General features: G+C 36.6%; 562 protein-coding genes and 3 pseudogenes (1 of these 565 only partly in view). 271 read left to right on the top strand and 294 right to left on the bottom strand.

Annotation, left to right across the window (positions count from 1 at the left end):
* Window positions 1-74: 74 nt before the first annotated feature.
* A complete protein-coding gene (locus ACN1CN_RS04215) occupies window positions 75-602 on the bottom strand; it encodes a hypothetical protein (protein ID WP_419134758.1) in 528 nt (175 codons plus the stop codon).
* A 346-nt stretch (window positions 603-948) separates the two neighbouring features.
* On the opposite strand from ACN1CN_RS04215, the gene ACN1CN_RS04210 reads away from it, so the two are divergent.
* On the top strand, window positions 949-1,605 hold the full coding sequence (locus ACN1CN_RS04210; protein ID WP_419134757.1) for a S24 family peptidase: 657 nt from the start codon (window positions 949-951) through the stop codon (window positions 1,603-1,605).
* Between the two features lie 11 nt (window positions 1,606-1,616).
* On the top strand, window positions 1,617-1,853 hold the full coding sequence (locus ACN1CN_RS04205; protein WP_419134756.1) for a hypothetical protein: 237 nt from the start codon (window positions 1,617-1,619) through the stop codon (window positions 1,851-1,853).
* Between the two features lie 857 nt (window positions 1,854-2,710).
* On the opposite strand, the gene ACN1CN_RS04200 is transcribed toward ACN1CN_RS04205, so the two are convergent.
* From ACN1CN_RS04200 to ACN1CN_RS04175, 6 genes are all read right to left on the bottom strand, one after another.
* Window positions 2,711-4,567 (bottom strand): glycoside hydrolase family 35 protein, encoded by a 1,857-nt coding sequence (locus tag ACN1CN_RS04200; RefSeq protein WP_419134755.1) that lies wholly within the window; start codon window positions 4,565-4,567, stop codon window positions 2,711-2,713.
* A gap of 86 nt (window positions 4,568-4,653) precedes the next feature.
* The gene (locus ACN1CN_RS04195; protein WP_264526387.1) at window positions 4,654-6,009 is read right to left on the bottom strand and encodes a Gfo/Idh/MocA family protein; all 1,356 of its coding nucleotides are present in this window, start codon (window positions 6,007-6,009) and stop codon (window positions 4,654-4,656) included.
* Window positions 6,010-6,308: 299 nt separating this feature from the next.
* Window positions 6,309-7,634 (bottom strand): DUF3472 domain-containing protein, encoded by a 1,326-nt coding sequence (locus ACN1CN_RS04190; protein WP_419134754.1) that lies wholly within the window; start codon window positions 7,632-7,634, stop codon window positions 6,309-6,311.
* 100 nt (window positions 7,635-7,734) lie between these two features.
* Window positions 7,735-9,432: a RagB/SusD family nutrient uptake outer membrane protein gene (locus ACN1CN_RS04185; RefSeq protein ID WP_419134753.1), complete on the bottom strand. Its 1,698-nt coding sequence runs from the start codon at window positions 9,430-9,432 to the stop codon at window positions 7,735-7,737.
* A 13-nt stretch (window positions 9,433-9,445) separates the two neighbouring features.
* Window positions 9,446-12,526, bottom strand: coding sequence for a SusC/RagA family TonB-linked outer membrane protein (locus tag ACN1CN_RS04180; protein WP_291285117.1), 3,081 nt, complete (start codon window positions 12,524-12,526; stop codon window positions 9,446-9,448).
* Window positions 12,527-13,355: 829 nt separating this feature from the next.
* Complete coding sequence (locus ACN1CN_RS04175) at window positions 13,356-13,682, bottom strand: helix-turn-helix transcriptional regulator (RefSeq protein ID WP_419134752.1); 327 nt, start codon at window positions 13,680-13,682, stop codon at window positions 13,356-13,358.
* A gap of 595 nt (window positions 13,683-14,277) precedes the next feature.
* Here ACN1CN_RS04175 and ACN1CN_RS04170 point away from each other — a divergent pair.
* Window positions 14,278-15,846: a S41 family peptidase gene (locus ACN1CN_RS04170; protein ID WP_419134751.1), complete on the top strand. Its 1,569-nt coding sequence runs from the start codon at window positions 14,278-14,280 to the stop codon at window positions 15,844-15,846.
* Between the two features lie 267 nt (window positions 15,847-16,113).
* Here ACN1CN_RS04170 and ACN1CN_RS04165 read toward each other — a convergent pair whose 3' ends face one another.
* The 7 genes from ACN1CN_RS04165 to ACN1CN_RS04135 all read right to left on the bottom strand — a co-directional run bounded on the left by ACN1CN_RS04165 (window position 16,114) and on the right by ACN1CN_RS04135 (window position 32,631).
* Window positions 16,114-18,294 (bottom strand): M1 family aminopeptidase, encoded by a 2,181-nt coding sequence (locus tag ACN1CN_RS04165; RefSeq protein WP_419134750.1) that lies wholly within the window; start codon window positions 18,292-18,294, stop codon window positions 16,114-16,116.
* A 299-nt stretch (window positions 18,295-18,593) separates the two neighbouring features.
* The gene (locus ACN1CN_RS04160) at window positions 18,594-21,689 is read right to left on the bottom strand and encodes a DUF5107 domain-containing protein (RefSeq protein WP_419134749.1); all 3,096 of its coding nucleotides are present in this window, start codon (window positions 21,687-21,689) and stop codon (window positions 18,594-18,596) included.
* A gap of 240 nt (window positions 21,690-21,929) precedes the next feature.
* On the bottom strand, window positions 21,930-24,935 hold the full coding sequence (locus ACN1CN_RS04155; RefSeq protein ID WP_419134748.1) for a glycoside hydrolase domain-containing protein: 3,006 nt from the start codon (window positions 24,933-24,935) through the stop codon (window positions 21,930-21,932).
* Window positions 24,936-25,084: 149 nt separating this feature from the next.
* The gene (locus ACN1CN_RS04150) at window positions 25,085-26,074 is read right to left on the bottom strand and encodes a c-type cytochrome (protein ID WP_264523373.1); all 990 of its coding nucleotides are present in this window, start codon (window positions 26,072-26,074) and stop codon (window positions 25,085-25,087) included.
* 395 nt (window positions 26,075-26,469) lie between these two features.
* Complete coding sequence (locus ACN1CN_RS04145) at window positions 26,470-27,882, bottom strand: aryl-sulfate sulfotransferase (RefSeq protein WP_419134747.1); 1,413 nt, start codon at window positions 27,880-27,882, stop codon at window positions 26,470-26,472.
* 102 nt (window positions 27,883-27,984) lie between these two features.
* On the bottom strand, window positions 27,985-29,496 hold the full coding sequence (locus ACN1CN_RS04140; protein ID WP_419134746.1) for a RagB/SusD family nutrient uptake outer membrane protein: 1,512 nt from the start codon (window positions 29,494-29,496) through the stop codon (window positions 27,985-27,987).
* Window positions 29,497-29,532: 36 nt separating this feature from the next.
* A complete protein-coding gene (locus ACN1CN_RS04135) occupies window positions 29,533-32,631 on the bottom strand; it encodes a SusC/RagA family TonB-linked outer membrane protein (RefSeq protein WP_419134745.1) in 3,099 nt (1,032 codons plus the stop codon).
* Between the two features lie 680 nt (window positions 32,632-33,311).
* Here ACN1CN_RS04135 and ACN1CN_RS04130 point away from each other — a divergent pair.
* Window positions 33,312-33,950: a sugar-binding protein gene (locus ACN1CN_RS04130; protein WP_419134744.1), complete on the top strand. Its 639-nt coding sequence runs from the start codon at window positions 33,312-33,314 to the stop codon at window positions 33,948-33,950.
* A 615-nt stretch (window positions 33,951-34,565) separates the two neighbouring features.
* On the opposite strand, the gene ACN1CN_RS04125 is transcribed toward ACN1CN_RS04130, so the two are convergent.
* The gene (locus ACN1CN_RS04125; protein WP_419134743.1) at window positions 34,566-35,606 is read right to left on the bottom strand and encodes a LacI family DNA-binding transcriptional regulator; all 1,041 of its coding nucleotides are present in this window, start codon (window positions 35,604-35,606) and stop codon (window positions 34,566-34,568) included.
* Between the two features lie 230 nt (window positions 35,607-35,836).
* On the opposite strand from ACN1CN_RS04125, the gene ACN1CN_RS04120 reads away from it, so the two are divergent.
* The 14 genes from ACN1CN_RS04120 to ACN1CN_RS04055 all read left to right on the top strand — a co-directional run bounded on the left by ACN1CN_RS04120 (window position 35,837) and on the right by ACN1CN_RS04055 (window position 51,941).
* Entirely contained in the window at window positions 35,837-36,928 is a 1,092-nt protein-coding gene (locus ACN1CN_RS04120) for a mevalonate kinase (RefSeq protein ID WP_291285105.1), read from the top strand.
* A gap of 138 nt (window positions 36,929-37,066) precedes the next feature.
* Window positions 37,067-37,942, top strand: a complete 876-nt coding sequence (locus ACN1CN_RS04115) for a sugar phosphate nucleotidyltransferase (protein ID WP_419134742.1) — start codon at window positions 37,067-37,069, stop codon at window positions 37,940-37,942.
* 184 nt (window positions 37,943-38,126) lie between these two features.
* Complete coding sequence (locus ACN1CN_RS04110; protein ID WP_419134741.1) at window positions 38,127-39,500, top strand: sugar MFS transporter; 1,374 nt, start codon at window positions 38,127-38,129, stop codon at window positions 39,498-39,500.
* 32 nt (window positions 39,501-39,532) lie between these two features.
* Entirely contained in the window at window positions 39,533-41,461 is a 1,929-nt protein-coding gene (gene nagB / locus ACN1CN_RS04105) for a glucosamine-6-phosphate deaminase (RefSeq protein ID WP_264523382.1), read from the top strand.
* Window positions 41,462-41,677: 216 nt separating this feature from the next.
* A complete protein-coding gene (locus tag ACN1CN_RS04100; protein WP_099711497.1) occupies window positions 41,678-41,914 on the top strand; it encodes a DUF3820 family protein in 237 nt (78 codons plus the stop codon).
* A 149-nt stretch (window positions 41,915-42,063) separates the two neighbouring features.
* Window positions 42,064-42,474, top strand: a complete 411-nt coding sequence (locus ACN1CN_RS04095) for a hypothetical protein (protein ID WP_419134740.1) — start codon at window positions 42,064-42,066, stop codon at window positions 42,472-42,474.
* 12 nt (window positions 42,475-42,486) lie between these two features.
* Window positions 42,487-42,876: a DUF2752 domain-containing protein gene (locus tag ACN1CN_RS04090; protein WP_419134739.1), complete on the top strand. Its 390-nt coding sequence runs from the start codon at window positions 42,487-42,489 to the stop codon at window positions 42,874-42,876.
* A 217-nt stretch (window positions 42,877-43,093) separates the two neighbouring features.
* Window positions 43,094-44,707 carry a CTP synthase gene (locus tag ACN1CN_RS04085; protein ID WP_291287579.1) on the top strand — a complete coding sequence of 538 codons (1,614 nt, stop codon included), beginning with the start codon at window positions 43,094-43,096 and terminating at the stop codon, window positions 44,705-44,707.
* Window positions 44,708-44,787: 80 nt separating this feature from the next.
* Window positions 44,788-46,701 (top strand): membrane protein insertase YidC, encoded by a 1,914-nt coding sequence (gene yidC / locus ACN1CN_RS04080; RefSeq protein WP_291287580.1) that lies wholly within the window; start codon window positions 44,788-44,790, stop codon window positions 46,699-46,701.
* 96 nt (window positions 46,702-46,797) lie between these two features.
* Window positions 46,798-47,514, top strand: a complete 717-nt coding sequence (locus ACN1CN_RS04075) for a toxin-antitoxin system YwqK family antitoxin (RefSeq protein WP_419134738.1) — start codon at window positions 46,798-46,800, stop codon at window positions 47,512-47,514.
* A gap of 204 nt (window positions 47,515-47,718) precedes the next feature.
* A complete protein-coding gene (gene mnmA / locus ACN1CN_RS04070; protein ID WP_419134737.1) occupies window positions 47,719-48,906 on the top strand; it encodes a tRNA 2-thiouridine(34) synthase MnmA in 1,188 nt (395 codons plus the stop codon).
* A gap of 43 nt (window positions 48,907-48,949) precedes the next feature.
* On the top strand, window positions 48,950-50,551 hold the full coding sequence (locus ACN1CN_RS04065; RefSeq protein ID WP_419134736.1) for a S8 family serine peptidase: 1,602 nt from the start codon (window positions 48,950-48,952) through the stop codon (window positions 50,549-50,551).
* Window positions 50,552-50,563: 12 nt separating this feature from the next.
* Window positions 50,564-51,508: an NAD(P)H-dependent flavin oxidoreductase gene (locus tag ACN1CN_RS04060; protein ID WP_419134735.1), complete on the top strand. Its 945-nt coding sequence runs from the start codon at window positions 50,564-50,566 to the stop codon at window positions 51,506-51,508.
* 22 nt (window positions 51,509-51,530) lie between these two features.
* A complete protein-coding gene (locus ACN1CN_RS04055) occupies window positions 51,531-51,941 on the top strand; it encodes a hypothetical protein (protein ID WP_291287585.1) in 411 nt (136 codons plus the stop codon).
* A 607-nt stretch (window positions 51,942-52,548) separates the two neighbouring features.
* On the opposite strand, the gene ACN1CN_RS04050 is transcribed toward ACN1CN_RS04055, so the two are convergent.
* Window positions 52,549-52,986 (bottom strand): DUF4268 domain-containing protein, encoded by a 438-nt coding sequence (locus ACN1CN_RS04050; RefSeq protein WP_264523392.1) that lies wholly within the window; start codon window positions 52,984-52,986, stop codon window positions 52,549-52,551.
* A gap of 90 nt (window positions 52,987-53,076) precedes the next feature.
* Between ACN1CN_RS04050 and ACN1CN_RS04045 the strand changes: the two genes are divergently transcribed.
* The gene (locus ACN1CN_RS04045) at window positions 53,077-53,727 is read left to right on the top strand and encodes an NUDIX hydrolase (RefSeq protein WP_419134734.1); all 651 of its coding nucleotides are present in this window, start codon (window positions 53,077-53,079) and stop codon (window positions 53,725-53,727) included.
* 125 nt (window positions 53,728-53,852) lie between these two features.
* On the top strand, window positions 53,853-54,662 hold the full coding sequence (locus ACN1CN_RS04040) for a lysophospholipid acyltransferase family protein (RefSeq protein ID WP_419134765.1): 810 nt from the start codon (window positions 53,853-53,855) through the stop codon (window positions 54,660-54,662).
* 119 nt (window positions 54,663-54,781) lie between these two features.
* On the opposite strand, the gene ACN1CN_RS04035 is transcribed toward ACN1CN_RS04040, so the two are convergent.
* The 3 genes from ACN1CN_RS04035 to ACN1CN_RS04025 all read right to left on the bottom strand — a co-directional run bounded on the left by ACN1CN_RS04035 (window position 54,782) and on the right by ACN1CN_RS04025 (window position 57,098).
* Entirely contained in the window at window positions 54,782-55,414 is a 633-nt protein-coding gene (locus tag ACN1CN_RS04035) for a hypothetical protein (RefSeq protein WP_264523395.1), read from the bottom strand.
* An 8-nt stretch (window positions 55,415-55,422) separates the two neighbouring features.
* On the bottom strand, window positions 55,423-55,917 hold the full coding sequence (locus ACN1CN_RS04030) for an RNA polymerase sigma factor (RefSeq protein ID WP_089481356.1): 495 nt from the start codon (window positions 55,915-55,917) through the stop codon (window positions 55,423-55,425).
* Window positions 55,918-56,036: 119 nt separating this feature from the next.
* Window positions 56,037-57,098, bottom strand: coding sequence for a DUF3810 domain-containing protein (locus ACN1CN_RS04025; protein ID WP_419134733.1), 1,062 nt, complete (start codon window positions 57,096-57,098; stop codon window positions 56,037-56,039).
* A 176-nt stretch (window positions 57,099-57,274) separates the two neighbouring features.
* Between ACN1CN_RS04025 and ACN1CN_RS04020 the strand changes: the two genes are divergently transcribed.
* Entirely contained in the window at window positions 57,275-58,735 is a 1,461-nt protein-coding gene (locus ACN1CN_RS04020; protein ID WP_419134732.1) for an aminoacyl-histidine dipeptidase, read from the top strand.
* A 223-nt stretch (window positions 58,736-58,958) separates the two neighbouring features.
* On the opposite strand, the gene ACN1CN_RS04015 is transcribed toward ACN1CN_RS04020, so the two are convergent.
* From ACN1CN_RS04015 to ACN1CN_RS03995, 5 genes are all read right to left on the bottom strand, one after another.
* Window positions 58,959-60,269 carry a DUF389 domain-containing protein gene (locus ACN1CN_RS04015; protein WP_419134764.1) on the bottom strand — a complete coding sequence of 437 codons (1,311 nt, stop codon included), beginning with the start codon at window positions 60,267-60,269 and terminating at the stop codon, window positions 58,959-58,961.
* A gap of 205 nt (window positions 60,270-60,474) precedes the next feature.
* Window positions 60,475-61,248, bottom strand: a complete 774-nt coding sequence (locus tag ACN1CN_RS04010; RefSeq protein WP_419134731.1) for a carboxypeptidase-like regulatory domain-containing protein — start codon at window positions 61,246-61,248, stop codon at window positions 60,475-60,477.
* A 206-nt stretch (window positions 61,249-61,454) separates the two neighbouring features.
* Complete coding sequence (locus tag ACN1CN_RS04005; protein ID WP_291287588.1) at window positions 61,455-63,365, bottom strand: DEAD/DEAH box helicase; 1,911 nt, start codon at window positions 63,363-63,365, stop codon at window positions 61,455-61,457.
* A gap of 204 nt (window positions 63,366-63,569) precedes the next feature.
* On the bottom strand, window positions 63,570-64,148 hold the full coding sequence (locus tag ACN1CN_RS04000) for a non-canonical purine NTP diphosphatase (protein ID WP_419134730.1): 579 nt from the start codon (window positions 64,146-64,148) through the stop codon (window positions 63,570-63,572).
* Window positions 64,114-64,518, bottom strand: coding sequence for a DUF2809 domain-containing protein (locus tag ACN1CN_RS03995; RefSeq protein ID WP_419134729.1), 405 nt, complete (start codon window positions 64,516-64,518; stop codon window positions 64,114-64,116). The genes ACN1CN_RS04000 and ACN1CN_RS03995 overlap by 35 nt, the downstream gene beginning before the upstream one ends.
* A 176-nt stretch (window positions 64,519-64,694) precedes the next feature.
* On the opposite strand from ACN1CN_RS03995, the gene ACN1CN_RS03990 reads away from it, so the two are divergent.
* Window positions 64,695-65,099, top strand: coding sequence for a hypothetical protein (locus ACN1CN_RS03990; protein WP_264523402.1), 405 nt, complete (start codon window positions 64,695-64,697; stop codon window positions 65,097-65,099).
* 41 nt (window positions 65,100-65,140) lie between these two features.
* Here ACN1CN_RS03990 and ACN1CN_RS03985 read toward each other — a convergent pair whose 3' ends face one another.
* From ACN1CN_RS03985 to ACN1CN_RS03975, 3 genes are all read right to left on the bottom strand, one after another.
* Window positions 65,141-65,614: a hypothetical protein gene (locus tag ACN1CN_RS03985; RefSeq protein ID WP_264523403.1), complete on the bottom strand. Its 474-nt coding sequence runs from the start codon at window positions 65,612-65,614 to the stop codon at window positions 65,141-65,143.
* A 119-nt stretch (window positions 65,615-65,733) separates the two neighbouring features.
* Window positions 65,734-67,245 (bottom strand): FMN-binding glutamate synthase family protein, encoded by a 1,512-nt coding sequence (locus tag ACN1CN_RS03980; RefSeq protein ID WP_264523404.1) that lies wholly within the window; start codon window positions 67,243-67,245, stop codon window positions 65,734-65,736.
* 33 nt (window positions 67,246-67,278) lie between these two features.
* Window positions 67,279-68,073 carry an NYN domain-containing protein gene (locus ACN1CN_RS03975; protein ID WP_291287594.1) on the bottom strand — a complete coding sequence of 265 codons (795 nt, stop codon included), beginning with the start codon at window positions 68,071-68,073 and terminating at the stop codon, window positions 67,279-67,281.
* A gap of 288 nt (window positions 68,074-68,361) precedes the next feature.
* On the opposite strand from ACN1CN_RS03975, the gene ACN1CN_RS03970 reads away from it, so the two are divergent.
* Both ACN1CN_RS03970 and ACN1CN_RS03965 read left to right on the top strand, forming a co-directional pair.
* Window positions 68,362-69,621, top strand: coding sequence for an aminotransferase class I/II-fold pyridoxal phosphate-dependent enzyme (locus ACN1CN_RS03970; RefSeq protein ID WP_264523406.1), 1,260 nt, complete (start codon window positions 68,362-68,364; stop codon window positions 69,619-69,621).
* 116 nt (window positions 69,622-69,737) lie between these two features.
* A complete protein-coding gene (locus ACN1CN_RS03965; protein ID WP_419134728.1) occupies window positions 69,738-70,220 on the top strand; it encodes a hypothetical protein in 483 nt (160 codons plus the stop codon).
* Between the two features lie 95 nt (window positions 70,221-70,315).
* Here the strand turns inward: ACN1CN_RS03965 and ACN1CN_RS03960 are convergent, their stop codons facing one another.
* The 3 genes from ACN1CN_RS03960 to ACN1CN_RS03950 form a co-directional block, all read right to left on the bottom strand.
* A complete protein-coding gene (locus tag ACN1CN_RS03960; RefSeq protein WP_419134727.1) occupies window positions 70,316-71,434 on the bottom strand; it encodes a GTP cyclohydrolase in 1,119 nt (372 codons plus the stop codon).
* A 126-nt stretch (window positions 71,435-71,560) separates the two neighbouring features.
* A complete protein-coding gene (locus ACN1CN_RS03955; RefSeq protein WP_419134726.1) occupies window positions 71,561-72,109 on the bottom strand; it encodes a hypothetical protein in 549 nt (182 codons plus the stop codon).
* 437 nt (window positions 72,110-72,546) lie between these two features.
* Window positions 72,547-73,524 carry a transporter gene (locus ACN1CN_RS03950; protein ID WP_419134725.1) on the bottom strand — a complete coding sequence of 326 codons (978 nt, stop codon included), beginning with the start codon at window positions 73,522-73,524 and terminating at the stop codon, window positions 72,547-72,549.
* 89 nt (window positions 73,525-73,613) lie between these two features.
* On the opposite strand from ACN1CN_RS03950, the gene ACN1CN_RS03945 reads away from it, so the two are divergent.
* The 6 genes from ACN1CN_RS03945 (at window position 73,614) to ACN1CN_RS03920 (ending at window position 81,927) form a co-directional block, all read left to right on the top strand.
* Window positions 73,614-73,934 (top strand): DUF4834 family protein, encoded by a 321-nt coding sequence (locus tag ACN1CN_RS03945; RefSeq protein WP_264523411.1) that lies wholly within the window; start codon window positions 73,614-73,616, stop codon window positions 73,932-73,934.
* A gap of 51 nt (window positions 73,935-73,985) precedes the next feature.
* Window positions 73,986-76,412, top strand: coding sequence for a YfhO family protein (locus ACN1CN_RS03940; RefSeq protein ID WP_419134724.1), 2,427 nt, complete (start codon window positions 73,986-73,988; stop codon window positions 76,410-76,412).
* Between the two features lie 363 nt (window positions 76,413-76,775).
* Window positions 76,776-78,065, top strand: coding sequence for a glycosyltransferase family 4 protein (locus ACN1CN_RS03935; protein WP_419134723.1), 1,290 nt, complete (start codon window positions 76,776-76,778; stop codon window positions 78,063-78,065).
* An 81-nt stretch (window positions 78,066-78,146) separates the two neighbouring features.
* Window positions 78,147-79,616, top strand: coding sequence for a lipopolysaccharide biosynthesis protein (locus tag ACN1CN_RS03930; RefSeq protein ID WP_419134722.1), 1,470 nt, complete (start codon window positions 78,147-78,149; stop codon window positions 79,614-79,616).
* Window positions 79,617-79,712: 96 nt separating this feature from the next.
* Window positions 79,713-81,365: a mechanosensitive ion channel family protein gene (locus tag ACN1CN_RS03925; protein WP_419134721.1), complete on the top strand. Its 1,653-nt coding sequence runs from the start codon at window positions 79,713-79,715 to the stop codon at window positions 81,363-81,365.
* 313 nt (window positions 81,366-81,678) lie between these two features.
* Window positions 81,679-81,927 carry a hypothetical protein gene (locus tag ACN1CN_RS03920; RefSeq protein ID WP_264523416.1) on the top strand — a complete coding sequence of 83 codons (249 nt, stop codon included), beginning with the start codon at window positions 81,679-81,681 and terminating at the stop codon, window positions 81,925-81,927.
* Window positions 81,928-82,015: 88 nt separating this feature from the next.
* On the opposite strand, the gene uvrA is transcribed toward ACN1CN_RS03920, so the two are convergent.
* Complete coding sequence (uvrA, locus tag ACN1CN_RS03915) at window positions 82,016-84,811, bottom strand: excinuclease ABC subunit UvrA (RefSeq protein ID WP_419134720.1); 2,796 nt, start codon at window positions 84,809-84,811, stop codon at window positions 82,016-82,018.
* A 508-nt stretch (window positions 84,812-85,319) separates the two neighbouring features.
* Between uvrA and ACN1CN_RS03910 the strand changes: the two genes are divergently transcribed.
* The 3 genes from ACN1CN_RS03910 to ACN1CN_RS03900 all read left to right on the top strand — a co-directional run bounded on the left by ACN1CN_RS03910 (window position 85,320) and on the right by ACN1CN_RS03900 (window position 87,758).
* Window positions 85,320-85,904: an RNA polymerase sigma factor gene (locus ACN1CN_RS03910; protein ID WP_264523418.1), complete on the top strand. Its 585-nt coding sequence runs from the start codon at window positions 85,320-85,322 to the stop codon at window positions 85,902-85,904.
* A 51-nt stretch (window positions 85,905-85,955) separates the two neighbouring features.
* Window positions 85,956-86,099: a hypothetical protein gene (locus ACN1CN_RS03905; protein ID WP_264523419.1), complete on the top strand. Its 144-nt coding sequence runs from the start codon at window positions 85,956-85,958 to the stop codon at window positions 86,097-86,099.
* Window positions 86,100-86,693: 594 nt separating this feature from the next.
* Entirely contained in the window at window positions 86,694-87,758 is a 1,065-nt protein-coding gene (locus ACN1CN_RS03900; RefSeq protein WP_264523420.1) for a hypothetical protein, read from the top strand.
* Between the two features lie 24 nt (window positions 87,759-87,782).
* Here ACN1CN_RS03900 and ACN1CN_RS03895 read toward each other — a convergent pair whose 3' ends face one another.
* Window positions 87,783-88,433: an endonuclease III domain-containing protein gene (locus ACN1CN_RS03895; RefSeq protein ID WP_419134719.1), complete on the bottom strand. Its 651-nt coding sequence runs from the start codon at window positions 88,431-88,433 to the stop codon at window positions 87,783-87,785.
* A 233-nt stretch (window positions 88,434-88,666) separates the two neighbouring features.
* Between ACN1CN_RS03895 and bcp the strand changes: the two genes are divergently transcribed.
* Window positions 88,667-89,119, top strand: a complete 453-nt coding sequence (bcp, locus tag ACN1CN_RS03890; protein ID WP_264523422.1) for a thioredoxin-dependent thiol peroxidase — start codon at window positions 88,667-88,669, stop codon at window positions 89,117-89,119.
* Between the two features lie 187 nt (window positions 89,120-89,306).
* Here bcp and ACN1CN_RS03885 read toward each other — a convergent pair whose 3' ends face one another.
* Window positions 89,307-90,767, bottom strand: a complete 1,461-nt coding sequence (locus ACN1CN_RS03885) for a TonB-dependent receptor (protein WP_291287647.1) — start codon at window positions 90,765-90,767, stop codon at window positions 89,307-89,309.
* 90 nt (window positions 90,768-90,857) lie between these two features.
* Here ACN1CN_RS03885 and ACN1CN_RS03880 point away from each other — a divergent pair, with 90 nt between their 5' ends.
* Genes ACN1CN_RS03880 through ACN1CN_RS03870 form a run of 3 tightly spaced genes read left to right on the top strand, consistent with a single transcriptional unit; the run spans window position 90,858 to window position 92,617 of the window.
* Window positions 90,858-91,622 carry an MBL fold metallo-hydrolase gene (locus ACN1CN_RS03880; RefSeq protein WP_291287646.1) on the top strand — a complete coding sequence of 255 codons (765 nt, stop codon included), beginning with the start codon at window positions 90,858-90,860 and terminating at the stop codon, window positions 91,620-91,622.
* 13 nt (window positions 91,623-91,635) lie between these two features.
* The gene (locus ACN1CN_RS03875) at window positions 91,636-92,139 is read left to right on the top strand and encodes a hypothetical protein (protein WP_263360397.1); all 504 of its coding nucleotides are present in this window, start codon (window positions 91,636-91,638) and stop codon (window positions 92,137-92,139) included.
* A gap of 46 nt (window positions 92,140-92,185) precedes the next feature.
* Window positions 92,186-92,617, top strand: coding sequence for a hypothetical protein (locus ACN1CN_RS03870; protein ID WP_419134718.1), 432 nt, complete (start codon window positions 92,186-92,188; stop codon window positions 92,615-92,617).
* Between the two features lie 95 nt (window positions 92,618-92,712).
* Here the strand turns inward: ACN1CN_RS03870 and ACN1CN_RS03865 are convergent, their stop codons facing one another.
* From ACN1CN_RS03865 to ACN1CN_RS03850, 4 genes are all read right to left on the bottom strand, one after another.
* The gene (locus ACN1CN_RS03865; protein ID WP_419134717.1) at window positions 92,713-93,357 is read right to left on the bottom strand and encodes an alpha/beta hydrolase; all 645 of its coding nucleotides are present in this window, start codon (window positions 93,355-93,357) and stop codon (window positions 92,713-92,715) included.
* Between the two features lie 194 nt (window positions 93,358-93,551).
* On the bottom strand, window positions 93,552-93,878 hold the full coding sequence (locus ACN1CN_RS03860) for a membrane protein (protein ID WP_017498824.1): 327 nt from the start codon (window positions 93,876-93,878) through the stop codon (window positions 93,552-93,554).
* 5 nt (window positions 93,879-93,883) lie between these two features.
* Entirely contained in the window at window positions 93,884-95,140 is a 1,257-nt protein-coding gene (locus ACN1CN_RS03855; protein WP_419134716.1) for a dihydroorotase, read from the bottom strand.
* A gap of 141 nt (window positions 95,141-95,281) precedes the next feature.
* A complete protein-coding gene (locus tag ACN1CN_RS03850; RefSeq protein WP_419134715.1) occupies window positions 95,282-97,210 on the bottom strand; it encodes a BatA domain-containing protein in 1,929 nt (642 codons plus the stop codon).
* A 273-nt stretch (window positions 97,211-97,483) separates the two neighbouring features.
* Here ACN1CN_RS03850 and ACN1CN_RS03845 point away from each other — a divergent pair, with 273 nt between their 5' ends.
* Window positions 97,484-98,596, top strand: coding sequence for a lactonase family protein (locus ACN1CN_RS03845; protein WP_419134714.1), 1,113 nt, complete (start codon window positions 97,484-97,486; stop codon window positions 98,594-98,596).
* A gap of 159 nt (window positions 98,597-98,755) precedes the next feature.
* Here the strand turns inward: ACN1CN_RS03845 and ACN1CN_RS03840 are convergent, their stop codons facing one another.
* From ACN1CN_RS03840 to ACN1CN_RS03800, 9 genes and pseudogenes are all read right to left on the bottom strand, one after another.
* Window positions 98,756-100,108, bottom strand: a complete 1,353-nt coding sequence (locus ACN1CN_RS03840; RefSeq protein ID WP_264523431.1) for a DEAD/DEAH box helicase — start codon at window positions 100,106-100,108, stop codon at window positions 98,756-98,758.
* A gap of 109 nt (window positions 100,109-100,217) precedes the next feature.
* The gene (locus ACN1CN_RS03835) at window positions 100,218-100,586 is read right to left on the bottom strand and encodes a response regulator transcription factor (RefSeq protein ID WP_291287640.1); all 369 of its coding nucleotides are present in this window, start codon (window positions 100,584-100,586) and stop codon (window positions 100,218-100,220) included.
* Window positions 100,587-100,594: 8 nt separating this feature from the next.
* Complete coding sequence (locus ACN1CN_RS03830; protein ID WP_419134713.1) at window positions 100,595-102,808, bottom strand: DUF4838 domain-containing protein; 2,214 nt, start codon at window positions 102,806-102,808, stop codon at window positions 100,595-100,597.
* A gap of 5 nt (window positions 102,809-102,813) precedes the next feature.
* Window positions 102,814-104,079, bottom strand: a complete 1,266-nt coding sequence (locus tag ACN1CN_RS03825; protein ID WP_419134712.1) for a YaiO family outer membrane beta-barrel protein — start codon at window positions 104,077-104,079, stop codon at window positions 102,814-102,816.
* A gap of 4 nt (window positions 104,080-104,083) precedes the next feature.
* Window positions 104,084-105,520 carry a glycosyltransferase gene (locus ACN1CN_RS03820; protein WP_419134711.1) on the bottom strand — a complete coding sequence of 479 codons (1,437 nt, stop codon included), beginning with the start codon at window positions 105,518-105,520 and terminating at the stop codon, window positions 104,084-104,086.
* Window positions 105,517-106,578 (bottom strand): HEAT repeat domain-containing protein, encoded by a 1,062-nt coding sequence (locus tag ACN1CN_RS03815; RefSeq protein WP_419134710.1) that lies wholly within the window; start codon window positions 106,576-106,578, stop codon window positions 105,517-105,519. Before ACN1CN_RS03815 ends, ACN1CN_RS03820 begins: the two co-directional genes overlap by 4 nt.
* Window positions 106,579-106,649: 71 nt before the next feature.
* A complete protein-coding gene (locus ACN1CN_RS03810; protein ID WP_419134709.1) occupies window positions 106,650-107,414 on the bottom strand; it encodes a TIGR02757 family protein in 765 nt (254 codons plus the stop codon).
* A 39-nt stretch (window positions 107,415-107,453) separates the two neighbouring features.
* Window positions 107,454-107,903 (bottom strand): annotated as a pseudogene (locus ACN1CN_RS03805) (ABC transporter ATP-binding protein); the annotation flags it as partial.
* Window positions 107,904-108,107: 204 nt separating this feature from the next.
* Window positions 108,108-108,332, bottom strand: a pseudogene (locus ACN1CN_RS03800) (ATP-binding cassette domain-containing protein); the annotation flags it as partial.
* Window positions 108,333-108,644: 312 nt separating this feature from the next.
* Here ACN1CN_RS03800 and ACN1CN_RS03795 point away from each other — a divergent pair.
* Window positions 108,645-108,944: a hypothetical protein gene (locus ACN1CN_RS03795; RefSeq protein ID WP_264523439.1), complete on the top strand. Its 300-nt coding sequence runs from the start codon at window positions 108,645-108,647 to the stop codon at window positions 108,942-108,944.
* A 131-nt stretch (window positions 108,945-109,075) separates the two neighbouring features.
* Here the strand turns inward: ACN1CN_RS03795 and ACN1CN_RS03790 are convergent, their stop codons facing one another.
* From ACN1CN_RS03790 to ACN1CN_RS03765, 6 genes are all read right to left on the bottom strand, one after another.
* Window positions 109,076-109,393 carry a DUF6787 family protein gene (locus ACN1CN_RS03790; RefSeq protein ID WP_264523440.1) on the bottom strand — a complete coding sequence of 106 codons (318 nt, stop codon included), beginning with the start codon at window positions 109,391-109,393 and terminating at the stop codon, window positions 109,076-109,078.
* A 33-nt stretch (window positions 109,394-109,426) separates the two neighbouring features.
* Window positions 109,427-109,867, bottom strand: a complete 441-nt coding sequence (locus ACN1CN_RS03785) for a DUF6146 family protein (RefSeq protein ID WP_419134708.1) — start codon at window positions 109,865-109,867, stop codon at window positions 109,427-109,429.
* A 286-nt stretch (window positions 109,868-110,153) separates the two neighbouring features.
* Entirely contained in the window at window positions 110,154-110,711 is a 558-nt protein-coding gene (locus tag ACN1CN_RS03780) for a hypothetical protein (protein WP_419134707.1), read from the bottom strand.
* 108 nt (window positions 110,712-110,819) lie between these two features.
* The gene (locus tag ACN1CN_RS03775; protein ID WP_419134706.1) at window positions 110,820-111,770 is read right to left on the bottom strand and encodes a D-2-hydroxyacid dehydrogenase; all 951 of its coding nucleotides are present in this window, start codon (window positions 111,768-111,770) and stop codon (window positions 110,820-110,822) included.
* A 218-nt stretch (window positions 111,771-111,988) separates the two neighbouring features.
* Complete coding sequence (gene serC / locus ACN1CN_RS03770; RefSeq protein ID WP_419134705.1) at window positions 111,989-113,059, bottom strand: 3-phosphoserine/phosphohydroxythreonine transaminase; 1,071 nt, start codon at window positions 113,057-113,059, stop codon at window positions 111,989-111,991.
* 93 nt (window positions 113,060-113,152) lie between these two features.
* Window positions 113,153-114,226 (bottom strand): acyl-CoA reductase, encoded by a 1,074-nt coding sequence (locus tag ACN1CN_RS03765; RefSeq protein ID WP_419134704.1) that lies wholly within the window; start codon window positions 114,224-114,226, stop codon window positions 113,153-113,155.
* Window positions 114,227-114,364: 138 nt separating this feature from the next.
* Here ACN1CN_RS03765 and ACN1CN_RS03760 point away from each other — a divergent pair, with 138 nt between their 5' ends.
* Window positions 114,365-114,715, top strand: a complete 351-nt coding sequence (locus ACN1CN_RS03760) for a 4Fe-4S dicluster domain-containing protein (RefSeq protein ID WP_263360410.1) — start codon at window positions 114,365-114,367, stop codon at window positions 114,713-114,715.
* Between the two features lie 147 nt (window positions 114,716-114,862).
* Here ACN1CN_RS03760 and ACN1CN_RS03755 read toward each other — a convergent pair whose 3' ends face one another.
* A complete protein-coding gene (locus ACN1CN_RS03755) occupies window positions 114,863-117,529 on the bottom strand; it encodes a TonB-dependent receptor (protein ID WP_419134703.1) in 2,667 nt (888 codons plus the stop codon).
* A 314-nt stretch (window positions 117,530-117,843) separates the two neighbouring features.
* Here ACN1CN_RS03755 and ychF point away from each other — a divergent pair, with 314 nt between their 5' ends.
* The 8 genes from ychF (at window position 117,844) to ACN1CN_RS03715 (ending at window position 128,995) form a co-directional block, all read left to right on the top strand.
* On the top strand, window positions 117,844-118,938 hold the full coding sequence (ychF, locus tag ACN1CN_RS03750) for a redox-regulated ATPase YchF (RefSeq protein ID WP_419134702.1): 1,095 nt from the start codon (window positions 117,844-117,846) through the stop codon (window positions 118,936-118,938).
* Window positions 118,939-119,315: 377 nt separating this feature from the next.
* Window positions 119,316-119,993 carry a TIGR02117 family protein gene (locus tag ACN1CN_RS03745; RefSeq protein WP_419134701.1) on the top strand — a complete coding sequence of 226 codons (678 nt, stop codon included), beginning with the start codon at window positions 119,316-119,318 and terminating at the stop codon, window positions 119,991-119,993.
* Window positions 119,994-120,307: 314 nt separating this feature from the next.
* A complete protein-coding gene (locus ACN1CN_RS03740; RefSeq protein WP_264523449.1) occupies window positions 120,308-121,222 on the top strand; it encodes a YihY/virulence factor BrkB family protein in 915 nt (304 codons plus the stop codon).
* 7 nt (window positions 121,223-121,229) lie between these two features.
* Window positions 121,230-121,754: an NADPH-dependent FMN reductase gene (locus tag ACN1CN_RS03735; protein ID WP_291286206.1), complete on the top strand. Its 525-nt coding sequence runs from the start codon at window positions 121,230-121,232 to the stop codon at window positions 121,752-121,754.
* 3 nt (window positions 121,755-121,757) lie between these two features.
* Window positions 121,758-122,735 (top strand): transglutaminase domain-containing protein, encoded by a 978-nt coding sequence (locus ACN1CN_RS03730; protein ID WP_419134700.1) that lies wholly within the window; start codon window positions 121,758-121,760, stop codon window positions 122,733-122,735.
* A gap of 97 nt (window positions 122,736-122,832) precedes the next feature.
* Window positions 122,833-124,008, top strand: a complete 1,176-nt coding sequence (pncB, locus tag ACN1CN_RS03725) for a nicotinate phosphoribosyltransferase (protein WP_419134699.1) — start codon at window positions 122,833-122,835, stop codon at window positions 124,006-124,008.
* Between the two features lie 163 nt (window positions 124,009-124,171).
* Entirely contained in the window at window positions 124,172-126,043 is a 1,872-nt protein-coding gene (locus tag ACN1CN_RS03720; protein WP_264523453.1) for a DNA topoisomerase IV subunit B, read from the top strand.
* Between the two features lie 231 nt (window positions 126,044-126,274).
* Entirely contained in the window at window positions 126,275-128,995 is a 2,721-nt protein-coding gene (locus tag ACN1CN_RS03715) for a DNA gyrase/topoisomerase IV subunit A (RefSeq protein ID WP_419134698.1), read from the top strand.
* Between the two features lie 100 nt (window positions 128,996-129,095).
* Here ACN1CN_RS03715 and ACN1CN_RS03710 read toward each other — a convergent pair whose 3' ends face one another.
* The 6 genes from ACN1CN_RS03710 to murQ all read right to left on the bottom strand — a co-directional run bounded on the left by ACN1CN_RS03710 (window position 129,096) and on the right by murQ (window position 133,051).
* Window positions 129,096-129,869: a TerC family protein gene (locus ACN1CN_RS03710; RefSeq protein ID WP_419134697.1), complete on the bottom strand. Its 774-nt coding sequence runs from the start codon at window positions 129,867-129,869 to the stop codon at window positions 129,096-129,098.
* 33 nt (window positions 129,870-129,902) lie between these two features.
* A complete protein-coding gene (locus tag ACN1CN_RS03705; protein WP_419134696.1) occupies window positions 129,903-130,274 on the bottom strand; it encodes a DNA topoisomerase IV in 372 nt (123 codons plus the stop codon).
* 170 nt (window positions 130,275-130,444) lie between these two features.
* On the bottom strand, window positions 130,445-131,017 hold the full coding sequence (locus tag ACN1CN_RS03700) for a DUF1572 domain-containing protein (protein WP_419134695.1): 573 nt from the start codon (window positions 131,015-131,017) through the stop codon (window positions 130,445-130,447).
* 107 nt (window positions 131,018-131,124) lie between these two features.
* The gene (locus tag ACN1CN_RS03695; protein ID WP_264523457.1) at window positions 131,125-131,697 is read right to left on the bottom strand and encodes a pentapeptide repeat-containing protein; all 573 of its coding nucleotides are present in this window, start codon (window positions 131,695-131,697) and stop codon (window positions 131,125-131,127) included.
* Window positions 131,698-131,780: 83 nt separating this feature from the next.
* On the bottom strand, window positions 131,781-132,002 hold the full coding sequence (locus ACN1CN_RS03690) for a DUF6095 family protein (RefSeq protein WP_017498392.1): 222 nt from the start codon (window positions 132,000-132,002) through the stop codon (window positions 131,781-131,783).
* 236 nt (window positions 132,003-132,238) lie between these two features.
* Window positions 132,239-133,051, bottom strand: coding sequence for an N-acetylmuramic acid 6-phosphate etherase (gene murQ / locus ACN1CN_RS03685; protein WP_419134694.1), 813 nt, complete (start codon window positions 133,049-133,051; stop codon window positions 132,239-132,241).
* A gap of 182 nt (window positions 133,052-133,233) precedes the next feature.
* Between murQ and ACN1CN_RS03680 the strand changes: the two genes are divergently transcribed.
* Together ACN1CN_RS03680 and ACN1CN_RS03675 are read left to right on the top strand one after the other, a co-directional pair.
* Window positions 133,234-134,382, top strand: a complete 1,149-nt coding sequence (locus tag ACN1CN_RS03680; protein ID WP_419134693.1) for a helix-turn-helix domain-containing protein — start codon at window positions 133,234-133,236, stop codon at window positions 134,380-134,382.
* 154 nt (window positions 134,383-134,536) lie between these two features.
* Window positions 134,537-136,924, top strand: a complete 2,388-nt coding sequence (locus ACN1CN_RS03675) for a TonB-dependent receptor domain-containing protein (RefSeq protein WP_419134692.1) — start codon at window positions 134,537-134,539, stop codon at window positions 136,922-136,924.
* A 741-nt stretch (window positions 136,925-137,665) separates the two neighbouring features.
* On the opposite strand, the gene ACN1CN_RS03670 is transcribed toward ACN1CN_RS03675, so the two are convergent.
* Window positions 137,666-138,334 (bottom strand): ZIP family metal transporter, encoded by a 669-nt coding sequence (locus tag ACN1CN_RS03670; protein ID WP_264523462.1) that lies wholly within the window; start codon window positions 138,332-138,334, stop codon window positions 137,666-137,668.
* A 91-nt stretch (window positions 138,335-138,425) separates the two neighbouring features.
* Window positions 138,426-139,190, bottom strand: coding sequence for a class I SAM-dependent methyltransferase (locus ACN1CN_RS03665; RefSeq protein ID WP_264523463.1), 765 nt, complete (start codon window positions 139,188-139,190; stop codon window positions 138,426-138,428).
* Between the two features lie 167 nt (window positions 139,191-139,357).
* Between ACN1CN_RS03665 and ACN1CN_RS03660 the strand changes: the two genes are divergently transcribed.
* The 3 genes from ACN1CN_RS03660 (at window position 139,358) to ACN1CN_RS03650 (ending at window position 141,554) form a co-directional block, all read left to right on the top strand.
* On the top strand, window positions 139,358-140,521 hold the full coding sequence (locus ACN1CN_RS03660) for a THUMP domain-containing class I SAM-dependent RNA methyltransferase (protein WP_264523464.1): 1,164 nt from the start codon (window positions 139,358-139,360) through the stop codon (window positions 140,519-140,521).
* Window positions 140,522-140,609: 88 nt separating this feature from the next.
* A complete protein-coding gene (locus tag ACN1CN_RS03655; RefSeq protein ID WP_017498385.1) occupies window positions 140,610-140,846 on the top strand; it encodes a hypothetical protein in 237 nt (78 codons plus the stop codon).
* Window positions 140,847-140,861: 15 nt separating this feature from the next.
* Window positions 140,862-141,554, top strand: a complete 693-nt coding sequence (locus ACN1CN_RS03650) for an aspartate/glutamate racemase family protein (protein WP_419134691.1) — start codon at window positions 140,862-140,864, stop codon at window positions 141,552-141,554.
* A 63-nt stretch (window positions 141,555-141,617) separates the two neighbouring features.
* Here the strand turns inward: ACN1CN_RS03650 and ACN1CN_RS03645 are convergent, their stop codons facing one another.
* From ACN1CN_RS03645 to rlmD, 3 genes are read right to left on the bottom strand one after another with little or no spacing between them, the layout of a single operon-like run.
* A complete protein-coding gene (locus ACN1CN_RS03645; RefSeq protein WP_419134690.1) occupies window positions 141,618-142,421 on the bottom strand; it encodes a DUF6048 family protein in 804 nt (267 codons plus the stop codon).
* Entirely contained in the window at window positions 142,393-142,944 is a 552-nt protein-coding gene (locus ACN1CN_RS03640; protein ID WP_291286218.1) for a DUF6452 family protein, read from the bottom strand. Before ACN1CN_RS03640 ends, ACN1CN_RS03645 begins: the two co-directional genes overlap by 29 nt.
* Before the next feature lie 10 nt (window positions 142,945-142,954).
* Window positions 142,955-144,367 (bottom strand): 23S rRNA (uracil(1939)-C(5))-methyltransferase RlmD, encoded by a 1,413-nt coding sequence (gene rlmD / locus ACN1CN_RS03635; protein WP_419134689.1) that lies wholly within the window; start codon window positions 144,365-144,367, stop codon window positions 142,955-142,957.
* Between the two features lie 159 nt (window positions 144,368-144,526).
* Here rlmD and ACN1CN_RS03630 point away from each other — a divergent pair, with 159 nt between their 5' ends.
* Both ACN1CN_RS03630 and ACN1CN_RS03625 read left to right on the top strand, forming a co-directional pair.
* Window positions 144,527-145,576, top strand: coding sequence for a sensor histidine kinase (locus ACN1CN_RS03630; protein WP_264523469.1), 1,050 nt, complete (start codon window positions 144,527-144,529; stop codon window positions 145,574-145,576).
* A gap of 500 nt (window positions 145,577-146,076) precedes the next feature.
* On the top strand, window positions 146,077-147,093 hold the full coding sequence (locus ACN1CN_RS03625) for a hypothetical protein (RefSeq protein WP_419134688.1): 1,017 nt from the start codon (window positions 146,077-146,079) through the stop codon (window positions 147,091-147,093).
* Between the two features lie 492 nt (window positions 147,094-147,585).
* Here the strand turns inward: ACN1CN_RS03625 and cysM are convergent, their stop codons facing one another.
* A complete protein-coding gene (cysM, locus tag ACN1CN_RS03620; RefSeq protein ID WP_291286221.1) occupies window positions 147,586-148,473 on the bottom strand; it encodes a cysteine synthase CysM in 888 nt (295 codons plus the stop codon).
* Between the two features lie 2 nt (window positions 148,474-148,475).
* Window positions 148,476-149,267, bottom strand: a complete 792-nt coding sequence (locus tag ACN1CN_RS03615) for a serine O-acetyltransferase (RefSeq protein WP_419134687.1) — start codon at window positions 149,265-149,267, stop codon at window positions 148,476-148,478.
* 190 nt (window positions 149,268-149,457) lie between these two features.
* Between ACN1CN_RS03615 and ACN1CN_RS03610 the strand changes: the two genes are divergently transcribed.
* The 3 genes from ACN1CN_RS03610 (at window position 149,458) to ACN1CN_RS03600 (ending at window position 151,272) form a co-directional block, all read left to right on the top strand.
* On the top strand, window positions 149,458-150,159 hold the full coding sequence (locus ACN1CN_RS03610) for a DUF1003 domain-containing protein (RefSeq protein ID WP_419134686.1): 702 nt from the start codon (window positions 149,458-149,460) through the stop codon (window positions 150,157-150,159).
* A gap of 386 nt (window positions 150,160-150,545) precedes the next feature.
* Window positions 150,546-150,731: a hypothetical protein gene (locus tag ACN1CN_RS03605; RefSeq protein WP_017498305.1), complete on the top strand. Its 186-nt coding sequence runs from the start codon at window positions 150,546-150,548 to the stop codon at window positions 150,729-150,731.
* Window positions 150,721-151,272 (top strand): Smr/MutS family protein, encoded by a 552-nt coding sequence (locus ACN1CN_RS03600; protein WP_419134685.1) that lies wholly within the window; start codon window positions 150,721-150,723, stop codon window positions 151,270-151,272. The genes ACN1CN_RS03605 and ACN1CN_RS03600 overlap by 11 nt, the downstream gene beginning before the upstream one ends.
* 145 nt (window positions 151,273-151,417) lie before the next feature.
* On the opposite strand, the gene ACN1CN_RS03595 is transcribed toward ACN1CN_RS03600, so the two are convergent.
* Entirely contained in the window at window positions 151,418-152,398 is a 981-nt protein-coding gene (locus tag ACN1CN_RS03595) for a hypothetical protein (protein ID WP_419134684.1), read from the bottom strand.
* An 87-nt stretch (window positions 152,399-152,485) separates the two neighbouring features.
* On the opposite strand from ACN1CN_RS03595, the gene ACN1CN_RS03590 reads away from it, so the two are divergent.
* Complete coding sequence (locus tag ACN1CN_RS03590) at window positions 152,486-153,610, top strand: cysteine desulfurase family protein (RefSeq protein WP_419134683.1); 1,125 nt, start codon at window positions 152,486-152,488, stop codon at window positions 153,608-153,610.
* A 204-nt stretch (window positions 153,611-153,814) separates the two neighbouring features.
* On the opposite strand, the gene ACN1CN_RS03585 is transcribed toward ACN1CN_RS03590, so the two are convergent.
* Genes ACN1CN_RS03585 through glf form a run of 3 tightly spaced genes read right to left on the bottom strand, consistent with a single transcriptional unit; the run spans window position 153,815 to window position 156,246 of the window.
* On the bottom strand, window positions 153,815-154,375 hold the full coding sequence (locus ACN1CN_RS03585; RefSeq protein WP_291286225.1) for an L-threonylcarbamoyladenylate synthase: 561 nt from the start codon (window positions 154,373-154,375) through the stop codon (window positions 153,815-153,817).
* A gap of 1 nt (window position 154,376) precedes the next feature.
* Window positions 154,377-155,141: a DUF4422 domain-containing protein gene (locus tag ACN1CN_RS03580; RefSeq protein ID WP_264523477.1), complete on the bottom strand. Its 765-nt coding sequence runs from the start codon at window positions 155,139-155,141 to the stop codon at window positions 154,377-154,379.
* Entirely contained in the window at window positions 155,134-156,246 is a 1,113-nt protein-coding gene (gene glf / locus ACN1CN_RS03575; protein ID WP_264523478.1) for a UDP-galactopyranose mutase, read from the bottom strand. Before glf ends, ACN1CN_RS03580 begins: the two co-directional genes overlap by 8 nt.
* Window positions 156,247-156,298: 52 nt before the next feature.
* Between glf and ACN1CN_RS03570 the strand changes: the two genes are divergently transcribed.
* Both ACN1CN_RS03570 and ACN1CN_RS03565 read left to right on the top strand, forming a co-directional pair.
* Window positions 156,299-157,177: a hypothetical protein gene (locus tag ACN1CN_RS03570; RefSeq protein ID WP_419134682.1), complete on the top strand. Its 879-nt coding sequence runs from the start codon at window positions 156,299-156,301 to the stop codon at window positions 157,175-157,177.
* A 170-nt stretch (window positions 157,178-157,347) separates the two neighbouring features.
* The gene (locus ACN1CN_RS03565) at window positions 157,348-158,115 is read left to right on the top strand and encodes a Kdo domain containing protein (RefSeq protein ID WP_419134681.1); all 768 of its coding nucleotides are present in this window, start codon (window positions 157,348-157,350) and stop codon (window positions 158,113-158,115) included.
* On the opposite strand, the gene ACN1CN_RS03560 is transcribed toward ACN1CN_RS03565, so the two are convergent.
* Together ACN1CN_RS03560 and ACN1CN_RS03555 are read right to left on the bottom strand one after the other, a co-directional pair.
* Entirely contained in the window at window positions 158,096-158,869 is a 774-nt protein-coding gene (locus ACN1CN_RS03560) for a glycosyltransferase family 2 protein (protein ID WP_419134680.1), read from the bottom strand. The two genes, ACN1CN_RS03565 and ACN1CN_RS03560, sit on opposite strands and share 20 nt — an antisense overlap.
* Window positions 158,870-158,874: 5 nt before the next feature.
* Window positions 158,875-159,939: a glycosyltransferase family 9 protein gene (locus ACN1CN_RS03555; protein WP_419134679.1), complete on the bottom strand. Its 1,065-nt coding sequence runs from the start codon at window positions 159,937-159,939 to the stop codon at window positions 158,875-158,877.
* Between the two features lie 126 nt (window positions 159,940-160,065).
* Here ACN1CN_RS03555 and ACN1CN_RS03550 point away from each other — a divergent pair.
* From ACN1CN_RS03550 to ACN1CN_RS03540, 3 genes and pseudogenes are all read left to right on the top strand, one after another.
* Window positions 160,066-160,816, top strand: a pseudogene (locus ACN1CN_RS03550) (glycosyltransferase family 2 protein).
* Between the two features lie 239 nt (window positions 160,817-161,055).
* Window positions 161,056-161,769 carry a polysaccharide deacetylase family protein gene (locus ACN1CN_RS03545; protein ID WP_419134678.1) on the top strand — a complete coding sequence of 238 codons (714 nt, stop codon included), beginning with the start codon at window positions 161,056-161,058 and terminating at the stop codon, window positions 161,767-161,769.
* Window positions 161,770-161,776: 7 nt separating this feature from the next.
* Complete coding sequence (locus tag ACN1CN_RS03540; RefSeq protein ID WP_291286232.1) at window positions 161,777-162,544, top strand: glycosyltransferase family 2 protein; 768 nt, start codon at window positions 161,777-161,779, stop codon at window positions 162,542-162,544.
* Window positions 162,545-162,599: 55 nt separating this feature from the next.
* Here ACN1CN_RS03540 and ACN1CN_RS03535 read toward each other — a convergent pair whose 3' ends face one another.
* Window positions 162,600-163,415, bottom strand: coding sequence for a 2,3,4,5-tetrahydropyridine-2,6-dicarboxylate N-succinyltransferase (locus ACN1CN_RS03535; RefSeq protein ID WP_264523484.1), 816 nt, complete (start codon window positions 163,413-163,415; stop codon window positions 162,600-162,602).
* A 286-nt stretch (window positions 163,416-163,701) separates the two neighbouring features.
* Between ACN1CN_RS03535 and ACN1CN_RS03530 the strand changes: the two genes are divergently transcribed.
* The 3 genes from ACN1CN_RS03530 to ACN1CN_RS03520 all read left to right on the top strand — a co-directional run bounded on the left by ACN1CN_RS03530 (window position 163,702) and on the right by ACN1CN_RS03520 (window position 166,581).
* The gene (locus ACN1CN_RS03530; RefSeq protein WP_291286234.1) at window positions 163,702-164,331 is read left to right on the top strand and encodes a PAS domain-containing protein; all 630 of its coding nucleotides are present in this window, start codon (window positions 163,702-163,704) and stop codon (window positions 164,329-164,331) included.
* A gap of 212 nt (window positions 164,332-164,543) precedes the next feature.
* On the top strand, window positions 164,544-164,960 hold the full coding sequence (gene ruvX / locus ACN1CN_RS03525; RefSeq protein ID WP_264523488.1) for a Holliday junction resolvase RuvX: 417 nt from the start codon (window positions 164,544-164,546) through the stop codon (window positions 164,958-164,960).
* 121 nt (window positions 164,961-165,081) lie between these two features.
* Window positions 165,082-166,581 (top strand): malate:quinone oxidoreductase, encoded by a 1,500-nt coding sequence (locus tag ACN1CN_RS03520; protein WP_419134677.1) that lies wholly within the window; start codon window positions 165,082-165,084, stop codon window positions 166,579-166,581.
* Between the two features lie 36 nt (window positions 166,582-166,617).
* Here the strand turns inward: ACN1CN_RS03520 and ACN1CN_RS03515 are convergent, their stop codons facing one another.
* A complete protein-coding gene (locus ACN1CN_RS03515) occupies window positions 166,618-168,840 on the bottom strand; it encodes an FUSC family membrane protein (RefSeq protein ID WP_419134676.1) in 2,223 nt (740 codons plus the stop codon).
* 201 nt (window positions 168,841-169,041) lie between these two features.
* Here ACN1CN_RS03515 and def point away from each other — a divergent pair, with 201 nt between their 5' ends.
* The 3 genes from def (at window position 169,042) to mazG (ending at window position 171,181) form a co-directional block, all read left to right on the top strand.
* Window positions 169,042-169,632: a peptide deformylase gene (gene def, locus ACN1CN_RS03510; RefSeq protein WP_264523492.1), complete on the top strand. Its 591-nt coding sequence runs from the start codon at window positions 169,042-169,044 to the stop codon at window positions 169,630-169,632.
* A gap of 70 nt (window positions 169,633-169,702) precedes the next feature.
* On the top strand, window positions 169,703-170,188 hold the full coding sequence (locus tag ACN1CN_RS03505) for a DUF5606 domain-containing protein (protein ID WP_419134675.1): 486 nt from the start codon (window positions 169,703-169,705) through the stop codon (window positions 170,186-170,188).
* A 222-nt stretch (window positions 170,189-170,410) separates the two neighbouring features.
* Window positions 170,411-171,181 (top strand): nucleoside triphosphate pyrophosphohydrolase, encoded by a 771-nt coding sequence (gene mazG, locus ACN1CN_RS03500; protein ID WP_419134674.1) that lies wholly within the window; start codon window positions 170,411-170,413, stop codon window positions 171,179-171,181.
* Here the strand turns inward: mazG and ACN1CN_RS03495 are convergent, their stop codons facing one another.
* Window positions 171,182-171,862 (bottom strand): Crp/Fnr family transcriptional regulator, encoded by a 681-nt coding sequence (locus ACN1CN_RS03495; protein WP_291286237.1) that lies wholly within the window; start codon window positions 171,860-171,862, stop codon window positions 171,182-171,184.
* A 203-nt stretch (window positions 171,863-172,065) separates the two neighbouring features.
* Here ACN1CN_RS03495 and ACN1CN_RS03490 point away from each other — a divergent pair, with 203 nt between their 5' ends.
* From ACN1CN_RS03490 to ACN1CN_RS03455, 8 genes are all read left to right on the top strand, one after another.
* The gene (locus tag ACN1CN_RS03490) at window positions 172,066-174,453 is read left to right on the top strand and encodes a heavy metal translocating P-type ATPase (protein ID WP_419134673.1); all 2,388 of its coding nucleotides are present in this window, start codon (window positions 172,066-172,068) and stop codon (window positions 174,451-174,453) included.
* A 116-nt stretch (window positions 174,454-174,569) separates the two neighbouring features.
* A complete protein-coding gene (gene ccoS, locus ACN1CN_RS03485; RefSeq protein WP_264523497.1) occupies window positions 174,570-174,761 on the top strand; it encodes a cbb3-type cytochrome oxidase assembly protein CcoS in 192 nt (63 codons plus the stop codon).
* 2 nt (window positions 174,762-174,763) lie between these two features.
* Window positions 174,764-176,950: a cytochrome-c oxidase, cbb3-type subunit I gene (gene ccoN / locus ACN1CN_RS03480; protein WP_264523498.1), complete on the top strand. Its 2,187-nt coding sequence runs from the start codon at window positions 174,764-174,766 to the stop codon at window positions 176,948-176,950.
* Between the two features lie 7 nt (window positions 176,951-176,957).
* Window positions 176,958-177,152, top strand: a complete 195-nt coding sequence (locus tag ACN1CN_RS03475; RefSeq protein WP_264523499.1) for a CcoQ/FixQ family Cbb3-type cytochrome c oxidase assembly chaperone — start codon at window positions 176,958-176,960, stop codon at window positions 177,150-177,152.
* A gap of 2 nt (window positions 177,153-177,154) precedes the next feature.
* The gene (locus tag ACN1CN_RS03470; RefSeq protein WP_264523500.1) at window positions 177,155-178,096 is read left to right on the top strand and encodes a cbb3-type cytochrome c oxidase N-terminal domain-containing protein; all 942 of its coding nucleotides are present in this window, start codon (window positions 177,155-177,157) and stop codon (window positions 178,094-178,096) included.
* 4 nt (window positions 178,097-178,100) lie between these two features.
* Window positions 178,101-179,519 carry a cytochrome c oxidase accessory protein CcoG gene (ccoG, locus tag ACN1CN_RS03465; RefSeq protein WP_419134672.1) on the top strand — a complete coding sequence of 473 codons (1,419 nt, stop codon included), beginning with the start codon at window positions 178,101-178,103 and terminating at the stop codon, window positions 179,517-179,519.
* A gap of 11 nt (window positions 179,520-179,530) precedes the next feature.
* Window positions 179,531-179,980, top strand: coding sequence for a FixH family protein (locus tag ACN1CN_RS03460; protein WP_264523502.1), 450 nt, complete (start codon window positions 179,531-179,533; stop codon window positions 179,978-179,980).
* 102 nt (window positions 179,981-180,082) lie between these two features.
* A complete protein-coding gene (locus ACN1CN_RS03455; protein WP_264523503.1) occupies window positions 180,083-180,784 on the top strand; it encodes a sulfite exporter TauE/SafE family protein in 702 nt (233 codons plus the stop codon).
* Here the strand turns inward: ACN1CN_RS03455 and hemN are convergent.
* The 8 genes from hemN to prfB all read right to left on the bottom strand — a co-directional run bounded on the left by hemN (window position 180,781) and on the right by prfB (window position 188,687).
* Window positions 180,781-182,145: an oxygen-independent coproporphyrinogen III oxidase gene (gene hemN, locus ACN1CN_RS03450; RefSeq protein ID WP_419134671.1), complete on the bottom strand. Its 1,365-nt coding sequence runs from the start codon at window positions 182,143-182,145 to the stop codon at window positions 180,781-180,783. The two genes, ACN1CN_RS03455 and hemN, sit on opposite strands and share 4 nt — an antisense overlap.
* A gap of 119 nt (window positions 182,146-182,264) precedes the next feature.
* Window positions 182,265-182,735 (bottom strand): hypothetical protein, encoded by a 471-nt coding sequence (locus tag ACN1CN_RS03445; RefSeq protein ID WP_419134670.1) that lies wholly within the window; start codon window positions 182,733-182,735, stop codon window positions 182,265-182,267.
* A gap of 113 nt (window positions 182,736-182,848) precedes the next feature.
* Window positions 182,849-183,196, bottom strand: a complete 348-nt coding sequence (locus tag ACN1CN_RS03440) for a hypothetical protein (RefSeq protein ID WP_419134669.1) — start codon at window positions 183,194-183,196, stop codon at window positions 182,849-182,851.
* A gap of 120 nt (window positions 183,197-183,316) precedes the next feature.
* Entirely contained in the window at window positions 183,317-183,739 is a 423-nt protein-coding gene (locus tag ACN1CN_RS03435; protein WP_264523507.1) for a DoxX family protein, read from the bottom strand.
* A 123-nt stretch (window positions 183,740-183,862) separates the two neighbouring features.
* A complete protein-coding gene (locus ACN1CN_RS03430; RefSeq protein WP_264523508.1) occupies window positions 183,863-185,491 on the bottom strand; it encodes an acyl-CoA carboxylase subunit beta in 1,629 nt (542 codons plus the stop codon).
* 210 nt (window positions 185,492-185,701) lie between these two features.
* Entirely contained in the window at window positions 185,702-186,700 is a 999-nt protein-coding gene (gene lpxD, locus ACN1CN_RS03425) for a UDP-3-O-(3-hydroxymyristoyl)glucosamine N-acyltransferase (RefSeq protein WP_264523509.1), read from the bottom strand.
* Between the two features lie 355 nt (window positions 186,701-187,055).
* Window positions 187,056-187,502 (bottom strand): peptide-methionine (R)-S-oxide reductase MsrB, encoded by a 447-nt coding sequence (gene msrB, locus ACN1CN_RS03420; protein WP_419134668.1) that lies wholly within the window; start codon window positions 187,500-187,502, stop codon window positions 187,056-187,058.
* Between the two features lie 86 nt (window positions 187,503-187,588).
* Window positions 187,589-188,687 (bottom strand): peptide chain release factor 2 gene (prfB, locus tag ACN1CN_RS03415; protein ID WP_173966704.1). Its coding sequence is split into 2 segments (ribosomal slippage): window positions 187,589-188,623 and window positions 188,625-188,687, totalling 1,098 coding nucleotides; the frame shifts between segments, so codons are not numbered across the junction.
* A gap of 151 nt (window positions 188,688-188,838) precedes the next feature.
* Between prfB and ACN1CN_RS03410 the strand changes: the two genes are divergently transcribed.
* Window positions 188,839-189,858, top strand: coding sequence for a threonine aldolase family protein (locus ACN1CN_RS03410; RefSeq protein WP_017498347.1), 1,020 nt, complete (start codon window positions 188,839-188,841; stop codon window positions 189,856-189,858).
* Window positions 189,859-190,016: 158 nt separating this feature from the next.
* On the opposite strand, the gene ACN1CN_RS03405 is transcribed toward ACN1CN_RS03410, so the two are convergent.
* On the bottom strand, window positions 190,017-190,337 hold the full coding sequence (locus ACN1CN_RS03405) for a YbaB/EbfC family nucleoid-associated protein (protein ID WP_291286246.1): 321 nt from the start codon (window positions 190,335-190,337) through the stop codon (window positions 190,017-190,019).
* Window positions 190,338-190,404: 67 nt separating this feature from the next.
* On the opposite strand from ACN1CN_RS03405, the gene ACN1CN_RS03400 reads away from it, so the two are divergent.
* The 3 genes from ACN1CN_RS03400 to ACN1CN_RS03390 all read left to right on the top strand — a co-directional run bounded on the left by ACN1CN_RS03400 (window position 190,405) and on the right by ACN1CN_RS03390 (window position 194,936).
* Complete coding sequence (locus ACN1CN_RS03400; protein WP_419134667.1) at window positions 190,405-192,540, top strand: S9 family peptidase; 2,136 nt, start codon at window positions 190,405-190,407, stop codon at window positions 192,538-192,540.
* Window positions 192,541-192,610: 70 nt separating this feature from the next.
* Window positions 192,611-193,651 carry a PLP-dependent cysteine synthase family protein gene (locus ACN1CN_RS03395; protein ID WP_264523513.1) on the top strand — a complete coding sequence of 347 codons (1,041 nt, stop codon included), beginning with the start codon at window positions 192,611-192,613 and terminating at the stop codon, window positions 193,649-193,651.
* Between the two features lie 382 nt (window positions 193,652-194,033).
* Window positions 194,034-194,936 (top strand): LamG domain-containing protein, encoded by a 903-nt coding sequence (locus tag ACN1CN_RS03390; protein ID WP_419134666.1) that lies wholly within the window; start codon window positions 194,034-194,036, stop codon window positions 194,934-194,936.
* Window positions 194,937-195,079: 143 nt separating this feature from the next.
* Here ACN1CN_RS03390 and ACN1CN_RS03385 read toward each other — a convergent pair whose 3' ends face one another.
* Window positions 195,080-195,277: a hypothetical protein gene (locus tag ACN1CN_RS03385; protein ID WP_264523515.1), complete on the bottom strand. Its 198-nt coding sequence runs from the start codon at window positions 195,275-195,277 to the stop codon at window positions 195,080-195,082.
* 173 nt (window positions 195,278-195,450) lie between these two features.
* Here ACN1CN_RS03385 and ACN1CN_RS03380 point away from each other — a divergent pair, with 173 nt between their 5' ends.
* Window positions 195,451-196,206, top strand: a complete 756-nt coding sequence (locus ACN1CN_RS03380) for a hypothetical protein (RefSeq protein WP_419134665.1) — start codon at window positions 195,451-195,453, stop codon at window positions 196,204-196,206.
* Window positions 196,207-196,306: 100 nt separating this feature from the next.
* Here the strand turns inward: ACN1CN_RS03380 and ACN1CN_RS03375 are convergent, their stop codons facing one another.
* The 17 genes from ACN1CN_RS03375 to gcvT all read right to left on the bottom strand — a co-directional run bounded on the left by ACN1CN_RS03375 (window position 196,307) and on the right by gcvT (window position 229,198).
* A complete protein-coding gene (locus ACN1CN_RS03375) occupies window positions 196,307-196,834 on the bottom strand; it encodes a hypothetical protein (protein ID WP_419134664.1) in 528 nt (175 codons plus the stop codon).
* A gap of 10 nt (window positions 196,835-196,844) precedes the next feature.
* The gene (locus tag ACN1CN_RS03370; RefSeq protein ID WP_419134663.1) at window positions 196,845-197,561 is read right to left on the bottom strand and encodes a hypothetical protein; all 717 of its coding nucleotides are present in this window, start codon (window positions 197,559-197,561) and stop codon (window positions 196,845-196,847) included.
* Window positions 197,545-198,030, bottom strand: coding sequence for a hypothetical protein (locus ACN1CN_RS03365; RefSeq protein WP_419134662.1), 486 nt, complete (start codon window positions 198,028-198,030; stop codon window positions 197,545-197,547). The genes ACN1CN_RS03370 and ACN1CN_RS03365 overlap by 17 nt, the downstream gene beginning before the upstream one ends.
* A 5-nt stretch (window positions 198,031-198,035) precedes the next feature.
* Window positions 198,036-201,185 (bottom strand): fibronectin type III domain-containing protein, encoded by a 3,150-nt coding sequence (locus ACN1CN_RS03360; protein ID WP_419134661.1) that lies wholly within the window; start codon window positions 201,183-201,185, stop codon window positions 198,036-198,038.
* Between the two features lie 32 nt (window positions 201,186-201,217).
* Window positions 201,218-203,668 (bottom strand): hypothetical protein, encoded by a 2,451-nt coding sequence (locus ACN1CN_RS03355; RefSeq protein WP_419134660.1) that lies wholly within the window; start codon window positions 203,666-203,668, stop codon window positions 201,218-201,220.
* Between the two features lie 90 nt (window positions 203,669-203,758).
* Window positions 203,759-210,337 (bottom strand): T9SS type A sorting domain-containing protein, encoded by a 6,579-nt coding sequence (locus ACN1CN_RS03350; RefSeq protein WP_419134659.1) that lies wholly within the window; start codon window positions 210,335-210,337, stop codon window positions 203,759-203,761.
* Between the two features lie 22 nt (window positions 210,338-210,359).
* On the bottom strand, window positions 210,360-211,568 hold the full coding sequence (locus ACN1CN_RS03345; protein WP_419134658.1) for a hypothetical protein: 1,209 nt from the start codon (window positions 211,566-211,568) through the stop codon (window positions 210,360-210,362).
* Between the two features lie 4 nt (window positions 211,569-211,572).
* Window positions 211,573-212,754, bottom strand: a complete 1,182-nt coding sequence (locus tag ACN1CN_RS03340; protein WP_419134657.1) for a hypothetical protein — start codon at window positions 212,752-212,754, stop codon at window positions 211,573-211,575.
* A 4-nt stretch (window positions 212,755-212,758) separates the two neighbouring features.
* Window positions 212,759-213,949, bottom strand: a complete 1,191-nt coding sequence (locus ACN1CN_RS03335; protein WP_419134656.1) for a hypothetical protein — start codon at window positions 213,947-213,949, stop codon at window positions 212,759-212,761.
* Between the two features lie 4 nt (window positions 213,950-213,953).
* The gene (locus ACN1CN_RS03330) at window positions 213,954-215,126 is read right to left on the bottom strand and encodes a hypothetical protein (RefSeq protein WP_419134655.1); all 1,173 of its coding nucleotides are present in this window, start codon (window positions 215,124-215,126) and stop codon (window positions 213,954-213,956) included.
* A 6-nt stretch (window positions 215,127-215,132) separates the two neighbouring features.
* Window positions 215,133-216,404, bottom strand: a complete 1,272-nt coding sequence (locus ACN1CN_RS03325) for a hypothetical protein (RefSeq protein ID WP_419134654.1) — start codon at window positions 216,402-216,404, stop codon at window positions 215,133-215,135.
* Between the two features lie 37 nt (window positions 216,405-216,441).
* Window positions 216,442-217,761 (bottom strand): hypothetical protein, encoded by a 1,320-nt coding sequence (locus ACN1CN_RS03320; protein WP_419134653.1) that lies wholly within the window; start codon window positions 217,759-217,761, stop codon window positions 216,442-216,444.
* 4 nt (window positions 217,762-217,765) lie between these two features.
* Window positions 217,766-219,847 (bottom strand): fibronectin type III domain-containing protein, encoded by a 2,082-nt coding sequence (locus tag ACN1CN_RS03315; RefSeq protein WP_419134652.1) that lies wholly within the window; start codon window positions 219,845-219,847, stop codon window positions 217,766-217,768.
* A gap of 1 nt (window position 219,848) precedes the next feature.
* Window positions 219,849-224,576 (bottom strand): hypothetical protein, encoded by a 4,728-nt coding sequence (locus ACN1CN_RS03310; protein ID WP_419134651.1) that lies wholly within the window; start codon window positions 224,574-224,576, stop codon window positions 219,849-219,851.
* Window positions 224,577-224,912: 336 nt separating this feature from the next.
* Window positions 224,913-225,626, bottom strand: coding sequence for a YebC/PmpR family DNA-binding transcriptional regulator (locus ACN1CN_RS03305; RefSeq protein ID WP_180909594.1), 714 nt, complete (start codon window positions 225,624-225,626; stop codon window positions 224,913-224,915).
* A gap of 225 nt (window positions 225,627-225,851) precedes the next feature.
* Complete coding sequence (locus ACN1CN_RS03300) at window positions 225,852-227,882, bottom strand: S41 family peptidase (RefSeq protein WP_419134650.1); 2,031 nt, start codon at window positions 227,880-227,882, stop codon at window positions 225,852-225,854.
* Window positions 227,883-228,115: 233 nt separating this feature from the next.
* A complete protein-coding gene (gene gcvT / locus ACN1CN_RS03295) occupies window positions 228,116-229,198 on the bottom strand; it encodes a glycine cleavage system aminomethyltransferase GcvT (RefSeq protein WP_419134649.1) in 1,083 nt (360 codons plus the stop codon).
* Window positions 229,199-229,456: 258 nt separating this feature from the next.
* Here gcvT and ACN1CN_RS03290 point away from each other — a divergent pair, with 258 nt between their 5' ends.
* The 3 genes from ACN1CN_RS03290 to ACN1CN_RS03280 all read left to right on the top strand — a co-directional run bounded on the left by ACN1CN_RS03290 (window position 229,457) and on the right by ACN1CN_RS03280 (window position 231,821).
* Entirely contained in the window at window positions 229,457-230,305 is an 849-nt protein-coding gene (locus ACN1CN_RS03290; protein WP_419134648.1) for an NAD(P)H-hydrate dehydratase, read from the top strand.
* Between the two features lie 360 nt (window positions 230,306-230,665).
* A complete protein-coding gene (locus tag ACN1CN_RS03285) occupies window positions 230,666-231,448 on the top strand; it encodes a HipA family kinase (protein WP_419134647.1) in 783 nt (260 codons plus the stop codon).
* Window positions 231,438-231,821, top strand: a complete 384-nt coding sequence (locus ACN1CN_RS03280) for a DUF3037 domain-containing protein (RefSeq protein ID WP_419134646.1) — start codon at window positions 231,438-231,440, stop codon at window positions 231,819-231,821. The genes ACN1CN_RS03285 and ACN1CN_RS03280 overlap by 11 nt, the downstream gene beginning before the upstream one ends.
* Before the next feature lie 174 nt (window positions 231,822-231,995).
* Here the strand turns inward: ACN1CN_RS03280 and ACN1CN_RS03275 are convergent, their stop codons facing one another.
* Window positions 231,996-233,108 carry a pectate lyase family protein gene (locus ACN1CN_RS03275; protein WP_419134645.1) on the bottom strand — a complete coding sequence of 371 codons (1,113 nt, stop codon included), beginning with the start codon at window positions 233,106-233,108 and terminating at the stop codon, window positions 231,996-231,998.
* 218 nt (window positions 233,109-233,326) lie between these two features.
* Here ACN1CN_RS03275 and ACN1CN_RS03270 point away from each other — a divergent pair, with 218 nt between their 5' ends.
* Window positions 233,327-233,896 (top strand): Crp/Fnr family transcriptional regulator, encoded by a 570-nt coding sequence (locus ACN1CN_RS03270; RefSeq protein WP_419134644.1) that lies wholly within the window; start codon window positions 233,327-233,329, stop codon window positions 233,894-233,896.
* 182 nt (window positions 233,897-234,078) lie between these two features.
* On the opposite strand, the gene ACN1CN_RS03265 is transcribed toward ACN1CN_RS03270, so the two are convergent.
* The 5 genes from ACN1CN_RS03265 to ACN1CN_RS03245 form a co-directional block, all read right to left on the bottom strand.
* Window positions 234,079-234,627, bottom strand: a complete 549-nt coding sequence (locus ACN1CN_RS03265; RefSeq protein WP_419134643.1) for a HutD family protein — start codon at window positions 234,625-234,627, stop codon at window positions 234,079-234,081.
* A gap of 151 nt (window positions 234,628-234,778) precedes the next feature.
* Window positions 234,779-235,285 (bottom strand): GNAT family N-acetyltransferase, encoded by a 507-nt coding sequence (locus ACN1CN_RS03260; protein ID WP_419134642.1) that lies wholly within the window; start codon window positions 235,283-235,285, stop codon window positions 234,779-234,781.
* A 105-nt stretch (window positions 235,286-235,390) separates the two neighbouring features.
* Window positions 235,391-236,923, bottom strand: coding sequence for a S10 family peptidase (locus ACN1CN_RS03255; RefSeq protein ID WP_419134641.1), 1,533 nt, complete (start codon window positions 236,921-236,923; stop codon window positions 235,391-235,393).
* 93 nt (window positions 236,924-237,016) lie between these two features.
* Window positions 237,017-237,583: a hypothetical protein gene (locus tag ACN1CN_RS03250; protein WP_419134640.1), complete on the bottom strand. Its 567-nt coding sequence runs from the start codon at window positions 237,581-237,583 to the stop codon at window positions 237,017-237,019.
* A gap of 22 nt (window positions 237,584-237,605) precedes the next feature.
* Window positions 237,606-237,797: a helix-turn-helix transcriptional regulator gene (locus ACN1CN_RS03245; protein WP_419134763.1), complete on the bottom strand. Its 192-nt coding sequence runs from the start codon at window positions 237,795-237,797 to the stop codon at window positions 237,606-237,608.
* Between the two features lie 195 nt (window positions 237,798-237,992).
* On the opposite strand from ACN1CN_RS03245, the gene ACN1CN_RS03240 reads away from it, so the two are divergent.
* The gene (locus tag ACN1CN_RS03240; protein ID WP_419134762.1) at window positions 237,993-238,430 is read left to right on the top strand and encodes a JAB domain-containing protein; all 438 of its coding nucleotides are present in this window, start codon (window positions 237,993-237,995) and stop codon (window positions 238,428-238,430) included.
* Between the two features lie 147 nt (window positions 238,431-238,577).
* On the opposite strand, the gene ACN1CN_RS03235 is transcribed toward ACN1CN_RS03240, so the two are convergent.
* The 4 genes from ACN1CN_RS03235 to thrA all read right to left on the bottom strand — a co-directional run bounded on the left by ACN1CN_RS03235 (window position 238,578) and on the right by thrA (window position 245,759).
* The gene (locus ACN1CN_RS03235) at window positions 238,578-240,440 is read right to left on the bottom strand and encodes an AAA family ATPase (RefSeq protein ID WP_419134639.1); all 1,863 of its coding nucleotides are present in this window, start codon (window positions 240,438-240,440) and stop codon (window positions 238,578-238,580) included.
* A gap of 135 nt (window positions 240,441-240,575) precedes the next feature.
* Window positions 240,576-241,865: a threonine synthase gene (thrC, locus tag ACN1CN_RS03230; protein ID WP_419134638.1), complete on the bottom strand. Its 1,290-nt coding sequence runs from the start codon at window positions 241,863-241,865 to the stop codon at window positions 240,576-240,578.
* A 349-nt stretch (window positions 241,866-242,214) separates the two neighbouring features.
* Window positions 242,215-243,138, bottom strand: coding sequence for a homoserine kinase (locus ACN1CN_RS03225; RefSeq protein WP_419134637.1), 924 nt, complete (start codon window positions 243,136-243,138; stop codon window positions 242,215-242,217).
* Between the two features lie 173 nt (window positions 243,139-243,311).
* Window positions 243,312-245,759 carry a bifunctional aspartate kinase/homoserine dehydrogenase I gene (gene thrA, locus ACN1CN_RS03220; protein WP_419134636.1) on the bottom strand — a complete coding sequence of 816 codons (2,448 nt, stop codon included), beginning with the start codon at window positions 245,757-245,759 and terminating at the stop codon, window positions 243,312-243,314.
* A 728-nt stretch (window positions 245,760-246,487) separates the two neighbouring features.
* Between thrA and hutH the strand changes: the two genes are divergently transcribed.
* From hutH to ACN1CN_RS03200, 4 genes are all read left to right on the top strand, one after another.
* On the top strand, window positions 246,488-248,002 hold the full coding sequence (gene hutH, locus ACN1CN_RS03215; protein WP_419134635.1) for a histidine ammonia-lyase: 1,515 nt from the start codon (window positions 246,488-246,490) through the stop codon (window positions 248,000-248,002).
* A 48-nt stretch (window positions 248,003-248,050) separates the two neighbouring features.
* On the top strand, window positions 248,051-248,695 hold the full coding sequence (locus ACN1CN_RS03210) for a DUF47 domain-containing protein (RefSeq protein WP_017496503.1): 645 nt from the start codon (window positions 248,051-248,053) through the stop codon (window positions 248,693-248,695).
* A 32-nt stretch (window positions 248,696-248,727) separates the two neighbouring features.
* Window positions 248,728-250,068, top strand: coding sequence for an inorganic phosphate transporter (locus tag ACN1CN_RS03205; protein WP_264523545.1), 1,341 nt, complete (start codon window positions 248,728-248,730; stop codon window positions 250,066-250,068).
* A gap of 171 nt (window positions 250,069-250,239) precedes the next feature.
* Window positions 250,240-251,634 carry an SMI1/KNR4 family protein gene (locus ACN1CN_RS03200; RefSeq protein ID WP_419134634.1) on the top strand — a complete coding sequence of 465 codons (1,395 nt, stop codon included), beginning with the start codon at window positions 250,240-250,242 and terminating at the stop codon, window positions 251,632-251,634.
* Between the two features lie 59 nt (window positions 251,635-251,693).
* Here the strand turns inward: ACN1CN_RS03200 and ACN1CN_RS03195 are convergent, their stop codons facing one another.
* The 6 genes from ACN1CN_RS03195 to ACN1CN_RS03170 all read right to left on the bottom strand — a co-directional run bounded on the left by ACN1CN_RS03195 (window position 251,694) and on the right by ACN1CN_RS03170 (window position 258,748).
* Window positions 251,694-253,010: a serine hydrolase domain-containing protein gene (locus ACN1CN_RS03195; RefSeq protein WP_419134633.1), complete on the bottom strand. Its 1,317-nt coding sequence runs from the start codon at window positions 253,008-253,010 to the stop codon at window positions 251,694-251,696.
* Window positions 253,007-253,624: a hypothetical protein gene (locus ACN1CN_RS03190; protein WP_419134632.1), complete on the bottom strand. Its 618-nt coding sequence runs from the start codon at window positions 253,622-253,624 to the stop codon at window positions 253,007-253,009. Before ACN1CN_RS03190 ends, ACN1CN_RS03195 begins: the two co-directional genes overlap by 4 nt.
* Complete coding sequence (locus ACN1CN_RS03185; protein WP_173966663.1) at window positions 253,621-253,956, bottom strand: PadR family transcriptional regulator; 336 nt, start codon at window positions 253,954-253,956, stop codon at window positions 253,621-253,623. The genes ACN1CN_RS03190 and ACN1CN_RS03185 overlap by 4 nt, the downstream gene beginning before the upstream one ends.
* Window positions 253,957-254,059: 103 nt before the next feature.
* The gene (locus tag ACN1CN_RS03180; RefSeq protein ID WP_264526392.1) at window positions 254,060-254,575 is read right to left on the bottom strand and encodes a DUF421 domain-containing protein; all 516 of its coding nucleotides are present in this window, start codon (window positions 254,573-254,575) and stop codon (window positions 254,060-254,062) included.
* A 118-nt stretch (window positions 254,576-254,693) separates the two neighbouring features.
* On the bottom strand, window positions 254,694-256,061 hold the full coding sequence (gene rimK / locus ACN1CN_RS03175; RefSeq protein ID WP_264523549.1) for a 30S ribosomal protein S6--L-glutamate ligase: 1,368 nt from the start codon (window positions 256,059-256,061) through the stop codon (window positions 254,694-254,696).
* Between the two features lie 140 nt (window positions 256,062-256,201).
* The gene (locus ACN1CN_RS03170; RefSeq protein WP_264523550.1) at window positions 256,202-258,748 is read right to left on the bottom strand and encodes an ATP-dependent Clp protease ATP-binding subunit; all 2,547 of its coding nucleotides are present in this window, start codon (window positions 258,746-258,748) and stop codon (window positions 256,202-256,204) included.
* A 257-nt stretch (window positions 258,749-259,005) separates the two neighbouring features.
* Between ACN1CN_RS03170 and gyrA the strand changes: the two genes are divergently transcribed.
* Window positions 259,006-261,651: a DNA gyrase subunit A gene (gene gyrA / locus ACN1CN_RS03165; protein WP_264523551.1), complete on the top strand. Its 2,646-nt coding sequence runs from the start codon at window positions 259,006-259,008 to the stop codon at window positions 261,649-261,651.
* Between the two features lie 43 nt (window positions 261,652-261,694).
* Window positions 261,695-262,966 carry a tetratricopeptide repeat protein gene (locus tag ACN1CN_RS03160; RefSeq protein ID WP_291286529.1) on the top strand — a complete coding sequence of 424 codons (1,272 nt, stop codon included), beginning with the start codon at window positions 261,695-261,697 and terminating at the stop codon, window positions 262,964-262,966.
* 265 nt (window positions 262,967-263,231) lie between these two features.
* On the opposite strand, the gene ACN1CN_RS03155 is transcribed toward ACN1CN_RS03160, so the two are convergent.
* The 6 genes from ACN1CN_RS03155 to ACN1CN_RS03130 all read right to left on the bottom strand — a co-directional run bounded on the left by ACN1CN_RS03155 (window position 263,232) and on the right by ACN1CN_RS03130 (window position 272,053).
* A complete protein-coding gene (locus tag ACN1CN_RS03155) occupies window positions 263,232-263,651 on the bottom strand; it encodes an OsmC family protein (protein WP_419134631.1) in 420 nt (139 codons plus the stop codon).
* Window positions 263,652-264,353: 702 nt separating this feature from the next.
* Window positions 264,354-266,345 carry a DUF349 domain-containing protein gene (locus ACN1CN_RS03150; protein ID WP_419134630.1) on the bottom strand — a complete coding sequence of 664 codons (1,992 nt, stop codon included), beginning with the start codon at window positions 266,343-266,345 and terminating at the stop codon, window positions 264,354-264,356.
* Window positions 266,346-266,704: 359 nt separating this feature from the next.
* On the bottom strand, window positions 266,705-267,454 hold the full coding sequence (locus ACN1CN_RS03145) for a shikimate dehydrogenase family protein (RefSeq protein ID WP_264523555.1): 750 nt from the start codon (window positions 267,452-267,454) through the stop codon (window positions 266,705-266,707).
* Window positions 267,455-267,456: 2 nt separating this feature from the next.
* Window positions 267,457-268,851: a tetratricopeptide repeat protein gene (locus ACN1CN_RS03140; protein ID WP_173966655.1), complete on the bottom strand. Its 1,395-nt coding sequence runs from the start codon at window positions 268,849-268,851 to the stop codon at window positions 267,457-267,459.
* 211 nt (window positions 268,852-269,062) lie between these two features.
* The gene (locus ACN1CN_RS03135) at window positions 269,063-270,259 is read right to left on the bottom strand and encodes an aspartate aminotransferase family protein (RefSeq protein WP_264523556.1); all 1,197 of its coding nucleotides are present in this window, start codon (window positions 270,257-270,259) and stop codon (window positions 269,063-269,065) included.
* A 129-nt stretch (window positions 270,260-270,388) separates the two neighbouring features.
* Window positions 270,389-272,053 (bottom strand): OstA-like protein, encoded by a 1,665-nt coding sequence (locus ACN1CN_RS03130; RefSeq protein WP_419134629.1) that lies wholly within the window; start codon window positions 272,051-272,053, stop codon window positions 270,389-270,391.
* Window positions 272,054-272,417: 364 nt separating this feature from the next.
* Between ACN1CN_RS03130 and ACN1CN_RS03125 the strand changes: the two genes are divergently transcribed.
* Window positions 272,418-274,289 (top strand): alpha-amylase family protein, encoded by a 1,872-nt coding sequence (locus ACN1CN_RS03125; protein ID WP_419134628.1) that lies wholly within the window; start codon window positions 272,418-272,420, stop codon window positions 274,287-274,289.
* Between the two features lie 77 nt (window positions 274,290-274,366).
* Here ACN1CN_RS03125 and ACN1CN_RS03120 read toward each other — a convergent pair whose 3' ends face one another.
* The 7 genes from ACN1CN_RS03120 to rsfS all read right to left on the bottom strand — a co-directional run bounded on the left by ACN1CN_RS03120 (window position 274,367) and on the right by rsfS (window position 279,988).
* On the bottom strand, window positions 274,367-275,146 hold the full coding sequence (locus ACN1CN_RS03120; RefSeq protein ID WP_419134627.1) for a superoxide dismutase: 780 nt from the start codon (window positions 275,144-275,146) through the stop codon (window positions 274,367-274,369).
* An 8-nt stretch (window positions 275,147-275,154) separates the two neighbouring features.
* Window positions 275,155-275,424 (bottom strand): acyl-CoA-binding protein, encoded by a 270-nt coding sequence (locus ACN1CN_RS03115; protein WP_264523560.1) that lies wholly within the window; start codon window positions 275,422-275,424, stop codon window positions 275,155-275,157.
* Complete coding sequence (locus ACN1CN_RS03110; protein WP_173966650.1) at window positions 275,424-276,077, bottom strand: phosphatidylserine decarboxylase family protein; 654 nt, start codon at window positions 276,075-276,077, stop codon at window positions 275,424-275,426. Before ACN1CN_RS03110 ends, ACN1CN_RS03115 begins: the two co-directional genes overlap by 1 nt.
* Complete coding sequence (locus ACN1CN_RS03105) at window positions 276,067-276,954, bottom strand: phosphatidate cytidylyltransferase (protein ID WP_419134626.1); 888 nt, start codon at window positions 276,952-276,954, stop codon at window positions 276,067-276,069. The genes ACN1CN_RS03110 and ACN1CN_RS03105 overlap by 11 nt, the downstream gene beginning before the upstream one ends.
* A gap of 1 nt (window position 276,955) precedes the next feature.
* A complete protein-coding gene (locus ACN1CN_RS03100) occupies window positions 276,956-277,561 on the bottom strand; it encodes a lactate utilization protein B/C (RefSeq protein WP_173966648.1) in 606 nt (201 codons plus the stop codon).
* Between the two features lie 114 nt (window positions 277,562-277,675).
* Window positions 277,676-279,601, bottom strand: coding sequence for an ATP-dependent zinc metalloprotease FtsH (gene ftsH / locus ACN1CN_RS03095; protein ID WP_291286524.1), 1,926 nt, complete (start codon window positions 279,599-279,601; stop codon window positions 277,676-277,678).
* Between the two features lie 15 nt (window positions 279,602-279,616).
* On the bottom strand, window positions 279,617-279,988 hold the full coding sequence (gene rsfS / locus ACN1CN_RS03090; protein WP_017496527.1) for a ribosome silencing factor: 372 nt from the start codon (window positions 279,986-279,988) through the stop codon (window positions 279,617-279,619).
* A gap of 93 nt (window positions 279,989-280,081) precedes the next feature.
* Here rsfS and ACN1CN_RS03085 point away from each other — a divergent pair, with 93 nt between their 5' ends.
* Window positions 280,082-280,810 carry a biotin--[acetyl-CoA-carboxylase] ligase gene (locus ACN1CN_RS03085; RefSeq protein WP_419134625.1) on the top strand — a complete coding sequence of 243 codons (729 nt, stop codon included), beginning with the start codon at window positions 280,082-280,084 and terminating at the stop codon, window positions 280,808-280,810.
* A gap of 98 nt (window positions 280,811-280,908) precedes the next feature.
* On the opposite strand, the gene ACN1CN_RS03080 is transcribed toward ACN1CN_RS03085, so the two are convergent.
* From ACN1CN_RS03080 to pyrE, 3 genes are all read right to left on the bottom strand, one after another.
* Window positions 280,909-281,562, bottom strand: a complete 654-nt coding sequence (locus tag ACN1CN_RS03080; protein WP_419134624.1) for a hypothetical protein — start codon at window positions 281,560-281,562, stop codon at window positions 280,909-280,911.
* 233 nt (window positions 281,563-281,795) lie between these two features.
* Window positions 281,796-282,188, bottom strand: a complete 393-nt coding sequence (locus ACN1CN_RS03075) for an SRPBCC family protein (protein ID WP_419134623.1) — start codon at window positions 282,186-282,188, stop codon at window positions 281,796-281,798.
* A 142-nt stretch (window positions 282,189-282,330) separates the two neighbouring features.
* On the bottom strand, window positions 282,331-282,981 hold the full coding sequence (gene pyrE, locus ACN1CN_RS03070) for an orotate phosphoribosyltransferase (protein ID WP_173966806.1): 651 nt from the start codon (window positions 282,979-282,981) through the stop codon (window positions 282,331-282,333).
* A 7-nt stretch (window positions 282,982-282,988) separates the two neighbouring features.
* Between pyrE and ACN1CN_RS03065 the strand changes: the two genes are divergently transcribed.
* Window positions 282,989-283,594, top strand: a complete 606-nt coding sequence (locus tag ACN1CN_RS03065) for an NUDIX hydrolase (protein WP_264523565.1) — start codon at window positions 282,989-282,991, stop codon at window positions 283,592-283,594.
* A gap of 223 nt (window positions 283,595-283,817) precedes the next feature.
* Window positions 283,818-284,048 carry a DUF4287 domain-containing protein gene (locus ACN1CN_RS03060; RefSeq protein WP_419134622.1) on the top strand — a complete coding sequence of 77 codons (231 nt, stop codon included), beginning with the start codon at window positions 283,818-283,820 and terminating at the stop codon, window positions 284,046-284,048.
* Between the two features lie 115 nt (window positions 284,049-284,163).
* Here ACN1CN_RS03060 and ACN1CN_RS03055 read toward each other — a convergent pair whose 3' ends face one another.
* The 3 genes from ACN1CN_RS03055 to ACN1CN_RS03045 all read right to left on the bottom strand — a co-directional run bounded on the left by ACN1CN_RS03055 (window position 284,164) and on the right by ACN1CN_RS03045 (window position 288,239).
* Window positions 284,164-284,667, bottom strand: a complete 504-nt coding sequence (locus tag ACN1CN_RS03055) for a hypothetical protein (protein WP_419134621.1) — start codon at window positions 284,665-284,667, stop codon at window positions 284,164-284,166.
* 200 nt (window positions 284,668-284,867) lie between these two features.
* Window positions 284,868-286,595: a M14 family metallopeptidase gene (locus ACN1CN_RS03050; protein WP_419134620.1), complete on the bottom strand. Its 1,728-nt coding sequence runs from the start codon at window positions 286,593-286,595 to the stop codon at window positions 284,868-284,870.
* Window positions 286,596-286,826: 231 nt separating this feature from the next.
* The gene (locus ACN1CN_RS03045; protein ID WP_419134619.1) at window positions 286,827-288,239 is read right to left on the bottom strand and encodes a PLP-dependent aminotransferase family protein; all 1,413 of its coding nucleotides are present in this window, start codon (window positions 288,237-288,239) and stop codon (window positions 286,827-286,829) included.
* A 99-nt stretch (window positions 288,240-288,338) separates the two neighbouring features.
* On the opposite strand from ACN1CN_RS03045, the gene ACN1CN_RS03040 reads away from it, so the two are divergent.
* From ACN1CN_RS03040 to ACN1CN_RS03025, 4 genes are all read left to right on the top strand, one after another.
* Window positions 288,339-288,797, top strand: a complete 459-nt coding sequence (locus ACN1CN_RS03040; protein WP_419134618.1) for a cupin domain-containing protein — start codon at window positions 288,339-288,341, stop codon at window positions 288,795-288,797.
* A gap of 17 nt (window positions 288,798-288,814) precedes the next feature.
* A complete protein-coding gene (locus ACN1CN_RS03035; protein ID WP_419134617.1) occupies window positions 288,815-289,696 on the top strand; it encodes a dihydrodipicolinate synthase family protein in 882 nt (293 codons plus the stop codon).
* 221 nt (window positions 289,697-289,917) lie between these two features.
* Complete coding sequence (locus ACN1CN_RS03030; protein WP_291286515.1) at window positions 289,918-291,267, top strand: DEAD/DEAH box helicase; 1,350 nt, start codon at window positions 289,918-289,920, stop codon at window positions 291,265-291,267.
* Window positions 291,268-291,611: 344 nt separating this feature from the next.
* Window positions 291,612-292,058: a hypothetical protein gene (locus tag ACN1CN_RS03025; protein ID WP_264523574.1), complete on the top strand. Its 447-nt coding sequence runs from the start codon at window positions 291,612-291,614 to the stop codon at window positions 292,056-292,058.
* Window positions 292,059-292,209: 151 nt separating this feature from the next.
* On the opposite strand, the gene ACN1CN_RS03020 is transcribed toward ACN1CN_RS03025, so the two are convergent.
* From ACN1CN_RS03020 to ACN1CN_RS03000, 5 genes are all read right to left on the bottom strand, one after another.
* Window positions 292,210-292,788 carry a PhnA domain-containing protein gene (locus ACN1CN_RS03020; protein WP_419134616.1) on the bottom strand — a complete coding sequence of 193 codons (579 nt, stop codon included), beginning with the start codon at window positions 292,786-292,788 and terminating at the stop codon, window positions 292,210-292,212.
* A gap of 95 nt (window positions 292,789-292,883) precedes the next feature.
* Window positions 292,884-293,603, bottom strand: coding sequence for a protein kinase domain-containing protein (locus ACN1CN_RS03015; RefSeq protein WP_419134615.1), 720 nt, complete (start codon window positions 293,601-293,603; stop codon window positions 292,884-292,886).
* A 32-nt stretch (window positions 293,604-293,635) separates the two neighbouring features.
* Entirely contained in the window at window positions 293,636-294,094 is a 459-nt protein-coding gene (gene coaD, locus ACN1CN_RS03010) for a pantetheine-phosphate adenylyltransferase (protein ID WP_173966820.1), read from the bottom strand.
* 22 nt (window positions 294,095-294,116) lie between these two features.
* Window positions 294,117-294,770, bottom strand: a complete 654-nt coding sequence (locus ACN1CN_RS03005) for a hypothetical protein (RefSeq protein WP_419134614.1) — start codon at window positions 294,768-294,770, stop codon at window positions 294,117-294,119.
* 139 nt (window positions 294,771-294,909) lie between these two features.
* Window positions 294,910-295,908 (bottom strand): D-alanine--D-alanine ligase, encoded by a 999-nt coding sequence (locus tag ACN1CN_RS03000; RefSeq protein WP_419134613.1) that lies wholly within the window; start codon window positions 295,906-295,908, stop codon window positions 294,910-294,912.
* A gap of 377 nt (window positions 295,909-296,285) precedes the next feature.
* Between ACN1CN_RS03000 and ACN1CN_RS02995 the strand changes: the two genes are divergently transcribed.
* Window positions 296,286-296,909 carry a PASTA domain-containing protein gene (locus tag ACN1CN_RS02995; RefSeq protein ID WP_264523578.1) on the top strand — a complete coding sequence of 208 codons (624 nt, stop codon included), beginning with the start codon at window positions 296,286-296,288 and terminating at the stop codon, window positions 296,907-296,909.
* Entirely contained in the window at window positions 296,899-297,942 is a 1,044-nt protein-coding gene (locus ACN1CN_RS02990) for an RluA family pseudouridine synthase (RefSeq protein WP_419134612.1), read from the top strand. Before ACN1CN_RS02995 ends, ACN1CN_RS02990 begins: the two co-directional genes overlap by 11 nt.
* Window positions 297,943-298,010: 68 nt before the next feature.
* On the opposite strand, the gene ACN1CN_RS02985 is transcribed toward ACN1CN_RS02990, so the two are convergent.
* The 5 genes from ACN1CN_RS02985 to ACN1CN_RS02965 form a co-directional block, all read right to left on the bottom strand.
* Complete coding sequence (locus tag ACN1CN_RS02985; protein WP_419134611.1) at window positions 298,011-298,625, bottom strand: hypothetical protein; 615 nt, start codon at window positions 298,623-298,625, stop codon at window positions 298,011-298,013.
* 9 nt (window positions 298,626-298,634) lie between these two features.
* The gene (locus ACN1CN_RS02980) at window positions 298,635-299,876 is read right to left on the bottom strand and encodes an ATP-binding cassette domain-containing protein (RefSeq protein ID WP_419134610.1); all 1,242 of its coding nucleotides are present in this window, start codon (window positions 299,874-299,876) and stop codon (window positions 298,635-298,637) included.
* Window positions 299,877-299,954: 78 nt separating this feature from the next.
* Window positions 299,955-300,812: a sulfurtransferase gene (locus tag ACN1CN_RS02975; RefSeq protein WP_419134609.1), complete on the bottom strand. Its 858-nt coding sequence runs from the start codon at window positions 300,810-300,812 to the stop codon at window positions 299,955-299,957.
* Between the two features lie 47 nt (window positions 300,813-300,859).
* A complete protein-coding gene (locus ACN1CN_RS02970) occupies window positions 300,860-301,657 on the bottom strand; it encodes a hypothetical protein (protein ID WP_419134608.1) in 798 nt (265 codons plus the stop codon).
* 66 nt (window positions 301,658-301,723) lie between these two features.
* Complete coding sequence (locus ACN1CN_RS02965; protein WP_419134607.1) at window positions 301,724-302,113, bottom strand: DUF1398 domain-containing protein; 390 nt, start codon at window positions 302,111-302,113, stop codon at window positions 301,724-301,726.
* A 348-nt stretch (window positions 302,114-302,461) separates the two neighbouring features.
* Between ACN1CN_RS02965 and ACN1CN_RS02960 the strand changes: the two genes are divergently transcribed.
* Complete coding sequence (locus ACN1CN_RS02960; RefSeq protein ID WP_419134606.1) at window positions 302,462-303,154, top strand: hypothetical protein; 693 nt, start codon at window positions 302,462-302,464, stop codon at window positions 303,152-303,154.
* 39 nt (window positions 303,155-303,193) lie between these two features.
* Here the strand turns inward: ACN1CN_RS02960 and ACN1CN_RS02955 are convergent, their stop codons facing one another.
* The 5 genes from ACN1CN_RS02955 to ACN1CN_RS02935 all read right to left on the bottom strand — a co-directional run bounded on the left by ACN1CN_RS02955 (window position 303,194) and on the right by ACN1CN_RS02935 (window position 307,585).
* A complete protein-coding gene (locus ACN1CN_RS02955) occupies window positions 303,194-304,030 on the bottom strand; it encodes a mechanosensitive ion channel family protein (RefSeq protein ID WP_419134605.1) in 837 nt (278 codons plus the stop codon).
* Between the two features lie 91 nt (window positions 304,031-304,121).
* Window positions 304,122-304,559 (bottom strand): acyl-CoA thioesterase, encoded by a 438-nt coding sequence (locus ACN1CN_RS02950; RefSeq protein ID WP_291286505.1) that lies wholly within the window; start codon window positions 304,557-304,559, stop codon window positions 304,122-304,124.
* 149 nt (window positions 304,560-304,708) lie between these two features.
* Complete coding sequence (locus tag ACN1CN_RS02945; RefSeq protein WP_419134604.1) at window positions 304,709-305,734, bottom strand: saccharopine dehydrogenase family protein; 1,026 nt, start codon at window positions 305,732-305,734, stop codon at window positions 304,709-304,711.
* Between the two features lie 78 nt (window positions 305,735-305,812).
* Window positions 305,813-307,075, bottom strand: a complete 1,263-nt coding sequence (locus ACN1CN_RS02940; RefSeq protein WP_419134603.1) for a Na+/H+ antiporter — start codon at window positions 307,073-307,075, stop codon at window positions 305,813-305,815.
* Window positions 307,076-307,105: 30 nt separating this feature from the next.
* Complete coding sequence (locus ACN1CN_RS02935) at window positions 307,106-307,585, bottom strand: YybH family protein (protein WP_419134602.1); 480 nt, start codon at window positions 307,583-307,585, stop codon at window positions 307,106-307,108.
* A 261-nt stretch (window positions 307,586-307,846) separates the two neighbouring features.
* Between ACN1CN_RS02935 and dnaK the strand changes: the two genes are divergently transcribed.
* Together dnaK and ACN1CN_RS02925 are read left to right on the top strand one after the other, a co-directional pair.
* The gene (gene dnaK / locus ACN1CN_RS02930) at window positions 307,847-309,730 is read left to right on the top strand and encodes a molecular chaperone DnaK (RefSeq protein ID WP_173966835.1); all 1,884 of its coding nucleotides are present in this window, start codon (window positions 307,847-307,849) and stop codon (window positions 309,728-309,730) included.
* Window positions 309,731-309,918: 188 nt separating this feature from the next.
* Window positions 309,919-310,464, top strand: coding sequence for a hypothetical protein (locus tag ACN1CN_RS02925; RefSeq protein ID WP_419134601.1), 546 nt, complete (start codon window positions 309,919-309,921; stop codon window positions 310,462-310,464).
* 198 nt (window positions 310,465-310,662) lie between these two features.
* Here the strand turns inward: ACN1CN_RS02925 and ACN1CN_RS02920 are convergent, their stop codons facing one another.
* Entirely contained in the window at window positions 310,663-311,265 is a 603-nt protein-coding gene (locus tag ACN1CN_RS02920; RefSeq protein ID WP_419134600.1) for a transposase, read from the bottom strand.
* Window positions 311,266-311,450: 185 nt separating this feature from the next.
* On the opposite strand from ACN1CN_RS02920, the gene corA reads away from it, so the two are divergent.
* From corA to bglX, 8 genes are all read left to right on the top strand, one after another.
* Complete coding sequence (corA, locus tag ACN1CN_RS02915) at window positions 311,451-312,524, top strand: magnesium/cobalt transporter CorA (protein ID WP_419134599.1); 1,074 nt, start codon at window positions 311,451-311,453, stop codon at window positions 312,522-312,524.
* A gap of 62 nt (window positions 312,525-312,586) precedes the next feature.
* Window positions 312,587-314,680, top strand: coding sequence for a phosphate acetyltransferase (pta, locus tag ACN1CN_RS02910; protein WP_264523592.1), 2,094 nt, complete (start codon window positions 312,587-312,589; stop codon window positions 314,678-314,680).
* 216 nt (window positions 314,681-314,896) lie between these two features.
* Window positions 314,897-316,081: an acetate/propionate family kinase gene (locus ACN1CN_RS02905; protein ID WP_419134598.1), complete on the top strand. Its 1,185-nt coding sequence runs from the start codon at window positions 314,897-314,899 to the stop codon at window positions 316,079-316,081.
* Window positions 316,082-316,182: 101 nt separating this feature from the next.
* Entirely contained in the window at window positions 316,183-318,927 is a 2,745-nt protein-coding gene (locus ACN1CN_RS02900; RefSeq protein WP_419134597.1) for a LuxR C-terminal-related transcriptional regulator, read from the top strand.
* 244 nt (window positions 318,928-319,171) lie between these two features.
* Entirely contained in the window at window positions 319,172-322,174 is a 3,003-nt protein-coding gene (locus tag ACN1CN_RS02895; RefSeq protein WP_419134596.1) for a SusC/RagA family TonB-linked outer membrane protein, read from the top strand.
* A 4-nt stretch (window positions 322,175-322,178) separates the two neighbouring features.
* Window positions 322,179-323,642 (top strand): RagB/SusD family nutrient uptake outer membrane protein, encoded by a 1,464-nt coding sequence (locus tag ACN1CN_RS02890; RefSeq protein ID WP_264523596.1) that lies wholly within the window; start codon window positions 322,179-322,181, stop codon window positions 323,640-323,642.
* Window positions 323,643-323,715: 73 nt separating this feature from the next.
* Window positions 323,716-325,083: a glucoamylase family protein gene (locus ACN1CN_RS02885; RefSeq protein ID WP_419134595.1), complete on the top strand. Its 1,368-nt coding sequence runs from the start codon at window positions 323,716-323,718 to the stop codon at window positions 325,081-325,083.
* A gap of 158 nt (window positions 325,084-325,241) precedes the next feature.
* Window positions 325,242-327,542, top strand: a complete 2,301-nt coding sequence (gene bglX / locus ACN1CN_RS02880) for a beta-glucosidase BglX (protein ID WP_419134594.1) — start codon at window positions 325,242-325,244, stop codon at window positions 327,540-327,542.
* Window positions 327,543-327,613: 71 nt separating this feature from the next.
* Here bglX and ACN1CN_RS02875 read toward each other — a convergent pair whose 3' ends face one another.
* Entirely contained in the window at window positions 327,614-327,931 is a 318-nt protein-coding gene (locus ACN1CN_RS02875; protein WP_419134593.1) for a hypothetical protein, read from the bottom strand.
* 226 nt (window positions 327,932-328,157) lie between these two features.
* Here ACN1CN_RS02875 and ACN1CN_RS02870 point away from each other — a divergent pair, with 226 nt between their 5' ends.
* The 3 genes from ACN1CN_RS02870 to ACN1CN_RS02860 all read left to right on the top strand — a co-directional run bounded on the left by ACN1CN_RS02870 (window position 328,158) and on the right by ACN1CN_RS02860 (window position 332,403).
* On the top strand, window positions 328,158-328,943 hold the full coding sequence (locus ACN1CN_RS02870; protein ID WP_419134592.1) for a glycerophosphodiester phosphodiesterase family protein: 786 nt from the start codon (window positions 328,158-328,160) through the stop codon (window positions 328,941-328,943).
* A gap of 56 nt (window positions 328,944-328,999) precedes the next feature.
* Window positions 329,000-330,922, top strand: a complete 1,923-nt coding sequence (locus ACN1CN_RS02865) for a family 43 glycosylhydrolase (RefSeq protein ID WP_419134591.1) — start codon at window positions 329,000-329,002, stop codon at window positions 330,920-330,922.
* A gap of 92 nt (window positions 330,923-331,014) precedes the next feature.
* Window positions 331,015-332,403 carry a M20/M25/M40 family metallo-hydrolase gene (locus ACN1CN_RS02860; RefSeq protein WP_264523603.1) on the top strand — a complete coding sequence of 463 codons (1,389 nt, stop codon included), beginning with the start codon at window positions 331,015-331,017 and terminating at the stop codon, window positions 332,401-332,403.
* A gap of 286 nt (window positions 332,404-332,689) precedes the next feature.
* Here the strand turns inward: ACN1CN_RS02860 and ACN1CN_RS02855 are convergent, their stop codons facing one another.
* The 10 genes from ACN1CN_RS02855 to prmA form a co-directional block, all read right to left on the bottom strand.
* Window positions 332,690-333,784: a PAS domain S-box protein gene (locus ACN1CN_RS02855; protein ID WP_419134590.1), complete on the bottom strand. Its 1,095-nt coding sequence runs from the start codon at window positions 333,782-333,784 to the stop codon at window positions 332,690-332,692.
* A 196-nt stretch (window positions 333,785-333,980) separates the two neighbouring features.
* Window positions 333,981-334,664, bottom strand: a complete 684-nt coding sequence (locus ACN1CN_RS02850) for a YiiX family permuted papain-like enzyme (RefSeq protein WP_419134589.1) — start codon at window positions 334,662-334,664, stop codon at window positions 333,981-333,983.
* A gap of 189 nt (window positions 334,665-334,853) precedes the next feature.
* Complete coding sequence (locus ACN1CN_RS02845; RefSeq protein ID WP_419134588.1) at window positions 334,854-335,756, bottom strand: hypothetical protein; 903 nt, start codon at window positions 335,754-335,756, stop codon at window positions 334,854-334,856.
* 18 nt (window positions 335,757-335,774) lie between these two features.
* Window positions 335,775-336,593 (bottom strand): 3-deoxy-8-phosphooctulonate synthase, encoded by an 819-nt coding sequence (gene kdsA, locus ACN1CN_RS02840; RefSeq protein WP_419134587.1) that lies wholly within the window; start codon window positions 336,591-336,593, stop codon window positions 335,775-335,777.
* 221 nt (window positions 336,594-336,814) lie between these two features.
* Window positions 336,815-337,135, bottom strand: a complete 321-nt coding sequence (locus tag ACN1CN_RS02835; protein ID WP_419134586.1) for a hypothetical protein — start codon at window positions 337,133-337,135, stop codon at window positions 336,815-336,817.
* A 40-nt stretch (window positions 337,136-337,175) separates the two neighbouring features.
* Complete coding sequence (locus tag ACN1CN_RS02830; protein WP_419134585.1) at window positions 337,176-337,628, bottom strand: 2-dehydro-3-deoxyphosphooctonate aldolase; 453 nt, start codon at window positions 337,626-337,628, stop codon at window positions 337,176-337,178.
* Window positions 337,629-337,729: 101 nt separating this feature from the next.
* Entirely contained in the window at window positions 337,730-338,407 is a 678-nt protein-coding gene (locus ACN1CN_RS02825; RefSeq protein ID WP_419134584.1) for a lysoplasmalogenase, read from the bottom strand.
* Between the two features lie 7 nt (window positions 338,408-338,414).
* Window positions 338,415-339,686 carry a sterol desaturase family protein gene (locus tag ACN1CN_RS02820; RefSeq protein ID WP_419134583.1) on the bottom strand — a complete coding sequence of 424 codons (1,272 nt, stop codon included), beginning with the start codon at window positions 339,684-339,686 and terminating at the stop codon, window positions 338,415-338,417.
* Window positions 339,687-339,750: 64 nt separating this feature from the next.
* Window positions 339,751-340,026 carry an ATP-dependent Clp protease adaptor ClpS gene (locus ACN1CN_RS02815; RefSeq protein WP_291286484.1) on the bottom strand — a complete coding sequence of 92 codons (276 nt, stop codon included), beginning with the start codon at window positions 340,024-340,026 and terminating at the stop codon, window positions 339,751-339,753.
* 120 nt (window positions 340,027-340,146) lie between these two features.
* A complete protein-coding gene (prmA, locus tag ACN1CN_RS02810) occupies window positions 340,147-340,980 on the bottom strand; it encodes a 50S ribosomal protein L11 methyltransferase (protein WP_264523610.1) in 834 nt (277 codons plus the stop codon).
* Window positions 340,981-341,093: 113 nt separating this feature from the next.
* Between prmA and ACN1CN_RS02805 the strand changes: the two genes are divergently transcribed.
* Together ACN1CN_RS02805 and ACN1CN_RS02800 are read left to right on the top strand one after the other, a co-directional pair.
* Entirely contained in the window at window positions 341,094-342,230 is a 1,137-nt protein-coding gene (locus ACN1CN_RS02805; RefSeq protein WP_419134582.1) for a hypothetical protein, read from the top strand.
* Window positions 342,190-344,529 (top strand): hypothetical protein, encoded by a 2,340-nt coding sequence (locus ACN1CN_RS02800; protein WP_419134581.1) that lies wholly within the window; start codon window positions 342,190-342,192, stop codon window positions 344,527-344,529. The genes ACN1CN_RS02805 and ACN1CN_RS02800 overlap by 41 nt, the downstream gene beginning before the upstream one ends.
* Window positions 344,530-344,682: 153 nt before the next feature.
* On the opposite strand, the gene tpiA is transcribed toward ACN1CN_RS02800, so the two are convergent.
* The 4 genes from tpiA to ACN1CN_RS02780 all read right to left on the bottom strand — a co-directional run bounded on the left by tpiA (window position 344,683) and on the right by ACN1CN_RS02780 (window position 348,112).
* Window positions 344,683-345,435: a triose-phosphate isomerase gene (tpiA, locus tag ACN1CN_RS02795; protein WP_264523613.1), complete on the bottom strand. Its 753-nt coding sequence runs from the start codon at window positions 345,433-345,435 to the stop codon at window positions 344,683-344,685.
* A 72-nt stretch (window positions 345,436-345,507) separates the two neighbouring features.
* Entirely contained in the window at window positions 345,508-346,002 is a 495-nt protein-coding gene (locus ACN1CN_RS02790) for a TlpA family protein disulfide reductase (protein ID WP_264523614.1), read from the bottom strand.
* Between the two features lie 375 nt (window positions 346,003-346,377).
* Window positions 346,378-347,478 (bottom strand): BT_3928 family protein, encoded by a 1,101-nt coding sequence (locus ACN1CN_RS02785; protein WP_419134580.1) that lies wholly within the window; start codon window positions 347,476-347,478, stop codon window positions 346,378-346,380.
* Window positions 347,479-347,569: 91 nt separating this feature from the next.
* Window positions 347,570-348,112, bottom strand: coding sequence for a DUF1599 domain-containing protein (locus ACN1CN_RS02780; protein ID WP_264523616.1), 543 nt, complete (start codon window positions 348,110-348,112; stop codon window positions 347,570-347,572).
* Between the two features lie 373 nt (window positions 348,113-348,485).
* Here ACN1CN_RS02780 and folP point away from each other — a divergent pair, with 373 nt between their 5' ends.
* Window positions 348,486-349,310, top strand: coding sequence for a dihydropteroate synthase (folP, locus tag ACN1CN_RS02775; RefSeq protein WP_419134579.1), 825 nt, complete (start codon window positions 348,486-348,488; stop codon window positions 349,308-349,310).
* A 186-nt stretch (window positions 349,311-349,496) separates the two neighbouring features.
* The gene (locus ACN1CN_RS02770) at window positions 349,497-350,144 is read left to right on the top strand and encodes a hypothetical protein (RefSeq protein WP_419134578.1); all 648 of its coding nucleotides are present in this window, start codon (window positions 349,497-349,499) and stop codon (window positions 350,142-350,144) included.
* A gap of 81 nt (window positions 350,145-350,225) precedes the next feature.
* Here the strand turns inward: ACN1CN_RS02770 and rlmH are convergent, their stop codons facing one another.
* The 7 genes from rlmH to ACN1CN_RS02735 form a co-directional block, all read right to left on the bottom strand.
* The gene (gene rlmH, locus ACN1CN_RS02765) at window positions 350,226-350,699 is read right to left on the bottom strand and encodes a 23S rRNA (pseudouridine(1915)-N(3))-methyltransferase RlmH (RefSeq protein WP_026982293.1); all 474 of its coding nucleotides are present in this window, start codon (window positions 350,697-350,699) and stop codon (window positions 350,226-350,228) included.
* A 71-nt stretch (window positions 350,700-350,770) separates the two neighbouring features.
* Window positions 350,771-351,085: an antibiotic biosynthesis monooxygenase family protein gene (locus ACN1CN_RS02760; RefSeq protein ID WP_419134577.1), complete on the bottom strand. Its 315-nt coding sequence runs from the start codon at window positions 351,083-351,085 to the stop codon at window positions 350,771-350,773.
* 20 nt (window positions 351,086-351,105) lie between these two features.
* Window positions 351,106-352,521: an adenosine deaminase gene (locus ACN1CN_RS02755; RefSeq protein WP_419134576.1), complete on the bottom strand. Its 1,416-nt coding sequence runs from the start codon at window positions 352,519-352,521 to the stop codon at window positions 351,106-351,108.
* Window positions 352,522-352,732: 211 nt separating this feature from the next.
* On the bottom strand, window positions 352,733-353,017 hold the full coding sequence (locus tag ACN1CN_RS02750) for a GNAT family N-acetyltransferase (RefSeq protein ID WP_419134575.1): 285 nt from the start codon (window positions 353,015-353,017) through the stop codon (window positions 352,733-352,735).
* Window positions 353,018-353,023: 6 nt separating this feature from the next.
* Entirely contained in the window at window positions 353,024-353,419 is a 396-nt protein-coding gene (locus ACN1CN_RS02745) for an OsmC family protein (protein WP_264523623.1), read from the bottom strand.
* A 2-nt stretch (window positions 353,420-353,421) separates the two neighbouring features.
* Window positions 353,422-354,303 (bottom strand): pirin family protein, encoded by an 882-nt coding sequence (locus ACN1CN_RS02740; RefSeq protein ID WP_419134574.1) that lies wholly within the window; start codon window positions 354,301-354,303, stop codon window positions 353,422-353,424.
* 268 nt (window positions 354,304-354,571) lie between these two features.
* Window positions 354,572-355,672, bottom strand: coding sequence for a DNA alkylation repair protein (locus tag ACN1CN_RS02735; RefSeq protein WP_419134573.1), 1,101 nt, complete (start codon window positions 355,670-355,672; stop codon window positions 354,572-354,574).
* 193 nt (window positions 355,673-355,865) lie between these two features.
* Here ACN1CN_RS02735 and nadC point away from each other — a divergent pair, with 193 nt between their 5' ends.
* The 5 genes from nadC to priA all read left to right on the top strand — a co-directional run bounded on the left by nadC (window position 355,866) and on the right by priA (window position 361,457).
* Window positions 355,866-356,723 carry a carboxylating nicotinate-nucleotide diphosphorylase gene (gene nadC / locus ACN1CN_RS02730; RefSeq protein ID WP_419134572.1) on the top strand — a complete coding sequence of 286 codons (858 nt, stop codon included), beginning with the start codon at window positions 355,866-355,868 and terminating at the stop codon, window positions 356,721-356,723.
* Between the two features lie 85 nt (window positions 356,724-356,808).
* A complete protein-coding gene (locus ACN1CN_RS02725) occupies window positions 356,809-357,726 on the top strand; it encodes a YihY/virulence factor BrkB family protein (RefSeq protein WP_419134571.1) in 918 nt (305 codons plus the stop codon).
* Window positions 357,727-357,731: 5 nt separating this feature from the next.
* Window positions 357,732-358,163: a DUF2147 domain-containing protein gene (locus tag ACN1CN_RS02720; protein ID WP_264523629.1), complete on the top strand. Its 432-nt coding sequence runs from the start codon at window positions 357,732-357,734 to the stop codon at window positions 358,161-358,163.
* Between the two features lie 20 nt (window positions 358,164-358,183).
* A complete protein-coding gene (gene bla-B1-FLAV, locus ACN1CN_RS02715) occupies window positions 358,184-358,927 on the top strand; it encodes a subclass B1 metallo-beta-lactamase (RefSeq protein ID WP_419134570.1) in 744 nt (247 codons plus the stop codon).
* Between the two features lie 79 nt (window positions 358,928-359,006).
* Window positions 359,007-361,457, top strand: a complete 2,451-nt coding sequence (gene priA, locus ACN1CN_RS02710) for a replication restart helicase PriA (RefSeq protein WP_419134569.1) — start codon at window positions 359,007-359,009, stop codon at window positions 361,455-361,457.
* Here the strand turns inward: priA and ACN1CN_RS02705 are convergent, their stop codons facing one another.
* Entirely contained in the window at window positions 361,458-362,156 is a 699-nt protein-coding gene (locus ACN1CN_RS02705; RefSeq protein WP_173966876.1) for a LytR/AlgR family response regulator transcription factor, read from the bottom strand.
* 177 nt (window positions 362,157-362,333) lie between these two features.
* Between ACN1CN_RS02705 and rpsF the strand changes: the two genes are divergently transcribed.
* The 10 genes from rpsF to ACN1CN_RS02655 all read left to right on the top strand — a co-directional run bounded on the left by rpsF (window position 362,334) and on the right by ACN1CN_RS02655 (window position 387,016).
* A complete protein-coding gene (gene rpsF, locus ACN1CN_RS02700; protein WP_041518692.1) occupies window positions 362,334-362,675 on the top strand; it encodes a 30S ribosomal protein S6 in 342 nt (113 codons plus the stop codon).
* Window positions 362,676-362,680: 5 nt separating this feature from the next.
* Window positions 362,681-362,977, top strand: a complete 297-nt coding sequence (rpsR, locus tag ACN1CN_RS02695; protein WP_002987043.1) for a 30S ribosomal protein S18 — start codon at window positions 362,681-362,683, stop codon at window positions 362,975-362,977.
* Window positions 362,978-363,043: 66 nt separating this feature from the next.
* Window positions 363,044-363,484: a 50S ribosomal protein L9 gene (gene rplI / locus ACN1CN_RS02690; RefSeq protein ID WP_173966877.1), complete on the top strand. Its 441-nt coding sequence runs from the start codon at window positions 363,044-363,046 to the stop codon at window positions 363,482-363,484.
* A gap of 100 nt (window positions 363,485-363,584) precedes the next feature.
* On the top strand, window positions 363,585-366,755 hold the full coding sequence (locus tag ACN1CN_RS02685; RefSeq protein ID WP_419134568.1) for a TonB-dependent receptor: 3,171 nt from the start codon (window positions 363,585-363,587) through the stop codon (window positions 366,753-366,755).
* A 118-nt stretch (window positions 366,756-366,873) separates the two neighbouring features.
* Window positions 366,874-367,347, top strand: coding sequence for a DUF6495 family protein (locus tag ACN1CN_RS02680; RefSeq protein ID WP_419134567.1), 474 nt, complete (start codon window positions 366,874-366,876; stop codon window positions 367,345-367,347).
* A 1,239-nt stretch (window positions 367,348-368,586) separates the two neighbouring features.
* Window positions 368,587-381,156, top strand: coding sequence for a gliding motility-associated C-terminal domain-containing protein (locus tag ACN1CN_RS02675; RefSeq protein WP_419134566.1), 12,570 nt, complete (start codon window positions 368,587-368,589; stop codon window positions 381,154-381,156).
* A 46-nt stretch (window positions 381,157-381,202) separates the two neighbouring features.
* Complete coding sequence (locus ACN1CN_RS02670) at window positions 381,203-382,135, top strand: type IX secretion system membrane protein PorP/SprF (protein ID WP_264523635.1); 933 nt, start codon at window positions 381,203-381,205, stop codon at window positions 382,133-382,135.
* Between the two features lie 12 nt (window positions 382,136-382,147).
* Complete coding sequence (locus ACN1CN_RS02665) at window positions 382,148-384,085, top strand: OmpA family protein (RefSeq protein ID WP_419134565.1); 1,938 nt, start codon at window positions 382,148-382,150, stop codon at window positions 384,083-384,085.
* Window positions 384,086-384,330: 245 nt separating this feature from the next.
* Window positions 384,331-386,337 carry an NAD-dependent DNA ligase LigA gene (gene ligA / locus ACN1CN_RS02660; protein WP_419134564.1) on the top strand — a complete coding sequence of 669 codons (2,007 nt, stop codon included), beginning with the start codon at window positions 384,331-384,333 and terminating at the stop codon, window positions 386,335-386,337.
* Window positions 386,324-387,016 carry a lysoplasmalogenase family protein gene (locus tag ACN1CN_RS02655; RefSeq protein WP_264523638.1) on the top strand — a complete coding sequence of 231 codons (693 nt, stop codon included), beginning with the start codon at window positions 386,324-386,326 and terminating at the stop codon, window positions 387,014-387,016. Before ligA ends, ACN1CN_RS02655 begins: the two co-directional genes overlap by 14 nt.
* Here the strand turns inward: ACN1CN_RS02655 and ACN1CN_RS02650 are convergent.
* Both ACN1CN_RS02650 and ACN1CN_RS02645 read right to left on the bottom strand, forming a co-directional pair.
* Entirely contained in the window at window positions 387,006-387,917 is a 912-nt protein-coding gene (locus tag ACN1CN_RS02650) for a bifunctional metallophosphatase/5'-nucleotidase (RefSeq protein ID WP_264523639.1), read from the bottom strand. The genes ACN1CN_RS02655 and ACN1CN_RS02650 overlap by 11 nt on opposite strands.
* 108 nt (window positions 387,918-388,025) lie before the next feature.
* Window positions 388,026-388,805: a 5'-nucleotidase C-terminal domain-containing protein gene (locus tag ACN1CN_RS02645; protein ID WP_291287711.1), complete on the bottom strand. Its 780-nt coding sequence runs from the start codon at window positions 388,803-388,805 to the stop codon at window positions 388,026-388,028.
* A gap of 47 nt (window positions 388,806-388,852) precedes the next feature.
* On the opposite strand from ACN1CN_RS02645, the gene ACN1CN_RS02640 reads away from it, so the two are divergent.
* The 17 genes from ACN1CN_RS02640 (at window position 388,853) to ACN1CN_RS02560 (ending at window position 405,717) form a co-directional block, all read left to right on the top strand.
* A complete protein-coding gene (locus tag ACN1CN_RS02640; protein ID WP_419134563.1) occupies window positions 388,853-389,365 on the top strand; it encodes a DUF6913 domain-containing protein in 513 nt (170 codons plus the stop codon).
* Between the two features lie 16 nt (window positions 389,366-389,381).
* On the top strand, window positions 389,382-390,263 hold the full coding sequence (dapA, locus tag ACN1CN_RS02635) for a 4-hydroxy-tetrahydrodipicolinate synthase (RefSeq protein WP_264523642.1): 882 nt from the start codon (window positions 389,382-389,384) through the stop codon (window positions 390,261-390,263).
* Between the two features lie 136 nt (window positions 390,264-390,399).
* Window positions 390,400-391,194, top strand: a complete 795-nt coding sequence (locus ACN1CN_RS02630) for an outer membrane protein assembly factor BamD (protein ID WP_264523643.1) — start codon at window positions 390,400-390,402, stop codon at window positions 391,192-391,194.
* 9 nt (window positions 391,195-391,203) lie between these two features.
* Window positions 391,204-391,521: a DNA-directed RNA polymerase subunit omega gene (locus ACN1CN_RS02625; RefSeq protein ID WP_209562297.1), complete on the top strand. Its 318-nt coding sequence runs from the start codon at window positions 391,204-391,206 to the stop codon at window positions 391,519-391,521.
* 9 nt (window positions 391,522-391,530) lie between these two features.
* Window positions 391,531-392,745, top strand: a complete 1,215-nt coding sequence (gene coaBC / locus ACN1CN_RS02620) for a bifunctional phosphopantothenoylcysteine decarboxylase/phosphopantothenate--cysteine ligase CoaBC (protein ID WP_419134562.1) — start codon at window positions 391,531-391,533, stop codon at window positions 392,743-392,745.
* A gap of 72 nt (window positions 392,746-392,817) precedes the next feature.
* Window positions 392,818-393,702 (top strand): DUF4835 family protein, encoded by an 885-nt coding sequence (locus tag ACN1CN_RS02615; RefSeq protein WP_419134561.1) that lies wholly within the window; start codon window positions 392,818-392,820, stop codon window positions 393,700-393,702.
* A gap of 49 nt (window positions 393,703-393,751) precedes the next feature.
* Window positions 393,752-395,404 carry a DNA repair protein RecN gene (gene recN, locus ACN1CN_RS02610; RefSeq protein WP_419134560.1) on the top strand — a complete coding sequence of 551 codons (1,653 nt, stop codon included), beginning with the start codon at window positions 393,752-393,754 and terminating at the stop codon, window positions 395,402-395,404.
* 107 nt (window positions 395,405-395,511) lie between these two features.
* Window positions 395,512-396,702 (top strand): enoyl-ACP reductase FabV, encoded by a 1,191-nt coding sequence (gene fabV, locus ACN1CN_RS02605; RefSeq protein WP_419134559.1) that lies wholly within the window; start codon window positions 395,512-395,514, stop codon window positions 396,700-396,702.
* Window positions 396,703-396,831: 129 nt separating this feature from the next.
* Complete coding sequence (locus tag ACN1CN_RS02600; RefSeq protein WP_264523648.1) at window positions 396,832-397,830, top strand: glycosyltransferase; 999 nt, start codon at window positions 396,832-396,834, stop codon at window positions 397,828-397,830.
* A 2-nt stretch (window positions 397,831-397,832) separates the two neighbouring features.
* On the top strand, window positions 397,833-398,429 hold the full coding sequence (coaE, locus tag ACN1CN_RS02595; RefSeq protein ID WP_419134558.1) for a dephospho-CoA kinase: 597 nt from the start codon (window positions 397,833-397,835) through the stop codon (window positions 398,427-398,429).
* 59 nt (window positions 398,430-398,488) lie between these two features.
* Complete coding sequence (locus tag ACN1CN_RS02590) at window positions 398,489-400,075, top strand: sensor histidine kinase (protein WP_264523650.1); 1,587 nt, start codon at window positions 398,489-398,491, stop codon at window positions 400,073-400,075.
* Window positions 400,076-400,078: 3 nt separating this feature from the next.
* A complete protein-coding gene (locus ACN1CN_RS02585; RefSeq protein ID WP_264523651.1) occupies window positions 400,079-400,795 on the top strand; it encodes a response regulator transcription factor in 717 nt (238 codons plus the stop codon).
* Window positions 400,796-401,659: 864 nt separating this feature from the next.
* Entirely contained in the window at window positions 401,660-402,406 is a 747-nt protein-coding gene (locus ACN1CN_RS02580; protein WP_419134557.1) for a hypothetical protein, read from the top strand.
* A 3-nt stretch (window positions 402,407-402,409) separates the two neighbouring features.
* Window positions 402,410-403,801, top strand: a complete 1,392-nt coding sequence (locus ACN1CN_RS02575) for an RtcB family protein (RefSeq protein WP_419134556.1) — start codon at window positions 402,410-402,412, stop codon at window positions 403,799-403,801.
* A 13-nt stretch (window positions 403,802-403,814) separates the two neighbouring features.
* Window positions 403,815-404,426 carry a hypothetical protein gene (locus tag ACN1CN_RS02570; protein ID WP_419134555.1) on the top strand — a complete coding sequence of 204 codons (612 nt, stop codon included), beginning with the start codon at window positions 403,815-403,817 and terminating at the stop codon, window positions 404,424-404,426.
* A complete protein-coding gene (gene prfH, locus ACN1CN_RS02565) occupies window positions 404,414-405,103 on the top strand; it encodes a peptide chain release factor H (RefSeq protein WP_419134554.1) in 690 nt (229 codons plus the stop codon). Before ACN1CN_RS02570 ends, prfH begins: the two co-directional genes overlap by 13 nt.
* Window positions 405,104-405,180: 77 nt before the next feature.
* Window positions 405,181-405,717, top strand: a complete 537-nt coding sequence (locus tag ACN1CN_RS02560) for a tetratricopeptide repeat protein (RefSeq protein WP_419134553.1) — start codon at window positions 405,181-405,183, stop codon at window positions 405,715-405,717.
* Window positions 405,718-405,819: 102 nt separating this feature from the next.
* On the opposite strand, the gene ACN1CN_RS02555 is transcribed toward ACN1CN_RS02560, so the two are convergent.
* From ACN1CN_RS02555 to ACN1CN_RS02510, 10 genes are all read right to left on the bottom strand, one after another.
* Window positions 405,820-406,566 carry an acyl-[acyl-carrier-protein] thioesterase gene (locus tag ACN1CN_RS02555; protein ID WP_419134552.1) on the bottom strand — a complete coding sequence of 249 codons (747 nt, stop codon included), beginning with the start codon at window positions 406,564-406,566 and terminating at the stop codon, window positions 405,820-405,822.
* A gap of 64 nt (window positions 406,567-406,630) precedes the next feature.
* Entirely contained in the window at window positions 406,631-407,551 is a 921-nt protein-coding gene (gene miaA / locus ACN1CN_RS02550) for a tRNA (adenosine(37)-N6)-dimethylallyltransferase MiaA (RefSeq protein ID WP_419134551.1), read from the bottom strand.
* An 80-nt stretch (window positions 407,552-407,631) separates the two neighbouring features.
* Window positions 407,632-408,471 (bottom strand): ion transporter, encoded by an 840-nt coding sequence (locus tag ACN1CN_RS02545; RefSeq protein ID WP_419134550.1) that lies wholly within the window; start codon window positions 408,469-408,471, stop codon window positions 407,632-407,634.
* Window positions 408,472-408,501: 30 nt separating this feature from the next.
* Complete coding sequence (locus ACN1CN_RS02540) at window positions 408,502-409,863, bottom strand: exonuclease domain-containing protein (RefSeq protein ID WP_419134549.1); 1,362 nt, start codon at window positions 409,861-409,863, stop codon at window positions 408,502-408,504.
* Window positions 409,864-409,936: 73 nt separating this feature from the next.
* Window positions 409,937-410,596, bottom strand: coding sequence for a YggS family pyridoxal phosphate-dependent enzyme (locus ACN1CN_RS02535; RefSeq protein WP_419134548.1), 660 nt, complete (start codon window positions 410,594-410,596; stop codon window positions 409,937-409,939).
* A 12-nt stretch (window positions 410,597-410,608) separates the two neighbouring features.
* Window positions 410,609-411,502, bottom strand: a complete 894-nt coding sequence (locus ACN1CN_RS02530; protein ID WP_017497120.1) for a 3-hydroxyacyl-CoA dehydrogenase family protein — start codon at window positions 411,500-411,502, stop codon at window positions 410,609-410,611.
* Window positions 411,503-411,593: 91 nt separating this feature from the next.
* Window positions 411,594-412,559: a Gfo/Idh/MocA family protein gene (locus ACN1CN_RS02525; RefSeq protein WP_264523661.1), complete on the bottom strand. Its 966-nt coding sequence runs from the start codon at window positions 412,557-412,559 to the stop codon at window positions 411,594-411,596.
* Window positions 412,560-412,653: 94 nt separating this feature from the next.
* Window positions 412,654-413,376: a LytR/AlgR family response regulator transcription factor gene (locus ACN1CN_RS02520; protein WP_291285408.1), complete on the bottom strand. Its 723-nt coding sequence runs from the start codon at window positions 413,374-413,376 to the stop codon at window positions 412,654-412,656.
* Window positions 413,377-413,378: 2 nt separating this feature from the next.
* A complete protein-coding gene (locus ACN1CN_RS02515) occupies window positions 413,379-414,452 on the bottom strand; it encodes a sensor histidine kinase (protein ID WP_419134547.1) in 1,074 nt (357 codons plus the stop codon).
* 250 nt (window positions 414,453-414,702) lie between these two features.
* Window positions 414,703-416,886 (bottom strand): prolyl oligopeptidase family serine peptidase, encoded by a 2,184-nt coding sequence (locus tag ACN1CN_RS02510; protein WP_419134546.1) that lies wholly within the window; start codon window positions 416,884-416,886, stop codon window positions 414,703-414,705.
* 610 nt (window positions 416,887-417,496) lie between these two features.
* Between ACN1CN_RS02510 and ACN1CN_RS02505 the strand changes: the two genes are divergently transcribed.
* On the top strand, window positions 417,497-418,138 hold the full coding sequence (locus ACN1CN_RS02505) for a protein-L-isoaspartate(D-aspartate) O-methyltransferase (RefSeq protein ID WP_017497113.1): 642 nt from the start codon (window positions 417,497-417,499) through the stop codon (window positions 418,136-418,138).
* Between the two features lie 32 nt (window positions 418,139-418,170).
* Here ACN1CN_RS02505 and ACN1CN_RS02500 read toward each other — a convergent pair whose 3' ends face one another.
* Both ACN1CN_RS02500 and smpB read right to left on the bottom strand, forming a co-directional pair.
* Window positions 418,171-419,220: a Fic family protein gene (locus tag ACN1CN_RS02500; RefSeq protein ID WP_419134545.1), complete on the bottom strand. Its 1,050-nt coding sequence runs from the start codon at window positions 419,218-419,220 to the stop codon at window positions 418,171-418,173.
* A 291-nt stretch (window positions 419,221-419,511) separates the two neighbouring features.
* Window positions 419,512-419,967: an SsrA-binding protein SmpB gene (gene smpB / locus ACN1CN_RS02495; RefSeq protein WP_419134544.1), complete on the bottom strand. Its 456-nt coding sequence runs from the start codon at window positions 419,965-419,967 to the stop codon at window positions 419,512-419,514.
* A 141-nt stretch (window positions 419,968-420,108) separates the two neighbouring features.
* Between smpB and ACN1CN_RS02490 the strand changes: the two genes are divergently transcribed.
* Both ACN1CN_RS02490 and ACN1CN_RS02485 read left to right on the top strand, forming a co-directional pair.
* Window positions 420,109-420,747, top strand: a complete 639-nt coding sequence (locus ACN1CN_RS02490) for a porin family protein (protein ID WP_264523667.1) — start codon at window positions 420,109-420,111, stop codon at window positions 420,745-420,747.
* A gap of 192 nt (window positions 420,748-420,939) precedes the next feature.
* Window positions 420,940-421,167, top strand: a complete 228-nt coding sequence (locus ACN1CN_RS02485; RefSeq protein WP_070908521.1) for a VF530 family DNA-binding protein — start codon at window positions 420,940-420,942, stop codon at window positions 421,165-421,167.
* A 1-nt stretch (window position 421,168) separates the two neighbouring features.
* On the opposite strand, the gene ACN1CN_RS02480 is transcribed toward ACN1CN_RS02485, so the two are convergent.
* The 3 genes from ACN1CN_RS02480 to ACN1CN_RS02470 all read right to left on the bottom strand — a co-directional run bounded on the left by ACN1CN_RS02480 (window position 421,169) and on the right by ACN1CN_RS02470 (window position 423,271).
* Complete coding sequence (locus ACN1CN_RS02480) at window positions 421,169-421,723, bottom strand: DUF3575 domain-containing protein (RefSeq protein ID WP_419134543.1); 555 nt, start codon at window positions 421,721-421,723, stop codon at window positions 421,169-421,171.
* A gap of 127 nt (window positions 421,724-421,850) precedes the next feature.
* Window positions 421,851-422,408: a GNAT family N-acetyltransferase gene (locus ACN1CN_RS02475; RefSeq protein ID WP_419134542.1), complete on the bottom strand. Its 558-nt coding sequence runs from the start codon at window positions 422,406-422,408 to the stop codon at window positions 421,851-421,853.
* Window positions 422,409-422,419: 11 nt separating this feature from the next.
* Window positions 422,420-423,271, bottom strand: a complete 852-nt coding sequence (locus ACN1CN_RS02470) for an aldose 1-epimerase family protein (protein WP_419134541.1) — start codon at window positions 423,269-423,271, stop codon at window positions 422,420-422,422.
* Window positions 423,272-423,446: 175 nt separating this feature from the next.
* Between ACN1CN_RS02470 and ACN1CN_RS02465 the strand changes: the two genes are divergently transcribed.
* The 14 genes from ACN1CN_RS02465 (at window position 423,447) to ACN1CN_RS02400 (ending at window position 440,269) form a co-directional block, all read left to right on the top strand.
* Window positions 423,447-425,717, top strand: a complete 2,271-nt coding sequence (locus ACN1CN_RS02465) for a M1 family metallopeptidase (RefSeq protein WP_419134540.1) — start codon at window positions 423,447-423,449, stop codon at window positions 425,715-425,717.
* Window positions 425,718-426,185: 468 nt separating this feature from the next.
* On the top strand, window positions 426,186-426,827 hold the full coding sequence (locus ACN1CN_RS02460) for a GNAT family N-acetyltransferase (RefSeq protein WP_264523673.1): 642 nt from the start codon (window positions 426,186-426,188) through the stop codon (window positions 426,825-426,827).
* Window positions 426,828-426,893: 66 nt separating this feature from the next.
* Complete coding sequence (locus ACN1CN_RS02455; RefSeq protein ID WP_017497102.1) at window positions 426,894-428,087, top strand: argininosuccinate synthase; 1,194 nt, start codon at window positions 426,894-426,896, stop codon at window positions 428,085-428,087.
* Window positions 428,080-429,057 carry an N-acetyl-gamma-glutamyl-phosphate reductase gene (gene argC, locus ACN1CN_RS02450; RefSeq protein WP_419134539.1) on the top strand — a complete coding sequence of 326 codons (978 nt, stop codon included), beginning with the start codon at window positions 428,080-428,082 and terminating at the stop codon, window positions 429,055-429,057. The genes ACN1CN_RS02455 and argC overlap by 8 nt, the downstream gene beginning before the upstream one ends.
* A gap of 145 nt (window positions 429,058-429,202) precedes the next feature.
* Window positions 429,203-430,342, top strand: a complete 1,140-nt coding sequence (locus tag ACN1CN_RS02445; RefSeq protein ID WP_419134761.1) for an aspartate aminotransferase family protein — start codon at window positions 429,203-429,205, stop codon at window positions 430,340-430,342.
* A gap of 127 nt (window positions 430,343-430,469) precedes the next feature.
* Window positions 430,470-431,663: a glutamate-5-semialdehyde dehydrogenase gene (locus ACN1CN_RS02440; RefSeq protein WP_419134538.1), complete on the top strand. Its 1,194-nt coding sequence runs from the start codon at window positions 430,470-430,472 to the stop codon at window positions 431,661-431,663.
* A gap of 144 nt (window positions 431,664-431,807) precedes the next feature.
* Window positions 431,808-432,569: a glutamate 5-kinase gene (gene proB / locus ACN1CN_RS02435; protein WP_419134537.1), complete on the top strand. Its 762-nt coding sequence runs from the start codon at window positions 431,808-431,810 to the stop codon at window positions 432,567-432,569.
* Window positions 432,570-432,673: 104 nt separating this feature from the next.
* The gene (locus ACN1CN_RS02430; RefSeq protein ID WP_419134536.1) at window positions 432,674-433,063 is read left to right on the top strand and encodes a GxxExxY protein; all 390 of its coding nucleotides are present in this window, start codon (window positions 432,674-432,676) and stop codon (window positions 433,061-433,063) included.
* A 165-nt stretch (window positions 433,064-433,228) separates the two neighbouring features.
* A complete protein-coding gene (locus ACN1CN_RS02425) occupies window positions 433,229-434,176 on the top strand; it encodes an N-acetylornithine carbamoyltransferase (RefSeq protein ID WP_264523680.1) in 948 nt (315 codons plus the stop codon).
* A gap of 94 nt (window positions 434,177-434,270) precedes the next feature.
* Entirely contained in the window at window positions 434,271-435,047 is a 777-nt protein-coding gene (argB, locus tag ACN1CN_RS02420; RefSeq protein ID WP_419134535.1) for an acetylglutamate kinase, read from the top strand.
* Window positions 435,048-435,236: 189 nt separating this feature from the next.
* Window positions 435,237-436,307 (top strand): M20 family metallo-hydrolase, encoded by a 1,071-nt coding sequence (locus ACN1CN_RS02415; protein WP_419134534.1) that lies wholly within the window; start codon window positions 435,237-435,239, stop codon window positions 436,305-436,307.
* Between the two features lie 192 nt (window positions 436,308-436,499).
* Window positions 436,500-437,780, top strand: coding sequence for an argininosuccinate lyase (gene argH, locus ACN1CN_RS02410; protein ID WP_264523683.1), 1,281 nt, complete (start codon window positions 436,500-436,502; stop codon window positions 437,778-437,780).
* Window positions 437,781-438,104: 324 nt separating this feature from the next.
* Window positions 438,105-439,106, top strand: a complete 1,002-nt coding sequence (locus tag ACN1CN_RS02405; protein ID WP_419134533.1) for a DUF2157 domain-containing protein — start codon at window positions 438,105-438,107, stop codon at window positions 439,104-439,106.
* A complete protein-coding gene (locus ACN1CN_RS02400; protein WP_419134532.1) occupies window positions 439,103-440,269 on the top strand; it encodes a hypothetical protein in 1,167 nt (388 codons plus the stop codon). Before ACN1CN_RS02405 ends, ACN1CN_RS02400 begins: the two co-directional genes overlap by 4 nt.
* 118 nt (window positions 440,270-440,387) lie before the next feature.
* Here the strand turns inward: ACN1CN_RS02400 and ytxJ are convergent, their stop codons facing one another.
* Window positions 440,388-440,777 carry a bacillithiol system redox-active protein YtxJ gene (gene ytxJ, locus ACN1CN_RS02395; RefSeq protein ID WP_291285426.1) on the bottom strand — a complete coding sequence of 130 codons (390 nt, stop codon included), beginning with the start codon at window positions 440,775-440,777 and terminating at the stop codon, window positions 440,388-440,390.
* 207 nt (window positions 440,778-440,984) lie between these two features.
* Between ytxJ and clpB the strand changes: the two genes are divergently transcribed.
* The 11 genes from clpB (at window position 440,985) to ACN1CN_RS02340 (ending at window position 456,345) form a co-directional block, all read left to right on the top strand.
* Window positions 440,985-443,588: an ATP-dependent chaperone ClpB gene (gene clpB / locus ACN1CN_RS02390; protein ID WP_291285427.1), complete on the top strand. Its 2,604-nt coding sequence runs from the start codon at window positions 440,985-440,987 to the stop codon at window positions 443,586-443,588.
* Between the two features lie 150 nt (window positions 443,589-443,738).
* On the top strand, window positions 443,739-444,233 hold the full coding sequence (locus tag ACN1CN_RS02385; protein ID WP_419134531.1) for a T9SS type A sorting domain-containing protein: 495 nt from the start codon (window positions 443,739-443,741) through the stop codon (window positions 444,231-444,233).
* A gap of 22 nt (window positions 444,234-444,255) precedes the next feature.
* A complete protein-coding gene (locus tag ACN1CN_RS02380; protein WP_419134530.1) occupies window positions 444,256-445,293 on the top strand; it encodes a hypothetical protein in 1,038 nt (345 codons plus the stop codon).
* A gap of 95 nt (window positions 445,294-445,388) precedes the next feature.
* Window positions 445,389-446,432 (top strand): hypothetical protein, encoded by a 1,044-nt coding sequence (locus ACN1CN_RS02375; protein ID WP_419134529.1) that lies wholly within the window; start codon window positions 445,389-445,391, stop codon window positions 446,430-446,432.
* Window positions 446,433-446,872: 440 nt separating this feature from the next.
* Window positions 446,873-447,763, top strand: a complete 891-nt coding sequence (locus ACN1CN_RS02370; protein ID WP_419134528.1) for a DUF808 domain-containing protein — start codon at window positions 446,873-446,875, stop codon at window positions 447,761-447,763.
* A 446-nt stretch (window positions 447,764-448,209) separates the two neighbouring features.
* Entirely contained in the window at window positions 448,210-448,845 is a 636-nt protein-coding gene (locus tag ACN1CN_RS02365) for an Ig-like domain-containing protein (protein ID WP_419134527.1), read from the top strand.
* Between the two features lie 16 nt (window positions 448,846-448,861).
* Entirely contained in the window at window positions 448,862-450,199 is a 1,338-nt protein-coding gene (locus ACN1CN_RS02360; protein ID WP_419134526.1) for a hypothetical protein, read from the top strand.
* A 35-nt stretch (window positions 450,200-450,234) separates the two neighbouring features.
* Window positions 450,235-451,332, top strand: coding sequence for a T9SS type B sorting domain-containing protein (locus ACN1CN_RS02355; protein WP_419134525.1), 1,098 nt, complete (start codon window positions 450,235-450,237; stop codon window positions 451,330-451,332).
* Window positions 451,333-451,664: 332 nt separating this feature from the next.
* Window positions 451,665-452,078: a hypothetical protein gene (locus ACN1CN_RS02350; RefSeq protein ID WP_419134524.1), complete on the top strand. Its 414-nt coding sequence runs from the start codon at window positions 451,665-451,667 to the stop codon at window positions 452,076-452,078.
* 244 nt (window positions 452,079-452,322) lie between these two features.
* Window positions 452,323-455,373, top strand: a complete 3,051-nt coding sequence (locus ACN1CN_RS02345) for a metallophosphoesterase (protein WP_419134523.1) — start codon at window positions 452,323-452,325, stop codon at window positions 455,371-455,373.
* An 84-nt stretch (window positions 455,374-455,457) separates the two neighbouring features.
* Window positions 455,458-456,345: a carbon-nitrogen hydrolase gene (locus ACN1CN_RS02340; RefSeq protein WP_291285436.1), complete on the top strand. Its 888-nt coding sequence runs from the start codon at window positions 455,458-455,460 to the stop codon at window positions 456,343-456,345.
* Window positions 456,346-456,685: 340 nt separating this feature from the next.
* On the opposite strand, the gene ACN1CN_RS02335 is transcribed toward ACN1CN_RS02340, so the two are convergent.
* The gene (locus tag ACN1CN_RS02335) at window positions 456,686-457,957 is read right to left on the bottom strand and encodes an OmpA family protein (protein ID WP_264523698.1); all 1,272 of its coding nucleotides are present in this window, start codon (window positions 457,955-457,957) and stop codon (window positions 456,686-456,688) included.
* 217 nt (window positions 457,958-458,174) lie between these two features.
* On the bottom strand, window positions 458,175-459,695 hold the full coding sequence (locus ACN1CN_RS02330) for a choice-of-anchor I family protein (protein ID WP_419134522.1): 1,521 nt from the start codon (window positions 459,693-459,695) through the stop codon (window positions 458,175-458,177).
* 180 nt (window positions 459,696-459,875) lie between these two features.
* On the opposite strand from ACN1CN_RS02330, the gene ACN1CN_RS02325 reads away from it, so the two are divergent.
* Window positions 459,876-460,916, top strand: coding sequence for an agmatine deiminase family protein (locus ACN1CN_RS02325; protein ID WP_419134521.1), 1,041 nt, complete (start codon window positions 459,876-459,878; stop codon window positions 460,914-460,916).
* A gap of 154 nt (window positions 460,917-461,070) precedes the next feature.
* Here ACN1CN_RS02325 and fahA read toward each other — a convergent pair whose 3' ends face one another.
* A complete protein-coding gene (gene fahA, locus ACN1CN_RS02320) occupies window positions 461,071-462,354 on the bottom strand; it encodes a fumarylacetoacetase (protein WP_419134520.1) in 1,284 nt (427 codons plus the stop codon).
* A gap of 108 nt (window positions 462,355-462,462) precedes the next feature.
* On the opposite strand from fahA, the gene glyA reads away from it, so the two are divergent.
* From glyA to ACN1CN_RS02300, 4 genes are all read left to right on the top strand, one after another.
* Window positions 462,463-463,737, top strand: a complete 1,275-nt coding sequence (gene glyA, locus ACN1CN_RS02315) for a serine hydroxymethyltransferase (RefSeq protein ID WP_291285438.1) — start codon at window positions 462,463-462,465, stop codon at window positions 463,735-463,737.
* A 283-nt stretch (window positions 463,738-464,020) separates the two neighbouring features.
* Window positions 464,021-464,614, top strand: coding sequence for a tRNA-(ms[2]io[6]A)-hydroxylase (locus ACN1CN_RS02310; protein ID WP_017497075.1), 594 nt, complete (start codon window positions 464,021-464,023; stop codon window positions 464,612-464,614).
* A gap of 263 nt (window positions 464,615-464,877) precedes the next feature.
* Window positions 464,878-465,918 (top strand): GMP reductase, encoded by a 1,041-nt coding sequence (locus tag ACN1CN_RS02305; RefSeq protein ID WP_419134519.1) that lies wholly within the window; start codon window positions 464,878-464,880, stop codon window positions 465,916-465,918.
* A 22-nt stretch (window positions 465,919-465,940) separates the two neighbouring features.
* Window positions 465,941-466,438 (top strand): GNAT family N-acetyltransferase, encoded by a 498-nt coding sequence (locus tag ACN1CN_RS02300; RefSeq protein ID WP_419134518.1) that lies wholly within the window; start codon window positions 465,941-465,943, stop codon window positions 466,436-466,438.
* A gap of 69 nt (window positions 466,439-466,507) precedes the next feature.
* On the opposite strand, the gene ACN1CN_RS02295 is transcribed toward ACN1CN_RS02300, so the two are convergent.
* A complete protein-coding gene (locus tag ACN1CN_RS02295) occupies window positions 466,508-467,086 on the bottom strand; it encodes a pentapeptide repeat-containing protein (RefSeq protein WP_419134517.1) in 579 nt (192 codons plus the stop codon).
* Between the two features lie 334 nt (window positions 467,087-467,420).
* Here ACN1CN_RS02295 and aspA point away from each other — a divergent pair, with 334 nt between their 5' ends.
* The 5 genes from aspA (at window position 467,421) to ACN1CN_RS02270 (ending at window position 472,998) form a co-directional block, all read left to right on the top strand.
* Window positions 467,421-468,830, top strand: a complete 1,410-nt coding sequence (gene aspA / locus ACN1CN_RS02290) for an aspartate ammonia-lyase (RefSeq protein WP_291285442.1) — start codon at window positions 467,421-467,423, stop codon at window positions 468,828-468,830.
* Window positions 468,831-469,122: 292 nt separating this feature from the next.
* On the top strand, window positions 469,123-469,797 hold the full coding sequence (locus ACN1CN_RS02285) for a response regulator transcription factor (protein ID WP_017497070.1): 675 nt from the start codon (window positions 469,123-469,125) through the stop codon (window positions 469,795-469,797).
* A 1-nt stretch (window position 469,798) separates the two neighbouring features.
* Complete coding sequence (locus ACN1CN_RS02280) at window positions 469,799-471,196, top strand: ATP-binding protein (RefSeq protein ID WP_419134516.1); 1,398 nt, start codon at window positions 469,799-469,801, stop codon at window positions 471,194-471,196.
* 83 nt (window positions 471,197-471,279) lie between these two features.
* The gene (locus ACN1CN_RS02275; protein ID WP_419134515.1) at window positions 471,280-472,002 is read left to right on the top strand and encodes a hypothetical protein; all 723 of its coding nucleotides are present in this window, start codon (window positions 471,280-471,282) and stop codon (window positions 472,000-472,002) included.
* A 48-nt stretch (window positions 472,003-472,050) separates the two neighbouring features.
* On the top strand, window positions 472,051-472,998 hold the full coding sequence (locus tag ACN1CN_RS02270; protein WP_264523709.1) for a bestrophin family protein: 948 nt from the start codon (window positions 472,051-472,053) through the stop codon (window positions 472,996-472,998).
* Window positions 472,999-473,198: 200 nt separating this feature from the next.
* Here the strand turns inward: ACN1CN_RS02270 and ACN1CN_RS02265 are convergent, their stop codons facing one another.
* Complete coding sequence (locus ACN1CN_RS02265; protein WP_419134514.1) at window positions 473,199-474,617, bottom strand: PLP-dependent aminotransferase family protein; 1,419 nt, start codon at window positions 474,615-474,617, stop codon at window positions 473,199-473,201.
* A gap of 100 nt (window positions 474,618-474,717) precedes the next feature.
* On the opposite strand from ACN1CN_RS02265, the gene ACN1CN_RS02260 reads away from it, so the two are divergent.
* From ACN1CN_RS02260 to ACN1CN_RS02250, 3 genes are all read left to right on the top strand, one after another.
* Window positions 474,718-475,635 carry an EamA family transporter gene (locus tag ACN1CN_RS02260; RefSeq protein ID WP_419134513.1) on the top strand — a complete coding sequence of 306 codons (918 nt, stop codon included), beginning with the start codon at window positions 474,718-474,720 and terminating at the stop codon, window positions 475,633-475,635.
* Between the two features lie 196 nt (window positions 475,636-475,831).
* Window positions 475,832-475,978, top strand: coding sequence for a hypothetical protein (locus ACN1CN_RS02255; RefSeq protein WP_419134512.1), 147 nt, complete (start codon window positions 475,832-475,834; stop codon window positions 475,976-475,978).
* A gap of 13 nt (window positions 475,979-475,991) precedes the next feature.
* The gene (locus ACN1CN_RS02250) at window positions 475,992-478,250 is read left to right on the top strand and encodes an acyl-CoA dehydrogenase (RefSeq protein WP_419134511.1); all 2,259 of its coding nucleotides are present in this window, start codon (window positions 475,992-475,994) and stop codon (window positions 478,248-478,250) included.
* Between the two features lie 229 nt (window positions 478,251-478,479).
* Here ACN1CN_RS02250 and ACN1CN_RS02245 read toward each other — a convergent pair whose 3' ends face one another.
* Complete coding sequence (locus ACN1CN_RS02245; RefSeq protein ID WP_395343089.1) at window positions 478,480-478,824, bottom strand: 5-carboxymethyl-2-hydroxymuconate Delta-isomerase; 345 nt, start codon at window positions 478,822-478,824, stop codon at window positions 478,480-478,482.
* 191 nt (window positions 478,825-479,015) lie between these two features.
* Between ACN1CN_RS02245 and ACN1CN_RS02240 the strand changes: the two genes are divergently transcribed.
* The 4 genes from ACN1CN_RS02240 (at window position 479,016) to ACN1CN_RS02225 (ending at window position 485,245) form a co-directional block, all read left to right on the top strand.
* Window positions 479,016-480,659 carry a DUF6377 domain-containing protein gene (locus ACN1CN_RS02240; RefSeq protein WP_419134510.1) on the top strand — a complete coding sequence of 548 codons (1,644 nt, stop codon included), beginning with the start codon at window positions 479,016-479,018 and terminating at the stop codon, window positions 480,657-480,659.
* Window positions 480,660-480,869: 210 nt separating this feature from the next.
* On the top strand, window positions 480,870-483,086 hold the full coding sequence (locus ACN1CN_RS02235; protein ID WP_419134509.1) for a glycoside hydrolase family 3 C-terminal domain-containing protein: 2,217 nt from the start codon (window positions 480,870-480,872) through the stop codon (window positions 483,084-483,086).
* Window positions 483,087-483,233: 147 nt separating this feature from the next.
* The gene (locus ACN1CN_RS02230; RefSeq protein WP_419134508.1) at window positions 483,234-483,884 is read left to right on the top strand and encodes a DUF1349 domain-containing protein; all 651 of its coding nucleotides are present in this window, start codon (window positions 483,234-483,236) and stop codon (window positions 483,882-483,884) included.
* A gap of 224 nt (window positions 483,885-484,108) precedes the next feature.
* Window positions 484,109-485,245, top strand: a complete 1,137-nt coding sequence (locus tag ACN1CN_RS02225; RefSeq protein ID WP_419134507.1) for an acyltransferase family protein — start codon at window positions 484,109-484,111, stop codon at window positions 485,243-485,245.
* A 216-nt stretch (window positions 485,246-485,461) separates the two neighbouring features.
* Here the strand turns inward: ACN1CN_RS02225 and ACN1CN_RS02220 are convergent, their stop codons facing one another.
* Both ACN1CN_RS02220 and ACN1CN_RS02215 read right to left on the bottom strand, forming a co-directional pair.
* The gene (locus tag ACN1CN_RS02220) at window positions 485,462-486,568 is read right to left on the bottom strand and encodes an NADH:flavin oxidoreductase (protein WP_419134506.1); all 1,107 of its coding nucleotides are present in this window, start codon (window positions 486,566-486,568) and stop codon (window positions 485,462-485,464) included.
* 6 nt (window positions 486,569-486,574) lie between these two features.
* The gene (locus ACN1CN_RS02215) at window positions 486,575-486,877 is read right to left on the bottom strand and encodes an ArsR/SmtB family transcription factor (RefSeq protein ID WP_264523717.1); all 303 of its coding nucleotides are present in this window, start codon (window positions 486,875-486,877) and stop codon (window positions 486,575-486,577) included.
* Between the two features lie 229 nt (window positions 486,878-487,106).
* Between ACN1CN_RS02215 and ACN1CN_RS02210 the strand changes: the two genes are divergently transcribed.
* Window positions 487,107-487,601, top strand: a complete 495-nt coding sequence (locus ACN1CN_RS02210; protein WP_419134505.1) for a TlpA family protein disulfide reductase — start codon at window positions 487,107-487,109, stop codon at window positions 487,599-487,601.
* A 67-nt stretch (window positions 487,602-487,668) separates the two neighbouring features.
* Entirely contained in the window at window positions 487,669-488,148 is a 480-nt protein-coding gene (locus ACN1CN_RS02205) for a hypothetical protein (RefSeq protein ID WP_419134504.1), read from the top strand.
* A gap of 94 nt (window positions 488,149-488,242) precedes the next feature.
* On the opposite strand, the gene ACN1CN_RS02200 is transcribed toward ACN1CN_RS02205, so the two are convergent.
* The 3 genes from ACN1CN_RS02200 to ACN1CN_RS02190 all read right to left on the bottom strand — a co-directional run bounded on the left by ACN1CN_RS02200 (window position 488,243) and on the right by ACN1CN_RS02190 (window position 490,979).
* The gene (locus tag ACN1CN_RS02200) at window positions 488,243-488,626 is read right to left on the bottom strand and encodes a hypothetical protein (RefSeq protein WP_264523720.1); all 384 of its coding nucleotides are present in this window, start codon (window positions 488,624-488,626) and stop codon (window positions 488,243-488,245) included.
* Window positions 488,627-488,772: 146 nt separating this feature from the next.
* Window positions 488,773-490,323 (bottom strand): DHA2 family efflux MFS transporter permease subunit, encoded by a 1,551-nt coding sequence (locus ACN1CN_RS02195; protein ID WP_419134503.1) that lies wholly within the window; start codon window positions 490,321-490,323, stop codon window positions 488,773-488,775.
* Window positions 490,324-490,388: 65 nt separating this feature from the next.
* Entirely contained in the window at window positions 490,389-490,979 is a 591-nt protein-coding gene (locus ACN1CN_RS02190; protein WP_419134502.1) for a TetR/AcrR family transcriptional regulator, read from the bottom strand.
* Between the two features lie 276 nt (window positions 490,980-491,255).
* Between ACN1CN_RS02190 and ACN1CN_RS02185 the strand changes: the two genes are divergently transcribed.
* The 8 genes from ACN1CN_RS02185 to ACN1CN_RS02150 all read left to right on the top strand — a co-directional run bounded on the left by ACN1CN_RS02185 (window position 491,256) and on the right by ACN1CN_RS02150 (window position 504,155).
* Window positions 491,256-492,128 carry a helix-turn-helix domain-containing protein gene (locus tag ACN1CN_RS02185; RefSeq protein WP_264523723.1) on the top strand — a complete coding sequence of 291 codons (873 nt, stop codon included), beginning with the start codon at window positions 491,256-491,258 and terminating at the stop codon, window positions 492,126-492,128.
* Window positions 492,129-492,488: 360 nt separating this feature from the next.
* Window positions 492,489-492,893 (top strand): cupin domain-containing protein, encoded by a 405-nt coding sequence (locus ACN1CN_RS02180; RefSeq protein WP_291285460.1) that lies wholly within the window; start codon window positions 492,489-492,491, stop codon window positions 492,891-492,893.
* Between the two features lie 132 nt (window positions 492,894-493,025).
* Entirely contained in the window at window positions 493,026-494,075 is a 1,050-nt protein-coding gene (locus ACN1CN_RS02175) for an NAD(P)-dependent alcohol dehydrogenase (protein ID WP_419134501.1), read from the top strand.
* A 1,658-nt stretch (window positions 494,076-495,733) separates the two neighbouring features.
* Window positions 495,734-496,057: a DUF6660 family protein gene (locus ACN1CN_RS02170; protein ID WP_419134500.1), complete on the top strand. Its 324-nt coding sequence runs from the start codon at window positions 495,734-495,736 to the stop codon at window positions 496,055-496,057.
* Between the two features lie 108 nt (window positions 496,058-496,165).
* Window positions 496,166-499,309, top strand: a complete 3,144-nt coding sequence (locus ACN1CN_RS02165; protein ID WP_419134499.1) for an efflux RND transporter permease subunit — start codon at window positions 496,166-496,168, stop codon at window positions 499,307-499,309.
* An 18-nt stretch (window positions 499,310-499,327) separates the two neighbouring features.
* A complete protein-coding gene (locus tag ACN1CN_RS02160) occupies window positions 499,328-500,584 on the top strand; it encodes a TolC family protein (protein WP_419134498.1) in 1,257 nt (418 codons plus the stop codon).
* A 1-nt stretch (window position 500,585) separates the two neighbouring features.
* Window positions 500,586-501,818 carry an efflux RND transporter periplasmic adaptor subunit gene (locus ACN1CN_RS02155; RefSeq protein ID WP_419134497.1) on the top strand — a complete coding sequence of 411 codons (1,233 nt, stop codon included), beginning with the start codon at window positions 500,586-500,588 and terminating at the stop codon, window positions 501,816-501,818.
* Between the two features lie 348 nt (window positions 501,819-502,166).
* Complete coding sequence (locus ACN1CN_RS02150) at window positions 502,167-504,155, top strand: heavy metal translocating P-type ATPase (RefSeq protein ID WP_419134496.1); 1,989 nt, start codon at window positions 502,167-502,169, stop codon at window positions 504,153-504,155.
* Between the two features lie 101 nt (window positions 504,156-504,256).
* Here ACN1CN_RS02150 and ACN1CN_RS02145 read toward each other — a convergent pair whose 3' ends face one another.
* The 10 genes from ACN1CN_RS02145 to ACN1CN_RS02100 form a co-directional block, all read right to left on the bottom strand.
* Entirely contained in the window at window positions 504,257-504,655 is a 399-nt protein-coding gene (locus ACN1CN_RS02145) for a tautomerase family protein (RefSeq protein WP_419134495.1), read from the bottom strand.
* A gap of 59 nt (window positions 504,656-504,714) precedes the next feature.
* On the bottom strand, window positions 504,715-505,368 hold the full coding sequence (locus ACN1CN_RS02140) for a VOC family protein (RefSeq protein WP_419134494.1): 654 nt from the start codon (window positions 505,366-505,368) through the stop codon (window positions 504,715-504,717).
* A 514-nt stretch (window positions 505,369-505,882) separates the two neighbouring features.
* Complete coding sequence (locus ACN1CN_RS02135; RefSeq protein WP_419134493.1) at window positions 505,883-506,308, bottom strand: arsenate reductase ArsC; 426 nt, start codon at window positions 506,306-506,308, stop codon at window positions 505,883-505,885.
* A gap of 133 nt (window positions 506,309-506,441) precedes the next feature.
* Complete coding sequence (locus ACN1CN_RS02130) at window positions 506,442-506,906, bottom strand: DUF6428 family protein (protein WP_419134492.1); 465 nt, start codon at window positions 506,904-506,906, stop codon at window positions 506,442-506,444.
* A gap of 57 nt (window positions 506,907-506,963) precedes the next feature.
* Window positions 506,964-507,290: an ArsR/SmtB family transcription factor gene (locus ACN1CN_RS02125; protein WP_419134491.1), complete on the bottom strand. Its 327-nt coding sequence runs from the start codon at window positions 507,288-507,290 to the stop codon at window positions 506,964-506,966.
* Between the two features lie 291 nt (window positions 507,291-507,581).
* A complete protein-coding gene (locus ACN1CN_RS02120; RefSeq protein ID WP_419134490.1) occupies window positions 507,582-508,937 on the bottom strand; it encodes a DUF3526 domain-containing protein in 1,356 nt (451 codons plus the stop codon).
* A gap of 1 nt (window position 508,938) precedes the next feature.
* Complete coding sequence (locus ACN1CN_RS02115; protein WP_419134489.1) at window positions 508,939-510,387, bottom strand: ABC transporter permease; 1,449 nt, start codon at window positions 510,385-510,387, stop codon at window positions 508,939-508,941.
* A gap of 8 nt (window positions 510,388-510,395) precedes the next feature.
* Window positions 510,396-512,696 carry a TonB-dependent siderophore receptor gene (locus ACN1CN_RS02110; protein WP_419134488.1) on the bottom strand — a complete coding sequence of 767 codons (2,301 nt, stop codon included), beginning with the start codon at window positions 512,694-512,696 and terminating at the stop codon, window positions 510,396-510,398.
* 39 nt (window positions 512,697-512,735) lie between these two features.
* Window positions 512,736-513,431: an ABC transporter ATP-binding protein gene (locus tag ACN1CN_RS02105; RefSeq protein WP_291285474.1), complete on the bottom strand. Its 696-nt coding sequence runs from the start codon at window positions 513,429-513,431 to the stop codon at window positions 512,736-512,738.
* Between the two features lie 299 nt (window positions 513,432-513,730).
* On the bottom strand, window positions 513,731-514,081 hold the full coding sequence (locus ACN1CN_RS02100; RefSeq protein ID WP_419134487.1) for a hypothetical protein: 351 nt from the start codon (window positions 514,079-514,081) through the stop codon (window positions 513,731-513,733).
* 420 nt (window positions 514,082-514,501) lie between these two features.
* Between ACN1CN_RS02100 and ACN1CN_RS02095 the strand changes: the two genes are divergently transcribed.
* A complete protein-coding gene (locus ACN1CN_RS02095; protein WP_419134486.1) occupies window positions 514,502-515,251 on the top strand; it encodes a 4-hydroxy-tetrahydrodipicolinate reductase in 750 nt (249 codons plus the stop codon).
* A gap of 216 nt (window positions 515,252-515,467) precedes the next feature.
* On the opposite strand, the gene ACN1CN_RS02090 is transcribed toward ACN1CN_RS02095, so the two are convergent.
* From ACN1CN_RS02090 to ACN1CN_RS02075, 4 genes are all read right to left on the bottom strand, one after another.
* Window positions 515,468-516,214, bottom strand: a complete 747-nt coding sequence (locus ACN1CN_RS02090) for a succinate dehydrogenase/fumarate reductase iron-sulfur subunit (protein ID WP_419134485.1) — start codon at window positions 516,212-516,214, stop codon at window positions 515,468-515,470.
* A 17-nt stretch (window positions 516,215-516,231) separates the two neighbouring features.
* Window positions 516,232-518,142 carry a fumarate reductase/succinate dehydrogenase flavoprotein subunit gene (locus ACN1CN_RS02085; protein WP_419134484.1) on the bottom strand — a complete coding sequence of 637 codons (1,911 nt, stop codon included), beginning with the start codon at window positions 518,140-518,142 and terminating at the stop codon, window positions 516,232-516,234.
* Window positions 518,143-518,523: 381 nt separating this feature from the next.
* Window positions 518,524-519,624 carry a hypothetical protein gene (locus ACN1CN_RS02080; RefSeq protein WP_419134483.1) on the bottom strand — a complete coding sequence of 367 codons (1,101 nt, stop codon included), beginning with the start codon at window positions 519,622-519,624 and terminating at the stop codon, window positions 518,524-518,526.
* Between the two features lie 141 nt (window positions 519,625-519,765).
* A complete protein-coding gene (locus ACN1CN_RS02075; RefSeq protein ID WP_419134482.1) occupies window positions 519,766-520,161 on the bottom strand; it encodes a winged helix-turn-helix transcriptional regulator in 396 nt (131 codons plus the stop codon).
* A gap of 109 nt (window positions 520,162-520,270) precedes the next feature.
* Here ACN1CN_RS02075 and ACN1CN_RS02070 point away from each other — a divergent pair, with 109 nt between their 5' ends.
* Window positions 520,271-520,882, top strand: coding sequence for an FMN-dependent NADH-azoreductase (locus ACN1CN_RS02070; protein WP_419134481.1), 612 nt, complete (start codon window positions 520,271-520,273; stop codon window positions 520,880-520,882).
* Between the two features lie 147 nt (window positions 520,883-521,029).
* Here the strand turns inward: ACN1CN_RS02070 and ACN1CN_RS02065 are convergent, their stop codons facing one another.
* On the bottom strand, window positions 521,030-522,310 hold the full coding sequence (locus ACN1CN_RS02065) for an acetyl-CoA C-acetyltransferase (RefSeq protein ID WP_419134480.1): 1,281 nt from the start codon (window positions 522,308-522,310) through the stop codon (window positions 521,030-521,032).
* A gap of 221 nt (window positions 522,311-522,531) precedes the next feature.
* Here ACN1CN_RS02065 and ACN1CN_RS02060 point away from each other — a divergent pair, with 221 nt between their 5' ends.
* Window positions 522,532-524,913 (top strand): TonB-dependent siderophore receptor, encoded by a 2,382-nt coding sequence (locus tag ACN1CN_RS02060; protein ID WP_419134479.1) that lies wholly within the window; start codon window positions 522,532-522,534, stop codon window positions 524,911-524,913.
* A gap of 135 nt (window positions 524,914-525,048) precedes the next feature.
* Here the strand turns inward: ACN1CN_RS02060 and ACN1CN_RS02055 are convergent, their stop codons facing one another.
* From ACN1CN_RS02055 to ACN1CN_RS02030, 6 genes are all read right to left on the bottom strand, one after another.
* The gene (locus tag ACN1CN_RS02055) at window positions 525,049-526,071 is read right to left on the bottom strand and encodes an LLM class flavin-dependent oxidoreductase (protein ID WP_419134478.1); all 1,023 of its coding nucleotides are present in this window, start codon (window positions 526,069-526,071) and stop codon (window positions 525,049-525,051) included.
* A 204-nt stretch (window positions 526,072-526,275) separates the two neighbouring features.
* A complete protein-coding gene (locus tag ACN1CN_RS02050) occupies window positions 526,276-526,665 on the bottom strand; it encodes a DUF1634 domain-containing protein (protein ID WP_419134477.1) in 390 nt (129 codons plus the stop codon).
* Between the two features lie 4 nt (window positions 526,666-526,669).
* Entirely contained in the window at window positions 526,670-527,506 is an 837-nt protein-coding gene (locus ACN1CN_RS02045) for a sulfite exporter TauE/SafE family protein (RefSeq protein ID WP_419134476.1), read from the bottom strand.
* Window positions 527,507-527,695: 189 nt separating this feature from the next.
* Entirely contained in the window at window positions 527,696-527,938 is a 243-nt protein-coding gene (locus tag ACN1CN_RS02040; RefSeq protein ID WP_419134475.1) for a hypothetical protein, read from the bottom strand.
* A 305-nt stretch (window positions 527,939-528,243) separates the two neighbouring features.
* On the bottom strand, window positions 528,244-528,681 hold the full coding sequence (locus tag ACN1CN_RS02035) for a DoxX family membrane protein (protein WP_419134474.1): 438 nt from the start codon (window positions 528,679-528,681) through the stop codon (window positions 528,244-528,246).
* A gap of 71 nt (window positions 528,682-528,752) precedes the next feature.
* Window positions 528,753-529,121, bottom strand: a complete 369-nt coding sequence (locus ACN1CN_RS02030; protein ID WP_173964215.1) for a winged helix-turn-helix transcriptional regulator — start codon at window positions 529,119-529,121, stop codon at window positions 528,753-528,755.
* A gap of 81 nt (window positions 529,122-529,202) precedes the next feature.
* Between ACN1CN_RS02030 and ACN1CN_RS02025 the strand changes: the two genes are divergently transcribed.
* Both ACN1CN_RS02025 and ACN1CN_RS02020 read left to right on the top strand, forming a co-directional pair.
* Complete coding sequence (locus tag ACN1CN_RS02025; protein WP_419134473.1) at window positions 529,203-530,081, top strand: NmrA family NAD(P)-binding protein; 879 nt, start codon at window positions 529,203-529,205, stop codon at window positions 530,079-530,081.
* Window positions 530,082-530,251: 170 nt separating this feature from the next.
* On the top strand, window positions 530,252-531,265 hold the full coding sequence (locus ACN1CN_RS02020; protein ID WP_419134472.1) for a zinc-binding alcohol dehydrogenase family protein: 1,014 nt from the start codon (window positions 530,252-530,254) through the stop codon (window positions 531,263-531,265).
* Between the two features lie 21 nt (window positions 531,266-531,286).
* Here the strand turns inward: ACN1CN_RS02020 and ACN1CN_RS02015 are convergent, their stop codons facing one another.
* Both ACN1CN_RS02015 and ACN1CN_RS02010 read right to left on the bottom strand, forming a co-directional pair.
* Window positions 531,287-531,991: a LytR/AlgR family response regulator transcription factor gene (locus ACN1CN_RS02015; RefSeq protein ID WP_419134471.1), complete on the bottom strand. Its 705-nt coding sequence runs from the start codon at window positions 531,989-531,991 to the stop codon at window positions 531,287-531,289.
* 10 nt (window positions 531,992-532,001) lie between these two features.
* Window positions 532,002-533,087 carry a sensor histidine kinase gene (locus ACN1CN_RS02010; protein WP_419134470.1) on the bottom strand — a complete coding sequence of 362 codons (1,086 nt, stop codon included), beginning with the start codon at window positions 533,085-533,087 and terminating at the stop codon, window positions 532,002-532,004.
* Window positions 533,088-533,297: 210 nt separating this feature from the next.
* On the opposite strand from ACN1CN_RS02010, the gene ACN1CN_RS02005 reads away from it, so the two are divergent.
* Entirely contained in the window at window positions 533,298-535,649 is a 2,352-nt protein-coding gene (locus tag ACN1CN_RS02005) for a TonB-dependent receptor domain-containing protein (RefSeq protein ID WP_419134469.1), read from the top strand.
* A gap of 39 nt (window positions 535,650-535,688) precedes the next feature.
* On the opposite strand, the gene ACN1CN_RS02000 is transcribed toward ACN1CN_RS02005, so the two are convergent.
* Entirely contained in the window at window positions 535,689-536,447 is a 759-nt protein-coding gene (locus tag ACN1CN_RS02000; RefSeq protein ID WP_419134468.1) for a LytR/AlgR family response regulator transcription factor, read from the bottom strand.
* Window positions 536,448-536,886: 439 nt separating this feature from the next.
* Between ACN1CN_RS02000 and ACN1CN_RS01995 the strand changes: the two genes are divergently transcribed.
* From ACN1CN_RS01995 to ACN1CN_RS01975, 5 genes are all read left to right on the top strand, one after another.
* A complete protein-coding gene (locus ACN1CN_RS01995) occupies window positions 536,887-541,176 on the top strand; it encodes a DUF5977 domain-containing protein (protein WP_419134467.1) in 4,290 nt (1,429 codons plus the stop codon).
* Window positions 541,177-541,211: 35 nt separating this feature from the next.
* Window positions 541,212-544,814: an RHS repeat domain-containing protein gene (locus ACN1CN_RS01990; RefSeq protein WP_419134466.1), complete on the top strand. Its 3,603-nt coding sequence runs from the start codon at window positions 541,212-541,214 to the stop codon at window positions 544,812-544,814.
* 164 nt (window positions 544,815-544,978) lie between these two features.
* Window positions 544,979-545,314, top strand: a complete 336-nt coding sequence (locus ACN1CN_RS01985) for a hypothetical protein (RefSeq protein WP_419134465.1) — start codon at window positions 544,979-544,981, stop codon at window positions 545,312-545,314.
* Between the two features lie 58 nt (window positions 545,315-545,372).
* Window positions 545,373-546,029: a hypothetical protein gene (locus ACN1CN_RS01980; RefSeq protein WP_419134464.1), complete on the top strand. Its 657-nt coding sequence runs from the start codon at window positions 545,373-545,375 to the stop codon at window positions 546,027-546,029.
* A 197-nt stretch (window positions 546,030-546,226) separates the two neighbouring features.
* Complete coding sequence (locus tag ACN1CN_RS01975) at window positions 546,227-546,619, top strand: hypothetical protein (protein ID WP_419134463.1); 393 nt, start codon at window positions 546,227-546,229, stop codon at window positions 546,617-546,619.
* Window positions 546,620-546,836: 217 nt separating this feature from the next.
* On the opposite strand, the gene ACN1CN_RS01970 is transcribed toward ACN1CN_RS01975, so the two are convergent.
* Window positions 546,837-547,865, bottom strand: coding sequence for an alpha/beta hydrolase (locus tag ACN1CN_RS01970; RefSeq protein ID WP_419134462.1), 1,029 nt, complete (start codon window positions 547,863-547,865; stop codon window positions 546,837-546,839).
* Between the two features lie 633 nt (window positions 547,866-548,498).
* On the opposite strand from ACN1CN_RS01970, the gene ACN1CN_RS01965 reads away from it, so the two are divergent.
* The 5 genes from ACN1CN_RS01965 (at window position 548,499) to ACN1CN_RS01945 (ending at window position 553,463) form a co-directional block, all read left to right on the top strand.
* On the top strand, window positions 548,499-549,110 hold the full coding sequence (locus tag ACN1CN_RS01965; RefSeq protein WP_419134461.1) for a LytR/AlgR family response regulator transcription factor: 612 nt from the start codon (window positions 548,499-548,501) through the stop codon (window positions 549,108-549,110).
* Window positions 549,111-549,180: 70 nt separating this feature from the next.
* Window positions 549,181-550,380: an intradiol ring-cleavage dioxygenase gene (locus tag ACN1CN_RS01960; RefSeq protein WP_419134460.1), complete on the top strand. Its 1,200-nt coding sequence runs from the start codon at window positions 549,181-549,183 to the stop codon at window positions 550,378-550,380.
* Between the two features lie 478 nt (window positions 550,381-550,858).
* Window positions 550,859-552,145 (top strand): sensor histidine kinase, encoded by a 1,287-nt coding sequence (locus ACN1CN_RS01955; protein ID WP_419134459.1) that lies wholly within the window; start codon window positions 550,859-550,861, stop codon window positions 552,143-552,145.
* Between the two features lie 12 nt (window positions 552,146-552,157).
* Window positions 552,158-552,589 (top strand): response regulator, encoded by a 432-nt coding sequence (locus tag ACN1CN_RS01950; protein WP_264523762.1) that lies wholly within the window; start codon window positions 552,158-552,160, stop codon window positions 552,587-552,589.
* 115 nt (window positions 552,590-552,704) lie between these two features.
* On the top strand, window positions 552,705-553,463 hold the full coding sequence (locus ACN1CN_RS01945; protein ID WP_419134458.1) for a HEAT repeat domain-containing protein: 759 nt from the start codon (window positions 552,705-552,707) through the stop codon (window positions 553,461-553,463).
* Window positions 553,464-553,599: 136 nt separating this feature from the next.
* Here ACN1CN_RS01945 and ACN1CN_RS01940 read toward each other — a convergent pair whose 3' ends face one another.
* The 5 genes from ACN1CN_RS01940 to ACN1CN_RS01920 all read right to left on the bottom strand — a co-directional run bounded on the left by ACN1CN_RS01940 (window position 553,600) and on the right by ACN1CN_RS01920 (window position 563,467).
* Window positions 553,600-554,919, bottom strand: coding sequence for a RagB/SusD family nutrient uptake outer membrane protein (locus ACN1CN_RS01940; protein ID WP_419134457.1), 1,320 nt, complete (start codon window positions 554,917-554,919; stop codon window positions 553,600-553,602).
* Window positions 554,920-554,930: 11 nt separating this feature from the next.
* Window positions 554,931-558,275: a SusC/RagA family TonB-linked outer membrane protein gene (locus ACN1CN_RS01935; protein ID WP_419134456.1), complete on the bottom strand. Its 3,345-nt coding sequence runs from the start codon at window positions 558,273-558,275 to the stop codon at window positions 554,931-554,933.
* Window positions 558,276-558,297: 22 nt separating this feature from the next.
* Window positions 558,298-560,898: a zinc-dependent metalloprotease gene (locus ACN1CN_RS01930; RefSeq protein ID WP_419134455.1), complete on the bottom strand. Its 2,601-nt coding sequence runs from the start codon at window positions 560,896-560,898 to the stop codon at window positions 558,298-558,300.
* Between the two features lie 105 nt (window positions 560,899-561,003).
* The gene (locus ACN1CN_RS01925; protein ID WP_419134454.1) at window positions 561,004-562,566 is read right to left on the bottom strand and encodes a histidine kinase; all 1,563 of its coding nucleotides are present in this window, start codon (window positions 562,564-562,566) and stop codon (window positions 561,004-561,006) included.
* Between the two features lie 346 nt (window positions 562,567-562,912).
* Window positions 562,913-563,467: an N-acetyltransferase family protein gene (locus tag ACN1CN_RS01920; RefSeq protein WP_419134453.1), complete on the bottom strand. Its 555-nt coding sequence runs from the start codon at window positions 563,465-563,467 to the stop codon at window positions 562,913-562,915.
* Window positions 563,468-564,069: 602 nt separating this feature from the next.
* Here ACN1CN_RS01920 and ACN1CN_RS01915 point away from each other — a divergent pair.
* Both ACN1CN_RS01915 and ACN1CN_RS01910 read left to right on the top strand, forming a co-directional pair.
* Window positions 564,070-565,044 carry a ribonucleotide-diphosphate reductase subunit beta gene (locus tag ACN1CN_RS01915; RefSeq protein WP_419134452.1) on the top strand — a complete coding sequence of 325 codons (975 nt, stop codon included), beginning with the start codon at window positions 564,070-564,072 and terminating at the stop codon, window positions 565,042-565,044.
* Window positions 565,045-565,060: 16 nt separating this feature from the next.
* The gene (locus ACN1CN_RS01910) at window positions 565,061-566,758 is read left to right on the top strand and encodes a ribonucleoside-diphosphate reductase subunit alpha (RefSeq protein ID WP_419134451.1); all 1,698 of its coding nucleotides are present in this window, start codon (window positions 565,061-565,063) and stop codon (window positions 566,756-566,758) included.
* A gap of 78 nt (window positions 566,759-566,836) precedes the next feature.
* On the opposite strand, the gene ACN1CN_RS01905 is transcribed toward ACN1CN_RS01910, so the two are convergent.
* From ACN1CN_RS01905 to ribB, 11 genes are all read right to left on the bottom strand, one after another.
* Window positions 566,837-567,673 (bottom strand): hypothetical protein, encoded by an 837-nt coding sequence (locus ACN1CN_RS01905; protein WP_419134450.1) that lies wholly within the window; start codon window positions 567,671-567,673, stop codon window positions 566,837-566,839.
* Window positions 567,674-567,677: 4 nt separating this feature from the next.
* The gene (locus ACN1CN_RS01900) at window positions 567,678-568,262 is read right to left on the bottom strand and encodes a hypothetical protein (RefSeq protein WP_419134449.1); all 585 of its coding nucleotides are present in this window, start codon (window positions 568,260-568,262) and stop codon (window positions 567,678-567,680) included.
* A 634-nt stretch (window positions 568,263-568,896) separates the two neighbouring features.
* On the bottom strand, window positions 568,897-570,111 hold the full coding sequence (locus tag ACN1CN_RS01895; protein ID WP_419134448.1) for a hypothetical protein: 1,215 nt from the start codon (window positions 570,109-570,111) through the stop codon (window positions 568,897-568,899).
* Between the two features lie 25 nt (window positions 570,112-570,136).
* Entirely contained in the window at window positions 570,137-571,039 is a 903-nt protein-coding gene (locus ACN1CN_RS01890) for a DUF4625 domain-containing protein (protein ID WP_419134447.1), read from the bottom strand.
* Between the two features lie 37 nt (window positions 571,040-571,076).
* Window positions 571,077-573,509 carry a TonB-dependent receptor gene (locus ACN1CN_RS01885; RefSeq protein WP_419134446.1) on the bottom strand — a complete coding sequence of 811 codons (2,433 nt, stop codon included), beginning with the start codon at window positions 573,507-573,509 and terminating at the stop codon, window positions 571,077-571,079.
* A 10-nt stretch (window positions 573,510-573,519) separates the two neighbouring features.
* Complete coding sequence (locus tag ACN1CN_RS01880; RefSeq protein ID WP_291287781.1) at window positions 573,520-573,993, bottom strand: DUF4625 domain-containing protein; 474 nt, start codon at window positions 573,991-573,993, stop codon at window positions 573,520-573,522.
* Window positions 573,994-574,437: 444 nt separating this feature from the next.
* The gene (locus ACN1CN_RS01875) at window positions 574,438-574,785 is read right to left on the bottom strand and encodes a hypothetical protein (protein ID WP_419134445.1); all 348 of its coding nucleotides are present in this window, start codon (window positions 574,783-574,785) and stop codon (window positions 574,438-574,440) included.
* A 290-nt stretch (window positions 574,786-575,075) separates the two neighbouring features.
* Window positions 575,076-575,402: a DMT family transporter gene (locus ACN1CN_RS01870; RefSeq protein WP_264523778.1), complete on the bottom strand. Its 327-nt coding sequence runs from the start codon at window positions 575,400-575,402 to the stop codon at window positions 575,076-575,078.
* Between the two features lie 74 nt (window positions 575,403-575,476).
* Window positions 575,477-576,040, bottom strand: coding sequence for a Crp/Fnr family transcriptional regulator (locus ACN1CN_RS01865; RefSeq protein WP_419134444.1), 564 nt, complete (start codon window positions 576,038-576,040; stop codon window positions 575,477-575,479).
* Between the two features lie 67 nt (window positions 576,041-576,107).
* Window positions 576,108-576,686 carry a Crp/Fnr family transcriptional regulator gene (locus ACN1CN_RS01860; RefSeq protein ID WP_291287778.1) on the bottom strand — a complete coding sequence of 193 codons (579 nt, stop codon included), beginning with the start codon at window positions 576,684-576,686 and terminating at the stop codon, window positions 576,108-576,110.
* A 58-nt stretch (window positions 576,687-576,744) separates the two neighbouring features.
* Window positions 576,745-577,407 (bottom strand): 3,4-dihydroxy-2-butanone-4-phosphate synthase, encoded by a 663-nt coding sequence (gene ribB, locus ACN1CN_RS01855; protein WP_291287777.1) that lies wholly within the window; start codon window positions 577,405-577,407, stop codon window positions 576,745-576,747.
* Window positions 577,408-577,879: 472 nt separating this feature from the next.
* On the opposite strand from ribB, the gene ACN1CN_RS01850 reads away from it, so the two are divergent.
* Window positions 577,880-578,647 carry a methyltransferase domain-containing protein gene (locus ACN1CN_RS01850; protein WP_419134443.1) on the top strand — a complete coding sequence of 256 codons (768 nt, stop codon included), beginning with the start codon at window positions 577,880-577,882 and terminating at the stop codon, window positions 578,645-578,647.
* A gap of 12 nt (window positions 578,648-578,659) precedes the next feature.
* Here ACN1CN_RS01850 and ACN1CN_RS01845 read toward each other — a convergent pair whose 3' ends face one another.
* Window positions 578,660-579,253, bottom strand: a complete 594-nt coding sequence (locus tag ACN1CN_RS01845; RefSeq protein ID WP_419134442.1) for a hypothetical protein — start codon at window positions 579,251-579,253, stop codon at window positions 578,660-578,662.
* A 466-nt stretch (window positions 579,254-579,719) separates the two neighbouring features.
* Between ACN1CN_RS01845 and ACN1CN_RS01840 the strand changes: the two genes are divergently transcribed.
* Window positions 579,720-580,139 carry an OsmC family protein gene (locus ACN1CN_RS01840; RefSeq protein ID WP_419134441.1) on the top strand — a complete coding sequence of 140 codons (420 nt, stop codon included), beginning with the start codon at window positions 579,720-579,722 and terminating at the stop codon, window positions 580,137-580,139.
* A 52-nt stretch (window positions 580,140-580,191) separates the two neighbouring features.
* Window positions 580,192-580,989: an alpha/beta hydrolase gene (locus tag ACN1CN_RS01835; protein WP_291287774.1), complete on the top strand. Its 798-nt coding sequence runs from the start codon at window positions 580,192-580,194 to the stop codon at window positions 580,987-580,989.
* Window positions 580,990-581,165: 176 nt separating this feature from the next.
* Here ACN1CN_RS01835 and ACN1CN_RS01830 read toward each other — a convergent pair whose 3' ends face one another.
* Complete coding sequence (locus ACN1CN_RS01830; RefSeq protein ID WP_419134440.1) at window positions 581,166-582,131, bottom strand: LysR substrate-binding domain-containing protein; 966 nt, start codon at window positions 582,129-582,131, stop codon at window positions 581,166-581,168.
* A gap of 208 nt (window positions 582,132-582,339) precedes the next feature.
* Between ACN1CN_RS01830 and ACN1CN_RS01825 the strand changes: the two genes are divergently transcribed.
* The 3 genes from ACN1CN_RS01825 to ACN1CN_RS01815 all read left to right on the top strand — a co-directional run bounded on the left by ACN1CN_RS01825 (window position 582,340) and on the right by ACN1CN_RS01815 (window position 586,747).
* Window positions 582,340-582,768 (top strand): DM13 domain-containing protein, encoded by a 429-nt coding sequence (locus ACN1CN_RS01825; protein WP_419134439.1) that lies wholly within the window; start codon window positions 582,340-582,342, stop codon window positions 582,766-582,768.
* Window positions 582,765-583,667, top strand: coding sequence for a hypothetical protein (locus ACN1CN_RS01820; protein ID WP_419134438.1), 903 nt, complete (start codon window positions 582,765-582,767; stop codon window positions 583,665-583,667). Before ACN1CN_RS01825 ends, ACN1CN_RS01820 begins: the two co-directional genes overlap by 4 nt.
* A 257-nt stretch (window positions 583,668-583,924) precedes the next feature.
* Window positions 583,925-586,747 (top strand): M16 family metallopeptidase, encoded by a 2,823-nt coding sequence (locus tag ACN1CN_RS01815; RefSeq protein WP_419134437.1) that lies wholly within the window; start codon window positions 583,925-583,927, stop codon window positions 586,745-586,747.
* A gap of 132 nt (window positions 586,748-586,879) precedes the next feature.
* Here ACN1CN_RS01815 and ACN1CN_RS01810 read toward each other — a convergent pair whose 3' ends face one another.
* A complete protein-coding gene (locus ACN1CN_RS01810) occupies window positions 586,880-587,680 on the bottom strand; it encodes a helix-turn-helix domain-containing protein (protein ID WP_419134436.1) in 801 nt (266 codons plus the stop codon).
* Between the two features lie 162 nt (window positions 587,681-587,842).
* On the bottom strand, window positions 587,843-588,841 hold the full coding sequence (locus ACN1CN_RS01805; RefSeq protein ID WP_419134435.1) for an SDR family NAD(P)-dependent oxidoreductase: 999 nt from the start codon (window positions 588,839-588,841) through the stop codon (window positions 587,843-587,845).
* Between the two features lie 564 nt (window positions 588,842-589,405).
* Here ACN1CN_RS01805 and ACN1CN_RS01800 point away from each other — a divergent pair.
* The 9 genes from ACN1CN_RS01800 (at window position 589,406) to ACN1CN_RS01760 (ending at window position 611,960) form a co-directional block, all read left to right on the top strand.
* Complete coding sequence (locus ACN1CN_RS01800) at window positions 589,406-591,142, top strand: sensor histidine kinase (RefSeq protein WP_291287767.1); 1,737 nt, start codon at window positions 589,406-589,408, stop codon at window positions 591,140-591,142.
* Between the two features lie 47 nt (window positions 591,143-591,189).
* The gene (locus ACN1CN_RS01795) at window positions 591,190-591,810 is read left to right on the top strand and encodes a response regulator (protein ID WP_264523793.1); all 621 of its coding nucleotides are present in this window, start codon (window positions 591,190-591,192) and stop codon (window positions 591,808-591,810) included.
* Between the two features lie 363 nt (window positions 591,811-592,173).
* Window positions 592,174-602,475: a DUF7507 domain-containing protein gene (locus ACN1CN_RS01790; protein WP_419134434.1), complete on the top strand. Its 10,302-nt coding sequence runs from the start codon at window positions 592,174-592,176 to the stop codon at window positions 602,473-602,475.
* Between the two features lie 61 nt (window positions 602,476-602,536).
* Window positions 602,537-603,445 (top strand): type IX secretion system membrane protein PorP/SprF, encoded by a 909-nt coding sequence (locus ACN1CN_RS01785; RefSeq protein WP_419134433.1) that lies wholly within the window; start codon window positions 602,537-602,539, stop codon window positions 603,443-603,445.
* A gap of 10 nt (window positions 603,446-603,455) precedes the next feature.
* Window positions 603,456-605,405 carry an OmpA family protein gene (locus tag ACN1CN_RS01780; protein ID WP_419134432.1) on the top strand — a complete coding sequence of 650 codons (1,950 nt, stop codon included), beginning with the start codon at window positions 603,456-603,458 and terminating at the stop codon, window positions 605,403-605,405.
* A gap of 284 nt (window positions 605,406-605,689) precedes the next feature.
* The gene (locus tag ACN1CN_RS01775) at window positions 605,690-606,112 is read left to right on the top strand and encodes an MgtC/SapB family protein (RefSeq protein ID WP_264523797.1); all 423 of its coding nucleotides are present in this window, start codon (window positions 605,690-605,692) and stop codon (window positions 606,110-606,112) included.
* A 343-nt stretch (window positions 606,113-606,455) separates the two neighbouring features.
* Entirely contained in the window at window positions 606,456-607,106 is a 651-nt protein-coding gene (locus tag ACN1CN_RS01770) for a hypothetical protein (RefSeq protein ID WP_419134431.1), read from the top strand.
* 309 nt (window positions 607,107-607,415) lie between these two features.
* Window positions 607,416-609,194, top strand: coding sequence for a 30S ribosomal protein S1 (gene rpsA, locus ACN1CN_RS01765; protein ID WP_264523799.1), 1,779 nt, complete (start codon window positions 607,416-607,418; stop codon window positions 609,192-609,194).
* A 138-nt stretch (window positions 609,195-609,332) separates the two neighbouring features.
* Window positions 609,333-611,960, top strand: a complete 2,628-nt coding sequence (locus ACN1CN_RS01760; protein WP_419134430.1) for a DUF7619 domain-containing protein — start codon at window positions 609,333-609,335, stop codon at window positions 611,958-611,960.
* Window positions 611,961-612,132: 172 nt separating this feature from the next.
* Here the strand turns inward: ACN1CN_RS01760 and ACN1CN_RS01755 are convergent, their stop codons facing one another.
* The 4 genes from ACN1CN_RS01755 to ACN1CN_RS01740 are packed head-to-tail and all read right to left on the bottom strand — an operon-like array spanning window position 612,133 to window position 614,280.
* Window positions 612,133-612,660, bottom strand: coding sequence for an ExbD/TolR family protein (locus ACN1CN_RS01755; RefSeq protein ID WP_291287940.1), 528 nt, complete (start codon window positions 612,658-612,660; stop codon window positions 612,133-612,135).
* A 13-nt stretch (window positions 612,661-612,673) separates the two neighbouring features.
* Entirely contained in the window at window positions 612,674-613,198 is a 525-nt protein-coding gene (locus ACN1CN_RS01750) for an ExbD/TolR family protein (protein WP_419134429.1), read from the bottom strand.
* A gap of 13 nt (window positions 613,199-613,211) precedes the next feature.
* The gene (locus ACN1CN_RS01745; RefSeq protein WP_419134428.1) at window positions 613,212-613,736 is read right to left on the bottom strand and encodes an ExbD/TolR family protein; all 525 of its coding nucleotides are present in this window, start codon (window positions 613,734-613,736) and stop codon (window positions 613,212-613,214) included.
* Between the two features lie 13 nt (window positions 613,737-613,749).
* Window positions 613,750-614,280, bottom strand: coding sequence for an ExbD/TolR family protein (locus tag ACN1CN_RS01740; protein ID WP_419134427.1), 531 nt, complete (start codon window positions 614,278-614,280; stop codon window positions 613,750-613,752).
* A gap of 210 nt (window positions 614,281-614,490) precedes the next feature.
* Between ACN1CN_RS01740 and ACN1CN_RS01735 the strand changes: the two genes are divergently transcribed.
* Complete coding sequence (locus ACN1CN_RS01735; RefSeq protein WP_264523803.1) at window positions 614,491-615,045, top strand: fasciclin domain-containing protein; 555 nt, start codon at window positions 614,491-614,493, stop codon at window positions 615,043-615,045.
* Window positions 615,046-615,131: 86 nt separating this feature from the next.
* Here ACN1CN_RS01735 and ACN1CN_RS01730 read toward each other — a convergent pair whose 3' ends face one another.
* From ACN1CN_RS01730 to ACN1CN_RS01700, 7 genes are all read right to left on the bottom strand, one after another.
* The gene (locus tag ACN1CN_RS01730) at window positions 615,132-615,977 is read right to left on the bottom strand and encodes an EamA family transporter (protein WP_419134426.1); all 846 of its coding nucleotides are present in this window, start codon (window positions 615,975-615,977) and stop codon (window positions 615,132-615,134) included.
* A gap of 94 nt (window positions 615,978-616,071) precedes the next feature.
* Window positions 616,072-616,212, bottom strand: coding sequence for an SsrA-binding protein (locus ACN1CN_RS01725; RefSeq protein WP_291287945.1), 141 nt, complete (start codon window positions 616,210-616,212; stop codon window positions 616,072-616,074).
* 105 nt (window positions 616,213-616,317) lie between these two features.
* On the bottom strand, window positions 616,318-618,123 hold the full coding sequence (locus ACN1CN_RS01720; RefSeq protein WP_419134425.1) for a M56 family metallopeptidase: 1,806 nt from the start codon (window positions 618,121-618,123) through the stop codon (window positions 616,318-616,320).
* A 7-nt stretch (window positions 618,124-618,130) separates the two neighbouring features.
* Window positions 618,131-618,499: a BlaI/MecI/CopY family transcriptional regulator gene (locus tag ACN1CN_RS01715; RefSeq protein WP_291287995.1), complete on the bottom strand. Its 369-nt coding sequence runs from the start codon at window positions 618,497-618,499 to the stop codon at window positions 618,131-618,133.
* Window positions 618,500-618,510: 11 nt separating this feature from the next.
* Window positions 618,511-620,106, bottom strand: coding sequence for a M56 family metallopeptidase (locus tag ACN1CN_RS01710; protein ID WP_419134424.1), 1,596 nt, complete (start codon window positions 620,104-620,106; stop codon window positions 618,511-618,513).
* Between the two features lie 6 nt (window positions 620,107-620,112).
* On the bottom strand, window positions 620,113-620,481 hold the full coding sequence (locus ACN1CN_RS01705) for a BlaI/MecI/CopY family transcriptional regulator (protein ID WP_419134423.1): 369 nt from the start codon (window positions 620,479-620,481) through the stop codon (window positions 620,113-620,115).
* Window positions 620,482-620,729: 248 nt separating this feature from the next.
* Window positions 620,730-621,947 carry an MDR family MFS transporter gene (locus ACN1CN_RS01700; RefSeq protein WP_419134422.1) on the bottom strand — a complete coding sequence of 406 codons (1,218 nt, stop codon included), beginning with the start codon at window positions 621,945-621,947 and terminating at the stop codon, window positions 620,730-620,732.
* Between the two features lie 97 nt (window positions 621,948-622,044).
* Here ACN1CN_RS01700 and ACN1CN_RS01695 point away from each other — a divergent pair, with 97 nt between their 5' ends.
* The 7 genes from ACN1CN_RS01695 to ACN1CN_RS01665 all read left to right on the top strand — a co-directional run bounded on the left by ACN1CN_RS01695 (window position 622,045) and on the right by ACN1CN_RS01665 (window position 626,885).
* Entirely contained in the window at window positions 622,045-622,644 is a 600-nt protein-coding gene (locus tag ACN1CN_RS01695) for a DUF1684 domain-containing protein (RefSeq protein ID WP_419134421.1), read from the top strand.
* On the top strand, window positions 622,644-623,291 hold the full coding sequence (locus ACN1CN_RS01690) for a TatD family hydrolase (RefSeq protein WP_419134420.1): 648 nt from the start codon (window positions 622,644-622,646) through the stop codon (window positions 623,289-623,291). Before ACN1CN_RS01695 ends, ACN1CN_RS01690 begins: the two co-directional genes overlap by 1 nt.
* 59 nt (window positions 623,292-623,350) lie before the next feature.
* On the top strand, window positions 623,351-624,067 hold the full coding sequence (locus ACN1CN_RS01685; protein WP_419134419.1) for a ThiF family adenylyltransferase: 717 nt from the start codon (window positions 623,351-623,353) through the stop codon (window positions 624,065-624,067).
* A gap of 100 nt (window positions 624,068-624,167) precedes the next feature.
* On the top strand, window positions 624,168-624,830 hold the full coding sequence (locus ACN1CN_RS01680) for an HAD family hydrolase (RefSeq protein ID WP_419134418.1): 663 nt from the start codon (window positions 624,168-624,170) through the stop codon (window positions 624,828-624,830).
* A 70-nt stretch (window positions 624,831-624,900) separates the two neighbouring features.
* A complete protein-coding gene (locus ACN1CN_RS01675) occupies window positions 624,901-625,743 on the top strand; it encodes a DUF2911 domain-containing protein (RefSeq protein ID WP_173967459.1) in 843 nt (280 codons plus the stop codon).
* Between the two features lie 201 nt (window positions 625,744-625,944).
* Entirely contained in the window at window positions 625,945-626,469 is a 525-nt protein-coding gene (locus tag ACN1CN_RS01670; RefSeq protein WP_419134417.1) for a TetR/AcrR family transcriptional regulator, read from the top strand.
* Between the two features lie 2 nt (window positions 626,470-626,471).
* Entirely contained in the window at window positions 626,472-626,885 is a 414-nt protein-coding gene (locus ACN1CN_RS01665; protein ID WP_419134416.1) for a DUF1348 family protein, read from the top strand.
* 311 nt (window positions 626,886-627,196) lie between these two features.
* Here the strand turns inward: ACN1CN_RS01665 and ACN1CN_RS01660 are convergent, their stop codons facing one another.
* The 13 genes from ACN1CN_RS01660 to ACN1CN_RS01600 all read right to left on the bottom strand — a co-directional run bounded on the left by ACN1CN_RS01660 (window position 627,197) and on the right by ACN1CN_RS01600 (window position 642,204).
* Window positions 627,197-627,826, bottom strand: coding sequence for an MCP four helix bundle domain-containing protein (locus ACN1CN_RS01660; protein WP_419134415.1), 630 nt, complete (start codon window positions 627,824-627,826; stop codon window positions 627,197-627,199).
* A gap of 256 nt (window positions 627,827-628,082) precedes the next feature.
* Window positions 628,083-628,460, bottom strand: a complete 378-nt coding sequence (locus ACN1CN_RS01655; protein WP_419134414.1) for a VOC family protein — start codon at window positions 628,458-628,460, stop codon at window positions 628,083-628,085.
* A 21-nt stretch (window positions 628,461-628,481) separates the two neighbouring features.
* Window positions 628,482-630,218 (bottom strand): sodium:solute symporter, encoded by a 1,737-nt coding sequence (locus ACN1CN_RS01650; RefSeq protein ID WP_419134413.1) that lies wholly within the window; start codon window positions 630,216-630,218, stop codon window positions 628,482-628,484.
* Window positions 630,219-630,341: 123 nt separating this feature from the next.
* A complete protein-coding gene (locus ACN1CN_RS01645; RefSeq protein ID WP_419134412.1) occupies window positions 630,342-632,870 on the bottom strand; it encodes a PIG-L family deacetylase in 2,529 nt (842 codons plus the stop codon).
* A 206-nt stretch (window positions 632,871-633,076) separates the two neighbouring features.
* Window positions 633,077-634,714 (bottom strand): hypothetical protein, encoded by a 1,638-nt coding sequence (locus tag ACN1CN_RS01640; RefSeq protein WP_419134411.1) that lies wholly within the window; start codon window positions 634,712-634,714, stop codon window positions 633,077-633,079.
* Window positions 634,715-634,932: 218 nt separating this feature from the next.
* Window positions 634,933-635,457 carry a hypothetical protein gene (locus ACN1CN_RS01635; protein ID WP_291287611.1) on the bottom strand — a complete coding sequence of 175 codons (525 nt, stop codon included), beginning with the start codon at window positions 635,455-635,457 and terminating at the stop codon, window positions 634,933-634,935.
* A 201-nt stretch (window positions 635,458-635,658) separates the two neighbouring features.
* Window positions 635,659-637,485: a hypothetical protein gene (locus tag ACN1CN_RS01630; RefSeq protein ID WP_419134410.1), complete on the bottom strand. Its 1,827-nt coding sequence runs from the start codon at window positions 637,483-637,485 to the stop codon at window positions 635,659-635,661.
* Window positions 637,486-637,570: 85 nt separating this feature from the next.
* On the bottom strand, window positions 637,571-638,671 hold the full coding sequence (locus ACN1CN_RS01625; RefSeq protein ID WP_419134409.1) for an AI-2E family transporter: 1,101 nt from the start codon (window positions 638,669-638,671) through the stop codon (window positions 637,571-637,573).
* Between the two features lie 110 nt (window positions 638,672-638,781).
* Window positions 638,782-639,312 (bottom strand): mechanosensitive ion channel domain-containing protein, encoded by a 531-nt coding sequence (locus ACN1CN_RS01620; RefSeq protein ID WP_419134408.1) that lies wholly within the window; start codon window positions 639,310-639,312, stop codon window positions 638,782-638,784.
* A 10-nt stretch (window positions 639,313-639,322) separates the two neighbouring features.
* Window positions 639,323-639,907 carry a Maf-like protein gene (locus ACN1CN_RS01615; RefSeq protein ID WP_291287614.1) on the bottom strand — a complete coding sequence of 195 codons (585 nt, stop codon included), beginning with the start codon at window positions 639,905-639,907 and terminating at the stop codon, window positions 639,323-639,325.
* On the bottom strand, window positions 639,900-640,826 hold the full coding sequence (locus ACN1CN_RS01610; protein WP_419134407.1) for a geranylgeranylglycerol-phosphate geranylgeranyltransferase: 927 nt from the start codon (window positions 640,824-640,826) through the stop codon (window positions 639,900-639,902). The genes ACN1CN_RS01615 and ACN1CN_RS01610 overlap by 8 nt, the downstream gene beginning before the upstream one ends.
* Before the next feature lie 105 nt (window positions 640,827-640,931).
* Window positions 640,932-641,459: a KdsC family phosphatase gene (locus ACN1CN_RS01605; RefSeq protein WP_419134406.1), complete on the bottom strand. Its 528-nt coding sequence runs from the start codon at window positions 641,457-641,459 to the stop codon at window positions 640,932-640,934.
* Entirely contained in the window at window positions 641,443-642,204 is a 762-nt protein-coding gene (locus ACN1CN_RS01600; protein ID WP_419134405.1) for a Rossmann-like and DUF2520 domain-containing protein, read from the bottom strand. Before ACN1CN_RS01600 ends, ACN1CN_RS01605 begins: the two co-directional genes overlap by 17 nt.
* A gap of 184 nt (window positions 642,205-642,388) precedes the next feature.
* On the opposite strand from ACN1CN_RS01600, the gene ACN1CN_RS01595 reads away from it, so the two are divergent.
* The 4 genes from ACN1CN_RS01595 to ccsA all read left to right on the top strand — a co-directional run bounded on the left by ACN1CN_RS01595 (window position 642,389) and on the right by ccsA (window position 649,038).
* Complete coding sequence (locus tag ACN1CN_RS01595) at window positions 642,389-643,336, top strand: hypothetical protein (protein WP_419134404.1); 948 nt, start codon at window positions 642,389-642,391, stop codon at window positions 643,334-643,336.
* A 14-nt stretch (window positions 643,337-643,350) separates the two neighbouring features.
* Window positions 643,351-644,541 carry a hypothetical protein gene (locus tag ACN1CN_RS01590; protein ID WP_419134403.1) on the top strand — a complete coding sequence of 397 codons (1,191 nt, stop codon included), beginning with the start codon at window positions 643,351-643,353 and terminating at the stop codon, window positions 644,539-644,541.
* A gap of 3 nt (window positions 644,542-644,544) precedes the next feature.
* Complete coding sequence (locus tag ACN1CN_RS01585) at window positions 644,545-645,543, top strand: cell wall anchor protein (RefSeq protein ID WP_419134402.1); 999 nt, start codon at window positions 644,545-644,547, stop codon at window positions 645,541-645,543.
* Between the two features lie 288 nt (window positions 645,544-645,831).
* A complete protein-coding gene (gene ccsA / locus ACN1CN_RS01580) occupies window positions 645,832-649,038 on the top strand; it encodes a cytochrome c biogenesis protein CcsA (RefSeq protein ID WP_419134401.1) in 3,207 nt (1,068 codons plus the stop codon).
* Window positions 649,039-649,111: 73 nt separating this feature from the next.
* Here ccsA and ACN1CN_RS01575 read toward each other — a convergent pair whose 3' ends face one another.
* The 3 genes from ACN1CN_RS01575 to ACN1CN_RS01565 form a co-directional block, all read right to left on the bottom strand.
* Complete coding sequence (locus tag ACN1CN_RS01575; RefSeq protein ID WP_264523832.1) at window positions 649,112-649,492, bottom strand: DoxX family protein; 381 nt, start codon at window positions 649,490-649,492, stop codon at window positions 649,112-649,114.
* A gap of 99 nt (window positions 649,493-649,591) precedes the next feature.
* On the bottom strand, window positions 649,592-650,380 hold the full coding sequence (locus tag ACN1CN_RS01570) for an anti-sigma factor (protein ID WP_419134400.1): 789 nt from the start codon (window positions 650,378-650,380) through the stop codon (window positions 649,592-649,594).
* On the bottom strand, window positions 650,380-650,910 hold the full coding sequence (locus ACN1CN_RS01565) for an RNA polymerase sigma factor (RefSeq protein WP_264523834.1): 531 nt from the start codon (window positions 650,908-650,910) through the stop codon (window positions 650,380-650,382). Before ACN1CN_RS01565 ends, ACN1CN_RS01570 begins: the two co-directional genes overlap by 1 nt.
* Before the next feature lie 856 nt (window positions 650,911-651,766).
* On the opposite strand from ACN1CN_RS01565, the gene ACN1CN_RS01560 reads away from it, so the two are divergent.
* Window positions 651,767-652,354, top strand: a complete 588-nt coding sequence (locus ACN1CN_RS01560; RefSeq protein ID WP_264523835.1) for a glutathione peroxidase — start codon at window positions 651,767-651,769, stop codon at window positions 652,352-652,354.
* A 74-nt stretch (window positions 652,355-652,428) separates the two neighbouring features.
* Here the strand turns inward: ACN1CN_RS01560 and ACN1CN_RS01555 are convergent, their stop codons facing one another.
* Together ACN1CN_RS01555 and ACN1CN_RS01550 are read right to left on the bottom strand one after the other, a co-directional pair.
* On the bottom strand, window positions 652,429-652,926 hold the full coding sequence (locus ACN1CN_RS01555) for an N-acetyltransferase family protein (protein WP_419134399.1): 498 nt from the start codon (window positions 652,924-652,926) through the stop codon (window positions 652,429-652,431).
* A 14-nt stretch (window positions 652,927-652,940) separates the two neighbouring features.
* A complete protein-coding gene (locus ACN1CN_RS01550; RefSeq protein WP_419134398.1) occupies window positions 652,941-654,119 on the bottom strand; it encodes a thioredoxin family protein in 1,179 nt (392 codons plus the stop codon).
* Window positions 654,120-654,296: 177 nt separating this feature from the next.
* Between ACN1CN_RS01550 and menD the strand changes: the two genes are divergently transcribed.
* Window positions 654,297-655,961 (top strand): 2-succinyl-5-enolpyruvyl-6-hydroxy-3-cyclohexene-1-carboxylic-acid synthase, encoded by a 1,665-nt coding sequence (gene menD, locus ACN1CN_RS01545; protein ID WP_419134397.1) that lies wholly within the window; start codon window positions 654,297-654,299, stop codon window positions 655,959-655,961.
* A gap of 75 nt (window positions 655,962-656,036) precedes the next feature.
* Here the strand turns inward: menD and ACN1CN_RS01540 are convergent, their stop codons facing one another.
* The gene (locus tag ACN1CN_RS01540; protein ID WP_419134396.1) at window positions 656,037-657,386 is read right to left on the bottom strand and encodes a M28 family metallopeptidase; all 1,350 of its coding nucleotides are present in this window, start codon (window positions 657,384-657,386) and stop codon (window positions 656,037-656,039) included.
* Window positions 657,387-657,552: 166 nt separating this feature from the next.
* Between ACN1CN_RS01540 and ACN1CN_RS01535 the strand changes: the two genes are divergently transcribed.
* From ACN1CN_RS01535 to ACN1CN_RS01505, 7 genes are all read left to right on the top strand, one after another.
* Complete coding sequence (locus ACN1CN_RS01535) at window positions 657,553-658,407, top strand: S1 RNA-binding domain-containing protein (protein ID WP_264523840.1); 855 nt, start codon at window positions 657,553-657,555, stop codon at window positions 658,405-658,407.
* 800 nt (window positions 658,408-659,207) lie between these two features.
* Complete coding sequence (locus ACN1CN_RS01530) at window positions 659,208-660,041, top strand: 1,4-dihydroxy-2-naphthoyl-CoA synthase (RefSeq protein WP_017498510.1); 834 nt, start codon at window positions 659,208-659,210, stop codon at window positions 660,039-660,041.
* 101 nt (window positions 660,042-660,142) lie between these two features.
* Window positions 660,143-661,105 (top strand): 1,4-dihydroxy-2-naphthoate octaprenyltransferase, encoded by a 963-nt coding sequence (menA, locus tag ACN1CN_RS01525; protein WP_264523841.1) that lies wholly within the window; start codon window positions 660,143-660,145, stop codon window positions 661,103-661,105.
* Between the two features lie 30 nt (window positions 661,106-661,135).
* Window positions 661,136-661,813, top strand: coding sequence for a metal-dependent hydrolase (locus tag ACN1CN_RS01520; protein WP_419134395.1), 678 nt, complete (start codon window positions 661,136-661,138; stop codon window positions 661,811-661,813).
* A 5-nt stretch (window positions 661,814-661,818) separates the two neighbouring features.
* Window positions 661,819-662,328, top strand: coding sequence for a DUF2199 domain-containing protein (locus ACN1CN_RS01515; RefSeq protein WP_419134394.1), 510 nt, complete (start codon window positions 661,819-661,821; stop codon window positions 662,326-662,328).
* Between the two features lie 41 nt (window positions 662,329-662,369).
* Entirely contained in the window at window positions 662,370-663,572 is a 1,203-nt protein-coding gene (locus ACN1CN_RS01510; protein WP_419134393.1) for a tetratricopeptide repeat protein, read from the top strand.
* Window positions 663,573-663,640: 68 nt separating this feature from the next.
* Window positions 663,641-664,687: an o-succinylbenzoate synthase gene (locus ACN1CN_RS01505; protein WP_419134392.1), complete on the top strand. Its 1,047-nt coding sequence runs from the start codon at window positions 663,641-663,643 to the stop codon at window positions 664,685-664,687.
* A 48-nt stretch (window positions 664,688-664,735) separates the two neighbouring features.
* Here the strand turns inward: ACN1CN_RS01505 and ACN1CN_RS01500 are convergent, their stop codons facing one another.
* Together ACN1CN_RS01500 and ACN1CN_RS01495 are read right to left on the bottom strand one after the other, a co-directional pair.
* The gene (locus tag ACN1CN_RS01500; RefSeq protein WP_264523846.1) at window positions 664,736-665,290 is read right to left on the bottom strand and encodes a hypothetical protein; all 555 of its coding nucleotides are present in this window, start codon (window positions 665,288-665,290) and stop codon (window positions 664,736-664,738) included.
* A 19-nt stretch (window positions 665,291-665,309) separates the two neighbouring features.
* The gene (locus ACN1CN_RS01495) at window positions 665,310-666,221 is read right to left on the bottom strand and encodes an OmpA family protein (protein WP_419134391.1); all 912 of its coding nucleotides are present in this window, start codon (window positions 666,219-666,221) and stop codon (window positions 665,310-665,312) included.
* A gap of 200 nt (window positions 666,222-666,421) precedes the next feature.
* Here ACN1CN_RS01495 and ACN1CN_RS01490 point away from each other — a divergent pair, with 200 nt between their 5' ends.
* On the top strand, window positions 666,422-666,895 hold the full coding sequence (locus ACN1CN_RS01490) for a CYTH domain-containing protein (protein WP_419134390.1): 474 nt from the start codon (window positions 666,422-666,424) through the stop codon (window positions 666,893-666,895).
* Window positions 666,883-667,866: a YpdA family putative bacillithiol disulfide reductase gene (locus tag ACN1CN_RS01485; RefSeq protein WP_419134389.1), complete on the top strand. Its 984-nt coding sequence runs from the start codon at window positions 666,883-666,885 to the stop codon at window positions 667,864-667,866. Before ACN1CN_RS01490 ends, ACN1CN_RS01485 begins: the two co-directional genes overlap by 13 nt.
* Before the next feature lie 176 nt (window positions 667,867-668,042).
* Here ACN1CN_RS01485 and ACN1CN_RS01480 read toward each other — a convergent pair whose 3' ends face one another.
* Together ACN1CN_RS01480 and msrA are read right to left on the bottom strand one after the other, a co-directional pair.
* Window positions 668,043-669,611 (bottom strand): protein adenylyltransferase SelO, encoded by a 1,569-nt coding sequence (locus ACN1CN_RS01480; RefSeq protein ID WP_419134388.1) that lies wholly within the window; start codon window positions 669,609-669,611, stop codon window positions 668,043-668,045.
* Window positions 669,612-669,716: 105 nt separating this feature from the next.
* Entirely contained in the window at window positions 669,717-670,250 is a 534-nt protein-coding gene (gene msrA, locus ACN1CN_RS01475; protein WP_419134387.1) for a peptide-methionine (S)-S-oxide reductase MsrA, read from the bottom strand.
* Window positions 670,251-670,431: 181 nt separating this feature from the next.
* Between msrA and ACN1CN_RS01470 the strand changes: the two genes are divergently transcribed.
* Entirely contained in the window at window positions 670,432-671,919 is a 1,488-nt protein-coding gene (locus tag ACN1CN_RS01470) for an aminotransferase class V-fold PLP-dependent enzyme (protein ID WP_419134386.1), read from the top strand.
* A 68-nt stretch (window positions 671,920-671,987) separates the two neighbouring features.
* On the opposite strand, the gene ACN1CN_RS01465 is transcribed toward ACN1CN_RS01470, so the two are convergent.
* The 6 genes from ACN1CN_RS01465 to ACN1CN_RS01440 form a co-directional block, all read right to left on the bottom strand.
* A complete protein-coding gene (locus ACN1CN_RS01465) occupies window positions 671,988-673,730 on the bottom strand; it encodes an APC family permease (RefSeq protein WP_419134385.1) in 1,743 nt (580 codons plus the stop codon).
* Between the two features lie 141 nt (window positions 673,731-673,871).
* A complete protein-coding gene (locus tag ACN1CN_RS01460; protein WP_419134384.1) occupies window positions 673,872-674,342 on the bottom strand; it encodes a nuclear transport factor 2 family protein in 471 nt (156 codons plus the stop codon).
* Window positions 674,343-674,527: 185 nt separating this feature from the next.
* Window positions 674,528-675,052: a hypothetical protein gene (locus ACN1CN_RS01455; protein WP_419134383.1), complete on the bottom strand. Its 525-nt coding sequence runs from the start codon at window positions 675,050-675,052 to the stop codon at window positions 674,528-674,530.
* A 10-nt stretch (window positions 675,053-675,062) separates the two neighbouring features.
* A complete protein-coding gene (locus ACN1CN_RS01450; protein ID WP_419134382.1) occupies window positions 675,063-675,539 on the bottom strand; it encodes a hypothetical protein in 477 nt (158 codons plus the stop codon).
* A gap of 6 nt (window positions 675,540-675,545) precedes the next feature.
* Window positions 675,546-676,223, bottom strand: a complete 678-nt coding sequence (locus ACN1CN_RS01445; RefSeq protein ID WP_264523857.1) for a peptidoglycan DD-metalloendopeptidase family protein — start codon at window positions 676,221-676,223, stop codon at window positions 675,546-675,548.
* A 4-nt stretch (window positions 676,224-676,227) separates the two neighbouring features.
* Window positions 676,228-676,893 carry a spermidine synthase gene (locus ACN1CN_RS01440; protein ID WP_419134381.1) on the bottom strand — a complete coding sequence of 222 codons (666 nt, stop codon included), beginning with the start codon at window positions 676,891-676,893 and terminating at the stop codon, window positions 676,228-676,230.
* 63 nt (window positions 676,894-676,956) lie between these two features.
* Here ACN1CN_RS01440 and ACN1CN_RS01435 point away from each other — a divergent pair, with 63 nt between their 5' ends.
* Window positions 676,957-677,508, top strand: coding sequence for a 1-acyl-sn-glycerol-3-phosphate acyltransferase (locus ACN1CN_RS01435; protein WP_264523859.1), 552 nt, complete (start codon window positions 676,957-676,959; stop codon window positions 677,506-677,508).
* Window positions 677,509-677,591: 83 nt separating this feature from the next.
* Here ACN1CN_RS01435 and ACN1CN_RS01430 read toward each other — a convergent pair whose 3' ends face one another.
* Complete coding sequence (locus ACN1CN_RS01430; protein WP_419134380.1) at window positions 677,592-678,038, bottom strand: helix-turn-helix transcriptional regulator; 447 nt, start codon at window positions 678,036-678,038, stop codon at window positions 677,592-677,594.
* Window positions 678,039-678,350: 312 nt separating this feature from the next.
* Here ACN1CN_RS01430 and ACN1CN_RS01425 point away from each other — a divergent pair, with 312 nt between their 5' ends.
* From ACN1CN_RS01425 to ACN1CN_RS01410, 4 genes are all read left to right on the top strand, one after another.
* Window positions 678,351-679,505 (top strand): M14 family metallopeptidase, encoded by a 1,155-nt coding sequence (locus ACN1CN_RS01425; protein WP_419134379.1) that lies wholly within the window; start codon window positions 678,351-678,353, stop codon window positions 679,503-679,505.
* A 77-nt stretch (window positions 679,506-679,582) separates the two neighbouring features.
* Window positions 679,583-680,062 (top strand): Lrp/AsnC family transcriptional regulator, encoded by a 480-nt coding sequence (locus ACN1CN_RS01420; RefSeq protein ID WP_008468989.1) that lies wholly within the window; start codon window positions 679,583-679,585, stop codon window positions 680,060-680,062.
* 90 nt (window positions 680,063-680,152) lie between these two features.
* The gene (locus ACN1CN_RS01415) at window positions 680,153-682,738 is read left to right on the top strand and encodes a phosphoenolpyruvate carboxylase (RefSeq protein ID WP_291287406.1); all 2,586 of its coding nucleotides are present in this window, start codon (window positions 680,153-680,155) and stop codon (window positions 682,736-682,738) included.
* Window positions 682,739-682,750: 12 nt separating this feature from the next.
* On the top strand, window positions 682,751-683,266 hold the full coding sequence (locus ACN1CN_RS01410) for a DinB family protein (RefSeq protein ID WP_291287405.1): 516 nt from the start codon (window positions 682,751-682,753) through the stop codon (window positions 683,264-683,266).
* Between the two features lie 303 nt (window positions 683,267-683,569).
* Here the strand turns inward: ACN1CN_RS01410 and recQ are convergent, their stop codons facing one another.
* The 3 genes from recQ to ACN1CN_RS01395 all read right to left on the bottom strand — a co-directional run.
* Complete coding sequence (gene recQ, locus ACN1CN_RS01405; protein ID WP_419134378.1) at window positions 683,570-685,678, bottom strand: DNA helicase RecQ; 2,109 nt, start codon at window positions 685,676-685,678, stop codon at window positions 683,570-683,572.
* Window positions 685,679-685,810: 132 nt separating this feature from the next.
* Window positions 685,811-686,215, bottom strand: coding sequence for a DNA primase (locus ACN1CN_RS01400; protein WP_264523865.1), 405 nt, complete (start codon window positions 686,213-686,215; stop codon window positions 685,811-685,813).
* Window positions 686,216-686,222: 7 nt separating this feature from the next.
* Window positions 686,223-686,663, bottom strand: the final stretch of a protein-coding gene (locus tag ACN1CN_RS01395; RefSeq protein WP_173966619.1) for a deoxyhypusine synthase family protein. The gene runs 528 nt beyond the window's last position; the window shows 441 of its 969 coding nt (coding positions 529-969); the start codon falls outside the window, past its right edge; the stop codon is at window positions 686,223-686,225.

Genomic DNA, 686,663 nt, shown 5'->3' with positions numbered 1-686,663 from the left:
GAAAAAATATAGTTTTTAATCAAAACGGAGGTGGTCATTTTGCTCCGGAATTAGGTGGTCATTTTGAACTGGAATCAGGTGCTCACTTTAAAACGGAATGGGGTGATCAATATAACCGGAATTTGCACATTAACGGCTTCACTGATGTTTTTCCAAATCTCTGTAGTTTTGCGCCCAAATATTTTAGATTTAACTAAACGATCATTAAGTACTGTTTGAATGGCGTTTAAAATGATAGCATTTGTCGCTTTTTCTCTTTGATCTTCCAGAGATAGTGGTTTGCCGCATGGCTTACGATGTTCTGCAAAAAACTTGATTGCTTTGGAATCCGGAAGTATATACTTCTCAAGATGATTACGTACAGCTACTTCTTTAGGATGTTTGAGTTTTTCAATGCATATTTTTTTAAAATCTACCCCTTGATGTACTGGTAAATCGTGAAAACTTATAAACGGTTCATTACCTGGTCCTCTTCCTTCTTTTGTACGGATCAACTTCCCTCTGTTACATAATTTTTGATAGTTGCCATACGAAATTAATCCCCAGTCTTCATAAAGAAGTTTGGCAGGTATAGAGAGTATGTTATTGTGATATTCGTACATTTTAATATGAATTTGTTCCCGTCGTGGTGTCGAAACCACGCAAGCCGTGACGGGTTTGTTTCTATAATCTTTGGATTGTTTTGTTGATCTCCTTTTCCATTAGTTTGTAATCCTCACAAATCTTAATGGAAGTATCACTTTGTCTATCTCCCCGGAGAGATGCGTTAATGAATTGAATAGTCAAACCGTACTTTTCTTTTAATTTTTTTATAATTACAGGGTTGTGACTTGCGTACTCTTTTTTTTGTTTACTTTTGTCCATTGTTCTAACTGTTTCAATTTGTTTTACAAATATAGAAGATAATTTTCAACACATCAAAATAATAGATGATAATTTTCACTTTTTATGAATAATATTTTAGACTCTTTTAGTAAAGTTGCTAAAAATGAAGGCGTTACAATAACAAAGCTTGAACACGTAATAGGTGCTAGTAAAGGAGTTTTATCACGCGCAATTGCAAATAATAGCGATATTCAAGCCAAATGGATCTTAAAATTAGTTGAAAATTATCCCCAATACAATTCAGAATGGTTGTTAACTGGTAAAGAACCGATGTTGAAAAGTAAGAATACACCAATAGCTATAAAAACAGGTAGTAGTAATGGATATCCTTTAGTTTCTGTGACTGCCATAGGAGGCTTTGGTAATAGTGCCTTCACTATTCTTCCACAAGACGTAAAAGAGTATTACAATATTCCGAAATTCAATAATAAAAAAATTGACTTTATGATAGAGGTAGAAGGCAGTAGTATGTATCCAAAATACAGTAGTGGAGACATTGTGGCTTGTACTGTCATAAAAGAAAGTCGTTTTATACAGTGGAACAAGACTCATGTAATAGCAACTAAAGAGCAAGGGATTATCATTAAGAGAGTAAAAAAGGGAGTGTCTGAGGATTCTCTTACTATGATTTCAGACAACGAAAATTACGACCCCTTTAGCGTTCCAAAGGAAGAAATAACCGGAATAGCTTTGGTTGTAGGTGTAATACGATTAGAATAAACAAGTTACTTATGGAAGATTTTATAAAAGAATTTAGCCGATTAAGATGTAATCCAATTTACTTTATTGAAAAATATTATAATGTAATAAATCAAAGTAAATTAGAGCTAACTGAGGAACAAAAACAAAAACTATTTGACAAGTACAAAATGATTCCTTTGTTTGAGGATTTTGAAAGCATTAATAAGTACAATGATAGAATAGATGAACTAAAAAAACAAGGTTATAAAGATTGGGAAATTCACTAGAAACACATGTTTTTCAGGTATTTACATGTGAAAAAAGTGTTTTTTTCATGTATTTACACCCCCATTCTCGCGTAGTTTCTAAATACTAAACACCATTTTTATGTATTTTGAACAAACCCTCATGATAACTTTATAGCGCTTTTTGTCTACCTATTTGTCTACCTATTTGTCCATGTAAAGCTTTTTTGTACAAATATTTATTTTTCTGTATTTTTTAGGTAATAGATACAAAAAAGCCCTCGTAGGTGAGGGCTTTTTGTGGGTAAAAATGGTGTATAAGCCTTTAAAATGGTGTATTTAGATGTATTTCCTCTGTAGAATGTGTTTTGTTGCTTAAAAGGGAAATTAATAGTTATTTCAATGGTAGTTAGGTGGTACTTTGTAGTAGTATAATGTACATTTCAAATTATTCCTTTTTCGGACTCTTTTTGTGTTAAGTCTTGATATTGTTGCCTTTTCGACCTTTTTTGTATTAGTTACTTTTGTACAATTCATTTAATAGCCCATAAAAGAAATTACTTTTAATAGGAGTAATTAGTTAAAGTGTTAAAACCGAAAGAGGCTGTCCGAAAAGTAAGGACAGCCTTTTTTTTATAAATAATCTAGATTGAATTATAATCCAAAAGCAGTTTATTTGGTCGGCAAAAATTATACGTCTTAATTCAACGCTGATTTGACAGATTCGCTATCGCGAAGACACTGATAAAAACGGATTCTAAAAATTAAAAAACTTTTAAATGAGGAAAAAAATCTGTTTTATCCGCGTCGAACTAAAATAGAGGTTTTAAACAATAACATAATAAGAGGAAGTTCATACTTTTCGGACAGCCCCTTTTTTATGGGAAAAAGAGAAGTGTTTATTGTCCGTTTTCAGGTTTTAGTTCTTCTAAAATTGGCGTAAGGATTGTTTTGATGTCCTTTTGCATTTTTCCGTTTTTCTGCTCAAAGATTAGTATGGTGTTTTTGCCTTTTTTAAGCCAGCAACCCGGTACATACAATGTTTGCTGTGGGCCAACACTCCAGTAACGCCCAATGTTGATTCCGTTTACAAAAACAATACCTTTGCCCCAGTCGCGCAGGTCCAGAAAGGTATCTCCAGTTTTACTCAAATTAAAACTTCCCTGATACAAGGTAGGACGGTTGATTTTTCCGGAGTTTTTGTAAGCCGTTAGATCCGGTTCCTGTGCCATTGGTAATTTATACATTTTCCAGTTTCCGGTAATGGTTTCGCCATTGATCAATACAGGACTGATAATGCCTTTGTTGTTGGCATTGATCTGAGAGCCGTAATTGATACGTCCCATATTCTCTACCAAAATATCCAATGTCGCGTTAAACGGAACTTCAATCTCGCAATCGTATTTTTTATAATAGCGGTTTAACTCGGCTACTTTTTTCCCGTTGACATACACCACAGCATAATCGCGTAATCCGTTTAGTTCCAGTTTTCCGCTAATTGGCTGGGTAAAACGTTTGCTGTACCAAACATAACCGTCTCCCTGATTCAGCTGTTCAAAGGTTAAAGGATTATCGGCAAGTACAGGCGTAATTTTAGCCTTTAAATCGGCTAAGTCAACAACTTTGGTTAAGGCTATATTCGGAATAGTGATGACAGGCATTTTTGCCGGAACAGCCGGCGTTTCAGTTGTTTTGAGCAGGGCTCTTAACGCATTGTATTTTGGAGTAGCCCAGCCAGCCTCACTAATTGGTGCATCGTAATCATAAGAAGTCATGTCGGGCTGAATGTCATGCTCTTTGTCATAATTGGCTCCCGAAGTAAAGCCAAAGTTAGTGCCTCCATGCACCATATAGTAGTTGAACGAAACCTGATTGTCCAGGTATTTTTGGGTTTGGCTTACGGTTTCCTCGGGAGTTTGTGTCGGGAAAGGTTCTGCCCAATGATCCAGCCAGCCCGGATAAAATTCGGCCACCATATACGGTCCCTGTCCATTATTGAACTGATTGACCACTTTTTTTAGTTTCGCAATATCACTTTCGCCATTTGCTGTTGGCAGCGCACCCGGTAAGGCTCCGCCTTCAAACAACCAGCTTCCGTCTGAAGTAAAAAACGGAACTTCGAAACCAATATCTTTTAGTTGCTGAAAAACGGCAGCACTGTATTTTTTATGCTCGTCAAGCGGAATGTCTTTGCGTTGTGCTACATACGACCCAAATTCATTCTCCCCCTGAACCATGATAATCGGGCCCCCTTTGGTGATTTGTAAATCCTTAACCTGATGGTACAGTTGGGTAAAATAAGCTTTGGTTGCGGCCAGATAGGCGGTGTTGTTTCCGCGAATGACCATATTGGGTACGTTTTGCAGGAACCACGGATAACCTCCAAATTCCCATTCGGCACACACATACGGGCCCGGGCGTAAAATGACGAATAAACCTTCTTCCTGAGCGGTTTTAATGTATTCGGCCAGGTTTTTATTTCCGGTTTTGAAGTCCCAGATTCCGGGTGCCGTTTCATGGTAGTTCCAAAATACGTAGGTGGCCACGGCATTTAAACCCATTGCTTTCATCATCTTTAAGCGATGACGCCAGTAGGGCTGAGGAATACGGGAGTAGTGCATTTCTCCCGAATGAATTTGTATGGGTTTTCCGTTGAGCAGGAAATTTCCATTGGCTATAGCAAAACTTTGTTTCTCCTGTGCCGATGCACCAAAGAAGACAAACAAAAACAACAATGTAAAATATATTTTTTTCATCTTTTTATTTTAATTAGTGTTGGCTATAATGAACAAGAGAGCACTATAAATCGTGCCCTCTTGTTTCTACTAACTAACCAATAAATTTATTCTGAAAACTCTAATTTTTTCAACTTGTTCCATCCGCCACGTGTAAAATCAGGAATTTCTACAGGAGCTGAACCGTTGTCAAGAGAAATCTCTGTTAAAGGCCCTAAACAAGACCACTCGGCTAAATCATAAACGTCCATGTCTAATGGAAGTCCTTTTTGCAGACAGTAAATCAAACGGTAATCCATTACGAAATCCATTCCACCGTGACCACCTACTTTTTTAGCCTGCTCTTCGATATTTTTTACGATTGGGTGCTTGTATTTTTCCATTAATGCTTTTTTCACATCTGCCGGAACAAAAGAGTGTGCGCTTAATTTTTCGTGATTTGGTTTTACGTCGTCACCTAGTTCTTTACCGTCTAAAGCGTATCCTTCTAACGGATATTTGTTAGCAAAACCTTTTGTACCGCTTAATTGGTACATTCTGCTGTACGGACGAGGAGAGGTAACATCGTGCTGAATCTGGATTGTTTTTCCGTTCTCCGTACGAATCATAGTCATCGTATGGTCACCATTTCTAAAATCTTTGATTTCTTTTCCGGATTTTTCTTTGATGTATGCCGGATTTCCAACTGCTTTAGTATCCATAGAAACTAAGAAGTTCATTTTATCTCCACGGTGAATGTTCAAAGCCTGACAAGCCGGGCCCATACCATGTGTTGCATAAATGTCGCCACGGTGTTTGATGTTGTAATCCATTCTCCAGTTGTTCCAGTATTCTCCCCAGAAAGGCTGAAGTCCGTGAATGTAAGATCCTTCTGCATGAAGAATTTCTCCAAATAAACCTTGTTGCGCCATGTTTAATGTCGTAAGCTCGAAGAAATCGTACACACAGTTTTCAAGTTGCATACAGTGTTTACGGGTTTTCTCAGAAGTATCAATAAGCTGCCAGATTTCTTCCATTGTCATTGCTCCGGGAACTTCTATGGCTACGTGTTTACCGTCTTTCATTGCCTGTACACCTATAATCGCGTGATGTTTCCAGTCGGTAGCAACATATACTAAATCAACATTTGGTAAAGCTGTCACTTTTCTCCAGGCATTTTCGTCACCGTAAAATTCCTGCGCTTTAGGAAATCCTGCTTTGGTTAAAGTTTCGTTTGCTTTAGAAGTGTTTTCCTGTGTCATATCGCACAAAGCGACAATTTCTACACCCGGAATATGTGTCATACGCTCTACTGCTCCAGGGCCACGCATTCCGAGACCTATAAAGGCAACACGAACGGTAGGTATTGGTGTTGTTGCCAAACGTAAAACGTCGGTTTGACCTTTTGCACGAGCTGGTGTTTTGGTTTTAATCATTTGTGCCGATGCGTTTGTTCCTCCAAACAGAATACAGGCGGCTAACATGAATTTTAAAATGCTAGTTTTCATAATAGTTTAATTTGATTTGAAATGATTGATAATCTAAAATCCGATTATCAGAGATTATTGTTATGATTTATCCGTTGGGTGGAATGGAACAAAGTCTAATTCTAACACATAGAAACATAGTTGCTGTTGTCTAAAAAGAAAGGCAAAAAAGAAAATTCTTTCTTTCACAAAGTTTGCTATGTACATTTTAACTAGTGAAACGCCTTTTTAAGCTTGTAAAGACTATATTTCTATGTGTTTAAAAAAATCATTCAACGGTTTTTAGTACTAATTTTTTATGGTAATGTATTAAAATTGATTTCGGGTTTTTTATTGGTTAAAGCTTTTGTAAAAATAGTTTTTGGCGTGGTATAATCATTAAAAAAACCTCCATTTTTTAGATAGAAGGAACCATTTTCGGTACCTCCGGCAAAATCCATTCTGTATTCTTTTGCACCGGTATTGTCGTTGGTGAATCGTGCCGAACCGATTTCAGACCAATTGCCTTTATCATCACAAACCCATTGGTTGTTGAAAAGCACTTTACGAGACAGATCGCCCTGTTCGGGAATAAAATTTTCCAGAAAAGAGTGGAATCTTTTTAAGTAGGTGTTGGTTTCCGGACGGTTAAAGCTGGCAATTAACAGCCATTTATTCAATTCCGGAGCATAAAAATAAGCGGTATAAGTGGTGGTGTTATTACCGGCTGGAAATCCGCGAAGTAAAAACTTGTAGGTGTTTCCGGCTTTCCAGTTGTATTTCAGATAGCTTTGTCCTCCCGAACCTTCATTTCCGAATTCGCCAGTGTGTACATTTTCTCCTTTTTTGAGCAGTTTAATTTTGTGCGTTTCGGGAATGCTGGCAGGATCATCAGTCGTAAACGGACTCCATACCGAAAATAAAATTCTTCTTTCGGTGGCTGAGTTGACCTGAATTCCAAAATAACCTTCTCCAAAACCATTTGCCATAAAGTAAGAACCAATTTTGTCTTCGTTTTGAGGAACGGTGATTTCGTTGTAGTACCACTCGGTGTTGGTGTTTTCAGGTACCTGATAGTTTAAATGAACAGAAGGTCCACGGCGTCCCCAGTGGTAAAAAGCTCCTTCGTTGTTAGGCACATAAGAGATTTTGCCATCAAAATCAGCACTTGCAATCGTTAAACGACTAATAGACGGAAAACGATCGCCGGTTTTACTGATTCCTTTTATTCTGACCGCAATGTATCCTTCTTTTTTAAGGTTCCAGGTTCCTGCTATAACAGCCTTTTTTGAAGTGGTGAAATTTACTTTTTTGGATTCGTTATTGATCGAAAATTCTAATTCCGATTTTCCATACACCTGAACAGATTCTTCTACTGTAATTTGAAATGTTCCGGGTTTAGAAATTCTGAAATAAGCGGTGAAAAACTCACCAGAGTCGGTCCAGTTCTCGATACCGTTGTCTGTAATGGTATTACTTCCGTCTAAGTGTTTCGAACTATATGCATTTCCTCCAAGGGGCAGGGAAATGGTTGTTTTTGGGTTTTCTATGACTTCACTTATCAGCGATGCATCATCGTTGCTGCCAGCGCAGGAAGTGGAGACCAGAAAAGAAGCAAAAAACAAGTACAGTATATTTTTCATTTTTTGAGATTAAGTGATGATACTTTAAGAGGGGATTTTTGAAATGCCTCTCTAATCGATCCAATTAGAGAGGCTTCAAAACAAACAATAAAATAAAAAACTATGGGTTTTGTGTTAAAGTCCCAGGGTAAGCATTAATTTCAGATTGCGGGATGTATTGTATCACACGCAAACTCGTAGCCGGAACGTCGTTCATTGGTAAATGAGGACCAGGGTAACGGCGTGTCATTGTTTGACCGTTTCTGTAAACGTCGTAACCACGATGTGCTTCAAAAGCCAATTCTAACTGACGCTCTTCATCGATGCGCTGTACGGCGTTTGTGCTGTTTAAAGAGGCATAACCTCCGCCAACAATTGATCTTTCACGAATGATGTTCAGGTTGGTCAAAGCATTGGTATAATCTCCTTTTTTAGCATAAGCTTCTGCCATGTTCAGGTACATTTCTGCTAATCTCGAGATGATAGGCGAGTGCAGGTGTGAATCATTATTTTGTAAAGAACATTTTGTAATGTAAAACATTGGATATACACGGTTTAAAAGCATCATATAATCTTTCTCTCCTGTATAGGTTTTGCCTTGGTATACAATAGAGTATTGGTTATCGGCTGCATTTACAGCGGTAAGGTTGTAATCTGTAGTTCCAATGGTGATAAAGTACGATCCATCCGCTTTTGTTTTTAAAGGCTGCTGCACATAATTGTATCCGGTTTGTGTACCGGCAGTATTGAAAACATCCACTACAAAACGGAAAGCTTCTGTTTTATTTCCACTCGCATCTTTGGTATATTGCGGATCAATAAAAGCCCAACGAGCATCTTTTTTCAATCCGGATTTTCTCAATAAGTCAAGGTATTCTCCACTAGCATACATTTCTCCCCATCCTTGTCCCTGAATATTGGCATACATTCCTCCAATACCATAGTAGTGATCAAATCCGGAATATTCTGAAGCAACTCTTTTTATAGCAAAAATAGTTTCTGTTTGTTCAGCAGAATCCGGCGCATAAGTGTTGTATTTCATAAAGTTCGCACGGCTTAATAAGCTGTATCTTCCGCTCATGATTACTTTTTTTGCATAATCAATAGAAAGCGTTGCATACTCCTGATTTGGCGTTTCATAGGTACCACTCATGTACAAATACACTCTTGAAAGCATGGCCTGAGCCGCTTCTTTGGTTGCATAAGTAGCTGCTTTTCCTACGCTCATCAGGGCTTCTGCTTTTTTCAAATCATTTACAGCCTGCTCGTAAGTTGCTTTTACAGTAGAACGGTCCGGAAGTCTCAGGTTAGCAATATCGGCCGGCAGACCCTTTACAAGCGGTACACCTAAATTGGTTTCAGGCGATTGTGCATAAGGTCTTCCGTAAGTACGGCACAGGTAAAAATAAATCATACCTCTTAAATAGTAAGCTTCTCCTAATTGCTGGTCAACAGCCGGGCTTTCTCCTTCAGGGATGATTTTGATCAAATCACTTGACTGTGAAACGATTTTATACCCATTGTTCCAAAAAGTAGATAATCGGCCATTATCAGGAATGTGCTGATAGGAAATAAAAGAGTAAAAAGAGTCCGTAGAGGTTCCTCTAATCATGATGTTGTCGCCCGGATATTCTCCTACGCGGTGCATGACATCCGACCAGCCTTTTAATTGTGCGTAACATCCGTTAAGTAAAACTTCGATTGAAGCTTCTTTATCCTGTTGTATTTTGTCTTGTGTATATGATCCAAATGGCTCTCTGTCTAACTCACATGAGGACAGTAAACTAATTGCGATACCTAATATTAATATCTTTTTCATGTTTTGTTTCTTTTTAAAGTGTTAGATTAAGTCCAAGAGTTATTCTTCTGGTTTGTGGATATACTTGTGTAGCCACTCCAGAAATTACGTATTGTCCGGTTGCACTGTTGTAATTTGGTGATAACTCAGGATTTACACCTGAAAAGTGTGAGATGGTAAATAAGTTTTCTCCTGCTACAAATAATCTTAAATTAGCGATGCTTATGTTTTTAAGCGGTAGGTTGTAACCGAAAGAAAGGCTTCTCATTTTTAAGTAGGTACCTGTTTCAAGATAACGGGAAGAAGCTTTATTAGATTGGCTGGTATTGTCATAGATAGCCTGCGGATGTGTTGCAATATCACCCGGTTTTTCCCAACGGCTCCATCCACTGTGCAGGTTCATTTGATTTCTGTCGGTATAAGCACCATCTGAATCAAACTCTGAACGGGCATAGTTGTAAATTTGTCCTCCAACAGAGTAGCTGAAAACAGCTGCAAAATCAAAGTTTCTATAGTTTAAACTAGTAGAGAATCCTCCAAAGAAGTCCGGAGTATAAGTTCCGATTGTTTTTCTGTTTTTTGAAGCATCTGCATAATCATTTGTTTTTACACGTTCTCCCGAAGCATTAGTCGTAAACCATTGTGGTTTTCCGTTTGTAGGGTCAACACCAGCCCATTCTGTTAAGTACCAGCTGTCTACATCAGTACCCGGTTTTAGTAATTTTGAAGCAGATCCTGCAGCACCACTACCGTCTCCTACAATAATTTCCTGACGATCACCGTAAAGTGCCGTTACTTTGTTTTTGTTTACGCCTATGTTAGCATCAAATGACCATCTTAGGTTTTCGGTTTTAATGATATCTACATTGATAGAAGTTTCAAAACCTCTATTGTTTACAGCTCCAACGTTTCTCCAGATACCCGTTACGCCAATAACTCCAGGAAGTGGTACGTAATACAATAAGTCGGATGTGTTTTTATTATAGTAATCAAATGTAATGTTTACTCTGTCGAAAATTCTCAAGTCTAAACCTACACCAGTAGTAAATGTTTTCTCCCAGCTTAAATCAGGATTCGCCAATTGCGAAATAAGAGCTCCCGGATTCTCGTCGTAACTTTGTGAGAAAGAATATAATGGGAGGTGTCCATATAAACTGTTTGGACGATTTCCTACTGAACCATAACTGGCTCTTAGTTTTAAGTTGTTGATCCAGTTTACTTTAAAGAAAGCTTCATTGTGAACATTCCATCCACCACTGATGGAGAAGAAGTTACCATATTGTGCATTTTTTCCAAAGTTAGAGGCTCCGTCACGACGGAAAGAGAATTGCGCTAAATACCTGTTGTCATAAGAATAGTTAACGTTTGACAGTAAAGATTGTACTGCCCACTCGGATCTGTTTCCTTCTACTTTTTCAGGTTTTGCAGCCGGATCTGTTACAATGATTCCCGGAGGCAATCCTGTAGCAGTAGCGTTACTGTATTTTGAACTGTATTCATTCCACTCATAACCGGCAATCGCGTTGATGTCGTGTTTGTCAATTTTGGTGTTGAATTTTAATAACTGGTTGGTATAAATTCTGTTAAACGTACTGAAGTTATCTGTAATTCTACCTTTCACGGCTAATCCTGATGAAGATCTTGGATCAGAATATGAAGTTGAATTGGCGTTACCAAAGATATAGTTGTTTACCGATGCAAAAGTCAGCCATTTAGTTAATTTAACATCGAAGTCAAGATTTGAACGTACATTGTAATCTTGAGATTCAGAAAAATTCCATTGCAAATCATACAGGTAGTTTGATCCGGTTGTGTTTACCCAGGTTGGGTTTGGTGCATTTCCTACCAATGTTCCGTCTGGCAAATAAGGGCTGTCCCATGGAAGATTACGGTAGATGTCTCCAACAGAATGCTGTTTGTCGTAAGTTGTTTCTTTTGTTAAGTTTATTTGTGGTCTTATGGTTAACCAGGTATTTGGTTTGTATTCAAATTTCATCAAACCATTGTATCTTTTGTAATCATAGCCAATGATAGCACCTGTTTCATCATAAACTCCTAAGGAAACATAACTTTTAAAGTTATCACCACCACCACTGATTGACAGGTTGTAATCCTGAGCAATACCGGTTTGAGTAGCATTTTTCCACCAATCGTAGTTTTTGTTTCTTAATTCAGGAGTCCACCAGGAAGCATTTTGAAAAATTTGTTTGTTTGGGAAAGAATCATATAAGTCATACAATTCAGATCCGTTCATGATTTTAAAATTCCCTGAATTTATAGTAGCCAAAGCTGTTTTTGCAGAGAAGTTTATAGTTGCCTTACCAGCTTTACCGCTTTTTGTAGTAACTACAACTACTCCATTGGCACCTTGCGAACCATAAACTGCCGTAGAAGCTGCATCTTTAAGAACGGTTAAAGTTTCGATATCAGAAGGGTTCATCGTTGGAGAACTGTTTCCAACTATAACACCGTCTACTACCCAAAGAGGGTCGGTGCTTCCGTTTACGGTACTTCTACCTCTGATAACTACTTTTGACGGAGCTCCAGGCTGACCACCACTTGTACTTACAAAAACTCCGGTTGCTTTTCCAGCCAGTAAGTTTTCGACATTAGGAGTGGTAACATCCAATAATTTTTTATTGTCTAAAGTTTGAAGAGATCCGGTTAAGCTCTCTTTTTTAACTTTGCTGTATCCTACCACAACAACTTCATCCATTTGTTGTCCGGCTTCTTTCATGACTACTTTAACAGTACCATTCCCGGCAGGGATTTCCTGATCCTGCATTCCTAAGAAAGAAAATACTAAAATCGTATTGGCATTGGGTACTTCAATAGCAAAGCTTCCATCGATATCGGTCTGAACACCGGTCTTAGATCCTTTTATAATAACGTTTACACCAGGAATTGGAATTCCTTTATCGTCTACAACTTTACCTTTCACCATTTTTTGAAAGGCAAGTAAGCTGGTTTTGTTTAACGAGATTTCTTTTGAGGGAGCTGCGGTCGTAATTTGAAAAGTCACGGACAACAATGAAAACAGTGTTGCCTTTATGCTTTTTTCAAGTACTGTCTGCAACCTTAAATTCTTAGGGTTTTTTGAGAGTGCATTTTTCATACTCTTGTTTTTGGGTTTGGTTAATGATTGTTTTTGTCAGGTTATTTTTTTTGTCGTAATCGGTATTTAAAGTGTTCTTTTTTATGGCTTAAGAATCGAATAAAAGAGGCTTAAAACATAGGATTATTCCCACTCAGTGTTTTTATTACTTGACGAAACTATCGATTATATTTTTATTAACCAAGAAAAAACACAAAAAATGTGCTCGAACACACAAAATTTGTGTTCTCGAGCACATAAAATTGCGTAAAACGTTTTTTTTACACTAAAAAAGTAGTGTTTTGTTAAAATAAAATGACCAAAAAAGAATAGTTCGATATTTATATTGTCAAAATGTAAATATTCTATTTTTAAGTTATTAAAAAGAGTTGTGTTTAATTTTGTGAATTTCGTAATCACTACCCCTTTATGTTGCTAATAAAGTAAGTTTTCTACTGTTATTCTGTAAGGGCGATCTCAGGGGAATTTTGTCTTTTGAGGATTAATTTCTGCGGAGAGAAGTTGTGTTTTTTGGGTAAAAAATGGCCTTTAGTTTACGGATAAAAAAGAGCCGGATAAAGAAGCGATTTTGAATGCGATTTTAGAAATTGAAAGGCGAATTTTTTCGAAGTCACAATTTCGAAAAACAGGAAGAAAAATGAATTCAATTTGGAGAGTAGTGGGGGATGCTTTTATACCTTTTTTGTGAAATGATTTGTGATTAAATTAAAGAAAAAAAAAGTATATTATACCATTGACAAATTCGTTACTAGAGTGCCATTTGGTAAAAGATCAAGGTGAGGTTTAATAAGTGGTATTTATTGATAGATTTTTTTTGCATTAAAGAAATTCAAAGCTCATATTTTTTTAACTTTTCTTCAAGCTGTTTATTCTTCTCTGTCAGCATTTCTATATGTTCGATGATAAATTTTGGAATTACGAACGATTCTGCTTTCAATGAATCGTTTGTCTCAATCGTATTTAGATTATCAGATTCGTAGATCTCTTCTTTTGCTACATCCAGGCATTTTGCAATTTTAGCCCACTCGATATTGGATATCTTTTTTAACCCCTTTTCTCGTCGGGAATAATTAGACTGGGATATTCCTATTATGTCTGCCAGTTCTTCTTGTGATAATCCTTTGTTTAATCTTGCTTGCAGTAATTTTTTTTTCATTGGATAAGATGACATTTTAGAGAACAAATTTGTTTTGATGATTTTAACGAAAGGATGTATTTTAAAGTAAAGTAATAACGAAAATACTGATGTGTTTTTTGTTTTGCAAGGAAATACATAAAAAATGTGTTCGAACACAAAGTTGTAAATAATAACAGTAAATTAACATAAATCGTATAAGATTTGCATAGATATGCATAAGAAGGGCTCTGAGATTGCCTTAAGTTTATGAAACCTTTTAGTGATACGAATTTAAAATCAAGTGCACGTGATTTAGTAAAGGAATATCGTTTATCAAGCTTTAATAAAGAAGCTCAAATTTCGAAGAAGTAAAATTACTTTTTTGGAAGGACTTGATGATCTTGATAAGGAGGTACTGACAAGATTAAATAAACAAATAGGATGTTGGCGGTTTTGGTGAAAATCAATCAGTAGGCTTAATTGTTTTATTTAAGAGGAAAAAAATTTAACCTGTTTTCAGGATATAAAACCCTGAATCTTATTAAAAATGAATATGTATAAAAGAATTATTATCATTTGTTGCTTTTTGAGTTTAAGTAATTTATCTGGTCAAAATTTAAAAAAGGAATCAGGTTTGGCACCCCTTAAAAACGAAGTTGTTTTTATTAAAGTTTGGGGCTTTTTAAAGTATTATCACCCAAATGTAGCAAGTGGAAAGTACAATTGGGACGAACAATTTTTGACGCAATTGCCTTTGATACAAAAGGCTAAGAATAAAGAAGAAATAGCGGCTGTTTATCTGAACTGGATTAAGGGGCTGGGTGAGGTGAAAAAAAAGAATATCCCCAAAGAGAAAGACGAATCAGCCTATTTTACTAAAAATATGGATTTGCTATGGCTTGAGGATGAGACCTATTTTGGTATGGCCGTTACAGAAAAATTAAAATGGATTAGAGACAACCGATATCAGGGAAAACCTTTTTATGTTAAGAAGGACAGGACTGGTAATGTTTTGATGATTAATGAAATTGAGTATCAAAAGGAATCATATCCTGATACTGCGATGAGAATTTTGAGCCTTTCCAGATTCTGGAACACAGTAGAATATTTTTTCCCGTACAAATATCAAACTGATCAAAATTGGGATGATGTATTATTAGAAATGACTGATAAATTTGTTTCAGCAAAAAATGAGCAGGAATATCATCTGGCGATGTTGGAAACGGCGGTAAAAACAGATGATGGACACGCCGTTTTCAAAACTCACAGTACAGTAAATTTCTTTGGCCCATTTTTTTTCCCGGCTGAGATAAAGATAGTTGAAGGAAAAGCCATAATAACAAATCTCCCTAATGATTCTCTGGCGAAAGTGAATGATTTAAAAGTAGGTGATATTATTGAAAAAGTAAATGGAGAAGATGTTTCTGCAATCATTGATAATAAATTAAAATATCTAAGCGGCTCTAATATCAATGGTAAATTAAGACCTACTTATATGTATTTGGCAAACGGTACAGAAAAGACTGTTGCTATAGTATTGTCCCGAAATTTGAATAGACTTCATAAAAGCATATCAAGATATCCTTATGACTCGATTTATAATAAGGAAATAGAAAAAGTAAAATATAAAGTTGTGGAGGATAACATTGGATATATCAATATGGCCCATTTGGAGATGAAGGATGTTGATCAAATGATGGAGCAATTCCAAAATTTGAAAGGATTAATTATTGATATACGCAATTATCCCAATTTTCTTCCTTACGTTTTGGCGGGAAGACTTGTAAAAGAAAATAAAGAGTTTGCTACTATTATGAAACCTGATTTTTCGTATCCGGGTAGATTTCAATACCAAAAAATGGGAGAGATTTCCCCGATGAAAAAGTACTTTAAAGGTAAAGCTGTTTTATTAGTTGACGAAAACACACAAAGTATGGCAGAGTTTAGTACGATGATCTTGCAAACTGGTGATCATGTAACTACAGTGGGAAGTCAGACAGCTGGAGCCGATGGAAATGCTTCTTATATTTCTTTTTTAAAGGAAAGATCAATGCTAACTGGAACCGGTGTTTTTTATCCGAACGGTTCACAAACACAAAGAAAAGGGGTAAAGGTAGATGTAGAAGTAAAACCTACGATAAAAGGAATTCAGGCAGGAGAAGACGAAGTTCTTCTTAAAGCAATAGAATTAATCAAAAATTAGTCGGATCAGTTTCCTTTACGTGGTGTGGAAGTATTTTCCCGTTGAAGTTCTGTGAGCAAGAGCATTTGGTAAAATTACACGCTTCACTAAAATAGTGTTTGATTCTAACAGTCTTCGAGAATCTATCATTTCTGATTTTGGTAACAAAAAAAAGCCTCTCTAATTAGATCAGAGAGGCTATTGGAAACAAAAATTTTTAAGTACTAATTATAAAACCTTGTTCCTTTGTTGTTTTTAGATAACACTGGTATTAAACCAGCCTGCTGTTTATTTTTGATTGTTGAATCGTTTAAGTAATGGCGTGATATGATTTTTAGTGTCTTCGTCTAAAGCTGCTAAGGTTTTATCTGCTTCGTCCGGAGCAAATTTCGACAAACCAGAGATTCCGGCAGCAGCCACGTTGTAAGATTGATTTTTAGCGCTTTCAATCATTAAACTTTTGTAAGTTGTATCTCCGGTTCCCGCAAGTTTTATAAGCGCTGTAGCTCTGGCATATGTCTTTTTATCGTTTTGAGCAATGTTCAGTAAGGCTTTAAGAGCAGCTTCTTTTATTTGACTGTCTCCCAGATCAATCCCTCTGATGCTAAGCGTTCTTAAGTCTTCCTGCTGATCTTGAAGTCCTGCTAAAAGAATTAGTTGTGCTTCGTGACTTTTGTCTTTTGCTGCAAATTTGATCGCTTCAATTCGGTTGTAGAAAGTAGGGACATTTTTGTACTGATATTGGTAATCGGATATCTTTTTATTGTCAATTACTTTACCTACCAGAATTTTGTCAGGATCCAGATCAATAAAATCAGGTTTTGAAGCAAGGTCAAAACTGAAATTTTGTTCTCTTTTTTCAATTAAAATATCTTTTCTGACTTTCGTTCCATTTACATAAAAATCTACTTTTAGCGGAAGGGTAAAAGTTTGTACACCGCTTTCCTGAACTTGTTTTACAGCAATTGTAGCTTTTCCATCGGCATAACCGTACTCGATATTCAGAATCGGATTTCCTCCCTGATAATACCATTGGTTAAAATACGGACTCCAGTCTTTTCCGGTTACTTCTTCCATTGCCAGACGCAATTGATGGGTTTCTCCTGTTTTGAAAGCATTTGTGGTCAGGTACTGGTTTAAAGATTTGAAAAACGCAGCATCACCCATTTGATTTTTTAAAGCATACAAGATGATCGAACCTTTGGAGTAGCTGATGTTGTCGAACATGTCTTCTTTATTTCCATAATGAAAACGTGCTAGTGGCGGACTAACTCCGTCTTTTGAAGAGCGCAGACAGTTTTGTAATTTTTCATAACGAGAGCGGTCTTCGGCATCCTGTCCTTCATCGTGACCGTGCCAAAGTACTTCACCAAAAGTGGCAAAAGACTCGTTCATCGTTAAGTTCGACCAGGATTCAGCAGTAACATAATCTCCAAACCATTGGTGAAAAAGTTCGTGGGCAATGGTACTTTCCTGATTATCGTCTAGTAATTCTCTTTCGGTTTTTTGTACGTGTTCACCGTGCAGTGTAGCCGAAGTGTTTTCCATGGCTCCCGAAACGTAGTCTCTGGCCACAACTTGAGCATATTTTCCCCAAGGATATTCAACGCCTAACATTTTGCCGTAAAACTTCATCATGTCCGGAGTTTTTCCAAAAATTTGTTTGGCGTATGGTGCATATTTCGGCTCCAGGTAATAACTTACCTCATTTCCGTTATAAGAATCTTTGTAGATTTTAAAATCGCCCACAGCCATCATAAACAAATAAGGAGAATGTGGTAATTCCATTTTCCAGGTATCGGTGCGGGTACCGTTTTTATTGTCTTTTTGAGCGATTAGTTTTCCGTTGGAGAGCGAAGTGTATTTGGCGTCAACGGTCATGGCAATCTCAGAAGTTGTTTTCTGATTGGGTTTATCAATGGTTGGGAACCATGCCGATGAGGCTTCCGTTTCGCCCTGTGTCCAGATTTGAGTTGGTTTGTTGTCTTTTCCGTCAGGGTTTATAAAATACAATCCTTTTGCATCGGTAATTGCGGCACTTCCTTTAACTTTTAACTCATCTGGTTTTGCCGTATAATCGATAAAAACGGTGTATTTTTCGGCGCTTTTATATTTTCTGTTTAAGGTTATAAGAAGCTGTTCGTTGTCGTAAGTATACTTTAACGGAATTGTTTTTTTACCATCAACAACAGCAATTGCTTTAAAATCCATTCCTTTGGCATCCAGTCTAAGCGAATCGGTTTCATAAAAGTGAGGCTTTAAAGTAAGCCATGCTTTTCCATAGAGATAACGTTTCCCATAATCAAAGGACACGTCGAGTTTGGTATGTACAAGGTCATTTACTTTTAAAGGGGTGACCTGATAAACGGATAACGGGTTTTTAGTCTGATCGCTATTTTGGGCCATTGCATTTTGACCCGCCACAAGGAAAAGACTGAAAAGAGAATACTTTAAAAAGTGTTTGTTCATTGTTTGGTTTTTAGAATGATTATTTTGATTGATTATTATTTATGATTGTCCTTAGTACGTATCAAGAATATTTTTTTGCCACTGATTTTGAAGATTCACACAGATTTTATACGCAATTATTAAAGCAATCTGTGGAAATCTTTCTAATCTGTGGCTAATGTTACCATCTTGGTATTAGCCACGGATAGCCCTATTATTGTTTTAAACTTGAAATGAAGTTGATAACGTTTTAAATTGGCATTTCAGTTGCTATAAAACTCGTATTTTTATTTCGAAAATACAATTTTCCCGAAAGTATTTTAAAGTTTCTCTATAATTCGGACTTCACCATCTTTTTCATCTTCGGTTAAAATATTGGATTGTTTTTTAGTGTACGTTTCAAGAGACCACTGCACAATTTTATTGTCAGGATAGGATTGGGCCTGTTTTTGCAGCCAGTCCTGCGCTTTTTGTGCCGAAGAAGTTTTCTCGATTGCCCAAGCCGAAATCAATTGATTGGCTGGTAGGAAATTCATAACCGTATTGTCAACCTTTGGGGTAAATGCTGTAATTTTTTGTAAAGCTGTTTGTGCTTTTTCAGGATCACCCAGATGGGTATAACATTGATAATTCAGCCAGTTTTCCAGTCTTTCATCAATATCTTCGTCATAGGGTTTTCCCACTCCTAAATTTTCCGGCCATAATTTGGCATCCGAAATAAATTGTAACGCTTTTTTGAATTGTTTGTTTTTCATTTCAGCCAAAGCCTGCATCAGTTTTGCCTCATGATACAATTGTCGTCCTGCTGTAGCACCCTCAAACGGAAGGATTTCGAGTTGGGTTAAGAATGCATCGGCAGCAGTGTACTTTTTGTTCAGCAGCAGCGTTTTGGCGTACAACATTCCCATCACATAATTAGAGGGATGTTTTTTATAGAAAGGAGCTGCGGTGGCCAGGGCTTTATCAAATTGTTTTTGAGCAATGTAATATTCGGTTAAAAGTTTAGGATACCTCCAACTCTGTTGATCCAGTTTGATGGCTTGCTGAAGACTGGATAAAATCACTTGGCTGTCATTTTTAAACAGCGAAGCTTTAGCCCCATAAAAAGCCGGATCGGCAGGCAGGTTGGCACATTGCAAAAACAAGTCTTTTGCTTTTGAGGTATTATCGCGATTCCATTCGATTAACGCCAAATGGTATTTCAACTGCCACTGAGAGTTGGTTTTGATGAGTTTTTCCAGAATTTCGGCTGTTTCTCCACGGAAAGGGAAACTATTGTCGGGTTGGAGTTTGCTTAAATCAACAGCTTTGTTTTCCAAATAAGCTTTCCAGTACTCCATTTCAGCATTTGGAACGGCAAGCGAAAGTACTTTTAAAGCTTCTTCTTTACGGCCAATTTGCTGATACCAGATTCCCAATTCAAGATAGGTTTGCTGCGGCATTTCGTTTTGAATTAGAGCCATAAACTGCTTTTTGGAAGCATCAGAAGACTCCCCGAGGTATTTTTCAAAACCAACAAAATGGTTGAGCGGATCTGCGGTATTGATTTTACTCAGCATTTCGGCTGCTTTGTCTCTGTTGTTTTGCAGACGGTACAAAACCGCGAGTATCTGCATAGCTTCTAAATTACCCTGATTGTTCAGTAGGCTTTTTTCTGCATATTCAGTTGCTTTTGCAAAATCATTTTCGGTAAAGTATATTTTGCTTAAAGCGGTATATGACGAACTTCTGAATTCAACACTAGCCGCAGCAAGATCAAAACCGTCTTTGGCATCTGTAGTATTGCCCAAATGCAGGTTGGCTAGTCCGTAATAATAATTGGCAGCGGGATGATAGGTGTCGATGGCTAAAGCTTTAGCGGCTGAATTGACCGCTTCACGGTATTGGAATTTACGAATTTGTACAATCGCCAAATCAGCCAGAGCGGGAGCATAGTGAGGATCTTTTTGAAGGCAGGCAGCTAGTTTTTCTTCCGCTTTTACATAATCTTTAAAACTAATGTAATTTTTTCCCTGAAGGTACAATCCGTATACCGAGTTGTGGTCAAAATCTTTTGGAGTTTCTAACGGACGATTCAGATTACCCTCTTCCGGAGCCGAATTCCAAACCAGCTTAGTACCGCCCAGTGTGAGTCGAAGTTTATTTTCGTCAACTGCAATCTGAATCGAATCTTTGAAGGACTGCAAAGTGTTTACGGAAATATTTTTCGAATAGATTTTTTTTCCATTGTCAAAAACTTCCAGTTTTTCATTCAGCTTTTGAAGCGGGGAAAAATAGATTTTCAACCAGCCGTTTTCATTTTTCACATTTAGAGCGCCATAATTATTGGCTTTTACAAACCCTTTGATTTGTTTTACCGGAAACCAGTATTCCGTCCACAAATCGGTTTGATAAGGAGCGAAGGAGCGTTGTTTGAATGGGGTTAAATTACTGCCTTCACTTGCCTGATTGAAGAGCCTTCCACTTTGAACTTCTACATATTGACCGTCGGTATCCGTCAGTAATTTTTCCCAGATCATTCCTTGCTGTGACAGTCCCCAAATCCATATTTTTTTACCGGGTTTGTCATCGTGATTGCCATATCGGCCCATTCCAAAATCTTCATCATGGTAATAACCGCCAAAGAAATCGTCGTATTTGCCAAATACATGATACGATTTGTAACCGCCAAAATCGTTGTTTTTATAGTACGACAGGTCTTTGCCGTTTTCCTTGTCAATGGGCCACGAATTGTGCTCGCCATTGTGTCCGATATAACTTTGTCCGGGGTAAATAAACTGCAAACTTTCAGAGGCTTTTATACCGGTATTCATCCAGGTATAATAAGGCTGCTCGGTTTCGGTGGAATTGAACCAGAAGGAATTTGTGGTAAAATAGGCTTTGTCTTTGGGCAAATTGATGTCCAGTTTCCATGACGTTCGCGTGAGCAGATCCAACACTCCAATCACACAGCTTACACTTCCGTCTGCACGGGTGAGGGTGACATAATCAACAGGGGTAGCACAGTTGGGAGTGTGTCCGATGATGCCATAATTGCCCTCAACACCACCGCTTGTCCAGGGGCCGCGCATGGCGATATCCCTGAATTTGATCACATGATTGTTGTAAATAAAGTCTTTCCCGGTTGATTTCTCCACAGCCGACCACACTTTTCCTCCAATTTCAGGAAGAATCATGAGTTTGATATAATCATTTTCGAGCTCGATTACTTTCCATTCTTTTTGTATTGGTTTATTGGTAAAACCGTCAAAACGAAAATACGGATACACTTTGGTATCCGGTTTCGGAATCGGATCAGGATCTGAAAAAGGGTAGGTGGTGAATACTTTTTTGTACTCTTTTATGGTGGGTTTATTTTGTGCATGGACAAACAGGCTTCCAAAAAGTAAAACGGATAGAAAGGGTTTAATTTTCATGTGGAGGGCTATTTATGGTTTATGGTTTGTTGTTTATGGTTTGTTGTTTATGGTTTGTTGTTTGTTGTTTGTTGTTTGTTGTTTGCGCAATCTTGTCATTTCGACCGAAGGGAGAAATCACATACGTGGAGCGACAACGATTGTCGACTTAGTTTGCGGAGTTTCTGGTGTGATTCCTCGTTCCTCGGAATGACAAATAGAGGGTAATCGTTATGAAATGGATGTTATTTCACATCTTACTTATTTCACAATCAACAGCCATCCTTTTCCTTTTGATACCGGTATTTCGTCTTTTGCTGTAAAGGTTTGTGCCGGTTGGAAATTCAATACTTCGGGAGCGGTTATGGTTGCTTTTGCGGGATTGATTCCTAATTTTTTCCAGTCGATAAGTAGTTTCACTTTTACATCAGTATCGGCCCAGCTTGCGATAGAGATTAAAGCAGTTCCGTTTTTTTTGTAAACCGTTGCCAGTACCTTATCGTTTGTTGTTTTTACCGGACAGTTTTCGCTCCAGTAGCCGATCATTTCCGAACCTTTAATACCAAAAGTATCCCATAATTTCCAAACTGGTCTTGGATCGGCATTGTGGCTCCATGGCATTCTGTTGGTCATTCCGTACACCATTCCTCTCCACGGATTTCCTCCGTCCTGTAGCATTTCACCCATCAATCCAAAAGGGATTCCGCTTACCTCTGTCAGGAAAAAGTCGGGATTGTTTTTTTCGTAGTCAAAATATTCTCCAAACCACAGTTTGTTGATGTACGGAAAATGCTCCATGTACAAATTGGCGCTGTTGTTAAATCCGTCACTTTTATTGTATTGATTGGCACTGTGCAGGTCAATGATTCCCGGATGTCCGTCTTTTGTAAGTACTCTTTTGATTCGTTTCATCGTAATTCTGTCAAAAGCCACATCATCAAGATAAACCCCGTCGATGCCCACATTTTGTGTCAGCCAGTTCATTCCTTCCACATAATAGTTGTGCCAACGGTTCATGCCGCTGTTTACGATAGCCGCATCTTTAATTTCAGGTACAAACCAGGCCGCAATATAATCGTCTCCCACATGTTCCTGCAACCAGGAGAATCCGCCTCCTTTACCCGGAGAGTAAATTTCATGTCCTAAACTTCTTAAAGCAAAAGTCTCGTAAGCTTTATTGGAAACCTCTCTGACGGTGTTGTAAATCTTCACTTTTAATCCTTTTTCATGGGCTTCATCGATATAACTTTTCATTTTTTTAAATTCAATGAAAGGATAATTGATGTACGGATTGATGGCGTTGGCATGGTGGATATTGATTACCGTTGCTCCGGTTTTTGCAATAGTATCGATATCGCTGTATTTGTGATAAAACTTAGTATCCCATTGAAAATCGGTGTTTAGGGTATGAAATGGAGTGATGAGTAAATTGAAATTATAGTACAAGACATCACCTTTTTTCATATTTCGGGCTCCGCTATAGGCATTGACCAAAACTGATTTTGGATTAGGGGTAATCGTGATTCCGCCTTTATTTTCATTGCCCCAGGAAGTTGGCAGCAATAGTGGTTTTTGTAAATAAAAGTTGGTGTTTAACGGACGACTGTATTTTTCATCACGCAAAGAAAATTGCAATCCCGAATTTACATTGCCAATCCATGCTCCATCCTGATTTTTATGGGCAACGTCCCATTTCCAGTCGAATGTAGCCGGACGATCGCCTCCTTTTTGACCCAATCCCATCATGTATTTTGCAGAAGTAGGCTGAAGAGGCATGTGGAAATTAATATCGCTAAAAGCCACATCTTCAAGGGCCGTGATTTTCACGGTATAGGATAAAAATCCGTCAAACTCTAAGGCAGCATTTACTTCCATTTGAAGCGATTTTGAAGTAGAAACACTTTCCCAGGAAACAGTTCCGCTTTCTTTTTTCAGAAATTTGAGACCAGTGTTTTTCCATTGCAGCGATTCTTTACCGGATGCATCCAGAAAATGAAAAGCTAGGGGACTGCTTAAAATATCATTGGCTTTTGTACCTACGCTTGTCATTTCGGGTGTAAAATAGGTTTGAATCTGTGCAGGAAAACCGTTTGAACCTAAAATTAATTTTCTGCCCAATAAAGAGATCTCCGAATCTTTAACCGTTAGTGGGGTATAAGGCGCAATGACTGTATTTTCCTGTGCTAATGTAGAATTCAACCATTTTAAACGGGTCATCTTTTCAGGAAAATCGATACCTCCGTTTTGCGTAATTTCATTTTTTACGGTGATCTGAAGTACAATTTCTTTCGACTTTCCGTCGGCAGTGACAATCGCTTTTCCACTGTATGTTCCGGCAGCGGCAGTTTGCGGAACATCGATTCCGCACCACATCGCCTGTACTTTTCCTTTTGAAACCGAAACCGTATTGGCAAAAACCGATCCGTCGTATTTAGTCCCATCCGTATTGATACAGTTGATGTATTTCGATTCGATGATGGCTCCTGTAGAACTGATGAGATTTGAAAAGGTAACTTTTAAGTTGTCGATATTTTGCAAAGCATAAACGCCCAATTGAAAGGCCAGGTATTCGCCTCTTAAAGCCGTGTCTGAAAAAGTGTTTTGAACTCCTTTTTGAATCCATCTTTGTGGTAAATCATTTTTCATTCGGATCGAATACAGTCGGTCTTCAGGGAATACGAGAAAGGAATTGCCGCTATTTTTCGCAATGAGATCTTTGGTTTCGGCCGCAGTTGCAATGACTTCCATCGGGTAAAAACTGTTGAAAGCATTTACACTCTGAATTTCGCTTACCGTACAATTATCGGCCAGATTGGGTTTGATTTTGGCAAGCCAGGTTGCAGCTGCTTTATCTTCGGCTTTGGCGTATACGCCTTTTGGGTAATTGGCATCGCCTTCGTCAATGTAGGGTAGATAATACACATAATAAGTTCCTTTTCCCGAAACAGGTTCAAAGAAAATAGTACCGCTTTCTCTGTTGATGTTGGTTGTTTTGATGTTTTCAATGGTTTTGCCTGAAGCATCCTGAACAATGATTTTTTTCAGTTCGGGTTTTTCGTCTCTTCTGCGCCATTCGATCGTGGTTTTGGCAACATCTCCGGTACCGGTAAAGATTACTGCAACACGATGGTTTCCTAATACGTTCGGGTTCCAGCTGTCGTTACCATGGGAATATTTTATTTGTGCAGTTAACGAAATACTGAAAACGAAAAGGCACAGTATCAATAGTCTACTCAAAATGGGTTTGTTTTTTAGGTTTGTTTTCATTGTCTTATTATGTGAGATGTTATCTGTGAAATGTGAAATGTTAGTTATGAGTTATGGTTATAGAGGATAAGCTACAAATGTTTTATGTTTTAGAGTTAGGGTTTCAAACCACAAACCACAAACAATTAAACGGTTAAACAATTAAACATCTAATATACCGCTTTCCAGCCATTTTTTTTCCAATAGGCAATAATGGGTTTGTAGGGGCCGTATTTGTGTTGTTGTTCCGAAAAATGATCGTTGAAGGGGCTGTGTGCATAATCAATAGGTTTGCCCATTTTATTGGGATAATCGAATGTTTTAGGATTGGGTCTGTCGTGTACGGAATCATCATTTACATAGGCCGCAATATCGAGCGCCTGTAAGTCTGTAAGATAAGGTTTTCCGGGAGTGACTTTGTCATAAGGCATATTGCTTTTTAGCCATTGTGCCTGTTTGATGACTCTGTGCATGCTTGAACCGGGCTGATAGCCGTATTCTCCCCATAGAGGCGGGTAGGTGTAGCCCGATTTGTCGGCATTGTATTGGCCCTCGCCATTGTTTCCGTGGCAGCGGGCGCAATTTTCAATAAAGAGTGCTTTTCCTCTTTCGGGGCTTGCTGCGACATCCGGAAATTCAATTTCGAGGTTTTTTGCTCCTTTGAAATCGCCATCTTTTGGAACAAATTTGCTGATCCATTTGAAGTACGATAAAAAAGCGACCATTTCTTTGCTGTCGAGCGGGAGCGGTTTCCCGGAATGTGGACGCATGATACAATTGTTGACTCTTTCGGCAAGCGTCAGGACTTTATTTTCACGGCCGCGGTACTGCGGATAATTGTCGTGAGAAGACATTAAATTGAAGGCGTAAGGTTTTGTTCCCGCATTTTGATGACAGTTGGTACAGTTCATCTTGTTGCCCAAATATTTTCCTTTGATCCCATTCGGACCAATGTAGTAAGCCGTTTTTAGCATTAATTCTCTTCCATAACGAACAGCTTCTCCAAATTGATCGTCTGGAATTTTTGAGGTGTCAATGGTAATATACGACTCATCATCAGCAGTTTTGTTTGCTAATGTCTGTGAATTTGATGTATTGCACGAATTGAAAACAACAATTGGCAATGCTGTAAACAGACCAATAAGAATTATTTTTTTCATGGCATAAATTTTTAATCTGTGTTGTATGCTGACAATCCCAAAGCCTTGAGATGAGCCTGTTCGTTTTTTTTTATTTTTAACCAGCTGGTTCCAATTATTTTAACACATAGAAACATAGCTTCTGTTTACTTAAAAAAGGCGTTTCACTTATTTAAAATGCACAAAGCCAGCTATGTGAAAGAAACGAGTTTCTAATTGTATTCTTTTTTACACATAAAATCTATGTCTCTATGTGTTTATAATTAGACCTCCTGTTTTGTCATTTCGACCGAAGGGAGAAATCGCAAAAGAAACTCACGTACAGTATAGCCAATCTTTGTCGATCTTCTTGTGTGATTTGCTTCGCCTGTTCGCTATCGCTCGAGTCTCCCTCCGTCGAAATGACAAGACTGCCTTTAATTCAATAGAAACGGTTTTAAGTTTTCTTCGGGAATGAATTGCACCCGATAAGGTGGAATTTCAGATTCTAATGCCCAGAGTAAAACTCCTTTTTTATTGGTTAGAACGGTGATATGTCTTTTAGAACAACAGGCCAAAATGGTTTCTTTATCAATCATATAGGCACTTCCCATTCGGTCGTTGTAAATGTCTTTTGGCAATTGTATGTGGAAGTCCAGTTTTACGGTTTTAGCTTTTTCATCTACTTTGAGGGCAAAAACAGAAGATTGTTTTTTGTCGACTCCATTATCAAAAAACATCAGACTGCCTTCGGGATTGATATGTGCGGCATGTGCCTGAGAGAAATCGCTGTCTTTGGACAGGTTTAGATTTCCACCTCTTCCTAGTTTCCAGATTACCTTTCCGGTTTTGGCATCTATTTTCCAAATTTGACCGTTGTTGTAAAAGGAGATCAGAAAATTTCCGTCTTTATCATAGTTTAAACTGTTGGCGTGCATCCAGTCTTTTTTGGTTTGGAGTAGTTTTTTGTCTTTCATTGGATCTAAATCATCAAAAACACTCCATTTCCAAAGTTGTTTTCCCTTTTTGTCCAAAATCAGAATCCCATCGCCATTAATCGTGTCTTTTTGTTTTCCCCCAATGGATCTTAAATCGGTTATTTTCGTATCTACAAATAAGGTCACAATTTCGTTGGCGGATTTTTTTATGATCTCGTGATGAATGACCTGTTTCAGATCGCCCTGTCCTTTTTTGATATGGGTTAGGGTATCGCCTTGCAAGTTGATTTCGAGTATCTCACTTCCATAACTAGTAGGTTCATCATTTTTCCCCAGGATAGCAATAATACTTTGCTCTTTGGTAAAATGAGTTACTTTAAAACCTGTTCCTTCAACGGTATGATACCATCTTAAATTGCCTTTATAATCTACAATATAAGCAACGCCCGGTGTTTCTCTTTTGGCCAAAAGCATAAATCCTTTTTTGAAATTTTCCGGTACCAGTTCAGGTTTCGGACAGTTGGCTTTGAATTGTTTCTGCAACCATTCCGGTAATTTTCGGGATTTAAAGGTATATACTTTGCTGCTGTCTTTTTCCTGTCCGTTTAGTGTTATCAATTGAAAACTATAATGGGTTTCAGGAGTAATGTTGCAAAGCACCAAAGAATGGGAGCTGCCTGCTTTTGAAATTGGAGAAGTTATTTTGTTTTTTATTCCTTTTTGATCCGACCAGTATTCTGCATAAACCTGAACATTTTCATTCGTAGTGACATCGATTTGAATTTTCAATTCGTTGTTGCCATGAGTGCCAATAGTGATATTTTTGATCGGATTGACCTGATTTTTAGAACAGCTTACCAGAATAAGCAGGATCCAAATAAAAACTCCTTTTGCTATTACATTTTTAATCATCTGAAAGGCTTCTTTTATGAAACAGATAAGTTCTACTGTTTATAGTTAAAAATCAGGAACAGACAGGTATTTCAAAACCTGCTGTTCCTGATCTGATTTCTATTATTGTCTGTCGGCGTTGCTCAGGTTAGGGTTTAAGTCCACCTGAGTTTGCGGATAGGTATAATATTTGTTTTTCGGCATAACGATTGGTGCTGTTTCTCCAACTCTTACATGATAGGCGTTTACCAGAACATCAAATTTATTCATTCGAATTAAGTCCTGACGGCGTTTTCCTTCATAAAATAATTCCCATCCTCTTTCCTGTAAAATAGCATCTCTCAAAGAAGATTTATTGTAATCGGATAGAACCAGCAGTTTGGCATGCGATCTTCCTTTTACCAGATTGATAAGGTCTATGGCTTCTGCAGTTGGACCGCTTATCTCGTTTAAGGCTTCGGCTCTGCTTAACAATACATCTGCATAACGCAATATGTTTACGCTGTGACCGTCATAATAAGTAGTGGTTTCATCGTCGGCATATTTTCTGGTCGATACATCGGGCATATAGAAAACTCCTTTTGGGGGCTGGGCTCCTAAAGAAGGCGCTTGTTTGTGCAGCAATTTATCAGTACCCATAAACTCCGGGAAGAAACATTTTTTTCGATCGTCTTCATCGCCAAAAGTGTTGTAAAAATCCCAGTTTACCGTATAGTACTGCCATCTGTTTTCGACAACCGGATGGTCTATCGGGCCAAAATGGTTCAATAGTTCGGTTCCGTTTACATTGGCATCACTAAGAGAAGAAAAGATGTTTTCACTGCACCATTTGTTACTTTCTTTAAACAATCCCAAATAGGAAGGAAAAAGACTGTATTCGTTGAGGTTCATGACTTGTTGTGTAAGGGTAGCTACTTTTTGCCAGTCGTGATTTCGTAAATACAATTTTGCTAATAAGGTTAAGGCAGCGCCTTTTGTAGCACGTCCTACGTCATTACTCTCATAGATTGCATTTTTCTTATAGTTCACCGGTAAAACGGCAGCGACATCGTTCAAATCTTTGATTAGAAGCGCTTCTATAGTTTCAACAGAGGAGGGTGGTGTTTGCTCCAAATAGTTTGGATTGTCTAAGTTGGCTTCTGTTACCAGAATAACTGGCCCCCATGCATCTGTTAAATCCATGTAAGCAGAAGCTCTTAAAAATTTGGCCTCGGCTATAAACTGGGTTCGTTCTGCGTCAGTGATCCCGCTCATTTTGGTAATATTAAAAATAGCAAAGTTAGCGTTGGCAACCAGTTTGTACATGGCATTCCAGTCTTCCAGAAGCAAACCATTGGCAGAATTCCAGAGTCCCAGAGACAATTGTCCCGGATCACCGCCGTATTGGCAATGCCCTAAATCTGTGGCAATATCGGTTAAAGCAAAATGTCGTGTTGCCCAATACGAAAAGTTATCTCCCACAGAAGGGCCTTTTAGTCTTCCGTAAATGGAATTAATAGAAGCAATAGCATCCGATTTGGTTTGAAATCCATTCGTATCGGTCAAGCTGCTATACACGGTAGGATCAAGATCCTCATTGCATGAAAATTGCAACCCGGCTGTCAGTAAGAGGAGTATAATTGTATATTTTTTCATTTTAATAAATTTTATGTTACTAAAAAAGCTTTGCGACTAATGAATGGCAACCTTAATACCCAGAATGATGGTTCGTGAAGCCGGGAATGAATTGAAATCAATTCCTCCTCCTAAGTTCTGTTTGGTAGTATCGTTAGTATAATGTCCGTTTACCTCAGGATCATTTCCGGAATATTTTGTAATCGTCAGCAGGTTCTGCCCAATAGCATACACCCTGATATTGTCTATGAATTTAACCGGTTTTAAAACACTTTCGGGAATAGAGTATCCGATCGAAAGATTTTTTAAACGCAGGTAAGAAGCCTCTTCGACAAATTTTGAATTGACATAACTTCCGTAAGTACTTTTGTAATAACCGTCTCTTGGAATATCCGTATTTTCATTGGTACCCGCCACCCATCTGTTTAAAGCATCGGTACTGGTGGTTGATTCTCCAACCATTTTGGTCATGTTGTAAACCGAATAATCAAAAGCGCCCTGAAAAAAGATGTTCAGATCGAAGTTTCCTATTTTAAAGTCATTATTGAAACCAACGGTATAATGTGGAGTAGAATTTCCTAAATAAGCTCTGTCTGCCGCTGTTATTGCACCATCGCCATCTAGATCCTCGTATTTTGGATCTCCTGGTTTAGACAGGGGCTGCGGAGCATATACTTCTCCCGTTTTGATAACTCCGGCATATTTAAATCCATAGAGTAACCCCATTTCTTTGCCCGGTTCCAGCCTTGTAAATTCTCGTCCAGAAACCGTTCCGCTTGGGTTAGAGGTGTTTTGGCTGATAATGGCAACATTATCGGCAAGTGAAACTACTTCCTGTTTGTTGTAAGCAACATTTAATGAGGTAGTCCACAAGAAATTATCGTTTCTGAAATTGGTACTGGTAATTCCTAGTTCAATACCTCTATTGTCAATAACTCCGGAGTTGATGGTCTGCGTACTAAAGCCCCACCAGCCACCAATTGGAACTCTAAGAAGCGCATCGGTAGTTCTTTTTTTATAAACATCAATTGTGGCTGTTATTCTGTCATTAAAAAGGCCCATATCTAAACCAATATCGGTTTGAGTAGTTTGTTCCCATTTTAAATCTTTGTTGGCTAAGTTGGCAGGCTCAGTACCATTAGAAAAATTTCCATCTCCAATCGTTACTCCCCAGGCTTTTAAGGTAGGCATGAAAGCATAATCTCCAATACCGTCTGCCCCCGTAACACCATAACTCACTCTTAATTTAAGATCGGAGATCGTTTTGGAGTTTTGCATAAAAGACTCGTTCGATATTTTCCACGCTACGGCTCCCGATGGGAAAGTACCATAGGAATTATTACTTCCAAAACGGGATGAGCCGTCCCTTCTTAAGGTGAAAGCAGCCAAGTATCGATCGTTAAAAGAATAATTTAGCCTTCCGAAATAAGAAGTTAGCTTTGTTTCGATTTTTTCTGTTTCGGGTTTCAAATAAACCGCTGCAGCGTCAAGGTTGTGATAGGTTAACACATCATTAGAAAAGCCTGTACCTGCCGCTTTTAAAAATTCATAAGTGTCTTTCTGATTAGAAGTTCCAATCATGGCACTGATAGAATGTTCGTTTATATTGAATTTATAAGTCAGATATTGATCGGTACTCCATCTAAAATAGGTTTTGTTTTCCTCAGAACCGGATCCCTTCAAAGCTGCTCCGGCCACCAGTGTTCTTGGGGTATATTTTCCCTCGATGTTTTCCTGCCACTCGGCACCGGCTCCAAAATGATAGGTCAGTCCTTTAATGATCTCGTAGTCCAAAAACATATTTCCGTTAACCAATCTGTTAATGATATGATCGGTTGGCTCTAATAAAAGGGCTAGGGCATTATCTTTTCCCTGAAATTTGTAATACGATCCATCAGGATTGTAAATCGGAATGGTTGGTGGAGCAGTCTGGATCGAAAACATTGGCGATAAAATGTTATCTCCAAAATCGCTGTTGTTTCCTTCGCTGGCAGCTCCGTAAATGTTAGTCCCTACATTCAAGCGGTCATTAAATCTTTTTTCGCCACCCATTCTCACACTGTATCTTTTAAAATCAGTATTTTCGATAGCTCCGGTTTGTTTGAGGTAGTTTCCGGAAAGAAAAAATTTAGACGTTTTATCACTTCCACTAAAGGTAATGGTTCTGTTTATTACTTCTCCGGGACGTGTTGCGGCCTTAAACCAGTTGGTATTGGCGACAGGGAAATCGGAAGAAAAAACGGGCGGTCGGCCATTTTCCTTTGCGATTGCATTTTGAATATCGGCATATTGTTGTCCGTTGATAAGTGAAGGCTCTTTGATGATGTTTTGAAAACCATCTGAGATTTCAGCTTCGATCTGCATTTTTCCTAACTTTCCTTTTTTGGTGGTAATAAGGATAACACCATTAGCACCTCTCGAACCATAAATAGCAGTAGAAGAAGCATCTTTTAAAATCTGAATGTTCTCAATATCATTTGGACTTATCGAGGCTCCGGTATTGGTGATGAAACCGTCTACCACATACAAAGGAGAATTAGAGTTGTTAAGGGAGTTTCCACCTCTAATCACAATAGATGGGCTTGTACCCGGGGCATAACTGTTTTGCTGTACCTGAACTCCTGAAGCACGACCTTGCAAGGCCTGGCCAACGTTGGTAATAGTTCCGCCTAAATTTAAATTGTCTTTGCCAATAGAACTTACAGAACCGGTAAGGTCTTTTTTCTTGGCTTTTCCATATCCTATAACTATTTCTTCTAATTTTTGGCCTACCTCTTTCATAACGACTTTTATAGGTGAGGTTCCAATAGTTATTTCCTGATCTTCCATACCAATGTAGGAAACGATTAGTTTGGTCACATTATCTGCAACAGTAATAGCAAAACTTCCGTCTGCATCTGTTTGTACTCCGGTACGACTTCCTTTTACAACAACATTTGCTCCGGCTATTGGAAGTCCGTTTTGATCTGTCACTTTACCCTTCACTGTTTTTTCAAAAACGAATGCAATATCATTTCTGCGATTTATTTTTACGGTTGAGGTCGCTGAAACCTGAACAGTAAAAACGAATACTAAAAAAAGTGTGAGTTTAATCTCTGTACCGGTAAGATCTTTTAGCCTAAAATCTCCGGGGCTTTTTTGGGTTAATAATTTCATACTTAAAAATTGGGTTTGGTTAATGTTTATTTGTTTTTTTTCGTTTGTAAGTTTTGGACTTCTTTTTTTATGAGATAACTTTTTTTGGGAGTAATTTATCTTCTGACGAAATGGCTAAAAAACAATTGCCGTTCTATTTTAATCTTTTTGTATGGGGCTATTTCTTTTGGTTTTTCTGTTTTTTCGAACAATTTAAAACCATTAAAAATCATATAATTAACTTGTTTTTAAGATTATTATGAAACGAAGCTATAGATTATATTTTTATAAAACAAGAAAAAACACTAAAAATGTGCTCGAACACACGCAATTAATGTTCTCGAGCACATTTTTTTGAGTAAAACACTTTTTTTTACTTAAATTCGTATGATTATTGTGGAATTAGTGAGAAGAAAAACGTTAGTTCTGTTTTGAAGTATTTTAGTGTTAAATAGAAAATAGTTGCGTTAATTATCGTATTTGTGTTAAAATTGATGAATAATTACTATTGATAGGTTTGATTTTTTAAAAGAGAGAAAGGCTGTTCTCATACATTATATTCAGAAAAGTATCCTGTTTTCTTTTATCCGATTTTAACCTATTTTCGTAATCCGAAAAAAAGCAAAAAATACCCTGCGTCTGAAGTGGTCTTCAGAATTTGAAATGTTAAAAAAATTAACAAATATATAAAGCCAAACATTGTGAAAGAATATCAGGTAGTTTTACGAAAAGAGAATCAGAAAAAAGCCATAGAAAATCCCGTTGCCTCATTTTGGGAAAAATCAAATGAGCTTACTGATTTTTGCTCGGCATGGAACAGTGAACCTTTTTCAAAAATAGAATTCAGTGCCTTTTGGGATCGCGAAAATCTTTTTTTTAAATTCAGAGTGTTTGATACTCATATTTATCTGGATCAGAAAGACGATAGTTTTGACAGTATCGGAAATTCTGACCGTGTAGAATTGTTTTTTAGAACCAATGCCTCTTTAGATCCGTATTATTGTTTGGAAATCGATACAGCAGGTCGTGTAATGGATTTTAAAGCCCGTCCCGGTAAGGACTTTGATTTTGATTGGAACTGGCCTAAAAATGATCTAGAGATCACGACGTCAAAAGATGAAACTTCTTTTACTGTTGAAGGACGAATCAGTATTCAATCGTTAAAAGAGTTGAATTTAATACACAACAACACTATTGAAGCGGGTGTTTTTAGAGCTAAGTTTGATAAGAATACAAATGACGAATATGAACCTACCTGGATTTCGTGGGTAAATCCCAATACCGAAACACCTAATTTTCATATTGCTTCTTCTTTTGGGAAATTTATTTTGATGGAGTGAAATGTTTCTTGTGAAATGTGAAATGTGGATTGTGAAATGTGGATTGTGGGCATTGGGCGTGTAAGCGATATGGGATTGGGCCACGGATGACGCTGATTCGCTTTGCGAAGACGCGGATTAACACGGATTTTTTTAGGTCGAAAAATATCTGCAAAATCTGCCAGATCTGCGAGAAAAAAAAACTACCTAAATTTGTGAAATGTGAAATGAGGATTGCGAGCATTGGGGCGTGTAAACGATGTGGGATAGGGGCCACGGATGACGCTGATTCGCTTTGCGAAGACACGGATTAACACGGATTTTTTTTAGGTTGAAAAATATCTGCGAAATCTGCCAGATCTGCGAGAAAAAAAATCCACCTAAATCTATGAAATGTGGATTGTGGGTATTGGGCGTGTAAGCGATGTAAAGCTTAATTTGAATTTTTAAGAAAAGGACCCTTTGTCATTTCGACCGAAGGGAGAAATCGCAAAAGAAACTCCGTTCCTAAAATCGCCAATCTTTGTCGAGCCTCATGTGTGATTCATCTCTTCAGTCGAAATGACAAAAAAAAAACAGGAAATCTTTGCGTTTTAGTGCCTTAGTGAAGCTCTGTGCAACGAAACGCTGCAAACTTTAGGAAACGTAAAAAGAAGCATTCTCTACGTTAATAATATCGATTGGCAGTAAAATGGTTTCCGGAATATCTTTTCGGAATAAAAAGTGCTCTACCAAAGTGCTAACACCCAAATAAGCCTGTCTTTTTTGATTCTGATGAATTAAAAAATGAACCAGTCCCTGATTTAAGAAATTGACATTTTTTGCTACTAAATCATAGCCAATGATTGCAATCTTTTTGTTGGGTACAGAAGACAAAATAGAGGCAATTTGATACGCTTTTGAGGTGGTGATGAAAATTCCTTTCAGATTTGGATTTTCGTCTAAAAAGGCTGAAAACTTAGTTTCAACATTCGGATGTTTTAATTTTAGAGTAGTCAGCGAAAAGCTGCGGATTTTTTTCTCGTCAAAATAACTTCTGAAACCCTTTTCCTTTTCCTGCATGTGCACGGCGTTTTTAAGGCTTTCGTCAATATGGATGATGGCAATCTGGCCTTCCGTTAAAATCAGATTCATTAAACTGGCAGCCACACGACCACTTTTATGCAAATCCTGTCCAACAAAACTTTTTATAGATTCGCCTTCGATCTGGTTGTTAAACGTATTCACCATGATGTTCAAATCGTCGTATTGTTTTACAATTCCCACTGTTTCTTTGTGGAATAATGGCGCAATCAAAACAGCATCAGGCGATTTTTTGATAATGGTTTCATTGGTATTTAAAAATGATTTGGTGCTTTCCGGATTAAAAAAGTGTGTTTCAATAATAACACTGTACGCTTTAAATTCGGTGATCGCATCCTGGATCCCGTTTACACAGGGAAGCCAGTAAGGATCAATTTCAGGATCGGGAAGTAAAACACAGATTCTGTAAACCTTGGTGTTTTTTAAATTTCGGGCAATTAAATTCGGCTCATAATTGATGACATTCAAAACTTCATTTATTTTGTCTAAGGCCGTAGGAGAAACTTTTCCTCTGTTGTGCAAAACCCTGTCGACAGTTCCTTTAGAAACTCCCGCCATTTTTGCTATATCCTTAATGGTGTACTTTTTATCCATATAGGCAAATATAGAAACTTTGATTTAATTTTTTTAAAATCCTGTAAGAATTAATTAGTGTGCTCGAGAACATTTTAACGGTGTGTTCGAGCACATTTTTCTTTTTTTTCTTGTTTTATAAAAATATAATCTCTAGTTTCGTAGAATCAAAATCAAAAGAATCAAATAAATCCTTAACCAATTTGCGTTGTAAATTATTGTTTTACAAGGCTTTATTATAAAATTTTTAAGTGAAAAAAATTACTTCATTAGCCCCGGGCAGAACCTGCCTCTTCGGAGACCATCAGGATTATTTAGGATTGCCGGTTATCGCCTGTGCAATCGATCGAAATATACAACTATCTGCCGAACAAAATCTAACCCAGACATTTGTTTTAAATATGATTGATATTAATGAGATTCGTATCATTGATATCGATGCTACTTTCGACAAATTAGAGCCCAGAGATTATTTTGCTTCGTCCTTAAGGGTATTGCGAAGATATGGCTGTGTGCCTAATGTTGGGTACGACATTACCATTACAGGAGATATTCCAATAAACTCCGGAACATCGAGTTCTTCTGCTTTATTGATGGCGTGGATTCGTTTTTTAATCGATGCCTTTGGAATTGATCGCGAAGTTACTCCCGAGTTTATTTCCAAATTAGGTTACGAATCGGAAGTTTTAGAACATGGAGAACCGGGCGGAATGATGGATCATTTTAGCATCGGAGTGGGGAATATCGTATACATTAATACCAAAGATCCTTTTTCGTATAAAATAATAGGAACGAACCTAAAAGGCCTTGTTACCGGAGTTTCGGGAGTTCCAAAAGAAACTATTGGTTTGCTGGGAGAGTTAAAAGGAAATGCTTTAATGTCAATTGATATTGTAAAGCAAAACTTCCCCGATTTTGATCTGAATGCTTCCGAAATAGAAGACCTGGACCGCTACCGAAATTGCCTGCCAGACCGATTGATTCCTTTCTTCGAAGCAGCCTTAAAAAATTACCATTATACCAAAGAAGCTTTAAAAGAGTTTGAAAAACCCGTTTTAGACCTTAAGAAAATTGGTGCACTGATGAATCTCCATCACGAAGTTTTGCGCGATTTATTAAAAGTTACCGTACCGCGAATTGACGCTATGATCAATGCGGCTTTGCGTGCTGGTGCCTACGGAGCAAAAATTGTAGGTTCTGGTGGTGGTGGAAGTATCGTGGTTATCGCAAATCCGGAGAAAGAAGATTTGGTTATTGAAGCCATTCTAAATGCGGGAGCTCAGGAAGCTTATGCGGTGTCTGTTGATCCTGGTGTTAGGGTTATTGAAAATGTTGAGATTTAGGTTGTAAGATGTGGGTTGTAAGATGTAAGATGTGAGTTGTGGGTTTTGGGAACCTGAAACCTGAAACCTGAAACTTGAAACTTGAAACAATTCTAAACCAATAGATTTAAGGAAATTCAAAATGAAAAATATATAAAAATGCATAACAATTTAGTTATTCTTGCGGGTGGAGCCTCTTCCCGTATGAAAAAAGAAGCCATTTCAGATAATTTAACTGCCGAAGAAATCGCGCAGGCAAATGAAAGAAGTAAAGGCTTAATAGGAGTTGGAGCAAGCGGAAGACCTTTGTTGGATTATCTTTTGCTCAACGCTAAAAAAGCAGGATATAAAAACATCTACATTATCATTGGAGAGCAGGGAGAGCTGTTTAAAGAGTTTTACGGAAGCCGTGACACCGATAATGATTTTCACGGACTCAACATTTCATTTGCGGTTCAGTACATTCCCGAAGGAAGAGTGAAGCCATTTGGTACTGCTGATGCTTTGTTTCAGGCGGTAGAGCAGTTTCCGGAATTAAACACACAGCAATATTCAGTTTGTAACAGTGATAACTTGTACTCAGCTGCTGCTTTATTGGCGCTTAGAGAAACCAATAGTCCAAACGCTTTTATTGCTTACGATCGTGAGGCTTTGGAATTTCCGTCTGAAAGAATTTCCCGATTTGCCATTGCTAAATTGGATCAGAACAATCAGTTGCTGGATATTTTGGAAAAACCTTCGACCGATGTTTTGGCGGATTATAAAGACGTTGAGGGAAAAATAAGAGTGAGTATGAATGCTTTTAAATTCAACGGAAGTACGTTATACACACACTTAAAAAATTGTCCTGTTCATCCTGAGCGCGACGAAAAAGAGTTGCCTACAGTATTATTAAATGCCGTAAAAGAAAACCCAAATACCACAATAGGGATCCCATTTTCAGAACATGTTCCGGATCTGACTGCAAAAGAAGATATTGCCGATGTAAAGGAATATTTAAAGCAGTATTATCCGGTTTTAGACTGGGAGGCTTAAAAAAAATTAACAAAAAATTGATATCTAATTTACAGATAAGTATAACTTATTAGACTACTTTTGTTTTAAAATTGCAAAAAATACGCACTGAAATGTGTTTAAATTGCAATATATTTGCAAAAAGTGTTGGTGTTATTTTAGATGGATAAAACAACTAATCTATTAACTATCAACCAATAAAATTATGTCAAAAATTGAGACTGCAATACCTATAGAAAAGAGGAGTTCGATCATTCCGATGATTATCCTGACCGCATTATTTTTTATATTGGGATTTGTCACCTGGTTAAACGGACCTTTAATTCCTTTTTTCGAATTAGCGTGCGAGTTGTCTTCTTCTCAGGCTTATTTTGTAACTTTTGCTTTTTATATTGCCTATTTTGTAATGGCAGTTCCATCGTCCTGGGTAATTGAAAAAGTAGGCTATAAAAATGGTATTTCTTTAGGATTACTAATAATTGCAGCCGGAGCATTTATGTTTTATCCGGCCGCCGAAAGCCGAACTTTTTTATTGTTTTTAATTGCCTTATTTATCATGGGAACGGGCTTGGCTATTTTGCAGACAGCTTCCAATCCGTATGTGGTAGTGATCGGTCCAAGAGAAAGTGCAGCAGCGAGAATTAGCGTACTGGGAATTGCAAATAAACTGGCAGGTTTTGTAGCACCATTGATCTTAACGGCTTTGGTATTGTCAAACATGCAGGAGTTTACAGCAGATAAAATTGCGCTTTTGGATAGTGTTTCCAAAACAAATGCTTTAAATTCTCTTGCATTACAATTGCAAAGACCCTATCTTTATATGGGATTGATTATAATGGTTTTAGCACTTTTGGTAAAACTGTCTCCGCTTCCGGAAATTGATCTGGATGAAGAAGGAAATGTGGCCCATTTGAGTATTTTTAAGCAAATTAGAAATGCCTTCAGACGCCCGCAGTTGGTTTTAGGAGTAATCACTTTGATGCTGTATTTAGCAGCCGAAGTTTTAGCCGGAGATTCTATTGGAGGATTCGGAAAACAACTGGGCGTATATGGAACCGAAGGGAATTTTTATTTAAAATTAACCTCGTTTACCATGTCGGCAATGGTTGTGGGATATATACTGGGGATTACATTAATTCCAAAATATATTTCGCAGGTAACAGCCTTGAAAGGGTCGGGAGTTCTGGGTATAATTTTAGTATTGGCAATCGTTTTGATTTCGCCAAAAATTATGATTCAGCTGCCTGGAATCCCAAGTCTGCCGGTGGTCATCCTTTTGGTAGCGTTGTTGGGTCTGGCAAATGCACTTTGCTGGCCGGCAATTTGGCCAATGGCATTAGAGGACTTAGGAGGTTATACCAAAATTGGAAGTGCAATATTGATTATGGGAATTATTGGAGGAGCAATTTTTCCTTTGTTCTATGGAATAATCACAGAAAATATAAATGCATCAAATATCGCAAATGGTACCGTTGGAGTTTCAAAAAGCGGGAATCAAATTGCGTATTTAATGCTGTTACCATCGTATGTAATGATTCTTTTTTATGCAGTAAAAGGACATAAGTATCGAAGCTGGTAAGGAGTAACGAGAAAAATTAAAAAGACTATATCATGTTAAAAAGTAAAATCGACAAAGCAACGGGGTTCGAGAAACGATTCGAAAACATCAATACAGTTGTTTTTGAAAATTCTGGCGATGCGTCAAAAGCAGTAGCTCAGGAAATTGCGGCTTTAATTCAATCCAAGCAAAAAGAAAATAAACCTTGTATTTTAGGTCTGGCAACAGGTTCTTCTCCAAAAGGATTATATGCTGAACTGGTACGTTTACATAAAGAAGAAGGCTTGAGTTTTAAAAACGTAATTAGTTTCAATTTGGATGAATATTATCCAATGGAGCCTAATTCAATCAACAGTTATGTTCGTTTTATGAATGAATTGCTGTTTGATCATGTCGATATTTTACCTGAAAATTACCACGTTCCGGACGGACTTTTAACAAAAGAGCAAATCGCGGATTATTGCCACGATTATGAAGCAAAAATCGAAGCACTTGGCGGAATCGATTTGCAGATTCTTGGAATTGGAGGTAACGGACATATTGGTTTTAATGAATCGGGATCGTTACAAAACTCTAAAACACGTTTGGTGGCTTTAGATCATATTACCAGAGTAGCAGCAAGTAAAGACTTTTTCGGATTGAGCAATACGCCAAGAACAGCGATTACACTTGGAGTAAAAAAGATCATGGAAGCCAAACAGGTAATTTTACTGGCTTGGGGAGAAGGAAAAGCGAACATTGTAAAAAAATCAGTCGAAGATGAAGTGACCAACCGCGTACCGGCTTCGTTTTTACAGGAACACAACAACGCTGTTTTTGTTTTAGACAAAGAGGCGTCTTCAAAACTAACCAGAATCAACAAACCTTGGTTGGTAGAAAAAGTAATCTGGACCGATAAATTGACCCGTAAAGCGGTTTTAGGATTAGCATTACAGCTTAAAAAGCCAATTTTAATGCTTACTGATGCCGATTATATCGAAAACGGAATGAGCGATTTATTGGCTGATTCAGGTCCGGCATACGACATCAATATCAAGATATTCAATAAATTACAAAATACAATTACAGGATGGCCGGGAGGTAAACCAAATGCCGATGATACCAATCGTCCTGAAAGAGCAGAACCTGCTAAAAAACGTGTATTGATTTTTAGTCCGCACCCGGATGACGATATCATCAGTATGGGAGGAACTTTCATGCGTTTGCAGGAGCAGGGACATGAGGTACACGTGGCGTATCAAACCTCCGGAAATATTGCTGTAGCCGATGATGAAGCTTTGCGTTTTGCAAGATTCGTAATTGATTACAATGAAAAATTCGGAATCAAAAGTGCCGAAGCAGACAATATTTACCAAAAAGCAGCGACTTTTTTAACCAATAAAAAGAACAGCGAAATTGATATTCCTGAAGTTCGTTACATCAAAGGATTAATCAGAAAAGGAGAGGCGAGAGCGACCAGTCATTTTGTAGGTTTAACCGATGATCAGATTCATTTTATGGAATTGCCATTCTATGAAACCGGAACAATTGAGAAAAAACCAATTGGAAAAGAAGATATTCAGTTAACGATGGACTTAATTGAAAAAATTAAGCCGCACCAAATTTATGCTGCAGGAGATTTAGCAGATCCGCACGGAACACATAAGGTTTGTTTGGACGCTATTTTCGAAGCGGTAAAAGCACTAAAACCAAAATCGTTTATGGATGATTGCTGGTTGTGGTTGTACCGAGGAGCATGGCAGGAATGGGGAATTGATGAAGTTGAAATGGCGGTACCAATGAGCCCGGATCAGGTATTGGCAAAACGTCACGGAATCTTCAAACACCAATCTCAAAAAGACGGTGTTGTTTTCCAGGGAACTGATGCCAGAGAATTTTGGCAAAGAGCTGAAGACAGAAATGCCGAAACAGCTGCTTTGTACCAACAGTTAGGTTTAGCGACTTACGCTGCAATGGAAGCTTTTGTAAGATGGCATTATTAAGAAGGGGCTAAGGTTCTGAGGTGCTAAGGTTTTAGTTATCAGTCGCAGTTTACAGTCTCAGTTTCAAACTTACTGTGACTGATAACCGAGACTGAAAACTATTTTTCAATCTGTGGCAAAAGAAAAAAAATAATAATAGCTTTGCGCAACAAGAAGCAAGAGAAGAGAATGAGTCTATATTCTTTCCTCTTGCTTCTTTTTTCTTTTAAAAAAAACATGGAACCAGACAAAAAACTGCTCATAAAATTAGCCCATACCAAAATGCCATTCGGAAAATACGAAGGCTGGTTTTTAATTGATTTACCCGAATATTATGTCGTTTGGTATCAGAATAAAGGATTTCCAAAAGGAGAGCTTGGACAGCAATTAGCGCTTGTTTACGAGTTAAAACTGAACGGACTCGAAGAATTGATCCGTAACATTAAAAAGCAATACCCAAAACCTTTGAAGTAGCAAGAAATATCTTTTTCTTTTAATTCAAATGTTGATTTCTCAAATTCAGAAAAAGAAGGTTAATTTAATTGTTGATAACTTAGACTGGGTAGTTATCGTTTGTGTAAGTCGTTTTCTATTTTTGTCAGAACTAACAAAAACAATTTTTTATGGAAAATAATTTACCTTCTTCAAATGCTGGCCAGTCATTAGGTATTATCGCTTTAATTTTTGGTATTATCGGTGTATTAGCAGCTTTTATTCCCTGCTTTGGTTTTATTGCAGTTTTATTTGGAATTCTTGCAATTGTATTTGGAGCGATTGGTTTAAATCAGGCAAAAAAAGAAAATGCATCGACTTCTTTACCAAAAGCTGGTTTGTATTTGGGAATCGCAGCAACAGTTTTTGTTATTATTTGGGTTGCTATTTTTGTTGGCTCAATAGGTTCTCTTGCTTTAGAACATAAGGATGAAATCGAAAGAGCTTTAGATTCGGTTAAGGTGGAACAAATAAAAACGGCTGATTCTTTAGATTTAGAGGTGCAGGTAGATACTACTACAATTGAAGATACTGTAAAATAATATATAGAGTAAATGTCAATTTATCAAGAAATTGATTCTTATAAAAAGATAAACGTAATTTTGATCTTCATCATTATGTTTGTCTTTTTTTATTGCTTTTTTCTTCCCTATTTAAATTTTGGTTTGCGTTCATCCTGCGACGGATTGCCGTTGATCTATTGCAAAAGCAGCGGACTTACAAGGGCTTTTTCTCAAATACTTAGATTTCATTTTCGGGAAGCAATTCTGTACAATCCATTTAGCATAAAAATTTTTAGTTTCTTTTTGTTTCAGCTTGTTGCGAGATTTTTTATCAATTGCATCATTTCTTTCCCCATATTTAAAAGAGTATTAATCTTTGATATTTCGCTAAGCGTAATTTCTTTTCTTTTCTGTTTTTATAATTTGATACTTCCTTACTAGAAATTAATTAGGCTGTATTTTTGAGTTTTACTTATCGATTTTTAGTTAATAGTGATAAAAAACATTCATTTTGATAATAGAATTGATTGCTAAAGCATTTAAAATAAAATGTGCTTAAAAATTTAAAAATTATCTCATTCTCTAATTAACAAATTATCTAATTAAATTTGTACTTTTGCCAAGTTTTTTACACAACTACAATACAAACAACAACAGAATGAATCAAACAAAATATATTTTTGTTACAGGCGGTGTGACTTCTTCATTAGGAAAAGGTATTATCGCGGCATCTTTAGCAAAATTGTTACAAGGAAGAGGATACCGTACAACTATTCAAAAATTTGATCCGTATATCAATGTGGATCCGGGTACGTTGAATCCATACGAGCACGGAGAATGTTATGTAACAGATGATGGTGCTGAAACAGATTTAGATTTAGGTCATTATGAGCGTTTTCTTAATGTTCCAACTTCTCAGGCGAATAACGTTACAACAGGAAGAGTTTATCTTTCGGTAATCGAAAAAGAAAGAAGAGGGGAGTTTTTAGGAAAAACAGTTCAGGTAGTTCCTCATATCACAAACGAAATCAAAGACAGAATGCAATTGTTGGGTAAATCCGGCGATTATGACATTGTAATTACTGAAATCGGTGGAACTGTTGGTGATATCGAATCCTTACCTTATATTGAATCTGTTCGTCAGTTAGTTTGGGAACTGGGTGAGAATAATGGAATTGTGATTCATTTGACATTAGTTCCTTATTTGGCTGCTGCGGGTGAGTTGAAAACAAAACCAACGCAACACTCTGTGAAAACTTTGATGGAAAGTGGTATCAAAGCAGATATTTTGGTTTGTAGAACCGAGCATGAATTGTCTCAGGAATTACGTCAGAAACTGGCCTTGTTTTGTAATGTTAAAAAAGAAGCGGTAATTCAGTCTATTGACGCTTCAACCATATACGAAGTTCCAAATTTAATGCTTGAAGAAGGATTAGATGTAGTAGCTTTGAAAAAATTAGATTTGCCTAAAAAAGCATTACCGGATCTTAAAAACTGGAATACTTTTTTACGCCGATTAAAAAATCCAAAACATACCGTAAACATTGGTCTGGTTGGAAAATATGTAGAAATGCAGGACTGTTACAAATCTATTTTAGAAGCGTTCATACATGCAGGTGCTGCAAATGAAACCAAAGTAAATGTGATTTCGATACATTCAGAACACATTAATGCTGAAAATATCAAAGAAAAATTAGAAGGCCTGGATGGCGTTTTAGTTGCTCCTGGATTTGGAGAAAGAGGTATTGAAGGAAAAATTGAAGCTGTTCGTTACGTACGTGAAAACAACATTCCGTTTTTCGGAATTTGTTTGGGAATGCAAATGTCTATAATCGAATATTCAAGAAATATTTTAGGTTACAAAGAGGCAAACTCTACGGAAATGAATGATAAAACGCCTCATCCGGTAGTGAACTTAATGGAAGAGCAAAAAACAGTGACCGACAAAGGTGGAACTATGCGTTTGGGAGCTTGGAAATGTGATATCAAACCAAATACGCTGGCGTATAAAATTTACGGAGAAAAAACAATTTCAGAGCGTCACCGTCACCGTTACGAATACAACAACAAATATGCTGACGAATTGCAAAATGCAGGTTTAAAAGCATCAGGGGTGAACCCGGATACAGGTTTGGTAGAAATTGTAGAACTAGAAAACCACCCGTTTTTCATTGGTGTACAATACCATCCTGAATACAAAAGTACAGTAGCAAATCCACATCCGATTTTTGTAAACTTTGTGGCTGCTGCAGTGAATGCGCATAAAAAATAATAATTAATATTCTGAAAAGTGTAACTTTTGAGTTCAACTCATTACTAATACCTTTTTAACGAATAACTTTTTAAACTATAATGGAAGAAAAAAAATTTGATCTTAATTCAATCATTGGTTTTGTATTGATATTTGGAATTTTGATTTGGATTATGTACCAAAATCAGCCTTCTGATAAAGAGATTGCTGCTGAAAAAGCAAAGAAAGAACTAGTTGCCAAACAAGAAGCACAAGCGAAAGCGGATAAAACAAAAACAGCTGTTTTACCGGTGGCTGCCGCAGCAACTCCTGGAGACACAGTTCAGCTGGCGCAATTGCAAAAAACATTAGGTGGTTTCGCTTATTCGGCTACACTTCCTTCTGCTAAAGAAGGTTTTACAACTATTGAAAACGAAAAGATTAAACTAAAAATCGCTAACAAAGGTGGTTATGTAGTTGAAGCTACTTTGAAAGAATTTAAAAGATTTGAGAAAAATTCCGGACAATTAGTAGAATTAATTAAAGACAATAATTCGAACCTAAACATTCAGTTACAAACGACTGATAACAGAACTTTAAATTCTAAAGATCTTTATTTTGAGCCAACGCTGACTAAAAACGGTGCGGATCAAATCTTGACGATGCGTTTGAAAGCGGGTGCGAATGAATTTTTGGAGTATAAATATGTATTAAAACCAAACGATTATTTAGTTGGTTTTGATATTCATTCTCAAGGATTGAATAAAGTTTTAAATTCTTCTAAACCATTAGATTTACAATGGAATTTGAGAACGTTCAGAAATGAGAAAAGTATTTCTTATGAAAACCGTTATGCTGAAATTTACTATAGCTATCAGGATGGTAAAGAAAGTTATGTAGGACAGGGGACTCTTAAAGAAGAAAATCCTGAAAAAGTGGATTATGTTGCTTTTAAACAGCACTTTTTTACTACAATTTTACAAACAAATACCTCTTTTGAAAAAGCGCATTTAGTTTCTGAAAATTTAGTAAAAGATGAAAAAATCGATACTATTTTCACAAAACAATTTAAAGCAAACGTTCCTTTAGCATTTACTAACGGAGAAGTTGATTATAAAATGAGTTGGTATTTTGGGCCGGCTGATTACAAAGTTTTAAAATCTTACGATAAAAACTTCGAAAAAATTATTCCATTAGGTTGGGGAATTTTTGGATGGATCAACAAATGGATTTTCATTCCATTGTTTGGATTCTTAAGCTCTACAATCGGATTGTCATTAGGAATTGCGATTATCATCTTTACGATCATTATCAAATTGGCCATGTCGCCAATTACGTATAAGTCATTCCTGTCACAGGCTAAAATGAAAGTTTTACGTCCGGAGATTACAGAATTGGGAGAAAAATTCAAAAAAGACCCAATGAAGAAACAACAGGAAACCATGAAACTGTACAACAAAGCAGGGGTAAACCCAATGGCAGGATGTATTCCGGCATTGATTCAGCTTCCGTTTATGTATGCGTCATTCCAGTTCTTCCCATCTGCCTTTGAGTTAAGACAAAAAGGATTCCTTTGGGCAGACGATTTGTCTTCTTTTGATGCGGTAGTGAAATTACCATTTAGCATTCCATTGTATGGAGATCATATCAGTTTGTTTCCAATCCTGGCAGCAATTGCGATTTTCTTCTATATGAAAATGACTTCAGGAGACCAGCAAATGGCAGCTCCTCAACAAGAAGGTATGCCAGATATGGCAAAAATGATGAAAATCATGATTTATGTTTCACCGTTAATGATGTTGATCTTCTTTAATAGTTATGGAGCAGGTTTGAGTTTGTACAACTTTATTTCGAACTTAATTACAATTGGAATTATGTTTGTCATTAAAAACTACATCGTGGATACAGATAAAATTCACGCTCAGATTCAAGAAAATAAATTAAAAGAGCCTAAAAAGCAAAGCAAGTTTCAACAACGTCTTCAGGAAGTAATGGAACAGCAGGAAGCTGCGAAAGCTCAGAATAAAAAGAAATAACAATACTAAAAAAATCTCGATTTATCGGGATTTTTTTATACCTCAGATATACTTTATCCAAGCCATTATCGTTAAAGTTAAAAATGAAATATAAATATGATTTTGAGAAAAATAATAATCGGATTACTTTTTTTAAATACCGTTTTTGTCGTAGCGCAAGAGGTTAATAAATCAGATGCCAGCGGGAAAAAAGACGGGATTTGGAAAGGAACTTATGAAGTTTCGAAACGACCTCGTTACGAAGGAACCTTCAATCACGGAAAAGAAACGGGTGTATTTAAATTTTTTGATGATACCAAAAAAGGAGACGTTATCGCAACCCGTGATTTTACGGCAAATGACGGAAGTTCGTACACCATCTTTTACGATCAGAACAAGAATAAAGTAAGCGAAGGAAAAGAAATCGGTAAATCGCGTGAAGGAGACTGGAAGTATTACCATAAAGCTTCGAAAGCCCTTATGACGCTTGAAAAATATAAAGGCGGAAAATTGGAAGGAGCAAGAACAGTTTATTATCCGGATGCTAAAATTGCCGAAGAGATGACGTATAAAGACGGTCTTAAAGAGGGGATTTATAAGAAGTACGGGCAAAACGGTATTCTTCTGGAGCAAAGTACATTTAAGAATAATGAATACAATGGCGATGCTGTTTTTTACGATTCTGATGGTGTCGTAGCTTCTAAAGGAAAATTTCTAAAAGGCAAAAAGGCCGGCATGTGGCAATTTTACCTAAAAGGAAAGCTGACCAAAGAAGTAAACATGAGTGATCCTAAAAGTAGTTATCAGGCAGATTCTAAACGTAAAACGGAATAAGTTTAGTTACCATAAATATTCTGAAAAAGATTTTTTTAATACAGTATCCCAGATTTCTAAGTGATCAGTTTATTCGCCTACAAAGCTTGTAAAAGGGACAATAAGTTTTATTTACAACGGCATTGTATAAACTAATCAAAACTGCTGCAATTTTCAAAAATAGGGCTTATCTTTGCACTCTTGTAAAAATATAAACGATTTAGAATGAAACGTGTAGTTGTTGGACTTTCCGGAGGAGTAGATTCAAGTGTTGCGGCTTATTTATTGCAGCAGCAAGGATATGAAGTTATTGGCCTTTTTATGAAGAACTGGCACGATGATTCGGTTACGATTTCTAATGAATGCCCATGGTTAGAAGACAGCAACGATGCATTGTTGGTAGCCGAAAAATTAGGTATACCGTTTCAAACCGTTGATTTAAGCGAAGAATACAAAGAAAAAATTGTTGATTATATGTTCAACGAATACGAAAAAGGGAGAACTCCAAATCCTGACGTACTTTGTAACCGCGAAATTAAATTCGATGTTTTTATGAAAATCGCTCTAAGCCTTGGAGCCGATTATGTTGCGACTGGGCATTACTGCCAGAAAAGTGAAATTGAAGTGAACGGAAAAACGGTTTATCAATTGATTGCCGGAAATGATGTTAACAAAGATCAGTCGTACTTTTTATGCCAGTTGTCTCAGGAACAACTATCAAAAGCTTTGTTCCCAATTGGAGCTTTGACAAAACCGGAAGTGCGTGAAATTGCTGCTGAAATGGAATTGGTTACTGCCGAAAAGAAAGATTCTCAAGGACTTTGTTTCATCGGAAAAGTACGTTTACCGGAATTTTTACAGCAAAAATTGCAGCCTAAAGAAGGTCTTATTGTTCAAATTGACAAAAATGATCCTATTTATACTATCAAAAAGCCGGAAGGAATTTCTCTGGAAGACGAATTAAAAATCGATTCTCAAAAACTGGATTATCTTCCAACAATGGGTAAAGTAATGGGCAAACATCAGGGAGCACATTATTTTACAAACGGTCAAAGAAAAGGATTAAATGTGGGCGGTACTACAGATCCGTTATTTGTAATTGCAACAGATGTTGATACCAATACCATTTATACCGGTTTAACAAGCAATCATCCTGGTTTGTTTAAAAAAGCATTGTTTGTTGGAAACTCCGAAGTACACTGGGTTCGTGAAGATTTGAAATTGAATGAAGGGGAGAAAATGGAAGTAATGGCAAGAATACGTTACCGTCAGCCGTTACAGAAAGCAATTCTGCATCAATTTGAAAACGGAATGTACGTAAGTTTCGAAGAACCTCAGTCTGCCATCACAGAAGGACAGTTTGTTGCCTGGTATTTAGAGAATGAATTAGTTGGTTCGGGAGTAATTTCTTAGCTTTATACTTTTTTACGGAGGTTTCACCTTTAAAAAAGTAATCATGAAGCATTATTTTGTGTTTTTATTGTTGATTTTATCTACTGCGATGTTTTCGCAGGAAGATGCATGGGTCTATTTTAAAAATAAACCAAATGCACAAGCGTCTTTAGATGCTCCTCTTTCAATCTTGACACAACGCGCACTAGATCGGAGAGCCAGTCAAAACATTGCCTTAGATGTCACCGATGCACCTGTAGAGGAGACTTATATCAATCAGATTAGATCGAGCGCCGGGATTACTATAATGGCAAAATCAAAATGGTTAAATGCACTTCATATCAGGGGAACTCAATCTGATATCTTAGCACTTAAATTGTTGTCATTTGTAGATAAGGTAACTTTTGCCAATAAAAATCTGAATACCACTTCTAAAAAAATTACAGAAAATCAGGTTACTCCCGTAAAAGACAAACGTAAATCGAAAACCGATTATGCCTACGGCTCTTCTGGAAATCAGATCGAGATGTTAAACGGAAAGGTTTTACATCAACAGAATAAAACAGGTTCCGGAAAAATAATTGCCGTTTTAGATGCCGGTTTTCCGGGCGTTAATACCGCTTTACCTTTTAAGAAACTAATCGATAACCATCAGATATTAGGAGGTTATGATTTCGTGAATAAAAATGCCAATTTTTATACAGGGGATAGTCATGGAACAATGGTACTTTCAACGATGGGCGGTTATAAAGAAAATTCCTTAGTGGGTACTGCTCCCGATGCTTCGTACTATTTATTCATTACAGAATATGATCCTACCGAAAACCCTGTTGAAGAATCCTATTGGGTAGAAGCAGCAGAAGAAGCGGATCGTGTAGGAGCTGATATTATAACAACTTCGCTGGGCTATTTTGAGTTTGATAATGCCAGTTATACTCATACTTATAGTGATATGAATGGTACAACTAATTTTATCTCCCGTGGTGCCGAACTGGCTTTTAGTAAAGGTATAATCGTTGTAGCTTCGGCAGGAAATGAAGGAGTTAGTTCAGAACCTCATATTGGCGGACCGGCAGATGCCGTTTCGGTAATTACTGTAGGATCTGTCACAGCTTCAAAAGTAAAATCCGGTTTTAGTTCGATCGGACCAAGTTATGACGGAAGGATTAAACCGGAAGTTATGGCGCAGGGAACTGCTGCTGTTGTGTCTGATACTGCAGGAAACATAATTACGATAGACGGTACTTCATTTTCCTGTCCAATAATGGCCGGGATGATTGCTTGTTTGTGGCAGGCTTTTCCATCCAAAACCAATAAAGAGATTCGACAAATGATTTTGCAGTCTTCCGATCGATATGCTGCACCCAATAACAATTATGGTTATGGTATTCCAAATTTTGGAGCCAGCTTAGGAGTAGAGAATTTCGAGTCTTTAGATACTGGGTTTTCTGTATTTCCAAATCCTACTCAAACAACACTTTCTTTTTTGTTTGAAAACAATACCGCTTTTGTTTCCATTTACTCGGTTTTAGGACAAAAGCTAATCGAAAAACAAATTACCAATCAAAATCCAATTCTTTCTGTTGAAGCGTTAAAAAGCGGGCTCTATTTTTATACTTTTGAGGCTAATGGACTTCATAAAACAGGAAAGATAATCAAACAATAATTACATTTTTGAATGAACAGAATTACACAACTTTTTGATATTAAATATCCAATTATTCAGGGAGGAATGATTTGGAACAGTGGTTATAAATTAGCAGCTGCAGTAAGTAATGCAGGAGGTTTGGGCTTAATTGGAGCAGGTTCGATGTATCCTGAAGTATTACGCCAGCACATTCAGAAATGTCAAAAAGCAACCAGTAAACCTTTTGGTGTTAACATTCCGATGCTGTATCCCAATATCGAAGAAATTATGAATATTGTGGTTGAAGAAGGGGTGAAAATTGTTTTCACTTCTGCCGGAAACCCAAAAACCTGGACCTCTTTTTTAAAAGAAAAAGGAATTACAGTAGTACATGTAGTCAGCAGCAGTATTTTTGCTTTAAAAGCCCAAGAGGCAGGAGTTGATGCTATTGTTGCTGAAGGATTTGAGGCAGGCGGGCACAATGGACGTGATGAAACGACAACGCTGACTTTAATCCCAATGGTTAAAGAAAAAATTCAGATACCAGTTATTGCCGCCGGAGGAATTGCAACAGGCAGAGGAATGCTGGCTACTATGATTCTGGGTGCCGATGGTGTTCAGGTGGGAAGCCGTTTTGCTGCTTCGGTAGAATCTTCGGCTCATGATAATTTCAAAGACACTATTCTTAAGGTTAAAGAAGGCGATACACAATTGACGCTAAAAGAACTGGCTCCGGTTCGATTGGTTAAAAACAAATTCTATCAGGATGTTCAGGAATTGTATGAGCAATGTCCTTCAAAAGAAGATTTGGTAGCGCTTTTAGGCAGAGCAAGAGCAAAAAAAGGAATGTTTGAAGGAGATCTTGAAGAGGGAGAACTCGAAATAGGGCAAGTCGCAGGATTAATTCATGAAATTTTGCCCGTCGAGAAAATTATTCAACAAATGATGTCCGATTTTGAAGCTGCCTGCGAGGAAAAGGTTAAATTTGAATTCTAAATTACCCCCCAAGAACTACAACATGAAACCTACACGCACTTTTATATTTTTACTTTTTTTCGGACTTGGTTTACAGCAAGCTTATAGTCAGTCTTATCAATTTAAAACTTCAGGTTTTAGTGTCTTAGAAAAGAATGAAAAAGGAAAATGGGGAGAGTGGTCTGATCTTGATTTGGTCAATTTGTCGGTGATTCTGGATACTAATAAACACAGAATTGTGGTTTATTCGCAGGAAATTCAGCTTTTTAGTATTTTAGATTATATCGAACGCGAAGAAAACGATACCGATATTGTGTATTCTTTTATGTGTAAAGACAATGATGGTACGGCCTGTAAGCTATCGATCATCACCCGAAAAAAACAGGATTTCCGTAAACAGCTTTATATCAACTACGACGACCGTATTATTGTTTATAATATTTTTAGCGTGTAGTTTTAAGGATGTAAATAACACGTTTTTTTCGAAATTACTATATTCAAACCCGACAGGTTTTAAAAACCTGTCGGGTTTAATTTTAGATGAATGGGCTGTAGTAGTACATTTGTTGGTAATATCCCGGATCATTAGTTGATGCACTTCTTAAATATTAATCAGTTTGCGTAATGTATTGATTGTCCTTTGTGTATGAGAAAAAGATGTATGAATTACCCGTTTTTTGGATAAGACAAATTTATGTAATGATATAAATTTGAGTTATGGAACAGTTCCATAGTAAAACAATATTAAAAGAGGGGAGGAACACATTATGATTTGGAGTAATTTGCTAATAGGGCTTTATGTGTTGATCTTAGTATACAATGGATATTTATGGTATAAATACAACCAAAATGCCTCTAAGGATCAAAAAAAGAAAGAAGGCTGGAACAATTATTACAGGCTTGTTATCATTTTTATTTTAATACTTCTTTTTCAGAAACTAGGGATATAGAAATCATCATAAAGGAAAGAAAATAATAAACCCGACTGACTTTAAAAACCTGTCGGGTTTATTATTTAAAAACCTTAGAACCTTAGCGTCTCAGCGCCTTAGTATCTTTCCTTAAGACTCAATATCTTTAATAAATTCGTCATACTCTAAGTAAAACATCTCAAGAGCATGCATGTTTTCGTTGAAGAAATCAAAAATGGCATCCCAGTTGTTTCGGTTGCTGAAACCTATACCTAATTTTTCGACCCAGATTCGGCTAATCGTTTTGCCGCTTTCGAGGGTGTAGTTTTGTTCGAAAACCAAATCTTTAATAAATTCTTCTTCCAAAATACTTTTCAACGCTTCAATTTTTTCAAAATAAGCATTTCGTTTTTCATCACTTCGGTGTTCAATATCGATTAAAACCTGTGCTTTTTTATTATCAACATAAAATTTAAAAGAGAAATCTTTAATTTTGGTATCATAAAGTACCCATTTACGAGGATATTTTTCAGCGAATGCTACCCAGAATTCTCTTTTTATCTTTTGTGATTCTTCTTTACTGTACATTTTTAGGTCTTGATTTTAGAAAACTTGTAGAACCGCGTTTTCTGGACTATATTTATATTTTATTTAAAAGTACAAAAATAAACTTTGCTTATGGATTTTCAAGATTTTTTGCAATATGTTCCTGATTTAATACCGGTAGTATTGCCGGCGGAGTCGGCACATAGTAAAATGGCTCCAAAAGAACGCCTCGAAGCCTTAAAGAATCTTGACTTAAAAGATAAAAATCCGCGTATTGCGGCCGTTATGATGTTGTTTTACCCCAAAAACGGAAAAACACATTTGGTACTGATCGTCCGAAATGCCTATAATGGAGTTCATTCGTCACAAATTGCATTCCCTGGAGGGAAATACGAATTGACTGATGCCGATTATGAAAAGACAGCTTTGCGGGAAACTCACGAAGAAGTAGGTGTTGTACCCGAAAAAATAAAGGTAATCAAACACTTTACGCCCATGTATATTCCGCCAAGTAATTTTTTGGTACATCCTTTTTTAGGGATTTCCGAAGAGGAACTTTTGTTTTATCCGGATATCAGAGAAGTAGCCGATATCATAGAATTACCACTATCGGTTTTTCTGAATGACGAAATTGTGATCGAAGTCACATTATCAACTTCTTATGCCAATGATGCTTTAGTTCCGGCATTTAACATCCAAAATCATATTGTTTGGGGAGCGACGGCCATGATATTGAGTGAACTGAGAGATGTTTTAAAAATGACTTTTGGAGACAAGACATAAAAAGTAAAAATTAACAATTTGATATTCATAGTTATAGCAGTTTATTTTCGAAATTGTATTATACTATCGCTAAAAGAATAAATTTTGTATGTTTGCGTCCTAACAAAAAAATACATTTGACAGCTATGGGATTGTTTAAACGAAATCCTTTTGGACATATATTATTCATCAAGAAATGGTTGATCCGTATTTTGGGTGCCATGACTCACCAAAGATATAGAGGTTTTAATGAATTGCAGATTGAAGGATCTGAAATCATTAAAACACTGCCAGATACAAATGTTTTGTTTATATCAAATCACCAAACCTATTTTGCCGATGTTGTAGCCATGTTTCATGTGTTTAACGCAAGTTTAAGCGGACGTCAGGATACCATTAAGAATATTGGTTATTTGTGGCAGCCGAAGATGAATATTTATTATGTTGCTGCCAAAGAAACCATGCAGGCGGGTTTATTGCCAAGAATTCTGGCTTATGTTGGGGCAATTACGGTCGAGAGAACCTGGCGTGCAAAAGGTGTTGATGTTACAGAAAAACGCGATGTTAATCCAAACGATACTGAAAACATCAAAATTGCACTTGAAGATGGCTGGGTAATTACATTTCCGCAGGGAACAACTAAATCGTTTAAACCTGTTCGTAAAGGGACAGCGCATATCATAAAACAACACAAACCTGTTGTAATTCCGATCGTTATAGATGGTTTCCGTCGTTCGTTTGATAAAAAAGGACTGCGAATGAAGAAGAAAGGAATCCTGCAATCGTTTATCATCAAAGAGCCTCTTGATATTGACTATGAAAACGATACCATCGAAGAAATCGTTGAAAAAGTAGAATATGCGATCGAACAACATCCTTCATTTTTAAAAGTTATTCCGGCTGAAGAAATTAAAGTAGAGGAAGAACTGAATAAAATGAGAAGATGGGACTACTAGTAATTTTAGATTTCTGATTTTAGATTGTTTTTTTTTTTGTTTCAGGTTTCAGGTTTCAAAATAAACTTAGTTTCTTAGAACCTTAGCGCCTTAGAATCTTAGCATCTCAGTACCTCTCGTTAAAAATCAATTTTCTTCAACTCCTTATAATTGGCGTACAACCTGCGCAATAAAGTTCCGTAAAGCAATCTGTAGATGCACCAGAACATTCCAAAAAGCACTACCGTAAGTAATACCATCGCGCCAATCGAAAACAGCATTGCTTTTCCGTTTAAGGCCAGTTTTTCTCTAATCAGTGCCATATCGGGGTTGTAAACATACCCGATGAAAAAGCTGAGTATAGACGAAACGACAAGCATGCCTAAATTGTACCAAACATAATATTGAACTGTTTTTCGGGTTTTCAATATACTGCTCATTAACAATTTAGTAGAAACCGTAGTGGTGATGGTTTTGTAGTTTTTATAGAAAAAGAAAATAAAAACAAAAATCACAACATAATTGAAATACATCAAAATATCCATAAAGAGAATAATCTCAGGATGATTCATTCGCTTTAAATCGGCGTCGACATTAGAGAAGTAGTTTGATAGCGTCCAGAACAGAACCTCCAAAATGCTAATAATTAAAATCCACTTCACGATCGAAGATGATTTTTTGTGAATCATTTTGTAGATTTCCTTTTCCGATATTTGTTCAAAAGAATCCGAGTTCTTTTGCCAGTCTTTTTTTAATAAATCCAGTTCTTTCATAATAATTTTTAAGGATTTAGTATTTTTTTAAGTTTCCCTTTAATTCGGTTCATTTTCACACGAGCATTCACTTCGCTGATTCCTAAGGTTTCTGCTATTTCTTGATAATCTTTGTCTTCTAAATACATAAAAACTAATGCTTTTTCGATGTCATTAAGCTGATAAACGGCTTTGTACATCAATTTAATCTGTTCTTCTTCTTCATAATTGTAATCGACATCTTTTATAAAATGCTGATGACTTTCATATTCTACGGTCGATACGGTTCGTTTCGTTTTTCGGTATAGGGTTATGGCAGTATTTAAGGCAACACGATACGTCCAGGTCGAAAACTTGCTGTCGCCTCTAAATTTTGGATATGCTTTCCAGAGCTGAATGGTGATTTCCTGAAACAAATCTTTGTGAGCATCTTCGCCGGCAGTATATAATCGACATATTTTGTGGATTATATTCTGATTTGCCTGCAGTTGCGCAACAAATGACTGTTCTAGATTTTCGCTCATAAAATGATTAGTAGTACTGAAAGCTATTTTGTTACAGCTTACGATTATTTTTTTTCTGCCACAGATTAAAAATCCGTGTAATTTATATCAGCAATTTTAACCTAATTCGCGATAAACGTTTATAACGCTCTGGTTTTATAGTAATTCACCATCAAATCTACAAATTTACTATACCCCTCCAAACCGTCTTTTTGATGGTTGATCTTTAAAAAATTGTCATAAAAAATATGAAATCCTTTATCTATAAAAGTATCGTATTGTTTCCAGAAATCCTGACTTTCCTGATAGTTTTTTAAAATTCCGGGATGGGTTTGTTTTTTTAACTGTTTAAAAATAGTTTCGTTTTTAACCTGCCAGATTCCTAAACAATACCGTAGTGCAAAGCTATAGCCGGAATATTGGTAATACAAATTATCGTTTTTAACAGAGGCCAGTACGCCAATAAAATTGCACTCACTCTCGCTTGCATAACCCATTTGATGTGCCATTTCATGACAAGTTGTTACCGGGAAATTATACATGGGCAGTAAATCATTTACCTGTGCTTCATTGGTGAATGGATTTAAATAACCTCCAAACCCCATATAAGTCAAAGGAAGACTAAAAAGCGATTTTTTGACACTGGGAATTTCGTATTTGAAATAAGAATGTTCTTTGGCCAGATTTTCATATCCGTTTAAATTCATTTTAAAAGCCTCCTTTTGAGAGTAGGGGAAGACAATCTTTGAATTGTTGTTTTTGGTAATCTGAAACTGAATTTCGTTTGTTTTTACAATTAGTCTTTTGGTAAAAGACAGTAATTCGGCATCGGTATATTCTTTTTGGATCTTCATTTTTTCGAAAAGAGGTTCCCTGTAATAATTCAGTGCCCAAAGCAGGTGGAAGAAAAAGTAAAATATCGAGAGTATACTTAAAGCCTTTAAAAGATGATCTTTCCATTGCTGTTTCCAGGTTTTACGGGTTTTCCAGATCCATTTCATCAAAAATAAAATCAAAATAGAGTAGATGATATCTCCAATAGAAAAAGGAATTTTGCCTAAAAGGATTCTCGAAAACGATGCGATTTTTAAATACAATCCGTTACTGTAAACCTCTTCAATAAATTTCGGAAAGCAGGAGAGAAGCTTTAAAAGAACAATCTGAACAAGTAGAAATAGAGGTAAGATGTATTTTGATTTCACAATTTTAAATTTGGATACGTAAATATAAATACAATATTAGAACTAAAAAAGAAGCGTTTTGCGCAATTTGTTTTTTACACATAAGATTACTGCTAATTTATGAAATTTGTGACGAAAAAAGCATTTAAACTTTGTAACTTTGGGACTCTTAATTGTTAAACTACAAACAAAATATAATGAGTCAGGAAATAAGAAATCTGGAACCAAAGGCACTATGGAATAAGTTTGCCGATTTAAATGCCGTTCCGCGTCCGTCAAAGAAAGAAGAGCGTGTAATTGAATTTATGAAAGACTTTGGAAACAGCTTAGGTTTAGAAACTTTTGAAGACGAAATTCGAAATGTAATCATCAGAAAACCGGCAACTCCGGGAATGGAAAACCGCAAGGCAATTGTAATGCAGGGGCATCTTGATATGGTGCACCAGAAAAATGCAGACACTGTTTTTGATTTCGATACACAAGGAATTGACATGTATGTGGATGGTGACTGGGTTCGTGCGCGCGGGACTACACTTGGTGCTGATAACGGACTTGGGGTAGCGACAATTATGGCGATTTTGGAAAGTAAAGATATTCCGCATCCGGCAATCGAAGCTTTGTTTACAATTGATGAAGAAACCGGAATGACTGGGGCTTTAAACCTTAAAGGAGGTATTTTGCAAGGGCAGATTCTTTTAAACTTAGATACAGAAGAGGATGATGAAATTGATATTGGTTGTGCAGGAGGAATTGATGTAACGGCTACAAGAACTTACAATGAAGAAGAAGTTCCTGAAGGATCGGTAGGTCATATCATTACGGTGAAAGGACTTAATGGAGGGCACTCGGGAATGGATATTCATAAAGGATTAGGTAATGCTAATAAAATTATGAATCGTTTGTTGTTTGATGCTTTTGAAAACTTCGGATTGCAGGTAGCTGAAATTAATGGAGGAAGTTTGAGAAATGCGATACCAAGAGAAAGTGTTGCAAAAGTAATCATTTCTGAAATGTTTGATGAAGCCTACATTTTTGATATGCAGGAAATCATCAATGATATTAAAGCCGAATATAAAACTACTGAACCTAACTTATCGATCGAAATCGTAAAATGCGATTTGCCTGAGAAAGTAATGGATTTAGGAGTTCAGGAAGGTATTATTCGTGCACTTTATGCAGCTCACAATGGTGTTTACAGAATGAGTGCTGATATGGAGGATTTAGTAGAAACGTCCAACAACATTGCGAGAGTAATTGTAAAAGATGGCGAAATAACAATTGGTTGTTTAACGCGTTCTTCTGTTGAAAGTTCAAAATTTGATTTGGCTAATGCTTTGCGTTCTGCTTTCGAATTGGTAGGTTGTGAAGTAGAACTTTCAGGTTCTTATCCTGGTTGGACTCCAAATGTTAATTCTGAAATCCTGGACACTTTGGTTGGGATCTATGAAAAACAAAATAATGAGAAACCAAAAGTAGTAGCTTGTCATGCAGGTTTAGAGTGCGGAATTTTAGGGACAAATTATCCGGACATGGATATGATTTCTTTTGGACCAACAATTCACGGTGCGCATTCTCCTGACGAAAGAGCAAGTATCTCATCAGCACAGAAATACTGGAAATTTGTTTTAGAAATTCTTTCGAATATTCCGGTTAAATAATAGTATTCAGTCGCAGTCGCAGTATTCAGTCTTAAAGAACTGAAAACTGCGACTGTACACTGAGACTGAAAACTGCGACTAAAAACTAATCTCTCTTAGGAGCATTTTTCTTCTCCCTCTTTTCTTCTTTTTTCTCTTTAGCCGTTTTTAACGGTTCTTTTTTTGTTGTTTTCTTAGAATCCTGACCTTTTGACATAATTTTTTTATTTTAATGATTTGTTTATTAGTTGTTTTGCTGATATACTTCAACAGAATCTTTTGCAAGTCGCTCTTTTAGCCATAATTTCATTTTTTGTTTGGTTTCTAAATCGACTTTTTTCTTGCTTTGAAATAAAATTACGGGGATTATCTTTGATTTATTAGATTCTCCTTCAATATTATAATTTCCAATTTTTAAGGAACTAATAGCGGGGAAAAGTATTTTAGCTTCGTTATTGATCTGCGTTGTGTTGAATTGGTATTGTTCTAATTGACTTCGAAGTGTATTAATTAAGATATCTTTCTGATCAACCACACTTTGATTGCTGTTAATTTGATTCATAATGTCTTTTCTTAAATTAACAGTATCCTGTCTGATAATCAATTCGGTGTTAGGCAGGTCGTAATTGCTCAGTTTTTTGTTTAAATCAATAATTTCTTCATCGTTGAATTTTTTGGCTAAAAAAGCCAGTTCAATTCTTTTGGGAGTAGTGTTGTATTTGATTTTCTTGTAAATAATAGGGTAGTCCTTATCGAGAAATTCGTTTTGTATAAAAATTTCGGTTCTGGAAGTATAGCTTTTTTGAACGTACAATTGATAGGCAAAATAGATGCTCGGTACAATTAATAGCAAGATAAGTAGTGTAATGCCATATTTTACTCTCTTCTGCAGGTGTAAATCCAATTGTTTGGTAACGGGATAGTTTAAGAATTTTACGATCACAAAAGTCGCAATACAAATAAATACGCAATTGATTGTATAAAGATAAAGCGCACCAAAAAAGTAGGTATAATTTCCCAGTGCCAGTCCGTAACCGGCTGTGCAAAGCGGCGGCATAAGCGCGGTTGCAATTGCTACCCCCGGAATCGGATTTCCTTTCTCGACTCTGGTAACGGCAATTACACCTACTAAACCGCCAAAAAAGGCAATTAAAATGTCGTAAATATTGGGAGAAGTTCGGGCTAATAACTCAGACTGGGCTTCTTTGAACGGACTGATGTAAAAATAAATCGCCGAGGTTGTTAAGCTCACTACTGTTGCAATCAACAGGTTTTTCATTGATTTTTTCAGAAGCTCAAAATCATACATCCCTAAACCAAAACCCGCACCCACAATAGGGCCCATTAAAGGAGAAATAAGCATAGCACCTATGATAACGGCCGTAGAGTTTACATTTAAGCCTACAGAGGCGATAATAATGGCGCAGGCAAGAATCCAGATGTTGGATCCTCTAAAGGATATGGCACTGGTTATGTTTTCTATTACCGATTTTTTATTTTCTTCTCCTTTTTGGAGATCAATAAAATTTAGGATTTTCTGTGTAATATCAGTCATGGTATTGGTGGTGTTATATTTTGGAAACTGAATTCTCAAGAGTAGTAAGCTGTCTAATTTAGTCAAAAAAAATGTCAAACGCTACATTTTATGCTAAGTATTGAAATGTAGAGTAGGGTTGCAACCTTGTTATTTCAAAAAAAGCGAAAAAAAATCCCCAACCTTTCGGATTGAGGATTTGTATATTTTGATTTAAAAGTAGAGTTTAATTCCTTTTTAGTACTTTATATTGTTCGTAACATCCGCTAATAGCGTCCATAATCTGTAAATCATTTGCGGTTTGTATAAAAGAGTCTGAATAGTTACAGCGTTGCAGGATTTCAGGGATTTCGTCTTTACTAATGCCTAAAAGTACAGAGACAGTTTCACGATCGTATTTTGATTCCAGTAAATTACGAACGGTATCGTCCTTTCGCATTTCTTTCAGTTTCTTGAGTTCTTTTCCATTTTTTCCAAAGAAATTGTAAAGCATATCGGCAGGGTTAAAAATAGAACCCAGGACTTTTCCAAAGGCATTTGGTGAGTATTCACCCGCTTCGTAACCTTGTGTAAGGCCTGAAATACTATAGCGATAATTTTCTTTGGTTGGAATTAATTTTGAATCGACCTCAAGATAGCCTGTCAGGTTAAAAGGAGCAATAATTACTTCTTCCAGTGCAATTGCTTTTTCGGTCAGCTGAATGCGGGTTACTTTGTTTTTAATCCAGTCATTGGTTACTCTGATTCTTAAAGATTGAAAACCTAAAATAGAGAAGTGAATGGTGTCATTAAGCTGAACATCGATTTCAAAATATCCTTTGGCATCAGACTTTGCACCGCGTACTTTGTTGGTGTTGATGATATTTACATTAGGAAGAGGCTGTTTGGTATTGTCGTTGATTACGTAACCTGAAACTCTCTGTGGTGCTGTAGACTCGGCGTCTTGTGCGAAACCAACGGCTGATAGTATTGTAAAAAAGAAAACTGCGAAATATTTCATATCCTGATTTAAAGCACTAAAAGTAGTGAATCGGGATTAAATATTTTGCAGTCTTTGAATATAATTATAAGAAAATTAACAAAGCAAAAAGGATTGCTTTTAGGATTTAACTAAAAAGAGCTAAGGAGAAAGATTCCTCGTATAAAAAAATCCCAAATTCCAATTATGTCTGGAATTTGGGATTTATATTTTAAGAAATCAAAGTATTAATCTCTTCTTGGTCTTCTTGGTCTTGGTGAATCACCAAAGCTTTCAGAACGTCTTGGAGCTCTGTCTGAGCTGCCTTCGTTTCTTGGAGCTGAGCTTCTGAAACCACCTTCTCTTCTTGGAGCAGAGTTTCTGTCGCTTCTGAAACCACCTTCTCTAGGAGCTGAGTTTCTGTCGCTTCTGAATCCACCGCCAGAACCTTCACGTCTTGGAGCAAAGCTTCCTTCTCTTCTTGGTCCGCCAGAGCTACGTCCGCCACCACTGCGTCCGTTATGGTCACGTCTTCCGCCACCATCATTTTTAGAAATTTCAACATTAATACGACGTCCTTCTAATTGTACGTTGTTTAATACTTCCATTACTTTATCTGTGTGCTCAGGGTCTGTGTTAAAGAAAGAGAAACCTTCTTTTACATCTACCTTGAAAACGTCATCACGACCTAAGTCTAATGTTTCTTTTAAGTAATCTTTAAGAGACATCCAATCGAAATTATCTCTTGAACCGATGTTTACAAAATAACGAACTGCTCCGTTGTTATTGAATTCTCTTGGTTCAGAATCGTTTCTGTCGCGTCTTTCTCCTGAAGCTTGAGAAGAAATATCTCTGTTCTTTTTGTAGTAAGCGATGAAACGGTTAAATTCAACTGAAACCATTTTCTTAATCAGTTCTTCTTTAGATAAACCTTCAAGAACATTGTTGATTGCTGGTAAATAGTTGTCAATTTCGTGATCAACTTCAGTATCTTTAATTTTGTTTGCTAAGTGCAACAATTGAATTTCGCAGATTTCAATTCCGGATGGAATAGATTTTTCTTCGAATTTTTGCTTGATGATTCTTTCGATAGAAGAAATTTTACGCAACTCACTTTTTGTAACAATTACAATAGAAGTTCCTAATTTTCCTGCTCTACCTGTACGACCTGAACGGTGGTTGTAGGTTTCGATTTCATCCGGCAATTGGTAGTTCACAACGTGTGTTACGTTGTCAACGTCAATACCACGTGCAGCAACGTCAGTAGCAACAAGCATCTGAATTTGTCTTCCACGGAAAGATTTCATTACACCATCACGTTGCGCCTGAGATAAATCTCCGTGTAAGGCAGCAGCGCTGTATCCATCTTCAATTAATTTTTCGGCTACAGCCTGAGTATCTCTTTTAGTACGACAGAAAACCACAGAGAAAATATCCGGGTTTGCATCGGCTAAACGTTTCAAAGCTTCATAACGGTCACGTGCATTTACTAAGTAAAATTCGTGAGAAACCGTTGCTGAACCTGAATTTTTTGTTCCAACTGTAATTTCTACAGGTTCGCTCATAAATTGTTTTGCAATTCTGGCAACCTCTTGTGGCATAGTTGCAGAGAACAACCATGTGCTTTTTTCATCTGGAGTATCTGATAAGATCGCGCAGATATCGTCATAAAATCCCATGTTTAACATTTCGTCAGCCTCATCAAGCACACAGTAATCTATGTTTTTAATGTTAACCAATCCTCTGTTAATCATGTCTTGCATTCTTCCCGGAGTAGCCACAATAATTTGTGCCCCTCTTTTTATTTCTCTGGCTTGCTCTGTAATACTAGCCCCGCCGTAAACTGCTACAACATTAATACCTTTCTCGTATTTTGCGTAGTTTTTAAGTTCGTTGGTAATCTGTAAACAAAGTTCTCGTGTTGGCGATAAAACTAATGCCTGTGTATTTCTGTTGTCAGCATCAATTTTTTGAATTAGCGGAAAACCGAAAGCTGCCGTTTTCCCTGTCCCTGTCTGAGCCAACGCAACCATATCTGTGTCTTTTTCCAATAATAGGGGAATCGCCTTTTCCTGTACCTCTGACGGATTTTCAAATCCTAGATCTAAAATCGCCTTCAGTAACGATTCATTCAATCCTAATTGTTCAAATTTATTCATATGTGTATTTAAAATAGGGTGCAAAATTACTGTTAATTATTCAGATAAACTAATGCTCTTTTAAGAATTATGTATTTGTTATGATTTGATTATCAAAAAGTTATGTTTAATGTAAAATCATTTTTATCGGAAATCGAAGAATTTTCAAAAAAAAAACGTCGTGAAATATCAATTTTGTACTCTAAAATGTTGTATTTTAAACAATTATTTGGCTGAACTCAGAAAATCAATTAGTTGCTGAGTTGCTTTTCCGCGATGACCTATTTTATTTTTGATTTCTAAGGGTAATTCGGCAAATGTCTGGGTATAATTTTCAGGCTGAAAAATCGGATCATAGCCAAAACCCTGATCTCCGGTTTTTTCCAAAGTAATAGTCCCTTTTACGATTCCGGTAAACAAATGCTGTTCTCCGTTTAAGTTTAAGGTAATAACGGTCTTGAACTGGGCGCTGCGGTCCGACTGGTCTTTTAAGGCATCTAATAGCTTATTCATATTGTCATCGGCATTGCGTTGTCTGCCGGCATATCGGGCAGAATATACGCCAGGTTCACCATTTAAAGCAGTAACCTCCAGACCCGAATCGTCTGCAAAACAATCGTAACCGTATTTTTGGGTTACGTAATTAGCTTTCAAAATGGCATTTCCTTCAATCGTATTTGCCGTTTCTTCTATTTCTTCAAAACAGCCAATATCTTCAAGGCTCACTATTTTTATGCTTTCAGGGAGAATACTTTGTATTTCTTTGATTTTATTTTTGTTGTTTGATGCGAAAACGAGTTTCATAAGTAGTATAATTTAAGGTAAATTTTTCGACAATAAAAGCAATTGCAATTCCTACGGTATAGGCAAGAAGATCACTCCATAAAAAACCTTGTCCCAGTACATATCTGCCAAAGAGTGTTTTTCTAAGCGCGATAATCCAATCTGCCTGATAAAGCTGAAAAAATTCTATGCTGTAGCAAATAGTCAATGAAAGAAGTACTGCAGTAGTGATTTTTTGGTTTAAAAACAGGATTCTGACTAATAAATACATCATTATGGCGTACAAGGCATCTCCGAAGCATAATGGAATTACTGCAATTTTCCTGGAGAGAATTCCACAGCAAACGACACAAAGAAACAGGAATAGGTAATGGATTCTTCGTTTTTTCAATTTTATTATTGCTTTTTTTAGTAAAACAAAGATAAGAATATGGAGTTCAAATAACAGCGATTTGATGCAATTGAAAGCTAAAAAGGGATTTTCTTTTCAGTTTTAAAAAATAAGAAGATTATTAGTATCTTGAGGCAGTTTTAGAATTTAAAGAATTGTAAAAAAGAAAGATTGTGATGAAAAAAATAATACCAACTTTGTTTGCTGTAGTTGTACTGATGTCATTGGTTAGTTGTAAAAATACCAAGCAAAAACTTCAGGAGTATGTGATTACCTATAATACTAGTACGGCTAAGAATTTTCATAAAGAAAACATAACGCTTACTACCGCAAGAGGTTATATGGAAGATGGTAAAATTGAATTAAGGTTTGAAACCAATCTGGAACAAAACGAATCTAATAAAGGAGCCGCCGCTGCATCGTTTCCAAAACTACTGAAAGAAATGATAAAGGAAAATCAGATTCCTCAGGAATTGGTAGAAGAAGGAGTAAAATTTGATACTTATTTCCTGGCCGATGATAATACGGTTTTGGCAAAAGAGGTTATAAATAAAGAAGCCCTTCCGAACTTGTTAAAATAATAACAATAAGGGATAGGGCTTTTTTTTGCTTTAGTACAATATTAAAGGTACATTAAATATACCCTGATTTTGCTATTGTCGTAGTTGTACGTACCGTCTTCATTTCTTGGGCCAAGAACAGCTGGAAGATTGACTTCAAAGGTCCAGCTTGCTCCAAGTGTTAATCCGTTAACGGCACGAATTTGCGTTCCTCCTGAGGATAAGGCAAAATGGAAGAAACCGCTTGAGTTTATGCGGTAAAAGCCAATGGCGGTTCCTGCAGGAATTATTTCGCCTGTCCACTCTCGCTGTGTGGTGAATTTCTCCACCCAATTTTTACCTGTAATGGTTTCCATCTCGCGGAGTGAAATTTTTGTGGGATTTAGTAAATACTGAACGTATGCAACGGTTTCGTAGCAAACACCATTAATGTATTCAGAAACATTTTTAAATCCATGAATAAGATCATTTGCCAGATTTGCTCTTTGATGGTGATCAAGCATTTCTATGCGATATCCTTTGGGTGTTAATAGCATGATTAAATTGTTTAGTTAGGTTAAAAGATTAGCGATTTATCTTAATGGTTAAATAAATCAATAACTATACAAATGTAATAAAAAAGCTATGTATTGGTTTTTATTTTATAGGTAAATTTTTAATGTTTTGTTACATTTGTTAAATTGTCCGGGAAATAGTTGTCGGATAAATTGCCAAATTCGTCACCACGCATGAAAATATTGATGTCGACCTCGCTGAAACTTTTTTTACCTGCTGCAGCTAAAAGTTCGTTGGCAGAGTGTAATGTGTTTTTGTGAAAATGGTACACACGATCAGATTTATCGGTGACAACCAAACCTTTCATCAGCATTTTGTTTTGAGTGGCTACTCCGGTTGGACATTCGTTATTATGACAACGCAATGCCTGAATACAGCCCAAAGAAAACATAAAGCCACGCGCGCTGTTACACATATCAGCACCCAGAGCCACCGCATGTAAAATAGAGTATCCCGAAATGATCTTTCCGCTTCCAATAATGCGAATCTTATCACGGATGTTTAAACCGATTAATGTTTTGTTTACAAATATCAGGGCAGGCTCAAACGGCATTCCTACACCATCGGCAAATTCCAGCGGAGCAGCTCCAGTACCGCCTTCGGCACCGTCTACTGTGATAAAATCAGGGAAAATATTTTCGGCGATCATTTCGTGACAGATGGCTTCAAATTCGGCTGTATTTCCGATACACAATTTAAAACCAATAGGTTTTCCATTGGATAACTCACGCAATTGGGCAATAAAATGAATAAGACCTTTGCTGTCTGAAAAAGCGTGGTGTCCGGGAGGAGACAGGATCATTGTGTGAGGTTCAACCCCTCTGATTTTGGCAATTTGCTCTGTGTTTTTTCTCGCTGGAAGTACTCCGCCATGACCTGGTTTTGCACCTTGTGAAAGTTTAATTTCGATCATTTTTACATTGGGAAGATTGGCTTTTTCTGAAAATTTTTCAGGACTAAAGTTACCTTCAGTATCCCGACAGCCAAAATACCCAGTACCAATTTGCCATGTAATGTCGCCACCTCCGGCAAGGTGAAATTCGGTTAAACCGCCTTCTCCGGTATTTTGATAGAAATTTCCTTTTTGAGCACCAATGTTTATGGCACGAACGGCATTTTCGCTTAGAGATCCAAAACTCATTGCCGATACATTAAATAAAGAGGCCAGATAAGGTTGCTTACAATCTTTGCCACCTACTAAAACACGAGGTAGCTCTTCGTTGACTTTTGCAGGAAAAATAGAATGTTTTATTCCTTCGTAACTGTCGTGATTGAGGTTTTGTTGTGTTCCAAAGGGAGTACTTGAGTCAATATTTTTGGCTCTTTGGTAGACTAAAGAACGCTGATTTCTGGAAAATGGTTTTCCATCCGTTGAGCGCTCAATGAAATACTGTTGGATTTCGGGTGCAATCATCTCAAATAAATACCTGAAATAACCCAAAACCGGAAAGTTTCTTAAAATGGCATGCTTCTTTTGGGTGGCATTGTAAACACCCACCACTAATAATATAGGTAAAATAATTACCAGTAAAAAACCTCGTTTCGTGTAAAGATAAATTGCTAAAACAATTAGAAACAATAAGAATCCATAGATGAAGAATTTTTTTCTCATGTTTACCAGTATTTAAAAAGTAATAATTTGTAGTTAATTGAAGCGCAGACGTACATAAACATGTTTAATGCCCTTTTTGTCCGATTCTCTTTCGTCGATTTCGAGAATATGCGTTAATGATTTTAACATAGGAGTAAGTTTAGAAAAACCGTAATTTCGGGGATCGAATTCAGGTTTTTTCTTTACAATAAGGTTTCCGACATCTCCTAAAAATGCCCAGCCATCATCGTCTTCAATATCTTCGATGGTAGCCTCGATAAGCTCGATTGTTTGTTCGTCAATTTTATGAAGTGCTTTTGCAGCAGGTTTTTCAACAGGCTTTTCGGCCGGTTTTTTAGTGTCGGTTGTAGCAGTAGCTTTGGGTTTCTTCTTCTGAATAGCGCCGTCCAGAACTTCAATGTAGATGAATCTGTCGCAGGCTACAATAAAAGAATTTGGCGTTTTCTTTTCTCCAATACCGATTACTTTCATTCCTGATTCTCGCAGGCGTATGGCGAGACGTGTAAAATCGCTGTCGCTGGAAACAATGCAAAAACCGTCTAGTTTTCCGGAATAAAGTAAATCCATCGCATCGATTATAAGAGCAGAATCAGAAGAGTTTTTTCCAACGGTATAACTGTATTGCTGTATAGGGGTGATGGCGTGTTCGAGTAAAACAGCTTTCCAGCCGTTAGAATTTGGTTTTGTCCAGTCAGCATAAATACGTTTAGTGGTTGGTGTTCCAAACTTTGCAATTTCTTCCATCATTCCTTTTACATTACTGTAAGGTACATTGTCGGCATCAATAAGAACGGCTAGTTTTAGATCTTTTGAAGTGCTTAAAGCCATTATTTTGGTTTTAGAATTTGTAATTCATTTTTTAAAATGCTCTTTAAAATTAGTAAAAATAAAATGATTTGGGCTTTTTTCGCTGAATTTATAACTGGTATAAATTGCAGTATTTTTGAATCACAGGCTTGTTTATTAGGAAAAGTAGTATGTGTTTGATAGTTTTGTGGTGAAAAATTGTCAAAGAACAATTTTGGTCATAATCATTTTTAAATTATTATGATAGCACAGAATAAATATTTATTTTTGCACCCTGTATAAAATAAAAATAGTACTACACAATATATTATGGTAAAAGATTTATTCGAAAGAATTCAGGACAATAAAGGACCATTAGGGAAATGGGCTTCTCAGGCAGAAGGTTATTATGTTTTCCCGAAGTTAGAAGGAGAGTTGGGACCAAGAATGACATTTCACGGAAAAAATATTCTAAACTGGAGTTTAAATGATTACCTGGGTTTAGCGAATCATCCAGAAGTTCGTCAGGCAGATACAGATGCTGCAATTCAGTTTGGAGCTGCTTACCCAATGGGAGCTCGTATGATGTCAGGACATACAAAATACCACGAACAGTTAGAAGAAGAATTGGCTGCTTTTGTAATGAAAGAATCAGCTTATTTATTGAATTTTGGATACCAGGGAATGGTTTCTATTATAGATGCATTGGTTACTAAAAACGACATCATTGTTTATGATGTTGATTCTCATGCCTGTATCATTGATGGTGTTCGTTTGCACATGGGGAAACGTTTTACTTACAAGCACAATGATCTTGAAAGTATGGAGAAAAACCTGCAACGTGCTACAAAAATGGCTGAGGAAACAGGTGGAGGTATTTTATTTATTACCGAAGGTGTTTTTGGAATGCGCGGGCAACAAGGAAAATTGAAAGAAATTGTTGCAATGAAACAAAAATACAATTTCCGTTTGTTAGTAGATGATGCACACGGTTTTGGTACACTTGGTAAAACAGGAGCCGGAGCAGGTGAGGAGCAAGGAGTTCAGGACGATATTGATGTTTACTTCTCGACTTTTGCAAAATCTATGGCTAATATCGGAGCTTTTGTAGCGGCAGATAAAACCGTAATTGATTACTTAAAATACAACTTGCGTTCGCAAATGTTTGCTAAAGCATTACCAATGATCCAGACAATTGGTTCATTGAAACGTTTGGAATTGTTACGTAATTCATCTGAAATCAAAGATAAACTTTGGGAGAATGTAAACGCATTGCAAAACGGTTTAAGAGAAAAAGGATTTAATATTGGAGATACCAATACCTGTATCACTCCGGTTTACCTGGAAGGAAGTATTCCTGAAGCTATGGTAATGGTGAATGATTTAAGAGAGAATTATGGTATTTTCCTTTCTATTGTGGTATATCCGGTAATTCCAAAAGGGATTATTTTGTTAAGAATGATTCCAACAGCTTCTCATACATTAGCAGATATCGATGAAACCTTAACTGCTTTTGAAGCGATTCGTGAGAAATTAGTTAACGGAACTTATAAAGAAATTGCGGAGCGTACTACAGTTGATGTTTCGTAAACTTTAAAGAAATAAATTCCTGATATGGGAATTATATAAAAAAATCCATTCGTTATACGAGTGGATTTTTTTTATTTGGGGTACTTTTATGATTCAAAATCAGTAAAATAAGAGTTATGAAAAAAGTAATAGTAATATCCATGATAATGTTCGCTGTTTTTATTTCCTGCAAGAAAACGACCGATACCGATCCGGTACAAATTGCACCAAGTCCGCCAAAAGAAGCTGAAGTTGTTGAACCGGCGGGAGATCAGTGTTATGCTTCAAGAACCCAAAATAGCGTTACCGAGATGAGTTTTAATGTAAATTCTCATCAGGAAGTAAATGGGAAATTGAGTTATAACCTATCAGGGAAAGATAAAAACGAAGGGACTTTGATTGGAAATATGAAAGGAGATACATTAATTGCAGATTATACCTTCATGTCTGAAGGCGTTTCCTCTGTCAGAGAAGTTGCGTTTTTGAAAAAGGACGGAACTTTTATAGAAGGCTACGGAGATGTAATGGAAGCAAATGGAAAGTTTTCTTTTAAAGATAAAAAACAATTAAAATTTGATCAGAAAAACGTCCTGACAAAAGTAGATTGTAAGGTAGAGTAAGTTCTACTAGCATTAATAAAAAAATCCATTCGTTATTGCGAATGGATTTTTTTATTGCGGTAAAACGGTTCGCTTTTGTAGAAGCGGAACGTTATTTAAAGATATTTTAAATACGTTTTTCTCTGGCAGTGCACTTTTGGGTCAAAGTTTTTCCAAAGTAAATGTATGGCTGTATTATCCGCTAGTTCAGGAGTTCTGATGCAGTTCTGAATTCCTTTTTCGGAAAAAGTTTTATAGTATTCGTCAAAAATAATAGCAGTAACTCCTTTGTTTTGATACTCCGGATGAACTCCGATCAGGTAAAAAACGACATCCTTGCTTTTTTTACGGGCTCTCAGTAAATGAATAAAACCAAACGGAAATAGTTTTCCTTTTGCTTTTTGTAAAGCCTGAGAGAAGCTAGGCATTACAATACTAAAGGCAACTAGATTATCTTCCTTGTCAACCACAAATTTGATGTACTCCGGGTTGATAAAACTGATGTATTTTTTTTTGAAGTATTCCTTCTGAACATCCGAAATCGCTACAAACGAAGCCAATTTGGCGTACGAATCATTAAACAAATCAAACATTTTGTCTACGTGCGGCATAATGTCTTTTGTTTTGGTAAAAGTCAGTGCGCGTAAACCATATCTTTTTTTGATGAGCTCCTGTGCTTTAAGGAAGAATTCAGGTTTTACGTTTGAAAAAGGAAAGATGCTTTCGAGGTACTCTTTTTCAACCTGAAAACCCAATTGTTCAAAATGTGTGACATAATAGGGGTGGTTGTACCAGGTAATCATGGTTCCCAACTGATCATAACCGTCCGTTAGGACTCCTACTTTGTCTAAATTCGAAAACCCCATTGGTCCTTCAACGTGTTCCAGATTATGTTGTCTCCCTAATTCATACACTTTATCAAGCAGGGCTTTTGTAACTTCAATATCATCGATTGCATCAAACCATCCAAAACGAACTTTTCTTTTCTGCTGGTCATTCACTTCCGACCAATTGATAATGGCAGTAACGCGTCCTACAATCTCATTGCCTTTATAAGCCAGATAAAAATAGGCTTCGGCGTTTTCAAAAGCAGGGTTTTTAGTTTTGTCAAAAGATTCCAGTTCATCTGCAATAATAGGCGGAACCCAATAAGGATTGTCTTTGTAGAGTGAAAACGGAAATTTGATATAGTCGGTTAGTTCCTTTTTGGTTATGGCTTCTTTAATTGTAATCATTAAGATTTTCTTTGTTAAGAATGTTGCTTTAAATTAGATCGTGTCATTTAAGAAACGAATATAGCCATCTTTGATTTAACAAAAAAGAATTGTGTGAAAAAAGCCCTGATTAATGGGTTTGGGAAGTCATTTGAAAGTGTAACCAATACGGAGGTGAAGGTCGGCAGCAGTGTCTGAAAAATTTTTATCCAGATAGAATCTACGCCCAATTCCAATGCCTAGTTCATAATTGAAATTACTATTTCCAATATTTCGCCTAATTCCCCATTTAGGGATTATAGCAACTTGGTTGGGAACAAAGACATTGTCATAATTTGAAATAACAAACCAATTAGGATGGTAGTCAATCCCTAAAGTAACGAAATTAGCGCTATTATTTGATTTTTTATTTTTAGCATTCCGTTTATTGATGTTGTAATACCATCTTGGTTCCAGAGTGATTGCGGGAGTTAATACATATTCTGTTTTGCAGCCGGAGCACGCGTAAAAACCACCATCAAAACCAATTTCGCTTCGTAAACTTATTTGATTGAGTAGTCGATGTTCATGATTGAACCATATTCCCAGAAAGCCGGTTTGTAGGTTATAAATGTCTTTTTCTACTCCTGTATTTTGCGACGCTACAGACAAACAGCTAATAAGCAGTACCAGTAAAGTGTAATTTATTTTCGTCATGATTATTTAAATATTATTCGCAACGAGATACCAAAACCAGTGAGCTTTGTAGTAGCTAATGCTAATGTAAACAGGGTAGATAAGAATTTTAATCTACCCCAATTGAGTGGCTTATAAGTTTTCATAGTGCAGATATTAATTCTGCTTCAAATATAATATTTTATTTACAATAAAATTATAAAATATACTTTTTTTCTTACTTTTTAATAATGTCCAGATTTTGTTTTAAAAAAATAGGCAAACGAGGTAAGTTCGGTATATAATAATTTACCTAAGCTAATAGGAGGAAGAGTTTGTTTGTAGTTTAGAAAGATGGTAGTATGCCAAAAGTGCTTAGGTCAACTATTTGATCTAAGCACTTTTGCTGTGGTAAAACTTGAAAATGGAATACTACAAAACTAAGGATAATTTTGTATCAATAACGACGCGAATTTGAATTATTCGTATTTCGATTTGCGTTTTCGTTCTTTCGCCTGGTAATCTATTTCTCTTTGCTCCATTTTGTTGTCTTTATTCTTTTTGGCTCTTTCCTCTCGTTTAGACTGCAGTTGATTTTCTTTATAACTTCCGTCATAACGCCAGGAAACACCAACTCCTCCATAAAATATAGAAGGTGTGTTCTTGAAATTGGTACTTACAGAGGCATCAACCTGAAGGTTCGGATTAATAAGGTAAGCTGCTCCGCCACGTACAATGGCGTCGCTGTAAAAATCACTTTTATAACCCTGATTTTCGACAAAACCGGACCATTTATCATTAAATCCGCGTGTAAGTGTCAATACATAGCCGTAGCTCGGGTAGTCTGTTGAAATATAATCGGCAATAATATTGGTTACAAAAACCCATTTTCCGCCACCAAAAAGATTTTGAGTGATCAACATCACTTTTGGAGAAATGCTCGATTGCGGAGAAAAAGAATAAGGATTGTCAGCACCCACAAAATTAGCTCCTGCAAAAACAGAAACGGCAGGGATTAACTCGTGCCAGTTAAAGCTGTGATTGGCTTTGTAACTGTAGATGTTGGCTTCTTTCTTATAATTTTTATAGGGATCGTAAATCAGATATTTGGCTCCTAAAACCGTTTGTCTGAAATTGTTTTTCTTGTAGCTCGTATAGGGAGTGTCAAAATTCTCCATTTGGTATTGCAAATCGACAATAAACTCCAGTTTCTCTAAAAAAGCCCCGTAACGAAGCGTCAGATCGGTACCAAAACCACTTGCATCATAATCGAGCAGATTGTGTTTTTCTTTGATGCCATATACACCAAGTTCTGCCTGTATAACTGATTTTCCAACCGCATAAGCAGACATCGTTTCACCCGGACGGTTTGAGTTGATGACGTCAGTATACTGCGCGAAAAATAATTGTGGGAATAAACAAAGAGCTGCAATAAAAAAGTTTTTATTTTTTAACATACACGTGTTTTTGAATTAAAAAGTAATAACGCATTTCAAATGTACTATATTTTATTATTTATTTAAGATTGATATTTTAATTTTAAACAATGGATTTATTAATTTTGGAAAAAAATTATATGATCATGCAAGAAGCATCTTTTGTAAATCTGTTTAAAACGATAATGTGGATCATTGCGTTTTATTATATTTTTAAATTTTTAGCACGAATCTTTTTACCGGTATTGGTGAAGAAAGCAGTGGAAAAAGCTGGGGAGAATTTTCAGAGACAACAACAATATAGTCAGGATAATACATGGCAAAAAACACGTACGAACAATGATGAAATTATTATCGATACAGCCAATGTAAAAAAATCCCGCGAAACCAAAAAGGTTGGCGACTATGTTGATTACGAAGAAATAGATTAAATTTGTGACCTAGATTTATAGGATTCATCATTTAACCCAAACCAGCCTAAATTGAAAATAGTAAATAAGTTCTATCCGCATGCCCTTGTTATCCTGGGCTTTATCCTCATTTCTTTAATTTATTTTTATCCAGTTTTACAAGGAAAACAAATTTTCCAGTCGGATATTGCTCAATATACCGGAATGGCTAAAGAGCAAAACGATTTTAGAGCAGCAGAACATGCTGAACCTTATTGGACCAATTCTGCGTTTGGAGGTATGCCAACCTATCAGTTAGGAGCTAATTATCCAAATGATTTTGTAGGGAAATTAGACGATGCTTTGCGTTTTCTGCCTCGTCCTGCCGATTACTTATTTCTGTATTTCTTAGGATTTTACGGTTTGCTGTTAGTTTTAAAAACAGATCCCTTAAAAGCATTTATCGGGGCGCTTGCCTTTGGTTTTTCGACTTATTTAATTATCATTCTTGGCGTTGGACATAATGCAAAAGCGCATGCTATTGCTTATATGCCGCTTGTTATTGCCGGATTTATAATGGTTTTTCAGAAAAAGTACATATGGGGAGGTTTGCTCACCATGTTTGCGGTTGCATTAGAAGTTAATGCCAACCACTTTCAAATGACTTATTATTTATTGATCTTCTTATTGATCCTTTCTGCTTATTTTGCGTTTACTTTCATTAAAGAAAAAGAATTTAAACCGCTTTTAACCGCAATGGGGGTTTTGGCTGTGGCCGGAATTTTTGCTATTGGTGCCAATGCCACTAATTTGTTGGCAACCAGCGAATATGCTAAGTTTAGTACCCGTAGTAACAGCGAATTGACCTTTAATCCTGACGGTTCTAAAAAGACTAATGAAAATGCTTTGAGCCGTGAATATATTACGGAGTACAGTTACGGAATTGCAGAGAGTTTCAACCTAATCGCGCCAAGACTTTTTGGTGGTTCTAATCATGAAAATGTAGGGACAGACAGCCGTATGTATTCGTTTATGATAGAGCAGGGAGTACCTTCTGAACAAGCACAGGATTTTGTGTCCGGAATGCCAACGTATTGGGGAGATCAGCCTATTGTTGCGGCACCTGCCTATATTGGAGTTGTGGTTTTCTTTTTGGCCGTTTTAGCGCTGTTTATTGATGATCGAAAAATAAAATACGTATTTCTTACCGGTGCATTATTTTCATTAGTACTTTCCTGGGGGAAAAACTTTTCGTTTTTGACAGACTTTTTTATCGATTACGTTCCAATGTATGATAAGTTTAGAGCAGTGTCATCTATTCAGGTTATTCTTGAGTTGTGTTTCCCTGTTTTGGCTGTTATGGGATTACAATCGTTTTTTAAAGCCAAAGAAGAGCCTAAATTGCAACAAAAAGCACTGGTACAAACGGGAGTTTTTGGATTAGGCGTTATTGTGATTTTAGTTTTCGCTAAAAGCATGTTTCATTTTACAGGAAGCAGTGATAATTATTTCTTAGAAAGTTACGGACCTGCTTTTGTAGATGCTTTGAAAGAAGACAGAAAGAGTTTGTATTCTGCCGATTTATTGAGATCAGGCTTTTTTATAGTAGTTACTTTTGGAATCTTGTGGTTGTTCATCAAGAATAAATTAGCTCAAAATACAACTTTGATTATCGTTGGTCTTTTAATGATTTTTGACTTGTTTTTTGTGGATAAAAAATATGTTTCGGCTAAAGATTTTGTGAGTCCGGTACAAATTGCAGCGCCATTTCAGGAAACACCATCTGATGCTCAGATTTTAAAAGATACGACACATTATAGGGTTTTTGAAGTAAACGGTAACATGTCTAGTGCACGTGCTTCTTACTTCCACCATTCGTTGGGAGGATATCATGCTGCAAAACCAAGAAGAATACAGCAGTTATTTGACTATCAGATTGCCAAAAACAATGTCGAAGTTTTAGACATGTTAAATGTAAAATATATCATTCAAACGGATAAAGAAGGAAAAGAATTCCCGACAATAAATCCAAACGCAAACGGAAATGCGTGGTTTGTAAGTACTGTAAAATTAGTAAACAAGCCGGATGATGTAATGAAAGCCCTGGATCATATTGATACTAAAACGGTGGCAGTTTTCAATGTTCACGAACATGAAAGTAAATTTGAAAATGCCCGAATGAAAAAGCAATGGGATACCACAGGAACCATTCAGGTAGTGCAGTACAAACCTAATTATATCAAGTATAAATCGAATAACGGAAAAGACGGTTTGGCTGTTTTTTCTGAGATCTATTACAAAAATGGGTGGAATGCCTATATTGATGGCCAATTGACCAATCACTTTCCGGTTGATTATGTTTTGAGAGCCATGGAAATTCCGGGTGGTCAACATACAATCGAATTTAAATTTGAACCTGAGGTTGTAAAAACAGGAAGCAGAATTGCATTGGCAAGTTCAATTGGAATCTTACTGCTTTTAATTGCAGGAATTTATTTCGAAAGAAAGAAGTCAAAGTAATCAGTACCTCATTTAAGAATGTTTTCGAAAACTACTAAAGTTATTGTTTTCATTTTATTAGATTTAGCGGTATTTGTTTTCTGCGGTATTTTTATGATGGGATATGATGACTTTTATGAGGAAAGTCAAGGTGAATACTTTAGTTTATCAAGTATGGAAACTAAATTTAAAGTAGTCTGGATTTTTTTAAGTTTTTGGCAAGTCTTAAATTGTTTTCTTTTGCTTTATATTTTATTTAAGGCATATAGGAATTTGTTTTAAGATAATCTTACTTTAATAACGGAGATACGCTAAAATAATTAAAAGATCTTTGTGAGACTTGGTGAAAACTTGGTGAAACTCTGTGAAACCGAAAAAAAATTAATGGAACAAAAAAAACTCTTAATCATTACTTATTATTTTCCACCGGCTGGAGGCCCTGGTGTACAGCGTTGGTTAAAATTTGTAAAGTACTTACCGGAATTTGGTGTTCAGCCAATTGTTTATGTTCCTGAAAATCCAACTTATCCAATTGTAGATGAAGGATTGGTAAGTCAGATTTCGGATAAAGTAATAGTTCTTAAAAATAAAATATGGGAGCCTTATCAACTGGCTTCTGTTTTTTCGAAGAATAAAACCAAGAAAATTAGTTCCGGAATCTTTCCGCACAAGAAAAAACAAACCTTCTTAGATAAAACCTTTCTTTGGGTAAGAGGGAATTTATTTATTCCGGATGCCCGTGTTTTCTGGGTAAAACCTTCTGTGGCTTATCTCGAAAAATACATCAAAGAAAATAATATAGATACCATTGTCACTTCGGGGCCACCGCACAGTTTGCATTTAATAGGTTTGGAATTGAAAGAAAAACTAAATGTAAAATGGTTTGCTGATTTCCGCGACCCCTGGACTACAATTGGATACCACAAGGCATTGCGCTTGTCTGATTATGCCGCTAAAAAACATAAAAATCTCGAGCATAAAGTGCTGAATAGTGCTGATAACATTATTGTTACCAGTAAAACTACGAAAACAGAGTTTGAAGCCATCACCAATAAGCCAATTTCGGTGATTACAAACGGTTATGATATCGAAAATGTGGAGAAACAGACTTTGGATGTCAAGTTTACTTTGGCACACATTGGATCTTTTCTATCCGATAGAAACCCTCGATTTTTATGGGAATGTCTGGTAGAATTGCTTCAGGAAATTCCGGATTTTAAAACACATTTAGAAATTAAACTGATCGGAGCAGTTAGTCAGGAAGTATTAGATGCTATTGGGGAGTTTAATTTGAATGCTTATCTGAATCTTTTGGGATATGTTTCGCATCATGAGGCAATTGCTCATCAAAAGAAATCACAGGTTTTGCTTTTAATCGAGATTAATTCGGAAGACACTAAAAGTATAATTCCGGGTAAATTATTCGAATATATGGTGTCTAACCGCCCAATAGTAGCCATAGGGCCTCAGGGTTCCGATTTTGCCGATATTATAAAAGAAACGAATACAGGAGTATTTTTTGACTATTCTGAAAAAGCGAAGTTAAAAAGTGTACTTTTGGACTTTTATAATCAGTTTCTGGAGGGTAAGTTACAGGCTAACGGTGTTGGTTTGCAACAATATTCCAGAAAAAATCTAACAAAACAGTTAGCGGAGCTGGTTAATAAGTTATAAATTATGTGTTGGTGGTTGTGAATTTGGGGCTAAATTTCGATAAACAATCCGCAATCTAAAATCTGCAATCAAAAATTTACAATGGGTATTGTTTTAAATCAGTCTTTTAAAAATACAATTATCACTTACATAGGTTTCGGTATTGGAGCCATTAATACACTTTATTTGTATCCTGTTTTTTTGGGTGCAACTTATTATGGCTTAACTAATTATGTGACTTCTTGTGCCAATGTGATTATGCCTTTATTTGCGATTGGAATGCAAAATACCTTGGTTAAATTTTATTCGCAATACCAAACGGAGGAAGAAAAATCCCGTTTTCTATCCTTTACGGTTTTGTTTCCTCTGCTATTAATAATTCCACTTTTACTGATAGGTCTTGTTTTTTATGATGAGATTCTGTTCTTTTTGTCAAAAAAGAATGCAATTGTAAGAAGTTATATTTGGTTAATACCTTTTATCGGATTGTGTATGGCCTATTTTGAAATTTTTTATGCCTGGTTGCGGGTAAACATGCATTCTGTTTTTGGAAACTTTGTAAAGGAAGTGGGCTTACGATTGTTTTCATTATTTCTATTAATAGGTGTTTATTACAATTGGCTTAGCGTGGAAGGTTTTGTGTATGCGACAGCAATTTTATATTTTTTAGCATTCCTGATAACCATGCTGTATGCATTTAGTATTCAGAAACCAACTTTTCAGTTTACAATACCAGCAAATACAAAAGATATATTGGTATATACTTTTTATATTATCTTATCCGGAAGTGTTGCCAATTTGCTTTTGGATGGCGATAAAATGATCTTAAATCAATATATGCAGATTGAAAACATTGCTTTCTATTCTGTTGCTACCTATATTGCTTTGGTTATTTCGGTTCCAAGCCGTGCCATGCATCAGATTGTATACCCCATTACGGCAAAATTAATGCATGATAACAAACATGATGAGTTGAATCAGCTTTACAAAAAAACGTCGATAAACCTGCAGATTGTGGGTGGTTTTGTAATGCTTTGCATATTTGTAAATATCGGTCAGTTATACGAGTTGGTTCCAAAAGAATACAGTGGTGGAATTGCAGTTGTATTTATGATAGGCTTGTCTAAATACTTTGATTTAATTTTAGGAAACAATAATGCGATTATTTTTAATACTAAATATTACCGTATGGTATTGTATTTAGGATTAATGCTGGTTGCGTTGACCGTAATTTTAAACATGATCTTTATTCCAATTTTTGGAATCTTCGGATCTGCTTTTGCGACTTTATTATCGATTACTTTATATAGTCTGGCAAAACTGCTTTTTGTGGTTAAAAGGCTTCATTTGTATCCTTTTACTATCCAGACAATATATTCGATGTTAATTACATTTGCATTATTTTTATTGTTTTACTTTTGGGAGTTTCCTTTTTATCAATTGATTAGTATTGCATTGAAATCAATTTTAGTAACCATTTTATATGTTTATTTAAATTATAAGTTTGCGATCTCTCCTGAGATCAATAAAGTAATCGATACTATTTTGAAAAAGATAGGAATAAAAATGTAATGTGATTTTTACAGAGAAAGCAAAAGTAATTTACAATTGAAGCTGTTTTGTTTTTATATTTGTTAGAAAGGTTAACCAACTTATTGCTGACAGTATATGAAAAATAAAATACTTTGTTTTTTAACAGTTTTTATTACTTTGTTTTCTTCACTGGCTTTTGCTCAGAAAGACAGTTCTCAAACCCCCAAAATAGCCGTTAAGGAAGTAAAACCGAAAGGTTATCCTGTAAAACCTTTTAAAGACACACTTTTTTATGTGTACAATAAAGTAGGTTCTTTTTCGCCCGAAAGCAGGGCAAATGCCATTACAGAGAAAATAAAGAAGCTGTACGAAGATTCTTTTTTTGTAGCAGATTCTATTGCCCTTGTGCCTTCAGATATTTCTCAGGATATCTTCTACAATAATGATTTTGTAATCATGTCTGTTTTAGATGTGGATGGAAAAGCTGAAAATCAAACAGCAGATTTTATCGCAAAGCGAAATTTAAATCTGATAAAAAGAGCTATTGTGTATCAGAACGACAATTATTCGATGCTTCCAAAAAGGCTTGGATATACGGCACTGCTGGTTTTGATTATTGGTTTTGTGTTGTACTTTGTCGGCAAAATCTTCAACAGAGTAAAACTGTACATTCTAAAAAATAGCGACCGGTATTTTAAAGGTTTCAAGTACAATAGTATCAGTATTCTTTCGCCTCAAAAGCAACAGTTTTTGCTGATGCGATTGTATGGTGTTATTAAAGCCATTACGCTGATTTTAATCGTATACCTTTCGTTGCCCTTATTGTTTAGTATTTTCCCCGCTACAGAAGCTTATACGACGACCTTGTTGCGTTGGATTCTTTCGCCGGCAAAACTTGCGGTTATGGGCTTTGTTGGCTTCCTGCCAAGTTTAGTTACCATTGTTGTTATTCTAATCATTTTTAAATATGCGATAAGAGTGATCAAATTCTTTTTTGATGAAATTAAAAAAGAGAATATTAAAATTGATGGTTTCTATAGTGACTGGGCAATGCCGACTTTTAATATCATTCGTTTTTTAATGCTGGCTTTTATGCTGGTTGTCATATTTCCGTATTTACCGGGTTCGGATTCTCCTATATTCAAAGGGGTTTCGGTTTTTGTGGGGATTTTATTTTCTTTGGGATCCTCCAATGCCATTGCCAATATGGTTGCAGGATTAGTGATTACCTATATGCGTCCGTTTAAAATTGGAGATTTTATTAAGATTGGTGATGTGAGTGGGGAAGTGATTGAGAAAACAGCTTTGGTCACCCGTGTCAGAACACCTAAATTTGAGGATATTACGATTCCTAATGCGACCGTTTTGTCGAGTACTTCTACCAACTTTTCGGCCAATACCAAAGAGGTAAATAACGGATTGTTAATTCATACAACCGTTACAATTGGTTATGATGTTCCGTGGAAAGACATTTACAAAGCACTGATCGAAGCGGCTTTAAAAACAGATATGACAGAGCAGACGCCGGCTCCTTTTGTCCTGCAAACCAGTCTGGACGATTTTTATGTTTCGTACCAGATTAATGTCTATACCAAAATGCCTACGAAACAACCTCTTATTTACTCCTCCCTGCATCAAAACATTCAGGACACCTTTAACGCTGCCGGAATCGAAATCATGTCTCCGCATTACAACGCACTCCGAGACGGGAATACCACAACAATTCCGGAGAGTTACCTGAAGAAGGATTATGAAACGCCCTCTTTTAAAGTTAAGAACGAAAAATAGAGAATATGGAGAGTTCGAGGTAAGAGATTGATACTCTGTGAGTAGTCTTAAAATTTTAACAGTTTTTCATTTTGTGGTTAATTTTATAAAATTTAACTTTAGCTAAGAATATGACAACACTTTGCGTTATAAGTTAATGATATCGGACTGATGACAATAAAAGTGTACTTTGCGGTGTTTAATAAATTAGAATGCTTTTTTGAGAATTTATAATTTGTGGAGTAATTGTAGTAGAATTTGGATTAATTTTTAACGGATTATTATGAAGAACGGTCGACTCAGCCAAGAACAAAGTTTGCAAGTATTTTCTAATATGATATCAAACAAAATTCATAATGGATTTACACTGGAAGAACGAAATGATGAATTGCTTTTTGCTGTTCTTACCAAAGGTGGAAAAGTGGTAAATCATAGTTTAAATTTTATGATCTTTTGCCTGACTCTGGGATTGTGGTCATTTGCATGGCTTTATCTGACAATAGAAGCCTCTAAGCAGAAAAAAGTACTGGTTGCCATCGATGAGGATGGTTTTCCTTTTGAAGAAAAATGTTTAGTGGCATAGTAACTTAAAACGAAATAAAAAAAATCCAAATCCCAATACAAGTAGCCGTATTGGGATTTGGATTTTTTTTATTGAAATTTCACCAGAGTTATAACTTGTCTTTCAGGTATATCCCGGTAACGGATTCTTTTACTTTTACAATGTCTTCGGGAGTTCCTACGGCTAGTAAATGTCCACCATTTTCACCACCTTCGGGCCCCAGATCGATAATCCAGTCGGCACATTTTATAAGGTCGAGATTGTGTTCGATTACAATAATGGAATGCCCTTTTTCGATTAGGGCATCAAAAGAAGCCATTAATTTTTTGATGTCATGAAAATGCAGACCGGTTGTAGGTTCGTCAAAAACAAATAAAGCCTTGTCTTTTGTAACCCCTTTTACCAAAAAGGAAGCAAGTTTAATACGCTGTGCTTCACCACCCGAAAGCGTAGAAGAGGATTGCCCCAATTGCACATAACCCAAACCTACGTCCTGTAAAGGCTGTAATTTTTGTGTGATTTTGGTTTGTTTGTTTTTGTCAAAAAATGCAATGGCATCATCAATAGTCATGGTTAGAATATCGTTGATGTTTTTCTCGTCGAAATTGATTTCTAGAATTTCTTTTTTGAAACGTTTACCGCCACAAGTTTCGCAGGGTAACGAAACATCGGCCATAAAGACCATCTCGACATTTATAGAGCCTTCTCCTTTACAGGTTTCGCATCGGCCACCGTCTACGTTAAAAGAAAAGTGTTTGGCCTGATACCCTCTTATTTTGGATAGTTTTTCTTTTGCATACAAATCACGAATATCATCGTACGCTTTGATGTACGTTACCGGATTGGATCTGGAACTTCTTCCAATTGGATTTTGATCGACGTATTCGATATGTTTGATTTGCGAAAAAGAACCTTTTAGTTCGCTAAACTGACCCGCTTTTTCAGCAGCACTGTCCAGCTTTTTTTGCATGGCCGGAAAGAGTATCTTTTTAATCAGTGTACTTTTTCCACTTCCTGAAACTCCGGTAACAACCGTTAAAACGTCTAAAGGAAAAGTAACATTGATATTTTTTAAGTTATTCTCTCTTGCTCCGACAATATCAATATGGTTTTTGAATTTTCGTCTTCTTTTTGGAACCGAAATTTCTAAATCGCCGTTCAGGTATTTGGCAGTAAGCGAATCCGATTGCAAGATCTCTTTATACGTGCCCTGGGCGACTAAGTTTCCACCAAAAGTTCCTGCTTCGGGACCAATATCAATAATCATATCGGCAGCTTTCATGATGTCTTCGTCGTGTTCCACTACGATTACCGTATTGCCTAAATCACGTAATGACAGTAAAACTTTAATCAATCTTTCGGAATCTTTAGGGTGCAAACCAATACTGGGTTCATCGAGGATGTACATCGATCCAACAAGGCTGCTCCCTAGCGAAGTGGCCAGATTGATACGTTGTGATTCTCCTCCCGAAAGTGTTGCCGAGTTTCGATTCAAAGTCAGGTAATCCAAGCCCACTTCGGTCAAAAAGGACAAACGATTGTTGATTTCAACCATTAATCGTTTCGCGATCTGCTGTTCGTAAACATTTAAATCAATGTTTTTGAAAAAAGTAACCAAATGTTTAATAGGCAGATCGACTAAATCTGAAACCGTTTTCCCGTTGATTTTTACATAAGAAGCCTCTTCGCGTAAACGTTTTCCACGGCAAACGTGACATTTTGTTTTTCCGCGGTAACGGGACAACATGACACGATTTTGAATTTTATAATTTTTCTCTTCAAGTTCTTTGAAAAAATCATTCAGACCTTGAAAATACTGGTTACCTTTCCATAATACCTCTTTTTGTTCTTCTGAGAGTTCGAAATAGGGTTTGTGAATCGGGAAATCAAATTTGTACGCATGTTTTACCAGTTCGTCTTTGTACCAGCTCATGCTTTCACCTCTCCAGGGATAAATAGCACTTTCGAAAACTGATAAGGAAGTATTTGGGACGACCAAATCGGAATCGATGCCGATAATGTTTCCGTAACCTTCACAAACAGGGCAGGCTCCATACGGATTATTGAAACTGAATAAATGAACGTTGGGCTCTAAAAAGGTAATGCCATCCAATTCAAAATTATTAGAATAGGAGAATCTTTTATCGGAGTTTAATTCCTGTAAATAACAAATGCCTTTTCCTTCAAAAAAAGCGGTCTGTACAGCATCAGCCAGACGGTTGTAGAATTCTTCTTCATCTTTAACCACGATACGGTCAATAATCAGCAGTATATCCTTATTGTCTAATTGATGAAGATCTGCCGGTGAAAAATCGTCCAGACGTACCATTTCATTGTTGACTAAAATACGGGCAAACCCTTGTTGCAGCAGTACTTTTAATTTGTCTTCCAATTGTCTGCCTTCCTCGAGATGAATAGGAGCAAGAAGCAGCCATTTGCTGTCAAGTTCCAAAGCTTTCACATCGGTAATGACATCGGTAACCGTATTTTTTTTCACTTCCTGCCCGGAAACTGGCGAATAGGTACGACCAATTCGGGCAAACAAAAGTTTGATATAATCGTATATTTCAGTAGAAGTTCCAACTGTAGAACGGGCATTGGTTGTATTTACCTTTTGCTCAATCGCAATAGCAGGAGCAATACCTTTAATGTATTCTACTTTCGGTTTGTCCAAACGTCCCAAAAACTGACGTGCATAGGAAGATAAACTTTCTACATAACGGCGCTGTCCTTCGGCATACAAGGTATCAAATGCCAAACTTGATTTACCAGATCCTGAAAGACCAGTAATAACAACAAGTTTATTTCGGGGTATTGCAACATCTACATTTTTTAAATTATGTACCTGCGCTCCTTTAATGATAATATTATGTTTTGGGTCGAGTGTCGAAAGATCAATTTGCATAAAAAAAGTCAATTTCTACAAAAGTAATCAATTTTGATCTGAGTTTTGTTAATCAGATTGTTCCAAATTCTAACAGAATTGAGATTGACAAAAAGAAGGTGAGAGCAAAAGAGCTGGGATTGAAAAAGTGTTAGCTCTACGTGAAAAGAATACAAATGCAACGGGTAAAAAAAATAGAGAAGGAAGTTTTCTTTGTAAAATTAAAACAGCAGCTAGGATAGGAGTTAAGGAGTTGTTTTTTAGCGGTTTGTATCTTATTTTATGTGTTAAAATGGCAACGATTTTGGATCGTTTTTATCAGGGATGAAGCAAAAAAAAAGTGTGTACTGCAAAAATTAACGATTTATTGTTAATTATTCTTCCTTTTGTTTGCTTTTTAAAATATTAATTTGTTAAATTTGGTCAAAATATTAACATAACTACATAACCCAAAAGCCACGCCTATACAAAAAAACTACTTTTTATAAAATTACTCCAAATTTTAAATAGAAACTAAAAAAGTAGTATTATGGCTGATGTGCATATTCCTGACGCTCTATTGGTAAAAAATTATGTCGAGGGCAACGAAAATGCTCTTGCGACATTAATTAAAAGGCACGAGTCTAAGATATATGGATTTATATATTCAAAGATTGCGGATAGAGATATTTCAAATGATATTTTTCAAGACACTTTTATTAAGGTGATCAAAACCTTAAAAAGTAATTCCTATAACGAAGAAGGTAAATTCCTGCCTTGGGTAATGCGTATTTCTCACAATCTGATTGTGGATCACTTTCGTAAAACCAAAAAAATGCCGATGTACCGGGAAACTGAAGAGTTTTCTATATTTTCAGTCATGTCGGATGATTCTTTAACCATCGAAAATAAATTGATTTTTGATCAGGTTGAAGTTGACTTAAAAAGAATAATCGAAGAGCTGCCTGAGGATCAAAAAGAAGTACTGGTGATGCGTATGTATCAGGACATGAGTTTTAAAGAAATTTCTGAACTTACAGATGTCAGTATCAATACGGCATTGGGAAGAATGCGTTATGCTTTGATGAATTTGAGAAAAATAATTGATAAACATCAAATTATTTTAACCAACTAATACTAATTCAGGTATTGCTTCGTTATACTATAATAAAAACGTTTTGACGGTATGGCGAAAATTTACTCTAAAAAGGCATTAGCTTCTAAAGATTTAAAACCTAAAAAAGAAGTCATTTCTTTTTTATTGAATTATTCACAAGCATTAACTGTTGTGAAAATTGAAGATAAAAGTTTTGAAATTATAGCTAATTAAACAGCCCACTCCATTTGTCGGATGTTTATTTCGAAAGAAAAACCAGATGGTCGTTCTGGTTAAAAGCTCACTATTTGCATGAAAATGCGGGTAGTGAGTTTTTTTTGTTTAAGGGTGTGAGCGGATTAGCGTTTTTAAGACCCTGAAATTTTCGTAAGCTTCTTCGTGGTATGGAGTAAGTTGTCTTTGAATTTTTGGAGCACAATTTGTTAAATTTCTATATTTTGTTTGAATTTCATTTATTTATTTTATATTTAGCTTTATTTTAGTTAAAAAGTGAACTTTTGTGTAATGAATTTGCTCTATGTTAACGATTTGTGTATTAAAAACCTTTCAATATATAGAAAAGCTCATTCAGGAATGCCGCTTTAAAATGTCTAACCAAAACCGGATAATTTATGAAGAAAAACTACCCACACTTTGTTTTGTTTGTTGTTCCTCTTAGTATTTTGTAAAAAATAGTAAGAATGGTGAGTTATCGCTTGATGCTCAAAGGGATTCAATAGCAATTTTGCTGTTTCCTTTTGAATGTTTGCCATCGTGTAGCTCATGAGATTACCCTAAAATCTATTAAACAACTAAACCAAACCAAAAATGAAAAAGAATCTTAAGATGTTATCGTTGTTACTAATGGTAAGTATTGGAGCATTTGCTCAAAAAGAAGAATTAAAATCAGCGCAGTCTTATTATGCTAAAGGAAAAAACCAGGAAGCTTTAGCCGTTTTAAAAAAAATAGACTATCTCATGTTAAATGCTCCGGACGAGGTAAAGACCGAATATTTTTTTACCAAAGGAAATATTTATAAGGATCTGGCTGCCAAAAATATAGATGCTGCAAGTAATTTTACCCAGGCATTGGCGGCATATCAGGACGTATTGTTGTATGAGAATGAGTCGCGTAATTATAAGTATGCCTTTAAAGCGAATTTGGCTTTAAAAGAAATGAAATCCAAATTGGTTGACGGCGCATACAATGACTATAAAGCAGAGAAATTCAAAGAAAGTGCTGATAAGAGTTACGAAGTGTATTTGTTTGATAAAAAAGATACTTTGAACCTGTTCAATGCAGCTTCTTCTTCCTTAGCCGGTAAAGATTATACGGCTGCCATTAAATACTTTGAAGAGCTTAAAAAGGTTAATTATTCCGGAAAAGGAATGCTTTTTTATGCCACAAATAAAAAAACAAAACAAGAAGAAGTTTTTGTTTCGATGAGTGCCAGAGAGTCAAGTATCAATGAAGGTTTTTATGAAAAGCCAAGAAATGTAAATCCGCCTTCAAGAAAAGAAGAGATTCTGGTTTCTTTGGCCTATTCGTATTTAGAGAGAAATGATTTTCGCAATGCTGAAAAATACTATGAAGAAGGATTGAAAATCAATCAAAATTGTATGACCTGTTACATTAATCTTGCTTATGTGAAAGTGCAGTTCAGAAAAGAAATTCAGGACCAGATGTCTTCATTAGGGACTAGTGCCAGTGAAATGAAGCAGTATGATAAATTAGAAGCACAGAAAGATGAAGTGGTAAAAAGTGCGATTCCGTATCTTCAAAAAGCATTGGCGATTGAACCCAAAAATGAAGGTGCAGCAAAATCACTTCTGGGTATTTACAGAACGTTGAATATGACAAAAGAATACAATGCGCTAAAAAGCAAACTGTAAAATTATATAGAGGAGCTGCTAAATTTACTTTTTGGCAGCTTCTTCTAATAAAGATTTTTTACCAACAGTTCGGGTAATAATATCTTTTTCGAGGCTCCATCCTCTGGCCGGCGAATATTCGCGTCCGTACCAAATAATCTGGAGGTGTAAATCATTCCATAATTCTCTTGGAAATAATCTTTTCGCATCTTTTTCGGTTTGTGCTACGTTTTTCCCGTTCGAAAGATTCCATCTGTACATCAATCTATGAATATGTGTATCGACCGGAAAAGCAGGAACCCCAAAAGCCTGTGACATCACTACACTTGCTGTTTTATGTCCAACTGCCGGTAATTCTTCCAAAGCCTCAAAACTCTGAGGTACTTCACCGTTGTGCTTGTCAATTAAAATATGTGATAATCCGTGAATTCCTTTAGATTTCATTGGAGATAAACCGCAAGGACGGATGATTTCTTTAATTTCTTCAACCGACATTTTAATCATGTCATACGGATTATCGGCTTTTGCAAAAAGTAAAGGGGTAATCTGGTTCACGCGAACATCGGTACATTGTGCCGAAAGTAAAACTGCAATTAACAAGGTGTACGGGTCTTTATGATCTAAAGGTACAGGTATAGTAGGGTAGAGTTCTTTTAACGTATTTATAACAAATGTAACGCGAGCTTCTTTATTCATTTCCGTAATTTTAATCCCGTAAAAATAGTATTATTTTAATTGTGAATTGTATAATGTACATTGTAAAATGTGAATTGTGAGATGTGAAATGGGAATGGTTCATTCTGGGGAGTGAATTATTTATAAGTTGTAATCTAAATAATCTAACGATCTAAGTAAGTCTAAGAAGTCTAAGCAAGTCTAAGCAAGTCTAAGAAGACTAAGAAAGTCTAACAATCTAAATATCTAAATAAATGGTAACATTACAAAAAGGCGATAAAGCACCAAATTTTTCGGGAACAGATCAGGATGGTAAGACACATAAACTGGCCGATTACGCTGGAAAAAAATTGGTCGTTTTCTTTTATCCAAAGGCAAGCACGCCAGGATGTACCGCTGAAGCTTGTGATTTAAGAGATAATTTTGAGCGTTTTAAAGCGAACAATTATGAGCTTTTAGGGGTAAGTGCCGACAGTCAGAAAGCACAGTTGAAATTCAAGGATAAATATGAGTTTCCTTTTCCGCTATTGGCAGATGAAGACAAATCGGTAATCAATGCATTTGGAGTTTGGGGACCTAAAAAGTTTATGGGAAGAGAGTATGACGGAATCCACAGAACTACTTTTGTTATAGACGAAAACGGAATTATCGAAGAAGTGATTGCTCAGGTGAAAACGAAAGAACACGCTGCGCAGATTTTGAAGTAAGGTTAGTCTTCTGTCTCAGTCTCGGTTTTCAGTCTCAGTCTCAATTCTCAGTCTCAATTCTCAGTCTCAGTATTCAGTCTCAGTATTCAGTCTCAGTTTTTAGTTTACAGTGTAGTAACTGAGACTGCGACTGTAAACTAAAAAAAAAGTCCCCAAAAGAAAACATTCTTGTTGGGGATTTTTTTTGCTATGTATTTTGCTCCAGTTCTTTCTGTGGATGGTATCCAAAAAGATGGTGTTCTTTGATGATTTCGGCAATACCGGTTGGAAGCATGTGTTCCCAGCCTGTTTTTCCCTGATTGATCATTTTTAGAACCTCACGGGAGAAAACTTCTAAATTATGTGGATCATAATCGGCGATATCAATTACTTTTCCGTTGAATTTAAAGAATTTGTACAATTCTTTCATTCTTGGATGTACTTTTAAGTTGTTTGAATTCATTAGAACGCCATTTTCGTCTAACATCGGATACAAGAAGACTTTCATATCTCTGTAGAACAATTTTCCGAAGGCTTCCAGGATTCCACCGCTTAAATGACGGTAGTATTTCTCATCAAAAATATCAACTAAATTGTTTACACCCATTGCTAGTCCCATACGGGCTTTGGTATAATTGGCGAAATATTCTACTACCTTATAATACTCCTGAAAGTTCGAAATCATTACAGTTTGACCCAGAGAGCAAAGCAGTTCGGCTCTGTCCATAAAGTCACGCTCATCAATTTCACCGTCTGAACGTAAGTTCGAAAGCGTGATCTCGAAAATCACCAGTGTATTGTCTTTTTCTACCTTATTTTCTTCAAGGAACATTTTAAGAGACTTCTCGTACATGTCCATGTTTACTTTTGTAACAGGACGGAAACTTCCTCTTAAGGCAAGAAGGTTCTTTTTGTATAAGATCGCTGCCGGCAAAATGTTTTTTCCTTCCGGATTAAACATTACGGCATCTGTCATTCCGTTTTTAACCAGCTGCAAACTCATCAAACGATTGTCAACATCTGCAAAACGTGGTCCTGAGAAGTTAATAGTATCGATTTCAAGTTGGTCTTTGTCTAAGTGATCGTATAAGTAACGAAGTAATCGTTTTGGATCGTTGTATTTGTAAAAAGCACCGTAAATTAGGTTTACCCCTAAAATCCCAAGTGTTTCCTGCTGTAGTCTGGCGTCGGTTTCTTTAAAACGAATGTGTAGAATAATTTCGTTGTAGGCTTCGTCCGGTTCAATTTGGTAGCGGATTCCTACCCAGCCATGGCCTTTAAATTGTTTAGCAAAATCTATGGTAGCAACAGTGTTGGCGTAACTAAAGAAAAGCTTTGTTGGATGTTTTTCTCTGCTTAATCGTTCTTCGATGATTTGTCCTTCAAGCGTAAGCATTTTTTTTAACCGTTCTTCGGTTACATAGCGACCATCACTTTCAACTCCATAAACGGCATCGCTAAAATCTTTGTCATAGGCAGACATTGCTTTTGCAATTGTTCCCGATGAACCTCCGGATCTGAAAAAATGTCTTACTGTTTCCTGCCCGGCACCAATTTCAGCAAATGTTCCGTAAATATTCTCGTTTAAATTAATGCGTAACGCTTTGTCTTTTATAGAAGGGATCTGTTCGATGACCTTGTCACCTTTGAGTTTTATTTCTGTACCCATTTTATTTTAAATAGATTTGTTACAAAGTTAGTAAATTAGGCTTCTAATGAAAGAGAAATAATCCTATTTTTGTAAAAAAATTAAGTTCAATTGAAGGTATATTTTTTAGGTACTGGTACTTCTCAGGGCATTCCGATAATCGGAGTGGATCATCCAGTTTGTAAAAGCACTGATGCTAAGGATAAAAGACTTCGTGTGTCCATTTGGATTACATGGGGCGAGCATTCGTATGTGATTGATTGCGGTCCTGATTTCAGACAGCAAATGCTTTCCTGCGGCTGCCGAAAACTCGATGCGATCTTATTTACACATGAACATGCCGATCATACAGCCGGTCTGGATGATATTCGTCCGTATAATTTCAGACAGGGCGAAATTCCCGTGTATGCACATCAGCGTGTAATCGACAACTTAAAACGTCGTTTTGATTATGTTTTTGAAACGGTAAACAAATATCCGGGAGCACCCAGCGTTAAAACGATCGAAGTAGTCAATAACATTCCTTTTGCGGTTGGTGACAAAACAGCGATTCCAATTAATGTGATGCATGGTGATTTGCAGGTTTTTGGGTATCGCATTGATGATTTTGCTTATTTGACGGATGTGAAAACGATTGATAAAGCGGAAGTTGAAAAGCTGAAGAACTTAAAAGTACTGGTGGTCAATGCGCTGCGCGTAGAGCCGCACGATACGCACTTTAATTTGCAGGAAGCACTTGATTTTATTGAGCTGGTGAAACCTGAAGTCGCTTATTTAACACATATCAGCCACGTTTTGGGCTTTCACGAAGAAGTGCAAAAACAATTGCCGGAAAATGTTTTTCTGGCCTATGACAATTTAGAAATTACAATTTAATTATACTACAAAAATGAAAAAATCCTTAATGCTTTACCTTTTTATCCTGGCGATATTAATGAATGTTTTTACTTATATGTTTTACAGCAGTGAAGTAAAATTTGAAAAGGAAAGATATGAGAAAACTACAAAGAAACTTAGAGATAGTATTAGTCTGGTATCCACAAAACTGGCTGAAGCGGATTATTTCTCTTTAGAACATAATGAAAATGCGCAAAATTACTTTGACAATGGCGCTAGTGGAGGAAAAGTAATTCTGTATGAAAAATTGATCCCGCTTGTAACAGAGAAATTATTGGACTTAAATGCAAATCCAAATGGGAATCCTTATACGGGGCAGGATAAAATTGGCCCAAACAAATTTATTATCAATAAAGTAAAAATTCTAAACCACAGATGGATCATTGCAGATTATAGTAATGGAGAATTATGGGGAGAAGTCTTATTAAAGTACTTTGTTAATGACGATGAAAGTATTACTTTTGAAGTAAACCAAACCTGGTTGTATCAAAAATAGAAATGCATTGTTTTGTTTTATAGAGTTTTAACTAAAAAATTGACGTATGAAAAAGATTTTTTTATTTGCGGTTGTGATGGGGCTTTCGTTCTCTTGTGGAAAGAAAATTGCTGAAGAAAATAAAACTCCTGAAAAGAAAGAGGAAGTAAGACCGGTTGTTGTTGGAGGTGATTCTGACGCTCATGGCTGTAAAGGTTCTGCGGGATATACCTGGTCAATTCTTAAAAATAAATGTATTCGTGTTTTTGAAGAAGGTACAAAATTAGCTCATGCCGAAGACGGAAAAACATACGCGACTGTGGCTTATGTTATTTTTGACGGAAATAAAGCAGAGCTTTTTCTGGATAGTCAGGATGACGTAATCATTTTAGAAAGAAAATCTGAAGGAGAGCCTTGGGTAAAGGGTGATTATCAATTAATTCCCTGGAAAGGTTATGTCCTGAAAAAGAAGGATAAAATTATCTATACAGGCGAATAAATAATAACGTTTAGGCTTTTATAGCTTTTGATGTGAGATGTAAAACTGATAAACAAATCATTTTTACATCTCACATTTTACTTTTTACTAAAAAACTATTCCGCCAGCCAATTCTTAAAGTCAAAGAAATTTTGCGGAGCAACACCATGTCCAACCGGATATTCTTTATACGTTATCGGGATGTTTAAATTTTCTAAAATTGCCGGAGTTTTTCTGGCCCACTCAACTGGTATAACCTGATCGACTGTTCCGTGAGAGGCAAATATTTTTAGATTTGTAAAGTTGTTGTTTTCGTAACCATCTTTGATGATTTCTTCGTTGAAATAACCGCTCATAGCCACTACACGTTGTACTTTTTCTGGATATGAAAGGGCTACGGCATAGCTTAAAATAGATCCCTGACTGAAACCAACCAAAGTTACATTGTTGACATCAATAGGATAATTTGCAGCCAATTCATCAATGAAAGAAGCAATTACATCGCGGGAAGTTTTTGCCTGTTCATTGTCTGAAAATTTATTCTGGTCGGCATCAAAATTAATGGCGTACCAGGCATAAGCGCCATATTGTATGTCGTAAGGAGCTCTGGCCGAGATAATGTAATAATGATCAGGAAGTTCGGTTGCAAACGAAAATAAATCGGCTTCGTTACTGCCATATCCGTGTAACAAAAGTAAAACAGGATTTTTGTCTAAGATAACTTTTGGTGCTTGTATTTTATATTCTAGAGATAGATTCATTTTTTTAGTTTTCAGCCGCAGTCTCAGTTTTTAAGCTGATTACGGACTTATTAGAATTTTTATTGTCTATATTCCAAATTAATACCCTGATGAAACAGATTTGCTAAAGCGAAAACGCAGCTTTTAACGGATTACTTTTTAGAATTTGGAATTTGGAATTTGGAATTTGAGTTTTGGAATTTGAAATTTAAAAATTACCCTATTTTTTGAAACCATTTTTGGAAAAGTTCTCCCACTAACGGAATTGGCTTTGTTTGCCCTTGAATAGCGGTAAAAATACCGTAAGTCCATAAAATAGAAATACAGATCCACATTGGAAAAGTAATAAAGAAGCTGTCAAAATTGCTGATGATGGCTCCGAATGAAATAAAGGTCAGGGAAAGCCCTAATGCTTGGCGGATGTGAAAAGAAGCAAAACTGTTTTTGTCTTCAGAGTTCATCGACATGGCAATTAATACCCCAATAATCAAAATATAACTGGTGATTGCGATTGGTTTTCCCTTTTCAATTGAATTGTTCATTGTAATTATTTAGAGGTAACAAGTTTATTTTGATTTAATATTCCGTACACAGTTCCTTTGATTTCTGCTCCTAAAAAAGCCGAGTTTTTAGATTTAGAAAGAATATTTTCTTTGGTAAAAGTTGATTTTCCTTCCGGATTAAAGAAAGTGAAGTTGGCTTTTGAACCTTCGGCAATAGTATTATTCTGAATTCCGAAAACAGATTTTCCTAAAATTAACTTTTCAATCACGGTTTCTAAAGGTAAAACGGTTAATAAAGCACCAAAAGCGCTTTCAAGACCAATTGTTCCGTTTTTAGCCGTATCAAATTCCATTTTCTTGAATTCGATATCGATTGGGTTGTGATCAGAAGTAATCATATCAATTGTCCCGTCTAAAACTGCATTTAAAAGAGCAGTTCTGTCCGTTTCGTTTCTAAGGGGAGGTGTGACTTTAAAACGGGTATCAAATTCCTCCAGTTTTTCATCGGTCAGCACAAGATGATGCACTGCAACACTGCAGCTTACTTGTAAACCGTTTGCTTTTGCTTCTTTAATTAGTGCTACCGTTTTTGCTGTAGAAACGGTCGGAATGTGTAATTTTCCGCCGGTGTATTCCAGTAAAAATAAATTTCTTGCCACCTGAAGTTCTTCTGCTAAAGCTGGAATTCCTTTAAGACCGAGTCTTGTTGAAACGATTCCTTCATTGGCAACTCCGTTTCCTTTTAGGTTAGGATCTTGCGCATAAGTGATTACCAAACCATCGAAATCCTGTACGTACTGCAAAGCAATTTTTAAAAGATTGGCATTGTCGATACTTTTGTTGTAATCTCCAAAAGCTACAGCTCCTGCTTTCTTCATATCAAATAATTCTGCCATGTCTTTTCCTTCGCTGGCTTTGGTTAAAGCTCCAATTGGGAAAAGTTCTGTTGCAAAACCGGCTGCTTTGTTTTTTACAAAATTTACCTGCGATTGGTTGTCAATAACAGGGTAGGAGTTGGGTTGCAGGGCAACGGCTGTAAAACCGCTTTTTGCAGCGACCTTTAATCCGTTAGCGATCGTTTCTCTGTCTTCATAACCTGGTTCTCCGAAGGAAACACTGCTGTCAAACCAACCTTGAGAAAGATGTAAATTATCAAATTTAACTTCGGTTGTGTCCTCGATATCAAGAATTGAAGTTCCTATTTTCTCAATTAAACCATCTGCAATTAAAAGATCAACAGTCTGATTGTGAAACGGACTTTTTGAATCGATAATTTTGGCGCTTCTGATGATTATTTTCATATGTAGAGTAATTTATTTTTTATTTACAAATTCTTTCTTGCCATTTCGACGAAGGAGAAATCGCATCCAATTATTCCGTGCAGTGCGTTCTCTGCTTATATGTCATTTCGACGAAGGAGAAATCACATACAAGCTGAGAAATTACTTTACAAATTTTATAATTGCCATTTCCAATGCTAAAAATAACAGTGCAAAGATAACAAACCATTTCCAAATTTGACTGTCTGTACGCTCAGTTTGTAAGGTGTTAAAAATGGTGGAAAGGGTATCGGCAGTTTTAAAATCTGAAACGACATTTGTGTTTACCTGACTCAAATCGCTTTCGCTTCTTTTGTAATTGAAACTCAGGTTTTCAACCCATTCTTTTCTGTCAAAAACACTATAGTTTCCGGCTGTTTCCGGGAAGTCGTTAAAAGTTAGTTTGACTTTGTTGTTCAGTACCTGCTGGATTGGAATAAAAGAATCATCGTTTCCTTTTACTTCCAGAATAGCATCTTTGGTCAATAAAATATCTACAAAATACGGTTGGTTACTGCCTATAATCAAAGCATTTACCCCGGTTTTCTGATTGTTTTGTCCCATTTTATAAAACAAAGGAACAATTAAGGGTGATTGCTGAAAGTTTGAATTTGTGGCATTAATAGGGGCTGAAAAAACCGTAATTCCGGAAACCGGATTCTGAATGGCTGTTACAAACACACTTTGATCTTCGTATGATAAAACGGCCGGATAAGGGCTTGAAATTCCGAAAGAACTGTTTGTTTTCGGATATTGAAAATTCGTGATTTTATTCTCGAAAACACCAGAGAATAACGGATGATCAAAATTGATTTTGGTGATTAACTTCACCTTGCTCTCAAGAGTCGTAAATTGAATTTTTCCGAAATTAGCTAAAAAGGAATTCAAATTTGAAATCGACGTTTTCTCAGACGGGATCACGACTAAATTACCTCCTTTACCCACAAAGGCCTTTAAAGTGGTTTGCAGTGCCTGAGGAACTTCGGCTAATTCATTTAAAATAATCGTATTTTGTTTGTCCAGGCTGTTGTAATCCAGACTGCTTATCGAATAATTGTGGTAGTTGAATTCGGCTGCCGTATAAATTCGGGACAAGAAATTGCTTTTTTCAGGTTCACCAATGCTGATGATATTCGTTTTCTTTGTTTTTAGAATACTAAAATAGAGTTTGTTGTCGTAGGTCAATCCGTTGTCTTCAATAACGACATAACCATGAAAAGCTTCTTTCGGAATGGTAAAGTTGATTTTCTTTTTCTTTGCATCAAAATTGATGATGGTTTTGGCAATTAGCTTGGTTTGATTGTATAACGCCATCGAAACAGGCTTGAAATCTTCACCATAAGCAGATAAACTAACGCCTATTTCGTAGAAGTTCTCTAAGGTTTGATTGATAAAAACACTGTCTATGGCGATGTTGTTTTTTTGCTCAGCTTCCGGGATAATAAAATAGGGTTTCTCTTCTGTATCGATATTTTTTACATCTTTTTCGGCTAAACCAACAGCATCAGTGATAACCACAATGTCTTTTTTATGCGCTGATTTATGCGCTTTGATCTTGGCCATTATCGATGGAAGTTCAAATGGAGTAGCGCTGTACTTTAGGTTTTGTAAAGCACTTTTAGATGATTTGATATCAGTATTCCAGTAGTTCTCGGTATTGGTCAGTAATGAAAAAGTGGTGTTTTCGGGCGTGTTTTCCAGCAGTTCCTGCACGGCACGTTTTAGTAATTCCCCTTTTTTGCCTTTGGCCTGCATGCTAAACGAGTTGTCGAGAATGATGTACATTTCGTTAGCGGCATTTTTGCTGTCTTTGGCTTGAAAAAAAGGCTGGGCAAAAGCGAGAATGATGCAGGTCAACAATAGCAGACGGGTAGCCAGCAACAATCGCTTTTTGATTTTAGAACTCTTTCGGGTCTGAATAACAAGTTCTTTCAGGAAACGAACATTGGTGAAAAAAGAGGTTTTAAAACGTCGTAATTGAAATAAATGAACCAAGATTGGAACAATTAACAAAAACAGAAAGTATAGAATTTCGGGATGTTTAAAATGCATTCTGGCTTCGATTTACTTCACTACGTTTTATTTTTCGCGAAGACACTGGTCAAAAATACAAATTTTTACTCAAAACAGCTGAGTTATGAGAGAGATTATAAGCAAAGGTTACAGAGGGGGAAAATTAATGTATTTATAGGGTTTGAGGGTTTTAGAAAAGCAAGCCGTATGGTTTGAAAAATGTAACTTTTGTAATCCGTTTTGTAACAAAAAAATGGGATCAGAAAAGATATTATTCCCTATTTTAGCGTATTCAACAAACAACTCAAAATTATGAAGAGATTATCTATATTGCTTTTTTCTGCTTTTTTCTGCGCAGGTTTGCAGGCTCAGAACAAATTCAATTTGCTGGTAGGGACTTATACGAATACCTGTCAGAGTAACGGAATCTATGTTTATGAATTTGATGCCGATTCGGGTGCTTTTAAATTGAAAAATTCTTCTGAAAGCGTTGTGAGTCCAAGTTATTTGTCGGTCTCGGCAGATAATAAGTTTGTTTATGCGGTAAACGAAAACGGACCTCAAAGTTCGGTGAGTGCTTTTGGTTACGATGCAGTAAGCGGAAAGCTTAGCTTTCTGAATAAAAATGATGCCTTGGGTGCTGATCCTTGTCATTTGATTAACGATGATAAAAATGTGCTTGTCGCGAATTATTCGGGAGGTAATATCGCTGTTTTCAAAAAGAATACGGATGGAAGTATTTCCGAAGTACAGCAGCTGGTTCAGCATGAAGGAAAAGGCACCAATGTGGCACGTCAGGAGAAAGCACACGTGCATATGCTTGCTTTTTCACCGGATAAGAAGTTTGTTTTAGCTAATGATTTAGGTCTCGATAAGGTTTTTATTTATAAGTACAATCCGACTTCTAAAAATGAGATCTTAACGTTAAAGGGAACTGTAGATGTAAAACCGGGAAGCGGACCACGACATTTAACGTTTAGCAAAGATGGTAAATTTGTATATCTGGTTCAGGAATTAGACGGTACGCTGACTACTTTTAGTCTGGATAAAAACGGAAACCTGAAAGCAGTTGCCGAAACGAGTATTTTGCCAAAAGGATTTAAAGGCGGAACAGGAGCTGCAGCCATTAAAATTTCACCTGACGGAGCATTTTTATATGTTACAGACCGCGTAGATGCCAATTCGATTGCCGTTTATAAAATCCAAAAAGAAGGTGGAATTGAACTGGTAGAGCAAATCAGTACTTTAGGGAAAGGCCCAAGAGATTTTGCAATTGATCCTACCGGGAATTATCTGTTAGTAGGCCACCAGTATACCAATGATATTATTATTTTTAAAAGAGACAAAACAACAGGAAAATTAACCGATACCGGAAAAAGAATCGGATTGTGTTCTCCGGTGGGGTTGGTTTTTACCAGAGTATAGGTACTAAGTTGCTAAGGCTCTGAGGGACTGAGGTTCTGAGTTTGAACAATAAAAAAAGCTCAAAATATTGAATTAAGTTATTCCTAATTCAATATTTTGAGCTTTTTGTTTAGTCCTTAGTCCCTCAGAATCTTAGCCCCTTAGTACCTTAAAAAAAAACTATTTATCCTTATCCTTTCTCTTCTTGTCTCTCGTTTTTAGCATGTTACGATTGACAGATCCGTGGGTTTTCTTTTTTGTTTTAGAAGGGCCTCCAAGGTTGACTTTTTTATTCTTTTTGGCTTTTTCGTGAAAGGCACCATCACCATCAAGTTTTTGTTTTTTCATTAAAAACTTAATCGGTTGTCTGTCTTTTTCAGGTTCAATTAGTTTGGTTGAAATTTCAACTTCTTCAGGGAAATCTGCAATTTCAAGTTCCTGATTCATTAATACTTCAACTTCAACTTTAAATTCTTCTTCACGTGGTGTGATGAAACTAATAGCGGTTCCTGTAGCATCGGCACGACCTGTACGACCAATTCTGTGCATGTACAGTTCAGGAAATTCAGGAAGTTCGAAGTTAATAACGTGAGAGATGTTCGAAATATCTAAACCTCTCGCCATAATGTCTGTAGTGATTAATCCGCGGAGATTTCCTTCCTGGAATTCTGCCATTGTACTCAAACGGTAATTTTGAGATTTGTTGGAGTGAATTACCCCAAACTGTCCTTCAAAATCCTCTTCGATTCGGGTATGAAGCATATCCGAAATCTTTTTATTGTTTACGAAAACCAAAACACGTTCCATGCTTTCGTTGGTTTCAAGTAAATGTTTTAGAAGATTTACTTTCGTATTGAAATTCGGAACATTATAAGTAATCTGTGTGATTTTTTCCAAAGGAGTTCCCGAAGCAGCAAGTGTTACTTCTTCCGGAAAGTCAAAAAAGTCATTTAGTACAGCATCAACTTCATCTGTCATAGTTGCTGAAAACAATATGTTCTGACGTTTGGTTTTCATCATGGCTAAAAGAGCCGTCAATTGTGTACGGAAACCTAAATTCAGCATTTCGTCAAACTCATCAATGACTAATTTTTGGGTTTCATCAAAACGTACTACAGCATCCAAGGCTAAATCCATGGTTCTACCCGGCGTTCCTACCAGGATATCAACACCCTCGTATACGGCCTTTTTTTGCGTATTAATGTTTACCCCACCAAAAATACCAAGTGTTTTAACCGACATGTATTTGGTTAATTTCTCTACTTCCTCTACAACCTGAACTACTAATTCACGCGTTGGAACCAGAATTACAATTTTAGGTGTATTGGTATTGGTAAATTTGTATAATTTTAAAAGTGGTAGTAAGTAAGCAAACGTTTTACCGGTACCGGTTTGCGCAATTCCCATCATGTCCCGGCCAGACATAATCACGGCAAAAGATTTTTCCTGAATAGGGGTAGGCGTAACAAAGCCTAATTCGTCGATTGCTTTTTGTACTGATTTTGGGAGATTGAATTTTTCGAAAGTGCTCATTTGCATTAAATTTTGTGCAAATATAGCTATAAATAGCTGAAAATTGATGTTTCTTAGAAATTACGATGGTTTAGGGTATTCGTATTTCTCAAAAAAGCAGTTTGAAATACTATAAAAATCGTTTTATTCGCAACAAAAGCTCATTTGGATTAAAGGGTTTTGCAATAAAATCGTCTACACCAAGTTCAAAAGCTTCTTCAACGGTGTTTTCCTCTTCTCCAAGTGAAGAAAGTGCGATAACACGAATGTTGCTGTAATTTTGTTTGATTTCATTAATAATTTCCAGACCGGATTTAAGCGGAATTGTAATCGTGGTAATGACCAAATCGGGCATAATAACCGGCAGGCGCTCCATGGCGCTGATACCATCTTTTGCAATACTAACTTTATATCCTTCTTTTTTAAGAATGAATTTTAGAATTTCAACAGTCATGTCATCATTGTCGATGATCATAATTTTTTTATCAGCAGTATCCATTTTGACTCTTATTTTTTAAACAATTCGATCTCGTCCAGCATTATCATAGCTTTTTTGTTTTTTCGTTTCCTCCAGACAGGCAGTTCTTTCTGGTTCTCTGCGACGATTTTAATTTTGGCAAAACTACTGAAGATAGGATTTCTAATCTCCCATGATTTTGTTGTAATTTCGTAGTCTTCTGTTAAAATGTCACAAATTTGTTCGTTTATAAGTTCCCATTTCTGATTTTTGAAACCGTATATTTTGATGCTTTTGGGTGTGAAAATCCAATGTCTCTGATCGCTTAGGAAATTTAATTTCAGAGTATTAAAAACAAGGTTTTTGGTTTCGATTTCAATTTCGGGATTAATGTCATACCATCCAATCCAGTTACAGTTAAAATCTTTGTAACCTCTGTTTCCGTCAACTAAACCGTAACTTCCTTTACCTTTAAATTCAGCTGAGGGGGATGTTATAAAGGTAACTTTTAAATCCTCACCCAAATGTGTGGTTGTGTTTTTGCAAATTTCAACCCATTCTTTATAATAATTATCCGGAGAAAGCCCGTCTTCACTCAATTCATAAATTCCGAATTGATTACAGGATTGGGAAAATTTTAAAACTCTTTCTGTTAAACCTTTTTTTACTTCTTTTTCTCCTTTGGCATTTACGATAAACATACCGTGTTGGTTTTTCCCATAAAATTTAGCCTGTTCAAAATAGACAAATTCTAAAGCCAGTCGTAATTTATGAACACGCGAACTTAAGATTGAATCACTTTCAACGGCCGCGTACGCCTGTTCGAGCAAGCGATCGTATTGGTCCATGGCCTCGGGAGTCAGGAAAGTATTTCGGGCCTGAACGGGGCCTGAATAGATGTCTAAGTAAGCGTTGCTTTTGTTTTGATTGGCTTGCAGCAGTTCGACATATTTTGCCACGAAAGGAGCTGCTTTTCCGTAAAAACCTCTAAAAAAGTCGGCTGTAACGGCTTTGAGATCAATATCCGTATTCCACATTAATTTGGCGAGAAGATATTGCCGCAATTCAGAAAAATCTCCGGGAACATCAGCATAGCCCTGTACAAATAACCCTTTTACTTTGTTTTTTTTAAAGAGCTTATAATTGTCCTGAAAAGAGTTAAAATTAGGAAAGGGTGACATGAAATTGGAGAACTGCACCGTATAATCCCATAAAAAGAGGTGTGGCGAAGCTGCACTCCAGTTTTCTAAATTTTTCACAAACGAAGGGGCACTCTGAGGGCTAACCGGCTTAGCACGGTCCAGTTCGATTGGGCATAAAATAGTATAAATGTTGGGGGCTATTTTCAAATTTACAGGAGGTTTGAAGGTATGAAGATAGGCCAGGGTCGTAATCTTTGTTTGAGGAAAGCGAGATGCAATTTTATTCAAAAAATAATAAAACGAACCCTGCGGGCCGCCATACTTGGTGTTCATGGCCCGGCATTCGGTACATTCGCAATACACGACATCATCGTTCTGACTTACGGAATAGAATTGAGCGTTGGGTGTTTTTGCAATAATTTCGGCCAGGTTTTTCTCGATCAAACGTACAACAGTATCATTGGTCATGCACAAAGATTCGGTATTTCGCTCGCCTTCGTACAAAGCAAAAAGCTTGGGGTTGCTTTTAAAATACTCTTTTGGCGGAACAAGCGTGCTAAAGGAATGTCCCCAAAGACCAAAATCGTCAAGCTGCCAGTCGAGTTTGTGCCAGTCTCTGAAATCTTCATCATAACAATCAGGGTAAAACAAGGCTCTGTAATCAAAGGCAGGCTGGTAGGTTTTGCTGGTGTTTTTTGCAAATGAAAATTGAGTTACTTTCGGAATGTAGGTTTCGGTGGCGGTGAATTTTCGAAACTCCCAGATTTCCAATAAGGAATAAACGGCATAACGCAGGTATTTTTGATTTGGAGCCGTTATATAAATGGATTTTGAATCACTTTTGATGGTGAACTCATTTGCTTTAAGTTTTTTATCGCTAGAAATTTCCAGAACGATTTCGGAGGTCGTATTTTCTTTTTTGCTTTCAGATGTAATTTGAAAGGGTTTTGAAATGGCTTTATCAAGATACGTTTTCAGGATTCCTGCTGCCGCCTGAGTATTTTCGGCTGTTGCAATAATCTTGTTTTGATCGGATATTATGATTTCAGATTGTGCCATCATCTTAAAGCTAAGCAGGGTGAAGAGAAAAATTAGGAGATAAGGAGGTTGCTTTTTTTTCATACGGTTTAGAATTTGTATTGTAGTATAAAAGCAAAATCAAGCTCGTTTTGAAATTTCTTTGCGGTATATTCCTGTTGATTGTCTGTGATTAATAGACCAAAAATATAGTGGTTTTTGATTAGTTTATAAAAGCCGGCACTCAATCGGTAGGAACTTAAAGAGGCTCTGTTTTGGTATTCTGCCGATCTGGTCTGGTCGTCCGGTGAAGTTCCGTACCCTGCAATTACAGTAACATAGTCAAATTTAGTTCCGTAATAATAACGTGAAGTCAGGGTAAACGAAGTACCGTCTTTTTGAATGTAGGACCGTAAATTGACCCAGTAAGAGCCGAAATATTTTCCGAGACCCACATTTAGTGTTTTTAAATTACTGTTGTCCTGCATTTCAATAAAACGAAACCCTAAATCGGCCTCCCAGCCTTTATTGAAATTATAGAAATAGGAATACCCCAGTCTCCATTCCGGAAAAGCACTGTCTTTGCTGTAGGCAACATCAATATAAGAATAATTGTTTTTCTTTCCTGAAAGATAAGATTCCACTTCAAACTGGAGTCCGCTGGCCATAACCAGATTCGAGGAAAGTCTTTTGGCATAACTAACTCTTCCTATTACACTTCCCCAGGTACGTTGCCGCATATAATCGGCACTTGCCAGATGCCAGGGGCCAACACCGTCACGATCAATTGTGGTGTAGTTGTAGTAAACACCTGCGCGGTCGATATTGGTTTTGGAGTATAAGGTAAAAAGACGCTGCTCGATGTCGGCATCATTAGGGTATTTTGCCCGAATCGATTTTAGCTCTTTTTCTTCATTTTTAGCATCATTTTGCAGAGAATAGATAGCGATTCTTTTAAGTCGGAAGGTTTTGTTGTCCGGAAACGATTCAATCGCTTTATCGGTTAATACCAAAGCATTGTCGTAATTTTTGACTTCCAGATCCATATTGATCAGATACAGATAGGCATCTTCGTATTTTGGGCTTTTATCAATCACATAGTTGTAGTAAAACCGGGCGCTGTCTTTTGCTTTTGTCAAATCATAGTTCCGACCCAGTACCAGATAAAAATCAAGATAATCCGGAGCCAGTTTTTTCCCTAACAAAGCTCTTTGAATATTGGTTTTATAATCCGGGCGAATGCTTTTCATGTCTTTGAGCACCACAGTCAGAAGGCTATCGGTGTCTACTTTTTGTCCTTTTATGGTTTGAAAGGTCAATAAAAAGAAACAAAGAAGCAGCTTTACAAGATATATAGTTCTGTTATGGTTCATCATCCTATTATTTTTTAGTTGGACTTGCATATCCTTTTCGAATCATTACGCCCCAGTTTTGTTCTTTTCTGCGGAAAAAGAGCCAGTACCCTTTTAACGAGGCATAAATGGTTACAGGATGGTAAACAAAAGGTTCAAGGGCGGCCATCCCGATAAGAATCATTAGTTCTTTATAATTGGCGTAACTTTTATAGAGTATTTCATCGATCAATATGGATATGATGGTGATGGAGAGGTAAAATAAATATACCAAAAGGCTTATAAGGAGCAAATACTGGTAATCGATAAGGCCAAATATAAAACTCGAAATCAGGGTGATAATACCAATAAATTCAACAATCGGAACCAAGAATTCGAAACTAAAAAAGTAAGGCAACACTAGAAATGCGGTTCGTCCGTACTTTGGGTTTAAAAACATTTTTCGATGCAGCTGTAAGGTTTGCACCAATCCTCGTGCCCAGCGAATGCGCTGCCGCAAGAATATTTTTCGGGTAGCCGGTACTTCGGTCCAGCAAAGCGATTCGGGAATGTATTTGATTAAAAATTTTTCTTTATTGTCGTGCATGTACCTGCGCATTCGGGTAACAAGCTCCATATCTTCGCCCAAAGACTGGTGCCAGTATCCGCCTGCTTTAATTACAATATCTTTGTCAAACATACCCAGACCTCCTGAAACCAGAAGCAAGCCGTTGAGCTGACTCCAGGCCATTCTTCCAAAGATAAAAGAACGCACGTATTCTAACTCCTGAAAACGTGGATACCATTCTTTGGGATAGTGAACTTTAAACAAAAAGCCTTCCTTAATATCGCAGGAGTTTGAGATCCTGATTCCGGCACCACATGCAATAACACGAGTTTCGTTTTCCATGAAGGGTTTGGCCAGTTTTAGAATAGTATCTCTTTTTAAAATACAATCCACATCCGTACATAAAAACAAGGGGTACTGCGAAGAGTTTATTCCGGCATTTGTGGCGTCGGCTTTACTTTTTCCGTTGATCTTGTCTACAATCAGTAGTTTTGAATACACGGGATTTTTTGATTTATAGTGTCCGCGAACGGGTTGTGTGGCTATTTTTTCCTGATAATAAAAATCAACTTGAACCAGATCAAATTCGGCAATAAGTTTTTCGAGTGTATCGTCAGAGCTTCCATCATTGACAATAATGATTTCGTATTTTGGATAGGTTAAAGAAAGCAGGGATTTGACATTGTAGACAATATTTACACCTTCGTTAAAAGCAGGTGCTACAATAGACACTCCTAGTATGTGATTGGAGCGAAGTAAAACGTCTTCGTCTAAATATTTCTGATATTTCAAATGTTTGATGATTGCCCAATAGGATAAAATAGAGAGGAATATGTAAAACAAAAGATACCCAACAGAAAAATAGGCGACAAAAATATCGTAGTAGCGAATCAGTTGAGATAGAAAATCAGGAATCATAGCTGTAATTTTCTAATGTGATTAATCATTTTTTGGGTATCTGCATCGGCTATTCCCATTTGATCCAAACGCACTGCATCAAGATTGTTTAAAGCAGTTACCATTTTTAATTTAAGGTCCTTGGTCTCTTCTTTTGGAATTTGAGTGTTTAAAAACGAAATTGTTTTTTCAGACCCTATAACGGCCAGCGCGTCTAGAATTTCTAATTGTATTTCGATATTCCCCTGTTCAAACTGCAGCAGTAAATCATCTTCGGCTTCGTACAGATACAGGTCCCGAATGGCAATGATAACATCGGTTCTCAGGCTTTTATTTTCATGTCGGAGCAATTTGATGATCTCCTGTGATTTGTTTCTGTAATTGTAAAAAACCATTGTCATTACCGCCAATTTTAAAATAGTTGGATTGTCGGATTCAATCCAATCGTCTATTTCCGGTGGGATTGGGATGTTTTGTGAATGCAGTACATCCATTATTTTTATGGTGGTGGTAATCGATACCTTTACGGGAATTTTATTCACGGCCTGCCAGTCGCCCTGGGTTAAAATCAGGTAAGCAACATTGGCATTTGACCGAATGATTTTGTTGGGATGGTACAGGTATTTTTTTAAAAGTGAAATTCCCGGTTTGTATCCCAAGGCCTGAAAATGATAAATACCATCACATTTTTTATACTTTCTAAAATCCCGAAGTAAACTTGCTGAATAATGATTTAAGTTCAGCTGTTTGTAGATAAGAAGAATGTTTTTGGCTGTTTTTCCTTTTAAATTGCTTTTCATCCGAATCATATCTTCGATCAGCATGTTTTTGCACCAGTTTTTATGAATGGGAATTTCGGATTTAAACTTGGCGATTTTATATTTTAGTATGCTTTTCTCCGGTTTTGAGAGTGTAATCTCAGTCAGGAAAATTTCAGATTTTCGGATAATATGATGTCTGTAAGGTAGCGTGTATTGATAATGAATTCTTTTGAGTATTAAGGCAAGTGCTAAAGTTAAACTTGTAAATACAAATAATGGGATGGCGTAGTGTTTTATATAACCTATAAAATGCTCCATAAATATTGCTTTATAGAGTGAAATTACGAAAAAAAAGAGAATAAAGCTAATGAAAGGTTGCTTTATCGGGCTTAGAATCCTTCAAAAACGCCCAATCCGAAAAGAGCAAAGTCGTATTTTACCGGATCGATTGGATCCATTTTTCGGAGCTTGAGGTCAAGTTCTGTTAAGGCCTTTCCGTCATTTTGTTTTCGGGTTAGGATTCCTAATTTTCGGGCTACGTTACCGGAGTGTACATCAAGAGGGCAGGACAATACAGCCGGAGAAATCGTTTTCCAGATTCCTAAATCGACGCCTTTGCTGTCCTGACGTACCATCCAGCGCAGGTACATGTTGATTCTTTTGGCAGCCGAGTTGTTTAACGGATCTGAAATGTGTTTTTGAGTGCGCGGTAAATGATCGATTTCGAAAAATATCTTTTTAAATTCGCTGATGCTTTTCTGTAAACTGTCGGCTTCCTGATTTTTGGCAAAAACCGCTTCCAGACCATTGTGGTTCTGGTAAATATGCTGTAATCCTTTTATAAAACCTGAAAAGTCTTTTCCGTTAAAAGTACGGTGTACAAAGTTTTCCAGACGTTCGAGATCCTCATCTGAATGTGACATCACAAAATCATAAGGCGTATTCCCCATCAATTCCATCATTTGATGTGAATTCTTGATAATCATTTTACGATTTCCCCAGGCGATAGTGGCGCTCAAAAAACCAGCAATCTCAATGTCTTCTTTCTGCGTAAATAAATGCGGAATCTGCACAGGATCACTGTCGATAAAATCGAGATTGTTGTATTGCGTTACTTTTTCGTCGAGAAATTCTTTGAGTTCTTTTTGTGTCATGATTAAAAGGAAAGAGGCTGCCGGATTGTTTTGGAATTCTTAATTGCTAATTAACCCGTCTACCATTACTAACTTTCTGTCGGCCATATTAGCCAATTCTTCATTGTGGGTTACAATTACGAAAGTCTGCCCAAATTCGTCGCGAAGTTGGAAGAATAACTGGTGTAAGTTTTCGGCCGAGTGGGTGTCGAGATTTCCTGAAGGTTCATCGGCAAAAATAACATCAGGTTTGTTGATTAGCGCTCTGGCGACAGCAACTCTTTGCTGTTCTCCTCCCGAAAGTTCATTTGGTTTATGATGTATGCGATGTGATAATCCCAAGTATTCTAAGATTTTTTTTGCTTCGTTTTCTGCTTCGGCTTTAGGTTTGTTGGCCATATAAGCCGGGATACAAACGTTTTCCAGCGCTGTAAATTCAGGTAATAATTGGTGAAACTGAAAGATAAAGCCCAAATTTAAATTTCGAAAATTAGACAATACCTTGTCTTTTTTGCTCTTCTTTTTAAAATAACGGTTCAAATAGATGAGTACCGATAAAATAGGTTGTGCGAAAGCGAAAAGTGTGACATATTCCATCAAATCATCCTCGTTTTTAGTTCTGAAGAAGACCAGATAAACGAATAATAAAATGGAATACACACCGCCGATCCACGATACAATTTTGAATCTTTTTTCTTCTTTTGAATTGTCGGTTTCAGCGTCCTGTAGTTTTAATACATTCTCTCCATTGATGGTCAGCGAAGATGCTGCGTTTCTCTCCGGTTTGTCTAAGGTGCCTAAAATTTGTAAAAGTGTTGTTTTTCCTGCACCTGATGCACCAACAATCGAAACAATTTCTCCTTTTTTAATGTGCAGATCGACTCCTTTTAAAACTTCTAATTTGTCGTAAAACTTATGTATATTTTTTGCGTGGATCATTTTGAAACTGTTTCTACAAAGAAACAAAGATTCTTCCGATATAAAAATGCCAGCTAACAGAATTTTAAGAACAAGTTTTTAAGGGCAATATCAATATCAATAGTATGACAATCTCAATTTTATGGAATTGGAAAAAGCTTAGAAGAGAGAAAAATACTGACTGCTGAATAATCGGTCTGGTTTTTGGTAGAAGATTGAAAAGCATGTTTTTTGTAAAGAAGGTGCTGGACAAGTGGGAATTAAGGAATAAATTGTGATCAAAAAATAAGTTTGTTTTAAAGAATTCTTTTTAAATTCGAATCTCTAAATACGATGAAAATGCAGGATGCCAAAGTAATGAATGACGACAGAACAAAGAAACTCCTTTTGGGGTTGGCTTTGGATGCGATAGGAATGCTAACATACAGTATACCGGGCTTTGCGGAGCCTGCGGATTTGATCTGGGCGCCAATAGCGGCTTTTATTATGACCCGAATGTATCAGGGAAGGGTAGGTAAAGTAGCGAGTGTGCTGACTTTTGTGGAAGAAATACTTCCGGGAACCGATATTATTCCTTCGTTTACAATAACCTGGATTTACACTTACTTTTTTCAAAAAGGGAGTAAGGAGTAGTAATATTTAAGATTGTTGATTAATGATTTTTGATCTGGTGTTGTTAAACAACGCAATAGTTGATTTTGTACTGCCATAATTATCTGAAATCAGCAATCGTTAATCAACAATCTTAGATCTTTTAGGGTAAATTAAGACTGAGGTTCTGAATCTTTAAACAAAAATCCAAGTCCCATATTTTTAAGCATTTTCTTTTCAAAATTCCAAAAGAAACGGAATTGACCGAACAGTGTACCAATAGCCACTAATAAAACCTGATAGATTGGAAAAATAATCAGCAATCGGATCAGCGTAAACCAGCCTCCAAAATCTTCTTTGGTGATGCCCAGTAAAACGCAAAAGGGTTTAGACAGCCATGCAGATGCCGATCCTGTGATGGCAAAAACAATCAGTATTATAATGGCTTGTACATTTGAGGTAATGCCCCAACGTTTTTTTAGTCTGTTCATTCTTTATTTGTAACGATTACAAATATAAGAACATTATCTTATAGGAACATAACCGGCGAGCTTTTGTTTGTATGTATTTTGAAAATAAATCATATAGTTATAAATCAAATAATTTACTTCATAGCCATAATGAATCGTTGGCTGGTAATCAATTCTCATTTCATATAAGTTTGGACTGTAACGCTGTGGTTGTAAAACACGGTTGTTCCATTCGGTTACGTACAAATTATTCTTGTTTTCGAGATACGTTAACGAATAATAATTTCGCGGAAGTGCCCTCGACGCCAGCCAGGTACTAAAACCATTATCAATGATAATAACTTCATACTCCAAAGAATCATTGGCAATGCGTACCGTATCGTTTACAGCAGTATTTGACTTAGAGGTAGTATTTGCCGCAACAGTTTTTTTCGAAGCCGTTGAGCAAGCTATTATCGTAAACAGTAGGACTAGTATAAAAAGATATTTTTTCATAATTTTTGTTTGAGCCTTAAATTTACGAATAAATGAGGAAAAGGTTTTGGTATTTAACAGTTTGTAAAGAAAGGTGCTGAGGTTCTGAGGTGCTAAGGGACTAAGGTTTTGATCTTGATGAATAAAAAAGGTTCTTAGGTGCTAAGGGACTAAGTTGCTAAGGCTTTGGCTTTAATGAACAAAAAAAGGCTGTTTGAGTTCAACAAACAGCCTTTGTGTTTTCATATTTAAAGCTTCAAGAACAGCTTAGCACCTCAGTACCTTAGCACCTCAGCACCTTAAAGAATCATTTTCCAAACAATTTCCCTAGTAAACCGCCTAGTCCTCCACTTTTGGTGAGTGCCATGGCATCGGATACGTCTACTTTTCCATCGTTGTTTTGGTCCAGGCCAAACTGCATTCCGTATTTATTAATGGTTTCCATGATGCCCGAAGCCTGTCCGCTATTTCCGGAGATGGAGCTTATGATATCGGAGATATTAAAACTACTGTCGTTCGGATCTTTTGCTTTGTTTACTAAAGAACTCAAAACCTGCGGAATCATACTTGAAGCGACACCAGCTGAATCGGCACTGCTTAATCCGAATTTTTCACCTAGACTACCGCTCAATTGCTGCGTTATTTGCTGTACAACAGGGTTAGAGCTGTCTAACTTCGAAGTTCCGTTGAATAAGCCTGCCAATTGTTCTGCACCTCCTTCTGAAGCAATTTTCTGCAATCCTGAAAATATTGAAGAGCTTGTTTCTTGTATAACCGCTTCATTATGCTCATTTGGGACAGCAGTATTGTTTACCACTGCATCTCCTCCGTATTGTTGTACTAATTGTGTTAATTGTTCAAACATGATTTAAAGAATTTAGGTTAGAATTTAAACTCAAATTTAATCAAAAAAAGAAAGGGATTTATTAAACGATGTTAATAAATCCCTTCTAAATAATTTATTTTTAAATCATTAGCTCAATAAAGTAATGATTTGTGAGGCTAATTCTGTACCAATTCTGTCTTGTGCTTCTCCTGTAGCAGCTCCAATGTGCGGAGTCAATGAAATTTTAGAGTGCATTAAAATAGCCATTTCCGGTTTTGGTTCGCTTTCAAAAACGTCCAATCCTGCAAACGCAACTGTTCCTGAATCCAATGCTTTTACCAAGGCAACTTCGTCGATAACACCACCACGGGCACAGTTAACGATTCCAACACCATCTTTCATAATCGCCAGTTCTTTCTCTCCAATGATGTATCCATCCTGAGCTGGAACGTGTAAAGTGATAAAATCAGCTTCTTTGAATAAAGATTCTAAAGATTGAGAAACGATAGTGGTAGTGATAGACTGACCGTCAAAAAATTCCACTTTAACGTCTACAGAAGGAATAAAGCTATCGGCAGCGATTACTTTCATCCCTAAACCAAGCGCCATTTTTGCAGTAGCCTGGCCAATACGTCCAATACCAACAATACCAAGAGTTTTTCCTCTTAATTCGGTACCGTTTGCGTAGGCTTTTTTCAAGCCGTCAAAGTTAGAATCCCCTTCAAGAGGCATATTTCTGTTAGAGTCATGTAAAAAACGAACACCAGAAAACAAGTGTCCAAATACCAATTCAGCGACAGATTCTGATGATGAAGCCGGTGTATTGATTACATGGATTCCTTTGCTTTTTGCATAATCAACATCGATGTTGTCCATACCAACACCACCACGACCAATAATTTTTAATCCCGGACAGGCATCGATAATATCTTTGCGAACTTTGGTAGCACTACGTACTAAAACCACTGCTACATTATTTTCGTTTACAAAGTTAGCTACCTGTTCCTGAGCTACTTTTGTAGTAATAACTTCAAAACCACCTTTCTCTAAAGCAAGAATTCCACTTTTTGAAATTCCGTCATTGGCTAATACTTTCATCTTAGTTTATGTGTTTATTTGTTTAATCGTACAGATTAGATTAAACATATATATTATAATTTTTTCTTTTTTGTTTAGGAGCTAATCCCGCTATCCGTTACAATCTTTTTTGTTTTTAAAGAAAAAACAAAAAAGGATTTCCACTTCTATCGGGGCTAGGAATCCTGTGTTTAATTCACATTTTTGGTAAACTGCAAACTAAAAACTGTGACTGTAAACTAAACTTTAGTTTCCAAAGCTTTCATTACGTCTACTAAAACCTGAACACTTTCGATAGACATCGCATTGTAGATTGAAGCTCTGTAACCACCAACGGAGCGGTGTCCCGGTAATCCCGAAATTCCGGCTTCTTTCCATAAAGCATCAAAAGTTGCAGTATGATCGGCATTGTTTAATAAGAAAGTAACGTTCATTTTAGAACGATCTTCAACTGCTGCAGTACCTTTAAACAATGGGTTTCTGTCAATTTCTGCATAAAGCAAGTCGGCTTTTGCATTGTTTAGTTTTTCAACAGCGGCAATTCCTCCTTTTTCTTTAACCCACTGTAAGGTTAATAACGAAACATACACGGCAAAAACAGGAGGTGTGTTGTACATACTTTCTGCTTTGATATGTTTGGCGTAATCTAATATACTTGGAATTGTTCTTCCGTTTTTCGCCAATATTTCTTCTTTAACCACTACCAAAGTAGTTCCTGCAGGTCCCATGTTCTTTTGAGCACCGGCATAGATTAAATCAAATTTAGAGAAATCCAGTTCACGTGAAAAAATATCAGAACTCATATCGCAAACCACAGGAATATTAGTTGCCGGGAATTCTTTCATCTGAGTTCCAAAAATAGTATTGTTGCTTGTACAGTGAAAGTAATCAGCATCAGTTGGTATTTCGTATCCTTTTGGAATGTGGCTGTAATTGTCTTCTTTTGAAGAACCAACGATAACAGTTTCTCCAAAAAACTTTGCTTCTTTTATAGCAGCAGTTGCCCAGGTTCCGGAGTCTAGATAAGCCGCTTTTCCGTTTTCTTTCATTAAGTTGTAAGGAGCCATCAGAAAAGCTGTGCTGGCACCGCCTTGCAAAAATAGGGCCTGGTATCCTTTCCCCTGAAGTCCTAACAATTCTAAAGCAAGGGATCGGGCTTCTTCCATAACAGCAACGAAATCTTTACTTCGGTGCGAAATTTCAAGAATAGAGAGTCCTGAATCATTAAAATCTAAAATTGCTTTTGAGGCTTTCTCAAAAACTTCCTGAGGTAAAATACTTGGTCCTGCGCTGTAGTTGTGTTTTTTCATGGTTGTTGTTAATAGTCGAAAAATTTAAAGACGCAAATTTCGGCAATAGGACCTGAAAAAGCGATAAATTATTCGAAATATTTGCACATATTTTTACTTTGTTGTTAACAAAAACGTTATAGTATCTATGTTATCTGCGTAATCCCACAATCGTGGTTTCTGGGTTTGCCCGAAAGTAGTGCTGTTTTGGATTAGATCATGGCTCACGATGCATTGAATTTGCTCAGAATCAGCTTCTAAACGAGCTTGCAGCTCTTCGATGTTTTCATAGAATTCATAAAATACGCTCGAAATAGGAGAGGCGTAACTTGGATCTTCCTTTAAAGTTAAAAAGCCATTGTCCAGAAGTTTAAAGTTGCTCATCAAAAATACGGCTTTGTTGTAGTCGTAATTGTTGGCGTATTTTTCATAATGGATGACGTCCTGATATTTAAAAATAGCCTGAAAAAAGGCATCAAAGGAATATCCTTTTGGAACAAAAAGCTTGGATACATTGCGGCATCCCAGACCGAAGTATCTGAAAATATCTTCGCCCAAAGCTTCTAATTCCTCATGAGTTTCTTTTCCGTTTAAAACCGCTACCGAATTTCTGTTTTTTCGAATGATTGAGGGTTTGTCTTTAAAGTAATATTCAAAGTAACGGGCAGTATTGTTGCTTCCGGTGGCAATTACGGCATCAAAATTTTCGAGTTTACCTTCCACGAAAATGATCTTGTCTTTTAGACTTTCATCAACAAAAATGAGGTATTTGGCCAAAAACGGCAATAAATGCTGATCGTTTGAAGAAGTTTTTATCAAGGCTTTATTTCCAGTGATTAAAACCGATAAAAAGTCATGAAATCCTACTAACGGAATATTTCCGGCAAGGATTAAAGCGACTGTTTTTTCTGTTTTTCCCGCTTTCTCAAATGCTTCGGTATAAGGAGAAAGCCATTTTTCAAGGTTCTCTTCTGTCAAAGCTTCAGCCCAGGAATTTATGGCAAAATGCACTTGTTCAGGAGTGTACCATCCGTTATGGGATTGTGAAAGGTCAATCAGTTTTATGAAAGCATCAAAAAACAGCTCATTACCTAAAACCGATTCATTTCGTGTGTTTTCTGCTTCAGAGAACTGACTTAAAAATCGACCTAGTGCTATAAAAGACTGTTTTTTTTCGTTTTGTAACATAAGTAATTTGTTTATGAAAGGTTTTGATTGTAATTTTGCACAAAAATAAGCTATATTAAGTTATAAGGCAAAGCAGAATAAAATGTTTGACGTTTTTAACGCAATTCTTATAACTTTTAACTCGTAACTAAGAACAAAATGGCAATAATTATAACTGACGAATGCATAAACTGTGGGGCTTGCGAACCAGAATGCCCAAATACAGCAATTTATGAAGGAGCTGACGATTGGAGATATAAAGACGGAACCAGTCTTTCAGGAAAAATAATTTTACCAGACGGAACTGAGGTTGATGCAGGTGATGCGCAAACACCAATTTCTGATGAGGTATATTATATCGTTCCGGGAAAATGTACTGAGTGTAAAGGTTTTCATGACGAACCTCAGTGTGCTGCTGTATGTCCGGTTGATTGTTGTGTGCCAGATGATAATCATGTTGAAGACGAAGAAACTTTGTTGAACAGACAAGCATTTTTACACGCTGAATAATAAAATAAGTATTTACTGTTTTAGATAAATAACAAAAAATCCTGAGTTCAACACTCAGGATTTTTTTTGCTTTCATTTGTCTAGCAGGCTAAAGTTGAATTTCTTTTTCGACTTCGCTCAGGAAGATATATGGAGTCATTAACTTCATTAAAAGTTAAAACCAAGTCTTGCATAGTAGTAAGCTCCGCTAAAACCCATTTGTACAGCATCCCAGTAACCACCAGCTTCAGTGTTACCTGTCTCATCTTGTTTGGTTGGGTAAACATTAAATAAGTTGTTGCTTCCAACGCTTAATTTCAGATTTTTGCTCAGTTTGTAACCCACCGTTACATCTGTAATTAATCTTGGGTTGTACACGTCATTTTCATCGGTATAGTCTACTAAAACAACTTTGCTGAATCGGGTAAATGCGATACCGGCATCAAATTTATTTTTAGCATAGTTTAGGTTTAAACCAAATTTGTTGTCCGGAGCCGAAGATAATAAGAATGCTTTTTCGCGTTTCCCAAAGAAAGTACCCTCGTCTAAAGTACCATTTTTTACATTGTTAATTTTCATATCATTGATGTTTCCAACCAAAGTTGCACTAAACAATGATTCTCCGAATCTTTTTTTCCAGGCCAGTACTAAATCTAAACCATGAGTGCTGGTATCTACACCGTTAACAAAAAACTGGGCTTTGTCGACACCAAGGTTTAAAGAAGTAGCATCAAAATATCCGGTAAGTACAATACGGTCTTTTACCTTAATATAATAACCATCAACCGTTGCGGTGAAATCGCCAAAAGAAGCGGTGAAACCCAAAGAAGCGTTTACTGCTTTTTCTTCGTTTAGTTTCTGAATTCCAAAAGCTTTGGTAACAGGGCTGTTGTTTGGCGCAAGTAAAACTTCGGTAGCTCCTCCAGCGTTAAAATTTGTAAAACGCAGGTTGTAGTAGATTTGTGCCAAAGATGGGGCGCGGAAACCGGTACTTACAGATCCTCTAAAGTTAATATGCTCTCCGGCTTTTACTCTTGCGGCTAATTTACCGTTTAAAGTACTTCCGAAATCACTGTAGTTTTCAAAGCGAACGGCTGCACTTAGTAAAAAAGCTTCTGTAATGTCCAGCTCGGCATCTGTATATAAAGATAAGTTGGTACGGCTTTTATCTACTGTATTCGATGGGCTGTATCCCGGAAAACCTTGTGAACCTCCCGGTCTCGAAATTGTTGGAGAAGAGGTTGGGTCAGTAGGATCGTAATCCGGATTTGGAATTGTTGGTGCACTTTGCGTTGTAGGGTCGGTTATAGGTCTGCCGTTCGTATCGTAAGTGGCATAAGAACCTTCTTCTCCTGAGAAAATGGTGAACTTTTCGGTTCTGTATTCCGCTCCAAAAGCAAGGTTTAAACCGTCTAATACAGTATCATAGTTTTTAGAAAGATCAAAGTTGGTTGTGTTTTGGGTCAAACTATGTCCTCCTGCATCAAATTCTGTTGGAGATTTTCCTTCCAGTGAAGCATTTATAGTTCCTTTGATGTAGTAGTGGAAAAGGTTTTTACCATACGTATTACTAAGATCGATATTCCATCCACTGGCTGTTTTAGTTCTGAAACCTGCTGCCAGAGAATTGTCTATAATATTAGACGTAATTCTCGGGGTGTATCCACCAGGGTAAACCGATTCAACAACTCTTTCTCCTCCGTTTCTGGTAAAAGCATAAGCATCAGTGTCTCTGTAATTTCGACCTCCAAAGGCATAAAATTGCGTTCTTTCGGAAACCGGAATGGCTAAATTTCCAAAAATATTAAAGCCCTGAATAGAGGCATCTCCAAAACCTTTTCTAAAATCGTAAGCAGGTCTTAGCGTTTTGTTTTTATTGATGTACTCCGTGGTGAAATTGGCAAATCCGCCTTTCTCGCCAATGGCTACTCCATAATTGGCAGCTACTTTTACAGATGCACCGTCAAAAGACTGATTTTTGCCATACGAATTTCCATTATCGTTTTGGTCCAGTCTGAAGTTTTTGGTGTTAGGAGTTCCGTCCACAAAATCACCTTTTGCATTGGTGTTAAACACACCATACGTTACAGATCCTGTTAACTCGTCTACATTGTCGTTTAACACAATATTAATAACACCGGCAATAGCGTCAGAACCGTATTGTGCTGCAGCACCATCTCTAAGAATCTCAATTCGTTTGATAGAGGTAGCAGGGATCGCATTTAAATCTGTTCCGGTATTTCCGCGTCCGCGTGTACCGAATAAGTTAATTAATGACGATTGATGTCTTCTTTTTCCGTTAATCAAAACCAATGTCTGATCTGGTCCTAAACCTCTCAAAGAAGCAGGGTCAACGTGGTCGGCACCATCAGAACCCGATTGTTTGTTAGCATTAAAAGAAGGGGCAACATATTGTAGTAATTGATTGATTTCGAGTTTACCACTTTGGGTCGTAACGTCCTGTACATTGATCACGTCAATCGGAACAGCCGAATTGACAACGGTTCTTTTGGTATTTCTTGATCCTACAATGACAACATCATTCAGTACCTGACCTCCGTTTTCGTCTAAAACAACGTCAGTTTTACTGTTTGAAGAGGGCTTTTCTACATTGGTATACCCTACGTAACTGAAAATTAAAACGGCACCTTCTTTTACTTTAATAAGGTAACCGCCTTCAAAATTGGTAGATGCGCCGTTGGTAGTTCCTTTTTCAAGAATATTAACCCCGGGCAGTGGATTACCCGACTTATCCCTTACAACTCCTGATATTTCTTTTTGGGCAAATAGAAATGCTGTGTTAAGCAGTATTATTAATAATGCAATCTTTTTCATAGTTAATTAAATTTGGTTTGGTTCTTCTTAGTTGGTTTGTTATAAAAGTAAGTATTTTTAACAAAAAATTAGTAAAAAGTTTAATTATTTTCAAGACAGGGTTATGAAAAACATTAATCGTCATTTTTACTTCACTTGCGAGCTATTAAATCTTATATTTGCAAAATTTTAAAGCCAAAAAATAATATTTTGGCAGAAATGCATAAGGAAAAACATAAATTATAAGCTGTTTAAAAGAGACTGCTGTATACCAATAAGGTAGGATAGGAGAAACTAAAAAACAGGTTCACATAAAAAACAAATAGAATCAACAGATGAAAGCAGGAATTGTAGGATTACCAAATGTTGGAAAATCAACATTATTTAATTGTTTGTCTAATGCAAAAGCGCAAAGTGCAAACTTTCCGTTTTGTACAATCGAACCTAATATTGGGGTTGTAAACGTTCCGGATCCAAGAATTAACAAACTGGAAGAATTAGTAAAACCAGAGCGTGTACAAATGGCAACCGTTGATATTGTTGATATCGCAGGTTTGGTAAAAGGTGCAAGTAAAGGAGAAGGTCTTGGAAACCAGTTTTTAGGAAACATTAGAGAGTGTAATGCTATTATTCACGTTTTGCGTTGTTTTGATAACGATAATATTGTTCACGTTGATGGAAATGTAAACCCAATCCGTGATAAAGAAACGATTGATATAGAGCTTCAATTGAAAGATTTAGAAACAATCGAAAAACGTCTGGAAAAAGTAAAACGTGCGGCTAAAACCGGAAATAAAGAAGCTCAGACAGAAGAAGCTTTGTTAAACCGAATCAGAGAAGCTTTGTTGCAGGCAAAATCGGCCAGAACTATTGTTCCTCAAGGCAATGACGAAGAAGTTTTAATGGAAGCTTTCCAGTTGATTACTGCAAAACCGGTGTTGTATGTTTGTAATGTTGACGAAAGCTCAGCAGTAAACGGAAATAAATATGTAGATCAGGTTCGTGAATTGGTAAAAGATGAAGATGCTGAAGTTATTGTTCTTTCAGTAGGAGCAGAAGCTGATATTACGGAGTTAGAAAGCTACGAAGAGCGTCAGGTTTTCCTTGAAGATATGGGATTAACGGAACCTGGAGCTTCGGTATTAATTCGTGCAGCTTACAAATTATTAAAACAACAAACTTACTTTACTGCTGGTGTAAAAGAAGTACGTGCCTGGACCATCAATATTGGAGCTACAGCACCACAGGCTGCAGGAGTTATCCATACTGATTTTGAAAAAGGATTCATCCGTGCAGAGGTAATCTCATACGAAGATTATGTGCAATACGGTTCTGAGGCCAAAGCAAAAGAAGCTGGAAAATTCAAAGTTGAAGGAAAAGAATATATCGTAAAAGATGGTGATGTAATGCATTTCCGTTTTAACGTTTAATCTTTTTAGATAGAATAAAGATTACCGAAAATAGAGAAAACTGCTGGAGAAATTCAGCAGTTTTTTTATGCACGAAAGTTATTGTTATCTGTATTTTGAGGTTGAAGAAAGCCATTGTCTTGTTGAGCGAAGTCGAAGCTTCATACAGTTTGTCATTTCGACGAAGGAGAAATCTCTGGAAGTAGCTCCACGAGGTAAATCGTCAATTTTGGTGTCGTTTTTAAGGCAGATTTACTTCATTTGCCCACTATAGCTCGGGGCTCTTTCTGATAAATCTGCAAAATCGGTCTAAAACAAATTGAACATTCAAAAATTTTGGCTTAAAAATTGGTTACAGAAAAAACAACCAATTACTAATCTAAAAACAACCAATCAAAATGCTAAAAAAAGCTTTCAAATTTTTGGGCTGGACTCTTTTCGGAATTTTCACTTTCCTTTTCTTGTATACCTCATTACTACTTATCGCTTCAAAAATCACGGTGAATTCTGATGTTGTGGAAGTCAATGAAAAAGATGGGATTCCAATTTATATACTTTCAAATGGAGTACATACCGATATAGTGGTTCCAATTGTTACTGAAGTCAAAGACTGGCGAAACGAAATTCAGTTCAGTCATACCCAAGCTAAGGATACACTGGCAACCTTTGTGGCTTTTGGTTGGGGCGATAAAGGTTTTTATCTGCACACACCGGAATGGTCGGATTTAAAGGCGAGTACAGCTTTAAAAGCGGTATTCGGAGTAAGTTCGTCAGCGATGCATACCACATTTTTCAAACCGTTAAAAGAAGGAGAAAATTGCAAACGCATACTTGTTTCAAAAGAAAACTACCAAAAGTTGGTCGCTTATATTTCAGAAAGCTTTAATAATCCCACAAACCCGGAGTGGATTCAGGGGTATAGTTATGGAGTCAAAGATGCTTTTTATGAGGCTAAAGGAAGTTATAGTCTTTTTTATACCTGCAACACCTGGGCGAATTGTGCTTTAAAAGCGGCCGATCAAAAAGCAAGCTTGTGGACGGTTTATGATAAAGGGATTTTTTGCCATTATCAGTAAAAAAAGAAAGCGGCGGTAAGATTGTTTAGTCCCTACGGGACAAAAAGTTTAGGATAATTATGGATGTTACCAGTATTGAATCTCTACAGAATAAACTCCGCCAGGAGTTAAATTTCGGTAGAAAAAAATAGCCGCCCCATCAAATGAATGCCCGTAGCGACAAGACGTATTTTTTTGTAATAAATTATAGATGTGAATTTGATTTCGACAGGTGGAGATGTGAAGATGGTAAAAATGTAAAAATTGTCTGTAATACAGGAATTTAATCGTTTAATTATTTTTTAAATTTGAAAGAATATCAAAAAACGAATCCTGTGGAAAAGCGAAATATTTTATCCAAAACCTGGTATTTACTGAAGACGACATTTTTAGAGTTCAATGACGACAATGCGATCAAGTTAAGTGCTGCGTTATCGTATTACACCATATTTGCATTGCCACCCTTATTGATTATCATTATAACGATTTGTGGTTTCTTTTTTGGAGAAGAGGCGGTAACAGGCGAGTTGTACGGACAAATAAATCGATTAGTAGGCAACGATGCTGCGATTCAGATTCAGGATGCCATCAAAAATGTGCAATTGACTGATAGTAATGTTTTTGTAACCATTTTTGGAGTTGTGATGCTTTTGATTGGGGCTTCGGGTGTTTTTGCTGAAATACAGAGCTCTATTAATTTTATCTGGGGGCTGCGTGCCAAACCTAATAAAGGGCTTAAAAAGTTCATTCAAAACCGAATCATGTCTTTCTCGATGATTGTTTCTGTTGGTTTTCTGATGCTGGTGAGTTTAATGTTAAATGCTGTTTTAGATCTCTTAAACTCCAGACTTAAAATATATTTAGAAGATAACACGGTGTATTTGTTTTATGTCATAAATTTGATAATCGTTTTGGTAAGCATCACATTGCTTTTTGCAATTATATTCCGAACTTTACCAGACGGTGTCATAAAATGGAAAGATGCTTTTATTGGCGCCGGATGTACAGCGGTTCTTTTTTTGATTGGCAAATTTGCGATTGGATTTTATTTAGGAAATTCAACAATAGCAAGTGTTTATGGTGCAGCCGGATCGGTAATAATTATTTTGGTCTGGGTGTATTATTCGGCCATCATTTTGTATTTTGGAGCTGAGTTTACCAAAGTGTATGCCAAATCATTTGGAGGGCAAATTGCTCCGAACGAATACGCTGTAGAAATAAAAAAAGAGATTTTTGAAATTAAAAAATAATACCACTATGAAAATTATAGCCTTTGGAGGAAGTAACAGTCAGCATTCAATAAACAAACATCTGGCGACTTATGCTGCCAGTTTATTTGACAATGCAACAGTTGAGGTTTTGGATCTCAATGATTTTGCCATGCCTTTATTTAGTGTTGATTTAGAAAAAGAAATTGGTCAGCATGAGCTGGCAAAAGCATTTTTGCAAAAGATTGAAAATGCAGATCTTTTAGTGGTTTCTTTGGCAGAAAACAACGGGAATTATTCTGCTGCTTTTAAAAACTTATTTGATTGGAGTTCCAGAATAATGAAAGAAATCTTTCAGCAGAAACCAATGTTGTTATTGGCGACTTCACCTGGACCAAGAGGAGGAGCTTCGGTTTTGGAAATTGCCAATAATGCTTTGCCGAGATTTGGTGCACAAATTAAAGCTACTTTCTCATTGCCTGCATTTAATGCAAATTTTGATTTGGAGGAAAATAAAATTTCGAATGCAGAGTTAAATAAGGAACTAAAAGACATTATTAAGTCTAGTTTTTAATTTATGATCCTAAAAAAGATTGCCTTTAGCATTTTACTTCTGAATTTTATCTTCCTGCATTCGGTACGCGCCCAAAAATATGATGCCATTGATAATATGGTACTCAGGTATCCTGCACATTTTAGTTCTGTAGAAAATCTGGCAGACAGAATTCAAAAAGATTTTACTTCAGATCGCGATAAAGCGAGAGCGATTTACAGCTGGATTGCTTTAAACTTAAAATACGATTACAAATCCTATCTGAACCCGCCAAAACCAGTTCGGTTTAGTTACAGAAATGAAGCTGAAAAACAAGCGCAGATCACACTTATAAAAGATAAAACATGGCAGAAAGCTTTTGCCTCTCAAAAAGCAGTTTGTGAGGGTTTTACATTGCTGTATCAGCAGCTGTCTACCTTAACTGGTTTGAAATGTGAAGTGATCAGAGGAGATTCTAAGCGATTGTTGAGTGATATCGGACGTGAGAATTCATTGTCGAATCATTCGTGGAATATCGTTCAGATAGAGGGGAAATGGATATTGGTTGATGTAACCTGGGGACAGGGCTATTACGACGGTAACAAGAAGGTGGCGGTAAGTCATTTTACATCCGCTTATTTTGATACCGATCCGAAGTACTTTTTTGCGAAACATTTTCCAGATTCTGGTACCTATCTCAATACAAAATTAAACAAAGAAGATTTCCTGAACGGGCCTTTGATTTTTGATGCTACAATTGAAGGGGATTATGAAATTTTGAAACCCAATTCGGGAATTATTCGTGCAAACGATGGAGACAAGATCACTTTTAGAGTAAAAAACATCTCAAAGTCAGATACATTGTATTATCTGAAAAATGGGAAACCTGTCAAAGTTGAAGCTCCTAAAGAAATAAGAGGGGCTTTGGAATTTGAAGTAACCTATGATAAAAAAATAGGCTCATTTATTACTTTTTTTCTCGATCGGAACGGTATAATGGCATTTAAAATCCTTCCGAAGTAAGCCAAATGGGCGATCTTTGTGCAAAGTACTTTCTTCTTTTACCGAATTGCCGTATCTTAGCGTATAAGGTTTTTGAAATTAACTTAGCAGCCAGATCATGGAAACAACTTTTCCGAAATCAATTTTAGATAATGATTTCTATAAATTCACAATGCAGCATGCTGTAATCAAACTTTTTCCGAAGTCTCAGGTCCGTTATGGCTTTATAAACAGGGGAAAACATGATTTTCCACCTGGTTTTGGAGATTTACTCCGAAAATCGGTAGATGCAATGGCAGATTTGCGGTTGACAAAAGAAGAAAAGCAATACTTATCCAGTCATTGTTCTTACTTAGATCCCACTTATTTTGATTTTTTGCAGGGCTATATTTTTGACCCGTCTGAAGTTCAAATTACTCAAACAGGTTCTGAGTTAAAAGTTACAGTTGAAGGATACTGGTACCGGACTATTTTGTGGGAAGTGCCCTTGATGGCTCTAATTTCGGAATTGTATTATAAAACCGGTAATTTACTTCGAGCAGACGATGCAACTTTAAGAAGTCTGACCAAAAGCAAAATAGACAATTACAATAAAATCGGAGTGTCGATTCTGGAGTTCGGAACGCGCCGCCGTCACTCGTATGATGTACAGGCTGTGGTAAATGAAACATTGAGGGAATTTGGCGCGGAGAGTTTTATAGGTACAAGCAATGTTCATTTTGCAATGACAAACAACATACGGCCTTTGGGTACGCACGCTCATGAGTGGTTTATGTTTCATGCTGCACAATATGGCTTTAAAATGGCCAATTCAATGGGGCTGGAACACTGGACACAGGTGTATGGCGGTGATCTTGGAATTGCCCTGACAGATACTTATACCACAGCGGTGTTTTTTGAACAGTTTGATAAAAAGTATTCCAAGCTTTTTGACGGAGTACGTCACGATAGTGGAGACCCGATTGAGTTTGCAGAAACAGTAATTTCGCACTATGTCAAAATGGGAATTGATCCGAAATCGAAAGTCATTGTGTTCTCCGATTCGCTGAATTACGAGAAGGTAAAAAACATCACCGATTTTTGTAAAGACAAAATCAAAATGTCATTTGGTATCGGAACTAATTTTACCAATGATGTTGGTTTACGGTCGATGAATATGGTTATAAAATTAACAGAAGTTAAGCTGAACGATACCCATTGGCAAGGCGTTGTAAAACTTTCTGATGAAAAAAACAAAAATACGGGAACGCCCGAAATGATTGCTTTGGCGAAAGAGGTACTGGGAATCAAATAGTATTTTTTTGTTCAAATTCTGTTTTTTTATATTTTTAGGAACGTTATTATTTTAAAATCAATGTAAATAGGATTTAAAGCTGTTATGATTCGTAACAAAAAGAAAAATACGCTTTCATTTTTTGACTATAAATGGTACATTAGCCAAAAATCCAATTCACTTTATGCTAGAGCAAAATCAATATACCGAAGATAACATCCGATCACTCGATTGGAAAGAACATATCCGTATGCGTCCCGGAATGTATATCGGGAAATTGGGAGACGGATCTTCGCCGGATGATGGTATTTATATTCTTTTAAAAGAGGTTTTAGACAACTGTATTGATGAGTTCGTAATGGGCTCAGGAAAAACTATCGAAGTGACTATCAGAGATAAAACGGTTTCGGTTCGTGATTACGGGCGTGGAATTCCGTTAGGAAAAGTTGTTGATGTAGTTTCGAAAATGAACACAGGAGGAAAGTACGATTCCAAAGCTTTCCAGAAATCGGTTGGTCTGAACGGTGTCGGAACAAAAGCGGTAAATGCATTATCCAATTTTTTTCGTGTAGAATCAGTTCGTGATGATAAACAAAAAGGAGCGGAATTTTCTGCGGGAAATTTGGTTCTGGAAGAAGATATAATCGAGACAACAAAGCGAAAAGGAACAAAAGTGACCTTTACGCCGGATGAAACGATCTTTAAAAACTATAAATTCCGTTTAGAATATGTAATTAAAATGGTCAAAAATTATTGTTATCTAAACAATGGTTTGACGATTATTTTCAACGGAGAAAAATATTATTCCGAAAATGGTCTTAGAGACTTATTGGAAGAAACGATTAATGAAGATGATTTAGAATATCCGATCATTCACCTGAAAGATCACGATATTGAAATTGCTTTGACACACAGTAAAACACAATACAGCGAAGAGTATCACTCTTTTGTTAACGGTCAGAACACCACGCAGGGAGGAACACACTTAGCCGCTTACAGAGAAGCCATTGTAAAAACCATTCGTGAGTTTTACAATAAAAACTTTGAAGCTTCTGATGTTCGTAAATCGATTGTGAGTGCGATTAGTATTAAAGTAATGGAGCCGGTTTTTGAGTCTCAGACTAAAACAAAATTAGGTTCTACTGATATGGGTTCTGATGACGGAACACCACCGGTATCAGTTCGTACTTTTGTAAACGATTTTATCAAAAATAAATTAGATAACTATTTACATAAAAATCCACCAACTGCCGAAGCTTTATTGCGTAAAATTCTACAGGCAGAAAGAGAGCGTAAAGAATTATCAGGAATTCGTAAACTGGCAACAGATCGTGCTAAAAAGGCAAATCTTCACAATAAAAAATTAAGAGATTGTCGTGCGCATCTTCCGGATACAAAGAATCCAAGAAACTTAGAAAGTACCCTTTTTATTACCGAGGGAGATTCGGCTTCCGGATCGATTACCAAATCGCGTGATGTAAATACACAGGCCGTTTTCAGTTTGCGTGGTAAGCCTTTGAACTCTTACGGAATGAGCAAGAAAATTGTGTATGAAAATGAAGAATTCAATTTATTGCAGGCAGCCCTGGATATCGAAGACGGATTGGAGAAATTGCGTTACAATAACATCGTAATTGCTACCGATGCCGATGTCGACGGTATGCACATTCGATTACTGCTGATTACTTTTTTCCTGCAGTTTTTCCCGGAATTAATCAAAGAAGGACATTTATACATTTTGCAAACGCCACTTTTCAGGGTTCGTAATAAAAAAGAAACCATCTATTGTTATTCTGAAGAAGAGCGAAGAGATGCGATTGAAAAGTTAAAACCAAAACCTGAAATCACCCGATTTAAAGGTTTGGGAGAGATTTCACCGGATGAGTTTAAGAATTTTATTGGAGAAACCATTCGTCTTGACCCAATTATGATGGACAAACATACTTCGATCGAGCAATTATTGTCTTTCTACATGGGTAAAAATACGCCGGACAGACAAGAGTTTATTATCAAGAACCTTAAAGTAGAGCTGGATGCGATTGAAGAGGAAGTTTAAGATTTAAATAAAAAATACTAGATGCTGTCTAGTATTTTTTAATTAAAAAAAAACGCAGTCAGTGTCTGCGATTTTCAAATTAACTTGGACTCATTATATTTTCTTAACGCGAATTGAGGGTGAAAAATAGGGAGGCTTTTAAGGAATCAAGGAGGGCAATGTATTGTCAATTATAGAGGTTTTAAAGGAACTTCTTGAAAACAAATAGAATTATAATAAGGATATAATTAGATGAAAGACGAAGAAGACGATAACATCATTCCGGACAACGACGAGAATAATTCAGAAGAGAACCTGGATAACATTCAGGAGGGCGATGACGATGAAATTATCGACGTAGATGCCAAACATTTTGAAGGGCAGCATTTTTACGAAAATCAGGAAGAGGAAGGCCAGGATACGATTACGAAAGTAACCGGAATGTACAAGGACTGGTTCCTGGATTATGCCTCGTATGTAATTTTAGAACGTGCCGTTCCGGCGATTGAAGATGGTTTTAAACCGGTTCAGCGTCGTATTATGCACTCTTTAAAAGAGCTGGATGACGGTCGTTATAATAAAGTTGCCAATGTTGTTGGTCACACCATGCAGTATCACCCTCACGGAGATGCGAGTATTGGTGATGCTATGGTACAAATTGGACAAAAAGATCTATTGATTGATTGCCAGGGAAACTGGGGAAATATTTTAACAGGTGACGGAGCAGCAGCTTCCCGTTACATCGAAGCACGTTTGTCAAAATTTGCTTTGGAGGTTTTGTATTCACCAAAAATTACCGATTGGGGTGTTTCGTACGATGGTCGTCGTGCAGAACCGAACAATCTTCCGGTAAAGTTTCCGTTGCTTTTGGCACAAGGAGCAGAGGGGATTGCGGTTGGACTTTCGACTAAAGTTTTACCTCACAACTTCAATGAATTAATTGATGCTTCGATCAAAATCTTAAAAGGAAGATCTTTTACCTTATATCCTGATTTCATGACACAAGGTATTGCCGATGTGTCAAATTACAATGACGGACTTCGTGGCGGACGTGTGCGTGTGCGTGCTAAAATTGCTCAGTTAGATAAAAATACACTGGTGATCACACAAATTCCGTTTTCGACCAATACTTCGAGTTTAATTGACAGTATTTTGAAAGCCAATGAAAAAGGTAAAATCAAAATCAAGAAAATTGAGGACAATACTGCGGCCGATGTTGAGATTTTAATCCATCTTTTTCCGGGTGTTTCTCCGGATAAAACCATCGATGCGTTGTTTGCTTTTACGGCTTGTGAGACTTCGGTAGCGCCTTTAGGCTGTGTGATTGAAGACAATAAACCCTTGTTTATAGGGGTTTCTGAAATGTTGAAAATATCAACGCACAGAACCGTTGATTTGCTTCGTCAGGAGTTGGAAATTCAATTAGAAGAATTAAAAAACAAATGGCATTTCTCTACTTTAGAAAAAATCTTCATTCGTGAAGAAATGTATATTGATTTCAAACTGTATTCTGACAGAGAATCACTTTACAAATATTTATACGATCGTTTTGAGCCGTTCAAAAAATCATTCGTCAGAGAAATCAATGATGAGGATTTACAACGACTGACTCAGATTCCGATGATTCGTATTACCCGTTTTGACTCTGATAAAGCCGATGATTTTATCGCGAAGTTAGAAGACGAAATGAAGGAGGTAGAGTACAATCTCGAGAACTTAACTGATTTTGCGATTGCGTATTTCACTAAGCTAAAAGAGAAATACGGAAAAGGCCGCGAACGTCAGACAGAGCTTCGTGTTTTTGATAATGTTGAAGCTACAAAAGTGGTTTTAAGAAACACCAAATTGTATGTAAATCGCGAAGAAGGTTTTGTCGGAACCAGTTTAAAGAAAGACGAATATGTAGCAGATTGTTCTGATATTGATGATGTTATTGTGTTTTTGCGTGATGGTAAGATGATGATTACGAAAGTGGACAGCAAAACATTCATCGGAAAAGACATTATACATGCTGCTGTTTTTGATAAAAACGATAAACGTACCATTTACAACATGATGTACCGCGATGGAAAATCAGGTCCTTCTTATATCAAACGTTTTAATGTTACCGGTGTAACGCGCGACAAACCGTATGATTTGACCAATGGTACCAATGGGTCGCAAGTGGTTTATTTTTCGCATAATCCGAATGGAGAGGCTGAGGTTGTTACCATCTTATTGCGTCAGATTGGAACGATCAAGAAATTGAAATTTGATATTGATTTTGCTAAATTAGCGATCAAAGGACGTGCTTCAAAAGGAAATCTGGTGACGAAATACCCAATTAAGAAAATTGAATTAAAAGAGAAAGGGATTTCGACTTTATTGCCAAGAAAAGTCTGGTTTGATGATACTGTGAAACGTTTGAATGTTGATGCCAGAGGAGAGTTGCTGGGTGAATTTAAACCAAGCGATAAAATCTTAATTATCAGCCAGAGCGGTAAACTAAAGGTTATTATACCTGAATTATCGACTCATTTTGATGAAGATATGATTGTTCTGGAAAAATGGAAACCTAAAAAGCCTATTTCAGCCATTTATTATGATGGAGAAAAAGAACGTTATTTCCTGAAACGTTTCCTTGTTGAAAATGAAGGAAAAGAAGAAAGTTTTATTACAGACCATCCAAATTCGCAATTAGAAATTGTATCTACAGATTACCGTCCGTTAGCCCAGTTGGTATTTACCAAGGTAAAAGGAGTTCAGAAAGAAGATTTGCATATTGATGTTGAGGATTTTATTGCGGTAAAAGGTTTTAAAGCTCTAGGGAATCAACTGACGGCTGATAAGCTGAAACAGGTTAATTTGCTAGATCCACTGCCTTATGAAGAACCGGTTGAAGAAGTTCCCGAAAGGAAACCAGTAGATTCTGAAGATGAATCTGTCGAAACTGAATTAGACGATGATGGCCAGATCGGTCTGGTCTTAGAATAATAAAAAAAACGCTAAGAATGTCTTAGCGTTTTTTTTTATAGCTCCAGGTTCGTACTGGATTTGTTGATGAAAAGCTCCCAAATGGAAACTTTTACTAGTTTTATGAATGTTTCTTTCGGATTCGCATATTGATAAATTCAACCGCTAGTGAAAACGAAATGGCAAAGTACAAATATCCTTTAGGGACAGCCCCAATATGCTCGCCGGCAAGTGCTGCATTCGATAAATGCATGCTTTCTGTAATTAGCATAAAACCAATCAGAATCAAAAACGAAAGACCTAGTATTTGTATGGACGGGTTTTTGTTGACAAAATTACCAACCGGAACCGCAAACAGCATCATGACCAGAACTGAAATAATCACAGCGGTAATCATGATCGTTAAAGCGCCATGAACACCATTTGTCATACCAACAGCCGTTAAAATCGAGTCGACCGAAAAGATCAGGTCGATCAATAAAATCTGTAGAATAACGTTTGAGAATGATTTTTTAGCGACAGCTTTAAGTGTTTTTTCTTCTTCGGCCTGATGATCCACCTTTTCGCTGATTTCTTTAGTACTCTTATAAATCAGAAACAAACCACCCAGGAATAAAATGACAGCCTGCCCGGTAAAATCTCCTTCAAACCAGCCCCAATGAATGCTAAAAAGGGTCGCTTTCATGGCAATGAGGTACGAAATTCCCATCAGCAGGGCGATACGCATAAACATTGCTAAAAACAGACCAATTCTGGTAGCTCGCTTTCGGTCTTCCTCCGGCAACTTTCCGGTAACAATCGATATAAAAATAATATTATCGATTCCTAGTACAATTTCCAGAAAAGTCAGTGTCAGTAAGGCGATCCATGCATCAGGATTTAAAAATACTTCCATGTTAAAAGTGTTTTAGAACATTTAATAGATTATTTACTCCACTCTTACCACCGTTCCGCGTTGCTTTTGATCAGAACCCACCATTCCAAATTCAAAAGTATAAGAATCTTTAGAAGTGGTTAGGATTTTCATGCTGATGGCTTTTTCTTCGGCCATGTTTTTGGGATGTTTTTTCTGCAAAATGTATTCGCAATCACTTACCCAACGTACGGTTGAAGTATCTGTTTTGCCTTCAAAAGTTTCGATTTCGATATTGTCTTTACGCTCAAAAAGCGTTGTTTTTTTAACACCATTTACTTCAAACTCAAATTTGAATTTTCCGTTTTTAAAATCTTTGCAGTTGTGTTCTGCATTATAACAGGAGAATAAAGTGATTAAGGGTAATAGGAATATAATTTTTTTCATTTTAAGGTTTAATTATTTTATGGGTAATAGTAGAGAGGGGGGCTTCGACTTCGCTCAGCCTGACACCGGCTTCGCTCAGCTTGTCTTTGACTTCACTTAGCCTGACATCGACTTCGCTCAGCTTGGCTTTGACTTCGTTCAGCCGGACATTGGGATTGTTAATCAAAATTCTAAGACCTCTTCAGTTCATCATCTGTAAAGTTCTTGATTTCTTTTTCTTTGGCAAACTTTTCGGCATTGTAATTTCCGGATTTATTTTTCGGAATGGATAAACTGTCCCAGTCACCTTTTTTTAGCTGTTTGGCATAAAAAACAATTTGTCCGATATGATAAGGATAATGCGCTAGTTGTCGATTGATGGCTTCAATTACGGTATGACCTTCGTTGCGGATGTAGATGATGTCGGAAAGCTGTTCCGGTTCTAAACTGTTTAAGGCATTAAAAAAGCAATCCCAGCCTTTGTTCCAGCTCATCATAACTTCTTCTTTGGATTGCAGGTCATTTTCAAACTCCGAATCACGATTGCGCCATTCTTTTTCGCCGTCAGAAGTCAGAAAATCTGTCCAGCGCGAAAGCATATTGCCCGAGACATGTTTGACAATGGTGGCAATGCTGTTGGTATCTTCATTTAGGGTAACAAAAAGCTGCTCAGGCTCTAATTGTGCGATCGCTTTTTCACCCAGCATTTTATAGTACAAAAACTGTTTTTTAACGCTTTCTAAATAGGAATCAGTTGCTTTCATAATGATACATTTGGTTTAGCAGAAATAGAATTTTATTCTTTGGCACAAATTTCCGAATGACATTACTTCTTTATCGTAAAAATTATTCGGGAATTCGCGACAGAAAACTATACAATTTTAATATCATATTTGTCTAATAACCCGGTAATTCCCTGAGTTGAAAATTGAGCTTTTCGCATTGGATTAAACTCAGGATCAATTTTATAATTGTAGGCGGTTCTGAAATCGGTACTTGCCAGTTGCGTATCGTTAAAAATAGCCCCTTCGAGATTACAATTGTCAAATAAAGAACTGGTCAGATTGCATCCGATAAAAGTCACTTCCCGCAAAGAGGAGTTGATGAATTTAGTTTTAGGCATCTTTTTGTTCGAAAAAGCAGCATAATCTAAAGTGCTGTCTTCAAAATAAACCTGAAATAAGAAATCATCACATTCGTTAAAAGCGATTCCCAGAAGTTTGCAATTTTTGAAAGTAACATTTTTCAGACTGGTACTAAACAGGCTTGTCATTGATAAATTGCAATCAATAAACTCACAGTCTAAAAAGGTATTGTAAGCAAAATTGCTGTTCGAGAAATCACAATTCTTAAAAACACAATCTTCAAACTCCCGATTGTTTATTTTCTTATCAATATAAGCGACTTTTTCGAAGGTTTTCTGAATGTGAATTAGACTTTCCATACAATTATATTGAATATTTTTTTGCAGATTAGTAGTTGAATTTCGGTTACAACTATTTGGGTTTAATGATAAGCAATAGTGCTTTAGTCATTAAACAAACCTTTCATAATGATTTTCAATCCGTAAAAGATCAAAAACATAGCGCTTAAACAAGCTACAATCCCAATCCCCAGAACCAGATAGTGCCAGTTGGTATGCTGATTCATAAAAGCATTGTAAATTAACGATGGCCCAATAAACAATAAAGGCAATGAACCCGATAAATATTTAATTCCTTTTCCCAGTAGTTCTTTATTTGTTGCCATTTTTTTGTTTCAGGTTTTTGAAAGTTTCAGGTTTCAGGTTTGAAGTTTCAGGTTTGAAGTTTCAGGTTTGAAGTTTCAGGTTTGAAGTTTCAGGTTTGAAGTTTCAGGTTTGAAGTTTCAGGTTTGAAGTTTGAAGTTTCAGGTTCGAAACCTTGCGAAATTTGCAGTCAGATAATCATTTCACATCTCACATTTGACATCTCACAAAAAAAACATTTCACCAAAAACCTCTCACTTTAAAGATTATAATTGTCAACAGCGTTTCTAACACTGCCGTATTTTTTTAATAATTCACTGGCTTCTTCGTAGGATACAGGGATTTCCCCCATAATCATTTTTACACCACGATCTACCAGTTTTACATTGCTCAATTGCATATCAACCATTTTGTTGCCTTTTACTTTTCCAAGCTGAATCATTGCGGCAGTCGAAATCATGTTGAGTACTAATTTTTGAGCTGTTCCGGCTTTCATACGGGAACTACCTGTGATAAATTCCGGGCCTACAACCACTTCAATTGGAAATTGAGCCGTAAGCGCCAAAGGACTTCCCGCATTGTTGGTGATACAGCCTGTAAGGATATTGTTTTGATTACAGCTTTCTAAACCACCTATAACATAAGGTGTGGTTCCTGAAGCAGCAATACCAATCACAACATCGTTTTTACCAATATTATGGGCCTGCAAGTCAATCCAGGCTTGTGTGGCGTTATCTTCGGCATTTTCAACAGCACGACGAATGGCAGTGTCACCACCGGCAATAATTCCGTTTACTAAATCAAAAGGAACGCCAAAGGTTGGGGGACATTCTGAAGCATCCACTACGCCTAAACGCCCTGATGTTCCGGCTCCGATATAAAATAAGCGGCCGCCCAATTTTAATTTGGAAACCACCTGCGTTATTAAAGTTTCAATTTGCGGAATCGCTTTTTCGACTGCATCCGGAACAGTTTTGTCTTCCTGATTGATGTTAACCAAAAGTTCATGAACTGACATTTCTTCTAAATGTTCGTATTTTGAGGCCTGTTCTGTGGTTTTTGTAAAGGTCATTTTTTCATGTTAATTGAACTGGGTCAAAATTAATCTTTTTTATTGCAATCCCGAAATTTAGAACGTAAACTCACAAAGATTTAGAATCGTATTGGCTGTAATTTTTGATAAAAGGATTGCTTTATTGGACTTCTGTTGCAACAACTAAAATATTATATTTGTTAAATAATTAAAAAATCGGAATGGATATAATTAGCTTTTTAACGAGTATCGCAAAAATATCAGTTTTTGTTTCATTATTACTCGCCTTCTTTTTACTCAATGTAAAAACGAAAAATAAACTGGCAAACCGGTTATTTGCGTTCTATTTAATCTTTTTTGCCATAGACAATAGCGGGATTTTTATCGATGATGAGTTTATTAAAGCTCATTTTAATTTAGAATTTTTCAGATGGTCGGTTTGTTCTTTAGTATTGCCACCGTTCTATCTGTATGTGTTATCGGTTTGTTTTGCAGATTTTCGATTAAAAGCAAAGCATTTGTTGCATGCAATTCCATTTGTACTCATCAATATTTTTTACCTGTCAAGACTTTACTTTTTAACAGATGAGGCTAAAATAGCGTTTTACAACCATCGTGATCAGTCGCCTGAAATGTCTTCTTTGTTTTTGGTTCTGGCGCTGCAAATTGTATTTTACAGTATAGGAGTGTTTTTGGTTTTAAAAAAATACAAAGCGATATATCAGGAAAATTATACGAATCCCAGAAGTTCTGTTTTTAAATGGCTGCTTCAAATAGCGATTATATTCTTTGTTTTGTACTACTTATGTATCGCCAAGAATTTTTTAAGATACGTTGACTTTGATTCGTTATGGATTTGGACCAACGTGATGTTACAGGGTATGGTTTTAGTAATAACCTGTTGGTTTGTATTAAAAGCCCTGAATCATCCCGAACTTTTCCGTGGGATAGATTCCAAACTGCAATTGGCCAAAGATATTCGTCCAAAAGAAAATGAAAGTACTACCGGGGTAAAAGAACATCAAAACGAGGCAATTGCAGATCAAATTTCGACCTTGAAGCTTTATATGACCGAAAAAGAACCTTTCCTTGATCCGTCGCTTACCATTCAGGAGCTTTCCAACCAAATTAATATTCCGGTGCGCGATTTATCAGTTTTGATTAACCATTATATCGACCAGCATTTTTTTGATTTTGTGAATGAATATCGCATTCAGAAAGCAATGAATATCTTGAAAGATCAGTCCAAGAGCGAGCTTACGGTACTGGAAATTTTGTATGAAGTAGGTTTTAATTCGAAATCTTCGTTTAATACCTCTTTCAAAAAATATACTAATTTAACACCTACAGCTTTTCGGAACGCCTCATAATAAAGGCTTTGCATAAAGTACTACTTTGTGCTGTAAAAAGTCGAACTCATTTTCTCAGAAGAAATGAGTTCGACTTTTTTTTGTCGGTCGAATTCTCAAAATTTCCAGGGCAACTTTGCTTCAAATTAATCGAACAAGTTTAAAACCAGAAATTATGAAAAAAGTTTGCCTCCTTATTATTTTAGCATTGCCAATGTTTGGTTTAGCACAAACAACTGCAAAATTAAAAGGAAAAATAGCCAGCGAAACAACTGCATTAGAATGGGCAGATGTTTCGGTATTCAATTCAGAAGGAAAAATTATAGAAGGAACGACAAGTAAACAGGACGGATCTTTTGAGATGAGTCTAAAAGAGGGTTCTTATAAAATAGGAATAAGTCTGTTGGGATTTGTTGATTACGAAAAACAGATTACGATTGAAAAAGATATCGATTTAAAGACCATAGTTTTGAAAGAGAACACCACCCAATTAGGCGAAGTTGTAATCAAAGCTCAAAAAAGTACGATCGAGCAAAAAACGGACCGTCTGGTTTATAATCTTGAAAACAATGTAACAACGGTTGGCGGTGATGCTTTGAGCGCCATCAATACAGCGCCGGGTGTTGTGGTGCAAAAAGACGTGATTAATATTTTAGGAAAAGGCGTTTCCCGCGTGATGATCGATGGACGTATCGTTGAATTAACCGGTGAGGAACTAAACAATTACTTAAAATCGATCTCGGCAGCGGATATCAAAAATATAGAGATTATCAGTAATCCTCCGGCAAAATACGAAGCCGAGGGAACAGGTGGACTCATTAATATTATACTGAAAAAAGGTGCCCGAAACTCCTGGAAAAATACGACCACTACTTCTTACGATCAAAATAAGTACGGGGCTCTGACCTTGAGAGACAATTTCTTTTACAACAAAAACAAGTTCCGATTCTCGGCCAGCATTAATGGAAAAACAGGACATAAATATGCCGATGAATTTCTGGACATGTATTTTCCTGACGGACTTTCTGAAATGATTATTAACACAAAATTTAAGGATCAGAACTTATCCGGAAAACTAGCCCTGGATTATGATTTTTCAGATCGTATTACAGTTGGTTTTCAGTTATTAAGCGATAGAAGTAACCCCGATTTTAATTCGGATATCAGAATCAATAATTACAATACTAAAAATGAACTGGATAATTTCATTTTGAACAATAGTTTTGTGGATAAGCAGTCCGGTAATCAGACGTATCACGGGCATGTGATTGCAAAACTGGATTCTTTGAACAGAAAGCTGTCTTTTGATGTGGATTACTTTAATTACGATTCGAAATTTGACAGAAGTTCTATTGCCAATAATTACAGACCAGACAACACCTTTGTGGGGATCAACCAGTCTGCCAGAAATATTTCGAAGCAGGATATTGATAACTGGAGTTTTAAGGCAGATATGGAGCATCCGCTTGAAGCGTTTAACTTGTCGTATGGTGCAAAAATGAGTTTTACAAACAGCAAAAGTTATATCCTTTATTACGATACAATTACGGGAGTACCGGTGCTGGATTCCAACCAGTCCAATCGATTTAGATATACCGAGAACAATCAGGCGGTTTACATTAACGGAGATAAAAAAATCAACGAACATTGGAATTTTCAATTGGGATTGCGTCTTGAAAATACCAAAACAAATGGTTTTTCGGAGACTTTAAATGAGGAGACCAAGAATAATTATCTGAGATTGTTTCCAACGGTCTATGTTTCGTACAAGAAAAATGAAAACAATAATTTCAGTTTGAATTATGGAAAACGAATCAGCAGACCTCAGTTTGATCTGATGAATCCGTTTCGCAACTACATTAACAGTAACAGTTATTCAGAGGGGAATCCGTTTTTAAGACCTTCTTTCAGTGATAATTTCGAATTTACCCATTCGTACAAAGGAGTCCTGAGAACCAGTGTATTCTTAAACGTTATCAATGATGGTTACGGGGTGATTTTTACTTCAATTCCGGAAACCAGTACACAGATTGTAACGAGAGAAAATTATTTCAGAGATCTTAAATATGGAGTAGGAGAGAGCTATTCGGCCAGTTTTGCAGCGTGGTGGCAAAGTGAAAATACGCTGTATTTCTTAGGGTCAAAGACAAAGTTTATAAAAGATATTCATGCCACGCCATCGAACAGTTTAGAAGTTAATTTTTCAACCAATAATACGTTCTCATTAGGGAAAACCTCCAAGCTGCAGATTGATTTTAATTACAATACACCTTCTAAAAGCGGTTTGTACAAAACAGGCTATATGTCGAGTCTTGATATTGGTTTCAAGCAGGAACTGTTGGGTAAATCAATGCAAATTGCCTTTTTGGCCAATGATATTTTTAATACCTCTTATTTAAAAGATCTGGTTTCGGTTGTAAATGGTGTAAAGCAGGTATACAGTCAAAATTTCTCCAACCGATTTTTGCGTTTGTCTGTTATTTATAATTTCGGGAATAAAAAGATAAACGTAAAACAGCGTAATTTCGGAAATCAGGAAGAGAAAAACAGAACCGGGAATTAAAAATAATAGATAAAATGATTGCTGATTTTTGATTAACGATTGTAGATTTCAGATTTGGTATTGCTTAATAATCATCATCTATTTTCCCAGATTTCATAAATCTGAAATTTACAATCTCTTAACTTAATGACATTGGTGCCGAGCCTACGGCTCTTTTTATTACGATGCCTATTTCTTACGACGGATTAAAATCCGTCGCTACAATATGGGGCGAACCGATGGTTCTTTTTATTATGATGTCTTTTTCTACGACGGATTTTAATCCGTCGTTACAATATTATTCGAGCCTATGGCTCTTTTGGAACGTTAACGCTTTATTTTATGGAAATCGAATTGTGCAGAACCTATTATGTTTTTATGGTTCTATTTAGCTTATATGAATGGATTATGTTCTGTTAACAACAAAAACAATCAAACAATCAAGTTCCGAAGGAACGATAAATTTGTAGCAACGGATTTTAATCCGTTGAAAATAAGATGTGTTCAAAATAAGTTCCAGCGGAACGACACATTCCGCAGCAATTTTAAGCCATGACAATGATTTTTGCTTCTTTTTGAGATTAAATTAACCTGAGTTAACAACAAAAACAATCAAATAATCAAGTTCCGAAGGAACGACAATTTTTGTAGCAACGGATTTTAATCCGTTGAAAATAAGATATGTTTAAAATAAGTTCCAGCGGAACGACACATCTCGCAACAACATTAAACCACGACAATGATTTTTACCTCTTTTTGAGATTACAGTATAAAGGCCAAAAGAACTCCAAGAACAATCATAGAGACTTTGGCAACATTAAATTTATGTCCTTCGCTGCTTTCGAAAATAATGGTTGAGGAGATGTGAAATAAAATTCCAATTACGATAGCAGTAATCTCGGTGTAATATTTGTTTAAAATAGGCAAATATTCAGAGGCAACCGTACCTAGCGGTGTCATCACTGCAAACGTAAGCATGAAAGCAAAGATGGCCTTTTTATTCAGGTCGGCATTGATGAAAAAGGTAGTCAAAATTACGGCGATTGGCAAATGATGAATGGCAATTCCAAGCGCCAGACCGTGATGGTGACTTACCGGAAAACCTTCCAGAAAAGCATGAATACACAAACTGGCAAACAGCAGCCACGGAATCTGCGACATCTTAGCGTGTCCGTGAACGTGACCGTGTTCGGCTCCTTTAGAGAAAAATTCAAGTATGATCTGGAATAAAATCCCAACCATAATGAAGATCCCAATATTGGCATTGTGTGTTTCGTAAACTTCCGGAAGCAAATGCATTACGGTTAATGACAATAAAAATGAACCGCTAAAAGCAAGCAATAGTTTTAGATTGGTTTTGCTTTTTGGTTTTAAAAACAAAGCCACCAGATAACCTAAAAGTACAGAAAATAAGGGTAATAGATAATTCATTTTTTATTGTTTAATCGTTGATTTGTTTAATCGGTTAATTGTTTTTTTGTTCAGCGATCAAACGGTTAAACAATTAAACGATTGCCCAATTTTATTTAAAAATCATGATTAATCGTTCGCTTTCGGTTTTGTGGAATTTTTTTAGTCTGTAATCTCCAAAAATATCCAACAGGAAAATACCGGCTTCGGCCATTAGATCTTCAAAATCTTTTAAAGTTAAGGCTTTTACTTTTTCGGTGAAATGGTACTTTCTTCCCTGATCCTCAAAATCGATTTCTTTAAAAATATGTCCGTCTTCAACATATCTTTTGATTTTAAAATCAATTCCATCCACATTTTTGACTTCTTCGGGTACCAATGTTTCGATTACCTGGGTAACATTCATGAAATCGATTACCGCAAAACCATATTCAGATAAACTTTCTTTAATGGCTTTAAGCGTTGTCAGATTGTCGTCGTCACTTTCGAAATATCCGAAACTGGTGAACAAGTTAAAAATAGCATCAAATTTTTCGTCAAAAGGCTCACGCATATCGTGTACCTTAAAATGAAGGGTGTCGTTACTGTTTTTAGTGGCTTCGGCGATACTGTTTTCAGACAAATCGGCTCCTAAAACATTAAATCCCAACTGATTTAAGTAGATGGAGTGACGGCCTTTTCCGCAGGCTAAATCCAGTACTTTTGCTTTTTCAGGAAGATTCAGATAATGGGTCAGATTGTCCATGAAAATCTGAGCTTCGCGATAATTTCGGTCTTTATAAAGGATATGATAATATGGAGTATCAAACCATGAAGTAAACCAATTTTCGGTATTACGTTCCTGATTTGGTGAGGATGAGTTTGCTGCTTCAGACATTTATTCTATTTCAATTAATTCAAAGTCCCGCAAATTTAGTGTATTTTTGCCGAAAAATAACTATTTCGCAACGATACCTCACGAATCATTGCAGAGATGCAGCAGGTGTACAGAGATGCAGATGCAGAGATGAACAGCAGTGCATTTGAAATAATTCAAAAATAAAGATGGAAGAAAATTTTAGAATGATAGCCAAATGTTTTTTTGGCTTTGAAGAAATATTAGAGAATGAATTGCGTGCTCTTGGTGCTCAGGATGTCGAAAAAGGAGTGCGAATGGTAAGTTTTAAAGGAGATAAGGGGTTTATGTACAAAGCTAATTTATCGCTTCGCACAGCGCTTAAAGTTTTAAAACCTATTTATTCGTTCAGAGCCAATAACGAACAGGCATTGTACAAAGGAATCTCGGGTGTAAATTGGTCAAAACTGTTAAATGCCAATCAGACTTTTGTGATCGATGCGACGGTACATTCAACTTATTTTAATCACTCTGAATTTGTTTCTCAAAAATGTAAAGATGCTATTGTAGATCAGTTTAGAGAAAGAACCGGACAGCGTCCGAGTATCGATAAAGCTTTTCCTGATTTAAGAATCAATGTGCATATCGATAAAGATCAGGTTTCAGTAGCACTGGATACTTCCGGGAATTCACTGCATCAGCGTGGTTACAGAACGGCTACGAATATTGCGCCAATCAACGAAGTTTTGGCAGCGGGAGTGTTATTATTGTCAGGATGGGAAGGGCAAAGTCACTTTTTAGACCCAATGTGTGGTTCGGGGACCTTTTTGGCTGAAGCTGCTATGATCGCCTGCAATATTCCAGCGAACATTAACCGTAAAGAATTTGCATTCGAAAAATGGAAAGACTGGGATAATGATCTTTTCGATCAGATTGTAAACAGTCTGATGAAAAAAACGAAGGAATTTCATTATACGATAAAAGGTTTTGACAAAGCGCCAAGTGCTGTAAGCAAAGCCAAAGACAATATCAGAAATGCCAATTTGGAGGATTATGTTACCATAAGTGAGGACAACTTTTTTGATACAGAAAAAGCTGTGGAAGGAAAGTTACACATGGTTTTCAACCCGCCTTACGATGAGCGTTTAGACATTCATATGGAGGAATTCTATAAAAGCATAGGAGATACTCTAAAGAAAAGCTATCCGGGAACAAATGCCTGGTTTATTACAGCAAATCTGGAAGCCCTGAAATTTGTGGGCCTAAAACCATCCCGAAAAATTAAACTTTTCAACGGAAGCCTTGAAGCACGTTTGGTAAAATACGAAATGTACGAGGGAAGTAAGAGAACGAAATTTCAAGTTAACGAATAGTTGCAAAGAGGCAAAGGTTCAGAGGTACAAAGAAAATACACTTTGTCGCTCTGAACCTTTGTACCTTTGAACCTTTAAAAAGAGAAAAATGACAAAACTACAAGTAAGAGCTTTTTTATACCAATTAGGGTGTTTCGCAATTCTATTTATTTTAGGAAGATTTTTGGTAGCTTCTTATACCGGATTAACTGGATTTTGGATTCCGATGACCGCTTTTATTGTGGCGACTTTGATTTCGCCTAAATTTCAGTCGGTGAAAACCAAAGACGGAGAAAAGCTTTTCATGAAATGGATTTTTATAAAAGGGATTAGAGAAATTGGATAATTAATTGATTTTTATATGAGGGTAATTGGACTTATAGGCGGAATTAGCTGGGTTTCTACAGCAGATTATTATAAACTTATAAACGAGGGAATCAATGATAAGCTGGGAGGGCTTAATTTCTCAGAGTGTCTGATTTATTCTTTCAATTATGCTGATATTAAAAAAAATAACGATGCCAACGACTGGGATTCGACTTTTAAGATGCTTTTAAAAGGATGTCAGTTTCTTGAGCAGGGTGGAGCCGAAGCTATTGTTTTGTGTGCTAATACCATGCATTTAATCGCTGACAGGCTGGAGGAAGCGATCGACATACCAATTATTCATATTGCAACGGCAACCGCAGTAGAAATTCAGAAGAAGGAAGTTAAAAAAGTAGGTTTGCTGGGAACTAAGTTCACTATGGAACTTGATTTTTTTAAAGATAAATTAGCAGCAAACGGAATTGAAACGATTATTCCGAAAAATGATGCCGACCGGGATTTCATGCACACCACAATTTTTGAAGAGTTGGGGAGAGGTTTGGTAACCGAGACAACTAAAAAACGCTATCTCGAAATTGCCAATCAATTGATTGAAGAGGGTGCTGAGGGAATTATTTTAGGTTGTACCGAAATTCCTTTAGTGATAAAACCCGAAGATGTTGCTGTACCCGTTTTTGATACCACATTAATTCACTCGTTGGCTGCAATTGAATTTCAATTGTCATAAAATTAAAAAATCCAAATTCTAATATAACTATTGGAATTTGGATTTTTTAATAAGTAAGGTTTGTTATTTTCTAATCGTTTCCTTTTTTATTAATTCAGGAATGATGGTCTTTTTCTTATAAAGCGGAATGAAGTAAGAAACGGTATAGTTAAAACCAATCCCAAAACTACCATCGTATGTTCTGTTGAAACCCGGGATATAAAGATTATCAAATCCGGAAGGTTTTTGGTTGGCAACTAAAAGTTTCAGTTGAACCCCAAAACCAACAAACACATTGTTAAAAACTTTTGCTTTTATTCCCAATGCAACTTCAGCCCAACCCGCTGTAAGGCCATTGTATTTTTCACCCGAAACAATTGCCGGCTGTTCTCCCCAATATGGATTTGGATTGTAAATCTTATACGTATTCAGTTGCTGACTAAAAGTACTGAAACCGCCTCGCAGACCTATTGTAATTAAATTCTCCATGTCCAGCCAGTTTTGATACAAATTGTAGTCAAAACCTCCTTTAATGTAAGTTCCGGTCGTGGTTGAATTTAATCGGTCGTCGTCTGTGGTTTTATCTTCAAAACCAAGCTCGGCAGCCAGATAGTATTTTTTTGTCAGACGAAAATCACCCGTAACCTCGATACCTTTATAATTTTTATCGTATAATCCGCGAGTTAATTTGTACAAATCAACTCCTACGCGAAGTCCGTAACGATCTGTTTTGATACTGTCTCGTTTGGTTTCCTGAATAGCAGGTTTGGCCGCTTGTGACTTCGGTTTTTCTTTTGTTACTGTTGTGGTTGATGTTTCCTGAGACTGACCCAAAAACATTGAAAACAATAAGCAAATACTAAAAATAGATCTCAATGTGTGTTTCATTTTCAAGTTCAACATTAAATTGCTTTACAAAAATCTGTTTGATCCATGCTCCGTCACCCGCCGGATCTGTTTTCACGAAAGGGTTTATTTCGGGAAGAGTAAAAGTGGTCTTAAAACCACAGGCTCTTGACACGTAAACATTTTGATGCGTGTAATTAAAAGTGATAACATCGGTGTTTTTAGCCGCCAGATTGGTGGTTAAAGAGTTATAAACGAAGCGATATGTTGTAGTATTCTGATCTGTTCTCAAGGGTATTGAAACAGTGTTTGAATTGGTTACATATCTTGTAAGATCTTTTTCGTCTGTTATGCTTTTATTAAAAACAATTCCTTTGTTATCTCCCTCTGCTCCTCCAATTACCATCAGATCTTTTACATTTTGTTTTTGAGTGGGTTCACTGTCTTTGTAAAATGTAATCACTAATCTTGGAGTAGTGGGAGTGTTGGCATCACAAATGTCATCTTTCTCACAACTGGACAGACCAAAAGTAAAGATTAATAAAAGAGAGATTATTTTTTTCATTTAAGTTTTATTATCGAAGTTCTAAAAGTACAACATTTTCGACATGATGCGTTTGCGGAAACATATCAACAGGTCTAACACGGGTTACCTTGTATTTCTCGTCCATTAATGCCAAATCACGTGCCTGAGTTGCCGAATTACAACTTACATAAACTACTTTTTTAGGAGCAATTTTTAAAATTTGATCAATAACGGCAGCGTGCATACCATCTCTTGGCGGATCTGTGATAATCACATCCGGTTTTCCGTGCTGTGCAATGAAAGCTTCGTTAAAAACGACTTTCATGTCACCTACAAAAAACTCACAATTGGTAATATTATTGCGTTCAGCATTGGCTTTAGCGTCTAAAATCGCTTCAGGAACACTTTCCACACCAATTACTTTTTTTGCTTTTTTGGAAACAAACTGTGCAATTGTTCCGGTTCCGGTGTACAAATCATAAACCGTTTCGTTGCCGGTAAGTCCTGCAAAATCACGGGTTATTTTGTACAATTCATATGCCTGATCCGAATTGGTCTGGTAGAAAGATTTAGCGTTGATGCTGAATTTTAAACCTTCCATTTCTTCCAGTATATAATCTCTTCCTTTGTACAGTTTAATATCCTGATCGTAAATAGTATCATTTTGCTTAGCATTTACCACATATTGCAAGGAAGTAATCTGTTGGAACTTTTCGTAAAGATGATCTAAAATCAATTCACGGTTTTTAGGGTCATTTTCAAAAAACTGAATCAGTACCATGATTTCACCGGTAGAAGCCGTACGAATCATTACCGTTCTTAATAAACCGGAATGTTCTCTCGGATTAAAGAAAGCCAGATTGTGATCGTTTGCAAAAGCTCTGATTTCATTTCTGATAGCATTTGACGGATCTTCCTGTAAATGACATTTTTGAATGTCCAGAATTTTGTCCCACATTTTCGGAATATGAAAACCTAAGGCATTTCGGTTGCCTAAGTCTTCTGTGCTTTCGATTTCCTTTTCGGTCAACCAACGGCTGTTAGAAAATGAAAATTCCATCTTATTTCTGTAGAAAAACTGTTTTTCAGAACCTAAGATATTTTCGAATTCAGGAAGTTCGACTTTCCCGATGCGCTGCAAATGATTTTTTACTTCGTTTTGTTTGTAATACAGCTGTTGGCTGTATTTCATATTTTGCCATTTACATCCTCCACAAACGCCAAAATGATCGCAGATTGGCTCAATACGATGTTCTGATAATTCGTGAAATTTTACGGCTTTGCCTTCATAATAGGCTTTTCTTTTCTTAAAGGTTTGTACGTCTACTACATCGCCAGGAACGACATTCGGAATAAAGATTACTTTTCCGTCAGGAGCCTTTGCTACTGATACTCCTTTTGCTCCTGCATCAAGAACCTGAATTTGATGAAAGACAACTTTGTCTGTATTTTTTCTTCCCATAGCGCAAAAATAAGGGTTTGTAAACTTTTATAAATTTAATTTTTAAAATATTTTATCAAATTCCCTAATTTAGTGGTTTAATCGAGTTTAAAAGTTAACTTTGTTTATAACAAACCCCCTGAATGCTGCGTTTTTAACCTATTACTATTGTTGTCTTTTATGAAGTTGTATCATAGTCTGTCTCAAATTGGCTTTTTGAAGAAAAGTTATGCGTTTAAATTTTTGTTTGTTGCTTTTATCGGTATTCACATTCCACTGATTGGAATCTTATTTTATGTGCTGTATTACAATCACAGCATTTCGGCTACCTCTATTTTAATTTTCTCTCTCGTCATGACTTTATTGGCGACATTGATCACATTATTAGTTTTAAACCACTTAATTAAACCTATTTCGATAGCTTCGAAAGCTCTGGACGATTACAGAAACAATAGAAGATTATCTATTTTACCTACGGAATATAGCGATGAGGCAGGTTTGTTGTTGTGCAACATTCAGGAATCTATTTATGAATCAGAAAGTTTTATCAATGAAAAACAGGATCTGATTTATATGCTTTCGCATGATTTGAAGAATTTTGCAGGAAATCCGCAAGGATTGGCGAGGTTGATTATAAGCGAAAATCCATCAGAATCCGTTCGTCAGTTGGCAGAATTGATTTGCGAATCCACTAATCTGCAATTCCGATACATTGAAAACTTCATTAAATTATTGCAGGAACAGGATAGAGTGGTCAAAGGGAATTTAGAGATGAGAATGATTTCATTTCCTAATATTTTGCCTTTTATCAACGAACAGGTCGAACAACGTTTGATCGATAAGAACATTAAATTGAGTCTGAACTTAGAACTGGTTGAAGCAAAACTACGAATTGACGAAGGTTTACTCGTTCAGGTTTTAGTGAATTTGATTAGCAATGCGGTTAAATTCTCTTATTTTGACAGTGAAGTTAAAGTCCGAATGTATACGGAAGATGGTAGATTTATCGTAACCGTTACCGACAACGGAATTGGCTTTGATAAAACTCAGATTGACGAGCTCTTTAAAAAATTCACAAAAATGAGCCGACTGGGCACTGCTAACGAATCCTCAACAGGTATTGGTTTGTATTTGTGCAAAAAAATAATCGAGAAGAACAAAGGAAAACTTACGGCGTCCAGCGAAGGTAAAAACAAAGGTGCCGAATTTAAAATTGAGTTTGATTTGTAGTCCATAGATATCTCCATTTTCCTGAATATATAAAAAGTATAAGATTGCTAAGACTAATATTGCAAGATATTTTTAGTGACTTTAGGGAATAATTTATCGTATTTATATCAAATTAGGAATTGGCGAAGTATAGTCAAAAGTACTAAAAGACATCAGAAATAGTCATCTTGGACGCATCGTAACCATATTCAGCATTATCATATTACCTCCCCCTCATCAATAAGTGCTAATATTTTTTTTAGGGAACATGTTCAAATTGTTCTACAGTATCTCCACATAATTAAGCTTGTATTAAATGTGGGAAAATGGTAGTGATGTATTAGAAATGGATACTAAAAATATTATAGAAAATTGAGGGATTAACAATTTACATCAGTAAGGAAAACAAAGGTAATTTAGATCTTAAACAAAAAATAGAAAAATTAGAAAAAGAAAACAACACATTTAAATTATTATCTAAAAAGCTCCCTAAGCTTGAGAATTAAATCAAATATTATATCATGAAAAAAACTATACTCAGTACTTTAATTTTAATATCTTCTGTATTTTCAATGAAAGCTCAGATATATGGAACAATAAAAGGAAACTCTACTAATGATAACGTAGGTATTGGAACTAAAACTCCTATTGAAAAGCTTGATATTAATGGTGGAACTGGAGATGGGGCTTCATTTGATGCAAGAATGGCATTAACAAAAGTTTCAAGTACGGGAAATGTTTTGAGCGCAAAATTAGTTTTAAACGATGCGGATACTAATTTTGGTAATCTAAGTTTTAAAGTAAAAACAACTCCTAGTGAATGGGAACTCGAAGAGTTCTATACTAATGCTCTGACTATAAAAGGATTTAATGCCTATGTAGGTATTGGTACCAATAATCCTATCGAAAAACTTAACATTAATGGTGGAACTGGGGATGGTGCTTCATTTGATGCAAAAATGGCATTAACAAAAGTTTCAAGTTCAGGAAATACTCTAGCTGCAAAAATAGTTTTAAGTGATGCAGATACTAATTTTGGTAATTTATCATTTAGAGTAAAAACAACTGCTAGTAAGTGGGAACTTGAAGATTTCTATACAGATGCTCTAACAATAAAAGGATCAAATGCAAATGTAGGAATCGGTACAACAAAACCAGATGAGAAACTTACTGTTAACGGAAAAATTCATGCTCAGGAAATTAGGATAGATCTTTCTAGTCCGATGACTAAGGTTCCTGACTATGTCTTTACTAATGATTACAAGTTAAAATCACTACAAGAAGTAGAAGAATTCATAAAACAAAATAGTCACTTACCAGAAATACCTTCTGCAAAAGAAATTGAGAAAAATGGTCTTATGCTTGCTGAAATGAACATGAGTTTATTGAAAAAAATTGAGGAACTTACACTTTACTCTATTGCTCAGGAAAAGAAAATAAATTCGCAAGCACAAGAAATTGAAACCTTAAAAGATTTTGCTCTTCGCATAGTGAAAATGGAAAATGAATTAGCTAATATAAAAAAAATAAAACAATAGAATTTCAAACTCTAAATTAGGCGTATTCAGAAGTAAGCTAACATTTGAGTAAAACAATAAAAAATGACCGATTTTGATTTTCAAAATCGGTCATTTTTGTGTTTCACGTTTTTTATGGATATTCTTAAGTTGAAAAATGATTTTTTGTTCTCAAAAAGACACCGGTATTCTGTCGGATTTTTGCTACGCCACTATTTTTAGTGATTTTTTTAAAATAATTTTTCCTGTTTCAAGTTCATTTGCGGTATACCGCTCCGCCTGAGCTATTTCGTTATAAGGAGATGATTGTGTTATATTTATTTAGCTCCTTCGGAGCTTACAAAAACTTTTGTTTAATATAAATCGGTGTCAATTCGTGTTTTCGCTTTAGCGAATCCGTTTCATCCGCGTACCATATTCGCAAAGTTCTTGTATCAAAATTTATAGTTTATGGTTCTGAATCAATCCTACTTTCGAATAAAAGCATTTCTAAATCAGAACCATAAAGTTTTTTTAGTCAAATAAATCAGAAGATAAATAACGGTCACCGCGGTCACAAATTACCGCAACGACAACCCCTGACTCCAGTTGCTCTGCAATTTTTAGGGCTACAGCTACAGATCCTCCGCTGCTCATTCCGGCAAAAACACCTTCTTCAAGAGCCAGTCTTTTGGTCATTTCTCTGGCTTCTTTTTCGCTGACGTCAATAACAGTATCTACTTTTGAGGCATCGAAAATTTTTGGTAAATATTCCTGAGGCCATTTTCGGATTCCCGGGATCTGAGAACCGTCGCTAGGCTGGGCCCCTATGATCTGAATGTTTTTGTTCTTTTCTTTTAAATAAGTCGATGTTCCTATAATGGTTCCCGTGGTTCCCATAGCCGAGACAAAATGAGTTACCGTTCCGTCAGTATCCCTCCAGATTTCAGGACCTGTTGTTTTGTAATGTGCTTTCCAGTTGTCGTCATTTGCAAACTGATTTAACATCAAATAACCGCCTTCAGCAACTTTTTTGTCGGCATAGTCTCTTGAACCGATAATTCCTTCGCTAGCGGGCGTTAAAATAACTGTAGCGCCATAAGCACGCATGGTTTGAGTTCGTTCTTTTGTAGAATCTTCCGGCAGCACCAATTCAATTTCAATTTGAAACAATTGTGCAATCATGGCCAAAGCGATTCCCGTATTTCCGCTGGTAGCCTCAATCAGCTTGTCGCCTTTTTTAATATCGCCTCTTTCGACAGCGGATGCAATCATGTTGTATGCCGCTCTGTCTTTTACACTTCCTCCGGGATTGTTCCCTTCGAGTTTCAGTAAAAGTTTTACGTTTTTATTTTTAACCAAATTGACAGTTTCCATCAAAGGAGTGTTTCCAATTAGGTTAAGCAATTTCTGTGGACCCATTTTTATCTTTTTTCTTTTATTTTGACTTCAGTAGTAGTGGTGTTTAAAACGATCGAATCTTCTGGAATCGATTTGGTAATCCATGCATTTCCGCCTACAACGCTGTTTTTTCCAATGGTAGTTTCACCTCCCAAAATAGTAGCGTTGGCATAAATGCACACATTTGCTTCTACAGTCGGGTGTCTTTTAGCATTTTTCATTTCTTTGCTTACGCTCAGAGCTCCCAAAGTAACACCCTGGTAGATTTTGACATGTTTTTTAATCACGGTAGTCTCGCCAATCACAATTCCGGTGGCGTGATCAATAAAAAAAGGAGAGGCGATATCGGCTCCGGCATGAATGTCGGTTCCTGTAATACGATGGGCATACTCGCTCATTAAACGCGAAAAAAGCAACAAATCCAAAAGATACAATTCATGACTTAGTCGATAAATGGCAATCGCGTAAAATCCGGGATAGCCCAGATATACTTCGTCGATGCTATTAGATGCAGGGTCATTTTCAAGGATGTATTCGGCATCCTGATTCAGTTTTTCCAAAACCCCAGGCAGTTTCTCCAGAAAACGCTCCCAAATGGATTCACACAGATTTTCCGATTTTTTGCACGCCAGAACAGCGATTTCCTTAAAACGAATTTCCAGTTCTTCGATGCTCTCGTCTAAAGCTGCATTGGAATCAAAAAGGGTGTAAAAAAGCTTTTCGGTAAAATCTTCTGTTTTGGTTTTGATACCGTAATTGATGTTAGAATGACTTTTTAAAGCTTTTATGTTTTGTATGATAGTGTCTTTTGTCACAATTGTAAAATTGAATGGATAATAAGAAACGCTAAAAGTAAGGTGTTTTTTGTAAATAAAGGCACGAATTATATAAAGAAATTTTCTTTTGAGAACTGTATTTGTGATAAATAAAAGAAATGCAAATGCTGGTGTTTTATGTAATTCTTAAGGAGTTAAATGCGTAAATTAGCAAGTAAAATTTATAAAAATGAAAAACAATTCGACTTTTAAAAGCGCTATCTCTGATATTTCCTTTCCTGAAACCGATAAAATTTACGGAAAATCGATACACGATCCCATATTAGGATTGATCATTAAAGACCATCCTTCTTTTAGTGATGAGGATTGTATTGCTGTAAAAGAATTGAATGAATACCGTCAGCGATACATTTCAAACTATTTGTCAACCGAAATAGGAGCACTTTCCGATCTTGAAAGAAATGTTATTTCCTCGCTAAAAGAAGACAAGTCGATTGTGAGTACGGTAGAAGATGAAGTAGAAACCCGAAATTTTGGGCAGAGAGTGGCGGATCAGGTGGCAGATTTTGGCGGAAGCTGGACGTTTATCATTTCGTTTCTGCTTTTCATTGTGGTTTGGATCGGCGCGAATGTTTATATTTTGGTCAACAAAGGTTTTGATCCGTACCCGTTTATTTTGCTGAATTTGATCTTATCGTGCATTGCGGCATTGCAGGCTCCGGTAATTATGATGAGTCAGAATCGTCAGGAAGAGAAGGATCGAAATCGTGCCAAAAAAGATTATATGATCAATCTGAAATCGGAATTGGAGATTAGAATGATTCATGATAAAATTGACCATTTGATTATGCATCAGCAACAGGAATTGATCGAAATTCAAAAAGTTCAAATCGAAATGATGAATGATATTTTGAATCAGATTAAAAAATAATTCTTACAAAAAAAACAAGAAGAAAGTAACTGATTCGAGATTGCGAAAGAATGTTTTTTTGGGTTTAAGAGTATGGACTGTTTTGAGCAATTGAATTTATTCTTTTGCTAAAAGAAGAACTTCATTTTTTGAAAATTGAAAAGCGGTATGGTGAATGAAATGCACTTTGGGTACTACTGAAAATTAGTGTAAAAAAGTAAGAATAAAGCAGGCCTTAAATCTACTGGATTGTACTTGTGAAAAAGGAAGGTTTTGAAGTGCTGGAAGTGTATTTGTTTTGCCGAAGTTAACGGCTTGTTTTTTTTAAAAAGAAGGAAAGTAGTTTCGGGAGGAGGGAGTTGCTATTTTAAAGTTTCATACTTTTGGACTTTCAATACTTATAAAAAATGAAAGCGTTTAAAATTTTAATAATGATTCTTGCTATTTCGGTAGCGTTATATGAGCAAGTATCAGCAGAAAAAAACATCTACATCATGGTTATTGCGATAGCGGTTTTCATGTATGGAATGATGCAGTTGAGTGCAAAAACACCAAGTAAAAATCAAGATAAAGAAGAGCAGGATGTTGACTAAAGGAGATAAGGTTTCGGTTTTAGACGAAGCCATAAATGGAACAGTGGTTTCAGTGAAAAACAATGAGGTTTTGATTGAAACTGAGGATGGATTTACGATGACATTTTTTGTCAACGAATTACTTAAAGTGCAAGATTCCAGTAATTTAATGAATTCTATTAAAAGAATTGATTTAGATGAGATTTCAAAGGAGAAAACCGAGCCAAAACCAAGAAGTTTTGTCAAAGAAAAGAAGGATAAGCGCGAAATTTCGGCTCCTGAATTTGATTTGCATATCGAAAAACTGGTACCAAACAAACGCGGAATGTCTAACTACGATATTCTCGCCTTACAGACAGAAACGGCAAAAAGACATATTGAATTTGCGATCAGAAACCGCATTCCGAAAATCGTTTTTATTCATGGTGTCGGCGAAGGAATTTTAAAAGCCGAACTTGACTTTTTATTGGGGCGTTACGACGGAATCGATTTTCAGGATGCCAACTATCAAAAATATGGCTTAGGTGCTACTGAGGTTTATTTTAGGCAAAACCAAAAATAAAGCTTTGTTTCGACGGGAAAATATTGAGAATAAAGCATAAAAAAACGTCCGTTTTTCTTTCTGAATTTGTAGTAAAATCAGACTTGAAAACGGACGTTTTTTTGTAGGAAATAAAGCGTCGGTCAAAAACCGCGTTTTAACTTTTTTATGGGGCAGCTACAACCTCAAGGGTTCCGTAGTTATAAGTGCTTGGTAATTTAAAGCTGCTGTTGCCTTTTGTGAATCTCACGCCTTTAAGAACAATAGTATGGAAGTAAGTAGTTCCAACAAGTGATGTGCTTACTTCAATAATTCCACTTACATTTTGTTCACCATTATCTGCGATCCAAACTTCGTTTACCGAAGGAGTACTTGGTAGTGGTGAAGAACAAAAATAATTCTGATCCAGAGAACCGTTGTTATAAGTACGTACAAAAACCCTGTTTGTAGTGGCATTGATTAAGCCTCTTTTAGGCTGATTTGTGGGTGTAACTACTTTTTCAAGTAAAGCGGTATCGATATTGTCAATGGTTAAAGCAGTCGAGGCGCTAAAGTTAAACAGCTGCTTTGTAGTAGGACATTGTCTGACAACACCTAAGAAAGTTGTAGTAGGAGAAGCGTAAGTGGTTTTGAACACTCCGAAAGAGTATTCGGCCTCTACCTGTGGTCCTGAAGGTTTAAGGAAAGTAATGTTTTGGAAAACAAGACTGTGGTTGTAGCCTGTAATTTTAGAACTTCCATCGGGACTGTCTGTTACTTCTGCGGTACTAATATCTATGATTTTTCCGGCTGTAGCCTGCCATTCCTCTGTTACGCTTGGTGTTGTTGGGGGGATAGCGCCACAGATATTTGCGGTGCCAACCAAACCATTATAGGCTCGGTATACCACGCGGGTTGTGGTGTTGTTGATGTCGAAAGATAAGGGTTTTCCTGGTGCTGTTGCATCATTTACAAGAGTGTTTTCAGGGAACTGAATCATTAACGACTCTTGTTTTTTAAGTTTGTATATAAGATTATTTGTTGTGGTATTACAGGTCTGAGCTGTAATAGTTGGGTCACTAAAATCAATTGTATCTACTGTTAGATCTCCATCATCGCAGCCGTTTAATAAAAGCGCAAAGAAGAGAAGGCTTGCATATTTTTTCATCGTAATTTTATTTGAGGTCAAAAATAGTGAAAAATTTGGCAAATGATATTCAACATTTGACAATTGATATTTCATAACTTTGCAGCAATGAAAAAAGTATACCTCGATAACGCCTCTACAACCGCCATGCGTCCTGAAGTAATTCAGGAAATGACAAAAGTAATGACAGAAGATTTTGGTAATCCGTCTTCTACACACAGTTTCGGAAGAAATGGAAGGACCATTTTGGAGCTCTCCAGAAAAAGTATTGCCAAGCACTTAAATTGTACCGCACAGGAGATTATTTTTACTTCTGGAGGTACTGAAGCCGATAATTGGATTCTTCGTTCTGCAATCGAAGATCTTAAGGTCGAACGCATCATTACAACCAGAATCGAGCATCATGCAGTGCTGCATACCGCAATGGTTTTAGAATCGGAGTACAAGGTTCAGGTTGATTATGTGAATATCAACGCTGACGGAAGTATCGATGTAACGCATTTATCAAATTTATTAGCCGAAGAGAAAAAGACAATTGTTAGTCTGATGCACGTAAACAATGAAACCGGGACTGTTTTAGATCTGGATAGAGTTGGTGTAATCTGTAAGCAATACAATGCTTTGTTTCATTCGGATACCGTTCAGTCTGTTGGAAAAACAGAGATCGATTTGCAAAAAATCCCTGTTGATTTTATTGTGGCAAGTGCACATAAATTTCACGGTCCGAAAGGAGTGGGGTTTGCCTTTGTTCGAAAAAACTCCGGATTGCAGCCTTTAATTTTTGGCGGAGAGCAGGAAAAAGGACTTCGTGCGGGTACGGAAGCGGTGCATCAGATTGCCGGAATGGCAAAAGCACTGTCGCTTTCGTACGAGAATTTAGAGCAAGAGAGAAGTTATATCACTGATTTGAAAATGTATTTGATTGATCAGCTCGAAATTCATTTCCCGGGTTTCAGAATCAACGGCAAAAAAGAGGATTTTTATAACATCATCAACATTATTTTACCTTTTTCGGCCGATAAAACGTCCATGTTGCTGTTTAGTCTGGATATGAAAGGAATTGCAGTTTCAAGAGGTAGTGCCTGCCAGTCCGGGAGCGTGAAACCATCACATGTTTTGAAAGAAATGCTTTCGGAGACGGATTTAAAATTGCCAAATCTCCGAATTTCATTTAGTCATTTCAATACCAAAGAAGATATCGATTGGTTGATTGAGAGTTTAAAAAGTGTTTAAAAGGTGCTAAGATGCTAAGGTTCTGAGGTTTTATAGTTGCAAAGGTGCAAAGGTGCAAAGGTGCAAAGGTACAAAGGTACAAAGGTACAAAGGGTTGTATTGCGATTGTTGTAGCCTGAAACCTGAAACTTGAAACTATTTACTCACGAGTCGCTATTTTTTTTGCATTTAGCGAATCAGCAATCTAAAATCTACAATCTAAAATTACTTACGTATCACTTTTACCTGTGAATCCTTTGTTAGTTTTATGATGGTGGATGGTTTTCCGGCAATTTTATCGTGATAAAGATTTACTACATAATCTACGCCTTTTACAATCTCGGGATTGATGTCTTTAAAGGCAATAGGAGTAGGTTGTCCTGAAATATTGGCTGAAGTAGAAACCAATGGCTTTTTCATTCGTTCTAATAATTTGAAACAGAATGGTTCTTTTACGAGGCGAACTGCAAGCGAATTGTCTGCTGCGATAATGTTTGGAGCAACATTACGCGGTTCGTCTAATATTAAAGTAGTTGGTTTTTCGGATAGATCTAAAATTTGCCAGGCTACTTCAGGGATGTCTTTAAATACATTGTACATCATTTTTTCCCCGTTCATCAATACAATCATGCTTTGTGTTTCAGCACGTTGCTTGAGTTTGTATATTTTGGCAACAGCCTCCGGATTTGTTGCGTCGCAGCCAATTCCCCACACCGTATCGGTAGGGTAGAGAATGATTCCGCCTTCTTTTATGACTTCGTACGCTTTGGTTATTTCTTCGTTCATATTACAAGTCAATTATTTTGTATGATGGGACTCCTTTGATTTTGAAGTTATGGTGATACATATAAAGATTGATTAATCTTTCGGATATAAAACCAAAAATTCGGGCCTGATAAGCATCTTCCGGAATTGTAATTCGGGATTCCAGTTCAAACAGTATGGAAAAAAGCCAGGTGTAGTAAGCATCAAATTTTTCTTTTGAACTAACCATCATATTTCCCATATGAAACAGAGTTCCTTCATCAAGAAACTGAGTAATACTGTTTTTGTATTCCGGGTATTTTTCCAGAATGATCTGTTTGGTTAAATCCCAGTCCTCTTTTCTGTGTTCTTCAACATAATTTTGGGTCAAAGATCCTTTTTTGAATTTATAAGGACGGCATAGAATTACATCATACTCTGAAAGAATAGAAGCTATTTTTTTCTCCAGTTTTTCAGAAGATACGTTGTACAGTTTAGTATTTTTGAAATCTTCGTTTTTGATTTTTTTCTGTGCCGAAGGTTTTAAGTTATACCAGTCGTTGTAAAAGTTAAGATATCTTCTGTAATGACAAATGCCTACATAGTCTGCTTCTTTTTCATTTTTCCAAATCCAGTATGCAGCTGTCAATTCACAATAATTACTGTTTTTGTTTCCAATATTGTCCTGCGTGTTATCTCTCAGGATAGTAGCAGTGATTGGTTCGTTTGTTCCAACCTGAATTGGAACGAGAATATCATTGGATAATACCGGGTTTTCTTTATGAGTTACGATAAAAATCTTAATCATTTGTCAATTCTGTTTTAGATCGTTTTAAAGCTATGGCGATGATCTGGTGCATGTCGTAATACTTGTATTCTGACAATCTTCCTCCAAATATTACATTCGTTTGTTCTAACGACAACTTTTTGTATTCTTCAAACAGTGTCTGGTTTTTAGCATCGTTTATCGGATAAAAAGCCTCATTAGAAGGATTCCATTCGCATGGATATTCCTTTGTGATAACCGTTTTCTTCTGTTTGCCAAATTCAAAATGTTTGTGCTCGATTATTCGGGTAAAAGGGTAGCTGGCATCGTTGTAATTAATGACCGCATTTCCTTGAAAATTGTCGGTGTCAAGCGTTTCGTTTTCAAAACGCAGCGATCTGTATTCAAGAACGCCTAACTTGTAATCAAAATATTCGTCAATTTTTCCAGTGTAGACAATTTTGTCGGCAAGTCCGTCAAATCTTGCTCTGTCTGAGAAATAATTGGTATTGGTTATTACTTCAATTCCGTCTAACAACTTTTCGATAAGTTTATTATAACCACCAATTGGGATTCCCTGATAGGTATCGTTAAAGTAATTGTTGTCAAAAGTAAATCGAACCGGAAGTCTTTTTATGATAAAAGCAGGTAATTCAGTAGCTTTTCTTCCCCACTGTTTTTCGGTATATTCCTTTATGAAATTATCATAGATATCTTTTCCAACAAGACTTAGCGCTTGTTCTTCCAGATTTTGAGGATTTTTTACACCATAAGCGGCTACTTGTTCATCAATTTTTGCTTTGGCCTCCTGAGGAGTTTTGGTTCCCCAAAGCTGATAAAAAGTATTCATGTTAAAAGGCAAATTGTACATTTTACCTTTTGAGAGTGACATTGGGGAATTTGTAAAGTTGTTGAATTCAACAAATTGATTTACATAATCCCATATCGCTTTATCGTTGGTATGAAATATATGTGCGCCGTATTTGTGAACATTAATTCCCTCGATATTTTCGCAATATACATTTCCTCCTATGTGTTCTCTTTTGTCAATTACCAGGCATTTTTTTCCTGCTTTTGTGGCTTCATGAGCGAACACACTACCATAGAGTCCTGATCCAATTATTAAATAGTCATATTGCTTTTTCATGATGCAAAAGTAGAGATTAATTAGTAAATTGCAACAAATTACAAAAGTAAAAATGACAGGAAAAATACAAGTAGGCTATCTGGTTTCGTATGATTATGAATTGTTAAAAACTTCACTTCCAACGGTGTATAATGAGGCAGATGCTGTTTTTATCGCCATTGATAAAAACAGAAATACTTGGAATGGCGGAAGCTTTACGATCGACGACTCTTTTTTTGAGTGGATTAAGACCTTTGATGTCGAAAAGAAAGTAGTGGTTTATGAGGATGATTTTTATGTTCCGACGCTGACAACAATGGAATGTGAAATTAGAGAGCGAAAAATGCTTGCCGAAAAAATGGGAATCGGAAATTGGATTGTTCAGGTGGATTGCGACGAGTATTTTGTTGATTTTAAAAAGTTCGTTTCAGATCTAAGACGATACGATTCTTATTTGATTAATCCCGAGAAAAATCCAATACAAATTTGTGCTTTTTGGGTGATGCTTTATAAGTATACCGATAAAGGAATTTTGTATGTAGATAAACCGTTAAAAGCAATTTTTGCTACGAACTATCCTAATTATAAAAGCGGACGCAGAATTAAGGAACGTCAGATTTATACCAACAACATTGTTTTGCATGAATCGTTGTCAAGAACCGAAGAAGACTTGCGTTTTAAGCTTGACAATTGGGGACATAATGTAGATGTAGACAAAGGGTTTTTGGACAAATGGCTCGTTGTGAATGAAAACAATTATAAAGACTATAAGGATTTCTACTATTTGCAGCCTAAAAGATGGAAGAAGCTGGGGTTCTTTTCAACCAAAAGTATTCCTCAGATAAAAGAGATTATTGAAAAGGAAAAAAGGCTAAACGTACCTAAGTTCACGCTTTATTTTAAGAATTTCGGACAGTGGCTGAAATACTCTCTAAAAAAGAAAAAGGCATAGGTTAAAAAGCAAATTTAATCTCAGAATAATTGATTTTTCTTAATTATAAGATTAATTTTGCCTGCTTGCATTTCGTGAGCAGTATGGCAGAAAATAAGCTACTTTTGGCCGTTCAGGCCGGAATAAGTCCTTTTGGAAACGGGTACTAATTAATATCAAAGATATATTTAATGATCTCAAAATTTAAATTTTCAACAGCAGTAAAAAGCTCCAGGGATATACTGTCTTTTATTAAAAACTTTAAGACTTCAGGCGAGTTGTTTGGAAATGGAGATCGCAATGTGATTAAACTGTTTGATCTTGATGGAAAAACAATCAACATCAAATCGTTCAAAATTCCGAATTTAATTAATAAAGTAGCCTATCGTTATTTTAGAAAATCAAAGGCAAGACGTTCGTATGAATATGCTACAATTTTATTGGAAAAAGGTATTGGGACTCCACAGCCAATGGCATTTTTAGAGAACTTTAATTTTATTGGCTTGAGAGACAGTTATTATGCGAGTGAGCATTTGGTAACGGATCTAACCTACAGAGAACTTGTAGAAATTCCCGATTACCCGGATCATGATAACATTCTGAGACAATTTACCAGATTTAGCTTTGAACTTCACGAAAAAGGGATAGAGTTTTTAGATCATTCCCCGGGAAATACTTTGATTAAAAAGAAACCAGACGGAAATTATGAATTCTTTTTGGTTGATTTAAACAGAATGGAATTTCACGAGTCCATGTCTTTTGAAATGCGAATGAAAAACTTGTGCCGTCTGACTCCCTTAAAAGAAATGGTGGCTGTTATGAGTAATGAGTATGCGAAGTTTTATAAAGAATCAGAACAAAAAACATTTGATACTTTATGGAAATACACAGCTGATTTTCAGGAGCAATTTTACAGAAAAAAGCGTTTGAAAAAGAAACTTAAGTTTTGGAAGAAGTAATTCGGGAAAGCTCTTTATAGCGAATAAAGACGCTGTAGGCGTTTAAATAACATATCGTGATTCCCTTTATTCCGTCTAAAAACCCCAGACGAATTAAAAACTGATATAAAAAAGTATAAACAGGATGGAAAATCATCAGTAAACGAGATGATTTCTGTCCTTTTTTTTGCTTTTCATTGGCCTTTAAAACCCCGTAACTGTACATCTTTGCTTTGTAATCGGCATAAGAGGTATAGGAGAAATGAATGATTTTGTTTTTTAAAGTAGCGATCTCTCCTTTTACAATCAGTTTTTCGTGCACCATTCTGTCCTGATTGTATCGGCAGTATGTTTTGTTAAAAAGCCTGAAAATTTTGTCGGTTTGCCAGCCGCTAAAACGCAGTTTTTTATTTTTGAACATAAATGTTCTGTAAATCAGATAAGCGCTTGCGGTGGTTTCCTGATTAATGGTGGCTGTAATTTCCGATTTCAGGTCCGGAGTTAATCTTTCGTCAGCATCAATAAATAAGATCCACGAATTTTTTGCCTGATCAATCGCAAAATTGCGTTGAGAGGTATAGTTGATGAATTGGTTCTGGATTACCCGTACGTTTTTAAAAGACTCAATTATACTAAGCGTACCATCAGTACTGTACGAATCGACCACAATGATTTCATCTGCAAAATCGATGTCTTGCAGCAGTGATTTGATGTGCTGTTCTTCGTTAAGCGTAATGATCAAAACGGATAACTTTTGCCTTTCAGTAGTATTCATCAGATTTAATTCTTGTACTCCTGAAAATACGTAGCTAACTTTTCAAGTATTAAAGTTAAGGGATACTCATCGTAGTATTGAAAAGTATGGTCTTTTATATATTGTTCAGTATGCTGTTGGTATATTTCCGGTTTTAAATCTTTTAAGTGAATGGAGAAGTTTTTGGCTTCATTTTCAAATATTTGCCAGGTTTCTTTTCTAACAGAGGGTGTGAAGATAGAGAAAGTTGGAACATCAAGCGCTTTGGCCATATTTACAGCTCCGCCTTCATTTCCAATTAACATTTCACATTGCGAAAGTAGCGCCAGAAAAGGTCTCAGTTCGGTGCAGTACAAATCAAAAACAATGTGTTTCTTGGTTTCGGCACTGCAATGGTTATATACTTCGAGGGCCTGTTCTTTCTGATCCGGGATATAATTGAAAATAATAGTAGCATTGGTTTTGGCAACTGTAAAATCGATTATTTTAGCCATTCCTTCCAACGGATAAGTTTTGTAAACTTCGCTTCCTAAAATTCCAAACATAATTAATGGTTTTTCGCTGTCGACCTTATAACTTTTCAAAAGGTTTTTGGCGTCATTAATTTCAGATTCTTTCAGGAATATCTTCGGTTTTACATCGGTAATCTTTTCAGAAATAAACGGTTTTAAAAGCATTAAACGATTTTCAATGGCTAATCCGTGTTCAGATTCTACAGCATCCAAACGCTCGTAGGTGTAATTGTAGCATATTTTGGTGTACCATTTGCGATACGAAACCTTATATTTTGCGCCCGAAAACAACGTAATTAAATTCGTTTCCAGCTTAGAGTATACGTCTATAACGGCATCGTATTTATTGCGTCGGATTTGAAAAATAAACTTAAACAGAGAAGGAGTTGATTTTCTAACCTTATTCGTCAAAGGAATAATGTTGTCAATATTCTTGTTTTCTTTTAGTACATCGACAGAATTTGGGTAACACATATAATCGATAACCGAATCCGGGTATTTGCTTTTTAGGTTGTTACAGATTATCGTACTTGTTAATACATCTCCAATTCTTTTTTGCTGAATGACTAATATTCTCATTTATCTAAAATTCAATTTGTGCGCTAAATTACTAATAAAATTATGAAGTGTGCAAACGCACGATTAAGATACAGTAACTAAAATAAAAAGCTGTATTTTTGCAAAAAACAAAATTACCCCCTCCAAATGCAAATTAGTGGTCTTATTATTACTTTCAATGAAGAAAAAAACATTGGTAAATGCATCGATGCTTTACTTAGAGTTTGTGACGAAGTGATCATAGTGGATTCATTTAGCAAGGATCGTACGGTAGAAATTGCGAAAGAAAAAGGCGCAATAGTTATCGAACAGGCCTTTTTAGGCGATGGTCCTCAACGTACACATGGTTTACCTTATTGCAAAAATGACTGGATCTTAAATCTCGATGCCGATGAATTTCTGGATCAGGATGCCGAGAAATTTATTGTAGAACAAAAGTATCTTGAAGGAAACTACGATGCTTTTAGTTTTAGAGTAAAAAACTTTCTGGCAGATAAACTCATCGATTTTTCGGGTTGGTATCCTGATCATAAAGTGCGTTTCTTCAACAAACAAACGGCACATCCTTCTGATTCAAAAGTGCATCAGAAAATAATAACTCAAAATGAGAAAAAAGTAGCGGTACACATCTTACACTACGGTTGGGATTCTCTGGATCAGATCATTGCGAAGAAAAACCAATACTCAGGCTGGCACGCACAACAATTGTTTGATCAGGGAAGAAGAATAAATGTCTTTAAACCCATTACAAACGGAGCTGTTGCTTTTATTAGATGTTATTTTTTTTAAGAAAGGGATCTTTAATGGTTTGGACGGCTTGACGATCGCAATGATTCAGAGCTTCTTTTCTTATATGAAATATGCCAAGCTTTTAAAACTTCAGAAGAAGTTAAAATAAATGTTTTATTACATTTTATAAAATGCACTAAATAGAGACTTATTTAGTGCATTTTTTATTGTAGGACGTTTCCTTAATTATGACCGTTTAACGGATATTTTATACATCTTGTCGTAAATAATAGTTGAATTTGATCTCCTCGTAAAGGAGGTTTTTTTTCTCTTTCTTTTTTTTTGCTTAAATCTAGTTTTTTTGTGAAATATAATACTATTAATTATAGCTTTGTCAAAAAAAGAGAGATGTCAAAGCTGCCAGTTTTAATGTATCATAATGTCGTTGTAGAGGAAGCGAAGTCTTTAAATTTGAGTGTGTCGGTATCTAAGTTAGAATCTCAGTTTAGATTTTTACAGGAGAACAATTACACCACATTTCATTTTAAGGATTTAGAAGGTTTAAAAGAGTTACCTCAAAAAAGTATCATCATCACTTTTGATGATGTTACCGAATGTCAGCTTCTGTATGCAGTGCCTTTGCTTGAAAAATACCAATTAAAAGCCTCTTTTTTTATACCGTTTTCTTTTGTTGGAAATTATGACTACTGGATTGAGGGAAAGGAAAAAATCATGAGTGTCGAGCAGCTAAAAGGTTTAGATACTACCTTGATTGAGCTGGGCTATCATTCTTTTGAACATAGAAAGTACAGTTCGTTATCTGAAGAAGAGTTAGAAGCTGATTTTAACAGGTCTAATAAATTTATACAGGAGAATCACTTAGATATAAAACCCGTTTTGGCTTACCCTTTTGGGAATTATGCGAAGAAGAAGGAGGAGTTTGCTGTTTTCGAGAAAATCATGCGCAAAAATGGCATAAAATATGGTTTGCGAATAGGGAACAGAGTGAATAAATTTCCTTTTAAAGATAACTATTTGGTAAAAAGGATTGACATAAAGGGGGAAGATAGTTTATTTAAATTTAAACTAAAATTGAAAATAGGTAAGCTTAAATTATTTTGAAAACAGTATGAAAATTAGTGGACTTGTAATAACGTACAATGAGGAGAAGAACATAGGTAAATGTATTGATGCGCTGTTTAGAATTTGTGACGAAGTAATTGTTGTAGACTCTTTCAGTAAAGACAATACCGTTAAAATTGCGGAAGAAAAAGGAGCTAAAGTGATTCTGCAGTGCTTTTTAGGTGACGGACCTCAGAGAATTCATGGTCTCTCTTATTGTAAAAATGATTGGATTTTAAATTTGGATGCCGATGAGATTTTGGCTGAAGATGCTGAGAAATTTATATTGTCAGGAAAATATGAAAATCAGGATTATGATGTCTATGCTTTTTGTTTGTACAATTATTTAGGGGATAAGTTGATAAATTTTGCCGGTTGGTACCCTGATAAAACTTCACGATTTTTTAACAAACAAACAGCTTCTCCGTCAAAAGATTTCGTACACCAGAAGGTTTCAGGAAATAAAAAAACATGTGTGAAAGTTCATATTAACCATTATGCCTGGGAAAATTTGGATCAGTTTATTGCTAAGAAAAACCTGTATTCGACCTGGCATGCCCAACAACTTTTTGACCGGAATAAAAGAGTCAACAGTTTTAAGCCTGTATTGAATGGTACAGTATCCTTTTTCAGATGCTATTTTTTTAAGAAAGGATTTTTAAACGGGTTGGATGGTCTTACGTTTTCGATGATTCAGGGGGCTTCTTCTTATATGAAATATGCTAAGCTTTTAAAACTGCAGGAAAAACATAAAAAAATAAAAGAATTAGAATAAAAAAAACGGAATGAGCTTTTACTCATTCCGTTTTTTATTATTTATAAGACGTCAATTAAACCGCAACATCGTATTCGCGAAGCGCATTGTTTAAAGATGTTTTCAGATCTGTTGATGGTTTACGCGTACCGATAATCAAGGCACATGGAACCTGAAACTCACCAGCAGCGAATTTTTTAGTATAACTTCCAGGAATCACAACCGAACGGGCAGGAACAAAACCTTTCATTTCAACAGGTTCGTCACCAGTCACATCGATAATTTTTGTTGAAGCAGTTAAACAAACATTAGCACCAAGAACAGCTTCTTTACCAACGTGAACACCTTCTACTACAATACAACGAGAACCAATAAAAGCACCGTCTTCAATAATAACCGGAGAAGCCTGAAGCGGCTCTAATACACCACCGATTCCAACACCACCACTTAAGTGAACGTTTTTACCAATTTGTGCACAGCTACCTACAGTCGCCCAAGTGTCAACCATTGTACCTTCGTCAACATAAGCACCGATATTTACATAACTTGGCATCAAAATTACACCGCTCGAAATATAAGCTCCATAGCGTGCTACAGCATTAGGTACTACACGAATTCCTTTTTCAGCATAACCTGTTTTTAGCAACATTTTATCGTGATATTCAAAAATACCTGATTCCCATGTTTCCATTTTCTGAATTGGGAAATACATTACTACCGCTTTCTTAACCCATTCGTTTACCTGCCACTTGTCACCAACCGGTTCAGCGCAACGTAATTTTCCTGCGTCAATCAATGCAATGACCTCTCTGATAGCGTCAGTTGTGGTTGTTTCTTGTAATAAAGCTCTGTTTTCCCAAGCTTGTTCTATTATAGTCTGTAAAGAATTCATAAGTTTTAATTTTTGGCAAAGATAAGGTATTTGCGGAAAAGCAGAAAAGTAAAACCCTTCTAAAATGTTACAGGTATAACTTTTTGTTTGTAATTTGATAAATAAATCAGCTGTCATAAAAATGTAAGAATGATATAGACTTATTAACGTTTTTTTAAAATAGAAAAACATGATAAATATCAGATTTTAGACTTTTCATTCTCTTTAATTTCGCGGTATAATTCCCGAAAGATTGGGGGGAACTACAAAATACCATTCCAAAAACAAATTATTAAATTAGTAAGAAATGAATCAAGAAAATCAAGTTCAGAACCGTGTCGCGGTTGTCGATAAAGAGGTCACGTGGGATAAAACACAGGTGATTATGAGTAAAACAAATGCCTTTGGGATTATTGAATATGCCAACGAAGTATTTGTAGATGTATGTGGTTACGAAGATTATGAATTAATGGGACAGCCACACAACATAATTCGCCATCCGGATATGCCAAGGGTTATTTTTAAAGTACTTTGGGAAAATCTTAAAAGCGGAAGAAATTTCCATGCTATTGTAAAAAACTTAGCCAAATCAGGGCGTTATTACTGGGTAATTACCGATTTTGAAATTGCAAAAGACGAGAACGGTGTTATTGTAAATTATTTTGGAAGACGACAAGCGGTTCCTCAGGAAGTTATTGCGCTGCACATCGAACCATTGTATAAAAAACTACTGCAAATTGAAGCAGCAAGCGGTATGGAGTTTAGTGAGAAGTACCTTATTGGGTTTCTGGAAGAAAAGAAAAGAACTTATGTTGAATATATTAAAGAGTTAATATACGAGCATGAGAAATCCCAAGCGAAGTTTGCGCAGTATGAAGTACAGGACAATGATGAAGAGGAGGAAAGAGGTTTTTTTAGGAGATTGTTTAATAGATAGAGTTATTTTTTTAGGTTTTGAATATTTGGGAAAAATCCGTTTTGAGCTTTCAAAACGGATTTTTTGAATTTAATTCGGAAGATCGTATGAATACGTGTCCGTTTATGAAGTAGATGAGGACAAGGATATGGTTTTTGTATTTGGTTTTATAAAATACAAAGATTCTCTTTAAATTTCTAGGTTTCCTTTCTATCTTTGTTAAAAAATCAAAAATGCCAAGAATTCTTTCTATAGACTACGGACAAAAACGTACCGGAATTGCGGTTACCGATGAAATGCAAATTATTGCTTCAGGTTTAACCACAATCCCGACCAATACCCTGATTGATTTTTTGAAAGATTATTTTGCCAAAGAAAAAGTTGAAGCTGTCTTAATTGGAGAGCCCAAGCAAATGAATGGGCAGCCATCAGAAAGTGCTTCGATAATTAAAGGATTCGTTACTCACTTCTCAAACATCTTCCCCGATATGAAAGTGGTTCGGGTAGACGAGCGTTTTACATCCAAAATGGCGTTTCAAACCATGATTGATAGCGGACTTAGTAAAAAGCAGCGTCAGAACAAAGGTTTAATCGATGAAATTTCGGCTACTATCATGCTTCAGGACTACCTTTCGGCAAAACGTTTTTAGATTTTTTCATACTCAGTCTTTAGACCTTTTATTTTTTAGAAAAACATAACTTTTATCATGCAATTTTAGTTTTTTTTTGCAATTATAAAAAGTACCTTTGCACTTTTAAAACAATACTGTTATGTCTAACGAAACAATACGTTCTAATAGTGAAGTAGTACTGATTGGAGCGGGAATTATGAGTGCCACTCTTGGAGTAATTTTGAAAGAATTACAACCGGATATAAAAATTGAAATTTACGAAAGATTAGATGTTGCTGCTGCCGAAAGTTCAGATGCCTGGAATAATGCAGGAACGGGACACTCAGCCTTCTGTGAACTAAATTACACTCCCGAAAAGGCTGACGGAAGTATTGATCCGAAAAAAGCAATAAGTATAGCAGAATCTTTTGAGATCTCACGCCAGTTCTGGTCTTATTTAGTAGAAGAGAAAAAGATACCCTCTCCAGATAATTTTATAAAAAGCGTTCCTCATATGAGTTTTGTATGGGGCGAAAAAAATGTGGAATATCTTAAAAAGAGATTTGAAGCATTACAGAGCAATCCAATTTTTTCTCAAATGGAATTCAGTTCTGATTTTGAGCAATTAAAAAAATGGATGCCGCTTGTGATGGAAGGCAGAGAAGCTAATGAAAAATTGGCTGCTACTCATATGGAAATAGGTACCGATGTGAATTTTGGGGCCTTAACCAGAAGCATGTTTAATTATTTAGCGACGCTTGATGGTGTTTCTTTGCACTTTAATCATGAAGTTAAAAAATTAAAACAGCGTGAAGATAAATCATGGCGTATTAAAATTACCGATCTTGCTACCGGTAATGTGAGAAAAGCCTATACCCAATTTGTATTTATTGGAGCTGGTGGAGGTTCGTTGCCTTTATTGGAAAAAGCAAATGTTCCGGAAGGAAATGGATACGGAGGTTTTCCGGTGAGCGGACAATGGTTAAAATGTACCAATCCGGAGGTAATTGCTAAACATCAGGCAAAAGTTTACGGAAAAGCAAGTGTTGGAGCACCTCCAATGTCTGTACCGCATATCGATACCCGTGTAATTGATGGCGAAAAAGCATTGCTTTTTGGTCCGTTTGCAGGATTTTCAACTCGTTTCTTAAAAAATGGTTCTTACTTAGACTTACCATTATCTATAAAACCGAACAATTTAATCCCAATGTTGTCTGCAGGATACCACAACATCCCTCTGACAAAATATTTGATTGAGCAGCTTCGTCAGTCTCCAAAAGACAGAATGAAAGCCTTACGCGAATATTTGCCTACAGCACGTTCTAAAGACTGGAAATTGGAAAGAGCCGGACAACGCGTTCAGGTGATTAAAAAAGATGAAAAAGAAGGTGGAGTTTTGGAGTTTGGAACAGAAGTAATCAATACACATGACGGAAGTCTTGCCGTATTGCTGGGAGCTTCTCCCGGAGCCTCAACTGCCGTTGGTATTATGGTCGATTTGATCAGCAGATGTTTTACCAATCAGGTGAAAACACCGGAATGGCAGGCAAAGATGAAAAATATGATTCCTTCATACGGTCAGACTTTAAATGACAAACCAGAGCTTTTAGCAGAACTTAGAAAACATACATCTGAAGTTTTAAAACTAAAAAATAGTTAAGCTCAGATCTTATAATAAATAACAAATCCAGATGAATTAATCTGGATTTGTTGCTTTAAATTCCTTTGTAATCTTTAAAATCTTTTCTGCCAGATTGCTCATCCAGATCAATTGCTCAATGACCATTTGGGCTTCTTGCATTTTGGCTTGTCGCGTTTCTTTATCCAAATCATCATCATCGGCCAGACGTTTAAAATTAACACGTTTAAGCTCTTCAAATTGCAAAGTCACATCTTCCTTGTCAAAATAAGTATCGTTTACGATCTTCTCATTTCTTAAAACAGCAATGGCATGGTCCAGATTCGAAAGAATTGTTTTTATAATGTAATTAAACGATTCCGAAGCCGAAGTGGTTTGATGAGACTGAATATAAGTCGATAAAGAGGCCAGAGCCGATAATATCGAATGGTTTAAAACCACCAGTTTGTTGACCAGCGGAAGTGTTTTTTGCTTTGATTTGGGCTCCTGCATCATGCGCTGAAAGGAAGTCATCAGGTTACCGACCTCAACAAAGGCATTTTTTCGGGACAATCGGTATGAGGTTGGAACTTCTCCTTTTTTATTGTAGAAATCGGCAATCTCTTTCAGGTAATTTCGATTGGCACGTATCGAATTTTCAATGTGTATCGGCGTATTGATAAATTCCCAGGCAGGCCATAAAAACTGATTGGCTAGAAACGCTAAAATAGCTCCGGCAAGTGAATCCAAAATTCGAAACTGAATTACCTGAACCACATCCGGGGTTAAAATTCCATAAATAAAAACGACATACATCGTAACGAAAGTGGCGCTTATTTTATAGTTAATCTGTGTAAACGAAATACCAAGAAGCATACAAACAATAGAGAAGATGCTTAGTATAACATGATTTTGAACCAAAGAAACGATTCCAAACGCTAACAATCCACCTAAAATAGTACCGAAAATTCGATTATAGGATCGTTCTTTTGTTAAGCCGTAACCCGGACGCATGATAACGACTATGGTAAGTAAAATCCAATAGACATTTTGAAACGGAAGAAATTTTCCAATCACAAAACCAATTAAGATAGTCGTTGTCAGTCGTATCGAATGTCGGAAAATAGAAGACGAATACGATAAATTCTCAGTCAGAGTACGCAACGGATAGTACTGGGGAGTAAGAAACTTTTCCAGCTCTTTGTCCTTGTCCTTTAATTTATAAGACTGCATGGCAAGCGAAAAAGCACGCTGGATGATTTTAATTTTTCCAACCTGATTTTTAGCATATTTCAGCATATTGGTTAACATTAAAACCCCTTCGGCCGCTTCTTCTTTGCCTAAGGTTTTTTCGTAATCAAAAATGGCAAATTCAAGAGCATCCAGTTCATTCTTTAAATCATTCTTGTCTACATATACACTGATATTGTGCACGTTTTTAGAAAGTTTTTTTAAAGTAGAAGCCAGTTTATAAGCCACATTCTGGTAGGTTCGAAGCACCTCGGGATGTGCGGCAAATTTTTCATGCAGTTTATCGTGGTCAAAAGAAGTGTATAAGGCCAGTTCCTGAATCTCCACCAGAGTAATAAAAACAAGTAGCATCTTTCGATTTTGACTTGTAGCTCCAGAGGTATTTTGATTGCCAATAAGCATTTTTCTTAAATCCTCATGAATCAGGTTTAGTTCTACCTGAACGCTTAATTGTTTCTCGATGATGGCTTTTCTGTTGGCTTCGGGATTCCATAAATCACCTCTTAGTTTTAAATATTTGGCGGTTAGTTTTATGCCTTCGGCAATTTGAAGCTCGACATATTTATACGGCTGTACAAAATGAAATACAAGGGATACAATGAGATACAGAATTCCTCCAATAAAAATAAAACCAGAATACTCAAAAGCTTCCCAGCCTTCATGTAAATGACCAAATGATAAGGAAATCGATAGTAAGGCAGAGAAAGAAACCAAAGTAGCACGCTGACCGTACACTGAAATCATGGAACAGAGAAACAGTAAAAAGCCTAAAAAAGGATAAAACAAAAAGGGATAAGGGTAGGCGAGATTTACTAGTAAGTTGACTCCCGAAACAATAAAGGAAGCCACAATTAGACCTTTTATTTTATGGCTTAACGAACTCGGAACATCACTTGGGTACGTATAAAATGCGCCTAACGCAATGGTAAAACCTATTTCGAAGTGTCCAATAAAATTTAAAATTAAGACGGGAACGACTGAAGCAATAGTTACTTTTGAGGCATTTAAAAAAGAAGTACTGTTGGTAAATTTCGAGATACGATCAAACATATATTGAGGTTTACAAACAAAGGTAAGAATTGTACGAATTAATTTGGCATAATTATGGATGAGTTTTTGGCGAGATTGCAAAAAATGATATATAATATAGCTTTCGAATTATTCATTGACTATTTTTTACTATTTTTGCCAGCTGAATTAAAGGAATTAAATTCAGTGTTTTTCAGTAGATAATACATTAAAATATTACAAATGATTTTACCAATTGTAGGATATGGTGATCCTGTTTTAAGAAAAGTGGGTGAGGCTATTACGCCGGATTATCCAAACTTAAAAGAAACAATAGCAAACATGTACGAAACCATGTACAACGCTTTAGGAGTTGGGCTTGCCGCGCCTCAGGTAGGTGTGCCTATTCGTTTGTTTGTTATTGATACGACTCCTTTTAGTGATGATGAGGATTTGCCGTTAAATGAGCAGGAAAATTTAAAAGGTTTCAAAAAAACTTTTATCAATGCTAAGATTCTGAAAGAAGAAGGCGAAGAATGGAGCTTTAACGAAGGCTGTCTGAGTATTCCGGATGTTCGCGAAGACGTTTACAGAAAACCAACCGTTACAATTGAATATTGTGAGGAAGATTTTGTAATGAAAACCGAAGTTTTTGATGGTTTAATTGCAAGAGTTATTCAGCATGAATACGACCATATTGAAGGAGTTCTGTTTACAGATAAAATTTCGTCTTTGAAGAAACGTCTGATCCAGAAAAAATTAAAAAACATTACAGAAGGTAAAACATTTCAGGAGTACAGAATGAAATTTTTTGCTGCCAAAAAAGGAAGATAGTATTCTAAAGTATGAATTTAGAATCAAAGAAATATAATAAATCAAATTCTTAATACTAATTTTAATAAACATGAATTTAGAGAAAATTTTAGCCATTTCTGGGAAACCAGGTTTATATGTATTGAAAGTACAAACCCGTACTGGTTTTGTGGCAGAATCATTAACAGATGGAAAAAAAATCACAGTAAACTTAAAAAGTAATGTAAGTTTATTATCAGAGATTTCAATTTATACTTACGAAGGCGAAAAACCATTAACAGAAGTAATGCAGCGTATTGCTACTAAAGAAAATAAAGGGCAAGCCATTTCACATAAAGAAGACAATGCTACATTAGCGGCTTATTTTAAAGAAATTTTACCTGAATACGACGAAGAAAGAGTGTATCCTTCTGATATTAAAAAAGTATTAAACTGGTACAATACACTTCAGGCTAAAGGTTTGGTAACAGATTTGGCTCCTGCTGCAGTTGAAGAGGTTGAAGAAGCTCCTGCTGTTGAAGAAAAACCAAAAAAAGCAGCTGCTCCTAAAAAAGCAAAAGCTAAAAAAGAAGAATAGTAGTTTACAGCATTCTTTTAAGGTTCTAAGGCACTAAGTTTTTAAGTGACTGAGTTCCATTTTAGATTGTTAAAAAAAGATTAGGCTCAGAGTCTTAGAAGTTCAGAATCTTGGAACCTCAGAACCTAAAAACTTAAAATATATTAATCCTGTTAAGATGTTTTCTTGACAGGATTTTTTACTTTTACAAACAATCGTCGCAACCTCGATAAAACTTCAAAAATGAGCAAAGAACTTCAACTAAAAGCCTTCGAAAGATTACTAATTATCATGGATGAACTTCGTGAGCAATGTCCGTGGGATAAAAAGCAAACCTTGCAAACGCTCAGACATCTTACCATTGAAGAAACCTATGAGTTAGGAGATGCCATTTTAGACAATGATTTAAATGAGGTGAAAAAAGAATTGGGTGATTTGCTGCTGCATATTGTTTTTTATGCAAAAATAGGCTCAGAAACCAATGATTTTGATATGGCAGATGTGTGTAACGAGATTTGCGATAAACTCATTCACCGTCATCCGCATATCTACAGCGATACCAAAGTTAAAGATGAAGAAGAAGTAAAGCAAAACTGGGAAAAACTAAAACTAAAAGAAGGCAAAAAATCAGTTCTGGAAGGAGTTCCAAGAAGTTTACCAGCATTGGTTAAAGCCAGCCGAATTCAGGACAAAGTAAAAGGAGTTGGTTTTGACTGGGAAGAACCGCATCAGGTTTGGGATAAAGTGCAGGAAGAACTCGGAGAATTGCAAATTGAAGTAAAAGTCGGAGACCAGGACAAAATAGAGGCCGAATTTGGTGATGTACTATTCTCCATGATCAATTATGCCCGATTTTTAAATATAAATCCTGAAGATGCCTTGGAGCGTACCAACAAAAAGTTTATCAAACGCTTTCAGTACCTTGAAAGTAAAGCAGGCGAATTGGGGAAACCTTTAATGGACATGACTTTGGCCGAAATGGATGTTTTTTGGAATGAAGCTAAAAAACTGTAATTATTCCGCCAGTCTTTTTAAAGCTTTGATATCTTGAAGTTTGATCTTTTTACCAGTCAGTTCAATTAATTTCAGCTTGTTGAAATCAGACAATAGGCGAATACAACTTTCTGTGGCTGTACCAATAATACCGGCCAGTTCTTCTCTTGTGAGCTGAACTTTAAGGGTTTTATCCGGGTTTTCACCAAAATCGTCGTGCAATTGCAGTAAAGTTTCTGCCAAACGTTGTTTTACCGTTTTCTGAACCAATGCAATTTTATCGTTTTCAGATTCTTTTAAATCTTCACATATCGACTGCATCAAATTCATAGAAAACTGATTGTTGTTATTAAAAAAGTGAAGAATTTCAGCTTTCGGAATAAAACAAACCTCCATATCAGCAACCGCTTTGGCCGATAAGTTGGCAGGTTCATTGCTAATCATAGAACGCTGACCTAAAAGTTCTCCTGATTTTACCAGTTTTACAATTTGATCTTTTCCGTTGGCACTTAATTTAGAGAGCTTTCCAACCCCGTCTTTTACACAAAAAACGCCATTAGTAACTTCGCCTTCCTCAAAAAGAGCATCTCCTTTTTTAATCGTATAGGTCGTCTTGCTATTGGCCAGCTTCACAACTTCATCTTTATTAAGCGCTTTTAGAGAAGAAAGCTGTCTTACGATACATTGGTCACATTTATTCATAGCAAAAGGATTTGCTGCAAAATTAACCAATATTCGCTTTCGCAGCTAGTGTTCGGACAGAAAAAACACATAAAAAATCGGATGTCGTTATTTGGCAGATTTATTTTATTAAATTAGAAATCGATTTCCGGGTAATATGATAAATGTCATATTAAAAGTCACCTCTTATTCTGAATATTTGTAGTATCAAAAAAAAACAAATTATGAGTGAGCAAAGTTGTTTTCATTGTGGTCTTACAATTCCTAAAAATGAAGAAATCAATTTTGATGAAAAAAAGTTTTGTTGTGCCGGTTGTAAAACCGTTTACGAAATTTTTAGTCTTCATGATTTAACCTGTTACTACGATTTTGAAAAGTCCCCGGGTGCCACTCCACAGGACATAAAAGGGAAGTATGACTTTTTAGACAATGAAGCTATCCTTTCAAAAGTACTGGAGTTTCAGGAAGGGAATACCGCAATTGCTTCTTTGAATATCCCCTACATTCATTGCAGTTCCTGTATCTGGATTCTCGAAAATCTAAACAGAATTCAGCCCGGAATAAGCCTCTCTCAGGTAAACTTCCCCGAAAAAAGAGTCCGAATTACATTTAATTCTGATACGGTTTCTTTAAAAACTATAGTTTATATGCTCAGCTCCATAGGCTATGAACCCTATATAAGCTTAGAAAATTACGAGTCCGGGAAAAATAATGTTGACAGAAGTCTGACCTATAAATTAGGCGTTGCCTTTTTTTGTTTCGGAAACATCATGTTACTTTCATTTCCGGAATACTTCGAAATAAAGGAATTTTGGCTGGACAATTATAAACCCTTTTTCAGAATCCTGATTTTTATACTTGCGCTGCCCAGCTTTTTATATTCAGCAAGCGGTTACTATGTTTCTGCTTACAAGAGTATCAAATCGGGGATGTTGAATATTGACATTCCAATTGCCTTGGGAATTATCGTAATGTTTGTTCGCAGTACTTTTGATATTGTAATGAATTACGGATCTGGTTTTTTTGATAGCTTAACTGGTTTGGTTTTCTTCATGCTGCTAGGAAAGATGTTTCAGATCAAAACCTATAGTTTTTTAAGTTTTGAAAGAGATTTTAAATCCTATTTCCCAATTGCAGTCACAAGAATCAATCCGGACACCTCCGAAGAAAGCGTTCCCGTTTATGATGTTTTAAAAGGAAACAGACTACTCATTCGAAATCAGGAACTTATTCCGGTTGACGGAATTCTGATTAGCGAAAAAGCAGAGATAGACTATAGTTTTGTAACAGGAGAAGCGGTTCCGATTACTAAAAAGTCAGGCGATAAAGTTTTTGCAGGAGGAAAACACATTGGTAAAGTGATCGAAATGGAAGTATTGCATTCGGTATCCCAAAGTTATCTGACGCAATTGTGGAGTAATGAAATCTTCCAGAAAAAGGTACTTCAAAAACACAAAACCATCACAGATACCATAAGTCGTTATTTTACGCCTTTACTATTATTAATTGCTTTTGCAGGTTTTGGATATTGGATTTCGATTGATGCCAATACCGCTTTTAATGTTTTTACCGCTGTTTTAATTGTGGCTTGTCCGTGTGCATTAGCCCTTACGGCACCGTTTACCTTTGGTAACATATTGCGAATCATGGGCAAACAAAAAATGTATTTGAAGAATGCTTTGGTTATCGAGCAACTCGCCAAAGTAGACACCATTGTTTTTGATAAAACCGGTACCCTTACCACCAATAAGAAATCGAATATTGTATATGAGGGAAATCCTCTTTCGGAAGAGAATTACAGATTGATTAAAAATGTGCTTCGTGCTTCGAATCACCCTTTGAGCCGAATGTTATATGATTTTCTGCCGGAAGCAGCCAAAATTAAAATTGATGATTTTCAGGAAATTACGGGTAAAGGAATTCAGGCAACCGCAGAAAATACCATCTTAAAAATTGGATCGGGAACCTTTGTTGATAGCCCTGGTACGGAATCTTCTGAAATTGAAAAAACAAGTCTCCACATCAGAATCAATGACACTTATTATGGAAAATTTACATTCCAGAATCAATATAGGGATGGTTTAGAAGCGCTTTTTTCGGCATTGAGTCAGGAATATCAAATAAAAGTGCTTTCGGGAGATAATGACGGAGAGCGTACGACTCTCGAAACCATTTTGCCCAAACATACCGAGCTGATCTTTAATCAAAAGCCGGAGCAGAAGTTGGAGTTTATCAAAAAGCTGCAGGAGGATGGCCGTAATGTTATGATGGTTGGCGACGGTTTAAACGATGCCGGTGCTTTGGCACAAAGTAATGTAGGAATTTCGATCTCTGAGAATGTCAATGTTTTTTCACCTGCCTGCGATGCAATTTTAGATGCAAGCGAGTTTTCAAGACTGAATTATTTTTTAAAATTATCGCACAAATCGATTGCGATTATTAAGATGAGTTTTGTTTTGTCACTGCTGTATAATGTTGTAGGACTTTTTTTCGCAATTACAGGAAATTTACTGCCTTTGGTGGCTGCTATTATTATGCCTTTGAGCACGATTACGATCGTAAGTTTTGTGACTTTGATGTCTAACTACTTCAGCAAGAGTAATTTAAAATAATTATAAATAATTCAATTGTTATTTTTTTATAAATTTAACATTTAGACTTAGTCAATGATAATTATCATATTTTACCTGCCAATAACCCAGTAATTTTGTTAATATAAACTTAAGGTATGAGTGTTATCTATCTATTAATTACAGTAAGTATTTTCGTAGCAATCGGGTTCTTCATTGCTTTTATTCTAGCTGTCAAATCAGGACAGTATGATGACGATTATACACCTTCAGTCAGAATGCTTTTTGATGATGAGACTAAAATTGCCCCAGAGAAGAACAATTTACCAATAAAAGAAAAACAAGTATAATTATGGAAATGGAACAGTTTTATTACGACAACAAAATTGTTAAAAAATTCATTTACGCCACTATCTTATTTGGGGTAGTGGGGATGTTAGTGGGGCTTACCTTAGCGGTAATGTACCTTTTTCCCAACATTACAGATGGGATCTCCTGGCTTAGTTATGGTCGATTACGACCTTTACACACCAATGCGGTTATTTTTGCCTTCGTTGGAAATGCCTTTTTTGCCGGAATGTATTATTCCTTGCAGCGTTTGTTAAAAGCCAGAATGTTTAGTGACTTTTTGAGTAATTTACATTTTTGGGGTTGGCAGCTTATTATTGTAGCGGCGGCTATTACATTGCCTTTAGGGTATACTTCTTCAAAGGAGTATGCGGAACTGGAATGGCCAATTGATATTGCCATTGCGCTTATCTGGGTCGTGATGGGGATCAATATGATTGGTACCATGCTGCGTCGTAGAGAACGTCATTTGTATGTAGCCATTTGGTTTTATCTCGCAACATTTGTTACCGTTGCGGTGCTGCACATTTTTAATAATATCGAGATTCCGGTTTCAGCTTTAAAAAGTTACTCGGTTTACGCAGGGGTTCAGGACGCTTTAGTACAATGGTGGTATGGCCACAATGCGGTTGCATTTTTCCTTACTACGCCCTTTTTAGGATTAATGTATTACTTCGTTCCAAAAGTAGCCAATCGTCCGGTATACTCTTATAGATTATCAATTATACACTTCTGGTCTCTGATCTTTATTTACATCTGGGCTGGTCCGCACCACTTATTGTATTCTGCTTTGCCAAACTGGGCTCAGAATTTAGGAGTTGCATTTTCAGTAATGCTTATTGCACCATCCTGGGGAGGTATGATCAACGGACTTTTAACTTTAAGAGGAGCGTGGGATAAAGTTCGTGAAGAACCGGTTTTGAAATTCTTTGTAGTAGCGATTACAGGTTACGGAATGGCCACTTTTGAAGGACCGATGCTTTCACTTAAAAATGTAAATGCTATCGCGCATTATACAGACTGGATCGTTGCACACGTACACGTAGGAGCTTTAGCCTGGAATGGTTTCATGTCATTCGGTATTATTTACTGGTTGATTCCCCGAATGACCAAATCGGAATTGTTTTCTAAAAAATTAGCCAACTTTCATTTCTGGATAGGAACCTTAGGGATCATTGTTTATACCATTCCGTTGTATGTAGCAGGTTTTCAACAAGCTTCTATGTGGAAACAATTTAATCCCGATGGAACTTTAGTTTACGGTAACTTCCTTGAAACTGTTACCGCTATTATGCCAATGTACTGGATGAGAGCCATTGGAGGTAGTTTGTATTTAATAGGAATGCTGACATTGGTTTACAATATTATTATGACCGTAAAAGCGGGTAATACCATTGAAGATGAACTGGCACAAGCTCCGGCTTTACAAAGAATCAGCAGTGGAAGACTTAATGGAGAGAAATTCCATACCTGGTTGGAGAGAAAACCAATTCAGTTAACCATTCTGGCAACAATTGCTATTTTAATTGGAGGTATCATTCAAATTGTACCTACGATTATGGTCAAATCTAATATTCCGACGATTTCAAGTGTAAAACCATACACCCCTTTAGAATTGGAAGGACGTGATTTGTATATCAGAGAAGGTTGTGTGGGATGTCATTCACAATCTGTTCGTCCGTTCAGAAGTGAAGTAGAGCGTTACGGACCGCAATCAAAAGCAGGAGAGTTTGTATACGATCATCCATTTTTATGGGGATCAAAACGTACAGGTCCCGATTTGTTAAGAGTAGGTGGAAAATACAATGACAACTGGCATTTTAACCATATGTGGAATCCACAAAGTACTTCAGCAGGTTCAATCATGCCGGGTTACAAATGGCTGTTTGACAATGAAGCGATGGACATTTCGCTGACGCAGAAGAAAATGAAAGCTATGGTGTCACTTGGAGTTCCTTATACCGAAGCAGAAATTGCAAATGCTCCTAAAACATTGAAGGCACAGGCCATGAAAATTGAAAAAAGCCTGGAGAATGATCCTGATTATGTAAAAAGTTATGAGGACAGTAAGAAAAAAGCAATTGCAAAAGGCGAAAAATTCGTTCCGATGAACGAGAGAGAAATTGTGGCTTTAATTGCTTACATACAAAGACTTGGAACGGATATTAAAGTAAAGCAACCTTCTAAATAACAGCATTATGTTTGAGCAAATAAAACACAATATGGAGAACATTTCGGGTATAGAGATTTACCCGATACTTTCTCTGTTGATATTCTTTTTCTTCTTTGTAGGCCTGGGAATTTGGGTGTTTTCCTATAAGAAAGAAAAAATTGAAGAAATGAGTGCGATACCTTTGAATGAAGGGCTTATTATAATTTCAAAAGATAAATAAAAATGAAAAGATTTTTCCCAGTATATGTAAGAGTGCCATTGATTTTCTTCATTGTCTTTGCTTTGATGGAGTACTTTATAGATTCGGGCGACAAACCAGCTTTTATCAAGTATCCGATGGTTTCTGTTTTTCTGCTTGTTTTTCTGTTTATTCTGATTGCCATCGAAATAACGCTGAGCGCTGTTAATAGGGTAATGTACCAATTGATGTCGCCTGAAGAAAAAGCAAAACTAGAACACGAAAAGAGTTTAAGCCTCACAGAAAGTACCTGGTACAAAGAGCTGATGCATAAACTTACCAAAACAGAGCCTATTGAAAAAGAAGGTGACTTGTTGATGGATCATGATTATGACGGTATTAAAGAGTTAGATAATAACTTACCGCCTTGGTGGGTGTACCTGTTTTATATCTGTATTGCATTTGGTGTAATCTATGTAGCACGTTACGATGTTTTTGGTGCTGATGATCAGGAAATGGAGCTGAAAAAAGAAATGGCTCAGGCCAAAATAGATGTAGAAGAATACCTGAAAACAGCTCCAGATTTGATGGACGAAAAAACAGTGGTGCTGTTAACAGACGATGCAAGTTTAGCGGCCGGTAAAGAAATCTTTATGACCAATTGCGCAGCTTGCCACAGAGCAGACGGTGGAGGACAAATTGGGCCCAACCTGACCGACGACCACTGGATTTTAGGGGGTGGTATCAAAGAGATTTTCCACACCATTACCAATGGAGGACGTGACGGAAAGGGAATGGTTTCCTGGAAAACCAACGGTATGAAACCTAAAGAAATTCAAAAAGTAGCAAGTTACATCTTGTCTTTACAAGGTAGTAACCCTAAAGATCCAAAAGAACCGGAAGGTGAGGTTTGGGTAGATAAAAGTGCTCCTAAAAAGGGCGATACAGCAGAAAAAACAAAAGATAGTACAGAAGTTAAAAAATAATACCATGTCAAATTTACCAGACGAAGCTTTTAGAGATACCATTGGAACTATTGATGAGGGCGGCAAGAGAAAATTTATTTTTCCTAAAAAACCGTCTGGTAAATTTTACGAATACCGGAAAATAGTCAGTTATATTTTGCTGGCCATTTTAATTGCGAATCCGTTTATCAAAATAAATGGAAACCAATTCATGATGTTCAATGTCATCGAACGACGTTTTAATATTTTCGGATTTCCATTTTGGCCTCAGGATTTTTATCTCTTTGTGATCTCAATGCTCGTCGGAATTGTATTCATCATCTTGTTTACAGTGGTTTTTGGAAGAATATTTTGCGGATGGATTTGTCCGCAGACCATTTTTCTGGAGATGGTTTTCAGACGAATTGAATACTGGATCGATGGAGACCGTGGTGCACAAATGCGATTGGCAAAACAGGAATGGAACGCCGAGAAAATTCGAAAAAGAGGAACCAAATGGACCATCTTTTTTCTGATCTCTTTTGGAATTGCCAATGTGTTTTTAGCCTATCTCGTTGGTAGCGATGAACTTTTTTTAATGGTAGAACAAGGACCAATTCAGCAGGCCAGTAATTTTATAGCCTTGCTTATTTTTACAGGAGTCTTCTATTTTGTATTTGTTTGGTTTCGGGAGCAGGTTTGTATCATTGCCTGTCCGTATGGGCGACTGCAAGGGGTACTTCTGGACAATAAATCGATCAATGTGGCGTATGATTTTGTACGCGGAGAGAAGGAGGAAGGCCGAGCTAAATTCAATAAAAAAGAAGACAGAGCCTTAACCGGAAAAGGAGATTGTATCGACTGTCACCAATGTGTACACGTTTGCCCGATGGGTATCGACATTAGAAACGGAACTCAGCTGGAATGTACCAATTGTACAGCGTGTATCGATGAATGTGACACTATTATGGAAAACGTTGGTTTGCCTAAAGGACTGATTCGTTACGCATCTGAAGATGAAATCGAGAAAAAAGCACCTTTTAAATTCACCACAAGAATGAAAGGTTATACCGCCGTTTTATTCATCTTGCTGAGTGTGTTTGTCGGAATGCTGTTTTTAAGAACCGATCTGCAGGCTGTTATTCTGCGTTTACCGGGACAGTTGTTTCAGCATAAAGGAGACAAAATCAGTAATGTGTATACCTATAAAATTGTCAATAAAACAGTAAAAGATTATAACGATATTCATTTTGAGCTCATCGATCAGAAAGGGGAGATTAAAAAGGTTGGAAAAACACATTTTAAAGTATCTAAAGAAGGCATTTCGCAAGGAACATTATTTATAGAAATAGACGAAGTGCTTTTGGAAAGCGATAAAACAAAAGTGAAAATTGGGGTTTACAATGGTAAAGAATTGCTGGAAACCACCACTACCAATTTTTTAGGACCGCGAAGTTTTAATTAAAAAATACGATTATGAAAATAAATTGGGGAACCGGGATTGTCATTGCATTTGCATTATTTATGACTTTTATTTTATATTTTGTTTTTGAAGTACAGTCCAACAGTAAATACGACAACGATTTGGTTGTAGAAGAATATTACAAGCACGATTCACATTTTCAGGAAGAAATGGCACGTGTTCAAAATGCTCAGGATTTACAGCAAAAACCGTCAATTGCCTATCACAAAGATGGAGTTGAAATTGTTTTTCCTGCCACTTTTGAAAATGATAAAGTCAAAGGGAACATCTTATTGTACCGCCCGTCAAATAAAAAGTTTGATTTTAATACCCGAATTGCTTTAACCAACTCAGCCTTGTTGATTCCAAAAAACAAATTGGTAAAAGGACGCTGGGATGTTAACATGGAATGGCAGTACGATGGCAAAAAATACCTGTCAAAAGAGGTAATCTATGTAAACTAATAGTATAAAATGACTTGTCAAAAGAAGAATTTTTCAATTGACAAGTCATTGTTTTTTAATCTTTATTAAGGATCTAATCTGTAGTAAAAAAAATAAAAAAAAATGTTGTACTCCGCTTTCATATTTGGATTAATCAGCAGCTTACACTGTATCGGAATGTGTGGTCCAATTGCAATGATGTTGCCTGTAGACCGTCAGAATGAAGCCAAAAAGGTAACTCAGATGATTACCTATCATTTAGGACGATTAACCGCTTACGCCACCATCGGGCTGATTTTTGGATTGTTGGGAAGAGGATTCTTTCTGGCAGGACTTCAGCAAAAAATGTCCATTTTTATTGGCCTGGCAATGATAGTCGTTGTTTTGGTTCCGGAAAAAATCTTCTCCAAATACAACTTTTCTAAACCAGTCTATAAAGTAATCTCCAGGATAAAATCAAGCTTGGGCAATCAATTTAAAGACCGTAGCTATAAATCTCTTTTTACGATAGGGTTATTGAATGGCTTTCTGCCTTGCGGAATGGTTTATGTAGCCTTGTTTGGAGCTATTGCCATGCAAAGCGCCAGTTTGGGAGTGCTGTACATGCTGTTGTTTGGATTGGGCACGGTACCGCTTATGACCCTTGTAGTATATGTAAATTCGTTGATCAAACTTCCCTTTAGAAATAAAATACAAAAAGCAATCCCTTATGTTGCTGTGGTCATTGGTGTTTTATTTATCCTTAGAGGCTTAGGTTTGGGGATTCCTTATATTTCCCCATCTAATATGAGTTTGTTTGTTCAGTCGACTCCTAACTGTCATTAAACAGTCATAGAAAACAGGTTGGTTTCGGGAGATTTTCTTTTTAAGTGCAAATCAAAAGCCATACAGATATTACGAACAAAAGGTCGACCAGCTTCGGTAATGCTAATTTTGTTTTCTTCAATTACAAGTAATACATCGCTTTCCATTTCTTTTAAATCTGATAAGACAGTTGGTATTTCTTTAAAATATAAAGAGGCATCAGCCCATGAAGTTTCAAATTCGCAGGTTAAATTTAAAATGTGTTTTCGAATTATTAAATCTTCATCATCCAGAATGTGACCTTTTACCACCGGTAATTTGCCGCATTCCAACAATTGATAATACTCTTCCAGAGTTTTGGTGTTTTGAGCAAAGCTATACCAGCTGTCGCTAATAGACGAAACACCCAGACCTATCATCAACTGTGTTTTTGAAGCACTGTAACCCATAAAGTTTCGATGCAATTCTTTATTTTGAGCGGCTTTGTACAAACTATCCGTTGCAAAAGCAAAATGATCCATACCAATTTCATGATAACCATTTTGAGCAAGCAATTGTTTGCCCACCTCATATAGTTTTCTTTTTTCTGCATCTTTTGGAATATTTTCATCATTAAATCCACGTTGACCATTTCCTTTGATCCACGGCACGTGCGCATAACTGTAAAAGGCCAGGCGATCCGGTTTTAACGAGTTTGTTTTCTCCACCGTATCAATAATATTTTCGACAGTCTGAAAAGGCAGGCCAAATATAATGTCGTGGCCAATAGAAGTATACCCTATCTCTTTTGCCCACAAGGTAACTTTGGCAACATTGTGAAAAGGCTGAATACGATGAATCGCCTTTTGAACTTTCGCTGCATAATCCTGAACGCCAAAACTAACCCTGCGAAAACCTAAATCGTATAATTTTTTAAGCTGTTCGTAGGTGGTATTGTTAGGATGGCCTTCAAAACTAAACTCATGATTTTCGGCTTTTTGAGCACTACTGAAAATACCATTAATGAGTTGTTCCAGGTTGTTTTTGGAGAAAAAGGTCGGAGTTCCTCCTCCTAAGTGAATCTCTTTTATAATTGGCTTTTCAGGAAGTAAAGTACAATAAAGGCTCCATTCTTTTAAAAGCGCTTTAATATAAGTTTCTTCCACAGCGTGATTTTTTGTAATTCGTTTGTTGCACCCGCAAAAAGTGCACAAGCTTTCACAAAAGGGTAAGTGAATGTATAAACTGATTCCGTTTTGTGAATTGCTTTCTGCAAAAGCCCTTTGTAATGACGTCACCCATTTTTGCCCGTTAAAATTACTTTCATTCCAATAAGGAACCGTTGGATAACTGGTATAACGCGGACCGGGAACATTGTATTTCTGTGTCAGTGAAATTTTCATAAAAAAGGATTTTTGGATACTCAAAATTAGAATACCGACACCAAAAATAAAATGACAAATATCATATATAAAAAAAGAGACCCATTTTGAGCCTCTTTTAGTGAATTAATTAACTAACATTAAATAGAATCCTGAATGATTTTAAGCCATTTTTTGGCAAACATATGATCCTGATAAGCGCTTATTTGTTTGATGCGGTCATCGTCGAAATCATAGAATGCAATTGTTATTTTTTTAGAAGTTTCTCTGTCCAGAAATTCAAAATCAATTTTTAATATAGTGTCTGAGTTTCCGTCAGTAGTCAGTATTAGTTTACAGGAAGAGACACTTCTTAGATCAACGTAAGTTGATTCTTCCTGATTTGGATTGAAGTTCATCAGGATAAATTTTCTGTTTTTCTGATCGATCGTCAGCGTTTTATTGCTTTGAGATTCTGTCAGATCAAAATCTTCCGGATGTGTTGGATTGAATTTCTTTTTTATGTTTAAGATTTTTGTTTTGCTGGCAGCACTTGATCTGGCTGAAAAATAAATAGGAATGGCTACTATGATGGCGATCACAATACCAATTATGGTTACACTCGTTTCCATTTTTGATGTAAAATTTGATAAATTAGTATGAAATAGTAAACTGTTTTCAGGATGAAAACGGCTTATGGATTTGGAAAAGAAAAGTCTTCTCCGCTAGAATTTCATAAAGTAATCTACCAGAAAAAATGGAAGGGATAGAGCATTAAAAGGACCTTTTTGCTCTGGGTATTGAATTGACTGGCAAAGTTTGAAGTTGTATGTGCAGCCTGATGCTGTGGAATAGCAACCAATAAAGAGTCAAACCACTTAAGTAAGGCTGGATGATTGGTTTTGATATTTCCTACCAGATTGTAACCCGTTTGTGGCTGTATAAAAGCCAAAGAATCGGTATAGTCGATGGAAAACGTAGTATCCGCTTTTTTGCTTTCCGTTTTTTCAATAGCAGATTCGTTTGCCTGAGCAGCAAAAAATGCGATGATCAAAAGTGATGCAAATATAATGGCCTTACGAATCCAATTCATGGTCGCGAATTTAACTCTTAAAAGACAATTAAAGAAATTTTAAAGGATTAATTAACTTTAAAAAAGGACTAATTATTTTATCCTCAACATTTAATTGGTGCAGTTGAGGATAAAACAAAGTTATTGTTGCATTTTGAAATAATAATCAGCTGAGTGTTTTCCGCTTCCGTAGAACAAAAAGAATACACAAACCAGCAAAACTACAATAGCAAGAATTAAGCTTTCGGAATGCATGTGTCCCATAAAATTAATCAGAATGGCCCCAAAAAGGATGGGTAACTGAGCAGCTATTGCCCAACGGGTGAGTAACCCAAAAACAATCATGATACCACCAATCATATGGGCTGGTGCTATATAATGTAATAAAAACATTCCGCCACCAAACTTGTCAATGGGAGAAATTAAATCATGCAGATATTGAACATTCGTTACAAATGAAACTCCTTTCATAAATAAAAAAATCCCCAATACAATACGTACTAAATCTACAGGTAAATAAGTGTGCGAATTCGCCCATTTATTTAAACTTTTTACATTTTCCATGATACTACGTGATTAAAAATTACCCACTAAAGTTACTGATTTTTAATGATATATTTATTTTTAAGTAACTGAAAATAAGTTTTTTACTTTTAATTTAACGTATTTATAAGAATGATTGAAAATCTAAACCTGTATCACACCCAAATTGAATGGTTTTTGAATCGGAGCATGGTTGGCCGCTTCAATTCCCATAGAAATCCAGGTACGGGTGTCTAAAGGGTCAATGATAGCATCAGTCCACAATCTTGAAGCCGCATAATACGGAGAAGTTTGTGCGTCGTAACGCGCTTTTATTTTGTTAAACAATTCGGTTTCTTTTTCTTCGTCTACGATTTCTCCTTTTGCTTTTAGTGAAGAAGCTTCGATTTGAGCAAGCACTTTTGCAGCCTGAGTTCCACCCATAACAGCAAGTTCTGCACTTGGCCAGGCAAAAATTAATCTCGGATCATAGGCTTTCCCACACATTGCGTAGTTTCCGGCTCCGTAAGAGTTTCCAACAATGACAGTGAATTTAGGAACAACCGAATTGCTCACCGCATTCACCATTTTAGCACCATCTTTGATGATTCCGCCATGTTCTGACTTTGATCCTACCATAAAACCGGTAACATCCTGTAAAAAGACTAAAGGTATTTTCTTCTGATTGCAATTGGCAATAAAACGAGTGGCTTTATCAGCACTATCCGAGTAAATTACGCCTCCAAACTGCATTTCTCCTTTCTTCGTTTTTACTACTTTTCTCTGGTTGGCTACAATTCCAACAGCCCAACCGTCAATTCTGGCATATCCAGTGATCAGCGATTGACCGTAACCTTCTTTGTAAGCTTCAAATTCTGAATTATCAACCAAACGATTGATGATCTCCATCATATCGTATTGCTCGTTTCTTGCTTTTGGCAAAATTCCGTAGATATCTTTAGGTTCCAAGGCAGGTTTTTCGGCTTTGATGCGGCTGTAACCGGCCTTGTCAAAATCACCAATTTTGTCTACGATGTTTTTTATTTTTTCAAGGGCATCTTTATCGTCTTTGGCTTTGTAATCGGTAACACCTGAGATTTCGCAGTGTGTTGTGGCACCACCTAAAGTTTCATTGTCGATGGTTTCTCCAATGGCAGCTTTAACCAAATAACTTCCTGCAAGGAAAATACTTCCGGTTTTGTCCACAATTAAAGCCTCGTCACTCATAATAGGCAGGTAGGCACCTCCGGCAACACAGCTTCCCATTACGGCAGCAATTTGGGTGATTCCCATGCTGCTCATTTGAGCATTGTTCCTGAAGATTCTTCCGAAGTGTTCTTTATCCGGGAAAATTTCATCCTGAAGTGGTAAATAAACACCGGCACTGTCTACTAAATAGATGATCGGTAATCTGTTTTCCATAGCAATTTCCTGTGCACGCAGGTTTTTCTTTCCGGTAATAGGAAACCAGGCACCGGCTTTTACAGTAGCATCATTGGCTACCACAATGCATTGTTTTCCTCTGATGTATCCTATTTTAATGACAACTCCTCCAGACGGACAGCCACCATGTTCCGCATACATTCCTTCTCCAACGAAACCTCCAATCTCAATGCTTTTCGAATTTTCATCCAGCAGGTAGTCAATACGTTCACGTGCGGTCATTTTACCTTCGGCATGTAGCTTTTCAATGCGTTTTTCGCCTCCGCCCAATTTTACTTTGGCAAATTTGTGTTTTAATTCAGAAAGTAGTAATTTATTGTGATCTTCGTTTTTATTGAAGTTTAAATCCATAATATTTTAATGTTTTAACAAAATAGTGTTGGCTAATTTACAAAATCAATTGAAACCCACATAATAAATATCATGCGGATATGAAATAAAATTGAGGTGCTGCTCTTCCGGATTTAAATGTCTTTTTAGAAGAAATAAAAGGTGTATTTATGAAGCGTGCATAAAAAAACCAGAAGCTGCCTTCTGGTTTTTTATCATATATTGTTTGGTTTATTTTTTAGAATCGCCAACCATTCGTTTTAGAATCGCCCATTGTTTCAAAGCGTCACGAGCTTCTACAGCAGGATAGCCTAACATGGTTTTTCCGGCAGCAACATCACAGATCACTCCTGAACCTGCTCCAACTACGGCACCATCGCCAATAGTGGTGTGGTCTTTTATAGAAGCACTTCCTCCAATGATAACACCGTTTCCTAAAGTTACAGATCCGGCAAGACCACTGTTTCCGGCCATGATACAAAATTTACCTAATTTACTATTATGCCCGATTTGTACTAAGTTGTCAATTTTACAGCCGTCTCCCACAATAGTTGAGCTGAATTTTCCACGGTCTACGCAGGTATTGGCACCAATCTCAACGCAGTTTCCAATAATTACATTTCCGATTTGCGGAATTTTTACCAATCCTTTTTCATTGCAGGGACGGAATCCAAAACCGTCTGCACCAATTGTTGCATTGGGATGAATGATGCAATCGTTACCTATATGACAACGTTCGCGTACCACTGTCCCTGACCAGATAATAGTGTTTTTTCCAACAGTCGATTCGTCAAGAATGGTCACGTTTGGATAAATAGTGGCATGAGCACCAATGGTTACTTTTGGACCAATGTAACAACCGGCACCAATTTTTGCGCCTTCACCAATAATGGCGGTCTCATCGACAGTAGCGGTTTTGTGAATATTAGTGTGAAATATTGGGGTAGGTGGGGCAAAAAGGGCTAAAATTTGTGACATGGCTAAATCGGCATTCTTTACTTTGATAAAGGCACGATTTTCCCCTGGCTCTATTGAAATATCTTCGTTAACTACTGCAATCGATGCATTTGAAGTTGACCAGTATTTTTCATATTTTTTATTTCCTATAAACGAAATTTCTGAAGTTGTCGCTTTTTCTAGTTGCTCTGTGGCTGTAATGCTTTGCGAAGTAGTGCCGTAGATTACGCCATTGATTACTTCGTTAATTTCTTGAATTGAATAGGATTTCATTTAATGAATGTAATAGATTATAGGGTTAATTTTCCCCAAATAAAATCAATTAGATTTTAATTACCTAATATTATTTTTGGGTTTATTGAAATATGTTTAAAATAATAGCTTAAATATTACAATATTAACATTTTAACAGACGATCTGTTAATGGTCTTTTAGTTTGTGTTAAGGTCGTACTGCTGGTTTTTTGATACGAATGTAGAGGGATTCGATTTGAATTTGGAACTTAAAAATAATAGTAAATTATTGGTAAGTAGTGGTTTACAAATATAATATAAATCTTTAAAAAAAAATACATGGGGTAAAAAAAAATCGATTCGCTTTGTTGAAAGGAATCGATTTTTACTTTTTTTTAATCTTTTATTTTAGAAAGAGAAATGGCGTTAATGCAATAGCGCAAACCACTGGGTTCCGGACCATCAGGAAAGACATGCCCTAATTGTGCATCACAGGTATTACAGACTACTTCAACGCGGATCATTCCGTACGATTTGTCGGCATGGTATCCAATCGCATTTTCTTTTAAAGGTTGTGTAAAGGAGGGCCAGCCTGTTCCGGATTCAAATTTCTCGGAAGCATCAAAAAGCAAAGTTCCACAACATTTACACTCATAGATTCCGGGGTCGAACAAACTGCAGAGCTCAGAACTGAAAGATCTTTCGGTGCCTTTCAATCGAGTTACCTGAAATTCTTCCGGTGTTAGAAGCTGTTTCCATTCTTCTTCTGTTTTTTCTATTCGTTTTTCCGGGATCGGATTCCCTTTATTGGTAAAACGAATTACATCTGCCCATTTTATCATAACTTTTTTTTTTAAAGTTTTCAGTCTCAGTCTCAGTCTCAGTTTTCAGTTTACTGCGACTGCATACTATGACTGAAAACTAAAAATTACTCTTCCTCTTTCTGTCCCATCATCATTAGGAATGCTTTCAGGAACGGATCGATATTACCGTTCATTACGCCGTCAACGTCACTGGTTTCATAGCCTGTACGAACGTCTTTTACAAGTTTATAAGGCTGCATTACATAGTTACGTATTTGCGAACCCCATTCGATTTTCATTTTTCCGGCTTCGATATCGGCACGTTGAGCCTGTTGCTTTTTCAGCTCGATTTCGTACAGCTGAGAACGTAACATTTGCATAGCACGTTGTCGGTTGTCTTGCTGAGATCGCGTTTCAGAACATTGAATCTGAATTCCGGTTGGCTTGTGCACCAATTGTACTTTAGTTTCAACTTTATTTACGTTTTGTCCTCCGGCACCACTTGAACGTGAAGTGGTAATTTCGATATCGGCAGGATTGATGTCAATCTCAATACTGTCGTCTACCAATGGGTATACATAAACAGAGGCAAATGAGGTATGACGTTTGGCATTACTGTCAAAAGGCGAGATTCGGACTAAACGATGTACTCCGTTTTCTCCTTTTAAATATCCAAAAGAATAATCGCCTTCAAATTCTAAGGTAACGGTTTTGATTCCGGCAACCTCACCAGCCTGAAAGTTCAGTTCTTTTATTTTGTAACCGTAACTTTCTCCCCACATCATGTACATTCGCATTAACATTCCGGCCCAGTCACAACTTTCAGTTCCACCTGCCCCGGCTGTAATTTGCACTACAGCGCTTAAACTGTCGCCTTCATCTGAAAGCATGTTTTTAAACTCAATGTTTTCAATATGTGCCTGAGTGGTGTTGTAATGTTCGTCTAATTCTTCTGCAGAAAGCTCACCTTCTTTGTAAAAATCATACGCCAGTTGCAATTCATCTGTCAGTTCGATTGCTTTGTTGTAGTCTTCGATCCATTTTTTCTTGTTTCGAAGGTTTTTTACAATAGCTTCGGCTTCTTTTGCATTGTTCCAGAAATCAGGCGCAAAGGTCTTTTCTTCCTCGTTTGCAATTTCGATTAGTTTGGCATCAACGTCAAAGATACCTCCTCAACGCACCAAGGCGCTCCACAATACCTTTTATTTGTTCGGTCGTTGTCATAAATTAATAGTAGTTTTATATGTTTTTTACAAATATTACGTTAATTTGGTTCTGTAGTAATAGGGAAGTTAAAATTTACTGAAACTTACCAAAATTAACTAACAGTAATACGTAATTTTGCTGTACAAAAATAAGATATAGTTTTTAGAATATGGAAATAAATTTAATTAGCGATACCATTACTAAACCAACATATGAAATGTTGCAGTATATGTTTAATGCTCATGTTGGCGATGACGTATACAGGCAGGATCCTACAGTTATCGAATTAGAGACTAGAGTAGCTGAGTTTTTTGGTATGGAAGCCGGGCTTTTTTTTCCGTCTGGAACTATGGCAAATCAAACCGCAATTAAATTACACACCCAACCCGGAGAACAATTGATCGCAGATAAATATGCCCACGTTTATCATTATGAAGGAGGAGGAGTTTCGTTTAACAGCGGGGTTTCCTGTTGTTTGTTAGACGGACATCGCGGGATGATCAATGCGAGTCAGGTTGCTGCGGCAATCAATGATCCCGAGTTTTATCACAGTCCGTTAACCAGTTTGGTTTGTGTGGAGAATACCACTAATAAAGGAGGTGGGGCTTGTTATGAATTAGAAGATTTAAGAGAGATAAAAAAAGTTTGCGATGCCAATAATCTGAAATTCCATTTAGACGGAGCCAGGATTTGGAATGCCTTGGTAGCAAAAAGACAAAACCCAAAAGAATTTGGGGCAATTTTCGATACCATTTCGGTTTGTTTGTCTAAAGGATTAGGTGCTCCAATAGGTTCTGTGTTGCTTGGAACCAAAGAAGATATCCGTAGAGCGTTGAGAATAAGGAAGATACTGGGTGGGGGAATGCGTCAGGTAGGTTATTTAGCCGCAGCAGGATTGTTTGCTTTGGCACATAATATTGAACGACTGGCAGAAGACCACAGAAGAGCCAAGGAAATTGCAGCTGTTTTAAGCACGAAGTCCTGGGTATCAGCAATAGAACCAGTGGAAACAAATATTTTGATTTTCTCTTTGGCAGAGGGATACAGCGATCAGTTGCTGATTGAAAAGTTAAAGCAAAAAAATATCCTCATCAGTTCAATGGGACATAATAAACTCAGAATTGTAACGCATTTAGATTATAAAGAGGTAATGCATACTTATGTGATTGAAACGTTGCAGAAGTTTTAGTTAAAGGTTCAGAGTTGCAAAGGCTCAAAGGGACAAAGATTAAACAAAAAAAGATACACAGATCTGTGTATCTTTTTTTGTTTATAGCATTCAAATTTGACAAAGTCAAAACCTTTGTACCTTTGCCACTCTGAGCCTTTGCACCTTAAGTTTTAACCTTATTTAAAAAGATTATCCATCCCTGGAATCATTGGCATATCCATTTTGGCAACGGCATCCAGTTCTCTTTCGTTTACGCTTGTTGCTTTTTCTATTGCTTTATTTAACGTTACAATAAGATAGTCTTCCAGTTGTTCTTTATCTTCCAGTAAAGAGTCGTCAATACTGATTGATGTTACTTTTCTATTTGCGGTTAATGTTACTTTTAATAATCCGTCAGCGCTTTGTTCATCAATCAAAACGGTGTCTAAACGCTTTTTTGTATCTTCAATTTTTTGTTGGGTTTCTTTAAGTTTACCCATCATTCCCATTAAATCCATTTTTGTTGATTTTTAAATTATTTCATACAAAATTAGTATATTGCTGTATGAAAGCAATAGATATTTTATGAAAAAATTAATTTGGTTCTGTTGTGTTTATAGTATTTTTGCTGCTTCGTATTTAAAAACTAATGCTCAATCAATGCAAAACGATATACTGGCTCCAAAAGCCAAAGAGGTTTCAAAATCATTAAAAAAACATAAAGAGACTAGAGTAGATAATTATTTTTGGTTAAATGACCGCGAAAATCCTGAGGTAATTGATTATCTGAATCAGGAAAATGCCTATTACCAAAATATGACTTCACATACAAAAGGACTTCAGGAAGATTTGTATGAGGAAATGAAGGGAAGAGTGAAAGAAGACGATTCCTCAGTTCCTTATTTTTATAATGGCTATTTTTACATCACCCGTTTTGAGACAGGACAGGACTATCCCATTTTTGCCAGAAAAAAAGGCAGCCTTTCAGCAGCCGAAGAAATTTTATTCAACTGCAATGAATTGGCAAAAGGACATGCTTACTTTAAATTAGGAGGGTTAAGCATTAGTCCGGATAATAAATTTGCAAGTTTTGGAGTGGATATTGTAGGAAGAAGAATTTACACCATTCAGTTTAAAAACTTAGAGACCGGAGAAATTTTATCGGATAAAATCGAAAATGCAACCGGAGGCTCTGTTTGGGCAAATGACAATAAAACCGTTTTTTATACCAAACAGGATGAAGTAACTTTAAGAGCGGATAAAATTTTCAGACACAAATTAAATACAGATTCGGCGAACGATGTTTTGGTTTTTAATGAAACCGACGACACATTTAATGTTTCGGTTAGTAAAGAAAAATCAAGAAAATACATTGTAATTGGTTCGGGAAGTACCCTAACAACGGAATACAGAATTTTAAATTCAGATAATCCTGACGGAGAGTTTGAAGTGTTTCAGACTCGTGTTCGCGGGTTGGAATACAGTATTTCACATTTTGAAGACTCCTTCTATATTTTAACGAATAAAGACAAGGCGACAAATTTCAAGCTGATGAAAACGCCTGAAAATAAAACAGGAAAAAGGAATTGGGTAGATCTTATTCCGCATCGTGAAGATGTTTTATTAGAAGATATTGAAATTTTTAAAAACTATTTGGTTGTAGAAGAACGCTCCAATGGTTTGAACCACATTCGCATTATGCCTTGGAATGATGAAGCGGATTATTACCTTCCTTTTGGAAGCGAAACCTATAATGCTTACACCACAACAAATGTTGATTTTGATACCGATGTTTTGCGCTACAGCTATCAATCGCTGGCAACACCATCTTCTGTAATCGACTTTAATATGAAGACTAAAGCGAAGGAGGTTTTAAAAGAACAACAGGTTTTAGGAGGAAAATTTGATAAAGAAAATTACATCGAAGAACGTGTGTGGGCAACAGCCAGAGACGGTGTTAAGGTGCCAATTTCGATGATTTATAGAAAAGGACTGGAGAAGAATGGTAAAAACCCATTACTTCTTTATGCTTATGGTTCGTATGGAATTACAATGGATACCTATTTTTCTTCTACAAGACTTTCATTGCTGGACCGTGGTTTTGTTTATGCAATTGCCCATATCAGAGGGGGAGAGGACCTGGGAAGACAATGGTATGAGGATGGAAAACTGTTAAAAAAGAAAAATACCTTTACAGATTTCATCGATTGCTCTAAATTTGTCATTAACGAAAAATACACTTCTTCTAAACATTTGTATGCAGAAGGAGGATCAGCCGGAGGACTTTTGATGGGCGTTATCGCAAATGAAGCACCTGAATTGTACAACGGAGTGATCGCTCAGGTGCCTTTTGTAGATGTTATTACCACAATGCTGGATGACAGTATTCCGTTGACAACAGGAGAATATGATGAATGGGGAAATCCCAACAATAAAAAATATTACGATTATATGTTGTCGTATTCACCGTACGATAATGTAAAAGCACAAAATTATCCAAATATGTACGTTTCAACCGGATTACATGATTCGCAGGTACAGTATTGGGAACCTGCCAAGTGGGTAGCCAAATTAAGAAACTTGAAAACAAATAACAATTTATTGTTTTTAGATACCAATATGGATGCCGGACATGGCGGAGCTTCAGGGCGCTTTGAAGCCCTAAAAGACTTAGCAAAAGAATTTAGTTTTTTATTAGATTTAGAAAAAATTAAAAGCTAATTAGAAATTTTTTGTTAAATTTGCAACCTATCAAGGTTATTTAAAAATGCCTTTGATTAACTATTTTTTTATGAAAGAAGAAATAAACGCTTATAATAATGTTTTAGAATTAATAGGTAATACCCCGCTTATTAAGCTAAATAAAATCACCGAAGAGTTAGAAGGAAATTTCTACGCAAAGGTAGAAGCTTTTAATCCAGGACATTCCTCAAAAGATAGAATAGCGTTATACATTATTGAAGAGGCTGAAAAAAGAGGGATTCTATCACCAGGTGATACCATCATCGAAACGACATCCGGTAACACAGGTTTTAGTTTAGCTATGGTAAGCATTATAAAAGGTTATAATTGTATTCTGGCCGTAAGTTCAAAATCATCCAAAGATAAAATTGACATGTTGAGAAGTTTAGGTGCCAAGGTATATGTTTGCCCGGCCCACGTTTCAGCAGATGACGAAAGATCTTATTATAATGTAGCAAAACGTTTACATGAAGAAACAAAAGGTTCTGTATACATCAATCAGTATTTTAACCAGTTGAATATTGATGCACATTATAACTCTACAGGTCCAGAAATCTGGGAACAGACAAAAGGAAAAATAACACATCTTATTGCCTGCAGTGGAACAGGAGGAACGATCTCAGGAACTGCAAAATTCTTAAAAGAACAAAATCCGAATATCAGAATTTTAGGTGTAGATGCTTTTGGATCGGTATTAAAGAAATACCATGAAACAAAAGAATTTGATAGCAAAGAAATTTATCCGTACCGTATCGAAGGTTTAGGTAAAAACTTAATCCCTTCGGCTACTGACTTTGATATCATCGATAAGTTCATGAAAGTGACAGATGAGGAAAGTGCTCACTCTGCCAGAGAGATCACCAGAAAAGAAGGTTTGTTTGTAGGATATACTTCAGGAGCAGTAATGCAGGCGATCAAACAATATGCAGAAGAAGGCGAGTTTACAAAAGACAGTAATATCATTGCTATCTTTCCGGATCACGGTTCTCGTTATATGAGTAAAGTATTCAGTGATGACTGGATGAATGAACAAGGTTTCTTTGACAGTGTCAATGAAGAAGAAGTTCAAAAAATTGAATTTGTAAAGTAGTACATTAAACTGCTTTCTTACTATAACAACTCCATTCGTTTTACGGATGGAGTTTTTTTATGCCTGAATTTGTTTTAAACGGCTGATTTTAACTTTTTTATCACTTTAGAAGTGTTTGCTTAGAATGTTGATTTTTCTTATTTTATTGTAAATGATTTTATTATTTGTAGTAATTGTATGATTTATTTGTAATAAGTTTATATTTTTAACAAAATAAATTAAAGTATAAACAAATGTAATTATAGGTTTTAAATCATCAATTTTGGTTATTTAACGGTTATTTTGGTCCGTTGTCGAATAAATTTCCGTCCATATGCATAATAATTTAGTTTAGAGGCATTAGAACGACACTTTGTTTTTTTAATCCCTAAACCTACCTATTATGAAAAAATTACTACTTACTTTGATGTTTGTTAGTTATTTGAATACTAATGCTCAGAATCCAATACAGGAATTTAATTTTAATGCTACTTTAAACAATACCGCCAATACTGCTTCTTTTGTCGGAGCTGCAAATTTTGTTGCAGATCGGGCAGGAGTGGCCAAAAGTGCGCAACGTCTCACCAATAAAGCTCTGGAAGCTGTTGTTGAGAATCTTCCTCAGGGCAATAGCGCCAGATCTGTAAGCATCTGGGTAAAACTAAACGATATTGCATCGGCAAATTATATATGGGGTTACGGAACAGCTTATAATGCGCAGTATTTCGGATTGTTGCAGCAAGGTACAGCTTCGTCTAATTCTGATTTAAGTTTAGCGGGCTGGGGCGCTTCTAACGATGTGATCGTTTCTACTCCGCTTGCCAAAGACAGCTGGTATCAATATACAATAACGTATGACGGAAAGACTGCTAAAATATACCGCAACGGTGTTTTGTTAAAAGCCGCAGAAGGGATTAACCGCTCTACAAAAGGAAATATTTTCAGACTAGGGGAAATAAACACCACCGTGGGTATCAATGCTGATATAGACGATTTAAAAATTTATGATGTTACCTTGACCAGCGAACAGGTTGAAGCTTCTTACGAGAGCTCAAAAGCAGTTACTCCTGTTGTAACGAATGCTGAAGCTGCTGCTGTTTCAAAAACAGTAAAAAGTACAGCGGTAAAAACTAAGGTTGTGCCAACTGCCAGTCCGGCAATGGGGGATTCGAATAAAGTTTTAAAAAATGTTGAGGTATTCTCACAAGGGCAAAAAATTCTGGGAAGCAGCAATACGATCAATATTAATGATCTGCCTGAAGGGACTTATTTGTTGAAAATTACCAATATGCCTCCAAAAAAATAACTTAAAATTAAAGACAAGGTTTTGGTTAATAGGAAATTGTCAATTAGTTTTTATTTTTTCACCGTTGCTTAACAGCAATAAATTTTTTGAATAGTGAGAGAGACTTCCGAAGTTTAACTAAAGAAGGCTTTTTGATTTTTTTACTATTGCTTTTTTTGTTGTCCCGGTGCATAAGCTTTGGCACTTTTGCTTCCTGACATTTTTTTGGCTTGTCCCGGAGGGATTTTCCCTGAACCAGAAGCAGTACTATGTGTATGAACTGTGCAGCTGATTACACTAAGAATTACAAATACAATAACCAAAAGTATTACTGCGTATTTGGTGTATTTTGATGTTTTCATTGTTTTATTTTTTTTGTAAATATAGCAGATAATTTGCACCAAAATTTATTTTTTGAAATCGATATGGAGGCAAAGAGCGAAATTTTTTTTGACTCTTCCCAACCTTTTGATGTAAAAAGTACTCTATAGAAGTATAATCATTGTTATATGATTTTAACTAAAAAGAGTATAGTATGAAAAAGAAATTCACTTTAGAAATAGCCAACCCTTGTTCTGAAAATTTTGACCAGATGATTCCTAATGCACAAGGTTCGTTTTGTAGTTCCTGTGCCAAGAATGTAATTGATTTAAGCAGAAAAACGAATGCTGAAGTGGCCCGATTCGTTGCCAATAATAAAGACCAGAATATTTGTGCCCGATTGAAAACAACGCAGCTGGAAGAAGAGTTTACACACCACGAAATTTCCAAAATCAATACATTGAAGTATGCGGCAGTTGCAGCTTCAATTCTGTTAGCATCAAATGTTACAGGACAGGAGAAAACACCGGTTCAAACCGAAGTAAATGTACCGGTACCCAATCATGCTATTATGGGGAAGATAGCCGTTAATCAAACTGCCGAGGAGGAAATTTTGATTACGATTAAAGGAAAGTTACTAGATGCAAAAACAAACAGGCCTTTAAGTGGTAAAACCTATCCGGGTTTGACGCTTAGTATCAATGATACAGAACCTGCTATGAAAATAAATCCAAAAACGGGTGAGTTTTCTATTTCGTCAATGGTTTCTAAAAATAGTGAAGCCCTTATGATCACAATCAAAAGTGGTGATTATTATTTATCCAAAACAATCCCCTTTGATATAAAAAATGTCAAAAAGAATGTTTTGCAGCAAAATATAATGATCAACACCGAAGAGCTCATTAAAGTGTACATTGCCGGAGGATTAGGGATTATTTATACAGAGAAAAAAGTGATTAAAGAGAATTGATTGATTTGTTGTTTTTTGAATAAAAAAAGCTCTGGATTTCCAGAGCTTTTTGTGTTTGTAGAAGAACTCGTTTTTTAAAGGTCTCTTATAGTTGCAAATGTTATTGATCGAGATATTTGGAAAGCGAAGCCTTGTTTTTCTCAATAATATCTGCAAGTTTAAATATATTTAAACTTCCATCTGGATCTTTAGCTAATGGTTTTAATTTATTTATTTCGACATATTTTGAATTATTTTCAGAACTGTAAAATTCGATAAGAAATTTGCCTTGGAGTTTTAAAATACTAGAATAAGGGTATGGCAACCCTACAGGAGTATTATTTTCAAAACATAGAAAATCTATTTTTTCATTTTGACCAATTTCTTTAAATTTTAAGACTAAATATTTTTTATTCTTAGAAGAGAATTCAATTTTTGATTTAATATTGACACTATCATTTTTTTTAGCATTTTCAATATTTATTTTAATGGAATTTCCGAAATCAGAGAGTTTTATTTTGTTATTTTCGTATTCTTCAAAATTAATTTCATCATAAAATTTATTTATGTATTTAAATGGAATTGAATTTTGAGATAAAATGATATTGTGAAAAAAGATAAATAATATTATAGGTATTAATTTTTTCATAGATTAGTTTTTAGAAAATAGAGAATTCATTATCGTAAATTAGTTGAACCAACGGATGGTTAATGTTCTTTTTCTTAAGATCATAAAAATCATTCATTAATCTGTTAAAATCAATTTTGTCATTTGTAATATAGGGCTGTATTATTTTATTGTCTAGTTGAGACTGTTTTCTTAATATAATTTGTTCCAATTTATTCCCTTTTATACTAGATAAAAAAATACCCAGCTCTAAATTATCTCCCAAATCTTTAATTATCCATTTATCGTTTATCAGTTCTAAATAAATAATGGATGCTATTGGTTTAGGAAATAATTCATTATGATTTATATACTTTATATAAGAGTATTGATTATTACCATCTTTAAATAATATCTTAAAATCCAACTCATAAAAGTTTTTTTCAGGTTTTTCTTTATACACATTCATTAAATTGAGGTAATCGTTTTTTGAATATGTTACAGGGATCTTATTATCGAAGAAAACTTTTAATTGTTCATTAGAATTAATATTAAAAAAATTGTAAAATATCTCTTCTGGACTATTTTTATCTAATACAATATTTTTGCCATATTGAAATTTTACAGCTTTGTTAAAGTTCATTAATAATGCATTATCATCAACTTGATTAGTTACAATTAACTTTGTTGCTTCAAAATTAACTTTTTGGCAAAAGCCAAATTGATGTAACATACTTAGTATTAGTAATAATTTAATTTTTCTTTTCATATTTTTTCTTTAAAATAAAAAATGTTAATAGTAAACCAAAACTTAAGATTTCTGTAAAAATCCAAGGGTATAGGTTTTTTTTAATTGCTTCCTCTTTGGTTTGTGCTTTTTTTATATATAATACAAATTTTGAAGTTCCGAATTTAACGACTGGTACATGCAACTTTAATGGAGTTAAATTATTGTAATCAATCGATTGTTCTGTTTTAGTATCCATGTATGACATAAAATCATATGCCTCATCATCATATGAACTAAAGTATACTTTTTGCCCCTCAATTTGCCCATAAATTGTGGTTGAAATACGCTTTGAACTTGAAGGATCTCGCGTAAGTTTTTCAACTCTCATCATTTTTTCAGAATTATTACCAATTATATAGCAATATTGACGATAAATTGTAAAAGCAAAAAAAGGAGTCAGCAAACAACAAATAAGTATGAGTATATAATAAATTCTTGTAATTTTCATGTTAATTATTTTAGATCGATTTTAAATGGAGGCACCTCAGCTTTGATATCCTCAAAGACTCTTTTAACTTCTCCAGACGGAACTATGGAATAACCTCCAACAGTTATTTCTCCTCTAATACCCACAAAAGGTTTACCGACCCCTACAGTGGAATTAATAACGTTTTCTGAACTATTATATTTAATTTCCCCCCAAGCAGAAACACCAGCAAAAGGTTCTGCTTTAATGTCTAATACTGATCCTGTTTTAATTCCAATTGTGCCTCCCGCTTCCAAATCAAATTTAGGACCAAAAGTTAGACTAGAAGAAGATTTAGTGTAGACAGTTTTATCATTTCTTTTTACATACACCGTTTTACCACCTACAGAGACTGAAACAATTGGTTTAAGATAAATGTATGCATCTACAAATCTTAAAGGTAGTCCGTACTTGACTCCTTTAAAACTAAAACCTATTTGTCCGGATATTCCTCCTTCTCTAATCGTATTATAAAATCTTGTTTTTTCGTCTTCTTCTATATATTGCTCACCTGTATATGAAATTTTAAATTCTAATTCTCCACTTGGGTCTAATTTATGGAAAACTGTTCCAATTCTGTTTACATAGTCGCTTAATATTTTTAAAGCATTTTTTGTTCCAACTGGAACAACTTCAGCTTCAATTTTATAAAAATCAACCCATTTGATATTGACATTTTTTTCTATAAAATTTGGAATACCGGTGGTTACATTTGCTTTTATGTCTCGATCAACATTTACGACTTTATCAAAATCTTTAACACCATCTTTCTTATCTATATCTATATCATTAAATTTCCATTTGATTTTATGCTTGGGAATTTGATCAATATCGATATTTGGATTAATTGTAATCTTAAATTTTGTGTTTTTAGGTTTTGTGATCCCATCAGTGTCTACGTAATACAATGTCTCATTAGTGTTAGCTATTCTATTTTTTTTATCTAAATCAATTGCTTGTAGGTTTGTGAAGTTAAATGGCTTTACTATTAGATTAATTTCATTAGACAAACTTGGAGATTTATCTATTTGGGCAGTTGATTTTAATTTATAATTTAAAGCGCCAGTATAACTAAAATCAAAATCAGCTTCAGTTTTAGATTCAATTACATTCAGATAGCTATTGTCTCCTACTTTTTGCGCTAATATACCTTTTTCACTTTGATAAGTTAGTTCATATTTTACATTTGTATCTTTTTCTAATTTGCCCATTTTAAATCTATTATGGGCTAATAGATTGCGATCGAAAGGTATCTTAATTTTACCATTATTATAATATTTTTGTCCTTTGTATTCTATATAGTAAGAATTATCCGGTCCATTATTATTACTTGGCGCTGATGTCGGATCTTCTTTAGGTTCATTTTTTGGAGGATTCTCATTTGAAACTGGTGGCGGTGTTGGCTCCGGTTCGTTTGTCTCTACAACGGTGATAGGATTGTACTCTGGTGTAGTTTCAGAAGGTATTGTTGGATTATTTGGTTCAACATTTTCTTGTTCGTCAGAAGCAGGGTTATCGGTCTTTTCTTTTTCTGGTTTTGGTCCAAAAATAGATTCCAAAATAGGATCATATTCATTAGCAATATCATCAGCCAATTTATCAACATCCAAAAATTTATCCCAGTTACTAGCGTCATAACCGGCTACGATTTCTCCTGAGATTAATTTAAAATCGGTATTGACACCAATGTTGTCAAAGGTGATTTTGATTCGGGTATTTTCGCTCAGGTTCCATTTTGAGTTGCCTTCTCCGTCTTTTGGACTTAAGGCTTCAGCAGCATCAATTAGTTTTCTGAACTTTTCTAAGAAAGGCAGCGTGACATAACCTTCTCCCGAAAAGTTACCGTTACTCCCGGTGGCTTTTATAACGACTATAGGGAAGTCTCCCGCTGCGATTACATCATTCGGGAAAAGTTCCGGAAGCGGAGTTTGATTTGCTAAATCTTTAGGGTCTGGTTTGATACCACAGCCTGTAAAGGCAATTTCGTCTTTGGCGATGGTGGTGAATTCAAATATCGTACTGTTAACGTATTTGCCCACGTCACAAGAGGATCCTACGGTATATTCGTAGGTGGTGTTGGGTTTTAAGTTACTTAGGGTAATATTTTCTCTCGGTGTTACGGCTTTATACCATTCCGAACCGGCGTTTTTCTCGCGATAGCTTACCTGATAATCAAAGTTGTCGATGTTACCGCTCCAGCTTATTTTGGCCTGATCCTGGCTGATGCCCGAAGTGGCAATAGCCAATGGCGAGGTACAAAATACTTCGTAAGTAAAAGCGAATATTTCGGTATAACCGTTGTTCTTGAACACTCCAATTTCTTCGGCTCCATAAATGGCTTTTGCCTTTATACGCCACGCATATTTTTTACCGGGAATCAGTTGAGGTTCGCTCATTCCATATTGCAGGGTGGTCATTTTGGTCGTCGTGGTGTACAACGGCGGCGAATAAGCAAAGGCGTTTTGAACCGGGGTATAATTGTCCCAGATTTCAACTAATGAAAATTCGTATTCTACATTACTAACATTGATGCTTCGCGGTGTCCAGCTAAAAACAATGTTCTGAATGTTTTGCTGCATGATCGAAGCATTGTTCAAAGGCAGGTTCAGGAAAGGGGGATCGTTTTGAAAAATAACAGTAGTGGAACCTGTTTTTTTAGATAGTTTTTTTCCTGTAGCAAAGTCATATACTTCTACATAAAGGTTGTAAATACCTTCGGGTAGGGGCTGCGCATATTGATTTGGATTTAATCCCAACAGGTTCTGGTACTGAAAGTATGGGGCCAGATCAACATTAGTAAGCTGTAGCGGAAATCCTCCTTCGAGATACAAGGGTCTGGATCCAACAACAAAGTCATTGGTGGTAAAAGAAATTCCATTGCCCTGAAGGTAAAGTTTTAATCGTACCTGACGGTTTGAGATGGTCAAATCGTTAAGTACCAATTGAATTTTTATGGGACTGTTTATGGTAGTCGCATCGGCATATTTACTCAGATAAATAGGCGAGGGCTGCGTAATTTGGGTGTTGACCGAAATTGGAAAGGTTTGTGCATAACTTTCGAAGCCCGTCAGGGAACACAGCAGCAACAGCAATAGGTATAGTTTTTTCAGCATTTTGGGTAATTGAGGTTTATCCATTTTTTGTCAGGTTAGTATTCGTATTGAATCCTTTATTTTTGAATATGATTAAGATCGATTTCATCAGTTTTTGCATTTTTAAGGGCGATTTCATGATAAAACGGGATCATTTTGACTTCGATATCAGCTATTATTTCAGGGCCGGATTTTTTTTCTTTTATTGCTTTAAAAGCTTCTCCCACTTGCTCTGCGCTAAAAACGACCGCGGTTGGATTTTGCTGTATCTCGGCAGCCGGCAATTTGGCCAATGCCGAAATTTCTTTTAGCATCCATCGGTGGCGGGTTAACTGATCGTGGTTGCTGTTGCTTCTTTCTACCAGTTTGAGATACGATTTGTGCGCCGTTTTGTCGGTAATAGCTGCTTCATCTACACCGTGTAGTTTGTGGCTGTTTACTCTTCCAATAGCGGCAACATAGGCGTTTTCAAGACTTTCGTCTTTGTTTTTCATTTCTGTTTCCAGTTTTTTGGCTGCTTCCGAAAGGTAGTTGTTGTATTTTTTTACGTTTTCGGCTTCTGTCTGGTAGGTTTCCAGATAATCTAAAACTTTTTCTTTAAACTGTTTGTCGTCGGATGCAAGGGTAGCCTGTGTGAGTAAATGCTCTAAATTTGTGCTTTCATCTTCCGGTAATGGGTTTAGAGCCAATTGCATTTCTTTGAGCTGGGCCGTAATTTGATCACGTGTTCCTTCCAAAGCTTTTCCGTTAAGGTTTATTTTCAGGATAGGACTAAGGTTCATGTCTTCCTCGGTTCTTGGCTCTCTTTTCGGACGCATTTTGATCTTGTCGAAAGAGTAGGTATACGAAAGGGTAGCCGTCAGATCGTTATTTTTGCCTGTGGCTGTTTTGTTGAATAAGGTGATGACACTCATGTTGAAATTGTGTTTTTCAAGATAAATGTAAGATCCGTTCAATCTGAAATTGAAGATATCGTTTTGCTTTTCGCCATTGTTATAACTGGTGTTGTAACTGGTCGAAGCAGTGGCATTTAGTTTTTTCTCCAAAAACAATTTGGAAGCTCCGATGGTTGGTCCGATAATAAAATTCTTCCCGCCATCCGTTTGTCCGTAAGTATTGTTTATGGAACCGTTGAAGCTTAAATCTTTTTGCGGATAACCAAGAGAATAGGTAAGGGCAGAGTTGTAATAGGTCGAAGCTCCGCCTGCAACTGCTTTTCCTTGTTGCTGGTTTACGGCATCCTGCATCGAGAAATTGGCGCTTATGGCTTTCTTTAGTTGTTTGTCGCTTCTTAATAAATAATTTACCGTCAGTCCCAGGTTTTGATTGACCTGTCTGAAATTCAAAGTATCTAAGTAATCATAATTGGAAACCTGATTGATGTAATCGAACTGATTACGACTGTTGGTGTACGATTGAAAGTTAGAGTAGTTCAGGTTAAAGTTTAATTTTTGGTTCGGTCTGAAATCGGCATTAACAGATGATACCAAACGTTTCATCTGGCTTTCTTTCTGTTTCTCTAAATTATCTTTCTGAAGACCCAAATTTAAGGCAAGCGACACTTTGTCTTTAAACAGATTTTGTGTGGCATTAACGGTAATGTTTTCTAAGTCATTGTTAAAATAGTATCCTCCAAAGGTTCTGTAGTTCGGATCAATACGTTCGTAACCTAACCCTAAAGTACCTTTTCCGGCCGGGTACGCCAGCTGTCCTTTGAAGGCGCTGTAACTTGTGGTAGTACTATTTCGGCCCAATAAGAAAGAGGAAACTCCTTTCGCTTTTCCAGCTTGTACCACTCTCAAATCTTCCGTAATACTACTGTTGGCGTATTCGGTAGAAACTTGTAGCTTTTTAAAAAGTTTAAAATTGGTTTCAAAACTAATGGCAGCATTTTCCTTTGGCGTGACATCCAGTTCAAATGGTACAGGATTGTTTAAAGAGTTGATTTGATCTCTGGCTTTAAACAAGGTAAGTCCAAGGGTGATTTTTTCTAAAGCATAAGCCGTTTTAAAACCATAACCGAATCTTTTGTAAGCTGGCAGTATATCCGGATAGGCAGAATCAAATTCGTTACTTTTTAACAGTCGTCCGTACATGGCGCTGATTTTAAATTTTCCCTGTGGTGTCAGATCCACTCCAAAACCGGAAAACTGATGACCGCTCAGGGTGTAAGGAGAGAAGTTCATGCTTACGTCTCCAATATGGGCTGTAATCCATTTGTAAGACGGATGTATGCTCAAACGATTCATTAAAACGGGTTTGTTGTACCCGAATTTTTGATTGGTATAGGAAAAAGAAAGCGGAATGTTGTACAGGTTCGCAATGTTGAAATTGATGTTTCCGTTCAAAAAGTAACTAAAGGGTTCTCTTGCTGCATTTCCGGAATAGAATACGGTATTGGCAGATGCACCACCACTCACATTTATTAGCTTGGCTTTGCCTAGTTCCTGCACATTAAAGTTTTGCGAAAAACCAAACGCAGCTGTAAAAAGCAGTAGTGTAATTAAAATTATTTTCTTTAAAATCATTCTTTATGGGTATGGAAATCAGGATTGTTCTTTCCTGATTTCCATTAATATTTGAAATTTATAATTTTTACTTGCTGGATAAAGTAAAGTTTACTGAATAATGATTTTTCTCAATTTACTTCCTTGCTGTGACTCGAATAACACAAAATATACTCCTGAAGGAAGTCCGTTAAGACTAAAGTTGAACAGGTAATTGTCTTTGCCCTCCTGAGTTTTTGAATCGATTAGCAAATTGTTGCTCAAATTATAAACCTTAACATGTGCAGGCATCACTTTATCAAGCAGTACATCTACAGTAAAAGCTCCTTTTGACGGGTTTGGATAAATTTTCAGATCAAATTTCTTCAAAGTCTCCTCGTCCGGATTGTTTTCTTCATATTCACCTTCCGTTACCAGCACCTGCTTGGTTTGAAAAGCGGTACAGTTTCCTTTTTTGGTGTTTAAGGTAATGTCATATTCTCCGGCCTGACTAAAACTGATTTCGGCAAAATCTTTGTTTTTCGAAATTACGGTTGCGTTTTCCGGGATTACCCATTCGATTTCGTCAGCATCCGGATTACTAATGTCAACTATGATGAATTTCTCGTTTTTGAATACCTGACTTGAAACTGCAAATTCGGCACTAATTGGAGTGTTCTGACTTGATATTTTGATGGTATCTGTAGCCTCACAACCCAATTTGTTGGTCACCACAACGGTATAATTGGCAGGTTCCGAAACGGTAACGATGGCTTTGTTGCTCTTGAAACCTTTGTCAGATGTCCAGGCGTACGTTGCTTTATCGTCATTGATCGTGGCGTTGATGGTTAAAGTCTGATCAAAACATAAGGTTACGTCTTCTCCAATATTGATAATGTCTTTTGGCGGATTAACGATGGTGTACGTATGGTTGATGATACAGCCTTTGATGTCGGTAACGGTCACGCTATAATTGCCTGCCGAAGCATTGCTCAATACGTTTGATGTTTCACCTGTATTCCATAAATAGGTATAAGGTGCTTTTCCTCCTGAAGCGGTCACGGTAATGGTAGCATCAGAACCGGCGTAACAGGTTGGTATTTTTATTTTTTCGGCAGCAGCCAAATGAACAGGCGCTGTGATGGTCATATTTTTTGTAATGCTACAACCGTGTTTGTCTGTTATTTTTACGGAATAATAACCCGGTGGTACATTTTTAATGGTAGCTGTCTGAGCACCCGTATTCCAGATGTAGGTGTACGGAAGTGTTCCTCCGGATGGAGTAGCGTTAATCGTCCAGTCGTTGAAATCACCGCAAAGGGTGTAATCAGCAGTAAGTACATTGTTTAGCACCTGAGGCTCGGTAACAACGAAAATCTGGCTGGTTGCCTTGTTTCCATTTGAATCGGTTGCGATGGTATAGTACGAACCTTTTCCGATACCCGTTAAAACAGTTGTTGTTGCCAATACGGCTGCATTACCTTGAGCAAACCATTGGTAGGTATAGCTTTCGCCTGGTTTTAAGAGTCCACCAACAGTAATTGGTTTTAAGCTTCCGTTTTGGTCTCCATTACATAAAACAACATTTTGTATAGCAACGCTGGTTTCTAAAAGTGGTGGTTCTGTTACTTCTATTAATGAAGAAGTTAAACTACAGCTTTTGGCGTCTTTGATCACAATATAGTAAGTTCCGGCAGCCAGGTTTACTGCGGTGGCAGTAGTTTGGTTTAGTGCTGTACCGTCTTTTTTGAACCAGTTGTAGGTATAACTGCCATTGGCTCCTTGTGCGGTTACCGCAATAGATCCGTTGCTTAATCCTTTTCCTGTGGCAGGAGTTGACATGATATTGCTGATGGTTAAAGCGGTTGGCGATGTAATTTTTACAGTCGCATCTGTACTTTTACATTGTTGGGTATCTTGTACCTGAACGGTATATGTACCATCGGCTAAACCGCTGATCACTGTTTTTGTTCCGTTAGTAAAATTCGTCCAGTCTCTAACCAGCGTTCCATTTTGGAAACAACGGGATCTGAATATTCCGTTTCCTCCGGCAGCGGTGATGGAAATCGTTCCGTTACTGTCGCCTAAACATTTTACAGGTTCAAGAACCGTTGTAAAGGTGATGTAATCAGGCTGGGTGATGGTTAATGGAGCAGTGGTTACTTCAATTGCTTTTAAATCTTTTACAACCGCATAGTAAGTACCAATTTTTACATTGGTTAATTCGGCTTTGTTTTCATTTGGCAATAACGTATTGTTTCTGTACCAGCTAATCTTTTTAGTTCCAAAACCTCCGGCTACGGTTGCTTTTATGATAGCATTGTTCGATTCAAAACAAGTCATGTCCTGAGTTTGCTGGATGGCGATGGTTAACGGATTATCGGTAAAGTCAAAATCAGTGTATTTGGTACAGCCGGTCGCGTCCTGAACGGATACGTAATAATGATCTTTTACAAGCCCGGTAAAGTCTACCATTTTAGCAGCTGTGTTTGAAATCGTTTTTAATACGGTTACGTTTCCTAGTGCATTTTTAGTGTAGAGTTTATACTCAAAATTTGGTTTTCCTCCTATAATTTCAAAATGCAGCGCACCGTCATTTCCATTTTGAGCAGTAGGGTTGATATAGGTAATTTTATCAATATCAAATCCAAAATCTGCCGGTTGTGTAATAATTATATTTTCGAAAATTCCAACACAATGTGTGGCATCACTTGAATTGTAATTGGCATCGCGAACTTCAACTGCATAATCACCTTCCGTAAGGGCATCTAATGCCGTTGGTGTAAAGTTTTCGTAAGAGTTGGTTGCGGTATTTCTTTTTTTCCATTGGTAGGTATAAACCGGAGCACCATTTACGATAAAAGGTGTTCCTCCGGTAACTGCAATTGCAATTGCTCCGTCCTGTCCGGCAAAACAGCTCACCGGGAGCTTAGAAGTTAAGCTTACGACAACGGCTGTTGGCTGTTTAAACGTTACGTCAATGGTATTCGAGTCTACATTACCGGCATCTGTAGCGGTAAGTGCGTAGTCCCCGTCTGGTATGTTTGTAAAACCGGCTGTGTTTTTGATAATGGTTACTACAGCTCCGGTTGTTTTATTTCTTAATTTATAGGTGTAAATTCTGTCCGCTTGATTTTGGTTGTAGACCGCTCCTCCAGTGGCAACAGCGTCTAATGAACCTAGTAAACCGTTACATTTTGCTTGTAAATGCGTTTCAGTCAGCTGTGGTTTTGTGGGTTGCTCAATCGTGTAACTGTTTGAGGTTGGACAAAGTTTTGCATCGGTTACCAAAACGGTATAAACACCGGCAGGGACATTGTTTAAAGTTGGGCTGTTGGTTCCTACAACAGCGTTCGAACTATTTCTCCATTGGTAGGTATATCCGGGAGTTCCACCGTCAACAGTAATTACAATTTTACCGGTAGACAGGCCATAACCTGTAGTAGGTGAGGCTACTCCGCTGTTAATAAATACAGCTTTTGCAGGTTCTGTAATGGTAGCAGTTTGTACAGGTGTTACACAGCCGTTGGCGTCACTTATGAATATGGTGTAACTTCCGTCAGACAATCCCGTAATAAGTCCGTTTTTAGCATCAACTGTTCCACCGCTTGCTATAATAGTGTACGGTTTTGCGATGTCGGCAAACTTAGTTCCTCCAACGATGTTTAACTGCACGGTACCATTATTTCCATTATAACAGGATACTTCTGTTTTGGTGAAGGTAAAGGCCAGTTTATCCGGTTGTGTAATGGTGAAAGTGTTTGTTCCGTAAAGAATATTGTTTTGCTGGTCTTTTACGGTAATGACATAATCTCCGGCTCCTAATTCTATAGCCTCCGAACTGGTTAAATCGTCTTTAGTACTTTCGGTATGTTTGTGTTTTACTCCGGTTGTGGTGTTCAACCATTCAAAAGTATACGCTTTTACACCGCCTCGTACGGCAGCAGTAAATATACCCGGTTTATCGCCATAACAGGCAACATTTGTATTTTGAGTCTGTGTGATACTAATGATCTCAAATTTGTCGGGCTGTGTAATTTTGTAATCTACCTGTGGAAGACTACAGCCATTTGCATCTCTTACGATCAAATGATACGTACCAATAGCTAAATTTCCGATGGAAGAAGTTGATCCAATTATAGTAACATCACCATCTTTTGTCCACTCATAGCTATAGTTAGGTTTTCCACCCGAAACGGTTACAGCTATGCTACCGTTTTTGGTTTCAAAACCGGTTAGGTCAATTAGGGTTGCACTTTCAATTTTTAAAGGTGCGGCAGGCTGTGTGATTACTACAGGCACATCAAGTGTTGCAATACAGCCATGATCGGTCTGATCTTTTACGGTAACGGTATAGGTTCCTATTGTAAGATTTGATAAATCATCCGCTGTGGAATAATTCACACCGTTTTTAGTCCATTGTTGTGTATAAGGTCCGGTTCCTCCTGAAATTGTAATGTCAATTGCAGCTGTTGCGGCACCAAAGCATAAAACATTTGTTTGCTTTGTTAGTTTTACTACTAATTCATCTGGTTCGTTGAGTTTATAGTTGAGTTGTTCTGCTTTTGCAAAAGGACCAGCTGGTTCAGGATTTGCCGTATCGGTTACGGTAACGCTGTATTGACCAACCCCAAGACCTGAGATTTCCGGTTTAGTTTCTGATGGAAGTACCACTCCATTTTTCTTCCACACATATTTGTAAGGTGCAATTCCGCCTTTAACAAGAGCAGTCAATTGTCCGTTAAAATTCCCATTACATTTAATAAATTGGGTTTCTTTAATTTCAACTTCCAATAAGTGCGATTCTTTTACGGTATAATCTTTTGTAACGATACAGCCTGTATTGTCGGCAACATTTGCATTAGCATCTCTAATTTCTAAGCGATAAGTTCCTGCTTTCAGCCCTGTAATATCTCTTGTCGTTCTTGGAAAAGTAGGATCACCGGCACGAGTCCAATTGTATTGGTAAGCCAAAGTACCTCCTGTTGGATCTGCAGGGAATGTTATTGAACCTGTGTTTTGACCAAAAATGGCCACATCTTTAATGGCTGGAGTCGGAACAACAATCGGATTAGGCTGTGTAATTACGATATTGTCTAATCGGGCAGGACAGCCATTTTCATCGCTAACGGCAACCCAATAGGTACCAACAGGAACATTGCTCAGTCTTGAAGCCGTACTTCCGTTACTCCATAAGTAACTGTAAGCTCCAGTTCCCCCAAAAACAGTAACGTCTATGGCTCCGTCAGTTCCACCATTACAGGAAACATTACGACGTTGTGCAGTTGAGTTTGTTATAGTAAGAACGTCTGCAGGTTCTGAGATGGTATAAACTATAGAGAAGATACTGTTATTAGCATCGGTTACTCTTACCGTATAATTTCCTTTAAGAATTCCGCTTAGTGTAGCCGATTCTTTGCCGGGCATTTCAGTTCCATTTAACAACCACTGAAATTTATAATTTGGGGTAGTAGTGTTTAGCGTTCCGCCACTTGCTACTACGGTTATACTACCAGTAGGCAGGCCTTTACATTTAATGTTGGTCTGATCTTGCAAGACTACGGCCAGCGCCTTTAATTCGACGATTCCGCTTGGGATAGTACATCCTTTTGCATCTCTAACTGTTACCTGGTACGTACCATTTCCTAAACCGGTAGTAAGTCCTGCACCATTGGTATTAGCGCCAAAAGGCTGACCATTTTTGGTCCATACATAGGTGTACGGAGCAGTTCCGCCTGTGGCTGTTACTGTAATAGTACCGTCGGTTGCAGCAGTCGATGTAGGCTGTGTTTGTGTTATGTTTGTAATGGCTAATGCCGTTGGCGGCTGCTCAATTTTGGTTATGATGCCGTTGGAAAAAGTACAATTATTCTCATCTTTTACGGTATACGTATAACCTATTGCTTTTAAACCCGTTCTGTTTGCACCAGTACCACCGTCACTCCAAAGGACGGTAAGCGTACCGGATCCTCCGCTCAGGCTTATCGTAATTTCTCCATCATTACCGCCAAAACAGCTAACGTCTTTTTTAGAAGTTACAGTAGATTGTATTTGAGGATTAGGCTCTAGTAAGACCACAGGGCCTGTAGCGGTATTATTGTTGCTATCGGTAACAACAACTTTATAATAACCGGCACTTTGTCCCGAAACAGTAGAAGTTGTACTTGGTCCCGAAACTTTACTAAGAATATTTCCGGCTGCATCACATTTATACCAGGTATAATTGTAAGTTCTGCTTATTGGTGTTGCGCTATACGGAAAACCTCCAATAGCTGATGCTGTCAGAGTACCTGTTCCTCCCGGACAAGGTATATTGGTTGGTTTTGGCGTACTAACGACTAATTTCCCAGGTTCGTAAATTATAAAAGGAACATTAGTACTTGTACAAACTTTATTTCTGTCTTTTGCATACATGACATAGCTTCCGGCTGGCAGTGAATTCCAGTTAGTCGGGGTATAAGGCTGCCCGTCTTTGGTAAAGAAATAAACGTAGTCGCCTGTACCGCCTTCAAATACAACAGAGAACGTACCATTGGGGGTGCCATTTTCTTTTGCATCCGCATAACTCAAAGTTCCAGCAGTAACTGTAATTGCTTTTGGCGTTGTGATTGTAATGGTTCTGGCTCCGTCAACTGCCGGCTGAGGGTCCGGAGTTTGAGAATATCCCAATAAACTCGTAAGAAACAGTAGTAGTAAGTAGATTTTTTTCATAATGGTATGGTTGTTCGGGAATTTATTGTTCTTCGCAATTGAATTTGTCAATGATTTTAACGGTATGGCCTCCATCAAGGGTTATGGGGATCTGGTGGGTACCGGAAAACTCATTTTTTTTGGGTACTGTCTGGCCGTTTATAACTTCAGTCTGATTGTCTAAAATGTAATAGTACGGAGTTGTTCCACCGGCAGCATGTATTTCTATGAAACCTCTGTTGCCACTGCATTCGGGTTGTATGGCCTTTGCCCAAAAGGTTAAAGGTGTTTTCTCGTCTATGGTAAAAGGATCCGTAACAATAGCACTTAAACCCACTTTTTCTCCACTATCAGAGGTGCTTTGGGCCTGGTATTTTATTTTATAGGTACCCGCCGCTATGCCTTTCCAGGTATAGGTTTTATTAGAAATTTCATTTTCTGAGGCATCAATACTCGTGATAAAGCCTGTATCCGGAGCAACCGGATTGGCATGGAAGAGATTAAGAAGAAGTTTGTTGCCTGCTTTTAGCCCCGTCTTAAATTTTAAAGTGGCACTGCCTGTGGCCGTATTGCTGCATTCAACAGCAGTTGCTGCTGGTTTTTTTTCTTCCAGTTCGGGCGAGCAGCCAATAATACTGTAAAAAACGGTATTTGTAAATTGTGTTTTATAACCCGCCTGAAAGAAAATTTGGGATTTACCATCGTAACCGCCAATGTCTTTGAGGCTAAAAGTAATGGCTCTTTTTCCCTGAAATTGAGAAGGCATGGGTTTCCATCCCGTCGCATCGTATTGGTATTGCCAGTTCCATCCATTGGTTAAAGTAACAACATCGTCGGCACAAAGGTTATTGGAGGAAGGTTGTTTAAGATGAATGGTCCAGGCTACCGAATTACCCACACAGCCCCCAAAGTTTTCCTGAGTGCTCACTGCCGGGTTGTACGGAATGGTATATTCCTTTGAACAGTTTACCTGACCGTTGGTTTTTTGTTCGAGCGCTAAGAAATACAATTCATTGATATCTTTAGTGTAAAAAAAGTCATATTGCACCATTTCCTGAGAAATTAGGGGCTGTATATTACGGGTACTAAAAACCAGTACTTCAGTTTTTCTTCCCTCAATGGTGTATCGGGTCGTCATAGTACCAGGTGTTTTGGAATTCATTGTGGATCGTATCAATAGTCCATACTCATTCTGCCCCTGAACGAACAGGCTTGTTAAAAAGAATAGGAATACGAGTAATTTTTTGTTCATTATGTTATTTTTCAATGCAATCAGAATTATCTACAACAATCACTTTGTGGCCGCCATCTGTAGTAATGGGAATCTTGTGGCCATTGGAAAATCCAATTTTTTTAGGCACAGTCTGGCCGTTTACAACTTCGGTTTCATCGTCTAAAATGTAGTAGTACGGACTTGTTCCACCGGCAGCATTTATTTCTATGAAACCCCTGTCGCCACTGCATTCGGGCTGTATTGCTGTTGCCCAAAAAGTTAAGGCTGTATTTTGTTTGATTTCGAATGTAGTTATAGTCGACGGAGTAGAGGGAGTATTGTTTCCAAACTGTGTCTGATACTTAAAATCATATCGGCCTACAGGTATATTGTTCCACTTGTAACTAAGGGCAGAAATTTTTTCTACTTCAGGATCATTTGAAGTTGCCGAACTCGGATTACCATTGCCTACAGGAACGCGATTGAAAAGGAATTTTTCTCCTTTTGCGGTTTCCAGTGGTCTGCTAAACGTAAAGGTTACGCTGCCATTGCTGTAACTGCAAGTGGTTAAGTTTGGGGCAGACGTATTATCTAATTTTGGAGAACAAGGTATGATGTTGTAAGTGACTATATTCGTAAACTGTGTTTGATAACCCGTTTGAAAACGAATTATCGATTGATTAGTGTAATTCGGTAAATCTTTTATTTTAAATGTAATTAATCCTTGCTCCTGAAATTGCGGAGGAAAATCGGTCCATTGACCATTGTCTAATTTATACTGCCAGTTCCAGCCATTTCTTAAGGTTATGGGATCTTCATTACACTTTAGATTGGTATCGGGTTGGGTTATATGGATTGGCATTATTTGCGAATTTGCCAGACATCCGCTAAAAAACCAGCCAGAAAAGGTATCTTTATTGTAAACTGAAGTTCGGCGTATTGATCCGCATATTTGAGAAGCACTCATAATTTCATTAAAGACCAATTCAGTTGGATTGCCGGTTATATAGAAAAAGCAGTATTTATAAGCATTATCATTTTGTCCATAAAAATCAATTGAGCACGAGTTTACTCCTGCCGAAATGTAATGATTCCCATCATTATCACCCGGTGGCCAAACAGAACGTGGATTGATTTTAGATCTTATTAATATTGCATACTCCGTCTGCCCCTGAACAAACAGGCTTCCAAGTAAGAATATAAATAAGAGTAATTTTTTGTTCATTATGTTATTTTTCAATGCAATCGGAATTATCTACAACAATCACTTTGTGGCCGCCATCTGTAGTAATGGGTATCTGGTGGTAACCGGAAAATCCAATTTTTTTAGGGACTGTCTGGCCATTTACAACTTCGGTTTGATCGTCTAAAATGTAGTAGTACGGACTTGTTCCACCGGTAGCATGTATTTCTATGAAACCCAGGTTGCCACTGCATTCGGGTTGTATCGCCGTTGCCCAAAAAGTTAAGGCTGTATTTTGTTTGATTTCGAATGTAGTTACAGTCGACGGAGTAGAGGGAGTACCGTTTCCAAACTGTGTTTGAAACTTAAAATTATAATTCCCCGGAGGTATGTTTTTCCATTTGTAACTAAGTGCCGAAATTTTTTCTACTTCAGAATCATTTGAAGTTGCCGAACTCGGATTACCATTGCCTACAGGAACGCGATTTAAAAGAAGTTTTTCTCCTTTTGCAGTTTCCAATGGTCTGCTAAACGTAAACGTTACGCTGCCATTGCTGTAACTGCAAGTGGTTAAGTTTGGGTCTGAGGTAGCAGCTAGTGTAGGAGAACACGGTATGATATAGTAAGTAACCACATTAGAATAAACATTTTCATCAGGTGCATTTGGGTCGGAGTCAATTAAAACCCTGAAAATTATAGTTCCCGTATAATCGTTTAGGGCCGGATAATTGGCTTTAACAAATTCAAAGCTTTGATTTGGGGTAGTAGTAATGTTCATTGGAGTGAAATTAATACCATTAGTACTGTATTCCCATGAAAAACGATAAGGTCCCGGGCAGCTTATCGCGGTAAGGGTTTTTTTATCGCAAAACAAGTTGGTATTTACGTTTGGTTCGGGTAAAACGGCATTGGTTATTCCCCAAAAACAATTATTCATGTCAATCGTACTTTGCTCATAACAGGCCATAGGGTCACGCCAGGCACAGCCAAAACTGGTATCGGCTATCGAAATAAGTTCCACATAGGTTGGAGGGAGATTAAATACATGATAATCTCCAAATTCCGCAACTGGTGCAATGTAGGTGTTGCCAGACATAAAAAAATAGGACTGTAAGGCTGCACATTCGTTGACACAGCTTCCCATACTATGACGGACGATGTACAGTTTTTGCGAATAACTCTTACTGCCGGATAAGAGCATTACAGTGAATAAAAAAAGATATATTATTTTCTTCATAATGTTATTTTTCTATGCAATCAGAGTCATCTACAACGATCACTTTATGAGCACCATCTATTGTTATTTTTATGGTATGAGGACTTGTAAAGGCATGTTTTTGTGCTAATGGCTCACCGTCTAAAAGGTAATAGTAAGAGTTCGATCCCCCGGTAGCTGTTATAAGTATACCTTTTTCGTCTGTACTGCAGACTGGCTGTACGGCTGTTGCCGTAAAAGTTAAGGCTGTACGTTGCTTGATTTCGAACTTCGTTACCGGTGACACTGTAGAAGGCGTATTGTTTCCAAATTGTGTCTGATATTTAAAATTATACACACCCGCAGGTATGTTTTTCCATTTGTAACTAAGCGCAGAAATTTTTTCTACTTCAGGTTCCTCTGAAGTTGCAGAACTCGGATTACCATTGCCAACAGGAACGCGATTGAAAAGGAATTTTTCTCCTTTTGCGGTTTCCAGTGGTCGGCTAAACGTAAAGGTTACACTGCCATTGCTGTAACTGCAAGTGGTATAGTTTGGATCAGAAGTATGGTCTAATCTTGGAGAACAGGGTATAATATTATAGGTGACGATTTTGGCAAATTGTTGTTGATATCCGGCTCTAAATCGCACATCACCTGAAGTTTTATAGTTTGGTAAATCTTTTAGCTGGAATGAAATGGATGCTTTTTCCTGAAATTGCGATGGAAACGGTGCCCAATTCAAACCATCAAATTGATACTGCCAATTCCAGCCATTTTTTAAAGTAATGACATCTTCAACACATTTTTGATTGGTTTCCGGATAAACAGGAATTGGGATGTTCAAACTTAGTACTTCAAAATCACCAATACAGCCTCCAAAACCGTCTCTGCTAAAAGTAGTGATATCAAAAGGAGTAGAGTCTTTAATCTGACAATCGGTACCGTTTTTGTTTCCGGCTGTTGCACTTCTGTAGTCTATTTTGGTAGGATTGTCGGTTACATAGAAAAAATCATATTCAATTTCCTCCTGATCGCCGGTATTACTGCTTTTATGTATGGAATGGTTTCCCAATGTCAGGCTTAAGCTGCCCGCATGACTGCCGTCCCATCCTCGTGAGGGTGATAAAGTAGAAATTACAAGAATTCCATAGTCCGTCTGTCCGTAAACAAACAGATTCCCTAACAAGAATATAAATAAGAGTAATTTTTTTATCATATAATATTATTTTTCTATACAGTTAAAGCTGTCTACGACTATTACTTTATGTTTTCCATCCGTTGTAATGGGTATTAAGTAAGAACCGCTAAACGGGATTCTTTTGGGTACTGTAATGTTGTTAACTATTTCCGTTTCATCGTCAAGTATGTAATAATATGGGGGCATTCCTCCTTCAGCAGAAATTAGAATTCCACCTTTATCGGTACTGCACTCAGGCTGCACGTCTGCTGCTTTAAAAGTTAATGCAGGCGTTCTTGAAGTGATTGTAAAATTGGTAACGGTTGACACTGTAGAAGGTGTATTGTTTCCAAATTGTGTCTGATATTTGAAATCGTATTTCCCTGGAGCAATATTTTTCCATTTATAACTAAGTGCAGAAATTTTTTCTACTTCAGAATCATCTGAAGTTGCCGAACTCGGATTACCATTGCCTACAGGAACGCGATTGAAAAGATATTTTTCTCCTGTTTCCAGCGGTCGGCTAAAAGTAAAGGTAACTTCACCGTTGCTGTAATTGCAGGCAGTAATGTTTGGATCGGATGTCGCCTCTAATTTTGGAGAGCAGGATATAATGTTATAGGTCGCAATATCCGACTCATAGATTTCAATTTTAGAAGTATTTAGATTTTCATAGTCAACAACAAATTTGATAAACAGGTTTCCTGTGTAATCTTTCAAATCGGGAACATCCTTGAAGTTAAAGTTTAGCCCATTTTCGGTATATTGGGTACCATAGTTAAAATACTTCCATTGAGTGTCGGTACTTTTTTTGTACTGCCACGAATAACCTGCACCCGACAATTGAACCTGTTTTTGTATGGTAAAATTGCCACAGTTGCCAATTAAGCCACTTGGTTCCGGCAGGTCTAAAAGCAGGAAGGTGGTACGGCCGTGACAAGCTCCCATAGCGACACTTTTTGGAGCTACTAAAGTCGCCTGATCTTTTTGATTGCATTCTGGTCCGCCTAATTGGGTTGGTTTAACAACATTAGAACCGTTGATAACAATTTTAAGAGGGTATTTCGTTTGATCGTACTGTACTAAATCATAGAAAATCTTTTCATCATCGTCGTTATTATTAATGTTATAGGCTTTACCAAAAGCAGGCGCTCCTGTAGCGGAAATGTTTACACTATACGTATTGGATTTGAGGTCAGGACCATATCTTGTTAACTTAGTTTCGATTAATATTTTACCCGTTTGGCCATAAATGACCGGAGCCGCAAAAAAGGCGGCCAGAGTCAAAATGTAAATGGTCTTTTGTAAAATATTCATTTTTTAATGTTTAAAACAGGTATCGTATTTTTTTAAATTAGTTTTCCATGCAATCAAAACGGTCCACGACAATCACCTGATGATCTCCATCGGTTGTAACACTTATGATGTCCGGATTGTTAGTGAGCTCTTTTTTCGTTTCATTATCGATAATGTAGTAGTAAGGAGGTGTGCCTCCTTTTACTGAAATTTCAACGCCGCCTTTATCAGTGCTGCATTGGGGTTGTATGGCTGTTGCTTTAAAAGTTAAGGCCTCTGTATTGTCTATTTTGAAAACCGGAGTTTCTACCGGACTGGAACCAAGTGTGGCGTTGGGATCAGAAACGTTTTGCGTTTGGTATTTTATGGTATATGAACCCGGAGCAAGCCCGTCCCAGGTATAAGCTCTATTGGAAACCTCTGTATCTTTTGCAAACCGGTGGCTTCTGTAAGCACCATTTTCATATAAGGTAAGAAGCAGTTTTTGGCCTGACGGAACGTCCGAAAGGAAATTTAACGTCACACCGCCATTCGGTTGATTGTAACATTTGACCTGAGCGGTTACCGGTGCACCATTCAGTTTAGGAGAACAAGGGATAAACCTGTAGGTTAAAATATCAGAGTAATCATTTGCGCCGCCGCTTCCGGTTCTGGTGTATCTCGCCCTCAATTGAAAGTTTTGATTCAATTGCAGGTTAGGGATGGAGGTAAACGTTATGGGGATGTATTGCGCCGATCTTGATGCATAAGGAAATAGCTCTTTCCAACCTGCACTGTTTGGATCATAATATTCAACGGCAAAAGTCATATAACCGCTTTCACCCACAACGGCTACCGTAAAATTGAAAGTTTCGCATTGTTTTAGTTCTGAATTGGAAACATTGTAATTGTTTACCTCCACAAGCGTTTGCAAATAGAAGAATTCGAACTGGGTATTGTGCGTAACTGTAATATTATCAAAGTTATAAGCAAAGTTAGATTGCCAATAACCGGAATACGGACCTGTCATAAAGGGTGCGTGTTTTTGAAAGAATCCCGAAGATCCGTTATCAACCGCTCCACTAAGACGTAATGGACTAGTCGAAACAACAACACCGTCCATCGGACTAACGCCTGAATTTTTTATAACATACGAAAATGAACTGCTTCCGGACGTCGCACTTGCATTGGCATAAGTTCCGTTGAAAGGGTAGGTATCGCCGGTATTTAAATAAAAGTAAACGTTACGGCCGCTGCTTGCCGATTTCCTTAAATCCCACTTCACTTTATACTTGTACGTTGTTTGTCCATTGATTAGCTGCATACCAAAAACAGTCAAAAACAGACAGGCTATTTTTAAGGTTTGGAATATGTTTTTGTATGTCATTAATGGTTTCATGTACTTAGAACTTTACAGTGAAAAAATCCATTTTAGAGGTTCTTCCATCTTTAAATGTTGCTCTGATACCGTATTGGTATGTGGTATTAATTGTAATAGTCGGGTCAGGTAAAAAACGGGTAGTACCGGTCACAATCTGAATCAGTTGTAACGCATCTTTATCTGAAGCTTTATAAATTTCAAAACCATCTACCTCATTGTTCGAGTAGTCCCATGATAAATCGATGGTATTTGTCGTTTTGTTGGGCTGAGCAAAGAAGCCTTTCACGGCTGGCATAACCGAGTATTTAGGCACAAATAGGGTTAATCCTGGTGAAGGATTAGAAACTAAATTGCTCTCATCTTTGGCAAAAATGGCGTAACGATAGGTATTACCTTCAACAGCTGTTTTATCCTGAAACTTCTCTTCCTTGTTCTTAGTTTCCAGAATCAGCGTCCAGTCCTTTTGGTCATTTTCTTTTCTGTACAATTGGTGTACCGCCACATCTTCGCTCTGGCTGTTTACCCATTCGAGAAAAATCGACCCTTCTTTAATTTTAAAACTGGTAAAAACAGGTGAAGTAGGAGGGATTACATCCGGTTTTTTAAGGATCAAAACATCTGAGAAATCAGACATATTGTAATGATAATCTACCGCAATAACTTTGTAGTATACTTTACTATTCAAACTTTTAACAAGCACTTTGTCCTGATAAGAGGTTGGCTCGCTCGGACTTACCGTTAACTGCGTAAGTTCTTCTTCGGCCGTGTTTCCTCTATAAATACGATAGCCCAGTAAATCTTTTTCTTTATTCGGATCCCATGTTAGTTTTACAACACCCAAACTGTCTATTACCCCTTTTAAACCAAGTGGTTTCGAAGGCGGGATAGAATCAACCGGCTGCACAAGCATAGCAAATGAAGTTCTGTTGTTGCCCTGTTTTCCAAGGGCCGTAATGGTAAAATAGTTGGTCGATAAGAGCTTGTTGTACGTCACTGTGCGGCTCTTGGCAGGGATGTTTTTTATCACCGTTTTATAACCATCATCATCCGTATCGGAACGATTTAATTCAAATCCTGTAATGTCATCCTCTCCTTCCTTCGGAAATTCCCAGGTTAAGGTAACGGTATTTTCATCCTTAAATTCCTTCACCGTAAGATGAGGAACATATTTTAAGATTTCGACACCTTTTCCGGTGACAACCTGCGAATAGGGACCTAACTCACCAAAAGGCGAAATTCCCTGAATTCTGTAGCTGTACGGTTTATTGTTGGCAATCGAATCCACATAGAAAATCTGACTGTTGTTGGTGTTTTGCTGATTTAAACTGGTATAAGGCTTATCTGTAATTCTTTCGAAAGTTTTTTTATCGGTCGAGCGCTCTACAAAATAATTGGCATAAGTATGCGACAGTATTTTAAAATTCCAGCTTAACATCGCACTGTTGTTCGTAAAGTGAGCAGTAAAATCCATCGGCTTTGGAAGGGGCTGATAATCCTCTAATCCCACAAAGATTCCGCCATACGAAATAGTGGCTTCCTTTTCAGGTACATTTGAAATTACGCGATAGGCATATTTTTCGTTTGGTTTAACCGTTTTATCTTCAAATCCAAGACCAGCTTTTTTGGCAATTTCATAATCCCTGTCAGCAGTTAGCAAGGCAAACGTAAACCTTTGCTCGTTCTCTTCTGAAAGGTTAACGATGTTCTCTAATTTGTCTGTTCCGGTAACCGAAAAGTTTTCCCCGTAAATGGCTTGTGCCACAATAGCGGCATTGTCATTCTTTTCAATTAGTTTTTCCCAGGTTTCCAGTGGTTCCGGTTTTAAGGCACTCACTAAAACCACCTTTTCGGGAGTTGGTAAAGTTTTGTTGCTTCGGGTAACGGTGTAACGCTCTACGGTGTACCCGTACGCATTCAGTTTTTTCCAGGCCATCGCATTGCTGACAGCCCATCGCAGCAGAATTCTGTCTTTTTGCACTCTGGCTATAACTTGTATTTCCGATTTTATTTCGTTTGGATTCGATTCTCCCGTGGCATTTTTCTCTTGTGCATAGTTCGTACCAGTGATGATAAAAGTAAGGAGAATTAAAAATTTAAGCTTCATGCTAATTTGTTTTATTGAATGTAAAAATTGAACTGGTTCCAGCCTGTCCGCCTGGCAGAATATAATTTAGTCTGACATTATAAGTACCGTCTTTTATCATCGGGAATCTTCCGGTTATGATATAGTTGTACTTGTCAATCATAGCCCTATTCTGACTGTTCACATATTTATTGACTACTTTATACTGAATTTTTATAAAATCATCCTTATAGTAAAAAGGCTGGTTGTAGCGATAAGGCAACCTGTCTCTTAAATAAGAACTTTTCGGATTATTGATTAAATCAGCCAGGTAAGAGGTGATGATTTCCATTCCTTTAACCGGAGGATTTCCTAGAATACTCGTGTTTCTGTTTAAAGTTAAATCGGCTTCTAAAGGATACCCCTTATAGATCAATGGATAAATATCATTTTTAAAATAACTGTCGTCTAATACGGCTTCAACACTTACCAATGGAATGTTCATTGATTGAGGTGTACCGGCGATTTCAATTTCATCAAAAGCTTCAGTCGCGGTGCTTTCTGCATGCAAGGCATGAATATCGGCCTCAATGATTTCGATGTGCGTTTTACGTGCTTTCTTAGCAGCCATTTTTTCCTGAAAAGTGTTGTATTGACTGGTATTGAAATTATACTGCAGCAATTCAATACCCTGACCACCTGTTAGCGTTTCAGCCAGTTTATTGCTTTTAACTTCTACATTGGCATTTGTACCAAGATCCTGTTTGTCAAAACTTTCACTCAGGTTCGCATTTGCGTCTTTTACCGTTTCAAGCGTCATTAAGGATAAATTATATGGTTTTACGTTTTCTAAAGCAGGCATACTAACGATTACCTTTTTTAACTCCGTATTGTAGCTTATAGCCCCATTTCCTGTTTTAGTTCCGGTTTTATAGTATGCTTTTTGAGATTGTCCCGGTTTCAGGTCAAATAAATAAGCCTGTCCTATTTTTAGCACTACATAAGCTTCTTTACTCTCGTTTTGATAAACATATTTTTGATCAAAAACAGGATAGCTGTAAGCAATATTAGTTACCGGAATATTGTTTGGCGCCACACCTGTGGTAAAAGTTCGGGTTTCTGTTTCCATTGCAACCTGACCCTGATCCATAATCGTTTTCCATGCACCATTGGTGTATTCCTGGAAACTTACTTTCACAGTTAAGGTTAATTCTGATTTCTCAGGTAATATTTCAAACGAATTAAAACTTACCAAATCACTTGTTTTGTTCCAGCTTAGCGAACCAATTACCGGAACTCCGGCTTTTTTGACGGTGTATTCTTCCAGTTTGAGTCGGTAGGTTTTAACCCCGTCATCTCCTTCAATGTTAAAGTTTTTATCGACCGGCATGTTAAATCCAACCTGAGGTACGGTAAAGACATCTACGTCTTTTGTTCCCTGAGCAGGAGTAATATCGGCAATAGATTTTAAGCCTTCTAACGGATTCGCTGATATGAATTCGCATTGTTCTCCAAATTCAAGTTTGAAACGGAAACTACCTCTCACAGCACCACCAAGCAGACTGAATTCACCCGCCATATAGCCTCGAATCCATACCGGATTAGGTAATTTGGCTTGTAATAAAACGGCACCTCCACCTTTTATAATGGATATTTTCTTTCGTATAAAAAACAGTTTAATATTAATTCCAAGTTCCCCTTGCATATAGGCATACGACTGACCGTTGGCATACCAACCGTTTATACCAATTTGCCCCGAACCTTTACATTGTGCTTCACCATAATCTTTCACCATGATGTCAAAACCAAATCCGGCCTGGAAATTAGCGTAAAACATTAAGAAACTCAAGTTTCCGGTTTTAATGCTGAAATCTGCACCAAAGGCAAATCCTTTTCCTGAAGCAATGCTGTTTTCGTCGCGCATATAATTCAGCTTGGCAACGTCAACTCTTAAAAGTTGGGCCACAATATCCGGTGGCGGCGGACTGCCCGGGATATCATCTCCAAGCATAAAATAACCTCCGGCTTCTACTTCGATAGATCCAATAGCTATTTTTATACCTAATCGGTCGGTCGGATTACCCGCACGGATATACCATTTGTCTGGTCCGAAGTGTAAAACGGCCCAACCGGCTCTGTTTCCTGAAGAACGTCCTTGTATGAAACCTCCCGGAGTGTCAATGTATAAATCGAATGTACCGTGTAATGTTTTGGCTCTAAAATCGTATTCTATCGCAGCAAAGGCGTTGATACCCATACTGTTTTTTACATCATTTGGATAAAGTTGTTCTGCAGCGGCCGATAAATTGGATGTTTTTAAGGCTTCTGTTGCGATCTGACCCATTATGGATTCATTTTCGGTAACTGTCTTTAAAGCTTTTGTTATCTCTTCCGCTCCCGGAATTTCAAATGGCTGCATGATATGACCTTCTCCGTAAATACTAATCCTGTTGATACCGGAATTATTATTAAAGGCAATTTCAAAACCGGCGCCTCCCCAAAATGCATTGGCTGTGGCAGTACCTGCAAACTTAATCATGGCTTTAACCCCTAATCCTGATTCGGCATCAGGAACATAATTTGATTTGGATGCCACAAAAGAAGAACTGAATCCGTCTTTTCTCATTCGGTAGTAAGCACCACCACCAAAACCTTTAAAAGTAATCGCTCCGGCAGGAATATTTAAATTGTCCACCATGGCATCCACATACCAGTATCTAAAAGTAGTAGATCCAAAAATAGCATTGGCTTCAACTTTGATACCTCCTGTAAAATCGGCCGATACACTTCCTTTGAAACCATTTCCATAAACCGGATCATTGTCCATTATGGTAATGCTTCCTTTGAATTTTACACCTCCTAAATCGGCGGCAACTTTTATTTCCTCAAACTTAATACGTTCGTATTTCCATTTTTGAATTCCTTTTTCTCTGTCGAACGATCCAATTACATAAAATTTGGTTTGACCGCTAAACTGATTTTGCATGATGTTAATGGCAACGTCTACTTTCAGACTTGCAGATACATCGGTAGCAACCAAAGAGATTTCGTTGATGGTTACAGGGAAATTACTAACCGCGGCATCTTTCTCCTGAATGTGTTTGTAACCAAAATAATCAGCCGTTAAGTAAGGCACGACTGTTTGTAAGGTTAAATTCTGGAAAATGATTCCTTTAAAATTAAGAGCTTCCTTTTTCTCACCATCAGCATTAGTGGTTTCAGAAGATTTAATTGGTGAGGCAGCCAGTTCGGCTGCAGTAGTATTTTTATTGCTGCCTTTTAAAGCTAAACTTCCGTAAAGAACAGCTTTAGGTAAAAACTTACCGTCTTTTACCCTTAATTCCAAATAAGAGTTTTTTTCTAAAGAAGCCGTTGATTTAAAAGCCTGGAAGCAAATATTGTTGGTTACATCAGCTTTAAGGATATATTCGTTGTCTACAGGGTTTATGATCGCATTGTAAGCTAATCTTCCTCTTGATTTAGGATCACACTGGGTGTTATCTTCCGAAGAAAGGGGTAAAACAATTTCACCATTGAAAGCAGCTGCTGTCAGGGAATTGGCGCGGAACTCCATTTCGATATGGTCTAACGAAAACTGCCAGCCCGAAGCACTCCCTTCTTTAAGGCTAAAAACATTATCACCGATGAATTTTCCGGAAACCCCCATTCTGTCAATTAAAAGATTGGCGGCTTCAAATTTGACCCTTTTGTTCTCGTCTCTTTTATTGAATTGTTCCGGTAATACAACTTTCAGAGATTTTACATAAAAACCTCTCCATAAATTTTCATTGCCCGGTACCAGATAATCTTTAACATAATCGGCATCGGGCCATTCGATTTTATCAGAGTTTCTAATGTCACTCAAATCGATTACGGCATTATTTAGTTCGAAGGCAGGTCCTTTGCCCTTATAAGACGTCAGTTGAAATTTGGGTAATGAAATTTCAATCAGTATATCATTCCAGTTGGATACTATTGTCTTGAAGGAACCTGTTACGCGGGTAGGAGCGGGAATAAGCTTGTACTGATCATCGACGGGTTCTAGATAATTTCTTGAAAACTCAACGTCTGCGGTAATTCCAAGTTCCTTGAAACCGTTACAGTCGATGGTTACATACGTCTTTTTTTCTACAAGTCCGGTAGACATTTCCATGCCTCCTTTTAAAATAAGTAACGAATTCGGACCATTGATGTTAAGTGGAACGTCTCCCAGTAAAACCAGGTTCGTAGCACCAACCAATCCGCCTTTGTGCGAAAGTTTAATACCGTTAGCCCCAAAGAATAACTCTTTTGGTCTGCCAAGCGAATCTTTTTGTGGAATTACGATTTTTACAAAAGCAGTAAGCTCCGTGTATTGCGGAGTAAATTTGGCACTGCTGATCCCTAACATGTACTGAATTCCTCCGATGGTTTTCTTTATACCAAGAGGCAGCATGGATAATTTTTTGGGCTCTAAAAAATCAGTAAGATTATCGTTTTTAGCAATCTCCTTAAAAACGGACATGGCCAGATCACGATCTTTATTGGTTTGCTGTGAAACCGGAAAGTTCTTTTTTAGAAACTCATTAGTGAATTCGCTTTCGGGAGCCTGGTAGTAACTCAGCGAATTGTTGAGAAGACCAACATCGTCTTTGGGAAAATTTTTAGAAATAAAAACCTTCTTTGAATTGGTAATGGTATCGGTATACGTATTAGAAAAGCAATTGATGCTGACTAAAAACAAAATAATACATACGATAAAAGGAAATAACTTAAGAGTAGTTTTTTTCAAGTCTTAGTAGGTTTGGTTGGTATTAAGCAATATAGTGACGCGTAAGCGGATCTAAAGCAACTTATTCAGAGGCACCCAAATAGAGGTGGTTTTAACAGAAAAGAAATCGTTTTGAGGCTGCAACTTTTCTTTTCATAACATTAGATTTCAGGGACAGAGCCGTAAAGTAAGAGGCTCCTTTTCTTTATGTTCATTAGATTATCAAATGTTAGTTTTGTTAAATTTTTGCCAAACATAAACAATCTCTGACTTTATTCTTTACGGGATTCCACATTATGGCAAAAAAAAACTCCTGATTGCTCAGGAGTTTGATTTATAGTATGAAAATGTAAGTTTTTACTCTTCTTTCATGGTGTGATAAACGTTCATCACATCGTCATCTTCTTCAATTTTTTCGATTAGTTTTTCAACATCCGCAATTTGAGCTTCAGTAAGCTCTTTTGTAATTTGAGGAATACGTTCAAAACCTGAAGATAAAATTTCAAGACCTCTGTTTTCCAGTTCTTTTTGTAAAGCTCCAAAGCTTCCAAAAGGAGCATAGATTAAGATTCCGTCTTCGTCTTCGAAAACTTCTTCAGCACCAAAATCAATTAATTCTAACTCTAATTCTTCGGCATCAATTTCACCTTTTGCAATTCTGAAATTACAAGTATGGTCAAACATAAACTCAACTGAACCCTGAGTTCCCATAGTTCCGTTGCATTTATTAAAATAGCTTCTGATGTTGGCTACTGTTCTGTTATTGTTGTCAGATGCTGTTTCAATTAAAATCGCAATTCCGTGAGGAGCGTATCCTTCAAACAGAATTTCTTTATAGTTGGCAGTATCTTTATTACTTGCATTTTTTATCGCACGCTCCACATTGTCCTTAGGCATGTTAGCGGCTTTTGCATTTTGTATTACAGCTCTTAATCTAGAATTGGCATCCGGGTTTGGGCCACCTTCTTTAACAGCCATAACGATATCTTTACCGATTCGGGTAAATGTTTTGGCCATTGCCGACCAACGTTTCATTTTTCTTCCTTTTCTAAATTCGAACGCTCTTCCCATTTCTAATTTTTAGTTTTGTGAGGCAAAAATACGGTTATTCCTTATTTTTCCAAAATCAATCGTATTCTTTTTTAGTGATCGTTAGGACTTAGAAGTTAAAAAAGTTTCAAGTTTCAGGTTTCAGGTGGTTAGTACCCATGAAACAATAGGGCTGCTCGTTTTACAAATTGGTCTTTTGCAAACCAAAAACCAAGAACTTGAAACTTGAAACCTGAAACAAAAAAGTTATTTAGAAGTATTAAACTCATTAATAACATTCACCGCTTCATTTAAGTACGGATTTGTTTTAAGGTTGTCAATCTGGTACTGGTTGATGGTTTTATCATTCGGATAAACCCCGAGTAAAAACTGGTTTACCGTTGAATTGTAAACATCTAACGGATTGTTTTCATCGTTGAAAGTATTGATCTCCTTCCAAAGAGAATTTACGATTTTCTTCTGTTTGAAAACAGCCTCTACTGTCATCGGAATTTCTGCTTTTGGTTTATTGACCAGCTGGTCAATTTTTTGATTGATTTCTTTTATATTATTAAAAAAGTAATTGTCGGCCAGTCTTGTTGTACTGTTTTTGGCCAGTTTGTCGATCAGCACCCGCTTTACATAAGGTTTGAATTTTAAGAACGGTGTGATACTATCATTTTTAATGGCTGTCGGGAAATCACTTTCTTTTTGATAAACATCTTCGTAAAATTCCGGAAGAACCACATCGGGTTTCACCCCTATATATTGGTGACTTTTACCTGTAACTCTGTAGAATTTATTAATGGTGATTTTTAAAAAGTCGGTATTTTTAGTTTCGTCAAGCGAAAGAATGGTTTGCATGGTAGCTTTTCCAAGCGTGTTACTTCCTAATAATAAAGCACGGTTGTAATCTTGTAAGATAGTGGAGAAAAATTCGCTTGCAGAAGCGGTGTTGCTGTTTACCAAAATGACAATTGGACCTTTATAAATCAATCCTTTATACGGGTCATTGATAACCGATTTTCCCTGATTGCGGTCTACAACAATAGAAAGCGGCCCGTAATCGATAAACATTCCTGCCAGTTTTATGGCTTCCTCCATCGATCCGCCACCGTTGTCAATCAGGTCGATTACCAGTCCTTTTATATCGTCTCTTTCCAGTTTTATAACCTCGCGTGCTACATCGTCGGCACAGCCTTTACGACTATTGCCTTCTAAATCGGCATAAAAACTTGGGATTTTGATGTACCCAATTTTACTGTCTTTCCCGATAATAAAACTGAAAACAGAGTTCTCCTCGTCTTTCATCACCTTTTTTTCGATATAAACATCAAAGCTTTTGCCTGAATTTCGTTTTAAGGTTAGTGTGATGCTTTTATTAGATTCCGATAAAATCAAAGTCGAAATGGATTCCAGCGAAGCACAGGAAACCTGTAAAGTTTCTTTTTGATTGGATATCGAAATGATCTGATCACCTTTTTTAATCTGCCCCGTCTGATAGGCAGGACCATTCGGATCAATTTCGGCTACAATGATTTCATTTTTTTCATTCAGATTCACTGTCATTCCCAAAGACAGATGTTCTTTTGAGAGTGAGGCCACAAAGCTCGTTTTAGAATCGTCACTAAAATAGGCCGTATGCGGATCAAAATAGGTACAGAAGAAATTATAGAACTTTTCCTCGTGTTTGGTATTCGTTTCCAGTAGCGTGTTAATTCGGCAGATCTCGTTCGTCAGAATTAGTTTTTTTGACTTGAGTTCGATAGATTGGAAATTGGCTTTGATCGAATCTAAATTGTCACTTGTTTCGGCTATCTCGTCCAAAATCTGATAGCGGATTTTTTTGAGCCATACTTTTTCGATATCTTCTTTTTTCAGGTAAAAAGGAAATGATTTTTTGTAAAACCGTATCGTATCGTTTTTGTTGTAATCAATAGGGGTGGCCTGAATTTTTTCGAGAACCTGTTTGGTTCTTAAAAGCCCGTCTTTGTATTTAGAAGTAATATCAGCCAGAAAGCTACAATCGTTACTTAGAATAAAGTCGTCTAAGTTGGTACGGTATTTTTCGGCCATTTTATCGTATTCCGTTTTGAAAAAAATATTTCGGGAGGGATCTAATTCATTGATCAGATTATCAAACACGAAAATCGACAAACTGTCATCTACCGGTTTAGGTCTGATATGTTCCTCCTGAATAACTGCATTTATTTTGTTGACTATTTCACAGGTTGGGTCACTACTTTGACTAAACAGAAAGTTTGTGGTTAACATCAATGCCAGTGCAATTTTTTTCATAGATGGAAATCTTCGTTCAGATTAAAATTACGCTTATTTTTTCATAAAAGGCTATACTTTTCTAAAAATTCTTACATTCATATGATTTTTATTCTACAGAGTTTTCGCCGCGAATTCCGGGTTCTATATACTTTTTTATATGCAATCATTCGTGGATTCGTGGCAGAAAAAAAAGCAATAAAAAAATGCATCACTTGTTAAGCAATGCATTTTTAGAATATTAGGATGAAATATTATTTCTTATAAAAAGGTAATTTAACCACTTTAGCAGCTACATCATTTTTTCTGATTCGGATAAAGATATCACTGTCAACAGCACTATTAGGTACGGTTACATATCCTAATCCAATACCTTTATTCATAGAAGGTGACATAGTTCCGGAAGTTACGATACCAATTACAGCACCCGAAGCGTCTACAATTTCGTAATCGTGTCTTGGTACTGCACGCTCCTGCATTTCAAAAGCAATTAGTTTGCGGGTAACACCTTCTTCTTTTTGTTTTTTCAGATTCTCTGAATTGGTAAAATCTTTAGTGAATTTAGTAATCCAGCCTAATCCTGCTTCTAGTGGTGAAGTGGTATCGTTGATATCGTTTCCGTACAAACAGAATCCCATTTCAAGACGTAAAGTATCACGTGCTGCCAGTCCGATAGGTTTAATTCCGAAAGCTGCACCAGCTTCGAAAACTTTCTTCCAAATAGCTTCGGCATCAGCATTTTTGCAGTAAATTTCAAATCCACCAGAACCGGTATAACCCGTTGCAGAAATGATTACATCACTAAAACCAGCAAAATCAGCCACTTCAAAATGGTAATAGGTAATAGCTCCAAGGTCTATAGAAGATAAAGGCTGCATAGCCTCAACTGCTTTTGGTCCCTGAATAGCCAGTAAAGAGTAGTCGTCAGAAAGGTTTTTCATTTCAACACCCAAATCATTGTGTGAAGAAATCCAGTTCCAGTCTTTTTCGATATTTGAAGCATTTACAACCAGTAAATACTCTTCTTCTTTCATTTTATATACAATCAAATCATCTACAATTCCACCTTCATTGTTTGGCAGACAAGAATATTGTGCTCTTCCAATAGTCAAAGTTGAAGCATCGTTTGAAGTTACTTTTTGAATCAAAGCCAAAGCATTTGGGCCTGTCAGTAAAAATTCTCCCATATGCGAAACGTCGAAAACGCCCACGCTGTTGCGAACTGTTTCGTGTTCAGCATTTACACCCTCATAGGTAATGGGCATATTATAACCGGCAAAAGGTAGCATTTTCGCTCCCAAACTCTCATGTATGTGCGTAAGCGCAGTATTTTTCATTGTGTTGTTTTATAAAATTGTGTCGCAAATTTATTTAAAAAATCCCGAAGATTTATATACTAAATTATTAAAATTCGCAATATTCTTGCCTAATTTATGCATACGTAGCAATATCCTTTAGTTGGAGTAGCTTGTTGTGTTTTTGTTTTTTAGGGATTAACAGAAACAGTAGAGTGGTAATACAATCTGAATTTTAGGACTGCATGAGGTGTCTCTTTCTTCATTTTTTATGTAACTTTAAGACATTAAATCAGTTCGATGAAAGATCCATTTTTAATCACAAAAGAAGAGATTCTGAAATTCTACAAACCGGTAAATCCGTTGACACATAAAGGACTTCAGGGGCATGCGGTTATAATTGCGGGAAGTTATGGCAAAATGGGAGCGGCGGTTTTGGCCTCAAAATCCTGCTTAAAATCGGGTTGTGGACTCGTAACTGCTTTTATACCCAAATGTGGTTATCAAATTCTGCAGATCTCGATTCCCGAAGTAATGGTGCTTACCGATGAAAATACCAATTTTATTACCAGTATTCATCTTCCGTTGCTGCCTCAGGCCATTGGAATAGGTCCCGGAATCGGGCAGGAGCTGGGTACGCAAAAAGCTTTGTTTGAATTTCTAAGAGTTAATAAATCTCCTTTAGTACTGGATGCCGACGCTTTGAATATTCTGGCGGAAAACCTGTCCTGGTTAGAACTGCTTCCCGAAAACACCATTCTCACACCACATCCCAAAGAACTGGAACGTTTAATTGGAAAGTGGAATTCGGAATCCGAAAAATTTCAAAAGACCATTGCTTTTTCAGAAAAATACAAAGTAATTATGGTCATGAAAGGAGCACCAACCTACATCATCATTAAAACTGAAATCTACGAAAACACAACCGGAAATGCGGCTTTAGCCACCGCCGGAAGCGGAGATACGCTCACCGGAATCATTACAGGTTTACTGGCTCAGGGCTATGAACCTAAGTATGCAGCAAAACTGGGTGTTTTCCTTCACGGATTAACCGCCGATATTACACTGCCAGAAACCGGTTACCAGTCGTTTATAGCATCAGATATCATCGAGAATCTCGGGAAAGCCTTTTTGTTTTTAGAGCATTAGGTTTTTAGATTGTCAACATCTAAACCCGACAGGTTTTTAAAACCTGTCGGGTTTGATTGCGGTTTGTTATGACGAGGATATTAGTTTTCAATTTTTTAAAATGTGCCGCCCCTACGGAGCTCTTTAAATTCGAGGTTCGTATCTGAACCGGATTAAAATCCGGTCTTACAATATCTAGTCGAGCCAATGGCTCTTTTCATCCAACTAAAGCAACACTCTAAACCCGACAGGTTTTTGAAACCTGTCGGGTTTGCTATATTATGGTATCAAACATTCCACATCAAACATTTCACATCTTACCCCTAAAATCTGCATTCTAAAATCTAAAATCTGCAATCAAAAATCAGTAAGTTTGTATCTATGAAAAATACTTTTGATCTGAGAACGGTAAATGTTACCCGTTACATCACGCCTTTGCGCGAAGGCGGCTCTTTACCCGCTTTGGCAGAAGCCGATGACGATTTTAAATACGTCTTAAAATTCAAAGGAGCCGGTCATGGCGTAAAAGCTTTGATCGCTGAATTGGTAGGCGGACAAATAGCAAAAGCTTTGAAACTGAAATTACCGGAGCTGGTTTTCGCCAATCTTGATGAAGCTTTTGGAAGAACGGAAGCCGACGAAGAAATTCAGGATTTACTGCAAGGAAGTCAGGGATTAAATTTGGCACTTCATTTTTTATCGGGAGCGATAACATTCGACCCTGTTGTTACAACTGTAGATGCTAAACTGGCTTCGCAAATTGTTTGGCTGGATGCTTATATTACAAACGTCGATCGTACCTTCAAAAATACAAATATGCTAATTTGGCATAAAGAATTATGGTTAATTGATCATGGGGCGTGTTTGTATTTTCATCATTCCTGGAACAATTGGGAACAGCATGCAAAAAGCCCGTTTGCTTTGATTAAAGACCACGTTTTATTGCCACAAGCGTCACTTTTAAAAGAAGTTGATGCCGAATTTAAAGCACTTTTATCACCGCAAATACTAGAAGAAATCGTAAACACCATTCCACTGGAATGGCTGCAATGGGAAGATACCGACGAAACGCCGGAGACCTTGCGCAACGTATATTTACAGTTTTTGCAGACCCGATTAAACCATTCAGAAATCTTTGTAAACCAGGCACAAAATGCAAGATAGTCACTTATATGAGTATGCCGTAATTCGCGTGGTGCCTAGGGTAGAACGTGAGGAGTTTCTGAATATCGGAATCATTTTGTTTTGCAAAAAAAGCAAATTTATAAAGGTTCTTTTTCATTTGAATAAAGAAAGAATACAAGCCCTTTCTGCCGATTTTGACATCGAACAGTTAGAATGTAATTTAACGTCGTTAGAAAAAATTGTTAGTGGTACTAAAGATGGAGGACCGATCGCTGCATTTGATATTCCGGAACGTTTTCGATGGCTGACTGCAATTCGAAGCTCGGCAATACAAACCTCAAGACCACATCCGGGTTTATGTCAGGATTTAGAAAAAACGATCCAAAGATTATTTGAAGAATTAGTTCTTTAGGAGAGGTTCAAAGGTTCAAAGGTTCAGAGTGGCAAAGGTTTTATGTTCTTTGTCTTTTCTTTACTGTTTCGCTAATAAAAAACAACCACATAAATAATTTAAGAATTTGTAAGGCTTGCGACCTGACAGGCTTAAAAAATTTATGTGGTAAAAAAAACTAAGTTGGATTTCTAATTAAAAGGACCCGCAGATATTGCCGCCTAAAGTTGCTCCTGCATTGGCAGAGATATCAGCTTTAACAGCAGTTTTGTTCAATTTTACGATCGAATAGGGTGGAGTAAAAGCAGTGCCGCTTCCGGCTTGATTTCCGGTTGTATTGGTGAAAACATTGTCCGTTGCTGTAACAGCAGTAAAACCGCTCATTAGATCGATTGGAGTTTTTACCCCTTCAAAAACGTTGCTTTCTACATTTAAATTAGCTTCAAAACCTGCCGCAATACATTTATTACTTACCGTGCTGTTAAAGAAGTTGTTTACCAGATGTACTTTTCCAAAACGAACTCTTGGCATTCTTTCTTTGCAACCAGGAGCCCACCAGCAGCGAGCGAAAGTGATTCTTAATTTTCCGCGATCGGCAGTTGCACCATCACTGGAACCAATCAAATTAGAATACCTGTGATCGTCAGAACCTCCGGGACCTCCGGCTCTGGGAGCTTTTAAATAACCGAATTTTGTATAAGATACCGTAATGTAATCTGATTTATTTTTGATGTCGAAGTTTCCGTCAACTCCATCTCTGAATTCACAATGGTCCACCCATACATTTTGACAATCATCTAAAATAGCATTGTCCCAGCCATCAGTATCATAAGCTCCTGGCCCTTCAAAAATAAGGTTTCTGATAATCAGATTCGTGCATCTTTTGATGTTGATGATACCCGAACCATCTTTCGTTTGATTGGTAGAAACCAGTTTTGCACCGCTTGCACCGTAAATGGTTTTACCGCTTTGGTCCTGTAGTGATAATCTTGTAGTAACCGTAATTGTACCACTAACTTTGATCACTTTTACAGCACTGTTTTCAATAGCCGATTTCAATTGAGCATAATTCGTTACTACTTCTTCGGTCGATGAACCTCCACCGGTCGTTCCTCCGTTTTTAGAGGCCCATCCGGGAACCTGAGCACAGTTTCCAACCTTAGCCGTTAAATTGCCTGAGGCTGTTGTGGTGGTTTCTAAAAGAGCATTTTCACTGCTTTGCGGTGTTGCAATTTCTTCGGTATTACAGGCTGCAAAACCGAGAACCAGCGTTAATAAAAACGCTGAGAATGTTGATTTAAATTTCATAATAATTAAGTTTGGTTAAATAGTTAATAGTGCAAATCTGCTTATAATTAGTATGAAAAAAGTTGAACTTGTTCAATGTTTTGAAAATATTTTACTATTAATTGTACCCGTAGTAACCTTTACATTACAAAAAAGTATATTTTTGCGTAATCGATTACATTATTTTTCATTCATTCACATACTTACGCCCCTGAGTAAGAATAAAAAGTAAAAACCACATGTATAAAAACCTACGATTGAGTATTGAGCGCAAGATTCCGCTAACGGACGAAGAATGGAATTTTGTGGTAGAAAAAGTAAAGTTTATTAAACTGAAGAAAAATGAATTTCTGCAGATTCAGGATTCAAACAGTTCTTATGAAGGCTTTATTTTAAAAGGTACTTTCAAAACGTATATTCTAAATGATAATGGTACCGAAAGTGTCATTTTCTTCTCTTTCGAAAACGAGTGGATCTGCGATCTCGAAAGTTTCTATCATCAAAAACCGACCACCTATAATATTAAAGCGATTGAAGACAGCGAGATTTTAGTGATTAGTAAAGCCAACAAAGCGCTTTTGTTTGAACAGGTGCCTAAGTTGATTCAGTTTCACATTTTAATGGTTGAAAGGGCCAATATTGCTATTCAGCAAAGACTTATCGATGTACTAAACAAAACTTCAAAGCAAAGATACCTCGAGTTTATAGCACGGTATTCGCACAAGGCGGAGAAAATCAATAATCGAAATTTATCTTCTTATCTTGGAGTTTCACATGAATTTTTATCGAAGATTAAGAGGAGTTGCTAAGGTTCTGAGGGGCTAAGTTTTTTTAGTAGTGTGGTTTTGAAAAATAGAGGCAAGAAGAAAGAAGCAAGAAGCATAAACTTTGCGACTTTGTGTCTTTGCGAGCATATGCTGTACCAGCTAAAAAAACTTTGCGAATCTTTGCGTAACCCTTCGCGAACGTTGCGGTTAAATTCATTCCGGAATTAAAAATCTAATATTCCAAACAGGCATTTATCAGAAAAGTGAAGTGTTATGTCATCCTTTTCCGTATTTTCAATCACCAACAAATCATAAGACTTTAGATCGTAGGATTTCTCATTAATTTTAATAACTGCTGTATGTAACGAAAATAAAAGTAGTACTTGAGCATTACAACTTTGATTGTCGTCTGTTACTTTCAGCTTGTGATGGGTTGTTTTTTCAGAAACCATCCAGTTAAAGTCAATGCCTTTTGTATAAGAAGTAACGTCATCATCCGAATTAAATTCCATGATTTCATATTGTTTGTATTCTTTTTTTTCTTTGTTTATCTCAACATGTAATTGGTTGTCAAGCATAACCAAGTATCGATGATAGCCCTTAAATTGGGTAAACTCTGAAGGCTCTTTCTCTATGGTGGCACTGCTTATTCTGAATGTAAAATCTCTATCGGCATAATTTGCTGTTTTCGGATAGATCATATATTCGTAGGTCAATCCACCACTCCAAACAGAGGCTTTACTATTTTCTTTAGGTAAAAGGTGTAGGTTCATTTTTTATTATTGGAGGTTCAGAGTGGGATAATAACAAAGGTTCAAAGGTTTTTATGAGGTACTAAGGTCCTAAGGTGCTGAGTTGCTAAGTTTTTTTTAGCTTTTACTCTCAAACCTGAAACCTGAAACTTGAAACTTGAAACAAATAAAACTAAATAATCTTCTCTAAGAAAATAAACTCCAGAGGATTCTCTGAAATAGTAACGTGAATCTCGCTTTCAGGAAAAGCTTCTCTTTCGCCTGTATCAACATAGCCATGACGTTTATACCAGGCAATAAGCTCTTCGCGAACCGATATCACCGTCATGATAATACTTGATAATCCCAAAGCTTTTGCATGATTTTCGGCTTCCGCCAGCATCTTTTTTCCGATACCGCTGTTTTGTAATTCTGGTGAAACCGTTAACATTCCCAAATACAATTGCTGTCCTTTTTCGACTAATAAAACCGAACCAATAACGGTATTATTCTCCGTATATTTCAGAATTGTGTTCTTCGGATTTTGAATTGTTTGGGTCAATTCTTCTTCGTTGGTTCTTTTTCCTTCTAATAAATTGGCTTCGGTCGTCCAGCCTTTTTTTGAGGTTTCACCTCGATATGCTGAATTGATTAAGATATTCAAAGCAGGAATATCGGCTAATGTTGCTTTTGAGATCATGAAATGTGTTCTGTAATTATAAAGTATATTTTAAAAAAAATTTCTTGCCTCCAGCTTTAGCCGGAGACAAGAAAATTGCATTAGAAGATGGCTTTAGCGTCATCTTTAGTATTTTGCAGGTTGCCCGGCTTTCGGTAAGGATTGTTTTATGAACGTTCTGATGTCTTCGTTTGCGGCTTCTAAGTCCGCTTTTCTCAAATACATCATATGACCGCTTCTATACCCTTTCCATGACATTCTACCGGTTAGTTTTCCGCTTGGATCCATTTGCCATAAATCGTATTTAGAATTAAAATAGTCACACGCACCATCATAGTACCCGGATTGCACCATTACATGCAAATATGGATTTTGTGCCATGGCTTGTCTCAGATTTTCTCCCGTTCTGTCATTAGACCTGTCCCAAGGATGTACAGAGCCAAACATATTGTATTTAAAGTCAGTTTTGTAATTCAGATTGTTGCGCAAGTACATGTTGATGGCAGGTGTAAACGAATGCAACCAGGAAGTAAGTTCGGCATTAAAATCAGGGCTTTCGCCTGAGTCTTTGCGGTCAATTCCTTTGTATCTGGAATCAAGTCTTCCTACCGTATACCCCTTATCTCTCAACAACTCTTTCCAAAAATAATCGTAAGGAACATCTAAATTGTTTTGCTGAATCACTTTCTCAGGAATACCCGAATAACGTGCTATTTTAGCGCCAATTTCTTTTCTTTTTTGTTCGTCCAAAGAGCCTCCTTTGGTCAAGGCAGGAAGAAGCTCATTTACGGTAAAATCTTCAACTTCGGGTAACATATCAGTTAAATCTTTGTTTTGGAGATCAGGAGGAAGCATCTTGTGATACCAGGCAGTAGCTGCAAAATAAGGCAATTTAAGAGCAGCATCAGAAACGACTCCGCGTGTTATTCCTAATTCAGTTGGAGAAACCAAAATCACTCCGTTAAGATACATCCATTGGTTGTTTTGCAATTGAAGCGCTAATCCCGAAACACGGGTAGTACCATAACTTTCGCCTATCAGGTATTTCGGTGAAGCCCAGCGATTGGAGCGGGTTACAAAACCATTGATCCAATCGGCCAGATATTTAATGTCGGCATTTACGCCAAAGAATTTTGTAGTAGGGATATCTTTGCTGGTAGGTCTTGAATAGGCTGTATTAACCGGGTTAACAAAAACAATATCAGCAACATCTAAAATCGAGTACGGATTTTCCTTTATTCCGTAAGGCTGTAGAGGGTAACCCTCGTCATCAATGTTCAACAAACTAGGCCCTGTATAAGCAATCTGCATCCAAACCGAAGCAGAACCCGGACCACCGTTAAATGAAATAACCAAAGGACGTGAAGCCTGATCTTTTACATCAGAACGCTCATAGTAGGTATAGAATAATCCGGCAATGGCTTTTCCGTCTTCGTCCCAAACCGGCATCGTACCTGTTGTGGCTTTGTAAGCAATTTTTTGTCCTTTTATGGTAGTCGTATGATTCGTGATAACATTAGAATCCGGATTGAAAGTAAGACTAGCAGCAGACGTTTCTTCTTTAGCAGCCGGAGATGCCGGGGCGGATTTTGGTTTTGATTCCTGAGCATAGGAAGTAAAAAATCCAGCCAGAAGGAATGTAATTAATGTTTTTTTCATAGAAATAGAGTGTTGTTTTAATGATGGGATTTCAATGCTCTAAACTGGTAAATATTTAGAGTTTTTAAAGATATAAAAAAATAAAAATTTTATTCATTCATTCTTTATTAGTTTTAGTGTCAATGTATCTGATACTATTTCTTTCGTCCAACCAAAATTCATATCCGGATTTCTTTCAACAACTATAAGTTTCATCTCTTGTGGGAGTCTTCTATATCTCAAAGTTTTTCTGCTATCTTCAATTCCACCATTTGTATTGTCCTTTATATTGTTAATGAGAGGAATGAAATCGAATAGAAATTCATCTGCTGATTTTTTAAAACCTACTACAATATTATAACCATGGTTATTAATTACTTTGATATTGTAGTCATCACTAAAACAATCATCAGTATTATAACGCCAAACTTTTTCGACCCAGATATTTCCGATTTCTATTTTTTCGGTATTGTATTTTAGATTAAAATCAGAAACATCACAAGTATAATACCCATAATAAAAATTATTTTCTTTTGATTCTTTTTCTGACTGAGAAGTTTGATCACAATCTTTGCATTTAACGCTAATTTCGCATAGAAATACGGTTCCATAATAATATACTAACCCTAATGAAGACACTATTATTAAAATAATAAAAAAGATTTTTAGCTTTTTGTTCATGCTGCTAAGCTGCTATTTTTGTCTATTTTGTTGAAACCAACAATTCTCTAACATCAACATCTAATACTTCTGCAATTTTTCTCAGAACTTCAACGCTTGGTTGAGTATTATTGTTGCAGTAATTCGTTACCACGACATAACTTTTTCCAATTTTTTCGGCCAACCATGTTTGTGTTCTTCCTTGTTCTTTAAGTACTTCTTTGATTCTGTTCATTTTGATATCAGCCATTAATCTATTGAGTATAATGTTATTTAACATAGAAAATTATTACCTATTGATAGTTTTTCTATTAGTGTGTTAAATTATAATATAAAAATGTATTGTGAAATATTATATTTTAGTATATATTTGTATTGAAATTTGATATATTTTTTATGAAAAACGAAGAAAGAAAAGGAAGATTGGAGAATTGCATCAGAAATTGAACTGATTTACAAAACCAAGGTAAAAGCCTCAGAACGACCTCATATCACTTCGTCCAAAGCAACTTATAAGTTGGCTTTGAAATCCTGGAATCCGGACAAAATAGAGTTTTTAGAGCAGTTTAAAATTCTTTTGCTCAACAAGGCAAATAGGGTGCTGGGAATTTATGAAATGTCTACAGGAGGCATAACCGCAACTACGGTCGATCTTAGATTATTGTTTACGGCAGCGCTTAAAGCAAAAGCAACCGCTCTTATTATGCTGCACAATCACCCGTCAGGCAAAGTATTTCCTTCTACTGCCGATAAACTAATTACTAGAAAAGTCAAAGAGGCAGGTACTATTCTGGACATTGAAGTAGTAGATCTTTTAATCATTACCCCGGAAGGTTATTACTCTTTAGCGGATAATGGTAATATGTAAACAGTCAGAAAGTTTCGTGTTTGAGTATAAAATTATCATTGTTATCGCTAGCGCGAGCGTCTTGCCCATAAACTCAAAGAAATTCAAAAGCCAATTGAAACGGACACGAGCGAGACGTTCGCGCTAGCAGAGGGCAAAAAAAGTTTTTTAGGCTTTAGTTTCTTCTTTAATAGGCAAAAAAACTAAAATTTTTTCAAAGATATGTCTAAAATTTTCCCAACTTTTATCAGAAATAGTTATGTCTCCATTGTAGACAGCTTGTGCAAATTTTTCTTTAGGTAAAGCAAGATTAACAGAATCTCTATTGTATACATTCGATTCTATAATGGTTCTTTTTCCCGCTTTATTTATATTTTGATTTTCCCCGCCTAAACTTAATGATGAATTGGTAAGGTTAATTTTGCTGTCTTTGTGAAATTCATCACCAATAAATAAGCTATAATCTCCGATTTTAGTTTTGATTTCTAATTCAGAAAATAAAAATTCAGTAGAAATATTATTAGGCTCAATTTTGAAAGAAAAAATATTTTTCTCTTTTTCATTTATAACAGTTATGCTATTGTTGTCTGAATCAAATATTCCAATTCTTACTTTAGAATTATTTACGTCAATGTTTCTTGTTTTACTCAAAGATTCGAGATAAGCTCTAAGCTTTGTATCACCGAGTTCATTTATTTCAGTTGTACTGCAAATTTTTTCCTTTACATCATTTTCTGTACCATAGCGATAAAAATAATCACTACTAATTTCTAAAAACTCTTTTTTTGAATGAAAATACTCTAAAGCTTTTAGAATATATTTCCAATCAGTTTTTCCTTCAGTAATTATTAATATATCTTTTTCTGATTCCACATAAGCTTCTAATTCTTTAATTCGCCCTGCTTGATCATCAATCTTGTCATAGAATTGTTTATTTATTTTTTTTAACTCAGAATATTCCTTTTTATTAATAGGCATAATTCTATTTGGATAAATATTTTTCTTATATACTTCATAATAAGAAGTGTTTTCTGGAGCAAGCGCTATCGTAGCCGGAGAGTGAGTTGTTAAAATAACAATAACTCCTTTATCAAGATAGTACTTTTTAATCACAATAAAGAAACTCTCTATCAAAGAAGGATTTAAAACTGCATCAAATTCATCTAATAATAATAATTTTATCTCGTCCAGATTATTTTTTTGTAAAGATGTAAAACATAATGATATTATAGTTTTTTCACCATCAGATAAATCTTTTAGAGGGCGACTTTCTGTTTCAATGATTTTCCCATTTGAATCGATTTGAAAAAGTAAAGGAGTTTCTGTTAGTTCAGCAAATTTCACTTCATAATTATTCTTGAATCGATAATCGAGCTTTAAAATCTCAAATAATTGATTTAATTCTGTCCATGGAGCTAGGCCAATTGTTAAAGGATCAAACGCAGGACCATCTACTTTTCCTGCATTTTTTTGACCTTCAGCTATTTCTATAGCATGAGTGTAAAATAGATGTCCAATAAAATCAGTAAATTGATCATCAGCTTTCCATACAATTTTATTATCTCGCATTACCATCTTGAATGCATCCTCAGATATATCTCTCTTACCTGGGGTGTATAATGCACCAAGTAATTTAATAAGTTGCTCACAAGAATCTTTGAAATTTGAATTATTGTGATTTGTGATTTCCAGACCACTAGTTTTATAGTGTTGAAATGCTTGGTCAATATTGCTGTTAATTATTGAAGATGAAGATTTTATAACTTCTGGGATGTTGATGTTGTCTTTAAATGATTTAAATTCGATCATTTTATAATTTATATCAATTCCATCAATTTTAGTAGTTTTTAAAATTTCTATTTTTCTACCTTTGTTTGGGTTGTCTTTTTTACCATGAATAATATTCATGATTTGTGATTTTCCAGAACCGTTGATGCCTGATAATATTATCAATTCTCCTTCTAATTCAGTTTCAAAACCTTCATCAAAAGATTTATATTTCTCATTTAGTTTAATGCAAATTTTTTTCATAAATAAGTTTTTGATGATGATATGTTTATGTCAAACATAACAAATTTTTTCTTATAAAAAGTTGATTAAAATAAAAAGCCAGAAATTATATATCAATATAATTTCTGGCTTTTAAAACTTTATAAAAAATATATTTTACCGTAAAAACGCCTTCAACTCCTCATAAGTTCCAATCTTCACACTAACCTTCTCCTCATTAATAACGCTCTCAATCTGAGCAGGAATCGGAAGTGTAATTCCTAATGCCGGTTCAACAACATCCAAAAATTTAATAGGATGTGCTGTTTCTAAGAAAATACCAATGGCGTTGGGGTGTTTTGCCAGTTCTTTTTTTAAACCTAAATAGCCAACAGCGCCATGTGGCTCTGCAATATAACCGTCTGTGTTATAAATATTTTTTAGAGCAACAAGTGTTTCTTCGTCGGTATAACTATAAGAAGAGAAGTCTTTTTCGAATGCTTTTAAGTCGTTATTGTACAATTCCTGAATTCGGATAAAGTTACTTGGATTTCCAACATCCATGGCATTGGAGATTGTCGCTTTAGAAGGTTTCGGATTGTATTTTCCGTTTTCTAAGAATCTGGGTACCGTATCATTTACGTTTGTTGAGGCTACAAAGTGTTCGATGGGTAATCCTAATCTTTTTGCCATAATTCCGGCGCAGATGTTTCCGAAATTCCCACTTGGGCAAGAGAAAACCAGCGGTTTGTTTTGATTTTTCAACGCTTTATAAGCAAAGAAAAAGTAAAACATTTGAGGCAGCCAGCGCGCAATATTAATCGAATTGGCCGAAGTCAGATTTTTGTGTGCCAAAGTTTCATCTAAAAACGCTTTTTTAACCATATCCTGACAATCGTCAAAAACTCCGTCAACTTCAAGTGCTTTAATGTTTTGTCCTAAAGTGGTTAATTGTTTTTCCTGAATGTCACTGACCTTGCCTGATGGATATAAAATGACAACATCGACACCGTCAACACCCAAGAAACCACTGGCAACGGCGCCCCCGGTATCTCCGGAAGTAGCCACAAGCACAGTGTTTTTACTATTTTTTTTGTCTTTGTTAAAATACGCCAGACAACGTGACATAAAACGCGCTCCAACATCTTTAAAAGCCATGGTAGGGCCGTGGAATAATTCTAGTGAATAAATATCCTTTTCGACTTTCACCACCGGAAAATCAAAGCATAAAGTCTCGGCAATAATTTCTTTTAGCGTCGAAGCAGGAATTTCATCTCCCACAAATTGCTGGATAGCTTCAAAAGCAATTTCTTCATTGCTTAAACTTTCGATTGTATCAAAAAATGACGGATCTAAAGCGGTGATATTTTCGGGGAAGTATAATCCTTTATCACTCGCAAGTCCTTGTATTACGGCTTCCTGAAACGAAACCTTTGGGGCATTATGATTTAAACTATAGTATTTCATTGTTTTTTTGCTTTAGGCTTTAGGCAGTAAGCTTTAAGCTTTTTTGCCTTGCATATAATTTATTCAATTCGTTTTAATCGTATTTTTTGTCAGACTGAGCGAAGTCGAAGTCTGGGCTAAATAGGTAATTCCACAATCTTGTCATTTCGACGAAGGAGAAATCACATTAGGAGCTCGCCAACAGTGCGTCATCACTTGTGTGATTTCTCCTTCGTCGAAATGACAAACTGGGTGTGCCATAATTGGGGGGACTTCGACTTCGCTTAGTCTGGCAAACTTTGTGTTTATGCTTGACTCTTCTTGCTTAATATATTTTACATTTCGCAAAGTACATCTCACATTTTACAAATTACAAAATGCGTACTCCATCAGGATTAATTTTTGAAACGTGGATTTCATAAGGTAAATTCATTTTTTCATAAACATCGCTCATGGCTTTGGCGATTTGATCGGCGGTATTTTTTCCTCTGCTTAAAGCGAAAATCGAAGGACCAGAACCTGAAATTCCTGAACCCAGAGCACCATTTTCAAGTGCCGTTTGTTTGATTTGATCAAATCCCGGAATCAAAACACTTCTTAAAGGTTCAACGATTTCGTCATGAAGAGATCTTCCAATCAAATCGTAATCTTTGGTGTATAAGCCTGCGACAAGCCCGCCTACATTTCCCCACTGCATGATGGCACTTTTGAGTGAGACGTTTTGTTTTAGTACCGAGCGTGCATCCGAAGTTTTCAATTCAATTTGAGGATGAACCACGGTAGCGAACAATTCTTCGGGGCTGTCAATTCGGATAATGTCTAAGGGCGCGTAACTTCTTACGAGCGTAAAACCGCCCAAAAGGGCAGGAGCAACATTATCGGCATGCGCGTTTCCGCTGGCTAATTTTTCGCCCTGCATAGCAAATTGCACCAAATCTTTACGGGAGTAAGGGCGTCCCAGAAGCTCATTGATTCCGAAAACCGCTCCGGCAGAACTGGCAGCACTGCTTCCGATTCCGCTTCCGGCTTTTATATGTTTATAAATTTCGATTTCGAAGCCAAAATCCAGTTCGCCTAAAGTTTCCAGCATTGCCAGAGCTGCAACCCCCGAAACGTTTTTATCAGTTTCTAAAGGCAAATTGGCTCCTTCAATTTTAGTAATTCGGACTCCTTTCTGAGCGACTTTTCGAACAATCATTTCGTCGCCCGCATTGTCTAAGCAAAGCCCAAGCACATCAAATCCACACGAAAGATTCGCGATAGTTGCCGGGCAAAATAGTTTTATTTCTTTCATTTTCTGTTGTTTCAGGTTTCAGGTTTAAAGTTTCAAGTTGCTAAACTTTGTGAGCTTAACCGCAAAGTTCGCAAGGTTTTTTCGCAAAGTTCACAAGAAAAAAACAAGGCTTTGCGAACTTTGCGTAATCCTTTGCGTGCTTTGCGGTTAAACTTCAAACCTGAAACAAAAAATTATATGTTTCCAATTCTAATTACATCCGCAAAAATTCCTGATGCGGTTACCGCGGCACCTGCTCCGGCGCCTTTGATCAGTAATGGCTGATCTACGTAGCGATCGGTGTAGAAAAGTACAATATTGTCTTTTCCTTCTAAATTGTAAAAAGGATGCTCTTTTGGAATGAATTGCAGACCAACACTTGCTTTTCCGTTTTCGAATTGTGCTACATATTTCAATCTGGAATCTTTGCTTACTGCTTCGTCATAGATTTTTGCAAAATGAGGAGCATGTTGCGTTAAAGAAGCAAAAAAGTCATCGTTGTTGGTTGTGGCAAGGCATTCAGCTGGCAGGAACGATTCGTTGGCGATTGCATCAATGTCCATTTCGTAACCGCTTTCGCGAATCAGGATCAGGATTTTACGGGCTACGTCGATTCCGCTTAAGTCAATTTTAGGATCCGGTTCTGTAAAACCTTGTACTCCGGCTTCTTTTACAACATCATGAAAAGAATTGTCTTTGTCGAAATTGTTGAATATGAAGTTCAGACTTCCGGACAGAACCGCCTGAATTTTATGTACTTTATCTCCCGAAGCGATTAAGTTTTTTACGGTATCTATAATTGGTAATCCAGCGCCAACATTGGTTTCAAATAAAAATGGAGCGTTGTATTGGCGGGATAAGTTCTTTAATTTTTTATAATTGTCATAAGCAGACGAACAGGCAATTTTGTTGCAAGTCACTACCGCAATACTCTGTTTTAAGAAATTTTCATAGGTTTCAGAAACACTCGCATTTGCAGTGATGTCGACAAAAATGCTGTTACGTAAATTCAGTTCTTTCGCACGGGCGATAAAGGCTTCTTTATTAGCGTTTTCACCTTTGTCCAGAGCCGATTGCCATTCTTTTAAGGAAATTCCGTCCTCGTCAAAAAGCATTTTTCGGGAATTAGACAAAGCGATGACGCGAACGTTAATCTTCAAATTGTCTTTTAAAAACCTTCTTTGATTGTGAATTTGCTCGATGAATTTTTCACCTACATTTCCAACACCCATCACAAATAAATTGAGCTGTTTGGTGTTTTCTTCGAAGAAGTTTTCGTGTAAAGTATTCAATGCTTTTTTAACGTCTCTTTCGTTGATTACCGTCGAGATATTACGCTCAGAAGCCCCCTGTGCAATGGCGCGGATGTTGACATTGTTTTTTCCTAAAGTGCTAAACATTCGACCACTTAAACCCTGATGGTTTTTCATGTTTTCGCCCACCAAGGCAATAATGCAAAGGTCTTTTTCGACAATACAAGGATCGATTTTATTTTGTGAAATCTCTACTTCAAAAGCTCTGTTGATCGCAGCCTCTGCATTTTCGGCATCCGAATTTAGAATTCCGATACAGATAGAATGTTCAGAAGAAGCCTGAGTAATAAAGATCACGTTGATTTTTTCCTGCGACAATACTTCAAACAAACGTTTTGATGAACCCGAAACTCCAATCATTCCAGGACCTTCAAGGGTTACTAATGAAATATTATCGATATGACTGATCCCTTTTACAACCGTATCTTTCGACGAAACCTGATCGGAAATTAGCGTTCCTTCGGCTTCCGGTTCAAAAGTATTTTTGATTAAAATGGGAATGTTTTTTCTTAAAACAGGCTGAATGGTTGGCGGGTACAGTACTTTGGCTCCAAAATGCGATAACTCCATCGCTTCCTGATACGAGATGGTTGCAATAGGGTGGGCCTGCTTCACAATTTTAGGATTGGCAGTAAACATTCCGTTAACGTCCGTCCAAATTTCCAATTGTTCTGCTTCAAGTGCTCCGGCAATAATAGCTGCAGTATAATCAGAGCCTCCACGACCCAAAGTAGTAGCGATTCCGTCAAGAGTTAAAGCAATAAACCCCGGAAGTATATTGATTTTGGATTGGTTTTCGGCAAAATATTCCCTGATCAGCTGGTTGGAAACTTCGAAATTAACAACTGCTTTTCCAAAATTGTTGTTGGTCTTAATCAGTTCACGGCTGTCCTTATAAACCGCATTTTTATCCGTTTGCTGGTACGCCTGTGCAATGATGTAAGACGAAAGCAGCTCTCCAAAACTTAAAATGGTATCTGAAGTTCGGGGAGATAATTCGCCCAGTAAAAAACAGCCGTCCAATAAAGTTTCTAAGTGATTGATGATTCTTTTTACGTGGCTTAACAAGCTGCTTTGCTCGCTAACCGGGATCAATTCTTTTAAAGTGTCTAGGTGTTTTTTCTCGATTTCGGCAACAATTTCTCTGAAACTTTCATCGTTAGCCGCCGCTTTTGCAGCTGCCAATTGCAGTAAATCAGTGACTTTGCTTAAAGCAGATACTATCACAACTAATTGATCCTGCTTAGATTTTTGATTTATAATTTCGAGAACTAGTTTTATATTTTGTGCATTGGCAACCGAAGTTCCGCCAAATTTTAATACTTTCATTTTTGATGTTTTTTAATAAGGTGCAAAGATTTTTAGTAACAAAGGTTCAAAGGTTATCAACTGTGAACTGAAACTGAAAACTGCGACTATTTTTTTTCTTTGTAAATGTTTTTTATGTATCCAATAACTCTCTTCTTCTTAGAAAAAAGTACTAGGTAACCTGGATGATATGTAAAATGTATACCCCTAAGGGGTAGTAGTTGTTGTAGTAGAAATGGTTGTAGCAGCAATTGCAACTCCGGTTTGAGTTGTTAGTGTAGAATGATATTTTGCGCTGTTACTTTTCATTTAGGTTTTTCAAAAGTACAGTTTTTTATAAAAGTTAAAAATCTTTCGGGCCTTTTTATGAATATTTTAAAAAATCAAATGGCATCAAATTAATATTGAGCTTTTGTCAGAATTGAGTCTGTTAAATTATTGGATTCGTATAAATATACGGGTTTATATTTGGTAGAGGCGGTGTTAACAAGTTGATTTTTAATCCCAAATAACACTGAAAAACGTCATTAGTCTATAAGTTTACTAGGAATTGAGTGCTTTTTTTAATTTTCTTGTTAAAATTCGAAGGGGCCATTTTGATACAGAAAAACGATCCCGATTTTGTATGATTACTATTGTGAAAAGAACAAAATCGGGGAATTTGTGAGAATCAAATTTTAATTATTAGGAATAAATGTTGCTTTTTAATATTGATTTGCTGAATTTTGAAGTCTTAAATTTAAAACAACATGAGAGAAATCCATTATATAAGTACGGAGACCTTAAGTTTAGAAGCTTTACAGGAAATTATTGTCAACCAGAAAACGCTTGAATTATCAGAAGAAGCAAAAGTAAACGTTCAGAAATGTCGTGATTATTTAGATAAAAAAATGGCTTCCCATTCAGAACCTATCTACGGAATCAATACTGGTTTTGGATCACTTTGTAATGTGAAAATTTCAAATGAAAACTTATCTCAGCTTCAGGAAAATCTAGTGAAATCACATGCTTGCGGAACCGGAGAAGAAGTTCCTGCTGAAATTGTAAAGTTGATGCTGTTGCTTAAAATTCAGTCTTTGAGCTACGGACATTCCGGAATTCAATTGCAGACCGTAGAGCGTTTGGTTGATTTTTATAATAATGATATTCTTCCTGTAATCTATACTCAGGGATCCTTGGGAGCTTCAGGAGATTTAGCGCCTTTAGCACATTTATCTTTGCCTTTATTAGGGGAGGGAGAGGTTTTATTTGAAGGAAAAAAAACAGCTGCTGCTGAAGTTTTAAAACATTTTGGCTGGGAACCTATCGTTTTACAGTCCAAAGAAGGTTTGGCTTTGCTAAACGGAACTCAGTTCATGAGTGCTTATGGAGCACATATTTTATTAAAAGCCTATAAAAATTCGTATTTGGCAGATTTAATCGGAACTATTTCATTAGAAGGTTTTGATGGAAGAATTGAGCCTTTTAACGAGTTGATTCATTTTATCCGTCCTCACAAAGGGCAAATTGTAACGGCACAACGCATTACTGAATTTTTAGACGGAAGCGAGATCATCGCTCAGGAGAAAAAACATGTACAGGATCCGTATTCTTTCCGTTGTATGCCACAGGTTCATGGTGCTTCAAAAGATGCCATTGATTATGTTAGAAAAGTATTTAAAACCGAGATCAATTCGGTTACAGATAATCCAAATATTTTTATAGAAGCCGATCAGATTATTTCGGGAGGAAATTTCCACGGACAGCCTTTGGCTTTGGCGTTGGATTTCATGGCAATTGCTTTGGCTGAATTGGGAAGTATTTCTGAAAGAAGAACTTATCAGTTGATTTCAGGATTGCGTAATCTTCCTGCGTTTTTAGTAGATAATCCGGGATTAAATTCAGGATTTATGATTCCGCAATATACTGCTGCCAGTATCGCAAGTCAGAACAAACAATTGGCAACTCCGTCAAGTATCGATAGTATCGTTTCAAGTAACGGACAGGAAGATCATGTGAGTATGGGAGCCAACGGAGCTACAAAAGCATTGCGTGTTATGGACAATCTGGAACGTATTTTGGCAATCGAATTGTTGAATGCTTCTCAGGCGATTGCTTACAGAGCGCCTTTAAAATCAAGCGATTTCATCGAAATGTTTTTGAACAGTTACAGAGAGGTCGTGCCGTTGGTTAAAGAAGACAGAATTCTGCATTATGATATTAAAAAAACAGTTGAATTCCTTGACAGTTTCCAAATTGAAAACGATTTGTTAACAATGGCTTAACATGACAAAATAATATTGAAGTAATTTTGCACTATCAAAAATATAAAAATGTCAATAAACAGTATTTTCCAATTTTTAGTGCCGAAAGACAAGAAATTCTTTCCACTTTTTGAAGAAGCTTCAAGCAATCTAATTGAGTTAGCTTCTAATTTACACGAAGCTGTAAACCTTCCATTAAAAGAAAGAGAAGTTCTTTTTCAAAAAATTGATGAGTTAGAGCAAAAAGGAGAAGACATTACACGTCAAACCAATCTTGAATTGAGTAGAAATTTTATCACTCCATTTGACAGAGAGGATATTCATACATTGATTACTTCAATTGATAACGTTGCCGATTACCTTCATGGTGCAGCAAGCAGAATGAAATTGTATCAGGTAGATAAGATTACAAAATCGATCAGAAAAATGACCGAAATCAATCTTGAAGCTTGTCAGAATATTGACAGCGCTGTAAAAGAGTTGAGTAACTTAAAAAACATGAACATTATTAAAGAAGCTTGTGCCAGAATTAATAAACTGGAGAATAAGTCGGATAATGTTTATAACAAAGCAGTTTTTGAAATTTTTGAAAACGAAACAGACGCTAAAAATATTATTAAATATAAAGAAGTGTTATCTGTTTTAGAATCAGCAACAGACAAATGTAAGAGTGTTGCGAACATACTGGAATCTATTTCTGTAAAACATTCTTAATTCAATTTATTTCATTCTGAAGTTATAATTTTATGACGCTACTTATAATTATTATAGTATTAGCTTTAATTTTTGATTACATCAATGGTTTTCATGATGCGGCAAATGCTATAGCTACCGTTGTTGCGACAAAGGTTTTGACGCCCTTTCAGGCCGTTCTTTGGGCAGCATTTTTTAACTTTCTGGCCTATTGGGTTTTTGGATTTGGTGTTGCCGATACTGTTGCTAAAACAGCGCACACCATGGAGATTAACCTGGTTGTAATTCTTGCCGGTGTTATTGCGGCTATTTGTTGGAACTTATTGACCTGGTGGTTGGGGATTCCTTCAAGTTCTTCGCATACTTTGATCGGTGGTTTTGCCGGAGCAGCAATTGCGCATGCGATTGCAGTGCACGGATTCTCAGGATATGTTGGTGAAGACGGAACAACACACTACTGGTACGAAATCGTAAGCTGGTACAAAGCAGGTAAAGATGGTGGAATGCCTTCGGGAGTTCTTATTATTATTGCTTTTATTGTCTTAGCACCATTATTGGGGGCTTTGGCTTCTTACTTAATTTCGATTTGGTTGTTAAATGCTTCTCGTAAAAGTATTGGTCCAAAGATCTTTACAGTAGCTTTGATGATAGCAACAATCTGGATGGTGAGCAGTTTAATGGTTCCTTATGAGGAGATTGTTAAGCATGGAAAACCACGTTTTGAATCTCATTTTTGGAGTGTAGCTTTTGATCCGCATAATATTAAATGGTTTTTAGTTGCTTTTATCATCTTAACGGTAAGTTTGTTTTGTTTGATATTCAGTAGTTTGAACCTTCATCAGGCAGACGCAGCGTTGAAAAAAATGCAATTGTTATCTTCTGCGGCTTTTAGTTTAGGTCACGGAGGAAATGATTCTCAAAAAGTAATGGGTATTATTGCAGCTGCAGTAGCAGTTTATATCAACACCAATCCGGGTGTACATATGGATTCCTGGTTAGATGTTGTTTTACCAAACGATGATTTAGGTGTAAAAGGAGTAATGCCGGGATGGATTCCTTTGGCTTGTTATTCTGCAATTGCAGCCGGAACTTTAAGTGGTGGATGGAAAATTGTGAAAACAATGGGTTCTAAAATCACAAAAGTAAGTTCGTTTGAAGGAGTTGCAGCTGAAACTGCGGGAGCTTTGACACTTTATTTTACAGAGCACTTAAAAATTCCGGTAAGTACTACACATACCATTACAGGTTCTATTATTGGAGTTGGATTAACAAAACGTGTTTCCGCTGTTCGTTGGGGAGTTACCGTAAGTTTAATCTGGGCCTGGATACTAACGATTCCTATTTCGGCTATATTAGCTGGTTTGGTTTACTTTGTATTGAGTGTATTTATGTAGTAAATGACTATTGTGAAATGTGAGAGGTAAATCACATTTTATCGAAATATTTTAAAGCCGATTTCAATTTGAAATCGGCTTTTTTGTTTGTTAAAACGGGTTATTTTGAAGTATAATGTATTTATATTTACTTAAAAATAAAGAAAGAAATACAGATTGAAAACAGACCTATTGAATCAGATAGAAAGAATAAAAAGAAAGTTGCTCCTGGCGAAAAATGCAGATAAAGGCTTAAAGGTTTTTGGGGCTGACAGTCATAAATATACCATTGGAAAAACGGTTAATGCCGATCAGATTATCCGTTTTGAAACCGAGTATAATCTCGAGCTTCCGGACGATTATAAAGCCTTTTTACTGCATATTGCCAATGGTGGAATATCTTATCAGGATTCAGCTGCAGGGCCGTCTTATGGAATATTTCCTTTGGGGAAAAATCTGGAGGAATTTGTTAATAGTAATCCTGAAAATTGCTTAAAGCAGGATTGTAGCATTTATCCAAAAATTAGTGATGAATTCTGGGCAGAACTAACGCAAAATATTGAAGAGAATGACGATATTTCTCAAGAAGATTTTGATGCGGAACTTGGTAAAATGTTTGGCGGAATACTGCCGATTGCCAGTCAGGGTTGTTCTTATTATTACGGACTTGTTTTAAATGGAGAATTTAAAGGACGGGTTGTAAATATTGATATCGACAGACAGAAACCCTATTTTGTTTTTGAGTCCGGTTTTTTAGATTGGTATGAAAGATGGCTTGATGAAATTATTCCTGAAAATACAATGATAGAAGAGCCTCATTTGTTTCGATATACATTAGGCGGATTGTCAGCTTACATTTTAGAAGTATATTTTTCTACAGAGGATGCTGAAACTAAGGAAGAATGTCTCAACGGAATCTTAAAAAAAGAGGTGTTAGATGTTGAAACTCTTAGTGTTTTGGAAGAACAATATAAAATAAGTTCAGGAGAAATTCAGAAAACAATACTTCAGCTGCTCACGAAGTTCGATTATGAACGCGCAAAACCGCATTTAATGGACTTTACAAAAGAGAGCCTGCTGACGGTATTTCAATTTGTATTTTGGTATGCAAAAAACAAAAGTACAGATTGGCTAGAGGTTATAAAAGCAAATGCTGATGCGATTGAAGAGGAGGAAACCTTCAGATTTTGCACGTATCTGTTGAAAGAAATGAAGCTGGATTATGGAGCTATTATTATTCCGTTTACGTCTAATAAAAGTGAGTCAATAAGAGTTAGTGCTTATTATTCGCTTGGGCAAATGAAGGATAAAAACAAGTATACTGCTGTTTTTATAGAAGGTCTTAAGGATAGTTCAAACAGAGTTATTCATACCACTTTGCAGGCATTGGATGGGGTTGAGGATAAAAGGCTTTTAAAACATTATAAAATGATTGCTGAAAAATTCCCTGTAGAAAAAGATTATATTCTGGTAAACCTCAATCATAGACTGAAAGCATATGGTTTGACCAATAAAACGATTAAGAAAGTGAATACAGATTTTGAAACCGATAATCAGGATACGAAATGGTATCAATTTTGGAAATAAAAAAAGCTGGTTTCAATCGCGAAATCAGCTTTTTTGTTTGTATTGGTATGCAGTAAATTTTATTCTTTTGTAAACAAATAATCTTTCCCGCCTTGTTTTAGTGTCATTTCTTTTTTCTCGGAGTTGAATTCCAGAACAATTCCGGCAGCATCAAATTTAAAGGCATTTGTGGCTGTAGCTTCTAAAGGAAAAGAAGGCTGACCTGTGGCCTGAGCAATTAAAGTATTGTCTTTTTGAGAAATGCTTATTTTTAACGGAATCTGTAAACTGCCATAAGTTCCGGAATAAGAATCCAGAATTGCAGGGGTAACCGCAACATTGCTAAAGACCGGCATTGTAAAGGGTTTGTTGAAATACGAATTCAAAGCGCATAACATGATGTTATTATTGTCGTAACCCATTCCGTTGGAAGTTAGAGCCAAGGCTAATTTTTCATTTGGGAAATAGCCTGCAACAGATCTGAAACCATCAATTCCGCCAGTGTGTCCGTAGCTTTTTCTTTCGTAATACGGAAATTCTAAAAGCCCCATTCCGAATTTGTCTTTAATGGTTTTCATCTGGTTTAAATGTTCTGTAGAAACTACTTTTCCGGCAAAAAGACTTTCATAAAATAGATTTAAATCAGTCGGATTAGAAACTACGGCTCCGGCTCCAAGTGGAATTGATGCATCCGTTTCGTTTTCTTTATTCCATTTCCCTTCAAGCGTATAAGAATAACATTCGTTGTTGTTCAGATTGATTTTACCGCCCAGATATGTGTTTTTTAGGTGTAAAGGTTTTGTGATCTTCAGACTTAAAATTTCGCCATAAGACTTCTTGTAAAGGTCTTCCAATATGTACGACAACAGTATGTAATTAGAATTGCTGTACTGGCCTTTTGTGCCAGGTTCAAAAACGATAGCACCGGCAGAAATGCGTTCGATCATTTTGGCTCTGGACTGGTACTGAGTGTTCCATTTTAAGTAATCGTCGTCATTGGTAAAGTCGTGTATGCCGCTTCTGTGGTTCAATAAGTTGCCAATGGTGATCGTTTTGGCGTTTTTTACCGTTGGAAAATACTTGTCGATCGTTTGGTTTAAGTTGATTTTATTTTCTTCTACCGCTTTAAGAATTAAGGATGCCGTAAAGGTTTTAGAGATCGAGCCAATTCTGTATTTGGTATTGAGGCTTGATTTTTTTTCGCTTGCAAGGTCATCAAAACCAATTGATTTGGTGTAAATTGTTTTCCCGTTTTCAGATATGGCAATACTTCCCATGTATTTGCTGTTTTTTTCTAAAAGCGCAAACAGGCTGTCGAGTTTTTTTGAATTGAAAGTTTGAGAAAAAGCGCTCGTCGTGATAAGAGCAATGCAGCAGCTGATGATGATTTTTTTCATGATGATGATTTTTGATTGATTGATTTTTTAAGTTTTAATAATAGGGTTATAAGTAAATAGGATAATACGGTTGATACTAGCATGACAGGAATAAACCAATTACCGAGAGCCTCGTAAGTGTGGTATTTGATTTGGTCCTCGGGATTCATTATTCCTAATGTGAAAACAGAAATAGAATCTTTATTGATATGAAGACCTACCTGAGAAGGATTCATGATTTTTGCAAAAATCAGGAATACAAAACCAAATAGGAAAAGGTATAAAATAGAGAAAAAGATGTACGAAATGCCATTGGTAATGTTTAATGCCAAAGCTTTGAAAACATGAACAGGATTGAATGTTTTGGTGGCTTGTTCCAGTTTTTTATCCGCAATAAGGGGTTTTAGAATCTCTTCTGGAGAACCAAGTTTTTCGATGCTGTCTAATAAAGAATCGAGTTCGTTTGTTTCGTTTCTATGTTGAATGGCTTCAAAAATATGGCTGTTAAACTCCATATAAATGTCGTCCTGATCTATTTTTGGTAGTGAAGCGGTTGTTTTTTTGATGCGCTTCATGTAGCTGTTGTAAACGCGTTGTGAAGCTTTTTGTTCGAATTTGATATCTTCTATTCTCATTGAATGATTTTTTTAATTGATTTTTCCAGATTTTCCCAGTAAATATTCATTTGGCTCAAAGTGGCGATGCCGGCTTCGGTTAAGGAATAGTATTTCCTTGGAATTCCGGTTTCCTGTTCGACCCATTTCGAATCTACCAGTTCTTCTGTTTTTAATCGGTTCATTAATGGGTATAGCGTTCCCTCTGCGATTTCTATTTCGGTATGTTTTCTTATTTGTTCGATAAGTTCATAACCATAGTACTCCTGATTTTTGAGCACATTAAGGATAATGAAAGTTAAAGTGCCTTTCTTTACCTGAGACTTCCAGTTTGTTACAAATGTTTCGTTCATGTGGCTAATGTATAACAAAATACATAGTATAACAAAGTATATAGTTAAGTTTTTTACTTTAAATGTTTAAAATGTTGATTTTTAAATATTTAAGTATGCTGTTTTATTTTTGCAGATTCTTGCGATTGTGTTTTCGCTTGTAGTGTGTTTGTTTGAGATTCTGCTTTTCTTTTGAAATAATGCTAATAGTACCGTCAATTTCCAGCATAGCAAGCTTGATATCGGTCAAATGTTCGAGACCGTGCTCACGTGCTGCTTCTTTTAATTCTTCGTGTGAAATGTCTAGTCTGCTTAAAGCTTTAAAGTCCAGTTCACCATCATGAATCAGGATTTCGGGCTTGTCGAGAAGTAAATTGCTGAGACCTTTGTATTTGTGAGTCAGTTTTTTGATGATGTAATTGATGATAAATAAGGCTAAAGCAGCAACCAAACCTCCCCAAAGACTGGTATCCGGACCAACCATTGCATTTTGAACGGAGTTGCTAATCAGTAAAATCAGAATAATATCGGCAGTGTTTAATTGCGAAAGTTCTTTTTTGCCGAAAATTCTCAAGGCAATAGTCATGAAAAAATAAACGGAAAGACTTCTTAAAATAATATCTAAATAGGGGGATAGCATCATTTCTTTTAGTGTTTGGATTAAAAAAAAACTTTGTCAAAGCATGACTTCAACAAAGTTCCTAAATTAATGTTTAGACATGAGGTCTAAATGAATATTTTTACTGAAAAAGAAGCGATTATAACTTAAAGTTCTTTTCGATGGCTTTAATCATTTCACCTGCAACATCTTTGTTGGTAGCGCCTTCAATTCCTTCAAGACCCGGAGATGAGTTTACTTCAAGCAACAAAGGCCCTTTTGAAGAACGGATAATGTCAACACCGGCTACTTTTAAATCCATAGCTTTTGCAGCTTTTATGGCGATTTTTTTCTCCTCGGCAGTCACTTTTATAACAGATGCTGTTCCACCTAAGTGAATATTGGCTCTGAATTCTCCAGGCATAGCTTCACGTTGTATTGCAGCTACCACTTTACCGTCGATCACAAAACAGCGAATGTCTTTTCCGTTGGCTTCCTTAATAAATTCCTGAACAAGGATGTTTGCATTTAAGCTTTTAAAAGCATTGATCACACTCTCTGCAGCTTTTTTGGTTTCTGCTAATACAACACCTTTTCCCTGAGTTCCTTCTAGTAATTTCACGATCAAAGGCGAGCCTCCAACCATTTTAATTAAATTGTCGGTATCCAGCGGTGAATTGGCAAATCCTGTAGTAGGGATGTCGATTCCGCTGTTTAAAAGCAGCTGTAACGAATAGAGTTTGTCACGCGATTGGGTGATGGCTGTTGCTGAATTCAGTACAAAAACCTTCAATGCTTCAAACTGACGTGTTAAAGCACAACCGTAAAAAGTAATACTTGGTCGGATTCGAGGGATGATAGCATCAAACTGGTTTAGTATTTTCCCGCCACGATAGTGAATTTCGGGAGTTTTGGCATCCAGTTTCATATAACATTCTTTGATATTCAAAAAATGCATTTCATGTCCGCGCATTTCACCCGCTTCCATGATTCTTTTATTGCTGTACAATTCGGGATTACTGGCTAAAAGACCAATTCTTAATCCTGAGCTTGCTTTTTCAGAGTTTTGGTACAATTCTTTTAAGGCTTCAGGGCTTGGCTGTCCTAAAAGGTATTTTTCTTCGGGATCAACCAATACACGTCCGCTCATAGCTTCACGGCCTAAAAGCATTCGGAAGCCCATAGAATCCCTGTTGGTCAGGGTCATTTCGATAGGCCATTTGATATCGCCAATTTTTAAATGGGTCTGAATCACGTAGCGGTGTTCTCTAAAACCACTTGAGCTTTTTACAATTCTTTTGTCAACCAGCGGTGCTTCACAATGAATGATGGTTTTAATATTATTCTGAATAGGATTAATATCGAATTTCACCCAATTGGCATCATTTTTTATAAAAGGAGCTATGTTTATAGCGTGCATTGCCGAAGTTTTGGCACCAGAATCCACACGAGCCTTGATTGTCGGGATCCCTAGTTCTGGAAATGAGCACCATTCTTCGCTACCTAAAATGACTTTGTTTTGAAGCATACGTTGTTTTTTATTATAGAATTTAATAGCCAAAAATAGCTATTTGCTTTTATTAAAGATAGCAAATTTTCCAAAAAAAATGCCCGTTATGTTATGAAAACGTAACGGGCATGTTATTCTTGTTATAAATTAAAACTAATTTATTGATTAGTCGGCTCTTCGGCTTTGTGGATTTCTACAGATAGTTCCTGAGAATCATCTTTCAGGTCCATTAAGATTTCATCACCTGAATGTATTTTTGAAGTGATGATTTCTTCTGCTAACAAATCTTCAACATATTTCTGAATCGCTCTTTTTAGAGGTCTTGCACCAAATTGTCTGTCAAATCCTTTTTCAGCAATAAACGCTTTCGCTTTATCGGTAAGACTTAAAGTGTATCCTAATTCTGAGATTCGGCTGTACAATTTTTTAAGTTCAATTTCGATAATCAAATCAATATCAGCTTTTTCTAAAGCATTGAATACGATTACGTCATCAATTCTGTTTAAGAACTCAGGAGCAAAGGTTTTCTTCAATGCATTTTCGATAATGCTTTTTGAGTTTTCATCGGCCTGAGCTACTTTTGCAGCAGTTCCGAATCCTACACCTTGTCCAAAATCTTTCAACTGACGCGCTCCAACATTAGAAGTCATGATGATAATCGTGTTTTTAAAGTCGATTTTGCGACCTAAACTATCCGTTAAGTATCCGTCATCTAAAACCTGAAGCATCATATTGAATACATCCGGATGTGCTTTTTCGATCTCATCTAAAAGAACTACACAATATGGTTTTCTGCGAACTTTTTCAGTCAACTGTCCACCTTCTTCGTATCCAACGTATCCCGGAGGCGCTCCAACTAAACGGGAGATTGCAAATTTCTCCATGTATTCACTCATGTCGATACGGATTAACGCATCTTCAGAATCGAATAATTCTTTTGCTAAAACTTTTGCCAATTGTGTTTTACCAACCCCAGTCTGACCCAGGAAGATAAACGAACCAATTGGTTTGTTCGGATCCTTAAGTCCGGCTCTGTTACGTTGAATAGAACGTGCAATTTTTAAAACAGCTTCATTTTGTCCGATTACTTTATTCTGAATCAATTCAGGTAATTGGGCTAATTTGTTGCTTTCTGTTTGTGCAATACGGTTAACAGGAATTCCGGTCATCATCGAAACAACATCGGCTACGTTATCTTCTGTAACTTCAATTCGGTTGTTTTTAGAGTCTTCTTCCCATTGTTCCTGAGCGACAGCCAGGTCTTTTTCGATACGTTTTTCGTCGTCGCGAAGTTTGGCAGCCTCTTCGTATTTTTGTTTTTTAACCACCATGTTTTTCATCTCGCGAACTTCTTCTAACTGACGTTCCAAGTCTAAAATTTGTTTCGGAACATCAATGTTAGTAATGTGAACGCGTGATCCTGCTTCGTCCAGAGCATCGATAGCTTTGTCCGGTAAGAAACGCTCAGACATATATCTGTTTGTTAATTTAACGCAGGCTTCAATAGCTTCCTGGGTATACGTAACATTGTGGTGATCTTCGTATTTGTCTTTTACATTGTTTAAGATGGCAATTGTTTCTTCAACAGAAGTTGGTTCTACAATTACTTTTTGAAAACGTCTTTCAAGAGCGCCGTCTTTTTCAATATATTGTCTGTACTCGTCAAGAGTAGTCGCTCCAATACATTGAATTTCGCCTCTTGCCAAAGCAGGTTTGAACATGTTTGAAGCATCAAGTGAACCTGTTGCTCCACCAGCGCCTACGATGGTGTGGATTTCGTCAATGAAAAGAATGATATCATCGTTTTTCTCCAGCTCGTTCATTACGGCTTTCATTCTTTCTTCAAACTGACCGCGGTATTTTGTTCCGGCTACTAAACTGGCCAGATCAAGGGTAACCACACGTTTGTGGAAAAGAATACGGGATACTTTTTTCTGAATAATGCGCAGAGCCAGTCCTTCCGCGATAGCAGATTTACCAACTCCCGGCTCTCCAATAAGAAGCGGGTTGTTCTTTTTTCTACGGCTTAGAATTTGAGAAACGCGTTCGATTTCTTTCTCGCGTCCTACAACCGGATCCAGTTTTCCTTCCTCTGCCATTTCTGTTAAATCTCTCCCAAAATTGTCCAGAACCGGAGTCTTGGATTTTTTGTTTGACTTATTGGCGGGATTGTTAAAACTACTTTCTTTAAGACTGTCATCTTGTCCTGAATCGTCATTATACGATTCGTTTCTTGGCAAGTTTTCTAAGAATTCTTCTTCGTTTGGAGTCATATTTAAATATTGTTCTTTAGCTATGTCATAATCTATTTTTAGTTTATTCAATAGCTTGGTTGTTGGATCGTTTTCGTTTCGTAAGATGCATAAAAGCAGGTGCGCCGTGCTAATCGACGAGCTTTGAAATACTTTTGCTTCCAGAAAGGTGGTCTTCAGGGCTCTTTCCGCCTGACGCGTGAGATGAAGGTTTTTCTTTTCGGCATTTACTTCAACGCTTTGATTGGCTGGACTAAGTATTTCTACCTTCCTGCGTAAATGATCTAAATCGACTGCAAGGTTATTAAGTATATGAATAGCTTTTCCGTTTCCATCTCTTAAAATGCCTAGCATTAGATGTTCAGTACCAATAAAGTCGTGGCCCAAACGCAAGGCTTCCTCTTTACTGTAGGTAATAACATCTTTTACTCTTGGTGAAAAATTATCATCCATAATATATAATTGGTATTGTAAATTTAGTGAATTACTGTTTGAAAAACAAAAACCGTACCCATCAGCATCTCCTGACAGCTAAGTGACAAAAAAAATAACAATAAAAGCGTTAAAATACGCTTAATTTATTAACTAAAACCTAAAATAAAGTTGTTAATAAATCATTGAAATAAGTGTAAGCAAATAGCTGAAAAAATTTCAAAAAAACGTATCTTGGCACGCTTTGAAACTAATATAATTATTTAATATAACAACTTATGTCTGAAGGAGAAAAGTTAATTCCTATTAACATAGAAGATGAAATGAAATCAGCTTACATCGATTATTCGATGTCAGTAATCGTATCGAGAGCACTTCCAGATGTTAGAGATGGCTTGAAACCAGTGCATCGAAGAGTTCTTTACGGAATGTATGACTTAGGAGTAACATCAAGATCTGCCCACAAAAAATCTGCAAGAATCGTAGGAGAGGTTCTGGGTAAGTATCACCCGCACGGAGATACCTCGGTATATGATGCGATGGTACGTATGGCTCAGGAATGGAGTATGCGATATTTATTAGTGGATGGTCAGGGTAACTTTGGTTCTGTTGATGGCGATAGCCCGGCAGCAATGCGTTATACCGAGGCCAGAATGCGTAAGATTTCTGAAGATATCATGGCAGATATCGAAAAAGAAACGGTTGACTTTCAGTTGAACTTTGACGATACTTTATATGAGCCAAAAGTAATGCCAACAAGAGTTCCTACTTTATTAGTAAACGGAGCTACAGGTATTGCCGTTGGTATGGCAACCAATATGCCGCCACACAATTTAACCGAAGTAATCAATGGTACCTTAGCGTATCTTGATAATAACGATATTGAAGTTGACGAATTAATGACGCATATTAAAGCTCCGGATTTTCCAACCGGTGGTGTAATATACGGTTATGAAGGAGTTCGTGAAGCTTTTAAAACCGGTAGAGGACGTATTGTAATGCGTGCTAAAGTAGGTTTTGAAGAAGTAGACGGAAGAGAATGTATCATTGTTACCGAGATTCCATATCAGGTAAACAAAGCCGAAATGATCAAACGTACGGCTGATTTGGTTAACGATAAAAAAATTGAAGGTATTGCGAATATTCGTGACGAGTCGGATAGAAACGGTATGCGTATCGTTTACATTCTGAAACGTGATGCTACGCCAAACGTAGTTTTGAATACCTTATATAAATATACTTCATTACAATCTTCTTTTAGTGTAAACAATATTGCACTGGTAAAAGGTCGCCCACAAATGTTGAATCTGAAAGATATGATTCATTATTTTATTGAGCACCGTCACGATGTAGTAGTAAGAAGAACGCGTTTTGAATTGCGTAAAGCTGAAGAAAGAGCACATATTTTAGAAGGTTTAATTATTGCTTCGGATAATATCGACGAAGTAATTGCGATCATCAGAGGGTCTAAAAATACCGAAGAAGCCCGTGAGAAATTAATCGAAAGATTCAATTTGTCAGACATTCAGGCCAGAGCAATTGTTGAGATGCGTTTGCGTCAGTTAACAGGTCTGGAGCAAGATAAGTTAAGAGCTGAATTTGACGAATTAATGAAGTTAATCGAACATTTGAAAGCCTTATTGGCAGATGTCGATTTAAGAACGAATTTAATTAAAGAAGAACTGGAAGAAATCCGTGAAAAATACGGAGATGAGCGTCGTTCTACTATCGAATATTCAGGTGGAGATGTTAGTATCGAAGATTTAATTGCCGATGAAAATGTGGTGATTACAATTTCACATGCCGGTTATATCAAACGTACCAACCTTACTGAATATAAAACTCAAAACAGAGGAGGAGTTGGACAAAAAAGTGCAGGAACAAGAGATCAGGATTTCCTTGAGCATATGTTCGTGGCAACCAACCACCAATATATGATGTTCTTTACACAAAAAGGAAAATGTTTCTGGATGCGTGTTTACGAAATTCCGGAAGGAAGCAAAACGGCAAAAGGTAGAGCCATCCAAAACCTGGTAAACATTGAGAGCGATGATAAAGTAAAAGCTTTCATTTGTACACAAGACTTAAAAGACAAAGATTATATCAACAGTCACAATCTTGTAATGGTAACCAAACAAGGACAGGTTAAGAAAACATCTTTAGAGAAGTATTCTAAACCAAGGGTAAATGGTGTTGCTGCTATTACGATTAAAGAAGGTGATGAGTTATTGGAAGCTAAATTAACCAACGGAGAGAGCCAAATTATTCTGGCAGTTAAATCAGGTAAACTGGTTCGTTTTGAGGAAACTAAAACGCGTCCGATGGGAAGAACTGCTTCAGGAGTTCGTGGAATTACTTTAAAAGACGATACCGATGAAGTAATTGGAATGGTAACCATTGATAAAGAGAATGTTAACGATTCGCAAATTTTGGTGGTAACAGAAAACGGATACGGAAAACGTACTAAATTAGTTGACGACGATGGTGAGGATGTTTACAGAATTACAAATCGTGGAGGAAAAGGAGTTAAAACCCTTAATATTACCGAGAAAACAGGAAAATTAATCTCTATCAATGCGGTAACAGATGCTGATGATTTAATGATTATCAACAAGTCTGGGTTAACGATTAGAATGGCTATTGAAGATTTACGTGTAATGGGGCGTGCCACTCAGGGAGTTCGATTGATTAACTTAAAAGGTAAAGATTCTATTGCTGCGGTAACAAAAGTAATGAAAGATGATGTTGCCGAAGTTGTTGTAGACGAAGACGGTAACGTGATTGAATCGGTTATTGAGAGAGTGAAACCAGACTTAGAAGTTCTTGAAGATGATGGTGTTGTTGAAGACGATGACGACGATGATGATTCAGAAGAAGAATTAGAGGATGAAGATGATTCTGAAGAAGAGGAATCTGAAGAATAGTAGAAAATAAACCACTTATAATTAAATACACAAATTGAATATTATGAAAAGTAAATATGTAATACTTGCGTCAGCATTATTGATTTCAGTAGCTACTTTTGCTCAGAAGGATCAGATTAAGAGTGCTGAAAAGGCATTAAAAAGCGGAGATGCTCAGGGAGCACTTACGATATTAAAAGATGCTGAAAATATGGTAGTAAATGCCAAAGATGTTGAACAAGCACAATACTATTTTGTAAAAGGTAATGCTTATTTAGATTTGGCAAATAAAAAAGTAGAAGAGGGGAAAAACCTTTCTCTTGCTGCTGAGACTTATAAAAAACTAATTGATGTTGAAAAAGCATCTGGAAAAGTTAAATACTCTACTCAGGCTGCAGCTTCTATTACTGAAATAAAAGGAAAATTGATTAACGCTGCAATTGCAGATTCTCAGGCAACCAAACATGCTGATGGAGCAAAAAAATTGTATGATGCTTATTTGTTAGACAAAAAAGATACAATCAACTTATACTATGCAGCTTCTACAGCTGTAAATGCTCAGGATTTTGATCTTGCTTTGCCAATGTACGAAGAGTTAAAAAAATTAAACTATTCAGGAAAAGGAACAAGCTTCACGGCTGTTAATAAAATTTCTGGTAACGAAGATGGTTTTAACAATGGTAAAGAAAGAGATTTAGCGGTAAAATTAGGAACTCACGAAAAACCTAAAACAGAAGCTATTCCTTCTAAAAGAGGTGAAATTTACAAAAACCTGGCTTTAATCTTGGTTCAAAAAGGACGTAGTGAAGATGCTAAGCAAGCTATTGCAGATGCAAGAAAAGCAAATCCGGAAGATTCTTCTTTGATTTTGACAGAAGCGAATTTGTATTTAGAGTCTAAAGATTACGAAACATACAAAAAGTTAGTAGGTGAGGCTTTGCAAAAAGATCCAAACAATGCTGATTTAGTTTTTAACTTAGGAGTTATCAGTGCTAATGCAAAAAATACTGCTGATGCTGAGAAATATTACCTAAAAGCAATCGAAATCAATCCAAACTATGCTAATGCTTACCTTAACCTTGCAGCATTAAAATTAGAAGCTGAAAAACCAATCATTGATGAAATGAACAAATTGGGAACTTCTGCTAAGGATATGAAACGTTACGATGTATTGAAAGCACAAAGAGAAGGTGTTTTCAAAGGAGTTATTCCTTTCCTTAAAAAAGCAAACGAGTTAGATCCTAAAAATGAGGATGTTGCTAAAACTTTATTAGGAGTTTACAAAGCGTTAGAAATGACTGCTGAAGCCAAAGCGTTGAAAGCTACAATGAATTAACGAGAGTTTATAAAACTCAATAGTTTTAAATTCCAAAATCCAAATTCCAATGATACCAAGTATTGTTGGAATTTGGATTTTTTTATTGCTAGGTTGAAATCTCAATAATTTAAAGTTTGGAATTTTTCTATTAGATAATAGCTCAATACTTAAAGAAAACAAATTCCAAATCCCAAAATCCAATGATACCAATTGTTATTGGAATTTGGGATTTTAGAGCTTGGAATTTGGATTTTGAGATTTGGAATTTATTTAAGCTTTAGTCTTAAGCGACTAGTGTAGCAGATAATGTGATAGTAGTATTTAAAAGTTTGGAAATCGGACAGATTTCTTTTGCTTTTGCTGCTGTTTTTTCGAATTCTTCTGCTGAAATACCAGGTACTTTTCCTTTTAGATCTAAATGAATCAAAGTGATGGAGCCGTCTTCAAATGTTACTGCGGCTTCTGTATTTAAGTCATCTGCTGTGTAACCGCCTTCGTTTAGTAAAAAGCTCAATTGCATCGTAAAACATCCGGAATGAGCTGCAGCAACAAGTTCCTCGGGATTTGTTCCAACGCCATCTGCAAATCTTGTTTTAAACGATAGTTGTGCGTTGTCTAAAGTGGTGCTTTGCGTACTGATTGTTCCTTTTCCTTCCATGCCTGTTCCTTTCCAGTTGGCATTTGCTTTTCTTGTAAATTTCATTGTAATGTAATTTGAATTAATAATTAATTTGATATTTTATGGATTGTCACTAGATAATGCGACTTTCAAATATAGTTAATTTTCTTACATAATTGCATTGCAAAGTTGAATAAAACGTTAAATTTTAGATTTTAGGTGGATGTGATTGAAGGTTTTACCGCAAAGTGCGCAAAGATTTTTTATCAGTTATGCCTGTATAACGCAAAGTTCGCAAAGCTTTCTGTTGCTATAACTTGGTGTGTTTTGCCTGCTTTGGTGTCAATAATGCGGATGTAGTTGTGAAGTCCCTACGGGACAGTTTTATATTAGGGAGAGCTGTGTGGTTACCAATGTGCAATCTCTACGAGATTTTTTTAGGCTTCTATTGTAGTAAAGTAAAGCGTTTAGTTTCAGCCAAAGTGCTCCTTTAGGAGCAAAATATTGTTAGTTTAGTTATTATGGTATTTTTCAGATACAATGCTCCTTTAAGAGCTAAATATTTATAGCGCTCCATTAGGAGCATGATATAGCTAAGCAGTCATCCCTAATAGAGAAATGTCCCGTAGGGACTACATGTCGGTGGCCGGAATAATTTACGTTAAGCTGCTTTCAAAGACAGTTCAAAAGTTTTGATGGAGATTTTAAAGCATAAAAAAAACTGCAGCGAATTTCTTCACTGCAGTCTTTGTATTTAAATGGCTTCGACTTTGATCGATCGGATAATTATTCCTGATTTAAGTTGCGCAATTGTTTTAGCTTTTCTTTCCAAACGTCAAGGCTTTCTTTGTGAATGGCAATGTTTTTACGAACTTCAAGTACAATCGAATTTTCTTTTTTGGCATTTTTTGTATTGGTAAAAAACTGGATGTTGTTTTCCAATTGGAAAATTTCATTTTGAACTTCTTCAATTTTGCGCATTAAGAAAATCTTTTCATTGTCTAATTTACGTGTATCGTTACTGTCAGACAAAGAATCAATTCGGTTGGAGAAACGCATCATTTCGGTTTCTTTTTTACTCAAACTTAGTTTTTCAAAAAGAGCATCTAAAATTTTATTGAACTTCCCTTCAATATGACGTCTTGCAAAAGGCACTTTTCCGTATCCTTTCCAGATTTCGATGTGCGCTTTAATCGCATCCAGATCTGTTTTGTGATCACCGGTTAGCTGGTAAGCTCTCAGAATGTCTAAATATGCTTTTTTGTTGTCGAAAGCAGCTACTTCATCAACGTTTTCTTCTGATTTGTGCTCTTTTAATTTATCAAAATAGTGATTGCAGGCATCTTTAAATTCTTTCCAGATTTTATCAGAATACTTTTTAGGAACGTGACCAATTTGTTTCCACTCTTCCTGAATTTGTTTCATGATAGGAGTAGTGGCAGTAAAGTCGGTGCTTTCCTGTAGTTCTTTGGCTTTTGCTACTAAAGCCATCTTTTTGTTTAAATTGTCGTTTTGATCTTTTTTAATGTCTTTGTAAAATGAATTTTTAAAAGAATTAAAGTTTCTAACGGCAGTTTTAAAAGCGGCCCAGGTTTCTTCATTTACTTCTGAAGGGACTTTTCCGGCAGCGAAAAACTCATTTCTAAGGCCTTCTACTTTTTGAATTTGTACCAGCCACTGTGAGTGAGAATTTACTTTTTCGGTTCCTAAAACCTCAATTTTTGCAATGATCTCTTTTTTAACGTCAAGGTTATTTTGTTCGTTTGCTCTTTGACTTTCAAACAAAACCTCTCTTTTGTCGTGAATTTTTTTAGTAAGCTCACTAAATCTGTTCCAGATCGTATCGCGGTGTTCTTTAGAAACCGGTCCGATATCTTCTTTCCAGATGCGGTGTAAGTCCTGTAATTCACGGAACGATTTGCTAATGTCGGTTTCGTTCACCAATTCTTCAACGCGAGCAATTATCTTTTGTTTTTGTTCCAGATTGTGTTTGAAGTCTAAATCTCTGGCTTCACGATCTAAATGCAGATAATCATAAAAATTTTCTACATGAAAATGATAATTGTTCCATACATGGTTGTATTTGTCTTTCGGAATTGCACCGGCATTCTTCCATCTTTCTCTTAAATCATTAAAATGTTTAAGTGTGTCTTTGATGTTTTCCTGCGGGTTGATTAGTTCTTTTAACTCTTCAACGATGGCAAGTCTGTTTTCTAAATTCGATTTCAGGTTGGTTTGTAAATGTTTAAAATGAGCATTTCTTTTCTCTCTGAAAACATTATAGTACTCGTCAAATTTAGATTTTAAAGGAGAGTGGTATTCGAATTCTTCATTCGGATCCTGTTTAGAAGCGTTGAATTCTTCTTTTTTCTCTTCTATAAGGTGGTTGTATTGTAATAAAAACGACTTTTTGATTTCTTCGATATGATCTTTAACCGACATTACTTTGTCAGTATTAATCAGTTTTTTCAATTCATCAACAAGCGCATCCAAAGAAAAAGTGTCATAATCCTGCATAGGAATCTCGTGGCGCTCTTTAAGCGTCTCGTCTTCACTTTCTTCGGCATTCGAATTTGTTATGGCATCTAATGCAGTTTGATGATTGACTTCTATAGCTTCAGCAGGGACTTCTGATTCAATTTCAGGGTCTGAAATTGTATTTTCAGTTACTGCATCGGCATCAGCTGTTTCAATTGCACTATTTTGAGTAGAATCGTTAGTATCGATTTCTAATTTTCCGTCTGCTTCTTGCAGGTTATCATTCTTTTCTTCTAACATTTTAAATGTATAAGGTTTTTATTTTAAACAGAGCGAAAGATAGTAAAGGTGTTTCTAACTACAAAATAATTCGTTTGTTTATACGTTATTTTACGATGAAATTCTTACTAATTGGTTTAATTTAAAGATATCATGCGGGTTTTTTTGTTGATTTTTTGAAGTTAATTTAAATTATAAATTGCCGGAATTTTTAGAAAATGAAAAAGAAAATGATAGTAGTAAGGCATCATAAGTCATTTTATTTCGATTAGAACAAAGAAAAAGCTGTTTTAGAGTATTAGGTATAAAAACAACAAACCCGACAGGTTTTTGAAAACTGTCGGGTTGAGATATTTGAAGTACTGTTCTGTTTTGATTTTTTATTTGTTCCAGATTTTCCATGCTTTTTCCGCCTGAAAAATAAGCATATCGTAGCCGTTTTTTATAATGGCACCCTTTTTCTTAGCTCTTTTTAAAAACTCGGTTTCTGCCGGATTATAAATTAAGTCGTAAGCGATATGTTTGTCGGTAAAAAACTCGTACGGAATATCAGGGCAAGCGTCGGTGTCAGGAATTGTTCCTACAGGTGTACAGTTAATAATGATCTGGAAATTATCAAAAGTAGTCGCATTGATTAAGTTATAATCAATGATGTTTTCTTTGGCTTCTCTCGAAACAAAAGTATAGAGGATACCTAACTCATCCAGCGCAAAAGCGACCCCTTTTGAGGCTCCGCCTGTTCCCAGAATCAATGCTTTTTTATGATGCGGTTCCAGTAAAGGTTCTAATGACTTTTTGAAACCGTAATAATCGGTGTTGTATCCTTTTAATTTTCCGCTTTTGGTAAACTTAATAGTGTTTACAGCACCAATTAAGGCTGCTTTTTTGGATAGCTTATCTAAGAATGGAATGACTTGTTCTTTGTATGGAATCGTAACATTTAAACCTTTTAAATCGGGATTGTTTTTCACTAATTCTGTGAAATAATTGATTTCAGAAATATCGAAATTTTCGTAGCTGTTGCCGGCAAAAACTTCATCGCTAAATTTTTCTGTAAAATATCCTTTTGAAAAAGAGTAACTAATATTACGGCCTAGCAAGCCAAAACGTCTTCTTAAAATATCAATCATTATTATTTTCTGTGTTTTTCAATGTAATTTTGAACCGTTTTTTTCGACCATACTACCGGAAATAAATCTTCGATTAAGATGTAATTATCAAAGTTTAAACGCAAACCGTTGCTCAAATGAAATTTAGCTTTGGTAGTGTCCTGAATCATGAAATACAATCCGGCCAATCGGTATTCGATTTCGTTTTCTTCCGGAAAATATTCAGTGGCCTGAAGCAGGGTCTGAATGGCACTTTCGAATTCGCCCAGAAATTGCAAAATGTCAACCCAGAATAACCAGGTATCCAAAGCATAATCTCCAAATTCAACCGCTTTTCGGTATCCAAATTCAGCTTCTTCAAAAAAGTTCATTTGTTTGTTGATCGTCGCATAACGTTTCCAGTACAAACGATTTTGATTGTCGATTGCTAGTGCTTTGTTGACAAAAAAGAGGGCTTTTTGAAAATTTTTCTGGCGTACATGAAAGTCAGTAATGGCGATCCATCCTTTGTCTAAAAGCGGATCCTCATGTACCGTTTGGTTGTAATATTGTAACGCCTTTGCTGAATTTCCAAGTTTCTCGTAGCATTTCCCAATACGCAATAAAGCATAGGAAGTGGCATCGTCAAGCTCGATAGTACGGTTGTAGCTTTCGATAGCTTCGTTGTATTTTTTTAAACGTTCGTAAGCTTTTGCTTTTTCCATGAAAGCGCCCAAAAACTCATCGTCAATCAGCGTTGCATAATCAAAAGCGCGAATGGCGTTTTCGTATTCTTTTACACCATAATGCAAACGTCCAAGCTGGTGCCAGGCAATTTCGCTATACGGGTTTTTATTGATATAATTGTTAAGATACACGATGGCTTCCTGGTTTTGATCTAAAAATTCAAAACAATACACCACGTTGTAAAGAGCAGACTGATCTTCTAAATCTTCTTCAAGACATTTGATGAAGCTGTCTTTTGCCATCTCGAGGTTATCCATAAAAAGATACTCCATTCCAATCAGGTTGTACACGTCGGCGTAATCATCTGTAAATTGCAGGGCAATCTTAAGTAATTCTACCGCTTTTTCGTGTTGATCTCTCTTAGAACAGATATTGGCTTTCTGGATGTAAATTTCCTCGTTATTCGGTTCAATTGCATACAACTCATTTAAGAGTTTTTCGGCGATTTCCAGTTTATCGTCGTAAACCAGCATTTCTACTTGTACTAATTTTAAGCCTGTAGATTTTGGGTGTTGGTCTAATGCAAGTTTTAAGGCCTTCTTTGCTAAATTAGCCTTACCTATGTCTAAATAATGAAGAATAATTTCTTCGAATTCTTCAGAATCAAAAAAGAGTACTTTGTTAGTTTTTAACATCGACTCAAATTTGGATAGGGATAGGTTATAATCTTCTTCTTCGTTGCTTAATTGCATACTCTCTTTATTTGAAATTAGCCTGTTATAAATTTAGGCAACCATATTATTGCTGTGGGGAAAGGAAATTAATTGTTTTGAACAATTTAATTAACAATATGGACAGAATTCCGATTCTGTTTTTAGTCATAATCTTCTGATTTATAAAAAGATTATTTGTTATTATTTTTAGATACCGATGGGAAACAAATCCCAGTTATCATGCGTTTTATTAAACTTGTTGTTTCTTTTTCAGGATTTCATCCATAACCTCTAAAATTATGGCACAGCCTTCTTTGATTTCTTCTTCAGAAATGGTTAATGGAGGTGTTATTCTTATGGCGCATCCTTCAAAAAGCAACCAGAATAATATAAGCCCTTTGTCCTGACAGTTTAAAATAACTTCATTGGTTATTTCGGCAGTTTCGGTCATCGCGGCAAGCATTAGTCCTTTTCCTCTAACTTCCTTTATCAAAGGATGTACCAAAAGCGATCTGAAGAGTTTTTCTTTTTCTAAAGCCTCCTGCATTATGTTTGTTTCAGTTAATTCCTGCAAAGTAGCCAGGCAGGCTGACGCAATGACAGGGTGGCCTCCAAAAGTGGTAATGTGTCCCAGTTTCGGATTTTCAGTCAAAAGATCCATTTTTTCTGCCGAAGCTGTAAAAGCACCTACCGGCATTCCGCCGCCCATTCCTTTTCCCATCACCACAATATCCGGAACGACATCGTAATTCTGAAAGCCAAATAGTTTTCCGGTTCGGCCAAAACCAGGCTGGATTTCGTCAACAATCATCAGGGCACCAACTTCGTCACAACGCTTTCTGACTTTTTGAAGAAAATTGTTGTGAGGTTCAATAAATCCGGCACCTCCCTGAATGGTTTCTAATAATATTGCAGCAGTTCTAGTTGTTATTTTTTGTAAATCTTCTTCGTTATTGAAGGTGATAAAGTCAACATCCGGTAGCAGGGGTCTGAAGGCTTGTTTGCGTTCTTCAAAGCCCATAACACTCATAGATCCCATAGTATTGCCATGATAGGCGTTGTGACAGGAAATCAGCTGGCTGCGGCCTGTTGTTCGCTTGGCTAGTTTTAAGGCTCCTTCAATCGCTTCTGTTCCGGAGTTAACCAAATACGTTTTGCTTAAAGATTCAGGCAGGAGCGAAGCCATTAGTTTGCAATATTGTACCGCCGGACTTTGAGAATATTCGCCATAAACCATCACATGCGAATACTTGTCAAGCTGATCTTTAATGGCCTGATTGACTCTCGGATGCTGATGTCCAAGCGTACAGGCAGAAACACCTGCTACAAAATCTAAGTATTTTTTATCGTTAGTATCGTAAATGTACGAGCCAATGGCGTGCGAAACCTCCATTCCCAATGGGTATGGTGAAGTTTGTGCCTGGTATTTTATAAAATCTGGATTCATTTCTTTAAGGTTCAAAGGAGCAAAGGGACTGAGGTACTAAGTTTATGAGTTTAGTCTCAGTTTTCAGTCTCGGTTTTCAGTTAGTGAAAACTGCGACTGCGACTGAATACTGCGACTGAAAACTGAAAACTATTTTTTACTCTTAGCGCTTGTAGTTTTCTTCACCGCGGGTTTCTTTTTGTCGTAATCCAGCGTTTCTTTTCTGACTTTTATCGGAGTGTCTTTATCTTTAGCCTCTTCGTCTTTTCCTTCCTGGATTAATTTATCGTTCATTTCATTGTCTTCAGCGGTAAAAATATCATCTTTCGATTTTATTCGTTCGTCGCCTCGCCAACGTAAGCCTTTTAATTTACGGGCATTTTCAGGCAAATCGGCTTCAGGATATACGTCACCGTCTACTTTGTTGAAAAAGGTAATGGTTTCAATATCATTGTTTTCTATGATCAGATTGATTTTACTGCTTACATTTTTGTTGATTCCGATTAATTCATTGTCATCATTGCGCATGTAATAGATCACCTCGGTGTTTTTGATCACATCGACATCGTGTAGTTTTCCTTCCTTGAATTTCCCAAACAAATTGAGTCCCTTGACCTGATTGTAGCCGGTTCCGAGGGTATCCCGCGAGACAATAAAGGTGTTGTTGAGGACTTTTAAGGAGTCCAGTTTTTTGGTGTTTTTATCGCCAATAAGATGCATTACATCTCCGGTAATCTGGCTTTCTCCGTTCCAGAGAATTGGATTTCCAATCAGTTTTGTCAAAGCAGTTTTGGAATTCGAATGAATAGAATCACATTTTCCACTCATGTCTATTTTGTAAAAACGCACGTTGTTGTAAGCTCTTAAAATACGTTCGCCTTCTTTTCCGGTCACCATCAATTTTTTTCCGTGAATATAAACCGAATCTTTTTCCACCAGATTTATAGCTACCGCTCTTTTGGTTACGAACATTGAATCTTTAAGTTTGTAAATTTCAGCATAATGGCCTTTTACAATTCCCCGATTGATGGAGTCTGTGATTTTTACATTTCGGGTGGCAGAGGCAAATTCGATATTTCGATTGTAGTACAAACTGTCGCCTTCTATGAGTCGGTCATCGTATTTGATGTAGGATTTCCGCAGAAAATGCGCCAAATTTTTCTTGGTGTCATAAAAGCCTCTTTCGGTATAAATGTAATTGGCTTTACTGGTAATAGTGGAAGGACCAAGTAAATAGGAGTGCCCCGAATTGCTATAATAATCCAAATGGTTCGATTTTATAACATATTTTGGATTGGTAATGGTTACGGAAGTTAAGAACTGAAATTTTTTCTCGGCCACATAATACCTTCCCGATTTACTCACCAGTGTATTGTCTTTGTTGATGATGGTACCTTTTGTATTGTAAAATACCTGCTGAATATTTCGGTCAAAGTTTATAGTATCGGTGCTTAAAGTGGCATCGGGAGAACTCATTACGGCATCTCCGGTTGCAAAGGCTTTTTTTACATTTCCGCTGTATTCGGCATATTTACTGTTTAGAAACAAGGTGTCACCCTGCACTAATTGTACGTTTCCAAAAGCTTTTAGATAGTTTTCTTTTTGAAAAAAGTAAGCGCGGTTACAGGTAAGCACAACACCATCGTGATTTACTTTTACGTTTCCAATTAATAGTAAAGCTCCCGGGATTTCGTTTTCGTTGATTTCTTGAAAATCAGCATTTTCAACAATTATTGTTTTAGGTTTTTGAGCAAAAAGGACTTGTACGCTTAAAAAAAGCAAACAATAGGATATGAAAAAGAGTAATTTCTTCAATGGATTAATTTTTTGTCAAATTTATGAAAAAGGTTAGAACCTTTATGGATATTAAGATTAATTTATCAACGCCAATTTATTTTTAGAGTGGCAAGAGCGCAAGAGCCGTAAAGCTTGATGGTTTCCGTAATTTTAAGTCATTTCAAGGGCCAACTTTGTACTATTTATCTCTGTAGTTTTGAATCTAATTTATCAACAAAACGTTGTACTCTTACGTTGTAGTTCGCAATTTTGAAGGTGTGGTCTAACAAAAATGTTTTTAGTTTTCTGATGAATTTAAAAATTAGCCTAAATTTAGGAAGTGATTTCCGGAATTAGAAGTATAATTTTTAGTCAGGAAACAAATCAGATTATTAAAGTAAATATGATAAATAAGAAAATTTTTGTTGCAGGAATGTCTGCCGTCCTGTTGTTTTCAGCATGTAAAACCAAAGATCTAAAAATGAACGCAAGTAAAGAAGAGGTTGCTAAAGAGAATAAGATTGTGGTGTATCAGGTCTTCACGCGTTTGTTCGGGAATAAAAATACCACCAATAAGCCCTGGGGGACTATTGAAGAGAACGGTGTTGGAAAATTTAATGATTTTACCGACAAAGCATTGCATGAAATCAAAGATTTAGGGGTAACCCATATTTGGTACACGGGTGTTCCGCATCATGCCTTGGTTGGGGATTATAAAGCCTATGGGATTTCGGATGATGATCCTGAAGTGGTAAAAGGCCGTGCCGGATCTCCGTATGCGGTAAAGGATTATTACAATGTAAATCCCGATTTAGCAGTGAATCCGGCAAACCGATTGCAGGAATTTGAAACTTTAATCAAACGTACACATCAGGCAGGATTAAAACTGATTATTGATATCGTGCCCAATCATATTGCGCGAAAATACGAAGGAAAAAGCAATCCGGCCGGAGCGAAGGATTTTGGTGCGGCTGATGATGTTCATATGGAGTACAGGCGCGATAATAACTTTTACTATATCCCAAACAATCATTTTGAAATTCCGGATGGAGATATTCCGTTAAACGGAGAGAAAAATGCACTGGTGGATGGTGTATTTGATGAGAATCCTGCAAAATGGACCGGAAATGGCTCGAGAAAAGTAAAACCGGATCAAAATGACTGGTATGAAACGGTGAAAGTAAATTACGGAATCCGTCCTGATGGTTCGAAGGATTTTCCGGAGCTGCCTGCCGGATTTGATCAAAAATCGTATCAGGAGCATTTTGCTTTTTGGCAGGACAAAGACGTTCCGGATTCCTGGAAGAAGTTCAGGTCGATCGCTTTGTATTGGATCGATAAAGGAGTAGATGGTTTTCGTTATGATATGGCCGAGATGGTTCCGTACGAATTTTGGAGTTATATGAATTCGGCGATCAAAATGAAAAATTCAAATGCTTTTTTATTGGCAGAAGTATACAATCCAAATGAGTATCGCAATTACATCCGCTTAGGAAAAATGGATTACCTGTATGATAAAGTAGAGACTTACGATAAACTGAAAGATGTTATTCGTGGAAAATCGTTGCCAGATGAATTGTCGGATATTCAAAAAAGAATGGCGGATATTGAGCATCATATGCTTCATTTTTTAGACAATCATGACGAACAGCGTTTAGCGAGCCTTGAATTTGCGGGAACTCCGGAACGCGGAAAACCTTTGATGGTAGTTTCGGCAACCATTAGTACGGCTCCAACGATGATTTATTTTGGACAGGAGGTAGGGGAGGCAGCAAATGAAAATGCTGGTTTCGGAACCCGCTCCCGAACTTCAATATTTGATTATATCGGTGTACCCAATCATCAACGCTGGATGAATAACGGAAAATTTGACGGAGGACAGCTTTCAGATTCAGAGAAAAACCTTCGCGATTTTTACAAGAGATTGTTAAACTTCTCGATTAAGAGCCCAGCTTTAATGGGGAGCTTTCAGGAAATCCAAACTATAAACCGTCAGAATACTTCTCATTACGATGATTTGATTTATTCGTATGTGCGTTGGTCAGCGAATCAAAAACTGATAATAGTGACTAATTTTTCTTCAGAAAAAACTAGTGAATTTGAGTTGAAGATTCCTTCGGATATTATTGCAAAATGGAATTTGAAGGAGGGAATCTACGAACTGAAAGATCAACTGTATGGAAAAGGTGTCGTGTCCTTAAAAGTGAATAATGGAGAAGGAGTGGTGAAAATTAAAATAGCGCCTTCAGAGTCCTTTATTTACAAGTTGAAGTAGATTTACACGAATTAGGTTTTATTTCATTTAAGCGCATAAAAAAAGCTGATACTTCGCGGTATCAGCTTTTTTATGATTTATACTTTTTTGACTTTTTTCAAAGCCTCGACGTAATATTCGTTTACTTTTTCCCAGTTAATATGCTGATAAAAAGCATCTACATAACTTCCTTTTCTATTTTGGTAATCCAGATAATAAGCATGTTCCCAAAGATCGATCCCTAAAATTGGCGTTCCTGGAATCAGGGCATTTTTCATCAAAGGATTGTCCTGGTTGTCCGTTGTAGTTACCTGAAGTTTTCCGGCCCTGTCGACTACCAGCCAAACCCATCCGGATCCGAACTGTTTTGTGGCCTGACCTTTAAACTGACTGGTAAGATTGCTCAAAGAGCCAAATTCCTTGTTAATCGAACCTGCCAAAGTATCTTTTGGTGTTGATTCTTTTGGTGTCAGGATATTAAAATACAACGTATGATTGTAATAGCCACCTGCATTTTGACGCAGCTTAGCATTGCTAAGATCCATTTTTTTAAGAATATCCTCGATAGGCATATTTTCAAACTCCGTATTTACAATTTCTCTATTAAAATTGTTGGTATAGGTCAAATAATGTTTTGAATAATGTGTCTCTAAAGTAAGTGTTCTGATTGCAGGAGCCAAAGCATCGTAGGCGAAAGGCAATTTTGTCATTTCAAACGAACCCGGGTCCGCTTTGACATCATTTGGCGATCCAATCGTAATTTTTTCTTCTTTTGTTGGTAAAGGAACTTCGACAACCTCGGTTAGCTTATTATCATTACAAGAAAATAATAGAAAAAATGAAGCTAAAATGCTGAAACGAACAATGTTATTCTTCATAATGTTAGTTATTTTGATGTTAATGCATTAATGATTGCGATATAATTTTCTTTAGCCTCATCAGCTGTCAAATGACTTATTTGCATCCAGGCATTTGTTTTGAAAGCATTTCGTAAATCAAAATTATCCGATTGATTGTACACCGCTGTTCCAAAAGTAGCCTGTTTGTAATAGGCATAAAGCCTTAACTGCACGTCTTGTGGCAGCGCGGCCTGAGTCATTTTTAAAGCGGTCTCAACAGCCTCTGAAAAACGAGTATCTAAATCTTTTTCGGTCATTAAGCTTTTGTAGCGATGATGGTTTTTCCACCAATTGCTTTTTGGTTTAATACTACATTGATTGGAGTACCTAAAGGTAAAAATAAATCTACTCTTGAACCAAATTTAATAAATCCTGCATCTGTTCCTTGTACAACCTGCATTCCTTCTTTAGCATAATTAACAATTCTGCGCGCCAAAGCACCAGCAATTTGTCTGTATAATACTTGTCCGAAAGTTTCGTTTTCAATTACAACTGTCGTTCTTTCGTTTTCTTCACTTGCTTTTGGATGCCAGGCTACCAAAAACTTTCCAGGGTGGTATTTACTGAATTTAATAATACCGTCCATTGCGTAACGGGTTACGTGTACGTTTATTGGCGACATAAAGATGGATACTTGCAGACGTTTGTCTTTGAAATATTCCCCTTCGTAAACTTCTTCAATAACAACCACTTTTCCGTCAACCGGAGCAAGAATGTGATCGCTGTTTCTGATTGCGATTCTTTTTGGATTTCTGAAAAATTGCAAAATGATAATTAAAACCAATACACCAGCTAGTTGAACTAGTATTCTTAGCCAATTGATATCAATGAATTTCTCAGCAATTAAAAGTACAGCTACTGCGAAAACAGTGCCTAATAAAATAGATGGGCCTCCTTCTTTATGAAACATAGTATAAAATTTGATAAAATAAAAATATAATTGGTGCTACAAATATAACACTATCTAGTCGATCTAATACACCTCCGTGACCCGGCATGATGGAACCGCTGTCTTTTACTCCGGCAACTCTTTTGAATTTAGATTCAATCAAATCACCAATCGTTCCGAAGACACTAACGATTAAAGCAATAATCATCCAGATTAAAATAGATTTAGTGCTAAAATCCGGTTTAGGTTGTATGTATAGTTTTGAGATTAAAAAACCGGCAAAGGCAGCAAAAACAACTCCTCCGAGAAAGCCTTCAATCGTTTTTTTAGGCGAAATACGTTCAAATAATTTATGTTTCCCCATTGATTTCCCCACTAAATAGGCAAACGTATCATTGGTCCAGATCAAAACGAATAATCCGATGATGATTTTTGGATTGTAATCTTTAATTCCGAATGAAATTTTAGTGATAAAAAGAAAAGGAAGCGTGACGTATCCCAGTAAATAGATGTATTTGGATGATTTGCTAATGATTTGCGTGTCATCAAACAAAAATACAATGCATTTTACAGATACAATCAGGGTGATAATAAGCAGTACAGAAAAGAGTTTTTCGGTATCAACCGTAATTTGAATGTTCTCTTTTATGGTTTTACTAATATAATTTTCTGTTTCGGCTTTGTAAAAACTAATCAAAGCGACAGTGCTGTAGAAAAGTGAAACAAATAAAATGGAAACTATTTTATTGATTCCAACTAAATTACAGAATTCGTAAGTGGCGATAATTAGAAAAATGCCAAAAAGAATAATAAAGCTTTCGGTAGAAAACAGAATAGAAGTTAATAATAAAGCGATATAAACAGCACCAGAAATGGTTCTCTTGAGTGTTTCGTTCATCTTAAAGGTCTTCTAAGAGCAATAAATACAGATTTTTGGCAACACTTCCGTATTGGGTAAAATCTTCTTCTTTCGCTTTTTCGAAATATTTTATTGTGGTAATGTTAGTAGGATAGTCTCTTTCGTATTTGCGTTTGATAGCGCTAAGTCCATCACTTTTGATCGAAAGTATCTGACTTGTTGTGGCAATTATGACAATATTTGCAGGTAATTCGTTTGGTTTATCCTGTCTGATTTGTTTGGATGAAAACAAAATAGAGCCTTCATCGGCAATTAGATTCTCGCAGGTGGCCAATAAAAATTTTGGATTTCGCGGAGAGATATAAAGTAGTTTGTTTTCTTCCAATAAACTAAAAAGGGCAGGTTCATAACACAGAACCTCATTTTCGAACCAGTCGTTTTCTTCCAGGATGTTTTCAAACTGTTCTGCAACTTCTTGTTTGTTTTCACAATACAAGAATTTACCGCCATTTTTCTTGAAATTGAAAATGAATCTTTCATCAATAGATAAATGACTGTCCGGAGCTTGATTCCCCCCGTATTCACTTTCATGTTCCTCGTCAGAAGCAGCGTCGCTGGAACCAAATATTTTTTTGAAAAAATTCATTTTATATGAAATACTTTACATGTTAATTGAAAACGTTCAAAGATAAAAAAATCTTAATTCAAAAGGCTATTTTGAATTAAGATTTTAAAAAATATTACATATTTAGTGAATTCTTTAGGAAACGACTTCTTCTAAATTTTTATCAAAACTACGTTTTCCGAAAATTGTTTCTAAGTCATCTTTAAAAATAACTTCTTTTTCAATTAATATGTCAGCCAATTGATTTAGCTTGTCTTTGTTTTCTTCAAGAATATGAATGGCTCTTTGGTATTGGCCTTCAATTAATTCTGAGATTTCTTTGTCAATGATTTTGGCAGTTTCGTCAGAATATGGTTTTGAAAAATTGTATTCACTCTGACCGCTTGAGTCATAATAAGTAACGTTTCCAATTTTATCATTCAATCCATAAATGGTTACCATAGCACGAGCCTGACGTGTAACTTTTTCAAGATCGCTTAATGCTCCTGTTGAAATGCGGTCGAAAGTTACTTTTTCAGCAGCTCTTCCACCCATAGTAGCACACATTTCGTCTAACATTTGATCTGTTCTAACGATTTGTCTTTCTTCCGGAAGGTACCAGGCAGCTCCTAAACTCTGTCCACGAGGAACAATAGTTACTTTGATTAGCGGTGCAGCATGCTCTAACATCCAGCTTACCGTTGCGTGACCAGCTTCGTGAATTGCGATTGCTCTTTTTTCTTCCGGTGTGATAATTTTATTTTTCTTTTCAAGTCCGCCAATGATTCTGTCAACAGCATCAAGGAAATCTTGTCTGTCTACCGCAGTTTTGTTGTTACGGGCAGCAATTAAGGCTGCTTCGTTACAAACATTTGCGATGTCAGCACCAGAGAATCCCGGAGTTTGTTTGGCTAAGAAATCAAGGTCAAGACCTTCTACTTTTTTAATAGGCGCTAAGTGAACTGCAAAAATTTCAGCTCTTTCACGGATGTCCGGTAAGTCAACAAAAATTTGTCTGTCAAAACGACCTGCACGCATTAACGCTTTGTCAAGAACATCAGCTCTGTTGGTAGCCGCCAGAACAATTACGTTAGAGTTTGTACCAAAACCATCCATTTCGGTTAGCAATTGGTTCAATGTATTTTCTCTTTCGTCATTTCCGCCTGACATATTGCTTTTTCCTCTCGCTCTACCCACTGCATCAATCTCGTCGATGAAGATAATAGCAGGAGATTTTTCTTTTGCTTGTTTGAATAAGTCACGAACACGTGAAGCACCAACTCCCACGAACATTTCTACGAAATCAGATCCTGATAAAGAGAAGAACGGAACCTGAGCTTCGCCCGCTACCGCTTTTGCAAGTAAGGTTTTACCAGTTCCCGGAGGTCCTACTAATAAAGCTCCTTTTGGAATTTTACCTCCCAGATTAGTGTATTTTTCAGGGTTTTTTAAGAATTCTACAATTTCTTGTATTTCTTCTTTTGCACCTTCTAAACCAGCAACATCTTTGAAAGTCGTTTTAATGTCGGTTTTCTCATCAAACAATTTAGCTTTCGATTTTCCAATGTTGAAAATTTGTCCGCCACCGCCACCGGCACCACCTGACATTTTACGCATGATGAAAATCCATACACCAATAATGATGATGATTGGAAGCAGACTGATTAAAATGTCGCTCCAATTGTTTTTCTGCAAGAAGTTGTAGTCTTTCAGTTTGTGTTCAACAACTGCTTTTTCCAGCTTCGTTTGAAAAATTTGATCGTTACCAATTTCTAAAGTATAGTGAGGACCTTTGTTAGGTCTGTCAAAAATATCTTTAGCTACTTTTTTATTAGCCGCGTCTTTAAGGGCCGCAGCGTTTAAATATACTTCAGCTTCAGCTTTATTATAAACGATTACTTTTTCAATTTGTCCTTTTTCTAATAAAGTGTTGAATTTAGAAGAAGTCAATTGAGCAGGCTCGCTTAAGTTTGATCCACCGGTTGCAAAACTTATAAATAAAAAAACCAGAAGTATTGCAGTGTATATTAACCAGGGACTTATTTTAAATTTACTCGGATTTGGATTATTATCTTTAGCCATTAGAAGAAATTTTCTTTAGTATTTGTTTTCGATTGTAGTTATTTTGGCGTCACCCCAAAGGCTCTCGATATTATAGTATTCTCGGATGTGTTTCTGGAAAACGTGTACTACGATATGCACATAATCCATCAGAACCCATTCAGCATTATCGGTTCCTTCTACGTGCCACGGTTTATCTTTTAAGTCTTTAGATACAGTTTTTTGAATTGAATTTACAATGGCATTAACTTGGGTATTTGAACTTCCGTTGCAAATGACAAAATAGTCACAAACTGCCGTGTCTATTTCTCTTAAGTCAAGAATATCGATATCATTTCCTTTTACTTCTTCAATCCCTTTGATTATGTTCGCCAATAGAACATCATTATTAACAGTCTTTTTCGCCATGAATTATTTTATATGAATTTGTAAAGTTACCAAATTTTGTTATTATTTTTGAACCTTAACAAAATATTAAATTAAGTTATTTAAATTACTTGAATGAAACTAATCAAACTCGATGCCATAGATTCTACAAATGATTTCCTAAAATCATTGTCAAGTCACGATGAGCCCGATAATTTTACCGTGGTAACGGCTGAAAATCAGACAAAAGGCAAGGGGCAGATGGGGGCAAAGTGGCAGTCTGAAGCGGGTAAAAACTTAATTATGAGTGTTTTGGTAAAAGATTTTGTCTTTAATAATGAACAAGTTTTTAACCTCAGCGTTATCGTTTCTTTGAGTGTACTTGAAGCCTTAAAATCGTTAAATATTCCTGATTTAAGTATAAAATGGCCAAACGACATTATGTCATACAATAAGAAAATTGGTGGCATACTTATCGAAAATACCCTTAAAAGTGATGGCAGAATCGTGTCAGTTGTTGGATTAGGCTTAAATGTAAACCAAACTAATTTTGACGAACTGCCAAATGCCTCTTCATTGGCAGTCCTTTCCGGGCATAGTTTTGATAAAGATATTTTGCCTCACTTAATTGTTGAAAAAATTAAGGAGAAAATAAACCTATGGGAAGCCAATTCTAAAGATTTATGGGACATTTATTTCAATTCATTATTCCGAAAAGGAGTTCCCATGCCATTTAAGAATCTCAAGAATCAAAATTTCATGGGAATCATTCAGGGAGTATCTCCTGTAGGTAAAATTCAAATTTTACTGGAAGATGATTCTGTCTCGGAGTTTGATATTAAAGAGATTCAGATGCTTTATTAGGCTCTGAGGCTCTGAGGTTCTGAGTTGCTAAGGTGCTAAGGTTTTGGCTGCACTGTACGAATGGTTGTAAAATCTGCTGAATCGGTTTGGAGTACTATTTAAACCTTTACTGCTTTAACTGTTTTTGGAGCTATTTTTTTGTTCCAATATAGTATATAAAATGTTCCGATGATAGAAGGTGTCATCCAGGCGATTATATTTCCAAGTCCAATTCCGGCAACAATAAAAGCGGTTACCGACGCAATGAGTGCTCCGATCATTTTTCCGATATGCTTGGACAGCCAATTATTGGTTTTGGATACGTTTTTAAAGAATATAAAATCTTTCACCGTCATATAAAGACCAAATCCGCCAAAGAAAGTAAATAAAATGCCGTTCTGAACAGAATTCAATTGGCAGTAGATTCCGATTGAAATCATGATTACCGAGAAAAACAGCATACTTCCCGAAATCAATTTGTCGTAAAAATCGGCTTTTGTTTTGTGTTTAAAGTTTAAAACCCTGTTTCCTGAAATTACCAGATAAATGGTGAATAGTCCAATTAAAAACAGAAAGATATTCTGATGCTTGGGCATCCAGCAAATTGGGAGGGAGAGGAGCGAACTAATAATCATTCCTATAGAGAATAAGTTGCCCATTCTTTTGTGAAGCACACTTCCTTTTTTGACTAAAACGCTCCCTATTCCGGTAAGAAGTCCGATTCCTCCAAAGAAAGCATGAATGTAAATTAAAATCTTGATTGTTGGTTCCATTTTTTTGTTTTTGTTTGGTTAATGGATCAAACTTCGATTAATAATTCAGGATGTAATAATTTATAGTGCTGAAGTGTTGTTTTTTGAGTATGAAGTGTTTTTTTAGGAGGTTCTAAGGTTCTGAGACTCTAAGATTCTGAGGCTTTTTTATATGTAAAAAAAAGCCCGATCGTTAAATCGGGCTTATGTTTATAATTCACAACTAAGAATTAATAATTAATAACTCATAATTATTAAAGCTTGGTCATACTGTTTGCTAAAGTTTCGATGAATTTGCTGATTGGTCCTTTGATCATCATGGCCATCATTGCATTAAATTCTCCTTCAAAGAATAGTTGAACGGCACTTTCTGAATCAGAAACACTATCAATATTCGAAGTTAAGGTAAACGGAAGTTTATCACTTGCTGCTCCCAAAACAATTTTGTTTGGCGCTGTTTTTTCTTTCATTTTAAGTTTTATTTCCGGCATACCTTTCAATCCAAAAATAAAAGCGTCTTCGCCGATTACTTCGAACTTTGCGATATTATCGGGCATTAATTTTTCAAAATTCTTTACATCAGTCAATAAATCAAATAAATCCTGAGCTGATTTCTGAACTGTAACTTTTGGACTTTCTAAGTTCATATATTTTTTGTTTTTTATTTTAACCGCAAAGGGCGCAAGGTTTTTTGTATTTCTTTTTCTTTATACACGCAAAGTTCGTAAAGCTGGATTTAATAAAAGAGCGAAGCAATTTTTTAGAAAATCTAAAATCTGCAATCTAAAATTACTCCTCTTCCTGTCCCCAGGTTGATGGACTCACGTTCCACTCTTGTAAAGTAGACTGTTGTTCTTCGCTAATGTATTGTTTTTGAACTGCTAAATCCAATAGGTTTTCGTAGTTACTTAAGGTATACAAATCGATATTGGCATTTTTAAAGTTTTCTTCGGCAACATTAAAACCATAAGTAAAAATGGCTGCCATTCCTTTGATATTGGCTCCTTCATTGCGTAAAGCTTCTACTGCCATCAAACTGCTGTTTCCGGTGCTGATTAAATCTTCAACAACCACAACATTTTGACCTTTTTGCAGAAAACCTTCTACCTGATTTTGTCTTCCGTGTTTTTTAGCTTCAGGACGCACATATACGAAGGGAAGTCCAAGGCTTTCGGCCACAAGGATTCCAACACCAATAGCTCCGGTAGCAACTCCGGCAATGACATCTGGTTTTCCAAATTGTTTTTCTATATTTTTCGCAAACTCATCACGAACATAATTTCGGATGCTTGGAAATGAAAGAATTAACCTATTATCACAATAAATAGGCGATTTCCAACCTGAAGCCCATGTAAAAGGATTTTCGGGATTCAATTTAATTGCATTTATTTGCAAAAGCAATTCGGCTGTTTTTTCGGCAGTATCTTTATTAAAAATCATAGTACAAATGTATAAAGTTTTTGTGAACGACAAACCACTTTTTTTGACAAATGAAATCTCAAGAGAGACTAATTTTCAATTATTCTTGTTAGAGAGCATTGATATCGAGCAGCTTATAGTGAAAATCTTTCAAAATAAAATTCAAAAGGCTTATCTATATCATCCTGATGAAAAGGAGATTATGAAGACTTTAAAAGCTAAAATTCCTGTAAATAAGGCAGGTGGGGGCTTCGTGTACAATAAAAAAGGCGAAGTTTTATTTATCTTCAGAAATGGAAAGTGGGATCTGCCAAAAGGCGGAATCGAGAAAGGAGAGGAAATTGAAGCTACAGCCATTCGGGAGGTCGAAGAGGAAACCGGGGTTAACCAACTTCGTATTACCAACAAACTTCAAAAAACGTATCACATTTTCAAACGCAACGGAAAGTACAAACTCAAAATCACACATTGGTTTGAAATGCATACCGATTTTGAAGGCACTCCGCAAGGTCAGCTCGAAGAGGGAATCGAAAAAGTGGCCTGGTTAAATCCGGAACAAATTAAAGAAGCCCTGAAAAACTCTTATGAAAACATCAAATTGTTGTTTGAAGAAGAGAATCAATTAAAGGAATAAAATTAAAAGTATAAAAGGCTAAATAAGTCAGCGGTGTTCTATCCGCTGGCTTTTTTGTTTTTGTTCTGTTTATGGTTTAAGTATCGGATTTACTGATGATTAGTGAAGAGGGAATGGAGTGTGTCTAAGGATCATAAAGGAGTATAAACTTCTTTAAACGAAATTAAAGTTTAATTTGTATTTTCGTTTATTGTAAGATTAATCAACTAACCCCCCATATTTTATGTCATTTCAAGCGTACTTAAAAACAATTAAAGAAAAGACTGGCAATGGTCCGGCTGAATTTAGAGCTTTAGCAGAGCAAAAAGAATTTACACAAGAGGGAAAACTCAAACCAGAAGTAAAAGCCGGAGATATTGTAAACTGGCTTAAAGCAGATTATGAGTTGGGGCAGGGGCATGCCATGGCTATTTATGCATTGCTAAAAGGCATAAAAGACGAGAATAGCCAGTAAAGAGGTCTTGAAAATCAGCTTTGATTTTTAGCCAAAGGATGAAAGTTTTGCTCGTGAAGATATTTGAATTGTCAGGGTTTGAAATTGATTCTGAATATGCTCACGAGCAGGATTTTTAGTTGTTTTTCTTAAATTGATCCAAAGTATCATCGATCAAATGCTCAATCGCTAAGAAGTTATAGGACAGTTTTAGGATTTCTTCCTGAATGTTTTCTAAATCAAGTTGTAACCAGCCCTCCATCAAAGTTAATGGGCCATGTTTTGTTGTTACATTGGGCCACTTATCTTCATAAGTTTTGAATGATTTTCTGAATATTTCTGCAAATTTTCGACTTTCTATGGTGTACACTTTGAATTTTCTAAGTTTTAAAGCATGGATATTGTACATCATTCTTTGTTTTTCAATGTCTGAAGCACTAACCCAAACCGAAAAGAAAATTCGAGATTCGGAAGTTAAGGCTTCATCAGTATTAGTAGACCAGGTTTTTTTATAAAGCTTTATAAAAACGGAATCTAAGTAAATACCAACCGCAACTTCAATTGATTTTTCGTTTAGAATTTTTTGATCGAGACGATCCGCTGCTTTTTGGAAATTTTCGAGATAAAAAGAGGTATTCATTTTGGTTTTTGGTTTAAAATGGTTTATTGGTTTGGTTATAGTTTTAATAAATTAAATTAACTTCCTGATAAATTTTGTTATTTGCCTCTCGTTCGAAATGACAAACTTTATCAAAGTTTTAAGTATAAAGCTTTGCGCTCTAAGCGTTTTTCAACTCACTCAAATTCAAAAAACTTTGCGCTCTTTGCGGTTAAAAAACTTTACAAAACCCTATAAACAGGATACTGCAAATGCGCCTTTTCATAATAGGCAGAATGTTTGTAAATCCAATCGAGTTGTGCGTCAGGGTTTTTGGCAAATTCAGGATCGCTTTGTTTTTTGGTTTCTAACTCGGCTTTTAAAGTTGGATTTTCTTTGAGCAGTTTTGCGGCTGTGTCTTCAAAAATGTATCCGGAGTAATGTTCTTTTTGCTGTAAAACGGTGTCGAAGAAATTCCAGTTAAAAAACGAATCAACACCTTCTGGTTCAAACGCTTCAATCAGGTATTTTACCCCTTTTTGGTTTGTAGGAATAAGATAATCTCCTTTGGCAAATGCCATTTTTACTGTTTTAGAATTTACGGTAGTGTTGTAATGCAAATAATGGCCTTCATAAGCATTGGAGACAGTCTTAAAATTGGCAATCTTATAGCTTTCGACCTCAATAATAGTGTCGTTTTTAAGGGGAGTGAACGAAATAGCATTGTTCTTCAAAAGGTCAATAATATTCCAATATCCACGCGGAATGATATAAGCAAAAGGGATAACAACGTCTTTTACTGATTTGAATTCTTTGATATAAGGGACCTCTTTTTTATACGGTTTGCTTCGGTCATAATACAATCGGTTTCCAGTTGTAGCTTCGCTTTTTTTATAACCGGCTTCGTAGCCTGAAAACAAAAACGTAGTGGCTTTTGTACTGTCCAGTGCCCATTTTAAGGTATAGTTTTTTCTAGGTTGGTATTGTTCCAGGTTTTTTACGCGAAGTTCTTTGATCTTTAGGTAATTGGCATCGGTAAAATCCAAAGTCGATTTGGTGTACTCGTAAGTCATTTTTACACGTTCGGCATATTTTTTCAGCATATGTGTTTCCACTACAAATCCGATGGTATTGAAGAGCGAAGTATAACCTGTAGTATATCTCGGACTGTCCACAAACTGTCCAAAACCTTTATCGGGAGTGTCTTTAAAAGAATCTACATAAGGCGTTGTTTCGATTTTCTTTTGCTGTAGGTCTTTGACTAGAGCAGGCATCATTTCGGTATTCATATAGTCCCCCAGAACCGTTCCTAACTTATTGTGCTGTGTCATGATGTAAGTGAGTTTGTACTGGTAATCGGAGCCATTGCTTACATGATTATCAATAAAAACATCAGGGTTTATTTGCTGAAAAATTTCGACAAAACTCTTTGTATTTCGGGTATCTGATTTCATTAAATCCCGATTCAGGTCGTAGTTGCGGGCATTTCCTCTAAAACCGTAAATTTCCGGCCCATCCTGATTGGCTCTTGTGGTTGAGTTCCGATTCAATGAGCCTCCAATATTGTAAACCGGAATACAAACCAGAACCGTATTTTTGGGAGCTTTAAGCTTTCCGGTTGCCAAATCTCTGTAAAACTGCATGGTAGCATCGATTCCGTCAGGCTCTCCGGCATGTATTCCATTATTGATAAAAAGTACCGCTTTGTTCTTTTGGATTTTCTCAAAGTCAAACTCTTTTTCGGGATTGTACGTGATCATGTGTAATGGTTCACCTGAATCTGTTAATCCCATTTCTTTCACCTGAATGGTTGGGAAATCATGAGCCAGTATTTTATAATAAGCAATAGTTTCCTGATAGGAAGCAGATTGATTTCCGTTTCCTTTTTCAAAATAAGTGTCGTATTTTTTATTGTGCTGAGCGAAAAGGGTTAAGGAGAAAAGTGAAATGATAAGGGTAAAAAGTTTCATGGTTTGGTTTTTTATAGCAAGAATCAAATATAATTAAATTTAGTTTTAAGTTTTGTTTGTTTCAAGTTTCAAGTTTCAGGCTTGATGTGTGATTGTGCTTTGCGTTGATTTTTACCGCAAAGTGCGCAAAGTTTTTTTGTATCGGATTGTGTTGATAAACGCAAAGTTCGCAAAGCTTTGTGTATATAACTTTGCGTACTTTGCGTAAATCTTTGCGGTTAAATTTAATAATTACAAATATTTCGCAAGTTCGATTATGCCGTCTTCGATTTGTTTTTCGGTTAAAGAGGCATAGCCGAGTCTGAATCCGGATATGGGTTGGTCAAAACTATATTTTTCAGGAGTCATTATCTTTATTCCTTTTAGCAGCAGCTGATGGGCAATTTCAAAAATATTGACTGCTGAATTGGGAACTATCCAAAAAGCGAGACCGCCCTCGGGTTTGATAAAGGTGGTTTTGTCTTTAAGGTATTTGTTGCAAATGGTTTCAAAATAATCGCGTTTTGTTTTATAGATAACGGTAGTTCTTTTTAGATGTCTTTTTATTTCGCCTTCGTTTATGAGTTGTAAAACCGCCTCTTCCATAATGTTATCTCCTTGTACATCAATTATTTTTCGATGTTTGCCTACTTTTAAAATAGTTTCCCGGTTACTTACCAGATAACCGATTCGTAATGCTGGTGCTACAATTTTGCTCAGGGTTCCGATGTATACCGTATTTTTAGCATTACTGTAACTTGAAATGGGCAGGATCGGGCGTTGTCCAAAATGAAATTCATTGTCATAATCGTCTTCAATAATCGTAAAACCGTACTGGTTGGACAGTTCGATGAGTTTTAATCTTCGCTTCAGACTTAAGGTGACTGTTGTTGGAAATTGATGATGCGGTGTTACATAGATTGCTTTTATGGTATCGAATTGCTTCAAATAGGCTTCGACCTCATCGACCAATAAGCCCTCTTTGTCAACATTTACAGGAAGCAGTTTAGCACCGCTGTTTTTAAATGTCTCCCAGGCGGGTTGATACCCCGGATTTTCGACCATTACATAATCGTCTTTAGAGAGTAAATGATTGGCGGTTAAATACATGGCCATTTGACTTCCGCGTGTAATACAAATTTCATCGGGAGTGATGTTCATGTCTCTTTTAAAATTGAGCATCTGCACAATTGCTTTTCTAAATTCTAAATTTCCATATTCTGTACTGTATCCCATGATTTGCCAGCGTGATTTTCGGTTAAAAATCTGTCTGTACGCTCTGGCGAGTTCATTCATCGGGGCAATTCGGCTGTCGGGGATTCCATCATCAAAAACAATTAACGGCTGTAGCTCTTCTACAGTAGAATTTGTTTTTTGCTTTTGACTGGTGCTTTCGGAAGTTATGGGCAGAATATCCGCTACGAAAGTTCCTTTTCTTTCGAGTGTAACCAACCAACCTTCAGCAATTAAAACGTCTAAAGCTTCAATTACAGTGTTTCGGTTGACTTTTAGCAATCCCGCGAGCTGTCGGCTTCCGGGCAGCGCATTTCCGCTATTGAGCATTCCTGTTTTGATTGTTTCAATTATAGCATCGGCGATTTGCAGATAAATTGCTTTTGCTGCATTTGTGTTTAATTGAATTTCTAATTGCCAAGGTCTTAACATCTGGACTATTTGTTTATGTGTAAACTGTGTCAGTTGGGTAGTCCAAAGTTAGGATAATTTTGTGGAGCAATACTGCAAAAAATAATAATTATTAAACTTATGGAAACTAAAAAACAATTTTCATCAAAAGATTTTCACGAAACCTTTGCCAGACCCACTTTTGTGATGCCTGAAAAATTAATTCACAGAAATGTAGAACAGGCCGGAGTTCACAATCAATTTTCTACAGAGCGAAAACACCCCGTTTTCTTTGTGGATCTCCCGAGTAAAAATGTAAGCATGACGATTGGCGGTTTATTACCGGATCAATTGACCAATAGACACCGTCATACTTATGAAACGGTTATTTACGTAATTGAAGGCCATGGGTATACCGAAATTGAAGATACAAAAGTAGAGTGGAAAGCAGGTGATGCTGTTTATATTCCGAGCTGGGCGTGGCACAGACATCAGAATTTAAGCAGTGTAGCATCGGCGAAATACATCGCCTGTGAGAATGCACCTCAGCTTCAGAATTTAGGTGTAGCATTGAGAGAAGAAGAAGGAAGGGATCTTTAAATTAAAACAGAAATAAAATGAAAAACGACCTATTTAAAGGCATTATTGCTTATCCGATTACCCCATTCGATAAAGACGAAAAAGTGGATATCAGTTTGTATAAAAAATTACTGGAACGTTTAATTGTTTCCGGTTGTCATGCCGTTGCTCCGCTGGGAAGTACCGGGGTAATGCCTTATTTGTCAGACGAAGAGAAGGAAGCGATTACCATTGCAACAATCGAGCAGGTTAAGGGCAGAGTTCCGGTTTTGGTTGGAGTGTCGAATCTGACTACAGAGAAAACCATTTACCATTCTAAATTTGCTGAGAAAGCGGGTGCAGCTGCGGTAATGATTATCCCGATGAGTTACTGGAAACTTACAGATGACGAAATTGTGCAGCATTTTGATGCGGTTGCCAAACAAATTTCAATTCCGATAATGGCTTACAACAATCCTGCAACAGGAGGAGTAGATATGTCTCCTGCTTTGTTAAAAAGGCTTCTTGAGATTGCCAATGTGACGATGATCAAAGAAAGTACCGGAGACGTTCAGAGAATGCATTATTTAAAGCGGGAATTGGGTGATGACGTAGCCTTTTTTAATGGTTCAAATCCTCTGGCACTGGCTGCATTTGCTGCAGGTGCAACCGGCTGGTGTACGGCTGCGCCAAATTTAATTCCGAAACTGAATCTGGAATTGTATGACGCAATTCAGAAAAATGATCTGCAGACCGCTCAAAAAGCATTTTACAGGCAATTGAATCTTTTGAAGTTTATAGTAAACAAAGGTTTGCCGAGAGCCATTAAAGCAGGTTTGGAAATTCAGGGAATCGAAGGTGGTTTTTTAAGAAGTCCTTTGAAACCGTTGACAGAAGCTGAAATTGCAGAGTTTAGTTTGATTTTGAAGGAAGTAGAATAGCAGTGTATTGAGGTTTTACCGCAAAGTACGCTAGGTTTTTTTCTAAGCTTGGTTTTATAAAAGCGCAAGGAACGCAAAGCTTTACGTTCCTTGCGCTTATCAACGTTTCTATTTTTTTTTAATCTTAGCGTGCTTTGCGGTTAAATTTTTAAGGAGTCCGGATTTAAAACCTGAAACAAACAAAACCTGAAACAAAAAACTATTTTGATTACTTTTGCAAAATGAATAAAAAACACCATTCCAATAACATACTTTCGAATTTAGGAATTGAGAGCCTGAATGAAATGCAAGAGGTAGCACAAGATGCTATTTTGAACGATACTAATGTTTTATTACTTTCTCCAACGGGATCAGGAAAGACATTAGCCTTTTTACTGCCGATTTTAGAATTGTTACAGCCTGAAATTCTTTCGGTTCAATGTTTAATTTTAGTGCCTTCGCGCGAATTAGGTTTGCAGATTGAGCAGGTTTGGAAAAAAATGGGGACTCCCTACAAAGTAAATATTTGTTACGGAGGTCACTCTATTGATACTGAAATCAAGAATTTAAGCAACCCGCCAGCAGTTCTTATCGGAACTCCAGGTAGAATTGCCGATCATATTGACAGGGATACTTTCCGCACGGATAAAATTCAGACTTTGATTCTGGACGAATTTGATAAGTCTTTGCAACTGGGTTTTCATGAGCAAATGTCATATATCATTGGGAAATTGACGAAACTGAACAAACGTGTTTTAGTTTCAGCGACTTCTGATATTGAGATTCCGAGATATACGAGAGTGGTGAATCCGACTGTTTTGGATTTTATACCGGAAGAGGAAGAAAAGACGAATCTTTCGATGAAAATGGTGGTTTCGCCAGCCAAGGATAAACTGGATAGTTTATTCAATTTGATTTGTTCGCTGAAATCACAGTCGGCGATTATTTTTTGTAATCATCGTGATGCGGCAGAACGTATTAGTGATACTTTAAACGAAAAAGGAATTTACGCGACCTATTATCATGGCGGAATGGATCAGGAGGAACGTGAACGTGCCTTGATTCAGTTTAGAAATGGCAGTATGAGTTACCTGATTACTACCGATCTGGCTGCCCGTGGATTGGATATTCCGGAAATGAAGCACGTAATTCATTACCATTTGCCTTTAAAAGAAGACGAATTTACGCATCGTAACGGTCGTACCGCACGTATGCAGGCTTCGGGAACGGCCTATATTATTGTTCACGAAAGTGAAAAAAAGCTGGACTATATTGATTACGGAATGGAGGTTTTAAAGGTCGAAAGCACGACAACTTTACCAAAACCACCGGAGTTTCAAACGATTTATATTAGCGGCGGAAAGAAAACAAAACTGAATAAAATTGATATCGTTGGTTTCTTTTCTCAAAAAGGAAAACTCGAAAAAGGGGATTTAGGTTTGATCGAAGTGAAGGATTTTATATCGTTTGCTGCCGTGAAGTACAATAAGGTAAAAGAGCTGCTTAAGAATATTAAAGATGAAAAGATGAAGGGCAAGAAGTTCAAGATCGAAGTTGCCCGTAAAGTAGTGAAGAAAGAGGAGGAGCGTTAGTCTTTTTGTTTTCGGTTTTCTCTATTTGATGTTTTTCGCAGATAACTTTATTGGAGACGGCAACTCACACAAAGTTTTAGGGGGGTATTTGTAGTAAAATATTACGAATTGAAGGCTGTTTTTGAGTTCTTTTATTCCTAAAACGGACTGTTTTTTACGGTTGATTTCTGTGTTTTGTTGTTTTAATTTATTGAATATTAGTGTGTTGGTTTGGAGTTTTATTATGCTTTAATCACGTTGAAACAGGGGACTAAAAGGATTGATAAAAAATTAAAGCTTAAGACTTTAATTTATCATATTTTCTGCGTTTCTTGTGCCCGTAAATAATAAACCCCAAATTAATTATGAAAAGAATTATTACGATTGCTATTTTGTTGTTTAGTGTTGTGTCTTTTGCACAAATTAAAGTTATTGAAACTGTACCGGTTGAAAAATTAGGAAAAGTAAATAACAACTACATTCAGAAAATTGGAGATGAGTACACTGTATATTATACAAGTATTCAAAACGATGACGAGTCGTCAAGCTTGAGAAAATTTACATTTAAAAATGTTAATAACGACTACGCAAGTCTTTACAACATTATCATGAATGGTTTCACAGCAAGCCCTTTGTATGATATTAAATTAGAATTACCGAACAACTATATCTGGTTGCACTACACAGGAAGTGTTGTTCCGGAAAAAGCTACGGTTCAGTTTATGGTTTCATCAAAAGAGGCTTCTGCTGCAACAAGCAGTGTTTCTGAGCCATTTGTAAAAGATCAGATCAATAAATTATTCCAAAAATAATTTACTTAAAGTATAAAACCAGAAAAGGCTATTCAGATTTTGAATAGCCTTTTTTTTATTTCAGGTTTCAGGTTGTTTTTGTTTCAGGTTTCAAGTTTCAAGTTTTGCAAATAAAAGAAAAACCTTAGAACCTCAGAACCTCAAAAGAAACCTATATTTTCTTCACGTATTGTGTGATAATCACGATTTGTTGACCGTCAACTTTTCCTTCGATGTACTCTGCATTTTCATGGTCTAAACGGATATTACGAACGGCCGTTCCTTGTTTGGCAACCATGCTTGATCCTTTTACTTTAAGATCTTTGATTAAAACTACAGAATCTCCGTGCTCTAAAATGACACCATTACTATCGCGGTGAATGATTTTGTTTTCGTCGTCTTCACCTTCTCCGGTTGCTTGCGCCCATGCCAGAGTATCTTCGTCCAAATACATCATATCAAGCAATTCCTGTGGCCAACCTGCTGCTCGCATTCGGCTTAACATTCTCCAGGCTACAACCTGTACGGCAATGTTTTCATTCCACATGCTGTCATTAAGACATCTCCAGTGGTTTAAATCAACATTATCCGGATTTTCTATTTGGTCGATACAGGTAGTACAGGCTAGAATGCTTTCGTCCAGACCGCCTTTTTGAGTTGGTAATACCTGATATACTTTAAGGTTTTCTTCGGCGCCACAAAGTTCGCATTTAGATCCGCTACGTTTGTTTAATTCTCTTTCGATGCTCATTATTTTGTTTTTATTTGAAAAGGCGAAATTACTTATAATTAAAGTAAGTAACAAGTTTGTGTTTTGTTCTATGAAGGTTGATCCAAATTAAAAGATCAATAATATGCTTTTTTAAAAATAGATGTTAGTTTATCTGGAATATCAAGTTTTTTTTCCAGATCTGTCAATCCATTTAAAAATCCATTACCTAATTTACTGTTTGTATTTTTGAGGTCTTCATTTATTCTTTTATTCTTGTCCTTGTAACAGTTTACTTTTTTACAATAGTGAAAATCCGGATGATGTAATTGCCCGTAATCGATCAATTTAATGCTATAACTACCATCGTTTTTGTAAGATATCATTACATTATCTAAGTGTGGGTCACCATGCGCAAATTCTGATGAATGCCAATTTTTTAGTTCCAGACCAAATTGTTCAATCGCATCGTTTACTTTGTTAAAATCTATTGGATGATTTTTTTGAATAAAGTATGATAAAGTACTTCCTTCAATATATTCTAAAATTATAAGCCATTTGTTTTTATGTTTTATCCGTTCAATATGTTTTAACAAAAAGGGATATTGGGTGTTTTTTTTCTGAATTTCATTAAAAACTCTATGGCTTCCGTCTCTTCTACGACCATAATGGTTGTGTTTGCTATATCCTATAAATGATACGGGTGTTTTGCTGTAAAAATGTTTTAAAATGTATTTAATATTTTTTTCATCTTCACAAACATAAATATTGGCATTTGGTCTGTCACCTTGACTTTTTAGTAACCTTTCGGTTACTACATATGTTTTTGAGTTTCCCCGAATATTTTCACCGATCATTTGAAATGTTTTAAGCTGAATATTGCTATTTTTTACTTCTTAACCCTAACTGCATCCGGAACCAACATTTCATATTCTCCGCCATGACGCAGTACATCGCGAACAATGCTTGAAGAAATAAACGAAGTACTTGCAGCCGTTAATAGAAATACGGTTTCGATTTTAGACAATTTCCTGTTGGTGTGGGCAATGGCTTTTTCGAATTCAAAATCGGCGGGATTGCGCAAACCTCTCAGGATGAAATTGGCTTTTTGTTTTTTGGCCAAATCGATCGTTAATCCTTCATAGGTAATAACCGAAACATTGGGTTCGTCTTTGAAGGTTTCTTCGATGAAACGTTTTCTTTCTTCGAGTGAAAACATATACTTTTTTTCGGCATTAACACCAATAGCGATTACAATTTCATCAAATAAGGGAATTCCTCTTTTGATAATGTCTTCATGTCCAAGTGTTATGGGATCAAATGATCCGGGGAATATAGCTTTTCGCATCTTTTTTGAGGTTCTGAGGTTTTTATTGTGTGAGTGGAATTTTATATTCTGGTTCTTGTAATTTTATTGGGTATTTACTCCGTCTTATTTTTATAATTTCATCATTTTTATAAAGATCCATTAGTTCTTTTTTAGAATAAGAAACTTCTCTATTTGAGTAATTTTCAGTTTTATCAAGATCATCTATTTCATTAGGCAAATATGCGTTAAAATCATTGTGAGTAGTATAAACACTATCCTTGGTAACTTTATCTATTTTCATAGTTGAGTAATAGCCATTTGAAAATTTTAAATTATATATATCGCCAACGGTTGGTGTTTTTATGAAAGTATCAGTCTCTTTTTGGTTGTTAGCATAATTGTTTATAGTATAAATTATTACTAAAAGTATTAGAATAGAACCAGAAAACATCCAAATTTTGTGATCTAGTTTTTCTTTTCTTAATTGTAATTGACTGTTTTCTGATAAATCTTCATAATCAAAGTTTTCTTCACAATAATTACATTGAATGGAAACTAATTTTCCAACTGGAAACAAAGGAATTTGAGTTATGTGAACATATTTTCTATAAATGCTAAAATCTAATGTGTTTTTTGTTCCGCATTTAAGACAATTTTCATTTGAAATTGTTCCATTTTTTATATTCGAATTCTGAGTTCCAACAAGAAATAACATATTTTTTTATTTGAGTTTCTAAGTTTTTTGTAGTGTTGAAAGATTCAGAGTGATAATGAACCAAAGGTTTTTTGAGGACTTCGACTTCACTCCGTCTGACCATAGTTGAAATTAAAAAAGGTTCTGAGATCTTAGTACCTTAGAATCTCAGAACCTTAGTCCCTTTTTTAGCAAGTGCCAACTCAATAGCATTGGTAAATAAATCTTCCAGAGATATTCCCGCTGCGTGTGCTTGCTGCGGAATCAGACTTTCGGTTGTTAAACCGGGAATGGTGTTCATCTCCAGCATATATGGTTCGTTGTCTACGATAATGAATTCGCTTCTCGAGAAACCTTTCATTTTTAAGACTTCGTAAGCGCGTTTTGCTACTTCGCTTACTTTTTGTGTGAGTTCGTCTGAAATTCTCGCAGGTGTAATTTCCTGTGATTTTCCTTCGTATTTGGCTTCGTAATCGAAGAAATCATTGTCGGATACAATTTCTGTAATCGGTAAAACCTTAATTTCACCCTGATAGTTGATTACCCCTACAGAAACTTCGGTTCCGTCAAGGAAGCTTTCGATGATGATTTCGTTGTCTTCTTTGTAGGCTACTTCAATCGCAATTGGAAGTTCGGCTTCTGTTTTTACTTTTGAGATTCCGAAGCTTGAACCGGCTTTGTTTGGTTTTACGAAACACGGTAAACCTACTTTTTTAACGATTTCGGCAGTATGGATTACATCCCCTTTATTTAGGTAATAAGAGATTGCTGTTTTGATTCCGTAAGGCTTTAAAACCGATAACAAATCACGTTTGTTAAAGGTTAATGCCGCCTGATAGTAATCGCAAGAGGATTGCGGAATGCCTAATAACTCAAAATAAGCCTGCATTAATCCGTCTTCACCCGGAGTTCCGTGAATGGCATTGAAAACACAGTCAAAAGTAATTTTTTGATCGTTTACGGTTACCGAAAAATCGTTTTTATCGATCGTAAATTCGGCGTTGTTTTCGTCTACATAAACCCATTTTTCTTTGAAAATATGAATACGGAATCCGTTGTATTTTGTTTTGTCAAGATATTGGTGTACCACGTTTCCGCTAATGAGCGAAATTTTATATTCGCTTGAATATCCGCCCATGATAATGGCTATGTTTTTCATTTTATGATGTTTATATGTTTAACCGTTTGTTTTTTTAATCGTCTAATTGTTTCAAGTTTCAGGTTTCAAGTTTCAGGTTTTGGGTTTTCTTTGTCAATTTGGTTGGAGCTTCTTTATTGCTTAGTGTGACAAATAGTTCCGAAAATGTTTTATGAAACCTAGAACCCTAGCCCTGATGGGAGCGGCATCCTTTTGTGTCCGCGAGAGCGGGCGCAAAAGATACAGCGGACAGCAGGAATTGGCTGCTGAAAATTAAAATTCCAAGGACCTTTGTTTTTAATACGAATGGCAATCGCATGACTTTCTTGTCTAAAACAAAATTATCATTTTTTTTGAAACGAAATAGCTTTATCTTTGCGACTAATAAAAATAAATTTATGAGTTTACGTAAGTATTTAACGAGCCGGGTATTTTTTGTGCAAGTATTAAGTGCGGCTGCTATAATTGCCGTTTTAGGTTATTTGTTTATGCATTGGTTGACTTTTACAACTGATCATGGTAATGAAGTTACTGTTCCAAATTTAGCTAAACTGACGGAAGAGCAGGTAGAGTCAAAACTGGACGAACTGGACCTGGATTATGTACTTTTGGATAGCGTTGATTACCGAAGTGAATTCCCAAAATACAGTGTTGTTGAGCAGGATCCGCTGCCGGGAACGAAAGTAAAAGTGGGAAGAAAAATATATATTAAAATAAATGCATCGGGATTCTCATCTGTTAGAATTCCTGATTTAATTGAGAAAACGTATCGTGAAGCAGTTCCTACCCTTAAAGCGTTAGGACTTGAGCCAGGTACGATTACTTATATTCCAAACCTTGGAAAAGACATGGTTTTGGAGATGCGTTATAAAGGAAGAAACTTAAAAGTAGGAGATCGTGTGTTGAAAGCGTCTAAAATCGACTTGGTTTTAGGAGATGGAAAAGCAACTTATGAAGATGAAGGGCAGGCCGTAGACAGTGTAGCTGCGCCAACTACTGAAACCCCAAAAGATGAGCAATAATATTGAAAATTTAGATCTGGAAGACGAGTTATTCGAACATTTTAGATTTGATGTCCCTAAAGGTCAGGCGCTTTTGCGTATTGACAAATATTTAATGAATTTGATTCAGAATGCGACGCGTAATAAAATTCAGAACGCCGCTACTGAAGGAAACATTTTTGTAAATGATATTCCGGTAAAATCAAATTATAAAGTTAAACCGTTTGATGTTGTAACAGTGATGTTATCGCATCCTCCGTTTGAAAACCATATTCTTCCGGAAGATCTTCCGCTGAATATTGTGTATGAAGATGATGCTTTGTTGTTGATTAACAAAGAGCCGGGAATGGTGGTGCATCCAGGGCACGGAAATTATACCGGGACTCTGGTAAATGCATTGGCACATCATTTTGATAATTTGCCAATGAACAGCAGCGAGCGACCAGGTTTGGTACACCGAATTGATAAGGATACGTCCGGACTTTTAGTGGTAGCCAAAACGGAAGCAGCAATGACCCATTTGGCCAAACAGTTTGAAGCCAAAACCTCAGAACGCGAGTATATTGCTCTTGTTTGGGGGAATGTTGCTGAAGAAGCGGGAACTATTGAAGGAAACCTTGCCAGACACCTGAAAGACCGTATGCAAATGGCCGTTTTTGCCGATCCTGAAATTGGAAAACCTGCCATTACACATTATAAAGTGTTGGAACGTTTTGGTTATGTGACTTTGATTTCCTGTAAATTGGAAACCGGAAGAACACACCAGATTCGTGCACACATGAAACATATCGGACATCCGTTGTTTAATGACGAACGTTACGGAGGTCATTTGATTTTGAAAGGAACTACGTTTACAAAATACAAGCAGTTTATCGAAAATTGCTTTAAAGCTTTACCACGTCAGGCGCTGCATGCGAAAACACTTGGTTTTGTGCATCCTGTAACGGGTGAAATGATGCGTTTTGATACGGAACTGCCTCAGGATTTTCAGGATTGTATCGAAAAGTGGCGCAATTATGTGAAGTCGCATAATGTTGATGAAGAGGAAAGTTAATTAGATAATTAGGCAATTAGAAAATTAGATAATTTGTTATAGAAAAAAAGCTCCTGATGGAGCTTTTTTTATGGAATTGTTTTAATGGTTAGCTGCGTTATTTTGGCTTGTCCGTTGGTTATAAACCCTAGTTGGCCTTGTTGATTTAGATTGCTTTTTTCGATGGAACATTCTAAGAAAGTTTGATTGTCGACAGCAAAGTACAACTGATTGTTGGAAACTCTGATTTTCACCGCATACCATTTGTTGTTTTCCAATGGTATTGGTTTTTTAAATAGGGTTGGCCCGCCACGTTTCGAGTATTCATCACTGTTTTTATTGTAGGCGCCTCTTCCAATCACGATATTCTGATCGATTGTGTACAAGTAGGTTCGGATGTACTTTTCCTGATCGATATGAAGCATGATTTCAAACAAAGATTCTTTGACGATGTTTACTTTAAAGTCGATTTCGTAATTTTTGGGAAGCTTCTTTTTTGATTCGATTACGCCCCAGTGCATTGGCCCTCCGGTTCCGGTTAAGGTATCGTTTTGGAACCTCCATTCGTTGGGATTAAAATGCCAATCGGATTTTAAGGCAGCTGTTTTTGCGATCTGGTACTCTCTTTTTGCAGTTGAAAGGGTACCTGAGCAGGAAATGAATACAAAAGCGGATAGTAGGAATGCGATATATTTAATTTTCATTTTTGTCTTTTAGTTGAGCTCTGAGTGGTATTTGATTTTACCAATAGATCCTGTTGGAGTTGGCAGAAGTTCGAATACCGAGGTAGGAGCGAGGCCATTTTCGATGCGGTGTGATACGTACAGGATACTAACATTTGTTTCTTGTTTGATGGTATTGATCAATTGAATGACCAAATCGACATTTTCATCGTCAAGACCTTCTACAGGTTCGTCCAGAATCAATAATGGTGGATGTTTTAAAACGGCACGAACAATTAGTGCCACTCTTTGCTGGCCAATTGAAAGGTCTATAAAACGTTTTTTTCGTAAATGACTCATTTCAATCACCTCGAGCCACTGTGTTACGGTTTGTTTTTGTAAAGTCGTAGGTTCGATATACAGTCCGATAGAATCAAAAAAACCGGAAAGAATCATTTCTTCCAGGCTGTGCCCTTTTTGAAACAGGTCGGTCATAGAGGTGGTGAAAATTCCAATTTGTTTTTTGATGTCCCAGACACTTTCTCCGCTTCCTTTTTTTCTTCCGAACAGATACAAATCCTGACCAAATCCTTTTGGATTATCACCGGTAATTAAAGACAGGAGGGTACTTTTTCCTGATCCATTCGGACCCACAAGCTGCCAGAATTCACCTTGTTTGATGGTCCATGAAATGTTATCGACAATTTTACGCTCCTCATAACTTACAGAAACCTTGTCCATTTTTATTAATACACTTTCGTGAAAGGAATGAGGTTCAATTGCTTTTGGAATTGCCGCCGTGTTTAACGTTTTAAAATGATTTTCGTTTTTTGAAATCGGGTGTAATTCAAACGAATTGTCTTTAATCAGGGCTTTATTCGGAACAAAATCGAGTACGTCAACGACGCGATTGACCAATTGAATGATAGCAATAGTATCGGTTAACTTTTCGAGAGATTTTGCTAAGGCTGCCCGGGAAGCCTGATCTAGATGATCGAAAGGATTATCGAAAATAATAAAATCAGGATTTTGATTGATGCAGTATTTCAGGAATTCTTTTTTGCGTTCGCCGGATGAAAAAGTTCTCAGTTGTCGGTGTGATTCAGGAGCGGCTTCGACGGTATCGTACTGGTATTCTTTTTCGATGAATTTCTCGATGGCAATGTCTGAGAACAAAATGCCTTTCTGCTGGTTAAAAACAGTGAGTTCTCCTTTGGCTTCTCCCAAAAGCAAAGTATCTATAAAAGCCTTTTTGTTGACCTGATTGGACAAAAGTATATCCCAATGCTGCATTTTAAAATATATTTAGTGATGATCTTTTCTACTTCGGATTCAAAAGGGTTAGCTTGTGAAATCTGTAGCAAAAAAAGTTTATTCGGTTTGTTTCGTAGCCATTTCACGATCATTGCGTGACCATTCGCTCCAGGAGCCTACATATAGTTTTGGAATGGGTATTCCGGCATAATCCATGGCCAACAAAGTATGGCAGGCGGTAACTCCTGAACCACAATGTACAATTATGTCCTCGGCTTTTTTGTCGCCAATGATGCGGGAATATTTTTCCTTTAACAATTGAGGTGACTGGTAAAAACCGTCGGTGTCTAAGTTTTCGCTAAACGGTACATTAATAGCGCCCGGAATATGTCCTGCAATCAAATCCAGCGGCTCTGTTAAACCATCAAACCGGTTTTTATCTCTTACATCGATTACCGTATTTTGGGCGTTATTTCGTGCCTTTTCGACCTCGTCGATAGCAGCGGTGTGAAGTTTCCAGTTAGAAACCGGATAGTGATCAGCGGCTTCAAAAATCTCCGTTTCGGAGCTTATTGGGTAACCACTTTCTATCGCTGCAGACAGTCCTCCGTTTAAAACCTGAACTTTTTCGTGACCAACTGCCCGAATCATCCACCAAAAACGGGCGGCTGCATTTGATCCGTTTTTATCATCGTAAATTATGATATGGCTTTCAGGGGTAATTCCGGTTTTAGAAAGCACCGCAGAGAATTTTTCTAAGGATGGTAAAGGATGTCTTCCTCCATTAGCCGGATCGGTTTCTACTGTTGCCAGATCTTTATTCAAATCAATATAACGGGCTCCTTTCAGGTGTTCGTTCTGGTAGTTTTGTGCGGCATTTGCTCCCGCTCTGGCATCAATGAGAATGATTTCAGCTGAATTGGAGAGTTGCATTAATTCTTTAGGGTTTATTATCGGGGAAAGTTTAGCTGCCATTTTGAGATAGTTTATTTTTTATGAATTCGCATACAAAAGCAGGGCATTTAATCGGCGAAAGCCTGAGAATAAAATAATATAAAAGTATGGTTTGTTTTGTCGTATCTAAAACAATCCCAATTGCTGTATACAGAGCTTGTAGCAACGCAAAGCGTATGGGCTAAATTTGTTTTTGAAACATTTTTTGCAAAGGTGCCGTGATCTAACACGAAATCTTCGTCTTTTGAGATGTCGGTAATTTTAAGATTGGAAGATTCTAAGTAAGTGTCGGTGCTTTTTTCAAGATAATCTTTGTTGTAAATTAAATGTTCATAGGCAAATTGATAATCGGACGTTCCGAACGAATAGTTGCCGGAATCTTCGTCTTTTACACCATTTACTACTTTTATGTCCTCGTATAATTTGGCATATTTAGAAGTTATTCCGTTATAAAGTACAATCGAAATTCGTACCTTTTTTTTGTCATAAACGATAAAAGCAAAGTCATTGCTGTTTTCGTCAAGCAAACTTCCTTTTGCTATAGATAGTAATTCGTAATCAGGATTGGTGCGGAAGAAAGATTGTTGTTCTTCGGGTAGTTTTTGAAGCAGTTTGCTATGAATGTCTAGGAACACTTTCTTTTCTGAAAGCTCCTTTAAGCTTTCTTTTTGCTCGCTCACCTGATCGGCAATTTTAGGATCGTCGTAGGCAGAGGTTTCGTAATCAACAGCGATTTTTTCACTCTTTTTTTCGGGAGTTTTTTCTGCTGTTGTTTCTTTTTGGATAGTGGCTATTTTAGGATCCTGTTGTTTGGAGTTGCAGGCGTATAAAACGGTTAAAAGGACTGGAATAAGTATTTTTTTCACAGGGAACAGGGGTTAAAAGAGGGCAAATAGTGGTTATTTACCCTTATGGATTGGTTGGATAAAAGATTAGCCCGGGATTTTTTCGATCAGGATTTCGTTTTCCTCTTTGTCAAAATAAGTGCAGGTCATTTCGATAATATCAACTCTCCATTTGGCTATGCCGCAATGGGCAGCGTGATTGCAAAAAGTAAGATAATCTGTTTGACCGTCCTGGTGCATCACCAAAAATTCAATAAAACGTTCTTTGTTAGGCGATGATGCTACTTGTATTTCGTCATATTTTTCATCAGAGGTTACATGGTAATTGTTTACACCAAAGTACTCGACATGTCCGTCATGTACAAAAGTATCGTAACCTTTTACGCCCAGAATGATTAAATCCTGAATGTAATTTGGGAAATCAGCACCGCTTTGTACTTTGGCATGTGCTTCTTTGATTTGCTCTATTGTAAACATATATTTTAGTTTTAAATGATGTGAAATTAAAAAGAATAATTATACTAATTTTTTTAGGTGTTTCCCTGAGTTATGCACTACCTAATCTTTGTTTTCTTTTTCGAAAACGTATAAAAAAGTGCTTAACAACTGATTTGGTTCTTTTGGGTTAGTAATTCAAAAATACAATTATGATTTTAAAATTGAATTGAAAATGCAATAAATAATAGAATAACAGGGGACAGAATTTTCATATATTTTTGAAATATTGTATTTTAACGAGTATTTTATCACTTCATGGGTTTTCTTTTTTAACGCATCGTTTTGTCAGTAATTTAGTAAAAGAATGTTGCTCCTAAATTTGACATCATGAAAAGAATACTACTTTTATTTCTGATTACTTCTCCTGTATTTGCACAGGAAATGAACACATTTGATTTTGCGGTCATCAATTCGACTGTTATTTCACCAAATATTGATCTGGACAAGGGGCGAAGTGTGGTTTCAGCCAACAAGGATCAGTACTCTGCTTATTTTCAGTACGCGCTTACCCTGTGTGAAGATGATATTATTTTTGGAGCAGGTATTAATAAAACGGAATCAGACCGGACCTATACGGGTTATATTGGTAAGATGTGTGATAAGTTTCGGGCAACCATCTCTGTAGGTTATGCAGAATCCCGAAGCGGATATGACGGAACCTATACAGGCTTTAGTGTATCCTGGCATTTTAGTGAGAATACTTTCATTGGAGGAAGTTTAGCAAACTTACATTCCTCCAGTATCCATAATGGCACCGATGAGGGCTTTAATTATTACAACAAACTGGCTCCGAAAATTTTTGGGAGCTATGAGATTATTCCCAAGCTTATTGTTTTTGGACAGTTGAACAGCAGGGTTAATGATATCGCCTTAAAGTATCAGACGGGTCGTTTCTCGGCAGGAGGATTTTATTCCGGTCATGGAGAAGAGGGGATTTTCGGAACTGTTAATGTAGGACGTTTTGCGATTTCCTGCAGTACGACTTTTGATAGAGTTAATTTTGGGCTGAAGTTTCAATAAAGGAGTTGAATTGCAGCCTAAAATCATTAAGCGAATAAATTATCTTTTCAGCGTTACTACCTGCTGTGGGTAAGGGATGTCAATGTCGGCTTCGTCAAAACGTTTTTTGATGCTTTGCAGTAAATCGCAATACATTACAAAACCATCCGTAGAGTTTTTGGCCCAGGCCCATGCTTTCAGGGTTACGCTTGAATCTGCCAGTGCTACTACACGCGCAACAACCAAAGGCACTTTTTGCTTTTTGTTTTCGGCCGTTCGGGTATCGACAAAAAGCGGATGTTTGGCAATTTCGTCCTGCATGATTTCTAAGGCCTTATCAATATCAGACTGATAACCAATGCCAACTTCAATGATTTTGCAGCATTTGGTGTCGTGCATGTTGGTGTTGACAATAATCTGATTGCTGATTACTGAATTTGGAATGATGATCCGGTTGTTTTCGGCATCTTTTAGAACGACCTGTCTTAAATTAATATCTTCGACTGTGCCCACAAAATTGTTGATCGTGATTTTATCGTTGATGCGGAAAGGTTTGAAAATGACCAGAAAGATTCCGCTCACAATATTGCTTAAGGCCTGTTGAGAAGCCAAACCGGCAACAATAGAGATTACTCCGGCTCCGGCCAGAACAGAATGACCTATTATTTTAAATTCGGGAATTTGTATTAAGGCAAAGGCAAAACCTAAAATATAAATTATGGTAATGATCAGGTGTTTTAAAAACTTAAATCCTGTAGCATCATAATCTTTATCAGCCTGTTTTCGATACAGTACATAACGAAGTACTTTGTCGGTAATGGCACTAAGGATTATAGTGGTAATCGCTATAATGGTAATAAAAATGCCTATTCTGAAGTCTTTTAAATAATCAATCATAGCTCTTAAGTTTGAAAAAAAATCCAAAAAACGATTTTTATTAAAATGTGCTTTTTGGATTTTTGTAATTTATAACCAATAGGATTTCGTTTTAAAGTCCAACAAAATCATCACTTTTTGGGAAGATGCTCAAGGCTTGAATAGCGATTTCGGGAGTTGGAGAAGCTAATTTGCGAAGTTTAGTATCCATCCACGCGCCATCCACTGTGATAACGGCACAAAGTGTATCGTCTTCTCTTCTAAATTCATGAATGATCGACCAGCGTGAGGCATCAGCTTTCATTTTTGAGGTTTTGGTATGAATGAAGATCTTATCAGAAAGTTTTAATTCTTTTCTGAAAATACACTCTTCTCTAAACAAAACAGGTCCAAAACCCTGTGTTTGCATTACTCTTAAAGTTAAACCCAGCTCTTCAAGGATTTCAATACGATGCTGTGCGCCAAAATCGTAATAAGCACTGTGACGAACGTGAAAATTAGGGTCAAGATCTGACCAGCGAAAAGAGATTTCTTTAATAAATGAAGCCATTTTGTAATTGTATTTTAATTGAATGAGATTGACAGCAGAACGTTACTTTCTTTGGAAAATCAATCTTTTTTTAGAAAATCGAAATTACGAATAAAAAATCAAACGATTTGTGGTAAGGAAGAACTATTGCTATTAAAAACAGAACTGTTTTAATTTAATTTCGATTCTTCAATCGCAGAGATTGTAATGTCATCTTCTTTTAAAGATTTAAGAAAATCTGTGGCATCAAATACTTCTCCAATAGTGGTGACTCCTGTTTTTTTGGCTTTTCCAGACAGTATTCTGTTCACTGTTTCTACAACAAGCGGCGCGGTAACGGCATAAATGTCCTGACCCTGAGCGATAATTGTTCTTTTGATGTTTTCTTTTGTTGCGGTAACTTCCAGACAAAAATGCTGTGACGACCTGTTCTTGTGATCGGTAGGTTTGGGTTCGGGTGTGGCAGCATTTCGAAGATCGTCGAGTGAATTTTGACTGAGGTAGGTATTGATGTTGCCGACTTTTAAATGACGGGAGATGGTGATGATTTCTGATAGAGGTAATGCAACTACTTCTTTAATTCCAATTGGATTCTTAAAGTCCCATTCTAAAGATGCACCGGGTTGAAGGTCTTGCAGAAGACCGTCTTTTAAGGTTAGTCGGGTATAGTGATTTCGGTCTCCTGTTAGTCTTGTTCCTTTTGTAGGATGCCAGGAATCCAGGCCGATGTAGAGGTTTATTTCGTCAATCTGATCCCAGTCCTGAGTGATTGCAGTACTTAATAAATCGCCTAATCCGCCATAAAAAGCAGCGGCAGGAATGACCAGAATTTCGGACAGTTTTGCCGGGTTAGAAAATTGCTCGAATATATCCAATACCGATTTTTGTTCGGCAGTCAGGTCAATATAGTGAATACCTAATCGTAAAGCCGATTGAATGATGGGATCGGCAGTGTCTAAAAACGGACCAGCACAGTTGATGACTATTTTTGCTTTGGAAAATGCCGCATCTAAGGATGCCGGATCCTGAATATCTGCCGCTTTTAGGATGGCTTTCGGGTAGTCCTGATTTAAAAGAGTCAGTTTTTCGTGGTCTCTTCCGGAAAGGATTAATGGGTAGCCCTGTTTGTAAAGTTCTGCTACAATAAATTTCCCGGTGTGCCCGTAAGCGCCATAGATGGCAATGGTATTTTCCATAAGTTAAAATTTTAATTATATTCGTTTAAGGAGTTGATAATTAGTTTAAACGAATATAATTAAAATTTCTGATGCAGCTTATTTTTCTTCCTGAACGCCTAATTTTTTGACAATCCACGGAAGTGTAAGTCCTTGTCCGACTATGGTTAAAAGTACCACAGCAACAGAAATGAATACTATGGCATTTCGCTGCGGAAAAGGAGTGCCGTCTTCCAGAAATTTAGGTAATCCCAGGGCTATGGCCAGAGAAACAATACCGCGCATTCCGGACCAGCTGATTATAAAACTGTTTTTGGAATCCAATAAGGAATGTTCACTGATTTTTCGTCTTTTTCGGTCATTTTTCTGAAACGCTTTCTGCAGGTTTATCTTTTGAAAAAAGACCCTCACCATTCGGGTTAATAGGGCCACAATAGTAATGATAACGGCATAACCTATGTAAGGTAAAATCATGTCGTCGTCGATATCTTTCAGGATGTATCGGAAATTAAGTCCGATCAGGATAAATATCAATCCGTTTAAGATAAAAATAATGACATCCCACAAGTTTTTCGAATTGTTTCGGAGGCTTTCCGGAAATATTTTCTTGCTGAAACGGGCGATAGCCAGACCTAAAAACACGACCGCAATTACTCCCGAGACATGCAAATGTTCTGCCACTAAATAAGTAAAAAAGGGCATCAGAAGCATAAAACTTAAGGTGACATTTGTGTTTTTACGGACTTTGGTGAGAATGAAAGCTAAAATTTTACCCATTATAAAACCTACTAGAAAACCGCCTCCTAATAAGAGTACAAATTGAAGCGTTGCTTTCCAGATGATAAACGCAGAACCCATGGCAGTCGCCACTGCAAACCGATAAGCAACCAGTGCAGAGGCATCATTGATTAGGCTTTCTCCTTCGAGTATGGTGATTGTTTTTTCGGGTATTCCCAGTCCTTTTGTGATGTTTACTGCCGCAACTGCATCGGTAGCCGAAAGTATTGCTCCCAGTACAAAAGACAGTGGCCAGGTCATGCCGGGAATCATATAATGTGAGACTACGGCGATCCAAAAGGTAGTGAGGAAAACTAATGGTATGGCCAGCGTACTTATGGTGCTAAGATTTGTTCTCAAATGTTTTGGAGAGATGTTAAACGAAGCATCATACAATAAAGGCGGTAAAAAAATCAGAAAGATAATTTCAGGATTAATTTCGATTTCACTCATTGACGGAATGAAACCAATAGCAACTCCAACAATAACCAACAATATGGGATAGGGGAGTTTCGCTTTATCGGCAAATGCAGAAAGCCCTATGACAATGGCAAGAATAAAAATGATGATGGTATAGTTTTCCATTCGTATAATTTAGAAAAAGACTACTGTAATTTATTTTTCTTTTGTTGGCGCTTCTTGTGCCATTTCTCTTAAGGTAATCCAGCCTGTAGGACTGGTTTTGTCCTGGATATAAACGACCATTGAACGGCCTCTGCTTATTACTGAAGCTCCTCCGTTTTTGGGAGTTGTTTTAAAGCCAAAAACAACAGTTTCTATAGCAGTTTCACCATTAAAAATGGTACTTTCAACAGTATTTTCTATAAATTCTACTTTCGAGTTTTGAAACCAGTCCTGTAATCCCTTTTTTAAGTTTTCTCTTCCAATCACAACATTATTTCCGCCAAAATATTTTTCAATATTCGGACTATGTAATTTTACAATCAGTTCTGCATCTCCTTTTTCAAATGCATTTCGTATTGTTAAAGTAGCCTTATCTAATGATTTTTTAAGTTGAGTTGTATCGTTTGTATTTTGTGAAAACAGATAAGGGGCGGTAATTAAAAAACAGATAAATGGAAGTATTGTTTTCATAATCATAATGAATTAATGTATTTCAAATATATTATAATTTAAGTAAAGAAGTAAATATTATGACGAATTGATATTGATAATGACATGTAAAGCACTGATATGCCACGTATGTCAGGTTTTAAAAATGTCATGTTGTCAGATAGTTTTAAATGTGTCGACAGTAAAACTGACAATTTTATTTGGTTTTTTATATTGGCATAAAGATTGACTTATGCCACCTGAGTTATTAAATTAGTATATCAAAAATTAAATATATAAAAAATGGGTAAAATAATCGGAATTGACTTAGGTACGACGAACTCTTGTGTTTCTGTAATGGAAGGTAACGAAGCAGTTGTTATCCCTAATGCAGAAGGAAAAAGAACTACTCCTTCTATTATCGCTTTTGTTGAAGGTGGAGAAATTAAAGTAGGTGATCCTGCAAAAAGACAAGCAGTAACGAATCCTACAAAAACGATTGCTTCTATTAAACGTTTTATGGGACACACTTTTGCTGAGACTACAAGCGAAGCAAAAAGAGTTTCTTACAAAGTAGTAAAAGGTGACAACAATACTCCACGTGTGGATATTGATGGTCGTTTATATACTGCTCAGGAATTGTCAGCAATGACTCTTCAAAAAATGAAAAAAACTGCTGAAGACTATTTAGGTCAAACAGTAACTGAAGCAGTTATTACTGTTCCTGCTTACTTTAACGATGCTCAACGTCAGGCTACTAAAGAAGCTGGTGAAATTGCTGGTCTTAAAGTTATGCGTATCATCAATGAGCCAACTGCTGCGGCACTTGCTTACGGATTGGATAAAAAAGGAACAGATCAAAAAATTGCTGTTTACGATTTAGGTGGAGGTACTTTTGATATCTCTGTTCTTGAATTAGGAGACGGTGTATTTGAAGTATTGTCTACAAATGGTGATACTCACTTAGGTGGTGATGATTTTGACCACGAAATTATTGACTGGTTGGCTAATGAATTTTTAGCTGAAGAAGGTATTGATTTACGTTTAGACCCAATGTCATTGCAACGTTTGAAAGAAGCTGCAGAGAAAGCAAAAATTGAATTGTCTTCTTCTTCAGAAACTGAAATCAACTTGCCATACGTTACAGCTACGGCTTCAGGACCAAAACACTTAGTTAAAAAATTATCCAGAGCTAAATTTGAGCAATTAACTGATTCATTAGTTAAACGTTCTATGGAGCCAGTTGCTAAAGCGTTAAAAGATGCAGGTTTATCTACATCTGATATCGACGAAGTAATCCTTGTTGGAGGTTCTACTCGTATGCCAAGAATCGCTGACGAAGTAGAGAAATTCTTTGGTAAAAAAGCATCTAAAGGAGTTAATCCTGATGAGGTTGTTGCTATTGGAGCAGCTATTCAAGGTGGAGTTTTATCTGGAGATGTAAAAGATGTATTGTTACTTGACGTTACACCTTTATCTTTAGGTATCGAAACTATGGGTGGTGTATTGACTAAATTAATCGAGTCTAACACAACTATTCCAACTAAAAAATCTCAAGTATTCTCTACTGCTGCTGATTCTCAACCATCTGTTGAAATCCACGTATTACAAGGAGAAAGAGCTATGGCTGCTGATAACAAAACTATCGGTCGTTTCCACTTAGATGGTATTCCACCAGCACCAAGAGGAGTTCCTCAAATCGAGGTTACTTTTGATATTGATGCAAATGGTATCATCAAAGTTTCTGCAACTGATAAAGGAACTGGAAAATCTCACGATATCCGTATCGAAGCTTCTTCTGGATTAACAGCTGAAGAAATCGAAAAAATGAAAAAAGATGCTGAAGCTAACGCTGACGCTGACAAAATAGCTAAAGAAAGAGCTGAGAAATTAAACGAAGCTGACAGCATGATTTTCCAAACAGAAAGTCAATTGAAAGAGTTAGGAAGCAAATTAGCTGACGACCACAAAGTTGCTGTAGAGTACGCTTTAACTGAATTGAGAATGGCTCACCAATCTCAAGACATTCCAGCTATTCAAACCGCTCTTGACAACATCAATGCAGCTTGGAAAACAGCTACAGAAGCTATGTATGCTCAAGGTGAACAAGGTCAACAAGCAGCTCCACAACAAGAGCAATCGCAAGGAGACAATGTTGAAGACGTTGAATTCGAAGAAGTAAAATAATTCTTCTTTAAACCATAATGAAACCGGATCAGAAATGATCCGGTTTTTTTATTTTATTTAAACCCGACAAGTTTTTGAAACCTATCGGGTTTGTTGAATTATTTATGCCGAATGTGGTTTTACGTAAGTTTATTAAGGTTTTTAGTCTTTAATTTGAAAAAAAATAATTAAAAATGAACCTTAAAATCATGAAGAAAATTCTAGGCATTGGACTATTGTCGTTATCTGTTTTGTTAACCGCTTGCAGCAGTGATGAAAACGATAAAAATGATAATAATAACGCTGTATCGGCTACTATTAATGGTGTGGAATGGAATGCAACCAAAATTAACAGCGTAACGTTAATCAAGGTAAAAAGCGAAAACCAGCAACGTTTCGATATTAATATTCAAGACAATGCCCAAATGTTGTCCTTAGCTTGTGTAAGCGAGCTTACAACTGCTGATGCAATGCCATTGAAAGCCTATAACTTTATTGAAGATATAGAGGATATGGACGCCCTATTTATTAATACTTATTTAGTTGATGGAAATACGTATACAGAGCATTTTGTTGAAACCGGAAAACTAACGATAACCTCTATGGATGCTGCCAAAAAAACAGTATCAGGAACTTTTAGCTTTACTTCTAAAAAAGTGGGTACACTACAGACTAAAGTAAAAACACCTGAAGTTTTTGAAGTAAAAAATGGAACTTTTACAAACTTATCCTATACTGTAGTAACACAACCATAAATAAAAGTAATTTATAAGGAAGAAACCGGGTTAGAAATGACTCGGTTTTTTTTATTTAAACCCGACAGGTTTTAAAAACCTGTCGGGTTTGTTTTGTGGAGTACTTTAGGGAATTAAGGTTTCGACTTTTTTATTCTAAGTTTGATATTTAAACCCGACAGGTTTCAAAAACCTGTCGGGTTTGTTTGTATTATAATATTATGAATTAAGAAAATCTTCCAGTGAAGTAAAATTTTCTTTTTGCTGATGAGAATTTTTTAGACCTTCAATGTTTTCAAATAATGAGATTACCTTTTCACGTTTTAATTTTGTTGGTTTTTCGGAGATACAGGTTTGATAAGAACTCCATGGATATTCAATTGGATGCTGACAGAAACCGTGATTGACAGGATTGTAATGAATGTATTTTATAAGTGTTTGCAAATAGGTTTCATTATCAATTAGTTTGCGTTTAAAAGGTCTTTCGAACAATGCCCCGTGTCTGTTGTACCCTTTATTAATTGCTTTTGTATAGGCATTGAATAAATTTCCAAAAGATTGATGAGGAGCGATAATTCGTTTAATTTCATAGTCTTTATGGGTATGGAGAATCTCTTCAAAAGTTTTAATTCTGACCAGTAAATGAAAGTGATTTTTGAGTAAACACCAGGCAAACGTTTCGGCAATGGGATCAATATGTTTGTTGTAAAGAGCCAGAAAGTAAGAATGGTTTCTGTTTTCCTTAAAAAGATTTTCATTATTAATTCCCCGGTTGTAGATATGGTAATATTTTCCAAATTCTAATGATTCTGTAAGCTGCATACTTATCGATTGTTTATCAGTATCTTATATTTTAAACCCGACAGGTTTCTAAAACCTGTCGGGTTTGATTAAAGTAAAAGTAATAAAAATACTACATATTAAGTACAGGTATTCTCCTCAAAATGACATTTGTCATTTCCCATTCAGATTCTTTTTCGTAATATTACTTTGTAAATCATTTTTGAATGAGAAAGATAAAATACAAGAAAGGTAGGAAGTTGCAACATACAAGTCTGGAGTACACAGGCACGCATAAAGATCATGAAACAGAAATGCAGCTTTTTGTTTATAATGAGACTGATATTGTCGAGTACGAGAAGTTTACGGTTTTGGCCTTAAATTCCTGTTTTGATTATACTAAAAATAATTGGTTGAATATTCACGGATTAAACGACATCGGTCTTATTAAAACAATAGGAGATCATTTTAAAGTAGATGATTTTTTACTGGCCGATATTTTAAATACGACTAAAAGAACCAAATTGGAGGAACAAAAAGATGTTTTGTTTTTCAACATAAAGTCATTGCTGCCTTCAGAATACTCAGACGGTCTTAAGGTAGAACAGCTCAGTTTTATATTAAAAGACGGCATTTTGATTTCTTTTCAGGAAAAAAGAAGTGACTTCTTTACACACGTACGCGAACGTCTGCGTACCCACGCCGGAATCGTAAGATCTAAAAAGGTGGATTATTTGCTTTATTTATTGCTCGATGCTGTAATGGAAAACTTTTACATTACGATCGAAGATGAAGAAGATAATATTGAAGAGCTTATCGATTTAACCAAAAAAGGAGCAGACCCAATTATTTTGGAAAAAATTGAAAATCACCGTGATAACTTTAATTTTTTAAAACGTTCGATTACCCCTCTTAGGGACTCGCTTTTTTATTTAAAAACCATTAAAGACGACGATGAAAATAATGGTCTGATACAGAAGGAGACCTTTAACTTTTTCATCAGACTGCATCAAAAGAGTTTAGAACTTCTGGAGCAAATAGAATCTGATATGAGTTCATTGGAAAGCGCTTCCAATTTCTATTTCTCGGAACAAAGCCGAAAAATGAATGAGATTATGAAAACCCTGACTATTATTTCGGCCATATTTATCCCGCTTACTTTTATTGTTGGGGTATATGGAATGAATTTTGAATATATGCCCGAACTGAAAGAGAGAAATGGCTATTTTATTGTAATGGGATGCATGTTTGTCTTGGTAATAGGCCTGATCATTTATTTCAAAAAAAGACGCTGGTTTTAACGTTTATTTCTCTATTTAAAATACGATTATATACGACATTTGTTGAGTTTAAAACATAAATTATGAGTAAAGCAATATATATAGCTACAAGCGATCAGAACAGCGGAAAATCAATTGTAACACTTGGTTTGATGAGTATTTTGATTGGTAAAACGGCCAAAGTGGGTTATTTTAGGCCCATAGTTGAGGATTTTGTGGATGGAGAGCTAGACAATCACATCGAGACCGTGCTGTCGCATTTTAATCTTGATATTAAATTTGAAGACGCCTTTGCCATCACCAAAAGCAAATTAATCAAGAAAAAAAACAAAGGAAAAATAGGAGAGGTTCTGGACCTTATTATCGAAAAATATAAAAAACTCGAAGAGCGTTTTGATTTTGTTCTGGTAGAAGGAACAAGCTTTACCGGAGAGGGAACTTCGATCGAACTGGATTTGAATGTTTTAATTGCTAAAAACCTCGGGATTCCGACCATCATTATCGGATCGGGAGTAGGTAAAACGCTGGAAGAACTAGTAGACAGTCTGTATTTGGTTTACGATTCCTTTAAAGTAAAAGAAGTTGAGGTATTATCAGTCATTGCCAATAAAGTACAGCCCGAAAACATCGAACTGGTGACACAGGGATTGCAAAAAAGTTTACCGGCCAATGTACTCATCAACACCATCCCGTTGATTTCAAGTTTGAACAATCCAACAATGCAGGAAATTGTCAACCAGCTTGATGCCAAAGTATTGTTTGGTGGCGCTTATTTAAACAATGAAATTGGACATTTTAGCGTTGGAGCAATGCAATTGCACAACTATCTGGTACATCTGCATGATAATGCACTGGTGATCACGCCAGGAGATCGTTCAGATATTATTTTAGGGGCTTTACAGGCCAATGAATCGGCCAATTATCCAACAATATCGGGAATTATCCTAACAGGAAATATCGTTCCGGAAGAAAGCATTCTCAAACTTATTGAAGGACTTTCGGCTGTCGTACCCATTATTGCAGTGGATGGTGGAACTTACGGGATCACCAACCGAATTGGATCGATCAGATCAGAGATTTACGCCAATAATACCCATAAAATAGAAACTTCGATCAGCACATTCGAAAAGTATGTTGCTATGGATGAGCTGTCTGAAAGGTTAATCACCTTTCAAGCAGAAGGAATGACACCAAAAATGTTTCAGTACAACATGGTAAAAAGAGCCAGACAGCACCGAAAACATATCGTTTTACCAGAAGGAAATGACGAGAGAATCATCATTGCAGCTTCAAGATTACTCGCTATGGATGTGGTCGACATTACCATCATCGGCGATAAAAAACAGATTGAAAGCAAAGTTAATGAACTCGGGATTACACTGGATTTTTCAAAAATTACCGTCATCAATCCAATAGAGTCGGAACTTTATGAGGATTATGCTAATACCTATTACGAACTGCGAAAAGCCAAGAATATAAGCATTACTACGGCAAGGGATTTAATGGAAGACGTTTCGTATTTTGGAACCATGATGGTATACAAAGGTCACGCTGACGGAATGGTTTCGGGTGCTGCACATACGACACAACATACCATTTTACCTGCTTTGCAATTCATTAAAACCAAACCGAATTCCTCGGTAGTTTCGTCCGTGTTTTTTATGTGTTTAGAAGACAGAGTTTCGGTTTTTGGAGACTGTGCCATCAATCCAAATCCAACGGCGGAACAATTGGCAGAAATTGCCATTTCGTCGGCAGAATCAAGTTCAGCTTTCGGAATTGAACCTAAAATTGCTATGCTTTCTTATTCTTCAGGAGCATCTGGAAAAGGGGATGAGGTAGATAAAGTAAGAGCCGCAACCGAAATTGTAAAACAAAAACGTCCCGATTTAAAAATTGAAGGACCAATTCAGTACGATGCCGCTGTCGATCGTGCTGTTGGGAAAAGCAAAATGCCCGATTCTGAAGTAGCAGGGCAGGCGAGTGTTCTTATTTTCCCGGATCTGAATACAGGAAATAATACCTATAAAGCAGTACAGCGTGAAACCGGAGCTTTGGCTATCGGTCCGATGTTACAGGGATTGAACAAACCGGTAAACGATTTAAGCCGTGGTTGTACGGTTGATGATATCATCAATACCGTTGTAATTACGGCCATTCAGGCACAAGGACTTTAATTAATTGTTAATTATGAATTGTTAATTATTAATTATGTGTTTTAAAGTATGAGGTACTCAAAAAAACCGTTTTATCCGTGTCTTCGCGATAGCGAATCCGTTTTACCAGCGTAAAAAATAATCATTTCAGCGTTAGGTCATACAACCTGAAACTTGAAACTTGAAACTTGAAACAAAAAAACTTAGAGACTTAGTCTCTCAGCAACTTAAATAAAAATGAAAATACTAATAATAAACTCAGGAAGTTCGTCAATCAAATATCAATTAATGGTCATGCCTACCAACGAAGTAATTTGTACCGGTATGATCGACAGAATTGGTTTAGAAACTTCAAATGTGATCTTTAAAACGGCAACTAACACTATCGAAGAAACCTTTCCGATTGCCAATCATAAAATAGGTTTGCAAAAAGTAGCCAATATGCTTTTAGATGCCGACAAAGGAGTCATTAAATCGACTTCAGAAATTGCAGCAGTGGGTCATCGTGTGGTACACGGAGGAAGCGCTTTTAGCGATACGGTAAAGATTGACGAAAAGGTGAAATTAAAAATCAAAGAACTTTTTGAACTGGCACCGCTTCATAATCCTGCTAATTTAGAGGGAATTAATGTGGCTGAAGAGATCTTTAGTTCAGCAGAGCAGATTGCGGTTTTTGATACTGCTTTTCATCAAACAATACCCGAATTGGCTTATAAATACGCCATTCCAAATTACCTTTTAACAGAACATAAAGTACGTGTTTATGGTTTTCACGGAACCAGTCATAAGTACGTATCTGAAAAAGCGATTGCTCACTTAGAAAAAAACGCTAAAATAATCACCATTCACCTCGGAAATGGCTGTAGCATGACTGCTATTAAAGATGGCAAGAGCATCGATCATACCATGGGATTTTCGCCTTCAAACGGTCTTATAATGGGAACACGTTCCGGAGATATTGACCAGTCCGTTATTTTTTATATGGTTAAAAACCTTGGGTATACGGCCGATGAAGTAAATTCGATTTTACTGAAACAAAGCGGTATGCTTGGACTTACAGGCTACAGTGATTTGCGCGACATTGAAGCAGAAGCTGAAAAAGGAAACAAAGACTGTATACTGGCATTGCAAATGAATGCCTACCGAATCAGAAAAACGATTGGTTCGTATACGGCAGCTCTAAACGGTTTGGACGCTATTATTTTTACCGCCGGAATCGGGGAGAACTCCTCTTATGTGCGCAAACTCGTTTGTACCGATATGGATTATTTTGGAATTGAACTGGATGAGGAAAAGAATCAGATTCGTTCTAAAGAAATCAGAGAAATCAACACACCAAATTCAAAAGCAAAAGTTTTGGTCGTACCAACGGATGAGGAATATGAAATTGCCAATCAGGTTTACCAGCTGCTTCAAAGCTAAAACTGGCCCATATTATAAAAGAAAGCTTCTCATTTGGGAAGCTTTTTTTATGCTTTCAGATTAAATATTTGTCTGTATCTTTGGCTATAAATCATACTATTTTGAAATCGATACTTCTTAAAGCTATATTTTTCTTTTTCATTGCTTTTCAAATCCAGGCACAAGAATTACTTCCTTTCGTAGAAAATTACAACAAATCAGATTATCAGGGCGACAATCAAATCTGGAATGTTGTTCAGGGAAATGATGATGCGATGTATTTTGCCAATAACCATTATTTATTGCGTTACGATGGTGTAATCTGGGAAAAGTATACCCTTCCCAATAAAACAATCATCCGCTCGATCATGATCGAAGGAGATAAGATCTATTCAGGTTCTTATAAAGAATTTGGGTATTGGTACCGAAAAGACGGAAAGATGCACTATGTATCGATCACCAGAAAACTGCGATTGTTTGATGAAAAAGACAACGAAGAAATCTGGAAAATCTTTAAGTTTAACGGTTCCGTTTACTTCCAGTCTTTTAATGATGTTTTTATTTATAACGGAAAACACATTCAGAAAATCAAATTTCCTTTTTTGATATCCTACTGTTTTGTAGTTGATAATAATGTGTATGTGGCCTCGGTTGAAAAAGGTCTTTTCCGCATGGACGGTTCGAGAATCGCCAATCCGAAAGGTTGGAACATTTTAAAAAAGACAGTAGTTCACGCCATCGAAAAATACAAAAACGAAACGTTTATTTTTACGCAGAAAAAAGGGATTTTCATTGTAGAAAAAGGAGGTTTAAGACCCTGGGACAATCCTTTAAATGAAATCCTAAAATCGGCAACAATCAATGTGGCCAAGTTCATTAAAGGAAATAAACTGGTAGTAGGAACCGGAAACAGAGGCGTATTTATTTATGACTTTCTGACCGACACCTATAAAAACATCAACAGGAACAATGTCTTAATGAACAATTCGGTCTTAAGCATTGGTTTTGATAAAGAGAACGATTTATGGCTAGGTTTAGACAATGGTATTACCCATGTAGAGATCAATTCTCCAATTTCCTTCTTTTATGATAATTCGGGTCTGCTGGGGTCTGTTTATTCCGTTGCGGCTATCGACAAAGGGTATCTGATTGCTTCAAATCATGGGGTTTTCGAATTTGTATCAGGCAAATTTAAGATGTTGCCCAATACACAGGGACAAGCCTGGAATATTACTAAAATCGGCACAAAATATATCATTGGTCATAATGACGGAACCTTTTGTTACGAAAATGGTTCGTTGGTTCGAATCAACAATATAAGCGGTGGATGGAATTTAACCAAAAGCAGCATCAATACCACTTATTTTCAATCTACTTACATCGGAGTTGTGGTGTATGATGACATTTCAAAACCTACGCAGAGGAGGATTATTAACGATCTTTCAAAACCGATAAAATATGTGGCGCAGAATCAAAAGAATGAAATCTGGGCTGCCGACAATTACCGCGGATTGTATCGCGTACTTTATGATGATGACTATAAGACCAAAAAAGTCGAGAACATCACCCAGCAGAGTAAAATTAAAAATGACTTTGGCGTAAAGATTTTTGAGTTTAGAAATGAGATTCTTTTTCTCATCAATAATGTGTGGTACACCTACAACTCGATTAGTGCGAGTCTGGAAGAAAACGAGCTGTTCAACTCTAATTTTAAAAAGATAAGCGATGTCGTTTCGATTGACGAAGACCACTTTATTGTGCTTCAGGATGGCATTTTGTATCATATTTATGCCAAAGGAAATAAATTTATCTGGAACATCATTCAGGAGAAATATTACAAAGGCACACTGATCAATGATAATCTGAGGATATTTAAAACACAGAATCATTATTTACTCAACCTTGATGACGGATTTATTTCGCTTCAGCTGACTTACGAAAACAAGCAAAATTCGAATGTTAAGATAGAAGCTTTTAATGACGGAAATCTTGTGCCAAACGATTCTAAAATCAAATACAATACAGAGATAAAAATAAATGTAATCTCAGGGATTTACGGTGCGAGCAAGCCTAATTTATTTTACAAAATCAATAAGGGCAATGATTTTTTACCAATTTCTGACGGGCTGGTGGTATTGAACAATTTAAGCAGCGGCAATCATGCTATTGTGGTTTACAAACACGATGGAGCGAGCTACGAAAAAGTAACCAGTTTTGATTTCAAAGTGGCAGAGCCCTGGTATTTTTCATTTTGGATGATCTTGCTGTACCTGTTGGTCGTAGGAGCTGTTTTGTTCATCTATTACAAATGGAACAAACTGCGCTACATGCAAAAATTGAAATTACAGGCCGAAGAATTAAAACACCAGCGTGAAATTCTGGAAATGGAATTAAAAGCAGAGAACGAACTGAATCTTCAGGAATACGAAAAACACATTCTGGAATTGGAACTGCAAACCAAATCTTCTGAAGTTGCCGGAAAATCATTGTCAATTGCCAAGCAAAGTGAAATGATCGATAATATTCAGAACATTCTGAACTCCGAAAAAGACTTCAATAAGCTTAAAAGTGAAATCAAAAAGGCAATTAAGATCAATGAAGTAAACAAACACGAGTGGGAAATTTTTGAAACCAATCTGAATCAGATTCACAATGAGTTTATCATTAATCTTTCTAAGAAATATCCAAGTTTAACGCCGAAAGATATAAAACTGTGTATTTACCTTAAAATGAATCTTTCATCAAAGGAAATTGCTCCTATGATGAACATCTCTTTTAGAGGAGTAGAACTGCACCGATATCGTCTAAGAAAGAAGTTGGGGCTCACACAGGATGAAAACCTCTCAAAATTTTTATTAAGTCTGTAAGATTGGGATTAGTTTTTTAAATATCTTATATTTTTCCATTTCTTTTATTGTATAATTCTAATACATCATTACTACATCATAACGTTATGTTAACAAAATAAAATTAATATTTAATTTGTTGATAACCATTAATTTGTGTCCGATTTTAAACATAATGATGTAGCTGTGTTGTAGTGGTATTTGATGTACTACAACGTTGTAATTGTTTAATTTGGCACTACTAACTTAAACGATTACGAACTGTATGAAAAATTTTATTTTTAGCTTTTTAGCGCTTTTGCTATTGCCGGCTTATATGTCTGGACAAGCAATTAAAGGAAAAGTAGTAGACAGTAGTGGAATGGGAGTTCCCGGAGCAATTATTTCTGCTTCGAGTACTAAAGCTTCTACTGATGCTGATTTCGACGGAAATTTTACCATAAATGCCAAAGTGGGCGAGATATTAAAAATCTCAATGTTGGGTTTTGAAGCTGTTTCTGTAGCAGCGACATCCGCACCAATGACGATTACGTTAAAAGAATCAGACGATACGGTTCTGAAAGATGTAGTGGTAATCGGATACGGAACCCGAAAAAAAATCGATAATACTTCAGCAGTAAGTTCTATTAAATCGGAAGAAATTACCAAAATGAAGGTATTAAATGCCTCTCAGGCCATACAAGGTAAGGCAGCCGGGGTTCAGGTATCTACTTCAGATGCACCGGGAAGTACTCCTTCTGTGGTGATCAGGGGAGCCGGTACTGCATTAGGAGGAAGAAATCCTTTATTTGTAGTAGATGGTATGCCAACCGAAAATATCAACAACATTAATAGTAATGACATTACCTCTTATGAGATCCTGAAAGATGCTTCTTCATTAGCAATTTACGGAACCAGAGGTGCCAATGGTGTAATTATGATTACCACTAAGGCAGGTAAAGGGAAACTTTCTGTAGATGTTGAAAGTTTTACAGGTTTCAGATCTCCTTTGAAAAAAGTAAAAATGGCCAATAGCGACGAATATGTTCGTTATAGTAATGCTGCTTTCAGCAAAGATTTTCCACAAGGAAGATTCTCAGCAAACCAACCTTACAATACCGATTGGCTTGACGAAATTACAAGAACAGGAATCTATACACAGAACAATATTGCAATCTCAGGATCTTCAGAAAACGTAAAATACTTCTTTAGTGTTGGAAATTACGAAGAAAAAGGAATTCTTAACGGATCTGATTATGGACGTACTACGATTAGAAACAATAATGAGTTTAAACTTTCAGAGAAAGTTAAACTGACTCAGAATTTAAGTGTAAGTACCATCAAGAACAGACCAATGCCTTTAAGCGCATTTACCAATGCTTACAGACAGTCTCCATTAGTTCCTGTGCGTTATCCTAATGGAAAATACGGTGTGCCGTTTGTTTCGAATGGAGTAGTGGCTGAAACGGGAGCATCTTTCAACAATGTTGGAAATCCAGTGGCTCAATTGGATTATACAAATGAGCAACAGGAAAGTGTTATTTTACAAGGTGGTTTGAAATTAGACTATGAGATTATCAAATCATTAAAATTCACTTCTCAGTTTAATGGAGAATTTTACACCTACAAACAATACAATTATGTTGACAATACAGCGCTTTGGTTATCAGCAGATCCAACGCGTGTTGTAGCAGGTTACCCTGGAAGTTTGAATAAAAACACTTTGACCAGAAGCAGAGATCAGTATTTCAACTGGAACTTGTCTAACTACCTGACTTATAATAAAGTTTTTGCAGAAATTCATGATGTTGAAGTTACTGCTGGTATCGAGGCTAACGTACAGGGAACCAGAGAGAAATTAACGATTGACAGAAAAAATGTAAATCCAGATTCAAATTACTGGTCTTTAAAAGATGTTAACGTTGCCAGTTCAGTAACAGGTTACAAAGACGAAGCTTTGAATCAAAGAAGATTGGCTTCTTATTTTGCCCGTTTCCAATACAAATTAATGGACAAGTATTTGCTTACCGGTACAGTAAGACGTGACGGATCATCGCAATTTGCAGAAGACAAACGTTGGGGAACATTCCCATCTGTAGGTTTGGGATGGATTGTATCTAGAGAAAGCTTTTTAAGCAAAGTAGAGCAAATCAATTTATTAAAATTAAGAGGTTCTTGGGGTAGATTAGGAAATCAAAATGTACCATTGAACACACAGATTATCACTTCGGGAGTAGATTATCCTAATTTTGGTTCAGGGATAACAGTTAACTCTCAAATCGATCCTAGTTTATCATGGGAAATTGTAGAAGAACTTTCTGGAGGTGTTGATTTTGAATTGTTAGACAGCAGATTAAAAGGATCTTTTGACCTGTACGATAAAAAAACAACCAACACTATTTTGAATGTTAAGCCTTATTCTTCATCAGGAATTACATTAGCAACACCAGCGCACATTGGAGAAGTATCTAACAAAGGGTATGAGATCTCTTTACGTTGGGACGATAAAATAACGGATAATTTGAGCTATTGGGTTGGAGGAAATTTTTCTCACAATAAAAATGAACTAACAAGTCTTAAAAATGTTCAGCTAAGTCCAATTATTGGAGGAAGTTTAGGAAACGGTCAAAATACTAAAATATTAGACAATACTTCAGTAGGACAGCCTTTAGGTAGTTTCTATATGTACGAATATGCCGGAATTGACCCAACAAACGGTCAGATGTTGTATTACAACGCAAACGGAGCCAAAGTAGCTCAGACTGCCTTAAACGAGAGAACCGATAAAAAATACGTAGGCTCACTTTTACCAACTTCTACTTACGGAGTTACTTTAGGAGTTAACTATAAAAATATTGATTTTTCTGTTGACGGTTACGGAACAGGAGGAGCAAAAGTTTACAATGGTAAAAAAGCACAGCGTTTTGGAGGTGAGAATATAGAAGCTTCTATGGCTCGTGATTTCTGGACACCAACAAATACAACAGCTTCTAATCCTGCACCTTCTAATGTGACACCTTTCGCGTCCACTTATTATTTAGAATCAGCAGATTTCTTCAGAATCAATAACATCACTTTAGGATATAAACTTCCTTTAAAAGACGATCAGTTTCTTAGCTACTGTAGAATATATGTAAATGCAATTAACCCGTTTATTACACAAAAATTCTCAGGATTTTCACCTGATGTAGTGTCAGATGGTAAGTTAGTTGAAGGTACTCAGGGGGTTGAGCTGGATGCTTATCCATCATTGAGATCATTTGTTATAGGTGCTAATTTAAAATTTTAATATTATGAAAAGATTATATATATCAATATTTGTACTCTCTGGATTGTTCATTTCAGGTTGTTCAAATGATTTTTTAGATGTAGAGCCAAGCGAGGCTATTCCGGCCGATCCTGCATTGGTAAACAGTGATGAGGGAGCTTCAAGTTTTGTAACTGCAATTTACAACCAGTTTTTAGGTTGGGAAATGTCCTCTTTTGGATGGAATGCAGTTTCAAGTATCATTTCAGATGACGCTGATAAGGGATCAGATCCCGGAGATGCCGGTGGAGATAAAGACATTGTTGACGCTTTAACGTACAATGCATCAACCCCATCATTTGAATCTACGTGGAATGCCAATTATGCAGGAATAAACAGATGTAATCAGGCATTGGAAATGTTCCCTAAGTTAGATAAAGTAACTCCTGCTTTGAAAACAAGATTAGAAGGAGAAGCTAAATTTATGAGAGCTTTTATGTATTTCACTTTAGTAAAAGGATATGGCGGAGTTCCTATTGTCGATCACTTAGCGTTGGTTCCGATTTCGGAAGAAGACAGAAAAATGCAGTTAACACGTAAGCCGGCAGCAGAAGTGTATGCTTTTATCGAAAAAGACTTAAAAGATGCTATTGCAAACTTACCGGAGAAATCAGCCTACGCAGGAAATGATAAAAAACGTGTTTCTAAAGGTTCAGCTTATGCCTTGTTGGCAAAGGTGAGTTTATATCAAAAAAAGTGGCAGGAAGTAATTGACAACTGCGATAAAGTAACAGGATATTCTTTAGTATCAGATTATGCTTTACAATATAAAAAAGAAGGAGAATTTGGTCCGGAATCTATTTTTGAGATTGATGGAATCGGTTCAACTTCAAGCCCTGGATTTGGAATTGGTAATTACACCGTTTCTCAGGCGCCACGTGGTGCCGGAGGTTGGGGTTGGGGTTTCAATACACCTACTGAGGGCTTAGCAAATGCTTATGAAGCAGGCGATGTAAGAAGAGCGGCAACGATCATTTTCAGAGGTTCCGTTTTATACGATGGAACACCGGTACCGGCTACTGTAGCAAATCCAAGATACAACTACAAAGCATACTCATCTGCTTTTTACAATCAGGAATTTACAGATACCAATCTTAGATATTTAAGATATGCTGAAGTAGTGTTAATGAAAGCAGAAGCATTGAATGAATTGGGGCAAACTTCGGCAGCAATTCCTTTAGTAAACATGATTCGTAAAAGAGCAGGTTTAGGAGACACTCCTTTTACTTCTCAGACCGATATCAGAAAAGCAATCTACAAAGAAAGAAGATTAGAAATGGCTTTCGAACATGACAGATGGTTTGATCTAGTTAGAACAGGACAAGCTGAGGCTGCTATGGCTGCTGACGGAAAAACTTTTGTGGTTGGAAAACATGAATTATTTCCAATTCCAACTTCATTCCTGAGAGAAGCAGGTGCACTTTCGCAACAAAACCCTGGTGGTTACTAAATAAATTTTTAAAATCACTTCCTTCCTTTTCTGAAGGAAGTGGTTTTTATTCATTGTTTTTAAAAATTTTATAATGGTTAAAATTTCAGTTTTACTATTAGCTTTTACTTTTTTGGGCTGTAATGCACAAGAAAAAAAAGACAAAGAAAAGGCATCGTCAGCTACAGTAAAATTAACAGACGAGCAGCTTTTAGCTACGGTTCAAAAAGAGACCTTTAAATATTTTTGGGATTACGCTGAGCCCAACTCAGGATTGGCCAGAGAACGGTACCATCCGGATGGGAATTACCCTGAGAACGATGCACATATTGTAACTACAGGTGGTTCTGGTTTTGGATTGATGGCCATAGTATCCGGAATGTCGCAAGGATATGTAACCAAAGAAAAAGGTGTTGAGAGACTGAACAAAATTGCTGATTTTTTAGGCAAAGCAGATCGTTTTCACGGAGCATGGTCACACTGGATAGACGGAAATACAGGAAAAGTAAAACCTTTTGGAACCAAGGATAATGGTGGAGATTTGGTCGAAACCTCATTTTTGGTTGCAGGAATGATTACCGTTCGCGAATATCTAAAAGACGGTTCTGAGAAAGAGCGAGCAGTAGCTCAAAAATATGACGCACTTTGGAAAGGAGTAGACTGGCAATGGTACACCAACAATAAAAATGTGTTATACTGGCACTGGTCGCCAACCTACGATTGGCAAATGAATTTTCCACTTGAAGGCTACAACGAATGTTTGATTACCTACGTGATGGCAGCTTCTTCACCCACACATGCGATAGAGGCAAAAGCCTACCACGAAGGCTGGGCGAGAAATGGCGGAATTGTTTCTTCAAAAACAAAATACAACCTGCCCTTAATTTTAAAACACAATGGGGCCGAGGAATTTGGCGGACCATTGTTTTGGGCACATTATTCGTATGTAGGACTTGATCCGAACCAATTAACAGACAAATATGCAAACTATTGGAATCTGAATGTGAATCAGGTAAAAATTGATTACCAGTATTGCATCGAAAACCCGGGGAAGTTTAAAGGTTACGGACCAGATTATTGGGGGTTAACCGCATCTTATTCCAGAAATCCTGACGGATCTATAGGTTACGATGCCCATATGCCAAGTAATGATAAAGGAGTAATTTCTCCAACAGCTGCCATTAGTTCGATCGTCTACACGCCAAAAGAAGCAATAGCTGTCATTAGAAATTTATACGAGAATCATAAAAAAGAAACCTTTGGAAATGCAGGGTTTTATGATGCGGTAAGCTTACAGAACAAATGGGTGGCAAAACGTTACTTAGCCATCGATCAGGGGCCTGAAGTTGTCATGATCGAAAACTATCGTACCGGTTTATTGTGGAAATTATTCATGAATGCTCCCGAAGTAAAACAAGGTTTAACGAAGCTTGGTTTTAAATCCGGAAAATATGGATTCTAACAACATTAGATCATGACATCCTGCAATCTGGGGATGGAGGTTTAAACAATAAAAACGAATACAAAAAACAAATAGATTAAAATGAAAACGCTTCGATTTCAACTCATAAATGAAACGAAGAAAGCGGTTTCATGCTCCAAAAACAAATATTAATACACATGAAAAACAAATTAGTCTTACTATTTTTAGGATGTGCTGTTCTCGGATACGCCCAGAAAAAGAACACTAAAAATACAGTAAAAATCAAACCAAAATCAGAGTTTGTAGCAGAGTTATTGTCAAAGATGACACTGGACGAAAAATTGGGACAGCTTAATTTACCGACTTCTGGAGATATTACTACAGGACAGGCAAACAGTTCTGATGTGGCGAAAAAAATTGCTGAAGGTAAAGTTGGAGGTTTATTCAATATTAAATCGGTTCAGAAAATTAGAGAGGTACAAAGAATTGCGGTGGAGAAAAGCCGTCTGAAAATTCCATTAATTTTCGGAATGGATGTTATTCACGGTTACGAAACCACCTTCCCAATCCCACTGGGATTATCTTGTACCTGGGACATGAATCTGATCGAAAGAAGTGCCAGAATTGCAGCGCAGGAAGCCAGTGCTGACGGAATCAACTGGACATTCTCGCCAATGGTTGACGTTTCTCGCGACCCGCGTTGGGGAAGAGTTTCTGAAGGTTCGGGAGAAGATCCGTATTTAGGAAGCCAGATTGCCAAAGCAATGGTAAATGGATATCAGCAGCACGATCTTTCAAAAAACAATTCGATTATGGCCTGTGTAAAACACTTCGCTTTATACGGAGCACCGGAATCAGGACGCGATTACAATACAGTTGATATGAGCCATATCAGAATGTTTAACGACTATTTTCCTCCTTACAAAGCCGCTGTTGATGCGGGTGTAGGTTCAGTAATGGCTTCTTTCAATGAGATCGACGGAATCCCTGCTACAGGAAACAAATGGTTAATGACCGATGTTTTAAGAAAACAATGGGGCTTTAAAGGTTTCGTGGTAACCGATTTTACCGGAATCCCTGAAATGATCGAACACGGAATGGGAGATTTACAGGCTGTTTCGGCTTTATCGCTAAACGCAGGTGTAGAAATGGACATGGTAGGAGAAGGTTTCTTAGGGACCTTGAAAAAATCATTAGACGAGAAAAAAGTAACCATCGAGACTATCGATAACGCGGTTAAACTTATTTTAGAAGCAAAATATGATTTAGGCTTATTCAGTGATCCGTATAAATATTGTGATGCCAACAGAGCAAAAACAGAAATTTTTACGGCAAGCAGCAGAAAAGAAGCACGTTCGACAGCAGCACAATCATTGGTTTTGCTGAAAAACCAAAATCAATTGTTACCACTTAAAAAATCGGGTACAATTGCTTTAATCGGACCTTTGGCAGATGCAAAAGAAAACATGCCGGGAACCTGGAGTGTGGCTACAAGAATGGAGAACGCGATCTCACTTTTGGCAGGAATCAAAGAAGTAGCGGGAGCTTCAACAAAAGTATTGTATGCTAAAGGAAGCAACTTAGATTATGATGAAGAGTTTGAAACCAAAGCAACCATGTTTGGTAAAACCTTACACCGTGACGCTCGTTCAAAAGAAGAATTACTGGCAGAAGCTTTAAAAGTAGCCAATCAGTCAGACGTAATTGTTGCAGCTTTGGGAGAATCTGCTGAAATGAGCGGTGAATCAAGCAGCCGTACGAACTTAGAAATTCCACAGGCCCAAAAAGATTTATTAAATGCCTTATTAAAAACAGGTAAACCGGTTGTTTTAGTATTATTTGACGGTCGTCCGTTAGTGATAAAAGAGGAAAACGAAACGGTTCCGGCTATTTTAAATGTTTGGTTTGCCGGTACCGAAGCGGGTTATGCGATTGCCGACGTTTTGTTTGGTGATGTGAACCCTTCAGGAAAATTAACATCAACTTTCCCAAGAAGTGTGGGGCAGTTGCCGATTTATTATGCACACAAAAATACAGGAAGACCTCTTGTTAACAAAGAAGGCAAATTCGAAAAATTCAGATCAAACTATATTGACGAAAGAAACGAACCGTTGTTCCCATTTGGTTTTGGTTTAAGTTATACCACTTTTGAGTATTCAAACCTGAAGATTTCAGCTGATAAAATGAATTCAAACGGCAAACTGAAAGTAACCGTGGACGTAGCCAACACCGGAAACTATGATGGGAAAGAAACCGTACAGTTGTACATCAGAGATTTGGTTGGATCGGTAACAAGACCTGTTAGAGAGCTTAAAAATTTCCAAAAAATAACCCTTAAAAAAGGGGAGAAACAAACCGTGACTTTCGAGATCACAGTGGAAGATTTAAAATTTTATAATTCTGACCTACAATTTGTAGCAGAACCTGGGCAGTTTGATGTTTTCGTAGGTGGAAATTCAGATGCCGATAAGAAAGTTAGCTTTGAGTTAACTAATTAGTTGGTTTATTGATTAGTGATTAGCCCTTCGTGTTTTGGTTTGCGAAGGGCTTTTTTTAAATAGGTTCAACATTAACTATTAGATGAAAAATCGATATCAATAGCACCAGAAACCTGATCATTGTACACTGGGTATGTTGCATCACCATTCAGATTCCATAGACCACTATCACCATTGTAATTATAAGTTTGACCTTGGACATGACCTTGCGCATCAAAAAATTGCATGTAGAAACTGGCAAATGTAGTGTTGGCTATACTTGCATCATAGGGTTCCCCATCAAAGGTAGTATGACTACTTCTTAATTGAGAAAAAACAGCATTTATAACAGCACCATTGTTACCATCAGTTTTAACCGGGTAAGTTCCTGAATTTTCTTGCTCTTCCATAAATTGAATTTTTAAAATTATAATGCAATATTAAAAAAAAATAACAAAAAGAAAGATATTTCTTATAAAATATATTACAGTATTTTCATATATATTAAAAGTTTGTATTCGTAAATTTACAAAGGAGGCGACGGCCTTTCTCAAACTGAGGAACAACTAATTCTTTTGGATATTTGCGCAGTTAATAAAGTTTACGATATAGGTTATAAACCATAAATTCAAAATAATGAATACTACTAAAGCATTTCGGATATCATTACTTTTAACAATAACAATTGCTTTTCAGTCCTGCTGTGTGAAAGAAAATGCAATAGTGGCACATCGCGGAGCATGGAAAAAGAACAATCTCCCTGAAAATTCGATAGCCGCTTTAAGACATGCCATCGACTTAAAACTTCCCGGTTCAGAATTTGACGTTTGGCGAACAGCCGATGATTCGCTAGTAATTAATCATGACGCACATTACAACAAATTGCTCATTGAGGAAACAAATTATGACGATCTTATAAAGTTTAAACTTTCAAACGGAGAGAAGCTTCCAACCTTGTATGAGTATATTGCTGAAGGCAAGAGAAATAACAAGCACACCCTTTTAGTTTGTGAAATAAAACCTTCAGAAATAAGTAAAGAAAGAGGAAGAAAAACGGCGTTGAGAACCGTCGAAATAATTCAAAAACTTAAAGCAGAGAAAATAACCTGCTACATTAGTTTTGATTACGAAATTCTGAAACAAATCAGAGAAGTCGATTCCCGGGCAAGTTTACAGTATCTTGAAGGAAACAAATCTCCAAAAGAAGTTAAAGCAGATCATATAAACGGCGTTGATTATCATTATTCAGTATTTAAGAAGCATCCGGAATGGATCAAAGAAGCCAAAGAGTATAATGTTATTTTAAATGCCTGGACGGTAAACGAAACGGCCGATATGGACTGGATAATTGATCATAAATTCAATTACATCACTACCAATGAACCTGAGTTGTTAAAACAAAGGATAAAACAGAAAAAATAGATCTATTGAAACTGTGTTTTCCCTTTTGGAGAAAACCTTTTATATAAAAACATCCTATGAAAAAAATATATGTAGTAGCTGTTATGCTGATGCTGGTTAGTTTAAGCAATACAATACTTGCACAAAACACTAAAATCCCGGGTAAGACCGAATGGTTTGACCCCAACAAAAAAGCCTCAACCTACTGCAATCCGGTTAATATCGGCTACAATTACACCACCGAGAATCACAATGGCATTCCGGAATCCCGTCGCTCTAGTGCCGATCCGGTAATTATTACCTTCAAAGGGGAGTATTATTTGTTTGCCACCAATCAGGCGGGGTATTTTTGGAGCAAAGATATGTCAGACTGGAAGTTTGTATACGGCAGTTTTCAGCGCCGTCCTGCCGATGATGACCAATGTGCCCCTGCGGCATGGGTGGTTAACGATACCTTATTTTATGTGGGATCAACCTGGAAAAGGGACCATCCTGTTTGGAAAACTGCCGATCCAAAATCGGGACAATGGTTGCGACATATCGACAAAGCGATGCTGCCAACCTGGGACCCGGCTATTTTTCAGGACGATGATAAAAAAGTATATATGTATTACGGTTCAAGCGGAAAATTACCACTTGTAGGCGTAGAAGTCGATTACAATACCTGGCTTCCAAAAGGCGATCAAGCGGCTTACGAAAAACTGTACAAAGCTACCGAAGTAGAAGATATTCAACGTGCTTATGGCGAAATAAAAGAAGTCGCAGGTCTTGATCCTGCCAATCACGGTTGGGAACGTTTTGGCCCCAATAACGATATGGAACCCGCACCCTGGGGGAATTTTATAGAGGGCGCCTGGATGACCAAACACAATGGTAAATACTATATGCAATACGGAGCTCCCGCTACTGAATTTAAAGGTTATGCCAATGGTGTACATGTTGGAAACAGTCCGCTGGGGCCTTTTACCTATCAAAAACACAATCCGATGTCGTATAAACCGGGAGGATTTGTAATTGGAGCCGGACACGGAAATACTTTTGCGGATAATTATGGCAATTATTGGAATACCGGAACCTGTAAAATTTCCATCAAAGACCGTTTTGAGCGTCGTATCGATATGTTTCCCGCCGGATTTGACAAAGATGATGTCATGTATTCCATCACCGCTTACGGAGATTTTCCGATTGTTTTGCCAACCAAAAAACGCAATCAGGAAAAAGGAGCTTCCTCTGGCTGGATGTTACTTTCGTATAAAAAGCCTGTGACTGTTTCTTCTTCAGAAGAATGTATGGAAGTGGAAACCCACAGAATGGACAACGGCGGAAAAAAAGTATACGAGAAGTTTTGTTACGGAGCAGAGAATTTAACCGATGAAAATATTCAAACCTACTGGTCAGCAAAAACAGCGAATCCGGGAGAATGGTTACAGTTGGATCTGGGCAGACAAATGCAAATTCAGGCACTCCAGATCAATTATGCCGATCATAAAGCAACGCAATTCAACAAGGCAATGGACATTTATTATCAGTATAAAATCTTTATGTCTGACGATGCCGTAAACTGGAAATTGGTAATCGATAAATCTAAAAATGCAAAAGACGTCCCGCATGATTATGTTGAACTGACAAAAGAAATTAAGGCCCGTTACATTAAAATGGTCAACATTCATAATGCTTCCGGTTTATTTGCTATTTCAGATTTCAGAGTATTTGGAAACGGATTGGCAGAAAAGCCACAACCGGTTACGGATTTTAAAGTAGCCCGAAATACAGCTGATTCGCGAAACGCTATGATCTCCTGGAAAAAACAAAGCAATGCTATCGGTTACAATATCTATTACGGTATTTCACCGGACAAATTGTATAACAGCATTATGGTCTACGACGATAGTTCTTATGATTTTAGAGGGCTGGATAAAGGAACATCCTATTATTTTACAATTGAAGCCTTTAATGAAAATGGAATTGGAGTGAAAAGCGAATTGCAGGAAGTAAAATAATTCTCATTTTTTTTCCAAATCGTTAAATAAAAGCGATGGCAGTTCTAAAGAATTTTGTTCCTTTGTGTAACAACCAAAATGCTATACAACCTATGAAAAAAACGATTCTTTTAACTGCTTTAGTTTTAAACGGATTGACATCTTTTGCACAGTCAAATGATGAGAAAAACATTAAATTATTTTATAAAAAAGCTCTGACCGAGTCTAAATGTTACACCTGGTTAGAGTATTTGTCTAACGATATCGGAAGCCGTTTGTCAGGTTCTGCAAGTGCCGAAAAAGCAGTGCAATACACCAAAAGACAATTAGAGACTCTTGGTCTTGATAAAGTGTACCTGCAGGAAGTAATGGTTCCGCATTGGGTTCGTGGCGAAAAAGAAACCGCGTATATTTTAGACAATAAAACAAAAACCGTAGTACCAATTTGTGCTTTAGGAGGATCAGTTGCTACTGCAAAAACAGGACTTACTGCTGAAGTAATCGAAGTAAAAGGAATAAAAGAACTGGCGGAATTGGGCGATAAGGTAAAAGGCAAAATTGTGTTTTACAACAGACCAATGGATCCTGAAAATATCGAAACTTTTAGATCTTACGGAGCCTGTGTAGATCAAAGATATGCTGGTGCAAAAGAAGCCGCAAAACTAGGAGCAGTGGGAACTATCGTACGTTCGATGAACTTACGCTTAGATGATTTTCCACATACAGGAGCTCAAAGTTATGGTGATTTACCAAAAGACCAGTACATTCCAACCGCTGCAATTAGTACCAACGGAGCTGAGCTGTTGAGCAAATCACTAAAAAGAAACCCGTCTTTAAAGTTTTATTTCAAACAATCTTGTGAGACGCTGCCGGATGTTTTATCCTATAACGTAGTTGGAGAGCTTACCGGAACAGAAAACCCTGGCAACATTATGGTTGTTGGCGGACATTTGGATTCCTGGGATCTAGCGGATGGTTCGCATGACGACGGAGCAGGAGTAGTGCAGAGTATGGAAGTAGTTCGAATTTTAAAAAACTTAAACTATAAGCCTAAAAACACCATTCGTGTCGTGCTGTTTATGAATGAAGAAAATGGTGGTAAAGGGGGAGCGAAGTATGAAGAGCTTTCGAAACAAAAGAACGAGAATCATATTTTTGCTTTAGAGAGCGATTCAGGAGGATTTAGTCCAAGAGGATTTTCAATCGAAGCAGATGATGCTAATTTCAAGAAAATAGCAGGTTTTAAAGATCTTTTCGAGCCATATTTGGTACATAGCTTCACTATTGGACACGCAGGGTCAGACATCAATCATTTAACGTCTAAAGCAATTGTGAAAGCAGGTTTGAAACCGGACTCACAACGTTATTTTGATTACCACCACGCGGCAAACGATAAATTTGACGCCATCAACAAAAGAGAACTGGAGCTAGGAGCAGCAACAATGACAACCTTGATGTATTTAATGGATCAGGGCGGAATTGTTCTTCCAGCGGCGAACTAGATTTGTAAAATAAATTCCAAAATTTAAATTCCAAATTCCAATTAGATTAGCTCTATTGGAATTTGGAATTTTTTTATTTGGGATTTGAAGTAAATAAAATCAGAACTTCAAAATCCAAATTCCAGTAGGATCGCTCTTATTAGAATTTGGAATTTGGGATTTTTTTATTGGAATTTATTTATTTGGGATTTGAATTAAAAAAAATCCAAACTTCAAAAACCAAGTTCCAGTCGGGTTGCTAATATTTGGAATTTGGAATTTAAAGTTTGGAATTTTAAAGAAGTTCTCAGAACGTAATCGTAAATTTAGCCCCCTCATTGGGTTGGCTTTCCAGACAAATATGACCTCCAAGATTTGTTACGTGATTGTAAACCAGATAGAGACCAATTCCGTTACTGTCCTTATTCGAACTGAATTTTTGATGCAATCCAAAAATCTTGTCTTTTACTTTTTCCATGTCAAAGCCTATTCCGTTATCCGAAATAATCAATTGGGTAGTTCCGTTTGAACGAAGGGAATTAAAGTGAATAACAGGTAAATAACCGGGTTTTGAATACTTAATCGAATTGGTAATCAGATTGAGGAATATACTTTTTAGAGATGTTTTATTGAAGAGAATGGTCTCTGCCTCCGAAAAATCAATTATAAGCTTTGTTTTCGAATTTTGAATGAGCGAATGGATTGAGGATAATACTTCTTCTAATACAACTTCAAAATTCAGCATTTCTAACTGCTCGTCTTCCTCGTTTTTTTTATCCAGCAGCGCAACATGATCAATCAGCGTTTTCTTTAAGCTTTGTGTGGAAGTTTGAATAACAGAGATTAATTCAAGCGTTTCAGGATCGGTTATAGTAGAGGTATCCAAAAGATCAAAAACGGCCAGCAGGTTGTTTACAGGAGATCTTAAATCGTGGGCTGTGGTATAGGTGAGTTGTTTGAGTTCTTTGTTTTGTTTGGTGAGTTCAGCCAAATGAAGGTTTCTTTCCTGTTCGAGTTCTTTCTTAAAGGTGATGTTTTTGGCAATGGCATACACCAGTCTGTCTTTGGCAATCGGAACAGAACTCCATAAGAGCCATACAATAGTGCCGGTTTTGGTTACATAGCGGTTTTCGAAATTATAGAGACCTATATCCAGGGTAAGGTCTTTTCGGGCATTTGCGGTTCTCATTTTATCGGCTTCAAAAACAAAATCGTTTATAGGGCGCGATAGTAATTCTTCTTCGGTATAACCCAGTAATTTAGAGACAGCTGGGTTTATTCTTTTAAAATAACCGTCAAAACTTGCAATACACAACAAATCTGGTGAAGAGTCAAAAAAGTCTTCGAACTGCGAAAAAAAGTGCAGATTGTTTCTGGATAATTTAGGTGCTCTATTAATCATAGTTAAACCTAATTTAAAATTTGTCTTACTAAAATAACACTAAAATTTTACATTTATAATTTGTTTTTAACAATTTTAATGAATATTCGTTGAAAAACAGATTAATTCGTTGAAAAGTTAATAGAGGTGTAAAAGTGTAAGTTTTTGGAAACGAAATGGTTCTGCTTTCTCTTTCAATACAGACAAAAAATGGCTTTTAATAGGTGTCAATTACCGTTTTTAGGAGCTCAGAATCGACCAAATCGGAGGGAGCGACTACTTTTTCGTCGAGAGGAACATCATTTCCGTATCTTTCCTTTAGTATTTTTTGTACTCTTGGATCGGTTAGATTAAAATCTTTCAGCTGTTTCAATTTCGACAATTCAATGTTTGCCACATTCTTATAAATTTTCCAGATCAGCTCAGAGCAATAAATTCGGGTATCGGACCACTCAAAATAGGCATCGTATTCTCTTCCGTCAAATTGCTGACTGTATGCTTTCATTTTTTGAAGAACCACAGGAGTCAAAACTTGATCGGCATTTTTCAATCGTTTTACAAGATAATCGGCGTTTTTTCCGTGCTGAATCCATTCATCAAAAGGAGTAAGTTTTACAGGTTGTACCGCTTCAAAAACAAACCATTTTCCGTTGATATCGTAAATGATGCCACAATGTGAGAATTTAGAGTTGGTTGCAATTCGTACCGCTTCGCATTGAGGAGACTGAGAGGTTTGGAAGATAAGGTCGCCATCTTTAATTTTGTCTTGTAATGTCGTTTTTTCTTTCGTTTTAGCGTGCGAAAAAGGATTGTTGGGGAAAACCTGTAGCGCAACAAACAAAGCACACCCAAAGCTGAGTAAAAAGGTAATTCCTAAAAAGAGAGATTTTGATTTTTTCATTTTGTAATGGTGTAATGTGAAATGTGAAATGTGATCTGTAAAATGTGATCTGTAAAATGTGATTTGTGAAACTTGAAACTTGAAACCAATATCTTAACCCCTCGCTCGCAAATTATCAGGACAAATAAAGGGCAAAAAAAAAATAGTTACCAAAGTGATAACTATTTTTAAATATAATTTTAAGAAATATTAGATTCTAAAAATTCCTCCAACAGCAATAATTCGCTGTAAAAAGAAAAAGTCCTGTGATGCTCTGTCTTCACTGCTTTGTGTAGTTCTGATATCCTGCATGTTGATGTAACCACCTTTTAGCTCACCCTGTATATAAAAATACTTGAAGAAAGTAAGGTTGATTCCCGCTTTTGCAGAAAGACCATAACCAGAAATGTGAAAATCATCATGACGTTCTTTTCCTAAAAGAGTGGTATTGGTTTTAGGATATAAAAGTCCTACACCTAAACCTTCAGTCAAATTAACCTGAATTTTATCCGTGTTAGTGATACCAAACAATTTAGAAATATCATCATGTCTGGAAACTTCCGTATTAATGTAGTTCAAACCGTCTGTATGTTCGTACATTAAAAAAGCAGTTCCGCTTCCAACTTCACCTTTTCCAAAGCCACCTTCCTGAGCACCACCCTGAGACATATCTACCGGTCTGTTGTTGTAAACTCCATTGTAAATAGATCCGGCCTGATCAACAGGTAAGTTGATGTAACCATTAACATTTGCGGTTTGATTTTGGCTCATTACATACTTCATGTGATCCCAGCCAACAGAAACACTGTAGTGGTCGCTAAAGAAATATCCCATTCTGAAGTTTGTTTGCGGAATCGTCATGTTAACCGGATTTACATAATCAATATGCCATCCTTTTGGTTTATCATGAGCTTTCATGTTATCAACCGTAAAGTTGTAGTCTTTCCCTCTGAAATTTACATCAGATTTGGTGTAACTGTCTCTGTTTCCTCCCCAAGAAACGAAAAATTTTCCTTTGTTGTGGGCGGTATATCTTTGTACTGCGATTTCTTCCTGTGCAAAAGTGTTTGCTGAGAAGCACAACAAAAAGAAAATTATAATATTTGTTTTCAATGAAATGGTATTAAGTAATTAGAATGAATTAACTGTTTTTCTAATGGCTACCAATTTGGTCATTAAACCTTCGAAATAGTCTAAATGAAGCATATTAGCGCCATCACTTTTTGCATTAGCAGGATCAAAATGAGTTTCGATAAAAATACCGTCAACACCAACAGCGATACCCGCTTTGGCAACAGTTTCGATCATATCTGGTCTTCCGCCTGTAACTCCGGCAGTTTGATTAGGCTGTTGTAACGAGTGTGTCACATCTAAAACCGTAGTAGCATATTGCTGCATAGTAGGGATTCCTCTATAGTCAACAATCATGTCCTGGTAACCAAACATAGTACCGCGATCTGTAACCATAACGTTTTCATTGTTACAGTCCAGTACTTTTTGTACCGCATGTTTCATGCTTTCCGGACTCATAAATTGTCCTTTTTTCAGGTTTACCGTTTTTCCGGTGTTTGCCGCAGAAACAACCAGGTCAGTCTGGCGAACCAGGAATGCAGGAATTTGCAAAACATCAACGTATTGTGCCGCCATGGCAGCATCTTCATTGGTATGGATGTCAGTTACAGTTGGAACGTGGAATGTTTCAGAAACTTTTCGTAATATTTTTAATGCTTTTTCGTCACCAATTCCCGAAAAACTATCGATTCTGGAACGGTTGGCTTTTTTGAAAGATCCTTTAAATACAAAAGGAATTTGAAGATTGTCGGTAATACCAACTAGTTTTTCTGCAATTCTAAGCGCCATTTCTTCTCCTTCGATAGCGCAAGGCCCTGCCAATAAAAAGAAGTTACCGCTTTCTGTATGCTTAATTTGTGGAATATGTTGTATGTTCATAGTATGTTTTTTTTGACAGTGCAAAGGTAGTTATGATTTATGAATAGCAGATGAAGATTTAAGTTTTTTTTAAGAAGCAAATCCTGCTTTTAGGACTTAATCTTCAGCGGAATTACTGAATTTAATAGTGAGCTCATTTGAAATCATACCTTTTTAATGCGGAGCAATATTAAGATAATGCCAAAGACTAATGCATGACATTTATCATGCTTGTGTGAAAATTACTTTTCGTATGATCGTTTGATGAAGTACTGAATGATTATCGTCACGATTAGAATAAAAGCAAAAAGAAAGGCAAACATAAAAAGCCCCACAAACTCCATTCCGCATCTAAGTGAATTCGGATTTTGTTCCTTATAAACATTAGCATTGTAGGTGGCAATGTAAAAGGAAAGAACCGGAACTATTAGTTGTGCGATGCAACTAATGAAACAAACGGTCCCGAATTTTAAGGGGATAATTTGGTCAATTGCTTTTTTGCCAGCTATAATTTGAAACAGTAAAGGAAGAATAAGTAAAATGAGCGGTATACTTGCCAGCATTTTGTAATTCGGGATGAAATTTGATTTTAGGCTTGTTCTTTTAATTGCTCTTCAAACGCAATCCCATCGGAACCATTAAAATACCTTTTTCATAAACGTTCAAATAGAGTTTTATAGGTTTCTTTTGCCCGTCCCACTTCAATTCGTAGACATTTAAGAATCCGGCTCCCATGTCGCTTCTTTTGGTTGGAAAAGGGCAACAGGTTTCTAAGCGGGTATAGGTGATTTTTTCGCCATTTGGTCCTGCCAGAGCATTCAGAAAACGTGTTTCGTTTAAAGCCTCGTTGCGGGTATTCTGGAAAAAAATATTGATGGGATAATCAGGATCATAACCGTATTTTTTATCGTTGCTGAATTGTGTGATAACAAACGTATTGTCTTTCTTTAAAACAAGATCCGGAGCATTGTCATCTACATTTTTTAAAGTCGATTTTGTGCTTATACACGAAGCTGTGGTAAGGAGTAAAAGGATAAAAAGGGTTATTTTTTTCATGGTTTATTGAGATTGGTCCTACAAAGGTAAAGCGTTTTTTGCTACCGTTAATACCGATTAAAAGATTTATAAAAAAAGTATAAATCGGTTGCATCCGTAGCTTATTCTGCTTCCTTTACATTCAGTTTTAATATACCAATTACAATCAGATATTGTGCCACAAGATAGGTAAGCATTATAAAAAAAGAACTTTTTTCTATGGGAGCATGAAATTTATTAAACGCCAGTATACTATCAGAAAGAACAAATGAAACGGCTCCTGCCAGAACATAGAAACTTCCTGGTTTTTTCCAGCTAAGCCCTCCATTAAAAGCAAATAAAAGCATGGTAGAAATTACCGCAGCGTAGATAATTACCGGTATTCTTAATTCACCCAAGTTTGGCATCAGGAACATTATCATTCCAATTAAATAGAAAGCGATAAGAAGGCTTCCGGCTCCAAACAGTACTTTGTTAATGTAAATATCTCTTTTAGCTTGTTTGTTAAACAATACACAATACAGCAGGTGGGCAATCAGGAAAAAAAGCAGGCCCAGAATAAAGTAGATTTCTCCAATATCTGCAAAAAGCAAAATAACATCACCCATCCAGGAGAATAATAATGCCCCCAGAAGGATTTTTCGGGTACGGAATTTTCGATTAAAATAAACGCCAAAGCCCAATAATGGTACTAAAACAGGTTTTAAATACAAGTCTAAATTTTGATATTCCAGAAATAAAACAATTAGATATAAAATACTAAAAGCAATATAGGTTTTAAAAATAAAGGTATTTCTCATAATCGTTTTATGAATTAACAGGTTGGTTTTGGTAGTTTTTAAAATCGATATTTACAAAGTAAATGGTGGCTAAAAAGGATAAGGTTAAATAAGTAAGAATGATATAATTGAAATAAGGAAATATAGTATTTAAACCAAACCAGTCTCCGTAGTAGCTTATAATTCCAATCACAATGCCAAAGCGCAACGCTTCCCAGAAAACCGCATATTTGCTTTTGTCCATCAGTTCGCTGTAACTGTAAATCGTAATCAGGATAAAAAAGCCGTAGATAAAGATATTGGGTAATCCAATTTTGGCAATATTATCAAACAAATAAGTCACAAACAGCAAAGTGACTAACATTTGAGTTACCGACCAATAAATTAGTTTTTTAGAATTTTGAGTCCCGTATTTATTAAAGGCAAAAACATTTTCGATTTTGGTTACCGGATATTTTTCTTCAAAATTCTCGGGCCTCCAGCCGGTTGGTTTAAACCAGATGGTGAGTCTGTCTTTCCAGTTTTCAGCACGCCAGGCATCTTTAATAAGCAAGGTCAAATGCTGGAAATTAATACGGATCGGATTCCAGGTTTGTGCCGGTCTTGTAATACCAAAAACAGGCGGAACATCGTCTAACTCTGTCTGAAAAGTACCAAAAAGCTTGTCCCAGAAAATAAAAATCTGTGAATGGTTTTTGTCTAAATATTCAGGATTTATAGCATGATGTACGCGGTGATGTGAAGGGGTAACCAAAATGTATTCGAGAAATCCCATTTTATTGATGTGCTTGGTATGGTACCAGAATTGCAAAAATAAATGAAGTGGCAGGGTAATGGCAATTACCGAAGCAGGAACTCCTAATAAGGCTGCCGGAATGAGTAAAAAAGTGAAGAGATTAACAAGACTTGCAATAGGCTGGCGCAATGCGCAGGCAAGGTTAAACTCTTCGCTGCTGTGGTGAATGGCGTGTTTGTTCCAGAAAAGATTAATCTGATGGGCCCATCTATGACTCCAGTAACCATAAAAGTCGATTACAAAAAAGGCAATAAAATAGGAGAGAACGTTGGCTTCTAAATGGTAAAGCGCAATTTTAGAAACCATCCATTCATAAGAAATAAAAGTCAGGCTCAGTCCCAAAACATCTTTTACCGAATTGGTAATTCCGGAGCTGATGCTCGATACACTGTCAATTAAGGGCGCAGTGTCGTTCTTTTTGTAAATGCCGTATAATTTTTCGATTATAATTAATGCTAAAAAAACCGGCGTCGCAATAATCAATATCTTTCCGTATTCTTCCATAAAAAAAAGATTCTATTTTATTCAAATATAGAATAAAATAGAATCTTTTTTAAATTATTTACACTTAAACAATCTCAGCGCTTAATCCGGCTTCCAAAAGTTGTGTGCATTGTGGCTTTAACTTTTCCATAGGCCCTGTTTTTACAGTGCATTTCCCGTTGTAATGTACAATCAGGGAACATTGTTCTGCTTGCTCCGGCGTATGACTGCAAACCCGCATTAAAGTATCAATTACATGATCAAAAGTGTTTACATCGTCGTTGTAAACAATGATTTCGTTATTGAAACCTGTCGCTTCCTTTTCGCGAACTCTTTCTCTTACTTTTTCTTTAGTACTCATTTTTTTACGTTTTTGTACTGTTGTGAATTACTAATTTTTAGGCATATAGCGCACAGATTAATTAAAATTTAGAAAAATAATGAAATCTGTGAACTGTTTAATAAACAGATAATCAACTATCTAATTTACGTATTTTAATGAAACCCAGTTATTTCTTTGAAACTTTTTAACATAAGTTAAACCTTTTTCGGTGCAGGAAGCATCGATAAATGGAATGTCTTCTTCATAGAAACCGCTTAAAAGCAGTATTCCGTTTGGATTCAAACAGTCAACATAACTTTGCATATCGTTCAACAAGATATTTCGGTTGATGTTGGCAATGATTAAATCGTATTTTTTTCCGGCCAATAAAGCAGCATCGCCTTCATAAACGGAGATGTGTTTGCAATTATTGCGTTCGGCATTTTCGATCGAATTGAGGTAACACCAGTTGTCAATATCGATAGCGTCGATGGGCTGAGCACCTTTCATTTCGGCCAAGATGGCTAAAATAGCTGTTCCGCACCCCATATCAAGCGTTTTCAAACCTTCAACATTAATTTCGAGTAAATGCTGGATCATCATATGTGTGGTTTCATGATGTCCTGTTCCAAAACTCATTTTTGGTTCGATTACAATATCAAATTCAGCATCCGTTTTCTCGTGAAAAGGAGCACGAACATGGCATTTACCGTCTACATCAATGGCTTCAAAATTTTTCTCCCATTCCTCATTCCAGTTGACCTGATCGATTTCTTCAATCGTATATTCGATTTTAAATTCTTCGGATTGTAAGATATAAATGTCGTCCAGTATATTCTCGTCCCATAAATCTTTTTTTACAAAAGCCGAAATTCCGTTTTCCGTTTCTGTAAAAGTCTCAAACGCTTTTTCGCCTAATTCAGCAATTAAAATTTCTGAACCTGGTTCTTTTGGTTCAACCGTAAAATGGTACCCTAAATATATATTCGACATAAATAATTTTTTTGCAAAGGTAAGAATCCAAAGCAGAAGTTGTTCATAAATAATCTATATCCTTACCTTAATAAATGTTAATTTTGATTGGAATTTGTAAGGATTTTTAAAATATGAAGAATATCGTTTTTATTTTGCTCTTTGTACTGCTTAACGGAGCTACCTGTGAAAAGGAACATAAAGTGGTACGATCGTTTTGTTACTGGAAAACCGATTTAAATTTCGAAAGTAAAGAAGATTCTCTGATCAGAGATTTGAAGGTGAAACACTTATACGTTCGTTTTTTTGATGTTGATTGGAATCCTTATGCCAAAGAACCTTTGCCGGTTGCTACAATTTTGGATGTGAGATTAAATGAAAGCAATCCCGAAATTACACCAAGTATTTTTATTACCAATGAAGTCGTTCTGCAATCCAACAAGAAACAACTGGACAGTCTGGCGATACGAATTGCAAAACGTATTGAACAGATTGGTGTAAAAATAAACGAGACAAAGGCCGAAAAAACGGCTGGTGCGATTGTTTATCCAAAGGATTATTACAAACAGGAAAACCGCAAACAGTTGAACTATGATTCGGTAAAATCAATTGAAATGGCAAAATTGAAAGTGGATTTCAAAGAAATTTTAATTGATTGCGACTGGTCGGAAAAATCAAAAGACAATTATTTTTATTTATTAAAGCAAATCAAGAAGCGATATTCGGCCACTCCGGTTTCGGCTACTATCAGACTGTGGCAGTACAAATATGCTTCAAAAGCAGGGGTTCCGCCGGTAGACAAAGGTTTGTTAATGTGTTACAATATCACAAAACCGGAAGAATTTAATACCAAGAATTCTATAGGAACCAGTGAAGAGCTGGCCCAATACATAACCCATGACAAATATCCGCTAAAGCTTGACATTGCGCTGCCACTATACAGTTGGGCAGTGGTTTTTAGAGGAAATCAGTTTAAGGGAATTTTATCAGATTACGATCGACTTCAGAATGATACCGTTAAATTAAAGAAAGTATCCGAGACTAAATACAGGCTGCAGGATGACATTTTGGTCGGGCAAACGTATTTGAGAAACGGTGATGAAATCAGGATCGAGAAAATTTCAGAGGACGAGCTCGATAAGATGATCTCAATCGTAAAAAACAAAATTCCGATTGACAATCAGACCAAAGTGACGTTTTTCTCTTTTGATAAAAAATACATCAATGATTATGGAACCCAAAATATATCCGGTTATTATGCGCGTTTTTAGTAGCTTACTTTTTGTTTTAAGTGTTCAGGTCTCTTTGGCTTGTGGCTGGAGTGTTTCGCCTGAAACGAGCAGGTTGGTTTTGTTCAAAGCCCAACGCGAAGGCTTTTTTAAGCTGACACCCTTTTATTATTCGGCCGATAATTATTATACAACCAATACCGTTTCGGGTGTTGATCAGGAGTTGAATTGTGTAGAATGGACGAAAAAACTAGGCGGTCAGGTCGATCAAAAGGACGTACATGTTATTTTGTATGAAACGGATGCTGAGACATTTGAAACCGCTTATGAAACCAAGTCGTTAAAGAAAGTTTTTGAAAAGAATACTTTTATTGAAGCGCTGCTGCGATCCAAAAATAAAGCGCTCTTAAACTATATTTTGTTTGCTAAAAAACTCGAATACAACAGCAATACCGATGTAAAGTGGGAAAGCTGGGACACGGTGAGCTATGATAGTAAAGATCATAAACTCGCAGAGGTTGGTGATTTTGAAAAGAAAATCAGAACGGCACGTGATCCCTTTTTAGAACAGCGTTATGCCTTTTTAATGTTGAGATACAGTTTTTATGCTACCGATAAGGCCGAAGTGATTCGTTTGTATGATGCTTATTTTGCAGATCATAAAAACACTATTTTAGAGCCCTGGGCTTTGTATTATAAAGCTCTGTGCATTGAAAATTTACCTTTGCAGAATTATCTGCTGAGTAAAGTCTTTGCTTCCTGCGAAGAAAAATCGTTTGCTGTTTTACAGCATTACAACTGGAAATTAACCACAGAGACTTTGGCATTGGCTCAAAATGACGAAGAGCGAAGTGTGATTTTGGCTATTGAAAGTTTGCGCAATCCCGCACCGGATTTGAAAACGATAGAGGAAGTGTATAAATTGAGTCCGAATAGTTTGTATCTGAGTTTTTTGATTGGAAGAGAAATTAACAAACTCGAAGACTGGATTTTTACACCGATGTATACGAATGACGGAACCCCTTCAGTTGTTTTTGATAGTACGGCCTGGTACGAGAATTACGCGAAAGCAAAAGATGAAAATTTCAACAAAGATATTTTGCACTTAAGAGCGCTGGAGTATTTTTTAATTTCTATCCGGGAACAGACTTCGGGTGAGCAAAAGGATTATATCACAGCGGCAATTGCACAGCTTTGTTTTATGGGAGATGAAATTGATCTGGGAAAAAAATACACCGCTATGATTTCCGAAAAGGCCAATCCTTCCATACAAATGCAGAAAAACATTCAATTGGCATTGGTTTCTTTAAAACAAGATGATTTGAAGAACGAAAAAGTTCAAAACCAGCTTTTCAAATACTTTGATTCCGTTGAAAGTCTGGTAGAAAAGGATTATGGTTTGTTTAAAAACTTATACAGTTTGTACCGAATTGCCAGTGCCGATTTTGCCAAACAAGATGATCGTGTCACGGCAGGTTTACTGGCTATGAAATCGGATAATAAAAGCGAAGGAGAATACTCCGGATATGGCAATCCTTATTTTTACAATTACATCGGTTATTTTGACCGAAATAACGCCACCGTAGCGGATATAGACCGTTTGATAGCACTGCAGGAGAAAAAGGACAAAACGCCATTTGAAACGTACATTTGTTCGGGAACCATTGCCCCAAATGTCAATTATTATAAAGACCTGAAAGGAACAATTGCATTCCGTAATAACGATTTAGAACTGGCTTATAAAACTTTCGCTGGGATGCCACAGGATTTTTGGGAGAAAAACTATGCTTATAAAGATTATTTGAATGAAAATCCATTCCTGCCTAAAATCCTTCAAACGGCAGAAGAGCGCAAGTTTAATTATCGTTTTAATAAGGCCAATTTTATAGCGGAGCTGATTCAGTTAAAAAAGCAAAATACAGCGACAAGCAACCTGAAACTGGCACATGCCTATTTCAATGTTTCGTATTTGGGGAATTCCTGGATGATGACGGCCTACGACTGGACATCGGGCGAATCGTATGTGGATTATGTGTATGGGGACAATTCAGAAAATGAAAAGAAATATCAGAAAGGCAATTATTATAATTTGAAAATGGCCAAAATGTACTATGAGAAAGCTTTGAAAATGTCTAAAAACAATAACGAAAAAGCTTTGGCTAGTTTAATGATTTTTGAATGTAATTATTACGATCATTACGCCAGCTTAGTTTCGGCGGAAGAAGAAGAAAAGAACCCGTTTAAAGCAGGGCAGGAGCTGTTTAATTTTTATTCGGTATATCGAAAAACGACCGCTTTTCAAAAATACAATTGCCCGCTCTTAAAAGCGTATCTTAAGTAAGTTAGGAAAGAGTTGATATAAAAAAAGGCGTTCATACGAACGCCTTTTTTTATAAGGTACTAAGTTGCTTAGATTCTAAGATACGAAGAACTAAGTATTAAGATTCTCAGTGATTTAATAATTAGAGTATCAATTATCTAATTATCTAATTATCTAAATAGCAGTAACAATAGCTAAAAAGTCATCTGCTTTCAAAGCAGCACCTCCAATTAAACCTCCGTCTACGTCTGGTTTAGAGAAGATTTCTTTAGCGTTTTCCGGTTTAACAGAACCTCCGTAAAGAATAGAAACTTCATCAGCGATAGCAGCTCCAAATGCTTTGCGAACCACCTCTCTGATAAATTCGTGCATTTCCTGTGCTTGCTCCGGAGAAGCAGTTTCTCCTGTTCCAATTGCCCAAACCGGCTCATAAGCCAAAACGATTTTTGACCATGATTCTTTTGCAATTTGGAACAATCCGTCACGCAATTGATTTTCAACAATATTAAAGTGATTGTCTGACTGACGATCTTTTAATTCTTCTCCAAAACAGAAAATTACAGTCATGTCATGTTTCAGGGCAGTATCCACTTTATTAGCGATTAAGGCATCTGTTTCGTGAAAAATGGCTCTACGCTCAGAGTGACCAAGAATTACGGTATTAACACCAACACTAGTTAACATGTCAGCAGAAATTTCTCCTGTAAATGCACCACCTTCAGCCTGATGAACGTTTTGTGCGGCAACACCGATGGTGGTGTTTTTTAATTTGGCAACGGCAGCCTGCAAGTTTACAAAAGTTGGCGCTACAATTACTTGAGCGGTAGTTTTTGCAGGTATTTTAGTAATTAATTCGCTTAATAATTCTTCAGTTTGTGCTGCGTTTTTATGCATTTTCCAGTTTCCTGCAACAATCTTTTTTCTCATTTTGGTAGTTTTTATTTTTTTGCTTTTATTTTATTCAAATGTATGCTTGCCAGTGCAATTGATCCTTCGGTTTTATTTTAAACCTTTCAAAGTTTCATTGATTTTATCGAAATCTTTTTCAATGGCGCGGTAGAGTACAATTTTTCCTTTTTTGTCTACAATGATGTATCTTGGAATCCAGTCTAAATCGATTGCTTTTCCAAATAGCCCTTTCATACCATCATTCATCATAAAATGATCGCCTTTTAATTCGTGTTTTTCAATTCCTGCTTTCCATTTATCGGCCGTTTTATCAGCAGAAAGGAACAAGTACGAAACATCAGGATTATTGGCTTGAAGCTCTTTTAAATGCGGCATTGCTTTTACACAGTCGCCACACCAGGAAGCCCAAACTTCGATAACCAAAGTTTTGCCTTTGTATTTTTTTAAAATGTCTTTGAAAGCAACCTGACTTCCATCAGCTGCTAATAATTTTTCAGACAAAGCTTCTTTAGAAAAACTTGTTTTCTGAGCTTGTGAACACGAAAAAGTAATAAATGCAATTAGAATTAGCGTTATTTGTTTCATAGTGATAAATGATTTTGAACAAAGTTAAACAAACAAATGAAATGCCATATGCAGATTAACAAAATTTGAAGAGTCGTTTATTTTATCACAAATGAGTCTGTTTCGGTTAAAAAATGAGGAGTGAAATCGTAATAGTTGGCGCAACTGACTTCAAATTGGAGGGGATTTTCAGGAAAAAAGAATTAAGAAAACAAAAAAAGAAAAACTTTTTTTCGGGAGCGTCTGTTTTTGCCGGAAAAAAAACGTCAGATTTGATCAAAATATAGCTCCCTCTAAATTCAGATTGAGAAGTTATTTTTTGGAGTAAAAAAAAGTCCGCAAAGCGATGAAACTTTGCGGACTTTGTAAATTCGGGTAACCTTTAGGATTGAGGTTTTATAGTTTTAAATCGGCAGTATCATTATAGTGTACTTTTTGAACTACAGTTCCTTTTTGCAGTACAACAATACTTGGATTGGCTCTTTCGATTGTTTTTAGCGTAGTGGCATCACAGAAATAGAAATCAACATCTAAACCGTATTGTTTTTTGGTTTTTGCAATTTCATCAGGGCCAGAAGCCGTCATAGCAATTACTTTGTAGCCTTTTGTTTTAGCTTCTTTGTTTAAACCTTCCAGTTTTTTCATTCCTTCAGGATTAGAAAGTTTTAAATCGTAGGTTACAAATACCAGTAATTTAGGTTCTTTTAGCAATTCTTCTTTGTAGTCAGAATCGTCTTTTGTCATGGTGAAATCATGAATTGGCGGTACATAACCTTCTGTAATTACTTTGTCTTTTCGGTCTACAAACGTAGCGCCTTCCGGAATGTTCATCAGGTCTTTTTCAGTAAATTCCTTATCAACACCATTTACTTTGTAGATGAAAATCATTTCAACAACCGATTTTGGAGCACCTTCAGGAATTTCCATTCCCTTCTCGATATTACTTCCTACTTTGTACGGACGGAAATCTTTGATAGGATTGTGGTTGAGTACCCAAACGGCCATAATAACACACAAAATAATGCTAATCAAAGTGAGGATATTGGTAACAAATTTTGAAAATAAAGGTTTTACCAGTTTTTTATTGATAAACAGTATCAGAATAAAGAAAAGTAAAACAATATCTTTTGTGAACGATTGCCAAGGCGTTAAGTGTAAGGCATCTCCAAAACATCCACAGTCTTTAACAACGTCAAAATAAGCAGAGTAGAAGGTAAGGAAAGTGAAGAAAACGATTAACAATAACAAAGCCCAAATCGTGAGTTTTGACTTGTATCCTACCAACAACATAACACCCAAAACTACTTCAAGAATTACCAAAAAGATGGCTAATCCTAAAGCCAATGGCTCAAGGAAAGGCATATTAAAAACCGGCTCGCTAAAATACTCGGCCAATTTATAGGAGAAACCAACAGGGTCGTTTAGTTTAATTAATCCGGAAATAATAAATAGTACACCGACAAATAATCTGGAAAATTGAGTAATGATGTTTTTCATAAAAATAATGATTTTAAAATTCCAAAACTAAAATTCCAAATTCCAACTTTTCAATAAAATTTTGGGATTTGGGATTTTTAAAATTGGAATTTTATTTAGTGATAGGATTTAAGATTAAAGCAAAAACAGAATAATTAATCATGTCTTGATAATTGGCATCAATGCCTTCAGAAACCAGTGTTTTGCCTTTATTGTCTTCGATTTGTTTGACACGAAGTATTTTTTGCAGAATTAAATCGGTAAGAGAACTTACACGCATGTCACGCCACGCTTCGCCGTAATCATGATTTTTAGCTTCCATTAACTCCTTGGTTTGTTTGACTTTAGCATCATACAATTCGGTTGCTTTTTCAACATCTAAATCGGGTTGCTCCACAACTCCAAGCTCCAACTGAATAAGTGCCATGATCGAATAATTGATGATTCCGATGAATTCTCCTTTTTCGTCTTCGTCTACTTTACGGACTTCATTTTCCTGTAAGCTTCTAATTCTTTGTGCTTTTATGAATATCTGATCGGTTAAAGATGGCAATCTTAAAATACGCCATGCACTGCCATAATCTTTCATTTTGTTAATAAACAAAGTACGGCAAACCGTAATTACATTATCAAATTCAAGGGAAGTATTCTTCATTTATTGCTGTATATTTGCTAAAAATTTCTTCAAAAATAAGGATAATTTTTTAAGAGTTTCAAGTTTCAGGTTTTCTTTGTTTCAAGTTTTTTCTAAACAAAGTGTTAATGCCAATAACCTGAAAGTGGAAAAGAATGTAAAAAGTTTCAGGTTTCAAGTTTCAAGTTGAGGCAGATGGTGTGCATTTCAGAACCTGAAAGGAGTATAAAAAGTTTCAAGTTTCAGGTTTCAAGTTGACGCAGATTTTGTGCATTCTGGAGCTTGAAAAGGATATAAAAAGTTTCAGGTTTTAGGTTTCAAGTTGACACAGATTGTGTGTGTTCCAGAATTTGAAACTTCAAACCTGAAACTTGAAACAAAAAAACAACAACAAATGACAATTAATTGCAAAGGCCAGCTTATCGATTTGTCGATTCCTAAAGTAATGGGGATTTTGAATGTGACGCCCAATTCTTTTTTTGATGGGGGAAAGTATAAAAATGAAGAGGAAATCGTCAGACAGGTTGGTAAAATGCTTTCAGAAGGGGCTTCCTTTATTGATATTGGCGCCTATTCGAGTAAACCAAGTGCTGAGTTTGTGACGGAACAGGAAGAAATAGACCGAATTGTTCCAGCCATCGAGTTGATTTTAAAACACTTTCCGGAAACCTTATTGTCAATTGATACTTTTAGAGCTGCCGTTGCCAAAGCGAGTATCGAAAGCGGTGCTGCCATTATAAACGACATTGCAGCAGGCGAGTTGGACGATAAAATGTTTGAGGTGATTGCGCACTACAACGTGCCCTACATCATGATGCACATGCGCGGAAACCCGCAAACGATGCAAAGTCTTACACAGTATGACGATATTGTAAAAGAAATGCTTTTTTACTTCTCAGAGAAAGTTAAAAAAGCAAGAAGCCTTGGAATCAATGATTTAATCTTAGATCCGGGTTTCGGATTTGCCAAAACAACCGAGCAGAATTTTGAAGTTTTGCAAAAAGCGGAACTTTTTAATCTATTGGAATTGCCTGTTTTGGCGGGTGTTTCGAGAAAATCGATGATTTATAAAACATTAAATAACACAGCGTCCGAAGCGTTAAACGGAACAACAGTTTTGAATACAATTGCTTTGACAAAAGGAGCTAAAATACTGCGTGTTCACGATGTAAAAGAAGCGGTTGAATGCGTGACGTTGTTTAGCAAATTGCCTATTTAAACGACAGCTTTGTCATTCCGAGGAACGAGGAATCACCGCAAGAAACTCCGCAAAGAAAAGTCAATCTTTGTCGATTCAGCAACTGTGATTCCTCGTTCCTCGGAATGACAACTTTGTGTGATTTCTCCTTCGTCGAAAGACAATATTGTCGATTATTGCGATGTATAAAAAAAAATAAAAAAGTTTATGAAATACTTTACGCTGATTATTGCTTTCCTACTTTTCTCTTGTGGTAAAAAAGAAGACGTTTTGCTTCCAAAATCCAATGTTACGATTGTGAAAGACGTACAAGACCTTTCACCCGTTTACATTTTCTTTAAAACTCAGGGAAAAGATACCATTGCCGATGTAAACCGAAAAAACAGTATTATTTCGACCAATTGGATTTTCAATATTGACAAACGTCTGCCTTTAAAATTGGTAATTTCCGAAGTAATGAAATTGCAGGAGAAAAAGCGAGCCGACAGTGCTCATAAAAACGAAAACGCGGAGAATTATTATTCCTACGCAGATTCTATAGGGAAGAATCTTGCTTTTTTGCCTTTCACGAAAGTGTATTACAAAATGGAAATTGCCAACAACAGAAGTCAATTGTATTTTAAGAAGAATGGAATGATAAGATACAGCGGAAGAAAAACATATGATTTTCCGAAAAAGAATCTAAAGCCATTTTTAGATAGTTTGGTAATCAATCCGAAAGCGGAAATCAAATTTTCGTATGATAAAAACATGACTTTTGGGGCTTATGTTCAATGTAAAATCCTGGTAAAAACTATAGTCGATAAAAAGATCCCGTTTGTTTTTATAAACCAGGAAGAAGAGTTTGTGTTTTAGCAATAGGCTTTAGGCTGTAAGCAGTGTAGCAAGTAACCATCAACAACAAACCATCAACAATCAACAATTAACCATTAACAATTATTGATGGTGATAAGGTTCGTTTCTTAAAATAGTAAATCCTCTATACAGTTGTTCTATAAAAAACAAACGTACCATTTGGTGGGAGAACGTCATTAGCGAAAGCGATATTTTTCCTTGTGCTTTGCTGTAAACGGTATCCGAAAATCCGTAAGGACCGCCAATGACAAAAACTAAGGTTTTGATTCCGGAGTTCATTTTCTTTTGCAACTCTTCAGAAAAACCAACGCTTGAAAAGTTTTTTCCATTTTCATCCAATAAAATAAGCTGGTCAGTTGGGGAAAGTTTAGACAGAATCAATTCGCCTTCTTTCTCTTTTTGCTGACTTTCAGATAAATTCTTGACATTTTTGATATCTGGTATAATCTCCAAATCAAATTTGATGTAAAACGACAAACGTTTGGTATAATCGTCAATCAAAGTTTGAAGCGATTTGTTATCTGTTTTGCCTATGGCGATAAGTTTGATATTCATTTGTTTGTTTTTTTGCCACGAATTGCACGAATTCCCCCGAATTTTTAAATAAAGAAATCCGCATAAACCGTTTACCTGTGCGCTTGTTTTTTATTCTCAAAAACCGTTTCAAAATGTTCTACTACTGGAAACGGTTCATAATAATGATGTAGGATTTTTTTCCATTCTAAGTAGGCCTCAGAAGTTCTGAAACCTACGGTATGATCTTCGAGCGTATTCCAGTCGACCAGCAAAAGATATTTGTTTTCGACTTCAAGACATTTCTCTAAGCGATGTCCCAGATAACCCTCAATTGATGAAATGTACTGACTCGCTTTTGCAAAATCGATTTCAAATTGAGTTGCCAGATTTGGTTTTACATAAAGAAAAGCGGCTTCCAGAATCATACTTTACAGCTTGCAGCAATTTAGTTTTTAGAAAATTTATCTTCAAAAGTTTTAAACCTTGCATCCAGATCTTTCAATAATTGTTTTTTAACAGATTCATCCTGAATAAAACTGTAATTGATGCTGTTGTAAACATATTGTTTTATAGTGGCATAGGAAACGTCCTTGTATCTTTTGGCTAATAAAACATATTGCTCCGTCATATTTGTTCTTAGAATTCCCGCATCATCCGTACTGATTACGATTGGGACATTAAATTCTTTGTAAAGTGTAAAAGGGTGTCGGTTTTCTTTCACTTTCAGAATAAATTCGTTACTGGCCAGATTGATTTCAATCGGAATATTTTTGTTTGCCATATAGCGCAATAAATCATAAGAGTTGGCTTCATAAGCGATATCCACTCCATGTCCAATTCTATTAGCACCCGCAATATGAATGGCGTCATTAATATGCCAGGTTAATTCTTCTGGCTGAACCAATCCTAAAGTCAGTTCACCTGCGTGAAGCGTATATTTTACATCAGGAAACTTAGAATGACAGTATTTAAACATCACCATATGCAACCAATAGTCTTTCATCGAGTTTTCGCCATGTTCCGGTGAAACAATGTTTACGCCCGCAACGAGTTTGCTGTCGTTGGCAGAGATAAAGGCGATACTTAAATTTTTAAATAAATCGACAGGATCCATAAAACGCAGCACAAAATTCTGATAGCGCATCGTAAAACGCTCATTGTCAATTTTAAGGTCTTTATGCAGTTTAGCAATAAAATTAGTGTTGAAATCTACGGCATACTTCTTAGCCTCTTTTTGTTGAAGCAATTTGTACAGTTCATCTAAAAGTTTGAGTGTCGCTTTTTCGTCTTTCTGAGCGGCTGCCTGACGTAATTTGCTATTAAAATCAGTCAGATCAGAAACATTCATATCACACGGAATCGTTGATAATTGTGTTTCAATATAACTCACATTTTCTGAAAGCGCGCGTTTTTTTAATTCTAGTATTCCTTCGGCAAAATGGCCTTTAATAGTAGGTTCGAATTTTTGAAAAGAATCAAAAAACAAATCATCAGAAGGTACAGTACCATTATAATCTTTTGCAGACCAGGTTTGCATAACCTGTTGTTGGTAATAATCTAGTTTGCCATCCTTTTTTAAAGAAGAGAAAGTCTGCCAGTTTCCTTTTTCTGGTTTTGTTTTAGAAACTTCCATCGTTTCTAAATTCAAATAAAAATCTTCTGAAATTGCTCTTTCTAAAAGAGGTTCTGCATAAATCGATCCTGAAAAATGGTGGTGTAAATCACCGCCTTTTGGCATTTGTTGAAAGAAAGCTGTGGAGAGAGCTTCGTTATTTCTTATTTTTTCTAAATAACTGTCAGCTGTTTGAGAAAAGCCGATTTGTACTACTAAAATACAGAAAAGTGTAATTATCCTTGTCATACTCTAAGTTTAAATTACATGCAAATATACAAGTTTCTACCGAGATTTAAAAATTGATCTCGTTGTGTTGTTTTTTTACCGCAAAGAGCGCAAGGTTTTGTTATGTGCTAATTTTATATAAACGCAAAGTTCGTAACGCTTTACCTAAAAAGTGTTTGCGAACTTTGCGTAATTCTTTGTGTGCTTTGCGGTTAAAAAAAGCTTAGTAGTGTTAAGAAAAAAGTACATCATGAATTTCGGCAACCTTATCAAAAACGCTTTTTGCAAAAGGACAAAGCGGGATAATTTTCAGGTTATTGGTTCGGGCATATTCTACAGCAGCCATTACCAGTTTTTTGCCGACACCTCTTCCGTTAAAATCTTCACTTACTTCAGTGTGGTCGATGATAAATTTAGAATCGCCTGCCCAGGTATAAGTCATTTTTCCGGCTTGTTTTCCGTCTTCTACAGCTTCAAAATAGCCTCTTCTTGTATCGTTTATTTGTTGAATTTCCATGATATGTTATATTAGTGTGGTTTTAATTTCTATTGAATTTGTTAGTGTTTTATGTATCGGACAGCTGTTGGCTATCGTTTCAAGACGTTGTCTTTGCTTGTCATCTACCTCGCCGATGATTTCGATTTTTCGGGTAAATAAGGAAACTTTTTGATCCAGATCCCTTTCAAAATCAACTTTGATATTGATTTCTGTAACCTCCCATTGCTTGCGGTTGATATACATACGAAGCGTGATCAAAGTACAGGAAGCTAAAGAGGAAGCCAGCAGTTCTGACGGGCTGAATCCTAAGTTTTTGCCTCCCATTTCCTGAGGTTCGTCGGCAATTACAATATTTCCACTGGCGGATGTTATTTCCGTGCGATACAAACGGGTATCGATTTGTGCTGATAGTGTATTCATAATTATCGCATTTTAGGGTCAGGTAAAGGAACAAAATCCGTTTCGCCCGGAACTTTAGGGAAAGTCTGTTCGGTCCAGTCTTTTTTGGCTTTTTCGATCAGGTTTTTGTCCGAGGAAACAAAGTTCCAGAAGATGAAATGTTCTTCAGGAAAGGGCTGTCCTCCAAAAATATAAACCGTAGTGTTTTCGGCGATTTCAAATTCACATAACGTACTGTCGTTGGTGATTAGAATTTGTTTCGGATCATAAACATGTTCACCGCTTTTGATGCTTCCTTCAAGAATGTACAAACCACTTTCACCGAATAAATCTTTTCCAATGTTAATTTTTCGGGCTTCCGTGCTTTTAATCTCAATAAAATAAAGCGAACTATAAACCGGAACCGGTGACTTTTTGCCAAATGCTTCTCCTGCAATTAATTTATACGAAACACCGTCTTGTTCCCAACTCGGAATATCACTGGCTTCTACATGTGTAAAATTCGGATCCATTTGTTCCAGCTCTTTAGGTAATGCAACCCAAATTTGCAGGCCGTGAAGCATCTTATCAGAATGTCTTAAATACTCGGGAGTTCGCTCTGAATGAACAATTCCTTTTCCTGCGGTCATCCAGTTTACAGCTCCCGGTTTTATTTCCAGTTCGGTACCCAGACTGTCACGGTGCATAATGCTTCCTTCAAATAAAAATGTCAAAGTTGAAAGTCCGATATGCGGATGCGGAGGGACATCCATATTTTGATACTGATTTAAATGTGCAGGCCCCATATGATCGATAAATACAAATGGTCCAACCGCTCTTTTTTCACGGAAAGGCAATAAACGACCTACCATAAAGTTGCCAATATTGGCAGCGCGTTCTTCGATGATTAAACTGATATTTGACATGTTCTTTGTTTTAGTTGAAAGCAAAATTACAGCTGTAGTTGTAATCTGTAACTTAATTTAGATTAAGAAAATTGTTTCCGGTATTCTTTATAAAAGTAAGGAAAATGCGGAATAATTCAAATGCATCTTTTTTAGTGCGGTGCTATTTGTCATTCCGAGGAACGAGGAATCTCTACGAGAAGCCCGACAAAGATTAGACTTTCGTTGCGGAGTTGCTTACGGAGATTTCTAGCTCCTCGGAATGACAAAAAAGGAGAATCCTTTAAAATTACTCAATCAATTCAAAATCGAGTGTTTCGCTTTCTGTTCCGTTAATAATAATCGACAACTGATGTATTCCGGTATGGAAAACGCGTGTGGTAATGATTTTGAATGATTGGTTGCGCTCTATTTTGGTTGTTTCATTCGGGGGATAAATCTTCTCACTGATTTTAAAGACTTTTTTCGCCAGATGTCCTTTTGCTTTTTTATAATGAACGGCATACTCTAAACGAATCGTTTTTGGCTCCTGGTTTTTATTGCTCAAGTAAAAGTGAAACTGCAGATAATCTCCAATTTTTACAACAGGAGTCTTGATTTCGAAAGAAGAAAGTTCAATATTGGTACTTTCCAGGCCATAATGACTTAGGATTTCAGGATGCCCCTGTTTTAGTAAAGTACGACAGCCGTGTTTGATAATTCCGTCCGTTTCTTTGCTGTGACCTTTCCACTTACGCGCAATTTCAAGGACGATTTGCGGATTGTCTTTTACAATATCATTGAGGTTATTGGCAACACTTCGGCGCACATATTCTGAGGGGTCGTTTTTTAGATTTTCTAAAATAGGAAGAATAGAGGCAGGGTCTTTCTTTAGATACGGAATTGCCATTGCCCATGGTAACCTTGGGCGGCTGCCTTCGCTGGCCAATCGGCGAACATGATGGTTTTCGTGCAGGGACCATTTGGTCATTTCTTCGATCATTTCTTCTTTGTATTTTAGAATGAAAGGACGAACGGCAAATTCACAGCTTATAAATTGTGTGATCGAAACAAAAGCTTTCGCCGAAGTTTTAAAATCATCCAAACCGTACATTTCGATATAGTCTGCAAAGAAAATAAACGCCAAATTGCTGTCCGTGAAGCTGTTTTTCTTTAGGTTTTCAATGATTTTGTCCAATAAAGAAACGGCTTCGGGGAAGTTTTGAGGCATAAACTGATGCAAAACAACGGTGGTGTGTTTCATGCGGTCTTTCCATTCTTTTTGACTAAAATCACCTTCATAGATGGTGGTAATAAATTTTTGTTTGTTGAATGTTGGATGCACCTGCGCTACAGCCTGACCAAATTTTTCGTAAAAAGCAACCGAGTATATGTCTTTAATTAATCCCATGGTTTTGTTTGAATGAACCTCAAAGATATTTATTGTTCTTTAATTTTTTGAACGATTAAGAGATTAAGTTTTGTTAGGAAGGAACACTTAATTTTTCGTACTCTTTTAATCGTTTGTAAATTTTAAAATCGAAGCGAAGCTTTTAAATCCACAAAATATGTCCTACTTTAGCATCTCATAAAATTTAAGAAAAATGATTAGCGAAGTACAGTTTCAAACCGAATTACAACTTTTAATCAGTAATGCAATTCGGGAAGATGTAGGCACGGGCGATTATAGTTCACTGGCTTGTATTCCGGAAACGGCACACGGGCAGGCTAAATTGTTAGTAAAAGATCAGGGGATTATTGCAGGTGTTGCCTTGGCGAAAATGGTTTTTGAATATGTAGATCCAAAATTAAAAGTAAAAACTTTTATAGAAGATGGAACTCATGTAGAATATGGTGATGTGGTTTTTGAAGTTTCGGGCAGTTCCCAGTCTATTTTGAAAGCAGAAAGAGTGGTGCTGAACACCATGCAGCGTATGTCGGCAATTGCTACCAAAACAGATCAGTATGTGCAGTTGTTGGAAGGAACCGGAGCTAAAATATTGGATACCCGTAAAACAACTCCAAATTTCAGGGTTGCCGAAAAATGGGCGGTTAAAATCGGAGGTGGTGAAAACCATCGTTTTGCATTGTACGATATGGTCATGTTGAAAGACAATCATATTGATTTTGCAGGAGGAATTACACTTGCCATCAAGAAAACCAAAGAGTATTTGATGGAGAATAATCTGGATTTGAAAATTATAGTGGAAGCCAGAAATTTAGATGAGATTCGTGAGATTCTTTTGAGTGAGGGAGTTCACAGAATTCTAATCGATAATTTCAATTACGAAGACACTAAAACGGCAGTACAATTAATTGGTAAAAAATGCCAGACAGAATCTTCGGGAAATATCAACGAAAAAACGATTCGTGAATATGGACTTTGCGGTGTAAACTATATCTCGTCGGGAGCTTTAACGCATTCGGTTTACAACATGGATTTGAGTCTGAAGGCTTTTTAATTGAGTTATGAGTTGTAGGTCACGAATAGAGAAAAACACAGCTTGTATAAATCTATAATCTAATGTCTAAAAATCTAAAATAAACATGTCAAAAGAGATAGAAGACCGGATCGACAAAATTCCGGTTGTACGATCTGTAGTGCACTTTTTCAAGCAAATAAAATTGCCCTGGCTGGAAGGCTTTTCGTTGTATGATTTGCTCGAAATGTATACCATTGGTATTATTGAAGGAGCATTTTCGTATCATGCGAGTGCGGTTTCATTCAGCTTTTTTATGGCTCTGTTTCCTTTTGCATTATTTATTTTAAACTTGATCCCTTTTATTCCTATTGAAGGATTTCAGCAGGATTTTTTGCAGTTTGTGCAACAGGGAGTTCCGCCAAATACATACGATGCGATCAGCAAGATTATCAGCGATATTTTAAACAATAGTCATTCCGGGTTATTGTCGTCAGGTTTTTTGCTTTCGATATTTTTAATGGCTAATGGTATTAACGGGATATTGAGTGGTTTTGAGTCTTCGAAACATGTTTTTGACAAACGTGGTTTTTTAAGCCAGTATTTGGTGGCTCTGGCGATTTCGCTTGTGATGACCATCATCTTATTTGTAACGGTGGCAACCATTGTTGTTTTTGAGGTCTTTATCCAAAAAACAATCATTCAGGATGTATTGAGTGATCGTATTCCGCTGATTATTTTAGGGAGGTATTTGTTTGTTATTTTAATGATTCTGATAACATCTTCAATATTATTGCGTTATGGTACGAAGCAGTATAACAAAGTGCCTTTTATAAGTATTGGATCTGTTTTTACAACCATTTTAATTGTGATATCTTCATTCTTTTTTGGGATTTGGGTTATAAAATTCTCAAAATATAACGAACTTTATGGTTCGATTGGTACATTATTAATTCTAATGTTTTACATTTGGATAAACTGTATGATTCTGCTTTTGGGATTTGAATTGAATGCCTCTATCAGAAAATTAAAACAAAAAAAATAAATAATATGAAAAATTGGATGTTAACGATTGGTGTTTTTTTTCTAACATTAGGCACAATTCAAGGTCAGGGTGTAATTGGAAAATGGAAAACAGTTGATGATGAAACTGGTGAAGCAAAATCAGTTGTAGAGATTTATGAAAAATCCGGAAAACTTTACGGTAAAATTGTAGAGATACTTCGTGCGGATCACAAAAAAGACGTATGTGCTAAATGTGACGGAGCAGATAAAAACAAACCAATTTTGGGCATGGTCATTATCAACGGACTTAAAAAAGACGGTTCTGAATATAGTGGAGGAACAATCTTAGATCCAACAAACGGAAAAAAATACAAATGTTATATTGCATTAGAATCTGCAGATAAACTTAAACTTCGTGGTTATGTTGGTATTTCTCTAATGGGAAGAACACAATACTGGAGTAGAGTGAAGAATTAATTTTATAAAAAAAAAATAAAATGCGAAAATTAGCATTGATCGTTTTATTTCTGGCACAGCTAACCAATAGTTATGCACAATCTAAGAACTCGCCATTACAAATAAGTCATCTTACAGGTGACTTTTATGTTTATAGGACGTTTCATGAATATAAAGGAACAAAAATTTCGGCAAATGCCATGTATCTGGTTACCGCTAAGGGAGTTGTGTTGTTTGATGCTCCCTGGGATAAAACACAATTTCAGCCTTTGCTGGACAGTATTAAAACAAAGCACAATAAAGAGGTGATAATGTGTTTTGCTACGCATTCACATGAAGACAGGGCGGGAGGTTTGGAGTTTTACCGTAAAAAAGGAATCAAAACCTATACGATAAAACTAACAGATGAAATTTTGGAGAAAAACAAGGAAGGAAGAGCTGAGTTTGTCATTCCAAACGATACACTTTTTACAGTAGACAAATATACTTTTGAGGTTTATTATCCCGGAAAAGGCCATGCTTCTGATAACATTGTGGTTTGGTTTAACAAAGAAAAAGTGCTTTACGGAGGTTGTTTTATTAAAAGTGTTGAAGCTAAAGATTTAGGCTACCTTGGAGATGCAGATGTGAAAGAGTGGCAGAAATCTATTTTGAGAGCGCAATCGAAATTTAAAAATCCAAAGTACATTATTACAGGTCATGACGACTGGACAGATTTGAGCTCTTTAAAGCATACACTTAAACTGGTGAAGGAATACAACGGGGCAAAGGCCACAGTTAAGTAATTTTGTACTAAAGAGCAATTGTTGTTTGGATTTGGTTTTAAGACTAAATCTTCATTTATAAATTCTATAAAATATTTACATGTTTTTTGTTGAAGTCGTTTTGCCGCTTTCGCTGGCTAAAACTTTTACGTATCGTGTTTCTGAGGCTGAATTTCATTTTATAAAAAAGGGAATGCGGGTTGCAGTGCTATTTGGTAAAAGTAAAATTTATACAGCAATGGTGATTGATCTGCATCAAAACGAACCGGGTTTGTATGAAGCCAAAGAAATACATCAGATATTAGACGAAAAACCTATCGCAACCGAAGTTCAGATAAAACACTGGCTTTGGGTGGCAAATTATTATATGTGCGCTATCGGAGACGTGTATCGTGGCGCTTTCCCTAGTGGGTTGTTGTTGGAGAGTGAAACTATTATTTCGTATAAAGTGGATGCAGTAGTCGATCAGGACGAGCTTACCGATGATGAGTTTTTGGTTTATGAAGCCCTGCAGCAACAAAGTTCTTTAAAGGTTCAGGAGATTATTTCGATGTTAAATAAGAAAAACATTCTTCCTGTTCTTCAAAAAATGATTGCCAGAAATATTATTGTTTTAGAAGAAGAAATCAAAGAGGGATACAAACCAAAACTGGTTCGTTATGTGAAATTACATGCCCAATACGAATCGGATAATGGTTTGGGAGAATTGTTGGAAGTCTTGAAAAATGCCAACAAACAAAAGGAAATCGTACTGTCTTATTTTCAGATTATGGCGTCTGAGAAAAAGCCGATTACCGTAAAAAAACTGGTTGAGGTTTCAAACTCAAGTTCGGCCGTAGTTAAAGCACTGATTGATAAAGAAATTTTTGAAGAATATCTTTTGCAGCAAGACAGAGTTTTGTTTACAGGACAAACAACAGATCAGCAATTGCTATTAAGTGAAGCGCAGGAAAAAGCTTTTACATCGATCAAAGAGAATCTTTTAGAAAAAGAAGTCTGCCTGCTTCATGGGGTTACTTCAAGCGGAAAAACAGAGATTTATATCAAGCTGATCGAAGAGCATCTGGCAACCGGAAGACAGGTTTTGTATCTGCTGCCGGAAATTGCTTTAACCACACAATTGGTTTCCAGATTAAGACTTTATTTTGGAGATAAAGTAGCGGTTTTTCACTCTAAATACAGTAACAACGAAAGAGTAGAGGTTTGGAAACAAACACTTGAAAATTCAGAGAAAGCCCAAATAATAATAGGGGCAAGGTCTGCATTGTTTTTGCCTTTTGATAATTTAGGTTTACTAATCGTAGACGAAGAGCACGAACAAACTTTTAAGCAAACAGATCCTGCACCGCGTTACCATGCCAGAGATGCCGCAATTGTTCTGGCTAACTTTCATAAGGCAAAAGTATTGTTAGGTTCGGCAACACCAAGTATTGAAACCTATTTTAATGCACAGGCAGATAAGTACGGTCTGGTGTCACTTACGGAACGCTACAATAATGTTCGAATGCCGGAAATTGTTCTGGTAGATTTGAAAGACAAGCATTTCAGAAAAAGAATGACGGGGCATTTTAGCGATCTTTTGATTGAAGAAATCGCCGAGGCCTTGTCTTTGGGAGAACAAATAATTTTGTTTCAGAATAGACGTGGGTATTCGCCTGTAATAGAATGTATGACCTGTGGTCATGTACCGCATTGCCAGCAGTGCGATGTAAGTCTGACCTTTCACAAACATAAAAATCAGCTGCGTTGTCATTACTGTGGGTATTCGATTGCTAAACCAACGCATTGTCACAGCTGTTCCAGTATTGATCTGACCACTAAAGGATTCGGTACGGAGCAAATTGAGCAGGAGTTGCTTACTCTTTTTCCTAAAGCTAAAACGGGCCGAATGGATCAGGATACAACCCGCGGCAAGTATGGTTTTGAAAAAATAATAGACTCGTTTAAAAATCGTGAAATCGATATTTTGGTTGGAACACAAATGCTGGCCAAAGGACTGGATTTTGATAATGTGAGCCTGGTGGGGATCATGAATGCCGATAATATGTTGCATCATCCTGATTTTAGAGCTTTTGAACGCAGTTATCAAATGATGACACAGGTTGCGGGAAGAGCCGGAAGATCAGAAAAACAAGGAAAAGTTGTCATTCAAACCTACAACCCAAATCACAATACGATTCAGCAGGTTACCAACCATAATTATATAGGTATGTATAAGGAGCAATTGTATGATCGTCAGATTTACAAATACCCGCCTTATTTCAGAATTATAAAACTGACTTTAAAGCATCGTGATTTCGATAAATTAAAGGAAGGATCGATGTGGTTGTATCAGGTTTTGAGTCAGAATTTAAATATGCCGGTATTGGGGCCTGAAGAGCCTGCTATCAGCAGAATCAGGAATGAGTATATCAGAACCATTCTGATCAAGATACCGCAGAACCTGCATTTGGTCAATACGAAAAAAACTATTCAGAAAATGCTGAATAGTTTTGAAGCTGTGGCTCAGTACAGAGCTATAAAGGTTGTTGCAAACGTTGACTTTTATTAATTAAGACGACGTTGATAATGCTTTTACTAAATCTTCTTTTTTGTTTCGGCTAAGCGGAATTTTGGTAATACCGATCTCGGCAAATTTACTGTTAAAGCGTTCTACTTTATCGATGTTAATAATATAGGACTTGTGTACGCGAATGAATTTTTCTTTTGAAAGATCATTTTCAAAAGATTTCATGGTCGAAAGTACCAGGTTGCTATCGTCTTCGGTAACCACTCTTACATAATCACCAAAAGCTTCTATCCATTTGATTTTTGCTGTAAATATTTTGAGTTTTTTAAGATTGCTTTTAATGAATATGTGTTCGCCCTCTTCTTCTTTGATATCTTTTTTTAGCAAATGCATATCAATGGCTCTTTTTACAGAAGCATTAAAACGATCTACGGCAATAGGTTTCTGAAGGTAATCCGTAGCATCATAGTCAAATGCTTTTAAAGCATATTCTGCTTTAGAAGTAATGAATATAATTTGTGGCTTAGATTTTAGCCCGTCAAGAAAATCAAACCCATTAATAACGGGCATTTCTATATCAAGAAATATTAAATCGATATTATTTAGAGAGATACAGCTTTTTGCCTCTATTGCATTAGAAAAATCCCCGATTAAATGCAAACCTGGGTGATTATTAACTAATTTTGCAATAATGGTCCTTTGTATAGAACTATCATCTACAACAACACAGTTTAGTTTCATAACATTAAAATTTAGAATAAATTCAGGATAGCAATAGTAAATGTATTATTTTTTTAAGAAAAAAACTAAAATCGGCATGTATTTTTTGTTGTACAACGAATAAAAGTAAAAAAGTGTTGTATATTTAAATTTTATGGTTACTTTTGCACCCAATTTTAACAAATAAATATTGTATTTATGAATCATTATGAAACTGTTTTCATTTTAAATCCCGTTTTATCTGAGGTTCAGGTGAAGGAAACAGTAACGAAATTTGAAGAATTTCTTACTAGTAGAGGAGCTGAAATGGTATCGAAAGAGGATTGGGGTCTTAAAAAAATGGCTTACGAAATCCAAAACAAAAAAAGTGGTTTTTACCACTTATTCGAATTCAAAGTATCTGGAGAAGTTCTAATTGCTTTTGAAACTGAATTTAGACGTGACGAAAGAGTTATGCGTTTCTTAACTGTAAGTTTAGACAAACATGCTATTTCATGGGCGGAAAGAAGAAGAGCTAAATTAAAATCTACTAAAGCGTAATTATTATGTCTACAATCGAGCAATCTGCAAAAGGAAAAAAAGACGGAGATATCAGATATTTAACGCCTTTAAACATTGAAACTAACAAAACTAAAAAGTATTGTCGTTTCAAAAAATCAGGAATCAAATACATCGATTATAAAGATGCTGATTTCTTATTGAAATTCGTAAATGAGCAAGGAAAAATTCTTCCTCGTCGTTTAACTGGAACTTCATTAAAATACCAAAGAAAAGTTTCTGTAGCTGTAAAAAGAGCTCGTCACTTAGCTTTAATGCCATACGTGGCCGATTTATTAAAATAATTAAAAACTCTAGTCGCTGGTTTCTGTTCAGTCAGAACCTAACTTCTAAAATATAAGGACAACAACATGGAACTTATTTTAAAACAAGACGTACAAAACTTAGGATTTAAAGATGATGTAGTATCTGTAAAACCTGGTTACGGTCGTAACTTTTTAATTCCTCAAGGTTTTGCTACTTTAGCAACTCCTTCTGCTAAAAAAGTTTTAGCTGAAAATCTAAAACAAAGAGCACACAAAGAAGCTAAAGTGGTTGCTGATGCAAAAGCATTAGCTGAAACTTTAAAAGCTCTTGAAATTAAACTTACTGCAAAAGCTGGTGGAGAGAAACTTTTTGGTTCTATCACAAACATCGACATTGCTGAAGCTTTAGAGAAATCAGGTAACGCTATTGATAGAAAATTCATCACTAGTGGTATCGTAAAACGTACTGGAAAATATACAGCTAGCATCCGTTTACACAGAGATGTTATTGTTGAATTAGCATACGAGATTATCGCTGAAAAATAACATTTTGTTAACTTCTTGTTAATAAAATATAAAAACCACTCCTAGGAGTGGTTTTTTTTTGCCTAATTTTGAGAGGAATAACATTCTCAAAACCAGGAAAATGAAAAAAATCTTTGCATTATTACTAGGTGTGTTTGCCATAACCACTGCTATCGGGCAAACCACAACGTCGAGTATTAAGGGGATTATCAAGAGTTCTACCAACGAACTTTTGCCCGGTGCTACTATCCTAGCAATCCATACCCCTACAGGAAGTAAATATTCAGCCGTTTCCAACGAAGACGGAAGGTTTAATATTTTGAACATGAGAATTGGAGGTCCCTACAAAATTGTAGTGACTTTTGTAGGCTTTCGAAATCACGAATATACAGACTTGAATCTCGATCTGGGGAAACCTTTTAATCTTGATGTTGTTTTGGAAGATGAAAGCCAGACATTGGAAGAGGTGAAAATTGTTTCTAAGGATAAAGTTTTTAAAAGCGGAAAAACGGGAGCCGAAACTACCATTGGAAAAAGGGAGTTAACAGCTTTGCCTACCATTTCCAGATCGGCAGAAGATTTCACGCGTTTGGAGCCCACTGCAAGCGGGGGATCTTTTGGAGGAAGAAACGATCAGTATAACAACTACTCATTAAACGGTGCGGTATTTAATAATCCGTTTGGACTGGATGCTGCAACACCAGGAGGGCAGACAGGATTACAGCCTATTTCGCTTGATGCAATCGAGCAGATTCAGGTAGCGACAGCTCCATACGATGTTACTTTATCGGGTTTTACCGGAGCTTCGGTCAATGCGGTTACCAAGTCGGGTACAAACGAGTTTCATGGTACAGCCTACGGTTTTTACAGAAATCAGGATTTGACGGGAAGTAAAATAAAAGGAGAAAAAATATTCGTGCCTACTTTAGAGCAGACCCAGGCGGGTTTTAGCTTAGGTGCTCCAATTATTAAAGACAAACTGTTTATTTTTGGGAACTTTGAAATTGACAAACGAAGCGATTTAGGATCCAATTTCGTGGCCAATAATAATGACGGCGTAACCGGAATTAATGAATCAAGGGTTATGGAGTCTGATTTAATTGCGGTTTCAAGTGCTTTGGCCAAGTTAGGGTACGATACAGGACCTTATCAGGGTTTCAAACACGAGTCCAATTCGAATAAAGGGATCATAAAGGTAGATTGGAATATAAACGACAATCATAAACTGGCGGTTATTTACAATTTTCTGGATGCTTCCAAAGACAAACCGGCACACCCAACAGCTTTGGGTTTCAGAGGGCCGAATGCTTCCATTTTACAGTTTAGAAATGCAGGGTATCAGATCAATAATAACCTGAGTTCTTTCCTTGTTGAATTAAACTCAAAATTCAGTGAATCGGTTTCCAATAAACTGCAGGCCGGATATTCACATTTTAACGATTACAGAGTGCCATTTTCAGTTCCGGCCCCTGTCATTAATATTCAGGATGGAGCGGGTTCCAATTATATTATTGCCGGACATGAACCTTTTTCTATTAATAATACTTTAGATCAGAAAGTAATTCAGATTACCAACAATCTGAGTTATAATGTGGGTAAACATGCCTTTACTTTTGGGGCTTCGTTTGAGAAATTTAAGTTCGCGAACTCCTTTAATCTGGCCGGTTATGACAATTTTGGAAATCCAAACGGATATGCCGGAACCTTTTTTACACCTTATTTTACAACGCAGGATTTTTTAAATGATGCTGCCAAACCTTTTGCGACCAGTATTATCGCGCAGAATTTGAAGTATGCTCAGGATGTTTTTGCAGCTAAAAGCAATTTTGAGGTGGGAAGTAATGGAGGATGGAAATTGGCTGAATTAAATGTAGGACAATTGGCATTTTATGCCCAGGACGACATCAGTATCGGAGATGATTTTAAGCTGTCGTTGGGATTAAGAATCGATAAACCCTTGTATTTCAATACTGCCGATTTGATTCAGAAATACATAGATACGGATAATGGCGGAGGCAAAAGAAATAACAATACCGATTATTTTAATCCGCAAACGGGTCAGGCTGTTAAGTTAATTTCTACCGATTTACCTAGTGACCGAATTTTATGGTCGCCTAGAATTGGTTTCAACTGGGATGTTAATGGTGATGCTACTTCGCAGCTTCGTGGAGGCTCGGGAGTTTTTACCGGAAGAATTCCTTTTGTATGGTTAGGCAATCAGGTGAGCGGTGCCGATGACAGCTTTTTCCAGATTATGGATCCGGATTATAAATGGCCACAGGTTTGGAGAACGAGCCTCGGATTTGATCACCGATTTGAGAGCAATTATATCGTAACGGCAGATTTGTCTTATAATAGAGATATCAATGCGGTACACGTTCAGAATTGGGGATTAAAAGCACCAACCGGTACATTGGCGGGTGTAGACAACAGATCTATTTATCTGGCGGCAGATAAAGGAGCAAACAATGCTTATGTAATGACAAATTCAGATAAGGGGAGTGCTTTTAATGCGACGCTAAAAGTGCAGAAAAACTTTGAAAATGGTCTTTATGCCAGTGTGGCTTATAATTATCTGAAATCGAAGGATGTGAACTCTATCGAAGCTGAAATTACAGGAGATGCTTTTGCTTTTAATCCGGCTTTAGGAAATGTAAACAATGATGTACTTTCGAATTCTAAATACGGAGACAATCATCGTTTTATAGCAGTAGGTTCTAAAAAATTGAAGTATGGAAAAGACAAATGGGCAACAACGGTTTCTGCTGTTTTTGAATATGCCCAGGGAGGACGTTTTAATTATACGTATGGAGGGGATATTAACGGAGACGGGTCTACAGTAAACGATTTAATTTATATCCCTACAACAGCTGAAATAGCGCTAATGAATTTTAGTGCAGCGGGAGAAGGAGCTGCTTTTGATCAATTTATTGCTCAGGATAAATATATGAAAAACCGAAGAGGGCAGTATGCAGAACGTTATGGTGCTCTATCTCCGTGGAGAGGAAGATGCGATCTGAAGATACTGCAGGATTATAACTTCAAAATTTCTTCGGCTTCTGATAAAAAGAATACGATTCAGTTTAGTATCGATGTTTTGAATTTTGGAAACCTGCTAAATTCAGACTGGGGAGTGGTTCAGGTGCCTACAAGCGTTCAGCCTATCGGGGTGAAAGTTGTTGGAAATACACCAACCTATACTTTTAACGGAACGCAGACCAAAACGTTTAATTATGATGCCAGTTTAATGTCGAGATGGCAGGCGCAATTTGGTATACGATACATTTTTTAGTAAAGCAAAAAAAGTCATAAATTTGCCCTCGCATTTGCGGGGGCTTTTTTTATGGATACGAAAAAAGTTCCGGAATTTTATACAAGCTCTTTTAAGAGTGTTTAACACAAGAAAAATAATGAAATACGCAAGATTAACAAAAGAGCAATTTGATGAATTGCACGCAGAATTTGCCAGCTTTTTGGCAACGCAGGCTATTGATAAGGCAGAGTGGGATGCTCTTAAAGTAAATAAACCGGAAGTTGCGGAGCAGGAACTGGATGTTTTTTCGGATTTGATCTGGGAAGGCGTTTTGTCGAGAGCAGAATTTTTGGAGCATTTTTCTAGAAACCATATCTTTTTGTTTCAATGTTTTGAAACTCATGTGCAGTCTATAGTGTTAAAAGCGTTGGTTGCTGAAACTGATTTTCTGACCAAAGAAGGTTTGCAATGGCTGTCGGATAATATGTTTACCGAAAATATAGAAATGAAAGTGGGTAAAAAAGTATTTACAGAAGATCGAAATGCTTCTATTTTTGAATTAATTCAGCAAGGAGCATTCTTAAGTGACGGACAATTGTTTAAGCAAATTAATTCGATTATTGAATCGTAATTGCTCTTTTTGAAGATTTAAAGGTTTGAAATAGGTAAACGTTTGATATTTAAATGTTTACCTATTTTTTATTTTTTTAACTTTTGTTTAATTTTTAATGTTTTTTTTACCCGTATTTCTACGCATTTTTTCTGAATAATTTAAAAAAAGCAGCTCTTTCTTGTCAATTTTATGATTTGCTTTCCGTTTATGCTGTTTTTGCATAATTTTAATCGATTACCTTGTTATTTTGTAGTCTTTTTTGTTCTTTTTCATAGAGCAAAGAAAAATAAAAATATTTTTTAACATTTTATTTTAGCTTCATTTTACGTTATAAAGGCAGGTTTTTCCGATGATTTGCATGTTTTTCGAATTTGATATTTGTGCTAAATTTGAAAAACAGTAAAATTATACTTGTTTCGTATGCTCCTTTTTTCTAATTTTAGTATTGAAAAAGTTAAACAAAACTTTTTGATCCTTTTTTCCAAAAACATCGATTTAATATATTTTTAATAAAGCAAGTGGTGTTTTTGTACCGTTATCTAGAGTTGAAGTTTTTTATAATAACTTAATTAGTTTGCGTATGGAATTGATCACTACTTTCTTTATCAAGTTTGCATTAGGTTTTCGTATTATTTTAGCTTTGTCTTATAAGAGTTTGAATAAAATTGAATTTATCATCAAATTGAATTTTTGTTCCACTTCAAACTTATTTCATCAATTTTCCAATTCTGTTATTTTTTCATTTTCAAATCCCAATCGGGGGTTTGTCGATGAGGCGTATTGTCGTGTTTAAATTTTTTTAAATACAGACTGCGTTTTTTAAAATGAACTGATTCAATTTTTAGAGTTCTGTTCTAAAAGAAACAAAGTTTATAAAAAGAATTAATCAGCTTTTTATAGATATTGAATCATACTATATATGCTGTAGAACTCCCCGGTTCTTCCAAACGTATATTTTCTTTTATGAAAATTGGTTACAACAAATCATTCTTTACGGAATGCTGATTTAGAATCAGTATTTCCCAAATTTATTGGTATGTCTTTTATTCGAAAAAGAATAGGAGCGGTTCTTTAGTATGCTTCTGTATACTCGGTGCAACATGATTTTTTACTGAAATGTTGTTTACATTCTTAGTATTCTGGGAGTCTAAATTTTATTTCAACAAGTTGATTATTAGTGTTTTTTTTTGAAATTGCCTAAGCATAGCTGCTTATCGCAAGAGGTATTTTATTGTCCATTTTCTAATCTTCCAAATTATGAAAAAAAATTTTACTTTTTATGATCTCCTTGTGAAGAGGAGATTATTGGGGTTATTGTTTTTACTGCTGTTTTGCAATCAAAACTTTGCCCAGACTTTTTGTAGACCCATCTCCCATACGAGCAGTAGAGCAGGAGTATGTTTGGGGACTACGGAGGTCCTAAACCCAACCTTAGCCTATGATGCAAGTACGACTACGTTTGCATCATTGACGAATGCATTGGGAGTACTTTGCTCTGTTCAGGAAACGGTGAAATTTGGTCAGATGGCAAAAGCCGGTGACCAGATTGTGATCGTTTACGGATCAAATGCAGATTTGTTGGATGTTGGTTTAGTAGCCAACACCACTATCCAGCCCAGTAATTCGGTGGCGGGTACAAGCAGTACGGCATTGGCTTTAAACAGTCCATTGCTGAATGTAAACGCCATAAGCGGCGCTACTACAGCTACTGTAAAATACACCCTGACAGCTGATGCAGATCAGGTTAAGGTAGAAATAGGCGGACTGCTTAGTGTTCTGACTAATGTGCGAATTTACGATGTGCGATTACAGTTTGCACAACCTACCATTGCCGGAGGAGCAACACAATCTGTTTGTGTAGGACAGTCGATTGCACTTTCTGCAACACCAGCTGTGGGTACTACATTGGCTTGGTACAGTTCTCCAACCTCTACTACAGCGCTTTCAAATGTAAATACTTTTACAACACCGGCTTTAACCACAAGTACTACTTATTATATAGGTATATCACGAAGCGCCGGTTGTGAAGGAGATCAAAGATTTCCAGTTACAGTTAATGTTCTGGATCCGGTATTGCCAACCATTAGTTCGGTTGGTACCTCAATTTGTTCTTCGGGAGCAACACAAGCAACAACACTATCCGTTATAAATCCGGTACCTGGAACAACTTATTCCTGGTTTAGCGCCGCAACGGGTGGTTCGGCATTAAGTACCGGGAGTACTTATACACCAACTGTTCCAACGGGAACTACGAATTTTTATGTCGAGGCATCCATAGGTGTCTGTAAAACAGCAACACGAACTCCGGTTACGGTTACTTCAACTCCTGTTCCGGGAGTTGCCACTATTTTAACACAGAGTGTAACTATAGTTTCGGGTCAGAATGCAACACTTAGTGCTTCTACTTCAGAACCTGGTGTAACTTTAGATTGGTATGATGTAGCTACAGGAGGCGTTCGATTATTAGGAGACTCCAATAATTTTACAACTCCGGTATTAGTAGCTTCTAAAACCTATTATGTGGAGTCCCGAAACAGTGCGGGAGGCTGCGTTAGTGCAACCAGAGTACCTGTAACGGTAACGGTTATACCTGCTGCTTTAGGTGGTTGTTTAGAAGCCAATAGCCAGCAAACCACTCAGAACGGTTTGTGTCTGCTTTGTTCGTCAAGCGCTCAGAACAATTCTGTTGACGGAAACAGTGCTACTTTCTCTTCTCTAACACTACCGATAGGTTTAGTGAACGGCTGGATTCAGCAAACATTGCAATTTAATAATCCGGGAAAAGCGGGAGATATTATTGATGTTGATCTTGCATTGCCAGGAGGAATTGCAGATCTTAATTTATTAGGAGTAGTTAGTCTTGCAACTTATAATGGAGCAACTTTTAACAACGACAGAAATTTCATTAATAACGCATTGATTTCTTTGCAGTTATTATCCGGAAATAAGTTCAGAGCCACTTTTACTGCTGCAGCCAATTTTGATCGTATCGAAATTAGATTAGGCGGCTTGGTAAGTGCGCTAACGACTTTGGATATTTATCAGGCTACGCATCGTTATAAAGCGCCATCCTTTACCGGAAGTACCACAATTTGTGGCGGACAGACGACTACTTTAACAGCAGACATCGTAGTTGGTGAAAGTGTTAAATGGTATGATGCTTTAACAGGAGGAACTTTATTGGCTAGCACCGCGGCTTATACTACGCCGGCTTTAACGGTAAACACTACGTATTATGTAGAAGTGACCCGCAATGGCTGTGTCAATAGTGAAAGAAACCCGGTTGTGGTTACGGTAAACAATCCGATCGCTCCGACACCGGTATCGGCCAGTCCTGCCAATTTATGCGGGGGAGCTACAACTTCAATAAGTGTTGATTCACCGGTTGTGGGAACTGTTTACAAATGGTACGACGCGAGTACGGGTGGAAATTTAGTGTTTACGGGTACCGTTTTTGCGACACCAAATTTAACCACTACGACTACTTATTATGTCGAAGCTTCAATCGGAACTTGTATAAGTTCAAGTCGTACACCGGTTACCGTTACGGTTAATCCGCGACCTTCGGCACCAGTTGCAGTATCTTCACACGTGATTGTTCAGTCAGGTCAGGATGCAACATTGGCAGTCGTGAGTAGTCCCGGTATCAATCACAATTGGTATGATGCACCAACAGGAGGAACTCTTTTGGCTACTAATGTAAATAGTTATACCCCTAGTCCGGCTTTAACGCTAAGTAAAACATTTTATGTAGAGTCAGTAGATTTAGCTACCGATTGTACAAGCAGCACAAGAACCGCGATCCTTGTTACGGTAATTAGCGGAGTAAATAGCTGTTTGTTGGCCAATTCTCAGGTAACTGCGAAAGGAGGAACCACAAACTGCTTGACCTGTAGCTCTAGTGGAGACGGAAATTCTGTAGACGGAAATTCTGCTACAGCAGCGACTCTTACCATACCTCTTGGTTTAGTAACCGATCATATTCAACAAGATCTAACCTTTCCAACAACAGGGCAGACAGGTGATATTATCGATGTAGAATTGGGAATTCCTGTTGGACTTCTTGATATTAGTGCACTTTCTAATGTTAGCCTGCAAAGTTTTAATTCAGGGGTACCTAACGGTGATTTTAGTACCATTAATAATCTTTTGAATGTTCAGATCTTATCCGGAAATCGTTTCAAAGCAAGTTTTGCAGCAGCGGGTACTTTTACCAGTGTGCGTGTTCGATTAAGCGGATTGGCAACTCTTTTATCAAGTCTGGAGATTTACGAAGCTTCTTATAGATTTGCAAACGCTGTAGTAACAGGAGCAGCCGCACCAATTTGTGCCGGACAAACTGCTTCCTTATCAGCAACTGCAGTTGGTGGAGATACATTTGAATGGTACGATGCTCCAACCGGAGGTAATATAGTAGCGGTTAATCCAACTGCTGCATTGACCACTACAACAACCTTTTATTTGGAAGCAACGCGTGGAGGAACTTGTATCAATACCGTTCGTCAGCCCGTTACGGTGACTGTATTGCCTTTACCGACAGCTACAGATATTAACATCGCAACTCCTTTGACTGCTTCTTGTTCAGGAGGTATTGTTTTGACTCCGACATCAGCTTTAGCGGGAGCAACTTTTAAATATTATTTAGATGGAAATAAAACACAGGAGGCAACCGGAACGATATCCGGAGTTACCTATGTTAAAGATTCCGGAACTGGTGCTCTAACGATAACCGGACTTACTGCGTTAAATTCTCCTCATACCTATTATGTATCTGTGTTTAACAATGGTATCTGTGAGAATGCAAACGGAAGCTTAAAAGCTGTGGTTGTAAACTTCCCAACAGGTTCGGCTTTGACAGTAACACCAACTTTGGCCGGTTGTGCTAAAGTGAATTTAAAAGATGCTATTGTTGGTTTTGATGCAACCACGACTTATACTTTTTATGATTCGTTAAACAATCCAATAACAGATCAGGCCGCTTCAAATATTACAGCAAACGGTAATTATTTTATTCAGGCTCAGGCGAATGGCAGTGATTGTCCATCTGCTAAAGAACCGGTAGCAGTTACCATTAATCCGTTGCCAACCTTAACAGGAGTAACGAGTTCAGTAGTGGTTCCTAAAGGTACTTCTGTAGCTTTAGCAGCAACTTCAAACGGAACAATTACCTGGTACGATCAGCAAGGAAATGTAGTACCTTCCAATAATACAGGACCTTTAAACACAGTAGGTGTTTTTAGTTATACAGTAGTGGCCAGTAACGGAACCTGTACCACAAGTCAGACGATTACGATTAGTGTAATTGATCCTGCTACCTGCGATCCTTTATTAGAAAGAGTTTATGCTACTACACAATCGTCAGACTCTATTATTACAGGAAACGTGAGCAATGGACCATTAGCTGTTGACGGTGATCCAAGTACCCATTCTACCATTACAACCGGTTTAGGACTTTTGGGTATTGGAACAACCTGGCAAAATCTGCAATGGCCAACAACCATTGTCAAAGGAACACCAGTAACGGTAAAAATTGGTTTAGAAAACAGTTTAATTGCTGTGGCCCAAAACATCTCAGTAGTGGGTACTAAACGTGACGGATCTAATAATCCGATCGATATTGGAACTTTACAACCCATAACTGGATCTTTATTAAACTTATTACCTGGAGAAAATTCATTCGAATTTACTTTTGTTCCGTCTAATACTGCCGGACTTCAGGATTATGATGGTATCCGTGTACAATTAGGATCCATTTTAAGCGTAGCACAAAACATTAGTGTATATGACGCTTATTACAAAAAACAAGTAACTCAGATCACTTGCGGACAGGGAGATATCGAAGATGTTTTCTCTGGTGTAAGAGATTTGGGAATAGGAGCATTAACCGCTACAGTGGGAGTTTCAAGCCCATGGAATATAGCCGACAAAGATATTGCCACCTATGCCACTATGTTTAATGCAGTAGGATTATTGGCTGCTGCCGAACTTACTACAACGTTTAGAACTCCTTCTATGGTTGGGGATAGTTTAAGAATTGTAATCTCAAAACCCGGAGTAGTTTTAAATCTTAATTTACTTACCGGATTTTCAATTCAGCTTTATTCCGGAAACATTCCGGTGGGTGCTCCAATTGAAAATACAAGCAGTCTGTTGACTTTAAAACTGCTTTCGGGAGATACAATGGCGATGACTATTGTGGCACCTCAAACGCAGCCTTATGATAAAGTGGTGATCACACTTGGCGGTGTTGCCAGTGTTTTAGATCAGCTTAGAGTACATTCTATTGATCGTGTAACCAATACGAAAGTCATAGGAAGTGACCCTGATAATAAAGTCACGGTCTGCCCCGGCACCGCTATTACACTCGTCGTCCCGCCCAAACCTTGTGCGGATTATGAATGGTACGATTCGCCTACAGGAGGAAATCTTGTAGCCAGTGGACAGACTTATACGCTTCCGGCTACATTGGCAGCAGGAACCTATAAATATTACATTCAGCCTATTCGTTACGGTTGTCCTGCTTTAGAAAGAGGAGAAGTAACTGTGGTTGTAAGAGCTACTGTTCCTGCAGCAACAATAACAAACGTAACTATAAACGGAGGATCAGCTACTATTATTTGTTCAGAAACTGGTACGGTAACCTTAGATGCGGTTTTAAGTGCTACACCAGTACTTACAAATCCGGTATACCACTGGTATAGCTTTGATGGTACAACAAGCCAGTTAATCCCTGGACAAGTAACCTCTAAATTGATCGTGACCGGTTTAGTTCCTGGAACCTATACCTATTATGTTGGGGTAAGTTCAGATGAATTGTGTGAAACTGCTCCTGCAGACAGAAAACAAGTAACCTTTACGATTTTACCAAGTTCTCTGGTAAGCGATATTTCAATAAATAATGCCTCTATTTGTCATGATACGCCAGTGACTTTAACACCATCAAGTATGCTGACGAACCCTGTTTTTGCCTGGTATTTAGATGCTAATAAAACGCAGCCTATTTTTACCGGAACAATTGGAGGAGTGGATTATGCGCTTAGTAGTACAGGAGCTTTAACCGCTACAGGTTTGACACCGGCGATGAGCCCAATGTCTTACTATGTTGCCGTTTCAAGCGATTTTACCTGTCAGAATAAAAATGGAGAGTTGAGATTGGTGACGGTTCTTATTAATGATCCGGCCACACCAACATCTACACCAGCCAATCAAAGTTTCTGTTTGGTTAATGCGCCTACAGTTGCCAATCTTCAGGCCGATCAGGCCAACGTGGTTTGGTACCTTGCAGCAACAGGAGGAACTGCATTAGATCCAACAACAGCTCTGACTACCAGATCTTATTATGGTGCCATCAGAGACCTTAATGGTTGTGAAAGCTCAGTGCGATCAGTAACAGCTGTAACCGTTAGCGATCCGGGTACACCAACCTTGGTAACAGCCGGAACACAAAACTTCTGTTTGGTAAATGCTCCAACATTTGCAAGTGTTCAGTTTAATGAAGCTAATATCGTTTGGTACACTGCTTTGACAGGAGGAACAGTTATTCCATCGACTACAGCTTTAACCAGCGGTACATACTACGCGGTAATCAAAGATCCAACTACGACTTGTGAAAGTGCAGTAAGATTGGCGGTGACTATCAGCGTAACCGATCCGGGTACACCAACCTTAGTAACAGCAGGAACACAAAACTTCTGTTTGGTAAATGCACCAACTTTTGCTAGTGTTCAGTTTAACGAAGCCAATATCGTTTGGTATACCGCTTTAACTGGTGGAACAGTTATTCCATCAACTACAGCTTTAACCAGCGGTACATACTATGCTGTAATCAAAGATCCGACTACGACTTGTGAAAGCGCAGTGAGATTGGCGGTAACCATCAGCGTAACCGATCCGGGTACACCAACCTTAGTAACAGCAGGAACACAAAACTTCTGTTTGGTCAATGCGCCAACATTTGCAAGTGTTCAGTTTAACGAAGCCAATATCGTTTGGTACACCGCTTTAACTGGTGGAACAGTGATTCCATCTACTACAGCTTTAACTAGCGGAACCTATTATGCAGTAATCAAAGATCCAACTACGACTTGTGAAAGCGCAGTGAGATTGGCGGTAACCATCAGCGTAACCGATCCGGGTACACCAACCTTGGTAACAGCGGGCACACAAAACTTCTGTTTGGTCAATGCACCAACTTTTGCTAGTGTTCAGTTTAATGAAGCTAATATTGTTTGGTATACCGCTTTAACTGGTGGAACAGTGATTCCATCAACTACAGCTTTAACCAGCGGTACATATTATGCTGTAATCAAAGATCCGACTACGACTTGTGAGAGCGCAGTAAGATTGGCGGTAACCATCAGCGTAACCGATCCTGGTACACCAACCTTGGTAACAGCCGGAACACAAAACTTCTGTTTGGTCAATGCACCAACATTTGCAAGTGTTCAGTTTAACGAAGCCAATATCGTTTGGTACACCGCTTTAACTGGTGGAACAGTTATTCCATCAACTACAGCTTTAACCAGCGGTACATACTATGCTGTAATCAAAGATCCGACTACGACTTGTGAGAGCGCGGTAAGATTGGCGGTAACCATCAGCGTAACCGATCCTGGTACACCAACTTTGGTAACAGCGGGTACACAAAACTTCTGTTTGGTAAATGCACCAACATTTGCAAGTGTTCAGTTTAATGAAGCCAATATTGTTTGGTACACTGCTTTAACTGGTGGAACAGTGATTCCATCAACTACAGCTTTAACCAGTGGTACATACTACGCTGTAATCAAAGATCCAACTACGACTTGTGAAAGTGCAGTAAGATTGGCGGTGACTATCAGCGTAACCGATCCGGGTACACCAACTTTGGTAACAGCTGGAACACAAAACTTCTGTTTGGTTAATGCGCCAACTTTTGCAAGTGTTCAGTTTAACGAAGCCAATATCGTTTGGTACACAGCTTTAACTGGAGGAACAGTGATTCCATCTACTACAGCTTTAACCAGCGGAACTTATTATGCGGTAATCAAAGATCCAACTACGACTTGCGAGAGCGCAGTGAGATTGGCGGTAACCATCAGCGTAACCGATCCGGGCACACCAACTTTGGTAACAGCCGGCACACAAAACTTCTGTTTGGTAAATGCACCAACTTTTGCAAGTGTTCAGTTTAATGAAGCTAATATTGTTTGGTATACCGCTTTAACTGGTGGAACAGTGATTCCATCTACTACAGCTTTAACCAGCGGTACTTATTATGCTGTAATCAAAGATCCAACTACGACTTGTGAAAGCGCAGTGAGATTGGCGGTAACCATCAGTGTAACCGATCCGGGCACACCAACCTTGGTAACAGCGGGCACACAAAACTTCTGTTTGGTCAACGCACCAACATTTGCAAGTGTTCAGTTCAACGAAGCGAATATCGTTTGGTACACCGCTTTAACTGGTGGAACAGTGATTCCATCTACTACAGCTTTAACCAGCGGTACGTATTATGCTGTAATCAAAGATCCAACTACGACTTGTGAGAGCGCGGTAAGATTGGCGGTAACCATCAGCGTAACCGATCCTGGTACACCAACCTTGGTAACAGCCGGAACACAAAACTTCTGTTTGGTCAATGCACCAACATTTGCTAGTGTTCAGTTCAATGAAGCTAATATCGTTTGGTACACTGCTTTAACTGGTGGAACAGTTATTCCATCAACTACAGCTTTAACCAGCGGTACTTATTATGCTGTAATCAAAGATCCGACTACGACTTGTGAAAGCGCAGTGAGATTGGCGGTAACCATCAGCGTAACCGATCCGGGTACACCAACCTTAGTAACAGCTGGAACACAAAACTTCTGTTTGGTCAATGCACCAACTTTTGCAAGTGTTCAGTTTAACGAAGCTAATATCGTTTGGTACACTGCCTTAACTGGTGGAACAGTAATTCCATCTACTACAGCTTTAACCAGCGGTACATATTACGCAGTAATCAAAGATCCAACTACAACTTGTGAGAGCGCAGTGAGATTAGCGGTAACTATCAGTGTAACCGATCCGGGCACACCAACCTTAGTAACAGCAGGAACACAAAACTTCTGTTTGGTTAATGCGCCAACTTTTGCAAGTGTTCAATTTAATGAAGCTAATATCGTTTGGTATACTGCTTTAACCGGTGGAACAGTGATTCCATCAACTACAGCTTTAACAAGCGGTACGTATTATGCTGTAATCAAAGATCCAACTACGACTTGTGAAAGTGCAGTGAGATTGGCTGTAACCATCAGTGTAACCGATCCGGGTACACCTGTAATTACGAATACGACTCAGAGCTTCTGTTTGATCAATGCACCAACTTTTGCGTCGATCGATGTTAGTCCTGCTGTGGCTGCGAATATTGTTTGGTACACTGCTTTGACAGGCGGAATTTTAATTCCATCTACAACAGCTTTGTCAACCGGAACATATTATGCTGCAATTAAAGATCCAATTACGAATTGTGAGAGTGCGGTAAGATTAGCAGTTAACATTACTGTGACCGATCCGGAAGCACCAATAATTACGAATACGACTCAGAACTTCTGTTTGGTAAACGCACCGACTTTTGCAACAATCGACGTTAGTCCGTCCGTTGCCGCTAACATTGTTTGGTACACTGCTTTGACAGGAGGAACTGTGATTCCATCTACAACAGCTTTAACAACCGGAACCTACTATGCAGCAGAAAAAGATCCTGTGTCAGGATGTGAAAGTACAGCGAGATTGGCGATTAATATCAGTGTAACCGATCCGGGTACACCAACTTTAGTAACAGCGGGTACACAAAACTTCTGTTTGGTAAATGCGCCAACTTTTGCAAGTGTGCAGTTCAACCAGGCTAATATCGTTTGGTACACTGCTTTAACAGGAGGAACCGTGATTCCATCTACTACAGCTTTAACCAGCGGTACGTATTATGCAGTAATCAAAGATCCAACTACGACTTGTGAGAGCGCAGTAAGATTAGCGGTAACCATCAATGTTAGTGATCCGGGTACACCAACCCTAGTAACAGCAGGTACACAAAACTTCTGTTTGGTCAATGCGCCAACTTTTGCAAGTGTTCAGTTCAACGAAGCTAATATCGTTTGGTACACTGCTTTAACAGGAGGAACCGTGATTCCATCAACTACAGCTTTAACTAGTGGTACTTATTATGCTGTGATCAAAGATCCTGTATCAGGATGTGAGAGTGCAGTAAGATTAGCGGTAACCATCAGTGTAACCGATCCGGGTACACCAACTTTGGTAACAGAAGATACACAAAACTTCTGTGCGGTAGATGCACCAACTTTTGCAAGTGTTCAGTTCAATCAAGCCAATATCGTTTGGTACACTGCTTTAACAGGAGGAACCGTTATTCCTTCGACTACAGCTTTAACCAGCGGTACGTATTATGCAGTGATCAAAGATCCTGTAACAGGATGTGAAAGTGCTACCAGATTAGCGGTAACCATTAATGTTATTGATCCGGGTACACCAACCTTAGTAACAGCAGGAACACAAAACTTCTGCGCGGTAAATGCGCCAACTTTTGCAAGCATTCAAACGAATCAAAGCAATATTGTTTGGTATACTGCTTTAACAGGAGGAACGCTTATTCCATCCACTACAGTTTTAACCAGCGGTACGTATTATGCAGCCATAAAAGATCCTGTATCAGGATGCGAAAGCAAAGTGAGATTGGCAGTAACCATCAATGTTAGTGATCCGGGTACACCGACTTTAGTAACAGCAGGAACACAAAACTTCTGTGCGGTAAATGCGCCAACTTTTGCAAGCATTCAAACGAATCAAAGTAATATCGTTTGGTGCACTGCTTTAACCGGAGGAACCGTTATTCCATCAACTACAGCTTTAACCAGCGGTACTTATTATGCAGTAATAAAAGATCCTGTATCAGGATGTGAAAGTGCAACCAGATTAGCGGTAACCATCAATGTTACTGATCCGGATACACCAACAACAACAGCTGCTACTCAGGTATTCTGTTCAGGAAATAACCCAACAGTGGCCGATATTCAGGTAAACGGAAGCAACATCGTGTGGTATACATCCGCAACAGGAGGTACTCCAGTTGCAGCAACTACAGCACTGGTAAATGGAGATTATTATGCAGTGATAAAAGATCCGGTATCTGGTTGTGAAAGCAGTATCCGACTAAAAGTTACGGTTACTGTAGGAACTTCAAATAATCCTACCACAACAGCTTCTTCTCAGAACTTTTGTTCAACGAGTGCTCCAACCTTTGCGAGTATTCAGGTAAACGAAAGCAATGTAGCATGGTTTAGCAGTGCAACTGGCGGAACAGCAATTCCGTTAACTACAGCTTTAACCAGCGGTACTTATTATGGAGAAATTACAGATCCGGCAACCGGTTGTAAAAGCGCTACTCGTTTGCAGGTTTCGGTTACTATTGTTAATCCGATGCCTACGCCAACTACCACTTCAGCAGTTCAGAATTTCTGTTCTGTAAGTGCAGCAAAAGTTTCAGACATTCAGGTAAACGAACCAAATGTAATCTGGTACAGTACTGCAACAGGAGGAACACCAATTCCATCTACAACAGCTTTAGTGAGCGGTAATTACTACGGAGTTATTGCAAGCGGTTCAGGTTGCGAGAATCCGGTAAGATTACTGGTTACCGTGAATGTAAATACACCGGGAACTGTTACTACGCCAAGAACGACGCAAGTATTCTGTTTGTCATCAAATCCAACCATTCAGAATATCGTAGTTAATGAGCCAAATGTAGTATGGTATGCTTCAGCAACAGGAGGAACACCATTGCCAGTCAATACGCCTTTAACAGCTACAACCTATTATGCAGGTACACTTAGTAATGTTACAAATGGTTGCGATAAAGCGGCCAGATTAGGTGTAACCGTTGCTTTTGATAATGATGCTCTGGTGCCTATTACCAGTACAGATGATACACCATGTGTATTCCAGGGAGTAACCTATTCAATTGCCAATGGAAAATCAAACTATGTATGGTCGGTTACTAACGGAACAATTACTTCCGGAGGAGGAGCTAATGATGGGACAGTAACGATTTCATGGTCTGATATCGGACCTGGAAGAGTGGTGGTCGAGTACATTAATACTTGTGACGAGAGAACTACGAAATCATTAAATGTAGTTGTAGCAACTTGTTCTGACTTAACGATAACCAATACAGTAAGTAACTCGACACCTAATTTTGGTGACCAGATTACCTTTACAGTAACCGTTAATAATGTGGGTCAGGGTAATTTTATAAATACAATCGTAAGTGATTTATTGCCTAGTGGATACGATTTAGTAAGCGCATCTACGACTGCAGGAACCTACAATTTGACGACACAACTCTGGACAATTCCAACATTGAATGCAGGTCAAAGTGTAGTACTTACCATTGTGGCAGAAGTGTTACCTAGCGGTAAATACTTAAGTGTTGCAACTGTTGAGACATCGACTCCGTTAGATGTAGATGCATCAAATAATTCGGCTTCAGTTTCTGTTGATCCAATTTGTTTGACCGTTTACAATGAGTTTACGCCAAATAATGATGGAGCTAATGATCTTTTCAGAATAGATTGTATCGAAACTTATCCAAACAATGAGTTGAAAGTGTATAACAGATACGGTTCATTAGTATATAGTAAACAACATTATGAAAATGATTGGGACGGAACCGCCAATGTTTCCGGAGTTATTAATAGAGGAGATATGTTGCCAACAGGTACTTATTTCTACGTAATAGCGATTGGAGACGGAACGGTTAAAAAAGGTTGGTTGTCTATAATGAGATAAGCAGCTGTATTAATCATCTAATAAATTAAACTTAATAAGTATCGTTATGAAACTATATATAAAATCATTAGAAACGTATTTCATTTTAATATGTTCTTTTATCACAGTTTGCGTCAGTGCCCAACAGGACCCGGAGTACACGCAATACATGTACAATACGATGTCAGTAAACCCGGCTTATGCCGGGTCTACAGGAACCTTAGAGGCAACACTTTTGCACCGTTCGCAATGGGTTGGAATAGATGGAGCACCAGAAACACAATCGTTTTCTGCTCATTCACCGCTTCTAAACGAGATGATTGGTTTAGGGCTAAGTGTCGTTAACGACAAAATTGGTCCCTCAAACGAATTGTATATTGACGGAAACTTCTCTTATTCAATTCCTTTAGGATATGAAAAAAGACTGGCTTTTGGTTTAAAAGCAGGGATGAGAATGTTAGACGTAGATTGGTCTAAAGGAAGATTCTACAACAGCAATGATGTATTACTGAATCAGAATATTAACAATCAGATGAAACTGGCTGTAGGAGCAGGGGTTTACTATTATACCGACAAATGGTATGTGGGTCTTTCCGTTCCAAGTTTTATTCAAAGTGATTATTATGATGATATTCAGGAATCAATATCTTACGATCGCCTGCATTATTACTTAATGGGAGGTTATGTTTTTGATCTGAATCCAAACTTAAAGTTTAAACCGGCATTTTTAGTAAAGGCAGTGAGTGGAGCACCACTTACTGCCGATATTTCGGCGAACTTTATGATTGCAGAAAAATTTGTAATCGGTGCATCCTATCGAACAGATGATTCGTTAAGCGCCTTGGCAGGTTTTCAGATCTCCAGAAGTTTTTACATCGGATATGCTTTTGATTATACCGTAAGTGACCTGAACAAATACAACGATGGATCTCATGAGATCATTCTGCGTTATCAGTTTACTAAAAAACAAAGTAAAATCAAATCACCTCGATTCTTCTAAAACAGAAACCCTATGAAAAAACTATATATCCTCAGTTTGCTCTTGAGCATTACGTTTAGTTTTGCACAAAAGACCAATTTAAAAAAGGCCGATGCATTGTTTAGGAATTATTCCTATTTAGATGCATCAAAGGCCTATGAAGAATGTTTGCAGAATATTGAGAATCCATCAGCGCAGACCATTAAAAATGCCGCAGATTCGTATTACTTTATTTCCGATGCAAGAAATGCCCTTAGATGGTATAGAAGATTGTATCAGGTACAGGGTAATAACTTGACCGACATTTATTACCTGCGCTACATTCAGTCTATGAAAGCCGTTATGGATTATGAGGAAGCCGATAAAATCACCAAAGAATACCTTAACAAAAAGGGAGATCAAAAAGAGATCAATCGGTATGTTGCTCAGAAAAAGTACATAGACAGTCTTGCCAAAACAAAGTCACTTTATGAAGTTAGAAATTTAGACATCAACACCAGTAAGTCTGATTTTGGAGCTACTTTTTTTCAGGATCGAATTGTATTTTCATCAGCAAGAGACACCACAAAATTTGCGGATAAACTCTACAATTGGAACAATCAGCCTTTTTTGAATTTGTATGTAGCCGAGAGAAATCCTGCCGACGGGAGCCTGTTCAATGACAAATTGTTTATGCCAAACGTCATGACTAAATATCATGAAGCCACAGCCTCTTTTGATGCCAGCGGAAAAACAATTTACTATTCTACCAATATTGTCAAGAAAAACCGATTGGTAGTATACCAGGACAGAATCAATAACTTTCAGATTCTAAAAGGATCTATAATCAATGAAAAAGTTGAAAACCCGCAGAAAATTTTCTTTGACAGTGACGATTATTCCGTTGGGCATCCTAGTTTAAGCGATGACGGCAGCATGCTTTTCTTTGCTTCAGATATGCCGGGAGGTTATGGTGAAACCGATTTGTATGTGGTACAAATCGCTAAAGACGGAACCATGAATTCTCCAAAGAATTTAGGACCAAAAATCAATACCATAGGAAATGATCTTTTTCCATTTTTTCGAAACGGAGTATTGTATTTCTCTTCCGACGGACATTATGGTTTAGGCGATTTGGATGTATACGAAAGCAAACTTTTGTCGGATGGAAGTTTTTCGACACCGCAAAATTTGGGAACTCCGGTAAACAGTAACAAAGACGATTTTACTTTTATAATTGATAAGGCCGGAAGTTATGGGTATGTGTCTTCAAACAGAGCCGGAGGAAAAGGCGATGATGACATTTATTCGTTTACAAAAGGACAGCCGGTTTGCAATCAGAACATTTCGGGTAAAGCAATCGATCATAAAACAAAAGCATTGCTGTCAGATGTTACTATAGTCGCTTACGATCCTTATAATGCGGTTCTGGCCGAAACAAAAACAAACTTTGACGGGAAATATGCAATCACAGTTCCTTGCAACAAAACCGTACGTTTGCAGGCTTCAAAATTTAATTACAGTGACGACGAAAAAACGGTCGCAACCACCAAAGTAAATGAAGCCGAAATTACCAATGTTGACTTTGAACTGAGTAATTATGATGATCTCGTAGTAAAGAAAGCAGGAGTTGAAAAGGTAGATGTCAATCCGATCTATTTCGACTATGACAAATACGACATTACACCTCTGGCAGCCGCCGAACTGGAGAAAGTAGTTTTCATCATGCGAAAATTTCCTAAAATCCGAATCAAAATTGAGTCACACACAGACTCCAGAGGTAAAGATGCTTATAACTTGAAACTTTCTGACAACAGAGCCAAATCAACTCGGGATTACATTCTTTCTCAGGGAATTGATGCTTCAAGAATTGAAAGTGCTATCGGTTACGGAGAGACCCGCTTAGTCAACAAATGTAAAAATGGTGTAAAATGTACCGAAGCAGAACATTTGTTAAACAGACGCTCAGACTTTATTATAATCCAGAAATAACGCTCCATTTCTATTTTGATACCATGCTTATTAAGATACAAATGGAACAGAAAGAGACCATTTGGAAGTTGGTTTTTATTAATTCTTTTTACGAAGAATGGGCAGGAAGAAAATCAAGTTGCATTCTTTTGCAACTTGATTTTTGATTTTGTAAAACTTTTGTTTTTTACTGTTTTTGAACAAAAATAATCCTAATTTTGAGACACAGTTATTCAAAATCACAACCTCCAGTATATTAAAATTTTATGAGTATTCAAGAAACAATTCAGACTTTACGAAACGAACTTAATCAGCACAATTATAATTATTATGTGTTAGACAACGCCACAATTTCTGATTATGATTTTGATATTAAGTTAAAAGAACTTCAGGATTTAGAAAATAAACATCCTGAGTTTTTTGATGAAAATTCTCCAACACAGCGAGTGGGAGGTACCGTGACTAAAAATTTTAAAACAATTGCACATCAGTACCGCATGTATTCCTTAGACAACTCGTATTCGAAAGAGGATTTACTGGATTGGGAGACCCGAATTCAGAAAGTTTTAGGAAATGTTGCCTTGCAATATACCTGCGAATTAAAATACGACGGAGCCTCTATCAGCATTACTTACGAAAACGGAAAACTGGTACAAGCCTTAACCCGAGGCGACGGTTTTCAGGGTGATGAGGTAACAAACAACATCAAAACGATAAAATCAATTCCTTTACAGTTAAAAGGAAACTACCCGGAAAAATTTGATATCAGGGGAGAAATTATTCTGCCTTTTGTTGGGTTCGAAAAAATGAATCAGGATTTAATTGAAATTGGCGAAACCCCTTATTCAAATCCGAGAAATACAGCTTCAGGAAGTTTGAAACTACAGGACAGTGCTGAGGTGGCCAAACGCCCTCTAGAATGTTTACTGTACTTTGTTACCGGAAACAATCTGCCATTTGCGTCTCAGTACGAAGGACTGGAATCTGCCAGAAAATGGGGGTTTAAAGTGCCTAATGAAGCAAAACTGGTACAAAACATGCAGGAAGTTTTTGACTTCATTGATTATTGGGATGTACACCGTCATAACTTACCTTATGAAACCGATGGTGTAGTGGTAAAGGTAAACAGCATTCAGCATCAGGAAGAATTAGGATATACAGCAAAATCACCGCGTTGGGCAATCGCCTATAAATTCAAATCAGAACAGGTTTCAACCAAACTACAATCCATTTCCTACCAGGTAGGCCGTACTGGTGCGATAACCCCGGTCGCCAATTTAGAACCGGTACAACTGGCCGGAACCATAGTAAAAAGAGCCTCTTTGCACAATGCCGATCAGATTGAAAAACTGGACATCCGAATAAACGATACCGTTTTTGTAGAAAAAGGAGGAGAAATCATTCCAAAAATAATCGCAGTAGATTTATCAAAACGTCCTGAAAATTCAGAAGCCACCCAATATATCACACATTGTCCGGAATGTCAGACCAAATTGGTGCGAAATGAAGGAGAAGCCAATCATTATTGCCCTAACTTTTATGGATGTCCTCCGCAGATTATAGGAAGGATTCAACATTATATTTCGAGAAAAGCAATGGACATCGAAGGCCTTGGTGGTGAAACTGTTGCCTTGCTTTTTAACAACGGATTGGTACACAATTATGCCGATTTATATGAATTAAAAGTAGAAAATATCTTACCTTTAGAGAGGATGGCACAAAAATCTGCCGAGAATCTGGTTAAAGGAGTTGAAAAATCGAAAGAAATTCCATTTGAAAGCGTCTTGTTTGCTTTGGGAATTCGTTTTGTAGGGGAAACTGTTGCTAAAAAACTGGCAAAACACTATAAAAACATCGATGCATTGAGTCAGGCTACCCTGATGGATCTGATTCTGGTAGATGAAATTGGAGAAAGAATTGCCAAAAGTGTCATTGAATTCTTCGAAAATGAAGAAAATCAAAGGATTATTGAACGCCTTAAGCGTCACGGAATTCAGTTTGAAATTGTTGAAAAGATAAATCCAAACGCCACCGAAAAATTCGTTGGAAAAACATTTGTAGTTTCGGGAGTTTTTGCTCAATTCTCAAGAGATGAATTGAAAAAAACGATTGAAGACAATGGTGGGAAAGTAGGAAGCTCTATTTCGGCAAAAACAGATTTTGTTGTTGCAGGCGATAATATGGGACCGGCTAAATTAGAAAAAGCCAGTAAATTAAACATCCCTATTTTATCAGAAGAAGATTTTATAAATAAATTAAATGAAAGCGAATAAGCCGTCGTTAATTTTATTCTTTTTAGCATTACTGTGCACAATCATTTTTGAATGGGCACAGTTAGATTTATTTGCAATCTATTCTAAAGCCATTGTAGTTCCGGCTATTTTTATTTACTTTTTAATCAGCAACGAATTCAGCATAGGAAAAACAGAAGGCGTCATTTTTTTGTTTTGCTTTGTCGGACAGGTGTTTAACCTGATGGATGTCGAAAGCTCTGAACTTGGCGGAGTCTTATGTTTTTTAGTAGTATACCTTTTAATTGTCCGGCTTTATTTTAGAGAACATGAAAAAATAAAGCTGGCCAAAAAAGATATACTGCCCGTATCTATAGTAGTCATTTTTATCGTCTACCTGTTGATATCGGTTTTGGGGATGAAGTTTGACAATATGAAGCAGTTCAGCATAATTTATACTATCTACGGAATTGTTTTAAGCGTACTAAGTTATTTTTCCTTTGTAAGTTACATCACAAAAGGTACTCATTTAGCTTTACTCATGTCATTAATGGCAATTAGTTACATCTTTTCAGACATCTTCTACATCTTCAATGAGTATTTTTCTTATTCCGTCGTTCTCGTATTGATTCGTGATACTACTCAAATTTTGGCCTACTTTTTTATGGTCGAATATTTTCTCCAGAAAGCCAAAAGCAAAAAAAAGAAAATTACACTATAATCGATCTTCCTTGATTCGTGTGTGCCTTGTCTTTATCGAAGTAAAAATCGATTCTTCCTAAATTAATTCCGTAACAACCTACCTGATTCACCAAAACCTCTTGTCCTGCTTTATTTTTAACAACAGTTGGTTTGTCTAAGAAAGTATGCGTGTGACCTCCAATAATCAAATCAATGTCCTGCGTTTGCGCTGCTAATTTCAGGTCACAAATTTTAGATTCATCGTCTTTGTATTTGTATCCAAGGTGCGAAAGGCAAACAACCAAATCACATTTTTCTTCTTTCTTTAATAACTGCGTCATATCCTGCGCAATTTCTACCGGATTGTTGTAGATCGTTTCTTTGTACATCTGTTTGTCAACTAAACCTGCAAGCTCAATTCCCAAACCAAAAACACCTACTTTAATTCCGTTTTTATGAAAGATTTTATACGGTTTCACAAGGCCGTTCATCACGGTGTTTTTAAAATCGTAGTTTGAACAGATAAAATCAAAACTGGCGTGAGGCATTTGCGCGTGTAATCCATCAAGACCATTGTCGAAATCGTGATTTCCAATAGTCGATGCATCGTACTTCATCATACTCATCAGTTTAAATTCCAATTCCCCTCCGTAATAATTAAAATAAGGAGTTCCCTGAAAAATATCACCTGCATCCAGTAAAAGTACATTTGGATTCTCTTTACGGATCGTTTCTATAAGCGCTGCTCTGCGTGACACACCGCCTTTATTTGGGTTACGAGGATCATCAGCCGGAAATGGGTCAATGTGGCTGTGAACGTCGTTAGTATGTAGAATGGTTAAGTGTTTAATATCGTTGGTTTCAAAACTGCTTAACGACAAACCTAAGCTTAATAGGGCAGTACTTGCAGCTGTTTTTTCGATAAATTCTCTTCTTTTCATTTTGTATTTTTTTTTACGAAAACTGTAATGTAATTGGTTGACTTTTTGGTCACGAATGGAGACGAATTGGAATTCGTACAGATTCGTGAAATTCGCGGCTATCTTTATTTATTCTTCTGTAATTCGGATGTCTTTTGCCACCGGAATCGTATCTACTTGTTTGAAATAATCGATTAGCACGTCTCTAAGTTTGTAATTCAGATCGTATTTCTGAACGCTTTTTGCGAAAAAAGCCATGCTGTCTCCACCGTTCGCTAAATAGTCATTTGTAGCTACGTAATAAATTTTATTAAGATCAAGAGGTTTTCCCTGAATCATAATGTTTTTTGCCGTTTTGTCTTTTGCAATTGTAAAAGTCATACCCGATAAAGGCTGCGCTTTTTGTGCCTTAATAATATAAGCAGTCATGTCTAAAATCTGATCTCCTTTTAAAGCCATCACTACCATGCTGTTTTCAAAAGGCATAATTTCAAATGCTGTTCTGTTGGTTACATTTCCTTTAGGCAATATGGCTCTGATACCACCATGATTTAGCAAACACAAATCGATAGTTTTGTTTTCACGTGCTTTAAAAACCAGGTTTCCTCTTTCCACACAAACATCAGCCATTAGGTTTCCAATGCTGGTTTGCCATTTTCCGGTGCTTTTGTCAAGAGTTTCTGGGCAATACGCCAAAACATTGTCCAAATCCTTGTTAATGTGATCGCGGTAAGGCTTAATAAAGTTTTCAATTGCAGGGGTTTCAGTTCCTTTTTCGGTGATCGGAAGCTGCTTTCCTTCGATTTTTGTTAGATTATAATTTTTCTGACTGCAGGAAAATATAAAAAAAAGTGTTAAGAATATAACAAAAAGTTTCAAAACTCCGTTATACTTTTTTAGTTTTACCATCTTAAATGCGACTTAAATAATTAATTTTGTAATCTGGTAAAAGTACTATGTTTTTAAATTATATAAAGGAATTTTTTGTAAAAAAATCATTAAAAAATAACTTGAATAATGTCAAAAACGAAGTGTTTACAAGTAATGTGCAAACAATTGGTTTACTGATTGATGAAAGTGAATTTCAGCATTCAGAAGACCTGGTAAAGGAGTTGATCTCGAAAGGAATCAAGGCCGAGAACATAAAAATTGTAGCATACAACAGTAAATTTAGCGAGAAAAAAACGTATTCAAGACCTACTTTTGGTAGAAAACACATCAATTGGAAGGGAGATATTACGGCAGCTTTCTTAAATGAATTTATTACAACAGAATTTGATTTTCTGATCAGTTATTATGATATCGAAACAGCCATTTTGATGATGATAACCGCCAGATCAAAAGCAAAGTTTAAAGTAGGATTCGCATCAGTAGATAAAAATTTAAATCGATGGATGATTGATACTGCTATAGAAAATCACAAACTTTTCGTGCACGAACTGTTTCGATATTTAAAGAGTATAAAATAAAATTATAAAGTAGAATATGCAATCATTAATAGGAACTGGTGTTGCGCTTGTAACCCCATTTAAAAAAGACTTATCAGTAGACATCGAAGCTTTACAGCGCATTGTTAATTTTTCGATTGACGGCGGGGTTGAATATCTTGTGGTCATGGGAACAACAGCTGAGAACGCTACTCTGACAGAGGACGAGAAAGAACTGGTAATACAAACCGTAATCGATACTAATAAAGGTAGATTGCCTTTGGTACTTGGAGTGGGCGGAAACAATACCATGCAGATCGTAGCCGAATTGAAAACGAGAGACTTCTCGGCTTTTGAAGCGATACTTTCTGTTTCTCCTTATTATAATAAACCTACGCAGGAAGGAATTTACCAGCATTTTAAAGCAATTGCAGAGGCGTCTCCGATTCCGGTAATCTTATATAACGTTCCGGGAAGAACCTCCAGCAATATGTTGCCGGCAACGGTAATTCGTTTGGCGAATGATTTTGACAATGTGGTAGCGATTAAAGAAGCTGCCGGAGATTTGGTGCAGGCGATGCAGATTATAAAAAATGCACCAAAAGATTTCCTTGTGATTTCTGGAGATGATATGATTGCTTTACCAATTGTTTTGGCGGGTGGAGCAGGGGTAATTTCGGTTATTGGACAAGGTTTTCCAAAAGAATTTACAGAAATGATTCGTTTAGGACTCAATAAAAAGGTAACTGAAGCGTTTAAAACACAATACCTTTTATCAGATTGTATCGATATGCTTTTTGAACAAGGGAATCCTGCGGGAATCAAACAAGTCTTTCAAGCCCTTGGTATTGCTGAGAACATTGTACGTTTGCCTTTAGTGGCCGTTGATGATTCGTTAGCAGGCAGATTGAATGAATTTGTAAAAAATAGCATAAAATAAGCATGAGATTGTCGGTATTTTATTATACCAAAAAATATTTTGTAATAGTTAAATTAATAACTAAATTTGCCACCGGAACTTCGGTGTGATTTTGCTTTGGCATAATTGTCTAAGAAATCATAATAAAAGTAAGAAAATGAAAAAAATAGTATCTCTATTAATTGTTGTTGTCCTTTTTTGTTCTTGTAGTGATTACCAAAAAGCATTAAAAAACGAGGATGTTGCTGCAAAATTCGAAGTTGCAACAAAAATGTATGATGCCGGTAAATATTCAAAAGCCATACGTCTTTTTGAACAATTAGCTTCTTCGTACAGAGGGAAACCTCAGGCAGAGAAATTATTTTACATGTTTTCGCAATCTTATTATAAAACGAAACAGTATTACTTAGCGGGTTATCAGTTTGAAAGCTTCGTTTCGGGATACCCTCGAAGTGAAAAAGTTCAGGAAGCTGCTTTTTTAGGCGCTTACAGCTATTCAAAACTAGCTCCTGTTTATAGCTTAGATCAAACAGATACTGTAAAAGCTTTAGAAAAATTACAGACTTTTATCGAGAACTATCCAAATTCTGAATACATCGTTCAGGCAAACGAAGCGGTGAAAATTTTAAATGGTAAGTTAGAGAAAAAAGCATATGAAAATGCGAAAGGATACAACACGATTTCAGATTACAAATCGGCATTAGTTGCTTTTGATAATTTTATCGCTGATTTTCCCGGAACACCATTAAAAGAAGATGCGCTGTTTTACAAATACGATTCAGCATATAAATTGGCAATAAACAGTATTCCGTCAAAAATGGAAGAGCGTTTAAATGTAGCGAAAGTAGCTTACGGTAACTTAATTAAGTTTAATGGTGCTACTAAGTATAAAAAAGAGGCAGATGAAATGAATGCCAGAGTGGAAACAGATTTACAAAAATTTACTAAATAAAATAAAGTCATGGATTTAAAAAAGACGAATGCTCCTGTAAATACAGTAACTTACAATAAAACAGTTATTGAAGAGCCAACAGGAAATGTGTATGAGGCAATTACCATTATGGCTAAAAGAGCAAATCAAATTAATTCTGAAATTAAAAAAGAATTAACTGAGAAATTAGAAGAGTTTGCTACTTATAATGACAGTCTTGAAGAAGTTTTTGAAAATAAAGAACAAATTGAAGTTTCTAAATTTTACGAAAAATTACCAAAACCACATGCTTTAGCAGTTCAGGAGTGGTTAGACGGTAAAACATACCACAGAGGTTCAAACAAATAATATAGTATAATGTCAGTTTTAAACGGGAAGAAAATTTTACTGGGAGTTTCTGGTGGAATTGCAGCCTATAAAACAGCTTCATTAGTACGACTCTTTATAAAAGCAGGTGCACATGTCCAAGTGATAATGACACCTGCTTCTAAGGATTTTGTAACTCCACTTACCTTATCTACACTATCTAAAAATCCGGTACATTCCAGTTTCTTCAATCAGGACGATGAAGATGCGGTTTGGAACAATCACGTTGATTTGGCCTTGTGGGCCGATTTGATGCTGATTGCGCCTGCAACATCTAATACCCTGTCTAAAATGACAACCGGAAACAGTGATAACCTTTTAGTTGCTACCTATTTATCGGCCAAATGTCCGGTTTATTTTGCTCCGGCAATGGATTTGGACATGTACAAACACCCTTCGGTTTTGTCTAGTTTTAATGCTTTAAAAAGCTTTGGAAACATTATGATTCCGGCTGAAAGTGGTGAACTGGCCAGTGGACTGTCCGGAGAAGGCCGAATGGCGGAACCGGAAAACATTATTGCTTTTTTGGAAGCCGATTTAGAAAGTAAATTACCTTTAAAAGGAAAAAAAATACTAATTACTGCCGGACCCACATACGAAGCAATAGATCCTGTGCGTTTTATTGGAAATCATTCTTCGGGAAAAATGGGTTTTGATCTGGCAAATGAAGCAGCAAACTTAGGAGCTCAGGTTATCTTAGTTGCTGGTCCTACTCATTACAAAGCTAAAAATAGTTTAGTAGAAGTAATCAGCGTAGTTTCGGCACAGGACATGTATGATACCTGTCATCAATATTTTAATGATGTTGATGTAGCAATCGCTGCTGCGGCAGTGGCAGATTACCGACCTAAAGTAGTGGCGACGCAAAAGATTAAAAAAGCTGCGGACGAATTTTCAATAGAGCTTGAAAAAACAAAAGATATTCTGGCCTCCCTGGGAGCGATCAAGAAAAATCAGTTTTTAATTGGATTTGCATTGGAAACTGAAAATGAAATTGAAAATGCAAAGCTGAAAATTCAGAAAAAAAACTTAGATTTGATTGTTTTAAATTCCCTACAGGATGAAGGGGCAGGTTTTAAAAAAGAAACCAATAAAGTAACCTTTATTGATCAGGATTTTAAAATTGAACCAATGGAATTAAAATCAAAAGAATCTGTTGCAGTTGATATTTTAAACAAAGTGGTTTCGCATTTTACGAAATCATAACGATTTAAAGTAAAAGGCAAAGACAGGAATAGTAAAACTATTACGTGCTTTAACCAAAATAATATCTTTCGTATGAATAAACTAGTTACTTTTTTAGCATTTTTATTTTTTGGCTTTACACAAGCACAGCAGCTAAATTGTACTGTAACTATTAATACAGAACGATTACCCAATCCCAATCAGCAGGTATTTAAAACACTTCAGACCTCATTGTCTGAGTTTGTAAATAAAACAGACTGGACGGGTACCGTTTTAAAACAAAACGAACGAATCAATTGCTCGATGTATATCACCTTGTCATCGAACAGTTCCGATCAGTTTTCAGGGACCATTCAGGTACAATCTTCACGATTGATCTATAATTCGACCTATTCTTCCCCAATATTAAATTACAACGATAAAGACTTTAGTTTCAGATATATCGAATACGAGCCTTTATTGTTTAATCCTACTACTTTCGAATCCAATTTAGTTTCTGTAGTTTCTTTTTACAGCTATTTGATCTTGGCAATGGATGCGGATAGTTTTCAAATGGGAGCAGGAAGTCAATATCTTGAAACAGCCCAAAACATAGCAAATGTGGCACAACAAGGCGGATCTAAAGGCTGGACTCAGTCTGATGGGGTTCAGAATCGCTATTATCTGATCACCGATTTGATTTCGCCAATGTATAGCGATTTGCGTCAAACCATGTTCTTGTATCATACGGGTTTAGATGGTATGAGTCAGGATTTGAAAGCATCAAAAGAAAAAATCAAGTCAGCCTTGATGCTTACCGGAAAATTAAATTCGGTTAAACCCAATGCTTTTTTGACCAGAGTATTTTTTGATGCCAAATCAGATGAAATTGTTTCGATATTCTCAGGAGGGCCAAACATCCCGGTTACCGATCTGACCGATGTTTTGAACAAAGTTTTTCCTTTGAATTCTGTTAAATGGTCACAGATTAAATTTTAATCTCTTTAAATTACTTTCTTTATTAACTTTTATATTTCCCAAATTCCTTATGATAACGTCCTTGTCGATTAAAAACTATGCTCTTATTGAAAAATTAACGATAGATTTTTCAAGAGGTTTCTCTATAATTACAGGTGAAACAGGTGCAGGTAAATCTATTATATTAGGAGCGATAGGATTGGTTTTAGGAAAAAGAGCCGATTTAACTTCATTAAAAAATAAAGAAGAAAAATGTGTAATTGAAGCACAGTTTGAAATTTCTAAATACAACTTAAAAGATTTTTTTACAGCAAATGATCTCGACTATGAGGATGAAACGATCATCAGGAGAGAAATTTTGCCTTCAGGAAAATCGCGTGCCTTTATTAATGATAGTCCCGTAAACTTGCAGGAATTGCAGGATCTGAGCTTGTTTTTGATTGATATTCATTCACAGCAGCAAACTCAGGAATTATCAGATGAAGGAGTTCAGTTTAAAATTATTGATGCAATTGCCAATAACGGCGAGACCATTCAATCCTATCAGAATATTTTAAAAGAATACAAATCAGATAAATCCAAACTAAATGCTTTGTTGAAAAAACAAAGTGATTCCGGAAAAGAGCAGGAGTACAATACCTACTTGTTAAATGAGCTGGTTACGGCTAAATTAAAATCGGGTGAGCAGGAAGAACTTGAGGCTGATTTTGAAAAGCTAAACAATGTCGAGATTATAAAAGAATCGATTGATAAATCGTTAGCGATTGCTAACGAAGAGCAGTTTGGTGTTTTTCATAATTTAAATGAAATTAAAACGGCATTGCACAAAATAGCGCCTTTTTCAACCGAATACCAAAGCATTTTTGAAAGAATCACCAGTTTAACGATTGAATTTGATGATGTATCAAAAGAACTTCAAAATGTTTCCGAGAAACTTTTAAACGATCCTGCACAATTGGAATTAATAAGTCAGAAACTACAGCTGATTTACAATTTGCAAAAAAAGCACCAGGTAACTACTGTTGATGAATTGCTTGCGATCCAGACTACATTAGAGAATACACTGCTTGAATTGGATAATATAGAAGAAGAAATCGCTGTTGTATCCAAATCGATCGAAGAAAAAGTTACAGCATTAGATGCTTTTGCGGCTGCCATTCATCAAAACAGAACCGATGCAATTCCGGTTTTATCGCAAAAGTTAGTAACGATCTTAGAAACGCTGGGAATGCCAAATGTTCGTTTCAATATGGAGTTATTGCCTTCTGAAACCTATTTTCAAAACGGAAAAGACGAATTGCAATTTTTATTTTCGGCCAATAAAGGAACTGATTTTGGATTGCTTAAAAAAGTGGCATCGGGAGGAGAAATGTCCCGTATTATGTTAGCGGTAAAAGCAATTTTGGCCCAATATTCAAAACTGCCTACTTTAATTTTTGATGAGATAGATACCGGAGTTTCTGGAGAAATTGCCATTAGAATGGGGGAGATTATGAAAGAAATGAGTACCACAATGCAAATTTTTGCCATCACCCACTTACCTCAAATTGCAGCCAAAGGAGATTCGCACTTTAAAGTTTCTAAAGCTACTGTAGATGAGGACACACAATCAGAACTTAAGCTATTGTCTCAGGAAGAAAGAGTTATAGAGATTGCTCAAATGTTATCCGGTGCAGTGGTTTCTGATTCGGCTTTAAATCATGCTAAAGCCTTGTTGAACTAAAGAAATAATTTATATTTGTCATCTTAAAAGCGAATTAAACAAACGTAGATAAAATACAATCTTTATATTTTAAAAGGATTGATCAAAATACGAAAAAAACAAAAAGTATGATTATAGAACCTAGAATGAGAGGATTTATTTGCTTGACAGCCCACCCAAAAGGAAGCGAGCAAAATGTTAAAAATCAAATAGAATATATCAAATCAAAAGGACCAATTGCAGGTGCAAAAAAAGTATTAGTTATTGGTGCTTCAACAGGTTTCGGATTGGCTTCAAGAATTACAAGTGCTTTTGGATCTGATGCTGCAACAATTGGAGTGTTTTTTGAAAAACCACCAGTTGAAGGTAAAACAGCTTCACCAGGATGGTATAATTCTGCTGCATTTGAAACAGAAGCTCACAAAGCAGGTTTATATGCAAAAAGTATCAATGGAGATGCTTTTTCAAACGAAATAAAAAGACAGACTTTAGATTTAATCAAAGCCGATTTAGGTCAGGTTGATCTTGTGATTTACAGTTTAGCTTCTCCGGTTCGTCAACATCCGGTTACAGGAGTTTTACACCGTTCGGTTTTAAAACCTATCGGACAAACTTTTACCAATAAAACAGTTGATTTTCACACTGGAAATGTTTCAGAAGTTTCTATCGCTCCTGCAAATGAGGAAGACATTGCCAATACAGTTGCAGTAATGGGTGGTGAAGACTGGACGATGTGGATGGATGCTTTAAAAGCGGAGAATTTATTAGCGGATGGCGCTACTACAGTAGCTTATTCTTATATCGGACCATCATTGACAGAGGCCGTTTACCGTAAAGGTACAATTGGTCGTGCAAAAGATGATTTAGAGGCTACAGCATTTTCGATTACAGATAGTTTAAGATCTATTGGAGGAAAAGCATATGTTTCTGTAAACAAAGCTTTGGTAACACAGGCAAGTTCTGCAATTCCGGTTATCCCATTGTATATTTCTCTTTTATATAAAATTATGAAAGAAGAAGGAATACACGAAGGTTGTATTGAGCAGATCCAGCGTTTGTTTCAGGACAGATTGTACAACGGATCTGAAGTTCCTGTAGATGAAAAAGGCAGAATCAGAATCGACGATTGGGAAATGCGTGAAGATGTACAGGCTAAAGTGGCTAAACTTTGGTTGGAAGCTACAACTGAAACATTGCCTGCAATTGGAGATTTAGCCGGATATAGAAATGATTTCTTAAACCTGTTTGGGTTTGAATTTGCCGGAGTAGACTATGCTGCTGAAGCAAATGAAGTTGTTGAAATTGAAAGTATCAAATAAACAGAAAAAAAAATAGTACTATATATCAAAACCATTCGTCGCTACGAATGGTTTTTTTATGAATATAACATATCTTTGTTAAAATTTTGAAATTTAAAATATTGCCACTTTAATACCGCATAATCTGCTATGATTTTTTCTTTAATTATACCCGTGTATAATCGTCCGGATGAAGTAGATGAACTTTTAGAAAGTTTGTCAAAATCCGATTATAATGAAGCTTTTGAAATTGTTCTTGTCGAAGACGGATCGTCGATACCTTGTAAAGATGTTGTGATGAACTATCAGGGGAAACTGAATATATCTTATTATTTTAAGGAAAATTCGGGTCCGGGAGACTCAAGGAACTTTGGAATGCAGAAAGCCAGAGGGGATTATTTTATCATTTTTGATTCAGATTGTATCATTCCTTCTAATTATTTGACAGAAGTTCGAAAAGCACTTAACGAAAATTATGTGGATTGTTTTGGTGGACCGGATAAAGCATTGGATAGCTTTTCGGATATTCAGAAGGCAATTAACTTTGCAATGACCTCCTTTTTAACTACAGGAGGAATTCGCGGTGGCTCTGAAAAAATCAATAAATTTCAGCCGAGAAGTTTTAACATGGGAATTTCAAAGAAAGCTTTTATTGCCTCAAATGGTTTTGGAAACATTCACCCGGGAGAAGATCCGGATCTTTCCATTCGTTTGTGGAATTTAGGATTTGAAACCAGATTGTTCACTGAAGCCTATGTGTATCACAAACGCAGAATTGACTGGGAAAAATTTTCGATTCAGGTGAATAAATTCGGAATTGCGAGACCGATATTAAACAGTTGGTACCCTGAACATAACAAGCTAACCTTCTTTTTTCCTACGGTTTTTATCTTAGGGCTATTATTAGCTTTTTTATTGTTAATTTTCAACATTGATATCTTGTTACAATTATATTTTGTATATTTCGTTGTAATTTTTCTTACAGCCAGTGTTCAGAATAAGAGCATTAAAATTGGGTACTTAGCTGTGATTGCAGTTTGGAAACAGTTTTATGGTTATGGAACGGGATTTTTGAAATCGTTCGTAAAAGTTATTATTTTAAAACAAAAACCCCAAGAGGCTTTTCCTCGTATGTTTTTTAAAATATAGATATGGCTAAAGTTATTGGCCTGACCGGCGGAATAGGGAGCGGAAAAACCACCATAGCAAACTACTTTGCCGAAATGGGAGTTCCTTTATACATTGCCGACGATGAAGCCAGAAAAGTAATGCAGTCTGAAAACATTGTGCAACAAATTAGAACCGCCTTCGGAGACTCTCTTTTTGAAAATAATGTTTTAAACAGAGCTAAATTGGCAGAAATCGTTTTTAATGATGCTGGAAAACTAGCCGCATTAAATGCAATTGTACACCCTGCAGTAAAAGCGGATTTTGAACTTTGGTTATTAAAAAACAAAAAATATCAATATGTAATTTATGAGGCCGCAATTTTGTTTGAAAGTGGTCGTTATAAAGATTGTGATGTTATTGTAACCGTTACCGCACCGGAAGAGCTTAGAATAGAAAGAGTTATCAAGCGCGATAAAACCACACGGGAACAAGTTTTAAGCCGAATGCAAATGCAATGGAATGATGAAAAACGAATTTCTTTAAGCAATTTTGTTATTAATAACAGTAATCTTAAAATTGCTAAAGAAGAAGTTGTTAAAATTCTTAAAATTTTAAATATAAAACAAAATCAGTCTTAAATGTTAATATTTGGTTAATGTATTATTTAGTATATTGTTAAAATATTAATTTTGTTTCGATGAATAAATTATTTTTTAGATTACTTGTTTTATTGATGAGTTTGTCCTTAATAGGGATAATTCTGGTTCAGGTATATTGGTTTAATTCTTCGTTCAAGAATAACGATGAGCAGTTTAAATACCATGTTACTCAGGTAATTGGAAATGTGGCAGACAAGCTCGAACAGCAGGAAGAGTATAGTTTTTACGATAAATACAACCGCATCAAAGACAGTACCGGTAAAACACCTAAAAAAGAAGATTTACTTCAGGTTTTTTACATTCAGAGAAACGCAAAAACAAACAAGACAATAGTTTATTCCAATACGCTTACATCTGAAGATTATGATATCAGCGGCTCGATTTTTAATAAAAAATTCAGTAGCGAAAGATTTAAAAACTTCAGTTCAAAAAGAGTTACAGAAGTATACAATAACAACAACAATATCGATAATAATACTTTAGGACAAAGTATTATCCCTGATTTAAAAATCGAAAAATCAGGAAGTCTGGATATCTTAAATAAAGTGCAGCAGCAAATTCAATACAAAGATATTGCTTCACTGACACCGATAGAAGGGCGAATAACAAAGGATAAACTTCAAAAACTCTTAAAAAAGGAACTGGAAGAATATGGTGTAAAAACCAAATTTGAATATGGTGTTCTTAACAATGGTCTTGCGACAAAAGTAAGATCTGATGGATTTCATTACGATAAAGATGCAAGTTACCACGTGCCAATTTATACGGATAATGAGGGAAATAGTAAATACGAATTGTTTCTTACGTTCCCACATAAAAAGAAATTCTTACTGTCTGAATTATTAAGTATTACAATACTGTCAATAATTTTCACATTAATCATTATAGTTGCGTACACCAGTGCATTGAACCAATTGTTGCGTCAGAAGCATATTTCTGAAATCAAAACCGATTTTATAAATAATATGACGCATGAGTTTAAAACTCCGATAGCGACAATTAATCTGGCACTTGATGCCATTAAGAATCCTAAGATAATCGAAGACAAAGAGAAAGTATATCGCTATCTTCAGATGATTCGGGATGAGAATAAAAGAATGCATGCTCAGGTAGAAAACGTTCTTCGTATCTCTAAATTAGAAAAAAGAGAATTAGATATTACAAAAGAACCTACTGCGATTCATGATATCATTGATGATGCAATCGAACATGTAAATTTAATTTTGGAGGACAGACAGGGAACTGTAGTGAAGCATTTTAATGCGGCAAGAACAACGAGTCTGATCAACGAAGTGCATTTTACCAATGTATTAGTGAATATTTTAGAAAATGCCATAAAATATTCTCCGGGTAACCCTGAAATAGAAATTTTTACAGAAAATGTCAAAGACATGATTCTGATAAAAGTAAAAGATAATGGTCTTGGTATGAGTAAAGTAGCTCAAAAGAGAGTTTTTGAGAAATTTTACAGAGAACATACAGGAGATTTACATAATGTAAAAGGACACGGTTTAGGTCTGGCTTATGTAAAAAGGATAGTAGAAGATCATAATGGTCAAGTATATGTTGAAAGCGAGAAAGGAAAAGGTAGCACCTTTATAATAAAAATACCATTAATAAATTAAAATATGGAAAATAATAACAAAAGAATACTTTTAGTAGAAGATGACCTTAATTTTGGGGCAGTTCTTAAAGATTATCTAATGTTAAATGACTTTGAAGTTACTTTAGCTAAAAACGGTATGGAAGGTTTCGAAAAATTCAAGAAAGATGTATACGATTTGTGTATTCTTGATGTAATGATGCCTTATAAAGATGGTTATACTTTAGCCAAAGAAATTAGAGAGAAGAACAGCGAAGTGCCAATTATCTTCTTAACGGCTAAGTCAATGAAAGAGGATGTATTGAAAGGGTACAAAGCGGGTGCTGATGATTATTTGAATAAACCTTTTGATTCAGAAGTTTTATTGATGAAAATTAAAGCGATCATTCAGAGAAAATCTGCTGATACAAAAGCAGAACAAGTACAGTTTGAATTTAACATTGGTAAATTCCATTTAAATTCAAAACTAAGATTCTTGACTTTCCAGGATGAAGAGCCAATTAAATTGTCTCCAAAAGAGAATGAATTGCTTAAAATGTTGATTCTTCATGAAAATGACTTAATGCCAAGAGAATTAGCTTTAACTAAAATCTGGAGAGACGATAACTATTTTACATCAAGAAGTATGGATGTTTATATCGCCAAACTTAGAAAATACCTAAAAGCTGATGAAGATGTTGAAATCCTAAACATTCACGGTGAAGGTTTCAGATTAGTTGTTAAAAGTAAAGTTGCAGAATAACAAAAAATATAACCAAACAAAAAAAATATTAGAGCCCTGAGAAATCAGGGCTTTTTTTATGGAGTAATTTGTCTTGCAGCGCTACAGAAAGGTTTGATAGCGCGCGGATGCGAATTATGAATCAAATTAAGATTAAAAAATTTAACGCTGATGATACGGATTCGCCAGACGAAAACGCGGATTAACGCAGATTTTTAAGTTTTATGTGATGTAGAGTAATTCATCGTAATAACTTTTTTTATCCCATTAAAAATCCGTTTCAATCAGCGTTTTCGCATGGCGAATCTGTATGATCCGCGTATTATTTCTTTATGCAAAATTTTAACCGCCAGGCACGCAAAGATTTTCGCAAAGTTCGCAACGAGTTCGTTTTAAATCTTTGCGAACGTTGCGCTTTTTTCTTTGCGTTCTTTGCGGTTAAGTAAAAAAAAATAAAAAAAACGTTATTAAAGTATAATTTTTATCTTTTTGATTTTGAATGTTGTAGCCTCTTTTTTAGGTCTTGAAATAACATTATTGAAATTTTTGTAACGATTTTTCTTAAAATAAATTTGGAAAATAAAAAAAGTATTCTGAATATTTGCAGACGAAAAAAATAATAACCCTTTAAAAACGAAGAAAAAATGTTTGTATTTACATTGACATCACAGAGCTTTACATCAAATGAATTTGATGCAGCACTTCTTCGTGGCTTATTTCGATCCTAGAAATATACTTTTAGATATATAAAGCCCGAAGACATTTTGTTTCGGGCTTTTTTTTATTCTAGACACTTCAAATTTTCCCGAAAATCGATTTTACTTATCCTTCATGGATAAAATGTTAAGCCTGTTTGGCTGTTAATTTAATGTACTATAATTTTTAATGCAAAATTATACGGTAGAGGAGTATGCTTTGTGCGCTCGTCTTAAAAGTAAAAGAAAGAAAAAAAGATTAGTAAAGGAAGATTTTGAAAAACACCTGATTCAGTTAAGAAAACTTGAAAAAAAGCTTTGGGAAAAACGTAGAGATTTACCTCTTGTTCCACTAGAGATCCCTTATCAAAAGGGATGGCAGCGTAACTTTATACTGAGAGAAGATGTGGCAAGATCGAGTGAATCTTCATTTTACAAAAGCTTATTGGAAAAAATAAATACCTGGCAGTTCTCTTCTGAAAAATCTTTTAAAAGGAAGAAAAAGAGAAAAAGAAGAAATGTTTATACCGAAAAGTTACAAACTGTAAAAGAATTTTCAGAGTGGGAGTGGAGAAGTCCGAAATTAGAATTAACCGAGAAAGAAAAAGCACATTTTTATAAACGCGAACGCTGGTGCAGCAATTTTAAGCGATATAAAATTCATTACGTTTTTAATGAGCCGTGGCGCTATGTACTTCGTGTTAGTCCGTATATGATAACACATACGAAGCTGGTTGATTCGGATTTGGAGAGCGAAATTCAGCTACTTGACAATCGCATTACTAATCTTAATTTGAGACATAAGATAAACAAATTAGTAGATGGTTTTTCGCATCGTTGGAGTTACTATGAAAGTGAAAATCCAAAAGAGAAAAACCCAATTAAAAATAAAAGTCTGGAAGTATTGTATCAGCAATATCTGGACGAAATGATATAGATCATGGGAAATAAATTATCTGGAAAAGACCTGATTAAATTAGGGTTTCCAAAAAACAATTCAATAAATATCGCCTTAGGGCAGATCAACAGATATAGAAAGAGGGAGAAAAAGGAATCTATCCTGACAGAAGCCAAAGATGTATTGTTACATCCGGAAAAATATGAAGGCAACGGAACCTGGGGTAAAGTAGCTGAAGGTTTGATCAAACCGGTTCAGGTAAGAATGCATCAGTTGAAGACAACAAGAGTTCCTTTTAAAATTTTTGGAGAAAATGAGATTGATCAACAGGCAAAATTTCAATTGTATGATTCGTTAAAACTGCCTATTTCTGTAGCCGGAGCTTTGATGCCCGATGCACATTCGGGTTACGGACTGCCCATTGGAGGGGTTTTAGCAACAGATAATGCTGTAATTCCGTACGGAGTTGGAGTGGATATCGGATGCAGGATGAGCCTTTCTATTTTTGATTTACCGGCTTCACATTTTAAAGGCAAGGAACATCAGTTGGAAGCAATTTTGAAAGACAATACCAAGTTTGGAATGTATGAAACACATGCTTCAAGAGTGGATCATGATGTTTTTTATAAAAGCGAATTTCAGGATATTCCATTGTTAAAGAATCTTTTGCCGAAGGCCTACAAACAATTGGGAAGTTCTGGCGGGGGAAACCATTTTGTAGAATTCGGAATTGCTAAAATTGAAAATCCGGAGAACGAATGGAAGCTCGAAAAAGGAGAATATTTCGCCGTTCTTTCGCACAGCGGTTCCAGGGGATTAGGCGCAAACATTGCCAAACATTATACCTATCTGGCAACAAAACAATGCCCGTTACCAAAAAATGTTCAGCATTTGGCCTGGCTGGATTTAAATACGCATGACGGTCAGGAATACTGGCTGGCTATGAATTTAGCCGGAGAATATGCAAAAGCCTGTCACGATGATATTCATCGACGAATTGCCAAAGCAATTGGAAAAAGAGTAGTGGTAACAATCGAAAATCACCACAATTTTGCCTGGAAAGAAATGGTAAACGGTCAGGAATGTATTGTACATAGAAAAGGTGCAACGCCTGCCGCAGAAGGCCAATTGGGAATTATTCCCGGTTCGATGACGGCGCCTGGCTACATTGTAAAAGGCAAGGGAAATGCGGAAAGTTTAAACTCTGCTTCGCATGGCGCAGGGCGTTTGTTTTCAAGGGCAAAGTGTAAAAGTACCTTCACTCAAAGTGAAATTAAAAAGGTGTTAAAAGCTAATGATGTGACCTTAATTGGAGGAAATATTGACGAAGCGCCTATGGCGTATAAAGACATTACAAAAGTGATGGCAAATCAAAGTGATCTGGTGGAAGTGCTTGGAACTTTCACGCCAAAGATCGTTAGAATGGACCGATAAAAAGACAAAGAATATGAAAAGATTTCAGGATGAGAATAAGTTTTTAGAAAGTTTTTTACATGAGGTTTTAGTGCAGTGTCCGAAATGTGATGCTAAAGCTAAAGTTAAAAATAAACTTTCGGAAGAATGCAAATGCGGGCATTGTTATACTAAAATTTTGGAGTGTAAACATTGCTTTTATAAGCTTGATAAGCCCGTTTACCAATACATTGCTTATGGTAAGGCCTATTGCAATCAGTGTTATGAGAAATATGAATTTAAATCACAGTTGTTAAAAGAAAAGCCGGAAAAGTATAAAGCGAAATGTCCACATTGTAATTTTCAGGAAGAATGGAAACCCAAAGTTGAAGAGGTTTTGCAAAATTCAAATCGTAACGACGGTTTAGTGAAAGAACAATGGTATAATTTGCCGCTTTGGTTTCAAATAGAAGTGGACAAACATATTTTCTGGGCCTATAATAAGCAGCATATAGAGTATTTAGAACGGTATATCGGAGCAGGGCTGAGGGAACGAAATCCAGGAATGAATTTCGGATCGAGTTTGGTGGCCCGTTTACCAAAATTTGTAAAAGAAGCGAAGAACAGAGAAAAGCTTCTTAAAATATTAGAGAAATGGAAAAAATAATTCAGATAACAGCGGGTCGCGGACCGGCAGAATGCACCTGGGTAGTGGCTCAGGTGCTTAAAAAAGTTTTGGACGAAGCAGAGGAACAACAATTAGAAGCAACTTTGCTGCAGCGAGAAGTTGGGGAGGAAAACGGAACAGTAGAAACTGCTACCATCGCTGTAAAAGGGAAAGATGCTGCCCGATTTGCTGATTCCTGGATAGGAACGATTCAATGGATTGGTCAAAGCCAGTTTAGGAAAATGCACAAGCGAAAAAATTGGTTTATTGGTGTTTTTGAGATTGAACCACAAAAAAACGCATCAATTTCTGAAAACGATATTCAGTATCAGGCCATGCGCAGCTCCGGAGCAGGAGGGCAACACGTAAACAAAGTGAGTTCGGCAATCCGGGCGACACATTTGCCAACGGGAATTGCGGTTGTTGCTATGGACAGTCGTTCGCAGCACCAAAACAAAAAAATGGCAACAGAACGATTATTAAAAAAACTAGAAGACGAAACCTTACAGCAACTTAAGAACCATGTTGGAAAACAATGGGAAAATCAGCTCAACATTCAGCGGGGTAATCCGATTAGAGTTTTTGCAGGAACTGACTTTAAAAAGAACAAGGCAGAGAAAAGTTACAAAGGAACACGTCAGAAACTTAAAACCGATTTACGAAATGAGCATAATTAAAAAGTTGGTCGCAAAAAACAATGATTATATGCGAATTATAGGTGACCAACAAAAAACAATAAATATCGACACATAACATGAAAGCAATAGATAAATACCTTTTTCAGGCGTTGGACAGTTATCCCTATTCATTAGAAGAAACCATTGAATCTTTGGATTATGCCTTTTCTTATGATGCTAAAAACACAATGGTTTTGTGCTTGTACGGAAGAATTCAGTCAGAACAATTATGGAATTACGAAGAGGCAAAAATCTATTTTCAGGAAGCCCTGACGATTAACATTCACGCACTCGAAGTATATCCGCACTATATTCAGACTTTAATTTTAAATGAAGATTTTGAAGAAGCACAAAAGTTAATCGATTTTGCTTTAACTATAAAAGGAATAAACAAATCTGAAATTTTTGTGAAGAAAGGAATTCTTTATGAAGCGCAGCAAGAGTTTCAATTGGCACTAAAAGAAATTAAAAAGGCTAAACTTTGTACGTTACAATTTGTTTTTGAATCCGATATTATTGAAGTGGAGAAAAGAATTAAAGGCAAGATTGAGTTGACGCAAAAGAAAAAGAAAGCTGAAAAAGCGAAAAAAGATTCGAAGAAGAAAGTAAAGTAATCTTCCTATAAAGAAAAACGAGGCGGTTATGCCTCGTTTCTTTTATCAGGAATTCACAGAATTACCACGAATTTTAAACTTTTAATTTTTTTTTGGAGTATCTTATTTCCAGTGTAACTCCAAAGCAAAACAATTTTTCTCCTGTTTTGTAATGCTGAAAGTAGCCTTAGTGTGATTGTCGTCTTCGCTCTCATGGATGATGACTTTATCTTTTAGCGACAGTTCCTTCATAAAATTCATTTCAAAGCTTTTAACCCCTTGTTTAAGAATTCTTTCCTCCTCTACATGATCAAGGCACCATTCTAAATATTTGACATTATTAACGTGATTTACAATGTCCAGATCCGAGAGGTAAACTGTTTTTTCAAAAACCGCTTCTTTTTCGTGGTTGATGTTTATTTTTGAAAAACCTTCAGTAGTGGCACGTTTTTCGGGGTACAATTCAAAATGTTGGTATGGTAAAGCCAAAGCTTCGGGACGTCGTAACTGTGTGTTAAAAACAGCCCAATACGTTTCGCAGCCTACTATTTTTTTTCCGTTTACATGCATCTCTAAAGCACGAACAGAACGAGAATTTTCTAAACTGTTGATCCAGGTTTTTACCGTTACAACATCCTGCCATTTTGGTAAAGCAGTAATTTCAACGCGCATGCGGCTTAATACCCAGGCCTGATGAAATTCCTGCATATCAAAAAAGCTAATGCCTCCGGCTTCAGAATGCGCAGCAGCTGTCAATTGCAGAATATTACATAAGTCTGTATACTTTAGAAAACCATTTGGTGTACATTGTGTAAAATTGATTTCCCAGTCTTTGCTTAAGACAGAAGTAAAATTTGGAGATATTGGCATTGCTGAATTTTAAATTTTAGATTTGTTGATTTTAGATTTTTCTATCAGAGGAAAGAAACCGATTTTACTTTAGAAGATTTTCTATGTAACTTATGATTTCGTTTCTATCTGTCGCATAATCAAACCATTTTGTGTCTTCATTTCGTTTGAACCAGGTCAGTTGTCTTTTAGAGAAACGTCTGGTATTTTTTTTGATTTCTTCGATGGCAAAAGGCAGCGAAAATTCTCCGTCAAAATAACTAAATAATTCTCTATAACCGACCGTTTGTAACGCATTTAACGCTTTGTTGGGATATAGCGCTTTGGCTTCTTCCAATAATCCCTCCTTCAGCATCAGATCCACACGTTGATTGATGCGGTTATAAATTACTGGTCTGTCAGCTTCTAAACCAATTAGAACAGGAGTAAAATTTCGGTTGTTTTTCTTCTGATTTAAAAAAGAAGAGTAGGGCTTTTGAGTTCCGATACACACTTCGGTAAAACGCATCATTCTTTGCGGATTTTGAAGCGTTTGCGGGTTTTCTATGGTCAGCCTTTGGTAATAATCGGGATCAAGATTTTTTAACTGATCCTGCAAATAAGTAATACCAAGTTTTTCGTAGTTAGCGTTTATTTCAGAACGAACTTCAGGATCAATTTCCGGAAATTCATCGAATCCTTTTAGAATGGCATCAACATATAGTCCCGAACCGCCAATTAAAATAACGAAGTCATTTTTTGCAAATAATTCTTCTAATTTTAAAAGTGCTTCTTTTTCGTAATCCCCAACGGTGTAATTTTCAAAAATAGATTTGTTCTGTATAAAATGATGTGTGGCAGATTGTAGTTCTTCGGGAGTTGGTACTGCTGTACCAATTGTCATTTCTTTAAAAAACTGACGACTGTCGCAAGAGATTATCTCACAATTAAAATGTTGTGCCAAAGCAATGCTCAAAGCTGTTTTGCCTATTGCTGTTGGTCCGACGATGGTAATTAGATATTTCATATTTGAGAGTCTTTACGGTTGCAAAAACCTTAGACTTGTATGGATTAAAGTAAGGATGGTAAAGCCCTTTCTTAATTAATTTAATTGTTAGGTAATTTTGTTCCGCATTCAAAACAATATTGAGCATGATCAAAATGCACCTGAGAGCGGCACTTTGTACACGTTTTTTTACTGCTTACGACACTGTTTTTCAGGCTGCTTTTTGCAAATTCGGCGGTTACAATTCCGGTTGGAACCGCTATAATTCCGTAACCCAAAATCATAACAAAAGCTGCAATAAATTGTCCGAGAGGAGTCTGAGGAGAAATATCGCCATAACCCACTGTGGTCAAGGTAACAATTGTCCAGTAAATGCTCATCGGGATACTTGTAAAGCCGGATTCTTTACCTTCGACCAAATACATGACCGAACCAATTATTATGGTGCTAATCAGTACAAAATAAATAAAAACGAGAATTTTTTCCTTACTGGCTTCAATGGCTTCCCGTAGCTGAACAGACTGATGGGAGATTTGCGGAATATGCAGGATTTTGAATAATCTGAAAAAACGCAGGGCTCTTATGATCGACAGCACACTTGCTCCCGGAAAAAAAATGGATAAATACATCGGTAATACGGCCATCAGATCAATAATTCCGTAAAAACTAAAAATATATCTGACTGGTTTTTGAATCGAAATTATTCGCAGTATATATTCAATGGTAAAAAATACGGTGATAATCCATTCGCAAGCAATAAGCTGAGAGTGGTATTTTTGATTGATTCCCTGAACGGTTTCCATCATAATCAAAACAACACTTAGGAGAATCAGTCCAAGGAGTACGAGATCAAACATTCTTCCCAAAAACGTATCCGTTCCATAAAGGATGATTTTGATTCTTTCCCGGAAGATTTCGTATTTGGATTTTGTTTTTTTCATCTCCACGAAGATAATGAAAGTTTAGCAGTGTTAAAAATGTAGGATCTTCAGCGATTTGCTTTTTCGGATGTAGTTTTGAATTATATTCTTGACATCGCGATTGTGCTGCATTGGAATCAGAATGTTTTTCAGAATTTCGATATTGGTAATCTGGTAGTTCAAATCGTAAAAGGCATACCCTTTGTAAAGACCATTTTCGATTAAAATAGCACTTCTTTCATTGACATTTCGGCCTCTGTCCAGCAAAATCATGCTTTTATTTTCGAAACTGTTTTCAGAAATAAACTGCTGTACGCGGGCATTGTAAATCTCAGGTGATACTTCTTCAATACAGGCACCGTCACATTCTTTGATTTTGTATTGAAAACATTCTTTTTTGGTTTGATACAGTCCTGTTAGTTTTTGGCACAAATGATATTTTGCGGTAAATCTGAAAAGAGCATTTTTGCCTTCCTGCAAAGTAGCAAAGGAGGTAATCTCTTTTTTACGGCCATCGGCTTTTTCGAGCTTTAAATTCAGGTAGCCATTGGCATCTTTCTCTGCATACAAAGCATATTGAAAGATGGTTTTTCGTTGTGAACGATTGTATCTCGGGCGGTTTATTTTTATTTCTTCGCTTTCTTTTAAAAGAGCAATTAATTCGCTTCCGGTTTCATCATAAGTTATGGTGAAAACTTCGGCTTGTATTTTTTTACTTTTGGTAGTAATTCCTGTAAAGTGCTGATTGACTCTTTTCTTTATATTTTGGCTTTTTCCAATGTAAATAAGAGTTCCGCCTTCATTGTAAATATAATAAACACCCGTTTTTGCAGGCATTTGAGCTAATATTTCGAGGAATTTTGGAGCAATTCCTTTTTCTACCTCCAGTTTTATAAAGTCTTTTACAATGGTTTTTTCCAGGTCTTTTTCTAAAAGCATTTTGAAGAGCTTGGTTGTCGCCATTGCATCACCGCTGGCGCGATGTCTGTCTGCCATTGGAATCCCAAGTGCTCTTACCAGTTTTCCTAAACTATAGGAAGGCTGATCCGGAATTAATTTCTTGGCAAGTTCAACTGTACACAGCGTTTTAGCTTCGAAATTGTAACCTAAACGTCTGAATTCCGTGCGTAAAATTCGGTAATCAAAAGAGGCGTTATGCGCTACAATAATGCAATCAGTGGTGATTTCGATAATTCGTTTCGCAACTTCAAAAAACTTAGGAGCAGAGCGCAACATAGCATTATTGATTCCGGTTAACTTCACCACAAAGGGCTGAATCGGAATTTCAGGATTCACTAGACTAATGAATTGGTCAATTACTTCATGACCATCAAATTTATAAATGGCGATTTCGGTAATTCCTTCCTCATTAAACTGGCCTCCAGTGGTTTCTATGTCTAGTATTGCGTACAAATTTAGTGTTCAGTCTCAGTTTTTAGTAATCAGTTTATAATCTACAATCGTTAATCAGCAATCTAAAATCAAATTATCTTCCTCCGAAGATACTGCTTCCAATGCGAACCATGTTGCTTCCGCATGTTATGGCAAGCTGATAATCGCCAGACATTCCCATGGAAATAGTATTCAGATTACCGTTTTCAATTTTTAGCTTTTCTATCGAATCAAAAATAGATTTTAAATGTGTAAACTCCTTCTTAATCTGGTTCTGATCTTCTGTAAAAGTTGCCATCCCCATTAAGCCCAAGATACGTATGTTTTTCATTTCTTTGAACTCTGATGAAGATAATAATTCATTTAATTCGTTTTCATCCAGTCCAAACTTGGTTTCTTCTTCGGCGATATGTATTTGAAGCAGGCAATCAATAACCCGATTGTTTTTTACGGCTTGTTTATTGATTTCCTGCAAGAGTTTCAAACTATCAACACCATGAATCAGGCTTACAAAAGGCGCCATAAATTTGACTTTATTCGACTGTACATGACCAATCATGTGCCATTGAATGTCTTTGGGCATTTGCTCGTATTTGTCAACCATTTCCTGGATTTTATTTTCTCCAAAAATACGCTGACCGGCATCATAAGCCTGCATTAAATCAGAGACAGGTTTGGTCTTAGAAACGGCAACTAACGTTACATTTTCTGGCAAACTCGCTTTGATTGTATTTAAATTCGATGCTATCGACATGGTGTTTTTTTTTTAGGAAAGAATAAATTGCTTAGAGATTTTCTCTGCTTTTTTACTTTCGCTATAGTCGTAAAAACCTTCACCAGATTTCACACCTAATTTTCCGGCTCTCACCATATTGACTAATAAAGGGCAAGGTGCATATTTTGGGTTTTTGAAGCCGTCGTACATTACATTTAAAATGGCAAGACAAACATCAAGACCAATAAAATCAGCCAATTGAAGAGGTCCCATAGGGTGTCCCATTCCTAACTTCATTACAGTATCAATTTCGTAAACTCCCGCAACTTTGTTGTACAAGGTTTCGATCGCTTCGTTCAGCATAGGCATTAAAATTCGGTTTGCCACAAAACCAGGGTAGTCGTTTACTTCAACAGGAACTTTACCTAGTTTTACAGATAAATCCATGATAGTTTTGGTTACTTCATCGCTGGTATTGTATCCACGAATGATTTCGACCAATTTCATGATCGGCACCGGATTCATAAAGTGCATCCCGATAACTCTTTCAGGATGTGCTACAACAGCTCCAATTTGGGTAATAGAAATGGAAGAAGTATTGGTTGCCAGAATCGTATTGTGAGAGCAAGCCTCGTTTAATTGCTTGAAAATGTTAAGTTTTAGCTCTACATTTTCAGTAGCAGCTTCAACTACTAAATCTACCCCAACAACACCATCTTTAATATCCGTATATGTGATAATATTGGTGATTGTTTTGGTAACTTCTTCCTGAGTAATAGTTCCTTTAGAAAGCATTCGGTCCAGATTGGCAGCAATAGTTGCCATTCCTTTGTCTAATGATTTTTCTGAAACGTCAATTAGTTTTACAACAAAACCACTTTGTGCAAATGTATGAGCAATTCCGTTACCCATTGTTCCTGCACCAATTACAGCTATAGTCTTCATTTAAATTTGATATTATATTTATGATTTTAGCCACGAGTTCACAAATTAATTCATGAACTCGTGGCTAATTTATTTTTTAAAAGCGTTCAATTTATTTATCGAAACAATCAATAATCTGATAGGCTACTCTCAAGGCATCTGTTGCCTGTTCCAGGGTTACAACTGGTGTTGTATCTGTGTTTATAGCATTGGCAAATGATTCCAGCTCATCCAGGATTGCATTGTTTTGCTCGACATCAGGATTTGTAAAATAGATTTGTTTTTTTACACCTTCTGCATTTTGCAAAATCATATCAAAGTCACCCGGAATTTCCGGAGCGTCTTTCATACGAACGACTTCGCATTTTTTCTCCAGAAAATCTACAGAAATGTAGGCATCTTTTTGAAAAAATCTCGTTTTGCGCATGTTTTTCATCGAAATTCTGCTGGCCGTTAAATTAGCTACACATCCATTTTCGAATTCAATTCTGGCATTGGCAATGTCCGGAGTTTCACTAATTACAGAAACACCGCTTGCATTGATATTTTTTACTTTCGAATTGACAACGCTTAGAATGGCATCAATATCATGAATCATCAAATCGAGAACTACAGGAACATCTGTACCACGCGGATTAAATTCAGCCAAACGATGTGTTTCTATAAACATTGGATTTTCGATCATGTTTTTTGTAGCAATAAACGCAGGGTTAAAGCGTTCAACATGACCTACCTGACCTTTTACATTGTGTTCTGCGGCCAAAGCAATAATTTCTTCAGCTTCTTCAACAGTATTCGCAATTGGTTTTTCTATAAAGATATGTTTTCCGGATTTGATGGCTACCTTAGCACATTTATAGTGTGAAAGAGTTGGGGTTACAATATCGATAACATCCACAGCGTGGATTAATTTTGCAATTGTGTTGAAGTTTTTGTAGCCAAACTCTTTTGAGATTCTTTCGGCATTTTCCTGATTTTCGTCGTAAAATCCAACTAATTCGTATTGGTCAGATTGTTGTAATAAGCGTAAATGTATTTTACCAAGATGACCAGCACCTAAAACTCCTACTTTTAACATGAGAATGTATTTTAAACAAAAATATAATTTATTTGTTGAAAGTAAAAGTTTAGCTGGGACAAAGTCGAAATTATTTAAACAATTTTAAATGTATTTACAGACTTAACTTTTCTTTGAAGTTATTGGTTTGTCTTCTTGATATTTCTACTTTCACCTCTTTCGGGAGTTGTACAAGTAGATTACCACTAAACCAAGGGTCTATTTTGAGTATATATTCTATATTAATAATTTGGTTTCGATTGGCCCGGAAGAAAAAATCATCGGGAAGTTTTTCTTCAATGTTGTTTAGCGATTTATTAAGTATGGCTTTTTCATCCTGAAAAAATATTCGGGTGTAATTGCCTTCAACTTCAAATAGAAAGATATCGGCAATTTTTACAAGCCAGCATTTTTCGCCATCGCGAATAAAAATCTGATTGTTTAGCGTCAGTTTCTTATTGCTTTTTTCTTCTTTTTCAATTAGATTTTGACTTACTTTTTCGATGGAATGCGCAAATCTTTTTGGGTTTATAGGTTTTAATAAATAGTCTAATGCGTTGTATTCAAAAGATTTAATCGCATATTCGTCAAACGCTGTTGTGAAAATTGTAATAGGAACTTTGTCCAGCATTTCTAACAGTTCGAAACCATCTTTTTCCGGCATATTGATGTCTAAAAAAAGTAAATCCGGTTGGGTTTCCTGTATTAATTTAAAGCCCGAATCTACATTTTCTGCTTCTCCGATAATTTCAATTTCACGATGATTTTTAATTAATTCTTTAAGCTCATTTCTGGCCAGACGAGAATCTTCAACAATGACAGCTTTTATTTTTTTCATACCTAAAGTATTGGAATAATTATTTTTGCAACTACTTTGTTTTCTATTTCCTCCAATTTAAAATTGGCTTTTTCGCCATAGATTAAATACAGTCTTTTCTCAATGTTTTTGATACCTAATTGTGTAGAATCTTTTTCAATGGTAAGTACTCCTGTATTCGAAACCAGAATAGTAAGATTGTTATTGTCCAGGTTGGTTTCTAATACAATTTGGCCTCCGTCTTTTAATTTTGCAATCCCATGTTTAACAGCATTTTCGATCAGCATTTGGATGATCATAGGAGGGATTTGCAGCTGTAAAGTATTTGGGTCTATTTGAGAAGTAAAATTCAAACGCTCTTCCATTTGAATTTTTGAAATTTCAATGAAGTTTTCTACCATTTCAATTTCTTCTTCCAATGCAATTGTTGTAATCTCGTTTTTGGTCAGGGAATATCGGAGCATTTCGGACAATCGGGTGATCATTTCTCTCGATTTTTCAGGATTTTCCAGAATTAATCCGCGAATATTATTTAAGCTGTTAAACATAAAATGCGGATTGATTTGCCCCTTTAAAGCATTCAGTTGAGAATCTTTTAAGTTGTTTTCAATTTCCATTCGATCCATTTTATTGTTCTTGATTTGCGAGGTTGTTTTGTAAATGGTGTACACAACTATCCAAAGAAAGAAAAGAAACCCCATCACAAAAATAAATAAAACCTGTTTTTTTGCAGATTGAGAAGGATGATCAAAAACTTCAGGGTTTTCATAAAGATAGGTGATCATTAGGTAATTGTATGCCGTTAACGCTCCATAATAAAAAAGGGCAGATGCGAAAATTAAAAAAAGCATTTTAATAATTTCCCAAAGCTTAAAATCGTCCAGCTTTATATGTCGGTCATAAAAATATTTTAAAACTATCGAAAGGAAAGTAAGCAGGCAAACACTAAAAAAGTAGTCTAATAGAAGCTGCCAGTTTTTATATCCCAATAAATTTAATTCAGGAATGATAATTTGGGGAATAAAAAGTATTCCTGAATAGATAGTCCATATAATGATTTGAACTAAAATGAAAACTTGATTCTTTTTTTGAAACATTTTTATAAGTTATTTTGTCTTCAGTGGTGTGTGATACCCATAATACATTCCTGCGATAAAAGCGCCTATAAAGAGCAGACAGAATATAACGACTAAAGTCACTAGAATTTTTGCGGTTAATTTCATTAAGATAAAATTTTAAATAACAAATTGCTTATTTCTATTGTCAAAGCTATAATTATTTTGATCATAATTTTAAGTTTTAAAAACTTTGGCAATGCCAGCATTGCCAAAGTTACATTTTAAATAACTAATTTTTTGGTTGAAAGTCCGGGTGACCCACTTGCCATAGTGCAAAGCTTAAAACATCTGCAACTTCTTCATACGATTTTGCTTTTGAAGCTCCACCAAAATGACCTGCTTCATAATCGACTTTTAATAAAGTTGGTTTTTTAGACGCATTTACCTCAAGCAATCGAGCGGCAAATTTAGCAGGAGACCAAACAATGATTCTAGGGTCATTGAATCCTGCTGTTGTTAGGGTTGCAGGATATTTAACACCTTCTTTTAGTTGCAAATAAGAGTCCATTTCGATAAGAGCTTTGGCTTCATCTTCGATTTTCATCGTTCCAAATTCAGGTGTATTTGCAGGTCCGTTTGGTGCATTTTCGCCTCTAACGGTATTCATGCTTCCTACTCCCGGAATGGCTACTGCATATAAATCAGGTCTTTCGGTAATCGCTCTTCCTACCAGAATTCCACCGGCGCTTCTGCTGTAGATGGCAGTTTTTGTCGGATTTGTATATCCTTCCTTAATCATATATTCGGTGCAGGCAATTACATCTTTCCAGGTATTTTGTTTTTTACTTTTTTGACCTTCCAAATGCCATTTTTCGCCTAATTCTCCACCACCTCTTACGTGAGCAACAGCAAGTATTCCACCTCTTTCTACCCATAAAAGTAAACTAGGATTAAAACCAGGAGACATAGACATTCCGTAGGCACCGTAACCATAGAATAAAACAGGATTGTTTGAATCTTTTTTAATTCCTTTTTTATAAATAATGGATAGTGGAACTTCGACGCCATCATACGATTTTACCATTAATTCTTCAATTTCAAAATTTTCAAATTCTGGATATTCAGTAATAGTAGAGAGCTCTTCTCTGATAAAACTGTTTCTTTTTACATCATATTTATAACGTTCTCCTTTGGTTGTCCAGCCTGTTGTTCTAACCCATAAGTCTGAAAACTTACTTCCTCTTGAACTTAAAACAATAGTTGCAGATTTTTTTGGAGTTTTAATTTCATTGTGTTTTTTTCCTTCAAAATCCGTGAAGAATAAGGTGCTTTCGATTCCGTTTTTTGTTTTGGTGTAAAAGATCCCATCTTTGGTAATCGTAATAGGGTTCAAATTAGCTTCTTTGTCTTCAGGGATTACAAGTGTTGCAGTTGCTAAATTTGGATTGCTAATACTAGTTTTTGTTACTTTAAATTTTGGAGCATTGAGACTTGTGAAAAAATAAATGTCTTTATCGCTAAAAGCAAAATTTTTAATTTCATCTTTTCTGTCCGTCAATAACTTCCAGTTAATTTTGCCACTATTCAATTCAGAACCTTTGGCAATAAACATTTTTAAGTTCGGATTTACAGAATAAGGCATCAGAAAAAGCATCTTACTGTCTACGTCATAACCCATAATAGGGATTTCTTCCTCTGCAATTTTTAATTCAGGATACATTGCTTTCGAAAAAATTACTTTATCCTTTGTAATATCATTTCCTATAACGTGCAATTTTGTTACAATATTCAATTGCGCTTTTGCATCATGAATATCGGCTGTTGGTGATTGTGAGTACAAAAATGATTTGTCATCGTCTAACCAGTTGGCATTTCCAAATCTTAGCTTGTCGATTTTATCCGCTAAAATTTTATTATCGGCTACATTTATTAAAAACATTTCGCTCATTTCACCACCGTTTTTCGAGATATTTACAGCAATTAGTTTTCCGCTCTTATTGGGAGAGAAAGAACTAATAGTAAAGATGTCTTTTGCTTCACCTTTTAGCGTTTGTGGGTCAAAGATTAAGGTCTCTTTTCCTTTTAAACCGGCTCTTTTATACAGTTTTGCAACCTGATCTTTTGGAGTTGTTTTTTGGTAGAAATAAGTGCCATCTTCCATAATTTGAGTTCCGCTGATTGCTTCAGTAACTCTGTCATTTATAGAAGTAAGCTCATCAATAAGAGTTTGTTTTCCCGGAATTGAGTTTAAGATATTGTTTGTGTAATCAGCCTGGGCCTTTAACCAGCTTAGTGTTTGTTCATTTTTTAAATCCTCAAGGTTTCGGTATTTGTCTTCCACTGTAATTCCAAAATAAGTATCTTTAGCGGGAACAGAGGGTGCTTTTTCGGGTTTGTTTTGCGCAAATAAATTTCCTGTCGAAATAACTCCCAGAGATAGAAAAGCGATTTTTTTAAGTGTATTGGTTTTCATGATTGATATCTTTTGATTGAGGATTAGATTAATTCAGTACGATTACAGTGATAAATTTATAAAGGGCAACTCCGATTATAAATCCTACGATTAATGATTTAATAATTTTGTAAACATTTACTTCTTTTTGGGTTTCCATAATTTTTAGTTTTAATGATTGGTTAATTTTACTAGTTGATTGATTGATTGATTGATTGATTGATTGATTGATTGATTGATTGATTGATTGATTGATTGATTGATTGATTGATTGATTGATTGATTGATTGATTGATTTTTTACAAGTGAATTTAAAAACTAATGATATTGGTAATAAGTCCGATTACGAAACCCATAGCTAATGGTTTTATAGCTTCGGTCGGAGTTTTAAAATTTAATGTGTTCATAATTTTGGTTTTTAAATTATTACTTCCTGATTGATGTTTCAAAAGTAGCAACACATCAGCTGGAAATTTTTAAAAAAATGACGAACGGTTGATACAAGCATTTGAATGGTAAATGGTTCGGATTATATTAAATTGAAAGAAGTTTCTGAGTTGAAAACATTCTGTATGAAAGCATTTAAAATTGATTTACTTTCTTATTTTTGCCAAAATAAAACCTACCCATTTTGAAAGATACTGCCAAACATCAAGGACTTCGTAATCAATTAGTAAGCACTTTAGAACAAAAAGGAATTACTGATAAAGCGGTTTTGGATGCGATAAAAAAAATCCCGAGACACCTTTTTTTAAATTCAAGTTTTGAAGATTATGCGTATCAGGATAAGGCATTTCCTATAGGAGCGGGGCAAACGATTTCTCAGCCTTACACAGTTGCATTTCAATCCCAATTATTAGAGGTTAAAAAAGACCATAAGATTTTAGAAATTGGTACAGGATCAGGTTACCAAACAGCGGTTTTGTTTATGTTAGGAGCAAAAGTATATAGTGTGGAAAGACAAAGTGAATTGTTTAGAACCACTTCTAACTTGTTTCCAAAATTAAATATTCGCCCAAAACACCTGTCTTTCGGAGACGGTTATAAAGGGTTACCAAGTTATGCACCCTTTGATAGTATTATTGTTACAGCAGGAGCTCCTTTTATTCCGCAGCCTCTAATGGCGCAGCTTAAAATAGGAGGAAGGCTGGTTATTCCGTTAGGAGAAGATGTTCAGATTATGACCCTATTGATTCGAAAGAATGAAACTCAATTCGAAAAACATGAGTTTGGAGAATTTCGATTTGTTCCTTTGTTAGAAGATAAAAACTAAATAAAAACCCACTAGTGATAGTGGGTTTTGTTTTATTGGCCGATAATACTAATATAACGTTCCAGGCTTTCTTTTTCGATTTTGGCGATAAAGAATAAGAAATCTTCTTTGTCTTTCTTGGTCTGGGCAGTTTCTAAAGATTGGTAATATTGCATCCTATTCTCGTAATCTCCTTTTATATTGGCGATCAGATATCCTTTTTGCATTAGAATTAAATTCATTACTAATCTGGCGGTTCTGCCGTTTCCGTCAATAAATGGATGTACAGTGACCAATCTTTCATGCATTTCGGCTGCAAGAATAATAGGGTGTAATTTGTTTTTATTGATTTCGTACCAAATAAAATAGTCCTCCATTTCCTTGGCAACCATAAACGGCTGTGGAGGCATGTGACTGCTTCCCTTAATCATCACCTGTACTTTTCGATAGCGACCCGCATCTTCAGGAATGATACCACGCAGGATTAAATTATGAATAGACAAAAGATCACGTTCATTTAGACTGTTGTTTTTTTGCATCAAATCTTTGATAAAGCCAATTGCTTCCTGATGATTTATAGTTTCAAGATGCTCGCGCATACTTTTTCCGGAGATAGTCAAGCCTTCGTTGATGACCATGTCAGTCTCGCGGAGAGTCATTGTATTTCCCTCAATTCTATTACTTTCAAAAGTATACTCAAGTTCAAGGGCCTGACTAATTTTATAACTATCAAATTGTCGGTAGCTGTCTAACTTTTCTTTTAAGATATCAATTTCGCTTAAGATTTTTTCTAAAGTAGTGGATAGCTTTAATTTTGAAACAGTTTTGTTGTATCTAATCTCTTGTTCAGCAACTTCAAGAGCTTTTAACGCAAAATCATCATCACCAATTTCATATAGAATCTTTTCTTTAAGCCAAGCAATCATTAGAGTTTCGTAGTCGATCTCTAAGAGTTTTGCTAACTTCACAATTTGATCTTTGGTTGGTTTTCTTGCCCCACTTTCAAATTTGCTTATTAGAGCCTGATCGATACCAAGCAGTTGTGCAACTTCTCGGGTTTTTAGACCTTTTTGTTCTCTTGCATTTTTAAGAAGTGATTTCATTTTAGAAAGTTTTTATTTGTCTTGACAAAAATAGTCATAATTTTTCGATAAATATAACAAAATCAAATTTTCTTTTTTAAAACATTAATTTGGAGGAAGTAAGCCGTCTTTTTTTTTATTTCTTTTACGGCAGTTCTCCTTGAAGCTTCATCTTTTACTAAGGAAACAATTAAACTTTCTAAAAATACTCTTGGGCTACAGTTATCTGAGGATTTCTCCAGCTGCTAACAATAGATGTATTACTACCATAACTTGAAAGCGCTATAATAGTGATTTTAAAAGATGTTTTTTTTAGTTGTATGCTTTTTTAATTCGATCTAAATCGCGTTTGGTATCCTGTTCTTTCAAGGATTCGCGTTTGTCATAGTTTTTCTTTCCTTTACAAAGACCTATTTGGAGTTTTGCAAGCCCTTTTTCGTTGGTAAATAATTTCAACGGGACAATAGTAAGTCCTTTGGCCTGAACATTTTTATGCAACGTTTTAAGCTCCTTTTTGTTCAAAAGTAATTTTCTTTCACTTCTGGATTTATGATTGAATTGATTCCCAAAAGAATACTCTTCGATATAGGTATTAATGGCAAAGAGTTCCATATTGCTAAATTCACAAAAGCTTTCGGTAATATTTGCTTTACCTAGTCGTATAGATTTAATCTCAGTTCCCGACAAAACAATTCCGGCAGTATAAGTATCGATGATCTCATAATCAAACCGGGCTCTTTTATTAAGTATATTGACTGTTTTTAACATAGCGTACAAATGTAAAACAAAAATGAAAAACTTTAATAAAATATGAAAGAATTAAAGTTTTTTTTTAACCTATGATTTTGATCATGCCTAAAGAAAATGCTTACGTATAAGTTTGTTGAATAATTTAAAATAAACTAAAACATGAGAAAAATTTTAACACTAGTAAGTATTGCATTTATTGGTTTAACTGCAAAAGCTCAGGATACAAATCAGGGGTTAAAAGGGACCTGGTTTGCAACATCGCAATTTGGTTATCAGCAAACCAAAACAGGAGATGTTAAAAGCACAAACCTATCGGTATTACCAATTGTGGGGACATTTGTAACGCCTTCTGTTGCAGTAGGCGCGGGATTTGGTATTATTAATATAAAGGCAGATGCAAAAACCGGAACTGTAGCAAAAACAGATTTGCTTGTTATTCAGCCATTGGCCAGAAAATATTGGAATGTAGCAGGTTCGCTATATTTTTTCGGACAATTAGCAGCCCCTATTATTACAGGAAAAGAGAAAGAAAGTGATTTAAAAATTAGCCAATATGGCTTGTCGGTTTCAGGAGGATTTGACTATTTTATTAGTAAAAATTTCTCAGTTGAGTTTTCTTATGATTTGGCAAACTTTACGTCTACAACATTAGATCCAAAAAATGGTGAGAAAACTACAGTAACCAATTTTGGATTAGCGCATGTTGCAAATGTTGACCCTTTTTACAATACAGCTTTGGCGGGCAGCAGACCAAATTTGACTTCACCGCTTTCTTTCGGGTTTAAATTTTTCTTTTAAAAATCATTGAGAAGACTTTTGATGGTGCAAAGTTGATCGAATTAAACAATTAATAGCTTGATGAACTTTGCGCTTTTTTAATTGTGTTTCCTGTGGTTAGAATAGTTGTGATTTTATTTACTAGTTTTGTAAAAAAGAAAGACCGTGCTTCAAAAGCACGGTCTTTTAGTATAATTATTTTAAAAATATAAAATGCAAAATCAATCGAAAGATCCTTTACACGGTATAACACTTCAAAAAATAGTAGAAGCATTAGTAGAATACTATGGTTTTGATACTTTGGCAGAATTAATTCCGATAAAGTGTTTTATTTCAAATCCAAGTGTAAAATCAAGCTTGACTTTTTTAAGAAAAACCGATTGGGCTCGTAAAAAAGTGGAAGATTTATATGTAAAATCACTGCCTAAATTGGCGAAGTAATCTATAATTTATAAGAAATCATAACACCTCCGCGGTATGGAAGCCATTCGCCACTTTTGTTCCAGTTTTGCGCTTTCTCGTATCTGCCAGGAGTTCCGTCATTGTAATAACCGTGGTAAAAACCTTGGTGCCAGCCACCTCCTGCAAAAATATCCAATAAAAATTTATCGTTTAATTTGATATTGTATCCAACTGTAACTCCTAAGCGATATCCGAAACCATCTTCATAACGGTTAGAACCCCAGTAATTCCATTTTTGAATTTGATAAATATCCGGTCCTGCATGGCCACCTACGTAAAAACCTTTGTAATTTTCTTTAAAATGGTAACGAAGTTCAGGTGTTAGCGTGTAGAGTTTCATTGGACTATGTCCGTTAAAAGACTCCCAGAATGACGCCATAACGTCAACACTAAAAGTTAAATTTTTTCCAATACTGGTTTCAATTCCAACATTTGGTACTGCTAATAAAGCGGTTGCAGCATTAAATTTAATAAAAGTCTGACTTTGAGACTGAACGGAAAAGAAAAGAACTAGGGCAATAAAAATTTTTTTCATAAAATAGGCTTTCGTGATGTCGAAATAAGCTCTTTTTTCTTATTTCGACTGCAAATATAACGTAAACCAATAGTCATTATTATCTGGGACCATTAATTTAACAGGAATATTTTTTTGCCAAAATGAACTAGACTTTCTTATTATTTAATAATGAGTAGATTACACTATCTATAAACTTACCATCATAAAATTCACATTCTTTAAAATGCCCTTCTTTTACAAAGCCACATTTCTGTAATACTTTTTCAGAAGCATAATTTTCAGGATCAATCACTGCTTCGATAGAATGCAATTTTAATTCGTCAAAACCATAAGTGATTAATCGGTTTACTGATTCTGGGACAATTCCTTTTCCATGAAATTCAGGTAGTAAGATATAACCAATTTCGGCACGGTGATGTTCGGGCTGCATTCTGTAATATCCAATGATACCTAGTAGTTTTGGATTGCCTTTTAAAGTAATTCCCCAATTGATTCCTTCATTTGCCACAATTTTGTTTTCAATCATCGCAATATGCTCTAAGGCATCTTCAGAATTTTTGACTAAAGGACGCGGGATGAACTTCATCGTTTCAGGATTCGAACGCAATTCGAAAACTTCATTTACATCGTCATTTGTTATTCTTCGTAAAAGCAAACGTTCTGTTTCAATTACAGGGAATGGAGTAAAATTAAATTCCAGCATTTTTTTGTAGATTATAATATTGATATACTAAACTTTGAATTAAAGGTTTGATTGGCTTCTAAAACTAAAATCCCTTCTTTTTTAAATAAATCTCCTGAATTTTCAGCCGTATCCGAGTATCCCAGCCAGGGTTCGATACAAATAAAAGGGGCTTTCACTTTTGTCCAGATACCTAAACTTGGAAAATCTTCAAAATCAACCTTAACATAGGGTTTAGAGTTTTGAAGAAGGGTTAATGAGTTTGATTCTAGTGTTTTAAAAATCAATGCGTCGTTTTCGAACAATTTATACTTCAATGGGATCAGATTGTTTTCACTCTCCAGGATTTTTGTTTTATTGGAAATTAGATCATTTTCCAGAAGGTAATAGTTGAGAACTTCCTGTTTTTCAAATTGAAACGTATAATTTTCAAAATGCTCTGGTAATGCAATTGCCGGGTGAGCTCCTATAGAAAAAGGCATTTTATTCAGACCTTTGTTGATTACTTTGTACTCAATATTTAAAGTGGTGTTTTCAACGCTGTAAATAAGTTGCAGTTCAAATTTAAAAGGATATTTTTGGAGTGTTTCGGTATTTGAGTTTAGCGCAAAGATTGCACTGTTTTCAGTTTTGTCGATCAATTGAAAGTCCATATCGCGGGCAAAACCGTGCCTTGGCAATTGGTATTCTTTTCCATCAATCCTATAAGTATTGTTTTTTAGGGTGCCCACAATCGGGAAAAGTACAGGAGAATGTTTGCCCCAGAAGTCCGGATTACCTTCCCATATGTATTCTTTATTTTGATTGTCTTTTAATGAAAATAATTCTGCTCCGAAATGTTTTATTGAGACGCTTAGTGCTGAATTGGAAATGGTTGTATTCAAAGTGCTTAAAATTGAAAAGGATTAGTTTTATATTGATGTAAATATATTTTATAAATTTTAGTTTTTTAGGAAAAAAGCTTAAAATATTTTTTGATTAAAATTTGATTTTCGTTTCAGAATTTTTATTTAAATAGCTTTTTTTTTCATTAATTTGCTATATAAACAGCTAAAAAATATGAAAATAGAATCCTCGAAAGCCTTATTAACCATGGCTTTGTTTGTTGGAATTTCTTCTGTTTGGGCACAGCAAACGCCCGCAACAACAGCAGTAAATCCCGTGAATAACTACAATTACCACGATGCGTTTGGACCGAATTTTTACACCAAAAATGGTACACCAACACGCGCTGCAAATGGTCAGCCAGGAGTTGAATATTGGCAAAACAGAGCCGATTATCAGATTACGGCAAAATTAAACGGAACTACAAATGAGATTACCGGTACAGATGAAATCACCTATACTAATAATAGTCCAGAGAAAATGTCATTTGTATGGTTGAATTTAGATCAGAACTTATTCAAAAGTGATTCAAGAGGGAACGCAGTGGTGCCGCTTTCAGGAAGCCGTAACGGCGCTCAGGGTCAGGTTTTTGATGGAGGAAATAAAATTAAATCGGTTAAAGTAATTTCAGGAGGAAAGAAAAAGACTGAAATTGAAGCTAAATATATAGCTACAGATACAAGAATGCAGATATTTCTTCCGGAAACATTGGCATCAAAAGGAGGAGCTGTAAAAATTAAAATTGAATTTTCGTTCATTGCACCTTTTGAAGGGTCAGACAGAATGGGGGTTTTAGAAACTAAAAACGGTAAAATTTTTACGATTGCACAGTGGTATCCGCGTATGTGTGTGTACGATGATGTAAAAGGATGGAATACTGCACCCTATTTAGGAGCGTCGGAATTTTATTTAGAGTATGGGAATTTTGATGTAAAACTAACAGTACCTGCAAACCATTATGTTGTGGGGTCAGGAGAATTGGTAAATGGAGCAGAAGTATTGCCTGCAGAACAGCTTAAACGTTATAAAGAAGCAGGTCAAAGTGATAAAACCGTTACGATTCGCTCTGCCGAAGAAGTTGCTGCAACAGCAAATTCTAAAGCAACAGGAGAGAAAACTTGGCATTATCAAATAAAAAATGCTCGTGATTTTTCATGGGCTTCTTCGGCAGCTTTTGTTTTAGACGGTGCCAAAATTAATTTGCCTAGCGGTAAAAAGGCATTGGCTTTATCGGCTTATCCGGTTGAAAGTGGAGGAGAAGCTGCTTACGGGCGTTCTACTGAATACGTAAAAGCATCGATTGAAAATTATTCTAAAAGATGGTTTGAATATCCTTATCCGGTAGCTACAAACGTTGCAGGAAACGAAGGCGGAATGGAATATCCGGGAATTGTTTTTTGTAGCTGGGAATCAAAAGGACAAGATCTATGGGGGGTAACCGATCATGAATTTGGACATATCTGGTTTCCTATGATTGTAGGTTCGAACGAAAGATTATTCGCTTGGATGGATGAAGGCTTTAATACTTTTATTAACTCGTTAAGTACTGAGGAATTTAATAAAGGCGAATATAAAGAAGCACCATCGAATTTGCACAAATTGGCAGAGCCATTCACAAAACCAGATTTGGAAACCATAATGAGTTCTCCTGATAATATGAAAGAGGCTAATATTGGGATGCTGTGTTATTTTAAACCAAGCTCTGGTTTGGTAATTTTAAGAGAGCAGGTTTTAGGAAAAGAGCGTTTTGATCTTGCTTTCCGTACCTATATTGAGCGTTGGGCTTTTAAACACCCACAGCCGGATGACTTTTTCAGATCAATGGAAAACGTTGCAGGTGAGGATTTAAGCTGGTTCTGGAGAAGCTGGTTCGTAAACAACTGGCGCTTTAATCAGGGGATTAATTCGATTAAGTACATAAAAAATGATCCGTCAAAAGGAGTTGCAATCACGGTTGAAAATTTCGATAAAATGCCTATGCCGGTTATTTTGGATGTCAAAACAAAAAGCGGGAAAGTAACAAGAGTTAAATTGCCTGTAGAAGTTTGGCAACGTAACAATGTTTGGACGTTTAAGCACAATTCTACTGAAGAAATAGAAAGCATCACGCTTGACCCTGACCATGTTTTTCCGGACAATAATGAAGCAAATAATGTTTGGACAGCCAGTAACGGTAAAATAGAAAAAGATGTAGTTTTAGATGGTTATTTAGGAACCTACTCAACTGCAAAAGCACCTTTGAAAATTGATTTTACAGAAAAGAATAATACATTGAATGTTCTGATAACAAACTATCCGAAGTTTACTGTAAAGGCTGTAGAAAATGAAAAAGATGTCTTTCAATCAGCTGAAGCCGGATTAAAATTCAAATTTAACGAGGCAAAAACAGGTTTTGATATGATTATTTTAAGTAGCGGTGACGCAATACCGTTTACTAAAAATTAGTAGATAAAAAAGTAAATATTTAAAAACCCGATAGTTAGGAATAGCTGTCGGGTTTTTTGTTGCCTGATAATAACATTTGATTAAAAAAATGTTAGAATTTTATTTTTTTGTTTCATAAATAAAAAAATAGTGTACTTTTGCAGTCGATGAATAAAATAAGTTTACATATAACTTCTTTGTCACGGACAAACTCAACTGTAACTTCTCCCGAAGTACGGACACTATCTCTATAGTATCCACAGAGTTTTTCACCGCGTATTTATTTATATTCATTTTTCATTTTGAAATCACATCATTTGTCCATTGGACAAACATATCCTAAAAGTATATCTTATTTTTTAAATTTTCTTAGTCAAGTTTTTGATTTTGAGAATGTTGCTTCTATTTTGTTTATTTTTATTGGATTGAATTCAGGATTTCAAACTAAACAATACGTTTTAATTTTTAACTCTAACTTCAACTATTGAAATGAAAATCTCTATTGTTGTTACTCAGGAAGAACACTTCAAATTCGCACAGGAAATTTGCGATACAATAGAATCATCTGCCCTATTAAGAGGTACCGGGATTGCTAAAAGAACGCCCGAATACATTCAGAAAAAAATGTCAAACGGTGATGCGATGATTGCCTTGGCAGATGGAAAATTTGCAGGTTTTTGTTACATCGAAAGTTGGCAACACGGAAAATTTGTTGCCCATTCCGGTCTAATTGTGCACCCGGATTACAGAAGTTTGGGTTTAGCCAAAAAAATCAAGTCAAAAGTTTTTGATTATTCTCTGGAAAGATATCCGGACGCCAAGATATTCGGTATTACAACTGGTTTGGCTGTAATGAAAATAAACTCTGATTTGGGTTACAAACCAGTTCCTTTTTCTGAACTCACTACCGATCCAAGTTTTTGGGCGGGTTGTAAAACCTGTACGAATTATGAAATTCTAAAAAGCAAGGAAAACAAAATGTGTCTTTGTACGGGGATGTTATACGACCCAAAAGACAAACAAAAAGAACCGCCGAGACACCCTTTTAACGTGGCTGTTTTAAGTAGGTTAAAAAAAATCAAACAAGCTTTGTTCCTGAATAAAACGTTGTTTTTCGGGTTCTTGTCTTAAAAATTAAACTAAAAGAGAAATCTCAAACTTGCTACATACGAAAGTATTAGCCTAAATTATAAAAAAATGAAAAAAGTTGTATTAGCTTATAGTGGAGGATTAGATACCTCGTATTGTTTGAAATATTTAAAAAATGAAAAAGGATACGAAGTTCACACTGTACTCGTAGATACAGGAGGATTTGATGAAGAAGAATTATCAGCTATCGAAAAAAGAGCTTATGAGTTAGGGAGCGCGCAACACGCTAACCTGACAATCGTTGATAAATATTATGATAAAGCTATAAAATATTTGATTTTTGGAAACGTATTAAAAAACAATACGTATCCGTTATCAGTAAGTGCTGAGCGTGTTTTTCAGGCAATTGAAGCCATAAAATATGCTAAAAAAGTTGGGGCAAGCGCCATCGCACACGGAAGCACAGGTGCCGGGAATGATCAGATTCGTTTTGATTTAATTTTCCAAACCATTGCTCCTGAAATTGAAATCATTACACCAATTAGAGATTTAAAACTATCCAGACAGGAAGAAGTAGATTATTTGTCAAAAAATGGTGTTCATTATTCTTGGGAAAAAGCACAATATTCAATCAATAAAGGGCTTTGGGGAACCAGTGTTGGAGGTAAAGAAACTTTAACATCTAGTGAGCCGTTGCCAAGTGAAGCTTATCCTTCTCAATTGCAAAAAGAAGGAGAAGAAAAAGTGACCTTGCATTTTGAACAGGGAGAATTAGTGGCATTAAACGGAAAGAAGGATGTTCCTGAGAAAAATATCGTCAAACTTGAAAAACTGGCAAATGCTTATGCTATTGGAAGAGACATTCACGTAGGAGATACTATTATCGGAATCAAAGGAAGAGTTGGTTTTGAAGCTGCTGCACCGTTAATTATCATCAAAGCGCATCATTTACTGGAGAAACATACACTTGGTAAATGGCAGCAATACTGGAAAGAACAACTAGGAAACTGGTACGGAATGTTGTTTCATGAAGGTCAGTTTTTAGATCCGGTAATGCGTAACATTGAAACCTTTTTGCAGGATACTCAGAAAACAGTTAACGGAACAGTAACGGTTTCATTAAAACCGTATCATTTTTCACTTGACGGAATTGAATCTAAAAACGATTTGATGAATACTGGCTTTGGTCAATATGGAGAAATGAACAATGCCTGGACGTCTGACGATGCAAAAGGATTTATTAAGATTTTAGGAAATGCTCAAAACATATTTTCATCTGTAAACCATTTAGATCATGATTAATGTCGGAATAATTGGTGGTTCGGGCTATACAGCCGGAGAACTCATTAGAATTTTAATGTATCACCCTAATGTAAACATCGATTTTGTTTACAGTACAACCAATTCGGGAAAACCACTTTCTGTGGCGCATCACGACTTGATGGGAGATATTGAAATGAACTTTACAGATGTTGTAAATCCAAATGTAAATGTGGTGTTTTTATGTCTTGGACATGGAAAATCGATTTCATTTTTAAAAGAAAATCAGTTTGCAAGCCATACGAAAATCATCGATTTAGGAAATGATTTCAGATTAAACAAAGATGCTCATTTTGAAGGGAAAGATTTTATTTACGGCTTGCCTGAATTAAATAAAACAGACATCAAAAAAGCAAATTACATTGCAAATCCAGGTTGTTTTGCTACAGCTATACAGTTGGCTTTGCTGCCTTTAGCGAAAAGCAATCTGTTGATTAATGACGTTCATATTAATGCAACAACCGGAAGTACCGGAGCGGGAGTAGGGCTTTCGGAAACCTCGCATTTTAGCTGGAGAAACAATAACATGTCACATTACAAGGCTTTTGAACACCAGCATTTAGGTGAAATTGGAGAAAGTCTGGTTCAGTTACAGGATGATTTTGAAAGTGAATTGCTTTTTATTCCAAACAGAGGAGATTTTCCAAGAGGAATTTTCGCCACCTTATATACAATTTCTGACGAGAGTCTGGAACAAACAGTAGCCAGATACGAAGAATTCTATAAAAATGAACCTTTTGTTACCGTAACAACGACAAATATCAATATGAAACAAGTCGTTCAAACCAACAAATGTATCATCAGTTTATTGAAAAAAGGAAACCGGATTTTGATCACTTCAATTATTGATAATTTAACCAAAGGTGCTTCAGGACAAGCCATTCAGAACATGAATTTAATGTTCGGATTAGAAGAAACCACCGGTTTACATTTGAAACCAAGCGGATTTTAGGAAAAATTTGTTTCAAGTTTCAGGTTTCACGTTCTATACGTAACTTGGGATTTGAAACTCAAATCAAGTTCAGGTTTAAGTTCCAGGTTTAACGTTTAGCGAGCAACTTGAAACATGAAACATGAAACAAAATAAACAAAAAAAGATGAACTTATTCAACGTATACCCACTTTACGATATAACCCCTGTAAAAGCGCTAGATTGCACTATTACAGACAATAACGGAGTAAAATATTTAGATTTATATAGCGGTCATGGTGTAATCTCGATCGGACATACACAACCGGATTATGTAGCTAAATTAAAAGATCAGTTAGATCATTTGGGATTTTATTCCAATGCCATTCAGAATCCATTACAGGTAGAATTGGCACAGAAATTAGGAAAGCTTTCCGGATTAGAAGATTATGAATTGTTTTTATGCAGTTCTGGTGCTGAAGCCAATGAAAATGCTTTGAAATTAGCCTCTTTCCATAACGGAAAATCAAGAGTTGTAGCTTTTGACAATTCTTTTCACGGAAGAACTTCTGCCGCTGTTGCAGTTACCGATAATAAGAAAATCGTAGCACCAATTAATGCACAGCAGGAAGTTACTTTTTTACCATTAAACCAAATCGAATTAGTTGAAGCAGAACTGGCCAAAGGTGATGTTACAGCTGTAATTATTGAAGGAATTCAGGGAGTTGGTGGTTTAGACGAGGGAACAACCGAATTTTTTCAGGCCTTAGAACAAGCATGTAAAAAACACGATGTAGTCCTGATTTTAGACGAAGTACAATCGGGATACGGAAGAAGTGGAAAATTCTTCGCGTTCCAGCATCATGGAATCAATGCTGATATTATTTCGGTTGCCAAAGGAATGGGGAACGGATTTCCGGTAGGAGCTATTTTAATTTCACCAAAATTTGAAGCAAGTTTTGGATTATTAGGAACTACTTTCGGAGGAAGCCATTTGTCTTGCGCAGCGGGTATTGCGGTTTTGGATGTAATTGAAAAACTGGATTTACAGAAAAATGTAAACGAAGTTTATGAATATTTCTTAGAGAAAATAAAAGAAGTTGAAGGGATCAAACAAGTAAAAGGAAAAGGATTAATGCTGGGGGTTGAGTTTGATTTTGACGTTGCGGCTTTAAGAAAAAAACTAATTATCGAAAAACGCATCTTTACAGGAAGCGCCAACAACAAAAATCTACTTAGAATTTTACCGCCGCTTACCGTAAAAAAAGCAGATATAGATACGTTTGTAAAAGCTTTGAAAGAGAGTTTGGAAGAACTAAAAAATTAACTCTCATCAAATTAAACCCGACAGGTTTTTAAAACCTGTCGGTTTAAATAAGGGAAACAACCAAAAAACAACCAACTTTCGTTTAATCGTTTAACTGATTAATAGATTAACCAATTAACCAAAAAAAATGAATCCATTATCAATTGAAAAACGCAATCTGGTTTTGCGGTCTATGGCAAAGCTGGTCGAGCAGGAGCGGAGTCAGATTATCTTAACCAATCAGGAAGATCTTGCTGATTACGATGGCTCAGATTTAGCGATGGAAGAGCGCCTGAAAGTAGATGATAAAAAAGTCGACGAGATGATTTTGTCTCTCAATCAGTTGGCTTCGCAAGAAGATCCTGTTGGAGTAGAGCGTTTTCATTTTGTTCATGATAATGGAATAAAAGTGATTAATAAAACCGCCGCTTTTGGAACGATTTTAATCATTTACGAATCCCGTCCGGATGTTACAATTGAAGCGGGAGGAATTGCTTTTAAATCCGGAAATAAGATTTTATTAAAAGGAGGAAAAGAAGCCTTAAAATCGAATTTGAAAATTGTGGATTTATGGCATCAGGCATTGGGAGAAAATGGCGTTTCGAAGGATTGGGTGGAGTATTTGAATTATAATCGTACAGAAACTCAGGCTTTTTTAGAAAAACCAACTCAAAAAGTAGATTTAATCGTTCCCAGAGGAGGAGAAAAACTAATAGCCTTTGTAAAAGCTCATGCCACTTGCCCTGTTATTGTAAGCGGACGAGGAAATAACTTTGTTTACGTTCATGAAAAAGCAGATACAGATTTGGCTTTGAAAATAATTTTAAATGCCAAAACCTCTAAGATTTCAGCCTGTAACGCAGTCGATAAGGTTTTAATAGATTCTAAATTACCCAATTTTGAAGGATTTACAGCTATACTGATAGAAGAGCTAAAGCAGTTTAATGTAGAAGTAATTGTAGATGAATCTCTAAAAAGTTTTGAGGATACAACAACACTTCAAAACGAAGACATTTGGTACGAAGAATTCCTGGATTATAAAATAGTAATCGGAAGTATTGATTCTGAAGAAAATGCAATCGATAAAATAAATAAATATTGCGGAGGACATTCGGCAGTAATTATTACGAAGGATGACAAAGCAGCGCAGGAATTTATGGATGCTGTTGATACCGCAGCCGTTTACCAAAATGCTTCAACCCGTTTTACTGACGGAGGACAATTTGGTTTAGGTGGAGAACTAGCCATAAGTACAGATAAATTACATCAGCGTGGCCCAATAGGACTTCAGCACCTCGTAACGAATAAGTGGTACGTGTATGGAGAAGGACAAATTAGGTAATTGAGATAATTAGATAATTGGACTCTCTTAGATTGCAAATAATTGGAATTTGGAATTTAAAAATTGGAATTTATGAAAGACAAAGTTTTGCGATATAAAAACTTAGAATCTTAGCAACTTAGAACCTTAGCAGCTTAAAAAAAAATGGCAAAAAAAAGGATTTTATTAAAAATAGGAAGTAATACTTTAACCAAAGAAACCAATCATATTTCGCGGGGGAAGATCGAAGACCTTGGTATGCAGATTGCTGCTTTAAACAAAGATTATGAATTTGTAATTGTGAGTTCCGGAGCAATCGCAGCAGCAAAACAGTTTGTAAAACTCGAAAGTAAAGGAAAAGAAATTGTAGTTAAACAAGCATTAGCTTCAATTGGTCAGCCTCATTTAATGCGGATTTTTCATGAAAATTTCAGCGATTTAGGTTTGTTGACTTCGCAGTGTTTATTGTCTTATTCTGATTTCGAAAAAGAGCAGTCGAAAGTCAATATAGTCAATACCATAAACGTATTGGTTGAGAATAATTACATTCCGATTATTAATGAAAATGATACGGTTGCCACAGATGAGATTCAGTTTGGAGACAACGATAAACTGGCGGCATTAACGGCAGTTCTTTTAGATGTTGATATTCTGATTATTGCCACTAATACAAACGGAATCTATACGAAAGATTCTATTCATGATGAAAATCCGGAGACGATTAAATTGGTACATGATTTAAAAGTATTAGAAAAAGAAATTGGCGAATCAAAATCATCTCATGGGACAGGAGGGATGCAGTCGAAAATAGAGGCAGTTGCAATTGCAAAAGCTGCTAATATCGAAACCTGGATTGTTAATGGCTTGAATGATAATTTTATTCTGAAAGCATTAAGCGATGAAATTCCTTTTACAAAGATTGTGTAAATTAGAACGCGGATGAGGCAGATTCGCTAAAGCGAAGACGCGGAGAAGAACGGATTTTTATATTTTATTTTTATGTAGTATATTTCATGCAAATTTTTGAAATTATGAAATTGCTGCATCAAGAGTTAACGGATGTCATTATTAAAACTTTTTACGAAGTATATAATGAATTAGGATATGGATTTTTAGAAAGAGTTTATCAAAATTCCTTGTATTTGGAATTAAAGAATAAAGGGCTTAAAGTTGAAGCAGAGAAGAAAATTATTGTGTATTATAAAGGAACTAAAGTAGGTGAATATTATGCGGATTTGGTAGTGGAAGATTTGATTATTTTAGAATTAAAAGCTGCTGACAGTATCGCTCCAGCCTTTGAAAATCAAATATTAAATTATTTAAGAGGTACAAATTGCGAAGTAGGTTTACTGCTAAATTTTGGAACAAAACCAGAGTTTAGGCGGAAAATTTTTGAAAATAACCGGAAAATCAGAATTTAAAATCTGGTTAAATCTGCGTCTTCGCGATAGCGAATCAGTGTAATCCGCGTTTAAATACCGCATTAGTAAAACAAGAAAATTATTTAAAAAAGGCATATAAGTTAAATTTGTTTGATTGGTCAACCGATTAACCAAATTAACGATTAACCGATTAAACAAGAAATTATGAATTATATTTCAATACAAGATATCGACTCCTTATCAAAATGGGTGAAAGGTGCGTTAAAAATTAAAAAGAACCCACTTAAAAATCAGGCCTTAGGGAAGAATAAAACCTTAGGGATGTTATTTTTTAATCCGAGTTTAAGAACGCGTTTGAGTACTCAAAAAGCAGCGCTAAACTTAGGAATGAATGTTATGGTAATGAATTTTACCAACGAAGGCTGGACATTAGAGTTTGAAGACGGAGCTGTTATGAATTCCGGTGCATCAGAACACATCAAAGAAGCTGCCGAAGTAGTCTCTCAATATTGTGATATTATCGCCATTCGTGCTTTTGCCGGTTTAGAAGACAAAGAAAAAGATTATGCCGAAACCGTAATCTCAGGTTTTTTAAAACATGCAACAGTGCCCATTGTAAACATGGAAAGTGCTGTTCGTCACCCGATGCAATCTTTGGCGGATGCTATTACAATGGAAGAATACAAAACAAAGCACAAACCAAAAGTAGTACTTTCGTGGGCGCCTCATCCGAAAGCGTTGCCTCAGGCGGTTGCCAATTCCTTTGTTGAAATGATGCAAATGCAAAAAGATATGGATTTTGTAATCACGCATCCGGAAGGTTACGAATTAAGTCCCGAAATCACAAAAGACTGCAAAATCGAATACGATCAAAACAAAGCGTTTGAAAATGCCGATTTCGTTTATGTAAAAAACTGGAGTAATTTTAACGACTACGGAAAAGTAACCAATACTGATCCAAACTGGACGGTTACAGCAGAAAAAATGGCATTGACCAATAATGGAAAATTCATGCACTGTCTTCCGGTTCGTCGTAACGTAATTGTAAGTGATGAAGTTCTGGACAGCAAAAACTCGATCGTGATTCAGCAAGCCAATAACAGAACCTATTCGGCACAATTGGTTTTACAGAAGATATTGAAGAAATTATAATTTTTGGAGGTACTAAGGTTCTAAGTTTCTAAGATGCTGAGAAACTGTTGAATAAAAACCTTAGTTCCCTAGAATCTTAGCAACTTAGAACCTCATGAAAAAAGTTACAGTAATAAAAATTGGTGGAAACATCATCGATAATCCACAGGAATTAGAGCAATTCTTAGCTGATTTTTCTAAGATTGAAGGACATAAAGTTTTAGTTCACGGTGGTGGAAAATCGGCTACAAAAATGGCACAGAGTATTGGTTTGGTGCCACAAATGATTGATGGACGTCGAATTACAGATGCTGCGATGCTTGATGTGGTGGTAATGATTTACGCTGGACAAATCAACAAACATATAGTAGCACAATTACAGGCAAAAGACAATAATGCAATTGGTTTTTCAGGTGCCGACGGGAATCTGATACAATCGGTGAAACGAAATCACCCCACAATCGATTATGGTTTTGTAGGTGATGTAAAACAAGTGAACACCAAATTATTGGCTACTTTGTTAGAGACCGGAATTGTTCCTGTTTTTTGCGCCATAACACACGACAAAAACGGACAATTGTTAAATACTAATGCCGATACCATTGCAAGTGAATTATCCATTGCCTTGTCTGAAGTTTTTGATGTTACACTAACCTATTGTTTTGAAAAGCAGGGAGTTTTACAGGATTCAGAAGACGATTCCTCTGTAATAACCGAAATCAACGAAACATTATATAATAAACTAAAAGAAGAAAAAGTAATCCATTCCGGAATGATTCCAAAATTGGATAATTGCTTCAACAGTTTAGCAAGAGGCGTACAGAAAATCAAAATTGGGCATCATAAAATGCTTCAAAATCCTAATGTTCTGCACACCACCATTACGCTGTAAAAGTTATAGCCACAGCTTAGCGGATTAAAAGGATTAGAATCTGTGAAAATTCTGTTAATCTGTGGCAAAAAAAGCACGTCACGCAAAGCATTTTAAATATTAATTTAAGAAATTTGCGCAAACTAAAAATGTCACAGATTTAATAAAAACTATGTGACTTCGAGCCTTCACGGCAATGAAACCATAACTATGAAAAATATTGCAACGCTTACCCAGGAAGCAATTAATTTATTAAAAAGCCTTATCGAAACTCCTTCCTTTTCAAGTGAAGAAGACCAAACAGCCCTTTTAATCGAAAATTGGTTCAATCAAAATGAGATTCCATTTCAAAGAGAAAACAACAATGTGTGGGCTTTCAACAAGTATTTTGACGAAAACAAACCTACGCTTTTATTAAACTCGCACCACGATACCGTAAAACCCAATCAGGCTTATACAAATGATCCGTTTAAAGCCATCGAAAAAGACGGGAAATTATTTGGTTTAGGAAGTAATGATGCCGGAGGATGTTTGGTTTCATTACTGGCCACATTTGTGCATTTTTACGAAAATCAGAACTTATCACATAATATTGTAATTGTGGCCTCTGCCGAAGAAGAAAGCAGCGGAAAAAATGGTTTAAACAGCGTTTTAAAGCATTTACCCGAACTAGATTGCGCTATAGTGGGTGAGCCTACTTTAATGCAACTGGCTGTTGCCGAAAAAGGGTTGTTGGTTTTAGACGTAAAAGTCAAAGGAACCGCAAGTCATGCTGCACATCAAAACGACGATAATTCCATCTATAAATCAATTCCCGTAATGGAATGGTTTAAAAACTATAAATTCGATAAAATCTCAGAAGTGTTAGGTCCTGTAAAAATGACCGTAACACAAATCAGCGCAGGAAAACAGCACAATGTAGTACCGTCAGAATGTGATTTAGTGGTGGATATCCGTGTAACCGACTGTTATTCGAATACGGAGATTCTGGAAGTGGTGAAAGCCAACGTAAATGCTGAAGTAACACCAAGATCCATGCATCTTAACGCTTCATCAATTCCGGTTGCACATGGTTTGGTACAGGCCGGAATCGCTTTGGGAAGAACAACTTACGGTTCACCAACACTTTCAGATCAATCTGTTTTAAGCTGTCAGTCCTTAAAACTAGGGCCAGGTGAAACATTACGTTCCCATTCAGCAGACGAATTTATTTTTATAAATGAAATCGAAGAAGGAGTCGATTTGTATATCAAAATACTAACCGATTTCTTTAAATTATAATATTAATTAGGAGCTATTTCCCGCTATCCGTTCCAATCTTTTATTTTTTTAAAGAAAAAAAATAAAAGGATTTCCACTGCTATCGGGGCTAGAAACACCAACAATATAAACGACAACATTAGAATAAATTAGAAAATTAAGATCTAAAAATCTAAGTAGTCTAACGTTCTAAGCAGTCTAAAAATCTAAGTTATGAAACTTTGGGAAAAAGGAATACCAACAGACAAACAAATCGAACATTTTACGGTTGGAAATGACCGTGAACTGGATTTAGTTTTAGCAAAATACGATGCTTTAGGTTCGATCGCTCATGCCAAAATGCTTGGTCAAATTGGCTTGTTAACTCAGGAAGAAACTACTTCTTTGGTTGAGGCATTAAACGAAATTATCGCTGATATTGCAAAGGGAAATTTCGAGATAGAAGATAGTTTTGAAGACGTACATTCCAAAATAGAGTATTTACTCACCATAAAACTGGGCGATGCCGGAAAAAAAATTCATACCGCACGTTCGCGAAACGATCAGGTTTTAGTGGATGTACATTTGTATTTAAAAGACGAAGTAAAAGCAATAAAAGAACAGGTAAAAACGCTTTTTGATTTGTTGATGCAATCGGCAGAAAAACATCAAAATGTTTTATTACCGGGATATACTCATTTGCAGATCGCAATGCCATCGTCATTCGGAATGTGGTTTTCGGCCTATGCTGAAAGTTTAATTGACGATATTACCCTGTTAAACGCGGCCTCAAAAGTGGTAGATCAAAATCCGTTGGGATCAGCTGCAGGGTATGGAAGTTCGTTTCCTATCAACAGAACCTTTACGACTCAGGAATTAGGATTTGAAACGCTAAAATACAATGCCGTAGCAGCTCAAATGAGTCGAGGAAAAGCAGAGAAAACGGTAGCATTTGCCATGAGCAGTGTTGCGGCCACCCTGTCAAAATTGGCGATGGATGTTTGTTTGTACATGAGTCAGAACTTCGATTTTATAAGTTTGCCATCCCATCTTACAACAGGGTCCAGCATCATGCCACACAAGAAAAACCCGGATGTTTTCGAATTAATCAGAGGGAAATGCAACAAGATTCAGGCGCTTCCATACGAAATCACTTTAATTACCAATAACCTTCCAAGTGGTTACCACAGAGATTTGCAACTTTTAAAAGAAGGTCTGTTTCCTGCGATTCAGAACTTAAAAGCATGTTTGGATATTGCCATATTCTCTGTAAAAGACATTACTGTAAAAGACAACATACTAAAAGATAAAAAATACGATTATTTGTTTACAGTAGATACTTTAAACGAAATGGTAGTGGCGGGTATGCCATTCAGAGACGCTTACAAAGCTGTTGCCGAACAACTGGAAGCAGGAACCTACCAATCTCCAAAAGAAACAAAACATACACATGAAGGCAGTATCAATAATTTGTGCCTGGATGCGATAAAAGATAAAATGAAAGCAGCTTATTAATGGTTAATTGTTAATTGTTAATTGTGAGATGTAAAAAGGTTATTGTGAAATGTGAAAAGTAAAATAGCTCAATTACTATAATCAAAAAACGAAATCCCGAATTTTTTAAATTCGGGATTTCGTTTTTTAGCTCACAGCTCACAGCTCACAGCTCACAGCTCACAGCTCACAGCTCACAGCTCACAGCTCACAGCTCACAGCTCACAGCTCACAGCTCACAGCTCACAGCTCACAGCTCACAGCTCACAGCTCACATTTTACAATAATCATCTTACAAATAAAAGAAAAACACTATTTTTGATTTACAGTTTTATAAAAGTAACTATGAATAAGTTTGACGATCAGGCCACTAAAGCACTTTTGGACAGAAACCTATTAACAGAAAATCAGTATCAGGAGATAACTTCCTATCGAAGTTTGGGTATTTTTTCGCTAAATGCGGAACTAAAGCTATTTCTGTACTTGTCTGTACTATCGTTTACTTCAGGAATCGGGATTTTAATTTACAACAATATTGATACAATCGGACATATTGCGATTCTGTCTTTACTATTAATTGTTATAGGGGTTTGTTTCTATTTTTGTTTTAAAAACGCAAAAGGATTCCAAAAAACAGAAACCGTTTTTGAGCATCCGGTTTTAGAATACCTGGTCCTGGCAGCCAATATATTGACCTGTATTTTTATTGGTTATCTGCAATTTCAATACAAGCCATTCGGAACACATTACGGACTGGCCACCTTGATTCCAACTCTGGTTAGTTTCTTTTGTGCCTACTACTTCGATAATAAAAGTGTTTTAACAATTGCAATTACGGGTTTGGCGGCTTATGTAGGGCTTTCGGTAACGCCACAGGATTTACTCAACAACAGTAATTTTTATGCCGATCAAAATTTGAGTTATTCCGCAATTCTGCTGGGTATACTGCTTGTTTTGTGGACGGTTTACAGTTCGAGAATTCAGTTAAAAACACACTTCAGCATCATCTATCTTACCTTTGCTTTGCATATCACCAGTATCGCATTAATTCATAATCTGACAGGTTATTTTGAGGATGGTATCTGGTTGGTTTTTGCGGTGTTATTGGCTGGTTCTTGCTACTATTTTTATAAGGTCAGTTATCAGTTTAAAGCAATTTCACTGTATGTTTTTACAATCGTTTATGCTTATATTGGACTTAATATAATTTTGTTTCGAATTTTTGACCATATTGACTTTTCAGACGTTTGGGAATTACTCATTTTACTCCTCCCGTTGTATTTTATAGGTTCAATCATAATGTTTATTAAACTGATTAAGAAATTCAATAAAGAAATTACAGCATGATAGTATACGATAAAAGTGCCCTGGATAATTTAGCTTTAATTGAAGAAGCTGCTTCTCTGCATTCAGCCGGTTTTATAGGCAAGGAACAAAAGGACCAGATTAAAAAAGAGCTGACTGTTTTTAAAAGACAAAAAAACATATTAGTCCGATTGGGATTTTTTCTGCTCGGCTCATTTTTATACCTCTCCATTTGTGGTGCGATCTCGTTATTGGGACTTAACGGAGAGGACACCTTTTTTAAAATCTGCTGTTATATTTTTGCTTTGGTAGGTTTGGGTGGCGCAGAATTTTTAGCCAATCAAAAATACTATGGACATGGACTGGACGATGCTTTTATTCTGGGAGCTATTTTAAATATAGGATTCGCTATTGCCATTACAACAGAAGGTTACGAGCTGATGATTGCTATTTTTGTTGCCGTTATGTCGTTCCTGCTTTATAGCAGATATTTGAATTTGCTGTCGCTGTTAGTGTTTTGTTTAGCCTCAACTGCCGTTTTGTTTTTTGGCCTGTTTGAATTTGGGGAAAACGGAAAAACAATTTTACCATTTGTGACTATGCTGTTTGCTGTGGGACTTTACTTTGTTACCAAAAAAGCACTTCAAAATCTAACCAAAAGTTATCACTACAAAGGACTTTTGTTAGCGAATAGTTTCTGTTTGATTCTATTTTACCTTTCGTGTAATTATCTGGTGGTAAGAGAGCTTTCTGCGGAACTTTTAGGCGTAGCTGTGCTTCCTGGACAGGATATTCCGTTTGCGTACTTCTTTTATGCTTTTACCTTTATAGTGCCGGCGATCTATTTGGTTCAGGCTGTAAAAAACAAAGATCGAATCCTATTATGGATCAGTTTTTTAGCTATCGGTTTTACGATTTACACCATTCGGTTTTATTATTCCGTTTTGCCAATAGAAGTAGCACTGACGCTGGGTGGAGTAGTTTTATTTGCCATAGCTTATTTCTCCATCAGAAAACTGAAAGACAAAGAAAGCGGTTTGACATTTAAACCGGACCGAATTAATACCTCAAATGCCATTTTAAATGCCGAAGCTTTACTTGTGGCTTCTGCTTTTGGAATGAAACCGGAAGCTAAACCTGAAAATTCTCCTATGGATTTCGGTGGAGGTGGTTTCAGCGGTGGCGGATCCGAAGGAACATTTTAATTAAGTGCAAAAAATAGAAATGTGAGATGTAAACAGAATGAATTTACATCTCACATTTTATTATTTAGAGCCTAAACTTCTTTTTTTTCTATCTGAATGCTAAAAAAGAAGTCTAATGTTATACTTTTTCTTTCAAAGCAATTGCATCAATATCGCTGTGCGAAACATCATAAACGGCTTTTCCGTTTCGGATTAAAATTAACTGTGGAGATTCATGATACACATTGAATCTGCTCGCGATTTCATTTGAAATATCGCGATGCGCAATTAAATCAAGGAAATAAGCATCTACCGTATCTTCTAAATCAAATTCACGCTCAAATTGCTTCAAAGCCATACGGCTGATACTGCATCTGGTGCTGTGTTTAAAAATAACAACCGGCTTTGCATTGGATAGTGTTTCGATCTCCATTAATTGGGCAATATCGGTTAATTCTGTCCAATTTACATTGTTTTTTGGAGTGTCTGCTGACTCCGAATTTCCGAAGATTGAATTAAAAAAACTCATATTTGACTTGTTTTGTGACTTTTTGGCGTTAAAAATAGACTAAAAATCAATTTTAAGCGACATTTTGTCGGTATTTCTAGTATGGAATATAATTTGAATGTTCTGAAGCAAAGTTAGAGTATTTAAAATTAAAAAATTAATTCAATAAATTGTAATTTTAAAGACATCGGACTATCAAACGAATAATCAATCCTAAATCGTATACATATGAACATAAATAAATTTACAATTAAAGCGCAGGAAGCCATTCAGTTGTCACAGCAATTGGCCCAACGCAACGGACAACAGCAGATAGAAAACGAACACATTTTTAAAGCTATTTTTGAAGTAGATGAAAACGTGGCTCCGTTTATTTTGAAGAAATTAAATGTAAATGTTCCGTTGTTTTTACAAATATTAGACAGTACAATTCAAAGCTTTCCAAAAGTTTCAGGAGGCGATATATTGCTTTCCAGAGATGCGAACAAAACACTAAACGAAGCGGAAATCATTGCTCAAAAAATGAACGATGAATATGTTTCTATCGAGCATTTAATTTTGGCAATCTTCGATTCAAAAAGCAAAGTTTCCCAGATTTTAAAAGATCAGGGTGTTACAGGAAAAGGCCTTAAAGCGGCCATTGAAGAACTTCGTAAAGGCGAAAGAGTAACATCGGCTTCAGCTGAGGAAACGTATAATTCATTAAACAAATACGCTAAAAATCTAAACGAACTGGCCCGTACCGGAAAATTAGATCCTGTTATTGGCCGTGATGAAGAAATTCGTCGTGTATTGCAGATTTTAACGCGAAGAACAAAAAATAATCCCATGTTAATCGGAGAACCCGGAGTTGGTAAAACGGCTATTGCAGAGGGATTGGCACACAGAATTGTGGATGGTGATGTACCGGAAAACTTAAAAGACAAGATCGTTTTCTCATTGGATATGGGAGCATTGATTGCCGGTGCTAAATTTAAAGGAGAATTCGAAGAGCGTTTAAAAGCGGTGGTAAAAGAAGTTACCGCTGCTGAAGGTGATATCGTTTTGTTTATTGATGAAATTCACACACTTGTAGGTGCAGGTGGAGGAGAAGGAGCAATGGATGCGGCCAATATTTTAAAACCGGCTTTGGCTCGTGGAGAGCTGAGAGCAATTGGTGCAACAACTTTGGATGAATATCAAAAGTATTTTGAAAAAGACAAAGCGCTGGAACGCCGTTTCCAAAAAATCTTAATTGATGAACCTGATACCGAAAGTGCTATTTCGATCTTACGTGGTATTAAAGAAAAGTACGAAACGCATCATAAAGTTCAAATTAAAGACGAGGCGATTATTGCTGCGGTTGAACTGTCGCAACGTTACATTACCAATCGTTTTTTACCGGACAAAGCTATTGATTTGATGGATGAAGCAGCTTCGAAACTGCGTATGGAAATCAATTCAAAACCGGAAGAGTTAGACGTTTTAGATCGTAAGATCATGCAGTTGGAAATTGAGATTGAAGCGATTAAACGTGAAAAAGAAGAAAGCAAACTGAAAATCCTGCGCATGGATTTGGCGAACTTAAAAGAAGAACGCAACGAAATTTATGCAAAATGGAAATCAGAAAAAGATGTTGTGGACGGAATCCAGGCTGTAAAACTAGAATTAGAAGACTTTAAGTACGAAGCAGAGCGTGCCGAACGTGATGGTGATTACGGAAAAGTAGCTGAAATTCGTTACGGAAAAGTAAAAGAAGCGCAAGGACGTTTGGAGATTTTACAAAAACAATTACAGGAATATCAGTCTGGTAATTCTTTGATTAAAGAAGAGGTAACCCGTGAAGATATTGCCGAAGTGGTAGCCAAATGGACCGGAATTCCAGTCATGAAAATGCTTCAGACAGAAAGAGAAAAGTTATTGCATCTGGAAGACGAATTACACAGACGTGTAGTCGGGCAGGAAGAAGCGATTGAAGCGGTAAGTGATGCCGTACGCAGAAGCCGTGCCGGTTTACAAGACATGAAGAAACCTGTTGGAACGTTCTTATTTTTAGGAACTACCGGTGTTGGTAAAACAGAATTGGCAAAAGCCTTGGCGGAGTATCTTTTTGACGACGAAAATGCCATGACACGTATTGATATGAGTGAGTATCAGGAACGTCACAGTGTGAGCCGTTTAGTGGGCGCGCCTCCGGGATATGTGGGCTATGACGAAGGTGGTCAATTGACCGAAGCGGTTCGTAGAAAACCTTATTCTGTAATCTTGTTAGACGAGATTGAAAAAGCACATCCCGATACGTTTAACATCCTGCTTCAGGTTTTAGACGAAGGTCGTTTAACAGATAACAAAGGCCGTTTGGCCGATTTTAAAAACACCATTATCATTATGACTTCTAATATGGGAAGTCAGATCATACAGGATAAGTTCGAAAATTTAAAAGGAAGTATCGAATCAGCGACAGAGGCTGCAAAAGTGGAAGTGTTAGGCTTGCTGAAACAAACCGTTCGTCCTGAATTTATCAACCGTATTGATGAGATTGTGATGTTTACGCCTCTAACAGTAGATAATATTTCTAAAATTGTAAGTCTACAGTTGAAGAGCGTTACAAAGATGTTGGCCCTGCAAGGCATTACAATGGATGCAACGCCGGAAGCTATCGCATATTTATCAGACAAAGGTTATGATCCTCAGTTTGGTGCAAGACCGGTAAAACGTGTGGTTCAAAGAGAAGTGTTGAATCAGCTGTCAAAAGAGATTTTGGCCGGAAACATAACCACCGACAGCATCATTTTATTAGATGCTTTTGACGGGCAATTGGTTTTCAGGAACCAAACCCATAAGGAAGAATAATCAATAACAGCGAGATGTCGTACATCTTTACTATTTCAAAAAGACACCAGCCGAAACGCTGGTGTTTTTTTTTATGCAATCTCTTCTTAGTACTAATATTCTGTATAAGAATTGTTATATATTTGAATAACTAATCAGAAAATCAATGATATGAAAGAAAATCTACGCACTTTTTTAATTTTATTTATTACAGGCATTTCATTTGTAAGCAATGGCTATTCGCAAGAGAGTGTAGTTGTTTCGGGTGGAAATGCTACCGGGAGTGGAGGTAGCTCGAGTTACTCCGTAGGACAGATCGCCTACACAAGTTTACCCGGAGGAGCTAATGGATTTGTTTTGCAAGGTGTTCAACAGGCTTATGAAATAATCAGCCTCGGGAATGACGAATTTAAAGATATTACTCTTGCAATGACCGCTTATCCTAACCCAACTGTTGATGTACTTAGTTTGGCTGTTGCTACAAACGAATGGAATGATTTATCGTGCCAATTGTTTGACAGCACCGGAAAAATGGTATCCAAGAGCCTGGAAGTTACCAACCCTGAAACGAGCGTATCGATGCAAGGGTTAAATAGTGGCATTTATTTTCTGACTGTAAGTAACAGCGGTAAAACCATAAAAACGTTTAAAATCATAAAAAAATAACTTTCTAACAGCAGAAAAATATATGAAAAAAATTACTCTAGTATTATTATTGTTGAGCTCTTTTACCATTTTATTTGCGCAGGCTCCGCAAAAAATGAGCTACCAATCCGTTATTCGTAAAACCGATGGTACATTGGTTGCCGGTACTTTAGTGAGTATCAAAACAAGTATTTTGGCAGGCTCCGCAAGTGGCACAGCTTCTTATGTAGAAACACAAACTACAACAACAAACAGTAATGGATTGGCGACTATAGAAATAGGAGGCGGAACAGCCGTTACCGGAACTTTTGCAGGAATAAATTGGGGTACGGGATCCCATTTTATCAAGACCGAAATCGATCCAACAGGAGGAAGTAATTACACCATTAGCGGTACAAGTCAGTTGTTAAGCGTGCCTTACGCCTTGTATGCGGGAAGCAGTCAAAGCAAAGGAAAGACAAGTTTAATAATAGCAGGTGACATTACAGATGCACAGGCGGCAGCGCAAATAGCGGCGGAGTTCGGACCTGAAACAGAAAATATTTACGTTATGAATACCACAAATTTGACAACTTTGGACTTAAGTGCTGTAAAAAGGCTGGTAGACTTAAGTATAAAAAGTAACTCAAGTTTAGTTAATGTAACTTTGGGCAACCTTGCGGAAGTTTATAATGAATTATATGTAGAAGGCAATGCAAAATTAGCCTCTATTTCGTTTCCCGTTTTAAAAACAGTACTTGCTTCTGAAATTTATTTTTCCGGCAATACCTCATTACAATCTGTTTCTTTTCCTTTATTGACTAAAACTAAAACGATTTACATCAGTGGCAATCCGTTTCTTTCTTACGTTGATTTACCGGTTTTTTCTTCATTTTACAGTACTCAGTACAGTTTTCAAGTGAGTAGAAATGCACTTCCAAGTTATCATATTAATTCGCTTTTAAGTAAACTGCTAAATGTTACTCCTGCAAGTGGAAAGTTTATTGATTTGTCAGGTCAGACCCCACCAGCTCCACCTACCGGACAAGGGATTATCGATAAAGCAACTATAAAAATGAACAATAGTATTTCAACCGATTAAATTTAGCATTAATTCTTTTTTGTCACCATATCACAGGGCAAGACAATAAAAAGGTAAAAAATCATAAAGAAAACCCTCTAACAACAGAAAAATAGATGAAAAAAATTACTCTAATAGTACTATTATTGAGCTCTTTCACCATTTTATTTGCGCAGGCTCCGCAAAAAATGAGCTACCAATCGGTTATTCGTAAAACTGATGGTACATTGGTTGCCGGTACTTTAGTGAGTATCAAAACGAGTATTTTGGTAGGCTCCGCAAGCGGTACAGCTTCTTATGTAGAAACACAAACTACAACAACAAACAGTAATGGATTGGCGACTATAGAAATAGGAGGCGGAGCAGCCGTTACCGGAACTTTTGCAGGAATAAATTGGGGTGCTGGATCTCATTTTATCAAGACCGAAATTGACCCAACAGGAGGAAGCAACTACACCATTAGCGGTACGAGTCAGCTGTTGAGTGTACCTTATGCCTTGTATGCGGGGAGCAGTCAGAACAAAGGGAAACCAAGTATTGTTATAACCGGCGATGTCACAGATGCGCAGGCAGCGGCACAAATAACCGCTGAGTTAGGAGCTTACACAGAAAATATTTATGTAACCAGTACAACGAACTTAACGACTTTGGATCTAAGTGTAATAAAGAATTTAATAAATTTGAAAATCCAGAATAATTTAAAGCTAGTGAATGTGAATTTAAGTAACCTTGCTGAAGTATATAATGATTTGGATGTGGCGAATAACGAAAAGCTTACTTCAATTGCGTTTCCTCTTTTGAAAACATTACAAGCCTACGACACCGGTATTTTGAATAATCCTTCTTTAACCTCTATTTCATTTCCTTTGTTGACTTCATGTAAAGGACTGTATTTTAGCAACAATGCGATTCTTACTTCGATTCAGTTGCCTGTATTGTCTTCGATTATGGACAAAGGCGGATTGTCTCTTGATTTTTCTAAAAATGCACTTCCCAGCTCTGAAGTTAATTTGTTGTTAAGCAGATTTTTAAATATTTCTCCTCTTTCAAAAAACTCCTTCCTATTGCACGACCAAAATCCGCCGGCTCCACCTACCGGACAAGGAATCATAGATAAAGCAACTTTAATAAGCAGAGGTAATAATGTTGCGACCGATTAATGAACTTATTCTTAAAAAAATAGTTAAAAGACACCAGCCGAAACGCTGGTGTTTTTTGTTTAGATACAGACTTGTAATGCAATAAATGATATAAATTTTTCTGAAAGTAATATAAAATAGTTTGAAATAAAGTTAGGACCTTTAGGGTAGTGATTTGAAAATCAATTCAAAAGACAAACAACTTTAAATAAATTACCATGAACAATATTTTTAGAGGATTAATAGCAGGTTACGGTGCGAAAAAATTAGGAGGAGGCTGTTTTGGAACTATTTTCGTTTTTATCATTATCTGGGTACTTTTAGGGCAATGCAGTTAATTTTTTGATAGAAAAATTAGCAAAAAAGTCTTAGATTCGCGGCAGTAAACAACCAGAACCGCCAATTGAACCGGATCTTTAAAACCAGTTAATTAAGCGATTCTTAAAAACAAAATAAGTATAATGGCATCAGGTTTTTTCGTACTATTAGATGATATCGCAGCAATTATGGATGATGTTGCAGTAATGAGTAAAGTTGCAGCAAAAAAAACAGCAGGTATTTTAGGCGATGATTTGGCTGTAAATGCTGAGAAAGCTTCGGGATTTGCATCCTCAAGAGAGCTTCCGGTATTATGGGCAATCAGCAAAGGTTCTTTATTGAATAAAGTAATTATTTTACCCATTGCTTTTTTATTGAGTGCTTTTCTTCCAGTCGCGATCATTGTAATTTTGGTACTTGGAGGACTCTTTTTAGCCTATGAAGGAGCAGAGAAAATCTACGAATTTATATTTCCGCACCAACACGAAGAATCGGCAGGAATTACGGAAGAAACATTTACAGAAGAAGAAATTTTAGAAGCTGAAAAAGGAAAAATAAAATCGGCGATTGTTACTGATTTTATTTTATCTGTAGAAATTGTGATTATTGCTTTGGGTACTGTAATCGGTCAGCCGCTTGGTCAGCAAATCATTGTAACTTCAATCATTGCGTTGATTGCAACCGTTGGTGTTTATGGTATTGTTGCGCTGATTGTCAGAATGGATGAAGCGGGTTACAAGCTAATTAAATTTAGTAAAAAGGAAAAAAGTATATCAAAATTTATTGGAAACATATTGCTGAAAGCATTACCTATGGTCATCAAAAGTCTGACTGTAATAGGTACAATCGCTTTAATTTTAGTAGCGGGTGGTATCTTTGTACATTATATCCCGTTTTTTCATCATTTAACGCCTAAAATTAATTTACCTTCAATCCTAAAGGAATTTATTATTGGGCTTGCTTTAGGATTTGCGGTTTTAGCAATTGTAAATCTGATCAAAAAGATGCTTCCTAAAAAGTCTGCTCAAGCATAAATTCATAAATAATAGAATCAAAGAGAACACCGGCCTAAGTGCTGGTGTTTTTTTTTGGGGATATAGGAACCGTTTTCAGATGGTTATTTGGTGTTTTACTACTTCATATTTACAGGTTGATGGCACGAAATAAGATTCGGTTTTGGTAGTGCAATAAGAGTTATGAATTAAAGTCGTTTTGTATGTAGTATTTATTTTGAAAGAAAATAAATGTTAATTTTAATATTTGTAAGATAAGAGTTAAGGTTTTTTTTATATTTTAGCAAAATTGAAGAAAGTAGGAATCGTTTTTTCGGAATAAACGGAATGTTATAAAGTGAAGTGAAAAATGGTAGTTGGAAGATTTTTTAATGGAGGATATGAATTTTAGTCGCTTTTTTGTTTGTTTTTCTTTTTTTCGTGAAAAGAGAAGTATTTTATTTTTTTTTACTGTTTTTTTTGAAATTATGCATGCACAATGTGTGCCTACATTTACAGATCCCAATTTGTACAATCCGGTTTGTTCTTTTCAATGGCTTACCTACCCATCAGGAGGACAGGTTAGAATTAATTTATCTCCTTTAACTTTCAATAATACCTATACATTTACAACCGTTGGGGAATCGTCAGAAGATACTTTTCTGGCTTTGTACGATAGTTCCGGTGCATTGTTAGCCTCTAATGATGATGCACCTGATTGCATAAATTGTAAGCAATCAACAATTCAGTTTGATTCACAGTCTTTTTATTCAGGAATTTATATCATCTTATCAAAAAGTGGATGTCGCGATTTAAATAATCCAAATATCAGATTTAATGTAATAAACAATTACGACCCTCCACCTAGAATAATAGAGCCTGTAGTTCCATTCTATCCCTGTAAAGGTCAAAGCGTTCAGCTAAAAGCATCTGCTATTGTTTTACCAACAAAACCCTGGTCGAGTTCTGATCCAAGTATTGCAACAGTTGATCCCGAAACCGGAGAGGTGAAATTTTTAAAAGAGGGTATAGTGAAGATTAAATTGCTGGGAAATTTAACCTGTGAAACCATAAGAACTTATAACATAATAAATACGCAGACTTCTGCAATTACTCATGATTAAAATTTTGACGCATAAAATGGTACAAAAAATAGGGGTGGTAGCGGCGATATTTTTTTGTTCGTCAATACAGGCTCAATTGACAACGCCTACTCAAAAGGTCTGTTTTGGAGCAAGTAAAAACTATTCAGTTGATTTAGCTGATGGTTTATCGGGAACTCCTGGTTCTACTTATAACTGGCGTGTTATTGAAGTAGAATTCTCTGGAGTTATCAGCAATCAGGACACTAATTCAATTACTGTAGATTGGGGAACTACTCCTGTAGGTGAGTATCATTTAGGAGTAACCGAAACGAATACTTCGTGCCCTGGAACGGAAATTATTTTGACTGTAACTATAATGAGTCTGCCAACAGTTGTGGTTAATGATGCTGTGATTTGTGAAGGTTCGACGACGTCTTTAAAAGCGACGGTAACCCCTGCAGATACAGGGAATGATTATGTGTATGAATGGACTACACCCTCTGGAGTAAATCCTGGTAATGTTTCAAGTATTACCACTGCTGCAGCGGGCGATTATAGTGTAAAAGTGAAAAATTCTTTAGGATGTGTTAGTGCTGCTGCCAAAGGAACTGTTGTCGTAAACCCGTTACCATTGGCAGTAATTACTCCCGCAGGAGCTACTACTTTCTGTTTTGGTGAAAATGTGGTATTAAATGCAAATGTTGGATCTGATCTGAAATATCAATGGAAAAAGAAAGGCGTAGCTATTATTGGTGCAATAAACAGCTCCTATATTGCAACAGAAAGCTCCGATTATAGTGTACAAGTTACAAATGGGAATAATTGTGTAAAAACATCAGCAGCAATTACTGTTAAGGTTAATCCCCTTCCTATTGCCGAAATAACCACTTCACCGGGAGAATTTTTAGAGTTTTGTGAAGGAGGCAGCGTGACTTTACATTCAAAGATAAAAGCGAACTTATCTTATGAATGGAAAAATAGTAATAATGTTGTCGTTGGGACTTCCTCTTCTTATAAAGCAACCGAGAGTTCTGATTATATACTTAAGGTTACGGATGTAAATAGTTGTTCAAGTACTTCAAAACCTATCTCAGTTTTGGTGCATCCATTGCCCGATGCCTCCATAACAGTTGTTGGAGCGACCACATTTTGTGATGGTGACACTGTAATTTTAAAAGCAATTAGAAAACCCGGACTGTCTTATCAATGGCGACAAAATAACATTGATATAATTGGTGCAAACGGTAGTTCTTATACCGCAACTGAAAGTGCTGATTATACGGTAACGGTTACCGATAATAATTTTAGGACAAACTGTTCGAAAACATCACCATCTCCGGTTAAGGTTGTTAAAAAATTATTACCAGTTACTGGTACTATTTCTCATGATTAGCTATTATTAAAAAAAGCTGCAAAAAAATATAAATGATGCGAAGAGTATTCAAATCGAGACCAAACGATTCCATTTATCCTAAGATCGTATTTGTCTTGTTCCTGGTTTTTGTTTCTTTTTCTTCCTGGGGACAACAGATAATTTGTTTTGGCAGTGTTAACCATTATGGAGTCGACAGATCTGAGAATTTGGGTTTAGGAACAGTAGGTTCTGTGTATAATTGGATCGTTAAGGATTCACGTTTTGTTGGAAAAATACTAAAGCCTTATAAGGATAGAACGAATGAAATTACCATAGAATGGGGAGATACCCCGCCCGGAGATTACCTTTTAGAGGTTAGTGAAGACAATAATTATTGTACGAGTTTGAGCCAGATACTTTTAATTAAAGTCCTTCCTTTGCCATTTGTCAATTTGGGGGATCAGTATCTTTGCGTTGATCCTATTACAAATCAGGTATTGAAGCCGACTTTGATTGATACAAAATTATCAAAGACATTGTATCAATTTAAATGGAAATGCGATGGGGTAGCATTACCCAATAGTGATTCCAAAATTATGGCTGGTAAAACCGGAACCTATACGGTTGAAGTAACAGATCAGTTAACCGGTTGTGTGGCCAATGACAAGTCAGTTGTTGGTAAATCTTCGCCAGCTATTGCATCGGTAAAAGTGAAGAATATTTTTTTTGACACTCAGGAGATCCTTATTTCAGTCACAAGTGGTATCGGAAATTATGAATTTTCAATAGATGGAACTACTTTTCAGGATAACCCTTCTTTTTTGGTGTCTAAATCCGGGGTTTATCAGGTTACTATTCGCGATAAAAACGGTTGCAATCAGATATATCTGACGGCGCATGTCATTAAATATCCTAAATTTTTTACGCCTAACAATGATGGTTTTAATGATGTATGGATGATAGAAGATTTATTACCTTCAATGAAACCTAAAATTAGTATTTTCGATCGATATGGAAAATTATTAAGAAGTATAGATACCATTGGAGAAGGTTGGGATGGAGAATATAATGGCATTGCAGTACCAGCTGATGATTATTGGTTTTTGATAGAGTATACCAATAGTGATGGAAATTCAGATTTATTTCGAGCACATTTTGCTTTAAAAAGATAATCGTTTTACATGTATTTGAACAGAACACCGGCCTTAGTGCGGGTGTTTTTTTGAGGGAAATAAGAGTCATTTTCGGGTAGACAGTGAGCGTTTTTGCCGCTGTATTTTTTTGTTTCCTTCAGTAGAAAATTGAATGTTGTTTCTGGCCGATATTACGAAATAAGATTGCGTTTTGATATAAAATAAGGGGAGTTGCTCTGTTTTTTTTGATGTGATAAGCTTTTGGTTTATAGTTGTTTAATGTTTTTGAGTAAACATTTAACATTTTAATAAAGCAACCAAAGCAAGTCTTCGACATCTTCATAGTAATTAACAATTAATTATTATTTTATATGAAAAGTTTTAAATTTAAATCAGTTTTTGTAGTATTATTTTTAGCAACAGTGTTGATCTCTTGCAGCAATGATGATGATGCACCAAGTATACCAGAATCAATTACGAAGGTTGCTTTGGTAACAGAAGTAAAAGGCCCTGCGACGGGAAAGGTTAACGAAGAATTAAGTTATGATGTAACTTTTGTTGTAGATAACGCTTGTGGGGAATTCAGTAAAATTAGTGACGTAACAATTGGCGGAGTAAAAGGATTACATGTGGAAGCCAAATATCCAACAGGACCATGCACGACACAGGTTCCGGATCCTAAAAAGACAGTTTTCAAGTATAAAGCGACAACCAAAGGAACTTTCGAAATCAAATTCAAAAAATCGGAAACGGAATTCATAACGACAAAAGTGGTTATTGAGTAATCAAGTGTTGAGTTCATAAAATTTAGTTTAAGAAACCATTTTTCGGGTATTTGATTTTAATTGAATCAGGTATTTGTAAAATGGTTTTTTATGGATCAAAATTTTGTTTTAATACTTTTGTTTGATTATTTTAAATGTGAAATATTGTCGTATTTTTTGTTTTTTACATTGATTAACAGTGTGAAAAATGTAAACTAATCTCTATATTTGTTAAAAAGTAATTAAAAATACGAGTATAATTTTTATGAATATATTACATTTAACAGATTTGCATTTTAATTCTGAGTCATATGAAAAATTCTCTCAGAATGATATGATAAATAAATTATTATCTTTTATACCTTCACTAAATAGAAAGATTGATTTAGTTATTTTTTCAGGAGATTTAGTATTTAAAGGTAGTGACCTAAAAGATTTTCAGAATGCTAAAGAACTTTTCTTAGATAAGTTATGTGAAAAATTAGATTTATCTGTTAGTGATATAATTTTATGTCCGGGAAACCATGATATGGACAGGACATTTAAGTCAGATAGTTTAGAAGAAAAATTCGAAAATAAGATTAAGACAAGTGATAGTTTATGGGGTTTTTTTAAAAATAAAGACTACGACTATATTACAGCTTTAAAAACGACAGAAAATTATAATCTATTCGTAAATGAGTATTACAAAGATTCTCATGATGTAAAGAACTTTGATTTACATTCTATTCATAGAAAGGTTATAAATGATAATGAGATTGGGATTTTATCTATAAATTCTTCATGGAGATCAGTTGATGATTTTTCAAATGGTAAATTATTATTTCCAAAGTTTTTATTAGAAGAAGCTCTTTATGAATTAAGAGATGTTAAATGTATATTTTTAGTATTGCATCATCCAATTCATTGGTTTAAAGATTTTAATCAAAGTGAATTACAAAATTTAATTTTTAAATCTTGTAATATAATGTTTTCGGGACATATTCATGAATCGGAAATTACTACACACTACAAACAGAATAATGGAATTTTTGCTCATGTTTCTCCGGCATCTTTAACTTGGGATAAAGATTATATTGGATTTTCTATTATAGATTATGATATCAAGAATGAATCTAATGCAGTTGTTAGTAAATTTCATTTTACTAAAGAGTTGAATGATTTTAGTTTTATTGAGAATGTAGATGTAAAAATTCCTTGCGGAGAGGAAAAAACAGAACAAAACAAAGTTAGAAGTAAAATTAATTCAAAGATACACTTAGAACTTTTAAACTCAAAAGATTTACTACTGACAAATAATTTTGAAGAAGATAATGACAATGCATTTCTTGAATTATTTAATAATCCAAGAATTAGTGTTAGACCTAAACAAGATTTAAGCGAGGACTTTAATAAAAATAATGATAGATTTGAATTTGAAGTTTTGTTAAAAAATGAAAATAATTATTTTATTTATGGTCAGGATAAATCTGGGAAATCTTCGTTATTGAAATATATCCAGTTATTTCATCTGAAAAATTATGTAAAAAACGGAAATATCCCATTTTATGTAGATTTTAAAAATGAGAATTCCCTGTCGTTGGTTGATGATATCAAAAAGTATTATGAGTTAAGTAGAGAGAAAACAAAGGATTTAATTAGTAGCCATAATTTTAGATTATTGATTGATAATTTCGATCCTAATAATTCTTATGCATCGGTTGTTGACCATTTTTTAACAGAATACCCCAATGTTAATTTTGTAGTTACTTGCGATTATTTAACATCTAGATTATATGATGACTATAAATTTGATGAGAGAGATTATAAAAAAATATATCTTCATGATATTTCTAGAAATGATGTTAGACTATATATTGAAAAGAATGAGGTCGCAATTAGAAAAAATCAAGATGAAGTTTTAAATAAAATTATTAGTTTTTGTAAACAGCTCGAGTTACCTTTAAATTATTGGACAGTTTCTTTGCTTTTGATGATACATAAGAAATCTCAAATAGATTTATCAAAAAATATATTTAGTTTATTAGACTTATGTGTTGATGAAATACTTCAAAAGAAATTTAATTTTTTATCTGCTAGCAAAGTATCTTTTGGACAATTAAAAACTATTTGTGCACATCTGGCAAGATTTTTATTAGAGAATAATAGTAATCAATATACTAAAACTTATTTAGAGGTTCTTCAGGAGTTAGATGAGTATTTTAAGAATAATCATCGTATAAAGGCTCAAGCGAAGGAAATTCTTGATTACCTTATTGCTTCTGGAGTTTTAAAGCTAAAAGAAAATGAAAGAATTACCTTCAGATTAAATGGGATTTTTGAGTTTTTTATAGCTCAATATATGTCAGAAAATCCTTCTTTTAGAGATGAGTTATTGGATGATAAAGTTTACTTGTCGTTTAAAAATGAGTTTGAAATTTATGGTGGTATTAAAAACAACGATTCAGATTTTTTGAATAAAATTTATGAAAAAACGAAAATTTACTTCACAAAAATAAACTCTGGATATAAAGAAATTGGAACTTCTGAACTAATTTTAATTTCTAAAGTATCTGATAAAAATGACGTAAATTTGAATAATATTGCGAAGGCACTTAATCCTCTTGATCCATTAACCAATAGTCATAAGGATTTGTTAAACGACGAATACGATTCAATTGACAATATTAGAAGTGAAGTTTCAGCTAAGAGAGTCTTTGATGTTGCTATACTTGATTCGGAGGTTTATGAAAGATATATAGCTATATTGGCGAGGGTTTTTAAAACGATGGATGGTGTAAATGATTCTATTTTACTTTCAAATATAATTGATTTATTACTTGAAACATATATTAACTTTGGTTTTTTTATTCATGAGGAATTTGAATTAGAGTTGTCAAAGATAGAGAATGCGGAAAATAAAAACATTTTAGAAATAATAACTAAATTTTTGCCTTTTATAACGCAAGTTACTATGTCAGATAATGTTTCACAGCATAATATAGAAAATATTTTGGTGTCTAAAATTGAAGAATTTAAACATGATCGCAAAAATAATCAATATAAATTATTTATACTTTATTTGATTTTAATGGATATTGATGAACAGAATATATTTAAATACGCAGAAGAGTTGGTTGGTATGATGGAGGTTAGTGTTTTAAAATATTCGACAATACTAAAATTAAATTACTATTTTGCTTTTAAATGCGGAACACATAATCAGAAATTAGCAAGATTCTTGAAAGAAGTTATTAAAAATGCCCAATTGAAATTGGATAATAAAATAGATAAAGATAAACTTCAGCAAAAGATGGATTTAAAAAAATGGAGATAATTGATAAGTAGCAATTTTTGAGAAGAGGACATTTTCTTGCCATTCCTCTAAAAATTACTACTTTTGCACTCTAAATTTTATGTCATGCCGAAAAGAAAGTATAAAATATCGGTTATTCAGTTAAACCTGAATGATAATGCCGAGAATAATCTTAAAAAATGTATCAGCTGGGTAAAAGATGCTGCCAATAAAGGAGCTGAAGTAATCCTATTGCCTGAATTGTATAGCAGTCATTATTTTTGCCAAAGCGAAGATGTAGATAATTTTGCTTTAGCAGAACCACTTTACAGTACTTCGTTTATTGCTTTTAGTGCCCTGGCAAAAGAATTAGGAGTGGTAATTATTGTTCCTTTCTTCGAAAAAAGAATGGCAGGAATTTACCATAACAGTGCTTACATCATTGATACTGATGGAACAGAAGCTGGTTTATACCGCAAAATGCACATTCCGGACGATCCGCATTTCTATGAAAAATTCTATTTCACTCCGGGTGATTTAGGTTTTCAGGCGATCGAAACTAAAAAAGGAAAAGTTGGTACTTTAATCTGCTGGGATCAATGGTATCCGGAAGCAGCACGTATTACTGCCTTAAAAGGAGCTGAGGTTTTATTTTACCCAACAGCTATTGGATGGCATCCAAAAGAAAAAGAAGAATACGGAGACAATCAATATGGGGCATGGATGAACGTGATGAAAGGTCATGCTGTTGCTAACGGAGTTTTTGTTGCCGCTGCAAACCGCATCGGATTAGAAAAATACATTGAAGGAACTGAAGGAATTCAGTTTTGGGGAGCCTCGTTTATTGCAGGACCTCAGGGTGAGATTTTAGCTCAGGCTTCTCACGATCAGGAAGAAATTTTAATTGCAGAAGTTGATTTGGATCTACAGGAAAATGTACGTCAGAACTGGCCATTTTTCAGAGACAGAAGAATTGATGCTTTTGGAGATATTACTAAAAGAGCAATTGATTAATAAGTAAAAAATACCTTTATATAAAGGCAAAGAAGTAGAGGCTGTTTAATTTTAAACAGCCTCTTTTGTTTTTTTAGCAGAGACAAGATTGGTTTAAATTTTAGCTTTAATTCGACGCAGATAAAACGGATTTACTTCGTAAAACCCGGATAGACACAGATTATTTTCTCTTTTAATGAGTTTACAATTTTTAAGATCTGTTTTTATCCGCGTTGAAGTAAGACGAAGAATGTTAAAACCGCTTTTTGGACTTTAATTCCAATCTTAGGTATTTATATTATATGCAAAAGAGACTGTTTAAAAATTTAAACAGTCTCTTTTTATACTAGCTTAGAATTGTTTATTTCACCTGGAAAGTAACTCTTCTTACGATTTGACGGGCTTCTTTAGATTTTTTGTTCACAGAAGTATCTTCACCGTTAGCAACTACATTAAGTCTTGAAGCATCAATTCCTGCATTGGTTGCGATTTTTTTCACAGCTTCAGCTCTTTTTCTTGATAATTCAGTATTGTAACTAGAGTTTCCAATTTCATCTGCATATCCAATAATATCTGCTGATTTACCAGGATTGTTTTTCAGGTATTTCACTAAGAAATCAACACCAGAAAGAGAAGTATTAGTTGGTTTTGAAGAGTTGAAATCAAAGTATACGTTTACATATCCTCCGTTAATTAATTCTTCAACCGTTTTGTTTGTTGGAGCTGCTGCCTCGCTGCCTTTTTTAGCATACGTTTTATCTAAATAGCTTTCTAACTCATCCGGAACACCATTTTGATTGGTATCGATAGATTGACCTTTAGTATTTACGGCAACTCCGGAGATTGTGTTAGGTTCTAAGTCATACAAATCAGCAACACCATCTTTATCAGTATCAATAAGATTAGTCTCAATAGTAGTAACTCGGTCTTCTAATTTGTTTAATCTTTCATTGTCTTCAGAATACCAGTCAGCATGTTTTTGGTTTTTACCTAAGTAAAAAGTCAAACCAACAGAAGCGTTTAACATTACACCATCTAATGAACCGGTAGCTGGGACTCCTTTTCCATCAAAATTGTGATTTTGTCTTCCGTTAACAATACCTGTAAGGTCTCCCGTTAAAGCAATTCTGTTGCTTAATTTAACTTGACCTGTTAAACCCATAATTCCATGAGCCATGTAATCTTTACCGTCAAAACCTTTATCGCTGCTTAATTGCGAAACACCAAAACCTCCATGTGCCAATAAGCCGAAAGTGTTAGTCCAGGTTTCAAAGTTTAAAGCTCTTCCAAGGTTAATAACCCCTTGTAAACTTGCTCTGTAATATTTGCTGTCAAATTCAGGAGTGTCTTTGCGTTCCTTAAATTGATCGTATCCAACATCCAGTTTCAAACCAAACTTAGGATTAAACATGTATCTTACCCCTAAATCTGCGTGAAACGGACTAACTGATTCTGTTGAATAACCCGGTGTCATTGCTCTCATAGGCTTATTTAAACCACCATTCAATTCTATAGACCATTTATTGTAAGCAGGTTTGTCAATTGAAGACTGTGTCGATGTCGTTGCTGCGTTTTGTGCGCTGGCAGCGATTGATAGTAGTAAAAGTGATACTGAAGCTAATTTCTTTTTCATGATATCCAAATTTTAATTTAATATAATTAGTGAGTCTTAATCTTTAAACTCAGGACAAAATTATACTACCAGATTTAGATAGTGTTCTATTTGCTCTTACATAATTCCCATCTTTTGGGTTTTAATTATGTAAATACGTTAACAGAATCAAAATATTTGGGTAAAAAAGAGGGCAAAATTTAAATTTTGCCCTCTTTTGAATTTGTATATGTGAAAGTTATTTTAAATCTGGCTGGTATATTTTTACCGTTCCATCTCCCTCACTACTAACGACTAACAGACTTCTTTTTGTCGGACTTTTAGAAGCCGGAATGAAAAGTACCCCTTCAGGAGCATCACCCGTTTTTACGGTTTGCAAATATTGTGGAGAATTTGGGTTGGTTACATCATAAGTCATAAAAGCATCTGATCTCTCTAAACCTACAAACAAAATATTTTGAGATCCCATTTTGGCAACCACCACAGCTTCGGGCTCAGAACCCTTGTCGTCACTGCGTTTGTCATCATAAGTTCCAAGTTCGTTTGTTTTTTTATCTACGTCATTTTTACTGTCGTAAACAATTTTTCCTGTATTTCCGTTCCAGATCGAGAAAGAACGGCCTCCAAACGCTACCAGTTCGTCCAGGTCACCGTCACCATCAGCATCGCCCATATCTGCAATAAGGTTTAGTCTTCCTAAATTAGTTTCCAGTTTTAAGGCGGCAGCATCAGGAAAGGCAGTTGCGTCCAGCTTCATGTCTTTCATTCTTTTTATATCGCTATAAGCAGTATATTCACGGGCATCACCTTCGTTGGCAGTCACAAAATAAGGAACATTGTTAGCAGAAAAGTGACTAATCGCATCCGGCATAAACATTCCTTTTACCTTCCATGGATTAAAAGCAATTTTATCGTCTTTATCACTTACATCGATAGCATTCTCAGCGGTATTGAAATTTTTAAAACCTAAAGGATAAATCGCTGTGATAGTTTTTGAAGTTATGTCTACTTTGGCAACACCATTATTTTCCTGCAAAGTAACCCAGGCTGTTTTAGAATCATCGGATATCGTGATGTATTCAGGTTCAATATCCTGAGCAAAACTCTTCGCAAATTTTGAAATTCTAAAACCATCCTTTTTTAAAGTTTCTGCCTGACCGCTAAAAGAACTAAAATCTAAAGTCGTAACAGCATAAGTAGCGGTTTCAATAATAGAAATTGTTCCGTTTGGATCCTGCGAATAATCGGTATTAGGTTCTCCTTCATTGGCCGTCATAATGTATTTTCCGTCTGGCGAGAAAACAATCATATCTGGTAATGCGCCAACAGTTACTTGCTTGATTAGACTGTAATCGCTGGTATTAAAAACAACAACCTTTCCATTTCCCTGTTTGTTTACTGTCGATTCTAAAGCAACAGCCAGTTTACCATCGTAAACCGCAACACTATTAGAAGCGCCTTCGTAGGGCGTTAAATCAATTTTACCAATTTTGGTTGGTTTTGTAGGATCGGAAATATCAATTACATCAATTTGATTGGTTCCGCTATTGTTTACTGTAAAAAGTCTTTTTGTTTTTTCGTCGTAGGCCGAAATTTCTGCAGCAGCTTCCCCGCCAATGGTTATAGAACCAATTTCTTTGAATGATCCCGGATTTTTATTTACCACGACTTCAGGTTCCTGATTGTTTGAAGTTTCATCATTATTACAGCTTGCCATTACAAATAAAGCAGCTAATAATGAAAGGCTTAAATTTTTCATTGTTGTGTTTTTTAGTTTTGCCAAATGTAATTAGCAGATGCTGGTCGTATATTAAGGCTCTATTATTTTATCTTTAACTTAATCTGTCAATTGGATAATTATCTAATTATCCAATTATCACATTGTATAATTTTCACATTATCTCATTATCTTTGTGCACTTTCAAATTAGAACCTTTTTATGTCAACAAATAATAGAAGATTTCCAGCGGAATGGGAGAAACAACAAGGAATTGTATTGTGTTTTCCGCATAACGGAAACGACTGGCCGGGAAAATACGAAGCTGTTCAATGGGCTTTTGTAGAATTTATTAAAAAAGTAGCCACTTTTGAAACCGTTTTTTTGGTTGTAGCCGATGAAAAACTAAAAGAAAAAGTAGGCGAAATGCTGGAAAGAGCACGCGTAAACGTAGCGAACGTTTCTTTCATTATTCATAAAACCAATAGAAGCTGGATGCGCGATTCCGGACCAATCATCGTTCAAAATGGTTCGAAAAGAGAAGCGTTGAATTTTAATTTTAACGGTTGGGCTAAATATAAAAATTACCAACTGGATAAATTTGTTCCTTCTAAGATAGCCGATTTTATTGATGTGCCGCTTACACAGGTAATGTACAAAGGAAAACCTGTAATTGTAGAAGGTGGTGCAATTGATGTAAACGGAAGAGGAACCTTACTGACTTCTGAAGAATGTTTGATGCATCCTACGATTCAGGTTCGAAACGAAAACTTCACCAAAGAAGATTACGAAGCTGTATTTAAGGAGTACCTGGGAGTTACCAATGTAATATGGTTAGGGGATGGAATAGAAGGAGATGATACACACGGACATATTGATGATTTATGCCGATTTGTAAACGAAGATACCATTGTAACCATTGTAGAAACAGATAAAAACGATTCCAATTATAAACCTTTACAGGATAATTTGAAACGTTTGCAAAATGCGAAATTGGAGGATGGGAAATCACCAACTATTGTAGCTTTGCCAATGCCGAAGCGTGTAGACTTCGAAACCTTAAGATTGCCGGCCAGTTATGCTAATTTCTTAATTCTGAATAACTGTGTTTTAGTTCCTACTTTTAATGACAGCAATGATCGTGTCGCTTTAAATATACTTTCAGAATGTTTTCCTGACAGAGAAGTGATCGGAATAAGTTGTATCGATTTTATCTGGGGATTTGGAACATTACATTGTTTAAGCCAGCAGATCCCGGCTTAATAGGGAGTACAGCTTGAATGGGTTTACACATATTGTAAAAAATCATTTTTTAATCCTTTTAAGGCCGTAGCAGAAAAAAATAAACATAAAAAAACCTTGTTAGTTGTCTAACAAGGTTTTTTATTTATATATCTTTCGATATGGCAGTATCTCTTCATTGTCTCACAAAAGGAGGTAACAATTGGCTTGAAACTTCTCCAAAACCAATACGCACTTCATTGCTTTCGCAGAAACCTTTGATAATTACCGTATCTCCGTCTTCAATAAATTTACGTTCGCTTCCGTCGTTTAATTTTATAGGGTTTTTACCTCCCCAGGTTAGTTCTAACATCGAACCAAAACTGTCCGGAGTTGGACCAGAAATAGTTCCGGAACCCATCATGTCGCCAGAATTCACACGACATCCGTTTGAAGTATGATGTGTTAGCTGCTGGGCCATAGACCAGTACATATATTTGAAGTTAGATTTTGAAATTACAGTTTCTTCCTGGTTTTCAGGCTTTAAAGAAACTTCTAAGTGAATGTCAAAAGCTTTTTTTCCTTTGGTTTGTAAATAAGGAAGCGGGGTAGGGTCTTGTTTAGGTCCTTTAGTTCTAAAAGGCTCTAAAGCATCCATAGTAATAATCCATGGAGAGATTGACGAAGCAAAGTTTTTAGCTAAAAACGGCCCTAGTGGCACATACTCCCATTTTTGAATATCACGAGCACTCCAGTCGTTTAATAAAACCATTCCGAAAATATAGTCCTCAGCTTCGAAAGTAGAAATGTTTTCGCCCATTACATTTACATCTGTAGTGATAAAAGCAGTTTCTAATTCAAAATCTACCAAACGCGAAGCACCAAATACCGGGGTATCATGTCCGGCAGGCAAAGTTTGCCCCATTGGACGGTGTACCGGAATTCCTGACGGAACAATTGTAGAACTTCTTCCGTGGTATCCTACCGGAATGTGTAACCAGTTTGGCAATAAAGCGTTTTCAGGATCACGGAACATTTTTCCAACGTTCGTAGCGTGTTCTTTACTCGAATAAAAGTCGGTATAATCACCAATTAGTACAGGCAATTGCATTTCGACATCATCGATTTTGAAAATAACGATGTCGCGGTCTTTTGCTGAATCTCTAAGTTGTGGATTGGTTTCGTCGAAAATATCAGCGATACGATTTCGAACAAGTCGCCATGTTTTTTTTCCATCAGAAATAAAATCATTTAGCGTGTCCTGCATGAACATATCATCTGTAAGATCTATTCCTGCAAAATAATTTAATTGTTGTAAAGCCCCTAAGTCTATAGCGTAATCGCCAATTCTTGTTCCTACAGTAACGACATTTTCTTTGGTAAGAAATACACCGAAAGGGATGTTTTGAATGGGGAAGTCACTATTTTGTGGTACTTCTAACCATGATTTTCTTTTAGTATCGTTGGCGGTTATCGGCATGTGGATGTTAATTATTTGTTGAAAAATTCTATGTCAAATATATCATAATCTAACAGTTTGACAAACGTTTTTTTGTATTTTTGCAGGAAATTAACGAAAATCAAAAAAATGCAACGCGACGAACAAATTTTTGACCTTATACTAGAGGAACAAGACAGACAAATTCACGGATTAGAACTTATCGCTTCAGAGAATTTTGTAAGTGATGAGGTAATGGAAGCAGCTGGTTCTGTTTTAACTAACAAATATGCTGAGGGATATCCTGGCAAAAGATACTACGGAGGATGCGAAGTAGTAGACGTAATTGAGCAAATCGCAATTGACAGAGCCAAAGAATTATTTGGAGCTGAATATGCAAACGTTCAGCCACACTCAGGATCTCAGGCTAATACATCAGTTTACCATGCATGTTTAAATCCTGGAGATACTATTTTAGGTTTCGACTTATCACACGGAGGTCACTTAACTCACGGTTCGCCGGTAAACTTCTCAGGTCGTTTGTACCGTCCTGTTTTTTATGGTGTAGATGCTGAAACAGGTCGTTTAAACTACGATAAAATTCAGGAAATCGCAACTAAAGAACAACCAAAATTAATCATCGCTGGAGCTTCGGCTTATTCACGTGATATGGACTTTGCACGTTTCAGAGAAATCGCTGACAGCGTAGGAGCAATCTTGTTTGCTGATATTTCTCACCCTGCAGGTCTTATTGCTAAAGGATTAATGAATGACCCGATTCCACATTGTCATATTGTTTCGACAACTACTCATAAAACATTACGCGGACCACGTGGAGGTTTGATCTTAATGGGGAAAGATTTCGAAAACCCACAAGGATTAAAAACTCCAAAAGGAGAAATCAGAATGATGTCTTCTCTATTAGATCTTGCTGTTTTCCCTGGAAACCAAGGTGGACCTTTAATGCACATCATTGCCGCTAAAGCAGTAGCTTTTGGTGAAGCATTAAAAGATGAATTCTTTACTTATGCTATGCAATTGCAGAAAAATGCAAACGCTATGGCTGATGCTTTCGTAAAAAGAGGATACAATATTATTTCAGGAGGAACAGATAACCACATGATGCTTATCGACTTAAGAAATAAAGGAATCTCTGGTAAAGAAGCTGAAAACGCATTAGTAAAAGCTGAAATCACAGTAAATAAAAATATGGTTCCATTTGATGACAAATCACCATTTGTAACCTCAGGTATCCGTGTTGGAACAGCTGCAATCACTACTCGTGGTTTAGTTGAAGAAGATATGGAAACGATTGTTGCTTTAATCGACAGAGTACTTACAGATCATACCAATGAAGCTGTTATCGAAGAAGTAGCAAACGAAGTAAACGAAATGATGAGCGAAAGACCGATTTTCTCATACTAATAAAGTTTCAAGTTTAAAAAATTCAAGTTTAAAGTTTTGTACTGTAAAAAGTATAGAACTTTAAACTTTTTTTAATTCTGGGGAGTAAGTTGAAATGGGAAAAAAAGTTTCAAGTTTCAAGTTTCAGGTTTTGTACCTTAAAAGAGATAGAGCGTTAAATCTTTATAGTTCTGCAAAGCAACCTGAAACCTGCAACAAAAGAAACTTGAAACAAAAGGAACTTGAAACAAAGAAAACCTGAAACCTGAAACAAAAACAACCTGAAACAAATAAAACAAAAAAAATGGGCGTACTAAGATTACAACTGCCAACCGACCCGAGATGGGTAAATATCGTAGAGAAAAATATTGAGGAAATCCTGACGGATCATGCCTGGTGCGAGCAAAAAGCAGCAACAAATGCCATTACGATAATCACGAATAATTCTGAACACCAGGATTTGGTGCAAGACTTATTGGCTTTAGCCAAAGAAGAAATCGATCATTTTGAGCAGGTGCACAACATTATCATTAAAAGAGGATTGAAGTTAGGGCGTGAGCGTAAAGACGACTATGTAAACGAACTGTACCAGTACATGAAGAAAAGCGGAGACGGAAGTCGTGTGTCAGGACTGGTGGAAAGACTATTGTTTTCGGCGATGATTGAGGCCAGAAGCTGTGAGCGTTTTAAAGTTCTGTCTGAAAACATTCAGGACGAAGAGTTGGCTGTTTTTTACAGAGAGTTAATGGAAAGCGAAGCGGGGCACTACACCACTTTTATTACCTATGCCCGAAAGTACGGCGTTGGAATTGACGTTGAAAAGCGTTGGAGAGAATGGCTTGCCTTCGAAGAATCTATTATTACCAACTACGGAAAAGGGGAGACTATTCACGGGTAAAGTTTGTAGTTTATAGTCGCAGTCTCAGTTTGCAGTCTCAGTTACAGTTTTCAGTCACGGTTTGCAGTTTACAGTTTACATTTCACATTTTACAGCTTTAGTATTTCAGTTTGACTTTTAGACGATTGTCACGTTGAGCGAAGTCGAAACGTGCTCTAAGTTCACGTAACCCGTGTTCAAATATTAGCAAAGTTTTATGAACTATAACTTAAAATCAGCAATCTAAAATTCCTTACATTTGAGAGTAACGAAAATTGAAAGCTATGAGAATAGAAAGTGATTTGAAATTAGGATTTAAAGATGTAATGATTCGACCAAAAAGATCGACGCTAAAAAGCAGATCTGAAGTCTCGTTAGAACAAAATTTTAAGTTTTTACACAGTTCCGCGTCCTGGTTTGGGATTCCGATTATGGCAGCCAATATGGATACTGTCGGAACTTTTGAAATGGCTAAAGTTTTAGCAAAAGAAAAACTCTTTACCGCAATTCACAAACACTATTCTCCGCAGGAATGGAAAGAATTTTTAAAAGACGCCACTCAGGATTTTTACGATTATATTGCCATTAGTACCGGAACAGGAAAGGAAGATTTCGAAAAAATACGCCAAATTATTACCGAAAATCCGTTATTGAAATTCATTTGTATTGATGTTGCCAATGGCTATTCAGAACATTTTGTGCAGTTTTTAAAACAAACCCGCAAACAATATCCGGACAAAGTGATTATTGCCGGAAATGTGGTCACCGGAGAAATGGTTGAAGAATTATTATTAGCCGGGGCCGACATTGTAAAGGTCGGCATTGGACCGGGTTCTGTTTGTACTACTCGTGTGAAAACGGGGGTAGGCTACCCGCAGCTTTCTGCTATTATTGAATGTGCCGATGCTGCTCACGGTTTAGGAGGGCACATTATTAGTGATGGTGGCTGCAGTACACCGGGAGATGTGGCAAAAGCGTTTGGTGCCGGATCTGATTTTGTAATGTTGGGCGGAATGCTCGCCGGACACACAGAAAGCGGAGGAGAGATGATTGAAATAAACGGGAACAAATTCAAACAATTTTACGGAATGAGCTCTACAACCGCCATGGACAAACATGTTGGAGGTGTGGCAGAGTATAGAGCAAGTGAAGGTAAAACCGTGCAGGTACCTTTCAAAGGGCAGGTTATAAATACCATATTGGATATTTTGGGTGGTTTGCGAAGTACATGCACCTATGTAGGCGCTTCACGTCTAAAGGAACTTACCAAACGAACGACCTTTATAAGGGTAAGTGAACAGGAAAATCAGGTTTTTACAAATTAATAAAAGCATTTTAAAATAGAATATGATTACAATTTCAGAAGCTACAGTAAGCGATATTAAACTAATTCAGAAAATAGTACATGTAACATGGCCGATTACATACGGTGAAATCTTAACAAAAGAACAATTGGTTTATATGTTAGATCTTTTTTACTCTGAGGAAGCCTTAACCGATCAATTAGTTAAAAAAGAGCAATTGTTTTATAGGATTGATGAGGATCAAACCAATATCGGATTTATCGGAATCGAACACAATTATAAAGGAAAAGCAGTAACTAAAATTCATAAAATCTACCTTTTACCGGAAACTCAGGGGAAAGGAATTGGTAAAAAAGTTATTGAAGAAATTGAAAAGCTTGGGGCAGAAAACAATTCTCACGCATTATCCCTAAATGTTAACCGATTTAATACCGCTCTGGGTTTCTATAAAAAGATAGGTTTTGAGATCATCGGAGAGTCAGATCTTGATATTGGAAACGGTTATTTGATGGAAGATTATGTAATGGAGAAAAAATTCTAAAACAAAACCAGACATGCATTTTAGAAGGTGAACTGCGACTGAAAACTGCGACTGAAGCAAACAACAACATCAACTCACAATCACATCGTGTTTAAACAACAAGCCTTTCACTTCTTTCAAAGCAAAAACAGCTTTTTTTAGTTTGGTTTTTGAGGGATCGATGGTATAATTGTAGCTGGTTTTAAAGTCGGCCTTATTGGCAATGGCTTTGTCAAATTCAGAGCGATACAGGTCGCAATTGTCAAACAGCACACTTGTGAGGTCGGTAGCCATAAAATCGACGGCAATTAAACTGCAATTGGTAAAGGTTGTTCCTTTAATCTTTAAGGTGTAAAATTTCGAAAAATCTAAAATACAATCGTAAAAATGAATTTCAAAGATCAGTTTGTCGCACATGGCAAAATTAACTTCTTTGATTTCACAACGGTTAAAAGTAGCGGTACGAAAGGCTACATAATTGATTTTTGCTTCACTAAAAGTACAGTCATTAAAAACACAATCAATAAAAGTAACGGCTAAAAAAGTACAGGCCGAAAAATTACAATTATTGAAAACACAACATTCGAAATCCTTAAAATTGACATCATCTCTACCGTAAATGATGGTATTGTATTCTTTATCAAGGAAGTATTGAGATTCTTTTTTCAAGGTAATTTTTTGGGATAGTTTTGAGGGTGAAAAGATACTAATTATACAAGTACTAGCAGACGATAAATAAAGATAATTTTTGATCCCGAAGGGGACTTTTGGATTGAATAGAAAAGAAGGTTAAGACCTTTTGCCTTATGCAGTTAAGGAGCTCTATTTAGAGGTGTTTTTTGTGAATTTGATATTTTTTGATTCTTAAAATGATAAGTGTTTAATTTTAGGGTTAAATTTTAAGAAAATCTTAGCAGTATTTGATTTGAAATATTTTCTTATGAGGGTAATTTGATGTAGTTTTACACTGTTTTTTAAAGTTAAACGTAACAATTAATATTATATGGGATCAACGAGAAAAGAGCATGATTTTTTAGGGGAATTAGACATTCCAAATCATCTATATTATGGTATCCAGACCTTCAGAGCAGTAGAGAATTTTAATATCACAGGAATTCCTATTTCAAAAGAACCTTTATTCATTAAAGCATTAGGTTATGTAAAAAAGGCTGCAGCTTTGGCAAACAAAGACTGTGGCGCATTAGACGCTAAGATTGCAGAAGCTATTTGTTATGGAAGTGACCAGGTAATTGCAGGTAAATTCGATCAGGAATTTGTGAGCGATTTAATTCAGGGTGGAGCCGGTACTTCGGTAAACATGAATGCTAACGAAGTAATTGCTAATATTGGTTTAGAATATTTAGGACATAAAAAAGGAGATTATAACTTTTTGCACCCAAACAATCACGTAAACTGTTCTCAATCTACAAATGATGCATATCCATCAGCTTTTAGAATTGCACTTTACCTTAAAATAGAGAGTTTTATTAAAACTTTAGAAGGCCTTGAAGTAGCTTTTGCTGCAAAAGGAGAAGAATTCAAAAGTGTTCTGAAAATGGGAAGAACACAATTGCAGGATGCTGTTCCAATGACTTTAGGGCAGGAGTTTAACTCTTATGCTACTACTATTGGAGAAGATGTTAGAAGATTAAGAGATGCTCAGAGTTTAGTTTTAGAAATCAATATGGGAGCTACCGCTATTGGAACAAGAGTAAACGCACCGGAAGGATACCCTGAAATTTGCGTGAATTACTTGGCGAAAGAAGTAGGTATTCCGTTGACACTTTCTCCGGATTTAATTGAAGCTACAGTAGATACAGGTGCTTATGTTCAGATTATGGGAACATTAAAAAGAACCGCAGTTAAAATTTCTAAAATTTGTAACGATTTACGATTGTTGAGCTCAGGGCCAAGAACAGGTTTCAACGAAATCAACTTACCGGCACGTCAGCCAGGATCGTCTATCATGCCAGGAAAAGTAAATCCGGTAATCCCGGAAGTAGTAAACCAGACTTGTTTTTATGTAATCGGACAGGATTTAACCGTAACGATGGCTGCTGAGGCAGGACAATTGCAATTAAATGTGATGGAGCCGGTAATTGCATTTGCCATGTTTACTTCATTGGATTATCTTTCAAATGCAATTCAGACTTTAATCGATAAATGTATTACTGGAATTACTGCAAATGAGGCTCACTGCTACAATATGGTAATGAACAGTATTGGTATTGTAACACAGTTGAACCCAATTTTAGGGTATGAAGAAAGTGCAAGTATTGCAGGTGAAGCTTTGAAACTGAATAAAAGTGTACATCAGATCGCAGTGATTGAAAGAAAATTAATCACACAGGAAAAATGGGACGAAATTTATTCATTGGATAACTTAATCAACCCAAAATTCATTACGAAATAAGAGATTCTCTATATTTATACAAGGCCGGCATTGTTTTAATGCCGGCTTTTTTTATGAAGTAAAAATGAGTTTTCTTTCGCTTTACGAAGAAGACGGGCAGCAACATTGCACTTTAATTTTAAGAAGCAACACCGCAACGCTCAGGAAACATTTAGATCGAAAAGCAATTCTTAGTAGTTGTTTTTTTGAGGAAAATATAACCTATTGTTCATAATTAAATCATAATTTATAACTATTGTGATTTATATTTTTAAAGTCAATCCCTATTTTTGCTGTTCATACCTGAACTAAGATGAAATTACTGATAGTAGAAGACGAACCAAATCTTTTGTCCATTTTAAGGAAAGGATTTGCCGAAAACAATAATGAAGTAAGTGTGGCTCTGGATGGCAGAACTGCTCTGGAAATGATCCACAATTATAATTTTGATGTTGTTGTTTTAGATGTAATGCTTCCCGATATTAACGGAATAGAGATTTGCAGAAGACTTCGCGCCAGTAAGAATTTTGTTCCAGTATTGCTATTAACCGCTCTTGGAACTTCGGAAAATATTGTGACCGGACTTAATGCAGGTGCCGACGATTATTTGGTAAAGCCCTTTAAATTTGGAGAACTTGATGCCAGAGTAAATGCACTACACCGCAGAGCCCATCAGGACACCGAAAAGGTAGATACGATAACCATTGGCGATTTAGAAATAAACGGTCGTGCCAAAACGGTTAAAAGGGAAGGAGAATCGATTATTCTGACAGCCAAAGAGTTTAAATTATTATACTACCTGGCTAAAAATAGTGGACGCATCGTTTCCCGGGACCAAATCTTAGACAATGTCTGGGATATTAATTTTGATATGAACACCAATGTTGTTGATGTTTACATCACTTATTTAAGAAAAAAAATCGATAAACCTTTTGAAACGAAACTCATCCACACCATGAAAGGTCTGGGCTACGTGATACAACCATAATATGGATATAAGAAAAAAAATAACATACACTTATGTAGCCTTGTCGAGCTTTAGTACATTACTTCTATGTATTGTTGTTTTTGTTCTGTTTAGAGAAAATAATAGGTACCATTTCTTAAAAAGGCTGGAAGACAGAGCTAAAATTGTAGCGTCTATTCATTTTCAGAACGATCCTGAAAAAATAAAATACTACAGTAATCTTAAAAAAAATGGACTAGAGGAGCTGATTGAAGAAGAAGAATTTGTTCTGAAAATAAACAGTGCCAATAGTTTTGATTACAACACCAAACTGAATTTACCAAACGAGTTTTACACCAATATTTTAAATACCGGAAGAGACTATTTTGAGAAAGAAAACAAGTATTATTTGGGACAGGTTTTTACAGAGAACAACCAAAAATACATCGTAATTATTGGTGCCCGTGACCGAAAAGGTCCGACAACGACTATTTATATCGTAAAAATCATGTTGTTCGGAGGGATAGGATTCATATTTCTCGCCTTCTTTTTGGGACGTTTTTTAGCCAAAAGAGTGATCAATCCGGTAGCGAGAATTACCAAAGAGGTGAACAGAATCAGTGCGTCTAATCTTCACAACCGCTTGCCGGAAGTCAAAAACTCCGATGAGATCTCAGACCTTACGGAAACCTTCAACGACATGCTGGACCGTTTGGAGACCTCATTTGAGATACAGGCCAATTTTATCAACAATGCGTCACACGAATTAAAAACGCCAATTACAACCATTATTGCGGAGTCGGAAATTATGCTTTTCAAAGAAAGAGAAATTCCGGAATACATTCAGTCTTTAGAAAACATTTACAGTCAGGCCTCGCGATTAGGAAATCTGACCGAAAGTTTGTTAAAGCTTACCCAGACGGGTTACGACGGTAAAAAGCAGGTTTTGGATATTGCCAGAATCGACGAAGTTTTGATGGATGTAAAATCGGATTTGGATAAAATTTATCCGGACAACCGCGTTAGCATCAAGCTAAACTTTGCTCCTAAAGACTCTAATTTGCTTTTAATTCCGTGCAACAAACCGCTTTTAGAGCTTGCTATTAACAACATTATTACCAATGGTGTAAAATATTCGGATAACAATGAGGTTTTTGTAACGCTTTCTGCCAATCAGGACTGGATTAAAGTAGCCATCAACGACATAGGGATTGGTATTCCGCCGGAAGACATTCCGCATTTGTACGAGCCTTTCTTTAGAGGTAAAATTGCAACCAAATATATTGGCTATGGTTTGGGGCTTCCGTTGGCTTCAAAAATCATTCGTATGCATGATGGTGAGATTCAGGTACAGTCCGAACAAAACAAGGGGACTATCGTAACCATCGTCTTCAATAAAACAAACACGAAGAAAACCAACATTAAAAATTCTAATCTTTAATCTTAGAAAATTCTAATTAGAGATTAAGACCCTTCTAATTTGCCGGGAGTTATTTTGTATGTATAAACTAAACGATTATACTTATGAAAAATTTCCTTATACCTACGACTTTAAAAGACGATACAATTTGTGCTGTGAAATCAGCTATTGGTCAGGCAAAAGATTCAGATTGTGAAATTATTCTGATGTTGGTTTCAGACACTCCTGATGCCTTTTCGTCCTCTAACTTTTTACGTGAAATGCGTACCGGACTTACTGCAAGTCAGGAAGAAGTATTAGAAACGTGCCGATACATTATTGAGCACACACCCAATTGTAAAATAAAAGTACACAATCAATACGGACTTTCTTCTCCAATTTTTAAGCGCATTATCGATGTTTTTGCCATAAAACTGGTAGTGCTTACCAACTCTTACAAGCAGGAAACAAAACGTATCCATCAATACCTTGTACAGTTAGCCGGAAACCAAAAATGTCCTATTTTACATTTAGGTTCAGAGCAATACAAAGAAGATTTCAATAAAGCTCTTTATATCGAAAACGGTCGTGCCAACATGCATGTTAAAGACGTTCAGCAATTTTTGAACAATAATTTTTCGTTCGAGATTGTAAGCCAGACTTCCAAATTTGAGGATGACTACGAAAATTTCGCTCCTTACTTATCAGAAGCGATTTCCAAATACGATATCGATTTACTGGTAGAAACCCGCAAAGGAGAGAAAATTCAATTCAAAAAAAATAAAAAAGAAACTGTAAACGATAAACTGGGACTTCCGGTACTGTCGCTCTACGAAGAACTGGTATAAAACCAGGTTTCTTCCAAAAAAAGAGAAGTTTAATTTAAACTGAAAAATATGTTATTAAAGAAAAGAATTCCAATGAGGTACGTTCTCGGGAAAATTAAAGTGGAATTGTGCCTTGTAATGACTTACACCATTTTATTCGAGATATTTCACCATTATTTCATCAATGTTGCGATCGAAATACCAATTGCGATTCCAACAATGGTAGGTACCATTATATCCTTATTATTGGCTTTTAAATCCAATCAGGCCTACGACAGATGGTGGGAAGCACGTATCATCTGGGGATCGATTGTAAATGAATCGAGAACGCTGGTGCGACAAATGTTGACTTTTTATAAAGATCCGGGCTTTTCGGTAGAGGCAAACGAGTTCAAAGAAAACTTTACCAAAAGACAAATAGCGTGGTGTTACAGCTTAGGGCAGGCCTTGCGTAACAAAGATGCCATAAAACCCATAAAAGATTTAATTAGCGAAGAAGAACTGAATTTTGTCAAAAATCATCAGAACATTCCAAATGCGATCTTATTACTTCATGGTAGAGATCTTAGAATTGCTAAGAAAGAAAAACGCCTAAACGCTTACCAGCAGGTTGAAATTGACAACACCTTGTCAAGATTGTGTGATGCCATGGGGAAATGTGAACGTATCAAGAATACGATTTTCCCAACCACTTACAGCATGTACATCAGAATGACTTTGTGTTTGTTTATACTGTTATTACCATTTGGATTAATCAGTTTGTTGAGCTGGTTTGCTGTTCCGTTAATTACCATTATCGGAGGAACGTTCTTTCTGATTGAAAAAATGGCGATCCATTTACAGGATCCGTTCGAAAACAGACCAACAGATACACCTGTTACGGCGATTTCGAATACAATTGAAAAGAATCTGATGCAAATGTTAAACGAGTATCAAAGCGAATTTGATATTATCAAAGAATTTGATCTTAAACCGGATTTAAAGAAAGCGGAAAACAACGCTTATTTTGTTTTATAATTATGTGAATTGATTTTGGTTTCTCAATTTGTGAACTGGACACCGCTTTGTTAATGCGGCTGTCCAGTTTTTTTTATGTATTTAACCCGTTGGGTGTGAGATGTGAAATGTGAAATGTGAATTGTGAAATGCGACTGAAAACTGTGACTTCAAACTGTAAGCTGCGACTGCAAACTGAGACTGCAAACCGCGACTATAAACTACTGATCAATCAACTTACCTAAGGTTTGTATAGAAGTTCTCAATTCATTACTCCACGGCAGACCAAAACTCAATCGCATGCAATTTGAAAATTGATTCTGAAAAGTAAAAATCCGTCCCGGTGCAAAACTAATTTTGTGCTGCATGGCCAAATGATAAAATGCGGCTGTATCGACATTTTTATCGAGCTCAATCCAAAGAAAAAAGCCTCCTTGTGGCTGACTTACCTTTGTCCCTTTTGGAAAGGATTCTAAAACCGTATTGATATAATTGTTGCAATTGTGATTCAGTATCTGGCGTATTTTTCGAAGGTGATTCTCGTATCTTCCATTTTTTAAAAAGTCACCAACCACCTGATGTGTAATGGTAGGAGTAGAGAGCGTATGATAAATTTTATTGCGCAGAATTTCTTTTTTGAATTTACCCGGTGAAACCCAGCCCACGCGATAGCCCGGTGCCAGCGTTTTTGAAACCGAACTGCAGCACAGTACAATTCCGCTCTCGTCATAGGTTTTACAGTTTGTTGGACGGCTCGAGCCAAAGTACAAATCGCCATGAATATCGTCCTCAATCAATGGAATGTTGTAAAACTCCATTAATCGAACCACTTCCTTCTTATGTTCAATGGGCATCATGCTTCCCGACGGATTGCTAAAGTTGCTCATCAGCAAACAGAGTTTCACTTTTTTAGAAGAAAGCGCTTTTTTTAAAGCTTCTAATTCTATTCCCGTAGTCATATTGGTGGGTAGTTCCATAATATACAATCCCAGAGATTTTGCGAGCTGCAGGATACCAAAATAAGCAGGACTTTCTGTAATAATGGTATCTCCCGGTTTGGTAAGTGTCATCAAACAATGAGAAATAGCACTCGTGCAGCCCGGCATCGTAATAATATCCCTTTCGGTTAAAGAGCCGCCCCAGGTAAAGGACCAACGTGCAATTTCTTTTCTCAAATTCAGATTGCCCTGCACCTGTTCGTAGCTGGTGCCGCTATTGGGAAGCTGTCGCATAGCCTGCAGCATTCCTTTGTTTAATTTAGCGATAGGAAGCAGTTCGTTTGAAGGAAACCCCAAAGAAAGCATCGTTATATTGGGATCTGTCATATTACCGTACACCTGATCGATTAAATCTTCCCGGTCTATGTTGGCACATTTTAAAATAGGACTGCTCGGTGTAGGTTCAGGAATGGTTCGGGCCGAAATATTACTTACATAATAACCGGATTGAGGCCTCGATTCGATAAGAGACCGACTTTCAATTTCATAATAAGCTTTGCTTACCGTGCTCATACTGTAACCCGTTTCGGCACAGACTTCGCGTATAGAAGGCAGTTTATCACCAACGCTTAAAACGCCCGATTTTATTTGCTTTTCAATTCGGTCTGCAAACTGCAGATACAAGTAATTTGAATTTTTCATAAAAAAAACTGTTATGGTGCAATTTACAAAAACTGTATCTGTATTGCTGTTTTATTTTTTAGAAATTTGCTTTAATAGAAAACTAATCCAAAAATAATTCGTGAAAACAACAAAATATTATATAGCGGCAATTACCTGTTTTGTAATCTGGGGATTTTTTAGTTTGGCATTAAAGCCAATTCACGACTATGCTTCTTTGGATATTTTATTTTACCGCGTTTTTAGCTGTAGCATTCTGATGTTGCTGATTGCCTTTACTTTTAAAAGAAAAAGAATCAAAGAAACAATCAATACTTTCAAGTCATTACCGACTTTGGAGAGACGCAGATCACTTTTGCTGAATATTGGAGGAAGTGTTTTTTTAATGGCAAACTGGTTTACATTCATTTACGTAATGAACCATGTTAGCGTAAAAGCGACCTCGTTGGCCTATTTGGTTTGCCCGATTTTAACCACCTTACTGGCGTACTTTATTCTGAATGAAAAATTAAGTAAAACACAATGGATGGCTGTAGGTTTAAGTGTTTCAGGCTGTTTGCTTTTATCTTATGCCAATATTATGGACATGGTTTTTAGTATCATCATTGGTTCTACTTATGCTTCTTATTTAGTAAGTCAGCGTATCAACAAAGGATTTGATAAATTCATTGTTCTTACCTTTCATATTACGCTTGCGGCCTTGTTTTTATTGCCATTTTACCCTGTTTACAGCGGGCCGGTTCCAACAGAATTTAAATTTTATTTCTGTATCGAAACCATTGCCATTTTGTTTACTATATTTCCGTTGTTCCTAAATTTATATGCACTTTCCGGAATCAATTCATCAACCGTGGGAATGCTTTTAAACATCAACCCTATGATTGCATTTTTGTTGGCTATTTTCGTGTATCACGAGCCAATTGGATCTGTGCAAATTGTAGCTTATAGTATTGTTTTTCTTGCTGTATTGGTTTTTAATTCACATCATCTTTTTGCGATCAGGCAAAAAATACTGCAATATCCAAAGGTTCTGAAATAACAACGGTTACTTTATGTTTTTTATTGGTTTAAAATCTGAAGTATCTGAATCTTTATAGGATGTGTAAACAGGAATGAATATTTTTCATTCCTGTTTTTTTATACATAATATTTCGGTTGATTCGTGACAGACAATTTTTCATTTTTTTGGAGCTCAGTTAAAATTACCACAATCTTAACAACATATGTAAACAGGAATGAGTATTTTCATTTCTGCTTTTTTATGCAAAATGCTGTATAAAAAAGAGATGACACATTTTGCATCGATTGTTGAAGTCGAAACCGCTAAAAAGAGATTTGAAGCGACGCAAATTGTGGTAAAAAATCTGCTTAACAGCACCTAAATCCCATATTCTTATGAAAAATACCAAACTGCAAGCCTTTATCCCGTTGTTTTACTTAGTATGGTCTGATGATTTACTGACTCAAAAAGAATTTGTTACCATTCAGAAATTTATCAATAACCTCATATGGCTTTCGCCGGAAGAGAAACAGCAATTACTTTCAAGAGTTGACATTTCAAATCCACCCGGACGAAACGAGCTCGCGCAATGGAAATTGGATATCGAGAAAGGCATTCAGAACAAAGAAGATATCAGATCGATTTTTGATATTGCCGTAGCCCTTTCCGAAAAGGATTTAGACATTTCCAGCTTAAAAACAAGTTTTGTTCAATTAGAAAATGACCTTGGAATTTTAGGCGAAGAAGCGCTGCAGAACTTTAAAATAAAAGCAAATTCCTTTACCGCAAACTCGCAGACCAACAGTGATTTTGATATTCAAAAGATCACAACACTTCTAAATGGTAAAGAAGCTGCTATCATCAATCGGGTAAAATCGGTCATTTCAAGACCTGAATTTGCTTACGAAACTTCGACAGATATTCAGGTGTACCGCCAGACGGTGTACAATTGGTGCAAGATACTGGCAGGAGAGAACCTGGGTAATATGGCCTATCCAAAGCAATATGGCGGTGGAGAAAACATAGCCGACTATTTTGCGATTATGGAAACCTTAAGTTACCATGATTTGAGTTTAGTCATCAAATTGGGGGTTCAGTTTGGACTTTGGGGCATGAGCGTTCAGTCATTAGGTACCGAAAAACATTATGCCAAATATTTAAAAGATATTGGAACCTTAAAAATTCCGGGCTGTTTTGCCATGACCGAAACACATCACGGTTCTAACGTAAAAGGATTAGAAACAACTGCAACTTATACCCACAGCGATCAGACTTTTACCATTCATACCCCAAACAAAAATGCGCAGAAGGAGTATATTGGAAATGCGGCTGTTCACGGACAGATGGCAACTGTTTTTGCAAAACTGATCATCGACGGTCACGATTATGGCGTAAATGCATTTATCGTTCCATTGAGAGATACCAACGGTACCACTTTAAAAGGCGTTACGATAGGGGATTGCGGGCATAAAATGGGACTGAATGGAGTGGATAACGGAACGATTAGCTTTGATCAGGTTGTGATTCCAAAAGAAAATATGCTGGATCGTTTTGCTTCCGTAAATGATAAAGGGGAATTTGAAAGTCCGATTCCAAGTGATAACAGGCGATTTTTTACCATGCTGGGGACTTTGGTGGGTGGCCGAATTGGGATTCCTCGTTCTGCTTTGGCTGCGGCCAAATCCGGGCTGACAATTGCTATTCGCTACAGCGATCAGCGCCGACAGTTTGGTCCTGAAGGCGGATCGGAAGTTCCGATTCTAAATTACAGAATGCACCAGCGCAGATTGATTCCACCGTTGGCAAAAACATATGCCGTACATTTTACCTTGCAGTATCTTACCAATCGTTTTTTAAACAGAACCGAGGCCGAAATGCAGGAAATCGAAGCGCTGGCAGCAGGAATGAAATCATACTCGACCTGGAGCACAAGAGATATACTGCAGGAATGCCGTGAAGCCTGTGGTGGAAAAGGATATTTATCAGAGAATCGGATTGATGCTTTGAAAAATGATACCGAAATTTATACCACTTTTGAAGGTGATAACACCGTTTTGATGCAGTTGGTCGCCAAAAACCGACTCTCTGAATTCAGAAAAGCGTTCGGAGAAATGGGTTCGCTGGGTATCATCAATTATGTGTACGAGAATGCCAAAACGGCTCTTACCGAGAAAAACCCAATTGCCACCAGAAAAACGGATGAAGAACATTTACTGGACGGCGAGTTTCATTTGCAGGCCTTTATTCACAGAGAAAAAACAATTCTGGCCTCAGCGGCACGTCGTATCAAAAAACTGGTTGACGGTGGTTTAGAACCTTATGACGCTTTTAATGTGGTACAGCACCAAATGATAGATGTCGCTCAGGCTTATCTGGAGCGAGTAGTGCTCGAGCAATTTCAATTGGCAATTCAATCCATAGAAGATACTAAGACAAAAGGAATTCTGACGAAACTCAACCAATTGTACGCACTTGCACAATTAGAAAAAAACAGAGCCTGGTACCTTGAAGACGGCTATATGGAAGCTGTCAAAACCAAAGCAATCCGTAAACTAGTCAATCAGCTTTGTTGGGACATCCGGCCAGATGCGGTGGCTCTCGTTAATGCTTTTGATATTCCGCAGAGTTGTTTGGGAGCGCCAATTGCTGTTTAGGGTGAGATGTTAAATGTAAAATGTATATAATAAATAGCCACGAATTCACGAATTTTTTAAACAAACAGATTAGAAAAAATTCGTGAATTCGTGGCTAATTTTTTTTAAGTTATAGTTTTTTATAAAGTGTTAAATAGTTGGTTTATTGAGTATTAGATATTTGTTTTTACAATAACAAGAAGTGTTTGTTATTACTTCGGTTATATCACAAAGTACCTGAAAGTGTTTTTTAAACCATCGCTTTATTGACGTAACTGGCTTTTTCAAAATCCATAATATTGATGGAGATGATAGGAACTTCGGGAAGTATTTCGTTTAGTTTAGTGACAATTGCTTTTGATAAGGCCGCTTTTTGATCTGTATTTCGGCCTTCTAGTATGTAGCCGAAGACGTGGATAAAATCGTCTGAAGAATTTCCATTGTTGTAATAGGTGAAAGGATTGATACGAACCTTAATATCAGTAGGAACAAAAAGATTAGTGGCTAAGGCGGTATGGTAAACCTCCTGCATAATATCGTCTGCCGATTTTAGTCGAATTACGTTTTCAGAACAATCAATAACAAAGTGTGGCATGAGTATAATGTTTAAATTAGAAAAATGAAGTACAAACAAATTTACGAAAATCCAATCGGGAATTGGTATCGTTATTTTTTTCGTAATGTTCTTTTTTTAACACAAAAGCTAAAATTTTGGAGGTACTAAATAATTCCTTTTTCTATCCGCACTTTCTTATATTTGCAAGTCTCATTATATTCCAAACTGGTTTGAAAAATTATCTGTTGCTTTTTCTGTTCGTTCTTTTAGCAAGTCCCGTTTATGCATTGGACAGCACAGATGGTATTATCGAAAAACTGAATGAAGCTTTAAAAAACAAAGGACATTATGTTCATCTCAGGGAAGAACGCATTCTAAATTTCAAAAAAATCAAATCCGATGATTTAACGAAAGAGCAGGAGTACAATTACAACAAAAGTTTGTACACTCAATACTTAAAATTCAATTCCGATTCGGCTATTTTATATGTCAAAAAGAACCTTAAAATTGCTAAAGAACTTCAAAATACCGATTTACTAAACTTGGCCAATCTGCAATTGGTAACCCTGTACTCTTCGTCGGGAAAATATCGCGAATCTGAAGCCATTTTGAAAAGCATTCCTAAAAAGGAATTGCCTAAAAAACTGCTTCCTAATTATTATACCGCCTATCGCGAGTTTTTGGAACATTATGCTGCCAATAGCTATGATATTAAATACATTGAGCAAATTATAAAATACCGTGATTCGCTTCTTACCGTTTTGGATCCTTCGACATTCAACTATCAGATCACCAGAATTCAACAGAACATGTCGGAGAAAAAGTATGCTGTAGCTGAAAAACAGTTATTGGATTTACTCAAAAATGCAAAGGAAGATCATCCGCAATATGCTATGATGACGTATCTTTTGGCAACGATCTATAAAAAAACGCAGCGGCTGGAGCTCCGAAAAAAATACTATGCCCTTTCGGCCACTTCTGATTTAAAAACGGCAAACAAGGACAATGCTTCACTTCAGGAATTGGCTTTAATTTTTTATGAAGCCGACGATGTCGATATGGCCTACAAACTAACCCAATCGGCTATTGAAGACACTTTGTATTGCAACGTTCAGTTTCGCACACTGCTGATGTCCGAACTCTATTCGATTATCAACACCGTTTACCTGGAGAAAGAGGCCAAAAGAAAAACAGAACTTCAATTGTATCTTTTATGCATCAGCCTGTTGTCGGTATTTTTGATTGTGGCGGTCATTTACGTTTACAAACAAATGAAAAAAGTATCGCGAATCAGGGGCGAACTTTACATTACAAGTCAAAAATTGGCCGAATTAAATAAAGACATTACAGAAACGAACAATCAGTTGCAGGAACGTAATGCACAATTATCGGAGTCCAACCATGTCAAAGAAGAATACATCGCACACTTTTTCAGTCTTTGTTCGACTTACATCAATAAATTAGAAAATTACCGCATTACGTTAAATAAAAAGGCGACAGCCAAACAGTTCGACGAAATCTATAAGATATTAAAATCAACCACTCTGGTCGATAATGAACTGGAAGAACTTTACAAGAATTTCGATATCATCTTTCTGAATTTGTATCCTACTTTCGTAAAAGATTTCAACGCGCTTTTAATTCAGGAAGAACAAATCGTTTTAAAGCAGGGCGAACTCATGAATACAGAGCTTCGAATTTTTGCTTTGATTCGTTTGGGAATTACCGATAGTGTGAAAATTGCAGCATTTTTGCGTTACTCTTTGAGCACGATTTACAATTACCGAACCAGAGCACGAAATAAAGCCGCAGTTTCCCGAAATGATTTTGAAGAAATGGTCATGAAAATTGGCTTAATATCAGTGAAACTTTAGAAAATACATTTAAAACCACTACTTTTTTTTGCTTTTTATTTTTGTTAAGTAATTGTTTTTGAATTGCTTAGTTTTTTATTTTGCTACTTTTTTTCATTTAAAAATCCAACACGAACTATAACGTTTTAGCTTTACAGTATTCTTAAAAAGAGAGATACTACTTCTACTTTCTTTAGATGGTCAATTAAATGCTTTAATAAATTTATAGTTATGTTTAAAAACGTTAAAACAATTGTTGTTTTACTATTGTTGGGTGCTGTCGGTGCGCATGCACAGCATAAAATTCCGGTTTATTTAGATGATAAAAAATCGATTAATGAGCGTGTAGACGATGCGCTTGCGAGAATGACAACCGATGAGAAAATTGCCATGATCCATGCACAGTCAAAATTCAGCTCACCGGGTGTGCCTCGTTTGGGAATTCCGGAAAACTGGATGACCGACGGACCACACGGAATTCGTACCGAAGTGTTATGGGACGAGTGGGATCAGGCAGGATGGACCAATGATTCCTGTATTGCTTTCCCGGCTTTAACTGCGCTTTCTGCCACCTGGAACAAAGAGTTGTCTTCGCTGTATGGAAAATCAATAGGAGAAGAAGCACGTTACCGTAACAAAAATGTACTATTAGGGCCAGGCGTTAACATCTACAGATCACCATTAAACGGCCGAAACTTCGAATACATGGGAGAAGATCCTTTTCTGACCTCAAAAATGGTGGTTCCTTATATTAAAGGAGTACAGGCAAACGGAGTGGCTGCTTGCGTCAAACATTTTGCCTTAAACAATCAGGAAACAGGTCGTAATTCCGTTAATGTAATTGTTGACGATCGCGCTTTGTACGAGATTTACCTACCCGCTTTTAAAGCTGCAGTTCAGGAAGGAGACGCCTGGGCAATTATGGGCTCCTACAATAAATATAAAGGGCAACACTGCTGCCATAACGAATTTTTACTAAACGATATTCTTCGAAAAGAATGGGGTTTCAAAGGAGTTGTAGTGTCTGATTGGGGTGGAGTGCATGATACCAAACAAGCGATTTATAATGGTTTGGATATGGAATTTGGTTCCTGGACAAACGGACTTTCTTGGGGAACCAGCAATGCCTACGACAATTACTTTTTGGCAAAACCTTACTCAAATATGATTGCAAAAGGGGAAGTGGGAACAAAAGAACTAGACGAAAAGGTACGTCGTATTTTGCGTTTGTCATTTTTAACTACAATGAATAAAAACAGGCCTTTTGGTTCTTTTGGAACAGAAGAACACGCCAAAGCAGGTTTAAAAATTGCCGAGGAAGGTATTGTATTGCTTCAAAACAACAACAACATCTTGCCCATCAATCTTTCTAAAACAAAGAAAATTGCGGTGATTGGAGAGAATGCCATCAAAATGACGACCGTTGGAGGAGGAAGTTCTTCATTGAAAGCCAGATACGAAATTACGCCGTTGGAAGGATTAAAGAAAAGAATCGGGAATCAGGCCGAAATTGTTTATACCCGTGGATATGTTGGTGATCCAACAAGTAACTATAATGGGGTAGTGGCAAAAGTAAGTCTTGAAGACAAACGCTCTGCTGCCGAGTTAACCGCTGAGGCTTTAAAAGTAGCTGCAGCTGCCGATGTAGTTCTTTTTATTGGAGGTACCAATAAAAGTGATAAACAGGATGCTGAAGGTTACGACCGTCTGGATTTAGGTCTTTCTTATGGTCAGGATCAGCTGATAACAGAATTGGTTAAAGTAAATAAAAACATCGTTTTTGTAAATATTTCAGGAAATGCAGTGGCAATGCCATGGGTAAAAGAAGTTCCGGGAATTGTACAGGGCTGGTTTTTAGGTACAGAAGCCGGAAATGCTTTAGCCGCTGTCTTGGTAGGAGATGTAAATCCTTCAGGGAAGTTATCGTTTACTTTTCCTGTAAAATTATCAGATAACGGAGCTCATGCATTGGGTGAATTTCCGGGTGGTGAGGATGTAACCTACAAAGAAAGCATTTTTGTAGGCTACCGTTGGGCCGACAAACAAAAAGCAAAACCATTATTCTCTTTTGGTCATGGTTTGAGTTACACTACTTTCCAGTACGGAAAAGTAACAGCTGATAAAAAACAAATGGGAGCCGGAGATCAGATCACTTTTTCGGTAAAAGTTAAAAATACCGGAACAAGAGAAGGTTCAGAGGTAGTTCAGCTTTACATCAGCGACTTAAAATCTTCATTACCACGTCCGATTAAGGAATTAAAAGGTTTCGAGAAAATTTCGCTTCAGGCGGGAGAAGAAAAGACAGTGACTTTTACCATCGATAAAACAGCACTTAGCTTTTTTGACGATAAAAAACACGACTGGGTTGCTGAACCGGGAGCTTTTGAAGCCATCATTGGAGCATCTTCTACGGCTATAAAATCTAAAGTGAGTTTCTCACTTCAATAATTTCATGTTTCTAAAAATGGTTGGTTGTAAAGCTGCAAGTGTAAAAATTTGCAGCTTTACTTTTAGGAATACTGCCAATGTTTTTATGTCTTAATATGAATTTTACCCCATAAGTTAAATAAAAAGTCTATTACTTAAAATACTACTATGAAAAAAATTATACTAGGTGCCATCACTTTGTTTTTAGCGCAAAATCTTTCGGCGCAAAGCCTGAACAAAATGCAATGGTTTAACGAACCGGAAAAATGGGAAATTAAAAACAATGCTTTGATCATGAATGTCACAGCAAATAGTGATTATTGGCGCATTTCGCATTATGGTTTTACTGTTGACGATGCACCGTTTTATTATGCGACCTACGGAGGAGAATTTGAAGCCAAAGTAAAGTTAACCGGGAATTATATCGCTCGCTTTGATCAAATGGGACTCATGCTTCGCATAGATGAAAAAAATTACATTAAAACCGGAGTCGAATTTGTAGACGGGAAGTTTAATATCAGCACCGTTGTCACACACGATAAAAGTGATTGGAGCGTGACCACTTTAGAGAAAGCACCACCATTTGTATGGATAAAAGTGGTGAGAAGACTGGACGCCGTTGAAGTCTTCTTTTCGTATGATGATAAAAACTATATTTTGACCAGAAACGCACCTTTGCAGGACAATACTCCGGTTATGGTAGGTCTGATGGCAGCATCACCTGACGGAAAAGGTTTTGAAGCGAGATTCGAAAATTTTAAAGTAACCCATTTACCGGACCAACGCAGACTGGAATGGCTTAAAAACCACCAGGAATAGTAGCGTTAAAACCAATTTTCTAAGAGTTCAAATTCCAAATTTCAGCTGGAAATGAAGGAAGAAAGGATTTTTCTTACCCTATTGGAATTTACTGTAATTATTGTAACAAATAACCAGTCTTTCTTTAGGATTACAAGGTTCAATCCGCCAGCCTGTTAGGGAAATATCGCTATTTTAGCTTCCACCAAAAAATTATCTAACCTATTAACAACCAAAACTATTTTATGAATTCAAGTTCAATGGAAATTAAACCCAAAAAACATTATGAAATTTTAGACGGCTTACGTGGGGTAGCCGCAATTTTAGTCGTTATTTTTCACGCCTTCGAAGCTTTTAATGAAGGAAGCCGATTCAAACAGCTTATGAATCATGGTTATCTGGCCGTCGATTTCTTTTTTCTTTTATCGGGATTTGTGGTAGCCTATGCATACGACGATCGCTGGGAGAAAATGTCACAATGGGAATTTTACAAACGACGTTTAATCCGCTTACAGCCCATGGTTATTATGGGAATGGTTATTGGAGCACTGCTGTATTACCTTCAGGCTTCGAATGTCGCTTTTCCTCAAATTGCCACAATGCCAGTCTGGAAACTAATTTTGGTGATGCTGGCTGGTTTTGTACTGATACCGCTTCCACCATCAATGGAAATTAGAGGCTGGGGTGAAACGTTTCCGCTTAACGGGCCGGCATGGTCTCTTTTCTTCGAATATATTGCCAATATCCTGTATGCGTTATTCTTCCGCAAATTTTCAAATAAAGTGCTGGGCTTTTTAGTGTTGGTTTTTGCCGGAATGCTCGTTCATTATACCGTATTTGGTCCCAAAGGAGATGTTATTGGCGGTTGGTCATTAACGATGCAGGAATTGTATGTTGGATTTACCCGTTTGTTGTATCCCTTCTTTGCAGGAGTTTTACTTTCCCGTTTGGGAAAACTGATTCATATCAAAGGTGCCTTTTGGATTTGCAGCGTTTTAATTATCCTTATTTTTAGCATCCCTAGGCTTGGTGATGAAAACAGTTTGTGGATGAATGGTTTGTATGAGTCGGTTTGTATCATCCTATTGTTTCCGTTAATCGTGGCTATAGGAGCGGGAGGAGAGATCAAAAATCCGCTATCGCTTAAAATTTGCAAGGCTTTGGGAGACATTTCGTATCCAATTTACATTATACACTATCCGCTAATTTATTGCTATATGGCTTGGGTATTCGAAAACAAAATCCCGTTAAAGGACGGTTATGTGGTTGGAATTGGTGTTTTAATTTCAAGTATTGCAATAGCTTACCTGTGCCTAAAATTTTATGACGAACCGGTTCGCAACTGGCTTCAGAATAAGTTTCAAAAAAGAAAGGTTTCTTAAAAAGAGGGACTAAGGTTCTAAGGTTTTGAGGGACAGAGGTAAAACCTTTGCTGCTTTGAGTCTTTGTCGCTTTGAACCTAAAAAAGGGATGAAAAACAGTACTGTTTTTCATCCCTTTTTGATTTATCTGAGTTTTTAAAAAGAGGTTCGGAGTTGCAAAGAGAGAAAACCTTTGTTCCTCAGAACCTTAGAAGCTTAGAGCCTTAGCACCTAAAATCACTCTAAAACCAATTGTCCTAAAGCTTCTTTGCTAAAACCTTTTAATTGATCGGTATGTCCTGCTTTGATTTTTGCCACCCAGTTTGGGTCAGATAAAAGAGGTCTTCCTACCGCAACCAAATCAAAATCGCCTCTGTCGAAACGTCTGTTTAATTCTTCCAGAGAAGTTGGTTCTGAACTTTCTCCTGCAAAAGCGCCAAAGAAATCGCTTGAAAGTCCAACGGAACCTACTGTAATAGTTGGTGCTCCGGTAACTTTTTTAGCCCAGCCAGCAAAATTCAAATCAGATTCTTCAAATTCAGGCTCCCAGAAACGACGTTGAGAACAGTGTAAAATATCTACTCCGGCATCCACTATAGGGTTAAGCCAGGCCTCTAATTCTTGCGGATTTTTAGCCAGTTTATAATTGTAATCAGAAGGTTTAAACTGAGAAAATCTCATAATCACAGCAAAATCGTTACCAACTTGTCTTCTGATTTCTTTTACCACTTCAATAGCAAAGCGGCTGCGTTCCGGTAGTGTTTTTCCACCGTAAAGATCAGTACGTAAATTGGTTTCGGCTCTGAAAAACTGGTCAATTAAATAACCGTGTGCCCCATGAATTTCGATGGTATCAAAACCAAGTCTTTTGGCGTCGGCAGCTGCTTTTCCGAAAGCAATAATAGTATCTTCAATGTCTTTTTCCGACATGGTGTTTCCGTTACTAAAATCAGGTCGGTTTAAGCCTGATGGACCTTCAAAAGGTGTAGGAGGAACCCAGCCAGAGTGATGATTGTCCATAATTCCCATATGCCAGATTTGCGGTCCCATCTGACCACCGGCTGTATGCACTTCTTCGATTACTTTTTTCCATCCGTTTAAGGCTTCATCGCCATAAAAATGAGGAACATTTGCGTCGTTTGAAGACGAAGGTCTGTCAATAACAGTTCCTTCGGATAATATTAATCCAACTTCACCTTCAGCTCTTTTTTGATAGTAAGAAGCTACTTCGTCAGTTGGAACTCCGTTTGGAGAAAAGGAGCGCGTCATAGGCGCCATTACGATTCGGTTTTTAAGATTTAACGTTTTTAAGTTAAATGGCGAAAACAGGTTGTTTGTACTCATAGTAATTTACAAATTAGATTGAATTAATTTACTGAGTGCTTCAAAGGCACCTTCGTTGCGTTTATAATAAGTCCATTGCCCAACACGTTTGGCCTCGATAAAACCAGCGCGCTGTAAAATAGACAGGTATTCGGATACTGTGGATTGGGTTAGTCCGGCTTTGGCCTGTATTTGGCCCACACAAACTCCATGTTCAAATCCGGAGTGCTGGAGCTGATCCGGAAAGTTAATTTCGGGCTCTTTTAGCCATTCCAGCATTTGTAATCTGGACTTGTTTGACAATGCTTTAAAAATTTCTATCGCTTCCATGGAGCAAATATATCGACTTTTCCCGATATATCAATTTAAAGAAAGTTATTTAGCATAATTTTAAGAACAGGGGAGGTAATTTGCAGCAGAAGTATTTATATTTGTTTTTACTTATAATCGTATTTTCGCAGCCCGTGATTACAGAATTTATAATAGAAGATGTTCAGTGATTCTTGGGTTTTGGAGAGACTTTTTAAAGAGAATAACCCCAAATTTATCCATAATGATTATGAAAAAAACACTACTTATTTTAAGTTTCCTATGCTGTGTAGTCACGAGTTCGAAAGCTCAGGTTGTAGGGACTGATGTTGGAGACATTGCCCCTGAAATTGATCTACCGGATGCAAAAGGAAACAATGTTGCACTTTCTTCTTTAAGGGGAGAGTTTGTTTTAGTTGACTTTTGGGCATCGTGGTGTGGCCCTTGTATCAAGGAGCAGCCTGAATTGCTAAAATTGTACAACGCCTATTCCGGCAAGTTTTCGATTTACAGCGTTTCCATGGACACGAAAAAAGCACTTTGGCTGGGAGCCATTGCCAAACAAAAATTGACATGGACACAGGTGAGTGATTTAAAATACTGGAGTTCTCCTGCCGCGAGCGATTATATGCTTCAAGCGGTGCCTTTAAACTTTCTGATTGATAAAAACGGAATCATACTGGCTAAAAACATTCACGGAAATGCGTTGAATGAAATGTTGAAAAGTTTACTTACTGCTCAGTAAAAATAGATGCTTTGAGAATCGTATTGTTTGGAGAAAGAGTATGCGGAAAGAATATAAAATGGATTGAATGGAATCAAAATTAAGTATAGCTGAATTTAGAGCAAGATTAAAAAACAATACTGAAATTGGTTCTTTGAAAATAAAATTCAGTTCCTTGAGAATATTTCCGAGATTTGGCGAATTAAAGCCTTTTTATGGTCTTTTTGATGATAAAAGTTTTCGTTTGACCATAAATTCGGCAACATCTCCCACCTGTTTTGTTGTAAAAGGAAGCTACAAAAATGTTGATAACAGACTTAAAGTAGCTTATACGATTGAGCCAAATAGTAAAATTCAATTGTTCTGGGTGAAATATTCACCTCTAGTTGCTATAATTGCAATTAACTTGTTTTTTGTTCTATTTGCAAAAGGGCTTAGGAGGGCTTCTACTATTGTGAATTTGTTTTTACTTTTTACCATTTTCTATTCCAGATGGAAAGAAGAAAGAAAGCGGAAGAAATTAGAGAAAAAGTTTCTCAGGATTTTTGAAATTAAAAGAGACTGGTAATACAGTTCTGAAAACGAAACCTTTGTCAAAACATAGCATTGACAAAGGTTTTATTACTTAGATGATGACTTGAAGCTGAAATGAATTTATTTACTTAATTCAATCTGTCCTCGTGATTTCGAACTCCGCCAAAATTATTCTTTAACAATTCTCTGACTTGAAATTGTGTTTTGTTTTGGGTGATTTTTTTCCATTCAGTGAAATCAAAAATATGAATTTCAGTAGCATTTGGATTGGTCACAAAGGAAAGTCTTGCGATAGAGTATTTGTAATACTTTAATTCGTGCGAAATATGACGATCCGGGACAACGATAAGAATTGTCTCCCATTCCAGGAAATTTTTAGGCACATCTGCTCTTTCAGTCAGCCCAAGGGCTTCAAAAAAGGCAATAATCTTTTGGTCATTAAGTTTGTCGATTTTCTGATCAACGCGTTTAATGGTGCTAATAAGCTTATTTTCATCTTTAATAACACTCATATTATTAGCTGTGTTTTACTTTAAGGTTAATTTCAATATAAAATTACACCAAAACAAAATGATTTGATAAAAGAGAGGCAATAGAATGATTCTAAATTTTAGGAAAAGGCCGTACAAGCTTGTTTGTCAGAAAGAAAGCGCTCTTTTTAGTGATCGGAGAGCATAAGATCGGTTTTTCTCTTTTTCGATTTATTCATTACAAACAAAAGAAGAGGTAGGGTTACTACAAAAAACAATCCAACAAGGAAAAAAGCATCGCGATAACTCAATAAAGAAGATTGTCTTAAAACAACACTCTCCATAAGTCGGAGCGCTTTAAATTTAGCCTCATTATAAGCAAAACCTCTGCTTTGAAAATACCTGATGTAAGCATTTATTCGGTCCATTGCTATGCTATTGTCTGGGGTAACTGTCGAAATTAGTTCGTTTCGGTGTGCTGCAAATCGATGTGCAACATACGTATTGATGATCGAAACACCAAAAGAACCGCCCAGCTGTCGCATCATATTATTCAAAGCAGCACCCTGACCAACATCTTTGTCGTCTAAAGAGGAGACGGCCAGCATCGTAAGCGGAACAGTAAGTAAAGCCATGCCCAATGCACGAAAAATTAGGGAAGTTGCCACTTCGGCAGCGCTGGTATTTAAAGTCATACCGGACATTCTCCAGTTGAAATAAATAAACAAAAGAAATCCGGCTGCGATAATAAGTACCGGTGAAACGCCTTTTTGCAGCAAGGTTCCGCACATTTTTAAGGCCAGTAAGGCAAAAAGCGCCCCCGGCAATAAAAGCAATCCGGTTTGGTAAGGGGAGAAACTCAATAAACGTTGTGCGACAACCGGACTGATATAGATGGAAATAAACATACCAAATCCGGTTACAAAAGTCAGGATCGCGGCAATACTTAAAGATTTACTTTTGAGGACCCGAAGGTTTACGACGGGTTTTTCGACCGTAAGTTCCCAATAAATAAAAAAGAGCAGACTTGTGACGGCAATAACAGTAAGAACGACAATATAGCGGGTTTCAAACCAGTCTTCGACTTCACCTCTTTCGAGAACCGTTTGTAAAGCCCCAACTCCTATGGCAAGTAAAGCGATGCCAGTCCAGTCGACTTTAGTGATTTCCGGTTTTACAGGCGGTTCCTGCAGTAAAAAGTAACAGGAGATCATGACGAGAATTCCAATCGGAACATTGATAAGAAAGATCCAGGGCCAATCGTAATTTTCGGTTATGTAACCGCCCAGTGTAGGACCAATAGTGGGACCGATGAAAATTCCGGCTCCAAATAAAGCTCCGGCTGTCGATTGTTTGTCTTTGGGGAAAAGTTCGAAAACCACAACTTGTGAGATGGATAACAAAGCACCACCACCAATTCCCTGAAAGAACCTGAAAAAAACGAGCATCCAAATGTTAGAGGAATGTCCGCACATAAAAGAGCAGAACGTAAACAAAACAACAGAACCGATATAATAGTTGCGTCGCCCGAGATTGGCGCTTAGAAAGCTCGTAATAGGTATGATAATCACATTGGCAATGGCGTAAGCAGTTATCACCCATGAGGTGTCTTCGAGTGTAGCGCCCAGATTTCCGCTCATGTGTGAAAGCGCAACATTTACAATTGATATGTCGATCAGTTCCATAATCGCGGCTAATATGACGGTCAGAATGAGCAGTTTTCGGTTTAAAGGTGTCATAGAATAATGTTTTATACCGATCGGTATATTTTTGGTTAAAAAAAGGACTATTGTTTTTATTGACTTTACTCTAAGTCATCGATTATCTTTTTCAGTGAAAGCATAATAGTAGATAAATTAGACAGGTCGCCCGTTATTTTGGAAATCATAACAGCACCTTCGATAATAGCAATGATGGTTAGGGCGGTTTTTTCCGGATCTATGGATTCCCCTTTAAATTCTCCGGCCGCAATACCTTGTTTGATGAAATAGACCAGTTTTTCTTTCCATGCCAGAATTATACTTTCGACCTTTTTTCGAAGCACCGGATGCGTATCGTCAGCTTCGGTGGCAGTATTGATGATAGGGCATCCACCTTGAGTGATTCTTAACGCATAATAATCGGAGTAGAGCCTTGGATAAACGAGTAATTTGTCTTTAAAAGTCGTTTGCTTTTCGATTTCCTGTGTAAAAGCATCCTGAAGTTTTTTTACATTGAATTTAAAAGCCGCCAGAGCTACTTCATCTTTGTTCTCAAAGTTACCGTAAATGCTTCCTTTTGTAAGTCCCGTTGCCTCGGTAATATCGCTCATAGAAGTGCCGCTGTACCCTTTCATATTGAAAATGGGAGCAGTTTTTTCTATAATAAATTGTTTGGTTTTTTCGGCTTTACTCATGAGAATTGAAAATAAGAATACAAATATATACCGATTGGTATAAAATAACAAACTTTTTTCATGAAAAATAAATGCTTGATGGTTGTGATTTGATTATGAAATAAGAAACATCCGTTTTTTTAAGCAGCGGGCTAACAAAATTGAACTTTAGCAATTTCACCACAAAACTGGTTTCAACCTGAAACCTGAAACCTGAAACTTGAAACCTGAAACCTGAAACTTGAAACAAAAAAAACAACTTCAACAAAGTTTGTTTGATTTTCATAACTTTGCAACATGAAAGAACAACTAGAGGAACAGGGTTCAGAACTTGGGATTAGCGATTTAAAGCTAAAAGGTTTTAAAGTATATGAAGTAAACGGTGATGTGAGCAAGATTCCGACTTACAATCGCAGGGATTTTTACAAGATTTGCATCAATACCAGCAAGAGTTTTATTCACTATGCAGACAGGGGAATTGAGACGGACGGAACGATTTTGTTTTTCGGAAATCCGCATATTCCATACTCCTGGGAAATCATTTCGCCTTCTTATGAAGGGTATGCCTGTGTTTTTACCGAAGATTTTCTGAAGGTAAAAGACCGTTCGGAAAGTCTTCATGAATCGCCTCTTTTTAAAATTGGCGGTACGCCTATTTTTTCATTATCAGCTGATCAAAAGGTGTTTATAGATTCGTTGTTTCAGAAAATGATTGAAGAACAAGAGACGGATTATATTTTCAAAGACGATTTGATACGCAATTACATCAATTTGATTTTGCATGAATCGATGAAAATGCAGCCTTCTGAGAATTTCTTTAAACCCAGAAATGCTTCTTCCAGAATTACCTCGTTATTTTTAGAGTTATTGGAAAGACAGTTTCCAATAGAAACCAAAAATGAGCCATTGGCATTAAAAACACCACAGGACTACGCACAAAGCCTCGCTGTTCATGTGAATCATTTGAATCGTTCGGTGAAAGAAGTTACCGGAAAGCCTACAACGGCTCATATTTCAGAGCGAATTGTGGGTGAAGCCAAAGCTTTGCTGCAACATACCGACTGGAGTATTTCGGATATCGGATATTCGCTGGGATTTGAATACCCAAGTTATTTTAATAATTACTTTAAAAGAATTACAGGAACAATTCCAAAATCACTCAGAGTGTAAATTGTTTCATATTCTTAATTTTTTGTTTGATTATTGTTATCGCTCTGCCTCTTTACCGCTGTAGATTTGCATTGAAATAAGTAGTATTAATCATTAATCAGTTTTCGATAAGCTAAATAATACTTCACAAAGCACATTCCCGCTTTTATGATTTAGTTTAAACTGGTGGTAAAAAAACAAATAATTATGAATACTTCAAAGAATCAATTTGTTACAACCGCTTTTCCTAAAGAAATTTAGTTTCAGCGGATTGCTTTAGTCTTAAATGATTTAAGGCAGGCATTGTGGTGTCCGGCACTTAAAGGCAGCGGCTTTTGTCGGATCATTTTAAATAAGAAATCAATCTCAAAAATCAATTTTATGTCAACACTTTATACTTCTGTTATTGAAGAGGGGAAAATCCCTAATACTTATATGACTGGTGATGTTTCGTATAAAAAACAAACCAGCAACATTCATCCTGATAATACAGTTATTAAAGAGGTTTCTTTTGAGCCCGGATCGAGATGTAACTGGCATGTTAATCCAACGCTACAGTTGTTTATTGCTACAAACGGAATTGGTTATTTTCAGGAAAAAGGAAAGACTGTTCGATTGCTTCACAAAGATGAAGTGGTTACCATTCTGCCGGGAATTGAACATTGGTACGGGGCGACACCCTTTAGTTCGTTTTCGCACATTGCCATTATTACTGAAATCGATAAAGGAACCGGAATCTGGCTCGATAGCGTAACCGATGAGGAATACTACAGTTATGGGAAGTAGGTTAATTAGATAATTGGGTAATTAGATAGTTAGAAAATTCTGAATGGGAAGAGCTGTGTTTTGATTATGTGAAACCTGAAACCTTAAACTTGAAACCTAAAACAAATAAAACTAAAAAAAAAACAATAAAAAATGGAAGTAAAAAACATAAAAGCCTTTGGTACAGAGGCGGCAGACGCGCTGTTGCAAACCTTAGACATTCAACGCAGAGCGGTATTGGCTCATGATGTTGAAATAGAAATTTTATACTGCGGAATTTGTCATTCCGATCTGCATTCGGCCAGAAACGAATGGCACGGTACGGTATACCCAATTGTTCCGGGGCATGAGATTGTGGGAAGAGTGACAAAAGTAGGAGATCACGTGAAAAACTTCAAGGTTGGTGACCTGGCCGGAGTAGGTTGTATGGTTGACTCTTGCAGAGAATGTGAGCATTGCAAAGGCGATTTAGAGCAATTTTGTGATGCGGGCAGCACTTTAACGTTTAATTCTCCGGATAGTCATTTAGGCGGACAAACCTTTGGTGGGTACTCGCAAAGTATAGTAGTAGACGAAAATTATGTGCTTCATATTTCGGATAAATTAGATCTTGCGGGAGTGGCTCCTTTACTTTGTGCGGGTATCACAACCTATTCACCATTAAAGCACTGGAATGTTGGTCCTGGACAGAAAGTAGGGATCGTTGGTATTGGTGGTTTGGGACATATGGGAATCAAATTAGCGAAAGCTATGGGGGCTCATGTGGTGGTTTTTACCACTTCATTGTCTAAAACCGAAGATGCAAAACGTCTGGGAGCCGATGAAGTAGTGTTGTCTACAGATCCAGTACAAATGGCACAACATGCTAAAAGTCTGAATTTTATTCTGGATTGTGTATCGGCAGAACATAATATCGATGCGTATCTGAATTTACTGAAAGTTGATGGAACTTTGACTCTGGTTGGTGCGCCAATGGAGCCTCTTCCGGTGACTTCGTTTAGTCTTATTTTAGGGAGAAGAAGTTTTGCGGGTTCTGCTATTGGCGGAATCAAAGAAACTCAGGAAATGCTTGATTTTTGCGCTGAACATAACATTACTGCCGATATTGAATTGATCGGTGTGAACGAAGTAAATGATGCCTATGAAAGACTGCTAAAAGGGGATATTAAGTATCGTTTTGTAATTGATATGGCTTCTTTATAGAGGGGCAAAGGGGCAAAGTTACAGAGTTGCAAAGGTTTTTGTTTTTGTGCTTTGTATCTCCAGATCTTTATGGTAAAAAAAACTCTTAGGGAAATTAATTTCCTTAAGAGTTTTTTTGTTACCGATATCTTACTCCTGGCGGAGTATTACGCTAAAGTTTCATCTCTGTGCGTCGGCATTTTATTCACTGCAAAAGAAGTGGATGGGCGTGAGTGTTACCGATAGTTTACTCCTGGTGGAGTATCCCGCTAAAGTTTCGTCTGTAAATGCGTCAGCATTTTACTCACAGCAAAAATATCTCGGAGAGATTATATATTTATAGATGTTGATTAATGCAAGATAAAATATCCCGGAGGGATTACATATCGGTGGCAAAATATTGCGCAAAAAGGCTAATTTCAAGCCTGACACATTGTCTTGTTGTTTGTTGTTTTGTTTTTATTTCCAGCGGTTTAGATATTATTATCTAAAACAAAACTTCTGTAGGTTTTAGAAGACGATATTATTTTGAAAAGATATAGAAAAACAAGGCTAAAATTTAAATTTCAGAGAAAAGTGTCCCTCAAAGAGTGTGTTTTTCAAAAAAAGCGTGTCAAAGTCTAATTTTTGATTTTATCGTTGCGTTTAGGTGAAAAATGTACTTTCGAATTATTTGGTTTTTCAGAGGAAAATTATTGTGGTTTTAACGTTAGAATTTGCCTTGATATTGTGAGTTAGTTTATGTGAAAAGCGGTCTTTTTTGTTAGAATTTTGTTTTTAACTATTATTTTAGATAGAATTTATAATTAATTTAAAATAAGATAATTGTGTTTTATTATTTAGAGTTATTTGAATTGGAAATATTGAGCAAAATTGAGTTCGAATTTTCTACGTTTGTGCTTTACTTAAATGCATGTTACGGGTTCAAATTTAGAGCAATTGGGTTCATTGTGGGATTTCTGTTTTGTGGGTAAAGCAAGAGTTAAAATGAGTGAGCTAATACTTTAAAAATTAGTAGAGTAATGGTTGGTGGTATTCGTTTTTTGTGGAGTACGCTTTAAAAACCATAAAAAGGCTTAAATTAAGAAGTGAGGGGATTATTTTTTGGGTTTTGGTTCTTCATCTTCGGGAAGAATAATTTTATTCAGTTCTGCTTCTTTTCTGGCTCTCTTTTGTACTGATTTTCCTTTTTCAATAGATAGTTTGACTGTTGGGTATAGCGATCTGTTGGATAGATTTAGACTGCTTTTTAACGATTGATTTTTTACTATTGCAGCTTTAGTAGTTTAAATATGTGTGAAAATTCTTTCTTTAAAGATTGGAAAAGAGACTGACAGTAGTAATTTATTCCTGCTTGATTATCGTATTTATTATTGTTAATGAATAAAATGACATCAAATAAATTAAGAACTAGTGTGTTTTTACGGAAATTAAGTGTTTTATATCTTTGTTTTACAGGTGGATTAGGTGTTTTTTGCTTTGAAATAGCGAACCTGAAAAAAATGTTAATTATTGTTAAGGTTAATTAAAATTTCTCATCACCGATACTGTTTTTTTAAGAAATTATGTTTTGAAGGAAAGGGGATTTTTGCTGTTTTTTCTGACCCATTTGTCTTTTTTAGAAACATCAAATTCAATTATTTAGATTTTGGAATCGAAATAAATACTATTTTTGCAATGTGAAATGGATAACAATCATATTATCGATTTATTTACTGGCACTTTCCAATATGCCCTGTGCAGATATGGAAATAAACAGTGCTGCTCACAAAACTGCTCAGTTTTCTTCTGAAGCAAATCACTCACACGATAAAGACAACGATTTGTGCTCGCCCTTTTGTGCGTGCAATTGTTGTGGTGCACAGGTTTTAAGTTATCAGACTTTCACAAGTTTTGATTTTCCTGTTACGCATTCTATTATCTCAAGTCCGTTACCCAATTATATTTCTGTTTTTGCTTCCAATTTCTACGGAAGTATCTGGCAGCCCCCTCAAATAGCATAATGATGCCCGCCCCGACAAATCGGGATTCGGGTAAGAGCGTTGCGGCTAATCCGCAGCAGTAAAATAGGCAATACTTTGCCTCATTTCTCACGTCATTATACCATAAAAATGTTAGATAAAATCATACAGTTTAGTATAAAGAACAAATTCGTTATACTACTATTTACCCTTGTATTAATAGCCTGGGGAAGCTATTCACTCAAACAATTGCCCCTCGATGCCCTGCCGGATGTGACCAATAATCAGGTGCAAATTATTACTACAGCACCTACTTTGGCAAGTCAGGAAGTCGAACAATTAATTACATATCCTTTGGAGCAGGCGGTAAAGACCGTTCCGGATATCATAGAACTTCGCAGTATTTCGCGTTTCGGATTATCGGTGGTTACCGTAGTTTTTGAGGACGATGTCGATATCTACTGGGCCAGAGAACAAATATTTCAGCGACTCAAACAAGCCGAGGAAAATATTCCTGCCTATGCAGGTTCGCCCGAGCTGGCACCTATCAGTACCGGTTTAGGAGAAATTTACCAATACGACGTATATGCCAAAAAAGGCTATGAAGATAAGTACGATGCGATAAAGCTGCGTACCATTCAGGATTGGATCATCATTCCGCAATTGCAGGGTATCAAAGGCGTAGCCGATGTAAGTACCTGGGGTGGAAAACTGAAACAATATGAAATTGCTGTAAATCCAAATACGCTAAATAGCCTTGGCGTTACGATTACAGAAATTTTTGACGCACTCGAAAAAAACAATCAAAATACAGGTGGGGCTTATATCGAAAAAGACCAGTTTGCTTACTTCATTCGTGGTGTTGGTATGGCAAAGGGAACGAAAGACTTAGGAAACGTGGTGGTTAAAAACCGAAATGGTTCGCCCGTTCTGGTTCGTGATGTGGCCGAAGTTCGTGAAGGTGTTGCCTTGCGTTACGGTGCTTCAACCAAAGACGGTAAAGGTGAAATTGTTTCCGGAATGGTTTTGATGCTAAAAGGAGAAAACTCCAGCGCAGTGGTCAACAGAATACACGAAAGAATGATTCAGATCAATAAAAGTCTACCGGAAGGTGTAGTTGCCGAAGCTTTTATCGACAGAGGAAAATTAGTTGATAACGCTATTGGAACCGTTACAAAAAACTTACTGGAAGGAGCTCTGATCGTTATTTTTGTATTGATCTTGTTTTTGGGGAATCTCCGTGCGGGCTTAATTGTAGCTTCTGTGATCCCATTGGCCATGCTTTTTGCCATTATTTTAATGAATGCCTTTGGCGTAAGCGGGAATTTAATGAGCCTTGGTGCGATTGATTTTGGAATTATCGTGGACGGAGCTGTGATTATTGTTGAAGCCACGATGCATCACCTGCAGCAACTCAAACGCAAAAAGGAACTATCGCAAAACGAAATGGATGCTGAAGTTTACAATTCGGCTTCCAAAATCAGGAACAGTGCCGCTTTTGGAGAAATTATCATCCTGATCGTATACCTGCCTATTTTGGCTTTAGTAGGAACAGAGGGTAAGATGTTTAAGCCTATGGCAATGACAGTAGGGTTTGCCGTTGCCGGAGCCTTTATCCTTTCTTTGACGTATGTGCCTATGATGAGTGCTTTATTTTTATCAAAGAGCACAGAACACAAAGAAAATTTCAGCGACAGAATGATGGCGTGGCTGGAATCGATTTACACACCGTTTTTGAAAAAAGCATTACAGTTTAAAAAGATAGTTTTAGGAGTGTCACTGGGTTTATTTGCACTAGGATTAGTCATTTTTAATTCAATGGGAGGAGAGTTTATTCCTACCATCGAAGAAGGTGATTTGGCTATAAATGCGACCATCATGACCGGAAGCTCGCTTACGCAAATGGTGGAAACAACCACTAAATATGAGCAGATCTTAAAAGCCAAGTTCCCGGAGATCAAAACCATCGTAACCAAAATTGGAAGCGGGGAAATTCCAACCGATCCGATGCCTATCGAAAGTGGTGATTTGATTATTGTTTTGAAGGATAAGAAAGAATGGAAAGGAAAGTATGATAACTGGGAAGATTTGGCAAATGCCATGAAGGCAGAGATGGAAGTTATCCCGGGAGCCAACATCGAGATCTCTCAGCCTATTCAGATGCGATTTAACGAACTAATGACAGGAAGCCGTAGTGATATCGCCATTAAAATTTTTGGAGACGATTTAGAGATCCTGGATGCTAAAGCAACAGAGTTAATCTCAAAAATTAAGAGTATTGAAGGAATTGGCGACTTAAAAGCCGATAAAGTAACGGGTTTACCGCAAATTACGGTGAAATACGACTACAATAAAATCGCTTTGTACGGATTGAATATTTCGGACATCAATCAGATTATACGTTCGTCTTTTGCCGGTGAAAGTGCCGGAAAGATCTATGATGAAAGTAAAAGGTTTGATGTAGTCGTACGAATGAACGAAGACAATCGCGCTGATATTACAGACGTGAGCAATTTGTTTATTCCGCTACCTAACGGACAGCAGGTACCGCTTTCCCAAGTTGCCACAGTGGAGTACGAACAAGGCCCGGTGCAGGTCATTCGTGAAAACGGAAAACGTAGAATTACCGTTGGATTAAACGTACGTGGCCGAGACATAAAAAGTGTGGTGGAGGAAATTCAGCAAAAACTGGATAAGGATTACAAACTTCCGGCAGGATATTATGTAACCTATGGCGGTCAGTTCGAAAATTTAATTGAAGCCACTAAACGACTTTCAGTAGCGCTTCCAATCGCATTGGGATTAATACTGGTGCTGCTTTATTTTACTTTTAAAAGTTTCAAACAGGCCGGATTGATTTTTACAGCCATTCCGTTATCGGCAATTGGAGGAGTCTTTGCACTCTGGATGCGCGGAATGCCATTTAGTATTTCGGCAGGTATTGGTTTTATTGCTTTGTTTGGAATTGCAGTTTTAAACGGAATTGTATTGATTTCGTATTTCAATCAGCTCAAAACAGAAGGAGTTCTTGATCCGCTGCAAAGAGTTTTAATTGGTACCAAAACCCGATTACGTCCGGTTTTAATGACCGCAGCTGTTGCTTCACTGGGATTTTTACCAATGGCATTGTCAACAAGCGGTGGAGCGGAGGTACAAAAGCCTTTGGCAACCGTTGTAATTGGAGGACTAGTTTCAGCAACTTTACTAACGTTAATCGTTTTACCAATTCTGTATTTGTTATTGGAGAAGAAATTTGACCGCAAAGAGCAGGAAGATTTACAGGAAGAACAATAAGAATTAAAAAAGAAAAAAATGAATACCACATATAATAGCAAAACCCCCTTTGTGCAGCTTGCGAAAGAAGCATTGTGCGCTTTGAAGGCAAACAAGCTGGTGCTTGCACTCTTGTTCGCAACCACATTCGCAACAGCGCAGGAAAAAATAAGTCTTGAGAAAGCAATCGAACTAGCAAAATCAAACAATATTGATTTAAAGATTGCCGATAAGGAAATTGAGAAGCAAACGATTTTAAAGAAGACGGCATTTCAGCCAGATCCGCTTCAGGTGCAATACCAGGGCGGACAGTTCAATAGTGCCGATTATGATCATAATGTTTCAATTCAGCAGTTTTTTCCGTTGGGAAATATCACAAAAGCCAATCGACAGCTACAGGAAGAATTGGCGAAGCTGGCAGAGAAACGAAAAGCCTTATCTTCTTATGAAGTAGAAAGGGCAGTAACGTTGGCTTATTATCAATACCTGTACGGCGTTTCGATTCAGAAATTGAATTCGGAACTGAATGAGATTTATACCAAGTTTTTGAAAAATGCAGAACTGCGTTTTAAAACCGGAGAAAGCGGAAACATTGAAGTCATTAGTGCCAAAGCCAAAGTAAAAGAGATCGAAACTCAAAAGGCACAATTAGAATATGATTTGGCGATTTACCAAAAGCAACTGCAGTTTTTTATTCAGACGGATGAGAGTATCATTCCCGACGATCAAACTACATTGCAATATGTTATGGTGAAAGAAGAAGGAAACTCGAAAGCAGAGGCATTAATGACAGACTTTTACCAGCAGCAAATTTCGGTGTACCAGAAAGAGGCCAATACGCACAAAGCGATGCGAACGCCAAAAGTAGGATTGGGGTATTTTGCACAAACCATCAATACCGAATCCTTGTTTCAGGGCTTTACGGCGGGCTTGCAAATTCCGTTGTTTGGAGGAGTAAATACAGCAAAAGCAAAAGCTTCGGCAGTCAGTATTTCCCAGTCGCAACTTGCTTTGGATAAGAACAGGCTAACGTTGAATCTGCAAAAAGCGGAGTTACAAAACAACTTTGAGAAACAGCAGAAAGCAATGGACTATTATCAGAAAGAAGGATTGCAATATGCCGATCAGATCATTAGTACAGCCCAGAAAAGTTATGCCAATGGCGATATGAGTTACTGGTCGTACATCAGTTTCTTAAATCAGGCGATTGATATTAAAAAACAATACACAGAGGCTACGCATAACTTTAATCAAAGTGCAATCGAATTGCAATTTCCAACCATCAAAAACAATTAAAATGAAACAGACATATAAGCATTTAACAGTAAAATTTGCAAAGGTTATATCGCCAAGGAAGACCGCTAGTTGGGTAGTACTTCTGGCTTCTATCGCCGTTTTTACTTCTTGTGGGCAAAAGAAAGTAGAAGAAACAAAAGAAGAAGAAAAATCGCAAACCGAAGTTGCTTTAAACGAATCTCAGTATAAAACGGTCGGAATCGAAACAGGTTTAGTAGAAGACAGAAACCTCAACAAAGTGATAAAAGCCAACGGTTATACGACAGTTCCGCCACAAAATTCAGCAGAAGTTTCGACTTTGATAGGAGGAACGGTTAAGGATATTTTTGTATTGGAAGGAACCTATGTCAACAAAGGAAAAGTACTGGCGACCATTCAAAATCTGGAAGTGATTGAGATGCAGGAAGAATACCATTCGGCTACAGCCAATATTGAATACCTGCAATTGGAATACAACCGCCAGAAAACCCTGAGCGATGAAAATGTAAATCCAAGGAAAACATTCCAGGAAGTAAAATCAAAACTGGCCGCAGAAAGAGCTCGTGCACAGGCTGCCAGAAACAAACTGGAAGCGTTGCATGTAAGCACCAAAGGAAGTACTTCATTGGTTCCGGTGGTAGCGCCCATAAACGGTTATGTAGGGAAGATAAGTATTGCAAAAGGAGCTTATGCCCAAACGGGTGTTGTTTTGTTTGAAGTGGTCGATAACAGTCAGATGCACCTGGATTTGAACGTGTATGAAAAAGACCTGGGGTCTATTTCGATTGGTCAGGTCATTGATTTTGTTTTAACCAATCAGTCGAACAAATCAATTAAAGGGAAGATTTTTGGGATCAATAAGTCTTTTTCTAACGAAAGTAAAACCGTTGCGGTACACGCTAAAATCGAATCGGCTGATGCCAAAGGACTGATTCCGGGAATGTATGTTTCGGCAAACATCAACATCACAAACACCACTGTTCCTGCATTACCAAAGGATGCTGTGGTTCGAAATGCCGATAAATACTTTGTATATGTGGAAGAAGAAGCCCACGAAGAAAAGAAAACATTAGCAGAAGGAAATCATAAAAAAGAGATTCATTTTAGAGCAGTTGAGGTTATTCCGGGTACTACAGATCTGGGCTTTACAGAAGTGAAATTTGTAGAGAAAGTGGCTCCGAATGCAAAAATTGTAACCAAAGGAGCTTTTTATTTGCTTTCGGCGATGAAAGGCGGAGGAGAGCATGATCACTAGATTTTTGTGAAGGTTTAGAGGCTCAGAGGGGCAAAGGGACAGAGGTTCAAAGGTTTTTGGAGCGACACATAACAGTGCGTTCCTGAATAGTCTTCTGGATTTTAGATTGAAGAGTAACGATTGAAGATTTCAGATATTGAAACCGTATAAAGTCGGCAGTTAGGCTTTTGGGTAACAGCAAATCAGAAATCAAAAATCGTTAATCAAAAATCTGAAATCTCTTTTCTCTGCCTTTGCGAGATTAATTTGTGGTACCTAAAAACTATTAAGACAAAATCCGTAAATTTAGAACATTATTGAAACAAAGTTTAAACTTGAAACTTTGAAACCTAAAACTTTAAATTTCTCATGGAACATCTACATAAAGAAGAAAAGATTAAAAAGAAAAAAACAAACCAACCGTCCTGCAGCTGTGCACACGACGAACCGGTTCATTCTGATGATGACGGACACGATCACGGTAATAGTGGCGACAGCAGTTTGTTTAAAATGTTTTTGCCGGCCCTTATTTCCTTTGGTTTGCTGCTGATCGGAATTGGATTTGATAACTATTTTGAACAAAACTGGTTTTCAGGTTATGTTAGAATTGCCTGGTACATTATCGCTTATTTGCCAGTTGGGTTTCCTGTTTTAAAAGAAGCCTTTGAAAGCATTAGAAAAGGGGATGTTTTTTCAGAGTTTTTCCTGATGAGTATTGCGACTCTGGGAGCATTTGCCATCGGAGAATATCCGGAAGGCGTTGCTGTGATGCTGTTTTATACCATTGGAGAGAACTTTCAGGGATTGGCAGTCAGTCGTGCCAAATCAAATATTAAGAGCCTGTTGGACCAGCGTCCGGATGAGGTGAATGTGCTGGAAAACAATATTTCTACCAAAGTCAAAGCTGCCGATGTTGCCATTGGAGCGATAGTTCAACTGAAAGCGGGAGAAAAACTGGGGCTGGATGGCGAATTGCTTTCAGATTCGGCTTCCTTTAACACCGCAGCGCTTACGGGCGAAAGCAAACCCGATACAAAAGTAAAAGGAGAAGCTGTTTTGGCCGGAATGATTAACGGAAGTACCATTGTATTGGTAAAAGTTACAGCAGCGTACAACGACAGTAAATTGTCTAAGATTTTAGAAATGGTACAAAATGCCGTTACTAAAAAAGCTCCGGCTGAGTTGTTTATTCGCAAATTTGCCAAAATTTATACGCCAATTGTAGTTTATCTGGCCATAGCCATTTGTTTGCTGCCCATGCTTTTTGTCTCCAACTATGTGTTTAGCGAGTGGTTGTACAGAGCCTTGGTTTTTCTGGTAATTTCATGTCCATGTGCCTTAGTGATTAGTATTCCGTTGGGGTATTTTGGCGGAATTGGAGCTGCGAGTAAAAACGGAATCCTGTTTAAAGGAAGTAACTTTTTAGACAGTATTTCAACCATTCAGAATGTGGTGATGGACAAAACAGGTACCATGACCGAGGGTGTCTTTAAAGTTCAGGAAGTGATCATTCAGGAAGGTTTTGATAAAGACGAAATTTTAAAACTCGTAAATGTACTGGAAAGTCAGAGTACGCATCCTGTTGCTACGGCGATCCACAATCATGTGGGGCAAATTGACGCTTCAATAGTATTGAAAAATGTGGAAGAGATTTCCGGGCACGGCTTAAAAGCAGAGATAAACGGAAAAGAACTGCACGTAGGGAATTTCAAATTGATGGATAAATTCAATATCAATTACGATGTTGACCCCAATGCGGTTGTTTACACGACTATTGCCATTGCTTACGATAAAAAGTTTGCCGGTTATTTAACGATTGCCGATGAAATCAAAGCAGATGCCCAAGAAGCTGTAACGAAGCTAAAAGAGTTAGGCGTTAAAGTAACCATGCTGAGTGGTGACAAAACCAATGTAGTGCAGTTTGTTGCGAATACCTTGGGAATTACAAATGCTTTTGGCGATTTGCTACCCGAAGATAAAGTGAATAAACTAAACGAAATTAAGGCCAAAAATGAGACTGTAGCCTTTGTGGGCGATGGTGTAAATGATGCTCCGGTAATTGCTTTAAGCACCGTCGGCATTGCGATGGGAGGTTTAGGAAGTGATGCCACGATCGAAACCGCCGATGTTGTGATTCAGGACGATAAACCGAGTAAGATTCCTATGGCGATAAACATTGGGAAACAAACCAAGAAAATTGTCTGGCAGAATATTACGCTGGCCTTTGTTGTTAAAGCTTTTGTGCTCATTTTAGGCGCTGGCGGACTGGCAACGATGTGGGAAGCCGTTTTTGCGGATGTTGGCGTAGCTTTGCTGGCCATATTGAATGCCGTGAGGATTCAGAAGATGAAATTTTAAGATAAAGAAACCGTTTCAGTACCAAGCTGAAACGGTTTTGTTTTTTTGCTTTATTCGCATCCGGAATGACCAGAGCGATATAAAGACTGTGCAATAAAGACTTATTTTTTTAAATGTGTTGGTTCCTGAATTTCTCCGTTACCAAAAGACCAGTTTTCCAGACCGTTATTTTCTACTAAAACAATAATCACATTATTAATTAGAATCTCTGTTGTTGCAGCAATTCTCGTAGCAATTTGGTGGTACAATTTTCTTTTTTGTTCTACTGTCCGACCTTGTCCTGCGGTGATCTGAACATATACAATTTCTTCAGTATGTGAAACACCGAGATAACTTTCAGGATATTTTATCTGATGCTGTTCTAATTCTTCAATTACATGAAAATAATCAGCAGTTGGAATATGAAATTCTGCGATTAAAGATTGATGAATCGCTTCTGAAATATTGTTTTTGGTTGCTAATGAAAGCTTCTTAGGCAAACTGATTCGTACAAATGGCATTTTTTAGATTTTGAGTTTTGTATAAAAATAAAAAAAATAGAGGAGGAGCCGGCAAATCTTTAGGAAAACTTCAAGTCCATCTGAGCTTCGTTATTTTCTATGCGAACTTCGGTTGAATTGCTTTCAGAAGGTGTTTGAGTAGGATACCAGTTTCGGCCCGGACGTACGATAATGAGCAGTCCTTCATCGTTTCCAACGGCAGCAAAGAGTTCGCTATTGTCATTTTTACTGAAGAGTTCCAAATCGTGTTGGATTACTAACTGGTTTGCTAAATCTAAAGGATGTTCGTTGACGATTCCAATTTCACTAATGTTTAGTATCGATTTAGGGCTAAAGGACTCCGTTTGAGCATTGTCGAGGTCATATCGGGCAATGAATTCCAGTATATTGCCATTGTTATCATAAAAATAAACAGCGTTGGCATTCCAGCTCTCAAAATTGGCGATTACATTCGCATCTTCGATAACAATTAAATCCAGTTGGTTTGTGGTCCATTCAATTGCTTCTTGTAGTTTGTTTTTGGGAATATTGAAAGCAAAATGATAGATAGAATCAAATTGCGGATTTTCGATAAACTTTAAAACCGATTCACCTGCCTGAATGCTAATCGAGTTGGAATCTTTTTTCAGGATGGGGAGATGGAGAATATTTTGGTAGAATGCTGCTGTTTGGTGAATATCGTTTGTTTGAATTTGAAGGTGTTGTAATTTCATGATGATAGTCTTTTATAAAGAGGCAGGAGCTTCTTTTCGTTTCAAACAAATTTAAAAAAGGATGACTGTATTCTCCTCGTCGCATCATTTTATGCTTCGATGAAGGAATAACAAATTATGATGAGAAGTAGTGTAGTAGTAATTTTTTTAAACACATAGAGACATAGATTGTATCACTAAAAGAGGATACAAAAGAGAAACACATTTCTTTCTCATAGTGTTCTGTGTTTTATTTGAAGTGAAACGTCTTTTTCGGCATTTTATACTATGTTTCTATGTGTTAAGATAAAGGTTCCGATGATTGGGATGCTAAAATTACTAAACACATAGAAACATAGATTGTACCACTAAAATAGAATACAAAAGAGAAACACATTTCTTCCGCATAGCAGTATGAGTTTTATTTGAAGTGAAACGTCTTTTTCAGCATTTATAACTATGTTTCTATGTGTTAAGATGAAGGTTCCAATGATTGGAAAGCTGAATTTTACCCTATAGAAACATAGATTTGTGTTTAATAATCTGTACTGATTGTTTTTGCAAACGCACTACAATACTCTTTGATCATTTGTCTCACGGTGCGAAACTCCTGCATAATTTCTTCTTCTGTTCCTGTTGCTTTGGCGGGATCCGGAAAATTGTGATGCAATTTTAATGCGTTTGAAGGAAAGAAAGGACATTGTTCCTTGGCATTATCACAAACCGTTAGTACAACATCAAAAACAATGTTTTGATACTCATCTATATGATTAGAGGTATGTTTTGCAATATCGATACCGTCTTCTTTCATAGTAGCGATGGCTCTGGGATTTACGCCGTGAGTTTCAATACCGGCGCTGTAAACATGGGCTTTGTTGCCTAGAAAATAGCGTAAATAGCCTTCAGCAATCTGACTTCGGCAGCTATTTCCTGTGCAAAGCACGAGAATATTTTTTGTCATAATTTTAAACGAGTAACCAAATGATATTGATAATGCAAAATTTAGGTTCAAAGCCATAAATCAGTTGCAGTACAATAACAGCTGTAGTGATTATAATTGGTTTTTTGTATTTAAGAAAAAAAGTACTCATAGCTTAACAGCAACCTGAATTTGGTGAGCAGGAATTTGCTTTGTCTTTGTTTAGTTCGATAAAGCCGGATGGTGATGGAATTCCGCATGCATCCTTTGCCAGACAAGCTGTGACCTTATTTTTCAATACAAAATGATTGCCATTAAACTCTAAATCGTATCGACCTATAGTTTCGTTTTGGTATTCGACTTCTACATTCAGGTCTTCGATATTAAGCTGCTCCTTTGAAAGCTTAATGATGTGTAATAATTTGCCGGGTTTCAAGCGATGTTCGAAATCATCTGCATTCCAAAGTTGGAAGTTTACACTTTTTTCCTGACGAATTACACCGCCGCAATCAATAAAATTCTTGGTAATCATTCCCACTTCAGTAACGTGAAAATGCTCCGGAACAAAAGTTCCGTTTTCTAGTTGAAATGCTACATTTTCAAGAGTAGGCAAAACGTTTTTAATGTCTGATAGTTTCATCTTTTTTGTTTTATAGTTATAATGCAATATTGCGATATAGATAGCTAAAAAAAGCCTTTAACAACATTTTTGATTTTTTGTAACCGTAATAATAGCGGAAAAATAGGTATTTAGAAGATCAAAAGTTTCTTCGTTGATACAGTAACAGATTGCATTTCCTTCAATGCTTCCCTTGATAAGTCCTGCATTTTTTAGTTCTTTCAGGTGTTGTGAAACGGTAGGCTGTGCGAGTGGCAATTCATTTACAATATCTCCGCAAATACATTCATTTACTTTAAGCAAATATTCAATAATAGCAATTCTCGCCGGGTGTCCCAATGCTTTGGCGATAGTAGCGATCTGATTTTGTTTGTCGGTAAAATGTTCCGTTTTAGAAGCTCCCATGTGATTTTAAATATAATATTGCAATATTACGATATTAATTCTAAAATCAAAGCATCTATTTTATAATTTTTAAATATCAGAAATTAAAATATTGATTCCGAAGTTGGAATGCTAAAATTATGAAACACATAGAAACATAGATTGTATCGCTAAAGAGCATACAAAAGAGAAATACATTTCTTTCGTCCCGATGCATCGGGACATTTTATTTGAAGTCAAACGCCTTGTTCTGCTTTATTGAACTATGTTTCTATGTGTTAAAATAATATTTTGAAGTTGAGACAATCCCCTTTAAAAGGTTTTTTTTCTGTTGTTTTTGAAATTCATCCAGCCCAAACCGACTAATAACAGATTGAAAAGCAATAAAGGCAAAAAAGCTCTCGTATAATGAATTGGAGAAGGGTCTGTAAAAGTTTCTACTTTAAACTTCGACCAATTTTCCTTAACCACCGGGGCATTATCAAATATTTTTGGATAAAAATACAATCTCATTTTTTCATGAAAATGGTTGGTTTCCTTCAAAAATAAAAGCTGGTTTCCTAAATCAGATTTTGCAATTTCATTCAGTTGAAGCTGTGCATGCAAAGTAGGAAGGAACTGTGCGATAAACTGACTTGCTTTGTTGCGCTGTTCTAATTTGGATTGCAGTTCCTGAGATTGCTGTACCGAATCGTCGTCACCCGCCTGTTGCATGGCGTAATACCAAAGCCAGTTAAACTCCGTATTTGGCAACGGATAACGTTTGAATTGCGGATAATGTTGGTAAAATTTATCCATTGTAATTTTCTTATCCATATCCCATTTTTCATGATAAGCATTGCGTTGTTTTACCGTTAACTCCAAAGCCTCGGGAATCGGATATTTATTCACGATATATGTATTGATTACTGCCGGCAGAACGATAATGAGGAACAGCCAGATCGTGAGTAAAATAACGGCATTGAAATTTGAATTCTTTTGAAGAGAAACAATAAAAAAGCAGGCTGCAAACCAAAACAAAAGGTATAAAACACCCAGTACGTAAAAGGTGAGGAGCGCCGCATCAAATGGAATCCCTAAGATCAAAACGGCTAAAAGAAGTAAAAGAGTCAATAATGCGATCAGACTTAAAATTCGGATGTAAAACAGCTTCAGAATGTATAAAAATGTATTTTCACTTTGTGTAGACACAATTTTCCAGGTTCCGCTTTCTTTTTCTTCTGAAACCAGATTGTAAGAGAATGCGATAATCAAAAGGGGGAAAAGGTAAATCAGCACAAAACTAAAATCGATGTTACCGGATAACAGATTGTTCGGATTATGAAGCTCTGCGTCGTATTTCTGAGCTTCCAAACCCCGAATCGTAACGCTTTGAATCGACGGATTTACATCGCGCTGACCAATCGCGAGACTGTTAACAGGCAATGTTTTATTGATCAGTGAAAATTTGATGTAATAGAGCAGCAATCCCATTTCGTCTTTGTGAAAAGCAGCATTTCGCGCAATGTGCTCTTTTTGGTACAGTGCAGCTTCGGCAATATTATTTTGCTGTTTTTGTTGGAATTGCTGTCCAATTAAAAGACTTATGAATCCGATGAGCAACAGGAAAACCAATCCAATTTTGGTACCTTTTGAGCGTATGAAATTTTTAAAAAGTAATGCTAACATATTAGAGGGCTTTAAGGTTTTTAGCTGCCATTCGCAGGAGAGCAAAAAGCAGGATAATCCAGAGAAAAATAGAGACTACAGAGAGGATTTCAGACTTTAAAATGGCCGGGACTTCTTTTGGCTCATAATGAAATTCTTCCAGATCAGCCCAGTGTTCTTTGCTGATGGATAAAGGTTTGTCGTTTGGTCCCGGCTTTTTATTACTGATGTATTTAACCTGCAAAGCATTCATTTTTTGCGCCATGGTATAGCGATAACTCTCTGCTTGTTTCTGAAAATCGACATAAGAACCATAATCGGTATTGGATAAGCCCATCGACAGGTTTCGGATCGCGATGTACGGATTCAGGAACGAAACGGTTTTAGAGAAACTATTTTGCTGATCGTAGATTTTTAAAAGGTCTTCCAGGTGTTTGTTGTAAATGCGCGAACTGATTTTCTCTCCTTCGGTCATGATAAATCCCGAATAATTAAAAGGCAGTTTTTGTACCGAATCGACTTTGTAAACGCTCAGTAAGGAATCTTTAATGGCTTTGTAATGCAAATCGTTTGGATTATGGCTATCACCTTGCTTGAGGATATCTTTCTCGATCGCACTGTTGAATTGTATTTTCGAGGGCGCTTCGTAAAGATATGCTCCAATTGCCTGAGTAGTTCGGGGTAAAATAATAGTAAGTACCAGCCAGATTCCGATTAAAGAAATCAATGCTTTCTTTGACGTTTTGCTTGAAGCAGAAATCAAAACAGCAATTACGCAAAAGAAGATCAGGTAAATAAAATGAAAGAGAATAAACAACAGCATTTTGATGGCTTCATCTGCTGAAATGGTAAAATCCTGTAACAGCAGCCATACCAATACAAGAACCAGTATGGTGGGAACAAAAAGCAACAGGATTACATTTACAATTCCTATTATCTTTCCGGTTAGGAGCTGTTTCCAGCTGATTCCCTGACTTAAAAGCAATTTTAGAGTTCCGTTTTCTCTTTCGGCTGCGACCGCATTAAATCCTAAGAAAAAAATTAGTAAAGGCAGTAAAATTTGCAAAACCATGGCAATGCTGATTTCTCCAAAACGAAGCATACTGTTGGAAAATCCTGCTTCAGAGAAATTGGCACTATTTTGTTTGTGCGCTTCCAGAAATATAGCATTCCCGAAAAAAGGCTCCATTCCAAATTCAAAAACACTCAAAGGAGTACTTTTTCGAAAGGCAAAATTTCCGTAATGCGCCATTCGGTGTGGGTTTTTGTCGGGATTGTTGAGCCAGTCTTCGCGTGATTCATGCTGGTATTTTTCACTGGTCTGATTTTGGTTGTTGTAATTTTCCCAACCCGAAAAAGCAGCATAAAGCAATAGAATACCAATAAAGAGCGTGATGATATAGACTGCTGTATTTTTAAAAACAGCATTTTTTAGATGTCTTGCAATTAAAATTTCGATGTGTAATGACATGATACCGTTTAAAATTTGTAAGTTACAGTAAGAGTAAAATTTCGCGGAGCTCCGGGAAATAGCCTTAAATAATTCTGGGCACCCAGCCAGTAGGTTTTATTGAATAAATTACCTGCATTCAGGGCAATCTGCATATTGCTTTTGTTGGGTTTGTAGTACAAAGCCGCATCAAAAACGGTAAAATCAGGCAGTGTAAAAGCTCTTGTAAACCAAGGTACTTTGCTGCTTTGATATTGCATTCCGAAACCAACACCCAGATCTTTTAGGGCCGAATCTGAATTGAAATTGTAGCGTGTCCACAAATTGGCGCTGTTTTTTGGTGTATTTTGTTTTCGGGCCCCAATTAATAAAGGGTCACGATCATTGGTAATTTCAGCATCGATATAACTGTAAGAGGCATTTATTTGCCAGTCTTCCGTAATAAAACCTGCTACATCACATTCAAAACCGCGACTTCTTTCAGCACCTCTGGTCACTAGTAAATCGGGATTTACAGGATCATTGGCATTCATTAGAATATTGCGCTGGTTGATTTCGTAAAGAGCAGCGTTGAAACTCACTGAATTGTTAAAGAAAGTAGCTTTTAGTCCAACTTCTTTCAGGTTGCTTTTCAGCGGATCAAACAAACTTCCCGCCGGCAGACTTCCTGTTTGAGGCATCAAAGACACCGTATTCGACTGTGGCTGGTAACCTTCAAGATAAGTCGTATAAACATTAATCTGATTGTTTACAGCATAAGTCACTCCAATACGAGGAAGCAAAGCCGATTTCTTTACAGTTAGTTCGTTGTTGGATTTGTAATTGGTAATGTCTTTAAACCATTCTTGTCGCAAACCCAGTAAAACGGTAAATCTTTCCCATTGCAGCTGATCCTGAATGTAAATCGCGTTAGTAGTAGTTAATGCTGGTGGTAATGCCGTACGGACATTGAGTGTATAATCGTCAGGACTTGTTAGGGTATAAGAAGGGTTGTTCAGATTAAAATAATTTACATTTGGTTTGGGTACAACTATCCCGTCGACTGTCATGGTTTGGTAATTGGCGGCATTGGCAGCCACAAATGAAGGGGCTACTGTTCCGTCTTTCAATACATAACCTCTGGCAGCATTTTGTCCGCCACCTTTAGTTTTGTTCCAACTGTTTAAATCGTAACCCGCTAACAATTTATGTTTGACTTTTCCGGTATTTACATCAAAGTTCAAATAAGCACTCAGATTATCAACGTCCCAATATTGCTGACGCTGTACAAACTGCATCATGGCCAGACTGCTGACAGGTTTATTGTTCATGTCGACCGCAAAAGCATTTGTACTTCTGTGTTCCTGAAGATCTTCTGTCCAGGTTTGTTTCATATAAGAAGCATTAAAACCTATTTTAGAGTTGAATTTATGAGCAAAATTCGTCATCAAAATCATTTCTTTTGATTTGTAGTAATCACTTGGAGCGCCTAAATTTAAGCTAATCGGAGTTTTGTTCAGACTGGTAACTCCCGCAACGGCCCCAAAAATGGGCTGTCCGCGATCCAGAACTCCGGTCATGTTGCTCAGAATCAATTCGGTATTAATGGCTGTTTTTTCATTCGGAATGTAGCTGAAGGAAGGCGAAATCAAAAAGGATTTGTTACGAACCAGATCCCGAAACGATTTGGCTTCCTGATACGTACCGTTTACGCGGTACAAAAGGGTTTTTGATTCGTTCAACGGACCGGTAAAATCTAAAGTTCCGCGCAATGTGCTAAAACTTCCTGCACTCAGGCTTATCTCTTTTCGGTCGACAGCCAGCGGTTTTTTAGTAACCAGATTGATGCTTCCGCCCGGATCGACAGAAGAGAATGTAGCACTCGAAGGCCCTTTAATCACTTCTACCCGTTCAATATTGGTCGTTAAAGGCTGTAAAAAGTAATGTTGATGCGTTCGCATACCGTTGATAATTTGACCTTCTTCATTTTGACTGATTCCACGAATGGTATATTGGTTGTAATAACTTGCCGGAATAACGCCACTGGCCATCTTGACAGCATCAGCCAAGTAAATGGCGCCTTTATCTGCAATGAGTTCTTTGGTGATCGTTGCTATAGATTGTGGAATATCTTTGTTGAGGGCAGCCGTTTTTGTTGCTGCAAAAGAATAATCACTATTGTATTTTTTGGTCGAACGGCCTATGATTTCAACCGTTTGCAATTCGGTGTGCCCGGCTTTGATTCGTAAAGAATCTTTAGGGATAGTATCGGATATTTTTTTATTAACAGTTTGCGATTGTGCCAACTGAGTAAGGATTACTAAAAACAGTGAGAGAATAAAATGTTTCATTTTTTGGATTGGATTGGATTGGAAAAATGTAATTTCCTTTTATACAGTTTGTAAATACAAATCTTCCAGTTCATTTGCCGAGATTTTATCGGCTTCGATAACTGTAACGAGATTTCCCTGTCTCATAATGCCAATATGAGAGGCAACTTCTCTTGCTCTGAAAATATCATGTGTTGCCATCAGTATGGCCGTTCCATCGGCAGAAAGCTCTTTTAATATTTGAGAAAACTCATTAGAAGCTTTAGGGTCTAAACCACTAGTAGGCTCGTCCAGTAAAAGAACCTTGGCTTTTTTGGCGATGGCAATGGCAATTCCCACTTTTTGACGCATTCCTTTCGAGTAACCGCCCAGGTGCTGATGGTGTGCCTTAAGCTGCAGCCCTGCTTTTGAAAGAAAATAGGTGAGTTCACCCGCTGAATATTTGAATCCTGCCAGAGAGGAGAAGAACTTTAAGTTCTCTAAACCGGTAAGATTTGGATACAACATCACTGTTTCCGGGATGTAAGCGACATACTTTTTGGTTTCCTGCGCATTCGTAATGACCGAGATGTCGTTGATTTTGAGTTCTCCGTCTGTTGGAGCAATAAAACCTAAAAACAAATTGATGGTGGTTGTTTTTCCGGCACCGTTTTGTCCGAGTAAAGCAAAGATTTCACCTTCTTTAATGGTTAAATTCAGTTTGTTTAAAGCAATATGATCGCCATATTTCTTTGTCAGATTTTCAGCTATAAGCATAGTTTTTATGTATTTGGATGATTTTTATTAGGAATCCTTACTGTCAATCATAGCCAAAGTCCAGCCTGCTGGTTTACAGCTGAGGCATCTTTAACGATGAAGAAAGTAAGGGGAGTGGTGTTTACGAGGATTGAAACCGAAAAAATAGTTGTATTGGATAAGCGGGAATAGGCTTACGAGTTTTATCGGACGCCATTCTATTGCAAATGGCCACAGATAAAACTACAAATGCGTTTTGCCTGACTTTAAAAAAGACAAGCAAGTGGTATTGTTATTTTTTCGGGTAAAAACGCAGTAAACTAACGAATTACTGGTGGAGCTCTGAGCGCAAAAAGACTGCCTCTGAAAAATACAGCAGTAGTTTTTACGTAAAAGAATGCGCAGAACGTTTCAATACTTGCTTTAAATAGGGAGTAAGATTGAAAGCTATCCGGAATAAAGGTGCTAAACGCAAAGTGGCAAATTTGGCAATTGGTATCAGCAGTATGGCTGTGCGTAATTTGCTTTTGCCCGTCAACATAAGTATGGTCGCAATGTTTGCTCGTAAGCTGTTTGTAAACGTGCTCGTAAGAATGCAGCGTCTGTAACAGCATTGCAAACAATACTGTTACAGACATAAAGAAATTAATTAATACAATTTTCTTTTTCATTCTTGATGGATAAAGTCCTGTTTTTAGCGGACTTTATAGCTTTTAAACTAACGCAACGTTGTTGCAAATATAGATATCTTATTTAAAAATGCATTAAAATTGTCGGTTATTTTATTGAAGAACAAATTCTGCCGTCTGATTATGTTTAAAAACACGGCTAAAGTAATCTTCTTCAAATAATTGTTCAAAAAACGCATTTGCATCTTCAAAAATACAAATTTACATAGTATTATTCCTGTTAATATGTTTATTTATTGTTACTTATGTCCGTTATGGCTAGTGATCTTGTTATATAATCTCTATTTTTACTAGAAGAGGATAATTATCAACTTAGATAATAATTGAATTTTTGATTTGACACGAACTTCAAAAAAGTGTCAATTTTATAAACGGGCGTTCTGCTCACTAAAAAAGTAAATTATGAAAATAGGGTTAATAGGATTCGGAAAAACAGGAAAATCAGTAGCCTCTGTGCTACTGGAAAACAATCAATTTTGCCTGGAATGGGTTTTAAGACAAAGTACCGTTTTAGAACACAGATCAGTTTCGGAATTTTTTGGTATTCCTTCAAAAGAACCGGGGTTAATTTACTCACGTTCTAAAACGACAATGGAAGAATTACTGGACAAACATCCGGTCGATGTAATTATTGATTTTTCTTCCAGTGAAGGTATTTATACGTATGGCGAAATTGCCGCAAAGAGGAAGGTCAAGATTATCTCGGCAATTTCTCATTACAAAGAGAAGGAGTTGCAGTTACTAAAGAAACTGGCTCATAAAACAACGGTATTTTGGTCGCCAAATATTACGCTTGGTGTGAATTACCTGCTTTTTGCGGCTAGATTTTTAAAGAAAATTGCTCCCTGGGTGGATATCGAGGTAAACGAAGAACATTTTAAGAAGAAAGAAGGCACTTCGGGAACCGCGGTAAAAATTGCAGAAGCCTTGGATGTAGATAAAGGCAATATCAATTCGGTCAGGGCAGGAGGAATAGTCGGTAAACACGAGGTCATATTTGGATTCCCTTATCAGACGGTTCGTTTAATTCATGAATCAATTTCGAGGGAGGCATTTGGAAACGGAGTTGTCTTTGTTGCCGAAAATTTAGAAGGTAAACCCAAAGGACTGTATAATTTTGAAGACATTTTAACGCCTTATTTTGCAGTTTGATACTTTATATAACAAACCCGACAGGTTTTTGAAACCTGTCGGGTTTAAATTTATAGGTCGGGTTTGTTTTTTAATAACACATAGAAACACAGACATTGTAGGGGCAAAAAGGCTTCGAAAAAGAAATACATTTCCTTAGCATAGTTTGTAAACCTGTGAAATGGTATTTCCGAGTTTGAAATTCCATGTTTCTATGTGTTTAATCCATTTGTTGTTCTATTTTTTAAAAATTAAAGCTTTGGTATATTCGGCATTCATTTTTGCGATGGAGAGAATCGAAATACCTTGCGGACATTCGATTTCACAGGCTCTGGTATCTGAGCAGTTTCCAAAACCTTCAGCATCCATTTGGTTGACCATGGTCAGTACCCTTTTTGAAGCCTCGACTTGTCCTTGTGGTAATAAAGCCAGGTGTGTGATTTTGGCTCCTGTAAACAAGGCTGCGCTGGCATTTTTGCAAGTGGCTACGCAGGCACCACAACCAATACAGGCTGCGGCATCAAAAGAGGCTTCGGCAGTTTCGTAGGGTATCGGAATGGTATTAGCTTCAGGCGCCTGACCGGTCGAGACTCCAATAAAACCACCCGATTCAATAATGGCATCAAAAGCAGAGCGGTCGATTTTTAAATCTCTCAGTACCGGAAAAGCTTTTGCCCGAAACGGTTCGATATAAATGGTATCTCCATCTTTAAAACTTCTCATATGAAGCTGGCAGGTGGTGGTATTTTTTAAGGGGCCGTGCGCTCTTCCGTCAATCATAACACCACATTGTCCGCAAATTCCTTCCCGGCAATCGTGATCAAATTCGATCACACGTTCTTTTTTCTGAATTAAAGATTCATTTAAAAGATCAAGCATTTCCAGAAATGACATATGTTCTGAAACTTCATCGATTTCATAATCTACCATTTTTCCTTTAGCAGAAGTATCAGACTGTCGCCATATTTTAAGATATAGTTTCATATTGCTTTAACTTTTGATTATTTATAACTTCTTACAGCAAGTTCAACCGATTCAAATACAAGAGGTTCTTTGTGCAATTCGGGCGGTTTTGCTGCTCCTTTCCATTCCCAGGCCGAAACATAACAGAAATCAGTATCATTTCGAACCGCTTCACCGTCGGCAGTTTGAAATTCTTCCCGAAAGTGGGCGCCGCAGGATTCTTCTCTTTGTAAAGCATCGTAACACATTAGTTCGGCCAACTCGATGTAATCGGCAATTCGGCCGGCTTTTTCGAGTTCACTGTTTAAAGTATCGTCTCCTGTAATCAATAAGTCCTTTTCAAACGAAACTTTTAAGGCTTTGATATCCTCAAGGGCTTCTTCGAGTTTTTCTTTGCTTCTGGAAAGACCACATTTTTCATAGAGCAATCGTCCAATTTTTTTATGAAAGTGATCGGCAGATAGTGTGCCTTTGCTGTTTAAAAAACGATCCAACTGTGCCCTTACGGCTTTTTCGGCTTCGTCAAATGCCGGATGGCTGATTGTTGCTTTTGGCGCGTTTAATTCTCCTGCCAAATAATTAGGAATGGTGTAAGGAGCAATAAAGTAGCCGTCTACACAAGCCTGAAGCAAGGAATTAGCTCCCAGTCTGTTGGCACCGTGATCGGCAAAATTGGCTTCTCCCAAAGCAAATAATCCGGGAATACTGGTCATTAATTCATAATCTACCCAAAGTCCGCCCATCGTAAAGTGAGCAGCGGGGGAGATTAGCATGGGTTCTTTGTAGGCGTTGATTCCGGTAATTTTTTCATACATGGCAAAAAGATTACTGTATTTGGCTTCAATTTTATCTTTTCCCTGTGCTTTTATAGCATCGGAGAAGTCCAGATAGATGGCATTTTTCATTGGCCCAACACCATGTCCGGCATCAATTCGCTCTTTTGCAGCCCGGGAGGAAATATCACGGGGTGCGAGATTTCCAAAAGAAGGATAACGACGTTCCAGATAATAATCGCGTTCTTCTTCGGGAATTGTATTGGGATTTCGCTCGTCTTCTGCTTTTTTAGGCACCCAGATTCGGCCGTCGTTTCGCAAAGACTCAGACATTAAGGTGAGTTTAGACTGATTGGCACCGTGTTGTGGAAGCGAGGTAGGATGAAACTGAATCCAGCTTACTCCCGCCATATAAGCGCCTTTTTTATGGGCTCTCCAAATGGCAGAACTATTACAGCCCATCGCCAGTGTAGAAAGATAATATACTTTTCCGTAGCCTCCGGAAGCCAGCACAACAGCATCGGCAACATGACGCTCTAAAGCTCCTGTTTCGAGATTTCGGGCAATAATACCTTTGGCTTTTCCGTCAATAACAACTAATTCCAACATCTCATGACGGGTGTGTGTTGTTACTTTTCCTAAGGAAACCTGACGTAATAATCCCTGATAAGCCCCTAGTAAAAGCTGCTGTCCGGTTTGTCCGCGTGCATAAAAAGTTCTTGAAACCTGAACACCGCCAAAAGAGCGGTTGTTTAGGTAACCAGCATATTCTCTGGCAAAAGGAACGCCTTGTGCTACAGCATGATCGATTAAATGTGCTGAGCATTCGGCCAAACGGTAGACATTGGCTTCGCGGGATCTGAAATCACCGCCTTTGATGGTATCATAAAACATTCTGAAGGTACTGTCGCCATCATTTTTATAGTTTTTGGCAGCATTAACACCTCCTTGTGCCGCAACAGAATGGGCGCGCCGGGCAGAATCCTGAAAGCAAAACGACTGTATGTTGTAACCTTGTTCGGCCAACGAAGCTGCACAGGAAGCACCTGCAAGACCGGTTCCTACCACAATAACGTTTAATTTTTTTCTGTTGGCAGGGTTTACAAGTTTTGCTTTTGCTTTGTAGTTATTCCATTTATCGGCTAGTGGTCCTTCGGGTATTTTTGAGTCAATCATTTCTATTTTAGTTTAAAATGAATTTATACACCAAGTCTATAAAGTGACTTAAATTTTAAGAAGGCCTAATTTACTATAAAAAAATGGTTTTTTGTAAAGAAAACGCTATTATTTGAGCTGTTTAGTGTAATTCAAAATAAGAATTAATAGATAAATTGCAGCTATTAGATTGATCCATTAGCTGCAATTATTTTTTAACACATAGAAACATAGCTCAAAATGCTTGTAAAGGGTATTTCACTCAAAATAAACCGCATAACGATGTATTTTGAACACAGCGTATAATCTCTGTGAAAGAAATGTATTTCTTTTCGACACTCTTTATTGCGCCTAAAATCTATGTTTCTATGTGTTAAATGTTTTTCATACCTGCTGTAAGTACTATTTGATGAGTTTTTCGACATTTGGAATTTTCTCCAAAGCCTTTGTATTTTCAACCAGAAGTTTGGCTGCGGCTTCATTTATTTTAGTTGCCGGAATTGCTTTCCATTTATTGATGTCTTTTTCGAAGTCGTTTTTGAAGAATACTCTGGATAGATCTCGTATCACACAGTAAGCCGCTATTGAATGGCCGTTATCGCTATCGTAGTTTCCGGTATTGATAAAAAACTGTACTCGTTTTATTAGGCCTTCTTCAGAGTACAGAGACAACTCGGTTAATTTTCCCCTGTATTCTAAATCGGCAGAACCAACACCTTTTAATTTCGGAAACAACTTATAATCGGCAAAGTGTCTGCCTTCGTGACCAATGTAGCTCACTCTGAAATTTTCCGATTTTAGATCATAGGCCTTTTTTACACAAAATAAAGCTTCCTTAGTGGCCCAGCCTGCAGGATAGTAACGTCCCAAAGTGGCGTATTCGCTCCAGCCCAGCGTTACAAAATCATCCATAAAAAAGATCTTGATTGGGGTTTCTTTTCCGTCATAATTGACTTTATAAATGGTGTCTTTTTCTGTTTTCCAAACCAGTAAATCATATAAACCTCCGGTTTTTCCAAATCCTGTGGTATGATAGCCTAAACTGGCGATGTATTTTTTTTGATACACATTGATGCTGTCTTCATTGAGCGGTAAGTTTTTGGCAGCAGGGAAATTCGTTTTAAGAAAATTAGAAACGTTTTTTATAATCAGTGAATCTGTTTTCTTTTCCTTGTTTAAGAAAGAGAAACGCCAGTAATCTCTGTAAATCTTTAGCAGCTGATCTATTTTTGATTTTCTGGTTTCGAGGAAATCGCTTTTGTCTTCTTCAAACTTAAAGCGGCTTTCGAAGTTGGTTTTGAATTTCAAATCCTTTTCCGCTATTTTTTTAGTCGGATCAAGCTCGAGTAGTGGCAGGGCCGATTTTGGATTCCCATCTAAAGCGAGAGAGTAGATTTTGGTATAATCCAGTTTTATACTGTCATTTTGGACGGACTGTGCGTTTGTTTTTGAAAATAAAAAGAGGTTGAAAAGGAGTAAGGTCGCAAGTTTTAGAGTTCTCATATAAAAGTGTTTGGGTTAATTTTTAACGGCTTTTATACTATAGAGACTTTTTTTTGGCTAATGTTACAGTTTTACTTTTTTATTTTTATTTCAATCCGTAAACCCGAAATTTTTTTAAAACCTGTCGGGTTTGCCGAATTGTTAATTGCTTTTTGTATCCTCATATAAATTTCCGATGATCTTGTTTCGGTGTAAGGATCCCCATTCGTGTAATGCTCCAATAACATTGTATAAAGTGTGGCTGTGCTCTGTTCTGGCATATTCAACCGTTGGTGGAAAAGTGTCATAAACCGTTCGGGTTACCAGTTTGTTTATCTCGAGATCTTTAAGCTCTTTCGAAAGCATTTTATCTGTAATTCCGTTGATGTCCTTTGAAATTTCTTTGAATCGCTTAGGCCGGTTCGATAATGCAATCAAAATAGGTAATTTCCATCTGCCGCTTAAAACTTCCAGAGCATCTCTGACGGGCAATAAGGCAGCCAGGCATTCCTCTGATGCAGAGCACATTTCGTTGTTTAGTTCCTTCTTTGTTTTCATATTTTATGCTGTTACTATCCTCAAGGATAGCGCTATCCTTGAGGATAGTACTATAATAGGTATAGCAAATGTAGATAAGTTTGTATTGTAAAACAAAAGTATAGTAAACATGAGTAAAAAGATTCTGAATATAGTAACAAGCATCAAAGGAGATGCTTCTTTTAGTAATAAATTATCAAATGCCGTTCTGGAAAAGCTTGTAAAAGAATATCCGCAAAGTACGGTACAAACCTTTGATCTTTCTAAAACACCATTGCCTTATCTTGATGAATTGCAGCTTAGCGCGTTTTATACTCCTGCGGATGCCTATTCTGATAGTCAATCCGAAGCGATTAAACTTTCTGATGATGCTGTAAGTGATTTGTTGGAGGCTGATATTATTGTTATCGGGGTTCCGATTTATAATTTTGGAATTCCCGCTTTATTAAAAGGGTGGATTGATCAGGTGGCCAGAGCCGGTAGAACCTTTAGTTATGATGAAAATGGACCAAAAGGTTTAGTAACCGGTAAAAAAGTATTTTTGTCTGTTGCGTCAGGAGCTGTATTTTCGGAAGGACCTTATAAAAGTTACGATTTTGCAGAACCGTATTTGCGTGTTGTTTTAGGGTTTCTGGGAATTACCGATGTAACGACTTTTCGCGTAGAAGGAACTTCAATTCCTGATTTTGCTGAGAATGCACTACCAAAAGCTTTAACCGATGTTGCCGAGTTTGCTTTTTAAGCGAAAAATAAACTGCGATTCTAAGGACTAAAGGTTTTTGAAACCTGTCGGGTTTGTTTGTTAAACGGAAAATAAATTGCGATAGTTGAACATTTTCGTGAGTAGTAAACCGGACAAGTTTTTAAAGGCTGTCCGGTTTGTCTTTTTTTACTTTTCGATAATCATTGTAACACCCTGTCCTCCGGCGGCACAGATTGAAATTAGTCCGCGTCCGGATCCTTTTTCATTCAATAATTTAGCCATCACCCCAATGATACGGCCTCCTGTGGCAGCAAAGGGGTGTGCGGCTGCGAGACTGCTTCCTTTGACGTTTAGTTTTTCGCGGTCAATGGCACCGAGAGTTTTAGAAAGTCCAATTTGTGTGCTTAGTTCGGGGCTTTCCCAGATTTTTAAAGTGGCTAAAACCTGCGCAGCAAAAGCTTCGTGAATTTCATAATAATCAAAATCCTGTAAAGTCAGACCGGCTTTGTCGAGCATATTGCTGACTGCAAACAGAGGAGCCAACAAAAGGTTTTGCTGATTTTTGACATATTCGATGGCAGCAATTTCTGCAAAAGTGATGTAGGCCAAAATTGGAAGTCCTTGTTCTTTGGCCCATTCTTCACTGGCCAAAAGTATGCAGGACGCACCATCAGTTAATGGTGTTGAGTTTCCTGCGGTTAGGGTTCCATTGACTTTATCGAAGGCCGGTTTTAGCTTGGCGAGCTTTTCAAGTGTACTGTCTTTTCGCAGATTATTGTCTTTATAAAGTCCGTTGAATGGTGTTATCATATCATCAAAAAAACCTTCGTCGTAGGCTTTTGCCATATTGAGATGACTTTTAAGCGCCAGATTGTCCTGGTCTTCACGGGAAATTTTATAATGTTTGGCTGTGATTTCGGTATGTCCGCCCATCGAAAGTCCGGTTTGAACCTCTTCATTTCGGGGAACAAGTGGTGCTAAATCTTTGGGGCGAATTTTTAAAAATTGCTTTATTTTTTCACCCAGTGATTTTGCATTTCTGGCGTTGAGCAGGATCTTTCTAAGCTTGTCGCTTACTGCCATCGGAATATCGCTAATAGAATCAACTCCTCCGGCAATTCCACATTCTATTTGACCTAAGGCTATTTTGTTGGCGATATAAATAGCACTTTCAATTCCGGTATCACAGGCTTGCTGTAAGTCACAGGCAGGTGTTGCGGGATCAAGTGCCGTTTTTAAAACACATTCTCTCATCAGATTATTATCGTAGGTATGTTTGATGACAGCACCTCCGGCGACTTCGCCTAATAATTTTCCCTTTAAATTGTATTTGTGTACAAGACCATCAAGAGCGGCAGTCATCATTTGCTGATTTCCAACTTCGGCATAAGCTGTATTAGCTCTTGCAAACGGAATACGGTTGTATCCAACAATAGCTACTTTTTTGATTGTGTTCGTATGATTCATATCTGAGAAGGTGTTTTTAGTTTTTTTCAGCTTAAAGGTAAGCAGAGTTATTTGTTATTGAATGATTTGGTGTACAAAATGTTTCGCTTTTTGAGTTTAGTGCTGAATTATTTGTTTTTTGAATTGTATTTATTTAGAATGATTAAAAATAATTTGCAAAACAGAGTTTTAGCGATTACTTTTGCCAGCGAATTCAAAACCAAATAATAATAGTGAATATCATGAGTATAAAAAAAGTTTTATTTTCTCTGATTTTCCTGAACTCATTAATGATGATGGGGCAGGGACTGGGAAAAATAACAGGAAAGGTTTCCTTAACGGGAAATGTGCCGGCAGAAAATGTTTCTGTTGCACTGAAAGGAACAAAATATAGTGCCATTACAAACGAACACGGGCAGTACGAAATTAAAAATGTTAAGCCAGCCAGCTATACCATTAGCATTAGTGCAGTAGGAATTCGTCAGGTTGAAGACAGAATTACAGTTGCCGCTAAGCAAACGACAATTAAGAACTTCATGCTTTCCGAGAGTCAGGAAGATCTGGATGAAGTTGTGATTACGAAGAATAAATACAAGCAGGACAAGCCATCCTTATCTTTACGTCTTCAAACTCCTGTGCTTGAAATTCCGCAGAACATTCAGATTGTGAGCGGTCAGGCGTTAAAAGATCAGCAGATTGTGAGTATGAGTGACGGTGTGATCAGAAACGTGAGTGGTGCGGTACGTTCAGAGCATTGGGGAGATTTGTACACGAACATAAAAATGCGTGGTTCTCAGGTTCAGGCGTTCCGAAATGGGTTTAACGTAGTTTCTTCTTCTTGGGGGCCGCTTACCGAAGACATGAGTTTTGTGGATCATATCGAGTTTGTAAAAGGACCGGCAGGTTTCATGATTTCAAGTGGTGATCCAAGTGGATTGTACAATGTAGTAACGAAAAAACCAACCGGAATTACAAAAGGAGAAGCTAGTGTAATGGCGGGAAGTTATGATTTTTACAGAGCCAGTATTGATCTTGACGGAAAACTGGATAAAAAAGGAAAGTTATTGTATCGTTTTAATGCGGCGGCACAAAAGAGAGGTTCGCATCGTGCATTTGAGCACAATGACCGTTATGTAATTGCTCCGGTAATTACCTATCAGGTTGATGACAAAACAAAAATTACTGCTGAATATAACTTTCAGTATGCCAACATGACCGAAGTAGGTTCTTATTATGTTTTTGGGCCTAAATCGGATGGATATGGAACTTTACCGGTTGGATTTACAATGACACAACCGGGTTTGCCTGATACAAACATTCAGGATCATAGCGGATATCTTATGTTTGAGCATAAGTTTGATGACAATTGGAAATTAACTGCACAAACGTCTTATTTCAAATACCTTCAGAAAGGATACAGTTCATGGCCTAGTATGGTTGGTTCAAGTGAGAATGCTCTTGGAAAAGGGAATATTATCAGAAATGTGGGGATTTGGGATGCCGAAAGTAATATGTATTTAGGTCAGATATTTGTAAACGGGAAGTTCAATACCGGACAAGTTACTCATAAAGTATTAGGTGGTGTAGATTTAGGTAATAAAGATTATATGGCAGATTGGGGACAATCTCATGATCTTGATACGGCTGCCAATCCGTTTAATGTTTACAATCCAAATTATGGAACACCTTCTAATGGCCTTCCAGCTTTCGATCGTACAAAACCACTTTCTGTGAGAGCCGGTGGTAAGCAGACTACTGAGTACGCAGCAGGTTATATTCAGGATGAACTTGGTTTTTTTGAAAATAAATTAAGATTGACACTTGCAGCACGATATACCTGGATTAGCCAAAACAGTTGGGGAACAGTTGAGGAAGACAGTCATATTACCCCACGTATAGGAGTTAGTTATTCGGTAACAGATAATTTGGCCCTTTACGGATTATACGATCAGGCTTTTTTACCACAAGCCGGAATTATTAAAAATGGAGATAAGGTAAAACCGCTTACAGGAAATAATTTAGAATTCGGAGTTAAAAAAGATTGGTTTGACGGATCATGGAGTTCTACATTAGCGGCATACCGTATTGTAAAACAAAACGAACTTACCGCTGATCCAACTAACGGACCAAACGACATTTATAAAGTTGTTTTAGGAGAAAAAAGAGCACAAGGTATTGAATTTGACGTTAGAGGAAAATTATTTGACGGACTTAACCTTATTGCTAATTATGCCTTTACAGAATCGGTTGTAACGAGTTCTGTTGTTACATCTATAGGCGTTGGTTCTGTTGTACCGGGATTTGCTAAACATAGTGCCAATGCATGGTTGAACTACAGCATTCAAAGTGGTAAACTAAAAGGATTAGGAGCTTCGATAGGAGGTACTTATCTGGCAGACCGTCAAACGGACAGCTGGAGTGTAGGAAATGTAAGATTACCAAATTATTTTAAATTGGATGGAGGTTTATCTTATGAAACAGGTAAATTTAAAATTACAGCCAACGTGTTTAATATTCTGGACAAATACCTATACAGTGGATCTTATTACGAGTGGCTTTCGGCTTACTACTGGCAAACAGAAGCTCCAAGAAACTTTAGAGTTGGGGTAACGTATAAGTTCTAATCTCTTTAGGTTCTGAGGCACTAAGATTCTGAGGGTTATTTAAAAGTAAACCCGACAGGTTTTTAAAACCTGTCGGGTTTGTTTGTTATTGAGAAATAAGAAATCTTTTTAATCTTTATAATCCGTGGTAAAAAACTATCCTTTTTGAACGAGCGGAATAACCTTTGTACCAATAAGCTCTATTGCATTCATTAGTTGTGTATGAGTAAGGCCTGCATTATCCATTTGAAATGTAAATCTTGAAATTCCGCCAAGTGATTCGCTATGACGCAAGAGTTTATTGGCAATGCGTTCAGGATCGCCTACAACCAAAACTCCCAGATCATCAATTAAGCCGTCAAATTTGGCTCTGGTAACCGGTGGCCAGCCGCGTTCTAACCCTAATTTTGTCCAAAGTTCAGCATAACCCGGATAATATTCTTCGATGGCTTTTGCGGTAGTGCTTGCTGCAAATCCGGGTGAATGTAAACCTACCTGAAGTTCTTCGGGCTGGTAACCAGCTGCTTTTCCTGCTTCACGATACAAGTCTACTAACGGACGGAAACGATGTGTCTGGCCTCCAATAACGGCTACCATCAAAGGCAAACCTAATGATCCGGCTCTTATAAAAGATTCGGGTGTTCCGCCAACGCCTAACCAAACTGGTAGTTTTTCCTGTAAAGCTCTCGGATAAACCGGAAGATTGTTCAAAGCGGGACGAAATTTCCCCGACCAGGTCACAAATTCATTGTCTCTGATTTGAAGTAAGAGCTCTAATTTTTCTTTAAAAAGTTCGTCATAGTCATTCAGATTAAATCCGAAAAGAGGGTAAGCTTCGATTGAAGAGCCACGGCCTACTACAATTTCGGCTCTTCCTTTTGAAATTAAGTCAAGAGTTGCAAAACTTTGATAGACTCTTACCGGGTCGGCAGCACTTAAAACCGAAACAGCACTTGACAAACGAATGCGTTTTGTTCGTGCCGCGGCAGCACTTAAGATTACTGCGGTAGCCGAATCTAAAAACTCTTTTTTATGATGTTCACCAATTCCAAAAACGTCAAGTCCGGCCTGATCTGCCAGCTCGATTCTTTGGAGTAATTGTTCCATTGCATCAACACTGCTTAAGGTATTGTGGTCTCCGTACATCGCCGAAGCGAAACTGTCAATTCCTATTTCCATTTTTTTTAGCATTAGGCTTTAAGCCTTAAACAATATGCTTTTCCAGAAAGCCTACAGCTCAATGCTTATCGCGGTTACGGTTATTAGAGTATTATCGCTTAGTAAACCTGATAGGTTTTTAAAACCTGTCGGGTTTGATTGTTATTAAGTAATATGTTTTTTAAGAAAGCCTATAGCCTATAGCTTAAGGCTTACAGCTTATAATCAATGAGAAAATCCAAAGGAAACACTAATCAGAATAATCACAATAACAATTAAGGTGATGCCTACATACAGATAATCCTTTTCCAGTAAAAAAGAAAATAGTGACAGTAAAACACGTAAAACCGGGGTTAGAAAAAGCAGGATGATCCCAAAAAAGATCAATGATTCACCATTTCCCTGAATTACGCCCTGATAAATTGCTGAAACGACTTCAAAAATATTGCGGTCATTTTCATGAAATACCGAGTAATCTTCAATAGCTGTGCTATGCGCCATCAAATAAACAATTCCGCCAATAAAAGCGACTGATAAGGAAATCCAAACGCCATAACGCAATAAGTTTCCAATAATGGTTTGAAAATCCTTTTCTCCAAATTTTTCGTGTTGCATAGTCTTAGATTTTTCCATTAATTCCGTTATAGATCATATTTACCGCAAGTATAAAAATGAGACAGGCAAAAAAGATACGTAGCTTTTTAGGATTCGTTTTAACCAAAACTTTGGCACCTGCCATAGCACCAAACAGCACTCCAATTACTACGGGCATACAAATTCCGGGTTCGATGTATCCTTTTTGAATATAAATAACAGAACTTGCCATTGCTGTAACGCCCATCATAAAATTACTGGTTGTGGTAGAAACTTTAAACGGAATTCTCATAATATTGTCCATGGCAATGACTTTAAAAGCCCCGGAACCTATTCCTAATAATCCCGACATCATTCCGGCAATCCCCATCATACCAAAACCACCTACGACGTTTTTGGTTCCGTAACGAATTATTTCACCGTGATGCGACGGATAAGTACCTTCTAATCTCAGTTTTTTAGCCAGAGGACTAGATTCTAAAACAATATGTTCTTCTTTTTTTCGAAGAGAATTGATAGCCGAGAAGATTAAAGTAAGTCCGAATAAAACGGCAATAAAGGAAGTAGGAGCGATGGTTGAAAGTAAGGCTCCGCAAACGGCCCCAATTGTGGTGGCAATTTCGAGAAAGATACCCAGTCGCATGTTGGTGATTCCCTCTCTGACATAAGCGGCGGCAGATCCTGAGGAAGTGGCAATTACCGAAACCAGTGCCGCACCAATTGCATAATGAATGTCGACGCCAAGAATGACTGTTAAAAGTGGAATTATGATAATCCCGCCACCTAAACCTGATAATGAACCAATAAAACCTGCTAAAAAAGCACCAAGAATCATAATCAGGGTAAACGTAAGTACTGTCATTCGAATCAATTTTGTTACCGCTAATTTACGAATTGATATTGGGAGGGAAAATGTTTTATTTCATAATTAAAAACTAAAATAGCTTAGTTCTAAAATTTAAAGGGTGAAAAAAAACACAAAAAAGGACTTAACTGGTTGATTATAGGAGAAAAACCAGAGTTTAAGAATGAAGTGCTAAAAAAGAGGTACTTACAGGTTGTCGTCTATTATTTTTTGGACACTGCTGATAAAAGTCTCTGTATTTTTGACATCTTGCTTGATGTATAAATCGTATTCGGTTAATTTATACTGATCGATCATGTCTTTTTTTAAGTATTTGATGATGGATTCTAGAGTCCGGGTATCCTCCTCATTCAGTTTCTTTAACTCCCGTTGTTTGCTTTTGAGATAATCTAAACTCTTTTTTAATCTCTGAACCATTAATTTTTCCAATCTCTTCCTTCGTTTAAAAATTATTAAAACAAACGATAATCCGGAAGATTTTAAGCTCAATATGCCCCAAAAACCATTTCCATTTGAGCTTAATTCCTCCAGAGTATCGTATTCCCTTACATACGTTCAAATTGAGAATTTAGATTTAAGAAATGTTATAAAATTTTCAAAGTGCCTTATAAAATTTGCACGCGAAGAAGTCAGGTGTTTGAAAACCTGGTATTTAGGTGTTTTGTAGGTTGAAGAATACAAAAAAGCAGTAGATGACCCTGCGGATTTTTTTTGGTGTAAGGATTAAAAAAATCTTATTTTGACTGATTGTCTAAAGCAAGATAAGTTTTGTCTAAGGTCGAAAGCAGTAAAGCAGCTGCAGCACTTGTTAGAACCGAATAATCAAAAGGAGCTTTTACCGAAACCGAAACCGCCATTGAAAGGGCAAAAAGCAGCATTAAAGCGGAAGTTCCCAAAGCAACGTGACGGGTTTTAAATCCTAGGATTAAAAACAAACCAAACACAATCTCGAAAAAAGTAGCCGAAGCTCCTAACACTTCTGCTAAGGATTTACTGGCAAAGGAATTTAAGGTTTGGGTGTAAAGAATAAAATTGTCCCAGTTTCCCCATGCAACTCCGGGAGCACCGGGTGCACCCCAAAGACCAAAACGGTCGGCAACGGCAGAAAGCATCGTAATTCCCAAAACAATTCTTAAAACGAAACCTGCCTGTGCTGTACCTATTTTTTTCATCTGGATCTTTTTAGGTAAAGATAACAAGATGTTAGGCTACTTTGGATGATTATTTTTGAGATTGGACTATTTTAAGAATTCTTAAAGCCATCTTCCTTATCCTTGAAAGCCCATGTAGCCATAGCTTCGATAACAGGCATTAATCCCTTTCCCGAAGCACTTAAGCTATAAGTTACAAAAGGAGGTACAACCGGTTTGGCTTCTCTAATGACAAGATGATCGGCTTCGAGCTGTTTTAAATGTTGTATCAGCATCTTCTCAGTAACAGCCGGAATGGCCCTTTTTAGTTCACTGTAGCGTTTGCTTCCGCCTGAAAGATGGTAAATGATAATGGGTTTCCAATAGCCTCCAATTTTTTCCATTACATAAGTTACAGGGCATTTGTCTAAAGCATATTGCTTGTTTTCCTGAATAGTTGATGATTCTTTGATTGCGGTCATAGTGCATACTTTAGGGTAAGTACTTGTATAAAAGTAAGTACAAATATACCTTTGTTACAGAACATAAAAAAATAAACAGAGATGAAAATTACAATTTCAGGATCATTAGGAAACATAGGTAAACCATTGACCAAAAAACTTATTGCCTCAGGACACGAGGTGACAGTAATCAGCAGCAGCTCAGACCGGGTAAAAGCGATTGAAGCAGCGGGAGCCAAAGCAGCGATAGGTTCTGTAAGTGATGCCGCTTTTTTACAAAGTGCGTTTGAAGGAGCTGATGCTGTATTTGCAATGACTCCGCCTAATATGGGAGGTGTTAATATCATTGCCAATACTACTGACGCCGGTAAAGCACTTGCAAAAGCCATAACTGCTGCCGGAGTAAAACGTGTTGTAATGCTGAGCAGTATTGGTGCAGATTTACCCGGAGGGAATGGTCCAATTGCAGGGCTTCATAACATCGAGAAATTGTATGAGTCATTAGATAAGGTATCGGTTACGTATCTTCGTGCCGGTTTTTTCTATACCAATTTATACCATGATGTTCCAATGATTAAAGGAGCGGGAATTATCGGATCAAATTACCCTTCTAACAGTACAATTCCTTTTGTACATCCTGAAGATATTGCCGCAGCGGTGTCAGAAGAATTACTAAAAACGATAGCGGGAAAGAACATCCGTTATATTGTTAGTGATGTACGAACTCCAAATGAGGTAGCCAAAACTTTAGGATCAGCCATTGGAAAACCGGATTTGCCATGGGTAGAATTTACCGATGCGCAATCTCTTGACGGAATGAAGCAAGCGGGACTACCGGAAGAAATTGCTGAATTGTATACCGAAATGGGATCAGGTTTTAGAAACGGTAAGATCGCAGCACATTTCTTAAGCGATTATAGTGCTGTTGAGGGACAAATTAAACTGGAAGATTTTGCAAAAGAATTTGCAGCTAAATTTTAAAGAGTAAAAGTGAGAAGCTGGTTTTAGGATCAGCTTTTTTTGTATTTGAGAATTCGAAAGGAATATTGAATTTTGACAAAAATATACCAGTTTATCATAAAAATATACCGTTTGTAAAATTTGAACTGCGTTTATCTTTGTAGTATTCATACAACTTAAAAAGTATAAAGATGAAAGCCATAGGATTTAAAACATCGTTGCCAATTGCTGAAGAAGAGAGTTTTATAACATTTGAAACTCCAAAGCCAGTTCCCGGAGAACGTGATTTAGTAGTTAAAATTAGTGCAGTATCCGTTAATCCGGTTGATTTTAAAATTCGTCAGAATAGTGCAAAGGATACCGTTTTAGAAAACCCTAAAATTATAGGTTGGGATGCTGTGGGTATTGTAGAGGCAATAGGAGAGAAGGTGACTTTGTTTGAGGTAGGTGATGAAGTTTTTTATGCCGGAGACATTACCAAACCAGGCAGCAATGCCGAATACCAAAGTATTGACGAACGAATTGTGGGCAGAAAACCAAAATCCTTAAGCCTTGAAGAATCGGCTGTGATGCCGCTGACCGGTTTAACGGCCTGGGAAATTCTTTTTGACCGTATTCGAATCAATCCGGAGAAAGACAAAGGCAAATCAATTTTAATCATTGGAGGTGCCGGAGGAGTAGGTTCGATCGCCATTCAACTGGCTAAGAAAATTGCAGGTTTAACCGTTATTGCAACAGCATCGCGTCCCGAAACTATTGCTTGGTGTAAAGAGCAGGGTGCCGACTTCGTGGTCGATCACAAAAACCTGATTGCTTCGGTTCAGGAAGCCGGGTTTCAACAGGTCGATTTTATTTTAGATTTTGTAGACACTAATTCCTATTGGGATATTATGGTGGAATTGATTAAACCCCAAGGTCATATTGCTTCTATTACCGGCAGCAGTGATCCGGTTGCGTTGAATAAACTCAAAAATAAAAGTGCTTCTTTCTCCTGGGAGCTGATGTACACACGATCTATGTTTGAAACCGATGATATGCAGGAACAACACGTTATTCTGAATAAATTGGCTGATCTCTTAGATAAAGGAATTCTAAAATCGACACTCAATGTAACGCTTAATGGTTTAACCGTCGGGAACTTCAAAAAAGCACATGAGCTTTTAGAGTCAGGGAAAACGATTGGTAAGATTGCCATCAAATTTTAAAATTAAGAAGAAGGTGAGTCACTAGGAGTTTTTCAATATTTTAAAAACATATTCTTTATAGCTCGCTCCAATTGGGATTTCGATCGTTCCAATTTCAACATCATAGGTGGTAAAGGCAGTAATGTTTTTTAAATTAATAATATAAGAGCGGTGTACCCGAAGAAAATCTTTTCCCTGAAGTTCCATTTCGATATCACCGATCTTGTATTTTGCGGTCAGTTTTACCCCTTCTTTTTGATGAACCACAATGTAATCTTTCACGCTTTCTATAAATAAAACGCTATCCGTATTTATTTTATGAAACTTAGATCCGTTTCTGATGTAAATAAAATTCTGCAGAGGCGGAGTTATAATCTTATTGTTAGTAGGGCCACTGATGCGTAAATAACGATCGGTGGCTTTAAAAAAACGATCAAAAGTGATGGGTTTGAGTAAATAATCTATAATATCAAGTTCGTAACTCTCCAGCGCATATTCGCGATAAGCTGTTGTGAAAATAATGGAAGGGGGATTTTTTAGTGTTTTCAAAAAATCTATTCCGGTTATCTGCGGCATTTTAATGTCTAAAAACATAAGATCAACAGTCGTTGTTCTTAATACTTCGGCGGCTTTTAAAGCGTTTGGGCAAGTGCCTACAATCTCAAAATAATCCAGCTTACTGATGTGGTTTTGCAGCAGGTTTATGGCCAAAGGCTCATCATCGACTAATAAACATCGTATCTTCATCTTTCTTCGCTTAGTGGTAATCGTTTTGCAGGTTGACTTCTAAATGAGCCGTAAAATGCGTATGACTCTTTGTAACCTTAAAAGTATAATTTTCCGGATAAATTTTGTCCAGTTGCTGAACGATATTGTTCAGGCCAATCTTACCGTTTTCAGATTCAGTTTCGCTTTTTCCAATCGTGTTTTTCACGGTAAAGCTAAAACGATTGTTTTCAACTTTTAAATCGATGGCAATGATCGGAGAATTCCCGGTATCTTCACCAGCGCCATGTTTAAAGGCATTCTCGACTAACGAAAGTAAAATTAAAGGCGCAATAACACCATTATGGTCTATATCAGTGGTAAAAATCACGCTAAGTCTTTCGTCATATCTCAACTTTTCAAGTGCAATATAATTGTTAAGCAAAGTGACTTCTTGCGAGATGGGTACATACGTTCCGCTGCAGCGATACAAAATGCAATCTAATATCTCAGACAAAACGGCAATGGATTGTGAGGTAATAGGAGAATTAATCAGCGAAAGCGAATAAATATTGTTTAGCGTATTAAATAAAAAATGAGGATTTAACTGGGCTTTCAGAATCTTTAACTCCGTTTCGGCTTTTTGTTTTTCCAGCAGTAATGCTTTTTTCTGAACGACATACTGATCTTTTATCAGTTTTATAAAGACAAAAAAGAGCGAAAGAGAGAATGTATGCAAGAAATAGGATTGAAACAGCTTTGGCAAATCGGTCATGATTTCAAAAAGAGATTCCTGCTCAAAAGGCGGGGTTCTAATAATAGGCTCCAACACGTAGATCACCATAGTTCGGGAGAAAGCCGAGATAAGATAACTGCCCACAATAAACTCGATCCATACCATAGTATGTTTTTTTCCCTTCATCAAACGCGGCAAAATCCGATAGGAAATAAAATAAGCAGCAAGCATAGAAAAGGACAGGTAAAATGCCGTTTCCAGCATTTCGTAGTGAATATAATTAATGGGGTCACGAAAAGTATTCTTGCTGATAAACATGATGTAAACACAAGTCCAGAAAAGGACATGAGCTGTGACCCGATGGGCTGAAGTATAGTTGATGAGTTTCTCGAATGGTGACATAGTGGATCAAAGTTAGTATTTATTTGGAAAGAGAAACCGACTGTCGACAAATAGGCCCAAAAAAGACATTAACGCGCAATAAACGACGATAAACAAGGTCTGTAATGTCAATTAGATTGTTTGTAGGTCTCAAAGAACTGTATGTCATGCGGGTTATTTTTGCAAGTGATTAAAGAAGAGTTTTGGTGAAAATTATAAACGCAACCAAAAATGAAACAGCTCTTCTTACTTATCATCCTTTTTCTAGGCTTTGAAGGAATGACACAGACCAATGAATTCACACTTAAAGGAAAGGTAGTGGATTCAAAAACCAAGCAATCCCTGCCTTACGTTACTGTAACACTGCAATCGTCCAATCAGGATAAGAGAACGGTCTCTTCTGACGAAAATGGAGTTTATGTTTTTAAAAGCCCTCCAGGAAGTTACCAGTTACGAATTGAACTGATGTCCTACAAATCATTGGTTGTACCTGCATTTTCACTTCAGAAAGACCTTATTTTAAAAGACGTTTTGCTGGAAGAAGAAGTCAATCAGCTCAATGAAGTAAATGTGGTAGCCGAAAAATCGGCTGTAGAATTAAAACTGGATAAGAAGGTATTCAATGTGGGAAAAGACATTCTTTCAAAAGGCGGATCGGCTAACGATATTCTGAATAATGTTCCTTCGGTAAATGTTGATATTGCAGGTGTTGTAAGCCTTAGAGGCAATAATGGTGTTACGGTTTTAATTAACGGAAAACCATCCATGCTGACGGCAAATAATGGCTTGTCTCAAATTTCGGCCGCAAATATTGAAAAGATCGAAGTCATCACAAATCCGTCAGCAGCTTACGAAGCACAGGGGAGTGCGGGGATCATCAACATTGTACTGAAGAAAAACAGTATGCAGGGTTTTAATGGCTCTTTGCAGGTTGGGGTAGGGAATCCGGCGAATCATAATCTGAATGCCAATGTGAGCTACAAAACGGAAAAGGTCAATCTGTTTTCGAATATCGGATACCGTTATTTTGATGTTTATGCTTCAAACAGACAGTTTCAGCAGAATACAAACAACAATGTAGTAACTACGCTGAATCAATACGACGATAACAAGCGCAATAACAGCATTTACAATATTTATGTAGGTGGTGATTATTATATTAATGCTAAAAATACGCTGACGGGAAGTTATTATCACGATAGAAACAACAACAATTACAAAACGGCTTACACCTATCGTTATGCCAATGCAGCGCAGACAACTGACAGTATTATCAACAGATTTGAAAATTATAAGGAACCTAAAAATTACAATGCTCTGGAGCTAAATTATGTAAAAACATTCGACAAAAAGGATAAAAAATGGACAACCAGTTTACAGTATGATTTTTGGAATGATGATGAAAACCAATACATCGATCAGCAGAAAACATTGCCTTACGAACCGGAGGTTTCCAATTTGTACACAAGAGATATTGAAAGCAGTAATGATATTTTTATAAAATCGGACTTTGTAAACCCGATAGGTGAAAATTCTAAAATTGAGATGGGAATCAGAAGCGATTTACGGGCATTACGAAGCGATTATCATACGATTCTTGATGAGGTACTGCAGGATCAGTTTACCAATAAACTTAAGTATGATGAAAACCTATACAGTGCTTATATTCAGTTTGGAAGTAAAATTAAAAAGTTTAATTATCTGGTGGGCTTACGAACAGAGCTATCGGATATAAAAATTGCCGACACTAAAAACACATTCAGCAACACCAAAAACTACATCAACTTATTTCCAACCCTACATTTGGTGTACAATCTAAACGATAAAACCGATTTACAGCTTAGTTACAGTAAACGTATTAACCGCCCGAGATTCTGGCAGTTGAATCCATTTTCTGGACTTTCAGATTTGCGTAACCTTACCGTTGGAAACCCCGATCTAAATCCAATGTTTACCAATTCTTTCGAACTGACGCTATTGGCGAAGCCTGGTAAATTTAGCATCAATCCGTCAGTATACTATCAGCATACTACCAATTTCTTCGAATATATCCTGCAGCGTACGGCTGAGAACTATTTTGTGACAACACCGGTAAATCTTGACACCGAAGATCGTTACGGAGTTGAAGTTTCGTCTACCTACAGCCCGGCAAATTGGCTACGACTGTCTTTGGATTTTAACTATTACAAATTTAAACAACAAGGCACTTATGAGACGGTAGTATATGATGTGGAAGATCAAACCTGGCTGTCTAATTTTCGCTCGGTTGTTAAGTTTCCTAAAATTATTTCGGGTGAATTTAGTTTTAAATACCGGGGAAAAAATCAGGGAGTGCAGTCGCTGACAGAGGCACAGTACACCGCCAATATTGGTTTGAATAGGGACTTTCTTAACGATAAAATGTCGGTAACATTAAACGTAAACAACCTTTTTAATTCGCAAATAACAAAACAGGTAGTCAGTGCGCCGCTGTATTACTTAGAATCGGAATTCAGAGCGCAGGGAAGATATATCAGACTGACCGTGATTTATCGTTTCAACCGCAAAAAGAACGAGGCGGACAGATTGCCGGACTCTATGTAATTCTACTATTTTACTGGCTCGGTTCATTGAATTAGATTTCTATGAATCGAGCCAGTTTTTGAAGTTATTGATTTCTTTTTTGCTCAGAATGATTGGCTCAGTATCGGGAACGGCAACCTTCAGCAAAATCTCTATTTTCTGACTTGAATGTTTGACGATTTCCTGAATATAGTTTCGGTTGACACTATATTTTCGATTGATTTTAAAGAAAAGAGCCGGATCAAGTTTATCGATGAGGTCTTTTAAATTATTGTTGTACAAATAGCTGCTGCCGGAATTGGTGTAGATAAACAAATGTTTTCCGGTGGCAAAAAAATAGGTAATCGAAGTATCATTCACAGAGATCAGTTTGTCTCTGTGGTTCACCAGAAAATGATGCTGAATAGGACTTTGATTTTCAATCTCCACCAGAGATTCAACAATTGAATTGCTGTTAAACGTTTCTTTTATGTTTTTGTATTTGTGTAAAGCCTCCAGTAATTCCTCTTCTTCATAAGGCTTGAGAAGATAATCGATCGTAAAATGCTTGAAAACTTTGACCGCATAAGAGTCATAAGCAGTAATAAAAATAACGGGACATGAAACAAGAGTCTGCTCAAAAATGTCAAGACTTTTACCATCTCCTAAATGGATGTCCATAAAGGCCAGATCAACCGTATTTGCTGCAAAAAAAGCAACAGCATCCTTTACAGATTTTAGTACCGTAATTTCTCTGATCGGAATTATACTTTGTTGCTCTAATATAGATTTCAGATAGCTTGAAGCGAGATGTTCATCTTCAACAACGACTATTTTCATTTCAGTTATTTTTTTGTAAAGTTAAAAAAAAACAGCATGCTGTAAAGCGTTAATGTTTTGTAATGCGCAATGATCAAAGATCGTTGCGCATTTTTTATGGATTTCTACAGAGGAATTTTACTTCCTCACCTTGATTCAAAATTTCAGATTTATTGAAAGGAAGTTTTTTGCAATACTCGCAGTTATTATGTTTTTAGATACGCTTATTGCATTAATACTCTCGAATATTGATTTGTTTATTTTTGTAAGTTTTATCTGTTTAAATTTATTTAAGAATTACTGTTGGAAGTCACCGATTGCTTTATTGGGTCTTAAGTTGTAAAAGCGACTGGATAAAGTGTTAGAAAGGAGAAACAACTCTGTTAGCATGTAATAAAACAGTTAGTTCAAAAAACTTTTTCTCCTGTATTCATAAAAAAAACAATTTATTATATGTCTTATGTTTAAATCTACGCTATTAAAAGTATTCTATTTATTGGTTTTAGTTACAAGTTCATTACTGGCGCAAGCCACAAAAGACTTACCTAATTATTTTCCGGTGAGCCCTAACGCGGCTTCATTTGCCAAACAAGGTTTGTTTCCTGTAGATTATTCAACGGGAAAAATAAACATCAGTATTCCGCTTTATACTATTAAAACAAAAGAATTAACAATTCCAATTGCACTTAGTTATAATAGTGCCGGAATACAACTGGATGAGCTTGCTTCCTGGGTAGGACTAGGATGGAATTTAAACGCAGGTGGTGCTGTAGTTCGAAATGTAAAAGGAATTGTTGATAATGGTAGTCCTGTCCCCGACATGCAAAATCTGACTTTTACAGCAGAAAATTACGACTTGCTGTACAAGCAATATAACCCTTACAGATCTGGCGAAGTTGATACAGCATATGATGAATTTATTGTTAATGCACCTGGTTTATCCGGAACTTTTTACTTTGTAAATAACAAAGCCATCTTTAGAGATTTGCAAAATACAATCGTTAAAACTTCAGAAAACAATAATAACTTATTGTCTAAAACCCACACATTAGAAATAACTAAAGCAGACGGAACTGTTTATCGTTTTGGAAAGGCGCTTGATGGTTATGATGCAACAGAAACTATTCGTAATAATTCAGGTACCTATAAACCAGATTATAATTTAACATGGTATCTAACAGAAATTATTCCACCTAATGATTCTACTACCAATGGTATAATATCTTTTAAATACCAACAACTACAAGAAAACACATTAGATTATCCGGTTGTAATTGGAGAACAATTAGCAGACAATAGAGTACGTAATAATCTTCTTGCGTTGCAATCTGTTTTTCCTAATCCAACGATATCTAATAAGCTATTTTTGACCGCTATCAATTTTAATAGTGGTAGCGTTGAATTTACTGCTTCGCAAGACAGACAAGACTTAGCGGATGATTTAAAACTTGATAAAATTAGTGTATTTAGTATAAAAGGAAGTACAAAAACAGTAGTGCAGGAATATGGTTTTGCCTATGATTATTACCTAAGAAGTGGTGGGAATACAACTTCGCAGCCTCCTACTCTCAGTGATAATGTTCCTTATTCATATATCTCTGCAAGAAATATTGCCAGTAGAAATAAGTCACTAAAACTAACTCAACTTACCAATAATATTCTAAACACAAAACATTCTTTTGAATATGAAGGGACAACCTTGCCTCTTAGAGGTACAACAAAGAAAGATTATTGGGGATACATTAACGACAATAATGGAAATCTCTCTCCTCCAACTTATATTAAGCGATTAGTACATTCTGAGCCTTCAAGTCCTGATACTTATGTAGGAAATGGTAATAGGAGCTCGAATGAAAATTTAATGAAGTCTGGTATTTTGCAAAGAATTAATTATCCGGAAGGAGGCTATTCAGTTTTTGAATTTGAAAGTAACCGGTATTATGAATATGTTTCAACTCCTATTGTAGTTTATAGATCTGAAACAGCAAGGGCATATGGTAGTGGTTGTACTTATGATTCGGGGCCGTCATCACAATCAAAAACTTTTACACCATCTTCAAACTATATCGGCGGAAGTGGCAGGATAACTTATGGTTTCACAAATGCAACTCAGGAACATGGGCCAAATACTAAAGTGACCTATGATTCAAATACATATTTCAGACCTGCTCCGGTAGGATCAGGTTATCCTTCGGGTGGAGGAAGTATGGCGGTAAATTTTGGATTAGGGACTCATACACTTGGGGCATACGAGTACCGTACAGGAAATGTAGGGGCTAGTGGATGCCCGATTACTTATATAACAGCAAGCTGGGAGGAAAAGAATGGTGAAGTTACCACTTTAACACCTAAACACATTGGCGGATTACGAGTAAAGTCGATCAAATCATACGACGGAAAAAATACTGATCCTGTTTTATCAAAACAATATTCATATGAACAGGAAAATCCATTAATTAAGGAAGGGAATGGAAGCTTTGTTCGCTATGTTTTCGATGGAATCAATACTACGGGGGCTTCTTTACCTATTTTTTCAACGACGTCCCTTTTTGATAATAATACAGGAGGGTCACCTGCTATATCCTATGGGAAAATAATTGAAACAGAAAGCTCCGGTTTGAACAATGTTCCTAATGGAAAAACAGAGTATTACTATGAGAATATTTCTTCTGAACGTATGTTAGATAATGATGTATCCAGCAGTCCGATTTTCTTTAAAAGTCCATTTTTTAATGCCGATGGGACTACCAATCCAAACGCTTTTCATATTGGTTCAAATTTGTCTCTTTTTTCATTTGTGTTTTTTAAAAATGAGCTTTGGAATCAAGGCTCTTTATTAAGAACAGCTGTTTATAAAAATGGCGATACACCAGATACTTTTAAAATCATAAAAAGCACTGTTAATAAGTATGCTATTCTAAAAAAATCAACATTACCATATAACATTGTTTTTAATAATTTTTCTGAAACAGATCAAAGGTTTCCAGGAGATTATCCGCAAAGTTTTGTTTTACCTTATGATCAAGGCAGCGATTATCATTCGTATCAATTTTATTATGGCATTAGTAAAACTTCGCAAGGTAAAAAAGTTCTTACTAAGACAACAGAAACAGATTATGATAGCAATGAAGTTCCAACGATAGAGAAAATCACTACTTATGGTTATGAGAATCCTGACCATAATCAGGTAACAAAAACTGAGACTACCAATAGCAAGGATGAAATTTTAAGAACCCAGCTAAGTTACCCTCAGGATTTGATTACAACAGGTCAGACTGCTGAAATGCAAAAACTGGTTGCCCAGAATAAAATTGATAGACCTATTAAAACAGAGACTTTTTTAAACAACGTGCAAACTTCTGAATCTATAACAAAGTACGAAGAAAGCACGGCTACAGGAAATGTTCTTTTGCTTAAAGAAATTCACTCCTCAAAAGGTGTTGTTGAAACTTTTCCTTTTAACGCTGCCAATAGAAAAATAAACTTCAAATTATATGACTCTGAAGTAGTAAATGATGTTACAGTTGGAAATGGAAATGTATTAGAATATGTTCTTGAAAATGATACTCCTGTAGCGATTATCTGGGGATACAATAAATCGCAGCCCATTGCTAAAATAGAAAATGCAACTTATAGTCAGGTCACTGCTTACGTCGAAAATTTGCAAAATCTTTCCAATACAGGAACAGAAGCGGATCTAATTTCAGCCTTAAATGCGCTAAGAGCAGCTCTTCCGAATTGTATGACGACAACCTACACTTATCTTCCGCTTGTGGGAGTAACTAGTATAACCGATCCCAAAGGAATATCGACTTACTATGAATACGATTCTTCTGGAAGATTACAATATGTAAAAGATCAAAATTTAAATATTTTGCAAAGATATTGCTACAATTATTTGGGACAGCAAACGGATTGCAGCCTGGGTACAAGTACGGTAACAAGGTATAAAAATGTTTTTAGAAGTTCCACTTTTACCAAACAATCCTGTGGCGCGGGTTCAGTGGGCGTAACTTATACCTATTCAGTTCCTGCAGGTATTTATTCTTCGATCCTCTCACAGGCAGACGCAGATTCACAGGCCGATAGCGAGATCGCTTCAAATGGTCAGAATTTTGCCAATATAAATGGAACATGCCTTTTTTCAAGTGTAAGTATAGAAGGAAATTTCACCAGGAATAACTGCGCAGCAGGAGGTGTAGCTCAGGTAGTTCGTTATACTTTACCGGCGGGTTCAAAAACATCTTTTTCTTCTCAGGCCGATGCAGATGCTCAGGCAATAACTTTGTTCAATACAAATGGGAAGGCAAATGCGAATACTATTGGAACCTGTACTTTTTCCAGTGCAAGTATGACAGGAAATTTTACCAAAAATAACTGCGCAGCAGGAGGTGAAGTGCTGATAGTTGGTTACACTTTACCGGCAGGTTCAAAAACGTCTATTGTTTCTCAGGCCGATGCAGATATGCAGGCCACGATTTTGTTCTATACAAATGGGCAGGCCAACGCAAATGCTTCCAGTATTTGTACTTTTTATAATGTAGAAAAAAGTGCATCATTTATGAGTAAACGCTGTTATGTAGACAAAAAATCAAAATTAAAATCAAAAAGACCATTACCAATAACCTATACAGTTCCTGCACGAAAATACAGCTCTACAATTTCACAGCAAGATGCGGATGCAAAAGCCCAAAAAGACATCGATACCAATGGACAAAAATATGCAAATGAGAATGGTTTATGTTTTTAAATTCGGCTAATCAACCTTTAAAAAAATGATATTTTATGAAAAAATATAGACTACTATTAGTTTTGTTCTTCTTGATAAGCGGGATAAGAGCCCAGACCTTTAATAATGAGAATTTCATTTACACAGAAGCACCACAAAAGGCGGTGCAAAGCAGTAATTATAATACTTTGTCTAAAACAGATATTCAGAGAAATATAAGTTATTTTGACGGATTAGGCCGCCTTAAACAAACCATTATACTAAACGGCGGAGTCAATAAAGTAAACCATAATTTATTAGATTGGAAAAATAACTGGACCCTCGGAAATAGCGCAGTCAATTCTTTTACTGCAAACGGGCAACTCGCTGAGAATCTCAGAATTAATGGTCTGAATCCGTTTGAAAAGACAGATCTCTTGTGGAGATGTGTTAATGATGCCGTAAGCGATGCCGATGGCGGCTGGAATACGGCTTCGATTCCTATTGATAAAACCAAAGGATATCAATATGCGGTTTGGGTAAAACGCACGGGTGGACAAAACGGTACTACGTATCATGGCACACAAAATGTTGTCAATTTAGACGGCAGTGCTAATGATAATCCTTATTTCTGGTACGGGAACGTACCGGCACTTGATACCTGGTATCTGATGGTGGGTATGATTCATCCTTCGACTTATACAGGAGAATATTCCGGGATAAGTGGAGTTTATGACAGGACTGGGAATAAAGTACTAAGTGGTACCGATTTTAAATGGAGCAGTACGACTGTAAATTCGTACTTCAGGAGTTATTTGTATTATGCGACAGATGTAAATGTAAGCCAGTATTTTTACAGTCCTGTTTTGCAGGAAATAGACGGTAATCAGGCTAGTATTTCAGGTTTACTAAATGGGTTTGAATCCAGTGATATCGTGTCTCACATAGCGTATGATGCTTTTGGTAGACAGGCCAAAGAGCATCTGCCTTATGTAGTATCGGGTACTGCAGGTCTTATGCAGAATACTGCTCCAACGGATGTTTTGAATTATTATAAAACACCAAAATATGAGAATACCCCAAATCCTTTCTCCGAAAAAGCATTTGAACCTTCACCCTTAAACCGTGTTTTAAAACAGGCTGCTCCGGGCACTTCCTGGGAAATGGGTAAAGGCACTGAAATCAAAATAGATTATCAAACCAATACTGTCGCCGATACCGTAAAACGGTACCAGGCCAACGCTGACTGGGAAGCCGCCTTAGGACTGTACAACATTAGTTTTTCAGAATTAGGAACTTATGCTGAAAAAAAGCTTTATAAAACCATAACCTACGACGAGAACTCGGGTGTAAACCCAAGCGAAACTGCCGGTTCTACAGTAGAATTTAAAAACAAAGAAGGGCAGGTCATCCTAAAAAGAACCTACGATTCAGAAAAACGACACGATACCTACTACGTTTATGATAGTTACGGCAATCTGACCTATGTATTGCCGCCAAAGGTGACCGGTACGGTTAACGATGAGGTTTTAAATGGTTTGTGTTACCAGTACAAATACGACGATCGCAATCGTTTGGTAGAGAAAAAACTGCCCGGAAAGCAATGGGAGTTTATGGTCTATGACCAGCTCGATCGTCCTGTAGCTACCGGACCGGCTTTTTCGCCTTTTAAAGACGAAACTACCCAAGGCTGGCTCATTACCAAGTACGATGCTTTTGGCAGGCCCATTTATACTGGCTGGAGTAGTAGCCAGACTCTGGATTCTGCCACTAGAAAAATACTACAGGACGCCCAAAATGCAGCCACCGTTTTGTTTGAAACCAAACAAACCTCCGGAACCATAGACAATATCTCCGTATTTTATAGTAATACGCTTGCTCCAATAGATATTAAACTCTTAACCGTCAACTATTACGATGACTATAACTATCCCGCTGCACCGGCCAGACCTGAAACTATCGAAGGTCAGACTGCTTTAAGCAATGCCAAAGGTTTGATTACCGGAAGCTGGACAAGAGTGCTCACCACCGCATCGGAAACATTGGGAGAAACGACAACCATCTTTTATGATACCAAAGCCAGAGCAGTGAGCACTCAAACCCAAAATTACTTGGGGGGCTATACGAATACCAACAGCGAACTTGATTTTATCGGAAAACCGATTCGTACCGTTACCCAACACAAACGTACTGCTGTAGACACAGAGCTGACTATAAGCGAAAAATATACCTATTCGCCTCAGAATCGTTTGCTGACGAAAAGCCACCAAATAAACAACGGTGCTGCTGAAGTTTTAGTTGATAATATTTATGATGAATTAGGACAATTGATTACTAAAAAAGTAGGCGGCAATACGCAAAAAATAGATTATACTTACAATATCAGAGGATGGCTTAAAGAAATTAATAAAGTTGATGCTTTAGTTCAGGGAACTGACCCAAAAGATTTGTTTGCTTTCCAGATCAATTACAACAATCCTACCGCGGGAGCAACGGCGCTGTACAATGGAAACATTTCGGAGACACATTGGACAACAAACTCAGATCCTGCCGGGATCATAAGATCGTATGGATATAGCTACGATAACCTCCACCGATTAAAAGAAGCTGTTTATAAAAAAGGGACAACATTAAGCAATGCCTATAATGAAGCTTTAGGGTATGACAAAAACGGAAACATTATAAAACTTACCCGTAACGGAAACAGTGAAACACTCAGCCAGATTGATAATTTGGCCTACACGTATGCCAATAGCAGCAACCGGTTGATGAAAGTGATGGACAGCAGCGATAAAACAATAGGCTTTAAAGATATTACAGAGACAACTGAGGATTACAGTTATGATGTCAACGGCAATATGACTAAAGACAATAACAAAAATATTACTGCTATTACATACAACCACCTGAATCTACCAAAGAAAATTACCTTTGTGACGACTGGAAATATTGAGTACATTTACAATGCTAATGGGATAAAACTTAGTAAAACGGTAAATAAAGGCACTTGTTTTACTACAATTACGGATTATTTAGGAGGATTTCAATATGAAAGTATGGCCAATAAATGTTCAAGACGTGGCAGGGGTTATACTGGAGTACTGAGTTTTTTCCCAACGACCGAAGGTTATGTGGAGCCTTCGGGAAGTTCTTATAACTATATTTACCAATATAAAGATCATCTGGGCAACATTCGTTTGAGTTACGATAAAACACTTGCTATTAAAGAAGAAAACAGTTATTATCCGTTTGGACTCAAACATCAAGGGTATAATACTGTGGTAACTTCGACTAATAATGGGTTAAAGTATAAATACAATGGCAAGGAACTGCAGGACGAGTTACAGCTTAATGTTTATGATTACGGAGCACGTAATTATGATTCTGCACTTGGTCGTTGGATGAATATTGACCCTCTAGCTGAAACATCGAGACGTTTTTCTCCATACACTTATGCGTTAAATAATCCTGTTTATTTTATTGACCCTGATGGAATGGAGGCTAAAAATTCGTATGTTCATGATAGCCAAAACATAAATGGCAGGCATCAAATGTGGTCAGACAGGCATTCTGGCTCTTTTGCGAATGAAAGTAGTAATTCTTCTATGTTTACTAATCCTGAATTGCCAATGGATATATTAGAAACCAATAGTAAGCAATCTAGTGTAACTGTAATTTAGAAGAAGCTTCTACTCAAGTAGGAATACTTCCAGAATCTTTCGATTTTCAACAAACTACAAGTAATTGGCAAGCGGCTGGTGTTACTGGATTAAGCTTAACTGTTACCGATTTTAAAACTAAAAGGACTGCAGAAGTTAAATTTGAACTTGAAGTGGGTGTGCCTTTGAAACTAGCAAACGGTACAATAATTTCGGAGCGTATTGCCCAATTAGCAAGTGCAGAAGCGGCAAATGAAACGGCGGGTGTGATTGGAACATCTGCATTACTGACAAATGGTAAATTTTATAATGCTCCAGCACTAGTAAAGCTTACATTTGCACTCTTAATGCAAAGAAATCTTGATAAATCACTTAAAAATATGTTAGAGTTGTCTAACAATACAAAAATTGGTTCAAGAGTAAATTCAACTATTCAAAGCAACATAAAGACTAAAGAGGCTGTTTGGTCGAAAGTTACGGCTTTAGAAGCAGTAAAATTAATATTTAAAGGATTTTTCTAAAATGAAAATGAAGTTATTAATTTCGAGTATATTTTGTATATTCTCTATATTTAAAATTATGAGTCAGACAAACAATAGTGCTTTTAACAATAGATGGATTGTTTATAATACGCAAAACAATGCATTAACAGGATGGCATTCATTTATGGACAACTACATCTTAGATTTTACAGATGTTAAGAATTTAAAAATTAAGACACTGGGAGAGTCAGAGGTAACTATTATTCCTTATTCATTTAATAGTGAAAATGGAAATATTTATGATGATAGACGTGAATTATTATACAGTGTATTAAAAGTAGATAATACAAAGTTATCTCTTAAAATGGGAGAAAGAAGCACTATTACTGCAAATTTTGTTAGAATTGAGGATAAGAGTTCAAAATTACCTCTTGATGAGATTGCCAAATTACTTAAAAATGATAAATGGATAAAAGATTCAAATAGTATTCAATTCACTAATGAACCTTATAAAGTTTTAAATCAAATTGAAACTAACTTTAAAGTTTTTATTGAAAAAGACGAAAAGTCTAATAAAGAATTTAAAGGTGCTTGGCTATTAGACTCATACAATGGTATAGTTTTACTAGAGTTGTATTCTGAACGTTTTAATCTTAAAGCAATTTACCAGATTAACCATATTAGTAATGACTTTTTAAAAGCGATATCTACAAATGATAAAGGTAAGTCCTTATTATTAGAATTTAAGAGATAAAGGTAACGGTATCCCATGCTGCCGAATTCTATGATAAAAATTAAGAGCGGTATTACAGTTTTTCCCAACAGCCGAAGGTTATGTAGAGCCCTCAGAAAGTTCTTATAAATACATTTACCAATACAAAGATCATCTGGGCAACGTTCTCGTTTGAGTTACGATAAAAAAAAAGGCTATTAAAGAAGAAAAAAAATATTATGAAACAAATTAAAGTCACTCCAGTTCTTTTTATTGTATTGTTAGCTCTCACTGCTTGGAAAAAAGAAAAAAAAGATGATGAAATAATTATAGAAGAAAATTCAGCTAGTTATTTTCAAAAGAAATTGAATAATATAGAACTGATGGATTCCTTGAGTAAAAGAGTTATAGAACATGGAGATGCAAAAGCCTATTTTGAAATCCATTCGATATATTATATTGCCGAGCAAAAAGAAACATCAGCATTGTATTATGCCCTCATAATGGCTAATAAGTACCATTATAATCAGGCTTATTATGATGTACATAATATTTTAAATTCACCAAAAGCCGATCAAAAAACAAGAGAAATGGCCAACGAATATCTAAAAAAATATAAGAAAGAGAAATAAAAAGACTTGCTTTATATTGGGGGCATCGAGACATTTTCCCTCTCATGCTCCACGAAGTGTTCATGTAGAAAGTAATGCCACCAATTGGCAATTTTATTTATTCATAGATTTTTGTCATTTTCATACCCCCTTTGAAAGAGGATGAAATTCCACTTTTTTAGAAATAGTTTTAAAGTACGGGAAGTTCTGCAACAACTACGACTGTCAGTAGAAGATGTTATTGCGTTAAAAAGTCTTCAATTGTTTTGGTATATAATCCTGGTTGTTCTGCAAAAATCTGATGTCCTGCATTTGGAATTAATTTGAACTTGTTATTACTAAACAAGTCAAGATATTCTTTCGTGTAGCCCCAATCTATATTATCGCATTGTCCTTTCATTACTAAAACAGGAATTTTATTGTTTTTCAGTTTTATTCTGGGGTCTTTTAAACTACCATAACTTACGCTGGTATTTAAATTACAATAACTACCGGCACCACCTTCTTCTTTCAATACATTTGTTGAGTCGCAAACAAGGCCTTTCGTAAAAACGGTAGCCATATTAGTTAAATAACCATCAGCTTCTCTATCAGTAGCCAGCTTTTTTCCAAAGAATCTTGCCCAAATTCCTATAGAAACGTACCTCGGATTAAGGACGATTGGAAGTATTTTTGCATTTGGATTGTATGGTTCCTTTAAATTCAGACTGTCGGGTGCTTTAATTTTTTCTAAAGCTTCGTTTGCAGGTTTAATTGCTCCCGGACAAGTAAAAACAATTTTGTCTATTTTGTCTAAATGGTCAGCAGAATATAGTACAGCCAATGCTCCGCCCCAAGATTGTCCAACAAGAATTACTTTTTCGACACCTAATAATTTGATAATTGCTTCAAGGTCGTTTATATGTCGTACCGCAGTGTATTCTTTAACTTTTTCTAGTCTTTCTGAAAGTCCACAACCCACTTGGTCATATAAATAGACATCATAACCCGATTCAGAAAGTTTTCCTAATGTTTCAATATTTTTGGTATATACGTATCCTCCAGGACCACCGTGCAAGTAAATAATCGGATAGGGTTTTTTCTCCCCTTTGGCTACAATGTGTGTGTATGCAATTTTTGAACCTGTAGATAAATTCCAGTATTTGGTAGTGGCACGAGGTGTAATATAAGGCACATCCAATGTGGTCGGAATACATCCTTTAACGATGAATATTGCAAGACAAATTAGAATTGTCCATTTTGTAAATTTGAGTATAATTTTTTTCATCAGTATGCTTTTTACATTTGCTGCTAACGTTCTCTGGCTTTGTGCAGCTGGTTTTTTTGTTCTTTTATAGCTTGTTTTATAGCGAAACCAAAAATATACAAAAAGACCATTCCATTATACACGGTCCCAAAAATTTCTTAGCCCCCAGCCGGCGCAGACATTGAGCGGATAATGTTTTAGATTAGGTGTTCTTATAAAAAGGTTGTGTAACTACTTGAAAAAGAATGTGAAATTGTAAATTTTAATTGTTTAGAGACGACCAATAGGTTGTCAGTAATGTATCAGATGTGTTGTTAATTTACTAAATTTGTGGATTGTATAGCCCATTTTGAATCGTACAAACTATTAATAATGTGTTTTTATTAGCGGTATAAATAGGTCCTTAAATATTATATTTTGATGTTTCAGTCTGTAACATATCAAATTTTTCAAAGCAAGCAGAAGTCAAATCTTATTATTACTGCTTGTATACTGCTGTTTATTTTTACGAACGTGTTATTGGATTATTCATTTACCCGGTTTCAGAATAGTGCATTCTACATTTCGGAATCTTTATTATTCAGTTCGTACTGGGTATTGTTTCTTCCTTTGCTAACGGCTGTTTTAAAGCTGACAAAGAAATCAGAAAATCTGATGATAAGATTACTGGTAATTAGCGCAGCAATTGTACTTCATTTGTTCTCTTATCCTATCTTGGTTTGGATTATTTCAAAAGTGTTCTACTATCACACTTTCTCTTATTGGCAGACTTTCAATTTTGGCCTATCGGCTTATTTTATAAAAACGGTAATCATTTACGGGTTTTCACTATTGGTAGTGATTTTATGGAATAAAAAAAGTCAGTCCTTACCATTAAAAGAAAAAGTTGATGGACAAACTAACGAGCAAAATTTTATCCGCTCTATTTTAATTTCTGATCGTAACAACACAAAGCAGCTTTTGGAAGTAAATGATGTTCTTTATTTTGCAGCAAACTCACCCTACATCACTATTTACCATTCTTCAAAAAAGTACTTGCATGCTGAAACGCTGAGGTCTTTAGAAACCCAATTAGACGGGAAACAGTTTGTCCGTATTCATAAATCACATATTGTGAATATAGATAAGATTTCAGCTATCCAGTCCCGACAAAATGGCGATTATGATATTACACTTTTAGAACATACTACTTTAAGGGTAAGTCGTAGTTACGCTAAAAATTTCAAGTCAAAATTTTCAGAGCACAATCAGCTTGCCTTAAAATAAACTCGTCTTACGATATTTCATTTGACAGTCAACTATTTTCAGGCTGATATTTGCAGAAAAAAGCTTTACCATGAAAAAAGTCACCATTTGCAAAACGGTTTTTATAGCCCTGTTATTTAGTAGCTGTAACGGGCAGAACAATCCAAAACCTCAAGTTAAAAATAGCGGAATTGTGGGAGGAGGTTGTGATGGCTGCGAACTGATGTACATAGGAATGACGAAAGAAATTCCTTCCGTTAGCACAAGTCCCGGATGGAGTGAAAAAGGACAAAAGCTTATCGTAACCGGTACCGTTTTTCAATTGGATGGAAAAACAGCTGCTCCAAATGTAATTATTTATTATTGGCAGACGGATAACAACGGCTACTATTCTCCCAAACCGGGAATGAATGAAACCATTAAGCGGCACGGACATATTCGGGGCTGGATAAAAACGGATGCTAATGGAAAATACACAATAAAAACGATTCGTCCGGCACCGTATCCCAACGATGTTTTACCGGCACATATTCATTTGTCGATCAAAGAACCTGATGTTAAAAAGGAGTATTATACGGATGAGATTAATTTTGATGATGATAAATTACTGATCGCTTATAAAAAGAAGCACCTTCCCGAAAACCGTGGCGGAAGCGGTATTGTAAGGGTTTTGTTAAAAGACAATTTGCAGATCGCAGAACACGATATCGTTTTGGGATTAAACATTCCCAATTATCCAAAGAAAACAACGGCTTTAATTCATTCAGGATTGAATATTGGAGAAGATCAGCCCTCATTTATGCCCTTTCACGCGTTTGGTCCCGACAAAGGAACGCAAACCTGTCCCGTTTGCAAATATGGACGTTATCATGGAATTATTTACTTTACAGGTAACAATCCTGATTGGGAAGCCATAAAAAAATGGCTGTCGTTTTTGGAAAAAGAAAGTAAAAAACGTAGCCATTATCTCAAAGTTTATTTTGTATACGGAAATAGTAAAAATTATACTAAAAGTCAACGACAGTTTGAGTTAGAGAACTTAGGGAAGCTGCTTAAGATTAAAAATACAGCTTTAACCTTTGTCCCTTCTTTTTCAGATAAAGGAACGGAGGCCTGTTTAAATAAAATAAATCCAATAACAAAAAACACCTTTATCATTTATAAACACAGAAGCATTGTAGATAAATACATCAACCTGGAGCCAACTGATGTAAATTTCAAAATGATTTCAAATGTCTTAGACAAAACACAAGGAGAATATTTTGATTTGAAGGAACCTGAACACGACTAGACCGACCTGTATCTAAATGCGTTGGCTCTGAAACATTGAGCCGAGCTTGTATTGGATATGAATCATTTTACGAACAGTAAATTTTAACAGACTCATTATCAAATGCATTTTGTTATGGAGGTTGAAATTTTTTACCCGATTTTTAGATATATTGTAATAGATAAAATCCTACTTTATCGTTTTTTTTATTAAATTAGCTAAAGCTTTAATGGTATAGTTCGTCAGCTTTTTGTTAAAAATTGCTGTACGATGAGATTACTATTTTACTCATGTACAGTTTTTTTCGCTTTTGGGATATAATAATGGAGCGCAACTATAGTGCACCAAAGTCTTTTATCTGAAAGCCATTATTCATTTACTGAAGCGAAGAATTAATGAACATACTAAATAAGCATACAACTGCTTTTCTTGTCCTTTTTTATTCCAGATTGCCTTTACTTTAAAGAGTATCGCAATTCATTACCAAATTGAAAAAAGTATGAAAGAAAAAATCGAAAATCTGGAACAATCTAAGAACATTCAGGAATTTCTTTTGGCAATAAAAAGGAAATCGGATAATTTAATTAATTACTTTCTGGCCGTTTTTTTTATTATAGGTTTATTACTAGCCTTTTGTTATGATACCTGGGAGATTGGCATTGGAGTGGGAGGAATATTACTGATTGCGTATTATTCTTCAAAATTAGCGTTGCCCGAATCCGACTTCTATCAGTATGTTCTTAGTACCGTATTGGGGATTTTCATGTGCCAGTTTATTTATCAGATGCATGGTATGTTTGAGATGCATTTTACGGCATTTGTTGCAAGTGCTATACTTATTACGTATCAAAACTGGAAACTGCAAATACCGCTAACATTAGTGGTCATAATTCATCATGCACTATTTGGTTATTTGCAATATATTGGTGTCAGCGGTATTTATTTTACTCAGCTGGATTATATGACACTGCGCACTTTTGTGATTCACATATTGCTGGCTACAACTATTTTTGGGCTTTGCGGATTGTGGGCTTATCAATTTAAAAAATATAGTGAGGCTCATATTAATCAGACCTTTAAAAAGAGAGAAATTGAAAATCAGGAGTTAAAAACGGCAAATTACGAATTGGATCGTTTTGTGTATAGTACCTCACATGATTTGCGTGCCCCATTGAATTCGATGCTTGGCCTTATTGAAATAGCCAAGGATGATACTACTGAAGATTTAATGATTGAGCATCTTGAGATGTTAAAAGAAAATGCCGAAAAATTAGATAACTTCATTTGTGATATTCTCGATTATTCAAGAAACTCACGAATGGAAATTGATAAACAGAATATCAATTTTAAAGAACTTCTGAGCGAGGTAACCCAAAATTTAAAATTCATGGGGGATACCAACAGAAGAGTTGATTTTGGAGTGGATATTAGTGGTGAGGCTACTGTTTATTCCGATAAAAACCGTCTTACCACAATTCTGAACAATCTGATTTCAAATTCGATTCGCTATCAAAATTTTCAGGTTCCAAACCCATTTGTCAATATCAAAATTGATATTTCCAACTTTGAGACAAGTATTATTGTTAAGGACAATGGAATTGGAATTCATGAAGATTTGCATCCGAAAATATTTGACATGTTTTATCGTGTTTCCCGAGAATCGGTTGGTTCAGGACTGGGGCTTTATATTGTAAAAGAAGCAATTTATAAGCTCAATGGAGATATAAAAGTTCAATCTAAAATTGGTCATGGAACCACTTTTACTATTAAAATTCCAAACAAATAAATCCCTTAACCCATGGAACAGACAGAAACACAACCCTCCTTTAAAAAAATCCTTGTAATAGATGATAGTGCTACAGATCGTTATATTGCAAAGCGAATGGCCGAAAAGTATTATTTTGCGGAGGAAATTGTTTTAGAAGAGTTGGCCACAACAGCACTTGAATATTTACGTTCGTTAGAAAATACACCCGATTTACTTCCACAATTCATCTTTCTTGATATCAATATGCCTGAAATGAACGGTTTTGAGTTTCTTGAGGAGTATGCGAAATTTTCGGAATCAATCAAATTAAATTGTATCATAATGATGATTACTTCTTCCACCCATCCGGAAGATCTGAAACGGGCAGAAAGTAACCCCCTAGTGATAGGCTTTCTGAACAAACCCCTTAGCAAAGAGAAGTTTGAATGCATTAAACAGGAGTTTCAATTAAAAAATCATTAAAGATAGGATAGTGAAAATTAAATTTTATTGGGGTAAGGAATGAAGTATCGGAATGAATTTAATGTATTTTAGTGAAGAAAATGAAAAACAGGAACTAAAATAAACAAATGAAATAATGGGTTTTTATGACTTACCAAAACAGGAAAGAGAGGAGCTAGTCAGTAAAATAAAAGAGGATATTCACAAGGATTTAAGCAATTCTAAAACTCAAAAAATAAACCAGTACTTTTCAGACGAAGATACTTATATCCGAAAGGCAGCGTACTTATCGATTGGCAGATTGTATTTTGAAAATAAAGAACTGCAGGCTGTTGTTATCGAATGTTTAGAAAATCTATTGGACAGCGAAAATTTCAAGATTCGCCAGACGGTGATCAATTCAGCTGGTGAGATTGGTAAACAGGATTTTGAAATGGTGCAACGGTTTTTTGATAAAGGACTATTCGACAGCCATCATTCTCCAAGGAATGCGGTAATTGGCTCGATAAAGAAAATGGGGGAGGTTAATCCAAAACCTGTTTTAGAATGGGCTAGGAAGTTTTTACATCATGAGGACAAAGAAATCCGACGTGAAATTTGTCACGGAATAGAATTGCGGGGCAGAACCCATCCTCAGGATATTTTGCCTTTGTTACAGGAATTGCAGCACGATAAAACAACCAGAGTACGAAAAACTTTAGTTCATGTTTTGGGTCAGATTGCTTACAAAAAAGGCTGTATAGAGACTGTTGTTGCCAATCTGAAAACCTGGGAAAACAAAGAACTGGTAGCCGATGCATTAGAAGAAATTATAGATGTGCATCATCGTTATCGGAATTTTTCGGTTTTAACACAAGAAGAAGTAAGGTCTTATATTGAAGAAAATTACGAATGATTCAGATCATAAAGAACCTACTATAACCCAAAAAAGCAATGAGCCCGATTTTACATCGGGCTCATTAGTATCAAATTGTAAGTATAAAATTCTCTAAAGTTTTGGGGCAACTTTACCTTGAAGTTATTTTAGGGACTTACAATTCTGGATTGTTTAAACGCGCATCCAGAGGGAATGGCAATGTATAACGCGGATCATTTTCAATAAGCGTATAATTTTCTCCGTTTATGGTATGTATGATTTGTTTTTGCGTTGTTCTTCTTAAATCAAACCAGCGATGACCTTCTACAGCAAATTCACGTTGTCTTTCCTGAGCTATAAAATCGAGAAGCTGAGTTTGTGTCATGGCATCAATCGATAGGCTTAACTGATCAAAAGCCGTAGTTTTATATCTGTTTTTGATGAAAGTGATTACCGTTGTTCTTGCTGTTATCAGATCGTTTAATTGTGCCGATGCTTCTGCTTTTGTTAGGTACAATTCAGCTGTTCTGAACGTACATTTTTGAGCGATATCACCACCTTTTCTAAATCTGAATCTGCTTCCGCTTGCCTGGTAATATAAAGCAAAACGTAAATCGTTTGTTTTATCATAAACGCCTGTTAAAGTTGGCGCTGCATATGATGTTCCTTTCAAAAGATTAATAAAAGGATCCTCAAGTGCTAATATAGATTCCGGTCCGTTGTAAAGATTAGGTAAGGCAGCAGTAGTGTTTAAGTTGATTAAAGTACTTTTGTATGTCATTGCTTTATCTGCAGCAGCAATAGCTTTTGCCCATTCTTTTCTGTAAAGGAAAATACGGGATTCCATTGCATATAAGGCAGCTTTAGAAAAACGGTAGTTGATACCCGTTGTTTGCGTGTCTAAATTCAATAATCTTTTTGCCTCTTCATTATCAGATAAAATCTGATCGTAAATAACAGCAACACTTTGAGGAACATAAGCTTGCTCTAAATCTATTTTTAAAGCCAACGGAACACCTCTGTCAGTTGCAGCTGTTGCAGCATTGTAAGGTTTACTGAAGATATTTAATAGATCAAAGTAAGCAAATGCTCTTAGAGCGTAAGCTTCTCCTATTAGTTGATCTTTCTCTGCAGAAGGCGCTAATTTTACGGTTGCTTCATTGATGATCACATTGGTATAGAAAATTCTGTTGTACAAAGTAGCATAAGGAAAACTGTTTGTAGTTTTATCAGGATTGGCATCGTTCCAGATATAATGATCTCTGTAGAAAGTAGCATTATCATTAGATTCATCTAAAACCAATTCGTCTGCTCTAATAGTAGATAATGCTTTATGAATAGCAGTTGTAGAGTAGCCACTTGTCATTACTGCTCTATAATCAGTTAAAGTTTCCGGAATTACTTTACCTACTGGCTCAACATCAAGATAATGATCACAGCTTACAGTAGTAATGGCTACGCCGGCAAAGAATACGTATTTTAATATATTTTTCATTTTAAATCAGATTAAAAAGTTAGGTTACATCCTAAAGATATTGATCTTGGGATTGGTTGTGCATAGATATTTCCGAACGTTTCCGGGTCAAAGTAGCCTTTATAATCAGAGCTGATTACAAATAAGTTTCTTCCTTCGATACTAAATCTTACACTATCCATAAACAACGTTTTTGTCGCTGTTTTAGGCAATGAATATCCTAAACGAACGCTGCTTAAACGCATATAGCTCATTTCATGAACCCAAGTATCTAAATAGTTGTAAACATTAAGTGGTGCTCCTGCTGGTGAAAACCATTGGTAAGCCATCCATGAATCTCCTGTTCCTGAAGTTGGACTAGTAATTCCAGGTATGTTTGAACCTGTATTAGTAGGTGACCAGGCATTAAGTACATCTGTAGTGTAGTTTTGACCACGATCTAATTGTGTACCATTAAAATTTGGTTTTTCAACAACAGTTTGTTTAAGATTGAAAGTGGTAGCAATAGTAAGATCAAAATTATGAACTTTAAAAGTGTTGATAAAACCACCGGTAAATTTAGGATCTGCATCTCCGACATAAGTAAACAAATCTCTTGTTTCTTCATTCGTAAGTTTTGATTGCGAGAAAACTCCCGGAAAAAAATCTGCATAAGGATCAAAAAGACCAAAAAGAGTTTGCGTGTTTACAGTTTCTCCTTTCTTATTTACAAATAAAGGGAAACCACTTTCATCAATTCCGTTAGTTTTTAATGCAAATACGGCATTAACAGGTAATCCTTGTCTTGAAGGTAAATAGGTGTTAGATCTTGTCTGGATGCGATCAACAGTACTCTTATTATGAGCAAAATTAATAGTCGTGTTCCATTTAAAGTTCGGACGGTCAATGTTTCTTGTAGACAAAGAAATCTCGTATCCTTTATTCGTTACCTGAGCCCAGTTAGCGTTTGTATATTCAAAACCGTTTTCAACAGGAAGTGATTGTAAGCCAATTAAATCAGTACTTTTTCTTCCGTAAATATCGGTTATAATGTTAATACGGTTGTTGAATAACCCCAGATCCATTCCAAAGTTGGTATTGGTCGTCTTTTCCCATCTTAATTTATCATTTGGAGGAGAAGCTACACTAATAATAGGTTCTGATTGTCCCGGTAAAATAATAGTTGTTTGATTTGTTCCAACGACATACGGAGAAGTATTTTTATCGATATTTCCTTGTAAACCGTAAGACGCACGTAATCTTAAATTAGAAACTATTTCGCTATCTTTTAAGAAATTTTCTTCAGATACTGCCCATGAACCGGAAACTGCCCATAATGGTAAGTATTTGTATTTAGGATCTGCACCAAATAAATCTGAACCGTCGTAACGCACACTTCCAAAGAACGTATATTTTCTGTCATACGTATAAGATGCTGTTGCGAAGAATGATGCAAAGGCGTTTTCGTTTTCATTCTTTAAATACGTTCTATAGGTTGGATTAGATGCATAATTTTGAGTTGGAAAAACAATTTGAGTTGTAGTCAATGTTTTCGGGTCGAAACCAAAACCTTTTGTATTAATAGCTGTGCTTTTGTTTTTTCTTAACTCATTACCCACCATAAATTCTAACTCATGTTTCCCTCCAAGAGTAGTGTTATAGTTTAACATCGTTTTCCAGTTGTATTGAAAAAAGTCAGTGTTTGAATTTTGAATAATTCCGCCAACAGGAAGGAAATAAGTATAAGCTCCATTTGCAAATACACTTGTTTTTTCTCTTTCTTTTCTGGTGAAGTAAGTGTCTTTACCAGCATATTTTTCAGAAGCATTGTTATCAAACTGTAAACCAATTTGTGTACTTGCTTTTAATCCTTTTGTAATATTATAATCAACGTCAAGTAATGCTTTTATAGATCTTGTTGTCAATTCGTAATTAGTATTTTCTCTTTCTTCTAAGTAATTAAAAGGAATATATACACTTCCATTTCCATACCCGGTCATGTCTTTATCATAATTATAACTTCCATCAGCGTTTAATGGAGCTAGATATGGATTTGCGTTTCTGGAGTAATTAGCAGGATTTGTAAAAGTGTCCGTATCTGAAATATAAGATGATTTTTTACTTTGTGTACCAAAAATTCCAACGCCAACACGCAATTTATCAGTTACATCAAAGTTATTTTTTAAGGTAAGGTTGTATCTGTCAAAACCAGTTCCGATAGTAGCACCTTCTTCGTTGTAAGCTCCTAAAGAGAAATAGTAATCTGATTTTTCTCCACCACCAGATAAACTTAAGGTATATTGTTTGTTGATGGCACTTCTGTACAATAAATCGCCCCAATTGGTATTGTTGTTTCTTAAAGCATTGATTGCGTTTTGTGTTGTTGGACTTAGAGACGAAAAACCTCCCGATCTGTAGGCTCCTAATTCATTAGCCTGTTTAAGAATACGGGAAATTTCTCCGTTACCGTCTCTGTAAGTCAAATCTTCTCTTGAAGCCAGTGAAAGTTCAAGATCTACTTTTTGAGAAGAATTTAAAAGGTTTAATTTAGAAAAATCAGGTTTTTGAGTCACAAAAGTATTGACATTCAAATCTACCTTCATACTTCCTTTTTTTCCTTTTTTAGTCGTTACCACAATAACACCGTTTGCAGCTCTTGCTCCATAAATGGCAGTTGCAGCAGCATCTTTTAGTATGGTAATATCTTTAATATCTTCAGGATTTAAACCTGCGATAGAAAAATTGCTCAATAAGTCGATATTGTCCTTGTCGTAGTTTTGAGGAACATCATTTCCTTCTAATGGCAAACCATCCAAAACCCATAACGGATCCTGTGCACCATTAAGAGATGCTGTACCACGAACTCTGATTCTTGCAATGGAACCCGGAGCTCCCGTTTGTGGTGTTACCGCAACACCCGCAACCTGACCGATTAACATTTGATCTAAACTCGCCACACCGGCTTGTTTGATATTTGCCATTTCAACTTTAGCAACAGCCGAAGTCAATTTTCTTTTTTCGATCTTTTGGTAGCCCGTTACAACAATTTCTTTCAATTCACTAACATCTGATTTTAAAGAAACAGTGTATTGATTTTTATCGGTAATCTCAATAGTATAAGGCAGGTAACCCATATAGGTTACTCTTAGAGTTTTGATACTACTGTTTATTTTAAATTCAAAAGCACCGTCAAAATCGGTTACAGTTCCCAGACTGGCACTCTGAATAACACCTTTTTGTTCTGTATTGTTTGATATGGAAGTATTCTCGACAAAAACAGTAACTCCCGGTATTGGCAGTCCGTCTTTGGCGTCGAGCACCTTTCCTTTAATAGTCCTTTCCTGCGCGTAACCCGAGAGGGCCAGGAGGAAGCTCAGCATGTAAAATAAATTCTTCATTGGTTGTTTTGGATTATGTTAATTATAGTGTGTTGTTTAGTGCTCTTTCGATACGTTGGATCAGGTCAAAATAATGATTCTTTGTTTCCTGATTTCCAATGTTTCTTTTCGTTTTCAATAGTTGCAGAATCTGATTCAATTCTCCTTTTTTATCAGAAGTCACTTCTGAAACTCTCTTCAGCGAAGACTGATTAATGTTACGTGCCATTTTTGATTCATTCAGATAATCACACAAATGCGGCATGTTTAAGGTTTCGCTTAACTGAATTCCTTTTTTTGAATCTGTTTTCTCAAAAAGTTTATTCGTTGAAACGATCAGGATGTCTACATAATTTTTCTGTGTCATGCGTTCCATAATCGTAAGCGATTTGTTTTGGATCGTAGGTGCAAAAATGTTTTGGTGAATTGTTCTGAACAATTGTGTTACCGTGAATACATTTTCTTTGGCTTCATTACGCTGAAACAATTCGTTTTCGGTCATGCGCAACAAACGATCATCACTTAACAGGTTGTACAGTATACCGTATTGTAATTCTCTTGCCAAAGTGTACGGAGTGTACTCGTAAGGCCCAAGAGGAGAGTCTTTCAACGGATTTGTTTTGTCGAGGATCGGATTGAAAAACAACCATTCCGGAAGTGCAATACTATTTTTTAGCAAATACGAAACAGCTCTTTTTTGAATTGCTGCCGGAACCGGAATATAACTTGCTTTGTTATCACCATGAACCGTTGTATTCAGATAGATTCCTCCAACATTGGTTAATACGTGGTAGTTGTACAAATTCCACTGACCAATCGCACCAATGTAAAGTTTCCCTGTTTGGTAGTACGACTCGTCTTTGTCATACGTCCACTCCAGAATTTTACCCACCACTTTTTTAAGGTTTTTAAGTCCGTATTCGCTGGCTTTCATCGCGTCATCCCCTAAATCTTCAGACTGCGAACGCGGGTCGATGGTACTGTCACCGTCTTGTTGCTCTCCGTAGAAATAGATTGGGTCGTCCTGGTGTTTTGTAATCAGATTGTTAAGCGCAGTGTGCTCTTCGTTTTGGTCTGCATACCATTTGTAACCCCATTCGATAGCATATTTATCGTATTCACCAATTTTTGGTGTAATCGCTTCTACATGATCTTCGGGTTGGGCAATATAGTTGTAACGGGCATAATCCATGATTGATGGTGCTGTTCCGCCCATTTTTGCCGTGAATTCTTTTGATCTTAACGATTCTACCGGATAGGCAAATGAAGCCCCCATATTGTGTTTTAAACCAAAAGTATGTCCTACTTCATGAGAGGAAACAAAACGAATTGCTTCTCCCATATGTTCGTCACTAAACTTGTTTCCTCTGGCTTTCGGATCAATAGCACCCGTTTGAATGCGCATCCAGCTTTGAAGGGAAGTCATGACATTGTGCCACCAGATAATATCCGATTCTATAATTTCACCGCTTCTTGGGTCCACAACTGCAGGTCCCATAGCATTAGATTTTTGCGAAGCCACATAGGTAATCACCGAGTAGCGTACATCGTCGATATCAAAATCGGTATCCTCTGCGGTAGGTTCTTTGGCGATTACGGCATTTTTAAATCCGGCTCTTTCAAAAGCCACCTGCCAGTCGCGAACCCCGTCAATGATATACGAGCGCCATTGTTTTGGTGTCGAAGGATCGATATAATATACAATTGGCTTTTTAGGTTCTACCAGTTCGCCTTTGCGGTATTTTTCGATGTCTTCCTTTTTAGGCTCCAGTCTCCAGCGTGTAATTAATTCTTTTTCCTGCATGGCATGCTGGCTATCGCTGAAGTACCAGTGTTTTTCAGAGAAATACCCCACACGTTTGTCTGCAAAACGCGGCTGCATAGCAACTTTATCCAACAAAATAATATTGGATGTTACCCCAAATGTTACCGAAAGGGCAGGGCCGCCCTCGCTTACCGATGTCGTAAGCTGTGATTTTACTACGATATTTTTTGGAAACGTTTTCACATTTTCGATATACGACAGTTCTGATTTTACAGATCCGCCAAAGCCGATGTTGCTTAATATGTCGTTGAAACTCTTTTGTTTACCGTCAAAAACCTTGTTGGCTTTGATGACAACTGAAGTAGAGTCGTTATTTTTGGTTTCGATATCAAAAACTTCAATAATAGATTCTGAGAAATTACTGTTTACCGAAGCCGTAATAGCATCTCCAACAGGGGAGGATACCTTTGGAACAGAAGATTTTACCCAAACTTTTTTGGCAGTTAAATCTTTGTGAAACGTTATAATTTTATTCTCGTAATTCATTCCTTTATTCAATCCGGCATCATTAACAGGTAAGGGAACATTGGAGATTTTATTAACTACTAAAAACTCTCTTTGGAAAAGAGAATCGTTAATTTCTAAGTATAAATCTGTTTTGACCTGAATGGTATTGAAGAGTCCTTTTTTGAAAGTTCCCTTTTTTACAAGATCATCATACTTTTTTCCTTTAGAATCTTTTAATGAATCTTTAACTTGTTCTGTTTTGTCTTCTTTATTCTTTTTATTCTTTTTTTGAGAAACCATAGTGCTGGTACTCAATACCAGTACTAATAAAACGATATTTTTTAGGTTTATCAACAATGCCTTTTCTCTCATTGAAAGTTAAGTTTAGGTTAATTTTTGGCTAAAAATATTGCAGGGCTAACGTTAAAAAAAACAAAATGGAGTGAGTGGCTTTTTTTCGGGAGTGAATGTTTTGTTTTATCCAATTAAAGGCAAAATGCAAGTAAAATCGCCGTCTTTTTTGAAGACCTTGAAATCGTCTTTAGAATAATATTTGTAAATAATTTCTAAGTATTTGTGACCAAACTTGGATTCTTTTCCGAAGTTTTGCTTTTCGTTTAAATTATTGGTAATAATTACAACGTTTTCTTTAATGTCAATTGTTATTTTTAAAGGGGTTTCTTCAGAAGCTATATTGTGTTTTATGGCGTTTTCCACCGCGATCTGAAAAGCCAGATAGGGTACTTTTTTAGCCAGATTATTTTCGTCTTCAATGTGAATTGAAAAAACAAATTCTTCAGTAAATCGGGTTTGCTGTAAAAAAATGTACTTTTCAATAAAAAGCAGTTCTTCTTGTACCGTAACAATATTGTTTGCGGGCGGGCTAATCAGGTACCGGTATATTTTAGACAGATTAAGGGTAAATTTTCGTGCGACAGCCGTATTGCTTTCGATAAGCATATAAAGCGAGTTCAGGGAGTTAAACAAAAAGTGTGGATTAATCTGCTCTTTTAATTGTTGCAGCTGAATAAGTGCTTTTTCTTTATTGATCGTTTCATTTTCGATCAGCAGGTTGTTTTTTTCCTGTGCAAGCACTTCTTTTTCCTGAAAAGTTTTGCGTGTAAATAGGGTAAACAGATAAAAGAATACAATTAAAATTGCCGTGGTTACGATGTAAATTAACGAAGCATACTTTTTTACTGTATTGACGTCTTCATTTGATATTTTCTCCGCAAAATTAACGCAGACGTACCAGTTGGTTCCTTTAACATTGAGTCGTTTGGTATAACGTACGATGTCCAGTCCTAAATATTCGGAAAGCGCAATTGTTCGGCTAAAGCCATTTTTATCCGTAAAAGTAGTATCACGCGGGCGAAGGTTTGTGATTTTGAAAATGTTCTTTTTCAGCAGTTTTACTTCCGGATGGTACAAAATTGTTCCATTTTTATCGAATACAAAAGCATAATTGAGCGCTTTCTGATCGATAGTAGAGAAATAGGATTGAAGGGCTTGTAAGTCAATATCATACCCGTATCGAATTACCGTGCCATTTGCAGCCGTGTATTTGTAGTAAATGCGCCAGAAAAAGTTTTTATCGTCTTCAACGATGCAGTTGTATTCACTGAGATTCCCGTTTTGGACAGCAAAATTCTTTATAGAAGCCTCGAGATTGGGGCTGTTCTTGGCGGTTACAAATGTAATGTGCTGGCTGTTAATCTGAAACCAGTTGTTTTTTATTAGGCTGTCATTGGCATGAATGGTACTCAGCACCTTTAAATTATCAGATAAGTTATGTGGATTACTCATCTCGACAACACGTTTTAACTCCTTTTGAGTTTCTAAAAAGCGTGACAATTCCTGCGCGAGTACTTCGTGTTTTTTTTGAAAGCCGCGTTCTTCTGTTGCCGTATTTGATTTTTCGGTAATTTCAGTTATAAAGCTGCTTAAAATATAGATCGAAAGCAGTGTAAGAACAATGAAAATGATTCCTAAAATGAAGAAGTTCCTGCCGGAAAAGGTATTTTTAAAAGTAAATTTCAACGATGTAAATTAAAATATAAGGCCTTATTTCAGTCCTTATAACAATAAGTTTTATTTTTTTCAGGGTGCAAATATAAAACTTTTTGATTGATACTGTTTAAGTTAGCAAAAGTTAACAGTATTTTGAAGGGTTCGTTTAGTAAAAATCCTGTTAAGACAAAAAAGTTTCAGGTTTAAGTTTCAAAATAAACGCAAGACCTATAAAAAACAAAGTTCGCAAAGCTATACTTAAACTTTGCGAACCTTGCGTAAACCTTTGCGAACTTTGCGGTAAAATCAACTAGTAGTTCTAATTTCATTTCAAACCTGAAACCTGAAACTTGAAACTTGAAACCTGAAACAAAACCTACGAAATCTGCAGATGCTCCATCGTTTTTCCCACCAAAGTTTTAGTGCCCACTATTTTAAAGCCTAATTTTAAATACAATTTTTTCGCACTTGGGTTGGCTTCTTCCACCAATAAACCTAAAGTCTGGTGGTTTTGCGTTACATATTCCTCAATTAAGAATTGCAAAAGTTTAGAGCCAATCCCTTTTCCCTGATGATTTGGACTTACACCAACCGAATCAATATAAAATTCACCGCTTTGTGTTTCGTCTTCAGGATTAAAATCAGAATTGAAATTCAAACGGACATAATCTACAATCGGTTTTCGCAACGGATGCAGCTGAGCCCCGTCATAAACAGAGACCGCTCCTACAATTTCGTTTTCATCTTCCGCTACAAAACAGTTTTGATAGGAGTATTGATTATTTTCGGTTTCAACAAAATGAAGCAGGAAATAGTACGCTGTCTTGGGGTTCTTTTCACCGATAAATTTATAGATAATGTCCTCCATTGCCAGCAATAAAAGTGCTGCAATATTTTCTGAATCTTCAATTGTTGCTTTTCTGATAATCATGATAAATGCGTTTAGTCTGCAAAATTACGCCAACTTTTACAGATCAATCATTTTTACGCAAAATTTATACTGAAAAATTGCAGTTTCTTTAATATTTAGTAAAATGGTCGGTCGTGTACTGCATATTTGTATTTGTGTTAAGTGGTTTGTTTTTAATGGATTAGGTGTGTTTCAAAGTGTGTTTTTTTAGAAGGTTAGGTAAAACACAGAAGTTTCAAAATTGAAGTAGTCAGCGTTTTTCTTTTGGAGGAAAACAATCTGTATTGTAGTAAAAAGACTAAAATTCAAAGTAGGGTTGTTGATAACTGTTGACCAACTAAAGCCGTTTTTTGCCTCTTTTGCTGTTGATAACTCTATTTAGATTTAGTATAAATAACTGAGATTTCGCCTCTTACCGTTTATTTCCCAACTGTTGATAAAACGCAAAAAAGAGGGAAGATTTCGGGGAACCAAACTGTTGATAATTGCGTCGTTTTTTAACATCAAAAAAGGGATAAAAGAAGATCTCCGGGGTAAATTTGTATTTATAGAAATGTCGTCAAAACCTCCCCAAATACGAAGCATTTTTATTCGAATTCAGTCAACATTTAATACTTATACATATGTCTATATTTGATAAAAGAATCAATTATAAACCTTTCGAATACCCGGAGGTTTTGCAGTTTACAGAAGCCATAAATAAAGCGTATTGGGTTCATACAGAGGTTGATTTTACTGCTGATACACAGGATTTCCATTCGCATTTGAATGCGGCAGAAAAAACAGCCATCAAAAATAGTTTACTGGCAATTGCACAGATAGAAGTAGCGGTAAAAAGCTTTTGGGGTAATATCTACGAACACTTTCCAAAGCCGGAATTCAACGGACTGGGGACTACTTTTGCTGAATGTGAGTTCAGACATTCTGAGGCCTATTCCCGTTTACTGGAAGTGTTAGGATACAATGATGAATTTGAAAAACTTTTGGACATTCCTGTGATCCGCAAGCGTGTCGATTATCTGTCAGACGTGCTTAAGGATACCAAATCGCAGGACAATAAAAAGTATGTTATTTCCCTGATCTTATTTAGCATACTGATCGAGAATGTGTCGCTGTTCAGTCAGTTTGCGATCTTGTTGTCCTTTACGCGATTCAAAGGGTACATGAAAAATGTGAGTAACATTATTGCATGGACCTCTATTGACGAGCAAATTCATGCCAATGGCGGAATTTTTATCGTAAACAAAATCCGTGAAGAATTTCCGGATTATTTCGACGAAGAAACACTAAATCTCGTTCGCGAAACCGTTAAAAATTCGATTGATGTAGAAGCCGATATCTTAGACTGGATTTTTGAAGAGGGAGAGATTGAAACAATCAATAAAACTGATTTGGTTAATTTCATGAAGTTCAGAATAGACGAGAGCCTGGTTCAAATTAATATTCCAACTATTTTTAATGTTGAAGCAGACGATTATAAGGCGATGGCCTGGTTTGAAGAAGAAGTTTTTGCCAACAGTTTGGATGATTTCTTTGCAAAAAGACCAGTAGAATATACCAAACACGACAAAAGCATTACGGCAAACGACCTGTTTTAAAAAGCAAATTACAATTATGAATACAATAGATACAACTTCAGCAAACAGCCTTCCGTTAAGTGGGGCCGATAATAAAATGTGGTGGAAAAACTCTGAAAGTGAGCAAATTTTAAATCGTGGTTATCTTTTAAAAGGAGAAACTGTAGAAGGTGCAATTGACAGAATTTGCACGGGTGCAGCCAGAAGATTATACAAACCCGAATTGAAAGAATCTTTTGTAGAAATGATCGAACGCGGCTGGATGAGTATCAGCTCTCCTGTTTGGGCGAATATGGGAACCGAACGCGGTTTGCCAATTTCGTGTTTTAATGTGCACGTTCCGGATGAGATTGAAGGAATTACACATAAGCTGGGTGAAGTGATTATGCAAACCAAAATTGGTGGAGGAACATCGGGGTATTTTGGGGAGTTACGTGAAAGAGGAAGCGCTGTTACAGATAACGGTAAGAGCAGTGGGGCAGTAAGTTTTATGAAGCTTTTTGATACTACGATGGATACCATTTCTCAGGGAGGAGTACGCCGCGGAGCATTTGCAGCTTATTTAGACGTAGACCACCCGGATATTGAGGAGTTTTTGAAGATTAAGAGTATTGGAAATCCAATTCAGAATTTGTTTACGGGGATCTGTGTACCGGATTACTGGATGCAGGAAATGATTGATGGCGATAACGACAAAAGACAAATCTGGGCTAAGGTGCTAGAAAGCCGTCAGCAAAAAGGATTGCCGTATATCTTTTTCAGTGACAACGTAAATAAAAACAAACCACAGGTTTATAAAGACAAAAACCTGCGCATTAATGCCAGTAATTTGTGCAGCGAAATCATGCTGCCTTCAAGCCTTGACGAATCATTTATTTGCTGTCTTTCCTCAATGAATCTGGAACTTTACGATGAATGGAAAGACACAGAAGCGGTAAAATTAGCCATCTTTTTTCTGGACGCTGTATTGCAGGAATTTATAGAAAAAACGGAAGGCAACTATTACCTTTCAGCAGCCAATCGATTTGCCAAAAGGCACCGTGCGCTTGGACTTGGGGTTTTGGGATGGCACTCGTATCTGCAAAAAAACAGAATTCCGTTTGAAGGAATGGAAGCCAAGATGAAAACCACAGAAATTTTTAAACATATTAGTGATAAAGCCGACAAAGCGACTCAGGATTTGGCCCGAATTTATGGCGAACCTGAATTGCTAAAAGGATATGGAAGACGTAATACGACGACTATGGCTATTGCGCCAACAACTTCATCATCGGCTATTTTAGGACAAACTTCACCTGGTATTGAGCCTTTTAGCAGTAATTATTACAAAGCAGGACTTAGCAAAGGAAATTTTATGCGTAAAAACAAATACCTTAAAATTTTACTCGAAGAAAAAGGACTCGACAATGAAGAGGTTTGGAGAGAAATCATGCTAAATGGCGGAAGCGTACAGCACATGACCCAGCTGACAAAGGAAGAAAAAGATGTTTTTAAAACCTTTAAAGAAATCAGTCAGTTGGAGATTGTACAGCAGGCCGCAATACGTCAGAAATTTGTAGATCAGGGGCAAAGTATCAATTTGAATATCCCTGCCGATTTACCGATTAAAGAAGTAAACCGACTGCTTATTGAAGCCTGGCAGCTTGGAATCAAGAGTTTGTATTACCAGCGCAGTCAAAGTGTGTCTAAAGAACTAGTAACAAGTTTGGTAAGCTGCAGCAGTTGCGAATCATAAACAAAAAGGCCGGATGTATTATCCGGCCTTTTCTGTTGATGTATTTGTTTGATTTTGATTATTTGTGAGGGTATTTTTTTAGTTCACTAAGTTTTTAAGAGTAATAAAATAATGGCCGTATTCATTTTCATAATCGGTTACGGTGCATTTGTACGTTTTTAGATTTTTTTGCAATTGAAAGATGCTTACATTCACTTTAAAAGCGGTATGTACAGGCATCGCTCTGTTTAAAAAAGCTTCTACGTTTTCTATTTCTACCCGAGCTGCTTCAGGATTACCGGCAGGAGTTGCTTTAAAGACATTTTTTAGAATGCATTTCGCAATATATACTGCAGGTACAATTTGATAGTTTTCAAAATGTCCTTTGCATTGATTTCGGGTAAATCCATTTACAGTGACGTTAAATTCATTTTCATTTAAATATTCAAATGAAGTTTCGGGCAGGTTACACGAGAAAGTATGATCTGTTTCGTCATTGTAATGCGGCTCAAATATTTTCCGGAAGGAAGGTTCGTTGAAAATATAATAATCAACTTCCATTTGAAATAAGGTATTCATGTCGTCTCTAATTTCAATTAAGGACTTTCCTTTTTGATTGTTTTCTAATTGAGGGTTTATTTTGGCCACTAATAATCCGGAAGGGCGTTTATGCGAAATTCTTCTTATTCGGAGTTTTTCCGCCAGAAAATAATTTTTTTCTTCCGTTTTCATTTCTTTTGCCAGGTTCAGACTTCCCATAGTGGTCAGTATTTTAATAAAATCACTAAAATTCTCCCGATCAAAAGACTCAAAGGATTTATGAAGCGGAAACTCAGTAGGATTGTCTTTAATCGTAATTTTGTCGGCATTTTCAAATAAATAGGGCGAAGTCTCCCCAATTAATTCTACTATATTTTTTGTGGGTTGTGGTATCATAGTATTAAAGTTGTTTAATGTTATACACCGATTTGATTGTAAAGTCCTCGTTGGTTTGTTCAAACGTATAATCGATCTGACAAGGAATGTTTACCATTTCTTTAATTCCTTCTACAAAAGGTAAAAATGTAGGTATAGTAATGTGTTTCTCAATTCCCAGCTCCGTTAAAACTTTTAAATACCGATCGACTCCGGTAAGTTCTACAATTGTATTTTCCGGACTGTACTTTAGTATTCTGAAGTGGTATTCGGGACTTGAGTTGTATATCGTATAAATAACAACCGCGGCAAATGTCCTTGTGTCTTTTTCCAGTGCAGGATGTACCTGAAAAGCCTGCATGGTTTTTAGTTTTCCTAATTCATAGAATAATTTCTTCGAATGCTCATCCATTTTATCATTTCCAAAAGCGGCGCCAATATTCTTTAATAACAGGCCATAAAAAGCCGCAGTCACACTCGATAAATTTTGAGTGAGTGTTAATGTGTCTTCCGGAAAAAATGCGTTGACTAAACTTTCTTTCACTTCTTGCGATGGAAAAATATCCCTATTTCTGCTCTCGCCTAAATTTTTAAATAACACTTGTTTCATAGTACTCAATTTTAAGGGGTTAACTTATATTTAATTTGTTAGGAGCGTACTTGTTTGTCGTGATAAATAATAATAAAATGTAGTGTTTTTGTTTTGTAATTATTTGTTTATCATTGTTTTATGTGTGTAAAAATAATATTTTTTCTGTTAAAATTTAAACTGTCCAGATTTTTTACTAATAAAAATATAGGAGGTTTCATTCAAAAGAGACACGCGTTTGTGGTGTTGTGTTTTATTTTCAGTGGATTTAAATCAGTTGCTAGAAAGCAAATCGTTCCCTCGGAACTGTTTTTGAGAGCGTTTTTTGTGGGAAGGAAAGGATATAAACCTTTGCGACTCCGCGACTTCGCGAGATTTATTTCTCCCGCAGATCTGGCAGATTGCTTCGCCTGTTCGCTATCGCTCGGGTTAGCGGATTAATAATCTAAATAATCCTTTTAATCTGTGGCAAGAAATGCTGTTGCCTGTAATTTACATGTATCGTTCCTACGGAACTTTCCGGTGGTTGTGTTTTATTTTCAACGGATTAAAATCCGTTGCTATAAATAGGTCGTTCCTACGGAACTGTTTTATTAAAAAAAAGGCCGGATAAATGATCCGGCCTTTTGATAAAGTAAACGTTTAAAATTGATTTCTAGTGACCTTTGCTGTTTTCAAAGCCCAAAATCGTAATCATATAAGGGGTGCTCGAAACCTTTATTTTTTTAGCAATTGCCATGGTAGACAAATTCAGTTGTAGTAATTCTCCCGTAGACGGAGAAGTAAGGTAAGCAAAGTTCTCTGTTAGTTGAATTTGTGGTTTTAAAGCCGCATCAGTGGCGGTTTCAGCAATAACTTTTCCTTCTTTTTCAAGTTGCAGACTGGTAAGATTGTAAAGTTTGAATTCACCCGAATGCAGCAGAATTCCCAGTTTAGTAGCATTGAAACTCACTTTGCATTGCATGATCGTCGTATTTTGCAAGATAGGTTTAATGGTTTCGCTCGCCACATCGATAAGATAAGCTCCTTTTGCAGCGGTATAGCCCACAAATTTTCCTTTGGCTTTGGTTTCTAAAATAGTTCCAAACCAGGCAGTTCCAAAGTCAGCAGGAAGCGCAATAAGTTTTTGTTTTCCGGTACTTTCCACTACAAGCACACCGCTTGCCGATCCAAAAACGGCATAAGTTCCGTCTGACGCATTTCCGTGAATTCCTTTGGTCGTAACAGTAGCATTAAAAAGGGTTTTACCCGAATTGTCGATGATTTTTACTTTCTCAGGAAGCGTCCCTGCTACCGAATTGTCTTTTTCGGTAATGGCATAACTTCCGTTAGAAAAAGTAGCCATAGCACCATGATGGGCTAATAAACCTGCATTTATGATTTTAAATTTAGCTCCTGCAGTATTGACTTCAGATTCTTTGGCGACAGCCAGTGTTCCGTCTCCGTCATTAAAAGTCATCAGTTCTCCGCTTTTGCTTTTAAAATGGGTAGGCATAGGCGCCTGACCAATTAAAGCACCAAATTTCGGGATTCCGTCTACATCCACATGATCGCCATGACCTTCAAAACCACTGTCGAAAGTTTCAACCGTATTACTGGCTCTGTGAATGATTCCTGCATATCGTTTAGATTCTGTGGTATATAGGGAAGATTTTGCAAATTTGGCATTAAAAGAACTTGTTTTAGCCTCGACCGGATCGACCAGTGTAATCTCGGTTGTTTTTTCATCAGAAAGTAAAATTCTTAAGAATTTATACTCGGTTAAAGCCTCTTTAGGGGTTTCAGGAGTATTGTCGTCGTCGTTGCTACAAGAGAGTATAGTGGTAGATAAGGCGAATAGGAAAATGAGTTTGTAATACTTGTTTTTCATGGTAAAGGTATATTAAAGTTGATATTTAAAAGTTAATTGTAATAGGCATCGATTTGTAGACGCTCATATTGTAAGTGGTGTTTTTATAAAGCACGACCCAGTTGTATGTTCCGGATTGCCAAGCTTTGTCTGCGGTTATTGGAGTTCCTTCGAAATCTTTATCTGCACCAATAGTGATGCTTTGACCGCCCAAAACACCATTTATTTTTTGAAGTGTAGTAATTTTTGAAGCAGCCGCCAGACCTTTATGTTCGACTTTTGAAATCACAATTGCCTTCTTGAAATCAAGTTTGTCGATACTTTCTGGGTGATAATTGGCGCTTTTTTTTATCAAAACAGAATATAAAATTCCATCCCCCATAATTTGACTTACTTGCGCATGCGCAGTCAGAAGATCATTTTTTTTGAAAATAAGTTCCGGTTCAACCCAGGTATTTATATAGTAAATCAGATCATCGTTTCGCGATAGATTATCACGGCCAATCATAGGATCAACGGGCATATTCGCAGGATCGGTAATGGTTACTACTTCTTTAATTTCGAGTTTCGATCCGTTTTCATCCAAAACAATAAAAAGGAAATCAAACTTGCCTTCCGGAGCATCGGCCGGAATGTTGAAGTGCTTGTGTACGTTGGTGTTTTTGGTGCCTTTGTATTCTGCCCAGGACAACTCAAACTTCCAGTCTTTGGTATAGGTTTCGCCTTTTATAGGAAGGATTTTTAATTGTACATCGGCAATTTTATCCCCGGCAAGTACATCGGCGTTAAAATGAAAATCACGGCCAATCAGGGCTTTTTTGTTATTGGCAGTACCAATTTCAATATTTTCAGCTTTGGGTTTTGAAACCTCTTTGTCGTCGTCGTTATTACAGGCTGTAAAAGCCACACTCACGGCTACAAAGAGCAGTATTAATTTTAGTTTTTTCATTAGGGCCTTGGATTGATTAATTGAATTCATATTGTATTTATTTGTGTATTAAAAATGGAATTTTGAGCGATAGAATAATGTTTCTGCCAGCCTCAGGAAGTTCTATTAACCTGTAAAAGCTGGTGTGATTAAGGTATTTTGTATTGAACAGGTTTTGTACCTGCAGGCTTATAATAAAAGTTTGCTGTCCGGTTTTTAGCTGGGTTCCCATAGCAAGATTGAAGACGCTGCTGCTTGCCGTTTTCTTTTCCGGAGGAACGATCTGGTTTTGTTCGGCTGTAAAACGATAATCAAGGGAGAAGTACGTTTCTTTTAAGTTTTTTATTTCCGGATTGTACGTAATCCCAAACAAAACAGAAGGAGGAGGAGAGAAGGGCAGTGTATATCCTTTTTTATCTCCAGACATTTGTTCACTGTAAAGGTATTCCGCCAGCATTTCACCACTTAAATATTTAAAAAACTGGTATCGTACTTGTAATTCGCCGCCATAACGCAGGACTTTACTTTGCTCGTATTCAAATACCTGATTGCCTGCTCCGTAGTATATATCATGTTGTGAAGTGGGGTTGAGATAAATGTAATTCGGAAAATAATTGAAAAAAGGGCTCAACTGTACCGACCATTTATTCTCTTGCCATTCCATACCAAGATCTAACTGGTACGAACGTTCGGGTGATAGACCTGGATTGCCTTTTTCAAATCTGAAATAATGATAATTAACACCATTTGAAGCCAGTTCTTTTGCGATTGGCATTCTGAAACTCGTCCCCAGATTGGCTTTTAAAGACCATTGGCCGGGAGTATAGTTAACACCTGCTGACCAGTTAAAACTCTGAAAGGTTCGGGTCAGGTCTTGCGAACGTTTTAAATATTGGGGTGTTGTTTGCCCATTTTCAGTGACTTCACTTGGAAACCAGTCGGTGTACTGCTTCATTTTGATTTTGCCGTAATCCAGTCGTACGGCGGCATGAAGCAGCCATAATTCGCTGAGCTCAATTTTATCATATACAAATGCTCCTGCATTAAATTGTTTAAAAGCAGGAATTAAAAAACTCCAGCCGTTAATACTGTTTTGTTGCTGTTCGGCATTAATTCCTGTCGTAAACTGATGCTTTTGAATTGTAAATTCATCCTTAACAGCAGCAGAAAACACTTCTTTATCGTATTGTCTTTCCAGATGATTCGGAGCATACATGTCAACAGGATATAGCGGCGGCATATACCCATGATTGACATAATGGCTCCATTCGCGACGGAAGTTTTTCTGAAACCCCAGTTGTGTTTCCACCCGATGTGAACCCACCGAAAAAGAAGTTGTATTACTGATTTTTGTATGAGTCACTTCCTGAAAAGGCATTAAAATATCCCTGTTGGATCGGTCATGGAGTTCGGTATCCACATTTCGGGGTTCGAGTCCGTGAGCGTTGGCAAAAAAGCCGCTTTTGGTATAAATGTTACTGAAATATAAAACCGACCTGAATTTATCAGAGACATAGCCGGTGCTGGCGTGTAAATCGAGTTCACGTCCTGCCGTGTTGCGCAAATGATTTTTGTATAAGGGAACAGCATAATTGTAAACCTGTACCGTATCGGTAGGAACGCGATAATCTCCGTAGTCCATGGCGGTAACTCGGGTATCAAAGAACCAGTTTTCATTCCGTCCGTACAGGTTCATTGATCCTCCAAATTGCGCATTGTTGCTTTTGCCTGTAAAATCAGCACTTCCGCCTAAAACATGCTGAGCAGGAAAGGGTAGTGGCTGTATGTTTATGGCACCTCCAATCGCATCAGAACCGTACATAAACGATGAAGGACCTTTGATAATTGCCACGCGATTCACTGCATACTGATCGATTTCTAAACCGTGATCGGCGCCCCATTGCTGGCCTTCATGCTTGAAGCCGTTTTCGACCACAATAACCTGATTGAAACTCAGTCCGCGAATCAAGGGTTTTGAGCTCCCAGAGCCAATAGAAATGGTTTTGACTCCCGGTAGTCTTTGTAAAGACTGCATCAGACTTCCGCCAAGGTTTCGCTGGATAAAACTGCTGTTTACAATTTCAAGATTAAGTGATTCCTGTTTTTTACGACGCGTTTCATAACCTTCGCTAATCACGACTTCGAGTAATTCATTTACTTCCGGTTTTAAGAAAATGTCAGGAAGTACCATCGTATTTTGATCTATAAAAAGAGGTATTTCATATAAAGAATATCCGGAATAAGTAACCGTTAACCGTTTTGTGTTTTTAGGAACCTGATTCAGAAAGAATTGTCCTTTTTTGTTGGTAACAGTGCTTATATGAGCCGGATAAAGGGTAACGACAGCTCCTTCTAAAGGCTTTTGATCTTTAGAAAATACAGTGCCGGAAACACGAACAGATTGCGCTGCAGCTTTTGTAACCACAACCAAAGCAAAACAAAAGAGCAGCACAAAATACGTTCGCAAGGGACTAGAATTATTATTGTTCATTAAAATCAACTTATAAAATTTTAATGCTTAAACCTTTAATCGTTTGCCAGCCTTCCTTATCCGTTAAACGAATCATGAAATGATAATCTCCCGAATCAATATCTGCCGGAATACTGATTTCCTGAACAGCTTCGAACGTTTTTTGTCCGGAAGGAATCGTAACCGAATTGATGTAAAGCATTGGTTTTACAGGTTTTTTGACAGGATCAGCAGTACAGTCCATTACCTCAGTGCTGTGAGTATGATGGTCAAAATTGTGGTGAATGTCCAGACTGTACGAACCTAATTGCGAGTTGTCTGTAAACTTTGCCCTGAAAGTAATTTTTTGTCCGCGGCTAAGTGTACTGCATTGTATCGGAAATGCATTTGCAGCCGAAATATCAATTACGGGATATTCCGTATCAATTTCGTTTTTGTCACTGTCACAGGCTGTGAAAACAAAGCCCGTTGCCAAAAGAGCCAGAAAAATTTTGGGAGTTTTCATTCGGTTTAATTTGAGTTTAGCGGTATTCATATGTAAAAAATGTGGATTACGGAAGGCTTATTTCGCATAAGAAATAGTGAATGAAGAACCATTTTACGGCATAACAGGATGTCGCAAAAGCATGGCTTTCATCGGTGCGGAATTCGATAAACTAAAAAGTAAGAGGTGTGTGACCAGCTATAAACAATACTTGATTACTGGTATTGAATTGCATAGTAGTAGATCATTGGTTAACGGTAACAATTGTTTTGAACCGATAATCTCACCAAAGTTTTATCCCAAAAAGAATAAACTCGTCAGACAGTAGGAATCAAAATGTTTCTTGAACAGTACCAATAAATAGAAAACAATCAACGCCCTTAAAAAAAGATGTTTTTTGTATGAAGAATCTAAAACATATAGTGGCACACCATTCCAAATGGAAATGATTTACTTTTTATTGTTTTAGAAAATAGGAGGTGCTCTAAGAGCGAATAAAGACCCTTTGAAAAAAGGAGCATACGATTTAGAATAAAAATGTACATAAGGAATTAGCGTACTATTTTTATAAAACTGAAAAGTTACGAAGCTAAAAGTACCAACAGGACTAAATTTAAAATGACAAATGGCACATTCGTCACTGGAGTGATCCTGTACTTTAAATTCGCTTTTGTCGGTATGGTAATGTGCTGCTGTTTTGGGAGCAGCATTGTGATTTTGTATGTGTTCATACGAATGTATCGCCGGAAATAGTATCGAAAATACTACCACCAACGGCATCAAAAGATTTAGTAATTTAAATTTCTTTTTCATTCTAATGAATCGATAACTTATCTGCAATGAAATACAAATATAGAATTCTTATTTGTAAATGCAACATTGTTTCATTAAAAAAAATAAAGAAAAAAATAAAGAAAAAAATAAAGAAAAAATTAGAAGGATAAATCTTAGGTGGTAAAGAATAAATCTGGTTTTTTGTATCAGTTCAAGGAACGAGTAAGCACATTAGGTAATATTACCCCTGTATGCTGAGTGTTTGCGCTATTTCGTTCCTTGAATTGACAATTGAATTTGAAGTAACTATCGTAAATGTTGTAGTTCGATTAGTGTGATACCGCTTTAAGTCCGATAATAGAACTTACCAGGGTAAAAAGAAAGAACAATCTCCAGAAGGCAGCAGGTTCTTTAAAAACAAAAATTCCCATCAGTACCGTTCCAACAGCTCCAATTCCGGTCCATACCGCATAGGCTGTTCCAATAGGAAGTGTTTCAGTAGCTTTAATCAAAAGCAGCATGCTTACGGTTAGTGATATAAAAAAGCCCGTGTACCATAAGTAAACATCGGTACCAGTTGCCTCTTTGGCTTTTCCGAGACAGGTTGCAAAAGCAACTTCAAACAGTCCCGCAATAATTAGAATAATCCAGTTCATAATCGTTATAATTTTATGAGGCAAAGTTCCTTTAACTCCTGCAATAAAAATTTAACATATGATAAAAAATGAATTTATTTCAAGTCGGCTCTTATTCTGCTTAGGCTTACTTGTGTAATGCCAAGATAGGAAGCAATATGCCCCAGTTGAATTCTTTGAATCAGTTCGGGATGGTGTTTCATAAGTTCCAGATAACGATCGGTTGCGTTTCGGAATTGCCTTGAAATTAACCGTTCTTCTGTTTTAATGAGTTCCTGTTCGGCAAATTTCCTGCCCCAGTTGGCAATATTAATATCGGTTTCAAACAACTGCTGCAAATGCGCTTTTTTTAATTCATAAAGTTCACAGTCTTCGAGAAGTTCTATCGTTTCATAACCCTTTTGCTCTTCGACATAACTTTTCATGGAAAGAATAGTTTGCCCTTCTTTTCCAAACCAGAACGTAATTTCACTATCATTCTCATCCACATACGCCCGCACAATTCCTTTTTTTATAAAATAGAGCGCAGATTCAATCTTTCCGGCATTTAACAGTATATGTCCTTTAGGATAACTTATCTCACTAATACCTAGTTTTAATGCATTTTTGGACTCCTCGGGGAGTTGAAATATGTCGTCAAGAATTGTATCGATGTCCATTGTTGTGAGATGTGAGATGTAAAATGTTAGTTGTGAAATGTAAAATGTGAGATGTGTGGTTTGAAAATTAAACGGAAACTTTCGATTTCAGTCTGCTCAGGGTTTCCTGCGAAATATTGATATACGAAGCTACAATTTTATTGGGCAGCCGTTTTACAATTGCCGGATTAATTTTAAGCAACTGACTGTATCTTTCTAAAGCATCCATAGTAGTAAACGACATCAATCTGTTAGTGTTATTTACGTAGGCCTTTTCCAAATACGAACAATAAAATTCCCGCCATTGCGGAATAATCTCCATCAAATGATTGAAATCTTCGTGACTGATGTACAACAACTCCGACTTTTCAATAACCTGTATGTATTCTGTCGAAGGCATTTTGGTGATAAAACTGACCAAAGCCGTCGCAATTTGGTTTTCGAATGCAATATAACGGGTAACATCTTTTCCCTCTTCATTGATAAAGTAAATTCTCAAACAGCCTTTAGTTACAAAATAGGTATGCTGACTCGTTTGCCCTGCCGAAAGCAGCAATTCATTCTTGCTTTGTTGTAAAGGTTTAAAGTAAGATAAAATAGTATTGAGATTTTCATCAGAAACAGCAATACGTTTTTTTATATAAGCAGCTAGTTGTTCGTAAGGCATTTAGATAATTAGTTATTGGGTAATCAATCATTAACAATTAATAATCAACCATTAACAATTAAAGATAGTCTTTTACAAATTTTCGGTAGTAAATGATATCTTCAATAGATAGCACTACCAAATCGTGTTGTATTGCAAAGCTAATGATTTTGTCCAGTTTGGCCATGGTTCCGTCTGCGTTCATTAACTCGCACAAAACGGCTTCGGGTTGTAAACCTGCTAATTTCATTAAATCTACACTGCCTTCCGTATGTCCGTTTCGTTCGAGAACACCATTGTTTTTGGCTCGTAAGGGGAAAATATGTCCAGGTCTTGCCAGATCCGAAGCTTTGGCATTTACCGCAGATGCCGTTTTAATGGTCGTAATTCGATCTGCTGCCGAAACTCCGGTGGTAACCCCTTCTTTTGCTTCGATCGTAATGGTAAATGGGGTCTGGAAACTACTGGTGTTTTCTTTTACCATATAAGGTAATTCAAGCTGATCTGCTTTTTCATTGGGCAGGCACAGGCAAACGATTCCGCTGCATTCGCGTATCATGAGGGCCATGTCTTGTACGCTGATATGTTGTGCCGAAAAAATTAAATCGCCTTCGTTTTCGCGGTTTTCGTCATCAGTTAGTAAAATTCCTTTTCCGTTTCGCAGCTGTTGTAATGCATTTTCGACACGCTCGATGCTGGTTAAACCAAATTTTTCTAAAGGATAAGGTAAGGTGCTGATCATTTTTAGTTGAGTTTTTTGAATTAAAGAGCAGCAAAGCTAGACTTGTTTCCAATACAAAAGTTTGATATAGGTCAATAAAATCAGTAACTTTCCAATCAACAAACCCGACAGGTTTCAAAAACCTGTCGGGTTTAGATTATAGAAAAAGAATTGAACTCATTTGTAAAGTAGGGCGTAGTAATACCATTTAAAATTAGTTTAGAATTGAAAAGCGATACTTAATTACCCGTATCTTCCAATAAAGCGGACAGGTTTCAAAAACCTGTCGGGTTTGGAAAACATTTTAATTTAAAGTCAAATCACTACAGAACGGCATACTTCTACTAAAAGGCGTATAAATACGCATTGTAGAGTCTTTTTTTATTGTTATATCTTTCCTCTGAAAATTTTGTATCTTAGTCTTTAGTAACTTGATTTTATTTTGATTACCGCTTCTTTTCGGGATCAAAATTGATTGTAAAATAAGAGAACAATGCCTTGGAATCCGGAAATCTACAATAAGTTCAAAAATATTCGATACCAGCCTTTTTATGATTTGGCGAGTTTTATTCAGCCGGTAAAAGGGATGAAGGCTATTGATTTAGGCTGTGGTACGGGAGAGCAAACGGCAATTTTGGCCAATAAATTTACAGAAGCTGATTTTCTGGGAGTTGATTCTTCGGAAGAAATGCTGGAACAGTCAAAAAGTTTAGAAACAGACCGGCTGCATTTCAGAAAAGCCACTACAGAAGAAACCTTAGAATCGGGTGAAAAGTGGGATTTGATTTTTAGCAATGCGGCTTTGCAATGGTCGGATGATCATGAGACATTATTTGCCAAATTACTAGAACTGCTGAATCCGAAAGGACAGTTTGCAGTACAAATGCCGGTTCAGCCGGAAAACAAGCTTAATAAAATTCTTTTGGAGCTGGTTCAGGAAGAACCATTTGTATCTTATCTCAAAGGTTTTAAAAGAGAATCTCCGGTTTTGGACATCGATGCCTATGCGCAAATTCTTTTTGATGGCGGATTAGAACATCTTGAAATCCAGCAAAAAGTATATCCCATTATTGCAAAAGACCACGAGACGTTTTTCAGTTTTATTTCGGGATCGGCTTTGATTCCGTATACAGAACGTCTGGAAGGAGAGGAGAAAGCCCTTTTTATCGAAACGTATAAAAAAAGAATAGCGGAAGGCTTTCCCAAGCTTCCCGCTATCTATTCTTTTAAAAGACTGTTGCTTTATGGCCGTAAAATCTAATCTTATAAAGTTCTATTCTTTGTACAGGATGATAGTAGCTTTGTAGCCTTTCCCCACATTCCACTGACTTGCTTCTATCACTTTTCCTTTATCGTCGTAAACCTGAAATTCGGCTGTATTGGGCGAAGCAGAACCTTCGTTTAAAGCTTCAAAGTCAATTTTATTCATTCCTTTTACCAAAGTAATTTTAAAGCCCTGATAATCTCCATTTAGACTTACTTCAGGTTCTATTACTTTGTCATTTAAGTACACTCGTATTTTATCGCCGTCTACAAAAGCAGCATCACGGTAGCGAATAGTGGATACCGCAGTATTGGTAACAAAACCTCCCAGATATTCGTTTCTTCTGTAAAAAATGCCTTCCACATTGGCCTCCGGTTTATAGAGGCTGTTGTTTTTGTACAGATCCTCGGGATTTATTTTTAAAACGGTTGGCTCTTTTGGCAAAGGTAAATCCGGATTTTGCGGAGTTTCTGTTGGAGGCGGTACGTCTTTTAATTCAACATTTTTTGAATCAATGGGCTTGTATTTGCCATTCACTTCTTTCTGCGCATATCCATGTAAGGAAGCACCAATTAGTATAAATGTCAATAGTATCTTTTTCATATTGTTTTTAAAGTGTTAATTCAGACATCAGATGCATGTATTGCTGTCCGGATAGATAACATTTAATGATAGGTATTTATTGCATTTACCGAAAGTTAATTATTCTTTAATATTTCTTAAATTGCAGAATATCAGATATAAAGTTACGATTTTTTTAGCTATTCCTGTGCGTTTTACCAGGATAGAATCCTCTTTTTTGTCTTTCAATTACGATCTTTTTAAGAGCTAAAAAAATAATTGTCTAAAAAAAGCAAACCAAAATCTTTCGTTTGGTGAGCAGTGAAAGTTTTGATTGAGCCCTTATAATCAGTACAGAGTTTGATAATTTTAGGAGTGTATTATAATTTAAATTTATAATGATATAAAATTATCAATTTGATTTATGAGAATGCCTGCCATAAATTTGTCTCATCAAATCAGAACAACGGTTTGAAAATTAAAATTGATAACATTAAAAACTTTAGTCATGAAATTTACAAGAAACGCAAATGCAAACTGGAAAGGTACAGGAATGGAAGGAAAAGGAACCATTACTACACAAAGTACTACTTTACACAATGCTCAACTCTCTTTTAAAACCCGTTTTGCTGAGGGAGTAGGAACTAACCCTGAAGAATTGATCGCTGCTGCACATGCAGGATGTTTTACAATGCAATTAAGCTTTTTATTATCGGAGGCAGGTTTTGTTCCCGAAGATCTTAATACGACTGCCAAAGTAACTTTTGAAGACGGTACCATCACTTTAATTACTCTTGAACTTACAGGAGCTGTTCCGGGAATTACCGCAGAAAATTTTGAAGCAACAGCTCAAAAAGCAAAAGAGATTTGTCCAATTTCAAAAGTATTGAACACAGAAATTGCTTTAAATGTGTTTTTATTGTCTTAAAAAATAACGAGGAATTTAAATCTAACAAACAACATCTTAAAAAATAAAAAAAATGAAAACAATTAATTTAAAAAGACAATTGAATCGTGTATTCATGTCTGCCGCTTTAATTTTAACTTTTTTAGTATCAACAAATTCAGTTGCGCAAACAGCGCCAACAAAAATTAAAAATGTAGTGTTGGTTCACGGAGCATTTGCTGATGGTTCCGGATGGAGAAATTTATACGACGTACTTTCAAAAAAGGGCTATAAAGTAACGATTGTTCAAAATCCGTTAAGTTCGCTTGAAGACGATGTAGCAGCAACCAATGTGGTATTAGACAATCAGGACGGCCCAACGATTCTGGTAGGACATTCCTGGGGAGGTGCTGTAATTACACAGGCCGGTAACCATCCTAATGTGGTTGGATTGGTATATGTGGCAGCTTTTCAGCCAGACAACGGAGAATCGGCTTTACAATGGCTGCAAACAGCCGCTCCTGCTCCCGAAAATGGTGTGTTGCCTCCAAATGATAAAGGTATAGTGTATTATGATGAGGCTAAGTTTCATGCCGGATTCTGCGCAGACATCAGTAAAGAAGAAGCAGCTTTTATGTATGCCTCACAAGGTGCTTTTTACGCAAAAGGTTTTATAACACCAATCACCAAAGCAGCATGGAAAGATAAACCGGCCTATGCAGTAATTGCGACACAGGACAAAAGTATCGACCCATCTATTCAGCGTGCGATGTACAAACGCTCCAAAACTAAAGCGACTGAAGTAAAAGGAAGCCACTGTGTTTTCATGTCACAGCCAGTAGCCGTTGCCAATGTAATAATTGGCGCTGCTAAAGATCTAAGCGGAAAATAAAGAAATCGTAAAGAATCTGCACAATCTGCGAGAAAAAAAGATTTGACTATTTTAATTTGATTGTGAATTTTTTTGTTTCTCACAGACTTTAATACCAGCAACATTGTTTTGAACACAAAAAAGCCAAAGTACTGCAAGGTATTTTGGCTTTTTTTGTATGGATTGCTGATAGCTATTTAGCGAGTAGTAGCTTTAATAAAATACGGAGAGTCGTTCCATCTTATTTTGCGGTAAGCAAAGTTTTGCTGTAACGATTCCGGCAGGCAATTCCAGATCGCCTCATTCATTTTTTCCAGTAATAACTTTTTAGAAAAGGTATCCGACACCACCAGACTTATCTCGCGTACCGGTTTTGGGTCTTTAAAATGTTTGAAAAGCCCGGTTTCGGCATCATTAATCATCGAAAGTTCGGGAATTATGGCAAAACCTAATTCGGCTCGCACCAGATTCTTTAGGGTTTCAATCGAGCTGATGTCATAACTGAACTGTTCTTTTATTTTGCCCGTACTTTTAATATCACAAATATCCAGAAGCTGAGCATTGTAACAATATTCGTTTTGCAGCAAAAGTAATTCGGCACGATCTGAGGGCTGTAATTCGTAGTGCGCTGCTGCAGCCATGGGATGTACTGTATTCAAATAGGCTACAAACGGTTCCTTAAAAACAGGATGTTCAATCAAATGCGGATTTCCGGTAGGGGTAGCCATTATGGCCACGTCAAGAACTCCCGTCATAACATCATTCATCAATTGGCCTGTATTGGCTTCTTTTATAATGAATTGCATTTTGGGAGTGGCTTTTTTCATCGCCTGAATAAACAGTGGAATCAGATAAGGTGACAAAGTTGAAATGATACCAATTTTGACTTCACCCTCTAGTTTATTTTTCTCATTCACGACAAAATCTCTGATTTCGTCGGCTTCCCGAAGTATTTTTCTGGCACGGTTTATAATTTCAGTTCCCAGAACGGTAGGAGTTAAAGGCACTTTGTTCCGATCGAAAATTTTAATTCCAATTTCTTCTTCCAGATTTTTTAACTGAATCGTTAGCCCGGGTTGTGATACCATACAAACTTCTGCAGCTCTGGCAAAATGGCGCTCGTCGTCTAGTGCTACAATATATTTTAACTGTTGAATTGTCATTTGGATTTGTATAATTGATATAAAGGTAAAAAAATATCGCGGTATAACATCAAATTACACGATGCAGGCACTTTTACTTTTTCAGTTGATAAAAGGAGCGGGGAATGAGCAGCACCGGACAAAAGACCGAAAATTTGCAGGATATGTAAACTAGCCGACATTAACGAAAGAGGAGAGTGAGTAAATTCGATTTCTTAAACGATACAAAATGAGAAAGATACTTACTGTGATTACTATTTTAATGTTTTTTGGTTGTGAATCAGAAGGCGAATTAACCCGTGAGAAAATTGGTTCAGGACAGGTTTCTTCAGAAGCGACTTTACGGTTTACGGGAACTTTAGAACCCGAGGCAGGCAACAAAGTTACGGGTACCGCTAATATCTATAAAGAAGGAGATCGGTACAAATTGTCTTTGAAGGATTTTAGTATTTCGAGTGGCCCCGATCTTAAAGTCTATCTTTCTAAAACCAACAGACCGGACAGTTTTATAAACCTTGGAAGTCTGGGATCCGGAGCTTCACAAACCTACACCGTTCCCGAAGGAGTCAGTTTTGCAACCTATCCCTATGTATTAATTCATTGTCAGCAATTCAATCACCTTTTTGCCACTGCTGCTTTAAAATCCAACTCATTATGAAAATTAAGTTTTTAATTGTTTTAGCCTTGTTGTCTGTGTTTAATCTCTCTAAGGCACAAGGCTGTAGCGATGCCGGTATTTGCAGTATCGGAAGCGCGGTTAATGAAACCGACAAGAAGAAAAGCAACAGTATTGAATTTGCTACTATCGTGGGTAAAGGAGATGCCGATGTGAAGTATGTGTCGGGCTATATTGGCTACAACCGAATTTTTAATGAAAAATGGTCTGCCAATGCAAAAGTAACGTCCTCTTATGCAAATGGAAGTTTTGGAAGCAGAGGTTCGGTTGGAGATGCCTTTTTAACCGCAAACTATCGGCCGGTTATGAAGGGTTCTTACCAATGGAGTTTTACTTCGGGGGTTAAAATTCCCTTTAATCAAAGTAATCTTAAAATAAACGATCACCCGCTTCCAATGGATTATCAGAGCAGTCTTGGAACTTTTGATTTTTTGGGAAGTGTTAACTTAAACTATAAAAACTGGGATTTTAATTATGCCGTACAGCTACCTGTAATTGACATAAATGCAAATTCGTATTTCAGCGAATATTCAGGTACAGCCGATTTTGTGACCACCAATTTATTTGAAAGAAAACCAGACATGCTTTTACGCGGAACCTATACGATTACTACATCCAATCATAAGTTTTCGTTCAAACCCAATTTGCTTTTGATTTACCATTTGGGAGAAGACACTTACGAAGATATTTATGGACAAAGAAAAAATATTGCAGGCTCTGAAGGACTTACGGTTAACGGGAATCTTATTGCGGGCTATCATTTTCCATCCGGTAGCAGTATTGAAGTTTCGGTCGCGACGCCTTTTGTGGTGCGGGAAGTCAGACCAGACGGACTTACCAGAGCATGGACCGCAGGTTTGAGTTATAAAATGTGGTTTTAAAAGATTTTTGGATGCTGACTGAAGTATAAATAGGCTTAGAATATCAAGTACAGTAAAGAAATTTATTGTGTTAAATAAGTAACGCAAATTTTTTCTTACATCAATTTTAATTATTTTGCGCAAACCATGATCAGATGAACTGAAAAAGAGCTATGCCCGTCCTTTGAAAAAGATGCTTCTAAGGAGGAGGAATACTTATACCTTCAACTGATGTGGAATAAAATATATACCCATTACTTTAAATGCCGAAATCAAAAATGATGAAATCTGTACACGCTCAACTTTTACACTTACTATTATTATTTATTGGAATTGCTTCCATAAATGCTCAAAACTACAAACCTACTGATGCCTTAATTGGAAATAAAACTCTTAAAAAAGGAGTATTATCCAATGGAATGACATATTATATTTATCCAACAGCGGTAAATAAAAACACAGCAAGTTATTATATTATTCAAAATGTAGGCTCTGTTTTAGAGAATGACAATCAGAAAGGATTGGCGCATTTTCTGGAGCACATGGCTTTCAACGGAACTAAAAATTTTCCCGGAAAAGGAATTTTGACGACTCTGGAAAAACAAGGGGCTGTTTTTGGAAATAATATAAATGCGTACACCAGTTTTGATGAGACGGTTTATAATTTTGACAATATTCCATCAACAGATCCTAAAGTCATTGATACAGCCTTGCTGATTTTGCACGATTGGTCGCATTCATTGTTACTAACCAATGAGGAGATTGACGCCGAACGCGGTATTATTGTTGAAGAATGGAGAACCAGACAAAACGCATCAACTCGCATTTCTAACTTATTCAATCCTTATTTGTACAACCATTCGCTGTATGCAAAGCGTACTCCTATTGGGGATATGGATATTGTAAAACATTTTGATTACGCTTTGTTACGAGATTTTTACAAAGAATGGTACCGTCCCGATTTGCAGGCAATTGCAGTTGTTGGGGATGTGAATGCGGAAGAAATTGAACAAAAAATAAAAACGTTATTTGCGGATATTCCGAAAGCTAAAAACCCGAAAAAACGTTTTGAGGTAGCGATTCCGGATCATGAGGAACCTTTTTTTAAGTTAGCCCTCGATAAAGAAATAACGAGTTCGGGTATATCTTTTAAAATCATTCAAAATGACGCTTTTAAGAGTCAGACTTTTGCCGATCTACAGCAGTTGATCACAAGGGTAATGGCATTTTCAATGCTCAATGACAGATTGAATGAATTAGCACAGAAAGAAAATAGTCCGTTTAAAAATGCGGAAGTTTACTATTCTGATTTTACAAGAGTGAACGATGTCATGGGAATGGAAATTGCTCCAAAACCGAATAAACAGGCAGAAGCTTTCGCTGCTGTCATGGACGAGTTTATACGCGCCGGAAAATTTGGTTTTTCGGAAGGTGAAATTCAAAGAACCATAACCGCCATTATTTCTTATTTCGAAAACTATATTATATCAGAGAAAGAAATTTCACATAACAGTATTATCAATAGTATAAAATCAGAATTTCTCTCACACCAACTGGCTACAGATTCTAAGAGCAAGTTTGAGATGATAAAAGTTATTCTGAAAAATATCGATTCAAAAGCTTTTCAGGCCGAATTAACACGTGGATATACGACAAAGAACAGGGTAGTGACCGTTGAAGGTATGGAAAATGAAACCAATCTAACCAAGGAGAGCGCGTTTGCTATTATTGCCAAATCAGAAAATAATCCTGATTTAAAGCCTTATGAAGATAGTTTTAATGGTAAATCACTGCTGACTGATGTTACGATTGTTCCGGGAAAAATTACTGCTGAAAAGGAAAGTAAAGAAATCGGTGCTACTACCTATACTTTGAGCAATGGTGTAAAAGTGCATTACAAATTTGCAAATAAGAATGTAAATGATGTACAGCTGCTTGCGGAAAGTTTCGGGGGATCATCTTTGTATAGTCCAAAAGATTTACCATCGATATTTGCACTCAATGGTTTGGCAGATGCTTCAGGTGCGGGAGCATTCTCTAGTATTGATCTGGAAAAAATTCTGGCAGGAAAGGTTGCCGGTACTGGAGTAAGTGTGGGAGATTTAAGCGAAACGGTTTCAGGAAGCGCTAAAGTAAAGGACCTTGAAGTAATGCTGCAATTGGTACACCTGCGTTTTGCAAAACCACGTTTTGACAAGGAAATTTTTGATATTAAGAAGTTAAATCTTCAAAATTATCTGGAAAACAAAGACAAGGACATCAATGGAAAAATGACCGATAGTATTAATGCAATCGTTTATGGGAAAAATAATCCCAGAATAAGAGTTTTGGACCAGCAGTTTATTGATGATTTGTCTTTTGAAAGAATAAAAGCAATCTATAAAGAACGATTTTGTGATGTTTCTAACTTTGAGTTTTTTATCGTAGGCGACGTAAAACCGGAAGTTTTGAAACCGTTATTAGAAAAGTACATTGCCAGTATTCCCGGCATAAAAAGGGAAGAAACCTTCAAAGACAAAACACCGGTATGGAATTCCAATAAAATCAACAGAGAGGTTTTAATTAAAATGGAAACGATCAAAAGTACGGTCAACATTCAGTTTGAAAGCGATTTTAAATACACTTCCAAAAATGCTGTTTTGACCGATATGCTTAGCGATATTCTGACTTTACGCTATACCGAGAGCCTTAGAGAAAAAGAAGGAGGAACTTATGGTGTGCAGGTCAGTGCAGCAGCTTCGAGATTTCCAAAAAACACCGTAGCCCTATCGATCAATTTTGATTCAGATCCGGTCAAAGTGAACAGTTTACTTCCTATAGTTTACGACGAAATTAACAAAATTAAAAAAGGTATTTTGGTAAAAGAAGACCTTGCGAAAACCAAAAGCAACTACCTAAAATCGCGAGAAGACAGTAAAAACTTCAACAGCTACAGTTTGAGTTTAGTATACAATTTTTTTGAGTACAATATCAACTTGGAGGATCCTGCAACTTATATAGATATTGTAAATAGCATCACTGAAAAAGACATTCAGGAGTTTGCTAATGCATTTTTAAATAAAGCTAAATCCTACGAAATTGTCTTTAAACCATTGCAATAATCGGTGAAGTCCTGCGCATAACAATTAACAAGATCATATAAAATCTGCCCAATCTGCAAGATCTGCGAGAAAAAAGACATGTTGAAGTGCTAAGCACAGTGTAGTTTATAAATTCTGCGTAGGAAAAAAAGATTAGGTTAATGAGGTGGGCGAGTAACCAAATTGCTTTTTAAAGGCATGCGAAAAATGAGAAAGATTTTCAAAGCCCACTTCGTAGCAAACATCAATTGTTTTTTTCTGGTTGTTGGTTAATTGGTAGTGTGCCAGTTCCAGTCGTTTTCTCGTGAGCCATTTTTGAGGAGTCGTATTAAAATATTTCCTAAAGTCCCGGTTAAAAGTAGAAAGACTTCGTCCGGTGAGATAGCCTATTTTGTCCAGAGACATATTAAACATAAAGTTGCGCTCCATAAAACTTACCAAATCAATTTTGCCGGGTTCTTCAAAGTTGGCCAGAACATCGTCAATGTTTTTGTCGATGGTTCGAAGAATACTAATCGCCTCTGTAATCTTTAGTGCGGCGATATTTTCGGGCAGCTCTTTCATATCAAAGTACGGAATCAAAGAGGAAAGACAGCTTTCTAACAAAGGATGATTGTTGTAGTGTTTTATTTCAGAATGTGTGATTGTTTTTGGTTTGACATCTAGTCCGGCATAAAATTCCCTCAGTTTGGCTGTCGACAAATGCATTACTACAGTTTTGTGTGGCTGACCGTCTTTTGGATAGTTTATAATAGTGGCCAATTGATTTCGAGGGATCAGAAAAATATCTCCTTTCTTAAAAAGATGAACGCCATCTGCCTGTACAATCTTGGTTTCTCCTGAAATAAACCATACAAGCATGTGCTGATCGAACATGATATCCGATTTAAAAAAGCCGTCCGAATAACAAGACAGTTTAATATCCGGGCTTATGTATTTTGCTTCAAATTCCATAGAGGTCTACGATTATGTTTTCCGGTCGGTTGTAATTCCTTGCTTGGAGGAAACAGACTTTCAAATTTAGTAAAATTATGCGGGCAATGATTCTTTACTTTCTTGCCCATTCCTTTTATACAGAAGTTACCGCGGGTTGATTGCGGTAACTTCTTTTGTTTTTTATACTCCGACATTAAAAGAAATTTGAGTCATTTTTTCGCTGAGATCCCACAAACGTCTGGCGTTAGCTTCGTCTAGAGAATATAATTTTACTCCGGGAGTTACAGAGGGTTCATGGGCAATTGTGGCTATTTCTACGTCTTCACAATACACCCCTCCAATTGAATCCAGCTGCGAACTTGTAGCACACCATACAGTCGTAGCAGCTCCCTGCGGAATGGTTTTTAAATGGGCAGCGATTTCCGGCAAAATAGTTCCTTCATCATCACAAAAGCCCATTTTTTGAAACAGCTCTAAAGAGGCTTCGCGGGCAAGTTCTGTTCCGTTTATAGATCCCGGATGTAACGAATAAGAGCGCACACCAAACTCTTTTCCACGATTATCTAATTCCAGAGTAAATAAATTACTGGCCGTTTTAGATTGCCCGTATGCCTGTAAAGTTTCGTATTCGCTGGAAAGAAAATTAGGATCGTCAAAATTAAAAGGAGCAAACTGATGGCCCTGAGACGATACCTGAATAACTCTTGCCGATTTGGCTTTTTTTAGTGCGGGCCACAACTGTGCCGTTAACTGAAAATGCGCCAGATAATTGGTTGCCAGCTGTGATTCGATACCCCGATGGTCCCGACGAAACGGAACCCACATGATACCGGCATTATTGATTAGCAAGTGCAACGGTCTGTTGGATGATAGGAATTTTTCGGCAAAAGCAGTAATAGATTCAGGTTTCATCAGATCCATTACTTCCAATTCTACATTGGGTACACCCGCCAGGTTTATTTTTGCTTTTTCAAGATCTCTGGCCGGTACAATAACGGTTGCTCCTGCCAGGGCAAGAGTTTTGACTGTTTCTAACCCAATTCCGGTATTTCCGCCTGTTACGATGGCAATTTTGCCTGTAAGGTCAATGCCTTTGATGACATCGTTTGTGGTTGATTTTGCATTAAATCCTGAACCAATTGGTTTTTGCAAAGCGCCCTGATAATTGTTCTGTTTCATTTTTAGTGATTTTTAGGTGAATGTTACAAGGCAAAATTACCAGGAAGTGGGATAGTGAACTTTGTTCAGAATGTCATTTTACTTTGTTCAGAATGTCATTCAGCCAGAACGATCTTAAAAGCGAAAGGGTATGTGAATTTAAAAAGTAAGATTATATTGATTTATGGGCTAGGAGAGGGTTAAATACCTTGTTAATTTATCAACTTCATAGGTTCGTAAGGGATGATGACCCTTTTCTTTTGATTAAAATCATTTATTTTAAGAAATAATAGCAATTCATTAGGTTCTTATTGATAATTTTGCCGCTGTAAACTTTAAATGGATGTGGGCTGAGTTGTGAAAAGATTTACTTTTAAAAAAATGTAAGTTAGTTTTATAACTGCAGGGAATTTGTCGAAACACATCGGGGAGTAGTTTTTCTTCTTAAGGGCGTTTTTTGAATTTCTTTGTTTATTCAACTCTCCGTGACTGGTTCTGGAGCAGGGTTGTAAAATTGACTGTTGCCTTGTAATAATAAGGTGCAAACATTACATCTGAATAACGACTTTAATTCATTAATTTTTTATGTCTTCACGCTGCATTTCCAATAATTGTATAAAGTACTTCATTCTTGCATTTTTATTAGTTTCATTCCATTCCCAAGCTCAGGAAGTTACACCTCAGATTAAACAATTAGATGAAAAATTAAGAAGTTTAGACAACCGAAATCAAACAGACAGTATCAGTTATTTAATTGATAAACATTTGGCGAGACCCAATTTAAATCAATTTGAGCTTCAGTTGTTGTATTTTTTTAAGGCGAATTATTACAAAATAATAGGAAGATCTTCGGATGCGATTGTTTATTTGAATAAATCTATCGTACTGAAAGGCGAGGGAAAGGAATCACAGAAAATCTATAATAAAAGTCTCTACATCTTATCGGATTTGTTTTTTACTCAAAAAGAGTATAAAAAAGCATTCTATTATGCCAATTTATGCCAAAGTAAAATTTCGCCAACCGATAGTCCCAGCAATTATATTGTACTGCATTTAATTATCGGATACTATTATTACATCAATTACGATCATAAAAAAAGCATGGAAGAATTTTTGCTCACAGAACGCGTGGCAAAAAAATACAATCCGTGTAAACTGGCAGAAGTGTATGTTAAAACAGCCCGTATTTACAGCAGGCAAAATCGAATTGAGAAAGCAAAAAAAGTAATCACCGAAAGTATCAGAGTGGCTGACAGCTGCAATGATCTGGAGAACAAAATCAATGCTTTACGAACGTTAAGAGAAATTATGGTAGAGCAGGGCGAGTTTGAGGCTGCTCACAAAACATTTGAAAGACTGGACCGACTGGTAGGCATCGAGGACATGAAAATTAGGAACAGCAGGATAGATTCGTTTGAAATTGCGAATAAAATCAAGTTGAAAGAGCAGCAGAATATTAATCTGAAAAAAATCAACGAAAGCAAAGAGGAACGTTTGCAGAAACAAAAAATTGCCCTTATTGCTTCGCTAATCGGAATTACGCTGTTGATCATATTATTGTATTCGATTGTAGTATTGACCAAAAAACAACGAAGTACCAATGAAACGCTGAGGCTGCAAAAGGAGCAAATTGAAATAAAGAACAATGATTTAAAACGTCTTAACTTACTGCACCAAAAGATTTTTACGGTCATCTCACACGATTTTAAGGAACCCATTACAACGTTAAAAATCTTATTAGACAAAGAGGACGTTCTTAAAAATGAAAATAAGATTGTTTCGACCTATGTGAAAGCAATAGGACAACAGTTAGAACAATCGGATGCCATGCTTACAAGTTTACTCGATTGGGCAAAGATGGAGCTGATTACCACGCAGTCGGGTTATAGCGAGATTATGCTGTACAATAGCATCAGTGCGGCCTGCAAGGAATTATCACATCAGTTAAAAGCAAAGAATATTACAATCGATCTTAAGGTTTCAAAAGGAACAACTGTTGTATTTAATTCTGCTGTTTTAAGTATTGTATTGCGAAACATTATCAATAACGCGATTAAATTTAGTTATCAGGATAGCATTATCACCATTGAAAATAACAATCATGAAATCATAGTAACAGATTTCGGTAAGGGAGTTGAACAAAAAAAGATCGACAAATTATTCAAGCAGAAAATAAATCCCGGACTAGGAACTAATCTGGAATCGGGGTTTGGAATCGGACTGTATTTGTGTCAGGAATTAATGTTGAAAAACGGAGGTACGCTTGCTGTTTTTAACAATGAATCAGCAGGTTGTACATTCAGAATTATCTTGCCTAAATAGGGAAAACCGCTATTTTCTTAACAAAAATTTTGTCGCTAATTTGTAGCATGATACATATTGCATTTTTTGAAGATCAGCCTATAGTATGTGGAGGTCTTACTAGTTTTTTTTCAAATCAGAAAGGGCTCGAAGTTCTTTTTTACGCTACTAACAAACAAGACTTATATCTTAAAGTTCAGCAGCATTCGGGATTAGATCTAATTATTGTAGATCTGATCGCAAATGATGTACAAGGACTTGAAGTCTATGAATACCTTCACAAAAATCACCCCGATTTAAGAGTGATTGCTTTTACCTCGCTTTCGAGCCCCATATTAGTCGAAAACTTACTGGCTATGGGCGTAAAAGGTTACGTAAACAAAAACCAGGACAGCGAAGAGCTTTTAGAAGCTATAAAATTAGTTTGGGAAGGTGGGATTTACCTGCCGGATGACTACGCATTTTTGTCCAAACAAAACAGGGTAGGTACAGCCATTACGCTAACGGCAAAAGAGCTTACCATCATGCAATACATCATTAGAGAATTTACTACAGCTGATATTGCCAGCGAATTGAAACTTTCGGTTAATACAGTCGAAAATCACAGAAAAAACATTTTTAACAAACTCGATGTAAGTAATGTTGCAGGTATGGTGCGTGAGGCATCAAAACTGGGGCATATTAACTAGAGTGCAGTGATGGTTTAGGTCGGTTCGGCCTGAATGCAATCGCTACAATCTTTGGATATCAATGGATATTCGAACTAGCTTCTTATGGAATTTTAATTATTTATTATATGGTGAACTTTACTTTTTTTAAAACACGGTTTTTTGTTAGAAGAAGCGCTCTGGAGGAGGGTTTCTTAATCTCTTTTACGTCGCTTGATTTTGATGCTTTTATCCGAAAAAGTAATCGTTTTTCATCCGATAGATTTATTAAAAATCTTTTTTTTAAACTGATGCATGCGCTACAGCAACAGGAATTAAAACTGCACTCAAGTTATTATCGGTCGATAAATACTATACCAGTTACTAATAATCAAAACTATTAAAATGTTGAATAAAATTACATTAAAATTAAGGCAATTGCAGCTGACCTTTATACTGTGTTTCCTTTCTCTTTTCAGCGGATTGAATGTCTTTGCTGAGGGGTCTAAGGATTTGTTCCCTAGTGGGGCAACGGGATACAGAATGTTGATGTCGAGTACCAATAGTGCAATTAATACAACAAATACCTGGGGCGTTGCCAACCGGGGAAAAATGTATGTTTATGCTAATGCCGGGGAAGTGTTATACCTGGGTTCTTCTGCTCAGGGTAAAACTGGTTCAGGTACTGGACGAATTATCTTAACCGCACCAGATGGTACTTCTTATAACAGCGGCACAAGTACGACTGTTGGATTAATTTCCAATAGAACGCAAGAATTAAATGGTCCTTCAGCATTGGTAGGAGCAGGTGGGTATAATGCCTATTCCAGAACTGTAGGTTCTGCTGAAAGTGGAATTTGGACTGTTGAATTTCTGTCAGATTCTCCTAATTTAGCCCCATCTCCTATGCCTGGAGGAAACGCTAATATAGGAGCAAATTCCAATTGGACACAAGCAACTAATACTTGTTATATTGTGGCCTGGGATATAACGGTTGCCGCTTCAGGTGTGGCTAAATCAGGTCGTGTTTATGCGAATGTTTTAACGGGACACTTAGGAGACGCAACAAATCAGTGGAACTCAAGTTTAAAGGTTTTAACTTATGACGGATTTCAATACAACATCCAAACAAATGGGGTACGACCTGTTTATTTTAATTTCTTTGTTAACAATAAAGGATTAAGATCGGGAGTTTCGGATATTGCCGCACCGGTTTACAGAAGTTCACCATTAAATAAAGTCAATAATTATTTAAACACCGCAACGGACTATTCTTTCCATAACCCGACTGCCCCGGATGACTTAACTAATTTTACACATAAGATTTTTTATAACACACCGGATCCTTCTATGCCTTCGGTCGCTAATATTTATAATGGCGCGGTAAGCACCACTTGGTTAAATAAACCCATTATAACGCAAACGATAAGTAATGTAAATTTAAGAGGAGTTGAAGGAAGTGCCTCAGGTATGGGAACCGCTCCTCTAGGTGGGTTTGTGACTTTTGATGCGAATACAAATGCCAATTACACCATAGAGATTGATGTTAATAATAATAACTCTATGGCCGATCCTGTAGACAGAATTCTACGCGGTACTGCCGTTGCAGGTTCAAATTCTGTTCGTTGGGATGGTAAAGACAATCAAGGTAATTCTATACCATATGGAGCAAAGGTAAAAGTGGCCGTAATTTTATTTAACGGAGAAGTGCATTTTCCTTACATTGATGCCGAAGATAATCCGCAAGGAATTATTATTGAGAGAGTTAATGGATCTAATCCTAATAGTAATATATATTGGAATGATTCAATTATAACAGGTGATCCAGGAGGTGTAGCCACTAGTCCGGTGGATGCTTCTTCGCGCACCTTAAACACCAGTAGCGCATCAGGCGCACATAGATGGTCTGGAGGATATGGTAATCTTGGTTTAATAGATACCTGGTCTTACGTGTATACAACGCCACCTACTCCCACAGAATTTTCGGTTATTCAGAATGCTGCCGATTTAGCGGTAACAAGTATTAGTGATGTGGTCAGTGGTAATGTGGGATCAAATGTTACCTATACAGTAGTTGTAAAAAATATTGGAGGACCAAACGATGTAACCGGTGCAAAATTTAAATTTTCAGATTTAGTTTCAGGAGCAAATTTGGCGGTACAATCTTTTACCTCGTCTTCTACTTTGGGAGGTGCTGTTACGGCACAAAATATTACCGGTGGAGTTCTTGATGCTACGGTTGACTTACCAAAAGATGCCACTATTACTTTCACAATTGTGGTAAAGGTATTAGCGGTCGGAGGAACTAATCCTACCGTTAAAGCAACGATCATGCGTCCTGCAGATTTAACAGATCCGGATGCCACAGCAGATACACATATCGGTACACCACCGGTAGATCCCGACGTTGAATGTGACGGAACGCCTAGTGGTGTTGGTTGTAATAATGCAAAGACAGATGCTTTAACGGTTATAGATCCTTTGCCATTTCCATCTACAACTAATTCTTGTTTAGGAGTGTTTTTGAGCGATGCACTTTCGTCTAATCCGCCAACAAGTATCTATAAACCGGCTACTTTTACCGGAGATTTTATTGGTCGTGATAACGCAATTAACTTTGCTGTTGGAGGGAATCTTACGATAACAAATGGTGCCGAGTATGAAGGGCGTACATTTGTTTACGGGGATTTTACAATGAACAAAACCAGCGCTTTTAATCTTGGAGTAGCAGGGGTAGGTTCGTTTATCGTGCCGGATAACAATAAAAATATTTTAACCATTGGAGGTAACTTTAATGCTTCAGCAGCTTCAGGTAATTTAATACTTGGAGGCGAAAGTGGTAATGGTCAATTGTCTTATGGAAATATAGTTTATAAAGGAACTAAATCTTCTAATGTTAAAATCACAGGAGATGCGTCTAAAGTTATTAATGAAGCTACTTTAGATTTAACACCTTATAATGATGCGTTTAATGCTTTACAGGTTTCAAGTACAGCCTGGAATCAATTGCCAAGTGATGCAAATGTTACTTTTGTAAATGATGGCTTCGGAACTTATACGTTTACGTGTTTGACACCCGCTGTTGCAAAAACCTATGTGATAAACATTCCAAATGTTTTAGCATCAAAAACAAATGGTACCATTAATTTTGTTGGTTTTCCAGATACTGCGAGTTTATTAATTAACGTACCTGGTACAACAACAAACTTTAATATTGCTACTTTTCAGTTTAATGGTGTAACTCAGGGCGTAGGTAGTGGAGGCAAAGTACCGGCAAATGAAGTAGCTCCTTTTTCATTGCGAATTTTATGGAATTTACCTACTGCAACTACTGTTTCTTTAAAAGGAGCTCAGTTTTGGGGAAGTATGGTTATCCCACAACGTACAGGTACTGTTACCAACGAAATGATTGGTATGAACGGTCGTTTTATTGTTGGTGGAAATTTAATTCAAAACATAGGCGGCTCAGAAACACACAATTATCCTTTTAAAGGAGAGATTAGTACGACTACCGCTCCGGTAGTTACGACACCTGTAACTTACTGTCAGGATGAAACAGCAACTGCTTTAACAGCAACCGGTTCAAACTTGAAATGGTATACTGCTCAAACAGGTGGTGTTGGAAGCGCAACCGCACCAACACCTGTAACAACTGCCGTTGGAACTATAACTTATTATGTAAGTCAGACGGTTGGAAATTGTGAAAGCACCAGAACCGGAATTGATGTTGTAGTAAAAGAAAAACCTGTAAAACCAACAGCAGGTACCGTAACGCAACCTACTTGTACGGTTGCTACGGGAAGTTTTGCTATTTCAAATTATAATGCAGCTTATACGTACTCCGTAAATCCATCAACAGGAGTTATGATTTCAGGTGCTAAGGTAACAGCTCCTGCAGGAACTTATACCGTAACGGCTACATTAGGAACATGTAGTTCAGTAGTTTCAGCTGATGTTGTGATAAACACACAACCGTCAACTCCGGTACAACCAACAGCAGGTACTGTAACTCAACCTACTTGCTCAGTTGCTACAGGAAGTTTTGCTGTTTCAAATTATAATGCAGCTTATACCTACTCCGTAAATCCATCAACAGGAGTTACGATTTCAGGCGCTACAGTAACAGCTCCTGCGGGAATTTATACCGTAACGGCTACTTTAGGAACTTGTAGTTCAGTAGTTTCAGCTGATGTTGTGATAAACGTACAACCAGCAACTCCGGTACAGCCAACAGCAGGTACAGTAACTCAACCTACTTGTACTGTTGCTACAGGAAGTTTTGCTATCACAAATTATAATGCAGCTTATACCTACTCCGTAAATCCATCAACAGGAGTTACGATTTCGGGTGCTACGGTAACAGCTCCTGCAGGAACTTATACTGTGACGGCTACATTAGGAACATGTAGTTCAGTAGTTTCAGCTGATGTTGTGATAAACACACAACCGTCAACTCCGGTACAACCAACAGCAGGTATCGTAACGCAACCTACTTGTACAGTTGCTACAGGAAGTTTTGCTATTTCAAATTATAATGCAGCTTACACCTATTCAGTAAATCCATCAACAGGAGTTACGATTTCAGGTGCTACAGTAACAGCTCCAGCAGGAACTTATAAAGTGACAGCCACATTGGGAACTTGTAGTTCAGTAGTTTCAGCTGATGTTGTGATAAACGCACAACCAGCAACTCCGGTACAGCCAACAGCAGGAACTGTAACGCAACCTACTTGTACTGTTGCTACGGGAAGTTTTGCTATTTCAAATTATAATGCAGCTTATACCTACTCCGTAAATCCATCAACAGGAGTTACGATTTCAGGTGCTACAGTAACGGCTCCTGCGGGAACTTATACTGTGACGGCTACATTAGGAACATGTAGTTCAGTAGTTTCAGCTGATGTTGTAATTACTAGTGAATGTGCTGCTATTTCAGTAAGCAAAAAAGCTACTTATGTAGATGCCAATGGAGATGGAATTGTAAATGTTGGTGATAGAATTGATTACACCTTTGTAGTTAAAAATACAGGAAACGTAACCCTTGCTCCGGTAACGATTACCGATGCTAACGCAGTAGTAAGCGGAAGCTTAGCAAGTTTAGCTCCTGGAGCTACAGACTCCTCTAGTTTTACTGCAGTTCACACTATTACTTTGGCTGATGTCAATAATGGTCAGGTAGACAACGTAGCCACTGTAACAGGAACGCCTCCAACAGGAGCGCCAGTTACGGCTAAATCAACCGATCCAAGTCCTATTTGTGCGACTTGTGCGCCAAAAGACCCAGCGTGTACCACTTGTACAACAGTTCCTTTAACCGCATCACCAAAAGTAGAAGTAGCTAAAAAAGCCACTTATGTAGATGCCAATGGAGACGGAATTGTAAATGTTGGTGACAGAATTGATTACACCTTTGTAGTTAAAAATACAGGAAACGTAACCCTTGCTCCGGTAACCATTACCGATGCTAACGCAGTAGTAAGCGGAAGTTTGGCAAGTTTAGCTCCTGGAGCTACGGATTCGTCTAGTTTTACCGCAGTTCACACCATCACTTTAGCAGATGTCAATAACGGTCAGGTAGACAACGTAGCCACTGTAACAGGAACGCCTCCAACAGGAGCGCCAATTACGGCTAAATCAACCGATCCAAGTCCAATTTGTGCGACTTGTGCGCCAAAAGACCCGGCATGTACCACTTGTACCACAGTTCCTTTAACCGCATCACCAAAAGTAGAAGTAGCTAAAAAAGCTACTTATGTAGATGCCAATGGAGATGGAATTGTAAATGTTGGTGATAGAATTGATTACACCTTTGTAGTTAAAAATACAGGAAACGTAACCCTTGCTCCGGTAACGATTACCGATGCTAACGCAGTAGTAAGCGGAAGCTTAGCAAGTTTAGCTCCTGGAGCTACAGACTCCTCTAGTTTTACTGCAGTTCACACTATTACTTTGGCTGATGTCAATAATGGTCAGGTAGACAACGTAGCCACTGTAACAGGAACGCCTCCAACAGGAGCGCCAGTTACGGCTAAATCAACCGATCCAAGTCCTATTTGTGCGACTTGTGCGCCAAAAGACCCAGCGTGTACCACTTGTACAACAGTTCCTTTAACCGCATCACCAAAAGTAGAAGTAGCTAAAAAAGCCACTTATGTAGATGCCAATGGAGATGGAATTGTAAATGCTGGTGATAGAATTGATTACACCTTTGTAGTTAAAAATACAGGAAACGTAACCCTTGCTCCGGTAACGATTACCGATGCCAACGCAGTAGTAAGCGGAAGCTTAGCAAGTTTAGCTCCTGGAGCTACCGACGCTGCTAGTTTTACCGCAGTTCACACCATCACTTTGGCGGATGTCAATAACGGTCAGGTAGACAACGTAGCTACTGTAACAGGAACTCCTCCAACAGGAGCACCGGTTACAGCTAAATCAACCGATCCAAGTCCAATTTGTGCGACTTGTGCGCCAAAAGATCCAGCGTGTACCACTTGTACCACAGTTCCTTTAACAGCATCACCAAAAATTGAAGTAGCTAAAAAAGCCACTTATGTAGATGTAAACGCAGACGGAATTGTAAATGCTGGAGATAGAATTGATTACACCTTTGTAGTTAAAAATACAGGAAACGTAACCCTTGCTCCGGTAAGTATTACAGACGCTAACGCAGTAGTAAGCGGAAGCTTAGCAAGTTTAGCTCCTGGAGCTACCGACGCTGCTAGTTTTACCGCAGTTCACACCATCACTTTAGCAGATGTCAATAACGGTCAGGTAGACAACGTAGCTACTGTAACAGGAACTCCTCCAACAGGAGCACCGGTTACAGCTAAATCAACCGATCCAAGTCCTATTTGTGCGACTTGTGCTCCAAAAGACCCAGCGTGTACCACTTGTACAACAGTTCCTTTAACAGCATCACCAAAAGTAGAAGTAGCTAAAAAAGCAACTTACGTAGATGCCAATGGAGATGGAATTGTAAATGTTGGCGATAGAATTGATTACACCTTTGTAGTTAAAAATACAGGAAACGTAACCCTTGCTCCGGTAACGATTACCGATGCTAACGCAGTAGTAAGCGGAAGTTTGGCAAGTTTAGCTCCTGGAGCTACGGATTCGTCTAGTTTTACCGCAGTTCACACCATCACTTTAGCAGATGTCAATAACGGTCAGGTAGACAACGTAGCCACTGTAACAGGAACTCCTCCAACAGGAGCGCCAATTACGGCTAAATCAACCGATCCAAGTCCAATTTGTGCGACTTGTGCGCCAAAAGACCCGGCATGTACCACTTGTACAACAGTTCCTTTAATCGCATCACCAAAAGTGGAAGTAGCTAAAAAAGCAACTTACGTAGATGCCAATGGAGATGGAATTGTAAATGTTGGTGACAGAATCGATTACACCTTTGTAGTTAAAAATACAGGAAACGTAACCCTTGCTCCGGTAACGATTACCGATGCTAACGCAGTAGTAAGCGGAAGCTTAGCAAGTTTAGCTCCTGGAGCTACGGATTCATCTAGTTTTACCGCAGTTCACACCATCACTTTGGCGGATGTCAATAACGGTCAGGTAGACAACGTAGCCACTGTAAGCGGAACTCCTCCAACAGGAGCACCAGTTACAGCTAAATCAACCGATCCAAGTCCAATTTGTGCGACTTGTGCACCAAAAGACCCAGCGTGTACCACTTGTACAACAGTTCCTTTAACAGCATCACCAAAAGTAGAAGTAGCTAAAAAAGCCACTTATGTAGATGTAAACGGAGATGGAATTGTAAATGTTGGTGACAGAATTGATTACACCTTTGTAGTTAAAAATACAGGAAACGTAACCCTTGCTCCGGTAACCCTTACAGACGCTAACGCAGTAGTAAGCGGAAGCTTAGCAAGTTTGGCTCCTGGAGCTACAGACTCCTCTAGCTTTGCCGCAGTTCACACCATCACTTTGGCGGATGTTAATAACGGTCAGGTAGACAACGTCGCCACTGTAACAGGAACTCCTCCAACAGGAGCACCAGTTACGGCTAAATCAACCGATCCAAGTCCAATTTGTGCGACTTGTGCTCCAAAAGATCCAGCATGTACCACTTGTACAACAGTTCCTTTAACCGCATCACCAAAAGTAGAAGTAGCTAAAAAAGCCACTTATGTAGATGTCAACGCAGACGGAATTGTAAATGTTGGAGATAGAATTGATTACACCTTTGTAGTTAAAAATACAGGAAACGTAACCCTTGCTCCGGTAACCCTTACCGATGCCAACGCAGTAGTAAGCGGAAGCTTAGCAAGTTTAGCTCCTGGAGCTACAGACTCCTCTAGTTTTACCGCAGTTCACACCATCACTTTAGCTGATGTCAATAACGGTCAGGTAGACAACGTCGCTTCTGTAACAGGAACTCCTCCAACAGGAGCACCAGTTACAGCTAAATCAACCGATCCAAGTCCAATTTGCGCGACTTGTAAGCCAATTGATCTTACTTGTTCAACCTGTACTGTAGTAAGTTTTATTGATGCAATAGATGAAACACCAGCTGTAGTTAATGGAGTAAGTGGTGGTACCACAGCTTCTGTATTGTTAAATGACAAATTACACGGTACAGCTATAGTCGCTTCGGATGTGAATTTGAGTGCGGTTTATGTACCAACAGGGTTGACATTAAATACAGATGGAACTATTAAGGTTAACGCCGGTACTGCGCCGGGAGTTTATACTGTGATTTATAGTATATGTTCAAAAGCGATGGCAGCTTTGGGTACCCCTATGTGTGATCAGGCTGAAGCCAAAATTACGGTAACGGCAACAGTTGAGCCAATATTAGAAAACGGAAGCATTCCATCAACAGGTGGTGTAGTTTTCGCAAACATTGCAAGCAACGATAAAGTAAATGGAGTTCCGGCAGTATTAGGAACAACAGGAAACGCTACCGTTGCGGTATCAGGAACATGGCCAACTGGAATTATTTTAGATCCGTTAACCGGAAAAGTAAGTGTTGCGGCTGGAACCACACCGGGAACTTATAATGTAGTTTACGAGTTATGCGACAAATTAACTCCGACAACCTGTGCTACGGTTTCAGATGAAATCAAAGTAACACCAATTGTTGAGCCAATATTAGAAAACGGAAGCATTCCGTCAACAGGAGGCGTAGTTTTCGCAAACATTGCCAGCAACGACAAAGTAAATGGAGTTCCGGCAGTATTAGGAACAACAGGAAACGCTACCATTGCAGTATCAGGAACATGGCCAACCGGAATTACCTTAGATCCGTTAACCGGGAAAGTAACTGTTGCGGCTGGAACCACACCAGGAACTTATAACGTAGTTTATGAGTTATGCGACAAACTAACACCGACAACCTGCGCTACGGTTTCAGATGAAATCAAAGTAACACCAATTGTTGAGCCAATATTTGAAAACGGAAGCATTCCGTCAACAGGCGGTGTAGTTTTCGCAAACATTGCCAGCAACGATAAAGTTAATGGAGTTCCGGCAGTATTAGGAACAACAGGAAACGCTACTATTGCGGTATCAGGAACATGGCCAATTGGAATTACTTTAGATCCGTTAACCGGAAAAGTAAATGTTGCCGCTGGAACCACACCGGGAACTTATAATGTAGTTTACGAGTTATGCGACAAACTAACTCCGACAACCTGCGCTACAGTTTCAGATGAAATCAAAGTAACGGCAATTGCAGGGACACCAATAATTGCAAATGATGATAACATTTCGAACACAAATGGAGTAACAGGAACACCAAATGCGGGGAATGTATTAGTGGGTAACCCAACAAACCCTGATACTTTAAATGGAGTACCAGTTGTTATTAGCCTGGTTGATTTAAAAGTGACCACACCGGCAGTTCCAAAAACATCTGGAGCAGCAGTTCCGGTAATTGATATTTCCACAGGAACAATAAGTGTTCCTGCTAATACACCGGGAGGTACTTATACAGTAACGTACAGTATTTGCGAGAAATCAAATCCTTCAAATTGTGATGCTGCAACAGTAACCATATTGGTAGCAAGACCAAGTATTGCTGTAGTAAAAACAGTCCATTTCAATGATGAAAACGGTGACGGTAATGCAAAAGTAGGAGAGACTGTTACGTATAATTTCGCAGTAACCAATACAGGAAATGTAGCCTTGACTAATGTGTATATAGTAGATCCGTTAACTGGAATTACGATGAGCGGAGGTCCAATAAATTTAGCGGTAGGAGAAGAGGATAGCACTTCCTTTACGGGAACTTATTCGATAGTACAAGCTGATATTAATTCAGGAAGTATATCCAATCAAGCTGAAGTTTTTGGAACAAGTCCTGATCATATTGTCGTAAAAGACAAATCAGATGATAGTAGTGTATTGGGGGATAAACCAACAGTATTATCAATTACAGGATGTGTTATAAAAGTATTCAACGCCGTTTCTATAAATGGAGATAACAAGAACGATAGATTCTACATCCAAGGTTTAGAATGTTATCCTGACAATACGGTTCAAATTTTTAACCGTTGGGGAGTTTTGGTTTTTGATCGTGATCATTACAACAATAATGACATTGCTTTTAGAGGTATCTCTGAAGGACGCGTTACGGTCAAAGATTCAGATGGATTACCGGAGGGAACGTATTATTATATCATTAAATATAAAGACAGCCAATCTAATCCACATCAGGAGGCTGGGTATTTGTACCTGACCAAATAACATTCTGTACTAATAAAATGGCTTAGTCAATAGGCTAAGCCATTATTTAAAAATAAAATAAATGAGAAAATTAGTTTTAGTTTTATTGTTTTGTTCTACTGCAGGTTTTGCTCAGCAAGATGCGCAGTTTACACAATACATGTATAATACCATTAATATAAATCCAGCGTATGCAGGTTCCCGTGGAGTGATGAGCATTTTCGGAATGTATCGTACCCAGTGGGTTGGGCTTGATGGAGCACCCGAAACCAGTAGTTTTTCATTAAATACACCCATAAACAATAATGTAGGTTTGGGAGTATCAGTAGTCAATGATAAAATCGGACCAACAAATGAAAACAATATATCAGCTGATTTCTCTTACTCAATACCAACATCAGCAACTGCAAAACTTTCTTTTGGTATTAAAGGTTCGGCGAACATCTTCAAACTAGATCCTACGAAGTTAAGCCCGGAACATCAGGGAGATACTCAATTTCAGGATTTTCAGAATAAATTTGCTCCCAATATCGGAGCAGGGGTTTACTGGCATACTGATAAAGCTTATGTGGGATTGTCAGTTCCCAATTTTATTCAAACTAACCGCTATGACGATAACGATTATTCAATCTACAAAGATCGTATCAACTATTATTTCATAGCAGGTTATGTATTTAATCTGAATCGTTATGAAACCATAAAATTCAAGCCGGCCTTAATGACTAAAATGGTAGAAGGCTCACCATTGCAGGTAGATGCTTCGGCCAACTTTATGTTTAATGATAAATTTGTTATTGGGGTTGCTTACAGATGGAGTGCGTCAATTAGTGCCTTGGCAGGATTTCAGATAAGCGACAGTATGTATTTAGGTTATGCTTACGATCGTGAAACTACGCGATTGGTAAATTACAACTCCGGATCGCACGAGATATTTTTGCGTTTTGAGTTCCTAAACAACTACAGCCGAATTACTTCACCAAGATTCTTCTAATACTTCAACTATGAAAATTAAAAATTTAGTTTATAACGTTTTTTTAGTGCTGTTTGTTTGCAAGGGGATTGCACAGACAGGCAGTATCGCCAGTGCTGATAAAAAATACGATAAATATGCTTATATCGATGCAATTGCTACTTACGAAAAGGTAGCAGAAAAAGGATATAGAGAGGAGAAAATGTTCCAGCGACTGGGTAATGCCTATTATTTTAATGGCGAGTTGGTGAAGGCCTTAAAATGGTACAAAGCTCTTTTCGGAATGAATGATCAACAGGAATTTGAGTATTATTACCGATATGCCCAAACACTAAAAGCAACAGGAAATTATGCCAAAGCCGACAAAATATTAGAGCTTTTCAATCAAAAAGCAAGTACGGATAAAAGAGGATTGTTATTTGAAAAGAATAAAAATTATTTGGAGCAGATAAAAAACAATTCAGGTCGATTTGAAATAGCCGATGCCGGAATTAATTCAAGATATTCAGATTACGGAAGTTCTTTTTTAGGTAACAAATTGGTGTTTGCGTCTGCGAGAGATACGGGCGGAGTTGCCAAAGTAAAATTCAAATGGACCAATAAATCTTTTACCAATATTTATTCGGCAGAATTAAACGCCGATGGTAGCGTTGGAATTCCGAAGCGATTTGAAAATAAGGTCAATTCAAAATTTAATGAATCGACTCCTGTTTTTACAAAAGACGGATTAACGATGTATTTTACCAGAAACAATTTTCTGAACGGTACAAAAGGGACAGACGACAAGAAAGTCACTTTGTTGAAATTGTACAAAGCAAGTTATATCGAGGGTAAATGGACGAATATCGTTGAATTGCCTTTTAACAGCGATCAATACAGTGTGGCACATCCGACATTAAGTGTAGATGAAAAAAAGTTATACTTTGCTTCAGACATGCCGGGTACTTTTGGACAATCAGATTTGTATAGTGTGACTATTAATACCGATGGCAGTTTTGGTAAACCTGAAAATCTGGGAGCCGCAATTAATACAGAAGGAAGAGAAACTTTTCCTTTTATATCAGGAGATAATGAACTGTATTTTGCCAGCGACGGACGACCAGGGTTAGGAGGACTTGATGTATTTGTTTCGACTATTAAAAAGGACTTGACGTTTAGCGAAGTTCAGAATGTTGGAGCTCCTATTAATACAAAACTGGATGATTTTGGTTTTATAATAGACAATAAAAGCAGAACCGGTTTTTTCTCATCCAATAGAGATGGAGGACATGGTTACGATGACGTCTACCGTTTTTCGGAAACCAGAAAATTACCTTGTGAGGAGATTTTATCAGGAACGGTTATAGATGCCGAAACAAATTTGGTACTCGAGAATGCTAAAGTAAACTTACTTGACAATCAGCTTCAGATAATAGGAGAGGTAATAACCGGAGCCGATGGGAAGTATAGTTTTAAAGTAAATTGCAATAAAGAATACTTTGTTCGCGCTGCAAGACAAGATTATGATACTAACGAATTACCTAAAGCAATCGATAAAACAAGTTTGACATTACCTTTGAAAAGAACGCCTCAAAAAGTGGTTGAAAAAACGATTGAAAAATTGATTATTGGCGATGATTTGGCGAAAATTTTACACATAAAAATGATTTACTTCGATTTGGGTAAATCGATTGTTCGAAAAGAGGCTGCCATTGAGTTAGAGAAAATCCGTCAGGTGATGCTTCAAAATCCAAACATGAAAATTGATGTTCGTTCGCACACCGATAGCCGACAAACTCATGCTTACAATGAAAAACTATCCGACAGAAGGGCTAAAGCAACAGTGGCATGGCTTGTTAAAAAAGGTATAGCCGCTGATCGCATAACCGGAAAAGGATATGGAGAAACACAATTACTGAATAAATGTGCTGATGGCGTAAAATGTACTACAGAAGAACATCAGGCGAATCGAAGAAGTGAGTTTATTATTGTTTCGATGTAATAAAGAGTTAGCTTTTTTAATAAAGTTGAGTTAATTAATTGTTATGAAGGCTGCAGGGTAATCCTGCAGCTTTTTTTGTGCCGTACAAAGAGATTTGTTTTTTAATGATAGAGATAAAAAATGATTGTATTTAATTTCTTAAATTTATTCTATTAAATGATTTAGAGAAAAAATTAAACAGAAAAAAATCTGCTAAATCTGCAGACCCGAGCGATAGCGAACAGGCGAAGCAATCTGTGTGAAAATATAAACCCAACGGTATCTAATTATAAAAAACAATAACTTTGAGTACAACAGAATTTCTAACCCGACTTATAATTGCACTGTTTGCCGGACTAATTATTGGTTTCGAAAGGCAGTGGCACCACAAAGAAACCGGTTTAAAAACCAATATGCTGGTAGCAACAGGTGCAGCAGCATTTGTTTTGTTATCGATTAAAGTGGCGGCAACAGCGCCCAATATTGATGTAACCCGTATTACAGCTCAGGTGGTCATGGGAGTTGGTTTTTTGGGAGCCGGTGTTATTTTTAGAGAAGGCCCTAATGTACACGGGCTGAATTCTGCGGCCACAATATGGTGCAGTGCGGCTATTGGATGTATTGCCGCATCGGGGTATTTTATCGAAGCCCTGATTTGTACCTTTCTCGTTACCTTTGTCAATACCGTTTTGGAACCAATTGAAAGATGGCTGCGAAATCGAAAGTAAAAGCAAGCCTTTCAATGTTGTACAACAATAAAGTCCTTAAGGTACCCGACCTGTTTTTCTCCTAATTTTTATAATTTGATTTTTCCAAAAGACTCCTTCTGTTTGTATCAGATACCGGGACAATTGGAGGCTTCGCTATGTCTTGCTGTTTGTCGTTACTCGAACAGGAGATGGAGCCTGATTTTCTGTGAAGCAACAACAATTATTTTCTGATCCCGCTTTTACCGTTTATACAGAGTACTGTACCACTTATTACGTCTTTTAATCTGTCTGTCTAATATTGCTAATATGCAGTAAATGAGTGTGGTAAATTTGTGTCTGAATTTAAAGGTTAAGCTTAAAGATGAGAAAGATAATTTTGTATGTTATACTATTAGTTCCTATCGTTGCACTTTGCCAGACAGGCACTCAAAAACAAATGTCAGATGTATCATCCCGTTTCGATCTAATTTGTAAAAATAAAGAAATCATGATTCCAAGAGCAATATTAAAAAGTAGGTTTGACAAGTCGACAGTAGTAGATAAGGATACCCGATTTATTTTGGTTTTTAATACAGTAAGTAGCGTAAATCTTTTATCTGGTTATTATTATTGGTACAACAATAAATGGAATAATCTAAAAAACATGACCGAAGAAAATGGTATTCCAAGAGACAACGGGATGGCAGGAGACATTTTTATAGATTTCTCTACAAAAGATGTTTACTTTTGTAATGGAACAATGTGGCTTTCGATGACAACGCACAACGAAACTTTTATCGGAGCAGTATTTGAAAACAAGAGTGGTATTTTGAGTTACAAGAATAGTGCTGGTGAGGATATTGTAATTCATCTTTCAGAGATAGTCCCTTACTTCAATTACCCGAAGACAATTTCTCTAAATGCAGATAAGGAAACGGTTAATTATATTGACGAAAACGGGAGACAAACCGTTTTAAAACTCGATATTTTGTTGGAAAAGAGCAAAAGTACCCATCTCACCTCGGCATTTTAGGGAAAAGAGATTCACATAAATATAAAATGACACCATCATACCCGACAGTTTTTGAAAGCTGTCGGGTATGATTTTTAAAAGGATACAGTGAAGTTTTGTTCTCTAAAACGGTTTAGTTTCGTGATGTTCGAGTAATGAATTGATAATCATTTGATTTTGTTTTGCTGTTAAGAATAAATGTATTAATTTTGCAGTCCTTTTGGCAAAGAAGAGTTTCCATTAGGTATCAACTATTTATGTAAAACAACTTCTGTTTTTTCTACTGCTTTATGAAACTCGAGAAAAACAGAATACAAATTTTTTATCAGCATGTCTGAACAATTAAAATCACAAGAAGAGTTTTTAGCAAATTTTAACTGGCATAACTTCCAAGAAGGAATTGATGCAGTAGATGAGAAAAACTTACAAGAGTTTGAAGAACTAGTATCAAAAACTTTCATCGCTACAGATCAAGAAGAAGTAGTTGAAGGAGTTGTTGTTAGAATTACAGATAGAGACGTTATCGTTGATATCAATGCTAAATCTGAAGGTGTTATTTCTTTAAACGAATTCCGTTACAACCCAAACTTAAAAGTAGGTGACAAAGTAGAAGTATTAATCGACATCCGTGAGGACAAAACAGGTCAATTAGTATTATCTCACAGAAAAGCACGTACTATCAAATCTTGGGATAGAGTTATTGCAGCTAATGAAACTGGAGAAATCGTTAACGGTTTTGTTAAATGTAGAACTAAAGGAGGTATGATCGTTGACGTATTCGGTATCGAGGCGTTCTTACCAGGATCTCAAATTGACGTTAAGCCAATTAGAGACTACGATGTATATGTAAACAAAATGATGGAATTCAAAGTGGTAAAAATTAACCACGAATTCAAAAACGTTGTTGTATCTCACAAAGCACTTATCGAGGCTGATATTGAAGTACAGAAAAAAGAAATCATCGGTCAATTACAAAAAGGACAAGTATTAGAAGGTGTTGTTAAAAACATTACTTCTTATGGTGTGTTCATTGACTTAGGTGGTGTTGACGGATTAATTCACATTACTGACCTTTCTTGGAGTAGAATCAACCACCCAAGTGAAGTTCTTGAATTAGACCAAAAATTAAACGTTGTAATCCTTGATTTCGATGATGAGAAAACAAGAATTCAATTAGGATTGAAACAATTAAACGCTCACCCATGGGATGCTTTAGATGCTAATTTAACAATTGGTGATAAAGTAAAAGGTAAAGTAGTTGTAATCGCTGATTACGGTGCATTTATCGAAGTTGCTGAAGGTGTTGAAGGTTTAATCCACGTTTCTGAAATGTCATGGTCAACTCACTTACGTTCTGCTCAGGACTTCGTGAAAGTTGGAGATGTTGTTGAAGCTGTTATCTTAACTTTAGATAGAGATGACCGTAAAATGTCATTAGGTATCAAACAATTGACTCAAGATCCATGGACTGATATTACTTCTAAATACCCAGTAGGTTCTAAACATACAGGTATCGTTAGAAACTTTACAAACTTTGGTATTTTCGTAGAATTAGAAGAAGGAATCGATGGATTAATTTACATCTCTGACCTTTCTTGGACTAAGAAAATCAAACACCCATCTGAATTTGTAAATGTTGGTGAAAAACTTGATGTAGTTGTATTAGAATTAGATGTTGAAGGACGTAAATTATCTTTAGGTCACAAGCAAACTACTGCTAATCCTTGGGATCAATACGAAGATTCTTTCGCTGTAGGAACTATCCACAATGGTGAGATTTCTGAAATCGTTGACAAAGGAGCTACTGTAGAATTCGGAGATGATATCGTTGCTTTCATTCCTACTCGTCACCTTGAAAAAGAAGACGGAAAGAAATTGAAAAAAGGTGATACTGCTGATTTCAAAGTAATCGAATTCAACAAAGAATTCAAAAGAGTAGTTGCTTCGCACACTGCTATCTTCCGTGAAGAAGAAGAGAAAAACGTGAAAGCTGCAACTGAAAATACTTCATCTGCTTCTTCTACAAATGCACCAGCTGCAACTTTAGGAGATAACAATGATGTATTAGCTGCATTAAAAGCTAAAATGGAAAAAACTGAGAAAAAATAATTCTTAGTTTCCTCTAAATAGAAAGTCCCACAGCAATGTGGGACTTTTTTTTTGTTTCATTATTTTTCTTCTTTAAATTTTAACAGAAAAAGTTGTGTTATTGTGTTAAAGAGTTGTTTTTGTGTAAAAATACCACTTATGAAGAAACTCTACTTTTTAGTTTTATTGTTATGTTTTTATGGTGCTAATGCACAGGTGATTACTTTTGGAAGTACTCCTTTTAAAGAAAGATTGCTCTCGGCAAATGCAACCAATGGATTTGCAAAAGATATAAACGGAAATAATATTGTTGTCGATTCCAATTTTGATAAGGAAATTAATGCTGTGGAGGCATCAAAAGTTTATTTTTTGGAACTGGGAGGAACGAAATCGACGATTTATAATTTAATGGGAATTGAATTTTTTGTCAATTTAAAGACTTTGAATTTTTACGGACAAAGAGTAACCGCCGATTTGAGACCGTTGAAAAATTTAGAAAGAATAAATTGTGGAGGAGATTTAGTTACAAAAGATCTCAACATTAACGGGCTTAATTTAAAAGAAATACGCGCAGAAAGTAGCCTTTCAATAATGCCCTATTTATTGGATAATGGTCCGACAGGAATTTCTCAGTTTACCAATCTGGAAACTTTGTTTTTAGGGGGAGATCGATTAGAATCAATCAACCTTCAAAGCCTAAAATCGTTAAAAACACTGATGATTACGAGATCAAAAATAAAAAGCCTTGATTTAAGCAATCAGACTAATCTGGAGTTTTTGTATTGCAGTAACAATCTATTGACAGATCTGGATTTAACCAGTTGCAAGAATATTGTTGGTGTAGAAGCTAATTTGAATAATTTCACTACAATCCTGGTGAAGGACCTGCCTAAACTGGAGTATCTTAGAATTAGTGAGAATAGTACATTAAGCGAATTAAGCCTTGTAAATACCCCAAATCTAAAATCGTTAGATGTTTATAAATGTAATTTAACCGATTTAAATTTATCTAATTTGGTCGCTCTGGAGTCGATTAATTGCAGCAATAATAAACTAACAAATTTGAACATCAAAGGTTCTATAAACTTGTTGAATATATCTTGTGACAATAACTTAATAAAAGAGCTTGATTTGTCTTTATGTAAAAAGTTTGAGTCTTTATATGCTGGTTATAATAAGTTTGAAAGTTTAGAATTTTATGGTAAGCTAGGATCCTATTTTAGTATTTCAAATAATTTAAATTTAAAATATCTTTCCATTAAAAATGGGATCATTAATCAATCCAGTATGGAATTTGCCAACTGTCCCAACTTGAAATACATTTGCGTAGATGAAAATGATAATGAAATTACTACAGTTCAAAATTTAATCAAAACGTATAAATATACAGACTGTCATGTAAATTCCTATTGCAATTTTCATCCGGGAGAGGATTATTTTGTAATTCAGGGGTCACAGAGAATTGACTCGAATAAAAATGGCTGTGACAATTCGGATCCGTTTTATCCTAATTTAAAATTTAATATTGTGGGAGCTTCTTCCGGAACATTTGTTAATAATTCATCGGGTAATTATTCTATTCCTGTTTTAAAAGGAACGCACAAGATAACTCCTGTTTTAGAAAATCCGTGGTATTTTTCTGTGACACCGGCAACCGCAACGATTGTTTTTCCGGCGCAGACAAGTCCATATACTCAAAATTTTTGTATCACTCCAGTTGGTACTTATCGGGATTTAGAAGTTACGATATTACCAATTGATGTTGCAAGGCCCGGTTTTGACGCTAAGTATAAAATCGTATATAAAAATAAGGGTAATGTAGTGCAATCGGGTTCGATAAAATTTGGGTTTGATGATGCCATATTGGAGTATGTCTCTTCCAATACTGCTTTTTCTTCTAAATCAGTTAATGCTATAGAATGGAGTTTTGTTGCTATTCAGCCATTTGAAAGCAGAGAAATAGTATTTACTTTAAAATCAAACAAACCAACAGATATACCTGCTGTAAACAATGGCGATGTTTTAAAATTAACAGCAACTATTGCTTCTCAGGACAAAGACGAAAGCCCAATCGACAATGCTTTTACACTTAATCAGGTAGTGGTAGGTTCTTATGATCCAAACGATAAAACCTGTTTAGAAGGCTCGGTTATTACACCAGAATTAATAGGAGAGTATGTGCACTATATGATTCGTTTTGAAAATACCGGAACATTTGCTGCAGAGAACATTGTGGTAAAAGACATGATCGATTTGTCTAAATTTGACCTTACAACTTTAGTTCCAACCAGTTCAAGTCATCCTTTTACAACTAAAATTGCAGCAGGGAATAAGGTAGAATTTATTTTTGAGGGTATCAATCTTCCCTTTGATGATGCCAATAACGACGGTTATGTAGCGTTTAAAATCAAAACAAAATCAAACTTAAGAGTTGGAGATACCTTTACGAACGAGGCCAATATTTATTTCGATTATAATTTCCCGATCTTAACCAACAAAGCGACTTCAACTTTTAAAACAGTAACATTAGGGACTCCCGATTTTGAGTTTTCGAGCTATTTTACGTTGTATCCAAATCCGGTAAATCATACTTTAAATATTAATGCAAAGGAAGGCATAGAAATACAATCTCTATCCATTTATGATATGTTAGGGCAATTGGTAATTGCAGTTCCAAATGCAAAATCGGCTTCTAGTATTGATGTTTCAAGACTTACTGCAGGCAATTACTTTATAAAAGTAAAATCGGATAAAGGAAGTTCGGCTATGAAATTTATCAAATATTAAGAATGTGCTTTAAAAATAAGAAGTCCCACAGCAATGCGGGACTTTTTTTATGTCTAATATTTAGTTTAAGAAGCTGTTTCCTGCTGTTCGCTCTATCTTTTTCTGGCTAAAGAAGCCAGAAAAAGGATGCCGCTACCATCAGGGCTAAAGGCAAAACTTTTCAAAAGAAGTTTTATTTTGCAGCCAGTAGCTTGGTTTCTTCGGGAGTAAAATCGTTTACAATTGCATAAGTATCAATTTTAGCAATAGCCATCTCGTTCAGAATATCAACAAGGTTTTTAAAATTGCTTTTTTCGCTGGGTTTAATAATTACGATCGTACCGCTTTTTGGTCTTCCACTTTCTGTCAAATATTCTTTGATTTTTCTATTTGTTTCAAATAATTCTTTTCTAATTCCATTTTCTCCATAAACGATACTTTTTGGATTTTCATACAGAGAAAGTAATCCTGAATACGTAACAATTTTGTCATTATCATCCAATAATATGGTATAGATACGATTAATATCAACATCATAAGTAGGTCCGCAAACGAAATCATCTGCATCATGTGGCAGACTTAAATCAATACCTTTTGGTTTGGCCAATTCGATCGTTACCATAAAAAAGACAATCAGCAAGAATGAAACGCTGACCATTGCAGTTAAATCGACTTTGGCACTTAACTTTTTACTCCTGATTTTTTGAGGTAGATTTTTCATTTCAGTCAATTTATTAATTGGAAGCTAATAGTTTTGTTTCTTCGGGAGTAAATTCTGGTATAATAGCATAGGCCTCAATTTTAGCAATAGCCATCTCGTCCAGAATATCAATTAAATTTCCATAATTTGAATTTTTGCTGGGCTTAATAATTACTGTAATTCCTCTTCCAGGTTTTCCTAATGCAGCTGAATATTCTAAAACTTTTTTATTTCTTTCAAACAGCACTTTTCTAATTCCATTTTTCCCATATTTTGTTGTTTTGGGAGCATCAATAGGAACGTATGGCAATCCTGTATAAGTAATGATTTTGTTGTTTTTACCTAACATTATGGTCATTGATCTATTTTCTCCATGATGAGGAGGAGGGCACTCACAACAACCTCTATCTCCAGTATCATATACTATGACTTTAGGTTTGGCCAATTCGATGGTTACCATAAAAAAGATAATCAGTAAGAATGAAACACTGACCATTGCAGTTAAATCAATCTTTGTACTTAACTTTTTACTTCTGATTTTTTGAGGCAGATTTTTCATGTCAGTCAATTTATTAATTTGAAGCCAATAGTTTTGTTTCTTCAGGCATAAAATCATTTATAATAGCATAGGAATTGATACCTGCAATTTTCATCTCATCTAAAATATCTACGAGATTTTTGAAATTAGATTTTTTAGATGGCTTTATAAAAACAATCACGCCATTTTTTGGTTTCCCTACAGATACCATATAATCACTTACTTCTTTCTTTTTTAGAAATACTTCCTTTCTAATACCATTTTTTCCAAATTTAACCTTTTTAGGCGCTTCTAAAGGATAGGATAACACACCCGAATAGGTTATTATGTTATCATTATCATCCAGTATAATGGTGTATAAACGATTTCCTCTAATGCATCCCCTTCCTCCACATGTATCTGAATAATCTGGCAAACCTAAATCAATACCTCTTGGTTTGGCCAATTCGATGGTTACCATAAAAAAGACAATCAGCAAGAATGAAACACTGACCATTGCAGTTAAATCGACTTTGGTACTTAACTTTTTACTTCTGATTTTTTGAGGCAGATTTTTCATGTCAGTCAATTTATTAATTTGAAGCTAATAGTTTTGTTTCTTCGGGAGTAAATTCTGGTATAATAGCATAGGCTTCAATTTTAGCAATAGCCATCTCGTCCAGTATATCAATTAAGTTCCCATAATTTGAATTTTTGCTGGGCTTAATAATTACTGTAATTCCTCTTCCGGGTTTTCCTAATGCAGTTGAATATTCTAAAACTTTTTTATTTCTTTCAAACAGCACTTTTCTAATTCCATTTTTCCCATATTTTGTTGTTTTGGGAGTATCAATAGGAACGTATAGTAAGCCTGTGTAAGTAATTACTTTATTATTGTCGTCTAAAAGCACCGTCATAATTCGATTTTCATTCGAGATATTGCAAACTGAGCGATATTGTTCATCAATACAATTAGGCAAATAATAATCCAAAACTTTTGGCTTCGCCAATTCGATCGTTACCATAAAAAAGATAATCAGCAAGAATGAAACGCTGACCATTGCAGTTAAATCGACTTTGGTACTTAACTTTTTACTTCTGATTTTTTGAGGCAGATTTTGCATAATGGTTCGATTTATAGTTAAAGTTATTACTAAAAATAAAACAAATTGTGATAAGATTTTAAAAATAATCAAAAATAATTTGAAGTACTAAAAGCTTGTTTTACAGTGCTAATTGAGGATATTTTAGTTTTTTCTAAAAAATTTTCAATTTTTGCTAAAACCAAAACAAATATTCCAGCGTAAATGAGCTTATAACTTAAAATATTAATTATGAAAACTAGAAAATTTTTAGCCGTAGCAATCTTAGCATTGGGATTTGGATTTACATCATTTGCACAAAAAACAGTAATGGTTGGAGGAGCTGCAATGTATCCCAATAAAAATATTATTGAAAATGCTGTTAACTCAAAAGACCACACTACATTAGTAGCAGCCGTAAAAGCCGCCGGCTTAGTTGAAACACTAGAAGGAAAAGGACCATTTACCGTTTTTGCCCCAACAAATGCAGCATTTGATAAATTACCAAAAGGAACCGTTGAAACATTATTGAAACCAGAAAACAAAAAAATGCTTCAAAATATTTTGACTTATCATGTTGCAGCAGGAAAATGGAATGCTTCAGATATTGCAAAAGCAATTAAAGCCGGTAAAGGTAAAGCTGTTATTAAAGCTGTTAACGGAGGAACTTTGACTGCCTGGATGAAAGGAAAAGATTTATACCTTACTGACGAAAGCGGAAACAGTGCTAAAGTAACTATCGCAGATGTAAATCAGTCAAATGGGGTGATACACGTAGTGGATACGGTATTATTACCAAAAAGCTAATAGAGCTCTTAAATCTCAAAATTCAAATTCCAAATTCCAATTTAAAAGTTGGGATTTGGAATTTGGAATTTGAATTTTTCAAGCTTTTATCTCTTTGCGGTTAAGGTTGATCCAACCGAAGCAATTACCACACAGACTATCGCCAGAATTTCATAAAAATTTAAATGCTCCTGCAAGAAAATATAAGCGCAGACTGCCGCAGCGGCAGGTTCCAGACTCATTAAAATACTAAAGGTTCGGGGAGGCAATTGTCCCAATGCCTTCATTTCGAGTGTAAACGGAATCGCACTGGATAAAAGTGCCAGAGCAAAGCCCATCCCAAGGAATTTAGGAGTAAGATTTGCCAGTCCGTTTTCGTATAAACCAAATGGTAAAATCAAAATAGCTCCAAATAACATTCCCGTAGCAACTGCTTGACCGTCATGCATAATTTTAGATACTTTTCCTCCCAGAATAATATAAGTAGCCCATAAAGCACCAGCCAAAAGAGCAAATATAACTCCTACTGGATCAATACTATCATTGGACCAGGGCGCTATCAAAACGATTCCGATTGCTGCCAGTAGTACCCAGCAATAATCAAGTAGACGTTTTGAACCGATAATAGCCACTAACAACGGACCTATAAATTCAAGTGTTACGGCTAAGCCAATCGGGATTCTTTCAATAGCGGTATAAAAAACCAAATTCATGGCACCCAGAGTTAAGCCATAAGGGAGCACTATTTTCCATTGTTTTGGAGTGATTGCTTTTAAATTTGGTCGGTATGCTAATAGTAAGAGGATAGCTGAGATTCCGATTCGCAAAGAAGCAGTTCCGGCAGCACCTATGGTTGGGAATAAAGTTTTGGCAATTGCCGCTCCACACTGAACGCTTATGATGGCTAAAAGCACCGCGTAAACAGGAGGGATATTGAATTTTTTGTTTTGCATGGAAATGTAGTGGAAGGGGGAAACTACCACTCAGAGCGGTAGCTTATGTTGTATACTAAGAGTTTAGTATTTTATTTTGGAATAGGGTATCGAATTATTCTAATGCCCGTTTGGTAACAAAAGCACGATAACCGATGACCGCCATCTGCCATTTTTTTGCTTTCGAAATGTCCAGTCCTTGTCTGGTAAAACTCGGTAATAGGATTTTGTTGATTTTGGCTAAAATTTTATACATGAGCGGTAGATTTTTTGCAAAGATATAAAAAAAAGACTTTGCGGTTAAGCAAAGTCTTTGTTGTTGATTTTTAGGTGTTTATTTGGTTTTTAAAGATATCCCGAATTACGATTTTTTGCTCTCTTTCTCAAGCTTTTTCATTTCTTTCTCGTATCTCTTCATTTCTTTTTCATGTTTCTTCATATCGGCTTCATGCTGCTTCATGTCGATCTCATACTGCTTCATGTTGATTTCGTATTCTTTAGAGTCTTTACCGTATTTTACCTGAATGTCCTGCGTATATTTGTCCATTTCGGCAGTAAATTTATCCATAGCAATCTCGAATTTTGCCATCTCCTTTTCGTAAACCGCTTCTTTTTGTGCCATCACAGTGTTTATCTGCTTTTCATAAGCTGCTATGCTAGGTTCGATAGATTTAATCTTCTTTTCATATTCAGCCATTTCTTTTTTAAACTTAGCCATTTCAGTTTTGCTGTTTGGATTTCCCGGAGGCATTGGTGGCATCGGTACGTCCATCGAAGGAACTTGTGGCATTGATTCAATAAGGAATGCAGGAGGAGTTGGCGGAGTCGGTGGAGTTGGAGGCGCCAGGGATGAATGATCGCTGTCGCTATCGTTATCATCGCTTTCGTCGTTTACTGTAATCTGATTTCTACTTACATTTCTCTTGTCTGGAGCAGGAGCATCATCCGTGATTAATGCTATGCTTTTAGAGCCGTTGTTTTGGGTTGATACCACAATTCCACAGCCTTTAATAGGTTTGTTGCTTTCGATGTGGATGGTTTGCGTTTTTCCATTTTGTCTTTTTACATCTACTTTAATAGCAGTCAGCTCATTTTCGCTGTTTCTTTTTACATCCGAAATAACAACATCAATATTATGTTTTTGTTTTAGATCTTCTGTGATTTTTTTAAGTTCCTGATCGGTTGTGTTTTTCTGAATTTTAATAAGATCAATAGGATCCGTTTTCTCGGCAATTGCTTTAGGTTCTTTTGATTCTTTTTCCTGTGCAATTACTTCAATTTGGAATAAGAAGACAAAACCTATAAGAGCAGGAATTACGGCATAGTACTTCCAGTAGTTTCGTTTTTTTGATTGATTTTTGTTTAACATGACAATTCGTTTTTTGATTAATGATTGATAAAAATGATTGGTGATTGCAACACAACTTTCATGTGCTGTTATTTTTAAAAGCGTGTATTGATACGCTTTTTTGTCGGTTATTTTTTTAGAAGCTTCACTATCAGCAATAAATTCAAGGTTTTGAAGGATTGCTTTTTTGTACAGCCACATAAAAGGATTGAACCAAAATAAGACACAAAAAACTCTTGAGATCAAAACATCTATGGTGTGGTTTTGGTCGCTATGCACTTTTTCGTGTTCGATAATACTCTCTAATTCCGAAGGAGTATACATTGATGAGTTGTACACGATGTAATCAAAATAGGAGAAAGGAGCAATATTTTCGTTGATATCGACAAATTTGAAATCGGCCTGTTGCAGTACTTTTTTTCCTTTTAGTACTGTATTCAGACTGTAGAAATCAATCATGAATTTGATGACCAAAGCCAGAAAACCAAGAGCATAAATAGCAAGTACAACATAATTCCAATCGATCTCAAAGGCGTCTTTTTCTACAACCGGTGAAAGATAGGTTTTTGAATTATCTAAGGCTGCGGCAGTAGCTTGTGCTGTAACTGCCGTTGGAGCCTGAACAACAGGAGTGGGCTCGATCCATACAATCTTGGTATAAACCAAAAAAGGTAAAATGACTGAGGTGATGAGTCCGGCCAGTAAAAACCATCGGCTGCTGTTAAAAAAAGTCTCCTTGCGCAGTAAAAAATAATACGCCACATAAAACAATACCAACAATCCACTTGATTTTGCGATAAAAATGAAAATAGCTTCCATATACAAATTATATTACTTCTTTAGGAGTTTCGATCATGGTTAAGATTTCACGCAGTTCAGCTGCCGAAATTTTTTCTTCCTTGGCAAAAAAGGAAACCATACTTTTATAAGAGCTATTAAAATAATTGTCAATAGCGGTATTCATAAATCCTTTTCGATATTCTTCGATACTTACCAGAGGGTAGTATTGATGTGTGTTCCCAAAAGCACTATGATTAACATAACCTTTTTCCTCCAGATTACGAACAATTGTAGATAAAGTGTTGTAATGTGGCTGATCTTCTGTAATCTCTGCCTGTATTTCTTTTACAAAAGCTTTTTTAAGCTTCCATAAAATGTGCATGATTTCCTCTTCTTTATTGGTTAGCTTTTGCATTTTAAGCTTTCTTAGTTATGCGTTTCGATATCGATTACACCATGAGATCCTTTTTCGCCATATTTGGCAGTTGCTTCACTTCCTTTGTAAACGCTCATTTTTTTAATGTATTTCGGTTTAAGGTCGTTAAGGTTATAATCAGCAGGCATTTCGACTCCATCAACGATGATAAGTTTAGGCTCTTTTGTGCTAGCTTTACCAGAAGTTGAAATAATAATTTTGCCATCATTATTTGTCGTAGACACACTGGTTGTGCCATTATCATCTGTAACTACAGTAGTAGTGCTAGTATTTGTATGAGTATTGCCAGTAATTTTTGTGTCAGTACCAGAATTAGTGTTAACATCTTTAGTTTGTTTAAGGATTACTTTTTTACTTTTTACTTTTTTGGATTCTTTGTGACTTTCAGAATCATTATTTTCGTCAGCAGTCTGAATGCCAACTTTTTTGCTGCCATTCGTATCCGTTGTAACAATTAGCCCAAAATCTTTAATGGTTTGGTTCCCTGAAGTCTGAACAGATTGTGCTTGCTGTGTGCCATTTTTGACATCAATTTTAATTGATATTAATTCGTTATCGGCATTTCTTTTTATTTCGGAAGCTTTAAATTCAATGTTATGAATTGATTTCAATTTTTCTCTGATTTCCTTTAATTCAGCATCTGTAGTATTTTTTTTGATTTTGTAAACGTCTACTGATTCTGTTTTTCCAGAAATTACCTTTGCAGTTTGTTGTTTTTCTTTGGCAATTACTTCTATTTGAAATAATAGTACAAATGCAGCCAGTGCCGGAACTATTGCTCCAAATTTCCAGGAATTCCTTTTCTTTGATTGATTTTTGTTTAACATAATGATTCGTTTTTTGATTAATGATTGATAAAAATGATTGGTAATGGCAACACAATTTTCATGTGTTGTTATTTTTAAAAGTGTGTATTGATAGGCTTTCTTGTCAGAGATTTTTCGTGCAGCTTCACTATCGGCGATGAATTCCAGATTTTGAAGAATTGCTTTTTTATACAGCCACACAATAGGGTTAAACCAAAAGAGAACGCAGAATACTCTGGATAGTAAAACATCTATAGTATGATTTTGTTCACTGTGCACCTTTTCGTGCTCGATAATACTTTCTAATTCTGAAGGTGTGTACATTGATGAGTTGTAAACGATGTATTCAAAATAAGAAAAAGGTGCTATGCTTTCGTGGGTATCGATGAATTTAAAATCGGCCTGTTGCGTAACCTTTTTATTTTTTAGAACAGTGTTCAGGCTATAAAAATCAACAGCAAATTTTAAAAGAAGTCCCAGGAATCCAATGATATAGACCCCAAGTACTACTAAATTCCAATTGATTGCGGAAGCTTCATCTTTAATAAGCTGTGGTTGGGAACCGGTAACGTAACTTAGATTGGATATTGGAGAAGCGTCTACCCAAACCGTTTTAGAATATACCAGAAATGGCAAAACTACCGAGGTAACCAAACCAGCCAGCAAGAACCATCTGTTGCTGTTAAAAAAAGTTTCTTTGCGCAGTAAAAAATAGTAGGCACAGTAAAACAAGGTTAATAAACCAGCTGATTTTGCAATAAATAAGATAAGTGCTTCCATAAACAATTATTTTTCTTCTTTTGGATTTTCGATCATGTCTAAGATTTCACGTAATTCTGCCGCTGAAATTTTTTCTTCTTTGGCAAAAAAGGAAACCATATTTTTATACGAACTATTAAAATAGTTGTCGATTGCCGTATTCATATACTTTTTGCTGTACGCCTCTAAAGTAATAGTTGGATAATACTGATGTGTGTTTCCAAAAGCATTGTGAGCGACAAAATCTTTTTCTTCCAGATTACGCACTATCGTCGATAATGTATTGTAATGGGGTTGATCTTCGGTTATTTCTGCCTGAACTTCTTTTACGAAAGCCTTTTTAAGCTTCCATAAAATATGCATGATTTCCTCTTCCTTGTTCGTTAACTTTTGCATGTTTTCTAATTTTAAATCAAACCTACAACTATTTTTCTAGTTATGCAACTATAAAAGTAGTTATTTAACTAAAAAACACGTTTAGGATGATTTTTTGATTTAAAAAAGGATGATAAATTTAACTATAATTTATTGAATTATAGTTGTTTATAGGTTGTTTTGAGAGTTTGTAGTAAAAAATAAACCCGACAGGTTTTTAAAACCTGTCGGGTTTGCTAAATGATAAACGATATAAGGAAAGTAAGATTTTAAGAAACCTTCTCTCTAACCAATGCTTTTTTGATCCAAAAGCAGCATAGAGTTGCAAAAACTCCAATAGAAGCCATGAAAAGCCAGTTGATTTGGTATCCGAATCGGGAGATGATTTCGAAGCCTACTTTTGCACTCACAATATGTGCAAGACTAAAGCTCATGGTATAAAGTGCCATGTAACGGCCTTCCTGTCCGCGTGGTGCTCGGCTTAGTGCAAAAGCATTCGAGAAAGGGAAGTTGAGAATTTCTCCAATCGAGAAAAGAATCATGCTTATTGCCAGAATCCATGCCCAAACATTAATCAATAATAAAAAGAAACTCAGGGCTATAATGGAAGATCCAAGTGTGATAATTTTTATTTTAGGAAAGCCTTTCCGCTCCATAAAAGCAACAGTTGGCATTTCCAAAGTAAAAATAAGCAATCCGTTTAGTGTCATTAATAGTCCTGTTTGAAACGCACTTAAACCAAATTTTTCATTGTGATACAGCGGTAAAGTGGTAAAAAGCTGGAAGAATATGATAGCCGTCGCGAAACACACAAACAAGAAAACCCAAAAGATTTTGTCCTGAAAAACCGATTTTTTAACTTCGGTACTTTCGATTTTGTCTTCGTGTATTACTTTTTTCTTCTCTTTAACCAGTAAGGCAAATATCGAAATGGCGATGATACATGATGCACCGTCTACCCAAAATAAGCCCGAATACCCCATACCCATAATAATCAAACCTCCTAATGCAGGTCCGGCCGCAAATCCTAAATTAACAGCAAGACGCACCAAACTAAGGGCGCGCGTTCGGTTTTCAGGTTTAGAATAGGCCCCAAGCGAAACATACATCGCCGGGCGAAACATATCGGCAATAGTCATCAACGAAAATATTGCGATGCAAAGCGTCCAGAAATGTGTAACATATTGAACAAGGAAAAGGAAAACTCCACTCGTAAACAAACTAAAAATCATGATTCTGTAAAACCCTATTTTGTCTGTTAATTTTCCACCCAGCCAGGAGCCTAACATTGATCCGAAACCAAAAGCCACCATAATCCAGCCTACCTGATTGTACGTAAAATGCAAATCTTCTTTTAAGTATTTGGACAAAAATGGAAGTACCATTGTTCCGGCACGATTGATAAAAGTAATAATAGCAAGAATCCAAATTTCTCTGGAAAAACCTTTAAAATTATTGATGTAGCGGCTAAAAGCGGTCTTGAGCATTATAAATAAGTTATTTGCAACAAAGTTAGCAAACTTTGTACGGATGAGCGGTTGCTGCTTTGTTACTTTTAAACTATTTTTGCTCAAAATTTCTAAGATGAAAAATAGTGTGGTTTTTTTAGTGCTGCTAATGGTTAATTTTTGCTTGGGACAAAATAAATTTGATCAAAAAGAAAGCGAAAAATTTCAGAAGACCATAAATTCAGAATATGCTGATGCTAAGACGAGTACGTTAATGGAAGAAGATTTGAAAACGTTTAAAAGTTTAGATTTTTATCCTATAAACGCAAAGTATTTTGTCACGGCAAAATTTGAAAAAGCAGAAAACGAAAAAGTTTTCGAAATGAAAACCACAGGAACAAGAACGCCGAAATACATCAAATACGGAACATTGTATTTTACGATCGACGGAGTTGCGCTTAAATTGAATGTTTACAGAAATATCGAACTTTCGAAAACAAAAGAATACAAAGACCATTTATTCCTGCCATTCTCAGATTTGACCTCAGGTAAAGAAAGTTATATTGGAGGAAGATATATTGATTTGAAGATCCCGAAAGGAAATACAATTGCAGTCGATTTTAATCAGGCGTACAACCCGTATTGTGCTTACAATCACAAATATTCGTGCCCGTTAGTTCCTTTGGAAAACGATCTGAATGTAGCCATCAAAGCAGGGGTAAAAGCATTTCATTAATGGAATTCTTTAATTTTCATACCCATCAGTTTAAAAACCAATCCAATGTACTGGAGCTGGTGAATCAATATCCACAGGAGTTTGACGCTTCGATTCCGTTTTATTCTGTTGGAATTCATCCCTGGTACATAAAAGAGGATCAAATAGATGCTGAGCTGAAAATTATAGAAGAAAAATTACAATCTAAAAACTGTCTGGCTATTGGTGAATGTGGTTTAGACAAGCGAATCGAAATTCCGTTAGAGCAGCAAATAATCGTTTTTGAGAAGCAGCTGGCTTTGGCCGAAAAGTATCAAAAACCCGTAGTCATACATTGTGTTGCCGCTTTTCAGGAAGTGATTCTTCTTAAAAAGAAAATGAAGATTTCAGTTCCGATGATCGTTCATGGTTTTTCCAAAAACGGTCAGATTGCCGCACAGCTAATCAAGGAGGGGTTTTACATTTCGTTTGGAAAATATCTCCTGCGAAATCCGGATTTAAAAACGGTTTTTCAGACGGTTCCCAATGATCGCTTTTTTTTAGAAACCGATACCATTGACGAAAGTATAGAGCAGGTTTATGAATTGGCATCAACGTACAAAAATATAACGCTTAAAGAATTACAGGATCATATTTTGGGAAATTTCAACAGTGTTTTTCAGAAATAAACCTGAAACCTGAAACCTGAAACAAAAGAAACAATTAAAAACAAAAGAAAATATTATATATGGCAGAGTGGACAGAAAGAGCCGAGCTTTTATTTACTAAAGAAGGATTACAAAACTTACAAAACTCAAATGTTTTGGTGGTAGGTTTAGGAGGAGTTGGATCATTTGCAGCTGAATTTTTGGCAAGAGCAGGAGTAGGAAGTATGACAATTGTAGATGGTGATGTTGTAGATATTACCAATATTAACAGACAATTACCGGCTTTGCACTCAACGGTTGGTCAGCCAAAAATTACTATTGTTGGAGACCGTTTGATGGATATCAACCCGGAATTGAAATTAACCAGAGTACAGGAATTTTTATCTCCGGAAAGAGCTTTCGAAATTGTCTCTCCTGATTTTGATTATGTTTTGGATTGCATCGACAGTATCACCCCAAAATTAAACCTAATTATTGCTGCCAAACGCAAAAGAGTAAAAATCATCAGCAGTATGGGTGCAGGTGGAAAAATGCTGGCCTCTAAAGTAAAAGTGACCGATATTTCTAAAACAATAAACTGTTATTTTTCAAAAACAATCAGAAAGCGTTTAAAAGCTGAAAAAATAAACAAACTCAAAGTCGTTTTCTCTTCTGAAATTCAGGACGAAAAAAGTCTGAAATTAACAGACGGAAAAAACTTCAAAAAGTCATTCTACGGAACCAACAGTTACATGCCGGGCTTGTTTGGTTTGCATGTTGCAGAAGCGGTGATAAGACATTTGTTGAAAAAAGAGTAGGGAAGCTGCTAAGGTTCTGAGGTACTAAGTCTTTAATCGATAAGTCTCAGAAAAAAAACTCAGAACCTTAGCCCCTCAGAACCTTAGTAACTAAAAAGAAATGATAAAAACAGTAATTTTTGATATGGATGGTGTAATTGTAGACACTGAACCTGTACATCGTTATGCCTATTACAAACAATTCTCTGAACTAAATATAAACGTCACAGAAGAAATGTATACTTCGTTTACCGGATTTTCGACACGAAATACGTTTCAGACTTTAAAAGGACTTTTTCCTGCGATTGAGCACGAAGTAGAAGATTTAATTCAGCGAAAAAGAAGCATTTTTAATGATGCTTTTGATACCAAAGAAGATTTGTATCTGTTAGAAGGTGTTGAAGATTTGATCAAAGATTTGCATGCAAACGGAATACAGCTCATTTTGGCTTCGTCGGCTTCCAAAGTAACGATTGAACGTGTGTTTACGAGGTTTAATTTGCATCAGTATTTTACCGACATCGTAAGTGGTGAAGATTTTCCGCAATCCAAGCCAAATCCGGCTATTTTTGTGCACGCAGCTTCACTTTCCAAAGCTCCAAAAGAAAACTGTATCATCATCGAAGACAGTACAAACGGAGTAAAAGCGGCCAAGGGAGCAGGTGTTTTTTGCGTGGGTTATAACAGTCATCATTCAAAACTTCAGGATTTATCAGATGCCGATTTGATTATCAACCACTTTCACGAATTAAATGCGCAAAAAATATCGCAGTTAAAAGGTTGAATTAAGTTAAATTTAACATTTGTTCGCTAATTGAATTTGTAAATTTGAGGGAACAAAATAAACTAAGAAAATGAAAAAACTACTTATTGCATTGGCCATCGTTTTGGCTCCTTTTGCTTCAGAAGCACAAATAAAAACGCCACAGGCGAGTCCGAAAGGATACATCAAGCAAACAGTTGGTCTGACTGATGTTGAAGTTACGTATTCAAGACCAGGTGCTAGAGGCAGAGCCGTATTTGGAAATTTAGTTCCGTTTGGAAAATTATGGAGAACCGGAGCTAACGAAAACACGATCATTAACTTTAGTGATGATGTAGTGATTGACGGAAAAACTTTGAAAAAAGGGAAATATGCAATTTATACCATTCCTAAAATCGAAAGCTGGGAAGTTATTTTTTACCTTTCTACTGACAACTGGGGATTACCTGAAAACTGGAGCGACTCTTATGTGGCTTTGAGAACTACGGTAAAAGAAGATGCATTGCCAACTCCTGTAGAGACTTTTACTATCGGAATTAATGGTTTAGATCCAAATTACGGTTATTTAGAAATGTCTTGGGAAAATTCTCATGTAGCATTAAAATTCGAAGTGCCAACTGCAAAAATCGCAACGGCAAGCATTGATAAAGTTTTAGGCGGACCAAGTTCAAACGACTATTTCTCAGCTGCTACTTATTTGTTCCAGGCTAACGGAAATATCGAAACAGCCAGAACGTATGTAGATAAATCATTAGATTTAAGCACTGATAAACCTTACTACATCCTAAGATTAAAATCGCAAATTCAGGCGAAACAAGGAGATAAAAAAGGAGCTATAGAAACAGCAAAAGCTTCTCTGGCTGCTGCTGAAGTTGCTAAAAATCAGGATTACGTAAAATTGAATAAAGACAGTATCGCTGAGTGGAGCAGATAATGATTTGTTAAATTACAAAATTTAAAATTCCAAATTCCAATGTTTAATTGGAATTTGGAATTTTTTTTGAAAACACGTGCCTGGTAGACAGAACATGCACGAGTGGTAGGGCATTAAAAGGTAATTATAAAAAATATACAGACAGACTGGTCTGTTTTTGTAAAAAATGCATATATTTGTACTTTCAAACAAGCTATATACATGCAACCCAAAGAACGAATTTTAGATAAAGCTTCTGTTTTGTTTCATACCCAGGGATATAATTCTACCGGGATAAATCAAATCATTGAAGAAGCGAAAGTAGCAAAGGCAAGCTTTTATCAGCATTTTAAATCAAAAGAAGATTTGGGTGTTGCTTTTTTAAACCAACGGCATGAGTATTGGTTTAATCAACTGGAAAGTTTCACTTTGGATAAAAAAGATAGCAAGCTAAAGGTTTTGGCTTCTTTTGACTTTTTGATCTTTATGAATCAAAAGGAAAATTTCAGAGGGTGTAGTTTTCTGAACCTGCTTTCGGAAATACCGGCAGACAATGTAAAAATGCTTACCGTAATTCAAAATCATAAATCAGATTTGCGAAAGTATTTCGAAAGAAACATCGACAATGAGCTTGTCGCAGCTCATGTTTATTTACTTTTTGAAAGTTGCATTATCGAAAGTCAGCTTTTTAAATCCAATCAGCTTATAGAACAATCCAAAAAAATAATTCAAACTTTAATTTTATAGTTATGGAACAGAAGTTACCACTGCCGCCTTTCACTTACGAAACGGCTTTAGAAAAAATCCAATTGGCAGAAGATGCCTGGAACAGTCAGGATCCGGAGCGCGTTTCAAAAGCCTATACGGTTGACAGCGAATGGCGCAACAGAGATCAGTTTATAAACGGCAGAGAAGCAATCGTTCAGTTTTTAACCCGAAAATGGGAAAAAGAAAGGCATTACAAACTTAAAAAAGAATACTGGGCACATACCGAGAACAGAATCGCAGTGCGATTTGAATACGAATATCAGAATCCGGATGGAAACTGGTTCAGAGCATATGGAAATGAAAACTGGGAATTTGATGTCAATGGACTGATGCAAAAGCGATTTGCAAGTATCAATGATTTGCCTATTAAGGAAGCGGACAGGAAATTGAAATAATAGATAGTGTTAGTTTTAATGTTGCTATATACTTTGGCTTTACTTTGCACGCGGATTACACAGATTCGTTTCACGAAAACGCGGATTGACGCGGATTTTTTTATTTGTACCCTTGCCTAAAATGGAATGAGCTCCAGAGGAGCAAAATATCTATAGCGCAATTACCCTCCACAACAAAAAAACTCCGGAGGAGTGTCATAATTTATAAAAGGAGAATGTCGGTTAAAAAAAAGAGATCTGCGAAAATCCGCGTTTTCGTGAAACGAATCCGCAAAATCCGCGTAGGATATCCGCAAACAACATTACTTCAACTAGTTTAAACTTGGCGGCTCCGGAATTTTGATGCTTTTTTTGATTTTTTTGACAATCAGTAAGTAAAAAGTGATTCCGCCCAGAATAATCAGTAAGGCAATCTGAAGCTGCCCAAGGCTATTGTTTTTACTGTACATGGCGTTTGCACCTGCCAGTTTTGCTTTTCCTTCCTGAATTTGGATTTGCGACAGGGCTTCGAGAGTTTTTAATGCCTGATCGCTTGAAACCGCAATTTTATTCCAGTTTTTGTTCGTAACCTGATTGTTTATTTCTTTACAGGAACTTAAAAAAGCGTCAAAATATTGTTTTTCGGTATTGGTTAAAACCGTTTTGGCATACAAATCATCAATAGTGTGAATGACGTTTAGGGTCTGAATAATTTCGTCTTTTTTGATCGTATCGCTCAAATCCAGCTTTTCGGCTTCCGCTTTTATAAAATGCAGCTCTTTAGAATATTGAAAAATGTAATGTGCCACAACCAAACGGTCCTTGTAAATGGCGTTTATATTTTCATTTACATTTTTTGAATTTTGAAGTGTATTGAAATTCCCCAGTAGAATCAGAAGCATTACAATCAATAAAATAAAGGCAGCTTTGGTTTTATTGCTGTATTTTTTAAGGTCTTTCATAGTGCTTATTTAAGGGGTAACTTTTTCAAAGATAGAGAATTTGTAAAGAATTCCCAGTCTTTTAAAAACTCAAATGCAAGACCGTATATTTGAATTTGATGGATTGTTTTTTTGTAGCTATTCCTGCTGTCCGCTGTATCTTTTGTGCCGAACCCCAGCACAAAAGGATGCCGCTTCCATCAGGGCTAAGTCATCCCGTTCCAAAAAAAAATGTTTGGATAAAGATTAGTTTATCCAAACACAATTTTTTTAATCTTTATTTCTTTTGCTTCAACTGAAACACATTCCCTTCAGGATCTTCTCCATCACAGAGCCAGTAATCGTAAGTCTCAAAAGTATTGACTTCGCGCATCACTACATTTTGATCCAAAAATACTTGTCTCAGTGCATGAATGTCTTCATTAATTTCAAACACGATTTTGGTGTTATTGTCAAATTTATAACCGGATTTAATTTGAGCTAAATAGGGAGCACCAATTTTATGAAGTCCGATTTTAGCGTTACCTGCATTCAGAAGAACCCATTCTGCTTCGTATTCTTCCAGTATTTCAAAACCAAAAATTGTAGTGTAAAAAGATTTTAGTCGGTTTACATCCTGAACAAATAGGACAATGGTATCTAAATTCAGTTTCATTTTTTTTGGTTTTAAATTAAACTATTCTAAAACAACTTCCTCAGCGTCGGGCTCGTTTCTAAAAAAGGCAAACTGCATGAAGAGTGCGAGGACAATGGTTAAAATGGCTCCGATAAAATTCAGCCACAAATATCCCAATTTTTCCTGACCGCTTGGATAAATAGCAATCATAAAATAATAGATGATAAATATGGTAATCTGACTGATAATGGCACTGAAAAACATGGCTTTGGCCTTTACACGGCGCAGGTAAAAACCAACGAGGAAGATTCCCAAAACCGTTCCGTAGAAAATAGATCCAATAATATTAACCAACTGAATTAAGTTTTCGAACAAGGTTCCCACACAGGCAAAGAGTATCGCTACAATTCCCCAGAATAAGGTGAAAAACTTAGTAGCATTCAGATAATGTTTTTCAGACTTTTCGGTCTTCAGATTTCGTTTATAAATATCGATAGCTGTTGTAGAGGCTAAGGCATTCAATCCGGAAGCTGTTGAAGACATGGCAGCCGAAAGAATTACGGCTAACAATAAACCAATAAGCCCTTTTGGTAAATAATGCAATATAAAGTGGAAAAAGACATAGTCTTTGTCGTTGGTTTCGCTATTGCTGTCTGCTTTCGAAATGATCTCTTTGGCACGGTCTCGCAGGTCTTTTTCTTTATTCGATAAAGTAACCAGTTCTTTACGTAAAATCGGATTGTCGAAATCCTGATTCAACTGATCGATGTACAACAGATTAATCACTTTTTTATCTTCTGAAAGATTGCTTAGTTTTTTCTCGAGAGCATGATATTCCCCTTTATAGGCCGACTTTTCAATCACAATTTTATTGTTGGGATTAAAGTTTAAAGGAACGGGATTGAATTGAAAAAAGACAAAAACCATCACTCCTGTTAACAGGATGAAGAATTGCATAGGTACTTTTAGAAGCCCGTTCATGATAAGTCCCATTTGACTTTCGCGAACTGATTTTCCGGATAAATAACGCCCCACCTGTGACTGATCGGTTCCGAAATAGGCAAGCGCCAGGAAAAAACCACCGGTGATTCCACTCCAAAAAGTATATTTTTCCTCAGGATTAAAAGAGAAATCTACAATATTCATTTTGTCATTGGCACCGGCAATATGCAGGGCACTTGTAAAAGTCATATCGTTTGGCAGGTAGTGCAGAATTAAGAAAAAAGTAATAAACATTCCCGACATGATCACAAACATTTGTTGTTTCTGCGTTACGTTTACTGCTTTTGTTCCTCCCGAGAAGGTATAGATAATAACCAGTACACCAATCACGATGTTCATTATCGTTAAATTCCATCCCAAAAGAGCCGAAAGGATAATCGCCGGAGCGTAAATGGTTAATCCGGTTCCTAAACCTCGTTGTACCAAAAATAAGATAGCAGCTAAAGAACGGGTTTTTAAATCGAAACGTTTTTCCAGAAATTCGTAAGCTGTATATACTTTGTTTTTATGGTACAAGGGGATAAAAGTCACACAAATCACAATCATGGCAATCGGCAATCCGAAATAGAATTGTATAAAACCCATTCCGTCATGATAAGCCTGTCCGGGAGTTGACAAAAAAGTAATGGCACTGGCCTGAGTAGCCATAACCGAAAGTCCAACAGTATACCACGGAGTTTCGTTGTTTCCGAGAATAAAATCCTCGACGTTTTTACTTCCTTTGGTTTTCCAAGAGCCGTACCCAACAATAAATAAAAGAGTAACAATCAGTACGATCCAATCAAATAGTTGCATAGGTTATGAGTATAATTTCATGATTAAGAAAAAAATCAGAATGTAAATGGCATTGGCTACCAAAACGTAGGTGTAGCTTTTTTTCCATTTTTTTATTTTTTTAGCGTCCATATTGGGAATGTTTTATTTTTTTAATTCTTGTTTAGGAGCTTCTATGGGCTGTTTTAATGAAATCATATTCGATAGCAGTCGATAAGCACCGGCAACACCTTCAGGCAATTCTCTAAAGAAGCTTAGACCGGTGTAAATATAGTATCCTTTTCCGTAGGGAGCTACCAATAAAGCACCATTTTTAGCCGATTCGCCTTTGTCGTGTGAAGAGAGAATAGGAGTGAAGGCAGGATCATACTGATCCGGATAATACAAACCTTGTTCTTGTTTCCAGCCTTCAAAATCTTTAGTGCTAATTTTGTTTGGCGTGTTTAAAATAGGATGATTGGGCGCCAGAAAAGTAATTTTAGCATTTTCTTCTGTAACGCGATCGTTTGATATTTTTAACGGATAGGGTGCAATCTGATCGGTAACGGTTTGGCCATAGGTATTGTACTGTACGATCATGTTTTTACCGCTTTTCACAAAATTAAAAAGGATGTTTTGTTTGTGTGCCAGAGCATTTACGGTATTGTAGGCACGTACTCCGGTCATTACCACGTTGAAGGAATCCAGTTTTTCAGGCGTGATTTCTTCTGGTTTTATGATTGTAACTTTGTACCCCATTTGCGCTAAACTTTCAGGGACTTCGTCACCCGCACCCATAATGTAGGCAATGGAGTCACCATTTGTTTTTAACTCAATTCGAATACATTTTGACTCCGCAGGTTTTAAGACCATCTGTTTGGTAATATGACTGTAATCAATAATAGTTTGGTCTTTGTCAAAACGTTTGTTGTCGACAATAGCGATGCTTTTCGCAACGGCTTCCTCCGGATTTACAGGAGGCGTAACTTCAAAATAAAAGATCTGCTCGTTTCCTTTTTTCTCCAGGGTGAAAGGAATTTCTTTTGGAGAAACGCTCCAGCTTTTTGGTAATTCCAATTGTAAATTTCCTTTGATGCCGTCTTTTCCCGCACGTACTTTTACCGGAACCAATTTGCTTTGGGTGCTTCCAAAAATTAAAACTTTTTCGAGAATTGAAGTCGTAACTTCGGGAACGATGTCCAGAAAATTATACATTTCGCCTTTTACACCGTCGTTGTATTTGTAAATGACAGTGCGTTCAAACGGAATTTCTACTCCATTGATTTTAACATTAAAAACAATTTTTACTTGTCTGATGATATCGGGAATCCCAATGTTTTCCTGATTGGAAACAGTATACATTCCTTCAGTTGCTTTTTCTTTTAGCCAATAAGGCTGCGTATATTCCAGTGTAGTGGGAAGCTGAAGGGCCAAAGTTATTTTTTGATCCTTATTGTTTTTCAGCAGTATGTTTTGTGCGGTGTTTTTTTGGTCCGGCAGCGAAGTCACGCTGCTCAGCTGCATATCAATCGAAGATCGGTTAATGGCTTCCAGAGTTACTTTTATGGTGCTTCCTGGTGTTGCCTCCTGTTCGATAGCGGCAGCTTCGAGATACAATCCGGTGCAGGAAGCGATAATGTTTTTAAGGGCAGCCGATTTTACGGTTTTCCAATGATCGTCTTCCAAGGCCTCAATCATAGCATAAGCTTTAACCAGATCCGGAATACTGGCCGATGGATTGCTGAAATCGTATTTGGTGATAATAGAAGAGATCAGATCTCCAACAGGTTTACCATTTTTAACACGATTCCACGAAGTATCAATTCCCTCAAATAAATTAGCTTCTGTAGGACGATCTCCGTTAATAAGCTCTAAGAATTCCGTTTCATCTCCACGGGCTCCGGTACTTCCAAAACCTTGTGATTGGTGACGGCTACGGCTTAAAGCAGCTATTTCCTGATTTGATTTTCCAATTCCCGGATAATAAACGCCGGTTTCCAATTGAACAAAGTTTGATTTATTGGCTGCGTTAAATCGCTCCTGGCTTCCGTAAAACCACCAGGATGTATTGAAAAACTGGCGCTTAACCTGCCACGGTTTTACATATTTTAATTGTTCCGGATATATTTTCGGATCGTTTGTGAGCTTAAAACTTTCCACACTTAACATCGCCGAGGAGGTGTGATGCCCGTGTGTAGTACCCGGTGAGCGATGATCAAATCGGTTGATGATCACATCAGGTTGAAATTTTCGGATCGTCCACACCATATCCGCCAGTACTTTGTCTTTATTCCAGATTTCTAAAGTTTCATCAGGAGTTTTAGAGTATCCAAAATCATTTGCACGGGAGAAAAACTGCTCACCACCATCAATTTTTCGGGCTTCAATTAACTCCTGAGTTCTGATAACTCCCAATAATTCACGCAATTGCGGTCCAATTAAATTTTGCCCTCCGTCGCCACGTGTTAAAGACAGATAACCTGTTCGGGCGTTTACTTCGTTGGCCATATAAGAAATTAAACGGGTATTTTCGTCATCCGGATGTGCCGCGATGTACAATACGGACCCCAAAAAGTTTAATTTTTTAATTTGATTGTAAATTTCGACAGAACTTGGTTTTTGTGGTTGTTGTGCAAAAGATAGCGTAGTACCTAATAAAAAAAGAAGAAGAACTTGTATCTGAATTTTTCGCATAGTGTGGTTAGGTGTTTTTTGATAGAAGTTCAAAAATACTAATTAAATTATTGTACAGTATTTAAATGAAATGTTAATGTTTGGTTATTGATTTCCTTTTTTAAGAAAATTAACTCCAAAAAAAAGCTGCCAGATTAAATCTGACAGCTTTAAAGAAAATTGATCTAACACCTTAGATCATGTGGTATTTCTTAGGATTACAGCACTTATTTCAACTTGTTTTCTGTGTCTTTATAGTTTCCTGTAATGGTGACATTACTGTTCTTCGTTACTTTTCCATAAATTGTAATAGAAGAATTATTTCCTGTGAAATGGATCTTCGCACCACTATTTAATCGTAAATCTCCCCAAATCACTACAGTACCTTCAATTTGTAATACGGCGTTACTGTTAATAATAAATTCTGTTGGGTTAGACTGTTGGTATTTCCCCTGAGACAGCGTTCCACTCATATTAAAAGTTCCTCCGCTATTTAAAGTCAGACCGTTTTGAATGGTAATTGAACCACAATGGGTTAATACTGCACCTGAATTAACAATAGCAGTGTTAATAGCTGTAGCACCCGAATAAGATTTCACTTCATTTGAATTTAAAATCAGATTTTGTCCCTGATTGTAAGTTCCGTATCCGGTACATCCGGCGAAAGTGGTATTTGGTTTTTCCATCTTGATGATTTTCAAACCACCTTTTCCGCTCGCCACATAAATAAAATCACCGCTGGATTTTACATAGTTGGATGAACCTAAGATATCGACAGTTCCCAGTAAACTTAGTTGTGAACCTGTTTTGTATACATTTAAACCTGCAGCACCATTGGCTACAAACGCATATCCGTCATTTACAGATACGGCATTGGTTACATTTTCTTCACCGGCAGTTGTCAGTGAGATGGTTTGCAGTTTAGAACCGCTGTTAAGGTCATAAACACCTAAACCGTTATATCCTTCTGATACTAATAATTTGGTACCATCAAAATCCATTGTTCTTTTTGCAGCTTTTACATCTGTTGTGGTTGTAAAGCTTTTTTGCAGATTAAGGGTAGATTCATTGTAAATATTTACTCCTTTTGTACCGCTCAAAGTCACAACTTTATCTCCGCTGATCGCTACAGAACGTAAATCTTCTATCGCAACTTTGCCTGAAACCGCTTTGGAAGCCGTATTGATTTTAAATAAACTTCCCTTATCTCCTGTAACGGCAAAATAAGAACCCGAATTTGAAGCAATGTCAGTAGTTACTTGACCTTCAAGATTAGTTATGGTATATTTATCAGTCAGCATACCTGAATTTAACGTCATGTTAATTACAACTGCCGGACTTGTTAGTGTCGGATTTTTATCAACATCTGCCGCAGCGCCAATAATTAAACTGCCATTGGAATAGGTTAATGATGTAATATCAGTGTTTGCAATCAATGCAGACGTAATCAGTTTTGGTTTGTACGGATCAGAGACATCGATAACATCAATAGCTCCCGAATAGACTTCACCACTCATGGTGTAAGCAACATAAGCATAGTTTCCGTTTACCGCTACATGATTGGCCTGTAACGTTCTTCCGTTGTTATCTTTTGGTGGATTGATCTCGGCAATTTGTACTAATGGTAAATCAGTCGTAGAAGATGGACTGCTTTTTGAAAATTTAGCTGTTGATGCAGATGAACCAGTGATGGAGATTACTCCCGAATTGGTATAATCAAGTCTCTTGCTTAAAGCGGCAACATCATTATTGATTTCGATGTTGTTATTTTTAGCCTGATCATTGGTAGCGGAGTCTTCGTGATTGGTACAAAATGTAAAAAGGGACAACGCTAATAATGAAAATAAATAAACTCTCTTCTTCATAAACTCTGTTTTTTAGTTTAAATTTCGTGCAAAATTACGATTATTTAAAACATTTTTAAAAACGGTTAGGAATACTTTAACTTTTTCAATCGTTTTAGTGATTATTTTTAAATTATCTTCAATAAATTAACTTTTTCCTTATTTAGTATGCATGCATAAAAAAAGAGTATCATGATTTTGATACTCTTTTGTGTTGAAAATTAATGATTTAGCAAATATTAGCCTCTTCTGCGGCCGTAGTGACCATCGTGATCATCATGATCGTCATCGTCATCATCGTCTCTGTCGTGTTTGTTACGCTTTTTATCATAGTGTTTATGGTTTCTGCGCTCATAACGATCGTCATTATATCCATAAGCCGGTCTTGGTTTGTAACATCTTTGAGGTGCACCATGATATCCTTTGTAATACTTTACCCTATGGCGATCAAAGTAAGTATAAGGTGTTCTGCCGTGGTAATCGTTTAAAACTACTTTGTAACCTCCGTACAAATCATAGTTTCTATATTGTCTTGGTAAGTAATTTGTTCTAACCCATCTTCCTCCTCCAAAATAGATAAACTGGGAAGCTCTTACATCATAATAAGCTTCGATGTCGGGTAAGTAATAGTACTCCATTTCTGCATATCCTGCAGGTCCCCAAGCCGGAGGTGCTCCGATGTTAACATTTATAGATACCTGCGCTTGCGTGGCATTTGCAACCAGGAGAAATAGTCCTGCGATTGCTAATTTTATTGTTTTCATTTTTCTAATTTTAAAGTTATGGTTGATCCTGTTTAGGGATATTCATATACTGTGCCAAAAATTAAAGCACTATGCATTTCATCGGATAAATTATGCATTTTAACGATTTTGTAAAACAAGAAAGTTTGTTAATGTTTTGGTAGTGAAGTAGTTTTGGATTTTTTGTTTTTTGAAAAAAAAGTGAAATAAAATGTATTTCCATTATTTATATTCCACAACCCTTGGTTTGGCCAGCTCAAAGTTTTGCAAACCAAAATCACTGGTCTCAAAAGTATTCGTTTTAAAAACACTATCTCCCTGATAAGGAATGGTAGGGTAGTAGGAGAGCGAAAGCTGAAAGGAACTGAATACCAGATAATCATTGCTGATCAGCAAACCTAAAGTCACTTTTTGGTAGCCTTTATTTCTTCCTATAGCATCATTTGGATTTCCGAGTACCGCAACCGAGTAATTAAAGAACGGATTTAGACGAAATCCCCAAAGCGCATAAGGAGAATAGGTTTGTGTTTGAAGCGACAAAACCATTTTATTTGTACCGTATAAAGCGGTATTGAACCCGGCTAAACCATTTTGATTATTAATATTAAGTTGATCCCCGATGATATTTTCCCGATTGGCACCAATAACCACAATTGGGTTCACAAATTGACGCAGTTTCCAGTTTCCAATACTGAATAGTTTTGTAAAATAAGTAGATTCAAATGAAAAGGCTGTTTGATACGTTTTTGAATCATGAAAAAACGTACCCACCTCAAAATTCATACTTAAAAACCCCCAACGATAGTAATTACCAAACGAAAACTGACCTCCGGCATAAGGTCTCCATTGGGCATTTTTGTACTGATAACCTAATGTAATCCCATAAATTCTTCCAATGGGAACGTCTTCGGTCTGACCATTTCTGAATATATAGTTGTCTTTTATAAATTTACGTCGGTTTAAACCAATTCCGCTTAAAAACAGCTTTTCATCTGAATAAAAATGGGTAGGATCATAGAGATCAGCGGGAGCATCGGTGTAGTTGACGTTTAGGAAACGTGCGGTTGCCACCAAATTGGTTATGCCATTTTCATCTTCAAATACATTACTGGCATGCCCTGCCCAGAAATCCTGAAAGTTATTCTTAAAGGGCTGAAAGGCATAAGACTTATCGGGTGCCTGCAGACTGTCTTTTCTATAGTTTTGACCTGTAGAAACACCGCCTGCCCATTTGGTCAAAGGGGAATAAAAGAGGCGTTCAACGTTGATACTTTTGCTGTAATTATTGTCAATATCGATTTTATAGAACAAGGTGGTTCCTATATAAGTGTTTTTGATGTTAGGAATGGTATAAGTTGCTTCATTTGCAGTGCGGCCATCATTAAATCTGCTGGTATGTTTGTATTCCAGCTGCTGTCCCCATCCAAAAAAGTCTTTTTCTTTAATACCAAAAGAAACCTGATTGCTCGAGATCGCAAATTTAGGAATCGTACTCCAGGAGTCCAGAACCCTAATCGTTACATCAACTGAATCGGAAGCCATTCCTGCCACTTTATTCGTGATTCGTACGGCTGTCACATATCTTTGAGATCGTATCAAACGTTCAGATTCCTGCACTTTGTAAGTGTCGTAGGGAGTATTTTTTTTAAACAGGAGCAGATTGTAGATTGCAATTTTCTTGGTTTTTAAATGCAGTCGGTTTCCTGTTCGTTCGCCCCAGTTTTTGGGAACCTGAGTGGTGTCCGTAAGCGAGTGTCCGAAAGGATCCAGCGTGATAATGTTTATGTTTCGAATTATTTTTCCGCTAAAATCGGTAGTGTCATTTTGCACCAGGATTTCTTTTTTTTGAGGCCTGTTTCCTCTAAAGAATAATTTGTGCAGGGTTTGTGTAAATTTATTCTTCTTCGAATAGTTTTTGATTCTCTGATAGACTTCGGTGCTGTCCTTTTTTTCTTTGGGCTTTTTTTGAGGTGGAGCGACCTGAGCATAAGTGCCTTGTAAACAAAAGCATAATAAAATAAAGACTACTATTTTTCTGATTACGGACATTATATAATTTTTGACTGGCTTAAAGGTCGATTTGGAGTTGAATATAAGAAATTATTGCGATTCTATTCTGAATTTACAGTACTATTTAATTTTCGACCTTTAGTTTTCGGATTCTCCAGCTGAATTTTTTTGGCATATGATTGCCCATAAGATAACCCCAAGGCGCTAAGGATTCAATTCTTTCGAATATAATTTTTAGAATGGCTAATAGCGGAATGGCCAAAAACATTCCCGAAATTCCTGCAGCGGCACCTCCAATAATAATTCCCATAATCGAAACAAAGGCATTAATTTCAACTTTCGAATTGATAATCAAGGGTACAAGTATGTTGTTGTCAATCAACTGTACAATAATGTTTACAATCAGAATTCCAAGAATAATAGAATTTTCGGGTGTTCCTGTTAACGATGCAATTACGGTGATGATACCAGCGATCAGGATGCCAATATAAGGTATCATGTTTAAAATTCCGGTAATCAATCCCAATAAAATAAAGTATTTAACCCCAATGATCCACAGCCCTAAACTTGTCAGTATAGAAACGACTATCATTTCAAAAATCAGACTGACTATATAATTATTAATCGAAACTTTTATTTGTGAAAGAATGTCTTTTAAAATCGCATGGTCTTCATTAGGGACTAATTTAGCGAGAAAAAGAATAAAATGATCTTTATACAGTAGAAACAAAAAAGTATAAATAGGGATGATGGTGCAATCTAACAGCAGATCGGTTATAGAGATAATAGCAGAGCCTATGGAGCTTTTTCCATTCTGAACCGAGTCCTTGGCGACATTATCGAGGTATTTTTTTTGTTCGCCGATGCTGACGTGAAAATGATCTTTTATAAATTTATGAATGTCGGTAATAAAAGCGTTTGCATTTTTCTTTATCGCATCAAAATCGTTGGCGATATCACTAATCTGATAAGAAATAAAGACTAGGATGCCAACAATAGATAAAGCAAAAAGCAGAATACAAGCTGCGGCAGCAAGGTGTCTGGGAAATTTTAATCGGGAATGCAAAAAAGTGAAAATCGGAACCAGTAGGACCGCAAACAAAAATGCCAGTAAGACCGGAGTAATAATATCTTTTCCAATACAAAAAATAAAGGCAAAGCTTATAAAACTTACCAGAATGAAAGCAAGTTTAGCATAAAAAGGCAATTTTACAGAGCGGTTCATTGTTGCGGGAATTAAATAAAAACTAAAATTTAGTACAACAAATATTATATTTTATTACCAATAATACGTTTTACCTTTTTAGCAATACTTTATAAAATTCCCATTCTTATTTAATCGAAGAACTCTTTTTCTTCGTATTGTATCGGCATGATAGAGATCCCTTTTTGCAGCAATAAGTTATTTGGAAAAATGATTTTTTCACCGTCTTTTGTTTTCAGATTAACATGAAAGGCGCTTATATCCTCAATTTCGGCTTCGATCGGAAAGTCTTTATCATGAATTTTGATGGTATCTCCAATTCGGAAAGGAAAGGAGAAAAACAAAATCATTCCTGAAGTTATATTGCTCAGAATGGACCATTGAGTAAACATAGCCACTCCGATAACAGTGGCAATAGAAGAAACGGTTATGAAAATATCTTTAGTTTCAACACCCCAAATTACAATTAGGCTAATCAAAACCAGTATGTTCATGAGTAAATGAATGTACTTGATGACCAAATTGGTTCGGTGTTCTAATAACTGACTTGTACTGGCATAACGGCGAATTAGTTTCGCAACGATGATGCGCAAGACTACAAGAATAAAAAGTAGAATTACGGTGGTTAAGATTTCCTCGCTATATTCTTTAAAAGAAAACATAAATAAAATTTTACACTAAAGTACTCAAATATTCATAAACTTTTGCGGTCGGCAATCCCATAACATTGGTATAAGAGCCTTCTACTTTTGCAACTGCCATAAAACCAAACCATTCCTGAATACCGTAAGCTCCGGCTTTGTCGTAAGGTTTGTAATTTTGGATGTAATACAAAATAGCCTCGTCGGATAAATCATTGAAAGTAACCTTTGTAATATCGTTCAATAGCGTTGAAGAATGGTTTGTTTTAAAGCAAACCGATGTTATGACTTCATGGGTCGTATTGGATAGCGATCGGATCATTTTAAAGGCTTCTTCGGCATCTTTTGGTTTTCCCAATGCTTTGTTCTGATGCCATACAATAGTATCGCTGGTTACTAAAATTTCATTTTCGTTAAGTTCGCCCTCAAATGCATTGGCCTTTAGATTTGCCAGATAATCGGTTATTTCGACTGCTTTTAATTCGGGTGGGTAGATCTCCTCAATGTCTTTTAACCTAATTTCGAAGTCAAGATCGAGGTCTTTAAAAAACTGTTGTCTGCGCGGTGATCCGGAGGCCAGAATTAAAGTATATTTTTTTAGTTTTTCTTTAAGCATTGTATTTGATATTTAGGGTGATAACGAGAATCGATAAAATTCCGAAGAATAAAATGAGTTTTAAAATGCGGCTTAAATGGTGAAATTCTTTTTGATGTTTTGCACCAAATATTTTTACAATAAAGTAGAGCAGAGGCGCTAAAACAAAGGCAAAAGCATAAAAAGTAGCAATAAAGAGCTTATTTTCGACAAAATAGGTGTTGATGTAAAGCAGACAGGCGATAAAAGGAACGATGGCAAAACCTAACGCTATTTTTGACGCTCTGCTAATTCCGATTGCAATAGGAAGGGTATTCATTCCCTGATTGTAATCACCATTCACATCTTCAATGTCTTTGACTATTTCTCGAATAAAATTGATCATAAAGGCAAATAAAGCATAATCGGTTAAAATCGAAAACATACTCGCCATTTGTGCCTGATTTTCAGAAGTTGTGGCAGGAAAGATGTCGAAAACCCCAATAATCAATACACTTGCAGAAAGCAGTAACGCGACAACAAAATTCCCCAGTATCATAATTTGCTTTAAAGTAGTCGCATAAAAATAAAGAAGCGAAGCAATCAAAATAAAGAATGAAGCAAACATGGGTCTAAGAATGATATTAGACAAAAGGAATCCAATAGCAACACCGGTAATGTTTAATCCGATATAAATGTTGTAGGCGGTGGTTTCAGAAATTCCTTTACCAATTACAACATCATTGGGCTTGTTGATGCTGTCGGTCGCAACATCATAAATATTATTGATGACATAACCCGCTGCAGCCAGTAAAACGGTACTTAAAACCAATAGCCCATATTGCCAGTCGGCCAAAGCCAAAGGGATATTTTGTTGTTTTAAGAAAGCATAGCGAAATAACAGCTGCATAAAAGCAAGCATCAGTAGGTTTTTATATCGAATGAGTTTGAGGAATTTCATTTTTTCTGAGGTACTAAGGTTCTGAGGGGCTAGGTTTTTTTTGTGAGATGTAGATTGTAAAATGTTATATGTGAAATGTAATTCGCAATCTAAAATCTGCAATCATTAATCGTGTTTCCCGCTAAAATGTTCCATCCATTTTCCCTGAACTTTCATTACTTGTTCGATTACATCACGAGCGGCACCTTTTCCGCCATTTACATGTGAGATGTAACGGCAAATGTTTTTGATCTCCGGGCTTGCATCTTGCGGACAGGTTGGCAAACCTACTAATTTCATTACGTGAAAATCCGGTATATCGTCACCCATATATAAAACCTGTTCTGGTTTGATGTTGTAAGTATCGGTGTATTCTTTAAAAGTTTCTACTTTATCAGGAGTTCCTAAATGAATGTCTGTAATTCCTAAATTACACAAACGAACACGGACTCCTTCATTGCTTCCGCCTGAAATAATGCAAACATTATAGCCGCTTTCAACTGCCGCTCTCATTGCATAACCATCACGAATATTCATCGTACGCAGGATCTCTCCTTCATTGGTTACAAAAACCGAACTGTCTGTAAGTACGCCATCAACATCAAAAACAAACGTTGTGATGTCATTCATTATTTCTTTATAATTTTTTGCCATTATTCTGTATAGATTGTGTTAGTATTTTATAAATATTCTTTTGATTTTCATGGGTTAAATACTCCAAATGCGCTTCAATTGTGGTAGAATCTTTGCGCTTTGCAGGTCCCGTTTGCGCATCCGCCGGGGCTAAAGTATTTATTTTTTGAGCAGTTTCCTGAATTAAAGGTTTTAAAACTTCAAAGGGTACCTGATGTTCTTTGCAAATCTCCTGTCCGATTTGATACAAATGATTGGTGAAATTATTGACAAAAACGGCTGCAACATGCAATGCCTTTCTTTGGTCGGAATTTATGGGATAAACGGCTTGCGAAATGCTTTTGGCAACACTTTCTAGAACGCGATAATCAAATGTGTTTTCGGCCTCCAGACACATTGGAATGATGGAGAAATCAACTTCCTTATTTTTTGAAAATGTCTGAAGCGGATAAAAAACACCTTTTCTGTTCTTAGCGTCCAAAACATCAAGTGAAGCTGCACCTGAGGTGTGAACGACAACCCGGTTTTGAAAAGGCAGTTGTTTTGAAACCTCTGAAATCGCATTATCTGAAACAGCTATAATATAGAGATCAGCTTCAAGGAGGGAGTCAAAATCATTTACAATTTTTTCAAAACTAACTAAAGAAGCAAGAGCTTCTTTTTTTCTGGAAAACACCTGCACAATTTCTACCGCTTCGCTTTTAGAGAAAGCTTTTATCAAATGTTGGGCAACATTTCCGGAACCAATTATTGAAATTCGAATCATAGTGCAAAATTAGCATTATTTTTTTTAAAGAGTAATCCTTTTAAGCAAAGAGGTTTAAAAAATCGAAATTCTATTGTTTCTTAAAAAAATGCATTATGTAAGATAATTACTAGTAATTTATTAATGAAGAATGTCGTTTTTTTAACTATTTTTGAAAAAAAATTACATCATAAATAAAGAACACATGAAAAAGACATTGACGACACTTGCAATATTATTTGTAGCAGGAGTTTCCTTTTCGCAGCAAATAGGTAATGGTTTAGCACCTGGTATCAGTGATTATACAATTCCGCTAACTTCCGGAGTTTATAGTGGTTTAAATGCAACTGGAGGAATTCCTGATCTAACACACAATTGGAGTCACTTGTTTGCGATTAGACATGCCAATTCAAACAATAATAATCAATTACAAATAAGTTCTTCCTATGTAGAAAATGACAGATTATTTTTTAGGAAAATTGCTGGTACGGATGTGTCCCCAAGAAACCCTGCATGGTTCGAACTCGCAACAAGAGGAGCTAATACTTTTGCAGGAAATCAGTTTATTAATGGTTTGGTTAAAATTCAGACTGCAAACGGTGATTATAATGAAAATTTAAGATTATTGCCTTCTACAACAGGTGATTATTCTAGTATCGCATTAGGGGCTGTTTCTGGAGATTCTGGGACAGGAATAGGGCAATGGACTATTGTAAGATATCCCGCAATTAGCAATTATATGTTTAGTTTAAGATACAATACCACAGATTATTTTAATATATTAAATAATGGAAATGTTGGTATTGGTGAAGTAAATCCTAAAAATAAACTAGATGTAAACGGCACTATTCACTCCAAAGAAGTAAAAGTAGATATGTTAGGCTGGTCCGATTTTGTATTCAAAAAAGAATATGCTTTGCCTACATTGGCGGAAGTGGAGAAGCATATTAAAGAAAAGGGACATTTGGAAAATATTCCTAATGAAGAGGAAGTGCTTAAAAACGGAATCAATTTAGGAGAAATGAATGCCAAACTTTTACAGAAAATTGAGGAGTTGACACTTTATATGATTGAAATGAAAAAGGAGAATGACCAAATGAAGACGGATAATTTAGAGATGAAGAAGAGATTGATCAATCTTGAAAATAAATAAAATAATATAATATAATGAAAAAAATAATTACTTCTTTCGGTCTGCTACTTGTTACGACAATTGCTTTTGGGCAGCAAATAGGGGATGGTTTAGCGCCTGGCATCAATGATTATACAATTCCGAGAACTTCTGGAGTTTATAGTGGATTAGATGCGATTGGAGGAATCCCCGATCTTACGCACAGTTGGAGTCACTTGTTTCTAATTAGGCATGCCAATTCAAACAACAATCATCAGTTACAGCTGGCTTCTTCATTTACACAAAATGACAGATTGTTTTTTAGAAAGATTGCAGCTGATTTAAATCCTTCAAATCCTTCCTGGATAGAACTTGCAACAAGAGGAGCTAATACTTTTGCCGGAAATCAGCTTTTTAACGGTTCGGTTAAGATTCAGACTGCAAACGGTGATTATAATGAAAATTTAAGATTATTACCTTCTACAACAGGTGATTTTTCTAGTATTGCATTAGGAGCTGTTCCTGGAGATTCTGGGACAGGAATAGGACAATGGACTATGATAAGATATCCAGCAAGTAGTAATTATATGTTTAGTTTAAGATACAATACCACAGATTATTTGAATATACTAAACAATGGAAATGTTGGTATTGGTACTACAGCCCCAAACACGAAGCTGACAGTTGTAGGTAATTCAGCGACACAGCTTGTCTCTTCTCTAATTGGCGGGGTAGTTTCTCAGAATTTTAAGTATACAGCACTATCTATTGGAGAATCCGTAAGTGCAGGTAGTTCTTCAAACATAGGTTATATGTCTCATCAAACAGATAAATCTTTGAGCGGTTTATACTTGACAAATTATGGAGATAGTGAACATAATGCTAGTTTGTTTGTAAAAGTCGGTGGAAATGTAGGCATTGGAGTAACAAACCCGCAAAACAAATTAGATGTTAAAGGTACTATTCGTTCTCAGGAAGTAAAAGTTACTCTTGACGGCTGGTCTGATTTTGTATTTAAAAAAGAGTATGATTTGCCTACGTTAGCCGAAGTTGAGAAGCATATCAAAGAAAAGGGGCATTTGGAAAACATTCCTAATGAGGAAGAGGTCCTTAAAAACGGAATCAATTTAGGAGAAATGAATGCCAAACTTTTACAGAAAATAGAGGAGTTGACGCTTTATATGATTGACATGAAAAAAGAAAATGATCAAATGAAGAAGAGATTAGTAAAACTTGAAAATAAATAAAAGATGAAAAAAATAATAGTATTCCTTCTTTTGATTTGTGCCTCAATCCATCAATTAGAAGCGCAAACTGCAACTGATTTATCAATAAATGATACAAGAGCCATAAATGATTTACCCAATTTTTCAATGCGTAATGTAAGAGCTGATTTTAAAGAAAGGAGTGTAATAGGAGTTCCTGGTGATGGAATTTATTCTACAAACCTAACGTTGTCACCTTGGGCTAATAATGAAAATAGTGGCGGAAAAAATCATCAATTAAATTTTAATAATGGAGGTGCTTTTTATAGAAATGCACTGCCCACAGACGCCCAATGGGGAGCATGGCAACAGTTTGTATTAGCAAATGAAAATGGTAAGGTAGGTATTGGAACGACAAACCCAAATTCCAGACTAGATTTAGGATCTGGATATGGAACTAGTGGAGCTAAATTACTCATTTATAATGACGATACAGCATCTGAATTATCCGGTACTAAAATGGGGTTTTATATAGATAACTTTACAAGTAATAATTTGAATTTAGTTTTTCCAGAAGCAATTAGTTATCCTGGTTTATTTACTATTTCTGCAAAAAACACCTCCAATACTACATTAAAACCCTATTTTGCAATTGCTGGATTAACGGGTAATGTGGGTATTGGAACAACAAATCCACAAAACAAATTAGATGTTAAAGGTACTATTCGTTCTCAGGAAGTAAAAGTTACTCTTGACGGCTGGTCTGATTTTGTATTTAAAAAAGAGTATGATTTGCCTACGTTAGCCGAAGTTGAGAAGCATATCAAAGAAAAGGGGCATTTGGAAAACATTCCTAATGAGGAAGAAGTCCTTAAAAACGGAATCAATTTAGGCGAAATGAATGCCAAGCTTTTGCAGAAAATTGAGGAGTTAACCTTATATTCCATTCAGCAATCAAAAGAAATAGAATTGCTAAAAGAAGAGAATAAATCATTTAAAACACTTTCAGAAAGGCTTTCTAAAATTGAACAAAAAGTAAAATAAAATTGAGCCACAGCTTGTATGGATTTTAAAGATTCAGTTGGTTTGTTTCAAAAGCTTTATTTGAAATGAAGTTTGCTTAAAGAACAAACCCTTCTTAGTCCTATAAACTGTGGCATAAAAAGCAAATTTCTGATATCGGATTATAGCTTTGTAAAGTTTAGTGTACGCTTTTGCGAAATCAATTTAGTTTGATGGGCATTTTTAGTTTTTATTAACAAATCACAAATATTGAGAGTCAACATTTTTAAGTACTTTTGTGGCACTTTTATACAATGTAATTCCTTAAAAATGGATAAAAAAATATTCTCTTTTTTGTTTTCTACACGATTAATGGCTGTTCTTTTTTTAACATTCGCAATTGCAATGGGTGTTGGAACTTTTATCGAAAGTAAGTACAACACAGATACAGCCCGAATTTTAATTTACAATACCTGGTGGTTTGAGGCGATAATGGTCTTTTTCCTGATCAATTTCTTCGGAAATATCAAACGTTACCAACTACTAAAAAAAGAAAAATGGGCAACGCTGTTATTGCACCTTGCTTTTATCTTTATTCTTTTGGGAGCTTTTATTACCCGCTATATCAGTTACGAAGGTATGATGCCTATTCGTGAAGGTGCTGCCGAAAATCAAATTTATTCCGATAAAACATTCTTAACTGTTTTTGCAGATGGAGAATACAAAGGCGAAATGAAACGCAGAGTTTTTGAAAAAAACTTATTGTTTTCGCCGGTTACCAACAATGATTTTACGCTTTCCGGAAAATTCGACGAAACTCCTTTTGAAGTGACGTATGTGAATTATATCATGGGAGCTACCGAAACCATAAAACCGGATCCAAAAGGAACTTTATACCTTAAAATGGTAGAAGCAGGATCTGGTGGACGTGAAGAACACTTCTTGAAAGAGGGTGAAGTACAAAACATTCATAACGTATTATTTGCTCTGAATAAACCAACAGCCGGAGCGATTAACATCAATACTACAGGTGAAAAATATACCATTCAAACGCCTTTTGAAGGAGAGTTTATGCGAATGGCCGATAAATTAAAAGGTGCTGTAACCAAAGATAACGTACAACCATTGATGATGCGTTCTTTGTACAGTATTGGTGATATTAGAATTGTATTTCCGGACCCTGCTGTCAAGGGAGTAGTAGATTATCAATCGAATAACGACTTTAGAGCAAAATCACACCATGATGCTTTGATTGTAAAAGTTAAAGCGGAAGGACAGGAAAAAGAAGTAAGACTTTTGGGTTCTAAAGGTAGTGTAGGGGAACCTCAGACCGTTAAAATCGGAAAAATTGAATACAGTTTATTCTACGGAAGTAAAGCATATATCTTGCCTTTTAAAATAAAACTAAACGATTTTATTGCTACAAAATATCCGGGAACAGAGAAAAGTTACTCTTCTTTTGAAAGTAAAGTAACCGTTCAGGATTCTACAGAAACATTTAATGCTGATATTTATATGAATCACGTTTTAGATCATAAAGGATACCGATTCTTCCAATCATCTTTTGATCCGGACGAGAAAGGAACTGTATTGTCTGTAAATCACGATTCATGGGGAACTAACATTACTTATTTCGGTTATTTTATGTTGTACATTGGTTTAATGGCTATTATGTTTACCAAACATTCGCGTTTTGGCGATTTGAAACGCAAATTAGAAGGCGTGAAAAAGAAAAAAGAAAAATTGATCACGATTTTGGTTTTAATGATTGGTTTAAGTGGTTTTGCTCAGGCACCGCATGTTCATACACCGGGTCATGAACACAATCACAACACAGATCCTAACGATCATGCCAATCATGCGACAGCTCCGCCAAGTCAGAAACAATTAGACTCTTTATTGACAATTTACAAAGCTCCGGAAGCTCATGCCGCTAAATTTGGTCGTTTGATCATTCAGGATGCTGGAGGTAGAATGAAGCCTATTAATACTTTCTCATCTGAATTACTTAGAAAAGTAAGTCAGAGCGATACGTATAACGGAATGAATTCTGATCAGGTATTTTTGTCTATGACACAATATGCTCAGGTTTGGATACAGGTTCCACTTGTTTATTTGAGAGCTGGAAATGACAGTATTCGTAAAATTATCGGGGTAGAGAAAACTGCTAAACACGCTCCGTTTGTAAAGTTTTTTGATGAGAATGGAAATTATAAACTTTCACCATTTTTAGACGCAGCATACAAAGTAGGAAATCCAAATCAGTTTGAGAAGGATTTTATGGATACGGATAAAAGAGTTAATTTGATGGAATCTGCTTTAAGCGGTAGTATTCTGAAAATATTCCCTATTCCGAATGACCCAAATCACAAATGGGTTTCGTATCTGGAAAGACAGCAGGGAGGATTTAAAGGAATGGATTCGACTTATGTTACTCAGATTCTGCCAATGTACTTTAGTGCCTTGAACAATGGTTCAATTTCTAAAAACTTTACTACAGCCGATCAGTTGGTCGAAAGTATTAACGGTTTTCAAAAGAAATTTGGAAGTAAAGTACGACCAAGTGAGGAAAAAATTGATGCTGAAATAGCCTACAACAAATATGATATTTTCAAAAAATTACCGTTTTGGTACCTCACCGTTTCGGCTTTCATGTTGATTTTTACCATTGTAAATATCTTTTTTGAGAAGAAATGGCTTCGCATAACGATCAACGGTTTTCATGTATTGGTAGGATTACTATTTGCTCTGCATACTTTAGGGCTTGTAGCGCGCTGGTACATCTCAGGTCATGCTCCATGGAGTAATGCTTATGAGTCTATTATCTATGTGGCCTGGGCAACGATGTTCTTTGGATTGGCTTTTGACAGAAAATCGAAACTTACCGTAGCTTCATCCGCTTTTGTGACAGCAATGATCGTAATGGCTGCTTATATGAACTGGATTGATCCGGAAATTGCAAACTTACAGCCGGTACTGAATTCTTATTGGTTAATGATTCACGTAGCGGTAATTGTAGGTAGTTATGGTCCGTTTGCGTTAAGTATGATTTTAGGTTTTGTAGCTTTGGTGTTGATTTTCTTTACCAATGAAAAAAACAAAACCAAAATGGATTTGAACATCAAAGAGATTACTTATATCAATGAAATGTCGCTTACAATTGGTTTAATCATGCTTACGATTGGTAACTTCCTGGGTGGTCAATGGGCCAACGAAAGTTGGGGACGTTATTGGGGATGGGATCCAAAAGAAACCTGGGCTTTAATCTCGATTATGGTATATGCTTTTGTTATTCATGCTCGTTTTGTACCGGCTCTTAGAGGAAAATGGTTCTTTAACTTAATGAGTATGTATGCTTTTATCTCCATTTTGTTTACCTATTACGGGGTAAATTTCCACTTAGTAGGTCTGCATTCGTATGCTACCGGAGAAGCACATTCTTTAAGCTGGATTTGGTATTCATTAGGAGTGATCTCAATTATTGGAGCAATCACATATCCTAAGCACCGCAAGCATTATAAAAGCAAGAAAAAATAAGAAATAATAATTTACATAAAAAAAAGATTCAGTTTTTGCTGAATCTTTTTTTTTTTTGCCTAAACGGAAGTATTTAGTTTTCTTTTTTTAGTCCATTGGGATACATGATTGCCAGCAGTACAACAATAAGTAGAAAATTATACTCCATACCGTTTCTTCCGCCACCCACTACAAACCAGCCTTCCTGAAAATGAACCAGAATTATTCCCATAATTAAGATCAGTATAGTGACAAATCCCGCCAGCTTAATGTATTTATTAAAAAGCAGAAGAAGCGCAGCCACAACATGCGACAATTTAATAGACCAAGCTAGAAAAACGCCAAAAGGCGCGAAGCCAATCTGATTAAGGTATAAATTTCCAAAATCGTTAATTCCGTTATTAAACATTCCAAAAACAGAATGGGTAAGGAGGATAAGAGCTACTGCAATTCTTAGAAGTAAAGTTCCGTTCATAATTTAACTGGTTTATTGGTAAGGTTTATATATTGAAAGTAATAAAAAAAACGCATATTGAATTGAATATGCGTTTTTTAAGTTTTGTAATAGGCTGTTTTAAACTTTTCCTAAAGTATACAATTGTTCCATAGTAGGGGTTAAGCTTCCTCCTGCAGGTTCTAAAGTAATTCCAAAAGCCTCTGCTGAGTCGGTTTGATTTACAGCAAATATTTTTTGATTGTTTCCTTCAAAGTTATCCAGTAAACCAATACTGGTAGGGGTTAGTACCGGACTTAGTTTTAAAGCCCAAACCTGATACACCATACCTTTTGGCGGTTTTGGTAAACCGGCAGCATCGATATAGGTAGTTTTGGTTTCTTTGTTCCAGTACACTTTTGCAAATGAACCTGGAGAAACCGCTTGTCCGCCAAGGGTTACACCTGTGTTTTTGATGTCTCTTACAATAGTTAGACTTTTTTCGGTTTGCTTGTTTTGCTGATCTAAGAAAGCATAATCTTTTTCAATTTTGTTTTTCTCCGTACCAACAGTTGCAATAGCCTCTTTTGATTTTGTCAATTCTAAAGTTTGATATCCAAAACCTAAGAGCAGCAATACTGCCGCGGCCCAGCCTACATATTGAGACCAGCTTGAAGCAGGTTTCATTTCGATTACTTTGCCGTGTTTCAGCTCTAAACGGGCTTTTATCTTCTCAAAGTTGGCTACCGAGTGAAAAGGAGAGAAACTTGATGATAAAGCTACAATAGCTTTTTCGATCGAAACAATTTCCTCTTCAACTTCCGGGTTTTTCTTAGCCAGCTCGGCTATTTCCAGATTTTCAGTTTCGGTCAATAAACCGTAAACATATAGTTCCAGAATTCCTGATTCTATGTACTCTTTTGCTTCCATTATATTTTTAGATAATTTCTTAAATCATTAATACAGTTTCTGTTTTGCGTTTTGATCGTTCCCAAAGGCAGTGCCAATTCTTCTGAAGCTTCTTGTTGGGTATATCCTTTAAAAAATAATAAATCTATAATCTCAATACATTTTGGTTTTAATTTTTTTACAAATTCTTGTATTCCAATAGTATCAATTCTATTAACGAGTTTATTACTGTCGTCTAACAGATTTACGAAATTATCTGAAGAAAGGTTTTTTTGACTGTTATTAAAATTTTTGGATCTTAACTTATCGATGGAAGTATTGCGGGCAATATTAAGGATCCAGGTGTAAAACCTTCCTTTACTTTCATTATAGGAGTCGATGTTTTTCCAGATTTTAACAAAAACTTCCTGCAAAACATCTTCGGCTTCTTCCCGGTTTTTGATCAGAACATTGATCACCGAAAATAAACTTTTCGAGTACATATCGTACAAATGGGTAAAAGCTCTTTCGTCTTTTTTGTAAATTAAAACTAATAATTCTTCCTGACTCATAAGCTGGGGTTTTTAAGTTGAAACAAAATTTTGGAAATATATTGTGTAACCTGAGATAAAGATAATTTATTTTTTTCTGAAATTTTACTTTTTTTTAACAGTCCAAAACCTAGTAAAATAAGGGATTTGAAAAAAATATCATTTTTTTTTGATTTTTTTAAAACCAAAAACAATCCAATTACGTAAATGCTATTATAACATCAGAATAATAATGACGAAAATAGCAAGAGGCTGAAAATGAAGATGATTTCGATTGTTTAAGAGTATTTCTGAGGACAGAAAGCCTGATAAAAATTAACATTTAGAAAGAATTAATTGTAAAGTAAATCTCAATAAATAAAATTGGATTGTCATGAACGGCTTAAACAAATTGAAAATACTGATTGTAGGTCTGACCGCAGTGTTAGCATTTCAGGGATTTAATAAGAGTGATTTTCGCAGACAGCTTACGCAATGTGATCATAAAGATTCAGAGATTGTAACAAACGATAATACATTATTTAGGAATTAGTAGATAAGTTGATGTCATCGGACTTCCACAGTAAAATTGAATTTAGAATTCCGGAAGCCCACTTCTTGCCCAGAATAAACATAAACGCCATAAAAAAATATACTCCAAAGGGACTGGAATTTTGAAAAGTATCCGCACTATAACCGGGACATCAACTGTATTTAATATAAAAATATAAAAGATAAGAACGATTAATTCATGGTTTGATTTGTTTGTATGGGGGGAAGCCTAACGTCTGATTAACGTTAGGCTTCATTTTTTTATTTAACTTATGTTTAGTAAAAATATAGCGGTCAAAGTCATTTGGAGAAGGAGAATTTAACTAATTTTATAAAAAATTAAACAATGAAAAAAGTCGTATTTATAGTCTGTAGTGTGGTTCTTTTGTTCGGCACAAATACACAGGCGCAAACCAGTAAAGAAAAATTATCTAAAACAGATAAAACCATGGCAAAAGAAACCATTTATCAATTTAAGGTGGAAGATTTATCAGGAGACACTTTTGATTTTGCTTCGCTAAAAGGAAAAAAAGTGATGATTGTAAACACAGCATCAAAGTGCGGTTTAACACCTCAGTACAAAGATCTTGAGGCAATCTACAAAGAGTACAAAGACAAAGGATTTGTGATTGTAGGATTCCCGGCTAATAATTTTGCATCACAGGAACCGGGTACAAACAAAGAAATTGAGACCTTTTGCCAACAAAACTACGGGGTAACATTCCCAATGATGGATAAAGTTTCTGTAAAAGGAAATGATATGTGCGAAATCTACAAATTTTTGACACAAAAATCTAAAAACGGCTTACAGGATTCTGAAGTAGAATGGAACTTTCAAAAATACCTGATTAACGAAAAAGGCGAATTGGTTAAAGTAATTAAACCAAGAACATTACCTACAGATCCGGAAGTAATTAACTGGATCAAGAGTTAATAGCACGATCTGAACCAATAAAAAAATCCACAAATCGAATTCTAGGTTTGTGGATTTTTTTTATGATATCCGGTTTATTTGAGTATCAGTTGCATGAAAACCAAATCGAGCCAATGGTCAAACTTGTATCCAACTTCACGAAGGGTTCCGGTGGTCACAAAACCAAACTTTTCATGAAAAGCAATACTTCCCGCGTTATCAGCATCAATTGCTCCAATCATCACGTGATAGCCTTGTTCTTTGGCCAAACGAATCAATTCTGACAGTAATTGAGAACCGATACCTTTTCCAATAACATGATCAACCACATAGACTGAATGTTCTACTGTGTATTGGTATCCAATCTTCTCACGGAATTGTCCGTAGCTCCCAAATCCAACAACCTCTCCCTCTAATTCTGCCACCACTACAGGCAGGTTTTTGGCCTTTTTATCTTCAAACCATTGGGTCTGAATTTCAAGAGTTTGAATCTCATAACTGTAGTTTGCGGTGGTATGCAGGATAGAATGGTTTACAATATCCAGAATCTGCTCTAAATCGTTTGTCGTTGCTGGTCTAAGGTTAAGGCTCATGGCTGTTTTTTAGATTATTTGGTATTGAGTTCTGTCAGTAAGGTATCAACTTCTTTGGAATTCCAGTTCATTTCTTTTGCAATTTCTTTGGCATCCCTGGCATATTGCAAGGCAGATTTTTTATCTTTTATTTTGTTATAAAGCCTTGCCAGTAGTAGATTTCCGTCAAATGAATCATTTAATTCTATAGCATGTTTTACCCAGGAAATCGACTTTTTCAAACTCTCTGTATCCGAAATATGTTTTAAATAAGTTTGTCCGATATCTTTTAGGGCACTGGCGTCGTTCCAGACTAATTTTTGTGCATTGTCGAGGGTGACTTTTTTGTAAAATTGCCATTTTTCGGTTCGTTCGGCAAGGGTTAAATCAAACTTAAAAACCATCGAATCGATCTTCTGCAGGCGTACCGATTTTGTAACTTCTCTTTGTTTGTAATAGTTTGTGGTGTCTAAATTATCAACATAGGGGCGAAGTGACTCGGATACTATACTTTCAATTTTGCGGTCGATACGACTTTGCGAAGCCACAGCGGCAAATTCTTTTTCATGGCTTAAAACGTACTGAAATTCTCTTGATTTTATATCGGTAACCCCGTTGGCAATCACACGCCAGTTGGTTTCACTAACCAATTGTGCATCCGATTGTGTATTGAGATAAATATGTGTTGGGATCGATAAATCGGTGCGGTCTTTTCCTTTTTTCAGTGTATTCAGATAGTTGAAAAATTTTACCGAATTACTAGGGTCCGCAAGAAACTCTTTTTCTAAGTAAGGCAATTGCAGTTTAGGGTTTAAGGAAGCATTTACCTCCGCCATGAAAGCCTCTTTTTTTAATTCTCCTTTCAAGGCATATAAAAGCGTTTCATTGGAAGGATCTATAAACAAAAAAGTGGGAAGCGATTTGGTATTGAATTTATTCTTAAGTGCAGTGCCTTCTTCTTTTTCAATGTTTTTCCAGACACAAACATAATTTTTGTTTAAAAAAGCCAGCACAACAGGATCACTAAAAACTTCTTTTTTCATCAGATTACAATGCGGACACCAATCGGCGTAAAGCATTACAAAAAGTGGTTTTCCTTGTGTTTTGGCATTCTCAAGAGCAGTACTGTAAGGGGTATCATCAGAAACAAACTGATTTTGTGCTTGTATAAACGGTATTGAAACAAAAAGAAAGAAGAGATATAGAAAACGCATAGCGGCTTTGTTTGATTGGAAAAAATCGTTTTTACAAATATATCCCCTTTTTCCAGAAACTCGTTTCAATATCTTCATATTTATAAGTTAAATCCAATGCGAAGTTCGTAACTTTGTGGGGTCAAAAAGAGCCTTAAAAACAGCAAGACTCTTTTCAAAAAGTAATACACCATAAGAATGATTTACCCCAAAATAGCGCTTGCACAAAGCATTATCGAAATTTGTTCAGGCAAAGGAATCACGAATATTATAATTTCTCCGGGATCAAGAAATGCGCCTTTGACCATAGGATTTGCCCAAAACCCTAATTTTAACTGTTACAGTATTGCTGACGAGCGTTGTGCAGCTTTTTTTGCATTGGGAATTGCGCAGCAAACCAAAATACCTACCGCAATTGTTTGTACTTCAGGATCAGCATTGTTAAACTACTATCCGGCAGTTGCTGAGGCATTTTATAGTCAGATTCCGTTAATTGTGATTTCGGCAGATCGTCCGCAAAGTAAGATTGATATTGGTGACGGACAAACGATTCGCCAGGAGAATGTATTTCAAAACCATTCTGTGTATAACGCCAATTTAACCGAGGAAGCTTCTGCAGAAAATGATTTAAAGATCAATAAAGCCATAGAAACCGCTATACTTCAAAAAGGACCTGTTCATATTAATGCTCCTTTTGAAGAGCCTTTATACGAAACGGTTTCAGAACTTTCTGTAGCACCAGTAATTACCAATTCAGAGGAAATTCTGGGAACAGCAATCATAGAAAACGAAGCAGAAGCTGTTGCTGTTTGGAATACTTCAAAAAGAAAATTAATTCTTATTGGAGGTATAAACGAAGTCAATTCTGTTGATAAAGAAATTCTGGAAAACTTCGCCAAAGACCCCTCAATTGTAGTACTTACAGAGACCACATCAAATTTGCATCATCCAAGTTTTATTAATAGTATCGATACTTTAATTACGCCATTTGACGATGCTGATTTTAAAGAGCTTGAACCGGAAGTTTTAATCACTTTTGGAGGTATGATTGTTTCAAAGCGCATTAAGGCTTTTTTACGAAAGTACAAACCCGAACACCACTGGCACATCGATACTTTGCGTGCTTATGATACCTTTAATGCTTTAAGCAAACATTTTGTAATGGAACCGGATACTTTTTTTAAAGAACTGCTTCCAAAAACAACATTTGCGACAAGCGATTATTTTTCTAAAATTGATAAAATTTACGATTTAAGAAAAATCAAAAAAGAAGAGTATCTGCGTAAAATTGCATTCTCAGATTTTAAAGTATTTGAAAAAGTAATCGGATCACTTCCTAAAAACAGTCAGCTTCAAATTAGCAATAGTTCAGCCATTCGATACGCACAGTTAATTGAGATCGATCCTTCAATCGAAGTTTATTGTAATCGCGGAACAAGTGGTATTGACGGCAGTACATCAACGGCAGTGGGCGCAGCGGTAGGAAACGATAAACAAACCGTTTTTATTACAGGCGATATCAGCTTTTTGTATGATAGCAATGCTTTGTGGAATGCTTATATCCCTAAAAACTTCAAAATTATTCTAATCAATAATGGAGGAGGGGGAATTTTCAGAATCTTACCGGGTCATGAAGAAAAACCGGTTTTTAATACCTATTTCGAGACATCACATCATTTAACAGCCGAACATCTGGCTAAAATGTATAAGATGAATTATTTTGTGGCTACTGATGAGGATTCTTTAGCCGAGGGAATTGAATCGTTTTACACAACTAATGATGCTCCTTGTATTTTGGAAATATTCACACCAACTGCGGAGAACGATGTTATTTTAAAACAATATTTTAAAGAGTTGGTTTAAAGCGAAAGAATAAATAAAAAGACGCAAAGAAATAATAATCTTTGCGTCTTTTTAATTTTTACAGCAAATTCGAAACTAACGAATTGGAACTGGGAATACCGGTAAACTGGCATGTCCTAAAGCATCGACGCTTTGCACGGCAAAAAAGTAATTGTCTTTAGAATAGGGGATTTCGGTTTTGGTATCTTTTACAAAAAAAGTTTTTTCCCAGTGTGGAGAAGAAGTTTCTCTCATTAAAATCTGGTAGCCAAAAGGAGCTTTTCCTTCGGGCACGCTCCACGCTAAAGTGGAAGAATTAGAAAGCTCTTTTACTTCGATCCCTACATTTAAAGGCGCTTTTGGTGACCATGCTAAATTGGCCAGCGTCGCTAAGTTGGAACAGGTATTTTTTCGCAGATATTCAAAATCCATAAACTCAGCAAGATCACCATATTGAATGCCATTTTCAGTTCTTAAATCCTGATGCTGGTGATTGAAATTTTCATTCATTTCGCAAAAACGAACAGCGGTAAAGCCATTTTGACTAAACGGGGTATGATCACCACCGCGCAGGAAACGGTCATTTCGATACACCAATTTCACTTTTAACTGGTCTACATATTGTTCGGTAACCGTTTTGATATAACGTGCCAATAAGCGCGACGGACTGTCGTTGTCACGGTTTGTTGCTTTGCGCATTTTAGCTTCCTCTTCGGTTTCTAAAAACGGAATGGTTTCGCTAAAAATTCTGATTTGAGTATTGTCTCTTAAATTAGTACCGCTGGAAAGACTGTTCCCGATCATGTCATTGTTTAACATGGCAACAATATTCCAATTGGCTGCTTTGGCTAGCTCTGCCAAATGACGGGCGCCGTACAAACCTTGCTCTTCACCGGTTACGGCAACGAAAATTATAGTAGCAGGAAATGCTCTTTTACTCATTACTTTTGCCAATTCGATAACGGCTGCAACACCGGAACCATCATCGTTGGCACCCGGAGCATCAGATTTTACATTCATAACGTCTGAAACTCTCGAATCCAGATGCCCGCTTATGATAAACACGCGATTATCGTTCGGATCGGTACCTTTTAAGGTTGCCATAACATTTCCAAGCTGGCTGTCTTTGGCAATTCGTTTTCCATCGGCTTTTACGTCAAAATAATCGATTTTAGAAGTTAGCCTTCCGTCAGATTCCAGAGCAAACCTGTCAAACTCGGCTTTTACCCATTGTTGGGCGGCACCAATGCCTCTGGTTTTGCTTTTGGTATCACTAAGTGTATGTCGGGTGCCAAAAGAAACTAATTTATGAATGGTAGCTTCCAGGTTTTCGGCTTTGATCTCGCTGATCATTTTCTTTATTTCGGGATCTTCGGCAACTTGTGAAGTAGAAATGTGGGTAAAGAACAAAAAGGTAAAAATGGAATAGAAAATGGTCTTTTTCATTGATTTGAGATTAATTATAGGTTCTCAAATTTAAAGAAAAGGAATAAACTACAGCGCGATCCGGAGGGCTTTTTTTAATTAGAAACATTTTTAGGATTACCATTTTCAAACTTCGTACATTTGCAGCTGGAAACTTAGCTGCTTAACAGCTTAGAATTTTAAGAATATGATTGAAATAGGAAAATACAACACCCTTACTATACTGCGTGATACCAAAGTTGGTTTATTTTTAGGTAACCCTGAGAAAGACCCTGAAGGAATTCATGATATTTTATTACCAAACAAATACGTTCCGAACGAATTCGAAATCGGGGAAGAATTGATTGTTTTTGTTTATTTAGACCACGAACAACGTCCGGTGGCGACCACTTTGGAGCCTTATATTTTATTAAATGAATTTGCTTTATTGAGAGTGAATTACATCAATAATGTAGGGGCTTTTATGGATTGGGGAATGGAAAAAGACATCCTTGTTCCATTTAAAGAGCAGGCCCGTCCAATGGAAAAAGGAAAACGTTACCTGGTGTATTTGTACATGGACGAAAAAACAAATCGTCTGGTAGCTTCAAGTAAAACCAATCAGTTTTTAAGCAACGAGCAGCTGACGGTTGAAAAAGGGGAGGAAGTAGAATTGATTGTTTCTCATATTACTGAGATTGGGATTAATGTGATCATCAATGAAAAGCACAAAGGATTGCTGTACAAAGACGAAGTGTATGATGATGCCATCAGAACCGGAGATAGAATGCGCGGTTATATTAAAAACATACGTCCTGACAACAAAATCGACGTAGCGCTTCAAGTACAGGGATATCAGAGTATTGAGCCGAATGCCGAAAAGATTTTAGACGAATTAAGAGCCAATCGTGGTTTTTTACGTTTAAATGACAACTCGCATCCCGAAGATATCAAAACGGTACTCAAAATGAGTAAAAAAACGTTTAAAAAGGCGATTGGATCTTTGTATAAAGAAAAACTGATCGAAATTAAGGAAGACGGGATTTATCTGGTAAAGGAATAAAAAAATCAAGATTCAAATTCCAAATTCCAAATTTTACATAGGGTGCATAGTCTTGGAATTTGGAATTTGATTTTTGGAGTTTAAAAATATATTGATATAACAGGAAAGGCTACTCATTACAAGTAGCCTTTCCCTTTTTATTCTAGTTTTAAAAAAAATTGTAATTAAAAAAAAACAGAAATAAAATAAATTCGAATCCATTCAAAAAGTAACAGCTTTAAAAATTTTAGAAATTACTTTCTGAAACGGTATGTCTTTTAAACAATCTATGCATCCATATTAAAAACAAAAACTCAATTTCACGGCTAGACCATTTGGTTTGATAAAATAACTTGTAGAAAGTTTTAGTTAGCATTTTTTCCTCTTTTCGTAATCAATTCGATACTAATTACTAAACAATTCCAGCTTTTAACCTTAGGTGTTACTATCTCCTTTTTAAAGTTTCAACAAACGAATAAATCATTTGCTCATTCTTCAGTGGTTTGTGAATAAAAACCGTAAAAAAATGAGCGACAAATTTTTTAAATTTTCTCAAAAAAATCATTTTTTAGGTTAATAAATCAGTGAAAGAAAATCAATCTTTGATCAATGAAATAAAATGTATCTCATTGATTTCTAGGGTGTAAAATTAAATATTATTTTTTAAAACTACTGTTAAAAAATATTATTTTTTGTAAGAGTATACCAATTGTTAACATTGCATATGATTTTAGTCAACACTAAAAGCAAATAGGGATAGGTAAAAATATAAAAATGCTTTATTTTTACACTATCAATTATTTAAAACTAAACAAACAGAAATGGATTGGATTACTGCCAGAGAATTTGAAGATATCACTTATAAAAAATGTAATGGAGTTGCGAGAATTGCTTTTAACAGACCAAATGTTAGAAATGCCTTCCGTCCAAAGACAACTTCAGAATTGTACCAGGCTTTTTACGATGCACAGGAAGACACTTCGATAGGAGTGGTGTTGCTTTCTGCTGAAGGTCCGTCAACCAAAGACGGTGTTTATTCTTTTTGCAGCGGGGGCGACCAAAATGCACGCGGACACCAGGGTTATGTAGGTGAAGACGGTCAGCATCGCTTAAACATTCTTGAAGTACAACGATTGATTCGTTTTATGCCTAAAGTAGTTATTGCAGTTGTACCGGGTTGGGCCGTTGGTGGCGGACACAGTTTACACGTAGTTTGCGATATGACTTTGGCAAGTAAAGAACACGCTATTTTCAAACAAACAGATGCCGATGTAACCAGTTTTGACGGTGGTTACGGATCTGCTTATTTAGCTAAAATGGTGGGACAGAAAAAAGCACGTGAAATTTTCTTTTTAGGTCGTAATTACTCTGCTCAGGAAGCTATGGATATGGGAATGGTGAATGCTGTAATTCCACATGACGAACTTGAAGCTACCGCTTATGAATGGGCACAGGAAATTCTGCAAAAATCTCCAACTTCTATCAAAATGCTAAAATTCGCCATGAACTTAACCGACGACGGTATGGTTGGTCAGCAGGTTTTTGCCGGAGAAGCCACCCGTTTAGCTTATATGACCGAAGAAGCAAAAGAAGGACGAAATGCCTTTTTGGAAAAAAGAAAACCAAACTTCGGAGAGAATAAATGGCTTCCATAGGGAGGTTGAAAAAAATAGTTTCAAGTTTCAGGTTTCACGTTCGGAACTTGAAACGTGAAACCTGAAACCCGAAACAAAATAATCTAACAAAATAAAATAGAATGAAACATTGGATCGAAGCCGCTCGTTTGCGTACATTACCTTTATCAGTTTCCGGAATCATAGTAGGAAGTATATATGCCTTATCCAACCCGACGGCCACCATTAACACACCGACAGAAGTATTCAGTTGGAAAATTTTTGGCTTTGCACTTTTAACAACGCTTGGTTTACAGGTTTTGTCCAACTTTGCAAATGATTACGGTGATGGTGTAAAAGGTACTGATAATGCTGACAGAGTTGGTCCGCAACGTGCCATTCAGAGTGGTGTTATTACGCCACAGGCTATGAAAAAAGCCATTATAATTACTTCGTTTTTGACGTTGTTGTCTGCCATGATACTGATTTATTTTGCTTTTGGCGAAAGTAATTTCGGGTATTCTATCTTTTTCTTATTGTTGGGAATAGCAGCGATAGTTTCGGCAATTCGTTATACAGTGGGCAATTCGGCTTATGGATACAGAGGATTTGGAGACGTATTCGTTTTTGTTTTCTTCGGATTGGTAAGCACTCTAGGAGTAAACTTTTTATACTCGAAAGAAGTAGATCCGCTTTTGATTTTACCGGCTATTTCAATTGGTTTATTAAGCGTTGGAGTATTGAATCTGAACAATATGCGCGATGAGGAATCAGACCGTAAATCGGGGAAAAACACCATTGTAGTTCAGATTGGTGGTGCAAAAGCTAAAATTTATCATTTCACTTTGATTATTACAGCGATGTTGTTGGTCGTTATTTTTGCTTTTTTGAGTGATTATAACTTCGATCAGTACTTATTCTTACTGGCTTTTATTCCGTTAACCAAACATTTAATTACCGTTTATAAAAACCAAAATCCAAAGCTGTTGGATCCTGAATTGAAAAAACTGGCATTGAGTACCTTTTTACTTTCGATACTACTAACGGTATGTATGATTTCATTGATCTCAGACATTATTGTGAACCTCTTTTTAGGAGGGAGATAAAACAAAGTTCAATTTTAAAAATCAATTAAAATGAAAATAACATTTTACGGACACGCGTCTTTAGGCATTGAAGTTGGTGGAAAACATATTATTGTAGATCCTTTTATTACAGGAAATCCGCAGGCAGCCGGAGTGGATGTAGCCACCCTGAAAGCCGATTATATTTTACTTACCCATGCGCATGGCGACCATATTCTGGACGTTGAAGCGATTGCAGGACGTACTAAAGCAGTGATCGTTTCAAATGCCGAAATAGCAGACTACTATGCTAAATTAGGCTTCAGTTCACATCCGATGAACCATGGTGGAAGTTGGCAGTTTGATTTTGGACGAGTAAAATATGTAAACGCTATTCATTCCAGCAGTTTTCCTGATGGAAGTAACGGTGGAAACCCGGGCGGTTTTGTCATCGAAGGCGAGCATAAGAATATTTACATTGCCGGAGATACAGCACTGACATGGGATATGAAATTAATTCCGATGAGAACCAAACTCGATTTGGCGATACTTCCAATCGGGAACAATTTTACCATGGATGTCGAGGATGCTATAATCGCTTCCGATTTTGTAGAATGCGACAAGATTCTGGGTTATCATTTTGATACTTTTGGTTACATTAAAATTGATCATGAAGATGCTATTCGTAAATTCTTCAATAAAGGAAAAGACTTGATGCTTCTTGAAATTGGAGAATCAATTGAATTATAATTACAATGACCGATATTAAATATATTTGCGACTGCTGCGGTCAGGAGCATGAAAGCTGGCCCGCAATTGCTTACAGTTCGCCTTCCGCTTACAACAAGCTTTCAGAACAGGAAAAAGAAGAAATAGCAGTTATTGATCAGGATTTTTGCGTCATTAAACATGAAGATCATATCAATCGTTTTATAAGAGTGGTTTTGGTTCAGCAGGTTAACGATCATTGTGAAGATCTGGAGTACGGTTTTTGGGTTTCTTTAAGCGAAAACAGCTTTGAAGATTATCTGGAAAATGGCGAAGATGAAAATCATGAAGCACAATATTTTGGATGGCTTTCCAATTACATTCCGCAGTATGAATTTTCAAATAGTATTCCAACAACCGTAGTCACCAAACCGGGCAATGAGAGACCTGAAATTTTTCCGCACAAAGATTTTGACCATCCTTTTGTGAATGATTATTATAATGGAATCACCAAAGCCGAGGCTGAAAAAAGAATTCGGGAAATCTTAAAAAAATAAGGCCCGAATTTTGTAAGTGATCTTTAAATAAATTTTTTAAAATGATTTTAAAAAAAATTGCCCTATTTCTTTTTAGCACCGTTTCCTGCAGCATTTTTGCTCAAAAAGACGGCTATTGGGACAAAGAACGTGCCACTACAAAAGAGATTATAGTTTCTGCCCGTGACAGAATTATTCTTAAAACAGAAGATTTGCCTGTTGGAACCACAGAAATCGTCTACAGAATCACGCTTCTCGATGAAAATCAGGAAATGGCCAACAGTTTGGTTTCCGTTTTAAAATCAATTCCCGATCCAACCGGAATTAGTCAGGGATCGGCCGGAGCTGTTTTTCTGATGTCTAAAATTTCAGGCGACGATACTTGTACCTATGCCTTGTTTACGTCGAATGAAGCAGCAAAAAAGTACATTACTGACGGGAAAACCGATAAAGCCTGTTACGATCAGAAAGACCCTCTGAGTAAAGATGCTAAACGATTGTCACTCGATAAATCGTCTTGTCTGGGACAAAATGTAAATACACTCTGGTTTGGTTTTCACAGTAAAAACTGGCTTTTAAATCAAAAAATAGTTCTGGAAGTCGTGCCATGGGTAGATACCAAGCTTAATCGCGGATGGAATCAGGACAATAAAAATGAAATTATAAGTCTTTGTAAAACCTCTACAATGGCTCAGAAAATGGCGAATTCTGATGATTTTTGCGTTTGTATTCTTGAAAAAATTATGAAACAGTACCGCTATACAGAATTTCAAAAACTGTTGCCAATGGAGAAAAATAAGGCATATAAAGACTTTGGGAACAGCTGTTATAAAGACGCTGATATTTCTAAAAACGTCTACAATGACTTAAGAACTCAGGCGGCTTCTTTGGTTAGACTTCAGAAATACAACGAAGCGATTCCAAAATTGAATACGATCATTAACGACGGTAAAGCAACCGCACTGGATTACAGTTCTATCGGATATTGCTATATTTTGACAAAACAATATGGCAAAGCCCTTAAATTCCTCAAAGAAGGAGAAAAACTGGACGATACGGAATTGCTGGTAAAACTAAATCTGGCACACGTTTACCTCATTAACGATGATTACAGTGAAGCCAAAGCCATTTACAAAAAATACCAGTCGCAGAATGTCACTGACAGCCTGAGCTGGAAAGAGAAGACAAAACAAGACTTCTTAGTTTTTCAAAAAGCGGGATTACCTTCAAAAGACTTTGAGAAAATCTTAAAACTATACAATTAAAAGTAAAAAACTGTATAAGTCTGCCGGCATACTTTGCTGTGGTATTACTTATGTAGTTGGAGTACAATATGAAAGCAACCTATCACAAATACATGCTTGAATTCAAACGACCTTCCGGAACTTCCAGAGGCGTTATGACGGAGAAAGAAACCTGGTTTATTGTTCTGGAAGAGAACGGTAAAAAAGGGATAGGAGAGTGTGGGATTCTTCGTGGACTGAGTGCTGATGACCGTGAAGATTACGAAGAAAAACTACAATGGACATGCCAGAATATTCATTTGGGAGAAGAAGCACTTTGGAATGCTTTATTAGAATTCCCATCCATACAATTTGGAGTTGAAATGGCGTTTTTGTCACTTAAAAATGAAAATCCGTTTGTTTTATTTCCTTCGCATTTTACAGCTGGTTTAAAATCGATTGTCATAAACGGTCTGGTCTGGATGGGGGAAGCTTCCTTTATGAAAGAACAAATTGAAGAGAAATTAGCAGCTGGATTTAATTGCATAAAACTTAAGATAGGCGCTATTGATTTTGAAAAAGAACTGGAATTGTTAGCTTTTATCCGCAGTCATTTTTCAGCAGAGCAAATTGAAATCAGGGTGGATGCTAACGGAGCTTTTGGTTTAGAAGAAGCTTTAGATAAGCTGAAGCAATTGAGTGCATATCAATTGCATAGCATTGAGCAGCCTATTAAAAAGGGAAATATTGCTGCAATGGCCGATTTGTGTAAAACAACGCCGTTTCCAATTGCTTTGGATGAAGAGTTGATTGGCGTTTTTTCGTTGGAAGAAAAAGAAAGTCTGTTGCAAAAAATCAGACCGCAGTATATTATTTTGAAGCCTAGTTTTATTGGAGGTTTCAGAGGTACAAAGGAATGGATTGATTTGGCAGATAAGTATCAAATTGGCTGGTGGATTACTTCGGCATTAGAAAGTAATATTGGTCTCAATGCAATTGCACAATGGACTTTCCTGCAAAACGCTGTAATGCCTCAGGGTTTAGGAACCGGAGGACTTTATACCAATAATTTTGATTGTCCGCTTGAAGTTTCACAAGGGCAGTTATGGTACAATACTACAAAATACTGGGATTTTGATTTTCTAAGTAATGCATAAAAAAAAACTGGCTTCAAGCCAGTTTTTAAGGTTATATTGATTTTGGATTTATTCTTTTCCGCCCTGTAAGTTGTCCTGCCAGTCTTTTAATTCCTGCCATTTACCCTGATAAGCAAGCAATGCTTGTCTCGCCCAGGTACTTGGATTGTGAATAGAATAATTTTCACCTCCCGCATCCAGTATGGATTGTAGCTTTTCGGTGGAAGCTTCTGATAATTCATGCCACGTTTTAATACCTGCAGCATTGAATAATGCTTCAATTTTTGGACCGATTCCTTCTACAACTTTCAAGTCATTCTCTTTTATTTTCTTACCGTAGACAGTTGCAGCCAATGCGCCGTCAAAAGGTATTAGAGCTGCTGCTGCTGTAGCGGCAAATGATTGTGGTGCTGCATTAACCTTAGCTTTTGCGGCCAATTCAGCTTCCAGCGTAGAAATTTTAGCATTCAGATTTCGGGTATTTGCTTTACAGGCATCCAGATCAGCTTGCAAAGACAACGCAAGTGAATCATCACCTTTAGAATTCATTTTTCCCAGTAAGTAACCCAAAATTCCACAGATTAATCCCACTAGGGCCGGTATTAAGATACAAGGTATATTCATGATAGTATATTTTGATTAGTTATTTAATTGTGATAACAGTTCTTCTATTGGTTGCTTTGCCTTCAGCAGTGGTGTTTTCACCTATAGGTTCATCAGGGCCTTTTGATTCGGTGGTAATACGGTTCCCGTCAATCCCTTTTTTGGACAAATAATTCTTAGAAAACTCGGCTCTTTTCTGACCAAGAGTTACGTTCGAATCCCGATTTCCAACATTATCGCTATGGCCAACGACCAGAATAACGGCTTTTTTTACGTGTTCCATATACTTCACTAAATCGGCTACTTTTTGTTCTTCGGCAGCTGTTAAGTGATCGCTGGATTTATTGGTATTGAAATGTAGAATGAGCGGATCGCCATTGATTTTTTCTTTCAAAATCACCCATTCATCGGTTACTGCCGGAGCAGCTTCGGGAGCATCAAATGTATATTCGGCAGGTCCTATTAGCGTGTCTTTTATCGTTTTCCATTTGTCGATCACTTCACCTTTTGTATTTAACTGTGCTTCAGCGATACCTTGTGATACAAAATACTTTTTGATTTCATTCGCTCGTGCCAGACCCAGATTTTCCGCAGCAGTTGTGTTAGTTTCATCTGAAGTTGCATAACCTGTTATCGTAATTTTTTGCTTCGGATTAGCGATCAAAAAGGTTTTAAGGTTTTGAACTCCAATTGATACAGAATCACTCACAGGCAGTACGACTGCAAAACTGTTTTTAAGGAACTTGAGGTTATCATTGGTATGATAGTCAATTCCCGAACCATTTAGAATAAAAGGGACAGAAGTATCGTCCTGAGCCACAACTGTCGATACTTTTTCGGTATCAACCGCAGGTGTTTTCATAGTACAATTGCAGCAAAATTTCAAATACAAAAAGGTACCTAAAATAATGGTTATTGCAATGCCTAGTAGATAAAGTGCTTTTTTAGACATAAGTGATGAAGTTAAGATTCTATCAAATTTAACAAAAAAATAAATACATAACCGATTAATAATCAGTTATTTTAAAGTTATTTCTCTAATTATGAGGGCGTTGTGTCAATGAAGATCAAAACGTAACGATTCCTGTAATTTCAATTCTCAGGCCAGATTAAATTGAGTAACTTGCATAAAAATTAAATTCAGGCATCAAAATGGTCGAAATAGAAAGAAAGTTTCTTGTAAAATCAGCTGATTTTAAAGAGCAGGCTTTTGCACACAATAAAATTGCCCAGGGATACTTAAGTGCTGTTCCTGAAAGAACTGTTCGTGTGCGTATTAAAGGAGAAAGAGGTTTTATTACCATAAAAGGAATCAGCCATCAGGGCGGAATGTCCCGTTTTGAATGGGAAAATGAAATCCCGCTGGATGAAGCACTGGAATTGCTTAAATTATGTGAAAAAGGAAAGATTGAAAAGACACGTTACGAGATAAAATCAGGTAAACACATTTTTGAAGTAGACGAATTTTACGGAGAAAATGAAGGCTTGGTGATGGCCGAAGTAGAACTGGAATCGGAAACAGAACCTTTTGAAAAACCGGATTGGCTGGGAGAAGAGGTAACGGATGATTCACGGTACTACAACGCTTATCTGAGTAAGAATCCTTTTAAAGAATGGAAGAAGTAAAGTTTATGGAAGTATACGATTTGATTATTGTAGGGGGTGGTCCAATTGGTCTGGCCTGTGCAATCGAAGCTCAGAAAAAAGGTTTGCGTTATCTGATTATTGAAAAAGGCGCTCTTGTGAATAGTATTTTCAATTATCCTTTGTATATGACTTTTTTCTCCACTGCCGAAAGACTTGAAATTGGAGATATTCCGTTCAGTTGTCTGGCACCAAAGCCAGGCCGTCAGGAAGCGTTGGAATATTACCGAAACATTCACCGATACTTTAATTTTTCGATTCAGTTGTTTGAAAGAGTGACCCAGGTTGAAAAGCAGGCTGATGCTTCTTTTAAAATTACCACCGACAAGGCTGTTTATGAAGCCAGGAATGTTGTGATTGCAACCGGTTTTTATGATATTCCGATTGAAATGAATGTAAAAGGGGAGCAGCTGCCAAAAGTGCGTCACTATTATAAAGAAGCGCACGAATATGCTTTCAGGAACGTTCTGGTTGTAGGAGCAAATAACTCTTCGGTAGATGCAGCATTGGAATGTTGGCGAAAAGGAGCAAATGTGACGATGGTTATCCGAAAAGACGTGATCAACAGCAGGGTTAAATACTGGGCCAAGCCCGATATTGAAAACCGTATCGCCGAAGGCAGTATTAAAGCTTATTTTGAATCTAATATCACTGAGATTCGTGAAAATGAAGTCGAAATAGAAACTCCTACAGGGAAAATTACGCTCGAGAATGATTTTGTACTTGCGTTAACCGGTTACAAGCCAGATTTGACTTTTCTGGAAAAAATGGGGATACAATTAGCGGAGGACGAACTAAGAACTCCAACTTACCATCCGGAAACCATGGAAACGAATGTAGAAGGTTTGTTTTTGGCCGGTGTAATTTGCGGAGGCATGTACACGCACAAATGGTTTATCGAGAACTCCCGAGTTCATGCTAATATGATTGTGGATTATATTACTTCAAAATAAATTTATAGTCCCGAATTCCCGAATTAAAATTTTCTTAAATTCTAAAGAATAAAATTCGTGAATTCGCGGCTAAAAAAAACTAAAAACCGCAGAAAAGCATTGAATAGCTGATCTGCGGTTTTCGTTTCTTCATAGGAAGATCATAAAATAAATTCGTGAATTCGGGACTATAAAAACTAAGAGCTACAGGAAAGCATAGAACAGCCCACTTTAGACCTTGCCCAATCCGGGCGTTTGGCGAACCATTTTTGGTATTCCGGCTGTTCGTCATAAGGCTTCTGCAAAAGAGTATAAAGCTCATCGATTAGCGAATAATCTTCTTTATCAGCTGCATCAATCGCCAGTTGCGCCATATAGTTTCGCAGTACGTACTTCGGATTTATAGTATTCATTTTTTCAGCACGCTCCTGGTCAGAAAGTGATTCTGTTTGAAGTCTTTCAAGATAGGCTGTAAACCAGTTTTGCCATGATTCTAAAACAGTACCTGAAATTTGTTCCGGAATATAAAATGCCTCCTTAATTTTTTCTATTGCTTTTTCTGCAGAATCTGATTTTTGAATGTTGCTCAAATTTCGAAAGAAAATAGTCATATCCGTCTCCGATAATTGTAGTGTATTTTCTAAAGCAGTAATTAGCTCGCTATCAGTTTCGGTTGAAGTGAATAATCCTAATTTGCTTAAAAACATTGTTTTGTAATCGGAATCAAAATCAGTAATAAACGATTCTAGTATTTTTTCTAAAGGTTCAGCTTCATTGATTAAAGGATAAATAGCATTGGCCAATTGGTACAAATTCCATTGTGCAATCTGGGGCTGATTCCCAAAACGATACCTTCTGTATTGACTGTCGGTTGTATTGGGTGTCCAGTTTGGATCATAGTTTTCGAGCCAGCCGTAAGGGCCATAATCAATTGTGATTCCATGAATCGACATATTATCGGTATTCATCACACCGTGTACAAAACCTACGCGCTGCCAGTGCAGAATCATTTCGCGGGTAGTATCGGCTACGGTTTTAAAGAATTGTAAATACTGTTCTTTAGGTTCTCCTTTAATTTCAGGGAAATAATGTTTGATGTTATACTCTACAAATTGTTTTAGATTTCGAAGCTCATTTCGGGCTGTCAGCATTTCGAAGCTGCCAAAACGGATAAACGAAGGAGCAACACGGCAAACAATGGCTCCTTTTTCATAAGCTGAATTTCCGTTGTATAAAATATCGCGTAAAACCTGATCTCCGGAGGTTATAAGCGAAAGTGATCGGGTAGTGGGAACGCCTAAATAAAACATGGCTTCGGCACACAGATATTCTCTCACAGACGAACGCAGAACAGCCAAACCATCGGCGGTTCGGGAATAGGGCGTTTTTCCTGCACCTTTTAACTGTAGTGTAAAAGATTCGCCATTGTGTTCGACTTCTGTTAAATTAATGGCACGGCCGTCACCCAATTGTCCGGCCCAGTTTCCAAACTGATGCCCCGCATAACACATGGCGAACGGACGTGTTTCCGGAAGAATTTTTTTTCCCGAAAAGACATTCAAAAACGATTCAGACTGAATTTCAGCAGTCGAAATTCCAACCGATTCTGCTACTTCTGCAGAAGCATGAATAAGTTTAGGATTTGATGGTTTTGTTGGATTTACATAAGAGAAAAGCGAATTGGAGACCTGACGAACTTCATTGGTTTCGTTTGGATCTGCAGGCAGTTCAGCGGTAAATCGATTATTTATTTTTAAATTTTTCATTAGGATTGTTTTCTTTGCCACAGCTTGGAATGACTTATATTCTTTCTTCTTTAGCAGCATAAAATAATGGAGATTCTCTTTTTAAGCTGTAGAAAAAAGGTTTATTTAGTCAATTAGTCTGTCAGCGTACATTTTTTTCAGTTTGTGTACTTTAGGATCAATTACAATTTGACAGTAACGCGCTTCCTGATTGTTGTTGTAATAATTTTGATGATCGGCTTCGGCTTCATAGAAAACTTCAAACGGAACGAGTTGTGTCACAATCGGATCTTCGTAGAAAGCTTTTACTTCCTCAAAAACCTGTTCTGCCACTGCTTTTTGTTCGTCATCGTGATATAAAACGATCGAGCGGTATTGTGTTCCGCTATCCGCGCCCTGACGGTTTAAAGTGGTAGGGTCGTGGCTTGTCATGAATATAAAAATCAAATCGTGGTATGAAATTATGTCAGGATTAAAGGTGACTTGTATGACTTCTGCGTGACCGGTTCTGCCAGTACAAACTTCACGATAGGGCGGGTTTTTAATAAAACCTCCTGAATACCCCGATTTTAAGGATTCTACTCCCTTTAAACGCTGAATTACAGCTTCAATACACCAAAAACATCCTCCACCAAAAGTGGCAACTGATAAATTTCCCATAAAATAGTATTGTTTAAATTTTTAATGCCTATTAATCCGATAGAATATTGTGATAAATTATTAGTAAAAAGATAATTTAAATAAAGAAACTAAGCAGTTATTTATCTTTTGAAGTTTACAATTGATAAATTCGCAATTCTATAAAAAAGCAATATATTTGCAATCAAACTCAGGCACACTAATGAACAGCAAAAATAGTACCATCACTTTAGAAACCTATTTTCAGGATTTTAGAAAGAATATTGTAGGAATTAATCAGGAATTTACCTCTCCTTACGGCAAAAAACAGATTATTTATACCGATTGGACTGCCAGCGGAAGGTTGTACCGACCTATTGAAGAGAAAATTCTCAATGAATTCGGGCCTTTTGTTGCCAATACGCATACAGAAACTACCGTGTCAGGTACTGCCATGACAAAAGCCTATCATCATGCCAGATCGATCATCAAACGTCATACAAATGCCAGTAACGACGATGTATTGATCACGGATGGTACCGGAATGACAGGTGTTGTCAATAAATTTCAACGTATTTTAGGTTTAAAAATCCCTGAGAATTTAAAAGATTGTACGGTTGTTCCTGCTGAAAAACGTCCTGTTGTTTTTATTTCCCATATGGAGCATCATTCCAATCAAACGTCGTGGTTAGAAACGATTGCCGATGTTGAAATTATCCCATCTTGTGAAAAAGGACTTTTTTGTTTGGATAATTTAGAGCAATTGTTGGAGAAATACAACGACAGAACGATCAAAATTGCTTCTATCACCTCCTGTTCGAATGTTACGGGTTTAAAAACACCGTTTCATGAGGCTGCAAAGTTAATGCACAAGCACAATGGCGTTTGTTTTGTTGATTTTGCCTGTTCAGGTCCATATGTAGAAATCGATATGCATCCCGAAGATCCGGAAGCGTATTTGGATGCTATTTTCTTTTCACCGCACAAATTTTTAGGAGGCCCTGGAACTTCGGGCGTTTTAATTTTTAATAAAAAGTTATACAATAATATGATTCCGGATTGTCCCGGAGGAGGAACAGTGAGCTGGACCAATCCGTGGGGCGAACATAAATATATAGATAACATTGAGGATCGTGAAGATGGCGGTACTCCCGGGTTTCTTCAGGTTATTAAAACCGCACTGGCTATTGAGCTAAAAGAGGAAATGGGAATCGAAAACATCCTACAACGCGAGCATGAGATTGTAGACTATGTTTTTAATGAATTAGACTCCGTTTCCAATATTAAAATCCTGGCGGGACAGCATAAAAACCGTTTAGGAGTTGTTTCGTTTTTTATCGAAAATCTTCATTTCAATTTAGGAGTGAAATTACTGAACGATAAATTCGGAATTCAAACCAGAGGAGGATGCAGTTGTGCTGGAACTTACGGTCACTTTTTATTGCACGTAGATCAGGAAACTTCCAATAAACTGGTAAACGAAATTACTATTGGCGATTTAATCAAAAAACCGGGATGGATCAGAATGTCAATTCACCCAACTACTACTGATAAAGAAATTGCTTTTGTGTGCGAAAGCATCAAAGATTTGGCTAAAAACCATACAGAATGGGCTTTGGACTATACTTATAACAAAAATACCAATGAGTTTGTTCACAAGGATGCTACTTCGTTTGAAGACGAGTTAGTGGCCGGCTGGTTCAAATCGTAAAACTTATATTCATAATAATTACTAAACCCGACATGTTTCAAAAACCTGTCGGGTTTGTTGTTTTTAAATTACATGATTAAGCGAACTCCGCCCAGATCTGAAATACGGTAGGAGAATTTGTTTCCGGGAGAACCAATAAACATAAAGTTTTTAGGGATATTCCATTTTATAGAAAGCTCATCGATAATTTCAGGGCCAAAAACTCCTTGTATTTCAAGGTATTCAATGTCAATGTCATCGTAGGCACGATCCAAAACTTCCAGGTCTTTGATTAATTCTTCGTTATTGGAAGGGCCATTTTTGACGTAAACGATTTTAAGTTTTTTGGTCGTTTCGTTGTTTTCAACATATTGTAAAACTTTGTTCAGGATGGCAATATCGTCTCCTTTGGTAAAAAAGACAAATTCCTGCGAGTTGATCTGTACACTCATTTTTTGTAAATACCGATTGCTGATGATCACCATTCGTCGTAAGGGCTGGTAAAAATACTCCAGAGCTTCGATCAGAAGTCTTATCAGAATGACACGATTTAACATGATGCCAATGAAGAGCAGGGATGGAACCATGTATTTTAAAAAGGTATAGAAAGCATTGATGTTGAGCTCCATATTTCCGATGAAGGCAGCAATAATGAAAGAAACAGCAACGACTACAGAAATACCTCGTGCACGCTCTGGTCGGGGTAGTTTTCGACGTTTGAATTTGAGTAGTAAGTTCCCGATTCCAAATAAAGCCATTACTGCCAGAAAAGAGAACGTATAAACTCCTGCCAAGGACTCTAAATGCCCATTGGTTGCAAAGAGTACCGAAATGCACAGTACTAAAAAGCTAATCACAATGCGATAGTGAGAACCTCGTTGGTTTTGTTTCAGGAAATAGTTGGGTAAAATCCGGTCTAAAGTCATTCGGTTTAGTAAGCCTGAAACTCCCACGAAGGAAGTCAATACGGCTCCGCATAAAACTAAAACGGCATCAATAGAAATAAGCCATGCCAGCCAGGAACCTCCTGTAGTTTGTCCTAAATGAGCCAATAGTGATTCTTTATTGGCACCCACCTCGGTTAACGGAATGATACTGATTAACAAAATGGCAATTACCGGGTTGAAAAAACTAACAATAGCCCACATGTTGCGCAACGTCTTCGGGAAAACCCCCGATTGCTGTTCTTCTACAAAGTTGGCGGAACTCTCAAAACCCGAGATCCCGAGCATAGCGGCTGAGAAACCTAAAAACAAAGCCGTTTTAATGTTTCCATAAGCGATGGGAGTCTGCCAGTTGATGTGAAAAGTTTCTAAACCGTTATTCAGGATAAACCAAAGCGAAGCCAGTACTAGTAAACTTAAAGTGACTAAATGGGTGATAAAGATAATTACGGCTACAAAAGCCGATTCTCCAATTCCCAATATGGCGAGCCCTGTAAAAAGAACCAAAACAATGATGGTTGCCACGGTCACATTTAAACTTTCGAAAATCCCGTGCAAATAGTGCATGCCTTCTGAAGCCGAAATCACGGCTGTTGCCATATAAGACAAAACAGTTAAGGTAGCAGCCAAAGAGGCCAAACGTTTGGTAGAAGTGTTGAGCAGAACATTGTAAGCCCCTCCGTTTAGTGGAATTGCCCCTACAACTTCCCCGTAAATTTTTCGAAATAAGAATAAAACAACCGCAACAATTAAAAGAGAAATCCAGGCGTACTGCCCGGCATATAAAATGGTAAGCGCTGAAACGTATAAACAGGAAGAACTGATGTCGTTTCCACAAATTGCTGTTGCCTGTAATTGATTTAATTTTTTGTGTACAATTTCTTTCATAGAGATTCAAGATTTACAACACGATTAACTCCAAAAAATAGTAACAGACAAGCGAATTCTAATAAAAGAGGCGGGTAGTTGAATAGAAACTAAAAGAAAATTTTAGCTAATGTGCATATTTGAATTTTCAATTTAAGAAAATTATTTGGATTCCTGAAACTTTTTTAGGGACAACAGCGCCTGTTCCTGAATTTTGCTTTGAAAAAATCCCGTCCAGCCCATTAAATATCCGGTTAAACCAAAAGCCTGTTTCGACCATTTCCAGACGTCAAAACTATCTGTATGTTTGATGATTAGACCGTCCTGAAAAGCAAATTCAGCAGAAATCCGATTGATTACTTTTCTATTGGTTTTACTAAAATTATAAGTCGCAACCCATTTGGCAGTACCTGAAAAATCATCTGCTTTAATAGCTGAAAATTCAATTTTAAGGTTGCCTTTGCTTTTTAAAATCAGCATTTCCCACATTTTAGAAACCTGATCTTCTTTTAGTAAACCAAAAGCAGGATCAATAAAATGAATTTTAGGATGGTAACATTCGCTCATGGTTTTAGCATCGGCATTGGCAAAAGCGGTATAGAATTTTGTAATTAAGGCTTCATTCGGATTCATGGAGGATACTGTTTAGATTATAAATATAAGATTTATTATACTAATATAAAGCTGTATGGGCTAATTAACAAAAAATGATTTAACAGATTTTAAGACTGACAAGAGTGTGAAAAAAGAAGTCTATTTGTTTCTCCTCAAAAAGGATGTTTTTTAATTAAATATAATCATTAGGTTAACCTAAAAATCTATAAAGCGCTAATTGCGGCTGCGGTATCAAAGGTTTTTTTTGACTTATCAAATGCTGTCGAAAAGTACGCCATCCTGTTTAGAGCCGTAAAATAGCCGGTTTGATCTCCAAACGTTGTAGCATTACCTTTGATGATAAAACGGATTGCTTTAATATCCGTTTTTTTTAGTTTATTCATTTCGGCAAGAGTGAAATAGTAATAAGAAGTGGTTTTCCCGTCAAGGGTTTCTTTGCTGTTTTTGTCTACGCAGGCAATCACATCGCCATTGACTAAATCAACGTATACGCCTCCTGAAATTTGAGTTTTATCGTTAGAAATTCCTATGCTTAGTTTTAAAACTCCTCCTTTGTCTGTTTTGGCAATCTGAACCTCAGTTTCTCCGGTAAAAACATACTTTTCACAAATAAAAGTATAAGCTGTTGTTGCCGGAAATGGTTTTGAGCCCTTTATACTTATGGTTTGCTGTGCGTTTACGAAACCGGTAATTAACAGTACTATTAAAAGAGGCAGTTTTAAATTCATAGTTTTTACTTTATTGTTCGGTTATTTTGGCATCAAATTTCTCGTCCCAATCCATTGATTTTATGGCCGAAATCAAATTGTCTTCGTTTACAAAAATGCGCAACTCTTTATTGGCTACTTTTTTGGAATACAGTGCATGATAGCGATAAATGACCTCCTGTTTGGTTCTGTAGACACCATCAAGTTTTAAATCGATAAAACTTCCGTAGTATTGTCTGAATCTCTGACAGGTTTTGGTCAAACGTTCTTCAGTCGTATTTTCCATAACCGACTTCGTAACTTCAGTTTCATTAAAAGGCTTAAACTTTGAGGAATTACAGGTTTCTAATACCCTTTTTCCCAATTCGTACGCTTTTTTCTGCTGATTGGAATTTATTTCGGCAGTAGTGACTCTTTTAATTTTTAAATCTTCAGTGTCTCTATTGATCGTTTTCGATTTACATCCAATTAACAATAACAAACATATAATCAATCCTGCTTTCTTCATAACTATTTAAGTAATTTTTAATAATAAGTTGGGGTCAGGGCAGTTTTCGATGTAAAAATTCAGGTCATTTGTATTGCAGACGCCGGGATAGTCGCCGGAATACGTTTCGATGTTTCGTATAATCTGAAAGTGTACATGTGGAGCGTAATCTCCATTAACAGAGGAGCTTCCTAAAGTTCCAATTTTTTGGCCTTTATGAAAAAATGTCCCAACACTAAGGTTTTCTATACTTTCTAACGATAAATGTCCATATAAAGTATAAAATTTTTCATTTTCTATGCGATGCTCTAAAATTATAGTCGGACCATAATCGCCCAAACCTATATTGTTTTTAAAGCTGTGTACTTTTCCGTCTAGCGGCGCCAGTACTGGGGTATTTACTTTTGTCCAGAGATCTAATCCGATATGGATGTTGCGTTCCGGTATCGAACTGTTTTTAAAAATGGTACTGCGCTGATAGATTGTTCGGCCTTCAATATAACCACCATAGGCTACTTCGGCATCATTTTTTTCTAAGTAAGCTGTAATAAAATCTTCAAATTCTTCGGTGTTAGCAGGTTTACATTCGGCAAGTTCCTGATTGGTTACAGACAGGTCTAAAGGAATGTATTTTGAAATGTCAATGTTGGAATCAATTACTTTAGTAGGTGGTAAGGCTTTTAAGATAGAGGCAAGAGGTTTCATAGGTTTAAACTACTTTTTCAATAATTATTAATTCGTTGTGAACTTCTACTCGTGGGAGCATTTTGGAAGCAAACAGTTTGGGGTTAATTTCAGAAATGTATTTTCGGTTTCGAACATTGTGCGCTTCGTCTAAAATCATGGTGTTAAACAAAACAAATCCATGACTTTGCAAAAGCGAACAAATCCGTTCGCTAAAAAAGCTTTCAAACAGAAAATTGGGCATCTTGATGTCTTCAAAAATATCAATAATAATTAGATTATATTTATTTTTTGTTTTTAAAACAAATTCAAAAGCATCATCAATTACAACTTCCAGTTGTTTAATCTGGTCAAGATTGAAATACTCGTTGGCAATTTTAATGATGTCGGGATCAATCTCTACACCGGTAATTTTGCCTTTGTACTGAATTTCATCTACCAGTGTTTTAATCACGCTTCCGCCGGCAACACCTAACAATAAAATATGATCCATTTTAAGAATGTTGTCATAACCGATATTTCGAAGTCCGTATCTTAAAATACGCTGTAAACTTCCGTAGGAATAATTGGTGTTTTCAGAATCAAGAACTAATTCGCCATTAGCCCAGGTAACTTCGATGATTTTGCTTCTTTGTGATTTTTTTTTGAATATTTTTATAGGAACAATATAACTGAACAATTTTTGGATCATTTTAAATGCTTTTACTCAAAAATACCACTTTAAATCTTTTATTTTGCAGGAAAAAACAAATTAATGAAAAAGCGATTGTACAAATTCATCTTTTTTAAGCTAATGGGCTGGAAAATTGTGGGAATCGAAAATGCTGAAGTAAAAAAATGCGTGATGATGGTGATGCCGCATACCAGCAACCATGATTTTTATTTGGGAATTTTTACACGCGGCATTTCCGGTTTGGAAATGAACTGGGTTGGAAAGAAAGAATTATTCCGTTTTCCTTTTGGTTATTATTTCAGAAGTGTAGGAGGAGAGCCTATAGATCGGACTGGCGGATTGAATAAAGTAGAGTCGATTGCTGCAATTTTTGAAAGAAAAGAAGTTTTTCGCTTAGCTGTAGCTGCTGAAGGAACCCGTAAAGGAGTAAAAGAATTAAAAAGCGGTTTTTATTACATCGCTCTTAAAGCAAATGTGCCAATTGTGCCGGTCGCTTTTGACTGGGGCAAAAAAGAAGTCAACTTAGGGAAACCATTTTCTCCAACCGGAGATTATGAGGCTGATTTGAATGTTTTAAAAAAACACTATGACGGGGTCGTGGGTAAAATTCCGGAAAACGGATTTCAGTTGTAATTTTTTGCTTTTGGTCGATTGTCCAGGAATCGCTTAAATGAAAAATAATTTTAGAAATTTTCAAATACGCGAAAATTTCAAATTTAAGGAACGTAAGTCTTAAAGGTTCCGTTTTTATAAAAGACCACTATTTTTTCAATTTCATTTTCTGCAGGACTTAAACTTTGAGTTTTAATTTCTGTAGAAGATGTGTTTTTGGATTTTTCATTTTCCGAAACAGAATTTTCTTCTGATGGGATAGGAGTAAGAGGTTTTGCAAATTCAGAGAGCGATTCGTTTTTTTTCAGATCAGTGGCATCTTCCGCTTTTGGAAAGCTCCCTTTGCCATTTAAAATCCAGTACAAATCAATATCGGGAAAAACCTCCAGAATTTTTAGTACAAAATCCAAACTGGGTTTGTTTCTGCCAGAAAGCAGGTGAGACATACTGGAACGCTGCACCCCAATTTTATCCGCAAAAGAAGAGGCGTTTAAAGCATAATAATCCAATATAATTTCAAGTCGTTTTACAAAATCATCGATGTTTACCATTGTAAATTACTGTTTAGAAAATTGCTGTTTACAAATGTAATCAAAAGCGGCCTCTAAAACAATTTTACAGTTGTAAATCGTAAATTTAACCTTTAAATTGTGTATTTAAGACTTTAGATGATTGGTTTTAACTTGTTGAAATATATAAAATTATATTTTAGTATTTCAACTAATAACAAATGTCAATTAGTAAAGAGTAGAATCAATTCTATTACCAGTAAAAACTGTTTACAATTCTAAATTTATTACTTTACAATTTATTTACAATTGTAAAAATAAAGATGTTTACTTTTGTAAACTAATCAAAACACGATGAATTTAGAAGAATTATTCAGCCAGCATAAAGAGCAAACAATAGAGGGACGTTATTTGACTTTGGATCATATTCAGCCTTTATTAGATAAATTAAATACAGACAATCAGGTAGCGATTATTGGTCGTTCAGTCTTAGGAGAACCGATCTATAGTTATCAAATCGGAACCGGACCAACGCGTATTTATCTATGGTCTCAAATGCATGGAAATGAAAGTACGACTACAAAAGCACTTTTTGATTTTATAAATGTCTTAAACAGCGGTTCTGAGTTTGCGCAGAAGATGCTCAAAACGTTTACCTTTTATAGTATTCCGATATTAAATCCTGACGGTGCAAGGCTTTACACACGTGAGAACGCTAATAAAGTAGATTTAAACCGTGATTCTCAAAATTTAACCCAACCGGAAAGTACTATTTTGAGATCGGTATTTGAAGCTTTTAAACCGCATTTTTGTTTTAATCTTCACGATCAGCGTACTATTTTTGGGGCGGGTTCAACCGGAAAACCGGCAACACTTTCCTTTTTAGCGCCTTCGTACAACGAAGAAAGAGAGGTAAATGAAAACCGTTTAAAAGCGATAAATGTCATTGCCGGAATCAATGATGTTTTGCAAAAATACATTCCGGGGCAGGTGGGGCGTTTTGATGACTCGTTTAATATCAACTGTATAGGAGACACCTTTCAGTTCCTTGGAGCTCCTACAATTTTATTTGAAGCAGGTCATTACCCGAATGATTACGAACGTGAAATCACACGAAAGTTTCTGTTTTTCTCACTTGTTTCAAGTTTCGACCTGATTAGCGAAAACGATTTAGTTGATAACAGAATTAATGATTATTTGAATATTTCACAAAATAAAGTGGTTTTTTATGATTTTATGTGGAAAAATATCAAAATAAATTATGATGGTATCGAAATTATTACGAATTTTGTCGCACAATACAAAGAAGAATTGATTGAAAATAAGATTCACTTTAATGCCTACATAGTTGAAGTAGGTGATTTGGAAAATTATTTTGGACATTACGAATACGATGCAAAAGGGGCAAGTTATTCGGATGACTTTGGTACTTTTCCGAAATTGAATCAAAAAGTAGATTTTTATTTAGATAAAAATGTTAAATTTGTTAACGGATTGATAAAAAGTTAATTTTTATGTGAATTTGTTGTTTTTTATATATATTTTTATACTTTGTAATAGCAATTAGTAATATTAATTAAAGAATTATGAGTAAATTTCGTTTAGATGAAGTAGATCACCAGATTTTAGATATGTTAATAGACAATACGAGAGTTCCGTTTACTGACATTGCTAAAAAACTATTGATATCTGCTGGTACAGTGCATGTTAGAGTAAAAAAGATGGAGGACGCAGGAATAATAATGGGATCTTCATTGGCCTTAGATTACGATAAGCTAGGGTATTCGTTTATTGCTTATGTGGGTGTCTTCCTTAATAATACGTCTCAAACAAAATTTGTATTAGAGCGAATCAATCAAATTCCATTCGTAACAGTAGCTTCTGTAACGACAGGTAAATTCAATATTTTTTGCAAAATTAGAGCAAAAGATACTAAACACGCAAAAGAAGTAATCTTCATGATCGATGATATCGATGGTGTTTACAGAACTGAAACTATGATTTCATTAGAAGAAAGTATAAACGATAAGAAGCGTTTGATGCATACTATTTTTAAAAATATGTAATATCTTCTTGAATGCTATATCAAAATATAACCTCAAGTTTATTCTTGGGGTTTTTTTATGACCAATTAACCAACCAACTACAAATAGATTATGTACACGTTACCAAAAATTGAACGTTTTAATCAGGATGTTCTTTCAAAATACCATATTTACAATAGTGTTTTTATAACACTGCCTTTTGATTCCATTGACAATACAGGAGTTCTGCTTCCTTTGTTTACAGAGACTTGTGAAACGGGATTTAAAAAACAAGAAACACCTAAGGAGATTGTCAATTTCTTCTCTAACAAATACCTGAATGATGCTTCTGAAAAGGATAAAATTGATCTTATGTTTCGATTCATTCAATACATTGAACGTCAGATCGTATTGTTTGATGCAATCGAAGATGCTGCATTTCCGGAAGTTAATAATATGGAAGGACGCGGTTCGTTGCGTGATATTAAAGAAAAATCAGATGCCAAGGAAAAGAATGATGAGCTGATTGAATTTTTGGAGAGCTTTAATGTCAGAACAGTTCTAACGGCGCATCCAACGCAATTTTATCCAGGTCCGGTTTTGGGGATCATCAATGATTTGACAGATGCTATTCGTTTAAATGATTTACTGAAAATCAAACAATTACTGGCACAACTCGGAAAAACTCCTTTTATTCAGAACGAAAAGCCCAATCCGTATGATGAGGCAGTGAGTTTGATCTGGTATTTGGAGAATGTATTCTATGCAACTTCCGGCGAAATTGTTCATTATTTACAAAAAAATATCCTTCAGGGGAATGCGATTCAGAACCAATTGATCAAATTAGGTTTTTGGCCAGGAGGGGATCGTGACGGAAATCCTTTTGTTACTACGGAGATTACTTTAAAAGTAGCGGAGCGTTTGCGTACGTCAATCTTGAAGTGTTATTATGTTGAAATGAGAAACTTAAAACGTAAGTTAACATTCTCAGGTGTAGATACTTTAGTGTCTGAACTTGAACATAAGCTTTATCGTTCGGTGTTCTACTCGAAAGGAGAAATTTACATTACTTTAGAAGAGTTATTGACGCAGTTAAATAAGATAAGAACCATTATTATTGAAAAACATCAGTCTCTTTATTTAGATGAATTGGAAGCTTTTTTAGTAAAAATTAATTTGTTTGGTTTTCACTTTGCCACTTTAGATATTCGCCAGAATAGTAAAATTCACAATGCTGTATTTAAGGATGTGGTGAATTATTATTTGAATTCTGGTTCGCAGATATTTCCGCAGAATTATTTTGATTTGTCGGAAGAAGAGAAACTGGGAGTTTTGTCAAAAGTAAAAGGAGACTTGAATCCTGCTGACTTTGAAGATGAAATTACAAGATCTACTTTGGAATCAGTTCAGACGATTAAAACAATTCAGCAAGGAAACGGTGAGTTTGGCGCCAATCGTTACATTATCAGTAACAATGAAAGTGCCCTAAATGTTATGGAAACTTTCGCAATGATTCGTTTGAACAATTGGGAAAACCCAACGGTTGACATAATTCCGCTTTTTGAATCGGTTGATGATTTACAGAATGCGCATCAAATTATGGAACAATTGTACAACAATCCGGAGTACTCTAAACACCTTGAATCCAGAGGGAACAAACAAACTATTATGTTAGGTTTCTCTGACGGGACAAAGGATGGTGGTTATTTAATGGCCAACTGGAGTATTTATCAGGCGAAAATTTCATTGACCGAAATTTCAAGACAATACGGTATCAAAGTAATTTTCTTTGATGGCCGTGGCGGACCTCCGGCTCGTGGAGGCGGAAAAACACATAAGTTTTATGCGTCTTTAGGTCCGAAAATCGAGAATAACGAAATTCAGATTACCGTTCAGGGACAAACGATCAGTTCTAATTTCGGAACTTTGGATTCCTGTCGTTATAATATTGAGAACTTATTGAGTGCCGGAGTCACCAACCAGGTTTTTAGCAAAGAAAAAAATGAGCTGAGCGCGGAGGAAACGAAAATTTTAACGCAACTGGCTGATTTAGGGTATGAAAAATACCTGAGTTTTAAGAATCATCCTAAGTTTATCCCATATTTGGAAAAAATGAGTACGTTAAAATATTACTCCAAAACCAATATCGGAAGCCGTCCGTCTAAAAGAAGTAAGTCGGAATCATTAGATTTTGCCGACTTAAGAGCGATTCCTTTTGTGGGTTCCTGGAGTCAGTTGAAGCAAAACGTACCGGGATTCTTCGGAGTTGGATCGGCTTTAAAATATTTTGAAGAAAGCGGACAATGGGATAAAGTACATGACCTGTATCAAAATTCTTTATTCTTCAAAACGCTGTTGGAAAACAGTATGATGTCATTGGCGAAATCATTTTTACCGTTGACCGCTTATATGAAAAATGATCCTGAGTTTGGAGAATTCTGGCAGATTATCTACGACGAATTTTCAGAAACCAAACGTCTTTTACTGAAAATTGCAGGACATAAAACACTGATGGAAAATTATCCTGATGGTATAGCATCGATTCAGATAAGAGAGCGTATCGTATTGCCATTGTTGACTATACAACAATATGCTTTGTTGAGAATTAACGAATTGAATAAAGAAAACATTGTAGACGAGGAGCTGATTAAAGTTTACGAAAAAATCGTAACAAGATCCCTTTTCGGAAATACAAATGCCAGTAGAAACTCAGCTTAAAAACTATAAAAAATGAACGTAGCCCTATTAACAGAAAACGAATATTCAGGCGGATATGCCAATTATATTAAAGCAGTTGGAAATGGAGATTTGTTTGAAGAACTCGAAATTTCACTACACGAGTTTATCAAATTTGTGCAAAATATTCCAATGGATAAATTTGACTATCGTTATGCAGAAGGAAAGTGGACGATAAAAGACATTATTCAGCACATTCTGGATTGTGAACGAATTTTTGCGTATCGCGCTTTGCGATTTTCAAGAAATGATCTAACGCCTTTGCCTAGTTTTGAGGAAGATGATTACGCAAATAGTACCGATTCAAATAGCAGAAGTATTCAGAGTTTGTTGACAGAATTGTCTGCATTAAGACATTCCAATTTGTTGTTTTTTAAGAGTCTATCTGAAGAACAGCTCAAAAGAATTGGGACAGCTTCCAACATTCAGATTTCTGTTCGCGCTTTGGGATTTGTAATTATTGGTCATCAAAAACACCATCAAAAAGTTTTTGAAGAGCGTTATTTGTAAATTTCTGTTTAGCATAAAACAAAAAAAATCCTGTGGAGTAAATTTCACAGGATTTTTTGTTTTATGTCATTTCGACCGAAGGGAGAAATCACATGCGCTGAATCCAAACTGAATTTCTACACCGTTTGTCATTTCGACCAAAGGAAGAAATCACATGCGCTGAATCCAAACTGAATTTCTACACCGTTTGTCATTTCGACCGAAGGGAGGAATCACATGCAAAATTTGACAAAGATTGAGATTGTAGGAGCGGAGTTTCTTGTGTGATTTCTCCCGTTGGTCGAAATGACAAAGTAGCGGGTTTTACTTGTTCTTCTCAACAATAGCAAGACCCAGACGAATTTTATCATATGATATTTTTTCATCAAAATAGTCAAAATACGGTTTTAAGCCGGAAGGGTATTCGAGTTCAATTTGAGCTTTGTGCAATTGTTTGACTTCGTCATTGGTTACAAACGAACTTAAATCGATTTCCTCGCCATCAAGATATAGTTTGGCTAAGTGTGATATAATGGTGGTATATCCTAAATTTCTTTTCCCTGCAATTTCTGTTACCGTTTTGCCATTTCTAAAAAGTTCTAAAGTAGTCTTATACGTATTGCTTTCTTTTTTGGCTTTTGTATTTGTTTTTTTTGCTTTTTGAAATGCTATAATGGTATTTATAAATTCGGAACCGTACTTTTCAAGTTTTGCATTTCCGACACCATCGATGGCAAGAAATTCGTCATCGCTCATCGGTCGTAATGTTTCCATTTGCCTTAAGGCGGCATCACTGAAAATTACGTAAGCCGGAACTTCTTCTTCCTGGGCGATTTCGTAACGCAGTTTTCGAAGAATTTCGAAAAGAAAATTTTTTGTGGCTTTTGTTTTGGTCTCTGCGATTTCGTTTTTGTCGATTGCTTTTTTAACGACTGTATTCAATTTTACTTTCTCTCCTTCAAACAGCACTTTTTTTGCAAAAGACGTCAGCAAAATTTTATTGTGCTGATGGAAAGCAATTTCAAGATAGCCCAAGTTAATGAGCTGAATTAAATACTGATTCCAATCGTACCACGAAATGTCGGAGCCAATTCCGTACGTTTTTAAGCTTTGATAATTTTTTTCGTAGATATATGCGTTTCTCGAGCCTCTTAAAAAATCAACAATTACAGCCAATGGTTCTGATTGCTGTAAACGGACAATTGCCGAGAGTGCTTTTTGCGCTAAAATAGTTCCGTCAAAAAAAGTGGGAGGATTTTTGCAGATATCACAGTTGCCACAATTTTCTTTTACGAGTTCGCCAAAATACGAAAGCAGAATTTTTCGGCGACAGCTTAAGGCATCGGCGTATTGTTTCATTCTTTCTAATTTGGCCAGCTGTACATCGGAGTTTAATCCTTCGGAGGCAAATTTCTGAAGTTGAATGACATCGGCATAACTTTCGAATAAAACGGTTTCGGCTGCTAGTCCGTCCCGGCCGGCACGTCCAATTTCCTGATAATAGCCTTCGATGTTTTTGGGTAAATTGTAATGAATGACCCAGCGGACATTGGATTTGTCAATTCCCATACCAAAGGCAATGGTAGCGCAAACGACCTGACAGTCATCATTGATAAACTCATCCTGAGTTTTGGCTCTCACTTTATTATCAAGACCGGCATGATAGGCTTTGGCGGTGATTCCGTTTTTCTTTAATTTTTCAGCCAGTTCTTCTGTGGTCTTTCGGCTTAAGCAGTAAACAATTCCGGATTCATTGGGTTTATTGGCAATGAAATCAATTATTTGTTTTACTCTGTCAAGAGCCGGGCGAACTTCGAGACTTAGATTTTTTCGGTCAAACGAGGCAACGAATGTTTTTGGATTTCTAAGTTTTAGCTGTTTGACGATATCGGTTCGGGTCGCCTTATCGGCAGTAGCCGTTAATGCCAGGACCGGAGTAGAAGGGAAGCGACTCTTTAAATATCCCAGATTGGTATAGGCCGGACGAAAGTCATGGCCCCAGGAAGAAATACAATGCGCTTCGTCGATCGCAATCAGGCTGATGGTCAGTTCGTTAAAAACCACATCCAGATATGAAAGGCTCTCCGGTGCAATGTAGACTAATTTGAAAGTATTTGATTTTAAATTGTCAATATAAAATTGCTGTTCCTGACTGGTTTGGCTGCTGTTGATGTAACAGGCATTAATACCATTTGTTTTTAAGCTGTCGACCTGATCTTTCATTAAGGCGATCAAAGGCGAAATGACAATGGTGATTCCGGGCAAGACTAAGGCCGGTAATTGAAAACAGATTGACTTTCCTCCTCCGGTGGGCATAATAGCTAAAGTATCCTGACCCGAAAGTATCGTATTAATGATAGTTTCCTGGTTGGGTCTGAATTTTTCAAATCCAAAATTTTCTTTTAGTTTGGCGTGTAGGATTTCTGAGGTCATGGCGTTGGCAATTACGGAAAAAGAATAAAAACAAATATATAGTATTTTTCCTATATTTAGATGAAGTAATTAGGGAATAATAAAAAAAGGAACCCGCATAGAGTTCCTTTTATTTATTTTGAAAAAGATTGCTTAATCTTCGTCTTCATCATCTTCGTCGTCAGCAATATCTTCTTTGTCTTCGTCATCGTCGTCGTCATCTCCACCGTCAACATCTGGTTTGTCCTGATTGTCATCGTCGTCGTCATCGTCGATATCATCATCAAGATCAAGACCTTTAACCGGTTCGATTGTATCCACGTCTACGTCGATATCGTCATCTTCATCATAATTTTCGATTCTGTCTGCAAGTTTAGTACTAATTTTTACCAAATAAATAGTGTCTTCAGTACGAACTTCAACGGCTTCTACTAATTCGTTTTTAGCATTTCTAAAACGGATTACATCCGAATCATCATAACCATCAGGAAATTTCTCTACCAAAAGGTTCAAAATTTCGTTGGTAAGTTTAGCGTAGTCTACTATAACTCTTTTCATAAATATCCTATAAATCTAATAAATAAGCAAAAATTAATGGAGCAACAATTGTAGCGTCCGACTCAATAATAAATTTAGGGGTTTTAATATCTAATTTACCCCAAGTGATTTTTTCGTTTGGAACCGCTCCAGAGTACGAACCGTAACTGGTTGTTGAATCTGAAATTTGACAGAAATAGCTCCAGAATGGAACATCGTGCATTTCCATATCCTGGTACAACATTGGTACCACACAAATAGGGAAATCTCCTGCAATACCACCACCAATTTGGAAGAATCCAATTCCGTTAGTGCTATTTTTTGGATACCAGTCTGCAAGGAAAGTCATGTACTCAATACCTGATTTCATCGTAGAGGCTTTTAATTCGCCTTTGATTACGTATGAAGCAAAGATATTTCCCATTGTACTGTCTTCCCAACCCGGAACAATAATAGGTAAATTTTTCTC

Origin of the sequence: Flavobacterium sp. T12S277, assembly GCF_048514875.1 — a bacterium.
Classification (GTDB): Bacteria; Bacteroidota; Bacteroidia; order Flavobacteriales; family Flavobacteriaceae; genus Flavobacterium.
The sequence above is the reverse complement of the archived record's forward strand: the minus strand, read 5'-3'. Positions and strand labels throughout refer to the sequence as shown.

Bases quoted from the DNA above. Each gene is read 5' to 3' on its own strand.
- ACN1CN_RS04215 (WP_419134758.1), bottom strand. From the start codon at position 602: ATGTACGAATATCACAATAACATACTCTCTATACCTGCCAAACTTCTT.
- ACN1CN_RS04210 (WP_419134757.1), top strand. From the start codon at position 949: ATGAATAATATTTTAGACTCTTTTAGTAAAGTTGCTAAAAATGAAGGC.
- ACN1CN_RS04205 (WP_419134756.1), top strand. From the start codon at position 1,617: ATGGAAGATTTTATAAAAGAATTTAGCCGATTAAGATGTAATCCAATT.
- ACN1CN_RS04200 (WP_419134755.1), bottom strand. From the start codon at position 4,567: ATGAAAAAAATATATTTTACATTGTTGTTTTTGTTTGTCTTCTTTGGT.
- ACN1CN_RS04195 (WP_264526387.1), bottom strand. From the start codon at position 6,009: ATGTTAGCCGCCTGTATTCTGTTTGGAGGAACAAACGCATCGGCACAA.
- ACN1CN_RS04190 (WP_419134754.1), bottom strand. From the start codon at position 7,634: ATGAAAAATATACTGTACTTGTTTTTTGCTTCTTTTCTGGTCTCCACT.
- ACN1CN_RS04185 (WP_419134753.1), bottom strand. From the start codon at position 9,432: ATGAAAAAGATATTAATATTAGGTATCGCAATTAGTTTACTGTCCTCA.
- ACN1CN_RS04180 (WP_291285117.1), bottom strand. From the start codon at position 12,526: ATGAAAAATGCACTCTCAAAAAACCCTAAGAATTTAAGGTTGCAGACA.
- ACN1CN_RS04175 (WP_419134752.1), bottom strand. From the start codon at position 13,682: ATGAAAAAAAAATTACTGCAAGCAAGATTAAACAAAGGATTATCACAA.
- ACN1CN_RS04165 (WP_419134750.1), bottom strand. From the start codon at position 18,294: ATGAACAAACACTTTTTAAAGTATTCTCTTTTCAGTCTTTTCCTTGTG.
- ACN1CN_RS04160 (WP_419134749.1), bottom strand. From the start codon at position 21,689: ATGAAAATTAAACCCTTTCTATCCGTTTTACTTTTTGGAAGCCTGTTT.
- ACN1CN_RS04155 (WP_419134748.1), bottom strand. From the start codon at position 24,935: ATGAAAACAAACCTAAAAAACAAACCCATTTTGAGTAGACTATTGATA.
- ACN1CN_RS04150 (WP_264523373.1), bottom strand. From the start codon at position 26,074: ATGAAAAAAATAATTCTTATTGGTCTGTTTACAGCATTGCCAATTGTT.
- ACN1CN_RS04145 (WP_419134747.1), bottom strand. From the start codon at position 27,882: ATGATTAAAAATGTAATAGCAAAAGGAGTTTTTATTTGGATCCTGCTT.
- ACN1CN_RS04140 (WP_419134746.1), bottom strand. From the start codon at position 29,496: ATGAAAAAATATACAATTATACTCCTCTTACTGACAGCCGGGTTGCAA.
- ACN1CN_RS04135 (WP_419134745.1), bottom strand. From the start codon at position 32,631: ATGAAATTATTAACCCAAAAAAGCCCCGGAGATTTTAGGCTAAAAGAT.
- ACN1CN_RS04125 (WP_419134743.1), bottom strand. From the start codon at position 35,606: ATGGATAAAAAGTACACCATTAAGGATATAGCAAAAATGGCGGGAGTT.
- ACN1CN_RS04115 (WP_419134742.1), top strand. From the start codon at position 37,067: ATGCATAACAATTTAGTTATTCTTGCGGGTGGAGCCTCTTCCCGTATG.
- ACN1CN_RS04110 (WP_419134741.1), top strand. From the start codon at position 38,127: ATGTCAAAAATTGAGACTGCAATACCTATAGAAAAGAGGAGTTCGATC.
- nagB (WP_264523382.1), top strand. From the start codon at position 39,533: ATGTTAAAAAGTAAAATCGACAAAGCAACGGGGTTCGAGAAACGATTC.
- ACN1CN_RS04100 (WP_099711497.1), top strand. From the start codon at position 41,678: ATGGAACCAGACAAAAAACTGCTCATAAAATTAGCCCATACCAAAATG.
- ACN1CN_RS04095 (WP_419134740.1), top strand. From the start codon at position 42,064: ATGGAAAATAATTTACCTTCTTCAAATGCTGGCCAGTCATTAGGTATT.
- ACN1CN_RS04090 (WP_419134739.1), top strand. From the start codon at position 42,487: ATGTCAATTTATCAAGAAATTGATTCTTATAAAAAGATAAACGTAATT.
- ACN1CN_RS04085 (WP_291287579.1), top strand. From the start codon at position 43,094: ATGAATCAAACAAAATATATTTTTGTTACAGGCGGTGTGACTTCTTCA.
- yidC (WP_291287580.1), top strand. From the start codon at position 44,788: ATGGAAGAAAAAAAATTTGATCTTAATTCAATCATTGGTTTTGTATTG.
- ACN1CN_RS04075 (WP_419134738.1), top strand. From the start codon at position 46,798: ATGATTTTGAGAAAAATAATAATCGGATTACTTTTTTTAAATACCGTT.
- mnmA (WP_419134737.1), top strand. From the start codon at position 47,719: ATGAAACGTGTAGTTGTTGGACTTTCCGGAGGAGTAGATTCAAGTGTT.
- ACN1CN_RS04065 (WP_419134736.1), top strand. From the start codon at position 48,950: ATGAAGCATTATTTTGTGTTTTTATTGTTGATTTTATCTACTGCGATG.
- ACN1CN_RS04060 (WP_419134735.1), top strand. From the start codon at position 50,564: ATGAACAGAATTACACAACTTTTTGATATTAAATATCCAATTATTCAG.
- ACN1CN_RS04055 (WP_291287585.1), top strand. From the start codon at position 51,531: ATGAAACCTACACGCACTTTTATATTTTTACTTTTTTTCGGACTTGGT.
- ACN1CN_RS04050 (WP_264523392.1), bottom strand. From the start codon at position 52,986: ATGTACAGTAAAGAAGAATCACAAAAGATAAAAAGAGAATTCTGGGTA.
- ACN1CN_RS04045 (WP_419134734.1), top strand. From the start codon at position 53,077: ATGGATTTTCAAGATTTTTTGCAATATGTTCCTGATTTAATACCGGTA.
- ACN1CN_RS04040 (WP_419134765.1), top strand. From the start codon at position 53,853: ATGGGATTGTTTAAACGAAATCCTTTTGGACATATATTATTCATCAAG.
- ACN1CN_RS04035 (WP_264523395.1), bottom strand. From the start codon at position 55,414: ATGAAAGAACTGGATTTATTAAAAAAAGACTGGCAAAAGAACTCGGAT.
- ACN1CN_RS04030 (WP_089481356.1), bottom strand. From the start codon at position 55,917: ATGAGCGAAAATCTAGAACAGTCATTTGTTGCGCAACTGCAGGCAAAT.
- ACN1CN_RS04020 (WP_419134732.1), top strand. From the start codon at position 57,275: ATGAGTCAGGAAATAAGAAATCTGGAACCAAAGGCACTATGGAATAAG.
- ACN1CN_RS04015 (WP_419134764.1), bottom strand. From the start codon at position 60,269: ATGACTGATATTACACAGAAAATCCTAAATTTTATTGATCTCCAAAAA.
- ACN1CN_RS04010 (WP_419134731.1), bottom strand. From the start codon at position 61,248: ATGAAATATTTCGCAGTTTTCTTTTTTACAATACTATCAGCCGTTGGT.
- ACN1CN_RS04005 (WP_291287588.1), bottom strand. From the start codon at position 63,365: ATGAATAAATTTGAACAATTAGGATTGAATGAATCGTTACTGAAGGCG.
- ACN1CN_RS04000 (WP_419134730.1), bottom strand. From the start codon at position 64,148: ATGAAACTCGTTTTCGCATCAAACAACAAAAATAAAATCAAAGAAATA.
- ACN1CN_RS03990 (WP_264523402.1), top strand. From the start codon at position 64,695: ATGAAAAAAATAATACCAACTTTGTTTGCTGTAGTTGTACTGATGTCA.
- ACN1CN_RS03985 (WP_264523403.1), bottom strand. From the start codon at position 65,614: ATGCTATTAACACCCAAAGGATATCGCATAGAAATGCTTGATCACCAT.
- ACN1CN_RS03980 (WP_264523404.1), bottom strand. From the start codon at position 67,245: ATGAGAAAAAAATTCTTCATCTATGGATTCTTATTGTTTCTAATTGTT.
- ACN1CN_RS03975 (WP_291287594.1), bottom strand. From the start codon at position 68,073: ATGGCTTTAAGCACTTCAAAAGATCTAAAACTAGCCGTTCTTATTGAT.
- ACN1CN_RS03970 (WP_264523406.1), top strand. From the start codon at position 68,362: ATGGTAAAAGATTTATTCGAAAGAATTCAGGACAATAAAGGACCATTA.
- ACN1CN_RS03965 (WP_419134728.1), top strand. From the start codon at position 69,738: ATGAAAAAAGTAATAGTAATATCCATGATAATGTTCGCTGTTTTTATT.
- ACN1CN_RS03960 (WP_419134727.1), bottom strand. From the start codon at position 71,434: ATGATTACAATTAAAGAAGCCATAACCAAAAAGGAACTAACCGACTAT.
- ACN1CN_RS03955 (WP_419134726.1), bottom strand. From the start codon at position 72,109: ATGACGAAAATAAATTACACTTTACTGGTACTGCTTATTAGCTGTTTG.
- ACN1CN_RS03950 (WP_419134725.1), bottom strand. From the start codon at position 73,524: ATGTTAAAAAATAAAAACTTTTTTATTGCAGCTCTTTGTTTATTCCCA.
- ACN1CN_RS03945 (WP_264523411.1), top strand. From the start codon at position 73,614: ATGGATTTATTAATTTTGGAAAAAAATTATATGATCATGCAAGAAGCA.
- ACN1CN_RS03935 (WP_419134723.1), top strand. From the start codon at position 76,776: ATGGAACAAAAAAAACTCTTAATCATTACTTATTATTTTCCACCGGCT.
- ACN1CN_RS03930 (WP_419134722.1), top strand. From the start codon at position 78,147: ATGGGTATTGTTTTAAATCAGTCTTTTAAAAATACAATTATCACTTAC.
- ACN1CN_RS03925 (WP_419134721.1), top strand. From the start codon at position 79,713: ATGAAAAATAAAATACTTTGTTTTTTAACAGTTTTTATTACTTTGTTT.
- ACN1CN_RS03920 (WP_264523416.1), top strand. From the start codon at position 81,679: ATGATATCAAACAAAATTCATAATGGATTTACACTGGAAGAACGAAAT.
- uvrA (WP_419134720.1), bottom strand. From the start codon at position 84,811: ATGCAAATTGATCTTTCGACACTCGACCCAAAACATAATATTATCATT.
- ACN1CN_RS03910 (WP_264523418.1), top strand. From the start codon at position 85,320: ATGGCTGATGTGCATATTCCTGACGCTCTATTGGTAAAAAATTATGTC.
- ACN1CN_RS03905 (WP_264523419.1), top strand. From the start codon at position 85,956: ATGGCGAAAATTTACTCTAAAAAGGCATTAGCTTCTAAAGATTTAAAA.
- ACN1CN_RS03900 (WP_264523420.1), top strand. From the start codon at position 86,694: ATGAAAAAGAATCTTAAGATGTTATCGTTGTTACTAATGGTAAGTATT.
- ACN1CN_RS03895 (WP_419134719.1), bottom strand. From the start codon at position 88,433: ATGAATAAAGAAGCTCGCGTTACATTTGTTATAAATACGTTAAAAGAA.
- bcp (WP_264523422.1), top strand. From the start codon at position 88,667: ATGGTAACATTACAAAAAGGCGATAAAGCACCAAATTTTTCGGGAACA.
- ACN1CN_RS03885 (WP_291287647.1), bottom strand. From the start codon at position 90,767: ATGGGTACAGAAATAAAACTCAAAGGTGACAAGGTCATCGAACAGATC.
- ACN1CN_RS03875 (WP_263360397.1), top strand. From the start codon at position 91,636: ATGAAAAAATCCTTAATGCTTTACCTTTTTATCCTGGCGATATTAATG.
- ACN1CN_RS03870 (WP_419134718.1), top strand. From the start codon at position 92,186: ATGAAAAAGATTTTTTTATTTGCGGTTGTGATGGGGCTTTCGTTCTCT.
- ACN1CN_RS03865 (WP_419134717.1), bottom strand. From the start codon at position 93,357: ATGAATCTATCTCTAGAATATAAAATACAAGCACCAAAAGTTATCTTA.
- ACN1CN_RS03860 (WP_017498824.1), bottom strand. From the start codon at position 93,878: ATGAACAATTCAATTGAAAAGGGAAAACCAATCGCAATCACCAGTTAT.
- ACN1CN_RS03855 (WP_419134716.1), bottom strand. From the start codon at position 95,140: ATGAAAATAATCATCAGAAGCGCCAAAATTATCGATTCAAAAAGTCCG.
- ACN1CN_RS03850 (WP_419134715.1), bottom strand. From the start codon at position 97,210: ATGCATTTTAAACATCCCGAAATTCTATACTTTCTGTTTTTGTTAATT.
- ACN1CN_RS03845 (WP_419134714.1), top strand. From the start codon at position 97,484: ATGAAGAGATTATCTATATTGCTTTTTTCTGCTTTTTTCTGCGCAGGT.
- ACN1CN_RS03840 (WP_264523431.1), bottom strand. From the start codon at position 100,108: ATGAGCACTTTCGAAAAATTCAATCTCCCAAAATCAGTACAAAAAGCA.
- ACN1CN_RS03835 (WP_291287640.1), bottom strand. From the start codon at position 100,586: ATGGATACTGCTGATAAAAAAATTATGATCATCGACAATGATGACATG.
- ACN1CN_RS03830 (WP_419134713.1), bottom strand. From the start codon at position 102,808: ATGAAAAAAAAGCAACCTCCTTATCTCCTAATTTTTCTCTTCACCCTG.
- ACN1CN_RS03825 (WP_419134712.1), bottom strand. From the start codon at position 104,079: ATGATGAACCATAACAGAACTATATATCTTGTAAAGCTGCTTCTTTGT.
- ACN1CN_RS03820 (WP_419134711.1), bottom strand. From the start codon at position 105,520: ATGATTCCTGATTTTCTATCTCAACTGATTCGCTACTACGATATTTTT.
- ACN1CN_RS03815 (WP_419134710.1), bottom strand. From the start codon at position 106,578: ATGGAGCATTTTATAGGTTATATAAAACACTACGCCATCCCATTATTT.
- ACN1CN_RS03810 (WP_419134709.1), bottom strand. From the start codon at position 107,414: ATGACACAAAAAGAACTCAAAGAATTTCTCGACGAAAAAGTAACGCAA.
- ACN1CN_RS03795 (WP_264523439.1), top strand. From the start codon at position 108,645: ATGAAAATGCAGGATGCCAAAGTAATGAATGACGACAGAACAAAGAAA.
- ACN1CN_RS03790 (WP_264523440.1), bottom strand. From the start codon at position 109,393: ATGAACAGACTAAAAAAACGTTGGGGCATTACCTCAAATGTACAAGCC.
- ACN1CN_RS03785 (WP_419134708.1), bottom strand. From the start codon at position 109,867: ATGAAAAAATATCTTTTTATACTAGTCCTACTGTTTACGATAATAGCT.
- ACN1CN_RS03780 (WP_419134707.1), bottom strand. From the start codon at position 110,711: ATGTTTGAACAATTAACACAATTAGTACAACAATACGGAGGAGATGCA.
- ACN1CN_RS03775 (WP_419134706.1), bottom strand. From the start codon at position 111,770: ATGAAAGTATTAGCCAATGACGGAATTTCAAAAAGTGGAATTCTTGCT.
- serC (WP_419134705.1), bottom strand. From the start codon at position 113,059: ATGAAAAAACACAACTACAGCGCAGGACCAAGTATTTTACCTCAGGAA.
- ACN1CN_RS03765 (WP_419134704.1), bottom strand. From the start codon at position 114,226: ATGTTACAAAACGAAAAAAAACAGTCTTTTATAGCACTAGGTCGATTT.
- ACN1CN_RS03760 (WP_263360410.1), top strand. From the start codon at position 114,365: ATGGCAATAATTATAACTGACGAATGCATAAACTGTGGGGCTTGCGAA.
- ACN1CN_RS03755 (WP_419134703.1), bottom strand. From the start codon at position 117,529: ATGAAAAAGATTGCATTATTAATAATACTGCTTAACACAGCATTTCTA.
- ychF (WP_419134702.1), top strand. From the start codon at position 117,844: ATGAAAGCAGGAATTGTAGGATTACCAAATGTTGGAAAATCAACATTA.
- ACN1CN_RS03745 (WP_419134701.1), top strand. From the start codon at position 119,316: ATGCTAAAAAAAGCTTTCAAATTTTTGGGCTGGACTCTTTTCGGAATT.
- ACN1CN_RS03735 (WP_291286206.1), top strand. From the start codon at position 121,230: ATGAAAATTATAGCCTTTGGAGGAAGTAACAGTCAGCATTCAATAAAC.
- ACN1CN_RS03730 (WP_419134700.1), top strand. From the start codon at position 121,758: ATGATCCTAAAAAAGATTGCCTTTAGCATTTTACTTCTGAATTTTATC.
- pncB (WP_419134699.1), top strand. From the start codon at position 122,833: ATGGAAACAACTTTTCCGAAATCAATTTTAGATAATGATTTCTATAAA.
- ACN1CN_RS03720 (WP_264523453.1), top strand. From the start codon at position 124,172: ATGCTAGAGCAAAATCAATATACCGAAGATAACATCCGATCACTCGAT.
- ACN1CN_RS03715 (WP_419134698.1), top strand. From the start codon at position 126,275: ATGAAAGACGAAGAAGACGATAACATCATTCCGGACAACGACGAGAAT.
- ACN1CN_RS03710 (WP_419134697.1), bottom strand. From the start codon at position 129,869: ATGGAAGTATTTTTAAATCCTGATGCATGGATCGCCTTACTGACACTG.
- ACN1CN_RS03705 (WP_419134696.1), bottom strand. From the start codon at position 130,274: ATGAAAAAAATTATATTCCTATTACCCTTAATCACTTTATTCTCCTGT.
- ACN1CN_RS03700 (WP_419134695.1), bottom strand. From the start codon at position 131,017: ATGAAAGCAACTGATTCCTATTTAGAAAGCGTTAAAAAACAGTTTTTG.
- ACN1CN_RS03695 (WP_264523457.1), bottom strand. From the start codon at position 131,697: ATGGAAAGTCTAATTCACATTCAGAAAACCTTCGAAAAAGTCGCTTAT.
- ACN1CN_RS03690 (WP_017498392.1), bottom strand. From the start codon at position 132,002: ATGGCAACAAATAAAGAACTACTGGGAAAAGGAATTAAATATTTATCG.
- murQ (WP_419134694.1), bottom strand. From the start codon at position 133,051: ATGACCTTTACAAAAACCACAGAACAGGCCTCAAAATACGAACATTTA.
- ACN1CN_RS03680 (WP_419134693.1), top strand. From the start codon at position 133,234: ATGGATATAATTAGCTTTTTAACGAGTATCGCAAAAATATCAGTTTTT.
- ACN1CN_RS03675 (WP_419134692.1), top strand. From the start codon at position 134,537: ATGAAAAAAGTTTGCCTCCTTATTATTTTAGCATTGCCAATGTTTGGT.
- ACN1CN_RS03670 (WP_264523462.1), bottom strand. From the start codon at position 138,334: ATGAATTATCTATTACCCTTATTTTCTGTACTTTTAGGTTATCTGGTG.
- ACN1CN_RS03665 (WP_264523463.1), bottom strand. From the start codon at position 139,190: ATGTCTGAAGCAGCAAACTCATCCTCACCAAATCAGGAACGTAATACC.
- ACN1CN_RS03660 (WP_264523464.1), top strand. From the start codon at position 139,358: ATGGAAGAAAATTTTAGAATGATAGCCAAATGTTTTTTTGGCTTTGAA.
- ACN1CN_RS03655 (WP_017498385.1), top strand. From the start codon at position 140,610: ATGACAAAACTACAAGTAAGAGCTTTTTTATACCAATTAGGGTGTTTC.
- ACN1CN_RS03650 (WP_419134691.1), top strand. From the start codon at position 140,862: ATGAGGGTAATTGGACTTATAGGCGGAATTAGCTGGGTTTCTACAGCA.
- ACN1CN_RS03645 (WP_419134690.1), bottom strand. From the start codon at position 142,421: ATGAAACACACATTGAGATCTATTTTTAGTATTTGCTTATTGTTTTCA.
- ACN1CN_RS03640 (WP_291286218.1), bottom strand. From the start codon at position 142,944: ATGAAAAAAATAATCTCTCTTTTATTAATCTTTACTTTTGGTCTGTCC.
- rlmD (WP_419134689.1), bottom strand. From the start codon at position 144,367: ATGGGAAGAAAAAATACAGACAAAGTTGTCTTTCATCAAATTCAGGTT.
- ACN1CN_RS03630 (WP_264523469.1), top strand. From the start codon at position 144,527: ATGAAGTTGTATCATAGTCTGTCTCAAATTGGCTTTTTGAAGAAAAGT.
- ACN1CN_RS03625 (WP_419134688.1), top strand. From the start codon at position 146,077: ATGAAAAAAACTATACTCAGTACTTTAATTTTAATATCTTCTGTATTT.
- cysM (WP_291286221.1), bottom strand. From the start codon at position 148,473: ATGGGTCCACAGAAATTGCTTAACCTAATTGGAAACACTCCTTTGATG.
- ACN1CN_RS03610 (WP_419134686.1), top strand. From the start codon at position 149,458: ATGAAAAACAATTCGACTTTTAAAAGCGCTATCTCTGATATTTCCTTT.
- ACN1CN_RS03605 (WP_017498305.1), top strand. From the start codon at position 150,546: ATGAAAGCGTTTAAAATTTTAATAATGATTCTTGCTATTTCGGTAGCG.
- ACN1CN_RS03600 (WP_419134685.1), top strand. From the start codon at position 150,721: ATGTTGACTAAAGGAGATAAGGTTTCGGTTTTAGACGAAGCCATAAAT.
- ACN1CN_RS03595 (WP_419134684.1), bottom strand. From the start codon at position 152,398: ATGAAAAAATATGCAAGCCTTCTCTTCTTTGCGCTTTTATTAAACGGC.
- ACN1CN_RS03590 (WP_419134683.1), top strand. From the start codon at position 152,486: ATGAAAAAAGTATACCTCGATAACGCCTCTACAACCGCCATGCGTCCT.
- ACN1CN_RS03585 (WP_291286225.1), bottom strand. From the start codon at position 154,375: ATGAACGAAGAAATAACCAAAGCGTACGAAGTCATAAAAGAAGGCGGA.
- ACN1CN_RS03580 (WP_264523477.1), bottom strand. From the start codon at position 155,141: ATGATTAAGATTTTTATCGTAACTCATAAAGAAAACCCGGTATTATCC.
- glf (WP_264523478.1), bottom strand. From the start codon at position 156,246: ATGAAAAAGCAATATGACTATTTAATAATTGGATCAGGACTCTATGGT.
- ACN1CN_RS03570 (WP_419134682.1), top strand. From the start codon at position 156,299: ATGACAGGAAAAATACAAGTAGGCTATCTGGTTTCGTATGATTATGAA.
- ACN1CN_RS03565 (WP_419134681.1), top strand. From the start codon at position 157,348: ATGATCTCAAAATTTAAATTTTCAACAGCAGTAAAAAGCTCCAGGGAT.
- ACN1CN_RS03560 (WP_419134680.1), bottom strand. From the start codon at position 158,869: ATGAATACTACTGAAAGGCAAAAGTTATCCGTTTTGATCATTACGCTT.
- ACN1CN_RS03555 (WP_419134679.1), bottom strand. From the start codon at position 159,939: ATGAGAATATTAGTCATTCAGCAAAAAAGAATTGGAGATGTATTAACA.
- ACN1CN_RS03545 (WP_419134678.1), top strand. From the start codon at position 161,056: ATGTCAAAGCTGCCAGTTTTAATGTATCATAATGTCGTTGTAGAGGAA.
- ACN1CN_RS03540 (WP_291286232.1), top strand. From the start codon at position 161,777: ATGAAAATTAGTGGACTTGTAATAACGTACAATGAGGAGAAGAACATA.
- ACN1CN_RS03535 (WP_264523484.1), bottom strand. From the start codon at position 163,415: ATGAATTCTTTACAGACTATAATAGAACAAGCTTGGGAAAACAGAGCT.
- ACN1CN_RS03530 (WP_291286234.1), top strand. From the start codon at position 163,702: ATGAATCAAGAAAATCAAGTTCAGAACCGTGTCGCGGTTGTCGATAAA.
- ruvX (WP_264523488.1), top strand. From the start codon at position 164,544: ATGCCAAGAATTCTTTCTATAGACTACGGACAAAAACGTACCGGAATT.
- ACN1CN_RS03520 (WP_419134677.1), top strand. From the start codon at position 165,082: ATGTCTAACGAAACAATACGTTCTAATAGTGAAGTAGTACTGATTGGA.
- ACN1CN_RS03515 (WP_419134676.1), bottom strand. From the start codon at position 168,840: ATGTTTGATCGTATCTCGAAATTTACCAACAGTACTTCTTTTTTAAAT.
- def (WP_264523492.1), top strand. From the start codon at position 169,042: ATGATTTTACCAATTGTAGGATATGGTGATCCTGTTTTAAGAAAAGTG.
- ACN1CN_RS03505 (WP_419134675.1), top strand. From the start codon at position 169,703: ATGAATTTAGAGAAAATTTTAGCCATTTCTGGGAAACCAGGTTTATAT.
- mazG (WP_419134674.1), top strand. From the start codon at position 170,411: ATGAGCAAAGAACTTCAACTAAAAGCCTTCGAAAGATTACTAATTATC.
- ACN1CN_RS03495 (WP_291286237.1), bottom strand. From the start codon at position 171,862: ATGAATAAATGTGACCAATGTATCGTAAGACAGCTTTCTTCTCTAAAA.
- ACN1CN_RS03490 (WP_419134673.1), top strand. From the start codon at position 172,066: ATGAGTGAGCAAAGTTGTTTTCATTGTGGTCTTACAATTCCTAAAAAT.
- ccoS (WP_264523497.1), top strand. From the start codon at position 174,570: ATGAGTGTTATCTATCTATTAATTACAGTAAGTATTTTCGTAGCAATC.
- ccoN (WP_264523498.1), top strand. From the start codon at position 174,764: ATGGAAATGGAACAGTTTTATTACGACAACAAAATTGTTAAAAAATTC.
- ACN1CN_RS03475 (WP_264523499.1), top strand. From the start codon at position 176,958: ATGTTTGAGCAAATAAAACACAATATGGAGAACATTTCGGGTATAGAG.
- ACN1CN_RS03470 (WP_264523500.1), top strand. From the start codon at position 177,155: ATGAAAAGATTTTTCCCAGTATATGTAAGAGTGCCATTGATTTTCTTC.
- ccoG (WP_419134672.1), top strand. From the start codon at position 178,101: ATGTCAAATTTACCAGACGAAGCTTTTAGAGATACCATTGGAACTATT.
- ACN1CN_RS03460 (WP_264523502.1), top strand. From the start codon at position 179,531: ATGAAAATAAATTGGGGAACCGGGATTGTCATTGCATTTGCATTATTT.
- ACN1CN_RS03455 (WP_264523503.1), top strand. From the start codon at position 180,083: ATGTTGTACTCCGCTTTCATATTTGGATTAATCAGCAGCTTACACTGT.
- hemN (WP_419134671.1), bottom strand. From the start codon at position 182,145: ATGAAAATTTCACTGACACAGAAATACAATGTTCCCGGTCCGCGTTAT.
- ACN1CN_RS03445 (WP_419134670.1), bottom strand. From the start codon at position 182,735: ATGGAAACGAGTGTAACCATAATTGGTATTGTGATCGCCATCATAGTA.
- ACN1CN_RS03440 (WP_419134669.1), bottom strand. From the start codon at position 183,196: ATGAATTGGATTCGTAAGGCCATTATATTTGCATCACTTTTGATCATC.
- ACN1CN_RS03435 (WP_264523507.1), bottom strand. From the start codon at position 183,739: ATGGAAAATGTAAAAAGTTTAAATAAATGGGCGAATTCGCACACTTAT.
- ACN1CN_RS03430 (WP_264523508.1), bottom strand. From the start codon at position 185,491: ATGGATTTAAACTTCAATAAAAACGAAGATCACAATAAATTACTACTT.
- lpxD (WP_264523509.1), bottom strand. From the start codon at position 186,700: ATGAAATCCTATTCAATTCAAGAAATTAACGAAGTAATCAATGGCGTA.
- msrB (WP_419134668.1), bottom strand. From the start codon at position 187,502: ATGATAAAATGGGCAGATGTAATTCGTTTTACCAATAAAGGGAATCCG.
- ACN1CN_RS03410 (WP_017498347.1), top strand. From the start codon at position 188,839: ATGGAAATAAATTTAATTAGCGATACCATTACTAAACCAACATATGAA.
- ACN1CN_RS03405 (WP_291286246.1), bottom strand. From the start codon at position 190,337: ATGGATTTAATGGGAATGATGGGTAAACTTAAAGAAACCCAACAAAAA.
- ACN1CN_RS03400 (WP_419134667.1), top strand. From the start codon at position 190,405: ATGAAAAAATTAATTTGGTTCTGTTGTGTTTATAGTATTTTTGCTGCT.
- ACN1CN_RS03395 (WP_264523513.1), top strand. From the start codon at position 192,611: ATGAAAGAAGAAATAAACGCTTATAATAATGTTTTAGAATTAATAGGT.
- ACN1CN_RS03390 (WP_419134666.1), top strand. From the start codon at position 194,034: ATGAAAAAATTACTACTTACTTTGATGTTTGTTAGTTATTTGAATACT.
- ACN1CN_RS03385 (WP_264523515.1), bottom strand. From the start codon at position 195,277: ATGAAAACATCAAAATACACCAAATACGCAGTAATACTTTTGGTTATT.
- ACN1CN_RS03380 (WP_419134665.1), top strand. From the start codon at position 195,451: ATGAAAAAGAAATTCACTTTAGAAATAGCCAACCCTTGTTCTGAAAAT.
- ACN1CN_RS03375 (WP_419134664.1), bottom strand. From the start codon at position 196,834: ATGAAAAAATTAATACCTATAATATTATTTATCTTTTTTCACAATATC.
- ACN1CN_RS03370 (WP_419134663.1), bottom strand. From the start codon at position 197,561: ATGAAAAGAAAAATTAAATTATTACTAATACTAAGTATGTTACATCAA.
- ACN1CN_RS03365 (WP_419134662.1), bottom strand. From the start codon at position 198,030: ATGAAAATTACAAGAATTTATTATATACTCATACTTATTTGTTGTTTG.
- ACN1CN_RS03360 (WP_419134661.1), bottom strand. From the start codon at position 201,185: ATGGATAAACCTCAATTACCCAAAATGCTGAAAAAACTATACCTATTG.
- ACN1CN_RS03355 (WP_419134660.1), bottom strand. From the start codon at position 203,668: ATGATTTTAAAGAAAATAATTTTAATTACACTACTGCTTTTTACAGCT.
- ACN1CN_RS03350 (WP_419134659.1), bottom strand. From the start codon at position 210,337: ATGAAAAAAATCTACTTACTACTACTGTTTCTTACGAGTTTATTGGGA.
- ACN1CN_RS03345 (WP_419134658.1), bottom strand. From the start codon at position 211,568: ATGAACAAAAAATTACTCGTATTCCTATTCTTTTTAACAAGCCTGTTC.
- ACN1CN_RS03340 (WP_419134657.1), bottom strand. From the start codon at position 212,754: ATGAACAAAAAATTACTCTTATTTATATTCTTACTTGGAAGCCTGTTT.
- ACN1CN_RS03335 (WP_419134656.1), bottom strand. From the start codon at position 213,949: ATGAAGAAAATAATATATCTTTTTTTATTCACTGTAATGCTCTTATCC.
- ACN1CN_RS03330 (WP_419134655.1), bottom strand. From the start codon at position 215,126: ATGATAAAAAAATTACTCTTATTTATATTCTTGTTAGGGAATCTGTTT.
- ACN1CN_RS03325 (WP_419134654.1), bottom strand. From the start codon at position 216,404: ATGAATATTTTACAAAAGACCATTTACATTTTGACTCTGGCCGCCTTT.
- ACN1CN_RS03320 (WP_419134653.1), bottom strand. From the start codon at position 217,761: ATGAAACCATTAATGACATACAAAAACATATTCCAAACCTTAAAAATA.
- ACN1CN_RS03315 (WP_419134652.1), bottom strand. From the start codon at position 219,847: ATGAAGCTTAAATTTTTAATTCTCCTTACTTTTATCATCACTGGTACG.
- ACN1CN_RS03305 (WP_180909594.1), bottom strand. From the start codon at position 225,626: ATGGGAAGAGCGTTCGAATTTAGAAAAGGAAGAAAAATGAAACGTTGG.
- ACN1CN_RS03300 (WP_419134650.1), bottom strand. From the start codon at position 227,882: ATGAAAAAAATTGCACTGGCATTGATGTTAACCACAAACTTTCTGTTT.
- gcvT (WP_419134649.1), bottom strand. From the start codon at position 229,198: ATGAAAAATACTGCGCTTACGCACATACATGAGAGTTTGGGAGCGAAA.
- ACN1CN_RS03290 (WP_419134648.1), top strand. From the start codon at position 229,457: ATGAAAGATCCATTTTTAATCACAAAAGAAGAGATTCTGAAATTCTAC.
- ACN1CN_RS03285 (WP_419134647.1), top strand. From the start codon at position 230,666: ATGAAAAATACTTTTGATCTGAGAACGGTAAATGTTACCCGTTACATC.
- ACN1CN_RS03280 (WP_419134646.1), top strand. From the start codon at position 231,438: ATGCAAGATAGTCACTTATATGAGTATGCCGTAATTCGCGTGGTGCCT.
- ACN1CN_RS03275 (WP_419134645.1), bottom strand. From the start codon at position 233,108: ATGAAATTTAAATCAACATTCTCAGCGTTTTTATTAACGCTGGTTCTC.
- ACN1CN_RS03270 (WP_419134644.1), top strand. From the start codon at position 233,327: ATGTATAAAAACCTACGATTGAGTATTGAGCGCAAGATTCCGCTAACG.
- ACN1CN_RS03265 (WP_419134643.1), bottom strand. From the start codon at position 234,627: ATGAACCTACACCTTTTACCTAAAGAAAATAGTAAAGCCTCTGTTTGG.
- ACN1CN_RS03260 (WP_419134642.1), bottom strand. From the start codon at position 235,285: ATGATCTCAAAAGCAACATTAGCCGATATTCCTGCTTTGAATATCTTA.
- ACN1CN_RS03255 (WP_419134641.1), bottom strand. From the start codon at position 236,923: ATGAAAAAAACATTAATTACATTCCTTCTGGCTGGATTTTTTACTTCC.
- ACN1CN_RS03250 (WP_419134640.1), bottom strand. From the start codon at position 237,583: ATGAACAAAAAGCTAAAAATCTTTTTTATTATTTTAATAATAGTGTCT.
- ACN1CN_RS03245 (WP_419134763.1), bottom strand. From the start codon at position 237,797: ATGAACAGAATCAAAGAAGTACTTAAAGAACAAGGAAGAACACAAACA.
- ACN1CN_RS03235 (WP_419134639.1), bottom strand. From the start codon at position 240,440: ATGAAAAAAATTTGCATTAAACTAAATGAGAAATATAAATCTTTTGAT.
- thrC (WP_419134638.1), bottom strand. From the start codon at position 241,865: ATGAAATACTATAGTTTAAATCATAATGCCCCAAAGGTTTCGTTTCAG.
- ACN1CN_RS03225 (WP_419134637.1), bottom strand. From the start codon at position 243,138: ATGAAAGAAATAAAACTATTTTGCCCGGCAACTATCGCGAATCTTTCG.
- thrA (WP_419134636.1), bottom strand. From the start codon at position 245,759: ATGAAAGTATTAAAATTTGGCGGAACTTCGGTTGCCAATGCACAAAAT.
- hutH (WP_419134635.1), top strand. From the start codon at position 246,488: ATGAGAGAAATCCATTATATAAGTACGGAGACCTTAAGTTTAGAAGCT.
- ACN1CN_RS03210 (WP_017496503.1), top strand. From the start codon at position 248,051: ATGTCAATAAACAGTATTTTCCAATTTTTAGTGCCGAAAGACAAGAAA.
- ACN1CN_RS03205 (WP_264523545.1), top strand. From the start codon at position 248,728: ATGACGCTACTTATAATTATTATAGTATTAGCTTTAATTTTTGATTAC.
- ACN1CN_RS03195 (WP_419134633.1), bottom strand. From the start codon at position 253,010: ATGAAAAAAATCATCATCAGCTGCTGCATTGCTCTTATCACGACGAGC.
- ACN1CN_RS03190 (WP_419134632.1), bottom strand. From the start codon at position 253,624: ATGAGAATAGAAGATATCAAATTCGAACAAAAAGCTTCACAACGCGTT.
- ACN1CN_RS03185 (WP_173966663.1), bottom strand. From the start codon at position 253,956: ATGAACGAAACATTTGTAACAAACTGGAAGTCTCAGGTAAAGAAAGGC.
- ACN1CN_RS03180 (WP_264526392.1), bottom strand. From the start codon at position 254,575: ATGCTATCCCCCTATTTAGATATTATTTTAAGAAGTCTTTCCGTTTAT.
- rimK (WP_264523549.1), bottom strand. From the start codon at position 256,061: ATGCTTCAAAACAAAGTCATTTTAGGTAGCGAAGAATGGTGCTCATTT.
- ACN1CN_RS03170 (WP_264523550.1), bottom strand. From the start codon at position 258,748: ATGGATGATAATTTTTCACCAAGAGTAAAAGATGTTATTACCTACAGT.
- gyrA (WP_264523551.1), top strand. From the start codon at position 259,006: ATGTCTGAAGGAGAAAAGTTAATTCCTATTAACATAGAAGATGAAATG.
- ACN1CN_RS03160 (WP_291286529.1), top strand. From the start codon at position 261,695: ATGAAAAGTAAATATGTAATACTTGCGTCAGCATTATTGATTTCAGTA.
- ACN1CN_RS03155 (WP_419134631.1), bottom strand. From the start codon at position 263,651: ATGAAATTTACAAGAAAAGCAAATGCCAACTGGAAAGGAACAGGCATG.
- ACN1CN_RS03150 (WP_419134630.1), bottom strand. From the start codon at position 266,345: ATGTTAGAAGAAAAGAATGATAACCTGCAAGAAGCAGACGGAAAATTA.
- ACN1CN_RS03145 (WP_264523555.1), bottom strand. From the start codon at position 267,454: ATGATTGATATTTTAAGAAGACGTTTTGGCTTGCTAGGCCGTAATATT.
- ACN1CN_RS03140 (WP_173966655.1), bottom strand. From the start codon at position 268,851: ATGCAATTAAGCAACGAAGAAGAAGATTATAACCTATCCCTATCCAAA.
- ACN1CN_RS03135 (WP_264523556.1), bottom strand. From the start codon at position 270,259: ATGAATCCAGATTTTATAAAATACCAGGCACAAACTTCACCATACCCA.
- ACN1CN_RS03125 (WP_419134628.1), top strand. From the start codon at position 272,418: ATGATAAATAAGAAAATTTTTGTTGCAGGAATGTCTGCCGTCCTGTTG.
- ACN1CN_RS03120 (WP_419134627.1), bottom strand. From the start codon at position 275,146: ATGAAGAATAACATTGTTCGTTTCAGCATTTTAGCTTCATTTTTTCTA.
- ACN1CN_RS03115 (WP_264523560.1), bottom strand. From the start codon at position 275,424: ATGACCGAAAAAGATTTAGATACTCGTTTTTCAGAGGCTGTTGAGACC.
- ACN1CN_RS03110 (WP_173966650.1), bottom strand. From the start codon at position 276,077: ATGTTTCATAAAGAAGGAGGCCCATCTATTTTATTAGGCACTGTTTTC.
- ACN1CN_RS03105 (WP_419134626.1), bottom strand. From the start codon at position 276,954: ATGAACGAAACACTCAAGAGAACCATTTCTGGTGCTGTTTATATCGCT.
- ACN1CN_RS03100 (WP_173966648.1), bottom strand. From the start codon at position 277,561: ATGAATTTTTTCAAAAAAATATTTGGTTCCAGCGACGCTGCTTCTGAC.
- ftsH (WP_291286524.1), bottom strand. From the start codon at position 279,601: ATGGCTAAAGATAATAATCCAAATCCGAGTAAATTTAAAATAAGTCCC.
- rsfS (WP_017496527.1), bottom strand. From the start codon at position 279,988: ATGGCGAAAAAGACTGTTAATAATGATGTTCTATTGGCGAACATAATC.
- ACN1CN_RS03085 (WP_419134625.1), top strand. From the start codon at position 280,082: ATGAAACTAATCAAACTCGATGCCATAGATTCTACAAATGATTTCCTA.
- ACN1CN_RS03080 (WP_419134624.1), bottom strand. From the start codon at position 281,562: ATGGAACCAACAATCAAGATTTTAATTTACATTCATGCTTTCTTTGGA.
- ACN1CN_RS03075 (WP_419134623.1), bottom strand. From the start codon at position 282,188: ATGAACTTAGAAAGTCCAAAAGTTACAGTTCAGAAATCAGCTCAGGAT.
- pyrE (WP_173966806.1), bottom strand. From the start codon at position 282,981: ATGATTTTTAATAAAGATACTGCCGAAAAAACAGCCGAATTGCTTTTG.
- ACN1CN_RS03065 (WP_264523565.1), top strand. From the start codon at position 282,989: ATGTATAAAGTTTTTGTGAACGACAAACCACTTTTTTTGACAAATGAA.
- ACN1CN_RS03060 (WP_419134622.1), top strand. From the start codon at position 283,818: ATGTCATTTCAAGCGTACTTAAAAACAATTAAAGAAAAGACTGGCAAT.
- ACN1CN_RS03055 (WP_419134621.1), bottom strand. From the start codon at position 284,667: ATGAATACCTCTTTTTATCTCGAAAATTTCCAAAAAGCAGCGGATCGT.
- ACN1CN_RS03050 (WP_419134620.1), bottom strand. From the start codon at position 286,595: ATGAAACTTTTTACCCTTATCATTTCACTTTTCTCCTTAACCCTTTTC.
- ACN1CN_RS03045 (WP_419134619.1), bottom strand. From the start codon at position 288,239: ATGTTAAGACCTTGGCAATTAGAAATTCAATTAAACACAAATGCAGCA.
- ACN1CN_RS03040 (WP_419134618.1), top strand. From the start codon at position 288,339: ATGGAAACTAAAAAACAATTTTCATCAAAAGATTTTCACGAAACCTTT.
- ACN1CN_RS03035 (WP_419134617.1), top strand. From the start codon at position 288,815: ATGAAAAACGACCTATTTAAAGGCATTATTGCTTATCCGATTACCCCA.
- ACN1CN_RS03030 (WP_291286515.1), top strand. From the start codon at position 289,918: ATGAATAAAAAACACCATTCCAATAACATACTTTCGAATTTAGGAATT.
- ACN1CN_RS03025 (WP_264523574.1), top strand. From the start codon at position 291,612: ATGAAAAGAATTATTACGATTGCTATTTTGTTGTTTAGTGTTGTGTCT.
- ACN1CN_RS03020 (WP_419134616.1), bottom strand. From the start codon at position 292,788: ATGAGCATCGAAAGAGAATTAAACAAACGTAGCGGATCTAAATGCGAA.
- ACN1CN_RS03015 (WP_419134615.1), bottom strand. From the start codon at position 293,603: ATGATCGGTGAAAATATTCGGGGAAACTCAAAAACATATGTAGTAACC.
- coaD (WP_173966820.1), bottom strand. From the start codon at position 294,094: ATGCGAAAAGCTATATTCCCCGGATCATTTGATCCCATAACACTTGGA.
- ACN1CN_RS03005 (WP_419134614.1), bottom strand. From the start codon at position 294,770: ATGTTATTTCTTGTTGGAACTCAGAATTCGAATATAAAAAATGGAACA.
- ACN1CN_RS03000 (WP_419134613.1), bottom strand. From the start codon at position 295,908: ATGAAAAACATAGCCATTATCATGGGCGGATATTCAAGCGAATATAAA.
- ACN1CN_RS02995 (WP_264523578.1), top strand. From the start codon at position 296,286: ATGAGTTTACGTAAGTATTTAACGAGCCGGGTATTTTTTGTGCAAGTA.
- ACN1CN_RS02990 (WP_419134612.1), top strand. From the start codon at position 296,899: ATGAGCAATAATATTGAAAATTTAGATCTGGAAGACGAGTTATTCGAA.
- ACN1CN_RS02985 (WP_419134611.1), bottom strand. From the start codon at position 298,625: ATGAAAATTAAATATATCGCATTCCTACTATCCGCTTTTGTATTCATT.
- ACN1CN_RS02980 (WP_419134610.1), bottom strand. From the start codon at position 299,876: ATGCAGCATTGGGATATACTTTTGTCCAATCAGGTCAACAAAAAGGCT.
- ACN1CN_RS02975 (WP_419134609.1), bottom strand. From the start codon at position 300,812: ATGGCAGCTAAACTTTCCCCGATAATAAACCCTAAAGAATTAATGCAA.
- ACN1CN_RS02965 (WP_419134607.1), bottom strand. From the start codon at position 302,113: ATGTTTACAATAGAGCAAATCAAAGAAGCACATGCCAAAGTACAAAGC.
- ACN1CN_RS02960 (WP_419134606.1), top strand. From the start codon at position 302,462: ATGAAAAGAATACTACTTTTATTTCTGATTACTTCTCCTGTATTTGCA.
- ACN1CN_RS02955 (WP_419134605.1), bottom strand. From the start codon at position 304,030: ATGATTGATTATTTAAAAGACTTCAGAATAGGCATTTTTATTACCATT.
- ACN1CN_RS02950 (WP_291286505.1), bottom strand. From the start codon at position 304,559: ATGGCTTCATTTATTAAAGAAATCTCTTTTCGCTGGTCAGATCTTGAC.
- ACN1CN_RS02945 (WP_419134604.1), bottom strand. From the start codon at position 305,734: ATGGAAAATACCATTGCCATCTATGGCGCTTACGGGCACACCGGGAAA.
- ACN1CN_RS02940 (WP_419134603.1), bottom strand. From the start codon at position 307,075: ATGGAAAACTATACCATCATCATTTTTATTCTTGCCATTGTCATAGGG.
- ACN1CN_RS02935 (WP_419134602.1), bottom strand. From the start codon at position 307,585: ATGAAAACAATACTTCCATTTATCTGTTTTTTAATTACCGCCCCTTAT.
- dnaK (WP_173966835.1), top strand. From the start codon at position 307,847: ATGGGTAAAATAATCGGAATTGACTTAGGTACGACGAACTCTTGTGTT.
- ACN1CN_RS02925 (WP_419134601.1), top strand. From the start codon at position 309,919: ATGAAGAAAATTCTAGGCATTGGACTATTGTCGTTATCTGTTTTGTTA.
- ACN1CN_RS02920 (WP_419134600.1), bottom strand. From the start codon at position 311,265: ATGCAGCTTACAGAATCATTAGAATTTGGAAAATATTACCATATCTAC.
- corA (WP_419134599.1), top strand. From the start codon at position 311,451: ATGAGAAAGATAAAATACAAGAAAGGTAGGAAGTTGCAACATACAAGT.
- pta (WP_264523592.1), top strand. From the start codon at position 312,587: ATGAGTAAAGCAATATATATAGCTACAAGCGATCAGAACAGCGGAAAA.
- ACN1CN_RS02905 (WP_419134598.1), top strand. From the start codon at position 314,897: ATGAAAATACTAATAATAAACTCAGGAAGTTCGTCAATCAAATATCAA.
- ACN1CN_RS02895 (WP_419134596.1), top strand. From the start codon at position 319,172: ATGAAAAATTTTATTTTTAGCTTTTTAGCGCTTTTGCTATTGCCGGCT.
- ACN1CN_RS02890 (WP_264523596.1), top strand. From the start codon at position 322,179: ATGAAAAGATTATATATATCAATATTTGTACTCTCTGGATTGTTCATT.
- ACN1CN_RS02885 (WP_419134595.1), top strand. From the start codon at position 323,716: ATGGTTAAAATTTCAGTTTTACTATTAGCTTTTACTTTTTTGGGCTGT.
- bglX (WP_419134594.1), top strand. From the start codon at position 325,242: ATGAAAAACAAATTAGTCTTACTATTTTTAGGATGTGCTGTTCTCGGA.
- ACN1CN_RS02875 (WP_419134593.1), bottom strand. From the start codon at position 327,931: ATGGAAGAGCAAGAAAATTCAGGAACTTACCCGGTTAAAACTGATGGT.
- ACN1CN_RS02870 (WP_419134592.1), top strand. From the start codon at position 328,158: ATGAATACTACTAAAGCATTTCGGATATCATTACTTTTAACAATAACA.
- ACN1CN_RS02865 (WP_419134591.1), top strand. From the start codon at position 329,000: ATGAAAAAAATATATGTAGTAGCTGTTATGCTGATGCTGGTTAGTTTA.
- ACN1CN_RS02860 (WP_264523603.1), top strand. From the start codon at position 331,015: ATGAAAAAAACGATTCTTTTAACTGCTTTAGTTTTAAACGGATTGACA.
- ACN1CN_RS02855 (WP_419134590.1), bottom strand. From the start codon at position 333,784: ATGATTAATAGAGCACCTAAATTATCCAGAAACAATCTGCACTTTTTT.
- ACN1CN_RS02850 (WP_419134589.1), bottom strand. From the start codon at position 334,664: ATGAAAAAATCAAAATCTCTCTTTTTAGGAATTACCTTTTTACTCAGC.
- kdsA (WP_419134587.1), bottom strand. From the start codon at position 336,593: ATGAACATACAACATATTCCACAAATTAAGCATACAGAAAGCGGTAAC.
- ACN1CN_RS02835 (WP_419134586.1), bottom strand. From the start codon at position 337,135: ATGCTGGCAAGTATACCGCTCATTTTACTTATTCTTCCTTTACTGTTT.
- ACN1CN_RS02830 (WP_419134585.1), bottom strand. From the start codon at position 337,628: ATGAAAAAAATAACCCTTTTTATCCTTTTACTCCTTACCACAGCTTCG.
- ACN1CN_RS02825 (WP_419134584.1), bottom strand. From the start codon at position 338,407: ATGAGAAATACCTTTATTTTTAAAACCTATATTGCTTTTAGTATTTTA.
- ACN1CN_RS02820 (WP_419134583.1), bottom strand. From the start codon at position 339,686: ATGGAAGAATACGGAAAGATATTGATTATTGCGACGCCGGTTTTTTTA.
- ACN1CN_RS02815 (WP_291286484.1), bottom strand. From the start codon at position 340,026: ATGAGTACTAAAGAAAAAGTAAGAGAAAGAGTTCGCGAAAAGGAAGCG.
- prmA (WP_264523610.1), bottom strand. From the start codon at position 340,980: ATGTCGAATATATATTTAGGGTACCATTTTACGGTTGAACCAAAAGAA.
- ACN1CN_RS02805 (WP_419134582.1), top strand. From the start codon at position 341,094: ATGAAGAATATCGTTTTTATTTTGCTCTTTGTACTGCTTAACGGAGCT.
- ACN1CN_RS02800 (WP_419134581.1), top strand. From the start codon at position 342,190: ATGGAACCCAAAATATATCCGGTTATTATGCGCGTTTTTAGTAGCTTA.
- tpiA (WP_264523613.1), bottom strand. From the start codon at position 345,435: ATGAGAAAAAAGATTGTTGCAGGAAACTGGAAAATGCATAAAAACGCA.
- ACN1CN_RS02790 (WP_264523614.1), bottom strand. From the start codon at position 346,002: ATGAAACAAATAACGCTAATTCTAATTGCATTTATTACTTTTTCGTGT.
- ACN1CN_RS02785 (WP_419134580.1), bottom strand. From the start codon at position 347,478: ATGAAAAACATCATTACTCAATTTTCCAGATTATTTGTCGGTGTACTA.
- ACN1CN_RS02780 (WP_264523616.1), bottom strand. From the start codon at position 348,112: ATGAAGAATACTTCCCTTGAATTTGATAATGTAATTACGGTTTGCCGT.
- folP (WP_419134579.1), top strand. From the start codon at position 348,486: ATGACAATTAATTGCAAAGGCCAGCTTATCGATTTGTCGATTCCTAAA.
- ACN1CN_RS02770 (WP_419134578.1), top strand. From the start codon at position 349,497: ATGAAATACTTTACGCTGATTATTGCTTTCCTACTTTTCTCTTGTGGT.
- rlmH (WP_026982293.1), bottom strand. From the start codon at position 350,699: ATGAATATCAAACTTATCGCCATAGGCAAAACAGATAACAAATCGCTT.
- ACN1CN_RS02760 (WP_419134577.1), bottom strand. From the start codon at position 351,085: ATGATTCTGGAAGCCGCTTTTCTTTATGTAAAACCAAATCTGGCAACT.
- ACN1CN_RS02755 (WP_419134576.1), bottom strand. From the start codon at position 352,521: ATGACAAGGATAATTACACTTTTCTGTATTTTAGTAGTACAAATCGGC.
- ACN1CN_RS02750 (WP_419134575.1), bottom strand. From the start codon at position 353,017: ATGGAAATTCAACAAATAAACGATACAAGAAGAGGCTATTTTGAAGCT.
- ACN1CN_RS02745 (WP_264523623.1), bottom strand. From the start codon at position 353,419: ATGAATACACTATCAGCACAAATCGATACCCGTTTGTATCGCACGGAA.
- ACN1CN_RS02740 (WP_419134574.1), bottom strand. From the start codon at position 354,303: ATGTCAAATATCAGTTTAATCATCGAAGAACGCGCTGCCAATATTGGC.
- ACN1CN_RS02735 (WP_419134573.1), bottom strand. From the start codon at position 355,672: ATGGGATTAATTAAAGACATATACTCGGTTGCTTTTTACGAAAAATTT.
- nadC (WP_419134572.1), top strand. From the start codon at position 355,866: ATGATTAGCGAAGTACAGTTTCAAACCGAATTACAACTTTTAATCAGT.
- ACN1CN_RS02725 (WP_419134571.1), top strand. From the start codon at position 356,809: ATGTCAAAAGAGATAGAAGACCGGATCGACAAAATTCCGGTTGTACGA.
- ACN1CN_RS02720 (WP_264523629.1), top strand. From the start codon at position 357,732: ATGAAAAATTGGATGTTAACGATTGGTGTTTTTTTTCTAACATTAGGC.
- bla-B1-FLAV (WP_419134570.1), top strand. From the start codon at position 358,184: ATGCGAAAATTAGCATTGATCGTTTTATTTCTGGCACAGCTAACCAAT.
- priA (WP_419134569.1), top strand. From the start codon at position 359,007: ATGTTTTTTGTTGAAGTCGTTTTGCCGCTTTCGCTGGCTAAAACTTTT.
- ACN1CN_RS02705 (WP_173966876.1), bottom strand. From the start codon at position 362,156: ATGAAACTAAACTGTGTTGTTGTAGATGATAGTTCTATACAAAGGACC.
- rpsF (WP_041518692.1), top strand. From the start codon at position 362,334: ATGAATCATTATGAAACTGTTTTCATTTTAAATCCCGTTTTATCTGAG.
- rpsR (WP_002987043.1), top strand. From the start codon at position 362,681: ATGTCTACAATCGAGCAATCTGCAAAAGGAAAAAAAGACGGAGATATC.
- rplI (WP_173966877.1), top strand. From the start codon at position 363,044: ATGGAACTTATTTTAAAACAAGACGTACAAAACTTAGGATTTAAAGAT.
- ACN1CN_RS02685 (WP_419134568.1), top strand. From the start codon at position 363,585: ATGAAAAAAATCTTTGCATTATTACTAGGTGTGTTTGCCATAACCACT.
- ACN1CN_RS02680 (WP_419134567.1), top strand. From the start codon at position 366,874: ATGAAATACGCAAGATTAACAAAAGAGCAATTTGATGAATTGCACGCA.
- ACN1CN_RS02675 (WP_419134566.1), top strand. From the start codon at position 368,587: ATGAAAAAAAATTTTACTTTTTATGATCTCCTTGTGAAGAGGAGATTA.
- ACN1CN_RS02670 (WP_264523635.1), top strand. From the start codon at position 381,203: ATGAAACTATATATAAAATCATTAGAAACGTATTTCATTTTAATATGT.
- ACN1CN_RS02665 (WP_419134565.1), top strand. From the start codon at position 382,148: ATGAAAAAACTATATATCCTCAGTTTGCTCTTGAGCATTACGTTTAGT.
- ligA (WP_419134564.1), top strand. From the start codon at position 384,331: ATGAGTATTCAAGAAACAATTCAGACTTTACGAAACGAACTTAATCAG.
- ACN1CN_RS02655 (WP_264523638.1), top strand. From the start codon at position 386,324: ATGAAAGCGAATAAGCCGTCGTTAATTTTATTCTTTTTAGCATTACTG.
- ACN1CN_RS02650 (WP_264523639.1), bottom strand. From the start codon at position 387,917: ATGAAAAGAAGAGAATTTATCGAAAAAACAGCTGCAAGTACTGCCCTA.
- ACN1CN_RS02645 (WP_291287711.1), bottom strand. From the start codon at position 388,805: ATGGTAAAACTAAAAAAGTATAACGGAGTTTTGAAACTTTTTGTTATA.
- ACN1CN_RS02640 (WP_419134563.1), top strand. From the start codon at position 388,853: ATGTTTTTAAATTATATAAAGGAATTTTTTGTAAAAAAATCATTAAAA.
- dapA (WP_264523642.1), top strand. From the start codon at position 389,382: ATGCAATCATTAATAGGAACTGGTGTTGCGCTTGTAACCCCATTTAAA.
- ACN1CN_RS02630 (WP_264523643.1), top strand. From the start codon at position 390,400: ATGAAAAAAATAGTATCTCTATTAATTGTTGTTGTCCTTTTTTGTTCT.
- ACN1CN_RS02625 (WP_209562297.1), top strand. From the start codon at position 391,204: ATGGATTTAAAAAAGACGAATGCTCCTGTAAATACAGTAACTTACAAT.
- coaBC (WP_419134562.1), top strand. From the start codon at position 391,531: ATGTCAGTTTTAAACGGGAAGAAAATTTTACTGGGAGTTTCTGGTGGA.
- ACN1CN_RS02615 (WP_419134561.1), top strand. From the start codon at position 392,818: ATGAATAAACTAGTTACTTTTTTAGCATTTTTATTTTTTGGCTTTACA.
- recN (WP_419134560.1), top strand. From the start codon at position 393,752: ATGATAACGTCCTTGTCGATTAAAAACTATGCTCTTATTGAAAAATTA.
- fabV (WP_419134559.1), top strand. From the start codon at position 395,512: ATGATTATAGAACCTAGAATGAGAGGATTTATTTGCTTGACAGCCCAC.
- ACN1CN_RS02600 (WP_264523648.1), top strand. From the start codon at position 396,832: ATGATTTTTTCTTTAATTATACCCGTGTATAATCGTCCGGATGAAGTA.
- coaE (WP_419134558.1), top strand. From the start codon at position 397,833: ATGGCTAAAGTTATTGGCCTGACCGGCGGAATAGGGAGCGGAAAAACC.
- ACN1CN_RS02590 (WP_264523650.1), top strand. From the start codon at position 398,489: ATGAATAAATTATTTTTTAGATTACTTGTTTTATTGATGAGTTTGTCC.
- ACN1CN_RS02585 (WP_264523651.1), top strand. From the start codon at position 400,079: ATGGAAAATAATAACAAAAGAATACTTTTAGTAGAAGATGACCTTAAT.
- ACN1CN_RS02580 (WP_419134557.1), top strand. From the start codon at position 401,660: ATGCAAAATTATACGGTAGAGGAGTATGCTTTGTGCGCTCGTCTTAAA.
- ACN1CN_RS02575 (WP_419134556.1), top strand. From the start codon at position 402,410: ATGGGAAATAAATTATCTGGAAAAGACCTGATTAAATTAGGGTTTCCA.
- ACN1CN_RS02570 (WP_419134555.1), top strand. From the start codon at position 403,815: ATGAAAAGATTTCAGGATGAGAATAAGTTTTTAGAAAGTTTTTTACAT.
- prfH (WP_419134554.1), top strand. From the start codon at position 404,414: ATGGAAAAAATAATTCAGATAACAGCGGGTCGCGGACCGGCAGAATGC.
- ACN1CN_RS02560 (WP_419134553.1), top strand. From the start codon at position 405,181: ATGAAAGCAATAGATAAATACCTTTTTCAGGCGTTGGACAGTTATCCC.
- ACN1CN_RS02555 (WP_419134552.1), bottom strand. From the start codon at position 406,566: ATGCCAATATCTCCAAATTTTACTTCTGTCTTAAGCAAAGACTGGGAA.
- miaA (WP_419134551.1), bottom strand. From the start codon at position 407,551: ATGAAATATCTAATTACCATCGTCGGACCAACAGCAATAGGCAAAACA.
- ACN1CN_RS02545 (WP_419134550.1), bottom strand. From the start codon at position 408,471: ATGAAAAAAACAAAATCCAAATACGAAATCTTCCGGGAAAGAATCAAA.
- ACN1CN_RS02535 (WP_419134548.1), bottom strand. From the start codon at position 410,596: ATGTCGATAGCATCGAATTTAAATACAATCAAAGCGAGTTTGCCAGAA.
- ACN1CN_RS02530 (WP_017497120.1), bottom strand. From the start codon at position 411,502: ATGAAGACTATAGCTGTAATTGGTGCAGGAACAATGGGTAACGGAATT.
- ACN1CN_RS02525 (WP_264523661.1), bottom strand. From the start codon at position 412,559: ATGTTAAAAGTAGGAGTTTTAGGTGCTGGTCATCTTGGTAAAATACAT.
- ACN1CN_RS02520 (WP_291285408.1), bottom strand. From the start codon at position 413,376: ATGAAAAAAATAAAAGCTGTCATTGTTGAAGATTCTCGTCTGGCCAGA.
- ACN1CN_RS02515 (WP_419134547.1), bottom strand. From the start codon at position 414,452: ATGTTTCAAAAAAAGAATCAAGTTTTCATTTTAGTTCAAATCATTATA.
- ACN1CN_RS02510 (WP_419134546.1), bottom strand. From the start codon at position 416,886: ATGAAAACCAATACACTTAAAAAAATCGCTTTTCTATCTCTGGGAGTT.
- ACN1CN_RS02500 (WP_419134545.1), bottom strand. From the start codon at position 419,220: ATGAAATCACTTCTTAAAAATGCAAGAGAACAAAAAGGTCTAAAAACC.
- smpB (WP_419134544.1), bottom strand. From the start codon at position 419,967: ATGTTAAAAACAGTCAATATACTTAATAAAAGAGCCCGGTTTGATTAT.
- ACN1CN_RS02490 (WP_264523667.1), top strand. From the start codon at position 420,109: ATGAGAAAAATTTTAACACTAGTAAGTATTGCATTTATTGGTTTAACT.
- ACN1CN_RS02485 (WP_070908521.1), top strand. From the start codon at position 420,940: ATGCAAAATCAATCGAAAGATCCTTTACACGGTATAACACTTCAAAAA.
- ACN1CN_RS02480 (WP_419134543.1), bottom strand. From the start codon at position 421,723: ATGAAAAAAATTTTTATTGCCCTAGTTCTTTTCTTTTCCGTTCAGTCT.
- ACN1CN_RS02475 (WP_419134542.1), bottom strand. From the start codon at position 422,408: ATGCTGGAATTTAATTTTACTCCATTCCCTGTAATTGAAACAGAACGT.
- ACN1CN_RS02465 (WP_419134540.1), top strand. From the start codon at position 423,447: ATGAAAATAGAATCCTCGAAAGCCTTATTAACCATGGCTTTGTTTGTT.
- ACN1CN_RS02460 (WP_264523673.1), top strand. From the start codon at position 426,186: ATGAAAATCTCTATTGTTGTTACTCAGGAAGAACACTTCAAATTCGCA.
- ACN1CN_RS02455 (WP_017497102.1), top strand. From the start codon at position 426,894: ATGAAAAAAGTTGTATTAGCTTATAGTGGAGGATTAGATACCTCGTAT.
- argC (WP_419134539.1), top strand. From the start codon at position 428,080: ATGATTAATGTCGGAATAATTGGTGGTTCGGGCTATACAGCCGGAGAA.
- ACN1CN_RS02445 (WP_419134761.1), top strand. From the start codon at position 429,203: ATGAACTTATTCAACGTATACCCACTTTACGATATAACCCCTGTAAAA.
- ACN1CN_RS02440 (WP_419134538.1), top strand. From the start codon at position 430,470: ATGAATCCATTATCAATTGAAAAACGCAATCTGGTTTTGCGGTCTATG.
- proB (WP_419134537.1), top strand. From the start codon at position 431,808: ATGGCAAAAAAAAGGATTTTATTAAAAATAGGAAGTAATACTTTAACC.
- ACN1CN_RS02430 (WP_419134536.1), top strand. From the start codon at position 432,674: ATGAAATTGCTGCATCAAGAGTTAACGGATGTCATTATTAAAACTTTT.
- ACN1CN_RS02425 (WP_264523680.1), top strand. From the start codon at position 433,229: ATGAATTATATTTCAATACAAGATATCGACTCCTTATCAAAATGGGTG.
- argB (WP_419134535.1), top strand. From the start codon at position 434,271: ATGAAAAAAGTTACAGTAATAAAAATTGGTGGAAACATCATCGATAAT.
- ACN1CN_RS02415 (WP_419134534.1), top strand. From the start codon at position 435,237: ATGAAAAATATTGCAACGCTTACCCAGGAAGCAATTAATTTATTAAAA.
- argH (WP_264523683.1), top strand. From the start codon at position 436,500: ATGAAACTTTGGGAAAAAGGAATACCAACAGACAAACAAATCGAACAT.
- ACN1CN_RS02405 (WP_419134533.1), top strand. From the start codon at position 438,105: ATGAATAAGTTTGACGATCAGGCCACTAAAGCACTTTTGGACAGAAAC.
- ACN1CN_RS02400 (WP_419134532.1), top strand. From the start codon at position 439,103: ATGATAGTATACGATAAAAGTGCCCTGGATAATTTAGCTTTAATTGAA.
- ytxJ (WP_291285426.1), bottom strand. From the start codon at position 440,777: ATGAGTTTTTTTAATTCAATCTTCGGAAATTCGGAGTCAGCAGACACT.
- clpB (WP_291285427.1), top strand. From the start codon at position 440,985: ATGAACATAAATAAATTTACAATTAAAGCGCAGGAAGCCATTCAGTTG.
- ACN1CN_RS02385 (WP_419134531.1), top strand. From the start codon at position 443,739: ATGAAAGAAAATCTACGCACTTTTTTAATTTTATTTATTACAGGCATT.
- ACN1CN_RS02380 (WP_419134530.1), top strand. From the start codon at position 444,256: ATGAAAAAAATTACTCTAGTATTATTATTGTTGAGCTCTTTTACCATT.
- ACN1CN_RS02375 (WP_419134529.1), top strand. From the start codon at position 445,389: ATGAAAAAAATTACTCTAATAGTACTATTATTGAGCTCTTTCACCATT.
- ACN1CN_RS02370 (WP_419134528.1), top strand. From the start codon at position 446,873: ATGGCATCAGGTTTTTTCGTACTATTAGATGATATCGCAGCAATTATG.
- ACN1CN_RS02365 (WP_419134527.1), top strand. From the start codon at position 448,210: ATGCATGCACAATGTGTGCCTACATTTACAGATCCCAATTTGTACAAT.
- ACN1CN_RS02360 (WP_419134526.1), top strand. From the start codon at position 448,862: ATGGTACAAAAAATAGGGGTGGTAGCGGCGATATTTTTTTGTTCGTCA.
- ACN1CN_RS02355 (WP_419134525.1), top strand. From the start codon at position 450,235: ATGCGAAGAGTATTCAAATCGAGACCAAACGATTCCATTTATCCTAAG.
- ACN1CN_RS02350 (WP_419134524.1), top strand. From the start codon at position 451,665: ATGAAAAGTTTTAAATTTAAATCAGTTTTTGTAGTATTATTTTTAGCA.
- ACN1CN_RS02345 (WP_419134523.1), top strand. From the start codon at position 452,323: ATGAATATATTACATTTAACAGATTTGCATTTTAATTCTGAGTCATAT.
- ACN1CN_RS02340 (WP_291285436.1), top strand. From the start codon at position 455,458: ATGCCGAAAAGAAAGTATAAAATATCGGTTATTCAGTTAAACCTGAAT.
- ACN1CN_RS02335 (WP_264523698.1), bottom strand. From the start codon at position 457,957: ATGAAAAAGAAATTAGCTTCAGTATCACTTTTACTACTATCAATCGCT.
- ACN1CN_RS02330 (WP_419134522.1), bottom strand. From the start codon at position 459,695: ATGAAAAATTTAAGCCTTTCATTATTAGCTGCTTTATTTGTAATGGCA.
- ACN1CN_RS02325 (WP_419134521.1), top strand. From the start codon at position 459,876: ATGTCAACAAATAATAGAAGATTTCCAGCGGAATGGGAGAAACAACAA.
- fahA (WP_419134520.1), bottom strand. From the start codon at position 462,354: ATGCCGATAACCGCCAACGATACTAAAAGAAAATCATGGTTAGAAGTA.
- glyA (WP_291285438.1), top strand. From the start codon at position 462,463: ATGCAACGCGACGAACAAATTTTTGACCTTATACTAGAGGAACAAGAC.
- ACN1CN_RS02310 (WP_017497075.1), top strand. From the start codon at position 464,021: ATGGGCGTACTAAGATTACAACTGCCAACCGACCCGAGATGGGTAAAT.
- ACN1CN_RS02305 (WP_419134519.1), top strand. From the start codon at position 464,878: ATGAGAATAGAAAGTGATTTGAAATTAGGATTTAAAGATGTAATGATT.
- ACN1CN_RS02300 (WP_419134518.1), top strand. From the start codon at position 465,941: ATGATTACAATTTCAGAAGCTACAGTAAGCGATATTAAACTAATTCAG.
- aspA (WP_291285442.1), top strand. From the start codon at position 467,421: ATGGGATCAACGAGAAAAGAGCATGATTTTTTAGGGGAATTAGACATT.
- ACN1CN_RS02285 (WP_017497070.1), top strand. From the start codon at position 469,123: ATGAAATTACTGATAGTAGAAGACGAACCAAATCTTTTGTCCATTTTA.
- ACN1CN_RS02280 (WP_419134516.1), top strand. From the start codon at position 469,799: ATGGATATAAGAAAAAAAATAACATACACTTATGTAGCCTTGTCGAGC.
- ACN1CN_RS02275 (WP_419134515.1), top strand. From the start codon at position 471,280: ATGAAAAATTTCCTTATACCTACGACTTTAAAAGACGATACAATTTGT.
- ACN1CN_RS02270 (WP_264523709.1), top strand. From the start codon at position 472,051: ATGTTATTAAAGAAAAGAATTCCAATGAGGTACGTTCTCGGGAAAATT.
- ACN1CN_RS02265 (WP_419134514.1), bottom strand. From the start codon at position 474,617: ATGAAAAATTCAAATTACTTGTATCTGCAGTTTGCAGACCGAATTGAA.
- ACN1CN_RS02255 (WP_419134512.1), top strand. From the start codon at position 475,832: ATGAGTATTTTCATTTCTGCTTTTTTATGCAAAATGCTGTATAAAAAA.
- ACN1CN_RS02250 (WP_419134511.1), top strand. From the start codon at position 475,992: ATGAAAAATACCAAACTGCAAGCCTTTATCCCGTTGTTTTACTTAGTA.
- ACN1CN_RS02245 (WP_395343089.1), bottom strand. From the start codon at position 478,824: ATGCCACACTTTGTTATTGATTGTTCTGAAAACGTAATTCGACTAAAA.
- ACN1CN_RS02235 (WP_419134509.1), top strand. From the start codon at position 480,870: ATGTTTAAAAACGTTAAAACAATTGTTGTTTTACTATTGTTGGGTGCT.
- ACN1CN_RS02230 (WP_419134508.1), top strand. From the start codon at position 483,234: ATGAAAAAAATTATACTAGGTGCCATCACTTTGTTTTTAGCGCAAAAT.
- ACN1CN_RS02225 (WP_419134507.1), top strand. From the start codon at position 484,109: ATGAATTCAAGTTCAATGGAAATTAAACCCAAAAAACATTATGAAATT.
- ACN1CN_RS02220 (WP_419134506.1), bottom strand. From the start codon at position 486,568: ATGAGTACAAACAACCTGTTTTCGCCATTTAACTTAAAAACGTTAAAT.
- ACN1CN_RS02215 (WP_264523717.1), bottom strand. From the start codon at position 486,877: ATGGAAGCGATAGAAATTTTTAAAGCATTGTCAAACAAGTCCAGATTA.
- ACN1CN_RS02210 (WP_419134505.1), top strand. From the start codon at position 487,107: ATGAAAAAAACACTACTTATTTTAAGTTTCCTATGCTGTGTAGTCACG.
- ACN1CN_RS02205 (WP_419134504.1), top strand. From the start codon at position 487,669: ATGGAATCAAAATTAAGTATAGCTGAATTTAGAGCAAGATTAAAAAAC.
- ACN1CN_RS02200 (WP_264523720.1), bottom strand. From the start codon at position 488,626: ATGAGTGTTATTAAAGATGAAAATAAGCTTATTAGCACCATTAAACGC.
- ACN1CN_RS02195 (WP_419134503.1), bottom strand. From the start codon at position 490,323: ATGACACCTTTAAACCGAAAACTGCTCATTCTGACCGTCATATTAGCC.
- ACN1CN_RS02190 (WP_419134502.1), bottom strand. From the start codon at position 490,979: ATGAGTAAAGCCGAAAAAACCAAACAATTTATTATAGAAAAAACTGCT.
- ACN1CN_RS02185 (WP_264523723.1), top strand. From the start codon at position 491,256: ATGAAAGAACAACTAGAGGAACAGGGTTCAGAACTTGGGATTAGCGAT.
- ACN1CN_RS02180 (WP_291285460.1), top strand. From the start codon at position 492,489: ATGTCAACACTTTATACTTCTGTTATTGAAGAGGGGAAAATCCCTAAT.
- ACN1CN_RS02175 (WP_419134501.1), top strand. From the start codon at position 493,026: ATGGAAGTAAAAAACATAAAAGCCTTTGGTACAGAGGCGGCAGACGCG.
- ACN1CN_RS02165 (WP_419134499.1), top strand. From the start codon at position 496,166: ATGTTAGATAAAATCATACAGTTTAGTATAAAGAACAAATTCGTTATA.
- ACN1CN_RS02160 (WP_419134498.1), top strand. From the start codon at position 499,328: ATGAATACCACATATAATAGCAAAACCCCCTTTGTGCAGCTTGCGAAA.
- ACN1CN_RS02155 (WP_419134497.1), top strand. From the start codon at position 500,586: ATGAAACAGACATATAAGCATTTAACAGTAAAATTTGCAAAGGTTATA.
- ACN1CN_RS02150 (WP_419134496.1), top strand. From the start codon at position 502,167: ATGGAACATCTACATAAAGAAGAAAAGATTAAAAAGAAAAAAACAAAC.
- ACN1CN_RS02145 (WP_419134495.1), bottom strand. From the start codon at position 504,655: ATGCCATTTGTACGAATCAGTTTGCCTAAGAAGCTTTCATTAGCAACC.
- ACN1CN_RS02140 (WP_419134494.1), bottom strand. From the start codon at position 505,368: ATGAAATTACAACACCTTCAAATTCAAACAAACGATATTCACCAAACA.
- ACN1CN_RS02135 (WP_419134493.1), bottom strand. From the start codon at position 506,308: ATGACAAAAAATATTCTCGTGCTTTGCACAGGAAATAGCTGCCGAAGT.
- ACN1CN_RS02130 (WP_419134492.1), bottom strand. From the start codon at position 506,906: ATGAAACTATCAGACATTAAAAACGTTTTGCCTACTCTTGAAAATGTA.
- ACN1CN_RS02125 (WP_419134491.1), bottom strand. From the start codon at position 507,290: ATGGGAGCTTCTAAAACGGAACATTTTACCGACAAACAAAATCAGATC.
- ACN1CN_RS02120 (WP_419134490.1), bottom strand. From the start codon at position 508,937: ATGTTAGCATTACTTTTTAAAAATTTCATACGCTCAAAAGGTACCAAA.
- ACN1CN_RS02115 (WP_419134489.1), bottom strand. From the start codon at position 510,387: ATGTCATTACACATCGAAATTTTAATTGCAAGACATCTAAAAAATGCT.
- ACN1CN_RS02110 (WP_419134488.1), bottom strand. From the start codon at position 512,696: ATGAAACATTTTATTCTCTCACTGTTTTTAGTAATCCTTACTCAGTTG.
- ACN1CN_RS02105 (WP_291285474.1), bottom strand. From the start codon at position 513,431: ATGCTTATAGCTGAAAATCTGACAAAGAAATATGGCGATCATATTGCT.
- ACN1CN_RS02100 (WP_419134487.1), bottom strand. From the start codon at position 514,081: ATGAAAAAGAAAATTGTATTAATTAATTTCTTTATGTCTGTAACAGTA.
- ACN1CN_RS02095 (WP_419134486.1), top strand. From the start codon at position 514,502: ATGAAAATAGGGTTAATAGGATTCGGAAAAACAGGAAAATCAGTAGCC.
- ACN1CN_RS02090 (WP_419134485.1), bottom strand. From the start codon at position 516,214: ATGAAACTATATCTTAAAATATGGCGACAGTCTGATACTTCTGCTAAA.
- ACN1CN_RS02085 (WP_419134484.1), bottom strand. From the start codon at position 518,142: ATGATTGACTCAAAAATACCCGAAGGACCACTAGCCGATAAATGGAAT.
- ACN1CN_RS02080 (WP_419134483.1), bottom strand. From the start codon at position 519,624: ATGAGAACTCTAAAACTTGCGACCTTACTCCTTTTCAACCTCTTTTTA.
- ACN1CN_RS02075 (WP_419134482.1), bottom strand. From the start codon at position 520,161: ATGAAAACAAAGAAGGAACTAAACAACGAAATGTGCTCTGCATCAGAG.
- ACN1CN_RS02070 (WP_419134481.1), top strand. From the start codon at position 520,271: ATGAGTAAAAAGATTCTGAATATAGTAACAAGCATCAAAGGAGATGCT.
- ACN1CN_RS02065 (WP_419134480.1), bottom strand. From the start codon at position 522,310: ATGAATCATACGAACACAATCAAAAAAGTAGCTATTGTTGGATACAAC.
- ACN1CN_RS02060 (WP_419134479.1), top strand. From the start codon at position 522,532: ATGAGTATAAAAAAAGTTTTATTTTCTCTGATTTTCCTGAACTCATTA.
- ACN1CN_RS02055 (WP_419134478.1), bottom strand. From the start codon at position 526,071: ATGGAAATAGGAATTGACAGTTTCGCTTCGGCGATGTACGGAGACCAC.
- ACN1CN_RS02050 (WP_419134477.1), bottom strand. From the start codon at position 526,665: ATGCAACACGAAAAATTTGGAGAAAAGGATTTTCAAACCATTATTGGA.
- ACN1CN_RS02045 (WP_419134476.1), bottom strand. From the start codon at position 527,506: ATGACAGTACTTACGTTTACCCTGATTATGATTCTTGGTGCTTTTTTA.
- ACN1CN_RS02035 (WP_419134474.1), bottom strand. From the start codon at position 528,681: ATGAAAAAAATAGGTACAGCACAGGCAGGTTTCGTTTTAAGAATTGTT.
- ACN1CN_RS02030 (WP_173964215.1), bottom strand. From the start codon at position 529,121: ATGACCGCAATCAAAGAATCATCAACTATTCAGGAAAACAAGCAATAT.
- ACN1CN_RS02025 (WP_419134473.1), top strand. From the start codon at position 529,203: ATGAAAATTACAATTTCAGGATCATTAGGAAACATAGGTAAACCATTG.
- ACN1CN_RS02020 (WP_419134472.1), top strand. From the start codon at position 530,252: ATGAAAGCCATAGGATTTAAAACATCGTTGCCAATTGCTGAAGAAGAG.
- ACN1CN_RS02015 (WP_419134471.1), bottom strand. From the start codon at position 531,991: ATGAAGATACGATGTTTATTAGTCGATGATGAGCCTTTGGCCATAAAC.
- ACN1CN_RS02010 (WP_419134470.1), bottom strand. From the start codon at position 533,087: ATGTCACCATTCGAGAAACTCATCAACTATACTTCAGCCCATCGGGTC.
- ACN1CN_RS02005 (WP_419134469.1), top strand. From the start codon at position 533,298: ATGAAACAGCTCTTCTTACTTATCATCCTTTTTCTAGGCTTTGAAGGA.
- ACN1CN_RS02000 (WP_419134468.1), bottom strand. From the start codon at position 536,447: ATGAAAATAGTCGTTGTTGAAGATGAACATCTCGCTTCAAGCTATCTG.
- ACN1CN_RS01995 (WP_419134467.1), top strand. From the start codon at position 536,887: ATGTTTAAATCTACGCTATTAAAAGTATTCTATTTATTGGTTTTAGTT.
- ACN1CN_RS01990 (WP_419134466.1), top strand. From the start codon at position 541,212: ATGAAAAAATATAGACTACTATTAGTTTTGTTCTTCTTGATAAGCGGG.
- ACN1CN_RS01980 (WP_419134464.1), top strand. From the start codon at position 545,373: ATGAGTCAGACAAACAATAGTGCTTTTAACAATAGATGGATTGTTTAT.
- ACN1CN_RS01975 (WP_419134463.1), top strand. From the start codon at position 546,227: ATGAAACAAATTAAAGTCACTCCAGTTCTTTTTATTGTATTGTTAGCT.
- ACN1CN_RS01970 (WP_419134462.1), bottom strand. From the start codon at position 547,865: ATGAAAAAAATTATACTCAAATTTACAAAATGGACAATTCTAATTTGT.
- ACN1CN_RS01965 (WP_419134461.1), top strand. From the start codon at position 548,499: ATGATAAGATTACTGGTAATTAGCGCAGCAATTGTACTTCATTTGTTC.
- ACN1CN_RS01960 (WP_419134460.1), top strand. From the start codon at position 549,181: ATGAAAAAAGTCACCATTTGCAAAACGGTTTTTATAGCCCTGTTATTT.
- ACN1CN_RS01955 (WP_419134459.1), top strand. From the start codon at position 550,859: ATGAAAGAAAAAATCGAAAATCTGGAACAATCTAAGAACATTCAGGAA.
- ACN1CN_RS01950 (WP_264523762.1), top strand. From the start codon at position 552,158: ATGGAACAGACAGAAACACAACCCTCCTTTAAAAAAATCCTTGTAATA.
- ACN1CN_RS01945 (WP_419134458.1), top strand. From the start codon at position 552,705: ATGGGTTTTTATGACTTACCAAAACAGGAAAGAGAGGAGCTAGTCAGT.
- ACN1CN_RS01940 (WP_419134457.1), bottom strand. From the start codon at position 554,919: ATGAAAAATATATTAAAATACGTATTCTTTGCCGGCGTAGCCATTACT.
- ACN1CN_RS01935 (WP_419134456.1), bottom strand. From the start codon at position 558,275: ATGAAGAATTTATTTTACATGCTGAGCTTCCTCCTGGCCCTCTCGGGT.
- ACN1CN_RS01930 (WP_419134455.1), bottom strand. From the start codon at position 560,898: ATGAGAGAAAAGGCATTGTTGATAAACCTAAAAAATATCGTTTTATTA.
- ACN1CN_RS01920 (WP_419134453.1), bottom strand. From the start codon at position 563,467: ATGATTATCAGAAAAGCAACAATTGAAGATTCAGAAAATATTGCAGCA.
- ACN1CN_RS01915 (WP_419134452.1), top strand. From the start codon at position 564,070: ATGTCTATATTTGATAAAAGAATCAATTATAAACCTTTCGAATACCCG.
- ACN1CN_RS01910 (WP_419134451.1), top strand. From the start codon at position 565,061: ATGAATACAATAGATACAACTTCAGCAAACAGCCTTCCGTTAAGTGGG.
- ACN1CN_RS01905 (WP_419134450.1), bottom strand. From the start codon at position 567,673: ATGATACCACAACCCACAAAAAATATAGTAGAATTAATTGGGGAGACT.
- ACN1CN_RS01900 (WP_419134449.1), bottom strand. From the start codon at position 568,262: ATGAAACAAGTGTTATTTAAAAATTTAGGCGAGAGCAGAAATAGGGAT.
- ACN1CN_RS01895 (WP_419134448.1), bottom strand. From the start codon at position 570,111: ATGAAAAACAAGTATTACAAACTCATTTTCCTATTCGCCTTATCTACC.
- ACN1CN_RS01890 (WP_419134447.1), bottom strand. From the start codon at position 571,039: ATGAAAAAACTAAAATTAATACTGCTCTTTGTAGCCGTGAGTGTGGCT.
- ACN1CN_RS01885 (WP_419134446.1), bottom strand. From the start codon at position 573,509: ATGAACAATAATAATTCTAGTCCCTTGCGAACGTATTTTGTGCTGCTC.
- ACN1CN_RS01880 (WP_291287781.1), bottom strand. From the start codon at position 573,993: ATGAAAACTCCCAAAATTTTTCTGGCTCTTTTGGCAACGGGCTTTGTT.
- ACN1CN_RS01875 (WP_419134445.1), bottom strand. From the start codon at position 574,785: ATGAAAAAGAAATTTAAATTACTAAATCTTTTGATGCCGTTGGTGGTA.
- ACN1CN_RS01870 (WP_264523778.1), bottom strand. From the start codon at position 575,402: ATGAACTGGATTATTCTAATTATTGCGGGACTGTTTGAAGTTGCTTTT.
- ACN1CN_RS01865 (WP_419134444.1), bottom strand. From the start codon at position 576,040: ATGGACATCGATACAATTCTTGACGACATATTTCAACTCCCCGAGGAG.
- ACN1CN_RS01860 (WP_291287778.1), bottom strand. From the start codon at position 576,686: ATGCCTTACGAACAACTAGCTGCTTATATAAAAAAACGTATTGCTGTT.
- ribB (WP_291287777.1), bottom strand. From the start codon at position 577,407: ATGATCAGCACCTTACCTTATCCTTTAGAAAAATTTGGTTTAACCAGC.
- ACN1CN_RS01850 (WP_419134443.1), top strand. From the start codon at position 577,880: ATGCCTTGGAATCCGGAAATCTACAATAAGTTCAAAAATATTCGATAC.
- ACN1CN_RS01845 (WP_419134442.1), bottom strand. From the start codon at position 579,253: ATGAAAAAGATACTATTGACATTTATACTAATTGGTGCTTCCTTACAT.
- ACN1CN_RS01840 (WP_419134441.1), top strand. From the start codon at position 579,720: ATGAAATTTACAAGAAACGCAAATGCAAACTGGAAAGGTACAGGAATG.
- ACN1CN_RS01835 (WP_291287774.1), top strand. From the start codon at position 580,192: ATGAAAACAATTAATTTAAAAAGACAATTGAATCGTGTATTCATGTCT.
- ACN1CN_RS01830 (WP_419134440.1), bottom strand. From the start codon at position 582,131: ATGACAATTCAACAGTTAAAATATATTGTAGCACTAGACGACGAGCGC.
- ACN1CN_RS01825 (WP_419134439.1), top strand. From the start codon at position 582,340: ATGAGAAAGATACTTACTGTGATTACTATTTTAATGTTTTTTGGTTGT.
- ACN1CN_RS01820 (WP_419134438.1), top strand. From the start codon at position 582,765: ATGAAAATTAAGTTTTTAATTGTTTTAGCCTTGTTGTCTGTGTTTAAT.
- ACN1CN_RS01815 (WP_419134437.1), top strand. From the start codon at position 583,925: ATGATGAAATCTGTACACGCTCAACTTTTACACTTACTATTATTATTT.
- ACN1CN_RS01810 (WP_419134436.1), bottom strand. From the start codon at position 587,680: ATGGAATTTGAAGCAAAATACATAAGCCCGGATATTAAACTGTCTTGT.
- ACN1CN_RS01805 (WP_419134435.1), bottom strand. From the start codon at position 588,841: ATGAAACAGAACAATTATCAGGGCGCTTTGCAAAAACCAATTGGTTCA.
- ACN1CN_RS01800 (WP_291287767.1), top strand. From the start codon at position 589,406: ATGTCTTCACGCTGCATTTCCAATAATTGTATAAAGTACTTCATTCTT.
- ACN1CN_RS01795 (WP_264523793.1), top strand. From the start codon at position 591,190: ATGATACATATTGCATTTTTTGAAGATCAGCCTATAGTATGTGGAGGT.
- ACN1CN_RS01790 (WP_419134434.1), top strand. From the start codon at position 592,174: ATGTTGAATAAAATTACATTAAAATTAAGGCAATTGCAGCTGACCTTT.
- ACN1CN_RS01785 (WP_419134433.1), top strand. From the start codon at position 602,537: ATGAGAAAATTAGTTTTAGTTTTATTGTTTTGTTCTACTGCAGGTTTT.
- ACN1CN_RS01780 (WP_419134432.1), top strand. From the start codon at position 603,456: ATGAAAATTAAAAATTTAGTTTATAACGTTTTTTTAGTGCTGTTTGTT.
- ACN1CN_RS01770 (WP_419134431.1), top strand. From the start codon at position 606,456: ATGAGAAAGATAATTTTGTATGTTATACTATTAGTTCCTATCGTTGCA.
- rpsA (WP_264523799.1), top strand. From the start codon at position 607,416: ATGTCTGAACAATTAAAATCACAAGAAGAGTTTTTAGCAAATTTTAAC.
- ACN1CN_RS01760 (WP_419134430.1), top strand. From the start codon at position 609,333: ATGAAGAAACTCTACTTTTTAGTTTTATTGTTATGTTTTTATGGTGCT.
- ACN1CN_RS01755 (WP_291287940.1), bottom strand. From the start codon at position 612,660: ATGAAAAATCTACCTCAAAAAATCAGGAGTAAAAAGTTAAGTGCCAAA.
- ACN1CN_RS01750 (WP_419134429.1), bottom strand. From the start codon at position 613,198: ATGAAAAATCTGCCTCAAAAAATCAGAAGTAAAAAGTTAAGTACAAAG.
- ACN1CN_RS01745 (WP_419134428.1), bottom strand. From the start codon at position 613,736: ATGAAAAATCTGCCTCAAAAAATCAGAAGTAAAAAGTTAAGTACCAAA.
- ACN1CN_RS01740 (WP_419134427.1), bottom strand. From the start codon at position 614,280: ATGCAAAATCTGCCTCAAAAAATCAGAAGTAAAAAGTTAAGTACCAAA.
- ACN1CN_RS01735 (WP_264523803.1), top strand. From the start codon at position 614,491: ATGAAAACTAGAAAATTTTTAGCCGTAGCAATCTTAGCATTGGGATTT.
- ACN1CN_RS01730 (WP_419134426.1), bottom strand. From the start codon at position 615,977: ATGCAAAACAAAAAATTCAATATCCCTCCTGTTTACGCGGTGCTTTTA.
- ACN1CN_RS01725 (WP_291287945.1), bottom strand. From the start codon at position 616,212: ATGTATAAAATTTTAGCCAAAATCAACAAAATCCTATTACCGAGTTTT.
- ACN1CN_RS01720 (WP_419134425.1), bottom strand. From the start codon at position 618,123: ATGGAAGCTATTTTCATTTTTATCGCAAAATCAAGTGGATTGTTGGTA.
- ACN1CN_RS01715 (WP_291287995.1), bottom strand. From the start codon at position 618,499: ATGCAAAAGCTAACCAATAAAGAAGAGGAAATCATGCACATTTTATGG.
- ACN1CN_RS01710 (WP_419134424.1), bottom strand. From the start codon at position 620,106: ATGGAAGCACTTATCTTATTTATTGCAAAATCAGCTGGTTTATTAACC.
- ACN1CN_RS01705 (WP_419134423.1), bottom strand. From the start codon at position 620,481: ATGCAAAAGTTAACGAACAAGGAAGAGGAAATCATGCATATTTTATGG.
- ACN1CN_RS01700 (WP_419134422.1), bottom strand. From the start codon at position 621,947: ATGCTCAAGACCGCTTTTAGCCGCTACATCAATAATTTTAAAGGTTTT.
- ACN1CN_RS01695 (WP_419134421.1), top strand. From the start codon at position 622,045: ATGAAAAATAGTGTGGTTTTTTTAGTGCTGCTAATGGTTAATTTTTGC.
- ACN1CN_RS01690 (WP_419134420.1), top strand. From the start codon at position 622,644: ATGGAATTCTTTAATTTTCATACCCATCAGTTTAAAAACCAATCCAAT.
- ACN1CN_RS01685 (WP_419134419.1), top strand. From the start codon at position 623,351: ATGGCAGAGTGGACAGAAAGAGCCGAGCTTTTATTTACTAAAGAAGGA.
- ACN1CN_RS01680 (WP_419134418.1), top strand. From the start codon at position 624,168: ATGATAAAAACAGTAATTTTTGATATGGATGGTGTAATTGTAGACACT.
- ACN1CN_RS01675 (WP_173967459.1), top strand. From the start codon at position 624,901: ATGAAAAAACTACTTATTGCATTGGCCATCGTTTTGGCTCCTTTTGCT.
- ACN1CN_RS01670 (WP_419134417.1), top strand. From the start codon at position 625,945: ATGCAACCCAAAGAACGAATTTTAGATAAAGCTTCTGTTTTGTTTCAT.
- ACN1CN_RS01665 (WP_419134416.1), top strand. From the start codon at position 626,472: ATGGAACAGAAGTTACCACTGCCGCCTTTCACTTACGAAACGGCTTTA.
- ACN1CN_RS01660 (WP_419134415.1), bottom strand. From the start codon at position 627,826: ATGAAAGACCTTAAAAAATACAGCAATAAAACCAAAGCTGCCTTTATT.
- ACN1CN_RS01655 (WP_419134414.1), bottom strand. From the start codon at position 628,460: ATGAAACTGAATTTAGATACCATTGTCCTATTTGTTCAGGATGTAAAC.
- ACN1CN_RS01650 (WP_419134413.1), bottom strand. From the start codon at position 630,218: ATGCAACTATTTGATTGGATCGTACTGATTGTTACTCTTTTATTTATT.
- ACN1CN_RS01645 (WP_419134412.1), bottom strand. From the start codon at position 632,870: ATGCGAAAAATTCAGATACAAGTTCTTCTTCTTTTTTTATTAGGTACT.
- ACN1CN_RS01640 (WP_419134411.1), bottom strand. From the start codon at position 634,714: ATGAAGAAGAGAGTTTATTTATTTTCATTATTAGCGTTGTCCCTTTTT.
- ACN1CN_RS01635 (WP_291287611.1), bottom strand. From the start codon at position 635,457: ATGAAAACAATAAAATTAGCAATCGCAGGACTATTTCTCCTGGTTGCA.
- ACN1CN_RS01630 (WP_419134410.1), bottom strand. From the start codon at position 637,485: ATGTCCGTAATCAGAAAAATAGTAGTCTTTATTTTATTATGCTTTTGT.
- ACN1CN_RS01625 (WP_419134409.1), bottom strand. From the start codon at position 638,671: ATGAACCGCTCTGTAAAATTGCCTTTTTATGCTAAACTTGCTTTCATT.
- ACN1CN_RS01620 (WP_419134408.1), bottom strand. From the start codon at position 639,312: ATGTTTTCTTTTAAAGAATATAGCGAGGAAATCTTAACCACCGTAATT.
- ACN1CN_RS01615 (WP_291287614.1), bottom strand. From the start codon at position 639,907: ATGCTTAAAGAAAAACTAAAAAAATATACTTTAATTCTGGCCTCCGGA.
- ACN1CN_RS01610 (WP_419134407.1), bottom strand. From the start codon at position 640,826: ATGAAATTCCTCAAACTCATTCGATATAAAAACCTACTGATGCTTGCT.
- ACN1CN_RS01605 (WP_419134406.1), bottom strand. From the start codon at position 641,459: ATGGCAAAAAATTATAAAGAAATAATGAATGACATCACAACGTTTGTT.
- ACN1CN_RS01600 (WP_419134405.1), bottom strand. From the start codon at position 642,204: ATGATTCGAATTTCAATAATTGGTTCCGGAAATGTTGCCCAACATTTG.
- ACN1CN_RS01595 (WP_419134404.1), top strand. From the start codon at position 642,389: ATGAAAAAGACATTGACGACACTTGCAATATTATTTGTAGCAGGAGTT.
- ACN1CN_RS01590 (WP_419134403.1), top strand. From the start codon at position 643,351: ATGAAAAAAATAATTACTTCTTTCGGTCTGCTACTTGTTACGACAATT.
- ACN1CN_RS01585 (WP_419134402.1), top strand. From the start codon at position 644,545: ATGAAAAAAATAATAGTATTCCTTCTTTTGATTTGTGCCTCAATCCAT.
- ccsA (WP_419134401.1), top strand. From the start codon at position 645,832: ATGGATAAAAAAATATTCTCTTTTTTGTTTTCTACACGATTAATGGCT.
- ACN1CN_RS01575 (WP_264523832.1), bottom strand. From the start codon at position 649,492: ATGAACGGAACTTTACTTCTAAGAATTGCAGTAGCTCTTATCCTCCTT.
- ACN1CN_RS01570 (WP_419134400.1), bottom strand. From the start codon at position 650,380: ATGGAAGCAAAAGAGTACATAGAATCAGGAATTCTGGAACTATATGTT.
- ACN1CN_RS01565 (WP_264523834.1), bottom strand. From the start codon at position 650,910: ATGAGTCAGGAAGAATTATTAGTTTTAATTTACAAAAAAGACGAAAGA.
- ACN1CN_RS01560 (WP_264523835.1), top strand. From the start codon at position 651,767: ATGAAAAAAGTCGTATTTATAGTCTGTAGTGTGGTTCTTTTGTTCGGC.
- ACN1CN_RS01555 (WP_419134399.1), bottom strand. From the start codon at position 652,926: ATGAGCCTTAACCTTAGACCAGCAACGACAAACGATTTAGAGCAGATT.
- ACN1CN_RS01550 (WP_419134398.1), bottom strand. From the start codon at position 654,119: ATGCGTTTTCTATATCTCTTCTTTCTTTTTGTTTCAATACCGTTTATA.
- menD (WP_419134397.1), top strand. From the start codon at position 654,297: ATGATTTACCCCAAAATAGCGCTTGCACAAAGCATTATCGAAATTTGT.
- ACN1CN_RS01540 (WP_419134396.1), bottom strand. From the start codon at position 657,386: ATGAAAAAGACCATTTTCTATTCCATTTTTACCTTTTTGTTCTTTACC.
- ACN1CN_RS01535 (WP_264523840.1), top strand. From the start codon at position 657,553: ATGATTGAAATAGGAAAATACAACACCCTTACTATACTGCGTGATACC.
- ACN1CN_RS01530 (WP_017498510.1), top strand. From the start codon at position 659,208: ATGGATTGGATTACTGCCAGAGAATTTGAAGATATCACTTATAAAAAA.
- menA (WP_264523841.1), top strand. From the start codon at position 660,143: ATGAAACATTGGATCGAAGCCGCTCGTTTGCGTACATTACCTTTATCA.
- ACN1CN_RS01520 (WP_419134395.1), top strand. From the start codon at position 661,136: ATGAAAATAACATTTTACGGACACGCGTCTTTAGGCATTGAAGTTGGT.
- ACN1CN_RS01515 (WP_419134394.1), top strand. From the start codon at position 661,819: ATGACCGATATTAAATATATTTGCGACTGCTGCGGTCAGGAGCATGAA.
- ACN1CN_RS01510 (WP_419134393.1), top strand. From the start codon at position 662,370: ATGATTTTAAAAAAAATTGCCCTATTTCTTTTTAGCACCGTTTCCTGC.
- ACN1CN_RS01505 (WP_419134392.1), top strand. From the start codon at position 663,641: ATGAAAGCAACCTATCACAAATACATGCTTGAATTCAAACGACCTTCC.
- ACN1CN_RS01500 (WP_264523846.1), bottom strand. From the start codon at position 665,290: ATGAATATACCTTGTATCTTAATACCGGCCCTAGTGGGATTAATCTGT.
- ACN1CN_RS01495 (WP_419134391.1), bottom strand. From the start codon at position 666,221: ATGTCTAAAAAAGCACTTTATCTACTAGGCATTGCAATAACCATTATT.
- ACN1CN_RS01490 (WP_419134390.1), top strand. From the start codon at position 666,422: ATGGTCGAAATAGAAAGAAAGTTTCTTGTAAAATCAGCTGATTTTAAA.
- ACN1CN_RS01485 (WP_419134389.1), top strand. From the start codon at position 666,883: ATGGAAGAAGTAAAGTTTATGGAAGTATACGATTTGATTATTGTAGGG.
- ACN1CN_RS01480 (WP_419134388.1), bottom strand. From the start codon at position 669,611: ATGAAAAATTTAAAAATAAATAATCGATTTACCGCTGAACTGCCTGCA.
- msrA (WP_419134387.1), bottom strand. From the start codon at position 670,250: ATGGGAAATTTATCAGTTGCCACTTTTGGTGGAGGATGTTTTTGGTGT.
- ACN1CN_RS01470 (WP_419134386.1), top strand. From the start codon at position 670,432: ATGAACAGCAAAAATAGTACCATCACTTTAGAAACCTATTTTCAGGAT.
- ACN1CN_RS01465 (WP_419134385.1), bottom strand. From the start codon at position 673,730: ATGAAAGAAATTGTACACAAAAAATTAAATCAATTACAGGCAACAGCA.
- ACN1CN_RS01460 (WP_419134384.1), bottom strand. From the start codon at position 674,342: ATGAATCCGAATGAAGCCTTAATTACAAAATTCTATACCGCTTTTGCC.
- ACN1CN_RS01455 (WP_419134383.1), bottom strand. From the start codon at position 675,052: ATGAATTTAAAACTGCCTCTTTTAATAGTACTGTTAATTACCGGTTTC.
- ACN1CN_RS01450 (WP_419134382.1), bottom strand. From the start codon at position 675,539: ATGAAGAAAGCAGGATTGATTATATGTTTGTTATTGTTAATTGGATGT.
- ACN1CN_RS01445 (WP_264523857.1), bottom strand. From the start codon at position 676,223: ATGAAACCTCTTGCCTCTATCTTAAAAGCCTTACCACCTACTAAAGTA.
- ACN1CN_RS01440 (WP_419134381.1), bottom strand. From the start codon at position 676,893: ATGATCCAAAAATTGTTCAGTTATATTGTTCCTATAAAAATATTCAAA.
- ACN1CN_RS01435 (WP_264523859.1), top strand. From the start codon at position 676,957: ATGAAAAAGCGATTGTACAAATTCATCTTTTTTAAGCTAATGGGCTGG.
- ACN1CN_RS01430 (WP_419134380.1), bottom strand. From the start codon at position 678,038: ATGGTAAACATCGATGATTTTGTAAAACGACTTGAAATTATATTGGAT.
- ACN1CN_RS01425 (WP_419134379.1), top strand. From the start codon at position 678,351: ATGAATTTAGAAGAATTATTCAGCCAGCATAAAGAGCAAACAATAGAG.
- ACN1CN_RS01420 (WP_008468989.1), top strand. From the start codon at position 679,583: ATGAGTAAATTTCGTTTAGATGAAGTAGATCACCAGATTTTAGATATG.
- ACN1CN_RS01415 (WP_291287406.1), top strand. From the start codon at position 680,153: ATGTACACGTTACCAAAAATTGAACGTTTTAATCAGGATGTTCTTTCA.
- ACN1CN_RS01410 (WP_291287405.1), top strand. From the start codon at position 682,751: ATGAACGTAGCCCTATTAACAGAAAACGAATATTCAGGCGGATATGCC.
- recQ (WP_419134378.1), bottom strand. From the start codon at position 685,678: ATGACCTCAGAAATCCTACACGCCAAACTAAAAGAAAATTTTGGATTT.
- ACN1CN_RS01400 (WP_264523865.1), bottom strand. From the start codon at position 686,215: ATGAAAAGAGTTATAGTAGACTACGCTAAACTTACCAACGAAATTTTG.